At 54.4% G+C, this 922,746-nt stretch carries 836 protein-coding genes, 17 tRNA genes, 3 rRNA genes, 1 other RNA gene, 16 pseudogenes, 2 riboswitches and 1 other annotated feature (2 of these 876 cut by a window edge); of the genes and pseudogenes, 504 read left to right on the forward strand and 369 right to left on the reverse strand.

What is annotated here, in order from left to right; all coding sequences use genetic code 11:
• The 8 genes from P0H77_RS04220 to P0H77_RS04255 form a co-directional block, all read left to right on the forward strand.
• Positions 1–1,709, forward strand: the 3' portion of a protein-coding gene (locus P0H77_RS04220) for a fimbrial biogenesis usher protein (protein WP_276165042.1). The gene continues 916 nt to the left of window position 1, outside the view; the window shows 1,709 of its 2,625 coding nt (coding positions 917–2,625); the start codon falls outside the window, past its left edge; it ends in the stop codon at positions 1,707–1,709.
• Positions 1,710–2,711: a fimbrial protein BcfD gene (locus P0H77_RS04225; protein ID WP_276163708.1), complete on the forward strand. Its 1,002-nt coding sequence runs from the start codon at positions 1,710–1,712 to the stop codon at positions 2,709–2,711. It abuts the gene before it with no gap.
• On the forward strand, positions 2,712–3,257 hold the full coding sequence (locus tag P0H77_RS04230; protein WP_276163709.1) for a fimbrial protein BcfE: 546 nt from the start codon (positions 2,712–2,714) through the stop codon (positions 3,255–3,257).
• A 9-nt stretch (positions 3,258–3,266) separates the two neighbouring features.
• A complete protein-coding gene (locus P0H77_RS04235; RefSeq protein ID WP_276163710.1) occupies positions 3,267–3,782 on the forward strand; it encodes a fimbrial protein BcfF in 516 nt (171 codons plus the stop codon).
• On the forward strand, positions 3,775–4,470 hold the full coding sequence (locus tag P0H77_RS04240) for a pili/flagellar-assembly chaperone (protein ID WP_276163711.1): 696 nt from the start codon (positions 3,775–3,777) through the stop codon (positions 4,468–4,470). Before P0H77_RS04235 ends, P0H77_RS04240 begins: the two co-directional genes overlap by 8 nt.
• Before the next feature lie 43 nt (positions 4,471–4,513).
• Positions 4,514–5,377 carry a DsbA family protein gene (locus P0H77_RS04245; protein ID WP_276163712.1) on the forward strand — a complete coding sequence of 288 codons (864 nt, stop codon included), beginning with the start codon at positions 4,514–4,516 and terminating at the stop codon, positions 5,375–5,377.
• 113 nt (positions 5,378–5,490) lie between these two features.
• Positions 5,491–5,778 carry a hypothetical protein gene (locus P0H77_RS04250; RefSeq protein ID WP_276163713.1) on the forward strand — a complete coding sequence of 96 codons (288 nt, stop codon included), beginning with the start codon at positions 5,491–5,493 and terminating at the stop codon, positions 5,776–5,778.
• A 188-nt stretch (positions 5,779–5,966) separates the two neighbouring features.
• On the forward strand, positions 5,967–8,150 hold the full coding sequence (locus P0H77_RS04255) for a glycosyl hydrolase family 18 protein (RefSeq protein WP_276163714.1): 2,184 nt from the start codon (positions 5,967–5,969) through the stop codon (positions 8,148–8,150).
• Between the two features lie 148 nt (positions 8,151–8,298).
• Here P0H77_RS04255 and rpsT read toward each other — a convergent pair whose 3' ends face one another.
• Complete coding sequence (gene rpsT, locus P0H77_RS04260) at positions 8,299–8,562, reverse strand: 30S ribosomal protein S20 (protein WP_103678447.1); 264 nt, start codon at positions 8,560–8,562, stop codon at positions 8,299–8,301.
• Between the two features lie 150 nt (positions 8,563–8,712).
• Here rpsT and P0H77_RS04265 point away from each other — a divergent pair.
• From P0H77_RS04265 to P0H77_RS04300, 8 genes and pseudogenes are all read left to right on the forward strand, one after another.
• Positions 8,713–8,883 (forward strand): annotated as a pseudogene (locus P0H77_RS04265) (hypothetical protein).
• A 7-nt stretch (positions 8,884–8,890) separates the two neighbouring features.
• Positions 8,891–9,829 carry a bifunctional riboflavin kinase/FAD synthetase gene (gene ribF, locus P0H77_RS04270; protein ID WP_276163715.1) on the forward strand — a complete coding sequence of 313 codons (939 nt, stop codon included), beginning with the start codon at positions 8,891–8,893 and terminating at the stop codon, positions 9,827–9,829.
• Between the two features lie 33 nt (positions 9,830–9,862).
• Entirely contained in the window at positions 9,863–12,679 is a 2,817-nt protein-coding gene (gene ileS, locus P0H77_RS04275; protein ID WP_276163716.1) for an isoleucine--tRNA ligase, read from the forward strand.
• On the forward strand, positions 12,679–13,179 hold the full coding sequence (lspA, locus tag P0H77_RS04280; RefSeq protein ID WP_103678444.1) for a signal peptidase II: 501 nt from the start codon (positions 12,679–12,681) through the stop codon (positions 13,177–13,179). Before ileS ends, lspA begins: the two co-directional genes overlap by 1 nt.
• 259 nt (positions 13,180–13,438) lie before the next feature.
• Positions 13,439–13,888 carry an FKBP-type peptidyl-prolyl cis-trans isomerase gene (fkpB, locus tag P0H77_RS04285; RefSeq protein WP_276163717.1) on the forward strand — a complete coding sequence of 150 codons (450 nt, stop codon included), beginning with the start codon at positions 13,439–13,441 and terminating at the stop codon, positions 13,886–13,888.
• A gap of 1 nt (position 13,889) precedes the next feature.
• Entirely contained in the window at positions 13,890–14,840 is a 951-nt protein-coding gene (gene ispH, locus P0H77_RS04290) for a 4-hydroxy-3-methylbut-2-enyl diphosphate reductase (RefSeq protein WP_276163718.1), read from the forward strand.
• Between the two features lie 156 nt (positions 14,841–14,996).
• A complete protein-coding gene (locus P0H77_RS04295; RefSeq protein WP_276163719.1) occupies positions 14,997–15,560 on the forward strand; it encodes a glucose-6-phosphate isomerase family protein in 564 nt (187 codons plus the stop codon).
• Positions 15,553–16,323, forward strand: coding sequence for a glucose-6-phosphate isomerase family protein (locus tag P0H77_RS04300; protein WP_276163720.1), 771 nt, complete (start codon positions 15,553–15,555; stop codon positions 16,321–16,323). Before P0H77_RS04295 ends, P0H77_RS04300 begins: the two co-directional genes overlap by 8 nt.
• Before the next feature lie 48 nt (positions 16,324–16,371).
• Here P0H77_RS04300 and P0H77_RS04305 read toward each other — a convergent pair whose 3' ends face one another.
• The 7 genes from P0H77_RS04305 to P0H77_RS04335 form a co-directional block, all read right to left on the reverse strand.
• Complete coding sequence (locus P0H77_RS04305) at positions 16,372–17,775, reverse strand: glycoside hydrolase family 1 protein (RefSeq protein ID WP_276163721.1); 1,404 nt, start codon at positions 17,773–17,775, stop codon at positions 16,372–16,374.
• Positions 17,776–17,785: 10 nt separating this feature from the next.
• Positions 17,786–19,048 (reverse strand): PTS transporter subunit EIIC, encoded by a 1,263-nt coding sequence (locus P0H77_RS04310; RefSeq protein ID WP_276163722.1) that lies wholly within the window; start codon positions 19,046–19,048, stop codon positions 17,786–17,788.
• Between the two features lie 184 nt (positions 19,049–19,232).
• Positions 19,233–20,051, reverse strand: coding sequence for a PTS system mannose/fructose/sorbose family transporter subunit IID (locus P0H77_RS04315; protein WP_176918353.1), 819 nt, complete (start codon positions 20,049–20,051; stop codon positions 19,233–19,235).
• Positions 20,051–20,848 carry a PTS sugar transporter subunit IIC gene (locus P0H77_RS04320; RefSeq protein ID WP_276163723.1) on the reverse strand — a complete coding sequence of 266 codons (798 nt, stop codon included), beginning with the start codon at positions 20,846–20,848 and terminating at the stop codon, positions 20,051–20,053. Before P0H77_RS04320 ends, P0H77_RS04315 begins: the two co-directional genes overlap by 1 nt.
• A gap of 10 nt (positions 20,849–20,858) precedes the next feature.
• Entirely contained in the window at positions 20,859–21,353 is a 495-nt protein-coding gene (locus P0H77_RS04325; RefSeq protein WP_276163724.1) for a PTS sugar transporter subunit IIB, read from the reverse strand.
• A 9-nt stretch (positions 21,354–21,362) separates the two neighbouring features.
• Positions 21,363–21,791 (reverse strand): PTS fructose transporter subunit IIA, encoded by a 429-nt coding sequence (locus tag P0H77_RS04330; protein WP_276163725.1) that lies wholly within the window; start codon positions 21,789–21,791, stop codon positions 21,363–21,365.
• A gap of 2 nt (positions 21,792–21,793) precedes the next feature.
• The gene (locus P0H77_RS04335; protein ID WP_276163726.1) at positions 21,794–23,542 is read right to left on the reverse strand and encodes a class I mannose-6-phosphate isomerase; all 1,749 of its coding nucleotides are present in this window, start codon (positions 23,540–23,542) and stop codon (positions 21,794–21,796) included.
• A 189-nt stretch (positions 23,543–23,731) separates the two neighbouring features.
• Between P0H77_RS04335 and P0H77_RS04340 the strand changes: the two genes are divergently transcribed.
• The 7 genes from P0H77_RS04340 (at position 23,732) to folA (ending at position 32,589) form a co-directional block, all read left to right on the forward strand.
• Entirely contained in the window at positions 23,732–24,739 is a 1,008-nt protein-coding gene (locus tag P0H77_RS04340; protein WP_276165043.1) for a LacI family DNA-binding transcriptional regulator, read from the forward strand.
• 133 nt (positions 24,740–24,872) lie between these two features.
• On the forward strand, positions 24,873–25,694 hold the full coding sequence (gene dapB, locus P0H77_RS04345; protein WP_276163727.1) for a 4-hydroxy-tetrahydrodipicolinate reductase: 822 nt from the start codon (positions 24,873–24,875) through the stop codon (positions 25,692–25,694).
• 455 nt (positions 25,695–26,149) lie between these two features.
• On the forward strand, positions 26,150–27,298 hold the full coding sequence (carA, locus tag P0H77_RS04350) for a glutamine-hydrolyzing carbamoyl-phosphate synthase small subunit (RefSeq protein WP_276163728.1): 1,149 nt from the start codon (positions 26,150–26,152) through the stop codon (positions 27,296–27,298).
• Between the two features lie 18 nt (positions 27,299–27,316).
• A complete protein-coding gene (gene carB, locus P0H77_RS04355) occupies positions 27,317–30,541 on the forward strand; it encodes a carbamoyl-phosphate synthase large subunit (RefSeq protein WP_276163729.1) in 3,225 nt (1,074 codons plus the stop codon).
• Between the two features lie 144 nt (positions 30,542–30,685).
• A complete protein-coding gene (locus P0H77_RS04360; RefSeq protein WP_276163730.1) occupies positions 30,686–31,543 on the forward strand; it encodes a hypothetical protein in 858 nt (285 codons plus the stop codon).
• Between the two features lie 133 nt (positions 31,544–31,676).
• A complete protein-coding gene (locus P0H77_RS04365; RefSeq protein ID WP_276163731.1) occupies positions 31,677–31,910 on the forward strand; it encodes a YgdI/YgdR family lipoprotein in 234 nt (77 codons plus the stop codon).
• Positions 31,911–32,109: 199 nt separating this feature from the next.
• Entirely contained in the window at positions 32,110–32,589 is a 480-nt protein-coding gene (gene folA, locus P0H77_RS04370; RefSeq protein WP_276163732.1) for a type 3 dihydrofolate reductase, read from the forward strand.
• 228 nt (positions 32,590–32,817) lie between these two features.
• On the opposite strand, the gene apaH is transcribed toward folA, so the two are convergent.
• Genes apaH through lptD form a run of 6 tightly spaced genes read right to left on the reverse strand, consistent with a single transcriptional unit; the run spans position 32,818 to position 39,550 of the window.
• Entirely contained in the window at positions 32,818–33,666 is an 849-nt protein-coding gene (apaH, locus tag P0H77_RS04375; protein ID WP_276163733.1) for a bis(5'-nucleosyl)-tetraphosphatase (symmetrical) ApaH, read from the reverse strand.
• Positions 33,667–33,670: 4 nt separating this feature from the next.
• Positions 33,671–34,048: a Co2+/Mg2+ efflux protein ApaG gene (apaG, locus tag P0H77_RS04380; RefSeq protein WP_176918339.1), complete on the reverse strand. Its 378-nt coding sequence runs from the start codon at positions 34,046–34,048 to the stop codon at positions 33,671–33,673.
• 3 nt (positions 34,049–34,051) lie between these two features.
• Positions 34,052–34,873: a 16S rRNA (adenine(1518)-N(6)/adenine(1519)-N(6))-dimethyltransferase RsmA gene (rsmA, locus tag P0H77_RS04385; protein ID WP_276163734.1), complete on the reverse strand. Its 822-nt coding sequence runs from the start codon at positions 34,871–34,873 to the stop codon at positions 34,052–34,054.
• Positions 34,870–35,859 (reverse strand): 4-hydroxythreonine-4-phosphate dehydrogenase PdxA, encoded by a 990-nt coding sequence (gene pdxA, locus P0H77_RS04390; RefSeq protein WP_276163735.1) that lies wholly within the window; start codon positions 35,857–35,859, stop codon positions 34,870–34,872. Before pdxA ends, rsmA begins: the two co-directional genes overlap by 4 nt.
• Entirely contained in the window at positions 35,859–37,151 is a 1,293-nt protein-coding gene (gene surA / locus P0H77_RS04395; protein ID WP_276163736.1) for a peptidylprolyl isomerase SurA, read from the reverse strand. The genes pdxA and surA overlap by 1 nt, the downstream gene beginning before the upstream one ends.
• Positions 37,152–37,204: 53 nt before the next feature.
• Positions 37,205–39,550 carry an LPS assembly protein LptD gene (gene lptD / locus P0H77_RS04400; RefSeq protein WP_276163737.1) on the reverse strand — a complete coding sequence of 782 codons (2,346 nt, stop codon included), beginning with the start codon at positions 39,548–39,550 and terminating at the stop codon, positions 37,205–37,207.
• A 184-nt stretch (positions 39,551–39,734) separates the two neighbouring features.
• Between lptD and djlA the strand changes: the two genes are divergently transcribed.
• The gene (gene djlA, locus P0H77_RS04405; RefSeq protein ID WP_276163738.1) at positions 39,735–40,553 is read left to right on the forward strand and encodes a co-chaperone DjlA; all 819 of its coding nucleotides are present in this window, start codon (positions 39,735–39,737) and stop codon (positions 40,551–40,553) included.
• A gap of 177 nt (positions 40,554–40,730) precedes the next feature.
• On the opposite strand, the gene rluA is transcribed toward djlA, so the two are convergent.
• From rluA to araB, 8 genes are all read right to left on the reverse strand, one after another.
• A complete protein-coding gene (gene rluA, locus P0H77_RS04410; protein WP_276163739.1) occupies positions 40,731–41,390 on the reverse strand; it encodes a bifunctional tRNA pseudouridine(32) synthase/23S rRNA pseudouridine(746) synthase RluA in 660 nt (219 codons plus the stop codon).
• A gap of 11 nt (positions 41,391–41,401) precedes the next feature.
• Positions 41,402–44,308, reverse strand: a complete 2,907-nt coding sequence (gene rapA, locus P0H77_RS04415) for an RNA polymerase-associated protein RapA (RefSeq protein WP_276163740.1) — start codon at positions 44,306–44,308, stop codon at positions 41,402–41,404.
• 131 nt (positions 44,309–44,439) lie between these two features.
• Positions 44,440–46,797: a DNA polymerase II gene (polB, locus tag P0H77_RS04420; protein WP_276163741.1), complete on the reverse strand. Its 2,358-nt coding sequence runs from the start codon at positions 46,795–46,797 to the stop codon at positions 44,440–44,442.
• A gap of 43 nt (positions 46,798–46,840) precedes the next feature.
• A complete protein-coding gene (locus P0H77_RS04425) occupies positions 46,841–47,470 on the reverse strand; it encodes a YdcF family protein (protein ID WP_276163742.1) in 630 nt (209 codons plus the stop codon).
• A gap of 21 nt (positions 47,471–47,491) precedes the next feature.
• Positions 47,492–48,001, reverse strand: coding sequence for a hypothetical protein (locus P0H77_RS04430; protein WP_276163743.1), 510 nt, complete (start codon positions 47,999–48,001; stop codon positions 47,492–47,494).
• Positions 48,002–48,239: 238 nt separating this feature from the next.
• Complete coding sequence (araD, locus tag P0H77_RS04435; protein ID WP_276163744.1) at positions 48,240–48,935, reverse strand: L-ribulose-5-phosphate 4-epimerase; 696 nt, start codon at positions 48,933–48,935, stop codon at positions 48,240–48,242.
• Between the two features lie 175 nt (positions 48,936–49,110).
• Complete coding sequence (gene araA, locus P0H77_RS04440; RefSeq protein WP_276163745.1) at positions 49,111–50,613, reverse strand: L-arabinose isomerase; 1,503 nt, start codon at positions 50,611–50,613, stop codon at positions 49,111–49,113.
• 10 nt (positions 50,614–50,623) lie between these two features.
• Positions 50,624–52,333 (reverse strand): ribulokinase, encoded by a 1,710-nt coding sequence (gene araB, locus P0H77_RS04445; protein WP_276163746.1) that lies wholly within the window; start codon positions 52,331–52,333, stop codon positions 50,624–50,626.
• Between the two features lie 335 nt (positions 52,334–52,668).
• Here araB and araC point away from each other — a divergent pair, with 335 nt between their 5' ends.
• Together araC and P0H77_RS04455 are read left to right on the forward strand one after the other, a co-directional pair.
• The gene (gene araC / locus P0H77_RS04450) at positions 52,669–53,514 is read left to right on the forward strand and encodes an arabinose operon transcriptional regulator AraC (protein ID WP_276163747.1); all 846 of its coding nucleotides are present in this window, start codon (positions 52,669–52,671) and stop codon (positions 53,512–53,514) included.
• Between the two features lie 120 nt (positions 53,515–53,634).
• Positions 53,635–54,411, forward strand: a complete 777-nt coding sequence (locus P0H77_RS04455) for a DedA family protein (RefSeq protein ID WP_276163748.1) — start codon at positions 53,635–53,637, stop codon at positions 54,409–54,411.
• Here P0H77_RS04455 and thiQ read toward each other — a convergent pair.
• The 4 genes from thiQ to sgrR all read right to left on the reverse strand — a co-directional run bounded on the left by thiQ (position 54,379) and on the right by sgrR (position 59,459).
• Positions 54,379–55,089: a thiamine ABC transporter ATP-binding protein ThiQ gene (thiQ, locus tag P0H77_RS04460; RefSeq protein WP_276163749.1), complete on the reverse strand. Its 711-nt coding sequence runs from the start codon at positions 55,087–55,089 to the stop codon at positions 54,379–54,381. The two genes, P0H77_RS04455 and thiQ, sit on opposite strands and share 33 nt — an antisense overlap.
• Entirely contained in the window at positions 55,073–56,683 is a 1,611-nt protein-coding gene (gene thiP / locus P0H77_RS04465; protein ID WP_276163750.1) for a thiamine/thiamine pyrophosphate ABC transporter permease ThiP, read from the reverse strand. Before thiP ends, thiQ begins: the two co-directional genes overlap by 17 nt.
• Entirely contained in the window at positions 56,659–57,642 is a 984-nt protein-coding gene (gene thiB, locus P0H77_RS04470) for a thiamine ABC transporter substrate binding subunit (RefSeq protein WP_276163751.1), read from the reverse strand. The genes thiP and thiB overlap by 25 nt, the downstream gene beginning before the upstream one ends.
• Before the next feature lie 32 nt (positions 57,643–57,674).
• Positions 57,675–57,767, reverse strand: a riboswitch (TPP riboswitch).
• Between the two features lie 36 nt (positions 57,768–57,803).
• Positions 57,804–59,459, reverse strand: coding sequence for an HTH-type transcriptional regulator SgrR (sgrR, locus tag P0H77_RS04475; protein WP_276163752.1), 1,656 nt, complete (start codon positions 59,457–59,459; stop codon positions 57,804–57,806).
• 88 nt (positions 59,460–59,547) lie between these two features.
• Here sgrR and sgrT point away from each other — a divergent pair, with 88 nt between their 5' ends.
• From sgrT to P0H77_RS04490, 3 genes are all read left to right on the forward strand, one after another.
• Positions 59,548–59,733: a glucose uptake inhibitor SgrT gene (sgrT, locus tag P0H77_RS04480; RefSeq protein WP_276165044.1), complete on the forward strand. Its 186-nt coding sequence runs from the start codon at positions 59,548–59,550 to the stop codon at positions 59,731–59,733.
• Between the two features lie 122 nt (positions 59,734–59,855).
• Entirely contained in the window at positions 59,856–61,034 is a 1,179-nt protein-coding gene (locus tag P0H77_RS04485) for a sugar efflux transporter (protein WP_276163753.1), read from the forward strand.
• Between the two features lie 234 nt (positions 61,035–61,268).
• Complete coding sequence (locus P0H77_RS04490) at positions 61,269–61,421, forward strand: Hok/Gef family protein (protein WP_276163754.1); 153 nt, start codon at positions 61,269–61,271, stop codon at positions 61,419–61,421.
• Between the two features lie 62 nt (positions 61,422–61,483).
• Here the strand turns inward: P0H77_RS04490 and aroD are convergent, their stop codons facing one another.
• Positions 61,484–62,239 carry a type I 3-dehydroquinate dehydratase gene (gene aroD, locus P0H77_RS04495; protein WP_276163755.1) on the reverse strand — a complete coding sequence of 252 codons (756 nt, stop codon included), beginning with the start codon at positions 62,237–62,239 and terminating at the stop codon, positions 61,484–61,486.
• A gap of 307 nt (positions 62,240–62,546) precedes the next feature.
• Between aroD and P0H77_RS04500 the strand changes: the two genes are divergently transcribed.
• A complete protein-coding gene (locus tag P0H77_RS04500; RefSeq protein WP_276163756.1) occupies positions 62,547–62,699 on the forward strand; it encodes a Hok/Gef family protein in 153 nt (50 codons plus the stop codon).
• A gap of 63 nt (positions 62,700–62,762) precedes the next feature.
• Here the strand turns inward: P0H77_RS04500 and leuD are convergent, their stop codons facing one another.
• From leuD to leuA, 4 genes are read right to left on the reverse strand one after another with little or no spacing between them, the layout of a single operon-like run.
• Positions 62,763–63,368, reverse strand: a complete 606-nt coding sequence (gene leuD, locus P0H77_RS04505; protein ID WP_276163757.1) for a 3-isopropylmalate dehydratase small subunit — start codon at positions 63,366–63,368, stop codon at positions 62,763–62,765.
• 11 nt (positions 63,369–63,379) lie between these two features.
• A complete protein-coding gene (gene leuC, locus P0H77_RS04510; protein WP_276163758.1) occupies positions 63,380–64,780 on the reverse strand; it encodes a 3-isopropylmalate dehydratase large subunit in 1,401 nt (466 codons plus the stop codon).
• A gap of 2 nt (positions 64,781–64,782) precedes the next feature.
• The gene (leuB, locus tag P0H77_RS04515; RefSeq protein ID WP_276163759.1) at positions 64,783–65,874 is read right to left on the reverse strand and encodes a 3-isopropylmalate dehydrogenase; all 1,092 of its coding nucleotides are present in this window, start codon (positions 65,872–65,874) and stop codon (positions 64,783–64,785) included.
• Positions 65,874–67,445, reverse strand: coding sequence for a 2-isopropylmalate synthase (gene leuA, locus P0H77_RS04520; protein WP_276163760.1), 1,572 nt, complete (start codon positions 67,443–67,445; stop codon positions 65,874–65,876). The genes leuB and leuA overlap by 1 nt, the downstream gene beginning before the upstream one ends.
• Positions 67,446–68,242: 797 nt before the next feature.
• On the opposite strand from leuA, the gene leuO reads away from it, so the two are divergent.
• The 23 genes from leuO (at position 68,243) to mutT (ending at position 95,385) form a co-directional block, all read left to right on the forward strand.
• Entirely contained in the window at positions 68,243–69,187 is a 945-nt protein-coding gene (gene leuO / locus P0H77_RS04525) for a transcriptional regulator LeuO (protein WP_276165045.1), read from the forward strand.
• Between the two features lie 370 nt (positions 69,188–69,557).
• Positions 69,558–71,282 (forward strand): acetolactate synthase 3 large subunit, encoded by a 1,725-nt coding sequence (ilvI, locus tag P0H77_RS04530; protein ID WP_276163761.1) that lies wholly within the window; start codon positions 69,558–69,560, stop codon positions 71,280–71,282.
• A gap of 2 nt (positions 71,283–71,284) precedes the next feature.
• Positions 71,285–71,776, forward strand: coding sequence for an acetolactate synthase small subunit (gene ilvN, locus P0H77_RS04535; protein ID WP_276163762.1), 492 nt, complete (start codon positions 71,285–71,287; stop codon positions 71,774–71,776).
• A gap of 173 nt (positions 71,777–71,949) precedes the next feature.
• Positions 71,950–72,954 carry a catabolite repressor/activator gene (cra, locus tag P0H77_RS04540; protein WP_276163763.1) on the forward strand — a complete coding sequence of 335 codons (1,005 nt, stop codon included), beginning with the start codon at positions 71,950–71,952 and terminating at the stop codon, positions 72,952–72,954.
• 613 nt (positions 72,955–73,567) lie between these two features.
• On the forward strand, positions 73,568–74,026 hold the full coding sequence (gene mraZ, locus P0H77_RS04545; RefSeq protein ID WP_276163764.1) for a division/cell wall cluster transcriptional repressor MraZ: 459 nt from the start codon (positions 73,568–73,570) through the stop codon (positions 74,024–74,026).
• 2 nt (positions 74,027–74,028) lie between these two features.
• Complete coding sequence (gene rsmH, locus P0H77_RS04550) at positions 74,029–74,970, forward strand: 16S rRNA (cytosine(1402)-N(4))-methyltransferase RsmH (RefSeq protein ID WP_276163765.1); 942 nt, start codon at positions 74,029–74,031, stop codon at positions 74,968–74,970.
• The gene (gene ftsL / locus P0H77_RS04555; protein WP_276163766.1) at positions 74,967–75,332 is read left to right on the forward strand and encodes a cell division protein FtsL; all 366 of its coding nucleotides are present in this window, start codon (positions 74,967–74,969) and stop codon (positions 75,330–75,332) included. Before rsmH ends, ftsL begins: the two co-directional genes overlap by 4 nt.
• Before the next feature lie 14 nt (positions 75,333–75,346).
• Positions 75,347–77,113 carry a peptidoglycan glycosyltransferase FtsI gene (locus P0H77_RS04560; RefSeq protein WP_276163767.1) on the forward strand — a complete coding sequence of 589 codons (1,767 nt, stop codon included), beginning with the start codon at positions 75,347–75,349 and terminating at the stop codon, positions 77,111–77,113.
• Positions 77,100–78,587: a UDP-N-acetylmuramoyl-L-alanyl-D-glutamate--2,6-diaminopimelate ligase gene (gene murE / locus P0H77_RS04565; protein ID WP_276163768.1), complete on the forward strand. Its 1,488-nt coding sequence runs from the start codon at positions 77,100–77,102 to the stop codon at positions 78,585–78,587. Before P0H77_RS04560 ends, murE begins: the two co-directional genes overlap by 14 nt.
• Positions 78,584–79,942 carry a UDP-N-acetylmuramoyl-tripeptide--D-alanyl-D-alanine ligase gene (gene murF / locus P0H77_RS04570; protein ID WP_276163769.1) on the forward strand — a complete coding sequence of 453 codons (1,359 nt, stop codon included), beginning with the start codon at positions 78,584–78,586 and terminating at the stop codon, positions 79,940–79,942. Before murE ends, murF begins: the two co-directional genes overlap by 4 nt.
• The gene (mraY, locus tag P0H77_RS04575; RefSeq protein ID WP_276163770.1) at positions 79,936–81,018 is read left to right on the forward strand and encodes a phospho-N-acetylmuramoyl-pentapeptide-transferase; all 1,083 of its coding nucleotides are present in this window, start codon (positions 79,936–79,938) and stop codon (positions 81,016–81,018) included. The genes murF and mraY overlap by 7 nt, the downstream gene beginning before the upstream one ends.
• A gap of 2 nt (positions 81,019–81,020) precedes the next feature.
• Complete coding sequence (murD, locus tag P0H77_RS04580; protein ID WP_276163771.1) at positions 81,021–82,337, forward strand: UDP-N-acetylmuramoyl-L-alanine--D-glutamate ligase; 1,317 nt, start codon at positions 81,021–81,023, stop codon at positions 82,335–82,337.
• Positions 82,337–83,581 carry a cell division protein FtsW gene (ftsW, locus tag P0H77_RS04585; RefSeq protein WP_276163772.1) on the forward strand — a complete coding sequence of 415 codons (1,245 nt, stop codon included), beginning with the start codon at positions 82,337–82,339 and terminating at the stop codon, positions 83,579–83,581. Before murD ends, ftsW begins: the two co-directional genes overlap by 1 nt.
• Positions 83,578–84,645, forward strand: a complete 1,068-nt coding sequence (gene murG, locus P0H77_RS04590) for an undecaprenyldiphospho-muramoylpentapeptide beta-N-acetylglucosaminyltransferase (protein WP_276163773.1) — start codon at positions 83,578–83,580, stop codon at positions 84,643–84,645. Before ftsW ends, murG begins: the two co-directional genes overlap by 4 nt.
• A 53-nt stretch (positions 84,646–84,698) precedes the next feature.
• Entirely contained in the window at positions 84,699–86,174 is a 1,476-nt protein-coding gene (murC, locus tag P0H77_RS04595) for a UDP-N-acetylmuramate--L-alanine ligase (RefSeq protein WP_276163774.1), read from the forward strand.
• Complete coding sequence (locus P0H77_RS04600) at positions 86,167–87,087, forward strand: D-alanine--D-alanine ligase (protein ID WP_276163775.1); 921 nt, start codon at positions 86,167–86,169, stop codon at positions 87,085–87,087. The genes murC and P0H77_RS04600 overlap by 8 nt, the downstream gene beginning before the upstream one ends.
• Position 87,088: 1 nt before the next feature.
• A complete protein-coding gene (gene ftsQ, locus P0H77_RS04605; protein WP_276163776.1) occupies positions 87,089–87,922 on the forward strand; it encodes a cell division protein FtsQ in 834 nt (277 codons plus the stop codon).
• The gene (gene ftsA / locus P0H77_RS04610) at positions 87,919–89,181 is read left to right on the forward strand and encodes a cell division protein FtsA (RefSeq protein ID WP_276163777.1); all 1,263 of its coding nucleotides are present in this window, start codon (positions 87,919–87,921) and stop codon (positions 89,179–89,181) included. The genes ftsQ and ftsA overlap by 4 nt, the downstream gene beginning before the upstream one ends.
• Before the next feature lie 63 nt (positions 89,182–89,244).
• A complete protein-coding gene (gene ftsZ, locus P0H77_RS04615; RefSeq protein ID WP_276163778.1) occupies positions 89,245–90,393 on the forward strand; it encodes a cell division protein FtsZ in 1,149 nt (382 codons plus the stop codon).
• Positions 90,394–90,493: 100 nt separating this feature from the next.
• The gene (gene lpxC / locus P0H77_RS04620) at positions 90,494–91,411 is read left to right on the forward strand and encodes a UDP-3-O-acyl-N-acetylglucosamine deacetylase (RefSeq protein WP_276163779.1); all 918 of its coding nucleotides are present in this window, start codon (positions 90,494–90,496) and stop codon (positions 91,409–91,411) included.
• Positions 91,412–91,669: 258 nt separating this feature from the next.
• Entirely contained in the window at positions 91,670–92,170 is a 501-nt protein-coding gene (gene secM / locus P0H77_RS04625; RefSeq protein WP_276163782.1) for a secA translation cis-regulator SecM, read from the forward strand.
• Positions 92,171–92,228: 58 nt separating this feature from the next.
• A complete protein-coding gene (secA, locus tag P0H77_RS04630) occupies positions 92,229–94,934 on the forward strand; it encodes a preprotein translocase subunit SecA (protein ID WP_276163783.1) in 2,706 nt (901 codons plus the stop codon).
• A gap of 58 nt (positions 94,935–94,992) precedes the next feature.
• Positions 94,993–95,385: an 8-oxo-dGTP diphosphatase MutT gene (gene mutT, locus P0H77_RS04635; RefSeq protein ID WP_276163784.1), complete on the forward strand. Its 393-nt coding sequence runs from the start codon at positions 94,993–94,995 to the stop codon at positions 95,383–95,385.
• A gap of 113 nt (positions 95,386–95,498) precedes the next feature.
• Here mutT and yacG read toward each other — a convergent pair whose 3' ends face one another.
• Genes yacG through coaE form a run of 3 tightly spaced genes read right to left on the reverse strand, consistent with a single transcriptional unit; the run spans position 95,499 to position 97,069 of the window.
• A complete protein-coding gene (gene yacG / locus P0H77_RS04640) occupies positions 95,499–95,693 on the reverse strand; it encodes a DNA gyrase inhibitor YacG (protein WP_276163785.1) in 195 nt (64 codons plus the stop codon).
• 9 nt (positions 95,694–95,702) lie between these two features.
• Positions 95,703–96,449, reverse strand: coding sequence for a cell division protein ZapD (gene zapD, locus P0H77_RS04645; RefSeq protein ID WP_276163786.1), 747 nt, complete (start codon positions 96,447–96,449; stop codon positions 95,703–95,705).
• A complete protein-coding gene (coaE, locus tag P0H77_RS04650) occupies positions 96,449–97,069 on the reverse strand; it encodes a dephospho-CoA kinase (RefSeq protein ID WP_276163787.1) in 621 nt (206 codons plus the stop codon). The genes zapD and coaE overlap by 1 nt, the downstream gene beginning before the upstream one ends.
• Before the next feature lie 227 nt (positions 97,070–97,296).
• Here coaE and P0H77_RS04655 point away from each other — a divergent pair, with 227 nt between their 5' ends.
• A complete protein-coding gene (locus tag P0H77_RS04655; protein ID WP_276163788.1) occupies positions 97,297–98,340 on the forward strand; it encodes a GMP reductase in 1,044 nt (347 codons plus the stop codon).
• 29 nt (positions 98,341–98,369) lie between these two features.
• On the opposite strand, the gene hofC is transcribed toward P0H77_RS04655, so the two are convergent.
• From hofC to nadC, 4 genes are all read right to left on the reverse strand, one after another.
• Positions 98,370–99,572 carry a protein transport protein HofC gene (gene hofC / locus P0H77_RS04660; protein ID WP_276163789.1) on the reverse strand — a complete coding sequence of 401 codons (1,203 nt, stop codon included), beginning with the start codon at positions 99,570–99,572 and terminating at the stop codon, positions 98,370–98,372.
• A complete protein-coding gene (gspE, locus tag P0H77_RS04665; protein WP_276163790.1) occupies positions 99,562–100,947 on the reverse strand; it encodes a type II secretion system protein GspE in 1,386 nt (461 codons plus the stop codon). The genes hofC and gspE overlap by 11 nt, the downstream gene beginning before the upstream one ends.
• 12 nt (positions 100,948–100,959) lie before the next feature.
• Complete coding sequence (gene ppdD, locus P0H77_RS04670) at positions 100,960–101,397, reverse strand: prepilin peptidase-dependent pilin (protein ID WP_276163791.1); 438 nt, start codon at positions 101,395–101,397, stop codon at positions 100,960–100,962.
• Positions 101,398–101,664: 267 nt separating this feature from the next.
• A complete protein-coding gene (nadC, locus tag P0H77_RS04675) occupies positions 101,665–102,558 on the reverse strand; it encodes a carboxylating nicotinate-nucleotide diphosphorylase (protein WP_276163792.1) in 894 nt (297 codons plus the stop codon).
• Between the two features lie 87 nt (positions 102,559–102,645).
• Here nadC and ampD point away from each other — a divergent pair, with 87 nt between their 5' ends.
• Entirely contained in the window at positions 102,646–103,209 is a 564-nt protein-coding gene (gene ampD / locus P0H77_RS04680) for a 1,6-anhydro-N-acetylmuramyl-L-alanine amidase AmpD (protein ID WP_276163793.1), read from the forward strand.
• Complete coding sequence (gene ampE, locus P0H77_RS04685; RefSeq protein WP_276163794.1) at positions 103,206–104,060, forward strand: beta-lactamase regulator AmpE; 855 nt, start codon at positions 103,206–103,208, stop codon at positions 104,058–104,060. The genes ampD and ampE overlap by 4 nt, the downstream gene beginning before the upstream one ends.
• Before the next feature lie 18 nt (positions 104,061–104,078).
• Here the strand turns inward: ampE and P0H77_RS04690 are convergent, their stop codons facing one another.
• The 3 genes from P0H77_RS04690 to aroP form a co-directional block, all read right to left on the reverse strand.
• On the reverse strand, positions 104,079–105,029 hold the full coding sequence (locus P0H77_RS04690; protein WP_276163795.1) for a family 43 glycosylhydrolase: 951 nt from the start codon (positions 105,027–105,029) through the stop codon (positions 104,079–104,081).
• Positions 105,029–106,441, reverse strand: coding sequence for an MFS transporter (locus tag P0H77_RS04695; protein ID WP_276165046.1), 1,413 nt, complete (start codon positions 106,439–106,441; stop codon positions 105,029–105,031). Before P0H77_RS04695 ends, P0H77_RS04690 begins: the two co-directional genes overlap by 1 nt.
• Before the next feature lie 150 nt (positions 106,442–106,591).
• Positions 106,592–107,962 (reverse strand): aromatic amino acid transporter AroP, encoded by a 1,371-nt coding sequence (aroP, locus tag P0H77_RS04700; RefSeq protein WP_276163796.1) that lies wholly within the window; start codon positions 107,960–107,962, stop codon positions 106,592–106,594.
• A gap of 522 nt (positions 107,963–108,484) precedes the next feature.
• Between aroP and tssD the strand changes: the two are divergent.
• The 10 genes and pseudogenes from tssD to lpdA all read left to right on the forward strand — a co-directional run bounded on the left by tssD (position 108,485) and on the right by lpdA (position 119,387).
• Positions 108,485–110,251 (forward strand): annotated as a pseudogene (gene tssD / locus P0H77_RS04705) (type VI secretion system tube protein TssD).
• A gap of 2 nt (positions 110,252–110,253) precedes the next feature.
• The gene (locus P0H77_RS04710) at positions 110,254–110,538 is read left to right on the forward strand and encodes a bacteriocin immunity protein (RefSeq protein ID WP_276163797.1); all 285 of its coding nucleotides are present in this window, start codon (positions 110,254–110,256) and stop codon (positions 110,536–110,538) included.
• Positions 110,539–110,716: 178 nt separating this feature from the next.
• Complete coding sequence (locus P0H77_RS04715) at positions 110,717–111,061, forward strand: HNH endonuclease signature motif containing protein (protein WP_276163798.1); 345 nt, start codon at positions 110,717–110,719, stop codon at positions 111,059–111,061.
• Between the two features lie 2 nt (positions 111,062–111,063).
• Positions 111,064–111,354, forward strand: coding sequence for a bacteriocin immunity protein (locus P0H77_RS04720; RefSeq protein WP_276163799.1), 291 nt, complete (start codon positions 111,064–111,066; stop codon positions 111,352–111,354).
• A 37-nt stretch (positions 111,355–111,391) separates the two neighbouring features.
• Positions 111,392–111,610 (forward strand): hypothetical protein, encoded by a 219-nt coding sequence (locus P0H77_RS04725; protein ID WP_276163800.1) that lies wholly within the window; start codon positions 111,392–111,394, stop codon positions 111,608–111,610.
• 24 nt (positions 111,611–111,634) lie between these two features.
• Positions 111,635–111,925 (forward strand): bacteriocin immunity protein, encoded by a 291-nt coding sequence (locus P0H77_RS04730; RefSeq protein WP_276163801.1) that lies wholly within the window; start codon positions 111,635–111,637, stop codon positions 111,923–111,925.
• 326 nt (positions 111,926–112,251) lie between these two features.
• Positions 112,252–113,016: a pyruvate dehydrogenase complex transcriptional repressor PdhR gene (gene pdhR, locus P0H77_RS04735; protein ID WP_103677988.1), complete on the forward strand. Its 765-nt coding sequence runs from the start codon at positions 112,252–112,254 to the stop codon at positions 113,014–113,016.
• A gap of 164 nt (positions 113,017–113,180) precedes the next feature.
• Entirely contained in the window at positions 113,181–115,844 is a 2,664-nt protein-coding gene (gene aceE, locus P0H77_RS04740; RefSeq protein WP_276163802.1) for a pyruvate dehydrogenase (acetyl-transferring), homodimeric type, read from the forward strand.
• Between the two features lie 14 nt (positions 115,845–115,858).
• Entirely contained in the window at positions 115,859–117,766 is a 1,908-nt protein-coding gene (gene aceF / locus P0H77_RS04745) for a pyruvate dehydrogenase complex dihydrolipoyllysine-residue acetyltransferase (protein WP_276163803.1), read from the forward strand.
• Between the two features lie 196 nt (positions 117,767–117,962).
• Entirely contained in the window at positions 117,963–119,387 is a 1,425-nt protein-coding gene (gene lpdA / locus P0H77_RS04750) for a dihydrolipoyl dehydrogenase (RefSeq protein ID WP_176918029.1), read from the forward strand.
• A gap of 124 nt (positions 119,388–119,511) precedes the next feature.
• Here the strand turns inward: lpdA and P0H77_RS04755 are convergent, their stop codons facing one another.
• Positions 119,512–120,309: a DUF2950 family protein gene (locus P0H77_RS04755; RefSeq protein WP_276163804.1), complete on the reverse strand. Its 798-nt coding sequence runs from the start codon at positions 120,307–120,309 to the stop codon at positions 119,512–119,514.
• Positions 120,310–120,320: 11 nt separating this feature from the next.
• Positions 120,321–122,054, reverse strand: a complete 1,734-nt coding sequence (locus tag P0H77_RS04760; RefSeq protein ID WP_276163805.1) for a DUF3300 domain-containing protein — start codon at positions 122,052–122,054, stop codon at positions 120,321–120,323.
• Between the two features lie 393 nt (positions 122,055–122,447).
• Here P0H77_RS04760 and acnB point away from each other — a divergent pair, with 393 nt between their 5' ends.
• A complete protein-coding gene (gene acnB / locus P0H77_RS04765; protein WP_276163806.1) occupies positions 122,448–125,045 on the forward strand; it encodes a bifunctional aconitate hydratase 2/2-methylisocitrate dehydratase in 2,598 nt (865 codons plus the stop codon).
• A 428-nt stretch (positions 125,046–125,473) separates the two neighbouring features.
• On the opposite strand, the gene P0H77_RS04770 is transcribed toward acnB, so the two are convergent.
• Positions 125,474–125,803: a phosphotyrosine protein phosphatase gene (locus P0H77_RS04770; RefSeq protein WP_276163807.1), complete on the reverse strand. Its 330-nt coding sequence runs from the start codon at positions 125,801–125,803 to the stop codon at positions 125,474–125,476.
• Positions 125,775–126,023 (reverse strand): hypothetical protein, encoded by a 249-nt coding sequence (locus P0H77_RS04775; protein ID WP_194207796.1) that lies wholly within the window; start codon positions 126,021–126,023, stop codon positions 125,775–125,777. Before P0H77_RS04775 ends, P0H77_RS04770 begins: the two co-directional genes overlap by 29 nt.
• Positions 126,024–126,305: 282 nt before the next feature.
• Between P0H77_RS04775 and yacL the strand changes: the two genes are divergently transcribed.
• Complete coding sequence (gene yacL, locus P0H77_RS04780) at positions 126,306–126,668, forward strand: protein YacL (protein WP_276165047.1); 363 nt, start codon at positions 126,306–126,308, stop codon at positions 126,666–126,668.
• Positions 126,669–126,700: 32 nt separating this feature from the next.
• On the opposite strand, the gene speD is transcribed toward yacL, so the two are convergent.
• The 3 genes from speD to P0H77_RS04795 form a co-directional block, all read right to left on the reverse strand.
• Entirely contained in the window at positions 126,701–127,495 is a 795-nt protein-coding gene (gene speD, locus P0H77_RS04785) for an adenosylmethionine decarboxylase (protein WP_276163808.1), read from the reverse strand.
• Positions 127,496–127,515: 20 nt separating this feature from the next.
• Positions 127,516–128,376: a polyamine aminopropyltransferase gene (gene speE, locus P0H77_RS04790; protein ID WP_276163809.1), complete on the reverse strand. Its 861-nt coding sequence runs from the start codon at positions 128,374–128,376 to the stop codon at positions 127,516–127,518.
• Positions 128,377–128,490: 114 nt separating this feature from the next.
• Positions 128,491–128,838 (reverse strand): YacC family pilotin-like protein, encoded by a 348-nt coding sequence (locus tag P0H77_RS04795; protein WP_103677973.1) that lies wholly within the window; start codon positions 128,836–128,838, stop codon positions 128,491–128,493.
• Positions 128,839–128,980: 142 nt separating this feature from the next.
• On the opposite strand from P0H77_RS04795, the gene cueO reads away from it, so the two are divergent.
• Complete coding sequence (gene cueO, locus P0H77_RS04800; RefSeq protein WP_276163810.1) at positions 128,981–130,567, forward strand: multicopper oxidase CueO; 1,587 nt, start codon at positions 128,981–128,983, stop codon at positions 130,565–130,567.
• 49 nt (positions 130,568–130,616) lie between these two features.
• Here cueO and P0H77_RS04805 read toward each other — a convergent pair whose 3' ends face one another.
• Complete coding sequence (locus P0H77_RS04805) at positions 130,617–131,309, reverse strand: response regulator (RefSeq protein ID WP_276163811.1); 693 nt, start codon at positions 131,307–131,309, stop codon at positions 130,617–130,619.
• Positions 131,299–132,924 carry a sensor histidine kinase gene (locus tag P0H77_RS04810; protein WP_276163812.1) on the reverse strand — a complete coding sequence of 542 codons (1,626 nt, stop codon included), beginning with the start codon at positions 132,922–132,924 and terminating at the stop codon, positions 131,299–131,301. Before P0H77_RS04810 ends, P0H77_RS04805 begins: the two co-directional genes overlap by 11 nt.
• A gap of 346 nt (positions 132,925–133,270) precedes the next feature.
• Between P0H77_RS04810 and P0H77_RS04815 the strand changes: the two genes are divergently transcribed.
• The 8 genes from P0H77_RS04815 to citG are packed head-to-tail and all read left to right on the forward strand — an operon-like array spanning position 133,271 to position 140,587.
• The gene (locus tag P0H77_RS04815) at positions 133,271–134,632 is read left to right on the forward strand and encodes a 2-hydroxycarboxylate transporter family protein (RefSeq protein WP_176918008.1); all 1,362 of its coding nucleotides are present in this window, start codon (positions 133,271–133,273) and stop codon (positions 134,630–134,632) included.
• Between the two features lie 22 nt (positions 134,633–134,654).
• Complete coding sequence (locus P0H77_RS04820) at positions 134,655–135,518, forward strand: fumarylacetoacetate hydrolase family protein (protein ID WP_276163813.1); 864 nt, start codon at positions 134,655–134,657, stop codon at positions 135,516–135,518.
• A gap of 13 nt (positions 135,519–135,531) precedes the next feature.
• The gene (gene citC / locus P0H77_RS04825; protein WP_276163814.1) at positions 135,532–136,554 is read left to right on the forward strand and encodes a [citrate (pro-3S)-lyase] ligase; all 1,023 of its coding nucleotides are present in this window, start codon (positions 135,532–135,534) and stop codon (positions 136,552–136,554) included.
• A 16-nt stretch (positions 136,555–136,570) separates the two neighbouring features.
• Positions 136,571–136,864 (forward strand): citrate lyase acyl carrier protein, encoded by a 294-nt coding sequence (gene citD, locus P0H77_RS04830; protein ID WP_276163815.1) that lies wholly within the window; start codon positions 136,571–136,573, stop codon positions 136,862–136,864.
• On the forward strand, positions 136,861–137,736 hold the full coding sequence (gene citE / locus P0H77_RS04835; RefSeq protein WP_194207788.1) for a citrate (pro-3S)-lyase subunit beta: 876 nt from the start codon (positions 136,861–136,863) through the stop codon (positions 137,734–137,736). The genes citD and citE overlap by 4 nt, the downstream gene beginning before the upstream one ends.
• 10 nt (positions 137,737–137,746) lie before the next feature.
• Positions 137,747–139,270, forward strand: coding sequence for a citrate lyase subunit alpha (citF, locus tag P0H77_RS04840; protein ID WP_276163816.1), 1,524 nt, complete (start codon positions 137,747–137,749; stop codon positions 139,268–139,270).
• Entirely contained in the window at positions 139,270–139,809 is a 540-nt protein-coding gene (gene citX, locus P0H77_RS04845; protein ID WP_276163817.1) for a citrate lyase holo-[acyl-carrier protein] synthase, read from the forward strand. Before citF ends, citX begins: the two co-directional genes overlap by 1 nt.
• Positions 139,787–140,587 (forward strand): triphosphoribosyl-dephospho-CoA synthase CitG, encoded by an 801-nt coding sequence (gene citG, locus P0H77_RS04850; RefSeq protein ID WP_276163818.1) that lies wholly within the window; start codon positions 139,787–139,789, stop codon positions 140,585–140,587. Before citX ends, citG begins: the two co-directional genes overlap by 23 nt.
• 231 nt (positions 140,588–140,818) lie before the next feature.
• Here citG and P0H77_RS04855 read toward each other — a convergent pair whose 3' ends face one another.
• Positions 140,819–143,209 (reverse strand): glucose/quinate/shikimate family membrane-bound PQQ-dependent dehydrogenase, encoded by a 2,391-nt coding sequence (locus P0H77_RS04855; RefSeq protein WP_276163819.1) that lies wholly within the window; start codon positions 143,207–143,209, stop codon positions 140,819–140,821.
• Positions 143,210–143,413: 204 nt separating this feature from the next.
• On the opposite strand from P0H77_RS04855, the gene hpt reads away from it, so the two are divergent.
• A complete protein-coding gene (hpt, locus tag P0H77_RS04860; protein ID WP_276163820.1) occupies positions 143,414–143,950 on the forward strand; it encodes a hypoxanthine phosphoribosyltransferase in 537 nt (178 codons plus the stop codon).
• 123 nt (positions 143,951–144,073) lie between these two features.
• Here the strand turns inward: hpt and can are convergent, their stop codons facing one another.
• The gene (gene can / locus P0H77_RS04865; RefSeq protein ID WP_276163821.1) at positions 144,074–144,736 is read right to left on the reverse strand and encodes a carbonate dehydratase; all 663 of its coding nucleotides are present in this window, start codon (positions 144,734–144,736) and stop codon (positions 144,074–144,076) included.
• A gap of 108 nt (positions 144,737–144,844) precedes the next feature.
• Between can and P0H77_RS04870 the strand changes: the two genes are divergently transcribed.
• From P0H77_RS04870 to P0H77_RS04885, 4 genes are all read left to right on the forward strand, one after another.
• On the forward strand, positions 144,845–145,771 hold the full coding sequence (locus tag P0H77_RS04870; protein WP_276163822.1) for an ABC transporter ATP-binding protein: 927 nt from the start codon (positions 144,845–144,847) through the stop codon (positions 145,769–145,771).
• Positions 145,768–146,538, forward strand: a complete 771-nt coding sequence (locus tag P0H77_RS04875; RefSeq protein WP_176918020.1) for an ABC transporter permease — start codon at positions 145,768–145,770, stop codon at positions 146,536–146,538. Before P0H77_RS04870 ends, P0H77_RS04875 begins: the two co-directional genes overlap by 4 nt.
• A 103-nt stretch (positions 146,539–146,641) precedes the next feature.
• Entirely contained in the window at positions 146,642–147,082 is a 441-nt protein-coding gene (locus tag P0H77_RS04880) for a PTS sugar transporter subunit IIA (RefSeq protein WP_276163823.1), read from the forward strand.
• Positions 147,083–147,145: 63 nt separating this feature from the next.
• Entirely contained in the window at positions 147,146–148,375 is a 1,230-nt protein-coding gene (locus tag P0H77_RS04885) for a polysaccharide deacetylase family protein (protein ID WP_276163824.1), read from the forward strand.
• A 5-nt stretch (positions 148,376–148,380) separates the two neighbouring features.
• Here the strand turns inward: P0H77_RS04885 and panD are convergent, their stop codons facing one another.
• Positions 148,381–148,761: an aspartate 1-decarboxylase gene (gene panD, locus P0H77_RS04890; protein WP_276163825.1), complete on the reverse strand. Its 381-nt coding sequence runs from the start codon at positions 148,759–148,761 to the stop codon at positions 148,381–148,383.
• Between the two features lie 266 nt (positions 148,762–149,027).
• Here panD and P0H77_RS04895 point away from each other — a divergent pair, with 266 nt between their 5' ends.
• Positions 149,028–149,981, forward strand: a complete 954-nt coding sequence (locus P0H77_RS04895; RefSeq protein ID WP_276165048.1) for an Rpn family recombination-promoting nuclease/putative transposase — start codon at positions 149,028–149,030, stop codon at positions 149,979–149,981.
• A 26-nt stretch (positions 149,982–150,007) separates the two neighbouring features.
• Here P0H77_RS04895 and panC read toward each other — a convergent pair whose 3' ends face one another.
• The 8 genes from panC to thpR all read right to left on the reverse strand — a co-directional run bounded on the left by panC (position 150,008) and on the right by thpR (position 156,522).
• Positions 150,008–150,859, reverse strand: coding sequence for a pantoate--beta-alanine ligase (gene panC / locus P0H77_RS04900; protein WP_276163826.1), 852 nt, complete (start codon positions 150,857–150,859; stop codon positions 150,008–150,010).
• A gap of 11 nt (positions 150,860–150,870) precedes the next feature.
• Positions 150,871–151,662 (reverse strand): 3-methyl-2-oxobutanoate hydroxymethyltransferase, encoded by a 792-nt coding sequence (gene panB, locus P0H77_RS04905; protein ID WP_276163827.1) that lies wholly within the window; start codon positions 151,660–151,662, stop codon positions 150,871–150,873.
• Positions 151,663–151,781: 119 nt separating this feature from the next.
• On the reverse strand, positions 151,782–152,261 hold the full coding sequence (gene folK / locus P0H77_RS04910) for a 2-amino-4-hydroxy-6-hydroxymethyldihydropteridine diphosphokinase (RefSeq protein WP_276163828.1): 480 nt from the start codon (positions 152,259–152,261) through the stop codon (positions 151,782–151,784).
• Positions 152,258–153,655: a polynucleotide adenylyltransferase PcnB gene (pcnB, locus tag P0H77_RS04915; RefSeq protein WP_276165049.1), complete on the reverse strand. Its 1,398-nt coding sequence runs from the start codon at positions 153,653–153,655 to the stop codon at positions 152,258–152,260. The genes folK and pcnB overlap by 4 nt, the downstream gene beginning before the upstream one ends.
• Before the next feature lie 44 nt (positions 153,656–153,699).
• Entirely contained in the window at positions 153,700–154,584 is an 885-nt protein-coding gene (gene gluQRS, locus P0H77_RS04920; protein ID WP_276163829.1) for a tRNA glutamyl-Q(34) synthetase GluQRS, read from the reverse strand.
• Between the two features lie 59 nt (positions 154,585–154,643).
• Complete coding sequence (gene dksA / locus P0H77_RS04925; RefSeq protein WP_002463986.1) at positions 154,644–155,099, reverse strand: RNA polymerase-binding protein DksA; 456 nt, start codon at positions 155,097–155,099, stop codon at positions 154,644–154,646.
• A gap of 176 nt (positions 155,100–155,275) precedes the next feature.
• The gene (gene sfsA / locus P0H77_RS04930; protein WP_276163830.1) at positions 155,276–155,980 is read right to left on the reverse strand and encodes a DNA/RNA nuclease SfsA; all 705 of its coding nucleotides are present in this window, start codon (positions 155,978–155,980) and stop codon (positions 155,276–155,278) included.
• Between the two features lie 11 nt (positions 155,981–155,991).
• Complete coding sequence (gene thpR / locus P0H77_RS04935) at positions 155,992–156,522, reverse strand: RNA 2',3'-cyclic phosphodiesterase (RefSeq protein WP_276163831.1); 531 nt, start codon at positions 156,520–156,522, stop codon at positions 155,992–155,994.
• A 73-nt stretch (positions 156,523–156,595) separates the two neighbouring features.
• Between thpR and hrpB the strand changes: the two genes are divergently transcribed.
• The 6 genes from hrpB to fhuB all read left to right on the forward strand — a co-directional run bounded on the left by hrpB (position 156,596) and on the right by fhuB (position 167,893).
• Positions 156,596–159,025, forward strand: coding sequence for an ATP-dependent helicase HrpB (gene hrpB, locus P0H77_RS04940; protein ID WP_276163832.1), 2,430 nt, complete (start codon positions 156,596–156,598; stop codon positions 159,023–159,025).
• A gap of 190 nt (positions 159,026–159,215) precedes the next feature.
• Positions 159,216–161,756 carry a bifunctional glycosyl transferase/transpeptidase gene (mrcB, locus tag P0H77_RS04945; RefSeq protein ID WP_276163833.1) on the forward strand — a complete coding sequence of 847 codons (2,541 nt, stop codon included), beginning with the start codon at positions 159,216–159,218 and terminating at the stop codon, positions 161,754–161,756.
• A 226-nt stretch (positions 161,757–161,982) separates the two neighbouring features.
• Complete coding sequence (gene fhuA, locus P0H77_RS04950) at positions 161,983–164,172, forward strand: ferrichrome porin FhuA (RefSeq protein WP_276163834.1); 2,190 nt, start codon at positions 161,983–161,985, stop codon at positions 164,170–164,172.
• Positions 164,173–164,226: 54 nt separating this feature from the next.
• Positions 164,227–165,024: a Fe3+-hydroxamate ABC transporter ATP-binding protein FhuC gene (fhuC, locus tag P0H77_RS04955; RefSeq protein WP_276163835.1), complete on the forward strand. Its 798-nt coding sequence runs from the start codon at positions 164,227–164,229 to the stop codon at positions 165,022–165,024.
• On the forward strand, positions 165,024–165,914 hold the full coding sequence (gene fhuD / locus P0H77_RS04960) for a Fe(3+)-hydroxamate ABC transporter substrate-binding protein FhuD (RefSeq protein WP_276163836.1): 891 nt from the start codon (positions 165,024–165,026) through the stop codon (positions 165,912–165,914). The genes fhuC and fhuD overlap by 1 nt, the downstream gene beginning before the upstream one ends.
• Positions 165,911–167,893: a Fe(3+)-hydroxamate ABC transporter permease FhuB gene (gene fhuB, locus P0H77_RS04965; RefSeq protein WP_276163837.1), complete on the forward strand. Its 1,983-nt coding sequence runs from the start codon at positions 165,911–165,913 to the stop codon at positions 167,891–167,893. Before fhuD ends, fhuB begins: the two co-directional genes overlap by 4 nt.
• A 57-nt stretch (positions 167,894–167,950) precedes the next feature.
• Here the strand turns inward: fhuB and hemL are convergent, their stop codons facing one another.
• The gene (hemL, locus tag P0H77_RS04970; RefSeq protein ID WP_276163838.1) at positions 167,951–169,231 is read right to left on the reverse strand and encodes a glutamate-1-semialdehyde 2,1-aminomutase; all 1,281 of its coding nucleotides are present in this window, start codon (positions 169,229–169,231) and stop codon (positions 167,951–167,953) included.
• A gap of 168 nt (positions 169,232–169,399) precedes the next feature.
• Between hemL and clcA the strand changes: the two genes are divergently transcribed.
• On the forward strand, positions 169,400–170,809 hold the full coding sequence (gene clcA, locus P0H77_RS04975) for a H(+)/Cl(-) exchange transporter ClcA (protein WP_276163839.1): 1,410 nt from the start codon (positions 169,400–169,402) through the stop codon (positions 170,807–170,809).
• A gap of 81 nt (positions 170,810–170,890) precedes the next feature.
• Complete coding sequence (gene erpA / locus P0H77_RS04980; RefSeq protein ID WP_097162931.1) at positions 170,891–171,235, forward strand: iron-sulfur cluster insertion protein ErpA; 345 nt, start codon at positions 170,891–170,893, stop codon at positions 171,233–171,235.
• 93 nt (positions 171,236–171,328) lie between these two features.
• On the opposite strand, the gene P0H77_RS04985 is transcribed toward erpA, so the two are convergent.
• The 3 genes from P0H77_RS04985 to mtnN are packed head-to-tail and all read right to left on the reverse strand — an operon-like array spanning position 171,329 to position 173,431.
• Positions 171,329–171,940, reverse strand: a complete 612-nt coding sequence (locus P0H77_RS04985) for a TRIC cation channel family protein (protein ID WP_276163840.1) — start codon at positions 171,938–171,940, stop codon at positions 171,329–171,331.
• Positions 171,941–171,942: 2 nt separating this feature from the next.
• Positions 171,943–172,740 (reverse strand): vitamin B12 ABC transporter substrate-binding protein BtuF, encoded by a 798-nt coding sequence (gene btuF / locus P0H77_RS04990; RefSeq protein WP_276163841.1) that lies wholly within the window; start codon positions 172,738–172,740, stop codon positions 171,943–171,945.
• Positions 172,733–173,431, reverse strand: coding sequence for a 5'-methylthioadenosine/S-adenosylhomocysteine nucleosidase (gene mtnN, locus P0H77_RS04995; protein WP_276163842.1), 699 nt, complete (start codon positions 173,429–173,431; stop codon positions 172,733–172,735). The genes btuF and mtnN overlap by 8 nt, the downstream gene beginning before the upstream one ends.
• An 83-nt stretch (positions 173,432–173,514) precedes the next feature.
• Here mtnN and dgt point away from each other — a divergent pair, with 83 nt between their 5' ends.
• The 3 genes from dgt to cdaR all read left to right on the forward strand — a co-directional run bounded on the left by dgt (position 173,515) and on the right by cdaR (position 177,906).
• Entirely contained in the window at positions 173,515–175,029 is a 1,515-nt protein-coding gene (gene dgt, locus P0H77_RS05000; RefSeq protein ID WP_276163843.1) for a dGTPase, read from the forward strand.
• 134 nt (positions 175,030–175,163) lie between these two features.
• Complete coding sequence (gene degP, locus P0H77_RS05005; protein ID WP_276163844.1) at positions 175,164–176,594, forward strand: serine endoprotease DegP; 1,431 nt, start codon at positions 175,164–175,166, stop codon at positions 176,592–176,594.
• 154 nt (positions 176,595–176,748) lie between these two features.
• Positions 176,749–177,906 carry a DNA-binding transcriptional regulator CdaR gene (cdaR, locus tag P0H77_RS05010; protein ID WP_176919769.1) on the forward strand — a complete coding sequence of 386 codons (1,158 nt, stop codon included), beginning with the start codon at positions 176,749–176,751 and terminating at the stop codon, positions 177,904–177,906.
• A 323-nt stretch (positions 177,907–178,229) separates the two neighbouring features.
• Here the strand turns inward: cdaR and P0H77_RS05015 are convergent, their stop codons facing one another.
• From P0H77_RS05015 to map, 6 genes are all read right to left on the reverse strand, one after another.
• Positions 178,230–181,196, reverse strand: a complete 2,967-nt coding sequence (locus P0H77_RS05015; protein WP_276163845.1) for a putative mucin/carbohydrate-binding domain-containing protein — start codon at positions 181,194–181,196, stop codon at positions 178,230–178,232.
• A 216-nt stretch (positions 181,197–181,412) separates the two neighbouring features.
• Positions 181,413–181,802, reverse strand: a complete 390-nt coding sequence (locus P0H77_RS05020; protein ID WP_194207752.1) for a DUF3461 family protein — start codon at positions 181,800–181,802, stop codon at positions 181,413–181,415.
• A gap of 60 nt (positions 181,803–181,862) precedes the next feature.
• Complete coding sequence (locus tag P0H77_RS05025) at positions 181,863–182,162, reverse strand: hypothetical protein (protein ID WP_276163846.1); 300 nt, start codon at positions 182,160–182,162, stop codon at positions 181,863–181,865.
• 56 nt (positions 182,163–182,218) lie between these two features.
• Complete coding sequence (gene dapD, locus P0H77_RS05030) at positions 182,219–183,043, reverse strand: 2,3,4,5-tetrahydropyridine-2,6-dicarboxylate N-succinyltransferase (protein ID WP_176919765.1); 825 nt, start codon at positions 183,041–183,043, stop codon at positions 182,219–182,221.
• A gap of 30 nt (positions 183,044–183,073) precedes the next feature.
• On the reverse strand, positions 183,074–185,749 hold the full coding sequence (glnD, locus tag P0H77_RS05035; RefSeq protein WP_276163847.1) for a bifunctional uridylyltransferase/uridylyl-removing protein GlnD: 2,676 nt from the start codon (positions 185,747–185,749) through the stop codon (positions 183,074–183,076).
• 63 nt (positions 185,750–185,812) lie between these two features.
• Positions 185,813–186,607 (reverse strand): type I methionyl aminopeptidase, encoded by a 795-nt coding sequence (gene map / locus P0H77_RS05040; RefSeq protein ID WP_276163848.1) that lies wholly within the window; start codon positions 186,605–186,607, stop codon positions 185,813–185,815.
• 324 nt (positions 186,608–186,931) lie between these two features.
• Between map and rpsB the strand changes: the two genes are divergently transcribed.
• The 21 genes from rpsB (at position 186,932) to tilS (ending at position 212,359) form a co-directional block, all read left to right on the forward strand.
• A complete protein-coding gene (gene rpsB, locus P0H77_RS05045; RefSeq protein WP_103678247.1) occupies positions 186,932–187,657 on the forward strand; it encodes a 30S ribosomal protein S2 in 726 nt (241 codons plus the stop codon).
• A 136-nt stretch (positions 187,658–187,793) separates the two neighbouring features.
• Positions 187,794–188,645, forward strand: a complete 852-nt coding sequence (gene tsf / locus P0H77_RS05050) for a translation elongation factor Ts (protein ID WP_276163849.1) — start codon at positions 187,794–187,796, stop codon at positions 188,643–188,645.
• A gap of 145 nt (positions 188,646–188,790) precedes the next feature.
• Complete coding sequence (gene pyrH / locus P0H77_RS05055; RefSeq protein ID WP_276163850.1) at positions 188,791–189,516, forward strand: UMP kinase; 726 nt, start codon at positions 188,791–188,793, stop codon at positions 189,514–189,516.
• A gap of 154 nt (positions 189,517–189,670) precedes the next feature.
• Positions 189,671–190,228 (forward strand): ribosome recycling factor, encoded by a 558-nt coding sequence (gene frr / locus P0H77_RS05060; RefSeq protein ID WP_276163851.1) that lies wholly within the window; start codon positions 189,671–189,673, stop codon positions 190,226–190,228.
• Positions 190,229–190,321: 93 nt separating this feature from the next.
• Positions 190,322–191,518, forward strand: coding sequence for a 1-deoxy-D-xylulose-5-phosphate reductoisomerase (ispC, locus tag P0H77_RS05065; RefSeq protein ID WP_276163852.1), 1,197 nt, complete (start codon positions 190,322–190,324; stop codon positions 191,516–191,518).
• Positions 191,519–191,707: 189 nt separating this feature from the next.
• Positions 191,708–192,466 (forward strand): (2E,6E)-farnesyl-diphosphate-specific ditrans,polycis-undecaprenyl-diphosphate synthase, encoded by a 759-nt coding sequence (gene ispU / locus P0H77_RS05070; protein WP_276163853.1) that lies wholly within the window; start codon positions 191,708–191,710, stop codon positions 192,464–192,466.
• A 12-nt stretch (positions 192,467–192,478) separates the two neighbouring features.
• Positions 192,479–193,336, forward strand: coding sequence for a phosphatidate cytidylyltransferase (cdsA, locus tag P0H77_RS05075; protein WP_276163854.1), 858 nt, complete (start codon positions 192,479–192,481; stop codon positions 193,334–193,336).
• Between the two features lie 11 nt (positions 193,337–193,347).
• Positions 193,348–194,697 carry a sigma E protease regulator RseP gene (rseP, locus tag P0H77_RS05080; protein WP_276163855.1) on the forward strand — a complete coding sequence of 450 codons (1,350 nt, stop codon included), beginning with the start codon at positions 193,348–193,350 and terminating at the stop codon, positions 194,695–194,697.
• Between the two features lie 31 nt (positions 194,698–194,728).
• Positions 194,729–197,164, forward strand: coding sequence for an outer membrane protein assembly factor BamA (gene bamA, locus P0H77_RS05085; RefSeq protein WP_276163856.1), 2,436 nt, complete (start codon positions 194,729–194,731; stop codon positions 197,162–197,164).
• Positions 197,165–197,286: 122 nt separating this feature from the next.
• Entirely contained in the window at positions 197,287–197,772 is a 486-nt protein-coding gene (gene skp, locus P0H77_RS05090; RefSeq protein ID WP_276163857.1) for a molecular chaperone Skp, read from the forward strand.
• 3 nt (positions 197,773–197,775) lie between these two features.
• Entirely contained in the window at positions 197,776–198,801 is a 1,026-nt protein-coding gene (gene lpxD / locus P0H77_RS05095) for a UDP-3-O-(3-hydroxymyristoyl)glucosamine N-acyltransferase (RefSeq protein WP_276163858.1), read from the forward strand.
• Positions 198,802–198,906: 105 nt separating this feature from the next.
• Positions 198,907–199,362 (forward strand): 3-hydroxyacyl-ACP dehydratase FabZ, encoded by a 456-nt coding sequence (gene fabZ / locus P0H77_RS05100; protein WP_004145858.1) that lies wholly within the window; start codon positions 198,907–198,909, stop codon positions 199,360–199,362.
• 3 nt (positions 199,363–199,365) lie between these two features.
• Positions 199,366–200,154, forward strand: a complete 789-nt coding sequence (gene lpxA, locus P0H77_RS05105) for an acyl-ACP--UDP-N-acetylglucosamine O-acyltransferase (RefSeq protein ID WP_276163860.1) — start codon at positions 199,366–199,368, stop codon at positions 200,152–200,154.
• Complete coding sequence (gene lpxB, locus P0H77_RS05110; RefSeq protein WP_276163861.1) at positions 200,154–201,302, forward strand: lipid-A-disaccharide synthase; 1,149 nt, start codon at positions 200,154–200,156, stop codon at positions 201,300–201,302. Before lpxA ends, lpxB begins: the two co-directional genes overlap by 1 nt.
• The gene (gene rnhB / locus P0H77_RS05115) at positions 201,299–201,895 is read left to right on the forward strand and encodes a ribonuclease HII (RefSeq protein ID WP_276163862.1); all 597 of its coding nucleotides are present in this window, start codon (positions 201,299–201,301) and stop codon (positions 201,893–201,895) included. Before lpxB ends, rnhB begins: the two co-directional genes overlap by 4 nt.
• A 40-nt stretch (positions 201,896–201,935) precedes the next feature.
• Positions 201,936–205,418, forward strand: coding sequence for a DNA polymerase III subunit alpha (gene dnaE, locus P0H77_RS05120; protein WP_276163863.1), 3,483 nt, complete (start codon positions 201,936–201,938; stop codon positions 205,416–205,418).
• Positions 205,419–205,430: 12 nt separating this feature from the next.
• Entirely contained in the window at positions 205,431–206,390 is a 960-nt protein-coding gene (gene accA / locus P0H77_RS05125; protein ID WP_276163864.1) for an acetyl-CoA carboxylase carboxyl transferase subunit alpha, read from the forward strand.
• Positions 206,391–206,567: 177 nt separating this feature from the next.
• Positions 206,568–208,328, forward strand: coding sequence for a glycoside hydrolase family 19 protein (locus tag P0H77_RS05130; RefSeq protein WP_276163865.1), 1,761 nt, complete (start codon positions 206,568–206,570; stop codon positions 208,326–208,328).
• A gap of 76 nt (positions 208,329–208,404) precedes the next feature.
• Positions 208,405–210,543, forward strand: coding sequence for a lysine decarboxylase LdcC (gene ldcC, locus P0H77_RS05135; RefSeq protein WP_276163866.1), 2,139 nt, complete (start codon positions 208,405–208,407; stop codon positions 210,541–210,543).
• Between the two features lie 58 nt (positions 210,544–210,601).
• Positions 210,602–210,991: a VOC family protein gene (locus P0H77_RS05140; RefSeq protein WP_276163867.1), complete on the forward strand. Its 390-nt coding sequence runs from the start codon at positions 210,602–210,604 to the stop codon at positions 210,989–210,991.
• Between the two features lie 63 nt (positions 210,992–211,054).
• Positions 211,055–212,359 carry a tRNA lysidine(34) synthetase TilS gene (gene tilS / locus P0H77_RS05145; protein ID WP_276165050.1) on the forward strand — a complete coding sequence of 435 codons (1,305 nt, stop codon included), beginning with the start codon at positions 211,055–211,057 and terminating at the stop codon, positions 212,357–212,359.
• 28 nt (positions 212,360–212,387) lie between these two features.
• On the opposite strand, the gene rof is transcribed toward tilS, so the two are convergent.
• Both rof and P0H77_RS05155 read right to left on the reverse strand, forming a co-directional pair.
• Complete coding sequence (gene rof, locus P0H77_RS05150) at positions 212,388–212,648, reverse strand: Rho-binding antiterminator (protein ID WP_133159286.1); 261 nt, start codon at positions 212,646–212,648, stop codon at positions 212,388–212,390.
• Positions 212,635–212,835 carry a YaeP family protein gene (locus tag P0H77_RS05155; protein WP_103678264.1) on the reverse strand — a complete coding sequence of 67 codons (201 nt, stop codon included), beginning with the start codon at positions 212,833–212,835 and terminating at the stop codon, positions 212,635–212,637. Before P0H77_RS05155 ends, rof begins: the two co-directional genes overlap by 14 nt.
• 196 nt (positions 212,836–213,031) lie before the next feature.
• Between P0H77_RS05155 and P0H77_RS05160 the strand changes: the two genes are divergently transcribed.
• From P0H77_RS05160 to nlpE, 3 genes are read left to right on the forward strand one after another with little or no spacing between them, the layout of a single operon-like run.
• Entirely contained in the window at positions 213,032–213,577 is a 546-nt protein-coding gene (locus P0H77_RS05160) for a YaeQ family protein (protein ID WP_276163868.1), read from the forward strand.
• Positions 213,574–213,996, forward strand: a complete 423-nt coding sequence (arfB, locus tag P0H77_RS05165) for an alternative ribosome rescue aminoacyl-tRNA hydrolase ArfB (RefSeq protein ID WP_276163869.1) — start codon at positions 213,574–213,576, stop codon at positions 213,994–213,996. The genes P0H77_RS05160 and arfB overlap by 4 nt, the downstream gene beginning before the upstream one ends.
• Before the next feature lie 32 nt (positions 213,997–214,028).
• A complete protein-coding gene (nlpE, locus tag P0H77_RS05170) occupies positions 214,029–214,709 on the forward strand; it encodes an envelope stress response activation lipoprotein NlpE (RefSeq protein ID WP_276163870.1) in 681 nt (226 codons plus the stop codon).
• Between the two features lie 51 nt (positions 214,710–214,760).
• Here the strand turns inward: nlpE and proS are convergent, their stop codons facing one another.
• From proS to metN, 6 genes are all read right to left on the reverse strand, one after another.
• Positions 214,761–216,479, reverse strand: coding sequence for a proline--tRNA ligase (proS, locus tag P0H77_RS05175; protein ID WP_276163871.1), 1,719 nt, complete (start codon positions 216,477–216,479; stop codon positions 214,761–214,763).
• 111 nt (positions 216,480–216,590) lie between these two features.
• Positions 216,591–217,298: a tRNA (N6-threonylcarbamoyladenosine(37)-N6)-methyltransferase TrmO gene (gene tsaA, locus P0H77_RS05180; RefSeq protein ID WP_276163872.1), complete on the reverse strand. Its 708-nt coding sequence runs from the start codon at positions 217,296–217,298 to the stop codon at positions 216,591–216,593.
• Positions 217,295–217,699 (reverse strand): Rcs stress response system protein RcsF, encoded by a 405-nt coding sequence (gene rcsF / locus P0H77_RS05185; protein WP_276163873.1) that lies wholly within the window; start codon positions 217,697–217,699, stop codon positions 217,295–217,297. Before rcsF ends, tsaA begins: the two co-directional genes overlap by 4 nt.
• Positions 217,700–217,806: 107 nt before the next feature.
• Entirely contained in the window at positions 217,807–218,622 is an 816-nt protein-coding gene (gene metQ, locus P0H77_RS05190) for a methionine ABC transporter substrate-binding lipoprotein MetQ (RefSeq protein ID WP_276163874.1), read from the reverse strand.
• Positions 218,623–218,659: 37 nt separating this feature from the next.
• Positions 218,660–219,313 carry a methionine ABC transporter permease MetI gene (locus tag P0H77_RS05195; RefSeq protein WP_176919733.1) on the reverse strand — a complete coding sequence of 218 codons (654 nt, stop codon included), beginning with the start codon at positions 219,311–219,313 and terminating at the stop codon, positions 218,660–218,662.
• Positions 219,306–220,337 carry a methionine ABC transporter ATP-binding protein MetN gene (gene metN, locus P0H77_RS05200; RefSeq protein WP_276163875.1) on the reverse strand — a complete coding sequence of 344 codons (1,032 nt, stop codon included), beginning with the start codon at positions 220,335–220,337 and terminating at the stop codon, positions 219,306–219,308. The genes P0H77_RS05195 and metN overlap by 8 nt, the downstream gene beginning before the upstream one ends.
• Positions 220,338–220,526: 189 nt before the next feature.
• Between metN and gmhB the strand changes: the two genes are divergently transcribed.
• The 6 genes from gmhB to P0H77_RS05230 all read left to right on the forward strand — a co-directional run bounded on the left by gmhB (position 220,527) and on the right by P0H77_RS05230 (position 226,597).
• A complete protein-coding gene (gmhB, locus tag P0H77_RS05205; RefSeq protein WP_276163876.1) occupies positions 220,527–221,087 on the forward strand; it encodes a D-glycero-beta-D-manno-heptose 1,7-bisphosphate 7-phosphatase in 561 nt (186 codons plus the stop codon).
• Positions 221,088–221,461: 374 nt separating this feature from the next.
• Positions 221,462–223,003 (forward strand): 16S ribosomal RNA (locus P0H77_RS05210).
• Positions 223,004–223,090: 87 nt separating this feature from the next.
• Positions 223,091–223,165, forward strand: a tRNA-Glu gene (locus P0H77_RS05215).
• Between the two features lie 185 nt (positions 223,166–223,350).
• A 23S ribosomal RNA gene (locus P0H77_RS05220) occupies positions 223,351–226,256 on the forward strand.
• 94 nt (positions 226,257–226,350) lie between these two features.
• Positions 226,351–226,466: ribosomal RNA gene (gene rrf / locus P0H77_RS05225) — 5S ribosomal RNA — on the forward strand.
• The 16S, 23S and 5S rRNA genes sit together here with 2 tRNA genes alongside, the layout of an rRNA operon.
• A 54-nt stretch (positions 226,467–226,520) precedes the next feature.
• Positions 226,521–226,597: transfer RNA gene (locus P0H77_RS05230), tRNA-Asp, on the forward strand.
• A gap of 71 nt (positions 226,598–226,668) precedes the next feature.
• On the opposite strand, the gene yafC is transcribed toward P0H77_RS05230, so the two are convergent.
• Complete coding sequence (gene yafC, locus P0H77_RS05235) at positions 226,669–227,553, reverse strand: DNA-binding transcriptional regulator YafC (protein WP_276163877.1); 885 nt, start codon at positions 227,551–227,553, stop codon at positions 226,669–226,671.
• 229 nt (positions 227,554–227,782) lie between these two features.
• Between yafC and P0H77_RS05240 the strand changes: the two genes are divergently transcribed.
• Both P0H77_RS05240 and P0H77_RS05245 read left to right on the forward strand, forming a co-directional pair.
• The gene (locus P0H77_RS05240; protein ID WP_176918697.1) at positions 227,783–228,583 is read left to right on the forward strand and encodes an endonuclease/exonuclease/phosphatase family protein; all 801 of its coding nucleotides are present in this window, start codon (positions 227,783–227,785) and stop codon (positions 228,581–228,583) included.
• Between the two features lie 73 nt (positions 228,584–228,656).
• Positions 228,657–229,427 carry a class I SAM-dependent methyltransferase gene (locus P0H77_RS05245; protein ID WP_276163878.1) on the forward strand — a complete coding sequence of 257 codons (771 nt, stop codon included), beginning with the start codon at positions 228,657–228,659 and terminating at the stop codon, positions 229,425–229,427.
• A 47-nt stretch (positions 229,428–229,474) separates the two neighbouring features.
• Here the strand turns inward: P0H77_RS05245 and mltD are convergent, their stop codons facing one another.
• Positions 229,475–230,842, reverse strand: a complete 1,368-nt coding sequence (gene mltD, locus P0H77_RS05250; RefSeq protein ID WP_276163879.1) for a murein transglycosylase D — start codon at positions 230,840–230,842, stop codon at positions 229,475–229,477.
• 70 nt (positions 230,843–230,912) lie between these two features.
• Positions 230,913–231,668 (reverse strand): hydroxyacylglutathione hydrolase, encoded by a 756-nt coding sequence (gene gloB / locus P0H77_RS05255; RefSeq protein WP_276163880.1) that lies wholly within the window; start codon positions 231,666–231,668, stop codon positions 230,913–230,915.
• Positions 231,669–231,700: 32 nt separating this feature from the next.
• Here gloB and P0H77_RS05260 point away from each other — a divergent pair, with 32 nt between their 5' ends.
• Positions 231,701–232,417, forward strand: coding sequence for a class I SAM-dependent methyltransferase (locus tag P0H77_RS05260; protein WP_276163881.1), 717 nt, complete (start codon positions 231,701–231,703; stop codon positions 232,415–232,417).
• Positions 232,418–232,419: 2 nt separating this feature from the next.
• On the opposite strand, the pseudogene rnhA reads toward P0H77_RS05260, so the two are convergent.
• Positions 232,420–232,993 (reverse strand): annotated as a pseudogene (gene rnhA / locus P0H77_RS05265) (ribonuclease HI).
• Here rnhA and dnaQ point away from each other — a divergent pair.
• Together dnaQ and P0H77_RS05275 are read left to right on the forward strand one after the other, a co-directional pair.
• A complete protein-coding gene (gene dnaQ / locus P0H77_RS05270) occupies positions 232,941–233,669 on the forward strand; it encodes a DNA polymerase III subunit epsilon (protein WP_276163882.1) in 729 nt (242 codons plus the stop codon). The pseudogene rnhA and the gene dnaQ sit on opposite strands and share 53 nt — an antisense overlap.
• 130 nt (positions 233,670–233,799) lie before the next feature.
• Positions 233,800–233,876: transfer RNA gene (locus P0H77_RS05275), tRNA-Asp, on the forward strand.
• A 605-nt stretch (positions 233,877–234,481) separates the two neighbouring features.
• Here P0H77_RS05275 and P0H77_RS05280 read toward each other — a convergent pair.
• From P0H77_RS05280 to tagK, 6 genes are read right to left on the reverse strand one after another with little or no spacing between them, the layout of a single operon-like run.
• Complete coding sequence (locus P0H77_RS05280; RefSeq protein ID WP_276163883.1) at positions 234,482–235,537, reverse strand: ImpA family type VI secretion system protein; 1,056 nt, start codon at positions 235,535–235,537, stop codon at positions 234,482–234,484.
• 10 nt (positions 235,538–235,547) lie between these two features.
• Complete coding sequence (tssG, locus tag P0H77_RS05285; protein ID WP_276163884.1) at positions 235,548–236,543, reverse strand: type VI secretion system baseplate subunit TssG; 996 nt, start codon at positions 236,541–236,543, stop codon at positions 235,548–235,550.
• A complete protein-coding gene (tssF, locus tag P0H77_RS05290; RefSeq protein ID WP_276163885.1) occupies positions 236,540–238,423 on the reverse strand; it encodes a type VI secretion system baseplate subunit TssF in 1,884 nt (627 codons plus the stop codon). The genes tssG and tssF overlap by 4 nt, the downstream gene beginning before the upstream one ends.
• Positions 238,424–238,438: 15 nt before the next feature.
• The gene (gene tssE / locus P0H77_RS05295) at positions 238,439–238,933 is read right to left on the reverse strand and encodes a type VI secretion system baseplate subunit TssE (protein WP_276163886.1); all 495 of its coding nucleotides are present in this window, start codon (positions 238,931–238,933) and stop codon (positions 238,439–238,441) included.
• On the reverse strand, positions 238,930–239,754 hold the full coding sequence (locus P0H77_RS05300; protein ID WP_276163887.1) for a type VI secretion system accessory protein TagJ: 825 nt from the start codon (positions 239,752–239,754) through the stop codon (positions 238,930–238,932). The genes tssE and P0H77_RS05300 overlap by 4 nt, the downstream gene beginning before the upstream one ends.
• Positions 239,741–240,646 (reverse strand): type VI secretion system-associated protein TagK, encoded by a 906-nt coding sequence (gene tagK / locus P0H77_RS05305; protein ID WP_276163888.1) that lies wholly within the window; start codon positions 240,644–240,646, stop codon positions 239,741–239,743. Before tagK ends, P0H77_RS05300 begins: the two co-directional genes overlap by 14 nt.
• 377 nt (positions 240,647–241,023) lie before the next feature.
• On the opposite strand from tagK, the gene tssH reads away from it, so the two are divergent.
• The 29 genes and pseudogenes from tssH to P0H77_RS05445 all read left to right on the forward strand — a co-directional run bounded on the left by tssH (position 241,024) and on the right by P0H77_RS05445 (position 270,954).
• Positions 241,024–243,732, forward strand: coding sequence for a type VI secretion system ATPase TssH (gene tssH, locus P0H77_RS05310; protein WP_276163889.1), 2,709 nt, complete (start codon positions 241,024–241,026; stop codon positions 243,730–243,732).
• Positions 243,717–244,145: a hypothetical protein gene (locus P0H77_RS05315; RefSeq protein ID WP_276163890.1), complete on the forward strand. Its 429-nt coding sequence runs from the start codon at positions 243,717–243,719 to the stop codon at positions 244,143–244,145. The genes tssH and P0H77_RS05315 overlap by 16 nt, the downstream gene beginning before the upstream one ends.
• A pseudogene (locus P0H77_RS23185) lies at positions 244,039–244,328 on the forward strand (hypothetical protein). The gene P0H77_RS05315 and the pseudogene P0H77_RS23185 overlap by 107 nt, the downstream one beginning before the upstream one ends.
• 61 nt (positions 244,329–244,389) lie before the next feature.
• Positions 244,390–244,935 (forward strand): type VI secretion system contractile sheath small subunit, encoded by a 546-nt coding sequence (gene tssB / locus P0H77_RS05320; RefSeq protein ID WP_276163891.1) that lies wholly within the window; start codon positions 244,390–244,392, stop codon positions 244,933–244,935.
• Positions 244,936–244,958: 23 nt separating this feature from the next.
• A complete protein-coding gene (gene tssC / locus P0H77_RS05325; RefSeq protein ID WP_276163892.1) occupies positions 244,959–246,467 on the forward strand; it encodes a type VI secretion system contractile sheath large subunit in 1,509 nt (502 codons plus the stop codon).
• 55 nt (positions 246,468–246,522) lie between these two features.
• Positions 246,523–246,905, forward strand: a pseudogene (locus P0H77_RS05330) (BPSL0067 family protein).
• Entirely contained in the window at positions 246,850–247,356 is a 507-nt protein-coding gene (locus tag P0H77_RS05335; protein ID WP_276165222.1) for an STY0301 family protein, read from the forward strand. The pseudogene P0H77_RS05330 and the gene P0H77_RS05335 overlap by 56 nt, the downstream one beginning before the upstream one ends.
• A 219-nt stretch (positions 247,357–247,575) precedes the next feature.
• Positions 247,576–248,061, forward strand: coding sequence for an Hcp family type VI secretion system effector (locus tag P0H77_RS05340; protein WP_276163893.1), 486 nt, complete (start codon positions 247,576–247,578; stop codon positions 248,059–248,061).
• Between the two features lie 66 nt (positions 248,062–248,127).
• Entirely contained in the window at positions 248,128–248,661 is a 534-nt protein-coding gene (gene tssJ, locus P0H77_RS05345) for a type VI secretion system lipoprotein TssJ (protein ID WP_276165051.1), read from the forward strand.
• 3 nt (positions 248,662–248,664) lie between these two features.
• Positions 248,665–250,008 carry a type VI secretion system baseplate subunit TssK gene (gene tssK, locus P0H77_RS05350; RefSeq protein ID WP_276163894.1) on the forward strand — a complete coding sequence of 448 codons (1,344 nt, stop codon included), beginning with the start codon at positions 248,665–248,667 and terminating at the stop codon, positions 250,006–250,008.
• Positions 250,005–251,309, forward strand: a complete 1,305-nt coding sequence (gene tssL / locus P0H77_RS05355) for a type VI secretion system protein TssL, long form (protein WP_276163895.1) — start codon at positions 250,005–250,007, stop codon at positions 251,307–251,309. Before tssK ends, tssL begins: the two co-directional genes overlap by 4 nt.
• A gap of 4 nt (positions 251,310–251,313) precedes the next feature.
• Complete coding sequence (locus P0H77_RS05360; RefSeq protein WP_276163896.1) at positions 251,314–252,099, forward strand: Rap1a/Tai family immunity protein; 786 nt, start codon at positions 251,314–251,316, stop codon at positions 252,097–252,099.
• Complete coding sequence (locus P0H77_RS05365; RefSeq protein ID WP_276163897.1) at positions 252,096–252,590, forward strand: T6SS effector amidase Tae4 family protein; 495 nt, start codon at positions 252,096–252,098, stop codon at positions 252,588–252,590. Before P0H77_RS05360 ends, P0H77_RS05365 begins: the two co-directional genes overlap by 4 nt.
• Before the next feature lie 72 nt (positions 252,591–252,662).
• Positions 252,663–253,094: a Shiga toxin A subunit gene (locus P0H77_RS05370; protein ID WP_276165052.1), complete on the forward strand. Its 432-nt coding sequence runs from the start codon at positions 252,663–252,665 to the stop codon at positions 253,092–253,094.
• Positions 253,095–253,314: 220 nt separating this feature from the next.
• Positions 253,315–257,184 (forward strand): type VI secretion system membrane subunit TssM, encoded by a 3,870-nt coding sequence (gene tssM, locus P0H77_RS05375; protein ID WP_276163898.1) that lies wholly within the window; start codon positions 253,315–253,317, stop codon positions 257,182–257,184.
• On the forward strand, positions 257,184–257,966 hold the full coding sequence (locus P0H77_RS05380) for a TagF domain-containing protein (RefSeq protein WP_276163899.1): 783 nt from the start codon (positions 257,184–257,186) through the stop codon (positions 257,964–257,966). Before tssM ends, P0H77_RS05380 begins: the two co-directional genes overlap by 1 nt.
• A 25-nt stretch (positions 257,967–257,991) precedes the next feature.
• Positions 257,992–258,162 (forward strand): hypothetical protein, encoded by a 171-nt coding sequence (locus P0H77_RS05385; RefSeq protein WP_276163900.1) that lies wholly within the window; start codon positions 257,992–257,994, stop codon positions 258,160–258,162.
• 78 nt (positions 258,163–258,240) lie between these two features.
• Positions 258,241–258,462, forward strand: a complete 222-nt coding sequence (locus P0H77_RS05390; RefSeq protein ID WP_276163901.1) for a hypothetical protein — start codon at positions 258,241–258,243, stop codon at positions 258,460–258,462.
• Positions 258,447–258,905 carry a hypothetical protein gene (locus P0H77_RS05395; protein WP_276163902.1) on the forward strand — a complete coding sequence of 153 codons (459 nt, stop codon included), beginning with the start codon at positions 258,447–258,449 and terminating at the stop codon, positions 258,903–258,905. The genes P0H77_RS05390 and P0H77_RS05395 overlap by 16 nt, the downstream gene beginning before the upstream one ends.
• A 151-nt stretch (positions 258,906–259,056) precedes the next feature.
• Entirely contained in the window at positions 259,057–259,527 is a 471-nt protein-coding gene (locus P0H77_RS05400; RefSeq protein WP_276163903.1) for a glucosaminidase domain-containing protein, read from the forward strand.
• On the forward strand, positions 259,527–259,973 hold the full coding sequence (locus P0H77_RS05405; RefSeq protein ID WP_276165053.1) for a hypothetical protein: 447 nt from the start codon (positions 259,527–259,529) through the stop codon (positions 259,971–259,973). Before P0H77_RS05400 ends, P0H77_RS05405 begins: the two co-directional genes overlap by 1 nt.
• Before the next feature lie 160 nt (positions 259,974–260,133).
• Positions 260,134–260,865: a hypothetical protein gene (locus P0H77_RS05410; protein ID WP_276163904.1), complete on the forward strand. Its 732-nt coding sequence runs from the start codon at positions 260,134–260,136 to the stop codon at positions 260,863–260,865.
• Positions 260,862–261,224 carry a hypothetical protein gene (locus P0H77_RS05415; protein ID WP_276163905.1) on the forward strand — a complete coding sequence of 121 codons (363 nt, stop codon included), beginning with the start codon at positions 260,862–260,864 and terminating at the stop codon, positions 261,222–261,224. The genes P0H77_RS05410 and P0H77_RS05415 overlap by 4 nt, the downstream gene beginning before the upstream one ends.
• A 68-nt stretch (positions 261,225–261,292) precedes the next feature.
• Positions 261,293–263,236, forward strand: a complete 1,944-nt coding sequence (gene tssI, locus P0H77_RS05420) for a type VI secretion system tip protein TssI/VgrG (protein ID WP_276163906.1) — start codon at positions 261,293–261,295, stop codon at positions 263,234–263,236.
• Between the two features lie 49 nt (positions 263,237–263,285).
• Positions 263,286–263,741: a DcrB-related protein gene (locus P0H77_RS05425; protein WP_276163907.1), complete on the forward strand. Its 456-nt coding sequence runs from the start codon at positions 263,286–263,288 to the stop codon at positions 263,739–263,741.
• Between the two features lie 19 nt (positions 263,742–263,760).
• Complete coding sequence (locus P0H77_RS05430; protein WP_276163908.1) at positions 263,761–268,386, forward strand: RHS repeat-associated core domain-containing protein; 4,626 nt, start codon at positions 263,761–263,763, stop codon at positions 268,384–268,386.
• Between the two features lie 13 nt (positions 268,387–268,399).
• Positions 268,400–268,753, forward strand: coding sequence for a hypothetical protein (locus P0H77_RS05435; protein ID WP_276163909.1), 354 nt, complete (start codon positions 268,400–268,402; stop codon positions 268,751–268,753).
• A gap of 254 nt (positions 268,754–269,007) precedes the next feature.
• Positions 269,008–270,615, forward strand: a pseudogene (locus P0H77_RS05440) (RHS repeat-associated core domain-containing protein); the annotation flags it as partial.
• A 9-nt stretch (positions 270,616–270,624) separates the two neighbouring features.
• Complete coding sequence (locus tag P0H77_RS05445; RefSeq protein WP_276163910.1) at positions 270,625–270,954, forward strand: hypothetical protein; 330 nt, start codon at positions 270,625–270,627, stop codon at positions 270,952–270,954.
• A gap of 67 nt (positions 270,955–271,021) precedes the next feature.
• Here P0H77_RS05445 and P0H77_RS05450 read toward each other — a convergent pair whose 3' ends face one another.
• Positions 271,022–271,333, reverse strand: coding sequence for a SymE family type I addiction module toxin (locus P0H77_RS05450; protein ID WP_276163911.1), 312 nt, complete (start codon positions 271,331–271,333; stop codon positions 271,022–271,024).
• Positions 271,334–271,728: 395 nt separating this feature from the next.
• Between P0H77_RS05450 and xerC the strand changes: the two genes are divergently transcribed.
• The 4 genes and pseudogenes from xerC (at position 271,729) to P0H77_RS05465 (ending at position 274,418) form a co-directional block, all read left to right on the forward strand.
• A complete protein-coding gene (gene xerC, locus P0H77_RS05455; RefSeq protein ID WP_276163912.1) occupies positions 271,729–272,781 on the forward strand; it encodes a site-specific tyrosine recombinase XerC in 1,053 nt (350 codons plus the stop codon).
• A gap of 951 nt (positions 272,782–273,732) precedes the next feature.
• Positions 273,733–273,795: pseudogene (locus tag P0H77_RS23190) on the forward strand (Rhs family protein); the annotation flags it as partial.
• A gap of 78 nt (positions 273,796–273,873) precedes the next feature.
• Positions 273,874–274,155 (forward strand): EndoU domain-containing protein, encoded by a 282-nt coding sequence (locus P0H77_RS05460; RefSeq protein WP_346429442.1) that lies wholly within the window; start codon positions 273,874–273,876, stop codon positions 274,153–274,155.
• Positions 274,155–274,418: a MafI family immunity protein gene (locus P0H77_RS05465; protein ID WP_276163913.1), complete on the forward strand. Its 264-nt coding sequence runs from the start codon at positions 274,155–274,157 to the stop codon at positions 274,416–274,418. The genes P0H77_RS05460 and P0H77_RS05465 overlap by 1 nt, the downstream gene beginning before the upstream one ends.
• A gap of 65 nt (positions 274,419–274,483) precedes the next feature.
• Here the strand turns inward: P0H77_RS05465 and P0H77_RS05470 are convergent.
• Positions 274,484–274,704 (reverse strand): annotated as a pseudogene (locus tag P0H77_RS05470) (SymE family type I addiction module toxin).
• Positions 274,705–275,374: 670 nt separating this feature from the next.
• On the opposite strand from P0H77_RS05470, the gene P0H77_RS05475 reads away from it, so the two are divergent.
• The 8 genes from P0H77_RS05475 to P0H77_RS05510 all read left to right on the forward strand — a co-directional run bounded on the left by P0H77_RS05475 (position 275,375) and on the right by P0H77_RS05510 (position 284,064).
• Positions 275,375–275,803 (forward strand): hypothetical protein, encoded by a 429-nt coding sequence (locus P0H77_RS05475; RefSeq protein WP_276163914.1) that lies wholly within the window; start codon positions 275,375–275,377, stop codon positions 275,801–275,803.
• A gap of 486 nt (positions 275,804–276,289) precedes the next feature.
• Positions 276,290–277,009, forward strand: coding sequence for an FCD domain-containing protein (locus P0H77_RS05480; protein WP_276163915.1), 720 nt, complete (start codon positions 276,290–276,292; stop codon positions 277,007–277,009).
• Positions 277,006–278,019, forward strand: coding sequence for an ABC transporter ATP-binding protein (locus P0H77_RS05485; RefSeq protein WP_276163916.1), 1,014 nt, complete (start codon positions 277,006–277,008; stop codon positions 278,017–278,019). The genes P0H77_RS05480 and P0H77_RS05485 overlap by 4 nt, the downstream gene beginning before the upstream one ends.
• Entirely contained in the window at positions 278,016–279,098 is a 1,083-nt protein-coding gene (locus tag P0H77_RS05490) for an oligopeptide/dipeptide ABC transporter ATP-binding protein (RefSeq protein ID WP_276163917.1), read from the forward strand. The genes P0H77_RS05485 and P0H77_RS05490 overlap by 4 nt, the downstream gene beginning before the upstream one ends.
• Before the next feature lie 2 nt (positions 279,099–279,100).
• Positions 279,101–280,615, forward strand: a complete 1,515-nt coding sequence (locus P0H77_RS05495) for an ABC transporter substrate-binding protein (RefSeq protein WP_276163918.1) — start codon at positions 279,101–279,103, stop codon at positions 280,613–280,615.
• A gap of 18 nt (positions 280,616–280,633) precedes the next feature.
• Positions 280,634–281,575, forward strand: coding sequence for an ABC transporter permease (locus tag P0H77_RS05500; RefSeq protein ID WP_176916880.1), 942 nt, complete (start codon positions 280,634–280,636; stop codon positions 281,573–281,575).
• A gap of 2 nt (positions 281,576–281,577) precedes the next feature.
• Positions 281,578–282,453: an ABC transporter permease gene (locus P0H77_RS05505; protein ID WP_276163919.1), complete on the forward strand. Its 876-nt coding sequence runs from the start codon at positions 281,578–281,580 to the stop codon at positions 282,451–282,453.
• A gap of 9 nt (positions 282,454–282,462) precedes the next feature.
• A complete protein-coding gene (locus P0H77_RS05510; RefSeq protein ID WP_276165055.1) occupies positions 282,463–284,064 on the forward strand; it encodes a gamma-glutamyltransferase family protein in 1,602 nt (533 codons plus the stop codon).
• 120 nt (positions 284,065–284,184) lie between these two features.
• Here P0H77_RS05510 and P0H77_RS05515 read toward each other — a convergent pair whose 3' ends face one another.
• Positions 284,185–284,955: an amidohydrolase gene (locus P0H77_RS05515; protein WP_276163920.1), complete on the reverse strand. Its 771-nt coding sequence runs from the start codon at positions 284,953–284,955 to the stop codon at positions 284,185–284,187.
• A 93-nt stretch (positions 284,956–285,048) separates the two neighbouring features.
• Positions 285,049–287,496 (reverse strand): acyl-CoA dehydrogenase FadE, encoded by a 2,448-nt coding sequence (gene fadE, locus P0H77_RS05520; RefSeq protein ID WP_276163921.1) that lies wholly within the window; start codon positions 287,494–287,496, stop codon positions 285,049–285,051.
• 239 nt (positions 287,497–287,735) lie between these two features.
• Between fadE and lpcA the strand changes: the two genes are divergently transcribed.
• Positions 287,736–288,317 (forward strand): D-sedoheptulose 7-phosphate isomerase, encoded by a 582-nt coding sequence (gene lpcA, locus P0H77_RS05525; RefSeq protein WP_103674785.1) that lies wholly within the window; start codon positions 287,736–287,738, stop codon positions 288,315–288,317.
• 38 nt (positions 288,318–288,355) lie between these two features.
• The gene (locus P0H77_RS05530; protein ID WP_276163922.1) at positions 288,356–289,123 is read left to right on the forward strand and encodes a class II glutamine amidotransferase; all 768 of its coding nucleotides are present in this window, start codon (positions 288,356–288,358) and stop codon (positions 289,121–289,123) included.
• Here the strand turns inward: P0H77_RS05530 and dpaA are convergent.
• Entirely contained in the window at positions 289,094–289,825 is a 732-nt protein-coding gene (gene dpaA / locus P0H77_RS05535; RefSeq protein WP_194205161.1) for a peptidoglycan meso-diaminopimelic acid protein amidase, read from the reverse strand. The two genes, P0H77_RS05530 and dpaA, sit on opposite strands and share 30 nt — an antisense overlap.
• Positions 289,826–290,097: 272 nt before the next feature.
• Here dpaA and dinB point away from each other — a divergent pair, with 272 nt between their 5' ends.
• The 3 genes from dinB (at position 290,098) to prfH (ending at position 293,118) form a co-directional block, all read left to right on the forward strand.
• The gene (dinB, locus tag P0H77_RS05540; protein ID WP_276163923.1) at positions 290,098–291,153 is read left to right on the forward strand and encodes a DNA polymerase IV; all 1,056 of its coding nucleotides are present in this window, start codon (positions 290,098–290,100) and stop codon (positions 291,151–291,153) included.
• Between the two features lie 211 nt (positions 291,154–291,364).
• Positions 291,365–292,504 (forward strand): RNA ligase RtcB family protein, encoded by a 1,140-nt coding sequence (locus tag P0H77_RS05545; protein ID WP_276163924.1) that lies wholly within the window; start codon positions 291,365–291,367, stop codon positions 292,502–292,504.
• On the forward strand, positions 292,501–293,118 hold the full coding sequence (prfH, locus tag P0H77_RS05550; RefSeq protein ID WP_276163925.1) for a peptide chain release factor H: 618 nt from the start codon (positions 292,501–292,503) through the stop codon (positions 293,116–293,118). The genes P0H77_RS05545 and prfH overlap by 4 nt, the downstream gene beginning before the upstream one ends.
• Positions 293,119–293,192: 74 nt before the next feature.
• Here the strand turns inward: prfH and pepD are convergent, their stop codons facing one another.
• Positions 293,193–294,650 (reverse strand): cytosol nonspecific dipeptidase, encoded by a 1,458-nt coding sequence (gene pepD, locus P0H77_RS05555; RefSeq protein WP_276163926.1) that lies wholly within the window; start codon positions 294,648–294,650, stop codon positions 293,193–293,195.
• 256 nt (positions 294,651–294,906) lie between these two features.
• Here pepD and gpt point away from each other — a divergent pair, with 256 nt between their 5' ends.
• The 3 genes from gpt to crl all read left to right on the forward strand — a co-directional run bounded on the left by gpt (position 294,907) and on the right by crl (position 297,169).
• Positions 294,907–295,365 carry a xanthine phosphoribosyltransferase gene (gpt, locus tag P0H77_RS05560; protein WP_276163927.1) on the forward strand — a complete coding sequence of 153 codons (459 nt, stop codon included), beginning with the start codon at positions 294,907–294,909 and terminating at the stop codon, positions 295,363–295,365.
• Between the two features lie 100 nt (positions 295,366–295,465).
• Positions 295,466–296,710: an esterase FrsA gene (gene frsA / locus P0H77_RS05565; protein ID WP_276163928.1), complete on the forward strand. Its 1,245-nt coding sequence runs from the start codon at positions 295,466–295,468 to the stop codon at positions 296,708–296,710.
• A 57-nt stretch (positions 296,711–296,767) separates the two neighbouring features.
• Complete coding sequence (crl, locus tag P0H77_RS05570; RefSeq protein ID WP_276163929.1) at positions 296,768–297,169, forward strand: sigma factor-binding protein Crl; 402 nt, start codon at positions 296,768–296,770, stop codon at positions 297,167–297,169.
• 73 nt (positions 297,170–297,242) lie between these two features.
• Here the strand turns inward: crl and phoE are convergent, their stop codons facing one another.
• Positions 297,243–298,310 (reverse strand): phosphoporin PhoE, encoded by a 1,068-nt coding sequence (gene phoE / locus P0H77_RS05575; protein ID WP_276163930.1) that lies wholly within the window; start codon positions 298,308–298,310, stop codon positions 297,243–297,245.
• 291 nt (positions 298,311–298,601) lie between these two features.
• Here phoE and proB point away from each other — a divergent pair, with 291 nt between their 5' ends.
• The 9 genes from proB to crtB all read left to right on the forward strand — a co-directional run bounded on the left by proB (position 298,602) and on the right by crtB (position 308,810).
• Entirely contained in the window at positions 298,602–299,705 is a 1,104-nt protein-coding gene (gene proB / locus P0H77_RS05580) for a glutamate 5-kinase (RefSeq protein ID WP_176916892.1), read from the forward strand.
• 10 nt (positions 299,706–299,715) lie between these two features.
• Complete coding sequence (proA, locus tag P0H77_RS05585) at positions 299,716–300,969, forward strand: glutamate-5-semialdehyde dehydrogenase (protein ID WP_276163931.1); 1,254 nt, start codon at positions 299,716–299,718, stop codon at positions 300,967–300,969.
• A gap of 117 nt (positions 300,970–301,086) precedes the next feature.
• Positions 301,087–301,162 (forward strand) — tRNA-Thr (locus P0H77_RS05590).
• Between the two features lie 871 nt (positions 301,163–302,033).
• Positions 302,034–302,945, forward strand: coding sequence for a polyprenyl synthetase family protein (locus tag P0H77_RS05595; RefSeq protein WP_276163932.1), 912 nt, complete (start codon positions 302,034–302,036; stop codon positions 302,943–302,945).
• Entirely contained in the window at positions 302,945–303,970 is a 1,026-nt protein-coding gene (gene fni / locus P0H77_RS05600) for a type 2 isopentenyl-diphosphate Delta-isomerase (protein WP_276163933.1), read from the forward strand. The genes P0H77_RS05595 and fni overlap by 1 nt, the downstream gene beginning before the upstream one ends.
• Positions 303,970–305,256 (forward strand): glycosyltransferase, encoded by a 1,287-nt coding sequence (locus P0H77_RS05605; RefSeq protein ID WP_276163934.1) that lies wholly within the window; start codon positions 303,970–303,972, stop codon positions 305,254–305,256. The genes fni and P0H77_RS05605 overlap by 1 nt, the downstream gene beginning before the upstream one ends.
• Complete coding sequence (crtY, locus tag P0H77_RS05610; protein WP_276163935.1) at positions 305,238–306,410, forward strand: lycopene beta-cyclase CrtY; 1,173 nt, start codon at positions 305,238–305,240, stop codon at positions 306,408–306,410. Before P0H77_RS05605 ends, crtY begins: the two co-directional genes overlap by 19 nt.
• Complete coding sequence (locus tag P0H77_RS05615) at positions 306,403–307,881, forward strand: phytoene desaturase (protein WP_276163936.1); 1,479 nt, start codon at positions 306,403–306,405, stop codon at positions 307,879–307,881. The genes crtY and P0H77_RS05615 overlap by 8 nt, the downstream gene beginning before the upstream one ends.
• On the forward strand, positions 307,878–308,810 hold the full coding sequence (crtB, locus tag P0H77_RS05620; protein ID WP_276163937.1) for a 15-cis-phytoene synthase CrtB: 933 nt from the start codon (positions 307,878–307,880) through the stop codon (positions 308,808–308,810). The genes P0H77_RS05615 and crtB overlap by 4 nt, the downstream gene beginning before the upstream one ends.
• Here crtB and P0H77_RS05625 read toward each other — a convergent pair.
• Complete coding sequence (locus P0H77_RS05625) at positions 308,737–309,294, reverse strand: sterol desaturase family protein (protein WP_276165056.1); 558 nt, start codon at positions 309,292–309,294, stop codon at positions 308,737–308,739. The two genes, crtB and P0H77_RS05625, sit on opposite strands and share 74 nt — an antisense overlap.
• Before the next feature lie 164 nt (positions 309,295–309,458).
• On the opposite strand from P0H77_RS05625, the gene P0H77_RS05630 reads away from it, so the two are divergent.
• Positions 309,459–310,151, forward strand: a complete 693-nt coding sequence (locus tag P0H77_RS05630) for a helix-turn-helix domain-containing protein (RefSeq protein ID WP_276163938.1) — start codon at positions 309,459–309,461, stop codon at positions 310,149–310,151.
• On the opposite strand, the gene P0H77_RS05635 is transcribed toward P0H77_RS05630, so the two are convergent.
• Genes P0H77_RS05635 through P0H77_RS05655 form a run of 5 tightly spaced genes read right to left on the reverse strand, consistent with a single transcriptional unit; the run spans position 310,131 to position 314,997 of the window.
• Entirely contained in the window at positions 310,131–310,727 is a 597-nt protein-coding gene (locus P0H77_RS05635; protein WP_276163939.1) for a 2-dehydro-3-deoxyphosphogluconate aldolase, read from the reverse strand. The two genes, P0H77_RS05630 and P0H77_RS05635, sit on opposite strands and share 21 nt — an antisense overlap.
• The gene (locus P0H77_RS05640; RefSeq protein ID WP_276163940.1) at positions 310,717–311,610 is read right to left on the reverse strand and encodes a 2-dehydro-3-deoxygalactonokinase; all 894 of its coding nucleotides are present in this window, start codon (positions 311,608–311,610) and stop codon (positions 310,717–310,719) included. The genes P0H77_RS05635 and P0H77_RS05640 overlap by 11 nt, the downstream gene beginning before the upstream one ends.
• On the reverse strand, positions 311,607–312,503 hold the full coding sequence (locus tag P0H77_RS05645; RefSeq protein ID WP_276163941.1) for a dihydrodipicolinate synthase family protein: 897 nt from the start codon (positions 312,501–312,503) through the stop codon (positions 311,607–311,609). Before P0H77_RS05645 ends, P0H77_RS05640 begins: the two co-directional genes overlap by 4 nt.
• On the reverse strand, positions 312,497–313,660 hold the full coding sequence (locus P0H77_RS05650; protein ID WP_276163942.1) for a mandelate racemase/muconate lactonizing enzyme family protein: 1,164 nt from the start codon (positions 313,658–313,660) through the stop codon (positions 312,497–312,499). Before P0H77_RS05650 ends, P0H77_RS05645 begins: the two co-directional genes overlap by 7 nt.
• 17 nt (positions 313,661–313,677) lie before the next feature.
• Positions 313,678–314,997, reverse strand: a complete 1,320-nt coding sequence (locus tag P0H77_RS05655; protein ID WP_276163943.1) for an MFS transporter — start codon at positions 314,995–314,997, stop codon at positions 313,678–313,680.
• 213 nt (positions 314,998–315,210) lie between these two features.
• Between P0H77_RS05655 and zinT the strand changes: the two genes are divergently transcribed.
• Positions 315,211–315,909, forward strand: a complete 699-nt coding sequence (gene zinT, locus P0H77_RS05660; RefSeq protein WP_276163944.1) for a metal-binding protein ZinT — start codon at positions 315,211–315,213, stop codon at positions 315,907–315,909.
• A gap of 34 nt (positions 315,910–315,943) precedes the next feature.
• Here the strand turns inward: zinT and P0H77_RS05665 are convergent, their stop codons facing one another.
• The 8 genes from P0H77_RS05665 to P0H77_RS05700 form a co-directional block, all read right to left on the reverse strand.
• Complete coding sequence (locus tag P0H77_RS05665; RefSeq protein WP_276163945.1) at positions 315,944–317,236, reverse strand: glycosyl hydrolase family 28 protein; 1,293 nt, start codon at positions 317,234–317,236, stop codon at positions 315,944–315,946.
• A 291-nt stretch (positions 317,237–317,527) separates the two neighbouring features.
• Positions 317,528–317,776, reverse strand: coding sequence for a CsbD family protein (locus tag P0H77_RS05670; RefSeq protein ID WP_276163946.1), 249 nt, complete (start codon positions 317,774–317,776; stop codon positions 317,528–317,530).
• 107 nt (positions 317,777–317,883) lie between these two features.
• On the reverse strand, positions 317,884–318,585 hold the full coding sequence (locus P0H77_RS05675) for an amino acid ABC transporter permease (protein ID WP_276163947.1): 702 nt from the start codon (positions 318,583–318,585) through the stop codon (positions 317,884–317,886).
• Positions 318,585–319,337 (reverse strand): amino acid ABC transporter permease, encoded by a 753-nt coding sequence (locus P0H77_RS05680; protein WP_276163948.1) that lies wholly within the window; start codon positions 319,335–319,337, stop codon positions 318,585–318,587. The genes P0H77_RS05675 and P0H77_RS05680 overlap by 1 nt, the downstream gene beginning before the upstream one ends.
• On the reverse strand, positions 319,334–320,152 hold the full coding sequence (locus P0H77_RS05685) for an amino acid ABC transporter ATP-binding protein (protein WP_276163949.1): 819 nt from the start codon (positions 320,150–320,152) through the stop codon (positions 319,334–319,336). The genes P0H77_RS05680 and P0H77_RS05685 overlap by 4 nt, the downstream gene beginning before the upstream one ends.
• Before the next feature lies 1 nt (position 320,153).
• On the reverse strand, positions 320,154–320,951 hold the full coding sequence (locus P0H77_RS05690) for an ABC transporter substrate-binding protein (protein ID WP_276165057.1): 798 nt from the start codon (positions 320,949–320,951) through the stop codon (positions 320,154–320,156).
• Positions 320,952–321,116: 165 nt separating this feature from the next.
• Positions 321,117–322,262, reverse strand: a complete 1,146-nt coding sequence (locus P0H77_RS05695; RefSeq protein ID WP_276163950.1) for a PLP-dependent aspartate aminotransferase family protein — start codon at positions 322,260–322,262, stop codon at positions 321,117–321,119.
• Between the two features lie 12 nt (positions 322,263–322,274).
• Positions 322,275–323,642 (reverse strand): cystathionine beta-synthase, encoded by a 1,368-nt coding sequence (locus P0H77_RS05700; RefSeq protein WP_276163951.1) that lies wholly within the window; start codon positions 323,640–323,642, stop codon positions 322,275–322,277.
• A gap of 427 nt (positions 323,643–324,069) precedes the next feature.
• On the opposite strand from P0H77_RS05700, the gene P0H77_RS05705 reads away from it, so the two are divergent.
• From P0H77_RS05705 to P0H77_RS05715, 3 genes are read left to right on the forward strand one after another with little or no spacing between them, the layout of a single operon-like run.
• A complete protein-coding gene (locus P0H77_RS05705) occupies positions 324,070–325,092 on the forward strand; it encodes an ATP-binding cassette domain-containing protein (RefSeq protein WP_276163952.1) in 1,023 nt (340 codons plus the stop codon).
• On the forward strand, positions 325,085–325,753 hold the full coding sequence (locus P0H77_RS05710) for a methionine ABC transporter permease (RefSeq protein WP_276163953.1): 669 nt from the start codon (positions 325,085–325,087) through the stop codon (positions 325,751–325,753). The genes P0H77_RS05705 and P0H77_RS05710 overlap by 8 nt, the downstream gene beginning before the upstream one ends.
• 19 nt (positions 325,754–325,772) lie before the next feature.
• Positions 325,773–326,585, forward strand: coding sequence for a MetQ/NlpA family ABC transporter substrate-binding protein (locus P0H77_RS05715; RefSeq protein WP_276163954.1), 813 nt, complete (start codon positions 325,773–325,775; stop codon positions 326,583–326,585).
• Positions 326,586–326,686: 101 nt separating this feature from the next.
• Here the strand turns inward: P0H77_RS05715 and hemB are convergent, their stop codons facing one another.
• Positions 326,687–327,658: a porphobilinogen synthase gene (hemB, locus tag P0H77_RS05720; RefSeq protein WP_176916846.1), complete on the reverse strand. Its 972-nt coding sequence runs from the start codon at positions 327,656–327,658 to the stop codon at positions 326,687–326,689.
• Between the two features lie 599 nt (positions 327,659–328,257).
• Here hemB and P0H77_RS05725 point away from each other — a divergent pair.
• The gene (locus tag P0H77_RS05725) at positions 328,258–331,212 is read left to right on the forward strand and encodes an autotransporter outer membrane beta-barrel domain-containing protein (RefSeq protein WP_276163955.1); all 2,955 of its coding nucleotides are present in this window, start codon (positions 328,258–328,260) and stop codon (positions 331,210–331,212) included.
• A gap of 95 nt (positions 331,213–331,307) precedes the next feature.
• Positions 331,308–331,934 carry a helix-turn-helix domain-containing protein gene (locus P0H77_RS05730; RefSeq protein WP_276163956.1) on the forward strand — a complete coding sequence of 209 codons (627 nt, stop codon included), beginning with the start codon at positions 331,308–331,310 and terminating at the stop codon, positions 331,932–331,934.
• Position 331,935: 1 nt separating this feature from the next.
• On the opposite strand, the gene ampH is transcribed toward P0H77_RS05730, so the two are convergent.
• Positions 331,936–333,048: a D-alanyl-D-alanine-carboxypeptidase/endopeptidase AmpH gene (gene ampH / locus P0H77_RS05735; RefSeq protein WP_346429449.1), complete on the reverse strand. Its 1,113-nt coding sequence runs from the start codon at positions 333,046–333,048 to the stop codon at positions 331,936–331,938.
• Positions 333,049–333,402: 354 nt separating this feature from the next.
• Between ampH and sbmA the strand changes: the two genes are divergently transcribed.
• Both sbmA and P0H77_RS05745 read left to right on the forward strand, forming a co-directional pair.
• On the forward strand, positions 333,403–334,623 hold the full coding sequence (gene sbmA / locus P0H77_RS05740; RefSeq protein WP_276163957.1) for a peptide antibiotic transporter SbmA: 1,221 nt from the start codon (positions 333,403–333,405) through the stop codon (positions 334,621–334,623).
• A 19-nt stretch (positions 334,624–334,642) separates the two neighbouring features.
• Positions 334,643–335,740 carry a DUF1615 domain-containing protein gene (locus P0H77_RS05745; RefSeq protein WP_276163958.1) on the forward strand — a complete coding sequence of 366 codons (1,098 nt, stop codon included), beginning with the start codon at positions 334,643–334,645 and terminating at the stop codon, positions 335,738–335,740.
• Here the strand turns inward: P0H77_RS05745 and P0H77_RS05750 are convergent.
• Positions 335,737–336,039, reverse strand: a complete 303-nt coding sequence (locus P0H77_RS05750) for a DUF2755 family protein (RefSeq protein WP_276163959.1) — start codon at positions 336,037–336,039, stop codon at positions 335,737–335,739. The genes P0H77_RS05745 and P0H77_RS05750 overlap by 4 nt on opposite strands.
• A gap of 250 nt (positions 336,040–336,289) precedes the next feature.
• Between P0H77_RS05750 and P0H77_RS05755 the strand changes: the two genes are divergently transcribed.
• Positions 336,290–336,508 carry a DUF2754 domain-containing protein gene (locus P0H77_RS05755; protein ID WP_176916839.1) on the forward strand — a complete coding sequence of 73 codons (219 nt, stop codon included), beginning with the start codon at positions 336,290–336,292 and terminating at the stop codon, positions 336,506–336,508.
• On the opposite strand, the gene ddlA is transcribed toward P0H77_RS05755, so the two are convergent.
• Positions 336,505–337,605, reverse strand: coding sequence for a D-alanine--D-alanine ligase (gene ddlA / locus P0H77_RS05760; protein ID WP_276163960.1), 1,101 nt, complete (start codon positions 337,603–337,605; stop codon positions 336,505–336,507). The genes P0H77_RS05755 and ddlA overlap by 4 nt on opposite strands.
• Positions 337,606–337,702: 97 nt before the next feature.
• On the opposite strand from ddlA, the gene P0H77_RS05765 reads away from it, so the two are divergent.
• The 4 genes from P0H77_RS05765 to psiF all read left to right on the forward strand — a co-directional run bounded on the left by P0H77_RS05765 (position 337,703) and on the right by psiF (position 340,840).
• The gene (locus tag P0H77_RS05765; RefSeq protein ID WP_276163961.1) at positions 337,703–338,386 is read left to right on the forward strand and encodes an extensin family protein; all 684 of its coding nucleotides are present in this window, start codon (positions 337,703–337,705) and stop codon (positions 338,384–338,386) included.
• A 107-nt stretch (positions 338,387–338,493) separates the two neighbouring features.
• Complete coding sequence (locus P0H77_RS05770; RefSeq protein WP_276163962.1) at positions 338,494–339,690, forward strand: multidrug efflux MFS transporter; 1,197 nt, start codon at positions 338,494–338,496, stop codon at positions 339,688–339,690.
• A gap of 257 nt (positions 339,691–339,947) precedes the next feature.
• On the forward strand, positions 339,948–340,211 hold the full coding sequence (iraP, locus tag P0H77_RS05775) for an anti-adapter protein IraP (protein WP_276163963.1): 264 nt from the start codon (positions 339,948–339,950) through the stop codon (positions 340,209–340,211).
• A 311-nt stretch (positions 340,212–340,522) separates the two neighbouring features.
• Complete coding sequence (psiF, locus tag P0H77_RS05780; protein WP_276163964.1) at positions 340,523–340,840, forward strand: phosphate starvation-inducible protein PsiF; 318 nt, start codon at positions 340,523–340,525, stop codon at positions 340,838–340,840.
• Positions 340,841–340,879: 39 nt separating this feature from the next.
• Here psiF and proC read toward each other — a convergent pair whose 3' ends face one another.
• Positions 340,880–341,689, reverse strand: a complete 810-nt coding sequence (gene proC, locus P0H77_RS05785; protein ID WP_276163965.1) for a pyrroline-5-carboxylate reductase — start codon at positions 341,687–341,689, stop codon at positions 340,880–340,882.
• A gap of 120 nt (positions 341,690–341,809) precedes the next feature.
• On the opposite strand from proC, the gene P0H77_RS05790 reads away from it, so the two are divergent.
• The 5 genes from P0H77_RS05790 (at position 341,810) to ppnP (ending at position 344,521) form a co-directional block, all read left to right on the forward strand.
• A complete protein-coding gene (locus tag P0H77_RS05790; RefSeq protein WP_276163966.1) occupies positions 341,810–342,259 on the forward strand; it encodes a YaiI/YqxD family protein in 450 nt (149 codons plus the stop codon).
• Between the two features lie 207 nt (positions 342,260–342,466).
• Positions 342,467–343,009 (forward strand): shikimate kinase AroL, encoded by a 543-nt coding sequence (aroL, locus tag P0H77_RS05795; protein WP_276163967.1) that lies wholly within the window; start codon positions 342,467–342,469, stop codon positions 343,007–343,009.
• A gap of 28 nt (positions 343,010–343,037) precedes the next feature.
• A complete protein-coding gene (locus P0H77_RS05800) occupies positions 343,038–343,229 on the forward strand; it encodes a YaiA family protein (protein WP_276163968.1) in 192 nt (63 codons plus the stop codon).
• A 255-nt stretch (positions 343,230–343,484) separates the two neighbouring features.
• A complete protein-coding gene (locus P0H77_RS05805) occupies positions 343,485–344,162 on the forward strand; it encodes an AroM family protein (protein WP_276163969.1) in 678 nt (225 codons plus the stop codon).
• Positions 344,163–344,236: 74 nt separating this feature from the next.
• On the forward strand, positions 344,237–344,521 hold the full coding sequence (gene ppnP / locus P0H77_RS05810) for a pyrimidine/purine nucleoside phosphorylase (RefSeq protein ID WP_276163970.1): 285 nt from the start codon (positions 344,237–344,239) through the stop codon (positions 344,519–344,521).
• A gap of 50 nt (positions 344,522–344,571) precedes the next feature.
• Here ppnP and rdgC read toward each other — a convergent pair whose 3' ends face one another.
• Complete coding sequence (rdgC, locus tag P0H77_RS05815; RefSeq protein WP_276163971.1) at positions 344,572–345,483, reverse strand: recombination-associated protein RdgC; 912 nt, start codon at positions 345,481–345,483, stop codon at positions 344,572–344,574.
• A gap of 125 nt (positions 345,484–345,608) precedes the next feature.
• Here rdgC and mak point away from each other — a divergent pair, with 125 nt between their 5' ends.
• Positions 345,609–346,517, forward strand: a complete 909-nt coding sequence (mak, locus tag P0H77_RS05820) for a fructokinase (RefSeq protein WP_276163972.1) — start codon at positions 345,609–345,611, stop codon at positions 346,515–346,517.
• Positions 346,518–346,747: 230 nt separating this feature from the next.
• On the opposite strand, the gene sbcC is transcribed toward mak, so the two are convergent.
• Both sbcC and sbcD read right to left on the reverse strand, forming a co-directional pair.
• Positions 346,748–349,891, reverse strand: a complete 3,144-nt coding sequence (gene sbcC, locus P0H77_RS05825) for an exonuclease subunit SbcC (RefSeq protein WP_276163973.1) — start codon at positions 349,889–349,891, stop codon at positions 346,748–346,750.
• A complete protein-coding gene (sbcD, locus tag P0H77_RS05830) occupies positions 349,888–351,090 on the reverse strand; it encodes an exonuclease subunit SbcD (protein ID WP_276163974.1) in 1,203 nt (400 codons plus the stop codon). Before sbcD ends, sbcC begins: the two co-directional genes overlap by 4 nt.
• Positions 351,091–351,266: 176 nt before the next feature.
• Between sbcD and phoB the strand changes: the two genes are divergently transcribed.
• The 5 genes from phoB (at position 351,267) to malZ (ending at position 358,460) form a co-directional block, all read left to right on the forward strand.
• Positions 351,267–351,956 (forward strand): phosphate response regulator transcription factor PhoB, encoded by a 690-nt coding sequence (gene phoB / locus P0H77_RS05835; protein ID WP_276163975.1) that lies wholly within the window; start codon positions 351,267–351,269, stop codon positions 351,954–351,956.
• Between the two features lie 21 nt (positions 351,957–351,977).
• Positions 351,978–353,267 (forward strand): phosphate regulon sensor histidine kinase PhoR, encoded by a 1,290-nt coding sequence (gene phoR / locus P0H77_RS05840; protein WP_276163976.1) that lies wholly within the window; start codon positions 351,978–351,980, stop codon positions 353,265–353,267.
• A gap of 411 nt (positions 353,268–353,678) precedes the next feature.
• The gene (gene brnQ / locus P0H77_RS05845; protein WP_276163977.1) at positions 353,679–354,998 is read left to right on the forward strand and encodes a branched-chain amino acid transporter carrier protein BrnQ; all 1,320 of its coding nucleotides are present in this window, start codon (positions 353,679–353,681) and stop codon (positions 354,996–354,998) included.
• An 81-nt stretch (positions 354,999–355,079) separates the two neighbouring features.
• Positions 355,080–356,432: a proline-specific permease ProY gene (proY, locus tag P0H77_RS05850; RefSeq protein WP_276163978.1), complete on the forward strand. Its 1,353-nt coding sequence runs from the start codon at positions 355,080–355,082 to the stop codon at positions 356,430–356,432.
• A gap of 210 nt (positions 356,433–356,642) precedes the next feature.
• Positions 356,643–358,460 (forward strand): maltodextrin glucosidase, encoded by a 1,818-nt coding sequence (gene malZ / locus P0H77_RS05855; RefSeq protein WP_276165058.1) that lies wholly within the window; start codon positions 356,643–356,645, stop codon positions 358,458–358,460.
• 109 nt (positions 358,461–358,569) lie between these two features.
• Here malZ and acpH read toward each other — a convergent pair whose 3' ends face one another.
• Positions 358,570–359,151 carry an ACP phosphodiesterase gene (gene acpH / locus P0H77_RS05860; protein ID WP_276163979.1) on the reverse strand — a complete coding sequence of 194 codons (582 nt, stop codon included), beginning with the start codon at positions 359,149–359,151 and terminating at the stop codon, positions 358,570–358,572.
• A 90-nt stretch (positions 359,152–359,241) separates the two neighbouring features.
• Here acpH and queA point away from each other — a divergent pair, with 90 nt between their 5' ends.
• From queA to secF, 5 genes are read left to right on the forward strand one after another with little or no spacing between them, the layout of a single operon-like run.
• The gene (queA, locus tag P0H77_RS05865) at positions 359,242–360,324 is read left to right on the forward strand and encodes a tRNA preQ1(34) S-adenosylmethionine ribosyltransferase-isomerase QueA (RefSeq protein ID WP_276163980.1); all 1,083 of its coding nucleotides are present in this window, start codon (positions 359,242–359,244) and stop codon (positions 360,322–360,324) included.
• A gap of 42 nt (positions 360,325–360,366) precedes the next feature.
• Positions 360,367–361,494, forward strand: coding sequence for a tRNA guanosine(34) transglycosylase Tgt (gene tgt, locus P0H77_RS05870; RefSeq protein ID WP_276163981.1), 1,128 nt, complete (start codon positions 360,367–360,369; stop codon positions 361,492–361,494).
• 22 nt (positions 361,495–361,516) lie between these two features.
• Complete coding sequence (gene yajC / locus P0H77_RS05875; protein ID WP_276163982.1) at positions 361,517–361,849, forward strand: preprotein translocase subunit YajC; 333 nt, start codon at positions 361,517–361,519, stop codon at positions 361,847–361,849.
• A gap of 26 nt (positions 361,850–361,875) precedes the next feature.
• Entirely contained in the window at positions 361,876–363,723 is a 1,848-nt protein-coding gene (gene secD / locus P0H77_RS05880) for a protein translocase subunit SecD (RefSeq protein WP_276163983.1), read from the forward strand.
• A gap of 10 nt (positions 363,724–363,733) precedes the next feature.
• Complete coding sequence (secF, locus tag P0H77_RS05885; RefSeq protein WP_276163984.1) at positions 363,734–364,705, forward strand: protein translocase subunit SecF; 972 nt, start codon at positions 363,734–363,736, stop codon at positions 364,703–364,705.
• Between the two features lie 88 nt (positions 364,706–364,793).
• Here secF and P0H77_RS05890 read toward each other — a convergent pair whose 3' ends face one another.
• The 10 genes from P0H77_RS05890 to P0H77_RS05935 all read right to left on the reverse strand — a co-directional run bounded on the left by P0H77_RS05890 (position 364,794) and on the right by P0H77_RS05935 (position 376,434).
• Entirely contained in the window at positions 364,794–365,678 is an 885-nt protein-coding gene (locus tag P0H77_RS05890; RefSeq protein WP_276163985.1) for a glycoside hydrolase family 43 protein, read from the reverse strand.
• Entirely contained in the window at positions 365,663–366,982 is a 1,320-nt protein-coding gene (locus P0H77_RS05895; RefSeq protein ID WP_276163986.1) for a glycoside hydrolase family 125 protein, read from the reverse strand. Before P0H77_RS05895 ends, P0H77_RS05890 begins: the two co-directional genes overlap by 16 nt.
• 59 nt (positions 366,983–367,041) lie before the next feature.
• On the reverse strand, positions 367,042–368,154 hold the full coding sequence (ugpC, locus tag P0H77_RS05900; RefSeq protein WP_276163987.1) for a sn-glycerol-3-phosphate ABC transporter ATP-binding protein UgpC: 1,113 nt from the start codon (positions 368,152–368,154) through the stop codon (positions 367,042–367,044).
• An 11-nt stretch (positions 368,155–368,165) separates the two neighbouring features.
• Complete coding sequence (locus P0H77_RS05905) at positions 368,166–370,043, reverse strand: beta-L-arabinofuranosidase domain-containing protein (RefSeq protein ID WP_276163988.1); 1,878 nt, start codon at positions 370,041–370,043, stop codon at positions 368,166–368,168.
• A gap of 31 nt (positions 370,044–370,074) precedes the next feature.
• Positions 370,075–370,944: a carbohydrate ABC transporter permease gene (locus P0H77_RS05910; RefSeq protein WP_276163989.1), complete on the reverse strand. Its 870-nt coding sequence runs from the start codon at positions 370,942–370,944 to the stop codon at positions 370,075–370,077.
• A gap of 2 nt (positions 370,945–370,946) precedes the next feature.
• Positions 370,947–371,915: a sugar ABC transporter permease gene (locus P0H77_RS05915; protein ID WP_276163990.1), complete on the reverse strand. Its 969-nt coding sequence runs from the start codon at positions 371,913–371,915 to the stop codon at positions 370,947–370,949.
• Between the two features lie 78 nt (positions 371,916–371,993).
• Complete coding sequence (locus P0H77_RS05920) at positions 371,994–373,244, reverse strand: sugar ABC transporter substrate-binding protein (protein WP_276163991.1); 1,251 nt, start codon at positions 373,242–373,244, stop codon at positions 371,994–371,996.
• 16 nt (positions 373,245–373,260) lie between these two features.
• On the reverse strand, positions 373,261–374,286 hold the full coding sequence (locus P0H77_RS05925; RefSeq protein ID WP_276163992.1) for a LacI family DNA-binding transcriptional regulator: 1,026 nt from the start codon (positions 374,284–374,286) through the stop codon (positions 373,261–373,263).
• A gap of 344 nt (positions 374,287–374,630) precedes the next feature.
• Positions 374,631–375,485 carry a nucleoside-specific channel-forming protein Tsx gene (locus P0H77_RS05930; RefSeq protein WP_276163993.1) on the reverse strand — a complete coding sequence of 285 codons (855 nt, stop codon included), beginning with the start codon at positions 375,483–375,485 and terminating at the stop codon, positions 374,631–374,633.
• A gap of 406 nt (positions 375,486–375,891) precedes the next feature.
• Positions 375,892–376,434 carry a DUF3251 domain-containing protein gene (locus P0H77_RS05935; protein WP_276163994.1) on the reverse strand — a complete coding sequence of 181 codons (543 nt, stop codon included), beginning with the start codon at positions 376,432–376,434 and terminating at the stop codon, positions 375,892–375,894.
• Between the two features lie 154 nt (positions 376,435–376,588).
• Here P0H77_RS05935 and nrdR point away from each other — a divergent pair, with 154 nt between their 5' ends.
• The 5 genes from nrdR to thiL all read left to right on the forward strand — a co-directional run bounded on the left by nrdR (position 376,589) and on the right by thiL (position 380,187).
• Entirely contained in the window at positions 376,589–377,038 is a 450-nt protein-coding gene (gene nrdR / locus P0H77_RS05940; protein ID WP_276163995.1) for a transcriptional regulator NrdR, read from the forward strand.
• Between the two features lie 4 nt (positions 377,039–377,042).
• On the forward strand, positions 377,043–378,146 hold the full coding sequence (gene ribD / locus P0H77_RS05945; RefSeq protein ID WP_276163996.1) for a bifunctional diaminohydroxyphosphoribosylaminopyrimidine deaminase/5-amino-6-(5-phosphoribosylamino)uracil reductase RibD: 1,104 nt from the start codon (positions 377,043–377,045) through the stop codon (positions 378,144–378,146).
• An 85-nt stretch (positions 378,147–378,231) separates the two neighbouring features.
• Positions 378,232–378,702, forward strand: a complete 471-nt coding sequence (ribE, locus tag P0H77_RS05950) for a 6,7-dimethyl-8-ribityllumazine synthase (protein WP_276163997.1) — start codon at positions 378,232–378,234, stop codon at positions 378,700–378,702.
• Between the two features lie 19 nt (positions 378,703–378,721).
• Complete coding sequence (gene nusB, locus P0H77_RS05955) at positions 378,722–379,141, forward strand: transcription antitermination factor NusB (RefSeq protein ID WP_176916802.1); 420 nt, start codon at positions 378,722–378,724, stop codon at positions 379,139–379,141.
• Positions 379,142–379,215: 74 nt separating this feature from the next.
• The gene (gene thiL / locus P0H77_RS05960) at positions 379,216–380,187 is read left to right on the forward strand and encodes a thiamine-phosphate kinase (RefSeq protein WP_276163998.1); all 972 of its coding nucleotides are present in this window, start codon (positions 379,216–379,218) and stop codon (positions 380,185–380,187) included.
• Between the two features lie 258 nt (positions 380,188–380,445).
• Here thiL and P0H77_RS05965 read toward each other — a convergent pair whose 3' ends face one another.
• Genes P0H77_RS05965 through xseB form a run of 4 tightly spaced genes read right to left on the reverse strand, consistent with a single transcriptional unit; the run spans position 380,446 to position 384,503 of the window.
• Positions 380,446–381,420 carry an aldo/keto reductase gene (locus P0H77_RS05965; protein WP_276163999.1) on the reverse strand — a complete coding sequence of 325 codons (975 nt, stop codon included), beginning with the start codon at positions 381,418–381,420 and terminating at the stop codon, positions 380,446–380,448.
• A gap of 55 nt (positions 381,421–381,475) precedes the next feature.
• On the reverse strand, positions 381,476–383,338 hold the full coding sequence (gene dxs, locus P0H77_RS05970) for a 1-deoxy-D-xylulose-5-phosphate synthase (protein ID WP_276164000.1): 1,863 nt from the start codon (positions 383,336–383,338) through the stop codon (positions 381,476–381,478).
• Between the two features lie 22 nt (positions 383,339–383,360).
• A complete protein-coding gene (ispA, locus tag P0H77_RS05975; protein WP_276164001.1) occupies positions 383,361–384,260 on the reverse strand; it encodes a (2E,6E)-farnesyl diphosphate synthase in 900 nt (299 codons plus the stop codon).
• A complete protein-coding gene (gene xseB / locus P0H77_RS05980; RefSeq protein WP_276164002.1) occupies positions 384,261–384,503 on the reverse strand; it encodes an exodeoxyribonuclease VII small subunit in 243 nt (80 codons plus the stop codon). It abuts the gene before it with no gap.
• 207 nt (positions 384,504–384,710) lie between these two features.
• On the opposite strand from xseB, the gene thiI reads away from it, so the two are divergent.
• The 4 genes from thiI (at position 384,711) to P0H77_RS06000 (ending at position 388,038) form a co-directional block, all read left to right on the forward strand.
• The gene (gene thiI / locus P0H77_RS05985; protein WP_276164003.1) at positions 384,711–386,159 is read left to right on the forward strand and encodes a tRNA uracil 4-sulfurtransferase ThiI; all 1,449 of its coding nucleotides are present in this window, start codon (positions 384,711–384,713) and stop codon (positions 386,157–386,159) included.
• A gap of 27 nt (positions 386,160–386,186) precedes the next feature.
• The gene (locus P0H77_RS05990) at positions 386,187–386,831 is read left to right on the forward strand and encodes a hypothetical protein (protein ID WP_276164004.1); all 645 of its coding nucleotides are present in this window, start codon (positions 386,187–386,189) and stop codon (positions 386,829–386,831) included.
• 390 nt (positions 386,832–387,221) lie between these two features.
• On the forward strand, positions 387,222–387,638 hold the full coding sequence (locus P0H77_RS05995; protein ID WP_276164005.1) for a polymorphic toxin type 44 domain-containing protein: 417 nt from the start codon (positions 387,222–387,224) through the stop codon (positions 387,636–387,638).
• Positions 387,616–388,038 carry a hypothetical protein gene (locus P0H77_RS06000; protein WP_276164006.1) on the forward strand — a complete coding sequence of 141 codons (423 nt, stop codon included), beginning with the start codon at positions 387,616–387,618 and terminating at the stop codon, positions 388,036–388,038. The genes P0H77_RS05995 and P0H77_RS06000 overlap by 23 nt, the downstream gene beginning before the upstream one ends.
• A gap of 31 nt (positions 388,039–388,069) precedes the next feature.
• On the opposite strand, the gene yajL is transcribed toward P0H77_RS06000, so the two are convergent.
• Both yajL and panE read right to left on the reverse strand, forming a co-directional pair.
• Entirely contained in the window at positions 388,070–388,660 is a 591-nt protein-coding gene (gene yajL / locus P0H77_RS06005; protein WP_276164007.1) for a protein deglycase YajL, read from the reverse strand.
• A complete protein-coding gene (panE, locus tag P0H77_RS06010; protein WP_276164008.1) occupies positions 388,623–389,534 on the reverse strand; it encodes a 2-dehydropantoate 2-reductase in 912 nt (303 codons plus the stop codon). The genes yajL and panE overlap by 38 nt, the downstream gene beginning before the upstream one ends.
• A 124-nt stretch (positions 389,535–389,658) precedes the next feature.
• Here panE and P0H77_RS06015 point away from each other — a divergent pair, with 124 nt between their 5' ends.
• Complete coding sequence (locus P0H77_RS06015) at positions 389,659–390,150, forward strand: YajQ family cyclic di-GMP-binding protein (RefSeq protein ID WP_103674902.1); 492 nt, start codon at positions 389,659–389,661, stop codon at positions 390,148–390,150.
• Positions 390,151–390,187: 37 nt separating this feature from the next.
• Here P0H77_RS06015 and P0H77_RS06020 read toward each other — a convergent pair whose 3' ends face one another.
• Positions 390,188–391,552: an MFS transporter gene (locus tag P0H77_RS06020; protein WP_276164009.1), complete on the reverse strand. Its 1,365-nt coding sequence runs from the start codon at positions 391,550–391,552 to the stop codon at positions 390,188–390,190.
• Positions 391,553–392,060: 508 nt separating this feature from the next.
• On the opposite strand from P0H77_RS06020, the gene P0H77_RS06025 reads away from it, so the two are divergent.
• Complete coding sequence (locus P0H77_RS06025; protein WP_276164010.1) at positions 392,061–393,398, forward strand: glycoside hydrolase family 172 protein; 1,338 nt, start codon at positions 392,061–392,063, stop codon at positions 393,396–393,398.
• Between the two features lie 91 nt (positions 393,399–393,489).
• Positions 393,490–394,854 (forward strand): glycoside-pentoside-hexuronide (GPH):cation symporter, encoded by a 1,365-nt coding sequence (locus P0H77_RS06030; protein WP_276164011.1) that lies wholly within the window; start codon positions 393,490–393,492, stop codon positions 394,852–394,854.
• 46 nt (positions 394,855–394,900) lie between these two features.
• On the opposite strand, the gene P0H77_RS06035 is transcribed toward P0H77_RS06030, so the two are convergent.
• Positions 394,901–395,899, reverse strand: coding sequence for a LacI family DNA-binding transcriptional regulator (locus tag P0H77_RS06035; protein ID WP_276164012.1), 999 nt, complete (start codon positions 395,897–395,899; stop codon positions 394,901–394,903).
• Positions 395,900–396,120: 221 nt separating this feature from the next.
• On the opposite strand from P0H77_RS06035, the gene fucI reads away from it, so the two are divergent.
• Together fucI and fucU are read left to right on the forward strand one after the other, a co-directional pair.
• Positions 396,121–397,902: an L-fucose isomerase gene (fucI, locus tag P0H77_RS06040; protein ID WP_276164013.1), complete on the forward strand. Its 1,782-nt coding sequence runs from the start codon at positions 396,121–396,123 to the stop codon at positions 397,900–397,902.
• Positions 397,903–397,917: 15 nt separating this feature from the next.
• The gene (gene fucU / locus P0H77_RS06045) at positions 397,918–398,340 is read left to right on the forward strand and encodes an L-fucose mutarotase (protein WP_276164014.1); all 423 of its coding nucleotides are present in this window, start codon (positions 397,918–397,920) and stop codon (positions 398,338–398,340) included.
• 38 nt (positions 398,341–398,378) lie between these two features.
• On the opposite strand, the gene cyoE is transcribed toward fucU, so the two are convergent.
• The 7 genes from cyoE to P0H77_RS06080 form a co-directional block, all read right to left on the reverse strand.
• Positions 398,379–399,266, reverse strand: coding sequence for a heme o synthase (gene cyoE, locus P0H77_RS06050; RefSeq protein ID WP_276164015.1), 888 nt, complete (start codon positions 399,264–399,266; stop codon positions 398,379–398,381).
• A gap of 11 nt (positions 399,267–399,277) precedes the next feature.
• A complete protein-coding gene (locus tag P0H77_RS06055) occupies positions 399,278–399,607 on the reverse strand; it encodes a cytochrome o ubiquinol oxidase subunit IV (RefSeq protein WP_103674910.1) in 330 nt (109 codons plus the stop codon).
• Positions 399,607–400,221, reverse strand: a complete 615-nt coding sequence (locus tag P0H77_RS06060) for a cytochrome o ubiquinol oxidase subunit III (RefSeq protein ID WP_276164016.1) — start codon at positions 400,219–400,221, stop codon at positions 399,607–399,609. The genes P0H77_RS06055 and P0H77_RS06060 overlap by 1 nt, the downstream gene beginning before the upstream one ends.
• The gene (gene cyoB, locus P0H77_RS06065) at positions 400,221–402,203 is read right to left on the reverse strand and encodes a cytochrome o ubiquinol oxidase subunit I (protein WP_276164017.1); all 1,983 of its coding nucleotides are present in this window, start codon (positions 402,201–402,203) and stop codon (positions 400,221–400,223) included. Before cyoB ends, P0H77_RS06060 begins: the two co-directional genes overlap by 1 nt.
• Before the next feature lie 20 nt (positions 402,204–402,223).
• On the reverse strand, positions 402,224–403,171 hold the full coding sequence (cyoA, locus tag P0H77_RS06070; protein WP_276164018.1) for a cytochrome o ubiquinol oxidase subunit II: 948 nt from the start codon (positions 403,169–403,171) through the stop codon (positions 402,224–402,226).
• 469 nt (positions 403,172–403,640) lie between these two features.
• The gene (gene ampG, locus P0H77_RS06075; protein ID WP_276164019.1) at positions 403,641–405,122 is read right to left on the reverse strand and encodes a muropeptide MFS transporter AmpG; all 1,482 of its coding nucleotides are present in this window, start codon (positions 405,120–405,122) and stop codon (positions 403,641–403,643) included.
• Positions 405,123–405,167: 45 nt separating this feature from the next.
• Positions 405,168–405,746, reverse strand: a complete 579-nt coding sequence (locus P0H77_RS06080) for a lipoprotein (protein WP_276164020.1) — start codon at positions 405,744–405,746, stop codon at positions 405,168–405,170.
• Between the two features lie 304 nt (positions 405,747–406,050).
• Between P0H77_RS06080 and bolA the strand changes: the two genes are divergently transcribed.
• The 9 genes from bolA to fadM all read left to right on the forward strand — a co-directional run bounded on the left by bolA (position 406,051) and on the right by fadM (position 416,498).
• Positions 406,051–406,368, forward strand: coding sequence for a transcriptional regulator BolA (bolA, locus tag P0H77_RS06085; protein ID WP_276164021.1), 318 nt, complete (start codon positions 406,051–406,053; stop codon positions 406,366–406,368).
• 343 nt (positions 406,369–406,711) lie between these two features.
• Entirely contained in the window at positions 406,712–408,010 is a 1,299-nt protein-coding gene (tig, locus tag P0H77_RS06090; RefSeq protein WP_276164022.1) for a trigger factor, read from the forward strand.
• 332 nt (positions 408,011–408,342) lie between these two features.
• Entirely contained in the window at positions 408,343–408,966 is a 624-nt protein-coding gene (gene clpP / locus P0H77_RS06095; protein WP_276164023.1) for an ATP-dependent Clp endopeptidase proteolytic subunit ClpP, read from the forward strand.
• A 129-nt stretch (positions 408,967–409,095) separates the two neighbouring features.
• Positions 409,096–410,370 carry an ATP-dependent protease ATP-binding subunit ClpX gene (gene clpX, locus P0H77_RS06100; RefSeq protein WP_276164024.1) on the forward strand — a complete coding sequence of 425 codons (1,275 nt, stop codon included), beginning with the start codon at positions 409,096–409,098 and terminating at the stop codon, positions 410,368–410,370.
• A 181-nt stretch (positions 410,371–410,551) separates the two neighbouring features.
• Positions 410,552–412,906: an endopeptidase La gene (gene lon / locus P0H77_RS06105; RefSeq protein WP_276164025.1), complete on the forward strand. Its 2,355-nt coding sequence runs from the start codon at positions 410,552–410,554 to the stop codon at positions 412,904–412,906.
• A gap of 210 nt (positions 412,907–413,116) precedes the next feature.
• Positions 413,117–413,389, forward strand: a complete 273-nt coding sequence (gene hupB / locus P0H77_RS06110; RefSeq protein ID WP_002444653.1) for a nucleoid-associated protein HU-beta — start codon at positions 413,117–413,119, stop codon at positions 413,387–413,389.
• A 192-nt stretch (positions 413,390–413,581) separates the two neighbouring features.
• Positions 413,582–415,456, forward strand: a complete 1,875-nt coding sequence (gene ppiD / locus P0H77_RS06115; RefSeq protein WP_276164026.1) for a peptidylprolyl isomerase — start codon at positions 413,582–413,584, stop codon at positions 415,454–415,456.
• 145 nt (positions 415,457–415,601) lie between these two features.
• Complete coding sequence (locus tag P0H77_RS06120) at positions 415,602–415,976, forward strand: helix-hairpin-helix domain-containing protein (protein WP_276164027.1); 375 nt, start codon at positions 415,602–415,604, stop codon at positions 415,974–415,976.
• A gap of 105 nt (positions 415,977–416,081) precedes the next feature.
• Entirely contained in the window at positions 416,082–416,498 is a 417-nt protein-coding gene (fadM, locus tag P0H77_RS06125; protein WP_276164028.1) for a long-chain acyl-CoA thioesterase FadM, read from the forward strand.
• A 169-nt stretch (positions 416,499–416,667) separates the two neighbouring features.
• On the opposite strand, the gene queC is transcribed toward fadM, so the two are convergent.
• Positions 416,668–417,363, reverse strand: coding sequence for a 7-cyano-7-deazaguanine synthase QueC (gene queC / locus P0H77_RS06130; protein WP_276164029.1), 696 nt, complete (start codon positions 417,361–417,363; stop codon positions 416,668–416,670).
• Between the two features lie 64 nt (positions 417,364–417,427).
• Entirely contained in the window at positions 417,428–419,128 is a 1,701-nt protein-coding gene (locus tag P0H77_RS06135) for an SgrR family transcriptional regulator (RefSeq protein WP_276164030.1), read from the reverse strand.
• Between the two features lie 102 nt (positions 419,129–419,230).
• Between P0H77_RS06135 and cof the strand changes: the two genes are divergently transcribed.
• The gene (cof, locus tag P0H77_RS06140) at positions 419,231–420,049 is read left to right on the forward strand and encodes an HMP-PP phosphatase (RefSeq protein WP_276164031.1); all 819 of its coding nucleotides are present in this window, start codon (positions 419,231–419,233) and stop codon (positions 420,047–420,049) included.
• Between the two features lie 42 nt (positions 420,050–420,091).
• Here cof and P0H77_RS06145 read toward each other — a convergent pair whose 3' ends face one another.
• Positions 420,092–421,138 carry a PLP-dependent cysteine synthase family protein gene (locus P0H77_RS06145; protein ID WP_276164032.1) on the reverse strand — a complete coding sequence of 349 codons (1,047 nt, stop codon included), beginning with the start codon at positions 421,136–421,138 and terminating at the stop codon, positions 420,092–420,094.
• 115 nt (positions 421,139–421,253) lie between these two features.
• Here P0H77_RS06145 and P0H77_RS06150 point away from each other — a divergent pair, with 115 nt between their 5' ends.
• The 5 genes from P0H77_RS06150 (at position 421,254) to amtB (ending at position 427,184) form a co-directional block, all read left to right on the forward strand.
• Positions 421,254–421,712, forward strand: coding sequence for an Lrp/AsnC family transcriptional regulator (locus P0H77_RS06150; RefSeq protein ID WP_276164033.1), 459 nt, complete (start codon positions 421,254–421,256; stop codon positions 421,710–421,712).
• Positions 421,713–421,760: 48 nt separating this feature from the next.
• The gene (locus tag P0H77_RS06155) at positions 421,761–423,524 is read left to right on the forward strand and encodes a SmdA family multidrug ABC transporter permease/ATP-binding protein (RefSeq protein ID WP_276164034.1); all 1,764 of its coding nucleotides are present in this window, start codon (positions 421,761–421,763) and stop codon (positions 423,522–423,524) included.
• Positions 423,517–425,295 carry a SmdB family multidrug efflux ABC transporter permease/ATP-binding protein gene (locus P0H77_RS06160; RefSeq protein ID WP_276164035.1) on the forward strand — a complete coding sequence of 593 codons (1,779 nt, stop codon included), beginning with the start codon at positions 423,517–423,519 and terminating at the stop codon, positions 425,293–425,295. The genes P0H77_RS06155 and P0H77_RS06160 overlap by 8 nt, the downstream gene beginning before the upstream one ends.
• A gap of 232 nt (positions 425,296–425,527) precedes the next feature.
• Positions 425,528–425,866 (forward strand): P-II family nitrogen regulator, encoded by a 339-nt coding sequence (gene glnK / locus P0H77_RS06165; RefSeq protein ID WP_002891893.1) that lies wholly within the window; start codon positions 425,528–425,530, stop codon positions 425,864–425,866.
• Positions 425,867–425,897: 31 nt separating this feature from the next.
• Positions 425,898–427,184 (forward strand): ammonium transporter AmtB, encoded by a 1,287-nt coding sequence (gene amtB / locus P0H77_RS06170; RefSeq protein WP_276164038.1) that lies wholly within the window; start codon positions 425,898–425,900, stop codon positions 427,182–427,184.
• A gap of 51 nt (positions 427,185–427,235) precedes the next feature.
• Here the strand turns inward: amtB and tesB are convergent, their stop codons facing one another.
• Positions 427,236–428,096, reverse strand: a complete 861-nt coding sequence (gene tesB / locus P0H77_RS06175) for an acyl-CoA thioesterase II (protein WP_276164039.1) — start codon at positions 428,094–428,096, stop codon at positions 427,236–427,238.
• A gap of 202 nt (positions 428,097–428,298) precedes the next feature.
• Between tesB and P0H77_RS06180 the strand changes: the two genes are divergently transcribed.
• Complete coding sequence (locus tag P0H77_RS06180; RefSeq protein ID WP_276164040.1) at positions 428,299–428,868, forward strand: YbaY family lipoprotein; 570 nt, start codon at positions 428,299–428,301, stop codon at positions 428,866–428,868.
• A 33-nt stretch (positions 428,869–428,901) separates the two neighbouring features.
• Here the strand turns inward: P0H77_RS06180 and P0H77_RS06185 are convergent, their stop codons facing one another.
• Positions 428,902–429,213 (reverse strand): MGMT family protein, encoded by a 312-nt coding sequence (locus P0H77_RS06185; protein WP_276164041.1) that lies wholly within the window; start codon positions 429,211–429,213, stop codon positions 428,902–428,904.
• A gap of 186 nt (positions 429,214–429,399) precedes the next feature.
• Between P0H77_RS06185 and ffs the strand changes: the two genes are divergently transcribed.
• From ffs to P0H77_RS06200, 3 genes are all read left to right on the forward strand, one after another.
• Positions 429,400–429,496: signal recognition particle sRNA small type (gene ffs, locus P0H77_RS06190), an RNA gene on the forward strand.
• Positions 429,497–429,666: 170 nt separating this feature from the next.
• On the forward strand, positions 429,667–429,915 hold the full coding sequence (locus P0H77_RS06195) for a hypothetical protein (protein ID WP_276164042.1): 249 nt from the start codon (positions 429,667–429,669) through the stop codon (positions 429,913–429,915).
• The gene (locus P0H77_RS06200) at positions 429,912–430,127 is read left to right on the forward strand and encodes a hypothetical protein (protein WP_276164043.1); all 216 of its coding nucleotides are present in this window, start codon (positions 429,912–429,914) and stop codon (positions 430,125–430,127) included. The genes P0H77_RS06195 and P0H77_RS06200 overlap by 4 nt, the downstream gene beginning before the upstream one ends.
• A gap of 148 nt (positions 430,128–430,275) precedes the next feature.
• Here P0H77_RS06200 and P0H77_RS06205 read toward each other — a convergent pair whose 3' ends face one another.
• Both P0H77_RS06205 and P0H77_RS06210 read right to left on the reverse strand, forming a co-directional pair.
• Positions 430,276–430,821, reverse strand: a complete 546-nt coding sequence (locus P0H77_RS06205; RefSeq protein ID WP_276164044.1) for a flavin reductase family protein — start codon at positions 430,819–430,821, stop codon at positions 430,276–430,278.
• Between the two features lie 5 nt (positions 430,822–430,826).
• Positions 430,827–432,374, reverse strand: a complete 1,548-nt coding sequence (locus P0H77_RS06210) for an EAL domain-containing protein (RefSeq protein ID WP_276164045.1) — start codon at positions 432,372–432,374, stop codon at positions 430,827–430,829.
• A 107-nt stretch (positions 432,375–432,481) separates the two neighbouring features.
• On the opposite strand from P0H77_RS06210, the gene P0H77_RS06215 reads away from it, so the two are divergent.
• Positions 432,482–433,195, forward strand: coding sequence for a GntR family transcriptional regulator (locus P0H77_RS06215; protein WP_276164046.1), 714 nt, complete (start codon positions 432,482–432,484; stop codon positions 433,193–433,195).
• Here the strand turns inward: P0H77_RS06215 and P0H77_RS06220 are convergent.
• Positions 433,183–434,382 carry an enolase C-terminal domain-like protein gene (locus P0H77_RS06220; protein WP_276164047.1) on the reverse strand — a complete coding sequence of 400 codons (1,200 nt, stop codon included), beginning with the start codon at positions 434,380–434,382 and terminating at the stop codon, positions 433,183–433,185. The two genes, P0H77_RS06215 and P0H77_RS06220, sit on opposite strands and share 13 nt — an antisense overlap.
• A 289-nt stretch (positions 434,383–434,671) precedes the next feature.
• On the opposite strand from P0H77_RS06220, the gene P0H77_RS06225 reads away from it, so the two are divergent.
• From P0H77_RS06225 to ykgO, 3 genes are all read left to right on the forward strand, one after another.
• On the forward strand, positions 434,672–436,036 hold the full coding sequence (locus tag P0H77_RS06225; protein ID WP_276164048.1) for a PTS transporter subunit EIIC: 1,365 nt from the start codon (positions 434,672–434,674) through the stop codon (positions 436,034–436,036).
• A 119-nt stretch (positions 436,037–436,155) separates the two neighbouring features.
• On the forward strand, positions 436,156–436,416 hold the full coding sequence (locus tag P0H77_RS06230; RefSeq protein WP_276164049.1) for a type B 50S ribosomal protein L31: 261 nt from the start codon (positions 436,156–436,158) through the stop codon (positions 436,414–436,416).
• A 3-nt stretch (positions 436,417–436,419) separates the two neighbouring features.
• Positions 436,420–436,560, forward strand: coding sequence for a type B 50S ribosomal protein L36 (ykgO, locus tag P0H77_RS06235; protein ID WP_003859006.1), 141 nt, complete (start codon positions 436,420–436,422; stop codon positions 436,558–436,560).
• Here the strand turns inward: ykgO and P0H77_RS06240 are convergent.
• On the reverse strand, positions 436,557–437,258 hold the full coding sequence (locus P0H77_RS06240) for a GNAT family protein (RefSeq protein ID WP_276165059.1): 702 nt from the start codon (positions 437,256–437,258) through the stop codon (positions 436,557–436,559). The two genes, ykgO and P0H77_RS06240, sit on opposite strands and share 4 nt — an antisense overlap.
• Before the next feature lie 105 nt (positions 437,259–437,363).
• On the opposite strand from P0H77_RS06240, the gene P0H77_RS06245 reads away from it, so the two are divergent.
• Positions 437,364–438,821, forward strand: a complete 1,458-nt coding sequence (locus P0H77_RS06245; protein ID WP_276164051.1) for a PLP-dependent aminotransferase family protein — start codon at positions 437,364–437,366, stop codon at positions 438,819–438,821.
• Here P0H77_RS06245 and P0H77_RS06250 read toward each other — a convergent pair.
• From P0H77_RS06250 to acrA, 6 genes are all read right to left on the reverse strand, one after another.
• Positions 438,781–439,260: a YlaC family protein gene (locus P0H77_RS06250; RefSeq protein WP_276164052.1), complete on the reverse strand. Its 480-nt coding sequence runs from the start codon at positions 439,258–439,260 to the stop codon at positions 438,781–438,783. The genes P0H77_RS06245 and P0H77_RS06250 overlap by 41 nt on opposite strands.
• Before the next feature lie 100 nt (positions 439,261–439,360).
• A complete protein-coding gene (gene maa, locus P0H77_RS06255; RefSeq protein ID WP_276164053.1) occupies positions 439,361–439,918 on the reverse strand; it encodes a maltose O-acetyltransferase in 558 nt (185 codons plus the stop codon).
• A 161-nt stretch (positions 439,919–440,079) separates the two neighbouring features.
• Positions 440,080–440,298: an HHA domain-containing protein gene (locus P0H77_RS06260; RefSeq protein ID WP_176917457.1), complete on the reverse strand. Its 219-nt coding sequence runs from the start codon at positions 440,296–440,298 to the stop codon at positions 440,080–440,082.
• 27 nt (positions 440,299–440,325) lie between these two features.
• Positions 440,326–440,700, reverse strand: coding sequence for an Hha toxicity modulator TomB (gene tomB / locus P0H77_RS06265; protein WP_276164054.1), 375 nt, complete (start codon positions 440,698–440,700; stop codon positions 440,326–440,328).
• Between the two features lie 412 nt (positions 440,701–441,112).
• Positions 441,113–444,259, reverse strand: coding sequence for a multidrug efflux RND transporter permease subunit AcrB (gene acrB, locus P0H77_RS06270; protein WP_276164055.1), 3,147 nt, complete (start codon positions 444,257–444,259; stop codon positions 441,113–441,115).
• Positions 444,260–444,281: 22 nt separating this feature from the next.
• On the reverse strand, positions 444,282–445,475 hold the full coding sequence (gene acrA / locus P0H77_RS06275) for a multidrug efflux RND transporter periplasmic adaptor subunit AcrA (RefSeq protein WP_276164056.1): 1,194 nt from the start codon (positions 445,473–445,475) through the stop codon (positions 444,282–444,284).
• 142 nt (positions 445,476–445,617) lie between these two features.
• Between acrA and acrR the strand changes: the two genes are divergently transcribed.
• Together acrR and mscK are read left to right on the forward strand one after the other, a co-directional pair.
• Positions 445,618–446,268: a multidrug efflux transporter transcriptional repressor AcrR gene (acrR, locus tag P0H77_RS06280; RefSeq protein ID WP_276164057.1), complete on the forward strand. Its 651-nt coding sequence runs from the start codon at positions 445,618–445,620 to the stop codon at positions 446,266–446,268.
• Positions 446,269–446,367: 99 nt separating this feature from the next.
• The gene (gene mscK / locus P0H77_RS06285; protein WP_276164058.1) at positions 446,368–449,715 is read left to right on the forward strand and encodes a mechanosensitive channel MscK; all 3,348 of its coding nucleotides are present in this window, start codon (positions 446,368–446,370) and stop codon (positions 449,713–449,715) included.
• Between the two features lie 165 nt (positions 449,716–449,880).
• On the opposite strand, the gene rsmS is transcribed toward mscK, so the two are convergent.
• Positions 449,881–450,045, reverse strand: a complete 165-nt coding sequence (gene rsmS, locus P0H77_RS06290) for a pleiotropic regulatory protein RsmS (RefSeq protein ID WP_276164059.1) — start codon at positions 450,043–450,045, stop codon at positions 449,881–449,883.
• 15 nt (positions 450,046–450,060) lie between these two features.
• Positions 450,061–450,588: a primosomal replication protein N'' gene (gene priC / locus P0H77_RS06295; protein WP_276164060.1), complete on the reverse strand. Its 528-nt coding sequence runs from the start codon at positions 450,586–450,588 to the stop codon at positions 450,061–450,063.
• Between the two features lie 68 nt (positions 450,589–450,656).
• Between priC and P0H77_RS06300 the strand changes: the two genes are divergently transcribed.
• The 9 genes from P0H77_RS06300 (at position 450,657) to P0H77_RS06340 (ending at position 460,109) form a co-directional block, all read left to right on the forward strand.
• Positions 450,657–451,034 carry a DUF454 family protein gene (locus P0H77_RS06300; protein ID WP_276164061.1) on the forward strand — a complete coding sequence of 126 codons (378 nt, stop codon included), beginning with the start codon at positions 450,657–450,659 and terminating at the stop codon, positions 451,032–451,034.
• A gap of 152 nt (positions 451,035–451,186) precedes the next feature.
• Positions 451,187–451,738 (forward strand): adenine phosphoribosyltransferase, encoded by a 552-nt coding sequence (gene apt, locus P0H77_RS06305; RefSeq protein WP_276164062.1) that lies wholly within the window; start codon positions 451,187–451,189, stop codon positions 451,736–451,738.
• An 87-nt stretch (positions 451,739–451,825) separates the two neighbouring features.
• On the forward strand, positions 451,826–453,754 hold the full coding sequence (gene dnaX, locus P0H77_RS06310) for a DNA polymerase III subunit gamma/tau (RefSeq protein WP_276165060.1): 1,929 nt from the start codon (positions 451,826–451,828) through the stop codon (positions 453,752–453,754).
• Positions 453,084–453,148 (forward strand) — a sequence feature (DnaX frameshifting element). (Overlaps the previous gene by 65 nt.)
• Positions 453,755–453,801: 47 nt before the next feature.
• Entirely contained in the window at positions 453,802–454,134 is a 333-nt protein-coding gene (locus P0H77_RS06315; protein ID WP_276164063.1) for a YbaB/EbfC family nucleoid-associated protein, read from the forward strand.
• Positions 454,134–454,739 (forward strand): recombination mediator RecR, encoded by a 606-nt coding sequence (gene recR / locus P0H77_RS06320; RefSeq protein ID WP_276164064.1) that lies wholly within the window; start codon positions 454,134–454,136, stop codon positions 454,737–454,739. Before P0H77_RS06315 ends, recR begins: the two co-directional genes overlap by 1 nt.
• A 110-nt stretch (positions 454,740–454,849) precedes the next feature.
• Positions 454,850–456,724: a molecular chaperone HtpG gene (gene htpG, locus P0H77_RS06325; protein WP_276164065.1), complete on the forward strand. Its 1,875-nt coding sequence runs from the start codon at positions 454,850–454,852 to the stop codon at positions 456,722–456,724.
• 296 nt (positions 456,725–457,020) lie between these two features.
• Positions 457,021–457,665, forward strand: a complete 645-nt coding sequence (gene adk, locus P0H77_RS06330) for an adenylate kinase (protein ID WP_276164066.1) — start codon at positions 457,021–457,023, stop codon at positions 457,663–457,665.
• A 112-nt stretch (positions 457,666–457,777) separates the two neighbouring features.
• Entirely contained in the window at positions 457,778–458,740 is a 963-nt protein-coding gene (gene hemH / locus P0H77_RS06335; RefSeq protein WP_276164067.1) for a ferrochelatase, read from the forward strand.
• 64 nt (positions 458,741–458,804) lie between these two features.
• Complete coding sequence (locus P0H77_RS06340) at positions 458,805–460,109, forward strand: inosine/guanosine kinase (RefSeq protein WP_276164068.1); 1,305 nt, start codon at positions 458,805–458,807, stop codon at positions 460,107–460,109.
• Between the two features lie 57 nt (positions 460,110–460,166).
• On the opposite strand, the gene P0H77_RS06345 is transcribed toward P0H77_RS06340, so the two are convergent.
• The 8 genes from P0H77_RS06345 to P0H77_RS06380 form a co-directional block, all read right to left on the reverse strand.
• The gene (locus tag P0H77_RS06345) at positions 460,167–460,679 is read right to left on the reverse strand and encodes a fimbrial protein (protein ID WP_276164069.1); all 513 of its coding nucleotides are present in this window, start codon (positions 460,677–460,679) and stop codon (positions 460,167–460,169) included.
• Positions 460,680–460,693: 14 nt separating this feature from the next.
• A complete protein-coding gene (locus P0H77_RS06350) occupies positions 460,694–461,209 on the reverse strand; it encodes a fimbrial protein (RefSeq protein WP_276164070.1) in 516 nt (171 codons plus the stop codon).
• A gap of 15 nt (positions 461,210–461,224) precedes the next feature.
• Positions 461,225–462,223: a fimbrial protein gene (locus P0H77_RS06355; protein WP_276164071.1), complete on the reverse strand. Its 999-nt coding sequence runs from the start codon at positions 462,221–462,223 to the stop codon at positions 461,225–461,227.
• 16 nt (positions 462,224–462,239) lie between these two features.
• Positions 462,240–464,792 carry a fimbria/pilus outer membrane usher protein gene (locus tag P0H77_RS06360; protein WP_276164072.1) on the reverse strand — a complete coding sequence of 851 codons (2,553 nt, stop codon included), beginning with the start codon at positions 464,790–464,792 and terminating at the stop codon, positions 462,240–462,242.
• 31 nt (positions 464,793–464,823) lie between these two features.
• Positions 464,824–465,495 carry a fimbria/pilus periplasmic chaperone gene (locus P0H77_RS06365; protein ID WP_276164073.1) on the reverse strand — a complete coding sequence of 224 codons (672 nt, stop codon included), beginning with the start codon at positions 465,493–465,495 and terminating at the stop codon, positions 464,824–464,826.
• Between the two features lie 74 nt (positions 465,496–465,569).
• Entirely contained in the window at positions 465,570–466,106 is a 537-nt protein-coding gene (locus tag P0H77_RS06370; RefSeq protein ID WP_276164074.1) for a fimbrial protein, read from the reverse strand.
• Positions 466,107–466,524: 418 nt separating this feature from the next.
• Complete coding sequence (gene ybaL / locus P0H77_RS06375) at positions 466,525–468,201, reverse strand: YbaL family putative K(+) efflux transporter (RefSeq protein ID WP_276164075.1); 1,677 nt, start codon at positions 468,199–468,201, stop codon at positions 466,525–466,527.
• A gap of 230 nt (positions 468,202–468,431) precedes the next feature.
• Positions 468,432–469,652, reverse strand: coding sequence for an MFS transporter (locus P0H77_RS06380; RefSeq protein ID WP_276164076.1), 1,221 nt, complete (start codon positions 469,650–469,652; stop codon positions 468,432–468,434).
• Between the two features lie 172 nt (positions 469,653–469,824).
• On the opposite strand from P0H77_RS06380, the gene ushA reads away from it, so the two are divergent.
• The 5 genes from ushA (at position 469,825) to P0H77_RS06405 (ending at position 474,933) form a co-directional block, all read left to right on the forward strand.
• Positions 469,825–471,477 carry a bifunctional UDP-sugar hydrolase/5'-nucleotidase UshA gene (gene ushA / locus P0H77_RS06385; RefSeq protein WP_276164077.1) on the forward strand — a complete coding sequence of 551 codons (1,653 nt, stop codon included), beginning with the start codon at positions 469,825–469,827 and terminating at the stop codon, positions 471,475–471,477.
• 74 nt (positions 471,478–471,551) lie between these two features.
• On the forward strand, positions 471,552–472,655 hold the full coding sequence (locus tag P0H77_RS06390; protein WP_276164078.1) for a hypothetical protein: 1,104 nt from the start codon (positions 471,552–471,554) through the stop codon (positions 472,653–472,655).
• Positions 472,656–472,802: 147 nt separating this feature from the next.
• Positions 472,803–473,693: an oxidoreductase gene (locus tag P0H77_RS06395; RefSeq protein WP_276164079.1), complete on the forward strand. Its 891-nt coding sequence runs from the start codon at positions 472,803–472,805 to the stop codon at positions 473,691–473,693.
• Positions 473,694–473,873: 180 nt separating this feature from the next.
• Positions 473,874–474,356: a cold shock domain-containing protein gene (locus P0H77_RS06400; protein WP_276164080.1), complete on the forward strand. Its 483-nt coding sequence runs from the start codon at positions 473,874–473,876 to the stop codon at positions 474,354–474,356.
• A gap of 37 nt (positions 474,357–474,393) precedes the next feature.
• Positions 474,394–474,933, forward strand: coding sequence for a DUF2058 domain-containing protein (locus P0H77_RS06405; RefSeq protein ID WP_276164081.1), 540 nt, complete (start codon positions 474,394–474,396; stop codon positions 474,931–474,933).
• Between the two features lie 29 nt (positions 474,934–474,962).
• Here the strand turns inward: P0H77_RS06405 and P0H77_RS06410 are convergent, their stop codons facing one another.
• The 4 genes from P0H77_RS06410 to copA all read right to left on the reverse strand — a co-directional run bounded on the left by P0H77_RS06410 (position 474,963) and on the right by copA (position 479,782).
• A complete protein-coding gene (locus P0H77_RS06410; protein ID WP_276164082.1) occupies positions 474,963–475,661 on the reverse strand; it encodes an RluA family pseudouridine synthase in 699 nt (232 codons plus the stop codon).
• Positions 475,662–475,740: 79 nt separating this feature from the next.
• Positions 475,741–476,220, reverse strand: coding sequence for a Cys-tRNA(Pro)/Cys-tRNA(Cys) deacylase YbaK (gene ybaK / locus P0H77_RS06415; protein WP_276164083.1), 480 nt, complete (start codon positions 476,218–476,220; stop codon positions 475,741–475,743).
• Between the two features lie 197 nt (positions 476,221–476,417).
• Positions 476,418–477,212 (reverse strand): TraB/GumN family protein, encoded by a 795-nt coding sequence (locus P0H77_RS06420; RefSeq protein ID WP_276164084.1) that lies wholly within the window; start codon positions 477,210–477,212, stop codon positions 476,418–476,420.
• A 68-nt stretch (positions 477,213–477,280) separates the two neighbouring features.
• Complete coding sequence (copA, locus tag P0H77_RS06425) at positions 477,281–479,782, reverse strand: copper-exporting P-type ATPase CopA (RefSeq protein ID WP_276164085.1); 2,502 nt, start codon at positions 479,780–479,782, stop codon at positions 477,281–477,283.
• Positions 479,783–479,890: 108 nt separating this feature from the next.
• Here copA and cueR point away from each other — a divergent pair, with 108 nt between their 5' ends.
• Complete coding sequence (cueR, locus tag P0H77_RS06430; protein WP_276164086.1) at positions 479,891–480,289, forward strand: Cu(I)-responsive transcriptional regulator; 399 nt, start codon at positions 479,891–479,893, stop codon at positions 480,287–480,289.
• Positions 480,290–480,415: 126 nt separating this feature from the next.
• Here the strand turns inward: cueR and P0H77_RS06435 are convergent, their stop codons facing one another.
• From P0H77_RS06435 to tesA, 5 genes are all read right to left on the reverse strand, one after another.
• Complete coding sequence (locus P0H77_RS06435) at positions 480,416–480,880, reverse strand: NfeD family protein (protein ID WP_276164087.1); 465 nt, start codon at positions 480,878–480,880, stop codon at positions 480,416–480,418.
• On the reverse strand, positions 480,877–481,794 hold the full coding sequence (locus tag P0H77_RS06440; RefSeq protein ID WP_276164088.1) for an SPFH domain-containing protein: 918 nt from the start codon (positions 481,792–481,794) through the stop codon (positions 480,877–480,879). Before P0H77_RS06440 ends, P0H77_RS06435 begins: the two co-directional genes overlap by 4 nt.
• 71 nt (positions 481,795–481,865) lie before the next feature.
• A complete protein-coding gene (locus P0H77_RS06445; protein ID WP_276164089.1) occupies positions 481,866–482,720 on the reverse strand; it encodes a co-chaperone YbbN in 855 nt (284 codons plus the stop codon).
• A gap of 58 nt (positions 482,721–482,778) precedes the next feature.
• The gene (locus P0H77_RS06450) at positions 482,779–483,588 is read right to left on the reverse strand and encodes an SDR family oxidoreductase (RefSeq protein WP_276164090.1); all 810 of its coding nucleotides are present in this window, start codon (positions 483,586–483,588) and stop codon (positions 482,779–482,781) included.
• Complete coding sequence (gene tesA, locus P0H77_RS06455) at positions 483,578–484,201, reverse strand: multifunctional acyl-CoA thioesterase I/protease I/lysophospholipase L1 (RefSeq protein WP_276164091.1); 624 nt, start codon at positions 484,199–484,201, stop codon at positions 483,578–483,580. The genes P0H77_RS06450 and tesA overlap by 11 nt, the downstream gene beginning before the upstream one ends.
• Here tesA and ybbA point away from each other — a divergent pair.
• From ybbA to P0H77_RS06480, 5 genes are all read left to right on the forward strand, one after another.
• Complete coding sequence (gene ybbA / locus P0H77_RS06460; RefSeq protein ID WP_176917489.1) at positions 484,172–484,858, forward strand: putative ABC transporter ATP-binding protein YbbA; 687 nt, start codon at positions 484,172–484,174, stop codon at positions 484,856–484,858. The two genes, tesA and ybbA, sit on opposite strands and share 30 nt — an antisense overlap.
• A complete protein-coding gene (gene ybbP, locus P0H77_RS06465) occupies positions 484,855–487,269 on the forward strand; it encodes a putative ABC transporter permease subunit YbbP (RefSeq protein ID WP_276164092.1) in 2,415 nt (804 codons plus the stop codon). The genes ybbA and ybbP overlap by 4 nt, the downstream gene beginning before the upstream one ends.
• A gap of 211 nt (positions 487,270–487,480) precedes the next feature.
• Complete coding sequence (locus tag P0H77_RS06470) at positions 487,481–488,314, forward strand: MetQ/NlpA family ABC transporter substrate-binding protein (RefSeq protein ID WP_276164093.1); 834 nt, start codon at positions 487,481–487,483, stop codon at positions 488,312–488,314.
• A 24-nt stretch (positions 488,315–488,338) separates the two neighbouring features.
• Entirely contained in the window at positions 488,339–489,355 is a 1,017-nt protein-coding gene (gene sfbB, locus P0H77_RS06475; RefSeq protein ID WP_276164094.1) for a virulence-associated ABC transporter ATP-binding protein SfbB, read from the forward strand.
• Positions 489,348–490,007 carry a methionine ABC transporter permease gene (locus tag P0H77_RS06480; RefSeq protein WP_276164095.1) on the forward strand — a complete coding sequence of 220 codons (660 nt, stop codon included), beginning with the start codon at positions 489,348–489,350 and terminating at the stop codon, positions 490,005–490,007. Before sfbB ends, P0H77_RS06480 begins: the two co-directional genes overlap by 8 nt.
• Positions 490,008–490,332: 325 nt before the next feature.
• Here P0H77_RS06480 and P0H77_RS06485 read toward each other — a convergent pair whose 3' ends face one another.
• A complete protein-coding gene (locus P0H77_RS06485) occupies positions 490,333–491,049 on the reverse strand; it encodes a YebC/PmpR family DNA-binding transcriptional regulator (RefSeq protein WP_276164096.1) in 717 nt (238 codons plus the stop codon).
• A gap of 733 nt (positions 491,050–491,782) precedes the next feature.
• Between P0H77_RS06485 and P0H77_RS06490 the strand changes: the two genes are divergently transcribed.
• Positions 491,783–492,256, forward strand: coding sequence for a hypothetical protein (locus P0H77_RS06490; protein WP_276164097.1), 474 nt, complete (start codon positions 491,783–491,785; stop codon positions 492,254–492,256).
• A gap of 193 nt (positions 492,257–492,449) precedes the next feature.
• Here P0H77_RS06490 and mnmH read toward each other — a convergent pair whose 3' ends face one another.
• From mnmH to ppiB, 7 genes and pseudogenes are all read right to left on the reverse strand, one after another.
• Positions 492,450–493,532, reverse strand: a complete 1,083-nt coding sequence (mnmH, locus tag P0H77_RS06495; RefSeq protein WP_276164098.1) for a tRNA 2-selenouridine(34) synthase MnmH — start codon at positions 493,530–493,532, stop codon at positions 492,450–492,452.
• A 74-nt stretch (positions 493,533–493,606) separates the two neighbouring features.
• Positions 493,607–493,813, reverse strand: a pseudogene (locus tag P0H77_RS06500) (HTH-type transcriptional activator AllS); the annotation flags it as partial.
• Between the two features lie 190 nt (positions 493,814–494,003).
• Positions 494,004–495,071 carry a 5-(carboxyamino)imidazole ribonucleotide synthase gene (gene purK, locus P0H77_RS06505; RefSeq protein ID WP_276164099.1) on the reverse strand — a complete coding sequence of 356 codons (1,068 nt, stop codon included), beginning with the start codon at positions 495,069–495,071 and terminating at the stop codon, positions 494,004–494,006.
• The gene (purE, locus tag P0H77_RS06510; protein ID WP_276164100.1) at positions 495,068–495,577 is read right to left on the reverse strand and encodes a 5-(carboxyamino)imidazole ribonucleotide mutase; all 510 of its coding nucleotides are present in this window, start codon (positions 495,575–495,577) and stop codon (positions 495,068–495,070) included. The genes purK and purE overlap by 4 nt, the downstream gene beginning before the upstream one ends.
• 116 nt (positions 495,578–495,693) lie before the next feature.
• Positions 495,694–496,533, reverse strand: a complete 840-nt coding sequence (locus P0H77_RS06515; protein WP_276164101.1) for a hypothetical protein — start codon at positions 496,531–496,533, stop codon at positions 495,694–495,696.
• A 116-nt stretch (positions 496,534–496,649) separates the two neighbouring features.
• Complete coding sequence (lpxH, locus tag P0H77_RS06520; RefSeq protein ID WP_276164102.1) at positions 496,650–497,375, reverse strand: UDP-2,3-diacylglucosamine diphosphatase; 726 nt, start codon at positions 497,373–497,375, stop codon at positions 496,650–496,652.
• Positions 497,376–497,378: 3 nt separating this feature from the next.
• Positions 497,379–497,873, reverse strand: coding sequence for a peptidylprolyl isomerase B (ppiB, locus tag P0H77_RS06525; RefSeq protein WP_176917503.1), 495 nt, complete (start codon positions 497,871–497,873; stop codon positions 497,379–497,381).
• 176 nt (positions 497,874–498,049) lie between these two features.
• On the opposite strand from ppiB, the gene cysS reads away from it, so the two are divergent.
• Positions 498,050–499,435 carry a cysteine--tRNA ligase gene (cysS, locus tag P0H77_RS06530; protein WP_276164103.1) on the forward strand — a complete coding sequence of 462 codons (1,386 nt, stop codon included), beginning with the start codon at positions 498,050–498,052 and terminating at the stop codon, positions 499,433–499,435.
• 156 nt (positions 499,436–499,591) lie between these two features.
• Here the strand turns inward: cysS and P0H77_RS06535 are convergent, their stop codons facing one another.
• The 5 genes from P0H77_RS06535 to folD all read right to left on the reverse strand — a co-directional run bounded on the left by P0H77_RS06535 (position 499,592) and on the right by folD (position 504,065).
• Positions 499,592–500,116: a metal-dependent hydrolase gene (locus P0H77_RS06535; RefSeq protein WP_276164104.1), complete on the reverse strand. Its 525-nt coding sequence runs from the start codon at positions 500,114–500,116 to the stop codon at positions 499,592–499,594.
• Positions 500,117–500,206: 90 nt separating this feature from the next.
• On the reverse strand, positions 500,207–501,223 hold the full coding sequence (malI, locus tag P0H77_RS06540) for a Mal regulon transcriptional regulator MalI (RefSeq protein ID WP_276164105.1): 1,017 nt from the start codon (positions 501,221–501,223) through the stop codon (positions 500,207–500,209).
• 60 nt (positions 501,224–501,283) lie between these two features.
• Entirely contained in the window at positions 501,284–502,783 is a 1,500-nt protein-coding gene (locus P0H77_RS06545; RefSeq protein WP_276164106.1) for a PTS transporter subunit EIIC, read from the reverse strand.
• Positions 502,784–502,984: 201 nt separating this feature from the next.
• Positions 502,985–503,197, reverse strand: coding sequence for a ribosome-associated protein YbcJ (gene ybcJ / locus P0H77_RS06550; protein WP_176917509.1), 213 nt, complete (start codon positions 503,195–503,197; stop codon positions 502,985–502,987).
• 1 nt (position 503,198) lies between these two features.
• Positions 503,199–504,065 carry a bifunctional methylenetetrahydrofolate dehydrogenase/methenyltetrahydrofolate cyclohydrolase FolD gene (gene folD, locus P0H77_RS06555; protein ID WP_276164107.1) on the reverse strand — a complete coding sequence of 289 codons (867 nt, stop codon included), beginning with the start codon at positions 504,063–504,065 and terminating at the stop codon, positions 503,199–503,201.
• 227 nt (positions 504,066–504,292) lie between these two features.
• Here folD and P0H77_RS06560 point away from each other — a divergent pair.
• From P0H77_RS06560 to P0H77_RS06680, 25 genes and pseudogenes are all read left to right on the forward strand, one after another.
• Positions 504,293–504,369: transfer RNA gene (locus P0H77_RS06560), tRNA-Arg, on the forward strand.
• 164 nt (positions 504,370–504,533) lie between these two features.
• Complete coding sequence (locus P0H77_RS06565) at positions 504,534–505,748, forward strand: tyrosine-type recombinase/integrase (protein WP_276164108.1); 1,215 nt, start codon at positions 504,534–504,536, stop codon at positions 505,746–505,748.
• 143 nt (positions 505,749–505,891) lie between these two features.
• Entirely contained in the window at positions 505,892–506,848 is a 957-nt protein-coding gene (locus P0H77_RS06570; RefSeq protein WP_276164109.1) for a hypothetical protein, read from the forward strand.
• A 115-nt stretch (positions 506,849–506,963) separates the two neighbouring features.
• Positions 506,964–507,161, forward strand: coding sequence for an AlpA family transcriptional regulator (locus P0H77_RS06575; RefSeq protein ID WP_276164110.1), 198 nt, complete (start codon positions 506,964–506,966; stop codon positions 507,159–507,161).
• On the forward strand, positions 507,158–507,604 hold the full coding sequence (locus P0H77_RS06580; RefSeq protein WP_276164111.1) for a hypothetical protein: 447 nt from the start codon (positions 507,158–507,160) through the stop codon (positions 507,602–507,604). The genes P0H77_RS06575 and P0H77_RS06580 overlap by 4 nt, the downstream gene beginning before the upstream one ends.
• A 5-nt stretch (positions 507,605–507,609) precedes the next feature.
• Positions 507,610–508,332, forward strand: a complete 723-nt coding sequence (locus P0H77_RS06585) for a hypothetical protein (RefSeq protein ID WP_346429444.1) — start codon at positions 507,610–507,612, stop codon at positions 508,330–508,332.
• A pseudogene (locus tag P0H77_RS06590) lies at positions 508,325–508,656 on the forward strand (ash family protein); the annotation flags it as partial. The gene P0H77_RS06585 and the pseudogene P0H77_RS06590, both read left to right, overlap by 8 nt.
• A gap of 35 nt (positions 508,657–508,691) precedes the next feature.
• Positions 508,692–508,889 (forward strand): host cell division inhibitor Icd-like protein, encoded by a 198-nt coding sequence (locus P0H77_RS06595; RefSeq protein WP_276165062.1) that lies wholly within the window; start codon positions 508,692–508,694, stop codon positions 508,887–508,889.
• Positions 508,882–509,091 (forward strand): hypothetical protein, encoded by a 210-nt coding sequence (locus P0H77_RS06600; RefSeq protein ID WP_276165223.1) that lies wholly within the window; start codon positions 508,882–508,884, stop codon positions 509,089–509,091. Before P0H77_RS06595 ends, P0H77_RS06600 begins: the two co-directional genes overlap by 8 nt.
• On the forward strand, positions 509,084–509,479 hold the full coding sequence (locus P0H77_RS06605; RefSeq protein WP_276164112.1) for a hypothetical protein: 396 nt from the start codon (positions 509,084–509,086) through the stop codon (positions 509,477–509,479). The genes P0H77_RS06600 and P0H77_RS06605 overlap by 8 nt, the downstream gene beginning before the upstream one ends.
• Entirely contained in the window at positions 509,476–509,697 is a 222-nt protein-coding gene (locus P0H77_RS06610) for a hypothetical protein (RefSeq protein WP_276164113.1), read from the forward strand. Before P0H77_RS06605 ends, P0H77_RS06610 begins: the two co-directional genes overlap by 4 nt.
• Positions 509,698–509,786: 89 nt before the next feature.
• Positions 509,787–510,308: a hypothetical protein gene (locus P0H77_RS06615; RefSeq protein ID WP_276165063.1), complete on the forward strand. Its 522-nt coding sequence runs from the start codon at positions 509,787–509,789 to the stop codon at positions 510,306–510,308.
• A gap of 139 nt (positions 510,309–510,447) precedes the next feature.
• Positions 510,448–510,711 carry a hypothetical protein gene (locus P0H77_RS06620; protein ID WP_276164114.1) on the forward strand — a complete coding sequence of 88 codons (264 nt, stop codon included), beginning with the start codon at positions 510,448–510,450 and terminating at the stop codon, positions 510,709–510,711.
• A complete protein-coding gene (locus P0H77_RS06625) occupies positions 510,698–513,451 on the forward strand; it encodes a DUF927 domain-containing protein (protein ID WP_276164115.1) in 2,754 nt (917 codons plus the stop codon). Before P0H77_RS06620 ends, P0H77_RS06625 begins: the two co-directional genes overlap by 14 nt.
• 189 nt (positions 513,452–513,640) lie before the next feature.
• Positions 513,641–514,099, forward strand: coding sequence for a single-stranded DNA-binding protein (locus tag P0H77_RS06630; protein WP_276164116.1), 459 nt, complete (start codon positions 513,641–513,643; stop codon positions 514,097–514,099).
• Positions 514,100–514,110: 11 nt separating this feature from the next.
• Positions 514,111–514,587, forward strand: coding sequence for a ProQ/FINO family protein (locus P0H77_RS06635; protein WP_276164117.1), 477 nt, complete (start codon positions 514,111–514,113; stop codon positions 514,585–514,587).
• Complete coding sequence (locus P0H77_RS06640; RefSeq protein WP_346429445.1) at positions 514,571–515,467, forward strand: helix-turn-helix domain-containing protein; 897 nt, start codon at positions 514,571–514,573, stop codon at positions 515,465–515,467. The genes P0H77_RS06635 and P0H77_RS06640 overlap by 17 nt, the downstream gene beginning before the upstream one ends.
• Positions 515,468–515,771: 304 nt before the next feature.
• A complete protein-coding gene (locus tag P0H77_RS06645; RefSeq protein WP_276164118.1) occupies positions 515,772–516,413 on the forward strand; it encodes a hypothetical protein in 642 nt (213 codons plus the stop codon).
• A 169-nt stretch (positions 516,414–516,582) separates the two neighbouring features.
• Positions 516,583–516,756 carry a hypothetical protein gene (locus P0H77_RS06650; protein WP_276164119.1) on the forward strand — a complete coding sequence of 58 codons (174 nt, stop codon included), beginning with the start codon at positions 516,583–516,585 and terminating at the stop codon, positions 516,754–516,756.
• Complete coding sequence (locus P0H77_RS06655) at positions 516,756–517,082, forward strand: hypothetical protein (protein WP_276164120.1); 327 nt, start codon at positions 516,756–516,758, stop codon at positions 517,080–517,082. Before P0H77_RS06650 ends, P0H77_RS06655 begins: the two co-directional genes overlap by 1 nt.
• A 13-nt stretch (positions 517,083–517,095) precedes the next feature.
• Positions 517,096–520,539 carry a tape measure protein gene (locus P0H77_RS06660; RefSeq protein WP_276164121.1) on the forward strand — a complete coding sequence of 1,148 codons (3,444 nt, stop codon included), beginning with the start codon at positions 517,096–517,098 and terminating at the stop codon, positions 520,537–520,539.
• Complete coding sequence (locus P0H77_RS06665) at positions 520,539–520,784, forward strand: hypothetical protein (RefSeq protein ID WP_276164122.1); 246 nt, start codon at positions 520,539–520,541, stop codon at positions 520,782–520,784. Before P0H77_RS06660 ends, P0H77_RS06665 begins: the two co-directional genes overlap by 1 nt.
• 127 nt (positions 520,785–520,911) lie before the next feature.
• A pseudogene (locus P0H77_RS06670) lies at positions 520,912–521,031 on the forward strand (hypothetical protein); the annotation flags it as partial.
• A 32-nt stretch (positions 521,032–521,063) separates the two neighbouring features.
• The gene (locus P0H77_RS06675) at positions 521,064–521,654 is read left to right on the forward strand and encodes a DUF2280 domain-containing protein (RefSeq protein WP_276164123.1); all 591 of its coding nucleotides are present in this window, start codon (positions 521,064–521,066) and stop codon (positions 521,652–521,654) included.
• A gap of 2 nt (positions 521,655–521,656) precedes the next feature.
• On the forward strand, positions 521,657–521,914 hold the full coding sequence (locus P0H77_RS06680) for a hypothetical protein (RefSeq protein ID WP_276165224.1): 258 nt from the start codon (positions 521,657–521,659) through the stop codon (positions 521,912–521,914).
• 1,159 nt (positions 521,915–523,073) lie between these two features.
• Here the strand turns inward: P0H77_RS06680 and P0H77_RS23195 are convergent.
• A complete protein-coding gene (locus P0H77_RS23195) occupies positions 523,074–523,313 on the reverse strand; it encodes an AlpA family phage regulatory protein (protein ID WP_346429446.1) in 240 nt (79 codons plus the stop codon).
• A 320-nt stretch (positions 523,314–523,633) separates the two neighbouring features.
• Here P0H77_RS23195 and P0H77_RS06690 point away from each other — a divergent pair, with 320 nt between their 5' ends.
• The 5 genes from P0H77_RS06690 (at position 523,634) to P0H77_RS06710 (ending at position 527,190) form a co-directional block, all read left to right on the forward strand.
• Positions 523,634–523,900 (forward strand): excisionase family protein, encoded by a 267-nt coding sequence (locus P0H77_RS06690; protein ID WP_276164124.1) that lies wholly within the window; start codon positions 523,634–523,636, stop codon positions 523,898–523,900.
• A gap of 226 nt (positions 523,901–524,126) precedes the next feature.
• Positions 524,127–525,263 carry a site-specific integrase gene (locus P0H77_RS06695; protein WP_276164125.1) on the forward strand — a complete coding sequence of 379 codons (1,137 nt, stop codon included), beginning with the start codon at positions 524,127–524,129 and terminating at the stop codon, positions 525,261–525,263.
• Entirely contained in the window at positions 525,260–525,445 is a 186-nt protein-coding gene (locus P0H77_RS06700; protein ID WP_276164126.1) for a hypothetical protein, read from the forward strand. Before P0H77_RS06695 ends, P0H77_RS06700 begins: the two co-directional genes overlap by 4 nt.
• Before the next feature lie 708 nt (positions 525,446–526,153).
• Complete coding sequence (locus tag P0H77_RS06705; protein WP_276164127.1) at positions 526,154–526,588, forward strand: type II toxin-antitoxin system antitoxin SocA domain-containing protein; 435 nt, start codon at positions 526,154–526,156, stop codon at positions 526,586–526,588.
• 2 nt (positions 526,589–526,590) lie between these two features.
• Complete coding sequence (locus P0H77_RS06710) at positions 526,591–527,190, forward strand: hypothetical protein (RefSeq protein WP_276164128.1); 600 nt, start codon at positions 526,591–526,593, stop codon at positions 527,188–527,190.
• A 95-nt stretch (positions 527,191–527,285) separates the two neighbouring features.
• On the opposite strand, the pseudogene P0H77_RS06715 reads toward P0H77_RS06710, so the two are convergent.
• Positions 527,286–527,662: pseudogene (locus P0H77_RS06715) on the reverse strand (hypothetical protein).
• 356 nt (positions 527,663–528,018) lie between these two features.
• Positions 528,019–528,489: a GNAT family N-acetyltransferase gene (locus P0H77_RS06720; protein ID WP_276164129.1), complete on the reverse strand. Its 471-nt coding sequence runs from the start codon at positions 528,487–528,489 to the stop codon at positions 528,019–528,021.
• A gap of 161 nt (positions 528,490–528,650) precedes the next feature.
• Between P0H77_RS06720 and P0H77_RS06725 the strand changes: the two genes are divergently transcribed.
• From P0H77_RS06725 to P0H77_RS06755, 7 genes are all read left to right on the forward strand, one after another.
• Positions 528,651–529,073, forward strand: a complete 423-nt coding sequence (locus tag P0H77_RS06725; RefSeq protein ID WP_276164130.1) for an ASCH domain-containing protein — start codon at positions 528,651–528,653, stop codon at positions 529,071–529,073.
• A gap of 586 nt (positions 529,074–529,659) precedes the next feature.
• Positions 529,660–531,012, forward strand: a complete 1,353-nt coding sequence (locus P0H77_RS06730) for an MFS transporter (protein WP_276164131.1) — start codon at positions 529,660–529,662, stop codon at positions 531,010–531,012.
• A gap of 29 nt (positions 531,013–531,041) precedes the next feature.
• Positions 531,042–531,755, forward strand: a complete 714-nt coding sequence (locus tag P0H77_RS06735) for a GntR family transcriptional regulator (RefSeq protein ID WP_276164132.1) — start codon at positions 531,042–531,044, stop codon at positions 531,753–531,755.
• A gap of 26 nt (positions 531,756–531,781) precedes the next feature.
• Positions 531,782–533,584, forward strand: coding sequence for an alkaline phosphatase family protein (locus P0H77_RS06740; RefSeq protein WP_276164133.1), 1,803 nt, complete (start codon positions 531,782–531,784; stop codon positions 533,582–533,584).
• A gap of 7 nt (positions 533,585–533,591) precedes the next feature.
• Positions 533,592–534,722, forward strand: a complete 1,131-nt coding sequence (locus tag P0H77_RS06745; RefSeq protein ID WP_276164134.1) for a mandelate racemase/muconate lactonizing enzyme family protein — start codon at positions 533,592–533,594, stop codon at positions 534,720–534,722.
• Between the two features lie 65 nt (positions 534,723–534,787).
• A complete protein-coding gene (locus P0H77_RS06750; protein WP_276164135.1) occupies positions 534,788–535,672 on the forward strand; it encodes a 2-dehydro-3-deoxygalactonokinase in 885 nt (294 codons plus the stop codon).
• The gene (locus tag P0H77_RS06755; RefSeq protein ID WP_276164136.1) at positions 535,656–536,273 is read left to right on the forward strand and encodes a 2-dehydro-3-deoxy-6-phosphogalactonate aldolase; all 618 of its coding nucleotides are present in this window, start codon (positions 535,656–535,658) and stop codon (positions 536,271–536,273) included. The genes P0H77_RS06750 and P0H77_RS06755 overlap by 17 nt, the downstream gene beginning before the upstream one ends.
• 226 nt (positions 536,274–536,499) lie before the next feature.
• Here P0H77_RS06755 and P0H77_RS06760 read toward each other — a convergent pair whose 3' ends face one another.
• Entirely contained in the window at positions 536,500–537,618 is a 1,119-nt protein-coding gene (locus P0H77_RS06760; protein WP_276164137.1) for an AI-2E family transporter, read from the reverse strand.
• Between the two features lie 374 nt (positions 537,619–537,992).
• Between P0H77_RS06760 and P0H77_RS06765 the strand changes: the two genes are divergently transcribed.
• The 9 genes from P0H77_RS06765 to P0H77_RS06805 all read left to right on the forward strand — a co-directional run bounded on the left by P0H77_RS06765 (position 537,993) and on the right by P0H77_RS06805 (position 548,665).
• Positions 537,993–538,172: a general stress protein gene (locus P0H77_RS06765; protein WP_276164138.1), complete on the forward strand. Its 180-nt coding sequence runs from the start codon at positions 537,993–537,995 to the stop codon at positions 538,170–538,172.
• 157 nt (positions 538,173–538,329) lie between these two features.
• Entirely contained in the window at positions 538,330–538,809 is a 480-nt protein-coding gene (locus P0H77_RS06770; RefSeq protein ID WP_276164139.1) for a ferritin-like domain-containing protein, read from the forward strand.
• Between the two features lie 305 nt (positions 538,810–539,114).
• Positions 539,115–540,203, forward strand: a complete 1,089-nt coding sequence (locus P0H77_RS06775; RefSeq protein WP_276164140.1) for a YncE family protein — start codon at positions 539,115–539,117, stop codon at positions 540,201–540,203.
• Between the two features lie 55 nt (positions 540,204–540,258).
• Positions 540,259–542,454 carry a TonB-dependent siderophore receptor gene (locus P0H77_RS06780; RefSeq protein WP_276164141.1) on the forward strand — a complete coding sequence of 732 codons (2,196 nt, stop codon included), beginning with the start codon at positions 540,259–540,261 and terminating at the stop codon, positions 542,452–542,454.
• A 116-nt stretch (positions 542,455–542,570) separates the two neighbouring features.
• Entirely contained in the window at positions 542,571–543,959 is a 1,389-nt protein-coding gene (pheP, locus tag P0H77_RS06785; protein ID WP_276164142.1) for a phenylalanine transporter, read from the forward strand.
• Between the two features lie 220 nt (positions 543,960–544,179).
• Positions 544,180–545,421: an MFS transporter gene (locus tag P0H77_RS06790; protein ID WP_276164143.1), complete on the forward strand. Its 1,242-nt coding sequence runs from the start codon at positions 544,180–544,182 to the stop codon at positions 545,419–545,421.
• 14 nt (positions 545,422–545,435) lie between these two features.
• Positions 545,436–546,464, forward strand: a complete 1,029-nt coding sequence (locus P0H77_RS06795) for a sugar phosphate isomerase/epimerase family protein (protein ID WP_276164144.1) — start codon at positions 545,436–545,438, stop codon at positions 546,462–546,464.
• The gene (locus tag P0H77_RS06800) at positions 546,461–547,606 is read left to right on the forward strand and encodes a Gfo/Idh/MocA family oxidoreductase (protein WP_276164145.1); all 1,146 of its coding nucleotides are present in this window, start codon (positions 546,461–546,463) and stop codon (positions 547,604–547,606) included. The genes P0H77_RS06795 and P0H77_RS06800 overlap by 4 nt, the downstream gene beginning before the upstream one ends.
• A 78-nt stretch (positions 547,607–547,684) precedes the next feature.
• On the forward strand, positions 547,685–548,665 hold the full coding sequence (locus tag P0H77_RS06805) for a LacI family DNA-binding transcriptional regulator (protein WP_276164146.1): 981 nt from the start codon (positions 547,685–547,687) through the stop codon (positions 548,663–548,665).
• Here P0H77_RS06805 and P0H77_RS06810 read toward each other — a convergent pair.
• From P0H77_RS06810 to P0H77_RS06820, 3 genes are all read right to left on the reverse strand, one after another.
• Positions 548,662–550,098: a porin family protein gene (locus tag P0H77_RS06810; protein WP_276164147.1), complete on the reverse strand. Its 1,437-nt coding sequence runs from the start codon at positions 550,096–550,098 to the stop codon at positions 548,662–548,664. The two genes, P0H77_RS06805 and P0H77_RS06810, sit on opposite strands and share 4 nt — an antisense overlap.
• 36 nt (positions 550,099–550,134) lie before the next feature.
• Complete coding sequence (locus tag P0H77_RS06815) at positions 550,135–550,872, reverse strand: Slam-dependent surface lipoprotein (RefSeq protein WP_276164148.1); 738 nt, start codon at positions 550,870–550,872, stop codon at positions 550,135–550,137.
• A gap of 283 nt (positions 550,873–551,155) precedes the next feature.
• A complete protein-coding gene (locus P0H77_RS06820) occupies positions 551,156–552,586 on the reverse strand; it encodes an MFS transporter (protein WP_276164149.1) in 1,431 nt (476 codons plus the stop codon).
• A 107-nt stretch (positions 552,587–552,693) separates the two neighbouring features.
• Here P0H77_RS06820 and P0H77_RS06825 point away from each other — a divergent pair, with 107 nt between their 5' ends.
• Positions 552,694–553,563, forward strand: coding sequence for a helix-turn-helix transcriptional regulator (locus P0H77_RS06825; protein WP_276164150.1), 870 nt, complete (start codon positions 552,694–552,696; stop codon positions 553,561–553,563).
• Positions 553,564–553,767: 204 nt separating this feature from the next.
• Here the strand turns inward: P0H77_RS06825 and nfsB are convergent, their stop codons facing one another.
• The gene (nfsB, locus tag P0H77_RS06830; RefSeq protein WP_276164151.1) at positions 553,768–554,421 is read right to left on the reverse strand and encodes an oxygen-insensitive NAD(P)H nitroreductase; all 654 of its coding nucleotides are present in this window, start codon (positions 554,419–554,421) and stop codon (positions 553,768–553,770) included.
• 161 nt (positions 554,422–554,582) lie between these two features.
• A complete protein-coding gene (locus P0H77_RS06835; RefSeq protein ID WP_276164152.1) occupies positions 554,583–555,164 on the reverse strand; it encodes a TetR/AcrR family transcriptional regulator in 582 nt (193 codons plus the stop codon).
• A 187-nt stretch (positions 555,165–555,351) separates the two neighbouring features.
• On the opposite strand from P0H77_RS06835, the gene P0H77_RS06840 reads away from it, so the two are divergent.
• Positions 555,352–556,452: an MBL fold metallo-hydrolase gene (locus P0H77_RS06840; protein WP_276164153.1), complete on the forward strand. Its 1,101-nt coding sequence runs from the start codon at positions 555,352–555,354 to the stop codon at positions 556,450–556,452.
• Between the two features lie 30 nt (positions 556,453–556,482).
• Positions 556,483–556,824: a RamA family antibiotic efflux transcriptional regulator gene (locus P0H77_RS06845; protein ID WP_276164154.1), complete on the forward strand. Its 342-nt coding sequence runs from the start codon at positions 556,483–556,485 to the stop codon at positions 556,822–556,824.
• A 215-nt stretch (positions 556,825–557,039) separates the two neighbouring features.
• Here P0H77_RS06845 and P0H77_RS06850 read toward each other — a convergent pair whose 3' ends face one another.
• The gene (locus P0H77_RS06850; protein ID WP_276164155.1) at positions 557,040–559,187 is read right to left on the reverse strand and encodes a TonB-dependent siderophore receptor; all 2,148 of its coding nucleotides are present in this window, start codon (positions 559,185–559,187) and stop codon (positions 557,040–557,042) included.
• A 154-nt stretch (positions 559,188–559,341) separates the two neighbouring features.
• Here P0H77_RS06850 and P0H77_RS06855 point away from each other — a divergent pair, with 154 nt between their 5' ends.
• Positions 559,342–560,997 carry an alpha/beta hydrolase-fold protein gene (locus P0H77_RS06855; protein WP_276164156.1) on the forward strand — a complete coding sequence of 552 codons (1,656 nt, stop codon included), beginning with the start codon at positions 559,342–559,344 and terminating at the stop codon, positions 560,995–560,997.
• Here the strand turns inward: P0H77_RS06855 and P0H77_RS06860 are convergent.
• Both P0H77_RS06860 and P0H77_RS06865 read right to left on the reverse strand, forming a co-directional pair.
• The gene (locus P0H77_RS06860) at positions 560,896–561,144 is read right to left on the reverse strand and encodes a DUF1158 domain-containing protein (protein WP_276164157.1); all 249 of its coding nucleotides are present in this window, start codon (positions 561,142–561,144) and stop codon (positions 560,896–560,898) included. The genes P0H77_RS06855 and P0H77_RS06860 overlap by 102 nt on opposite strands.
• 61 nt (positions 561,145–561,205) lie before the next feature.
• Entirely contained in the window at positions 561,206–562,324 is a 1,119-nt protein-coding gene (locus tag P0H77_RS06865; RefSeq protein ID WP_276164158.1) for a YbdK family carboxylate-amine ligase, read from the reverse strand.
• A gap of 448 nt (positions 562,325–562,772) precedes the next feature.
• On the opposite strand from P0H77_RS06865, the gene P0H77_RS06870 reads away from it, so the two are divergent.
• Genes P0H77_RS06870 through P0H77_RS06900 form a run of 7 tightly spaced genes read left to right on the forward strand, consistent with a single transcriptional unit; the run spans position 562,773 to position 570,804 of the window.
• On the forward strand, positions 562,773–564,431 hold the full coding sequence (locus P0H77_RS06870; RefSeq protein ID WP_276164159.1) for an ABC transporter substrate-binding protein: 1,659 nt from the start codon (positions 562,773–562,775) through the stop codon (positions 564,429–564,431).
• Positions 564,432–564,449: 18 nt separating this feature from the next.
• Complete coding sequence (locus tag P0H77_RS06875; RefSeq protein WP_276164160.1) at positions 564,450–565,403, forward strand: ABC transporter permease; 954 nt, start codon at positions 564,450–564,452, stop codon at positions 565,401–565,403.
• A 2-nt stretch (positions 565,404–565,405) separates the two neighbouring features.
• A complete protein-coding gene (locus P0H77_RS06880) occupies positions 565,406–566,299 on the forward strand; it encodes an ABC transporter permease (protein WP_276164161.1) in 894 nt (297 codons plus the stop codon).
• Positions 566,300–566,302: 3 nt separating this feature from the next.
• A complete protein-coding gene (locus P0H77_RS06885; RefSeq protein WP_276164162.1) occupies positions 566,303–567,346 on the forward strand; it encodes an ABC transporter ATP-binding protein in 1,044 nt (347 codons plus the stop codon).
• Complete coding sequence (locus tag P0H77_RS06890; RefSeq protein ID WP_276164163.1) at positions 567,336–568,346, forward strand: ABC transporter ATP-binding protein; 1,011 nt, start codon at positions 567,336–567,338, stop codon at positions 568,344–568,346. The genes P0H77_RS06885 and P0H77_RS06890 overlap by 11 nt, the downstream gene beginning before the upstream one ends.
• A 15-nt stretch (positions 568,347–568,361) precedes the next feature.
• Positions 568,362–569,546, forward strand: coding sequence for an amidase (locus P0H77_RS06895; protein ID WP_276164164.1), 1,185 nt, complete (start codon positions 568,362–568,364; stop codon positions 569,544–569,546).
• Positions 569,536–570,804: a Zn-dependent hydrolase gene (locus tag P0H77_RS06900; protein ID WP_276164165.1), complete on the forward strand. Its 1,269-nt coding sequence runs from the start codon at positions 569,536–569,538 to the stop codon at positions 570,802–570,804. Before P0H77_RS06895 ends, P0H77_RS06900 begins: the two co-directional genes overlap by 11 nt.
• 62 nt (positions 570,805–570,866) lie before the next feature.
• Here the strand turns inward: P0H77_RS06900 and P0H77_RS06905 are convergent, their stop codons facing one another.
• Positions 570,867–572,330, reverse strand: a complete 1,464-nt coding sequence (locus tag P0H77_RS06905; RefSeq protein ID WP_276164166.1) for a PLP-dependent aminotransferase family protein — start codon at positions 572,328–572,330, stop codon at positions 570,867–570,869.
• Positions 572,331–572,553: 223 nt separating this feature from the next.
• On the opposite strand from P0H77_RS06905, the gene P0H77_RS06910 reads away from it, so the two are divergent.
• The 4 genes from P0H77_RS06910 to P0H77_RS06925 are packed head-to-tail and all read left to right on the forward strand — an operon-like array spanning position 572,554 to position 575,525.
• Positions 572,554–573,405 carry a transporter substrate-binding domain-containing protein gene (locus P0H77_RS06910; RefSeq protein WP_276164167.1) on the forward strand — a complete coding sequence of 284 codons (852 nt, stop codon included), beginning with the start codon at positions 572,554–572,556 and terminating at the stop codon, positions 573,403–573,405.
• 44 nt (positions 573,406–573,449) lie between these two features.
• The gene (locus P0H77_RS06915; RefSeq protein ID WP_276164168.1) at positions 573,450–574,091 is read left to right on the forward strand and encodes an amino acid ABC transporter permease; all 642 of its coding nucleotides are present in this window, start codon (positions 573,450–573,452) and stop codon (positions 574,089–574,091) included.
• 14 nt (positions 574,092–574,105) lie between these two features.
• Positions 574,106–574,771 carry an amino acid ABC transporter permease gene (locus P0H77_RS06920; protein ID WP_276164169.1) on the forward strand — a complete coding sequence of 222 codons (666 nt, stop codon included), beginning with the start codon at positions 574,106–574,108 and terminating at the stop codon, positions 574,769–574,771.
• On the forward strand, positions 574,764–575,525 hold the full coding sequence (locus P0H77_RS06925) for an amino acid ABC transporter ATP-binding protein (protein ID WP_276164170.1): 762 nt from the start codon (positions 574,764–574,766) through the stop codon (positions 575,523–575,525). Before P0H77_RS06920 ends, P0H77_RS06925 begins: the two co-directional genes overlap by 8 nt.
• Before the next feature lie 35 nt (positions 575,526–575,560).
• Here the strand turns inward: P0H77_RS06925 and P0H77_RS06930 are convergent, their stop codons facing one another.
• Positions 575,561–576,325 (reverse strand): SDR family NAD(P)-dependent oxidoreductase, encoded by a 765-nt coding sequence (locus P0H77_RS06930; RefSeq protein ID WP_276164171.1) that lies wholly within the window; start codon positions 576,323–576,325, stop codon positions 575,561–575,563.
• A 182-nt stretch (positions 576,326–576,507) separates the two neighbouring features.
• Between P0H77_RS06930 and P0H77_RS06935 the strand changes: the two genes are divergently transcribed.
• Positions 576,508–577,845 carry an aspartate aminotransferase family protein gene (locus P0H77_RS06935; RefSeq protein ID WP_276164172.1) on the forward strand — a complete coding sequence of 446 codons (1,338 nt, stop codon included), beginning with the start codon at positions 576,508–576,510 and terminating at the stop codon, positions 577,843–577,845.
• A 287-nt stretch (positions 577,846–578,132) separates the two neighbouring features.
• On the opposite strand, the gene P0H77_RS06940 is transcribed toward P0H77_RS06935, so the two are convergent.
• The 4 genes from P0H77_RS06940 to P0H77_RS06955 are packed head-to-tail and all read right to left on the reverse strand — an operon-like array spanning position 578,133 to position 582,898.
• Complete coding sequence (locus P0H77_RS06940) at positions 578,133–579,656, reverse strand: FGGY-family carbohydrate kinase (RefSeq protein WP_276164173.1); 1,524 nt, start codon at positions 579,654–579,656, stop codon at positions 578,133–578,135.
• A 17-nt stretch (positions 579,657–579,673) separates the two neighbouring features.
• Complete coding sequence (locus P0H77_RS06945) at positions 579,674–581,092, reverse strand: L-fucose/L-arabinose isomerase family protein (RefSeq protein WP_276164174.1); 1,419 nt, start codon at positions 581,090–581,092, stop codon at positions 579,674–579,676.
• Between the two features lie 35 nt (positions 581,093–581,127).
• Positions 581,128–582,075, reverse strand: a complete 948-nt coding sequence (locus P0H77_RS06950) for a transketolase C-terminal domain-containing protein (protein ID WP_276164175.1) — start codon at positions 582,073–582,075, stop codon at positions 581,128–581,130.
• Entirely contained in the window at positions 582,068–582,898 is an 831-nt protein-coding gene (locus P0H77_RS06955; protein ID WP_276164176.1) for a transketolase, read from the reverse strand. The genes P0H77_RS06950 and P0H77_RS06955 overlap by 8 nt, the downstream gene beginning before the upstream one ends.
• Before the next feature lie 306 nt (positions 582,899–583,204).
• Between P0H77_RS06955 and P0H77_RS06960 the strand changes: the two genes are divergently transcribed.
• Both P0H77_RS06960 and P0H77_RS06965 read left to right on the forward strand, forming a co-directional pair.
• On the forward strand, positions 583,205–584,155 hold the full coding sequence (locus tag P0H77_RS06960; RefSeq protein ID WP_276164177.1) for a sugar-binding transcriptional regulator: 951 nt from the start codon (positions 583,205–583,207) through the stop codon (positions 584,153–584,155).
• A 159-nt stretch (positions 584,156–584,314) separates the two neighbouring features.
• Complete coding sequence (locus P0H77_RS06965) at positions 584,315–584,680, forward strand: hypothetical protein (protein ID WP_276164178.1); 366 nt, start codon at positions 584,315–584,317, stop codon at positions 584,678–584,680.
• A 178-nt stretch (positions 584,681–584,858) separates the two neighbouring features.
• Here the strand turns inward: P0H77_RS06965 and P0H77_RS06970 are convergent, their stop codons facing one another.
• Positions 584,859–585,119 (reverse strand): hypothetical protein, encoded by a 261-nt coding sequence (locus P0H77_RS06970; protein ID WP_276164179.1) that lies wholly within the window; start codon positions 585,117–585,119, stop codon positions 584,859–584,861.
• A 229-nt stretch (positions 585,120–585,348) separates the two neighbouring features.
• On the opposite strand from P0H77_RS06970, the gene P0H77_RS06975 reads away from it, so the two are divergent.
• On the forward strand, positions 585,349–585,552 hold the full coding sequence (locus P0H77_RS06975) for a hypothetical protein (RefSeq protein ID WP_276164180.1): 204 nt from the start codon (positions 585,349–585,351) through the stop codon (positions 585,550–585,552).
• Between the two features lie 92 nt (positions 585,553–585,644).
• Here the strand turns inward: P0H77_RS06975 and P0H77_RS06980 are convergent, their stop codons facing one another.
• From P0H77_RS06980 to P0H77_RS07030, 11 genes are all read right to left on the reverse strand, one after another.
• A complete protein-coding gene (locus P0H77_RS06980; protein ID WP_276164181.1) occupies positions 585,645–585,935 on the reverse strand; it encodes a biofilm development regulator YmgB/AriR family protein in 291 nt (96 codons plus the stop codon).
• 74 nt (positions 585,936–586,009) lie between these two features.
• The gene (locus tag P0H77_RS06985; RefSeq protein ID WP_276164182.1) at positions 586,010–586,252 is read right to left on the reverse strand and encodes a hypothetical protein; all 243 of its coding nucleotides are present in this window, start codon (positions 586,250–586,252) and stop codon (positions 586,010–586,012) included.
• 67 nt (positions 586,253–586,319) lie between these two features.
• Positions 586,320–586,559: a regulatory protein YcgZ gene (ycgZ, locus tag P0H77_RS06990; RefSeq protein ID WP_194205391.1), complete on the reverse strand. Its 240-nt coding sequence runs from the start codon at positions 586,557–586,559 to the stop codon at positions 586,320–586,322.
• A 267-nt stretch (positions 586,560–586,826) separates the two neighbouring features.
• Positions 586,827–587,720, reverse strand: a complete 894-nt coding sequence (locus tag P0H77_RS06995) for a hypothetical protein (RefSeq protein ID WP_276164183.1) — start codon at positions 587,718–587,720, stop codon at positions 586,827–586,829.
• Between the two features lie 103 nt (positions 587,721–587,823).
• Positions 587,824–589,164, reverse strand: a complete 1,341-nt coding sequence (locus P0H77_RS07000; protein WP_276164184.1) for an MATE family efflux transporter — start codon at positions 589,162–589,164, stop codon at positions 587,824–587,826.
• A gap of 263 nt (positions 589,165–589,427) precedes the next feature.
• Complete coding sequence (locus P0H77_RS07005; RefSeq protein WP_276164185.1) at positions 589,428–590,516, reverse strand: ABC transporter permease; 1,089 nt, start codon at positions 590,514–590,516, stop codon at positions 589,428–589,430.
• 1 nt (position 590,517) lies between these two features.
• A complete protein-coding gene (locus tag P0H77_RS07010) occupies positions 590,518–592,044 on the reverse strand; it encodes a sugar ABC transporter ATP-binding protein (RefSeq protein WP_276164186.1) in 1,527 nt (508 codons plus the stop codon).
• Positions 592,044–592,652, reverse strand: coding sequence for a DUF2291 family protein (locus P0H77_RS07015; RefSeq protein WP_276164187.1), 609 nt, complete (start codon positions 592,650–592,652; stop codon positions 592,044–592,046). The genes P0H77_RS07010 and P0H77_RS07015 overlap by 1 nt, the downstream gene beginning before the upstream one ends.
• An 11-nt stretch (positions 592,653–592,663) precedes the next feature.
• On the reverse strand, positions 592,664–593,599 hold the full coding sequence (locus P0H77_RS07020; protein WP_276165065.1) for a D-ribose ABC transporter substrate-binding protein: 936 nt from the start codon (positions 593,597–593,599) through the stop codon (positions 592,664–592,666).
• 140 nt (positions 593,600–593,739) lie between these two features.
• Positions 593,740–594,384, reverse strand: a complete 645-nt coding sequence (entD, locus tag P0H77_RS07025; protein WP_276165066.1) for an enterobactin synthase subunit EntD — start codon at positions 594,382–594,384, stop codon at positions 593,740–593,742.
• 44 nt (positions 594,385–594,428) lie between these two features.
• Positions 594,429–596,678, reverse strand: a complete 2,250-nt coding sequence (locus tag P0H77_RS07030) for a TonB-dependent siderophore receptor (RefSeq protein ID WP_276164188.1) — start codon at positions 596,676–596,678, stop codon at positions 594,429–594,431.
• A 250-nt stretch (positions 596,679–596,928) separates the two neighbouring features.
• Between P0H77_RS07030 and fes the strand changes: the two genes are divergently transcribed.
• From fes to entF, 3 genes are read left to right on the forward strand one after another with little or no spacing between them, the layout of a single operon-like run.
• Positions 596,929–598,122 (forward strand): enterochelin esterase, encoded by a 1,194-nt coding sequence (fes, locus tag P0H77_RS07035; protein ID WP_276164189.1) that lies wholly within the window; start codon positions 596,929–596,931, stop codon positions 598,120–598,122.
• A 12-nt stretch (positions 598,123–598,134) separates the two neighbouring features.
• Positions 598,135–598,338, forward strand: a complete 204-nt coding sequence (locus P0H77_RS07040; protein ID WP_276164190.1) for an MbtH family NRPS accessory protein — start codon at positions 598,135–598,137, stop codon at positions 598,336–598,338.
• 10 nt (positions 598,339–598,348) lie between these two features.
• Positions 598,349–602,233, forward strand: a complete 3,885-nt coding sequence (gene entF, locus P0H77_RS07045) for an enterobactin non-ribosomal peptide synthetase EntF (RefSeq protein ID WP_276164191.1) — start codon at positions 598,349–598,351, stop codon at positions 602,231–602,233.
• A 135-nt stretch (positions 602,234–602,368) separates the two neighbouring features.
• Here entF and fepC read toward each other — a convergent pair whose 3' ends face one another.
• The 3 genes from fepC to fepD are packed head-to-tail and all read right to left on the reverse strand — an operon-like array spanning position 602,369 to position 605,168.
• On the reverse strand, positions 602,369–603,175 hold the full coding sequence (gene fepC, locus P0H77_RS07050) for an iron-enterobactin ABC transporter ATP-binding protein (protein WP_276164192.1): 807 nt from the start codon (positions 603,173–603,175) through the stop codon (positions 602,369–602,371).
• Positions 603,172–604,164 carry an iron-enterobactin ABC transporter permease gene (gene fepG, locus P0H77_RS07055; RefSeq protein ID WP_276164193.1) on the reverse strand — a complete coding sequence of 331 codons (993 nt, stop codon included), beginning with the start codon at positions 604,162–604,164 and terminating at the stop codon, positions 603,172–603,174. The genes fepC and fepG overlap by 4 nt, the downstream gene beginning before the upstream one ends.
• Entirely contained in the window at positions 604,161–605,168 is a 1,008-nt protein-coding gene (gene fepD, locus P0H77_RS07060) for a Fe(3+)-siderophore ABC transporter permease (protein WP_276164194.1), read from the reverse strand. Before fepD ends, fepG begins: the two co-directional genes overlap by 4 nt.
• A gap of 144 nt (positions 605,169–605,312) precedes the next feature.
• Here fepD and entS point away from each other — a divergent pair, with 144 nt between their 5' ends.
• A complete protein-coding gene (gene entS / locus P0H77_RS07065) occupies positions 605,313–606,563 on the forward strand; it encodes an enterobactin transporter EntS (protein ID WP_276164195.1) in 1,251 nt (416 codons plus the stop codon).
• A gap of 3 nt (positions 606,564–606,566) precedes the next feature.
• Here the strand turns inward: entS and fepB are convergent, their stop codons facing one another.
• Complete coding sequence (gene fepB, locus P0H77_RS07070) at positions 606,567–607,526, reverse strand: Fe2+-enterobactin ABC transporter substrate-binding protein (protein WP_276164196.1); 960 nt, start codon at positions 607,524–607,526, stop codon at positions 606,567–606,569.
• Positions 607,527–607,706: 180 nt separating this feature from the next.
• Between fepB and entC the strand changes: the two genes are divergently transcribed.
• From entC to P0H77_RS07105, 7 genes are all read left to right on the forward strand, one after another.
• Positions 607,707–608,882 carry an isochorismate synthase EntC gene (entC, locus tag P0H77_RS07075; protein ID WP_276164197.1) on the forward strand — a complete coding sequence of 392 codons (1,176 nt, stop codon included), beginning with the start codon at positions 607,707–607,709 and terminating at the stop codon, positions 608,880–608,882.
• Between the two features lie 9 nt (positions 608,883–608,891).
• A complete protein-coding gene (gene entE, locus P0H77_RS07080; protein ID WP_276165067.1) occupies positions 608,892–610,502 on the forward strand; it encodes a (2,3-dihydroxybenzoyl)adenylate synthase EntE in 1,611 nt (536 codons plus the stop codon).
• A 13-nt stretch (positions 610,503–610,515) separates the two neighbouring features.
• Positions 610,516–611,373 carry an isochorismatase gene (locus tag P0H77_RS07085; RefSeq protein WP_276164198.1) on the forward strand — a complete coding sequence of 286 codons (858 nt, stop codon included), beginning with the start codon at positions 610,516–610,518 and terminating at the stop codon, positions 611,371–611,373.
• On the forward strand, positions 611,373–612,128 hold the full coding sequence (gene entA, locus P0H77_RS07090) for a 2,3-dihydro-2,3-dihydroxybenzoate dehydrogenase EntA (protein WP_276164199.1): 756 nt from the start codon (positions 611,373–611,375) through the stop codon (positions 612,126–612,128). The genes P0H77_RS07085 and entA overlap by 1 nt, the downstream gene beginning before the upstream one ends.
• Before the next feature lie 2 nt (positions 612,129–612,130).
• Complete coding sequence (gene entH, locus P0H77_RS07095) at positions 612,131–612,544, forward strand: proofreading thioesterase EntH (RefSeq protein WP_276164200.1); 414 nt, start codon at positions 612,131–612,133, stop codon at positions 612,542–612,544.
• A gap of 190 nt (positions 612,545–612,734) precedes the next feature.
• Positions 612,735–614,840 carry a pyruvate/proton symporter CstA gene (gene cstA / locus P0H77_RS07100; RefSeq protein ID WP_276164201.1) on the forward strand — a complete coding sequence of 702 codons (2,106 nt, stop codon included), beginning with the start codon at positions 612,735–612,737 and terminating at the stop codon, positions 614,838–614,840.
• 57 nt (positions 614,841–614,897) lie between these two features.
• Positions 614,898–615,095 (forward strand): YbdD/YjiX family protein, encoded by a 198-nt coding sequence (locus tag P0H77_RS07105; protein ID WP_176919712.1) that lies wholly within the window; start codon positions 614,898–614,900, stop codon positions 615,093–615,095.
• Between the two features lie 109 nt (positions 615,096–615,204).
• Here the strand turns inward: P0H77_RS07105 and P0H77_RS07110 are convergent, their stop codons facing one another.
• On the reverse strand, positions 615,205–616,293 hold the full coding sequence (locus P0H77_RS07110; RefSeq protein ID WP_276164202.1) for an oxidoreductase: 1,089 nt from the start codon (positions 616,291–616,293) through the stop codon (positions 615,205–615,207).
• Between the two features lie 163 nt (positions 616,294–616,456).
• Here P0H77_RS07110 and P0H77_RS07115 point away from each other — a divergent pair, with 163 nt between their 5' ends.
• The 4 genes from P0H77_RS07115 to P0H77_RS07130 all read left to right on the forward strand — a co-directional run bounded on the left by P0H77_RS07115 (position 616,457) and on the right by P0H77_RS07130 (position 621,362).
• A complete protein-coding gene (locus P0H77_RS07115) occupies positions 616,457–617,959 on the forward strand; it encodes a sugar ABC transporter ATP-binding protein (protein ID WP_276164203.1) in 1,503 nt (500 codons plus the stop codon).
• Positions 617,956–618,951 carry an ABC transporter permease gene (locus tag P0H77_RS07120; RefSeq protein WP_276164204.1) on the forward strand — a complete coding sequence of 332 codons (996 nt, stop codon included), beginning with the start codon at positions 617,956–617,958 and terminating at the stop codon, positions 618,949–618,951. The genes P0H77_RS07115 and P0H77_RS07120 overlap by 4 nt, the downstream gene beginning before the upstream one ends.
• A 21-nt stretch (positions 618,952–618,972) precedes the next feature.
• Positions 618,973–620,037: a sugar ABC transporter substrate-binding protein gene (locus P0H77_RS07125; protein ID WP_276164205.1), complete on the forward strand. Its 1,065-nt coding sequence runs from the start codon at positions 618,973–618,975 to the stop codon at positions 620,035–620,037.
• 80 nt (positions 620,038–620,117) lie between these two features.
• On the forward strand, positions 620,118–621,362 hold the full coding sequence (locus P0H77_RS07130) for an LVIVD repeat-containing protein (protein ID WP_276164206.1): 1,245 nt from the start codon (positions 620,118–620,120) through the stop codon (positions 621,360–621,362).
• Between the two features lie 33 nt (positions 621,363–621,395).
• On the opposite strand, the gene mtnK is transcribed toward P0H77_RS07130, so the two are convergent.
• Positions 621,396–622,595 carry an S-methyl-5-thioribose kinase gene (gene mtnK, locus P0H77_RS07135; protein WP_276164207.1) on the reverse strand — a complete coding sequence of 400 codons (1,200 nt, stop codon included), beginning with the start codon at positions 622,593–622,595 and terminating at the stop codon, positions 621,396–621,398.
• A gap of 105 nt (positions 622,596–622,700) precedes the next feature.
• On the opposite strand from mtnK, the gene mtnA reads away from it, so the two are divergent.
• Complete coding sequence (mtnA, locus tag P0H77_RS07140) at positions 622,701–623,744, forward strand: S-methyl-5-thioribose-1-phosphate isomerase (protein ID WP_276164208.1); 1,044 nt, start codon at positions 622,701–622,703, stop codon at positions 623,742–623,744.
• An 89-nt stretch (positions 623,745–623,833) separates the two neighbouring features.
• On the forward strand, positions 623,834–624,994 hold the full coding sequence (locus tag P0H77_RS07145; protein WP_276164209.1) for a pyridoxal phosphate-dependent aminotransferase: 1,161 nt from the start codon (positions 623,834–623,836) through the stop codon (positions 624,992–624,994).
• Here the strand turns inward: P0H77_RS07145 and P0H77_RS07150 are convergent, their stop codons facing one another.
• The 3 genes and pseudogenes from P0H77_RS07150 to P0H77_RS07160 all read right to left on the reverse strand — a co-directional run bounded on the left by P0H77_RS07150 (position 624,995) and on the right by P0H77_RS07160 (position 627,884).
• Positions 624,995–625,621: a ParB/RepB/Spo0J family partition protein gene (locus P0H77_RS07150; RefSeq protein WP_276164210.1), complete on the reverse strand. Its 627-nt coding sequence runs from the start codon at positions 625,619–625,621 to the stop codon at positions 624,995–624,997. It abuts the gene before it with no gap.
• A pseudogene (locus tag P0H77_RS07155) lies at positions 625,606–626,829 on the reverse strand (phosphoadenosine phosphosulfate reductase). Before P0H77_RS07155 ends, P0H77_RS07150 begins: the two are co-directional and overlap by 16 nt.
• Positions 626,830–626,984: 155 nt before the next feature.
• On the reverse strand, positions 626,985–627,884 hold the full coding sequence (locus P0H77_RS07160; RefSeq protein WP_276164211.1) for a LysR family transcriptional regulator: 900 nt from the start codon (positions 627,882–627,884) through the stop codon (positions 626,985–626,987).
• A 668-nt stretch (positions 627,885–628,552) separates the two neighbouring features.
• On the opposite strand from P0H77_RS07160, the gene ahpC reads away from it, so the two are divergent.
• Both ahpC and ahpF read left to right on the forward strand, forming a co-directional pair.
• On the forward strand, positions 628,553–629,116 hold the full coding sequence (gene ahpC / locus P0H77_RS07165) for an alkyl hydroperoxide reductase subunit C (protein WP_194205422.1): 564 nt from the start codon (positions 628,553–628,555) through the stop codon (positions 629,114–629,116).
• Positions 629,117–629,359: 243 nt separating this feature from the next.
• Positions 629,360–630,925, forward strand: a complete 1,566-nt coding sequence (gene ahpF, locus P0H77_RS07170) for an alkyl hydroperoxide reductase subunit F (RefSeq protein ID WP_276164212.1) — start codon at positions 629,360–629,362, stop codon at positions 630,923–630,925.
• A gap of 129 nt (positions 630,926–631,054) precedes the next feature.
• Here ahpF and uspG read toward each other — a convergent pair whose 3' ends face one another.
• Positions 631,055–631,483, reverse strand: coding sequence for a universal stress protein UspG (gene uspG, locus P0H77_RS07175; RefSeq protein WP_276164213.1), 429 nt, complete (start codon positions 631,481–631,483; stop codon positions 631,055–631,057).
• 193 nt (positions 631,484–631,676) lie between these two features.
• A complete protein-coding gene (gene rnk, locus P0H77_RS07180) occupies positions 631,677–632,087 on the reverse strand; it encodes a nucleoside diphosphate kinase regulator (RefSeq protein WP_276164214.1) in 411 nt (136 codons plus the stop codon).
• A gap of 247 nt (positions 632,088–632,334) precedes the next feature.
• Here rnk and P0H77_RS07185 point away from each other — a divergent pair, with 247 nt between their 5' ends.
• Both P0H77_RS07185 and P0H77_RS07190 read left to right on the forward strand, forming a co-directional pair.
• Positions 632,335–633,165, forward strand: coding sequence for an alpha/beta hydrolase (locus tag P0H77_RS07185; RefSeq protein WP_276164215.1), 831 nt, complete (start codon positions 632,335–632,337; stop codon positions 633,163–633,165).
• 94 nt (positions 633,166–633,259) lie between these two features.
• Entirely contained in the window at positions 633,260–634,114 is an 855-nt protein-coding gene (locus P0H77_RS07190; protein ID WP_276164216.1) for an AraC family transcriptional regulator, read from the forward strand.
• Between the two features lie 3 nt (positions 634,115–634,117).
• On the opposite strand, the gene ptsP is transcribed toward P0H77_RS07190, so the two are convergent.
• The 7 genes from ptsP to dcuC form a co-directional block, all read right to left on the reverse strand.
• Positions 634,118–636,613: a phosphoenolpyruvate--protein phosphotransferase gene (gene ptsP / locus P0H77_RS07195; protein ID WP_276164217.1), complete on the reverse strand. Its 2,496-nt coding sequence runs from the start codon at positions 636,611–636,613 to the stop codon at positions 634,118–634,120.
• A 22-nt stretch (positions 636,614–636,635) separates the two neighbouring features.
• Entirely contained in the window at positions 636,636–637,676 is a 1,041-nt protein-coding gene (gene ypdE / locus P0H77_RS07200) for an aminopeptidase (RefSeq protein ID WP_276164218.1), read from the reverse strand.
• Positions 637,667–638,761 carry an aminopeptidase gene (ypdF, locus tag P0H77_RS07205; protein WP_276164219.1) on the reverse strand — a complete coding sequence of 365 codons (1,095 nt, stop codon included), beginning with the start codon at positions 638,759–638,761 and terminating at the stop codon, positions 637,667–637,669. The genes ypdE and ypdF overlap by 10 nt, the downstream gene beginning before the upstream one ends.
• A 16-nt stretch (positions 638,762–638,777) precedes the next feature.
• Positions 638,778–640,022 (reverse strand): PTS fructose transporter subunit IIC, encoded by a 1,245-nt coding sequence (locus P0H77_RS07210; RefSeq protein ID WP_276164220.1) that lies wholly within the window; start codon positions 640,020–640,022, stop codon positions 638,778–638,780.
• Positions 640,023–640,043: 21 nt separating this feature from the next.
• Positions 640,044–640,373, reverse strand: a complete 330-nt coding sequence (locus P0H77_RS07215) for a fructose PTS transporter subunit IIB (RefSeq protein WP_276164221.1) — start codon at positions 640,371–640,373, stop codon at positions 640,044–640,046.
• 178 nt (positions 640,374–640,551) lie between these two features.
• Positions 640,552–641,346 carry a ribonuclease I gene (gene rna, locus P0H77_RS07220; RefSeq protein WP_276164222.1) on the reverse strand — a complete coding sequence of 265 codons (795 nt, stop codon included), beginning with the start codon at positions 641,344–641,346 and terminating at the stop codon, positions 640,552–640,554.
• Positions 641,347–641,462: 116 nt separating this feature from the next.
• Positions 641,463–642,836: an anaerobic C4-dicarboxylate transporter DcuC gene (gene dcuC, locus P0H77_RS07225; protein ID WP_276164223.1), complete on the reverse strand. Its 1,374-nt coding sequence runs from the start codon at positions 642,834–642,836 to the stop codon at positions 641,463–641,465.
• Between the two features lie 353 nt (positions 642,837–643,189).
• On the opposite strand from dcuC, the gene P0H77_RS07230 reads away from it, so the two are divergent.
• The 9 genes from P0H77_RS07230 to cspE all read left to right on the forward strand — a co-directional run bounded on the left by P0H77_RS07230 (position 643,190) and on the right by cspE (position 651,810).
• On the forward strand, positions 643,190–643,579 hold the full coding sequence (locus P0H77_RS07230; RefSeq protein ID WP_276164224.1) for a DUF2946 domain-containing protein: 390 nt from the start codon (positions 643,190–643,192) through the stop codon (positions 643,577–643,579).
• A 56-nt stretch (positions 643,580–643,635) separates the two neighbouring features.
• Entirely contained in the window at positions 643,636–643,956 is a 321-nt protein-coding gene (locus P0H77_RS07235) for a copper-binding protein (protein WP_276164225.1), read from the forward strand.
• A gap of 12 nt (positions 643,957–643,968) precedes the next feature.
• Entirely contained in the window at positions 643,969–645,225 is a 1,257-nt protein-coding gene (locus tag P0H77_RS07240) for a TolC family protein (RefSeq protein ID WP_276164226.1), read from the forward strand.
• On the forward strand, positions 645,222–646,655 hold the full coding sequence (locus P0H77_RS07245; RefSeq protein WP_276164227.1) for an efflux RND transporter periplasmic adaptor subunit: 1,434 nt from the start codon (positions 645,222–645,224) through the stop codon (positions 646,653–646,655). The genes P0H77_RS07240 and P0H77_RS07245 overlap by 4 nt, the downstream gene beginning before the upstream one ends.
• The gene (locus P0H77_RS07250; protein ID WP_276164228.1) at positions 646,652–649,771 is read left to right on the forward strand and encodes an efflux RND transporter permease subunit; all 3,120 of its coding nucleotides are present in this window, start codon (positions 646,652–646,654) and stop codon (positions 649,769–649,771) included. The genes P0H77_RS07245 and P0H77_RS07250 overlap by 4 nt, the downstream gene beginning before the upstream one ends.
• A 139-nt stretch (positions 649,772–649,910) precedes the next feature.
• Positions 649,911–650,375 (forward strand): STM2901 family protein, encoded by a 465-nt coding sequence (locus P0H77_RS07255; protein WP_276164229.1) that lies wholly within the window; start codon positions 649,911–649,913, stop codon positions 650,373–650,375.
• Positions 650,375–650,686, forward strand: a complete 312-nt coding sequence (locus tag P0H77_RS07260; RefSeq protein ID WP_276164230.1) for a DUF1493 family protein — start codon at positions 650,375–650,377, stop codon at positions 650,684–650,686. Before P0H77_RS07255 ends, P0H77_RS07260 begins: the two co-directional genes overlap by 1 nt.
• 190 nt (positions 650,687–650,876) lie before the next feature.
• Positions 650,877–651,407, forward strand: a complete 531-nt coding sequence (pagP, locus tag P0H77_RS07265; RefSeq protein ID WP_276165068.1) for a lipid IV(A) palmitoyltransferase PagP — start codon at positions 650,877–650,879, stop codon at positions 651,405–651,407.
• Between the two features lie 193 nt (positions 651,408–651,600).
• Positions 651,601–651,810, forward strand: a complete 210-nt coding sequence (cspE, locus tag P0H77_RS07270; RefSeq protein ID WP_000034826.1) for a transcription antiterminator/RNA stability regulator CspE — start codon at positions 651,601–651,603, stop codon at positions 651,808–651,810.
• Positions 651,811–651,873: 63 nt separating this feature from the next.
• On the opposite strand, the gene crcB is transcribed toward cspE, so the two are convergent.
• Positions 651,874–652,257, reverse strand: coding sequence for a fluoride efflux transporter CrcB (gene crcB / locus P0H77_RS07275; protein ID WP_276164237.1), 384 nt, complete (start codon positions 652,255–652,257; stop codon positions 651,874–651,876).
• Between the two features lie 76 nt (positions 652,258–652,333).
• Between crcB and P0H77_RS07280 the strand changes: the two genes are divergently transcribed.
• Both P0H77_RS07280 and tatE read left to right on the forward strand, forming a co-directional pair.
• The gene (locus P0H77_RS07280) at positions 652,334–653,122 is read left to right on the forward strand and encodes a deaminated glutathione amidase (protein ID WP_276164238.1); all 789 of its coding nucleotides are present in this window, start codon (positions 652,334–652,336) and stop codon (positions 653,120–653,122) included.
• Positions 653,123–653,249: 127 nt separating this feature from the next.
• Positions 653,250–653,453, forward strand: a complete 204-nt coding sequence (tatE, locus tag P0H77_RS07285; protein ID WP_176917690.1) for a twin-arginine translocase subunit TatE — start codon at positions 653,250–653,252, stop codon at positions 653,451–653,453.
• 82 nt (positions 653,454–653,535) lie between these two features.
• Here the strand turns inward: tatE and lipA are convergent, their stop codons facing one another.
• The 14 genes from lipA to leuS form a co-directional block, all read right to left on the reverse strand.
• Positions 653,536–654,501, reverse strand: a complete 966-nt coding sequence (gene lipA / locus P0H77_RS07290) for a lipoyl synthase (RefSeq protein WP_276164239.1) — start codon at positions 654,499–654,501, stop codon at positions 653,536–653,538.
• Between the two features lie 209 nt (positions 654,502–654,710).
• Positions 654,711–655,664 carry a YbeF family transcriptional regulator gene (locus tag P0H77_RS07295; protein WP_276164240.1) on the reverse strand — a complete coding sequence of 318 codons (954 nt, stop codon included), beginning with the start codon at positions 655,662–655,664 and terminating at the stop codon, positions 654,711–654,713.
• 291 nt (positions 655,665–655,955) lie between these two features.
• Positions 655,956–656,597 (reverse strand): lipoyl(octanoyl) transferase LipB, encoded by a 642-nt coding sequence (gene lipB, locus P0H77_RS07300; protein WP_276164241.1) that lies wholly within the window; start codon positions 656,595–656,597, stop codon positions 655,956–655,958.
• Between the two features lie 94 nt (positions 656,598–656,691).
• Entirely contained in the window at positions 656,692–656,955 is a 264-nt protein-coding gene (ybeD, locus tag P0H77_RS07305) for a DUF493 family protein YbeD (protein ID WP_276164242.1), read from the reverse strand.
• Between the two features lie 102 nt (positions 656,956–657,057).
• Positions 657,058–658,272 carry a D-alanyl-D-alanine carboxypeptidase DacA gene (dacA, locus tag P0H77_RS07310; RefSeq protein WP_276164243.1) on the reverse strand — a complete coding sequence of 405 codons (1,215 nt, stop codon included), beginning with the start codon at positions 658,270–658,272 and terminating at the stop codon, positions 657,058–657,060.
• 137 nt (positions 658,273–658,409) lie between these two features.
• Positions 658,410–659,555, reverse strand: coding sequence for an endolytic peptidoglycan transglycosylase RlpA (gene rlpA, locus P0H77_RS07315; protein WP_276164244.1), 1,146 nt, complete (start codon positions 659,553–659,555; stop codon positions 658,410–658,412).
• A 10-nt stretch (positions 659,556–659,565) separates the two neighbouring features.
• Entirely contained in the window at positions 659,566–660,678 is a 1,113-nt protein-coding gene (gene mrdB / locus P0H77_RS07320; protein ID WP_276164245.1) for a peptidoglycan glycosyltransferase MrdB, read from the reverse strand.
• A gap of 2 nt (positions 660,679–660,680) precedes the next feature.
• On the reverse strand, positions 660,681–662,582 hold the full coding sequence (gene mrdA / locus P0H77_RS07325) for a peptidoglycan DD-transpeptidase MrdA (RefSeq protein WP_276164246.1): 1,902 nt from the start codon (positions 662,580–662,582) through the stop codon (positions 660,681–660,683).
• 27 nt (positions 662,583–662,609) lie between these two features.
• Entirely contained in the window at positions 662,610–663,077 is a 468-nt protein-coding gene (gene rlmH, locus P0H77_RS07330) for a 23S rRNA (pseudouridine(1915)-N(3))-methyltransferase RlmH (RefSeq protein ID WP_176917681.1), read from the reverse strand.
• A gap of 3 nt (positions 663,078–663,080) precedes the next feature.
• Positions 663,081–663,398 (reverse strand): ribosome silencing factor, encoded by a 318-nt coding sequence (rsfS, locus tag P0H77_RS07335; protein ID WP_176917680.1) that lies wholly within the window; start codon positions 663,396–663,398, stop codon positions 663,081–663,083.
• A 252-nt stretch (positions 663,399–663,650) separates the two neighbouring features.
• The gene (gene nadD / locus P0H77_RS07340) at positions 663,651–664,292 is read right to left on the reverse strand and encodes a nicotinate-nucleotide adenylyltransferase (RefSeq protein WP_276164247.1); all 642 of its coding nucleotides are present in this window, start codon (positions 664,290–664,292) and stop codon (positions 663,651–663,653) included.
• 1 nt (position 664,293) lies between these two features.
• Entirely contained in the window at positions 664,294–665,325 is a 1,032-nt protein-coding gene (holA, locus tag P0H77_RS07345; RefSeq protein ID WP_276164248.1) for a DNA polymerase III subunit delta, read from the reverse strand.
• On the reverse strand, positions 665,325–665,900 hold the full coding sequence (lptE, locus tag P0H77_RS07350) for an LPS assembly lipoprotein LptE (protein WP_276164249.1): 576 nt from the start codon (positions 665,898–665,900) through the stop codon (positions 665,325–665,327). The genes holA and lptE overlap by 1 nt, the downstream gene beginning before the upstream one ends.
• A 14-nt stretch (positions 665,901–665,914) precedes the next feature.
• Positions 665,915–668,497, reverse strand: coding sequence for a leucine--tRNA ligase (gene leuS / locus P0H77_RS07355; protein WP_276164250.1), 2,583 nt, complete (start codon positions 668,495–668,497; stop codon positions 665,915–665,917).
• A gap of 225 nt (positions 668,498–668,722) precedes the next feature.
• On the opposite strand from leuS, the gene P0H77_RS07360 reads away from it, so the two are divergent.
• Together P0H77_RS07360 and P0H77_RS07365 are read left to right on the forward strand one after the other, a co-directional pair.
• Entirely contained in the window at positions 668,723–669,205 is a 483-nt protein-coding gene (locus P0H77_RS07360) for a zinc ribbon-containing protein (protein ID WP_276165069.1), read from the forward strand.
• 104 nt (positions 669,206–669,309) lie between these two features.
• Positions 669,310–670,269 carry a hypothetical protein gene (locus tag P0H77_RS07365; protein WP_276164251.1) on the forward strand — a complete coding sequence of 320 codons (960 nt, stop codon included), beginning with the start codon at positions 669,310–669,312 and terminating at the stop codon, positions 670,267–670,269.
• Positions 670,270–670,447: 178 nt separating this feature from the next.
• On the opposite strand, the gene P0H77_RS07370 is transcribed toward P0H77_RS07365, so the two are convergent.
• The 9 genes from P0H77_RS07370 to miaB all read right to left on the reverse strand — a co-directional run bounded on the left by P0H77_RS07370 (position 670,448) and on the right by miaB (position 679,779).
• Positions 670,448–671,173 carry an amino acid ABC transporter ATP-binding protein gene (locus P0H77_RS07370; protein WP_276164252.1) on the reverse strand — a complete coding sequence of 242 codons (726 nt, stop codon included), beginning with the start codon at positions 671,171–671,173 and terminating at the stop codon, positions 670,448–670,450.
• Positions 671,170–671,847 carry a glutamate/aspartate ABC transporter permease GltK gene (gene gltK, locus P0H77_RS07375; protein ID WP_276164253.1) on the reverse strand — a complete coding sequence of 226 codons (678 nt, stop codon included), beginning with the start codon at positions 671,845–671,847 and terminating at the stop codon, positions 671,170–671,172. Before gltK ends, P0H77_RS07370 begins: the two co-directional genes overlap by 4 nt.
• Positions 671,847–672,587, reverse strand: a complete 741-nt coding sequence (gltJ, locus tag P0H77_RS07380; RefSeq protein ID WP_276164254.1) for a glutamate/aspartate ABC transporter permease GltJ — start codon at positions 672,585–672,587, stop codon at positions 671,847–671,849. The genes gltK and gltJ overlap by 1 nt, the downstream gene beginning before the upstream one ends.
• 163 nt (positions 672,588–672,750) lie before the next feature.
• Positions 672,751–673,659 carry an amino acid ABC transporter substrate-binding protein gene (locus tag P0H77_RS07385; protein WP_276164255.1) on the reverse strand — a complete coding sequence of 303 codons (909 nt, stop codon included), beginning with the start codon at positions 673,657–673,659 and terminating at the stop codon, positions 672,751–672,753.
• 497 nt (positions 673,660–674,156) lie between these two features.
• Positions 674,157–675,695, reverse strand: a complete 1,539-nt coding sequence (gene lnt / locus P0H77_RS07390; protein WP_276164256.1) for an apolipoprotein N-acyltransferase — start codon at positions 675,693–675,695, stop codon at positions 674,157–674,159.
• A gap of 5 nt (positions 675,696–675,700) precedes the next feature.
• Complete coding sequence (gene corC, locus P0H77_RS07395; protein ID WP_176917668.1) at positions 675,701–676,579, reverse strand: CNNM family magnesium/cobalt transport protein CorC; 879 nt, start codon at positions 676,577–676,579, stop codon at positions 675,701–675,703.
• A gap of 97 nt (positions 676,580–676,676) precedes the next feature.
• Positions 676,677–677,144, reverse strand: coding sequence for an rRNA maturation RNase YbeY (gene ybeY / locus P0H77_RS07400; RefSeq protein ID WP_276164257.1), 468 nt, complete (start codon positions 677,142–677,144; stop codon positions 676,677–676,679).
• A complete protein-coding gene (locus P0H77_RS07405) occupies positions 677,141–678,181 on the reverse strand; it encodes a PhoH family protein (protein ID WP_276164258.1) in 1,041 nt (346 codons plus the stop codon). The genes ybeY and P0H77_RS07405 overlap by 4 nt, the downstream gene beginning before the upstream one ends.
• 173 nt (positions 678,182–678,354) lie before the next feature.
• A complete protein-coding gene (gene miaB / locus P0H77_RS07410; RefSeq protein WP_276164259.1) occupies positions 678,355–679,779 on the reverse strand; it encodes a tRNA (N6-isopentenyl adenosine(37)-C2)-methylthiotransferase MiaB in 1,425 nt (474 codons plus the stop codon).
• 144 nt (positions 679,780–679,923) lie between these two features.
• On the opposite strand from miaB, the gene ubiF reads away from it, so the two are divergent.
• Complete coding sequence (gene ubiF, locus P0H77_RS07415; protein WP_276164260.1) at positions 679,924–681,099, forward strand: 3-demethoxyubiquinol 3-hydroxylase; 1,176 nt, start codon at positions 679,924–679,926, stop codon at positions 681,097–681,099.
• A gap of 210 nt (positions 681,100–681,309) precedes the next feature.
• Here the strand turns inward: ubiF and P0H77_RS07420 are convergent.
• From P0H77_RS07420 to nagB, 12 genes are all read right to left on the reverse strand, one after another.
• Positions 681,310–681,384, reverse strand: a tRNA-Gln gene (locus tag P0H77_RS07420).
• Positions 681,385–681,453: 69 nt separating this feature from the next.
• Positions 681,454–681,528 (reverse strand) — tRNA-Gln (locus P0H77_RS07425).
• A gap of 47 nt (positions 681,529–681,575) precedes the next feature.
• Positions 681,576–681,652, reverse strand: a tRNA-Met gene (locus P0H77_RS07430).
• Positions 681,653–681,673: 21 nt separating this feature from the next.
• Positions 681,674–681,748, reverse strand: a tRNA-Gln gene (locus P0H77_RS07435).
• Positions 681,749–681,785: 37 nt separating this feature from the next.
• A tRNA-Gln gene (locus P0H77_RS07440) sits at positions 681,786–681,860 on the reverse strand.
• Positions 681,861–681,964: 104 nt separating this feature from the next.
• Positions 681,965–682,049, reverse strand: a tRNA-Leu gene (locus tag P0H77_RS07445).
• Positions 682,050–682,056: 7 nt separating this feature from the next.
• Positions 682,057–682,133, reverse strand: a tRNA-Met gene (locus tag P0H77_RS07450).
• Between the two features lie 219 nt (positions 682,134–682,352).
• Positions 682,353–684,017 carry an asparagine synthase B gene (gene asnB, locus P0H77_RS07455; protein ID WP_276164261.1) on the reverse strand — a complete coding sequence of 555 codons (1,665 nt, stop codon included), beginning with the start codon at positions 684,015–684,017 and terminating at the stop codon, positions 682,353–682,355.
• 335 nt (positions 684,018–684,352) lie between these two features.
• The gene (locus tag P0H77_RS07460) at positions 684,353–685,105 is read right to left on the reverse strand and encodes an HAD-IIA family hydrolase (RefSeq protein WP_276164262.1); all 753 of its coding nucleotides are present in this window, start codon (positions 685,103–685,105) and stop codon (positions 684,353–684,355) included.
• A 44-nt stretch (positions 685,106–685,149) separates the two neighbouring features.
• On the reverse strand, positions 685,150–686,370 hold the full coding sequence (locus P0H77_RS07465; RefSeq protein WP_276164263.1) for an N-acetylglucosamine repressor: 1,221 nt from the start codon (positions 686,368–686,370) through the stop codon (positions 685,150–685,152).
• Between the two features lie 9 nt (positions 686,371–686,379).
• Positions 686,380–687,528 carry an N-acetylglucosamine-6-phosphate deacetylase gene (nagA, locus tag P0H77_RS07470; protein ID WP_276164264.1) on the reverse strand — a complete coding sequence of 383 codons (1,149 nt, stop codon included), beginning with the start codon at positions 687,526–687,528 and terminating at the stop codon, positions 686,380–686,382.
• 57 nt (positions 687,529–687,585) lie between these two features.
• The gene (gene nagB / locus P0H77_RS07475) at positions 687,586–688,386 is read right to left on the reverse strand and encodes a glucosamine-6-phosphate deaminase (protein ID WP_276164265.1); all 801 of its coding nucleotides are present in this window, start codon (positions 688,384–688,386) and stop codon (positions 687,586–687,588) included.
• Between the two features lie 326 nt (positions 688,387–688,712).
• Here nagB and nagE point away from each other — a divergent pair, with 326 nt between their 5' ends.
• The 3 genes from nagE to chiP all read left to right on the forward strand — a co-directional run bounded on the left by nagE (position 688,713) and on the right by chiP (position 694,476).
• Complete coding sequence (nagE, locus tag P0H77_RS07480; protein WP_276164266.1) at positions 688,713–690,665, forward strand: PTS N-acetyl glucosamine transporter subunit IIABC; 1,953 nt, start codon at positions 688,713–688,715, stop codon at positions 690,663–690,665.
• Between the two features lie 178 nt (positions 690,666–690,843).
• Positions 690,844–692,511, forward strand: coding sequence for a glutamine--tRNA ligase (gene glnS, locus P0H77_RS07485; protein ID WP_276164267.1), 1,668 nt, complete (start codon positions 690,844–690,846; stop codon positions 692,509–692,511).
• A gap of 558 nt (positions 692,512–693,069) precedes the next feature.
• Positions 693,070–694,476, forward strand: coding sequence for a chitoporin (gene chiP, locus P0H77_RS07490; RefSeq protein ID WP_276164268.1), 1,407 nt, complete (start codon positions 693,070–693,072; stop codon positions 694,474–694,476).
• Positions 694,477–694,523: 47 nt separating this feature from the next.
• Here chiP and P0H77_RS07495 read toward each other — a convergent pair whose 3' ends face one another.
• From P0H77_RS07495 to ybfF, 5 genes are all read right to left on the reverse strand, one after another.
• Entirely contained in the window at positions 694,524–695,135 is a 612-nt protein-coding gene (locus P0H77_RS07495; protein ID WP_276164269.1) for a helix-turn-helix domain-containing protein, read from the reverse strand.
• Positions 695,136–695,291: 156 nt separating this feature from the next.
• On the reverse strand, positions 695,292–695,744 hold the full coding sequence (fur, locus tag P0H77_RS07500; protein ID WP_176917653.1) for a ferric iron uptake transcriptional regulator: 453 nt from the start codon (positions 695,742–695,744) through the stop codon (positions 695,292–695,294).
• A gap of 288 nt (positions 695,745–696,032) precedes the next feature.
• On the reverse strand, positions 696,033–696,563 hold the full coding sequence (gene fldA / locus P0H77_RS07505; protein WP_276164270.1) for a flavodoxin FldA: 531 nt from the start codon (positions 696,561–696,563) through the stop codon (positions 696,033–696,035).
• 150 nt (positions 696,564–696,713) lie between these two features.
• Entirely contained in the window at positions 696,714–697,007 is a 294-nt protein-coding gene (gene ybfE / locus P0H77_RS07510) for a LexA regulated protein (RefSeq protein ID WP_276164271.1), read from the reverse strand.
• A 129-nt stretch (positions 697,008–697,136) separates the two neighbouring features.
• Positions 697,137–697,907 (reverse strand): esterase, encoded by a 771-nt coding sequence (gene ybfF / locus P0H77_RS07515; RefSeq protein ID WP_276164272.1) that lies wholly within the window; start codon positions 697,905–697,907, stop codon positions 697,137–697,139.
• A gap of 181 nt (positions 697,908–698,088) precedes the next feature.
• Here ybfF and seqA point away from each other — a divergent pair, with 181 nt between their 5' ends.
• Together seqA and pgm are read left to right on the forward strand one after the other, a co-directional pair.
• The gene (seqA, locus tag P0H77_RS07520; RefSeq protein ID WP_276164273.1) at positions 698,089–698,631 is read left to right on the forward strand and encodes a replication initiation negative regulator SeqA; all 543 of its coding nucleotides are present in this window, start codon (positions 698,089–698,091) and stop codon (positions 698,629–698,631) included.
• A gap of 24 nt (positions 698,632–698,655) precedes the next feature.
• On the forward strand, positions 698,656–700,296 hold the full coding sequence (gene pgm, locus P0H77_RS07525; protein ID WP_276164274.1) for a phosphoglucomutase (alpha-D-glucose-1,6-bisphosphate-dependent): 1,641 nt from the start codon (positions 698,656–698,658) through the stop codon (positions 700,294–700,296).
• Positions 700,297–700,584: 288 nt separating this feature from the next.
• On the opposite strand, the gene potE is transcribed toward pgm, so the two are convergent.
• From potE to kdpF, 9 genes are all read right to left on the reverse strand, one after another.
• Positions 700,585–701,898, reverse strand: coding sequence for a putrescine-ornithine antiporter (gene potE / locus P0H77_RS07530; RefSeq protein WP_276164275.1), 1,314 nt, complete (start codon positions 701,896–701,898; stop codon positions 700,585–700,587).
• Positions 701,895–704,093, reverse strand: coding sequence for an ornithine decarboxylase SpeF (gene speF, locus P0H77_RS07535; RefSeq protein ID WP_276164276.1), 2,199 nt, complete (start codon positions 704,091–704,093; stop codon positions 701,895–701,897). The genes potE and speF overlap by 4 nt, the downstream gene beginning before the upstream one ends.
• Before the next feature lie 254 nt (positions 704,094–704,347).
• On the reverse strand, positions 704,348–704,452 hold the full coding sequence (speFL, locus tag P0H77_RS07540) for a leader peptide SpeFL (RefSeq protein WP_148872342.1): 105 nt from the start codon (positions 704,450–704,452) through the stop codon (positions 704,348–704,350).
• A gap of 258 nt (positions 704,453–704,710) precedes the next feature.
• Positions 704,711–705,388: a two-component system response regulator KdpE gene (gene kdpE, locus P0H77_RS07545; RefSeq protein WP_276165070.1), complete on the reverse strand. Its 678-nt coding sequence runs from the start codon at positions 705,386–705,388 to the stop codon at positions 704,711–704,713.
• A complete protein-coding gene (kdpD, locus tag P0H77_RS07550) occupies positions 705,381–708,062 on the reverse strand; it encodes a two-component system sensor histidine kinase KdpD (RefSeq protein ID WP_276164277.1) in 2,682 nt (893 codons plus the stop codon). Before kdpD ends, kdpE begins: the two co-directional genes overlap by 8 nt.
• Positions 708,059–708,637 (reverse strand): potassium-transporting ATPase subunit KdpC, encoded by a 579-nt coding sequence (gene kdpC, locus P0H77_RS07555; RefSeq protein ID WP_276164278.1) that lies wholly within the window; start codon positions 708,635–708,637, stop codon positions 708,059–708,061. The genes kdpD and kdpC overlap by 4 nt, the downstream gene beginning before the upstream one ends.
• A gap of 7 nt (positions 708,638–708,644) precedes the next feature.
• Entirely contained in the window at positions 708,645–710,693 is a 2,049-nt protein-coding gene (kdpB, locus tag P0H77_RS07560; RefSeq protein WP_276164279.1) for a potassium-transporting ATPase subunit KdpB, read from the reverse strand.
• A 16-nt stretch (positions 710,694–710,709) separates the two neighbouring features.
• A complete protein-coding gene (kdpA, locus tag P0H77_RS07565) occupies positions 710,710–712,389 on the reverse strand; it encodes a potassium-transporting ATPase subunit KdpA (RefSeq protein WP_276164280.1) in 1,680 nt (559 codons plus the stop codon).
• Positions 712,389–712,478 carry a K(+)-transporting ATPase subunit F gene (gene kdpF, locus P0H77_RS07570; RefSeq protein ID WP_194205470.1) on the reverse strand — a complete coding sequence of 30 codons (90 nt, stop codon included), beginning with the start codon at positions 712,476–712,478 and terminating at the stop codon, positions 712,389–712,391. The genes kdpA and kdpF overlap by 1 nt, the downstream gene beginning before the upstream one ends.
• A gap of 553 nt (positions 712,479–713,031) precedes the next feature.
• On the opposite strand from kdpF, the gene P0H77_RS07575 reads away from it, so the two are divergent.
• The 3 genes from P0H77_RS07575 to phrB all read left to right on the forward strand — a co-directional run bounded on the left by P0H77_RS07575 (position 713,032) and on the right by phrB (position 715,740).
• The gene (locus P0H77_RS07575; RefSeq protein WP_276164281.1) at positions 713,032–713,238 is read left to right on the forward strand and encodes a YbfA family protein; all 207 of its coding nucleotides are present in this window, start codon (positions 713,032–713,034) and stop codon (positions 713,236–713,238) included.
• Between the two features lie 120 nt (positions 713,239–713,358).
• Positions 713,359–714,315, forward strand: coding sequence for a DUF523 and DUF1722 domain-containing protein (locus tag P0H77_RS07580; RefSeq protein WP_276164282.1), 957 nt, complete (start codon positions 713,359–713,361; stop codon positions 714,313–714,315).
• Between the two features lie 3 nt (positions 714,316–714,318).
• Positions 714,319–715,740: a deoxyribodipyrimidine photo-lyase gene (gene phrB, locus P0H77_RS07585; RefSeq protein WP_276164283.1), complete on the forward strand. Its 1,422-nt coding sequence runs from the start codon at positions 714,319–714,321 to the stop codon at positions 715,738–715,740.
• Positions 715,741–715,785: 45 nt separating this feature from the next.
• Here phrB and dtpD read toward each other — a convergent pair whose 3' ends face one another.
• Positions 715,786–717,270, reverse strand: a complete 1,485-nt coding sequence (gene dtpD / locus P0H77_RS07590; protein ID WP_276164284.1) for a dipeptide permease DtpD — start codon at positions 717,268–717,270, stop codon at positions 715,786–715,788.
• A gap of 265 nt (positions 717,271–717,535) precedes the next feature.
• Here dtpD and P0H77_RS07595 point away from each other — a divergent pair, with 265 nt between their 5' ends.
• The 5 genes from P0H77_RS07595 to nei all read left to right on the forward strand — a co-directional run bounded on the left by P0H77_RS07595 (position 717,536) and on the right by nei (position 721,682).
• On the forward strand, positions 717,536–718,279 hold the full coding sequence (locus tag P0H77_RS07595) for a type 2 GTP cyclohydrolase I (protein ID WP_276165071.1): 744 nt from the start codon (positions 717,536–717,538) through the stop codon (positions 718,277–718,279).
• Between the two features lie 15 nt (positions 718,280–718,294).
• Complete coding sequence (pxpB, locus tag P0H77_RS07600; RefSeq protein WP_276164285.1) at positions 718,295–718,951, forward strand: 5-oxoprolinase subunit PxpB; 657 nt, start codon at positions 718,295–718,297, stop codon at positions 718,949–718,951.
• On the forward strand, positions 718,945–719,877 hold the full coding sequence (gene pxpC, locus P0H77_RS07605) for a 5-oxoprolinase subunit PxpC (RefSeq protein WP_276164286.1): 933 nt from the start codon (positions 718,945–718,947) through the stop codon (positions 719,875–719,877). Before pxpB ends, pxpC begins: the two co-directional genes overlap by 7 nt.
• A complete protein-coding gene (gene pxpA / locus P0H77_RS07610; RefSeq protein WP_276164287.1) occupies positions 719,867–720,649 on the forward strand; it encodes a 5-oxoprolinase subunit PxpA in 783 nt (260 codons plus the stop codon). Before pxpC ends, pxpA begins: the two co-directional genes overlap by 11 nt.
• A 241-nt stretch (positions 720,650–720,890) precedes the next feature.
• Positions 720,891–721,682: an endonuclease VIII gene (gene nei, locus P0H77_RS07615; protein ID WP_276164288.1), complete on the forward strand. Its 792-nt coding sequence runs from the start codon at positions 720,891–720,893 to the stop codon at positions 721,680–721,682.
• A gap of 72 nt (positions 721,683–721,754) precedes the next feature.
• On the opposite strand, the gene P0H77_RS07620 is transcribed toward nei, so the two are convergent.
• The 5 genes from P0H77_RS07620 to P0H77_RS07640 all read right to left on the reverse strand — a co-directional run bounded on the left by P0H77_RS07620 (position 721,755) and on the right by P0H77_RS07640 (position 728,327).
• Complete coding sequence (locus tag P0H77_RS07620; protein WP_276164289.1) at positions 721,755–722,816, reverse strand: type 1 fimbrial protein; 1,062 nt, start codon at positions 722,814–722,816, stop codon at positions 721,755–721,757.
• Positions 722,813–723,544, reverse strand: coding sequence for a molecular chaperone (locus P0H77_RS07625; protein WP_276164290.1), 732 nt, complete (start codon positions 723,542–723,544; stop codon positions 722,813–722,815). The genes P0H77_RS07620 and P0H77_RS07625 overlap by 4 nt, the downstream gene beginning before the upstream one ends.
• Before the next feature lie 13 nt (positions 723,545–723,557).
• Positions 723,558–726,008: a fimbria/pilus outer membrane usher protein gene (locus P0H77_RS07630; protein ID WP_276164291.1), complete on the reverse strand. Its 2,451-nt coding sequence runs from the start codon at positions 726,006–726,008 to the stop codon at positions 723,558–723,560.
• A 48-nt stretch (positions 726,009–726,056) separates the two neighbouring features.
• Positions 726,057–726,632 (reverse strand): fimbrial protein, encoded by a 576-nt coding sequence (locus P0H77_RS07635; RefSeq protein WP_276164292.1) that lies wholly within the window; start codon positions 726,630–726,632, stop codon positions 726,057–726,059.
• A 408-nt stretch (positions 726,633–727,040) separates the two neighbouring features.
• Complete coding sequence (locus P0H77_RS07640) at positions 727,041–728,327, reverse strand: citrate synthase (RefSeq protein WP_276164293.1); 1,287 nt, start codon at positions 728,325–728,327, stop codon at positions 727,041–727,043.
• Positions 728,328–728,963: 636 nt separating this feature from the next.
• Here P0H77_RS07640 and sdhC point away from each other — a divergent pair.
• The 8 genes from sdhC to sucD all read left to right on the forward strand — a co-directional run bounded on the left by sdhC (position 728,964) and on the right by sucD (position 738,701).
• The gene (gene sdhC / locus P0H77_RS07645; protein ID WP_276164294.1) at positions 728,964–729,368 is read left to right on the forward strand and encodes a succinate dehydrogenase cytochrome b556 subunit; all 405 of its coding nucleotides are present in this window, start codon (positions 728,964–728,966) and stop codon (positions 729,366–729,368) included.
• Positions 729,362–729,709, forward strand: coding sequence for a succinate dehydrogenase membrane anchor subunit (gene sdhD, locus P0H77_RS07650; protein ID WP_194205478.1), 348 nt, complete (start codon positions 729,362–729,364; stop codon positions 729,707–729,709). The genes sdhC and sdhD overlap by 7 nt, the downstream gene beginning before the upstream one ends.
• The gene (gene sdhA / locus P0H77_RS07655; RefSeq protein WP_276164295.1) at positions 729,709–731,475 is read left to right on the forward strand and encodes a succinate dehydrogenase flavoprotein subunit; all 1,767 of its coding nucleotides are present in this window, start codon (positions 729,709–729,711) and stop codon (positions 731,473–731,475) included. Before sdhD ends, sdhA begins: the two co-directional genes overlap by 1 nt.
• Before the next feature lie 16 nt (positions 731,476–731,491).
• Positions 731,492–732,208: a succinate dehydrogenase iron-sulfur subunit SdhB gene (sdhB, locus tag P0H77_RS07660; protein ID WP_276164296.1), complete on the forward strand. Its 717-nt coding sequence runs from the start codon at positions 731,492–731,494 to the stop codon at positions 732,206–732,208.
• A 317-nt stretch (positions 732,209–732,525) separates the two neighbouring features.
• Positions 732,526–735,333 carry a 2-oxoglutarate dehydrogenase E1 component gene (gene sucA, locus P0H77_RS07665; protein ID WP_276164297.1) on the forward strand — a complete coding sequence of 936 codons (2,808 nt, stop codon included), beginning with the start codon at positions 732,526–732,528 and terminating at the stop codon, positions 735,331–735,333.
• A gap of 14 nt (positions 735,334–735,347) precedes the next feature.
• Positions 735,348–736,568 (forward strand): 2-oxoglutarate dehydrogenase complex dihydrolipoyllysine-residue succinyltransferase, encoded by a 1,221-nt coding sequence (gene odhB / locus P0H77_RS07670; RefSeq protein ID WP_276164298.1) that lies wholly within the window; start codon positions 735,348–735,350, stop codon positions 736,566–736,568.
• Between the two features lie 97 nt (positions 736,569–736,665).
• Positions 736,666–737,832, forward strand: coding sequence for an ADP-forming succinate--CoA ligase subunit beta (gene sucC / locus P0H77_RS07675; protein WP_103677500.1), 1,167 nt, complete (start codon positions 736,666–736,668; stop codon positions 737,830–737,832).
• On the forward strand, positions 737,832–738,701 hold the full coding sequence (gene sucD, locus P0H77_RS07680; RefSeq protein WP_276164299.1) for a succinate--CoA ligase subunit alpha: 870 nt from the start codon (positions 737,832–737,834) through the stop codon (positions 738,699–738,701). The genes sucC and sucD overlap by 1 nt, the downstream gene beginning before the upstream one ends.
• A 75-nt stretch (positions 738,702–738,776) precedes the next feature.
• Here the strand turns inward: sucD and P0H77_RS07685 are convergent, their stop codons facing one another.
• Positions 738,777–739,493 carry a GntR family transcriptional regulator gene (locus P0H77_RS07685; RefSeq protein WP_276164300.1) on the reverse strand — a complete coding sequence of 239 codons (717 nt, stop codon included), beginning with the start codon at positions 739,491–739,493 and terminating at the stop codon, positions 738,777–738,779.
• A 188-nt stretch (positions 739,494–739,681) separates the two neighbouring features.
• Between P0H77_RS07685 and mngA the strand changes: the two genes are divergently transcribed.
• The 20 genes from mngA to pnuC all read left to right on the forward strand — a co-directional run bounded on the left by mngA (position 739,682) and on the right by pnuC (position 756,545).
• Positions 739,682–741,601, forward strand: coding sequence for a PTS 2-O-a-mannosyl-D-glycerate transporter subunit IIABC (gene mngA, locus P0H77_RS07690; protein ID WP_276165072.1), 1,920 nt, complete (start codon positions 739,682–739,684; stop codon positions 741,599–741,601).
• A 24-nt stretch (positions 741,602–741,625) separates the two neighbouring features.
• Positions 741,626–744,259, forward strand: coding sequence for a mannosylglycerate hydrolase (gene mngB / locus P0H77_RS07695; protein ID WP_276164301.1), 2,634 nt, complete (start codon positions 741,626–741,628; stop codon positions 744,257–744,259).
• Between the two features lie 678 nt (positions 744,260–744,937).
• Complete coding sequence (gene cydA, locus P0H77_RS07700) at positions 744,938–746,506, forward strand: cytochrome ubiquinol oxidase subunit I (protein WP_276164302.1); 1,569 nt, start codon at positions 744,938–744,940, stop codon at positions 746,504–746,506.
• A 15-nt stretch (positions 746,507–746,521) separates the two neighbouring features.
• On the forward strand, positions 746,522–747,661 hold the full coding sequence (gene cydB, locus P0H77_RS07705; RefSeq protein WP_276164303.1) for a cytochrome d ubiquinol oxidase subunit II: 1,140 nt from the start codon (positions 746,522–746,524) through the stop codon (positions 747,659–747,661).
• 14 nt (positions 747,662–747,675) lie between these two features.
• Complete coding sequence (gene cydX / locus P0H77_RS07710) at positions 747,676–747,789, forward strand: cytochrome bd-I oxidase subunit CydX (RefSeq protein WP_176920478.1); 114 nt, start codon at positions 747,676–747,678, stop codon at positions 747,787–747,789.
• Positions 747,789–748,082, forward strand: coding sequence for a cyd operon protein YbgE (ybgE, locus tag P0H77_RS07715; RefSeq protein ID WP_276164304.1), 294 nt, complete (start codon positions 747,789–747,791; stop codon positions 748,080–748,082). The genes cydX and ybgE overlap by 1 nt, the downstream gene beginning before the upstream one ends.
• Positions 748,083–748,229: 147 nt before the next feature.
• On the forward strand, positions 748,230–748,634 hold the full coding sequence (gene ybgC, locus P0H77_RS07720) for a tol-pal system-associated acyl-CoA thioesterase (RefSeq protein WP_176920480.1): 405 nt from the start codon (positions 748,230–748,232) through the stop codon (positions 748,632–748,634).
• On the forward strand, positions 748,631–749,323 hold the full coding sequence (gene tolQ / locus P0H77_RS07725; protein ID WP_276164305.1) for a Tol-Pal system protein TolQ: 693 nt from the start codon (positions 748,631–748,633) through the stop codon (positions 749,321–749,323). Before ybgC ends, tolQ begins: the two co-directional genes overlap by 4 nt.
• A 3-nt stretch (positions 749,324–749,326) precedes the next feature.
• Complete coding sequence (gene tolR / locus P0H77_RS07730; RefSeq protein WP_276164306.1) at positions 749,327–749,755, forward strand: colicin uptake protein TolR; 429 nt, start codon at positions 749,327–749,329, stop codon at positions 749,753–749,755.
• Between the two features lie 63 nt (positions 749,756–749,818).
• Positions 749,819–751,057 carry a cell envelope integrity protein TolA gene (gene tolA, locus P0H77_RS07735; RefSeq protein WP_276164307.1) on the forward strand — a complete coding sequence of 413 codons (1,239 nt, stop codon included), beginning with the start codon at positions 749,819–749,821 and terminating at the stop codon, positions 751,055–751,057.
• Positions 751,058–751,189: 132 nt separating this feature from the next.
• Complete coding sequence (tolB, locus tag P0H77_RS07740; RefSeq protein WP_276165073.1) at positions 751,190–752,482, forward strand: Tol-Pal system beta propeller repeat protein TolB; 1,293 nt, start codon at positions 751,190–751,192, stop codon at positions 752,480–752,482.
• A 34-nt stretch (positions 752,483–752,516) separates the two neighbouring features.
• The gene (gene pal / locus P0H77_RS07745) at positions 752,517–753,041 is read left to right on the forward strand and encodes a peptidoglycan-associated lipoprotein Pal (protein WP_276164308.1); all 525 of its coding nucleotides are present in this window, start codon (positions 752,517–752,519) and stop codon (positions 753,039–753,041) included.
• Positions 753,042–753,050: 9 nt separating this feature from the next.
• Positions 753,051–753,830 (forward strand): cell division protein CpoB, encoded by a 780-nt coding sequence (cpoB, locus tag P0H77_RS07750; protein ID WP_276164309.1) that lies wholly within the window; start codon positions 753,051–753,053, stop codon positions 753,828–753,830.
• Between the two features lie 174 nt (positions 753,831–754,004).
• Positions 754,005–754,080: transfer RNA gene (locus P0H77_RS07755), tRNA-Lys, on the forward strand.
• Between the two features lie 28 nt (positions 754,081–754,108).
• Positions 754,109–754,184, forward strand: a tRNA-Val gene (locus P0H77_RS07760).
• Positions 754,185–754,187: 3 nt separating this feature from the next.
• A tRNA-Lys gene (locus tag P0H77_RS07765) sits at positions 754,188–754,263 on the forward strand.
• A gap of 62 nt (positions 754,264–754,325) precedes the next feature.
• Positions 754,326–754,401 (forward strand) — tRNA-Lys (locus P0H77_RS07770).
• A gap of 33 nt (positions 754,402–754,434) precedes the next feature.
• Positions 754,435–754,510: transfer RNA gene (locus tag P0H77_RS07775), tRNA-Lys, on the forward strand.
• 237 nt (positions 754,511–754,747) lie between these two features.
• Complete coding sequence (gene nadA, locus P0H77_RS07780; RefSeq protein ID WP_276164310.1) at positions 754,748–755,791, forward strand: quinolinate synthase NadA; 1,044 nt, start codon at positions 754,748–754,750, stop codon at positions 755,789–755,791.
• A 34-nt stretch (positions 755,792–755,825) separates the two neighbouring features.
• On the forward strand, positions 755,826–756,545 hold the full coding sequence (gene pnuC / locus P0H77_RS07785; RefSeq protein ID WP_276164311.1) for a nicotinamide riboside transporter PnuC: 720 nt from the start codon (positions 755,826–755,828) through the stop codon (positions 756,543–756,545).
• Here pnuC and zitB read toward each other — a convergent pair.
• Positions 756,542–757,474 carry a CDF family zinc transporter ZitB gene (gene zitB, locus P0H77_RS07790; RefSeq protein WP_276164312.1) on the reverse strand — a complete coding sequence of 311 codons (933 nt, stop codon included), beginning with the start codon at positions 757,472–757,474 and terminating at the stop codon, positions 756,542–756,544. The two genes, pnuC and zitB, sit on opposite strands and share 4 nt — an antisense overlap.
• Before the next feature lie 117 nt (positions 757,475–757,591).
• A complete protein-coding gene (locus P0H77_RS07795; RefSeq protein WP_276165074.1) occupies positions 757,592–757,996 on the reverse strand; it encodes a YbgS-like family protein in 405 nt (134 codons plus the stop codon).
• A 315-nt stretch (positions 757,997–758,311) separates the two neighbouring features.
• Here P0H77_RS07795 and aroG point away from each other — a divergent pair, with 315 nt between their 5' ends.
• The 5 genes from aroG to P0H77_RS07820 all read left to right on the forward strand — a co-directional run bounded on the left by aroG (position 758,312) and on the right by P0H77_RS07820 (position 764,552).
• Entirely contained in the window at positions 758,312–759,364 is a 1,053-nt protein-coding gene (gene aroG, locus P0H77_RS07800; protein ID WP_276164313.1) for a 3-deoxy-7-phosphoheptulonate synthase AroG, read from the forward strand.
• Between the two features lie 251 nt (positions 759,365–759,615).
• Complete coding sequence (locus tag P0H77_RS07805; protein WP_276165075.1) at positions 759,616–761,694, forward strand: TonB-dependent siderophore receptor; 2,079 nt, start codon at positions 759,616–759,618, stop codon at positions 761,692–761,694.
• Positions 761,695–761,705: 11 nt separating this feature from the next.
• A complete protein-coding gene (locus tag P0H77_RS07810) occupies positions 761,706–762,692 on the forward strand; it encodes an ABC transporter substrate-binding protein (protein ID WP_276164314.1) in 987 nt (328 codons plus the stop codon).
• A gap of 16 nt (positions 762,693–762,708) precedes the next feature.
• Positions 762,709–763,779, forward strand: a complete 1,071-nt coding sequence (locus tag P0H77_RS07815; protein ID WP_276164315.1) for an iron ABC transporter permease — start codon at positions 762,709–762,711, stop codon at positions 763,777–763,779.
• Positions 763,776–764,552, forward strand: a complete 777-nt coding sequence (locus P0H77_RS07820; protein ID WP_276164317.1) for an ABC transporter ATP-binding protein — start codon at positions 763,776–763,778, stop codon at positions 764,550–764,552. Before P0H77_RS07815 ends, P0H77_RS07820 begins: the two co-directional genes overlap by 4 nt.
• Positions 764,553–764,585: 33 nt before the next feature.
• Here the strand turns inward: P0H77_RS07820 and gpmA are convergent, their stop codons facing one another.
• The 5 genes from gpmA to galE form a co-directional block, all read right to left on the reverse strand.
• Entirely contained in the window at positions 764,586–765,338 is a 753-nt protein-coding gene (gpmA, locus tag P0H77_RS07825) for a 2,3-diphosphoglycerate-dependent phosphoglycerate mutase (RefSeq protein WP_176920490.1), read from the reverse strand.
• 205 nt (positions 765,339–765,543) lie between these two features.
• The gene (gene galM / locus P0H77_RS07830) at positions 765,544–766,584 is read right to left on the reverse strand and encodes a galactose-1-epimerase (RefSeq protein WP_276164318.1); all 1,041 of its coding nucleotides are present in this window, start codon (positions 766,582–766,584) and stop codon (positions 765,544–765,546) included.
• The gene (gene galK / locus P0H77_RS07835) at positions 766,578–767,726 is read right to left on the reverse strand and encodes a galactokinase (RefSeq protein ID WP_276164319.1); all 1,149 of its coding nucleotides are present in this window, start codon (positions 767,724–767,726) and stop codon (positions 766,578–766,580) included. Before galK ends, galM begins: the two co-directional genes overlap by 7 nt.
• A gap of 2 nt (positions 767,727–767,728) precedes the next feature.
• Positions 767,729–768,775: a galactose-1-phosphate uridylyltransferase gene (galT, locus tag P0H77_RS07840; RefSeq protein WP_276164320.1), complete on the reverse strand. Its 1,047-nt coding sequence runs from the start codon at positions 768,773–768,775 to the stop codon at positions 767,729–767,731.
• 9 nt (positions 768,776–768,784) lie between these two features.
• The gene (gene galE / locus P0H77_RS07845; RefSeq protein ID WP_276164321.1) at positions 768,785–769,801 is read right to left on the reverse strand and encodes a UDP-glucose 4-epimerase GalE; all 1,017 of its coding nucleotides are present in this window, start codon (positions 769,799–769,801) and stop codon (positions 768,785–768,787) included.
• A 292-nt stretch (positions 769,802–770,093) separates the two neighbouring features.
• On the opposite strand from galE, the gene P0H77_RS07850 reads away from it, so the two are divergent.
• On the forward strand, positions 770,094–770,846 hold the full coding sequence (locus P0H77_RS07850) for an alpha/beta hydrolase (RefSeq protein ID WP_276164322.1): 753 nt from the start codon (positions 770,094–770,096) through the stop codon (positions 770,844–770,846).
• Here P0H77_RS07850 and modF read toward each other — a convergent pair.
• Positions 770,843–772,312, reverse strand: coding sequence for a molybdate ABC transporter ATP-binding protein ModF (gene modF, locus P0H77_RS07855; RefSeq protein WP_276164323.1), 1,470 nt, complete (start codon positions 772,310–772,312; stop codon positions 770,843–770,845). The genes P0H77_RS07850 and modF overlap by 4 nt on opposite strands.
• 65 nt (positions 772,313–772,377) lie before the next feature.
• The gene (gene modE, locus P0H77_RS07860; protein ID WP_276164324.1) at positions 772,378–773,166 is read right to left on the reverse strand and encodes a molybdenum-dependent transcriptional regulator; all 789 of its coding nucleotides are present in this window, start codon (positions 773,164–773,166) and stop codon (positions 772,378–772,380) included.
• 180 nt (positions 773,167–773,346) lie between these two features.
• On the opposite strand from modE, the gene P0H77_RS07865 reads away from it, so the two are divergent.
• The 7 genes from P0H77_RS07865 to modC all read left to right on the forward strand — a co-directional run bounded on the left by P0H77_RS07865 (position 773,347) and on the right by modC (position 777,692).
• Complete coding sequence (locus tag P0H77_RS07865) at positions 773,347–773,505, forward strand: hypothetical protein (RefSeq protein ID WP_276164325.1); 159 nt, start codon at positions 773,347–773,349, stop codon at positions 773,503–773,505.
• Positions 773,502–774,128 carry a hypothetical protein gene (locus P0H77_RS07870; protein ID WP_276164326.1) on the forward strand — a complete coding sequence of 209 codons (627 nt, stop codon included), beginning with the start codon at positions 773,502–773,504 and terminating at the stop codon, positions 774,126–774,128. The genes P0H77_RS07865 and P0H77_RS07870 overlap by 4 nt, the downstream gene beginning before the upstream one ends.
• Positions 774,109–774,636 (forward strand): hypothetical protein, encoded by a 528-nt coding sequence (locus P0H77_RS07875; protein ID WP_276164327.1) that lies wholly within the window; start codon positions 774,109–774,111, stop codon positions 774,634–774,636. Before P0H77_RS07870 ends, P0H77_RS07875 begins: the two co-directional genes overlap by 20 nt.
• A gap of 227 nt (positions 774,637–774,863) precedes the next feature.
• Positions 774,864–775,013 carry an AcrZ family multidrug efflux pump-associated protein gene (locus tag P0H77_RS07880; RefSeq protein ID WP_176920497.1) on the forward strand — a complete coding sequence of 50 codons (150 nt, stop codon included), beginning with the start codon at positions 774,864–774,866 and terminating at the stop codon, positions 775,011–775,013.
• Between the two features lie 155 nt (positions 775,014–775,168).
• Positions 775,169–775,942 carry a molybdate ABC transporter substrate-binding protein gene (gene modA, locus P0H77_RS07885; protein ID WP_276164328.1) on the forward strand — a complete coding sequence of 258 codons (774 nt, stop codon included), beginning with the start codon at positions 775,169–775,171 and terminating at the stop codon, positions 775,940–775,942.
• Positions 775,942–776,631, forward strand: coding sequence for a molybdate ABC transporter permease subunit (modB, locus tag P0H77_RS07890; RefSeq protein ID WP_276164329.1), 690 nt, complete (start codon positions 775,942–775,944; stop codon positions 776,629–776,631). Before modA ends, modB begins: the two co-directional genes overlap by 1 nt.
• 2 nt (positions 776,632–776,633) lie before the next feature.
• Complete coding sequence (gene modC, locus P0H77_RS07895; RefSeq protein ID WP_276164330.1) at positions 776,634–777,692, forward strand: molybdenum ABC transporter ATP-binding protein ModC; 1,059 nt, start codon at positions 776,634–776,636, stop codon at positions 777,690–777,692.
• Here the strand turns inward: modC and P0H77_RS07900 are convergent, their stop codons facing one another.
• The gene (locus tag P0H77_RS07900) at positions 777,693–778,511 is read right to left on the reverse strand and encodes a pyridoxal phosphatase (protein WP_276164331.1); all 819 of its coding nucleotides are present in this window, start codon (positions 778,509–778,511) and stop codon (positions 777,693–777,695) included. It lies immediately after the preceding gene.
• 145 nt (positions 778,512–778,656) lie between these two features.
• Between P0H77_RS07900 and pgl the strand changes: the two genes are divergently transcribed.
• A complete protein-coding gene (gene pgl / locus P0H77_RS07905) occupies positions 778,657–779,652 on the forward strand; it encodes a 6-phosphogluconolactonase (protein WP_276164332.1) in 996 nt (331 codons plus the stop codon).
• A gap of 246 nt (positions 779,653–779,898) precedes the next feature.
• Here pgl and P0H77_RS07910 read toward each other — a convergent pair whose 3' ends face one another.
• The 5 genes from P0H77_RS07910 to bioA all read right to left on the reverse strand — a co-directional run bounded on the left by P0H77_RS07910 (position 779,899) and on the right by bioA (position 784,484).
• On the reverse strand, positions 779,899–781,179 hold the full coding sequence (locus P0H77_RS07910) for a putative acyl-CoA thioester hydrolase (RefSeq protein ID WP_276164333.1): 1,281 nt from the start codon (positions 781,177–781,179) through the stop codon (positions 779,899–779,901).
• 153 nt (positions 781,180–781,332) lie between these two features.
• Positions 781,333–781,740: a DUF2000 domain-containing protein gene (locus P0H77_RS07915; RefSeq protein WP_276164334.1), complete on the reverse strand. Its 408-nt coding sequence runs from the start codon at positions 781,738–781,740 to the stop codon at positions 781,333–781,335.
• Positions 781,741–781,791: 51 nt separating this feature from the next.
• The gene (locus P0H77_RS07920) at positions 781,792–782,637 is read right to left on the reverse strand and encodes an AraC family transcriptional regulator (RefSeq protein WP_276164335.1); all 846 of its coding nucleotides are present in this window, start codon (positions 782,635–782,637) and stop codon (positions 781,792–781,794) included.
• Positions 782,638–782,646: 9 nt separating this feature from the next.
• Positions 782,647–783,123 carry a kinase inhibitor gene (locus P0H77_RS07925; RefSeq protein WP_276164336.1) on the reverse strand — a complete coding sequence of 159 codons (477 nt, stop codon included), beginning with the start codon at positions 783,121–783,123 and terminating at the stop codon, positions 782,647–782,649.
• A 71-nt stretch (positions 783,124–783,194) separates the two neighbouring features.
• A complete protein-coding gene (gene bioA / locus P0H77_RS07930; RefSeq protein WP_276165076.1) occupies positions 783,195–784,484 on the reverse strand; it encodes an adenosylmethionine--8-amino-7-oxononanoate transaminase in 1,290 nt (429 codons plus the stop codon).
• Positions 784,485–784,570: 86 nt separating this feature from the next.
• Between bioA and bioB the strand changes: the two genes are divergently transcribed.
• Genes bioB through bioD form a run of 4 tightly spaced genes read left to right on the forward strand, consistent with a single transcriptional unit; the run spans position 784,571 to position 788,219 of the window.
• Entirely contained in the window at positions 784,571–785,611 is a 1,041-nt protein-coding gene (gene bioB, locus P0H77_RS07935; protein WP_276164337.1) for a biotin synthase BioB, read from the forward strand.
• Positions 785,608–786,762, forward strand: a complete 1,155-nt coding sequence (gene bioF, locus P0H77_RS07940) for an 8-amino-7-oxononanoate synthase (RefSeq protein WP_276164338.1) — start codon at positions 785,608–785,610, stop codon at positions 786,760–786,762. Before bioB ends, bioF begins: the two co-directional genes overlap by 4 nt.
• A complete protein-coding gene (gene bioC / locus P0H77_RS07945; protein ID WP_276164339.1) occupies positions 786,749–787,504 on the forward strand; it encodes a malonyl-ACP O-methyltransferase BioC in 756 nt (251 codons plus the stop codon). The genes bioF and bioC overlap by 14 nt, the downstream gene beginning before the upstream one ends.
• On the forward strand, positions 787,497–788,219 hold the full coding sequence (gene bioD / locus P0H77_RS07950; protein WP_276164340.1) for a dethiobiotin synthase: 723 nt from the start codon (positions 787,497–787,499) through the stop codon (positions 788,217–788,219). Before bioC ends, bioD begins: the two co-directional genes overlap by 8 nt.
• Here bioD and P0H77_RS07955 read toward each other — a convergent pair.
• Positions 788,161–788,877, reverse strand: a complete 717-nt coding sequence (locus P0H77_RS07955) for an ATP-binding cassette domain-containing protein (RefSeq protein WP_276164341.1) — start codon at positions 788,875–788,877, stop codon at positions 788,161–788,163. The two genes, bioD and P0H77_RS07955, sit on opposite strands and share 59 nt — an antisense overlap.
• Before the next feature lie 730 nt (positions 788,878–789,607).
• Here P0H77_RS07955 and uvrB point away from each other — a divergent pair.
• Positions 789,608–791,626 carry an excinuclease ABC subunit UvrB gene (gene uvrB, locus P0H77_RS07960; RefSeq protein WP_276164342.1) on the forward strand — a complete coding sequence of 673 codons (2,019 nt, stop codon included), beginning with the start codon at positions 789,608–789,610 and terminating at the stop codon, positions 791,624–791,626.
• A 54-nt stretch (positions 791,627–791,680) separates the two neighbouring features.
• Here uvrB and pmrB read toward each other — a convergent pair whose 3' ends face one another.
• The 4 genes from pmrB to yvcK form a co-directional block, all read right to left on the reverse strand.
• On the reverse strand, positions 791,681–792,757 hold the full coding sequence (gene pmrB, locus P0H77_RS07965; RefSeq protein ID WP_276164343.1) for a two-component system sensor histidine kinase PmrB: 1,077 nt from the start codon (positions 792,755–792,757) through the stop codon (positions 791,681–791,683).
• The gene (gene pmrA, locus P0H77_RS07970) at positions 792,757–793,422 is read right to left on the reverse strand and encodes a two-component system response regulator PmrA (protein ID WP_276164344.1); all 666 of its coding nucleotides are present in this window, start codon (positions 793,420–793,422) and stop codon (positions 792,757–792,759) included. Before pmrA ends, pmrB begins: the two co-directional genes overlap by 1 nt.
• Positions 793,423–795,063 carry a phosphoethanolamine transferase EptA gene (eptA, locus tag P0H77_RS07975; RefSeq protein ID WP_276164345.1) on the reverse strand — a complete coding sequence of 547 codons (1,641 nt, stop codon included), beginning with the start codon at positions 795,061–795,063 and terminating at the stop codon, positions 793,423–793,425.
• A gap of 83 nt (positions 795,064–795,146) precedes the next feature.
• Entirely contained in the window at positions 795,147–796,055 is a 909-nt protein-coding gene (gene yvcK / locus P0H77_RS07980; protein ID WP_276164346.1) for a uridine diphosphate-N-acetylglucosamine-binding protein YvcK, read from the reverse strand.
• Between the two features lie 199 nt (positions 796,056–796,254).
• Positions 796,255–796,386, forward strand: a riboswitch (molybdenum cofactor riboswitch).
• On the opposite strand from yvcK, the gene moaA reads away from it, so the two are divergent.
• From moaA to P0H77_RS08045, 13 genes and pseudogenes are all read left to right on the forward strand, one after another.
• Complete coding sequence (moaA, locus tag P0H77_RS07985) at positions 796,374–797,363, forward strand: GTP 3',8-cyclase MoaA (protein ID WP_276164347.1); 990 nt, start codon at positions 796,374–796,376, stop codon at positions 797,361–797,363. It overlaps the preceding riboswitch by 13 nt.
• A gap of 18 nt (positions 797,364–797,381) precedes the next feature.
• Positions 797,382–797,894 carry a molybdenum cofactor biosynthesis protein B gene (gene moaB / locus P0H77_RS07990; protein ID WP_276164348.1) on the forward strand — a complete coding sequence of 171 codons (513 nt, stop codon included), beginning with the start codon at positions 797,382–797,384 and terminating at the stop codon, positions 797,892–797,894.
• Between the two features lie 2 nt (positions 797,895–797,896).
• Entirely contained in the window at positions 797,897–798,382 is a 486-nt protein-coding gene (gene moaC / locus P0H77_RS07995) for a cyclic pyranopterin monophosphate synthase MoaC (protein WP_276164349.1), read from the forward strand.
• Positions 798,375–798,620, forward strand: a complete 246-nt coding sequence (gene moaD, locus P0H77_RS08000; protein ID WP_276164350.1) for a molybdopterin synthase sulfur carrier subunit — start codon at positions 798,375–798,377, stop codon at positions 798,618–798,620. The genes moaC and moaD overlap by 8 nt, the downstream gene beginning before the upstream one ends.
• Position 798,621: 1 nt before the next feature.
• Positions 798,622–799,074, forward strand: a complete 453-nt coding sequence (moaE, locus tag P0H77_RS08005) for a molybdopterin synthase catalytic subunit MoaE (protein WP_276164351.1) — start codon at positions 798,622–798,624, stop codon at positions 799,072–799,074.
• A gap of 61 nt (positions 799,075–799,135) precedes the next feature.
• A complete protein-coding gene (locus tag P0H77_RS08010) occupies positions 799,136–799,843 on the forward strand; it encodes a Bax inhibitor-1/YccA family protein (RefSeq protein ID WP_176920523.1) in 708 nt (235 codons plus the stop codon).
• A 440-nt stretch (positions 799,844–800,283) separates the two neighbouring features.
• On the forward strand, positions 800,284–801,078 hold the full coding sequence (locus P0H77_RS08015; RefSeq protein ID WP_276164352.1) for an IclR family transcriptional regulator: 795 nt from the start codon (positions 800,284–800,286) through the stop codon (positions 801,076–801,078).
• Positions 801,079–801,642: 564 nt separating this feature from the next.
• Entirely contained in the window at positions 801,643–803,073 is a 1,431-nt protein-coding gene (locus P0H77_RS08020) for an SLC13 family permease (RefSeq protein ID WP_276164353.1), read from the forward strand.
• Between the two features lie 35 nt (positions 803,074–803,108).
• A complete protein-coding gene (locus P0H77_RS08025) occupies positions 803,109–804,476 on the forward strand; it encodes an aldehyde dehydrogenase family protein (protein WP_276164354.1) in 1,368 nt (455 codons plus the stop codon).
• 152 nt (positions 804,477–804,628) lie between these two features.
• Complete coding sequence (locus P0H77_RS08030) at positions 804,629–805,801, forward strand: iron-containing alcohol dehydrogenase (RefSeq protein ID WP_276164355.1); 1,173 nt, start codon at positions 804,629–804,631, stop codon at positions 805,799–805,801.
• A gap of 35 nt (positions 805,802–805,836) precedes the next feature.
• Positions 805,837–806,787, forward strand: coding sequence for a glycyl-radical enzyme activating protein (locus P0H77_RS08035; RefSeq protein ID WP_276164356.1), 951 nt, complete (start codon positions 805,837–805,839; stop codon positions 806,785–806,787).
• Between the two features lie 26 nt (positions 806,788–806,813).
• A pseudogene (locus P0H77_RS08040) lies at positions 806,814–809,294 on the forward strand (formate C-acetyltransferase/glycerol dehydratase family glycyl radical enzyme).
• Positions 809,295–809,410: 116 nt separating this feature from the next.
• Positions 809,411–810,196 carry a sulfite exporter TauE/SafE family protein gene (locus tag P0H77_RS08045; protein WP_276164357.1) on the forward strand — a complete coding sequence of 262 codons (786 nt, stop codon included), beginning with the start codon at positions 809,411–809,413 and terminating at the stop codon, positions 810,194–810,196.
• A gap of 43 nt (positions 810,197–810,239) precedes the next feature.
• On the opposite strand, the gene P0H77_RS08050 is transcribed toward P0H77_RS08045, so the two are convergent.
• Genes P0H77_RS08050 through P0H77_RS08060 form a run of 3 tightly spaced genes read right to left on the reverse strand, consistent with a single transcriptional unit; the run spans position 810,240 to position 813,201 of the window.
• Complete coding sequence (locus P0H77_RS08050; protein ID WP_276164358.1) at positions 810,240–811,202, reverse strand: YbhN family protein; 963 nt, start codon at positions 811,200–811,202, stop codon at positions 810,240–810,242.
• Positions 811,202–812,443 carry a cardiolipin synthase ClsB gene (clsB, locus tag P0H77_RS08055; RefSeq protein ID WP_276164359.1) on the reverse strand — a complete coding sequence of 414 codons (1,242 nt, stop codon included), beginning with the start codon at positions 812,441–812,443 and terminating at the stop codon, positions 811,202–811,204. Before clsB ends, P0H77_RS08050 begins: the two co-directional genes overlap by 1 nt.
• Complete coding sequence (locus P0H77_RS08060) at positions 812,440–813,201, reverse strand: endonuclease/exonuclease/phosphatase family protein (protein ID WP_276164360.1); 762 nt, start codon at positions 813,199–813,201, stop codon at positions 812,440–812,442. The genes clsB and P0H77_RS08060 overlap by 4 nt, the downstream gene beginning before the upstream one ends.
• 132 nt (positions 813,202–813,333) lie before the next feature.
• On the opposite strand from P0H77_RS08060, the gene P0H77_RS08065 reads away from it, so the two are divergent.
• Positions 813,334–813,744 carry a YbhQ family protein gene (locus P0H77_RS08065; protein WP_276164361.1) on the forward strand — a complete coding sequence of 137 codons (411 nt, stop codon included), beginning with the start codon at positions 813,334–813,336 and terminating at the stop codon, positions 813,742–813,744.
• On the opposite strand, the gene P0H77_RS08070 is transcribed toward P0H77_RS08065, so the two are convergent.
• Genes P0H77_RS08070 through cecR form a run of 5 tightly spaced genes read right to left on the reverse strand, consistent with a single transcriptional unit; the run spans position 813,706 to position 819,354 of the window.
• Positions 813,706–814,812, reverse strand: coding sequence for an ABC transporter permease (locus P0H77_RS08070; protein ID WP_276164362.1), 1,107 nt, complete (start codon positions 814,810–814,812; stop codon positions 813,706–813,708). The two genes, P0H77_RS08065 and P0H77_RS08070, sit on opposite strands and share 39 nt — an antisense overlap.
• Before the next feature lie 18 nt (positions 814,813–814,830).
• Positions 814,831–815,964, reverse strand: coding sequence for an ABC transporter permease (locus tag P0H77_RS08075; RefSeq protein ID WP_276164363.1), 1,134 nt, complete (start codon positions 815,962–815,964; stop codon positions 814,831–814,833).
• Complete coding sequence (locus tag P0H77_RS08080; protein ID WP_276164364.1) at positions 815,954–817,693, reverse strand: ATP-binding cassette domain-containing protein; 1,740 nt, start codon at positions 817,691–817,693, stop codon at positions 815,954–815,956. The genes P0H77_RS08075 and P0H77_RS08080 overlap by 11 nt, the downstream gene beginning before the upstream one ends.
• A complete protein-coding gene (gene hlyD / locus P0H77_RS08085; protein WP_276164365.1) occupies positions 817,686–818,681 on the reverse strand; it encodes a secretion protein HlyD in 996 nt (331 codons plus the stop codon). The genes P0H77_RS08080 and hlyD overlap by 8 nt, the downstream gene beginning before the upstream one ends.
• A gap of 4 nt (positions 818,682–818,685) precedes the next feature.
• Positions 818,686–819,354: a transcriptional regulator CecR gene (cecR, locus tag P0H77_RS08090; protein WP_276164366.1), complete on the reverse strand. Its 669-nt coding sequence runs from the start codon at positions 819,352–819,354 to the stop codon at positions 818,686–818,688.
• A 284-nt stretch (positions 819,355–819,638) separates the two neighbouring features.
• Between cecR and rhlE the strand changes: the two genes are divergently transcribed.
• The 6 genes from rhlE to ybiB all read left to right on the forward strand — a co-directional run bounded on the left by rhlE (position 819,639) and on the right by ybiB (position 828,204).
• The gene (rhlE, locus tag P0H77_RS08095) at positions 819,639–820,979 is read left to right on the forward strand and encodes an ATP-dependent RNA helicase RhlE (RefSeq protein ID WP_276164367.1); all 1,341 of its coding nucleotides are present in this window, start codon (positions 819,639–819,641) and stop codon (positions 820,977–820,979) included.
• A gap of 117 nt (positions 820,980–821,096) precedes the next feature.
• The gene (locus tag P0H77_RS08100) at positions 821,097–821,831 is read left to right on the forward strand and encodes a GntR family transcriptional regulator (protein WP_276164368.1); all 735 of its coding nucleotides are present in this window, start codon (positions 821,097–821,099) and stop codon (positions 821,829–821,831) included.
• A 134-nt stretch (positions 821,832–821,965) separates the two neighbouring features.
• Positions 821,966–823,573, forward strand: a complete 1,608-nt coding sequence (locus P0H77_RS08105; RefSeq protein ID WP_276164369.1) for a PTS transporter subunit EIIC — start codon at positions 821,966–821,968, stop codon at positions 823,571–823,573.
• Between the two features lie 8 nt (positions 823,574–823,581).
• Positions 823,582–824,910, forward strand: coding sequence for a 6-phospho-alpha-glucosidase (locus P0H77_RS08110; RefSeq protein WP_276164370.1), 1,329 nt, complete (start codon positions 823,582–823,584; stop codon positions 824,908–824,910).
• A 151-nt stretch (positions 824,911–825,061) separates the two neighbouring features.
• The gene (dinG, locus tag P0H77_RS08115) at positions 825,062–827,209 is read left to right on the forward strand and encodes an ATP-dependent DNA helicase DinG (protein WP_276164371.1); all 2,148 of its coding nucleotides are present in this window, start codon (positions 825,062–825,064) and stop codon (positions 827,207–827,209) included.
• A gap of 26 nt (positions 827,210–827,235) precedes the next feature.
• Positions 827,236–828,204 carry a DNA-binding protein YbiB gene (gene ybiB / locus P0H77_RS08120; RefSeq protein ID WP_276164372.1) on the forward strand — a complete coding sequence of 323 codons (969 nt, stop codon included), beginning with the start codon at positions 827,236–827,238 and terminating at the stop codon, positions 828,202–828,204.
• Positions 828,205–828,331: 127 nt separating this feature from the next.
• Here the strand turns inward: ybiB and ybiJ are convergent, their stop codons facing one another.
• The 3 genes from ybiJ to P0H77_RS08135 form a co-directional block, all read right to left on the reverse strand.
• Complete coding sequence (gene ybiJ, locus P0H77_RS08125) at positions 828,332–828,592, reverse strand: DUF1471 family protein YbiJ (RefSeq protein ID WP_176920543.1); 261 nt, start codon at positions 828,590–828,592, stop codon at positions 828,332–828,334.
• Positions 828,593–828,876: 284 nt separating this feature from the next.
• A complete protein-coding gene (locus P0H77_RS08130; protein ID WP_276164373.1) occupies positions 828,877–829,143 on the reverse strand; it encodes a DksA/TraR family C4-type zinc finger protein in 267 nt (88 codons plus the stop codon).
• Positions 829,144–829,276: 133 nt separating this feature from the next.
• On the reverse strand, positions 829,277–829,897 hold the full coding sequence (locus P0H77_RS08135; RefSeq protein ID WP_276164374.1) for a flavin reductase family protein: 621 nt from the start codon (positions 829,895–829,897) through the stop codon (positions 829,277–829,279).
• Positions 829,898–829,992: 95 nt separating this feature from the next.
• Here P0H77_RS08135 and rlmF point away from each other — a divergent pair, with 95 nt between their 5' ends.
• A complete protein-coding gene (gene rlmF, locus P0H77_RS08140) occupies positions 829,993–830,919 on the forward strand; it encodes a 23S rRNA (adenine(1618)-N(6))-methyltransferase RlmF (RefSeq protein ID WP_276164375.1) in 927 nt (308 codons plus the stop codon).
• On the opposite strand, the gene ybiO is transcribed toward rlmF, so the two are convergent.
• From ybiO to rhtA, 6 genes are all read right to left on the reverse strand, one after another.
• Positions 830,916–833,174 carry a mechanosensitive channel protein gene (ybiO, locus tag P0H77_RS08145; protein ID WP_276164376.1) on the reverse strand — a complete coding sequence of 753 codons (2,259 nt, stop codon included), beginning with the start codon at positions 833,172–833,174 and terminating at the stop codon, positions 830,916–830,918. The two genes, rlmF and ybiO, sit on opposite strands and share 4 nt — an antisense overlap.
• A 112-nt stretch (positions 833,175–833,286) precedes the next feature.
• Positions 833,287–834,009, reverse strand: a complete 723-nt coding sequence (gene glnQ / locus P0H77_RS08150) for a glutamine ABC transporter ATP-binding protein GlnQ (RefSeq protein WP_103675506.1) — start codon at positions 834,007–834,009, stop codon at positions 833,287–833,289.
• The gene (glnP, locus tag P0H77_RS08155; RefSeq protein ID WP_276164377.1) at positions 834,006–834,665 is read right to left on the reverse strand and encodes a glutamine ABC transporter permease GlnP; all 660 of its coding nucleotides are present in this window, start codon (positions 834,663–834,665) and stop codon (positions 834,006–834,008) included. Before glnP ends, glnQ begins: the two co-directional genes overlap by 4 nt.
• 72 nt (positions 834,666–834,737) lie before the next feature.
• Entirely contained in the window at positions 834,738–835,484 is a 747-nt protein-coding gene (gene glnH, locus P0H77_RS08160; protein ID WP_276164378.1) for a glutamine ABC transporter substrate-binding protein GlnH, read from the reverse strand.
• Positions 835,485–835,845: 361 nt separating this feature from the next.
• Positions 835,846–836,349 carry a DNA starvation/stationary phase protection protein Dps gene (gene dps / locus P0H77_RS08165; RefSeq protein WP_103675503.1) on the reverse strand — a complete coding sequence of 168 codons (504 nt, stop codon included), beginning with the start codon at positions 836,347–836,349 and terminating at the stop codon, positions 835,846–835,848.
• 296 nt (positions 836,350–836,645) lie between these two features.
• On the reverse strand, positions 836,646–837,536 hold the full coding sequence (gene rhtA / locus P0H77_RS08170; protein WP_276164379.1) for a threonine/homoserine exporter RhtA: 891 nt from the start codon (positions 837,534–837,536) through the stop codon (positions 836,646–836,648).
• A 350-nt stretch (positions 837,537–837,886) separates the two neighbouring features.
• Here rhtA and ompX point away from each other — a divergent pair, with 350 nt between their 5' ends.
• Positions 837,887–838,393 (forward strand): outer membrane protein OmpX, encoded by a 507-nt coding sequence (gene ompX, locus P0H77_RS08175; protein ID WP_276164380.1) that lies wholly within the window; start codon positions 837,887–837,889, stop codon positions 838,391–838,393.
• A gap of 80 nt (positions 838,394–838,473) precedes the next feature.
• Here the strand turns inward: ompX and P0H77_RS08180 are convergent, their stop codons facing one another.
• Complete coding sequence (locus tag P0H77_RS08180) at positions 838,474–840,057, reverse strand: phosphoethanolamine transferase (RefSeq protein ID WP_276164381.1); 1,584 nt, start codon at positions 840,055–840,057, stop codon at positions 838,474–838,476.
• Positions 840,058–840,335: 278 nt separating this feature from the next.
• Positions 840,336–840,464, reverse strand: a complete 129-nt coding sequence (gene mntS, locus P0H77_RS08185; RefSeq protein ID WP_276164382.1) for a manganase accumulation protein MntS — start codon at positions 840,462–840,464, stop codon at positions 840,336–840,338.
• A gap of 182 nt (positions 840,465–840,646) precedes the next feature.
• Between mntS and mntR the strand changes: the two genes are divergently transcribed.
• The 9 genes from mntR to P0H77_RS08230 all read left to right on the forward strand — a co-directional run bounded on the left by mntR (position 840,647) and on the right by P0H77_RS08230 (position 851,532).
• Entirely contained in the window at positions 840,647–841,120 is a 474-nt protein-coding gene (mntR, locus tag P0H77_RS08190) for a manganese-binding transcriptional regulator MntR (protein WP_276164383.1), read from the forward strand.
• On the forward strand, positions 841,117–842,226 hold the full coding sequence (locus P0H77_RS08195; protein WP_276164384.1) for an anion transporter: 1,110 nt from the start codon (positions 841,117–841,119) through the stop codon (positions 842,224–842,226). Before mntR ends, P0H77_RS08195 begins: the two co-directional genes overlap by 4 nt.
• A 99-nt stretch (positions 842,227–842,325) precedes the next feature.
• Positions 842,326–843,477: an HlyD family secretion protein gene (locus P0H77_RS08200; protein WP_276164385.1), complete on the forward strand. Its 1,152-nt coding sequence runs from the start codon at positions 842,326–842,328 to the stop codon at positions 843,475–843,477.
• Entirely contained in the window at positions 843,474–845,045 is a 1,572-nt protein-coding gene (locus P0H77_RS08205) for a DHA2 family efflux MFS transporter permease subunit (RefSeq protein WP_276164386.1), read from the forward strand. The genes P0H77_RS08200 and P0H77_RS08205 overlap by 4 nt, the downstream gene beginning before the upstream one ends.
• Before the next feature lies 1 nt (position 845,046).
• On the forward strand, positions 845,047–846,573 hold the full coding sequence (locus tag P0H77_RS08210) for an efflux transporter outer membrane subunit (protein WP_276164387.1): 1,527 nt from the start codon (positions 845,047–845,049) through the stop codon (positions 846,571–846,573).
• Positions 846,574–846,679: 106 nt separating this feature from the next.
• On the forward strand, positions 846,680–847,717 hold the full coding sequence (locus P0H77_RS08215) for an aldo/keto reductase (RefSeq protein ID WP_276164388.1): 1,038 nt from the start codon (positions 846,680–846,682) through the stop codon (positions 847,715–847,717).
• Between the two features lie 310 nt (positions 847,718–848,027).
• The gene (locus tag P0H77_RS08220) at positions 848,028–849,404 is read left to right on the forward strand and encodes a glycoside hydrolase family 1 protein (RefSeq protein WP_276164389.1); all 1,377 of its coding nucleotides are present in this window, start codon (positions 848,028–848,030) and stop codon (positions 849,402–849,404) included.
• 87 nt (positions 849,405–849,491) lie between these two features.
• Entirely contained in the window at positions 849,492–850,799 is a 1,308-nt protein-coding gene (locus tag P0H77_RS08225) for a PTS transporter subunit EIIC (protein ID WP_276164390.1), read from the forward strand.
• A gap of 16 nt (positions 850,800–850,815) precedes the next feature.
• Entirely contained in the window at positions 850,816–851,532 is a 717-nt protein-coding gene (locus tag P0H77_RS08230) for a GntR family transcriptional regulator (RefSeq protein ID WP_276164391.1), read from the forward strand.
• Positions 851,533–851,571: 39 nt separating this feature from the next.
• On the opposite strand, the gene ldtB is transcribed toward P0H77_RS08230, so the two are convergent.
• Positions 851,572–852,492 (reverse strand): L,D-transpeptidase, encoded by a 921-nt coding sequence (gene ldtB / locus P0H77_RS08235; protein ID WP_276164392.1) that lies wholly within the window; start codon positions 852,490–852,492, stop codon positions 851,572–851,574.
• 286 nt (positions 852,493–852,778) lie between these two features.
• Between ldtB and P0H77_RS08240 the strand changes: the two genes are divergently transcribed.
• A complete protein-coding gene (locus P0H77_RS08240; protein WP_276164393.1) occupies positions 852,779–854,371 on the forward strand; it encodes an ABC-F family ATPase in 1,593 nt (530 codons plus the stop codon).
• Positions 854,372–854,545: 174 nt separating this feature from the next.
• Here the strand turns inward: P0H77_RS08240 and P0H77_RS08245 are convergent, their stop codons facing one another.
• The 3 genes from P0H77_RS08245 to moeA form a co-directional block, all read right to left on the reverse strand.
• The gene (locus P0H77_RS08245) at positions 854,546–855,361 is read right to left on the reverse strand and encodes a Cof-type HAD-IIB family hydrolase (protein ID WP_276164394.1); all 816 of its coding nucleotides are present in this window, start codon (positions 855,359–855,361) and stop codon (positions 854,546–854,548) included.
• Between the two features lie 165 nt (positions 855,362–855,526).
• A complete protein-coding gene (gene moeB / locus P0H77_RS08250; protein ID WP_276164395.1) occupies positions 855,527–856,279 on the reverse strand; it encodes a molybdopterin-synthase adenylyltransferase MoeB in 753 nt (250 codons plus the stop codon).
• Entirely contained in the window at positions 856,276–857,514 is a 1,239-nt protein-coding gene (gene moeA / locus P0H77_RS08255) for a molybdopterin molybdotransferase MoeA (protein ID WP_276164396.1), read from the reverse strand. The genes moeB and moeA overlap by 4 nt, the downstream gene beginning before the upstream one ends.
• A 188-nt stretch (positions 857,515–857,702) precedes the next feature.
• Between moeA and iaaA the strand changes: the two genes are divergently transcribed.
• From iaaA to gsiD, 5 genes are all read left to right on the forward strand, one after another.
• Complete coding sequence (iaaA, locus tag P0H77_RS08260; RefSeq protein ID WP_276164397.1) at positions 857,703–858,644, forward strand: beta-aspartyl-peptidase; 942 nt, start codon at positions 857,703–857,705, stop codon at positions 858,642–858,644.
• Positions 858,556–860,499 (forward strand): glutathione ABC transporter ATP-binding protein GsiA, encoded by a 1,944-nt coding sequence (gsiA, locus tag P0H77_RS08265; protein WP_276164398.1) that lies wholly within the window; start codon positions 858,556–858,558, stop codon positions 860,497–860,499. The genes iaaA and gsiA overlap by 89 nt, the downstream gene beginning before the upstream one ends.
• A gap of 30 nt (positions 860,500–860,529) precedes the next feature.
• Positions 860,530–862,071: a glutathione ABC transporter substrate-binding protein GsiB gene (gene gsiB, locus P0H77_RS08270; RefSeq protein ID WP_276164399.1), complete on the forward strand. Its 1,542-nt coding sequence runs from the start codon at positions 860,530–860,532 to the stop codon at positions 862,069–862,071.
• A gap of 66 nt (positions 862,072–862,137) precedes the next feature.
• Positions 862,138–863,058: a glutathione ABC transporter permease GsiC gene (gsiC, locus tag P0H77_RS08275; protein WP_276164400.1), complete on the forward strand. Its 921-nt coding sequence runs from the start codon at positions 862,138–862,140 to the stop codon at positions 863,056–863,058.
• Positions 863,059–863,970, forward strand: coding sequence for a glutathione ABC transporter permease GsiD (gsiD, locus tag P0H77_RS08280; RefSeq protein WP_276164401.1), 912 nt, complete (start codon positions 863,059–863,061; stop codon positions 863,968–863,970). It abuts the gene before it with no gap.
• Positions 863,971–864,138: 168 nt separating this feature from the next.
• Here the strand turns inward: gsiD and P0H77_RS08285 are convergent, their stop codons facing one another.
• A complete protein-coding gene (locus tag P0H77_RS08285; protein WP_276164402.1) occupies positions 864,139–865,113 on the reverse strand; it encodes an SMI1/KNR4 family protein in 975 nt (324 codons plus the stop codon).
• A 90-nt stretch (positions 865,114–865,203) separates the two neighbouring features.
• Positions 865,204–866,517, reverse strand: a complete 1,314-nt coding sequence (gene rimO / locus P0H77_RS08290) for a 30S ribosomal protein S12 methylthiotransferase RimO (RefSeq protein WP_276164403.1) — start codon at positions 866,515–866,517, stop codon at positions 865,204–865,206.
• A 199-nt stretch (positions 866,518–866,716) separates the two neighbouring features.
• Here rimO and P0H77_RS08295 point away from each other — a divergent pair, with 199 nt between their 5' ends.
• Together P0H77_RS08295 and P0H77_RS08300 are read left to right on the forward strand one after the other, a co-directional pair.
• The gene (locus P0H77_RS08295) at positions 866,717–867,100 is read left to right on the forward strand and encodes a biofilm formation regulator BssR (RefSeq protein ID WP_276164404.1); all 384 of its coding nucleotides are present in this window, start codon (positions 866,717–866,719) and stop codon (positions 867,098–867,100) included.
• Positions 867,101–867,208: 108 nt separating this feature from the next.
• On the forward strand, positions 867,209–868,321 hold the full coding sequence (locus tag P0H77_RS08300) for a PQQ-dependent sugar dehydrogenase (RefSeq protein WP_276164405.1): 1,113 nt from the start codon (positions 867,209–867,211) through the stop codon (positions 868,319–868,321).
• Positions 868,322–868,339: 18 nt separating this feature from the next.
• Here P0H77_RS08300 and P0H77_RS08305 read toward each other — a convergent pair whose 3' ends face one another.
• Positions 868,340–868,966, reverse strand: coding sequence for a glutathione S-transferase family protein (locus tag P0H77_RS08305; RefSeq protein WP_276164406.1), 627 nt, complete (start codon positions 868,964–868,966; stop codon positions 868,340–868,342).
• Positions 868,967–869,208: 242 nt separating this feature from the next.
• Between P0H77_RS08305 and dacC the strand changes: the two genes are divergently transcribed.
• Positions 869,209–870,411: a serine-type D-Ala-D-Ala carboxypeptidase gene (dacC, locus tag P0H77_RS08310; RefSeq protein ID WP_276165077.1), complete on the forward strand. Its 1,203-nt coding sequence runs from the start codon at positions 869,209–869,211 to the stop codon at positions 870,409–870,411.
• Between the two features lies 1 nt (position 870,412).
• Here the strand turns inward: dacC and deoR are convergent, their stop codons facing one another.
• Both deoR and ybjG read right to left on the reverse strand, forming a co-directional pair.
• Positions 870,413–871,171 (reverse strand): DNA-binding transcriptional repressor DeoR, encoded by a 759-nt coding sequence (deoR, locus tag P0H77_RS08315; RefSeq protein ID WP_276164407.1) that lies wholly within the window; start codon positions 871,169–871,171, stop codon positions 870,413–870,415.
• 53 nt (positions 871,172–871,224) lie between these two features.
• Positions 871,225–871,833 (reverse strand): undecaprenyl-diphosphate phosphatase, encoded by a 609-nt coding sequence (gene ybjG / locus P0H77_RS08320; RefSeq protein ID WP_276165078.1) that lies wholly within the window; start codon positions 871,831–871,833, stop codon positions 871,225–871,227.
• A 280-nt stretch (positions 871,834–872,113) separates the two neighbouring features.
• Between ybjG and P0H77_RS08325 the strand changes: the two genes are divergently transcribed.
• Positions 872,114–873,340, forward strand: a complete 1,227-nt coding sequence (locus tag P0H77_RS08325; protein ID WP_276164408.1) for an MFS transporter — start codon at positions 872,114–872,116, stop codon at positions 873,338–873,340.
• Positions 873,341–873,389: 49 nt separating this feature from the next.
• Here P0H77_RS08325 and P0H77_RS08330 read toward each other — a convergent pair whose 3' ends face one another.
• Positions 873,390–874,202, reverse strand: a complete 813-nt coding sequence (locus tag P0H77_RS08330) for a Cof-type HAD-IIB family hydrolase (protein ID WP_276164409.1) — start codon at positions 874,200–874,202, stop codon at positions 873,390–873,392.
• A complete protein-coding gene (locus P0H77_RS08335) occupies positions 874,202–875,395 on the reverse strand; it encodes an MFS transporter (RefSeq protein WP_276164410.1) in 1,194 nt (397 codons plus the stop codon). Before P0H77_RS08335 ends, P0H77_RS08330 begins: the two co-directional genes overlap by 1 nt.
• 92 nt (positions 875,396–875,487) lie before the next feature.
• Here P0H77_RS08335 and P0H77_RS08340 point away from each other — a divergent pair, with 92 nt between their 5' ends.
• Positions 875,488–876,033: a TetR family transcriptional regulator gene (locus tag P0H77_RS08340; RefSeq protein ID WP_276164411.1), complete on the forward strand. Its 546-nt coding sequence runs from the start codon at positions 875,488–875,490 to the stop codon at positions 876,031–876,033.
• Between the two features lie 167 nt (positions 876,034–876,200).
• On the opposite strand, the gene P0H77_RS08345 is transcribed toward P0H77_RS08340, so the two are convergent.
• Positions 876,201–877,886 carry an aspartate:alanine antiporter gene (locus tag P0H77_RS08345; RefSeq protein WP_276164412.1) on the reverse strand — a complete coding sequence of 562 codons (1,686 nt, stop codon included), beginning with the start codon at positions 877,884–877,886 and terminating at the stop codon, positions 876,201–876,203.
• Positions 877,887–878,162: 276 nt separating this feature from the next.
• Between P0H77_RS08345 and P0H77_RS08350 the strand changes: the two genes are divergently transcribed.
• From P0H77_RS08350 to P0H77_RS08400, 11 genes are all read left to right on the forward strand, one after another.
• Positions 878,163–878,531, forward strand: coding sequence for an inner membrane protein YbjM (locus tag P0H77_RS08350; RefSeq protein ID WP_276164413.1), 369 nt, complete (start codon positions 878,163–878,165; stop codon positions 878,529–878,531).
• Between the two features lie 113 nt (positions 878,532–878,644).
• Complete coding sequence (gene nfsA / locus P0H77_RS08355; protein WP_276164414.1) at positions 878,645–879,367, forward strand: oxygen-insensitive NADPH nitroreductase; 723 nt, start codon at positions 878,645–878,647, stop codon at positions 879,365–879,367.
• Between the two features lie 49 nt (positions 879,368–879,416).
• Entirely contained in the window at positions 879,417–880,319 is a 903-nt protein-coding gene (gene rimK, locus P0H77_RS08360) for a 30S ribosomal protein S6--L-glutamate ligase (RefSeq protein ID WP_276164415.1), read from the forward strand.
• A gap of 87 nt (positions 880,320–880,406) precedes the next feature.
• A complete protein-coding gene (locus P0H77_RS08365) occupies positions 880,407–880,889 on the forward strand; it encodes a YbjN domain-containing protein (RefSeq protein ID WP_276164416.1) in 483 nt (160 codons plus the stop codon).
• Between the two features lie 350 nt (positions 880,890–881,239).
• Positions 881,240–882,352: a spermidine/putrescine ABC transporter substrate-binding protein PotF gene (gene potF, locus P0H77_RS08370; RefSeq protein ID WP_276164417.1), complete on the forward strand. Its 1,113-nt coding sequence runs from the start codon at positions 881,240–881,242 to the stop codon at positions 882,350–882,352.
• Positions 882,353–882,485: 133 nt separating this feature from the next.
• Complete coding sequence (gene potG, locus P0H77_RS08375) at positions 882,486–883,619, forward strand: putrescine ABC transporter ATP-binding subunit PotG (protein ID WP_276164418.1); 1,134 nt, start codon at positions 882,486–882,488, stop codon at positions 883,617–883,619.
• Between the two features lie 9 nt (positions 883,620–883,628).
• The gene (gene potH, locus P0H77_RS08380) at positions 883,629–884,582 is read left to right on the forward strand and encodes a putrescine ABC transporter permease PotH (RefSeq protein WP_276164419.1); all 954 of its coding nucleotides are present in this window, start codon (positions 883,629–883,631) and stop codon (positions 884,580–884,582) included.
• The gene (gene potI / locus P0H77_RS08385) at positions 884,579–885,424 is read left to right on the forward strand and encodes a putrescine ABC transporter permease PotI (RefSeq protein ID WP_176920598.1); all 846 of its coding nucleotides are present in this window, start codon (positions 884,579–884,581) and stop codon (positions 885,422–885,424) included. The genes potH and potI overlap by 4 nt, the downstream gene beginning before the upstream one ends.
• Before the next feature lie 193 nt (positions 885,425–885,617).
• On the forward strand, positions 885,618–886,091 hold the full coding sequence (locus P0H77_RS08390; RefSeq protein WP_276164420.1) for a YbjO family protein: 474 nt from the start codon (positions 885,618–885,620) through the stop codon (positions 886,089–886,091).
• Between the two features lie 42 nt (positions 886,092–886,133).
• Complete coding sequence (gene rlmC / locus P0H77_RS08395) at positions 886,134–887,261, forward strand: 23S rRNA (uracil(747)-C(5))-methyltransferase RlmC (protein WP_276164421.1); 1,128 nt, start codon at positions 886,134–886,136, stop codon at positions 887,259–887,261.
• A 19-nt stretch (positions 887,262–887,280) separates the two neighbouring features.
• Positions 887,281–887,880, forward strand: coding sequence for a hypothetical protein (locus P0H77_RS08400; RefSeq protein ID WP_276164422.1), 600 nt, complete (start codon positions 887,281–887,283; stop codon positions 887,878–887,880).
• A gap of 316 nt (positions 887,881–888,196) precedes the next feature.
• Here the strand turns inward: P0H77_RS08400 and artJ are convergent, their stop codons facing one another.
• The 6 genes from artJ to P0H77_RS08430 form a co-directional block, all read right to left on the reverse strand.
• On the reverse strand, positions 888,197–888,928 hold the full coding sequence (gene artJ / locus P0H77_RS08405; RefSeq protein WP_276164423.1) for an arginine ABC transporter substrate-binding protein ArtJ: 732 nt from the start codon (positions 888,926–888,928) through the stop codon (positions 888,197–888,199).
• Between the two features lie 228 nt (positions 888,929–889,156).
• Positions 889,157–889,825 carry an arginine ABC transporter permease ArtM gene (gene artM, locus P0H77_RS08410; protein ID WP_276164424.1) on the reverse strand — a complete coding sequence of 223 codons (669 nt, stop codon included), beginning with the start codon at positions 889,823–889,825 and terminating at the stop codon, positions 889,157–889,159.
• Positions 889,825–890,541 carry an arginine ABC transporter permease ArtQ gene (artQ, locus tag P0H77_RS08415; protein ID WP_276164425.1) on the reverse strand — a complete coding sequence of 239 codons (717 nt, stop codon included), beginning with the start codon at positions 890,539–890,541 and terminating at the stop codon, positions 889,825–889,827. Before artQ ends, artM begins: the two co-directional genes overlap by 1 nt.
• A 6-nt stretch (positions 890,542–890,547) precedes the next feature.
• Positions 890,548–891,279, reverse strand: a complete 732-nt coding sequence (gene artI / locus P0H77_RS08420; protein ID WP_276164426.1) for an arginine ABC transporter substrate-binding protein ArtI — start codon at positions 891,277–891,279, stop codon at positions 890,548–890,550.
• Positions 891,280–891,296: 17 nt separating this feature from the next.
• Positions 891,297–892,025, reverse strand: coding sequence for an arginine ABC transporter ATP-binding protein ArtP (gene artP / locus P0H77_RS08425; protein WP_276164427.1), 729 nt, complete (start codon positions 892,023–892,025; stop codon positions 891,297–891,299).
• A 198-nt stretch (positions 892,026–892,223) separates the two neighbouring features.
• The gene (locus tag P0H77_RS08430; protein ID WP_276164428.1) at positions 892,224–892,736 is read right to left on the reverse strand and encodes a lipoprotein; all 513 of its coding nucleotides are present in this window, start codon (positions 892,734–892,736) and stop codon (positions 892,224–892,226) included.
• Positions 892,737–892,859: 123 nt separating this feature from the next.
• Here P0H77_RS08430 and P0H77_RS08435 point away from each other — a divergent pair, with 123 nt between their 5' ends.
• Together P0H77_RS08435 and P0H77_RS08440 are read left to right on the forward strand one after the other, a co-directional pair.
• On the forward strand, positions 892,860–893,180 hold the full coding sequence (locus tag P0H77_RS08435) for a heavy metal-binding domain-containing protein (protein WP_276164429.1): 321 nt from the start codon (positions 892,860–892,862) through the stop codon (positions 893,178–893,180).
• Positions 893,180–894,010, forward strand: a complete 831-nt coding sequence (locus tag P0H77_RS08440) for an N-acetylmuramoyl-L-alanine amidase (protein ID WP_276164430.1) — start codon at positions 893,180–893,182, stop codon at positions 894,008–894,010. The genes P0H77_RS08435 and P0H77_RS08440 overlap by 1 nt, the downstream gene beginning before the upstream one ends.
• 38 nt (positions 894,011–894,048) lie before the next feature.
• On the opposite strand, the gene P0H77_RS08445 is transcribed toward P0H77_RS08440, so the two are convergent.
• From P0H77_RS08445 to poxB, 4 genes are all read right to left on the reverse strand, one after another.
• On the reverse strand, positions 894,049–895,062 hold the full coding sequence (locus tag P0H77_RS08445; protein WP_276165079.1) for an NAD(P)-dependent oxidoreductase: 1,014 nt from the start codon (positions 895,060–895,062) through the stop codon (positions 894,049–894,051).
• Between the two features lie 159 nt (positions 895,063–895,221).
• On the reverse strand, positions 895,222–896,646 hold the full coding sequence (locus P0H77_RS08450) for an SDR family oxidoreductase (protein ID WP_276164431.1): 1,425 nt from the start codon (positions 896,644–896,646) through the stop codon (positions 895,222–895,224).
• Positions 896,647–896,656: 10 nt separating this feature from the next.
• Positions 896,657–897,658, reverse strand: a complete 1,002-nt coding sequence (ltaE, locus tag P0H77_RS08455) for a low-specificity L-threonine aldolase (protein WP_276164432.1) — start codon at positions 897,656–897,658, stop codon at positions 896,657–896,659.
• A gap of 36 nt (positions 897,659–897,694) precedes the next feature.
• Positions 897,695–899,413, reverse strand: a complete 1,719-nt coding sequence (gene poxB, locus P0H77_RS08460) for a ubiquinone-dependent pyruvate dehydrogenase (protein ID WP_276164433.1) — start codon at positions 899,411–899,413, stop codon at positions 897,695–897,697.
• A 150-nt stretch (positions 899,414–899,563) separates the two neighbouring features.
• On the opposite strand from poxB, the gene P0H77_RS08465 reads away from it, so the two are divergent.
• Positions 899,564–899,998: a DoxX family protein gene (locus P0H77_RS08465; RefSeq protein ID WP_276164434.1), complete on the forward strand. Its 435-nt coding sequence runs from the start codon at positions 899,564–899,566 to the stop codon at positions 899,996–899,998.
• 116 nt (positions 899,999–900,114) lie between these two features.
• On the opposite strand, the gene hcr is transcribed toward P0H77_RS08465, so the two are convergent.
• The 3 genes from hcr to P0H77_RS08480 all read right to left on the reverse strand — a co-directional run bounded on the left by hcr (position 900,115) and on the right by P0H77_RS08480 (position 903,792).
• A complete protein-coding gene (hcr, locus tag P0H77_RS08470; RefSeq protein WP_276165080.1) occupies positions 900,115–901,083 on the reverse strand; it encodes an NADH oxidoreductase in 969 nt (322 codons plus the stop codon).
• 11 nt (positions 901,084–901,094) lie between these two features.
• Positions 901,095–902,747, reverse strand: a complete 1,653-nt coding sequence (hcp, locus tag P0H77_RS08475; protein WP_276164435.1) for a hydroxylamine reductase — start codon at positions 902,745–902,747, stop codon at positions 901,095–901,097.
• Between the two features lie 145 nt (positions 902,748–902,892).
• Entirely contained in the window at positions 902,893–903,792 is a 900-nt protein-coding gene (locus P0H77_RS08480; RefSeq protein ID WP_276164436.1) for a lysine exporter LysO family protein, read from the reverse strand.
• 214 nt (positions 903,793–904,006) lie between these two features.
• On the opposite strand from P0H77_RS08480, the gene P0H77_RS08485 reads away from it, so the two are divergent.
• From P0H77_RS08485 to macB, 3 genes are all read left to right on the forward strand, one after another.
• On the forward strand, positions 904,007–905,665 hold the full coding sequence (locus tag P0H77_RS08485) for an ATP-dependent endonuclease (RefSeq protein ID WP_276164437.1): 1,659 nt from the start codon (positions 904,007–904,009) through the stop codon (positions 905,663–905,665).
• An 89-nt stretch (positions 905,666–905,754) separates the two neighbouring features.
• The gene (gene macA, locus P0H77_RS08490; protein WP_276164438.1) at positions 905,755–906,870 is read left to right on the forward strand and encodes a macrolide transporter subunit MacA; all 1,116 of its coding nucleotides are present in this window, start codon (positions 905,755–905,757) and stop codon (positions 906,868–906,870) included.
• A complete protein-coding gene (gene macB, locus P0H77_RS08495) occupies positions 906,867–908,810 on the forward strand; it encodes a macrolide ABC transporter ATP-binding protein/permease MacB (protein ID WP_276164439.1) in 1,944 nt (647 codons plus the stop codon). The genes macA and macB overlap by 4 nt, the downstream gene beginning before the upstream one ends.
• Before the next feature lie 69 nt (positions 908,811–908,879).
• Here the strand turns inward: macB and cspD are convergent, their stop codons facing one another.
• Positions 908,880–909,101 carry a cold shock-like protein CspD gene (cspD, locus tag P0H77_RS08500; RefSeq protein ID WP_176920619.1) on the reverse strand — a complete coding sequence of 74 codons (222 nt, stop codon included), beginning with the start codon at positions 909,099–909,101 and terminating at the stop codon, positions 908,880–908,882.
• Between the two features lie 178 nt (positions 909,102–909,279).
• On the opposite strand from cspD, the pseudogene P0H77_RS08505 reads away from it, so the two are divergent.
• From P0H77_RS08505 to P0H77_RS08520, 4 genes and pseudogenes are all read left to right on the forward strand, one after another.
• Positions 909,280–909,325 (forward strand): annotated as a pseudogene (locus P0H77_RS08505) (hypothetical protein).
• A gap of 99 nt (positions 909,326–909,424) precedes the next feature.
• Positions 909,425–909,745 carry an ATP-dependent Clp protease adapter ClpS gene (gene clpS, locus P0H77_RS08510; protein WP_276164440.1) on the forward strand — a complete coding sequence of 107 codons (321 nt, stop codon included), beginning with the start codon at positions 909,425–909,427 and terminating at the stop codon, positions 909,743–909,745.
• Positions 909,746–909,773: 28 nt separating this feature from the next.
• Complete coding sequence (gene clpA / locus P0H77_RS08515) at positions 909,774–912,050, forward strand: ATP-dependent Clp protease ATP-binding subunit ClpA (RefSeq protein WP_276164441.1); 2,277 nt, start codon at positions 909,774–909,776, stop codon at positions 912,048–912,050.
• Between the two features lie 183 nt (positions 912,051–912,233).
• Positions 912,234–912,405: pseudogene (locus tag P0H77_RS08520) on the forward strand (transposase); the annotation flags it as partial.
• A gap of 6 nt (positions 912,406–912,411) precedes the next feature.
• Here P0H77_RS08520 and P0H77_RS08525 read toward each other — a convergent pair.
• The 8 genes from P0H77_RS08525 to trxB all read right to left on the reverse strand — a co-directional run bounded on the left by P0H77_RS08525 (position 912,412) and on the right by trxB (position 920,191).
• Positions 912,412–912,885 (reverse strand): RES domain-containing protein, encoded by a 474-nt coding sequence (locus tag P0H77_RS08525; RefSeq protein ID WP_276164442.1) that lies wholly within the window; start codon positions 912,883–912,885, stop codon positions 912,412–912,414.
• Positions 912,882–913,325 (reverse strand): antitoxin Xre/MbcA/ParS toxin-binding domain-containing protein, encoded by a 444-nt coding sequence (locus P0H77_RS08530; RefSeq protein WP_276164443.1) that lies wholly within the window; start codon positions 913,323–913,325, stop codon positions 912,882–912,884. Before P0H77_RS08530 ends, P0H77_RS08525 begins: the two co-directional genes overlap by 4 nt.
• A gap of 290 nt (positions 913,326–913,615) precedes the next feature.
• Positions 913,616–914,116 (reverse strand): cysteine hydrolase family protein, encoded by a 501-nt coding sequence (locus P0H77_RS08535; RefSeq protein WP_276164444.1) that lies wholly within the window; start codon positions 914,114–914,116, stop codon positions 913,616–913,618.
• A gap of 268 nt (positions 914,117–914,384) precedes the next feature.
• Positions 914,385–914,603, reverse strand: coding sequence for a translation initiation factor IF-1 (infA, locus tag P0H77_RS08540; RefSeq protein ID WP_001040187.1), 219 nt, complete (start codon positions 914,601–914,603; stop codon positions 914,385–914,387).
• Between the two features lie 273 nt (positions 914,604–914,876).
• Complete coding sequence (gene aat, locus P0H77_RS08545) at positions 914,877–915,581, reverse strand: leucyl/phenylalanyl-tRNA--protein transferase (RefSeq protein ID WP_276164467.1); 705 nt, start codon at positions 915,579–915,581, stop codon at positions 914,877–914,879.
• Positions 915,582–915,623: 42 nt separating this feature from the next.
• A complete protein-coding gene (cydC, locus tag P0H77_RS08550) occupies positions 915,624–917,345 on the reverse strand; it encodes a cysteine/glutathione ABC transporter ATP-binding protein/permease CydC (protein ID WP_276164468.1) in 1,722 nt (573 codons plus the stop codon).
• Positions 917,346–919,112, reverse strand: coding sequence for a cysteine/glutathione ABC transporter permease/ATP-binding protein CydD (gene cydD, locus P0H77_RS08555; protein ID WP_276164469.1), 1,767 nt, complete (start codon positions 919,110–919,112; stop codon positions 917,346–917,348).
• 113 nt (positions 919,113–919,225) lie between these two features.
• A complete protein-coding gene (trxB, locus tag P0H77_RS08560; protein ID WP_276164470.1) occupies positions 919,226–920,191 on the reverse strand; it encodes a thioredoxin-disulfide reductase in 966 nt (321 codons plus the stop codon).
• A 552-nt stretch (positions 920,192–920,743) separates the two neighbouring features.
• On the opposite strand from trxB, the gene lrp reads away from it, so the two are divergent.
• Positions 920,744–921,238: a leucine-responsive transcriptional regulator Lrp gene (gene lrp / locus P0H77_RS08565; RefSeq protein ID WP_000228473.1), complete on the forward strand. Its 495-nt coding sequence runs from the start codon at positions 920,744–920,746 to the stop codon at positions 921,236–921,238.
• Positions 921,239–921,357: 119 nt separating this feature from the next.
• Positions 921,358–922,746, forward strand: partial view of a DNA translocase FtsK gene (ftsK, locus tag P0H77_RS08570; RefSeq protein ID WP_276164471.1) — the 5' end (the start) only. The gene runs 2,667 nt beyond the window's last position; 1,389 of the gene's 4,056 nt are visible here — the first part of the coding sequence; it begins with the start codon at positions 921,358–921,360; its stop codon lies off the right edge, out of view.

Below are 922,746 nucleotides of genomic sequence, written 5' to 3' on the forward strand. Positions count from 1 at the left end.
GTAATGCCCAGGTCACCATCAAACAGAACGGCTACACCATTTATCAAAGCTATGTGCCGCCGGGCGCATTTACGATTAAAGATCTCTATTCGACCTCTGCGAGCGGCGATTTGACGGTAGAGGTGAAGGAGTCGGACGGCACGCTGCACAGTTATGTCGTGCCTTATTCCGCCGTGCCGGTACTTCAGCGCGAAGGCCGGATGAAATACGCCGTGACGGCGGCAGAGTATCGGGGCGACAGCAGCCAGAAAGAGGATGTGAAATTCGGCCAGGCTACCCTGTTATGGGGGTTACCTCACGGCTTTACCCTCTATGGCGGTTCGCAGTTTTCCGATCGTTACACCGCAGCGGCATTGGGCAGCGGCGTCAATATGGGCGAGCTCGGCGCGATATCGGCGGATATTACGCAGGCGCGCAGCACGCTGGCGGATGACAGCTCGCATCAGGGCCAGTCCGTAAGACTTCTGTACGCGAAATCGCTTGAAAATGTCGGCACCCATATTCAGTTGATGGGCTATCGCTATTCGACGTCCGGTTTTTATACCCTGGATGAAACCGCCTGGCGGCATATGGAGGGCTATACTGGCCAGCCGGATGACGACGACAAGCCGCAGTGGCAGGATTATTACAGTCTTTATTACACCAAACGCGGCAAAGTGCAGATTAACCTTTCTCAGCCGCTGGGCCGGATGGGGTCGATCTTTTTTACCGGCAGTAAACAGAGCTACTGGCATACCGATGAAACCAACTCCCTGCTGCAAATTGGCTATAGCGGCACGCTGGACAGTGTCAACTGGAGCCTGACCTATAACTACACCAAAGCGCCGGGCGAGCGCGAGAGCGATCAAATCTTTGCGCTCAGTCTGTCGCTGCCGCTAAGCCAGTGGCTCATGCCGGACGACGACGTGGCGGCGGGTCATCATCACAATGTTTATGCGACCTATAACGCCAGCTCCGATAAACACCATAACGTGACGCAAAACGCCGGAATTAGCGGCACGCTGCTGGATGACAATAATCTGAGCTACAGCGTCCAGCAGGGTTACCAGAATCACGGCGTGGGTGCCAGCGGCAATGCCAGCGTTGAGTATGACGGTGCCTGGGGCAATGCCAATGTGGGCTATAACGACAGCAATAATGGCGACTACCGGCAGGTCAACTACGGTCTGAGCGGCGGCATTGTGGCGCACGCCCACGGTATTACGTTGAGCCAGCCGCTCGGCAATACCAATGTCCTTATTGCGGCTCCCGGTGCGAGTAACGTCAAGGTCGAAGGGGAGCCGGGTGTTCATACCGATTGGCGCGGCTATGCTGTGGTCCCCTATGCCACCACCTACCGGCAAAATCGCCTGGCGCTGGACGTCGACTCCATGGCAGACGATGTGGATGTCGATGATGCGGTCACTAACGTCGTGCCCACTGAAGGGGCGCTGGTACGGGCGACGTTTAAGGCGCATGTCGGCGAGCGCGCCCTGCTGACGTTGCTGCATCTTGGCAAGCCGGTGCCGTTTGGTGCCACGGTAACGCGGGATGACGCTGAGGACGAAACTATCGTGGGCGATAGCGGCGAAACCTATTTATCCGGGTTAAGTGAACGCGGAACGTTAAACGTCCAGTGGGGCGACAAACCGGATCAGCACTGCGTGGCCCATTTTCAACTTCCCGCTCTTCAGCAACCGCTGGTTCGGCAACAGGTAGAATGCAACTAAATGAATTCGCGTATTTTATTTTTCGTCACGCTATTTATGGCACAGAACTGCCTGGCGGCAATTTGTCAAAATATCAACGGCGTAGCCTCAAACATTAATTATGATCTGACCACCACCTTAACCGCCGCTCAGAACCAGCCAGGGCAGACGGTACAACTGGTAAAAAGTCAGGAGGTCAACGTGCAGGCGATCTGTCCGGCGGGAACCGCACCTACCGGGCGTACTTTTCGCTCCTACGTCACGCCTTTCACCGTGGCGGAAACTAACGGTCCCTGGCAATATTTGAAACTGGATCCTGATTACCTTGAAGGGGCTATGCAAATTCGGGATTCAGCGGCAGGAACCATTTATCCTCCCCTCAATTATGTGTACATGGGATATGACGAAAATGTGGATAGCGGTAACCCCTTTTATATCCGCGATTCCAACTTACTTTTCCAGATTAAAATCGTCAGGTCATTTATCGGGACGATCGTGATTCCCCCGAAAAACATGTTCAGCGTGTATGTCACCACGGCCCCCAACGATCCGCTAACGCAGGCGGTTTACAACATCACTTACAGCGGCAGCGTTACTGTTCCGCAAAGCTGTGAAATTAACGCCGGACAAACCATTCTCGTCGATTTTGGCACCCTGAATAGCGGCAGCTTCAGACACGCGGGCGAAAAACCCGAGGGCGTGCGGACAAAAACCTTTAATGTGCCGGTGAAATGCAGCGGCACCAGTTCGCAGGTCAACCTGAGCATGCGTATCCAGGCGACGCCCGATCCTCATTTTTCCCAGGCTATTGCCTCAGATAACCCGGACGTCGGCGTGGTGGTGAGCAATAACCAGGGCGCGGCCCTGACGCCCAATGATATTAACAGCGTCGTTCCCTTTACCACCGATGACGCTGGTACGGCAAATATCGTGCTGCAGGCTTACCCGGTCAGCACCACCGGCGAAACGCCGGAGGAGGGGACGTTTACCTCGCTGGCAAACTTACGGGTGGATTTCGATTAAATGAATACCCTGAAATGGTTACCGGCAAGCATGTTGTTCATTCTGCTTAGCGGCACTGCCGCCCGCGCCGACGACAATAGCTATAACCTTGAGTTTACGGGCACCATCCAGGCGGCGACCTGCAATGTCGACCTGTCCAGCCTGAGCCAAAGTATCGATCTGGGGCAATTCCCTATCGACAGCTTCCCGTCCGTGGGCACAACGACAAAGTTCAAACCCTTCAACATTAACCTGCGTAATTGTTCGCGCGGCATCAGCGGCACGAAGGTCTGGTTTACCGGCGAAGCCGACAGTAATAACCCGGCGCTGCTGGCGTTGACCGATACCGGAATGGGTAATGAGACGATGATGGCCACCGGAGTAGGCGTGGAAATTCTGGATGAAAACCAGGACCCCGTCAGCATCAATAATACGGATTCGGTGGTTTATCCCCTCAAAGCGGGGAGAAACACGCTTTCTTTTTATATCCGCTACAAATCTACCCTCCCGCAGGTAACCTCCGGTAACGCCACGGCGGTGATGTATTTTGATCTGGAATATCAATAAGGATTGGACATGAAGTTTTTGCTGGTTCTGTTACTGGCGATGGTCGCTTCCGCCGGTGCGCAGGCACACGCAGGGCGAGTCTACGTCACCGGTTCTATTACGGATAACACCTGTACCCTGACGCCTGATTCGGAAACGATTACGGTCGATATGGGCAGCGTATCGAGCCGCCAGTTTTATCAGGCCGGAGCCGGGGCCGACTGGCAGCCGTTTACTATCAATCTGGAAAACTGTGGCAGTACCGTCAGCGGCGTTTCGGTCAGCTTTAGCGGCGCGGCGGATAGCCAGAGCCCGGACCTGCTGGCGCTCACCGCCGGAGCCGGTAATGCGTCGGGGGTCGGTGTGGCGCTCTACAATAAAAATAAAAGCCCCATTCCTCTCGGCGAAAATAGTCAGATACAGGTGCTGATACCGGGCCAGCAGTCGGCACATCTTAACTTTTATGCGCGTTATGTGGCGGATGGCAGCACGGTTGCCGCCGGAACGGCCAACGCCTCAGCGACATTTATCTTAACCTATGCGTAACGCTCTGCTTTTAATCCTGCTGATGCTCAGCGTCACGGCAAACGCGGGCGTGGTCATTGGCGGCACGCGCTTTATTTACCCTGAGGGACGTCAGGCGCTGGACGTGCCTGTTCGCAATGACTCCCCCGCACCGTGGCTGATTAATACCCACATTCTCTCCACACAACGCTGGCCGGGGGCGGAAGTGCGCGCCGTTACGGATACGCCGTTTATTGCCACGCCGCCGCTGTTTGCGCTTTCCGCCGGACAGGAAAATAAAGTCCGCCTGATCCGTACCGCCGTGCCGCTCCCTGCGGACCGGGAAAGTCTGTTTACGCTGAGCGTTGCTGCTATACCGTCGGGAAAAGCCGGGCCGGACAGCGTGCAAATGGCGATTCGTTCAGCGCTGAAGCTGATTTATCGCCCCGCCGGGCTGAAGGGCGATCCGCAGCAGGCTTACGCTCAATTACGCTGGAGCCGTACCGCAGATGGCGTAGCGGTAGACAATCCCACGCCGTTCTACGTCACGCTTTTTAACGTTCGCGTCAACGATAAGCCCGTGGATAACGCCGGGGTGGTTGCGCCCTTCCGTTCGCGCACGCTGGCGTGGTGCAAAGGCACGGCGGCCTGCCAGCTCCGGTGGCAAACCCTTAACGATTATGGGCGGGTAATGCCGCCGCTGAACGCCGACGTGCGGGATCGCCAATAAATGTGTACTACATCCTCCAATGATACGAAAAGAGAAGAGTGTTATGTCCCGTAAAGCAGTAAAAATGAGTCGTCTGGCCATCCTCCTGACCCTGGCGGGCGTGGGGGCGATGCCCGCAGCCAACGCCGCTGACGCTGACGCGTTCACGCCAGCACAGCAGGCGCAGATTGGCCAAATCGCGGAAACCTACTTAACCGCCCACCCGGATAAAATGGGCGAAGCCGTGGCGACCTACCTGGCCGATCATCCGGAATTTCTGGTCGCTGCCAGCGAAAGTTTGCACCAGCGTCAGCAAATTGCTCAGCAGCAGGCTTACGTGCAGCTTGCCCGTCAGTATCAGGCGGACCTGCTGTCAACGGACAGCCCCTCCGTCGGCCCTAAAAATGCCAAAGCGGCGGTGGTGATGTTCTTTGATTACCAGTGCGCATGGTGCAGCAAGATGGCACCGGTGGTTGAACAGGTGATCAAATCTAACCCGGATGTGCGTTTTGTCTTTAAAGAGTTCCCGATCTTCGCCTCCCGCTGGCCCGCTTCAGGCCTGGCGGCGCGCATTGGCGAGCAAATTTGGCTTAATAAGGGGGGCGACGCTTACCTGGCCTGGCACAATGCGCTATACGCCACCGGAAAAGTGGAGGGCGATCTGACGGAACAGGAGATCCTGACCAGCGCGGAACGCTATTTGACGGCGGAGCAGATCGCGGCAGTGAAACAGATGCACGATAGCGGAACGATACATGATGCGCTGATGGTCAACCGTGCGCTGGCACAGCATATGGGCTTTACCGGCACGCCAGCGTTTGTCGTGATGCCGCAGGCAAAAAATCCGCATATAAAACAAATTACCGTTATTCCGGGCAGTACTTCGCAGGATATGCTGCTGATGGCAGTTCAGAAAGCGAAAGGCTAACGGGCAGGGGAAGCCGGAGCGGCTTCCCGGCGTAACATTGCAGGCATCATCCTGTCACCAGCGAGTTGATGATATGAATGATACCGGGCTGATACAACGGAGTGTCATGTATTATGAATATCAGGCTATTAACGTCAGGCGTTCTCTTTTTTTTCCTGGGTATTTTAGCGAATGACGCCAGCGCTGACGGGCAGCTTAACTTTAAAGGCGCAGTGATTGAGTCCGGCTGCTGGCATGAATCCAGTCTGCCAATGATCCTCTGCCAGAAAAGAAATATCATTGAGCGTCATATTATTATCGAAAACCTGAGCACCAGTATCACCTCGCCTAACGTCAGGATTGAACACACTTTCCTTGATGAGGATAAGCAGCTGACGTTATTGCGTATCATTTATGACTAACGATAGTTAAATTATGCCTTTCAGGCAGCTTTCCGGCTGCCTTATTTATATCAGCACACCTCTCATTCTCATATCAAACGCGTCGGCGATAATTTGTGTTGCTTTGTGATTAGCCATCGATCCTGTGTTACCGGATGATTTACCGCGGACATTAAACCGCAATCCATTCACATTAAAAGGATATTAACATGGCAAAAAGTAAATTAATTAAAAGCGATACGCTGACGGAAACCAGCAATGCCGCTGACGGTTTTAACCCGGCTAAAGATGACAGCAAACTTAGCTACACTTCTGCTCGTGTCGCCAAACCGGTTTATAACCAGTACAAAGCCGACAGCAAAAAACCAAAAGTTTTCGGTTATTTTACCGACTGGTCCCAGTACGATTCCCGTTTACAGGGTGATGATATTCCTAAAAACCGTGGCCGCGGCTATGACCTGGCCAATGTGTCTCCTACGGCTTACGACAAAATTATCGCGGGCTTTGTGGGTATTGTTGGTTTTCATAAAATTGATGGCGAATCACGCGACGTGGTCGCGGAAGCGGCCGAGCTGTGCGGCAAAGTGAAATATGAGCCGACCTTCCTCGATCCGTGGGGCGATTTCCAGAGCTATGTTAACCTGGGCTTTGACGTCAGCGGCTGGGATGTCGATCCGAAGACCGTGACGCAGGCGAATACCAAGGGCTTCCTTGGCGCGCTGCGCGACCTGCAGGCGAAAGCGAAAAAACAGGGCCACAACCTTGAGCTGTCCATGAGCATCGGCGGCTGGACCATGAGTAACGGCTTCCACGAAACGGCATCGAAAGATTCCTCGCGTAAAATCTTCGCCAAAGGGCTGGTGAAACTGTTCAAACAGTTCCCGATGTTCAGCGGCGTGGACCTGGACTGGGAATACCCGAACGATGAAGCGGCAGGCAACCCGTACGGCCCGGAAGACGGCGCTAACTTTGCCCTGCTGATCGCCGAAGTGCGTAAGCAGCTGGATGCCGCAGGCCGCAGCGATGTGAAAATCTCTATTGCCGCCTCCGCTGTGGTGCAGAAGCTGCAATTTATCGATCTTAAGACGATGATGAATGCCGGTATGGATTACATCAACGTCATGACTTACGACTTCTTTGGCACCCCGTGGGCAGAAACGCTGGCGCATCATACCAACCTGAAAGCGCTGACCGCAGGCGGCTGGTCCGTTGAAACCATCGTTGATTATCTGCTGGCGGAAGGCTTCCCGGCTGAGCGTATCAACATCGGCTATGCAGGTTATACCCGTAACGGCCGCAACACCGAAATCACCAGCTTCTCGCCGCTGGAAGGGACCTATAACCCGGGTAAAAAACTGGCCAATGGCGAGTATGAAACCACCACCGGCTCGTTTGAATCCGGCACTACCGAATGGTACGACGTGATTTATAACTATCTGGACCTGGAAACCCAGAAAGGGCGTAACGGCTTTAACGTTTATACCGACAAGGTTGCCGATGCTGACTATCTGTACAACCCGGATTCTAAGCTGTTCCTGTCACTGGATACCCCGCGCACGGTGAAAGCGAAGGGCGAGTATGCGGCAAACCTGGGTCTGGGCGGCGTGTTCACCTGGACGGTAGACCAGGACAACGGCGTGCTGGTTAACGCGGCACGTGAAGGCCTGGGCTATGAAATCAGCAAAGAAGTGATCGACATGGAGCCGTTCTATTTCGAAGGCATCAACGTTGAAGAACAAGAAGATGAAAAAGAGGACGAGGGCAAAGACGAAGATCAGACTGACGATCAGCCAGAAGACGACACCGTACCGACAGTAAACCACGCACCTAAAGCAGCCATTGAACTGCTGGTGGTCGGCGGTTCCCGCGTCCGTCTTTCCGGTGCGAAATCATCTGATGAAGACAATGATGTTCTGCGCTATAGCTGGGGTGTGCCTGCGGATATTACGGTTGAAGACAAAACGGCGGAAGTCATCGAGTTTACCGTGCCGAAAGTATCCGTAGATACCGACTTTATCTTTACCTTGTTCGTGCGCGACAGCAATGGCGAGCCGTCAACGCAACAGCGTTTCGTGCTTTCTGTTGTTCCCGCATCTTCTGCAGTAAATCCTGACGAAGATGACGACTACGACGATGGTGAGGAAGATGAAGAACATGACGACATGGAAGATGATGACGTCGCACCGCAGCCAGAAGATGATGCCGTCCAGCCCGATGAGAACGCTCCTCACCCGTGGTGGAATGCCACTACCATTTATGGTGCAAACTGGGGTTCCTTCGAGATTGTTAGCTGGAAAGGCCATAACTACCAGGTCAAATGGTGGAGCTGTGGCGATCAGCCGGATGAAAACTGCAGCCAGGGCAGTGTCTGGACCGATCTTGGTGCTTATTAATCTGTAAATGAAAGTCAGGCCCCGGAGCAATCCGGGGCCTTTTTGTCGTTGGTTCATCCTGCCAGCAAATGCGCAAGCTGACGCTATTACGCGCATAAAAAAACCCGCCATTCAGCGGGTTTTTCACAAAGCGACAACAAGCAGGCGATTAAGCCAGTTTGTTGATCTGAGCGGCCAGGTTAGCTTTATGACGCGCAGCTTTGTTTTTGTGGATCAGACCTTTTGCGGCCTGACGATCCACGATCGGTTGCATTTCGTTAAATGCGTTCTGTGCAGCAGCTTTGTCGCCAGCTTCGATAGCTGCGTATACTTTCTTGATGAAAGTACGCATCATAGAGCGACGGCTAGCGTTGTGTTTGCGAGCCTTTTCAGACTGAACGGCGCGCTTCTTAGCTGATTTGATATTAGCCAAGGTCCAACTCCCAAATGTGATCTTTATGGACAATTCAAAGGCCGAGGAATATGCCCTCTTAGCCTTCTTTTGTCAATGGATTTGTGCAAATAAGCGCCGTTATTATAGCGACGCTCGTTACGTAGTGATGGCGCAGGATTCTACCAGCTTGTGCGGCGTGAATACAGCTTTTCTGCCATAAAATTCGCACCCTGACGACAGATTTTCCTGTATGTCGCCGTAAGGTTGATGAAATCCCTCAACCTTTCTGCTTCAGGATGTAATCGCGGGTTAACGTCGCCTCCTGTACAAGGTATAATCCGACGATTTTCACTGTTTTGAGCCAGAGATGAAGCTGATACGCGGCATACATAACCTCAGCCAGGCCCCGCGCGGGTGTGTGCTAACCATTGGTAATTTCGACGGTGTGCATCGCGGACACCAGGCGTTGCTGAAAAACCTCCTTGCCGAGGGGAAAGCGCGCAGGCTTCCGGTAGTGGTGATGATTTTTGAGCCGCAGCCGCTGGAACTGTTTGCCGCTGATAAAGCGCCCGCCCGCCTGACGCGGCTGCGTGAAAAACTGCGCTATCTGGCGGAGTGCGGGGTGGATTACGTGCTCTGCCTGCGCTTTGACCGCCGCTTTGCTGCCCTGACCGCGCAGGCGTTTATCAGCGATCTGCTGGTTGACCGTCTGGGCGTGAAGTTTCTCGCCGTGGGCGATGATTTCCGCTTTGGCGCTGGTCGGCAGGGCGATTTCTTGTTATTACAGAAGGCTGGCGCGGAGTTTGCCTTCGACGTCACCAGCACCCAGACCTTCTGTGACGATGGCGTGCGTATCAGCAGCACTGCCGTGCGGCAGGCGCTGGCCGCCGACGACCTCGATCTTGCTGCCAGCCTGCTGGGGCACCCGTTTACGATTTCCGGGCGCGTCGTGCACGGCGATGAACTGGGACGCACCATCGGCTTTCCAACGGCCAACGTGCCGCTGCGCCGTCAGGTTTCCCCGGTAAAAGGGGTCTACGCGGTTGAGGTCATGGGGCTCGGCGGGCAGCCTTTTTTTGGCGTCGCCAATATTGGCACCCGGCCAACAGTCGCTGGCGTGCGTCAGCAGCTGGAAGTGCACCTGCTGGACGTTGTAATGGACCTTTACGGTCGCCATATAGATGTGATACTGCGTAAAAAGATACGCAGCGAGCAGCGATTTGCCTCGCTGGACGAGCTAAAAGCGCAAATCGCGAAAGATGAATTAACCGCCCGTGAGTTTTTTGGGCTATCAAACCCGGCTTAACGCCTGAGTGATAAATACGGAAACGAGAATCTGATGAGTGACTTTAAATCAACCCTGAATTTGCCGGAAACAGGGTTCCCGATGCGTGGCGACCTCGCCAAACGCGAACCGGGAATGCTGGCGCGTTGGACCGATGATGACCTGTACGGCATCATCCGTGCAGCCAAAAAGGGCAAAAAAACCTTCATTCTGCATGATGGCCCTCCTTATGCGAATGGCAGCATTCATATAGGTCACTCGGTCAACAAGATTCTGAAAGACATTATCGTGAAGTCCAAAGGGCTTTCTGGTTATGACTCTCCGTACGTGCCGGGCTGGGACTGCCACGGTCTGCCGATCGAGCTGAAAGTGGAGCAGGAATTTGGCAAGCCGGGCGAGAAATTCACCGCCGCCGAGTTCCGCGCTAAATGCCGCGAATACGCTGCCTCTCAGGTTGACGGCCAGCGTAAAGACTTTATCCGTCTGGGCGTGTTGGGCGACTGGTCGCATCCGTATCTGACGATGGACTTCAAAACCGAAGCCAACATCATTCGCGCGCTGGGCAAAATCATCGGTAACGGCCACCTGCATAAAGGTGCCAAGCCGGTACACTGGTGCGTGGATTGCCGTTCCGCGCTGGCGGAAGCGGAAGTCGAGTATTATGACAAAACCTCGCCATCCATTGACGTTGCTTTCCAGGCTGTCGATCAGGATGCGATTCAGGCGAAATTTGGCCTGCCGGGCGTTAGCGGGCCGATCTCGCTGGTGATCTGGACCACCACACCGTGGACCCTGCCAGCTAACCGCGCCATCTCCCTGTCGCCTGAGTTTGACTACGCGCTGGTGCAGATCGACGGTCAGGCGCTGATTCTGGCGAAAGACCTCGTCGCAAGCGTGATGCAGCGCATCGGCATTGCGGATCACACCATTCTCGGCACCGTAAAAGGCTCCGAACTGGAGCTGATGCGCTTTACCCATCCGTTTATGGGCTTCGACGTACCAGCCATTCTGGGCGATCACGTGACCCTGGATGCCGGTACCGGCGCAGTGCATACCGCCGGTGGTCATGGTCCTGACGACTACACCATCAGCCAGAAATACGGTCTGGAAATCGCTAACCCGGTTGGCCCGGACGGCGCGTATCTGCCGGGAACGTATCCGGGACTGGACGGCGTTAACGTCTTCAAAGCGAACGACCTGATTGTTGAACTGCTGCGTGAAAAAGGCGCGCTGCTGCACGTTGAAAAAATGCAGCACAGCTATCCGTGCTGCTGGCGTCACAAAACGCCGATCATCTTCCGCGCTACGCCGCAGTGGTTCGTCAGCATGGATCAAAAAGGTCTGCGCGCGCAGTCGCTCTCAGAAATCAAAGGCGTGCAGTGGATCCCGGACTGGGGCCAGGCGCGTATCGAATCAATGGTTGCCAACCGTCCTGACTGGTGTATCTCCCGTCAGCGTACCTGGGGCGTGCCGATGTCGCTGTTCGTGCATAAAGACACCGAAGAGCTGCACCCGCGGACCCTCGAACTGATGGAAGAGGTGGCGAAGCGCGTTGAAGTGGACGGCATCCAGGCATGGTGGGATCTCGACAGCCGCGACATCCTCGGTGACGATGCCGACAACTATGTCAAAGTGCCGGATACCCTCGACGTGTGGTTCGACTCCGGGTCTACCCATTCCTCAGTGGTTGACGTGCGTCCGGAATTTGCCGGTCATGCGGCGGATATGTATCTGGAAGGCTCCGACCAGCATCGCGGCTGGTTTATGTCCTCGCTGATGATCTCCACGGCGATGAAAGGCAAAGCGCCGTATCGCCAGGTGCTGACTCACGGCTTTACCGTCGATGGTCAGGGCCGCAAGATGTCCAAGTCGATTGGCAACACCGTGTCGCCGCAGGACGTAATGAACAAACTGGGCGCGGATATCCTGCGTCTGTGGGTGGCATCTACCGACTACACCGGCGAGATGGCGGTCTCTGATGAGATCCTCAAACGCGCCGCCGACAGCTATCGTCGTATCCGTAACACCGCGCGCTTCCTGCTGGCGAACCTGAATGGTTTCGATCCGGCGAAAGACATGGTGAAACCGGAAGAGATGGTGGTGCTGGATCGCTGGGCCGTCGGCTGTGCGAAAGCCGCGCAGGAAGAGATCCTCAAAGCCTATGAAAGCTACGATTTCCACGAAGTAGTACAGCGCCTGATGCGCTTCTGCTCCGTCGAAATGGGCTCGTTCTACCTCGACATCATCAAAGACCGCCAGTACACCGCGAAAGCGGACAGCGTGGCGCGTCGTAGCTGCCAGACCGCGCTGTACCATATCGCGGAAGCGCTGGTGCGCTGGATGGCACCGATCATGTCCTTCACCGCGGATGAGATCTGGGGCTACCTGCCGGGCGAACGTGAACAGTACGTCTTTACCGGTGAGTGGTACGAGGGGCTGTTCGGCCTCGCGGAAACCGAAGCGATGAACGATGCCTTCTGGGATGAGCTGCTGAAAGTGCGCGGCGAAGTGAACAAGGTTATCGAACAGGCGCGCGCCGACAAAAAAGTGGGCGGTTCACTGGAAGCGACGGTCACGCTGTTTGCTGAACCTGAACTGGCGGCTAAACTGGTGGCGCTGGGCGACGAATTACGATTTGTCCTGTTGACCTCCGGGGCGCAGGTCGCTGATTATGCGAGCGCGCCTGCTGATGCCCAGCAGAGCGAGCTGCTCAAGGGGCTGAAAGTCTCGCTGAGCAAAGCCGACGGTGAGAAATGCCCGCGCTGCTGGCATTACACTCAGGACATCGGTAAGGTGGCGGAACACGCAGAAATTTGCGGACGCTGTGTAGTCAACGTCGCCGGTGACGGCGAAAAACGTAAGTTCGCCTGATGAGTAAACCGATCTTTTCAACAGGGCTACGCTGGCTGTGGCTGGTGGTAGTCGTGCTGATTATCGATCTGGGCAGTAAATACCTGATCCTCCAGAACTTTGCTCTGGGGGATACGGTGTCTCTGTTCCCGTCGCTTAATCTGCATTATGCGCGTAACTATGGCGCGGCGTTTAGTTTTCTGGCGGATAGCGGCGGCTGGCAGCGCTGGTTCTTTGCCGGTATTGCGGTGGGGATCAGCGTGATCCTTGCTGTCATGATGTACCGCACAAAGGCCACGCAAAAGCTGAATAACATTGCTTACGCGCTGATTATCGGCGGCGCGCTGGGTAACCTGTTTGACCGCTTATGGCACGGTTTCGTGGTCGATATGATCGACTTTTACGTCGGCAACTGGCACTTCGCGACCTTTAACCTTGCCGACAGCGCGATCTGTATCGGCGCGGCGCTGATTGTGCTGGAAGGCTTTTTGCCGAAGGCCGCCGCGAAAGAGCGCGCGTAGCGGGTAATGCCGGGTGGCGCTGCGCTTACCCGGCCTGGGGTGTTGTGGATGTGATGCCGGGTGGCGGCTTCGCCTTACCCGGCCTACGATATTGTGGTTGTAATGTCCGGCGGCGTTGCGTTTATCTGGTCTTTTGTAGGCCCGGTAAGCGCAGCGCCACCGGGCACGCGGTACTGCCAGGCCAGCGTGGCCGGTACTATCGGTACCCTATAAGCCCGGATCGCCCTGCGTCACCGGCTAAAACAAGTGAGCAATCTGCATGTCTAAATCTGTACAGAGCAACAGCGCGGTGCTGGTGCATTTCACGCTGAAGCTGGAAGATGGCTCTACCGCGGAGTCAACCCGTAACAACGGTAAGCCAGCGTTGTTTCGCCTTGGTGATGCCTCGCTTTCCGAAGGGCTGGAGCAGCATTTGCTGGGCCTGAAGGCCGGGGAGAAAACTGCTTTTTCCCTGGAGCCGGATGCGGCGTTTGGTATTTCCAGCCCGGATCTCATTCAGTACTTCTCGCGCCGTGAGTTTATGGACGCGGGGGAACCGGAGATCGGGGCGATTATGCTCTTTACCGCTATGGATGGCAGTGAAATGCCGGGCGTGATCCGTGAAATTAACGGCGATTCCATCACCGTCGATTTTAATCATCCGCTGGCCGGGCAAACCGTCCATTTTGATATTGAAGTACTGGAAATCGATCCGGTACTGGAGGCATAAGATGCAGATCCTGTTGGCCAACCCGCGTGGCTTCTGCGCCGGAGTAGACCGCGCTATCAGCATTGTTGAGAACGCGCTGGTGATTTACGGCGCGCCGATTTATGTGCGTCATGAAGTCGTGCATAACCGCTACGTGGTCGACAGCCTGCGCGAGCGCGGCGCGATCTTTATCGAGCAAATCAGCGAAGTGCCTGACGGCGCTATTTTGATTTTCTCCGCCCACGGCGTCTCGCAGGCGGTACGTAACGAAGCCAAAAGCCGCGATCTCACGGTCTTCGACGCGACCTGCCCGCTGGTCACCAAAGTGCATATGGAAGTCGCACGCGCCAGCCGTCGCGGTGAAGAATCTATTCTTATCGGCCACGCCGGGCACCCGGAAGTGGAAGGCACGATGGGCCAGTACAGCAACCCGGCAGGGGGCATGTATCTGGTTGAGTCGCCAGAGGACGTTGCCACGCTGAATGTCAAAAACGATGGCAAACTGTCGTTTATGACCCAAACCACGCTCTCGGTGGATGATACCTCCGACGTCATCGACGCACTGCGCGAACGCTTCCCGAAAATCGTCGGCCCGCGTAAAGATGATATCTGCTACGCCACCACCAACCGTCAGGAAGCGGTGCGCTCGCTGGCGGAACAGGCGGATGTCGTGCTGGTGGTTGGCTCGAAAAACTCCTCTAACTCCAACCGTCTGGCAGAGCTGGCGCAGCGGATGGGCAAAGCCGCCTATCTGATTGACGATGCTACCGATATCCAGGAAGAGTGGGTAAAAGACGCCGCCTGCGTCGGCGTCACCGCAGGCGCATCCGCCCCGGACATTCTGGTGCAGAACGTGATTGCCCGCTTGCAGGAACTCGGCGGCGGCGAAGCCATCCCGCTGGAAGGCCGCGAAGAGAATATCGTCTTTGAAGTCCCGAAAGAACTGCGCGTGGATGTGCGGGAAGTAGAGTAAGCCTGCCGTAACTCAGCCGGACGCCGCCGTTTTAGCGCCGTCCGGCACTTTCCCCCGTAAATGTGATCGCTTCAGCAAAACCGGACGACGCCCGTCAAGGTTAATCGATTAATCTGTTATCCTTTCCCCGCTGTTCTCCTTGGGCCGGAGAAAAATATGAACATTTCAATCACCCAGCCGCCGCAGGTGGCGTGGGCCAGCGGCCTGTTCTCTGGCGGGCCACTCATCCGCAAATCGACCTGTATTGGCAGCCTGGCAAACGTCTTTGCCGATGAACACGCGTGGCAGGCGTACCCGCCTCATGAAGTTGTTTATGAGGTGGAGATGCTGGATACCGCTTCTACAGAAGGCGCGCTATATACCGGCGTGACTCATCTGAACCCCGGAAAAGTCGGCGATGAATACTTTATGACGCGCGGGCACTTCCATGCACGGCGCGAGCAGGGCGAAGTGTATTGCGGCCTGCGAGGAGCCGGGTTATTGCTGTTGCAGGATGAGCAGGGCGCGGCGCGCCTTGAGCATGTCTTTCCCGGATCGGTGCATATCATCCCCGGCTTTACCGCCCATCGTCTGATTAACACCGGTAGCGATATTCTCTCCGCGCTGGCCGTCTGGCCGAGTGCGGCAGGGCACGATTACGCCGCGCTGGCGCAGGGATTCTCGGTGCGTGTAGTGGAGGAAGGCGGAGAGGCTCAGGTTAAGGAGATAAACCATGACTGATTATGGTCTGGATATGTCGATCCACGCTCAGCCGCTGGGATTCAGTTACGGTAATGACGTTACCGGGCCAATGCCGGAGATCCGCACCCTCGATCAGATCCGCGCCTCGCTGCGCGATCCCGACTGTGACGGGCCGGATCAGGTTTATGCCATCGCGATGGACGTGGCCCGACTACAGGATCGCCAGGAGCTGGAAAAACGGATGCTGCTGTTTGGCGTGGTCACCTATGCGGCAGGTCAACTCGGCGATGAGCCGATTCGCAGCCAGGGCCACATTCACCGTATCAGCCAGCACAGCGGCTGGTCGCCGCCGGAGCTGTATGAAATCTGGCAGGGTAAGGCCATCATCTATATGCAGGAGTATGTTGAAGACGATCCGGGGCGCTGCTTTGCCGTCCTTGCCGGGCCGAGGGAGAAAGTACTGGTACCGCCAGGCTGGGGACACGCCACGATTTCGGCCAGCCCGGACGAGGCGCTGACCTTCGGCGCATGGTGCGATCGCGAATATGGATTTGAGTATGAGGCGGTAAGGGCGCATAAAGGGCTGGCATGGTATCCGCTGGTGCAGGATAACAATATTATCTGGCAGCATAACGCCCACTATGTACCCGGCCGGCTACAGGTGATCACGCCGCGCAAATACACCGAGTTTGGCATTACGGACGAGCCTGTCTATCAACAATTTATTACCGACCCGGCGCGCTTTCAGTTTATTTCTAAGCCGGAGAAAGCGGCACCCTTGTGGCACCATTTTCATCCCTGATTGATGAAGATATCAGGTTGCAGAGCGTACCCTGCAACCTGAAAATGACTACTCCTCAGTATCCGGCAACGTAAACCCGTTATCGGCAATCAGCTGGCGATACCAGCGCGCGCTCTTTTTCAGCCGCGTCTCTTTTGTTTGCGGATTAAACTCAACCAGACCATACATATTCTTAAACTGATTGCTCGGTGACCATAAATCGATAAACGACCACAGGTGATAACCGCGCAGGTTAACGCCTTCTGTCACCGCCTGATGTACGCAGCGCAAATGCTGCTGCAAAAATTCGATCCGGTAGTCGTCCTGAATCTCGCCGTTTGCCCCCCGGAAGTTCCACTCCTTTTCCACGCCCATGCCGTTTTCACTGATGTAGCATTCGACGTTGCGGTAGTCCTGCTTAATCATCATCAGCGTATCGTATAGCGCCTGCGGATAAATCTCCCAGCCGCGGGACGTGTTCATTACCCGGCCCGGCATATCATAGAAATCATAAAAAGCGTTGCGATCCTTTTTTTCGTCCGCTTCAGGCGTGCGTTCTTTCGCTTTTACCCTGGCGGGGAAATAGTAGTTTATGCCGAGGACATCAATCGTATTGTTGGCGATGATCTGCAAATCGTCAGGCGTAAACTGCGGCGCGGCGTCGATCTCTGCAAGCGTGGTAAAATAGCTTTCCGCAAAGCGCCCGTGGATCAGCGGATCGAGAAAACTGCGATAATTTAACAGGGCAAAGATCTCCGCAGCCTTGACATCTTCCGCGCTCTGGCTTCGGGGATAGACGTGGTTAATGTCGATAACCGAACCGATTTTTTTCTTAAAATGATGCTGTTTATAACACGCTACGACGCGAGCGTGCGCCAGCACCATATTGAAAATCACCTGGCTGTGGTAGCGAAAATCGACAATATTCGGATAGCAGCGATTATCTAAATACTTAAGGTCGGCATCCACCCGCGGCTCGTTATAGATATGCCAGATATCCACCAGATCGTCGAATAGCGCAAAGCACGTATGGCAATACGCCACGAAATCATCAATCACCTCACGATTGCCAAAACCGCCGCGATCTTCAAACAGTACCGGCATATCAAACCAGTACAGTACGACATAAACTTCCATACCGCGCTGTTTCAAGTCACGGAAGATGGTCTGGTAGTAGTCTCTCGCCTGCGGATCGACATTCTTGCCGTCAGGCATCAATCTTGCCCACAGGATCGACGTGCGAAAGCTCTGGTGGTTTAATTGTGCGAGATAATCGTGATACAGCGGATAACGGTGATACCAGTCTAATGTCTCATCAGGGCCTTGTTGCTGATAAAAGCATTCTGGCTGTAGTTGGTGATATTTTTCATATACCGTTGCGGCCCTGCCGTCCTGATCCCAGGCACCTTCGGTTCCCTGCGCCCAAATCGCGCTGCCCCAGGAAAAATGTTTCGGGAATGGGTAAAACATCATTCGCTCCTTCTTATTTAACCGTATTCTGTTTATTAATGATTCTGATAAATGGCAGCCATATGAGTACCCCAATAAATAAATTAAAAGCCTGTAATACCGCCCCCATAATCGAGTTGGTGGCGAGGAAGCCTGAAATTAATGGCGGAGTGGTCCAGGGGATTTGGACGCCTGTAGGCCGGGGAACAATACCAAAACGCATAAAACAATAAGTGCTGATAACAAAAACCACCATAACCAGCACCCAGGGAATAAGAATAAAAACGTTCAATACCACTGGCAGCCCGAACGCCACCGGTTCTGATATGTTAAATATACCGGCGGGCACGGAAATTTTACCGATCTCGGCCCCCGCAGTGGCTTTCTTCGCAAATAACACCAGCGCGATAACCAGCGAGAAAAATTGCGGCCAGATAAACACTTCCATAAACTGCTGGGTGACGATGTACGGTAGCGGCTCTCCGGCTGCAAACGCCGAGGCGTTGGCGGTGGAGGCCACCTGCCAGAGCGGCGACATAATCGCCCCGACCAGACTTTGCCCGTGCAATCCCATAAACCAAAACAACTGGACGAAAAGGGCGGCGATCACGGTGGGAATGAGGCCGGTACCGATGTTGACCATTGGCGATTGCAGCACTTCATAAATGAATTTATTCATACTGCCATAGGGCGTGAGCGAGAAGCCAAAGCGAATAAGTGCCATCACCAGGAAGGTGATAATCAACGGCAGCAGAAACAAAAATGAGTTTGCGACATTCGGAGGCACCATATCAGGCAGTTTAATCGCCAGGTTTTTTGACGTTAGCCAGCGATAGAGCGTACAGGAAAAAAAAGCGGAGAAAATACCGACGAACATGCCGGCAGAACCCAGGTATTGAGTAGGGATGCTTACGCTGGTAGTGCCGTTTTCCGATACCACCGTAAAAGGGATTAAAATCAGAAACGAGCCTAAGACGACAAACAGGGTAAACAGTACCGAAATTTCGTATTCTTTGGCATAAAACCAGGCGATACAGAAGATAAGATAAAGCGAAATTAATCCTAATGTGATATCCACGATAGGAGAAAGTATTTGTCTCACTAATAAAAGCGTATCTGCGTTTACTACAGATTCAATAAAAGGGAAATACATAATAATCAGTGCAAACGATCCGCCGATGGTAATCGGAATTAAAGAGACCATTGCGTTTTTTAATATAGTTAGTGTTTTGTTGCGCGACACCCAGTTTCCTGTCGGGATAAGCCATTTTTCCAGAAATCCCTCTATCTTATTCATGATTATCTCCTGATGTTCAGAATAAAAAATTGGCTGCACAAAGTGATAACAGCAATTCCCGCTGTGGTTTTTATTTGAGTAAAAATGCCAGATTATAAAAAAGCGTTATTAGCGTGCTATTGATCTTATTAATGTATTTCAGCCTTTCTTTTCATTAACCAGAAAGGCTGAAAATGCCTGTGAATTATCCGCTGAACAGGCCGGTCAGCACGCCGATGGCGGCCAGCACCAGCAGGAGCAACATCGCTTTTACCGGCGATACGCCCCGTTTTGCCATCAGATACCAGGTTCCCAGCACAACGATAAGCGGGAGCAACTGGGGGAAAATGCCATCCAGCATTTGCTGAACGTGGATGTTCACCCCCTCTTTGGTAATAAACTCCAGGCCGGTGCCAAGCTTAACGTAGCTGGCCGCCACGCCGCCCATCACAAAAACGCCGAGCAGTGAAAGCGCCTCCCGCAGGCGCGTGGATTTGCTGCTTACCAGCATCTCAACCGAGCCAGAACCCATTTTGTAGCCTTTCAGAAACAGCAGCCACGATCCGGGGATAATGATCGCCAGCCAGGCGATAGTATAAAACAGGGGGCCGAGAATGCTGCCGCCCGCCGCCAGCGCCATCCCGATGCTCAACAAAATGGGGATCAGCATACCGGGGATCATTGAGTCGCCGATGCCTGCCACCGGCCCCATCAGCCCGACTTTCAACGTATTAATGGTTTCGCCGTCGATAGGTTCACCGTTAGCGCGTTTCTCCTCCAGCCCCAGGACCATGCCGTTAACGATGGCCCCGAGCTGGGGTTCGGTATTATAAAATGAGGCGTGACGCCGCAGCATCTCCGTGCGCTGCGCTGCATCCGGATAGAGCTTGCGGGCGACTGGCAGCAGGCTGAGACAAAAACCGAGCGATTGCAGACGTTCAAAGCTCATTGACGACAGGTTGTGCATCATCCACGCCCGCCAGCAGCGGCGCAGATCGCGACGGTTAAGTTTGCGCTCTTCCATCAGAATTCATCCTCATCATCGACCGCGCGCGGGGCATTAACGCTCTGCGGCGGTTCCGGTTTGTAGTTGTAGTGGATCAGCGCCAGCAGCGCGCCGACAATCACCAGCGCCACCATATTCAGCTTGAGAAAAACAATGCAGACGAAGCCCACAAGGAAGTAGATCAGCAGGGAGTAGCTCTTGATGATCTGCTTAAGCAAGATGGCGATCCCGACGGCAGGCAGGATGCCACCCAGCACGTTCATGGTGGAAAGCACGATTTTCGGCAGACTCTCCATAAAGCCGCTGATATATTGCGCGCCGAAATAGACGGCAATAAACGTAGGCACAAAGCGCAGCACGAAGTTGGTGGCCTGCGGAAAAATAACGCTGTTAAGGTAAATACCGCGCGCGTTGTCCTGTTCTATCGCTGTGTCCGCACGATGGTTCCAGAAGGAGTTCAGCACCATCATGGCGTTAAACAGAATGGTGCCAGCAATGCCAATCGTCGCCGCCAGCGCGACCGCCACCTCCGGCCCCTGGCCTGAGAGCACGCCCAGCGCAATCGCCGGGTAAGCGACGAAGTTCAGATCGGCGGGCATTGAGCCGCCCGGCGTCACCATCGCGATATAGACCGCCTGCACCGCCACGCCAATCATAATGCCGGTTTTCACATCGCCAAGGATCAGGCCGACCAGTAAACCCGAAACCAGCGGACGGGTGATCAGATACCAGCCGCCGGTCAGCCCCAGTAGCCAGGGGCAGCTAAGCGCGCCGAGATAGCAGAGAATGCCGATCAATGTAGCTTCAATAAACATCGTCGCCTCCTTATTTCAGTTTTTGCCGGGCGTCCTGCCACTGATAAGCGCTGGCATCGGGCACCAGGCGGAATTCAACAATGTGCCCGTGCTCCGTCAGCCAGTTAAACGCGGCAATCTCGTCGCCATTGACCGACTGGTTTGGACCAATGGTGGTGGTATTGGCACGCGCGCTCATCGGGCCGACGTTAATTTTGCCGTTGGCGTTTTTCAGGCTGATCCCGGCCTGCTCAAGGCGCTGTAGCGTGACCGGCGATTTGCCGATCACGAAGTAATTTTTTTCACTGGCGATCACCTTCGGCAATTTTTCGATCGCCGTGACGGTGTTAAAGAGCCAGACTTTGGTATCCGGCACGGCACCCTTCATCACCGAGGAGAGGAGGGGATCGGCGGCGACAGCGTCATCAATCGCGACGATGCCGTCGCAGGGCAATTCTTTCGCCCAGCGCGTCACCAGCTGTCCGTGAATAACCCGGTCGTCGATGCGAACAAATGAAATACTCATAGCAACTCCTTAAAAATCATCCGGCTGGGCTGATACCGTCAGCTCCGCCTGGATCAGCGTAGGGTGAGTCAGCGCGATAAGTTGCCGGGCGGCGGCCTGCACGTCGCAAAAATGGCTCACGTCGTCGGTTTGCAGCAGCATCGGGAAGTTGACACCCGCCACGACCGCCACGGGCGGCGTCGTCTGAGGCGAAAATGCAAACTGGCAGGCGACATTCCACGGCGTGCCGCTTTGCATGTCGCACAGTACCAGTACGCCATCCGCGCCTTCGCTGGCATTGGCCAGCACGCGGGAAAACGCCTGTTGAAAACCTTCAATACCCGCCTCTTCCGTCAGCGTCACCGCCTGCACGTTGGGCAGCTCGCCATACACCATCCGGCTGCTCTCCAGCAGTGCCAACGCCAGCGGCCCATGCGTGGCGACAATAAAATGGATCATGATTACCCCCTTACCCAGGCTTTGATCGTCGCCAGTTGCTGACTCTGACCTTTCCCCCACGGCGAAATGCGGTACTCGCCCACGCTCGCCGGGATGATGAACGTTTCGGCGTAGCGCACAATAAAGGGTTCAAAAGCGCCGGAGGGGCTTTCCACCCGCGCTTCCTCACCCTCCACCAGATTCAGCACGTTCACCCCACCGTGGGTATGGTGCAGGACGGGGGAGGTAAACCAGTGACGGCGGGTTTCGATAAATTCACGCTCATGCAGGCCGGTACGCTCTTCACGCCAGCCGTCGCCTTCCGCCAGTGGTTCGATACGGTTGACCAGGTTTTGCATCACCCAGTCGGTATCGCGCTGCCAGTCAATCACCTGCTCGCCGTGGTTCAGATGCACCGGACGGGGCAGGCCGTCCATTCCCAGGCGGCCCCAGTCCCATAGCTTGAAGGTAAAAATATACGGCGTAGCGCTAATCTCCAGCACCATCGTTCCTGCGCCGGAGCAGTGCACCGTGCCTGCCGGGATCAGAAAGTGATCGTGCTTGCGGGCCGGGATCGCGTTAACAAAACGGTCATCATCAAAGGATTTTTCGCCGCGTTGCGCCGCATGCAGATCCGCCAGCATCGCCTGCGGCTGCGTTCCGGTTTTGATACCCAGATACACGCTCGCGCCGGGTTCCGCATCCAGAATGTAGTAGCTCTCATCCTGGGTATAGTGCATGCCGAATTGCTGCTGAATGTACTCCGTCAGGGGATGCACCTGGAAACTCAGGTTTTGTCCACCGATGGTGTCAAGAAAATCAAAGCGGATCGGAAACTCCGCGCCGAAACGAGCATGGACTTTTTCCCCCAGCAGCGGGCGGGGGTAGAGGAGTACCAGATCCTGAGAGGGGATCTCGATCCGCACATTGCCAAAACGTAGCAGCAGGCTGTTTTCCTCGGGCACGCAATCAAAACACCATGCGTAGTTCGGCGCTGAGGGATCGAGATCGAATCTTTCTTTCATCCACTGGCCGCCCCACACGCCGGGATCGAAGAACGGCATAACGCGGAAGGGCCGCCGGGTCGTTTGTTCCAGCCCCGCGCGCAGCGCCTCGCCGCTAACCATAGCGGGGGCATTGGCGATGGTCGTATCCAGCAGATAATCCATGCGTTTGAGCAGCGGCGTTTTATGCCGATCAAAAACGCGCCATTCGACGAAGAAGGCGCGTTTGTAACGCCTGAGTATCTCTTCATCGCTATTTTCCGCGCCCCAGTTACCCAGTTCGCCGCCGCGCATGCGCTGCTGGATTTCCCAGCGCGGCATATCGGCGTAGATCAGCACATCTCCGGGATGGACCAGCGATGCACCAGGCCCGTAGATAATTACCAGTCCGTTCTGGATATTTTCAACCTGTAAACGTAAGGCATCTAGCTGCGCTTCATCAAAAAATTCGTGTAGCTGATGGCAGGAGAGAACGCCAAAGACCCGGTCATCCGTCAGATTACGGGCCAGAAGATGATGCAGCGCCTGCGTATTTTTCCGTGCCGTTTCACTATTGATCGTCAGCGCAGCGTTGAGATCCGCCAACAGCTGTGATTGCAGCTCGTTAAGCCGTACGCCGGGATAACAATCGATGACTAACACCGTGCGGGCCGCGCCGGAAAGCCGCGCCTTCAGCACCGCCATAATCGATTCCCAGCCGCGCCAGGCCTGATTGTGATATCCCGTAACGGCCACCTCCGGGAATCTGTCATACCGGGTTTTGTTCATGTTATCTCTCCATAATCCCTCCGCTAAGATTAATCGATTAACCTAATATAAAAAGAGTGGTTAACGCGATTAACCCGTCATTTATGGCAGGCCAGGGCGATCTGCGGTGGGATATGTGAATCGAGTCACAAAGAATCAGGCATTAAGAAGGTTATTCGATTAATCTATTATAAAAAGAGGGAGGAGATGATGACCGCAATTACGCTGGCGGAGGTTGCAAAGCGCGCCGGGGTCTCAACGGCGACGGTATCCATGGTGTTACGTAACCGGGGGCGCATTTCGCAGGCGACGCGTGAACGGGTGCTGAAAGCGCTGGATGAGTCCGGATACGTCTATAACCAGACCGCCGCTAACTTACGTAACCGCAGCAGTAACCAGGTCGGATTGCTGCTGCATGATATTACCAACCCGTTTTATGGCGAAATGACGGCGGGATTAAGTCATGAAATGGAACGCCATGAGCTGTTGCTGTTTCTGGCAAACAGTGAAGAGTCCTGCGAGCGGCAGCAAAAGTTTGTTGACTCATTAATGCGCAATAACGCCTGCGGTATGGTGCTCTGTGCAGCACGCGAGACGCCCCGCGCCTTTTTCGAGGCGTTAAAACGCCGCAATATCCCGGCCATCATGGTGGTGCGCCCGCCGGACGATCCGGGTTTTGACTTTGTCGGTACGGATAATTTTCTGGGGACGCAAATGGCGACGGCACATCTGTTGAAACTGGGGCACCGACATATTGCCTTTATCGGCGGCAGCCAGCGCTCCGGGACACGCGCGCAGCGCATCGGCGGCTTTACCAGTAAGCTGCTGGAAAATGGTATTGCGCCAAAAGCGGAATGGCTGGTGACCGCAGAGGCCAGCCAAAGCGACGGTTCACGGGTGGCGGAGACGCTGTTTAACCAGTACCCGCAAATTACCGCTGCGGTCTGTTATCAGGATATCGTCGCACTGGGCGTTATGCAGGCGCTGCGTAAACTGGGGCGGGAGCCGGGACGCGACTTTGCGCTGGTGGGATTTGATGATATCAGCGAGGCGGCGTTAGTTCAGCCGGCGCTAACCACCGTATCGGTCGCTGCGAAAGAGATTGGCCGTAAGGCCGGAGAACTGTTGTTTAGCCGCATCCAGGGCAATGACGAACCGCCTAAAAGCATCATTCTGCCTCCGGCATTAGTGGTTCGCGAGTCGTGCGGCTTTCGTTAACTATGTCTTTTACTGATACCGCCGTCGTTTTAACATAAATTTCTTATTATCGCTGTTTTCGGCTGGCAGCTTTTCGTCAGGCTGGTTAACCTGAGAACGTTTTGTAATCATTTTTTAACATAAGAGTAAGACTATGCATGATTCACAAATCCGCGTCGCTATCGCGGGCGCGGGCGGGCGTATGGGACGCCAGCTGATTCAGGCGGCTCTGGCAATGGACGGTGTCGCGCTGGGCGCGGCCCTTGAGCGCGAAGGTTCTTCTCTCATTGGCAGCGACGCGGGCGAACTGGCTGGCGCGGGAAATGCGGGCGTTGCCGTGCAAAGCCGCCTCGACAGCGTCAAAGACGATTTTGACGTTTTTATCGACTTTACCCGTCCGGAAGGGACCCTGGTGCATCTGGCATTTTGCCGCGAGCACGGTAAAAGTATGGTCATCGGCACTACCGGTTTTGATGAAGCCGGTAAACAGGCGATTCGCGAGGCCGCTGAGAATATCGGGATTGTTTTTGCCGCCAACTTTAGCGTCGGCGTTAACGTTATGCTGAAGCTGCTGGAAAAAGCGGCGAAAGTGATGGGCGACTATACCGATATTGAAATTATTGAAGCCCACCATCGGCATAAAGTTGATGCACCGTCAGGCACCGCGCTGGCTATGGGCGAAGCGATTGCTCAGGCGCTGGACAAGGATCTTAACGATTGCGCGGTCTATAGCCGGGAAGGGCATACCGGTGAGCGCGTGCCGGGCACCATCGGTTTTGCCACCGTGCGGGCTGGCGATATCGTTGGTGAGCATACGGCGATGTTTGCCGACATCGGTGAGCGAGTAGAAATTACCCACAAGGCGTCAAGCCGGATGACGTTCGCCAATGGTGCGGTTAAATCAGCTTTGTGGCTTAAAGATAAGGATAGCGGCCTTTTTGATATGCGAGATGTGCTTGATTTACACAGTTTATAACTTTTATTACCCGTCGTGATGTGGTTATTGTAATCACAATTTATTGATTACAAAGGGCAATATTTTATTGCCCTGTTATTTTACCCCATAATTTCATTTTTTATTGGCTGACAGCGTAAATGTCAGGTTTAAATGTTGTTTTAGCCATTTCTGCCGTTCATTTTCTTCCTGGGAACTCACTTTTTATACTTTTCCACTTTTTTTCTCATTGTACAGAGTGCGCAAGCGTTTTCGTCACAGGTCTGGCGCTGGTTTTTGACGGCAAAAGCCAGTATTCAGCACAGGGGGCACAAAATAACAGTATAAATCGCGCTTTAGGTTGACTTTAAGACGACTTATCTGCAGAATGCCGCCGTTTGCCAGAAATCCACCGGTAAACGAAATTTGCATTGATTCAGGCCGTATTTATGAATTAATATGCAAATAAAGTGAGTGAATATTCTCTGGAGGGTGTTTTGATTAAGTCAGCGCTATTGGTTCTGGAAGACGGAACCCAGTTTCACGGTCGGGCCATCGGGGCAACGGGTTCGGCGGTTGGGGAAGTCGTTTTCAATACTTCAATGACCGGTTATCAAGAAATCCTCACTGATCCTTCCTACTCCCGCCAAATCGTCACTCTAACTTATCCCCATATCGGTAATGTCGGCACCAATGAAGCCGATGAAGAATCCGCTCAGGTTCATGCTCAAGGGCTTATCATTCGCGATTTACCGCTGATAGCCAGTAACTACCGCAACACCGAAGACCTCTCTTCTTATCTCAAGCGTCATAACATCGTGGCCATCGCCGATATCGACACCCGTAAGCTTACGCGTTTGCTGCGTGAGAAAGGCGCGCAGAACGGCTGCATCATCGCCGGAGATAACCCGGATGCGGCGTTAGCGCTGGAAAAAGCGAAAGCCTTTCCCGGCCTGAACGGGATGGACCTGGCAAAAGAAGTGACCACGGCGGAAACCTATAGCTGGACGCAGGGCAGCTGGACGCTGGCAGGTGAACTGCCGGAAGCGAAGGCGGAAGAAGACCTGCCATTTCATGTGGTTGCCTATGACTACGGCGCAAAGCGCAACATTCTGCGTATGCTGGTGGATCGCGGCTGCCGCCTGACCATCGTTCCGGCGCAAACCTCTGCCGAAGAGGTGCTGAAGATGAACCCGGACGGTATTTTCCTCTCCAACGGTCCCGGCGATCCGGCACCGTGCGACTATGCCATCACCGCAATCCAGAAATTCCTTGAGACCGACATTCCGGTCTTCGGTATCTGCCTCGGCCATCAGCTGCTGGCGCTGGCCAGCGGCGCGAAAACCGTGAAGATGAAGTTCGGCCACCACGGCGGCAACCATCCGGTAAAAGATATCGACAATAATACCGTGATGATCACCGCGCAGAACCACGGTTTTGCGGTTGACGAAGCGACCATGCCCGCCACGTTGCGCGTGACGCATAAATCGCTGTTCGACGGCACCTTGCAGGGCATTCACCGTACCGACAAACCGGCGTTCAGTTTCCAGGGGCACCCGGAAGCCAGCCCCGGTCCGCACGATGCCGCGCCGCTGTTCGACCATTTCATTGCGTTAATCGAGCTTTACCGTCAGTCCGCGAAATAATCAGGAGTTAAGAGAGCCATGCCAAAACGTACAGACATAAAAAGTATCCTGATTCTGGGCGCTGGCCCGATTGTTATCGGCCAGGCGTGTGAATTCGACTACTCCGGCGCGCAGGCGTGTAAAGCGCTGCGCGAAGAGGGCTACCGCGTCATTCTGGTGAACTCCAACCCGGCCACCATTATGACCGACCCGGAAATGGCCGATGCCACGTATATCGAGCCGATCCACTGGGAAGTGGTGCGTAAAATCATCGAAAAAGAACGTCCGGACGCGGTGCTGCCGACCATGGGCGGCCAGACGGCGCTGAACTGCGCGCTGGAGCTGGAGCGTCAGGGCGTGCTCGACGAGTTCGGCGTCACTATGATTGGTGCCACCGCGGACGCGATTGATAAAGCTGAAGACCGTCGCCGTTTCGACGTGGCGATGAAAAAAATCGGCCTGGACACCGCGCGTTCCGGCATTGCACACAATATGGAAGAAGCGCTGGCGGTGGCTGCCGACGTTGGTTACCCGTGCATTATCCGTCCCTCCTTTACGATGGGCGGCACCGGCGGCGGTATTGCCTATAACCGCGAAGAATTTGAAGAGATTTGCGCCCGCGGGCTGGATCTCTCGCCGACCAACGAGCTGCTGATTGATGAGTCGCTGATTGGCTGGAAAGAGTATGAGATGGAAGTGGTGCGCGATAAGAACGACAACTGCATCATCGTCTGCTCCATCGAAAACTTCGATGCGATGGGCATCCACACCGGCGACTCCATCACCGTTGCCCCGGCACAAACGCTGACCGATAAAGAGTATCAAATCATGCGTAACGCCTCGATGGCGGTGCTGCGTGAAATCGGCGTTGAAACCGGCGGCTCTAACGTCCAGTTCTCGGTCAACCCGAAAGATGGTCGTCTGATCGTTATCGAAATGAACCCGCGTGTTTCCCGCTCCTCGGCGCTGGCCTCGAAAGCGACCGGCTTCCCGATTGCCAAAGTGGCGGCGAAACTGGCGGTAGGTTATACCCTCGACGAACTGATGAATGACATCACCGGCGGCCGCACGCCGGCCTCGTTTGAGCCGTCCATTGATTATGTTGTCACCAAAATTCCCCGCTTTAACTTTGAAAAATTCGTCGGCGCGAATGACCGCCTGACCACTCAAATGAAATCGGTCGGCGAAGTGATGGCGATTGGCCGCACCCAGCAGGAATCACTGCAAAAAGCGCTGCGCGGTCTGGAAGTGGGCGCGACCGGCTTTGATCCGAAAGTGAATCTTGACGACGCCGATGCGCTGACCAAAATCCGCCGCGAGCTGAAAGATGCCGGTGCCGAGCGTATCTGGTACATCGCCGATGCCTTCCGCGCGGGCCTGTCCGTCGATGGCGTGTTTAACCTGACCAATATCGACCGCTGGTTCCTGGTACAGATTGAAGAACTGGTGCGTCTCGAAGAGAAAGTGGCTGAGGTCGGCATTAACGGCCTCGACGCCGATTTCCTGCGCCAGTTGAAACGCAAAGGGTTTGCCGATGCGCGTCTGGCTCAGCTGGCAGGCGTGCGCGAAGCGGAAGTACGCAAGCTGCGCGACCAGTACAACCTGCATCCGGTCTACAAACGCGTCGATACCTGCGCGGCGGAGTTTGCTACCGATACCGCTTATATGTACTCCACGTATGAAGACGAATGTGAAGCCAACCCGTCCGTTGACCGCGATAAAATCATGGTGCTCGGCGGCGGTCCGAACCGTATCGGTCAGGGTATCGAATTCGATTATTGCTGCGTCCACGCCTCGCTGGCGCTGCGTGAAGACGGCTACGAGACCATCATGGTCAACTGTAACCCGGAAACGGTTTCTACCGATTACGACACCTCCGACCGCCTCTACTTCGAACCGGTCACCCTGGAAGACGTGCTGGAAATCGTGCGCATCGAGAAACCAAAAGGCGTTATCGTCCAGTACGGCGGCCAGACGCCGCTGAAACTGGCGCGCGCGCTGGAAGCCGCTGGCGTACCGGTTATCGGTACCAGCCCGGATGCCATCGACCGCGCGGAAGACCGCGAACGCTTCCAGCAGGCGGTGGACCGTCTGAAACTGAAGCAGCCGGCAAATGCCACCGTCACCGCGATTGAAATGGCTGTCGAAAAAGCCAAAGAGATTGGTTACCCGCTGGTGGTGCGCCCATCCTACGTACTCGGCGGTCGGGCAATGGAAATCGTCTACGACGAAATCGACCTGCGTCGCTACTTCCAGACCGCCGTCAGCGTCTCTAACGATGCGCCGGTCCTGCTGGATCGCTTCCTTGATGATGCGGTGGAAGTGGATGTGGACGCTATCTGCGACGGTGAAATCGTGCTGATTGGCGGCATCATGGAGCATATCGAACAGGCGGGCGTCCACTCCGGCGACTCAGCCTGTTCGCTGCCGGCTTACACCCTGAGCCAGGACATTCAGGACGTGATGCGCCAGCAGGTGCAAAAACTGGCCTTTGAATTGCAGGTTCGTGGTCTGATGAACGTCCAGTTTGCCGTCAAAGATAACGAAGTCTACCTGATTGAAGTTAACCCGCGTGCAGCGCGTACCGTGCCGTTCGTCTCCAAAGCCACCGGTGTACCGCTGGCGAAGGTGGCGGCGCGGGTGATGGCGGGCAGAACGCTGGCCGAACAGGGCGTAACCAAAGAGATCATCCCGCCCTATTTCTCGGTGAAAGAGGTGGTGCTGCCGTTCAACAAATTCCCTGGCGTTGACCCGCTGCTCGGGCCAGAGATGCGCTCTACCGGGGAAGTGATGGGCGTCGGGCGCACCTTTGCTGAAGCGTTCGCCAAGGCGCAGCTGGGCAGTAATTCGACCATGAAGAAAAAAGGTCGCGCGCTGCTTTCAGTTCGCGAGGGCGATAAAGAGCGGGTAGTTGATCTGGCCGCGAAGCTGCTCAAGCAGGGCTTTGAGCTGGATGCGACTCACGGAACGGCGGTAGTACTGGGCGAAGCCGGGATCAACCCCCGTCTGGTCAACAAGGTGCATGAAGGCCGTCCGCACATTCAGGACCGTATCAAGAATGGCGAATACACTTACATCATCAATACCACCGCAGGACGTCAGGCGATTGAGGACTCCAAACTGATCCGCCGCAGCGCGCTGCAATATAAAGTGCATTATGACACCACGCTAAATGGCGGTTTTGCTACCGCGATGGCGCTGAATGCGGATGCCACCGAGAAGGTGACATCAGTACAGGAAATGCACGCGCAGATTCAGAAGTAAGGATCAAGCCAGCGAAAGCTGGCTTTTTTGTCTCTGCTTCCCCCCTGGATTTAATAGCCAATTTGTTTTTCACAACGGCAGGGGCATCCTTTACCATTAAAAACGTTTGTTTGATGAACCGATTTTACGTTGAAGGAGAAACGCGTGTTAAAAAGACTATTGCTTCTGGGTGCCTGCATTACCTTGACCGCCTGTTTTGGAGACAGTAAAGAATTCCTCATTGATAATCCCACCGAGAAACCGTTAGCTATTTCGATCGATAATGAAAAAATAACTATTCCGGCAAAAGAAACGCAAAATATTAAACTGGATGCCGGACAACATACCTTGTTACTGGAAAATGGCGAAAGCGTTAAGTTCAGCGTCTTCGACGCATGGCCGCGCTCGGGCGTTAGTGGGCTTATCAACCCGACCCGCACTCGTTATGTTTACGTGGTGCAAAAATACCTGGCGGAAGGTGTACAGCCCACGACTGAAAATAGCGATGTTCACACCCTGACTATCGATGGTCAAACCGTCACCGGGCCATTCAACGATCTGGGGAACGAGCTATTTATTGATAACTTCGAACATAGCTGGGAGCTGAACCCGACCGAGGCGTTCCCTGAGTCGATGTCTTCTACTTCCAAAGACAATTACAAAACTAAAATCTTCCGGGTCGAGGATTTTAAGTATTACTACACCAACGAATTCTCTCCGGCCACAGATTACACTCAGGACATGCGTATCACCGAATCGCGTTATCAGCAGCCTGAAATAACCGCGCATTTCAAATCCCCTGAGCTACAGCAAAATCTGGACGACGCCACGAAAATCTATACCGCATTTATTCATGCGGACTCGGCAAGCGATCAAAAAGATTTACTGAAGGCGTTTGAAAAACAGAATCGTGAGAAATGGCGCAATCCTGAAACGGGCGGCGAAGAGACAACGACGTATTATGAGATCATGAGCAACATAAATCACACCATGATGAGCTCTATTCTTGAGTTGAAAAAATAGCCCCAGCCAGTCAGGCATCCGTCAGCCCGGATGCCTGACTTCAGAACCTTCTGTATTTCCATCCGCTTTCAGTAATTTAGCCTAAAATAATCAGGTAAGTAATCAAATCCAACTGAAAGCAAGGGAGTACACCATGCGCAATAACTTACTCATCTCTTCGATTTTTGCTGCCGCAGCCCTGTTTACCGTCGCCGGTTGTTCCTCCAACCAGGCGGTCAAAACTACCGATGGCAAAACCATTGTGACCGATGGCAAGCCGGAAGTAGACAGCGATACCGGCCTGGTCTCTTATGAAAATGCCGAAACCGGTAAAACAGAGCAGATTAACCGCGATCAGGTTAAAAGGATGAACGAACTCGATAACTGATGAATCAAAGCGAAAAGCCCCGACCGGTGAAGACTGCGTCGGGGCTTTTCGCTTTATGGCCTCCCCAGACCCGCGCTGAAGAGAGGCGTACGTGTTCCGCAAAACAGAAATTTTTCTCATTCTTTACCCTGGTGCCAGTCGACGAAAGATTAGGCTTTACGTATAGTGGCGGCAATTTTTAGTATCCAGGAAAAATTCAATGATCAGTCTGATTGCGGCGTTAGCGGTAGATCGCGTCATCGGTATGGAAAACGCCATGCCCTGGGATCTACCCGCAGATCTCGCCTGGTTTAAACGTACTACTCTGAACAAGCCGGTTGTTATGGGTCGCCTGACCTGGGAATCCATCGGCCGTCCGCTGCCGGGGCGTAAAAATATCGTGATCAGCAGCCAGCCAGGCTCTGACGATCGCGTCCAGTGGGTGAAGTCGGTGGATGAAGCGATTGCCGCCTGCGGCGATGCCGAAGAGATTATGGTGATTGGCGGCGGGCGCGTATACGAACAGTTCCTGCCCAAAGCCAGCAAGCTCTACCTGACGCATATTGATGCTGAGGTAGAAGGGGACACGCACTTCCCGGACTACGAGCCGGATGAATGGGAATCGGTGTTCAGCGAATTTCACGATGCGGACGCGCAGAACTCGCACAGCTATTGTTTTGAGATTCTGGAACGGCGTTAAGGGTTATCTTCCCGGCGATATCCTGTCGCCGGGAGAAGGTACAGGCATCTGCTGACCGTGGGCTTATGCCTGGTGGCGCTTCGCTTGCACAGGTCTGCGGATCGCGAATAACCTGTTGATATTTCTGGTTTTGTAGGCCGGGTAAGGCGAAGCCGCCACCCGGCAAAACGGCGCATACCATAGAAAAACAGAGTTATCAGCAACCTCGTTACGGCTTTTACTCTACGTTTACGACGCTACCGCTTCGCCTTCGCCTAAATCCATCTGTCGGTTCGACGGCTGGATGAAATACTGTTTATCTTCCCAGCGCAGGCAGGTTAAATCGCCGCCCCAGCAGCAGCCGGTATCCAGCGCGTAAATGCCGTCCGGCGCGCCTTTGCCTTCCAGTGATGCCCAGTGACCAAAGGCAATGCTGTACGCCTCGGATACCGGTCCGGGAATGGCGAACCACGGCTTCAGCGGCGCGGGGGCGTTTTCCGGGGCTTCTTTCGCGTACATATCCAGCTGGCCGTTCGGGAAACAGTAGCGCATCCGGGTAAAGGCGTTGGTAATAAAACGCAGACGCGCCAGTCCTGTCAGCTCAGGCGACCAGTTATTCGGCATGTCGCCATACATAGCGTCGAGGAAGAAAGGATAGGAGTCGCTGGCAAGCACCGCTTCAACATCGCGTGCGCAGGCGATAGCGGTGGGCAGGTCCCACTGCGGGGTGATGCCCGCGTGCGCCATCACCAGTTTTTTCTCTTCATCAACCTGGAGCAGCGGCTGACGGCGCAGCCAGTTAATCAGCTCGTCGGCATCCGGCGCTTCCAGCAATGGCGTAATACGATCTTTCGGCTTATTGCGGCTGATACCGGCAAACACTGCCAGAAGATGCAGATCGTGATTGCCCAGCACCATGCGCACGCTGTCGCCAAGCGACTTGACGTAGCGCAGCACTTCCAGCGAGCCGGGACCGCGGGCCACCAGATCGCCGGTAAGCCACAGGGTGTCTTGCTCAGGGGTGAATTCCACCTGGTTTAAGAGTGCGATCAGTTCATCGTGGCAACCGTGAACATCGCCAATAAGATATGTCGACATAGTTTTAATGGATCAGAGTTGGAACTGCCAGACGGAAAACGGGTATATCGATGGTGAAAGCGTTGCCATCTTCATCGATCATGTCATAGTGGCCCTGCATCGTGCCGAGCGGGGTTTCAAGCACGGCCCCGCTGGTATACTGATATTCACTGCCTGGCGCGATGTGGGGCTGTACGCCAACCACACCTTCACCCTGTACTTCAGTTTCGCGGCCATTAGCGTTAGTAATCAACCAGTAACGGCCCAAAAGCTGAACCGGATGTCGCCCCAGATTGCGAATAATAACCGTATAGGCAAAAACGTAACGCTCATCGTCCGCGGAGGATTGCGACTCAATGTAGACGCTCTGGACCTGTACGCAAATTCGGGGCGAGTCGATCATGGTTTAGCTCTCCTTTGGTGGCGCGTTATCCACCAGATAATTGGCCAGCTTGCAGTATTGTGCAACCGAGATATTTTCTGCGCGCATCGCTGGATCGATACCCAACTCCGTCAGTACCTCAACGCTAAACACATTGCCAAGGCTGTTACGGATGGTCTTACGGCGCTGGTTAAAGGCTTCGGTCGTAATACGGCTCAGCACGCGAATGTCTTTTACCGGATACGGCATGACGGCATGCGGCACCAGACGTACGACGGCAGAATCCACTTTTGGCGCGGGGGTAAATGCCGTTGGCGGCACTTCCAGCACCGGGATAACCTGGCAATAATATTGTGCCATGACGCTTAATCGACCATACGCTTTACTGTTTGGCCCTGCAACCAGTCGATTGACCACTTCTTTTTGCAGCATGAAGTGCATGTCAGCAATCGCATTAGTATAGGTGAACAGGTGAAACATCAGCGGAGTGGAGATATTGTACGGCAGGTTGCCAAACACGCGCAGCGGCTGCCCCAGCTCCTGCGACAGCGCGCCGAAGTTCATGGTCATCGCATCCTGCTGATAAATTGTCAGTTTCGGCCCGAGGAACGGATGCGTTTGCAGACGGGCTGCCAGATCGCGGTCCAGCTCGATCACCGTCATTTTATCAAGACGTTCGCCGACAGGTTCGGTCAATGCGGCAAGGCCCGGGCCGATTTCGACCATCGCCTGACCTTTTTGCGGATTAATGGCCGCGACAATGCTGTCGATCACGAACCGATCGTTGAGGAAGTTCTGCCCGAAGCGTTTACGGGCTAAGTGGCCCTGATGGACTCGATTATTCATTTAGTATTAACAATCATTTTGATGGCGAGTTTAAGCGCCGTAATAAAACTGCCGACATCCGCTTTCCCCTGGCCCGCCAGTTCCAGCGCGGTGCCGTGGTCAACGGAAGTACGAATAAAGGGCAAGCCGAGGGTGATATTTACGCCCCGGCCAAAGCCCTGGTATTTTAGCACGGGGAGACCCTGATCGTGGTACATCGCCAGTACGGCGTCTGCATGATCGAGGTATTTGGGCTGAAATAACGTGTCGGCGGGCAGCGGCCCGCTCAGGTTCATGCCTTTGGCGCGCATCTCTTCCAGCACCGGGATCAGAATGTCGATCTCCTCTGTACCCATATGACCGCCTTCACCCGCATGGGGGTTCAGGCCGCATACCAGCACGTGCGGATGGCTAATACCGAACTTGTTCTGAAGATCGCCATGCAGAATGGTAATGACCTCGCGCAGCAAATCCGGGGTGATCGCATCGGCGACATCTCGTAGCGGCAAATGCGTCGTCGCCACCGCCACGCGCATTGCTTCCGTCGCCAGCATCATCACCACTTTTTCTGCCTGCGCACGCGCTTCAAAAAACTCGGTATGCCCGGTGAAAGGAATGCCTGCATCGTTGATCACCCCTTTATGCACGGGGCCGGTGATCAGCGCGGCAAACTCATCGCTCAGGCAGCCATCGCAGGCGCGGGCCAGCGTTTCTACTACGTAGTGGCCGTTTTCCACGCTGAGTTGGCCCGCGACGACAGGAGTACGCAGTGCAACAGGTAGCAACGTCAGCGTTCCCGCGCGCTGCGGCTGCGCCGGTTCTGAGGCATTGTAAGGGCGTAGAGAAAGCGGAAGACCGAGCATCGCTGCCCGGTCTGTCAGGAGGGTTGCATCGGCGCAAACAACCAGTTCTACCGGCCAGTCGCGCTGTGCAAGCTGGACCACAAGGTCCGGGCCAATCCCGGCGGGTTCGCCGGGAGTGATCACCACACGGTGAGGATACGCCATTATTCGCTCAGAATTTTGACGTAGGCCGTTGCACGCTGTTCCTGCATCCAGGTGGCCGCTTCTTCTGAGAACTTCCGGTTCATCAGCATACGGTAGGCTTTGTCTTTCTGCGCCGCGTCCGTTTTATCAACCTGCCGCGTATCCAGCAGTTCGATCAGGTGCCAGCCGAAGGAGGAGTGCACCGGGGCGCTCATCTGGCCTTTATTGAGTTTCATCAGCGCATCGCGGAACGCCGGATCGTACATATTTGGCGTTGCCCAACCCAGATCGCCGCCCTGGTTTGCCGAACCTGGATCCTGAGAGAACTCTTTCGCCGCGTTAGCAAACGTGGTTTTACCGCTCTTAATGTCCGCGGCAATTTCTTCCAGCTTCAGGCGCGCCTGATCGTCGGTCATGATCGGTGACGGTTTCAGCAGAATATGACGGGCATGGGCTTCGGTCACAGAGATGTTCTGATTCTGACCGCGCATATCGTTAACTTTCAGGATATGGAAGCCGACGCCGGAACGGATTGGGCCGATGATATCGCCTTTTTTCGCCGTGCTCAGCGCCTGCGCGAAGAGTCCAGGCAGTTCCTGAATACGGCCCCAGCCCATTTGCCCGCCCTGTAAGGCTTGCTGATCGGCAGAATAGCTGATAGCCAGTTTGCCGAAGTCAGCGCCGTTACGGGCCTGCTCGATAATGGAGTTTGCCTGTTCCTGGGCTTCGCTGACCTGCTCAGAAGACGGATTTTCCGGCAGCGGCAGCAGGATGTGGCTCAGGTTAAGCTCGGTGCTGGCATCGTTCTGGTTGCCGATCTGCTTCGCCAGGGAGTCCACTTCCTGCGGCAGTACGGTGACGCGACGACGCACTTCGTTGTTACGCACTTCAGAGATGGTCATCTCTTTGCGGATCTGGCTGCGATAGGTGTTGTAATCCAGCCCATCGTAAGCCAGGCGGCTGCGCATCTGATCCAGCGTCATGTTGTTTTGTTTAGCGATATTGGCAATAGCCTCGTCGAGCTGCTGATCGGAGATTTTCACTCCCATCTTTTGTCCCATTTGCAGGATGATCTGATCCATGATCAAGCGTTCGAGGATTTGGTGACGCAGCGTGGCGTCGTCCGGCAGCTGCTGCCCGGCCTGACCCGCGTTCATTTTTACCGACTGCATCAGGCCATCAACGTCGCTTTCAAGAACGACGCCGTTATTGACGACGGCTGCTACCTTATCGACAACCTGTGGGGCAGCGAACCCTGAATTCACCACCAGTGCAAGGGCGAAAGCAGGAAGCAGCGTTTTCCAGTTCTTCATACATTTTCCATTTCAATTAACCGCAATGCGGATTACGTTTTCAAACAACTGCATTACAGAGAGCTACGGTAAGGCAAAATGTTCGAGCGCAGCATCTGCTGTGTGCCCAGACCATAGTTCGAACTCAGGCCACGCAGTTCAATATTAAAGCCGATGACGTTATCGTACACGCTTTGGTCGTTTTCCCAGCCGTTAAGTTTACGCTCGTAACCGACGCGGATCGCATAACAGCAGGAGTTATATTGCACGCCAACCATCTGGTCAGCGGCTTTTTTCTCGTTGGTATCGAAATACCATGCGCCCACCACCGACCAGCGATCGGCAATAGGCCAGCTGCCCGCCGCGCCAACCTGAGAAATCCCCTCTTTATACTCATCCGACGTGGCGTATGACGGCAGCGTCGCCTGAATATATTCCGGGCTGGCGTAACGGTAGTTCAGCTGTAACATCCGATCCTGATCACGACGATATTCAATGGTACTGCTGCTGGTGGCAACGTTGTCCAGTCGCGTATCGTACTGTACGCCGCCACGCAGGCCCCAGCGATCGGAGATGCGCCAGTAAGTATCACCTGCCCACACCAGCGAGCCGGTTTGGTCGTCATCTTCCCATTTAATATTGTCGTCATCACCGGTGCGCGACTCGGTGAAGTAGTAGATTTGACCGACAGAAACGTTAAAACGTTCCACGGCGGCATCATCATAAATTCGCGAGGTCACGCCGGTGGTCACCTGATTTGCCGACGCGATACGGTCAAGGCCGCCATAGCTACGGTCGCGGAACAGACCGGTGTAGTCTGATTGCAGTAATGATGAGTCGTAGTTATTGATGTGGCTCTGGTCACGATAGGGCACATAAAGGTACTGGGCGCGCGGTTCAAGAGTCTGGGTATAGCCTTCAGCCCAGTTCATATCGCGCTCGAAAATCATTTTGCCATCGACTTTGAACTGCGGCATCACGCGGTTGACCGAGTCATCAAGCTGGTTGGTATTATTGCGGTTATAGGTATCCAGGTTGGTCTGCTGATAGTGCGTTGCCAGCAGTTTGGCTTCGGTATTCACGCTTCCCCAGCCGTTAGACAGCGGCAGGTTGATGGTCGGTTCAAGGTGCAGACGTGTCGCTTCCGGCTGGTTACTTTCGGTATTAACGAAGTGCACTGCCTGGCCATAAATACGGGTATCAAACGGACCGACATCGTTTTGATAATAGTTGACGTCGAGCTGCGGCTCTGCGGAGTAGCTGCTGTTGTTCTGATCGCTGAAGACCTGGAACTGTTTGGTGGAAACGGTGGCGTCAAAGTTCTGCACCGCATAGCCAAGGCTGAATTTCTGCGTGGCATAGCCGTCGGTACTGGAACCGTATTTGCTGTCAAAGTCGTTAAAATAGTTAGAGTCGCTGACTTTGGTGTAGTCGACGTTAAAACGCCATACCTGGTCAAGAACGCCGCCGTGTTGCCAGTAGAACAGCCAGCGATGGCGGCTGCCTTCTTTATCGTGGTCGTCCTGATAAACGTCATCTGACGGCAGGTAGTCCAGTTCCATCAGACCTGAGCCCGCCTGCGTCAGATAGCGGAATTCGTTCTCCCACATCACGTTGCCACGGCGGTGCATATAGTGCGGCGTGATAGTGGCGTCCATGTTGGGCGCAATATTCCAGTAATACGGCAGGGTGAACTCAAAGTAGTTCTTGCTGCTGTATTTGGCGTTGGGGATCAGGAAACCAGAACGACGTTTGTCACCTACCGGCAATTGCAGATAGGGACTGTAAAAGACCGGAACCGGACCGAGCTTAAAGCGGGCGTTCCAGATTTCCGCAACCTGTTCTTCACGATCGTGGATCACTTCGCTGCCCACCACGCTCCAGGTATTCGAACCTGGCAAGCATGAAGTAAAGGTGCCGTTTTCCAGGATGGTGTAGCGGTTTTCGCCACGCTGTTTCATCAGATCCGCTTTCCCGCGCCCCTGACGGCCCACCATCTGATAGTCGCCTTCCCAGATATTGGTATCTTTGGTGTTCAGGTTAGCCCAGCCTTTCGGCCCTTTAAGGATCACCTGGTTATCGTCGTAATGCACGTTGCCAAGCGCATCGACGGTACGCACTGGCTCAGGCTGTCCTGCGGCTTCTTTCTGATGAAGCTGGACTTCATCGGCCTGGAGGCGGCTGTTGCCCTGATTGATATCCACATTGCCGGTAAACGCGGCGTTATCGGGATAATTTCCTTTGGCATGATCGGCATTGATCGTGACCGGTAATTCGTTCGGCTCGCCCTCCACCAGAGGACGGTTATAGCTCGGCACGCCCAGCATACACTGCGAGGCGAGATCGGCGGCCATACCCTGCTGACTATACAGGGCGCTGGCGATCATGGTGGCCAGAAGGGTGGGAATACGTTTTTTCATACGTTTTATATGTTGTTCCGTCATCAGTGGCGTAGCGACTAGCAAACGGTCAGAGACTAACTTACTCATCCGCATCGCGCTAGTCTTAATCCTGCCCGTTTCATGCCCTTGTGTTAGGCACGGCATTGAATGACGGGTATGATAAAACATATTTTAGTCGCAGGCATGACGATTTGGGGAGTATATGCAGTATTGGGGCAAAGTGATTGGCGTGGCAGTGGCATTAATGATGGGCGGCGGCTTCTGGGGCGCGGTGCTGGGACTGCTGATAGGCCATATGTTTGATAAGGCGCGAAGCCGTCGGCTGAACTGGTTTGCCAATCAACAGGAGCGACAATCGCTATTTTTTGCCACCACCTTTGAGGTGATGGGGCATTTAACCAAATCGAAAGGCCGCGTGACGGAAGCGGATATTCAGATTGCCAGCGTCTTTATGGATCGCATGAATCTGCACGGCGAATCACGTAGCGCTGCGCAGCAGGCATTTCGCACGGGTAAAGCGGACAACTACCCGCTGCGTGAAAAAATGCGCGCTTTCCGAAGCATCTGTTTTGGCCGTGCCGATTTGATTAGGATGTTTCTGGAAATTCAAATCCAGGCGGCGTTTGCGGATGGACAATTGCACCCGAATGAACGTGAGGTGCTGTACGTAATTGCCGAGGAGTTAGGGATTTCCCGCGCGCAGTTCGATCAGTTCCTGCGCATGATGCAGGGTGGGGCGCAGTTTGGCGGCGGATATCAGCACCAGCAGCAGTCCGGCGGTGGCTGGCATCAGGCGCAGCGCGGACCGACGCTGGAGGATGCCTGTAACGTGCTGGGCGTGAAGCCGACCGATGACGGGACCACCATCAAGCGTGCCTACCGCAAGCTGATGAGCGAACATCATCCTGACAAGCTGGTAGCAAAGGGTCTGCCACCGGAGATGATGGAGATGGCGAAGCAAAAAGCGCAGGAGATCCAGAAGGCGTACGAGCTGATTAAAGAGCAGAAAGGGTTTAAGTAAGGTCGACAACGTGGCACGAAATCAATGCCATTATCCCATCATAATGCCGGGTGGCGGCTTCGCCTTACCCGGCCTACAAAATTCACAATATCAGAGGGTTGCCTAATAACTGTAGGCCCGGTAAGCGTAGCGCCACCGGGCATTATGGCTCCTTGCTAACGCCAACAAGGACCGTTGTCAAAAATCCGCCGGCACCTTAAACGTCATCGAACTGCCATACGCCGGATGGGTAATAGTCAGCATCTGCGCGTGTAGCAGCAGGCGTGGCGCTAACGCCAGCGCCTCTGGCGTGGCGTAGAACCGGTCGCCGAGGATCGGATGACCGAGCGCCAGCATATGCACGCGCAGCTGATGCGAGCGCCCGGTAATCGGCTTCAGCACTACGCGAGCGGTATTATCCGCCGCGTACTCCACCACCTCATACTCCGTCTGCGCCGCCTTACCGGTCTCAAAACAGACTTTCTGCTTTGGCCGGTTCGGCCAGTCGCAGATCAGCGGCAAATCCACCAGACCTTCTGCTTTCGCCGGATGGCCCCAGATCCGCGCCACGTACTGTTTTTTCGGCTCGCGCTCGCGAAACTGGCGTTTCAGCTCCCGCTCGGCAGCTTTGGTCAGCGCCACCACAATCACGCCGCTGGTCGCCATGTCCAGACGATGCACGGATTCGGCCTGCGGATAATCACGCTGAATACGCGTCATCACGCTGTCCTTGTGCTCCTCAAGACGCCCCGGCACCGACAACAGGCCGCTCGGCTTGTTGACCACCATAATGTGTTCATCCTGGTACAGAACGACCAGCCAGGGCTCCTGCGACGGATTGTAGTTTTCCATCCCCATGTGCTTTTCCGTTACTGATGCGTGACGACAATCAGACGCAGCGCGTCCAGACGCCAGCCCGCCTGGTTCAGGCTTTCCATCACCTGCTGGCGGTTGCTGTCGATGGCCTCCAGCTCATCCTCACGGATGTTCGGATTGACCGCTTTCAGTGCTTCCAGGCGCGACAGTTCAGCAGACAATTTCTCGTCGGCCTCGCTGCGCGCTGCATCAATAAGCTGGCGGGCGGCTTTTTCAATCTGCGCTTCGCCCTGTTGCAGAATGGCGTGAACCTCCTGCTGTACGGCGTTAACCAGCTTGCTACCGGTATGACGGTTAACCGCGCTGAGCTGGCGGTTAAAGGTCTCAAATTCGACCTGCGCCGCCAGATTGGTGCCGTTTTTGTCCAGTAGCATGCGCACCGGCGTCGGCGGCAGGAAGCGGTTAAGCTGGAGCTGTTTCGGGGCCTGTGCTTCGACAACGTAGATCAGTTCCAGCAGCAGCGTGCCCACCGGCAGCGCCTTGTTTTTCAGCAGTGAAATGGTGCTGCTGCCGGTATCACCGGACAAGATCAGATCCAGACCATTACGGATCAGCGGGTGCTCCCAGGTAATAAACTGCGCATCTTCACGCGACAGCGCAATATCACGCTCAAACGTAATGGTGCAGCCATCTTCCGGCAGACCGGGGAAATCCGGCACCAGCATGTGATCGGATGGCGTCAGGACAATCAGGTTTTCACCGCGGTCATCCTGGTTAATGCCGACGATGTCAAACAGGTTCATGGCGAAGGCGATCAGGCTGGTATCATCATCCTGTTCTTCAATACTCTCTGCCAGCGCCTGCGCTTTCTCCCCGCCGTTGGAGTGGATTTCCAGCAGACGGTCACGCCCCTGTTCAAGCTGGGCTTTCAGCGCGTCGTGCTGCGCGCGGCAGGATTTGATCAGATCGTCAAAACCATCGGTGTTTTCCGGTGCTGCCAGATACGTAATCAGGTCGTTATACACCGTGTCATAAATCGCGCGGCCGGTCGGGCAGGTATGCTCAAACGCATCAAGGCCTTCGTGATACCAGCGAACCAGTACCGACTGCGCGGTTCTCTCCAGGTAAGGAACGTGGATCTGAATATCGTGCGCCTGACCGATACGGTCCAGACGACCGATACGCTGCTCCAGCAGGTCCGGGTTAAACGGCAGGTCAAACATCACAAGGTTGCTGGCAAACTGGAAGTTACGCCCTTCAGAGCCGATTTCCGAGCACAGCAGCACCTGCGCGCCGCTGTCTTCTTCGCCAAACCACGCGGCGGCGCGGTCACGTTCGATGATCGACATACCTTCGTGGAAGACCGCGGCGCGGATGCCTTCGCGCTCGCGCAGCACCTGCTCCAGCTGCAGCGCCGTGGTGGCCTGGGCACAAATCACCAGCACTTTCTGCGAGCGGTGGCTGGTCAGATAGCCCATCAGCCATTCGACGCGCGGATCGAAGTTCCACCAGGTACCAGTATCACCTTCAAATTCCTGATAAATTTGCTCCGGGTAGAGCATGTCCCGCGCCCGGTCTTCCGCGCTTTTGCGCGCGCCCATGATGCCGGAGACTTTAATTGCGGTCTGGTACTGCGTTGGCAACGGCAGTTTGATGGTATGCAGTTCGCGCTTCGGAAAGCCTTTCACTCCGTTACGGGTGTTGCGGAACAGCACGCGGCTGGTGCCATGACGGTCCATCAGCATAGAGACCAGTTCCTGACGGGCGGACTGTGCGCCGTCGCGGTCGCTGTTCGCCGTTTGCAGCAGCGGTTCAATATCCTGTTCGCCGATGAGTTCACCGAGCATATTCAGTTCGCTGTCGCTGAGCTTATTACCCGCCAGCAGCAGGGCGACCGCGTCGGCGACCGGACGGTAGTTATTTTGTTCTTCCACAAACTGCGCGAAGTCGTGGAAGCGATCCGGATCCAGCAGGCGCAGGCGCGCAAAGTGGCTTTCCATTCCGAGCTGTTCCGGCGTGGCGGTCAGCAGCAGGACGCCCGGTACGTGACCGGCCAGTTCTTCAATGGCGCTATATTCGCGGCTCGGTGCGTCTTCACTCCACACCAGATGGTGCGCTTCATCGACTACCAGCAGATCCCACTCGGCATCACACAGATGTTCAAGGCGCTGTTTATTACGACGCACGAAGTCCAGCGAGCAGATCACCAGTTGTTCGGTTTCAAACGGATTGTCGGCATCGTGCTGCGCTTCGGCATAACGCTCATCGTCGAACAGCGCAAAGCGCAGGTTGAAGCGACGCAGCATTTCTACCAGCCACTGATGCTGCAACGTTTCCGGCACCACCACCAGGACACGCTCAGCCGCGCCGGACAGCAGTTGCTGATGCAGGATCATCCCGGCTTCAATGGTTTTACCCAAACCAACTTCATCTGCCAGCAGCACGCGCGGTGCGTGGCGGCGGCCAACGTCATGGGCAATGTTGAGCTGATGGGGGATCAGGCTGGTACGCTGGCCGCGCAGGCCGCTGTACGGCATGCGGTACTGTTCGCTCTGGTATTTACGCGCCCGATAACGCAGTGAAAAGCGATCCATACGGTCGATTTGCCCGGCGAACAGGCGATCCTGCGGTTTGCTGAACACCAGTTTGCTGTCGAGAAACACTTCGCGCAGCAGAACGTCTTTTTCGTCAGTATCCAGGCGCGTACCGGTATAGGCGAGCAGGCCATTTTCTTCTTTTACGTCATCAATGTGCAGCTGCCAGCCTTCATGACTTGTTACGGTATCGCCCGGATTGAACATAACGCGGGTCACGGGAGAATCGCTGCGCGCATACAGGCGGTTTTCTCCGGTAGCCGGAAATAATAGCGTGACAGTTCGCGCGTCCATCGCGACAACAGTACCAAGTCCTAGTTCGCTTTCGGTGTCGCTGATCCAGCGTTGACCAAGTGTAAAAGGCATATGTGTTCGGCTCTATCTCTTTGATTGCAGGCAATAACCGACCTCTGCCATCCGAAGGTAGCAGCGATCTGAATTGGGTCCAGGAATGGAAAGGGCGCTATGGTACTGGATGGCAGCGGATTCGTCACGTATCAAAATAGCCCCAGTTGCCCCGTCACTAGTGTAGCAAAATTATCGTTCATAAAGGGGAGTATCCCTTCGGCGACCGGCTCAAGCTGGCGGGTCAGGTAGTGATCGTAATCTAAGGGTGAACGCTGGTAATCAACCGGCTCCGGCCCGTTAGTGGTCCAGACGTATTTGATGGTCCCGCGATTTTGATACTGGGCGGCGCGGCCACGCTTCAGATTCTCTTCATCTGCCAGCCGCGCGGCGCGCACGTGTGGCGGTACATTGCGCTGATATTCGCTCAGCGGACGCCGCAGACGTTTGCGATAAACCAGCCGTTCGTCCAGTTCGCCCGCCAGCAGTTTGTCGATGGTTTCACGCACAAATTCCTTATACGGTTCGCGGCGGAAAATACGCAGGTACAGCTCCTGCTGGAACTGCTGCGCCAGCGGCGTCCAGTCGGTGCGCACGGTTTCCAGCCCTTTAAAGACCATCCGCTGTTTTTCCCCTTCCTGAATCAGTCCGGCATAGCGTTTTTTGCTGCCGGTATCGGCACCGCGAATGGTTGGCATCAGAAAGCGGCAGAAATGGGTCTCAAACTCCAGCTCCAGCGCGCTGGTCAGGTTCTCTTTTTTCAGCTCCGCCTTCCACCAGGCATTCACTTTTTTCACCAGCGTCTGACCGATCTGCGCGGCGTCATCTTCACTGTGGGAACGTTTGAGCCAGACAAAGGTGGAGTCTGTGTCGCCGTAGATGACGTCATAACCTTCCGCTTCGATCAGGGCTTTGGTCTGACGCATGATCGCGTGGCCGCGCATGGTGATCGACGAGGCCAGACGCGGATCGAAAAAGCGGCAGGCGCTGGTGCCGAGCACGCCGTAGAAGGCGTTCATAATGATCTTCAGCGCCTGCGACAATGGCTTGTTGCCCTGACGTTTGGCTTCTTCTCGCCCGTGCCAGATTTGGCTGACGATCTCCGGCAGACAGTGTTTGTCGCGGGAAAACCACGCGTCGAGAAAACCTTCGGTGCTGTGGGTGGGATCGGGCTGCGCCATGCCTTCGATCAGCCCGACCGGGTCGATCAGAAAGGTGCGGATAATCGACGGATACAGGCTTTTATAGTCCAGTACCAGCACCGAATCATACAGGCCAGGCCGGGAATCCATCACGTAGCCGCCGGGACTGGCCTGCGGCGGCACCGAACCCATATTTGGCGCCACGTACCCGGCGCGATGCATTCGTGGAAAATAGAGGTGGCTGAAGGCGGCGACCGATCCGCCGTGGCGATCGACCGGCAGACCGTTGACCGTCGCCCGTTCCAGCAAAAACGGCATGATCTGCGTTTTATGGAAGATGCGGGTTACCAGTTCGCAGTCTTTAAGGTTATACGTAGCTAATGCAGGTTTATCTTCGGCGAAACGACGGTCAATTTCGTCCATCCGGTCCCACGGGTTATCAATTGATTTCCCTTCGCCCAGCAGCTCTCGCGACACCGATTCCAGCGAGAATGACGAGAAGTTCCAGAAGGCTGATTTCAGCGCGTCAATGCCGTCGATGATCACCCGGCCGTTCATCTGCGCGAAAAACACGCCGTTTTTAAATCCGTGTTCGCGCCACTCCAGCTCGCTATTACCGCGTCCCAGGCGCAGTGGAATGCGGTAGCGTTCGGCATGCTTTTGCAGCATGCGTAAGTCAAATCCCACCACGTTCCAGCCGATCAGCACGTCCGGATCGTGCTCGGCAAACCAGGCATTAAGTTTTTCCAGCAGCTGCGGACGGCTGGCAACATACTCCAGATGAAAGTCGAGCGCCGGATCTTCACCGCTGGGCTGGCCAAGCATATACACTACGCGCTGACCGCAGCCTTCAAGACCAATACAGTACAACTCGCCGTGGCGGGTCGTTTCGATATCCAGCGATACCCATTTCAGCGGTGGCCGATAGTGCGGATTGGGTTTCAGGCGGGCGTTAATCAGTGCGCCATTCTGCTCATCACCGTCAACCCAGACAGGCGCAGTAATAAAACGCTCCATCAGGAAGCGCTCCGGCGGGCGCACGTCCACTTCGTATACGGTAACGCCGTTGTCGCGCAGCCGTTTTTCATAGTTCATTAACTGGCGGTGAGAGCGGCAGTACAGACCGTAAACCGGGCGACGGTGAAAATCTTTTAGTTCAAGCGGCGTGAGGCGAAATCCGTGTTCGGCGCTTAACGTTTGCTGCGCGCGCGCGACGTGGTCGGCAGCAATAAAGGCCACGGATTCCTGCGGCGGCAGGGTGACGTGCAGCGGACCGTTGTCCGTCGCCAGCCAGAATGTCACTTCCGTCCCCTGCGGAGTATCCCGCCAGTGCCGGGTTAAAATAAAGCCTTCTCGCGCCTGCGCCACGCTCAATTCTCGTCAATAAAATCAGACGTTATTATAACCTTTTTTAAGACGGGGTACTGACTTTTTGTACAGCGGTCTGCGGCATCAGGCGCCAGAGACGATAGCCGGTATACCACAACGACTCCTGTGCCAGCATCGGAAAACGAGTAGACCAGCTGCGGAACTGCGAACCAGGCGTTGGGGAAGACCAGGCCCGAATATTGTTATCCCAGGCCATCAGCATTAAGCGATGCATATGCAGAGGATCGCTGACCATCAGAGCGGTCGTTAAATGCTGTTTCTGCATCAGCGCTGCGGCGTTTTTTACGTTTTCGCGGGTTTTTGTTGAGGTCTCTTCCATCAGGATGGCTGAGGCAGGTATCCCCTGCGCCAGCAGATACTGGCGGGCGATAGCGGCGTCGGATAGCTGTGCATGAGGGCTGAGGCCACCGGTTAAGATAACCACCTGCACCAGCCCCTGTTGCCAGAGATGAACGGCGTGATCGAGCCGCGCCTGAAACACCAGCGACGGCTGGTCACCCTGAACGCCCGCGCCCGCGACGATGGCGCAGTCGGCTTTTTGCGTTTGATCCTGCAGGCTGAAATGATAAATGGCGATGGCGTTATAAATAAATACAGCGGCAATAACCGCGATGGTAAGGAATCCTGCCCGGCCTGCATATTTGAGTTTCATCCCCGCCCGCCTTTAATGATATTACGCTGCCTGAAATTGACCAGGGTTATCTTTGCATAAAAAAGCAATATGATCGCAAAATAATGGATATTGTTCAAAAACAGTTTCTTCTGAGGCTACGCCAGATCCTAAATAGTAGCGATGTCTTTTCCCGGTGGTTTCGATCACTGTTAAATAATACTTTTCATTTCTGGAATGAATATTAGGGGTTAATTGCAAAACCGCTATTTCGCTAAGCGGCCAGCTAAGGTTATCAATACGAATATGGCCTGGAGTTATAACGATCTCCGCAGGCGTAGTGGATTTACGCCAGCAGGCCCAGGAGTAAATCGGTACCAGGACGCAGACTTCGGCGATGATCACAACGACAACGCCTTTGACAATCATCTCCACGATCGGCAGCCCCAGAAAGCAGGCAATAATAACTAATAAAAGTACGCTGCAAGGGATGGTGGCAAAAATAAAATAGTTATCTTTTATTAATGATTTTGTGATGATTGATTTGTTAAGTGTATATTTTGTTTCCGTCATGATCATTACCTCTGATTTAACGGCGCTAAAATAGCATGATTACTTTTAGTCGCAAAAGAGGCAAATAAAACGAGAAGACAAGAAATGCGATGAGGGATCCATTTTCAGAAAAGATCGGTTTGTTGCCGGGAACACGCAAGCTTTTTTGCCGGGGCGTATTCATGTGCCCCGGCTAGATTCATTATCAATATCCGCGTGAGCGACGTGCCGCCGGAAACGCAACAGCGGCATAAGGCGTTTACTGCCCGTAATACGCCTTCGCTCCGTGTTTGCGCAGATAGTGCTTATCCAGCAGCGTTTGCTGCATATCCGGTAACTGCGGCGCGAGCTGGCGGCAGAAAATGCCCATATAAGCCACTTCTTCCAGCACGATAGCGTTATGCACCGCGTCCTCGGCGTTTTTACCCCATGCGAACGGGCCGTGGGAGTGAACCAGCACGCCCGGCATTTGTGCAGCGTCGATGCCCTGTTTTTCGAAGGTTTCAACAATGACGTTACCGGTTTCCCATTCATATTCGCCGTTGATTTCCGCATCGGTCATTTTGCGCGTGCAGGGGATAGTGCCGTAGAAATAGTCAGCGTGGGTGGTGCCGGTGGCCGGAATGGACTGCCCCGCCTGTGCCCAGATGGTCGCGTGGCGCGAGTGGGTATGCACAATGCCGCCAATGGTAGGGAAAGCCTGGTATAGCAGGCGATGCGTTGGCGTGTCGGATGACGGTTTTTTGCTGCCTTCGACCACTTCGCCAGTGGCGATGCTGACCACTACCATATCTTCGGCTTTCATTACGCCGTAATCGACGCCGGAAGGTTTAATGACAAAGACGCCGCGCTCGCGATCGACGGCGCTGACGTTACCCCAGGTGAGGGTTACCAGATTGTGTTCTGGTAAGGCCAGGTTCGCTTCCAGTACCTGACGTTTGAGATCTTCTGGCATGTTGCTCTCCCTGCCGGATGGCGCTTCGCTTATCCGGCCTACAGTCGGTGGTCTCTCTGCCGGATGGCGCTTCGCTTATCCGGCCTACGTTCGTTGGTTTCCCTGCCGGATGAGGGGGTCCATAACGAAGGACGCATTGTAGGCCCGGTAAGCGCAGCGCCACCGGGCATTGCGGTTAGCGTTTTGAGCCGAAATAGACTTCGTTCCAGCGCAGCGCGTCTTTAAACGCGGGCAGGCGGGTATCGTTATCAATGACGGCGATTTCAATATCGTGCAGATCGGTAAACTGGCGCATATCGTCCAGGGTCAGCGCATGGCTGAAGACGGTATGGTGCGCGCCACCGGCGATAATCCACGCTTCTGAGGCGGTTGGGAGATCCGGCTGGGCTTTCCACAGCGCATTGGCGACCGGCAGCTTCGGCAGATCGTGCGGGGTTTCTACAGAATCCACGCAGTTGACCAGCAGGCGGAAGCGATCGCCGAGATCGATAAGGCTGGCGGCGATCGCCGGGCCGGTTTTGGTATTGAAAATCAGACGGGCCGGATCGGCCTTGCCGCCGATACCGAGCGGCTTAACCTCGAGGATCGGTTTTTCATCCACGGCGATAGACGGACACACTTCCAGCATATGTGAGCCGAGCACCAGATCGTTGCCCTTCTCAAAGTGGTAGGTGTAATCCTCCATAAATGAGGTGCCGCCCTGTAGACCGGTTGACATCACCTTCATGATGCGTAACAGAGCGGCGGTTTTCCAGTCGCCTTCGCCCGCAAAGCCGTAGCCCTGCTGCATCAGACGCTGTACGGCCAGACCCGGAAGCTGTTTCAGGCCGTGTAAATCTTCAAACGTGGTGGTGAAGGCATGGAAACCGCCCTCTTCGAGGAAGCGCTTCATCCCGAGTTCGATACGCGCCGCGTCGATCACGTTCTGTCGTTTATCGCCGTGGATCTGCGCTGCTTCCGTCAGGCGATAGCTGCTTTCATATTCGTCGACCAGCGCGCTGATATCGCCATCGCTGACCGCATTAACCACCTGCACCAGATCGCCGACCGCCCAGGTATTGACGGAGAAGCCAAATTTAATCTGCGCCGCGACTTTATCGCCGTCGGTCACCGCCACTTCACGCATATTGTCGCCAAAGCGGCACACTTTCAGATGGCGGGTGTCCTGTTTTGACACGGCCTGACGCATCCACGCGCCGATACGCTGGTGGGCGTCTTTGTCCTGCCAGTGACCGGTCACCACGCTGTGTTGCAGACGCATCCGCGCGCCGATGAAACCGAACTCACGGCCGCCGTGCGCAGTCTGGTTGAGGTTCATAAAGTCCATATCGATGCTGTCCCACGGCAGGGCGGCATTGAACTGGGTATGGAACTGCAGCAGCGGCTTGTTAAGGATCGTCAGCCCGTTGATCCACATTTTGGCCGGCGAGAAGGTGTGCAGCCAGACCATCAGCCCCGCGCATTTGTCTTCGTAGTTGGCGTCACGGCAAATAGACGTGATCTCATCCGGGGAAGTACCCAGCGGTTTTAACACCAGCTTGCACGGCAGATTGCCTTCGCTATTCAGCGCATTAACCACATGTTCCGCGTGCTGCGTTACCTGACGCAGCGTTTCCGGGCCGTAAAGATGCTGGCTACCAATTACAAACCATACTTCATAGTTATTAAAAATCGTCATTGTCATGTCCTTAACAGGTCAGAGATGTCTGGTGGGCCGATGCTTTTTGTACCGGCGCGGAATCAGGGAGGTATTGCTGTTCGGCGCTCACCGCCCACTGCTGATAGCGGCGATAAAGCTGTTCAAAACGCTGTGCCTGCTGCGGGCGCGGTTGCAGGGTGATCTCCACGGCGCTGGCCATACTGGCCTGCGCGGCGGGGATTGTGGTATGCACGCCTGCTGCCACGGCGGCGAAGATAGCCGCGCCCAGCGCGCAGCACTGATCCGAGGCAACGATTTGCAGCGGGCGGTTCAGGACGTCGCAGCAGGCCTGCATAATCACCGGGTTTTTACGCGCGATACCGCCAAGCGCCATCACGTTATTGACCGCAATGCCTTGTTCGGTAAAGCATTCCATAATGGCACGCGCGCCGAAGGCAGTGGCGGCAATCAGACCGCCAAACAGCGCAGGCGCGTCGGTCGCCAGATTCAGATCGGTAATGACGCCTTTCAGACGCTGATTGGCATTTGGCGTGCGGCGACCGTTAAACCAGTCGAGCACCACCGGCAGGTGATCGAGCGAAGGATTTTTCGCCCACGCTTCGGTGAGCGCCGGAAGGAGTTGTTTCTGGCTGGCTTTGATCTGCTCTTTCAGTTCAGGATGCTGCGCGGCAAGCTGTTCCAGCGGCCAGCCGAGGATACGGCCGAACCACGCATAAATATCGCCGAACGCCGATTGGCCGGCTTCCATACCGATGAAATCCGGGACCACGCTGCCGTCAACCTGGCCGCAGATACCTTTCACGGCGCGCTCGCCAACGCTGTCTTTATCGGCGATCAGAATGTCGCAGGTGGAGGTGCCGATCACTTTCACCAGCGCGTTAGGCTGCGCGCCCGCGCCGACTGCGCCCATATGGCAGTCAAACGCGCCGCCGGAAATGACCACGCTTTGCGGCAGGCCCAGACGCTGAGCCCATTCGGCACTCAGGTTGCCGACCGGCAGATCGGCGGTGTACGTTTCGCTGAACATCGGATACGCCAGATGGCGATTAAGGAGCGGGTCCAGCTCATCAAAGAAGCTGGCGGGCGGCAGTCCGCCCCAGCCTTCATGCCACAGTGATTTGTGTCCGGCGCTACAGCGGCCACGACGGATATCGGCAGGGCGCGTTGTGCCGGAGAGCAGGGCAGGTACCCAGTCGCATAATTCGATCCAGGATGCCGCTGCCTGCGCGACGGCGCTGTCCTGACGGGTAACGTGCAGAATTTTGGCCCAGAACCATTCGCTGGAGTAAATACCGCCGATGTAGCGAGAGTAATCTTCTTTGCCCGGCGTATGGCACAGGCGGGTAATCTCTTCCGCTTCCTCCACCGAGGTATGATCTTTCCACAGTACAAACATGGCGTTTGGGTTGTCAGCGAACTCCGCTCTGAGCGCCAGTACCTGACCCTCGGCATCAATGGGGGCAGGGGTGGAGCCGGTGCTGTCAACGCCAATGCCGACTACCTCATTGCGCTGCGCATTGCTCAGCTCAGCCAGCACGCTTTTGACCGCCGCTTCCATCGACTCAATATAATCGCGTGGATGATGACGGAACTGGTTATTCGGGGCGTCGCAATAACGGCCCTCCTGCCAGCGCGGATACCATTCCACGCTGGTGGCGATTTCCTTGCCAGTGGCGCAATCCACCGCCAGTGCGCGCACAGAATCACTACCAAAATCGAGGCCAATTGCAATCGCCATCGTGTTACTCCATCCAGAAAAACAGTGATGGTGAAACAGTAGAGACTGGCGAAAAAAAGCGTCAGGCCGGAACCGCTAATCTTATGGACAAAATCGCTATGGCGTTGCAAAGTGTGACGGCGTGCAAATATTCAATGTGGACTTTTCAACCTTCTTTATAGACACTCTTGTTACTACTTTGAAACTGTTATGTAGCCTGTTAATGGGGAAGAAGCTTCTCCGGAGCGGGTTGATGCGCTGAATTTGATATTTTTGTTAACGTTGCCCTGCATTGACCACCTTAAATCGTAATATGGACAATTGGTTTCTAAAACTTTATCGGGAGTGTAGTGGTAATGGCTGAAACGCAAAACGATCCTCTCCTGCCAGGCTATTCATTCAATGCTCATCTGGTGGCCGGTTTAACGCCGATTGAGGCGGGCGGCTACCTGGATTTTTTCATCGACCGGCCGCTGGGAATGAAGGGATATATCCTTAACCTGACCGTGCGTGGCGAAGGCGTCATTGACAATAACGGCCAGCATTTTGTCTGCCGTCCGGGCGATATGCTGCTGTTTCCGCCGGGGGAGATCCACCACTACGGTCGTCATCCGGAGGCAAAGGAGTGGTATCACCAGTGGGTTTACTTCCGCCCCCGCGCCTACTGGCAGGAGTGGCTGGCGTGGCCGACTATTTTCGCGCAGACCGGTTTCCATCGCCCTGACGCATCGCATGAGCCAATGTTTCGCGAGCTGTTCGGCCAGATTATTGACGCCGGCCAGGGGGCGGGGCGCTACTCAGAACTGCTGGCGATTAATCTGCTGGAGCAGTTGCTGTTGCGCCGGATGGAGGCGGTGAATGAATCTCTGCATCCGCCGCTGGATCACCGGGTGCGCGAGGCGTGCCAGTACATCAGCGATCATCTTTCCGACAGCCATTTTGATATTGCCAGCGTCGCGCAGCACGTCTGTCTTTCGCCCTCCCGGCTCTCGCATCTTTTCCGTCAGCAGCTTGGGGTCAGCGTATTGAGCTGGCGTGAGGATCAGCGCATCAGCCAGGCGAAGTTTCTGCTCAGTACCACCCGCATGCCGATCGCCAGCGTGGGCAGGAATATTGGCTTTGAGGATCAGCTTTATTTTTCCCGCGTTTTCAAGAAATGTACTGGTGCCAGTCCCAGCGAATTTCGCTCGGGATGTGAATAAAAAGTGAATGATGTGTCCGGATGCTTGTCATAATCGTTAATCACTTCAGACAATTGATGCCTTGACGAGATATGCATCGCTGCGCAGAATCCCTGCTTCAGAAATCCCGACGGACACATTATGCAAGCATTGCTGGAACATTTTGTCACTCAATCAGCCAGTTATTCACTGATCGCTATCGCGCTGGTCGCTTTTCTCGAATCACTGGCGCTGGTGGGACTGATCCTGCCGGGCACGGTGATGATGGCCGGGCTGGGCGCGTTAATCGGCAGCGGTGAAGTTAACTTCTGGCAGGCGTGGCTGGCGGGTATCGTGGGCTGTTTGCTGGGCGACTGGATCTCGTTCTGGCTGGGCTGGCGCTTTAAAAAGCCGCTGCACCGCTGGTCGTTCATGAAAAAGAATAAGTCCCTGCTGGACAAAACCGAGCACGCCCTGCATCAGCACAGCATGTTTACTATCCTGGTGGGGCGTTTTGTCGGGCCGACGCGTCCGCTGGTGCCGATGGTCGCCGGCATGCTCGATCTGCCGATCGCCAAATTTGTAGTACCCAATATTATCGGCTGCCTGTTCTGGTCGCCGGTCTACTTCCTGCCGGGGATCCTCGCCGGGGCGGCGATTGATATCCCTGCCGACGCGCAGAGCAGCGGGTTTAAATGGCTACTGCTGACAGCGGCGTTGTTGTTGTGGATTGCCGCCTGGCTGTGCTGGCGATTGTGGCGCAGCGGGAAAAGCGGCCGCGATCGCCTTTCCCAACTCTTTCCGCGCGCGCGGCTGATCTGGCTGGCACCGCTGGTCAGCGGTATCGCTGTGGTGGCGTTAATTGCGGCGATCCGTCATCCGTCGATGCCGGTCTATGCGGATATTCTACTCCGGGTTGTGACCGGCAATACCCAGTAATGAAGAGGCGCTGGCGCGACCGCTCAGTAGCTCAGCGGTTGCGCCATCCCACGCTATCCTGCCGTCGGCGATGACCAGCGAGCGTCCGGCGATGCGTGCAGCATCCTCGACGCTGTGCGATACCATCAAGAGCGTCAGGTGTTGGCGGCGACAGACATCGTTGACCAGGCTGAGCATCTCCTGGCGCAGCGCCGGATCGAGGGCAGAAAACGGTTCATCCAGCAGCAGTATCGGCTGTTCACGTACCAGACAGCGCGCCAGCGCTGCCCGCTGGCGCTGGCCGCCGGAGAGTTCAGATGGCAGGCGATCGAGCAGTGATTCAAGGCCCATTTGACTGGCAATCAATTGCAGTTTCTGCCGCTGCGCCTCGTTCAGTTTCAGACCTGGATCTAACCCCAGACCAATGTTTTGCCGCACGGTGAGATGGCTGAAAAGATTATTTTCCTGAAACAGCATCGACACCGGGCGGCGCGCGGGCGGCGTGTGGGTATGGACCTGGTTTTCAATCATAATGGTGCCGCTTTGCGGGCTGAGAAAACCGGCGATCAGATTGAGCAGCGTACTTTTACCCGCGCCGCTCGGGCCCAGCACCGCGACCTGTTCTCCCTGTTTGATGGAGACGGTAAAGCGCATCGGCAGATGCTGATAAAGCCAGATAACATCAGTAAGTTTCAGCATGGCGTCCCGGAAGTTTCTCGATAACGGTAAAAAGCGTAAAGCAGAGCAGCAGCAGTAGCAGAGCGGTTACTGCTCCTTCCTGGCTGCGATAAGAGCCGATTTGCTGATAAAGATAGAAGGGTAGCGTGCGGAAATCATCGTTGCCAAACAGGGCGACGACGCCAAAATCGCCAATTGACAGCACGCAGGCAAACGCCAGTGCCTGCGCCAGCGGACGCTTCAGCGCGCGCAGTTCCAGCACCTTCAGGCGGGTAAAACCCGCCATACCCAGCGATTGGCACAGCATCGTATAGCGAGTGGTGAGATCGCGCATTGGATTATCCAGCACCTTCAGCGCATAGGGGATCGCCATCAGCGCGTTGGTAAAAATCACGATACCATCCGCGGATTGCGGTAGCCCTACGCTGTTATTGAGCAGCAAAAAGAATCCCGTCGCCAGCACAATACCCGGCATGGCGAGAATTAACATTCCGGAAAGCTCCATCGCCTGACCTGCCAGCGGACGCGCTCTGGCGCGAAGTTCGCGGCTGCTCCACAGCAGCATCATGGTCAGCACCACGCACAGCACGCCTGCCGCCAGGGCAATACGCAGCGAGGTCCACAGTGCCTGCCACATGGCGGGCTGTTGCAGAACAGCAGGAAGATCGCGATTAACACCTTCAATGATGACCGCCAGCAGCGGCGGCAGCAAAAGCAGCAGAGCAGCGGCGATGAGCAGTGTGTCAGCGATCCGACTGGCGCGGCGGTCTTGCGGATCGCGCCAGCCCTTAAGCTGAGTATTGCCTGGCGCAATCGCTTTGCTCAGGCGCTGGCTTAAAAGCACCAGACCCAGACAGCAGATCATCTGGATCAGCGCCAGCATCGCCGCGCGGCCAGGATCGTAATCAAAATTCAGCGCCTGGTAGATCGCCAGTTCGATCGTTGTCGCCTGCGGACCGCCGCCGAGCGACAGTACCGTAGCAAAGCTAGCGAAGCAGAGCATAAAAATCAGCGCGGCGACCGGCGGGATCTGCCGACGCAGCCACGGCCATTCCACAAAGCGGAAGAAGTCATAGCCGCGCATTCCCAGCTGCGCCGCCAGCTGCCGCTGTTCGCCTGGGATCTGCTCCAGCACCTGAAGCAGCAGGCGGGTTGCCATCGGCAAATTAAAAAAGATATGCGCCAGCAGGATGCCCTGCAGACCATACGGGGAAAAGGTCCACTCCAGGCCGCAGAGATGCGCCAGCGACGCCAGCCATCCCTGACGTCCATAGACGCTCAGAATGCCGAATACGCCTACCAACACTGGCAGGATCAATGTCATCGCGCACAGGCGCAGCAGCATCATCCTGCCGGGAAAGCGGCGGCGATAGAGTGAACGGGCAAGGAAAATGGCCGGGCCTGTCGACAGCAGCGCCGACAAAAACGCCTGCCAGAAGGAGAAGCGCACCACGTGCCACAGGTAGCTGTCCTCAAGCAGCGTACGCCAGGCCGCCTGCGGCGCGCTGATCCAGAGCGCCAGAAATGCGGCCAGCGCCACCGCCACCATGAGTGTGGCGGCGGCGAGGCCCGGTATCAGCCAGCCGGGAATTAACGGCTGACGGCGCGTTGCCATTCGCTAATCCACTGCGCGCGCTGCTGCGCGACGTCATGCGAGGAAAACTGCAGCGTGGTTTTCGGTTTTGCCAGATCGGCAAACCCTGCCGGCAGGGTGACGTCAGTGACCGGATACATCCAGTTGCCGGTTGGAATGGCATTCTGGAACGCCGGGGAAACCATGAAGGTAAGGAATTTCTTCGCCAGTTCAGGCTGCTTGCTGGCCGCCGTACGGGCCGCGACTTCAACCTGGAGATAGTGACCTTCAGCAAAATCCGCGGCCGCGTACTGCGATTTTTTCTCTTCAATAATATGGTAGGCCGGAGAGGTGGTGTAGCTCAGCACCAGATCGCTTTCGCCTTTTAAGAACAGCCCGTAGGCTTCACTCCAGCCTTTGGTCACGGTAACGGTTTTTGCCGCCAGTTTCTGCCAGGCTTCTGATGTTTTATCACCGTAGACTTTTTGCATCCACAGCAGCAGACCCAGACCCGGCGTGCTGGTGCGCGGATCTTCATAAATTACGCGCCATTTCTGGTCGCTTTCCACCAGTTCCTTCAGGCTTTTCGGCGGATTTTTCAGCTTGTTTTTGTCATAGACAAACGCGAAGTAGCCGTAGTCGAAAGGCACGAAAGTATCGTTGTCCCAGCCGCCCGGCACCTTAACCGCGCTGACCGGCACGTCGCTTTTGGCAAACAGCTTAGTTTGCGTGGCGGCTTCCAGCAGGTTGTTATCCAGCCCCAGCACCACGTCGGCTTTGCTGTTTTTCCCTTCCATACGCAGGCGGTTGAGCAGCGATACGCCGTCTTCCAGCGCCACGAACTTCAGCTCGCAACCGCAGTCGGCTTCAAAGGCTTTTTTGACCACCGGCCCCGGTCCCCAGTCGGCGGAGAACGAGTCGTAGGTGTAGACGGTGAGTACCGGTTTAGCGAAAACAGGCGCGGCGACCAGCGCCAGCAGCGGCAGATATTTTTTTAACACTTTGCACCTCAGTAGATGGGTGGCAAAGGATTTTGAGCGGTAGCCTCAAATCCCTTCGCCGGCATTATCCGGATCAGGTTCGACGGGTATTTTCTCAGCTTTTATCAGCACCCCGTTGAGCACGTTAACAGTGTAATAATTTTGTCAGTTTTCGGAAAGCATTATGGCTCCGGCGGCGCAAACCAGGCGGATTTAAAGTCAAACCAGCCGAGGGTGTTCATCCGCAGGCCGCGCATACTGCGCTGCCCCTGAAGTACCAGCCAGTGATGGATCAGCGGCACAATATTCTGATTCACCTGTAACTGCTGGCTCCAGGTGGCCGGATTTAACTCGCCTCTGCGCCAGCGGCTGGCGTCTTCCTCCCAGTCAATCGGAATGCAATGGCGGATCAGCGGTACGTCGTACAGATAGGCAAACAAGGAGAAATCGAGGGGGAGGGTAAAGTTGGCGCTGTTTAACCAGACGTCGCTGACCGCCTCGCCGCGATGCCACTCTTCATACTCCAGCTCCTGAATCTCCAGCTTCACCTGATGTTCGGCCAGCAGCGCCTTCATAATGCCGCCCATCATGCGGTGTTCAACGTGATCCTGATAATACGTCAGGGTGATGGTTTCCAGGCCCGCCGGTTTTTCACAGGCGCGACTCTGCGAGTGATGCCAGCGCGGCAGCAGGCCATAGGCCGGGAACCAGGTACTCTGGTAATGTTCTCCCGCGTGATACAGCATATTCGCCGGCTGAAAGAGGTGGCTCAGCCACTGGCGCACGGCTGGATTGCTGCCGCGCGGGCTACGGGCGTCAAATAGCAGGTAATAACATCCTTCCTCAAGACGGCTTTCTACCGCTTTTTCACTCTGCGTGGTGCCCTGAAGCGTCAGGCCACCATTAGGCTCCTCGCCGATTTCCGGTAGTACCCAGACGTTCACTTCATCAATGAGCGCCCGAAAACCAAAATAGTCGTCGAAGGCGTGGATCTTAAGCTGATTCTGGTTGTTACGCCCGACCGCATACGGGCCGGTACCGACAGGCAGGCTCGAGAAATGGCTCATCGTTTCCCATTCGCGCGGCAGGATCATTGCCGAGGTATGCCCCAGAAGCCAGGGTAGCCAGTCATCGGGCTGGGTGAGGTGAATATCCAGCGTCCAGGGGGTAGGGGATTGAATACTGACGATATGCGAGAAGAGGGGGAGAGGATTGATTCGTTGCAGGGAGGTAATAATATCCTCCATTTCCAGCTCGCGACCATGGTGAAAATGGATACCGGGGCGCACAAAAAAGCGCCAGTGCAGCGGCGTAATTTGCTGCCAGTGGTGGGCAATATCGGCTTCCAGTTCCCCATTTTCCTCATTTACCCGGGTTAAGGCATTAAAGATCTGCCTTGCCATATGGATTTCCGAGCGGCGCAGGGCGGTACCGGGCAGCAGGCTTTTCATCGGGCGGTAATAGAGCACGCGCAAAATATGCCGTCCCTGACGAAAGCTGCGACCTAAATGAGAGACCAGCATCTGACGCACCGTGGCTTTATCGCCCACCAGTTGAACCAGCTGGTCGATCCGATCCTGCTCCAGCAAATCCTCCGCTCGCTGCTGCTGGAGTGCCAGCCCGGTATAGAGAAACGTCAGGCGTGACCGCTTGCCGCGTCCGGCTTCGGCCTCCCACGTCAGCCAGCCGCGGGCCTGCATGGTGTTCAGCAGCGTGCGCATATGACGCCGCGAACAGTTCAGCAATTCCGCCAGCTCGTTGAGGGTGGTCTCCTGCGACTTGCCGTCACAGCACTGCCACAGGCGGATGAATTGTTGTTGCAGACGGCCAGATGACATAAAAGGGGAACTCCTGATGAAAACCCAGCAATTTATTTATCCCCATATTAAGCCAATAATCATCAGCGATGAAGCAAGGAGGTGGAATATGCAGAGGTTATCTACCCGTCAGTTTTACCTGCGCTATTTTATTGCAACACAGGAAGTGTCCTGGCTGGCCCGTCAGAGCGCACGGCAGCGACTGAAGTTGCTTGAAGAACTGATGCAGTGGGACGTTACAAATCCGGTCTCTGATTCTGTTCATCCTCAGGAGGCAACATTACCTGAACGCTGAACGCATCGCTGACTTGCAGACATCATGTGTGACTGAGTATTGGTGTAATATCACCCGCCAGCAGATTATTTCTGCTGGCTTTTTTCGTTTTCATTTTTGCTTGTGCGCGTAAGGGATATTTCATGCTCTGGGTAATGACGATGGCACGGCGGCTTAATGGTGTGTATGCCGCATTTATGATCGTAGCGTTTATGATGGGCATTGCGGGAGCATTGCAGGCACCCACGCTGAGCCTGTTTTTGAGCCGTGACGTTGGAGCAGAACCGTTCTGGGTTGGGCTATTTTATACCGTTAACGCCATCGCCGGGATCCTGATCAGTCTTTTGCTGGCAAAACGTTCCGACAGCCGGGGCGACAGGCGAAAATTAATTATGTTTTGCTGCCTGATGGCGGTGGGCAACGCGCTGTTGTTCGCCTTCAATCGTCACTATCTGACGCTGATCACCTGTGGTGTACTGCTGGCTTCGCTGGCTAATACGGCTATGCCACAGCTTTTCGCGCTGGCCCGGGAATATGCCGATAATTCGGCGCGTGAAGTGGTGATGTTCAGCTCGGTTATGCGTGCGCAGCTCTCGCTGGCATGGGTTATCGGCCCGCCGCTGGCCTTTATGCTGGCGCTGAATTATGGCTTTACCACCATGTTCACTGTCGCCGCCGGCCTTTTTTTAATCAGCCTGTCGCTGATTGTGCTAATGCTACCTTCGGTAGAGAGAGTCGAGCAGCCCGCCGATGTGGCGATAACGCAGGTCAGCGGCTGGCGGAATAACAACGTCCGCATGCTGTTTATCGCCTCTACGCTGATGTGGACCTGTAACACCATGTATATCATCGATATGCCGCTGTGGATCAGTCAGGATTTAGGCCTGCCAGATAAGCTGGCCGGAATATTGATGGGTACCGCGGCCGGTCTGGAAATCCCGGCGATGATTATTGCAGGCTATTACGTTAAGCGCATCGGCAAACGCAAAATGATGATGGTTGCTACCGTGGCTGGGGTGCTGTTCTATGCCGGGTTACTTTTCTTTCACAGTCAGCAGGCATTACTGATCCTCCAGCTCTTTAATGCGGTCTTTATCGGCATTGTGGCGGGTATCGGTATGCTGTGGTTTCAGGATCTGATGCCAGGTCGGGCAGGGGCGGCGACCACATTATTTACCAATAGTATTTCAACTGGCGTGATCCTGGCGGGCATGATTCAGGGGGCGCTGGCGCAAAGTTTTGGTCATACGGCGGTCTACTGGGCGATTGCGGCGATCTCGCTACTCACGACAGGCATTACCAGCCGGGTGAAAGAGGGATAAATGCCGGATATATTTTCTGGAAGGTAACTCGTAAAAACGACACGGCAGGGATTACAGCAGGCGACGAGAGGAATAGAGTCAGCGGCGGGTGCTTGAGGCTGTATGCCTGAAGCGCTGGCTGAATGGCATGCAGAGAAAAGCCCCACCCGACTATAAATCGAATGAGGCCAGTTTCATGCCTAAGCAACATGAGAATAGCCTCTTAACTGCTGGAAAGCAACGACGGAGGCCGGAATGCCGAAACGTAATCTGCTGTATGGATTAATGGTGATGTGCTTCACCGTTCTGGTATTTACCTGGATGGTGCGCGACACGCTGTGTGAGCTGCACCTGAAGCGGGGAAATACAGAGTTCGCGGCGATTTTGGCCTGTGAAGTGAAACGTTAAGAGCTCAGGCGGGGAGCAATCCCCGCCGATCGTGATGTTAAGGCAGCCTCAATGCACCCTTTTCACGAGAGAATCGACATTATTTCACGCAGAGTACCGATGTCAATCTGCCCGGGCGCAGAGACCTGACCCGCGGTACCAAAGGTCATTGCAGAACCAAAGAGGCCACCAGTTACCCGGCTGACACCGCCCATTTTACCCATCGACATGGTGATGACAGGGCGCGTGGCATGCTGTTGATTCATGGTTAATGTCGCTTCCAGCAGTCGCAGTACGTCTTCAGCACACTGCGGCATAACGGCGATTTTAGGCAGGTCGGCACCCAGATCCTGCATCCGGCACAGGCGGTGGATAATCTCTTCTTTGGCTGGCGTTTTCACAAAGTCATGGCTGCTCATAATGACGTTAACCCCTGCCGCATGCGCCGCATCAACGGCCTTCCGAATACGCGTCTCGTCATTAAACAGTTCGATATCAATAATATCTACCAGGCCACTGCTCGCTGCCAGGTGATTCAGAGCGAAGTAGGCCTCATCGGGCAGTTCGCTTTCTCCGCCTTCTTTTTTGCTGCGAAACGTAAAGATGAGCGGTATCGGGGCTAATATCTGGTGAATAGCCTGTAGCGCCTGCATCACCCGCTCCGGGCTGGCAACATCGGCATAGTGATCGACGCGCCATTCAATAATATCGGCACCCGCGTCGGTCAGAGCCTGCGCTCGCTGCTGTAGTTCTTCCAGAGATTTGCCTATCAGGGGGACGCAAATACGCGTTTCTCCTTCGCGAAAGGTAATATTTTTAACGCTAACCGATTTATCCATTTTATTTTCTGCCATCATCAATCGCCCTCTCTGATGGTGACGATAGCCGAAGTCACGTTCAAGCACAAAACCTTAAAAGCAGAAAAATTCTGGAAGGCAACTCGTGAAAAATATACGGCAGGGGTTACAGCGGGTAACGACAGGAATAGAGTCAGCGGCGGGTGCTTGAGGCTGTATGCCTGAAGCGCTGGCTGAATGGCATGCAGAGAAAAGCCCCACCCGACTATAAATCGAATGAGGCCAGTTTCATGCCTGAACAACATGAGAATAGCCTCTTAACTGCTGTAAAGCAACGACGGAGGCCGGAATGCCGAAACGTAATCTGCTGTATGGATTAATGGTGGTATGTTTCACCATGCTGATATTCACCTGGATAGTGCGCGACACGCTGTGTGAGCTGCACCTGAAACGGGGAAATACAGAGTTGACGGTGATGTTGGCCTGTGAAGTTAAACGTTAAGAGCTCAGGCGGGGAGTAATCCCCGCCGATCGTGAAGTTTGAGTAGCCTCAACGCACCCCTTTTTACCCCATAAACGCAGGCTGCTTATTTTCATAGGCGGCAATGGCGTTATCGTGCTGCAGCGTCAGACCGATGCTGTCCAGACCGTTCAGCATGCAGTGGCGACGAAATGCATCGAGAGTAAAGCCGTAGGTTTTATCCCCCGCCTTCACTACCTGCGCTTCCAGATCCACCTCGAAGGTTATCCCCGGATTCGCCTGCACCAGCGTAAACAGTTCGTCGACCTGTTCATCGCTGAGCGTGACCGGCAGCAGCTGGTTGTTGAAACTATTGCCATAAAAAATGTCGGCAAAGCTCGGAGCAATGACAACCCTGAAGCCGTAATCGGTCAGCGCCCACGGTGCGTGCTCGCGCGACGAGCCGCAGCCGAAGTTTTCCCGCGCCAGCAGAATCGACGCGCCTTTATATTCCGGGAAGTTCAGCACGAATTCCGGGTTGGGCTGTTGACCATGTTCGTCCAGGAAACGCCAGTCGTTAAACAGGTGCGCGCCAAAACCGGTACGGGTCACCTTCTGTAAAAACTGTTTTGGGATAATGGCGTCGGTATCGACGTTTGCGGCATCCAGCGGAACCACCAGGCCAGTATGCTGCGTAAATTTTTCTGCCATGATGTTTTTCCTTATTTGATGCTGCGAATATCGGCAAAATGGCCGGAAATGGCTGCTGCGGCGGCCATTGCCGGACTAACCAGATGGGTACGTCCGCCGCGACCCTGACGACCTTCGAAGTTACGGTTGCTGGTGGACGCGCAACGCTCGCCGGGGTTCAGGCGGTCGTTGTTCATCGCCAGGCACATGGAGCAGCCGGGCAGACGCCATTCAAAACCGGCGTCGATGAAAATCTTGTCCAGGCCTTCCGCTTCCGCCTGCGCTTTCACCGGGCCAGAACCCGGCACCACCAGCGCCTGAACGCCAGGAGCCACCTTACGACCGCGGGCGATTTCCGCCGCCGCGCGCAGATCTTCGATACGCGAGTTGGTACAGGATCCAATAAACACTTTATCGATCGCCACGTCAGTCAACGGTATGCCCGGTTTCAGTCCCATATAGGCCAGTGCTTTTTCGGCGCTGGCGCGTTCAACCGGATCGCTAAAGGAGGCGGGATCGGGAATGATCTCGTTAACGGAGATCACCTGGCCGGGGTTGGTGCCCCAGGTCACCTGCGGCGCAATTTCTTCTGCCTGCAACGTAACGACGCTGTCAAAATGCGCGCCGTCATCGGTGTTCAGGGTTTTCCAGTACGCTACCGCGTCGTCAAAATCCTTACCTTTCGGCGCATGCAGGCGCCCTCTGACATAATTAAAGGTGGTCTCATCCGGCGCGACCAGGCCCGCTTTGGCCCCCATCTCAATTGCCATATTGCACAGGGTCATCCGACCTTCCATGCTCAGGGCGCGAATAGCATCGCCACAGAATTCGACCACGTGGCCGGTGCCACCCGCGCTGCCGGTTTTGCCAATGATCGCCAGCACGATGTCTTTGGCGGTAATGCCCGGCGCGGCGGTGCCCTGAACCTCAATTTTCATGGTTTTTGCGCGGCCCTGTTTCAGGGTCTGCGTTGCCAGTACGTGTTCCACTTCTGACGTGCCAATGCCAAAAGCCAGCGCGCCAAATGCGCCGTGAGTCGCAGTGTGCGAGTCGCCGCAGACAATAGTCATCCCCGGCAGCGTTACGCCCTGTTCCGGTCCCATGACGTGAACAATGCCCTGATAAGGGTGATTGAGATCGTACAGCTCAACGCCAAACTCCTTGCAGTTTTTGATCAGCTCCTGCATCTGGATACGGGCCATTTCGCCCGAAGCGTTAATGTCTTTGGTTTGCGTCGAGACGTTGTGGTCCATCGTCGCAAAGGTTTTACCCGGCTGACGCACCGGACGACCATGCGCACGCAGGCCGTCAAACGCCTGCGGCGAGGTCACTTCATGGACCAGATGACGGTCAATATACAGCAGCGGGGTTTCGTCTGGCGCTTCATACACCACGTGGGCGTCAAACAATTTTTCATAGAGCGTCTTAGCCATGATCACACCCCTTCAGCCACATAGCGGGCGATGACGTCACCCATTTCATCAGTACCGACAGCCGCCGCGCCGTGGGCTAAATCCCCGGTACGGATGCCTTCTTCCAGCGCGCGATTAATCGCATGTTCAATCGCGCTTGCCGCATCGTCGGCGTCCAGGCTGTAGCGCAGCAGCAGCGCCAGCGACAGGATCTGCGCGATGGGATTCGCGATATTTTTTCCGGCGATATCCGGCGCGGAGCCGCCCGCCGGTTCATACAGGCCAAAGCCTTCTTCATTCAGACTGGCAGAGGGCAACATCCCCATGGAGCCGGTGATCATCGCGCATTCGTCGGACAGAATGTCGCCAAACAGGTTTGAGCACAGCAGTACGTCAAACTGAGACGGATCTTTAATCAGCTGCATGGTCGCGTTGTCGATGTACATGTGCGCCAGTTCAACGTCCGGATAGTCGCCCGCGATTTCATTAACGATCTCGCGCCACAGAATAGATGACTGCAATACGTTGGCTTTATCGATTGAGGTGACTTTATGGCGGCGCTTGCGGGCAGACTCAAACGCAATCCGCGCAATACGTTCGATTTCGAAGCGGTGATAAACCTCGGTATCAAACGCTTTTTCATGCTGGCCGCTGCCTTCGCGCCCTTTCGGCTGACCGAAGTAGATACCGCCAGTCAGTTCGCGCACGCACAGAATATCAAATCCGTTGGCAGCGATGTCTGCGCGCAGCGGACAGAACGCCTCCAGTCCCTGATACAGCTTAGCCGGGCGCAGGTTGCTGAACAGTTTGAAATGCTTACGCAGCGGCAGCAGTGCGCCACGCTCCGGCTGCTGCGCAGGCGGCAAATGTTCCCATTGCGGGCCGCCAACGGAGCCGAATAATACCGCGTCGGCCTGCTCGCAACCGGCGACGGTGGCCTGCGGCAGCGGGTTGCCGTGACGGTCAATCGCAATACCGCCAACATCATAGTGGCTGGTGGTAATGCGCAGGTTAAAACGGTTGCGGATCGCATCCAGTACTTTCAGGGCTTGCGCCATCACTTCCGGGCCAATGCCATCACCCGGCAAAACGGCAATATGGTAGTTCTTCGACATTACACAGTTTCCTTGTTGTTCTCTTTATTTTGCGCTTTACGCTGTAACTCTTTTTCCACTTCGGCGGCACGCCAGATGTTGTTCAGGACGTGTACCATCGCTTTGGCGGAGGATTCAATGATATCGGTAGTCAGACCGACGCCGTGGAACCGACGGCCGTTATAGTTAGCCACGATATCCACCTGGCCCAGGGCATCTTTGCCGTGGCCTTTCGCGGTCAGGCTATATTTCACCAGTTCAATGTCATAACCGGTAATACGGTTAATCGCCTGATAAACGGCATCTACCGGGCCGTTGCCATTGGCCGCTTCAGCCTTGATCTCGTCGCCACAGCCTAATTTCACGGCGGCGGTGGCAATATCCGCCGAGCCGGACTGGACGCTAAAGAAGTCCAGACGGAAATGTTCCGGCTCTTCCTGCTGTTTATTAATGAAGGCCAGCGCTTCCAGATCGTAGTCAAAGACCTGACCTTTTTTATCCGCCAGCTTCAGGAAGGCGTCGTACAGGTTATCCAGGCTGTAATCGCTTTCCTGATAGCCCATCTCATCCATCCGGTGTTTAACGGCGGCACGGCCCGAGCGGGAGGTCAGGTTCAGCTGTACCTGGTTCAGGCCAATCGATTCCGGGGTCATGATTTCGTAATTAGAACGGTTTTTCAGCACGCCGTCCTGGTGAATACCAGAGGAGTGGGCGAAGGCACCGGTGCCAACAATGGCTTTATTCGCCGGGATTGGCATATTGCAGATTTGGCTGACCATCTGGCTGGTGCGCCAGATTTCCTGGTGGTTGATACGCGTCTGTACGTTCAGAATGTCCTGGCGAACTTTAATCGCCATGATCACTTCTTCCAGCGAGCAGTTGCCTGCGCGCTCGCCGATGCCGTTCATTGCGCCTTCAACCTGACGCGCCCCGGCATGCACCGCCGCCAGCGCGTTGCCGACGCCCAGACCCAGATCGTCATGGGTATGAACGGAGATGATCGCTTTGTCGATATTTGGCACGCGCTCGTACAGACCCTGAATAATGCCGCCAAATTCAAACGGCATGGTGTAGCCGACGGTATCGGGAATATTGATAGTCTTCGCCCCAGCGTCGATCGCCGCTTCCACAACGCGGGCCAGATCGGCAATCGGCGTGCGGCCTGCATCCTCACAGGAGAATTCGACGTCGTCAGTGTAATTGCGTGCGCGTTTCACCATATACACTGCGCGTTCAATCACCTCATCCAGGGTGCTGCGCAGCTTGGTGGCGATATGCATCGGCGAGGTCGCAATAAAAGTATGGATCCGAAATGCTTCTGCAACCCTCAACGACTCAGCTGCCACGTCAATATCTTTCTCTACACAACGTGCCAGCGCACAAACGCGGCTATTTTTGACCTGACGTGCAATGGTTTGCACTGATTCAAAATCGCCGGGCGAGGAGACCGGAAAGCCGACTTCCATTACGTCAACGCCCATACGCTCGAGGGCCAGTGCAATCTGTAATTTCTCTTTCACACTCAGACTTGCCTGTAACGCCTGTTCACCGTCGCGTAAGGTGGTATCGAAAATAATGACTTGCTGGCTCATGGTTTAGGTCCTTGTTGTCTGTCCGGGGCGCTTTGCTACGAGCATAAAAAAACCCGCGCAATGGCGCGGGTTTTTATCTTACTGAAGAGGCTTAATGTTGATTTTCGCCCGCCAGTCTACCGCGCAGATGAGTTGCGTTTAGTAGTAGTAGACCGGTGAAGCGAGTAGTGGAAATCATTTAAGCCATGCTCCAGATGAATACGATATACCTTTAGTGGTACTGGATAGCCCGGACGATGTCAACCCTTATGGCCGAAAATGGACATCATTGCGCGTTATCGCTAATGCATTCTTTAGCTAATTGTGCTGGAAAAGGGAAGATTTAAGAAATTACCATCCTGTCGCTGTCCGACAATAAAATCACAGATGCAACATTGATAACAAATTTTGCAATTTAATATTTTTAGATATTTTTTTATTTCGTTGATTTTTCTGTAATTTGCTAATGCTGATGGTGGTTTTTAGCGAACTAAGGATCTTTTTGATAATGCAATGTGAAATAAAAGTGTGAAAATATCGGACACGTAAGTATAACTTAAAATGTAATTAACCAGATGGCTGATTGTGTATTGATGGTGTTTATGATTAAACTACATTCATCAAGTAACGGTTATGCTTTGGATAAGAATTTAGCGTTTTTAACCTGGTTTTTATCTCCATTTCTATCATGCAAACCTTTATATATTCCTAAAAATCCATATTTCTCTTTTGCTAATTCTATATGCATGGTAAATCATATTAACAGGATTTATCGCTGCGTAATGGCAAAGGGAACTAGTGTGACAGTGGAGTTAAATATGCAGGCTGAAAAAATGGAACATCCTCAAACCCGCGAAGAGATTAAGCCGCAGCTTCGTATGGTCGATCTCAATCTTCTCACTGTATTTGATGCAGTTATGCAGGAGCAAAATATCACGCGGGCTGCACATACGTTGGGTATGTCTCAGCCTGCGGTCAGTAATGCGGTGGCGCGTCTTAAAGTGATGTTTAATGATGAGCTTTTTGTGCGTTACGGGCGTGGCATTCAGCCAACAGCGAGGGCTTTCCAGCTTTTCGGATCCGTGCGGCAGGCGCTGCAGCTGGTACAAAATGAGTTGCCTGGTTCCGGCTTCGAACCTGTGAGCAGTGAGCGAATTTTCAATCTTTGCGTTTGTAGTCCGCTTGATAACTATCTGACATCGATCATTTACAATAAAGTCGAAGAGATCGCACCTAATATTCATTTAGTCTTTAAATCTTCATTGAATCAAAATACTGAGCATCAGTTGCGTTATCAGGAGACGGAATTTGTTATCGGTTATGAAGATTTCCGCCGTCCGGAGTTTTCCTGCGTACCTTTGTTTAAAGATGAAATGGTATTAGTGGCCAGTAAAGCGCATCCGCGTTTAAAAGGACCGCTGCTGGAAAGTGATATTTATCGCGAGGAGCATGCGGTGGTCGCCCTCGATCGTTTCGCCTCTTTTAGCGCACCGTGGTATGACACGCCGGATAAACAGTCCTGTATTGCTTACCAGGGCATGGCGTTAATTAGCGTGCTGAACGTTATCTCTAAAACGGACCTGGTTTGTATCGCCCCGCGCTGGCTGGCAGAAGAGTTTGCCGGCAAGCTGGAACTGCAAATTCAGCCGCTGCCGCTGAAGCTGAACAGCCGTACCTGCTACCTCTCATGGCATGAAGCCGCAGGCCGTGATAAAGGTCATCAGTGGATGGAGGAGCTGTTAATTTCCGTCTGCCGCCGTTAATCTTCACGCCTGAAATAAACCGGACGCACAGGTCCGGTTTATTCTTTTTATCGTAATTTTTTTAGAATATTACTCTGTTAGCGCACTTTGCGATGCGCTGACCGAATGCAAAAAATGGATGATTTCCTGTATTTTTGTTGATCTGTCGAGTAAAGCACATTCCCTTTTCTCATTATCCGAGCTTTACTCCGTTTTTCCCCTTGTTCGTGTTATTTCCTCTTTTCATACCTCATATTGCCACCCGCTAATTCATTGCCTGCCTCATATCAAGCGGTTATGTTAGAGAAACGTGAAAGTTCTGAGTGAGCACTGGCGTTCGCAGGGAAATGAATTCCGCCATTGATTAAAAACAAAAGCCTGGAGGCAAACCATGGAGATGTTGTCAGGAGCCGAGATGGTCGTCCGGTCGCTTATCGATCAGGGCGTAAAGCAGGTATTCGGCTATCCCGGAGGCGCGGTCCTCGATATCTATGATGCCCTGCATACGGTGGGGGGGATCGATCATGTTCTGGTGCGCCACGAACAGGCAGCGGTGCATATGGCTGACGGCCTGGCTCGCGCCACCGGAGAAGTGGGGGTTGTGCTGGTGACCTCGGGTCCCGGTGCGACCAATGCGATTACCGGCATTGCCACCGCTTATATGGATTCCATTCCGCTGGTCATCCTTTCCGGACAGGTAGCCTCATCGCTGATTGGCTACGATGCATTCCAGGAATGTGACATGGTGGGCATTTCCCGTCCGGTGGTGAAGCACAGCTTTCTGGTCAAGCACACAGAAGATATTCCGGGCGTGCTGAAAAAAGCGTTCTGGCTGGCGGCAAGCGGCCGTCCCGGGCCGGTGGTGGTTGATCTGCCGAAAGATATCCTCAACGTTGCCAATAAACTGCCTTACGTCTGGCCGGAATCGGTCAGCATGCGTTCTTATAACCCCACGACGTCCGGACATAAAGGGCAAATCAAGCGCGCGCTGCAAACCCTTATCACCGCGAAAAAGCCGGTGGTCTACGTGGGCGGCGGGGCAATCAATGCCGAATGCCATGAGCAACTGCGCGTATTGATTGAAAAGCTCAATCTGCCGGTAGTCTCATCGTTGATGGGGCTGGGCGCGTTTCCCGCCACGCATCGTCAGGCGCTGGGCATGCTGGGGATGCACGGTACCTACGAAGCTAATATGACGATGCATCATTCGGACGTGATTTTCGCCGTTGGGGTTCGCTTTGACGACCGAACGACCAATAACCTGGCGAAATACTGTCCTGACGCCACCGTGCTGCATATTGATATCGATCCGACCTCAATTTCAAAAACCGTGGCGGCTGATATTCCTATCGTTGGCGACGCCGGCCGGGTGCTGGAACAGATGCTCGAACTGCTGGAGCAGGAGAATACGGCTCAGCCGCTGGATGAGATCCGCGACTGGTGGCAGCACATTGAGCAGTGGCGTGCCCGTCAGTGCCTGAAATACGACACGCAGAGCGAAAGCATTAAACCGCAGGCGGTGATCGAGACGATCTGGCGTCTGACAAAAGGTGAAGCCTATGTCACCTCCGATGTCGGCCAGCATCAGATGTTTGCCGCGCTTTATTATCCGTTCGATAAACCGCGCCGCTGGATCAACTCAGGCGGTCTCGGCACGATGGGATTTGGCCTCCCGGCGGCGCTCGGTGTGAAAATGGCGCTGCCGGATGAAACGGTGGTTTGCGTGACCGGCGACGGCAGCATCCAGATGAACATCCAGGAGCTTTCAACCGCGCTGCAATACGATCTGCCGGTGCTGGTGCTCAATCTTAATAACCGCTATCTCGGCATGGTCAAACAGTGGCAGGACATGATCTACTCCGGCCGCCACTCGCACTCTTATATGCAGTCGCTGCCGGATTTCGTACGCCTGGCAGAAGCCTATGGGCATATTGGCATCCAGATTAACCATCCACATGAACTGGAAGCGAAGCTTGCGCAGGCGCTGGAGCAGGTACGCAATCAGCGGCTGGTGTTTGTCGACGTAACCGTTGATGGCAGTGAGCATGTTTACCCGATGCAGATCCGCGGCGGGGGAATGGACGAGATGTGGCTGAGCAAAACGGAGAGGACCTGATTATGCGCCGGATACTATCGGTTTTACTGGAAAATGAGTCTGGCGCACTGTCGCGCGTGATTGGTCTCTTTTCGCAGCGCGGTTACAACATCGAAAGCTTAACCGTGGCTCCCACAGACGATCCCACCCTTTCACGCATGACCATTCAGACCGTCGGCGATGAAAAGGCCATTGAGCAAATCGAAAAACAGCTGCATAAGCTGGTGGACGTGCTGCGCGTCAATGAACTGGGGCAGGGGCCGCACGTGGAGCGAGAAATTATGCTGGTGAAAGTGCAGGCCAGCGGCTACGGTCGTGAAGAGGTGAAACGCAATACGGAAATCTTCCGTGGTCAGATCATTGACGTTACCCCTTCGATCTACACGGTTCAACTGGCCGGAACCAGCGATAAGCTGGACGCCTTTCTGGCGACGCTGCGCGATGTCGCCAGGATTGTCGAAGTAGCGCGTTCCGGGATTGTCGGGTTGTCACGCGGCGATAAAATCATGCGTTAAAGTAAAAAAATGACCTGGCAGGAAGCCCGACATGCGCTGGTCGGGCTTTTTTTTGCGAAAACCGGGACGAGCGCATAGAAAAGCGGTTGCCCATGTGATTATTCTGCGCTTAGCATGTTAAGGAATTTAACCTTAAAAAGGTTATGGAGTATCTTTTCTCTTAAGGGGCAATTGTGAAACTGGATGAAATCGCCCGGCTTGCCGGCGTCTCACGAACTACCGCCAGCTATGTGATCAACGGTAAAGCAAAACAGTACCGGGTCAGCGACAAAACCGTCGAAAAAGTCATGGCCGTTGTTCGCGAGCACAACTACCACCCGAATGCGGTGGCGGCAGGGCTACGCGCAGGACGCACCCGCTCCATTGGTCTGGTGATCCCGGATCTGGAAAATACCAGCTACACTCGCATCGCTAATTATCTTGAGCGTCAGGCTCGCCAGCGCGGCTACCAGTTGTTGATTGCCTGCTCGGAAGATCAGCCTGATAACGAAATGCGCTGTATTGAACATCTGTTACAGCGTCAGGTTGATGCCATTATCGTTTCTACCTCGTTACCGCCCGAACACCCGTTCTATCAGCGCTGGGCGAACGACACCTTTCCCATTGTCGCGTTAGATCGTGCATTGGATCGTGAGCACTTTACCAGCGTCGTTGGTGCGGATCAGGATGATGCGGAAATGCTGGCCGCGGAACTGCGGACTTTCCCGGCGGAAACCGTGATTTACCTCGGCGCGCTGCCGGAGCTTTCCGTCAGCTTCCTGCGGGAGCAGGGCTTCCGTACCGCCTGGAAAGACGATCCGCGTGAGGTGCATTATTTATATGCCAATAGCTATGAGCGGGAAGCCGCAGCGCAGCTTTTTGAAAAATGGCTGGAAACGCATCCGATGCCGCAGGCGTTGTTCACCACCTCTTTTGCGCTCCTGCAGGGCGTGATGGATGTGACCCTGCGTCGCGACGGTAAACTGCCGTCCGATCTGGCGATTGCGACCTTCGGCGATAACGAACTGCTCGATTTTCTTCAGTGCCCCGTGCTGGCTGTGGCCCAGCGTCATCGCGACGTCGCGGAACGGGTGCTGGAAATTGTGCTGGCAAGTCTTGATGAGCCGCGTAAACCGAAGCCGGGACTGAGTCGTATCCGGCGTAATCTCTACCGTCGTGGCGTCTTAAGTCGGCATTAAATCCGTAAAGGTCCGGCGGCAATGCTGCCGGGCCATCAACATCGTTTCTTGCTCCCGTCTCATCGCCTTTACCTTACGTTATTGCTTTTCAGATAAATCCTTATTTTTGCCCGTGCAGGTTATTCGCTTTTTAATTGGGCCAGGAAATGCGCCCGATCTTTTCTTTATACGTAAAATTCTATTTCTATTGTATTAATTTGTTACACGAATCGTCCCTGGCAATGTCATTGAACCTGGCCTGACCAATTAACCGTATGAATAGTGCGCAGCAGAAGGCATCTGTATAGCCTGAATCACCAGGATGTGCTGTTAACAACAGCAAGAATGTCCTAAAATGCCGCTCGCGTCGCAAACTGACACTTTATATTTTCCCCTGATAAGATCGAACTCTTCCATTCCGAAAGGAAAGATGTCGTTTTTTTCTTACAAATATTCATAGCGTTAATTTGCCTCACATATTGTTCGATATTTAATCAAAGCCATTATTACCTTCCAGGAGGGTGTTTTTTACTCGCCCTAAGGTTTTTGCTGGCTTGACAAGCTTTTCCTCCGCTCCGTAAACTCCCTCTGGTGGGAATTTGTGGGATAAAGTGGCGAGAAGGGGTGAGCGGGCATGTTCCGTGGAGCGGCACAGGTCAATCTTGATAGCAAAGGGCGGTTGTCCGTTCCTACCCGATACCGGGATACGCTGATTGAAAGCGCCTCCGGTCAAATGGTATGCACCATTGATCTCCATCACCCTTGTCTGCTGCTTTACCCATTGCCCGAGTGGGAAATTATCGAGCGTAAATTGTCTCGCTTGTCGGGCATGAATCCCCTTGAGCGCCGCGTGCAGCGTTTGCTTTTGGGACATGCCAGCGAATGTCAGATGGACAACGCTGGCCGTTTATTGATAGCGCCGGTTTTACGGCAACACGCCGGACTGACCAAAGAAGTGATGCTGGTTGGACAGTTCAACAAGTTTGAATTGTGGGACGAAACGGCCTGGTATCAACGTGTCAGGGAAGATATCGACGCTGAGCAATCCGCGACCGGAGAGTTATCGGAGCGATTGCAGGACTTATCCTTATAAAAATGATGGAAAATTTTAAACATACAACGGTACTGCTGGACGAGGCCGTTAACGGTCTCAACATTCGTCCGGAAGGTATCTATATTGATGGCACCTTTGGGCGCGGCGGGCACTCACGTCTGATCCTCGGCCAGCTTGGGCCGCAGGGACGCCTGCTGGCGATCGATCGCGATCCCGAGGCAATTGCCGTTGCGCAAGCCATCAACGATCCTCGTTTCTCCATTATCCATGGTCCGTTCTCTGCACTGGCAGAGTACGTGAGCGAGCGCGAGCTTATTGGCAAGATCGACGGCATCCTGCTCGATCTTGGCGTCTCATCACCCCAGCTTGATGATGCTGAGCGTGGCTTTTCATTTATGCGCGACGGTCCACTGGACATGCGTATGGATCCTACCCGCGGACAATCCGCTGCCGAATGGCTGTTAAAAGCGGAAGAAGCTGATATCACCTGGGTACTGAAAACCTTTGGCGAAGAACGCTTTGCTAAGCGTATCGCTCGCGCCATCGTCGAGCGTAACCGTCTCGAACCGATGACCCGCACCAAAGAACTGGCGGAAGTCGTGGCGGCGGCAACGCCGGTGAAAGACAAATTCAAACATCCTGCGACCCGTACTTTTCAGGCGGTGCGTATTTGGGTTAACAGCGAACTGGAAGAAATCGAGCAGGCGCTAAAAAGTTCGATTGAGGTGCTGGCTCCGGGCGGACGTCTTTCCATTATCAGCTTTCACTCGCTGGAAGACCGCATCGTAAAACGCTTTATGCGTGAGCAAAGTCGTGGTCCGCAGGTTCCGGCGGGGCTACCGATGACCGAAGCGCAGCTCAGCAAGCTGGGCGGTCGCCAGCTCCGGGCGTTAGGCAAATTGATGCCGGGCGAAGACGAAGTGGCAGAAAACCCACGCGCCCGTAGTTCAGTGCTGCGTATCGCAGAAAGGACGAATGCATGATCGTCAGAGTGACAGAAGCCTTAGGCAAAGTGAAGGGATCGTTAGCAGGCAATGAGCGTCATGCGCTGCCTGGCGTGATCGGCAACGATCTCCTGCGTTTCGGTAAGCTGCCGCTCTGTCTGTTCATTTGCATCATCATCACGGCGATTACGGTCGTCACGACGGCACACCATACGCGCTTGCTCACCGCGCAGCGCGAGCAGCTGGTTGTAGAGCGGGATGCGCTGGACATCGAATGGCGCAACCTGATCCTCGAAGAAAATGCGCTCGGCGATCATAGCCGGGTTGAGCGGATCGCAACGGATAAGCTGCAAATGCAGCATGTTGATCCTTCGCAAGAAAATATCGTGGTACAGAAATAGGACGAGTGTAACGCATGAAAGCAGCGGCTAAGACGCTTAAGTTAAAACGCCAGGACGAACCAGCCAACTTTATCAGTTGGCGTTTTGCGTTGTTGTGCGGCTGCATTCTGGTGGCGCTGGGCTTTCTGCTCGGTCGCGTCGCCTGGTTACAGATTATCGCGCCGGATATGCTGGTGCGTCAGGGTGATTTGCGCTCGCTGCGCGTGCAGGAAGTTTCTACATCACGCGGCATGATCACCGATCGTTCCGGGCGACCGCTGGCGGTCAGCGTGCCGGTAAAAGCGATCTGGGCCGATCCTAAAGAACTGCACGACGCCGGGGGGATCACCCTCGATGGCCGCTGGAAAGCGCTGTCAGATGCGCTGAAAATGCCGCTCGATCAGCTTTCTGCGCGGGTTAACGCCAATCCGAAAGGACGCTTTATCTATCTGGCGCGCCAGGTCAACCCGGACCTGGGCGATTACATCAAGAAACTCAAATTGCCGGGTATTCATCTGCGGGAAGAGTCGCGTCGATATTATCCGTCCGGCGAAGTGACTGCTCACCTCATTGGTTTTACCAACATTGACAGTCAGGGTATCGAAGGCGTGGAAAACAGCTTCGATAAATGGCTTACCGGCCAGCCGGGCGAGCGCATTGTGCGTAAAGACCGCTACGGACGCGTGATTGAAGATATCTCTTCAACCGACAGCCAGGCCGCCCATAACCTGGCGCTGAGCATTGATGAACGTCTGCAGGCGCTGGTATATCGTGAGCTGAACAATGCCGTGGCCTTTAACAAAGCTGAGTCAGGCAGTGCGGTGCTGGTGGATGTCAATACCGGCGAAGTGCTGGCCATGGCCAACAGTCCTTCCTATAACCCAAACAATCTGAGCGGAACGGCGAAAGATGTGATGCGTAACCGCACCATCACCGACGTCTTCGAGCCGGGTTCCACCGTGAAGCCAATGGTGGTCATGACCGCGCTACAGCGCGGCGTGGTGCGTGAAAACAGCGTCCTGAATACCGTTCCCTATCGCGTCAATGGTCATGAAATTAAAGACGTGGCGCGCTATAGCGAACTCACCCTTACCGGGGTATTGCAGAAGTCGAGTAACGTCGGTGTTTCCAAGCTGGCGTTAGCGATGCCGTCCTCAGCGTTAGTAGATACTTACTCACGTTTTGGGCTGGGAAAAGCGACCAATTTGGGGTTGGTCGGAGAACGCAGTGGCTTATATCCTCAAAAACAACGGTGGTCTGACATAGAGAGGGCCACCTTCTCTTTCGGCTACGGGCTAATGGTAACCCCGTTACAGTTAGCGCGAGTCTACGCAACGATTGGCAGTTACGGCGTCTATCGTCCGCTGTCGATCACCAAAGTTGACCCTCCGGTTCCCGGCGAGCGTATCTTCCCGGAATCTATCGTACGCACCGTTGTACATATGATGGAGAGCGTGGCGCTGCCCGGCGGCGGCGGCGTTAAGGCAGCTATCAAAGGCTACCGCATCGCAATCAAAACCGGTACGGCGAAAAAAGTCGGGCCCGATGGCCGGTACATTAACAAATACATTGCTTACACCGCGGGCGTCGCGCCAGCCAGCCAGCCGCGTTTTGCGCTGGTGGTGGTCATTAATGACCCGCAGGCAGGTAAATATTACGGCGGTGCCGTTTCCGCGCCGGTGTTCGGTGCCATCATGGGCGGCGTATTGCGCACCATGAACATTGAACCGGATGCGCTGGCAACGGGTGAAAAAAGTGAATTCGTAACTAATCAAGGCGAGGGTACAGGTGGCAGATCGTAATTTGCGCGACCTTCTTGCTCCGTGGGTAGCTGGACTGCCTGCGCGGGCGCTGCGGGAAATGACGCTCGATAGCCGCACGGCGGCATCGGGCGATCTTTTCGTTGCGGTATTGGGTCATCAGGCGGACGGGCGTCGATATATCCCGCAGGCGATAGCGCAAGGTGTGGCTGCCATTATTGCTGAAGCAAAAGATGAGGCAACCGATGGTGAGATCCGTGAAATGCACGGCGTACCGGTTATTTATCTCAGTCAGCTTAACGAACGCCTCTCTGCGCTGGCAGGGCGTTTTTACCATCAGCCTTCTGAACAACTGCGTCTGGTGGGCGTCACCGGCACGAACGGCAAAACCACTACCACGCAACTGCTGGCTCAGTGGAGTCAGTTACTGGGCGAAACCAGCGCGGTGATGGGAACCGTCGGTAACGGTTTGCTGGGCAGAGTGAGCCCAACGGAAAATACCACCGGATCAGCCGTGGATGTTCAGCAGGTGCTGGCCGGCCTGGTCGAGCAGGGCGCCACCTTTGCCGGCATGGAAGTGTCATCGCACGGGCTGGTACAGCACCGTGTGTCAGCGCTTAAATTTGCTGCCTCGGTATTTACCAACTTAAGCCGCGATCACCTTGATTATCACGGTGATATGGAGCACTACGAAGCGGCGAAATGGCTGCTTTATTCCACCCATCACTTTGGTCAGGCCATTGTGAACGCCGATGACGAGGTGGGACGCCGCTGGCTGGCTAAACTGCCGGATGCCGTGGCGGTAGCCATGGGCGATCATATTAACCCGAACTGCCATGGCCGCTGGCTGAAAGCCGTGGATGTGGACTACCACGACAGTGGCGCTACCATCCGCTTCGACTCCAACTGGGGCAAAGGTGAAATTGAAAGCCGCCTGATGGGCGAGTTTAATGTCAGCAACCTGCTGCTGGCGCTGGCAACCCTGCTGGCGCTGGGCTATCCGCTGAGCGATCTGCTGAACACCGCTGCGCGTTTACAGCCGGTCTGTGGGCGCATGGAAGTGTTCAGCGCGCCGGGTAAACCGACCGTGGTGGTTGACTACGCCCATACGCCCGATGCACTGGAAAAAGCGCTGGCCGCGGCACGGCTGCACTGCACCGGTAAACTGTGGTGCGTGTTTGGCTGCGGCGGCGATCGCGATAAAGGCAAACGTCCGCTGATGGGCGCGATTGCCGAACAGTTTGCCGATATTCCGGTGGTCACAGACGATAATCCGCGCACCGAAGAACCCCGCGCGATCATCAATGACATTCTGGCCGGAATGCTCGACGCGGGCCGGGCGAAAGTGATGGAAGGTCGCGCTGAAGCGGTGACGCACGCCATCATGCAGGCCAAAGAGAATGACGTCGTGCTGCTGGCCGGAAAAGGTCACGAAGATTATCAAATCGTTGGCACTCGCCGTCTGGACTATTCCGATCGCGTCACCGCAGCGCGTCTGCTGGGAGCGATCGCATGATTAACGTCACGCTGAGCCAGCTGGCCTCCGTTCTGAAAGGCACGTTACAGGGCGGCGATGTCAAGATTGATGCCGTCACCACTGACACCCGCAAGATTGCGCCAGGTTGTCTGTTTGTCGCGCTGAAAGGCGAGCGTTTTGACGCGCATGACTTTGCTGATAAAGCCAAAGCGAGTGGGGCAGGGGCGCTGCTGGTCAGTCGCCAGCTGGATATCGACCTGCCACAGTTGATCGTTAACGATACCCGCCGGGCCTTTGGCGAATTGGCGGCATGGGTACGTCAGCAGGTGCCGACGCGCGTTGTCGCACTGACCGGCTCCTCCGGTAAAACCTCGGTCAAAGAGATGACCGCCTCTATTCTCAGCGAGTGCGGCAATACGCTGTATACCGCCGGAAATCTCAACAATGACATCGGCGTGCCGATGACGCTGCTGCGCCTGACGCCGGAGCATCAGTACGCAGTCATTGAACTGGGGGCCAATCATCAGGGCGAAATCGCCTGGACCGTAGGGCTGACGCAGCCGGAAGCGGCGCTGGTCAACAATCTGGCCGCCGCGCATCTGGAAGGTTTTGGCTCGCTGGCGGGCGTGGCAAAAGCGAAAGGCGAAATCTACAGCGGTCTGCCGGTTGACGGTATCGCCATCATGAATGCCGATAATAACGACTGGCTGAACTGGCAAAGCATCATCGGCGATCGCAAAGTCTGGCGCTTCTCGCCGAATGCGGCCAACAGCGATTTTACCGCCACGAATATCCATGTGACCTCTCACGGCACTGAATTCACGCTGCAAACGCCTGGCGGCAATATTGATGTCTTACTCCCGCTGCCCGGGCGGCACAACATTGCCAACGCGCTGGCGGCAACGGCGCTCTCGATGGCGGTCGGTGCAGATTTACCGGCGGTCAAAAAAGGGCTGGCAACGTTACAGGCCGTGCCGGGCCGCCTGTTCCCGGTGCAGCTGGCTGAAAATCAGCTCCTGCTGGATGACACCTACAATGCGAACGTTGGTTCGATGACCGCTGCCGCGCAGGTGCTGGCCGAAATGCCCGGCTACCGCGTGATGGTGGTCGGCGATATGGCCGAACTGGGCGATGAAAGCGAAGCCTGTCACGTGCAGGTGGGTGAAGCAGCAAAAGCGGCTGGAATCGATCGGGTCATCAGCGTCGGGAAGCAAAGCCAGGCCATCAGCCAGGCCAGCGGCGTGGGTGAGCATTTTACCGATAAGCGCGCGCTTATCACGCGCCTGAAAGAACTGATCGCAGAACAGCAGATTATTACCCTTTTAGTGAAGGGTTCACGTAGCGCCGCCATGGAAGAGGTGGTACTCGCACTACAGGAGAACGGGACATGTTAGTTTGGCTGGCCGAGCATTTGGTCAAATATTATTCCGGCTTTAACGTCTTTTCCTATCTGACGTTTCGCGCCATTGTCAGCCTGCTGACCGCGCTATTCATCTCCTTGTGGATGGGCCCGCGCATGATCGCCCGCCTGCAACAGCTCTCTTTTGGTCAGGTTGTCCGTAACGACGGTCCGGAATCCCACTTCAGTAAACGCGGCACGCCGACGATGGGCGGGATCATGATCCTCACCTCAATCGTGATTTCCGTGCTGCTGTGGGCCTATCCGTCCAACCCTTATGTCTGGTGTGTCCTGGTGGTACTGGTGGGGTACGGCATCATCGGCTTTGTCGATGACTACCGCAAAGTGGTGCGCAAAGATACGAAAGGGCTCATCGCACGCTGGAAATATTTCTGGATGTCGATAATCGCCCTGGGCGTGGCATTTGCGCTGTATCTGGTGGGTAATGATACGCCAGCCACTCAACTGGTCGTGCCGTTCTTTAAAGATGTCATGCCGCAGTTGGGGATTCTCTACATCTTGCTGGCCTATTTCGTCATCGTCGGTACCGGCAACGCCGTTAACCTGACCGATGGCCTGGATGGTCTGGCGATTATGCCGACCGTTTTTGTCGCCGGGGGTTTCGCACTGGTCGCCTGGGCGACGGGTAATATGAACTTCGCAAACTACCTGCATATTCCCTATCTGCGGCACGCGGGTGAACTGGTGATTGTCTGTACCGCCATTGTCGGCGCGGGATTAGGCTTCCTGTGGTTTAACACCTATCCGGCCCAGGTTTTCATGGGCGATGTCGGCTCGCTGGCGCTGGGCGGCGCGCTGGGCATTATTGCCGTACTGCTGCGCCAGGAATTTTTGCTGGTGATTATGGGCGGCGTTTTCGTGGTGGAAACCCTGTCGGTGATCCTGCAGGTCGGCTCGTTCAAACTGCGCGGCCAGCGTATTTTCCGTATGGCACCTATTCACCACCACTATGAACTGAAAGGCTGGCCGGAACCGCGTGTCATTGTGCGCTTCTGGATTATTTCGCTGATGCTGGTGCTGATTGGCCTGGCAACGCTGAAGGTACGTTAATCATGGCAGATTACCAGGATAAAAAAGTGGTCATCATCGGTCTGGGGCTAACCGGACTGTCGTGCGTGGACTTTTTCATGGCGCGTGGCGTGACGCCGCGCGTAATGGACACCCGCGCCGCGCCGCCCGGACTGGATAAGCTGCCGGAAGGCGTTGAAAGCCATGTGGGCAGCCTGAATGACGACTGGCTGCTGGCCGCCGATCTGATTGTTGCCAGCCCTGGTATTGCGCTCGCGCATCCTTCGCTCAGCGCGGCCGCTGAGGCGGGCGTTGAGATTGTCGGTGACATTGAGCTGTTTTGCCGTGAAGCACAGGCTCCGGTTATTGCGATTACCGGCTCAAACGGTAAAAGCACCGTCACGACGCTGGTTGGTGAGATGGCCAAAGCGGCAGGTGTGAATGTTGGCGTTGGCGGCAATATTGGTCTGCCCGCGCTGATGCTGTTGGATCCGGCGCGTGAACTGTACGTTCTGGAGCTTTCCAGCTTCCAACTGGAGACCACCTCCAGCCTGAAAGCGGCGGCAGCGACGATCCTTAACGTGACGGAAGATCATATGGATCGCTATCCGTTTGGCCTGCAACAGTATCGTGCGGCAAAGCTGAAGGTTTATGAAAACGCCACCGTCTGCGTAGTGAACGCTGATGATGCGCTGACCATGCCGGTGCGTGGTGCCGATGCGCGCTGCGTCAGCTTTGGCGTGGATGTCGGCGATTATCATCTTAACCGTCAGCAGGGCGAAACCTGGCTGCGTGCGAAGGGTGAGAAAGTGCTGAACGTGGCCGAAATGAAACTGACCGGTCAGCATAACTATACCAACGCGCTGGCGGCGCTGGCGCTGGCGGATGCCGTGAATCTGCCGCGCGCCAGCAGCCTGAAAGCGCTGACTACCTTTAGCGGTCTGGCGCATCGTTTCGAAACGGTACTGGTGCATAACGGCGTGCGCTGGATCAATGATTCTAAAGCGACCAACGTCGGCAGCACGGAGGCCGCGCTTAACGGGCTTCAGGTCGATGGCACGCTGCATCTGCTGCTGGGCGGCGACGGAAAATCAGCGGATTTTTCTTCCCTGAAACGCTATCTCGTCGGCGATAACATCCGCCTGTGGTGTTTTGGACGCGACGGTGCGGAGCTGGCGGAATTGCGTGCGGAAATTGCTGAGCAAACCGAGACGATGGAAGAGGCGATGCGTCTTATCGCCACGCGTGTGCAGCCCGGCGACATGGTATTGCTGTCTCCCGCGTGCGCCAGCCTGGATCAGTTTAAAAATTTTGAGCAACGGGGCGAAATCTTTGCCCGTCTGGCGAAGGAGCTTGGTTAATGCGTTTATCCCTCCCACGCCTGAGAATGCCGCGCCTGCCCGGATTTAGCATCCTGGCATGGCTATTCACGGCAATGAAAGGCTGGGTCATGGCGTCGCGTCAGAAAGATGCGGACAGCCTGATTATGTACGACCGCACGCTGCTCTGGCTGACATTGGGCCTTGCAGCGATTGGTTTTGTAATGGTGACATCAGCCTCAATGCCGGTGGGGCAGCGTCTGGCGGACGATCCCTTCCTGTTTGCTAAACGCTATGCGCTGTATCTGTTTCTGGCTTTTTGCCTGGCGATGATCACCCTGCGGCTATCGATGGATTTTTGGCAGCGTTACAGTACATCACTGCTGATTGCCTCCATCATTATGCTGCTGATTGTTCTGGTGGTCGGCAGCTCTGTTAACGGCGCATCGCGCTGGATTGCCTTTGGACCGCTGCGCATACAGCCTGCGGAATTTACCAAGCTGGCGCTGTTTTGTTACATCGCTAACTACCTGGTGCGTAAAGCAGACGAAGTGCGTAATAACCTGCGCGGCTTCTTAAAACCGATGGGCGTGATTTTTGTGCTGGCGATCCTGCTCCTGGCGCAGCCGGACCTTGGTACGGTAGTAGTGCTGTTCGTGACCACCCTGGCGATGCTGTTCCTTGCGGGAGCAAAACTGTGGCAGTTTATCGCCATCATCGGGATGGGTATTTCAGCGGTGGTGCTGCTGATCCTTGCAGAACCCTATCGTATTCGCCGCGTGACCTCTTTCTGGAATCCCTGGGAAGATCCGTTTGGCAGTGGCTACCAGTTAACCCAATCGCTGATGGCATTTGGCCGCGGTGAATTATGGGGACAGGGGCTGGGGAACTCGGTACAGAAGCTGGAATATCTGCCGGAAGCCCACACTGACTTTATCTTTGCGATTATCGGTGAGGAACTGGGTTATATCGGTGTGGTACTGGCGCTGTTGATGGTATTCTTCGTCGCTTTTCGCGCGATGTCGATTGGCCGTAAGGCGCTGGAAATTAACCAGCGTTTCTCAGGCTTTCTGGCCTGTTCAATCGGCGTCTGGTTTAGCTTCCAGGCATTAGTTAACGTCGGCGCGGCAGCGGGCATGCTGCCGACCAAAGGGCTGACGTTGCCATTAATCAGTTACGGTGGGTCGAGCCTGTTAATTATGTCGACGGCTATCATGATGTTATTGCGCATAGATTATGAAACGCGTCTGGAAAAAGCCCAGGCGTTCACACGAGGTCAACGATGAGCGGTCAGGGTAAGCGGTTGATGGTAATGGCGGGCGGTACCGGCGGACACGTGTTCCCGGGGCTGGCGGTCGCCCATCATCTGATGGAGCAGGGCTGGCAGGTGCGCTGGCTGGGAACCGCCGATCGTATGGAAGCGGACCTGGTACCAAAAAACGGCATTGAGATCGACTTTATTCAGATCACAGGGCTGCGCGGTAAAGGCATTAAAGCGCAATTGTTAGCTCCGCTGCGCATTTATCACGCCTGGCGTCAGGCGCGGGCGATTATGAAACGTTTTCAGCCGAACGTGGTGCTGGGCATGGGCGGTTATGTCTCCGGTCCGGGCGGACTGGCGGCGTGGTCGCTGGGCATTCCGGTGGTATTGCATGAGCAAAACGGCATTGCGGGTCTGACCAATAAATGGCTGGCGAAAATTGCTAAAAAAGTCATGCAGGCGTTCCCCGGCGCATTCCCCCATGCGGATGTGGTCGGCAACCCGGTCAGAACCGATGTGCTGGCGCTACCGCTGCCGCAGACGCGGCTGGCCGGGCGTGATGGCCCGGTGCGGGTGCTGGTGATCGGCGGATCGCAGGGCGCACGGGTGTTAAACCAGACGCTGCCGGAAGTCGCGGCAAAACTGGGTGATAAAGTCACACTCTGGCATCAGAGTGGAAAAGGCGCGCAGCAAACCGTCGAGCAGGCGTATATCGCCGCAGGCCAGCCGCAGCATAAAGTGACCGAGTTTATTGACGATATGGCTGCCGCTTACGCCTGGGCTGATGTGGTGGTATGCCGCTCCGGCGCGCTGACGGTGAGTGAAATCGCTGCCGCCGGTTTACCGGCGCTATTCGTACCGTTTCAGCATAAAGATCGCCAGCAGTACTGGAATGCGCTGCCGCTGGAAAAAGCGGGCGCGGCAAAAATTCTTGAGCAGCCACAATTTACCGTGGAGGCCATCGTTGCAACGCTGGCAGGTTGGGACAGGGAAACCCTGTTAAAAATGGCAGAACGCGCGCGCGCGGCCTCCATTCCTGATGCGACGGAACGTGTCGCAAATGAAGTGAGCCTGGCAGCCCGGGCCTGACTGTGGTGGTGCCGTTTGCACCGCATGAATATTTGAAGTGATGGCGTTAAAGAATGAATACACAACAACTGGCTAAACTGCGTTCAATTGTGCCCGAGATGCGTCGCGTCCGGCACATTCACTTTGTCGGCATCGGCGGTGCTGGCATGGGTGGTATTGCCGAAGTTCTGGCCAACGAAGGCTACCAGATTAGCGGTTCTGACCTGGCACCGAACCCGGTCACGCAGCAGTTAGCGTCGCTTGGGGCGACCATTTATTTCAACCATCGCCCGGAAAACGTGCTTGATGCGAGTGTGGTGGTGGTCTCTACCGCCATTTCTGCCGATAACCCGGAAATCGTTGCCGCGCATGAAGCGCGCATCCCGGTTATCCGTCGCGCAGAAATGCTGGCTGAACTGATGCGTTTTCGTCACGGCATCGCCATCGCCGGTACGCACGGCAAAACCACGACGACGGCTATGGTCGCCAGTATTTATGCTGAAGCCGGCCTGGATCCGACATTTGTTAATGGTGGTCTGGTAAAAGCCGCTGGTGTGCATGCTCGTCTGGGCCATAGCCGCTATCTGATCGCCGAAGCCGATGAGAGCGACGCGTCGTTCCTGCATTTACAGCCGATGGTTTCTATCGTGACCAATATCGAAGCTGACCATATGGATACTTATCAGGGCGACTTCGAAAACCTGAAGCAGACGTTTATTAATTTCCTGCACAACCTGCCTTTCTACGGCCGTGCGGTGATGTGCGTTGACGATCCGGTGATCCGTGAACTGCTGCCGCGCGTTGGCCGCCAGACGACGACCTACGGCTTCAGTGATGACGCAGACGTTCGCATTGAGAATTACGAACAAAACGGTCCGCAGGGCCACTTTACCTTATTGCGTCAGGACAAACCCGAGCTGCAGGTGACCCTGAATGCGCCAGGCCGCCATAACGCCCTGAATGCGGCAGCGGCGGTCGCGGTCGCCACAGAAGAAGGCATTGAAGACGATGCGATCCTGCGCGCGCTGGAAAGTTTCCAGGGCACCGGCCGTCGCTTTGATTTCCTCGGTGAATATCCGCTGGAAGAGGTCAACGGTAAGCAAGGCACCGCCATGCTTATTGATGACTACGGCCATCATCCGACCGAGGTCGACGCGACCATTAAAGCCGCGCGAGCAGGCTGGCCGGACAAAAATCTGGTCATGCTATTCCAGCCGCACCGCTTCACGCGTACCCGCGATCTTTACGATGATTTCGCCAGGGTATTGACACAAGTCGATGCACTGTTGATGCTGGAAGTCTATCCGGCCGGCGAAGCACCGATCCCTGGCGCGGACAGCCGCTCTTTATGTCGTACTATCCGTGGACGTGGCAAGGTCGATCCGATTCTGGTTTCCGATCCGGCGCAGGTCGCTGAAATGTTGGCACCGGTACTCACCGGCAACGATCTGATTCTGGTTCAGGGCGCGGGGAATATAGGTAAAATCGCGCGTAACTTATCGGAAATCAAACTGAAGTCGCAAACCCAGGAGGAAGAGCGCCATGGCTGATAAGATAGCCGTCCTGCTCGGCGGTACCTCCGCAGAGCGTGACGTTTCACTCAATTCCGGCGCTGCGGTGCTGGCAGGTTTACGTGAAGCTGGCGTTGATGCCTGGCCTGTAGACCCGCGTGAAACGGACATCACCCATCTCAAAGATATGGGGTTTCAGAAAGTATTTATAGCCTTGCACGGACGTGGGGGAGAGGATGGAACGATACAGGGATTACTGGAACTTTCAGATCTGCCCTATACCGGTAGTGGCGTAATGGCGTCTGCTATCTCCATGGATAAACTGCGCAGCAAACTGCTCTGGCAGGGTGCCGGTTTACCTGTTGCTCCATGGGTGGCCTTAACCCGCAAAACGTTCACTGACGGGCTTTCTTCTGACGTGCAGCAGCGCATTGCCGACCTCGGGCTTCCGCTTATTGTTAAGCCCAGCCGGGAAGGGTCCAGCGTTGGCATGTCAAAAGTAACAGAAGCTGACACTTTACATGCTGCGTTAACGCTGGCTTTTCAGCATGATGAAGAAGTTTTAATCGAAAAATGGCTCAGCGGGCCAGAATTTACCGTCGCGATGCTCGGTGAAGAAATTTTACCGTCAATTCGCATTCAACCTGCTGGAACCTTCTATGATTATGAGGCGAAGTATCTCTCTGATGAGACGAAGTATTTTTGCCCAAGCGGTCTGGAAGCAGAGCGTGAGACACAATTACAGTCTCTGGTAGTGAATGCATGGAATGTTCTCGGCTGTCGCGGCTGGGGAAGAATTGACGTCATGCTGGACAGCGATGGCCAGTTTTATCTGCTGGAAGCGAATACCTCTCCGGGTATGACCAATCACAGCCTGGTGCCCATGGCGGCGCGTCAGGCCGGGATGAGCTTCTCGCAGTTGGTCGTACGAATTTTGGACCTGGCGGGTTGATATGTCGCAGGCTGCGCTGAACACGCGAAACCGCGAAGAGGAAGCGGCTTCTTCTTCCCGGCGAAATAATGGAACGCGTCTGGCGGGAATTATTTTCCTGCTGGCGGTGTTATGTACCGTGTTAATAAGCGGCTGGATGATATTGGGCTGGATGGATGATGCGCAGCGTTTACCGCTCTCCAAACTGGTGGTAACCGGCGATCGTCACTACACCCGTAATGATGATATTCGGCAATCTATTCTGGCACTTGGCGCACCGGGCACGTTTATGACTCAGGATGTCAATATTATCCAGAGCCAGATTGAACGTCTTCCGTGGATTAAACAGGCGAGCGTCAGAAAGCAATGGCCGGACGAATTAAAGATTCATCTGGTTGAATATGTGCCGATAGCACGATGGAATGATCAGCATATGGTCGATGCTGATGGTAATTCTTTCAGCGTACCTTCAGATCGCACCAGCAACGTAAACTTGCCGATGCTCTCAGGTCCTGAAGGAAGTGAAAACGAAGTACTGCAAGGCTATCGCGATATGGGGAAGGTGCTGGCAAAGGACAAGTTCACGTTAAAAATGGCGGCAATGACCGCGCGCCGTTCCTGGCAATTAACGCTTAATAATGATATCAGGCTTAATCTGGGACGCGGTGATACGATGAAACGTCTGGAGCGCTTTATAGAACTGTATCCAGTTTTACAACAGCAAGCGCAGACCGAAGGCAAACGGATTAGCTACGTTGATTTGCGCTATGACTCGGGCGCGGCAGTCGGTTGGGTACCGGCACCGGCTGAGGAACCTAATCAACAACAGAATCAGGCACAGGCAGAGCAACAATGATCAAGGCGACGGACAGAAAACTGGTAGTTGGACTGGAGATTGGCACCGCAAAGGTGGCTGCTTTAGTAGGGGAGGTTCTGCCCGACGGTATGGTCAATATCATTGGCGTGGGCAGTTGCCCGTCGCGTGGTATGGATAAAGGTGGGGTAAACGATCTTGAATCGGTAGTAAAATGCGTACAACGCGCTATCGATCAGGCTGAATTAATGGCTGACTGCCAAATATCCTCGGTTTATCTGGCGCTTTCAGGTAAACATATTAGTTGTCAGAATGAAATTGGCATGGTGCCCATTTCAGAAGAAGAAGTGACGCAGGAAGACGTGGAAAACGTCGTGCATACGGCGAAATCGGTTCGCGTGCGAGATGAACACCGCGTACTGCATGTTATTCCTCAGGAATATGCCATTGATTACCAGGAAGGTATTAAAAATCCGGTGGGTTTATCAGGCGTGCGCATGCAGGCAAAAGTGCACCTGATCACCTGCCACAACGATATGGCGAAAAATATTGTCAAAGCCGTTGAACGTTGTGGTTTAAAAGTTGACCAACTGATTTTTGCCGGGCTGGCGTCCAGTTATTCCGTATTGACTGAAGACGAACGTGAGCTGGGTGTCTGTGTGGTTGACATCGGTGGTGGTACAATGGACATCGCCGTCTATACAGGCGGAGCGCTGCGTCACACGAAAGTGATCCCGTATGCGGGGAATGTTGTGACCAGCGATATCGCTTATGCCTTCGGTACGCCACCGAGCGATGCCGAAGCCATTAAAGTTCGTCACGGCTGTGCGTTTGGCTCTATCGTCGGTAAAGACGAGAGCGTGGAGGTCCCAAGCGTAGGTGGACGTCCGCCGCGCAGCCTGCAGCGCCAGACGTTGGCAGAGGTTATCGAACCACGATATAACGAACTGCTAAACCTGGTGAACGAAGAGATTTTGCAATTGCAGGAAATGCTGCGTGAAAAAGGGGTGAAACACCATCTGGCAGCAGGCATTGTATTAACCGGTGGCGCGGCGCAAATTGAAGGCCTGGCGGCCTGCGCGCAACGCGTATTTCACACTCAGGTGCGAATTGGCGCACCGCTGAATATTACCGGATTAACGGATTATGCCCAGGAGCCGTACTATTCCACGGCGGTGGGACTGCTGCACTATGGGAAAGAATCCCACTTAAACGGTGAAGCGGAAGTTGAAAAACGGGTGACGGCATCCGTCAGCTCGTGGATTAAACGGCTGAATAGTTGGCTACGAAAAGAGTTTTGATTTTTTTAAGAGAACGCAGAAAATTAGCGATCTCAGGCGACAGGCACAACGGAGAGAGAAACTATGTTTGAACCTATGGAACTGACCAACGACGCGGTGATTAAAGTCATCGGCGTCGGTGGCGGCGGCGGCAATGCCGTTGAACACATGGTGCGTGAGCGCATCGAAGGTGTTGAATTCTTCGCGGTCAATACCGACGCTCAGGCGCTGCGTAAAACGGCGGTTGGCCAGACGATTCAGATCGGTGGTGGCATCACCAAAGGTCTGGGCGCTGGGGCTAACCCGGAAGTAGGGCGCAATGCAGCTGACGAAGATCGTGAAGCCCTGCGTGCAGCGCTTGAAGGGGCAGACATGGTCTTTATCGCCGCCGGTATGGGTGGCGGTACAGGTACCGGTGCTGCGCCTGTGGTGGCAGAAGTAGCAAAAGATCTGGGTATTCTGACGGTCGCGGTTGTGACCAAGCCTTTTAACTTTGAAGGCAAGAAGCGCATGGCATTTGCCGAGCAGGGGATCACCGAGCTGTCCAAGCACGTTGACTCGCTGATCACCATCCCGAACGACAAGCTGCTCAAAGTGCTGGGTCGCGGGATTTCGCTTCTCGATGCGTTTGGTGCGGCGAATGACGTGCTGAAAGGCGCGGTTCAGGGTATCGCCGAGCTGATCACCCGTCCGGGCCTGATGAACGTCGACTTTGCGGACGTGCGCACGGTAATGTCCGAAATGGGCTATGCGATGATGGGTTCCGGCGTTGCCAGCGGTGAAGACCGTGCGGAAGAAGCGGCGGAAATGGCTATCTCTTCTCCGCTGCTGGAAGATATCGATCTGTCCGGCGCGCGTGGCGTTCTGGTCAACATCACGGCGGGCTTCGACCTGCGTCTGGATGAGTTTGAAACCGTTGGTAACACCATCCGTGCGTTTGCTTCAGACAATGCGACCGTGGTTATCGGTACTTCTCTGGATCCGGATATGAACGACGAACTGCGCGTTACTGTCGTTGCGACTGGTATTGGCATGGATAAACGTCCTGAAATTACCCTGGTCACTAACAAACAGACGCAGCAGCCGGTACTGGATCGCTATCAGCAGCACGGTATGGCACCGTTGACGCAGGAGCAGAAGCCCGTTGCGAAGGTCGTTAACGACACGACGTCTCAGGCAAAAGAGCCGGATTATTTAGATATTCCTGCCTTTTTGCGTAAACAAGCCGATTAAGAATTGGCTGGAAGTTGGGCATCTTAGCTCTTTGTGCTAAACTGCTCGCCCGAATGTATAGTACACTTCGGTTGGATAGGTAATTTGGCGAGATTATACGATGATCAAACAAAGGACACTTAAACGTATCGTTCAGGCGACTGGCGTCGGTTTACATACCGGCAAGAAAGTCACGCTGACGTTGCGCCCTGCGCCGGCAAATACCGGGGTCATCTATCGTCGCACCGACTTGAATCCACCGGTAGATTTTCCGGCCGATGCCAAATCTGTGCGTGATACCATGCTCTGTACTTGCCTGGTCAATGAGCATGACGTACGGATATCAACGGTAGAGCACCTGAACGCCGCACTGGCTGGCCTGGGTATCGACAACATTGTCATTGAAGTCGATGCACCTGAAGTGCCGATTATGGACGGCAGTGCCGCTCCGTTCGTTTACCTGCTGTTAGACGCAGGCATCGACGAACTGAACTGCGCGAAGAAATTCGTTCGCATCAAAGAGACCGTTCGCGTCGAAGATGGCGACAAATGGGCAGAATTCAAACCGTTTAATGGTTTTTCGCTGGACTTTACCATCGACTTTAACCATCCGGCGATTGATTCCAGCAACCAGCGCTATGCGATGAACTTCTCTGCGGACGCCTTTATGCGTCAGATCAGCCGTGCACGTACTTTCGGTTTCATGCGCGATATCGAATATTTACAGTCTCGTGGCTTATGCCTGGGCGGTAGCTTCGATTGTGCCATCGTTGTTGACGATTATCGTGTATTGAACGATGACGGCCTGCGTTTTGAAGACGAATTTGTTCGTCACAAAATGCTGGATGCTATCGGCGACTTGTTCATGTGTGGCCACAATATTATTGGTGCGTTTACTGCCTATAAGTCCGGCCATGCGCTGAACAACAAACTGCTACAGGCTGTCCTCGCAAAACAGGAAGCCTGGGAGTATGCCACCTTCGAAGACGACGCCGAACTGCCGCTGGCATTCAAAGCGCCTTCTCTGGTTCTGGCATAACGCCCTAAAATTCGACTGGTTAACCTGGCACCCTCTCCGTCCAGGAAGACCAGTCGTTTTTCATTTTTGCTTTCCCGTGACGTTCCCCTTAACCGCCTTTCTGCATTATCCATCGTCTGATTGCCGTTTTCTTAATCTGTTTATCTCTTTTCCAGGCTTTATTACTACTGCCGGGTCAATGCATTAATGGTAATATCATTACAGGATATAAATTGTAGAGCGTCAGGCTCTTGCAGGTTTGACAGAGTGGTGAATTGAGTGAGTGGGTTGCTGACGCGCTGGCGACAGTTAGGCAGACGGTATTTCTGGCCGCATCTCCTGTTGGGGATGGTCGCGGCTGGTTTTGGCCTGCCCGCACTCGGCAACACAGAGCCTGCCGTTCCGGCGAAAGCCGCGGCCAGCAGCCACGATCGTCCTTCAGGCGTTAATTTTACTCACCTGGCACTCCTCGAGGCGAACCGTCGCCCCTCATTTACCGTGGACTACTGGCATCAACACGCCATCCGCACGGTGATCCGCCACCTTTCCTTTGCCATGGCTCCGCAGGTATTGCCGGTTGCCGAGGAACCGCTTTCGCGTAAAGCGGACCACATTGCACTACTTAACACCCTCAGCGCGATGCTGACGCAGGAGAGCAAACCGCCGGTCATTGTCCGTCAGGTTGCCATTGCGTCTTTCGTACCCAAATCCGCCTTTAGCGTCTGTGCATGGATAAGCCAGGCACAGGGTATCCGCGCCGGACCTCAACGCCTTAGCTGAATTATTTTTCCTTCAACTAATTTTTGACTCCGCACAGCGGGGCGTTTGAGATTTTATTATGCTAATCAAATTATTAACTAAAGTTTTCGGTAGTCGTAACGATCGTACCCTGCGCCGTATGCGCAAAGCGGTCAACCTGATTAACAGTATGGAACCGGCAATGGAAAAGCTCTCTGATGAAGAGCTGAAAGCCAAAACCTCAGAGTTCCGCGCGCGCCTGGCAAAAGGCGACACCGTTGAAAGTCTGATCCCGGAAGCCTTTGCCGTGGTGCGTGAAGCAAGTAAGCGCGTATTTGGCATGCGTCACTTTGACGTCCAGTTGCTTGGCGGTATGGTGCTGAACGAGCGCTGCATCGCGGAAATGCGTACCGGTGAAGGTAAAACGCTGACCGCAACGCTGCCAGCTTACCTGAATGCTCTGTCGGGCAAAGGCGTTCACGTGGTTACCGTCAACGACTATCTGGCACAGCGTGACGCCGAAAATAACCGCCCGCTGTTTGAATTCCTCGGCATGACCGTTGGTATCAACATGTCTGGCCTGCCTGCACCAGCAAAGCGTGAAGCTTACGCAGCCGATATCACCTACGGGACCAACAACGAATACGGTTTTGACTATCTGCGCGATAACATGGCGTTTAGCCCGGAAGAGCGCGTTCAGCGTAAACTGCACTACGCGCTGGTGGATGAGGTGGACTCCATCCTGATCGATGAAGCGCGTACACCGCTGATCATCTCCGGTCCGGCGGAAGACAGTTCAGAAATGTACAAGCAGATGAATAAAATCATCCCGCATCTGATCCGTCAGGAAAAAGAAGACTCCGATACCTTCCAGGGCGAAGGCCATTTCTCCGTAGACGAGAAAGCGCGTCAGGTTAACTTAACCGAACGTGGTCTGGTGCTGATTGAAGAACTGCTGGTCAAAGAAGGCATCATGGAAGAGGGCGAATCGCTTTACTCGCCGGGCAACATCATGATGATGCACCACGTGACCGCCGCACTGCGCGCCCATGCCCTGTTTACCCGCGACGTTGACTACATCGTTAAAGATGGCGAAGTCATCATCGTCGACGAACATACCGGTCGTACCATGCAGGGTCGCCGCTGGTCAGATGGTCTGCATCAGGCCGTTGAAGCCAAAGAAGGCGTGGAAATTCAGAACGAAAACCAGACGCTGGCGTCCATTACCTTCCAGAACTACTTCCGTTTGTATGAAAAACTGGCTGGTATGACCGGTACGGCGGATACCGAAGCCTTCGAATTCAGTTCCATCTATAAACTGGATACCGTGGTTGTACCGACTAACCGTCCAATGATCCGTAAGGATATGGCGGATCTGGTGTATATGACCGAAGCGGAAAAAATCCAGGCGATCATTGAAGATATTAAAGAGCGTACCGCAAACGGTCAGCCGGTGCTGGTCGGTACTATCTCAATTGAAAAATCAGAAGTGGTGTCGAATGAGCTGGTGAAAGCCGGCATCAAACATAACGTGCTGAACGCCAAATTCCACGCCAGCGAAGCAGATATCGTCGCGCAGGCGGGTTATCCGGCCGCCGTGACCATTGCTACCAACATGGCAGGTCGTGGTACGGATATCGTGCTGGGCGGCAGCTGGCAGGCAGAAGTCGCTGCGCTGGAAGAACCGACCCCGGAACAGATTGCTCAAATTAAAGCCGACTGGCAGGTTCGTCACGACGCGGTACTGGCCTCCGGCGGCCTGCATATTATCGGTACTGAACGCCATGAATCGCGTCGTATCGATAACCAGCTGCGTGGCCGTTCCGGTCGTCAGGGGGATGCGGGTTCTTCCCGTTTCTACCTGTCGATGGAAGATGCTCTGATGCGTATTTTCGCCTCCGATCGTGTGGCGGGGATGATGCGTAAACTGGGGATGAAACCGGGCGAAGCCATTGAGCACCCGTGGGTTACCAAAGCCATTGCCAACGCTCAGCGTAAAGTCGAAAGCCGTAACTTTGATATTCGTAAACAGCTGCTTGAATATGATGATGTGGCCAACGACCAGCGCCGTGCCATCTACACCCAGCGTAACGAACTGCTGGACGTGTCGGACGTAAGCGAAACCATCAATAGCATCCGTGAAGACGTGTTCAAAGCGACCATCGATAACCATATTCCACCACAGTCGCTGGAAGAAATGTGGGATATCCCTGGTCTGCAGGAAAGGCTGAAGAACGATTTCGATCTCGACCTGCCTATTACTGAGTGGCTGGATAAAGAGCCGGAGCTGCATGAAGAGACGCTGCGTGAGCGTATCCTTGCCAGCGCGATCGAGGTTTATCAGCGTAAAGAAGAGATCGTGGGTGCTGAAATGATGCGCCATTTCGAAAAAGGCGTCATGCTGCAAACCCTCGACTCGCTGTGGAAAGAGCATCTGGCAGCAATGGATTATCTGCGTCAGGGTATCCATCTGCGTGGCTATGCGCAGAAAGATCCGAAGCAGGAATACAAACGCGAATCCTTCTCTATGTTTGCTGCGATGCTGGAATCTCTGAAATATGAAGTGATCAGTACCCTGAGCAAAGTACAGGTGCGCGAGCCGGAAGAAGTGGAAGAGATGGAACAGCAGCGCCGCGAAGAAGCCGAACGTCTGGCGCAGATGCAGCAGCTCAGCCATCAGGACGATCACACCGCAGCGGCTGAAGCCATTGCGGAACAGACCGGCGAACGCAAAGTTGGCCGTAACGATCCGTGCCCGTGCGGTTCCGGTAAAAAATACAAACAGTGCCATGGCCGCCTGAGTTAAGGGCCGGGCTAACCACGGAAGGCGCAGGCGACTGCGCCTTTTTTATGGAAGTAACAATATGAAAAAACTGCAAATTGCCGTGGGGATTATTCGTAATCCGCAGCATGAGATTTTCATTACCCAGCGTGCGGCTGATGCGCATATGGCGAATAAGCTGGAGTTTCCCGGTGGGAAAATTGAGGCCGACGAAACGCCGGAGCAGGCGCTGACCCGTGAGTTGCAGGAAGAGGTGGGGATCACGCCGCATAACGCCACGTTATTCGATAAGCTGGAATATGAATTCCCGGACCGCCATATCACGCTGTGGTTCTGGCTGGTAGACCGCTGGGAAGGGGAGCCGTGGGGTAAAGAAGGACAGACGGGGCGCTGGATTGCGGTAAACGAATTAAATGCGGACGATTTTCCGCCGGCGAATGCACCGGTTATCGCCAGGCTGGTGAACGCCGTTTAAGATTCAGGCGCCGGGGGTCGAATAATGCCCGGTGGCGCTGCGCTTGCACGGGCCTACAGACAGCACCAGCCCACAGGCCGGGTAAGGCGCAGCGCCACCCGGCGGGATTGTATTTACTGCTTCTCTTCGCTCCAGTCATCGCTGTCAGACAGATCGCCCGCGCTGGGGATCCGTTTTTCTTCCGCAGCCCACTCGCCAAGATCGATCAGCTGGCAGCGTTTGCTGCAAAATGGACGAAACGGGCTGCGTTGATCCCAGATAACCGTTTTGCCGCAGGTGGGGCAATTAACCACGGTGGCGTCAGACATAGACTCTCCTTAACAACAAGCCAGTTCGAAATCGAAACGATCGGGGATCTGACCATTTTCGCTATCCAGCGGCAAAAAACGGATCGCAAAGCGGCTTTTATGCCCGGAAATTTGCGGATAAAGCTGTTCCTCCAGCGGCAATTGCAGGCGCAGCAGATCGGCATCCTCACCGTTATCCTGATAAAAACCGTGCAAACTGGTTTGCTTGCGGAACGGCGCTGAATTACGGATCAGATCCATAATTAACGTCAGCGCCTGCTGAAGCGGTTGCAGGCTGAGAAGCCATTGTTCAGTCTGTGCATCGCGCTGCGCTTGTGGCAAATGAAGCCAGATATGCAACGTGGGTAAATCGAAACTACAGCAGCCGCCGGGAATACTCAGCCGCTGGCGTACCAGCCCAATCAGGCGATCTTCGCGTAATAGCTGCCCCATTCGTGGCGCGGACATCAGCGTACTGCCACAGGCCTTCAGTTGCTGGCGCAACGCGTCAATACGATTTACATCCACGCCGGGCACATCGGCCCATGCCTGTAATTTTTTCTGCTGACGTTCCAGCTCTTTCAACAGTTCTGTACGAACTTCACCGCGTTCGAGTACGTCCAGCAAATCGCCGACATTACGAAAGAAATGCAACGCACCCGCATAGTCGGTGACCGGCAGCGCGGCGGACATCTGCTCAATTAAAAATTCGATGCGCAGCCAGGTGCGCATTTTTTCGTTTAGCGGGTGCTCAAAAAGAATGTGCGTATGATGCATTACGGTTTTTCCTGTGAAACAGTCTGCGCCGCGAACTTCAGATACTGCGCGTGCAGACGGGCAACGTCCGATGCAATCGCATCTGGCGTGCCGTTGTTATCAATAACGTCATCCGCCACGGCCAGACGCTGTTCACGCGTAGCCTGGGCAGAGAGAATTTGTTCGGCGTGTTCACGCGTCACGCCGTCACGCTGCATCGTTCTTTGCAGCTGAGTTTCGCGCGAGACATCCACCACGAGGACGCGATCGGCTTTTTCATAAAGCCGATTTTCTACCAGCAGTGGTACCACCCACAGCACCCAGGGGGACGTGGCCTGGCGGAATTGCCGCTGGGTTTCCTGTTGGATCAACGGATGCAGTAGTGCGTTAAGCCACGATTTATCGTCGGGATGGGCAAAAATACGTTCGCGCAGACGTCGGCGATTAAGCCCTCCGTCAGCGGTAAGCATCGACGGACCGAAACGTTCAGTAATGGTATTGAGCGCCGGAGTGCCAGGCTCCACGACCTGACGGGCAATAATATCGGCATCAATCACGTTAACGCCCAGCAGGGCGAAGGCGTCCGCAACCGTACTTTTACCGCTGCCAATACCGCCTGTTAACGCTACCGTATACCTCATAAAAGCCAGTCCCGGAATAATTTGATATTCAAAATCAGAAGGTTAAAAAAGGAAAATTTATAGCGAGCGCGGATAATTATCTTCCCACGGTTCACCAGGTAAATTTATAGGATTGTAGCGTAAAAAAAGAGAAAATCGCAGTCTTGCGGAGTCACGATTAGTGCGTATGATAACGTCACTGGAGTTATGTCTTATTTTCTGTTGCCCTTAACCCCAGGAATCCGTTCATGCGTATCGAAGAAGATCTGAAGTTAGGATTTAAAGACGTTCTTATCCGCCCAAAACGCTCTACCCTCAAAAGCCGTTCCGAAGTTGAGCTGGAGCGCAGCATTACCTTTAAACACTCCGGTCTGACATGGTCAGGCGTGCCAATTATCGCGGCGAATATGGATACCGTGGGCACCTTTGGCATGGCGAAAGCGCTGGCCTCGTTCGGCATCCTGACGGCAGTGCATAAGCACTATACGCCGGAAGACTGGAAAGGGTTTATTCAGAGTGTTTCTGAAGATGTGCTGAAACACGTCATGGTTTCTACCGGCACCTCCGATGCCGATTTTGAGAAAACCATTCAGATCCTTAACCTTCATCCCGCGCTGAGCTTTATTTGTATTGATGTGGCGAATGGTTATTCCGAGCATTTCGTGCAGTTTGTTACCAAAGCGCGTGAAGCCTGGCCGAACAAAACCATCTGTGCAGGCAATGTGGTGACGGGTGAGATGTGCGAAGAGCTGATTCTTTCCGGCGCGGATATCGTGAAAGTCGGTATCGGTCCTGGCTCCGTTTGCACGACTCGCGTGAAAACCGGCGTTGGCTATCCGCAGCTTTCCGCGGTTATTGAATGCGCGGACGCGGCCCATGGCCTCGGCGGGCAAATCGTCAGCGACGGTGGCTGCACCATGCCGGGCGACGTGGCTAAAGCCTTCGGCGGCGGGGCTGATTTTGTCATGCTGGGCGGGATGCTGGCCGGACACGAAGAGAGCGGCGGAACCGTAGTCGAAGAGAACGGTGAGAAATTTATGCTGTTCTACGGCATGAGCTCCGAGTCCGCGATGAACCGTCACGTTGGCGGCGTTGCCGGTTATCGTGCGGCAGAAGGAAAAACCGTGAAGCTGCCTCTGCGCGGCCCGGTAGACAATACCGCGCGCGATATCCTCGGTGGTCTGCGTTCAGCCTGTACATATGTAGGGGCTTCCCGTCTGAAGGAACTGACCAAGCGCACGACCTTTATTCGCGTGCAGGAACAGGAAAACCGCGTTTTCAATAGCCTGTAATGCTTCTGCGCTGGCGCAAGCCAGCGCAATTATCCCATTCCGCTCATGGCATCTCCCAGATGAAAAATGGGCAGATACATCGCCACGACCAGCGTCCCGATAATCACCCCGGTAACGATCAGAAGTATTGGCTCCAGCAATGACGCCAGATTATCCGCCACCGCTTGTGTCTTTTCGCTATGATGACGTGCGAGATCCTCCAGCATCGTATCCAGCGCACCCGATGCTTCACCGGTTCTGATCAACTGAAGGCAGAGCGGGCTAAATTCGCCGCTCCTTTCCATGGCCTGCCAGACGGGCGAGCCCTGAGTAATATCCTGATGGACCTGATGCAGGACACGCTGCCAGTAAGGGCAGTCCAGCGTCTCGCTGGCACTGTGCAAACCTTGCAAAAAAGCGATGCCGGCACTTTGGGTCAGCGCCAGCACGCTGAAAATATGGCTAAGCTTTTGTCCGCGGATAAGGCTACCGGCTATGGGACATGCCAGCAGCCATTTTTGCCTGCGCATCCGCCAGCTCGTATTATGCTGTAGCCTGTTAAACACCCCGACGATGATTAACGGGGTAACGAGGAGATATATTCCCCATTGCTGAATAACGTCTGCAAACGCCATAACGCCGCGCGTCAATGCAGGCAGCGGTGTATTGAACGTCTGATAAATTGCCGCAAATTCCGGTAGCACCCAGCATACCATCGCCATGACTACCGCGAGCGCCAGTGTCAGAATAATGATCGGATAACGCAGCGCCTTTCGGACCTTTGCCGCCAGACGCTGCTGCGCCTCCTCCTGCGCCACCAGATGAAAGCAGCACTGTTCAAGTCTGCCGGTCAGCTCACCGGTGCGGATCATCGCCAGCCATAGCGTAGGAAACGCCTGCGGCCACGGTTTGAGGGCGATGGAAAACGCGACACCTTTCTCCAGCTCCTGACCGACGTGTTGCAGCAGCGCCTGCCATTGTTTACCCGGTTGCTGCTGCGCCAGTAGCCTCAATCCCTCAGGCAGCGTGAGCCCGGCGCGAAGCAGCGTCGCCAGCTGTCGAATAACACGGCAACTATGTTCGCGATGCCAGAGAGAGGGACGAACCACGCAGCGTTTTAGCCCAAGGGGGGTAATATGCTGCTGCTGAAGCGCCATCAGCGCCGCCGTACGGTTGGCATCCCATATAACGCCTTGCTGCATTTCGCCCTGTCGGGTCAGCCCACGCCACTGCCAGAGGTGTTTAACCTTCATGCAGTGTTCCCAGTACGCGTAACAGTTCTTCTACCGTCGTCAGACCTTGTTCCACCGCCAGGCAGCCATTTTCAAATAGCGTGGTCATTCCCTCGCGCTGCGCCTGGGATTGAATGTCCACCGCGCTGTGTTCGCTGGCGATCGCCTGACGCAGCTTGCCCTCAACAGGAAGCACTTCAAATAAGGCTATTCGGCCATAAAAGCCGTGATAGCAACGGTCGCAGCCGGTGGCCCGCCAGCGAGGCAGGGGACGCCGCCAGAGAGAGGGAGGCACGGCAGTATGCTCGCCAGTTTGCGTACGACAATGTGGACACAGTTTGCGCATCAGTCGCTGAGCCACCACTAATAACAGCGAGGAAGAGAGCATCCAGCGAGCGACGCCCATTTGTTGCAAACGGACCAGCGCCTCGGTAGTGGAATTGGTATGCAATGTGGAAAGCACAAGATGCCCGGTTTGCGCGGCTTTAATCGCAATTTCCGCGGTATCGCCATCGCGGATTTCTCCCACCATAATAATATCCGGATCCTGACGCAGAAGGGCGCGGAGGACCTTTTGAAACGTCAGACCGGCACGCGGGTTGATCTGCGTCTGGTTGATCCCCTCAAGCGGGATCTCCACCGGATCCTCGACGCTACAAATATTCACCTCAGATGTGTTAAGTGATTGAAGCGCGCTATAAAGCGTGACGGTTTTACCACTACCGGTGGGACCGGTGACCAGCAGCAGCCCCTGCGGCATTTTTAGTGCGTTACTGAACGCATCCTCCTGAAGGGCCGTCATGCCCAGTTGCCGGATATCCAGCGCCTGCTCTACCTGATGAAGCAGCCTGAGCACCACTTTTTCAGCATATTTACCCGGCAGCGTGGCAATACGAAAGGAAACCGGCTTCCCTGTCAGTTCAACCGTAAACTGTCCGTCCTGCGGCACGCGGCGTTCAGCAATATCGAGATTACCCAGCACTTTCAACCGCGCGATGACACTGGCGACAAGCGCAGGTGGAATTGTCGTTAGTTGATGCAGCACGCCGTCCACGCGTAAGCGGATCCGCATACGATCGGCCAGAGGTTCAAAATGGATGTCCGAAGCCCGCTGTAAAAGCGCCTGTTCCAGAGCCTGATTTAGTAACTCCACGGCCGTGCCGCTGCCTTCACTCACGGCAGGCAGATGGCTTTGTGTAGACAGATTCAGGTGCTGATCCATTCTTTCTTGTGACCAGCATTCAATATCAATCCGCTTTTGCGTGGCAAAGCGCAAGGATTCCAGTAGCTGATTACCGGGATCGCCGACAACGGCAATATTGAGCGTGTCGTCGTCGCTATCTAATAACACTGCGCCATAACGTTTACATAAAGCGATGAGCTGTTCCCGTTTCATCTTTGTATCTCCTTACTGTATATCGAAGCGGAAAACGTCTTCGCATGCTTGCTGGAGTGCGCTGTCCTGCTGGATATTGCACACCCGCTGCCAGCCCGTTATGCCATTAGCATTGTCCCAGCCCGGCGTCATTACTACGCTAAGACCGTTGAGACTTTCCTGCCCGGTCAGCGTAACGATGCCCTGTGCCACGCTCATCTCTGAAACGTAACGGGTCGTGGTCGGTGAGGGAATGCCATTTTTACCCCCGTCGCAATCGGCCAGACCGCCATGATCCAGCGCGCAAAGCTCAATTGCTGTGCGGTAGGGTATGAACGTTTGTAACATATCGGTTAGCGCGGCTTTGCGCAGGTAGTTTTGATAGGCGGGAATGCCGATGGCGCTGAGAATAGCAATGATGCCAATCACCACCATCAGTTCAATAAGCGTAAATCCTTGCTGTCTGTTCATCGTGTGCTCCTTAGTAAATGCGAGCACTCTGGCAGGGGAAAGACGAAGCGACGAGCGGTAAAAGTCCAATCGTGAAGATGGCTTCCCGACTTTTTGACCGCGTTGCATGGGCGTTACATCGGTTTGCGAGGCGATACGAAAAACGGTGACCAACATCAAAGGTTAACACGGGAAACGTCGGGATCGGGTTCCTGGAGGGAGGCCCAACCCGACGGTCGCCCCGAAGACGACGGGCTATTTGACATCACTTTCAACCGCTATTCAAAATCAGCGGAAACGCATCGACAAATCCAGCGCACGAATGTGCTTGGTCAGCGCGCCAACGGAAATGAAATCCACGCCGGTTTCGGCAAATTCACGCAGCGTCTCGTGGGTCACGTTGCCGGAAACTTCAAGCTGCGCCTGCCCGCGCGTCCGTTTCACCGCTTCACGCATCAGGTCGGTGGTAAAGTTATCCAGCATAATGATGTCAGCGCCCGCCTTAAGCGCGGCATCCAGCTCATCAAGATTTTCAACTTCGACTTCAACCGGGACATCCGGATGCAGCCAGAACGCTTTTTCTACCGCCTGTCTGACTGAACCGGAGGCGATAATATGATTTTCTTTGATCAGAAAAGCATCCGAGAGGCCGAGACGATGGTTGGCTCCCCCGCCGCACAGTACCGCATACTTCAGCGCGGTGCGCAGGCCGGGCAGGGTTTTGCGCGTATCCAGCAGCTGCGTTTTGGTTCCCGCCAGCAGGTCGACATAGCGGCGGACTTCACTGGCCACGCCGGACAGCGTCTGGACAAAATTCAGCGCCGTCCGCTCACCGGTTAACAGCACGCGTGAGGGGCCATCCAGTTCAAATAATGGTTGATTAGGGACGACGCTATCGCCATCTTCAACATGCCAGCTCACCTGAACGTTATCACCTGCAAGCTGGATAAACACCTCTTCAACCCAGCGTTTACCACAAAATATGCCGTGTTCGCGGGTGATAACCACTGCGTGAGCGCGGCTCTCTTCCGGCAACAGCTGCGCGGTAATATCTTTATTCGCATCGACCTCGCCGCCTAAATCTTCACGCAGCGCCTGCGCGACCGTGGCAGGAATATCCAGGGCAATACGTTGCAGAAGAGCGTCACGTCGATGGTCGGGATTATAACGGCGTGCGGACATGATAAAACTCCAAATTGGTAACCAGGCTTGAGGTGGAAACATGCTACTCTGAAGCGCATATTCGCACCACTAATAAGGAGATTCTGTATGTATTTACACGAGGGCTGGCTGGCAGAGGCGCGACGGGTTCCGTCCCCGCATTTCGATTGCCGCCCGGATGACGAGTCGCCCTCACTGCTGGTGGTGCATAATATCAGCCTTCCGCCCGGCGAATTCGGTGGGCCGTGGATCGACGCCCTGTTTACCGGCACACTCGATCCGGATGCGCATCCTTTTTTTGCTGAAATTGTTCATCTGCGCGTATCTGCCCATTGTCTGATTCGCCGCGACGGCGAAATCGTGCAGTATGTTCCTTTCAATAAACGAGCCTGGCACGCGGGCGTTTCCTGCTATCAAGGGCGCGAACGCTGTAATGACTTTTCCATTGGTATTGAACTGGAGGGAACAGATACGCAGCCGTACACCGACGCTCAATATCAACAGCTGGCTGCCATTACCCGCACGTTGATTGAGCTTTACCCGGCAATGGCCGACAATATGACCGGACACTGCGATATTGCCCCCGGACGTAAAACCGATCCCGGCTCCGCATTTGACTGGGCAACATTTCGGGCCCTGGTCACCGCCTCGTCAGAAAAGGAGATGCCATGACGCTTTTTACCACTCTGCTGGTGCTGATTGCCGAGCGCTTATTTAAGCTGGGGGAACACTGGCAGCTCGATCACCGGCTGGAAGTGCTGTTTCGACGCATCCACCGGTTTTCCCTGGCGCGAACCCTGCTGATGACCATCGCCATCATGCTGGTGACGTTTCTGCTGCTGCGTGCGCTGTACGGCCTGTTTTTTAACGTGCCGCTGCTGGTGGTGTGGATCCTGCTCGGACTGCTGTGTATCGGTGCAGGCAAAGTGCGCCTGCACTACCATGCCTATCTGAAAGCCGCGGCCCGCAATGACAGCCACGCACGCGACGCGATGGCCAGTGAACTAACGCTGATCCACGGCGTGCCGCCCGGCTGCGACGAACGCGAATATCTGCGCGAGTTGCAAAACGCGCTGCTGTGGATCAACTTTCGCTACTATCTGGCCCCGCTGTTCTGGTTTATCGTTGGCGGCGTATGGGGGCCGGTGACGCTGGTGGGCTATGCGTTTCTGCGCGCCTGGCAGTCGTGGCTGGCGCGATACCAGACGCCGCACCATCGCCTGCATTCGGGAATCGATTTTATTCTGCATCTTCTGGACTGGGTCCCGGTGCGGCTGGTCGGCGTGATTTACGCGCTGATCGGACACGGAGAAAAAGCGCTGCCCGCGTGGTTTGCCTCGCTGGGCGATCGTCATACCGCGCAGTATCAGGTGCTGACGCGGCTGGCGCAGTTCTCGCTGGCCCGCGAGCCGCATGTTGATCGGGTCGAAACGCCAAAAGTGGCGGTTTCAATGGCGAAAAAGACCTCGTTCGTGCTGGTCGTCATTGTGGCGTTACTGACGATTTACGGCACGCTAATCTGAGCCGCGTGCCATAACCGCTTACTCTGTATCCGCAGGTGGGATGCCGAAGTCCGGCATCCCGTTTTCCTGCCAGTGGATCAGTTTCAGGCGGGTATGGCGATTGGGATCGTACAGCGGGTCGCCCTCAATCTCCGTATAATTTCTTGCATGGTAGACCAGCACATCTTCTCCGTCAGGCGTACGGGTAAAACTGTTATGTCCCGGGCCATACTGGCGGTTTTCATAACTGGTGCGGAATACCGGCTGCGGTGATTTATGCCAGTTCTGCGGCCTGGTCATATCGGCGTTCAGGTCAATCCACAGCAGCCCCATGCAGTAGTTCTCATCCGTGGCGCTGGCGGAGTAGCTGACAAAGAGCTTATCGCCGTGAACCAGCACCGCTGGCCCTTCGTTGACCAGAAAGCCCCGGCATTCCCACTCATATTCCGGCTTGCTAAGCATCACCGACTCGCCTGTAATCGTCCAGGGATTTTCCAGTTCTGCCAGGTAGATATTGGAGTTGCCCGCGATCTCCGGCGCTTTTTGCGCCCACAGATACCACTGTTTGCCCTGATGGTGAAAGGTGGTGGCGTCCAGGCAGAAAGTGTCAAACGGCGTTTTGACCTGGCCGCGCTCAATCCATTTGCCGCTGAGCGGGTCACTATCCTCGCAGGTCAGCGCGTACATCCGGTGCTGGAACATCCCGAGTGAATCCAGCGCCTGAGTGTGGGCAGCCGCGAAATAGATCACCCACATGCCGTTGATGTTGTGCAGTTCCGGTGCCCAGATAAGTTCGCACATCGGTCCGGTGACAGGTTTGCGCCAGACGACCACAGGCTCGGCGCAGCGCAGACCATCAATGCTGCTGGCACGGCGGATCTCCAGCCGATCGTATTCCGGTACCGAGGCGATAAAATAGTAGCTGCCGTCGTGGCGCAGAATAAACGGATCGGCACGCTGTTCAATAAAGGGATTAGGCCAGTTTTCCATCAGGCGTTCCTTGTTTTTTCAGTTGCTGGTAATTCCTGATATTCATTCAGTTCGCGATAGTTAACGCGGCGTTTTTCCAGATCCGTCTGGATCTGCTGCATAAATTCGCGGTTCACTTTGAGCAAACGTACCACGCCAGCGGTGATCAAATAGCCAATGCCGGGAATAACGGTGAATAACAATACAATGCCGTTAATCGCCGTAGCGCTTTGCGCTTTCGCGCCCGCATCATAACCGTACCAGGAGAGCAGAAAGCCGACCATTGCCCCGGCAATCGCCAGCCCCAGCTTCAGGAAAAACAGGTTGCCGGAGAAACTAATACCGGTGATGCGCTTGCCGGTTTTCCACTCGCCATAATCATCCACGTCCGCCATCAGCGACCAGTGCAGCGGGGAGGGGATCTGATGCAGAATATTGAGCAGGAAATAGAGAACGACAATAGTGACCGTGGCGTGCGGATCAAAAAAGTAAAAAGCGCAGGAGAAGATGGCCAGTGCGATGTTGGTCCAGAAGAAGACTTTCAGCTTGCACCAGCGGTCGGTGAGCACTTTCGCCAGCATGCTGCCGATCATCATCCCCACCACGCCGAGGCTGATGAACAGGGTAGCAAAATGGGTGCTCTGGCCCATCACCCACGTCACGTAGTACATGGTAGCGGCCATACGGATAAAGCCGGGGCAGACGTTGCACAGCGTCAGCAGTAAAATGCGCACCCACTGATCGTTCTTCCACACGTCTTTCAGATCTTTTTTCAGCTCGTCATTGGTAGGCACCGCCGGACGGACGCGCTCGCGGACGGTGGCGAAACAGAACAGAAACATGCACATGCCGATAAACGCCAGCACGGTCATTGCCATCTGGTAGCCTTTCGCTTTATTTGCGCCGCCGAACCAGTCGGCCATCGGCAGCAAAGTCAGCGACAGCAGCAGCGTGGCAATGCCGACCATCACGAAGCGATAAGACTGACACGCGACACGTTCTTTCGGATCGTTGGTGATCACGCTGCCCAGCGAGCAGTAGGGAATGTTGATGGCGGTATAGGTGATCGACAGCAGAAAGTAGGTCACAAAGGCATAGATAACCTTGCTGCTATAGCTCCATTCGGGGGTGGTAAACATTAACACGCTGAACAGCGCGTAGGGAAAGGCCACCCACAGTAGCCAGGGCCGAAAACGCCCATACTTACTGCGGGTCCGGTCGGCCAGTGCGCCCATAATAGGATCGGTGACCGCGTCGATTACCCGAATTGAGAGCAGTAATACGCCGACCAGCGCTGGCGCAAGACCAAAGATATCCGTATAAAAATAGTTAACAAACAACATGATGGCGCCAAAGATGATGTTACATCCGGCGTCACCCATTCCGTAGCCAATTTTCTCTTTTACTGACAGTTTGCTCGTGTTCATTGCCAGATCTCTCCCTCGCAAGATGAAGAGAATTATTTGCTGGCTATCGAATAAATGCGTTGCAGGATAGAGGCGACGATATGGACAAAACAGCTCTGGAGAAGAAAGTGTGAGGAAGATAACACCCCTCACCCTACAGGGTGAGGGGTGGAGAGATTAATGCACCTTAGCGGTTCTGGCACTTTTCTGTTTAAACATATAGCCAATACCGAGCACTATCAGCCATACCGGGATCAGGTAGACGGAAATCGCCATTCCGTCGGTCATCAGCATAATTACCAACACGGCGGCCATAAACAGCAGGCAGATCCAGTTGCCTACCGGATAGAACAGCGCCGGGAAGCGTGGAGTAATGCCCTGCTGATGTTTCGCACGGCGGAACTTGATGTGCGCCAGACTGATCATCGCCCAGTTGATCACCAGGGCTGAGACCACCAGCGCCATCAGCAGACCAAAGGCCGATTCTGGTGCCAGATAGTTAATCAGCACGCACAGCGCGGTCACCAGCGCCGAGACCAGAATGGTGTTTACCGGCACGCCGCGTTTATCCACGCGCATCAGCATCCTGGGCGCATTGCCCTGCTGAGCGAGACCAAACAGCATGCGACTGTTGCAATATACGCAGCTGTTGTACACCGACAGCGCCGCTGTCAGGACAACCACGTTCAGCGCGTTTGCCACAAAAGTATCGCCCAGTTCATGAAAAATCAGCACGAACGGGCTGGTGTCTGCGGTGACGCGGGTCCACGGCAGCAGTGAAAGCAGCACGGCCAGCGAGCCCACGTAGAAAATCAGAATACGGTAGATAACCTGGTTGGTGGCTTTCGGGATGCTCTGCTCCGGATTATCCGCTTCCGCGGCGGTGATGCCGACCAGCTCCAGCCCACCGAAAGAGAACATGATAATGGCCATCATCATCACCAACCCGTTAATCCCGTGCGGCAGGAATCCACCTTGCTCCCACAGGTTGCGAACGGTTGCCTGCGGGCCGCCGTTGCCGCTGAACAGCAGCCAGCCGCCGAACAGGATCATCGCGACTACCGCGATAACTTTAATAATGGCAAACCAGAACTCCATCTCGCCAAACACTTTCACGTTGGTCAGGTTAACCGCGTTGATGACCACGAAGAACACCGCCGCCGAGGCCCACGTCGGGATTTCCGGCCACCAGAACTGAATGTATTTCCCGACCGCCGTCAGCTCCGCCATCGCCACCAGCACATAAAGTACCCAGTAGTTCCAGCCGGAAGCAAAGCCAGCAAAGCCGCCCCAGTATTTGTAGGCAAAGTGACTGAACGAACCGGCTACCGGCTCCTCAACGACCATTTCACCCAACTGACGCATAATCAGAAAGGCAATAAAGCCGGCAATGGCGTAGCCCAGAATAATACCGGGGCCAGCGGACTGGATAACGGATGCGCTGCCCAGGAACAGCCCCGTACCGATGGCCCCTCCTAACGCAATAAGCTGAATATGGCGGTTTTTTAGTCCGCGCTTCAGCTGGTCGCCATGCTGTTGACCTTCCATCTAGAAACCTCATGAGTGATGTGGTTGACGCTATTGTAAGTATGTAATTCCGTTTTTGTATTATTTTGTTTACAGAAGCCGTATCTGAATTGTACTTATGCTGCTTTCAACTGACACACAATAATGGTATGCGCTGGGGAATGCACCTGCTTTATGCAGGGGCACCGAGCAGTTGGGTAAAAAGAAAGCATTTGTTAACCGTTCATCCCACACCCACAGACGAATTATTATCCGTTAAAGCTGGCTAACATGCTGTTTTAGCTGGCTATATACCTGACTTTTTGCCTGCTGAGCAACGCCCTTATGCATAGTCATGACAACACTAACAAAATGTAAATGTCAGAATAAAGGGATGTTAATAATGAGATGGAGTTGTAGCGTATATATTTAAATAAAATATTCTTAACCGGGCAATGATGTTAATTAATAAAAAGATCTTTATTATAAAACGTTTCTAATTGAATAAGGGATAAATTTGCCGTTTAATAGAAATAAGGTAAGGATAACCAGAAATAAAATGAAATGAGCGATCTTGTTTATCTGAGAATAGTCGGCGAGAAGCAGGGTGATATTTCTTCAGGGTGTGGAACATATGAATCGGTTGGCAACCGCTGGCAGGTCGGCCATGAAGATGAAATTTTTGCCTTTGCATTAAGCAATAGACTTACCAGTACCGGTAAAGGTGTTAATCTCCAGGGGCTTACGTTTTGCAAGCTCATCGATAAAAGCTCTCCGCTACTCTGCAATGCCATAAACCAGAATGAGCGGTTATTCATTGAAATTGATTTTTATCGAATCAATAAAACCGGACGCCGGGAACGCTATTATTATATTCAGCTAAGGAATGCTTCATTAACCGCTGTTCATGTAAGCATTTCTCATAATAACCTTGATACCGAATATATCACCGTCGACTATGACTACATATTATGTAAACATCTGATAGCCAGTACGGAATTTGACTGGCTGGCTTTTCCTGCGGGTTACAATAGCCTGTTCATCCCCCCTGAAAGCCCACCTGTCAGCAATCTTAAACCTGAACCGCTACCGGTTATTAACCTGCCACCCCCTACGCCAGCGGTTACCCCGGTCTACGCCAAATCCTGCCTGAAGGAGAAAGGGTGTACGGACGCCGGAACGGCAGAAGAACCCGCTGAAAACTTTGGGCAGGTAGCCATTTTTGCCCAGCCAATGGTTGATGATTGCTGCGGCTATCGCCATCCACATGACACAGAAGACGCGTCTTTTCCTCTGGTATCAGGCGGGCCTCTTGCTACCCGGGTCTGGGGCGAATGGTCGCTTAGTGGCGTATTAGGTGTGGCAAGGTACGTACCGTATATCGGCGCACTGGCATCTGCCCTGTACTCTCCCTCTGCGGGCGAAGGAAGCGCCCGCGTCCCCGGACGTGATGAGTTCTGGTATGAGGAAGAACTGCGCCAGAAAGCGCTGGCGGACAGCACCGCCACCACCCGGGTACGTTTTTTCTGGAGAACCGACATTCACGGCAAGCCCCAGGTGTATGGCGTGCACACGGGGGAAGGTACGCCGTATGAAAACGTCCGCGTGGCGAATATGCTGTGGAACGAGGACACGCAGCGTTACGAATTTACCCCCGCGCATGATGTCGACGGACCCCTAATCACCTGGACGCCGGAAAACCCGGAACATGGCAATGTTCCCGACCATACCGGTAATGACAGGCCACCACTGGATCAACCCACCATTCTGGTGACGCCGATCCCGGACGGCACAGATAGCTATACCACGCCGCCATTCCCGGTTCCCGACGTAAAAGATTTCAACGATTATATTCTGGTCTTTCCGGCGGGCTCCGGCATTAAGCCGATCTATGTTTACCTGAAAGAAGATCCGCGAAAGCTGCCCGGTGTTGTGACAGGAAACGGCGTCCCGCTTTCACCCGGGAAATACTGGCTGGATATGTCGGTGACCAATAACGGCGACGGCGCGCCCATCCCGGCGCATATTGCTGATAAATTACGCGGGCGGGAGTTCAGGACTTTTGATGACTTCCGGGAAGCGCTGTAGCTGGAGATTAGTCAGGATCCTGAGTTGATGGCGCAGTTTTCGGAAATTAATCAGTCACGTATTGGTCAGGGCTTTACGCCTTTCGCACCCGACGAAGGACATTATAGTGGTCCTAAAGAAATACTTAAGAAATTTCAGATACACCATTTTATTCCTATTGAATATGGCGGCGGCGTATACGATATTGACAATTTACGAATTGTTACCCCCAGGCTACACGATGAGATTCACTACAGGAGATAATTATGTTTAAAGAAAATCTCGAAGATTATACTGAGGATGATTTCCTTAATTTTTTAGGTAGAATGAGATCACCTGTGAAAGATGGTAAAATCTTAAAAGGTAAGGCGCTAGAAAGATACTGGGATTCATTAGTAGATCACTTTGTTGAAATTACACAGCATCCGTCAAAGAGTGATCTTATTTTCTACCCTAAAAATCAAGGAGATGATAAGCCTGAAAATATCCTGAAAATCGTCAAAGAATGGCGGCGTTCGCAGGGGCTGCCCTTGTTTAAAGACTCTAAGTGAAGCAGGTAATAAAATCATATATGAAACATCATCGTGTCTGGCTAACGCGATGATGTTAACAATATAAGATAATACTGAGATTGGTATTAATGAAAAATATTCAAAAAATACTGAAATATCATTATATCGTTTTATCAATGTCCCGCTTTCACCAAAAACCCGCTGGCAGGATATGTCGGTGAACAATGACGGCGACGGCGCGCCCATCCCGGCGCATATTGCTGATAAATTACGCGGACGGGAGTTTAAGACCTTTGATGACTTCCGGGAAGCGCTGTGGCTGGAGGTTAGTAAAGATCCGGAGCTCAGGAAGCAATTTAGAAAGAAAAATCTGGAAAAATTGGAAAAAGGGCATGCCCCCTTTTCTCCTGAAAGTGGCCACTACATGGGGCCAAAAGAAGTAATCAAGAAATTCCATATACACCATGATACTGCGATTGAGCACGGTGGTGGCGTTTATGATATTGATAACCTGAGGATTGTCACACCTCGGCTACATGACGAAATTCACTACAGGAGATAACAATGATTAACTTTAAAGAAAAAATTACAGATTATACGGAGGAAGAATTCATTGAGCTTCTTGACGAATTTCTTATGGATACCAGAAAAGATAAGACGCTGAATGGTAATGAATTAGAGGATTATATAGATCGCCTAACAGATCACTTTATTGAAATAACTGAGCATCCATCTGGCAGCGATCTTCTCTTTTATCCAGAAACGGATGAAGATGAGGAGCCTAAAAAAATACTCAATACAGTCAAAGAGTGGCGGCGATCTCAGGGGTTGCCCTTGTTTAAAAACTCTAAGTGAAGCAGGTAATAAAATCATATATGGAACATCATCGTGTATGGCTAACGCGATGATGTTACCAATACAAGATAATTATGTGATTGTTCGTAATGAAAAATATTCAAAAAATACTGAAATATCATTATATCGTTTTATCAATGTCCCGCTTTCACCAGGAACTCGCTGGCTGGATATATCGGTGACCAATAACGGCGACGGTGTGCCCATCCCGGCGCATATTGCTGATAAATTACGCGGACGGGAGTTCAGGACTTGATGAAATTCACTACAGGAGATAATTATGTTTAATTTTAAAGAAAAAATTGAAGATTATACTGAGCTTGAATTTATCGAATTTCTAAGAGAGTTCAGAAAGGCAACGAGGAAAGATCAGTCTTTAAAAGGAAAAATACTGGAAAAATATATTGATGATTTAGTCGATCACCTTATAAAAATAACCGAGCATCCAGCGCAGGGCGATCTTATTTTTTATCCTGAATCACCAGAAGCACGTGAACCTGAAAACATCCTCAAAATCGTCAAAGAATGGCGGCGTTCCCAGAGATTGCCCCTGTTCAAAGACTCAAAGTGAACGAAACATTCATCAACTCCCGGCTGGCGCTTGTCGGACAGGTCAGCCTGGATGTTTGACACCACCATAGCTTCTTCACTCATCCTTCTGTCCTCTGCTTACCCTCTCCTTTATGTTAAATCTACCTCTTCCTGAGTAAACGCAACATTTGTGCAAAGTTACATTTCTGAAACGTTATTTCTGTAAGGTTGTTAAAATGTGGCGTGTTTCATGATGTGAGTCAAAACCTGTATAGACATAAGGTGAATACTTTGTTACTTTAGCGTCAAGAATATGAAATTGGTAAGACCAATTGACTTCGGGCAAAAGGCGTAAGACAGGGAACTATGGCCTACAGCAAAATCCGCCAACCTAAGCTATCCGACGTGATAGAGCAGCAGCTGGAGTTTCTCATCCTTGAGGGGACGCTTCGCCCCGGTGAAAAACTTCCGCCAGAACGCGAACTGGCAAAACAGTTCGACGTTTCCCGTCCCTCCCTGCGTGAGGCGATCCAACGTCTCGAAGGAAAGGGCCTGCTACTGCGTCGTCAGGGCGGTGGAACCTTTGTACAGAGCCGCCTGTGGCAGAGTTTCAGCGATCCGCTGGTAGAACTTCTGTCCGACCATCCTGAATCCCAGTTTGACCTGCTGGAAACCCGTCACGCGCTGGAAGGCATCGCCGCATATTACGCAGCGCTGCGCAGCAATGATGAAGATCGCGCGAGAATGAGCGAGCTGCATCAGGCCATCGAACGGGCACAGCAATCGGGGGATCTTGACGCCGAATCCGACGCTGTCGTCCAGTATCAAATTGCCGTCACTGAAGCGGCACACAACGTGGTTTTGCTTCATCTGCTACGCTGCATGGAGCCCATGCTGTCACAGAACGTGCGCCAGAACTTTGAGTTGCTGTACGCGCGCCGGGAAATGCTTCCGCTGGTCAGCAACCACCGTACTACCGTGTTTGAAGCCATTATGGCCGGTGAGCCGGAACGCGCACGCGAAGCATCGCATCGCCATCTGGCCTTTATCGAAGAGATTTTGCTCGACCGCAGTCGTGAACAGAGCCGTCGTGAACGGTCCATGCGTCGTCTTGAGCAACGTAAGAATTAGTGATTTTTCTGGCAGAACCTGTACCAGAAGATGTTGTACCAACAGCGCCAGGTATTAGAGCGCGGCAACTAAACGCAGAACCTGTCTTATTGCGCTTTCCGGCGAAAACGCAATGGGACAGGTTCCAGACAAATCAACGTATTAGATAGATAAGGAATACCCCCATGTCAGAACGTCTCCAAAATGACGTGGATCCGATCGAAACTCGCGACTGGCAACAGGCGATCGAATCGGTCATCCGTGAAGAAGGTGTTGAGCGCGCTCAGTATCTGATTGATCAGCTGCTTTCTGAGGCTCGCAAAGGCGGCGTCAAAGTGGCTGCAGGTGCAGGGGCCAGCAACTATGTAAACACTATTGCCGTTGAAGACGAACCGGAATATCCGGGTAATCTGGAGCTGGAGCGACGTATTCGTTCTGCTATCCGCTGGAACGCGATCATGACCGTTCTGCGTGCGTCTAAAAAAGATCTGGAACTGGGCGGCCACATGGCATCCTTCCAGTCTTCTGCAACCGTTTACGAAGTGTGCTTCAACCACTTCTTCCGCGCGCGCAGCGAAAAAGACGGCGGCGATCTGGTGTATTTCCAGGGCCACATCTCTCCGGGCGTGTACGCTCGTGCGTTCCTGGAAGGTCGTCTGACTGAAGAGCAGATGAACAACTTCCGTCAGGAAGTTCACGGCAAAGGCCTGTCTTCTTATCCGCACCCGAAACTGATGCCGGAATTCTGGCAGTTCCCGACCGTATCCATGGGTCTGGGCCCAATCGGGGCGATCTATCAGGCTAAGTTCCTGAAATATCTGGAACACCGTGGTCTGAAAGACACCTCTGAACAAACCGTTTACGCCTTCCTCGGCGACGGCGAAATGGATGAGCCAGAATCTAAAGGTGCGATCACCATCGCCACCCGTGAGAAGCTGGACAACCTGTGCTTCATCATCAACTGTAACCTGCAACGTCTTGACGGCCCGGTCACCGGTAACGGCAAGATCATCAACGAGCTGGAAGGCATCTTTGCCGGTGCTGGCTGGAACGTGATCAAAGTGATGTGGGGCGGTCGTTGGGATGAACTGCTGCGTAACGACACCAGCGGTAAACTGATGCAGTTGATGGAAGAGACCGTTGACGGCGACTATCAGACCTTCAAATCCAAAGACGGCGCTTACGTTCGCGAACACTTCTTCGGTAAATACCCGGAAACTGCCGCACTGGTTGCTGACTGGACTGACGAGCAGATCTGGGCCCTGAACCGCGGTGGTCACGATCCGAAGAAAGTCTACGCTGCACTGAAAAAAGCGCAGGAAACCAAAGGCAAAGCGACTGTCATCCTGGCCCATACCATTAAAGGTTACGGCATGGGCGATTCTGCCGAAGGTAAGAACATCGCGCACCAGGTTAAGAAAATGAACATGGACGGCGTTCGCTACGTCCGCGATCGTTTCAACGTGCCGGTAGCCGATGAAGCGCTGGAAAAACTGCCGTACATCACCTTCCCGGAAGGCTCTGAAGAGCACACTTACCTGCACGCTCAGCGTCAGAAGCTGAATGGCTATCTGCCGACGCGTCAGCCTAAGTTTACCGAGAAGCTGGAACTGCCTGAGCTGGCGGACTTTAAACCGCTGCTGGAAGAGCAGAACAAAGAAATCTCCACCACCATCGCGTTTGTGCGTGCCCTGAACGTGATGCTGAAGAACAAATCCATTAAAGACCGCCTGGTGCCGATCATCGCTGATGAAGCGCGTACCTTCGGTATGGAAGGTCTGTTCCGTCAGATTGGTATCTACAGCCCGAACGGCCAGCAGTACACTCCGCAGGACCGTGAGCAGGTGGCGTACTACAAAGAAGACGAGAAAGGCCAGATCCTGCAGGAAGGTATCAACGAACTGGGTGCTGGCGCATCCTGGCTGGCTGCGGCGACCTCTTACAGCACCAACAACCTGCCGATGATCCCGTTCTACATCTACTACTCGATGTTCGGTTTCCAGCGTATCGGCGATCTGTGCTGGCAGGCAGGCGATCAGCAGGCGCGCGGCTTCCTGGTCGGCGGCACTTCCGGTCGTACTACGCTGAACGGCGAAGGTCTGCAGCACGAAGATGGTCACAGCCACATTCAGTCGCTGACTATCCCGAACTGTATCTCTTACGATCCGTCTTACGCCTACGAAGTGGCAGTCATCATGCATGACGGCCTGGTACGTATGTACGGTGAAGCGCAGGAAAACATTTACTACTACATCACCACCCTGAACGAAAACTACCACATGCCGGCGATGCCGGAAGGCGCCGAGGAAGGTATCCGTAAAGGTATCTACAAACTCGAAACCATTGAAGGTAGCAAAGGTAAAGTTCAGCTGCTGGGCTCCGGTTCTATCCTGCGTCACGTACGTGAAGCGGCTGAGATCCTGGCGAAAGACTACGGCGTGGGTTCTGATGTGTACAGCGTCACCTCCTTCACTGAACTGGCGCGTGATGGCCAGGATTGTGAGCGCTGGAACATGCTGCATCCGCTGGAAACCCCGCGCGTACCGTACATCGCTCAGGTGATGAACGACGCACCGGCAGTCGCTTCCACTGACTATATGAAACTGTTCGCCGAGCAGGTTCGTACTTATGTACCGGCTGATGATTACCGCGTACTGGGTACCGATGGCTTCGGTCGCTCCGACAGCCGTGAGAACCTGCGCCACCACTTCGAAGTGGATGCTTCCTATGTGGTCGTGGCAGCGCTGGGCGAACTGGCTAAACGTGGCGAAATCGATAAGAAAGTGGTTGCGGAAGCCATCACTAAATTCAACATCGATGCAGAAAAAGTTAACCCGCGTCTGGCGTAAGAGGTAAGAGAATAATGGCTATCGAAATCAACGTACCGGACATCGGGGCTGATGAAGTTGAAATCACCGAGATCCTGGTCAAAGTGGGCGACAAAGTTGAAGCTGAACAGTCGCTGATCACCGTAGAAGGCGACAAAGCCTCTATGGAAGTCCCGTCTCCGCAGGCTGGCGTCGTGAAAGAGATCAAAGTCTCTGTCGGCGACAAAACCGAGACTGGCGCACTGATCATGATTTTCGATTCCGCCGACGGTGCAGCTGACGCTGCGCCTGCTAAGGCAGAAGAGAAAAAAGAAGAACCGAAAGCCGCCGCTCCGGCAGCGGCAGCGGCAGCGGCGGCTAAAGAAGTTAACGTACCGGATATCGGCGGCGACGAAGTTGAAGTCACTGAAATCATGGTGAAAGTTGGCGATAAAGTCGAAGCTGAACAGTCGCTGATCACCGTAGAGGGCGACAAAGCCTCTATGGAAGTCCCGGCACCGTTCGCGGGCACCGTGAAAGAGATCAAAATCAACACCGGCGATAAAGTCTCTACCGGCTCGCTGATCATGGTCTTCGAGGTGGAAGGCGCAGCACCGGCAGCAGGCGAAGCCAAACCGCAGGTGAAAGAAGAAGCGGCCTCCGCACCGGCAGCCGCGGCGGGCGCGAAAGACGTCAACGTCCCGGATATCGGCGGCGATGAAGTTGAAGTCACCGAAGTGATGGTGAAAGTCGGCGATAAAGTGACGGCTGAACAGTCGCTGATCACCGTAGAAGGCGACAAAGCCTCTATGGAAGTTCCGGCCCCGTTCGCGGGTACCGTGAAAGAGATCAAAATCAATACCGGCGATAAAGTCTCTACTGGCTCGCTGATCATGGTCTTCGAAGTGGAAGGCGCAGCGCCTGCAGCGCCTGCGGCTAAGCAGGAAGCAGCAGCCCCGGCTCCGGCGGCGAAAGCGGACAAACCGGCAGCGGCTCCGGCTCAGAAAGCTGAAGGCAAAACCGAGTTCGCTGAAAACGACGCTTACGTCCACGCGACGCCGCTGATCCGCCGTCTGGCGCGCGAGTTCGGCGTTAACCTGGCGAAAGTGAAAGGTACCGGCCGTAAAGGTCGTATCCTGCGCGAAGACGTTCAGGCTTACGTTAAAGATGCTATCAAGCGCGCAGAAGCCGCACCTGCTGCCGCAGCCGGTGGTGGTATTCCTGGCATGCTGCCATGGCCGAAAGTGGACTTCAGCAAGTTTGGTGAAATTGAAGAAGTTGAACTGGGCCGCATCCAGAAAATCTCTGGTGCGAACCTGAGCCGTAACTGGGTAATGATCCCGCACGTTACGCACTTCGACAAAACCGATATCACCGATCTGGAAGCGTTCCGTAAACAGCAGAACGCCGAAGCTGAGAAGCGTAAACTGGACGTGAAATTCACGCCGGTGGTCTTCATCATGAAAGCGGTCGCTGCGGCCCTTGAGCAGATGCCACGCTTCAACAGCTCGCTGTCGGAAGATGCACAGCGTCTGACGCTGAAGAAATACATCAACATCGGTGTTGCAGTTGATACGCCAAATGGTCTGGTGGTTCCGGTCTTTAAAGACGTGAACAAGAAGAGCATTACCGAGCTGTCTCGTGAACTGACGACCATCTCCAAAAAAGCGCGTGATGGCAAGCTGACGGCTGGCGAAATGCAGGGCGGTTGCTTCACCATCTCCAGCATCGGCGGCCTGGGTACCACTCACTTCGCGCCGATTGTGAACGCGCCGGAAGTGGCTATCCTCGGTGTGTCCAAGTCTGCGATGGAGCCGGTATGGAACGGGAAAGAGTTTACGCCGCGTCTGATGATGCCGATTTCTCTCTCCTTCGACCACCGCGTCATTGACGGAGCCGATGGTGCACGCTTTATCACCATCATCAATAACATGCTGAGCGACATTCGCCGCCTGGTGATGTAATTGAAAAGCCGGCCTGACGGCCGGCTTTTTTCTGGTAATCTCATAAGGTTTGTGAGGTTACTGGTGAAAGCGAGTTTTCGTGAACCGTTTGTTGTTTCAAAATTGTTAACAATTTTGTAAAATACGGGCGGATAGAACGTCCCGGTGGATGAAGGGCGACAGTACCTGGACTGCCGGAAATCAATAAGAGGTCATGATGAGTACTGAAATTAAAACTCAGGTCGTGGTACTTGGGGCGGGCCCCGCAGGTTACTCTGCTGCCTTCCGTTGCGCTGATTTAGGTCTGGAAACCGTAATTGTTGAACGTTACAACACCCTCGGGGGTGTTTGTCTGAACGTTGGCTGTATCCCTTCTAAAGCGCTGCTGCACGTTGCAAAAGTGATCGAAGAAGCCAAAGCGCTGGCTGAACACGGTATCGTCTTCGGCGAGCCGAAAACCGATATCGACAAGATTCGTACCTGGAAAGAGAAAGTTATCACTCAGCTGACCGGCGGCCTGGCAGGCATGGCGAAAGGTCGTAAAGTGAAAGTGGTTAACGGTCTGGGTAAATTTACCGGGGCGAACACCCTGGAAGTGGAAGGCGAGAACGGCAAAACCGTGATCAACTTCGACAACGCGATCATCGCCGCAGGTTCCCGTCCGATTCAGCTGCCGTTCATTCCGCATGACGATCCGCGCGTGTGGGATTCCACCGATGCGCTGGAGCTGAAATCTGTCCCGGAACGTCTGCTGGTTATGGGCGGCGGTATCATCGGTCTGGAAATGGGCACCGTTTACGATGCGCTGGGTTCGCAGATTGACGTGGTTGAAATGTTCGACCAGGTGATCCCGGCGGCGGATAAAGACATCGTTAAAGTCTTTACCAAACGTATCAGCAAGAAATTCAACCTGATGCTGGAAACCAAAGTCACTGCCGTTGAAGCCAAAGAAGACGGTATTTACGTTTCCATGGAAGGTAAAAAAGCCCCGGCTGAACCGCAGCGTTATGACGCGGTGCTGGTGGCGATCGGCCGTGTGCCGAACGGTAAAAACCTCGACGCAGGCAAAGCAGGCGTAGAAGTGGACGACCGTGGCTTCATCCGCGTTGACAAACAGCTGCGCACCAACGTGCCGCACATCTTTGCTATCGGCGATATCGTCGGCCAGCCGATGCTGGCGCACAAAGGTGTTCACGAAGGTCACGTTGCCGCTGAAGTTATCGCCGGTAAAAAACACTACTTCGATCCGAAAGTGATCCCGTCCATCGCCTACACTGAACCAGAAGTGGCATGGGTCGGCCTGACCGAGAAAGAAGCGAAAGAGAAAGGCATCAGCTACGAAACCGCCACCTTCCCGTGGGCAGCGTCTGGCCGTGCTATCGCTTCCGACTGCGCTGACGGTATGACCAAACTGATTTTCGACAAAGAAACGCACCGTGTGATCGGTGGCGCGATTGTCGGCACTAACGGCGGCGAGCTGCTGGGTGAAATCGGTCTGGCAATCGAGATGGGCTGTGATGCAGAAGATATCGCGCTGACCATCCATGCTCACCCGACCCTGCACGAGTCGGTTGGCCTGGCGGCAGAAGTGTTCGAAGGTAGCATCACCGACCTGCCGAACCCGAAAGCGAAGAAGAAGTAATCTTCAGATGTGAAAAAAAGCGGCTGAATCAGCCGCTTTTTTTATGCGTGTGAAGGGGGATTCGCCGGAATCTGGCCTGGAGACAAATACCGGTCAGGACTTCGTATCACAGGCAGTGCGGTGCTCAGGGTTGTACCTGCTGCCATGAGTTATCCAGCGTAAACTGCGTAATGGCTTGCGCTTTGCTTTCTGTCTCCTCCCCCAGGTTCGCCTGATAGACCCTGTCCTGCATATCCACCATAAAACTCATCACGCCGGTCTGACCCCATGCAACGGGCCAGGCGATGAGCGCCACGCCGCTGCCGCTTTCATCCGCCAGAATACGAAAATGATAGCCATGATAGCCGTCGCCCGGCTGGGTATTGCTGAACGCCGGGCCAAGCGGGCTGGGGTTCTCGCCGGGCTGAACCGGCCAGTAGAGACCGTCCTGCTGGCCATCACTGCTAATCAGCTTGTGCGCCCACATTTTCTTCTGCTGAAAATAGTCATGCTCCGCATCCACCCAGGCATGCATGGCCTGGATCGCGCCCAGTTCGTTGCGCCCGATGGTACGGGTCAGGATTTCATCCGCTGCCGCCGGCATATCAAAATGCCAGCCAGCGTCGGTTTTAAGTAGCGGGATGGGCAGCTGCCAGTTTTCATCGCCGACGTTGATATGCGCGGTGTTATTCTGCTGCTCGATGTGGTGATTCACCTTCCAGTCGCGCAAGAAGCGGGCGACGGCCTGCTGATCGACGCCTTCCGGCGGGAAATAACCCTGCCAGTCTTCGCCCAGCAGTTGTTCAAGCGCGGCCCGATCGTGAGAAGCAATGGCTGTCACCAGCGTGTCGGCGGCCTGTTCAGGCGTGCTGAAAGATTGTTGCGCCTGCGCCAGGACGGGCATCAGCAGCATCAGCGCGCCGAGTAGCGTTACTTTTTTCATATTTCTTCCCCTTAATGGCGACGATGTTCTGCGACGCGTTCCCGGATGGCTGAACGCTGTTCACTGCTGAAATGGTTTTCCTGCCTGCGGCTTTCGCTGCCGCGCTGCCGCTGCGACTGCCAGGAAGGGGAGCGGCTGTCATTACCACTCAGCGCGTTGGCGCGGCGCTGCTGAACATTGTCCCGCAGCCGCTGGCGCTGCTCCGGCGTGGCGGAATTCAGGCGTTGCTGAACGTTTGCCCGCGCCTGCTGGCGCTGCTCCGGCGTGGCGGCATTCAGGCGTTGCTGAACGTTTTCCCGCGCCTGCTGGCGCTGCTCCGGCGTAGCGGCGTTCAGGCGTTGCTGAAGATTTTCCTTCGCCTGCTGGCGCTGTTCCTGCGTCGACGAGTTTAGCCGCTGCTGCGCATTTTCCCGCAGCTGTTGACGCTGGTCTGGTGTCGCGCTGGCAAGCTGCGTTCTGGCCGCGCCGCGACTAAGGTTACTGGTGTCATATCCCCGGTAGTTATTTCGCTGCGCAATTTGTTCAAGCTGTTTTGAGGCGGCCTGACGCTGTGCATCCCGGCTGACGCTGGCCGAAGGCTGAGCCGTTTTGCCCTGTAACTGCGAAAGCGCCGCTTGTCGCTGGCCGCCGGGGGCAGCCGTTGCGCTTAACCCTCCGCTGACATTCACCGGATGCGCGTTATTTACATAAGGCACGCCATTGCGATGTGCCGGATTATGCTGCCAGATGCGGCTATTGTCGGTCAGATGCTCGCCGGTGATGCGGTTGTAATTATTGACGTTAATATTGATGTTATCGCCATTATGAATATAACCCCCGCCATGATAATCATGGTCGTCATGATGGTAGTGATCGTCATCGTGATGATGGTGGTCATCGTCGTCGTGATGATGATGATGATGGTCATGATCCCAGTCGATGCTGCTGAACAGCGCGTAGGTCGTTGCCACGCCCAGGCTGTAGCCGAAGCCTTTGACGAAGCTGTCGGCAAACTGCTGTCCCGGCGGCGGCGGCAGATAGACGGGCGGATACGCGGTATTCGGCCAGGTACCGTAGACCGTGGTCGGGTTGTAGGTGGGAACATATACCACCTGCGGATCGGCAGGTTCGATTTTGATTATTGTTGACGGTGCCGAATGGACTACCGTCGTCGTCCTGCTTTCGCCGGGGCTGGTGTCCGCCGTGCTGGCAACGGTCGGTTCACTGGTGACTTTCTGCTGCGGCGTCGATTTCAGCGTGCCTGTCTGCTGTGCCAGCGTGCGCAGTTTTTGTACTGAATCCATCACGTCCTGCGGCTGCGCCAGAAAAGCATTGCCCAGATTCTCAACCCACTGCGGATCCTGGCCCATCAGCGCCATCAGCTGCGGGAAGGCCACCAGCGATTTCACACTGGCATCCCAGGGCTGATTTGCTGCGGCCTGAATGGCGGCGTCCCCCTGTAACGTTGGATGATCCTTCGACCATTGAACCGCCTGAACCACGCTTGCCGGATAGGTGGACGCCATCAACACCTGAGACAGCAGCGCATCAGGATAGAGTGCGATCGGCGCAACCCATTGATCGATTTGCGCAGGAGTAAAGGTTGTCGCAGCAGGAGCCGCAGGAGCAGGAGCCGCAGCAGGCGTTGCTACGGTCTCGCTGGTGGTCGCTGGTTGGCGGCTTTTTACGTATAAAACCCCGGATGCTGCAAATAATCCCAGGCTGCACGCTAATGCGATGACGTGTGGCTTAAACGGCAATGTCATTTTTGTCTCCCGGTATCGATTGATACCCGTCAGTAAAGAGAGCCGCGCCGAATGGCGTAAGCAATGGCGGCAGTATATTCCTCGGCCTGATTGTTTTTTGACGTAAACAGGGATCGACCCTTAACCTGGCAGGATCCGGACAAATAGAGTGTTTACAAACATTGCAGGGAACTTTTTTTGCCTGATAAAAAGTGGATGTTGCCAGCCGTATATCTCTTTTCACGATTCAGCAACTATTTAATGTTGCTTTTTTGTAAACAGATTAACACCCCGCTAAAATCCTGCTATTCTGCCCGTTGCGGTACCGGGCATTTACCCTACAAACTGCTGTCTCACAGGAGCGTGAAGAGAATCGCCTACCGCACTATGACAATGAGAGCGAGGAGAACCGTCGTGCTAGAAGAATACCGTAAGCACGTAGCTGAGCGTGCCGCTGAAGGGATTGTCGCGAAGCCCTTAGATGCAACCCAGATGGCCGGGTTAGTTGAGCTGCTGAAGAATCCGCCTGCTGGCGAAGAAGAATTCCTGTTAGATCTGTTAGAAAACCGTGTCCCGCCTGGCGTTGATGAAGCCGCTTACGTTAAAGCCGGTTTTCTGGCCGCCGTCGCCAAAGGCGAAGCCCGGTCTCCTCTGGTTGCCCCGGAAAAAGCGGTTGAACTGCTGGGCACCATGCAGGGTGGTTACAACATCCATCCGCTGATCGACGCACTGGACAACGACACGCTGGCCCCGCTGGCGGTGAAAGCCCTGTCTCATACCCTGCTGATGTTCGATAACTTTTATGACGTCGAAGAAAAAGCCAAAGCGGGCAATTTGCACGCGCAGCAGGTGATGCTCTCCTGGGCGAATGCCGACTGGTTCCTGAGCCGCCCGGCGCTGGCCGAAAAAATTACCGTCACCGTCTTTAAAGTGACAGGTGAAACCAACACCGACGATCTCTCCCCGGCCCCGGATGCCTGGTCGCGTCCGGATATCCCGCTGCACGCCCTGGCGATGCTGAAGAACGCCCGTGACGGCATTTTCCCGGATAAGCCTGGCAGCATTGGCCCGATCCTGCAGATCGAAGCATTGCAGCAAAAAGGCTTCCCCCTGGCCTACGTCGGCGACGTGGTGGGCACCGGCTCTTCGCGTAAATCCGCCACCAACTCGGTGCTGTGGTTTATGGGCGACGACATTCCGAACGTGCCGAACAAGCGCGGCGGCGGCGTGGTGCTGGGCGGCAAAATTGCGCCAATCTTCTTTAACACCATGGAAGATGCGGGCGCGCTGCCGATTGAAGTGGATGTTAATAAACTGAACATGGGCGACGTCATCGACGTGTACCCGTTCAAAGGCGAAGTACGCAATCATCATACTGACGAGTTGCTGGCGACCTTTGAACTGAAAACCGACGTGCTGATCGACGAAGTGCGCGCCGGTGGCCGTATTCCGCTGATTATCGGCCGCGGCCTGACCACCAAAGCGCGCGAAGCGTTGGGCCTGCCGCACAGCGACGTATTCCGCAGCGCGAAACCGGTGGAATCCAGCAATAAAGGCTTCTCGCTGGCGCAGAAAATGGTGGGCCGCGCCTGCGGTACTGCCGGCGTTCGCCCTGGCGAATACTGCGAACCGAAGATGACCTCGGTCGGCTCTCAGGACACCACCGGCCCGATGACCCGCGACGAACTGAAAGATCTGGCCTGTCTGGGCTTCTCTGCGGATCTGGTGATGCAGTCCTTCTGCCACACGGCGGCCTATCCGAAGCCGGTTGACGTGACCACCCACCATACGCTGCCGGACTTTATTATGAACCGCGGCGGCGTGTCGCTGCGTCCGGGCGACGGCATTATTCACTCGTGGCTGAACCGCATGCTGCTGCCGGATACCGTCGGCACCGGCGGCGACTCCCACACCCGCTTCCCGGTTGGCATCTCCTTCCCGGCAGGCTCTGGTCTGGTGGCGTTTGCCGCTGCGACTGGCGTAATGCCGCTGGATATGCCGGAATCGGTACTGGTGCGTTTCAAGGGCACCATGCAGCCGGGCATCACCCTGCGCGATCTGGTCCACGCCATTCCGCTGTACGCTATCCGTCAGGGTCTGCTGACCGTTGAGAAGAAGGGCAAGAAAAACATCTTCTCCGGCCGCATTCTGGAGATCGAAGGTCTGCCGGAGCTGAAAGTTGAGCAGGCGTTTGAACTGGCGGATGCCTCCGCCGAGCGTTCTGCGGCAGGTTGTACCATCAAGCTGGATAAAGCGCCGATCACCGAATACCTGACCTCCAACATCGTGCTGTTGAAGTGGATGATTGCTGAAGGCTACGGCGACCGTCGTACCATCGAGCGTCGTATTCAGGGCATGGAAAAATGGCTGGCCGATCCGCAACTGCTGGAAGCCGATGCCGATGCCGAATACGCGGCGGTGATCGAAATCGATCTGGCGGATATTCACGAGCCGATCCTCTGCGCGCCGAACGATCCGGACGATGCGCGTCTGCTCTCCGACGTGGCGGGCGAGAAGATAGACGAAGTGTTTATTGGTTCCTGTATGACCAACATCGGTCACTTCCGCGCGGCAGGCAAGCTGCTGGATGCGCATCAGGGCCAGTTGCCAACCCGTCTGTGGGTGGCACCGCCAACCCGTATGGATGCGGCCCAACTGACGGAAGAGGGCTATTACAGCGTCTTTGGTAAGAGCGGCGCGCGTATCGAAATTCCGGGCTGCTCACTGTGCATGGGTAACCAGGCACGCGTGGCGGACGGCGCGACGGTGGTCTCCACCTCAACCCGTAACTTCCCGAACCGTCTGGGTACCGGGGCGAACGTCTACCTGGCCTCTGCGGAGCTGGCGGCGGTTGCGGCGCTGATTGGCCGCCTGCCGACCCGCGAAGAGTACCTGAACTCCGTGGCGCAGGTGGATAAGACGGCGGTGGATACCTACCGCTATCTGAACTTCGATCAGCTTGAGCAGTATACCGAGAAAGCGGATGGGGTGATTTTCCAGACCGCGGTGTAAGTTAATGACTAAAAAGCCTGACGGCGTATTGTCGTCAGGCTTTTTTTATTTCCATTGCGCTAAATAAATAACCTCGAGATCGCGCTCTGGTTTGAAGTTTTGTTGTTTAAACTCCATTGTTAATGGGCTATTTGTTTTAATGGGTGATTAAAGCCGATTTTGCCGGGTGGCGGCTTCGCCTTACCCGGCCTGTGAAAACGAGTAGTATCAACTGGTTATTGGCAAACCGTAGGCCTGTGCAAGCGCAGCGCCGCCAGGCATAATTCCACGGTATAACGTTTGTCAGCAGCCTGACAGTATCTGTGAGCTTCTTCTCTAGAAGCCGATTTTCATTGATGACGGCATCTTGCTGTCAGATGAAACCACACACACCAGAATATTCTGGCGATCTTTTCCCTGCCATAATTACAACATTTCAATAAACAGCTTTAGCCGTTAATCCCCAGCAGTTCCGGCACCAGCTCTTCCAGTTGCGTAACCAGAACCGGGTCCATATAGCGGTAGTCATCAGGAATATCGAGTATGTGCAGGGGTTTATTTTCGAGAAGGCGACGATATTCCGCCATTAACCGGTCTTTGTGTTTTTGTTCCATAACGCAGATGACATCTGCCCAGTGAAGCAGCTCGTGCGATACGCTCTTTTTGGCATTCCGGCTGGTGCCTGCGGAACGGACACTGAGGCCAGGATAACGGCGGAACACCTGTTCCGCCGTGGGGCTGCGCCATTGATTACGACTGCATATGAAAAGCACATTCATCAAATAAATACTCTTCCAGACCGCGCTTCGCCAGTTGCGGGTTGGTGAGCCGCGGATATTCCATACCCAATTGCGCAGCACGCAACACTTTGTCGGAACGCGTGTACAGTTTCTTCCAGTTTTTTTCGCCACGAAAACGCAAAAGCGCAGTGTGAGCATCTCGGGATTTGTTGCGCCGCTTTTGGGCAATGCGCCAGTCCCGGTTACGGGTTATGTCCATTATTTTTTCTCTCTCAGAACGATCGGGTTCAGCAGCCGCGATAATACGGAGAGAGCGAACGGGTTGATTTTACGCTTTTTTATTAAGGTGAGCGACATATCCACTTAACTTTTACGATAACGACGGTAAGCCTCTGGCGAGGCGTTGTGTAAAAAGGCCAGGCACTCCGGCGTATTTATTTCATTCCTTCTGTCCGTCCCGCTGTTTTTCTTCCTCCGTGCTGCGATAATTACCCTATTGGCAATGCAGCAGTGGCGCATTGTGATTGCAGAGGAATACATGATGGAATACGAATTTTTGCGCGATGTTACCGGAGTGGTAAAAGTGCGTATGTCGATGGGCCACGAAGTCGTGGGGCACTGGTTTAACGAAGAAGTGAAAGAAAATTTTGCCCTGCTGGATGAAGTGGAGCAGGCAGCGCAAGCGGTTAAAGGCAGCGAGCGCAGCTGGCAGCGTACCGGCCATGAATACACGCTGTGGATGGACGAAGAAGAGGTGATGATCCGCGCCAATCAGCTGGAGTTTTCCGGCGATGAAATAGAAGAGGGAATGAGCTACTACGATGAAGAAAGTCTGTCGCTGTGCGGCGTCGAGGACTTTTTGCAGGTGGTTGCGGCGTACCGGGCATTTGTACAACAAAAATAATTCTGGCGGAGCATCCCTGCTCCGCACCTCTCTCAGACCGCAGGAATATTGCGGCCGTAGTAAATCTCGCGCATCTCTTTCCACAGCAGATCGGTAATCACTTTGCGCTCCTCTGCCGTCAAATCTTCCGGGCGGGTATGGAACATATAGTGCTTAAGATCGAACTCCTTAAGCAGCATTTTGGTATGGAAGATATTTTCCTGATAAACGTTCACGTCCATCATGTCATACAGCGACTTCATATCCTCGGACATAAAGTTCTGGATGGAATTGATCTCATGATCGATAAAATGCTTCATGCCGTTAATATCGCGGGTAAATCCGCGCACGCGGTAATCCACGGTGACGATGTCAGATTCAAGCTGGTGAATTAAATAATTCAGCGCCTTAAGCGGGGAAATCACGCCGCAGGTAGACACTTCGATATCCGCACGGAAGGTGCATAAACCGGCTTCCGGATGGCTTTCCGGGTAGGTATGCACGCAGATATGGCTTTTATCCAGATGCGCGACGACCGCTTCAGGCAGCGGACCGGGGTGCTCGGTTTTATCAATCAGCTGCGGATCAACCGGCTCTTCGCTAACCAGAATCGTGACGCTGGCCCCTTGCGGTTCATAATCCTGGCGGGCGATATTAAGCACATTCGCGCCGATAATAGAGCAGGTTTCAGAGAGAATTTCGGTCAGGCGATTGGCATTATAGAGTTCATCGATATAGGCGATATAACCATCGCGCTCTTCTGCCGTTTTGACGTAGCAGATATCGTAAATGCAAAAACTCAGGCTTTTGGTCAGGTTGTTAAAGCCATGCAGCTTTATTTTTTTCAATTTTTATCACCCCCTTAGAATCACTGTGCGGACAGTGCGTCCTGCAAATATTGTGGTAAGGCAAAAGCTGCCGTATGAATCGCCGGATTGTAATAGCGGCAGGTGAGATTAGCCTGATGGAAGCGGGCCTGAATAATCTCGGTGGAAAGCGTGCGCAGCGCCTCGTTGTCCGTCGCCCAGGCGAAGGTCATGATGCCGCCGTAGTAGGTCGGGATCGCCGCCTGATAAAAGCTCACGTCGCTAAAATACGGGCTCAGCTTGCGGTGGCTGCCGACGGCTTCATCCTGCTGGAGGAAACAGACGCCGTTCTGCGCAACGAAAATCCCGCCGGGGTTCAGGCAGCGTTTACAGCCTTCATAAAATGCTGAGGTAAACAGGCTTTCACCGGGGCCGACCGGATCGGTGCAGTCGGAGATGATCACATCAAACGTTTGCGTGGTCTGGTTAACAAAATTCACGCCGTCGTCGATCACCAGGCTGAAGCGCGGATCGTCATAAGCGCCCGCATTGTGGTTGGGCAAGTACTGGCGGCAAAAGGAGACGACGCCTTCATCGATTTCCACCATCGTGATGGCTTCAATGTTTTTATGGCGCGACACTTCTCGCAGCATGGCACCGTCGCCGCCGCCGATGATCAGCACACGCTTCGCATGGCCGTGCGCCAGCAGCGGAACGTGGGTCATCATTTCGTGATAGATAAATTCGTCGCGTTCGGTGGTCTGCACCACGCCATCCAGCGCCATTACGCGGCCAAAGGCGGCGTTTTCAAAGATAATCAGATCCTGATGATCGGTTTTCTCATGGTACAGCACGTTATCAACGGCAAAATACTGACCAAACTGGTCGTGCAGCGTTTCATGCCACCTGTTGTTATCGGTCATGATGTTCTCCCTCGTTAACACCCATGAAAAATGGGCGCAACATAATAGCTAACATTGACCGAGTATGCACGGTCAATGTTTCACCACAAAGAGAATGAGTATAGCGAAGGAAGATTATTTAACGTAGGCAAGCAGGCTCAGAGAATCTTTCGCCAGCGCTTTACATTTTTTGGCAGTAGGAATGCTGATGCCGCTCAGATCGCGGTAGCTGTCTTCACCCAATGCCTTCATGTTGTACGTTTCGTAGTTACTCAGATCCCACTGGTTCTGCTGGGCAAAGAAAAGCAGCGCCCGACGGATTTGCGTATTAGGTAAGTTCTGGTAGCCACAGTCATTTTTCAGAAACACAAATACGGCGGTGAGATCGGCCATATCTTCAGCTTCAGACTCGCTGAGCGCATAGCTGTTTGTGGATAATGCTAACAGGACCCCAAGAACTATTGTTCTGAAAAAAGTCTTCATTCTTTCTACCACTGCTTACGGAAATGCAACGTTAGCACACCTCAGTACGGGGCGTGAACTTAATTATTACTGTTGTGCTTGACGTTCCGGTTGGGGGAGGGTTTAAGCTCATAAACCGCCTGCTGAAGATGAGGAAGATACCATGCAACGCCGCGATTTTTTAAAATATTCCGCTGTAATTGGAGCGTTTAGCGCATTGCCTCTCTGGAGCCGGAGCGTGCTTGCCGCGGAACGTCCGGCATTGCCGATCCCGGAGCTGTTAACCGCCGATGCGCGCAACCGCATCCGGCTTATTGTTCAGGCCGGTAAATCAACCTTTGGCGAACGTAGCGCGCAGACGTGGGGCTATAACGGATCGCTGCTTGGTCCCGCTATCCGCCTGCGTCAGGGGAAGGCTGTCAGCGTGGACATTTATAACACGCTGGCCGAGGAGACCACCGTCCACTGGCACGGGCTGGAAGTGCCCGGTGCCGTCGACGGCGGTCCTCAGGGCATCATCAAAGCGGGAGAATCGCGCTCGGTCACCTTCACGCCCACGCAGCGGGCGGCGACCTGCTGGTTTCATCCTCATCAGCACGGTAAAACGGGGCATCAGGTGGCGATGGGGCTGGCGGGGCTGGTTCTCATTGACGATGACGATAGCCGCCAGTTGCGCCTGCCGCAGCAGTGGGGCATTGATGATGTGCCGGTGATTATGCAGGACAAACGGTTTACCGCCAGCGGCGAAATTGATTATCAGCTGGATATCATGACCGCCGCCGTCGGCTGGTTTGGCGATACGCTGCTGACCAACGGCGCGCGCTATCCTCAGCATTCCGCACCGCGTGGCTGGCTGCGCCTGCGCCTGCTGAACGGCTGTAACGCACGATCGCTGAACATCGCCGCCAGCGATAAACGCCCGCTGTACGTTATTGCCAGCGACGGCGGATTGCTGGCGGAGCCGGTGAAGGTCACCGAACTGCCGATGCTGATGGGCGAACGTTTTGAAGTGCTGGTCGATACCCGCGATGGCAAACCGTTCGATTTGCTGACGCTGCCGGTTGACCAGATGGGGATGACGGTTGCGCCTTTCGACCAGCCGCAGCCGGTGCTACGCGTGCAGCCGCTGCGTATTGCCGCCTCGGGGACGCTGCCGGATGCGCTGGTCAACGTGCCCGCGCTACCTGCGCTTGATAACCTCACCCAGCGTAAATTCCAGCTTTCCATGGACCCGATGCTCGACATGATGGGAATGCAGGCGTTGCAGGAGAAATACGGTGCGCAGGCGATGAGCGGCAGGGGGCACGGTGATATGCACCATGGCAGTATGAGTCAGGGTGAGATGAACCACGGAAATATGAATCATGGTGGCATGAGCCAGATGCAGCACGGCGGGCACGGTTTTGACTTCCACAATGCCAACCGGATTAACGGTAAAGCCTTCGATATGACCACGCCGCTGTTCGCCGCGCAAAAAGGCCAGTTCGAGCGCTGGGTGATTTCCGGCGAGGGCGACATGATGCTGCATCCGTTCCATATTCATGGCACCCAGTTCCGTATTCTCTCTGAAAACGGCCGCCCGCCCGCCGCACACCGTTCCGGCTGGAAAGATACGGTCAACGTTGACGGCGGCGTAAGCGAGGTGCTGGTACGCTTCGATCATGACGCGCCCAGGGAATTTGCCTATATGGCGCACTGTCATCTGCTGGAGCACGAGGATACCGGCATGATGATGGGATTTACGGTGTAGCATTTTACCCTGATGCCCGGTGGCGCTACGCTTACCGGGTCTGAGTATTCTACGCCTGCGTACGCTTATACATCCGCCGTGGATGGCCAATTTTACCGTATAGCATCTCAACGTTCAGATATCCCGCTTCCACGCAGTGTTCGAGGTAACGCCGGGCGGTGGTTTTACTTAATCCGGTTTCACTCACGACTTCGTCCACCGAAAAACAGTGCGTGGCCCGGTCGTTAAACAGGGTCTGCACCCGCGCCAGGGTGTTCTCTTCAATGCCTTTATTGCTGTTATCCAGCCGATAATTTTTAGCCTGAAGCTGGTACAGCGAATCCACGTTCTGCTGATCGACAATCTTCCAGACCCGCTGCTGCTCGGCAAACTGCACGAAGCGCTCCAGCGACTGGCTGAGACGCTTCCACGACACGGGTTTAAGAATATAGTCGAACGCGCCGTTGCGTATGGCCTGGCTACAGGTGTCCATATCGCTGGCGGCGGTGATAAAAATCACCGTGCAATGAGCGCTCAGCAGCAAAGGATGACTGATAAGCGTGATGCCTTTGCCATCCGGCAAATAATTATCCAGCAGGACCAGCTGTGGCTGAAGCGCGGTCAGTTTTTCCTGCGCATCGGCCAGTGATGAGGCGATCCCTACCAGCCGCAGGCGAGGATGCTTATTGATGAGATCGGCATGAAGCCGGGCCAGGGTCGGTTCGTCCTCAATGACAAGTACATCGATAAGTTCAGGTTGCATAGTGGGTCTCTTCCAGTTCCTGGGTGGGGTGCCGGGCGGGAATAAATAACGAAAAAATAGCGCCACGTGGCACGTTATCGGCAACTTCGATGGAACCGCCCGCCTGGGTGACGTAGCTTTCAATGAGGTAAAGCCCAATTCCATGGTCACCACGGATTTTAGTGGTCATGCCGCGCTCAAAAATTCGCTCGCGGATCTCAGGCGTAATACCGACGCCCCGATCCGCTACTTCGATAATCAGTTCGCTGTCGCTGAGTTTAATCAGCACTTCGACCGGCTCATGCGGGAGCGGGGCGCGCTGGGTCGCTTCAATGGCATTGTCCAGAAGGTTGCCGATGATAGAAATCAGTTCCGCTTCAGCCAGTCCGGTGAACGGTCTGTCCATTCGACAGGCCGGATCGAAATTCAGCTCAACGCCTTTTTCCCGCGCGCGTGCCGCTTTGCCCAACAGCAGGCCGCACAGTGTCGGCGAGCTAAAGCGTGAGGAGATGAAATCCAGTAGCTCCTGGGCATGCTCCGACTGCGCCTGAATATAGCGGATTGCCTCATCATATCGTCCCATATGCAGCAGCCCGGAAAGCGTGGTCATTCGATTTAGCTGTTCGTGACGCATAATGCGCAGGTTATCCACGTAGCGCTTCACCTGACTTAGCTGCGCGCTAAGCGAGTCGATTTCGTTGCGATCGCGAAAGGTAATTACCCATCCCTGCAGTGCGCCCTCCAGCATGATGCGGATCCGGCTGGCGATCACCGTCAGTTCGTTAAAGCGGCAAATTTCATCGTGAGTATCCTGTGCCAGCAGCGTCCGCTGTGCGAAGAAAGGGACAGGGGCGATCACCTCGCTGATCAACTGGCCGCGCAGTTCGCGCGCAGGCTGGCTCAAGCCGAGCAGTTTCCTGGCGGCCTGATTAATGACTTCGATCCGCATCTGGCTGTCGATAGCGATAACGCCTTCATAAATAGATTCCATCATCGCCTTTTGCTGGCGTACCAGAAGACCGATTTCCCGTGGCTCAAGGGAGAAAATCTGCTTTTTAATGCTGCGGGTAAAAAACCAGGAAAAAACAAACAGAGCAACGAGCAACAGCGCGGCGGCAACCAGGATGTTGATCATTTTACTGACGGTGATGGTATCAAGATAACTGGTGAGGTAGCCCACGGACACAATTCCCACCACCTGACCCGCGGCGTTGAAAATCGGCGCTTTGCTGCGCAGCGAAATGCCCAGCCCGCCTTTACGGATAGTGGTGGTGCTTTTACCGTTGAGCACCTCTTCGTTATCGCCGCCGACCAGGGTTGTTCCTACGCGATTCGCATAGACCGAGTGAAAAAGATGCACACCTTTATTATCACCAATGACAATAAAACTGGCATCGCTTTGCGTCGCTATTTTTTGCATAAAAGCATGAATGGCCGGGATATCTTTTTGAGCCGTCACCTCAGGTAAACCGGGAATAAGGGCGATTTCTTCTGCTTGTATTTTGGCGCGTAAGCTCATTTCCTGATAGAGCTGCCGACCAACGTCGATATAATAATAGCTACCCAGCAGTACGAATAGCACTGAGAAAAATGCAACCAGCGAAATAAATAGTTTTATCTGAAAGGATAATTTCATTTTTCTCACGAACGGTAACAATAAAAGAAGGTAATGTACCACCTTTTAGAGAGGGATCATGCTTTTTACCGGAAACTTGTGATCCCTTGCACAGCCTGTCTGCTGTGGCTTAATACCGGAATGGCGTTTTAAAGCTAACAGAAAAAATAAATGTTATTTGTTTGTTCAATCTGGAAAAGAAACCATAAAAACCACGCCAATAAATAAGAGTTAAATCACACTGGATAAATAAAACCATTAAAACCATAGAGGCCATTAAAACTTCGGTTTTAATATGCTGAATCTCACATTATGTCAGGGGATGCAACATTAAGCTTGCCGTACAAAATAACTAAGGGGCTTGATTATGAGCACAACTGACGATTCATTTATTGTTACCCACGATCCGATCGATATCCCTCGTCCGTCGCTGAAAGAGCGCTGGTGGCACATCATGGATAGCTGGAAAATCGGTATCATTCCGCTGCCGCTATTTTTGTTAGCCGGGGCGTTAATCGCCATTGATTGTCTGGGCGGTAAGCTGCCGAGCGACATTGTGGTGATGGTCGCCACGCTGGCTTTCTTCGGCTTTGCCTGCGGCGAATTCGGCAAGCGTCTGCCGATTGTCGGTAAGCTGGGCGCAGCGGCGATATGCGCGACGTTTATTCCGTCCGCGCTGGTCCATTACGGTCTGCTGCCGGACGTGGTGGTGGAATCGACCACCAAATTCTATAAATCCACCAACATTCTTTATCTCTATATCTGCTGCATTATTGTCGGCAGCATCATGAGCATGAACCGCACCGTGCTCATCCAGGGCTTCCTGCGCATCTTTTTTCCGATGCTGTGCGGCGAGATCGCCGGCATGATCGTCGGCATGGGCGTGGGGATGGCGCTGGGACTTGAGCCATTCCAGATCTTCTTCTTTATCATTCTGCCCATCATGGCGGGCGGCGTTGGGGAAGGGGCTATTCCGCTTTCTATCGGTTACGCCACGTTGCTGCATATGGATCAGGGCGTGGCGCTCGGGCGCGTTCTGCCGATGGTCATGCTGGGCGGCCTGACGGCCATCATTATTTCTGGCTGCCTCAATCAGCTTGGCAAGCGCTATCCGCATCTGACGGGGGAAGGTCAACTGATGCCAAACCGCGCCAATGCCGATAGCCAGGCTTCACAACCGGCATTCTCCGGCAAAACTGACGTCACCACCATTGCCGCAGGGGCGCTGCTGGCCGTGCTGCTGTATATGCTGGGTATGCTGGGCCATAAACTGATTGGCCTGCCTGCGCCGGTCGGCATGTTGTTCGTCGCCGTGCTGGTCAAGCTGTGCAACGGCGCATCTCCACGGCTGCTTGAAGGTTCGCAGGTCGTTTACAAATTCTTCCAGACCTCAGTGACCTACCCCATCCTGTTTGCCGTTGGCGTGGCCATCACCCCGTGGCAGGAACTGGTCAATGCTTTCACCTTAAGCAACCTGCTGGTGATTGTCAGCACCGTCTGCACGCTGGTAGGAACGGGCTTTCTGGTGGGCAAAAAAATCGGCATGCATCCCATTGATGTCGCCATTGTCTCCTGCTGTCAGAGCGGGCAGGGCGGTACCGGCGATGTCGCCATCCTCACCGCCGGTAACCGTATGAGCCTGATGCCGTTCGCGCAGATTGCAACGCGTATCGGTGGGGCGATTAACGTCTCGGTCTCGCTGCTGGTGCTGGGCAACTTCCTCGTTTAATTGATGTACTCAGGAAATAAACATGAAACTCGCAAGTTTTCTTTATCAGGGCGTTCGCAGCTACGGGATTGTGAAGGCCGAAGGCATGATTGATTTAGGCAGGCGTCTGGGCGATCGCTACAGCGACCTCAAAGCGCTGCTTCAGGGAAATGGACTGACGGAAGCGACCCGCTATCTTAACGACGCGGTAGATGTGGCAATGCAGACCGTTACTTTCCTGCCGGTCATTGAGCAGCCGGAAAAAATCCTCTGTGTCGGCATGAACTACGCCGACAAGCGTAAGGAATTCGACCAGCATAACCCGGCGCCCACCTTGTTCGTGCGCTTTCCCGACTCGCAGACGGCGCATAACGCGCCGGTACTGAAACCGCGTCATTCCTGCGAATTCGATTATGAAGGCGAGCTGGCGGTCATTATCGGCAAAGGCGGTGAGAACATCTGCCGCGAAGAGGCGCTGCGCCACGTTGCGGGCTACAGCTGTTATATGGACGGCTCTGCCCGCGACTGGCAGCACAGCTGGTTTACCGCCGGGAAAAACTGGCGTCAGACCGGTGCGTTTGGTCCATGGATGGCGACCGCCGATGAAATTCCCGATCCGCACCAGCTGGCGATCCGCACCTGGCTGAATGGCCGTATGGTGCAGGAGGACAACACCAGCAGCATGATCCACAAGGTCGCCGAACTGATTGAGTATATCAGCACCTTCACCCGCTTAAGCCCCGGCGATGTGATCATCACCGGTTCACCGGGTGGGGTAGGGAAAAAGCGCAACCCGCCGCTGTTTATGAAAGAGGGCGATCGTATTGAAGTGGAGATCGAACATATCGGTCATCTGAGCAATATCATCATGGAAGCGCCAGCGCACATGCTGACGGCAGCGCACTAAGTAAGGCGGCACGATGTACTCGCAAACCGATATCGACTTCCGCCTGGCGTTCGTTTCGCAACATCCCGAACGATTGCGTCAGATCCGTCTTTTGCTGGCGGACAGCGGTTTGGGATTAGATAGCGATATTTCGCTGTTTGTTGAGGCCTGGTCTGGCTCTCGCCTGGTCGGCTGCGCCGGACTGGCCGCCAACGTCATTAAATGCGTGGCGGTGGACGAGACGCAGCGCGGGGAAAACCTGAGCGCGCGCCTGCTGGCGGAAGTGGAGAATGCCGCGCTGACCCGCGGCCATTTCCATCTCTTTCTGTGTACCCGCCCGTGCAATAAAGAACGCTTTGCCCGCAGCGGTTTCTGGCCAGTGGCGCAAAGCGGCAACAATGCGGTGCTGATGGAGAACACGCCGCAGGGAATTACCCGCTATTGCCGGTTGCTGCAAAAGCAGCGTCAGCCCGGGGAACGGATTGGGGCGATTGTGATGAACGCCAACCCGTTTACGCTCGGGCATCGTTATCTGGTGGAGCAGGCCGCGCAGCGCTGCGACTGGCTGCATCTGTTTGTGGTGCAGGAAGACGCGTCGTTTTTCCCGTTTGCCGATCGTCTGAGAATGGTGTGCGCGGGCGTCGCCCATCTGCCCAACGTGACGGTGCATGAAGGCTCGCAATACATCATCTCCCGCGCCACGTTTCCGGCCTATTTTCTCAAGGAGAGCGGAAAGGTGCAGCAGGCGTGGAGCGAGATCGACGCGCTGATTTTTCACGATCGCATCGCTCCGGCGCTGGGCATTACCCACCGCTTCGTCGGATCGGAGCCGTTCTGCGACGTTACCCGCCAGTACAACCAGACGCTGCATACGCTGTTAAGCGACCGTATTGAGGTGGTGGAACTGCCGCGCATTAAGGCTGCCGGAAATCCTATTTCGGCTTCAGAAGTACGCCGCTTACTTAAAACAGAACGGTTTTCTCGCATTCAGGAAATCGTTCCGCAATCGACTTTCGCGCACCTTGAAGCGCATTACCGCAGCGCGGAAGCCGTTTAACCTTCAGGAAGGCATTATGAAAATTGTTAGGGAGGCGCTGGCCGGTACGCAGGAATCCAGCGACCTGATGGTGAAAATCGCCCCCGCCGATGGCGAGCTGGAGATTATCATCCACAGTGAAGTGATGAAACAGTTTGGCGATCGGATCCGCCAGGTCGTTGAGGAGACCTTGCAGGCAATGGAGGTGCGCCAGGGGCTGATTATTATTGAAGATAAAGGCGCGCTGGACTGTGTGATCCGCGCCCGTCTACAGGGCGCATTACTGCGTGCTGGCGAAGAACCCGTTATCAACTGGAGGGCGCTGTCATGAGCAAACTCCGTCGCAGTATGCTGTTCCTGCCGGGCGCTAACGCCGCCATGCTTTCTACCGCCTTTATCTATCGTCCGGACTCCATCATGTTTGATCTGGAGGACGCCGTGGCGCTGCGTGAGAAAGATACCGCCCGTCTGCTGGTTTATCACGCGCTTCAGCATCCGATGTATCAGGATATCGAAACCGTGGTGCGTATTAATCCGCTGAGCACGCCGTTCGGCCTGCTGGATCTGGAAGCGGCGGTGCGGGGCGGCGTGGATGTTATCCGCCTGCCAAAAACCGATACCCCGGACGATATCTTTGAACTCGAAGGCCACCTTGAGCGCATCGAGCGTGACTGTGGTCGCGAAGTGGGTTCAACCCGCGTGATGGCCGCCATTGAATCGGCAATCGGCGTGATTAACGCGGTAGCCATTGCCCGAAGTACGCCGCGCCTGATTGGTATTGCGCTGGCGGCCTTCGACTACGTGATGGATATGCAAACCGAGCGCGGCGACGGCACCGAACTGTTTTACGCCCGCTGCGCCGTGCTGCACGCCGCGCGCGCCGCCGGTATTGATGCTTTTGATGTCGTATGGTCGGACGTCAACGACGAAGCCGGGTTCCTGCGCGAAGTCGAGCTGATCCGCAAAATGGGCTTTAACGGCAAATCGCTGATTAATCCGCGGCAGATCGATCTGCTGCATAACGCTTACGCGCCCACGCAGCAGGAGGTCGATCACGCGAAATTAGTGATTGAAGCAGCAGAAGAGGGCGAGCGTAACGGGCTCGGCGTGGTATCGCTCAACGGCAAAATGGTGGATGCGCCGATTATCGATCATGCACAGCGGGTGCTGGAACGCGCCGCCGCGTCCGGCGTGCGTCGTTAAGGATAAAGCAATGAATCAGACAGAACTACTTCATGTTAACTTTCCCCATTTACGGGATCTGAAACCCTTTGATACCGCCCACAGCGCCACGCCCTGGCTTGCTGATAATGACGCTAAACATCACCGTAAACTATGCGCATCGCTGGAACAGGCGGTGATCCGCAGCGGGCTTAAGGACGGAATGACCATTTCCTTCCATCATGCGTTTCGCGAGGGGGATCGGGTCATTAATCATGTGGTCGCGCTGCTGGCGCAGATGGGCTTTAAAAATCTGACCCTGGCGTCCAGTTCCCTGATGACCTGCAACGATGCGCTGATTGAGCACATCAAAAGCGGCGTCATTACCCGTATTTACACCTCCGGGATGCGCGGCAAACTGGCGGATGCCATCTCGCATGGCCTGATGGACGAGCCGGTTCAAATCCACTCCCACGGCGGGCGCGTCAAACTGCTACAGGATGGCGAACTGAACATCGACGTCGCTTTTCTCGGCGTACCGTGCAGCGATGAGTTTGGCAACGCCAACGGCACGCACGGTAAATCCTGCTGCGGATCGCTCGGCTACGCGATGGTGGATGCGCAGTTTGCCCGTCGGGTTGTGCTGCTTACGGAAGAGATTGTGCCATTCCCGAATATGCCCGCCAGCCTCGGGCAGGATCAGGTGGATTATATCGTTCAGGTCGAAAGCGTTGGCGATCCTGAGAAAATCAGCGTCGGGGCGGCGCGCGTCACCAGCAACCCGCGTGAGTTAATGATCGCCCGCTATGCGGCGGACGTCATCGAGCACTCAGGCTATTTCAAAAACGGTTTCTCAATGCAGACCGGCTCCGGCGCGGCGGCAACCGCCTGTACCCGTTTTATGGAAGAGAAAATGGAGCGCAACGGCGTAAAAGCCCGTTTTGCGCTGGGCGGAATCACCGGCAGCCTGGTGGATCTGCATGAAAAAGGGCTGATCGAAAAACTGCTCGACACCCAGTGTTTTGATGGTCAGGCGGCGGCCTCGCTGACGCGTAACCCACATCACGTGGAGATCTCCACCAACGTCTATGCCAACCCCGGTAGCAAAGCCACCAGCTGCGACCAGCTGGACGTGGTGATCCTCAGCGCGCTGGAGATTGATGTCGATTTCAACGTTAACGTGATCACCGGTTCCGACGGCGTGATGCGCGGCGCATCCGGCGGACACTGCGACGTGGCGGCGGCAGCTAACCTGACGATTGTGGTCGCGCCGCTGCTGCGCAGCCGTATCCCGACGGTAGTGAAGCGGGTGACGACGCGCCTGACGCCCGGTGAAAGCATTGATGTACTGGTTACCGACCACGGAATTGCCGTTAACCCGGCCCGGCCGGAGATCCGTCAGCGCCTGGTCGCGGCAGGGCTGAACGTTATTGATATCAACGCGCTGTATGAACGCGCCATTTCGTTAACCGGCGCACCAAAACCCATAGAATTTACCGATAAGATCGTCGGCGTGATCCGCTACCGCGACGGCAGCGTGATCGATACCGTTCGACAGGTAAAGGAGCAGGAATAATGGAAACTGCGACACCCGTGCGTGCGGGTGTCAGTCTTGATGCGCTGCTGGCGGCGAAAGAGCGTCGCGCGGCACGGCAGACTGACTGGCTCACGCACTATCAACAACCGGTGATCTCCCTGACGCTGGTTACCCCCGGCGAAATTAAAGACAGCCTGCGCTATCGCAATACGATGGGCGTGGCGTTACAGATGTGCGACCAGATGCTGTGGCAGCACCACTGGCAGGTGCTCGACAGGCAGGTTTTATGGCTGCCGACAGGGCCGGAAGCGATGTGGTGTGTAGCGCACCAGGCACCGGAAATGAAGGCTCACTGCGCGGCGCTGGAGCAAACGCATCCGCTGGGCCGATTGTGGGATCTGGATGTGATCTGCCCAAAAGCGGGTCATGTTGGACGGCTGTCGCTGGGATCGCACATGCGCCGCTGTCTGATCTGCGACGAACCCGCTCACGCCTGCGCCCGTTCGCGGCGTCATCCGGTGGAACAGGTCGTAGCGCGGGTGGAGAAAATGGTCGATGACTGGTTTGCTCGCGACTAACGCGCGCGTTATCAACGTGCCGCAGCTGGCGGAAGATGCGCTGTGGAATGAGCTGGATCTGACGCCCAAGCCGGGGCTGGTGGATCGGCTTAACAACGGTTCCCATCGCGATATGGATCACGCGCTATTTGTCCGCAGTATAGAAGCGATTGCGCCGTGGTTTGCACGCTTTGCCGGGCTGGGGGAAGAGCACGCGGATAAACCTGCCGGGATGCAGTTACGCCTTTTACGCCCGATGGGCATTGCCTGCGAACAGGCAATGTATAACGCCACCGGTGGGATTAATACGCATAAAGGCGGCGTGTTTGCCCTCGGGCTGCTCTGTTTTGCCGCCGGACGGGTGACGGTTATTAGTGCGAATAGCCTGTGCCATGAAGTGAGTGAAATTTGCCGTGGCCTGGTCACGCGGGAATTGCGTGCTCGCAGCGTCGCGGCGACGGCGGGCGAACGGCAATTTCAACAATTCGGCCTGACGGGCGCGCGCGGCGAGGCGGAAAGTGGTTTTGCCACCGTGCGCTCGGTTCTGCCGTACTGGCGACGTGATCGACAGCATGAGCTGCTGCTGCGCCTGATGGCGGTGAATCCGGACAGTAATCTGGTGTCACGCGGGGGGATGAGCGGGCTGCGCTACGTGCAGGATTATGCAGGACGATTATTAATCAACGGTTGGGATAGCAAGGCGCTGGAAAAAATGGACCAGGCGCTCATAGGGAGGCATTTAAGCCCCGGCGGCAGCGCGGATTTGTTATCGGTGGCGTGGGTGTTAGGACAGTGTTGAAAGCCCGTTGGCGTTTTGCCCGGTGGCGCTGCGCTTACGCGGGCCTACGGGGGGAGGGCGTTGGTGGGTAGGGCGTTTTGCCCGGTGGCGCTACGCTTACGCGGGCCTACGGGGGGACGGCGGCTTGAATTGATGGGATCGGTAGGCCGGGTAAGGCGAAGCCGCCACCCGGCAGATTTACACGCGAAGCCGTAAATTATTCCCCCCTTCCAGCGGAAGAGGGGGGATAACTTACTTCTCGTCGTCCGGCAACGCATAAGCCACGATATAGTCGCCCATCTTCGTACCAAACGAACCATGACCGCCCGCAGAGATGACAACATACTGCTTGCCATTCGCTTCGTAGGTCATCGGCGTTGCTTGTCCGCCCGCAGGCAGACGGCCTTCCCACAATTTCTCACCGTTGCTCATGTTATAAGCACGCAGGTAGTTATCTGCGGTTGCGCCAATAAACAGAACGTTACCCGCGGTAGAGATTGGACCGCCCAGCATCGGCATACCAAGGTTAAACGGCACTTTAAACGGCATTGAGAACGGCAGGCTGTCGCGCGGCGTACCAATACGTTTTTTCCATACCACTTCATTGGTTTTCAGATCCAGCGCGGAGATATAACCCCAGGCAGGCTGCTTACACGGCAGACCGAACGGCGACAGGAACGGGTTCAGGGTTACGCCATACGGTACGCCGTACTGCGGCTGAATACCGGCTTCGGTACCGCTGCCTTTCGCGTCTTTCGGCTGCTCCATAGGATTACCCGGACCACGCGGCATCAGTTTCGAAACAAACGGCAGCGCCATCGGGTTAGCAATCGCCACCTGACGGTTCGGATCGACGGAGATACCGCCCCACTCGAACATCCCCAGGTTGCCCGGGAATACCAGCGTGCCCTGTTCGGACGGTGGCGTAAAGATGCCTTCATAGCGCATCTGCTGGAAAATGACCCGGCAGACCAGCTGGTCAAACATGGTCGCGCCCCACATATCCGCGCCGCTCAGATTTTTCTTCGGACGGAAGCTGAGATCGGAGAACGGCTGGGTTTTCGTGACGTAATCGCCTTTCGCTGCACCCTGCGGAACCGGTTTTTCCGGTGCCGGAACCACCAGTTCGCCGTTACGGCGATCCAGCACGAAAATGTTACCGGTTTTCGCCGGAGCGTAGACCACCGGCACCGTTTTGCCGTTGACCGTAATATCCGCCAGCGTCGGCTGGGACGGCATATCCATATCCCACAGATCGTGGTGAACGGTCTGATAGCTCCAGGCCAGCTTACCGGTAGTGGCATTCAGCGCGACGATAGAGCTGGCGTAACGCTCCTGCTCAGGCGTACGGTTACCGCCCCAGATATCCGGCGTGGTGACGCCCATCGGCAGATAAACCAGATCCAGTTTGGCGTCATAGGCCGCGGGTGCCCATGAGTTCGGGGAGTTGAAGGTAAAAGTATGCTCATCCGACGGAATCGCATTTGGATCTTTCGCGCCCGGATCGAACGCCCACAGCAGATCACCGGTATTGACGTCAAAGCCACGGATCACGCCCGACGTTTCACGCACCGAGAAGTTATCGGTGACTGAACCGGCAATCACAATGGTTTTATCAGTGATAATGGGCGGCGACGTTGGCTCATACAGTCCTGGCGTCTGATCCGGCATATTGGTTTGCAGGTTCAGAATACCTTTGTTGGCGAAAGATTCGCACAGCTTGCCGGTATCGGCGTTCAGCGCGAACAGACGACCATCGTTGACCGGCAGAATAATACGACGCGGGCAGTCCGCCATCACGTTCGCCGGTGCGGTGTCCGCTTTCGCTTCATGATAAGACACGCCGCGGCAGGTGACATGCTGGAAAGACGGCGTTGAATTTAGCTGCGGATCGAAATGCCATTTTTCTTTACCGGTGGCGGCATCCAGCGCGAACAGACGCTGATGCGCGGTGCACAGATAAAGCGTGTCGCCCACTTTAATCGGCGTCACTTCGTTGGTCACTTCTCCTGAATCATTCTCTTTTTTCAGATCGCCGGTGCGGAATACCCATGCTTCTTTCAGCTTGTGCACGTTATCGGCATTGATCTGTTTAAGCGGAGAGTAGCGCTGGCCTTCCTGATTGCGGCCATAAGCAGGCCAGTCCTGATCGGCTACCGGTGAGATCGGTTCAGCAGGCGTGGCGTCGGCGCTGAGGGTGCCGTTCACTTCCTGCGGATCGTTAAAGCCCGCCCAGGTCAGAATACCGCCGCTGATCAGCAGTGCCACCACCAGCGCCGCTACCGCGCCGCCGGAAGGGAAAATCAGCCGACGCCAGACAAACGGCAGGATCAGCCAGATGCCGAAGAAGACCAGAATGTCGCTACGCGGCGTCAGCGCCCAGAAGTCAAAGCCGACCTCCCAGACGCCCCATATCATTGAACCCAGCAGCAGCGCGGCATAGAGCCACAGTGCCGAGCGTTTGCTGCGCCACAACAGCCAGGTCACCCCCAGCATGATGATGCCCGCGATAGGGTAGTACCAGGAGCCGCCAATCGCGACCAGCCAGACCCCGCCGATTAACAGATACAGTCCGCAAAAAGCGGCGAACAGCGCTGTTAACGTCACCAGAACACGTGACGTATGTGGTTTTGTTTCTGCCATAAAAGGATACTCGTCAAATTAATTAATATTTTAATAGCAACTAATTATAGGATTTAACATATGTGATCGTCATCACAAAATGAGCTTTCTTACGCTATCCCCCGCTAAAATTGTTTTACTGATATACTGCGGGCTTACTAATCAATGTGGTCGCCAGAGGCGGCTGTGTTGAGTGATTTACCTGAAAATCATATGGTTAGTTAAATGAAACATACTGTTGAAGTGATGATCCCGGAAACGGAAATCAAAACCCGTATCGCTGAACTGGGCCGCCAGATTACCGAGCATTACAAAGATAGCGGCAGCGAAATGGTGCTGGTGGGGCTGCTGCGCGGTTCCTTTATGTTCATGGCCGATCTGTGCCGTGAAGTACAGGTGCCTCATGAAGTCGATTTTATGACCGCTTCCAGCTATGGCAGCGGGATGTCCACCACCCGCGACGTCAAAATCCTTAAGGATCTGGATGAGGATATTCGGGGTAAGGACGTGCTGATCGTTGAGGACATCATCGACTCCGGCAATACGCTGTCAAAAGTGCGCGAAATTTTAAGCCTGCGCGAGCCGAAGTCGCTGGCGATTTGTACGCTGCTGGACAAACCGTCACGCCGTGAGGTGGACGTCAACGTCGAGTACGTCGGTTTTTCGATTCCGGATGAATTCGTGGTGGGATACGGGATTGATTACGCTCAGCGTTATCGCCATTTGCCGTACGTGGGTAAAGTGGTGTTGCTGGACGAATAAGCCCGACGCGTGAAGGCCTGATGGCGCTGCGCTTATCAGGCCTGCGATCTGGCGGCGGCTGGTACAGATTCCAGGCCGGGCAAGCTTGCGCCGCCCGGCAGGAAGGGCTCGGTGCCAGAAGGACTATTCTTGATTCACGTATTTCAGACGCAAGTTGGAAACGCCCTGGCGGTAGTGCTGCTCCAGCGATTCGCGGTTAGTGGCGGTAACGTCAAGATCGCGCAGCAGGCCATCATTGATACTGTACGCCCAGCCGTGAATGGTCACATTCTGTCCGCGTTTCCACGCTGACTGCATAATGGTGGAATGCCCGAGGTTATAGACCTGCTCCATTACGTTCAATTGGTAGAGCGCGTCCAGGCGTTGTTCTTCGGGCATTTCTCCCAACAGCGAGCTATGTTTAAGCCAGATGTCGCGAATATGCAGCAGCCAGTTATTAATCAACCCCAGTTCAGGGTTTTCTACCGCAGCCTGGATACCGCCGCAACCGGAGTGGCCGCAGATGATAATATGTTCAACTTCCAGTACGTCAACGGCGTACTGAACTACGGAGAGACAGTTAAGGTCGGTGTGGATCACCAGGTTCGCCACGTTACGGTGGACAAACAGTTCGCCTGGCTCAAGCCCGGTCAGACGTTCAGCGGGAACGCGGCTATCGGAGCACCCAATCCACAGAAAGCGCGGCTTTTGCGCCTGCGCCAGCGTTTCGAAAAATCCGGGATCTTCTTCCACCAGCATTTTTGACCATAGTGCATTGTTACTGATGAGTGTATCTATGTCTTTCATGGAGGTTAACGACCTGTAACCAAATAATTGCGTTGAGCTAATATAGGTCAACTGCGGGATTATTTAAACCACATATAAAGTGTCAGAACGTAAGGTAAGTAAAAATTCATGACCATTGCACTGGAAATTGAGCAGCTTAAAAAGACGTATCCTGGTGGCGTACAGGCGCTGCGCGGGATTGATTTACAGGTAGAAGCGGGGGATTTTTACGCGCTTCTGGGGCCAAACGGGGCGGGGAAGTCGACCACTATCGGCATTATCAGTTCTCTGGTAAACAAAACCTCCGGACGGGTAAACGTGTTTGGCTACGATCTGGAAAAGGATGTCGTTAACGCCAAACGCCAGCTTGGCCTGGTGCCGCAGGAGTTTAACTTCAACCCGTTTGAAACTGTGCAGCAGATTGTCGTGCATCAGGCGGGTTACTACGGCGTTGAGCACAAAGACGCGGTTGAACGCAGCGAAAAATACCTTAAACAGCTCGATCTGTGGGAAAAACGTAACGAACGTGCGCGAATGCTGTCGGGGGGGATGAAGCGTCGTCTGATGATCGCCCGCGCCTTAATGCATGAGCCAAAATTGTTGATTCTTGATGAGCCCACCGCGGGCGTTGATATTGAACTTCGCCGCTCGATGTGGGGTTTTTTGAAGGATTTAAACGACAAAGGCACCACGATTATCCTCACCACGCACTATCTGGAAGAGGCGGAAATGCTGTGTCGTAATATCGGCATTATTCAGAACGGCGAGCTGGTGGAAAACACCTCAATGAAAAATCTGCTCGCCAAGCTGAAGTCGGAAACGTTCATTCTCGATCTGGCGCAGAAAAGCCCGCTGCCGAAACTCGAAGGCTATCAGTACCGGCTGGTCGATACCTCGACGCTGGAGGTTGAAGTGCTGCGCGAGCAGGGCATCAATAGCGTGTTCAGCCAGCTCAGCGCGCAGGGCATTCAGGTACTGAGCATGCGTAATAAGGCAAACCGTCTGGAAGAGCTGTTCGTTTCACTGGTTCACGACAAGCAAGGAGATCGCGCATGATGCAGCTGTATTGGGTCGCGCTAAAAAGCATCTGGGCGAAAGAGATCCACCGTTTTATGCGTATCTGGATCCAGACGCTGGTGCCGCCCGTCATCACCATGACGCTCTATTTCATCATCTTTGGTAACTTAATTGGTTCACGCATTGGGGAGATGCACGGCTTTAGCTATATGCAATTTATCGTGCCGGGGTTGATTATGATGTCGGTGATCACCAACGCCTACGCCAACGTGGCGTCCTCCTTCTTTAGCGCCAAATTCCAGCGCAATATTGAAGAACTGCTGATAGCGCCGGTGCCAACGCACGTTATTATCATCGGCTATATCGGCGGTGGGGTAGCGCGTGGGCTGTGCGTGGGTATCCTGGTAACTGCCATCTCGCTACTGTTTGTCCCTTTCCAGGTTCATTCATGGGTATTTGTGGCATTAACCCTGGTGCTGACGGCGGTGCTGTTCTCGCTGGCGGGCCTGCTGAATGCCGTCTTTGCCAAAAGCTTCGATGATATCAGCCTGATCCCGACCTTTGTGCTGACGCCGCTGACCTACCTTGGCGGGGTCTTTTATTCCCTGACCCTGCTGCCGCCGTTCTGGCAGGCGCTGTCGCAGCTGAACCCGATTGTGTACATGATCAGCGGTTTTCGTTATGGCTTCCTCGGTATTCACGATGTGCCGCTGGTGACAACCTTCGGCGTGCTGGTGGTGTTTATCGCGGCGTTCTATCTGCTGTGCTGGTATCTGATTCAGCGTGGACGCGGGCTGCGTAGCTAACTGACTCCCTCTCCTTATCATCAGGAGAGGGATCTTTTGACGCCAGTCACCCTCTTCTTATTCTGTCCTCTGATAAACTCTTACCCAGCTAAGGAGGTTGGCAATGTTAGGTTGGGTTATTACCTGTCATGACGATAAGGCAGAGGAATTGCTGACGCGTCTGGAAAATGAATATGGACCGCTGGCGCAATGCCGGGCGGTCAATTTCCGGTGTGGGTTGAGCACAAACATGCTGAGCCGGTTGATGTGTGATGCCCTGCATGCTACCGATTCCGGCGAAGGCGTTATTTTCCTGACCGACATTTCCGGTGCTGCGCCTTATCGCGTCGCGTCTTTGATGAGTCATAAACACTCAGGCTGCGAGGCTATTTCCGGTGTGAGCTATTCATTGTTGGCACAAATGATTGCGTCACGGGAAACAATGAGTAGTTCGGCGTTTCGTGAGCGGATTGTTTCGCTTGGTTCCCCTGATGTCACTAGTCTCTGGCATCAGCAGCAAAAGAATCCGCATTTCGTTCTACTGCATGATTTGTATGAGTATTAATCAGTGATATTGATGCCACTTTTGTTACAATAGCCGCGGTGGTTCTCTCCTGGTTACTTATCTATGATAAAGCGCGCTGTTGCTGTTTTCCTGCTGCTGATGTCAGGCAGTCTTTATGCTGCGTTGCCCGTTCGCTACATGCAAACCACGGAAGACGCCGCCATCTGGGCCAAAATTGGCGATCGCGTGGTGACAGTCGGGAATATCCGCACGGGACAGATCCTGGCCGTCGAGCCCACAGCGGCAGAATATTATGAATTCAGCTTTGGTTTCGGCAACGGCTTTATTGATAAAGGTCATCTTGAGCCGGTACAGGGGAAACAGCGGGTACAGGATAGCCTGGGCGATTTAAATAAACCGCTAAGTAACCAGAACCTGATTACCTGGAAAGATACGCCGGTTTATAACGCACCGGATGCGGGTAGCGCACCGTTTGGCACCCTGGCGGACAATTTGCGTTATCCGATAATGAGTAAACTAAAAGACAGATTGAACCAGACCTGGTTTCAGATCCGCATTGGCAACCGCCTGGCCTGGATCAGCGCGCTGGACGCGCAGATTGATAACGGTATTCCGGTACTGACTTATCACCACATTCTGCGCGATGAAGAGAACACCCGTTTTCGCCATACTTCCACCACCACCTCGGTACGCGCCTTCAGCAACCAGATGACCTGGCTGCGCGACAGGGGCTACACCACCCTGACGATGTATCAACTGGAAGGGTACGTGCATAATAATATCAATCTGCCTGCGCGGGCTGTGGTGATTACGTTCGATGATGGTCTGAAGTCTGTCAGCCGCTACACGTATCCCATCCTCAAAGAGTATGGCTTTAAGGCGACAGCGTTTATTATTTCTTCGCGTATTAAGCGTCATCCACAGAAATGGGATCCAAAATCGCTGCAGTTTATGAGCGTGTCTGAACTGAATGCGATTCGTGATGTTTTCGACTTCCAGTCGCATACGCATTTCTTACACCGGGTAGATCGACTACATCATCCCATCCTGCTCAGCCGCAGCTATCATAATATTCTGTTTGATTTTGAACACTCTCGCCGCGCGCTGGCGCAGTTTAATCCGCACGTGCTTTATCTGTCTTATCCCTTTGGCGGCTATGACGCAAAGGCGATAACAGCGGCGGGGGCGGCAGGATTTCACCTGGCGGTGACGACGGTAAAAGGAAAGGTGAAACCAGGCGATAATCCGTTCCTGTTAAAGCGGCTTTATATTTTAAGAACGGATTCGCTGGAAACAATGGCGCGGCTGATCAGCAATCAGCCGCAGGGATAGCGTAATCAGGCTACCTGAACCGGAATGGCCTTTGCGGTACGCTTCATTTCGTTATCGCCGTCAAAATAGGCCACATTAGGCCGCCAGCTACGGGCTTCTTCGTCAGACATGGTGACGAAGCTGGCAATAATAACAATATCGCCCACGTCAGCGCAGTGCGCGGCCGCACCGTTCACGGAGATAATTCTGGAACCGCGCTCGGCCGCAATTGCGTAGGTCGAGAAGCGCTTGCCGTTGGTCACGTTCCAGATATCAATGGCTTCATTTTCGAGAATACCGGACGCGTCAAGAAAATCCTGATCGATGGCGCAGGAGCCTTCATAGTGCAGATCGGCCTGCGTCACTTTGACACGGTGAAGCTTGCCCTGCAGCATAGTGCGAATCATAACGTCTACCTTTAAATCTTACCGATACGAAGCAGGATACCCTGCTTTGAGAAAATTCTCAGGCAGTATTGCCCGATTTTAGGTGAGTGTCTATATGTCCGGCGAGGTTTCCTGGGACTGTTTGTGCGCTATTTTCCAGAACCGTCTGCAATGCGTGTATCTTCCTGATTTTCATCCTGAGCCGTCTCGTAAAAGCAAAACTGTTCCGCTGACCCCGAGAGGTTGCGGAAGGATACTGCACGCAGGATAAGAAAATGCAGGTCAGGATGATGAAGCCCATAAGCAATACCCCGCACGATGCCGTTTTTAAGCAGTTTTTAATGCACCCGGAAACGGCCCGCGATTTTCTGGATATTCATCTGCCTGCGGTCTTACGGGAAATCTGCGATCTGACTACGCTGCGGCTGGAGTCGAGCCACTTTGTTGAGGATAACCTGCAGGAGCAGTACTCCGATGTGCTGTACTCGGTGAAAATGCAGGGCACGCCCGGCTATATTCATGTCCTGATTGAGCATCAGAGTTCAGCGGACAAAAAAATGGCGTTTCGCATGATGCGCTACGCCATTGCGGCGATGCATCGTCTTCTTAACGATGAGAACGGGCCGCTGCCGCTGGTGGTGCCGCTGCTATTTTATCAGGGAAAGACCTCGCCTTATCCACTTTCGATGAGCTGGCTGGATATGTTTGCCTTACCCGAGCTGGCGCGACGTATCTACAGCGAGCCTTTTCCGCTGGTGGATATTACCGTTATTCCGGACGACGACATCATGCAGCATCGGCGTATCGCGCTGCTGGAGCTGCTACAAAAGCATATTCGCCAGCGGGATTTAATGAACCTGCTGGAGCGACTGGTCACGCTGATAAGCGCAGAGTACACTACGGAAAGTCAGCTGAATGCGCTCCTCAATTATATGGTGCAGCGCGGGCATACTGACCAACCAACGGTATTTTACAGGGAACTGGCGAACCGATTGCCGCAGGAGGAATCTATGATGACGCTCGCTGAATGGTTTGAAGAACAGGGAATGCAAAAGGGCATGCAAAAAGGGATGCAAAAGGGCGTGCAGGAAGGCAAACGAAAAGGTCTGCAGGAAGGTAAAACTGAGGAGCGGCGTAATATCGCCCGTCGTATGCTGGAAAGCGGGATGACGCGCGAGGCGGTGATGCAAATCACCACCTTAACCGACGACGAAATCGAGCAGCTTATCCGCTGGCGCTAACGGTCTGGTGCGCCAGCGGTGGTCATTCAGGAGAGCTCGACGATTTTATTATCGATAAGACGGGCCTGACCCAGCCATGCAGCGGCCAGGATCACCGCGCGTTTGCTGGCGTCCGTGAGCTCCAGCAGCGTATCGGCATCGCGGATCTGAATCTCATCGGCGCGAAAGCCTTTGTCATTCAGTTCCTGTTCTGCCAGCGCGATCATTTCTTCCTGCTGACGCTCGCCAGCCTGAAGCTTATCGGCGATGCCATTCATCACTTTATACAGACCCGGCGCGATCTTGCGCTGGTCAGCGGTCAGATATCCGTTGCGCGAACTGAGCGCTAACCCGTCTTTCGCGCGAATAATCGGCACGCCGACGATCTCAATATCGTAGCCCATGTCGGCTACCATTTTGCGGATCAGCGCCAGCTGCTGGAAATCCTTCTCGCCGAAGCAGGCGATCTCAGGCTGAATGAGGTTAAAGAGTTTACTGACGATAGTGGATACGCCGCGGAAGTGGCCCGGACGGCTGGCACCTTCCAGCATGGTGGAGAGGCCGGGAACATCAACAAACGTATGGGTCTCAGTGCCCTGTGGATAGATATCCTGTGAGGCTGGGGCAAAGACGATATCCACTTTGCGCTTGTTGAGCTTTTCGCAGTCTTCCTGGAGCGTGCGCGGATAGCGCGCCAGATCTTCCGCGCGGTCAAACTGCATAGGGTTAACGAAGATGCTGACCACGACCACATCAGCGCGAGTTCTGGCTTCTTCCACCAGCTTCATATGGCCGTCGTGCAGGTTGCCCATCGTTGGCACCAGCGCCACACGCTTGCCTTCCATACGCAGACGGCGGATTTGCTGGCGCAAAAGCGGCAGGGTTTCGATAATTAACACCACGTCACTCCTTAATGGAAACTGTGTTCTTCGCCCGGATAAACCCCGGACTCGACTTCAGCCATATACTGCCGCACTGCCGCGCGGATGTCGCCCGCTTCCGCCAGGAAATTTTTGGCGAATTTGGGAATGTGCCCGCCGGTAATGCCGAAAGCGTCGTGCATCACGAGGATCTGCCCGTCGGTAACGTTACCCGCGCCGATGCCGATAACGGGTATCGCGAGCGCTTCGGTCACGCGTTTCGCCAGTTCAACCGGCACGCATTCCAGCACCAGTAGTTGCGCACCTGCTGCCTCCAGCGCTATCGCATCGTCCAGCAAAACTTGTCCGGCATCGCCACGTCCCTGTATTTTATAACCCCCAAAAATGTTTACCGATTGCGGGGTCAGGCCGAGGTGACCACACACAGGTACCGCGCGTTCAGTAAGCATTTTCACCGTTTCCACCAGCCATGCTCCGCCTTCAATTTTGACCATGTTTGCCCCTGCACGCATAACGGCTGCCGCGTTTTCAAACGCTTGCTCCGGAGTAGCGTAGGACATAAAGGGAAGGTCGGAGAGCAGCAGGCAGTGCGGTGCACCGCGCCGTACGGCTTGCGTATGATAGGCGATATCGTCTACGGTAACCGGCAAAGTAGAATCATGTCCCTGTACCGTCATGCCGAGCGAGTCACCCACCAGCATGACGTTAATTCCTTCGTCGGCAAATAGCTTAGCGAAACTGTAGTCGTAGGCGGTGACCGTTGCGAAACGCTTCTGCTCTTTTTTGTATTTTTGCAACAGGGAGATAGTGGTCGGTTTCATCACATTTCCTGATAGTAAAAGTCATATTTAGCGGCATTCTAACAGTCACATTCAGGGGGGCAATTATTTTAAGCAATACATTACTGCGAAGGCAGTAATCGCTAAAAGGTATGGATGATTTACCAACAGGCAGGTTTTTCTGCCGCCAGAAGGGTGAGCTGTTGATGCAGACTGGTGCCGTCCGGAAAACATAATTCCGGAGCTATTTCAAACAGCGGCCACAGCATAAAACCACGGTTTTTCATGTCATAGTGCGGCACGGTCAGGCGTCCGGTATGAATCACCTCGTCGCCAAACAGCATAATGTCGAGATCCAGCGTGCGCGGTCCCCAGCGTTCAGCTTTTCGGGTGCGGCCCTGCTGTAGCTCAATGCGCTGGGTATGGTCGAGCAGCGTTTCAGGACCAAGAGACGTTTCCAGCGCCACGGCTGCGTTGAGGTAGTCCGGCTGATCCTGCGGACCCAGCGGCGGCGTACGATAAAATGACGATACCGCAAGGATGCGGCTATCAGGAATGTCGCCAATTGCTTTCACGGCAGCATTGACCTGCTCCAGCGGAGAGGCGAGATTGCTGCCGAGGGCAATATAGGCGACGATCACGCGGTTCCTTCACGACGCGGCGTGCGCTTACGCGGGCGGCGATGGCGACGACGCGCGGCTGGCTCATCATCCAGATTGTTCAGCATATCCTTTTGCAGTGGCGGCGCGGACACCTGAAATTCACCCCACCATGTCACCAGACGCTGCAATTCGGCGTTATTTTCGATGCCGGCACGCAGGGCCAGAAGATCGTAAGAGGCGCGGAATTTAGGATGCTCCAGCAGTTTCCAGGCGCGTTTACCCTGACGGCGGGACATGCGCATTTGCAGCTGCCAGATATCGCGCGTTAAGGTAGTAATGCGTTTGGGGATCGCCAGCGAACGGCAGGCTTCGTCCAGTACGTCGTTCATGGCGAGGGCGAATGCGTCCTGCCAGGTCAGACCGCCTTCCTGCGCCAGCTTTTGCGCCATTTCCAGCAGCGGATACCAGAACATCGCCGCAAACAGGAACGCCGGATTAACGCGCATATCATTCTGAATACGGTTATCGGTATTCTTCAGCACCTGCACCAGAATACGCTCCATCGGGCTATCACCGTTTTCAGTAAAGTAGCGGGTGATGGTCGGGAACAGCGGCTGGAACAGGCTGTATTTACACAGCAGGACGTACGTATCGTAGCCGTGACCTGCCTGGAGCAGTTTGAGCGACTCTTCAAACAGGCGCGCGGGCGGGACATCGTTCATTAACGAGGCCAGGCGCGGGATTGGCTCAGCCGTTTCCGGGCTGATGGTCATACCCAGCTTGGCGGCAAAGCGCACGGCGCGCAGCATTCGCACCGGATCTTCACGGTAGCGCGTTTCCGGATCGCCAATCAGGCGGATAACGCCCTGGTCGAGATCCTGCATGCCGCCGACGTAGTCGCGTACGGAGAAATCCGCCACGCTATAATAAAGGCTGTTAATGGTGAAGTCGCGGCGCTGGGCATCTTCTTCAATCGATCCGAAAATGTTGTCGCGCAGCAGCATGCCGTTTTGCCCGCGTTGGGAAGTAGTACGATCGGCCTGATTCTCTTCGTGATGCCCACGGAACGTGGCGACCTCAATAATCTCTGGACCAAACATAACGTGAGCGAGACGGAAACGACGGCCCACCAGACGGCAGTTGCGAAACAGTTTACGTACCTGATCCGGCGTTGCGTTGGTCGTGACGTCAAAATCTTTGGGTTTTTTGCCCAGCAGCAGATCGCGCACCCCGCCGCCCACCAGATACGCTTCGTAACCCGCTTTGTTCAGGCGGTAAAGTACCTTGAGGGCATTTTCACTGATATCTTTGCGGGAAATAGCGTGCTGTTCACGCGGGATAACCGTCATAGGCGGACGGGCGACGGCCTGTTGGGCCTCGCTCTCCTCGCGGCTGAGCACCTTGCGGCAAAAATTAGCGACTCGGGTAAAAATAGTGCACCTCGGTTGTGTAACAAAAAATAGCGGCTAATCATAGCTCAGCGTGGCGCGTTTGAGAATGGCGGATTTTCTGCCACCCGGTTTAGCGACCAGTTGAGGACGGCCTGACGGAGCAGTTGCTCCACGTTAAGATCCTGCCAGCCGTTGATAACCGGCTGATGTAAAAAGCGCAATGCGTTGATAATGACCGGGCGCGGATCGCCTTCCGGCAGCGCGGGCGCATGGTTTTGCTTGGAAAGTTTATCGCCGTGTTCATTGCACGCCAGCGGCAAATGCACATATTCAGGCGGCTGCCAGCCAAACTGCTGATACAGCGAAATCTGCCGCACCGTGGGCTCAATCAGATCCGCACCGCGCACGATTTCGGTAACGCCCTGAAAATGATCGTCCACCACCACGGCGAGATTATAGGCAAACAGCCCGTCGCGGCGGTGAATAATGAAATCCTCCCGCGCCAGACGTGCATCCGCATGAATTTCGCCGCGCAGATTATCATAAAAGGAGAGCACCGGATGCTGCTGGCGTAGCCGCACGGCGGCGTGCTCCGCACGCTGGTGCAGGTCGCGACAGTGACCGTCATAGATACCGCCGACGCGTTGGATCCGCGCGCGGGTGCAGGTGCAGTAATAGCTTAACTTGTGCCGATCCAGCCAGGCCAGCGCCTCACGATAAGCCTCATGACGCCGGGACTGCCAGAGGACATCGCCGTCCCAGAGCAGACCGTAATGCTCAAGCTGATGCAGGATGGTATCTGCGGCACCGGGCACTTCACGCGGCGGATCGATATCTTCAATGCGCACGCGCCAGATGCCCTGCCGAGCGCGCGCCTGTAAATAGCTACCAAGGGCAGCTATCAGCGAGCCAAAATGCAGTTCACCGGAGGGAGAAGGGGCAAAGCGCCCGATGTAGCGTGAGTCAGACATGGTACGGTATGACAATCTTATTAAGGCGGGAGAGACTCCCGCCATGAATATCAGCGCCGTTAGCCAGCCATCTGTTTTTCGCGGATTTCTGCCAGGGTTTTGCAGTCAATGCAAAGATCGGCAGTCGGACGTGCTTCAAGGCGACGGATCCCGATTTCAACCCCGCAGGATTCACAGAAACCAAAATCTTCGTCTTCCACTTTCTTGAGCGTTTTTTCGATCTTTTTGATCAGTTTACGTTCGCGGTCACGGTTACGCAGTTCGAGGCTGAACTCTTCTTCCTGAGCGGCACGGTCTACCGGATCCGGGAAGTTTGCGGCTTCGTCCTGCATATGAGTAACGGTGCGATCGACTTCATCCCTGAGTTGATTACGCCATGCTTCAAGAATACGTCTGAAGTGCGCCAGCTGGGCTTCATTCATATACTCTTCGCCCGGCTTCTCCTGGTACGGCTCCACCCCAGCGATGGCGAGAATACTCAGGGACGATGTTTTACGGTTTTGCCCTTCTTGCATGTTGTTTCTCCTTAACACGCACTATCGATCCCCTTAGTCGGGGGAAAATCAGGCCGCTATAAATAGCAGAAGCTTTTCCGGATAGCAATTATCTAAACGTTACACTTGACAACCCTGTGAGGAAAAGCGTATTTACACGCGCGTCCAGAACACTATTTAACCATCCCGGCGTCAGGTCATAACGCAACGGGGAGAGGCCATCTTAACGTCATATTATTCGCAGAAATATCGGCTTTATACGCCAGAATTTCTACGCCCTTTTTGTATGCCTCAGACAACAATTGCGCGTAAGTAGCATCAATATGCCGCGCGGGTGAAAAACAGGTGATGGCTGAATGGAGTACCGCAAAGAGCATCACAGCCCGCTCACCGCCTGCGGCCACGCTCATCAGCTCACGCAGATGGCGCTGGCCCCGCTCAGTTACCGCATCCGGGAAGTAGCCTTTATCCTGCTCCGCCAGCGTAACTGATTTGACTTCAATATAGCAGTCCCGGCGATCTTCTGCCTGTAACATAAAATCTATTCGGCTACGTTCAGCGCCATATTTTACTTCGCTTTTCAGAACGCTATAGCCAGTAAGCGGCAGAAGGCGTTCAGCGAGAATAGCTTCTTTCGTTAAACCATTGGCTCGTAACGTATTGACACAAATAAACGCGCCGTCCTGAGTTTGAGTAATTTCCCAGGTATGCGGATATTTGCGTTTAGGATTTTCTGATGTCGAATACCAGACGGTATCGCCGGGCGTGGCGCATCCGGTCATTGCGCCGGTATTCGGGCAATGGAGCGTCAACGCTACGCCGTCGGCAGTGACGACATCGGCCAGAAAGCGCTTGTAGCGGCGGACCAGCGTAGCGGGCTGTAACGGGGGAAAAAATTCCATCGGATTCCTTTTTAAGGCTGCAGCGGGAAGCGCTGTAGCGGCGTATAGCGAGTGCGTCCGCGCACAAATTGCGATTCATACAGCATAAATTCCGTCACCGGAAACGACCAGCAGAAGCCTGGCGCCGGGATCGCTACCGCGTGGCTGGCGTCGCGCAGCAGGGTGATATGCGGATGAAAAGGCTGCGGACTCTGCCAGCAGCCGCTGCGGGCGGCCTGAGCGCGCAGCATGTTCGCCAGTTGCAGTAGGCCGCGCGGCGGCTGACGCGTGCCCAGCCAGACCACGCGCGAACGCAGCCACTGGCCCGCATCGTCAAGGGTGAGGGTAAATCCCGGCTGGCGGATGCGTCCGGCGAGCACTTCAAGCGCAGCCTGTTTCTGCGCGCTAAGCTCGCCGAGAAATGCCAGGGTCACATGCAGATTCGCCGCCGCCACCGGACGCCCGGCGTCAGGAGAAAAGCTGGCGGCGCGCCAGTGGATAATCTGCTGCTGGATCTCGTCCGGCAGCGCCAGCGCGAAAAACAGCCTTTTTGACTCAGACATCGGGGATACTCGGTTATGATTTGTGGCGATGCTACAATGACCGCCGTTGAATGTTAACCCTCTGGAGCCATTCGTGTCCTCTTTACCGGTCGCCGCTGTCCTGCCTGAACTTCTTCGCGCGCTAAAAACCGCGCCGCAGATCCTGTTGAATGCCCCCACTGGCGCGGGTAAATCGACGTGGCTACCGCTACAACTGTTGCAGCAGGGGGAGATTAACGGGCGCATCCTTCTGCTTGAACCGCGTCGCCTGGCGGCGCGTAACGTTGCACAGCGTCTGGCCGAGCTGCTTAATGAAACGCCGGGGCAGACCGTGGGTTACCGGATGCGCGCCGGGAGCTGCGTCGGGCCGCAGACCCGGCTGGAAGTGGTAACGGAAGGAATACTTACCCGCATGATCCAGCGCGATCCTGAACTTAAGGATGTGGGGCTGGTGATCCTTGACGAATTTCACGAGCGCAGTTTACAGGCCGATCTGGCGCTGGCCCTGCTGCTCGACGTTCAGCAGGGGCTGCGCGACGATCTGAAGCTGCTGATTATGTCCGCAACGCTTGATAACGCGCGCTTACAGACGCTACTGCCGGACGCGCCGGTGATCTCATCCGAGGGGCGCGCGTTTCCGGTCGAGCGGCGCTATCAGCCGCTGGCGGCAAATCTGCGCTTTGCCGAGGCGACGGCAGCGGCGGCGGCCGGGCTGCTGCGGGCAGAAACCGGCTCAATGCTGCTGTTTCTGCCGGGCGTGGGAGAGATCCTGCGCGTTCAGGAACAGCTGGCGGAACGCGTCGCCAGCGATGTGCTGCTTTGTCCGCTGTACGGTGCGCTGCCGCTCGCAGAACAGCGAAAGGCGATCCTTCCCGCGCCGGCGGGTAAACGTAAGGTGGTCCTGGCAACCAATATTGCCGAAACCAGTCTGACCATCGAAGGCATTCGGCTGGTGGTGGACTGCGCCCTGGAGCGCGTTGCCCGATTTGATCCGCGTACCGGCCTGACGCGACTCATCACTCAGCGCGTCAGTCAGGCGTCGATGACCCAGCGCGCCGGGCGTGCGGGACGTCTGGAACCGGGGATATGCCTGCACCTCATCAGTAAGGAGCAGGCGGAGCGCGCGGCGGCGCAGGGAGAGGCGGAGATCCTGCACAGCGATGTGTCGGGCCTGCTGATCGAGCTATTGCAGTGGGGCTGTACGGACGTTGACCAGCTCACGTGGCTGGATCGGCCTCCTGCTGTTAACCTCAGTGCGGCCCGTGGTTTGCTCTCGCAGCTCGGGGCACTGGAGGGCGAGCGCCTGACCGCGAGCGGTCAACGCATGGCGGCGCTCGGCAACGATCCCCGGCTGGCGGCGATGCTGGTGGCGGCGGAAGATGACGATGACATTGCCAGCGCGGCCACGCTGGCAGCCATTCTGGAAGAGCCGCCGCGCGGCGGGGTTGCCGATATCCACGTCGCCTTCTCGCGCCAGCAACCTCACTGGCGGCAGCGCAGCCAGCAACTGTGTAAACGGCTGGGCAGCAAAGGCGGCCAGCCGGATGCCGATCGGCTGGCGCCGCTGCTGGCGAAAGGGTTTGCCGACCGGATCGCCCGTCGCCGCGGACAGGATGGCCGCTATCAACTGGCGAACGGCATGGGCGCGATGCTGGATGCCGATGATGCAATGAACCGTCATGAGTGGCTGATAGCGCCGCTGCTGTTGCAGGGCAGCGCTTCGCCGGATGCACGCATTCTGCTGGCGCTGCCGCTGGATATCGATAAATTTATTGCCGACTGCCCGGCGCTGTTACAGCAGTCTGATACGGTGGAATGGGATGACGCTCAGGGGACGCTAAAGGCGCTGCGACGCACGCGAATCGGGGAGTTGACGCTTAACGTCCGGTCGCTGGCGAAACCGTCGGAGGCGGAACTGCATCAGGCGATGCTCAACGGTATCCGCGATAAAGGACTGAATGTATTAAACTGGACGCCGCAGGCAGAACAATTGCGTTTGCGGTTACACTGTGCTGCGATGTGGCTGCCGGAGTTCGACTGGCCTGCCGTGGACGACGCCACTCTACTGGCGACGCTTGAGACATGGCTGCTGCCGAAAATGACGGGCGTGCACTCTTTGCGCGCGTTAAAAGCGCTGAATGTGGCTCAGGCGCTGCGCAATCTGCTGGACTGGTCATCCCGGCAGCGGCTGGATAGTGAGCTGCCGGAGCATTACACTGTGCCGACGGGAAGCCGGATAGCCATTCGCTATCATGAAGATAATCCCCCGGCGCTGGCGGTGCGGATGCAGGAGATGTTTGGCGAAGCCAGCACGCCGACAATTGCCGGGGGGCGCATTCCTCTGGTTCTTGAACTATTATCTCCCGCTCAGCGTCCGTTGCAGATCACGCGTGATTTAAGCGCGTTCTGGCAGGGCGCGTACCGGGAGGTACAAAAAGAGATGAAGGGGCGCTACCCGAAACACGTCTGGCCTGACGATCCGGCGAATACGGCCCCGACGCGACGCGTTAAAAAGTATTCGTAGGCGGGGTTAATGCCCGGTGGCGCTGCGCTTACCGGGCCTGTGAAATGGGATGCGCTGAGCCCACCAACCCGTAGGCCGGGTAAGGCGAAGCCGCCACCCGGCAAAACGACATTTGAGAGATTTCTTCTTTTTCCTGCGGGAGGAAGAACTGAGAATCAGGCATTGCGCCTGACATTTGCGGAGAAAAAGCATGGCGGGGAATGACCGCGAACCGATTGGACGCAAAGGAAGACCTGCGCGTCCGGTAAAACAAAAAGTGACTCGCCGTCGGCAGTATGACGACGATTATGAAGACGACGAAGATGATGTGCCGCCACCGCGTAAAACCCGGAGTAAAGGCAACGGCGGTGGACGTAAGCGGCGCGGCAAGCGTGGCTGGCTGTGGCTACTGCTGAAAATATTCATCGTCTTTGTCGTGCTGTTTGCCATTTACGGTGTGTACCTGGATCAGAAGATCCGCAGTCGTATCGACGGTAAAGTCTGGCAGCTGCCTGCGGCAGTTTATGGCCGGATGGTCAACCTTGAGCCGGATATGGCCATCAGCAAAAATGAGATGATCAAGCTGCTGACGGCGACACAGTACCGCCAGGTCACCGCGATGACGCGGCCCGGCGAATTTACCGTGCAGGCGAATAGCATTGAGATGATCCGTCGTCCGTTCGACTTCCCGGACAGCAAAGAAGGGCAGGTGCGCGCGCGTCTGACCTTTGACGGCGATCACCTTGAGAGCATTGAGAACATGGAGAGCCACCGTCAGTTTGGCTTCTTCCGTCTCGATCCGCGCCTGATTACCATGCTTTCATCGCCAAATGGTGAACAGCGCCTGTTCGTACCGCGTAACGGCTTCCCGGACCTGCTGGTGGATACGCTGCTGGCAACCGAAGACCGCCATTTCTACGAGCACGACGGCGTGAGCCTGTACTCCATTGGCCGTGCGGTGCTGGCGAACCTTACCGCCGGACGCACCGTTCAGGGGGCGAGTACGCTGACCCAACAGCTGGTGAAGAACCTGTTCCTCTCCAGCGAGCGCTCTTACGTACGTAAAGCGAACGAAGCGTACATGGCGCTGCTGATGGATGCGCGCTACAGCAAAGACCGCATTCTTGAGCTGTACATGAACGAAGTGTATCTCGGTCAGAGCGGCGACAATGAGATCCGCGGCTTCCCGCTGGCGAGCCTGTACTATTTTGGCCGTCCGGTGGAAGAGCTGAGTCTCGATCAGCAGGCGTTGCTGGTCGGCATGGTAAAAGGCGCGTCTATCTACAACCCGTGGCGTAACCCGAAACTGGCGCTGGAGCGGCGTAACCTGGTGCTGCGTCTTCTGCAACAGCAGAAGGTGATCGACCAGGAGCTGTATGACATGCTGAGCGCCCGGCCGCTGGGGGTACAGCCACGCGGCGGGGTGATTTCACCGCAGCCGGCGTTTATGCAACTGGTGCGTCAGGAACTGCAGGCGAAGCTGGGCGACAAGGTGAAAGATCTCTCCGGCGTGAAGATTTTTACCACCTTTGACTCGGTGGCTCAGGACGCGGCAGAAAAAGCAGCGACCGAAGGCATTCCGGCGCTGAAGAAACAGCGTAAGCTTGCCGATCTTGAAACCGCGATGGTGGTCGTGGACCGCTTTAGCGGTGAAGTCCGCGCGATGGTCGGCGGGGCCGAGCCGCAGTTCGCGGGTTATAACCGTGCGATGCAGGCGCGCCGTTCGATTGGTTCTCTGGCAAAACCGGCGACCTATCTGACCGCGCTGAGCCAGCCGAATCGCTTCCGTCTGAATACGTGGATTGCGGATGCGCCGCTGGCGCTGCGCCAGCCGAATGGTCAGGTGTGGTCGCCGCAGAACGACGATCATCGCTACAGTGAGAGCGGTCAGGTGATGCTGGTTGACGCACTGACCCGTTCGATGAACGTGCCGACGGTAAACCTGGGAATGACGCTCGGCTTGCCTGCCGTGACGGAGACCTGGAAAAAACTCGGCGTGCCGGAAAATCAGCTGCATCCGGTTCCCGCGATGCTGCTGGGTGCGCTGAACCTGACGCCGGTTGAAGTGGCGCAGGCGTTCCAGACTATCGCCAGCGGTGGTAACCGCGCGCCGCTTTCCGCGCTGCGTTCGGTCATTGCCGAAGACGGTAAAGTGCTGTACCAGAGCTTCCCGCAGGCGGAACGCGCGGTACCGGCACAGGCGGCGTACATGACGCTGTGGACCATGCAGCAGGTGGTTCAGCGCGGTACCGGTCGTCAGCTGGGCGCGAAGTATCCGGGGCTGCATCTGGCGGGTAAAACCGGGACCACCAATAACAACGTTGATACCTGGTTTGCGGGCATCGACGGGCGTGAAGTGGTCATTACCTGGGTTGGTCGTGATAACAACCAGCCGACGAAGCTCTATGGTGCCAGCGGTGCGATGTCCATCTATCAGCGCTATCTGACTAACCAGTCACCAATCCCGCTGGTGCTGACGCCGCCGGAAGACGTGGTGGACATGGGCGTGGATGACGGCGGCAATTTCCTGTGCAGCGGCGGTTCACGTACGCTTCCGGTATGGACCGCCGATCCGAACGCGTTGTGCCAGCAGAGCGAAATGCTGCAACAGCAGCAGCAGGGCAATCCGTTCGAGCAGTCACAGCCGCAGCAGCAACAGCCACAACAGCAGCAACAGCAGCCGCCTCAGCAGGAGAAAAAAGAGAGCGACGGTGTTGCAGGCTGGATCAAGGATATGTTTGGCGGTAACTAAGCGACACCCCTGAAAAGCCCCCGGCCGATGTCATCGGCCGGGGGCTTTTTTATCATTGTGTGACTCCTTTCTTAAGCCACACGGCCTGTCTGGTTATTTATTATCCCCTTAGTTTTCGCAGGGGCGCATATCGCTTGCTATGCGTTCAGCGTTTCGAATATTATGCTGCCGTCATAATAATAATTCTCGTTTACGTTATCATTCACTTTTCATCAGAGATATACCAATGGCGCGTTATAAAACTGCTCAGCCAAACTCCTCGCTGCGTAAAATCGCAGTTGTAGTAGCCACAGCGGTTAGCGGCATGTCTGTTTATGCACAGGCAGCGGTTCAACCGAAAGAAGACACCATTACCGTAACCGCAGCGCCTGCCTCACAGGAAAGCGCGTGGGGGCCGGCTCCGACCATTGCCGCGAAGCGCTCCGCCACGACCACCAAAACGGATACGCCGATCGAAAAAACGCCGCAGTCCGTTTCTGTCGTGACCAGCGAAGAGATGGAAATGCACCAGTTCCAGTCGGTGAAAGAAGCGCTGGGCTATACGCCTGGCGTGACGGTAAGCAGCCGTGGCGCATCCAATACCTATGACTTCGTGATCATCCGTGGCTTTTCCTCGGTTGGCCTGAACCAGAATAACTACCTGGACGGCCTGAAGCTGCAGGGTAACTTCTATAATGATGCGGTGATTGATCCGTACATGCTTGAACGCGTTGAACTGATGCGCGGCCCGACCTCCGTACTTTATGGTAAAAGCAATCCTGGCGGTATTATCTCGATGGTCAGCAAACGCCCGACCACTGAGCCGCTGAAAGAAGTGCAGTTCCAGGTGGGAACGGACAGTTTGTTCCAGACCGGCTTTGATTTCAGCGACGCGCTGGATGATGATGGCGTGTACTCCTACCGCCTGACCGGTGTGGCCCATTCTGCCAATGAGCAGCAGCAAAGCTCGGAATCACAGCGTTATGCCATCGCGCCGTCATTCTCATGGCGTCCGGATGACAAAACGAATTTTACCTTCCTGTCTTATTTCCAGAACGAGCCGGAAACTGGTTATTACGGCTGGCTGCCCAAGGAAGGAACGGTTGAGCCACTGCCTAATGGAAAACGTTTACCGACCGATTTTAACGAAGGCGCGTCGAACAACACCTATTCCCGTAACGAGAAAATGGTGGGTTATAGCTTCGAACACGGCTTTGACGACACCTTTACCGTGCGGCAGAACCTGCGTTTCGCTGAAATGAAAACCTCGCAGAAAAGCGTCTACGGCACCGGGATCGCGGCGGATGGTCACACCCTGAACCGCGGGACGGTGGTGGATGATGAGCGTCTGCAAAACTTCAGCGTCGATACCCAGCTGGAAAGCAAATTCGCCACCGGCGCGGTCGATCACACATTGTTGACCGGGGTAGATTTCATGCGCATGCGTAATGATATCGACGCCACTTTCGGCAGCGCGCCGTCCATCGATCTTTATAACGATTACAGTCCGCAATATTTTGCTTTCAGCGGTACTGAACCGTACCAGATGAACGAAAGCAAGCAGACCGGGATTTACGTGCAGGATCAGGCGGAGTGGGATAAGTGGGTGCTGACGCTCGGCGGTCGCTACGACTGGTCTCAGCAGGCTACCACGGTGCGTCAGAACTCTTACACGCCGACCGAAGGCTACATTGAACGTAACGACCATCAGTTCACCTGGCGCGGCGGGATTAACTACCTGTTTGATAACGGCATCACGCCATACTTTAGCTACAGCCAGTCGTTTGAGCCGAGCGCCTTCGATCTGTGGAGCGTGCCGCGTGTTTCCTACGAGCCGTCAAAAGGCGAGCAGTATGAAGCGGGCGTGAAATACGTACCGAAAGATATGCCGGTCGTCGTTACTGGTGCACTGTATCAGCTGACCAAAACCAATAACCTGACTGCCGATCCGAATAATCCGCTGGGACAAGTTCCGGCCGGTGAAATTCGCGCGCGGGGCGTGGAGCTGGAAGCCAAAGCGGCGCTGAATGCCAATATTAATATGACCGCCTCTTATACCTATACCGATGCGGAATATACCAAAGATACCTCGCTGAAAGGCCATACCCCGGAGCAGGTGCCTAAGCATATGGCGTCGCTGTGGGGCGATTATACCTTCAATGAAGGAGCGCTTTCCGGCCTGACATTGGGTACTGGCGGTCGCTTTATTGGTTCCAGCTATGGCGATCCGGCCAATACCTTTAAGGTCGGCAGCGCTGCCGTGATGGATGCGGTAGTGAAGTACGATCTGGGTCGCTTCGGCATGGCCGGTTCCAGCGTGGCGGTCAACGTCAACAACGTGCTGGATCGTGAATATGTCGCCAGCTGCTTCCAGACTTACGGTTGTTTCTGGGGCGCAGAGCGTCAGGTGGTTGCCACCGCGACTTTCCGCTTCTAATTCTCTCTCAGGGCACGTTTCGGCGTGCCCTTTTTCATTTTCAAGTTGGCCAACATGCAGGAAAAAATTACCCAACCCGATACGACTTTCGCACTTTCCGACGTCACTTTCCGCGTGCCGGGACGCACGCTGCTGCATCCGTTTTCGCTGACCTTTCCGGTGGGAAAAGTCACCGGTCTGATCGGCCACAACGGTTCCGGTAAATCGACGCTGCTCAAAATGCTCGGACGCCATCAGCCGCCGTCGGAAGGGGATATTCTGCTTGACGGCCAGCCGCTGCTGAGCTGGAACAGTAAAGCGTTTGCCCGCAAGGTGGCGTATTTGCCGCAGCAGCTGCCGCAGGCGGAAGGGATGACGGTCCGTGAGCTGGTGGCGATTGGCCGCTATCCGTGGCACGGCGCGTTGGGACGATTTGGCGTGGCCGACAGAGAAAAAGTTGAAGAGGCGATTACGCTGGTAGGATTAAAACCGCTGGCGCACCGGCTGGTGGACAGCCTTTCCGGCGGCGAGCGCCAGCGGGCGTGGATCGCCATGCTGGTGGCGCAGGACAGCCGCTGCCTGCTGCTTGACGAGCCAACCTCCGCGCTGGATATCGCCCATCAGGTCGATGTACTGGCGCTGGTCCATCGCCTGAGCCAGCAGCGCGGGTTAACGGTGATTGCCGTGCTGCATGATATCAATATGGCGGCCCGCTACTGCGATTATCTGGTCGCCCTGCGCGGCGGCGAGATGATTGCAGAGGGCACGCCGGAAACATTAATGCGCAGCGAAACGCTGGAGCAGATTTACGGCATCCCGATGGGAATTCTGCCGCATCCGGCTGGCGCGGCCCCGGTGAGTTTTGTTTACTGATGGCGATGATAACTTCAATCACGCGTCGGCGTTTGCTGACGGCAATGGCGCTCTCGCCGCTGATGTGGCAGATGGGCAAGGCCCGCGCGGCCTCATACGATCCGCATCGTATTGTGGCGCTGGAGTGGCTACCGGTGGAGTTTCTGCTGGCGCTGGGCGTAATGCCTTACGGCGTGGCGGACGTGCAAAACTACAACTTGTGGGTGAACGACCCCTCCTTGCCTTCTTCGGTCATTGACGTGGGATTGCGTACCGAGCCAAACCTTGAACTGCTGGCGCAGATGAAACCCTCGTTCCTCGTGTGGTCGGCGGGCTATGGTCCGTCGGACGAGCAGCTGGCGAAAATTGCGCCGGGCAGGGGATTCACCTTCAGCGACGGCAAAAAGCCGTTGACCAAAGCGCGTGGCTCACTGGTTGAGATGGCGCAGCTTATTGGCCGGGAAGCCGAAGCGGAAAAACACCTTGCTGATTTTGAACGCTTTATTGATTCCTTAGCGCCACGCTTCGCCCGCCGCGGCGATCGCCCGTTACTGATGATCACGGTGATGGATGTGCGTCACGTGCTGGTATTTGGGCAGAACTGTCTGTTCCAGGAAGTGCTCGATCGTTACGGCATTAAAAACGCCTGGCATGGCGAATCTACCTTTTGGGGCAGCACGCCGATTGGTATCGATCGTCTGGTCGCGTTTAAAGATGTTGACGTGCTGTGCTTTGATCACGGCAATGATGCCGAGATGCAGCAGCTTGCTGCCACGCCGTTATGGCAGTCGATGCCGTTTGTGCGCAATGGCCGTTTTCAGCGCGTGCCTGCGGTCTGGTTCTATGGCGCAACGCTTTCCGCGATGCACTTCGCCCGCGTGCTGGATCGCGCGCTGGGAGGCAAGGCATGAGACAACGGATCGCACCACTATCCGCCGCGCTGCTGCTTCTGCTATTTATAGCCGCACTGGCGCTGACGGTATTTAACTTCACCCAGGCGCTGCCGCGCGCGCAGTGGCGAGAGGCGCTATGGCAGCCAAATATTGATGTGGTGGAACAGATGCTGTTTCACTATAGCCTGCTGCCGCGTCTGGCGATTTCACTGCTGGTGGGCGCGGGACTGGGGCTGGTCGGCGTGCTGTTCCAGCAGGTGCTGCGTAACCCGCTGGCCGAACCGACGACGCTCGGCGTGGCGACCGGAGCGCAGTTAGGGATGACTATCACCTCGCTATGGGCAATCCCCGGCGTGCTGGTGTCACAATTTGCCGCGCTGGCGGGGGCCTGTATTGTCGGCGCGCTGGTGTTTGGCGTGGCCTGGGGGAAACGGCTTTCGCCGGTCACGCTGATTCTGGCAGGGCTGGTGGTCAGTCTGTACTGCGGGGCGATTAATCAGCTGCTGGTCATTTTCCATCACGATCAGTTGCAGAGTATGTTTCTGTGGAGCACCGGCACGCTCACCCAGACCGACTGGAGCATTGTCCAGCGGCTGTGGCCGCAACTGATCGGCGGCGTCATGCTCACGCTGTTGCTGCTGCGTCCGCTGACGTTAATGGGGCTGGATGACGGCGTGGCGCGTAACCTCGGTCTGGCGCTGTCGCTGGCGCGACTGGCGGCGCTCACGCTGGCGATCGTCCTGAGCGCCCTGCTGGTCAATGCGGTGGGCATTATTGGTTTTATCGGCCTGTTTGCGCCGCTACTGGCAAAAATGCTCGGCGCGCGTCGTCTGCTTTCCCGCCTGCTGCTGGCCCCGCTGATTGGGGCGCTGATCCTCTGGCTATCCGACCAGCTTGTCATCTGGCTGACGCGGGTGTGGATGGAAGTCTCCACCGGCTCGGTGACGGCACTGATCGGCGCGCCACTGCTGCTGTGGCTACTGCCTCGGCTGCGCAGCATGAACGCGCCAGCGATGAACGCCGGGGATACGATTTCCGCCGAACGTCAGCATGTGTTGCGCTATGCCATTATCGGGCTGATAGTGTTACTGCTGGCCGTTTTCGCGGCGCTCTCCTTTGGGCGTGACGCACAGGGCTGGCAATGGGCCAGCGGCGAGATGCTCAGCGAGCTGATGCAGTGGCGCTGGCCGCGCATTCTGGCGGCGCTGTTCGCCGGGATCCTGCTGGCGGTGGCGGGCTGTATTATCCAGCGTCTGACCGGCAACCCGATGGCCAGCCCGGAAGTGCTGGGGATCAGTTCCGGCGCGGCGTTTGGCATCGTGCTAATGCTGTTCCTGGTACCGGGCAACGCCTTTGGCTGGCTGCTGCCAGCCGGGAGTCTGGGGGCGGCGGGTACGCTGCTGATCATTATGATTGCCGCCGGGCGCGGCGGCTTCTCACCGCATCGCATGTTACTGGCCGGGATGGCGTTAAGCACGGCGTTTACTATGTTGCTGATGATGTTACAGGCGAGCGGCGATCCGCGCATGGCGCAGATCCTGACGTGGATTTCCGGCTCGACCTACAACGCCACGGAACGGCAGGCGGTGCAGACGTTAATAATGATGATCGTTCTGCTGGCGCTGGTGCCACTGTGCAGCCGCTGGCTCACCATCCTGCCGCTGGGCGGCGACACCGCCCGCGCCGTGGGCGTGGCGCTGACGCCGTCGCGTATTGCGCTGTTGCTGCTGGCATCCGCTTTAACCGCCACCGCTACGTTGACCATTGGCCCGCTGAGCTTTATCGGCCTGATGGCACCGCATATCGCCAGAATGATGGGCTTCCGCCGCACCCTTCCGCATATTGTCATTTCGGCTCTGGCTGGGGGGCTGATTCTGGTGTTTGCTGACTGGTGCGGGCGGATGGTGATGTTTCCGTTCCAGATCCCGGCAGGGCTGTTGTCGACCTTTATCGGTGCACCGTATTTTGTTTATCTGTTGAGAAAGCAGAGCCGGTAATCTTTGAGGTAACGCCGTTGTAGGCCCGGTAAGCGCAGCGCCACCGGGCATGCAGGGTTACAGCTTCGCAAACACCCGACGCGCAGCGTCAATCGTATTATTGATATCTTCTTCACTGTGCGCAACGGACATAAAGCCCGCTTCAAACGCCGACGGTGCCAGGTAAACGCCTTCTTCCAGCATCAGGTGGAAGAACCGTTTGAAGCGCTCAACGTCGCAGGCCACCACATCCTGATAGCAGGTAACGGCGTGGGCATCGGTAAAGAAAATACCGAACATCCCGCCGACATGGTTCACCACCAGTGGAATACCGGCTTCCTGCGCGGCGTCCAGCAGGCCGTTCGCCAGCTGTGTGGTCAGCGCCTCCAGTGTTTCATGAATACCCGGCCGGGAAACTTCGCTCAGACAGGCATAGCCTGCGGCCATCGCAATCGGATTGCCGGAAAGGGTGCCCGCCTGGTAGACCGGTCCGGTCGGCGCCAGCGCGTCCATCACTTCACGACGACCGCCAAACGCGCCTACCGGCATTCCACCGCCGATGATCTTGCCCAGACAGGTCAGATCCGGCACGACATTGTAGTACGCCTGAGCGCCCGCCAGCGCGACGCGGAAACCGGTCATCACTTCATCAATAATCAGCAGCGCGCCGAACTCATCACACAATGCACGCAGGCCCGGCAGGAATTCCGCCAGCGGTGGCACACAGTTCATGTTGCCCGCCACCGGCTCGACAATGATACAGGCAACGTCCTGCGGATACTGCTCAAACGCCTCGCGTACGGAGGCCAGATCGTTATAGGTACAGGTCAGGGTATGTTTAGCAAAATCCGCCGGAACGCCCGGCGAGTTCGGCTGACCAAGGGTCAACGCGCCGGAGCCCGCCTTCACCAGCAGGCAGTCCGCATGGCCGTGGTAGCAGCCTTCGAACTTAATGATTTTGTCGCGGCCTGTGAAGCCGCGCGCCAGACGGATGGCGCTCATCGTTGCTTCAGTACCGGAGTTGACCATGCGTACCATGTCCATGGTTGGCACCAGCTCAGTCACCAGCTCGGCCATTTTGACTTCCATTTCGGTTGGCGCACCGAAGCTTAATCCGCGCTGGGTGGCCTCGATGACCGCATTGCGGATCGCCGGATGGTTATGGCCCAGCACCATTGGACCCCAGGAGCCAACGTAGTCAACATAGGCCTTGCCATCAACGTCGTACAAATACGCGCCATCTGCGCGTTCAACGAACAGCGGCGTACCGCCAACGCCGGTAAAGGCGCGAACGGGAGAGTTAACGCCGCCAGGGATCACCTGGCGCGCGGCGCTGTAGAGGTTTTCAGACTTGCTCATGGCTTCGTTCCTGGTTTATCGAAAAGTTAATCTTCTCCATTCTAAAGTATTCCAGGAAGGTTATGAAAGTTTTGCCCAATTGAAACAACATTTTTTATGAGGGATTTTTGAAGAACGCAAGGGTACAATGCCGTTCCGGAATGCATCCTTACCCAGAAATGATTAACGATGAACGTTGAAACTCCTTCTTTTACCTGTCAGCCTGAGGTCCGCCAGGGGCGTGGTAAGCAGATCCGTCAGTTATTGCGGCGCGACAAAACGCCACTGGCCGTTTTGCTGCTGGCGGCACTGGTCGGTACGCTGGCCGGGCTGGTCGGCGTGGGCTTTGAAAAAGCCGTTGATGGCGTGCAGGCGCTACGTGTGGGGATGCTTGCCGACACCGCCCACCACGGTTTTTGGATCTGGCCGCTGGCGTTTGTCTCGTCAGCCCTGCTGGCAATGGTGGGCTATTTTCTGGTACGCCGTTTCGCGCCGGAAGCCGGTGGCTCTGGGATCCCGGAGATCGAAGGCGCGCTGGAGGAACTTCGCCCGGTGCGCTGGTGGCGGGTGTTGCCGGTTAAATTTATCGGCGGAATGGGGACGCTGGGTGCGGGAATGGTGCTGGGACGCGAAGGGCCGACCGTGCAACTGGGCGGTAACGTTGGCCGCATGGTGCTGGATATTTTTCGCCTGCGCAGCGGGGAAGCGCGTCACACGTTGCTGGCGACCGGGGCGGCGGCAGGGCTTTCCGCCGCATTCAATGCGCCGCTGGCCGGAATACTTTTTATACTGGAAGAGATGCGCCCGCAGTTCCGCTATAGCCTGATCTCCATTAAAGCAGTGTTTACCGGGGTGATTATGTCGAGCATCGTCTTTCGCCTGTTTAACGGCGAGGGAGCGGTCATTGAAGTCGGTAAACTGAGCAACGCCCCGGTTAATACCCTGTGGCTGTATTTAATTCTGGGGATGATTTTTGGTCTTGTTGGTCCCCTGTTTAATATGCTGGTATTGCGCATGCAGGATCTGTTTCAGCGCGTCCACGGCGGCAATATCAAAAAATGGGTATTGCTGGGCGGGCTGATCGGCGGGATGTGCGGCTTGATTGGCCTGATCGATCCTGAAGCGACGGGCGGCGGCTTCTCGCTGATCCCGCTGGCGCTGGCGGGGCATTACACGGTTGGGTTGCTGCTGGTGATTTTTATCACCCGGGTCGTCACCACGCTGTTGTGTTTTTGTTCCGGCGCGCCCGGCGGTATTTTTGCACCGATGCTGGCGCTGGGTACGCTGCTTGGCACCGCGTTCGGCATGACGGCGGCCGGTATTTTCCCGGCTTACCATCTGGACGCGGGCACGTTTGCGATTGCCGGAATGGGGGCGCTGTTGGCCGCTTCGGTGCGCGCGCCGTTAACCGGAACGGTACTGGTGCTGGAGATGACCGATAATTACCAGCTCATTTTGCCAATGATTATTACCTGTCTTGGCGCAACACTACTGGCTCAGTTTGTCGGCGGCAAACCGTTATACTCCACCATCCTTGCCCGGACGCTGGCCAGGCAGGAAGCTGAGCAGTCCGTGCGGCCAGTGGGCGAGAATACTTGAATGAATTACCAGGGTATTAGATAATGCCCATCATGGTTGGGTTACTATTTGCCCAATTAGCAATGTCGTTGGGAGCAAAAAATGAGTGATGACGTAGCGCTGCCCCTGCAATTTACCGATGCAGCAGCCAGCAAAGTAAAAAACCTGATTGCCGATGAAGATAACCCGAATCTGAAATTGCGCGTCTATATCACCGGCGGTGGTTGCAGCGGCTTTCAGTACGGTTTTACCTTTGACGATCAAATCAACGATGGCGATATGACCATCGAGAAGCAGGGCGTGGGCCTGGTGGTTGATCCTATGAGCCTGCAGTATCTCGTCGGCGGTTCGGTTGACTATACCGAAGGGCTGGAAGGGTCCCGCTTCATTGTGACTAACCCGAATGCCAAAAGCACCTGCGGCTGCGGATCGTCGTTCAGCGTTTGATTTCTTCTACCTCGTCTGGCAAAGACGAGGGGTCTGCGGTGCCCGGTAAACCATTCCGGGCACTACGCCGCCACAAAGCCTTACTCGCAGGGGTTAATCCAGCGCAAACGTCGGCAGTTTCAGATGCCAGCGGATCGCCGCCAGGCGAATGACCAGCGTGACCACCATCCCCATCATACTTGCACTTTCCAGCGGTATACCGAAGGTATAAAACGCCGTCGCGTGAACGATGCCGCCAGCAATACAGGCCGTGGCATAGATTTCGGTGCGTAAGATCATCGGGATTTCCCGTGCCAGCACGTCGCGAATGATCCCGCCGCCTACACCGGTCAATACACCCATACAGACCGCTATCAGCGGACCAGTTTCGGCAAGAAAGGCTTTGTTGACGCCGATACCGACAAACACCGCCAGACCAACGGCATCCAGCACCGGTAATATCCATTTTGGCAGACGCCTGGGCTGACGAACCAGCAGGATCGTCAGCATGCTGGTGACCATGGCCACTACCAGGTCGGTGGGATCTTTTACCCAGAATACCGGCCCGTGCGCCAGCGCCATATCGCGGATCGTCCCGCCGCCGACGGCGGTGACCACGCCCAGCACCAGCACGCCGAACGGATCCATGCGTAATTTTCCTGCCAGCAGGACGCCGGAGATAGCGAAAACGGCGGTGCCAATGATATCAAGCCAGTAGACCAGCATGCTTAATTTACCTGTGAGAGCGCGTCGCAGAGTTGTTTTGCGGCGAGGATAATACGCGGGCTTGCGCGTTCAAACCAGTCGCCGTTCAGGGAGATTACCGGGATAGTCAGCTGGTTTTGCCAGAACTGGCTGATTTTCGGAACAACGCGCGCGTCGCCGGTGGTAATAATGACCTGCGGCTGGCGGGCCAGCACCTGCTCGCGGCTAACCTGCGGCCACGGCACGCGGCTGTCCGCAAAAATATTTTCGCCGCCGCAGGTTTCGAGCACCTCGTTCTGAATCGAATTCTTATTGCTGGTAAACAATGGCGTCATACCAAACTGAAGAAATACCCGTTTTTTTGGCCGCTGCGCATAGCGGGATTTGAGCGTCTGGTAGTCAGCAAGCAGCGTCTTCGCCGCTTCGCGGGCTTTTTCCGGCGCAGGACTCCAGACTGCTAACTGGCGCAGCGCGTCAGCGATGTGTTCGATGCTGTTACTTTCTACCCACATCACGTGGATCCCGAGGGCGGTGAGCTGATTTACCTGACGTTCAGCGTTGCCGCCGCGCCAGGCCAACACCACGTCAGGTTTAAGGGCGACGATACGCTCCAGATTCATTCCCTGCCAGGTGGCAACCTGCTCAATGCGGGCGGCCTCCGGGGGATAGTCGGAATAGCTGCTGACGCCGACAGGCACGATCCCGGCGGCAAACGCCAGTTCGGTATTGGCAGGCGAGAGCGAGATCACTCGCGGCGCGGCAGAAAGCCAGGCCGGAACAAGCAGCAGCAGGGCTGCTGCTCTGAACAGGACGTTAGCCACGCGCCAGCTTCTGCACCAGGGTCTCAACCATCAGGGTGGACTGCTTCGCCGCCACTACCAGGAACTCATCAAAGCTCAGGTGAGACTGCTGATCCGCCACGTCGGAGATCGCGCGCACCACGACAAACGGCGTGCCGAAATTATGGCAAACGTGGGCAATCGCGGTGGCTTCCATCTCAACCGCCACCGCCTGCGGGAAGTGGTGACGAATTTTTGCCAGCGGGACGGAGCCGTTGATAAAGGCATCGCCGCTGACAACCAGGCCGCGAACCGCGTTGAGGTTGAGTTCAGTGATGCAGGCTTCGGCGGCATCGATTAGTGTCTGATCGGCCTGAAAACCCGCCGGGCAGCCCGGAAGCTGGCCGTACTCGTAGCCAAACGCGGTGACGTCGGCATCGTGATAGCGTACTTCGTCAGAAACCACGATATCGCCCACCTTCAGCGTCGCGGCCAGACCGCCCGCCGAGCCGGTATTAATAATCACGTCAGGTTTGCAGTGTTCCAGCAGCAGGGTGGTGCCCAGCGCCGCAGCGACTTTGCCAATACCTGATTTCAGCAGCGCAACATCGGTGCCGTGGAGCTGACCGGTATAAATTTCGCAGCCGCCTGACGTCAGGGTCTGGCGGTTAACGATTTTGTCACGCAGCAGCGTAACTTCTTCTTCCATAGCACCAATAATGCCAATTTTCATTGATTTACTCGCGATGTGTCAGGTTTAAAGGCATAGTCTATCATGCGGGTAAGGGGAAGCGCATTTCTCGCGCGGGAGAGAATATGGCACACATCGATTTCCGTAAAAAGATCAACTGGCATCGTCGCTACCGTTCACCCACCGGGGTGAAGTCCGAGCATGAGATCCTGCGTATTTTCGAAAGCGATCGCGGGCGCATTATTAATTCAGCGGCGATCCGGCGCTTGCAGCAGAAAACCCAGGTCTTTCCGCTGGAGCGCAATGCGGCGGTACGCACCCGGCTGACGCACTCAATGGAGGTTCAGCAGGTTGGGCGCTATATCGCTAAAGAGGTACTGAGCCGCCTGAAAGAACAGCGCCTGCTTGAGACGTATGGCCTCGATGAGCTGACTGGCCCCTTTGAAAGCATCGTCGAGATGGCCTGCCTGATGCATGACATCGGCAATCCGCCGTTTGGCCATTTTGGCGAGGCGGCAATCAATGACTGGTTTAGTCAACGTCTGGCACCTGCGGATGCCGCCAGTCAACCTCTGAGCAACGACCGCTGCCAGGTGGTTGCATTGCGTTTGCATGAGGGAGAAGAAAGCCTTAACGAGATGCGCCGCAAGGTGCGTCAGGATCTCTGCCATTTTGAAGGCAACGCGCAGGGGATCCGCCTGGTGCAGGCGCTGATGCGTATGAACCTCACCTGGGCGCAGGTAGGCTGTATTCTTAAATATACCCGTCCGGCGTGGTGGGCAGACGATATTCCCCCTTCACACGATTATCTGATGAAAAAGCCGGGCTACTACCTTTCCGAAGAAGCCTATATTGAGCGACTGCGCCAGGAGCTCGAACTGGCTCCGTTTAGTCGTTTCCCGCTGACGTGGATTATGGAAGCGGCGGACGATATCTCTTATTGTGTCGCCGACCTGGAAGATGCCGTTGAAAAACGTATTTTCACCGTTGAACAGCTTTATCAACATTTGCATGACGCCTGGGGCGAGCATGAAAAAGGATCGCTGTTTGCGCTGGTGGTAGAAAATGCATGGGAGAAATCGCGCTCTAATTCGCTAAGCCGCAGTGCGGAAGATCAGTTTTTTATGTATTTACGGGTCAATACGCTCAACAAACTGGTGCCCTATGCCGCTTCGCGGTTTATTGAAAATCTACCGCAGATTTTTGACGGCGAGTTTAATCACGCTCTGCTGGAGGACGATAGCGCCTTCAGCCAGCTGCTTGAGTTATATAAGAACGTCGCGGTCCGGCACGTATTTAGTCATCCTGACGTTGAACAACTGGAATTACAGGGTTATCGCGTTATTCGCGGCCTGCTGGAGATTTACCAGCCGCTGTTGCAATTGCCGTTAGCCGATTTTAGCGAGCTGGTGGAAAAAGAGCGCCTGCGCCGTTTGCCGATTGAATCGCGGCTGTTTAATAAACTGTCGACCCGTCATCGGCTGGCCTATGTGGACGCCGTTAATAAAATCGCCCGGGATTCCAGCGAGTTTCCGGTGATGGAATATTATTATCGCTGTCGCCTGATTCAGGACTATATCAGCGGAATGACCGATTTGTATGCATGGGATGAATACCGCCGGTTGATGGCCGTGGAATAAGCGCTAAGATTTGTAAAGATGGACAATAAATTTTTACTTTTTCCAGTGACTTAATTCCGGAACTTAGGGTTATAAAGTGAATCTTAGCATCACACATAGCGACTTGCGTTATCTGATATTGAGACGGAAAAAAGATGAAAAAGACCACATTAGCAATGAGCGCACTGGCATTAAGTTTAAGTCTGGCATTATCTCCTTTAGCCGCAAACGCAGCGGAAACCGCCTCGTCCGCGGAGACGGCACAGCAGATGCCAAGCCTGGCACCTATGCTTGAAAAAGTCATGCCTTCGGTGGTGAGTATTAACGTAGAGGGTAGCACCAGCGTGAATACGCCGCGGATGCCGAAAAACTTCCAGCAGTTCTTTGGCGATAACTCGCCGTTCTGTCAGGAAGGTTCCCCGTTCCAGAGTTCACCGTTCTGTCAGGGCGGCGGCGAAGGCGGGAATGGTGGTAGCCAGCAGCAGAAATTTATGGCGCTGGGGTCAGGGGTCATCATCGATGCGGCTAAAGGCTATGTCGTCACCAATAACCACGTGGTCGAGAATGCGACCACCATTAAAGTTCAGCTGAGCGACGGTCGCAAACTGGACGCCAAAATGGTTGGCAAAGATCCGCGTTCTGATATCGCCCTGATCCAGATCCAGGATCCGAAAAACCTCACGGCGATTAAGATCGCTGACTCCGACGCCCTGCGCGTAGGGGATTACACCGTCGCTATCGGTAACCCGTTTGGCCTGGGTGAAACGGTAACTTCCGGGATTGTCTCCGCGCTGGGTCGTAGCGGCCTGAACGCCGAGAACTACGAAAACTTTATCCAGACCGATGCGGCGATTAACCGCGGTAACTCCGGCGGTGCGCTGGTGAACCTGAACGGTGAGCTGATCGGCATTAACACGGCGATCCTCGCGCCGGACGGCGGCAACATCGGTATCGGTTTTGCGATCCCGAGCAATATGGTGAAAAGCCTGACAGCACAGATGGTCGAGTACGGCCAGGTACGCCGTGGCGAACTGGGCATTATGGGTACCGAGCTGAGCTCTGAGCTGGCAAAAGCGATGAAAGTCGATGCTCAGCGCGGCGCGTTTGTCAGCCAGGTGATGCCGAATTCAGCGGCGGCTAAAGCGGGCATTAAAGCCGGCGATGTGATCACTTCGCTAAACGGCAAGCCGATCAGCAGCTTCGCGGCAATGCGCGCGCAGGTCGGCACCATGCCGATTGGTAGCAAAGTCACCCTCGGCCTGCTGCGTGACGGCAAGCCGGTTGAGGTCAGCCTGGAATTGCAGCAAAGCAGCCAGAATCAGGTTGATTCCAGCACCATTTTCAGCGGTATTGAAGGTGCTGAAATGAGCAATAAAGGCCAGGATAAAGGCGTGGTGGTGAACAGCGTGAAAGCCAATTCGCCAGCGGCGCAAATCGGGCTGAAGAAAGGCGACGTGATCGTTGGCGCTAACCAGCAGTCGGTGAAAAATATTGCCGAGCTGCGTAAGATCCTTGATGCGAAACCGGGCGTGCTGGCACTGAATATCCAGCGTGGCGATACCTCTATCTACCTGCTGATGCAGTAATGTCTCCGGCCCTCCCTCAGTTGGGGGAGGGCGTTTTGCCTGCAATTTGTGACCCTCCCCACAACTCCATACTTCTCCACTTTGCTTTGTGCATATGCACAATGCGGCAATCTACTATTCTCCTTATGCTGGAGCTCTGCTTACGGGAGGAAACATGGCTGGCTGGCATCTTGATACCAAAATGGCACAGGATATCGTGGCACGCACGATGCGCATCATTGATACCAATATTAACGTTATGGATGCCCGTGGACGCATTATCGGTAGCGGCGATCGCGAACGAGTTGGTGAATTGCACGAAGGCGCACTGCTGGTGCTGTCCCAGGGACGGGTCGTGGATATCGATGATGCCGTAGCGCGTCACCTGCACGGCGTGCGCCAGGGGATCAATCTGCCGTTGCGGCTGGAAGGGGAAATCGTCGGGGTTATCGGTCTGACGGGCGAGCCGGAGACTCTGCGTAAATATGGCGAGCTGGTGTGTATGACTGCCGAAATGATGCTTGAGCAATCGCGGCTGATGCATCTGCTCGCTCAGGATAGCCGTCTGCGTGAAGAGCTGGTGATGAACCTTATCCAGGCTGAGGAGCACACGCCTGCGTTGACCGAATGGGCGCAGCGTCTTGGTATCGATCTTAATCAGCCGCGCGTGGTCGCCGTGCTGGAGGTGGATAGCGGCCAGCTTGGCGTTGATAGCGCCATGGCGGAACTTCAGCAGTTGCAGAGCGCGTTAACCACCCCAGAGCGCAATAACCTGATCGCCATTGTCTCACTGACCGAGATGGTGGTATTAAAACCGGCGCTGAATCCATTTGGCCGCTGGGATGCGGAAGATCATCGTAAGCGTGTGGAACAGCTTATTTCCCGAATGAAGGAGAACGGGCAGCTGCGCTTTCGCGTGGCGTTAGGCAACTATTTTACCGGTCCGGGCAGCATCGCCCGTTCTTATCGCACCGCGCGTACCACGATGATGGTCGGCAAGCAGCGGATGCCGGAAAGCCGCAGCTATTTTTATCAGGATTTGATGCTGCCGGTGCTGCTCGACAGCCTGCGCGGCGGCTGGCAGGCCAACGAGCTGGCGCGCCCGCTGACCCGGCTTAAAGCGATGGATAATAACGGTCTGCTGCGGCGGACGTTGCAAGCGTGGTTCCGCCATAACGTACAGCCGCTGGCGACGTCAAAAGCCTTGTTTATTCATCGTAATACGCTGGAGTACCGGCTGAACCGCATCTCAGAACTGACCGGGCTGGACCTGGGGAATTTCGATGACAGGCTGCTGCTGTATGTGGCGCTACAACTGGATGAGCAGCATTAAAAACACCCGCCGGAAGGCGGGTGCGAGAGGTTGATGACAAACCGGGTTTTGCTATTGTGTACGCCGTTTTGCCGGGTGGCAGCTTCGCCTTACCCTGCCTACAAAGTCATCAATGTCAACAGGTTATGCATAAACCGTAGGCCTGTGCAAGCGAAGCGCCGCCAGGCATCATTCCACGGTATAACATTTGTCAGCAGCCTGAACGCCTCCCGCAGGAGACGTTCGGATCGTTAACAACATAGCTTCTCAGGGGAAACGCCGGGATTGGGTTCCCGGAGGGAGGCCCAACCCGGCGGTCGCCCCGACATCCACGGGTGCTCGCTTTACAGACGTTCTAAACCCTGCACCGTTACGCGCCAGCTCACGCTGTGCGGCTGCGGCCAGGTTTCACCATTTCGCGGGTTAGCGATAACCGAGCGGCGTCCTGCTTCGGCGTGAGAGACTTCAATAATATAATTCTCTTCCAGCGCCGCGATATCCACATAGTCACCAAGTTCTGAGGAGCCTTTGATCGCCTGGCGAGCGACAACAGAACCTCGCGTATTATAAACGTTAATCGTCGCATAAACGGTGCTATACGCTTTATGCGGCACGCCAGGGTGGGCACTGAAGGTAAACTGTTTACCACCTATATCCAGATCCATACTGGCGAAGCAGACGTCGTTATCACCGAGCAGATCCCAGACAAAGCGATCGCCATACAGTGCCGTCTCCTCTTTCGGATCGTCCTGCGCCGGTAACGCCGTCTGCTGCTCTTCCAGTCCGAACGGCGTGACGTACCAGAGATTCGTTTTCTTCACCGGCACCAGCGTGGTTTGCGTAAGGTTAAAGGCGCTGTCTCTGAACGGTTCGTCGTGGAATATAGCGAGCGCAAAGCCTTCCTCCAGCGCAATACGTTCAGTTTGCGCCTGATAGTTCTCCGCCCCCTGATAGTGGCGGTGATAAAGGGTTTCCCCCGCCGCGTTTCTGACATCGATGCTGGCATAGGTCGCGCCAGGAAGGTAATAGGCATGGGGCTGACCCGCACGCGTCTGCACCACCATTTCCTGTTTCACGGTATCAATGGCAATTTGACAGAATTCGTTATTTTTTAATCCCTGTAATTTTAGCGTGACGCCTTTACCCGTTAACGCGCCGGGGACGCGGTTATCGACAGGAAGTACATCGCTATACTCCTTAAGCAACGCCTGCCGTTCTGCGTCAGAAAAGCTTTGCAGCATCAGCCAGAGGTCATTTTTACGTGCGGAATAGCGCGTATACGGCAAAGAAGGCAGATCCCGTAGCGCCTGCGCATGGCGCGCAAAAACAGTCCTGAGATCGTCCACCGGGCGATTGTTAAGGACAAAGTTATATAAGCCTTCCCGATCGATACGGAATAATTGATTCGGCTGCGGCGCCACCAGCGGTAAATAGCCAGGTGAGGCTTTCAGGCGGCCCGGTTCGGCATGATAAACCGAAAGATGGTAATTCTCTTTTAAGGGCAGCTGAAGTTTTCCAGTGGCGCAGTTCGTACCGCTCATATCGCGCTTCAGCAATTGCTCACCGCTTTCAGAAAATACGGTCACGCTGGCGTAGCGCTGGCTGGAAAAATAAAGATGCGGTGTGGCGCTAAAAATATCCAGCGTCAGCAGCTGGTTTTCATAATCCACGCACAGACTGGCGAAAGGCGTGTTGTCATAGCCCTGAAAATGCAGGGTTTGGTTACGCAGCGCAGTATCCGCCAGCGGGGCATAGTTCACCGTCACGGCGTTCGCGCCTTCGCGAAGCGTGACAAAAGGAGTATCAACGCGGTATTTCTGCGAGCGGCCCTGAGGCAGATCAAGCTGATAAACGCCAACAGGAAGATCGCTAAAGGCGATTTGCTTATCGACGATGGTGGCAGCAAAAGATTGTCCGCCGTTATCGCGCAGGGTGAGCGTTTGCCCATAAACCTGCTCAGGGCGATCGATATTTAACGTGAGGGTCAGATTGCCTTTTTTCCCCAGTACCGCCAGTTGCTGGTTATCCACCAGCCAGACGAAGGAGTCCAGCTTCAGGCGCTGGCGCGCGCTTTCCCACTCGCTTTCCGCCAGCAGGTCAAACAGCGGCCAGACGGGTTTTGCCGCATATGCAGCCACTTTTTCACAGGTAAAAGCGTCGGGTTTCAGGCCACAAAACGTCATAAACGGCGTCATGTCGTAACCCGCCCCGGAGGCGATGGCGCTGGCCAGTAAGTCAGTGAGATGATGATCCGCAGGCTGAAAGCCTTCGCTATTGGCCAACACCCGGTATTGTTGGTTAAAGGCGCTGAACGCTGGCGTGTTAGCCTTGAAGAACATCATCATCAGCATTAACAGACGGGTGCGCCCGTTCCATTGCGCTACGGGAAGGCGAGTTCTGACGTTGGTGATAAATTTCAGCTCTTCCGTGGGTTGCTGGCCGTAATTATAAAGCCAGCCGTCAGTGTAAAGACGGTTATTGACGCTGAGGGTAGCCTGCTGAAAATACGCCGCATAAATATTATTCCACACTTCGCCAACGGGAATTTCGGTATCCTTCATAAATTTCCCCTGATAACCGTGGGCAATTTCATGAAGAATAGTCCATTGCGTAGTAATATTATTAATCCACCCCTGGCTTATTGTTGATGCGGTTTGTGCGCACCACCAGGGTAAATAATAGGCCGAGCCGACGCCGTGCTTGTCAGCTTTAATAAAATAACTGTTGGGGATATTTTTATCCAGCGGTGAGACAGGGTTGTCGCTTAATCCGGCCCACTCATTGTAAGCGCTAAAAATAGTCGTATAAAATGCCTGCAAAGTTGCCAGACCCGTTTTCCGCAGGTTATCCCGGTCAGCCAGCGGAAGCAGGAAGCAGGCTACGTCGATATCGACCAACGCAAACGGCGAGGCATTTTGCTGCCAGTGGCTAAAGAAATCGCTCTCGGACTGCCCCTTACTCCAGTACGGCAGAGGTTTGATGGTCGGCGGCAGTTCATAGAGCACGCTAAATTCACCGGGCTGGTCGGTATGAAGGGTATCAACAAACGGTACGGTGTCTACCGTAGCGCTGATAGTCTGCCAGCTGGTGCTTAAGGTAATCGTTTTTTCTGCCTGCGAGTCGTCGCACAGCACACGGAATGTTGCTTTGCCTTTTGTAATATCTGCCTGACGTACGCGCAGGGGAGTATTTGCGGGTAATATAAATCCCAGCGACTGACGGTCATGCTGTCTTCCTTTTTCAAATCCGGCATTATCCAGCCACGGTGCAGCCTGAAGCGTATAGCAACGTTGTGTTATTTCCTGAGTCATTTCATGTTCCTCCTGTATAAGGTTTGATGAAAATACAGGAGCAGAAAGACTTTGATAATATAAGATAATATTGGATGAGATGAAATGAGAAAACAGGATTGTAAGTAAAAGGATGAAAATAAATCATCCTGAAAAAATGATAATATTGATGAGGTGTGACTATTGTAGCGAGTCCCGGAGTGGGAATAATAACGGGCCAGTTTTGGCCCGTTAATGTTATTTATTACGCGTTAGTTTTTCGAGGTCGGATTCTATCTCGGTAATTTTGTTGGCGACCACGCTTTCCAGGTGGCGCAGATCGTCGAGGATCTTACGCTTCAGATCGACATCGCTGCGATCCCGCTGGCAGATCTGGTCGAGTTCGTCGATAACATAACGCAGGTTAGGGCTGATCTCCTGCACTTCTTTGTAACCCTGTCCCACGCCGTCCGCGATCACGGTTTTGCGCTGGCGCGGGTACTTAAATTTCACGCTTTTAGCGAAAAATTCGCCTTTGTCCTTTTGGAAATAGATTTTCAGGATATCGTTGTTGGCTTCCTGCCGGAGGCTGTAACGATCAATTTCATCAGGATTCGTAATGCCCAGACTCTTCAGATTGTCGTACATAGCGGTACCTCAAAGAGAAACAGTGGATTTTGCTCATTTTGTCATTAAGCATATCTGCTTTTAGGCTATCCGGCTCGCCGGAAAGGGATTTTTCTCCTGAATGTTAAGCCGATCTCTATCGGCTGAGATTGATGACCAGCCGTCCGTGGATATCAACGCTAAAGAGACGTAGCGGGAGTAGTGAAGGTCGGTAAGAAATAACACCTTGAGCGGCGGATCAGCGGATTGTTGCGGGAAAAAGCGCAGGCGGTGATAAGTGACTTCAAACTGCGTTGGTTCGTAGTAATGCGCATAACTGATGCCGGTTCCACCAGCCAGCCCTGCGGCGGCACCCAGCAGAAGGTTTCTTCGTGAAATCATTTTAACTCATTACGTACCGGCATAGCCGGGAACATCATGTCCCCGGCTTATTGCGCTTAGTCGATAGTACGCAGCAGTTCGTTGATGCCTACCTTGCCACGCGTTTTCGCGTCAACTTTCTTCACAATAACCGCACAGTACAGGCTGTATTTGCCATCTTTCGACGGCAGGTTACCGGAAACGACAACGGAGCCCGCCGGGACGCGGCCATAGTGCACTTCGCCGGTTTCACGATCGTAAATACGGGTGCTCTGACCGATGTAAACGCCCATGGAAATCACGGAGCCCTCTTCCACGATCACGCCTTCCACGACTTCAGAACGCGCGCCGATAAAGCAGTTATCTTCAATAATCGTTGGGTTGGCCTGTAACGGCTCCAGGACGCCGCCGATACCAACGCCGCCGGACAGGTGGACGTTTTTGCCGATTTGCGCGCAGGAACCGACGGTGGCCCAGGTATCGACCATCGTGCCTTCATCAACGTAAGCACCGATGTTGACATAGGACGGCATCAGCACGGTATTGCGGGCAATGAATGCCCCCTGACGTACGGCGGCGGGCGGCACCACGCGGAAGCCTTCTTTCTGAAAGCGCGCCTGGTCGTAATCGGCGAATTTCATCGGCACTTTATCGAAGTAGCGGCTTTCCGCACCGTCGATAACCTGGTTATCGTTAATCCGGAAAGAGAGCAGGACCGCTTTCTTCAACCACTGATGCGTGATCCACTGGCCGTCGATTTTTTCTGCGACACGCAGCGCGCCGGAATCCAGCAGGGATATCACCTGATTAACCGCTTCGCGGGTAACGGTATCCACATTTGTCGGCGTAATATCGGCGCGACGCTCAAAAGCGGTCTCAATAACGTTCTGTAACTGCTGCATTGTTAAACTCTTTCCATATAAATAAACACACTACCCTTTATCGTTTGGATTGAGGGCCTCTGTCAACCGTTGTTGCACCTCAAGTTGCAGGGCATTATTAAGGCCGCGCCGGTCCGCCGTGGCGATTATGAATAAATCTTCTACTCGCTCGCCAATGGTTGTAATTCGGGCGCCGTGAAGCGAAATTCCCAGATCGGCAAAAATTTGCCCGACCCGTGCCAGCAGGCCAGGCTGGTCGAGGGCGATAAGCTCCATAAATGATTTTCTGTCGGTATGCGTAGGCAGAAAATTCACCTCGGTTTCCACGGTAAAGTGGCGAAGTTTCGCGGGCTGACGACGCGGTTGCGGCGGCTGCCAGCTGCGCTGGGTAATCGCCTGCTCCAGGCCAACGCGGATCGCTTCATGACGGTCCGGCGACAGCGGGCTGCCGTCCGGCTCCAGAACAATAAAGGTATCCATCGCCATCCCGTCGCGGGTGGTAAAAATCTGTGCGTCGTGGACGCTCAGGTTGCGCCGGTCCAGCTCCGCACAGACGGCGGCAAACAGGTAAGGGCGGTCCGGGCTCCAGATAAAAATCTCGGTGCCGCCGCGCGTCGCCTGCGGACTCAGCAGGATCATCGGTTTGCTGAGATCGTGCTGCAGCAGATGACGCGCATGCCAGGCGAGCTGATTTGGGCTATGGCGCACGAAGTAATTTGCGCGACAGCGGGACCAAATCTGATGCAGCGATTCCTCATTGATATTGTCCATGCGCAACAGGGCCAGCGCCTGAAGCTGATGGTGACGCACCCGTTCGCGCATGTCAGGCGTATTCTGCATGCCGCGGCGCAGCTGTTTTTCGGTGGCGAAATACAACTCGCGCAGCAGGCTCTGCTTCCAGCTGTTCCACAGCGTTTCGTTGGTGGCGCAGATATCGGCGACGGTCAGGCAGACGAGGAAGCGCAGACGGTTTTCCGTCTGCACCTCTTCAGCAAACTGCTTGATGACTTCCGGATCCTGAATATCGCGGCGCTGGGCCGTGACCGACATCAGCAGATGATGGCGCACCAGCCAGGCGACCAGCTGCGTCTCGCGGGAATTCAGCCCGTGCAGTTCGGCAAAAGTCAGCACGTCCTGCGCCCCGAGCACGGAATGGTCGCCGCCGCGGCCTTTGGCGATATCGTGGAAAAGGGCGGCAATCAGGATCAGTTCCGGATGGCTCAGGCGCGGCCAGAGGTCGACGCACAGCGGATGGCGCTGGCGCGTCTCTTCCCGGGCAAAGCTTTCCAGTTTTAGCATCACCCGGATGGTGTGCTCATCCACGGTGTAGGCATGGAAAAGATCGAACTGCATCTGACCGACAATATGCGACCACTGCGGCATATAGGCCCACAATACGCTGTGGCGGTGCATCGGCAGCAGGCCGCGACTGACCGCGCCCGGATGGCGCAGCATACTCAAAAATAGCGTCCGGGCTTCGGGTATATAGCACAGCGGCTGTTTCAGATGACGGCGGGCATGGCGCAAATGGCGCAGCGTCGTGGAATAAATGCCGGTGATCGTGCTGTTGCGCACCATGGTGTAAAACATGCGCAGGATCGCTTCCGGTTCGCGGATGAACAGCGTTTCGTCGCGCAAATCAATCAGGGTGCCGCGCAACTGGAATTCATCATCGATGGGGCGCGGTTTTTCATCCGCAGGCAGAGCCAGGATCGCCTCATCAAACAGTTGCAGCAGCATATGGTTAAGTTCGCCGACCCGCCGGGTGACGCGGAAAAAATCCTTCATCATCCGCTCAACCGGCTCATTGCCTTCCCCATCGTAATTCAGGCGCTGGGCGACGCTAAGCTGCCGATCAAACAGCAGGCGGTTATCATAGCGCGTCACCACTAAATGCAGGGCAAAGCGGATGCGCCACAGGATATGCAGGCATTCGTTAAGTTCCGCACGCTCAGCGGAGGTTAAAAAACCGAAGCCGACCATCTCGTCGAGTGAGGTCGCGCCAAAATGGCGGCGGGCGACCCATTGTAAGGTGTGAATATCGCGCAGGCCGCCGGGGCTGCTTTTGATATCCGGCTCCAGATTATAGCTGGTGCCGTGGTAGCGCTGGTGACGAACGTTTTGTTCCTCCACCTTGGCGGCGAAAAATGTCGCCGAGGGCCAGAAGCCTTCGCTGAAGATGTGTTTTTGCAGTTCGAGGAACAGGGCTACGTCGCCGATCAGCAGGCGCGTTTCAATCAGGTTGGTGGCGACAGTGAGATCGGAAAGCCCTTCCAGCAGACACTCTTCCAGCGTGCGCACGCTGTGTCCCACCTCCAGCTTGACGTCCCACAGCAGGGTCAACAGCTCACCGACTTTTTGCGCATGATCGTCCGACAATTTTTTGCGGCTTAAAATCAGCAGATCGATATCGGAAAGGGGATGCAGTTCGCCGCGACCGTAGCCGCCGACCGCCACCAGCGCAACGTCGCCGATTTGCCCGAAGCCGTAATGCAACCACAGCCGCTGTAAAAGCTGATCGATAAATTCGGTGCGCGCGTCAATCAGTTGCTCAGCGGAAATGCCGCTGTCAAAGGCCGAGCCAAGCCAGTGCTGGAAGCGATCGATGCGCGATTTGATTTCTGCACATACCAGCAACTCTTCCGGCCATGCGCCCGGATGTTCAGGCTGATCGGGCAGGGTGGGAAGGGCCGTATTCGCGTACTGTTCAGGTAAGGTGTAACTCATCGTCGCGCCACCTATAAGAAAAAATGATGACCATTAAAAAAGCCGGCGTTTGCCGGCTTTGTCTTATTCGTCGTGCGAGAGTATCGCCGGGATGGTGTCATCCTTACGCAGCGTCAGAATTTCGCAGCCGTTCCCGGTCACCACAATAGTATGTTCGTACTGCGCCGACAAGCTCCGGTCTTTAGTCTTCACCGTCCAGCCGTCTTTCATACTGCGGATCTCTTTTTTACCGGCGTTGACCATCGGTTCGATGGTAAATGTCATGCCCGGCTTGAGCACAACGTCGGTCTCTCTGGAGTCATAGTGCAGTACCTGCGGTTCCTCATGGAAGCCGCGGCCAATGCCGTGCCCACAATATTCGCGCACCACGGAGAAGCCTTCCGCCTCAACAAATTTCTGGATCGCCGCGCCAATCTCGCGCAGGTTAATGCCCGGCTTCACCATCTTCAGCGCCAGATACAGGCTTTGCTGAGTCACGCGGCACAAACGCTCGCCGAGGATAGTGGGTTTGCCCACGATAAACATTTTTGAGGTGTCGCCGTGAAACTCATCTTTAATCACCGTGACATCAATATTTACAACGTCGCCATCTTTCAGCAGTTTGCCGTCGTCCGGAATGCCGTGGCATACCACTTCATTAATAGAAATACAGACCGATTTCGGGAAGCCGTGATAGTTGAGGCAGGCCGATACCGCTTTCTGTTCATTGACGATGTAATCGTTGCAAATACGGTCCAGCTCGCCGGTGCTGACGCCCGGTTTAACGTAGGGTTCGATCATTTCCAGCACCTCGGCGGCCAGGCGGCCCGCGACGCGCATTTTTTCAATGTCTTCAGCTGTCTTGATAGAAATAGCCATGGATGGTGTCCAGTAGCGTCGAGTATTTCGACAATAATTGTGTATTAGTGATGTCAATGTTAACAGTCTGAAGCATGGCCTGCCAAATTGAGAATGATTAAGCGCACTCGTCGCCAACAACTGTTGGAGTCTGTAGCGGATTTATGGTATAAAGCGCGCCGGACTTCCGATCTCATTTCGTATACACAGAATGGACGGAAGCGACAAATCTCACTTTGTGTAACAACACACACGTATCGACACATATTCCGGGGTGCCCTTTGGGGTCGGTAATATGGGATGCGTGGAGGCTTAACCCCATACTTTATATAGAGGTTTTAAATCATGGCAACTGTTTCCATGCGCGACATGCTCAAAGCTGGTGTTCACTTCGGTCACCAGACCCGTTACTGGAACCCGAAAATGAAGCCTTTCATCTTCGGCGCGCGTAACAAAGTGCACATCATCAACCTTGAGCAGACTGTACCGATGTTCAACGACGCTCTGGCTGAACTGAACAAGATCGCCTCTCGCAAAGGTAAAATCCTTTTCGTTGGTACTAAACGCGCTGCAAGCGAAGCGGTGAAAGATGCTGCTAACAGCTGCGACCAGTTCTTCGTGAACCATCGCTGGTTGGGCGGTATGCTGACTAACTGGAAAACCGTTCGTCAGTCCATCAAACGTCTGAAAGACCTGGAAACTCAGTCTCAGGACGGCACTTTCGAGAAGCTGACCAAGAAAGAAGCGCTGATGCGCACCCGTGAGCTGGACAAACTGGAAAACAGCCTGGGCGGTATCAAAGACATGGGCGGTCTGCCGGACGCTCTGTTCGTTATCGATGCTGACCACGAGCACATTGCTATCAAAGAAGCAAACAACCTGGGTATCCCGGTATTTGCTATCGTTGATACCAACTCCGATCCGGACGGCGTTGACTTCGTTATCCCGGGTAACGACGATGCAATCCGCGCTGTTACCCTGTACCTGAGCGCTGTTGCGACCACCGTTCGTGAAGGCCGTTCTCAGGATCTGGCTTCCCAGGCGGAAGAAAGCTTCGTAGAAGCTGAGTAATAAGGAAAGCTCTTTCGAGCCCTTATAAACCAGGTAGTATCACGTTTGGTTAGGGGGCCTGTTAATGGCCCCCTTTTTCACTTTTAAATCTGTTCGGTCTGTGGCCGGGCAGGTATCATCTCCCGAGGATTTTAGAATGGCTGAAATTACCGCATCCCTGGTAAAAGAGCTGCGCGAGCGTACTGGCGCAGGCATGATGGATTGCAAAAAAGCGCTGACCGAAGCGAACGGCGACATCGAGCTGGCAATCGAAAACATGCGTAAATCTGGCGCGATCAAAGCGGCGAAAAAAGCAGGCAACGTGGCTGCTGACGGCGTGATCATCACTAAGATCGACGGCAACTACGGCATCATTCTGGAAGTTAACTGCCAGACTGACTTCGTTGCAAAAGATGCTGGCTTCCAGGCGTTTGCTAACAAAGTTCTGGACGCTGCTGTTGCTGGCAAAATCACTGACGTTGAAGTGCTGAAGGCACAGTTCGAAGAAGAACGTGTGGCTCTGGTCGCTAAAATCGGTGAAAACATCAATATCCGCCGTGTCGCTTCTCTGGAAGGCAACGTTCTGGGTTCATACCAGCACGGTGCGCGCATCGGTGTTCTGGTTGCGGCAACTGGCGCTGACGAAGAGCTGGTTAAGCACCTGGCAATGCACATTGCTGCGAGCAAGCCGGAATTCGTTAAGCCGGAAGACGTGTCTGCTGACGTGGTAGAAAAAGAATTCCAGGTACAGTTGGACATCGCCATGCAGTCTGGCAAGCCGAAAGAAATCGCAGAGAAAATGGTTGAAGGCCGTATGAAGAAATTCACCGGCGAAGTGTCTCTGACCGGTCAGCCTTTCGTTATGGATCCGAGCAAAACGGTTGGTCAGCTGCTGAAAGAGCACAATGCTGACGTAACGGGTTTCATCCGCTTCGAAGTGGGTGAAGGCATCGAAAAAGTTGAGTCTGACTTCGCAGCAGAAGTTGCTGCCATGTCCAAGCAGTCTTAATTTTTACAAGCAGCCGCCTGAGGGCGGCTTCTTTTTGTACCCGTCTTGTAAAATCAGCCAAACCCTATAGGGATAGCGCTGAAATGCGACGTACAATGTCGCCAGAATTCATTCATTTACTCGTTGACAGTCTCAGGAAAGAAACATGGCTACCAATGCAAAACCCGTCTATAAACGCATTCTGCTTAAGCTAAGTGGTGAAGCTCTACAGGGTTCGGAAGGCTTCGGTATTGATGCAAGCATACTCGATCGTATGGCTCAGGAAATCAAAGAGCTGGTGGAACTGGGCATTCAGGTTGGGGTGGTTATTGGCGGCGGTAACCTGTTCCGTGGGGCGGGTCTGGCGAAAGCGGGTATGAACCGCGTTGTGGGCGACCACATGGGCATGCTGGCGACGGTGATGAACGGCCTCGCGATGCGTGACGCGCTCCATCGCGCCTATGTGAACGCCCGCCTGATGTCAGCGATTCCGCTAAACGGCGTATGTGACAATTACAGCTGGGCGGAGGCGATTAGCCTGCTGCGTAATAATCGCGTGGTGATCCTCTCTGCGGGTACCGGCAATCCATTCTTTACTACCGATTCCGCTGCCTGCCTGCGCGGTATCGAAATTGAAGCGGACGTAGTGCTGAAAGCAACGAAAGTTGACGGTGTATTTACCGCCGATCCGGCAAAAGATCCGGCGGCGACGATGTACGATCAGCTGTCGTATAACGAAGTGCTGGATAAAGAACTGAAAGTCATGGATCTGGCCGCGTTTACGCTGGCTCGCGACCATAAACTGCCGATTCGTGTCTTCAACATGAACAAACCCGGTGCCCTGCGCCGCGTGGTCATGGGCGAAAAAGAAGGCACATTGATCACGGAATAATTTCCGTAGAGGCCAAATCCGGGTAAGATCCCGCTTCAATTACGCTGGCCGCTTACCCGGTGGCATATTATAAACAGGACTATACTTAGCATACCGCGCCTGGCGGAGTGCTACCGTCTGGTCTGTCTGAGACAAGTTTTCAAGGATTCGTAACGTGATTAGCGATATCAGAAAAGATGCTGAAGTACGCATGGACAAATGCGTTGAAGCGTTCAAAAACCAAATCAGCAAAATTCGTACTGGCCGCGCTTCCCCAAGCCTGCTGGACGGCATTATTGTTGAATATTATGGTGCGCCAACCCCGCTGCGTCAGCTGGCTAACGTCACCGTAGAAGACTCCCGCACGCTGAAAATCAACGTTTTCGACCGTAGCCTGAGCGCCGCCGTTGAAAAAGCCATCATGGCCTCGGATCTCGGTCTGAATCCAAGCTCTGCCGGCAGCGATATTCGCGTTCCGCTTCCCCCGCTGACTGAAGAGCGTCGTCGCGATCTGACGAAGATCGTCCGTGGTGAAGCCGAGCAGGCGCGTGTTGCCGTACGTAACGTACGCCGTGATGCTAACGACAAAGTCAAAGCGCTGCTGAAAGACAAAGAAATCAGTGAAGATGATGATCGTCGTTCTCAGGACGACGTGCAGAAAATGACCGACGTCGCCATCAAGAAAGTGGATGCGGCGCTGGCAGAAAAAGAAGCGGAACTGATGCAGTTCTGATCTGCCTTGATAATCTGAACGCCGTACAGAGAGCCTGAGAAGGCTTTGCTGGCGGCGTTTTGCTTTTTGTCTTACCTCTCTTCTGGACGCCTCATGAAGCAATTAACCGTTCTGGGTTCGACCGGTTCTATCGGGTGCAGCACGCTTGACGTGGTTCGCCACAATCCTGAAGTCTTCTCTGTCGCCGCTCTGGTCGCGGGCAAAAACGTTGAGCGTATGGCACAGCAGTGCCTGGAGTTTTCTCCCCGTTACGCCGTGATGGACGACATGCAAAGCGCGCGGACGTTAAAAGCGATGTTAAGCGAGCACGGCAGCCGTACCGAGGTGCTTAGCGGCCAACAGGCAGCCAGCGATATGGCCGCGCTGGATGAGGTCGATCAGGTGATGGCCGCGATTGTCGGCGCTGCCGGGCTGGTGCCTACGCTTGCGGCAATTCGGGCGGGAAAAACGGTGCTGTTAGCGAATAAAGAATCGCTGGTGACCTGTGGACGCTTGTTTATGGACGCCGTACAGCAGAGCAAAGCGCGATTATTGCCGGTAGATAGCGAACATAACGCCATTTTTCAGAGTTTACCGGAAACAATTCAACACAACCTGGGATACGCTGATCTCAAGGAGAATGGAGTTGCCTCTATTCTGCTTACTGGATCGGGTGGTCCATTTCGTGAGACGGCAATCTCAGCGCTGGCGGCAATGACGCCGGATCAGGCCTGCCGTCATCCGAACTGGTCGATGGGGCGTAAAATCTCCGTTGATTCGGCCACCATGATGAATAAAGGTCTGGAATACATTGAAGCCCGCTGGTTGTTTAACGCCTCAGCGCAGCAGATGGAAGTTTTAATCCATCCGCAGTCGGTGATTCATTCGATGGTTCGCTATCGTGATGGCAGCGTGCTGGCTCAGCTTGGCGAGCCGGATATGCGCACGCCCATCGCGCATACGATGGGCTGGCCGGGGCGCGTTGCTTCCGGGGTGAAGCCGCTGGATTTCTGTAAACTGAGCCAGTTAACGTTCGCCACGCCTGATTACGATCGCTATCCGTGCCTGAAACTGGCCATGGATGCGTTTGAGCAGGGGCAGGCGTTAACTACCGCGCTGAATGCCGCGAATGAAATCGCGGTGGCGGCGTTTTTAGCCTCGCAGATCCGCTTCACGGAGATTGCGGCCCTGAATCTGGCGGTGCTGGAACAGGTCGACGCGCAAGAACCGCAAAGCATTGAGGATGTGCTGGCTGTAGACGCCAGGGCGCGTGAGATCGCACACCGACAGGTGGCACGTCTCGCCAGTTGACGATAATCCGCGCGGGTATCGCTGAGGTATTTGTTAGCGCTGTGCTTCAGTGATATAGTCTGCGCCACCTGATTGCAGAAAATTAATAATTTGTAATCACGTGAGCCGTGGTGAAACACGGCTTTTTTACGAGAAAGCGTCACTATTCCGGAGCATCGCTAATCCCTTTTCATGGACTAAAAACGCGTTATGTTGTCTGCTAATCAACCAATCGGCGAAAGTTTGCCTGCGCATGGCTGCCGCCACGTCGCGATAATCATGGATGGCAATGGTCGCTGGGCGAAGAGACAGGGAAAAATCCGTGCCTTCGGACACAAGGCCGGGGCAAAATCCGTCCGACGTGCGGTCTCTTTTGCGGCGAATAACGGCATAGATGCGTTGACGCTTTACGCTTTCAGTAGCGAAAACTGGAATCGTCCGGCGCAGGAAGTGAGTGCATTGATGGAGCTGTTTGTGTGGGCGCTGGATAGCGAAGTCAAAAGCCTGCACCGCCATAATGTCCGTTTACGTATTATCGGTGATATCAATGGCTTTAACTCACGTTTGCAGGACAGGATCCGTAAAGCTGAAGCGTTGACCGAGAAAAATACCGGGCTGACGTTAAATATTGCAGCTAATTATGGTGGACGCTGGGATATTATCCAGGGAGTGCAGCAACTTGCCACGCAGGTTCAGGAAGGGCTTCTGCGACCCGATCAAATTAATGAAGAGATGCTAAGTCAGCAAATCTGCATGCATGAACTGGCTCCTGTAGATTTAGTAATTAGGACGGGCGGAGAGCATCGCATTAGTAACTTTTTGCTTTGGCAAATTGCCTATGCCGAGCTTTACTTTACGGATGTTCTCTGGCCTGATTTCGATGAACAAGACTTTGAAGGTGCGCTGCATGCCTTTGCCAATCGAGAGCGTCGCTTCGGCGGCACGGAGCCCGGTGTTGACAACGCCTGATGGGGGTCGCTTTTGCTGAAGTATCGTCTGATTTCTGCTTTTGTACTCATTCCCATCGTCATTGCGGCGCTATTTTTATTGCCCCCAATGGGCTTTGGCATTTTGACACTGGTCGTTTGCATGTTGGCCGCGTGGGAGTGGGGCCAGCTAAGCGGCTTTACCTCCAGAACCCAGCGTGTCTGGCTGGCCGTGCTCTGTGGCCTGCTGCTGGCGTTAATGTTGTTTATGCTGCCGGAGTACCATAACAATCTCCATCAACCGGTAATTGAGATCTCACTCTGGGCCTCGCTTGCCTGGTGGATCGTAGCGCTGGTGCTGGTGCTGTTTTACCCGGCGTCGGCTGCAATGTGGCGAAACTCAAAAACATTACGCCTGATTTTTGGTTTGCTCACTATTATTCCTTTTTTCTGGGGTATGGTGGTGCTGCGGGCCTGGCATTACACTATCAATCCTTATAGCGGCGCGCTGTGGCTGCTGTATGTTATGATCCTCGTCTGGGGCGCGGATTCCGGTGCTTACATGTTTGGTAAGCTGTTTGGCAAACATAAGCTGGCACCGAAGGTTTCTCCGGGAAAAACCTGGCAGGGCTTTATTGGCGGGCTATTTACGGCAGCCATTATCTCCTGGGCCTACGGGCAATGGGCTAATCTGGACGTTGCCCCGGCAACGCTGCTTATTTGCTCGGTTGTTGCCGCGCTGGCATCTGTGCTGGGTGATTTAACGGAAAGTATGTTTAAGCGTGAAGCCGGGATCAAAGACAGTGGTCATTTGATTCCAGGACACGGTGGGATTCTGGATCGTATCGATAGCCTGACGGCAGCGGTACCGGTCTTTGCCTGCCTGCTGTTGTTAGTCTTCAGGATGGTTTAACGGAAGGTTTTATGCTGAGCATTCTCTGGAATCTGGCCGCGTTCATCGTCGCGCTGGGTGTGCTGATCACCGTGCATGAATTTGGCCATTTCTGGGTTGCTCGCCGCTGTGGCGTTCGTGTTGAACGCTTTTCTATCGGTTTCGGCAAAGCGCTGTGGCGGCGCACCGATCGCCAGGGAACCGAATTCGTCATCGCCCTGATCCCGCTGGGCGGCTACGTCAAAATGCTGGATGAGCGCGTCGAGCCGGTTGCTCCGGAGATGCGCCACTACGCCTTCAATAACAAAACGGTTGGTCAGCGTGCGGCGATTATTGCCGCGGGTCCCGTCGCAAATTTCATCTTCGCTATCTTTGCTTACTGGCTGGTATTTATTATCGGCGTGCCCGGTATACGACCGGTAATTGGTGAAATAACACCCAATTCGGTGGCTGCCGAAGCACAAATTGCACCTGGTACGGAACTTAAAGCGGTAGACGGTATCGAAACGCCTGATTGGGATGCTGTGCGTCTTGAGCTGGTAGCGAAAATCGGTGAGAAACAAACCACTGTGAGTGTTGCCCCACCAGGCAGCGATAAACGACAGGATAAAGTTCTCGATTTACGTCACTGGAACTTTGAGCCGGACAAAGAAGATCCAATTGCTTCTTTGGGTATACGTCCGCGCGGCGCGCAGATAGAATCAGTGCTGGCAGAAGTGCAGACAGGCTCTGCTGCACAAAAAGCAGGTTTGCAAGCAGGCGACAGGATCGTTAAAGTCGATGGTCAGCCGCTTACACAGTGGTCGACTTTTGTAACTCTGGTGCGTAACAATCCGGGTAAAGGGTTGGCACTTGAGATAGAAAGACAGGGGAGCCCCTTGTCATTGACCTTAATACCGGATACAAAACCCGGTAATAAGGCAGAAGGGTTTGCGGGGGTTGTACCAAAAGTCATCCCGCTCCCGGATGAGTACAAAACAGTACGCCAGTATGGGCCATTCAGTGCCATCGCGCAGGCCACGGATAAAACGTGGCAACTCATGTCGTTGACGGTCAGGATGCTGGGAAAATTGATAACCGGTGACGTAAAACTGAACAACCTTAGTGGGCCGATTTCTATCGCTCAGGGGGCTGGGATGTCAGCGGAGTTTGGGTTGATTTACTATCTGATGTTCCTTGCGCTCATCAGTGTGAATCTGGGTATCATCAACCTGTTCCCGCTGCCCGTTCTTGACGGGGGTCATCTGCTCTTTTTAGCGATTGAAAAGCTAAAAGGCGCTCCGGTATCCGAGCGAGTTCAAGACTTTAGTTATCGCATTGGCTCGATTTTGCTGGTGTTGTTAATGGGGCTTGCACTTTTCAATGATTTCTCTCGGTTGTAAGAGAGAGTGTTAGGAAGAACGCATAATAACGATGGCGATGAAAAAGTTGCTTATAGCGTCGCTGCTGTTCAGCAGCGCCACCGTATACGGTGCTGAAGGGTTCGTAGTGAAGGACATTCATTTCGAAGGCCTGCAGCGAGTCGCTGTTGGTGCGGCCCTCCTGAGTATGCCTGTTCGCGCTGGCGACACGGTTAATGACGAAGACATCAGTAATACCATTCGCGCTTTGTTCGCTACGGGCAACTTTGAGGATGTCCGTGTCCTGCGCGATGGCGATACGCTGTTGGTTCAGGTGAAGGAACGTCCGACCATTGCCAGCATCACTTTCTCCGGTAACAAATCGGTGAAAGATGACATGCTCAAGCAAAACCTTGAAGCCTCTGGCGTGCGTGTGGGCGAATCTCTGGACCGTACCACCCTCTCCGACATTGAGAAGGGTCTGGAAGACTTCTACTACAGCGTGGGTAAATACAGCGCCAGCGTGAAGGCGGTTGTAACGCCGCTGCCGCGTAACCGCGTTGACCTGAAACTGGTTTTCCAGGAAGGCGTCTCGGCACAAATCCAGCAGATTAACATTGTCGGCAACCATGCCTTCAGCACGGAAGAGCTGATCTCGCACTTCCAGCTGCGCGATGAAGTGCCATGGTGGAACGTGGTGGGCGATCGTAAATATCAGAAGCAGAAGCTGGCGGGCGACCTTGAAACCCTGCGCAGCTACTATCTGGATCGCGGCTATGCACGTTTCAATATCGACTCCACCCAGGTCAGCCTGACGCCGGATAAAAAAGGCATCTACGTGACGGTGAATATCACCGAAGGCGATCAGTATAAGCTGCAAAGCGTTGAGGTCAGCGGCAACCTGGCAGGGCATTCAACCGATATTGAAAGGCTGACCAAAATCGAGCCGGGTGAACTCTACAACGGCACCAAAGTGACCAAAATGGAAGATGATATCAAAAAGCTTCTGGGTCGCTATGGTTATGCCTATCCGCGCGTTCAGTCGCAGCCGGAAATTAACGACGCTGATAAAACGGTCAAACTGCACGTCAACGTTGACGCTGGTAACCGTTACTACGTGCGCAAGATCCGCTTTGAAGGTAACGATACTTCCAAGGACGCCGTTCTGCGCCGTGAAATGCGTCAAATGGAAGGCGCATGGCTGGGCAGCGACCTCGTCGATCAAGGTAAAGAGCGTCTGAATCGTCTTGGCTATTTTGAAACGGTTGATACCGATACGCAGCGCGTGCCGGGTCGTCCGGATCAGGTTGACGTGGTCTATAAGGTCAAAGAGCGTAACACCGGTAGCTTTAACTTCGGTGTCGGTTACGGTACGGAAAGCGGCGTTAGCTTCCAGGCAGGCGTTCAGCAGGATAACTGGTTAGGTACCGGTTACTCGGTAGGTATCAACGGTACCAAGAACGACTACCAGACTTATACTGAGCTTTCAGTCACCGACCCGTACTTCACCGTTGATGGTGTGAGCCTCGGCGGCCGTGTGTTCTATAACGACTTTGAAGCAGATGATGCGGATCTGTCCGGCTATACCAATAAAAGCTATGGTACGGACTTAACGCTGGGCTTCCCGGTTAACGAATACAACACGCTGCGTGCGGGTGTAGGCTATGTCCACAACTCCCTGTCCAATATGGAACCGCAGGTTGCGATGTGGCGTTATCTGAATTCAATGGGTGAATACCCGAGCACGACGGATGAAGATAACAGCTTCAAGTCAGACGATTTCACCTTTAACTACGGCTGGACCTATAACAAACTGGACCGTGGCTTCTTCCCGACGGAAGGTACGCGTGTCAACCTGAACGGTAAAGTGACCATTCCGGGTTCTGATAACGAGTACTATAAAGCAACGCTGGATACCGCGACTTATGTGCCGGTGGACGACGACCATAAGTGGGTGGTTCTGGGCCGTACGAAAGTGGGTTATGGTGATGGCTTAGGCAGCAAAGAATTGCCGTTCTACGAGAACTTCTATGCCGGTGGCTCCAGCACCGTGCGTGGCTTCCAGTCCAACACCATCGGTCCAAAAGCGGTTTATTATCCCCATACCGTGAATAACTACGACAGTGATGATGATTATGATTGCGCCGTGGAAAATGGTGCATCGGATATCTGTAAGTCAGATGATGCCGTAGGGGGTAACGCGATGGCGGTGGCGAGCCTGGAGTTCATCACTCCAACGCCGTTTATTAGCGAAAAATATGCGAATTCGGTCCGTACCTCGTTCTTCTGGGATGCAGGTACCGTCTGGGATACGAACTGGGATACTGGTTCTGCTCCATCAGACGTGCCGGACTATAGCGATCCGAGCAATATCCGTATGTCTGCGGGTATTGCATTACAATGGATGTCCCCATTGGGGCCGTTGGTCTTCTCCTACGCCCAGCCGTTTAAAAAGTACGATGGAGACAAGGCAGAGCAGTTCCAGTTTAACATTGGTAAAACCTGGTAATTGTGCCCTGCAAAGGAATGCAATTGTAGTGTAGCGCTGACATCAGTTGATCCCGCAAGGGATCAACTGGTCACGCAAAGAACGGTACCTGCGGGTACCAATGGGATGGTAAGGAGTTTATTGTGAAAAAGTGGTTATTAGCGGCAGGTCTTGGTTTAGCAATGGTTACCTCTGCTCAGGCAGCGGACAAAATCGCAGTTGTTAACATGGGTAGCCTCTTCCAGCAGGTAGCACAGAAAACTGGCGTCTCTAATTCTCTTGAAAATGAGTTTAAAGGCCGCGCGGCTGAGCTGCAGAAAATGGAAGGCGACCTGCAAAGCAAAATGCAGCGCTTACAGTCTATGAAAGCCGGTTCTGAACGTACCAGGCTGGAAAAAGATGTTATGGCGCAGCGCCAGACTTTCGCTCAGAAAGCGCAGGCTTTTGAGAAAGATCGTGCGCAACGTTCTAACCAGGAACGTACCAAACTGGTTACTCGTATCCAGACTGCAGTGAAATCTGTCGCGAACAGCCAGAACATCGATCTGGTTGTCGACGCCAATACCGTTGCTTACAACAGCAGCGATGTTAAAGACATCACCGCTGATGTGCTGAAACAGGTTAAATAAGTAATGCCTTCAATTCGACTGGCTGACTTAGCCCAGCAGTTGGATGCAGAGTTACACGGTGATGGCGATATCGTCATCACCGCTGTCGCGTCCATGCAATCTGCTCAGGCAGGTCATATCACTTTCATGGTAAATCCTAAGTACCGTGAACACCTGGCCGCTTGCCAGGCGTCTGCTGTGGTGATGACGCCTGACGATCTTCCTTTTGCCACGAGCGCAGCGCTGGTAGTGAAAAATCCCTACCTGACCTATGCGCGGATGGCTCAAATTCTTGATACCACCCCACAGCCAGCGCAGGATATCGCGCCGGGTGCGGTCATTGATCCTACGGCCCGACTGGGCAACAACGTTTCTGTCGGCGCAAATGCGGTAATTGAATCCGACGTTGAGCTGGGCGATAACGTGGTCATTGGCGCGGGTTGCTTCATCGGTAAAAAGACGAAAATCGGCGCGGGTACCCGACTTTGGGCCAACGTTAGCATTTACCATGAGATTGAGATCGGCGCACATTGCCTGATCCAGTCCAGTACGGTGATCGGTTCCGACGGCTTCGGCTATGCGAACGATCGTGGTAACTGGGTGAAGATCCCGCAGTTAGGTCGCGTTATCATCGGCGATCGTGTTGAGATCGGCGCATGCACCACTATCGACCGCGGCGCGCTGGATGATACGATCATCGGCAATGGCGTCATCATTGATAACCAGTGCCAGATTGCACATAACGTTGTGATTGGCGACAATACCGCAGTTGCGGGCGGCGTTATCATGGCAGGCAGCCTGAAAATTGGCCGTTACTGCATGATTGGCGGTGCCAGCGTAATCAACGGGCATATGGAAATCTGCGATAAGGTGACGGTCACGGGAATGGGTATGGTCATGCGTCCCATTACTGAGCCCGGCGTCTACTCATCCGGTATTCCGCTTCAGCCCAACAAGACATGGCGTAAAACCGCCGCTCTGGTGATGAATATTGATGATATGAGTAAGCGTCTCAAAGCTATTGAGCGCAAGGTCAATCAACAAGACTAAAACGTCACTCGATCGTGTCTGTACATTCCGGCCTGTTGGCATTCATCAGATTGCCACAGGCCGTGTTATTATTGCTGTTCATTATATTTAGACAGGAAGAGTATTTTGACTACTGACACTCATACTCTGCATATTGAAGAGATTCTTGAGCTTCTGCCGCACCGTTATCCGTTTCTGCTGGTTGACCGCGTGCTGGATTTTGAAGAAGGTCGTTTTCTGCGCGCGGTGAAAAATGTCTCCGTAAACGAGCCATTCTTTCAGGGCCACTTCCCCGGCAAGCCAATTTTACCCGGCGTGCTGATTCTGGAAGCGATGGCTCAGGCTACCGGTATTCTGGCGTTTAAAAGCGTTGGCAAACTGGAGCCAGGCGAGCTGTACTATTTCGCAGGTATTGACGAAGCGCGTTTCAAGCGCCCGGTTGTGCCTGGCGATCAAATGATCATGGAAGTCACTTTCGAGAAAACCCGCCGTGGCCTGACCCGCTTTAAAGGCGTGGCGCTGGTTGACGGTAAAGTTGTTTGTGAAGCTACGATGATGTGTGCGCGTAGCCGGGAGGCCTGATACGTGATTGATAATACCGCCTTTGTTCATCCGACCGCCATTGTGGAAGAGGGTGCCGTCATCGGTGCCAGGGCGCACATTGGCCCGTTTTGTATTGTGGGACCCAACGTCGAGATCGGCGAAGGGACCGTACTGAAATCCCATGTTGTCGTTAATGGCCACACTAAAATTGGCCGTGACAACGAGATTTATCAGTTCGCTTCTATCGGCGAGGTTAACCAGGATCTTAAATATGCTGGTGAACCGACCCAGGTCGAAATTGGCGATCGCAACCGCATCCGCGAAAGCGTCACCATTCATCGTGGCACAGTACAGGGCGGTGGAGTGACGAAGGTGGGCAGCGACAACCTGCTGATGATCAACGCGCACGTCGCGCATGATTGTACGGTAGGCAATCGCTGTATTCTTGCCAACAATGCTACGCTGGCAGGACACGTATCGCTGGACGACTATGTCATTATCGGCGGCATGACCGCCGTCCATCAGTTCTGCATCATTGGCGAACACGTGATGGTCGGGGGGTGCTCCGGTGTGGCGCAGGACGTTCCGCCGTTTGTGATTGCACAGGGCAACCACGCCACGCCGTTCGGTGTCAACATCGAAGGGCTGAAGCGCCGTGGGTTTAGCCGGGAAGCGATTACCGCTATCCGCAATGCCTACAAACTGCTTTACCGCAGTGGAAAAACGCTGGAAGAAGCAAAACCAGAAATCGCTGAGCTGGCCGGACAACATCCGGAAGTTAAAGCCTTTACGGACTTCTTCGCACGTTCGACGCGCGGTCTGATCCGTTAATGGCAGAGCAACGCCCATTAACGATTGCCCTGGTCGCCGGAGAAACCTCCGGCGATATTCTTGGTGCCGGTCTTATTCGTGCGCTCAAAGCCCGCGTTCCTGACGCACGGTTTGTTGGTGTGGCAGGCCCTCGTATGCAGGCCGAAGGCTGTGAAGCCTGGTACGAGATGGAAGAGCTGGCCGTAATGGGCATTGTCGAAGTCCTGGGGCGCTTACGTCGCTTACTGCATATTCGTGCCGAGTTAACCCGTCGCTTTACTGACCTCAAACCGGATGTGTTTGTGGGCATTGATGCGCCTGACTTTAACATTACCCTTGAAGGTAATCTCAAAAAGCAGGGTATTAAAACCATTCATTACGTGAGTCCGTCCGTCTGGGCGTGGCGACAGAAACGCGTTTTCAAAATCGGTAGATCCACTGATATGGTGCTGGCTTTTCTGCCTTTCGAAAAAGCGTTTTATGACCGATTTAACGTACCGTGTCGCTTTATCGGGCATACCATGGCGGATGCGATGCCGCTGGATCCGGATAAAAACGCGGCACGCGATGCGCTGGGTATTCCCCATGACGCTCATTGCCTCGCCTTATTGCCTGGCAGCCGCGGCGCAGAAGTGGAAATGCTCAGCGCCGATTTCCTGAAAACGGCGCAGATTTTACGCCAGACGTATCCGGACCTTGAGGTAGTGGTGCCGCTGGTGAATGCCAAACGTCGCGAGCAGTTTGAGCGCATTAAAGCGGAGGTTGCTCCCGGACTTTCCGTTCACCTGCTGGATGGTATGGCACGGGAAGCGATGGTCGCCAGCGACGCTGCGCTACTGGCATCCGGTACGGCGGCGCTGGAGTGTATGCTGGCGAAATGTCCGATGGTAGTGGGATACCGGATGAAACCCTTTACCTTCTGGCTGGCGAAACGGCTGGTAAAAACCGATTACGTGTCGCTGCCTAATCTGCTGGCAGGCAGAGAATTAGTCAAAGAGCTTTTGCAGGAAGAGTGTGAACCGCAAAAACTCGCCGACGCGCTGTTACCGTTGCTGGCAAACGGCAAAACCAGCCATGCAATGCATGACACTTTCCGCGAACTGCACCAGCAGATCCGCTGTAATGCCGATGAGCAGGCAGCCGACGCGGTACTGGAGTTAGTCCCATGATAGAATTTGTGTATCCGCATACCCATCTGGTAGCGGGTGTGGATGAAGTAGGCCGTGGCCCGCTGGTTGGCGCGGTGGTCACTGCCGCTGTGATCCTCGATCCGGCACGTCCGATTGTGGGTCTCAACGACTCAAAAAAATTATCTGAAAAACGTCGTCTGGCGCTGTTTGATGAGATCACCGAAAAAGCATTATGCTGGAGTCTCGGACGCGCTGAGCCGAACGAAATCGACGAGCTGAATATTTTACATGCCACGATGCTGGCGATGCAGCGTGCGGTTGCCGGACTGAGCATTGTGCCTGAATATGTGCTGATTGACGGAAATCGCTGTCCGGCGCTGGCTATGCCTTCATTAGCCGTGGTAAAAGGCGACAGTCGGGTGGCGGAGATCAGCGCGGCCTCTATCATTGCTAAAGTGACGCGTGATGCTGAAATGGCGGCGCTGGATCTGACTTTTCCTCATTATGGCTTTGCGCAGCATAAAGGCTACCCGACCGCTTTTCACCTTGAAAAGCTGGCAGAGCACGGCGCGACAGAGCATCACCGGCGTAGCTTTGCGCCTGTTAAACGCGCACTGGGCCTGGTGTCCTGATTCTTGTGACGTAATTTAATCAACCGGAATCTCTCTATAGATGGCTGAACCACGTTTCGTTCACCTGCGGGTGCACAGCGACTATTCCATGATCGACGGGCTGGCAAAAACCGGGCCGCTGGTGAAAAAGGCGGCCTCGTCAGGCATGCCGGCGCTGGCGATCACCGATTTTATGAACCTGTGCGGTCTGGTGAAGTTCTACGGAACGGCGCACGGTGCCGGAATTAAGCCTATCATTGGTGCCGATCTTCATGTGCAAAGCGAGCTGCTGGCCGATGAAATGACCCAGCTGACGGTGCTGGCGATGAACAATATTGGCTACCAAAATCTGACGCTGTTAATTTCCCGTGCTTATCAGCGTGGTTATGGTCCGCTCGGTCCGTGCATCGATCGCGACTGGCTGGTGGAATTAAACGAAGGGCTGATCCTCCTGTCCGGCGGGCGTCTGGGTGACGTGGGCCGCAGCGTGATGCGCGGTAATAACGTCCTGGTCGATCAGTGTCTCTCTTTTTATGAAGCGCATTTCCCGGATCGTTTTTATCTTGAACTGATCCGCACCGGCAGACAGGACGAAGAAAACTACCTCCATGCCGCCATTAAGCTGGCTGAAGCGCGTGGTTTGCCGGTGGTGGCAACCAATGATGTGCGTTTTATTAACGCGGATGATTTCGACGCCCATGAAATTCGCGTTGCCATCCATGACGGCTTTACCCTTGACGATCCGAAACGGCCGCGTAACTACTCGACGCAGCAGTATATGCGTAGTGAAGAAGAGATGTGCGAGCTGTTCGCCGACATCCCGGAGGCGCTGGAAAACAGCGTGGAGATCGCCAAACGCTGTAATGTCACCGTCCGTCTCGGCGAGTATTTCCTGCCGCAGTTCCCGACCGGCGACATGACCACGGAAGATTTCCTGGTCATGAAATCGAAAGAGGGCCTTGAAGAGCGTCTGGAATTCCTCTTCCCGGATGAAGCGGTCCGTAAAGAGAAGCGTCCTGACTATGACGAGCGCCTGGATATTGAACTCCAGGTGATCAACCAGATGGGGTTCCCCGGCTACTTCCTGATCGTGATGGAGTTTATCCAGTGGTCGAAGGATAACGGCGTGCCGGTAGGCCCTGGCCGTGGTTCTGGTGCTGGCTCACTGGTGGCGTACGCGCTGAAAATCACCGACCTCGATCCGCTGGAATTCGACCTGCTGTTCGAACGTTTCCTTAACCCGGAACGTGTTTCTATGCCCGACTTTGACGTCGACTTTTGCATGGAAAAACGTGATCGGGTGATTGAGCACGTGGCCGATATGTACGGTCGTGATGCGGTTTCGCAGATTATTACCTTCGGTACGATGGCGGCGAAAGCGGTTATTCGCGACGTGGGCCGCGTGCTGGGGCATCCGTACGGCTTTGTGGACCGGATTTCCAAACTGGTGCCGCCCGATCCGGGCATGACGCTGGCGAAAGCGTTTGAGGCCGAGCCGCAGCTACCGGAAATCTACGAGGCTGACGAAGAAGTTAAAGCGCTGATCGACATGGCGCGTAAACTGGAAGGTGTCACGCGTAACGCCGGTAAACATGCCGGCGGCGTGGTGATATCACCCACCAAAATTACCGATTTCGCGCCGCTCTACTGTGATGAAGAAGGGCGGCATCCGGTCACCCAGTTTGATAAGAACGACGTAGAATACGCAGGCCTGGTCAAGTTTGACTTCCTCGGTCTGCGCACGCTTACCATCATCAACTGGGCGCTGGAGATGATTAACAAGCGCCGTGAGAAAAACGGCGAGCCGCCGCTGGATATCGCCGCCATCCCGCTGGATGACAAGAAAAGTTTCGACATGCTGCAACGCTCGGAAACCACCGCGGTGTTCCAGCTTGAATCGCGCGGCATGAAGGATCTGATCAAGCGTCTGCAGCCGGACTGCTTCGAGGATATGATCGCCCTGGTGGCCCTGTTCCGTCCCGGCCCGCTCCAGTCGGGAATGGTGGATAACTTTATTGACCGTAAGCACGGGCGTGAAGAAATCTCCTATCCGGATGTGCAGTGGCAGCATGAGTGTCTGAAGCCGGTACTGGAGCCAACCTACGGCATTATCCTGTATCAGGAACAGGTCATGCAGATTGCCCAGGAGCTTTCCGGCTATACCCTCGGCGGCGCGGATATGCTGCGCCGTGCGATGGGTAAGAAAAAGCCGGAAGAGATGGCCAAGCAGCGCGGCACCTTCGAAGAGGGCGCGAAGAGTCGCGGCGTCGACGGCGAGCTGGCGATGAAAATCTTCGACCTGGTGGAGAAATTCGCCGGGTACGGGTTTAACAAATCGCACTCCGCCGCTTATGCGCTGGTGTCGTATCAGACGCTGTGGCTGAAAGCGCACTACCCGGCCGAGTTTATGGCAGCGGTAATGACCGCGGACATGGATAATACGGAGAAGGTCGTCGGGCTGGTGGATGAGTGCTGGCGGATGGGGCTGAAAATCCTGCCGCCGGATATTAACTCCGGGCTGTATCATTTTCACGTCAACGATGACGGGGAAATCGTGTATGGTATTGGCGCGATTAAAGGCGTGGGCGAAGGTCCGATTGAAGCCATCATTGAAGCGCGTAACAACGGCGGCTATTTCCGCGAGTTGTTCGATCTCTGCGCCCGCACCGATACTAAAAAACTGAATCGCCGGGTACTGGAAAAACTGATCATGTCCGGGGCGTTCGATCGTCTCGGGCCGCATCGCGCGGCGCTGATGAATTCGCTTGGCGATGCACTTAAGGCCGCCGATCAGCATGCGAAGGCGGAAGCGATTGGTCAGGCAGATATGTTTGGCGTTCTGGCGGAAGAGCCGGAGCAGATCGAGCAATCGTACGCCAACTGTCAGCCCTGGGCAGAACATACGGTACTGGAAGGCGAGCGGGAAACGTTAGGGTTATACCTGACGGGCCATCCGATTAACCGGTATCTGAAAGAAATTGAGCGTTATGTCGGCGGCCTGAGGCTAAAAGACATGCATCCAACCGAACGTGGTAAGATGACCACGGCGGCGGGGCTCGTCATTGCTTCGCGGGTTATGGTCACCAAGCGCGGCAATCGCATCGGCATCTGTACGCTGGATGACCGTTCCGGGCGGCTGGAGGTGATGTTATTCACCGAAGCGCTGGAAAAATACCAGCATTTGCTGGAAAACGACCGCATACTTATCGTCAGCGGACAGGTCAGCTTTGATGACTTCAGCGGCGGGCTTAAAATGATGGCCCGTGAAGTGATGGACATTGACGAAGCTCGCGAAAAATATGCTCGCGGGCTTGCTATCTCGCTGACGGACAGGCAAATTGATGACCAGCTTTTAAACCGACTCCGTCAGTCTCTGGAACCCCATCGCTCGGGGACCATTCCAGTACATCTCTACTATCAGAGGACGGATGCGCGTGCGCGACTGCGCTTTGGCGCAACGTGGCGCGTCTCTCCGAGCGATCGTTTACTTAACGATCTCCGTGGCCTCATTGGTTCGGAGCAGGTGGAACTGGAGTTTGACTAATACAGGAATACTATGAGTCTGAATTTCCTAGATTTTGAACAGCCGATTGCAGAGCTGGAAGCGAAAATCGATTCTCTGACTGCGGTTGGCCGTCAGGATGAGAAACTGGATATTAACATCGACGAAGAAGTGCATCGTCTGCGCGAAAAAAGCGTAGAGCTGACGCGCAAAATCTTTGCCGATCTCGGCGCATGGCAGGTAGCCCAACTGGCGCGTCATCCGCTGCGCCCCTACACCCTGGATTATGTCCGCCTGGCATTTGATGAATTCGATGAGCTGGCAGGGGATCGCGCTTATGCTGACGATAAAGCTATCGTTGGCGGCATTGCGCGTCTGGATGGACGCCCGGTGATGATCATTGGTCATCAAAAAGGGCGTGAGACCAAAGAGAAAATCCGCCGTAATTTCGGTATGCCTGCACCAGAAGGTTATCGCAAGGCGCTGCGTTTGATGGAAATGGCCGAGCGTTTCAATATGCCGATCATTACTTTTATCGATACCCCGGGAGCCTATCCTGGCGTCGGTGCGGAAGAGCGTGGCCAGTCGGAAGCGATTGCCCGTAACCTGCGTGAAATGTCGCGTTTACGCGTGCCGGTTATCTGTACCGTTATTGGTGAAGGGGGTTCCGGCGGTGCGCTGGCGATTGGCGTGGGTGATAAAGTGAACATGCTGCAATACAGCACCTATTCCGTTATCTCGCCGGAAGGCTGTGCGTCTATTCTGTGGAAAAGCGCCGATAAAGCGCCGCTGGCTGCTGATGCCATGGGCATCATCGCGCCGCGCCTGAAAGAGTTGAAACTCATCGACTCTATCATTCCAGAACCGCTGGGTGGCGCGCACCGTAATCCGGAAGCCATTGCTGCATCACTGAAGGCACAACTGCTGGATGATCTGGCTGACCTTGATGTGCTGGGCAAAGACGACTTGCTCAACCGTCGCTATCATCGCCTGATGAGCTACGGTTACGCCTGATTATTTTGCTGACATTATTTTCCGAAGCCGGGTATCACCCGGCTTTTTTTATGATTTTTTTATCGCATAAAAAATGAGAATTTGATGAGGTCATATGATTAGCCGATAAGGCGATTTCTCCCTGAAACTACAGGCACTGCCAGGCATTCGGCAGTGAATACCATCAAGGAGAAGAATATGGCATTGCAAAACAAAATGGCCTTAAGCGCCATAGCGGCAGGGATCCTGCTCGGTTTATCATCCGCTCACGCGGCATTACTTGGCGACAGCGCGCCAGTGACAATTAAGACAAGCGAATTAGCGGCGAAAGAAAAAGCACTTTCCGACTTTCCGCTAATGTCGGCGGTCAAATCTTCCATTCAAACCCTCGATAACGCCGAAGTTGAAAAAATTGCGGTGGGACGGGCGGCAAACCCGGCTAACGTTAAACGCGTTGAAAGTATCCTGACGGAGAAAGACTGGGATTTCCTGTTCCCGATGCGCGCACCAGAATATACCTATCTTAATTTCCTGAAAGCGATTGGTAAGTTCCCTGCTGTCTGCGGAACCTATACAGACGGTCGTGACAGCGATGCGATTTGCCGTAAAACGCTGGCAACCATGTTTGCGCACTTTGCTCAGGAAACCGGCGGTCATGAAAACTGGCGTGATATTCCTGAATGGCGTCAGGCGCTGGTCTACCTGCGTGAAGTGGGCTGGGTAGAAGGTCAGAAGAACGGCTATAACGGTGAATGTAACCCGGACGTATGGCAGGGACAGACCTGGCCGTGCGGTAAAGATAAAGACGGCGATTTCGTCAGCTACTTTGGTCGTGGGGCAAAACAGCTTTCCTATAACTACAACTACGGTCCGTTCTCTGATGCCATGTATGGCGACGTTCGTCCGTTACTGGATAAACCTGAACTCGTCGCGGATACCTGGATGAACCTGGCGAGCGCGGTCTTCTTCTTTGTTTACCCGCAGCCGCCGAAACCCTCCATGCTGCACGTTATTGATGGTACCTGGCAGCCAAACGATCATGATAAAGCTAACGGCCTGGTGTCGGGTTTTGGCGTAACGATCCAGATCATTAACGGTGGCGTAGAATGCGGTGGTGCGGATGAAAACGCCCAGTCTCTTAACCGTATTACTTACTACAAAGAGTTTGCTAACTACCTGAAAGTCCCGGTACCCGCAGACGAAGTGCTTGGCTGTAAGAACATGAAGCAGTTCGATGAATATGGCGCAGGCGCGTTGCCAATTTACTGGGAGCAGGACTGGGGATGGAGCGCAGATACCGCCGATGGTAAAACCTATTCCTGCCAGCTGGTTGGCTATCAGACGCCGTATACCGCTTTCAAAGAAGGCGACTATGCAAAATGCGTACAACACTATTTCAACGTTAACATTGTCGATGACAGCGGCAACGCGAAGCCTGAACCCACACCGGAACCGGCTCCGACGCCGACACCAGCGCCTGCCGCTAACGTTGCGCCGGTCGCACACATTGCTGGTCCAGTTGGTGCGGTAGAGGCGGGAAGTAAGGTCTCCCTGAGCGCTGCGGGATCGACGGATGCCAACGGTGACAAACTCACCTATACCTGGATGTCGCAGGATGGTCAGACGCTCAGTGGGGCAGACAAAGCCGTCATCACGTTTAACGCGCCGGCGAAAGACAAAGACGCGCAGTATGTCATCAGTCTGAAAGTGAGCGATGGTTCTCTGAGCAGCATGACCAGCTATACGCTGAACGTTAAAGCGAAAGCAGGCCAGGACGATTCCACCGTTTATCCGGCATGGAGCGCGAAAACGAAATGGAAATCTGACGATATCGTCAATAACCACGGCGTGCTGTATCAATGTAAGCCGATGCCGGCAGGAGCCTGGTGTAATGTGGCGCCTTCCTACTACGAGCCTGGTGCAGGTATTGCCTGGCAGGATGCGTGGAAAGCGCTGTAATGAAATAAATCACGCCAGTGCAACGCGCTGGCGTGATTGTTACTATGCTTAGCTATGGTTTTTTCAGGAGTAACGCGTGAATATCATAGCTATCATGGGGCCGCACGGGGTCTATTATAAAGACGAGCCAATCAAAGAGCTTGAAAGTGCGCTTCTGGCGCAGGGCTTCAAAATCATCTGGCCGCAAAACAGTTCCGATCTGCTGAAATTTATTGAGCACAACCCGCGTATTTGCGGCGTCATTTTCGACTGGGATGAATATTCCGTTGATTTATGCAGCGAGATTAACCAGCTCAACGAATACCTTCCGCTGTATGCCTTTATCAATACGCATTCGACGCTGGACGTCAGCGTGCATGACATGCGAATGGCGCTGTGGTTTTTCGAATATTCGCTGGGCGTTGCTGAGGATATCGCGGGCCGTATTCATCAATATACCGGTGAATATCTGGACAACATCACGCCGCCGTTTACCAAAGCGCTGTTCAACTATGTCAAAGAGGGAAAGTACACGTTCTGTACGCCTGGACATATGGCAGGAACGGCTTATCAGAAAAGCCCGGTCGGCTGTCTGTTTTATGATTTTTTTGGTGGCAATACGCTGAAAGCGGACGTGTCGATTTCGGTAACCGAACTTGGCTCGCTGCTCGATCATACCGGTCCGCATCTCGAAGCTGAAGAATATATCGCCCGCACTTTTGGCGCGGAGCAAAGCTATATGGTCACCAACGGCACATCGACCTCGAATAAGATTGTCGGGATGTACGCTGCGCCGACCGGCAGTACGCTGTTGATTGACCGTAACTGCCACAAGTCGCTGGCGCATTTGCTGATGATGAGCGACGTCGTGCCGCTGTGGCTCAAGCCGACGCGTAACGCGCTGGGGATCCTCGGCGGTATTCCACGGAGTGAGTTTACCCGCGAAAGCCTGAGCGAAAAGGTCGCCGCCGCGCCGCAGGCGCAGTGGCCGGTGCACGCGGTGATCACCAACTCGACCTATGACGGCCTGCTGTATAACACTAACTGGATCAAGCAGACGCTGGATGTGCCATCAATTCATTTTGATTCGGCCTGGGTTCCCTATACTCACTTCCACCCGATTTATCAGGGAAAAAGCGGGATGAGCGGCGATCGCGTACCGGGGAAAGTGATTTTTGAAACTCAGTCGACGCACAAAATGCTCGCCGCACTTTCTCAGGCCTCGCTTATCCATATTAAAGGTGATTACGATGAGGACACCTTTAATGAAGCCTTTATGATGCATACCTCAACCTCGCCAAGCTACCCGATCGTCGCCTCGATTGAAACGGCGGCGGCGATGCTGCGCGGCAATCCGGGTAAACGGCTCATTAACCGCTCCGTCGAACGGGCGCTGCATTTTCGTAAGGAGGTTCAGCGGCTGAGAGAGGAATCGGAGGGCTGGTTCTTCGATATCTGGCAGCCGGAAGAGGTCGATGAAGCGGAATGCTGGCCGGTGGCACCCGGCGAAACGTGGCACGGGTTTAACGACGCCGACGCCGATCATATGTTTCTCGATCCGGTCAAAGTGACGATCTTAACGCCCGGCATGGATGAACAGGGGATCATGAGCGAGGAGGGGATCCCCGCTGCGCTGGTGGCGAAATTCCTCGACGAGCGCGGCGTAGTGGTGGAGAAAACCGGGCCCTATAACCTGCTCTTTCTGTTCAGCATCGGTATCGATAAAACCCGTGCGATGGGATTATTACGCGGCCTGACCGAGTTTAAGCGCGCCTACGATCTCAATCTGCGGGTAAAAAACATGCTGCCGGATCTCTATGCCGAAGATCCTGATTTCTACCGCAATATGCGCATTCAGGATCTGGCGCAGGGGATCCACAAGCTCATCCGCCAGCACGATCTTTCCCGCCTGATGCTGCGAGCGTTTGACGTATTACCGGAAATGAAAATGACGCCGCATCAGGCATGGCAGCGCCAGATCAAAGGGGATGTGGAAACGATTGAGCTGGAGAAGCTGGTGGGGCGTATCTCGGCGAATATGATCCTGCCGTACCCGCCGGGTGTGCCGCTGTTGATGCCGGGTGAGATGATCACCGAAGAAAGCCGGGCGGTGCTCGATTTCCTGCTGATGCTGTGTTCTGTAGGTCGTCACTATCCTGGTTTTGAAACCGATATCCACGGTGCGAAGCGTGATGAAGAGGGCGTTTATCGGGTGAGAGTCTTAAAAAGCGCGTGAGCACTTGCAGAGCCTCTGGCAGGGCAGTAACGTGCTGGCATACGTTAAGGAGAAGATTATGCTGGGTTTAAAACAGGTTCATCATATTGCGATTATTGCCACGGATTACGCCACAAGTAAGGCGTTTTATTGCGACATTCTGGGGTTTACGCTGCAGGGCGAGTTTTATCGCGCCGAGCGCGATTCCTGGAAGGGCGATCTGGCGCTTAATGGTCAGTATGTTATCGAGCTTTTTTCATTTCCTTTTCCGCCCTCGCGTCCCAGTCGTCCGGAAGCCTGCGGTTTGCGGCATCTGGCGTTCAGCGTGGATGACATTGACCAGGCCGTGGCGCATCTGGAGGATCACGGCGTGGCCTGCGAGCCGGTACGTATCGATCCGTTTACCGATAAGCGCTTCACCTTCTTTAACGATCCCGATGGCCTGCCGCTGGAGCTTTACCAGCAGTAACGCTTGCCAATCCGTCCGTTGCCCGGTAACGTTCCGGGCAATGTTCCTTTAGCCAGTTCGATCATGACGCTGCCAGCCATCGCCCATTCTCTCCATCCTCACCGCCAGTTTCTGATTGCCTTCAGCGGCGGACTCGACTCCACGGTTCTGCTGCATCAAATGGTGTGCTGGCGCAGACAGTCGCCGGATGTCGCCCTGCGCGCTATTCATATCCATCACGGCATCAGCCCGTTTGCCGATGGCTGGGTAACGCACTGCGAGGATGTTTGCCAGCAGTGGCAGGTGCCACTGAGTGTGAAGCGGGTAACGCTGGTTAATGAAGGGCTGGGGACCGAGGCGCACGCGCGGCAGGCACGGTATCAGGCTTTTCGCGAAGCCCTGCTGCCGGGGGAGGTGCTGGTAACGGCGCAGCATCTTGACGATCAGTGTGAAACGTTTTTACTGGCGCTCAAACGCGGCAGCGGCCCGGCGGGGCTATCCGCGATGGCGCGCGTCTCGTCATTTGCTGATACCGTTTTGATTCGCCCTCTGCTGGGTGAAAGCCGACATGCGCTGTATCAGTGGGCTGAGCGCCATCAGCTGCGCTGGATAGAAGATGAGAGCAATCAGGATGATGCCTACGACCGCAACTTTCTGCGTTTACAGGTACTGCCGCAGTTGAACGCGCGCTGGCCGCATTTTGCTCAGGCTACCGCGCGTAGCGCGGAACTGTGCGCCGAGCAGGAGCAGTTGCTGGATGAATTGCTTGGCGATGAATTATGTTCACTTGTGGATGAGTACGGCGCGCTGGATCTGTCGCCGTTACAGGCCAAAAGCCCGGTATTTCGCGCCGCGATACTGCGCCGCTGGCTGGCTGGCCACGGTGCGCCGATGCCGTCACGCGAGATGCTGGCGCGCATCTGGCAGGAGATGGTCCTGGCGCGTGAAGATGCCTCGCCCTGCCTGCGAATGGGGTTATTTGAACTTCGCCGCTATCAGCGCAAGTTATGGTGGGTCACACCGCGTCCGGCACAGACGGGTAATATTTTTCTCTGGCCTGATATCTGCCAGCCGTTACCGCTACCCGATGGACTGGGCCAGCTATCGCTGGTGCCGGGCGGCGACTTACGTTTGCCGCTGGCCGATGAGCCGGTTTCGATCCGTTTTAAAGCAGCGGGAACGTTGCATATTGTCGGGCGCAACGGCGGACGCAAGCTCAAAAAAATTTGGCAGGAACTGGGCGTCGCGCCCTGGCATCGTGATACTACGCCGCTGCTGTTTTACGGCGAAACGCTGGTGGCCGCGGCAGGTTACTTTATCACACGGGAAGGGCAGGTGGAGGTAGGTACTGGCATGACGCTGGTGCAGGAGCGGGGAAATGTCGGGTAATGCAACGCTTACCCGACAAGAGGACGCATCAGGATTCGCTCACCACCACGGTGCCAATATCCGGATGACTAAAGCTGGTAATTTTGTCCAGGCGCAGCTCACGGCTGGTGCCGGACGCCTCAACAACCAGATACTCTACGTTTTTGCGCGAGACTAAATCAGCGGCTTTCGCCTTCAGTACTTCACCGTCTTTCAGTTCCAGCGTCAGTAAAAGGTGATGCTGGCAGGCGAGCTCGAGATTGTCATAGTCATCGCAATTGATGGGTTGATACGTTTCATTCATTGACATAATCGCTCACCAGTAAGTTCGCGGCAGCATACGCCGCCTTTTCTCTGACCGACTCTGAAAGGGCATCATCCGCAGCCATTTCATTGAGCACTTTAAGTACGCAACCCAGCGCATCCGGGACATACCCCAAATCTCCGCTGGCGATTTCCGCATACCGCTTGCGTATTAACTCACAATATTGTTCCACATTCCCTCCTGTCAATGCTCTGACTACATCGTGGATGCAAGTTTAAGCCTACGAAGATAAACCCTGTTTAGCAAGGCGACTATACCATAATCAAGTAAGCAATATCAGCGGGATGAAAACGTATCTGGCTAACACAGAACAGCCTTTTGCTCCTGTTTTCGCTACAATAGAGGCTACTTTTTGAAGGAGCAGTTTCATGGCGCTAAAAGCGACAATTTATAAAGCGGTTGTTAACGTAGCCGATATGGATCGTCATCACTATCTTGATGCGACGCTCACTCTGGCGCGTCATCCCTCAGAAACGCAGGAGCGGATGATGCTGCGTCTGCTGGCATGGATTAAATACGCTAATGAACGTCTTCAGTTTACCCGTGGGCTGAGCGCAGAAGATGAGCCGGAACTCTGGCTGCGCAACGATCATATGGGCATTGATTTGTGGATTGATCTGGGTCTGCCGGACGAGCGCCGGGTAAAAAAAGCCTGCTCCCAGTCTGCCGGGGTAGCGCTATTTACTTACAACAGCCGCGCGGCCGACATCTGGTGGCAACAGAACCAACGTAAACTGTCGCAGTTTAAAAATCTGAGTATCTGGTATCTGGATGATGCGCAGCTGGCGCAATTGAGTGCTTTCGCAACCCGCACCATGACCTTACAGGCGACGATTCAGGAAGGAACGATCTGGTTGTCGGATAACGACAATAATCTGGAAATCCAGCTCACCGCCTGGCAGCAGCCCGCATGATCGCCCTATCCGGTAGCGTGGCAATCGGTGAGGATGAATTCACCATTACCGCCATTCGTGCGCAAGGAGCTGGCGGACAAAATGTGAATAAAACCTCAACGGCGATCCATTTACGTTTTGACATCCGGGCATCAACGCTGCCAGATTACTATAAAGAACGTCTTCTTGCCGCCAGCCACCATTTGATCACTGATGACGGGACGATCATCATTAAATCACAGGAGCACCGGACGCAGGAGATGAACCGGGAAGCCGCGATTGCCCGGCTGGTGTCGGTAATTCAGGAGCTGACGGTGGTGCAAAAAAGCCGTCGCCCGACACGCCCGACGCGCGCCTCGAAAGAACGCAGGCTGGCGTCAAAAGCGCAAAAATCTTCGGTGAAATCGCTACGTGGAAAGGTGAAACGCTCAGCGGAGTGAGTCGGGGAAGATAACATCATAAGGAATCTGAGGTGAAAAAAGTCATATTATCCGCTGTAGCGGCGTGGGCGCTGGTTGCGCTTATCGGCTGTAATCACCGCGCCGGGGTAGAGACGGTTCAACCCGACCTGGCAGAACTGAAACCGATGCAGCAAAGCTGGCGTGGCGTACTGCCCTGCGCCGATTGCGCAGGGATTGAGACATCACTCTTTCTGGAGAAAGACGGAAGCTGGGTGATGAACTCGCATTATCTCGGCAGCGGAGAAAAAAATGCCGCTTTTGCCACCTACGGTACGTGGGCACGAACCGCTGACAAGCTGGTGCTGACGGATACGCAAGGCGAAAAATATTACTACCATGCGAAGGGCGAGGCGCTGGAGATGCTCGATCGTGCTGGTAATCCCATTACGTCACCGTTTAATCACACGCTTGAACCGGTGACCGCCAGTTTGCCGGACACGCCGATGGCAATGCGCGGTATGTATCGCGCCGTCGCGGGGATGGCGACCTTTACCGACTGTGTGACAGAGAAATCGGTGGTAATGGACAACACCGTACAAAATGCGGGAGCACGCGGGGAAGATAAGCCAGTGCTGGTGCTGATGGAAGGCCACTTTTCGCTCAGGACTGAGTCCGGTACCCGGGAGCAGGTCAAAGTGTTAACGCCTGACAGCAAGATGACTTTTGTGCCCGATAAAGGATGTGCGGAATAAAAAAAGCCCCGCGCTGGCTGGCGCGGGGCTATATCACGTCAACGTCGGCAGTTAGCCTTTGATCTGTTTGACCAGATAGCTAACGATGTCGCCAGTCTTGATCAGCTGTTTCTCACCGTTACGGCGATATTTATATTCAATATCGTCATTGTCGAGGTTACGGTCGCCCAGCACGATAGTGTGCGGAATACCAATCAGCTCCATGTCGGCAAACATCACGCCCGGACGCTCTTTACGATCGTCCATCAGCACCTCAATGCCCTGGGCGCGCAATTCGGCATACAGCTTCTCTGCCAGTTCCTGAACGCGGAAAGACTTGTGCATGTTCATCGGCAGAATGGCAACCTGGAACGGTGCGATAGCATCAGGCCACACGATACCGCGATCGTCAAAGTTCTGCTCGATGGCTGCCGCCACCACGCGTGTTACTCCAATGCCGTAGCAGCCCATGGTCAGGATCTGGTTACGACCATCTTCACCCTGTACTGAGGCTTTCAGCGCTTCAGAATATTTGGTGCCGAGCTGGAAGATATGGCCGACTTCGATACCACGTTTAATGAGCAGCGTGCCTTGTCCATCCGGGCTCGGATCGCCTGCGACCACGTTACGGATATCAGCCACTTCTGGCGTCGCCACATCGCGATCCCAGTTGACACCGAAATAGTGTTTGCCGTCGATGTTCGCGCCCGCAGCGAAGTCGCTCATGGCGGCAACGGTACGGTCAATCACCACCGGAATTGGCAGGTTAACCGGGCCGAGGGAACCCGGACCGGCATTCACCAGCGCGCGGATCTCGTCTTCGGTCGCGAAGGTCAGCGGGCTGGCCACCTGCGGCAGTTTTTCTGCTTTAACTTCATTCAGCTCATGATCGCCGCGAACCAGCAGGGCGATCAGCGGAGACTGGCTGCCTTCAACGGTTTTCACCAGCAGCGTTTTAACCGTTTTTTCAATCGGCAGAGTGAACTGCTCAACCAGCTCAGCGATGGTTTTGGCATTCGGCGTATCCACCACGGTCATTTCCTGAGTGGCGGCGGCGCGCGGTGCTGTGGGAGCCACTGCTTCAGCAAACTCAATGTTAGCGGCATAGTCAGAGGTATCGGAGAAGATCACATCGTCTTCGCCGCTCTGCGCCAGAACCTGGAATTCATGCGAGGCGCTACCGCCAATAGAGCCGGTATCCGCCTGAACCGCACGGAAATCCAGACCCATACGGCTGAAGATTTTGCTGTAGGCGGCGTACATGACATCATAAGTTTCCTGCAGTGATTCCTGCGAGGTATGGAAAGAGTAGGCGTCTTTCATCAGGAATTCGCGGGAACGCATGACGCCAAAGCGCGGACGCACTTCATCACGGAATTTGGTCTGGATCTGGAAGAAGTTCAGCGGCAGTTGTTTATACGAATTCAGCTCATTACGGATCAGGTCGGTGATCACTTCTTCGTGTGTCGGACCGAGAACGAATGGACGCTCCCCACGGTCAACGAAACGCAGCAGTTCCGGGCCGTACTGCTCCCAACGACCGCTCTCAACCCACAAATCAGCCGGTTGAACCACTGGCATTGACACCTCGATGGCACCGGCGTTGTTCATCTCTTCACGCACGATGTTTTCGACTTTTTTCAGAACGCGCAGGCCGGTCGGCAGCCAGGTGTATAACCCGGAGGCCAGCTTACGGATCATCCCGGCGCGCAGCATCAGCTGGTGGCTGATGACCTCGGCGTCGGCAGGTGTCTCCTTCAGAGTGGAGAGCAGATATTGGCTAGTACGCATGTTGTTACGGTTCCATTTGGACGATCGGAACAGGCTCAGTGCGAGCCTGACGCAAAAAAAGTGGTTTAGTTTACCAGTGTGGCGGGGATGCCAAAAGAGAGAGCGATAAAATTAGCGTGCTTCCAGAGCAAACACTTCAAATCCGGCCTCGCTGACGCGCCAGCGGACGTTGAAGTCCTCCAGCCATACGGCGTAGGTTTTACCCGCTTCTTCCTCTTTGCGGTAGGCCGGGCGCGGATCCTGCGCCAGCACTTCGGAAATAAAGGTTTTGAAATTCGGGTAACATTTTTGCAGGGCGAGAAGCTGCCGCTCAACGTCAGAAGTAAAGGTCACTGGCATATCCGCCATCGGCGGCTGTTGGGCGTAACCCGCACTGGCCTCGGGCAATGATTCAGCGAAGGGCAGGTAGGGTTTAATATCAATAACCGGTGTGCCATCTACCAGATCCAGCCCGCCCAATCGCAGGATCACCTGTTCTTTATGGCAGCGTATGTCTTTTAGCTCAACCAGCGACATACCGACAGGATTAGGACGAAAGGTGGAGCGTGTGGCAAAAACGCCCATTCTGGCATTACCGCCCAGGCGGGGAGGGCGTACCGTGGGACGCCAGCCGCCTTCCATGGTCTGATGGAAGACGAAGACAATCCACAAATGACTGAATGTCTCCAGGCCTCGTACGGCTTCAGCCTGGTTATAAGGTGCAAGCAGATGAAGTTCGCCGCCTGCGCTTTTCACCAGCCCTGGCTGACGCGGTACGGCAAACTTCTCTTTATAAGGTGAGTGAATAACCCCTATCTGCTCAAACTGAAATGCACTCATTTTGCCGAAACGTTAAGTGCGGAACCGACGCAGACGGCCTGACGATAGCAGCCCGGCGTACCGCTGGTGACTTCACAGCTGTGCAGCAGAACGGCATTGGCATGCATTTTGGAGGCATTAATCTGCATACGTTTACGGGCAGTCGGGATATTCGGCGGTGAATCCTGATTCGACGCCTGGCAGGAATCGCCCGAGACTTCACCCAGATCGCGGAAAGGTTTACCGACTAATGCTTCTGCATCCGTATAAATTTTTACCGGCGCGGCATAGGTTGTTTTTGGTTTTGCGGGTTCCGCTTTTGGCGGGACAGTGGTGCTTTGAACAGGTTCGACGGGAGATCTGCTTAATATGGAGCAGCCGCTGAGCATCAGTGCGACTAAACAGATCGGTAAAGCACGCATAATATTTCCTCAATGAATAACTGGGTGGTGAACTATTGAATCAGGTGCCCGCATAAATGACAAGACGGGCATAAGCCCGTCCTGAATGATATTACAGAGAGAAAAGATTACCAGCCTTTAACAGCGCCGCCGTTAAACACTTTGTTCGCTTCCTGATAAACTTCATCCGACTGATAAGCCTGAACAAACTTTTTCACGTTTTCCGCGTCTTTATTATCTTCACGCGCCACGATCAGGTTCACATACGGGGAATCCTTGTCTTCAACGAAGATACCATCTTTCGCCGGGGTCAGGCCGATCTGGCTGGCATAGGTCGTATTAATGACCGCCAGCGCGATTTGTGCATCGTCCAGTGAACGCGGCAACTGAGGCGCTTCCAGTTCAACCAGCTTCAGGTTTTTCGGATTTTCCGTAACGTCGAGAACGGTTGGCAGCAGGCCCACGCCGTCTTTCAATTTGATCAGACCCTGTTTTTGCAGCAGCAGCAGAGAGCGTCCAAGGTTGGTGGGATCGTTAGGCACGGCAATCTGTGAGCCATCCTGTAATTCATCAATCGATTTGATTTTTTTGGAGTAGCCCGCGATCGGATAAACAAAGGTGTTTCCGGCGATAGCCAGCTTATAGCCGCGATCTTTGATTTGCTGATCCAGATACGGTTTATGCTGGAAAGCATTGGCATCGATATCGCCTTTGCTCAACGCTTCGTTCGGCAGTACGTAGTCATTAAACGTCACCAGTTCGACGTCCAGGCCGTATTTTTCTTTCGCCACTTTTTGCGCGACTTCGGCAACCTGTTGTTCCGCACCGACAATCACGCCGACTTTAATATGGTTGGGATCTTTTTCGTCCTGGCCGCAACCCGCCAGGGCCAGAGAACCGATCAACGCTCCGACTGCCGCAAAGGTTTTAAATTTGAACGTCATACTATTTCCTTACTTAGCGTATTAGTGTTGTGTGATGCTATTTGTGAGTGACAGAACGGACGATACGATCGCCTGCGAACTGAATTAAATAAACCAGAACGACGAGTAATACCAGAACCGTATTCATTACCGTGGCGTTATACCCGATATAACCATACTGGTAGCCTATCTGCCCGAGGCCGCCTGCGCCAACAGCACCGCCCATTGCGGAGTAGCCGACCAGCGTAATCAGCGTGATTGTTGCGGCGTTCACCAGGCCCGGCAAGGCTTCCGGCAGCAGCACTTTGCGTACGATCTGCATTGGCGTGGCTCCCATTGCACGCGAGGCTTCAATCAGCCCGGCAGGGATCTCCAGCAGCGCATTCTCAACCATACGGGCAATAAAGGGTGCTGCACCGACGGTAAGTGGCACTATGGCGGCCTGTAAACCAATAGAGGTGCCAACAATCACCCGGGTAAACGGAATCATCCATACCAGTAAAATAATGAACGGAATGGAACGGAAGATGTTTACCAGCGCCGACAGCGTGCGGTAAAGCTTCGCATTCTCAATGATTTGCCCCGGACGAGTCACATATAAAAGTACGCCTACTGGCAGGCCGATGACAAAGCCGAAAAAACCGGAAACAAAGGTCATGGCCAGCGTTTCCCATACGCCACGCAGTAACAACCACATCATTGGCTCAGACATAACCCAGTACCTCTACTTTCACGTGGTGTTCCTGCAGCCAGGCAATGGCAGCTTGTGTATCTTGTTGCGCGCCGTGCATTTCGGTCAGCATAATGCCGAACTTAACGCCACCGGCATAATCCATCTGCGCGCTGATAATATTATTGTTAACGTTAAAACGACGAGCGGTTTCTGACAGCAGCGGAGCGTCGACCGACTGGCCGGTAAATTCCATGCGCAGCATCGGCACGCTATCCGCTGTCGATTCGGCTTTCAAACGCAGCAGATAATCTTCCGGAATATCCAGATGCAGCGTGGACTGAATAAACTGTTGCGCCAGCGGGGTTTTCGGGTGAGAAAACACTTCGCTGACTTTATCCTGCTCGATAAGCTCACCGTTGCTAATCACCGCCACGCAATCGCAGATACGCTTTACCACATCCATTTCATGGGTGATTAGCAGAATAGTCAGCCCTAAACGACGGTTGATATCCTTCAGTAGTTCGAGAATAGAACGCGTGGTGGCTGGATCGAGGGCGCTGGTGGCTTCATCACACAGCAAAACTTTCGGATTGCTGGCAAGGGCGCGGGCAATGGCCACACGCTGTTTTTGTCCGCCGGAAAGATTGGCAGGGTAGCTGTCATGTTTATCACTCAGACCTACCAGGTCGAGCAGCTCTTTTACCCGGCGATTGATTTCTTCACGCGGCGTAGCATCCAGTTCGAGCGGCAGCGCAACGTTACCAAAAACGGTACGCGAGGCCAGCAGGTTAAAATGCTGGAAAATCATGCCTATCTGGCGGCGCGCTTTTGTGAGGGCGGAAGCAGAAAGCGTAGTCAGTTCCTGGCCGTCAACCTGCACGCTCCCCTGCGTCGGGCGCTCAAGTAAGTTTACGCAGCGGATAAGCGTACTTTTACCCGCACCGGAAGCGCCAATGACGCCGTAGATTTGTCCGGCAGGGATATGCAGGCTGACATCGTTCAGCGCGTGAATAGTATGATTCCCTTGCTGGAAAACCTTAGTAATATTGGAAAGTTTAATCATTAGAGTATTTGTTATCGCTCTGGTGTTGGCCGTGGCATTTTCTTCTGCCATAGACGGGGAATGACCGTCAATCTGATGGATGTTAAGGCATCCAGACGGCTAAATCAATCGGGCTTTCTGCTTTCAGCGCTTTAATGGCTGCTGAAACATGCGATACTAACGCAACATGCCTTTTTCAGGAGCAATGCGGTGGCAAAATCAGTACCAGCTATATTTCTCGATCGTGACGGCACGCTTAATGTCGATCACGGTTATGTACACGAAATTGATGCATTTGAATTTATTGATGGCGTGATCGACGCCATGCGTGAATTAAAAGAGATGGGCTATGCGCTGGTGCTGGTAACGAACCAGTCTGGCATTGCGCGCGGTAAGTTCACCGAAGAGCAGTTTGAAACGCTGACGGAATGGATGGACTGGTCGCTGGCAGACCGGGGTGTCGATTTAGATGGCATCTACTATTGTCCTCATCATCCGCAGGGCAGCGTGGAAGAATTCCGTCAGACCTGTGATTGCCGTAAGCCCCATCCGGGAATGCTGCTCTCAGCAAAAGACTATCTGCACATTGATATGGCCGCTTCTTATATGGTGGGCGACAAACTGGAAGATATGCAGGCGGCAACAGCAGCTGGCGTCGGGACAAAAGTACTGGTGCGAACCGGTAAACCGGTAACCGAAGACGCAGAGAACGCGGCTGATTGGGTGATTAACAGCCTGGCAGACCTGCCTGGGGCCATTAAAAAGCGCTAAAAACAAGCATTGTGCTCAAAAGGTGACCGGTTGAAATAAAATTGCATTTTTCCCCTTGTCATACGGCGCGAACTCCCTATAATGCGCCTCCATCGACACGGCGGATGTGAATCACTTCACACAAACAGCCGGGCCGGTTGAAGAGAAAAATCCTGAAATTTAGGGTTGACTCTGAAAGAGGAAAGCGTAATATACGCCACCTCGCGACGGTGAGCTGTAAGCCGCGTCGCAACTGCTCTTTAACAATTTATCAGACAATCTGTGTGGGCACTCGAAGATACGGATTCTTAAATGCCGAAAGGCAAAAAGAAATACCAAGTCTCAGAGTGAACACGTAATTCATTACGAAGTTTAATTCTTTGAGCATCAAACTTAAATTGAAGAGTTTGATCATGGCTCAGATTGAACGCTGGCGGCAGGCCTAACACATGCAAGTCGAACGGTAACAGGAAGCAGCTTGCTGCTTCGCTGACGAGTGGCGGACGGGTGAGTAATGTCTGGGAAACTGCCTGATGGAGGGGGATAACTACTGGAAACGGTAGCTAATACCGCATAACGTCTTCGGACCAAAGAGGGGGACCTTCGGGCCTCTTGCCATCGGATGTGCCCAGATGGGATTAGCTGGTTGGTGGGGTAACGGCTCACCAAGGCGACGATCCCTAGCTGGTCTGAGAGGATGACCAGCCACACTGGAACTGAGACACGGTCCAGACTCCTACGGGAGGCAGCAGTGGGGAATATTGCACAATGGGCGCAAGCCTGATGCAGCCATGCCGCGTGTATGAAGAAGGCCTTCGGGTTGTAAAGTACTTTCAGCGGGGAGGAAGGCGATGTGGTTAATAACCACGTTGATTGACGTTACCCGCAGAAGAAGCACCGGCTAACTCCGTGCCAGCAGCCGCGGTAATACGGAGGGTGCAAGCGTTAATCGGAATTACTGGGCGTAAAGCGCACGCAGGCGGTCTGACAAGTCGGATGTGAAATCCCCGGGCTCAACCCGGGAACTGCATTCGAAACTGTCAGACTGGAGTCTTGTAGAGGGGGGTAGAATTCCAGGTGTAGCGGTGAAATGCGTAGAGATCTGGAGGAATACCGGTGGCGAAGGCGGCCCCCTGGACAAAGACTGACGCTCAGGTGCGAAAGCGTGGGGAGCAAACAGGATTAGATACCCTGGTAGTCCACGCCGTAAACGATGTCGACTTGGAGGTTGTGCCCTTGAGGCGTGGCTTCCGGAGCTAACGCGTTAAGTCGACCGCCTGGGGAGTACGGCCGCAAGGTTAAAACTCAAATGAATTGACGGGGGCCCGCACAAGCGGTGGAGCATGTGGTTTAATTCGATGCAACGCGAAGAACCTTACCTGGTCTTGACATCCACGGAAGAATCCAGAGATGGATTTGTGCCTTCGGGAACCGTGAGACAGGTGCTGCATGGCTGTCGTCAGCTCGTGTTGTGAAATGTTGGGTTAAGTCCCGCAACGAGCGCAACCCTTATCCTTTGTTGCCAGCGGTCCGGCCGGGAACTCAAAGGAGACTGCCAGTGATAAACTGGAGGAAGGTGGGGATGACGTCAAGTCATCATGGCCCTTACGACCAGGGCTACACACGTGCTACAATGGCATATACAAAGAGAAGCGACCTCGCGAGAGCAAGCGGACCTCATAAAGTATGTCGTAGTCCGGATCGGAGTCTGCAACTCGACTCCGTGAAGTCGGAATCGCTAGTAATCGTGGATCAGAATGCCACGGTGAATACGTTCCCGGGCCTTGTACACACCGCCCGTCACACCATGGGAGTGGGTTGCAAAAGAAGTAGGTAGCTTAACCTTCGGGAGGGCGCTTACCACTTTGTGATTCATGACTGGGGTGAAGTCGTAACAAGGTAACCGTAGGGGAACCTGCGGTTGGATCACCTCCTTACCTTAAAGAACCTGCCTTTGAAGTGCTCACACAGATTGTCTGATGAAAAGTAACGAGCAAGACGGCTGCGAAGTCGCGACACTCCGTGTCCCCTTCGTCTAGCGGTTAGGACTCCGCCCTTTCACGGCGGCAACAGGGGTTCGAATCCCCTAGGGGACGCCACTTGCTGGCTGTGGGTGAAAGGCACAACCAAACGTATCTCAAAACTGACTCACGAGTCATGTTTGAGATATTTGCTCTTTAAAAATCTGGATCAAGCTGAAAATTGAAAAACACTGAACAACGCGAGTTGTTCGTGGGTCTCTCAAATTTTCGCAACACTGAAGTGAAACAGCTTCGGGTTGTGAGGTTAAGCGACTAAGCGTACACGGTGGATGCCCTGGCAGTCAGAGGCGATGAAGGGCGTGCTAATCTGCGATAAGCGCCGGTAAGGTGATATGAACCGTTATACCCGGCGATACCCGAATGGGGAAACCCAGTGCAATCCGTTGCACTATCATGTCATGAATACATAGTGGCATGAGGCGAACCGGGGGAACTGAAACATCTAAGTACCCCGAGGAAAAGAAATCAACCGAGATTCCCCCAGTAGCGGCGAGCGAACGGGGAGGAGCCCGGAGTCTGAATCAGCGTGTGTGGTAGTGGAACGGTCTGGAAAGTCCGGCGGTACAGGGTGATAGTCCCGTACACAAAATCACACGCACTGTGAACTCGAAGAGTAGGGCGGGACACGTGGTATCCTGTCTGAATATGGGGGGACCATCCTCCAAGGCTAAATACTCCTGACTGACCGATAGTGAACCAGTACCGTGAGGGAAAGGCGAAAAGAACCCCGGCGAGGGGAGTGAAAAAGAACCTGAAACCGTGTACGTACAAGCAGTGGGAGCCTCCTTGTGGGGTGACTGCGTACCTTTTGTATAATGGGTCAGCGACTTATATTCTGTAGCAAGGTTAACCGTATAGGGGAGCCGGAGGGAAACCGAGTCTTAATTGGGCGTTAAGTTGCAGGGTATAGACCCGAAACCCGGTGATCTAGCCATGGGCAGGTTGAAGGTTGGGTAACACTAACTGGAGGACCGAACCGACTAATGTTGAAAAATTAGCGGATGACCTGTGGCTGGGGGTGAAAGGCCAATCAAACCGGGAGATAGCTGGTTCTCCCCGAAAGCTATTTAGGTAGCGCCTCGTGAACTCATCTTCGGGGGTAGAGCACTGTTTCGGCCAGGGGGTCATCCCGACTTACCGATCCGATGCAAACTGCGAATACCGAAGAATGTTATCACGGGAGACACACGGCGGGTGCTAACGTCCGTCGTGAAGAGGGAAACAACCCAGACCGCCAGCTAAGGTCCCAAAGTCATGGTTAAGTGGGAAACGATGTGGGAAGGCCCAGACAGCCAGGATGTTGGCTTAGAAGCAGCCATCATTTAAAGAAAGCGTAATAGCTCACTGGTCGAGTCGGCCTGCGCGGAAGATGTAACGGGGCTAAACCATGCACCGAAGCTGCGGCAGCGACGCTTATGCGTTGTTGGGTAGGGGAGCGTTCTGTAAGCCGTTGAAGGTGGCCTGTGAGGGCTGCTGGAGGTATCAGAAGTGCGAATGCTGACATAAGTAACGATAATGCGGGTGAAAAACCCGCACGCCGGAAGACCAAGGGTTCCTGTCCAACGTTAATCGGGGCAGGGTGAGTCGACCCCTAAGGCGAGGCCGAAAGGCGTAGTCGATGGGAAACGGGTTAATATTCCCGTACTTGGTGTTACTGCGAAGGGGGGACGGAGAAGGCTATGTCGGCCGGGCGACGGTTGTCCCGGTTTAAGCGTGAAGGTGGTGCGACCAGGTAAATCCGGTTGCGCATTAACACTGAGGCGTGATGACGAGGCACTACGGTGCTGAAGTGACAAATGCCCTGCTTCCAGGAAAAGCCTCTAAGCATCAGGTAACACGAAATCGTACCCCAAACCGACACAGGTGGTCAGGTAGAGAATACCAAGGCGCTTGAGAGAACCCGGGTGAAGGAACTAGGCAAAATGGTGCCGTAACTTCGGGAGAAGGCACGCTGGTGCGTAGGTGAAGTGACTTGCTCACGGAGCTGAAACCAGTCGAAGATACCAGCTGGCTGCAACTGTTTATTAAAAACACAGCACTGTGCAAACACGAAAGTGGACGTATACGGTGTGACGCCTGCCCGGTGCCGGAAGGTTAATTGATGGGGTTATCGCAAGAGAAGCTCCTGATCGAAGCCCCGGTAAACGGCGGCCGTAACTATAACGGTCCTAAGGTAGCGAAATTCCTTGTCGGGTAAGTTCCGACCTGCACGAATGGCGTAATGATGGCCAGGCTGTCTCCACCCGGGACTCAGTGAAATTGAACTCGCTGTGAAGATGCAGTGTACCCGCGGCAAGACGGAAAGACCCCGTGAACCTTTACTATAGCTTGACACTGAACACTGGTCCTTGATGTGTAGGATAGGTGGGAGGCTTTGAAGTGTGGACGCCAGTCTGCATGGAGCCGTCCTTGAAATACCACCCTTTAATGGCTGGTGTTCTAACGTGGGCCCGTAATCCGGGTTGCGGACAGTGTCTGGTGGGTAGTTTGACTGGGGCGGTCTCCTCCTAAAGCGTAACGGAGGAGCACGAAGGTCAGCTAATCCTGGTCGGACATCAGGAGGTTAGTGCAATGGCATAAGCTGGCTTGACTGCGAGCGTGACGGCGCGAGCAGGTGCGAAAGCAGGTCATAGTGATCCGGTGGTTCTGAATGGAAGGGCCATCGCTCAACGGATAAAAGGTACTCCGGGGATAACAGGCTGATACCGCCCAAGAGTTCATATCGACGGCGGTGTTTGGCACCTCGATGTCGGCTCATCACATCCTGGGGCTGAAGTAGGTCCCAAGGGTATGGCTGTTCGCCATTTAAAGTGGTACGCGAGCTGGGTTTAGAACGTCGTGAGACAGTTCGGTCCCTATCTGCCGTGGGCGCTGGAGAACTGAGGGGGGCTGCTCCTAGTACGAGAGGACCGGAGTGGACGCATCACTGGTGTTCGGGTTGTCATGCCAATGGCACTGCCCGGTAGCTAAATGCGGAAGAGATAAGTGCTGAAAGCATCTAAGCACGAAACTTGCCCCGAGATGAGTTCTCCCTGAGACTTTAAGTCTCCTGAAGGAACGTTGAAGACGACGACGTTGATAGGCCGGGTGTGTAAGCGCAGCGATGCGTTGAGCTAACCGGTACTAATGAACCGTGAGGCTTAACCTTACAACGCCGAAGCTGTTTTGGCGGATTTGAGAGAGATTTTCAGCCTGAACCAGATTAATCAGTGTGCGGAATGCACCCTGATAAACAGAATTTGCCTGGCGGCAACAGCGCGGTGGTCCCACCTGACCCCATGCCGAACTCAGAAGTGAAACGCCGTAGCGCCGATGGTAGTGTGGGGTCTCCCCATGCGAGAGTAGGGAACTGCCAGGCATCAAATTAGCAGTAAACCGGAGTGACATCCGGTCAGTGACAAAGAAATTCGGTGGAGCGGTAGTTCAGTCGGTTAGAATACCTGCCTGTCACGCAGGGGGTCGCGGGTTCGAGTCCCGTCCGTTCCGCCACTTATTAAGAGCCCTGAGTATTTACTCAGGGTTTTTTTTTGCTTTATCCCATCTGTGCTTTAACATTTCCACTAACGATTTTGCTCGCTAAGAAAATCGATAAACGCTCTGATCCTCGCACTCACCGCTCTGTCACTGTAGTAGACAGCATTAAGTGGCATTTCAACAGGAACTCGCTTATCTGCCAGTAGTTCTACCAGTTCCCCGCGCTCAATCTCTTTATCAATCATATAGTCAGACAAACATGCAACACCATTGCCGCTGAGACAAAGTTGTTTAAGCGTCTCGCCGCTATTAGAAGAGATGCCGCAAACAATTTCATAGAGCTGTGCATCACAACAGTAAATGGGCCATGTATTCAACGAACCAGGCTCGGTAAAACCCAGGCAGACATGCTGTTTGAGTTCTTCAACGGTCTCTGGTTTCCCGTGACGAGAGATATAGTCCGGCGAGGCAATAATCTTACGGTAACTGGTCATTAACGGCCGGGCGCGCAGGCTGGAATCAGTCAGAATACCGGCGCGGATAGCGACATCCACTTTACGCTCGATCAAATTGATAAACGTTTCTGAAGAAACCAGTGAAAGTGTGACGTCCGGATAACGTTCGCGGAAAGGTTTAACCAACGGCATCAAATAATGCAAAAGCACGGGCGTAGCTGCATCTATACGCAACAGGCCGCGTGGCGAATGATGTGTCTCAATAATCTCATTTTCGGCTGCTGTCATTTCCTGTAAAACAACCTGTACGCGCCTGAAGTAGCGTTCTCCCTCTTCAGTCAGACTGAGCTGGCGGGTAGTCCGGTTTAACAGGCTTACACCAAGCTTTGCTTCCAGCTTCTTAACCGTCCGGCTGATTGCTGAGTTTGCCAGACAAAGTTGTTCAGCGGCACGGCTAAAGCTTCCGCTTTCTACAACCGCCACAAATGTCGCGATTTCATCAGATGTTGCTTTCATTATTGCCCCAAGCGCAAAGCTATACGGTTATTCTGGCGATCTTTGTTATTTAAACATTAATGCTTATCGCAGACTATAAGCGTTATGTAATGCGTCATGAGGAATCTTTTGTTTACCAAACTCATCAATCTTTCTGTCGGTTAGCGTTGAAAGTATGCGCTAAAATCCCTATAACAGTAGGAGTTGTTCGTTTTCCGGACCGGGTTGTAATTGAGGTGTAATGCCAAAAGTGCGAAAAAATACTTATGCAATGCGTTATGTCGCCGGACAGCCTGCGGAGCGAATTTTGCCGCCGGGATCGTTTGCGAGTATCGGCCAGGCATTGCCAGCAGGCGCACCGCTTAGCAGTGAAGAAAAGATCCGGGTCTTAGTCTGGAACATTTTTAAGCAACAGCGCGCGGAGTGGCAGTCCGTACTGCAAAACTTTGGTAAAGACGCCCATCTGGTATTACTCCAGGAAGCGCAAACAACGCCCGAACTCATCCGATTTGCGACCTCAAACTACCTTGCTGCCGACCAAGTGCCGGCATTCGTTTTGCCTCAGCATCCCTCAGGCGTGATGACGCTCTCTGCTGCACACCCGGTCTACTGCTGCCCGTTGCGGGAGCGTGAGCCGCTGTTACGACTGTCTAAATCGGCTCTGGTAACGGTTTATCCGCTGCCGGATGGCCGGTTATTAATGGTTGTGAACGTTCACGCGGTCAACTTTAGTCTGGGCGTGGATGTTTACAGTAAACAATTGCTGCCGATTGGCGATCAAATTGCGCATCACAGCGGCCCGGTGATTATGGCTGGAGACTTCAATGCCTGGAGCCGTCAGCGTATGAACGCGCTCTATCGCTTTTCCCGGGAAATGTCGCTGCGCCAGGTTCGATTTACCGATGACCAGCGTCGTCGTGCCTTTGGACGTCCTCTGGATTTTATTTTCTATCGTGGTTTAAACGTCGGGGAAGCATCCGTTCTGGTGACCCGCGCTTCCGATCATAATCCACTACTCGTTGAATTCACGCCCGGCAAACCTGATAGATAAAGGATGTCAGGTCTGCCGTCGGGCAGACCTGTGATGGTGCTGCCCTTTACTCTCACTCATAAAAGGACACATCATGACAACCACTACCCACCACGATCATATCAATAAACAATTTAGCTCGCAGGCCGGGGCCTATCTGACCAGCGCCGTCCATGCCTCCGGTCGCGATTTGCAACAGTTGGCTGAGCGTCTTGCTGCTCTGCCGCATGCTGAAGTGCTGGATCTGGGCTGTGGAGCAGGGCACGCCAGTTTTGCCGCCGCCAGTCAGGTCGCTCAGGTCACTGCTTATGATTTATCAGCAAGTATGCTGGAAGTAGTTGCCGGGGCTGCACAAGAAAAAGGGCTGTATAATATTACGACCCAACAGGGCTATGCAGAACGCTTGCCTTTTGATGATGAGCGCTTTGATGTGGTGATCAGCCGCTATTCTGCCCATCACTGGCATGATGTCGGGCAGGCGCTGCGGGAAGCAAAACGAGTTTTAAAACCGGGCGGCGTCTTGATTATTATGGATGTCATGTCTCCTGGCCACCCGGTACGGGATATCTGGTTACAAACCGTTGAGGCGCTGCGGGATACATCGCACGTCAGAAATTACGCCAGCGGAGAATGGCTGGCGTTGGCGAATGAGGTTGGGTTTATCACGGATCGGCTGACAACTGACCGTCTGCCGCTGGAGTTCTCATCCTGGATTGCGCGGATGCGTACCCCGCAGTCATTGAGCGACGCCATTCGCCTGTATCAGGAGAGTGCTTCCCGGGAGGTAAAAAACTATTTTGAACTGCAGGACGATGGATCATTTACCAGCGACACCATCATGTTTGAAGCTCATAAAGCAGTCTGAATAAAAAAGGCACCGGGGGAAACGGTGCCTTTTTTGACGTTCTGTCATCAGGAATCTGGTGTAGCACTATTTTTCACGAACAGCGTTAACCGATCTCCAGGCTGCAGATTATCCGTATCGCTATTCCAGCGCATCACATCTTTGATGTTTACGCCGTGATGCCTTGCAATGCTGGCGAGGGAATCACCTTTGCGCACACGATAGGTAATACTGTCGTCATTGTTGGCCAGACGCTGTGCGCTACTACCAGCACCCACCGTCAGGTTTTGACCAACTTTCAGACCTGCACCACGTAGATTATTCCACTGCTGCAAATCTTTGGACGTTACGCCAAGACGTGAAGCGATGCCTGAGAGCGTATCGCCTGAGCGCACCTTATAGCTGCGGCTGGTGAGTGGTGCATTGTCAGCTAACAGGCCTGGCTGAACGGCTGCAATTTCACCTGAAGCCAACGACTCGCGTAGCTGATTAGCATGCTTCTGCGGCACCATCACATACTGCGGACCGCTGGCACCGAGGGTCGACCCTTTAACGCCTGCGTTAAACGTCTTCAGCTTAGTGACAGAGATACCCGCCATATCAGCCAGCTGCGCCATTTCAACCGGACTATTCAGGCGTACTCTTGCCAACGCACGACTTTCGTCAGTGCCAGGCAGGACAACACCATACCGTTTGCTGTTTTTGAGAATATCACTCAGGGCCAGCATCTTAGGCACGTAAATCTTCGTTTCCTGTGGCAATGAGAGCGACCAAAAGTCCGTGGGTAAACCGCGGGCTTTATTCGCTTTGATTGCCTTCATGACCCGACCTTCGCCGCTGTTATAGGCCGCAACGGTTAACAACCAGTCGCCGTCAAACATGCGGTTAAGACGCTGCATCATGTCCAGTGCGGCCGTTGTTGAGGCCACAACATCACGACGCGCATCATAATTGCGGGTCTGTTTCAAACCGTAATTGCGCCCGGTGCTCGGTATGATTTGCCAAATGCCTGCAGCATTGGCACCAGACGTTGCATGCGGGTTAAAAGCGCTCTCCACTATGGGTAGTAATACTAGTTCCATTGGCATGTTACGTTTCTTAACTTGCCCGGCTATCCAGTACATATACGGCTCTGCCCGTAAAGTTACATCGTGGAGATAGCTCTTGTTCTGTAAATACTTCTGTTTCTGATTGCGAATCCGGCTGTTTTCCGGAATCCCCATCTTTAGCTCGTCGCCGATAAAAGCCCACAAGTCCTGATCCTGCGCAGAGAATGTTCCATCGTCCATCCACCTTGCTTGACTGGTAAACTTACCTGCTTCCCCTTGACTAGCCGCAGAAAGGCTCTGTGCATGCTGCGTGACGTTGCTATCGTGCTGAGACGCCTGGCAACCCACAAGCAGGACAGAGGCGAGTAATATCGCTTTTGCCTTCATGTGTGTGTCAATAGTTGCTTAAAAGACGACCGATCATAAAGGTGAAGCTGGCAAAACACAAGTCCGAATGTCAGAAATTATCTTTCTTTGCCCTTAACCAGGCAAAACGCTCTTCAGGTTGTTGCAAATTTGTTTCTTCTGAAATTACTTTAATTAAATCAATGTCATCAGTTCGTAAAAATAAATTTATCTGACGCTCATTTTTCAGAATAACCGGAAGTGTCATCTGTTTCTTCGCACGTAACCCCTTAACTTTAAGGTAATAATCATTTATGAACGAATCGTGCGGAAGGATACTTTTAGCGAACTCCATATTTGATAAAGTATATTCATGTGCGCAACAAATAACCGTATTTTCAGGTAAAGCGTTAATCTTTTGAAAGGATTGGTACATTTGTGCTGGAGTGCCTTCGAACAGGCGTCCGCAACCGCCAGAAAACAGGGTGTCACCACAAAAAAGATAAGGATTACTGAAGAAGCAAACGTGGCCTGCGGTATGTCCAGGCGTAGCAAAAATAGTAAATTCGCTGCCCAAAACAGAGATTTTATCGCCGTCATTAACAAGCCTGGTGGTGCCTTTATTTAGCGTCTCTTGTGGCCCATATACCACTATATCCGGGTAATGCTGGACGAGTTCCTTCACGCCCCCCGTATGATCGTTATGATGATGCGTCAAAAAGATTGCCGCTGGCTGCCACTTATTTTGCGCCAGAGCGTCCAGAACCGGACGGGCTTCTCCGGGATCCACAATGATACAGCGATCGTCATCGTCGCTTAATATCCAGATGTAGTTGTCCTGAAATGCGGGAATACTGTTAAGATTCATAATGACCTCATAAAGCGAAGCGGAAGAGTGTGATGAAACCGGCAAGGATTTCCCAGACAGCGCCATCCCCAACTCGCTGGAGCGAACTGCCCCGGGGGGAATATTATCGTGAGGCTCTGGAGCATCAGCTTAAACCCTGGCTGGCAAAAATGTATGGATTTCATTTGCTTAAAGTCGGCAATTTGAGCGCCGAAATCAATACCGATGCATGCGCCATCTCCCATCAGGTTAATGTCTCGTTAAGTGGCGAACCTATGCAGGTAAAAGCCGATCCTTTGCATCTGCCGTTTGCTGAAAAGTCGGTGGATGCCTGCCTGTTAGCACATACGCTACCCTGGTGTCAGGATCCTCACCAATTACTCCGCGAAGCCGATCGCGTTTTAATCGATGATGGCTGGCTTATCATCACAGGCTTTAATCCGTTAAGCCTGATGGGATTGCGTAAGCTTGTGCCGTTTATGCGAAAAAGGCCGCCGTCAAATAGCCGTATGTTTACCCTGATGCGCCAGATGGACTGGTTAACGCTACTTAATTTTGAAGTAATGCATTATAGCCGCTTTCAGGTTTTACCGTGGACGCGGCAGGGCGGGAAATTACTGAGTACGCATCTTCCCGCGCTGGGATGTCTGCAGGTCATTGTGGCCCGTAAACGCACCATACCACTTACCCTGAATCCCATGAAGCAGAGTAAAGCTAAGCGGCCGTTAAGGCAGGCCGTAGGCGCTACCAGGCAATATCGTAAGCCCTGAGGTCAGGCATCAGGCTGATAGCCGATGTCCTCCTGGGTCGGATGCGACGCCGCCGTACGCGCCAGTTCGTCGCAGCGTTCATTCTCGGGGTGACCGGCATGCCCTTTCACCCATTCCCAGCGGATTTGATGCTGTCCGAGCGCGGCATCAAGTCGCTTCCAGAGATCGACATTTTTAACCGGCTTCTTTTCTGCCGTCTTCCAGCCGCGTTTTTTCCAGTTGTGGATCCACTGGGTAATCCCCTGACGGACATACTGACTATCGGTGCTCAGAACCACTTCACAATGTTCTTTTAAGGCTTCCAGCGCCACGATTGCCGCCATCAGCTCCATACGATTATTGGTAGTTAAACGATAGCCTTCGCTAAAGGTTTTTTCAGCCTGTTGATAGCGTAGAATAGCGCCATAGCCGCCCGGTCCTGGATTGCCGAGGCAAGAACCATCGGTGAAAACTTCTACCTTTTTTAGCATCTCTGGTAGACTTCCTGTGATTAAAAACGACAAGTCTGACACAAATGAACGATATGAGCACTGCTATTACACGACAGATCGTCCTCGATACCGAAACAACCGGTATGAACCAAATTGGCGTTCATTATGAAGGCCATAAGATCATTGAAATCGGTGCCGTTGAAGTAATCAACCGCCGTCTGACCGGTAATAACTTTCATGTCTATCTGAAGCCAGACCGGCTGGTGGATCCGGAAGCGTTCGGCGTTCACGGTATTGCCGATGAGTTTTTGCTTGATAAGCCCACCTTCGCCGACGTTGCGGATGAGTTCCTTGATTATATTCGCGGCGCTGAACTGGTCATTCATAACGCATCGTTTGATATCGGTTTTATGGATTATGAATTCAGTAAGCTGAATCGCGGGATCCCAAAAACAGATACGTTTTGTAAAGTGACCGACAGCCTGGCGCTGGCGAGGAGAATGTTCCCTGGCAAGCGTAATAGCCTGGACGCGCTATGCTCACGCTATGAAATAGATAACAGTAAGCGAACTCTGCACGGGGCGCTGCTCGATTCCCAGATCCTCGCCGATGTTTACCTGATGATGACCGGCGGTCAGACCTCCATAGCCTTCGCCATGGAAGGAGAGAGCAAGCAGCAGGTCGATACCGGTATTCAACGTATCGTTCGTGCGGCCAGCAAGTTACGGGTTATTTCTGCCAGTGATGAAGAACAGTTAGCGCACGAATCACGTCTGGATTTAGTGCAGAAAAAAGGCGGCAGTTGTCTCTGGCGCGCCTGATAAATATGAAAATGCTGATTAAAACGCCGTCCGGGCGATTTTTGCAGCAAACAATTCAAAACGTGAGAAAAACCGTTGACGATCTGAAAGGCACACCGTACTATTCGCAACGTTCCCAAGGGAACACAGCGGAGCGGTAGTTCAGTCGGTTAGAATACCTGCCTGTCACGCAGGGGGTCGCGGGTTCGAGTCCCGTCCGTTCCGCCAAATTATTTGTTTTTTGGTGTAAGTGTGTTTTTTATTTGTTAGAGATATCACCCAGTTAGACCGAAAAATCTTCCCGATACGTATATGGTTTTCTCTACGTATTTGGTGTAAAAGTGGTTCAAAGTAGGGGCTGTCCAGTTCTATAAAGGAGCGGCCCCAATGGTATTAACCAAACCACAAATCCGCTCGTTAAACTCCCTCAACTAATCTCACAAAGTCACCATTTCTGGTGGTTTATATATCCTTGTTAAAACTAGTGGTGCAAAACCTTAGTATCTCCGGCATCGCTTTGGCGGTAAAGAAACCTGTATCGCTTTTTGGTGAATATTCTGCGGTCACCTTTACCGCACCGCCCGAGGGAAGTACGAGGAAGACCGTCGAATGCTGGCCGAAAACGACAGAAAGCAGCGCCAGATATTGTCATATATCAGATACCACTGCTGTTTTACCGCTGACATCATTCACCAGCGGTGTGTAACATTGACAATAATGGTAGAGCAAATAGCACCGTAACAGTAATAATGTTCCAAATATCGTTATCGCCAGACCAGCCCGACATCATCAGTGCATATTACAGATGGCTATGTTCAGTCATACGAATTCTGTTACTCTGATGGGTCCCATTTCTCCAGTAACTCTACCGGAATTTCATTGATTACTTCCGAAAATCGTTTTCCAACCAATCGCTCCGCTTGGCGCAACAGTGGGATTGTGGGGCTACTTGGCTCACTGCTTTCAAACCAGCGGCGGATGATCTTCAGGCGTTCAAGCGCATCGTTGCGGTCACGGATATTTTCCGGTATTGCTTTTGTTAACACTGGTAAAGTTGCGGGCGTATTTACAGGGGCAATATCTTTCGTCAGCGTCGGGGGAAGGTTGACGGCAGTCGTGGTCTCCGGGGCCGACGTCTGTATTTGTGGTGGCGAAACTTCTATTGTTGTCGCTTTTACCCTGTCAGGTAAAAGCGACAACAATTGCTTCAAACGGGAGAAATCAGGCGCGAAATCGCGCAATGTGTCGTTCGCCCATTGTTGGAGATGTTCGATGCTCTCTGCGGCCTGGCGAAATGCGGCTAATGGCAGCAGCCCTCTCGCTTCCAGATCGGCCAGTTGCTGGCTTACAGACTCCGGGGAGAGCGCATCGGCAGGATGTGGCGCTGACAGGGCCCGCTCTACATCTCTTACCTGCAGCCGCATGGCAGCATTGTTCGACAATATGATACTACGGATGTCCGCCATTACTCCTTCATGATCCAGCAATGCTGCTAGCGCGTTGCTGCGGGCCACAATCGCATCTTCTGCGCTTTCAGTGGAGATGTCTTCATCGATAAGAAGTTGTGGGTGTAGCGTAGCGGAATATACCGTACACAGTTTTTCCAGCAGTAAAAATGCTTCTGCAAGTCCCTGGGCTCCAGCTAATTGCGTGCGGCAACGCAATAACAGGATCAGCACACGTATATCTTTACTGCGGGCGAGCAGGCGGCGCGCATCGCGTTCAATTTCCTGCCAGTTAACGGTTTCCGGCGTACTAACAAAATCACCATATTGTGCCTCCGCCTGGGGGGCGGCGCGATTGAACAGTAGCAGGTATTCCGGGTCGTACTCTAGATCGATGCCGCAGGGCTGTTCAGCGCTTACCGGTTCGGTCAGGGACATGTCCATATAATTGCTCTCAGTAGGTTAAGTCGTGTTCAGGTTCAAAAATCATACCGGTAACCGGGCGGTCATGCATGGCTCTGCCTGCCCAAGTTGTCCAGCCAAGCTGCTGCGCACCGCCGATCACCGCAGGTGGCGCGACGTGAGGTTTAAGCTGGAGTTCGATTTCCCAGCAATATTCGAAACCGATAAATGTGCGTACCAACTCAGTCAGCGCAGGCAGATTGTTGCCGCCGGGAAGAAAGCGAAGGTAATCTTCCAGCGTGAGCGGGCCGATAACCAGCCGGAATTTGTACTGCATATCTGGTACAGCCTGACCAATAAGCGCACCATAACCAATTACTGAGGACTGCGTTGGTGCACCCAGGCGGGTAATTTCATCGTCTGCCACGGCTATCCAGTGCAGGGCGAATTCTTTTACCGCAAAAGGTACACTGAAATAGTGTGCCAGGGTGGCAGCTAGCCCGTCAGGATTGCGGGATTCGCGCACCAGATGGGCGGAGGCGGCCAGGCGGACATGATCTGACAGTGGACTTCCGGCGCTCTCCCGCAGATCCTGTCCGCTGAGGCTGGCAATATAAAATGCGAAACGGTCATATTCCGGTTTGTCCAGCCCGCCACCAGCAGACTGGCCGCTGCGCCATGCCTGCCAGAACTGTGTCAGCCAGCGGTGGTGAAAAATATTGGAAAAATGAACCAGTGTCGGATCGTGGCGGCTCTCTGAGCGATTCAGCGCCAGCTCCGTATAGTGCAGCGGTAGGGGGCCGTTCGGTCCCCACAATCCGAGGCTGTACAGACTCAGATGCAGACGCCCGTCCTGCCAGGTGATCTGCGCGATTTCCCGTGGCGCAAAGGTCATCGTCGGCGTCTGTCCCAGACGAAATTTTTCCATCCTTGGCTGCCAGATACTTCCTGACGGAGCATCACAGAGCTGCGCATCCACACGCCGCATCAGATTCAGGAATCCGTAACGCCAGGGGGTTTTCTGTGCCTGATCAAGCGCACCAGTCATACGTTCCCTCTTTGTCCGGTTCTTACCGGCCAGGTCATGATTTTCCCGCGCTGCATGGAGTGCAGCGTCATCTGCGAAAACGTGTTAATGGAAACATGACGGGCGATATAGTGTTCCAGCACCAGTCCGAATAGATAAGGACTGATGCCGGAAAATCCTTCCTCATCCACAGTCAGCTCGCAACTGACGCCCCGCCCGTAAACCAGCAGAGCCGAACCGGGGAGGCGGCGGGTCACTGGGGTGGTCTGGCAGCCAATCAGACTGCGTACCTGGCGTGACTGTGGACTGTCATGGAGTGGAATAAACAGGTTCAGCAAGTCGCGTAGCGCCTGACCGCCAGTACGGTGATCCAGATCGGCCAGCGGCAAATAGTTAAACGATAACTGCCGGATCAACCGCCAGGCCATTTCGCGTTCAGCCAGTGGCGGCTGCGGTGGGCGGGGAGGTTTGATAAGACCAACACTTGCGACAGGAATAGCGGCGTCCACAGTCAGGTCATCCCGGCCATTGCGCGGGAGCAGACAGGGCAAATCGCGATTTGTTACCATCGCCGTGACAGTGATATGACGCAGATTTTCAGGGTATGGCGCTTCGTGCTGATCGACCAGAGACAGAAAAACCTCCGAGCCGGTGTAGGGCGTACGGGTGCCATAGCGGCGGGCGTTTTCCGAAGACCGGCGGGGCTCGCGGCGCAGTGAGAAATAACGACCGTGATTGCCTTCATCGTTATTTCGTGTGTGGTACAGCGGACGGAAAGTCATCTTCCGTGTGGTGTTCGCTTCCAGCCCTTCCACTTCCTGAACGGAAAACACTTCGTAATCCAGCGGACGGGTACGATCTACTACCAAATGCTGTTCCGTCACACTGTGAGTGACTTCGATTCGGGTGGTTGTGCGAGGAAATAGATTAATCACTGGCGTACAGAACAGGCTGAATTGTGTGGCATCCGTTTGGTGAATAAGCCAGTCCGGCGGCAGATGGTTGAGTAGTACAACAATCTCCGCCACGTTACCCTTCACTTTTTGCAGTCCGGTAGATAGGCCGGTCGGGGTGAAAAAATAAAACCGTTCCGGGCAGGCGAAAAATTCATGCAACAGATTATGGCCATGAAACACATTCCAGGTCAGCGGCAGCAGTCCCTGGCCAGGCTCCAGTCCTTCGTGTCTCACTGGCTGCTTCAGGTTCACATTCAGCTCACCGTCAAAGTGGCCGGGTTCTCCGGCCAGCGTGGCGACGGCGCTGGTATGCAACAGTTCAAACAGATGCGACGCAATACGCTCTTCACCACAGAGGTAAAAGGAGAGTTTATCCGGTCCTGCAAGCTCGCTGAAGGTCAGCTCCCCGAAGGTTCGCAGGGTGATGCGCAGCGCCCCGGCGACATGAATATTGGGCGGTAGATAGCGGTGCAGGGCTGGCATATCCGGTGGCGCGGCAGTCAGACGCACCTCTTCTATGGACAGCGGCCACAACGTGACCTCCTGACTGCTGCGAAACTGACAGGCGGTATTTTCGCCTTCCGGGACAGGGGAAACGAATGTGGTATTGCGCGGCACGGTGAAGCCTTTCGCCAGATCGCCTTCCTGCTTGTCGGGATACAGCTTTGCCACCGCCATCGACGGCGTGGGCGTGACATAATTGGGACTAATGACTTCCAGCAACCGCTGCGTAAAGCGGGGAAACTCGGCGTCAATTTTTAGCTGGGTGCGTGCGGTCAGGAAGCTGAATGCTTCGATCATGCGTTCCACATACGGGTCAGCGATACTGTTTCCCTGTATCCCCAGCCGGGCGGCAATTTTGGGGTGGAGAGCGGCGAACTCAGCGCCTGTTTCCCGCAGATAACTCAACTCGCGGTTGTAATACTCCAGTAGCCGTGGATCCATGAATAATGCCTTGTATTAAAAGAACGTAATGCGGTTCTGTTCCATGTCCAGCGCACTGCGCACCAGAAACTCCGTGGGATACGGCTGCGTCAGAATTTGTCCGCGAATTTCAAACTGTAGCGTGTTGTGGGTACCCTGCCGGGTTTCATCCAGTAACGGCGTGACCTGAAGCGTGGAGGCTTTCAGCCGGGGTTCGAAACGGATGATGGCGCGCCGGATCGCCTGGCTGATGTCGTCCCATTTGTGCTCATACATAAAACTGCCCGCCAGCGGCGGCAATCCATAGTTAAGTACCGACGCTGCCGCCTGTGGATAGCGACAGGCATCAATGTCATCCTCATGGCTGATAGTATTGAGCAGGAAAGAGAGATCCCGGCGAATGATCTCCTTCAGTTGCACTGGCGTAACGCTGATATCTCTGTCAAGTTTCTGATACGGGGCATTGTCGCACAGTCGGTCAAACAGTGTGGGGAGCAGGTGGTTAGCCGGGGTAAAGCGGGTGGTGCTCATGCGCCATCGCCTTCCTGTGCGTAAAAGGTACAGTGGGTCATGTCCAGCAGACTGATATCCCCGTGACTGGTAAGCCACACTTTCTGTCCCAGCGCCCGCACGGTGGTTTCGCCGGGACCGTCCTGCCAGATGGTTTCCCTGCACAGACGCAGGGCGTCGGACGCGCTTTCCGAACCACTGTAGCGGGTAAATAACCAGGCACCGTGCGTATCACCATTCACTAGCGTGATATTAACCGGCTTCCAGAGCAGATCGGTCAGACGTGCTGGCGACGGTGATTCCAGCGAGCGGATTTGTGAAAACGGCAGCCAGATATATACGCCGCCAGTAATCAGTTCAAGTACCGGACCGAGACGGGAGTCGCTGTCGCTCACCCAGTCAAATGTACCCCCGTTCCACTGCCCGCGGGTATCCGTTATGGCTTCCAGTGCGGTGTTACGGTGTTCATCGGATTGGTGGATATCACCGTTACTGCCGAGCGCCGCGAGTAATGACTCCACCCAGACAGGCTGCGGCAGAAGAAAACCCGGCTGCTGCTCGCCCTGAAAAACGGTATGACGGAACATTTCGCAACGAACCAGTTCCCGATACAATCGGGCCTCCTGGCTATAATTTGCATCCATCCTGGCGCATAGCTGAAGTTGGTGTAGCGCCCGTGCCCAGTCACCGGCCACACACAATAACTGGAAAAGACTGTGGCGGCAGAGCGCTTTCGCCGGATTTTCCCGTATCTGCTGCTCCGCCATCTGAATTCCCTCCGCAATGGAATGTTCCTGTATCAGGGCGGACAGAGTGGTAGGAAGCGTATCAGTTTTTTTCATGAGAGGTGTCTCCATTTTTCTGCGCAGGGGTGATTCGGTAGTGGCTATCGATGCCGATAATACGATGCTCGCGGCGGGTCAGTTCGGGCAATATGCTATTGTGCGCGGCCCTTAATGCCTGCTCCGGAGAGAGCAGATGTAGGATCTCTGGCAGTGATTCGGTCGTTAGCCAGGCTATTTCACCTTCACCGGTGGCGTCCAGCGAGTCCAGAATGGCATCAATCCCAGGCGCACCCGCTACCATATCTTGTAAGGTATCGTTTTCAGTTTTCCAATCGTATAGCCATGTCAGATCCTGAGCTTGCATATCTTCATTCAGGGGCAATGGCTCCGCCCGGAGGCGTCTTTCCTGTTCGGGGGACAATAATGCTTGTTGATATTCCTGATAAAGCTGGAGTAGCGGGTTATCAGCTTCCTGGCCTGCGTAAGAGGGCGCGGTCTCGCGGACGGGGATAATATCAAACGGATTTTGTGGATTGATCTGCTGCTGTCTAAACCAGTCCAGATCCAGATATTCAGCAACAGATTCAGGCAACCGGGTTGGCAGAGACTCCTGCACATCGGGTGGTGATTTTTCACCGGCGCGGACAAGACGCCAGGAAGACAGACCCCATTCAATCGTATCTCCATCATTCAGTCGCATACGGTGGTGAGGTTCCATCACTTGTTCATTGACGGCGCAACACAACTCATCAGAGTGATTGACTATCCACCAGGCCTCTTCGTGGCGAAGAAGGCTGAGGGCGATATCATCTTGTTTATGCTGCTCAAAATCAGGGGTATAGGGAGCAGCGGTAGTAAAAATAATATGCGCTCCGGCAGGGTACTGTGTGTCATCAGCAATACCCTGCGCCTGGATTTTTTGCAGTATCCATGCTTTTTCTTGTTTCATTACGTTATTTAAATCTTTTTCTCATATGAATGCGATATTTATCAGTACTTAACAGATGCATTTTTTTAACCAAAAATGCGATTTAATTAGCGGCCAGGATAAGCTTGTGTCATGTATTTTGTGAATATATTAATGTTAATTCTTAGCTCGTGGTTATCATTTTTCAAACGTTACATTTCAAAAATAAATGACCCGATCTTTTATATCACTCATTATGCCTTTCAATAATATTAACCACCGCAATATACTATATTCTGTGATCTGCATCATTGTTTTGTCCCTATAATTTGATGATCCTGTATGTGTATATTTTTTTATATGTTTATACAGATTTACATGTTGTTTTCTCATGGATTTTAAGTCATAAGGTGTGACGAATGGACGCTCCTGTTTCACGTAATGCGTTGTATGGAAAACTGGCTGAACCGTTATTTCGGTCTCTGGAATCTGCGACGGCGTTTTGCAAACTACGCTCTAATCCCTGGGTTGAACTGACCCACTGGCTACACCAGTTAACGCAGCAACCCGATAACGATATCCTCCATGTTCTTCGGCATTATCAGATACCTCTTTCTGATGTGGAAAAGGCGTTACTCCGGCAACTGAATATGCTGCCCTCCGGAGCCAGCGCCATCAGCGATTTTTCCCACCATATCGATCTCAGTGTTGAAAAAGCCTGGATGCTGGCGAGTGTTCGCTACGGCGACAACAAAATTCGCAGCGCCTGGTTGCTGTTGGCCTTGCTGACCACACCGGAGCTTCGCCGTGTGCTGGAAAGTATCTGTGAGCCTTTAATGGGGCTACCAGTTGACGAGCTGTTTGAAATTATTCCCTCGTTGATAGAAAAATCACCCGAAGCGCAGGAACGGCCTTATGACGGCTCTGGTTTTACGTCCTCTATTCCCGGTGAAAGCAGTCAGGCGCTTTCTGTTGATGCGCAAGGCGGTAAATCCGCGCTGGCGAAATACTGTCAGGATATGACGGCGCAGGCACGTGACGGCAAAATTGACCCGGTGACTGGCCGTGAGCACGAAATCCGTACCATGATCGATATTTTGCTACGCCGTCGCCAGAATAATCCACTGCTGACGGGCGAAGCGGGTGTTGGGAAAACGGCAGTCGTTGAAGGCTTTGCCCTGGCTATTGCGCAGGGTGAAGTACCGCCTGCGTTACGGGAGATAAGGTTGCTGGCGCTGGATGTCGGCGCACTACTTGCCGGAGCCAGCATGAAAGGCGAATTTGAATCCCGCTTGAAAGGGTTGCTGGAGGAGGCCGGGCGTTCACCACAGCCAGTTATTCTGTTCGTTGATGAAGTCCATACTCTGGTGGGAGCTGGTGGCGCATCCGGTACGGGTGACGCGGCTAACCTTCTCAAACCTGCGCTGGCACGCGGTACCCTGAGAACCATTGGTGCCACAACCTGGAGCGAGTATAAGCGCCATATTGAGAAAGATCCGGCATTAACCCGACGCTTCCAGGTGTTGCAGATCGCCGAGCCTGAAGAGATCCCGGCAATGGAAATGGTACGGGGTTTGGTGGAAACGCTGGAAAAACACCATAACGTACTCATTCTGGACGAAGCAGTGCGTGCGGCGGTACAGCTTTCTCACCGCTACATTCCTGCCCGGCAGTTGCCCGACAAAGCCATCAGCCTGCTGGATACTGCCTGTGCCAGAGTGGCGCTGTCGCTACATACACCACCCGCCAATGTACAGTACCTGCGTCAGCAGCTAAAAGCGGCTGACATGGAGCAAGTTCTACTGCGAAAGCAGGAAAAAATGGGGATTCGGGCTGATGAGCGGCGTGACGCGTTGGAGGCGCGGATCGCTTCGCTGAATACTCAACTGGTTGCAGCCGAATCGCGCTGGCTGGGAGAGTTGGAGCTGGTGCATACGTTACAGGAACGGCGCGTTACAGAGTCAGAAGTTGAGATCGATCCCGGGCAACAACGGCCTGCTAAAGAAACGAATGTTGAAAACAAAACCACCCTACAACAGGCTGAAACGGCGTTAAGAGCATGGCAGGGTGAAGAGCCGATGGTATTTCCGGAAGTCAGCGCAGCGGTGATCGCGGCGATTGTTGCCGACTGGACCGGCATCCCTGCCGGACGGATGGTGAAGGATGAGGCCAGCCAGGTGCTTGAACTGCCCACAAGGCTGGCGCAACGCGTCACCGGACAGGGCAGCGCACTGGCGCAGATTGGCGAACGTATCCAGACCGCCAGAGCGGGTCTTAGCGACCCGCGTAAGCCGATAGGCGTCTTTATGCTTGCCGGACCGTCCGGTGTTGGTAAAACCGAAACTGCACTGGCGCTGGCTGAAGCTATCTACGGTGGCGAACAGAATCTGATCACCATCAATATGAGCGAGTTTCAGGAAGCCCATACCGTTTCCACGTTGAAAGGTGCGCCCCCCGGCTATGTAGGATATGGCGAAGGTGGTGTGCTGACGGAAGCAGTACGCCGCCATCCATGGAGCGTAGTACTCCTTGATGAGATCGAGAAAGCTCATCATGACGTTCACGAACTGTTCTATCAGGTGTTTGATAAGGGCGGAATGGAGGACGGCGAAGGTACTCATGTCGATTTTAAAAACACCACGCTATTGCTGACCACCAATGTGGGTTCCGACCTCATCAGCCAGCTTTGCGAAGATCCGGCATTAACGCCCGATGTTGCAGGGCTTAAAGAAGCGCTAATGCCGGAATTGCGCAAGCATTTCCCGGCGGCATTTCTGGGCCGTGTGACGGTGATCCCTTACCTGCCGCTGGATGAAACAGCGCGTGGCGTAATTGCCCGCCTGCATCTTGATCGGCTGGTCACGCGGATGCGTGAACAGCATGGCGTGACGCTGACGTATGGTGAGGAACTGGTCGCGCATATTGTGGCGTGCTGTCCAATGCATGAAACGGGCGCCCGGCTGCTTATTGGCTATATCGAACAGCACATCTTGCCACAGCTGTCGCGCTACTGGTTGCAGGCCATGACGGAAAAAGCCGTTATCAGGCAGATTGACATCGGCGTTAATGGTGATGAGCAGATTGTTTTTGAAACAAAATCTCCTGAGGAGATATGCCAAAAGAGTTAAGTGGTGCGCAATGGGTTAGCTATTTTCCGGGAAGTTCGTTCACGAATGATTTACAGGGAACGTTCCGTTCATCGGTAAAAATTTTTTACAGGCGCTCAACACGGCCGGAGCGAGCGTTAGTGTTGCTGCAACGTATCGCCCTTCTGAACGAGCATACTGGTGCCGATGGTAAGAATATAGTTATCAACATGTTACCACGGACAGGGATGAATGCTCAGTTACATGCAGTGGGTAAAGGTTACGGCGTTATTAAGTTATCGGCGGAAATACAGATAAACCTCATTGGTCAATTGATGGGCATTGAACATGACATTACGTTACCCGGTGTTATTGGCACCCCTGTTAATGGTGTTCGCTTTCAGTGTCCGTGGAGAACCCCCTTTACCGCAGGATGTGCAGCATTTTCTGAGTAATGTAGAGATGTGCCAGCATCTGGCCGGGAATGGGATAGTTCTTTACCGGAAGAGGATAAAAAGGACATAGAAAAGGGCGTTAATGCATGGTGTCCTCCGGCGAAGAAAGCGCTTCCTGGGTTGCGGGAAAAGTACAAAGAAAACAAAGAGATTATAAAAAAGCTCTCTGAGTATGATTTTTAAACTGTACCGTTGTACCGCTGTCCGGGCGGTCGTCGGTAGATTGATAAGGAAATGAAAGAGTATGGCTATCAACAACAGCGCGCAAAAGTTCATCGCGCGCAACCGCGCACCGCGCGTGCAGATTGAATATGACGTGGAGATTTACGGTTCCGAGAAAAAAATCGAGTTGCCGTTCGTTATGGCGGTGCTGGCCGATCTGGCCGGTAAACCGCGTGAAGAACTGCCACCAGTGACGGATCGTAAATTCCTCGATATTGATATTGATAATTTTAATGAGCGTATGAAGGCCATTGCACCGCGCGTGGCGTTCGCCGTACCGAATACGCTGACGGGCGAAGGCCAGTTGATGGTCGATATCACGCTGGAAAATATGGACGATTTTTCGCCTGCACAGATTGCCCGCAAGGTGGACGTCCTGAACCAGTTACTGGAAGCCCGTACCCAACTGGCGAATCTGCAAACCTATATGGACGGTAAGGCCGGTGCGGAAAATCTGGTCAATAAACTGTTGCAGGATCCGACCCTGCTGAAAACGCTGGCGAATGCCCCGAAATCTGCCGCTACGCAGGAAGGTGTGTCAGTGGATGATGCTGAATCAGCGGAATAATGACGAATTTTTAAGGAGTTTTCATGGCAAACAGTAATATGCAGGCGACTGGCGTGGTTGCTCAGGATACCGCCTCCGCAAGCGGTGAATTTGATGCGCTACTGAATCAGGCTTTCCGGCCCAAAACGACACAGGCGGCTAAGGCCGTAGAAGTGGCGGTGCAGACACTGGCGCAGCAGGCGCTGGCAAATACCATCACCGTCAGCGATGACGCCTATAAAAGCATCAGTGCCATTATTGCGCAGATCGACTTTAAACTGACGGAACAGATCAAACTGATCCTACAGCATCCAGACTGGCAGAAACTGGAGTCCTCCTGGCGCGGGATGGAGCACCTGGTTTACAACACCGAAACCGACGAAAAACTGAAGATCCGCTTCATGAACCTGTCGAAAGACGAGCTGCGACGCAATATGAAGCGTTACAAAGGTATCGCCTGGGATCAAAGCCCGATGTTCAAAAAACTGTATGAAGCTGAATATGGTCAATTGGGTGGTGAACCTTACGGTTGTATAGTCGCCGACTATTATTTTGACCATACGCCGCCAGATGTGGATCTGCTTGGTTCCATTGCCAAAGTTGCCGCATCGGCTCACGCACCGTTTATTGCCGGTGCCTCACCGTCTGTGCTGCAAATGGACTCCTGGCAGGAGCTGGCGAATCCCCGCGACCTGACGAAAATCGTTACCCAGAACCTGGAATATGCGCCATGGAACTCACTGCGTGCCAGCGAAGACTCCCGTTACATTGGCCTGACGATGCCGCGTTTTCTTGCCCGCCTGCCCTATGGCGCAAAAACCAACCCGGTGGACGAGTTTGATTTTGAAGAGGATGCGGATGGTTCTGATCATACCAAATATGTCTGGAGCAACGCCGCTTACGCGATGGGCGTAAACATCAACCGTTCCTTCAAACACTACGGCTGGTGTACGTTGATCCGCGGTGTGGAATCAGGCGGTGCGGTGGAAAATCTGCCCTGCCATACCTTCCCGACCGATGACGGTGGCGTTGATATGAAATGCCCGACCGAAATCGCCATCTCTGACCGCCGCGAGGCTGAACTGGCGAAAAACGGCTTTATCCCGTTAATTCACCGCAAAAACTCAGACTATGCGGCATTTATTGGTGCGCAGTCACTGCAAAAACCACAGGAATACTACGATCCGGATGCGACGGCCAACGCCAACCTGTCCGCCCGTCTGCCTTACCTGTTTGCCTGTTCGCGCTTTGCTCACTTCCTGAAATGTATCGTACGCGACAAAATCGGCTCCTTTAAAGAGCGTGAGGACATGCAGCGCTGGTTGAATGAATGGATTATGAATTATGTCGATGCCGATCCGGTGAACTCTTCACAGGAAACTAAAGCCCGCCGTCCGTTGGCTGCCGCTGAAGTTGTGGTGGAAGAGGTAGAAGGTAATCCAGGTTATTACGACGCAAAATTCTTCCTGCGCCCGCATTTCCAGCTTGAGGGGCTGACGGGTTCACTGCGTCTGGTGACAAAGTTGCCGTCAGTGAAGCAGGGCAGTGCCTGATGTATTTATTTTGTGAATGTCAACGAATGATGCCAGCGAATATACAGGGGCATATATGGCATATGTTTACAACTCAGTAGATTTATTGCAATCGCAGCCTCTGGTGGGGGACGGTGAATGTGTAACTCTGGTCAGAAGATATGCCCATTTAGGGCCAACGGCAACCTGGCGTGCTGGGAAAAAAGTGTGGGGTGATAAATCTATTCCCAGAGGAACGGCAATCGCAACCTTTTTAATGGTCGGTGGCCTGAGCGTAGCACGGGCAACCATGCTGCATTTTACCTGGATCAGGATGAGCACGGGATCTGGGTTATGGACCAATGGAGAACCCTGGTCAAAATTGAAAAGCATCAGATAAGACCAAAAGGGGGGCCAAACCCTAATGGTTCGTACCCCAGCGCCAGCAGCAATGCTGAGGCTTTTTTCGTTATTGAATAGCGGGAGGGTGATGCTGCGTTTTCTTTTTCCCCTATTTTCTGGCATCGCATTGTTTTATGTCCAGTGTGTTGGGGCATGGGAGGTGACCTGTCCCATATTTATTGAAACTGAGCCTTCTGTTGCTGTTCTCAAGTCACCTCAGGGACAATGGCGGGTTTCTCCCCGGCATGAACCACGCTTGTGGTTAACGCATGTTGATGTAACACAGGATAAACCTGAAAAATTCGGGGATCAGAAGCCTGAAATGGAAAAAGTAAGGGATAAAACGTGGTTGATATGGCAGATGGGGGATGCGACAGGAAAAGAAATCGACAGATATTGGTTTTCCTGTGTTTATAACGATGGACAGGTTTGGTTATCTCAGTCCATACCAGTGTCATCTAAAATTTGTAAAACACGTTATTTTGATGAACCACCAAGGGAAAAGCCAGTGTCATTGACATGTAATTGAAAATGGAACGACCGATATTATTCATTTTTATTATTAATTTGTTAGGGTGTTTTTATTTAATAACTAAATGATTCATCGGTTAACACCGAGAAAACAGACAGCTTTCTGTTCTCCTGAAATAAAGGGGAAGGGGATTCTGTACGGCAACGATTTATTAACATGTATCTATGTAAGTAAATCAGACATTATTTTTTAGCAAAACTTAATAAGGATATGAAAATGGCTTATGACATTTTTCTGAAAATTGACGGCATTGAAGGCGAGTCGATGGATGACAAGCACAAAAATGAAATTGAGGTACTGAGCTGGCGCTGGAATATCCATCAGGAATCCACCATGCACGCCGGTAGCGGCCTCGGTTCCGGTAAGGTGTCCGTCACCAATCTTGACTTTGATCACTACATCGACCGTGCCAGCCCGAACCTGTTCAAGTACTGCGCCTCCGGCAAGCATATTCCTCAGGCGATCCTCGTGATGCGTAAAGCTGGCGGCAACCCGCTGGAGTACCTCAAATATACCTTCACCGACCTGATTGTCGCAGTGGTTTCCCCGAGTGGCAGCCACGATGGTGAAATCGCCTCCCGTGAAACGGTGGAGCTTTCTTTCAGCACCGTGAAACAGGAATACGTGGTACAGAACCAGCAAGGTGGCAGCGGCGGTACCATTACCGCAGGTTACGACTTCAAGGCCAACAAAGAAATTTAACGACCGTATCGCCGGCCAGACGACATGTCTGGTCGGTTTTATTTATTGATTTTTAAGGAATTTACAGTGAATAAATGGCGTAACCCCGGCGGGCGGTTATGTGCGGTAGCTATGCCTTTTGCTCTGATCCTGTTTTCCGGGTGCGGCAGCAACAACGCGCAACCTGATCCTGAAACGCAGCGACTCGACCTGAGCGTGAAAGCCTCCGATAAGGTAAACCCAGACAATCAGAAGAAGGCCGCGCCTGTAGAGATACGTGTTTATGAACTGAAAAATGATGCCGCTTTCATTGCTGCCGATTACTGGTCGCTCAATGACAATGACAAAGCTGTCCTCACCGACGATTTGCTGCACCGCGACAGCTTTATTTTGCGCCCGGGTGAGGAGAAAAAGCTGCGTCGTCCTCTTAATGCCCACACCACGGCAATAGGCGTGCTGGCCGGATACCGCAATCTGGGAAAATCCGTCTGGAGAGCCACTTATAAAATTCCGGAAGCCCAGGAAAAAACCTGGTACAGCCGCATCACGCCAGGGAAAAAAATACAACTGGATGCGGAACTGGAACAAAGCGCCATAGTGATTACTGAAAGGGATAAATGAATTATGAGCTGGAATGATCGGGTGGTATGGAGTGAGGGGCAATTTTTGCTGCCGCAGATGTTTCAGCAGCAGGAGCGTTACCTGGAACATGTCATTCATTACCGCAGCCTGCCGCTGACTCCCTTTTTCTGGGGATTCAGCGAATACAGTATTGATGGCGAGGCGCTGAACATCGGTAAGCTGATTCTGAAAGAAGCGTCGGGCGTTTTTGCCGACGGCACACCGTTTAACGCGCCGGATCATACTCCACTACCGCCACCGCTGACCATCCTGCCGGAACACCTGAACCAGCAGATCTGTCTTGCTGTGCCGGTACGCACACCGAATAGCGAAGAAACCACTTTCGACAATAACCCGGAATCACTGGCGCGTTTCTCAGTACACGAACACGAAATCCGTGACGCTAACTCGCTGGGACGTGGCGCGCAGTTATTACAGCTCAGTCACCTGCGACTGCGATTGCTGCCGGAAAAGGCGGTGACAGGAGCCTGGATTGGTTTGCCGTTGACCCGTATCACTGGGCTGAATCCTGACGGGCGGGTGGATATCGACCACGATATGATCCCGCCCATCATTCATTACCAGGCCAGTCCGCTGATGCGAACCTGGCTGTCGTGGATTAACGATCTGATCCGGATGCGTGCTGATTCCCTGGCGGAACGGCTGACGGGCAGTGACAACCATGGTCACGAAGCGGCGGAAGTTTCTGATTATTTGCTGCTGCAAATTCTCAACCGTTTTGAACCGCTGCTGATCCATCTGGCGAGAACGCCTCTGGCCCCGGAGGTATTGTATCGTTACCTGTGCGAGCTGGCAGGAGAGCTGTCCACTTATGTGCGTCCGCAGACGCGGCGGCCCGCCGAATATAAAGAGTATGAACACCTGACACCGTATGCCGGTTTGAAATCGGTGGTTGATGAGGTGCAGTACTTGCTAAACGCAGTGCTGATCCGTGGAGCGCAGCGTATCACGCTGGAAGAGGGCACTTACGGCATTCTGAATGCGGTAGTAGCCCCTTCCGATCTTGCCGACTTCAGCACGCTGGTGCTGGCAGTGAAGGCACAAATGGCTTCCGATGTGCTGCTGCAACATTTTGCGGCGCAGACCAAAATTGGGCCATCCGAACGCCTGCCGGAACTGATCCGTTCGCATCTGCCGGGGCTGGCCTTACAGGTTCTGCCCGTACCACCGCGCCAGATCCCGTTCCAGTCCGGATACCTCTATTACGATATCCGTCGCGACGGTGCGCTGTGGGAGCATATCGCCCGTTACGGTGGGATGGCCATGCATACCGCCGGGGAATTTCCGGGACTGGAGATAGAACTGTGGGGAGTACGCGATAAATGACAGACAGTACCCTGACGCCGCCAGCGGCGGATATGATGTCCTTTTTGTCCACCACGCCGGAACATAAGGACGGTGAATATGAAACGCCGGTACAAACCAGCCCGCGCACAGAAATCAATGTCATCGTTGAAGACGGCCCGGACAGTAAACTCCGGCTGGCCGAAATCAGCGCGGCGGCTAACCCGCTGCTCGCCGCCGCCCGACCTTTACTGTGCGCCCTGGCCGCCATGCCCGCGCAACTGGATGCGGCTCTGGTAGAACCATACCGAACTCTGCTGGTACGTGAGGTGCATCTGTACCAGACGCTGTGCGATCAGGCGAACCTGCGGCGCGAGCACGTACTGGCGGTACGTTACTGCCTGTGTACAGCGCTTGATGAGGCCGCCAATAACACATCCTGGGGACGGCGCGGCGTCTGGGCCGGAAAAAGCCTGCTGGTAACCTTTCATGGTGAAAGCGAAGGCGGGATAAAACTTTTCCAGATAATCGGGCGTCTGGCAGCCAGCTTCCAGGAACATGGCGATGTGCTGGAAGTTATCTACCACTTGCTCGGGCTGGGGTTTGAAGGCCGTTATAGTGTGCAGCCTGACGGGCGTAAACAGCTGGATAATATTCGTCAGCAACTGCTGACACAGCTTTCACAGCGTCGCGATCCGGTAATGCCCGCGCTCTCGCCTGATTTCCAGGGGGCAATAAACGGACGGTTGCGGCGAATGCGCCGGGTGCCGGTCTGGTTAAGCGCCGGTATTGCGCTGTTGACGATACTGACGCTTTTTGGTCTTTATAGTCACCGGGTGGACGTGCAAACCGTCACTGTACAACATCATATTGACGCAATTGGTAAAAACCTGCCGCCACCGCCAGTCCCGGTTCACAAACTACGCCTGAAGATCCTGCTGGCAAACGAAATCGCCCGTGGTCTGCTGACTGTGGATGAGGATGACCGTCATAGCAGGGTAGTGTTCCGCGGCGACGCAATGTTTGTACCGGGACAGAAAACGGTCAATGACACTATTCGCCCGGTGATTAATAAAGCGGCGCGTGAAATCGCCCGAGTGGGTGGCGCAGTCACTGTAACAGGTCACACGGACAGCCAGCCTATCCATTCGGCGGAGTTCCCGTCCAACCAGGTTCTATCTGAAAAACGTGCGGCGGAAGTTGCAGCTTTACTGACGTCCGGTGGTGTACCTGTCGGACGGGTACATATCGTCGGGAAGGGAGACACGGTGCCGGTGGCGGATAATGGCAGTAAAGCCGGGCGGGCGAAAAACCGCCGGGTGGAAATTCTGGTGGTGGAGTGAATGAATGATGAAAAAATCAGTCTGTGATGTGTCTCATCATTCGTCAGCAGGTGATGTGACGGGTGACGATTACCGGATATCAGCGACATATCGCATAAAACGATCTCTCCGTGTTTTTTTGATCAGTTTATGCTGTTTATTACCCGGTGGTGCTTTTGCCGGATCCCTGATTAATACAGGAGTAATTTCTCCCGATAATGTCAACCTCAGTACACAGGATTTTCTGCGATTTTATGCCACTGATAATTCACAGGAAAAAAACAATACAATGATGTATATATTGGGAGTGGCAGATGCTACAGAAGGTAAAAACTGGTGTGGATATGGTCAGGTTGACAGTATAACAATAAACCATACTGCGCTGGCCTGGCTTGAACGGTACTCTGTGAAAAAGCCAGATGTAAGAGCTTCAATACTAATAGAGGAATCACTGGTTAAAAATTTCCCGTGTCAGGGGACTGAACCATCCTTAAAAACTGCTTCCCGGCCATCTCCTGTTTTATCCCTGACACCGGATGCTCTTAATCTTTCAGGTAATGACTTTTTTTCATTTTGGGTGTCCGGTAATCAGGTGGGTAAACTCAGGGCGGATATCTATTTGCTTGGTGTGGAGGATGCAACAGAAAGAAAACTATGGTGTGGATACGACTTATTTAAAACGCTAACATTAAATGAACTGGTCTATGTTTTTCTTAAAAATAAAACACATGAAGAACTGAATTATCGCGCCGCTGAACTTATTACGAATAAATTAATGGAGTATCCATGTGATACAGGAGTAAAAAAATGAAGCCTTCATTCTTAGTACTAAAGTCTAATCATGACTCATCGTATCCAGGAAGCCTGGATTTTATTGCGTCGAAAGAGTTCTATGCCAGCATCGGTTATGACCAAGGGAAACTCGGTGATCAATTTGAAAATACTTGTGCGGCCCGTATGAGCGTGGCATTGATTAAATCAGGTGTTAAATTTAAAGGTCGTCTTCTGCCGATAAAGGAGGGTAAGTGGAAAGGCCGGAGTATTGAAACAGGTGCTAAAAATCTGGCAGATATACTTTCACAGCCAGGCGTTTTCGGTAAGCCAGAAATCTGGCGTGATCCCTCTAAATTTCAGGCAGAACCAGGTAATAAAAGAGGTGTGGTCTTCTTCTGGAAAATTGATGGCTATGACGGTGGAAGTGGTAGTCATATCGACCTGATTGAGCCGACCAGTGCTGGTGCAATATGCCATTCACACTGTTATTTTGATTGTAAAAAAATCTGGTTCTGGGCGTTACGCTAAAATCGTATCATAATATTATCGCCGCCAGTTCTGATAAAATATTAGTAGTAGAGGATTAATATGTTCAAGGTAATAGGCTGCCTGTTAGCTGTTATTCCGGTTGTATCTTATGCGCAAGATTATGGGTGTGCCACGGTTGGAGCATCAATGGAGTCATCGTTATTTGATGCAATGAAACGCGACCTGAATATCAATCCCTCAACTATTATAAAAGATAAAACGAAAGTAGAAATCCTTGATATTTCTTCTGTGTCTAAACTCTATGCAGAGTCCCTGGCTAAGATTGATTATGAAAAGGACAAAGCCAGAAATAAGACGGCAATGTTAGATGAAAGATCTTATTTTGCTAGTTACTATGAGAATCAAGTTAAGTCTATTGTGGCAAAGTATACCTATATTAACAATGATAGGAAAAAAGATGTTTTTATTGCATCAAGCCTTATGAATGCCGATGAGTGCTCTGTAAGATTTAATGGTTATATTACTTTGTCCAGAGAGTTTTAATGTAAATTGAAATATTGCGCTCAAAGTTATTCAGGATATAGACCCAGCAATAACAGTGCTCTTGCAGGATAATGGAAATAGAATGATGGTGCGGTATTTTCTTTCTACTCTGGTGATGGTTCAGGTTGCCATTTATTTTGTTTTTTTTCCAAATCAGGAAAGCATTTTCAGCTTTTGGCCTTTTATTGTTGATGATTACAATGTGGAGTTCTGAACAATAATGCAAAAATTTCTCAGTCTGCTTTTTTCCCGGCGCGCGCTGGCTATTGTGGGCGTGATAGTGCTGGCGCTGCTTGTCTGGTTTGTCGGGCCGCTGGTGTCATTTGATACTCTGCGTCCTCTGGCCTCCGTGGGCAGCCGGGTGGTGACCATTGCTCTGCTGCTGATGCTGCTGGTGCTGTGGCTGGTGAACTGGTCGATGAGCATCATTGGCATCAGTATCCTGTGCCTGGTCATTGGCTTTGTCACACCGCTGCTGGCCCTGGGCGACGTTCATCCGTTTGCGCCGCTGTGGGTCCGCCTGACCCTGATTGGTTTCATCCTGCTGGTGTACGCACTGTACGGCCTGTACCGGCTGTGGCGCGCGCTGCGCATGGATGAACAACTGCTGCGCCGCTTCCTGCATCCGCGCGGGGAGGAGGTGCCGGTGGCCGGGGAAATCAAAGCCGATCTGCGCACTGTCAGCCATATTGTCACTCAGGCTGTGCGCCAACTGAAACAACTTCGTGTGGACATGCCCGGCTGGCGTAAAGTCTTTGAAGGCAAACGCTTTCTGTATGAGCTGCCGTGGTTCATGGTGGTTGGTAGCCCCGGCGACGGCAAAACCACGGCCCTGTTGAATACCGGATTGCAGTTCCCGCTGGCGGAACAGATGGAGCAGACCTCGCGCATCCTGACGGTTCCGGGGGGCGGTACGCTGCACTGCGACTGGTGGTTTACCAATGAAGCGGTACTGATTGATACCGCCGGACGCTACGCCCGCCACGATGACGGTGGCGAAGCGAGTGCGACACAACGCAACGCTGGAGAGTGGCAGGGCTTTCTCGGCCTGCTGCGTAAACACCGTCCCGGCGCGCCGCTCAACGGCGTGATCCTGACGCTGAACGTGGCGGATTTGACGGCGCAGTCTCCGGCTGAACGCCTGGCAGCCTGCGCCGCTCTGCGTGCGCGACTGGCAGAACTGCGCGAGACCCTGGGGATTCGCTTTCCGGTCTATCTGGTGGTCACTAAAATGGATTTACTGCCGGGGTTCAGCGAATATTTTCGCACGCTGACCAGCCATCTTCGTGCACAAATCTGGGGCTTCACGCTGCCCTACAGCCGCAGGCGAAAAGCGGGCGATCCCCAGGCGCTGCACGCCGCCTGTGAACGGGAACTGGCGCGCCTGACATTGCGGTTGGATCAGGGGCTGGATACCCGCTTACAGGAAGAGTACGACCTTAAAAGCCGCCAGCGGCTGTATACTTTCCCGCGTGAGTTCTCCGCCCTTGGCGCGCCGTTGCTGGAGGCTATTGAACAAATTTTCCTGGATTCGAAATTCGATGCCACGCAACTGAATAACACGCTGCGGGGGGTGTTTTTCACCAGTGCTGCGCAGGCGCAGGCCGACGCGGTGGCTGACCAGTTAAGTATCTGGCAGCGTTTTGTCCGGGCAATAAAAACCGCCCGTGGCGACTCCGCAGCTTCCCGCCCACACACTCTGCCAGACGGCAACCGTAGCTACTTTCTGCACGATCTGCTGACGCAGTTTATTTTCCGTGAAGCGCACCTGGTGGAGCCAAACCTTCAGTGGGCATGGCGTTATCGCTTACTGCGCCTTGGCGGACACCTGCTGGTGCTGGTGCTGGCATTCCTGCTTTGGCAGGGGATGCAGACCAGTCAGAAGATCAACGGTGACTATCTGAATGAAATTAGCGCCCGCACAACCCGGCTGGACAGCGAGATAAAAGCCTACACCGGCAAACCGGCGATGGCTCCCGTCCCGATACTGCTGGACAGCGCAAGGGAACTGTCCGCCTGGCCGGAACTGGACCCGGACGCGCCGCCGCTGGCCTGGCGCTACGGTCTGTACAGTGTTCCACCGGTAACAGACAGCGTGGCATCGCTGTACAACCGCCTGCTGGATCAACTGTTATTACCGCCACTGGTGAAACGGATGGAGTACGTTCTGGAGGACGCCATCGCCCGTCAGGACAGCCAGGCGGCTTATGATGCCCTGCGCGTCTATCTGCTGCTGAATCTGGATAAAGATCATGAGGACAAATACAACGCGGCGGAAATCCAGTCGTGGGTGCTTAAGGATCTGGAAAACAACGACAGCGTGGCCGGGTTCGGCGGACGTGCTGCCGTACTGACGCATATCGAAGCGCTGTTTGACGGCAGCAGGGTGGTGCATTCGCCGTATGAAAAAGATGAACGGCTGATCCGCCAGGCACGCGCGTTCCTCGACGGACACACCAGTACCGAGCGTATCTATACGCGGGCGCTGGCGGCAATGGAGAGCGAAGCGCCGCAGGAGTTTACGCTGGTGCGCGCCGTGGGCGCAGATGCGGGAACGGTCTTTGTGCGTGCTAATGGTGCTCCGCTGGACAGAGGGGTGCCGGGTATTTTTACCCGTGAAGGCTACCGGGATCTGTTCGACAAGCGACTGCCGGAGTTTGTTGCGGCAGCGTCAGCGGACGATGACTGGGTAATGGGGCGGGAGAGTGCGCCAAAAAAGCTGACTGACAGCCTGCGCAGCCAGATGCCGGGACAGGAACAGGCTGTCACCCGCGAAGTCCGCCGCCTGTACCTGACCGAATATACCCGCCGCTGGCAGGCGTTTCTGGAAAGCATTCACAGCATCAACAGCGCCGGTGAAGAAGGCAGCTCTGGCCTGGCGTATGACTTACAGGTGTTGCGCACCCTGGCATCGCCGGATTCGCCGCTGATGCGGCTGGGAAAAGCGGTGGTGGCGCAAACCACGCTTGTGCCGCCGCTGGATCCGCAGGTAAAACAGAAGCAACTGGCGCAGCGCGCGTCCGGTAACGCGGGGAAAGTGGTACAGACGGCGAAGCTTTTTCAGGATATTCACCCGGAAGAGCGGCTGGAAAAAATGCTGGTGGATGACCGTTTTGCTGCGTTACGTGAGGTGGTTTCCGGGCGAACGGACGGTGGACAGGGCGGCGGCGGAACGATGCAGATCAATTCGCTGCTGACGATGCTTAACGAGTATTACACCCAGCTTACCATTGCTGACACTGCGCTGGCGGCGAGCACGCTGCCGGGGCGCATTACCGCCGCAGACAAACTGCAACTGGAGGCGGCGAAACTGCCTGCCCCGCTGAAAAACATTCTGCTGGATCTGACGCAGCAGGGAACCCGTAAAATTAACGCCGGAACCGGCGAAGTGTTAAATACCCAGATGGAGGCGATGATCGGCGACGACTGCCGCGACGCCATTGATGGTCGCTACCCCTTTACCGACAGTCCGCAGGAGGTCAGCGCTGAGGACTTCAACCGGCTTTTTGCCACCGGCGGCGTACTGGATACCTTCTGGAGCAAACAACTGGCCCCGCTGGCAGACACCGCCAGCGATCCGTGGCGCTATAAACCGACCGAAGGCAATATGGTATTGCAGGGGCCGGATCTGGTGCCGTTCCAGCAGGCGAAGCAGATCCGCAGTGTGTTTTTTAACGGTGAGGGCGGGAAAAAGTTCTCCTGGGCAATGCAGATTCGCGTGGTGGACATGGACCCGGCCATCACGGAACTGGTGATTGATATCGACGGCCAGGTATTGCGTTACGCCCACGGCCCGGTGAGACCGCTGAAGGTGAACTGGCCGGGGCCGCGCAATGGCTCAATGGCGGAAATCACCGCCAGCCCGCGTATTCGCCAGGACACCTCAACGCTGCTGACCGGCGGCCCATGGGCGCTGTTTCATCTGCTGGATGCCGGAAAGGTACAGGAAACGGCGGTGCGGGGGCAGCAACTGGTGGAATATGATTTTGACGGTCGCCGGGTGGTGCTGGAAATCACCGCCGGACGGGATTTTGATCCGGTGAACCGGGAATTGTTACAGGACTTCAGTTGCCCGGCGAGGGCGCTGTGATGCGCCGGTCAGCGGCGGTATCAACTCCGGCGATGTTCGGCAGGCTACCGGACCAGCGTGACTATGTGCGCTGGCGGGTAAGCGCCGAAGAGGGACGGATATGGCAGACCTGGCTGAACCGGCAGACGTGGGTAGGCCACGGACGGCATATTGTGTTACCGGAAGGCCAGGTGGCAGATGAAGAGCGTGATGGCTGGATGCACCTGTCGCCGCGTGGTGAACACGACATGCCCGCGCCGGAACACCATCCGCTGCCGTGGAGCTTTGTGATGTCGCCGGGGTTTTTGCCTGTGGGCGGGACAACTGACTGGCTGGCCGGCGTGCTGATGGCGCCACGCGACAGCGTCGGGCGTCCGTGGCCACTGGTGATTTACCAGCGCTGCGGGCGGGAGTGGCTGGAAGAAAGTCTGCCGGAGAGTCAGGGCTGGCTTTACTGGCTGGCGCGGCTGGCCGCGCAGCACATTTCGCCGGACACAATGCGACACGGGAGACTGACAGAGCAGGTGGACCAGTTGTGGTCAATGTGGCAGCCGGGGCCGTGGTGGACGCAGTGGTTTCGTGGATTACGGCGTACATCGCAGCGCAGCCGGGAACTGACCGGCTTACCGGAAGAAGCGCCGGTGGTGGAACTGCCGGGCGTGCGTTACCTGCCGTGGCCGGGCTGGCCGGGCAAGATGCTGGTGCAGGCGCAACCGGAACAGGGATGGTTCTGGCAGCAAAACAGTGAAGGGCGGTATGTGGATGCGCTGCGGCTGGCGGGGAAAGAAGTCTACAGATTGTAAAGATAATGGAATAAGGAATTTAATAATGAGTATTTATGACTCGGCATGTAACAGTACAACGGCAGTTACTTTTATACAAAAACATCTTCGGGACTGTGAGACAATTGCCGGGCAACTTGATGTGCCGGTTGAAAATATACTGGGGCTTGCCGCAGCGGAAAGCGAATACGGTAAAGGACGTATTGCCCGAGAGTAAAATAACTATTTTTCCATGCATGCACCTGCATCATATCAGTTAAAGCAGGTTCATCCAAAAGGGAGTACTACAACCTGGGTGGCCACATATCCTTCTTTTTTAGTCGGGGGACAATCTTTTGCCAGTCGGTTTGGTAATGCAGTTAAAGGTAAAAAAGATCCTGTCGCTTTTGTCGAAGCACTGGTTAAAGCTGGCTATAATACCGGTAATAGCAAGACCGGTGGAACAGATCATTATGTGGATAAAGTTGTGGGTATTATTGGTATGGTGAAAAGGAGGATGACATGCCCTGTAAGATAGCATGTTTATTGTTTTGTTTACTAACACCAGTGATGTGCAGTGCCTGGGTAAATGTATCCGATATACCTGAATTTAATTTAACTAAAATAAACAAGGATGGTTTAACTAAAACAGAGGCAGAAGCTTTACTTATTACTGCGTTAAAATATGAAAAATACAATTTATCATTATCTGGTGTTTTTATTGATGATGATTTGAGTCCCGCAGACCCTTATTATTATGAAATGGGTGTCGGTTATGACACACCAAAAGCAGGTGCTGTAGAGTACTGGGGGTTATTTTCTGTCAGTCCGAAAACAGGTGATATCTGGGAAGAATATTCATGTGAGAGAATATCGTCCTCGGCGCTGCAAAAAATTCAACAAGAAATAATGAAAAAAACGGGCGCGACATTTGCCAGTGAAGTGGTACAGCGCCGTGGGTTGGGGTGTACAGATGAATAGCGGGGCAGGTGGCAGTACCTGGTGTGCGTCACCAGCCGTGGCAGTGATGGTTCTGGCAGCACAACAGTGAAGGGCGATATGTGGATGCGTTGCGGCTGGCAGGGAATAATGAGCATGGCAGTTTTAAAAATAGCCGGTGAGAAATGACGAAATGGGTACTTATGATAAAGCGTGTAATAATGCAGGTGCGGTAAGGTTTGTTCAGGAGCACATACGGGATAGTGAAATAATTGCAAAAGAACTCGGTGTGCCAGTGGAGAATATTCTCGGACTTGCTGCTGCGGAGAGTCAGTATGGCACAGGTCGTATTGCCAGAGAATATAATAACTACTTTTCCATGCACGGACCTGCGTCATTTCAGTCAGGTCAGGTCCATCCAAAGGGAAGTGCCAAAGTTTGGGTGGCTAAGTACCCCTCTTTTTTAATTTGTGGTCGTTCTTTTGCCAGCCGATTTGGTAATGCAGTAAGAGGGAAAAAGGATGCTGTAGATTTCGTTAAGGCTCTTGTAAAAGCTGGGTTTAATTCCGGGGATCATAAAACAGGCGGCACTGATAATTACGTTAAAATAACGTCAGATATTATCATTATGGTCGGAAGGAGAATAATGTGTCCCGTAACTTAATATTTGTTGTTATCTCTCTTGTATCTGTTCTTTGTTATGCCCGAAGTAATGCTCCTGAATTTAGTTTGTCAGATATAAGTCATAGTGGAATAACGAAAGCGCAGGCAGAAAAATTGCTTATTATTGCACTCAAGCACCAAAAATATGATTTATCGCTGGACGGCGTTTTTGTTGACGGTGATTTGGAGGATAAACATGGGAACCCTCCCCACCCGGGATATTATGACTTTAGTCTTGGTTATGATACACCGAATGCCGGGGCGATAGAATATTGGGGATTGTTTTCGGTCAGTTCTCAAACTGGTGATATATGGGAAATAAATCAGTGTCAGAGGATTAAATTTCATGAGTTGCAAAGAATTCAACGAGAAATAATGAAAAAAACGGGTGCGACATTTGCCAGTGAGGCGGTACAGCGGCGGGGGTTAGGGTGTACAGATGAATAGTGGGGCTGATGGTACGGCCGGGTGAGGTGCTGGCAGCAGAATGGAAAATGATGATATGTGGATGTGCTATGGCTGGCGAGGAAAATGGGCGTAGCAGGATGGTTCGGTGTCAGGATTATATGTAAATATTAATAAGTTACTGTATTTATAGGTAAACAGAATGACCGTGGATCAGAAATTTTTAAATGAATTGATGCAAAAATATTTTCCTGACACTGTACTGGACAGGAATTATATCAGGAATAATTCAGAGCGAGGTGAAATTATCCTGGATAAGGATTCGGGGGTAATCACATTATTGCTGAGATGGAAATATACGTGGATAAAATCAGCCGATGTTAATAATGACTGGACTGAACTGGATAAAATCAGATTTATGACAAGGGTAAATTTTTGTGTTTGTCATGAGTGGAATGGAAAAATATACTTTTCTGTTTCTGGTGATTCGGATTTTGCCAAAAAATTTCAGGGGAAGAAATTGCCTTTCAATATACAAATAATGCCAGTCTGGCAAAAAGAACACTGGAATGTGGAAGTGCTAAAAACTCCTCCCAGGGGGGATGATGGCAGACCCTATGTTATCTGGAAGCGAAGGCTCGCGCATTTTTACTTCAAAGATACATCATCCGCTGAGAAATGTAATCCCGGAAATTCTTCAGATTGTGGACATTTTCAGGTAAATATACCTCATGAAGTCGGGCATATGCTTGCTCTGGATGATGAATATGAACTTGATGGTTCAGGGAAACCTTTGTCAAAATATAAATCAGATACGACTGCACTAATGAATATTGGCATGGAGCTTCGGACACGTTATCTGGATTACACGAATATAATGATGAACGCAGTATATCCATCAACTGAATTTTCTGTCATGAGCGTGGCACCATGATAAGAAAAATTTTCATTCTGATATTTACATTGTTAATGATTTCTGTAACCACAACCGGTGTAACCAGCGATATGCCCTATAATGATGTACGCTGGGGGGATGATGAAAAGTATCTGGTCAAAAAATATGGCTCACCTGAGCATGAATTTATAGTTCCCCGGCATGACCTTGTTGGTATTTATTACTCTGGTATAGAACGAACCTACCCTTCAAAAAATCCTGAATTCAGTCAGATACTAATAAAAGAGATGTTCTGGCACGTTCATGACGATTTGAACCTGACATGCTGGCTTCATTCTGAAGATGGAAAGTGGGTCGTTATATCGTATGTTTTCTGGCCGCCTGGCGCTAAATTTTAATCCGGTATCAAAGGAGTACACCATGAGTTTTGTATCCACGGGCAACACGTCCGCTACGGGAGGGCATCATGCATAACGTCACCGTCAGCGGCAGCGCCGTGCCGCCACAGATGTTGTTGTTTGCCAGTCTGAACGGCTCGGAAGCCCTCGGCAGCCTGTTTACCTATATCGTCCAGTTAAAGACGCCGGACAGCCTGAACATAGGTTACGTCTCCCCTGCGGCCAATCTGCCGCTCAAACCAATGGTGGGTAAAGACCTGTGCGTCAGCATTGAACTGGACGGCGGCGGTAAACGGCATATCAGCGGACTGGTCACGGCGGCGCGGGTGGTGGGGCATGAAGGGCGCTCTGTCACCTATGAACTGCGCATGGAGCCGTGGCTGAAACTGCTGACCCACACCAGTGATTACAAGGCATTTCAGAACAAAACGGTGGTGGACATTCTCGATGAAGTGCTGGGTGAATACCCGTACCCGGTGGAAAAGCGGCTGGTGGAAAACTACCCGGTGCGCGCCTGGCAGGTGCAGTATGGCGAGACCGATTTTGATTTCCTCCAGCGACTGATGCAGGAGTGGGGCATTTACTGGTGGTTTGAGCACAGCGAGGACAGCCACACGCTGGTGCTGGCCGACGCTATCAGTGTTCATAAGACGTGTCCTGACTCACCGACGGTGGAGTGGCATCAGGGAGGGCTGAAGCTGGACAAGGAGTTTATCCACACCATCACGGCAAACGAGAGTCTGCGGACTGGCCAGTGGGTGCTGGATGACTTCGACTTCACGAAGCCACGTTCAGTGCTGACGAATACCGTGGCAGAACCACGTGAAACGGGCCACGCCGACTATGAGCACTACGAGTGGCCGGGCGATTATTTCGACAAGGGTGAAGGTGAAATGCTGACGCGCATCCGTATGGAGGCGCAGCGCAGTCCCGGTAGCCGGGTTCATGGTGCCGGGAATATCCGCACGCTGATGACAGGCTATGCTTTCACGTTGACAAATCATCCGACGGCAGAACTCAACCAGGAATACCTGCTGGTCCAGACCACGCTGTTTGTGCAGGACAACGCGCAGCACAGCGGGCAGGACCAGCACTTTACCTTTTCCACCAGTTTTGAACTGCACCCGACCAGCGAAGTCTATCGCCCGCAGCGAACCATCAGCAAACCGCACACCAAAGGCCCGCAGAGCGCCATTGTCACCGGCCCGGCGGGGCAGGAAATCTGGACGGACCAGTACGGGCGGGTAAAGGTACAGTTTGGCTGGGACCGTTACGGCAAGCGGGATGAAAACAGCTCCTGCTGGATACGTGTCAGCTACCCGTGGGCGGGCAAAGGCTTCGGGATGATCCAGATCCCGCGTATCGGCCAGGAAGTGCTGGTGGACTTCAAAAACGGCGATCCGGATCTGCCGATCATCGTGGGGCGCACATACAACCAGGACACCATGCCACCGTGGGGACTGCCGGGATCGGCGACACAGAGCGGGATATACAGCCACACTATCGGCGGCGGGCCGACCAATGCCAACGCCCTGCGTTTTGAAGATAAACCTGGTGGTGAAGAGGTCTGGTTACATGCTGAAAAAGATCAGCGTATTGAAGTCAATAATAATGAAAGTCACTGGGTAGGAAATAATCGAACTAAGGTAGTTGATAAAACAGAAAAAGCGATTATTGGCCTTGAGCGTTACCTTACAGTTCAGAGCAACGATACATCCCTTGCGGGGGGAGATAAAACTATTCAGACTGTGCAAAATTTGTGTCTGATGGCTGGTGACTCAATAACGCTGGGTTGCGGTGATACAATATTAAGAATGAACAGTAGTGGTTCGATCCTTGTGACATGTAAAACATTTAATATTACTGCTACAGATAGCGGGCAAATTAATACCCAGACAGGACAACTGGACTTGAATATGGGTGACAGAACTGCGGCAATAGCTCCACCTACAACAGCTGCAAAAACGGCTATGCAATTAGCTGTGGATGTGACATTCATGTCAAAAAAATAATGCTTTCTGAGTTTTGATAATGGAATTAATATAAAGGGATTACATCGTTATGACAAGTTATTATATCAATGAGGCTATTCTCTGGTTTTCTGGTGATGTTATTCAGGATAGCACTATTAATATGTTAAGACTAAGCGACCCTGATGCGGCGCTTATTGTTAGTCGTGGGCAGATGCATATTGAGGATGAGTTATCTGCTCAGGTTGAACAGCAAATGAAAAAATTAGAGAAGCAGGTTAAGGATCTGCGTTATACGCCAGCGAAGAAAGTTCTGCTGGGTATTAACCAACAGACTGAAGGGCTTGAAATACATAGTCAGTTCCTTCGAGGACATGAAAGTGTCTGCCAATGCCAGGTGGCATTCGTATTACCAGGTAGCCGTATCATGATGGCTGTGACATACGCCCGTGCAGCGGCGCTGACGGATATCGATATTACGCGTTGGGAGGAGATCAAAAAGAACCTGCGTTTCAGAATGACCCCGGACACCAACATAGTCGAATAACAGAACAGGGAGAAGGGAGATGGGAGATGCATTTTGGGCGGCAAGAGAGGGGGATGCGCTGTTGCATACCTCCTTTATGGCGGACATGCTGGGGGCTGCGCTGGAGGTCGCGGCCAATATCCTGGTGGATGTGATAGTGGTGGGGACCATGGCGTTTCTGGCGGGAGTCGAGGTAGCCTCGCTGGGATGTAGTACGGTGTTAATGATCGGTTTTGTGACCGGTGTAGCCATGTACTACGAAGGCTGGAGCGAGAGTATCAGCAATGCCAGTGAAGAGATTGCCAACGCTATCTTTCCTCCAAAGATCGAGGGCCATATCATTAGCGGTTCAAATGATACCTGGATAAACGGTAAACGAGCAGCACGAGCGGCGGCGACGACCGGATCACGTAAAGAAATTGAGGCTCTGGAAGAAGCGGCGCGGCGAAAGGCAGAGGAAGAACAACGCAAAGAGGATGCTAAATCGGCGTGGGATGTGGCGAAGGAATACCTGGAGGCCGCCGGGACGATAGCCACATCCATAGTAACGGCTCCTGTAATGGCTCCTCTTAATCTGATCGATCAGCTCAGTACGGAAGAAGGGCGGGAGGGGTTGTGGGACGATACAAAACACTTTTTCTCTGAGTTATGGCAACCAACGGTTACTGAAGCTTTTCCTGGTTCAACCCCGAAACCGAATGACAAAATCAACTGTGAGAAGCACCCGTCCTCTTTTACGCAGTTCCTGGAACAAAAGCAGCAGGCGCTGATGGATGACCCCGTGGGCACGATACTGGGGGCGCTGAATCCCATCGGGGCGCTGGAAAATGCTTTTCAGGCGGTAAGCGGACTTATCGGCAGTGTGTCGAATCTTTTCAAAGGCGACGAGGAACCCCCTGCGGCGGAGTATATCGCCGAAGGAGCAAGGGATGTACGCATCAACGATCAGCCCGCCGCGCGCAGCGGCGTACGCTGCACCTGTGAGGCGAAGGTAGTAGATGAGCCTGGCGGGGGAGAATTTGTATCGCCCGATGTGCGTATTGGTGGGCCGCTGCTGGTAGTGAGGGACATCAAAAGCGGCAAGTCGCAGATAACACTGGTGGCGACGATAGCCCTGATGTTCCTGCGTCCTGGCAAGGCACTGGCGGAATTGCCCTGTTTTCTGGGAGGTGTAGCACTGGGGATGCTGACCCAGCGCCTGGGAGACGCTCTGCTTAATCCGGTAAATGCCGCCACCGGAGCCAAATACCTGGCGGATGAGGAGGATTTCGATTTCAGCTTGCCCGGCCACTACCCGCTGGACTGGCAGCGGACCTACAGCAGCCGCGATGAACGGACGGAAGGGATGTTCGGACGCGGCTGGAGCGTGCCATATGAGGTAAGTCTGGAGCCTACGCCGGACAGCACGGACGATAATTGCATGACGTATGTTGCCCCTATGGGGCGGCGAATTGACTTGCAGGCGGTGGAGCCGGGGAGCGGTTTTTACAGCCCCGGAGAAGGGCTGGCGGTACGGCGCAGCGAACAAGGCCATTGGCTGATAAGCAGTGACGACGGGGTTTACCGCCTGTTTGAGACGGACCCGCATAACCCACAGCGCCAGCGGCTGAAGATGCTGGGCGATCGTAACAGCAACTGTCTGCACCTGAAATATGACGACTGTGGGCGGCTGACGGAAATCAGCAGTGACCAGCAACGTCCCTGTATCCGGCTGTACTATGAGCTGGCAGAGTACCCGCAGCGCGTGACGCGTATCTTCCGCCACACCCCGGAAGGGGAGCCGAATCAGTTGCGCCGCTACCGCTACGATGAGGCGGGACGGCTGAACGGGGTGGTGGACAGCGCAGGCCAGTACCAGCGCGAGTTTGCGTATGACGACAACGACTGCATGACGATGCACCGGCAGGCAGGTGGCGAACGGTATTATTACCGTTGGGCGTGGTTTGACGGTCCGGACGATAAGGCGTGGCGGGTGACGGCGCACCACACGGACAGTGGGGAGCATTACCGGCTGGACTGGCAGTTAGACCAGCGGGCACTGACCGTTACCGACAGTCTGGGACGCACGCGCCGCCATTGGTGGAATGCGCAAAACCAGATAACCCGTTATCAGGATGCTTCCGGGCAGGTCACTGAATTTACGTGGAGTGATGAAGAACGACTGCTGCTGGGGATGACGGACCCGCAGGGCGGACGCTGGCGTTATGTCTATGACCGTCTCGGGCATCTGACGGAGACGCATGACCCGCTGGGCCGGGTGGAGCAGATGCAGTGGCATGAGATATGGCACCAGCCGGTGACGGAAGCGGACGCAGCGGGGGCGGCGTGGCGGTATGAGTACGACAAACGCGGTAACCTGCTGAGCGTGACGGACCCGGCGCAGCAGAAAACGCAGTACCGGTACGACCGTCACGGGCAGGTGGAGCAGGTAACGGATGCGCGGGGCGGCAATAATTATCTCCGGTGGAACGAAGACGGTCAGCTGATACGGCACACGGACTGTTCCGGCTCGCAGACGGCGTGGTTTTACGATGCGCACGGACAACTGGAAAGGGTCACGGATGCGGAGGGCAACACAACACGTTACCACCACGACAGCACGGGCAACCTGGTGCGGCGGGTGTACCAGGACGGGAGGGAAGAGCGTTTTTTACCGGATGCGGCGGGGAGACTGGCGGCCTATACCAGCCCGACAGGGCAGATAACGCGCTACCGTCGCGACAGTCTGGGCCGTGTGCGGGTGCGTACCGATTCAATGGGGCGGCAGACGGGCTTTGAGTATGACGCTTACGGCAGGCTGACGGCACTGGAGAATGGGAACGGCGAGCGTTACGGGTTCTGCTACGACGCGCTGGACCGCGTGACGGAGCAGACGGACCTGGACGGGCGGCGGGAGCAGTTTGGCTATAACGCGTTGGGTGCGGTGACGGCGGTGACGTTCGCGACGGGAAGCGCCAGTGAACTGCACCATCGGCTTGAGCGCGACGCGGCAGGCAGGCTGACGGCGAAAATCACGCCGGAAACGCGCACGGAATACCAGTACGACGCGGCGGACCGACTGCTGGAAATCCGCCGCAGGCGACACGATGCGGCGGAAGGCGGGGAGCCGGAAGTTATCCGGTTCAGCTATGACAGCCCGGGGAACCTGCTGAGCGAGGAGACGGTGCAGGGCGCGTTACAGCACCAGTACGATGCGCTGGGCAACCGCACGGCGACCCGGCTGCCGGACGGGCGGACGCTGCGGCACCTGTACTACGGGAGCGGACATCTTCAGCAGATAAACCTGGGGCGGGAGGTCATCAGCGAGTTCACGCGGGACCACCTGCACCGTGAGGTACAGCGAAGCCAGGGGAGGCTGGACACGCGGCGGGTGTATGACCAGACGGGACGGCTGACGCGCAAACTGACCTGTAAAGGAATGCGGGGTGTGGTGCCGGAGACGTTTATCAGCCGGGAGTATGCGTACAACGGCCAGGATGAACTGCTGAAAAAGCGGCACAGCCGTCAGGGGGTGACAGATTATTTTTACGACACGACGGGACGAATAACGGCGTGCCGGAATGAAGCGTACCTGGACAGCTGGCAGTACGATGCAGCGGCGAACCTGCTGGACCGGCGGCAGGGAGAGGGGGCAGGCAAGGGCAACGCGGTGCGGTTCAACCGGCTGACATCATACCGGGGCCTGCATTACCGTTACGATGAACATGGCCGGACGGTGGAGAAGCGGGGCCGCAACGGAACGCAGCACTACCGCTGGGATGCGGAGCACCGGCTGACGGAAGTGAGGGTTATCCGGGGGAGCACCGTACGGCGCTACGGGTACGTGTACGATGCGCTGGGCAGACGGACGGAGAAGCATGAGCTGGACGCAGACAACCAGCCCTATAACCGGACAACATTTTTATGGGACGGCATGCGGCTGGCACAGGAGTGCAGGCTGGGAAGAAGCAGCAGCCTGTATATCTACAGTGACCAGGGAAGTTATGAGCCGCTGGCACGGGTGGACAGGGCGGCACCGGGGGAGCCGGACGAGGTGCTGTATTACCACACGGATGTTAACGGTGCGCCGGAGGAAATGACGGACCGGGAAGGGAATATAGTGTGGGAGGCGGGTTATCAGGTGTGGGGAAACCTGAGGCATGAAAAAGAGAGCCGTGCGGTAGAGCAGAGCCTGCGTTTTCAGGGACAATATCTGGACAGGGAAGCGGGGCTGCATTACAATTTACACCGGTATTTTGACCCGGATGTCGGAAGATTCCTGAGCAGTGACCCGATAGGGCTGGCGGGGGGCATAAACTTATATGCATATGCGCCGAATCCGTTAAGCTGGATTGACCCGCTTGGCCTACGTAAAACTTGGTGTGGTCGACCTCAAAACAAATCAACTCACCATTCTACCAGGAAAGAAGCAAGAGAAGCTGCTGCACATGCCCATAATGGGAAAATGCGTCCACAACCATCGAAAAATCCGCCACAGAATGCCACACCAGAACAACTAAAAAAATGGAGAGAAAAGTGGGAACGGTACAATAAGCAACAAAAATATGATAAACCGGAATCTCACCCGCATTCATCGCATCCAGAGCCTCATTATCATGAAGGACAAAAACCTGACATCAACCGTCAGGGGGACGGGCGCGATGTTAATAATCATCATACATTTTAAATGAGGTATTTAAATGGAAGTTTTAATTTTCTTTATCGAAAGTTTCATTGCTCAAAATAGGCGAGAACATTGGATGTCATTAGCTTCAGGGAAATGGGTAAAATTTTATTCTAAAATTGACAAGATCGACAATCATCTTAATGAACGTTGCGATTGTATTAAAAAAAATATAGTTGAAAATTTTGAGCGCATCGTAGAAACCAAGAATATAAAAAGCGGTTTTTATTTTGATAGATTCTCTTATAATGAATTGTTATCCCCTATTGCATTTGATAAAATACACGAGGATAGTATTCTGGTTTGCCCTAAAGAGAAAGTTGCTTTCTATTTTCATCATGACGGATGGATGTGGTATTGTAGCCTTTAACGGTCGAGCCTCCAATCCGTAAATTGATGTAAAACCCTTTATTTTGAAAAGGATTACTGATGGCTACGATTTTAGTTTCTGGCAGATACGGCTTCAGCCCTGACATGGAATATGGAGTATGACCGCCTCGGACAGATGACGGCGCTTTGCACGCCGGATATTAAACGAACGCACAGCTATACGACAGATGGTCAGCTCGGTGAAACGCGGAAAGTGCACAGGAACGGTAACGACAGCCGGGTCGCGTTTGATTATTGCTGAGCGAGGAGACGGTGCAGGGCGCGTTACAACACCAGTACGATGCGCTGGGCAACCGCACGGCGACCCGGCTGCCGGACGGGCGGACGCTGCGGCACCTGTACTACGGGAGCGGACATCTTCAGCAGATAAACCTGGGGCGGGAGGTCATCAGCGAGTTCACGCGGGACCACCTGCACCGTGAGGTACAGCGAAGTCAGGGGAGGCTGGACACGCGGCGGGTGTATGACCAGACGGGACGGCTGACGCGCAAACTGACCTGTAAAGGAATGCGGGGTGTGGTGCCGGAGACGTTTATCAGCCGGGAGTATGCGTACAACGGCCAGGATGAACTGCTGAAAAAGCGGCACAGCCGTCAGGGGGTGACAGATTATTTTTACGACACGACGGGACGAATAACGGCGTGCCGGAATGAAGCGTACCTGGACAGCTGGCAGTACGACGCGGCGGCGAACCTGCTGGACCGGCGGCAGGGAGAAGGGGCAGGCAAGGGCAACGCGGTGCGGTTCAACCGGCTGACATCATACCGGGGCCTGCATTACCGTTACGATGAACATGGCCGGACGGTGGAGAAGCGGGGCCGCAACGGAACGCAGCACTACCGCTGGGATGCGGAGCACCGGCTGACGGAAGTGAGGGTTATCCGGGGGAGTACCGTACGGCGCTACGGGTACGTGTACGATGCGCTGGGCAGACGGACGGAGAAGCATGAGCTGGACGCAGACAACCAGCCCTATAACCGGACAACATTTTTATGGGACGGCATGCGGCTGGCACAGGAGTGCAGGCTGGGAAGAAGGAGCAGCCTGTATATCTACAGTGACCAGGGAAGCTATGAGCCGCTGGCACGGGTGGACAGGGCGGCACCGGGGGAGCCGGACGAGGTGCTGTATTACCACACGGATGTTAACGGTGCGCCGGAGGAAATGACGGACCGGGAAGGGAATATCGTGTGGGAGGCGGGTTATCAGGTGTGGGGAAACCTGAGGCATGAAAAAGAGAGCCGTGCGGTAGAGCAGAGCCTGCGTTTCCAGGGACAATATCTGGACAGGGAAACGGGGCTGCATTACAATTTATACCGGTATTTTGACCCGGATGTCGGAAGATTCCTGAGCAGTGACCCGATAGGGCTAAGAGGCGGGTTAAACTTATATCGGTATGCGCCAAACCCACTATCTTGGATCGATCCCCTTGGATTAAGTTGTTCTTTCAATTCTAAGTCTAATCGCTGGCATGATAGCGAGACAGGACGTTTTACTAAACGACCAACCGATCCTTCTGAATTAGTCAATAATGATAGAATTAATAAATCTGATATTGATGTCTGGGCAAGCCAAGGCGGTATTCCTAACACATGGGGACATGACCCAGCAAAATTCCCTAGTGGTGGATTTAAATATGATGCAGGTAGTTATACTGTACATGGTCATGGCGCTAATCCATCAGCAGCAGCCAAATTCCCTAACTCCAATGCTGCAAATGGCCCAACAGCAAGCATGAAAAATACTTCAACTGGAGAGGTCTTTAGAACCGATGGTACATGGGGAACGTTTAAATCAGATCCTAATGGTGCCCATATTCCTCTTGATGGTTCATCTTATTGAGGTGTAAATATGAAATTAGAAGAAATAAAAGATAAAGTCTCATCTCTTCCTACGATAATGGATATATCGGATGAACTATTGATAATTGATTTTTTAATGACTATTAAATCTGATGACTTAACCGAAAATACAGATGTTTTTAACTCTATAATAAGCTTATTAGAGTTGTCACATACTGATTCTGGTTTTATGGAGTTGACAGAGGAAAATGAAAATATATTTATTGAATTTTATCATTGGTTGCAAAAAATAAATAATGAATTTAGTCTGGGATTAGATAAAAATACTATGGATAGTTTTAGTTTGACCGTTGAAGATATTAAAAAACTAATGCCATAAATAGTAAAAGCCGGGAAAGAAATTAAAATCTTCCCGGCTTTTTATTATTTAATTTCCGTTTAGTCCACTAAACCAGCACATCCTTAATCCCCTTCACCACCTGCTTAGCCTGATAAAGCTGTTCCCTCAGTTCCTGCATCTCGTCATTGTCAGCGATGATGGTCAGGCATCCCTCCGTAATCCTCACCGTCACGCCGCGCCCGGTCTCAAATCCCGCTTCTTCCAGCCAGTTGCCTTTAAGGTGCAGGCTGGGGCTGCGTGAATATCCGGTAGGGGTTTTGGTTTTACGGTTGGTGTGGCAGATGCCGACATAGCCGACTTTAAGACGGCGATGGGTTTTGGAAATGACGACTTCTGGCGTAATATCGTGTTCAGCCATGATTAACTCCTGCTTAGTTGGTTGTGGTTAGCGGCTGTTACAGGCGGCCACCTGTAGCAGTCGCGTTAAATATCAACGCATTACCTTCATTACCTGCTATCGTAGTCGTACCACCACAAAAGCCCGGCATCAGATCCGGGACAGCCCGGCAGTGAACGGCGCACTATGACTTGCGCAAGTTGGATCTGACCCGTCGCAGGTTGCCCTAAAGTTGGCCCCATGTTGGGGTTAAGTTGGGGCAGTAAAAATCTTCTGTAAGCCGCATCATTACTGGCCTGAACGCCCCGCAAGTTGGGGCAGCATAAAAACCACTGTTCCATCGCTTTACCCTTCCTTCGTCGTACCGTACTGCCATCTCAGTCTTTAACCTTCAATCCTTAACAGGACAAACCATCATGACAAAGCCCATACCACCGGGGCCGGAAGCCCTTTATCTTAGCCGCCAGAACGAGAACGCCACACAGCGGCAGCATATGATTGCATGGCTGGCGCACCTTGAGGCGCAGGGCTACAGCCTGCGCACCATCGAGGGCTACCGCGAACGGGTGCTGCCGTTCGTGACGTGGTGCGAGGAGCGGGGGCTGCTGTACGCGCCGCAGGTGAGCCTGCCCGTACTGGAGGGCTGGCAGCGCTACTTACGCAGCTACCGCAAGGCAGACGGCAACACGCTGGCGGTGGGCGGCCAGCTAAACCGCCTCAGCGCGGTGCGGAACTTCTGGCGCTGGCTGCTGAAACGTCACATCATCCTGTACAACCCGGCAGAGCAGCTTGAACTGCCGAAGGAAGAAAAGCGGCTTCCGGCGCAAGTGTTCAGCGAGCAGGAGACGCGGCAGGTGCTGGGCAGTCTGGATACGGAAAAGCCGCTGGGCCTGCGCAACCGGGCGATACTGGAAATACTCTGGAGCACCGGGATCAGGCGTATGGAGGCGGGGAACCTGATGCTGTGCGACGTGGACTTCACGCGGGGCGTGGTGAACGTGCGGCAGGGAAAGGGGAAGAAAGATCGCGTCGTTCCGGTGGGCCATGTGGCGCTGGCGTGGGTGCAGCGCTACCTGAAGGACGTGCGGCCCCGGCTGGCGCAGCGGTTCGATAGCGGCCACCTGTTCATCACGTATCACGGCAAAGGGCTGAAGCCGGGGACGCTGACGCAGCTTGCCGGAGAAGCGATCCGGAAGAAGGCGCGGATAGACAAGCCGGGGGCGTGTCATATCTTCCGGCACTCAATGGCGACGCAGATGCTGGACAACGGGGCGGACACGCGGCACATCCAGGCGATCCTGGGCCATGAGAAGCTGGAGACGACGCAGATCTACACGAAGGTGGCCATCGCGCCGTTGCAGCGGGTGCATGAGAAGACGCATCCGGCAGAGAAGCGGCGAAGGAAAAAAGCGCCGGACAGCCCGGAGCAGAACGGGGCCACAGGGTCGCCGGACAGTCTTAAAAGTTAGGTGTCGCCCTCTGTGAGGGCGCAGGGGACGTGGCCGCTCCTGCGCATCCATGCGCCCGCGGCATTAGTACGTCCCTGTACGTCACAGGCAGACAGCCGCCGTCCATGACGGCTGTCTGCCCCCTGCCTTCAGTGTGCGCGGGGGTAAATGCCCGGAAGCTGGCGGAGGCCACAGCGTCACATGGCAGTACGGAGAGGCCAGCGTCCGTTCATTTAACATAACGCGTGGATATTATGCGCAGTCACCCCGGTGGGCAGCGAAGGCGGCTTCAGGCACAGGGTGCGGGGTGTCTTCGCATAATATGCATTATGTCTTGCGCCCCCGCGGGCGGCACTTCAGGCCGTGCCACGGTGAGCGCCGCAGACCTTACGCGGCTCCGCAGTCGCCGCCATCCCTGGCGGCTCCGGTGCGCGGCGGCGGCCCTGTTCGCGGTAAAAAGGCCGTTAAAAGAGGTTGTCGGCCTGCGGCCTCCGCTAAAGGGCTTAATGCCCGCCCGGCGTCGTCTGGCTGCGGCGGCTCGTGCCGCGCAAGGGGCGGCGCGTCACTCGTTCCCGCCTTCGCCCGCCAGCGCCTCCCGCCCCGGCCCGGCGTTGTCATGCAAAGGCAAACCCCGGTCAGGCAGGGGAGGAACAGAGCGCCGTACCGTCGCTTGCGGGCTCTTTGCCGCCCGCACCCGCAGAACCCGCGCCGTGGCCCCGGTAAGCCGCCTGCGGCGGCCAACCGGGTCCCCGTCACGGGTTGCCGTGGGAGCCATAACGCAGCGCCGGAGGAGAACGACTAATGACAGGGAGTCACGGGGGTGGTATGGTGAACGGGCGTCAAAACGCGCATCGGGAAAGTTGGGTTAACGTGTTGTTAAATAAGTAAAAGGTGATGGCCGGGAAGCCAGAAACGGCGCGGGCGGTAGCGTGTTAAAAAGTGTGATGGCATCCGAATCGTTCCGATGATCCGATTGGGCTAAAAGGTGGGTTAAACTTATATGCTTATGCGCCGAATCCACTGTCATGGATCGATCCACTTGGATTATTTGGTTGTGGTCCAAAAGCTCAGAAACATATTCTTCATGGTGATGGTCCTGGCAGTGGTGGTCATATGTGGCCAGGTCAACCGGGTAAAACAACTTTCCCTCAATCTTGGGATGGGAAAAAGATTATTTCTGAAGTTGATGATATTGTGAATTCGCCTTCAACTAAATGGTATGCCCAGCAAGGAACCGGAGGCGCATTAACTAAGTCAGGAAAAGCTGCTACCTGGGTTGCATGGGAAGTCAGGGATGGAGTGCAAATCAGGGTTGTTTATCAGCCAGCAAAAGGAAGGATTGTAACTGCATTTCCCGATAGTGGCCCTGTTCCACGCTTACCAGGAGCGAAATAATGGCTACAGCTACTGGTATCAAGTTTAAAAAATTCGGTGAAGAGTTTAGTAATAGGCTTTCCATAGAGGAATTAAATTATGCTTTGGGTTACATCGAGTTTGGGGAAGAGCCATTAGCATTTGAAACGTTATGTGACTACATATGTGAAAACGATATTCTCATAACAAAAAATGAATACGAACAAATATGTATATTTAATTCATTATTTAATTACCCTTTAGAACGCGATGTTATCATTTATTTAAAGGGTTTAATCGGGTAGTTATAAAAGCCGGGAAGTATATTAAATCTTCCCGGCTTTTTATTATCTAAAATCTGTTCAATCCACTAAACAATCACGTCCTTAATCTCCTTAATCATTTGTATCGCCTGATAAAGCTGTTCCCTCAGCTCCTGAATCTCGTTATTGTCAGCGATGATGGTCAGGCACCCGTCCGAAATCTTCACGGTGACGCCGCGTCCGATGTCAAATCCTGCCTCTGCGAGCCTGTTCCCTTCAAGGTGCAGGTTGGGGTGAGGACTTTGGTCTTATGGTTGGTGCGGGAAATGCCGACATGACCGACTTTAAGACGGCGCTGTGTTTTGGCAGATTTTTTGTTTTTAATCCTCTGATTTAATCGTAAAATATTGAGTGTGCAGACAGTTTTACTGATCAAGGTGTGGCGGTAGCGTGTGTATTATGATTTGGTAATTTCAGGACTGTACGAACGAAATCGGTAGTACGATCCGCCGATCGGATAGATTTGTTGTCCTAATCCAATCTCACTGAAGGGTGGAATAAATCTTTATCAGTATGCGCCTAATCCGTTATCGTGGATCGATCCCCTTGGTTTAACAACTGAAGAAATAAAGCTTAATCCTGGTGAGTTTCTTGTTAATCCTAAAGATGTTAATTTTTCTCAAACAACTATTAATGGAGCTTTTGATACACCTGACGGGAAACGAAATGTACAATCAGTAATAAATGATGTTCGTAAGGGAAATGTAAAAGCCACAGATTTTCCAGCAATAAAAGTTGTCAATGTGAAAGGTCAATTAGTTGCCAGAGATGGTAATAGTCGTTTAACTATTGCAGTTAAAGGGAAGGCTCAACAAATAAAAGCTATTCTTGAAACAAACGTTGATCAACTAAGAGATTTTACTAAGAGATTGAGGAATAATGGTCTACCTAATACAGGAACATCTAAAACGCCAACCTGTAAGTGAGAGATGAATGTTATGAAGAAAGATTTTGCTTATGCGGTGGAACTCCCTTATTGGCAGGCTCCAAACGATGATCTTGTGTTGAAATCACAAGGTGATTCATTAACCGCATTCTTTAAGATATGGATTTCTCCTTCTAGATATTCTAGATTTACAGGTATATTCGATTTTTCTTGTGTCTGGGCAGTGCGATATGAGCGAAATAAAGAATTAAGTTATTATAATGAACGCGATGATGATGATTTTGTTTCATGTTATTGGGTTGTTCCAGAATCATCGTGGTTAGAAAAATTGAAGAAGGAAAGATGCTCTTTTTTCCCTGAATGGGAAAAATATGATGTTGGAGAATATTTTCATTATATTATTCAAAGTGATTCATTTTATGTTGAAATAATTGCTAAAGATATAAAAATATCAAGAAGGAAATTAGGGGTGCTCTATTAAATAATAATGGCATCTATTTATAAAAAACCGGGTAAGAAATTAAATCTTCCCGGCTTTTTTATTATTCAATCTCCGTTCAGTCCACTAAACAAGCACATCCTTAATCCCCTTCACCACCTGCTTAGCCTGATAAAGCTGCTCCCGCAGCTCCTGCACCTCGTATGCCCTTCACGCACTCCGCCTAAATTAACAAAACATAAACCAAAAATGTGCATTTAATTAACATATGCACACATTTAGTGCATTCTGCGCACTAATAACGTGCAATCCGTCACCCGTTTTACTCCCGCTTCACCCCTCGCTGTAACCTCCCTGTAAAAAATAACCTTTCCGTAATCAACCCCTTACCCAAAAAATCCAAAAAACTCCCGAACCAATACACTATTGGTTCATAAATTGCTTATTCATTAGAGCGATAAGTAAACATCCATACTAATAACTTATTGTTAATAAAAATAAAGCAACGATGAGAGCAGGCGAACCAATATGGAAAAACCGTCACGGTTTCTGGCAAATTCCAGCACCGCGCTTGAACAACTGCGTGGGCTGATCAACCAGCATGAGTCAACACCAGGCGTTCCGCTTCCCACTGAACGTGAGATGGCAGAAACACTCGGCGTGGGGCGACGCGAAGTTCGCCGTGCGCTGGACGTGCTGGAAGAAGAAGGCCGTATCTGGCGCAAGCAGGGGAAGGGGACGTTTATCGGTCCTGCCGCTCCTGTAGAGCCGCTGGCCCTTCAGGGGCTGGTGCAGCAAACTAACCTGCTGGAAATCATGGAGGCCCGCCTGCAGCTCGAACCGGGCTTAGCCCGTCTTGCGGCGTTACGCGCCACCAGGGAAAACCTCGCGCTGATGCAGCGCATGCTGGAACGTATTAATAAGGTCAGCCCGGACGACCGCGATCTTAATGAATTGTGGGACAGTGCTTTTCATCGGGCTATTGCCGAAGCCGCCGGAAATCGTCTGCTGCTGGGGCTTTTTGACGCTATCGATGCTGTGCGTCGTGAACCTGCCTGGCAGCATCTGCGTGAACTGGCGCGTACACCCGAACGTGTCGATCACTATAACTCCCATCATCACGCCATTATCAATGCGATCGTTCAACGTCAGCCCAACGAGGCGGCGGCCGCGATGCGCGAACATCTGCTCTCCCTGCAAAATGCCCTGATCCAGGCCATTCACCTTGAGGACGATATCACGCTATGACGACGATCCGCTTTGAGGAGTCCAAACCCGTACTGCGCCTGCAAAACCTTAACGTCAAATTTGCCGGTTCGCCGGTCAGCGTGCTGGATGGCATTTCCCTGACCGTCGAGGCGGGAGAAACGCTGGCGCTGGTAGGCGAGTCCGGCTGCGGAAAAAGTATTACCTCGCTGGCGCTGATGGGGCTGCTGCCTGCCAGCGCACAGATCGTCAGCGGCGACATGCAGTTCCGCCGTCACGATCTGCGTAAACTTTCCCCGCGTGAATATGCCGATCTGCGCGGGCGAGAACTGGCGATGATTTTTCAGGAGCCGATGACCTCGCTGAATCCCGCCTTTACGCTTGGTGACCAGCTGAGCGAAGCGGTGATGCGCCATCAGAATGTTGGCCGTAATGAAGCAATGGCGATTGCCCTGCAAATTCTGGAAAAAGTGCAGATCCCGGCGGCAGAAATGCGCCTGAAAGCGTATCCACACCAGCTCTCGGGCGGGATGCGCCAGCGTGTGATGATCGCCATGGCGCTGATTAATCACCCTCGTCTGTTAATTGCCGATGAACCCACCACCGCGCTGGACGTGACGATTCAGGCGCAGATCCTCGCCCTGTTAAATACCCTTAAGGAAGAGACCGGCACGGCAGTTCTGATGATCACCCATGATTTAGGCGTGGTCGCCGAAGTGGCACAGCAGGTGGCGGTAATGTACGCCGGGCAGGTGGTGGAGCAGGGGAGCGTCGAAGCCATTTTTGCCGATCCGCAGCATCCTTATACCATCGGTCTGATGGGCTCGATCCCGTCTCTTGGCGCACGCAAAGGGCAGCTCTCAACCATACCCGGTTCCGTACCGCTACCCGAAGCAATGCCAAAGGGATGTCGTTTTGCCACCCGCTGTCCTTTTGCGCAAACCCGCTGCCATGAGCATAAACCTTCCTTACAGACAATGGGCACAAATCATCAGGTCGCCTGTTTCCGTGCGCCGCTGGAACAGCACATCGCGCTGGGAGAAATCGCATGACTATACCGATCCTTGAAGCCCGCGACCTGAGCAAATGCTTTCCGGGGCCGAAAAAACTGTTTACCCCGGCGCGTTATGTTACGGCGGTCGACCGCGTTTCGCTCGCCGTGATGCCGGGAGAAACCCTGGCCATTGTCGGCGAGTCCGGTTCGGGTAAATCGACGCTCGGTCGCCTGTTGCTTCGTCTGCTGGCCGCCAGCGAAGGACGAGTCTTTTATCAGGGGGAAGAGATCACCAGCGCCACTGGCGCACGCCTGAATCAGCTGCGGCGTGAGCTGCAAATCATTTTTCAGGATCCCTTCGCCTCGCTGAATCCGCGCATGACGGTGGAGCAAATCGTCGGCGAGCCGCTGTGGTTGCATCAGAACATGAACAAGTCCGACCGTCGCTATCAGGTGGCCGAACTTTTGAAAACCGTCGGGTTGCCCGCCGCATGGGCTGACCGCTTTCCGCATGAATTCTCCGGCGGGCAGCGACAGCGCATAGGCATTGCCCGCGCTCTGGCGTCCGGGCCAAAGCTGCTACTGGGTGACGAGCCGGTCTCGGCGCTGGACGTCTCGGTTCAGGCGCAGGTGGTCAATCTGCTGGAAAGCCTGAAACATCAGCTTGGTCTGACAATGATTATTGTTGCTCATGGTCTGGCGGTGATCCGCCATATGAGTGACCGCGTGGCGGTGATGTATCTCGGGCAAATCGTGGAGCTTGCCACCGTCGATGAAATTTTTGACGCGCCGCTGCACCCTTATACCCAGGCGCTGATTGCCTCCGCACCGCAAATGCAGCCGGGGGCAAAACGCGACGCGCCGATGTTGCAGGGTGATTTGCCGAATCCGGCCAGTCCACCCAGCGGCTGCCGCTTTCATACACGCTGTCCCTACGTGACCGATCAATGCCGCCAGATTGAACCCATTAATCAGGTTCTGAATGGTGGTCGGCAAATTGCCTGCCACCGCTGGCAGGAGCTTAACCGCGATCGCAGCGTGATCCAGATTGCGCCGCCCTCTGCCGCCTTTTTACGTCGCCGCGCGCTGTTCGAACAGGCGGCAACCCACTCCTCTCTTCCAGCAAGGAACTCATGATAATGACAATGCGTAACTCTCTTTTGACCGTACTGGGAAGTGTTATGTTGCTTGGCGCGGCGCTGCCAGCACAGGCAGATAATGTGCTGCGAATTGGTCTGGGCGCCGATCCGGATATGCTCGACCCGCATCTTGCGCGTACTTACTATGGCCGATTTGTCTTCGCCTCGCTGTGTGACCGGCTGGTGGACGTGGATGAAAATCTGAAAGTGGTGCCGGGCCTGGCGAAAGACTGGGCATGGAGCGACGACGGTAAAACCCTGACCATGAACCTGCGCGAAGGGGTGACGTTCCACGACGGTGAGAAATTTGACGCGGCGGCGGCCAAATACAACCTCGACCGGGCGTTAACACTGAAAGGTTCGCTGCGCAAAAGCGAAATCTCTTCTATTGAGTCGGTGGAGGTGACCAGCCCGACGCAAATCGTCCTGCATCTGAAAACGCCGGACGCCGCACTGCTGATGCAGCTGACCGATCGCGCCGGGGCGATGCTGGCACCGGAAGCTGCCAAAAAACCTGATTTTGCCGCGCATCCGGTCTGCTCTGGTCCATACAAATTTGACAGCCGCGTGTCGCAGGATCGTATCGTGCTGAGCCGTTTTGACAATTACTGGAACAAAGGCACGTATCATTTCGACAAAATTATCTATCTGCCAATCCCGGATGCCTCAGTGCGGCTGGCTAACCTGCGCGCGGGCGATCTGGATCTTACCGAAGGCATTGCCGCCAGCGATGTGAAAACCGTTGAGGCGGACAGTAAACTGGCGCTCGCCAAAGTCACCGGCCTCGGCTATCAGGGTATTACCTTCAATATCAATAACGGCAAGGTTCCGGCTAACGATCCGTTCAAAGATGCCCGCGTGCGCGAAGCCTTTTCGCTGGCAATCGACCGTGACGCGCTGAATCAGGTGGTGTTTGAAGGGTTATACACGCCATCAAACCAGGCGTTCTCGCCGGTAAGCCCTTATCACGTAAAAGTGCCGGTGCCGCAACGTAATGTGGAAAAAGCGCAGGCGCTGCTGAAAGCGGCCGGCGTGACGACGCCGCTGAAGGTTAACCTGCTGGTGCCGAACAACCCGACATCACAGCAGGTCGGCCAGGTATTGCAGGCGATGGTCGGCGAAGCTGGCTTTACCCTCAATCTGCAAATGACCGAGTTCGCCACGCTGCTCGACCGTCAGCAAAGCGGCGATTATCAGCTGAGTTTCTCCGGCTGGTCTGGCCGCCCGGACCCGGACGGCAGCATTTACAGCTTTATTAACAGCAAAGGCACCCTCAACGATGGCCGATACAGCAATGCGCAGGTTGATGAATGGCTGGCCCAGGCGCGTCTGAGCAACGATCCGGCCGTCCGCCAGCCGCTGTACGACAAGGTGGTGAAACAGCTGCAAACCGATATGCCGATTGCTTATCTCTATTTTGAACCGCGTATTTTTGGCCTGAACAAAAAGGTGCAGGGCTTTAAACCTTACCCGGACGGCATCGTGCGCGTAGCCGGTCTGACGCTGGCGAAATAACCGGCGCGAGGAGAAACCATGCTGGAACTGATTTGCAAACGGCTGTTGCTGGCGATCCCCACCTTATTGCTGGTGAGCATGATGGTCTTCGGCCTGCAAAAACTGCTGCCCGGCGATCCGCTGATCGCCATGGCGGGCGAGGAGCGTGACCCGGCGGTCATTGCCCAGCTTCGTGCGGAGCTGAATCTGGACGCGCCGATACCGGTGCAGTACTACAACTGGCTGACCCGCGCACTACAGGGCGACCTCGGTTCGTCGTTGCGCACTCACGAGCCGGTGACGCAGCTTATCGCCAGCAAGCTGCCGGTGACGGTGGAACTGTCGCTGCTGGCGATGATCATCGCGCTGGTATTCGGTATCAGCATGGGGATCCTCGCGGCGGTCAACAAAAACAGCTGGGTCGATCACGGGGCTAACTTTGTGGCGATCTCCGGGATCTCGATACCGCACTTCTGGCTGGGGATCCTGCTGATCCTGGTGTTTTCCGTCAATTTGCAGTGGTTACCCGCGTCAGGCTATGTGCCGTTTAGCGAAGATCCGCTGCAAAACCTGCGCACGCTGCTGCTTCCGGCGTCGGTGCTGGGGACCGGGCTGGCGGCAACCCTGATGCGTCATACCCGCGCCTCAATGATTGCGGTGCTGAAGGCCGATTACATCCGCACCGCGCGGGCGAAAGGGCTGTTGCCAAAAGCGGTGATTTTAAAGCACGCCTTTCGCAATGCGCTGGTGCCGGTCATTACCCTGACCACACTGCTGTTTGGCGAGTTGTTGGGCGGGGCGGTATTAACCGAACAGGTGTTCACCATTCCGGGCTTCGGCAAGATGATCGTCGATTCGGTGTTTAACCGTGATTATGCGGTGGTGCAGGGCGTGGTGCTGATTGTGGCCATCGGCTTCCTGTTGCTTAACCTGCTGGCGGACGTGCTTTACGTCCTTATCAACCCGAAAATGCGAGGCTAATCATGGCGGAACTCACGACGCAAAACGTGGCGCTGGCAACACCGCGCGCGCAGAACCGGGTGTTGAAAAAATTCCTCGCCAATAAAAGCGCGATGATCGGTGCGATTGTGGTCGGCATTTTTGTGCTGATTGCGCTGCTGGCACCGTGGATCTCCCCCTTCGACCCGGTAAAAGCCAACTTCCTGACGGTGCGTAAACCGCCGTCAGAGCTTTACTGGTTCGGCACGGATGAACTGGGACGCGACATTCTTTCGCGCATCATCTGGGGCGCGCGTACCTCGCTAATGGCGGGCTGCGTGTCGGTGATCATCGCGGTCGTCATCGGCGTGCCTCTCGGGCTGGTGGCGGGCTATTTCCAGGGGATCTGGGACGGGGTGATCTCGCGTTTCATTGAGGCGCTGCTGGCCTGTCCCTTTTTGATCATGGCCATCGCTCTGGGCGCATTTCTCGGGCCGAGCCTGAGCAACGCGATGATCGCTATCGGACTCTCCGCCATGCCGATCTTCGCCCGTCTGACGCGCGGACAGGTGATCGCGATCCGTAACGAAGAGTATATCGACGGCGCGCGAGCAATTGGTTTGCCGGACCGCTGGATCATCGTGAAATACGTGCTGCCGAATGTGATGTCGCCGATCCTCGTGCAGGCGACGCTGGCGATTGCCTCGGCCATTATCGCCGAAGCCAGCCTCTCTTTTTTAGGGCTCGGCCAGCAGCCACCCAATCCCTCATGGGGCTCCATGCTCAACACGGCGAAAGGGTTTCTCGAACAGGCACCGTGGATGTCCGTTTTCCCCGGCGTTGCCATTTTCCTGGCGGTGCAGGGTTTTAATCTACTCGGCGACGGGCTGCGCGACGCGCTCGATCCGCGCCACGACTAAGGAGTCATGATGACCAAAGCGCTTGATTTTTCTACCGGTTACGCTTCACGACGCCCGCCGATGCTCGGTCATAATGCCGTGGCGACGTCTCAGCCGCTGGCGGCACAGGCCGGGATGCGAATGCTGCAACTGGGCGGCAATGCGGTAGACGCCGCTATCGCCACGGCGATGGCGCTCACGGTGGTAGAGCCGACGGGCTGCGGTATTGGCAGCGATGCGTTCGCGATTATCTGGGACGGGGAAAAGCTGCACGGCCTGAATGCCTCCGGGCGCTCACCGGCGAGCTGGCATGCCGACCTGTTTGCCGGTAAAACGGCGGTGCCGGAAATCGGCTGGGACGCGGTAACCGTACCTGGCGCGGTCTCCGGCTGGGTAGCGCTGGCGGAACGGTTTGGCACGCTGCCGCTGACTATCCTGGCGCAGCCTGCGATTGACTATGCCCGTAACGGCTTTCCGGTATCGCCGCTGATCGGTCATCTGTGGCAGCGCGGCTATAACAAACTGAAAGATCAGCCGGGCTTCAGCGCCTGTTTTGCCCCGGAAGGGCGTGCGCCGCGCATCGGCGAAATTTTCCGTAACCCGGCGCAGGCGAAAACGCTGGAACTGATTGCGCAAACCAAAGGTGACGCATTTTATCGTGGCGAACTGGCGCAGAAAATTGCTGCTTTTGCACAAGAGCATGGCGCGCACCTGACGGCACAAGATCTGGCAGATCATCGCGTCGACTGGGTCGAACTCTTGTCGCGGGAGTTTGCCGGCGGATCGGTGCAGGAACTGCCGCCGAACGGGCAGGGGATCGCCACGCTGATCGCGCTCGGGATCCTGGAGCAGTGCGATATTGGCCGCTACGATCCGGACTCGGTGCAGTCGCTGCATCTTTCCATTGAGGCGATGAAGCTGGCGCTGGCGGATCTCGATCGCTATGTGGCGGACGAAGCGCACATGGAATTTGCCGCCAAAGAGCTGCTCAGCGATGCCTACCTGAAATCCCGCGCTGCGCTGATCGACACGGATCGCGCCTCTGATTTCACCTACGGTTCGCCGACGCAAAGCGGGACGGTGTACGTCTCTACCGCCGATGCCAGCGGTATGATGGTGTCGTTTATTCAGTCAAACTTTATGGGCTTTGGTTCCGGCGTCGTGGTGCCGGAGACCGGTATCAGCCTGCAAAACCGCGGCTGCGGTTTTGTGCTCGACCCGAAGCATCCGAACGCGCTGGCGGGCAGCAAACGACCGTTCCATACCATCATTCCGGGTTTTGCGATGGGCGGCGACGGTAAACCGCTGATGTCGTTTGGCGTGATGGGCGGACCGATGCAGGCGCAGGGACATATGCAAATGGCGCTGCGTATTATGCTCCACGGGCAGAATCCGCAGGCGGCGATAGATGCGCCGCGCTGGCGTGTGGTGCAGGGAAGAGAAGTGATTGTCGAATCGACCTTCAGCCGCAACGTCATTGCCGGTCTGCGTGAACGTGGGCACCTTATTACCGTGGAAGATCCATTACAGGATTATAACTTCGGTGGTGCGCAGGTAATTTACCGGATGTCGGAAGGGCACTACGTGGCGGCGACCGAAAGCCGGAAAGATGGTCAGGCGCTGGTCAGCTGACGCTAATGCCCGGTGGCGCTGCGCTTACCGGGCCTACAAAATTCCCTGACATGCTGTTGTAGTTGATTTTTATGCGTCCGTAGGCCGGGTAAGGCGAAGCCGCTACCCGGCATTTTTGGCTCACCCGAGGCTAAACGGGTCCGCATCCTGCCATGCCGGAAACTTCTCCCTGTACTCTTTCAGAGCCGTCAGCGACAACTCGGCGTCAATCCGCGTTGCCTGATGCGGCTCGGCGGTGGCGAGGATCTCACCCTGCGGGGTGATCACCCGGCTATCTCCACGATAATGGTGGCCGTTACCATCGGTGCCGACGCGGTTACAGCCCGCCACATACGCCTGATTCTCTATGGCGCGCGCCACCAGCAGCGCCTGCCAGTGCAGAGAGCGCGGCGCAGGCCAGTTGGCGACATACAGCGCCAGATCGTAATCATTGCGGTTGCGAGACCACAGCGGGAAGCGCAGGTCATAGCACACCAGCGGTAAGATCCGCCAGCCACGCCACTCAAAGATCACCCGCTCGTTGCCCGCTTCATAATGGCGATGTTCATCGGCCATGCGGAACAGATGGCGCTTATCATAATAGTGAACTTTCCCTTCCGGCTCGACCAGCAGAAAGCGGTTCACCGGACCGCGTTCGCTTTGCAATGCCGCACTACCGGCAATCAGCGCGTTAGTTTGTTGAGCTTTGGCCAGCATCCAGGCCAGCACGTCATCCTGCGCCAGCGATCGCTGTGCGGCCTCCATCGCAAAACCGGTGGTAAACATCTCCGGCAGCACAATGATGTCGCGCCCGCCGATCCCTTCCAGCTGGCGATCGAAATGGCGCAGGTTAGCCGGACCGTCCATCCAGACCAGCGGTTGTTGCAACAGGGTAAGTTTCAGGCCAGGCACGATCGTACTCCTCGTTTTACAGCATCCAGTCACTCTAGCATGGCATAAAAAATAAAAAACCCCGCCTGAGCGGGGCTGATAAGTGGGTTAACGTTATGCCGCTTCAGGCTTACGCAATTTCACCGGCGGCTTTTTTACCGGTTTAGTCGCCAGCGCATCCGGCTCGAAATCGTCCACGTTGATACTGCGCAAGCGGCTCTCTTCCGCCTTGATGAGCAGCGCGGCCTCATCCTGATTGATAAGCCCTTTGGACAGCGCGTTCTTCGCCAGTTCGTCCAGACGGGTGAACGGCAGATTCTTACCCAGCTCTTTGCAGATGCGCTGGTGGATGGGATCGGCCGCCATCACATCGCGCAGCGCCTCTTCCAGCAGCCCTACCGGATTATGCTCGTCCGGCGTCAGATACTGACCGCGACCGATGCGCGCACGGGTAGCACACGGTGTTTGCAGGATCCGGGCAACTTTATGATCGAGCTTGTCGGACGGGGCATCATAATGGCGGCCTGTCGGGAAGATCGTCGCGCCCAGCAGCCCGGCTACCGCGCGGTTCGGAAAGTTGCGCAGCAGCTCGCCGATGGCGATTTCTGCCTGATTAAGCGCATCCTGCACGCCCCAGTGTACCAGCGGCAGGTCCGCTTCGTGGCGACCTTCATCGTCGTAGCGTTTCAGTACCGCAGAGGCAAGATAAAGCTGGCTCAGCACGTCGCCAAGACGGGCAGAAATACGCTCGCGACGCTTCAGGCTGCCGCCCAGTACCGCCATTGACACATCTGACAGCAAGGCCAGGTTAGCGCTCAGGCGGTTAATATGCTGGTAATAGCGTTTAGTCGCATCCTGCGCCGGCGACGCGCTGGTAAGGCCACGCGTCAGCCCCAGCCAGAAGCTTCGCACGACGTTAGAACCGACGTGGCCGATATGTTTAAACAGCAGGGTATCAAACGCGTCGGCATCGTTATTCTGCGCGGCGGCCATCTCATCGAGCACGTAAGGATGGCAGCGGATCGCCCCCTGACCGAAGATCATCATGCTGCGGGTCAGGATATTTGCGCCTTCAACGGTAATCGCAATCGGTGCACCCTGATAGGCACGCGCCAGGAAGTTGCCTTCGCCCAGCATAATACCTTTACCGCCGGTGATATCCATTGCATCGATGATGGCGCGCTGTCCACGATGGGTACAGTGATATTTCACGATGGCAGACAGTACGGCCGGTTTTTCACCCAGCATAATGCCGTAGGTAATCAATGAGGCCGCAGCGTCCATCACGTAAGCGTTACCGGCAATACGCGCCAGCGGCTCTTCGATGCCCTCCATTTTGCCGATGGAGACTTTGAACTGACGACGGATATGTGCGTACGCACCGGTCGCCATCGCCGCCGATTTCAGGCCGCCCGTGGAGTTGGAAGGCAGAGTAATACCACGTCCGACAGACAGACATTCAACCAGCATACGCCAGCCCTGACCGGCCATCTTCGGCCCGCCGATGATGTAGTCAATCGGGACGAAAACGTCCTGACCGCGGGTTGGCCCGTTCTGGAACGGCACGTTCAGCGGGAAGTGACGAAGACCAATCTCAACGCCCGGCGTGGTGGTCGGGATCAGCGCGCAGGTGATACCGAGGTTCTCTTCGCCGCCCAGCAGTTTATCCGGGTCGGTTAACTTAAAGGCCAGGCCCAGTACGGTGGCGATAGGGGCCAGCGTAATATAACGCTTGTTCCAGGTCAGGCGCATGCCCAGCACCTGCTCACCCTGCCAGTCGCCCATGCAGACAACGCCGGTATCCGGGATCGCGCCCGCATCGGAGCCAGCTTCCGGGCTGGTCAACGCAAAGCAGGGGATCTCCTGACCGCGCGCCAGACGCGGCAGATAATGATTTTTCTGTTCTTCAGTGCCGTAATGCTGCAACAGTTCGCCCGGCCCTAAAGAGTTCGGCACGCCGACGGTAATCGCCAGGATCCCGGAGACGCCGGAGAGTTTTTGCAGTACGCGAGACTGTGCATAAGCGGAGAATTCCAGGCCGCCGTACTCTTTCTTGATAATCATCGCAAAGAAGCGATGTTCTTTCAGAAACGCCCACAGTTCCGGCGGCAGATCGGCCAGTTCATGGGTGATCTCGAAATCATTCGCCATACGGCAGGCTTCTTCCGTCGGACCATCAATAAAAGCCTGTTCTTCGGCGGTCAGATGCGGCTGCGGGTAGCTGTGCAGCTTTTTCCAGTCCGGCGTGCCGCGGAACAAATCACCTTCCCACCAGGTTGTGCCCGCGTCAATCGCCTCTTTTTCCGTCCGCGACATTGGCGGCATCACTTTACGGAAGCTGCGGAATGCCGGAACGGAAATCATCGATTTGCGCATAGGCTTAAGATTCAGCGGGAGCAGGAGCAGCAAAACGGGCAGCAGCATCCACAGCGACCAGATGCCAGCCGCGCCCAGCGCCGCCGTCCAGGCAATTAAAATCAGACTACTCAAAACTAAGCTGACCCGGTGATAGAACAGCACGCCGAGCAGAATAACGGTGGCAACAATACTCAAAATCATCATAAAGAAAAGCTCCCTGGCTTGTAGGAGGTCTGACCACTTGTGATGATATGGTTGTAGTGGATGTTATTTTTTTTAGCAATGTATTTACAATATAATTACAACCTCGCTCACATTGTTGCCGTTTTTCAGCGCACGGAAAATCAAAACAGAGGGGGATCGCACCGGCTTCTGCTTCCCGCTTCTGGTGCGATTGGGTACACTGCACCTTGTCATTTTCATAAAATCTGAAGGATATCCTCATGTACCAGGATCTGATTCGTAATGAACTGAACGAAGCGGCGGAAACGCTGGCTAACTTTCTGAAAGATGAAGCCAATATTCACGCGGTGCAGCGCGCGGCGGTGCTGCTGGCCGACAGCTTCAAGGCGGGCGGTAAAGTGCTTTCCTGCGGCAACGGCGGCTCTCATTGCGATGCGATGCACTTTGCGGAAGAGCTGACGGGACGTTACCGTGAAAACCGTCCAGGCTATCCGGCGATCGCTATTTCCGACGTCAGCCATATTTCCTGCGTGAGCAACGATTTTGGCTACGATTATATTTTTTCCCGCTACGTTGAAGCGGTAGGTCGTGAAGGCGACGTACTGTTGGGGATCTCTACGTCTGGCAATTCCGCTAACGTTATCAAAGCTATCGAAGCGGCCCGCGAGAAAGGGATGAAGGTGATAACCCTGACCGGAAAAGATGGCGGTAAGATGGCAGGAACGGCGGACATTGAAATCCGTGTGCCGCATTTTGGTTATGCCGATCGCATTCAGGAAATCCATATTAAAGTCATTCATATCCTGATCCAGCTGATCGAAAAAGAGATGGTTAAAGCCTGATTTTGCGGGGCAACCCGCATTGTGTTATGAGGTGAGCTATGTGTGAACTGCTCGGGATGAGCGCGAATGTGCCAACTGATATCTGCTTTAGTTTTACCGGGCTTGTACAGCGCGGGGGAGGCACCGGGCCGCATAAAGACGGCTGGGGCATTACCTTTTACGAAGGCAAAGGTTGTCGCACATTCAAAGATCCGCAACCGAGCTTTAACTCACCGATCGCCAGGCTGGTTCAGGACTATCCGATTAAGTCCTGCTCCGTGGTGGCGCATATTCGGCAGGCCAACCGGGGTGAAGTGGCGCTGGAAAACACGCACCCTTTTACCCGCGAGCTGTGGGGACGCAACTGGACCTACGCCCACAACGGGCAAATGACGGGTTATAAATCACTTGAAACGGGCATGTTTCGTCCGGTAGGCGAGACCGACAGCGAGAAAGCATTTTGCTGGCTGCTGCATAAACTGACCCAGCGCTATCCGCGCACGCCGGGCAACATGCTGGCGGTTTTTAAATATATTGCGAGTCTTGCCGGAGAAATGCGCCAGAAGGGCGTGTTTAACATGCTGCTGTCAGACGGGCGCTATGTGATGGCGTTCTGCTCGACGAATTTGTACTGGATCACGCGCCGTGCGCCGTTCGGGCTGGCAACGCTCATCGATCAGGATATGGAAATTGATTTTCAGCGGGAAACCACACCGAACGATGTGGTCTCCGTGATCGCGACCCAACCCTTAACGGGTAATGAAACCTGGCAAAAAATTATGCCAGGCGAGTGGGCGTTATTTTGCCTCGGGGAGCGTATAGTTTGACGCCAGCTGCGGATGCACAATCTCGTGGCTCAGCGGCTTGCTGACCACGTAGCGTCCGTCAACAACGGAAACCATCGGCGGCTCCTGAGTTAGCGCAAAGTAATCGTAGCCAGGTTTCAATTGCTTCCAGAAATCGATATACGCGGAGTACTTATGCCGCTGCATATTGGCATCAGTCATGCGGAAGGGATAGATACTGACCTGAACGACCGGCTGACCAAATACCAGGGCTCCGGTAACAAACTGGAAGATTTCATCAATGCCGGAATCGGTCATGGCATAGCAACCAATGGACACGCAGTTGCCGTGAATCATCAGGTACTTGCCTTCATAGCCGTGTGCACGATCGTAGGCGTTCGGAAAACCAATATTGATGGCTTTATAGAAGCGACTGTCGGGTTTTAGCTGGCTACGCTGGACGGTATAGAACCCTTCAGGACTCTTGAAGTCGCCCTGACGCTGCTTGGGCCCCAGTCCGCCGGAGTACTTGCAGATGTTGTAGCTATCAAGGAGCTGATACTTCTCGCCCATTTTGACGTAAAGATCGAGGGTGCGCTCTTCCTTAAAGATCTGGATGTAAACCGGCGACCCCATTAACTGCTGCTTATACTCTTTGTTCACCGGCGCTGCTGAACCGGTCAGGCCGGCAAAAGAGACACACGGCATCAGAAGCATCGCAAGAAAAAATGCGATTATGCGCATACTGCTTGTTCCTTGATAAACGTTACCACATTGCCAGAACGGCAAAAGAGACCCGAAATCAGACTTATCTGGATTAGGAGCGCTCACATTAGCACCACCGTATTTTTTCGCAAGCCTGATGTACAGCGTTTACAAACCAGTTTGCGTTAAACCGTCTTTTTACGGACTTTCAAACGAAACGGCTGACGGATTGCCTGAACAAGAATAAACACGCTTCTCAATAACTTCAATGTCACTGTATACTTATCCAGTGAGTGACGGGGGGGCTTCTCATGCGTAAGATCATACATGTCGATATGGACTGCTTTTTCGCAGCGGTAGAGATGCGCGACAACCCGTCCCTGCGTGATATCCCTATCGCCATTGGCGGCAGCCGTGAGCGGCGCGGCGTGATCAGCACCGCCAACTATCCGGCGCGTAAATTCGGCGTGCGTAGCGCGATGTCGACGGCGATGGCGCTAAAATTATGTCCCCATCTGACGCTATTGCCGGGACGCTTTGAAGCTTACCGTGAAGCCTCTGATCATATCCGCGAAATCTTCTCCCGCTACACGTCGCTGATTGAACCGCTTTCGCTGGATGAAGCCTATCTGGACGTCACTGACAGCCTGCACTGCCACGGCTCCGCGACGTTAATGGCGCAGCAGATCCGCAAGACCATTTCTGATGAACTCAATCTCACCGCCTCAGCCGGTGTTGCACCGATTAAATTCCTCGCCAAAATTGCTTCCGATCTGAATAAACCTGATGGGCAATATGTTATTACGCCGGAAGAGGTGCCGAATTTCATTAAAACGCTGCCGTTAAGTAAAATTCCCGGCGTCGGCAAGGTCTCGGCGGCGAAGCTGGAAAATATGGGGCTGCGGACCTGTGGAGACGTGCAAAATAGCGATCTGGCGCTGCTGCTGAAGCGCTTTGGCAAATTTGGCCGTGTATTATGGGAGCGTAGCCAGGGTATTGATGAACGCACGGTGAATAATGAACGGTTACGTAAATCGGTCGGCGTCGAACGCACGCTGGCAGAGGATATTCACGAATGGCCCGAATGCGAAGCCATTATTGAACGTCTTTATCCGGAACTGGAAAGCCGGCTGGCAAAAGTGAAGCCCGATCTGCTCATTGCCCGTCAGGGGGTTAAACTCAAATTCAATGATTTTCAGCTGACGACCCAGGAGCACGTCTGGCCGCGGCTAAATAAAGAAGATTTAATCGCCACCGCGCGTAAAACCTGGGATGAACGCCGGGGCGGGCGGGGCGTCAGGCTGGTCGGACTGCACGTCACGCTGCTTGACCCGCAGCTTGAGCGTCAGCTGGTGCTGGGATTATAAGTCAGGCCTTTGAGATTTAATAACCATTGCGCAACCCGAATTTCAGTATTACTATACGCGCGTTTTCTACTCTCAATAACTGCAAAGGAGGTTCATCATGACATTTAATTCCCTGAACGCACTTTGCAGACATTTCCAGGATTAATCTCCCTTTATTGCTCTGGATTCGTCTGCCATTTCCTGATTTTTTAATTCATATATGGAATGGTATATGGGCAATTATATTCGTCCTTTATCTGATGCGGTATTTTCCATCGCTTCCGATAACCTGTGGATCGAAGGTTCTGCGATCCAACAATTACACACTACCGCTAAATTAGCGGGCATGACGCGCGTCGTCGGAATGCCCGATTTGCATCCGGGACGTGGCTATCCCATCGGCGCGGCGTTTTTTTCCCGCGGGCGTTTTTACCCGGCGCTGGTGGGCAACGATATCGGCTGCGGAATGGCGCTGTGGCAAACCGATTTACCGGCTCGCAAGTACAACGCTGACAAAACGGAAAAGCGGCTGGCTGAGCTTCCGGATGTGGCGGAAGCGCAGTGGCTGGCGGAAAATGTCCCCGCGGCAATGCAACATCATCCCTGGCATTCCGCGCTGGGATCGATTGGCGGCGGCAATCATTTTGCCGAGCTTCAGCAGATCGATAGCATCGCCGATGCTGACACGTTCGTTCTGTCAGGTTTACAGAAAGCGCAGCTATTACTGCTGGTACACAGCGGTTCACGCGGGCTGGGGCAGGCTATTTTACGCCGCCACGTTGAGGCGTTTTCACATGACGGTTTGCCGCAAGAGAGTGACGATGCACGCCGCTATCTTGATGAGCACAACGATGCGCTGGCCTTTGCCCGCTGCAATCGTGAACTGATTGCCCGGCGGATCCTGCAACAGATCAAAGCAGAGGGCGAACCGCTGTTAGATGTGGCGCATAACTTCGTCGAGCCCTGCACGGTAGCGGGGGAAGCAGGTTGGCTGCATCGCAAAGGCGCTACGCCTGACGGAGAGGGGCTGGTGATCATTCCCGGTTCGCGTGGCGACTATAGCTGGCTGGTAAAACCGGTTGTCAGCGAAGAGAGCCTTTTCTCACTGGCGCACGGCGCGGGGCGTAAGTGGATGCGCACCGAGTGTAAGGGCCGGTTGTCGGCAAAATTTACCCCGCTCCAGCTCAGTCGTACCGACATGGGCAGCCGGGTGATTTGCCGCGATCGCCAGCTGATTTATGAAGAAGCGCCGCAGGCGTATAAATCTGTCGACAGCGTGGTGGATTGTCTGTTTGATGCCGGGCTGATTACGCCGGTTGCCCGCCTGCGCCCGGTGCTGACGTTGAAAACCGCAGGGGAGAAAAGCGTATGATCTTACTGCAACTCTCTTCTGCTCAGGGGCCGGACGAGTGCTGTCTGGCGGTGCAAAAAGCGCTGAATCGTCTGGTGAAAGAGGCCGCCAGTGAGAAGGTCTCGCTGACGCTGCTCGAAACGGAGCCAGGACGCATACCCGATACGCTGCGCTCTGCGCTGGTTTCGCTGGACGGCGCCAAGGCCATGGCGCTCAGCGAACGCTGGTGCGGCACGCTACAGTGGATTTGCGCCAGCCCGTATCGCCCACACCACGGACGCAAAAACTGGTACGTGGGCGCGGCGCGCTTTACCCCACCGGAGCAGGCGTTTTCCTCAGAGATACGTTTTGAAACCCTGCGTTCCTCCGGGCCGGGCGGTCAGCACGTCAATAAAACCGACTCGGCGGTGCGCGCCACGCATATTGCGACGGGGATCAGCGTTAAAGTGCAGTCGGAGCGCAGCCAGCATGCCAACAAGCGGCTGGCCTGTTTACTGATAGCACATAAGCTGGAGCAGCGGCAGCAGGAACAGGGCGCGGAATTAAAATCGCAGCGGCGGATGTTTCATCATCAAATTGAGCGGGGGGATCCTGTGCGAACGTTTAAGGGGATGAATTTTAGCGCGGTATCGTAACGGACATGAACCCGGCAAGCATTTGCCGGGTTCATCATCAAAAAATCCGCGCCTCTGTTATGGCGCGGAGATTATTACTTCTGCGGAATCGCCTTCAGCAGCTCGGTCAGCAGCGTCCAGTACTGGCCCACGCTTTCGATATGTACCTGCTCATCCGGGGAGTGCGGACCGGTAATGGTTGGCCCGATAGACACCATATCCATCTGCGGATACGGCTTCTTGAACAGACCGCATTCCAGACCGGCGTGGATCACCTGAATGTTCGGCGTTTTATTGAACAAGCGCTGGTAGGTTTCACGCACCAGTTGCATTACCGGTGAACTGGCATCCGGCTGCCAGCCGGGATAGCCGCCTTTCGGCTGAGTTTTGGCTCCCGCTAGTTTACCCAGCGATTCCAGCATGCTTACTACGTAGTCTTTACCGCTGTCGATCAGCGAGCGGATCAGGCAGTGGATCTCAACGTTATCGTCGGTCATGGTCACCACGCCCACGTTCAGGGAGGTTTCCACCACGCCTTTCGCCACGTCGGAATTGCGGATCACGCCGTTCGGGGTAGCGTTCAGCAAGTGCACAAAGCTATTGCGAGACGGGGCGTTAAGCGCACCTTTATCGGTGGTAGCGGATTCCAGCACGACGGTCAGATTTTTTTCTTTGATCGACAGTTCGTTTTTCAGGATATCCAGATAAGCGGCAACCTGCGTTTTCAACTGTTCTGCTTTATCGGCAGAGACGGCAACGGTGGCAAAGGCTTCACGCGGGATAGCGTTACGCAACGTGCCGCCGTTAAAATCCACCAGTCGCAGATCCAGTTCAGCCGCGTGGGCCGCGAGGAAGCGTGCCAGCAGTTTGTTGGCGTTGCCCAGACCTAAATGGATATCGCCGCCAGAGTGGCCGCCTTTCAGACCTTTCAACGTCAGTTTAAACGACTGAAAATCGGCCGGGATCGCTTCACGCGTCAGGGTCAGGTTGGAGGTAAAATCGATACCACCCGCGCAGCCCATATAGATTTCACCTTCCTCTTCAGAGTCGGTGTTAATCAGAATATCCGCCTGTAACCAGCCCGCCTGCAGACCAAAAGCACCGTCCATGCCGGTCTCTTCGGTCATGGTCAGCAGAACTTCCAGCGGACCATGTTCAACGCTGTCGTCAGCGAGAACAGCCAGCGCGGAAGCCATACCGATGCCGTTATCCGCCCCCAGCGTGGTGCCGCGCGCTTTAACCCATTCGCCGTCGATATACGGTTGGATCGGATCTGTAGTGAAGTCGTGTACCGTATCGTTGTTTTTCTGCGGCACCATATCCAGATGCGCCTGTAAAACTACCGGTTTACGATTTTCCATACCCGCTGTCGCGGTTTTACGAAGCAGGATATTGCCTACAGCGTCACGATCGACAAACAGACCTTTCTCTTTTGCCCAGCCCATAATGTGCTGCGCGAGTTCTTCTTCATGGTGAGACGGGTGGGGAATGGAACAAATTTTGGCAAAAATATCCCACAGCGGCTGCGGAGATAATTGAGACAGTTCAGACACGATAAGTCTCCTTTCGACTTTCTGCAAAGAGGCTTGCAGGTCAAGGGTTAGCAAAAAAGATCACACGACAAGTCAGGCTTGCGGGATGAGCTTGAGAATACCACTTTATCCGGTTACGACCAGTATTAAGCACGCAAAAACACCCCGCAATGCCGCTTAACACTGGTTTTTAGCGTTTCAGATCTCTATAATCTCGCGCAACCTATTTCCCCCTCGAACACTTTTTAAGCCGTAAAAACAGGCTGGGACACTTCACATGAGCGAAAAATACGTCGTCACCTGGGACATGTTGCAGATTCACGCACGCAAACTGGCCACACGCCTGATGCCGTCAGAACAGTGGAAAGGCATTATTGCCGTTAGCCGTGGGGGTCTGGTTCCTGGCGCGCTGCTGGCGCGTGAACTGGGTATTCGTCATGTAGATACCGTTTGCATTTCCAGCTATGACCACGACAACCAGCGCGAGCTGAAAGTCCTCAAGCGCGCCGAAGGCGATGGCGAAGGTTTCATCGTCATTGACGATCTGGTTGATACCGGCGGCACCGCCGTTGCGATCCGCGAAATGTACCCAAAAGCACATTTCGTCACTATCTTTGCCAAACCGGCTGGTCGTCCGCTGGTGGATGATTACGTTGTTGATATCCCGCAGGATACCTGGATTGAACAGCCGTGGGATATGGGCGTTGTCTTCATTCCGCCTATCTCAGGCCGTTAATTTCCCTGCTTTCAGCGCCCGGTGATACCGGGCGTTGTTCATTTTAGCCTCCAACGCGTTACAATAAGCCTTAATGACGTCATCATGGAGGCTGCGCGCAATGACCCAGGCCAATCTCAGCGAAACCCTGTTTAAACCTCGTTTTAAACATCCTGAAACCTCGACGCTGGTACGTCGGTTTAATCCGGGCGAACAGCCGCTGGTGCAATCCACGCTGGACGGTAAAAACGTTCCACACTGGTATCGCATGGTAAACCGCCTGATGTGGATCTCGCGCGGCGTTGATGCGCGTGAAATTCTTGATGTCCAGTCGCGCATCGTGATGAGCACCGCTGAACGTACCGATCCCAACCTCTATGATACGGTGGTTGGCTATCGCGGCGGCAACTGGATCTATGAATGGTCAAAGCAGGCTATGCTCTGGCAGCAAAAAGCCAGCCAGGAAGAAAATGCGACCCTCTGCGGCCGCCACTGGCTGCATGCTTCTAACCTTTACAGTATTGCAGCCTATCCCCATCTGAAAGGCGATGAACTGGCCGAGCAGGCGCAGGTGCTGGCCAGCCGTGCCTACGAAGAAGCGGCCCAGCGTCTGCCGGGACAGATGCGTGAAATGGAATTCGCCATTCCCGGCGGTTCTCCCGTGACCGGTTTTTTACATATGCCGGAAGGGGAAGGCCCTTTCCCGACCATCCTCATGTGCGGCGGCCTCGACTCGCTGCAATTTGATTATTACAGCCTGTTTGAACGCTATTTTGCGCCGCTGGGCATCGCCATGCTGACGCTGGATATGCCCTCGATCGGCTTCTCTTCAAAATGGAAGCTAACGCAGGATTCCAGCATGCTGCATCAGCAGGTATTAAAGACCCTGCCGAATATCCCGTGGATCGATCATACCCGCGTGGCGTTGTTTGGATTTCGTTTTGGTGCCAACGTGGCGGTGCGGCTGGCCTATCTCGAGTCGCCGCGGCTAAAAGCCGTCGCCTGCCTCGGGCCGGTGGTCCACGCGCTGCTTAACGATCCGCTGCGTCAGGGACGGGTGCCGGAAATGTATCTGGATGTGCTGGCCAGCCGTCTTGGAATGCACGATGCGTCAGACGACGCATTACGTATTGAACTGAACCGCTATTCGCTGAAGACGCAGGGATTACTGGGGCGTCGCTGCCCGACGCCGATGCTGTCCGGCTACTGGCAAAACGATCCGTTCAGTCCGGAAGAGGAGTCTCGTCTCATTGTGTCTTCATCCGCTGACGGCAAGCTGCTGCCCATTGCTTTTAGTCCGGTGTATCGCAACTTTGACAAGGCGTTGAAGGAAATTACCGCCTGGATTAATCATAGATTTGGTTAATAGTTTGCTAATTTCTATTGATTTGGTAAAACAGTTGCATCACAAAAGGAGATAGCAATGACGTTACCGAGTGGACACCCGAAAAGCAGACTGATTAAGAAATTCACGGCGCTGGGCCCTTACATCCGTGAGGAGCAATGTGAAGATACCCGCTTCTTTTTCGATTGCCTGGCAGTTTGCGTCAATGTCAAACCGGCACCTGAAAAGCGTGAGTTCTGGGGATGGTGGATGGAGATGGACGCAGAGGAAAAGCGCTTTACCTATCGCTATCATTTCGGCCTGTTTGATAAAGAGGGTAAGTGGCAGCCCACTGAGATCAAAGATCCTGAAGTCACCGAACGTCTTGAGCATACCTTACGTCAGTTTCATGAAAGAGCGCGCGAACTGCTGAAAACGCTTGAGCTTTCTCTGGAGCCAGCAGAGGGTTTCTCCGAGCAGGTACTTAAGTACCCGGCCTGAGACAGTGATAAACACGGTCATTAAAAAAAGCCCTGTCATGGACAGGGCTTTTTCGTATGAAACTTTAAAGATATCAGAACTGATAGGTCAGGCCAGCGGCCACGATGTCATCGCTGTTGATACCAAGTTTGTTATCGTTATCAAGCTGGTTGATTTTATAATCAACAAAGGCTGACATGTTTTTGTTGAAATAATACGTCGCGCCCACATCGATATATTTCACGATATCTTCGTCACCGACGCCTTCAATATCTTTTCCTTTGGATTGTACATAGCCCAGAGACGGACGCAGACCAGAATCAAACTGATACTGCGCAACCGCTTCAAAATGCTGAGCCTTATTTGCGAAACCGCCGGAAATTGGCGTCATATTGCGGGTTTCGGCATACATGGTTGCCAGATAAATATTATTCGCATCATATTTCAGACCGGTTGCCCAGGCTTCCGCTTTGTCGCCGTGACCGCGGGGTGCCAGCGCCAGATTCTGCTGATCGTCGGTGCGGTCTGAGTTGGTATACGCACCGCTGATAGCGAAATCGCTGCCGCCGAAATCATAGCTCAGTGAGGTGCCGACACCGTCGCCATTCTGTTTTTTAACGTCGCTACGACCTTCGTTTTTACCCTGATACTGGAGGGTCAAATCCAGACCGTCAACAGCGCCGAAAAAGTCGGTATTACGGTAGGTTGCCAGCCCGCTGGAGCGCTTGGTCATAAAGTTATCGGTCTGACCGGACGAGTCGCCGCCGAACTCCGGGAACATATCGGTCCAGGCTTCAACGTCGTACAGGGCACCGAGGTTACGACCGTAATCAATCGAGCCAAACTCGCTGAATTTCAGACCGGCGAAAGCCAGACGTGTTTTCTGCGTGCTGCTGTTGCCTTCTTCTTTGTTGCCGGCAAATTCCGCTTCCCAGCGACCGAAACCGGTCAATTGATCGTTAATTTGCGTTTCACCTTTAAAACCAAAACGCACATAAGTCTGGTCGCCATCTTTGCTGTCATTATCACTGAAGTAGTGCATAGCTTTTACTTTGCCATACACGTCAAGTTTATTGCTGTTCTTATTATAAACTTCAGCCGCATGTGCCGCAGAGGAAGCGACAACACCCATTACCACTAATGCCAGAATACTTTTTTTCATTTTTAACCCTGCTTCTTTGAAAGACGCGCTAATAAATATCGGGCGACTGCCCCGTTGAAAACATGAAGGGTTTTAACGTTTGCGGATGAAAGATTTATGACAGTTTCAGATTATTTCTAAAATATTCATTTTAATTATGTTTGTAATCTGAATGTAAACATCAGCCGCTACGCTTGCTGATCCTGCGCAACAAAATGTCATGCCTGATGTCGCGAGAGTTGGCAAGCGCTCTCACTCCTGTTACAACATTTGCCTGATATCCATTTATGATTTGTATAACGGCAGAAAATGATGAGTGACAGCCAGACGCTGGTGGTAAAACTGGGCACCAGTGTATTAACGGGCGGATCGCGCCGCCTCAATCGGGCCCATATTGTTGAGCTGGTACGCCAGTGCGCGCAGTTACATGCCGCCGGGCACCGTATCGTTATCGTAACCTCTGGCGCGATCGCTGCCGGACGCGAGCACCTCGGCTATCCGGAGCTTCCGGCCACCATCGCCTCCAAACAGCTGCTGGCCGCCGTCGGGCAGAGCCGCCTGATCCAGCTCTGGGAACAACTTTTCTCCATCTATGGCATTCATATCGGGCAGATGCTGCTGACCCGCGCTGATATGGAAGACAGAGAGCGTTTCCTCAACGCACGCGACACCCTTCGTGCGCTGCTGGATAACAATATTGTGCCGGTCATCAATGAGAATGACGCGGTGGCGACCACCGAAATCAAAGTAGGCGATAACGACAATCTCTCGGCGCTGGCGGCGATCCTCGCCGGTGCGGATAAACTGCTGCTACTGACCGATCAGCAGGGGCTTTTTACCGCCGATCCGCGCAGCAACCCTGACGCTGAACTGATTAAAGATGTTTACAGCATCGACGACGCCCTGCGCGCCATCGCCGGCGACAGCGTTTCGGGGCTCGGAACCGGCGGCATGGGCACCAAACTTCAGGCCGCTGATGTCGCCTGCCGGGCTGGTATTGATACTATCATTGCCGCTGGCAGCCGCCCCGGCGTAATTGGCGACGTGATGGAAAACCTCTCCGTCGGCACGCGGTTTCACGCCCAGGAATCTCCGCTGGAGAACCGTAAGCGCTGGATCTTCGGCGCGCCGCCCGCCGGTGAAATCACCGTTGATGAGGGCGCCACCTCCGCCATTCTGGAGCGCGGTAGCTCATTACTTCCTAAAGGCATTAAAAGCGTGACAGGAAACTTCTCCCGTGGTGAAGTGATCCGTATCCGTAGTCTCGATGGTCGCGACATTGCCCACGGCGTCAGCCGCTACAACAGCGATGCGCTGCGACGTATCGCCGGGCATCACTCTCAACAAATTGACGCTATTCTCGGCTATGAATATGGCCCGGTGGCGGTTCATCGCGACGATATGATCACCCGTTAAGGAGCGAAGTATGCTGGAACAAATGGGTAAGGCGGCCAAAGCGGCCTCTTACCAGCTGGCGCTGCTCGGCAGTAAAGAGAAAAACCGCGTTCTGGAAAAAATTGCTGATTATCTGGAAGCGGAAGCGCAGCAAATTCTGACGGCTAACGAGCAGGATCTGCTGGAAGCGCGCCGTAACGGCCTCAGTGACGCGATGCTCGATCGCCTGGCGCTGAACCCGGCCCGTCTGAGCGCGATGGCCAACGATGTCCGTCAGGTCTGCCAGCTGGCCGATCCGGTCGGGCAGGTGATCGATGGCGGCCTGCTGGATAGCGGCCTGCGTCTCGAACGCCGCCGCGTGCCGCTGGGCGTCATCGGCGTTATTTATGAAGCGCGTCCTAACGTGACGGTGGACGTTGCCTCCCTGTGCCTGAAAACCGGCAACGCCGCGATTCTGCGTGGCGGGAAAGAGACCTGGCGCACCAATGCCGCAACAGTAAAAGTGATCCAGCAGGCGCTGGAAGAATGCGGCCTGCCCGCAGGCGCGGTACAGGCGATTGAAAGCCCGGATCGCGCGCTGGTAAGTGAACTGCTGCGCATGGATAAGTACATCGACATGCTGATCCCGCGGGGCGGGGCAGGGCTGCACAAGCTGTGCCGTGAGCAGTCGACGATCCCGGTGATCACCGGCGGGATTGGCGTCTGCCATATCTTTGTCGATGATTCCGCAGAGATCGCGCCAGCCCTCGACATCCTTGTGAATGCAAAAACCCAGCGCCCGAGTACCTGCAACACGGTAGAAACGCTGCTGGTGCATCAGGGGATCGCGGCGCGTTTTCTGCCTGCGCTGAGCGAGCGGATGGCGGAACGCGGCGTTACGCTCCACGCCGACGCTAACGCGCTGGAAGCGTTACTGGCAGGCCCGGCGCAGGTTGTTGCGGTAAAAGCAGACGAGTATGACAACGAGTATTTGTCGCTGGATTTAAGCGTCAAAATCGTCACGGATTTGGATGACGCTATTGATCATATCCGTCAGCACGGCACGCAGCACTCTGACGCCATTCTGACGCGCACCCTGCGTAACGCCCATCGTTTCGTCAATGAAGTTGATTCTTCCGCCGTTTATGTCAACGCCTCCACCCGCTTCACCGACGGCGGCCAGTTTGGTCTCGGCGCAGAAGTGGCGGTCAGCACGCAAAAACTGCACGCGCGCGGGCCGATGGGGCTGGAAGCACTGACCACTTACAAGTGGATTGGCTACGGCGACGATACCATTCGTGCTTAAATGGCGCCGGGTGATGCAAAAATAGTCGGTTGATTCATAAGACCATTGACGCATCGCCCGGTAAGTTTTAACCTTCTACCCCGTGATTTGCCGCTGGCAAGTCACCCCCTTCTCAGGGCCGATATAGCTCAGTTGGTAGAGCAGCGCATTCGTAATGCGAAGGTCGGAGGTTCGACTCCTCTTATCGGCACCAGTTAAATCTACTCGTCATAGTGCTTTTAAGTAAATCCCATTCTCCTTAATGATTAATACAGCACTTATATACCGCGAGTTTGGGAAACCTGAATACGCTCTTCATTCTGGAACGTTCAGAGCAGCACCTGCGTGTGAAGATGTTGTACTCCCCGGTGAATGCATCTGATGTAATCCCCATTTCAGGAGCATACCGACATCGGATCGTATTACCCTTATACGGTGAGGGCCCCTGGCAAAGTTATACTAATTGCTTTCCTGAAATGGCGGTGCAGGTGCCCGATGATATTGATGATTTCAGTAATAGCGGCTGGCAGCGTGAATTCAGCGATATCCAAGGGCTACTCAGAAAAAGTGAGCTAAATAGGTATCAGCTTTATCCGTTGGCTCAATAGCGGGAGGCGATTAACAGTTACAATAAGACCGGACGCTTACTGAAACCTGTACTGATGCTAAATAAACAACCCGCACCTCTTTTGCCAGCGCTTAACATGTCACTTTAACGCGACACCATTAACTCACTGGCATTACAGGAATTAATCTTCCCCAGAGACCAGCGACACCTGCAAACCGTTATGGTCGGCGGTCATATTAAGCATAGTCAGTGTCAGCCTGACCAAACTAATCAGAATAAGTAAAAATAGTAATGAAGGCATCAGGACTAATAAAGCATACTGCAAAACACGAATATATTGCCTGTCACCCGGTGTTTTCCGTCGTACTTTGCCCCTGTTCATATGCGCTTTCACCAAGCTTCTTTAAAAATTAATCTTATGTAAAGCCCTCGCATAATCTCTTCTCTGAAAAGCAAATTCCACAATGTTACGCTACGCTTTGCCAATGCAACCTGTCGACAAGTAAGTAGCCGCAAAATGAATGTAAATTACGAAGATGAAATGAAGGCGTTGCACGTCGCACTGCAACAGCGCCTTGAGCAGTTATTACCCGTCGGCAATCAGCAGGATCTGGTCTGTGAGGCGATGCGCGAAGGCACGCTGGTGGCAGGCAAGCGGATACGTCCGCTCTTGTTGCTTCTCACGGCGCAAGATTTGGGTTGTCACCTGGATAAGCCAGGGCTTCTCGATCTGGCCTGTGCGGTAGAAATGATCCATGCGGCCTCACTAATGCTGGATGATATTCCGTGTATGGACAATGCCATGCAGCGGCGCGGGATGCCGACCATTCATCGGCAGTATGGTGAAAGCGTCGCCATCCTTGCGGCAATCGGGTTGCTCAGCCGTGCGTTTGGGGTGGTGGCGGAGGCTCAGTCGCTGCCGCACGCTTTTAAAACACAGGCGGTCACTGAGCTTTCCTCGGCGGTGGGTATGCAGGGGCTGGTTCAGGGCCAGTATCGCGATCTCGTTGAAGGCAAACAGGCGCGCAGCGCTGAAGCGATCCTCCTGACGAACGATCTTAAAACCAGCCGTTTATTCGATGCCACGCTGCAAATGGCGGCGATTGTTGCCGATGCGCCTGTACAGGCGCGTCAGCGGCTGCGCTGTTTTGCGCAGGATCTGGGGCTGGTTTTTCAACTGATGGACGATTTAACCGATGGGGTAAGCGGCACCGGAAAAGATATCAATCAGGATAACGGTAAATCCACGCTGGTTGAAATGCTGGGCGCGGAGGCCGTGCATCAGCAATTGCGCGAGCACCTGCGGAGCGCCGACGAGCATCTGGCAAGCGCCTGCGACAAAGGTACTTCGACAAGGCGTTTTATGCGGGCCTGGTTTGATAAACAAAAAACGATGTTTGGTCTGGAATGGTCTTTACCGGAGTGCTGATGAAGGATCTGATTCAACGTAAAAACGACCATCTGGATATCGTGTTACATCCGACGGCGGCCGTGAAAAAGTGCACAACGGGGTTCGAACAGTGGCGTTTTGACCATTGTGCGCTGCCTGAACTGAACCTGGATGATATCGATCTGCGGACCTCGCTGTTTGGTAAAACCCTCAATGCGCCATTGCTCATTGGTTCGATGACCGGAGGCGCCAGCCGCGCAGCAGAAATCAATCGTCACCTGGCCCAGGCGGCACAAGCACTGGGACTGGCAATGGGCGTAGGATCGCAGCGCGTTGCGCTGGAGAGCGATGTGAACAGCGGCCTGACGCGTGAGCTGCGCCAGTTTGCGCCCGACATCGTTCTGCTGGCCAACCTGGGCGCAGCGCAAATTGCCTCCCCGAAAGGTCAGGATTACGCTCGCCGGGCGGTGGAAATGATTGATGCTGATGCGCTGATCATTCACCTCAATCCCTTACAGGAAGCCCTGCAACGCAACGGCGATCGCGACTGGCGCGGCGTACTCAACGCCATTGAAGAGACGGTAAAAGCCCTGCCGGTTCCGGTGATCGTGAAAGAGGTCGGGGCCGGGTTATCCGTTGACGTCGCGCGTCGGTTACTGGAAACAGGTATCGCCATGCTGGATGTGGCTGGCGCTGGCGGCACCAGCTGGGCAGCCGTAGAGGGAGAGCGAGCAACGACGGCTCACGGGCGTACCGTGGCAATGGCGTTTGCCGACTGGGGTATTCCCACTGCACAGGCGCTACACGATTTACATCAGGCCTTACCGCAGGCGCAGCTGATCGCATCCGGAGGCATCGTGGACGGTATCGATGTGGCCAAAGCATTACGGTTAGGGGCCAGCATCGTAAGCCAGGCAGCAGGCGTTCTGGGAAGCGCAACCTCTTCTGCGCAGGCGGTGGTGGACCATTTTCAGATTATCCTCGATCAATTACGTATTGCCTGTTTTTGCACCGGTAGCGCCAGCCTCGATCAGCTTCGCCAGGCAACGCTGGTGCGTGTGTAATGGGCCACTTTGCGGTCATTACCCCTCCATTTTATAGCCATGTCCGCGCGCAGGAAGCGCTGGCCCAGCAGCTTATGGCGCGCGGGCATCGGATTACCTTTATTCAGCAGGCGGAAGCCTGCACTTTACTCAGCGATGAGCAGATCGCGTTTTGTGCTGTGGGCGAACGTAGCCATCCGCCCGGCAGTCTGGCACGAACGCTGGCGCTTGCCGCGCGGCCTTCGGGGACGGGCATTTTCCGGATGATTGATAATCTGGCGCATACTACCGACATGCTGTGCCGGGAACTGCCTGGCGCGCTGGAAAAAAATGGCATCGACGGCGTGATTGTTGATCAGATGGAACCCTCAGGCGGGCTGGTCGCTGAGATGCTGGGCCTGCCGTTTGTGTCGGTGGCCTGCGCGCTGCCGGTCAATCGCGATGCGACTATTCCGCTGGCGGTAATGCCGTTTCTCTATGCCACCGATGCGCGCAGCAAAAAGGTTTTTCGCTCCAGTACCGGGGTTTATGACCTGTTGATGCGGCGACAGAATAACGTTATCACGCGTTACGCCCGCGCGTTTGGCCTCGGCGAACGTCGTGGATTGCACGACTGCCTCTCATCGCTGGCGCAGATCGGTCAGACTATTCCCGGTTTTGATTTTCCACGCCGGCTGCCCGCCTGCTTTCATGCGGTGGGGCCGCTGCGTTCTGCCCGGACTGCACCGTTCACGCCTGCTAAAATGGAGAGTGAAAAGCCGCTGGTTTTTGCGTCGCTGGGAACGCTTCAGGGCCATCGCTACCGTTTATTTCGTACCATTGCACGCGCCTGCCGTCAGGCTGATGTACGGCTGCTGATTGCCCACTGTGGGGGATTAACGCTGGCGCAGACGACGCGGCTGAATGCTATCGGTGCCAGGACCGTCGACTTTGCCGATCAGCCAGCGATCTTGCGACAGGCGCAGGTTGTGATCACCCACGCCGGACTGAATACCGTGATGGATGCGATAGCCAGCGCGACGCCGGTGCTGGCTATTCCGCTGGGATTCGATCAGCCAGGCGTGGCGGCGCGCGTGGTCTACAGCGGTATCGGTCGTCGGGCATCACGCTATGCCAGCCGCCATACGCTATCTGTGCATCTTGATGAACTGCTGAATAATCCGCGCTACCGGGAGCGCCTGACGGCATTGCAACCTGCGCTCAGGCAGGCGGGAGGCGCCACGCTTGCCGCACAGATCGTCGAACAGGCATTAACCACCCGTCGCCCGGTGCTGGCAGGGAGGGCACAATGCAGCACTGGGATCTGATTTTCGTCGGCGGCGGTCTGGCAAATGGGCTTATTGCGTTGCGGCTGCGGCAGCAGCGCCCGGAATTGCGGATATTAATACTGGAGGCTGGCGCGCGGCCCGGCGGCAATCACACCTGGTCGTTTCATCAGGACGATCTCTCAGCCGAACAGCATCGCTGGCTGGCCCCGCTGGTAGCGTACCGCTGGTCCGGTTATGACGTCCGTTTCCCGACACGCCACCGTACGCTCCCCGGCGACTATTTTAGCGTAACCTCAGAACGCTTTGCGGCGGTTATCACGCAGGCGATGGGCGATGGCCTGTTGACCGGGGTTTCTGCCACCCGCGTGACGCCGGAGGCGGTCACGCTTGACGACGGACGGACGCTGACGGCGACGGCAGTGATTGACGGACGTGGTTATCGCCCCAGCGCGCATCTGATCGCCGGCCGTCAGGCTTTTTTAGGCCAGCAGTGGCGGCTCCGTCAACCGCACGGCCTGACGCGGCCTATTTTGATGGATGCCACGGTCGATCAGCGCGGCGGATATCGATTTGTCTATACGCTGCCCCTGTCGCCCACCGAGCTGTTAATCGAAGATACCCATTACATCGATCGCGCCACTCTCGACAACACGGTCTTGCGTCAGCATATCGCGGAATACGCGCAGCAGCAGGGCTGGATGCTGGATCGGCTGGTACGTGAAGAACAGGGCAGTTTACCGATTACGCTCGCCGGCAATGCCCGCGCCTTCTGGAATGAGGCACAGGATCAGCCCTGCAGCGGCCTGCGGGCCGGGCTTTTTCATGCGACGACTGGCTACTCTCTGCCGCAGGCGGTTCAGCTTGCGGAAGCCATTAGCCGACAACAGGATCTCTCTTGCGCGGCATTGTTTGATCTGATCCAGCAGACGGCGCTTCACCAGTGGCGCAAACAGCGCTTTTTCCGCCTGCTTAACCGCATGTTGTTCCTTGCCGGACGTCCCGATCGACGGTGGCAGGTCATGCAGCGTTTTTACGGTTTACATGATGGGTTAATTGCCCGCTTTTACGCCGGTCAGCTCAGGCTGACCGATATGGCGCGGATCCTGATGGGGAAACCACCGGTACCGGTGGGGGAAGCCCTGCGGGCCGCGCTCAACTCTTCTTCCCGGCTGCGAGCTTTCAATAATGAGTAAAACAGTAGTCATCGGCGCCGGTTTCGGCGGCCTCGCCTTAGCCATTCGTCTTCAGGCCAATGGTATTCCCGTGGTATTGCTTGAGCAGCGCGATAAGCCGGGCGGACGCGCCTACGTTTATCAGGATCGGGGGTTTACCTTTGACGCCGGACCAACGGTGATCACCGATCCTGGGGCAATTGAAGCGCTTTTTACGCTCAGCGGGAAGCGAATGGAAGAATATGTGGATCTGCTGCCGGTAACGCCGTTTTACCGTCTGTGCTGGGAGACAGGGGAGGTTTTTGATTATGATAACCATCAGGAGAGGCTGGAAGCGCAGATTCGACGTTTTAATCCGCAGGATGTCGACGGCTACCGGCGTTTTCACGCCTATTCGCAGGCTGTGTTTGAAGAAGGCTATCTGAAACTCGGCACCGTACCGTTTTTATCCTTCCGCGATATGCTACGTGCCGGCCCCAAACTGGCGAAGCTGCAGGCCTGGCGCAGCGTGTACAGTATGGTGTCGACATTTATTCAGAATGAGCAACTGCGGCAGGCCTTCTCATTTCATACGCTGCTGGTCGGCGGCAATCCGTTTGCTACTTCCTCTATTTATTCACTTATTCACGCGCTGGAGCGGGAATGGGGCGTCTGGTTTGCTCGCGGCGGCACCGGAGCACTGGTGCAGGGGCTGGTGAAACTTTTTCAGGATCTAGGCGGCACGCTGGAACTGAATGCCCAGGTTAGCGGAATGGAAGTGGAAGACTCGCGCATCAAGGCCGTTCAGCTAAAAGATGGCCGACGCATTGAAACTACCGCCGTGGCGTCAAACGCGGATGTGGTGCATACCTATGAAACATTACTGGGCCATCATCCTGTGGGCGCGAAGCGCGCGGCTTCCCTGAAGCGCAAACGGATGAGCAACTCGCTGTTTGTACTTTATTTTGGTCTGAATCATCACCACAGCCAGTTAGCCCACCACACCGTGTGTTTTGGCCCGCGTTATAAAGAACTGATTGCTGATATTTTTACTAAGGCCACGCTGGCGGAGGATTTTTCGCTTTACCTGCACGCGCCGTGCGTCACCGATCCGTCCCTCGCGCCGCCGGGCTGCGGCAGTTATTACGTGCTGGCTCCGGTGCCGCATTTAGGCACGGCTAATCTGGACTGGACGGTAGAAGGGCCGCGTCTGCGCGACCGTATATTTGCCTACCTTGAGCAGCATTATATGCCCGGCCTGCGCGAGCAGCTGGTGACACACCGTATGTTTACGCCGTTCGATTTCCGCGACCAGTTAGGTGCCCACCTGGGATCGGCATTCTCCATTGAGCCGATCCTGCAACAGAGCGCCTGGTTCCGGCCGCATAACCGCGACAGCCACATTCCAAACCTTTACCTTGTCGGCGCGGGAACGCATCCTGGCGCAGGGATCCCCGGCGTGATTGGCTCAGCGAAGGCGACCGCCGGACTGATGCTGGAGGCGCTTTTATGAGCAACAGTACCCTGATGGATCACGCGACTGATACCATGGCGGCAGGCTCGAAAAGCTTCGCCACCGCCGCAAAGCTTTTTGATGCGACGACCCGGCGTAGCGCGCTGATGCTGTATGCGTGGTGCCGTCATTGTGATGATGTAATTGATGGTCAGGCCCTGGGATTTCCCTCCCGATCGCAGAGCGATGCCACTGCGTCACAGCGCCTGCTGATGCTCGAAACGCAGACACAGCGCGCGTTTTCCGGCGCGCCGGTGCAAGAACCTGCTTTTGCGGCTCTCCAGGAGGTGGCGACGCGACACGCGCTTCCCGCACAGCTGGCCTTCGATCATCTGGAAGGCTTTGCGATGGACGTGCGTGAAGCCCGCTATGAGACCTTCGCAGACACTCTGCGCTACTGTTATCACGTCGCGGGGGTGGTCGGTCTGATGATGGCGCGCATTATGGGAGTACGTGATGAGGCGGTGCTGGACCGGGCCTGTGACTTAGGACTGGCGTTTCAGTTAACCAATATTGCCCGTGATATTGTGGAGGATGCTGAGGCCGGACGCTGTTATCTTCCCGCAGAGTGGCTGGCGGCTGAGAATATAGCGCTTGCGCACGTCAGCGATCCGCTACAGCGGGAAAAACTCGCCCGACTGGCGCAGCGGCTGGTGACGGAAGCCGAGCCGTACTATGACTCAGCGCGGGCAGGGCTTTCCGGGCTGCCGTTGCGCTCTGCATGGGCGATTGCCTCAGCGCATGGCGTCTACCGTGAAATTGGCATTAAAGTGAGCGCGGCGGGCTCACGCGCCTGGGATACACGGCAGGGCACATCACGGCCGGAGAAGCTGGCGCTGCTGCTGAAAGGGGCTTCTATGGCACTCCGCTCTCGTGCGTCTTCTCCTCTGCCGCGTCCGTCCGGGCTGTGGCAGCGCCCCGTGCGTTAAGCGTCTCACGGTGCGCTTCCCGCTTGCGGCTGCGCAGCGTCGCCTGTAATTTTTCCACCGGCGGCGCATACAGAAAGCCGAATGAGACGCAGCCTTCTTTACCGCGCACCGCATGATGCAGACGGTGCGCCATATACAATCGTTTCAGATAGCCCCGGCGCGGTACATAGCGAAATGGCCAGCGCTGGTGCACCAGTCCATCGTGGACCATAAAGTAGAGCGCGCCGTACAGCGTCATACCCGCGCCAATCCATTGCAGCGGCCAGGCGCCTGCGGTCCCCACGGCAATCAACGCAATCGCCAGTAGCGCGAACACCACGGCATAAAGATCGTTGACCTCAAACCAGCCGGTACGCGGCTCATGATGGGAGAGGTGCCATCCCCAGCCCCAGCTGTGCATGATGTACTTATGCGCCAGCGTAGCGATGATTTCCATCGCGGCGACGGTTGCCAGAACGATCAGGGTATTCCACAGCACGAGCATCGGCATTCCTCTTAAGACCTGTAAAGCGAGTTTCAGCGGCTTGCGTAATAGTAGCTGTCTTTGCGAAAAGCGTGATTTATCTCTGGTGGAGATGGGTAAATATGCTGGCCTGTCCGGTCATAATTACGTCAAAATAAGCCTTTCTCTCTTAACTGGCGAGTAACATGAACAGCACCGTTTACGATGCCTTCCGTTGTCTGAACCTGCTGGCTACCGGATCCAGACCGTTCGGCATCCGTGAAATCGGCCGTATGCTGGATCTGGATTCGGCAAAAGTAACACGGCTGATGCAAACATTGCTGGTGCTGGAGATGGTGCAGCAAAACGCTAAACGAAAATACAGTCTCGGTATGGGGATCCACCGCCTCTCCGCCAGCGCAATTCACAACTCGGCGTTCTATACCGCGGTACTGGACATGCTGGAGGAGACCGGAAGCCATTCGGTCTCCATCGTTATTGGCGTGCTGAGCGGCAAGGACGTGGTCTATTTACTGCATACTCGCGGCGGGAAAAGCATCGCCCGCGCGATCGGTAATTATGAATCGTTTCCGGTGCGGGATTCGGTGATTGGAATTAAATTGCTGGCGACAATGAGCGATGAAGAAATTATCGATCGCCTCGGCATTCATGATTATCACCTGCTGAAAAAAGACATTGAAGAGGCCAGGCATCATCAGGTGTTTGGCAAAGCTTACGGCCCCGATGATTACCGTCTGGCCTGTATTATTCCCGGTATGCAGGCGGCCATCGCGCTGTCGAATATTCAGGGCGATCGCGTAAATATTGAGAGCCTGCGCCAGTTTTTAGTCTCGGCGGCGCGAAAAATTAGCGGGGAATCATTTCCCGGCGTTCAGTAATATCTGACAGCGTTCGGCGGTGAGTGAAACGGGCTGGCCGGGGCGATAGAGGGATGAGCCAATGCCCACGCTATCGTAATAACGCAGATATTCCGCTGCGTTATTTACATCCACGCCGCCCACCGCGGAGAACATAGCGGCGGAAGAGAGCGGGCCTTTGATTATCTGCGGATAATTCAACGGCAGCGCGGCGGCCGGAAATATCTTCAGTACCTCCACGCCCAGTTCGCAGGCGGTGAAAATCTCGCTGGCGGTAAACACGCCCGCGCAAACGCGCAGGCCGTGGCGTTTCGCGGCTTCCACCACGCGCGAGTCGAGATTCGGCGTCAGAATAAATTCCGCGCCCGCCGCTGCGCAGGTTTCAACATGGTCAGGCGTTAAGACGGTTCCCGCACCCGGCTGCACGCGCGAACCAAAGGCTGAACGCACGCGTTTCAGGCTGATCGCCCAGTCGGGCGAATTGGTGGTGATTTCTACCGTCGTAATGCCATGATCCAGCAGGCACGCGACCTGCTCCACGCTCTCCGGCGGCGTAATGCCGCGCAAAATGGCAACGATCTGCTTATCAACTATCATGGCGAAAGACCTCATTCAGTCCGGCAATCAGCGCCGTTTCCGCCTCAAGGGTAGAGCAGGGAAGTCCCAGCGCGTCGCTGGCTTTCTGATAATGGGCAAGCAGTTCACGGCTACCGATAAAGCAAACCGGCGCGTCTCCCCGGTGGCCCTGAAGTATTTCATGACCAATCAGCAGCCCGGACAGCCATGCGCCCGCTGACGACGGCTCCAGTTCCCCAAGGATATACCGACCGCGACAGCGGAACAGCTCGCTGACCAGCGCCTTTTCATGGCGTTCAATGGACTGCGCCGTTGCCACCCCGTCGAGAAACGCCCCGGTAGACGCTATCTGTGCAGGCAGCCCTTTACCGACTACCGAATGATTAAGCACCAGATGATAAAGCTCTCCGGTCATCAGCGTTTGCAGGCTTTCGACGCGCTGCTGCTGACGATCCACCGTCATCCATTTGCTGTGAGTACCGACGGCGGCAAAGGTTGTGCTATCGCTCAGGGTCAGCGCGCCGGCCAGCTGCATCTCTTCGCCCCGGCATACCTCGTTGGCCCGGCGATCGCAGATGCCGGGACGCAGGGTCAGCGGGTTAGACAAGACGTCCGGCAGCGCCCGCCCTTTGCCCGTTAAATCAGAGAAGCTGAGCGGCAGTTCCATATAGCCAGCGTCGGCAATGCCGATATTGCTGCCGATCATCCCGCATAACAGTACCGGCAGGCGTTCGTCCCACGCATCGCCCAGCCGAAGCAGTTGCTCACGCAGAATAGCCGCAAGCGCCTCGCGCTGGCATTTGCCAACGCCGCAGGTGTCCTGCACGGTGCGAATGACGTTGCCATTGCGCACGCTCATCGCACGAAAATTGCTGGTGCCCCAGTCAACGGCAATATAGTTCATCGACTGGCCCTCAGCGCCGCCAGCGACAGCGCATCGGTCAGATCGCGCAGTTCCTCCCGCGTCACGTCATCAATGCGTTTTGCCGGTTCGCGCACCACATCGGTGGCGAAAATCCCGGCCTGATGCAGCACCGTTTTATGCACCGCTACGCCGATGCCTGGCTGAACGCCGTAGCGCAGGAAAGGCAGGTAGCGATAGAACAGCGCCTGCGCTTCGCGGCGATCCCGCTGCCAGGCTTGGAGAATGGCATTGATCACATCGGGAAATTCGCAGGCGGGCATGGTACCAATAATTCCCCGGCGCAGTTCTTCATAGAGAAAACCGGCGTTCAGCCCGCCAAACAGACCGATGCTGTCGCCCAGCGCCGTCTTCAGCGCGGTGATCTTTAAGGTGGTCGGCGGCTGTTCCACTTTGATGTATTTGATGGTCGGAAAATCCTGGCACAGCTTAACCAGCGTCGGGACCGGCAGCGTGACGCCGGTCATCAGCGGCGCATCCTGCATCATAATGTCGATATCACAGGCCTGACAGATATCGCGCCAGAAATGGTAAATCTCGTCCGGACCGGGTTTGACCACCGACGGCGGGTTGACCATCGCCACCTGCGCGCCCCAGCGCTGGACGCGCTGAATATCTTCGATTGCCACCGCGGAGGAGGCTCCGCCCGCTGCGGCGACCAGCGGCAGATCGCCCGTGAGTCGCTTCACGCAGGTAAAGAGCGCTTCTTTTTCACCGCCGGTGAGCGCGTAGCCCTCGGAAGCATTGCCGAACAGCGCCAGCCCGTCCACGCCCTGATCGAGCAAAAATTTCACCAGCTTCTCGATGGAGGCGAAATCCACCGCGCCATTTTCATCAAATGCGGTTGCCAGAATCGGCACATTACCTTTTAACATGTTGCCCCCATTACTGATTCACGAACGTGATCTTCATTAATTTCAATGCCCAGCCCGGCTGTCTGCGGGAGTTGATAATGCCCCTGCTCGCAGACCAGCGGCGTGTTAAGCAGCTGGTTGGCGATGGCGAAGACGGGCGGCTGGTACTCCAGCATAAAGAGATTCGGGATGGCCGCCGCCACATGGATCGAAGCCGCGATGCATGGCCCCAGCCCGACGCTGAGATGCGGCGCAACCTGCAAATTCCACGTTTCCGCCAGCGCGGCGATATGCATAAGTTCGCTGATGCCGGTGCGGCCCACGTCCGGCTGGAGAATGTCGGCGGCGCGCTGCTCAATAAACGGCTTAAACTGGTAGCGGGTACGTTCTGTCTCGCCCAGAGCAACAGGGATCGGGCTTTTCGCACGCAGTTCGCGGTGTCCGGCAATATCTTCCGGCAGCAGCGGCGCTTCGAGAAAACCCAGCCCCAGCGGATGCAGCGCATTCGCCAGTTCCGCCGCCTGCGCGACACTGTAGTTCCAGTGGGCGTCGAGAAAAATCCGGGCGTCTTCGCCCAGCGTTTCCCGGATAGCGCGGACATTCTCAATGTCTTCTTTCACGCCGTAGCCCAGCGCGAGTTTTACTGCGGTAAATCCTTTTTCCTGCCAGCGTTTTGCCAGCGCGCAGCGGGCGGCAAGGTCAGGTTCCGGCAGCCCTGAAACGTAACAGGGGATCGTGTCCCGGTATGCGCCGCCAAGCAGTTGATAAACGGGCAGGCCGAGAATGTTGCCTTTCAGATCCCAAAGCGCGATATCCACCGCCGCAAGGGCATCAATGTGATAGCCGGTGATATGCCCGCGATCGCGCATCGCATCATACATTTGTGAATTCAGCACCGCGCTGGAGAAGGGGGATTGTCCCTTAAGTAGCGGCGCGAACAGATGGGTGATCAGTTCGGCGATTACCTGCGGCACCACCGGGGCCAGCGCTTCGCCCCAGCCAACCTGCCCGTCGTCGGTGGTGATTTTTACCAGGCAGGTTTCCATTTTGCGTGAATAGACGCAGCGATACTCGGGACGGTAGTAATAATCCGCCTCCTCTTCACTGACGCTGCCGCCCAGATACGCCTGTTGCGGCGTGATCCTGAGGGGAAAGCATTCAACTTGGCTGATTTTCATAACAACTCCAGGTCACGTTAATCGAGGATCTTGCCGGCGGTTTCTTTGGCGAACCACACGGCGACAAAAGAGATAAGCGCGGTGATCATCACGTACCACGCCGGAGAGAGCGGGTCGCCGGTCCAGGAAATCAGGCTTGCCGAGGCCAGCGGCGTCACGCCGCCAAACAGCGCAACGGTCAGGTTATAGGCGATGGCAATACTGCCGTAGCGGATTGCGGTGGGGAACAATTCCACCATTGCCGCGCCGCAGCCGCCGTTGAACATGGCAACAAAAATACCCAGCATGCTCATGGCGGCAATGGCATTCGCCACCGAACCCTGGCTCATCACCAGCATCGCCGGATACGTCAGGAGAATGAACCCCCCACAGCCCATCAGCATCAGCGGGCGGCGCCCCCAGCGGTCGGAAAGATACCCGGTGAGCGGCATACAGACCGCCACGCTTAACAGTCCCAGCGTGGTGATAAGATAGGAATCGGTGCGGCTGTAGTGCAGATGCGTGGACAGATAGCCCGGCATAAAGGATTGCAGCACCCAGCTACTGACCGCTTTAACCACCACAAAGCCGGTACAGAACATCAGCGCGCGCATGGAGGTGGACAGCGTTTTACGCAGCGGCGATTTTTCCAGTTTGCCGCTGGCTTTCAGCTTATGAAATTCGGCGGAGTCTTCCATATTACGCCGCATATACAGCCCGCCGAGGCCCAGCGGTGCCGCCAGCAGGAACGGTATGCGCCATCCCCAGTCATTCATCGCCGCCTCGCCCAGCATATGCGTCAGGAAAAGCACCAGTCCGGAACCGCAAACAAAGGCCATAAAGCTAAAGTTTTCGCTCCAGCAGGTCAGGGTTGCCCGCCGTTTCGGCGATGCGCTTTCCGCCAGATAGGTGATAACGCCTGAGCTTTCGCCGCCTGCGGCAAACCCCTGCACCAGGCGAGTTAATACCAGCAGGATGGGCGCGAGGATCCCGACCTGCTGCCAGGTAGGAAGGATCCCCATCACGAAGGTGGAAATCGAGGTTATCACGATAACCGTTACCAGCACTTTGCGTCGCCCCAGACGATCGCCCATTGAGCCGAAGAACAGCCCGCCCAGCGGACGCATCAGAAAGCCTGAACCAAACACGGCGAAGGATTTCAGCAGTGCAACCGCCGGGTCGTCGCTGACAAAAAAGTTGCTGGCGATAATGGCGGCCAGCGTGCCGTAAAGCCCGAAATCAAACCACTCGATAAAATGGCCGACACCCGCCGACAGCATTATTTTGGCGGTGCGTCTGGCCGGCATTTTCTGCTGTCCGGCAGCATCGTCTCCGGCGTAGTGAATACCTGTTTCCATGTAACCTCCCGAGGTTAAGCAGGGTAGCAATCGGTGTGATGTTGTTGTTGTCAGTACGCTGAGTGTAGGGATTGCAGGCAGGCTGGCGAACGCAGTAGTGGGTTACGTGAGACTTATCAAAGATTGATAGCGAAAAGTGCTTCATATAGTGAAGCATTACTGCCAGCTTCATCCATTACCTACAGGAAGACTAACGTTGCGTCATAATTTGTTATGTTATATTGTAACAACAAATATCAACGGCACTTTGAGGGGACTATTTTGGCGGTTAATTACAAAACTCTGGCGATGGCGCTGGGCGCGCTGCTGGTCAGCGGTCAGGCGCTGGCTCACGCACACCATTCACACGGCAAACCGTTGACTGAGGTGGAACAGAAAGCAGCGGAAGGCGTTTTTGACAATAAGGACGTTAAGGATCGCGCCCTGTCGGACTGGAACGGCGTATGGCAGTCCGTATATCCGCTGCTGGTCAGTGGCGATCTGGATCCGGTATTTAAAAAGAAAGCCGAAAAAGATAAAAGCAAAACCTTCGAGGACATCAAGGAGTATTACCGTAAGGGATACGTCACTGATGTTGCGACTATCGGTATTGAAAATGGGGTAATGGAGTTCCATACCGGCGACAAAGTGGATTCCTGTAAGTACGACTATGCCGGACATAAAATCCTGACGTATACCTCCGGCAAGAAGGGCGTTCGCTACTTATTCGAGTGTAAAGACGCCAGCAGTAAAGCGCCGAAGTATGTCCAGTTCAGCGATCATATTATCGCGCCCCGCCAGTCGGCTCACTACCATATCTTTATGGGCAACACCTCACAGGACGCCTTGCTTAAGGAGATGGATAACTGGCCGACATATTACCCGTTCCAGTTAACCAACGAGCAGGTCGTTGACGAGATGCTGCACCACTGATCGTCTGGCCCTGCGCCTGGCGGCGCGGGGCCAACTACCGCTCATAGCTATCGTTATCATCGCAGGTTGCCGCGGATGCGCTTACCTGCACATCATTAAATGACAGCCTGCTCACGCCCGAAATTTTACCGAACTCAGAGGCCTCAATCGTCATAGAGGATAACTGAAGCTTCTCGAGGGGCCGTTCAGGATAGCCTTCAATAAAAAAAGCACGTGAAAAAATCGTATCGCCCGAACGGCGGGCGGCAATATCACTTAGCGCCACATTTGATACCTGCGTCAAACCCGCTTCGCCTTCAACGCCCTCCGCCAGTTTTTGCCAGTGCGGCGGTTTATCAGCCAGATTGCCTTTCTCGCCGTAGCTGTATTGCGGGAACCAGTTGAGCTGGATCATGACCGGAAAAGTGACGTCGGTGAGCGTCAGATGCCGCACCGCGATATCGCGGATAAACCCGCCGCGATTGCGGGCAGATTTAATGCGAAAACCGACGCCGGTACCGTTAAACTGATTGTGTTCAATGGTCACCCTTTCAATACCGCCGGAGGTTTCGCTGCCGATGGTAATCCCGGAGCCTTTATTAAGCGTGCAGTGGCGGATAGTAATATCCCGGGCGCTGATGGCCTTTTGCGCCGCCTCTTTACCCCGGCCCGCTTTGATACAGATATTGTCATCGTTACAGGAGACCACGCAATTTTCCACGCGGACCTGTTCGCAGGCATCGATATCAATACCATCAGTGCTGGGACCCGCAGAATTCGCAATCTGCACGCCGGTTACGTTAACGTGCGACGAATAGCAAAGATGGAGATTCCAGAAACCGGACTCGCGACTGGTAAAATTATTCAGGGTGATATTCTTACTGTGGTAAACCACGATATTACGCGGACGCTGACAGTCGTAATCCACCACCCAGCGCAGACCGCGGGCGCTGTAGTCGGCCAGCATGCCACCCTGTTCATCGCCGCCCCAGAAGCGATGCCACCAGACCGCGCCCTGACCATCAATAGTTCCCGGACCGCTAATCTGCACATCCTGACAATGGTTAACATTCACGATCCCGGCAGGCCAGACCATATCAATTCCGGCGACCCGGGTCTCAATCAGGGGATAGTCGGCCAGATTTTCGCTACCCAGTAATACCGCGCCTTCCGCCAGATAAAGCGATACGCCACTTTTCAGAAACAGCGCGCCGGTTAAATAGCGGCCAGCAGGAATAACGAGGGTATCGCCAGGCTGCGCATCATCGATCGTGCGCTGGAGAATAGGGGTGATGACAAATTGTCCGTTGGCAAACGTACCCGGAGTATCAAACGTAAGCTGCGCCATAAGGTATCCTGTAAACCGATATCTGAATACGGTTGTAGCGGATTATCGTCAGGAAAACCTTTTTCTGATGGACATCGTTATCGGGAGAGTGGCAAAAAGGCCGTTAACCTGCCAGCGCGGACAACCTGCCGGGTGGCGCTTCGCTTACCCGGCCTACAAAGTCACGTCATATCAATGGATTAAGCGCATTCGTAGGCCCGCGCAAGCGCAGCGCCGCCGGGCAGATGGCAACGCGCAGGCATAAAAAAGGACCGCTCTGAGGCGGTCCCTGAAGATAACGTTGCGCGTAAATTATTTACGGGCGAGCAGGAAACCCAGCACAATCCCGACCGCACCCGCGATGGCCAAGCCGCCGAGCGGGTTAGATGAAACCTGGTCGCGAACCGTGTCGGCTGCGTCACGTACCGCATAGCCTGCCTGCGATGCGTATTTACGGGTGGCACCTTTCACGGTGTCATCGTGATTGTCAGTGGCGCGGCCAAAAACTTCCTGCGCTTTACCCGCGGCTTCATTTACTTTGTTCTCAGCTTTCTCAAACATGTCAGGCTCCTTAGGTACGTGTGTAACATAAGTATAGGAGCCCTTATGCCAGTGTGTAGCAAGTCCGGAAAATTCTCATCGCCTCGTTTCTTTCCCGGACGTACCTGCTACCCGCGCACCAGCGAGGCGCGGACATCGCGCCGCTGCCAGCGTTTTGCCAGCAGACCCAGGCCGCTACACAGCAGGTAATACACCACGCCGGTGAAAATAAAAATGGCGGTAGGGTAAATCTGTACCCGGTTATTAACCTGGCCGGCGACAGTGGTGAGTTCCGGTACGTTAACGATAAACGCCAGCGAGGTATCCTTCATCAGGCTGATAAAAATACCGACCAGCGAGGGCAGCACGTTGCGCAGCACCTGCGGGAGTAAAATAAGCCGCAGCGTCTGTCCGGGGCTGAAACCCTGCGTTTGCGCAGCTTCATACTGGCCGACCGGCAGTGCCTGAAGCCCCGCCAGCACAGAGTGCATCACCGACGCGGCGGTAAACCATGCCAGCGCCAGCGTGACGGTGACCGCGCCGGGCAGGTCGCTGCCGGTAAGCATCGGCAGCAAATACCACAGCCAGAAGATAACAAAAATGAGCGGAATGCCGCGAATAAGCTCGGCCCACAAAAACAGAACTCGCCGCACAATGCCAGGATAGCGCCACGCGGCGCAGGCCAGCACAATGCCGCCGGGCAGAGCGAGGATCCCGGCACCCAGCGCCATGAGCAGCGTCAGAACCACGCCGCCTGGCTCGCCGTCAGCCAGTCGTCCCCACAGCAGATAATCGAGGTTATCGGTAATAACGGTAATATTCGCCAGCATCAGGCATTCCTTCTGTTTGCCGCAACGCGGGCGTGCTTTGGCCCCAGGCGGACCAGAATCGCCCCGGCGATAATACCGGTGAACAGATACAGCACCGTCCCAACGGCAAAGGCTTCCAGCGCGTGCGCGTTATAACTTTCGATCTGGCGCACCTGATAGGTCAGCTCGGCGAAGCCGATGCCGCTCGCCAGCGACGAAAGCTTCATCAAATTGAGATACTGCCCGATGATGGGCTGCCAGGCGTTTGCCAGCCCCTGCGGCAGCAGGATCAACCGAAAAAGCCGCCATGTGGAGAACCCTTGCGCCAGCGCCGCCTCGCGCTGTCCGCTCGTCACCGCCCGCAGACCGGATTCAATCTCTTCAATCAGAAAGGCAGAGGTGAACACGCCCAGCCCCCATGCCGAACAGATAAACTCCGGCGTCAGCCACCAGACATCGCCTGGCAGGATCGACCAGCGATGATCGGCATTAATGAAGTCGCGGAAAGCCAGCGGCAGCAGGTTCCAGGCGGCGAAATACCAGAACAGCAATTGCACCAGCAGCGGCGTATTACGAAACAACGAGACCCAGGCGGCCACCAGACCATTGCCGACGCGCCCACCCGCCAGACGCAGCGCCAGAAACAGCACCGCCAGAACAGTTGCCAGCAGAATGCCCGCCACCGTGACCCATAAGGTGGTCAGAAAACCGGAAATAATCCATTGCAGAGGCTGCCCGGTCAGCACTCCCTGCCAGTCCAGTAGCTGATTCACTCCGGACGCTCCTGATGCAGCGGATCCAGCACTTTTTGCAGAAAGCGTTGCGCACGTGGATGGCGTGGCCGGGTGAAGAATTCCGCAGGGGGTGCCACTTCGCAGATATCGCCGCCGTCAATAAACACCACCCGATCGGCGATTTCTCTGGCAAATTGCATTTCGTGGGTTACCACGATCATGGTGATGCCGCTGTGCGCTAGGGTTTTCATGACGTACAGCACTTCGCCGATCATCTCCGGATCCAGCGCCGAGGTCGGCTCGTCAAACAGGATGATTTGCGGCGAGGAGGCGAGGGCGCGGGCAATCGCCACACGCTGCTGCTGTCCGCCGGAAAGCTGCGACGGCATATGCTGCGCTTTGTCAGCCAGTCCAACCTGATGTAGCAGTTCCAGCGCGCGCTTTTCGGCATCCGCTTTTTTCCAGCCGTGCACCGCCTCCAGCGCCAGGGCAATATTCTGCACCGCGTTAAGATGGGCATACAGATTAAACTGCTGAAACACAAATCCCACCCGGCTGCGAAGCTGACGTAGCGCGCGTCCCTGCAAATGGCGTGTCGATTTATTGTCGATCAGAATATCGCCGCCGCTCAGCGATTCGAGCTGATTGATGAGGCGGATCAGCGTGGATTTACCGGAGCCGGAAGGGCCGAGGATCGCCACCACTTCGCCGGGGTTAATCGTTAAATTGATACCGTTTAATACGCGGTGATCGCCGAACGCTTTCACCGCGTCGCGAAATTCAACGCTGGCATTTTCCAGACGTGAAAAATCCGCAGACCCTGCTGCGGATTGAGAGAGTAAACCTGACAACATATTACTTTGCTTCGATAGTAAATGAACGTGGCTGTGGGGTTTTGGTGGAAGGACCAAACCAGGTATCGTAAATTTTGGCGGCCTGGCCGTTTTTCTCCAGGTTCACCAGCTCATCGTTCACCGCGTTCAGCAGCGCCGTCTCGCCTTTCTTCACGCCAACGCCGATCTCTTCTTTACTCAGCAGATCCGGCAGGATCTTAAACTTCGCCTTGTCCGGCGCTTCCGCCAGCAGGCCCGCAAGGATGGTGCTGTCCTGAGTAATCGCCTGCACGTTACCGTTACGCAGCGCGGTCAGCGCCAGCGGAATGTCGTCATAGGCCAGCACGCGAGCCTGCGGATAACGCTGATGCAGCGCCTGTTCGCCGGTGGTGCCTTTTACCGCCCCAATACGGGCGCGGCTATACCCATCCAGTTTATCCGCAGATTTCGCCGGTACCAGGAACTGCTGTCCGGTGACGAAGTACGGCGTGGAGAAATCCACCACCTGCGCGCGTTCCGGGGTAATGGTGATATCCGCGACGATCAGATCCGCTTTACCGGATTGCAGCAGCGGGATACGGTTCGCCGGGTTAGTCGCCACCAGCTCCAGCTTCACGCCAAGCGCTTTCGCCAGTGCTTTTGCGAAATCCACATCGTAGCCGACGATGTCGTGGCTTTTTGGATCGACCGAGCCAAACGGCGGGTTGGCGTCAAACGTTGCCACTTTTACTACGCCTGCGGCTTTGATATCCGCCAGCTGATCGGCATGGGCTGCCGAGCCCAGCGTTAACAGACCCAGCGCCACCGCCAGCGTTTTCATTGTGTGTAATTGATGTGCCATAGATTCCTCTGCGTACCCTGTTTTTGTTTTGTAGCGCTACGCTCCCACAATGCTTCATCGACCACAAAGAAGAAAAAATTCTTATTTATGTCAGAAAAACTATAAGTAAATACGATGTTATGGCCAGGTAAATTGAATGAGTGCTTACTCCACCAGCGCCTGACGAAGGTCATCAATTAAATCCTGCGGATCTTCAATACCGACCGACAGGCGAATAAGCTGCGGCGTAATGCCGTTTGCCAGCCGCTGCGCCAGCGGAATGGAGGCGTGGGTCATGCTGAAGGGCTGACTGACCAGGCTTTCCACACCGCCCAGACTCTCGGCCAGGGTAAACAGTTTCAGTTTCTGGATAATCGCTGTGGCACGCTGCTCATCGCCATTCACTACGATGGAGATCATTCCGCCCGCCTGCGACATCTGCCTGCGCGCCAGTTCAAAATGCGGATGCGATTCCAGCCCCGGATACCACACTTTCTCCACCTGCGGCTGCTGCTCCAGCCAGCGGGCCAGCGCCAGCGCGTTACTGCTGTGACGCTCAATACGTAGCGCCAGCGTGCGAATGCCGCGTAGCGTCAGGAAGCTGCTGAACGGGTCAAGCACGCCGCCGATGGCGTTTTGCAGATAGCCAAGTTTTTCCGCAAGTTCGGGGTTATCGCCGACCACGACCAGTCCCGCCACGACATCGGAATGGCCGTTGAGGTATTTAGTCGCCGAGTGCACGACGATATCAAAACCCTGCTCCAGCGGACGTTGCAGAATCGGTGAGGCAAAGGTGTTATCCGCTACGCTAATCAGATGATGCCGTCTGGCGATGGCGGCAATCGCCTCCAGATCGGCCAGTTTCAGCAGTGGGTTGGTCGGCGTTTCTACCCAGAGCATCCGGGTTTGCGGACGGATCGCTGCCTCAATCGCCTGGACATCGTCTGGTTTCACCCAGCTTACCTGTAAACCCGCGGTGCGACTTCGCACATTCTCGATCAGGCGGTAAGTCCCGCCGTAAACGTCATCTACCGCCACGATATGACTCTCTTTATCAAGCAGTTCGAGCACGGTGGCGATCCCGGCCAGCCCGGAGGCAAACGCATAGCCGCGGCTGCCGCCTTCCAGTTCGGCGATGGACGCTTCCAGCGCATCGCGGGTCGGGTTGCCGCTGCGTGAATATTCGTAGCCGGTATGCTGGCCCGGCACAGGCTGGGCAAAGGTAGAGGTGGCATAAATCGGCGGCATGACTGCACCATGCTGGTCGTTAAACGCGCCGCTGTGAACGCTAAGGGTGGCTAAGTTTTTCATAGGAGTTCCCTGTTATGACCGGCGGTTACGCCAGGTAGTTAACACATCGCTGCGGGTCACCAGGCCCAGAAAACGATGGTTGTCGACAACAATCGCGACCAGGCCGCGATCGAAAATGGATTTGAGGGCGCTTTCCGGAGCGCGGCGGTCAATAATTTCAACCTCGCGGGTCATGGCGTCTTTAACCGGCAGGGCGAAACGCTGGCTGTCGCCTTTGACGTGGCTAATCAGATCCCACTCATCAATAATCCCGATTACCTCGTCATTGTTCAGCACCGGAAGCTGGGAAATATCGTACAGACGCATGCGGGCCAGCACGGTGGCGAGGGTATCGTCCGGCGCGGCGGTGACGGTGGCACCTTCCTCATGCCGCAGTGCGATAAAATCGCTGAGATCGCCTGCCTGCGGACGGGAAATAAATCCCTGCTGGCGCATCCAGTCGTCGTTGAACATTTTGGAGAGGTACTTATTGCCGCTGTCGCAGGCGAAAGTCACGACGCGCTTCGGCGTGGACTGCGCCCGGCAGTAGCGCAGCGCGGCGGTGAGCAGCGTACCGGTAGAGGAGCCTGCCAGTATGCCTTCAACGTTGAGTAATTCACGGGCGGCGGTAAACGCGTCGCCATCGGTCACGCGCAGCGCCTGTTTTACGCCGTCGAGATGGGAGAGAGGAGGAATAAAATCCTCGCCGATGCCTTCGACCAGCCAGGCGCCAGCGTCATCATAGCGACCGTGTTCAACCTGATCGGCAAGGACAGAGCCAGCAGGATCGGCCAGCACAAACTCCGTATGCGGGGAGTGCTCCGCAAACCATGCCTGCAATCCGCCAAGAGTACCGCCGGAGCCGACGCCGACCACGATGGCATCAATACGTCCGTCCAGCTGCTCATACAGTTCCGGCGCGGTCGTGGTGGCGTGAGCCAGCGGATTGGCGGCGTTGTTAAACTGATCGATATAAAACGCGCCGGGCGTTTCATCCGCCAGCCGCCGGGCATAATCCTGATAATAAGCCGGATGGCCTTTGCCGACGTCCGAGCGGGTGAGTAGCACCTGCGCACCAAGCGCCCGCAGATGAAATATTTTTTCGCGGCTCATTTTATCCGGCACGACCAGCAGCAGCGAATAGCCTTTCTGCGCGGCGATCAGCGCCAGACCGAGGCCGGTATTGCCTGCCGTTGCTTCGATAATCGTCCCGCCGGGTTTGAGCAAACCCTTTCTCTCGGCATGCGCAATCATCGACAGTGCGACCCGGTCTTTAATCGACCCGCCGGGGTTCTGGTTTTCCAGTTTTAAAAACAGTTCGCAGGGGCCACTGTCCAGCTTATGCAGCTGAAGCAGCGGCGTATTGCCAATCAAATCGGTCACAGAATGAAAAACACTCATGGTATTCCACCAGTAATTAAGGACATGGCGGGATAGTAGACGCGCGAAAAAGCGTCGATAAAGAATCTTTCTCTGTGATTTATGCGAAAAGGTAATATAAACAGCTAATTAGACATCAGGAAGGAAAGCCGTGCGGGGGTGCGCATGGATAGATGGCTAATTGCAGCGGAAGAATGCGCTTCAGAGCGCAGTCAGTCGCCTGGCGCAGGAAGGTGTTATTTACGTCATGTATATGCTTTGCCGAATTCTCTCATAGCCAGCGAAGCCGCTAAGGCTCCTCTATAGCGCTTTTTGTTATAAATAATATCAATCAGTTTGTTTAAAAGATAATTCAGGCTGATTACTATCATATGGACGTCCATACTGCTAAACTGCCGTTCGCATCACAATTACGCAACAGACAAGAAGCATCGGGTAACCAGATAAGATGATCCTACTCAGGAATATTTCGAAGATTTTTGACCACGGTAAGACGCCCGTGGTCGCCGTGGACAGCGTAGATTTAACGATCGAACAGGGGCAGATTTACGGCATTATTGGCTACAGCGGCGCGGGGAAAAGTACCCTGATCCGTCTGCTAAACGGGCTGGAGAAACCCAGTTCAGGCAGTGTGACCATCAACGGTCACGAGATCTCGTCGGCAAAAGGCGAGGCGCTTCGCCAGGCTCGGCTGAAAATCAGTATGGTGTTCCAGCACTTTAATTTGCTGTGGTCGCGCACCGTAAGGGAAAACATTGCCTTTTCCATGCAAATCGCCGGTGCACCGAAAGCGCAGATCCGTGCCCGGGTAGCGGAACTTATCGAGCTGGTGGGCCTTACCGGGCGGGAAGATGCCTATCCTTCTCAGCTCAGCGGCGGGCAAAAGCAGCGCGTTGGCATCGCCCGCGCACTGGCCAATAGCCCGGACGTTCTGCTCTGCGATGAAGCGACGTCGGCGCTGGATCCGCAGACCACCGATCAGATCCTGGATTTGCTGCTGGATATTAATCGTCGTTTTAAGCTGACCATCGTGCTGATCACCCATGAAATGCACGTGGTGAGGAAGATCTGCGACCGCGTGGCGGTGATGGAAAACGGCAAAGTGGTGGAAGAGGGCGAGGTGCTGGAGGTCTTTACCCGTCCGCAGCAGCCGATCACTCAGCAGTTCGTGCGTCAGGTGAGTCAGTATAAAGAAGAGGAAGCGTTTAATCCGGATCTGACCAGCGAGCTGGCCGGGGCGGTCATTAAACTGACGTTTACCGGAGTAAATACCCATCAGCCGGTAGTGGGGGAACTGACCCTGCGATACGGTCTGCCGTTTAATATTTTGCACGGCAAGATGTCGCAAACTGCCCACGGCGTGTTTGGGCAACTTTGGCTTCACGTGATTGCAAACCAGGATCAGCTGAACAACATCCTCGCGGATTTGCACAACAGCGGTATTGAATGCGAGGTGGTTAAACATGCTTGATCAACTTTTACCCCATCTGAAATGGGACCAGCTGTGGGCGGCCACGCAGGAAACGTTGTATATGACGGCGCTCTCCGGCATCGCGACTTTCGTGCTGGGGATCATTCTCGGGCTGGCGTTGTTTTTAACCGCGCGCGGCGGCCTGTTCCAGAACCGTACGCTTTACAGCGTAATTTCTATTCTCGTGAACGTGTTCCGCTCCATTCCGTTCATTATCTTAATCGTGCTGTTGATCCCGTTTACCAAAACGATTGTCGGCACCATTCTCGGCGCCAATGCGGCGCTGCCAGCATTGATTGTCGGCGCGGCACCGTTCTACGCCCGGCTGGTAGAGATTGCCCTGCGCGAAGTGGATAAGGGCGTTATTGAAGCCACGCGATCGATGGGCGCGCGTCTCAGTACCTTAATTTTTCGGGTTTTACTGCCGGAGTCCTCTCCTGCCCTGGTGTCAGGCATTACGGTGACACTGATTGCGCTGGTCAGCTACAGCGCGATGGCAGGGGTCATTGGTGCCGGTGGATTAGGGAATCTTGCTTATCTGGAAGGATTCCAGCGAAACCATAGCGACGTCACGCTGGTGGCGACGGTGACTATTCTGATCGTCGTCTTCATCATCCAGTTCTGCGGCGACGTTATTACCTCTCTGTTAGATAAACGCTAATAATACGGAAACCAACATCATGACGAAAACACTGACACTGATCGCCGCAGCAACCCTAAGTGCCATGAGCTTTGCCTCCTGGGCCGATACCCTGACCGTGGGCGCGTCCAACGTGCCGCACGCTGAAATTCTGGAGCAGGCGAAACCGATCCTGGCGAAAGAAGGCATCGATCTCGAAATCAAACCGTTCCAGGACTACATCCTGCCGAACACCGCGCTGGCCAGCGGCGACATCGACGCCAACTATTTCCAGCACATCCCTTATCTGAACAGCTTCCTGAAGGATCATGCTGGCGATAAGACGTTCGACTTCGTCAGCGCCGGGGCGATCCATATCGAGCCGATTGGCATTTACTCTAAAAAATACAAATCGCTGAAAGATCTGCCGCAGGGCGGAAAAGTGATTATGCGTGATGCGGTGTCTGAAGAAGGACGTATCCTCTCCATCTTCGAAAAAGAGGGCGTGATCAAGCTGAAACCGGGTATCGATAAAGTTAACGCGCGCATCAGCGATATCGTGGAGAATCCGAAGAAACTGCAGTTCCAGCCGAATGTAGAAGCCGCGCTGCTGCCGCAAATGTATAACAATGACGAAGGCGACGCGGTGGTGATCAACGCCAACTACGCCATCGACGCTGGTCTGGATCCGGTTCACGATCCGATCGCCGTAGAAAGCGGTGAGAACAACCCGTACGCCAACATCATTACCGTACATCGCGGCGACGAGAAGAAAAAAGACATCGTGGAACTGGTGAAGGTACTGCACTCGAAAGAGATTCAGGACTGGATCCGCACCAAATATAAAGGCGCGGTGATTCCGGTAAACAACTAATTGCGCAGCGCCATCCGTTTTTATGGCGGATGGCGCAAGCTGGACCGGCCCGAGGTAGGCCCGAGCAAGCGCAGCGGCGCCGGGCACAACCACACCAAACCTTACAGAATTTTCTTTTCCGCCAGATCGAGCGCGAAATAACTAAAAATCAGATCCGCGCCCGCGCGTTTAATCGCGCCCAGACTTTCCAGCACAACCTTCTCTTCGTCAATCGCGCCAGCCTGCGCCGCGAACTTAATCATCGCGTACTCACCGCTAACCTGATAAGCGCCCAACGGCAGATCGCTGCGTTCCCGAATATCCCGCAGAATATCCAGATAAGCACCCGCCGGTTTCACCATCAGACAGTCCGCGCCCTGTGCCTCATCCAGCAGCGACTCACGGATCGCTTCCCGGCGGTTCATCGGGTTCATCTGATAGGTTTTACGGTCGCCTTTCAGCGCGGTCCCGGCGGCTTCGCGGAACGGACCATAAAAGGAAGAGGCGAACTTGGTTGAATAGGACATGATCGCCGTATCAAAAAATCCGGCGGCATCCAGCGCCTGACGGATCGCCTGAACCTGTCCATCCATCGCGGCGGAAGGGGCGATAAAATCCGCGCCCGCAGCGGCGGCCACGACCGCCTGTTTGCCAAGGTTGGCAAGGGTCGCGTCGTTATCCACACCGTGCTCGCACAGCACGCCGCAGTGGCCGTGAGACGTATATTCGCAGAAGCAGGTATCGGACATTACGATCATCTCCGGCACCGCCTGTTTACAGATACGGGACATACGTGCGACCAGACCGTCTTCTTTCCAGGCATCGCTGCCGGTGGCGTCGGTGTGATGGGAGATCCCGAAGGTCATCACCGAGCGGATCCCCGCGTTGGCGATGCGTTCAATCTCGCGCGCCAGATGCTTCTCGGGGATGCGCATTACGCCCGGCATCGCCTCGATGGCCTTGTATTCATCAATCTCTTCTTCAACAAAGATCGGCAACACCAGGTCGTTCTTACTCAGTGTTGTCTCTTCAAACATAGCGCGCAGCGCGGGAGACTTGCGCAGGCGGCGGGGGCGAGTGATTAAATCGGTCATGATATGCCTGATGTTTGTGAAATATGACGTTATTGTACCTGAATTATCTCTTTAGTGTTTTACTAAAGTTGCCGTTTAGCTGAGACACCCGACAAACCTGGTGATTATAGACATTTAACGCGGCGCTAAACTGTTTATAAATAGTTTTAGTGAATGCAAATACGGCTTTCAATATTATCTGTTTACTATATGAGTAGTGGTAGCGGGCGAACCACGCTCGGAAAATTTATGGCGATAAGCGATGCTGTACTCTTTTATCCAGTATCTCGCAGTTTCCGTAGTGTAATTCTTTCTTATTCTTTTTGTGAATGCTTTTTATTTATTGATGCGAATTATATTAAATGGGTAATGCATTCACTGGGTTAGGTTTTTGTTTTTAAGGGTTTTTTATTAAAAGCGTTAAGTTTTTTAAGTGGTCCTTAATTCATGAAGGGAGTTTCTTTAAAGATAATCTGTCCGATTTCGGACTTTGGATAAAGATTAATTGAACCTTCTGCCTCTTAAACCGCATAATTCGGACTGCAATGTAATATTACTTATTTTGATTGCATTAATAATTGATGGACCAACTAGATTACGTCCCTGAGGAGGGATGACAAATGCAAACCTGGAAAAAGAAACTGGTAGTATCTCAATTAGCATTGGCCTGCACTTTGGCGATCGCTTCTCAGGCAAATGCGACAACTTATGATACCTGGGGGTATCACGATAACACCACGACCGCACTTGATTGGTCTAATATGGATGCGCCGGGCTCTGACGGCAACTATGTCACCTATAATGGCTTTGTTTATTACAACAATGCTAACGGTGACTTCGACCAGTCTTTCAACGGTGATACCGTTAACGGTACCATTTCTACTTATTATTTGAACCACGATTATACCGATGGTACAAATGGCAATGCGAACCAGTTGGATATCGCTAATTCAGTGATTCATGGTTCAATCACTTCAATGCTGCCTGATGGTTATTACGGTTATAATGGTGGTACTGATTATGATGGTGGTTACTATTTCTACCAGGCTGGTAACGATGTTATCGATACAACGTGGCATGACGGGGATGTCTTCACTCTGAACATTGCCAACTCTACTGTTGATGATGATTATGAAGCGCTCTATTTTACTGATTCTTATGTGGATGGAGACGTCACGAAATATACAAATGAAACCTTCTATACGGCGCCAGGTGAAGATGCAGGTCTCGGTCTCGCTGTACAGCTTAATGTAGAAAGCAACATTAATATTTCCAACAACTCTCGCGTTGCAGGCATCAGTTTAGTACAGGGTGATACCACTAATACCAACTACACCACTGAATCCCATACCTGGGATAACAACATTGTGGTTACAGATTCTACAGTGACCTCTGGTGCTGTAACACCGCTGGAAAATACGGGCTTCTATGGCAACTCTGCTGAGCCAAGCGATTACACTGGCAACGGCGGTGCTAACGACGTAGCAATGTATTTCAGCGATAATTCAGCATCCAATTATTCAATGAAAAACAACGTTTACTTCAGCAACTCCACGCTGCTGGGTGATGTTGTCTTTAATAGCACCTGGAATGCGAACTTCTATCCGCATGGTCATGACAGCAATGGCGATGGTGTTCTGGACACCAACGGTGGCTGGGCTGACGATTCTCTGAACGTTGATGAACTGAACATTACGCTGGACAACGGCAGTAAGTGGGTCGGTTCTGCTACTATGAACAACGTTGATGAGAATTCTATTGCTTCTGCTGACTGGTATGATGTCACCGGCAATAGCCAGTACCCTGGCGTAGTGGTTGAAGCTAACGACTGGGGCCGTGCGATTGACGATCAGGTATTCCAGAGCGGCGTATTTAACGTTACGCTGAACAACGGTTCAGAATGGGATACGGTTAACCAATCTAACATTGATACGTTAGCGGTAAACAACGGTTCTCAGGTTAACGTTGCTGAATCCAGCCTGATCTCTGACACTATCAGCCTGACCAATGGTTCTTCCATGAACATTGGTGATGAAGGCCAGGTAGCAACCGATCACCTGACCATCGATAGCTACAGTACCGTTGCATTGTCCAGTAAAGATAATTCAACTGTAGCATATAGCTATGCACCGTCTCTGTACGCTAACACCATCACCGTGACCAACGGCGGCGTGCTGGATGTGAACGTTGATCAGTTTGACGATAATCCGTTCCAGACTGATACCCTGGAACTGACCAGCGGCAACGTTGCTGACAACTACAACCACGTTGTTTCCGGTGTCTTCGATATCCATAGCAGCGATTATATCCTGAATGCCGATCTGGTGAACGACCGTACTAACGATCAGACCCAGGCTAATTATGGCTACGGTACTATCGCGATGAACTCTGACGGTCACCTGACCATCAATGGTAACGGCGATATCAACAATGGCGACGAACTGGATAACAGCTCTGTTGACAACGTTGTGGCCGCAACCGGTAATTACAAAGTTCGCATCGACAACGCCACTGGTGCTGGTAACATCGCTGACTACAAAGGTAAAGAAATTATCTATGTCAACGATGTAAATACCAACGCTACCTTCAGCGCTGCCAACAAAGCTGACCTGGGTGCTTATACCTATCAGGCACAGCAGGAAGGCAACACGGTTGTTCTGCGCCAGATGGAGCTGACCGACTACGCTAACATGGCACTGAGCATTCCTTCTGCAAACACCAACATCTGGAACCTGCAACAGGATACTCTGTCTGACCGTCTGACCAGCGCTCGTCATGGCTTTGATGACAACGGTGGTGCATGGGTGAGCTACTTCGGTGGTAGCTTCGATGGTGATAACGGCACGATCAACTACGATCAGGACGTTAACGGCATCATGGTCGGTGTTGATACCAAAGTTGACGGTAACAATGCTAAGTGGATCGTCGGTGCGGCAGCTTCCTTCGCGAAAGGCGACATGAGCGACCGTACTGGCCAGGTGGATCAGGACAGCCAGTCTGCCTACATCTACTCTTCTGCTCGCTTCGCGAACAACATCTTTGTTGATGGCAACTTAAGCTACAGCCGTTTCGACAACGACCTGACTGCTAACATGAGCAACGGCGCGTATGTTGATGGCAACACCACTGCTGATGCATGGGGCTTTGGCCTGAAACTGGGTTACGACTGGAAAATCAACGATGCAGGTTATGTAACGCCTTACGCCAGCATCAATGGTCTGTTCCAGTCTGGTGACAGCTATCGTCTGAGCAACGACGCTAACGTCGGCGGTCAGGATTACGACAGCCTGCGTTATGAAGCGGGTCTGAATGCAGGTTACACCTTCAACTACGGTGACCAGGCGCTGACGCCGTACTTCAACCTGGCTTACGTATACGACGACTCTGACAACGATTCCGACTTCAATGGTGATAACATTGATAACGGCGTTAAAGGTTCTGCGGTACGTGTTGGTGCGGGCGGACAGTTCAGCTTCACCAAAAACTTCAGCGGCTATACCGGTGTCACCTATCTCGGTGGCGGCGACGTTGACCAGGATTGGGCAGCAAACGCTGGTGTTAAATACACCTGGTAATCAGGTGCAAAGGGGAGGAAACTCCCCTGTTTTACCCTTTTGTCACAATGCCTGTCATGGATATGACGGGCATTTTTCGCAAGGAAAGCATAGACATGACTACTCTGAGTAAACCGCTAAACGAATTCAACGCACTTGATAAATACCTGTCCGCTCATGGCACCCGCTTCGTGTGCAACGAAGGTGAACCTATTGCCGCTGAGGGCGATCAAACGCAAAATTACACCATCGTCATTCAGCAGGGCATCATCTCATTAAGCCGTAAATACAACGATGTTCTGCTTGGCTTTGCCGATGCGCCCTTTATTGCCGGGCTCTCTGCCGGCGCGATAAAAAATACCAGCGACTATATTTTAATGGCGGAGGGGGAATGCAATGGTTATTACCTGCCCGCAGATGCCACGCTGGCGTTGCTTGAACAGGGCGGACTGTGGCGTGAGGCATTTTACTGGATGACCTGGCAACACCGGTTACTGGAAAAACGCGATATCCATCTGGTAGGCACCAGCAACTACAATCAGATCCGCTCAACGCTATTAACAATGGCGCAATGGGACGACGCTTTACGTTCTCGCATTGGCGTGATTAATTATATTCAGCGACGCACCCGCGTCTCGCGCTCCGTCATTGCTGAGGTGCTCTCAGCGCTGCGACGCGGAAGCTACATCGAAATGCATAAAGGCAAACTGGTTAATATCAACCGTCTGCCTTATGACTATTGAGTTAAGAAGCGGGCACAACCAGCGGCTTATTCCCGCTCAGCTCGCTTATCAGATCGTTTACGCCGTCGCTCATATTCACAAATTTTGTTAACGGCGAACGAGTGACCACCACAAAGGCACCAATATTATGCTGGGGGATCATCGCCATATAGGTGATGAATCCACCGCCACCCCCCGTTTTTTGGATGATCCCCGGTCGGCCATCCTTCGGGGCCATATATACCCAGCCCATTCCTAACGCATCGGCCTTACCAGGCACATCCATTCCCGTTACGCGGGTCAGCTGGCTACGCTGATAAATCAACGTCTGCATTCTGTCCGCCTGCGTATTACGGGTATAGAAATCGGAAGACAGAAACTGCTGCATCCAGCGCATCATATCGTCGGGCGTGGAATATACGCCGCCGCTGCCAATCGCTGCCAGCGTGTTATTACACGGGCTGGCCCCTTTTTCGGCGACCATCAGACGCTTACACTGATCCGGCGACGGCGTAAAGGTAGTATCTTTCATCCCGAGCGGGCGGGTGATTTGCTGCTCGAAAAGCTGGGGATAAGGTTTACCTGCGGCGTTCGCCAGCGCGTCAGCCAGCAAATCAAAACCAAGATTGGAATAGGCTGCCTGAGAGCCCGGCGCGGATTTTAGTGTCGCGGTGGAAAGCCAGCTCCAGCGCTGCTCGCGGGTCGGCCAGACAAAAACCGCGCGATGCGCCGCACCGCCTGGCTGCTCACGTGGAAGCGCACTGGTATGGGTCGCCAGGTTAACCAGCGTAATGGGCGAGCCTTTATAGGTGGGGACCCGTGCGCCAGGCGGCGCGTATTTACTTAGCGGATCGTTCAGCTTTACCACTCCCTGATCGAGCAGTTTCACCAGTATTTCACTGGTCATCAATTTGCTGAGCGATGCGATGCGGATCACTGAGTCAAGCTGAGGACGGACGTTATTACCCGGCCGCGTCTCGCCAAAGCTGCGAAACACGCGCTGATTACCATCAATAACCACCAGCGCCATTCCGGTTGCTCCGCTGCCATAGAAAATATGGTTGGCGTAACGATCGACAATATCAGAGGCAAAAACCGGATCGGGTGAGGTCTGTACGGCGTGAGTGACTGGCACCGCGGCCGCATAAAACGCGGCGAATAAGAAAAGACAACGTTTCAACGAGAGGATCCATAAATGAATTAAGAAAACTATGCCTATTTATACTACTTAATCCGCCGTTGCAAAGCGTCTTTCAGGCGGATCGATAAGGGAAAAAACCAGTCCCGAAATAATAAAGCATTTTTTTCCAGTAAAACGGTCCCGGTTCAGACGCTTACGCCGTTCTGAACGCCGCATCGCCTGTAACCCGTCGATACAATTCCTCACGCCTCGTCAGAGAATAACGTTTTACGCTTCAGAGTCTGTTTTGCGGTGAATTCTGCGCCATCTGGCGCGTAACCATCACCCTGAGATCCATGCGGAGCACCTATGTTTAACTCTTTTTTCCCAAAACCGGGGCCATTTTTTCTCTCGGCCTTTCTTTGGGGGCTGGCAGCCGTGTTGTTCTGGCAGACGGAAGGCGGAGCCTGGCTATTGCATCTTTTTTCCGCCACGGCTGACGCTCCAGTCAGCGCCGCGCGGTTCTGGTCTCCAGGCTACCTGGTGTTTTATGCTTTCTATGCTGTCTGCGTCGGGCTTTTTGCTCTGTTCTGGCAGGGATACTGTCCGCATCGCTGGCAGCGCTGGTCCATCTGGGGGACCGCACTGATTATTTTTGTCACCTGGTTTTTGGTAGAAGTCGGCGTGGCGGTAAACGCCTGGTATGGTCCTTTTTATGATCTGGTTCAAAAAGCATTGAGCAAGCCAAATTCAGTCAACATTGAACAGTTCTACCATGGCATTGTTACCTTCCTCGGTATTGCGCTGATTGCGGTGGTGGTTGGCGTGTTGAATAATTTTTTCATTAGCCATTACGTTTTTCGCTGGCGTAGTGCAATGAACGAATACTATACGGATTACTGGCCAAAACTGCGGCATATTGAAGGAGCAGCGCAACGTGTGCAGGAAGACACCATGCGCTTTGCCTCCACGCTTGAAGACATGGGCGTCAGTTTTTTGAACGCGATAGTGACCCTCATTGCGTTTTTACCCGTGCTGGTGACGCTATCAGCGCACGTACCCGAACTGCCGGTAATTGGACATCTGCATTATGGGCTGGTGATCGCCGGGATCGTCTGGGCGTTGTTGGGTACCGCGCTGCTGGCCGTGGTCGGCATTAAACTGCCGGGGCTGGAGTTTAAAAATCAGCGTGTCGAGGCGGCGTATCGTAAGGAGCTGGTGTACGGCGAAGACGATCCGACTCGCGCCACGCCACCGACGTTGCGCGAACTGTTCACGGCGGTACGGCATAACTATTTTCGCCTTTATTTCCACTATATGTATTTTAATATCGCACGCATTTTGTACCTGCAGGTGGATAACGTTTTCGGCTTGTTCTTGCTGTTTCCGTCCATTGTTGCCGGTACAGTAACGCTGGGTTTGATGCGTCAGATCCTCGACGTCTTTGGTCAGGTTCGCGAATCCTTTCAGTACCTGATCAATTCATGGCCTACTCTGGTAGAGTTGATGTCGATTTATAAGCGTCTGCGCAGCTTTGAACGCGAACTGGATCAGCCGGACGCAGGGGAGGCTGTTAACACGTATTTTTAACTACAGGGATGCCTGAATAATGGCCGCACCGCACACTTGCTCTGCCGTAATGACCGTATTAGCCGCACTGATCCTGGCCGGCTGTAGCACCGAAAAAGCGCCGCTGAAAAAAGGTGAAAAAGCTATTGATGTGGCAAGTATGGTGCGGCAAAAAATGCCGGCCAGCGTTAAAAATCGCGATGAATGGGCGCAGACTCTGGCGCGTACCTTTGAGAGTCAGAAGCTGGCCCCCACCGAAGAAAACGTCTGCTCGGTACTGGCCGTCGCACAGCAGGAATCAAACTATCAGGCCGATCCTACCGTGCCCGGGCTGAATAAAATTGCCTGGCAGGAGATCGAACGCCGGGCGGCAAAACTACATATTCCGGCGCTGCTGGTGCATACCGCGCTGAAAATAAAATCACCCAATGGTAAAAGCTACAGTGACCGGCTGGATACGGTTAAAACTGAAAAGCAGCTCAGCGCTATCTTCGACGATTTAATCGATACCGTGCCGCTCGGCCAGCAGCTTTTTGGTTCGTTTAACCCGGTCCACACCGGCGGGCCGATGCAGGTCAGCATTGCTTTCGCTCAGGAGCACACGCGCGGCTACCCGTGGAAAATGGAAGGCACCGTACGTCAGGAAGTGTTTACCCTGCGCGGAGGCCTGTGGTTTGGCACTTACCACCTGTTAAATTATCCCACCAGTTATTCCGCACCGCTCTACCGCTTCGCCGACTTTAACGCCGGTTGGTATGCCAGCCGCAACGCCGCGTTTCAGAATGCGGTCAGTAAAGCCAGCGGCGTGAAGCTGGCACTAGACGGCGATTTAATCCGCTATGGCAGCCGTGAGGCGGGCACAACGGAACAGGCGGTAAGAAAGCTGGCGGGGCGGCTTGAGATGAGCGATAGCGAGATCCGCAGCCAGCTGGAAAAGGGGGATTCGCTCGATTTCGAGAAAACCGATCTTTATCGGGAAGTGTTTAAACTGGCGGAGCGAAAAAGCGGGAAAACGTTACCGAAGGAAATATTGCCGGGTATTCAGCTGGAAAGCCCGAAGATCACGCGCAATCTCACAACCGCATGGTTCGCGAAACGCGTCGACGATCGACGGGCCAGATGCATGGCGCAGAATTAACCATAGTGACGCCACCGCAGGAGCAATGCCACAACGCCAAGGATCATACAGCCTATCAGGAAGGGTACCAGCCCAAAAAGGGTACCCACCGCCAGCCCCATTTCGACATGCGGTCGACCGGTATCCTGTATTTGCATCAGCTGCTCATATACGCCTGGCGCATGCACCACCAGATTAAGCATCTGTGCACCCACCCAAAAGCAGAGCAATACGAATAGCGCGTATGCAATATTCCCTGGAGTGGACCGATCTTTCTTTTTTCCACGCAACATTGGTTTGGAAAAGGTGAACTCTGTCATACCGACCTCCCGGACGCATTCTTTCAGACTTCATGCCCGTACTGATGCTTAGTTTGACAGGTCATTACCATTGTCAATATCAGATTCATGGTAATTTCGACGCTGGAATTTTCCTGGTTTCATAAGTTAGTGTTGTGTCACAAATTTTTAACTTAAGTTTAACTTATGCCGCTTTTAAGAATTTCCGCACCGGCCACAGACGCCCGGCTGAAAATATGCGAGGATGCGCTTTTCCTCTGTCGGAGTTGTCATGAAGCTGCCTGCAAAAATTCGTCGTGACTGGCACTATTACGCGTTTGCGATTGGCCTGATCTTTATTTTGAATGGTGTTGTGGGGCTATTAGGGTTTGAGGCAAAGGGCTGGCAATCTTACGCGGTCGGGCTGGTGACCTGGGTTATCGGCTTCTGGCTGGCCGGATTAATCATTCGCCGCCGCCCCGAGGAGGAGACGACGGCGAAGCAGGATTAAGCGTTGATGGTGCTTTTTAACTGGCTGTTGGCGCGATGACGCTCCAGAGCCAGTTCGATCAGTCGGGTAATTAGCGCAGAATAGCTAAGGCCGCTGGCCTGCCACAACTTGGGATACATGCTGATATTGGTAAAGCCGGGCAGGGTGTTAATTTCGTTAATCACCACCTTGTTCTCCGCGGTGAGGAAAACGTCCACCCGCGCCATGCCGCTACATCCCAGCGCTTGATAAGCCTGAATCGCGATCTCGCGGATGTGGTCGTTAATCGCCGCATCAATAGTTGCCGGGACCACGACCTGCGCAGCGCCATCATCAATATATTTAGTGTCGTAAGCATAAAACTCGCTGTTCAACACAATTTCACCACAGGTGCTGGCCTCAGGATAATCATTCCCCAGCACGGCGCATTCGATTTCACGCCCTTCAATGCCTTGCTCGACAATCACCTTATGATCGAACTCAAACGCCAGCGCAACGGCCTGCTGGTACTGCGTTTCGCTGGTCACTTTGCTGACGCCGACAGAGGATCCCTGGTTCGCTGGCTTCACAAAGAGCGGCAGGCCAAAGCGCGCCTCAACTTCAGCAAAGGTTACGCTGTGGCGATTCGCGCGGGTCAGCGTCACAAAAGGCGCAATAGCCAGCCCGGCATCGCGCAGCAGGCGCTTGGTGATATCTTTATCCATGCAGGCGGCGGAGCTTAATACGTCCGAGCCGACAAAGGGCAAATTGGCGATGCGCAACAGACCCTGCAATGAACCATCTTCTCCCAGCGTGCCGTGGACGATGGGAAAAATAACGTCGATACTGGCAGACAACTCCCCGTTAGCGGCATCAATAAATTGTCCCGTTTGTTTACCGGGAATATGGGCGAGGGTTGTTGTGGAGGGCGCGAGCGCGATGCGCGCGGGATCGTGAGCGTTCAGCAAATAGTGGCTTTCATCATTAATATGCCAGCCGCCTTGTTTATCAATTCCTAAAAGCACCACTTCAAAGCGTGTTTTATCAATCGCCTCGACGATATTTTTTGCCGATTGTAATGAGACTTCATGCTCTGCCGATTTCCCACCAAAAACGATACCTACCCGCAACTTAGCCATTTCCACACCGATCTCTGGTAAACGTAAAACACATAACATATCACGTCAAAATCGGCCCTTCTGCCATAATCTTAAGTAAATCGATTAAGGGGGTGCAGTGAAAGGAAAAGGTTTGCTTATTTTGGCCTTGCTGGCTGGCGCTACGTGGTGGGGATATCGCTATTTACCTTCATACTACAATCCATTTGCGCCGCTTCAACTTACCGATCCTCCGGGGCGCATCACACAAATAAAATTGCGTCGACTTTCTGATGATGCATGTCAGTCATTACTGGCCCAGGCCAATAAGCAGCACCTTATTACTACTCAGGCGGTGGCGGACAGTGCCGGACCCTGTCCGTTAAGCAATGTCGTACGGGTGCGCAATTTTGGCGATGTCAGATTGAGCAGCAGTTTTCTCGCCAGTTGTCCCCTGGCGCTCAGTAGCGCACTGTTTGTTGAACAGCAGGCGAAGCCGCTTGCGCAGCAGCTTATTGGCAGCCCACTGCGGCAGATTGATCATTTTGGTAGCTATGCCTGCCGCAATATTTATCATCGTGAAAACGCCCGTCTGAGTGAGCACGCGACGGCGGATGCGCTGGATGTGAGCGGTTTTCGATTTGCCAGTGGCAAACGTGTGACGGTGTTGAAAGGCTGGCCAGAACCGGAAACACAACCGTTCCTCCGCGCACTGCTTTCCAGTAGCTGTCATTATTATGGCAACGGTCTGGGACCGGAATATAACGCTGCGCATGCCAACCATTTTCATCTTGGTATGCGTGGATATGGCCTGTGCCGGTAAAGTAAATGGTATCAAAATGCGTAAAACGCATCTCTGGTCCTGAAGGACGAAGGATAAGTTGTTACACTGTCGGCTAATGAGTAAAAACTTAATTACTATATACGTTTATGGAATCCTGGAAGGTTAATCTTATTTCGGTCTGGCTCGGCTGTTTTTTTACCGGGCTGGCGATCAGCCAAATTTTGCCCTTCCTGCCGCTTTATGTCTCACAACTTGGCGTTACCTCGCATGAGGCGCTTTCTCTGTGGTCCGGCCTGACGTTCAGCGTCACCTTCCTGGTCTCGGCTATCGTCTCCCCAATGTGGGGCAGCCTTGCTGACCGTAAAGGGCGTAAGCTAATGCTGCTGCGCGCGTCGCTGGGCATGGCCATTGCGATTTTGCTTCAGGCATTCGCCACTAACGTGTGGCAGCTCTTTTTCCTGCGTGCGGTAATGGGGCTGACATCAGGATATATTCCCAATGCGATGGCGCTGGTGGCTTCGCAGGTACCGCGTGAGCGCAGCGGCTGGGCGCTGAGTACGCTGTCGACGGCACAAATTAGCGGCGTCATTGGCGGACCGCTGCTCGGCGGATTTCTCGCGGACCATGTCGGCCTGCGCGCGGTATTTTTTATTACCGCCATCCTGCTTACGGTGAGTTTTCTGGTCACGCTTTTTCTGATCAAAGAGGGCGTCAGGCCGCAGGTAAATAAAGCCGACAGATTGAGTGGTAAAGCGGTTTTCGCCACGCTGCCTTATCCCGGGCTGGTGATTAGCCTGTTTGTCACCACCATGGTTATTCAGCTCTGTAACGGTTCCATTGGGCCTATCCTGGCGCTGTTTATTAAATCAATGAGTCCGGACAGCAATAATATTGCTTTTTTAAGCGGGATGATTGCTGCGGTGCCCGGTGTCTCCGCGCTTATCTCCGCGCCCCGGCTCGGCAAGCTTGGCGACCGTATTGGTACCGCGCGTATTCTGGTCGCGACCTTATGTTGCGCAGTGATCATATTTTTCGCCATGTCGTTCGTTACCTCGCCGCTACAGCTTGGGATCCTGCGTTTTATGCTCGGTTTTGCCGATGGCGCGATGCTGCCCGCAGTGCAGACGCTGCTGCTGAAATATTGCAGCGATCAGGTGACAGGGCGTATTTTTGGCTACAACCAGTCCTTTATGTATCTCGGCAACGTGGCAGGGCCGCTGATTGGCGCTTCCGTTTCCGCCGTTGCCGGGTTTCGCTGGGTATTCCTTGCTACGGCCATTGTGGTATTGATTAACTTGTGGCAACTGATTATCGCACTGCGTCGCACCCGGCAGAAAACCTGATCTCATTACTGCGGGTAAGATAAATTAATCGCTTTTAGCGTGGGATTATTGTGGCGTTATCAGGTGATGTGATTAATGAATCCAGAGAACAGGAACGCGTGAAATTACGCGCTAATTGTACATTTGGTTGATAACTGAGGCGTCGATCTGACGGGCCGCGCAAAATGATGTGGCTATCTTGAAATACCCCCCATTCTCATGTATTTATTAGCACGGCTTAATAACAGGTTTAACCGGATTCGTAAGGACATTGCGCCATGAAAAATCTTATTGCGGAATTACTGGTCAAACTGGGGGAAAAGGAAGAAGAATCAAAGGAACTGTTGGCGCAGGTTGAAGCGCTTGAAATTGTTGTTACCTCGCTGGTGCGTCATATGGCCGAAGATGAGCAACAAAAACTTATTCACAGTATTGAGTCCGCCATGGACGGTGCCAGCCCGGAGGCACCCGTTTCCGACGGCGATAGCGAGCTTCTGCGGCAATATGTAAAAAAGCTGCTACGACATCCCCGCTCTAAATAGTAATAAAACGATAATCTTGTCATCGTTTTGTCATTTCCTGTCTATCCAGTCTCCGTGTTTTATTTATTTCAACACGGAGACTGGATACGTAAACATTCCGCTAAAGTCATCGCGTTATTTCCGCGCGTAATATCTTCTGATGGCCGGGCCAACTGTGCAGGATAATCGTGGCCCGCCGGGCGATATCACATTGCCTGGCCGTTATTCTGAGGGTATTTTTGCGCTGTCAGCGGTGAAATTTTCCTTGCCGGGTGGTTTTTTTAGCGCAACGGACCAGACTTAGGGTGAACCTCTTACTGAAGGACAAAACAATGAAAATAATATTTCTGGTTACCCTGGTCTTTGGCATGGTTATCCTTTCCACGGTAGGCGCGGCTGAAAAGACGCTTACTCCTCAACAACAGCGGATGGCAACCTGTAACCAGCAGGCGTCAGATAAAACGTTGAGAGGGGACGAGCGTAAGCATTTTATGAGCGAGTGCCTGAAAGGTGGAAAAGCACAAGATGAAAAAGGACTCACCCCGCAGCAGTTAAAAATGCGCGATTGCAGTTCACAGGCGACCCAGCAGTCGCTTAAAGGTGAAGATCGCAGCAAATTTATGAGCGGCTGCCTGAAAAAACAGGCGTAAACGAAACGGGTGAGACCGATGCGTCTCACCCGTTGTTCATCAGGAGCGGCTAAGCTGTTCTGATTTCTGCATACAGCTGGCCATCGCTTCGATCACCGCCGCACGAAAACCGCGCTCTTCCAGTACGCGTACCGCTTCAATGGTCGTCCCTCCGGGCGAACACACCATATCCTTCAGCTCGCCCGGGTGCTTCCCGGTTTCCAGCACCATTTTTGCCGAGCCCATCACCGCCTGGGCCGCAAACTTATAGGCCTGCGCGCGCGGCATACCGCCCTGGACGGCAGCGTCAGCCATCGCCTCTATAAACATAAACACATACGCTGGTGCCGAGCCGCTCACCCCGACAACCGGGTGAATAATAGCTTCGGCGACGACTTCCGCTTCGCCGAAGCTGCGAAAAATCGTCAGTGCTTCCTGGGTTTCGTTATCGTTAACCAGTGCGTTGGGCGTCAGTGACGTCATTCCGGCGTTAACCAGCGACGGCGTGTTCGGCATGGCACGAATAATTTTGCGGTCGTGACCCAGCGCGGTCGCCAGTTGTGCCAGCGTCACGCCCGCTGCAATGGAAATCACCACCGAGTCTTTATTGAAGCTGGAGGCGATGTCATTCAGCGTTTTAACCGTGATGGCAGGCTTCACCGCGCTGAAAACGATATCCGCTGCCTGCGCCACTTCCTGTGCGCTGTGCGCCCCGTTTACGCCATACTGCTCGTGCAGCGCAGCCACTTTTTCCGGTGAAGGGGTATAGACCCAAATTTTTTCTGGCTGTACCTGGCCGCTGGCGATAAGTCCACCGAGGATCGCTTTACCCATATTTCCGCAGCCGATAAACCCAATTTTTTTCTCCATCACCTTTCTCCGCGTGTAATTTGTCTGGGCGATAAGCTTAACGCGGATTATTCTTCAGGGCTAAAGCTTCCTGCACTCTGGCGACAGGTTGCAGAGATCATTGAACAAACAGGAGTGAGGATGGCTATTTGGGTTGATGCGGACGCCTGTCCGAATGTCATAAAAGACATTTTATTCCGCGCTGCCGAGCGCACGCAGACCACGCTTACGCTGGTGGCCAATCAGACGCTGCGCACGCCGCCGTCACGCGTGATCCGCACGCTGCGCGTCGAAAGCGGTTTCGACGTAGCCGATAACGAAATTGTCCGTCTGTGCGCGGCGGGCGATCTGGTGATCACCGCCGATATTCCGCTGGCGGCCGAAGTGCTGGCTAAAGGGGGTGCGGCATTAAATCCGCGCGGTGAACGTTATACAGAGGCCACTATCCGTGAAAGGCTGACGATGCGTGATTTTATGGACACCTTACGCGCCAGCGGGATCCAGACCGGCGGTCCGGATAGCCTGTCGCAACGTGACCGCCAGCGTTTTGCTGCCGAGCTGGATAAATGGCTTCTCCAGCAGAAGAAATAAAGTGTGCGGGTAGGGACGGGCGGCAAAATGTGCAATAATATGTTTACAGTTTTGCTAGCGTTTGCCCTGATAACCCCTCGCTGTGCTAGCGGCGTTATCATTTATTGTAACTAAAGATTTACATATTTTTTTGTACTAGTTTGATAGTATATTTCATTCTTTGGTGTAAATTTCATTGCCTCGCAGTATCCGGGAGAATTCCATCTTATGACGCAACCCGTTTTCTTCATTGGCCCACGCGGCTGCGGTAAAACCACCGTTGGTCAGGCGCTGGCACAAGAGCAAAACTGGCATTTTGTTGATACCGACCACTGGCTTCAGGAGCGGGCGCAAATGAACGTCGCAGGGATCGTGGCGAAAGAAGGGTGGGAAGGATTTCGCGCTCGCGAAACACAGGCGCTGCAAGCGGTGGCTGCGCCGTCCACGGTAATCGCTACCGGGGGCGGAATGGTGCTGGCAGAGGTTAATCGCCGCTTTATGCGCGAGACCGGGCAGGTCATTTATCTGCGCGCGCCGGTTGCGGTTCTGGCGGCTCGTCTCGAAGCCTTTCCGCAAGAAGGGCAGCGCCCGGCGTTAACGGCGAAACCGCTCGGGGAAGAAATCCGTGACGTGCTGGCGGAACGTGAAGCGCTTTACTGTGAGGCGGCCCACTATATTGTTGATGCCGCGCAGCCGCCTGAACGTATTATTGCCGATGTGCTGGCGGCGCTAAGCTTGTCCGCGTCTGACAGCCTGCGTCTATACTCATAGTTCTGATAACAAATTATGAGGAACATCTATGCCGACAAACCCTCCCTATCCGCGTAAGGCCCGTATTGAGGTGGTTGAAAAAGGGACCGACCATCCAAAGGTGACCTGGTATCAGCTGCGAGCGGATCATCCGGAACCGGACTCTCTGATAAGCGAGCACAATACTGAACAGGAAGCGCTGGATGCCAAACGGCGCTATGAAGATCCGGATAAGAGCTGAATCTGGCGGTTCCCTGTACCTGAATATATTCCTAAAGCGTGATTAACCTGGTATGAATCACATTTTTCACCTGTTGAAAATGCTACTAAACGATTAGTATCGAGCTTTACTGGTACATTCCGGAAGCATTCAGGAATTTATAAGCACCTTAAACGCTCATCTGCGGCTTCGCTTATTGAGCGTTTATCCCTCGCATCCAGAGGGTTGCAGGGCGGTATAAGTTTCGTAGTAACGGTAGTGAATAAGGTGACAGACATGAGTGCGACTTTGGCGATGTTAACGATTGGCGTAGTTCCCGTTCGTGAAGTATTGCCGCTCCTGACCGAACATATCAGGGAAGACCAAATCACCCATATCAGCCTGTTGGGCAAAATGTCGCGTGAAGATGTTATGGAAGATTACGCCGTTGAGCCGGGAGAAGAAGCGCTCCTGACCATGCTCAGCGATCTGCAACCTGCCGCGGTTTCTCGCGCCAAAGTTGAGCGCGATCTCCAGGCGGTCATCGATGTACTGGATACTCAGGGCTATGATGTCATCATCCTGATGAGTACCGCTCAAATTATTGGCATGAAGGCGCACAATTCTATCCTTCTCGAACCGTTGCGGATCATTCCGCCGCTGGTTGCCTCAATTGTGGACGGTCATCAGGTTGGCGTCATTGTGCCGATGGAAGAGCTTATTCCCGCACAAAAAATTAAATGGCAGGTACTGGAAAATCCGCCGCTTTATTCGCTGGCGCATCCGCTTTATTCCTCTGATGACGAGCTGATTGCCGCAGGACGAGAACTGATTGAGCGCGGCGCAGACGTGTTAATGCTCGATTGTCTGGGCTTTTATCAACATCATCGAGACCTGCTGCAAAAAGCGCTGGATGTGCCGGTTTTACTCTCCAACGTTCTGATCACCCGGCTGGCCTCAGAACTGCTGGTATAGTGTTAATTTCACGTGACAGCGAGGGAGTTTGCCCCCTATATTGGTTAATCATCAATTGCTTATAAGGGTCAGCTATGCTTCAGAGTAACGAATACTTTTCAGGAAAAGTGAAATCTATTGGCTTTACCAGCAGCAGCACTGGCCGGGCCAGCGTTGGCGTGATGGCCGAGGGTGAATATACGTTTAGTACCGCCGCCGCAGAAGAGATGACGGTGGTGAGCGGCGCGTTGAATGTGTTGTTGCCGAATGAAACCGAGTGGAAAGTCTATACCGCCGGGCAGGTGTTCAATGTGCCGGGCCACAGTGAATTTCATTTGCAGGTGGCTGAGCCGACTTCCTACCTTTGTCGCTACCTGTAACACCGAGTTTCTTGTCGACGGTGGGATGAAGTTGTCATCCCACAGAGTCATTAGCGCTGAGCTTCGCCGCCCAACCCTTCTACCAGGTTTTTGATCAGGGCGGCCAGTTCGCCGGTCATCAGCGTAAAGTCGGCATCAAAGCGCTGAGCCACGTTTTCGCGTTCGATATCATCGTTTTGATCGCGGAGTTCATCTGCAAATTTCAGGCGCTTAAGCGAACCGTCGTCGCAAATCATAAACTGAATGCGTTGCTGCCAGTCCAGCGCCAGTTTCGTCACCACTTTACCCGCTTCGATATGCACGGCGATCTCATCGCTGACCAGATCCTGCTTTTTCGCGCGGATCACGCCGCCGTCTTCCAGCATCGCTTTCAGTTCGGCCTCATCCAGCAGTTGGAAACCCTGCGCGACGGTGCCGGAGCGCACCCATTCGGTCAACGTTAGCTCGATCGGGTTTTCCAGCGTCAGCGGAACCACCGGCAGCGAGCCAAGGCTCTTACGCAGCAGCGCCAGGGTATCTTCCGCTTTTTTGGCGCTGGCGCAGTCGACCATAATCAGATCGTTGACGGTATCGATCCACATCATCGTCTGGTTAAAACGACTGAAAGCTCGTGGCAGCAGTGAATGCAGCACTTCATCCTTCAGAGAATCTTTTTCGGTTTTCTTCAGCTTGCGGCCCTGATCGGCTTCAAGCTTCGAGATTTTAGCTTCCAGCGCCTGCTTGATCACCGGAGAGGGAAGGATCTTCTCTTCTTTCCGCGCGCAGATAATGATCTGCCCGTTAACTTCGTGGGTAAAGGCGTCGCTTTGTGAACCCATCGGCGGTACCCAGCCGGTTTTCGCCATATCCTGACTTCCGCAGGGGGTAAACGACAGCTCGGCTAACTGCTTTTCCATCTCTTCGACGCGTAAGGAGATGTCGCGGCTAAGACGGTAAACCATTAAATTTTTGAACCACAGCATGATAATTTCCACAGCGTTGTCGTTAAATCCAGCCGGCATGATAACGAATTGTCGCTTTGCTTGCATTGCTAATCCGGGCTGACGGTTTTACGCTTTTGATATTGTGAACAATTGAGGACGAAAGTATGCGAATCGGGATCGATTTAGGCGGCACCAAAACTGAAGTTATTGCGTTAAGTGATGACGGGCAGCAGCTATACCGCCATCGTCTGCCGACGCCTGCCCATGACTATGCGCAGACGATAGAGACCATCGCAACGCTGGTGGCGCAGGCAGAAAAAACCACCGGCATGGAGGGAACGGTTGGCGTTGGCATACCGGGATCGATTTCACCTTTCAGTGGGGTGGTGAAGAATGCCAACTCGACGTGGCTCAACGGTCAGCCTTTTGATAAGGATTTGAGCGAGCGGCTAAAACGCGAAGTAAGAATGGCCAACGATGCCAACTGTCTGGCCGCCTCTGAAGCCGTGGACGGGGCCGCCGCCGGAGCAGAAACGGTTTTCGCGGTGATTATCGGCACCGGTTGCGGGGCAGGCATTGCGTTGAACGGGCAGGCGCATCGCGGTGGCAACGGTACCGCAGGCGAGTGGGGGCATAATCCTCTGCCGTGGATGGATGAAGACGAACTGCGCTATCGTGCCGAAGTTCCCTGTTACTGTGGCAAGCAGGGGTGTATTGAAACCTTTATTTCCGGCAGCGGTTTTGCGACCGATTACCAGCGGTTAAGCGGGCGTTCGCTAAAAGGTAATGAAATCATGCGTCTGGTGGATGAGCTGGACCCGCTGGCAGAGCTGGCGCTTAGTCGTTATGAACTGCGGCTGGCAAAATCGCTGAGTCACGTAATTAATATTCTCGATCCTGACGTGATTGTGCTGGGCGGCGGGATGAGTAATGTCGACAGGTTGTATAAAACCGTACCGCAACTGATTAAAAACTGGGTGTTTGGCGGCGAGTGTGAAACGCCGATCCGCAAAGCGGTGCACGGCGATTCCAGCGGGGTACGCGGTGCCGCCTGGTTGTGGCCGCAACGTTAATGACAGGGGGTGAGAACGGTTTTGCTCTGTGCCCTGTTATGCCGGGTGGCGCTGCGCTTACCCGGCCTACAAAAGCAACAATATCAATCCGTTGTATTACCGTAGGCCCGAACCAGCGCCGTGCCCCGACCGTAGGCCCGCGCAAGCGCAGCGCCGCCGGGCATATAGCGCCGCCGTGCCAGCGCCGTCCCCCAGCGCCGTTTTACCCTGTTTCGCCTGCCAACCTATCCTCATTCCTCAACGGCGAATACCCTGTCGAGCTTGCTGTACCCCAGACCGTTCACCTTTTTCACCTTAATCTGCACCGGAATGCGCTCCTTCATCGCCTCGACGTGGCTGATGACGCCAATGGTTTTGCCGGTGGCGTTCAGCGCGTCCAGCGCGTCCAGCGCGGCATCCAGCGTCTCGCTGTCCAGGGTGCCGAATCCTTCGTCGAGGAAGAGGGAATCAATGCGCGTTTTATGACTTACCAGGTCAGAAAGCGCCAGCGCCAGCGCGAGGCTGACGAGGAAGCTTTCGCCGCCGGACAAAGTCCGCGTATCGCGCACCGCATCTGCCTGCCAGGTATCGACCACCTCCAGCTCCAGCGCATCGCTGACCTTCCGCTTGAGCAAATACCGTCCGTGAAGACGGTTAAGCTGTTTATTCGCCAGCCAGACGAGATTGTCGAGCGTCAGGCCCTGGGCGAATTTACGGAATTTATCGCCGTCGCGGGAACCAATCAGCCCATTAAGCAGGCTCCAGTCGGCCAGTTCCTGCGCGGCGTGCTCAATATGCTGCATCAGCGTCTGCTGATGCTGGCGGTTATCCGCATCCTGTTTTAACTGCTGGCGGATCTCGCCCTGCCGTAAGCCGATATCACGAAGCCGCTGGTTCAGCTGCTCCAGGGCCAGCCGGATTTGCTCACTGTTCTGCTCCGGCGAGAGCCCTTCAGGCAGGTGCTGCTGATGCGCCTGCCGCTGATTTTGCGCCTGTAGCGCCAGCGCCTGACATTGCTGAAGCTGACTTTCCAGCGATTGCTTCAGGGATTCCAGCTGGCGACGGGTCGGCTCATCGAGCAGTGCGGCCTGAAATGCTTGCTCATCGGCGAACTGGCTGGCGCTGAGTGCCGCGTCAAATTGCGCCTGCGCCTGGTGTAAACGCGATTTTTCCAGCGTTTCCTGTTGTTGCAGAGTGTGCCACTGGCTCTCCAGCTTCACGCAGTCGTCATGCGTGCTGCGCCAGCCCTCCAGCGACACTGGCCCGGACGCCGGGGAGGTTGCGGTTTGCGGCAAGGTTTCCAGTAATGGAATAAGCTGCGCCAGCGCCTCCTGAAGCGAGGCCAGCTCCGTCTGGCGGGTTTGCCACGCCCGGGCTTCTTCTTCCCGCGCCGCCAGCCAGGTGGATTCATCGCCTTCAGCAGGCCAGCTCAGCGACAGTGCCTGAAGCGCCGTTTCCAGCGTCGTCCGCTGGGCAGTGACGTGTTGTGCAAAGCTGGTGATTTGCTGGCTCGCCTCAGCAATCTGTATCTCCAGACGTTGCCGCTGACTCAGCTGATGGAGCTGCTCTTCATAGCGATCCTGCTCCTGCTGCCACGGCGTGATGTCGTCCTGCGGTTGCAGGGCTATTTGCAGCGTGGCGCCAAGCGTCTGCCATTGCTGGGTAAGTGCTTGCTCCTCCTGGGTGAGCGTCTGGATATCACTTTCGTCGCGTTGCTGCTGGCGTTGCAGCGCATCCGTCTGGCCGCGAAGTTTGCCGCCTTCATCGGCCAGCGATCTGACCTCTTTTTCCAGCGCGTCACGGCGGGCCTGATTCACACTGGGTTCGAGCGTGCGATACTCCTCGACGGCAGGATGCGTCGTGGAGCCGCAGAGCGGGCAAGGGTGGCCGGATTGCAGCAGCGCGCGCTGGCTCTCCAGATCCTTAATGCGGGCTTCCAGCTGGCAAAGGGCCTGCACATCCGCAAGCTGCTGATTTTTTTCTTTATAACGCTGGCGCAGATTGACAATTTTTTCATTTAACGTGGCGTATTCCGTCCGGGAGGCCTGAACGGTGCCGTGTAGCTTTTGCAGGTTCTGATGGACGGCGGTCAGACGCAGGTGTAATGCGTTTAATCGCTGGCGCAGCGGGCGCTGTTGAGTATGGCGCGCCTGGGCCTCGCTGACTTCGGCTGGCGTAAGGGCAAGCGTCACGGCGGGCAGCGCAGCCAGTTCTCGCTGATGGCCGGCTAATTGCTGCTGTCGTTGCTGTAGCTGCGCGTTATCGCGTGTTTGCTGGGTAAAGGCATGCCGCCAGCCAGTGAGTTCGCTGCTCCACAAACGCCAGCGATCGTGTTCCTGAAGCCAGTCAGTCAGGTGTTTATGCGTCGTTTGCAGCGAAGCCTGCTGGTGTTCCGCGCTGGCCCGCAGTTGAGCGCGTAGGGTTAATGCGGTTTGTAAGCAAGCATTTACTTCCTGCGCCTGCCGCTGCGTTTGCTTCACTGCGCTGGTCTGCTCCTGACAGCGACGCCACAGAGGACGCAATTGCTCTGCGGGCTGGGCCAGCGTCAGGGCGGTAAGCTGTGGTTGCGCCTGGGCCAGCGCCTGCAGCGCTCCGGCAAGTGCGTTTTGCGCACGCTGGTGCTCTGCCTCCAGCTCCTGCTGGCGCGTTAACCAGTTGAGATGACTTTGCGCCTGCGCCTGCAGCGTTACCTGCTGGCGTTCCTCGTCAATAAGCGCCTGCAAACCTTGCTCCAGCGCCTGCTGCTGTTCCGCGCTGAGCAGGGCCACGCCGCTGGCCTGCGCCTGCAGTGTTTCCAGTGCGGTACGGGTAGTTTTATGCTTTTCAAATACCATCGCTGAAATGTGGCCGTAAATCTCGGTGCCGGTCAGCTCTTCCAGCAACTCGGCACGCTCACCGGGTTTGGCGTTCAAAAAGGCCGCAAATTGCCCCTGCGAAAGCAGCATCGAACGGGTGAAACGCTCGTAATCCAGCCCGGTCAGCGTGGCGGTCAGCTCCAGCTTATCTTTCACTTTATCGGCAAGAATTTTGCCATCGGCACAACGCGCCAGCTCCACCCTCGGAGCCTGCAGGTTGCCGTCCGGCTGATTGCGCGCGCGGTTCTGGCTCCAGAAGGCGCGGTACGCTTCACCTTTCACTTCAAACTCGACCTCGGCCAGACAGTCGGCGGTGTCGCGGGTCATAAGATCATTTTGCGATTGCGACAGCGTGCTAAGGCGCGGCGTCTGGTGATACAGCGCCAGGCAGATCGCATCCAGCAGCGTCGTTTTACCTGCCCCCGTCGCGCCGGTGATGGCGAACAGGCCGTTGCTGGCGAACGGTTCTGCAGCGAAGTCAATTTTCCACTCGCCTTTCAGTGAGTTCAGGTTTTTCAGGCGCAGGCTGACAATTTTCATGCTTCATCCTCTCCGGACAGGGTTTCCAGCGTTTGACCGAAAAGGGTAAACAGCCGCTTTTGCTGCGCCTCGTCGAGATCTTCCTGGGTCAGCCGGCGCTCAAATACGTCTTCAACGCTCAGTTCGCCGAGCGTTTCGCGCAATTCACCTTCCAGAATACGCTGGCGGTGCTCGCGGCTGCGTCTAACTAAAAGCACCTCAACCGGTAAATCCTCGGTCAGGGCCTGAATACGTCGCTGAATATCATGCAGGTATTCCCCGCTGGTGATTTCGATATCCAGCCAGACCTTTGGCGTCGCGGGCGCATCACGCCACTGCATAAGCTGCTCGCTGATGCCGGCAAAATCGCCCTTGATCACAGCCAGCGGCTGCGTGACGGGAACCTCAAGCGGTGTCACGTCGGTGAGTTTGCCCTCCGCAAAAGTGACCAGGTTGACGCTTTTATTTTTTCCTGTCTCATCAAAGCTCAGTGAAATGGGCGAGCCGCAGTAGCGAATGTGCTCGCTGCCGTTAATTTTTTGCGCGCGGTGGATGTGGCCCAGCGCGAGGTAATCAACGGGCGGAAAGTTTTGCGCCGGGAAGGCGTCCAGCGTGCCGATGTAAATATCGCGTACGGCATCGCTTTTGCTGGCTCCGACGGTCGTCAGGTGTCCGCTGGCGATAATCGGTAATGGCTGCTCACCCCGCAGCTCGCAGGCGTCCTGATACTGCTGCTGATAATAATCTGTGATGGCCGTCAGCAGACGTTGCTGCTTCTGGCTGCCGGATTGCCCCGCCTGGCTAATCACCATGTCGCGCGGACGCAAAAACGGCACCGGGCAAAACACCGCGCCCGGCGTGCCGTCGCGCTTTAACAGAAGGTGCGGTTTATCGCCTGCGCTGGCAATGACGGTCGTTTTGAGAAACGCCAGAATGTCGCGGGATTCGTTAAGCGTGGCCACCGAATCATGATTTCCGGCCAGCACCACCAGATGACAGCCGGTCTGCTGTAAATCGACCACGAAACGATAATATAACTCGCGGGCATAGCTCGGCGGCGAGCCGGTATCAAAAATATCGCCCGCCACAATAATGACATCAACCTGCTGCGTCTGAGCGGTATCCAGCAGCCAGTCAAGAAAAGCGCTATGCTCAGCGGCACGGCTCTTACTGTAGAAGTTCTGGCCGAGATGCCAGTCTGAAGTATGAATGATGCGCATGTCGGTTCCGTGGCAAAAAAGCGTACAGCGGATTATACCCTCTGAAGCAGGCGGGGCGAAGCTGGCTGTCACATCGCGTTTACGCAATCGTCACACGGTCATCTTTTTCATAAATCTGTCATAAATCTGACGCATAATGACGTCGCTATCCATAATGATGATAAACAGGGTAAAAAATGGCGAGACGTATTCTGGTCGTAGAAGATGAAGCTCCAATTCGTGAGATGGTTTGCTTTGTTCTCGAACAAAATGGCTTTCAGCCTGTTGAAGCGGAAGATTATGACAGCGCGGTGAATCAGCTCAATGAACCCTGGCCAGACCTCATCCTGCTGGACTGGATGCTTCCCGGCGGTTCCGGCATTCAGTTTATTAAACATATCAAGCGTGAAGCAATGACGCGCGAAATCCCGGTGGTAATGCTCACCGCACGCGGTGAAGAAGAAGATCGCGTCCGCGGGCTGGAAACCGGGGCAGACGATTACATCACCAAGCCGTTCTCGCCAAAAGAGCTGGTAGCGCGGATTAAAGCGGTGATGCGCCGCATTTCCCCGATGGCCGTTGATGAGGTCATCGAAATGCAGGGATTGAGTCTCGATCCCTCCTCGCACCGGGTCATGACCGGTGAAAGCCCGCTCGACATGGGGCCGACTGAATTTAAGCTCCTGCACTTCTTTATGACCCATCCCGAACGTGTTTACAGCCGTGAACAACTGTTGAATCATGTCTGGGGAACCAACGTCTACGTGGAAGACAGAACGGTGGATGTTCATATCCGCCGCCTGCGCAAAGCGCTGGAGCAGAGCGGGCACGATCGCATGGTTCAAACCGTTCGCGGCACGGGTTATCGTTTCTCGACCCGTTTCTGATCTCAGACAGGAGTGTGACGCGTGCTGGAACGTCTGTCATGGAAAACGCTGGTTTTTGAACTGGTTATCTGCTGCCTGCCTGCGCTGATACTGGGGGCATTTTTCGGTTATCTGCCGTGGTTTTTGCTGGCGGCGGTGACCGGGCTGTTGGTCTGGCACTTTCTGAATTTACTGCGACTTTCCTGGTGGCTATGGGTCGATCGCAGTATGACACCGCCGCCGGGCCGCGGCAGCTGGGAGCCTCTGCTTTACGGACTGCATCAGATGCAGCTACGCAATAAAAAGCGCCGACGTGAGTTGGGCAACCTCATCAAACGTTTTCGCAGCGGCGCGGAATCGCTGCCGGATGCGGTGGTGCTGACGACTGAAGAAGGCACGATTTTCTGGTGTAACGGCCTGGCGCAGCAGGTGCTGGGGCTGCGCTGGCCGGACGATAACGGGCAAAATATCCTTAACCTGCTGCGTTATCCCGAATTTACGCTCTATCTGAAGAATCGCGATTTTAGCCGGCCATTGAATCTGGTGCTCAATAATGGCCGTCACCTCGAATTTCGAGTGATGCCCTACAGTGAAAACCAGCGGCTGATGGTGGCGCGCGATACCACGCAAATGCACCAGCTTGAGGGCGCGAGACGCAATTTCTTTGCCAACGTCAGCCATGAGCTGCGCACGCCGTTGACCGTGCTACAGGGTTATCTGGAGATGATGCAGGAGCAAACGCTTGAAGGCGCGCCGCGCGAAAAAGCGCTGCATACCATGCGCGAGCAGACGCAGCGTATGGAATCGCTGGTAAAACAATTATTAACCCTCTCCAGGATTGAAGCGGCACCTGCGCTGGCCCTCAATGAAAAGATTGACGTGCCGATGATGCTGCGGGTGATAGAGCGCGAGGCGCAAACCCTCAGCCACGATCGTCATACGCTGCGTTTTACCGTGGATGATTCGTTAAAAGTGCTGGGCAATGAAGAACAGTTGCGGAGCGCTATCTCTAATCTGGTGTACAACGCGGTGAATCATACGCCTGCCGGAACCACTATTTCGGTCAACTGGCAGCGCGCGCCTCATGGCGCACTGTTTACCATTGACGATAACGGACCGGGAATCGCTGCCGAACACATTCCGCGCCTGACCGAGCGTTTTTATCGTGTTGATAAGGCCCGTTCGCGGCAGACCGGCGGCAGCGGGCTGGGGCTGGCAATCGTGAAACATGCGTTAAATCATCATGATAGTCGCCTCAACATTACCAGTAAGCCGGGTGAAGGAACGCAATTTAGCTTTTTGCTTCCGGAACGATTCATTGCCAGAAACTAGGCTGGTTATGCCGCTTGTAACCGTAACTTTCCGCAGACCAGCCTGGGCTGGTCTGTTTAGTTTGCAGGTAAGCGAAACGGGTGCCATATCCTCGCGCCTGCTGCTTTTTTGTTCGAATGATCAGCCATCAGTTTTTCTGATAACTGGTCCATCATGCTGGCTGAATATTCTGAATTAGCATAATCATCTGGTTTTACGATCCTGCCTTGCTTTAAAACGTTATAAGCGTTTAAATTGCGCCCCAGAGGCTGTCATACCGACTGCTTTTGCGTGATAAATCGAAAAACAATACTTCGTCACGTCAGTCAGGGAGTATATCCCGCTGGAAATATATGCAATTGCTGCGCGATCGTCCCGCATGGAAAGCAACAATTCATTTACAACACCACATCCACAGGCAGTAAATAATTTATGACCCATCAGTTAAAATCTCGCGACATCATGGCTCTGGGCTTTATGACCTTTGCCCTGTTTGTCGGTGCTGGCAATATCATTTTTCCTCCTATGGTCGGTTTGCAGGCCGGCGAGCACGTCTGGACGGCGGCCATTGGCTTTTTGATTACGGCGGTCGGTCTGCCGGTGCTGACGGTTATTTCGCTGGCGAAAGTCGGCGGTGGGATTGATAGCCTCAGTACGCCGATCGGTAAAGGCGCGGGTATTCTGCTGGCCACCATCTGCTATCTGGCGGTCGGTCCGCTGTTTGCCACCCCGCGTACCGCGACGGTTTCCTTTGAAGTGGGTATTGCACCGCTGACGGGGGACGGGGCGATGCCAACCTTTATCTACAGCCTGGTCTATTTTGCGCTAGTGATCGTGGTTTCTCTCTATCCCGGTAAGCTGCTGGACACGGTGGGCAACTTCCTCGCGCCGATGAAAATTCTCGCCCTGACGGTACTTTCCGTCGCCGCGCTGGTATGGCCTGCCGGCCCGATCAGCCATGCGATTGATGCTTATCAGACGGGGTCTTTCTCTAACGGCTTCGTTAACGGTTATCTGACGATGGATACCCTGGGCGCAATGGTCTTCGGTATCGTGATTGTCAACGCTGCCCGTTCGCGCGGCGTTACTGAAGCGCGTCTGCTGACCCGCTATACGGTATGGGCGGGGCTGATGGCCGGTATTGGGCTGACGCTGCTGTATCTGGCGCTGTTCCGCCTGGGTTCCGACAGCGCTACGTTAGTTGACCAGTCGGCTAACGGTGCGACTATTCTGCACGCGTATGTTCAGCATACTTTCGGCGGCGCAGGAAGTTTACTGCTGGCGGCGCTGATTTTCATTGCCTGTCTGGTGACGGCAGTGGGCCTGACCTGTGCGTGCGCTGAGTTCTTTGCGCAGTATCTGCCGTTCTCCTATCGCACGCTGGTGTTTATCCTTGGCGTGTTCTCTATGGCGGTCTCCAATCTGGGGCTGAGCCAGCTGATTCAGATTTCCGTGCCGGTATTAACGGCGATCTATCCACCGTGTATCGCACTGGTTGTGTTAAGCTTCACCCGCCCATGGTGGCATAATTCATCGCGCGTGATTGCGCCCGCCATGTTCATCAGCCTGCTTTTTGGTATCATTGACGGCATTAAAGCCTCGGCATTGAAAGATGTCCTGCCTGCGTGGACCGAGCGTTTACCGCTTACCGAGCAGGGGCTGGCGTGGCTGATGCCAACGGTAGTGATGATTGTGCTGGCGGTTATCTGCGATCGCCTCATGGGCCGCCAGGTCACCTCCAGCGCACATTAATCGTTGCACGGCGGTTCGTTTAACCACGGAGCTTAGGGTTCCGTGGTTTTTTATTTTTTGTGTTGAATGGCATTTGAAACGATGGAAAGTACTAACAAGCTGAAGCGGGGACTGAGCACCCGTCACATCCGCTTTATGGCACTCGGGTCGGCAATCGGTACCGGCCTTTTTTATGGCTCGGCAGATGCTATAAAAATGGCAGGTCCCAGCGTACTGCTGGCCTATATTATCGGCGGCGTTGCCGCGTATATCATCATGCGTGCATTAGGGGAGATGTCGGTCCACAACCCGTCTGCCAGTTCCTTCTCACGTTACGCTCAGGACAACCTCGGCCCGCTGGCGGGCTATATCACCGGCTGGACCTACTGCTTTGAAATTCTGATCGTCGCCATTGCCGACGTTACGGCGTTCGGCATTTATATGGGCGTCTGGTTCCCGCATGTGCCGCACTGGATTTGGGTGCTCAGCGTGGTGATGATCATCTGCGCGGTCAACTTAATGAGCGTGAAGGTGTTCGGCGAACTGGAGTTCTGGTTCTCCTTCTTTAAGGTCGCCACCATTATCATTATGATCGTGGCGGGCGTCGGCATCATCATCTGGGGGATTGGCAACGGCGGGCAACCGACCGGGATCCATAACCTGTGGACTAACGGCGGCTTCTTCAGCAACGGCTGGCTGGGGATGGTGATGTCGCTGCAAATGGTGATGTTTGCTTACGGCGGTATTGAAATTATCGGTATTACCGCGGGCGAGGCGAAAGATCCGCAGACCTCCATTCCCCGCGCTATCAATTCCGTGCCGATGCGTATTCTGGTGTTCTACGTCGGGACGCTGTTTGTGATTATGTCCATTTACCCGTGGAACCAGGTCGGCACAGACGGCAGCCCATTTGTTCTGACGTTTCAGCATATGGGGATCACCTTTGCTGCCAGTATCCTGAACTTTGTGGTATTGACCGCCTCGCTTTCCGCTATCAACAGCGACGTTTTCGGCGTGGGGCGTATGCTGCACGGTATGGCGGAGCAGGGCAGTGCCCCCAAATTTTTCGCCAAAACGTCACGTCGCGGTATTCCGTGGGTGACGGTCGTGGTGATGACCTTCGCGCTGCTGCTGGCGGTATATCTTAACTACATCATTCCGGAAAATGTCTTCCTGGTGATTGCCTCGCTGGCAACGTTCGCGACAGTGTGGGTGTGGATAATGATCCTCCTGTCACAGGTGGCGTTCCGCCGCCGCCTGTCGCCGGAAGAGACCAAAGCGCTGAAGTTTAAGGTTCCGGGCGGTGTGGTGACGACCATAATCGGGCTGATCTTCCTGGTCTTTATCATTGCGCTGATTGGCTATCATCCGGATACGCGTATTTCGCTGTACGTTGGCTTCGGCTGGATTGTGCTGCTGCTGATTGGCTGGATGTTTAAGCGTCGCCGGGCATAATTCCGCGGTATAACGTTTGTCAGCAGTCTGAGACCGGGAGACATCCCGGTCTTTTTTTGCTTACATTTGCATTCTCTTGCGTACTAAAAACCGATCTATCATGAGTGTTCTGCGCCCCCGGCTTCACCCCTGGAAAAACAGCCAAAAGAGGAGGGGGAGCGGCGCGGCTTGTGTCATGGTAGGCTGATTTTTCAGGAAAGAGGATTGATGATGTTACATGCCTGGCATCTTCCCGTTGCGCCGTTTATCTCGCAGCGACAGGATCGACTCACGGTGACGCTGTGGCTGCGCGGAGAAAACTTACCCGCCCGTGTAGTACTGCGTACTGAGCTGGATAACGAAGAAATTTCCCTGTCCATGCGTCGTTCTGCCCGCGCGCCCTCACCGGGGATCGTGGTCTGGCGTGTGGATATCAATCTTAATGAAGGGCAGCCCCGCCGCCGCTACAGCTTTAAATTGCTGTGGGAGGATCGCCAGCTGTGGTTCACGCCGCAGGGCTTCAACCGCTTTCCACCGGCGAAACTGGAGCGTTTTGCGCTGGATCTGCCGGATAATGGTCCCGACTGGGTGGCCGATCAGGTGTTTTATCAGATCTTCCCGGATCGCTTTGCGCGCGGTAAGCGCCAACCGATCCATCAGGATAACGTCTATTATCACCACGCCGCCGGGCGTGAAATCGTGCTGCGTGAATGGAATGATCCGGTCACGGCGGAAGCGGGAGGATCGACGTTTTATGGCGGCGATCTCGACGGTATCAGCGAAAAGCTGCCGTACCTGAAAACGCTGGGCGTTACCGCGCTGTACCTGAACCCCATCTTTTCCGCACCCAGCGTGCATAAATATGATACTGAAGATTATCGCCAGGTCGACCCGCAGTTTGGCGGCAACGGAGCGCTACTTCGTCTGCGGCAGAATACGCTGGAACAGGGAATGCGGCTGATCCTCGACGGCGTGTTTAACCACAGCGGCGATTCCCATGCCTGGTTTGATCGTCATAACCGGGGCACCGGTGGAGCCTGCCATAATCCTGATTCGCGCTGGCGCGACTGGTACAGCTTTTCCCCGGATGGCCGCGCGCTGGACTGGCTGGGTTACGCCAGTCTGCCGAAGCTGGATTTTCAGTCGCAGACGCTGGTTGATGAAATTTACGCCGGCGATGACAGCATCGTGCGCCACTGGCTGAAAGCGCCGTGGAATATGGACGGCTGGCGGCTGGACGTCGTGCATATGCTCGGCGAGAACGGCGGTGCGCGTAACAACCTGCAGCATGTCTCGGGCATTACCCGCGCGGCGAAAGAAGCTCGCCCCGACGCGTTTGTTTTTGGCGAACATTTTGCCGATGCCCGCCAGTGGCTGCAAATGGACGCGGAAGATTCGGCAATGAACTACATGGGCTTCACCAAGCCGCTGTGGGCGTTTCTGGCGAATACCGATCTCTCTTACGATCCGCAAAACATTGATGCCCGTACCTGCGTCGCCTGGATGGATAACTATCGCGCTTCGCTGTCGCATCAGCAGCAGTTGCGGATGTTTAATCAGCTCGACAGCCACGATACCTCACGTTTCAAAACGCTGCTGGGTAAAGACGTGGCGCGTCTGCCGCTGGCGGTGGTGTGGCTGTTTACCTGGCCCGGCGTGCCCTGTATTTACTATGGCGATGAAGTGGGGCTGGACGGGGCGAACGATCCTTTCTGCCGCAAACCGTTCCCGTGGGATAAGGGCAAGCAGGACGGCGAATTGCTGGCCCTTTATCAGCGAATGGCAAAACTGCGTCGGCGCAGCCAGGCGCTGCGCCGCGGTGCTTGCCAGGTGATCTATGCCGAGGGCGACGTAGTGGTGTTCGTGCGGATGCTGAAACAGCAGCGCGTGCTGGTGGCGATTAACCGCGGTCAGGCGTGTGAAGTGGTAGTTGGTGATTCGCCGCTGTTAAACGTTAAGGCATGGTATCTGAAAGAGGGGAAAGCCACGTTTGAGGGGGAGCTTCTGACGCTGCCCGCGGTTTCAGCTTCGGTGTGGATGGGGAATTGACACGCTCAATCACCGTAAACGTGCCCGGTGGCGGCTTCGCCTTACCGGGCCTACGATCGGGTTGCCATATGTAGGCCCGGTAAGCGCAGCGCCACCGGGCATCACGGCGCTACAACTCCCCCCGTTGCGCCTGCACCATCATCCGCGGATAAAACTGCCAGAACAGCGTCTCCAGCTTCTCATAATGCGCGTCCAGATCGTGCCAGGAGTTGCGTAACGCATCAAGACGCGGACGGCGGCTGGCCATACCGTTCAGTACGTTCTGAATAAAAGCCATATCGCGATACCGCTCCAGCCAGCGTTCGGACCATAAATACTGATTGAGATTCACAAAGCGTGGCGGGGAGTCGGGCAGGATGTTGCCAATCTGCACCTCAGCGTAGCCGACAAACTCCACCAGCGGCAGTTCGGGCGAGACTTCTTCCCAGTGCAGGGAAAGAAAGTGATCCCACATCACATCCAGCGTGATCGGCGCGACCCGGCGCGTCTCCGGGCGAAACCACTCCCGCGCCGTTTTCACCTCCGGCAAATTATCTGTCAGCACATCGATACGCCGGTGCATATGAATGCCGTCCACTACCGCCTGCGGGTAGAGCGACTGCGGATTTCCACGGACAAAATCCGCCAGTAAATTGCCCGACAGCGAACTGTCAGCGAGATGGGCGAGGTGCAGGTGAGCGAGAAAATTCATGGTTTGTTGCTATCTCCGGCAGGGTAAAGGTTGCAGGGAAAACGCCCCGGCACTAGACTACCCGCCTCTTTATTTGTCCTGGTTACCGTCATGCGTCTTGCCGATTTTTCCTTTGAACTCCCTGAATCCCTGATTGCTCACTATCCGCAGCCTGAACGCAGCGCGTGCCGCTTGTTATCGCTGGACGGTCCGACAGGGGCGCTGACGCATGGTACTTTCACCGATTTGCTCGATAAGCTCAACCCCGGCGATCTTCTGGTCTTTAACAATACCCGGGTGATCCCGGCGCGTCTGTTTGGCCGTAAAGCCAGCGGCGGCAAGGTTGAAGTGCTGGTCGAGCGGATGCTGGATGATAAACGTATTCTGGCACATATTCGCGCCTCCAAAGCGCCAAAGCCCGGGGCGGAGCTGCTGCTGGGCGATGACGAAAGCATCAACGCAACGATGACCGCCCGTCACGATGCCTTGTTTGAAGTTGAGTTCCATGATGAACGTCCGGTGCTGGATATCCTGAACGCTATCGGCCACATGCCGCTGCCGCCGTATATCGACCGCCCGGATGAAGACGCTGACCGCGAACTGTACCAGACCGTCTACAGTCAAAAGCCAGGCGCGGTGGCCGCGCCGACCGCCGGTTTGCACTTCGATGAACCGCTGCTGGAACGCCTGCGTCAGAAAGGCATTGAAATGGCGTTTGTCACGCTGCACGTCGGCGCGGGCACTTTCCAGCCGGTGCGCGTCGAAAGCATTGAAGATCACATCATGCACTCTGAATATGCCGAAGTGCCGCAGGACGTGGTTGACGCGGTGCTGGCCGCCAAAGGGCGCGGCAACCGGGTGATTGCGGTGGGCACGACCTCGGTACGCTCGCTGGAAAGCGCGGCGCAGGCGGCGAAAAATGACCTGATCGAGCCGTTCTTTGGCGATACGCAAATCTTTATCTATCCGGGTTATCAATACAAGGTTATTGACGCGCTGGTGACCAACTTCCATCTGCCGGAATCCACGCTGATTATGCTGGTCTCGGCGTTTGCAGGTTATAAACATACTATGAATGCGTATGAGCAGGCGGTTAACGCCGAATATCGCTTTTTTAGTTATGGCGATGCGATGTATATCACGTACAATCCGTCGGCGATTAATGAACGTGTCGGGGATGACTCCGCGGCATAAGCTTTTCACGTCGGACTGTTTTTCCGGCGTACTGGAGAAAAAATGAAATTCGAACTGGATACCACCGACGGACGCGCCCGCCGCGGTCGCCTGGTGTTTGATCGGGGCGTAGTGGAAACGCCTGCGTTTATGCCCGTCGGTACCTACGGTACCGTAAAAGGCATGACGCCGGAAGAAGTCGAAGCCACCGGCGCGCAAATTATTCTTGGCAACACCTTCCACCTGTGGCTGCGTCCGGGCCAGGAAATCATGAAGCTGCACGGCGATCTGCATGATTTTATGCAGTGGAAAGGGCCGATCCTCACCGATTCCGGTGGTTTCCAGGTCTTTAGCCTGGGCGACATTCGTAAGATCACCGAGCAGGGCGTGCATTTCCGCAACCCGATCAACGGCGATCCGATTTTCCTCGATCCGGAAACCTCAATGGAAATCCAGTTCGATCTCGGTTCCGACATTGTCATGATCTTCGACGAATGTACGCCGTACCCGGCGGACTGGGACTACGCGAAACGCTCAATGGAAATGTCGCTGCGCTGGGCACAGCGCAGCCGCGACCGTTTTGACGGGCTGGGCAATAAAAACGCGCTGTTCGGTATTATTCAGGGCAGTGTTTACGAAGATTTACGCGATATCTCCGTCAAAGGTCTGGTGGAGATTGGCTTTGATGGCTACGCTGTCGGCGGACTGGCGGTTGGCGAGCCAAAGGCAGATATGCACCGTATTCTGGAGCACGTTTGCCCGCAAATCCCGGCAGACAAACCGCGCTACCTGATGGGCGTCGGCAAACCGGAAGATCTGGTTGAAGGCGTGCGTCGCGGTATCGATATGTTTGACTGCGTGATGCCGACGCGTAACGCCCGCAATGGTCATCTGTTTGTGACCGACGGCGTGGTGAAAATCCGTAACGCGAAGTACAAAAGCGATACCAGCCCGCTCGATGCCGAGTGTGATTGCTACACCTGTCGCAATTATTCACGCGCCTACTTGCATCATCTCGACCGTTGTAACGAAATACTGGGCGCGCGTCTCAATACCATTCATAACCTGCGATACTATCAGCGTTTAATGGCTGGTTTACGCAAGGCTATTGAAGAGGGTAAATTAGAGAGCTTCGTCACCGATTTTTACCAGCGTCAGGGGCGACCCGTACCACCTGTCAACGTTGATTAATTTTAATAATGAGGGAATTTGAATGAGTTTTTTTATTTCTGATGCGATAGCAGCACCCGCCGCAGGCGCAGGTCAAAGCCAGTGGACGTTGATTCCGATGCTGGTGGTGTTTGGTCTGATTTTCTACTTCATGATCTTACGTCCTCAGCAGAAGCGTACTAAAGAGCATAAAAATCTGATGAACTCCATCGCTAAAGGCGATGAAGTCTTAACCAATGGTGGCCTGGTCGGTCGCGTCACGAAAGTGGCTGAGACGGGTTATATCGCCATCGCTCTGAACGACACCACTGAAGTGGTTATCAAACGTGATTTCGTAGCTGCCGTTCTGCCGAAAGGCACGATGAAGGCGCTGTAATTTTTGATTTCCCAAAGGGAACCGCCGTGTTAAACCGTTATCCTTTGTGGAAGTACATTATGCTGGTCGTCGTGATTGCCGTCGGCCTGCTTTACGCACTTCCCAACCTTTATGGTGAGGATCCGGCTGTTCAGATCACTGGTGCGCGCGGTAGCGCCGCCAGTGAGCAAACGCTGATCCAGGTCCAGAATACGTTACAAAAAGAAAAAATTGCCGCGAAGTCCATGGCGCTGGAAGAAGGGGCTATTTTAGTACGCTTCGACTCCACGGATACGCAACTGCGCGCACGTGAAGCGCTGGTTGACGTGCTGAGTGACAAATACGTCGTGGCGCTTAACCTTGCACCGGCAACCCCGCGCTGGCTGGCGGCACTTAAAGCAGAGCCGATGAAGCTCGGTCTTGACCTGCGTGGCGGCGTTCACTTCCTGATGGAAGTGGATATGGACACGGCGCTGGGTAAACTCCAGGAACAAAATATCGACGGCCTGCGCAGCGATCTGCGTGAAAAAGGCATTCCTTATACTACCGTTCGCAAAGAAAATAATTATGGCCTGAGCATTACTTTCCGTGATGCGACAGCGCGTGATGAAGCGGTTTCTTATCTGAGCAAACGTCATCAGGATCTGGTGATCTCCAGTCAGGGTGATAATGCGCTGCGTGCGGTGATGACCGATGCGCGTCTGAGCGAAGCGCGTGAATATGCGGTCCAGCAAAACATCAACATTCTGCGTAACCGCGTAAACCAGCTGGGCGTTGCCGAGCCGGTAGTCCAACGCCAGGGCGCTGACCGTATTGTGGTCGAGCTGCCAGGCATTCAGGATACCGCGCGGGCGAAAGAAATCCTGGGTGCAACCGCAACCCTGGAATTCCGTCTGGTTAACACCAATGTCGATCAGGCTGCCGCCGCGTCTGGCCGTATTCCCGGCGACTCAGAAGTGAAGCAGATGCGCGAAGGCCAGCCGGTTGTGCTGTTCAAACGTGTGATCCTGACCGGTGATCATATTACTGATTCCACCTCCAGTCAGGATGAGTACAACCAGCCGCAGGTCAATATCTCTCTCGACAGCGCTGGCGGTAATATCATGTCCAACTTTACGAAGGACAACATCGGTAAACCGATGGCGACCCTGTTCGTGGAGTACAAAGACAGCGGTAAGAAAGATGCCAACGGGCGTGCGGTTCTGGTGAAACAGGAAGAGGTGATTAACGTCGCCAATATTCAGTCTCGTCTGGGTAACAGCTTCCGTATTACCGGTATTAACAACCCGAATGAAGCGCGTCAGCTCTCTCTGCTGCTGCGTGCCGGTGCGCTGATTGCGCCGATTCAGATTGTTGAAGAACGTACTATCGGGCCAACGCTTGGGATGCAGAACATCAAGCAGGGTCTGGAAGCGTGTCTGGCCGGTCTGGTGGTTTCGATCCTGTTTATGCTGGTCTTCTATAAGAAATTTGGCCTGATTGCGACCAGTGCGTTAGTGGCGAACCTGGTACTGATCGTCGGTATCATGTCGCTGCTGCCGGGCGCAACGCTAAGTATGCCGGGGATTGCGGGGATCGTGTTAACCCTTGCCGTCGCGGTGGATGCTAACGTACTGATTAACGAGCGTATCAAAGAAGAGTTAAGCAACGGACGTTCGGTACAGCAGGCGATCCACGAAGGCTATGCCGGCGCATTCAGCTCCATCTTTGATGCGAACATTACCACGTTGATTAAAGTTCTGATCCTCTATGCCGTAGGCACCGGGGCTATTAAAGGGTTCGCGATCACTACCGGTATTGGTGTGGCGACGTCGATGTTCACCGCGATTGTCGGTACGCGTGCCATCGTAAACCTGTTGTATGGCGGCAAACGCGTCAACAAGCTGTCAATCTGAGGAGTGCGATGTGGCACAGGAATATACTGTTGAACAATTGAACCACGGCCGTAAAGTCTACGACTTTATGCGCTGGGACTACTGGGCTTTCGGCATCTCCGGTTTATTACTGGTGGCGGCGATTGTCATTATGGGCGTGCGCGGCTTTAACTGGGGGCTCGATTTCACTGGCGGTACCGTCATTGAAATCACCCTCGAAAAACCAGCGGATATGGACGTGATGCGCGAAGCGCTGCAAAAGGCGGGCTTTGAAGAGCCACAGTTGCAGAACTTCGGCAGCAGCCACGATATCATGGTGCGCATGCCGCCAACCGAAGGTGAAAGCGGCGGGCAGGTACTGGGCAGCAAGGTACTGAGCGTCATTAACGAGTCTACCAGCCAGAATGCGGCGGTTAAGCGCATTGAGTTTGTCGGGCCGAGCGTGGGTGCCGATCTGGCGCAAACCGGTGCGATGGCGCTGATGGTGGCGCTGATCTCTATCCTCGTGTATGTCGGTTTCCGGTTCGAGTGGCGACTGGCGGCAGGGGTGGTTATCGCGCTGGCGCACGACGTGATCATTACGTTGGGGATCCTGTCGTTGTTCCATATCGAGATTGACCTGACCATCGTTGCATCGTTGATGTCGGTTATTGGTTACTCACTGAACGACAGCATCGTGGTATCGGACCGTATTCGTGAAAACTTCCGCAAAATTCGTCGTGGAACGCCTTACGAAATCTTTAACGTGTCGCTGACCCAGACGCTGCACCGTACCTTGATTACTTCCGGTACCACGTTAGTGGTTATTCTGATGCTGTACCTCTTTGGTGGTCCGGTACTGGAAGGCTTCTCACTGACCATGCTGATCGGTGTCTCTATCGGTACTGCGTCATCAATCTACGTGGCCTCGGCGCTGGCGCTGAAGCTGGGTATGAGACGCGAGCATATGCTCCAGCAGAAAGTCGAGAAAGAAGGGGCGGATCAGCCGTCGCTTCTGCCGTAAACCGGCTGTTACGTCATACTGCAATCCCGGTCATTTGGCCGGGATTTTTTTTACGCAGGCGTCAGGCCGGTTGCGCCTGAATTTCCGTTTATGCCGTCATGATCACCGGTTGGATCTGCCCGTCTTTAAATACCAGCTTGTCCAGGCACAGCATCCGGTGTCCTGCGTCGTTATCACCAGGAATGCGCCGGTGATAGGCAATCAGCCAGCTATCGTCATCGCCCGTTGAAATACAACTGTGATGCCCTAGCCCATCGGCGATGGGCTGCGCGGTAAGGATCGCGGTCCCCGGACCGGAGAAATCGAATGGCGTGTCGCTGTCTGCGGCCACGGCCCGGTAGGTTCCATTCTTCCAGTTGCCTTCCGACCACATGAAATGATATTTCCCCCGGCGTTTTATCATGCACGGCGCTTCAACGTAGCCGGGAATATCCATTTCATGAAACAGCTCACCATCAGCAAAGGGGATAAAACCGTCCATTTGTGGGTTCATCTGCGCGACGTTGCAATGTCCCCAGCCGCCGTAATAAAGGTAAATTTTGCCGTCGTCATCGGCAAACAAATGCGCGTCGATGGGCTGCGCACCGTTGATAAAACGGTCGATGAGAGGCTGATTAAGCAGCGCACGGAACGGACCGGCGGGCGCGTCGGCGACGGCGATTTCCAGACCGCCGATCTCCTCATTGCTTTGAATGTCGTTGGAGGCAAAGATCAGATAGTATTTACCCTGTTTTTCAACGATCGTCGGCGCCCAGACCGCGCGCCAGATCCATGGGAAATCCGCTATCTCAACGATCCCCGAATGCTTTTCCCAGTGGACTAAATCCGGGGAGGAAAAGGCATCGATATTCATCTGTTTCTCATATTCTGAGTACGAGCGTGTAACGTAGATCCAATACTGGCCTGCATAAAAACGAATTTCCGGGTCGGCGTACCAGCCCTCCACCAGCGGGTTTGTTACAGTGATTGGCATGGTGACTCCTGCGTAATAATCAAATCGTTACGTTTTAGCCCGCAATAGTCCAGCACCAGCTCGCAAAACATGGCGTTAGCCCATGAAAACCACGGACGGGTATAGCGGGAGGGATCGTCAGGATGGAAGGATTCATGCATGAGCCCCGTATTGTCATCCGTCTCAATCAGCATCTGGATCATGGCGCGCTGTTCCGCCGGGTCAGTGGCCGTCAGCCCCTGGATCGCCAGCGCAATCGGCCAGATATATCCCTCAGGCGTATGCGGGCTACCGACGCCACGCGCATAGCGGCCTGCGTTAAAATACGGATTGGCCTCGCTGAGAATGAAGCGCCGGGTATTCAGATAACGCGGATCGTCTTTCGCCAGCGCGCCCAGTAACGGCAACGACAGCAGAGAAGGGACGTTAGCGTCGTCCATCAGCAGATGATGACCCGCGCCATCAGTTTCATAACAGTACATTTCGCCATACAGAGGATGCATGACGACAGCATGCCGTTCAATTCCGGCCAGCATAGTCTCTTTCAGCGCGGCGGCTCTGCGGCAGGTGTTTTCATCATGCAGCACATCACGGGCGATCTCTTCGAGATAGCCTAATACCACGGTCGCGAAAAAATTGGCGGGTACCAGATAGCCCCAGCGACAGGCATCGTCGCTGGGACGAAAACCCGACCAGGTCATGCCGGTATAGTTTACCGGCGCGCCCTTACCGTCATGGGTTAACGTATCGGTGGGGGACGGGGGATTTGGGCGCTGGAAACGATAGTAAGAACGCTGCATATGATGCTGTTCTGTCTCCCACACCCCGAGAATGCGCTGGCTGGCCCGGATAAATGTGTCATTAAAATGGCTGGTGCTACCAGCGGTTTTCCAGAACAGCCAGGCAAGCTGTAAGGGATAGCAGAGCGAATCAATTTCGTATTTGCGCTCCCAGATGTGCGGCTGCATTGTTGTCAGATCGCTCTGGTGACCGGCACCGTCTGGATGACGGTTAAAAGCGTTAGCGTAAGGATCGAGCGTAATGAAATGCATCTGCTGCTGGATAACGCCTGAGATCATGGCCTGCAACTCGCTATGCTGGCGACAAAATAACAGATAAGGACGCATCTGGCAGGCGGAGTCGCGCAGCCACATCGCCGGAATGTCGCCAGTGATCACGAACACGCCGTTTTCGCCGGGCTGCACCGTAGTATCAAGCGTATTATTAAGGGCGCGCTCCAGGATCGCTGCGATTTTCTCGCTTCCGGTCTGGCGTAATACCTGCGCTTTGCTGACATTGATAAATTCACGGTTATGGATTTTCATAAATTCTGACGCTCCCGTGAGAGTGAAGACGCTGACCCACCAGGAAGTGGGTCAGGCGGTTATGCGGGCAGGCGAGGGCACGCCTGTTCGTTATGGTCGAAAAGATGACAGCAGTGCGCCGGGATGTGCAGTCTGACGGTGCTGTAACACTGATACTGGTGATAGCCTGTGAGTTTCGCGGTGATGTCCTCTTCCAGATACAGACAGGTAGCGTCGCCAAGCTGTTCGATAAAATGGATATTCCGCTCAAGGGTATTCTCCCCCGCGTCCGCCGTCAGGGTAATATGCTCCGGACGGATGCCTACCGTGACGTTTTCACCAGGCGATAAATGCGCGCCGTTCACCCTTACCGTCAGGATTTCATCCCGCGGGAGTTTGACAGTCACCCGATCGGCATGGATTTGGGTCACCTGGGCGGATAAGAAATTCATCCGCGGCGAGCCGATAAAGCTGGCGGTAAATTTGTTGCGCGGGTGTTCATAAAGCGCCATTGGCGAGCCAATCTGCGCTACGCTGCCGTATTTATTGACGTTTTCGCCGCTGTTAAGCAGGACGATTTTATCTGCCAGCGTCATTGCCTCTACCTGATCGTGGGTGACATAGATGGTGGCGATATTTTCAAATTCCCGATGCAGGCGGCCAATCTCAAGGCGCATTTGCGCACGCAGACCCGCATCCAGGTTAGAGAGCGGTTCATCAAACAAAAAGGCTCCGGGTTTGCGCACGATAGCGCGTCCGATCGCCACGCGCTGCCGTTGTCCGCCGGAGAGGGCGGCGGGGCGGCGGGTAAGCAGCTCCTCCAGCTGCAAGGATTTCGCCGCGGCGGCTACCTGCTGCTTTATCTCATTCTCGGGCATTTTCGCCATCTTCAGGGCAAACCCCATATTTTCCTCGACGGTCATATGGGGATAGAGCGCATAGTTCTGAAACACCATCGCGATGCCCCTCTCGGAAGAGGGGACTTCGGTCATGCGTTTATCATCAATATACAATTCGCCTGCGGAGATCTCTTCCAGCCCGGCGATCATCCTGAGCAGGGTGGATTTTCCGCAGCCGGACGGGCCAACAATGACGCAAAACTCACCTTTATTAATGGTCAGGTTGATATCGTTAATCACGATCTGTTTTGCCGAATACGCTTTGTATACGGACGCTAATCGTATTGTTGCCATTCCATCACCCTTTAATGTGCTTCCGCTTGCTTCTGGCGTCCGTCAACCCACGGGAATTCAGCGATGCGAATACGCGCGCAGCCGTAAGGCACCAGCGTAACCGTCGACGGGCACGACATTGCGTCGTAGGCCGGGCTGTTCGGCACCGGTCCCGCTGAGTTATCCACGAGTTTCCAGGCGGGCAGACGACGAGCGCTGGCGCGTAAGGTCAGCGGGGCACTGGTGAGTGCGAACGGTTTTTCGCCAGAAGGCTGGTAGTGAATGTCAAAAATCTCCGCGCCGGTTTCCGGTTGAACGTCCAGCGCATAGTTCCAGGTCGAACGTGGACGCACTTCCCAGTCGCCGGTTACCGCCCCACCGGGAATTTTTTCCCAGATTTCGCCGGGCGTCAGCGCCATCAGCAGCGGACCGTAATAGAGGCTGACCGCATTATGGTTACGTGGCTCAACCATGACCTCACGCTCAAAAGTGACGGTCACATTGTCTCCGGTCTGCCACTGCCGGGTAAGAGGCAAATAGCCGCTTTCATTCACATCGGGCAGGGTATTACCGTTGAGAGTAATAAGCGCACCGCGGCTCCATTGCGGTAGGCGTAGCCACAGGGTTTTCTCTCCGGCAGGGGCGGAATGTACCGTAAAAATCAGATCGGTGTTGAAGGGATAATCAGTATCCAGCGACACTTTCCAGTCGCCTGATTCAGCGCGTGCCGGAGCATACATCATGCAGGCCAGATCGTCCTGACCAACGCGCATAAACAGGCTATTGCAGAATTTCGGCCAGCCCTGATGATAATTCGCGGTGCAGCAACCGAAGTTAGGCTCCAGACCGAAGGTATTACATTCATCGCCACTATAGGTCCAGTTACGCTGGGCAACGCTGGCGGCAATTTGGTTCGGCTGTTGATGGTACTGGTGCGCCATCATATCCGCCGTGATCCCGGCAGGAAGGGCGTTAAACGCGATGCGTTCGAGACGATCGGCAAACTGCGCAGCGCCGTAAATTCGTAGCAGATTTTCCAGCGAATACATTAACTCGACAATCGCGCATAACTCCACGCCCTGTTCCGGCGCGGTGCCTGCCAGCCATTCGTCGCCGGAGAACATGCCCTGCGCCTGACCATGGTGGCGATCGAGTTCGTTAAAGCAGCGCTCAATTTCCGTCAGCCGCTCGCGCTGTTGATGAATATCATCATGCATGGCGGAATATTTCATCCCCATTGCCACGTTAACAACATGGGTAAAATGCGAGAAATAATTCACCGGGCCCGTGGGTAAATGGTTGAGGATAAAGTCAGGCCAGTGATTTCCCTGTTCCAGCAAAAGGGTGGCAAGTTCGGGTAATTTTTCATCGTCGGGTAGCTGTTTCCAGGCCCACAAGACCGTCAGAACATTATCGGCGGCGCGTGCTTTTCCCCAGTCGCTTAGCGGACGCTGCGGCAGATGACGCAGCTGGTAATGAAAATAACGCTGCATAAAAGGCAGAACGCGGGGATCGCTGGTGGCATCAGCGTATTGCATCAATACTTTCAGCGCTACCATGCGCGGCCACCAGTCATCATTTTGCCGGGGACCAAACCAGCCCCCGGCATCCTGACTATTGAGCATCCATTCAATCCACTTCTGCGTTTTTTTAATCAGCTTTTCGTCATGCAGGCAGTACGCCAGCGGAAGCAGCCCGTCCAGATAATAAGGGCCGCGCTCCCAGTGCTCGCCGCTACCGCCCAACCAGCCGCTGTTTTCGCCCACATCGGGCCAGACGTCTTCCAGCTGTCCGGAAAGGCCCTGCGCCTGCAATGTTAACTGACGCTTCAGCCATCCAAGAGGTTGAATATTACCCGGATTAATAAATGACAGTGTTCCAGGAATAGCAGATACCGTGTTTAGCTTCATGCTCGATCTCCATGAAATAATAAGTAGTGGATTAGCCTTTCGTGGCACCGCTGGTTAATCCGCTGACATAATGCTTTTGCAGAAACAGGAAAATAATGATGCAGGGCAGCATGGTGAACGTGGTGCTGGCCTGAAGTAAGCCCCAGTTAACGGTGCCGTACTGCCCGGTACTGGTGGTAAACAGTAAAATCGGCAAGGTGTAGTTCCCGGAGTCGGTCATAAATACCAGCGCCACCAGGAACTCATTCCATGCGGCAATAAACGTGGTGACGATAACCGTGACAATGCCCGGGGAAATCATGGTCGGCATGACCCGGAAAAGAATTTTTAGCGGTGAGCAACCGTCAAGTTGCGCCGCTTCGTCTATTTCTTTGGGAATACTGTCAAAGGTGTTACGCATCATAAAAACGCTAAACGGCAGCTGGAAGGTGATATAAACCAGCACCAGCCCGATAATGTTATTTTGCAGCCCCATTTTGGTGATAATAATAAATAACGGCGTCAATATAGGTTGAAAAGGGATCATCATCGTTAACAGGATGATGACAAAAAAGACATTCTTACCGCGAAAGGTAAAGCGTGAGAAACCGTAGCCAGCCAGCGTGGATAAGGTCACCGTTCCGATCACCGTGAGAAATGACACTATCCCTGAAAGCATAATTGAGCGGGTCATACTGTTATTGGAAAGCAACAGTTCACTGAAATTATCGATAGTGAAAATAGACGGCCACCATGTCGGTGGCGTCATCACCAGATCGCCAGGCATTTTCAACGACGAAATAAATACGCACGCTAAAGGATACAGAAAGCCAATCACTAACAGGCCGTTAACCGCATAGAATAAGATCCCGGTAAGTGTGTTTCTCTTGCGGTTAAACTGTAAAACGACGTCGTTGCTCATGATTAAGCCCGTCCCTCTTTATCGCGTAAGAACCAGATTTGCAAAATGCTAATAACCATTAAGATGAATAGCTGGACAATGGATAACGCAGCGCCATAACCCATGCGGCCATAAATAAAGGAGTTGTTGTAAATATAAAATACGCTGGTGATGGTTTTATCCATCGGGCCGCCATTGGTAATAATATAAAACTGATCGAAAGCCAGCAGCGAGCCGGATACCGAGAGGATCAGCGTTAGCATAAAAGTGCGCCGCATCAGCGGCAGCGTGATGTAGCGTAGCCGCCGCCAGCCCGTAGCGCCATCGACCTGCGCCGCATGATAAATATCTTTATCTATTCCCTGTAGGCCCACCAGCAGCAGGATCATGTTAAAACCCGCAGTTTTCCATAGCACCATCGCTATAACGACCAGGAAGCTGGCATTAAAGGAATCCTGATAAATCACCGGTACATCATACAATCCCAGCGAGACGCCGAGGTAATTCAGCAGCCCGTAGCGGGGGTCGAGCAACCAGCGCCACATAATACTGGCCGCGCCAAAACCAATTACCGTAGGCAGAAAGTAGACGCTGCGAAAAAACGCGACGCCGGGCTTGTTATTCTCTTTTACCAGCGATGCCATGACCATCGACAGAATAAATATCAACGGCGTAATAATGATGGCATAGATAAACGTAAATTTTAATGCATGCCAGAAAATATCATCATCAATAATATTAAGATAATTTGTCAGACCAATGAATTTAGTTTTGCCAAACAGCGGCCATTTATAAAAAGACATCCATGCGGTCATAATGAGCGGAGTAATAAAGAACAGCCCTACAACGATCAGTACCGGCAGGATGAACAAAAATCCCAGAAATCCCTTAGTATTGTTCTTACGAAATTTCAGCCCGGACAATGCAGCATTTTTTTGTTGAAGCCATTGCTGAAAGCGCTGGGGCTGATATTCTTCTGTTTGTATAGACATTTCAACGCCTCGCCGACAGGCGATCCGCCAGCAGCTACGCGCTGGCAGAAGCCCTGTCATATCACGGTTCTATTAAATTTACTGTTCTGATCTTTTTAAAATTTGCTTAATTTTCTGATCGGCCGTTTTCAGCGCGTTATCCACATCGCCTTCAAAAACGGATTTTTGTATCAGCGTCAGCAGCGGGCTGTTAGGGGCATTAATGGTTTCATTATAAGGGACTAAATAAGGCACATGTCCTTTAGCCAGCGCTTTACTGGCCAGTAAATATTTGGCATCTTTTTGGCTGTACGGATTTTCGCTGGCGTCCTGGCGTGTGGGAATATAGCCATTTTTCGCCAGTACGTCGATCTGCGTTTCTTTCGATAAGGTCCAGTTGATAAAATCAATGGCCTCTTTCTCATGCTTGCTGCCGACAGGAATGGCAAAAGCGTCGCCGCCGGAGAAAGAGGCCCAGTCGCCTTTTTTCTCTCCCGGGAAGTAGGCTACGCCATAGTCAATGTCAGGGTAGTTGTCTTTAAAGACTTTAAAGGTGAATGCCCCTGAACCCACCATGCCGATTTTCCCCGAGGCAAACGAATCGTTCAGGGCGGAATCGGCGCGGGAGAGCGGCGATATCAACCCATCTTTGTACATGTTGTGGAAAAAGGTGAGCGTTTTTTTATTATTTTCCGAGTTCACGACCGGGGTTTTGCCGTCAGCGGAAACCAGATCGCCGCCGTTGGCCCAAAGGTAGGGTACAAAGGTAAATGCCAGACAGCCGGAACATCCGCCGGGGAGCGCAAAACCGTAATAGCCGTCGCCAAGTTTGGTGATCTTCTCGGCATCCTCGCGTAATTCCTGTAGCGTTTCCGGCGGCCTTTCGGGATCGAGTCCGGCCTGACGGAAAAGCTTTTTATTGTAATAGAGGAAAGACGATTCGGCGGCAAAGGGCACGCCGTAAATATGGCCTTCATAGCTACCGATAGCTTTCAGCGTGTCGCTAAACTGGCCTATATAATCTTTGTTGCCAATGTGGTCCGTCAGATCCATCAGTTGTTCTGAGCGGTTAAGCTCGGGGAAATAGACAATATCAAGCGCTACCAGATCGGGAGGATTTCCGGCGGCAATGGACGAGCTCAGTTTAGACATTAATGAGGAGTTAGGAATGATATTCAGGCGGACATTCACCCGATCCTGAGATTTATTGTATTCATTAACAATAACCTCCAGAGATGACTGATCGCCACGCCCCCAAAAAGTTATTGTTTCTTTTGCCTGCACGATGCCAGTTAATGAAGCGGAAATAATACATGCGGCAACGGCGGTATGGACAAATTTAGAAATCATAAAATCCCCTAATTTGTTACGCTTGAGAATATTTACAACTTGATTCTCCGGGTTGTAAGTAGCAGGGGACCATAATTTTCCCTCTGCGATCCTGACCATCGATTTTTTCTATTAAACACTCACCGGCAATGCGGCCTAATTCTTTCAGCTGAAAATCAATACTGCTGAGCGTGGGGCGGCACAGTTCCGTAATGACCTGCCAGTTATCAAAGCTCACCACCGACACATCGCCGGGGACGGATTTAGGGTATTCATATAATGCCTGCAGTACGCCATGACCAATTAAATCATTGCCGGTAATGACGCCGTCAATCTCAATGCCCTGAGCCAGAAGATCGCGTATGGCGCTGTAGCCATGTTGCGAGGTCCAGCTTCCGTAGCAGAGAGGGAAACCAGGCAGGCCCTGTGCCATCAGCATCTTCTGGCAGCCCGCTGCGCGCTGCTGTACGGCCATAAAATGCTCGGGTCCGGTAATGTGTACAATGTTTTTGCAACCCTGCTCGATCAGATGCTGACAGGCCAGTTCACCTGCGCCGAAGTCGTCAGGCAACACGCACATGGCATTGTCGTCATCAACATCGGTATAGGCATAGACTACGGGCGTATTATTTTTTAAATACAGCGGTTCGCGTTTATCCGTTTTGGCGGCGGTAACAATAATGCCATCTACATGTTTTGCTAATAAGGAGTCGATATGCCGTTTAAATTCCTGCGGCGAACCGCTGGCATTACACAGAAAAACAGAGATTTGCGCCTCCGCCAGCGCGCTCTCAATTCCTTTCAAAATAGGCAAACTAAATCGCCCGTAGCCATCGCTGGATAATAAGCCGATGGTATACGTTTTCTTTTGATGCAGCGAGCGGGCCAGTTCGCTGGGGCGATAATCCATATCATTAATGACTCGCGTAATTTTAGCTTTGGTATGCTGACTAATCGACCCGGTGCCATTCATCACTTTAGATACGGTACTAATACTGACGTTAGCCGCGCTGGCAATATCTTTTATTGTGATGCGGTTTTTGTTATCTGCTTTTTTCATCATTCTTGAGCCGACGCGATTGTTATGGCTGTGATTATAAAAAAGGGAAAACGTTTTCCTATTCGGTTTTAAGTAGAGTGAGAATACGATCACAAATATATACACAGAATGACAGATAACGTGATCCGGATAGCGTTTATACAATATTAAATATATTGTTTAAATGAATGAGATGTCTATTTGTATATTCGATGGATATATTTTTTGAGGTTTATTAATTTGAATGAAGGATGATTTATTTAATATTATTGATGATGTGATTATATAAAGGGCAGCGGCGGAGGGAAAAACTGTAAATAGTCCCCGATAAGTCGACATCCTTGTCGGCCTGCCGGGGAAACAGGGTATTAGAAGTTATACCCTGCAACTAAATACCAGCCGAAGCCGTTAGATTTGATCGGCTCTGCCTGCCATACCGGCTGATCGCCATCGTTCCACTGACCACCGTTATGGAAGTAACGCGCGACCACAGAGTAGTGCCAGTGATCGTAGTTCAGCGCCAGAACGTGACTGGAGGCGATGGAGTTGCTGGTACGATATTGATCGTCGCCGAGATCTGAACCCCAGTCAAAGTTGGTGAAGCCGATATAGCTCAGGTGGCCGCCCCAGACGTCGGTGATCGGTACAAAGTATTTAATTTTGAAGCGGTAGCCGTCCCACTCGTTTTCGTTAGAGGCACCGTAGTTTTGCCACTGATACTTGGCATAAATGTTCAGATTAAGGCCAATCGGCAGACCGGTTTCTACGTCGGTGCCCAGACCCATATACCAGGTGCTCTGGCGACCCGCTTCGTTACGACCCATATCGTAGATATAGTTGTTGGCGAAATACCACTCTTTGAACGGACCAACGCTCAGGTCGGAGTTGGTCAGCTTATCGATTGAAAAGCGCGGTTCGATTTCGGTAAACAGTGGCGAACCGTGGTTCCAGATGCCGCGTGAATCGCCGTCACCGCCGAAGAAACGCGGCGCATCCACATAGCCGTAGAAGTCAAACCAGTCTTTTTTAGCGAACGCTTCATATTCCAGATAGGTATCGTTACGCAACGCAGGCCCAAAGCGGGTGTGATAGCTGCCGACGACGTTAACGCTCTGATGCCACCAGTCGGAGAGGAACTGCGGTTTTTCCGCTTCGGCTGCCTGAGCGGTGAAGCCAGAAGAGAGCGCCAGCACTGCGCCTGCTGCAAGAATTGTATGTTTCATAGTTATGCCACTGTTTGAAAAATCCCTGACGGGAATGAAAAAAGATGACTACGCGTTACTAAATATGTCGAATTTCTGTGGTGCCTATTATAAGAATCATTGCTCACAAAAATATGTGTTGTTTCACATTCCTGTCACACACGTAATCGATTGCGTTCACGTTTGCGTACATTAACGGCGGCGATTGTACTGATAAGGGAGGTTGTTGCCAATATTTACTGAATTTAAATAAGTATGAGTGATGGTTACGGTCAGACGGTAATCAGAAAGATAATGACCAGCAAAGGCGGAGTTATAACGGCGTGCAGTAAAATAAACAGGTACGGGGCAATCGGCGCAAAGCCCAACCCAACTGATACGTCGGGTTGGGGCGGTTAACCTGCGCCTGAACGCTTACTGACGGTTATCAGGGTTGTTGCGCGGGCTGAATATCATGGATTCGAACGAAACCTAATTGCTCAGGCGTAATGCCGTTAAGCTGGAGCGGAATATCAACATCGCTCGGAGCCAGCGTGCTGGCCGGAGCATTGATCAGCTGGTTCTGGACGTTAACTTCCCGGTAATCCTGCGTAGTGCCCTGAAGCTGTCCCCATTCCACCGTGCCGCTGAAGGCCGGTAAAGGTTCGTTAGACTCCCCCTGAATGCGTAGCGTCAGGCGCGTACCGTCCGCGTTCGGAGCGATGTTGGCCAGCGACATGCGCAGCATGCCGATCTGACTGTTCAGGCGGGCTGGCGTATTCGCTCCCGGCAGCAGATAAACGCCGCTGGCCGATTTTTTATTGAGCGTATTTTGCTGAGTGATTTTTACCGTTTCCTGATTAAGCTGCGTCATCTCTTTATTGAGCGTACTGACGCTCTGATGCAGCTGGCGAACTTCACTTTGCGGTGCGCAGGCGGTCAAAGCAAACAGACCTCCCAGGGCAAAAACTTTTAAATAACGTCTTGTCATCGTGTCGATCCCTTCAAAAGGACAATTATTGTCATTATGGTAGAGGATAACGGCGCGGCTGCCATCGATCCATAGTCTCAAAAAGCTCTTCCTTTGTAGTCCCGCCAGTTCAGGGTAAACTATAGGTCACATTCACCCTTCGTCAGGACGCGATATGCACTGCCCATTTTGTTTAGCCGTAGATACCAAAGTTATTGATTCTCGTCTGGTGGGTGAGGGATCTTCCGTGCGCCGTCGGCGACAGTGCCTGGTATGTAATGAACGTTTTACCACCTTCGAAGTGGCGGAACTGGTGATGCCGCGCGTGGTGAAAAGCAACGACGTGCGTGAACCGTTCAATGAAGATAAGCTGCGCAACGGCATTCTTCGGGCGCTGGAGAAACGTCCGGTCAGCGCTGACGATGTTGAAATGGCGCTTAATCATATTAAATCGCAGCTTCGGGCAACCGGTGAACGCGAAGTTGCCAGTAAGATGATTGGCAACCTGGTGATGGAACAACTTAAAAAACTCGATAAAGTCGCCTACATTCGTTTTGCGTCGGTTTACCGTAGTTTTGAAGATATCAAAGAGTTTGGCGAAGAGATCGCCCGCTTACAGGATTAACCTCATGCAGGATGAAATTTTCATGGCGCGAGCGCTGAAGCTGGCGCAGCGCGGTCGTTTTACGACTCATCCCAACCCCAATGTGGGGTGTGTGATTGTGAAAGAAGGCCGGATTGTCGGTGAAGGTTATCATCACCGTGCCGGTGAGCCGCATGCAGAAGTTCACGCCCTGCGTATGGCGGGAGAGAATGCTCGCGGCGCGACGGCCTACGTTACGCTGGAACCCTGCAGCCATCACGGGCGCACGCCGCCGTGCTGCGAGGCGCTGATTGCCGCAGGTGTAGCGCGGGTCGTCGTCGCCATGCAGGACCCAAACCCGCAGGTCGCCGGGCGCGGGCTGTATCGCCTGCAGCAGGAAGGTATTGAGGTCAGCCACGGGCTGATGATGAATGAAGCCGAGGCGTTGAATAAAGGATTCCTTAAGCGGATGCGCACCGGTTTCCCGTATGTACAGCTTAAGCTGGGCGCATCGCTTGACGGAAGAACGGCGATGGCGAGCGGAAAAAGCCAGTGGATCACCTCCCCGCAAGCGCGACGCGACGTGCAGCGTCTGCGTGCGCAAAGTCATGCGATACTTACCAGCAGCGCGACGGTGCTGGCGGACGATCCGCAGCTTAACGTGCGCTGGGAGGAACTCTCCTCCGACACGCAAGCGCGTTATCCACAAGAAAGCCTGCGTCAGCCGGTCCGTGTCGTCGTGGACAGCCAAAACCGCGTCACGCCCGGGCATCGCATCGTACAGCAGGCGGGGGAAACCTGGTTTGCCCGCACTCAGGACGATGCGCGTGACTGGCCGCAGGGTGTTCGTACGCTGAAAATTCCGGCGCATAACGGGCATCTGGATTTGGTCGTTTTGCTGATGCAGCTGGGTCGTGAGCAGATTAACAGCGTATGGGTCGAAGCGGGCGCAACGCTTGCGGGCGCACTGCTTCAGGCCGGACTGGTCGATGAACTGGTGATCTATATTGCCCCTACACTGTTGGGCAACGATGCCCGCGGCCTGTGCGTTCTGCCAGGACTTGAGAAACTGGCCGCCGCGCCCCATTTTAAATTCAACGAGATACGTCAGGTTGGTCCGGATATTTGTTTGCATCTGACTAACCTGTAGCGCCTGCGGTAAAAGAGAAGCAGCGCCCGAATTATTATGATAAAATCCGCCCCCCTGCGGGGCCATATGAACCCATAGGAAGAATATGAACATTATTGAAGCTAACGTTGCTGCCCCGGACGCTCGCGTCGCCATCACCATCGCGCGTTTTAACAATTTCATCAACGACAGTCTGCTGGACGGCGCGATTGACGCCCTTAAGCGTATTGGTCAGGTGGAAGACGAAAACATCACCGTTGTTTGGGTTCCAGGTGCTTACGAGCTGCCACTGGCGGCGGGCGCGCTGGCGAAAACCGGTAAATATGATGCTGTCGTGGCGCTTGGCACGGTGATCCGTGGCGGTACTGCCCACTTCGAATATGTGGCGGGCGGCGCAAGCAACGGTCTGGCACATGTCGCTCAGGAGAGCGAAATCCCGGTTGCGTTTGGCGTACTCACTACGGAAAGTATTGAGCAAGCCATTGAACGCGCGGGAACCAAAGCCGGTAATAAAGGTGCAGAAGCTGCACTCACCGCGCTCGAAATGATTAATGTATTGAAAGCCATCAAGGCCTGAATTTTGTAAGGGGAATTCCGTGAAACCTGCTGCTCGTCGCCGCGCCCGTGAATGTGCCGTCCAGGCGCTTTACTCCTGGCAGTTGTCCCAGAACGACATCTCTGATGTTGAATATCAGTTCCTGGCGGAACAGGATGTCAAAGATGTCGACATCGTGTATTTCCGCGAACTGCTCTCCGGGGTGGCGACTAACAGCGCATATCTCGACGGTCTGATGAAGCCGTACCTGTCCCGTCTGCTCGAAGAGCTGGGCCAGGTTGAGAAAGCCGTGCTGCGCATCGCGCTGTTCGAGCTGTCCAAACGTGATGATGTGCCGTATAAAGTGGCCATCAACGAAGCCATCGAACTGGCAAAAACCTTTGGCGCTGAAGACAGCCACAAATTCGTAAACGGCGTGCTGGATAAAGCAGCCCCGGCGATCCGTCCCCGCAAAAAGTGATTTCCAGGCCGGAAGGGCGGAGCGGTCTCGCTCTGCCCCCGGCCTTATTTTTTGTTACTGCTGAGGCATAACGTATGGCATGTGGCGAATTTTCCCTGATTGCCCGTTATTTTGACCGCGTAAGAAGTTCACGCCTGGATGTTGAAACCGGCATCGGCGACGACTGCGCGCTGCTCAATATTCCTGAAAAACAGACGCTGGCAATCAGCACCGATACGCTGGTCTGCGGCATCCATTTCCTTCCTGATATTGATCCTGCCGATTTGGCCTGTAAGGCACTGGCGGTAAACGTCAGCGATCTCGCTGCCATGGGTGCCGATCCTGCATGGTTAACGCTGGCCTTGACGCTGCCTGAAGTGAACGAGCCATGGCTGGAAGCGTTCAGCGACAGCCTGTTTGAACAACTTAATTATTATGATATGCAGCTGATTGGCGGCGACACTACCCGTGGTCCGCTGTCGATGACGCTGGGTATTCACGGCTTCGTGCCGCTGGGGCGCGCCCTTAAGCGCTCAGGTGCCAGACCGGGTGACTGGATCTACGTTACCGGTACGCCTGGCGACAGCGCGGCCGGGCTGGCGATATTGCAGGGCCGTCTTCAGGTTGATGACGAGGCTGACGCCGCGTATATGGTAAAACGGCATTTGCGGCCAACGCCGCGGGTACTGCACGGTCAGGCGTTGCGCGATCGTGCCAGTTCGGCTATCGATCTCTCCGACGGCCTGATTTCCGATCTCGGGCATATTCTGAAGGCCAGCGGCTGCGGCGCACGTCTCGATCTTGACGCGTTTCCATTTTCTGCGCCGCTATTACGCCATGTTGAGCCTGAACAGGCGCTGCGCTGGGCGCTGGGAGGCGGGGAAGATTACGAACTCTGCTTCACCGTGCCGGAACGTAATCGCGGCGCGCTGGACGTGGCGTTAAAACATCTGGGGACGACATTTACCTGCATCGGACAGGTGGTGCCGGAAAACGAAGGCGTACAGTTTTTACGTAACGGTCAGCCCGTCATGTTTGACTGGAAAGGGTACGATCATTTCGCGTAATGTGCATTGTTGAACCGGCCACAATATATTCAATATCAATGAGTTACACATAGCGTGTAGGCCCGGTAAGCGCAGCACCACCGGGCAGAGCCACAGCGGGCGCTTCAGCGCAGCTTTGTCGGGTGGCGGCTTCGCCTTACCCGACCTACAACATAAGCAATATCAACGATTTACACATAACGCGTAGGCCCGGTAAGCGCAGCGCCACCGGGCAGAACCACAGCGGGCGCTTCAGCGCAGCTTTGCCGGGTGGCTGTCTTATTTAAACCCGACAACCGGGTGCTGTTGATACGGCGTTTCCAGCTCGGCAATCTGCTCGGGAGTTAACGTCAAATCAACCGCCTGCAACAGCTCATCAAGCTGCTCCTGCCGCGAGCTGCCAATAATCGGTGCGGCGACGCCGGGTTTACTGAGCAGCCACGCCAGCGCCACCTGCGCCCGCGTTGCGCCAGTGTCTTCCGCCACGCCCGCAAGCCGTTCCGCAATCTGCGCGTCGTTATCTTCCGTGGTGTTATACAGCGTGCTGCCAAACTCATCTGAGACCGAACGGGCGGTCGTTTCACCCCAGGGACGAGTCAGACGGCCCCGCGCCAGCGGACTCCACGGGATCACCGCGACGCCCTGCTGGTAGCACAGCGGTAGCATCTCGCGCTCTTCTTCACGGTAGATAAGATTGTAGTGATCCTGCATGGTAACGAACGGTGCCCAGCCGTGCTGTTTTTGCAGCGCCAGCGCCCCGGCGAACTGGGAGGCGTGCATGGATGATGCACCGATGTAGCGTGCTTTACCCGCTTTCACCACGTCGTTCAGGGCTTCCAGCGTTTCTTCAGGCGGCGTGTTGTAATCCCAGCGGTGGATTTGCAGTAAATCGACATAATCCATATTCAGACGACGCAGGCTGTCGTCGATGGAGCGCAGGATCTGCGCACGGGACAGCCCTTCTGCCAGGTCACCCACCTGGTGATACACTTTCGTGGCGACAACAACCTCTTCACGACGCGCAAAGTCGCGCAGCGCGCGGCCAACGATTTCTTCACTGCTGCCGTCAGAATAGCTATTTGCCGTATCGAAAAAATTGATGCCGCCTTCCAGCGCGCGTTGAATAATCGGGCGACTACTCTCTTCCGGTAAGGTCCAGGCGTGCTTACCGCGATCCGGTTCGCCGAAGGTCATACAGCCAAGACAAAGGCGGGAAACCCTGAGGTCTGTTTTTCCTAACATGTTGTATTGCATGGTTCCACTCCTGCTATAAGGGTACCGTTAAGCATAGCAGGAGTGGGGAGGGGAGTTATGCGAGCCAGTTGCGGATTTTTGTTTCAATCCCTTCGGCATCCAGGCCAATGTCGGCGCGGGCTTCTTCCTGGGTTCCCTGAGGGATAAAGAAATCCGGCAGGCCGAGGTTCAGCACCGGCACCGCTTTGCGCTGTGCCATCAGCACTTCATTGACGCCGCTGCCCGCACCGCCCATGATCGCATTCTCTTCCAGCGTCACCAGCACCTCGTGCTGTTCAGCCAGTTGCAGGATCAGCGCCTCATCTAATGGCTTCACAAAGCGCATATCCACCAGCGTGGCGTTCAGCGATTCCGCCACCTGTGCGGCGTCCGCCAGCAGGGTACCAAAGTTCAGAATCGCGACTTTCTCGCCCTCACGTTTCACGACCCCTTTGCCGATGGGCAGGGAACGAAGCGGCTCCAGCGTCGCGCCAGTACCTGAACCGCGCGGATAGCGCACCGCGCTTGGGCCATCGCTATGGTGATAGCCGGTATACAGCATCTGACGGCATTCGTTTTCATCGCTCGGCGTCATGATCACCATATCGGGGAGACAACGCAGGAATGAGAGATCGAACGCGCCCTGGTGCGTCTGACCATCGGCTCCGACGATCCCCGCGCGATCGATAGCAAACAGCACCGGCAGTTTCTGAATGGCAACGTCGTGGATCACCTGATCGTAAGCGCGCTGTAAGAACGTGGAGTAGATCGCCACGATCGGCTTATAGCCACCAATCGCCAGCCCGGCGGCAAACGTCACCGCGTGCTGTTCAGCAATGGCAACGTCAAAATAACGGTCGGGGAATTTGCGTGAGAACTCGACCATACCGGAGCCTTCACGCATCGCGGGCGTCACCGCCATCAGTTTGGGGTCGCTGGCCGCCGTTTCACACAGCCAGTCGCCGAAGATTTTGGAATAGGACGGCAAGCCGCCGCTGCTTTTCGGCAATACGCCGCTGGTATGATCGAATTTTGGCACCGCGTGAAACGTGATCGGATCTTTCTCGGCCGGCTCATAGCCGCGGCCTTTTTTCGTCATGATGTGCAGGAACTGCGGGCCTTTCAGACCGCGCATATTCTTCAGGGTGCTCACCAGGCTTAACACGTCGTGACCATCAACCGGGCCGATATAGTTAAAGCCCAGTTCTTCAAATAACGTACCCGGCACCACCATGCCTTTGATATGTTCTTCCGTGCGTTTGAGCAGTTCTTTAATCGGCGGTACGCCGGATAAAACCTTCTTGCCACCTTCGCGCAGAGAGGAGTAAAGCTTGCCGGAGAGGATCTTCGCCAGATGATTATTCAGCGCGCCAACGTTCTCTGAAATCGACATTTCGTTGTCGTTGAGGATCACCAGCATATCCGGACGGATGTCGCCCGCGTGGTTCATCGCCTCAAACGCCATGCCAGCGGTAATCGCCCCGTCACCGATCACGCAGACCGTACGCCGCTGTTTGTCTTCTTTTTCCGCCGCCACCGCGATGCCGATGCCTGCGCTGATCGAGGTGGAGGAGTGGCCGACGCTCAATACGTCGTATTCGCTTTCACCGCGCCACGGGAAGGGATGCAGCCCGTCTTTCTGGCGGATAGTATCGATTTTATCCCGCCGACCGGTCAGAATCTTATGCGGGTAAGCCTGATGGCCCACGTCCCAAATCAACCGATCGAATGGGGTGTTATAGACATAGTGCAGCGCCACGGTAAGCTCAACCGTGCCAAGCCCGGAGGCAAAGTGTCCGCTGGAACGGCTCACGCTGTCGAGCAGGTAGCGACGCAGTTCGTCGCACAGCTTCGGCAGGCTCTCTTTTGGCAAAAGGCGTAACTCCTGGGTGGAGTCGACCAGCGCCAGGGTCGGGTATTTGGCTATATCAAAACTCATAGAGACTCATCGCGGTGTTTGTTTATTTATCACGCTGGATTATGTAATTCGCCAGTGCTTCCAGTGCTGAGGTGTCGAGAGACTGTGCGGCCAGTTGACTGAGAGACTGGCGGGCATCGTCAATCAGATCCCGGGCTTTATCGCGAGCTTGCTCAAGGCCTAAAAGTGCGGGGTAGGTACTTTTGCCAAGCTGCTGATCGGCACCCTGACGTTTCCCTAAGGTTGCAGTATCGCCCACCACATCAAGAATGTCATCCTGAACCTGGAAGGCCAGACCGATAGATTCTGCATATGTGTCAAGAATGGGCAGTGCGTCACGTCCTTTATCGCCAGCGCTCAGCGCGCCCAGTCTGACCGCCGCGCGGATCAGCGCCCCGGTTTTATGGCGATGGATGCGCTCAAGGGCTGCCAGATCCACATGTTGACCTTCCGCTTCCAGATCCAGCGCCTGCCCGCCACACATCCCCGCGACGCCGCTGGCCTGCGCCAGCTCCGCCACCATTGCCAGTCGATCGCGATCGGCGACATCCGCCATCGGCGCGCTGCTGAGGATCGAGAACGCCAGCGTCTGTAACGCATCGCCAGCCAGGATCGCGCTCGCCTCGCCAAACTTAATATGGCAGGTTGGCTGACCACGGCGCAGATCGTCATCGTCCATCGCCGGGAGATCGTCGTGGATCAGCGAATAGGCGTGGATACACTCGATGGCCGCAGCGGGCGCGTCCAGCGTCTGCGGACTGACGCCGAACATCTCGCCGGTGGCATAGACCAGAAAGGGACGCAGGCGCTTACCGCCTAACAATGCACCATAGTGCATCGCCTCGACCAGCGGAGTGTTCTGAAACGGCTGCGGCTCAATAAACCGACGTAGCGCGCCATTCGCCCGCTCAACGCAAAGGTGCAGCTGTTGGCTAAAGTCCATTTACTCAGCGTCCGGGGTGAAAGGGGTAAGAGGGGCCTCGTCATTATCTGCCAGCAGGATCTGCACCCGCTGTTCAGCCTGCTGCAATTTTTTCTGTCCCTGACGCGCCAGCTGCACGCCCTGTTCAAATTCATTCAGCGCCTGCTCCAGCGGCAGGTCTCCGCTTTCCAGACGAGTGACAATTTGCTCCAGTTCGCTCAGCGCGCTTTCAAAACTGGCAGGTGCATCGTTTTTCTTAGGCATAGTAAATGTCTGACTCTCAGTAATTTCAGCTCGGGGATATGGTAACGGACCCGGAGTGATTAGCAAATAACGCGCAATGGTAAGGGCAGATGCACAGAATGACCGCGATGGTGGTATACTTGCGCACCTGGATGCAGCCGCAGGTATGGGCTGCTGTACTATTCCCACTACAAGTCGCTTAAGACTTGCCAAAGAACCATTGCCGCCATGAAGTTTATCATTAAATTGTTCCCGGAAATCACTATCAAAAGCCAATCTGTGCGTTTGCGCTTTACTAAAATTTTAACCGGTAACATTCGTAACGTTCTTAAATCCTGGAAAGACGATCTTGCCATCATTCGCCACTGGGATCATATCGAAGTTCGTGCTAAAGACGAAAGTCTGCGCCCGGTTATCCGCGACGCGCTGACCCGCATTCCGGGAATCCATCATGTTCTGGAGGTGGAAGATGTTCCTTTTACCTCGGTTCACGATATCTTTGAAAAAGCACTGGCGCTGTACCGCGAACGACTGGAAGGCAAAACCTTCTGCGTGCGCGTTAAGCGTCGTGGCACCCATGAGTTTAGCTCGATCGAAGTGGAACGCTATGTTGGTGGCGGGCTAAATCAACATATTGAGTCCGCACGAGTGAAGCTGACGAAGCCTGATGTCACCGTTAACCTCGAAATCGAAAACGACCGCTTACTGCTGGTGAATAACCGCGTCGAAGGGATTGGCGGTTATCCGATTGGTACTCAGGAAGATGTGATGTCGCTGATCTCCGGTGGCTTTGACTCCGGCGTCTCCAGCTACATGCTGATGCGTCGCGGCTGTCGCGTCCACTACTGCTTCTTCAATCTGGGCGGCGCGGCGCATGAAATTGGTGTTCGTCAGGTGGCACACTATCTGTGGAACCGCTTCGGCAGTTCACATCGCGTGCGTTTTGTGGCAATCAACTTCGAGCCGGTGGTCGGCGAGATCCTCGAAAAAGTGGATGACGGCCAAATGGGTGTGGTCCTTAAGCGCATGATGATCCGCGCCGCCTCGAAAGTGGCGGAGCGTTACGGCGTTCAGGCGCTGGTGACCGGTGAAGCGCTGGGCCAGGTGTCCAGCCAGACGCTGACTAACCTGCGCCTGATCGACAACGTTTCCGATACTCTGATCCTGCGTCCGCTGATTTCACATGACAAAGAGCACATCATCGATCTGGCGCGCGAGATTGGTACGGAAGATTTTGCCCGCACCATGCCGGAATACTGCGGCGTGATCTCGAAAAGCCCTACCGTGAAAGCGGTAAAAGAGAAGATCGAGGCCGAAGAAGCGCACTTTGATTTCAGCATCCTCGGCCGCGTGGTTGAAGAGGCCAACAACGTCGACATTCGCGACATCGCAGCCCAGACGGAGCAGGAGGTGGTGGAAGTCGAAACCGTCAGCGGCTTCGGCGCAAATGACGTGATCCTCGACATCCGCTCAGTTGATGAGCAGGACGATAAGCCGCTGAAAGTCGAAGGCATCGACGTGGTGACGCTACCGTTCTACAAGCTGAGCACCAAATTCGGCGATCTCGACCAGAACAAAACCTGGCTGCTGTGGTGCGAGCGCGGCGTGATGAGCCGTTTGCAGGCGCTCTATTTGCGCGAGCAGGGGTTTAAGAATGTGAAGGTGTATCGGCCTTAAAATAAAAAACAGGGAGGTTTATTTACAATGGAATTGTATGCTTTTCAGCAGGATCAGGGTGAAACCCGGTATCGTATTAAGATACCGGGTCATGCGTTATCCTTTAAGCAATACCAGTGGGGCGGCAGGCTATTTTACCGGGCGTTTCCGCAGCGTAGCAGAAGGTTTCTGAAGGTTCTGACCTTTGCGATACTGCTATTTTGCCTGATGTTTATCGGCGATATCCTGGACGACGGTTATTACAGCCACCTGCAACTCTCATCGTGGTCAACAGAGTGCGATGCTACTGACTACCTGTTCAATCTCAAAGGGAATGAGGCAAAAGCCGCGTTGCTCGCGCTTTTTATCGCTGGGGCACTGGTTATAATTATCAAAACCAGGTTACGTTATCGCCGCTACCTGCGCACGATGTATGAGATCAATGAAACTATTCGTAGTGGATATTTGCTGGAGTTGACCGATCGCGGTGTGCGCTGGACGACCAGCAGCAGCACCTTTTTTGTGGTGTGGCAGAAAGTGGTGGGGCTTGTGAGCCATGATCGGATGGATTATCTGGATCTGGGGACGCTTGGTTTTTTGTGGGTTCCCGGTGATTTACCTGATTATCCGCGCGATGAAATGAAGGTGTTTATTGAACAGCGTGTAAGCGAATATCATCGTTGGGCATTATAAGCCACAGAGCGAAACATTGGTCGCGCCTGTGGCTACCAAAACAAGCTGATTATGAAGCCACATTGCCAGTTGTGACGTAACTTACATGTTCGTATGCCTGACTAATAAATCGACAACTTCGTGCCGAAGTTAAAGAAACTCAATGGCACCTGTTTTGCTGGAGCCTTCAATTATTGCTCGTAGAGAGAGTTTTTCTTAATAAACGTTTAACCTAAATAATAGCAAGCTATTATGGGCAAGAAGGGGATTTATTTGAATTATAAATAGAGATTAATTCATTTGCGGAATAAATAAAAGGAAAACGAATGTAGTTGGGTTTGCTTTTTTTTCCTGTTGATGTAAATTATTGACATAAATTTATACGATAACGTCACTAGTAAAGGAAATCATATGCGTTACCTAACAAGAGCTGTGAAAGCCACACCTCCGTATGACGTTTCTTCATTTTCTCCGCCGGGCGTTTCGCTGGCCAGCAATATGATGCAGGCTCGCTTTCATCGGGGGCCTGGCGCGATGACTTATGAATGGTTTTATCAAAAGGTAAGATTAAACGGAGTATGGGATTATAAAAACCATGCTGGTAGACAATATGCTAACTTTGGCAATTTTAATTATGGAGCAACAGGAACGGCGGCCGGTATTCCCGGCTCTGTGTTATTGCGAGCTGCGGGTTGGGCACAAACCAGAGCAGGGTCTAGTAAACCTGAATTTGGTTCATGGCATAGCAGGCCGCCTTTTGGCGATGATCCCGAAGATCAGGCATGGATAAGGGCTGGGATTGATTATGCGAAACGCGCCGGTTTTTAAAAAAAGGTATATAGCAATACCAGTTTTAATTATATTTCTTATACTTTGCTATATCTGTTTTAATTTTCCCCCAGTGGGACAGAGTATTATAAAAAAGGTAAAGGTTAATAACCTTGCTAATCTTTATATTACGCAAGTTAGTGCTGGTGCGACAACTGCGTTTTCTTATCGCTATTATCTCTATGACGCAAGTAAAAGCGATCAAGAATTTATGGACAATTTACAAGATATTTCACCATTTCTGATAATAGCAGACGATAAGGCTATCGTCAAAATAGAAAATGAAGCTATTCATTTACAGGTTAAAGGGGAGATCTACGCGTTCAATAGCCCCGCCGGGTATCGCGTGAGTACCGGGCTTTACACTGTGGGTGTTTATTTAAAGGCTTCTCCCTGGTAACTTCCCGGCAGGCATCGCACTGCCGGTTTTTTTACTCATAGTAATTATAAATCCCCGCCGCCATCACCAGTTGCGACGCCACTTCATGCGCCTTTTCGCGCCCGACCAGCAGGTCGATAATCTTCAGGCCGAAATCAATCGACGTGCCCGGTCCCTGGCTGGTCAACAGTTTCACCCGCGCATCCCATACCACGCGCCGATCCTGCCACTGTGCTTCGGGGATCTTATCTTTGAGCGCCGGGAAACCGGTCATATTCGCGCCAGGGAAAATCTCGTGCGGCACCAGGACGGTGGCGGCAGCCGCGCAAATAGCGGCGACGATGCGACCGGAGCGGTGGAACTGTTTAACGGTTTCGACCAGCAGCGGGCTGTCGCGGAAACACTCTGCGCCTTTATTGCCGCCGGGCAGGATGATGACGTCGAAGTCACCGTCGGCCACTTCGACCAGCGGCGCATCGGCGAGGATTTTCACGCCGCGTGAACAGGTGATCGTCAGGTTGCCATCGCTGGCGACGCTGGCAACCGTGACGTTAATACCGCCGCGAACCAGCAGGTCGATAGTGGTGACGGCTTCGATTTCTTCACTACCAGGGGCGAGGCATATCAGTGCTGCTGCGCTCATATTCACTCTCCTTTCGTTTCACCTGTTCAAACAGGCGGGTATTTTCCGGAACGGCGATCCCGTGCGCGCGGGCGCGTTTGAGCAGATAGCCGGTAATATAGTCAACCTCAGTATGACGCTGGCTGCGTACGTCCTGCAACATAGAGGAGATATTGTCGGCGGTGCTATCAATGACCTGATAAACATAGTAGAGCAGGTTATCCTGCGAGGTATGAAACCCTTCGCGTTCCATCACTGCCGCTATTTCATAACATAACGCCTCAACAGTCTCCGGATGGCTTCGCAACTCGCCGTTGCGGCAGTTCCACAGTGCGGTAAGCGGGTTGATGACGCAATTCACCGCCAGCTTCCCCCACAGGGCTGAATGGATATTGTTATGCCAGGCGACATCGGGAAGGACTTTTTGCAGGATATCCGCCAGCGTGCTGTAGTCTTTCGGGTAGCTGCGCGCCGGGCCGATATGGGTGATCCCACTGGCAACGTGAACAATCACGTTGCCGTCATGGCGCGCTGCGTGCGTCGTCGCAGAGACTAACAGCGGCTGTTTCAGGTTACGCAGCTCATCAACGGCACCCATCCCATTATGGATGAGCAAAATAGGGGACGTTTCAGGAAGGATTGCCGCCAGCGCGCGTACGGCGTCAGAAACCTGCCAGGCCTTAAGCGTGACCAGCAGTAAATCACTCTGCGCCAGAAAATCGGGATCGTTGGCGATCAGGGATTTGTTAAAAATTGAGCCATCCAGCTCAACCAGATTAACGCTGCAATACGGTTGCGGCACCCGTAGCCAGCCCTGAACGTCATGCCCGCGTTTATGCAGCGCGGTCAGCCATAATTGTCCCAGTGCACCGCATCCGAGTACGGTAATTTTCATTCATCCTCCTCACCTGCAATACGTCCATTATAGCGTTTTCAGCTATGCTACTGGACAGAACAAGTTGAGTTATGCCGTGTGGCGGGTATTATGCATCGCAAAAGAAACGAAGGGAGAGGAAAAGATGCCATCTTTCGATATTGTCTCTGAAGTTGATCTTCAGGAAGCACGTAACGCGGTAGATAACGCCAGCCGCGAAGTTGAGTCACGGTTTGATTTTCGCAACGTTGAAGCCACATTTGAGCTGAACGATGCAAATAAGACAATCAAGGTGCTGAGCGAGTCTGACTTTCAGGTTAATCAGCTTCTGGATATTTTGCGCGCCAAACTGCTTAAACGCGGCATTGAAGGGACGTCGCTGGACGTGCCGGAAACATTCGTTCACAGCGGCAAAACCTGGTTCGTTGAAGCAAAGCTGAAGCAGGGCATTGAAAGCGCGATCCAGAAGAAAATCGTCAAGCTGATTAAAGACAGCAAGCTGAAAGTACAGGCGCAAATCCAGGGGGAAGAAATCCGCATTACCGGGAAATCCCGCGACGATTTGCAGTCGGTGATGGCGCTGGTGCGCGGCGGCGATCTGGGACAACCGTTCCAGTTTAAGAACTTCCGCGATTAATCTTGTTGTCAGGGCGCGTAATATCGCCCTGACGTTTTTATACCTTTTTTATAACTGTTTCAATCTCAAAGCGATTCGTCACTTTACTGTCGATTTTGATATACGCTGAATGCTCATCTTCCACCACCAGCACTTCACTCACGCCTGGCGCCGCCAGCAGACGTTCTTTTAACGTTTCATCAGCCGCGACCTCCGGCGGAATTTCCACCCGCAGGCTGCTGACATACGGCGGCTCTTTCATGGTGCTGGCGACCAGCAGCCAGAGTGTCGCCAGTAACGCGCCCGCCAGAAACACGGTTTGCGAATCAAAAAAGCCATCGACCCAGCCGCCTAGCGAACCGCCAATCGCCACGCCGATAAACTGGCTGGTGGAGTAAACGCCCATCGCCGTGCCTTTATAGCCCGCCGGAGACTCTTTGCTGATCAGCGATGGCAGCAGCGCTTCCATCAAATTAAATGCCAGAAAGAAAAGCTGAACGCCAGCGATCAGTTCCCAGAAGTGTGGGCCTGCGCCCCACAGCACAATTTCGGCAATCAGCAGGACCGCAACGCACACCAAAAAGACCCGCTTCATCCGCCGTTTTACTTCGGCATAAATAATGAACGGCACCACCGAAACGAACGAGATCAGCATGGTGACCAGGTAAACCTTCCAGTGTTCTGCCGCCGGGAAACCCGCTTCCTCCATCTGGCCGGGGAGGGCAACAAAGGTCGACATCAGCAGAATATGCAGGCACATAATGCCGAAATTAAGCTTGAGCAGTCCCGGCTCCATCAGCACTTTACTAAAGCAGCCCTTTACCATTCCGGACTCGCGGTTCAGTACATGACTGGTGCTATTGGGCACCACCCACAACGTCAGGGCGATACCGGCAGAGGCAAGAACGGCAATCATCCAGAACAGTGCGTTCAGCCCGAGCCTGTGAGTGATTACCGGACCCAGCACCATGGCAATCGCAAAGGTAATGCCGAAGCTGACGCCAATAAACGCCATTGCTTTGGTGCGATTTTGCTCACGGGTTAAATCGGAAAGCAGGGCCATTACCGCCGCGGCAATGGCGCCGGATCCCTGAAGCGCGCGCCCAAGAATAATCCCCCAGATGGAGCTGGAGAGCGCAGCGATGATGCTGCCAACGATAAAAATCGCCAGTCCGCCAACGATCAGCGGTTTGCGGCCGATACGGTCGGAAAGCAGGCCGAACGGGATCTGAAAAACGGCTTGCGCGAGACCGTAAATGCCAATCGCCAGGCCAATCAGGGCTTCACTTGCCCCCTGCAGGGCCATGCCGTAAGTGGTCAGAACCGGCAGGACCATAAACATGCCGAGCATACGCAAAGAAAAGACGGTCCCTAAACCCCAGGTGGCGCGCAATTCGCCTGGCGTCATTTTGTAATCGTTCATTACTACCTCGACGTGAAAATCGGACATAGTGTAGTGCGGCAAGGGGCGAGGGTAAACAAAGGGTTATTTAACAAATATTACATGGTGAAAATATTGTTCTTAAAATGAAAACGTGGGCCGCAAAACACCTTAGCCGAACGACTCATATGGTCAGGTGTAAGCCAGTAGACCCTATGAATTCAGCCTCTCAAATTCACGAATACCATCACAACCAGCGCAATGACGAAACGTTACCCGCTCAGAGTTTATGCCCCGTTATAACGGTAGCGCCCTTTTTCTCACATCCCATACTCGCATGTGATTTTTTGTTTTATTTATCATGGTGTTAAAACAAAAATAATGATGGTTGTCACATTATTTAATCAACTCTGTTGTCAGGGTTTTTGCTGCGCATTACTTTGCTAACTCGAGTTAGCAGTAGCGAGACAATATCGCACGTTAACGTGAGCAAACCTCAATGACAGAGGTCGTAGGTACTTTTATCCGCCAGTGAAGGGAGGCGATGGAGATGTCAGTAGAAAAAATTGGCTTTATGCAGGATTTGTGCCGCGTGAAAAATGCATCCAGCGGTCGGGTGTCAAGCTGGGACCAAAGCGGGCGCAATCAGGATAACTGGATGATACCGGCAGGTGAAACCGTCAGACTGGCGGATATCAGCGGTAGCGGGTGTATAACCCATATCTGGATGACCCAGTTTTGCCGGAAGATTATTGGCCCGGGATTGATTGACCCGACGTTAGGGCAATACGTTGCGCCGATCAATGAAATCAATAATGCGCTGGGTGTCAGCTGGGAAGAACATGACGATGCGTATTACCGTAAGGTGTTACTTAAATTTTACTGGGATAACCAGGCGCAGCCTTCCGTTATTGTTCCGCTGGGGGATTTTTTCTGCATTGGGCATTCCATTCCGGCCAGCTTTACCTCATTGCCTTTTATGGTTTCTTGTCGTCCTGAAGAAAACTATAAGCCGGGCGCTACCGCCGCCTGTAATTGCTATCTGCCGATGCCGTTTAATGAGCGGGCGATAATTGAAGTAGAGAATCAGAACGATATCCCTTACGGACAATATTTCAACATAGACTTTGAATTTTATCCGGAAAAGCACGCTGCGGATATCGCGTATTTTCATGCGTGGTGGAAACGCGAAAATCCCTGCAAAGGCTGGGCACCTGAGCTACAGGTCAATAGTCCGGAAGTTAACATCGCTAATGAAACCGGCGACAATAACTATATCCTTCTTGATATTGCTGGCGAGGGACATTACATCGGCTGCAATCTCTCCGTTCGCCATCGCCAGTCCACCTGGTGGGGGGAAGGGGATGAGATGATTTTTATTGATGACGATCCCGCATGGCCGCCGACTATCCACGGTACGGGAACGGAGGACTATTTTAACCATGCGTGGGGAATGCAGGACTGTTCTGCACCATTTATCGGTACTTCTCTGCATGATTCGCACGTGCCGGGTTTCCAGACCAGCTATCGTTTCCACATTACCGATCCGGTACATTTCAAAAAGCGAATTCGCGTAACGATGGAGCATGGTCACGCTAACCATCTGGCAGATGACTGGGCTTCAACCGTATACTGGTATCAGAAATTGCCTTCGCCATCGTTGACGATGCAACCGGTTGAGGAGCGCATTCCGGCCAGACCCGGCGAGCCTTTTGCACCGCTGGAGGAGGTTGCATTAAGTCCGGAAATGCGCAAGGGTAAAGAAAATGCCCGGCAACGACTGATAACGTGGCAGGAAAAAAGACAGGCTGAGGTTAATAAAAAAATCGCTGCAACCTGGGTGAAAGCGCAAAAAAATAAAGTGGTCAGCCCTTTTAGCCATAAATAAATATTAAGGTATACGCATTACGCTTTATATTGTATTTGCTGAGAAATGCGTATGCCTGATATTACTTTGTCCGAATTACGGGAATAATATTATGAGCTCACGTTTATCGGTTCTCGAAAAGAGCGCCTATGGCGCTGGAGATATGGCGCTGACCATATCAATTATTTCGGCTTCAATCTTAATTTATGCTTTTCTTGTTCAGGTGGTAGGACTAACGCCTGTTGATGCAGGCTGGATTTTAATGATCGTCAGAACCATAGATGCGGTATCCGACCCATTAATGGGAATATTAACCAGTAAATTCCGTACCCGGCTTGGACGTTACCGGCATTGGTTAATTATCGGCGCATTACCCTTCGGCGTGTCACTCTGGCTATTGTTCACGACCTTCGGCCAAACCTACGGCGAGAAAATGGCGTGGTCAACCGGTGTTTATATTTTTAATAGCCTTTCATTTACCGTATTGGCAATTCCCTATATTTCATTAATCGGTGTAATAACTTCCGATCCGCAGGAACGCCTGAATGCCAATGCGTTTCGCTTTCCGATGGCAAAAGTGGCCACGCTGATTGTCTCGACATTCGTTCCCTGGTGGGTGACTCAGGGGAGCGATCCTCGCAGTAACTACGCGATGGCATTTGCCGTCGTCGGCGCAGTCAGCGTGGCGATTATGCTGTTTTGCGCCTTTAACGTAAAAGAGCGCGTGATTAAGACACAAGCTGCCGAACCTCTGGCGCGTCAAATTAAAGGGCTGGTTAAGAACGATCAGTGGCAGGTCATCAGTCTTGCAATGATCGTATTGTTCGTTGGTTTTCTGGTCAATGGCAGCGTCGCTATTCTGTATGGTAAAGAGTTTGCTGGTGCCAGCGATGGGTTTGGCATCGCACTCTTTATGAGTATGGGATCGATTGGCGGCATTCTGGGGCCGTTGGTTTCCACCTGGCTTACCCGCTTTTACTGTAAAGTAAAAGTCTTTCGCTATTCCATGTATGCGTCAGCGCTGATGTCCGTTCTGGCATGGTGGATGGTTGGTAAAGGCGATATTTATGGCGCGACCATTTTTTATTTGCTGTGTTCGATCGTATCGCAGATCAATACGCCCATTCTCTGGTCTTCTATTACCGAAGCATCTGATTACGGCTTATGTAAAACCGGGATCGATGCGTCCGGGCTGGCAATTGGTATGATTTCGTTTTGTCAGAAACTGGGGATGGGGATTGCCGGGCCCATTACCGGTTACCTTCTGGCGTGGGTTGGCTATACCTCGCTGGGCGCGCAGAGCGTAGAAGCGGTGGCCGGATTATCCTGGATTATGCTTCTGGTGCCCGCGTGTTTCTATCTGCTAACCGGAATCATTATGCGTTATTATTTTATTAACAATGCTTATTATTCTCAGATGATGAATTCGTGCGTATTGCAAGGAATTAACGGATCGTTAAAAGCTGAAGCGGAATAGGCAACGACTAAAGCCTGCGTGGTACCAGTGTGCCACGCAGTGGGTGTTAATCGTTTTTTTTGCGGCTGATTAGCTTCATCTGTACTTTTATGACTTCATTGACCGGATTATCGTCAAGCGCATTTTGCATAAGTTCAAAGGCCTTTTCTGCCCAGGTATCTTCATCCTGTTGCATTGACCAGACGTTGTTTCCAAGGAAACCCAGCATAGGATGCTCATCAAAAGTGCCAATATTAATATCTGCCGGAATGAGGCCAAAACGTTCCCGTAAAGCGTCTGTTGCCCCTTCAAGTACCGGCAGGGATGAGGCGATAAACGCATCAGGTTTTCCATGCGTATCAAGAAGCTGATTCATCATCTGGTACCCCCCTTCGTGGGAATTACCTGAGCCGGTCATGACCCAGCTTTCCGCTGGTAAGCCGCGTTCCAGCAGTGCTTTTTGATAACCGGCTATGCGTTCACGAATACTGGGTAACTGTGGATCGCCCACCAGAAACCAGAGCGGCAGTTTACCCGCATCAAGTACGCTGTTGGCCAGCGTTTCGCCTCCTGCAAAATTATGGCTCTCAACCAGCGGCGTCGTGGCGAAAGTAAAGTCTCTGTCCAGAAGGACCAGCGGTTTTTTAACCAGCCGTAAATGGTGCTGTTGATTTTCCAGCGTGGCGGGCACGACAAACAGCCCGTCGATGTTGCGTGCGATGAGGGATTTGACCAGTTTATTTTCATAATCAACGTCATCGTAGGTGCAGGTGATCATTAACTGATAACCCGATCGGCGGCAGCGTAGCTCCAGCTTTTCAGCGAGGGTCGCGAAAAATACGTTTGAAATATTGGGAATAATTAACCCTAACGTATCCGTTTTGTTCAGTTTCAGGCTGCGTGCAGAGTGATTGAGAACATAGCCATAACGCTCGACGTGCGTGTGTATTCTGTTTTGTGTTCTGGCGCTAATGCGGTATTGCTCCGCCTTACCGTTGAGCACCAGCCGCACGGTGGTGACGGATAAGTTCAAATCGTTCGCAATCTGTTCAACTGTTTTGGCCATCTCTGCCTGTCTCTATCTTATTCATTACTGTGAATATTTAACCCTTATCCGGTCAGTATACCCCTTATCTGTTGATATCGCGTTCCCTCCCTTTCAGTTATTGAGATGTGATGTCGTTCACAAGTTACAGGGAAATTGATTGTTTTTAACGTAGTGGAATTCATATGCTAACTCGAGTTAGCAAGGATTTTTATTTATCTATCTGAAAGTAAGGAGCGATTATGGCGGGTAAAATGATATTGCCACGTGTCGGCATCCGTCCGGTGATTGATGGACGGCGGATGGGAATACGCGAATCTCTTGAAGGTCAGACGATGGCAATGGCCCAGGCCGCGGTCAGTCTGATCACGCAAAAATTACGTCATGCCTGCGGAACGGCGATTGAGTGTGTGATTGCCGATACGTGCATTGCCGGGCTGGCAGAGGCCGCTGCCTGCGAAGAAAAGTTTGCGGCGCACAATGTTGGTTTAACGCTGACGGTAACGCCCTGCTGGTGCTATGGCAGCGAGACGATTGATATGGAGCCGCAGCGTCCGAAAGCGATTTGGGGCTTTAATGGCACCGAGCGGCCGGGGGCGGTATATCTGGCGGCGGCGCTTGCTGCGCATAATCAAAAAGGGCTACCGGCGTTTGCTATCTATAGCCAGGACGTTCAGGATGCGGGGGATACCGCTATTCCGGCAGACGTTGAAGAGAAGATCCTGCGCTTTGTCCGCGCCGGATTAACCGTCGCCGCGCTGAAGGGCAAAAGCTATCTTTCGTTAGGCGGCGTGTCTATGGGGATTGCCGGTTCCATTGTCGATCATGCTTTTTTTGAATCCTGGCTGGGTATGAAAGTCCAGGCTGTCGATATGACGGAATTGCGCCGCCGCATCGACCATCATATTTATGATGAAGAAGAGGCCGAACTGGCGCTGAACTGGGCGCAACGACGTTTTCATTTTGGTGAAGATAAAAATACGTCAGCCCTGCGTCTTAGCGCAGAACAAAACCAGCATGTACTGCGTGAAAGTCTGCTCATTGCGATATGCATCCGCGACATGATGCAGGGTAATGCCAGACTTGCCGGCCTCGGCAGAGAAGAGGAGGCGCTGGGATATAACGCTATCGCCGCCGGGTTTCAGGGACAGCGTCACTGGAGCGATCAGTATCCCAACGCGGATATGGCGGAAGCGCTACTGAACAGCTCTTTCGACTGGAACGGCGTACGGCAGCCCGCGATTGTGGCGACGGAAAACGACAGTCTTAACGGCGTCGCGATGCTGTTTGGGCATTTGCTAACGGGAACCGCACAAATCTTTGCGGACGTCAGAACCTACTGGTCCCCGGCGGCCGTTGAACGCGTAACCGGGCATCAGCTTAGCGGTCGGGCTTCCCATGGCATCATTCATTTGATTAATTCCGGGTCGGCGGCGCTGGATGGCACCGGTCAGCAAACGGATTCGTCCGGCCATCCGACGTTAAAACCGCACTGGCAGGTGACGCCGCAGGAAGCCGATGCCTGTCTTGATGCGACGACCTGGTATCCCGCTATGCGCGAGTATTTTCGCGGCGGCGGCTACTCGTCCAGTTTTCTGAGTCGCGGCGGCATTCCCTTTACCATGACGCGAATTAATTTAATCGCGGGCCTTGGTCCCGTTTTGCAAATTGCCGAAGGCTGGAGCGTGGAACTGCCGCAGGGAGTTCATCACATCCTTAATCAGCGTACCGATCCGAGCTGGCCAACCACCTGGTTTGCGCCGAGGCTAACAGGGCAGGGGGCTTTCCGGGATGTATATACGATGATGGCGAACTGGGGCGCTAATCATGGGGTATTAACCGCCGGTCACGTCGGTGCGGATTTCATCACTCTGGCATCAATGCTGCGTATTCCGGTCTGCATGCATAATCTGCAAAATAAAGATATCTGGCGTCCTTCCGCCTGGGCAGCACATGGCATGGATGTTGAAGGTCAGGATTATCGGGCCTGTCAGAATTACGGGCCGCTGTACAAGCGTTACTAACCAGGGAGTTCCGGCATGCTTAAAAATATTTCGCCATTCCTCTCGCCGGCGTTACTGAAAACGCTGGCGGAAATGGGTCACGGCGATGAAATTCTGCTGGCCGACGCGCATTTCCCGGCGCACTCGCTGAGCGACAGGGTAATCCGTGCCGATGGCCTGTCGGTAAGCCAGCTTCTGACGGCGATTATGCCGCTGATAGAACTGGACGACCGCGTTGAACCGTTAATCATGATGGCGTTTGACGAAGAGATCGCGGGGAAGGATGTCGTAGAGCAGCGCTATAGTAAGGTGCTTGAATCTTTTCGCAATGAAGTGCGCTTTATCCGGGTGGGTCGTGAAGATTTTTATCAGAGGGCGCGCCAGGCTTACGCCATCGTGCTTACCGGCGAAACGGCGGCATACGGCAATCTGATCCTCAGAAAAGGCGTCACGTTATAAAGAAAAAAGGCATAGCCTGGGCTATGCCTTTTATAGGCTTACCAGACGTAAGCCAGCAAACTATGTGAATCCGGCACCATAAAGTCCACGGACATCATTACGCTCAGCGCGGTAATGGCGATGATGGAAAAGCCGAACAGCTTGCGTGCCCAGACTTTATCATCTTCCACTTTGTAACCGCGCAACGCCATCCCGAGCCACCAGACGCTTACCGCAGCGGCGACGATCAGATATTTATATCCGGCGTAGCCGCCCAGAGTCAGCATCAGCGTGGCGATAGCAAACGCTACGATGTACAGCGTAATGTGGTTTTTTGCCACTGAAATGCCTTTCACGACCGGCAGAACCGGAATGTTCGCCGCCTGATAATCCTTAAAGCGGAAAATCGCAATGGCGTAGGAGTGGGGCATCTGCCACAGACTGAAAATAGCCAGCAGGATGGCCGCTCCACTGTCGAACTGATTGGCGACCGCGCAGTAGCCAATCACCGGCGGCGCAGCGCCGGAGAGAGAGCCAATCAGCGTGCCGTAGACCGAGTGACGTTTCATATACAGGCTATAAACACCCACATACACCACGAAACCCATCACCCCCAGCCAGCAGGCCAGCGGATTGGCACCGAACCACAGCAGCATAAAGCCAGCAATACCCAACAAGGTGGCATACACCAGCGAGACTTTTGGCGAGATCAGCCCCTTGACCAGCACCCGATTTTTCGTCCGCTCCATCTTACGATCGATGTCACGGTCGATATAGTTGTTAAAAACACAACCAGAGGCGACCACCAGAGATACGCCAAGCAGCGTATAGATGAACAGCGGATAGTTAATGCTGCCTTTTGAGGCCAGCAGGAATCCGCCTATCACCGAGATCAGGTTGCCAAAAATGATGCCTGGTTTTGTTACTTGCAGGTATTGCTTAAACATACTCGCCGCTCTTAGTGAAGCATCATGTTGTAGTTAAGGTTCCACATAATCCAGATCGAACCCACTACCAGGATGGCGATGATAATCACGGTAAAGACAAAGGCCGTCAGGTTCCAGCGCTCCTCAGAAGAGGTATTCATGTGCAGGAAGCAGACCAGATGTACCAGAATCTGTACCACTGCGGTAACCAGAATGGTTCCGAGGATCGCACCGTGCGATATGGCACCGCTCATCACCAGCCAGAACGGAATAACCGTCAGGATGATCGACAGGATAAATCCTGTCATGTAGGTTTTCACGCTGCCGTGGGACGCGCCGTTGTGATCGGTTGAATGACTCATTACATCGCCCCCATCAAGTAAACTACAGAGAACACACAGATCCACACCACGTCGAGGAAGTGCCAGAACAGGCTCAGGCACATAATACGCGTGCGGTTTGTGCTGGTCAGGCCGCGACGGGATACCTGAATCATCAGGATCGCCATCCATACCAGACCAGAGGTCACGTGCAGACCGTGAGTCCCTACCAGCGCAAAGAACGCCGACAGGAAGCCGCTGCGGTCAGGACCAAAACCTTCAGCAATCAGGTGATGGAATTCATAGATTTCCATTCCCACGAACCCGGCACCAAACAGGAAGGTGAGGGCAAGCCAGGTGATCACCTGGCTTTTGTTGTTTTTGTGCATGGCGATAGCCGCCATGCCGTAGGTAATGGAGCTAAACAACAGCAGGAAAGTCTCTACCAGCACGAACGGCAGTTCAAAAATGTCCTTACCGGTCGGACCGCCCGCGGTGCCGTTAACCAGCACCGCATAGGTGGCGAACAGGCACGAGAACAGAATGCAGTCGCTCATCAGGTAGATCCAGAAACCGAACACTTTGTTCGATCCTGCATCGTGGTGCTCATGGTCATGCGCATGAGCCGTCGTTTGATTAAAGGTGCTCGTTGCCATTATTTCAGCCCTGCCTTAGTGATTTCGTCGAAATGCTGTTTTTCCAGTTTTTCGACTTCCGCTACCGGCACGTAATAATCCACGTCTTCGTCAAAGCTTTTCACAATCCAGCTGATGATCATGCCTGCAAAGCTTGCGATAGCCAGCCACCAGATATGCCAGATCATGGCGAAACCAAACAGCGTGGCGAAAGCAGCAATGATGATGCCCGCACCCGTGTTTTTCGGCATATGAATCTCTTCATAGCGCTGCGGTTTTTGATACGCTTCGCCTTTGTCTTTCATTTCCCAGAAGGCGTCACGTTCATGAACGTGCGGCACCACGGCAAAGTTATAGAACGGCGGCGGAGAAGAGGTTGACCACTCCAGCGTACGGCCTCCCCACGGATCGCCCGTCAGGTCGCGGTTTAAATCGCGATCGCGGATAGAAACGTAGAACTGCGTCAGCTGGCAGAGGATACCGCAGGCGATCAGCGCCGCGCCGCCTGCTGCAATCATCAGCATCGAGTGGAACTGCGGATCGATCTGCTGGCTCAGACGACGGGTCATCCCCATGAAGCCCAGCACGTACAGCGGCATAAAGGCCACGAAGAAGCCGATGATCCAGAACCAGAATGCGCGCTTACCCCAGGTTTCATTCAGGGTGAAGCCAAAGGCTTTCGGCCACCAGTAGGTCAGACCCGCGAAGCAACCAAATACCACACCACCGATAATCACGTTATGGAAGTGGGCGATCAGGAACAGGCTGTTATGCAGAACAAAGTCCGCGCCCGGCACCGCCAGCAGAACGCCGGTCATACCGCCTACCGAGAAGGTAACGATAAAGCCGATGGTCCACATCATCGCCGTATTGAACTGGATACGGCCCTGATACATGGTGAACAACCAGTTGAAGATCTTCACCCCGGTCGGGATGGCGATGATCATGGTGGTAATACCAAAGAAGGCGTTTACGTTCGCACCCGCACCCATGGTGAAGAAGTGGTGCAGCCAGACGATAAACGACAGGATGGTAATACAGACGGTTGCCCACACCAGCGAGGTGTAGCCGAACAGACGTTTACGCGAGAAGGTTGCGGCGATTTCGGAGAACACCCCGAAGACCGGCAGAACCAGGATGTACACTTCCGGATGGCCCCAGGCCCAGATCAGGTTGATGTACATCATCATGTTGCCGCCCATATCGTTGGTAAAGAAATGGGTACCGATATAACGGTCAAGGGTCAGCAACGCGACGGTAACGGTCAGGATCGGGAAGGAGACGATAATCAGGATGTTCGCACACAGCGACGCCCAGGTGAATACCGGCATTTTGAACATCGTCATGCCCGGCGCACGCATACGCAGGATGGTAACGAAGAAGTTAATCCCGGTCAGCGTCGTCCCGATACCCGAGAGCTGCAGGCTCCAGATCCAGTAATCGACCCCCACGCTTGGACTGTACTCTATTCCCGAGAGCGGCGGATAGGCCAGCCAGCCGGTCTGTGCGAATTCGCCCAGGCCCAGTGACAGGTTTACCAGAATCACCCCGACCACCGTGAACCAGAAGCTCAGGTTGTTCAGGAACGGGAACGCAACGTCGCGCGCGCCGATCTGCAGCGGAACCACCAGGTTCATCAGACCGATAACGAACGGCATCGCCACGAAGAAGATCATGATCACGCCGTGGGCGGTGAAGACCTGATCGTAGTGATGGGGCGGCAGAAATCCTGCTTCGCCCGCCGAGGCCAGCGCCTGCTGGCTACGCATCATGATGGCATCGGCAAAGCCACGCAGCAGCATCACAATCGCTACGATGACATACATGATACCAAGTCGTTTGTGGTCCACAGACGTGAGCCACTCTTTCCATAACCAGGACCATTTACCGAAGTAAGTGATCGCTGCTAATACCGCCAGACCACCGATGATAATACCGGCGATCGTCACCATGATAATGGGTTCATGGTACGGCACTGCATCCAGTGTAAGTTTTCCGAACATCGTTTTCTTCCTCGGCCCCTTTAGTGAGAGGATTCCGCGTGGCTCATGTCCATGCCTTCCATACCGTCGTGCGAAGCGTGCTCGCCTTCCGGTTGGGTCATGTCCATGCTCTTCCCGTGGCCCATAAATTTGTTAACAACATCTTTAAACAAATCCGGTTTCACGCTGGAGAAGTACTCCACTTTGTTGTATTCGCTGGGCGCAGCGAGCTTATCGAACGTTGCCATATCGCTCATGGCGTTCGGAGACTGTTTTGCCTTCGCCACCCACTGATCGAATGCCGCGCGGTCCGGTGTCGCGATAGCTTTAAACTTCATGCCAGAGAAACCTGGACCGCTATAGCTGGCGGAGATACCGTCATACGTGCCCGCTTCATTAGCGATCAGGTGCAGGTTGGTCTGCATGCCCGCCATCGCATAAATCTGGCTGCCCAGACGCGGGATAAAGAACGAGTTCATCACGGAGTTAGAGGTCACTTTGAATGCGACCGGGGTGTTCGCCGGGAAGGCGATTTCATTCACGGTAGCAATGCCCTGCTCCGGATAGATGAAGAACCATTTCCAGTCCATCGAAACCACTTCGATGGTGATGGGTTTCTCGTCGTGAACCAGCGGCTTGCTGGGTTCAAGCGAGTGCGTGGTTTTCCATGTCAGTACGGCAAGGAACAGGATGATCAGAATCGGCACCGTCCAGACCACAGCTTCCACTTTATTGGAGTGTGACCAGTTAGGGCTATACTTCGCATCTTTATTGCTCGCTCGGTACTTCCAGGCAAAACCTACAGCCATCAAGATGGCGGGAATAACGACAATCATCATCAGGCCAAAAGCCGTCAGTATCAGTGAGCGTTGCTCCAGTCCAATCTGTCCTTTGGGGTCAAGGAGTGCAGAATCACAGCCACTGAGTAAAAAAGCGCCTGCGAATAATGACAACCATCCCAAACTTTTATTGTATTTCCTGAGTCTCATGTAACGACCTCAATTCCACGGGATCTGGTGGCGTTTAAAGAGTATGGTCATTTTAAGGGAAGGTTACATTACTGTAAACATGAATGGAGCAGTGTCAGTTAAGTGTTACTGTCTTCTGCCGTCTATGTCACACATGTTGCGCAATATGTCTACTTTTCAACCAGCGCAGGCGTGGCGCGGGTGTTATAACGAAACCGGGCGCAAAAGAAGGGCGGAAAGGGCAATTGGTATAACCATTGCTTAAAATATACAAATAATTAACAAATGCATATCAAATAAAAGACATTTACCGGGAGGGAAATAAAACCGCTAGCAGCTGAATCGGTTTAGGGGAAAATATTTTTTTGGAAAATTGCTAATAATTTCCAGAATTCAATAACGCACAAAACAACAAATATTTTAAAAAATAAAAAATGCGAGGCTGCCGTTATAATTACCTGCGGTGATTACAACGGCAAATAACGTTTTCTTATCGCTCTGCGACCGATATCTGACGTAAGGCGAGATAATCCAGCATCCCGCCGCATACGACACCGGCTATTGCGATTGCTGCTCCGGCCTCCAGAAGCAGTGGCGCAAAGCTTATGCTGATGGCGCCGGTGGCGTTAATGATGACGGTAACCAGCCACAGACCCAGCAACAGGCAGCCCAGCATCAGCAGCCGTAGTGCCAGACGGTAGGCGCGGGGGAAGCGGATGCGCGGCAGGAAGCCCGCATGTTGCCGGGTATATTCCAGCGTCTGACGGCACACCAGCAGCAGCAATAATCCCGGCACGGCGGCGACCACGCTGAACAGGTAGAACACAGACCAGCCGTGCGCTTCGACAAACCAGCCGGCAATCGGACCAACATACACGCGTCCCACGGCTGAAAGCGCCGACAGCAGGGCAAACTGGGTGGCCGAGAAGGAGCGGTTACACAGCGTCATCAGTAATGCGACAAACGCCGCTGTCCCCATACCGCCGCACAGATTCTCAAAGAATACCGCCGCACCCATGCTGATCATATTTTTATCCGTCACCGACAACAGCCAGTACCCGGCGTTCGACGCCCCTTGCAGTACGCCAAAAATCAGCAGGGCGCGAAACAGCGACAGGCGTTGCATCAAAATCCCGCCGTATAGCGCGCCGATGATGGTGGCCAGCAGTCCCAGCGTCTTATTCACCACCCCGACGTCACCGGCATCAAAGCCCACGCCGCGGATCAAAAAGGTGGTGGTTAAACTCATGGCAAAGGCATCGCCGAGTTTATAAAGCACAATCAGCAGCAGAATAAGCCAGGCATTATTGCGACCGAAAAAATCACGCAGGGGAGCGGCAACGGCCTGCTCCAGCGTTTTGGGGACCGGGATGGTGTCTGCGGGTTCCGGCGCCAGCAGCGTGGCGATAATGCACGGAATGAGCAGCGCCGCCATTAACCAGTACATTCCCTGCCAGCCAAGCCAGCGGTCCGCCAGCCATAACGCCAGTCCCCCGGAAACCAGCATCCCAAGGCGGTAGCCAAGAACGCTGATTGCCGCCCCGGTACCGCGTTCTTCCGCGGGCAGCACGTCCGTTTTCCACGCGTCAAAAACGATATCCTGCGATGCCGAACAGAAGGCGATCACCACCGCCAGCGCTGCCATCCAGCGTAGCTGGCTGCCGGGTTCGAGAAACCCCATCCCGGCAATCGACAATAGCAACAGAAGCTGGGTTGCCAGCAGCCAGCCGCGTCGCCGACCAAATAGCGGCGGCGTATAGCGGTCCATCAGCGGCGACCACAGAAATTTAAAGACGTACGCCTGACCGACCAGCGAAAAGAAGCCGATGGTTTTAAGATCGATATTTTCGACGGTCATCCACGCCTGGAGCGTGCCGGAGGTAAGCGCGAGCGGTAAGCCTGAGGCAAAACCCAGGATCAGCAGAATGGCAGATTTAGGCTGCCGAAAGCGTTGCAAATAGTGGCTGGACATAAATGATAAGCACTGACCCGGCCTGCGCCGGGTCAGTAAACAGAATTAATGCGCGTTCTGTTTGATGAAATCGTGAATGGTGGTGTCCTGCGCCATATCGGCAATGGTATCAGTCAGGACATTATTAACCGCATCAGCGATGTTTTTGTTCGATGCCTGGAACGCACCTTCAATAGAGTAGCTGGCGCGGTAATTTTTGGTCATTTTGCTGCCGTTAGCAGCGGTAGCGATGATGGCGATATCCGCTTTGGTGGCAATGTTGTAACGCACGTTACCCTGCGATACATCGGCGTACAGCTGATTAACGATAATTTGCAGATCCACCGCACCGTTTGGCCCAATCATATAACCACGCGAGGTCATTTGTTTCTCCAGCACTTCCTGCAACAGGAAACGCAGATCGCGGGATGCGGTCAATGTGACTTGCTGGTTGTCGCGGGTGACTTTCGACAGTGCCTGATCCGGACGCTGATCTGCGCCGTTAATGCTCACTGTGACGCCCATCAGGCTCGGATCCTGCTGCGGCAGAGTAATTTTAGGTGAAACATCAATGGTCGTGGGCGGTGTGGCACAACCCGCCAGCATGAACATAGCCATCAATGGAAAGAGTAATTTTTTAAACATTTTCGGGTTCTCAGCGCAATGTGTACTTATAAGAAGAAAATTCCCGCCATCATAACATCGCTAACAATTAGGGGAAGTGCCTGGTGCAGGTAAATTCACCATGCTGTCCGTTTTCTGACCTGCTGACATCTTAAAGAAGGATATCTGTGGCAAATCAGAGGCATCAGCCCATGAACTTTACTCGTCTGGCAGATAAAATCAGCTGAAAGCTAAATTTTTGTTGTCTAAATGTAATGGAAACGGTAAAAGCGGCTACGATTTAAAGGGATGGGCGACATCTCAACGTTGTCGGAGGAGTAAATTCATGATGATACGCGAACAAATCGAAGATAAATTAAGGGCAGCGTTTGCCCCCGTGTTCCTCGAAGTGGTTGATGAAAGCTACCGCCACAACGTACCGGCTGGCTCAGAAAGTCATTTTAAAGTGGTTCTGGTCAGCGACTGTTTTACCGGCGAACGTTTTCTTAGCCGCCATCGAATGATTTACAGTACTTTGAGCAGCGAACTGTCTTCCACTGTGCACGCCCTGGCGTTGCATACGTACACCCATAAAGAGTGGGAAGGGCTACAGGACACCATCTTTGCTTCTCCACCCTGTCGTGGGGCGGGCAGCATTGCTTAAGCAATCCTGGTTGCATCAATAAGAACTTTTCCAGTATGTTGCTACAGATTATGTGAAAACGGCCTGCGGGCCGTTTTGTTTTGTCTGAATTTTGCGCAAAATGTACAGCGTTCAGACAAAATTAGCCGTGAATTGTGAAAAGTGCAGCCGCACGCGCAATAACCGTTCTCGACTCATAAAAGTGATGCCGCTATAATGCTGCGTCTTATTTTTCGGAATGTCTTCGGGATGATTCTGACGCAGGGAATGGGTTTCTGATTAGAGAGAACATCCCGGTCCTGTGAAACACAGACATGTTTCCAGGTAGAGTTGACCGAGCACTGTGATTTTTTGAGGTAACAAGATGCAAGTTTCAGTTGAAACCACTCAGGGCCTTGGCCGCCGCCTGACTATTACAATCGCTGCTGACAGCATCGAGACCGCTGTAAAAAGCGAGCTGGTCAACGTTGCGAAGAAAGTACGTATTGACGGCTTCCGTAAGGGCAAAGTACCGATGAATGTCGTTGCTCAGCGTTACGGTGCTTCTGTTCGCCAGGACGTTCTGGGCGACCTGATGAGCCGCAACTTTGTTGATGCGATCATCCAGGAAAAAATTAATCCAGCCGGTGCGCCGAACTATGTTCCGGGCGAATACAAACTGGGCGAAGACTTCACCTACTCCGTAGAATTCGAAGTTTACCCGGAAGTTGAGCTGAAAGGTCTGGAAACCATCGACGTTGAAAAACCGATTGTTGAAGTGACTGACGCTGACGTTGATACCATGCTCGACACCCTGCGTAAGCAGCAGGCGACCTGGTCTGATAAAGACGGCGCAGTTGAAGAAGACGATCGCGTTACCATCGACTTCAGCGGTTCGGTAGACGGCGAAGAGTTCGAAGGCGGCAAAGCCTCTGACTTCGTACTGGCGCTGGGCCAGGGTCGTATGATCCCAGGCTTTGAAGACGGTATCAAAGGCCACAAAGCGGGTGAAGAGTTCACCATCGACGTGACCTTCCCGGAAGAATACCACGCAGAAAACCTGAAAGGTAAAGCGGCTAAATTCGTTATCAACCTGAAAAAAGTTGAACAGCGTGAGCTGCCGGAACTGACCGAAGAGTTCATCAAACGTTTCGGCGTTGAAGACGGTTCCATCGACGGTCTGCGTGCTGAAGTGCGTAAAAACATGGAACGCGAGCTGAAAGGCGCGGTGCGTAACCGTGTTAAAACGCAGGCTATCGAAGGTCTGGTAAAAGCCAACGAAATCGATGTTCCTGCTGCCCTGATCGACAGCGAAATCGACGTGCTGCGCCGTCAGGCTGCACAGCGTTTTGGCGGTAACGAAAAACAGGCGCTGGAACTGCCGCGTGAGCTGTTCGAAGAGCAGGCTAAACGTCGCGTGGTTGTTGGCTTACTGCTGGGCGAAGTCATTCGTACCAACGAACTGAAAGCTGACGAAGATCGCGTTAAAGGTCTGATCGAAGAGATGGCATCTGCCTACGAAGATCCGTCAGAAGTGATCGAGTTCTACAGCAAAAACAAAGAGCTGATGGACAACATGCGTAATGTTGCTCTGGAAGAGCAGGCTGTGGAAACCGTTCTGGCAAAAGCCAACGTGACTGAAAAAGCCACTAACTTCAGCGAACTGATGAACCAACAGGCGTAATTTATAGCGCCTTTTGTTCGATGTTTGTTCAAAAACCCGTCACCTTCCGGTGGCGGGTTTTTTTTGCTGCCGTTAATGCTCTGAAAGAGTGCCAAAACGCTATTTCAGTGTTAGCGTAACAGCAAAAGATTGTTATGCTTGAAATAGAGTGATGTCGTACCCATAACGGGGAGACAGCCGTAAAGTTTCTGACTGATATACCGAAATAGCGTTAAAGCGTTTAGTAAAAGGCGGCCAACGAAGGGCAGCCTGAGGGATGAAGAAGTGTATAATCCGTCTACGTGGTAACCATCAGTACAGCGCTTTTTTCAATTATTATCCAGGAGACGGAAATGTCATACAGTGGCGAACGAGATAATTTTGCACCGCACATGGCCCTGGTGCCCATGGTCATTGAGCAGACCTCACGTGGTGAGCGTTCTTTTGATATTTACTCCCGTCTGCTCAAGGAACGCGTCATTTTCATGACCGGCCAGGTCGAAGATCATATGGCCAACCTGATTGTGGCGCAGATGCTCTTTCTGGAAGCGGAAAACCCGGAAAAAGATATTTATCTGTACATTAACTCGCCAGGCGGGGTCATCACTGCCGGGATGTCAATCTATGACACCATGCAGTTTATCAAGCCGGACGTCAGCACCATCTGTATGGGACAGGCGGCTTCCATGGGTGCTTTCCTGCTGACCGCAGGGGCGAAAGGCAAGCGTTTCTGTCTGCCGAACTCACGCGTGATGATCCACCAACCGCTGGGCGGCTATCAGGGCCAGGCGACAGATATCGAAATTCATGCCCGCGAGATCCTGAAAGTAAAAGGTCGCATGAATGAACTTATGGCACACCACACGGGTCAATCTCTTGAGCAGATCGAACGCGACACCGAGCGCGATCGTTTCCTGTCTGCTGCTGAGTCCGTAGAATATGGTCTGGTAGACTCTATCCTGACCCAACGTAATTGATGCCCAGGCAGTAAGTGTGCCGCTATACTATAGGTACGGCGGCACAACGCTTGCGAAGCGGCTTGCGCTTAAGAATGGCATTTGCGTCGTGATGTGCGGCACAAAGAACTTAAAAAGAGGTTTTTACTCATGACAGATAAACGCAAAGATGGATCGGGCAAACTGTTGTACTGCTCTTTTTGCGGCAAAAGCCAGCATGAAGTGCGTAAACTGATTGCCGGACCGTCCGTGTATATCTGCGACGAATGTGTCGACTTATGTAACGACATCATCCGCGAAGAGATCAAAGAAGTGGCACCGCACCGCGAACGTAGCGCCCTGCCGTCGCCGCATGAAATCCGTCATCACCTTGACGATTATGTTATCGGTCAGGAGCAGGCCAAGAAAGTCCTGGCGGTTGCGGTTTATAACCACTACAAACGCCTGCGCAATGGTGATACCAGCAACGGCGTTGAGCTGGGCAAAAGTAACATTTTGCTGATTGGCCCGACCGGTTCCGGTAAAACCCTGCTGGCAGAGACGCTGGCGCGTCTGCTGGATGTTCCATTCACCATGGCCGATGCGACAACCCTGACCGAAGCCGGTTATGTGGGTGAAGACGTCGAAAATATTATTCAGAAACTGCTGCAGAAATGCGACTACGACGTTCAGAAAGCGCAGCGCGGCATCGTCTATATCGATGAAATTGACAAAATCTCCCGTAAGTCTGACAACCCATCAATTACCCGCGACGTGTCCGGGGAAGGGGTACAGCAGGCGCTGCTGAAACTGATCGAAGGTACGGTAGCTGCCGTTCCACCGCAGGGCGGACGTAAACATCCGCAGCAGGAATTTTTACAGGTTGACACCTCTAAGATCCTGTTTATCTGCGGCGGTGCCTTTGCCGGTCTGGATAAAGTCATTGCGCATCGCGTAGAAACTGGCTCCGGTATTGGTTTTGGTGCCACGGTGAAAGCGCAGTCTGATAAAGCGAGCGAAGGTGAACTGCTGGCCCAGGTTGAACCGGAAGATTTGATCAAATTTGGTTTGATTCCGGAATTTATCGGCCGTCTGCCGGTGGTTGCTACACTGAGCGAGCTGAGCGAAGAAGCGCTGATTCAGATCCTGAAAGAGCCGAAAAACGCGCTGACCAAGCAGTATCAGGCGCTGTTTAATCTGGAAGGCGTCGAGCTTGAGTTCCGTGATGAAGCACTGGATGCGATCGCCAAAAAAGCGATGGCGCGTAAAACCGGTGCCCGTGGTCTGCGCTCTATCGTTGAAGCCGCGCTGCTGGATACCATGTACGACCTTCCGTCTCAGGAAGAAGTCGAAAAAGTGGTTATCGACGAGTCGGTCATCACCGAGCAAACCAAACCGCTGCTGATTTACGGTACCTCTGAAGCACAGCAGGCATCTGGCGAATAATTAGCCAATCCATACAATCAGTTAATCAAAAAGGGGGGATTTTATCTCCCCTTTTATTTTTCCTTTAAACATAGCGTTGAATGTAGGGGAATCATCCCCATATACTGAATCACATGTTAAAGATGCATGCAGTACAGTGCTATCTGTTTACCTGGCGGACACTAAACTAAGAGAGAGCTCTATGAATCCTGAGCGTTCTGAACGCATTGAAATCCCCGTATTGCCGTTGCGCGATGTGGTGGTTTATCCGCACATGGTCATACCCTTATTCGTAGGGCGGGAAAAATCTATCCGTTGCCTTGAAGCCGCTATGGATCATGACAAAAAAATCATGCTGGTAGCGCAGAAAGAAGCATCAACGGATGAGCCGGGTGTTAACGATCTTTTCACCGTCGGGACCGTGGCCTCTATTTTGCAAATGCTGAAACTCCCTGATGGCACTGTAAAAGTGCTGGTTGAGGGGTTGCAGCGAGCGCGTATTACCGCATTGTCTGATGACGGCGAGCATTTCTCTGCTAAGGCAGAGTATCTGGAATCGCCAGCAATGGACGAGCGCGAGCAGGAAGTGCTGGTACGCACCGCGATCGGTCAGTTTGAAGGCTATATCAAACTGAATAAAAAAATTCCCCCGGAAGTGCTGACCTCGTTGAACAGTATTGACGATCCGGCGCGCCTGGCGGACACCATCGCCGCGCATATGCCATTAAAACTGGCAGACAAACAATCCGTACTTGAGATGGCCGACATTAACGAGCGTCTTGAGTATCTGATGGCGATGATGGAGTCCGAAATCGACCTGTTGCAGGTTGAGAAACGTATTCGTAACCGCGTCAAAAAGCAGATGGAAAAATCACAGCGTGAGTATTATCTGAATGAGCAAATGAAAGCCATTCAGAAAGAACTCGGCGAGATGGATGATGCGCCAGATGAAAATGAAGCGCTGAAACGTAAAATTGACGCGGCGAAAATGCCGAAAGAGGCGAAAGAAAAAACCGAAGCTGAACTGCAAAAGCTGAAGATGATGTCGCCGATGTCAGCGGAAGCGACCGTGGTTCGCGGCTATATCGACTGGATGGTGCAGGTGCCGTGGAACGCGCGTAGCAAGGTCAAAAAAGACCTGCGTCAGGCGCAGGAAATCCTCGATACCGACCATTACGGGCTGGAGCGCGTTAAAGACCGTATCCTTGAGTACCTCGCGGTGCAAAGCCGGATGAACAAGCTTAAAGGGCCGATCCTGTGCCTGGTGGGGCCGCCGGGGGTAGGTAAAACCTCGCTGGGGCAGTCCATTGCCAGAGCTACCGGGCGTAAATACATCCGTATGGCGCTGGGCGGCGTGCGTGACGAAGCGGAAATTCGCGGTCACCGTCGTACCTATATCGGTTCGATGCCAGGCAAGCTGATTCAGAAAATGGCGAAAGTCGGCGTTAAAAACCCGCTGTTCCTGCTTGATGAGATCGACAAAATGTCGTCCGACATGCGCGGCGATCCGGCTTCCGCGCTGCTCGAAGTATTAGATCCTGAGCAGAACGTGGCGTTTAGCGATCACTATCTGGAAGTGGACTACGATCTCAGCGACGTGATGTTCGTGGCGACCTCCAACTCCATGAATATTCCGGCTCCGCTGCTGGATCGTATGGAAGTGATCCGTCTGTCCGGTTACACCGAAGATGAAAAGCTGAACATTGCTAAACAGCACCTGCTGCCGAAGCAGATTGAGCGTAACGCACTGAAAAGCAGCGAAATCACCGTTGATGACAGCGCGATTATCGGCATTATTCGCTACTACACCCGCGAAGCGGGCGTACGTAACCTTGAGCGTGAAATCTCCAAACTGTGCCGTAAAGCGGTGAAACAACTGCTGCTCGACAAAACGCTTAAGCACATCGAAATCAACGGCGATAACCTGAAAGATTTCCTTGGCGTACAGCGCTTTGACTATGGCCGCGCGGACAACGAAAACCGCGTGGGTCAGGTAACGGGTCTGGCGTGGACGGAAGTGGGCGGCGATCTGCTGACCATTGAGACAGCCTGCGTGCCGGGTAAAGGCAAGCTGACCTACACCGGTTCTCTGGGTGAAGTCATGCAGGAATCTATCCAGGCAGCGTTGACCGTGGTTCGCGCGCGTGCGGAGAAGCTGGGCATTACCGGCGACTTCCACGAAAAACGTGATATTCACGTTCACGTCCCGGAAGGGGCAACGCCGAAGGATGGTCCGAGCGCCGGTATCGCCATGTGTACCGCGCTGGTGTCCTGCTTAACCGGCAACCCGGTACGCGCCGATGTCGCGATGACCGGTGAAATTACCCTGCGTGGTCTGGTACTGCCAATCGGCGGGCTGAAAGAAAAACTGCTGGCAGCGCATCGCGGCGGGATCAAAACGGTCCTTATTCCTTACGAGAATAAACGCGATCTGGAAGAGATCCCGGACAACGTCATTGCCGATCTGAAGATTCATCCTGTGAAGCGAATTGAGGAAGTTCTGAGTCTCGCATTGCAAAATGAACCGTCAGGAATGCAGGTCGTAAGCGCAAAATAGTGACCTTGCGCAAAGAGCGCTAATAAAAATAGGGCTGGTGAGTGAATTCGGACTTGCCAGCCTTTTTTTGTATAGCTAATTTAGATTGCTGGTCTGGCACGTCATAGGTAACGAGTGTTGTAAGGGCATGTCAGTCCTGTTATAACTGCTGCGCGGTCGTACGATGAAGGATTCATGTACGATATAAATTATAAAGAGAGGAAGAGAACAGTGAATAAATCTCAACTGATAGACAAAATTGCTGCAGGGGCTGATATCTCTAAAGCTGCGGCTGGACGTGCGTTAGATGCTTTAATTGCTTCTGTCACTGAATCTCTGCAAGCCGGAGATGACGTTGCACTGGTAGGTTTTGGTACTTTTGCTGTGAAAGAGCGTGCTGCCCGTACTGGTCGCAACCCGCAAACAGGTAAAGAGATCACCATCGCTGCCGCTAAAGTCCCGGGTTTTCGCGCGGGTAAAGCGCTGAAAGACGCAGTTAACTGATCGTCTCCCGTAAGGGATGTGACACAGTATGAGGGCGCATCATTTGATGTGCCTTTTTTATTTGTGATGAGGGATTTCTGCTTTTGCTGCTGACAACCGCCCCGTTTTCTTGTCACAATACCCCCTCACGCGCAGGGTTCGTGCTATGCTGCGCGACGTATAAAGTCATCTACAGCGGAGCGTTGTTACACCATGATGGACAACTTACGTACGGCGGCTAACAGTCTCGTACTCAAGATTATTTTCGGTATCATTATCGTGTCGTTCATTTTGACCGGCGTGAGCAGCTACCTGATTGGCGGTAACAATAATTACGCCGCAAAAGTGAATGGCCAGGAAATTGGTCGCCAGCAGTTTGAAAACGCGGTTGCCAGCGAACGTAACCGGATGCAGCAGCAGATGGGCGATCAATACTCTGAGCTGGCGTCTAATGAAAATTACATCAAACAGATGCGCCAGCAGGTGCTGACTCGTTTGATTGATGAAGCGTTACTCGACCAGTACGCTCGTGAACTGGGCCTCGGCATCAGTGACGATCAGGTTAAACAGGCCATTTTCTCAACCCAGGCTTTCCAGAACAACGGTAAGTTCGACAACACCCGCTATAACGAGCTGGTAAACCGTATGGGGATGACGGCCGATCAATACGCGCAGGCGCTGCGTAATCAGCTGCTCACTCAGCAATTGATTAACGCCGTGGTTGGCACCGATTTTATGCTGCCGGGTGAAACGGATGAACTGGCGGCGCTGGTCTCTCAGCAGCGCGTAGTACGTGAGGCCACCATCGACGTGAATGCGCTGGCGGCAAAACAGCAGGCCAGCGATGCAGAGATTCAGGCTGCCTACGAACAGAATAAAGGTCAGTTTGTCTCGCCTGAGCAGTTCCGCGTAAGCTACATCAAAATGGACGCGGCATCGATGCAACAGAACGCGTCTGACGAAGAGATTCAGGCGTACTACGATCAGCATCAGGATCAGTTTACCCAGTCCGCGCGTAACCGCTATAGCGTAATTCAGACCAAAACCGAAGCTGATGCGAAGGCGGTACTGGATGAGCTGAATAAAGGGGCGGATTTCGCGACCGTGGCGAAAGAAAAATCCACCGACATTATCTCTGCCCGTAACGGCGGTGATATCGGCTGGATGGATGATGCGGGTACGCTACCGGAACTGAAAGACGCGGGCCTGAAAGAAAAAGGCCAGCTCTCCGGGGTCATTAAATCGTCCGTCGGTTTCCTCGTGGCCCGTCTTGATGATACTCAGCCTGCGAAAGTGAAACCGCTGGCGGAAGCGCGTGATGACATCGCCGCGAAAGTGAAACAGGAAAAAGCGCTGGATGCGTATTTTGCTCTTCAACAGAAAGTCAGCGAAGCCGCCAGCAATGACAATGAGTCATTAGCGGGTGCAGAGCAGGCAGCAGGCGTAAAAGCGGTTGAAACCGGCTGGTTTGACCGTAACAGCCTGCCGGAAGAACTGAACTTTAAACCCGTCTCCGATGCGATTTTCAGCGGTGCGCTGGTCGGGCAGAATGGCACACCGGGCAGTAACTCTGACATCATCACCGTTGATGGCGATCGTGCTTTTGTGATCCGCGTGAGCGAGCATAAAGCCGAAGCCGTTAAGCCGCTGGCTGAAGTTAAAGCGCTGGTGGCCGCGAACGTTAAACGTGAGAAAGCAACGCAGCAGGCGAAGCTGGACGCGGAGAAACTGCTGGCTGCCCTGCAAACGGGTAAAGGCGATGAGGCGATGAAAACTGCGGGTCTGAACTTTGGGGAAGCGAAAACGCTGACCCGTACGGGTCAGGATCCGGTAAGCCAGGCCGCGTTCACGCTGGCGCTGCCGGCTGAGGGCAAACCGTCCTACGGCATTGCCAATGACATGCAGGGTAACGTCGTACTGCTGGCGCTGGATGAAATTAAAGCCGGCACCATGCCAGATGAGCAGAAAAAAGCGATGGTACAGGGCATCACCCGTAACAATGCGCAAATCGCATTTGAAGCGCTGATGAGCAATCTGCGTAAACAGGCCAAAATCAAATACGGCGATATCGTCGAGCAGCAACAATAACGAGCTTGCTTCCACAATTTTGCAACGCGTTGCAATAATTAAAGGCCGCTTTCGCGGCCTTTTCCATTTCTGACATTCGCCGTTTGTTTCCCGTTTTGTATCCCGCTATCGTGACTTTGCTGTCAACAAACAAGGAGATAACAGCATGAAACGTGGAATCAAAATGGCGATCATCACCGTCGCGCTGACCTGTGCCGGGATCAGCTTTCAGGGGCTGGCTGCACAGCCTGCGGCAAAAGCCCAGGCGACGCAAAGCGCATCTGAGGCAAAGCCAGCCGCGCACAGTAAAGCGGTTGATGCGGTGAAAGCCAGCGATGATGAGGGCACCAGGGTGAACGTCAATACGGCATCGGCTGAGGAGCTGGCCCAGGCGATGAACGGGGTAGGGCTGAAGAAAGCACAGGCGATTGTCAGCTACCGTGAAGAATATGGTCCCTTTAAGTCGCTCGATGATTTGCAGCAGGTACCGGGAATGGGCAGTTCGCTGGTGGAACGGAACCTCACTCACCTGACGCTATAAATTTCATCTGAAGAGTTGCATGGCGGCAGATTTTTGCCAGACTAAAGAGGTCATACCAGTGGTGTGGCCTCTGTCTCTTATTACAACAATAAAGGTTATTGCGCTATGCAGACTCAAATCAAAGTTCGGGGTTTTCACCTCGACGTCTATCAGCACGTGAACAACGCCCGCTATCTGGAGTTTCTGGAAGAGGCGCGCTGGGACGGGCTGGAAAACAGCGACAGTTTTCAGTGGATGACCGCGCACAACATCGCTTTTGTGGTGGTCAATATCAATATCAACTACCGCCGCCCGGCGGTGTTGAGCGATTTGCTCACCGTTACCAGCCAGTTACAGCAGCTTAACGGTAAGAGCGGCGTGTTAAGTCAGGTGGTGACGCTTGAGCCAGAAGGGCAGGTCGTTGCCGATGCGCTGATCACTTTTGTGTGCATCGACCTGAAAACCCAGAAAGCGCTGGCGCTGGAGGGAGAGTTGCGGGAGAAACTTGAAGCGATGATGCCGGGAGAAGGGAAGGCGGACTAACGCCGCGTGCCGGTAATGCCCGGTGGCTGCTTCGCCTTACCGGGCCTGCGATCTGGCGCAAGTGATTGATTCATAAGACATGGTCAATCTGTAGGCCGGGTAAGCGCAGCGCCACCCGGCATCACGACGCTGCGTCACCCCCAATCTGCATAACCACACCCGGCATCATTCACGCCAGCCCGGTTTTTTCCTGCATTGCCGCCTTCACCGCCGTCGAGTCCGCGAGATAATGTTTCAGCCCGTTGGCACGCAGATTACAGGCGGCGCACTGACCACAGCCGTCGCCGTTAATACCGTTATAGCAGGTCAGCGTTTCACGACGAACCAGATCCAGCTTGCCCCAGTAATCGGCCAGCGCCCAGGTTTCGGCTTTGTCCAGCCACATCAGCGGCGTCTCAAAGCGGATATCTTTCGCCATCCCGAGGCTTACCGCATGATTAAGCGCCTTTACAAACTCATCACGGCAGTCCGGGTAACCGGAGAAGTCGGTCTCACACACGCCGGTGATCACCGCTTCCGCTTTCACCTGGTAGGCGTAAATCGCCGCCAGCGTTAAAAATAAAATATTACGTCCCGGCACAAAGGTATTGGGGATGCCATCGGCGTCGGGTTCATAATCCGGCACCGGAATGCTGTCGCGGGTCAGGCTGCTGACCGCCAGTTCATTCAGCAACGTCACGTCCAGCACCTTATGCGCTCGTGCTCCCAGCTTTAGCGCCAGTTCGCGTGCCACATCAATTTCTGCCCGATGACGCTGGCCATAATCAAACGTGACGCAGTGAACCTCGTCATACTGATGCAAAGCCTGAATCAGGCAGGTGGTGGAGTCTTGTCCTCCGCTAAAAACCACAACGGCGCGTTTCATTACTTTTCCCGCTCAAAACTTAAAAAGCTATGGTAACGTCTGCGAACCGCGGCGACCAGCTTCTTCACCGTATTGAAGCCGGAAGCCATGCGGAGCAAAAATCAAACCAGCCGCGGGTATTGAGACGAATGCCGTTTACGCCCGGCGGCGCGCTGACCCGATAGTGATAATTAAACAGCGGCGTCAAAATAGCCTGCGACATCAGGGCGGCGAAAACCCGCTCCAGTGCGGCAGAGCGCTGCGGTGCGTCTGGATGCTGCTGTACCCGATCCAGCGTCGCTCTCAGTTGGCTGAAGTGTTGGCCGCTGAGCAGCGCAGGCCACAGAGGATCGCAGCGCAGCCACTGTTCAAGCGTGTATTCTGCCGACTCGCCAATCAGCCTGTCGCCCATAATGATGTCTGCACGCGTCAGGTCGGCGCATCCCTCCCAGTTTTTCGCATCATAAAAAATCAGCGTCAACTGACAACCCTGTGCTGCCATCGCGGCTTTAAGCTGTTGCGCCATGGTATGTAGTTCAACGGGAAGATGGTAAAGCAGCGTTAAGGTTGATGGCAGCGGCGTGTCGTTCTGTGCCGAACCTTCCGGAATCGCCCAGCCGGGCAAAAGCTCATGACTGGGGGTAATCAGCCCTTCATCCAGCGGAAGCGTTTGCAGCAGGGCGGTGCGATGGATCAGGTCGATCACCCGCTGCGCCTGCTGCGGGGTTAATCGCTTGCTCTGGCGCAGGGCCAGGTAGCAAAAGCCGAGGCTGATACTATTGCTGACCAGCCTGAGCTGGCTCAACTCTTCAGGATCCCCAATGGCAATTTGCACCGGATGGCGGCAGCTGGTCCCCAGATCCTGTTCAAAAAGCTGCGGCGTGATCCAGTATTCAATAGCCTTCAGCAGAGGGTGCGTCAGATGGTAACGATCGTGATTCTCCAGCCGCACCAGATCCGGCTCGAAGATTTTCAGGCAAAACGGCCCGGTGCCGACCGCCGGATGCTGCGGATGGGCAAGTACACTGCAATAACTGGCAAGCCGGTGCGCCAGCCAGTAATCCGGACGATCAAGAATGAAGGTCAGGCACTGCGCGTGGGTGATCTCAATGCGGTTGACGCTGGCAAATAGCCTGCGCAGGGCGGGCAGCGTTAACAGCATCTGCAAACGCGCCTGAAGCTGCCCGGTAGTGACCGCGTCGCCATTGTGCCAGTAGAGCGTTGAGCGGATATAAAATTGCCAGCACAGCCCGTCGTCTGAAACTTCCCAGTGATGGGCGAGATCGCCCTGTGGCTGCGTTGAATCCTGGGAAAAGCGGGTCAGCCCGGAGAAAACCTGCTCCGCCAGATGCTGCTCTGCGCGGCCGGATAAAAAGCCCGGATGCAGCGGCTCAAGCGGCCGATAATACGGAATGCGCAGGGTAGGCGTATTGTTTTGCCATTGACCGCCGAGAAAAGGATGTAACAGCGCCCGCAGTTCAACCGGAGCCAGCTGGGCCAGTTCAAGCGCGTTGTGCTGCTGGCCTCTGTTAAGTGCCTGCTCCATCATCTCATTGCGCAGCGTCACAGGAGAAATCAAAAACGTTAGTACACCGTGTTTCCCCCTTCCCGGGCGAGCTTCCCAGCGCAGCCAGCCCGCCTCCTGTGCCTGGCGTAACAGCGTACGCATATGCCGATCGCTGCAAAAACAGCGGGCGGCCAGCGCGGCAATGGTAACTTCCTGCGGCGCACCATCAGAAGGTTGCCAGAGGCGCTGATACTGATTCAGTCGGTTAAGCAGTCGCATAAGAAACCCGGAACAATATTCATTAACTATTCACTATTACTTCCGTATATCTCATCGGATACTTTAGGGCAAGACAAACGCCTTATTTATCGGGAAACGATCATGGTCAAACTGGCTGCATTTGATATGGACGGCACACTATTGATGCCGGACCATCGTCTGGGAGATCGCACGCTGACGACCCTGAAACGCCTGCGCGATCGCGATATTACGCTGACCTTTGCTACTGGTCGTCACTCGCTGGAAATGCGCCATGTCATTGGCGAACTGGCGCTGGATGCCTTTCTGATCACCGGTAACGGAACGCGGATCCATTCTCTTGAAGGGGATCTACTTCATCAGCAGGATCTGGCTCCCGATGTGGTTGAGACCGTTCTGCACGGAAAGTGGCAGACCGATGCCAGTATGCACATTTTTAATGACGACGGCTGGTTTACGGACAAAGAGGTCCCGCTCCTGCTTCAGGCGCACGCCTTCAGCGGCTTCCGTTATCAGATCCGCGATTTACAGCGCGTGGCGAGTGATGAGGTGACGAAAATCTGTTTTTGCGGCGAGCATGATGATCTCTGCCGTCTGCAAACTCAGCTTCAGGAAGCGCTGGGCGACCGCGCCCATCTCTGTTTCTCTGCGCTCTACTGCCTGGAGGTTCTGCCGGTGGGATGTAATAAGGGCGCGGCACTGACCGCGCTCACCCGGCATCTCGGCATTTCAATGCAGGAATGCATGGCCTTTGGCGACGCGATGAACGACAGCGAAATGCTTTCCAGCGTCGGGCGCGGGTTGATTATGGGCAACGCCATGCCGCAGCTTATTGATGGTCTGCCCCATTTGACGGTGATAGGACACTGCCAGACGCAGGCAGTCTCTCATTTTTTGGCTCACTGGCTGGATACTCCACATCTTCCTTATTCCCCCGAATAGCAAGATTTTTTCCAGCAAGCCAGACTCCGTGTCTGGCTTTTTTTATTTAACGATCCGCGCGATTTCCGTCTTCCACGGCGTCACATCGCCAATATTCTCCATAACCCACTGCGGATTGTAATAGGTCTCCAGATAGCGTTCGCCACTGTCACAGAGCAGCGTAACGATAGCGCCCCGGCGTTCCTCCTCGCGCATTCTGGCAGCCAGTTGCAGTGCTCCCCACATATTGGTGCCGGTGGAGGCCCCGACTTTGCGGCCAAGCTGCGTTTCCAGCCACTGCGCGGTGGCGACGCTGGCGGCATCCGGTACGCGCAGCATCTCATCCACCACGTCCGGGATAAACGATGGCTCCACGCGCGGGCGACCAATACCTTCAATCTTGCTCCCCACCGTGCTGCGCAGGCTGGCATCGCGGGTCTGCCAGTAGTCCATAAATACCGAGTTCTGCGGGTCGACGACCGCTAAGCGGGTGTCATAACCTTGACAGCGTATATAGCGGCCAATAGTGGCAGATGTGCCGCCGGTACCGGCGCTCATCACGATAAACGACGGCACCGCATGCGGCTCATTCTGCATCTGACGGAAAATACTGTCGGCAATATTATTATTGCCGCGCCAGTCCGTTGCGCGCTCGGCAAAGGTGAACTGATCCATATAATGACCGTTCAGCTCGCGCGCCAGCGTTTCAGAGGCGGCATAAATCTCACAGGCGCTTTCGACAAAATGACAGCGACCCCCGTAAAATTCGATTTGTTCGATCTTACGTCTGGCGGTGCAGGCAGGCATCACGGCGATAAACGGCAGTCCCAGCAGGCGGGCGAAGTAGGCTTCCGATACTGCCGTTGAACCTGAAGAGGCTTCGATGATCGGCGTTCCTTCCTGGATCCAGCCGTTGCACAAGCCGTAAAGGAACAGCGATCGCGCCAGACGGTGCTTCAGGCTGCCCGTCGGATGCGTACTTTCATCTTTCAGATAGAGTGGGATGCCGGTAAATCCCGGCAGCGTCAGACGAATAAGATGCGTGTCGGCGGAGCGCTGATAGTCAGCATTAATTTCGCTGATGGCATGATTTACCCAGGTGCGATTCATAATGATTTTCCGTTTGTCATTTTGTGCCCAGCGTAGCGAAAAGCACGGAAAAAATTGTTGCTATTTAACCTTTAAATTACAATTGAAAGAGAAATTTATTCTCCGGGAGAGGACAGTGTTAGATAAAATTGACCGTAAACTGCTCTCACTGCTCCAGCAGGACTGCACCCTGTCTTTGCAGGCGCTGGCGGATGCCGTTAATCTGACCACCACCCCCTGCTGGAAGCGGCTGAAAAAGCTGGAAGATGACAACGTCCTGCTCGGTAAAGTGGCGCTGCTGGATGCGGAAAAACTCGGGCTGGGGCTGACCGCCTTCGTTCTCATCAAAACTCAGCATCACAGCAGTGAGTGGTACAACCAACTGGTGAAAGTGGTCAGCGAACTGCCGGAAGTGATGGGCGTCTGGCGCATGGCAGGAGAGTATGACTATCTGATGCAGGTGCAGGTCGCCGACATGAAACGCTACGATGATTTTTATAAACGGCTGGTGAGCCGCGTGCCAGGCTTATCTGACGTCACGTCAAGCTTTGCGATGGAGCAAATCAAACATACGACGGCGCTCCCCATCGACTAATTTCCCGGCGTTATCGCCGGGCCAATCGGGAATTCAGGATTTTATCGCGTGCGATTATTTGCTCAACTAAGCTGGTACTTCCGCCGGGAATGGCGACGCTATCTCGGGGCCGTGGCTTTGCTTATCATTATTGCTATTTTGCAGCTGATCCCGCCCAAAGTGGTGGGCATTATTGTTGATGGCGTTACCCAGCAGCACTATAGCTCAACCCAAGTGCTGATGTGGTTAGGTCTGATGGCGGTGATTGCGGTAGTGGTGTATCTGCTGCGCTATGTCTGGCGCGTGCTGCTGTTCGGTGCGTCTTACCAGCTTGCTATCGAACTGCGCGAAGATTATTACCGCCAGCTTAGCCGCCAGCATCCGGAGTTTTACCTGCGCCACCGTACCGGTGACTTAATTGCCCGTGCGACTAACGATGTCGATCGCGTGGTTTTTGCCGCCGGAGAAGGAGTATTAACCCTGGTCGATTCTCTGGTGATGGGCTGCGCAGTATTGATCGTCATGTCCACGCAAATTAGCTGGCAGCTAACGTTGCTGGCGCTGGTGCCGATGCCAGTGATGGCGATGATGATCAAGCGTAACGGCGATCAGCTCCATGAGCGTTTTAAACTGGCGCAGGCGGCGTTTTCATCGCTGAACGACCGCACCCAGGAGAGCATGACCAGCATCCGCATGATCAAAGCTTTTGGTCTGGAGGATCGCCAGTCGGCGCTGTTTGCCGCCGATGCGGCGGATACCGGGGCGAAGAACCTGCGCGTCGCGCTTATCGATGCGCGTTTCGATCCCACCATTTACATTGCGATTGGCACGGCGAACCTGCTGGCGATTGGCGGCGGGAGCTGGATGGTAATCAACAACACCTTAACCCTTGGCGAGTTGACTAGTTTCGTGATGTATCTCGGGCTGATGATTTGGCCGATGCTGGCGCTGGCGTGGATGTTTAATATCGTTGAGCGCGGCAGCGCCGCCTACAGTCGTATTCGCGCGATGCTCTCTGAAGCGCCAGTGGTCAACGACGGTACGCAAACCCTGCCACCGGAGCGCGGTACGCTCGAGGTGGCCGTCGCAGAGTTCCGCTGGCCGCATGCGGCGCACCCCACGCTTAACAATGTCAACTTCACGCTAAAACCGGGGAAAATGCTGGGGATTTGCGGGCCGACCGGCGCGGGGAAAAGTACGGTGCTGGCGCTGATCCAGCGGCATTTCGATGTCGATAGCGGTGAGATCCGTTTCCACGGTATTCCGCTTCCCCACCTGAAAATTGATAACTGGCGCAGCCGTCTGGCTATCGTCAATCAGACGCCATTCCTGTTTTCCGATACCGTTGCCAGCAATATTGCGCTGGGCAAACCGGGGGCTACACAGGAGGAGATTGAGCAGGTGGCGCGCCTTGCCAGCGTCCACGAGGATATCCTGCGTTTGCCCCAGGGCTATGAGACGGAAGTGGGCGAGCGCGGGGTGATGCTCTCCGGCGGACAAAAACAGCGCCTTTCCATCGCGCGTGCGCTATTGGTCAATGCGGAGATCCTGATCCTCGACGATGCTCTGTCGGCGGTCGATGGACGCACCGAACATCAAATTTTGCATAACCTTCGCCAGTGGGGCGAGGGGCGTACTGTGATTATCAGCGCGCATCGCCTCTCTGCCCTGACCGAGGCGGATGAGATAATCGTTATGCAGCACGGGCATATCAGCCAGCGCGGCGAGCACGAAACGCTTGCCGCTCAGCCTGGCTGGTATCGTGATATGTACCGCTATCAGCAGCTTGAAGCGGCGCTGGACGACGAGCCGGAGGAGGCCACCCATGCGTAGTTTTGGCCAGTTATGGCCCACACTCAAACGTCTGCTGAAATATGGCTCGCCCTGGCGTAAACCGCTGGCGCTGGCCGTCGGGATGCTGTGGGGGGCGGCCATTGCGGAAGTCAGCGGCCCGCTGCTGATCAGCTATTTTATCGACAATATGGTCGCAAAACGCACGCTGCCGCTGGGGCCGATTTGCGGCCTGGCGGCGGCCTATATTGGCCTTCAGCTGCTGGCGGCCGGGCTGCACTATGCCCAGTCGCTATTGTTCAACCGGGCAGCGGTGGGCGTGGTCCAGCAATTACGCACGGATGTGATGGATGCAGCGCTGCGCCAGCCGCTCAGCGCCTTCGACACCCAGCCCGTCGGGGAGCTGATTTCACGGGTTACGAATGATACTGAAGTGATCCGCGATCTCTACGTCACCGTCGTCGCTACGGTACTGCGAAGTGCGGCGCTGGTTGGCGCAATGCTGGTGGCTATGTTCAGCCTCGACTGGCGGATGGCGCTGGTCGCCATCACCATCTTCCCGGCGGTGATCATTGTGATGCTGATTTATCAGCGCTACAGCACGCCGATCGTCAGACGAGTACGCGCCTGGCTTGCTGAAATCAACGATGGCTTTAATGAAGTCATCAACGGCATGAGCGTGATCCAGCAGTTCCGCCAGCAGGCGCGTTTTGGCGAGCGAATGCGCGAAGCCAGCTATGCGCACTATCAGGCGTGCATGCAAACCCTGAAGCTGGACGGCTTTTTGCTGCGTCCATTGCTTAGCCTGTTCTCCGCGCTGGTCCTGTGCGGATTACTGATGCTGTTCGGCTTTACCTCCGTCGGCACCATTGAGGTCGGGGTACTGTATGCGTTCATCAGCTATCTGGGACGCCTCAACGAACCCCTGATTGAACTGACCACCCAGCAGTCAATGCTCCAGCAGGCGGTGGTTGCCGGCGAGCGCGTTTTCGAACTTATGGACCGTCCTCGCCAGGACTATGGCATTGATGACCAGCCGCTGCGCAGCGGGACCATTGATATTGAAAATGTTTCTTTTGCCTATCATCAGGACCGGCTGGTATTACAGGATATTAGCCTGCATATCCCCTCGCGCAGCTTTATTGCGCTGGTCGGGCATACCGGCAGCGGTAAAAGCACTCTCGCCAGCCTGTTGATGGGTAACTATCCGCTTACGCAGGGAGAAATTCGTCTCGACGGGCGGCCGCTGGCCTCGCTGAGTCACACGACGTTGCGCCACGGCGTAGCGATGGTCCAGCAGGATCCGGTGGTGCTGGCGGACTCATTCCTCACCAATGTCACCCTTGGCCGGGCCATCAGTGAAGAACAGGTGTGGCAGGCGCTGGAGACGGTCCAGCTGGCGGAGCTGGCGCGCGGAATGAGTGACGGTATCCACACGCCTCTGGGCGAGCAGGGGAATAATTTGTCGGTCGGGCAAAAACAGCTTCTGGCGCTGGCGCGGGTGCTGATTGATACCCCGCAGATCCTGATCCTTGACGAAGCCACGGCCAATATCGACTCCGGAACGGAACGCGCGATCCAGCTGGCGCTGGCGGCAGTGCGCAAGCAGACCACGCTGATTGTTATTGCTCACCGCCTGTCGACGATTGTTGACGCAGACACCATCATGGTCCTGCATCGCGGACAGGCGGTGGAGCGGGGCACGCATCAGCAACTTCTGGCGGCGCAAGGACGTTACTGGCAGATGTATCAACTCCAGCTTGCCGGAGAAGAGCTTCAGGCCGATAAACAGGATGAATCACTGAGCGCCTGACGCACCACTTTCAGGCACCGCGCTCGCGACGAGAGTTTGTGGTGCAATAACGTAACGCACTATGCACCAGCATGGTGCGTTTTTTTTAACCAGACATAATCTGAACCCCGGTCACACTTTCTGCTTTCATATTCTCCGCACTTCCGCCACACAAAATCATTTCTGGCACGCCGCTTGCTTTGTTCATCCGTGTGAGCTGCGGCCAAAACTGAATTCTGACTGGAGGGGATCTATGAAGCTGGTAACAGTGGTAATTAAGCCATTTAAACTCGAGGACGTGCGTGAAGCGCTCTCTTCTATTGGTATTCAGGGGCTTACCGTGACCGAAGTGAAAGGTTTCGGACGTCAAAAGGGGCATGCTGAACTTTATCGCGGGGCGGAATATAGCGTGAACTTTCTGCCGAAAGTAAAGATTGATGTCGCCATCGCCGACGATCAGCTGGATGAAGTGATCGACGTCATCAGTAAAGCGGCCTACACCGGAAAAATTGGCGACGGCAAGATTTTTGTCGCCGAGCTGCAACGCGTTATTCGCATTCGTACCGGCGAAGCCGACGAAGCGGCACTTTAACTCCTGGCACACAGTGATAGGGAACAAGACAATGAAGATAGCAACGATCAAAACGGCTCTGGGGACGGTGGCGCTGTTACCGGGTCTCGCCATGGCAGCACCAGCGGTGGCGGATAAAGCCGATAACGCCTTTATGATGATTTGTACGGCGCTGGTGCTGTTTATGACCATCCCCGGCATTGCACTGTTTTACGGCGGTTTAATCCGCGGTAAAAACGTACTTTCCATGCTCACCCAGGTAACGGTGACCTTCGCGCTGGTGTGCGTACTGTGGGTGATTTACGGTTACTCGCTGGCGTTTGGCGAGGGCAACAGCTTCTTCGGTAACTTCAACTGGGTGATGCTGAAAAATATCGAGCTGACGGCGGTGATGGGCAGTTTCTACCAGTATATCCACGTTGCTTTCCAGGGCTCTTTTGCCTGCATTACCGTTGGCCTGATTGTCGGTGCGCTGGCTGAGCGTATCCGTTTCTCTGCGGTACTGATTTTTGTCGTGGTCTGGCTGACGCTCTCCTATATCCCGATTGCGCACATGGTGTGGGGCGGCGGTCTGCTGGCGACCCACGGCGCGCTGGATTTTGCAGGCGGTACGGTCGTTCACATTAATGCCGCTATTGCCGGGCTGGTGGGCGCGTATCTGATTGGTAAACGCGTCGGCTTTGGCAAAGAAGCGTTCAAACCGCACAACCTGCCGATGGTCTTCACCGGCACCGCTATCCTGTATGTTGGCTGGTTTGGCTTTAACGCTGGCTCAGCCAGTGCGGCTAACGAAATCGCGGCGCTGGCCTTTGTGAATACCGTTGTCGCCACGGCGGCCGCTATTCTGGCGTGGGTGTTTGGCGAGTGGATCACCCGTGGTAAACCTTCTCTGCTGGGCGCCTGTTCTGGTGCCATTGCCGGACTGGTTGGCGTCACGCCTGCCTGCGGTTACATCGGCGTCGGCGGCGCGCTGATCGTCGGTATCGCGGCGGGTCTGGCGGGACTGTGGGGCGTCACCATGCTCAAACGCGTGCTGCGCGTTGACGATCCGTGTGATGTGTTTGGCGTCCACGGCGTGTGTGGTATTGTCGGCTGTATCCTGACCGGGATCTTTGCGGCGACTTCTCTCGGCGGCGTTGGCTATGCAGAAGGCGTGACCATGGGGCATCAGGTGCTGGTACAGCTGGAAAGCATTGGCATCACCATTGTCTGGTCGGCGGTGGTAGCTTTCATCGGCTATAAACTGGCGGATATGACCGTTGGACTGCGCGTACCGGAAGAGCAGGAGCGCGAAGGTCTGGACGTCAACAGCCACGGCGAGAATGCGTATAACGCGTAATCGATACTGAGTCACTGGCCCGGCAGAGCAATTATGCCGGGCCTTATTATTTTAACCCCGGTTACGCATTACCCCTTCCTGCACGGTCGAGGCGACCAGTACGCCGTCCTGAGTATAAAACTCGCCGCGCACAAATCCGCGCGCGCTGGAAGCGGAAGTGCTTTCCACGCTATAAAGCAGCCAGTCATTCATATTAAATGGACGATGGAACCACATAGAATGGTCGATAGTCGCGACCTGCATCCCTTTTTCCAGAAAACCCACGCCGTGCGGCTGTAGCGCCACTGGTAAAAAGTTGAAATCTGAGGCGTAGCCCAGCAGATACTGGTGCACGCGTAAATCATCCGGCATTGGACCATTGGCGCGGATCCACACCTGACGCGCGGGCTCAGCGATGTGGCCTTTCATCGGGTTATGAAACTCGACCGGGCGGATCTCCAGCGGTTTCTCGCTGAGAAATTTCTCTTTCACCGTCGGCGGTAATAAATGGGCCAGCGAGCGGGCAATCTCAGTTTCCGATTTCAGCGAATCCGGCGACGGGGCGGGCGGCATCGTTTTCTGATGTTCATAACCCGATTCCTGTGCCTGAAATGAGGCCGTCATATAAAAAATCGGCTTGCCGTTTTGGACGGCGGCCACGCGGCGAGCGCTGAAGCTGTTACCATCGCGCAAAACCTCAACGTCATAAACGATCGGCTTCTGGCTATCACCGGGGCGCAGGAAATAACTGTGGAAAGAGTGCACCAGCCGTTCTTCCGGTACGGTCTCTTTTGCCGCATAAAGCGCCTGACCCACTACCTGACCGCCAAAAACCTGACGCAGGCCTAAATCTTCGCTCTGGCCGCGAAATAATCCTTCTTCAATTTTTTCCAGATTTAATAATGTCAGTAAGTTGCTTAGCGCCTGACTCATAGCTTTCCTCAAGTAATAGCGGGCTGTTCAGTTCATTATAACCCAGAAAGGCAAGTGGTCCGATGGGTTCAAAAATCTGATTAACGGCCTGATTCCAGGCAAAAATAAGTGACTTGTGCCACACTTATCCACGTTGTCTTTCAGTTGACCACTCATCTGGTGGGAATCAATCTCGCAGTGCATAGCGTATAAGGAGAACGTAATGAAAGTCGTGCACATGTTAAGTGGTATTGCCGTAGTAGTTGCTCTGGCAGCCTGTGCTGATAAAAGCGCGGATATTCAGACCCCAGCACTTAACCCTAATACTTCTGGTGTGGCTTCAAAGTCTGTTATTAAGCAGCCAAATGTTTCAGGGACGGTATGGATCCGTCAGAAAGTCGCGTTACCGCCTGACGCGGTCCTCACCGTGACGGTTTCTGATGCTTCTCAGTCAGACGCGCCTTCAAAAGTTATTGCGCAGAAGGCCGTTCGTACCGAGGGCAAGCAGCCGCCTTACAGCTACGTGCTGCCGTTTAACCCGGCGGATATCCAGCCTAACGCCCGCATCCTGCTCAGTGCAGCGATTACGGTTAAAGATAAGCTGGTGTTTATTACCGATGGTGTGAAACCGGTTATCAACCAGGGCGGTACCAAAGTTGACCTGACGCTGGTTCCGGTTCCGCAGACGGCGGTGCCAATTCAGTCTGGCGGCGGTGCTGCGACGACGGTTCCGTCAACGTCGCCAACGCAAATTACCCCGTCTTCTGCTGTTCCAGCGCCAACCGTGTACTAATGAAAACGCCCTCATCTTTATGGTGAGGGCGTTTTAAAACACCCAGCGATAATGCTGGAGATCGATTTTCCCACTTCCTGATACCTGCACCCCTTCCGCAAGCAGCGCCTGCCGTTGACGTTGCAGATCGGGTCCGGTCAAAGAGATGTTTCCGTGTCGGTTTACCACCCTGTGCCACGGGAGCGTTGATCCTTCCGGCAGACGTTTTAACACACCTCCCACCTGACGCGCCGCGCGTGGCGAACCCGCCAGACGCGCAATATCACCATAGGTCGTCACAAAACCCTCGGGTATTGCCGCCACAATTTGCCAAACGCGCTGCGGAAATGCGTCTTCTGGATCCATGTTCTGCTCCTGAATGAGGGTGCTAGCTAGCATAAGCGCCGGAAGAGGGCGTGTGAAGTCAGAAAAAGCGGCCGCACAAAAGGCTTGTGCAATAAACCAGCATACGGTTCTCGCTGGCTTGCAATTGCCGGGCTCAGCAGTGATAATGCGCCTGCGCGTTGGTTACAACGCTCTCAATGGGGGCTCTGTTGGTTCTCCCGCAACGCTACTCTGTTTACCAGGTCAGATCCGGAAGGAAGCAGCCAGAGCAGATGACGTGTGTGCCGGGATGTAGCTGGCAGGGCCCCCACCCATTTCCGGGTACACTTTCCTTTCCCTCCCCTGAAAAAATTCCTTCATTTTTATGTCATAAAACCCGTGCAGAATAACAATGCGATTAGTTTCGGGATAAGAATTATCTGTGAAGCGCACAATAATCAACGTTGTATATTACCTACAAGGGAAGCGTTAAACATGACCACTGTAGTCTTAAACGTCAAAATTGCAGAAACGCTAAAAGATAAGCTTCGCCAGTATGCCGAAGTGAATAATGAGAACCTGAGTACCGCAACGGAGAAATTATTGCTGTCGGCCTTCGAACTGGCTGATGACCCGGACGTATCGGAAGATGACATTGATAGTCAGCATACTGAAGAGGAAGTTACTCCTTTTACTCCTAAAGAAATCAAAGCATTACGAAAAATTCTGAAGAAGAGAAAATGAAACCACAAACCTCAGTAGCGCGTAGCTATACCGAAGCCTGTGAACTGTTGCGCTCAGGCTATGTTAAACAGGTTCGCCTTAACTGGAATGTTGGCAGCGATGAGTTTTTCCGTATCGCGTCAGACTGGTGCGATACCGGGGCGAAAATTAAGAAAGAGGGCGGAAGTTTTATCATTTCACTGAAGGGATTTCCGATACCTCCCCAGCGATAATATGGCTGTCATGCCGATAACATTAAAGTGAAATAGTAAAATGTCATGATGACGAAAATGAGAATGATATTTTACCACCTCATTTTGTTCAGGGATGACGTTTACGGCGGGGATCTTCCCCGCCGCTATTTTCTTGCCGGCATGCAATTCAGGATACTTTGGTAAACCATTTCTTACGATCGATGACCTCGCCATCGGTACGAAATACCCCGTCACCGGCATAGTGCAGGGTTTGCGGCCATTCTGGCTCAGGTTTAACGCGAGCCGCAACGACTTCAAAAATGAAAAAGTTGTAGCGCTTTATCATTGTGTCATCGTACAGACGACATTCGAAATTCGCATGGCATTCTGCAATGGACGGCGCGCTGACCTGCTGGCTCTTCTCAGCCGTCAGCGAAAAGGCTGCAAACTTATCGGTGGTATCCGCGCTGCAGTTGCCGATTTTCGCTACCGTGTCAGCCATCGTGACATCGGGTAAGTTAATCACGCATTCACCGCTCTGTCGAATACGCTCAAAGCTGGCATTGCCCGCGGAAATCATACAGCCCACCAGCGAAGGCGAGAACTCAAGAATGGTATGCCAGCCCAGCGTCATAATATTATCCTGTTCCTGCCAGCGACTGCTGATAAGAACAATGGGGCCCGGTTCCAGCCAGTGACGCACATTTTCCACCGGCCAGTTATGCTTTTTCATCGACGTTACCTCCTCTCGGCCCAGGCAATAAACGCGTGTTTATCAAGAGCCTTACTGTAAAGCCAGCCTTGCCCATACTCTACGCCATGTTCACGTAGCCAGGCTTCCTGCTGTGGGGTTTCGATACCTTCCGCCACCATTTTAAGATAAAGCGTTTTTGCCAGCGTAATGATGTGCGGCGTGACGTTGTTGTATTCCAGTGCCTCAACGAAAGTCTTGTCGATTTTAAGCAGGTCGGCTTCCAGACCATGCAAATAGCTAAGACTGGAGAAGCCGGTGCCAAAATCATCAATATAAATAGCATGGCCCATTTTTCGGTAACCTGCGATAACCGACGCACTCATTTGAGGATCGACAAAGCAGTGTTCGGTCAGCTCCAGCGCAATTTGCCCGGCATCAAGCTGCCAGTGCGCGACGTGCTGCTCCAGCAGCGTCGGGAGGGCAGGGTTGCCCAGATCGCTTGCCGAGATATTAATGGAAATATGCAGGTCCGGATGCTGCTGCAGCCACTGCCCCATATCGGCGAAAACGCTCTCCACAATCAATTCCGTAAGCGGCGTTATCAGTCCGGTTTGCTCCGCCAGGGAGATAAAAATATCCGGGGCAAGAAAGGTGCCGTCGGGCTGCGGCCAGCGAGCCAGCGCTTCTGCGCCCGCCAGTCGTCCATTCTCGAGAAGGATGATCGGCTGATAATGCACAATAATCTCCCTCGAGCGAATCGCCTCCAGCAGGCGCTGACGTGGCGACTGAAGGCGGCGCAGTATACGCAGGATAAGCCAGGCCGCCAGCAGGCTAACGGCCCCGCCGAAAGGAAGCCAGTATAACAACTGGCGTTGCAGGTCGTTATCCAGCGGGGTCGTAGAGGTCCAGGTCAACGTGGCCAGATTGAGCGCCGGATAGCGCATAATATGGTACATAATATCGTGATGCTGGAACTGCGTCTGATGTGTATGCATCGCCTGTACCCAAACGTTATTCGCCAGCGGCGCACTGCTGGCAATAATCAGGTTTCGTTTCATCCCAATCAGGGCAACGTTGATCGGCCAGGCCCCGTAGGGAAGGACATCAATCAACGATTCGGGATCGATCATCACGACGTAGTGCGTGCTGCCGAGCGCGACCATATCATGTTCAATACCCAGATCGCTTTTTGCGGTATACCAGAAGCGATAACCTTTGGGCGTCATGGTCAACGGCCGGGGAAAAGCGGCGCGTTTTTTCTTCCCCTCCAGCGACGAGCAAACGGGCTGCAGCCCTCTTAAATAAAGGATTTCCTGAATATAGCGGCGGCTGTAAGCGACACGACGCATCTCCAGTAAATGCTCGCGACTGCACGGCGTGACGTTAATTGTCTCCAGCTGTTGTAATGCATCTTCGGCCTGACTGGCGACCATATTGGTTCGTAACATCACTCTGGCGGAAAAGCTTTCCAGCTCACCGGTAAAAACCCGGGTGGCGTTTTGATGCGCCATCCAGACGCTCAGGCTGACCGGCAGTAGCGCGGTAATAATAAGTAAAACCGAGATCAACACGATCAGGCGCCGGGTTCGCATAGTTGATCTTCCTGTCTGGAGAATAAGGACGGGCTACAAAAGAAAGTATCTGCAAATGATAGCGCTGGATCCGCTATTATACCTTGATCTAATGAAGCGAGAGCGCAATGAAAAAAAGCGAATTTGTTACGCAGGATCTGCTTAGTAAAATCTATCAGAACGATCCCTCTGGTTCGCGCAAACTTCCGCCGGAGCGCCAGCTTGCTGAAGAGTATGGCGTGTCGCGCTTTACCATCCGGCAGGCGCTGGAAAAACTGGTACGGATTGGCGTTGTGCGGATTGTGCAGGGCTCCGGGATCTGGATCAACGCGTCGGCGCATAACAATCCGCTGGTATACAACTCCATTACCGAAAAACGCTTCGATCAAATCCGCTTTCGAATGATTAGCCTGCATAAAAAACGGCCTGACCGCGATGAGCAGCAGATCTTTGGCATCAGCGAAGAGACATTTATCTGGCAGTTTTGCCGACTGCGCTATGTTGATGAGATGGCCGTGCAAATTGAAATCTCGCGTATGCCGGTTACGCTGTTTGCCGATCTTAATCAGCAGGTGATTGAACAATCGCTACAGCAGTATGTGTTGAGCAAGGGCTATCAGATTTCACATTTGCTGACCAGCTATCGGGCAGTCAGCGTCAGCCGTGAACAGGCGGCGCTGTTGGGCTGCAAAAAAGGCAGCCCGGCGATGCATATTAATAACCGTGGGATGTTAAATGGCGGCCAGGTGTATGAGATCAGCGATATTATTGATATCAACTACACCTGCACGTATGTCATTCCCCACAATCGCGATAACCTCGCCTGGCGTCAGGGGGTGTGAATCGCGCCGTCCGCGAGGCGGCTTTGCGTCCAGTCATGCGGGCGGTACACCACCGGATACTGCTTCGCCAGCGTTTCATCAAATGTCACCCCAATACCTGACTGCACCGGCGGATAGATAAACCCGTCTTTAACCTGTGGCGCACCGGGAAAAGCGGCGTCGGTAGCGGCAGAGCGAGGAATAAACTCCTGAATCGCCGCGTTGTGCAGATGGATATTCAGATGGGTATTCACCGCGACGCCGATGGGGCTCATATCCCCCGGCCCGTGCCACGCAAGGCGAACGCCAAAGGCCTGACACAGAACGGCCAGCTTAAGCGCTGGCGTGATCCCGCCGATCTGCGAAATATGGCAGCGAATAAAATCAATACGTCGGTTCACAATCAGATCGTGCCATTCTGCAGGGTTATTAAACAACTCGCCCATCGCCAGCGGCACGCTGCTGTGCTGGCGGACCTGTTCCAGCCAGGCGCTGTGCTGCGGCGGCAGAATATCTTCAATAAACCACGGACTATAAGGCTCAAGCTGTTTTGCCAGTTGTACCGCCTGCTGCGGAAACAGCCGCTCATGAACATCATGCAAAATATTCAGTTTTTCACCGTACTTCTCCCGCAGCGCCCGGAACATGGCGACGGTGTTATACAGGTATTCTTGCTGGGAATAATATGCTCCGGGGGTGGGATTCTCCGGCGTACGCAGCTGCTCAGGCGTGCCGCCGTAAAAACCGAGCTGGCACCGGATGTGCTGGTATCCCTGCGCCAGTAACCCATCGACAGCCGTGAACAGTTCTTCCAGCGTCTCGCCGCTGGCGTGCGTATAAGCGGCAATCGCGTCGCGCGATTTCCCCCCCAGCAACTGGTAGAGCGGCATGTCGGCCAGCTGCGATTTAATATCCCACAGCGCCATATCAACGCCGGAGATGGCGTTATTCATCACCGGACCGTTACGCCAGTAAGCGTTAACGTTCATCATTTGCCACAGATCTTCAATATGATTGGCATCACGACCCGTGAGCAGAGGCGTCAGATACTCCTCGACCATCGTTTTTACGGCCAGTGGACGCTGCTGGAACGTCGCGCAGCCGTGGCCGGTGATGCCTTTATCCGTGGTCACGCGGACGGTCACCAGATTATGACGGTCGGGACGGGTAACGAAACACTCGATGTTTTTGATGATGGTTGGGGTCACGGCAATTACTCCTGTGCTGCGGTGAACTCATTCACTGAATGCAATATGTTGATTATCATCCTCTAAAATTCGCGGGCAGGTAAACGGTTTTTTTATTATTTATTTTGGTCAGTTATTTTTTAATTTATTAATTAAAAAACGTACCAATTGCAGGTTTTACTCCCTTATCTCTCTTTGAAATAAGTAAAATGTGAGCGCGTTCATGTTTTATTGGTTTGTTTTGTCATGCCGGTTTCTCTACCCTCTGTAACAGCACTTAACACTATCAGGGTAGCGGGCAGAGGTTGTTATGGGAACGGAAGAAGCGATTACCAGTATTATTCGGCTGGTAGGCGGACAGGGTAATATCAATAACGTCTGGCATTGCATGACCCGTCTGCGTTTTGATTTAGTGGATGATAATAAAGTCGATCAAAGCGAAATTCAGAAATTGCCGGGCGTGCTGGGCGCGCAACTCCAGAGCGATCAGTTTCAGATTATTATCGGCCCGAAAGTTAATGGCTGGTATGAGCAACTGCTGGTGGCGCTGGAGCAAAAAACGCTGACGACGCCACGCGGTAAGCCAGAGCGAAAAAGCCTGGTGTCGCTGTTTATGGATACGGTATCCGGCGTGTTTGGTCCTATCGTACCGGCCATTGCAGGGGCCGGGATGATCAAAGGCTTGCTGGCCGGGCTGGTTGCTCTACAGGTGGTGCCCGCTAAAAGCGATACGGTGATAATCATCGATCTGATTGCCAGCGGCGTGTTCTACTTTCTGCCGTTTTTCCTCGCGGTATCGGCGGCGAAGATTTTCAAAACCAACGAATACCTTGCCGCCGCCGTAGCGGCCTGCCTGATGTATCCTTCGCTGATTGAGGCTGCCAAAGCGCTGGCCGCACATCAGGACGGGGCGGTCAGCGCGTTCTGGCTGCTCAACGCGGTGCCGGTCCCGGTATTTAATTACGCCTCCAGCGTGATCCCGGTGATCTTCTCCATTCTGGCATTAAGTTACCTCCATCGCTGGGTGGACGGTTTTATGCCGGACGTCCTGAAAACGGTCTTCACGCCAACGCTCACCCTGTTTCTCGCGGCATTAGCGGCGCTGGCGATCATCGGACCGACGGGTATCTGGCTGGGTAAAGCGCTGGCCTGGTTTATCGAAGGCCTGTTTAGCGTATCGGCGAGTTTCGCCGGACTCATCGTCGGGGCCATTCGCCCGGTGGCGATTTTGACCGGTATGCATCACGCGATGACGCCCATTGCGCTGCAAAACTTCAGCGATCGCGGCTATGACATGCTGATGCCGATGATGTTCATGGCGAATATGGCGATTGCCGGTGCCACCTTTGCTATCTGGCGTATCAGTCGCGATCGTCAGGAAAAAACGGTGACGCTGTCGGCGGCGATCTCGGCGCTGCTGGGGATCACCGAGCCTGCGCTGTTTGGCGTACTGACGCGCTACAAGAAAGCGTTTATCGCGGCAACAATGGCCAGCTCGCTGGCCTCGGCATTTATTGCGTTCTTCGGCGTGCGGCTGTATGGCTATATTTTATCGAGCATTTTTAGCCTGCCTGCCTATATCGGGCCTTATTTTGTTTTTGCGATTTCCGGCGTGGCGATGGCGCTGATCCTCTCCTTTGTGCTGACGACCGTGCTGATTGGCAGAGAACAATAATCCTTTGCGCCCTCTGCGCGGGCACGCAGAGTGGCGTCTTTTACGCGAGACCCCACTTGATCTTTCATCCCGGCCAGGCTATTTTATTGTTATGTTATAACATATGAATTGAGGCTGTTATGAAACCGGATATCCATCCGCATTACCGTACCGTCGTGTTTCACGACACCAGCGTGGACGAATATTTTAAAGTCGGCTCTACCATCAAAACCGATCGTGAAATTGAACTGGAAGGGGTGACGTATCCTTACGTTACGCTTGACGTCTCGTCTGCTTCCCACCCTTATTACACCGGGAAACAGAAAACGCTCAGCAATGAAGGCAGTGCCGCGCGTTTCCAGCAGCGCTACGGACGTTTTATTGGCGCGAAAAGGAGCTAAGTCATGCAGGTACTGAATTCTTTACGCAGTGCGAAACAGCGCCATCCCGATTGCCAGATTGTGAAGCGCAAGGGACGGCTATATGTTATCTGCAAATCGAATCCGCGCTTTAAAGCGGTGCAGGGCCGTAAGAAAAGACGCTAAGCACGCAGGCTTTGCAGCGAGCGTTTCTGCCTGCCGTCGGCAGCAAAATTGTCGGCGGCAAGCCAGGCCTGCAGCGCCCGATCCACGGCAGGCCATTCACTGTCGATAATCGAAAACCAGTCGGTATCACGATTGTGTCCCTTAATGACCAGCGCCTGGCGAAAACGCCCTTCATACTGAAAACCCAGCCGCTGCGCCGCCCGGCGCGAAGGTTCATTCAAACTGTTGCATTTCCATTCATAGCGACGATAGCCGAGCGTGTCAAAAGCGTAACGCATCAACAGCCACTGGGCTTCAGTTGACATCGGCGTCTGGCTGAGCCGCGGCGAAAAGTGAACATGTCCCACCTCGACAACGCCATGGCTGGCATCAATCCGCATCAGCGCCAGCGTGCCGACGGGCAGAGCGGTTCGCCGGTCGATAACCGCAAAATGGATCGGATCGCTCAGCTCGGATACGCTCTCAATCCACTGGCGATAAGCCTCCTCACTGGCGTCCGGTTCGCGTAATAACCAGGTCCAGCTCCGGGTATCGTCGGCGGTGGAATACGCTGAAAACAGGGCGCTGGCGTGACGGCTTTGCAGCGGCTCCAGTTTGCAATATTGCCCTTCAAGCGTAACGCGCTGAGGATGAGGGCGTGGCTGCCAGTCTGGCAGGGCACTGCCTACAGGCTGACCAAATTGATTCAGTTCACTCATCATAAAACTCCTTCAGTAGCAGGGAGAGTCAGCGTATGCTCTGTGTGGCTCTATAGAAAGTGCCAGATGATTGGTTTTCGGTGGTACCACGAAAGAGAGGGCAGGGTGAATATTCCGGATGAAGCGCTCTACGCGCTACTGCGGCAGGCGCTGGAAACGCGCGCGACCACTACGCGCCAGCGTGCGCTGTACTATGTGCTGCGGGACGCTATTCTTGCGGGTAAATTGCAGCCGCTCAGTCGTCTGCCGGGGTCGCGTATTCTGGCGCAAGCGCTGACGCTCTCGCGCAACACCATCAATGCCGCGCTGGAACAACTCGCTATTGAAGGTTACCTCACGCGCAACCGCCAGGGCACTACCGTTTCTCCTTTACCTTCTCCGCCAGAGGCCGCCGTGCCGTCTGTTCAGCCCGTCACGCTGGCAGGCCGTTTACAGCATTTGCCCGTCGGCACCCGTCGCGATTCTCCCGCGCTCTGGCTGACGCCCGGTTTGCCCGCGACCAATTACTTTCCGCTGTCCCTCTGGCGTCGCCTGCTGGATAACGTGCTGCGCAGTGAAGGTAGTTTGCTGCTGGGCTATGGCGATCCGGCGGGGGAACCGCGCTTAAGGGTGGCGATTGCCCGTCACCTGGCGCTGTCGCGCGGCATTCATTGCGATGCCAGTCAGATAGTGATAACCGAAGGTTCGCTGGAAGGGATGAGCCTGTGTACGCACATTCTTAGCCAGGCAGGTGATATAGCGTGGGTGGAAAATCCCGGTTATCCAGGCGCGAAAAGCGTCTTTATGACGGCGGGCCTGAGTGTTGTCGGCGTACCGATCGATGAAGAGGGCCTGGCGTTAGATAAAACGCTGGCGACCCCCTCGCTGATTTTTACCTCGCCGTCACATCAGTATCCGCTCGGCCAGGTGATGAGCGCATCGCGCCGTCTGGCGCTGCTGGAGTATGCGCAGCGGCAGGGGGCGTGGATTATTGAAGATGACTACGACAGTGAGTTTCGTTATAGCGGCGAGCCGATCCCGGCAATGCTCGGGATGCGGGAGAATGCGCCGGTGGTCTATCTGGGAACGTTCAGCAAAACGTTGTTCCCCGCTTTGCGCATTGGTTTTATGGTGATGCCGCCCGCACTGGCGGAAGCAGTAAAACCGATCGTTGCGGCGTTATTGCGCGGCGGTCATCGCGCGGAACAGCTGGCGCTCGCGCACTTTATCGAAGAGGGCCACTATGCCCGCCATTTAGCGGCCATGCGCCGCCTGTACCGCAAGCGGCAGGGCGCGCTGCGTGAGGCGCTGGCGAGTGAGTTACTACATCCGCATCAGGTTCGCGGCGGAGACGGGGGGCTGCATCTGACGGTGATTATGGACCAGGTGAACGATGTTGCGCTGGCGGAGCAGGCGCGGCGCTATCAGCTGGCACCGGGCGCGCTCAGCCGGTTATACCTTGACCCCACCGCCGCCCAGTGCGGATTGATCCTCGGCTATGGTAATACGTCGGCCTCGCACTACCGTAGCGCAGTACGCACGCTTAACCGGTTGATTGCGAAGCCTCAGCGCGGGCAAGGGTAAAGATGTCATAAAAAGAAAGGTCGCCTTTGGTGGCGATCATTTTCTGTAGCTGCATCTTATAGGGCTGTTCAACACGCGGCGATTGCAGGATGTTAGCGATCAACTGTTCAGGGGCAAAACGGGTGTTATACCACTCACCGTTAAAACAGACGCGGAAATCCAGCACGTCGATATCTTCATAACGGTAGCGGGGATTAACGTCGAAAAAGAAGAAGGCGTTGAACAGAATAAACAGCACTACCAGTAGCCAGACGGAATCTGCCAGCGTTTCAGAGCGCAGCATCACGACCAGAGTGGCAAACCAGGCGATATACATACCGACAAACAGGCCGGGATGGTTGCGAATGAAGCTGATGCTAAAGCGCGGGCGATTGTCGCGCTTTTCGCGGGCATTAAGTTCGTCAATGGTTGTCGTCAGCAGTCGCTGTATTTCTGTCATGTCGGGCCTTTATTCTTCTACAAATGCAGGGAAACATCCCATTTTAAGTTGTAATAAAGCCAACAAAAAGTAACAGATTGGTTGCGAAAAAGCATAACAGTTACACGGGCAGGGTTTTAATCACCCGGGCGGGATTGCCGCCGACCACAACATTGTCCGGCACATCTTTTACCACTACCGCGCCGGAGGCAACCACCACGTTATTACCGATGGTGACGCCCGGATTGATAATCGCGCGTCCGCCGATCCAGACGTTATCACCAATCGTTACCGGTTTGCCCAGTTCAATGCCGCTGTTACGCTCGCCAGGATCCAGCGGATGCATTGCGGTATAAATATGCACCCCGGGAGCCAGCATGCAGTTATCACCGATGTGGACAGGACACACGTCCAGCATTACACAATCGAAATTGGCATAAAAATTAGCGCCGAGATGAATATTGTAACCGTAGTCGCAGCGAAAGCTCGGCTCAATATACGCGCCCTCACTCTTACCCAGTAAATCGCCCAGCAGCGCTTTACGTACAGCGCGTTCGTCAGGGTCGGTATGGTTATAACGATGGAGTAAATGCCTGGCACGCAGACGTTCTGCCCTGAGCGTTTCATCTCCAGGGCGGTAGCGTTCACCGGCGATCATTTTGCGTTTTTCTTCACTCATACGGCGCTCCTGTTTTTACAGGGGGCTACCTTAAAGGGTATCCATGCCGCAGGGAACGTTCCCCGTCATACAGTGTGATGCGAATCCCGTTTTATGGTTGAGATAAAGGAAAAAGAGGAGAAATCGTAACGTAATTCATATCCTGAATAATAAACAAGGTATTAGCGAATAAATTGCCATACGGAAGGTGGGATTTTATCGTAAAGCTTATTCATGGTCAGTTCTGCAAGACGATGATCGGCGGCTGAGTAAAATACAACCAGCTCATTATCTGATAATTCATATTTGTTCTTTTCAATGACGCGTTCGAGCGTGTCGATTGTCTGACAGCGCCTCAAACGCATCAAATAATCAGTCTTGGTTAATGCTTTGTCAGTCATAGATGTACCTTGTTGATTGTTGTCGTATTAGCAGGAGAGTCTGGCCGGATTAGCCTGGCTCACATTAACAAAGCAGTGAAACAGGTTATTACCGGATTTACGCCACTTCTGCAAATCCTGCGTACTAATGCCATAGTTGCTGAACAACATAAACGTGTCATCCAGATATTCATCAATCTGCATAACCAGATTATTATCTTCATTATACTTAATCTTATAATTAAGCGCGAAGGTAGCAATGTGTTCGATAAGCTCATTTAACTGGAGGTTGATCGCCGAAGTGGGATCGTTGACCCAGCCATGGTTGCTCTCATCGAGGTTGGCAATGCAGTCATGATACAGGTTTTCACAGAGAAATTTAAGCTGTGCGATATCGTGTCTTTTTGGCGAGTATTCGTCCATAGCGCATCCCCTTATAAATGTTTTTGACAACTGCTAGCGAACACTGTGTGGGATGGATACAACTCACTAACCTGAAGCTTACGCTCATTCCTGATACTGTAACTATAATCTACTCTCAAACAGATTTCATCGCTCTGGAACGAAAAATTACAATTCTGACGTTTTAATACTTTTCTTAACGCCGCGTGGTGACAGAAATGATTTTAAACATAGTTGCGCAATCATGAATAGCAGCACATAAGGAATACAAAAAGTGTTTCTATTATGGTGATGATAACAGCCAGGAAATTTCTTAATATTATGTGATAATTTCTCTGGCCTATTTGTCATACATAAATAATATGTGTTTCACTATACGTGGTTCAGCCCCCATAAAAAAGGCCGCTTACGCGGCCCTTGTTACGTGTCAGTATTACGGATGCTTAACTGAATGAGTATGCTCAACATCTTCATTCTTGCGGCTAAAGCGGCGGCGAACCACCACGAAGAACACCGGAACGAAGAAGATAGCCAGAATGGTCGCGGTCACCATCCCACCCATTACGCCTGTACCTACGGCGTTTTGCGCACCGGAGCCGGCACCGGTGCTGAGCACCAGCGGCATAACCCCCAGGATAAACGCCAGCGAGGTCATCAGGATAGGACGCAGACGCATACGCACAGCTTCCAGCGTCGCTTCTACCAGTCCTTTGCCTTCTTTCTCCATCAGGTCTTTGGCGAATTCCACGATCAGTATCGCATTCTTCGCTGACAAGCCGATGGTGGTCAACAATCCTACCTGGAAGTAAACGTCGTTGGTCAGCCCGCGGAAGGTTGCTGCCAGCAGCGCACCGATAACCCCGAGCGGCACCACCAGCATAACGGAGAACGGAATAGACCAGCTTTCATACAACGCCGCCAGACACAGGAAGACCACGATCAGCGAGATAGCATACAGGGCAGGGGCCTGGTTACCAGACAACCGTTCCTGATAAGACATCCCCGTCCAGTCGTAACCGATCCCGGTAGGCAGTTTGCTCGCCAGCTGTTCCATCAGATCCATCGCTTCACCGGTGCTCTTACCGGCGGACGCTTCACCAAGAATTTCCATCGACGGCAGGCCGTTATAGCGTTCCAGACGCGGAGAACCATACTCCCAGTGGGTCGTCGAGAAGGCCGAGAACGGCACCATCTGACCATCGCTTCCGCGAACGTACCAGTTATCGATATCGCTCGGCAGCATACGGTATTTCGCCTGCGACATGACGTACACCTTCTTCACGCGACCACGGTCGATGAAGTCGTTGACGTAGCTGCCGCCCCAGGCTGCGCCCAGCGTGGTGTTGATATCGCTGATAGACACGCCCAGCGCCTGCGCTTTCTCCTGATCGATGTCGATTTTAAACTGCGGCGTATCTTCCAGACCGTTCGGACGCACGCCCGCCAGCATCTCAGGATGTTTCGCCACTTCGCCCAGCAGTTGATTACGCGCCTGAGTCAGTTTTTCGTGGCCCAGACCGCCCTGATCGATAAGCTGGAAGTCGAAGCCCGTTGCCGTACCCAGTTCCACAATCGCTGGCAGGTTGAACGCAAACACCATCGCGTCTTTAATCTGCGAGAAGGTGCCCATCGCACGACCGGTAATCGCCCCGACTTTGTTTTCATCGCCCGGACGATCGGCCCAGTCTTTCAGCGAAACGAAGGCGATACCGGTGTTCTGGCCACGTCCTGCGAAACCAAAACCGTTTACCGCAAACACCGACTGCACGTTGGCTTTCTCTTTGTTGAGGTAGTAATCCGTTACCTCATCCAGCACCTTCTGGGTACGCTCCTGCGTCGCGCCAGCCGGAAGCTGCGCCATCGTCAGGAATACGCCCTGGTCTTCATCCGGCAGGAAGGAACTTGGCAGACGAACAAACAGGAACGCCATACCCGCCACGATGATGATATAGAGCAGCAGATAACGCCCGGTGCTGCGCAGAATGTTACCTACACTGTCGGTGTAGTGGTGCGTGCTCTTATCAAAAGTGCGGTTAAACCAGCCAAACAGACCTTTATGCTCACCGTGGCCTCCTTTCTGAATCGGTTTCAGCATGGTGGCACACAGGGCAGGGGTCAGGATTAGCGCCACCAGTACGGACAGCGCCATTGCCGATACGATGGTGATTGAGAACTGGCGGTAGATTGCCCCGGTCGATCCGCCAAAGAACGCCATGGGAATAAATACCGCCGACAGGACCATCGCAATACCGACCAGCGCGCCCTGGATCTGCTCCATGGATTTGCGCGTGGCCTCTTTGGGCGGTAGTCCCTCTTCAGCCATTACACGCTCGACGTTCTCCACCACCACGATGGCGTCATCCACCAACAGGCCTATCGCCAGCACCATCCCGAACATCGTCAGGGTGTTGATGGAATAACCGAACGCGGCGAGAACGGCAAAGGTTCCCAGCAGTACCACCGGCACCGCAATCGTTGGGATCAGCGTGGCGCGGAAGTTTTGCAGGAACAGGTACATGACCAGGAAGACCAGAATGATTGCTTCGACCAGCGTTTTCACCACTTCGTGAATGGAGATCTGCACGAAAGGCGTGGTGTCATACGGGTAAACAATCTTCAGGCCCGACGGGAAGAACGGCTCCATTTTTTGCAGTTCGGCGCGGATCGCAGTCGCGGTATCCAGCGCGTTTGCGCCGGTCGCCAGCTTGATCCCCAGACCCGACGCCGGCTGACCGTTAAACTTCGCTACCACATCGTAGTTTTCGCCGCCCAGTTCAATTTGCGCGACGTCTTTCAGGCGAACCTGAGATCCGTCCGGGTTCACTTTCAGCAGGATTTTGCCGAACTCATCGGTCGAGGTCAGACGGGTTTGCGCAATGATCGATGCGTTCAACTGCTGGCCTTTCACCGGCGGCGTACCGCCTAACTGGCCGGCCGCGACCTGGGCGTTCTGCGCGTTAATGGCGCTGATCACGTCAACCGGAGTGAGCTGGTAATTATTCAGCTTATTCGGGTCCATCCAGATACGCATCGCGTACTGCGAACCAAACAGCTGAACGTCACCCACGCCGGAAGTACGGCTGATCACGTCTTTCATGTTGGCCGCAACATAGTCGGAAATATCTTCCTGGGTCATGGTGCCGTTGGTGTTGATAACACCGACAACCATCAGGAAGCTACTTGACGACTTCTCAACGCTCACGCCCTGCTGCTGTACTTCCTGCGGCAGCAACGGCATCGCCAGCTGCAGTTTGTTCTGCACCTGGACCTGCGCGATATCCGCATCCGTACCGGACTCAAAGGTCAGGGTGATCTGCACCGTACCGGTAGAGTCACTGTTAGAGGACATATACATCAGGTTGTCGATACCGTTCATGTTCTGTTCGACAACCTGGGTTACGGTATCCTGGACCGTTTTTGCATCTGCGCCAGGGTAGGTGGCTGAGATCGAAATTGCGGGCGGAGCAATGGTCGGATATTGCGCCACCGGCAACTTGAGGATCGCAAGCCCCCCTGCCAGCATGATGATGATCGCGATGACCCAGGCAAAAATGGGGCGATCGATAAAAAACTTAGCCATGACTTAACGGCTCCTGTTTAAGTTAAGACTGAGTTTGCTCTGACTGGCCAGCGGCTGGCGCTTGCTCTTTTTTGTCAGAAGTGACTTCCTGGGCTTTAACCTGAGCGCCCGGACGCACTTTTTGCAGACCTGTCACAATCACGCGGTCACCGGTTTTCAACCCGTCCGTCACCAGCCATTTGTCGCCAATCGCCTGGGAGGTTTTGATCTGGCGAACTTCAACTTTGTCGCCTTCACCAACCACCATAGCGGTGGCATCGCCGCGCGGGGTACGGGTTACGCCCTGCTGTGGAACCAGCAGCGCATTCGGGTTAGTCCCTTCTTCAAGACGTGCGCGGACAAACATGCCCGGCAGTAATGCATTGTCAGGGTTAGGGATCACCGCACGCAGAGTGATGGAGCCCGTCGTCTGATCGACCGTCACATCAGAAAATTCCAGCGTACCGCTCTGCGCATAGGCTTTGCCGTCGTTACCGATGACTTCAACCTTCGCTTTACCGTTTTCCTGCTTCAGCGTGCCGTTGGCCATTTCCTGACGTAAACGCAGGAAATCATCGCTCGACTGCGTCACGTCGACGTAAATCGGGTCCAGTTGCTGAACGGTGGCCAGCGCATTGGTTTGCCCGCTCTGCACCAGCGCACCTTCGGTCACGGACGATTTACCGATACGACCGCTGATAGGCGAGGTTACTTTGGTATAGGCGAGGTTAATACGCGCGGTTTCAACTGCGGCTTTTGCAGCAATGGCGGCGGCATTCGCCTGCTGGTAATCCGCCTGCGCCGTGTCGTAATCCTGCTTACTGATATATTGCGTACCGATCAGTTTCTGGTAACGATTCAGCGTCACCTGAGCAATTTTCGCGGCGGCTTCTGCCTTCGCTAAATCACCTTTTGCGCTTTCATAGGATGCCTGATAGGTGGCCGGATCAATCTGATAAAGCGAGACACCTGCTTTAACGTCGCTGCCTTCTGTAAAATTACGTTTCAGGATAATACCGCTAACCTGAGGGCGAACTTCCGCAATGCGAAAAGCGCTGGTGCGGCCGGGCAACTCGGTAGTCATTTGAAGAGGTTCAGATTTGAGCGTGACGATACCGACTTCCGGCATCTGCTGTGCTCCTTGTTGCTCCTGTTTATCGTCACATCCTGTTAGCGCTAAGCTGCCTGAAAGCATCAGAACGACCGCCAGAGGCGTAAACCCTCTGTTTTTGTTCATAAGTAAACCTCAAGTGTCCGATTTCAAATTGATCAATGGCGCTATCGCTCATTAACCCATTGCTGCGTTTCTATTATCGTCGTGCTATGGTACATACATTCATAAATGTATGTAAATCTGATCTCTGTAAATTCACCTGCTTATGGCACGAAAAACCAAACAACAAGCACTTGCAACACGCCAGCATATTCTGGATGTGGCGATGCGTCTGTTTTCTCAGCAGGGGGTTTCAGCAACCTCGCTGGCTGATATTGCCAAATCAGCCGGGGTAACGCGCGGCGCTATCTACTGGCATTTCAAAAACAAGTCAGAACTCTTTAGTGAGATATGGGAGCTGTCAGAATCCAGCATCGCCGACCTTGAGATTGAGTATCAGGCAAAATTCCCCGACGATCCACTGTCAGTGTTACGAGAAATATTAATTTATGTCCTTGAAGCGACAGTCATGGTGGAGCGGCGACGCCTGATGATGGAGATTATCTTTCACAAATGTGAGTTTGTGGGGGAAATGGCGGTCGTTCAGCAAGCGCAACGCAGCCTTTGCCTGGAGAGCTACGATCGGATAGAACAAGCGCTAAATCGCTGTATTGAATCAAAAATGCTACCTGAGGATCTGCTTACTCGGCGCGCCGCTATTCTGATGCGCTGTTATATCTCCGGCATTATGGAAAACTGGCTATTTGCGCCGGAATCCTTTGATCTCAAAAATGAAGCCCGTGAATTCGTGGCAATTTTATTAGAAATGTATCAGCGCTGCCCCAGCCTGTGCGCGCCGCATCCCTTAAAACCATGATTTCCCCAGGGGATACTACTTTGCTTTCCTGAGCCGTGATATTCTTCGTCCGCAACCATCCCCGGTGGATCCGGTCTATTAATTACTCACGCTAATACTATGCTACGCAACGTAAATTTACGGAAATCTGTCGGCCTGTTTTTGCTGGCCTGGATACTTTTCCTCGGCAGTTTTTCACCGGTTCAGGCTCGCGCCCAGCCGACAGGCGATATCAATGATCGTGCTGAACTTCAGTCGCAGTTAACGGCCCTTAATAAGCAAAAAGATCTCTCCGCACAGGATAAACTCGTTCAGCAGGATCTTACTGAGACACTTCAGGCGCTTGATAAAATCGAACGCATTAAAGACGAAATGACCCAGTTTCGTCAGCGGATTGCGCAGGCTCCTGAAAAAATGCGCCAGGCAACCGACGGCCTGAACGCGCTGGGCGATAAAGACAGCGATGATGAAACGCGCAAAACCCTGTCGGCGCTCTCGTTGCGTCAGCTTGAAGCGCGGGTTGCGCAGACGCTGGACGATTTGCAGACGGCACAAAACGACCTGGCCAGTTATAACAGCCAGTTAGTGTCGCTACAAACGCAGCCGGAGCGTGTGCAAAACGCGATGTTTACGGCGTCGCAACAGCTTCAGCAGGTGCGTAATCATCTGAATGCCTCCGGCGAAGGCGCGTTGCGTCCCTCGCAGCAAACCTTACTGGCTGCGCAACAGGCTCTGCTTAACGCGCAAATCGATCAGCAGCGTAAAAGTCTGGAAGGCAATACCGTTCTCCAGGATATGCTGCAAAAACAGCGTGACTATGTCACCGCCAACAGTAACCGCCTGGAACATCAGCTGCAGCTTTTACAGGAAGCCGTTAACAGTAAACGCCTGAGTCTGACTGAAAAGACCGCTCAGCAAGCCGTATCTCCGGATGAGACCGCCCGTATTCAGGCCAATCCGCTGGTGAAACAGGAGCTGGACGTAAATCATCAGCTCAGCGAACGATTAATTCAGGCCACGCAAAGTGGCAATGATCTGGTTCAGCAGAATATCAAAGTCAAAAACTGGCTGGATCGCGCGCTTCAGTCCGAACGCAATATTAAAGAGCAGATTGCCGTTCTTAAGGGCAGCCTGTTGTTATCGCGTATTTTGTATCAGCAACAGCAAACCTTGCCGTCTGCCGACGAGCTGGAAGACATGACCAACCGTATTGCGGATCTGCGTCTTGAGCAATTTAATGTCAACCAGCAGCGCGATGCGCTTTTCCAGAGTGATGTTTTCGTGGCTAAGCTCGAAGAGGGCCATGAAAAAGAGACGGATGCTGACGTTCACGACGCGCTGTTGCAGGTAGTGGATATGCGCCGCGAGCTGCTGGATCAGCTTAATAAACAGCTTGGTAACCATCTGATGATGGCCATTAACCTGCAAATTAATCAGCAGCAGTTAATGAGCGTGTCCAAAAGTTTGAAAGACATCCTTACCCAGCAAATTTTTTGGGTCAACAGTAACAAACCGATGGACTGGGAATGGCTAAAAGCCTTTCCAAAAGCGGTTCGCGATCAGTTTACTTCCATAAAGATTACGGTGAACTGGGAAAAAGCCTGGCCCGCCGTATTCATTGCTTTTCTGGCGGGGCTGCCGTTATTGCTGATGGCGGGACTTATCCGCTGGCGTCTGCAATGGCTAAAGGCGCGGCAGGCAAAACTGGCCTCCGAAGTCGGTCAGTTGCGTCATGACAGTCAACTGCATACGCCAAAAGCCATTCTGATTGACCTGATCCGCGCCTTGCCCGTTTGCCTGATCATTCTCGCGCTGGGGCTGATTCTGCTGACGATGCAGCTTAGCATCAGCGACATCCTGTGGGCGTTCAGTAAAAAACTCGCTATGTTCTGGCTGGTCTTCGGGCTGTGCTGGAAAGTGCTGGAAAAGGACGGTGTGGCTATTCGCCACTTTACGATGCCCGCGCAGCTTACCGGCCACTGGCGTCGGCAAATTGTCCGCATCAGCCTGGCGCTACTGCCGCTCCATTTCTGGTCGGTGGTTTCCGAACTTTCTCCGCTTCATCTGATGGATGATGTGCTGGGGCAACTGGTGATTTTCCTTAACCTGCTGGTAATCATCATCCTGACCTGGCCGGTTTTTGTCGACAGCTGGCGGGATAAAGAGTCGCGCGGCATTCGCCTGGTCACCATAACGGTGTTATCGATTGTGCCTGTTGCGCTTATTGTGCTGACGGCGACGGGGTACTTTTATACTACGCTGCGCCTTGCCGGTCGCTGGATTGAAACCGTGTATCTGGTCATCGTCTGGAATTTACTTTACCAGACGGTCCTGCGCGGATTGAGCGTGGCGGCGCGGCGCATTGCCTGGCGGCGTGCGCTGGCCCGACGCCAGCATATGATTAAAGAGGGCGCCGAAGGCGCTGAGCCGCAGGATGCACCGGCGATGGCGCTGGAGCAGGTGAGCCAGCAAACGTTGCGTATCACCATGCTGCTGATGCTCGCGCTGTTTGCGGTGGTATTCTGGACTATCTGGTCTGATTTGATCACCGTATTTACCTATCTGGACAGTATCACGCTGTGGCACTACAACGTCAGCGAGGCGGGCGTCAGCGTGATTAAGAACGTCACCATGGGGAGCCTGCTGTTTGCCCTGGTCGCGGCAATGGTTGCCTGGGCGCTGATCCGCAACCTGCCAGGCCTGCTGGAGGTGCTGGTGCTTTCGCGGCTGAATATGCGCCAGGGGGCTTCTTACGCCATCACCACGGTGCTGAACTACGCCATTCTGGTGGTCGGCACGATGACCGTCTTCGGGTCGCTCGGCGTCTCGTGGGATAAACTGCAATGGCTGGCGGCGGCGTTGTCGGTTGGTCTCGGTTTTGGCTTGCAGGAGATATTCGGTAACTTCGTCTCGGGCCTGATCATTCTGTTTGAACGTCCGGTACGGATTGGCGATACGGTCACCATTGGCACGTTTTCCGGATCGGTCAGTAAAATTCGTATTCGTGCTACTACGATCACCGACTTCGATCGTAAAGAAGTCATTATCCCCAATAAAGCATTCGTAACGGAGCGGCTTATTAACTGGTCACTTTCCGATACCGTGACCCGCGTGGTGATTAAAATTGGTGTAGCTTACGGCTCGGATCTCGATAAAGTGAAAGAGGTGCTGCTGAAAGCGGCAAAAGATCACCCGAAAGTGATGCACGATCCCGAACCATCGGTTTTCTTTACCACGTTTGGTGCCAGTACCCTCGATCACGAACTGCGTCTCTATGTGCGTGAACTGCGCGATCGTAGCTATACGGTAGATGAGATCAATCGCTCAATCGACAGGCTGTGCCGTGAGAACGATATCAACATCGCCTTTAATCAGCTCGAGGTACACCTGCGTAATGAGAAGGGCGATGAGCATCTGGAAGTGAAGCGTGAGGTGCAGGGCGACGATCCGGCACCGGTACCGCGTTAAATGGTGAAGGCTGATTTAGCGATCATGCCCGGCGGCGCTGCGCTTGTGCGGGCCTGGATTATGGGTAACACGTTGATAATGTGTATGTCGTAGGCCGGGTAAGGCGAAGCCGCCACCCGGCATTATTTGTGCCAGACACAACCGTTCTCCAGCATCAACGGCGCATTATTCTTTACTGACTCCCGCCGACGGCGTGATTTTCTTTTCAAAATCGCGCTGCACAATCGCCAGCGCCTTTAACACCGTTTCCGGCGCTATCGCATGTTCCTCCAGCAGCATAATCAAATCGACGGCCAGTTTTACGTCGTCAGGGGCGTTTTCCAGTGACATTCTCTCTCCTGTAAATCAGCGGGTCAGCTGTGCCAGTACCCGTTCGATATCGGCCAGCGCGCGTTGGCAGCGTTCGAGCCGCCCGGAAAACGCATCAATCTCGCGCGCCAGACGCTGCTGATCGGCAAGCGATGCCGCCTGCGCATGCTGCTGAACACGCTGCGCTTTCATCTCAATCAGACGGCGTTCAAACTCCTGATGCTGAAGCCGCTTACGCTGCCATTTCGTAATACCGGCAGAGCCGTTATCCCAGCCGCGCAGCGACCAGCTCGTGGTTTCCCGCGTAATGGCCTCAATCTGTGCGCTCAGATGCTCCGCCAGCCAGGCGACCTGCGGGAGTTGCTTCCGCTCCACCGCCTGACACAATTCATCATAGTGCCCCTGCGCTTCATCAACGCAAGCCTGTAATAACGTACTGCGGGTTTTAAACAGATGCCGATCGAAGCGGGCGCTCAGCGTGGCATAGTGCGCCAGTGGCGCAACGCGGGTGCGGAGTTCTTCAAGCTGTTGATGCAGAATATGCAGTAGCCGGGTGGTTTTCACCGCATTCTCTCCTGTAAATTACAACAGCTATGTTACATTAGCCGTTCAGTTACGTAACGATTCGTACTATGCGACGCACTATTCTACTCATCATTGGCTGGCTGGCGGTAGTCCTCGGTACGCTCGGCGTGTTTTTGCCGCTGTTGCCGACCACGCCATTTATTTTACTCGCGGCCTGGTGCTTTGCGCGTTCATCGCCACGCTTTCACCACTGGCTTTTATATCGGTCGTGGTTTGGCGGCTATTTGCGCCACTGGCAAACCTATCGCGCGATGCCGCCGGGGGCGAAACCGCGGGCGATTATCATGATCCTGCTGACCTTCGCCCTCTCACTGTGGCTGGTGAAGATGTTATGGGTGCGCATCCTGCTGCTGGTGATTTTAAGCTGCCTGTTAATTTTTATGTGGCGGATCCCGGTGGTTGATGCAAAACAACAAAAGCACTGAAGGGCAATAATCGCTGTTGCAATTGTCCGGCACAGCCAGTAAATTCGACCGTTTTCGAGCACGCGCGCGCCTGGTCAAAGGTTAAACAAATGTTTCTTTTGATCTCTTTCGGCTGCGCGGTGAGTAACACCGTATTAATCAGGCATATATCTATGACCGCAACTGCACAGCAGCTTGAATTTCTGAAAAACAGCATTAAAAGTATCCAGGATTATCCAAAGCCTGGCATCCTTTTCCGTGATGTCACCAGCTTGATGGAAGATCCTAAAGCGTATGCGCTCAGTATCGAATTGCTGGTTGAGCGTTATAAAGACGCCGGGATCACTAAAGTCGTTGGAACTGAAGCGCGCGGTTTCCTGTTTGGTGCGCCGGTTGCACTGGCTCTTAACGTCGGCTTTGTACCGGTGCGTAAGCCGCGTAAGTTGCCGCGTGAAACTATCGCCGAAAGCTATGAGCTGGAATACGGTACCGATCAACTGGAGATCCACGTTGATGCGATCCAGCCGGGCGACAAAGTGCTGGTGGTTGACGATCTTCTCGCTACCGGCGGCACCATTGAAGCGACCGTTAAGCTGATTCGCCGCCTGGGTGGTGAAGTAACCGACGCCGCGTTCATCATTAACCTGTTCGATCTGGGCGGCGAGCAGCGCCTGGAAAAACAGGGTATCACCAGCTACAGCCTGGTCTCCTTCCCGGGGCATTAATCCCCTGATCCACAACCTCGCTCAATGGGTGAGGTTGTGATAGCATTACCCCTTCATGAATCCACCTTCCAGCGTCAGAGCCAGCCAATGAGTTATCAGGTCTTAGCCCGCAAATGGCGTCCACAAACCTTTGCTGACGTCGTCGGCCAGGAACACGTGCTGACCGCCCTGGCAAACGGCTTATCGTTAGGGCGTATTCATCACGCATACCTTTTTTCCGGCACCCGCGGCGTCGGTAAAACCTCTATCGCCCGTTTGCTGGCGAAGGGGCTTAACTGCGAAACCGGTATCACCGCTACGCCGTGCGGCGTGTGCGATAACTGCCGCGAAATTGAGCAGGGGCGCTTCGTCGATTTAATTGAAATCGATGCCGCCTCACGCACCAAAGTTGAAGACACCCGCGACCTGCTGGATAACGTCCAGTACGCGCCCGCGCGCGGCCGCTTCAAAGTCTACCTGATCGATGAAGTGCACATGCTGTCGCGCCACAGCTTCAACGCCCTGTTGAAAACGCTGGAAGAGCCGCCGTCGCACGTGAAATTCCTGCTGGCGACCACCGATCCGCAGAAGCTGCCGGTAACGATCCTGTCGCGCTGCCTGCAGTTTCATCTCAAGGCGCTCGACGTTGAGCAGATCGGCCACCAGCTTGAGCACATTCTTAATGAAGAAAAGATTGTCCACGAACCGCGTGCGCTTCAGCTCTTATCGCGTGCCGCAGATGGCAGCCTGCGCGACGCGCTTAGCCTGACCGATCAGGCGATTGCCAGCGGCGACGGGCAGCTTACCGCCGCCGCCGTCAGCACGATGCTGGGAACGCTTGATGACGATCAGGCGCTGTCGCTGATTGAAGCGCTGGTCACGGCGAACGGCGAGAGCGTGATGTCGCTGGTCAATGAGGCTGCGCTACGCGGGATTGAGTGGGACGCCCTGCTGGTGGAAATGCAAAGCCTGCTGCATCGCATTGCGATGGTTCAGCTTTCGCCTTCGGCGCTGGGAGCGGACATGGCCGCCATTGAACAGCGAATGCGTGAATTAGCCCGCACCGTGCCGCCGACGGATATTCAGCTCTATTACCAGACACTATTGATTGGTCGTAAAGAACTCCCTTATGCACCTGACCGGCGGATGGGTGTTGAAATGACGCTCCTGCGGGCGCTGGCGTTTCATCCGCAGATGCCGCTACCGGAGCCGGAAGGGGTTCAGCAGTCGTTTGCACCGGTCGCGCCGACGGCTATCCTGACGCCGACGCAGGTGCCGCATCAGTCCGCGCCTGCGCCTGCCGCGCCGGTGGTGCAAAACGAGGCTACCAGCAGCGTGCTGGCAGCCCGCAGCCAGCTGCAGCGCGCTCAGGGAGTAACCAAACCAAAAAAGAATGAACCGGCAGCCGCTTCCCGCGCGCGGCCGGTGAATAACGCTGCGCTGGAAAGACTGGCTTCCGTTTCCGAACGGCTGCAGATGCGTCCGGCGCAAGCGACTCAGGAGGCGGTGCCGGCGAAGAAAGAAGCCTACCGCTGGAAGGCAACGACGCCGGTAAGCGAGGCGGTCAAAGACGCCATCGCCACGCCAAAAGCGTTAAAAAAAGCCCTGGAGCACGAAAAAACGCCGGAACTGGCCGAGAAACTGGCGGAAGAAGCGACGGTACGCGATCCGTGGGCGGCAGAAGTCAAACAGCTTCACCTGCCGAAGCTGGTCGAGCAGGTAGCGCTTAACGCCTGGAAAGAGCAGAACGGCGATGCTATTTGTCTGCATCTGCGTCCTGCCCAGCGTCATCTCAACTCCTCAGGCGCACAGCAGAAACTGATCGAGGCGATGACAACGTTATATGGTAAGCCGGTTGAACTGACTATCATAGAAGATGATAATCCGACAATCCGCACGCCGCTGGAATGGCGTCAGGCGATTTATGAAGAAAAACTTGCGCAGGCGCGCGAGGCGATTATTGCGGATAATAATATCCAGACGCTGCGTCGTTTCTTCGATGCGGATCTGGATGAAGAGAGTATCCGCCCCATTTGATCGTACGCTATGCGTAGGATCGTCAACCGTTAATGAGAGAGAAGCCTATGTTTGGTGGTAAAGGCGGTCTGGGTAATCTGATGAAACAGGCCCAGCAGATGCAAGAAAAAATGCAAAAAATGCAGGAAGAAATCGCTCAGCTGGAAGTGACCGGTGAATCCGGTGCCGGTCTGGTGAAAGTAACCATTAACGGTGCGCATAACTGCCGCCGTGTGGAAATCGATCCGAGCCTGCTGGAAGACGACAAAGAGATGCTGGAAGATCTGGTCGCAGCGGCATTTAACGATGCGGCGCGTCGTATCGAAGAAACCCAGAAAGAGAAAATGGCCTCCGTTTCCTCCGGCATGCAGCTGCCGCCGGGTATGAAGTTGCCGTTCTGATGCAAACCAGTCCGCTGTTAACTCAGCTTATGGAAGCACTGCGCTGCCTGCCGGGCGTCGGCCCGAAGTCGGCGCAGCGCATGGCGTTTACGCTGTTGCAGCGGGATCGCAGCGGTGGAATGCGTCTGGCGCAGTCGCTGACGAAGGCAATGTCGGAGATCGGCCACTGTGCCGATTGCCGCACCTTCACCGAGCAGGAAGTCTGCAATATCTGTGCGAACCCACGTCGTCAGGAAAACGGCCAGATCTGCGTGGTGGAGAGTCCGGCGGACATCTACGCCATTGAACAGACCGGGCAGTTCTCCGGGCGCTACTTCGTCCTGATGGGACACCTGTCGCCGCTGGACGGTATCGGCCCGCAGGATATTGGTCTCGACCGGCTTGAGCAGCGTCTGGAAAGTGAAACGCTGAAGGAAGTGATCCTTGCCACCAACCCGACGGTGGAAGGCGAGGCAACCGCCAATTACATCGCTGAACTCTGCACGCAGTACGGCGTGGACGCCAGCCGTATCGCCCATGGCGTGCCGGTGGGCGGCGAGCTGGAAATGGTCGATGGCACCACGCTGTCACACTCCCTCGCGGGTCGTCACAAGATTCGTTTTTAACCAAACGGGAGCAGAAATTTTTGCTCCCGCTTGAAATTTTCCTGGCGTAACCCCATCTCACCCTCATCACTTTTTTTACCTGATAAACGGTATTGTTGAGGTTGAACACGATGAAAGGACAAGAAACTCGCGGCTTTCAGTCAGAAGTAAAACAGCTTCTGCACCTGATGATCCACTCGCTCTATTCCAATAAAGAGATCTTCCTGCGTGAGCTTATCTCGAACGCCTCGGATGCGGCTGACAAACTGCGTTTTCGCGCGCTGTCTAACCCGGATCTGTATGAAGGCGACGGTGAACTGCGTGTGCGCGTCTCGTTCGATAAAGAACAACGTACCCTGACCATTGCCGACAACGGCGTGGGGATGAACCGTGACGATGTGGTTGACCATCTGGGCACCATCGCCAAATCAGGGACTAAATCCTTCCTTGAATCAATGGGCTCCGACCAGGCCAAAGACAGCCAGCTGATTGGCCAGTTTGGTGTCGGTTTCTACTCCGCATTTATCGTGGCGGATAAAGTCACCGTGCGCACCCGCGCGGCGGGCGATAGCGCTGAGAACGGCGTATTCTGGGAGTCTGCTGGCGAAGGCGAATATACCGTTGCCGATATCACGAAAGACGATCGCGGCACCGAAATCACCCTGCGCCTGCGCGAAGGTGAAGATGAATTCCTCGACGACTGGCGCGTGCGTTCGATTATCAGCAAATATTCCGATCATATCGCGCTGCCGGTAGAGATTGAAAAACAGGAAGAAAAAGACGGTGAAACCATCGTTTCCTGGGAAAAAATCAATAAAGCGCAGGCGCTGTGGACGCGCAACCGCGCGGAAATCAAAGACGAAGAATACACCGAGTTTTACAAACACATTGCCCATGACTTTACCGATCCGCTGACCTGGAGCCACAATCGCGTGGAAGGGAAGCAGGAGTACACCAGCCTGCTGTACATTCCGTCGCAGGCACCGTGGGACATGTGGAACCGCGATCATAAGCACGGCCTGAAACTGTACGTTCAGCGCGTCTTTATTATGGACGACGCCGAGCAGTTTATGCCGAACTACCTGCGCTTCGTGCGCGGCCTGATAGATTCCAGCGACCTGCCGCTCAACGTTTCGCGTGAGATTTTGCAGGACAGCACCGTCACCCGTAACCTGCGCAGCGCGCTGACCAAACGCGTTCTGCAAATGCTGGAAAAACTGGCGAAGGACGATGCGGAAAAATACCAGACCTTCTGGAAACAGTTCGGCCTGGTGCTGAAAGAAGGCCCGGCGGAAGACACGGCCAATCAGGAGGCGATTGCCAAACTGCTGCGCTTTGCTTCCACCCATAACGACTCTTCCGAGCAGACCGTGGCGCTGGCTGACTATGTGTCGCGCATGAAAGACGGACAGGAGAAAATCTACTACATTACCGCCGACAGCTATGCGGCCGCGAAGAGCAGCCCGCATTTGGAGCTGCTGCGTAAAAAAGGCATCGAAGTGCTGCTGCTTTCCGATCGCATCGATGAGTGGATGATGAACTATCTGACCGAGTTCGACGGTAAATCCTTCCAGTCTGTGTCGAAAGCCGACGAATCGCTGGATAAACTGGCGGATGAAGTCGATGAAAGCGCGAAAGAAGCGGAAAAAGCGCTGACGCCGTTCGTTGAGCGCGTAAAAACCCTGCTGGGCGAGCGCGTGAAAGAGGTGCGTCTGACGCATCGTCTGACCGATACGCCAGCGATTGTCACCACCGACAACGACGAAATGAGCACCCAGATGGCGAAACTGTTCGCCGCCGCGGGGCAGGCGGTGCCGGAAGTGAAATACATCTTTGAACTAAACCCGGATCACGTGCTGGTGAAACGCACCGCGGATACCCAGGATGAAGGACAGTTTAAAGAGTGGGTTGAGCTGCTGCTCGATCAGGCGCTGTTCGCCGAGCGCGGTACGCTGGAAGATCCAAACCAGTTTATCCGCCGTATGAACCAGCTTTTGGTTTCCTGATAGCGGGAGTGTGAGGCCCGGTGGCGGCTGCGCCTTACCGGGCCTACGGTTTTGGTGTCATCATGCCCGGTGGCGGATATGCCTTACCGGGCCTACGGTTTCCTGGGGTGTGTACAGCCATTCGTAGGCCCGGTAAGCGCAGCGCCACCGGGCATTGCGACGCCATACCGCTGCTTTTCCCCTTATTCTTCCCCATTAACCGTTTCAGCCCCTGTCCCTTCCTTGAGCCAATAGCGTGATGGTGGTATCGTTTAGCGCTTTGTTTAAAAATGACAACCTTTGAGGGGATTTTCGTAATGCGTATCATTCTGCTTGGCGCTCCGGGCGCAGGTAAAGGAACTCAGGCACAGTTCATCATGGAGAAATATGGCATTCCGCAAATCTCCACCGGTGACATGCTGCGCGCCGCCGTCAAATCCGGTAGCGAACTGGGCAAACAGGCAAAAGACATCATGGACGCAGGCAAGCTGGTGACGGACGAACTGGTGATCGCGCTGGTTAAAGAACGTATCGCTCAGGAAGACTGCCGCAACGGTTTCCTGCTTGACGGTTTCCCGCGCACCATCCCGCAGGCCGACGCGATGAAAGACGCAGGTATCGCCGTTGACTACGTGCTGGAATTCGATGTACCGGACGAGCTGATTGTCGATCGCATCATTGGCCGCCGCGTCCATGCCGCATCAGGCCGCGTATACCACGTTAAATTCAATCCGCCGAAGGTTGAAGGCAAAGATGATGTTACCGGCGAAGATCTGACTACCCGTAAAGACGATCAGGAAGAAACCGTGCGTAAGCGCTTGGTGGAATACCATCAGATGACCGCGCCGCTGATCGGCTACTATCAGAAAGAAGCGCAGGCGGGTAACACCCAATACGCGAAAGTTGACGGCACCAAAGCGGTCAGCGATGTACGTGCTGAACTGGAAAAAATCCTCGGTTAATGCACAGCTCACCCGGCCCGCACCGGGTGAGTTTCACCTTTCACAGCAATTAGTTCTTCTCCCGCGCTTTTCAGCTACAATTATCAGCCGTTTTAATGGATAAGAGGCGGTAATGCGTCAGACGAAAACTGGTATCCTGCTGGCTAACCTCGGCACTCCCGATGCACCGACCGCGGGTGCGGTTAAACGCTACCTGCGACAATTTTTAAGCGATAAACGCGTGGTTGATACACCTCGTCTGTTGTGGTGGCCGCTGCTGCGCGGGGTGATTTTACCGATTCGTTCGCCACGCGTGGCTAAACTTTATCAGTCGGTCTGGATGGAAGAGGGCTCCCCGCTGATGGTTTACAGCCGTCGACAGCAGCGCGCGCTGGCTGAACATCTGCCCGACATCCCCGTAGCGCTGGGAATGAGCTATGGCCAACCTTCGCTTGCCAGCGCCGTTGATGAACTGCTGGCCAGCGATGTCGATCATATCGTGGTGCTGCCGCTCTATCCGCAATATTCCTGTTCAACGGTTGCTGCCGTATGGGATGAACTGGGACGTCTGCTGGCGAAGAGTCGCCGGGTGCCCGGCGTGACGCTGATCCGCGATTATGCCGACGACACTGCCTATATTCAGGCGCTGGCAAACAGCGTGCGCGCGTCTTTTGCTACCCATGGTGAACCGGACTTGCTGCTATTGTCATATCACGGCATTCCCCAGCGCTATGCTAACGAAGGGGATGACTATCCGCAGCGCTGCCGCGATACTACGCGCGAGCTGGTGTCCGCGCTGGAGCTGCCGCCGGAAAAAGTGATGATGACCTTCCAGTCCCGCTTTGGTCGCGAGCCCTGGCTGACGCCCTATACGGATGAAACGTTAAAAATGCTGGGTGAGAAGGGCGTAAAACATATTCAGGTGATCTGCCCTGGCTTCGCCGCCGACTGTCTCGAAACGCTGGAAGAAATTGCGGTGCAGAACCGGGAGTTTTTCCTCGAAGCGGGCGGCGAGAAATATGAATATATTCCGGCACTCAATGATTCCGCAGATCATATTACGATGATGGACGAGATCACCCGGCCTTATCGCTAATCGCGCCGCAGGCGGGGAGTATGCTACTATTCTCCGCCTGTTCACTGCTATCAGAACCCCGTTCATGAAATTTCCCGGTAAACGCAAGTCCAAACACTACTTCCCCGTCAACGCACGCGATCCGCTTCTGCAACAAATTCAACCAGAAAGCGAAACCGGCACCTCGTGGATTGTCGGTATCGATCAGACGCTGGTGGATATTGAAGCCAAAGTCGATGATGCGTTTGTGGCGCGCTACGGCCTCAGCGCCGGGCATTCGCTGGTCATTGACGATGACGTTGCCGAGGCGGTGTATCAGGAACTGATGCGCGACAATCTGATTACCCACCAGTTTGCAGGCGGAACGATTGGCAACACCATGCACAACTATTCGGTACTGGCCGATGATCGTTCTGTTTTACTGGGCGTGATGTGCAGCAACATTGAAATCGGCGGCTATGCCTACCGCTATCTGTGCAATACCTCCAGCCGTACCGATCTCAACTATTTGCAGGGCGTGGACGGGCCGATCGGCCGCTGCTTTACGCTGATTAGCGACAGCGGCGAACGGACATTCGCCATTAGCCCCGGTCATATGAACCAGTTTCGTGCCGACAGCGTGCCGGAAGCCGTCATTGCCGGTGCCTCCGCGCTGGTACTGACCTCTTACCTGGTGCGCTGCAAGCCGGGCGAGCCGATGCCTGAGGCGACCATGAAAGCCATCGAATACGCTAAAAAGCATAACGTTCCGGTAGTGCTGACGCTCGGCACCAAATTTGTGATTGCAGATAACCCGGAGTGGTGGCAGGCGTTCCTCAAAGAGCACGTCTCGATTCTTGCCATGAATGAAGAAGAGGCCGAGGCGTTGACCGGGCTTAGCGATCCGCTGCTGGCGTCGGATAAGGCGCTGGACTGGGTTGATTTAGTGCTGTGTACCGCCGGTCCCATCGGCTTATATATGGCGGGCTTTACCGAGGATGAGGCCAAACGTAAAACCCAGCATCCGCTGCTGCCGGGAGCGATTGCCGAATTTAACCAGTACGAATTCAGCCGGGCAATGCGGCATAAAGATTGTATTCATCCGCTGCGCATTTTCTCTCATATTGCCCCGTATATGGGCGGCCCGGAGAAAATCATGAATACCAACGGGGCTGGCGACGGCGCGCTGGCCGCATTGCTGCACGATATCACCGCCAATAATTATCACCGCAATAATGTGCCGAACTCCAGCAAGCATAAATATACCTGGCTGACCTACTCGTCGCTGGCCCAGGTGTGTAAATATGCTAACCGCGTCAGCTATCAGGTGCTCAATCAGCACTCTCCGCGCCTGACGCGCGGCCTGCCGGAGCGGGAGGACAGTCTGGAAGAGTCGTACTGGGAGCGGTAATCGCCCGATAGCGTTTTAAAAGCGGAACGACTCTGCGTTCCGCTTTTAACGCTGCGCTTACTGATAGGTAAACGAAAATTGAACCACTGCCTTGAATTCCCCCGCGGTGACATTGCCGGTTGGAGTATACATTCGGGCTGAAAGGGGAAATACCGCGCCGCGCGTTGTCCGATCAACATCAACCGTCATTTGACCTTGTGGCGGGATCTCCGTCAGGTGATCGCGGCTCATCAACTCTAGCGCCATTCCCGTCGCGTCGCCCTGAATATTGGCAAACTTTGTCGGATCGATATCGTCTGCATCACCGGAGAAAGACACCGTAACCTGCCGGGTTGATAGTGGGCAGGCGGAGAGCGTCAGGTCAACATCCTGCCATTCGCTGGTATTACCAACGGTGGTGTAGTCGACGGCACGCGCCTGCTGGAATCTGACCGTCTGTTCTTTTGTTCCTGTATCAACCGTACATGATGCCGCCACTACGGTTCCGCTGAGTGTAATATCCGCAGCAGAGGCGGCGGCAACCCATATGCATGCCATTACCGGTATGTATCTGAAGACCTGATGCATCATTATGCCTTCCCGTATTACTGATAGGTAAACGTTGCCTGCACCTGACCCGTTATGCTGCCTGGCATGACATTGCCTTTCGACACTGCGCGGGCGCGAAGCTGAAGATCATAGGCATGAGTATCTGTGGGGATAACAACGTTTTCCAGACTGGAACCATTGTTGAACGTCTTATCTCCCGTCTGGCTTGTCAGCTCAAGCTTCAGATTCGTGGCATCACCGGTGTTTTTATAAAAATCGATATCGTCATCGGCCGTACCACTAAATGCCACACTGAAAGAGGTCGTAGCGGGAGGGCAACTGGTAAGCGCCAGGGTGAAGTTTGTCCAGTTTGTTGCACTTCCGACAGCGGTCAGGCTATCTGCCTGAATATTATCGCCCAGGTTGACCGCCAGCGAATTTTGACCGCCATTAACAACACAAGGTGAGGCAACAACTTTACCGGTAATATCAATATTAACAGCGAAGCTGGTTGCCGAAAATAAGCTTCCACAGAACAGTGTGAATAGGGCCAGTTTTTTATCCATTTTCATTTTGCATCCTTAGTGTTAGTTATACGTTACTTTTAATTCTATTGCTGTTTTGACATTGCCTGCGGTGACTTTATTTGCATCTTCGATATAGTAAGCCACCCTGAAATTCGGAATGGTATAATCACCAGAACCGTCATAACCCTCAATGGGAATAGCTTTATTAACTGCATGGGCGGTACCGTCTGGATGCTGTATTTGAATAAATATTTCTTTAGCATATCCGTCGCCTTCAACTGTTTTCAATAAACCTTCAGACGCCGTATGCGTACCGTACACAGCAGAAAATGCATAATTAATCCCGTTAATTGCACCAGGGCAATTTTTTAACGTGATAACAGGTGCGTCCGTTGGTTTCACCGCACCGTTTACTATATCCGTTCCATAAATAGTTGGTAGCTTTATTTCCGTTGGCGCGTCAACAACGCAGGAAGTCACCATAGGTTGTACAGAAACCCCAGAAAGCGCAAGGAAAGATAAATTACTCTGCGCACTTCCTGGCGGATTATGGTAATTCAATATAACGTCGGGAACGGTAGTTATCGGACCTGCGGGTACCTTTTCTGTCAAACGTACAAGCTGATATTTAATATGCATAAAACCGTTTGCACTCACGTTTGACGAAGTAATGGTTATAGTATTTGGCGCGATTACACCATAATTGGGCGTAAATAAACCCGGAGTAGAATAGTTCAGCTGATAGGCTATCCCTACACCTGGATTATTTGTCTTATAAACAGTCGCGCCATCACTGCTAAGGGTACCAGTTGGGGTACCATTAATTGTCAGATCTGCATAACCCTTTCCGTCATATTCTACATCAATGTCAACGGCATAAAGTCCGTGGTCATCAAACCACGTACTGCCCCCGACATTAGCCGGTATAGACCACGAGCTGAAATTATAAGAATATGTTACGCGTTGAGCTGAATCAGTATGAAATGCTCCAGAGTAGCTGGTTTCTGATAAAACAAGCAGCCCTGCACAGAATATAATTTTTAAAATATTTTTATTCATGATTTATGATCTTTTGTTATTGGCATAAGGCATTCATTTCAATCACGCCACTGGAAGGGGGATTATCAGGGAGACGATAAACGATGTGACATTGTTCGTTTTGTTTACGTCCCCATTTAGCAGACAATGCTCCCCGATCCTGCATCCCTGAAAGGTAAGCCTGGCCACCATCTCCCACAATAGAGGTATTGTTGGAAACGTTATCAACGGCAATCGTTGCGCCAAACGGAACAGCTTCACCATTACTTCGGGTCAGCGTCATTAATACGCGTTTACCAACCCGTGTATCGAAATGGGCTCGCACAATGGCACCACGGGTAGGAGTAACCATACGCGAGGTTAATGTCACATCTGTATTTTCTGGCAACGCGTCAGTGTCAAGGGTAATATCCGTTTCACGATAAGGGCTGATATAGGGAACAATGGTGTAACCACGGAAGTCAGTTTTAACACCTGTTTGATTATTAATATCTACACCAGCTACGCCCGGCGCTTCCACTAATGCCGAGGTTTCACCCAGCGCCTGGCTGAACGTGAGTCCATGCGCATGAGCAACAATGCCTCCCTCAATGCCATAGTTCAACCGGCGCTGATCGTGATCGTAACTGTACGCCGCATTCATTCTGGCGTAGGTTCCCTGATAATCGAGGCTGGCATTACCGCCATTACCCTGACCATGATTCGTTTCGCTTTCCTGAACGCTCCAGTTCAGATTCTGGTCTTCCAGGGCAGAACCGTTAATTCCGACAGTGTGACTGGTATCTCCCTGTTTACTGGTGTTCAGGCTATAGCTTGCCCAGGTATTACTGAGCCAGCGGTCCAGCGGAATATTGATGCTCAGAGAGAATATCTGGTCTTTGCTATAAACGTTGTCATTGTCTTTGCCGTCGGTCGTATTACGGTTGTAGCTGTAATTCAGGCTGTAAGTGATCCCGTTCCAGTTATTGCTGTAACTAACACCCAGCGAACGCATATTACGATCGGTGTTCCAGTAGTCTTCGCTAACCGCGCTAAGAGAAAGCGAACCTGCATTTTCCCATAGATTTTGATTAAGCGTAAATTCAGTGCGATTACGGCGACGATCGATGGTGTTTTGCCAGTCATGATCACGCCAGGTATCCAGCACTTCCTGAAGGGTGTAATAACCTGACGTGGAGTAGCGGTACCCGGCAATGGAAATATTTGTACCGGTGCTGAGCATGTTTTTACTGTAACGAACACGTACCGACTGTCCGCTGGCTTTTTCCTCGTCTTTTTGTTCAGACCAGGCCTGCGTGCTATCCAGTGAAACTGCTCCGAATCCGCCGAAGTTTTTACCGACACCTGCCAGTAACGATGTATAGTGCTGCGAGAACTGTCCCCCGCTATAAACCGTGAAACCAGCAGGTAAACCGTAAATAGCCGTTCCCTGAGCGAAGTTTGCTTTATCAACAGCGCTATCATATGGACGATACTGGCCTCCCGTCACACTGTACTTGAAGCGCCCTTCTCGTTGCAGGACGGGCAGGGAAGCGTAGGGCACCAGCTGGTGCTGCTCACTGCCGTCCGCCTCTTTTATAGTGACATCCAGATCGCCACTACTTCCCGTTGGGTACATATCCGTGATTTCAAAGGCACCCGGTGAGACGTAGGTCTGGTAAATAGTGTAACCGTTCTGCTTAATGATAATCTGCGCATTGGTCCGGGCGATGCCGCGAACGATCGGTGCATAACCACGTAGACTTTCCGGTAGCATATCGTCATCAGAGGCGAGTTGAACTCCACGGAAAGGGACGCCATCAAACATATCCGAGGGAGAGGTGCTATCACCTGCCGTCAGCTGGCTTTTCAGGGCAATAATATTGCGCTGTGCGTAGGTATAAACAGAATCCCAGCTCTCCTGGGCATCCTCACCTGAGATATTACGTGTCCAGGTACTGTAGTTACGGATACGCCAGGGACCCAGATTTATTCCTGGACGCAGGTTCAGATAATAATTGTCCGAATCAGGCTGACCGGACTGCCGTGCCTGCGTGTTTCCCCCGCTAAAGCTGTAATTTAAAAGCAGGGCGTTGATACCTTCGTCCAGACGCTCCGGTGCCACATAGCCGCGGGCTTGCATATCCATTGCCGCCTGCGGAATGGCAAGTATCAACTGCTGACGATTAAATTCAAAGCGGGAACTGGCCTGTGGAATAGCGGCCAGATTTGCGCACTCGCTGGTATCGCCAAGCTGAGGGAAAAGATTGACGCGGATCCCCAGTTCTTTTAGCGTTTCTACGCTAAAGCAGGGTTTCAACGTGTCCTGGCCGTTACTGTCTTTTTGCAGGGTAAAATTCACGTCACGTGGACCCGCTGAGGTGTTATTAACAATAATATCCACGTGATAGGTACCAGGCATTTGCCCCATACCGTCTTCGAAAGAGGAGAGATCGGTAATATCTTTTCCGGGACCATCAATGCCCAGTAGTGCCGGGTTAAAATATTCACGCGCCATGGCGGATTGTGACACGGGTAAAATACATTGCAGAGCAACAAAGCAGGCCAGTCTGCTGAGCGTTATTTTTTTCTTCTTAGCATCTGCTTTCATTCTGTATCCTTACAGAGTCGGACATACGTTTTCACAGAGAAGTGTGGTGTTCTGCACCGGTAGCACCAAAATCACTGATGAGTGTCCAGCTTATTTGTCCGGACGCTCCGGCAGGGATGGTGAACGTAGCGCTACTCCCAGGGGAAACATAGGTCGCATCTTTCACCATGCTGCCGCCAACTTTTACAAGACTAAAATTCATGTAGTAGGGAGTCGGGTTAGTCACCGTCAGCTGCTGGTTATTCCGTTGCCATGTCAGTTTATCTGCGAGGGTTTCTGGCATAGCGTTCAGAGACTGTGGGCGGTAAATGAGCTTAAGACGCGTTTTGATGGCGATCTGTAAGGTATTACCGTTATTCTCCCCTGAGGTGGCCGGAATCGACTTAACATTCATCCAGTACATTGATTCGCGGTCTTCCGGTAAGTTACCGCCAGTGCGGACAATTCGTAAGGTATTCTCTTCACTACCCCCCAGGCGGAATAACGGAGGGGTAATAATAAAAGGTGCTTTACTATTATTATCACTGCTTTCAACCCACGATTGAATAAGATAAGAATATTTATCCGGGTTTTTAATGCTTAAAGAGGCTTCTTTTTTTCCACCCTGATAGATAACGCGGGTACCACCGATAATGACCCCGGCGTGAGTTACTGGTGCTGAAAAAATAAATGCAGCAGCGATGAGCGAACTCAATAATTTCATTAGACCTCCTTAAAAAGTAAAACCGGTTCCCCGGCTTTACTTGCTGTCAGATACAGAATTTACCGTTATCCAGATTAGTTGTAGGACAGGGTGAAGTTGACGGTACTGTTGGCTGTACCTACTCCTACCGTATCGCTGGTAGCGATATAGCGGGCAAAGAAGTCCAGATTGGTGTCGCTTTTTGCATCGACCGTTTTAGTTTCGGAGTCTGATCCCAGTGGCAGCTCTTTACCAGAGCCATTTAACAACTGAACCGCCACGCCGGAGGCAACGCCCGTGGTGCCGTATCCAGTCAGTTGAAGATAATCGCTGTTATTGGTATCGGGGGTTCCACTGTATTTAACGGTAACCGGTTTACCTTTTAAATCTTCCGGGCAACCACTCAATACCAGCGTGAACTTAGTGTTCGCTGCGGTATCGCCAGCGGCAGCGAATGCCGTTTTAGCTACATCACCTAATTTAACCGTCATTGGAGATGAAACAGAGCTATTTACCTGGCAACCAGCTTCAATAATATTACCAGTAAAGTTAATTTTTCCATCCTCTGCCAGAACAGAGGCACTTATTCCCATTGCAGCGATAAAGGCGACAGCCGTTAGCTTTCCTTTCATTGAATAATCCTTAAATAATATTAATAATGTCGGGTTTTTGATTTATTTAAATAATACCATGAGGTTACCCTCATTAATATTAAAACAATTCAAAGTGAGTATAGTTATTTTTGTCCATTTATAGTATTTAATTATTCTTAAATTCAGAGTTAGTTTTTATTAATAGATTTGTTTTTTGTATATATTTATGGCGGAGAGGACGTGCTGAAGAACGTTAAATAATTTGTAATCTAAATGATTTGATGTGTTTAAATAGCTTTAGTAAATGTTTCGTCTTACGTTGCTTTCGTAAGTCCTATTTTTTTATCGGTCGGCTTGTATACATTAACTTGCTGAATACAGTAATAAATCATGTTAATTATAGGGGCATTATCTACTGGAAAACAAGCAGGCGATGATATCGCCTGCCATAAGGCTCTTACCCTGTTATCGATTCTGCCGTCGGTGGCCTGGCAAGTAACATCAGCATCGTATTGGCAATTTCCCGCTCGCCCATCACCACCTGATTGGCCCCGCGCTCGGTAATGTAGTCCACTTCATCGTCGTAATGCGCCCGCGCGATAATCTCGATATCCGGGCATTTCTCCCGCGCGGAGGCAACGATTTCGCCCGCTTCATAGCCGTTGGGGATAGTCAGCAGCAGCCAGCGGGCGCAGTCCAGATGCGCCAGGTTGAGGATTTCTTCATTAGCGGCATTCCCCAGCACCGCACGAATGCCGCGCTCGCGTAACTCATCCACGCGGGTACGCGACGTTTCCACTACCACCAGCGGAATCCCCTGCGCCATCAGTTTCTCACCCAGCAGACTGCCCACGCGGCCAAAGCCTACCAGCAGGGCATGGTTGCAAATATCGACCGGGATCTGTTTTTCCTCTTCGGTCACTTCTTCCAGCGTCTGCTCTTCCAGCGTTTCAGTCTTATCGAGGTAGCGCTCCAGGAGGGCAAACAGCACCGGGTTCAGCATGATTGACAGGATAGCGCCCGCCAGCACCAGATTCTGCCCCGCCTGCGGCAGAAGATTTAATGCCATGCCCAGCCCGGCGAGGATAAACGCGAATTCGCCGATCTGCGCGAGGCTGGCGGCAATGGTCAGCGCGGTACGCGGCGAATGACCGAACATGCGGACCAGAAAGAACGCCGCCACCGACTTACCGAAAATAATAATGACCAGCGTGCCCAGTACGGCCAGCGGTTGGTCAAGCAGGATCATCGGATCGAAAAGCATCCCCACCGACACAAAGAACAGTACCGCAAACGCATCGCGCAGCGGCAGGGTATCGTGGGCCGCGCGATGGCTTAGCTCGGACTCATTCAATACCATTCCGGCGAAGAACGCGCCCAGCGCAAAGGAGACGTCGAACAGTTCCACCGCGCCAAAGGCAATCCCCAGCGCCAGCGCCAGCACGGAGAGCGTAAAAAGTTCGCGGGAGCCGGTGGCTGCACTGCGAGCCATGATCCACGGCACCAGACGGCGGCCTGCCACCATCATAATCGCGATGAACGCGACCACTTTGCCGATGGTAATGCCCATGTCCAGCGACAGCGACGCCAGACCCACGTTGCCTTTTTCAAGCATTCCCGCCACCGCTGGCAGCAGAACCAGCGTTAATACCATCACCAGATCTTCAACAATCAGCCAGCCGATAGCGATTTGCCCGCGCTGGCTATCAATAAGCTGTCGTTCTTCAAGCGCCCGCAGCAGCACCACGGTACTGGCCGTAGAAAGACACAGGCCAAAGACGATGCCGGTCATTAACGACCAGTCCATTAGCGCTGCTAGTCCCATTCCCAGCAGCGTGGCGACGGCTATCTGTGCAATCGCGCCGGGAATGGCGATGGACTTTACCGCCATCAAATCCTTTAAAGAGAAATGCAGACCCACGCCGAACATCAGCAGGATCACGCCCAGTTCCGCCAGTTCAGGTGCCAGTTTGGTATCCGCGACAAATCCTGGCGTAAAAGGGCCGGCCAGAACGCCCGCTAACAAATATCCTACCAGTGGAGAAATGCGCAGTTTATTGGCAAGCATGCCAAGGATAAAAGCGAGCACAAGCGCGCCGACAATGGTGGTGATAAGCGGGGTGGCGTGATGCATTCCGTCTCCTTTGGTTTAGGTGTTAATCCATTTTTGGCGGGGACCAAAAACCCGAGTAATAGTTTATGACAAAATTAATCATCATGTTGATGAATTATTATTGAATTTCACAAAAAATTGGGATTTGCTGCAAAAAAAGCACAGAACGGAAAAATGGGCCACAGACGAACGAAGAAGGCAGGCAAGACGCGGGAAAGCGGCGGCCAAAAAAAGCTTTTGGCCGCAAGAAACTACGCTTTATGACTGTTATCAGGCAGAAATATGGTAAGTATCCCCAGAAGCGGCAGGAAAGCACAGATTTTATAAACCAGTTCAATACCGTGATGATCGGCAATAAGCCCCAGCACGGCGGCACCAAGGCCACCCATCCCGAAAGCAAAACCAAAAAAGAGCCCGGAAACCATGCCAATACGTCCCGGCAGCAGCTCCTGCGCGTAGACCAGAATCGCTGAGAAGGCGGAAGCGAGGATAAAACCAATAATGACGGTCAAAATTCCTGTCCAGTAGAGGCTGGCATACGGTAAAAGCAGGGTAAACGGTGCTACGCCGAGGATAGAGCCCCAAATCACATATTTACGACCGATTTTATCGCCGACAGGCCCGCCAATCACGGTTCCAGCTGCAACAGCAAACAAGAACGCAAAGAGATGGAACTGCGCATTTTGCACCGGGAGATCGAACTTATGCATCAGATAAAAGGTGTAATAGCTGCTAATACTCGCCATATAGAAATATTTCGAGAAAATCAGGATCAGCAGCACGCTGACGGCAAGGATCACCTTATTACGCGGCAGGGGATTGATCATCGGCGCGGATGATTTTCCTTTATTGACGCGATGCTGTGCCGCATACCAGCGGCTGACCTGTGCCAGTACGACAATTGCCAGCAGGGCGGCCAGCACAAACCAGGAAACGTTTCCTTTGCCGTAAGGCGCGATAATAACCGCCGCCAGCAATGGCCCCAGCGAACTCCCGAAGTTGCCGCCCACCTGAAAAATCGACTGCGCCAGTCCGTGACGTCCACCTGACGCCATCCGCGCGACGCGGGACGATTCCGGATGGAATACCGATGACCCCGTTCCTACCAGCGCTGCTGCCAGCAGAACCGTAGCAAAACTGCCTGCCAGCGCCAGCAATACCAGCCCGCTTAACGTAAAGCACATCCCGATGGGTAACGACCAGGGCATCGGATGTTTGTCCGTCCAGTAACCCACTATTGGCTGGAATAACGATGATGCCAGCTGGAAGGTCAAAGTAATTAACCCAATCTGCACAAACGTCAGCGAGAATTCAGATTGCAGAAGCGGATAAATCGCCAGAATTAGCGACTGGATCATATCGTTTAACAAATGAGAAAGGCTGATGGCACCTAATATGCCAAAGGCGGTACGAGCCTTTTGCGGCGGCGCGGAGGCCTCCGGCAGAGGAGAGCGAGTTTCACTGATTGCCATAAATTCCACTTTTTACTGTTTTACGATGCAGGGAAATGCAGATGAGTAATTATTATGACGCTAAGATACCTGTCTGAAAGCAGCGAAGGAAGTCGCATTATGCAAACAAAGTTGTCTACTATTTGATTACGCGGTAATTTCGCCACTACACATTTGAGTCAGGGAGAGGAACATGACGTTTTTAAAACGGGGCATCGCGCTGGCAGTGCTGGCAGCCTGTACGCTGGCAAGCCTGTCAGCGCAGGCGTATGAGAAAGATAAAACCTATAAAATCACCATTCTTCATACTAACGATCACCATGGTCACTTCTGGCGTAGCGAATACGGGGAATACGGCCTGGCGGCACAAAAAACGCTGGTGGATGGCATACGTAAAGAGGTGGCCTCAGAGGGCGGTAGCGTCCTGCTGCTTTCCGGTGGTGATATCAATACCGGCGTACCCGAATCCGATCTGCAGGATGCCGAGCCCGATTTTCGCGGCATGAACCTGGTGGGCTACGACGCCATGGCGGTTGGCAACCACGAGTTCGATAATCCGCTGAGCGTTCTGCGCCAGCAGGAGAAATGGGCTAAATTTCCGTTCCTCTCCGCCAATATCTATCAAAAAAGCACCGGTGAGCGCCTGTTTAAGCCGTGGGCATTATTCAAGCGTCAGGATCTGAAAATTGCCGTTATTGGTTTAACCACTGATGATACGGCGAAAATCGGCAATCCGGAATATTTCACCGATATTGAGTTCCGCAAACCGGCAGATGAAGCGAAGCTGGTGATCCAGGAACTGAATGAGACCGAAAAGCCGGACGTTATTATCGCTGCTACCCATATGGGTCATTATGATAACGGCGAACACGGTTCGAATGCGCCGGGCGATGTTGAAATGGCGCGCAGTCTGCCCGCCGGATCGCTGGCGATGATTGTTGGCGGCCATTCTCAGGATCCGGTTTGCATGGCCTCTGAGAACAAAAAACAGGTCGATTACGTGCCGGGAACGCCGTGCGCGCCAGATCGGCAGAACGGTATTTGGATCGTGCAGGCGCATGAATGGGGTAAGTACGTTGGCCGCGCGGATTTTGAATTCCGCAACGGTGAGATGAAACTGGTCAACTATCAGCTTATCCCGGTCAACCTGAAGAAAAAAGTCACCTGGGATAATGGCGAGAGCGAGCGTGTTCTCTACACGCCGGAAATCGCCGAGAACCCGCAGGTGCTGTCGATGCTGACGCCGTTCCAGAACAAAGGCAAAGCGCAACTGGACGTCAAAATTGGTAACGTCAACGGCAAGCTGGAAGGCGACCGCAGTAAAGTGCGCTTCGTGCAAACCAATCTGGGGCATTTGATCCTCGCGGCGCAAATGGCGCGCACGAATGCGGATTTGGCGGTGATGAGCGGCGGCGGTATTCGCGACTCTATTGAAGGCGGCGACATCACCTATAAAAACGTGCTTAAGGTACAGCCGTTTGGCAACGTGGTGGTGTACGCCGATCTGACCGGGCAGGAAGTGATCGACTATCTGACCGCCGTCGCGCAGATGAAGCCGGACTCCGGCGCGTATCCGCAGTTTGCCAACGTCAGTTTTACCGCTAAAGATGGCAAACTGAACGATCTGAAAATCAAAGGCGATGCGATCGACCCGGCGAAAAAATATCGCATAGCGACATTAAGCTTTAACGCCACGGGCGGCGACGGTTATCCGCGCCTTGACGATAAACCCGGTTACGTGAATACCGGTTTTATTGATGCGGAAGTGCTGAAGCAGTTTATCCAGCAGAACTCTCCGCTGGATGCGAACGCCTGGGAGCCTAAGGGTGAGGTGCGTTGGGAATAAAAGTACATAGCGAAGAGCGGTCCGGTGAACGAGGTTGGGTGCCGGACCGCATATAGATTTGGATGGCATTACTGATGAGCACGGATTTTACTATTTCAAGAATTGATGAAATTGACAGGGAAATTGCCCTTCTCAGGCATGAGCCATGTCAGTGTGAGCATTATCTGGAAGTAAAAATTCGTCATTTTGGGGGCGGTGAACACTATGTCCGCCAGTGCAATCAGTGTGGCAGACAGAAAGGAGGCGCTCTCAAAGCCATCGATGCATTAGATGAACTCCACGGACAGACTCCCCGTACATTCGACCCTGCTATTGAAGAAAAATACACCAGCGAATTAACGCTACGCAGTAAAAAATTATCCCGGCTTTCACGGGAAAAAATCCAGTTGCTTTCAGACGTCAATGGGGGAATCGAGCCCCTGTACAGAGAAGAAGAGAGAAAATATCGCGAAGCCTTTCAAAAATTATCTACGCATCTGGATGCGTTCATGGAATCTTTCACTGTAGATAAAACCCTGTTCGCCCTGGCGCAACAAGAGAGAAGAATTAAAAAAGAAAAACGCGAGAATGCCGAAAAAGCGCCTTCGCTTTTTTCATCAGAAACAGAGCTTAAAGCATGGATGTTTGACTTTCTGAAGAGTGATTTTTATATCTATCAGGAAGTTAGCGGTATTCACGTGACCGAGGGCGTAAAGGTCAGAATTGATTATGTATTGTACCCCAGGGCTCATCTGATTGAGCAGGGCTTCGAGCCTGCGCCGTTTGGTATCGAAGTAAAATATTTAAATCAGGAAAAAAACTTCGCGCACAAAGCCAGTCGTGGGATTTGGCAGGCTATTTCCTATAACGATTGTGAATTTTCGCTCAAAGACAGAAAGTTTAGTCTGAAGTTTTGCCTGCTATTTTCCAATCTTTCCTTTATTCATGAAAGAGAAATCCTGGAGTCACACAGTGACCATACCGATGGAAAAAGCATGAAGTGGCTGGGTATACTGAACGTTGCTAATCACGCAAAAGTAGGTGTGTTAAAAATCACAGGGAAAAGAGAAAGCGTTAAAGGCTGGGCGATGAGTTTCGCTGGCGGTGTATATTTTAGCTGTCAACTCGATAAAGACGGCAAGCGCTTTAAACTGGTAAATGCAAATACGGTTAATAAAGTCAGGATCGGTAACTTCTAATCTGAACATGTATCCTGGGGGTGGCCTTTTAAGTCAGCCTGTGGCGTCTAAAAATACCGGGTGAAAGAATAACGTTGAGGAAAATGCTCGCGTACACGATGCTTGCAACTGGCATACTGATGATTATTCCAGACAGGAGAAAATACGATGTCTGACCATCCTGATATTGCTCTACTCGGTCCGGGGGCTATCGGAACAACGATTGCTGCCGTATTACATGAGATTGATCGCACGCCGGTGCTTTGCGGACGCACTGCGCATCCACAGTTAATTCTCCGTCATGAGGAGGGTGAAATTGTAGTACCCGGTCCGGTGTTAAGCGATCCGGCGACTATACGCCACCCGGTCGATCTGCTGTTTGTCGCGGTAAAAACGACCCAGGTCGCTGACAGTGCTGCCTGGCTGGCCGCGCTATGCCATGAAAATACCGTCGTCTGCGCGTTGCAAAATGGGGTTGAGCAAAAAGACCTGCTGGAGCCTTATGTCAACGGCGCAACGGTGCTGCCTTCGGTCGTGTGGTTCCCGGCACAGCGCGAGGCGGATGCATCGGTCTGGCTACGGGCGAAACCGCGCCTGACGCTGCCGGATGTGCCGCAGGCCAGACGCGTTGCCGGTGCGCTTAATGGCACGCGCTGTACCGTTGAACTGGCAACAGACTTTGTCTCTATCGCCTGGCGCAAACTGTTGCAGAATGCGGTCGCTGGCCTGATGGTGCTTGCTAATCGCCGGGCCGGGATGTTTGCGCGCGAAGATATCACTGCGCTGGCTCTGCGCTATCTGCGCGAATGTCTGACGGTGGCGCGTGCGCAAGGAGCGGTATTACATGATTCCGTTCCCCAGGAAATCATTGACGGTTTTCATCGTGCCCCGGCGGATTTAGGCACGTCAATCCTTGCTGACCGCCAGGCTAACCGCCCGCTGGAGTGGGATATCCGCAACGGCGTGATACAACGTTATGGCCGCGCGCAGGGGATCCCTACGCCGATTAGCGATGTGCTGGTACCATTGCTGGCAGCGGGGAGCGAAGGGCCTGGCTGAACGGCAGGCGTGGTTGACATCGAACGCAAGTGAAGTGGATTTCACTTCTTTGCGCGTCCAGTCTCCTCGCTGAGTGGAAATTTATCGTCCAGACTTAACCCAAAGCATAGTCTGCGCAGGCATTGTGCTTTACACTGCGCGCTGCAAAAATAGGGCAGATAAACGATTAATCAGGCGGTAATGGCGATGAACGGAACGATCACAACGTGGTTTAAAGATAAAGGTTTTGGTTTTATCAAAGATGAAAACGGTGATAACCGCTATTTTCATGTGATTAAGGTCGCCAACCCTGATCTAATTAAGAAAGACGCGGCGGTCACGTTCGAACCCACGACCAATAACAAGGGATTGTCGGCGTATGCGGTGAAAGTCGTACCGGAAAGCAAATACATCTACATCGCGGGCGAACGCCTTAAGCTTACTTCGATCAAGTCTTACCTGGTCTACAGTGAGGAAGTCCCTGCCGAGACCCGCATTGATAAAGAAAACGCGGTACTGTCTGTCGGGGCGCTGATGAGCAGTATCAGGCCGAAGTCAGATACTACGCCAGGCGAAATGCGCTCGCTGAAGAAGCTGGCGATTACCACTTTCCAGGGAACGACGTTAATTTTCTCAGAAGATGAGATTGACATTGATGCCACGGTAAAACTGCTGAAGGTTTGAGATTTCCCCCACACTTCTGACCGGATTAGAAACGACGATGACAAAACTTACCTTACAAGAGCAAATGCTAAAAGCTGGCTTAGTCACCAGCAAAAAAATGGCTAAAGTGCAAAGAACGGCTAAAAAATCGCGGGTTCAGGCTCGCGAAGCAAAAGAAGCGGTGGAAGAAAATAAAAAAGCGCAGCTTGAGCGCGATAAGCAGCTTAGTGAACAACAAAAACAGGCGACCATCGCGAAAGAATATAAAGCTCAGGTGAAGCAGCTTATTGAAATGAACCGCATCAGTATTGCACGAGGCGATATTGATTTTAATTTCACGGATAATAACCTCATTAAAAAGGTTGCTGTAGATAAGCCAACTCAGGCGCAGCTGATCAATGGTCGTCTCGCCATTGCGCGCCTGGTGGTCGATAACAAAAATGAGTATGAGTACGCTATTATCCCTGCCAGCGTAGCCGATAAAATCGCGCAGCGGGATGCGGGCAGCATCGTTCTGAATAGCGCGTTGAGTCAGGAAGAGCAGGACGAAGACGATCCGTATGCCGACTTTAAAGTGCCGGACGATTTGATGTGGTAACAGATCCTGGCTGTTGCGCATTGCCCGCTTCAGAACGGAGAGGCATGATGCATTTTGATCGCAGCATTGCTGACAGGATGAACAAAATGCAACTCGCTGGCGTGCAGCATCAGGCGCGGCGTCAGGCTGGTGCCCGGCAGCAGGCGACCCCCGTACAGATCGCATCCTAAAATAGGGTGGCCCAGCAGCTGACAATGAATGCGTAGCTGGTGGGTACGACCCGTCTCCGGGGTAAGCCGGACCCGGGTCAACGGCACAGGCATGCTGTCCTCCCGCTCATCATAAAACCGCTCCATGACCCGATAGCGCGAGCGGGCGGGCTTGCCGTGGCGTGAGCAAATCGACATCAGCGGAAAGCGCGCCGGATCTTTGGCTATCGCCGCGTCTATCACCCCTTCATTCTCCTCCAGGTGGCCACAGAGCAGGGCGCTGTATATTTTAGTGACGGCGCGCTGACTGAACTGTTGGCAGAGCGCGGCATTAATCACTTTGTTGCGGGCAACCACCATCAGCCCGGACGTTCCAAAATCAAGGCGGTGAACCAGCGTGCAGCCAGGGAATATTTGCACCAGACGGTGATGCACCGAGTCGAGATTCTGCGGATTTTTACCCGACAGGCTGAGTAGCCCGGCGGGTTTATTGATAAGGATCAGGTGCTCGTCCTGATAAAGGATCTCTATCTCGTCATGGCACGGCGGGGCAATAAAGGTATCGGAAATGGTAGACATCAGGCTGCCCGGACAGGGAGTGGCAGCGGATCATACCCCATTTTCAATGAGCCAGCTATTCTCTCTCGTGCCCTCCGCATCACTCGCGCCGCGCAATATCAGCGAATGTGGCACCAAGCGCCTTCGCCAGATCGCTGGCCGCCAGTTCAATATCCAGCCCGCGCTTGCCGCCGGAAACAAAAATAGTGGCAAAATTCCGCGCTGGCGCGTCAATCAGCGTCGGCAGCCGTTTTTTCTGCCCCAGCGGGCTGATACCGCCCACCAGATATCCGGTAGTGCGCTGCGCGAGCTGCGGATCGGCCATCTCGACTTTCTTCGCGCCGAGCGCTTTCGCTACTTTTTTCAGATCCAGCTGGGTTGCCACCGGTGTTACCGCCACCGCCAGGTTTTTGGCCTCGCCGTTAACGGCGACCAGCAACGTTTTATACACCTGTTCCGCATTCAGACCGAGCTTACGCACCACTTCATCACCGAAATTGGTTTCACTGGGATCGTGATCGTAAGTATGGATTTCGAAAGAAATTTTTTGTTTTTCAAGGAGTTTAACGGCGGGGGTCATGATTGCGCTTACCTGTAACAAACCAACAATGCCCCAAGCTTACGCCTGAAGCCGCAGGAAAAAATAGTATAATCTTGCTTATTAGTATTGGCAGTAACGATGCTTTGAGCGACAATTCATCAACCGGAGTTCGCTCCGGCATAATAATAAAGATGAAATTCCTCTTTGACGGGCCAATAGCGATATTGGCCACTTTTTTATCGCATGATCTCCGCCAGGCTCCCTTCACCATAGAGATGGAGCGCCCCCACCGCCACCACATAGCGTCCCGCGGGTAATGCGCAGAGCACATCACGCCACGCGCGGTTGCGCTGGTGCATCAACACATCATATAGCCCTTCGCTGAAGGTATTCGGCAGCTTAACGTCATGCGCCGCAGGTGGATGTTCCAGCCACCAGCTGATCATCATCTGTAACAGCCGTGCATTGGTGTGCCAGTGGGTGAGGGTATCGTCCAGCAACGCCATCCCGTTATCGGGCAACTCGCAGAGCAGGGCAATTTGCCGCGCTGCCCCTTCCAGTTCGACGATACGGACCTGTTCTGCCTGCGCCGCCTGAATAAGCTGGAGATCGATACCATATGCCGGGCGCAGGCCCAGTTGCTGTGCCTGCGTTGCCTGTAGCGCCATCGCAATTTGCCACAGCGGCTGCGTGCTAAACAGCGAAAGCGACAGACCCAGTTCGCCGGCTTTATTATTCAGTTGAGCTAATTGCGCTTCACTCAGACGTTCTTCCAGCGGCGGAAACACCGGCAGATTGTGGAAGGGCGTTTCATTGCCGGCAATATTGGCTTCGACAATCAGCGCATCGGCCTGCTCAATTTTTTGCCGCAAACGCGCGGGAAGGGGAGACATATCCTGCGTTCCCATATGAATACTGCCAACAAGGTGGAACTCGCGGCCGCCGGGAAGCGAAACGTCAATGGCAGGCCAGGCGTAAGCATTGCCGCGCAGCGTACGCCACCACGTTTTTAATTGGTCAAACAGACTCATACGTACTCCGCTGGCATAAAATCCTATGCTAACGTGCGGCGGCCTGAGGCGCAAATCAGCGGCGATGGTCAGGCTTTTGGTGTAAACCGCAGCAGCCGATTGGCATTACTCACGACCGTAATTGACGACAGCGCCATCGCCGCGCCTGCCACCACCGGATTAAGCAGCGTCCCCGTCAGCGGCCAGAGGATCCCGGCGGCAATCGGAATGCCCAGCGAATTGTAGATAAACGCCCCCAGCAGATTCTGCTTCATATTGCGCAGCGTGGCGCGGGAAATCGCCAGCGCGTCAGCGACGCCCATCAGACTATGGCGCATCAGGGTAATGGCCGCTGTTTCAATGGCCACATCGCTGCCGCCGCCCATCGCGATGCCGACTTCTGCCTGCGCCAGCGCTGGCGCGTCGTTAATGCCGTCGCCGATCATTGCCACCCGCCGACCTTCGCGTTGCAGTTTCTGGATAGCCTCCGCTTTGCCATCCGGCAGGACGCCGGCGATAACGTCATCAATACCGGCTTCTTTAGCAATCGCTTTTGCCGTCGTCTCGTTATCGCCAGTGAGCATGATCAGCTGGTATCCCGCCTGATGTAGACGCCGGAGCGCCGCCACGCTGTCTTCACGCAGCGGATCGCGGATGGCGAAAAGCGCTGCGGCTTTGCCGTCAACGGCCAGCAGTACTGGCGTCGCGCCCTGCGCGGCCTGCGCGCCGATTTCGCTTTCCAGCGCCCCGGCGGCAATACCGTGTTCTTCAAGCAGCGCCTGATTCCCCAGCAGCAGCGTATGGCCGTCCGCCTCGCCGCTCACGCCCAGCCCGCGCAGGGTGCGGAAACCGTTAACCTGCGGCAGCGTGTGTTCCTGCGCTTTATCGAGGATCGCGCGCGCCAGCGGGTGACTGGAACCCTGCTCCAGCGCCGCGGCCAGCCGTAACGCCTGCGCCTCATCAAGGCCGCCTGCGGTTTTCACCGCCACCACCTGCGGTTTACCTTCGGTCAGGGTGCCGGTTTTATCGAACACCAGCGTGTCCAGCGTACTGGCGCGTTGCAGGGCATCGGCATCGCGGACCAGCACGCCAAATTCGGCGGCGCGGCCGACGCCGGAGATAATCGACATCGGGGTGGCGAGCCCGAGCGCACACGGGCAGGCGATGATCAGCACGGTGGTGGCAATCACCAGCGTATAAACGATTTGCGGCGCGGGGCCGAAGAAATACCAGATGGCGGCACTGAACAGCGCAATGGCGACCACCACCGGCACAAAAATAGCGGAGATCCTGTCAGCCAGTTGACCAATTTGCGGCTTGCTGCTTTGCGCCTGGCGCACCATGCGAATAATGCGCGACAGGGTGGTCTGGCTACCCACCGCGCTGGCCTGAAACAGTACGCTGCCGTCCTGAACCACCGTGCCCGCATGCACTTCGTCATCGGGTCCTTTTTGTTGCGGCACCGGCTCGCCGGTCAGCATGGCTTCATCCAGCCAGGCTTCACCCTGGGTAATGTTGCCGTCTACCGGCACGCGATCGCCGGTGGTCAGGCGCAGCGTCATACCGGCGGTGACTTCCGCCAGCGGCAGATTTTTTTCGCCCTCATCCGTCACCACGCGCGCGGTGGGAGGGGTCAGATCAAGCAGTTTTTCCAGCGCCCGGGACGAACGCTGGCGCGCCCGCGCTTCAAGCATATGACCGAGGTTAATCAGACCGATAATCATCGCGCTGGCTTCATAATAGAGGTGCCGCGCTTCCATCGGAAACCACTGCGGCCAGAGATTGACGCTCATCGAGTAAAGCCAGGCCACGCCGGTCCCCAGCGCCACCAGCGTATCCATGGTCGCGGTCCGGTTGAGCAGGCTTTTCCAGGCGCTGCGGTAGAAGTGACCGCCGGCAAACACCATCACGCCGAGGGTGATCACGCCGATGACCAGCCACAGGCTGCGGTTGTCCTCCGTGACCATCATGTTGTCACCGAACATTCCCCAGACCATCACCGGAATGCCCACCGCCAGCGCGACAATCGCCTGCCAGCGAAAGCGTTTCATGGTGGCAATGGCCGTTTCCTGCTGGCGCTCGCGGCGTTTGAGGTCATCTTCGATTGCCTCCGCGCCGTAGCCCGCGTTTTCTACCGCCTGCACTAATTCCGCGGCGGAGGCGCTACCTATTACCAGGGCGGTGCGCTCCGCCAGGTTCACCCGCGCCTGCGTGACGCCCGGTACGCTTTGCAGCGCTTTCTGGACGCGTGACACGCAGCTGGCGCAGCTCATTCCGCTTAACAGCAGCTGCTGGCTGTCGTCATCGGTTTGCGCTGCCGGAAGCTCAGGGGTAACCGCTGTCAGCGCTTCCGACGGGATTGATGACTCCGCCAGCGGTTTAGCCTTTGGGTGGCTTAACTCTGCGCCGTACCCGGCCTGTTTGATGGTTTCAATCAGCGCATCGGCACTGGCGCTGCCGGTGACATGCGCTTCGGTAATGGTGACGTCCGCCTGCTCAACGTCAGGACGCTGCTCAAGGCTTTCTTTAACGCGTTTAACGCAGTGGCCGCATGAAAGGCCGTCCAGCGTCAGGTCAATAATGTGAGACATGTTCTAACTCCTGTATCATAGATCGTAAAAATATTGATCTTAGCAAGCGCTTTCGCTAACTCTTACTAAGGTTAAACCTTCCCGCAAGGGGAAGGTCAAGGGGGAACGATGAATATTAGCGACGTAGCGAAAAAAACCGGCCTGACCAGTAAGGCGATTCGTTTTTATGAAGAAAAGGGGCTGGTGACGCCGCCGCTGCGCAGTGAAAACGGCTATCGCAGCTACACGCAACAGCATCTGGACGAGCTAACCCTGTTACGCCAGGCGCGGCTGGTGGGGTTTAATCTCGAAGAGTGCGGCGAGCTGGTAGAGTTGTTCAACGATCCTGCCCGCCACAGCGCCGACGTGAAAAAACGCACCCTGGAGAAAGTGGCTGAGATTGAGCAGCATATTGTGCAGCTTCAGGAGATGCGCCAGCAGCTTTTGACGCTGGCGGAAAGCTGCCCCGGCGATGAGGGAGCGGATTGTCCGATTATTAACAATCTTGCGGGCTGCTGTCACCGTTAGCGAAAATAGTCATCAACGATCCTGGTGAAATCAGGCCGCGTACCGTCGTCGTTAATCAAAAAATCGACAACAAATTGTCTGCAATAGTCATGACAAAAGCTGGCCCGGGAAAGCGCCAGCTTTATCTCAGGCGACAGGCGAAGACGCTCTGACGATCAGCACAATTCCCTCGACCGCCACCACCTCTACCGGAGTTCCCGCCGGAAGATCGGTATCCGCACTGACCATCCACGAACTGTCGCCGACGCGCATATGCCCGCGCCCGTTAACCAGCGCGTTATCCAGCGTGAAGCGGCGGCCAATCAGCTGTTGCCCACGCTGGTTAAGCTGACTGTCGGCAGGTTTTTGCTCACGCACACGCTGCGCCAGCCAGCGCCACCATAGCCACGCGGCCAGCAGCGTCAGCAGGGAGAACATCAACCCCTGCCACTCCCAGCCCAGCGGCAGCAGCCAGACGACCAGCCCGACGATCACCGCCGCAACGCCGCTCCACAGCAGGTAGCCGTTGCCACCGAGCATTTCTGCGGCCAGCAGTAACCCGCCGAGACTGAGCCAGAAGACGTGTGGATGCGTCAGGATCAGTTCCATCATAGGCGTTTCCGCTCGCTGGCGCTGTCCTTGATAAGTTCACTGATCCCGGCAATCGAGCCCATCAGGCTACTGGCATCCAGCGGCATCATTACCACTTTACTGTTACTGGCCGAACCAATTTTCTGCAGCGCTTCGGTGTATTTCTGCGCCACAAAATAGTTCACCGCCTGAATGTCCCCGGCAGCGATAGCCTCGGACACCATCTGGGTCGCACGGGCTTCCGCTTCCGCCGAACGTTCACGCGCTTCCGCCTGTAAAAACGCCGACTGGCGTTCGCCTTCTGCGGTGAGGATCTTCGACTGCTTTTCCCCTTCCGCTTTGACGATCTGCGCCTGGCGAATCCCTTCGGCCTCAAGGATGTAGGCGCGTTTGGTACGTTCCGCTTTCATCTGGGCGTTCATCGCATCGATAAGTTCGGCAGGCGGGCGCACGTCGCGGATCTCAATACGGGTGATTTTAATGCCCCACGGGTTAGTCGCTTCATCGACGATATGCAGCAGGCGCGTATTGATGTTATCGCGCTGGGAGAGCATTTCATCCAGTTCCATCGAGCCCAGCACGGTACGGATATTGGTCATCGTCAGGTTGATGATCGCCAGTTCCAGGTTGCTGACCTCATAAGCTGCTTTCGGCGCGTCAATCACCTGAATAAAACACACGGCGTCGATAGATACGTTGGCGTTATCTTTGGAGATAACTTCCTGCGAAGGAATATCCAGCACCTGTTCCATCATATTGATCTTACGACCAATACGATCCATAAATGGCACCACCAGACTCAGGCCGGGCTGAAGGGTCGTGGTGTAACGACCAAAGCGCTCTACCGTCCACTGATAGCCCTGGGGAACAATTTTCACCCCGGCAAAAACCACGATGAGCGCCACGAGAATGACGACGGGGATCACGATCAACATTAAGCAAACCTCCTGTTATGACTGACTCACTATATCCTTTATCCGCCGTCGGCTCAGGTCCGGGAACAGACTTAGTACAGCAGCGAATAAAGCTTGCGACGATACTGGCTGGCAAGGGCATCGCCAGTGCCAAGCGCCGCGAGAATTTCCTGCAACATTTTGCGTGCCTGACCGTCTGCCGCACCAAGGTCTTTTTGCAGATGGCTAAAGAGTAACGCTAACGCCTCTTCATTACGACCTACCTGATGTAGCTGGAGTGCAAGCTGTGAGGCCAGCGCCGCGTCGTCCGGATTCGCCGCGACCTGCTGTTGAAGCTGCTGGATCTCAGGTGTATCAGCGGCCTGTTTCAGCAATTCAATTTGGGCCACCAGACCCTGATAGCGGGTATCCTGATCCTGTAGCGGGATGGTTTTCAGCACCGCTTCCGCGTCCTCTGAACGATTCAGGGCAATTTGCGTTTCTGCCAGCAGCAGGCCAATTTCGCTATTCTGCCCGGAAAGCTGCCAGGCTTCTTTAAGCAGCGGCAGCGCGTCCGCGTGGTTGCCTTCTTCGATAAGCTGGATCGCCTGCTGCGCTTTCAGTTCTTCTTCACGTGGCAGCACTTTTTCCAGCAGGGCGCGAATCGCCTCTTCCGGCTGCGGTCCCTGGAAGCCGTCGACCGGCTGTCCATTCTGGAACAGGTAAACGGTTGGGATGGCGCGCAGGCCAAACTGAGAAGCAATCATCTGTTCGGCGTCGCAGTCCAGCTTTGCCAGAATGAATTGTCCATTGTACTGGGCGGCAAGACTTTCCAGCACCGGCGTCAATTGTTCACAGTGCTGGCTGCGTTCGGACCAGAAATAGAACAGCACCGGGACGGTCATCGACTGTTCCAGCGTCTGTTGCAGGTTCGTTTCGTTAATATTGACGATATTCTGTACGGACATAGTGCACTCTCTATAAGCTATTTTTGTAATACATGGGGGTCAGCGCGTGAGCTTCAACTCACCCCTGCAAAATTTTATCCATCAGGCGGCCCGGCAGCAGGCGCTTTAGCACGTTTACCGCATGGGTCACTAAGGTCACGGGATAGCGCATTTTAGGCCGTTCGCTGGTAAAAGCATGGCGCACTTTCGCCACCACCGCCTCCGGTCCGAGGGTAAAACGTGCGGCAATGCCAGGATTTTCGACCGGCTTATCGCTTTGGGTCTGATTGACATTTTGCGTAAAGCGGGTGCGAATGGGACCGGGCTCGATCAGGCTGACCTGGATCCCGCTATAGCGCAGTTCCATGCGCAGTGCGTCCGACCACGCTTCCAGCGCGTATTTACTGGCGGCATAGGCACCGCGACCGGGTGTGGAGATCAGCCCCATTACCGATGACGTCATGACAATCCGCCCTTCGCCGTGGGGGATCATGGCGGGTAACAGCCGCATGGTGAGCTGATGTGCGCCAAAAAAGTTGGCGGAAAATTGCTGCTCCAGTTGAGTGCGGCTTATGGTCGGTAGCTGACCATATACGCCGTAACCTGCGTTATTGAAAATGCCGTACAGGCGATTACCCGTCAGGGCAATGACCTCGTCGGCAGCAGTATCGACGCTCTCTGGCTTATCGAGATCGAGTAAAATTCCCGTCAGCCCCAGGCTATTCATTCGCGCCACATCGTCCGGTTTACGGCAGGCCGCCAGCACCCGAAAGCCCTGACGCTGAAGTTCAAGCGCGCTTTCCAGACCGATGCCGCTGGAACATCCTGTTATTAAGACTGATTTTTGCATAACTTTACCTGAGTGCGCCCCTGCTAGATTAAGACTCATGTTTTACTAAAGGTGCCAGCCGCGTCGCCATCCAGTCGGCAATAAACGGCTGCGCGTCGGGGTTAGGATGAATACCATCGTCCTGCATCCACTGAGGCTTTTGATAAACCTCTTCCATAAAAAACGGAACCAGAGGAATATCGAATTCTTTGGCAAGCGCCGGATAGATCGCGCTAAAGGACGCATTGTACCGACGACCATAGTTAGCGGGCAGGCGAATTTGCATCAGTAGCGGTTGCGCACCGGCCTCTTTAACGCCCTGGAGTATCTTGCGCAGCGTCGCTTCGGTCTGCTGTGGCTGAAAACCGCGCAGGCCGTCGTTGCCGCCCAGCTCTACCAGCACCCAGCGTGGTTTATGCTGGGTAAGGAGCGCGGGCAAACGCGACAGCCCCTGCTGTGACGTATCGCCGCTAATACTGGCGTTAACCACCGTCGTCTGCGGCTGCCATTTTTTATTCAGCAGCGCAGGCCAGGCGCTGGTGGCCGCCATACGATAGCCGGCGCTAAGACTGTCGCCCAGAATTAATAGCGTGTCTGCTGCGGCAGCGCGAAAGCTTAACAGAGCCAAAAACAGGAACGGCAAATGCCAGCGGAAAACATTGTTGAAGTTCATCGTCTTAAGAAGTCCGTCGGTCAGGGGGAGCATGAACTCTCCATCCTTACCGGAGTTGAGCTGCTTGTCAAACCATCCCAGACCATTGCGCTTATCGGCGAGTCGGGTTCCGGTAAGTCAACCCTGCTGGCGATCCTCGCCGGGCTGGACGACGGCAGCAGCGGCGAAGTCTCACTGCTTGGGCAACCGCTGCACACTATGGATGAAGAGGCCCGCGCCGCGCTGCGTGCGCAACACGTTGGCTTTGTCTTTCAGTCCTTCATGCTGATCCCCACGCTCAACGCGCTGGAAAACGTGGAGCTGCCTGCGCTGCTGCGCGGTGAAAATAGCCGCGAAAGCCGCACCCAGGCGAGGGCGCTGCTGGAACAACTCGGGCTGGGTAAACGGCTTGACCATCTGCCTGCACAGCTTTCCGGCGGCGAGCAGCAGCGCGTGGCATTAGCCAGAGCCTTCAACGGTCGACCGGGCCTGCTGTTTGCCGACGAACCGACCGGCAACCTCGACCGTCAGACCGGCGATAAAATTGCCGATTTGCTGTTTTCCCTCAACCGCGAATACGGCACGACCCTGATTCTGGTGACGCACGATGCGCAGCTGGCCGCGCGCTGCGACCGCCGTCTGCGGCTGGTGAACGGTCAGTTGCAGGAGGAAGCATGATTGCCCGCTGGTTCTGGCGCGAATGGCGCTCGCCGTCGCTGCTGATTGTCTGGCTGGCGCTAAGCCTGGCGGTGGCCTGCGTGCTGGCGCTGGGCAATATCAGCGACCGGATGGAAAAAGGGCTGAGCCAGCAAAGCCGGGAGTTTATGGCTGGCGACCGGGCGCTGCGCAGTTCGCGCGAGGTGCCGCCGGAATGGATTGCTGAAGCGCGCAAATTGGGGCTGAAGGTGGATGAGCAAATCACCTTTGCCACCATGACCTTTGCCCGCGACACGCCGCAGCTGGCGAACGTCAAGGCGGTGGGCGATCTCTATCCGATGTACGGTGATCTGCAAACCGATCCGCCGGGGCTGAAGCCTGTCGCCGGCACCGCGCTGCTGGCCCCGCGATTAATGGCGCTGCTCAACCTGAAACCGGGGGATTCGATTGACGTTGGCGACACCACGCTGCGCATCGCGGGCGAAGTGGTGCAGGAGCCGGACGCCGGGTTTAATCCGTTTCAGATGGCCCCGCGCCTGCTGATGAACGTTGCCGATGTGGCGAAAACGGGCGCGACAGGACCGGGCAGTCGCGTCAGCTGGCGCTATAAATTCGGCGGCACGCCGTCGCAGCTTGCCGCCTATGAAAAATGGCTGCTGCCGCAGTTAAAACCGGAGCATCGCTGGTACGGCCTTGAGCAGGATGAGGGCGCGCTGGGGAAATCGCTCGAACGCTCACAGCAATTCCTTTTACTCTCAGCGCTGTTAACGCTGCTGCTGGCGGTGGCTGCCGTGGCGGTGGCGATGAGCCATTATTGCCGTAGCCGCTACGATCTGGTGGCAATCCTGAAAACCCTCGGTGCCGGAGGGAGGCAGCTACGCAAGCTGATTATTGGCCAGTGGCTGTTATTAATGCTGCTCTCCATCGTGACCGGTGGCGCGCTGGGGCTGGCATTTGAGCAGGTGCTGATTATCCTGCTTAAACCGGTGCTGCCGGTGGCCCTTCCCGCCGCGAGCCTGTGGCCGTGGCTGTGGTCCGCCGGCGCAATGACCACCATTTCCCTGCTGGTGGGGTTACGCCCTTATCGGCTGCTGCTGGCGACGCAGCCGTTGCGCGTGCTGCGCCGGGATGTGGTGGCTAATGTCTGGCCGCTGAAAATCTATCTTCCTGTCATTACCGTGGTGGTGGTCGCCCTGCTGGCGTGGCTGATGGGCGGCAGTACGCTGTTATGGGCGGTGCTGGCGGGGGCGCTGGTACTGGCACTGCTGTGTGGTGTGCTGGGCTGGATGCTGCTTAACGTTCTGAAGCGCCTGACCATCAATTCGCTACCGCTGCGGCTGGCGGTGAATCGTCTGCTGCGCCAGCCGTGGTCGACGCTCAGCCAGCTGGCGGCGTTCTCCCTCTCCTTTATGCTGCTGGCGCTGTTGCTGGTGCTGCGTGGAGATTTGCTGGATCGCTGGCAGCAGCAGTTACCGCCGGAAAGTCCGAACTACTTTTTGATCAACATTGCCCCGGAGCAGGTCGAGCCGGTGAAGCAGTTTCTGGCGGAGCATCAGGTGCGCCCCTCGACGTTTTACCCCATCGTCCGCGCGCGTCTGACGCAAATCAACGGCCAGCCGACGGAGGGTAATAAGGATGAGGCGCTCAATCGCGAGCTTAATCTCACCTGGCTGAGCCAGAAACCGGACCATAACCCGATTACCGCAGGTCACTGGCCGCCTGTTGCAGGGGAGGTCTCTATGGAGCAAGAGCTGGCGAAGCGGCTGGATATTTCCCTCGGCGATAGCGTGACGTTCACCGGGGACACTCAGGACTTCACCGCCAGAGTGACCAGCCTGCGTAAAGTGGACTGGGAGAGCCTGCGCCCTAACTTCTATTTTATTTTCCCGACCGGGGCGCTGGACGGACAGCCGCAAAGCTGGCTGACCAGCTTCCGCTGGGACAACGGCAACAGCCTGCTGACGGAACTTAACCGCGCGTTTCCGACGGTCAGTTTGCTGGATATCGGCGCGATTTTAAAACAGGTCGGGCAGGTATTAGAGCAGGTCAGCCGGGCGCTGGAAGTGATGGTGGTGCTGGTAACGCTGTGCGGCGTGCTGTTGCTGATGGCGCAAATCCAGGTCGGTATGCGCCAGCGTCATCAGGAGCTGGTGGTGTATCGCACGCTGGGCGCGGGAAAACGCCTGCTGCGGACAACGCTATGGTGTGAGTTTGCCCTGCTGGGGCTGGTGGCGGGAGTGGTGGCGGCTATCGGCGCAGAAACCGCGCTGGGCGTCCTGCAAACCCGCGTTTTTGACTTCCCCTGGGAGCCGGACTGGCGCTTGTGGGTAGTCCTGCCGTTTAGCGGCGCGCTGTTGCTCTCCCTGTGCGGCGGCTGGCTTGGCGTGCGCTTGCTCAAAGGCCGGGCGCTGTTCCGCCAGTTTAGCGGCTAACCCTGAGTATGCGCCGATCGCAGGATCGGCGCATACTGCATCATTCTTCGTCATTCAGTGACACACTTCAAAACATCATGAAATAATTTCAATTACGCAGGCTGGCGGAGTGTGACATCTTAGAATGGCCCTGCATTTCGCGGGTGAAAAACAACAGCGCCGCACTGCACGGCGCATGCAAGGCAACACCACATTTTATCCAGGAGAAATTATGGGACTGCGTCACAGCCTCCGCATCGCGGCGGGAACACTATTGCTGGCCTGCGGCTTACAGTTTGCTCACGCCAACAGCGATCCGCACACCATCGTCTTTGGCGTCGCGCCGGGACCGTATGGCGATATGGTAAAACAGGCGATTGCGCCTTCCTTAAAAGAGAAGGGCTATAAAGTCGTGGTGCGCGAGTTCAGCGACTACGTGCAGCCGAATATGGCGCTATCCAACGGCAGCATTGATGCCAACCTGTTCCAGCACTCGCTCTATTTCGACAAATTTACCGCCGATAAAGGGCTGAAGTTGAGCAATCTTATCAGCGTGCCGACCGCCGGAATGGGCTTTTACTCGCGCAAAATTAAAAGCCTCGACGAGCTAAAAAAAGGCGACGTGATCACGTTGTCTAACGATCCGACCAACCTTGCGCGCGGCCTGCGCTTCCTGCAATCGCTGGATCTGATCACCATCAAACCGAATATTGATCCGACCAAAGCCTCCGAGCGCGATATCGCCACCAATCCCAAAGGGCTGGTATTCAAACCGCTGGAAGCCGCGCAGCTGCCGCGTACCCTGGACGGCGTGACCGCCTCACTGGTGAACGGTAACTTTGCGGTGGCGGCCGGGCTGGATCTCTCCAGCGCCATCAAGCAGGAACATCTTGATGAGAACCTGAAAAATATCATCGCCGTGCGCACTGAAGATGCGGATAAACCTTTCGCAAAAGATATTGTCACCGTGGTCAAATCGCCGGCTTACCGCGCGGTAATTGACGATCCGAAAAATATTTACAGTGCGTTCCAGAAGCCTGAATGGATGACGGCGGCAAAACAGTAACGGCGAGTATTTCTGAGGTTTGGCATGATTGAAATAGAAAAGGTCTGCGTTGATTTTACCGCAGGCCGCGGCCCCTCCACCCGCGCGGTGGATGAGGTCAGTTTACGTATCGCGCCCGGTGAAATTTTTGGCATCGTCGGCACCAGCGGTGCGGGCAAAAGCACCCTGTTGCGTACGCTGAACGCATTAACCCGTCCCAGTCAGGGCTACGTTAAGATCAACGGCGTGGAGATTTCGGCGCTGGAAGGTCAGGCTCTGCGCAAGGCTCGTCAACGTATCGGGATGATTTTTCAGCATTTTAACTTAATGCATACCCGTACCGTGGCGCAAAACGTCGCCTTCAGCCTGAAAGCCGCGGGCTGGGAGCGCAGCAAAATTGCGACCCGCGTGGCGGAGATCCTCGCGCTGGTTGGCCTGGCGGACAAAGCGAACCGCTTTCCGGTGCAGCTCAGCGGCGGGCAAAAACAGCGCGTCGGTATTGCCCGGGCGATAGCCAATCACCCGGACGTGCTGCTTTGCGACGAACCTACCTCGGCGCTGGATCTGGAAACGTCTGCCACGATCCTCGCCCTGTTAAAGCAAATCAGTCAGCAAATGGGCATTACCATCGTGCTGATCACGCATGAAATGGACGTGATCGAGACGATCTGTGACCGCGTGGCGGTGATGTCTGGCGGAAAAGTGGTGGAGGAGGGCGAGGTGTTTGATGTGTTTGCCCATCCGCAGCACCCGTTTACCCGGCAACTGGTCTCGCATACCCTCAACCTGGATCTGCCTGAGCGGTTGCGGCAGCATTTACCAGGGCAATTGCTGAAAATTCTGTTTATCGGCGATTCTGCCGAACAGCCGGTACTGTCTGAGGTGGCGGTCAAATTCGGCGTGGCGGTAAATATCCTGCACGGCAAAATTGAATATATCGCCGAACGGGCGCTGGGCATTCTGGTGGTGCAGCTTACCGCGCCGAATGATCCCGCTGCCGTGGACGCGGCGGTGGAGCATATTCGTCAACGTACCGCGCAAGTGGAGGTGATCCGTGGATGACATGTTGCCTGATTTAACCCTGGCGTTTAATGAAACCTTCCAGATGCTCAGCATTTCGACGGTGCTGGCGATTATCGGCGGCCTGCCGCTCGGCTTTTTAATTTTCGTCACCGACCGTCATCTGTTCTGGCAAAACCGTTTTGTTTATCTGCTCAGTTCGGTGCTGGTGAATATTATTCGTTCGGTGCCGTTTGTGATCCTGCTGGTCCTTCTGTTGCCGCTCACCCAATTTCTGCTGGGCAATACCATCGGGCCGATTGCCGCTTCCGTTCCCCTGTCGGTGGCGGCAATTGCCTTTTATGCCCGCCTGGTGGACAGCGCGCTGCGCGAAGTGGACAAAGGGATTATTGAAGCGGCGGAAGCGTTTGGCGCCAGTCCGATGCGCATCATCTGCACCGTGCTGCTGCCGGAAGCCAGCGCCGGGCTGCTGCGCGGCCTGACCATTACCCTGGTGAGCCTGATCGGCTACTCGGCGATGGCCGGGATTGTCGGCGGCGGCGGCGTGGGCGACCTGGCGATCCGCTACGGCTACTACCGCTATGAAACCGAAGTCATGATTGTCACCGTGGTGGCGCTGATCGTCCTGGTGCAGATTGTCCAGATGCTCGGCGACTGGCTGGCGCAGCGGGCGGATAAGCGGGAACGGCGTTAAAGCAATCAGCTGGCCGAAAAGGTGATTCGGCCAGCTATTGACGCTAATCAGAAAGGGGCGGCGTACTGCCTGAGGTTGATGACAAAGCCGTTGTCTACTGTATGCACTGCTATGCCGGGTAGCGGCTTCGCCTTACCCGGCCTGTAAAACCATCAATATCAACAGGTTATTCTTAAACCGTAGGCCTGTGCAAGCGAAGCGCCGCCAGGCACAATTCCACGGTATGACGTTTGTCAGCAATCTGGGCTGGGTACTGTCGCAAACTTGCACGCCATTTTCTCTTCCTATTTTTATAATCAATATATCAGGCTAAATATATTTTTAATTAGAGATTGGCAACGTTGTGATATACTTTTTGAACATCATCGTCATCTTCAAGGGCATCAACAAGGCCTTCAAAGATTTCTAAATCTTCTGGTGAAAGTTCAATTTCTGATTGAGCGATCATTTCTAATTCTGTTGTCGAGAATTCAGTAATTCCAGCTGCTTTCAGAGCGGCAATTCCTTTATGAAGGTCTGTCGGTTCGGTATAAATAACGATGTTACCTTCTTCTTCGGTCACATCACGAACTTCAACTTCAGCTTCAAGCAAAATTTCAAAAATATGGTCGGGATCTGTTCCTTTAAATACAATCACCCCGGTGTTGTCAAACATATAGCTGACAGCACCAGCCGCTCCAATATTCCCGCCTTTTTTATTGAAAATCATGCGAACGTTAGCAATGGTACGGTTAACATTTGAAGTTAACGTTTCAACGATAAGCATTGAACCGCCTGGTCCGAAGCCTTCATAACGCCCTTGTACGAACGTTTCATCTCCGCCGCCTTTAGCTTTATCAATGGCTTTATCAATAACGTGCTTTGGAACTTGTGCCTGTTTCGCACGTTCAATAACGAATTTTAACGCTGAGTTTGATTCCGGGTCTGGTTCACCTTGTTTAGCCGCAGCATAGATTTCTACACCGAATTTTGCATATATATTAGACGTTGCACCGTCTTTAGCCGTTTTTTTAGCAACAATATTGGCCCATTTACGTCCCACTGGAACAGTCTCCTGGATAATTTATTTACATTACTAACAGGTTAATAACCTGCATGTTTTTCTGCCATATTATATCATAACATGTAAATTCTCGTCTACGAGAAATAAAACATCTCAATTTTACGGGGGGGACTTTAATTTTATTAATGGTTGATAGTGTGGATAAACTATTTCCAGCTTTTTTCTGGTTCTTTTGTTTTTATTCTTAATAATTGAGCCGCAGTAATAATAAATAAGGTAAGAGAAGCAAAATTAATAATCCAGGCCAAAACCCCTGTTATTAACTTTTACGCAGAACTGCTTACAGAGCGCTACAGGCCAGAATTGTCTATAGGGACCAGTTAATGTAGTAAGCACGTAGCTGCTGGTATTGACGGTCACAGTCCAGGATGCGTTACGCCAGGGTCTGGCCCGGCAATCAGGTGCGGTTCACATTCGTGCGCCTCCCAATTCCGTCCTTTCTGCTGTTTCAGACCTTTCATCTATACTGACTATTGCAGTGGAAATTTGCCCAGGAGGCCGCGCCCTGGTCAACGTTCTCATTGTACTGATAAAGCAAGAAGCGCACAGCCTGCAAAAGATGCTTAAGGCACTGCAAGATGCAACTCAGTGCTCGGAGGAAAAGCGTTTGAATAACGTGGACATGTTGATGCGCTAATAAATCGGGAGTGCCTGGCTTACACCCCTGAAAACTTAAAAAATAATAAAACTCTATTTATCCGGGAGATAAATAATGAAAATAAGTAAGTTTGTTTATTCCGCGTTGATTGGCGTTGTCGCCAGTTGCCGCTCTATGACGCCGATGGCGGCTCTCGCTGCAGCGCGCCTTGCCAGACGCGACACACCGGGCAGGCTCATGCTGCTGGACCTTCCGCTATTCAAATATGGCGCGTTAGCGATGGGGGCAGGTGAGCTGTTTGGCGATAAGATGAAGTCAGCGCCGGATCGCACCGTATTTTTGGGCTTATCAGCACGTGTAGCCAGCGCAGGAATTGCGGGTGCCGCGTTAGCACCCTCGGGAGAAGAAAAAACCGGGGCTGCGATCGCTATCTCTGCTGCTGTGCCACTTGCCTATGTCACACTAGCGGCACGCAAAAAAGCCATGGCAGAAATTGGGCAGACCAGAAGTGGCTTGATTGAAGACACGCTCATCGTCGCTATCGGTGCGGCGGTTGTCTTCCTCGCAACACGGCCAAAACGTATTTAAATGTTCTCAGTTACGCCACAATGAATACCGAAAAAAACTAAAACCGTAAGGGAATTGCAACTATAACGGCTAGTCAATGGCTGGCAAAACAGCACGGCATATAGCACTCCGGTACTGTTAAGTACCATTAACCGCGGCCAAAATAATCACCGCCATACCTTTCAGGCTAATACCCGATGCAGTAAGCGGCGTTTCACCACGCCGCCAGCCACTCCGCCACTTCCGGTCCATTTCCCCTGAACACAATCTTTTCCGCCTTTTTCTCCAGCTGATAGCGGTACATCGGGTCGTAATATTCTTCAAGCAGCGGCACCAGCCAGCGGAAGTGGGCGTCGGTGCTGCCGCTTTCACGCTGGCTGGCAAGGGCGAGTTCCAGTTGCGCCGTCAACTCGGCAAAGCGTTGCAGCCCGAGACGGCGGCGGATGGCAAACAGGCCGTGATGCAGATAGTCGCTGTATTCCTGCCAGCCCTGTTCTTCACCATATGCCTGGGTGAAGTCATGATACATTCGGGTAAAATACTCCTCCCGCAGCCGCTCCAGGCGCAGTTCAAACGGATCGTCTACCACCACTACCGGCGCAACCTGCATCCGCAGCCGCAGGCACTCCGGCAGATGGTTTGCGCCAATCATCTGGCCTTCATCTTCCAGCACCCAGCGCACCGGTTCCTGCTGCGCTTTTTTTAGCAGCGCCACCGCCAGATGATTTTCAAACGTTGCCTGAAAATGCTGCGCCTGCACGGTGCGCCCAAAAGAAGAGCCGCGGTGGTGGGCCAGCCCTTCAAGATCGATCCCGCGGGCATGATCGCGCACATGCTGCGTTTTGCCATTGCCGGTACAGCCGCCAACCAGCACTATCGGATGCTGTACAAGCTCTTCCGTTGCCTGCATAGCCGCCTGACGCAGCGCCTTATAACCGCCGGGGATCAGCGGGTACTCGACGCCGTTATCGCGCAGCCACTGCTGTACGATATGCGAACGTTGCCCGCCCCGTGCGCAGCACAGATAGCCCTGCGGCGCACGTTGAGCGGCGTCAATCCAGCCTGCAATGCGTTGCGCACGCGTTTCGCCACTGACCAGTCGATGACCCAGTTTCAGCGCGGCTTCCGCTCCGTCGCGTTTATAGGTCGTGCCGACCGCGGCACGTTCATTATCAAACATTAACGGTAAATTACGCGCCGAAGGCATCGCGCTGCGCTGGAATTCAACGGGCGCGCGCACGTCAATCAGGGGAGTATCCGCGGCGAGAAGGGCGCGCAGCTGGAGTTCTTGCATCATGAATCAAACACCTTAAACATATTATCCCTCCATTCTACGCTCCTCCGGCGGTGGCAATTTGATTTTTCACCATCTTAACCCTCCAGCGTGGTCAAAAATCCACTGATCTCCGGCTGGCGCTGCTGAAACAGCCTGACAATATCGGTGACGGCTTTACCACAATGGTGAGTATGCCAGGCCAGGCTCAGCGGAGACGGCGGACGCATGGAAGGAATGGTGCAACTCACCAGCGCCTGCTGGTCAATCAGCGGCTGGCAGAGCGAGCGGGGCAAAAAACCAATGGCTCCAGGGTAGCTGCTCATTATCGGTCACCCCAATCGCAAGCGCAGCGCCGCCGGGCATGGTGGGTAACGACTTTTGCCGGGTGGCGGCTTCGCCTTACCCGGCCTACAACGTTTTTGTAATCAGCGGGTTACGTTGACCGTAGGCCCGCGCAAGCGAAGCGCCGCCGGGCATGGAGGGCAACCTGCCTTACGCCAGTTTCCCCTGTGCCCAGGTCAACCCGCTGGCATACTCTGGCGGTAATAGCGGCATCAACGCTTCCAGGGTAGCGCTGAGGCGATCCGTATCGCTATCATTAAGATTAAGATGCCCTACCTTACGGCCCGGGCGCACCTCTTTGTCGTACCAGTGCAGATGGACCAGCGGCAGCTTCAGCCAGGCGTAATTCAGATCGGTGCCAATCAAATTCACCATCACCGACGGACTATTAATCACCGGCTGCGGTAGCGGCAGATCGGTGATCGCCCGTAAGTGCAGTTCGAACTGACTGATGGACGCGCCGTTCTGCGTCCAGTGGCCGCTGTTGTGCACGCGCGGAGCCAGTTCGTTGATCAGCAACCCGCCTGGCGTAACAAAACATTCCATCGCCATCACGCCGACATAATTCAGTTCGTGAAGGATGGCGGAAAGCATGGTTTCCGCCTGCGCCTGCTGCTCAGCATTCGCGCGGGGAAACGCCACGCTGGTGCGTAAAATACCGTCCTGATGCAGGTTATGCGTCAGCGGATAAAACACCGTGGCCCCGTCGTGCCCGCGGGCGCCGACCAGCGACACTTCGCCGCTAAAGTTAATGCCCTGCTCAACGATGCATTCGCCGTAGCAATCATCCGGTAACTGTGCCGTCTCTGCCGCGCGTAAACGCCACTGCCCGCGCCCATCATAACCGCCGACCCGGCGCTTAACGATTGCCAGCTCGCCGAGACGGGCAAAAACCTCCGGCCATTCGTCGCGATTCGCCAGCAGCTGCCACGGCGCGGTCGCCAGACCAAGTTTATCGAACAGCTGTTTTTGCGTCAGGCGGTCGGCGATAACCGGAAACACGTCGCGATTCACAAACGCCGGATGACGCGCCAGTTCGCGGGTCAGGGCGGTCTCCGGCCAGCGTTCGATTTCAGCGGTGATCACGCTTTGCGCGAACGGCACCGCCTCCGGCTCGGCATCCAGCCCGACCGGCCATACCGCGATGCCCAGCGGCTCACCGGCCTGACGCAGCATGCGGCCAAGCTGACCGTTGCCCAGAATACAAACCTGCTTCATGCCGCACCCCGCGGGTCCGGATTCTCCAGCACCTCGTCGGTCTGCGCCTTACGCCACTCGACCAGACGCTGATGCAGTTCGGCATCATGCTGCGCAAGAATTTGCGCCGCCAGCAGAGCCGCATTCGCTGCGCCTGCTTTACCAATCGCCAGCGTACCCACCGGAATGCCGCGCGGCATCTGGACAATCGAGTAGAGGCTGTCGACGCCGCTTAATGCCGCGCTCTGTACCGGCACACCCAGCACCGGCACCAGCGTTTTTGCCGCGATCATCCCCGGCAGGTGCGCCGCACCGCCCGCGCCCGCAATAATCACCTGATAGCCGTTCTCCTCTGCGCTTTCGGCAAAGCTAAACAGCTTATCGGGGGTGCGGTGGGCGGAGACAACTTCAACATGGTGCGGGACATTGAGCATTTCGAAGATTTCGGCGGCGAACTGCATGGTAGCCCAGTCGCTTTTGGACCCCATCACGATGGCGACACGCGCCGGGTTATTGCGGGAAGACATGCGTCTGAAAACTCCTGTGGGTGTGCTGCACAGACTGCTAAGGCCACAAAGAATAGCATGGAAAAACGGCAAGGAAAACGGTTGCGTCGTGATGGCAAGGCGTATCGTTATGGATGTCAGCCTGCACCAGACAAGTATATTGTATCGCTTACTTCAGCTATCCCTGCTTTCTCACGCATCGCCGTCATGACGGTAAGAAAGTCTTCCTCGGTTATTTCATTTCCCTGTTCAATAATTATTGAATAATCATCGAAGCCTATTTTAAATCGTTTGTCAGGCAGAATGTGCAAGGTCAACTCAAGTTCTTTGTAAAGAAGAACGTTAAAGTGGCGAGGGGTAACAGAAAAAGAGTCCGCGTGGAAGAAACTATCGGTGAGCGGAATACTATAGGTATCAGAAAAGAATGTTGGTGTGATGATGAGTTTTCCAGAATCAAATCCAAGCGATATTTTATTACGCAAGCGAATTATATTCACCAAAATAATAAATCCAATGGGCGCAGCGAAAAACCCGAGGATACTGGTGGGCGTGAAAAAATTGACCACGCCAAAACTGAAGAGGGTACAACCACCGATGAACGGTGTTTTCGTGGCATAGCAACACTGGGTGGTAACCTGCGGGCTACTGGCCGAACCTTTCCACTCCGTCAGGTTACGGAAACGCAGCTGCGCGTTTCTGCGCAGGAGTCCGTATAGCATTAGCGTGCTAAAAGGCAACATCACAATACCTGCAATCAGGAGTACCACAAAGGAGGTTTTGCGAAAGCGGGGCATCGCTGCTACCGCAACGAGCGATGTGATAAAAACAGTGTTTAAAAGGTAGCTGAATAAAACAAGTAGATAAAATGATGAGCCATAGTAGGCGTAAACAGGATAGTAATTGGCGGCAATATAAACGATAAAAACAAAAATAGCGCAAATAAGATAACCAAGTGTAAACGCTGAATTCTCTCGCACGATCGCACCTCCTTATGCAATAAGTAAAAGCATACGCTTTTCATACGACGAGCGAAAGCGATAATAGAGAGAGACTTTTTCTATTACATCGTAATAAGCCGATTTTAAAAGCGAGATTAGCTAAAAGGGAAGTGGATTAACTCAACGCCCTCCGGCGTCACTTTTACCATCGATCCTTCACAGTGCCAGGCACCTAACACCACGCGACACGCAGGCTCATCATTCGCCGTAAGGTGATGAACGGCGGGGCGATGCGTATGACCGTGGATCATCCACTGTACGCGATGGCGTTCCATCGCCTTGACCACCGCCTGCGGATTAACGTCCATGATCTCCAGCGATTTGGTGGAGTTTGCCGCCTTGCTGTTGGCGCGCATTTTCGCGGCGATCCGCTGGCGCACAAACAGAGGAAGGGCCAGAAACAGTTTTTGCAGCCAGGGCTGGTGAACTTTGGCCCGAAACGCCAGATAGCCCGCGTCGTCGGTACACAGCGTGTCGCCGTGCAGGATCAACACCTTGCGGCCATACAGATTGAGGACTTTTTCTTCCGCCAGCAGGATCATGCCGCTTTCGCGGGCAAAGCGCTTGCCGAGCAGGAAATCGCGGTTGCCGTGAATGAAATAGCAGGGTACGCCGGAATCAACCAGTGGTTTGATCGCCGCGGCGATTTCGCGATGCAGCGGCACCGGGTCGTCATCGCCAATCCACGCTTCAAACAGATCGCCGAGAATATAAAGCGCGTCGGCTTCGCGGGCATCACCTGCTAAAAAACGCAGAAAACCGGCGGTGATCGCCGGTTCTTCGGTACATAAGTGCAGATCTGCGATAAAAAGTGTTGCCACCAATTACTCGCTAACGTCCACGCTTTCAATGATCACGTCTTCTTTCGGCACGTCCTGATGCATACCGCTGCGGCCAGTGGAGACGCCTTTGATTTTCTCAACCACGTCCATGCCTTCAACCACTTCAGCAAAGACACAGTAGCCCCAGCCCTGCAGGCTTTCGCCGGAGAAGTTCAGGAAGTCGTTATCCGCGACGTTAATAAAGAACTGAGCCGTTGCAGAGTGCGGAGCCTGAGTACGGGCCATCGCCAGCGTGCCACGGGTGTTTTTCAGACCGTTGTTGGCTTCGTTTTTGATCGCTTCTTTGGTTTCTTTCTGACGCATACCAGGTTCAAAACCGCCACCCTGAATCATAAAACCGTTGATTACACGGTGGAAAATGGTGTTGTTATAGAAACCTTCGCGGCAGTAGTCCAGGAAATTTTTAACTGTTTCAGGCGCTTTGTCATCAAAGGTTTTGATTACGATATCGCCGTGATTAGTGTGGAATGTAACCATTTTTGCATCCTGTTCCGTTATAGTAGTGCGTTGACCCGACAGCGGGTCACAGCCAGAGGCATGTTATAGCATAAGCGAGGGGTTCGATCATCCCGCAAAGTGTGCTGCTTCATCGCCAAATTATAGGTATCATACGGCCTTTACGATCCATACACGTCTACTACATGGAATCTTCGATGTTAAAAATTTTTAATACTCTGACGCGCCAAAAAGAGGAATTTAAACCTATTCATGCCGGGGAAGTGGGCATGTACGTGTGTGGTATCACCGTTTACGATCTCTGTCACATCGGCCATGGACGTACGTTTGTCGCTTTCGACGTGGTCGCACGCTATCTGCGTTTTTTAGGTTTTAAGCTGAAATACGTGCGTAACATCACCGATATTGACGACAAAATCATCAAACGCGCTAATGAAAACGGCGAGAGTTTTGTCGCGCTCGTTGACCGGATGGTGAAGGAAATGCACACCGATTTCGACGCGCTGAATATCCTGCGCCCGGACAGCGAACCGCGCGCCACCCAGCATATTCACGAAATCATTGAAATCGTCGAGCGCCTGATCCAGCGCGGCCACGCTTACGTGGCGGATAACGGCGACGTCATGTTCTCCGTCGAAACCGATGCGGATTACGGCAAGCTGTCGCGTCAGGATCTGGATCAGCTCCAGGCGGGCGCACGCGTTGAAATCGCTGACGTAAAGCGTAATCCGATGGACTTCGTGCTGTGGAAAATGTCCAAACCGGGTGAGCCAAGCTGGACCTCGCCGTGGGGCGAAGGGCGTCCGGGCTGGCACATCGAGTGCTCGGCGATGAACTGCAAGCAGCTGGGGTCGCATTTTGATATCCACGGCGGTGGGTCGGATCTGATGTTCCCGCATCATGAAAATGAAATCGCTCAGTCGACCTGCGCCCATGACGGCGAATACGTTAACTACTGGATGCACTCCGGGATGGTGATGGTTGACCGCGAGAAGATGTCGAAATCGCTCGGCAACTTCTTTACCGTGCGCGACGTGCTGAAGTATTACGACGCCGAAACCGTGCGTTACTTCCTGATGTCCGGCCACTACCGTAGCCAGCTTAACTACAGCGAAGAGAACCTCAAGCAGGCGCGTTCGGCGCTGGAGCGCCTGTATACTGCGCTGCGCGGAACGGACGCATCGGTTGCCGCCGCAGGTGGCGAGGCGTTTGAAGCGCGCTTTGTCGAGGCGATGAACGACGATTTCAACACGCCGGAAGCCTACTCGGTGCTGTTTGATATGGCGCGCGATGTTAACCGTCTGAAAACGGAAGATGCTCAGGCCGCCAACGCCCTGGCTGCGCATCTGCGTAAGCTCTCCGCCGTGCTGGGCCTGCTTGAGCAGGATCCGGACGCTTTCCTGAAAAGCGGCGCGCAGGCTGACGATGGTGAAGTCGCGGAAATCGAAGCCCTGATTCAACAGCGTCTGGATGCCCGTAAAGCGAAAGACTGGGCGGCGGCAGATGCGGCGCGCGATCGCCTTAATGAGATGGGTATCGTGCTGGAAGACGGTCCGCAGGGAACCACTTGGCGTCGTAAATAAGTCCGGGGGACACATGCCGGATGGCGACGCTGGCGCGTCTTATCCGGCCTACAAAAGTCAACACACCGCCTTCAGCGCACGAATACTGTAGGCCGGGTAAGGCGAAGCCGTCACCCGGCATTTACACCGCAACAGGCAGGCTTACACCACCCCTCGTTACCGTCTGCGCCACCACCACAGCCCCCCTGCCAGCACCACACCCGGCAACCACACCCACATCAACTCTGACACAATAACCTGATGTCCGTAAGGCGTGGTATAGCGTGACAGCGCGAACGGCGCGACCTTAATCACCTGCCACGGTGCGAAAAAGCGTTCATCTGACCACGGCCACAGCCAGCCGACGCCTTTACCGCCGGTAGTGACCGAATCCAGCAAGCTATGCGACAGCAGCGATACGGTGAGAAATAACCAGCAGCGCACCAGTCCGGCCTTAAACCATCGTCGCCCGGCCAGCACGCAGAGCAGCGGCACCACAAAAGCAAAAAGCAGGGAATGGGTAAAGCCGCGGTGACCGAACACATTGCCGTAAGCAACGCCGAAGTGAAAAGAAAGGACATCTGCATCCGGCAGCATAGCGAGTACCACCCCGGCGAACAGCAGACGCGGCGGGATAATGCGTAACCCCAGTCCAGCGCCCAGACACAGAGGAACGGCGGCATGAGTAATGATGGTTGGCATAACGGCTTATCCGCAACGTGATAATCTGCCCGTTATACGTCTGTCAGACGGAGATGTACAGGAGGCGCGCTGGACATCACTCTGAAAATCTCAGGCCGACTCGCGCACCACCAGTTGCCCGGAAAGCGTAACGCGCTGATTAAGCAGCTCCGGCTCGTTGATTTTACGGATCATCAGCGTTGCGGCCTGGCGTCCCGACTCTTCGCTGGCAGAGGAAACATAGGTAAAGGAGGGCGAGGTCAGATTTACATGCAGCATATCTTCAAATCCCAGCAGCGCCACCTGCTGTGTCAGAAACACATCTTTACCTACCGTGCGTCCGACCTGATGAATACCGTTTATACAACCGATAATGGCGTCCGGCGAATGGCAGAGCAGGGCAGTGATGGTGTTGTTATTTTCCAGTAAATGTCGGGTGGCATTACTGACGGCGCGGGTGTCTTCGCTACAGGCGGCAACCGCTTCATCGCGATACACCATCCCGCTTTGCGTCAATGCGCTGCGAAAACCCAATAGCCGTTGTTGGCGAATGCGATCGTTCTCTTTGCCGCCAACATACGCGATGCTGCGATGCCCGCGCTCAATCAGGTAGCGCGTGGCGAGCGTGGCCGCCTGACGGTTGTCGCGCATCACCAGATTGCACTCTTCCTCCAGTAGCGACTGCGACACCACCACCAGCGGCAGCGGACAATGGCGGATTTGCGAGGGCAGTTTTGCTGAAATCGTGTCAGACGAGAGATAGATAACGCCCGCCACACCCTGTTGTTTAAAAGAGAGCAGACAGCGTTCCAGATGCTCGCCGTCGTTGAGCGGCTGACCGAGAAACACCATAAACCCCTGCTTCTCCAGCTCCTGCACGATGCTGGCCATCACTTTGATCGAGTAGCTGTCGCTGAAGTCACGCAGAATAAGGCCGATCAGATTCGAGCGGTTTGCGCGCAGGTTGGCCGCCGCCACGTTATGCACGTAGCCCAGCTTGTTGATGGCGACGTGGACCTTTTCGATCGTCGCGCTGGAAATTTTCCCTTTCTGACGCAGCACCAGAGAAACGGTGGAAACAGAGACGCCTGCTTCTCGTGCGACATCAATAATACTGACCTTCTTCAAGTCTGCTCCCTGAAATCAGCTGCCAGGCCTCCTGAAACGGCTCAGGAGGCGAGGCTATCATCATTTGCCCATCATCGACGACATCGTTTGTGCGATAAATTGCGCGCGAGCACCAAAAATAATCTGCACGCCCTTATCACCGACGTAGACCACACCGCGCGCGCCTATGCCGTTAAGCCCGTCTTTATCAACCATATCGCCTTTCGCCACTTCCAGGCGCAGGCGGGTAATACAGGCTCCGACAGAATTGATATTCTGCTCGCCGCCAATCAGACCGATAATTTCCGAGGCCAGCTCTTCGTCTGTTTTTGCGCTGGCATCCGCGGTGACTTCCGTACGTCCCGGCGTTTTAACATCAAAGCGGCGGATCACAAAGCGGAAGGTGAAGTAATAGATCAGCGCCATCGGCACCCCAACGATAATCGCATTGAGGAAGTTGGTCTGATAACCGTTAAACGAGGGCAGTATACCAAACGAGATGTAGTCGATAAGCCCGGCAGAGAACGATTTTGCGATGTGCGCATGGAGTAAATACATGCACATATACGAAAGACCGGCCATGATGGCGTTAAACACATACAACACCGGCGCGACAAAAATAAAGGTAAATTCGACCGGCTCGGTGATCCCGGTCAAAAAGCAGGTTAAGCCCGCGGAGAACAGGATACCCGCCGCGATTTTTTTGTTGCGGGTATGCGCCTCCTGATACATCGCCAGACAGGCGGCGGGCAGGGCAAACAGCATCAGCGGGAACTCACCCTGCATAAATTTACCGGCGTTCTGATAAGAATCGCTGCTAAAGGATTTTACGCCATCTTCCAGCATTTTGAACCAGATAGTCTGGTCGCCGTGGATCACCTGACCGGCCTGGGTCGTGTAATCGCCGAAGGAGTACCAGAACGATGGATACCAGATATGATGCAGACCCAGCGGGATCAGCGCGCGCTCGACAAGCCCAAAAATAAAGGTCGACGCAGCCTGATTATCGCCGTTCACAATGACCGACAGGGCATCAATCCCCGCCTGGATATGCTGCCAGACATAAGGCAGCAGCAGGCCCATAAGAAACGACAAAAACGCGGTAGCGATGGCCACAAAACGCTTACCCGAGAAGAACCCGAGAAACTCCGGCAGCTGCATGGTATGGAATTTGTTATAGCACCACGCCGCGAGGATCCCGCAGATCAGCCCGCCAAAGACGCCCATTTGCAGTGTCGGAATGCCGACGACCATCGCATATTTACCGCCCTGCGACGCCATTTCCGGCGTAATGGACAGCATGGTACTGATGGTGATGTTAGTAACGAAGACCGAGACTGCCGCTGACAACGCTGCGATACCCGATTCCGACGCCAGTCCCACGGCCGAACCAATAGCGAACAGCATGGGCAGGTTATCAAAAATGACCCCGCCCGCGTTCATCATCAGCGGCAGATGGAACTTGTCCCCGAACGCCAGCAATAAGCCGGCCGCTGGCAACAGTGAAATTGGCAGCATTAATGCGCGACCAATCATAGAGAGCTTTGAAAGCGATTTTACAAACCCTGATATCAGACTCATGCTGACTTCCCCCGGTGTTGGCACCTTACGCGCCCGATCTTTTATTATGTGAGTATAACGTTTTAGTAGAACGTTCTACTTATCGTGTGAGATCGCAGTAAAACTGGCAACAGAAATTTCGTCGCCAGTCAGAGGAAATCGTAATTCTTTGAAGTGGATCGAATAATGAGCCCTTATGACTCAGGGCTTTTAAGGAAAGGCTTAGGCAGTAACCGTCACTTTTTGCCCGTCAAAAGCGACGGTCTGACCGGCCACAATCTTGCAACGCTTGCGCGTTTCTACCGCGCCATCAACGGTCACCTGGCCTTCAGCGATGACAATTTTTGCCTGCGCGCCGCTTTCGCTCCAGCCTTCCAGTTTCAGCAGATCGCACAGTTCAACGTGCGGGTGTTTCCCTAATGAGAATGTAGCCATCTTACGCGACCTCCACGTCGTGATACTCTTCACAAGCCTGTAATGTATTTTCGATCAACGTCGCCACGGTCATCGGGCCCACGCCGCCCGGAACCGGCGTGATAAAAGAGGCGCGTTCGACGGCGTCTTCAAACACCACATCGCCAACCACTTTACCGTTTTCCAGACGGTTAATACCGACATCAATCACGATAGCGCCTTTTTTAATCCACTCGCCGGGAATAAAACCGGGTTTACCGACGGCGACGATCAGCAGATCGGCATGTTCAACGTGATGACGCAGATCGCGGGTGAAACGGTGGGTCACCGTGGTGGTGCAGCCAGCCAGCAGCAGCTCCATACTCATCGGACGACCGACGATATTGGACGCGCCAATCACCACCGCGTTCAGACCGTAGGTGTCAATGTTATAACGCTCCAGCAGCGTCACAATACCGCGCGGCGTGCAGGGACGCAGACGCGGCGCGCGCTGGCACAGCCGGCCAACGTTGTAAGGATGAAACCCATCGACGTCTTTGTCCGGACGAATACGCTCCAGTACCTTTACATTATCGATGCCGGCGGGCAGCGGAAGCTGTACCAGAATACCGTCGATCGCGGTATCGTTGTTCAGCTTATCAATAAGCTCAAGCAGCTCCGCTTCACTGGTGGTCGCAGGAAGATCGTATGAGCGGGAGATAAAGCCCACTTCTTCACATGCTTTGCGTTTACTGCCGACGTAAATCTGTGACGCCGGGTTACTGCCGACCAGCACCACGGCCAGACCCGGAGCGCGTTTTCCGGCTGCGATGCGAGCCTTCACTTTTTCCGCAACCTCAGAGCGCACCTGCTGCGCAATCGTTTTACCATCAATAATCGTTGCTGCCATCAGAGAAAGGATTCCATCTGTCACAATACATAAGGGGGATGGTTATATTTTGTCAGAAGCGTGGCGTGCTGTCAGTCTTCGTTTTTGATATTCGTCACTTTTTGCCGGGCGGGTGCAGGCAGGGCGCTTATTTACCGAGCATCCGGTTGTAAAGCCATTGACTCAGCAGGCATTGACCGTATAATTCCACGCGTTTCACCTACCGCGAAGCTATCTCGCTTCTCAGTGCGCCCTTAGCTCAGTTGGATAGAGCAACGACCTTCTAAGTCGTGGGTCACAGGTTCGAATCCTGTAGGGCGTACCATTCTCACTTCTTCCAATGTCTACCAGAGTCTACAAATTCCAGTAAATACGTACTATAGCCATAAATTTCATTATCTCACGGTCTACTATTGTCTATTGAAATCCACACCATAATGGGGGCATCATTGGGGGCATTCCTAGGTTCAAGAAAGTCGATGCCCCCGAATGAAACTTACTGCTACTGAAATCAAGGCCGCAAGGCCAAAAGAAAAGGCTTATAAACTTTCCGATGGCGGGGGCATGTACCTTGAGATTTTCCCCAACGGCACGAAAAGCTGGCGCTTAAAGTATCGCATCGGTGGTAAGGAAAAGCGCGTTGTGTTCGGCGTCTATCCGACTGTCACTCTCGCAGAAGCCAGGGCTAAACGCGATGAGGCGAAAAGAATGCTTGCTGCTGGTGGCGATCCGGGCCAAGAGAAGCAGGCAGATAAACAGGCAAAGGCTATGGCTGTTGCGAACAGTTTCGAACGCCTGGCGCTGGAATGGCATGAGCACAAACGTCTTAACTGGTCAGTCGGTTATGCCAGCGATATCCTGGAATATCTTAAAAAAGACATCTTCCCGTATATCGGTACCCGTTCGATTACCGATATTAAACCGGCTGAGATGTTAGCTGTGCTACGCAAAATGGAACAACGAGGCGTTCTGGACAAGCTCAAAAAGACCAGACAGGCATGCCGTCAGATATTCACTTATGCAGTTATCACCGGCAGGGCGGAGAATAATCCTGTTGTGGATCTAGCCAGTGCTTTAAAGGCACCAAAGCAAAAGCACTATCCTCATCTATTGCTTGAGCAAATTCCTGGATTTCTTCGGGCACTCGACGACTACAGCGGCAGTATGGTGACTCGCAATGCTACCCATCTGCTAATGCTTACCGGTTTACGCACTATCGAGTTGAGGGTTTCAGAGTGGACTGATATCGATTTCGAGAAGGGCATATGGAATATCCCGGCAGAGCGGATGAAGATGCGGAGACCACATATTGTTCCGATCACGAGCCGCGTAAAAGAGCTTCTGGAGGAGGTACACCAGCTTACCGGACGCGGGAAATATGTCTTCCCTGGCAGGAACGACGCAGGTAAACCGATGAGCGAGGCTAGCATTAACCAGGTGATTAAGCGCATTGGTTACGACGGAAAGGCAACAGGCCACGGTTTCCGCCACACCATGAGCACCATTTTGCACGAGCAGGGCTACAACACTGCATGGATTGAAACGCAATTGGCTCACGTAGATAAAAACTCTATCCGGGGAACGTACAACCATGCTCAGTATCTGGATGGCCGCCGGGAGATGCTTCAGTGGTATGCCGACTATATGGATTGCCTGGTACAGGGAGAGAATGTGGTTCACGGCTCGTTTGGCAAAGTCTCATGACTGGACGAATAGACAGTATCTGTATACCGTAGTAGACTTATTTAGACGAACAAAGAATAGGCTATGTCTAGGCTGATCCCCGAAAATCCGTACACCTCTGCGGGCTGGCATAGCCGCCATAATCAGAGGGCGTGAGGTGGCGTATGGCACAAAGTAAAATATTAAAAGTAAAGAAATGGGTTGATCTTAATGAAGCAGCAGAGAGATTATCCTTATCGCTAGAAGAACATATCAATGCGTTAGACTTAATGGAATTAGCCTTGGATGAAGAAGTTATACTTTCTGTAAAATTTCCACGAAATGAACTTTTTTATATTAGAGAGGTTGCCGAGTGTGAATGTAAGTATGTCGATGACTTAGAAAAAGATTTTAAATTTCATCTCTTCGCTTTTAAAAAAGAAAAAGCGTCTAAGCAAGAAGTTGAAAAAATGCGAAGTGATTTCATAATGGACCATTACCAACGTTATGTACAAGCAGCTAAGAAAAATGGTGCTGATGAAAAATATTTATCCTACGATTATTTCATGAATGAACTCATGTCAATTAAGTGGGGTAATGTTGGAAATGTTGAAATCATGGAAGAGTTCGTTTATGAGTTGCCTCTTATTGGTGCTGAAAAGCTTCATATAGAAAAATTGGTTGAGATAAATAACGAGAGACACCCTGGTACCCTCACTAGTCTGGATAGTGTTTTTTTAAAGAGTAAGAGTGGTAAATATTATATCCTTAACGAGCGGTTTAAAGAAGAATCAGAATCATTATCAGATAAAGCACCTGAATCGCTAGAGCATATTTTGAATAAAAATAAATACTGTTATTTTCCTGCTGGAGAGTTACCAGAGGGGGTGATTGTTGGTATGGCTCCGATAGACTTGGCTGAATTTGAAAGAAAGCTTTCCAGTTCAGATAAAGAATTATCATTAGAGTTGGCAGTAAAGGTGTTAGGTGCCGTATTAAAAGAAGTTACAACTAAAGCAAAAAAATGGACTCAAGATGATTTAGCTTCAACTATAGATGAGAGAGGAATTCCAGGACTGCGGAAAAGAGTCGTGAATGGGGCTTTTTCATACGCAAATAAATCATTTAAATCAAACGGTTAATTTTGTTTTCTGAATTTTGATTTTGCATGCAATGCAAATTTCCGTCGTTTTGTCATCCTATTCCCTGAGTTCCAATGGTGTCCACATATGACGCCTAACATACATCAGGGGATATATGGCTGTTAACTTAATACGAATGTCTGAAGTACTTAACCGTACCACCTACGGTAAGTCTTGGATTTATAAGCTGATATCGCAAGGTCGCTTCCCAAAGCCTGTAAAAATAGGTGAGCGATCAATTGCTTTTATTGAAAGTGAAATCGATGAGTGGATCAAACAGCGTATCGCTGAATCACGTGGTGAGGTGGCGTGATGAAAATAAAAAACGCCCGTGCCACCGAGCGTCATACTGAACAAACCGGAACCGCTGCGCATTTAAGTATTGCTGGTGCTCATAATAACCAGCAGGTCGCAGCAAAGCCAGTGTCCAAGAAGCATAAAGCGCGCGTTCTTATCCTGCGTTCTGGCACAACCGGCATCACTGAGAACGAGATCCTGCTTTACTGCCGCCTGTCCTCTGGCCGGAACTACCTTACAGAGCTGGAGCGTTGCCTCGATATTCATTTTGAACGTATCGACGAGCCTAACCCTGATGGAATCGGTAGCCATTACCGTTACCGCTTTATTAAGCGCTCAGACGTGCAGAAGGTGATCGCCCTCGTTAATACCATCGCAGTATCTAAAGGTCACCAGCCCCTCAACCAGATGGACGTTGAAGGCATTCTGAACCTGTACCCGGACAACGCCGCCGAATAAGGAAAATGATGATGAAAAATAATATGACCTTAGCCGGTCAGGGCCTCGCTCACCCTGCAGCCAGCCAGAATGACATTTTAATTAATCATAAGTCCGAGCCGCGCATTGATTCCCGCGTCATTTCCGAGCGTGCCGGAATACAGCATGAAAGTCTGGGCGCGACGATTAAATCGCACCAGGCCAGATTACGTGAACTGGGATCGCTGCCCCGTCAGTCCCTCAAAGAATTACCCGATTTGAAATCGGGAAAAGCCGGTCGAAAGCGCGGGCGCCCTGAGATCAGCTATCTGCTGAATGAGCCCCAGCTCGATTATCTGCTGCGTATCATCCGCGGGCGTGACCCTGAGCGTATTAACCAGTTCAAGCTGGATGTCACTAAGGCATTCACCTGTCGCCGTGCCACCCAGCCGGTACGCCGTGAATACCTCCCCGGTTATCACGAAAGCCGTGACGGTCTGAAAGCTTTGGGCGCGCAGCGTCACCACTACATCAATCTGGCGCGTGCTGAAAACCGTGTTGCTGGCCTGTCAGATGGCGAACGCGGCTTAGCAGATGCGCAGCAACTGGGCGTATTGATCGTTATGCAGAAGATTGAGCAGGCCGCCTTCCAGGAAGCGATTAACAATGGCATGACCCCTACAGATGCGGTGCGAGAGGTGGCTAAGCGTATGGAGGCGTTCGCCAGCCTTATGAGCGGCAACGCCACTATGGGAGTAGCCCATGCGTAAAAATGCCTTAAATCAAGTTTTGCACCCTCTGCACAAAAAGGGCTTGCTGTTTGTCCCTAACCAGGTTTATGTTTATAGCGTACCAGCAAAATCTGGTACCGGGATTGGCGTCCCGGAAATTCTGAAGGCGACATATGACGCGCCAAGCGTCTTTTTTTATGTCGTTGGTCTGACTCACCTTTTTTTGGGCGTTGGTGTATAATCCAGCGCCTTTCAAGAGCAATGGTGGCTCAGGCAGGGGCTTCTTCGGAAGCGCCGGTATCCTTCAGAGCCGGTTACGCCAACCCTGTCTGGGCTACCACCCGTGAAATTGGCGTTTCCGGTGGTAGCGTTATCCGCTATCTGAAGGAGGCTGCCAAATGTTGGCTACTACCCCTACCCCAAATTCGCAATTCATCTGGATTATCGCCGCTGTTCGCCGCGATTGTCCGACAATCAAACCTATTATCCACCATGTCGCTGCTGAGACTGAGCGTGATGCTCGTCGTTCTCTGGTGCGCGATCACGTCTGCTTCTTTGCTGGCCGCATCTCTATGCAGGGGGTGTGTCATGATTAAGACCTACGATCTACCTCAAGATCCGGCTGGGCATTCAGCCAAGCTCATTTCATTGGCAATGTTGATGGATGAAGTGCTGAAAGGTAACGCTGATAGCCGTGATGAATACCTGGCCGTTCTCATCTCTCTCTTCGAGGTGTACGCCCGCGACTTACACAGTTTGCTAGAGGGTCATGCGCTACCGGGGGTGACCCATGCTTAAACCTTCGCATAAATCCCGTATTCCGGCTGCTATGAAGTCCATTGAACAGGCTTCTGCCGTTCTAATCGCCATCAGTCATTCTGTCGAGAACATGGAGCCCTGCGATATTTCTGACGCCATTGATGCTTGCTCGGGGCTGATCAATCCCCACCCAGCAGAGATTGATGTCGAGGCGATGTTATCCCGTGAGCATGCATACCCTGACAGCTTCACTCTGGCAGAACGCAAAGCGGAGAGACTGACTCGCGCTCGCCTCGGTATTTCGCACGTCATGACTGAATTAATCCCTCTTCTTGATGATGATAAGGGCGCAGAGATTTATTGCTGGCTGAATAAGGTACTGACGCTGGTTGATATAGCCATTATTGATGAGGAGACGAAGGTATGAACAGGCTACAGCTGAATGATGCCACCTGCCAGGTAGAGCAGGCACAGGTTGTTTTATCCATGTGGCTGGAAAGCACCACAAAGAATTCCCATCCCGATTTGCCTCGTCTTATCGGTTCCGTTCTCACGCTGTTGCATGGCGTACCGCAGGCAATGGAAGACGCAGAGAGCCAGCTGGCTGATTACTTGATGCGTGAACACCAGGAGGGCAAGGCATGAGCAACGTTCTGTCATTTCCTGAAAAGTCGGGGAATCCCGGCTTTACCAGCATAGAGGCTACGCCGGATGGTATCCGGCTTGATAACCGGCTGGTGGGCTACACCACCGCGATCCGTCAGCTTGATACCGGGCGCTTTGATACCTCGCTGAGCGACGGTCTGCACGTATCAGCAGAGATTCAGCTTGGTCATAACCGTGGCTGGTTCAGACCCACCGATGAACAAATAGCGCTCACCTGGCGCTGGATTGTGTCCTGCCTGTTTATCTGTGAGCAGCGGCAGGAAAACGGCACTGTGGATGTGATGAACGAGGAGGGCGGAGTTGACCGGGCGGTGATCTATGCCGGAGAGCAGGGCGGCCTAAGCGTTTACCCGGCGACAGAACGGTTCTCACTGGCGAACCATATCGAGGGGCTGGCAATTGAAAAATATGGCGTGGAAACAGGACTGCCGCTGGCTGTGAAGATGTATCAGGGCATGACCGAAGTGGATCCCCATAGCGGGGCGCTGCGATTGTCACAAATGGGGCGTGAAGGGCTGACAATGCTTCACGATGGGTTTATTGAAACACTGATGGAAGAAGGCATTCCACCAGCTCCAATAGCGCACTGAGGAAATGAAAATGAAAGAGCAAAACGAAGCGCTATCAAGCCACGCAGATGATGCGATCAGCTCACAGTTGGCGGAACGCATAGCAAGGCTTTGCGGTGCTGTGTGGGTCGAAAATGTGGCTTTGTCAGGTACCGAATCGATGATAATCACTACGCCAGAGGGGCGCACAGTGGATACGCCGCTGAAACCCTCAGATGTCGGCGCTCTGATTGATGCCTATCTGTTACCGGTTATGAAGCTGGTACACAAAGAGTCGTGGAAGCTGACTACTCTGGCCGAACTCGAACTATGGCAGAACGAGGACTGGACGCTCTCTGATTACGGCATTGCCAAATGGAACATGCTGGTGAATTACATCGCTACGCATATCGACAACGTGGGGTATGGCGATGCGAAACATTGATGTGATCCGCCAGGTAGCTGACGCAGCAGCTGGTCGCTGGCCGGACGTGCTCTCGTTGATGGGGATTGATGTTCCTGCCTCACCCCGGGCGCATGTGGCCTGTCCTGCCTGTGGTGGCAAGGATCGCTTTCGCTTCGATGACGACGGGCGCGGCGCGCACTTCTGTAACTCCTGTGGTGCTGGCGACGGGCTGGAGCTGGTGAAGAAGGTTAACAGCTGCGACGCCACCCGAGCCGCGCAGCTGGTGGCTGACGCTCTGGGGATTGATGTACACACCCTGCATACCATCCCCGGTAAGGATAATTCCCAGCTTCAGCAGAAACAGGCTGAACGCCGGGCGGTGCTGGCGCAGCAGCAGGCGCAGGAACAGACGGCACAATCTGCCCGCTTCTCCTCGAAACTCGAGGCGCTGGGGGCTCAAGCACAGCCTGGTGAGTGTGCTTATCTATCTGGCAAGGGACTGACTGGATTTACTTATCCGATCCTACCAGACGGTGCCCTGCTACTGGTGCTGGAAAATGAGTCTGGCATCGCTGCTGCCGCACAGACTATTACAGAGCGGGGAGAAAAACGCTTACTGATCGGTTCAGCGAAAAAGGGCGCATATCATGTCATTAATCCCACTCAATCGCCGCAGATGGTGATTATCGGCGAAGGGTTGGCAACTGTCCTTTCCGTTCACCTGATGCGCCCAGACGCGCTGGCAGTGGTTGCCATTGACGCGGGAAATCTGCTTCCCGTGGCGCAGGTGATGCGCCAGCGGTATACGCAGGCACAGATCGTCATTGCCGCCGACAACGATATTAAGTCTGACGAGCCGAACGCCGGTAAGGATGCCGCTGAGAAAGCCGCTACTGCCATCACGGGGCTGGTAGCGCTACCGCCTGGTGACCACAAGGCCGACTGGAACGACTACCACCAGCAGCACGGGCTGGCGAACGCCATCGCCGCTTTTAACGACTCGCTATACCTGCCGCAAGGAGAGAAAGTGACTGCGCCAGCGGAAGTAATTGCGATCGGCTTTCATGCCAATCAGAAACCAAACGTGCAAAAACCATACGTGAATCTACGTCACGGTGGTCTTTATTGGATCGAGCCTAAGTACAACAAGGACACCGGTGAGACTGACGAAAAGGAAACGTGGTTGTGCGATGAACTGGCGACGGTAGGGATTGGCCAGGACGGACGTGAAAGCTATCTGGTAATCCGGCTCCGTCCTGAGGGTAGCGCGGCGGTAATGTTTGAAGCGGTTCCGCGCCGTGAGGTCGGGCAACCTGCTGGATGGGCCCGATTGCGATCTCGCGGGGTAAACATCACAACCCGTAAATCCCTGCTCGATATCCTGGGGGATTACCTCCAGCGGCATGGCGAGCGTACTCAGTGGACTATCACGCAGACCGCTGGCTGGCACTGTGGTGCTTACGTCATGCCAGACGGGGAGATTGTCGGCACTCCTGATATGCCGGTTGCGTTCAGTGGTGGCACATCAGCGGTGGCGGGCTATGTAGTGCGTGGCAGTGCGAAACAATGGCGTGATAACGTGGCGGCGCTGATGCGAGGCAATCAGTCAATGATGCTGGGCGCGCTGGTGGCGTTTGCTGCCCCGCTTAATTCATTGGCGGGCGGATCCTGCTTCGGCATTCACCTGTTCGCTCAGTCATCGGCAGGCAAGACCACGACGGTGGAGGCAGCGTCGAGCATCTATGGCGTGCCCGACATGCTGAAACTTTCATGGTTTACCACCGCCTATGGGATGACGGTCGAGGCCGCATCACGCAATGACGGTTTCCTGCCAATCGACGAGATCGGCCAGGGCGGTGACGCACGGCAGGTATCTACCAGCGCTTACACGCTGTTTAACGGTGTGGGCAAGGTTCAGGGAGCCAAAGAGGGCGGTAACCGCGCGGTGCTGCGATGGACAGTGGCCGCATTAAGCACTGGTGAAGAGGATTTCGAAACCTTCATGCTTAAAAGCGGACTCAGCCCAAAAGCTGGGCAACTGGTGCGCCTGGTAAGTGTGCCATTCGTTGATACGGTGGAGTTCAACGGCATGGATGATGGCGATCAACATTCCCGGGCCATTAAGCGTGAGGCAGCACGTTACTGCGGGTCTGTCGGACGTGAGTGGATCGCGCTTCTGGCAGCAGATAAAGAATCCGCCATCAGGATAGTTAATGCGCGTGAAGAGGAGTGGATAGGCAGCCTGCCAGAAGGGGCGTCACCACAGGTTAAGCGTGTGGCTACCCGCTTTGCGCTACTGGATGCCGCCGCCACGCTGTCAGCGCCCCTTACAGGGTGGAGTGCCAGCGAGTGTAGTACTGCTGTTCGCCAGAGCTTTAACGACTGGCTGGATAGCTACGGCCTGGGTAACCGTGAAAAGCATCAGGTGATTACGCGAGCCCGTGACTTCATCCAGCGATATGGCCTATCACGCTTCCAGCCTTATGCCACAAGTAAAGTAAACGGAAATATGGATGAAACCCACGCCCAGCGCATCCTGAACCTTGCCGGGTATCTGGTTGACGGCCGCCGGGAGGATGGGCGTAAGGAGTACCACATCATCCCATCTGTGTTCGAAGCGGAGATCCTGTGTGGCATCCAGAAGAAACTGGGAGGTGAGGCGCTGGAAGATGTTGGGATGCTGGTCCGCAAGGAGAAGGGCCGCTTGGACAGTCGCACTATCAGCATTAACGGCACTCAGCAGCGGTTTGTGGTTCTGGTGGATGTGGAAGAAGACTAAGCCAGCCAGTAACAAATCCCTTATACGCGCGTAAATGGCTGGGATAAGTGGGGTAACGGGATAACTTGATAGTGATTGCTTATATAACAGTAAGTTAATGCTTTTAAGTTTATCCCAATGTATCCCAGGTTATCCCGCAACACAGCTTAAAACGAGCCTATTTATCTCTTGAGCATGAGGGTTTCACCCATGACAGCACAAATTTCAGCATACGGGCGGCTGGTGGCGGATGTGCAGAGCCGCACGACCAACAACGATAAACCGATGGCATTTACCCGCATGGCGGTGACGCTGCCGTGCCAGAAAGCAGAGAATGGAGAGTCCACCTTCTGGCTTGCGATTACTGCGTTTGGCAAACAGGCCGAAGCGCTGGCGAAGCATCAGAAGGGCGACATGGTAAGCGTTGCGGGCAATATGCAGGTGAATCAGTGGACGGGTAATGACGGTGGCACACAGACCGGATATCAGGTGATCGCCGACAGCGTGATCAGTGCCAGAACTGCGCGCCCAAGAGGGAAGAAGGCCCAGCTAGGACAGGCAACAGCCGCGCCTCAGTATATGGGGGCTGGTGGCCCTGCCTCACCTCACGCGCAGGGTTATGAGGATTACGACCAGACCCCGCCTTATGACGATCAAGTGCCGTTTTGAGAATGCCGAAAATGAATAAACATCAACGTCCCGTATTGAGCCTGAAACGCTCCACAACAGGCGCATTGGTAAAACCATCCGCTAACACGGCATCAACAGAGAAAACGGCTCACTCAGGCGCTGGCGTAGCGACAGATACAAAGCGTAGCCGCCACAACCGCAGAAAACTGGAACTGCTGTTAACCCACTGGCCTGCAGCGTTCAGCCTGGACGCGCCGCGCCCCCTGGCAATTGGCACTGCCGAGCTGATAGCCGCCGATATGTGCGCCCGGGGAATTACCGGCGCGGGCAAGATCAGGGCTGCTGTTGCGATGTACACCCGGCGCGCAACCTATCTGAAAGCATTGGCCGCTGGTGGGTCGCGTTATAACCTCGCAGGGGAACCAGAAGGAGAGGTTACGCCGGAGCAGCAGCGACTGGCGCGAGAAAACCTCTCGACCATGAACGGCAAGATTACGGCAGGGGGTGATCATGCGCCTGACGCCTGAACAGAAAGCGGAGATCATCCGCCTTAAACGTCGGGGCCTTGGGTATGGCCGCATTTCCGGTGAGCTGGGTATCAAAACCACTACGGTGCGCGCCGTCTGTAAGCGTAGCGGCCTGTTTGATGACAACCCGGCCCACGCCGCGCTGTTTACCATCCCGGAGCCGGTACACAGCTGTGAGCTGGCGACCGTGAAGCCGCTACCGCCGCGAAACGTGGTGACCGGGCATAAACAGACCGACGCTTACCTTTGGGTGCTGGAGGTGATTCAACTGAATGAACCGGCGCACCTGGCCGCCACTGAGGAAGCCCTGAAGAAGCTGACCATCAATCCGAAAGACGCAGAGAAGCGCTACCGTGACTGGCTTGTGCTCAACGGCGCTGACCTACTCAACGTGGCATTCGGCACTATGTTTATGGACGACCCGCAGCACTTCATCCGCCGAGCAAAGGAGGGGATCGCCAGTGCCCGCCAGGTAAGGGCGCATTACGGCAGCTATGATGCCGCGATGGAGCCGGTGGCCGCAGAACTGCTGATTGACCAGTCGGCGCTGCTGGTGGCTGACGACTTCGGCATGACAGAGGAGGAGGCATCCAGCGGCTCTATATCTGGCGCTGATCGTTACTTTGAAGTCGAGGATGTCCGCATGGTAGCGCAGGATGGATTTAGCGACGTTCTGCCAGACCCGCACACCCTTTCTGATGTTGTACGTGAGTTTGAATACTGGGACTGGCTCTATCGTATGCGTAACACTGCCAGCAAAGAGCTGGGGTGGACGTATGGGGCGGAGCACAGACAGGAGGTTTACGATCGGGAGGACTGGCTCGATGGTAAGTTGGCAACCTGCGCCCACGCCACCAGCGCGAGGCGGTGGATGTGTTGAAATGGCTGCTACAGAGTGAGCGGCACGATGGCAGGGACGAGTTGGACGAAATCCTGATTAACTTGGTGGGAAGGGATACAGACAATGGATAATGAAAAACAATTATGGGATATGCTGGTCAAAGAAGTGGAGGTTAACTAAAGCCGCAATAGGTACATACTATCGCATTGGATTAGCTGAGCCTGGTGGCGAGGATTTCAGGTTTAAAACGAAGTGATTACCACTTAGAGAGCGGACGTTTTTATTGCCATAGGACGGCTCATGACAATATGATTATTTTCACCAATACTAAAGGGATAAAGGTATGAACAAGTTACTCGCCGCATTAGTCTTTGCCTTTCTACCACTCTCCGTAATGGCTGCTAAAGCTGACTTCATCGCCGCTCAAAGCGAAGTAAGAAACCTGATGAAAGACCCTGACAGCACTACATTCAGAAACTTGAGAGGCATCATTAACTCTCAAGGAGTCAAATATGTATGCGGTGAAGTGAATGCTAAAAATTCATATGGCGGCTACGTGGGCTATAAGCCTTTTGCGTTCAAAGATGGTCATGTCTCAATCGATGGAGACTACAGAACATCTGAAGACCTGGAGTTTTTCTCTCTGTCCGGTTGTGGCGGCGCTGACTTAGAGAAGATGGCAATGGCTAATAAACAGGCAAAAGTTGGCTGTGAAGTTACTTGGGGCCAGATAACTGACGTGGTGCTTTTCAATATGTCACCAGAAAGCGCAGCTGATAATGCCATCGCCAAGATAAAACTTAAAAATCCAGCACTGGACGCGCAGACCCAGCGGGCTATGCGCGCTCAATCGATCGCATCCATACAGGCAACAGTCAGTAACAAAGAGTTTGTAGATAGCGTTAAGAAGAACACAACTGCGACAAAGGAAGCCTTTATGAAACAGTGTGTGAGCACCACTTCCCAGACTCTCTCCGGCATGTGACAACTCACAAATCGCGATCCTTAAGACAGAAAACCTCGTTTATACGAGGTTTTTTATTGTCAAAATTTTAGAGCAAAACAATAAATATTTATTTCATAAAATGGTATAATGATATTAATCGTTTCAATTTTTGCAACTATAGTTCTTGTGTAGATCCCAGGAGGTGATTATGTCTAAACAGTCAGTTAAGCCAGTCCTGCTAAGTGAGATACAGATTCAGGCAATCCGAAAAATCCAGGAGCAGCATCGCCAGCAGTCTGGTATCGGTGTTACGCCAACTATTCATGAAATCGCACGTGGTTTGATGGATAAAGCGATCGCTCAGATAGCTCAGGAGGCATAGTGGAGCAATTACAACGCCTTGCATGCGTTATTGCGGAAACGCATATCCGGGATCTGAAACGCAAAAATGGTAATGCCCTAATCAGCAACGCCGGTAATCAAGGAGAAGTTAATAGAGATCAGCTTGCCTCCGGTCTGGTGGATAACTGCCTTTATGCGGCCAGGAATATGGCGTGTGGGGATTTAGAGCGCGAATCTTACGCGATGCTGTGTGAAATGATCTCCCTGACCGGCCGGGAATATACAATCACAACACATGGGGAAGCTGTACTCGAAAGTATGCACCGCCATGCTCTTTCAAAGCCAGTTAAGCGAATTAATCACTAGCAGGGGGCAAGAAATGGTTGGATCTGTCAGTGCCGGACGGGTTGTTTATGAAGTGGATATAGATACCCATCGATTGCTGGATGCAAGGCGTGAAATTGATGCTGCCCTGAACGGCCTTGGTGGGAGCATGGGGCGACTGGAAGCAAGCGTTACCAGAACGGAACGCTCTATCGGCAGCATGCAAAGAACCATGTCTGGCTTATCTGGTGTAGCTAAGGGGTTATTGGCAGCTTTATCCATACAGCAGGTTGCTCAATGGGGTAACGAGTGGATTACTGTAAGTAACAAACTTTCGAACGCAGTGAGAGCAAACGAGCAGTTAGCTGATGTCACTCAGAGAGTTTTTGATATTTCTCAAAACACCATGAGTGATTTGTCGTCCACGGCAACCTTGTATTCTCGCCTTGAGAGATCTACCAGAAGCGCCGGCACGAGCACCGCCGATCTGATTAAACTGACCTCAACGATAAATAAAGGGCTCGCAGTTTCCGGAGTGACCGCTCAAGAGGCCAGCTCCACAATGGTTCAATTGTCACAGGCATTGGCATCCGGAGTATTGCGGGGAGAGGAATTTAACTCTATTTCAGAGAACGGCAGTCGGCTGGCAGTTGCTCTGGCTGATTCCTTAGGTGTGACAATAGGGCAGTTGAGAGGAATGGCTGCTCAGGGAAAATTGACCACAGATGTAGTAGTTAAAGGCTTGCTTGAGCAAAGCGATGTAATTGCTAAGGAGTTTAGCAATACTGTTATGACCATGAGTCAGGCATTCACAGTGGCCAGCAATAATATCACTAAATTTGTCAGAGAGAATTCCAGCGCAAATACGACAATAAGTGTTTTTAATCAGGGGCTTGTATTATTAAGTGATAACCTTGGGGTTGTGGCAAATATGGTTGGCGTGGCGGCTGCTATATTCGGAGGAAGATTTGCTGGTGCGCTTGCCCTGTCAGTAAAAAACAGAATTGACGATGCCCTTGCCGCGAGAGCTCAGGCTGTAGCCACTGCTGAGTCAACAGCAGCAACAGCAAATGCCGCACGCGTAACGACACTAAAGGCCGGGCTCGATAAAGAAATGGCTCTAAGCAATCTGGCCGTTGCAAAAACAGAGTACGAAGTTGCAAAGGGAACGGCTGCACAAACATTTGCATTACAAAATCTTATAGCCATGACTACGATCGCCACACAAACTTCGGCGGTTTACGCGGAAGCTAAAATCGCCGAGGCGGCAGCGACAAGAGTTGCTTCAACTGCGGCAGCTGCGGCAACCTTGACTGTGGGCGGTCTGGCCCGTAATGCTCTATCGCTCATTGGTGGGCCTGTAGGTTTCGCGGTTATAGCGGCGGCAGGAATTTATCTTCTGTATGACTCTATGCAGAAAGCGAAACAGGAAAGCATAGATTTTGCTGACAAGCTGGATGGTGTCATAGCAAAAATGAAAACTATGAGCCTCACTCAGCTTGCAGCGGAAATTGATAAGGCAAATAAATCGATTAAGGTACAGCAAGATGTTTTAAAAGAAGATGAGGCAAGCTTAGTTTCCCTAAATAAAAGACTTGAAAAAGGAAGGGAGTCTTTAAAAAACCTTACCAAGGACAATATATTTTATTCAGAAGCGGTTTCGAATGTTAGTTCTCTTGAGAGTGAGTCTATCCAGCTAACTGCTAAAGTTGACGCAGCTAGAACCAAGCTAAGTCAAACAATAAGCGGGACAAGAATTCTTCAGGCCCAGTTTAATGGTGATTTCCGCCAGGGCATTGACCTTCTAAAAAGAGATGGTCAAGAAGCCACCGTTTTAACTGGAATAATGAATCAACTTGGAAATGCTATTAACTTCAGTTCAAGAGCAAAAGATAAATTTAACTCTACCAGTCTGTTAGTGGATAGACCAAAGGATATCCAAGATTATTTGGATGGGCAGCAAGATCAAATTGAACTTCAAGGAATATTCAACGATAGACTGAGGGCGCAAAAGAAAGCGGAGAAGGAAATCCGTGCATTAGCTAAAAAAGCTCAGTCCACACCTGAAGATACTGAAAATTACGTAACGATGGCAAGGCAAAGAGCTGGTGCTGAATATGATGCTACTAAGGCTTTATCCGACAGGAAGAAAGCAGACAAAAGCGCCGCATCTGAAACCAAAAAGGCCGCTAATGCTGCCGAGTCAGATGCGCAAAAGCTTCAGCGTCTAAAAGAAGCCTCAGAGCAATCAGCAGAGTCAACGGAAGAACTTAGCCGGGCGCAAGCCATCCTGAACGCGCAAAACTCACTGAGCAAAAATGCCAGCGCCGAGATGATCCGCCAGGCTGGCGAATATGCCGCGACCAAATGGGATACAGCCAACGCACTCAAAGCACAGGCCGCTGCTGAGAAGCTTTTGCCTGAGACTAAGGAAAACGCCTCACACCGTCAGGATATGAAAGACCTGCGCACTGCGCTTGATGGGAAAAAGATAACACAGAAGGAATACGACAGGACGGCGGAAAGGCTGGAAGAGCAGCATCAGATTAACCTTGCCAAAATCCGTGCTGAGGGCGTGGTAAGCCCGACCGCGCAGGCCAAAGGGGAAATTGATCCTGTTCAGCAACTGGCTAACCAGCACGCTCAGGAACTGGCTATGATCCAGCAGTTTGAGACACAGAAAGGCCAGATCACTCAGCGCGGGCTTGAGCTGATGAATGCTGCCAACCAGCAGTATGAGCAACAGAGGATTGCCGCGCAGTGGGAAATCTGGCGGCAACAAGGAACCGGATATGAAGTAGCCGCAGCCGCCTTTGACTCGTTCGCTGGCAATGCGTCTAACGCTTTGACCGGCATTGTTACTGGCAGCATGTCAGTTAGCGAAGCAATGAGATCACTCGGTTCGACCGTTCTTAACAGCGTTATTAACTCCTTTGTGCAGATGGGAGTTGAGTGGGCTAAGTCCGTCATTATGGGACAAGTAGGTATGTCGGCAGCGTCAGCAGCTACTATCGCTCAGGGACAACTAATTGCCGCTTCAATGGCACCGGCCGCAGCTATGACATCTCTCGCAACGGCTGGGGCTAATGCCGTGCCAGCGCAGGCTGGCATAGCGTCAACCGTTGGCGTAGCTCAGGCACTATCAATCGCCGGTATGCGAAAGAATGGCGGCCCTGTTACTGCTGGTTCGATGTACCAGGTAGGTGAGGGCGGGAAGCCTGAAATTTACCGCTCTAACACTGGTAAGCAATACATGATCCCCGGCGACAATGGTTCAGTAATAAGTAATAAGGATATGCAGGGAGGTGGTAGGCTGAATGTTCAGGTTGTCATCAACAATCAGGTATCTAATGCTGAGCCTCAGTACATGGGTGCTACTCAGAATGAAGGTAATTATGTTCTTGAATTTCTGATCTCTGATGCAGAACACAATGGTCCTTACATAAGCACGCTACAATCAACTCTTGGATTGTCACGTAAAGCAAATGGAGCATTTTGATGGACTCAGATATCAAAAAGGCAGGCCCTAGGGAAACCATTTCACGAGATTTAGAATATGGAACTCCCACTACCATCCGCAATAATCGTCCAGTGAAGTTTAAGATTGAAATGACTAATGGATCTGTGTTTGAAGGAATTATACCTGCAAATACTGATTTTAAAGTCACTGTTCAACCTGGAGACATTACCAATTTTGACATTATTGTCGAAGACATACCAAAAATCCCCAAAATCGTAGAATAAATCAAACCCGCTCCGGCGGGTTTTTTATTACCTCCACCACCGCGCTTCACACGCGCAACATATCAACACAGAACCTTTCAGGATGACCCTTGAGGATACCGGTTTGGCTATCATTCGTTGGTGTCGGCGTTGTTACGGTGCCAGCAAAGAAGTGCCGGAGCTGGTGGATGCGGCCAATGCGCCAGCGGAAGTTGCTCGCCTCAATATTGCCAGAGCATGCGGAACATGCATGATGAAACTGGCCTGAGTGTTATATTGAGTTAGCTATGGAGGCGACCAATGGCTGCATTATCACCGGAGGTTAAAGCCTTTATAGTTCAGGCCTTAGCCTGCTTCGACACCCCCACGCAAATATCCGCCCAGGTGAAACAAGAGTTCGGACTTAGTGTCACCATTCAGCAGGTATCGTCATACGACCCGACGAAGGCAATTGCTAAAAACTTAGGTCAGAAGTGGGTGGATCTTTTCCACGAAACCCGTAAGCGCTTCCAGACCGAATTAAGCGACATCCCGATCGCCACCAAAGCTAAGGTTTCCAAATCGGTTACCAGCGATGGTTACCAGAGTGATGTGGTAACTGATGCGCAGATAGTTGAGAAAGCTTCCGATGAAGCCGCCGCTGTAGTCTTGGCTCACCGAGAAGGTCTGGCTGCGTGGCGCGGTATAACCAACAAACTACGTGACTTCCTCGAAGATGCCGAAATCACCGAGGACAATCACGCCTCTATATCACGTTCAATTACTGCTGGCGTGGATGCGCAAATTAAAGTGATTAACGCCGAGCGCAAGGCCTATAACCTCGACACCGAGGAAGGCAACAAAACAGTCGATGACCTGTCGAGTATGATGGATGATTTAGCGAAGGGGTAACCATGAAGCCGGAACACCTCGCCTTGCTGCGTGACAAACTCTGGCGTCTGAATCACCTTTACTGGATCACCGATAAGGAAGGTAGGCCTGTTCGCTTTTCCATGACGCCAGAACAGATGAGGGGAAGGCGCGCCAGCGTGAAGGGTATCGTCGCTGGCTGGAAGAAAAGCGCCGGGTGGATGCTGGTACGCAGGATGGCGGTACGCAGTGAGGTACGCAGTGAAAAGTGCGCAAAATTTGGAATGCTCTGGAAGGATTGAGGTACTGCCAGGGCCGTAAATCCCCACCAACTGCGGACTAAGGCATGCGGCCCAATTAACCCGTCCAAAAAAAAATGGTGCGCGGTACGCAAGCAGGTACGCATCGAAAAGGCACTATTTAATTGCGCTCTACCTCTCGTTTCCTCACGCTGGACCTGCGCAGCATGATGCCAATGCTTTTGCACAGATTGCCACAATAATGCCTGTCAGATAAGGACTGGTGGCCTGAAATCACGTTAGAGATATACCTCTTAATCTGCGCACAAAATTGCGCACTGCGCAGTCATCCGCAGACTGCGCAAATTTGCCTTACCCCGTGAAGGGGTGATAAAACCTGATATTGCGACTGCGCAGAGGGCCAACACTGGGCTTCAGATAAATTCAGGTGCGCAGCTATTCGCGAGTGAAAACCAGGGATTGAGGGCGACCCTGTTATTCACTTTTAGTACACGGAACTTAGCAAAACTTAGCATTGCGACAATATGATGGCAGGCCACCAGCCAGAACAGAGCTAACGATATTTGCTCTGTTTGCCGCAGGTTCGCAGGGCTTTACCAGTTCGGAGGCGCGAACCAAGCGGCAAATAGTGAGCGCCTAATCTGTTTGAGGTAATCATTTTATCCACACCACAAACTCCCGGATTATAAGAGTTTGGCAACATGTCGAAACTTGTTATCAGTTATGACCGGGAAAGTAAGTAAGCGGCCCGCGTCTGAATGCCTCCAGATGGAGGGTACATAGGATCACTTTTCACCAATAAGTGATCCTATGTCGAACGCACATAGGGTCACTTTTTTTAAAAGTGGCACTATGCGCCAAAATCATAGGGTCACTTTTTCCGGAAAAGTGGCACTAGATAGATGTATAACTACCGGGCAAAAACGCCTTCATGGAAAACGCATTTTTGTTAATGGGGGGCGGCAGCCAGACAGCAACGAAAATGAGGTATCCATACATGGGGTATCCATGTTGGTATCCACCAAAACGGCAAGTGTACGATGGATACATGCAGAGGGTAACCAGCACCAGTAACCACTTCTGGTAACCAGAACACCAGGTTTCCAACAGAATGGTTTCCATACTGGTTTCCGGCAAAATGCCGGTTGCCAAACGAGAGGTTGCCAAACGAGAGGTTGCCGGGCAGGTTGCCACGGAAACTTTATTGATTGTCAGCCTTTGAATCAAGTTTGCTTTGGATCCAATATTCTACCTCCTCGAGCGACCATCTGGCTGATCTGCCAATTTTAACTGGCCGTGGAAACGTACCCTTCTTAACCCATGAGTAAATTACCGTTTTTTTAAATCCCGTCATGAGCATGACTTCGCTTAAGTTGATAAGACGCATCGGTTCTCCATTGCTTTCGATAAAGCCAGATAAAAGTATGGCCCTAGGCGGCATACAAGCGCGAGATTTTCGGGCTGGAATTATTAGATCCGGGACTTATTACCAGAACGGATGTTCATAAAATGCTTGGCGGTATGTCACGCGCAACTTTCAACCGCATGCGCAAGCGTCGGAAAGTTCAGAGGATGCCATTACGGGAGCCTGTCCAGGAAATTATGCCGCCAAAGGGAGGAACCCTATTTAGAAACGTGAAGGTGATGGCATTTTTTAAAACCAAGGGATATCTGTAGTCGGGATTATGCTCACATTAAAAAAGGTTGGATTGAATAAGCTCTTGTCATGGACATAATATTGTAAAACCTCGTGGTGAGTGCATGTCAGAGAAACAAGTTATTATGCTGGTTCCAAACAAATGGGTTTCCGAAGAAGTTCTGATGTTGATTACTGGCCTGACAAAGCACGCAATAAAATCTGCGCGCGAGAAGTCATGGCTTGAAGGCCGGGAATATCGACACTATTCGGGTGACTGTCAGCCAAAGGATAACTCGCCAATCTTATATAACCGTCACGAAGTCGATAACTGGGTCGAGCGCCAGCAGCCAGCCAAGACTAGGGCAAAAAGGCGTAACCCTGCAGACTAATGAAGTATTGCTCTGGCTGGCAACAAACCAACTATGGAGAGTTTCGTGACCAGTACGCGCGCGGGGTATCCGCTATGGTATCCATCATTTATGCCGTGTGAGCTTGCTTACTGGCGAGCTTTTTTCCAAATGCTGACAGGTTCGCAGGCGAGAGGTTTGCACAAAGGTTCGCACCGAAAACGCAACCTCAGAGCGCGAACTTATCAAGGCCAACACCGAGGTGATTATGGCGCTCTTCCGTAGAAAAAATATCTGGTACTGCGATTACCTGGCTCCTGATGGGAAGAGGTTAAGGAAATCACTTAAAACGCCAGACAGGAAGTTAGCGGAGGAGCTGCACGATAAACTGAAATACGAGTCCTGGCGAGTTACAAACTTGGGGGAGATTCCTAAAATCCGCTTCGAGAGGGCCTGTATACGTTGGCTAGAAGAAAAAGCTGGTAAGAAAACATTGGCTGACGACCGGATTCGAATTGATTTTTGGTGTGAACATTTCTCAGGTAGAACTTTAGATGAAATTACTGAAGATAAAATCTCTACAGCTATAGGGAAGATGGTTAATCGACGGTATGAGCTAAACGTCAGAAATAGAGCCAAGACCGTGAAAAGCTCAAACTCACTTCCGCCTGCATACAAAGCCCGCCAGGTAGCACCTGCAACCAAAAACACCCATTTAGCCTTCCTAAAAGCTTTGCTGAGGAAGGCATGTTATGAATGGCGATGGCTGGTCAGGGTGCCATACATCCGCCTATATCCCGTTAGAAATAACCGCGTTCGATGGTTATTGCCACATGAAGCAAAGAGACTAATCGAAGTCTGTAATGAGCCGTTAAAATCAGTTGTAGAATTTGCGTTGGCAACTGGGCTCAGGCGTTCGAACATTATAAATATGGAATGGAGGCAAGTTGATCTGGCGCGAAGTTTTGCATGGATTAATGCGGAAAACTCTAAAACAGGCAAGGCGATAGGAGTAGCCCTGAATAAGACAGCCTGCCGAATCCTTGAACGGCAAAAGGGTAAACACCCATGCTGGATTTTTGTACATACCAAACCAAAGCCAAAACCAAATGGCGAAATGACTCCATCGGTGAGGAAGATGCGTGTCGATGATAACAATGCCTGGCGCCTGGCACTCACTCGGGCAGGCATAGAAGATTTCCGGTTCCATGATCTTCGGCACACTTGGGCAAGTTGGCTGGTGCAGGCTGGAGTCCCATTATTTGTACTGCAGGAGATGGGCGGCTGGGAAAGCATTGAGATGGTCAAAAGATATGCGCATCTTTCACCGACACACTTGGCAGAATATGCCTGTAGGTTGGATGGGATTTTAGTAAATGACCACCAGCAGGGAGATATACCATGACGCCACGCGAAATAGAGTTACTGACCATTGCCAAGCTCGAGCATGACGGCCACCAGCTCGAACCGGTAGAACTGCGGGAATTGAAGCGTCAGTTGGAAGATAGGGCGGTATTATCTCGGCGGTACCGTGAAATGATGACCGGCCCCGCATACCGATGGAGCAAGCCAGTACCGCGGCGGTGAGAGGTTGGGATAAACAGCCCTGTTTTGGGATAACTGGGATAACCTTGGGATAAACTTAAATGTGTAACATTTTGATAATAATGGTTTATTTTGAAGTTATCCCGTTATCCCAAGAAAAAAGGTACTTTTTTGCTTATATAGAGAGTTGTGAAAGCGGGAGGCTTATTCTGTTAACAGTTAAAGCTAAGCTGATAGGTGCTCAGAGTAGTAGCCTTAATGGAATACTTAACCAATGATGAAGTTTATCAAACGCCACTAAAGTAGCTTCGCGACTAACTAGTTGGAGGAAAAGCGCCGGGCTGATGCTGGCACGCAGAATGGCGTGCGCAGTGATGTATGCACCATCGAGCACCCTAAATATTGGATTGTTCTTGACGAATTTAAATGCCGCACTTACTTCAAACCCGTGCCAGAAGAGGCTTAAGGCTTAAAGGCCAGTTCTTCTCGTCAAAAATACGGTGCGCAGTACGCAGTCAGGTGCGCGGCAAAACTGCGCATTCGACGTGCACACCACCTGACGAATTCTAAAGGCGGCATTGTAATCAGATGCTGATTATCAGCCAAACACACCGGGTAAATTGTGCGATGGAGAGTGCGCCATCACGCAGAGTCTATAAATGGCATTTTACGATGGGCAATACCCGAGGTTATATGCGATTATTAACGATAGCAGACGTTGGTAGACTGAAATGATCGGGGGAGACATCTATGGCGAGCGTAATTGATGCCGCTAAGTATATACTTGAAAAAACTGGCGAAATCACAGCCATGAAGCTTCAAAAGCTGTTGTATTACAGCCAGGCATGGGCTTTGGTATGGGATGAGGAAGAAATCTTTCCAGAAGAGTTTGAGGCTTGGGCGAATGGTCCCGTTAACAAACGCCTCTATAATATGCATCGAGGGATGTTCAAGGTAAACTCCGCAGATTTTAGTGACGGTGATACATCCAACTTGGGTGAAGACCATAAAGAAACCATAGATATAGTGCTCGATTTTTATGGTGATAAAACTGCTCAGTGGCTTAGTAATCTCACTCACAAAGAGGCGCCTTGGTTAGAAGCTAGGGGAGATATGCCGCCTATGGCCTCCTGCTCTGAGGTTATAACCAAGGCCTCTATGGCTGAATATTATTCTTCCCTGTAACTATGTCGAAACAGCATATTCGCCTAGAACGCAAGCTAGCAAAGGCTGAAAAGAGGAAAGAGAAAGCTGTCCGCTTATCTGAGTCGTTTCAAGATTTAGCTATTAAAAATCAACCGAAAGTGGCATTTCTTCCCGATTTAGAAAAAATTCCAATCATTGGGTCCTCCTTTGGGACGCTTGACGTGCCAAAGCAGCCGGTAACAAATGAATCCGGCTCGCGCTTCGGTTGTTTAATGACGTGGTGTGCAAGGCATGCTGATGTGAATGGCGAGTGGGGGTGGGGAGAGTTCAGACAATGGTCAGACTCTGAGTGGGCAGACCCCATAATTTTAAGCATGAATAGCCTTCAAGGATTAGATTGGTATGAAATACAAAAGATGGCATCTGGTGAAAGGCATCTTATGCATCATGATCATGACATAACAGATTTATGTGATGAAGCCGTAGAAAGATGGATGGATTTGGGTTACGAGCAGTTCGACACCATTTTTAGGTTCAGATTAGGGAATACTCGACGCGCATGGGGTATAGAGCTTCACGGGCATTTTTATCTAATTTGGTACGAAAGAAGGCACAAAATCTATCCAACCTCCAATCAGTGACCATTCATCACATCAGCGGACGAAGCCAGCAGCTCCGCGCAGATAGCTAGATACTATGTCTGCAGTATGGCAGCCAGTTTATCGGCACGATGCCCCTAGCGCCTCCACGCGCTGTAAATGTCCTTATCCCATGCCCAACCCGCTTTGGTTTGATATCCAGCCTCATTGAACCGCTCAGCGATGATAGGGCCATTGTCAAAAACTGCCGGATGGTATCGACAATAATTCAGATGACCACCGTTTCATTGCATGGTTGGGGCGGAATTCTCTGTTTACTATCGGTTAAAGCTGCAGCGACTACCTCCATTCGCCAACCATCGGCAGCATACGGGACTATAGGTTATTCTCAGGATGCGCGAAGGCGGGCAGTAAGCCACGTTGTTCTGTCCTCGCCAGCGGACTGTGTAGCCTGATTAAAGTCGTCCTGTAAATGTGCTGGAACGCGGAAAGCTACCAGATTGGATTTACTCATTTCGGGGCTGCTGTATCAGTGTTTAATGCTTATACAGCAAACCACTGGATAACGTTGTTATACGAAATAGGGCGCGGCAATATTACTGCAAGGCTACGGTAAGGGCGCGGGGAGGTTGCGAGTAGGATACAGGGATGGCAACTGATGAAAAAATGCGCCCAAAAGCAGGTCACAAAAACAATTGGGGGCATTAAAGGGGGCATGTCATAAAAATTAACTGAATTTAAACTATTTAAAACAATATCTTATATTATTATATTGAATCCTGTAGGGCCATTTTTCCTGATCTTTCGTTTCAAAAAAATATCTCAGCTTGCCCGAAAGACGTAACGGAACGAGAGAGGCCGCTCCGCAACTCACAAAAGCTTATTCATATTTATCCCCGTGACGCAAAACCCATTCGCTGAGTACAGCTGTCTGGCCTGCTGATTACCCTCGGCAACGCGTAGTTTCACCTGGATGAACCCTTCCTCACGCAGTTTTTGCTCAAGTACCTTCATGGCTGCGCTTCCATAACCTTGACGTCTGAAGCGCTCAAAAATACAAAAGTCATTGATATACGCCGACTTCAGCACGCTGTCGGCCTTGTACCAGAAATAGCCAATATGCTGTGGCATACTCTCCTGCTGAAGAGTGATGCACAGGACAATCTGGTCCGGCGTCTGTTCGGCCTGCGGAAAACTCTGTTCCGCATCACGGGTGGCCTGCGCCAGCGCGTCCTGCTCCGGGAGGCGATAATTCACCGTGATTTCAGCGGCGTAATCCTGAATAAAATAGTCAATAAAAGCAGAAAACTCGTCCTTATGGATTGGCCTTAACGCGATCATGTTGTCTCCTGTGCGGGCTTAGTGACAAAGCCCGTTTTTTTATGATGATATCCTCAGTCCCGGTTATCAACGCCCACTATATTTGGCAGGCAAACCGCCGTTATCTTGCTGAATAGCTGTGGTAAGGTCACTACCCCTGAACCCACATTAATGGCTAAACCATGCTTTCAGCGCTTGATAAATTAAAATCCCGCTATCCACACGCGCACGTCTGGTCGTTTGGCGATTCTGCTGAAATGGCAGACGAACTGGTACAACTGGTGATTGCAGGTGACAAAAAAGCCAGCTGTGGTTCATTAGCCGCCTGGTCGCAGGGTGAGGAGGCGATCTCTCCGGGAGACTATCATATCGTTCTGGATGGCAGTGACCATCCGGCCTGTGTGATCAGAACCATCAGCCTGAAACTGATCCGCTTTAACGAGGTCACCGCGCAGGATGCCGCCGCAGAGGGTGAGGGTGATAAGAGCCTGCAATACTGGCGTAAAAGCCATCAGGCATTTTTTACGCGAGAAGGGACGTTCAGCGAAGAGATGGAATTAATTTTCGAAACCTTTTTGCTGGTCGAATCCGTTCAGCGCGATTAACAGGCGTTACACGTTATCGGGATATCACCGTTACCGTGATGTCCTGATAAATAGTGTTATTCGAGTTCCTGCCCCAGAGTAAATCGTTTTTCCCTTTACATCCTCATTAGTTACAACATACTTTAAAGGCATCCTCATCCAGACAGGTTGGCCTCGATCCTGAAATAATATTCTTTAATGCCGGACCAATTGTTCTTAATTCAGAACAATTGGTATTTATCTTAAAACAGAGAAACCGTTATTTTGGTATTGCTCAAGAAATTAATCATATTGTTTTTTATTATTTTTATTTCCATTCAAAACAATGCATTAGATTAAATAATCGGCGATTTAATAACTTATTTCAATCCCTGTAATGTGACCCGACTCATAAAATCATTTTATCGCGATGGACGCCTGCCGATATTTCCTCCTATTGTATATGTATTGTATACAATTCGTTTTTAATTATTTTTGCAGGTTCACACATTAAAAGTACGTGTATTTTCCTGAGTCGCCAACACCGTTTTATATTAGCCATTTATCACTCTGTAAATACATATAAAAAACATGGTCTTTATACTGATAATTAATGAGGTCAGCTGCAATGCAACTGGAAAATTCAAAACCTATTGCTGTACAAAGCGAAACCCGTACTAAAAGAACAAATGTGCGCTGGCTGGTGGTCGCCATGCTGTTTTTTATGACGCTTATCAACTACGCCGACCGTTCGTCCATCTCGCTGGCCGGTCCGCAAATGGCCAAAGATCTTGGGCTTAGCCCGGTGGATATGGGCATTATCTTCTCCGCTTTTGGCTGGGCGTACGTCATGTTCCAGCTACCCGGCGGCTGGCTGCTGGATAAATTTGGTTCCAGACTTATCTACAGCCTGAGTATTTTCTTCTGGTCGCTGTTTACCTTAATGACCGGTCTGGCAGGCTTTGTGACTGGCGCGACGGCGGTAGCGTTTATTTTCGCCATGCGTTTTATGGTCGGCACTTCTGAAGCACCATCCTTTCCGGCCAATAGCCGTATTGTCGCCTCGTGGTTCCCGGCCTCCGAGCGCGGCACGGCGGCGGCGATTTTCAACTCGGCGCAGTATGGCTCGACGGTGTTCTTTGCGCCGTTAATGGGCTGGCTGGCCCATACCTGGGGCTGGCATTCGGTCTTTACGGTGCTCGGTTTACTGGGGATCGCTTTCCTGCCGCTGTTCCGTAAAATCGTGAAAAGCCCGAAAGAACATCCCCAGGTGAACGACGCGGAAATTGAGTATATTTCTGCTGGCGGCGCGCTCATTTCGCTGGATGAAAATAAGGCCGCACAGCAAACGCCGGAGGGGCCAAAGTTACGCTATCTTAAGCAGCTTCTTAGCAGCCGCATGATGCTCGGGACCTACCTGGCGCAGTATTGTCTGAACGCCATTGGCTTCTTCTTTATTACCTGGTTCCCCATCTATCTGGTGCAGGAAAAAAACATGTCCATCATGAAAGCGGGCATGGTGGCGGCCATTCCGGCGATATGCGGGTTCCTTGGCGGGTTGCTCGGCGGTTTCTTCTCCGATTTTCTGATCAAAAAAGGCGTTTCCGTTTCAGTGGCACGTAAGATCCCCATTATTAGCGGGATGATGCTGTGCTGTGTGATGGTGCTGTGTAATTACACCGATTCAGAAACGGCGGTGATCGCGATTATGGCGATGTCCTTCCTCGGAAAAGGCATCGGCGGTATGGGCTGGACGATTAATACGGATACCGCGCCGCGTGAAATCGCTGGCTTGTCTGGCAGCATGTTAAATACCTTCAGTAACGCTTCAAGTATTACCACGCCAATCATTACCGGCTACATTCTGGATATCACCGGATCGTTTCATGCGGTGCTCTGGTTTGTCATTTCTCATGCTGTAATGGTTATTTTCTTCTATTTATTCATGGTAGGAAAAATTCAGCGTCTGGTTCTCAAATAAACCCGGTAGCATAAAGGTGGATGTCCATTATGGTAATAGCAGATACACCTGATACTAAAAGATCGTTGAGTCTGGTCGCGTATGACGAAATTAAAACGATGATCCTCAACCTGCATCTGAAGCCCGGCGCATCGATTACGGAAATGTGGCTTATTGAGCGGCTGCAAATGAGCAGGACGCCAATCCGGGAAGCACTGTATCGACTCCAGCAGGAGCATTTTGTCGAGCTGGCACCGCGTAAAGGCTGGTTTGTCAGTGAAATAAAACTTACGGATATCAAAGAACTGTATGTGATCCGTGAAGCGCTGGAGGGGATTTCCGCACGCCATGCGGCAGAGCGGATTAGCGACGACGAACTGGTCAATATGGAGCAGTACCTCGATTCATTGCAGGTTTTGCTGGAGGAAGATGAAGAGTCGGTCGACGATCCGGGTGATTCTATTCATAACCTGATATTCCGTTTTTCCGGTAATGATTTAATTAACGAGGTAATGTGTATTCACCTTGAACGCCTGCAAATGTTCCATTTAATCACCAGCAGTCTGCCGGGCCGAAAATACCAGTCGTGGATTGAACACCGGGAGATATTTTTTGCACTAAAAGCCCGCGATGGCGAACTGGCAGAAAATGTTATGCGTAAGCATATTCGTAGCAGCCTGGAAAGCCTGTTACAGAGTTTGATTGAAAACAAAATCGACTATCAAAAGGCAATAAACCAGTCACGGCCAGGTCAGTTGAAATAACAGCGACAACGACGAAGGAGTCAGGAATGAAAAAAGTTATTCTTTTCGGTGTGGACGGGTTATCAATGCCCCTTCTGCAACGTTATGCCGGGGAAGGTGCACTGCCACATATTGCGCAGATGCTGAAGCAGGGTGCGGCCACGGAATTGCTGCCGTTTATCTCCGCCTGGGGCGATATCAACTTCGTGACCTTTCTGAGCGGGCAGGCGGTGGGCACCTCATGGATCGGGCAGGGGATGCCGCAGGACAACGCGCTTACCGGAAATTTGCTGGAGCAGATGAGCAGGCGGGATCTCCGCGCGGCGCTGGTGCATTTTCCGGAAAGCATCAACGCCGATAAAGCCCATTTCAGCTATGCGCCCTACTGGGGCCGCAGTGAAGCCTGGCCGGCGGAAATCTTCAAACCTATGGGCTACACCACCCATTACGCGGCGCGGACCGGTGATAAGCAGGTAAAACAGCAAAAACTCGGTTGGCCGCCCAACTCCGCGCTGGCCTATCACGACAAAGGCGCATGGCAACCGCTGAATAAAACGGCGGAAGGCTATCAGTTTACGATGAGCGGTAATCAGGGCGAGTCGGTGACCGCCACGCTAACCGCGCAGGAGAGCAAACCGTTGCTGCAACTGGCCGGGCGCACCTTACCACTGGAACCGCAGACCTGGAGCGAGTGGATCACGCTTGATGCGGCAGGCACGGCCTGTCAGGTGCGCTTTTACATCGGCGCATTCGATCCGGCAAATGATGATGTTGAGATCCTGCAAAGTCAGGTGACGCATCCCCGGCGGCTGTCGGCACATCCGCAGGCGGACAATCTGGTAAACGTTTCCGCACCGTTTTACAGCAAATGGGTGGTCAAAGCGTCACCGCAGGAGGCGTATTTGTCCGCCACCCTCCAGGAAGCGGAAGAGCAATCGCTGTGGCTGGTCAACAGTGCGCTGGAGCTGACTCAGCGACAGAATTATTCCCTGTGGGCGACCGTTCACCGCCTCGTTGATGAATCCCATCACAATTGTCTCGGCCAGTGCGACCCGGCCTCGCCGTTCTACGATCCCGCCCAGGCGGAGAGTTACGATGACGTGATGCGTCAGTGCTATCAGGTGCTGGACCGCTCGATCGGCAAACTGATGCAGGAGATGGACAACGACACCGTGCTGATGCTGGCCTCCGATCACGGCGCGGTGCCTAACAGCTATATGTGCGACATCTATCGCTATCTGGAAAAACAGCAGCTGGTGACGCTTAACGAGGATGGTCTGCCGGACATGGCGCAAAGTCAGGTCTACCTGAAAGATGAACGCGGCGGTCTGGAGATCTTCGTTAACCTCGCCGGGCGAGAAGCCTCAGGCATCGTCAGCGAACAGGACTACGACGCGGTATGCGCCCGCACCTTACTGGCGCTGGGCAACTGGCAGGTTGACGACAATGGCGTCACGCGTAACGCCGTGAGTCTGGCGCTGCTGAAAGACGATGCGGTGGGGATCGGTTTCTGGGGCGAGTGCGCGGGCGATATCGTGTTCGCCTATAACAGCGGCTTTGTCTGGGGCGTTAGCCGGGGCAAAGAAGATATCTGTCCGGTTGAGGTGCCGGGGGCAAACCACGGGCCGCAAAAACCGACCGCCGAGACCACGCTCTCCAGCAATTACGGCGCGCTGCTGATGTATGGCGCAGGCGTCCGCCAGGGCTATTACCGCGACCGTAAAACGCTGGGGCCACACACCATGACCGCCCCGGCGGCGACCATTGCCCATCTGCTTGGCTTACCGCTGGACACCCTCGATGGGCGCGTCATGCACGATATGATTTTGTCACCGAACTCAGGCGTATGAGGACACTATGAAAATTACCGCGGTAAAGACGCATCTGCTGTCAGCAAAATTAAAGGAACCTTTTTCTTACTCACGCGCCCGCTACGACACGCGTACCGCCATGCTGGTCGAAATAGAAACCGACGAGGGAATGTGCGGCTGGGGAGAATGCTACGGCCCGGCGCGGATCACCAAAGCGGTGGTCGATGAACTCGGCAGCATGATTATCGGCAGCGATCCGCTGAACAGCGAGTTTATCTGGCAGGATCTCTATGCCCGCCTGCGCGATCACGGGCAAAAAGGATTGCTTATCGAAGGACTCAGCGGCATTGATATTGCTCTGTGGGATATTCGCGGCAAATATTTCGACGTTCCGGCGTATACCTTATTGGGCGGCCAGCTGCGAAGCGAGGTTCAGGCGTATGCAACCGGCCTTTACCGTCGCGACGGCGGTAACGCGGCGGACTACCTCGCCGAAGAGGCGGCCAGCTATGTGGAACAGGGGTTCCGCGCGATGAAGCTGAAGGTTGGCTTTGGCGTGGAGGAAGATTATCGCATTACCCGCCTGATCCGCGAGACTATCGGTGATGATGTGGCGCTGATGGTCGATGCTAATCACGCCTACGATGCGGTTGCCGCCATCGCCCTGGCGCGCAAAATCGAGCCGCTGGATATTGCGTGGTTTGAGGAGCCGGTGCCGCCGGAAGATCTGGAGGGCTATCGCAGGGTCAAAGCGGCAACCTCGATTCCCATCGCCGGAGGGGAGTGCGAGTTCACCCGCTATGGGTTTAAGAACGTCATCAGCGCGCAGGCGATGGATATTCTCCAGCCTGATATCTGCGCCGCGGGCGGACTCAGCGAATGTAAAAAGATCGCTGACATGGCGCAGGCGTTTGGCATTCGCACTAACCCGCACGTCTGGGGCAGCGGCGTCGGGATTGCCGCATCGTTACAGTGGATGGCGCTGGTGCCGACCCATACGCCGGTCTCCCTCACGCCGGCACAGCCACTGCTCGAATTCGACCAGACCGAGCACCCGATTCGTCAGGCCATTTTACAAAGCCCGATTACCCATCATCGCGGCGTAGTGCAGATTCCAACTGCGCCAGGGTTAGGTATCGACATTAACCGCGACGCGCTGGCGTTCTTTAAACCGTAAATCCGAAAGGCGTTTCGCTGCTTTTTGATGCGCGAAACGCCTTTTATCAGGAGCAGTCAGCACTCATGACAGAGAATTTTATTGCGATTGACTGGGGATCGACGCAGCTACGCGCCTGGCATTTCAGTCAGGGAAGGTGTGTTGATAGCCGTCAGCAGGAGGCGGGCATCACCCGTCTTGCCGGACGTCATCCGCGCGAGATCCTGGATGCCATTACCGATGGCTGGCAGACCTCGTCGACGCCGGTCATTATGGCGGGCATGATCGGCAGCAATCAGGGCTGGCAGAATGTACCGTACCTGCCTTGTCCATTACCGCTTAACGATCTTGCTCACCATCTTTACCAGGTTGATGGCTCGACGTGGATTGTCCCCGGCGTCAATATTCTTAACGAGCACGAATGCAATATCATGCGCGGCGAAGAAACGCAGCTCGCAGGCGCATGGCAACTGGCTCCCGCGTCACTCTATATCCAGCCCGGCACCCACTGCAAATGGGCAGAGATCGATAGCGGTTGCCTGACAGGTTTTAAAACGGTGATGACGGGAGAGATGCATCACTTGTTGATGACTCAATCCCTGATTGGCAACGCGCTACCGCCACAGATCACCGACCGTAACGCCTTTATCCACGGCCTTGAATACGGACTCAACGACAGTGAAATTTTACCGCGCCTGTTTGAAATCCGCGCGGCCTGGGTACTGGGAAAACTGGCTCAGGAAGAGGTGAGCGAGCGGCTGTCTGGCCTGTTAATCGGTGCCGAAATTGCGCAAATGCAGCGAATTTACCGCGCATTCCACGGGCAACGCATCGTCATTGTCGGCGGTGACGCGCTGGCAAAGCGTTACCAGACCGCGCTGGATCGTATTGCCATCCCGTCTGAAATCATTTCCGGCGAGGCCGCTTTCCTGCAGGGAATAAGGAGCATTATTCATGCACGATTCAACTGATATTCCTCTTATTGCTATCCTTCGCGGCGTTGATCCTGAAAGCGTACTGCTTCACGTAGAGGCGCTACTGGACGCCGGTTTTACGGCGATTGAAATACCGACCAATTCGCCGCGCTGGCAGCAGAGTGTTGCCGGTATTATCAGCGCCTTTCCCGGACGCGGTTTATTCGGCGCGGGCACGGTATTAACGGTGGAGCAGGTCGATGAACTGGCGTCGTGTGGAGGGAAAATGGTGGTCACGCCCAATGTCAATCCTGCGGTGATCCGCCGGGGCCGCGAACATGGTATGAAGATCTATGCAGGCTGCGCCACGGCCACCGAAGCGTTTAGTGCCCTTGAAAACGGCGCGCAGGCGCTGAAACTTTTCCCGGCGTCGTGCTTTGGGCCTGCGTATGTCAGCGCGCTGAAAGCGGTATTGCCTGCACACATTCCGCTGCTGGCCGTCGGCGGCGTTACGCCGGAAAATTTGCACGACTGGCTGAAAGCCGGGTGCGCGGGAGCCGGATTAGGCAGCGACCTCTATCGTGCCGGGCAATCGGTGGCGGATACCCGCGCCAGAGCGCGGGCGTTTATCACGGCCTGGCAGCGTTATCACCGTTGAGGTTGATGACAAACCGTCCGTGGAACACGGGGAAACCCCCACTTTGTCAGCAGTATGTAATACCATGGAATGATGCCTGGCGGCGCTTCGTTTGCACAGGCCTACGGTGTACGCATAACCTATTGATATTGAATATTTTCGTAGGCCGGGTAAGGCGAAGCCGCCACCCGGCAAAACGGGTTTGTCATTAACCTCATATGGCGCGACACCGTCGCGCCATTCATCGCTATTTCTCTTCCACATCCGGGTGGTTCAGTCCTTCCTCAATCACAATCTCATCAATTTCATCGGCATTACCTGGATGATCGCGACCGGAAAGCAAATTCCAGCAGGCGATAAACAGCGCGGCGATCAGTGGGCCGATCACAAAGCCGTTAATGCCGTAGACTTCCAGCCCGCCCAGGGTGGTGATCAGGATCAGGTAGTCCGGCATTTTTGTATCTTTCCCTACCAGCAGGGGACGCAGGATGTTGTCCGCCAGCCCGACGATCACCACAAAGAAACCGATCATGAAAAAGCCCTGCCACAACTGTCCGGTAGCGAACAAATAAATCGTCGCAGGCACCCAGATAATCGCCGAGCCGACGGCGGGAACCAGCGACAGGAATGCCATCAGCGCCCCCCAGAGAATGCTGCCGTCAATCCCGACGATGTAAAATGCCAGGCCGCCCAGCACCCCCTGTACGATAGCCACCACCACCGTGCCTTTGACCGTGGCCCGCGAAACCGCAGCAAACTTAGCAAACAGGTGATGCTTCATGTATTTCGACAGCGGCAGCGCTTCGAGCGTCAGGCGCACCAGATAAGGACCATCCTTCAGCAGGAAAAAGAGCAGGTACAGCATAATGCCAAAGCTGATGGTAAAGCCGAAAGTGCCCTTACCGATCAGGAACGCGCTACCCGCGACATACTGACCGCCTTTCAGCGCGACGCCGGACAGTTTTTGCTGGATCTGCGTGGCGTTATCAAGGTCATGCTCAGCAAGAAAATGACGAGCCCACGCGGGTAAATGCTCAAATAAATTGGCAATCACTACCGGGAACTGGGTGTTATGCTGCTGTAACTTGCCGTAAACCAGATTAATTTCAATGGCTAACGATGAGAGAATGACCGCCAGCGGCGTGAAGACGATCAGACAAATAATCGCCAGCGTCAGTAACGATGCCAGTACGTTTCGGTCTGCAAGTTTATCGCGGAGCTTATTTTTAAGCGGATAAAAAATAATCGCCAGAATAGCTGCCCACAAAATTGCTGAATAGTAAGGCGCCAGTACATCGAAGAAGGCCCACGTAACAATGACCAGTATCAGTATGAAAAAGCCCTTGGTCAGACCCTTGAATCTCATAAGTACATCCTGTAAGTACCATGTTTAACATGGGGTAGAGTATAGTTACAAACCTGTCATGTGTTTGAAACCTTACCGTTTTGTTCAGCGTGTGAAAAGCACAACTGAAAAACGGTCACTCTCTTGTTGTTTACATTTTGCATTATTTTTTATGCCATAAATAATGCGACAGTTATTGGTAAGAATATTATTCTGCCGCTTCGTTTATATCATTGCCGGGCTTGCATTATATTGGTCAATATAAGATTGCTCTGAGAGATAGAGAGGGGGTTTTGTCGACTTGCGAAGCTGTACGCAGCGACTAGTATTAATTCTGCTTAGCAAGGGGGCAGCCCCCAATTTATCAACCCTAAACATGTAATGAGGTAATTGTTATGACTCAACATCGTGGCGGTTCAGGTAATTTTGCAGAAGATAAAAAACGTGCAGCTGAAGCCGGGCGCAAAGGCGGCCAGCAGAGCGGTGGCAACTTCAAAAACGACCCACAGCGCGCGTCTGAAGCGGGCAAAAAAGGTGGCAAGAACAGCCATAGCGGCAATCGTTCATCCTCATAAATTTATTTTTATAACACCCTAATCAATTCAGTCCGTTACGGTTAACAGGTAGCGATACTGTTGTACTGATTAACTCGCGATAATATATCGAAAATAAGTGGTGCTCTTATATTTCAGGAGTGCCACTTAATCCTTAATTAATGACGAGGTCATGATTATGCCAGCGGTAAAAAGCTTAAACGATCTATTCATTCATGAATTATCAGATATTTACAGCGCCGAGAAACAAATTACCAAAGCATTACCAAAAATGGCCAGAGCGGCCACCTCGCCAAAATTAGTGGCTGCCTTTGAAGCGCATCTGGAAGAAACGCAGGGTCAAATCGAAAGACTCGATCGGCTGGTGGAGGTGACGGAAGGCGTGCGTATCAAGCGCATGAAATGTCATGCTCTCGAAGGACTGGCAGAAGAAGCGCAGGAGATTATTGAATCCGTTGAGGCGGGCGAGCTTCGCGACGCCGGACTGATCGGGGCCGCACAGAAAGTTGAACACTACGAAATCGCCTCTTACGGGACGCTGAGAACGCTGGCGCTCAAACTCGGCTATAACGAGGCGGCAAAGCTGCTTGAAGAAACATTAAAAGAAGAGAAAGCCACCGACAGTAAACTGACCGTTATCGCCGAAGGCGGTAAATAAAATCCTTTCCCCGGCGGCAGTTAGCTGCCGGGCGCGTATTTTTTATCTCAATTTTTCCCCCGCAATATATTTCCTGTCGTTAATCCTTGTAACATTTAGACTTGATAATACAAAGAGAATGAGTATAGTTCTCATTCTCTTTGTTATTCGCAGGCGCGATATGGACCTACCTGCACAACAGTGAACGCTTTCACAGGGAAACACTGAGGCACACGGTGGAGCGCGCGTAAGAATGACCGGAACGAAAAATCATAATCCGGGATGCCTCCACGTTTTTGCTATTTCGAAGGTGAAGGACTTCCCTGATGAAAATGAAAATCTCCGCCCTTGCGCTGCTGATGACCGTCGCGCTGAGCGGCTGCACGGCGCAACAATCCACCGCGAGCAAACCTGCTGCTGAACCTCAGAAAACCACTGCCGCTGCACTGCCAGCGAATGTACAAAAACGCGATCTGGCGGATGGCCTGTATGAAATGGCGCTCAGTCCGAAAGGGGATGCGCTGTACGTTGCCAGTTCTGAAGGTTTCAAGGATGTGCAGGGTGGGGTGGTCTACAAACTTGACCCGCGCACGCTGAAAACCATCGGGGCCAGCCATACCGATCTGAAAAACTTTGCCCTCGCACTGTCTGACGACGGACAAACCCTGTATGTCACCAATTCTCTCGACGGCGGCGTCAGCGCCATCAACACCGCCGACGGCAAAGTCAAAAACCGCATTCTGTTCCCGGAGCGTAACGACGAAGGTTTCCCTTACGGCGCGCGCCAGATCCTGCTGCACAACAACACGCTGTACATCGGCGCGGTTGCCGATCCAGCCATCATCTGGGTGGTGGATGCGAAAACGCTGAAGCTGAAAACCCGCATTAAAAACACCGGCAAATGGATGACCGGGCTGCATTACTCCGAAAAAACCGATCGCCTGTACGCGGCCAATGGCGGCGGCGAGATCCTGGTGATCAACCCGCGCACCAATCGTATTGAACACCGCTGGAAACCGCTGGGTGATAAACCGGCGCTGCTGCTGAATATTGCAGAAGGCAGCGAAACCGGTCGTCTGTTCGTTACCGACAACTCGAAAGCCAAAACCACGCTGGTGCTGGATATCCGCAGCGGTGACGTGCTTAAGCAGCTCGATATCGGCGATTCGCTGTCGGTGAAATACAACGCCAAACGCAACGAGATCTACGTCTCCCGTCGCGACGGCGGCAAAGTGGTCAGCCTGGACGGCACCTCTTACGCCGTGAAGCAAACGTGGGATCTGCCACCTAACCCGAACAGCCTGGAACTCTCTGCCGACGGCCAGACGCTGTTTGTGACCGTGAAGCAGAAGTTCAACAAAGACCACTCAACCAGCGGACCGGATAGCGTCGTCCGCATTGATTTGACTAAATAAATATCCGGCCCGGAGACGGGCCTTTTTTTCACTTTACCCTTTTTTCGAGTGAATTATGCACAACACCAACGTTTCATTCCCGCTGCGTAAAACGCTGCTTGCGCTGGCCATCGGCGCGGCAAGCCATTCCGTCTGGGCTGCTCCTGCGGACGACAGCAAAACCAAAGAAGATACCATTGTCGTCCAGGCGACGCCGGAGGCGGATTTCACGCCGGGCGGCAACGATCTGGTTCCGGCGTATCTGGACGGGCAGATTGCCCACGGCGGGCGCATGGGGATGCTCGGCGAGCAAAAGGCGATGGATGTGCCGTTTAACGTGATCGGCTACACCTCGAAGCTGGTTCAGGATCAGCAGGCGAAAACCATTGCCGATGTCGTCAGCAATGACGCGGGGGTACAGGCGGTACAGGGTTACGGTAACTATGCTGAAACCTACCGTATTCGCGGCTTCAAGCTGGACGGGGATGACATGACTTTCGGCGGTCTGCCGGGCGTGGTGCCACGTCAGGTGATGGACACGCAGATGCTGGAGCGCATCGAGATCTTTAAAGGCGCGAATGCGCTGGTCAACGGCGCGGCAAGCAGCGGCGTTGGCGGGATGATCAACCTTGAGCCAAAGCGCGCGCAGGATACGCCAAACGCCACGGTTGGCGTGGACTACACCTCTGACTCTCAGGTCGGCGGTACGGTAGACGCCGGACGCCGCTTTGGTGATAACAACCAGTTTGGCGCGCGCGTAAACCTGGTGCATCGCGAAGGCGAGACGGCGGTAGAAGACGATAAACACCGCACTACGCTGGCCGCCATTGGTCTTGATTACCGTGGCGACCGCCTGCGCTCCTCGCTGGACTTTGGCTACCAGAAAAAAACCTTCCACGGCGGTGAGACCGGCCTGAACATCAGCGGCGTTGATTTTATTCCCCGCGTGCCGGATCCGACCAAAAACTACAGCCAGAAATGGGCCTTCAGCGATATCGAAAACGAATTCGGCATGGCGAAGAGCGAATACGATCTGACCGACAACTGGACCGCCTATGCCGCGCTCGGCATGCAGCATGCGCATGAAACCGGCGTTTACAGCGGGCCAAAACTGCTTAACGCCAACGGCGATGCGACCGCCGGACGTCTGGATACCAACCGTATTACCGACGCATATAGCGGAATGGGCGGCCTGCGCGGTGATTTCGATACCGGCTTTGTCTCTCACAAGGTGAATGTCGGTTACTCGGCGCAAATCGAAAAAGATAAAACCGCGTGGACGATGTCGTCCGTAAACCCGACCACCAATATCTATGATAATCATCCGGTGCCGATCCCGGACAACACCAGCTTCGGCGGTAACTACTCCGATCCGTTGACCACCACCCGTAACCGCACCCAGGGCTGGCTGTTAAGCGATACTCTTGGCGTACTGGACGATCAACTGCTGTTCACCGTCGGCGCACGTCATCAGAAAGTGGTGGTGCGTAACTACAGTAACGCCACCGGCGCGGAAGATACCACCAGCCGCTACACCGAAAGCCGCTGGATGCCGACCTATGGCGTGGTGTACAAGCCGTGGGAAGAGCTCTCCCTGTATGCCAACCATACCGAAGCGCTGCAGCCTGGCAGCGTGGCACCGAAAACGGCCACCAACTACGGTAAGAGCACCGGTATTGCGCACTCAAAACAGAACGAAGTGGGCGTGAAAGTCGATTTCGAGCGCGTCGGCGGTTCACTGTCGCTGTTTGAAATCAAAAAACCGTCCGCGCTTCAGGACAGCGTGACCGGCGTCTACGCGCTGGATGGCGAGCAGCGTAACCGCGGCGTTGAGCTGAACGTGTTCGGCGAACCGACGCTGGGGCTGCGTCTGAACGGCAGCACCGTCTGGCTGGATCCGGAAATGACTAAAACCAAAGGCGGCGTGAATAACGGTAAAGATGCGATTGGCGTACCGCGCTTCTATATGGCGCTCGGGGCGGAATATGACATCAAGCCGGTGGACGGCCTGACGGCAACCGCGCGAGTAAACCACTCCGGCTCGCAGTATGCCAATGCCGCGAATACCAAAAAGCTGGATGATTACACCACGCTGGATCTGGGCGTACGTTATCGTATGCACCTGAATCAGGACAAGAACGATATGGTCGTGCGTGTCGGCGTGGATAACGTTACCAACGAGAAATACTGGTCGGGCGTTGAAGATAACGGCACCTACATCTTTGAAGGTGAACCGCGCACGGTCAAAGTCTCCATGAGCTACGACTTCTGATTGCAAGAGCACCTCGTAAGGCGGGCAGGGAAGCCCGTTCTCGTCGCGTAACTTGAAGTGTGACATCTATAAGTGTTAAAAGGTGCCCCTTAATATAAATAGTACAGGGGTAGGGCGTGAAAAACGCGTCACTGGCATCCAGACATTCTGCGGATGCATCTTCAGAAAATAATCCAGCGTTACACCGGGGTTTACAAAACCGACATATTCAATTGATTGCGCTGGGCGGCGCGATCGGCACCGGGTTGTTCCTCGGCATTGGCCCGGCGATCCAGATGGCAGGCCCGGCGGTAGTGCTGGGATACGCTCTCGCCGGGATCATTGCTTTTCTCATCATGCGCCAGCTTGGCGAGATGGTGGTGGAAGAACCGGTTTCCGGCTCCTTTGCCCATTTTGCTTACAAATACTGGGGACCGTTCGCGGGCTTCCTCTCCGGCTGGAACTACTGGGTTATGTTCGTGCTGGTCGGCATGGCGGAACTCACCGCGGCCGGCATCTACATGCAGTACTGGCTCCCGGATGTCCCGACCTGGATTTGGGCGGCGGCGTTCTTCATTGTGATCAATGCGATTAACCTGGTTAACGTACGTCTTTATGGCGAAACCGAGTTCTGGTTTGCGCTGATCAAAGTGCTCGCCATTGTTGGCATGATTGGTTTCGGCATCTGGATGCTGGTTTCCGGCCATGGCGGCGAGCGTGCGACGCTGAGCAACCTGTGGGTCCACGGCGGCTTTCTGGCGACCGGCTGGCACGGGCTGATCCTGTCGCTGGCGGTGATCATGTTCTCCTTCGGCGGCCTGGAACTGATCGGGATTACGGCTGCGGAAGCGCGCGATCCGGAAAAATCGATTCCCAAAGCGGTCAATCAGGTGGTTTATCGCATTCTGCTTTTCTATATCGGCTCGCTGGTGGTTCTGCTGGCGCTCTATCCGTGGATGGATATCAAATCTGACAGCAGCCCGTTTGTGATGATTTTTCACAATCTCGACAGCAACCTGGTGGCCTCCGCGCTGAACATGGTGATTCTGGTGGCATCGCTGTCGGTCTATAACAGCGGGGTATATTCCAACAGCCGGATGCTGTTTGGCTTGTCGGTACAGGGCAACGCGCCGAAATTTCTCACCCGCGTCAGCCGTCGCGGCGTGCCCGTTAATTCGCTGCTGCTCTCCGGGGTGATCACCTCGCTGGTCGTGCTGATCAATTACCTGCTGCCAAAACAAGCCTTTGGCCTGCTGATGGCGCTGGTGGTAGCGACGCTGCTGCTGAACTGGATCATGATTTGCCTGGCGCACCTTAAATTCCGTGCGGCGATGCGTCGTAAAGGACGCCTGCCGAAATTTAAAGCGCTGCTGTCGCCTGCCAGCAATTACATCTGCATTGCCTTTCTGCTGATGATCCTGGGGCTGATGTGCACCATGGACGAGATGCGCCTGTCGGCAATTTTGCTGCCGATGTGGGTCCTGTTCCTGTTTATCGCCTTCAGATGTCTGCGTCGTAAAGCATAACCTTTCATTGCACCGGGCCTGCGGGATAGCGCAGGCTCTGCCCGGAACGATCTCCCTGAACCCTGAGTTACACGCCTGAACGGTCGGCGGATCGCGGCTGATTTTTTGTTCGTGATCGTTCTCCCACTTTCATTACAAGACGCTCGATCTTTATTTGTAATCGATTACTTTCAGATTAAACGTGTTTTGTAATCGATTACTTTTAAGGGTGGAGCGAAAAATGGTATCTACAACTGAAACCACCGGCAGAGGAGGCGTCCGGCACCGCCTGCTGGTGCCGCGTCTGTCGTTAATGATGTTCTTACAGTTCTTCATCTGGGGCAGCTGGTCGGTGACGCTTGGGCTGGTGATGACGCAGCACAACATGTCGCTGCTGATTGGCGATGCGTTCTCCGCCGGGCCGATCGCCTCTATTCTCTCGCCGTTCGTGCTGGGGATGCTGGTGGATCGCTTTTTCGCCTCGCAAAAGGTGATGGCAGTCATGCATCTGCTCGGTGCGATCATCCTGTGGTTTGTGCCGCAGGCGCTGGTGGCGCAGAACGGCGCGCTGCTGATCGGCCTGCTGTTTGGCTATACGCTGTGTTATATGCCGACGCTGGCGCTGACCAATAACATCGCCTTTCACAGCCTGGCGAACATCGATAAAACCTTCCCGGTGGTGCGCGTCTTCGGCACTATCGGCTGGATTGTGGCGGGGATCTTTATTGGCGTGACCGGCATTTCCGATACTACCGGCATCTTTACTCTCGCGGCGATCTGCTCGGTGGCGCTGGCGCTCTATAGCCTGACGCTGCCACACACGCCAGCGCCCGCGAAAGGGCTGCCGATCCAGGTGCGCGATCTGTTCTGCGCCGACGCCTTCGCGCTGTTGAAAACGCGCCACTTCTTTATCTTCTCGCTGTGCGCCACGCTGATTTCGGTGCCGCTGGGCACTTACTACGCGTACACCGCGTCGTACCTGTCAGACGCAGGCGTCGGCGATGTCAGCACCGCCATGTCCTTCGGCCAGATGTCGGAAATCGTCTTCATGCTGGTTATCCCGCTGCTGTTCCGTCGCCTCGGCGTCAAATACATGCTGCTGATCGGCATGCTCGCCTGGTTCGTGCGTTACGCGCTGTTTGCGCTCGGAGTGAATGAAGAAGCGCGGGCGCTGCTGTATCTCGGCATTTTGCTGCACGGCGTTTGCTACGATTTCTTCTTTGTGGTCGGCTTTATCTATACCGACCGCGTGGCGGGGGAGAAGGTCAAGGGCCAGGCGCAAAGCATGATCGTCATGTTTACTTACGGCATCGGGATGCTGCTGGGCTCGCAGATCTCCGGCGCGCTGTATAACCGTCTGGTGGCCGGACAAACCGTGCCGCAGGCGTGGGTGACCTTCTGGTGGATCCCGGCTATTGCCGCCGCCGTGATTGCACTTATTTTCCTTTTCTCTTTCCACTATAACGAGAAAGAGCCTGCGTAATTCTGGAGGTGTTTATGAGAACCATTAAGGGACCGGGACTTTTTTTAACGCAGTTTCTCGGTGACCAGCCGCCGTTTAATACCCTCGAGGGGCTGGCAGAGTGGGCGGCAGATCTGGGCTATAAGGCGCTACAGATCCCCTGCCATAATAAGGCGGTTTTCGATCTGCAACGGGCGGCAGAAAGCCAGACTTACTGCGACGAGGTTAGCGGTAAACTGGCCGGGTACGGGCTGGTAATCAGCGAACTGTCCACCCATCTTGAAGGGCAACTGGTGGCGGTGCATCCGTCCTGTGATGCAGCCTTTGATGGCTTCGCGCCGCCGGAGGTGCGCGGCAATGCTCAGGCGCGTCAGGCCTGGGCAACCGATATTCTCAAACAGGCTGCGGCAGCATCCGCACGTCTCGGCCTCACGGCCCACGCCACGTTTTCCGGCGCGCTGGCGTGGCCTTATTTTTACCCGTGGCCGCCGCACAACGCCGCGCTGCTGGAAGAGGCTTTTGATACGCTGGCGCAGCGCTGGCGACCGATCCTCGACTGTTTTGACCAGCACGGCGTAGACCTGTGCTACGAAATCCATCCGGGTGAAGACCTGCACGATGGCGTGACCTTTGAGCGCTTTCTGGAAAAGGTCGATAACCACCCGCGCTGCAATATGCTCTACGATCCGAGCCACCTGCTGCTGCAACACATTGACTATCTGACCTGGATCGATATCTACCATTCCCGCATCAAAGCCTTTCACGTTAAGGATGCCGAGTACCGCCAGAACGGGCGCAGCGGCGTTTACGGCGGTTATCAGCCGTGGCTTGAGCGGGCAGGGCGCTTCCGCTCACCGGGCGACGGGCAGGTGGATTTCAAAACCATTTTTAGCAAGCTGGCGCAGTATGATTATCCTGGCTGGGCGGTGCTGGAGTGGGAGTGCTGCCTGAAGGACGGGGAAACGGGGGCGCGCGAAGGCAGCGAGTTTATCCGTCGCCACATCATTCCGGTTTCCGCACATGCCTTTGATGATTTTGCCGCAGGAAACGGGGTGCGCAAATGATTCAGGTCGGCATTATCGGCAGCGGATTTATCGGTCCGGCGCATCTGGAAGCGCTGCGTCGGCTGGGCGATGTCGAGGTGGTGGCGCTGTGCGACAGCACGCGTGAGGCCGCAGAAAGCAAAGCGCGGGCGCTGCACGTGCCGCACGCTTACGACAGTGTGGACGCACTGCTGGCGCATCCGGGGCTGGCGGTGGTGCATAACTGCACGCCTAACCACCTTCACGCGGCGATTAACCGGCAGATCCTGCGGGCGGGGAAACATGTTTTCTCCGAGAAACCGCTGTGCATGACCAGCGATGAAGCCCGTGAACTGGTACAGCTGGCGGAGCAGGCGGGCGTGGTTCACGGCGTGAGTTTTGTGTATCGCCAGTTCGCGATGGTTCGGCAGGCGGCCAGCATGCGCCGGGCGGGGAGTGTCGGACGGCTTTTTTCCGCCCACGGCACCTATTTGCAGGACTGGATGCTGCTGGAAACTGACTATAACTGGCGGGTGGATGCCGCCCAGGGCGGTGCATCGCGGGCGGTAGCGGATATCGGCTCGCACTGGTGCGATACGGTGCAGTTTGTTACCGGCAAGCGCATTGTCGAGGTGATGGCCGACCTGTCGATTGTCTGGCCGACGCGTAAAGCCAGCGTCTCCGGCGCGGCGACCTTCAGCCATGATGACCACGCCCGTTATGTCGATCGCCCGGTTTCCACCGAGGATATCGGCTCGGTCCTGTTCCGTTTTGAGGACGGCAGCAAAGGCTGTTTTCACGTTTCGCAGGTCAGCGCCGGACGAAAAAACCGCCTGAGTTTTGAAATCAACGGCAGTGCATGCTCGCTGGCGTGGGATCAGGAAACGCCGCAGCGACTGTGGATCGGCCAGCGCGCGCAGCCCAATCAACTGCTCAGCGACGATCCGGGCCTGATGAACGCCGACGTTGCCGCCAGCGCTCATTTTCCCGGCGGTCATATCGAAGGCTGGCCGGACGCCTTTAAAAACATGCTCGGTCAGTTTTATCAGGCGGTGCGGGAAGGGCGAAAACCGTCACGTTCTGAGTCCTTCGCCTCTTTTTATGACGGCGCAAACGTGATGTATCTCATTGAGGCGATTGTAAAAAGCCATCAGGAGCAGCGCTGGATACGCGTCGGGGAGTAAATCATTGCCCGGTTCGCCGGGCAACGCTTTTGTGATAGCCTGCAATTCTTAACGCTAACCGCAGGATTTGCCGTCACTATGTCCATTCAAAAAATTGCCCGTCTCGCTGGTGTCTCGGTGGCGACGGTATCGCGCGTGCTCAATAACAGCGATACCGTCAAAGCGAAAAATCGCGAACGGGTGCTGGCAGCCATTGCGGAAAGTAACTATCAGCCCAATCTGCTGGCCCGGCAATTGCGGACCGCGCGCAGTTATATGATCCTGGTCATGGTCTCCAATATTGCCAACCCGTTTTGCGCGGCGGTGGTGAAAGGTATCGAAGAAGAGGCAGAGAAAAACGGCTACCGCATTCTGCTTTGTAACGCCGGTTCGGACATCGAACGCTCACGTTCCGGCCTGAAGCTGCTGTCAGGCAAAATCGTTGACGGCATTATCACCATGGATGCTTTTTCTAAGCTGCCGGAACTGTCTATGATGATCGGCGATGCGCCGTGGGTGCAGTGCGCGGAATATGCCGACAGCGGCGCGGTTTCCTGCGTGGGCATTAACGATGTTGATGCCGCTCAGCATGTGGTTTCCTGGCTGGCGGATAAAGGCCGGCAGCGTATTGCGCTGATTAATCACGATCTCAGCTATAAATACGCCCGCCTGCGCGAGCGCGGTTATAAAAGCGTGATCCATACCCGCAGTCTGGCGTTTCAGTCCGTCGAATATGCCAGCGAGCTGAGCGTGGCCGCCGGAAAAGCCGCTGCCGAAAAACTGCTGGCGGCGGAGCGTCGGCCTGACGCTATTTTCGCCGTTTCCGACACCCTGGCCGCCGGGGCGATCCGCGCGATTGAACAGGCCGGGCTGAAGGTGCCGGACGATATTGCCGTGGTTGGTTTCGACGGCACCGAACTGGCGGAGATGATCTCGCCCCGGCTCACCACCGTTGAACAGCCGTCGCATGAAATGGGTCGTAAGGCCGTCGGGCTGCTGCTCAATAAAATCGACAATCCTGATTCCAGAACCGAGCGGGTGATGATGGCGTGGCATCTGACCACCCGCGCCAGCGCCTAGAAGCGTTTATCCAGCGTCAGGTAGACATTGCGCTGGGTATAATCGTAGAAGTCGATATTACTGTTAACCTTTTTGTAGACGAAATTCAGCTTTGGCATCACCGACATAAAATGCAGATCGCGATGCCAGAGCGACACCATCGCAATCTGCTCATCATCCTGACGGCGAACGCCAAAAATATCGTTGTCATCATCGTAATGACGTTTGGCGAGCGCCCCCATCAGGCCAGCCGACATCCCCCACGGCAAATCCGTTTCCAGTCCGCTGCGCAGGCTATAGCGCTGGTTCGTTTCGCTGGCGGTAGTAGTGTTCTGCCACGCCACATCGCCACCGACGAACACCGACAGCCGCGCGTTAATCACATGCGACAGGGTGGTGGAAACGTAGCGGTTATCCCCGGCCAAAAAATCATACTGCGTATTGTCATAATGCAGCTTCTGGTATTCCAGCACCTGACTGACCTGCCACGCCGGAGAGAGTAAATAGCTGTACTCCATGCGCATACCCGGCCCGGAGGAGTACGCTTCGGTGCCGTACCAGCGTTTCTCGTAAAAAGGCAGCAGCGAGATTTGCTGACGAAAATCCTGCCAGCGATATCCGGCATACAGGCGGCTGGTAATATCGTCGAAGCGATGATTATTCCAGTAGCTTTTGCCCGTTACCGTGCCGAGAAAACGAAGGGAATGGCGATCGTAAAGATGCACATCTTTTTGCAGTGCGCCGTTAAACCAGAACCCTTCACCACGCTGCGGATAAGCCTCTTTATTACGGATAAACAACTTATCGCCAATACGAATATATTTATTGGTCGAGGCGTTATTCACGTTACTGTCGTTGAGATAGCTGAGGCTGAGATTTCCCGTCAGCCGATCCTGTGACTGAATGCGCTGAAGGTAGGCGTTAATGCGCTGCGCCACCTCAGGCGGCGGACTGGCGGCTCTCACCCGTTCAAAATGATATTCTGCGGCGTCGAACTGCCGGTCTTCGTACAGCGCACGGGCGAGGTCGAGGCGCACGGCGGCAAAATCGGGATGCTCACTAAGGATCGCCCGATAGTTTTTAATCGCCTCGCCGTAGTGCCCTTCACTGCGCGCCACGCCCGCTTTCGCATAGTGAATGAGTACCCTGTCCGGTGCGGGTGAGCGTTCATAGAGGGGCAGAATGCTTTTCACCACCGGCCAGGCCTCATCGCGCACCGCCTGATCCAGTAACGCTTTTGCCAGTTCCGGCTGCGCGGCAAGCTGCTGGTCTGAGACGTGCAGCATATCGCCGGAAGCCGTTTCACCCGACGTTTTCGGCGTTAAGCGTTCGAAATGGGGGGCCGCCGGGATCAGGGTATTGTCCGTGGGGGCCGCCGTGGCGACAGCGGGTAAAAAACAGGTTAATAACAGGGAGCGCAGGCGCAGGGAGGACATACCGCAGGTTACCATCATCAGGAAAACCGGCCAGCGACGCTGGCCGGTAAAATATTATTGTTTTGTTGCGCCGAACGACGCGCTTTTGCTGGTATCGGCGAACTCCGCGATGCCGCCCAGTTCTTCTGCCGCAGGACCGTTGAAGTGACCGACAAAGGTGCCGTTATCGCCGCCGGACTGCGCGTCACCCCTGAAGCCGCCGTCAACAATAGTGCCCTGCATCGCCACCGCTGAACCAAAATCGTCGTTGCCCGTGATGTTACCGTTGATGGTTTTCGCGGCGAAATCGACGTTGAAGCTGGCGTCGGTGCGCACGCCGTCACGCATGCCGGAACCAACGTACGTCGCGCTGCCCTGCGTCGGTACGTTGGCCGCTGCGGTGCCTTCCCCGCTGTAGAACACGCCGTGCTCGCCTTTTTCCTGCGACGTCCAGCTACCGAACAGGGTGTAGCTCATTGGGCCGCAGCACCAGCTGGTGCTGGAAACCCGGGTGCCGTCGGCTTTGACCAGACCTTCCGTCCAGGTACCGCCAAACGTAATGCCATCACGGCGCATCTGATATTCAATGCCGTTCGGCGTGGTGTAGGTGACGCCGGAAACGCTGCCCAGCGTGGCCTTACTTTCAGGTGGCGACTGGGGCTGCTCTGGTGCTGGTGTGGTGCCGGTATCCGGCTGAGACGGTGTGCTGGTCTCGGGTGCTGAACCACTATCGTGATGACCGCCACCGCCGCCGCCGCCACAGGCAGTAAGGGCAAGAAGAGAAAGTAAAATCGCAGGTTTAAGGTGTGCCATAGTCAACGTCCTGTTTCAGAGGAAATATGCCAATGAGAGAAATGAAATTTCGGACATATTAAGACATATTTTTTTACATAGATTATAAGAATAGTCCTGGATGGAAAACGGCCGGCATAACGACTTAATGGAAATTACATTTTATGTATATTTAATTCATTGAATTTTATGTGTTTTTATTAATGGTGATTATTCTTCGCTATTTATGCACCCTAATTATTAGTAGGGAAAAATATTCCCGGCGGGCATTATTTTTAGCCCGCCGGGAGAGAATTTTAACCGTTTACTGCGCACACCGATTATCTACGGCGGTAAAAAGACGCTGGCGATATGCCAGGGCGACGGCACCTAATAACACCATCATCACCACTTCTACGCCGAGAAAACCGACCATCGCTCGCGGGTAACTGCCATGGCCGTGATGCGCCAGCGCCAGAAATAACGATCCCAGCACCGCAGGCCCTAATCCCAGCGTCGCCTGTTGCAGGGTGCTGAGGATCGCACTGCCCGCACCAGCATCGCAGGCGCTGATATCTTTCATGCCCACCCGATAAAAGCTGTTGACGATCAATGCCTGCCCGTAGCCAATGAGTACGGTCGAGGGAGCCAGCGCCAGCGCGGTGGTCGCGCTGTCAAAACGCCAGAACGTATACATCAGCGCCAGCAGTCCTGCCATTTGTACCGCCAGGCCGGTCAGCAGGATGCGCCCGGTGCTGTAGCGAGCGATCAGCCGCGGGGCGTAGAGTGCAGAGGCAAAATAGGCAATGCCGAGCGCAATAAAGCTGTTGCCGGACTGCCAGGGAGCCATCCCCAGCCCCTTTTGCATCGTCAGCGCCATGCAGAACATAAAGCCAGACCAGGCGCTGAAGAACAGCAGGGCGATAACCATACCAAAACGGATGCTGGCAAGTTGCAGCAGGCGCGGCGGCAGAAGAGGTTGTCCGCCCCGGGATTGTTGGCGCTGTGCACTGGCACGCATCCACAGTCCCAGCGGCACAATGGCCAGCAGCGCCGCCTGCGTCGGCCACGGCCAGTGCAGTTCCGGACCCAGCGCCAGCGGGAACAGCAGACAGCAGAGGATTGCCGCCAGCAAAAAAGTACCCTGCCAGTCAATACGCGAAGGCATTTCGCGACGCGTTTCCGGCACGTAGCGTCGGCTCAGCGCCAGTACCAGCAGGCAGATGGGAACATTGATAAAAAAGGCGTTACGCCAGCCCAGCCCGGCAATATTGGCGGAGACCAGCCAGCCGCCGCCCATCTGTCCGACGATAAAAGCAATACCGCCAATGCCGCCGTACAGGCTGATCGCCCGCGCGTGCGCCCTGCCTTTTAACGTGACGTGCAGCGTCGCCAGAATTTGCGGCACGATCAACGCCGCGCCTGCGCCCTGTAAAATGCGCGCCGCCAGCAGTTCCGTTATGGTGGTCGCCATTCCGCACAGCAGCGAGGCGACGCCGAACGCCGCCACACCCCACATAAACAGGCGGCGGCGACCGTAGTTATCACCAAGCTTACTGCCCATCGCCAGACACACCGCAAAGGCTACACCGTACAGCGCGACGATAAGTTCAAGCTGGGTGGCGCTGGCGTGCAGCGATTGGGTGATTGATTCCAGCGCCACATTGGTAATTGAGGTATCAATCAGCGGCAGCATCTGGCCGGTTAACAATAAAATCAGGGCCGCACGGCCGGGTGAAACAGCAGACGTATTCATGGTCACTCCATTGCGTCATTCAGCGAATGGACGTAGCATCGCTGATATAAAAAACGGGTACCAGTTCCTGCTTATACTGGTACTGGCACTACCCGGCTGGAGAGATTATGAGCCTGATGAGCGAACGTGAAACGTCAGCACTACCGCAGGATGACACGCGTAAACAGCTTGGCGCCTTTCTGCGTGCGCGGCGGGAAAGTCTTGATCCGCAGCGGCTCGGTCTGCCGCGCAGCGGACGGCGGCGTACGCCCGGACTGCGGCGCGAAGAAGTCGCACTGCTGGCGGATGTTGGCATCACCTGGTATACCTGGCTGGAGCAGGGGCGGGACGTTAACCCATCCCCCGTCGTGCTTAATGCGATTGCCGCTGCGCTACAGTGCTCGCCGCTGGAGACGCGCCATCTGTTTGTGCTGGCGGGGCTAACGCCGCAGGAAATTCTGCCGCTTACCCCCTGTGAAAATATTAATGCAGGCACCCGGCGGATGCTGGACAGCCTGATGCCGCAACCCGCCAGCATTCAGAAACCCAATTTCGACATCGTCGCCTGGAACGACAGTTTTTGCCGCCTGATGGGCGTCGACTTCAGTACGCTGCCAGAAGCCGATCGCAACTGTATCTATCTCTATTTAACCCATCCTGGCTGGCGCAGCCGCCTGGACAACCCGGATGCCTTACCGACCTTCGTTTCGTATTTTCGCGCCGCCATGGCGGAGCATCGCGGCAAGGCGGCATGGGAAGATAAGCTGGCGCGTTTTTTTGCCGTCTCAGCAGAATTTGAGGCGCTGTGGCACCAGCGCTATGACGTCCGCGGCGTGGAAAACCAGCTCAAGAGCTTTAATCACCCGCTGGTAGGCTGTTTCAGCCTTCAGCAGATGTACTGGTACTCCGCGCCGCGTAACGGTTCGCGGCTGCTGGTGTATTTGCCGGTAGATGAGGCCGGGGAGAAGGCGCTGGCGCGGCTGGATGCCGGGGCGTAATAGTCAATGACGTTTGTTCATGAGATATACGTGCCGGGTGGCGCTTCGCTTACCCAGCCCACGCCGCCTGAATGAATTAACGCTCTCTATCTGTAGGCTGGATAAGGCGTAGCCGCCATGCGGCATGACGGTTTGTCAGCAACCGGGCATCCGGTAAGCGAGTGCACAGCATAAAAGGCGCGCGACACCTCGCGCGCCTGAACATTAACACTCGGTCAGCGTGGTGCTGAACGGCAGGCGGGATTTCGGCAGGGCAGCGTTGAAATCTTCCACGCTATGCTGGCCGACCGGCACCACGACCAGGCTGGTATAGCCTTGTTCGCGCAGGCCGAATTCCGCATCGAGAATTGCAGCGTCAAAGCCTTCAATCGGCACGGCGTCCAGACCCATCGCCGCTACGCCCAGCAGGAAGTTGCCGACGTTCAGGTAAACCTGTTTTGCCATCCAGTGATGATCGTCCTGCAGCTCTTTACGGTGCATATCGGCGAAGAACGTGCGGCCTTTGTGGTTGGCGGCTTTGGCTTCCGGCGTTGCAAAGCGACCATCAATTTCCTCCTGATCGACCACGCGTTCCAGCCAGGCGTCATCCATCGCGGTTTTGGCGCAGAACACCACCACGTGAGAGGCATCACGCATTTTACGCTCGTTAAACACGTAGGTGCCGGCGGCGGATTTGGCCACGCGCGCTTTACCTTCTTCCGTGCTGGCGACGATAAAATGCCACGGCTGCGAGTTGGTGCTGGACGGGCTATAGCGCAGCAGCGTTTTCAGATGTTCAGCCTGCTCGGTGGTCAGTTTTTTACTCGGATCGAATGCCTTGGTGGAATAACGTTTTAAGGCAACGGAAACAATATCCATAACAACTCCTGGTGATGTTGAATGCGCACCGCGCGGGTGCGTCCGACGGGCAGCAGAGTAGCGCGGCCGGACGGAAAAAATAAAGCGGCTTACGTCGATAACTATTATCGTTTTGTGCGACAAATCTCAAAGGGGCGGGCGTGCTCAACGCCCCGCTGCCGTCAGGCTTTCTCGGTGGACAGCGCACGCCACATGGTTTCAAAACCAATGGCCTTAAATTCACTGGCGCGGGTGGGTTCGCGCGTCGCAAACTCCATGGTGGTTTCCGCCAGCGCGAGGAAGCAGGCATCGCCGAAGGCGTTGAATTCTTCTGATTTAAACACCGGCAGGATGGACTGGCGGCACAGCGTTTGCATTTCCGGAAACATATCTTCCACCTGCTGTTTTGTGTCTTTGGTGATCTTCTCGCTCACCGCCAGCTGGCGCACGGTGCGATTACCCAACGGGTTCTGCACGCCCCAGTCGATGTAGTTGTTCCAGATGTAGCGGGTATTTTCTACCGGATCGACAACCGCAGGATCGCGATTAGCCAGCATGGCCCGACAGAGCTGCTGTTTAAGATGAAGATAAAGCGCGTTAAGGAGATCGTCCTTGGTGGCGAAATAGCGGAACAGCGTTCCCTCGGCGACGCCCGCGCTGCGGGCAATCATAGCGGTGGATGCGGTGATCCCGGATTGGGCAAACGCGATAGTCGCCGCTTCCAGTAACGCCTGTTTTTTATCTTCACTCTTCGGACGAGCCACTACGCTTTACCTTTCTGTCTGTAAAAACCACGATTGAAACATGCCCTTAGCGGCACTTCAACGGCGAATGTCAAAAAATGAAAAACGTCTTGACGACATTCGGTCTCTTTCTATAATGAGTGCTTACTCACTCATAATCAAGTCACATTACACCGTCTTACGGAAAAGGCGTGTTTCAGGTCGGGATATGAAGCGTCTACTCATAAGTGTGGTTGCCGTAATGATGATCGCCTGCGCAGCAAGTTTACCGTTTGTATGCAACGCCGGATTCGGCCAGGCTCCTCAGGGGAGCGGGCTAACGGAAGTCGAAAAATCGCCGCATTACCGCGACGGACAATTTCATAATCAGCTTCCCACCCCAGGGTTTACCGGCAAGAAAAACATGCTGGCCGCGTGGTGGGAGTTTCTGACCACCCGGCGGGAAAATTCACGACCCGCGCAGCCGCTGCCGCTGGTGAAAACCGATCTGGCAGGCCTGCCGCCAGAGCAGGAGGTCGCCGTCTGGTTAGGCCACTCCTCATGGTTTTTGCAACTGGGCGGCAAACGCATTCTGATCGATCCGGTATTCAGCGCCTACGCCGCGCCGTTTTCGTTTTTGAATAAAGCGTTTGACGGCGACTATCCGTGGACCGCGCAGGCAATGCCGGAAATCGACCTGCTGATCATCTCACACGATCACTACGATCACCTCGACTACGCCACCATTCGTGCGCTCCTGCCGAAAATCCACCGGGTCATTACGCCGCTGGGCGTAGGTTCTCATCTGCGTTATTGGGGTATGAATCCGGACATTATTACTGAAGCCGACTGGAACCGGGCGATTATTGTGGATGACCAGTTAACGGTGCACGTTCTGCCTGCCCGCCATTTCTCCGGGCGCGGCCTGAAGCGCAACCAGACGTTGTGGGCCAGCTTTATGTTCGTCACGCCGGAAGAGAAGCTTTATTACAGCGGCGACTCGGGCTACGGACCGCATTTTAAAGCCATCGGCGAGCAGTTTGGCACGGTGGATCTGGCGATTATGGAAAATGGTCAGTACGACGAGGACTGGAAATACATTCACATGATGCCGGAGCAAACGGCACAGGCGGCGGTCGATCTTAACGCCAGCGCGATTTTGCCCGGCCATTCGGGGCGCTTTGTGCTGGCAAAACATACCTGGGACGACCCCTATAAAAGGCTGGCGCAGGCCAGTCTGAATAAACCGTACCGACTGTTAACGCCGCAGCTGGGCGAACCGGTAAATATTTCAGATCGCAGGCATCAATTTAGTGCCTGGTGGGAATAACCCACCATTACAGGAGAGAGGGGGAGCCATATGACCATTTCCGCTCAGGTTATCGACACCATCGTCGAATGGATAGATGACAATCTGCATCAGCCGCTGCGCATTGAAGAAATCCCCCGTCATTCCGGGTATTCAAAATGGCACTTACAGCGTCTTTTTTTGCAGTACAAAGGGGAGAGTCTGGGGCGCTATATTCGCGAGCGTAAACTGCTGCTGGCGGCGCGCGACCTGCGTGATACCGATCAGCGGGTTTACGATATCTGCCTGAAGTACGGTTACGAATCGCAGCAAACCTTTACCCGCGTCTTTACCCGCACCTTTAATCAGCCGCCGGGTGCCTATCGTAAAGAGAATCACAGCAGCACGCATTGAGGTGCGCTCAAATATTTAGCCGGGGCGGGCGCGTAATGCCGGGCGGCGGCTACGCCTTGCCCGGCCTACATCATACCGGGGACTGTCTTCTTTTGCCGGGCGACGCTTCGCTTGCCCGGCCTGTAAAAACTGGCGCTATCAACGGACTAGCCCGCACTGTCGGCCCGTGCAAGCGAAGCGCCGCCGGGCATCACCGGCGGAGCGCTGCGCTTTTCTTACCAGGAATAACCCAGCGTTGCGGTCATCGTGCGGCCAATACCGTAGAAGCAGGCGGTATCGCTGGCGCATGATGCCACGTATTTGGTGTTCGCCACGTTATTGACGTTGAACCTGACGGTTGCGCCTTTCAGGCTGCTGTTCAGCTCGCCCAGTTCGTAGCTCACCATCGCATCGTACAGATCCACCGACGGCACTTTGAAGGTGTTCTTCGCATCGCCATAGCTGGTGCCGAGGTAGCGCATACCGACGCCGGCAGTCAGACTTTTCAGCGGGCCGCCGGGGAAAGTATAGCTGGCAAACGCGGAAGCCATATGCGTTGGAATACGCGCTGGCGTTTTACCTTCCGTTCCGGCGACCGTGGTGCTGGCGACCTCAGCATCGGTCCAGGTGTAAGAGCCGATCAGGTTGACCGTCTCATTCCACAGCGCGGAATGGATCTCGGTCTCAACGCCTTTCGAGCGCACTTCACCGGCATTTTCAAACCAGCCTTCGGTGCTGTTATAGGTCGGCACGTTGTTCTGGCGCAGATCGTAGAGTGCCACGCTCATCAGCGTATTCTGTGCGGGCTGATATTTCACCCCCACTTCCGCCTGCTTGCCGGTGGTCGGGGCAAATGGCGCGGTGCCCGGTGCGCGGTTGGTTTGCAGGTTCGGCTCAAACGAGGTGCTGTAGCTCACGTAAGGCGAGAGACCAACATCGAAAGCGTAGAGCAAGCCGGTACGCCAGGTAAACTTGTCATCGTTCTGCTGGGTTTTGTCGGCGGCGGTTAAATCGGTAGTGCGTACTTCCGACCAGTCATAGCGTCCGGAAAGCAGCAGTTCCCAGTTGTTCCAGCTCATCTGATCCTGAAGATAAACCCCCATCTGATCGAGATTCTGCTGCTCGTTGGTCATGGTGGCAAAGGTACTTTCATCAACGTTGACGCCATACACCGGCTGCGTCCAGTCCAGATCGTACTGGCTACCGGCACCGCGTCCCAGATACTGCTTATCGTGGCTGGATTTATAATCAAGCCCGCCGAGCAGGGTATGGTCGAGCATCCCGGTCGCCAGATGCGCTTCAAGCTGGTTATCAAGACCGAATTCATTGGTTTCGCGCTCTTCGTGCTGCGCGCGACGGGTTAGCAGCGTGCTGTTGGCCGCGCTATTGGCATACACCAGATAGCGATACTTCTGTTTGATAGTGGCGTAACGGGCATTCTGGCGGAAGGTGAAAACATCGTTGAACTGATGCTCGAATTCATAACCTGCCATCGTCTGTTCGCGCCAGGACTGATCGTAGTTCGGATCGCTGACGTTAAAATCCCACGGAATATACTGGCCATTGGCGCTGACCACCGTGCCGTAATACGGCAGGAAGTTACGGTAACCGGCATCGGGATCTTTCTGGTAGCTGGTCAGCAGGGTAAAGCGGGTCTGATCGTTGGGAAACCAGGTGATCGCCGGGGCAATCGCCATCCGCGTTTCTTTATAATCTTCCACCTGATTATGCTGCGTGCGGGCGATACCGTTCAGGCGGTACAGCACCCGTCCGTCATCGCTCAGCGGGCCGCCGAAATCAAACGCGCCTTCCGCCAGATCGTGATTGCCGGTGCGAAACTGCACTTCATGAACCGCCTCGCTGGTGGGACGCTTGCTGGTCATGCTAATCAGGCCGCCAGGGTTAACCTGCCCGAACAGCACGGAGGCCGGGCCGCGCACCAGTTCCACCCGCTCCAGCAGCCACGGATCGACGGTGCCGGTTTGCGATGAGGCGGTGGCCCCGAAGCTCAGGCCGTCGAGGAATTTCGGCACGTAGCTAAAACCGCGCACGAACACTTCATCGTTACGGTTGGAGCTGCCGCGATATTCGGTAAACACGCCGGGCGTGTAGCGCAGCGCTTGCGACACGGACGTGACATCCAGCGCGTCCATCTGATCGCGCGTGACAACGGAGACCGACTGCGGCGTTTTGACCAGATCCGCCGGGGTTTTGGTCGCCGACAGCGTTCTGGTCGCTACCATCCCTTTCAGCGGCGCGGTGGGATCTTCACTGTTTCCCTGCGTGACGACCATGGTTTCCTCGGCAGCCAGCGCCTGATGGCTGACGGCTGCGGCGGCTATACTCATTAACCAGAGATGCATTATCTTATTATTTTTTAACATGTTTTAAATAAAACCCCGTGAACGATGCCATAAAAAAATCCCGCATTGATGACGTCAATACCGGAACATGAAAACGTAAATGGCGCTAATGATATTGCAAATTGTTATCATTTGCATTAGCGTTGTTACAAATTTCATCAGGAAGATTGCGGTAATGAAAATGGCGTGGAGTGGGGTGTTAATCGGGCTGAGCGCGACGCCTGCGCTTGCCGCGAATTGTGATTCCATGTCGGTGCAGGGTGAACAGCAGGGCAAATTTGACGCCAGCGGCGAAATTTGTTTTCTGCTCCCGGCGCTGGGTGAAAATTATGTTTCCGCGACGTTGAGCGGCGTGACCGATGCGCGTCTTCTTGACCGGAATAACCGCCGTTTGCGCACGTTGCTGGAAGGGGAGCCGGGCGACAGTGAACAAACGCTCTTATTTTCTCTGCCGCTGAATCAGCCATCCTCGCTGATGTTACATGGCGAAGAGGGGACACGCTGGCGCTTTAGCTGGCGGATCAAAGAAACCGCTTCCCTTGCCAGAACGCAGGTACTGGATCCGGTCAGCCCGCTGTTGCAGCAGCTGGCCCGTGAACTTCAGGCGGGTGGCTCTACCGAGGCATTCTGGCAGGCCCGTCGCCAGCAGGGAACGCCGCTGGTTGAGCCTGTCGATGCCACCCATAAGCGGGTGACTTTCCTGTGGCGCGGCGCACGGAATAACGTATTTATTCTCGGCTCGCCTGCGGGCGATCACGATCCGCTTTTCCGCCTCGGCGATTCCGATGTCTGGTTCCGCAGCTATGTCGTGCCTGCCGATACGCTGATGCAGTACAAACTGGCCCCGGACGTGCCGGTGGTGCAGGGAACGGCGCGCGATCAGCGCCGGGCGATCCTGGTCAGCGCCCAGGCCGATCCGCTGAATCCGTCCACCTTAACCACCGGGCGCACCGATCGCTGGAATCGCTATTCGCTGCTGGCGCTGACGCCCGCCCGCTACTGCACGCCGCAGCGGATGATGCAGCTGGTTAAGCATGGCACCCTGACGCGGCAATCCTTTTACAGTCCAGCGCTCAATAATCAGCGCGATATTATTCTCTATCGCCCGCGCGTGGCGCAGCCGGCACGCTGGACGCTAATGTTGTTTGATGGTCAGGTGTATCAGGATGATTATCGCTTCGCCAGCGTGATGGACGATCTGATCGCCCGCCACGTAGTGCCGCCGGTGAATATTGTGTTTATAGACAGTCTGGATCATGTCCGCCGGGGTAAAGAATTACCGCCGAATCCGGCATTTGCCGATTTTATGGCGCATGAACTGGTGCCGTGGCTGCGGCAAAAGGGCATCCCGGTACAGCGGCAAAAAACGGTGCTGGCGGGTTCCAGCTACGGTGGGCTGGCATCGTCCTGGGTGGCATTACGCTACCCGCGCGTCTTCGGCAACGTGCTGAGTTTGTCTGGCTCGTACTGGTGGTCGCCGAAAGAGGAAGCGCCAGGCTGGCTGACGCGACAGTATCAGCAGTCGCCGCGCTATCCGATTCGCTTCTGGCTGCAGGCCGGACGCTTTGAAAGCCAGGGGCCGGACGGCGGTATTTATCGTAATACCGAAACGTTTGCTCAGGTGCTGCGCGATAAAGGCTATCGCGCCAGCTTCCATCCGTGGTCCAGCGGTCACGATTATGCTGCCTGGTGTGAGGCGCTGGTGGCCGGAATGCGCGACTTTACCGGTTTAACCCGCCAGCGAAAACCAGCGACGCCAGATAAAACGGATGATCAGATATTCGATAATGCCGAGCATCAAAAACCACAGGCAGTACAGCAGGGTATATAGCTGGCCGAGATCCATCAGATGAAACACGGCGACCAGTTTCTGCGCCAGTACCAGTCCGAGTGACGGTGCTGGCAGCAGCAGGCAGGAGAGGAAGGCCAGCAGCAAAACGCCACCGGCGATGGTCAGGGATTCAAGCGGATGTTTCATGTGCCGTTAATCTTCTGTTAAAAATCATCTGGCGCATTGTAAAGCCTGAGAAGAGGAGCGGCTAGCCTGCCGCCCAGATTTCGGCATGCTTTCGTACCAGCCCGATGAGCGATCCGCCAGCGGCAATAAAATCGCGCATGGACTGAGCCTCGCTTTTACGCCTTTTCAGCATCAGGCCGATATCCTCCAGCGCGCTGGCGGCGCCCAGCTTATCCGCATAAGGCGTCAGCCGCTCCAGCAGCCGCGACATATCGTCGGCGATAGAGCATTGTTCGCCAGTATGTACATCGGTTAGCACACCTTCCAGCCCGTAGCGACACGCCTGGAAGCGGTTAAATTTGTACAGCAGATAGTCCCGCTCCTGGTGTTTAAAGGGGCGCTCCGTTAACAGCCAGCAGGCAATCGCCTGAATAAAGCCGGCGGTATTCACGGCATGCGTTAACGTCAGCGGCGTATCCATCACCCGGACCTCCACCGTGCCGAACTCCGGGCTGGGGCGAATATCCCAGTGCAAATCTTTAATACTGTCGATCATGCTGGTATAGCTCAGGCGGCGAAAAAGACCTTCAAATTCCTGCCAGTTGTTTACCCACGGCATCGGGCCGTTATCCGGAAAGGCAGAAAAAATATTGGGCCGGGAAGAGGCGAATTTACTGTCGGCCCCCTGAATATACGGCGAGGCGGCATTCAGGGCGATAAAGTGCGGCACAAAACGCGACAGGCCGTGCAGCAAATAAATGGCGTCATCGCCGCTCTGACAGCCAACGTGCACATGTTGACCAAACACCGTCGCCTGCTGCGTGAGATAGCCGTAATACTCCAGGGTCTGCTCATAGCGCGCGCTTTTACTCACTTCCTGGCGCTGCCATTTCTGAAACGGATGCGTACCGCCACCGCAAATGTGCAGATGGTATTTTTCCGCAGCGCGCAGGATGATCTGCTGCATCGCCGAAAACTCCGCCGCCGCCTGATGAATATCCCGGCAAACCCCCGTGGCGATCTCCAGCATACTTTCGGTAATATCATGCTTCACTTCGCCCGCGGTCACGTCGGCTTTGACGGCATCAATCAGCGTTGACGAGTCCTGGCTGAGATCGTAGCCCGGCGGGTTGACTACCTGTAACTCCAGTTCAACACCAAGAGTGAAGGGGGCAGAGGTACGGAAATCGGGTATGGGCATAATCATCCTCATATTTACAGATGTTTGTATAAGTATAGAAGGAGGAGCCGATTATGAAGCCACCCTGACGGGCATCCTGAACATGCTGCAAAACTTTCCTTTCGGTGTAACCCGATATTCAGCACGCCCGAATAAGGTAAATCGTAATAATGGTACTAATTTATTTCCTGTTATTAATTTAATTAATATATAAGGCACCGATGCAATAATTTATCGGCGGTATTATCGGTGGTTGTTATTTTCATGGTGCAATTGTGCAACTTATTTCACATCCTTAGTGCAGCGAAAACGATTGCAATAAGGAAAACTGATATATTTTTTTCAAATTTTCCTTTGACGATAATTTATTCTGATTTTATGCCCGCGATCCCGGTTAATTTTCGCAAAAAGTAAACTGGTACGCATCTTGCCTGTTATTTACGCCACTTATTTTAACAGGGACCATGCGATGACGAATTCCTTCTTTATACGTAAAGGTTATCTTGCCGCCGCCATCGGCATTATGACGCTGTCAGGCGTCCAGCTGGCGCAGGCCTCGACGCTGCGTATTGCAATGACTGCCGCCGATATTCCGCTGACGCTCGGACAACCGGATCAGGGTTATGAAGGAAACCGTTTCACCGGTATTCCCATTTACGATGCGCTGGTGGAATGGGATCTGTCGCAGGGGGAGAAACCCAGCGGTCTGGTGCCGGGACTGGCCAGCGAGTGGCACGTTGATCCGCAAAACCAGAGCCGCTGGATCTTCACCCTGCGTCCGGGGGTAAAGTTTCATGACGGCACGGAGGTCAACGCTGATGCGATTGTCTGGAACGTCGGGAAAGTGCTGGACAAGAACGCGCCGCAATACGCGCCAGGGCAAATTGGCAATACGATTTCCCGTATGCCGACCCTGACCGGGGCAGAAAAAATTGATGACCATACCGTTGTGTTGACCACCTCCGAACCCGATGCGCTGCTACCCTACAACATCACTAACCTGTTTATCGTCTCGCCAACGGCGTGGCAAAAAATGTACGACGCGGTACCCGCCTCGACAGGCGATACGGCGGCACGCAGCAAACAGGCATGGACCGATTTTGCGGCGCATGCGGTGGGCAGCGGACCGTTTAAAGTCGAAAAGCTGGTGCCGCGTCAGCAGCTTATCCTCGCGAAAAACCCGGATTACTGGAATAAAGATCGCGTTCCGCGAGTGGATAAGGTCGTGCTGATCCCGCTGCCGGAAGCCAATGCCCGCACCGCGGCGCTGCTCTCGAAACAGGTGGACTGGATCGAAGCGCCCGCGCCGGATGCCGTCGATCAGATTAAAGCTCAGGGCTATAAGATTTACGCCAACACCCAGCCGCATATCTGGCCGTGGCAGTTCTCCTTCGTTGACGGCTCGCCGTGGAAAGATATCCGCGTGCGTAAAGCCGCCAACCTGTGCCTGAACCGTTCTGAATTAAAAAGTTATCTCGGCGGCTATATGACCGAGGCGACGGGTATTTATGAAGCGGACAATCCGTGGCACGGCAAGCCCACATTCCAGATCAAATACGATGCGGATGCCGCACGCAAGCTGATGACCGAGGCCGGCTACAGCGAAAGCAAGCCGCTGCATGTCACGGTCGCCACCTCCGCCTCCGGATCCGGCCAGATGCAGCCTCTGCCGATGAATGAATACATCCAGCAAAGCCTGAAAAGCTGTTTCTTCAATGTCGATATCAAAGTCACCGAATGGAACACCCTGTTCACCAACTGGCGTCTTGGCGCGAAAGATCCGTCAGCGAAAGGGGTGGATGCCATCAATGTCAGCGCCGCCGTCAACGATCCTTACTTTGGCATGCTGCGTTTTTCCACCACCAAAGCCTTCCCGCCGGTGGCAACTAACTGGGGTTATTTCTCCACGCCGGAGACTGAAAAGCTGGCGACGGCGGTGAAACATGCCTTTACCCCTGCGGAAATGGATAAGGCTGCCAGTGAGCTGCACGCCGCGATGGTGGATCAGGTGCCGTTCCTGTACGTGGCTCATGACGTGGGACCGCGCGCCATCTCGCCCGCCGTCACCGGCGTAGTGCAGCCGCAAAGCTGGTTTATCGACCTGAGTCTGGTCAGTAAGAAAGAGTAACCGTTACGAGGAGAATCTATGATCAGCACGCTCTTTTATCGCGTTTTACTTGCTGTTCCGACCATGCTGGGGGTTGCCGTTATCTGCTTTCTGCTGGTGCAAATCGCCCCCGGCGATCCGCTGGTATCGGTCATGCCGCCGGATGCGTCGGAAGCGTTGCGCCAGACCTTGATGCAGGCTTACGGCTTCGATAAACCGCTGCCGCTGCAATTTTTCCACTGGCTGTGGCGGGCGCTACAGGGCGATTTGGGTTTATCTGTGGCAACCGGCAGGCCGGTGATTTCTGAAGTAATGAATGCGGTCAGCTACTCACTACGCCTGGCGCTGCTGGCCACGCTGATTGGCTTCGTTCTCGGCAGTCTGTTTGGCTTTGTGGCAGGGTATTTCCGCAACAGTGCGATCGATCGCGTGGCATCAATACTGTCGGTCTTTGGCGTTAGCGTGCCGCATTACTGGCTGGGAATGCTGCTGGTCATTATTTTCTGCGTGAAATTCGCCGTGTTGCCCGCCACCGGCGGCGGACCGATTGGCGAAAGCGGCTGGCAGTGGGACTGGGCGCATTTGCAGTTCATGCTGCTGCCCGCCGTCACGCTGTCGGTGATCCCGGTCGGCATTATCGCCCGTACCGTGCGCTCGCAGGTGGCGGACATCCTGAGTCAGGAGTTTATCATCGGCCTGCGCGCCCGCGGCCTCAATGAGTCACGGATCTTTCTCCACGTGGTGAAAAACGCCGCGCCCACCGCGCTGGCGGTGATGGGGCTGCAGGTCGGCTATCTGATGGGCGGCTCCATCTTAGTCGAAACCGTCTTCTCCTGGCCCGGCACCGGCATGCTGTTAAACACCGCCATCTTCCAGCGGGATTTGCCGTTGCTTCAGGGCACTATCTGGGTACTGGCGCTGTTTTTCGTACTGCTCAATCTGCTGGTCGACATTCTCCAGACCGCTCTCGACCCCCGTATTAAAAGGAGCTGAAGATGGTGGATACCGTTACTCCAAAAATCGCTACCGTCGCCGCGCCGGCGAGCGTGACGCACGGCTACTGGCGCGGCGTGATGCTGCGCCTGCTGCGCGATCCGGGCGGCCTGGTGGTTGGTGGGATTATTTTTCTGTTGCTGGTGCTGGCGCTATTTGGTCCCTGGTTAATCACCAAAGATCCCTATCAAACCTCCATGTTTATGCGCCTGAAAGCACCGGGCACGGCAGGTTTTCCGCTCGGCTCGGATGAGCTGGGCAGAGATATGCTCTCAAGGTTGATCCTGGGAACCCGCCTGTCGCTCTTTATGGGCATCGTGCCGGTGGTGCTGGCGTTTTTCATCGGCGGCGCCATCGGTATTATCGCCGGTTATGCCGGCGGAAAAACCAATACCATTATTATGCGTACCGTAGATGTGTTTTACGCCTTTCCTTCGGTGCTGCTGGCGATTGCGTTATCCGGCGCGATGGGCGCGGGCATTGGCAATGCGCTACTGTCGCTGACGCTGGTGTTTGTCCCGCAGGTGACGCGAATTGCTGAGAGCGTCACCGCGCAGGTTCGACATATGGATTATATCGAAGCCGCACGCGCCTCGGGTGCCAGCCCGTTAACCATTATACGCGTGCAGATCCTGGGCAATGTGCTGGGACCTGTTTTTGTCTTCTCAACCGGTCTTATCTCCGTGTGCATGATCCTCGCCTCCGGCCTGTCCTTTCTGGGGCTTGGCGTTCGTCCGCCTGAACCAGAGTGGGGGTTAATGTTGAATACGCTGCGCACGGCCATTTATACCCAGCCGTGGGTGGCTGCCCTGCCGGGGGTGATGATTTTTATCACCTCTATTTCTTTCAATATCCTGGCGGATCGCCTGCGCGCCGCGATGGCAATTAAGGAGTAAGCGATGCAACCATTTATTAATGTTGATATCGGCGGACCGGCGCAGCCGCTGCTGAAAGTCAATAATCTGGTAAAGCATTTTCATTCTGGCGTACGCAAAGGCCATAGGGTCGTTCAGGCGGTAGACAACGTCAGTTTTGAGGTGCTCAAAGGCGAGACGCTGGGGGTCGTGGGCGAGTCAGGCTGCGGTAAGTCCACTACCGCGCGCCTGCTGATGCAGTTGCTGAATCAGGATCGCGGCGAATTGATTTTTGACGGGCTGGACGTCGGCTCGTCGCGTCTGCCGATGAAAGCCTATCGCCGTCAGGTCCAGATGGTATTTCAGGATAGTTACGCCTCGCTTAATCCCCGCATGACCATGGAAGAAAGCATTGCTTTCGGTCAGCGGGTCCACGGCGTTAGCGCGAAAGACGCCAAAGAGTACGCCCATTATCTGCTGGCCCACGTGGGGCTGGAACCGGGACGATTTGCGCATCGCTATCCACACGCGCTTTCCGGCGGCCAGCGCCAGCGGGTCAATATCGCCCGCGCGCTGGCGATGAAACCGCGGCTGGTCATTCTTGATGAGGCGGTATCGGCGCTGGATAAATCGGTCGAAGCGCAGGTGCTCCAGCTACTTCAGGATTTAAAACGTACGCTGGATCTTACCTATGTCTTTATCAGCCACGATTTGCACGTCGTCCGCTGGCTGTCAGACCGGATCCTGGTGATGTATCTCGGCGAAGTGGTCGAGGTCGGTCCGGCGGAAAAACTGTTTACCGATTCCGCTCACCCCTATACGCGCGCGCTTTTACGTTCCATGCCGTCGATGGATCCGCAAAACCGTACTCTCGTCTCGCCCCTCTCGGGCGATCCGCCGAGTCCCGTGTCACCGCCATCCGGCTGCCGTTTTCATACGCGTTGCGCCCACGCCAAAGCGGTTTGTGCGCAAACGCAACCGCGGCTGGAGACGGTCGGTCAGGGGCATCAAAGCGCTTGTCTGATGGCGCAGCCTGCTTCGGCCTGGCATCGGGAAATTCCTGTTCAGGAGGTCAATCATGTCGCATGAGTCCTGGGTTCACATTCGCGATTTGCAGGTTAAATTTCGTCGCGATGGTCAGACGATAAATGCCGTCAACGGCGTCTCTTTCGATGTCAGGAAAGGGGAGGTGATGGCGCTGATTGGCGAATCCGGCTCAGGAAAAAGCGTGACGCTGCGGGCGCTAATGCGTTTACATCCTCCAGGCAGCGCTGTGCTTTCCGGTACGATGCGGGTCGGCGGCGAGTCGGTGCTGGAGATGAGCGCCGCGCAGCTCCGGCAGTATCGCGGGGCGCGTTGCGCGATGATCTTTCAGGAGCCGCTGCTGGCGTTTGATCCGGTTTATACCGTGGGACAGCAGATTATTGAAGGACTGCGCCGTCATGAAAAGTTGTCGCGTCGGGCGGCCAGAGCGCGGGCGCTGGAGGCGCTGCGCCAGGTGCGCATTCCGAGCCCTGAACTGCGGCTGGATGCTTGGCCGCATGAAATGTCCGGCGGGATGCGCCAGCGGGCAATGATTGCCCTGGCGCTTTCATGCAATCCCCAACTGCTGCTGGCCGATGAACCGACAACTGCCCTGGACGCTACGGTACAGATTCAGATCCTGATCCTTCTGCGCGAGCAGCAAAAGCAGCGCGATCTGTCGATTATCTTCGTTACCCATGATATCGGGGCGGCGGTGGAAATCGCTGACCGGGTCGCGGTGATGTATGCCGGTCGTATCGTGGAAGAGGCTCCGATTGAACAGATCCTGAACCATCCACGCCATCCTTATACCCGTGTTCTGCTGGGAAGCCGGCCGAAAGAGGGGCTAAAAAAGGGCGATGCGCTCCACAGTATTCCTGGTTCGCCGCCCGACCTTACGCATCTGCCCCCGGGCTGCGCGTTTGCCGATCGCTGTGCGCACGCCCGGCCGGTTTGCCGGGAGCGCCAGCCCGCCACCGAGAAGGCCGGGCAGCGCCACGTCGTGAGCTGTCACCGCTGGCGCGAACTGACGCAGCCCGCCACACACCAATTTGCGATTGCCTGAAACGAGGAGAAAACCATGCAGGATGAGAGTCGTGCTTTTATGCCTTATCCCGTTGTGCCGGTGGAGAACGCCGCCAGCGGACCTCTGGCCGGACTGAGCTTTGCGGTGAAAGATCTCTTTGACGTCGCGGGCTATCCCACCGGCGGCGGTAACCCGCATATGCTGGCGCTGTCCGGTATTAAGGCGGCGAATGCGCCAGTGGTCCAGAGACTGCTCGACAGCGGCGCGCGCTTTATCGGCAAAACCCACACCAGCGAACTGGCGTATTCCATGAGCGGGCATAATGTTCATTACGGCACGCCGCGCAACGGAGCAGCATACGATCGCATTCCCGGCGGTTCGTCATCCGGATCGGCTTCGGCGGTATCAAACCACGCCTGCGATTTTGCGCTCGGCACGGACACGGGCGGATCGGTACGCACTCCCGCCAGCTACTGCGGGCTGTTCGGCCTGCGGCCAACCCACGGCCGTATTTCGCTGGCAGGCTGCCAGCCGCTCTGCGCCACCATGGATACCTGCGGCTTCTTCGCCCGCACGCCGGACGTTTTCAGCGCCGTCGCTGATTGCCTGCTGGGCGACGATCCGCATCCGCCTGCGGCGGTGCAGCTGGCCTGTCATCACGCCTTTTTTGACCGCCTGCCTGCCCACAGCCAGCAGGCGTTGCAGCCGGTGATGCAGCGGCTCAGCACATTATTTGGCGATATGGCGATATTGACCGACGCGTTGCCGCCGCTTGATGACATCTATATGGCCTTCAGGCAAATCCAGGGCTATGAAGCGTGGCAATCGCAAGGGCAGACGATTGAGCGCTACGGGCTGCAACTGGGACCGGATGTAAACGAGCGCTTCCAGTGGGGGAAAGCGGTAACGGCGGCGCAGTTTGAGGAGGCCTGTCAGCTGCGCGAGCAGTTTACCGGGTGGTGGGAAAGCCAGTTGGGCAACGCCATTCTGGTCATGCCTACCGTGCCGGATGTCGCGCCGCTGCTGAGCGCCACGGCGGAGGAGATTGAAGCCACCCGCCGCCTTTCGCATGATTTGCTCCTGCTGTCGGTGTTGACCAAACGTCCGCAGGTGACGCTTCCTGCCGCCCATGTCAACGGCATTCCGCTCGGCATCTCATTACTTGGCCCCCGGCACAGCGATCGCCTGCTGGTTTCGCTGGCCGCCACCTTTTTTTCAGGAGAAGACGATGAGCAGTGATGTAGTAACCCTTCTGGCCGCAGAGATAAAAAATTCGCGCATTAACGGTGAACGGCTCTGGGCATCGTTAATGGAACTGGCGAAAATCGGCGCAACGCCAAAAGGCGGTTGTTGTCGGCTGACGCTCACGGATCTGGACCGCCAGGGCCGCGATCTTGTCATTGGCTGGGCGAAGGAGGCGGGGCTTTCCGTCACCGTCGATAAAATCGGCAACGTTTTTATGCGCCGCGAGGGGCGCAACCCGTCTCTGCCGCCGATCGTCTCCGGCAGCCATATTGATACCCAGCCCACTGGCGGCAAGTTCGACGGCAATTATGGCGTGCTGGCGGCGCTGGAGGTGATCCGCACCCTCAACGATCTGCATATCGAAACCGAAGCGCCGGTCGAAGTGGTGTTCTGGACCAACGAAGAGGGGTCGCGCTTTGTGCCGGTAATGATGGGCTCCGGGGTCTTTGCCGGCGTCTTTGCGCTGGAAAAAATCTACGCCGCGACGGATGTCGACGGTAAAACCGTGCGCGAGGAGCTGGAGAAGATCGGCTACATCGGCAGCCAGACGCCGGGCGATCATCCCATCGGTGCCTATTTTGAAGCGCACATTGAGCAAGGACCGATCCTTGAAGATGAAGCGAAAATCATTGGCATAGTGCAGGGCGTACTGGGGATTCGCTGGTACGATTGCATCGTTACCGGACAGGAGTCGCACGCCGGGCCGACGCCCATGCACCTGCGCCAGGACGCGATGCAGGTTGCCGCGCGCGTCATGCAGGAGGTGGTGGTCATTGCCCGTAGCACGGAACACGGGCGCGGCACGGTCGGGATGGTTCAGGTGCACCCGAACAGCCGAAATGTGGTGCCCGGCGAGGTGAAGTTCTCCATTGATATGCGCAATATCAGCGACGACGCGGTGGCAAGTATGGATGCCGCGCTGCGGGCGTACATTACCTCGGTGAGCCAGGAAACGGGAATGCGCATCGTGCTGGAAGAGGTCAGCCACTATCCTGCCGCGCCGTTCCATGCTGACTGCCAGACGGCCATCAGCCGGGCGGCGCAGCAGCTTGGCTATCCGTCCCGCCCGATCGTTTCCGGCGCAGGGCACGATGCGGTTTACATGAGTTATCTCGCCCCGACCGGAATGATCTTTATTCCTTGTAAGGACGGCATTAGCCATAACGAGATTGAGTATGCCTCGCCGGAACATGTGACCGCCGGGGCCAATGTGTTATTGAAGGTGATCCTGGATTATGCACGCGTGGTATAAGTTTAGCGCTCGCTGAGCCTGGCCTGCTCTCCCGCCGGGGAGGGCGGGCATCTGACCTGCTGTCATCCCATCTGCATCAGTTGCTCTTTCAACACGTCCACGCCCGGTGCAATCGCCTGGGGATCGATGGCGTGAAAGCCCATCCGGAAAAAGTGATCCGGCGGTGCCTCGCCGAGAAAATGCCGCGCGCCCGGTTCAATCAGCACGCCCGCATGCGCCGCGCGCCAGGTGAGCTGCCGGGTGCTGATCGCCTCCGGCGTACTCAGCCAGAACGCATTGGCATGTTCGCTGCCGGGCATCATTTTGCACTCGGGCAGCGAGGTTTGCAGAGCTTCATGCAGACGATCCCAGCGGCGGGCGGAATCGTCGTGATAGCGGCGCAGATGGGTTTCATAGTGGCCCTGCGCCAGAAAATGCGCCATCTGATACTGAATATTGGTTGGCGGATGGCGGTACATCAGGCGGCGCAGCGCGCGGGCTTCATCAATCAGGTCCGGATCGGCAACCATAAAACCCAGCCGCAGGCCAGGCGACAGTGCTTTTGACAGGCTGCTGACGTAAATCACCCGCCCGCTGCGATCGCTGGCCTTCAGCGCAGGCTGCGGATTGAGGGTAAAATTACTCTCCGAATCATAATCGTCCTCAATAATCACCGCGTCATGACGTACGGCGTGGGCCAGTAGCTGCTGGCGGCGCGCCTGGCTCATCGTCACGCCCGTCGGTACCTGATGGCCGGGCGTAACGTAATAGTAATCGCAGGGGGCATCGTTGAGCACAATACCTTCGCTGTCGACCGGGTGCGGTACGATGGCCGTTTCGCTGAGCAGAAAAGTATTAATGGCTTCGCGAAAACCCGGATCTTCCACCGCCACCCGCGTATTGCGGCACATCAACAGGCGCGTCAACAGATAGAGCGCATTTTGTGAGCCGAGGGTAATTAATATTTCATCCGGCGAGGCGGCAATACCGCGTTTTGGCAGCACGCGGGTGCGGATCTGCTCAATCAACATCGGCACGTCCTGATCGATATGATCGACCACCCACGCCGGATCGCGTACGCCGCCGTGGAGCCAGTTAGCGGTTGAGCGCCAGGTGGCGAGGGGGAATTGCCGGGTATCCGGCTGACCATAGATAAACGGATAGCGATAGTTCATCCAGCCCGCGGGTTTCAGGATTGATTCCTGCTGGCTGGGCGTGATTTTCATCCGCCTGCTCCAGCATGGTGCAGTTTCATCATGGATGAGCAGATTTTGCGCACATCCTGACGGCGAGGCGTGGTAGTCAGGATGCAGATAATAGCCGCTGCGCGGACGGCTAATCAGATAACCTTCGCTCACCAGGCTTTCAAAGACCAGCGCGGTGGTATTGCGCGAAACGTGAAGCTGGCTGGCGAGCTGTCGGCAGGAGGGAAGCGGGGTATCCGCCGGAAACAGACCGCCCAGAATAGCGCCGATCAGCGATTCGCGGACCTGCTCCTGCAAACCGCGCTGCCGGTCAAATTCCACATGCATCAGGTGTCGGATCATCGTGTCCTCCTCAAAATCTGCCCGTTATTAATCCAGCAAATTTCGTACCAGCCTGAAAAGTACTGACACACGCGTTTAACGCAACTGGCTCTATTCAGATTGCAAAAAGGCTCCCTACAGTAAAAACGACGTTAACCGACGTGTGGGTCGCTGATAACGGCATGTAATTTGCAGCATCAGCAATGACTACCGCGTTTCAGGCAATGCAACAGAGGGCGGGGAAATGAAAAAACGATTTGGCGCATATTATCTGGCAGCGGCGGTGACGATGGCGTTTTCCTGTCACGCTATCGCCGCCGATTTACCCGAAATTGAAAAAGCGGGCACGCTGAAAGTGGCGACGGAGGACGATTACGCGCCGTTTAACTTTATGACCAACGGCCAGACCGACGGATTTAATAAAGACATGCTCGAAGAATTGCGCAAATATGCCAAATTCAACGTCGATCAAAGCATTCTGCCATGGACGGGATTATTAGCGGCGGTCTCCACCGGACAATATGATATGGCGCTCACCGGGGCGGTGATCACCGACGAACGCCTGAACGTATTTAATTTCACACCACCCTGGGCGTCGGCGCAGCACTATTTTGTTAAGCGCGCGGGTGATGATTCTCTGAATACGATTGCCGCATTAAGCGGCAAAAAAGTGGGCGTGCAGGCGGGCAGCGCGCTGCTGGCACGTCTGCCGGAACTGAAAGCAATGCTGGAAAAAACCGGCGGCAAACTGGGGCCGGTGGTGGAATATCCCTCTTACCCGGAAGCCTATGCTGATTTAGCCAATAAACGTCTGGACTACGTGATTAACGTGGTCATCTCGGTTAACGATTTAGTGAAAGCCAAACCGAAAGTATTTGCCAAAGGGCTGGCGGTATCCGGTCCGGGTTATATGGCCTGGCCGATCCCCAAAAATTCGCCGGAGCTACTGGCGTATATGACCAAATTTATGGATCACCTGCGGGAAACCGGCAGGCTGGCAGAACTGCAGAAAAAATGGTTTGGCGAAACCTATGACAATTTGCCGACGGAGCCGATTACCAGCGCCGATCAATTCCATAAATTCGCTGGTCTGTAATTCACCGCGGCGGTTTACCGCCGCCCGTTAAAACGGAGGGCCGCATGGACGTAATGGCGTGGCAGTTATTAATTGAAGGCGCATGGACCACGCTGTGGATCTCGGGTCTGGCGATTGGATTCGGCGTGGTTATCGGATTATGCATTGCGGTTGTGCGGATGATGAAACTGCCGGTTATCGATCAGGTGCTGGTGGTGTATATCAGCCTTGCGCGGGCGACGCCGCTGGTCACGCTGGTGCTGTTTTTATTTCTTTCCCTGCCGACGATGGGCATTAATCTCGATAAAACCGTTGCGGCTATCGTAGCGTTAACTCTCAATACGTCGGCGTTTAATGCAGAGATCTGGCGTAACGCATTTCGTAATTTCCCCCGCGAGCAGCGCGAGGCCGCGGAGTCGGTCGGTATGCGCCGCTGGACCTGGTTTCGTCATATTATGCTGCCGCAAATGTGGATTGAAAGCTTGCCCGCGCTGGTTAACGAGATGTCGTTTTTAATTAAAGGCAGCCCGGCCATCGCGGTTATTGGCGTCGTGGATTTAACCCGCGTCACCAACCGAATTTCGTCCGTTACCTATGAACCGTTGTCACCTATTCTGGCGGCGGCGCTGTTATACATCATTATTATCGGTTTGCTGCTGCGCCTGCAGGGCATGGCGGAGCGAAAAGCGAAACGTCTGGCGAGATAATTGCAGGAGGAGTTATGAATCAATGGGCTATTATCTGGACAGCGCGCGAAAGCTTTTTAAACGGACTGCTGGCGACGCTTGAACTGTTTATTACTGCCGCCATCGTTGGGCTGATTATCGGCGTACTATTCTGTTATTTAATGGAATATCAAAACAGTCTGCTGAACCGGCTGATTATCGCCTTCGTTAGTTTGATGCGTGCAATCCCCTTTCTGATACTGGCCTATCTGCTTTATTATGGCTTGCCCGAAGTGGGCATCAGCCTTGAGCCGTGGACGGCTGGATTACTGGCGCTGATTATTTATCATGGCGCCTATTTCTTTGAGATCCTCCGCAGCCAGCGGCGGATATTTTCCAGCGGCTATATTGAAGCGGCAACCTCGCAGGGTTTTTCCCGCTATAAAACGTTCCGGCGAATTATTTTACCCAATATCTTTTCATCGGCGCTGCCGCTGATGGGGAATCAGCTCATCATTTGCCTGAAGGACACGGCCTTTCTGTGCATTATTACGGTGCAGGAAATCACCGCCGCGGCAAACAGCGTACAGGCGACCTGGTTTATTCCGTTTAACGCCTTTATTGTTGCCATCGCACTTTACTGGGGGATTAGCATTTTACTGGAATTATTGATTAAGCGGCTAAGTTCGTATGGCACCAGAAGAGGATTAACGCATGCCTGATACTACAGCGGTGAGTGTAAAAAATGTCTCTAAGCAATTCGATAATATCGAGGTGTTGCGCGACATTAATTTGACGGTTGAAAAGGGGACGGTGGTCAGTATTCTGGGGTCGTCCGGGTCGGGAAAATCAACGCTGCTGCGCTGTATGAACTGGCTGGAGCAGCCGGATCGCGGCGAAATCCGTATTAGCGGCCAGCGCATCGGCGTGGACGAGGCCTCCGGAAAAAAGATGTCGCACCGCGAGCTGTCGCGGATCCGCGAGCGGGTGGGGATGGTGTTCCAGAGTTTTAATCTCTGGCCGCATTTAACCGTACAGCAAAACGTCAGCGAGGCGCTGCTGCACGTCAAAGGTATGAAGCGCGCCGAAGCCAGCGACATCGCCCGGCATCAGCTGGAAAAGGTAGGCATGCTGCATAAAGCGGAGGCTTATCCTGTCACGCTCTCCGGCGGACAGAAGCAGCGGGTGGCGATAGCCCGATCGCTGGCGATGTCGCCGGAAGTGATCCTCTTTGATGAACCGACGTCCGCGCTTGATCCCGAGCTGGTCAACGAAGTACTGGGAGTAATGAAAGCCCTGGCGGCGGAAGGGTATACCATGGTGGTCGTGACTCACGAGATGGAGTTTGCCCGCCAGGTCTCGGATGAAGTGGTATTTCTGGAGAAAGGATTACTGATTGAAAAGGCGCCGCCGGAGAAATTTTTCACCCAGCCGGATTCAGAGCGGGTCAGGCGTTTTTTGCAAAACAGCCGTTAGCGGGCGGCCCTCTCAGCGATGAGAGGGCAACATTCTCAGTCGCGATCGATAGCGAAAGGCTGCCAGGCCTGACGCACGGGCATCACCTCGATGCGGTTAATATTCATATGGTCCGGCAGAGTGGCAATATAAAACATCTGTTCGGCAATATCCTGCGCGCTCAGCGGCGTGGTCCCGCGGTAAAGTTTATCTGACGCGGCGCGATCGCCTTTGGTCCGCACCAGCGTAAATTCCGTTTCGGCAATCCCCGGTGCCAAATCCGTCACCCGTACGCCGGTGCCTAATAAGTCGCAACGCAGGTTATAGCTGAACTGTTTAACAAACGCTTTGCTGGCACCATAGACATGGCTGCCGGGGTAGGGCCACTGGCCGGCGATAGATCCAATATTAATTATCGTCGCTCCCGCGCCATGGTGCAGCAGCGTGGGCAGCACCGCGTGGGTGACGTTAACCAGCCCGCTAACGTTGGTATCAATCATCGTCTGCCAGTCGCTTAACTCGACGTGCTGAGCGGGCTGCGGGGCCAGCGCCAGCCCGGCATTGTTGATAAGCGTGGTGATGTTAGCGAAGTCGGCGGGAAGGCTATCAACGGCGCGCTTTACCGCCGCGCTGTCGCGGACATCCATTTCAATGATATGTACTGGCACCTGCTGCGCCAGCGTTTCTTTTAGCGTTTCAAGGCGGGATAAACGCCTGCCGCACAGGATCAGCGACCAGCCCGCCGCGGCGAATACGTGCGCCGCCGCCTCCCCGAAGCCGGACGTCGCACCGGTAATCAATACCACATTGGTTGCAGCCATTTTTTTCTCCCGTGTTGGTTGTCAGCACTCACTATAAAAATCCTGGCAACTGGCGGACAGGGACAGTCTGTGGTCCGGGATGTGACACAAGTGTCACATCCTTTTAACAAGACTGGCACTACCTCGTGATGCCCTGGCGGCAGATGATGCAGACATCAACCACCATATAAGAGGGGCAGCGAATGAAACTGGCACTTCAGGATGATTTGGCAATCACCAATAACGACGTACGTCTGCTGGATCGCGAATATGTATTTCATTCGTGGTCGATGCAGGGCAACCTCAATCCGCTGGTCATCGCCGGGGCGCAGGGATGCGAGCTATGGGATTACGAAGGCAACAGCTGGCTTGATTTCAGCAGTCAGCTGGTGAACGTAAATCTTGGCTATCAGCATCCGCGCGTATTGGCAGCGATGAAAGCGCAGATAGATGAGCTGGTCACTATCGCACCGGCGACCGCTAACCTGACGCGTGGCGAAGCGGCCCGGCGTATTGTGGAACTGGCGCCGGAAGGGTTCAGTAAGGTTTTTTTCACCAATGCCGGCGCGGACGCGAATGAAAACGCCATCCGCATGGCCCGACTCTATACCGGGCGCGATAAAGTGTTATCCGCCTATCGTTCGTACCATGGCAATACCGGCAGCGCGATTGCCGCCACCGGCGACTGGCGGCGGGTACCGAATGAATTCTCGCGCGGCCACGTTCATTTCTTTAATCCCTATCTGTATCGCAGTGAATTTAATGCGACCAGCGAACAGGAAGAGTGCGAGCGTGCGCTGGCTCATTTGCGGCGGATGATTGAGTGCGAAGGGCCAGCGGCGATTGCGGCGATCCTGCTGGAGTCCATTCCCGGTACCGCCGGCATTCTGGTGCCGCCGACGGGGTATATGCAGGGCGTCCGTGCGCTGGCCGACGAGTTTGGCATCCTGTTAATTCTGGATGAAGTTATGGCTGGCTTCGGACGCACCGGAAGCTGGTTCGCCTTTGAACAGGATGGCGTGATACCGGATTTGATCACCTTCGCCAAAGGCGTCAACGCGGGCTATGTTCCCGCAGGCGGCGTGATTATCAGCGATCCGATTGCGCACTATTTTGATGACCATTTTTTTGCCGGGGGGCTGACCTATTCCGGACATCCGCTGGCGATGGCGGCCATAGTTGCCACGCTGGATGCGATGAAAGAAGAAAAGGTGGTGGAGAATGCGGCCTTTATTGGCGACAACGTTCTGCGACCGGGTCTGGAGGCGCTGGCGGCAAAACACCCGCTGATTGGCGAAGTGCGTGGCCGCGGGGTGTTTCAGGCGATGGAGCTGGTGACGAATGCGCAGAGTAAAACGCCCGCAGGCGCGGCAGATATGGCAAGCATCAAATTCGCCCTGACCGAAGCGGGGGTGCTGAGCTTTGTGGTGGAAAATCGCATTCATGTGGTACCGCCATGCACCATTAGCGCAGAGCAGGTGCACAAGGGGCTGGCGATTTTCGACAGCGTTTTGTCGCGGTTTAGCGGGCTGGTACGGTAGGTTATAACGTGGCCGGGTGGGAAACTGCCCGGCGGCGCTGCGCTTGCGCGGGCCTACGCAGTGGGAGGACGCGACCGTGGTGGTTTTGCCTGCCCGGCGGCGCTGCGCTTGCGCGGGCCTACGCAGTGGGAGGACATGACCGTGGTGGTTTTGCCTGCCCGGCGGCGCTGCGCTTGCGCGGGCCTACGATGGGTGAGGGCGTGATAACGGTAGGTTTTTATTTTTAAATGTTTGATATTGTGGGTTTGTAGGCCGGGTAAGCGCAGCGCCACCCGGCATAACGACCACTAAACGGCGGGCGTAACGTGCTTCTGGCTGCGCGCCATTTCCACCGCCCCCTGCCATTCATGCCAGCGTTTTTGCAACCGACCATGACGTACCCTGTCGGGCTGGAAAACCGCATGTTCCGGCAAATAACGCTGCAACGCGTCAACGTCTACCTCCAGCAGCGCCTTACGCGCCAGTAGCGCCGCGCCGGTGGCGGAAAGTTCCGCGACGTCGCTGCGCATCACCGGACAGCCCAGCAGATCCGCCTGGTACTGCATCAGCCAGTCATTCCTGGTGGGGCCGCCATCCACCATCAGCGCTTTCAGCGCAAAGTCGCTGTGCTGGCGCATGGCGACCGCGACGTCGGCAATCTGATAGGTAATCGACTCCAGCGCGGCGCGGATCAGATGCGCGCGTTTGACGCCCCGGCTCAGACCGTGGATTAATCCTCGCGCCTGCTCATCCCACCATGGCGCACCGAGGCCGGTTAACGCCGGTACGAAATAGACGCCAAGCGTAGATTCGACGGAGGCGGGCAGGGTATTCAACGCCTGCGCCAGCGCCGCGGCGGGAAGCTCGCTTAAGCCGGTGCTGTCGGCCATCCATGCCACCGCATCGCCGGTATGCGGAATATTGCCTTCCAGACCGTATACCAGCCGTTCGCCATCGTGCCAGGCCACGGTGGTCGCCAGCGTATTAACGCCAAATTGCGCGGAAGAGACCGGGGCCATCACTGACGAACCAGTACCATAGGTGGCTTTCACGCGCCCCTCCGCGCCCAGACTGTGCGCGAACAGCGCCGCGTGAGAGTCGCCAATCATCGCGAGGATCGGGATACCATCCGGGATGCCCTGCAGCCCTTTCGTACGGCCAAATACGCCGCTCGACGGGCGGATCTCAGGCAGTGCGGCGCGGGGAATGCCGAACAGGGCCAGCATTTCATCGTCCCAGCCAGCGGTGTGCAAATTAAACAGCTGGGTGCGTGAGGCGTTTGAGTAATCACAGCAGAATGCGTCGCCGCCGGTAAAATGCCACAACAGCCAGCTATCCACCGTTCCCAGACAAATCTCCGCCTCGGCAGCGAGCGCCTGGCCGCCGGGTACGGCATCCAGCAGCCAGCGCATTTTAGAGGCGGAAAACAGCGGCGCGACGGGCAGCCCGGTAATGGCTTTTATCCGCTCCTCGCTGCCCTGCTGACGCAGGCTCTGGCAAAACGCCGCCGTGCGTGAACACTGCCAGGTGAGTGCCGGACCGAGCGCCCGGCCATTGCTGCGATACCAGCCGACCGCCGTCTCGCGCTGGTTGCTGATCGCCAGCGCGGCGACGCGATCGGCGCCAACCGCCGCCACCGCCTGCGATACCACATCCAGGGACGCTTCAATCAGCAGATCCGCCGACTGCTCAACCCAGCCTTCGCGCGGTGTCTGAATGGACAGCGCCCGGGAAAAGGTTGCCACCACCCGTCCCGCCGCATCGATTGCCACGGCTTTTGCGTTGGTGGTGCCCTCATCAAGCGCGATAACGATCTCTTTACTCACCGACATAGTGTGCTCCGCCGTCCTTACTGGTGAAGATAGGTGCTGACGCCGAGATAGCGCGTAAAGGCTTCGTGTAACACGTCGGCGCTGGCGGAGTGGTTCATCGCCACATGATGCTCAAAGCCGTTGCGGCAGATCCAGTTCAGCAGGTTTTCCAGGTGCGGCACTTCAATTACCGCACGGCAACCCACCGTATCCAGCGGATCGTCTACTGATTTACCCGCGCCGACGTAGGCTTTAATTTCCCCGGTCAGGTCGTCGGTGCTGAGACGGAAATAGGTCAGATCGCCGCTGCGCAGACGCCCATGGACCGCGCCGCAGGTATTTTCTTTGCCGACGGTGGTACCGATGATATCCGCCGTGCCCATATGCGGGTTATCGAGGCTGGCCGCGGCAAAGTTACCGCAGTGGAACAGCACGCATTTGTTGTGATCGTCGCCGAAATTATTGTTCCAGTCGGCGATGGAGGCCGGACTCATATTGCTGCTTGCCAGCGCGTACATCGACAGCGCGCCCATCACGTCCACTTCGCAGGCGCTGGGCATCAGTTGGCCCGACATCACGCTCATAATGGAGCACACGTTGATCCCGAGGTTCTCCTGGAGAGAGGTCCAGCACTGGATGGCGGTGGTATCGATATCGTTGGCAATCACCCATTCGCTGATCACCACAAACAGTTTCGCCATGGTTACCAGCTTGTCCGCCGGAATGCCGCTGGCGTCGGCGTTGTCGATCAGCAGGCGGCGCTTTTCATCCACGCGAATATCGTCGTCGCGCAGCAGTTTAATGCGGGTAAAGACTTCGGAGAGGTCAAGGGTTTCAACCGCGATACCGAGTCGCTCAAGCAGTTTTTCACTGTAGCGCACGGTGTTAAAGCCCGCCGGGCGAGCGCCGATGGCACCAACGCGCACGCCGCGCATGCTGCTCACCACGCGGCAAATCTGCTCAAACCGCTTCAGATCCTGCGCGAAAACCTCGCCATCCAGCGCGCAAACGTGCTGAGTGGTCAGGGTGAAAGGAATGCCGTACTGGCGCAGGTTATTACACAGTGAGATTTTACCGCAGAAGCTGTCGCGGCGGGTGGCAAGCCCCATTTTATCGAGGTTGTCTTCCTGTGCCTGGACCAGCACCGGCACGTTCAGACCGGACAGCCGCAGCGTTTCGGCGACCGCTTTTTCATCGCCAAAGTTCGGCAGCAGCACCACGACGCCGTGGATCTCATCGCGATGGGCGCGAAACAGCTCCGCGCAAACTTTCGCATCCTGACGCGTTTCCACGCCGCCGAGTTCGGTCTGCGTTTCATCCACCATGATGGTGTTAATGCCGAGGCGGGCAAAAAGCGCCACCGCCTGTTCACGCGCCTCAGCCACCAGGTAGCTGGGGAAAAATCCCCGGTTGCCAATAATGACCGCCATGGTTAATTGTTGCGGGATTCGGGACATTGCATAATCTCCAGTAAGGTTCAGCGTAATTATTGTTATTGTTGTGCCTGACAGAGCGCGGTTGCGTTTTTCACTACGCCTGCCGCGTCAATTTCATGTCGTGCGCGGGTGGAGGCGCGGTCAGCGGCAATAGCGTACTGACCATCGGGAATACCGAGTCGGCGCAGGGGAATGCCGCAGCCTGCTTCCGCCAGCACTTCCGCCACCAGGCTGCCCACGCCGCCGTTGACGTTATGTTCTTCCACGCTGACCACCGCCTTGTGCTGCTTCAGCAGCTCAAGAAGCTGGGTGGTATTACACGGACGAATAGAAGGTACACCGATCACGCTGGCCTCAATACCCGCTTGCGCCAGTTGTGTGGCGGCATCGACAATTTCATGCACCGTCGAACCCATCGCCACCAGCGCGACATCCGTACCTTTGCGCAGCACGTCAATATTGCCTGGCGCGAAGCGATAGTTGTCGTCATGCAGTTCCGGCAGGGCTTTACCGTCCAGGCGGATATAAACCGGGCCAATATGTTCCAGCGCGTAATCAATAATCTGCCGGCACTCCAGCGGGCTGGAAGGGGCATAGATTTCAATATTGCCGAAACCGCGCAGGACGGAGATATCGTCAATACTGTGATGAGTACTGGCCAGCGGGCCGTAGCTTGCGCCAGCGTTCAGGCCGAACAGCTTGACGTTAGTGTTGTTGTAGCAAATATCGACTTTGATCTGCTCGTTGGCGCGGGAAATCAAAAACGGCGCGGCGTTACAGGTGACGGCAATTTTACCGCCGATGGCCAGCCCGGCCGCAGCGCCAACCAGCGTTTGTTCTGCAATCCCCACGTTAACCAGGCGGTCGGGGAATTTTTTAATAAACGGCGAGATTTTGGCGGTGGAAGTGGAGTCTGCCACCACCGGCACCAGATCCACACCGCGATCGACCGCATCAATAAAGGCATTCACCATCACCGTGGCGAGATGTTCGCTATTACTCATCGTTCAGTTCCTCCAGCGCCAGTTCAATCTCTTCCCCTTTCGGTACCCGGTGGTGCCATTCAGGGCGTCCCTGAATAAAGGAGATCCCCGCGCCTTTGGTGGTGTTGGCAATCACCACATGCGGTTTACCGTTGGGCTGTAACCCTTCCAGGGTAGCGACCACGTCAGCCATGTCGTTGCCGCGACATTCAGTAACCTCCATGCCAAACGCGCGCCATTTTTCATCCAGCGGATCGGTGTTCATGATCTCTTTCGTCGATCCCGCCAGCTGCAGGTTGTTTTTGTCGTTAATGATGATCAGGTTATCGAGCTGGTAGTGCGCTGCCACCAGCGCCGCTTCCCAGTTGCTGCCTTCCGCCAGTTCACCGTCGCCGGTAATGGCGAAAACGCGACGCTTGCTGTTGCTGCGTTTCGCGGCAAGAGCGATACCCACTGCCACAGGCAGGCCGTGCCCCAGCGCGCCAGTATTGAGTTCAATACCCGGCGTTTTGTGTTTCACCGGATGGCCGGGCAGGTGCGAGTCTGCATGTTGATAGGTGGAAAGCCATTCGACCGGAATGAATCCGGCTTCGGCGAGCACGCAGTAATAGCCGCCGACGGCATGCCCTTTGGACTGGATATAAATATCGCGCTCGTCGCTCTCCTGCAGCGCGGGCGAGCAGTTCAGGATGCGAAAATAGAGGGCGGTCAGCAGTTCAACCTGTGACAAATCAGCCCCGGTATGGCCCCCTGCCGGACTTTCCGCATTGAGGACAATAATGCGACGACGGACGGCACGCGCTTTTTTCTCAAGCTCCTCGACGGAGAGCGAAAACGGATTCATAAAGCACCTCTTGAATGTATAATCTGCTATGAATAAATATTCCAGCAGGGTAAAAATGAACTCCGAACGCAGCGGAACCGCTCAGGCTACAGCGCTTTTTTTATTGTTCGGAATATATATTCACTACTGATTTATTATTCATGTGCTAAAGATATGCCTTGTTGAACGCTTTGTCTACGACAACAGCCGCGTTGCTTTGCAGAAAAGCGAGTACGATCACAAATGATCGCGCGTGCAGACGGCGGCTGGCTTGTTAAATATTCAACAATGCATAAAAATAACAGGCATTAAATCAAGGGGAACACTATGTCTAAGCAGGATGAGCAGCGCTTGCTGGTGAAGATCGCCACGCTGTATTACAGCGAAAATAAAAAACAGTCCGAGATAGCCTCGCTGCTTCACCTTTCCCAGTCTTTTGTCTCGCGGGCGTTAACGCGCTGTCAGAAAGAAGGGCTGGTGAAAATCACCGTCGTGCAGCCGACCAATATTTTTGTCTCGCTGGAAAAAGCCATCGAGGAGCAGTACGGCATTCGCCAGGCGATTGTAGTGGATACCGGTGATACACCCGGAAACGCGCAGATCAAACATGCCATTGGCAGCGCAGCGGCGCACTACGTCGAAACGCGCCTGCGCCCGGAAGACCTGGTGGGCATCTCCTCCTGGAGCAGCACCATCCGCTGCATGGTAGATGAGATGCATCCGCAAAATATCCGTGCGGCCGGAGTGATCCAGCTCCTGGGCGGCGTCGGCCCGAACGGTAACGTGCAGGCGACGATCCTGACCCAACAATTAGCCGCGCATCTGGGGTGCCCGGCCTGGCTGCTGCCGTCACAGAGCATCGAACACTCGGTTGAGGAGCGCACCCGGCTGGTCAGCAGCCCGGACGTCGCCGCGGTAGTGGAAAAATTTGCCCAGGTGGACGTGGCCATTGTCGGCATCGGCGAGCTGGAGCCTTCCCAGCTGTTAAAAAACTCCGGTAACTATTACAACGAACAGATGCTGACACTGCTCTCTGAACGCGGTGCGGTAGGGGATATCTGTCTGCATTACTACGATGCCGCGGGTAATCCGGTACTGAGCCCTGAGGAAGATCCGGTAATTGGTATGGAGCTCTCGCAGATCCGCGCCTGTCCGCAGGTGATTGCGCTGGCAGGCGGACCGGAAAAAAGGAATGCCATTCGTGGGGCGTTGCAGGGCAATTATATTGATGTGTTGATTACGGATTACCCGACGGCGCGCAGTCTGGTGAAAAGCTAGAAAGGGAGACCGCTCAACAGGAAGGCCGTTTTTGCTGTGCGAGACAGATCAATGATGAGCGTATCAAAGAGGGGCGTCATACAGTGATCTGTCTCAGAATGAAAACGACCGTAATAGATCACTCTGATTGTATCTTTTCACTTCTTAACGGGGATACCAATGCGCTTACAAACGCTTCTTTTACTGTCGGGGATCCTGAATTTAACCGGATGTGTAGTCGCGGATATGGACTCGTCCAATTATCGCTACGTCCCCTGGATACAGGTGTTTCAAAAGGTGGATTCGACAGGTCAGACAAACATTCGCGAACGCAAGGAGGCGCTCTACAGCTGTGGCGTTGATCGAAGCGAAAACCTTGACGATAAAAACTGGGGATTAAACATTCAGCATGGGAATGAAACTCTGAAAGAAGTTGTCGACAGGAACCAAAGGATTTTCAGATGCATGGAAAGTAAAGGCTACCAGGTTTATGGCTTTGATGAATGCGGGCCGCTTAAAAAACCCAGCGGTTTATGCCCTAACTAAATACCGTACCACCCCGTTTCTGTACACAGCATTAACATTGCTCCCTGCAATTCATAATAACGCGTTAGCGGTAAAGTCATCCCTGACAGTTTCTCCGGCCGGTACACGCTTGCGCGCGACCGATGAGGTCATCTCTCGCTGTCGTCTTCCGGCCGGAGCCGGACTACGTCCATTGGCGTTAGTTCTTTTCTTCGTTCAGGCCTGCCAGTGTATGCAGGTACGGCACATGCTGAGCAGCAATTTCCGGTGTATTCATCGTTTTCAACCAACTTCTGGCCTCATGGATTTCAACAAGTCGTTCGTCGCTGGCTTCCTCTTTGGCCATGTAGCTAAGCTCATCGATAAGAGAAAAAACGCTAATCTCTTTTTCACTGAGCGCCAGGCTAAGTGCCGCTTCGCCAATAATGACGTGGCCTATCTCGTCTTCTGGAAATAACACTATAAAACCTCCTTTGGTACGAGTGGATGACAACCTCACTACACACTGTAGACCCTTGCTACGGATTAGACGCAAAATTAAGGCCAGTGAGGCAAATAAAAGGGATATTCGGATTAATCAATAAAATGCGTCGGCGTGGAGAGCGTTAAAGCACAAAATGGTCGCCAGAAGTTTCGCTTAGCGCGCGTGAGGTGTTATGCTGTATATATATCCAACAGTCGGAGGGGCTTTGACAAAAGATCACACCGGAAAGGGATTTGATTTAAGTGAACTTATCGGACAAGTTGTCGTTGACATGCTGGCGCCTGCCAGAGTAATTACGGTCCACGACATTATCGAGTCGCTACACAACGTGATGGAGATGACGGAGAATCAGTCCAGACGTGAAAACTGCAAGCTGTTGATTGAAATGCTTGCTCGTAAAATGCATTAACGCATCTGGCACAACAGGTTTTCTACCCACAATGCGATGGTTATTTTCACTACGAGCAGACATGCTGTCAGCAATGGCAGGATCTGCTCGAATCAGTGTGTCTGCCGCGCGCTGGCTGAACGAGGAAAAAAGTAATCTTCATCTTCGGTTTTGCGACCGACAACAATCTCAAGGCAGCTGCGCAGAATATCCAGTTGTACCACGTCAGAGCATTTTTCAAGCTCGCTAATCAGACAAAGTATGATGGCCTTGTTAGTCAGCGTGACGTTATTGATCAGCAATTGCTTAACGATCCCATCAAGGACATGCTGCTCGGCGGCATACATATCTCCGTTGTCGAGAAACCACGCATGAAAGGCGGGTTGATTCGTTGTCTGGCGCATACTCTTTCCTTCAGTGATTAATTTAAGCCGACAGATTGTATTGACGTAACCTCAGATTTTCAGCAGCTGACGACTCAGCTGCCGGCCAGATTACTTTCGTCAGGAACAATCTGCTCCGCAGGGACTAACTTTGCTTTTACCTGGGTCATGGCATCATTCAGTGCATGTGAATGCCGGCTATCTTTACTTGCATCCAGTGCGGTTTCCAGCTTCTGCAGCACGATCTCCGGAGTGACGGAACGCGTTTCATCCAGCAATTCCATCACGATGTCCCCGATAACGACATGGGGCAGGTTATGGGTGTTATTCTCTTTCATCTCTACTCTTCAGGATAATGATTAACCTCCTGGCAACAATACCGCTTCCTTGCTGCCGGAAGGCGGTCTAGTTCCGGAAAAGCAATCCTAACAGGTCCTGATAATGCTGTTTCTCTTCGCTGGACGACGACTGGTCCATACGCGCCAGCAGACGCAGACAAAGGGCTTTACGGTTCAGCGTCCTGCCTGATTTTAAAACCTCCACAACGATAGCGCCGAGCGTCTGTTGCTGAGAAGGCAGCGTTGCCTGACCGAGCAAGGCAGTAAGGTGGCTTGATATTGCGTGGGATGGCATAATCTGTTGCATATTTAGCCTTATTGTATGTTTAATGTTGGTGGTGGTGTTAAATAAAGTTATACAAAAACTTTAAACTTGTACAGGTTTTTTCTTGTCAAACGCCATCATTTGACGGCTTAATTATAAAAGTCACTATAAAACAGTGGGTTGTATAAATGTAAAGTTGTACAAGATGGTGGGTGGCTGCTGCAGAACAGGCTTTATCAGGCCGGGGATGTGCGGAGGGACGTTCAGGGAGGTTGCCCGCGTTAATCGCTTATCGCGGGCTGAAACGACTTACTTAGGCAGAATACCGTAGCCTCTGAACCTGCCCGTTTGCTCTACAAAGGCGTTGTAATATTTATTCTCTTCAACCGTATTTTTCGACGCCACGTTGACATCAGCCGAGACCAGATCGCTGGTGGCCTGGAAAAGCTCTTTTTTGATGTCCTCATGAATACCCGGATCGGTAGACTCGTTGATCTGTTTCAACAGTGCGACTATTTTCTCCGCCTGCTTTTGCGTGCCCGGATCCTTAAATTTTGGCTCCGGAATACGGTAATCAAAGACCGTGTTGACCGAATCTTTGGCCTCGCCATTGTCAGCGGCTGGCGTCAGCTTTTGGTTATACTCTTTTTCGAAATAGGTCAGCAGTTCTGTTTTATCAAAGCACTTGTTAAAGATGTTGCCTTCGGTATTTTTATCAAGCGTCGTAATGTTATCAGGGAAAGGTTCCCCTAACTGATATTTACAGGCAAAAAAAGTGTGGTCAATAATAGTGGCATTGGCACTGAGTAACGGCATTTTGAGATTATGGCCGTTGATGGTGACGTTGTACTCGGCGGGTCTGAAACGCTGTTCATGTCCTTTAACGGCATAAACCTCAGACAACATGTAGTACATCTGACGATCCGGGTTAATAATCCCGCCGGTATTATTATCAAATACCATAAACTGACTTTTTTCACCCCTGGCGTTCACCATGCTGTGCATACCGGGTGACAGGCTCAGCTGTCCGGTTGCGCCGGGTTCCACTTTGTAATCCTTATCATCAACCTTAAAGGTCATGGTGTTATTAGTGGGATTACTGTAATGAAATTCCCCTTTAGTGCTGGTGGGATCCAGACTATCACACGCGGCGATGGAGAGGATAATTGCACCCGATAACCCTACTTTGACTGCCCATTTCATTAATATCATCCTTTTTTGCGATATCTTATTCAAACAACTTATCATAATCGTTGATGAGCGAAACACCATGTTTATTGCAGGGAGCAATAAAAATATATTCTCATCAAAACAATGCTTTTGTTGTCCAGACCCGGCTGCGCCAGCGACGGTACATCAGTAGCGCACGCACCCCTTCATCAATGATATAGGCCAGCCATACGCCGACCAGACCGAGCCTGAAGGAAATACCCAGCAAATAAGAGAAAGGCAGGCTGACAATCCACATCACAATAATGCCGCAGATAAAGGGAAACCGGACATCGCCCGTGGAATTAAGGCTGCTGATCACAATGATATTGGTGGCGCGGCCCATTTCAAGCAGTATCGCGAGCAGGAAAAGTTGTTTGGTCATCGCAATGATGTCGTGGTTTGGCGTAAACCATTGCATGATTGGCTGTGCGAAAAGATAAATGATGACGCTAATCAGAAAGGCAATGGCCAGACCTGTTTTCCAGCTTCGGATGCCCTGACGATAGGCGCGTTCAATTTCACCGGCTCCCGTCGCGCGTCCAATAATAATTTGCGATGCCTGGCCGATGGCGATAGCGAACATCGCTACAAACTGACTGATGCTTGAGGCGTATACTTTGGTGGTCAGCGCCTCCGTTCCCAGGTAAGCAATAATCGCCGTGACCACCAGTTGTGAGCCAGCGTAGGAGAGGTTTTCGCCCGCAGAGGGCAGGCCATAACGGAGTATCGAACCGAGCATTTTCGTCGAACAGTGCTTCAGTTTTTGCCAGCGGAAGCGGTAGCCAATGTATTTTTTTATCATCCAGACCGCGATCGCCATTCCTGCCATATTGGCAACGCTGGTGGCAATCCCGACGCCGGTGACGCCCAAATTAAGGTAGCTGAGCTGCCCGTATAAAAATAAGTAGTTAAAAATGACGTTAATAATGCCGACGGTAATCGGGACAATCATCGCCTGGCGCACATAGCCATGCGTGCGCAGGATCGGTAACAGGGAGGAATAAATCGCGATAATAACCGAGCTGCCGCCAATAATTTTAATGAACGGCGAGCCGACGGTTACCAGTTGTTCACTCAGGCCGAGCCAGCGCAGGAAGGTATCACCCAACAGAATAAAAATGCCGCTCATGGCGATACCAATAATAAATGCCACCACCAGCCCGTTAGTGATCACTTTTTTCACCAGATGTTTTTTCTTCGCGCCCAGTAACTGCGCAATGACAATTTGCACACCAACGGTGAGAAAACCATAAAAGATAACGGAGAGCGTCAGGATCTGGCTGGCAACGCCGGTTGCCGCCACGGCTTCATCTGAATAATGGCCGAGCATAAAGACGCTGACGTAGTTCATCAGCAGACGAAGCAATTGCTCAATAAAAATTGGCCACGCGAGCGTATATAAACCGAGTTGTAATTTATTCTCTGTCCCTGACATAACTATCCTTGTTACTTATTCTTTTACAAAAGTTGTCCGTACTGCCATACAAAAAGCGGTTCGTCACATGCGACGAACCGCTTTTTATTATTTAAATATGCAATAATTTCTGCTGAGGGATAATTAACATGAATGTTATTGGCGTCCTGCGTTGCATCATTGCCTCCTGCTACCCATCAGAAGCCAATAATAATCCTCTCGCTCGCGATTCTCCATCATTTAATTACGGCGGCAGGCGGGGTTGATCCGGCCTGCCGCGAAAATTACCTGGTTTCAATCACCGCCTTTTGCGCCACCACCGCGGCTTTTTGCTGCATGCGGTTCTGCATCTGGTCAATAATCACCGCGACGATAATCACGATCCCTTTAATCACCATCTGCCAGAACTCACTCACGCCCATCATGACCAGACCGTCGGCAAGGAAGCCGATAACGAACGCGCCGATCAGCGTGCCGAGAATGGTGCCGCGTCCGCCCGCCAGCGAGGTGCCGCCCAGCACCACGGCGGCGATGGCATTCATCTCAAACGCGGTGCCGTTGGCCGGATGGCTGGCGAGCAGCTGCGCGGAGACGACGATCCCGGCGATGGCCGCACACAGCCCGGAGAGCATATACACCAGCACTTTAATCTGTTTCACCCGCACGCCGGACAGTTCCGCCGCGCGTTCGTTATCGCCAATAGCATACACATGACGACCAAAGGGCAGGCGACGGGCAATGTAGGCGATGATCAGCGCCAGCACGATCATCATCCAGATGGCCCACGGAATGCCGAGCAGCGAGCCTGCGCCAATCTCGTCAAAACCGGTGTTACCTAGCTGCGGATTGCCCGACAGGCCGGGGAAGGTCTGGCCGTCGGAGGTGAGCATCGCCGCCCCGCGCAGCACGTACATCGTGCCGAGGGTACAGATAAACGGGGCCACGTTGTAGCGGGTGATGATCCAGCCGTTAACCCCGCCAATCAGCGCGCCTGTCAACAGTACAATCGGCACAATCACCCACACGCTCGGGAAAATGGCGATGCCAAACATTGGCAGCACGATACCTTTGGTGATAAGCCATCCGGCAATCATTCCACACAGGCCAAGCGTGGCCCCAATCGACAGGTCGATCCCGGCGGTGATGATGACAAAAGTGATCCCCAGCGCCAGGAAGGCGTTAATGGCGATATGCTTAATCATAATCACCATGCTGCCCGCAGAGAGAAAGCCCGGCACGGTAATGGTAAAAAAGCCGACGATCAGAAACAGCGCGATAAAGGTGCGCAGCTTCAGCAGCATAAGCAGGATATTTTCCCGCGACAGCGACGCCCCGGCGCGCGGCGCTAATGCGACAGACTGTGTTGTTTTCATCTTAGAACCCCTGAGCACTTGCCGTTACCAGTGCCGACTCTTCGGCCCGATCGCGCACGATGTCGGCGGTCAGTTTGCCGCCGGACATCACCAGAATGCGGTCCGATACCGCCATGATTTCTTTCAGATCTGACGTCGAGAAGACCACCGCAATGCCCTGTTCAGAGAGCTGGACCATCATGCGGAACACGTCCGCCTTGGCCCCGACGTCAATACCGCGCGTCGGCTCGTCAAGAAACAGGATTTTCGGATTGGTCAGCAGCGAACGTCCGATCACCACTTTTTGCTGATTACCGCCGCTGAGCGCCTGGATCTCCACCTCCGGCGAGGAGACTTTAATCGACAGGCTGCCGATGGTGCTGGCGACCACTTTTTCCTCATCTTTCTGCGCGATGGCAAAACCGCGCTGCAACCGTCGCCACAGGCTGGCGATGGTGAGGTTGGTGGCGACGGAAGAAACGGGAAAAATGCCGGTGCGCTTGCGATCTTCCGGGACCAGACTCATCCCCATTTTGATGCGATCGGCGGGCGTCAGCCGCTGCGGTACGGGTTTGCTGTCCAGCCACAGTTTGCCGAGATACGTGCGTTGCGTGCCGAGCAGGCATTCGAACAGTTCGGTGCGACCCGCGCCCATTAGCCCATAAATGCCGACGATTTCCCCGGCGTGGACGTTAAAGGAAACGTCATCGACCACCGTATTGCCGCTGGTATTGACGCAGGTGATATGTTCCGCTTCCAGCACCGGTGCGCCAAAAGTGCGGCCCGGCGTCAGGAAGTTGGTCACCGGATCGCTGCCGAGCATTTCACGCACGATCCACGGCACGTCGATATCGCTTACCTTCGCTTCGGACTGAAACTTGCCGTCGCGCAGGATAGTGATCACGTCGCCAATCGCCATCAGCTCTTCCAGGCGGTGCGAGATATAGATAATCGACACCCCCTGGCGGGTCAGCTCGCGGATCACCCGGAACAGGATCTCCACTTCGGTTTTACTCAGCGCCGAGGTGGGTTCGTCGAGGATCAGGATGTCCGCATCCTCGGCCAGCGCTTTGGCGATCTCAATCAGCTGCTGCTGGCCGACCTTCAGGTTGCCTACCAGTTCGCGGGGAGAAATCGGCTGGTCGAGGCGCTTAAGCAGTTCGGCGGCGCGTTTTTCCTGCCCGGCTTCGTTAATCGGCGTAATGCCTTTCTGTAGCTCACGGCCCAGAAAGATATTCTCCGCCACGGTAAGGTTCTCAAACAGATTGAGCTCCTGATGCACCATGCCGATGCCGTGCGCCGCGGCCGCGCGGGTGTTGGGAAAATGCACCTGCTTACCGTTGAGCCACATTTCACCGAGGCTCGGCTGCTGCACGCCGGCGAGAATTTTCATCAGCGTGGATTTCCCCGCGCCGTTCTCGCCGATAATCACGTTCACCTTGCCGCGCCAGACGTTGTAATCGACGTTGTCCAGCGCGATGGTGCCGGGAAAGAGCATCGAAATACCGCGCGTGCGCAGGATAATGTCATCCACAGGAACGTCGCTCATTATTGTGCCTCCTGTTTCAGCTCCAGCGCGGCCGCGTTTTCCGCTTTGCCGCCGTTGAGGGTCACAGCCATCAACACGGTGGCGGTTTTCCCCGTCCAGCTATCGTCGATCTTCGGCAGACTTTTTACCGCTTCCCGGTTGTAGGCGCGCGACAGCTGAGCAAACTGTACCTGGTTAGTAAAATCTTCAAATTTAAAACCGGTCGCGTCGCGAATGGCGTTGCCGCGCATTACCGGGCCGGTCTGTACTTCAAGCGGCTGACCGTTAAAGGTCACGATCAGTTTCTGTTCACGCTCGTTGCTGAGATCTACGCGCTCCACCTTACTGGTGAGGCGGACGAAGACGCTTTCAGCATCGGGTGACGGCGTTTTTAACTGCGTCGAGAGCGCGGTGGCGTCGAGCGCCTTCTTATGTGCCGCATCAATAACGCGTTCCTGCCAGGTTTGTTGCGCGATCTGCTGTGGGGTCTGATTGTCAAAGTTGGCTTTGGCATTGGGATCGGCAGGCATAATCGGCTTGCCGTTCTCATCCAGATCCACCACCGTGCAGGCCGTCAGCAACAGGGTGGCACAACCCAACAGCGCGGCACCCCATTGTTTTAACGACATAACGCCTCCGCTTACTTACTGAGGTTGAACATATTCAGCTTGCTGGCGTTGGTTTCATCAATCAGCACGCAGTCCATCAATTGTTTCTCTTCCTTCTGGGCTTTGCCGTTTTTCAGGAAGTAGTCCGCCTGTTCGACGGCCATTTGTGCCTGCTGCCAGCCGGGTTGCAGGACGGTAGCTTTGATGTTGCCTTTGTTGATGATGGAATCACGGGTGTAGTCGCTGCCGTCAAAGCCGACAACAACAACGTCTTTCTTACCGGCGGCTTTCAGCGCGGCTTCAGCGCCGAGCGCCATGGTGTCGTTGCCGGAGATGACGCCAACGATATCCGGGTTGGTTTGCAGCATCGCTTCCATACGGGTGAAGGCTTCGGTCTGGCTCCAGTTCGCGGTCTGCTGGGCGACCATCTTCATGTCGGTATAATCATCCAGCACGTCGTGATAGCCCTGCGAACGCACTTTCGCGTTGGTGTCGGACTGACGGCCCAGCAGTTCGACGTATTTGCCTTTGCCGTTCAGCAATTTGGCAAATTTCTCCGCGCCTAACTGCGCACCCTGATAGTTGTTAGAGACGATTTGCGCGACGGCGATACCGGTTTTGTTAATTTCACGATCGATAAGGAACGCCGGTACGCCCGCCGCTTTCGCTTTTTCCAGCGGACCGACGGTGGCGTCCGCGCCGGCGTTATCAAGAATAATGGCCTTCGCTTTACGGGCGATGGCGGTTTCGATGAGCTGGTTTTGTTTATTCACGTCGTCATCATGCGACGCCACCAGCGTGGTATAGCCCAGCTCTTTGGCTTTAGCGGCGGCACCGTCCGCTTCGGCTTTGAAGAACGGGTTGTCGTGTGAGGGGGTGATAATCGCGATCAAACCGCCGTCGGCCGCAAACAGCGAGCCGGAGGCAGCGAGGGTAGAAGCCAGTAATACGGATTTTGCAAAGGTCATGTTCATCTTTTTCTCCACATTGAATATTTATTCAATAATGATTTATTATTCAAGTTAACGATAAAGCGCCTGAATCAAACTGTCTACGGTTTACGCAGGTAATTTCTTAAAAGGAGAAAAGGATCACGATCCTGAGGGGATTATTGCGTCACGGTGACGATCTGCTGGGCAATTTTTGCCCAGTGAAGGGTAAAGGTTTGGCCTGCCAGACGCGGTGAAAAATGCGCCGAGGGTTGCAGATGCAGGCTGTCCGGGCCGATGGCGATGACCCTGGCGCTGTGAAAACCGGGCCGGGGCGCGGCACGAGCAGACCAGGCTTTAAAAAGGCTCTCTTTGGCGGAGAAGGCCACGGTTAACGCCAGCGGGAAGGGGAGAGGAGCGGCGCGTAGCAGCGTCTGTTCCCGGCTATCGACGATGCTGTCGGCAAGCTCATCGCTAAGCTGGTTGGTAAAAAGGGTCTCTATATCCACGCCCACCGGCTGACGAGAAACTACCGCCAGCGCCGTCGTCGCGCTGTGGCTGATGCTGCCGTAAATCCCGGCAGGCCACATTGGCTGGCGTGCTTCGCCAATGCCCGGCACGCCTTTCTCATCATATTCACCCAGGGCATGGATAGCGGCGATTCGTCCGGCGAGATGTTCAGCTTTACGTTTACGCCCGGCCTGCGCGAGCTGCGCGCAGTAGGGTAGCCAGAGAAGATCGTGCTCGCCAAAGGTCGCCGGGTCGAAATCAATCCGGTGCAGGCGATGGGGGGAGAGGGAAAGCGTGGTATGAACGGTTTTCATCATCAGCGGGTAAACCCCTCTCCCGGCAGGAGAGGGGATTGCTGTCAGAAGTGCGTATTCACACTCATATACCAGGTGCGGCCAGACTCGTTATAGGTCTCAGCGCCCGCGCCGTACATATAACCTGTTGTGCCGCCAGTGGTCTGGGCATTACCGGCACGCCAGTGACGTTTATCAAAGACGTTATCCACGCCGCCGGTCAGACTGACGTTTTTGGTCGCGTCCCAGGTCGCGCTCAGGCCAACGATGCTGTAAGGACTGACTTCGTTGGTTTCTGAACCGGTCGCCGGTTTGCCCTGGTAGTTATACTTCTTCGGCTGCTGTTTGCCGTACCAGGTCAGGGTGGACTGCACAGAGAAATCCTGCTGTACCTGCCAGCTCAGGGTTGAGTTGACGGTATATTCCGGAATGATCGACAGGCGCTCGCCGGTCTCTTTGTTCTTACTCTGCAACATGTAGGTCATGTTGTTGGTCCAGTTCACGGTATCGCTGACCGGCACGTTAACCGTCCCTTCCAGCCCTTCCACCACCGCTTTAGGGATATTTTCCCACTGGTAGATATCGGTTTTGACTTTACCGGTGCCGGTCTGGCTAATCGGCGCGTAGCCCGCTTCAATCTTGTCGCGGTAATCATTGCGGAACCAGGTCAGTCCGGCCAGCCAGCCGTCGCGTTTGAACTCCAGACCAATCTCTTTGTTGATGCTGGTTTCCGCTTTCAGATCGTCGTTACCCATCATGTAACAGCCGACACCAGTACCGCTGGCGTAGCAGCCCTGGCCTTTACTGTACAGAATGTAGTTCGGGTTGGTCTGATAAAGGCTTGGCGCTTTATAAGCGCGGGCAATCCCCATCTTCAGCGTGAAGTCATCGCCGAGACCCTGCGACAGGTTCAGGGACGGACTCCAGTTATTGCCGACGATGCTGTGATGGTCGAAACGCAGCCCCGGCGTCAACATGGTGGTGTCGGTCAGTTCAATGTTGTCTTCGGTGAACAGTGAGAAAATCTCTGCTTTCGAATACGGACTGCGGTTGGTGCTGTCGTAACCCGGAATGTCGCCGCCCATAAAGGTCTGACTGTTCGAGGTCATATCCTTCATCCGCTGCTGATTCCATTCGCTGCCCAGCGTCAGGTTCTGATTGACCAGGAACTCGAACGGCAGGTTGACCTCACTGTGTAACAGCACGTCATCCAGATCGATATCGGCAAACTTCTGCGAGGCATTCGGGTCAAAAATCCCTTCCGTGCCGCCCGCCAGACCTTCAGGCGTGCGCGAGTTGCGGGTATGCTCGTACTGCGCCCAGTTGCTGGTGGTAATGCCGTTATCCCAGCCGCCGTTCCAGGTGACGGAATACGTCTGGCGATAAAGACGGTTGGTCTCTTTGCCGTAGTTTTCCTTCACCAGCGCATTGGTATTTGTGTTCTGCGTGTCGCCCGCGTAGAGGTTATTCTGGCGGCTGTAGCCAGATTCAAACTCCAGCGACTGCATCGGTGCGAAGTCCCAGCGCAGCACGCCGTTGATATCTTTGTTCTCCACGCCTTCGCGTCCGGCAGGCAGCGTATCGGCATAGATCCCGGTACGCTCGGACTGGTGGCCCTGGTTAATATCCCAGGCGTCGGCCTGCGTTTTATCGAGGTTGCCATACAGACGGAAGCTGACGTCGCCGCCCAGCGGGCCGGTCAGGTTAAAGTTGGTGCGTTTGGTGGACCCTTCGTCTTTATGTTCCGGGGCGTCGAGGTACGTATCCCACGAACCGTGCCATTCGCCGCTGCTTTTTTTAGTGATGATGTTCACCACGCCACCCGCCGCGCCGTTACCGTAGCGCGCGGCGGCCGGACCGCGGATCACTTCGATGCGCTCAATAAGCTCCGGCGGTACCCAGCCGGTATCGCCGCGGGTGTCACGCTCGCCGCGCCAGCCCAGACGGACCGAGTTACGGCTGGTGACCGGCTTACCGTCGATGAGGATCAGGGTGTTTTCCGGTCCCATGCCGCGAATATCGATCTGGCGATTGTTACCGCGCTGGCCGCTGGTGGAGTTACCGGTCAGGTTAACGCCGGGCATGGTGCGGATAATTTCAGACACATCGCGGGCGGGAGGATTTTTGCGGATCTCGTCGGCGGTAATAGTGGAAACGCCGGGAGCCTGAAGATTTTGCTGTGCGGCGGTAACGACCATCGTTTCGCCGTCGGAAGAAGTCTGCTGTGAGGCAGTCTCCTCCGCGTGCAGCGGAAGCGCTACCCCGTAAATTCCCAGATTGACCAGTAAGGCCAGGGAGTGAATTTTGTTATTCATTGTAAGTCCTGCTTTTCGTTGCCGCATCCCCGTTGCATCCTTCCCAGTGGGCGAGGTGCTGGCATTATCATTGCCTGGTTGCTGATAACCGGTTCATTTCCCTGAATCGCTCAGCCCATAGCATGTTTTTAGGATTTTGCGCTGCCACGGCGCGTCAATACGCTATTGCAAATGCAAATAGTTATCAATAATATTATCAATATATTTTAACGATTAAAAAAAACGCTCCGGTAAACATAGGGTTATTAATGTGGTGAGTTTATCTACGGGTAGCGATGCCTGGTGGGAAACCCAAACGGGTCCGCACATTACGCGCGAAGGGGACAACTATCGGGTCACATTCCGCTGGCGCGATCCCGGCGGAGCACAATCCCTGGTGCGACGGGTGTGGATTTATATCACTGGCGTCACCGATCATCACCAGAACGCTGTCCCGCAGACCCTGCAACGCATCCCTGACACCGACGTCTGGCAGTGGCAGACGCTTCTCGCACCCGACTGGCGGGGCAGCTACTGCTTTATTCCTTCTGAACACGACGGCGATTTTTCGCCTGGCGTCTTTATTGACGGCGCGCCGGATCGGATGGCGCTGCGTGAAGGGTGGCGCAAATTGTTGCCGCGCGCGGTGGCCGATCCGCTGAATAAGCAGAGCTGGAGAGGCGGTCGCGGGCATCCGGTTTCTGCGCTGGAAATGCCTGAAGCGCCAGTCCAGCCCGGCTGGAATGCCCCGGCGCAGCAATGGCCTGCTCCGCAATTGATGGAATGGCGCAGCGCACGGTTAGGTAATAGGCGCCGGGTGTGGGTATTCGCCCCCGGCGAGGACAATACCGACCGCCCGCTGGTTATCCTGCTGGACGGCCAGTTCTGGGCTGAAAGTATGCCGGTCTGGCCCGCGTTAACGGCGCTGACCGATGACGGCCAGCTTCCCGCCGCCGTTTACGTGCTGATTGACGTCATTGATACCGCGCATCGCAGCGTCGAGCTGCCGTGCAATCCTGACTTCTGGCTGGCGGTCCAGCAGGAACTGTTGCCGCAGGTTAATACCGTCGCGCCGTTCAGCGATCGTGCCGACAAAACGGTGGTCGCCGGGCAGAGTTTTGGCGGGCTGTCGTCATTATTCGCCGCGCTGCACTGGCCGGAGCGCTTTGGCTGCGCGCTGAGCCAGTCGGGATCGTACTGGTGGCCGCATCGCGGCGGTAAGCACACCGGCGAGCTTGAAGCGCAAATCGCGCGCGGCGATCTGACGCCGAACGGGCTGAGACTGGTACTGGAAGCGGGCGTGCGTGAACCGATTATTCTGCGCGCCAACCAGGCGATGCGCGAACAGCTTCAGCAGGCCGGACAGCCGGTAGAGTGGCGACAGGTGGAAGGCGGTCACGATGCGCTGTGCTGGCGCGGCGGGCTGACCTCGGGCCTGATTTATCTTTTGCAGCCGCAGTCATAACGGGAGTGGGCGATGCAATTCAGTAATCCTTTCGATAATCCGCAGGGACAATTTTATCTTCTGCAAAATGTGCATCAGCAGTTCAGCCTCTGGCCGCAGCACTGTGCATTGCCGGACGGCTGGAACGTTATCTGCGAGCCGCAATCCCGGCAGGCCTGTGATGACTGGCTCGCTGCCCACTGGACCATATTAAAACCTGCGCAATTTGCCCGTTAAGGAATTTGTTATGACCCTCCGTCTGCCGCTGGTAGCCGCTCAGCCTGGGATCTGGATGGCTGAAAAACTCTCCACGCTGCCGAACGCCTGGAGCGTGGCGCACTACGTTGAACTCCACGGCGAACTGGACGCCGCCCTGCTGCAAAAGGCGATTATTACCGGGATGATGCAGGCCGACACCCTGCGCATGCGCTTTACGGAAGACGAGGGCGACGTCTGGCAGTGGGTCGATGAGCAGGCCGAATTTTCGCTCCCCGCGTTACGCGATCTGCGCGGGCAGGCCGATCCGCACCAGGCCGCGCTGGCGCAAATGCAGGCGGATTTACACCAGAATCTGCGCGCGGATAGCGGTAATGCGCTGGTGTGTCACCAGATTATCCAGGTCGGCGATCGTTGCTGGTACTGGTATCAGCGCTATCATCACCTGCTGGTTGATGGCTTTAGTTTTCCGGCCATCACCCGCCAGATTGCGGCGATTTATCGCGCCTGGCAGCGGGGCGAACCCACGCCCGAATCGCCCTTTACCCCCTTTGCTGAAGTGGTGGAGGAGTACCAACGCTATCGCGATAGCGACGCCCGGACGCGCGATGCACAATTCTGGGCGGAACAACGCCGCCAGCTTCCTGCACCCGCTTCCCTCTCTCCGGCACCGCTGCCGGGCAGGGCGGCGAGTACTGACATTCTGCGCCTGAAGCTCAGCGCGAGCCGGATGGCGTTTAATCAGCTTGCCGCCGCCGCGCCTCACTGCCAGCGGGCGGATCTCGCTCTGGCGCTGGCCGCGCTGTGGCTGGGACGACTGTGCGGACGCAACGATTACGCCGCCGGGTTTATCTTTATGCGGCGGATGGGTTCGGCGGCGCTGTCCGCCACCGGACCGGTGCTGAACGTGCTGCCGCTGGCGGTGACTATCGATCCGGCTGAGACGCTGCCCGAACTGGCGACGCGTCTTGCCGGGCAGCTTAAAAAAATGCGTCGCCACCAGCGTTATGACGCCGAGCAAATTCTCCGCGACAGTGGACGTGCTGCGGGTGATGAGCCGCTGTTTGGCCCGGTATTTAATATCAAAGTTTTTGAGTATCAGCTGGATCTCGACGGCATCACGGCGACCACCCATACGCTGGCAACCGGTCCGGTGAACGATCTCGAACTGGCGCTGTTCCCGGATGAGGAGGGTGGGCTGTCGCTGGAAGTGCTGGCTAATCAACAGCGCTATGACGAGGCGAGCCTGACCGAGCATGTCGCCCGGCTTGATGCGCTGCTCACCCAGTTTGCCGCTTCTCCACAGTTGCGCTGCGGCGAGGCAGAACTGATTTCGGCTGAGGAACGCCAGCGGATCGCCCGGATTAACCATACCGCGCGCGATCTGCCGCTGACTACCTTAAGCGCGCTGGTGGCAGCGCAGGCGCACCAAACGCCGGACGCGCCAGCGCTGGCCGATGCGCAGTATCAGCTTAGCTACCGCGAAATGCGCCAGCAGGTAACGGCGCTGGCGCTGATGCTGCGCGAGAACGGGGTAAAACCCGGCGACAGCGTGGCGGTCGCCCTGCCGCGCTCGGTATTTTTAACGCTCGCGCTGCACGCCATCGTGGAGGCAGGCGCGGCCTGGCTACCGCTGGATACCGGCTACCCGGACGAGCGGTTGCGCATGATGCTGGAGGATGCCCGTCCGCAGCTGCTGTTAACTTCGGACGATCAGCGCCACCGCTTCAGCGATTTACCGGATCTGCAAACGATCTGCTATGACGCGCCGCTGCCGCCGTCGGACGCGCCGCCATTGCGCCTTTCACGCCCTGAGCACACCGCCTATATCATCTTTACTTCCGGCTCCACCGGACGCCCGAAAGGCGTAATGGTAGGGCAGACGGCCATCGTTAACCGCCTGCTGTGGATGCAGGATCATTATCCGCTGAGCGCCGACGATGTGGTGGCGCAGAAAACGCCGTGCAGCTTCGACGTCTCGGTGTGGGAGTTCTTCTGGCCGTTTATCGCGGGCGCAAGCCTGGTGATGGCAGAGCCTGAAGCCCATCGCGATCCGCTCGCCATGCAGCGTTTCTTTGCGCACTACGGCGTGACCACCACCCACTTTGTGCCATCGATGCTGGCGGCGTTTGTTGCCTCGCTGGATCCCACCGATGCCGCCGAACGGTGCCAGTCCCTCCGGCGTGTATTTTGTAGCGGAGAAGCGCTGCCCACCGCGCTGTGTCGCGAGTGGGAACAGCTTACCGGCGTGCCGCTGCACAACCTTTACGGCCCTACCGAGGCGGCGGTGGACGTGAGCTGGTATCCGGCGTACGGGCCGGAACTGGCGGCGGTGCAGGGGAACAGCGTGCCGATCGGCTGGCCGGTTTGGAATACCGGGCTGCGCATTCTGGATGCGATGATGCGCCCGGTGCCGCCGGGCGTGGCGGGCGATCTTTACCTCACCGGCATCCAGCTGGCGCAGGGATATCTGGGACGTCCCTATCTCACCGCCAGCCGCTTTATTGCCGATCCCTTTGCCCCCGGCGATCGGATGTACCGCACGGGCGACGTCGCCCGCTGGCTGGATAACGGCGCGGTGGAATATCTGGGGCGCAGCGACGACCAGCTGAAAATCCGCGGCCAGCGTATTGAGCTGGGCGAGATCGACCGCGTTATGCAGTCGCTGCCGGGAGTGGCACAGGCCGTGGCCCATGCCTGCGTATTTAACGAGGCGACGGCCGTGGGCGGCGATGCCCGCCAGCTTGTCGGCTATCTGGTGTTTGAGTCCGGACTGCCCGAGGAGACTGACGCGCTGTCTGAACAGCTGCGTCAACGTTTACCGCCGCATATGGTGCCCGTCGTGCTGATCCCATTGAGCGAATTACCGCTCAGCGCCAACGGCAAGCTGGACCGCAAAGCGCTGCCGCTGCCAGTGCTGTCGGCAAAAAATCCGCGCCGCGCGCCGCTTCCCGGCACGGAGATGGCTGTAGCGCACGCGTTTTCACAGCTGTTAGGCTGTGAGGTAAATGATGTGGACGCGGATTTCTTCGCCCTCGGCGGCCACTCGCTGCTGGCGATGCGGCTGGCGGCACAGTTGAGCCGCCAGTTTGCCCGCGAGGTTACGCCGGGGCAGATTATGGTCGCGTCAACCGTGGGTAAACTGAGCGCGCTGCTGGATGCAGCTTCAGGCGATGAACAGGTTTCGCGGCTGGGTTACGAGCCGCTGCTGCCGCTGCGTGAAAGCCACGGCCCGACACTGTTCTGCTTCCACCCGGCGTCCGGCTTCGCCTGGCAGTTTAGCGTGCTGTCGCGCTATCTCCCGGCGCGCTGGTCAATTACCGGCATCCAGTCGCCGCGTCCGCACGGTCCGATGGCGACGGCGGACACGCTGGATGACGTTTGCGAACATCATCTTGCCACGCTGCTGGCGCAGCAGCCGCACGGTCCGTACTACCTGTTTGGCTACTCGCTCGGCGGAACGCTGGCGCAGGGTATTGCCGCCCGGCTCCGGCAAAGGGGAGAGGAGGTGGCGTTCCTCGGCCTGCTCGATACCTGGCCGCCGGAAACGCAGAACTGGGCGGAAAAAGAGGCCAACGGGCTGGATCCTGAGGTACTGGCGGAAATCGCCCGCGAACGCGAAGCCTTTATCGCCGCTCAGCAGGGGCAGGGTTCCAGCGAGCTGTTCACGGCCATCGAAGGTAATTACGCCGACGCGGTACGCCTGCTTACCACCGCGCACAGCGCGCGCTTTGATGGCAAAGCCACGCTATTCGTCGCCGAACGCACGCTGGCAAAAGGCATGGACCCGCACCGCGCCTGGTCGCCGTGGGTCGGCGAGCTGGACGTGTACCGCCAGGACTGCGCCCACGTGGAGATAATTACGCCGCAGGCGTTTGAGTCGATAGGGCCGGTGTTGAGGGAGATTTCGGGGTAAAAAGTTGCCGGGGAGACCCGGCAATGAAAAACAGCAATATCAAAAGGTTATTCGAAATTTGTAGGCCTGTGCAAGCGCAGCGCTGCCAGGCATGGTTCCACAGTATAACGTCCGGCAACAGCCTGAGATCGCTTCTTACTCCTGCACACCCCTTCGCCCCAGCGGTACCACCAGCGGCGTTCCCGCTACCGGGTCATCGATAATCACGCACTTCATGCCGTAGATCCTCTCAATCAGCTCCGCCGTGACGATCTCCTTGGGCGCGCCCTCGGCGACAATTTTGCCTTCCAGCAGGGCAATCAAATGCGTGGCGTAGCGACAGGCCTGATTGAGATCGTGCAGCACCGCCGCCAGAGTGTAGCCTTTCTCGCGGTTCAGCTCGCTCAGCAGTTCCAGCAACTCAATCTGATGGCTGATGTCCAGCCAGGTAGTCGGCTCATCCAGCAGCATGATGGCGGTTTCCTGGGCCAGCACCATCGCAATCCATGCCCGCTGGCGCTGGCCGCCGGAGAGGGTATCGACATTCTGCCCGGCTAAATCAGTAATGCGGGTGGCCTGCATCGCACGGGTGACCGCCAGTTCATCCTCCTGACGCCAGCGGGTAAACAACGGCTGGTGCGGGTAGCGTCCCCGCGCTACCAGTTCCTGTACGGTAATATCACCGGGCGTGGTGGCATTCTGCGCCAGCAGGCCGATGCGTTTCGCCACCTCTTTACTGGCGAAGCGCTGGATCTGCTCGCCGTCGAGGTACACCTGACCGTGCGTCGGCGTCATCAGACGGCTTAAAGTGCGCAGCAGCGTGGATTTGCCGCAGCCGTTCGGGCCGATAATCGCCGTGAAATGACCGTCGGGGATCGCTACGCTCAGCGATTCGGCGATGGTTTTTTTGCCGTAGGCCAGGGTCAACGTGTCGCCGTGCAGGCGGGTTGAGGTGTCGGTCATCTTTTGCGTGACTCCTGAATAAGTAACACGATGAGGTAGATACCGCCGAGGCTGACGGTGACCACGCCCACCGGAAGCTGGTAGGGCAGGAAAACGCGCTGGGCGCAGAAATCTGCGGCCAGCAGCAGTAGCGCGCCACACAGCGCCGACTGGGTTAAGCCCCAGCGCGCGGTGCCGCTGAGGCGGCGGGCAATGTGCGGCGCGACCAGGGCAATAAAGGAGATCGGTCCGGCGAGGGCGGTGGAGGCGGCGGTCAGCAGGACCGCGACCAGCATCAGCAGCAGGCGGGAGCGCTCAACGCTGATCCCCAGCGCGCAGGCGGTATCGTCGCCCATTTCCAGCAGCCGCAGCCGCCGTACCAGCAGGGTGGCGCAGGCCAGCATAATGAAAATCAGCGGCGCGGCAGGCCAGGTTTTGGCCCAGGTCAGCCCGTTGAGCGACCCGGCGTACCATAATCCGGCGGACAGCGCCGTCTCCAGCGACGCCTTCAGCAGTAGCCAGGTATTAAAGGCCATCAGCATGGCGCGAATGCCAATGCCGATAATAATCAGACGAAAGGTTTCAATGCCGTTGCGCCACGCCAGCGCCCACACGATAAGCGCGGTCAGAATGCCGCCGATCGTCGCTGCCAGGGTAATGGCGGTCAGATGCTGGCCAAAAAGCACCATCGCCACCAGCACCCCACTCCAGGCGCCGGTGTTCAGGCCCATCACATCCGGGCTGCCGAGCGGGTTGCGCATCAGCGACTGGAAGATCGCCCCGCTTACCCCGAGCGCGGCTCCGGTCACCAGCGCCATCAGCACGCGCGGCAACCGCCATTCGTTGACCACCAGCGCAATGTTGCGCGGCGCATCGCCAGACAGCGCGGCCAGCACCTGAGCAGGTTGCAGCGTCACCGCACCGCTGCACAGGCTCCACAGGGCCAGCAGCAGGCTGGCTGCCAGCAGAATGAAAAAGCAGAAAATCAGACGGCGTGAAGGCGCGTTCATCGCAGACCTCCCGCCTGGCGGCGGCGAACCAGCCAGATCAGCACCGGCGCGCCGATAAACGCGCTGACCACCGAAACCCGCAGTTCACCCGGCACCAGCAGCCGTCCGAGAACATCAGCAAACAGCAGCAACGAGGGCGTCGCCAGCAGCGTGGCGGGTAGGGACCAGCGGTGATCGGCCCCCATCAGCCAGCGGGACAGATGCGGCATCATCAGGCCGATAAAGGCAATCGGGCCGACGACCGCCGTCGCGCTGCCGCACAGGACGGTAATGACCAGCAAACCGATGAGCTGGGTACGTGCGACTTTATTGCCCAGCGCGGTTGCCGTATCGCTGCCGAGGCTTAAGCTGTTCAGGCTACGACTGAGCAGCAGCGCCGCAGCGGCGGCAATCATGACCGGAATAACCACCACTTTCAGGGTTTGCAGGGTGCGAATATCCAGCGACCCTGCCTGCCAGAAACGCAGCCGATCGTAAACGTCCGGGTTAAGCAATGCGATGCCGCTGGAAAGGCCTTCCAGCACGGCGCTCAGCGCCACGCCCGCCAGCGTCAGGCGAACCGGGCTGAGCTGCCCTCCACCCTGACTGCCGGTAAAGGCGACCAGCAGCGTCGCCGCCAGCGCGCCGCAAAACGCCATTATGAGCAGCTCCTGTGGGGAGGCGATACCGAGCAGGGCGGCACCCAGCACGATAGCAAAACTGGCACCGGCGTTGACGCCGAGAATGCCGGGATCGGCCAGCGGATTGCGGGTAAGGGTCTGCATTAGCGCGCCCGCCAGTCCGAGGGCCGCGCCAGCCAGCAGTCCGGCAAGGGTGCGCGGCAGGCGCGCGTCAAGGACGATGGTGCAATCGGCGCTCTGGCAGGTTCCCGTCAGGGCATCCACCACCACGGTAAAGGGCAAGGGTTTCGCGCCAGTGAGCAAACTGAGGGCGGCGGCGGCCAGCAATAATATCAATAGTCCCGGTAGCGCAATGGCCCGAACCAGGGAAGGGGAGTGCGACATAACAGCTTCCATTGCATGATAATGATAGTAATTATCGTTATCGATCTTATTTGATTATGGTAGCATGTGCGGCGACAGAATGGGTATACACAAAATCAATCACAATGCATTCTGCCGGAGAATGCATTACGTACAGGCACCGTAATGAACCGACAATCCTGGCTACTGAATTTAAGCCTGCTAAAGACACATCCTGCTTTTCGCGCCGTTTTTCTCGCCCGCTTTATTTCTATTCTCTCGCTTGGTTTGCTGGGCGTGGCTGTCCCCGTGCAAATCCAGATGATGACCCATTCTACCTGGCAGGTCGGACTTTCCGTCACGTTAACCGGCAGCGCGATGTTTATTGGCCTGATGGTCGGCGGCGTGCTGGCCGACCGCTATGAGCGCAAAAAAGTGATCCTGCTGGCGCGCGGCACCTGCGGTATCGGCTTTATCGGCCTGTGCCTTAATGCGCTGTTGCCTGAGCCGTCACTGGTGGCGATCTATTTATTAGGTTTATGGGACGGCTTTTTCGCCTCGCTCGGCGTCACCGCGCTGCTGGCGGCAACGCCTGCGCTGGTCGGGCGGGAAAATCTGATGCAGGCCGGGGCGATTACCATGCTGACCGTGCGACTGGGATCGGTGATCTCGCCAATGCTGGGCGGCATCCTGCTGGCGAGCGGCGGCGTGGCGTGGAACTACGGCCTGGCGGCGGCAGGCACCTTCATTACCCTGCTGCCGTTGCTGAGCCTGCCTGCGCTGCCGCCTCCGCCGCAGCCGCGCGAACATCCGCTGAAATCGCTGGTGGCTGGTTTTCAGTTTTTACTCCGCAGTCCGCTGATTGGCGGTATTGCGCTGCTCGGCGGGTTACTGACCATGGCAAGCGCCGTGCGGGTGCTGTATCCGGCGCTGGCGATTAACTGGCACATGTCCGCCGGACAAATAGGGTTATTATATGCCGCCATCCCGCTGGGCGCGGCACTGGGCGCATTGACCAGCGGCAGACTGGCGCAGCGCGAGCGACCGGGGCTGATTATGCTCGCCACTACAGTGGGATCGTTTCTGGCGATTGGCCTGTTTGCGCTGATGCCGTTCTGGATACTGGGCGCGCTGTGCCTGGCGCTGTTCGGCTGGCTGAGCGCCATCAGTTCGCTGCTGCAATATACGCTGATCCAGACCCAGACGCCGGAAAGTATGCTGGGTCGCATCAACGGATTATGGACGGCGCAAAACGTCACCGGCGATGCCATCGGCGCGGCGCTGCTGGGGGGACTCGGTGCCATTATGACGCCCGCGACCTCTGCCAGCGTCAGCGGGTTTGCGCTGGTGGCGACAGGCGCTGTGCTGCTGCTGGTGCTGAACGAATTGCGGCGCTTTCGCCAGTCGCCTCCCTCCGTGGAAGCCACCGGCAGCTAATGCTTATTTAAATTGTGACGCCAGACGCTGCAACACCAGCATCGCGCTGTAGTAATCAAGGCGGAACGTCTCGGTGCCCAGCGCCCAGACCTGTTTATGTTGCACTGCGGGAAGATGGGAAAGCAGCGGATTGGCGTAAATCGCGTCGGCGTCCTTCTGGTCGCCGGCAAAGAGGAACAGCGACTGACCGTTAAGGCCCGCCGCCAGATTTTCGCCGCCGAGCTGGATAATGTCGTGGCGTTTACCCTGGCTCTGGCTGGTGTACAGCCCGGCAGGCAGCGTCGCCAGCGTAAAGCCGAGCTGTTGCAGGAGCTTGCCCTGCGCTGAGTCGGCGGTCCACAGATTCGCGCTATGGGCCGCGGCGGTATACACCAGCGCGCTGACCGGCTGCGGCGGCAGTTTCATCTGCTGTTTGACGGTCGCAAGCTGGCGATCGAACTCGGCAATACGGGCGGCGGCCTGTTTTTCCTGGCCGGTGATGTGGCCCAGTTCGGTTAACAGCGCCTGCCAGCTTTTATCGTCGTAATTAATGACCAGCGTCGGGGCAATCGTCGAAAGCTGGTCGTAAAGTGCCAGCGCGGAATCACCGCCGGTGGCGCTAATCAGGATCAGATCCGGCATTTGCGCTGCCACCGCTTCGGCGCTGGGTTCGCCGATGTACAGGCGCGCGAGCTGGCGTTGTTTTGCCACGTTGCCCCACTGGCGTAAAAAGCCCTGGTCGTCGGCGACGCGGTTATTCGGGGTGGTCGCCCCGCTGGCGATCACCGGCGCATCAATCGCCAGCAGGGAACCGGTGAGGGTGACGCTGGTAGAGACAATGCGCAGCGGCTTGTGATCGAGCGTCTGGCTACCGCGGCTGTCGGCGATCTGCCGCGGCCAGTCAGCCGCCAGCACTGAGGTTACTCCGAAAAGAAAAAGGCACAGCGTCAGCAGCGCGTTGCGCCGTAAAGAGAGAAAATTCACGGAACGGTATCCTGTATTATTGTGGTGAATGCTTCTCATTTTCAGCTTTGCCTCATGCGGATGCAAGCCTTACCCGCACAAGATGCTATCCCTGGCGGTTGACACAGGGCATTTTTGCTTTTAGGTTAGCGAGCCAAAATATAATGATAATTATTATCTTTATCGTTTTTGGAGAGGAATATGGAAACGTCACTGGCTGAAGAGCTTCAGCAGGCAAAGGCGACGCTAAGCGCCGATCGCTTTCTTTTTATGTCGCCGTTCCGCAGTTTCACGACGACCGGCTGTTTTACGCGGGTGAATGCGCCCGCCGAAGGGGGAGACCTTGCGCACGGCGCATTCCAGCAGGCGCTGGCGAAGGCGTTTGCCCAGGCAAAAGCGGCGGGAATCGAAAAGCCGGTGATGGTCGGCGCGATCCCGTTCGATACCACCCAGCCCAGCGAACTGTTTATTCCCGAGCGCCATGAAACGTTCTCCCGTAAAGAGAAACAGCACTCCGCGCGCTACGCTGCGCAGCAGTCGCCGCTGAATATCACCGCGCGCCGCGAGATCCCGGAGCAGGAAGAATTTATGGCGATGGTCGCCCGCGCCGCCGGACTGACCGCCACGCCTGAGGTTGATAAAGTCGTTTTATCCCGCCTGATTGAGATTGCCACCGATGCGCCGGTTAACAGCGGTGAATTACTTGAGCGTCTGATTGCCCAGAATCCGGCCAGCTACAACTTCCATCTGCCGCTCAGCGACGGCGGCGTCCTGCTGGGGGCCAGCCCGGAACTGCTGTTGCGTAAAGAAGGCACCCAGTTTAACTCGCTGCCTCTGGCCGGTTCAGCACGGCGTCAGCCGGATGACGTGCTGGATCGCGAAGCGGGCAATAAGCTGCTGGCCTCGGAAAAAGATCGCCACGAGCACGATCTGGTGACCCAGGCGATGAAAACCGTGCTGGCACCGCGCAGCCGCCATTTGACGCTACCGGAATCGCCACAGCTGATCACTACGCCAACGTTATGGCATCTGGGCACGCCGATAACCGGCGAGTGTGACGCGCAGGAAAACGCGCTGTCGCTGGCCTGCCTGCTGCACCCGACGCCAGCGCTGAGCGGCTTCCCGCATCAGGTTGCGAAGAAACTGATTGCCGAACTGGAGCCGTTTAACCGCGAGCTGTTTGGCGGCATCGTCGGCTGGTGTGACGATGAAGGTAACGGCGAGTGGGTTGTGACGATCCGCTGCGCCCGGCTGTATCAGAATCAAATCCGGTTATTTGCCGGGGCGGGGATTGTTCCCGCGTCGTCTCCCGTCGCGGAGTGGCGAGAAACCGGCACCAAGCTTTCTACGATGCTGAACGTCTTCGGCTTACAGTAAGGAACGATGATGAGTATTCCTTTTACCCGCTGGCCAGACGATTTAGCTCGCCGCTATCGTGAAAAAGGCTACTGGCAGGATCTGCCGCTGACCGACATTCTGACCCGCCATGCGCAGAGCGATAGCATTGCGGTCATTGACGGCGAGCGCCATGTCAGCTATCGCGAGCTCCATCAGGCTTCGGATAATCTGGCCGCCGCATTACAGCGTCAGGGGATTAAGCCTGGAGAGACCGCGCTGGTACAGCTTGGCAACGTGGTCGAACTCTATATTACCTTCTTCGCGCTGCTGAAGCTGGGCGTCGCGCCGGTGATGGCGTTGTTCAGCCATCAGCGCTCGGAACTGACCGCCTACGCCGCACAAATCGAACCAGCGCTGATCGTGGCCGACCGTGAGCACGCGCTGTTTGCCAGCGATGCGTTTCTGAATCAGTTTGTGGCCGACTGCCACTCCGTCCGGGTGGTGCTGCTACGTCATCATCAGGGCGAACACGATCTCGGCGCGGCCATTGCACACCCGGCAGACGATTTTATCGCCACGCCGTCACCGGCAGACGAGGTGGCGTATTTCCAGCTCTCCGGCGGCACGACCGGCACGCCGAAACTGATCCCGCGTACCCATAACGACTATTACTACAGCGTGCGGCGCAGTAATGAAATCTGTCAGTTTAGCGAGCGGACCCGTTTTTTATGCGCGCTTCCGGCGGCGCATAACTACGCCATCAGTTCCCCCGGCGCGCTCGGCGTGTTTCTGGCGCAAGGCACCGTGGTGCTGGCCGCCGATCCCAGCGCTACGCTCTGTTTCCCGCTGATTGAAAAGCATCGCATCACGGTGGTACCGCTGGTGCCGCCTGCGGTAAGCCTGTGGTTACAGGCGCTACAGGACGATGGCAGTAAGGCTCAACTCGCCTCGCTGGAGCTGCTTCAGGTCGGCGGGGCGCGTCTGCCCGCAACGCTTGCGGCGCGCATTGTGCAGGAGATTGGCTGCCAGCTTCAGCAGGTCTTCGGCATGGCGGAAGGGCTGGTCAACTATACCCGGCTGGACGATCCGCTGGATCGCATTCTCAACACCCAGGGCCGCCCGATGTGCCCGGACGATGAAGTGTGGGTGGCGGATGCCGACGGCAATCCGCTGCCGCGCGGCGAAACAGGCCGTCTGATGACCCGTGGCCCGTATACCTTTCGCGGCTATTTCAAAAGCCCGGAGCACAACGCCAGCGCCTTTGATGAAAATGGCTTTTACTGCTCCGGCGATCTGATCGCGATTGATGAGCAGGGCTACATCACTGTGCAGGGCCGGGAAAAAGATCAGATCAACCGCGGCGGCGAAAAAATCGCTGCCGAAGAGATCGAGAACCTGCTGCTGCGTCACGAGTCGGTGATCCAGGCCGCGCTGGTCAGTATGGAAGATGAGCTGATGGGCGAAAAAAGCTGCGCGTGGCTGGTGGTTAACGCGCCGCTGCGCGCGGTACAGGTCCGCCGTTTCCTGCGTGAGCAGGGCGTTGCCGAATACAAACTGCCGGATCGCGTGGAGTGCGTAGACGCGCTGCCGCTCACCCCGGTCGGTAAAGTGGATAAAAAACAGTTGCGTCAATGGCTGGCGTCCCGTTCGCCGGTCTGAAGGAGAGAAAGTCATGGCCATTCCAAAACTACAGGCGTACGCGCTGCCCACCGCCAGCGATATGCCGGATAACAAAGTCAGCTGGTCCGTTGATCCCGCACGGGCGGCGCTGCTGATCCACGATATGCAGGATTATTTCATCAGCTTCTGGGGCGATAACTGCCCGATGATGGAGCAGGTGGTCGCCAATATCGCCGCGCTGCGCCAGTACTGCAAACAGCACAATATTCCGGTGTACTACACCGCCCAGCCGAAAGAGCAGAGCGCTGAAGATCGCGCGTTGCTCAATGATATGTGGGGGCCGGGGCTGACCCGTTCGCCGGAGCAGCAAAAAATCGTCGACGCGCTGGCCCCGGATGAAAGCGACACCGTGCTGGTGAAATGGCGCTACAGCGCATTTCATCGCTCGCCGCTGGAAGCGCAGCTTAAGGCCACGGGACGCAATCAGCTGATCATCACCGGGGTTTATGCTCATATCGGCTGCATGACCACCGCCACCGACGCCTTTATGCGCGATATTCAGCCGTTTATGGTCGCCGACGCGCTGGCTGATTTCAGCCGCGAGGAGCACCTGATGGCGCTGAACTACGTTGCAGGGCGCTCGGGACGCGTAGTCATGACCGAAGAACTGTTGCCTGCGCCAGTGCCGAAGAGTAAAGACGCCCTGCGTGCGCTGATCCTGCCGCTGCTGGATGAATCCGATGAACCGCTGGATGACGAAAACCTGATCGACTACGGGCTGGATTCGGTGCGCATGATGGCGCTGGCGGCGCGCTGGCGGAAAGTCCATGGCGATATTGATTTTGTGATGCTGGCGAAAAACCCCACCCTGGATGCCTGGTGGGCGCTGCTGTCCCGCGAGGTGAAGTGATGCCCGGTTTTGACTTTCGCGGTAAAACGGTGTGGGTGACCGGAGCCGGTAAAGGCATTGGTTATGCCACGGCGCAGGCATTTGTTGAGGCGGGCGCAACGGTCACCGGCTTCGATATAACGTTTCCGCAGGGTGAGTACGCTTTCGCCACCGAAACGCTGGATGTGGCGGATGCGGCGCATGTCGCTGAGGTGTGTCAGCGTCTGCTGGCCGCCTGCGATCGGCTGGACGTGCTGGTCAACGCGGCGGGCATTTTGCGCATGGGGCCAACGGATGGCCTCAGCCTTGAGGACTGGCAGCAGACCTTTGCCGTCAACGTCGGCGGCGCGTTTAATCTGTTCCGGCAGACCATGCCGCAGTTTCGCCGTCAGCAAGGCGGGGCGATAGTCACCGTGGCGTCCGATGCGGCGCACACGCCACGTATCGGCATGAGCGCCTACGGCGCGTCTAAAGCCGCGCTGAAAAGCCTGGCCCTGACGGTGGGACTGGAGCTGGCGGCAAGCGGCGTGCGCTGTAACCTGGTGTCGCCGGGCTCCACCGATACCGACATGCAGCGTACGCTGTGGGTCAGCGACGACGCGGAACAGCAGCGCATTCGCGGTTTTGGCGAGCAGTACAAGCTCGGCATTCCGCTCGGCAAGATCGCCCGTCCGCAGGAGATTGCCAGTACCATTCTGTTTCTTGCCTCCGATCTCGCCAGCCATATCACGCTTCAGGATATCGTGGTGGACGGCGGTTCAACGCTTGGAGCCTGAAGATGATCTGGAAACGCCATTTAACCCTGGATGAACTCAACGCCACCAGCCTGAACACCATGGTGGCGCATCTCGGTATCGTCTATACCCGCATCGGCGATGATATGCTGGAGGCCGACATGCCGGTGGATACCCGCACCCATCAGCCGTTCGGCCTGCTGCACGGCGGTGCCTCGGCGGCGCTGGCGGAAACGCTGGGATCGATGGCCGGTTATCTGATGACCCGCGACGGTCAGTGCGTGGTAGGAATGGAACTTAACGCCTCGCATCACCGCGCGGTATCGCAGGGGAAAGTGCGCGGCGTCTGCCAGCCGTTGCATCTCGGCCGTCAGCATCAGAGCTGGGAGATCGTGGTCTTCGACGAGCAGGGAAGACGTTGCTGCACCTGCCGTTTGAGTACGGCGGTGCTGGGATGACGGTGGCTATTGCGAAGATAGCACCCGCACCCGTTTCACTCCTTTACCGCCCTAAAGTGATCCCGTTAACATTGTCACGTAAATAAACGGTTTTACCTCAGATCTCCAGTGTTTCACAGTTGTTAAATCCTGCCAAATGCTCTAGAAACAAAATGTAACATCTCTCTGGCTGAGGCAGCGGAACACAACTATGAACAATTCAGGGAAATACCTCATATGGGCAGTGCTCTCCATTGTGGGCGCATTTGCTCTGGGCTTTATTGCCCTCAATCGTGGTGAGCAGATTAACGCGCTGTGGATTGTGGTCGCGTCCGTGTGCATTTATCTCATCGCCTATCGCTTCTACGGACTTTTTATCGCCCGCAAAGTGCTGGCGGTAGATCCAACGCGCATGACCCCGGCCGTGCGTTATAACGACGGGCTGGATTATGTGCCCACCGACAAAAAGGTACTCTTCGGCCACCATTTCGCGGCGATTGCAGGCGCAGGTCCGCTGGTCGGTCCGGTGCTGGCGGCGCAGATGGGTTATCTGCCGGGGATGATTTGGATCCTCGCGGGCGTAGTGCTGGCGGGAGCGGTACAGGATTTTATGGTGCTGTTCGTCTCTACCCGCCGCGACGGGCGTTCACTGGGCGAGCTGGTGAAAGAGGAAATGGGCGCGACGGCGGGAATTATCGCGCTGGTGGCCTGTTTTATGATCATGGTGATCATCCTCGCGGTGCTGGCGATGATTGTGGTCAAGGCGCTGACCCACAGCCCGTGGGGAACGTATACCGTCGCCTTTACCATTCCGCTGGCGCTGTTTATGGGGATTTATATCCGCTATCTGCGCCCCGGCCGGATTGGTGAAGTCTCGGTCATCGGCCTGTTTTTCCTGATTTTCGCCATCATTTCCGGCGGCTGGGTGGCGGAAAGCGCAACCTGGGCACCGTACTTCGACTTTACCGGGATCCAGTTAACCTGGATGCTGGTGGGCTATGGATTTGTGGCGGCGGTACTGCCGGTCTGGCTGCTGCTGGCCCCGCGCGATTACCTCTCTACTTTCCTCAAAATCGGCACCATTATTGGTCTGGCGATCGGCATTCTGATCATGCGTCCGACGCTGACCATGCCTGCCATGACCAAATTCATTGACGGCACCGGGCCGGTGTGGACGGGGAATCTCTTCCCGTTCCTGTTTATTACCATTGCCTGCGGCGCGGTGTCGGGCTTTCATGCGCTGATCTCCTCCGGCACCACGCCGAAGATGCTGGCGAATGAGGGGCAGGCCTGTTTTATCGGTTACGGCGGTATGCTGATGGAGTCCTTTGTGGCCATCATGGCGCTGGTTTCCGCGTGCATTATCGATCCGGGCGTTTACTTTGCGATGAACAGCCCGATGGCGGTGCTGGCTCCGGCAGGTACGGCGGACGTGGTGGCGTCGGCCGCGCAGGTGGTGAGTAGCTGGGGCTTTAGCATTACGCCTGAGACGCTGGCGCATATTGCTAACGAGGTTGGCGAGCAGTCCATTATCTCCAGGGCAGGCGGCGCACCGACGCTGGCGGTGGGGATGGCCTATATCCTGCACGGCGCGCTCGGCGGCCTGATGGATGTCTCCTTCTGGTATCACTTTGCCATTCTGTTTGAGGCGCTGTTTATCCTGACGGCGGTGGATGCCGGGACCCGCGCGGCGCGCTTTATGCTCCAGGATCTGCTGGGCGTGATGGCCCCCGGCCTCAAGCGTACCGATTCGCTGCCTGCTAACCTGCTGGCGACGGCGCTGTGCGTGCTGGCGTGGGGGTATTTCCTCCATCAGGGGGTGGTCGATCCGCTGGGCGGCATTAATACCCTGTGGCCGCTGTTTGGTATCGCCAATCAGATGCTGGCGGGGATGGCGCTGATGCTGTGCGCGGTGGTTCTGTTCAAGATGAAGCGTCAGCGTTACGCCTGGGTCGCGCTGGTGCCTACCGCGTGGCTGCTGATTTGTACCCTCACCGCCGGTTGGCAGAAATCCTTCAGCCCGGATGCCAAAGTCGGCTTCCTTGCCATCGCCAATAAGTTCCAGGCGATGATAGACAGCGGCAATATTCCGTCGCAGTATACGGAGTCTCAGCTGGCGCAACTGGTGTTTAACAACCGTCTTGACGCGGGCCTGACCATCTTCTTTATGGTGGTGGTCGTGGTGCTGGCGCTGTTCTCCATCAAAACCGCAATGACGGCGCTGAGGCAGAATGGAGTGACGGCAAAAGAAACGCCGTACCAGCCGATGCCGGAGAATCTGGACCAGATCGTCGCGCAGTCAAAAGGCGCGCACTGATCTCTTTCTGAAGCGTCCCTCCCTCAATCGGGGGAGGGATGACGTTATGGAGTTGCTATGTTTGATACCCTTTCTAAAGCGGGAAAATATCTGGGGCAGGCGGCGAAAATGATGATCGGCGTGCCGGATTATGACAACTACGTTGAGCATATCCGCATCACGCATCCGGATCAGACGCCGATGACCTATGAGGAATTTTTCCGCGAACGCCAGGACGCGCGCTACGGCGGTAAAGGCGGCATGAAGTGCTGCTAGGGCGGATTTGCTCCCCGGCACAGCCACAGAAGTAGCAGATATCGCACAACATCAGGAATGACGTCGCCAACGCCTCCGTCAGGCGACAGAGGCGGGCAACAAACGGAGGTTAACGGCCGAAAAATTCGACTTTTTCGATGGCGGCGCGCAGGGTTTCCGGGGTTAGGGTGACCGGCAGGAAGTGAATGGATTCTACCGGGCGCAGGGTATGGGCAATCACCCGGTCCAGTTCCTCGCGATTGTTAATGTCCACTTCCAGCTCGGCCAGTCGGGTAGGCAGATGAAAACGGTGATACGCAGCATTAAGTTGCGCCAGCACATCATCCTGACCCAGCAGCGCGCTTTGCACCAGAATGCCGTAAGCCACTTTCGTGCCGTGCAGGAATTTCTCGGTTTGCGGCAATACCGTCAGGCCGTTATGCACCGAGTGCGCCGCGGCGATGCGGGTATAGCGCTCGCCCAGGCCGCCGACCATGCCGCCACCCGCGATAATCGCATCCACTACATCACGAAAATCCTGAGTCAGCTCGCCGCGCTGCCGATCGGCCAGCGCCTGCTCGCTTTGCGCTAACAGCACATCGCGGATCGCCAGCGCGCCGTTGATGCCAAGGCGCACCGTAAGCGGCAGTTCCTCCGGCCGCGGGGCCAGCACCACCGCTTCATACCACTTCGCCAGCGTGTCACCAATCCCCGCCAGCAGATATTCCGCCGGGGCGTTGAGGATAATCTGCGGCTCGACCAGTACAAGGAAGTTAGCGTCGTCGAAGAGTTCAAATTGTAGCGCCTGACCCGCATCGTTATACCAGACGGAAAGCGGCGTCCAGGCCGCGCAGGTGGCGGCGATGGTGGGGATCGCCACAAACGGCAGGCCGAGGCGACGCGCCAGCGCTTTGGCGGTATCCAGCAATGCGCCGCCGCCAACGCCGATCACCACTGCCCGATCGTCGCCTGCGGTTTGCGCCAGCCGGGCCACGTCTGCTTCGCTACAGTGGCCGGTAAACAGGCAGTGTTTTGCGCCGGGGGCGTCAAACGCCTCCGGCAGGAAAGGACGCGCGCCAGCAATGGCCCGCTCGCCATAAATCCAGAACGCGCGTGAAAGTTGCTCATCGCTATAAAAATCAGCCAGTCGCGCGAGGCAGCCGTGATGGGAAAAATAGTTGGCGGGGCCGGGAACGACGCGAATATCAGTGTTGCTCATGAGTGTTGTCCTTATGCGTAATCGCTAACCTGATGTTATGTCTGGACATCCGGATGGCTAATAATATTTTGTTTTATGTTATGCCTTTTATGTCGTTGCCAGTCAAGGTGTTCGCAGGAAATATACGCTAAATCAAAACATTAATAACGGGGAGCCGCAGCCGATGAAAGCCAATCGTCTTGAGATGCGGGGGATCGGGCTGGCCTTTGCGGGGGTTAAGGCCCTCAACCAGGTGAATTTCACCCTGACAGGCGGCTCGGTACATGCCTTAACCGGGGCAAACGGCGCAGGAAAATCAACGCTGATGGCGGTGCTGTCGGGTACCTGGGACCATTATGAGGGCGAGATTGCCATTAATAATTCGGTGGTGACTATCCGTTCGCCGATTGATGCTAAACGGCTCGGCATTCATCTGGTGCAGCAGGAAGTGGACGTGGCGCTGATCCCCGGCCTGAGTATTGCGGAAAATATTATGCTCGATGCGCTGGCTGAGCCGGGTCATCGCTACCGCTGGGGCGAGGTCCGCCGTCAGGCACGCGCTGCACTGGCGCAGCTTGATGTGACGATGGACGTGCGGCGGACCATTGAAAGCTGTTCGCTGGCGGAGAAACAGCAAATTCTGCTGGCGCGGGCACTCTCTCATCACTGCCGTTTTTTGATCCTTGATGAGCCCACCGCGCCGCTGGATCGCCATGAAAGCGAGCGCCTGTTTACGGTGGTGCGCCGCCTGCAGCAGCAGGGGATCGCGGTGGTCTTTATTTCGCACCGTATCCACGAACTGAAAGCCATCTGCGACACCCTTACCGTGCTGCGCGACGGCAGATTGATCGAGAGCGGGCCGATGGCGGCGTTAAGCGCCGATGCCATCGTGGAGAAAATGCTGGGCCATGAACTGAGCGATATTTACCCGCCGCGGCGTCCGCCGTGCGGCGATAAGATCCTGCTTGGCGTTGATGGCCTGCATGATGCAACCCTGCTGAAAGATATTTCGCTGCGCCTGCGCCAGGGGGAAATTCTCGGCATCGCCGGGCTGGCGGGCGCGGGAAAAACCGAGCTGTGTAAAGCGCTGTTCGGCGCGACGAAAAGCCGCAGCGAACGGGGGGAACTGAACGGCCAGCCGTGGCGTCCCCGTGATCCGGCGGATTCGGTCGCGCGCGGACTGGCGCTGGTGCCGGAAGAACGGCGCAAAGAGGGGATTTTTATCGATGAGTCTGTGGCCATGAATCTGGCGGTCAGCGCGGATAACAGCTTTTCGCGCTGGAGCCTGTTCGGACATCGTCAGGCGTGGCGCTGGGCGCAGGAGACGATCGCCCGCGTCGGGGTCAGAACCAGCGGACCGGGGCAGCTTCTGCGGCGCTTATCCGGTGGTAACCAGCAAAAAGTCGCCATCGGCAAATGGCTGCGCGGCAACGCCAGCGTGCTGATTTTTGACGAGCCGACCAAAGGCGTGGACGTTAAAGCCAAAACGGATCTTTTTCAGTTGATCGACGGCCTGGCGCGGGAAGGTCGGGGCGTGATTTACGCCTCGGGCGAATTTAGCGAGCTGGTCGGGCTGTGCGATCGGATTTGCGTGCTCTGGGACGGGCGCATCGTGGCGGAAATTCAGGGCGAGGACGCCCGCGAAGAGACGCTTCTCTATTACTCGACCGGAGGAACGGCGGCGTGAGCAAAGCCCTTTCAGTAAACGCGACGGCATCACCCCGTCAGCAATTTTTCGATTTTCTCTATAAGTGGGGCATGCTGCTGACCGTGGTGGCGCTGATCGCCATCTTTGGCCTGGCATCGGATAATTTTCTCGATCCTTTCAACATCATCAACATTCTGCGCTCCATTGCGATTGTCACGGTGATCGCGGTTGGCGTGTCGATCTCGCTTACCGTGGGCGGGTTCGATCTCTCGGTCGGTTCGACGGCATCGCTGGCGAACGCGCTGGTGGTTTCGCTGTTTGTCTGGCACGGCTTCGGCACCACCGGGGCGATTCTGACCACGCTGGCGCTTTGCCTGCTGGTCGGGCTGTTTAACGCCTTTCTGATTGTGGTGCTGCGCATTCCCGACATGCTCGCCACCCTCGGTAGCCTGTTTGTGATCCAGGGCGTGGCGATGACCTACAGCTACGGCGGCTCCATCACCGAAAACATGGTGCTGCCGGGCGGCGAAATGGCGGAAGGAACGATCCCAGAGGCGTTTAGCCTGCTCGGACAGGTACCGACCATTGTGATCATTATGCTGGTGGTCACGGTGCTGGCGCAGCTCGGCCTGTCACTCACCACCCATGGGCGGCGGATGTATGCCATCGGCGGCAATGCCGAGGCGGCGCGCCTGTCAGGAATTCGCACTACCCGCTATAAAGTGGCGGCGTACCTTATCGCCTCCTTACTCGCGGGTCTGGGCGGCATTCTGCTGGCCTCGCGCATCGGTTCTTCACAGGTGAATGCCGGCGGCGGCTATCTGATGGATGCCGTGGCCGCCGCGTGGATTGGTTTTTCGCTGGCCGGCTCCGGAAAGCCCAATGCGCTGGGCACGCTGGTCGGCGCGGTGATTCTGGGCGTGCTTTCCAACGGGCTGGTGATGCTCTCCGTACCGTATTACGCCATGGACATTATTAAGGGGCTGGTGCTGGCTGGCGCTCTTGCATTGACTTACTTCCAGCGACGTTAATCATTCAGGGGAAACAGAGAGATGAAAAAAATAATGCTTTCACTGCTGGCGCCCAGTGTCGTCAGCGCGATTCCGGGGTATGCCGCCGCGCCGGCACCGGTTCCTGCAGCCATCGCTGAACATCAGGGGCCGATCCGTATTGCGGTGATCCGCAATCTGGGATCGGATGACAATACCACCCAGTTTGTTTCCGGCGCGATCCTTGAAGGTAAAAAGCTGGGCTTTAAGGTCAGCACCTTCCTCAGCAACGGCGACGATGCCAAATTCCAGGACTTTGTGAATCAGGCGATTAGCCAGAAGTATGACGGCATTATTCTCTCGCAGGGGCGCGATCCTTACGCTACTGCGCTGGTCAAAAAAGCGGTGGAGGCCGGAATTAAGGTCTCCGTTTTTGATACCGCGGTGAACGGCGACATTCCGGGCGTGACGGTCACCCAGCAGGATGATGCCTCGCTGACCAATTTGTCGTTTGGTCAACTGGTCAAGGACTTCAACGGTAAAGCCAATATTATCAAGCTGTGGGTCGCGGGCTTCCCGCCGATGGAGCGTCGCCAGGCGGCCTATAAGGAACTGTTGAAACAGAATCCGGGGATTAAAGAGCTGGAGTCTATCGGCGCGGTCTCATCCGACGTACAGGGCGACACGGCGAATAAAGTCGGCGCGGTGCTGGCGAAGTATCCGAAAGGACAAATCGACGCCATCTGGGGCACCTGGGATGCCTTCAGTCAGGGGGCCTATAAAGCGCTGAAAGAGAACGGACGCACCGAAATCAAACTCTACAGCATTGATATCTCCAATCAGGACCTTCAACTGATGCGCGAAGCGGGCAGTCCGTGGAAAGTCAGCGTGGCGGTCGATCCGAAACTCATTGGCGCGACGAATATGCGCTTGATCGCCAATAAGATTGCCGGTGAGCAGACGCCTGCCACCTATGATTTTAAAGCGGCGACGATTCCGCAGGCGCTGCTGGCCAGCCAGCCGGGGGCGGTCAACGTGGCGGGCCTGGGCAAAATCATTCCGGGCTGGGGCCAGACCCAGGACTTCATTGCGCCGTGGTTCGCCACGCTGGAAGCGAAGAATAAATAACGCCTGACGCGCGGATTAGTTAGTCGGATGAATGTAGAGGCCGGATAAGGCGACGCCGCCATCCGGCAGAAGGAGGGACGATGGCGAATGATTTACCTACCCCCGATTACAGCCGCAATATGCGGCTGATCGGCCATAGCGATCAGGGCGGACGCCCCGACGGCGTGCAGCTGATGGTACACCGCGGTTATGCTTATATTGGCCATATGGTGTCGCAGGGATTTTCGATAGTCGACGTGCGCGATGCGAAAAACCCCAGGGCAGCGGGCTATGTTCCCGCGCCGCCGGGCACCTGGAACGTGCATATTCAGGCGCATGACGATCTGCTGCTGGTGATTAACGCCCGCGATCTGTTCGCCGATGCCCGCTTTGCCGATGAGAAAGTCTACTACACCCGCCAGGTGGGCGAGACGGTCAGCGATGTACAGGACCAAGGCTGGAGCGCCGGGCTGCGCGTGTTTGATATTTCGCTGCCCGAGAAGCCTCGCGAGATCGGCTTCCTGTCGCTCAGCGGGATCGGCATTCATCGTATCTGGTACGTCGGCGGACGCTGGGCCTATGTTTCGGCGCTGATCGACGGCTTTACCGATTATATTTTCCTCACCATCGATCTGGCCGATCCGCGTAAACCGGAAGTGGCGGGGCGCTGGTGGTTACCGGGCATGAATCCGGCGGCAGGCGAAAAACCGACGTGGCCCGAAGGAAAACGCTATGCCCTGCATCATGCGATTATTGCCGGAGATACCGCCTACGCAAGCTGGCGCGACGGCGGCCTGACGCTGCTGGACGTGAAAGATCGCACGCAGCCGAAGCTCATCAGCCACCGCAACTGGAGCCCGCCGTTTGGCGGCGGGACCCATACCGCATTGCCGCTGCCGGACCGCGACCTGCTGGTGGTACTGGACGAAGCGGTGCTGGATAATCAGCAGGATGGCGAAAAGCTGATCTGGCTGTTTGATATCCGTGAACCGTCGAATCCGGTGAGCATTTCCACCTTCCCGCAGCCGAAAGACGCGGATTATGTGGCGAAAGGCGCGCATTTTGGTCCACATAACCTGCACGAAAATCGCCCCGGCAGTTTCATCAGCTCGACGCTGATTTTTGCCACGTATCAAAATGCGGGCGTGCGGGCATATGATATTTCGGACCCGTATCGCCCGGTGGAAACGGGGGCGCTGGTGCCTGCCGCGCCAGCGAAGATGATGGATACGCGGCCCGGCAGACCGCGGGTGATCCAGTCCTGTGATGTGTTCGTGGACGCACAAGGGATTATCTACAGCACCGATTATAACGGCGGGCTGTCGGTGATTGAGTACCGGGGATAACTCACCCCTCCCTGAAAGGGAGGGGCTGCGCGATCAGCTATATTGTCTTACCCGCGCAATCAACGCGTCCACGTTCTCAATCCGATCGGCAATCACAATGAGCACTTTACCGAGGGTAATCGCGTGACGCAGGCAGGCGTGACGCATTTCCTCATCGGGGATCGTGTCAATGTCCGCCACGTGGGAAAGCCCCACGCTGCGACGGATTAATTCCGTACCGCAAAACCCCACCGCATCGTGCCAGACGTTTTGCAGGAACTGTGAAACATAGCCCGGATAGGCCAGCGCGTCGTCACGGGTTTTCTCCACCGCCAGCGCCTGAAAACGTTCGGCAAAGGTCGTCCATACTTCGCGGATATCGGCCAGACGCTGCTCACGAGCGGCGGCGGCATCGCGAATGCCGAGCTGCCCCGGCGCGCCACAGAAGTTAAGCAGCAAATTGCCAATGGCGGTGCCAACGTCAAAACCGATGGGACCGAAGAAACCGAACTCGGCGTCTATCGCCTTCAGGCTGCCTTCGGCGACAAAAATGGAGCCGCTGTGGATATCACCATGCAGCAGCGCCTCGGCGTGGGAGAAAAAACGGTGCTTAAGGGCGGCGACGGCGAGCTTAAGCGGCGCATCGTCGCGCAGTGCGGCCACGTCCTGCTCAAGCGCTGGCGGATAATTATTCCGCTCATGAACCTGATAAGGATCGTTAAAGAACAAATCCTCGGTGATCTCGCACATTTCAGGATTAATAAAATTCGCTACCTGCGCTTTTTTATGGTGCGGATGCAGCCAGAAATCGCTGGTATGGAACAGCGTGTGCGCCAGATAGTCACCCAGCTGGCGCGGAGCCTGCGGGTAGTTCACCCCTTTAATCAATTCCCCACGCCAGATGCGATGGTCGGAGAGATCTTCCATCACCATCACCGCAAGCTCAGGGTTGAAATGCACAATATTTACCGTGTGCTGCGGACTGTGCTGATAATGCTCGCGCAGGGTCTGCGCCTCCAGCCGGGCGCGGTCGAGGGTCAGCGGCCAGGATTCGCCCACGCAGCGCACGTAGGGCAGCGCCTGCTTCACAATAATGCGGCTCACGCCCTGCGCATCAAAAATTTTAAAGACCAGATTAAGGTTGCCGTCGCCCACTTCCTGCGCCCCGACCAGCGCTGACGGATTTTCCAGCCCGCCAAATTCCTGCGCATACGCTACGGCGTCTTCGGCGCTGAACGTTTGATATTGCGACATTGCCTTACTCCTTTATTCTTTTTGATTAAAGCCATTCAGACGTCTATACATCTGGAATTCATCCTGACACAATGTGATACATCAACGCAACAGAGATTTAACGAGATGCAGACACTACAGACGACCAGCCTGCGGGTGAGCCAGAATCAGCTTTTTATCCTCGATCAGCAGGCGCTACCGCAGGAGAAAATCTGGCTGCCTGCCGACAATGTCGACGCGCTGGTTGAGCACATCCATGCGCTTCGCGTGCGCGGCGCGCCGCTAATCGGGCTGTCAGCCAGCCTGCTGCTGGCGTTGCTGGCAGAGCGCGGGGCGGGACGAGAGGAACTGGCGGTGGCGCTGGAGAGGCTCCGCGCGTCGCGCCCGACGGCGGTTAACCTGATGAACAACCTTGACCGAATGAAACGGGCGCTGGCGCTGACTGATTTTGTTCCGGCGCTGGTTGCCGAAGCGGAACGTCTGGTGGCTGAAGACAAACAGCTCTGCGAACGTATCGCCGGGGCCGGCAGTGCGCTGGTGATGCCGGGCAGCCGGATACTGACCCACTGCAACACCGGCGGGCTGGCAACGGCGGGAGCGGGGACCGCGCTGGGGGTTATCGCCCGTGCGCACCAACAGGGGAACATCGCCACTGTCTGGGTGGATGAGACGCGTCCGCTGTTACAGGGCGGGCGGCTGACGGCGTGGGAGCTGGGCGAACTGGGTATTCCTTATCAGCTGATTACCGATTCGATGGCCGCCAGTCTGATGGCGAAAGGCCAGGTGGATGCGGTGTGGGTCGGAGCGGATCGCATTGCCGCCAATGGCGACGTGGCAAATAAAATCGGCACCTATTCACTGGCGGTGCTGGCGACGTTTCACGGCATTCCTTTTTATGTGGCTGCGCCGCATACCACGCTGGACCGGCACTGTCCGAACGGCGACGCCATTCCCATTGAGCAGCGGGCGGCCAGCGAAGTGACCGGCGCGGCAGGCCGTTTTGGTGCCGTACAGTGGGCACCGCGCGATGCGCAGGTTTATAACCCGGCTTTCGACGTTACGCCAGCCGAGCTGATTAGCGGCTGGGTGCTGGATACCGGCGTTGTCACACCGCAGGCGGTGGCAGAGGGCGTTTTTGCGCCGGACCGCGAGTATCGGCTGATATCATAATGCAGTCTGGACGTCTAAGCGTCTTGATTGCCAAATGAACTGAGCGTGTTATAGTGGTTTTAATCGTCTCAAATCAATGGATAGACACAATGAGTAGCCGCCCTTTGATCCCACAAAGTAAATTGCCCGCGCTTGGCACAACTATCTTTACGCAAATGAGCGCGCTGGCGCAGCAGCATCAGGCCATCAACCTGTCGCAGGGTTTTCCCGATTTTGACGGTCCGGGCTATTTGCAGGAGCGGCTGGCATATCACGTGGCACAGGGGGCTAACCAGTATGCCCCGATGACCGGTGCGCTGGCGCTGCGAGAAGCGATTGCCGATAAAACCGCGGAACTTTACGGGCATCGTCCGGATGTAAATAGCGATATCACCGTCACCGCAGGAGCGACCGAGGCGCTATACGCGGCGATCACCGCGCTGGTACGCGAGGGAGACGAGGTGATTTGCTTTGATCCCAGCTACGACAGCTATGCCCCCGCGGTTGAACTGTCCGGCGGCGTGCTTAAACGCGTGGCGCTCCAGCCGCCGCATTTTCGCGTCGACTGGCAGGCGTTTAGCGCGTTGCTCAGCGATCGTACCCGGTTAGTGATCCTTAATACGCCGCACAATCCCTCCGCGACCGTCTGGCGTAAAGCGGATTTTAACGCGCTGTGGCAGGCGATTGAGGATCGCGAGATCTACGTATTGAGCGACGAAGTTTACGAACATATTTGTTTTGCCGAAGAAGGGCACGCCAGCGTACTGGCGCACCCACAGCTACGGGAACGGGCGATTGCCGTGTCGTCATTTGGTAAAACCTATCATATGACCGGCTGGAAGATTGGATACTGCGTGGCCCCGGCGGCAATCAGCGCTGAACTGCGCAAAGTGCATCAGTATTTAACCTTTGCCGTTAATACCCCGGCGCAGCTGGCACTGGCGGATATGCTGCGCGCCGAGCCGCAGCATTATCGTGAGTTGCCTGCATTTTATCGCCAGCGGCGGGATGTGTTCATCAGCGCGTTGAGCGCCAGCCGGCTGGAGATCCTGCCCTGCGAAGGCACTTATTTCCTGCTCGCCGATTACAGCGCGGTTTCCGATCTGGATGATGTGAGCTTCTGCCAGTGGCTGACGAAAAATGCAGGCGTCGCGGCGATCCCGCTATCGGTATTTTGCGCTGATCCTTTCCCGCATAAGCTGATTCGCCTGTGCTTTGCGAAGCAAGAATCGACGTTGCTGGCCGCTGCCGAACGGTTGTGCCAACTGTAGTTATTTAACGGTCCAGCCTTCGGAGTACTGACGGCCGCTGAACAGTTCCAGCAGGCCGTTAACCTGCTTTAAGCGCAACACTTCGTCGGCATCCATTCCCAGTTCTTTGCCTATTTTTATGTCCTCCCAGCCCAGTTGTACCAGCTCGCGGACAATCTCAGACATGGCGTTGATTTGATGGCGGCCACGGGCGCGGTTGTGGCGAATGGTGGAGGCCATTTGTGACGAACGCCGGTCAGACGTCTCTTTCAGAGTCGCTACGGGCACATAACCTTTCAGTTTTCGCGCCAGTGAACTTTTATGTTGCGCCAGCTGCTGACGATGAAAACCATCAACGATTTCATAATTGCCCTGCTTGTTTTCTGCGACAACCACGGGTTGCGTAAAGCCATCGGCTTCAAGTGAACGGAACAGAAGTCTGTTTTCTGGCGGTGCTACATTATTCGGATTGTAATTATTCGGTGCGAGCTTCTCGTGTCTTACCCATAATACACAATCGACAGGGTTGTCGCTAAAAGGACTCAATTCGTGTAACAGTCGGCGGAAATTATTGATTGCCTCAATACGTTCAGCCTCTGGCAACTTATCAAGATAGGCTGCCAGTACTAACATTATTCGCTGTTGCATAATATTTTCCACTCCTTGCGTTTATTTTTTATCCGCTCATTGTAGCGCTGGTAATTCCCTGGTTTATTCGGGCTAAAAGACAGCATCCGGCACCAGTAATCATTATTAAGTAAAACCTTGCATATACGTCGCCAGGATGGAATATCTTTAGAACCGATATCACCGGCCTGAGTATCAGGAATATCCATAACACCCTTTTTTTGATACCAGTGTAAATAAACGGCAATTTTGTTACGGTAATGCTCGGCGGTTTTCTACGGCATGCTATCAAGTAAAAAGAGCGCATAGCTCTTCCACGTATGGTTATCGGGTTTTATGAGCTGGCGATGGCCGTAAAATTTGCTGTCCTGCCCGGCGTAGACACCGCCACTGTGAACGCCACTCACCCGTTCGCACATCAGACCCCAGCGTTCCGGCTCAAGCACATGATATAACCACAGACCCTGACGCTGCTCCGGGCCAAAAGGTTCACAAATACGCATATAGCGCGGCGGTACGCCCGCCTGAAACATGAGATTGTAGAGCGGATTATAGGGTTGACGGTTTTTGGCAAACCACGTCCAGATATCGGCTGTTTTCCAGTCGTATATCGGATAAACGTACCATGCATGCGACCCAGGCGCGAGCGTGGTCCAGGGTTTATCATCAGAAAAGCGATGCTTACGCCGGGACGCAATCGACAAAAAACGATTGTAAGATTCGTCGGCGCGAATGCCAACCATGACGGCGGCGGGGCGTTTTTGCGAGAACCATTCGGCAAATTCCTGAACGAAGTCCTCGAATGTCATCCCTGATTTATAAAACGGGAAAAAACTGTGGGCGGTGATCGCGTAATCCGGAGGCTGTCTCACCCATTTGACCCCTGGCTCCCAGCATTGCCACTCAGGCGTAAATTGCGAAAGCGAATTTTGCGTGGTCAGCGGCAGAGCAACCCAATAAAACGTGTCGATGACATCGCTGTAGTAATCATGCAGACGTTCACAATGCGCAATGGTGCAGGAAAATTGTGCTTCCCAGTCAATAAACAGGACGCTGATTTTTTTCCCTGATTCACGCGCTAGCTGGGCGGTAAGGTGAAGCATTAAGGTTGAATCTTTACCACCTGAAAAAGAAACGCATACGCGAGGGAAATTTTCCAGCGTCCACCGGATACGTTCCCGGCTGGCTTCCAGAACATTCTGGACCAGAGGAAATTTATGCAGAGACATTTTTCTACCGTTTTGGAGGTTAGAAAGGTTGAATTTGATTAACATAGCTTATAAATAAGCTGCGTTAAAGAGCAAGGGAATTATTGCGCATCTTTTCAGATTAGTAAAATATTTTATTTATATATGTAATATGAATAATATTTTTGTTAATGATGCTAGAGAGACTGTATTTTATTAATAAAGTTTGCAAAGGTTGAATTATTGAGAGAGGCGCGGTTATACATCAGGTAAATATTGAATGGGGAAAAAGTCATCGGGAGAGTGATTTTTTTCAGACCCAGCGATTGTTTGAATGTTTCATAGGACCCCTCAGTCATTAGTCCCACCAGATCGGTAGCACTGATTATATTCATAATACTGATAAATGAGTCACTGCGAAAAGCTATTTTCCGTCCTGGTAAAAATACTTCTACTTCAGACTGAAACTGACGTAAACCAAGTTCATTATTATCAAGAAACGTGAAGTCTTCGTGTAGTAATTCCTCGAGAGTACAGCTAGTGTCCAGGCGCGGATGCTCTTTTCGGCATACGGCGACGATCGGAAGTTGCTTGTAGACTGAGCAGCAAATCGAACGATTAGTGGTCGGAGACATCGAGAAAACCAGATCGGCTTTACGATACGCCAGCAAATCTTCCGCGGATTCCGAAGACATCAGCATATCGTGATGTTCGATTTCAAGCTGACTACTTTGCAACAGAAGGTCAAGCGGCTGGATCAATGCGGAAGATAATAGCAGTTGCGGGCAATAGATAACGAAGTTCTTACGCAGCGAGGAGCTATGGGTAATGTTGATTGTTTGTTCAATTTGGTTAAGATTTTGTTCAAGGTGCAAGTGCAGGTTAATCCCTACGGTGGTTGGCGTAATGCCTTTTCCGGAGCGAATGAACAGAGGATCATCAAGTTGAACGCGCAGGCGCTGTAAGGACTGGCTAACGGCTGAAGGCGTAATATAGAGGGTGGCGGCGGCTTTACTGATACTCAAATGCTGATAGATGCATTCAAAAATAACCAGCAGGTTGAGATCGAATTTTTTAAGATCGTAGAGATTAGCCATAGACCAGCCTTATGAATTACCGTTTTATCGACAGTGTTATATCAATTATAAAAATGGGATTATTTTATTTATTTATAAAACGCATGTCTTAAAATGTGCAAGCGATTTGACTTAGAATAAAGATATCATAAAAACCAATACTTAACCAGACGATTTGCGGAAGTAACATGGATAACAACGATTTCTTACATTTCTGTGATGAATTTAGTTTTAGTTGTCTGGAAAATCTTAACCCAATGGCGCTAAATTAATTATTCGTATAATTAATGAAAATAAGTATCGGTTACGTTTCAGCACTGGCAAGGTGGTGCATAAATCTGTCATCTATTAATAGATTCTGTGATTAAATGGTGCAGGCTATCAGAGCCATAGGCAGAGCCTGTTAAATCCTGATTGCCCTTTCAATTGTAGGGTGATGTAATCCCGGACTCTGGATCACCGGCCTGCATTTGCCAGTCTATTGCTCCTGGCTGCATTGAGATTGTTAACTTTTAAGTAACATTGTCAATGATGCCATGCTGCACAATTGCGGTTAACGTCCGGAGTTCACAACATCGTCATGTGATAGTTGTTAGCTAACGCTTATTGATTTGATAATGGAAACGCATTAGCCGAATCATAAAAATTTCGTTAACTTACACCTCAACGAAAACACGGAGGAAGTATAGATGTCCTTGATCAACACTAAAATCAAACCTTTTAAAAACCAGGCATTCAAAAACGGTGAATTCATCGAAGTTACCGAGAAAGATACCGAAGGCCGCTGGAGCGTATTCTTCTTCTATCCGGCTGACTTCACCTTCGTTTGCCCGACCGAACTGGGCGACGTAGCGGATCATTACGAAGAACTGCAGAAACTGGGCGTGGACGTTTACTCTGTTTCCACCGACACCCACTTCACCCATAAAGCATGGCACAGCAGCTCTGAAACCATCGCTAAAATCAAATATGCAATGATCGGCGACCCAACTGCTGCACTGGCACGTAACTTTGAAGTGCTGCGTGAAGACGAAGGTCTGGCTGACCGCGGTACGTTCATCGTTGACCCGCAGGGCATCATCCAGGCAGTTGAAGTGACTGCTGAAGGTATTGGCCGTGACGCGTCTGACCTGCTGCGTAAAATCAAAGCGGCTCAGTATGTAGCTTCCCACCCAGGCGAAGTGTGCCCGGCTAAGTGGAAAGAAGGTGAAGCGACTCTGGCTCCGTCACTGGACCTGGTCGGCAAAATCTAAAATTCACTGCGTCTTTCGCGCTACAGGTGCGTTGGCTGCGCTTAATCACCCCGGTCACTTACTTATGTAAGCTCCCGGGGATTCATAAGCTTGCCGCCTTCCTGTAACACGAAATACTTGTGAATTTCGCTCAGGAACGGGTGCATAGTGCCCGTTTCTTTTCTAACACCATGATCCAAGTTGCATTCAGATGCCGCCAATAAGGCAGCTTGCATGATGATGTTTTAAGCCCAGGAGATACCCATGCTCGACACCAATATGAAAACCCAGCTCAAAGCCTATCTTGAGAAGCTGACTAAACCTGTTGAGCTGATTGCCACGCTGGATGACAGCGCCAAATCGGCAGAAATCAAGGAATTGCTGGCTGAAATTTCTACGCTGTCAGAAAAAGTCTCTTATAAAGAAGATAATTCGCTGGCGGTGCGTAAACCTTCATTTTTGATTACTAACCCTGGCTCCACGCATGGCCCGCGCTTTGCTGGATCGCCGCTGGGGCATGAATTTACCTCGCTGGTGCTGGCGCTGCTGTGGACCGGCGGGCATCCGTCGAAAGAAGCGCAGGCGCTGCTGGAGCAGATCCGCGATCTGGACGGCGACTTTGAATTTGAAACCTACTACTCACTCTCTTGCCATAACTGCCCGGATGTAGTGCAGGCGCTGAACCTGATGGCGGTGCTGAACCCGCGCGTTAAGCATACGGCGATTGATGGCGGCACGTTCCAGAACGAAATCACCGATCGTAACGTGATGGGCGTTCCGGCAGTGTTCGTCAACGGCAAAGAGTTCGGTCAGGGTCGTATGACGCTGGCGGAAATCGTGGCGAAAGTAGACAGCGGTGCAGAAAAACGCGCGGCGGAAGAATTGAATCAGCGTGATGCATATGATGTGCTGATTGTGGGTTCCGGTCCGGCGGGTGCGGCAGCGGCGGTCTACTCGGCGCGTAAAGGTATTCGTACCGGCCTGATGGGCGAGCGCTTTGGTGGTCAGGTACTGGATACTGTTGATATCGAAAACTATATCTCCGTGCCGAAGACCGAAGGTCAGAAGCTGGCGGGCGCGCTGAAAGCGCACGTTAACGACTATGCGGTAGATGTGATTGATTCCCAGAGTGCGTCACGACTGGTTCCTGCGGCGCAAGAGGGCGGATTGCATCAGATTGAAACCGCTTCCGGCGCGGTGTTGAAAGCGCGCAGCGTGATCATCGCTACCGGCGCCAAATGGCGCAACATGAACGTACCGGGCGAAGATCAGTACCGCACCAAAGGCGTGACCTACTGCCCGCACTGTGATGGCCCGTTGTTTAAAGGCAAGCGCGTCGCGGTGATCGGCGGCGGCAACTCCGGCGTGGAAGCGGCAATCGATCTGGCGGGTATCGTTGAGCACGTAACGCTGCTGGAATTTGCGCCAGAAATGAAGGCTGACCAGGTGTTGCAGGATAAAGTCCGCAGCCTGAAAAACGTCGATATTATTCTTAACGCGCAGACCACCGAAGTGAAAGGCGACGGCGCTAAACTGACCGGGCTGGAGTACCGTGACCGCGTGAGCGGCGATGTACACCACGTTGAACTGGCGGGCATTTTTGTGCAGATTGGTCTGCTGCCAAATACAACCTGGCTGGAAGGCGCGATTGAGCGTAACCGGATGGGCGAAATTATTATCGATGCGAAGTGTGAAACCAGCGTCAAAGGCGTTTTCGCCGCGGGCGACTGCACTACCGTCCCGTATAAGCAGATCATCATCGCCACCGGCGAAGGGGCGAAAGCGTCTCTTAGCTCGTTCGATTATTTGATTCGCACCAAAACCGCATAATCAAAAAAAGTAAGATAATACCTGCAATGTGAGTGGGCCACCTTCGGGTGGCCCTTTTTTGCGGTCCGTTGGGTGCGAAAGTGATGGCGCAGCGCCACCGGGCAGATATCCCCCCCCCGGCGCTAAACGTTAGCGCACCACCAGTACCGGAATATGCGCGTGGCGGATCACGTTTGAGGCGTTAGAGCCTAACAAATGCGTAGCGATAGACGGGTTGCGCGATCCAATCACCACCACATCGGCATTTAACTCTTCCGCCAGCGCGTTTACCGCGTCGCGCACGCTGCCCATCCGCACGTGAACCTGAATGCGCGACGGGTCAATGCTGAAATGCGCAACCATGGTTTTCAGGCGGGTTTCCGCTTCCTGTTGTAAATGCTCTTCAAAACGACGGAGATCGGCGGCAAAACGCTGCATCGTCATACTGGCGGACCCCGGAAGGACGTGTAGCAGATGAATGACCCCTTTCTGCTGCGCCAGAAATTCTGCATGGCGGACAGCTTTATCGCTGAGCTCCATTTCAAAAACATCAACCGGCATAATGATAGTGTTATACATATCTGCTCCTCCTTGTGATTGATGCTGATATCAAAGCATATTTTGTCAGAAAGAGATGTCTGCGGGCTCGCAAAATTGCCGCCCGATAACGCAGGCGCTGTAAAGTTTTGTATCCGGCCAGGGTGAGCAAAGAAGGGCGGAAAGAGGATGCAAAAACATCCTCTGAAAAGCGGCTGGCGCTTAAGGCAGAACGTTAACGCTGATAGTCACCGGCGGCTTCGGGCTGATAAAGCAGCTCAAGCACTTCGAGATGGGCAGATGCGCCGCCGGGAAGGTCCCAGTGAATGGCGCTGCCCACCTCAAGACCCAGCAACGCCGCGCCCACCGGAGCCAGCACGGAAAGCTGAGTGGCGCTATCGGTCATTTGCGCCGGAAAAACCAGGGTGCGCACGCGCTCATCTCCGCTGGTAAGGTCGCGGAACCGGACGGTGCTATTCATACTCACTACGTTACCCGGCAGCGACTCGGGAGGACACATCTGCGCGCGATCCAGCTCTGCATTCAGCGCGTCGGCAACCGGCAGCGCGGCATAAGCGGGTTTCTCCAGCAGACGGTCAATACGCTCGGCATCAAACTCATTGATGATAATCGCAGGTCTGGACATTTTTTACTCCATGTTATTGTTGGCAGCTATGTGCTGCAAAATCCAAAAGAAAACCCCCACCGTCAGAGGTGAGGGTTAGCTATCCCCATCATACTGAGAGTTGGCCTGACTTTGAAGTGACCTGGCGCACAGAAGTTAGCGCGTAATCGGCAGGTGTTTTTTGCGACAGCCGTCACTTTTCATCATTCTGGCTTATGCTTTTAAGCATCGTTGCATTTTGCAGCGCCCTGACATAACGGGAGTTCTCATGAGTGGTTTTGATAAACTTACCCTGAAAGACGGCAGCTATCTTTACTTTAAAGACTGGGGCAGCGGTCAACCCGTCGTGTTCAGCCACGGCTGGCCGTTGACGGCAGATGCTTTCGAAGATCAAATGCTGTATCTGGCTTCAAAGGGGTTTCGGGTTATCGCCCACGATCGGCGCGGCCACGGTCGCTCGGCGCAGCCCTGGGAAGGGCACAATATGGATCAATATGCCGACGATCTGGCCGAGCTTACCGCGCATCTCAATTTGCAGGACGCGGTGCATGTAGGGCACTCGACCGGCGGCGGCGAGGTAGCACGCTATATTGGCCGTCATGGCACCGACCGCGTGGCGAAAGCGGTGCTGATTGGTGCCGTGACGCCGATTATGATCAAAACAGATTCTAACCCGGACGGCGTCGATAAAACGGTGTTTGACGGCATCCGTGAGGGCGTGATCAACGATCGCGCGGCATTCTTTTATGAATTAACCAAAGCCTTCTATGGCTACAACCGCTTCGGCACCAAAGAGTCGAAAGCGGTGCGCAGGAGTTTTGTCCGCCAGGGATTGCAGGGGTCGATTAAAGCCCTTTATGACTGCGTCGCGGCATTTTCAGAAACCGATTTTCATCAGGATCTGCAAAAAATGACCATCCCGACGCTGGTGATCCACGGCGATGACGATCAGATCGTGCCGTTTGAAACCTGCGGCAAAGCGGCGGCGGCGCTGCTGCCTGATGCGCAACTGAAGGTATATAAAGGCGGCTCCCACGGCATCTGCACTACCCATAAGCAGGATATTAATGTCGATCTGCTGACTTTTATTCAGTCGTAGAAAACAGGCCTGGCGTCACAGGTTTGTCGCCAGGCCAAAAAACATTTTATTTTCAGGGTAAAATAGCGCATCTGCTCTTACCGGAATACTCTTCATGCCCGAGCTGTCGCTTCCCGCCGATCAACAATTTTTTGCCGATTTGCTCAGTGGCCTGGTGCTTAACCCACAGCATCTGGGCCGCGTCTGGTTTGCCAGCGCGCAGAAAAGGGTGAACGCCGGGGCGCTGTGCATTGATTTTCCACGCCTGGAAGTGGTGTTACGCGGTGAATATGGTAACCGACTGGAGCCTGAGCAGCATCGTATCGTACAGGGGGAAATGCTGTTCATTCCACCGCGTGCCGCCAATGCGCCGCAGTTTGATAAGCCCGGCATGGTATTAAGTCTGGTATTTGCTGCGGCCTGGCTGGGTCTGGCGTTTTATGATAATCGCAGCGGGATTACTCCGGTTCCGCTGCGTAAAATCCAGTTGCCGCATCTTCAGCGCGGTGAAGGCGAGGCGATCCTTACCGCGCTGACGCTCCTGAGTCGCTCCCCGCAGGATCAGGATATTATTCGCCCGCTAACGCTCAGCCTTCTGCACTTATGCCGCAAGGTCGTGAATGCAACCCCTGACCGGACCCAGTCGCGACCGATATTCCTTTATCAGAGCATCTGTAACTGGTTACAGGATAATTATGCCGAGCCGCTGACGCGGACCAGCGTGGCGACATTTTTTAATATCTCGCCAAATCACCTTTCCCGGCTGTTCAGCGAGCAGGGAACAATGAGCTTTGTTGATTATGTGCGCTGGGTGCGGATGGCGAAGGCGCGCATTATGTTGCAGAAGTATCAGTTTACCGTCGGGGATGTGGCACGCCGCTGTGGTTATCCGGACAGCGACTATTTTTGCCGACTATTCCGGCGTCAGTTTGGGCTGACGCCGGGGGAGTATCAGACGCGTTTCCAGTGAAGGTCAGAACGTCAGCTCTGCGTTGAGCAGATCAAGAATGCCCTGCGCATCGCGAGCCGAGAACAGCGATTCGCGAAAACCTTTGTTCACCAGCTTACGCGCCAGTTGGGAAAACACTTTAACGTGGTTGATCGCCTCGTGTTCGCCCAGCGTCAGCATAATGACCAGTTCGACCTCGCCCATTTCCGATTCCCAGTCTATCGGGGACGGGAGGCGGGCGATGCTGATACTGGAGTGGCGGATCCAGGGTGATTTGGTGTGCGGTATCGCCACGCCAAAGCCGACGCCGGTGGTCACGATCTCTTCGCGCTGCCAGATATCCTCTTCCAGCTCCACCGGGCGATCGGTACGTCCGTTGACCGCCAGATTGCCGCACAGATACTGGATCACCTGCTCCTTGCGGGTGAGGTTATCCACAAAGCAGATATTTTCCAGCGCCAGTAGCGGGCGGGCATCCTCCTGCGGGGTGAACTCCATCAGCAGCGCTTCTATTTCGTCCGCGCTGCGACATTCGCAGGCTTTATCGGCCAGTTCGCGGCAGCTCTGGCTATCAAGCTGGCGCAGCAGGCTTTTGATCGCCGGAATGCGCGGACCGCTCATGCTGAGTTCATCCAGCGCCATGCCCAGCAGCAGCGGCAGATAACGCTGTTCGCCGCCCAGTTCACCGCAGATACCGACCCACTTACCGTGGCGATGAGCCACGCTGACAATCTGGCGCAGCATGCGCAGGAAAGAGGGCGTAATGGGATTGTACAGCGGCGAGACGCGCGGGTTATTACGATCCACGGCATAAAGATACTGCGTCATATCGTTAGAGCCGATGCTGAAGAAATCCACCTCATCGCAGAAATGGTCGATGATATAGCACACCGACGGCACCTCAACCATGATCCCCAGCGGGAGGGTGGCGGCAAAGCGTAGCCCCTGTGACTGGAGTTGGGTGCGCACCCGCTCCAGCTCCTGTTTCACCCACAGGATCTGATCCAGGCTGTGTACCATCGGGATCATCAACAGCGCATTGCCAAACGCCCCGGCGCGTAAAATCGCCCGTAGCTGAGTGCGAAACAGATCGGCAAATTCCGGGTAAATACGCACCGCGCGATAGCCGAGAAAGGGATTTTCTTCCTGCGGAATATTGAGATAGGGTAGCGGCTTGTCACCGCCGATATCCATGGTGCGGAAAATAACCGGCTTGCCTTCTGCGGCCAGCAGGACTTGCTGATAGGCTTCAAACTGCTCCTGCTCATCCGGCGCGCGATCCCGATCCATGTACAGCATTTCGCTGCGGAACAGGCCGATGCCTTCCGCCCCCAGAGAAAACGCCCCCGGTGCCTCCAGCGCGCTGCCGATATTGGCAGCGACTTCCAGACTTTTGCCGTCCCGCGACAGCGCCGGTAAGGCGGCGGCCTGCGCCTGCTGGTGAGCCTGTTTATCGGCAAGCTGGCGGGCGATAGCGTAATAGCCTTTGATTGCCTCGTCTGGTGTCATCACCAGTACCCCGCACTGGCCGTCGAGTACGGCCTCGCGGTTTACCAGCGGCGCAAGCTGAGCCACGCTAATGCCGCTCAGCACCGGCACTGAGGAGGCGCGTGCGAGAATTAAGGTGTGCGAGGTGCGCCCGGTTTTCTCCAGAATCATGCCCTTAAGCTGGCTAAGATCGAGACTCAGAAACTGGCTTGGGGTGAGATCTTCGGCGATCAGTAGCGTCGGCCGGGTGAGAGTGCGGGCAACGTCTTTGCGCAGATCCGGCCAGGTAATATGCAGAAGCTGCTCGCTTATGTCGCGGATATCACTGACCCGCTCACGTAAATATTCACTGCTGGAGGCGGAGAGTTTTTCGCTGATCTGTTCCATGTTGGCGATGATCGCCGCCGCCAGCCCCAGCTTACTTTCCCGCATCAGACGGCGGATGTTGCTGGCAAACTCATCATCCTGAATTAAGGATAAATGGGCGCTGACGATGGTTTTACTCTCCCCACCGAGCACCTGAAGCTGCTGGTTAAACTGCTCGGCGAGCGCGGCAAGGCTGTGTTCAAGACGGGTATTATCTTCCGGGCTGGCGGCGATGGTGCGATAGCACTCAAGACTGTCACTGTGCCACAGCGTCAACATGCCGCTACCGATACCGGCGGCCAGCACGGTGCCCGCCAGCAGATCCGGGTTCAGGCGGGAAAGCGAGCGGGGCAGCGGCTGGTTTACCGGGACGGAATTGAGCGGCTGTTCGCTGTCGCTGTCGATAAAACGGTGCTCAAGATAATGTTCCAGCGCACGCCGCGCCTGTTCTTCGTCGCTACCGCTAATCTCCAGGCTACAGCTGTCGTTAAACAGCGTGCCGGTGCCGATCAGCGCCAGCGAGCTTTTGGCATCCGCCTGACTGTTGAGGCGGTGATTAATAAAACGGATATCGCTGTGCCACTGGCTGCACTGCTCTTTCAGCTCCCAGGCGGGGCGGGCGTGCAGCCCGTTGGGTAACGGGCAGAGAAACGGAATGGTTAACATAACGGCTCCTGTAAACGCAGAATCAGCATCTGAAATCCGTCAGATGAGCTACGGTTTCGGCGTTTGTGTGGGTTAACATCGCCACCAGAAGCTGGTGGGTAAGGGCTATATCATTTGCGTCGGCAATGGAGGCGGCGCAGTGGCCGTGGCGCGTTGGCGGTCCAATGACCACGGTCGGAATTCCGGTGCCGCTAAGATGCACCGCGCCGCCATCGGTGCCGCCGTTGCTGAACATATCGATCTGAAGCGGAATATCGTTGCTGGCTGCGAGATCTTCCACCCAGGCGGTCAGTTTTGGCGGAGCCATCATCGACTTGTCGTGGATCACCAGCATCGGCCCCGCGCCGGTCTGGCGGTGGTTATCGTGGCCGTAATCGAAGTTTTTTGCCCAGCAGGCGGTGTCGAGGACAATCGCCAGATCGGGGTTAACTTTGCGCGTGGCGGTGTGTCCGCCGCGCAGTCCCACTTCCTCGCTGGAGCTGGCGACCAGCCAGATCTCCGCGTCGAGCGGCGTCTGGTGCAGTTCGCGCAGCAGTGAGATCAGCAGATAGCAGCCGAGCCGGTCGTCAAAGGCTTTGCCCATTACCTGGTTACGCGGCAGCTCAGCAAACGCAGTGGCAAAAGTCACACGATCGCCGGGCGCAATGCCGGCCTCCTCTACCTCTTTCGCGCTGCGTGCGCCAATATCGACGCGCAGTTTGCCCACCTCGTTACCCTGGCGTTCACCCTCCAGCAGGCCGCTGATTTTGTCGCCTTTGCGGGTGGTAATCCGCACCGTTTGCAGCTCGCGCGCCGCCATCCGGACGTTGCCGATGGGCAGGACGTCAATCCCGCCCGTACTGGTAATACTGCGCACGATAAAGCCCACTTCATCCATATGCGCGCAGACCATGATTTTCGGGCCGCGGCTTTCATTAAGCCGAATAAGCACCGAACCCAGGCCGTCAAACAGCACGGGCTTGCCGAAGTTATCGGCTTCATTGAGGATAATCTGCCGGACTTCCTGCTCGGCGGCGGCAATGGCATCCGCCTCGCATAATGCCTTGAGTAATGCTACATCCATGATCCTTCTCCTGTCGCCAGCAGCGTTTTGGGCAGGGTATAAAGCACTTCCGCCCCGTCAGCCGTGACCAGTACAACATCTTCAATACGCACGCCGCCCTGGCCCTCAAGATAAATTCCCGGTTCCACCGTCAGCAGCATGCCGGGCTGTAAAATCGTCGTGTCGGTGGGGGAGAAGCGCGGGTTTTCGTGGACGTCAATGCCGATGGCATGACCGGTGTTATGGCCGAAATTCGCGCCATAGCCCGCCTCAGCAATGACATTGCGGGCGGCGGCATCAACGTCACAACAACGAACGCCGGGACGGATGGCCGCGATGGCCGCCAGTTGCGCGGTGAGCACGGTGTCATAGACACTCCACAGCGGCATTTTTTCCGGGGCAGGATCGCGCCCTGTCACCAGAAACGTTCGCGTCATGTCAGAACAATACCCCTGGTATTGGGCACCAAAATCCAGCGTCACCAGCTCACCCGCCACGATAACCTTCTCAGAGGCTTTACCGTGCGGCAGCGCGCCGCGCGGGCCGCTGGCAACGATGGTATCAAAGGAGGGTTTTTCCGCTCCCTGTTGTTTCATAAACCATTCCAGTTCCGCGGCTACTTCACGCTCGCGCATTCCCGGCTGGATAAAGCGGCGGATATGCGCCGCGCTGATATCCGCAATGCGGCAGGCTTCGCGGATAATGGCGATCTCCTGCGGCGTTTTGATTTGCCGCAGCGCATCCAGCGACACGGCCACCAGCGTGGCGTTGAGCTGCGTCTGCCAGTCGCTGCCGGTTTGCCAGCTCACCTGTTCCCCCTCAAAGCCAATTCGCCGCAGGCTTTCGCTGGCGGCGATCGCGTTGACAATCGCCGCCATCGGCTTCTGGCTTTCCAGCAGGTAAAGCTGGTAGCCGCTGGTCTGCTCTGCCACCTGGGCATAGTAGCGAAAATCCACCAGAATATGCGCCGTCTGCCGGGTGACCAGCACATAGCCTGAGCCGGTGGCAAAACCAAAATGCGGCTGCTTGTTTTGCCGTGATGAAATCAGTACCGCATCCAGTTGCTGTTGATCGAGCCAGTCGCGAAGCGTAGCCAGCAGCGTCATGATGTATCTCCTTATCTTACAGCGAGTCGATCAGCAGCTTGCCTTTGCGGTACTGCATGTTGCGCAGGAATAGCACCATCAGCGCGGTGATCACTGCCCCCAGCACAATGCCAAACATATAGACGCCAAGATTGCTCACCAGCGGCCAGGCCCAGATTGCGGATTCCGGGAACCACTGCACGGCACCGAGCCATACCGCGGTAGTGGAGCCGACGATGGCACCCACCATATAGGACGGGATCGCGGTGATCGGGCTTTCCAGCGCGAAAGGTATCGCCCCTTCACTGATCCCCATAAACGCGAGGAACATCGCGGTTTTACCCTGCGGATAAAGCTGGGCGTTGAACAGGCGTTTGCCGGTCAGACGACGGTCGAGAATGGTGGCCAGACCCAGACCAATCGGCGGGATCACAATGGCGATTGAGCGTGCGGTAACCGGCAGTACATGGTCCGTGGTAAAGCTAAAGGCAACAAACCCGGCCGCCTTGTTAATCGGGCCGCCAAGGTCGATGGCCGTCGCCGCAGAAATACCGGCAGCATACATCAGCACGCCTCGCTCACCTGCCGCGGTCAATAGCGTGCGGATGCCGCCGTTGATCCAGCCGCCAAACGGGGTGATAACGTAATACATCGCCAGCATGACAAAAATAGCGGAGAGGATCGGCAGCAGAAAGGTCGTTTTAAAGGCCAGCAGGAAGTCCGGCATCTGGATTTTCTGGTTCATCCACTTCACCAGATAGCCTGCCACGATGGAAATAATCAGCGCGCCGATGAAGGTCGACGGCACGGGCGCAGTAGTTACCCACTGTAGCGATGAGGGATCGAAATTCAGCACCTGCGTCGGCTGGGTGGACATCAGGCCGCCGATAAATCCGGCCGGGAAAGCCAGTTTGCCACCGATGGAGTTAGCGACAAACGCCGCAAACATCGGGATGGCGAAACCAAACAGCACGCCGCCAAACGACTGCGACAGCCAGGCAAACTTTAATAATGAGAGATCAAAGCCAGTAAATTTACCGGAATTGAGCGCATCCATAATGCCGGTATCGGCGGGAATATGTAGCCAGCTGTAAGCAATAAGCTGCGAAAAAGCGAGGATCACCCCACCCATAATCAGGGTGGGGACCATCCGCGAAATACCGGACATCACGTGTTGTGGCAACTCGCCCCAGAAGCTATTGCGGGTGGCCGGGGAATTTTTTACCACGGCAGCCCCGGATGTGCCGGGGACGACCGTGGCGCTGCGTTTTTTAATGGCCATAAGAGGTATCCCTGAAAACAGTTATTGTTGTTCGGCGGCAATCAACTCTTCGATTTCTTTGATGATGCCCGCTGCATTTTTGATCGCGTCCTGAAGGGTAATTTCATAAACATCACGGGTCTCAAAACGTTCGTTGTCTTCGGGAGTTACCGCCACGGAATGGATGATGATATCGGCCCCGGCGATATCCTGTGCAGTAAGGCGATTCTGAATACCGTCCGCGCCCTGGGTTTCAATTTTGATTTCGTCGTAACCCGCTTCCTGTGCGGCTTCTTCAAGCGCCTGGGCGGCCATAAAGGTATGAGCAAGGCCCATTGGACAAGCGCAAAGTGCAATAAATTTCTTAGCCATGATGAACTCCTTTTAGTAAAGACTGAGCGGATTATGGTCAGGAAAAAGGAGGGGAGTTAGCAGATAAATGATGCATTCACTGGACAATTGATGCACTGAATCCGAAATGTGACGCGCATCCGCTTATAAGTAAACGGAATGTCAAAACCCGCCGCGCAGCGCGTCAGCGGGATGAGAATTAATAGCCAACCGCGTCGAGAACGAACGATTTGCTACAGTTGCCGGGATGCGGCTGGGGCAGAAACGAGGTGGCAGCGAGCGGGGCATTAATGGCGGACGATTTAATTGAGATTTGCATTTCCGTCAGGTAAGCCGGATTACCGTTACAGGTGAGCTTAAAGGCGTTGACGTTACCGGCCCCAAACGTCCGGGCAATGGCGGCGTTAAATGCCGCACGGTCGACCATTTTGCCATAGTTTTCGGCGATAAATTGCCCCAGCGCGCTTTGCCTGACGTCCTGATTAAGGCGCACCATCGTGCCGACCCAGGCATCAGGATCGAAGCCGAAGCAGACGCCGTGTTTAGCATATTCATAGCGCTCAAGGCAGGACGTGCCCCCGGCCCCCGGCATCACGCCATTCAGTTTGTCTGCCATTTCCAGCGAGATGCCGGTTTCCGCTGCCTGACACTTACGATTGGCTCGCGCTTCCGGCATGTCAGGAACGGGCCGTGAGGCGCAGCCAAAGCGCATCCAGCGGCGGTCATCCACGCCGCGAGCGGCAATCGATTTGGGCAAACCGGGCCACAGGCCGTGGACGGTAAGAAACGTGGCTTTGTCGTCATTTTCTTTTTGCAAACGGCACTCGTCAGGCTCGTTACGCTGCCTGTCGTGCTGACTCTGGCAAAAGCCGGTTTGCCAGGAAAGCGCCAGTACGTAGCGGTCAAAATCGGCATAGCGGGTAGCGACAAGCGGTGTCGCACTAACGCTTACCGCGCACAGCAACGTGAGACAGGCGATAGGCTTCCTGAACATTTGTGATCCTGATGGTCTGACTGCATTAATTACTGAAGATTATTAAAGCATAAAATGAGGCGACGAGAGGCGAGGAAAGGCAAAAAGCCCGGCGAGAACCCTCGCCGGGCAAAAGATTACTGCCCCGGAAGGCCGGGAACGAGAATTTCTGTCGCAACGATAACCACAATCAGACCAACGATGACCGGTACCGAGGTGCGTTTTACGACTTCGAAAGGCGAAATTTTCGCCATCCCGGCTACCGCTACTACCACGCCGGACACTGGAGAGATGGTGCGGCCGAGATTGGAGGCCTGCAACATTGGAATCGAGAGATAGGCCGGGTTGATGCCCGACTGATGCGCCAGTTTCGGGATCATCTCCACAAAGGCGTAGAACGGCGCATTGCCTGAGCCAGTGGTCATCGCCGCCAGCATGGTCAACACCACCAGGACCAGCATCAGGATAATACTGGCCGAACCAAACGACGTGGCAATTGAAATCAGGCTTTGAATAAAGCCGATGGTGCTCAGCCCCTGCGCAAACACGCCCGCCGCGACCAGCAGCATCACCACGCCGGCAAAGGCGTCCGCCATCCCGCGCCAGGCGACATCCACCCCGGAGAACACGTTCTGAATATTAAAGCCGCGCAGGAATTCCAGCACCGCCGCCAGCAGCATACAGACAACCAGAATGGCGATGATGTGCAGTTCCGGCCCCCATTTACCGTCGAAAATCAGCACGCCGATAATCGGTGTAAACGGCAGAATGGCGTAAAACGACGGGGCGGTAGTAGTGATTTCACTAACGTCGAGCATCTCGTGGACGATTTTCTCTTTCTTGTCCAGATAGCGCTGCCAGAAGAAATGGGCAATCGCCATGCTGATAATCGCGGCGATGGAGATGGGAAGCGTGGTTTTAAAGGCAAAATCAATGAGCGGCATTTCAGCGGCCTTTGCCGCCAGTACCACGTCACCCGAGGTGGGGGAGAGGATAATCGCGGCAGGCGACGCGCAAATGGCTGCGGCGGCACCGCGGCTGATCCCGACGTTGACCATCACCGGGAACAGCGTCGCCATCAGCAGCACGCCCAGGCCGGTGGCGGACGAGACGGCGAGCGACATCAGGCAGGCGACAAAGTAGGCGGCAATCATCAAAATATACGGAGAGTTGATGTAACGCAGTGGTTTAGAGGCCAGCTTGACGACCATATCGTTGGCCCCGATATGGGTCATGTAGGCGGCGAAGCCACAAAGCATCATGATCATCATGCCGAGGTCGCCACCGCGGCTCATCAGCAGGATTTTGATATATTCGACGATGTCGGTGGCTGAATAACCCGTGCTGGGGTTAGCCGCAGGTAATATTTGATGCCCCAGAATCGCGCTGAGGATCAGCAGCAGCAGACCGCCGACGAACAGGACGCCGGTCGCGGAATAACCTTTGATGATGTATCGGGCAACGCCGACGATAACCACCACTCCGATAAGGAGTTCAATAAACGTTAACATTATTATCACCTGTGACGTGGTAACCCAGAGAAAATCCTGCCTGAACAGTAATATGTAAATAATCTGCGGGAAATGTGCCGAAAAAATGGACGATATGTGCTGATAAAAATCAATAAACCCGTGATTAAAAAACGCGGTGAGTATATTTCATTCGCCCGGTAAAGGGGAGGTCAAAGATTCATATGGTGAATATATTTAAGATACAAACATGATATAAAAATGATAAATAAAAGTTAATATTTAATGAAATTACGCCTGAATCAAATACAAACGTAAATATCCTAAAAAATGCTTTAAATTAAAAATGTCCGCTGCGTATACTCGCTGCACGATTCATTGATTTGCGAAATGATATGCACGCCCACTGGAGCCACCGTCTGCGCTTTCTGAAAAAGCATCTGCTGATGCTTTTGCTGGCGTCTGGCTGGCTGCTGATCCAGAGCCAGATGGCGCTTGCGTCTCATGATTGCGCTATCGCGCCGCAGGGTGAAACCGTCATGATGCAGCATCTGGATCACCAGATGACGCATCCGCAGGTGGCCAGCGCGCCGCTGTGCGATAAGCATTGCGTGCCGGACACGGTGCAAAAAATCGACCATCCCCCGCTGGTAGCGCTGCCAGTCGCCATCACGCTCGACGTTGTGCCGCTGCCGTGTCTGGCCGCGCCGCGCAGCGAATGGTCGCTAACCCCGCCCGCGGTGGGCCCGCCCGCCACCATCCGCTTCTGCCGTTTCAGAGAATAGCCTTCCCGATAATTCGCCGTTTTTTTATCTAAAATTCACGATTATCAGGAGTTGCTATGTCTGTTTTTTTCCGCGCGCTGGCTGGCGTGCTGCTCAGTGTTTCCCTGTTTGCCGCTCAGGCACACGATCATCAATCTGCTGTCGCTGCGACAGGCCCGGTGTATCACGCCCAGGGCATCCTCAAAAAAATCACGCCGCAAACGGTAACCATCGCCCATCAGGCGATTGCCGATCTGAACTGGCCGCCGATGACCATGCAGTTTGCGCTTCCGCCCGGTGCTGAGCGCGCGTCGCTGATGCCCGGTGAAAACGTCGATTTCACCTTTGTTCAGGGGGAGAGCGGTTATCAGATCGTCTCCCTGACCGCGCTGCGCTGATCCGGAGGCCGTATGAAAAACCCTGCGCTGAGCCTGTGGCTCGGCGGGGTCTTGCTCGGTCTGATTCATGTCTCTGCTCAGGCAGAGTCATGGACCCTCGCGCAAACCCTGACCGCTGCCCAGCGCTATTCTGCCGGACTTTCCGCCAGTCGTAATGAGGCCCGCGCGCTTGAGTCGATGGCGAATTCCGCCCGCGAACTGCCGGATCCAAAACTTAAATTTGGTATTGAAAACCTGCCCGTGCAGGGCAGCAACGATCGCCGCTTCACCCGTGAGGGAATGACCATGCAGCGGGTAGGTGTGATGCAGCGCTATGTCAGCAGCGAGAAGCGCGAGCGCAAGGCGCTGACCCTGGAAGCGCAGGCGCAAAGCGTCACGGCGCAATCCACGGCGCTTCAGGCAGCCCTCCAGCGCGATGCCGCCCAGGCATGGCTGGATCTGGCGCTGTCGGAAAAGGCGCTGACGACGGCGCGGCGTATCGTGGCGGAAACGACACGTCAGCAGGCGGCGCAAACGGTGAGCGTTAGCACCGGGAGCGCGATGCCCGACAGCGTGCCCGAACTGCAAATGACGCTCAGCGCCATGCGCGATGAGGTCACGCTGGCAGAACGTGACGTGCAGCTTGCCCGCGCGCAGCTGGTGCAGCTTACTGGCGAATCGGTGACGGCGATTGCCGGAGCGCTGCCGCCGTATCAGCGTTTGCCTGCCGATGAGAAAACGCTCCAGCAGGGCGTTGCCCTGCATCCGGAGGTGATCGCTGCCGCACGGGAAGCCGATACCGCCAAATCGCGCTCGGCGCAGTCGGCCATTGCGGCTATTCCGGATGTCGAGGTTGAGGTCTATTACGCCCACCGGGCGGAAGGCTACGACGATATGGCCGGGGTGATGTTTACCGTCGACCTGCCGCTGTTCCAGTCACGCCGTCAGGATAAAGACTATGCTGCCGACGTATCACTGTCGATGCAGGCGAACGATCGCCTGGCGCAGACCGCACGCGAGCATACCGCCGAGCTCAGTTCGCTGATCGCCCGGTATCAGGCGGCGCAAACCCTCTGGTCGCGCCAGCGTAACGACATTCTTCCCTTACAGCAGCGTCGGCTGGAGTTATTAACCGCTCAGTATCGCGCCGGGCAGTCATCGCTTTCTGCGCTATTAACCGCACGGCGCGATCTGCTGACCAGCGAACTGGCCGCCAATAAGGCCGAAAAAGAGGTTGCCCGCAACTGGGCGGCGATCCGCTGGCTGATCCCCGAGGAGATAACCCAATGAAAAAAGGACTACTGGCCGCGTTAATTCTGGCTGTTATAGCGGCAGGCATCGGCTACTACGCCGGGCGTCAGGCTTCCCAACCGGCTGCGCAAACACCAGCGCAGGCCGGGCGTAAAGTGCTCTACTGGTACGATCCCATGGTGCCCGACCGCCGCTTTGATAAACCCGGTAAATCGCCGTTTATGGATATGCCGCTGGTGGCCCGTTATGCCGACGACTCTCCAGCACAAGGCGGGGTGACCATCAGTGCGGAACAGCAGCAGAATCTGGGGATGAAAGTGGCAACGGTGGAAAAACGGCTGCTGGCGGCAGATTTTTCCGCGTTTGCCACTGTGAGCACCGACGAGCGCAGCCTGCGGATTATCCCTTCTCCGGCTTCCGGCGTGGTGGAAAAACTGTTTGTCCGGGCTCCGCAGCAGTGGGTGAAAGCCGGAGAGCCGCTGGCACAGTTGTGGATCCCCGACTGGACGGTGGCGCAGCAGGAGTATCTGGCTGTGCGGCAGCTGGGCGACGCCGCGCTGACCCGCGCGGCCCGTGAACGGCTGGGGCTGCAGTTTATGCCTGCCGCCACTATCCGCGAGCTGGAGCGCAGCGGCACGCCGCAAACGCGTATCACCCTGCGTGCTGAAACAGCGGGTTATGTGGCAAAACTGGAGACCCGTGAAGGGGCGCAGGTTGCCGCCACCGCGCCGCTGTTTGAGCTGGCCTCGCTCGATCCGGTATGGCTGATTGTCGATTATCCGCAGACGCAGGCCGCGCGGCTTGCGCCTGGCAGCGAGGTTATCGCGCTGTCCGATAGCTGGCCCGGCGAGCAATTCCACGGGCGGGTGAGCGAGTTGTTGCCGCAGCTTGAAACCACCACCCGGACGCTGCGGGCGCGTATCGTGCTGCAGAATCCGCAGCAAAAACTGAAGCCCGGCATGTTTCTCAGCGTCAAAAGCGCCCGGGCGCAGCAGGGCTCACCGGTGCTGGCGGTGCCGGAAGAGTCGCTGATTGCCACCGGTAATGATGCCCGCGTCCTGCTTACCGACGGGAAAGGGCATTTCAGCCCTGTCGCTGTTACCACGGGCATGACGGCGAATGGCTGGACGGAAATTAAAAGCGGTCTGCAAGAAGGAGCGCAGGTTGTTACCTCCGGCCAGTTCCTGATCGACTCGGAAGCCAGCCTGCGTAGTGCGCTACCGGAGCAGGCCACGGTTAAAACGTATGAAACCACCGGTGTTGTCCAGGCGCTGGATGGCAATACTATTACCCTTGCGCATCAGCCGGTGCCCGAACTGAACTGGGGCGCGATGACGATGGACTTTACGCTTAAGCAGCCCGCTACCGGGATTAGCCCAGGCGACAGGGTGATGTTCAGTTTCACCCTGGATGATGAACAGGGGGCAACAATCGTCCATCTGATGCCTGCCGGGGAGGTGATGAAATGATTGCCTCTGTGATCCGCGCCTCGCTGCGCAACCGCCTGCTGGTGATCCTCGCCGCCATCGGCATGGCCGTCTGGGGGCTGTGGGCAGTGCAGCGTGCGCCGCTGGATGCGCTGCCGGATCTCTCCGACGTGCAGGTGATCGTCCGCGCCAGCTATCCGGGCAAAGCGCCGCAAATTATTGAGGATCAGGTGGCCTGGCCGCTGACTACCTCGATGCTGTCGGTACCGGGGGCGAAAACCGTGCGCGGCTATTCAATGTTTGGCGACGCCTATGTCTATGTCCTGTTTGAAGATGGGGTCGATCTGTACTGGGCACGCTCCAGGGTGCTGGAGTACCTGAGCCAGATCCAGTCCCAGTTACCGGAGGGCGTGACGGTGGCGCTGGGGCCGGATGCCACCGGGGTCGGCTGGGTTTATGAATATGCGCTGGTGGATCGCAGCGGTAAGCATAGTCTGGCGGATTTACGTGCGCTTCAGGACTGGACGCTGCGCTACGAGCTTAAAACCGTGGCTGGCGTTGCTGAAGTGGCAAGCGTCGGTGGGATGGTAAAACAGTATCAGGTTATTCCCGATCCGGCGCGAATGCGGGCGCTGAATATTACCCATCAGCAACTGGTTGATGCGCTGAAGGCCGCCAATCAGGAGAGTGGCGGGGCGGTGCTGGAGATGGGCGAAGCCGAATATATGGTGCGGACTCAGGGTTACCTGCAAAACACCGACGCGTTCCGCCAGGTGGTGATCGCCAGCCGTGAAGGTGTGCCGGTCATGCTGTCGGATGTGGCCGATGTGCGTATCGGCCCGGAAATTCGCCGTGGCGTGGCGGAATTAAACGGCGAGGGCGAAGTGGCGGGCGGCATTATCGTCATGCGTTACGGGCAGAACGCACTGGAAACCATTCGGGCGGTGAAAAGCAGACTCCATGCGCTGCAACAAACTCTGCCGTCCGGGGTGGAGATCGTGCCGGTTTACGATCGCTCAACGTTGATTGAACACGCCGTTGAGACCCTCAGCCATAAACTGCTCGAAGAGTTTATCGTGGTCGCCGCCGTTTGCACGCTGTTCCTGTTTCATTTCCGCTCGGCGCTGGTGGCGATTGTTTCCCTGCCGCTGGGGATCCTCGGCGCGTTTGTGGTCATGCATTATCAGGGGGTCAATGCCAACATCATGTCGCTCGGGGGGATTGCCATAGCTATCGGGGCGATGGTGGATGCCGCCATTGTCATGATCGAAAACATGCACAAAACGCTGGAGCAGTGGCGGCACGACAATCCGGGCCGCCAGCCGGAAAATGCCGACTACTGGCGCATCTCCGAACAGGCGGCAGTGGAGGTAGGGCCAGCGCTGTTTTGTAGTCTGCTGATCATTACCCTCTCTTTTATTCCGGTTTTCTCGCTGGAGGCGCAGGAAGGCAAGATGTTTTCGCCGCTGGCCTTTACTAAAACCTGGTCGATGGCGGTCGCCGCCGGGCTCGGCATCACGCTGGTGCCGGTGCTGATGGGCTATTTTATTCGCGGTAAAATCCCCGATGAAAAAGCCAATCCGCTTAACCGCTGGCTGATCCGCGCCTATGAACCGTTGCTGGATCGTGTTCTCCAGTGGCCGAAAGCCACGCTGGGGCTGGCGTTTGTTCTGTTGATCGTCACTCTCTGGCCGCTTAGTCGGCTGGGCAGCGAATTTATGCCGCCGCTAAATGAAGGGGATTTGCTTTATATGCCTTCAACGCTGCCGGGGATTTCTGTTCGTGAGGCGACCCGGCTGTTGCAGCAGACCGACAGGCTGATTAAAAGCGTGCCGGAGGTGGAAAGCGTGTTCGGTAAAGCCGGGCGCGCGGAATCGGCGACCGATCCTGCGCCCCTCACCATGCTGGAAACCACCATTCGCTTCAGGCCCCGCGACCAGTGGCGTAGCGGCATGACGCCGGACAAACTGGTGGCCGAACTCGATCGCACGGTAGCCATACCCGGTATTGCTAACGTGTGGGTGCCGCCCATCCGCAATCGCCTTGATATGCTGGCGACAGGGATTAAAAGCCCGGTGGGGATTAAGGTGAACGGCAATAATATTGCCGATATTGAGCGCGTCGCCCGGCAAATTGAAGGCGTGGTGAAGGACGTCCCCGGCGTGACCTCGGCGCTGGCAGAACGGCTTTCCGGCGGGCGCTACGTCGATATTTCTATCAACCGCTTACAGGCGGCGCGTTATGGCGTTTCGGTACAGGAGCTGCAATCGCTGGTGGCGACGCTGGTAGGCGGCGATAACATCGGCCAGACCATCGAAGGGCGCGAACGCTACCCCATCAACGTGCGTTATCCGCGTGCGCTGCGCAATAACGTCGACAAGTTACGTAACCTGCCGGTCGTGACCGCCAGCGGTGGGCAGATTGCGCTGGGCGAGCTGGCGGACATTACGATCAGCGAAGGGCCGCCGATGCTGAAAAGTGAAAACGCCCGGCTGTCGAACTGGATTTACGTGGATCTGCGCGGTCGCGATCTGAAATCCGCCGTTGATGAAATGCAGCAGCGGGTGGCGCAGCAGGTCAAACTCCCTCAGGGTGTAACGCTCTCCTGGTCGGGGCAGTTTGAATATCTCGAACGCGCGACGGCAAAGCTGAGCGTCGTTCTCCCGGTAACATTAATGATTATTTTTGTGCTGCTGTGGCTGACCTTTCGGCGTATTTCCGACGTTCTTCTGATAATGGGCACGCTACCATTTTCGCTTATTGGCGGCGTCTGGCTACTGTGGCTGCTGGGATATAATTTGTCGGTTGCTGGCGCAGTCGGATTTATCGCCCTGGCAGGCGTGGCGGCGGAATTTGGCGTCATTATGGTGCTCTATCTTAATCACGCCATGGAGAAATATCGCCGCCTGGAGCCGGAGGGCGATAATGCCACATTATTGCGGGCGATTCATGAAGGGGCGGTATTACGCGTACGTCCTAAAGTAATGACCGTGGCGACGATTATGACCGGATTATTGCCGGTAATGTGGGGCAGCGGCACAGGGTCGGAGGTGATGAGCCGCATTGCCGCGCCGATGATTGGCGGCATGATCACCGCGCCGCTACTCTCTATGCTGGTTATTCCCGCGGTGTATAAGTTGCTGCACCGGGTGAAATAAACAGAATGCGCCCGCAAGGGCGCATTCTGATAATAAATATTTGCCATGAATATTTATTATCGTCAATCCATTTTCATAAAAAATAATTTACATCACAGGTATCTGACGTTAGATTAATATTTTTTATAAGGAGGTAAAAATGGATACGATTGAAGAGCTTAATGGGACTTACTTTTATGGCGGCTTTGTAAATCTGACGCCTGCGGAGCTATTCAAGGCTATCTTATTGGAGAAATTTGCAAGATATACAGAAATAGAATTGTCAGCAGCGTCGCTTATATTGTCCGGGATGCCTTTAATCCCTACCAGGACCAAACCTGGCGGTGCTGTATGGGGAACCAGTTTAGCTTCAGTAATTTCTCGCTCAGCACTTAATAAAATACATTTTCCTGAAGGTGTTCAGGTATATACGCCAATAGGTGTAAATCCCAGCAACATTCATTTTGCTAAAACGAATAAGTTAGGTACAGTGATTGGTCGATATATACCGTATATAGGCTGGGCTGGCGCAGCTGCTACAGTATGGCGTATTGCTTATGAAACCAGACGGCACTATAATCTAATCGCCAGACCTGAACATCGTATTCAATGGGCAGCATTTTAATGAGTATTGACGATAGAGTTAAACAACTCGTAATAAAACACGCATGGGAAATGGCAAATGATTCTTCGTTGAGTAGTGGCGATAATAAACTCTTACCGGAAGATGCTGGAGAACTGTTGAGTGAATATTTCACGGTGTTTAATGTTGATGATTCATCCTTTGATTTCAGACGATACTACCCTAATGCCGGAATTTGGTTTCTTCCCAACTGCATTCTTCCTCGTTATTTAAAAAGTGATAAGAATGCTCCTGAACCGCTAACGATTAACATGCTTGTGGCCTGCGCTAAAGCAGGGCGTTGGATATATTGAGCGGGAATTTTTTACAAGCTCTTTAATGAATTGGTAACGAAAAGCCCTGGCGAACTACAAAATCGGCAAATAAAACACACTAACTTTATACAAACTTGTTAATTTCTCGTTTAAACACTTTATACTATCATAACGCCCGAATTAACAGAGTGGTATACATGTGAAAATATTAAAATGCTTCCTTCTTATTATGTTTTTTATTATGCCTCCGACGTTTGCCTCAACCATTGGTATGATGATAGATGAAGGGGCCACGACGCTTAGCGATAACGTTGCCGAAACCTGGCAGGAGCCGCAGCATTACGATCTGTATATTCCGGCGATCACCTGGCATGCGCGCTTTGCCTACGATAAAGAGAAAACCGACCGCTATAACGAGCGGCCGTGGGGCGCGGGGTTTGGTCAGTCACGCTGGGATGAGAAGGGAAACTGGCACGGCCTCTATTTTATGGCGTTCAAAGACTCTAATAACAAGATTGAGCCGATCGGCGGCTACGGCTGGGAGAAAACCTGGCGGCCGCTGGCAGACGATAATTTTCGCCTGGGCTTAGGGTACACCGTCGGCGCGACGGCGCGGGATAACTGGTACTACATCCCGGTGCCGGTTCTGCTGCCGCTGGCATCGGTGGGCTATGGACCGGCAACCTTCCAGATGACCTATATTCCAGGGACTTATAATAACGGCAACGTCTACTTCGCCTGGCTGCGTTTTCAGTTTTAAGTTCGGCAAAAGCACGCTGTCGCCAGTGTCATCACGTCGGCTGAGTCAAAAGGGCGAATAATGTGATGCACTTAAAAAAGTTAGCGCTTTTTATCACTTTTTCGCACGGTTGGACTGGACAAATCGCACCACAATTGTTGTACTGATACCCGACACAGCATTTGTGTCCTTTTTTCATGTAAAGGTAATTTTGATGTCTAAGATTAAAGGTAACGTTAAGTGGTTTAATGAGTCCAAAGGATTCGGTTTCATTACTCCTGAAGATGGCAGCAAAGATGTGTTCGTACACTTCTCCGCTATCCAGACCAATGGTTTCAAAACTCTGGCTGAAGGTCAGCGTGTAGAGTTCGAAATCACTAACGGTGCCAAAGGCCCTTCTGCTGCAAACGTAACTGCTCTGTAAGTTCAACGACAGCATGAATTCAAAACCCGCTCAACAGCGGGTTTTTTTTCGTCCGTAAAACGCCTAGCGTGCGCCCGCCGCGGAGAATAACCAGAAGGCCATTGCCGTCATGGCGAAAGAGCCCAGCAGGTTAACCGCAACGTTTAACAGCGCCCAGCCAAACCGCCCGTCCTGTAACAGAAAAACCACCTCGGCAGAAAAGGTGGAAAATGTGGTCAGTCCGCCGCAAAAGCCGGTAGTAATAAGCAGTTTCCAGACGGGATCAACATCCGTTAAACGATTAAACCACGCCAGACCCGCGCCAATGATAAATGCGCCGAGCAGGTTTGCGGTTAAGGTTCCCAGCGGAATAGCATGATGCAGCGGATTAAATTTCATCCCCAGCCACCAGCGCAACACGCTGCCGGTTCCCCCGCCAATAAATACCGCTACCATGACTTGTAACACGGCTATTACCTGCTATCTCATAATAAAGACGATAGTGTAACGTCAGCGTTGCGTTGCTGGAACACCCGGAGTGTATATGATTATTGCTGCTGGACAATTTGCCGTCACGCCCTGCTGGGAAACCAATGCGCGACGGTGTGTTAATTTGATGGCTAAGGCCGCTGAGAGAGGGGCCGCACTGCTGGTTTTACCTGAAGCGCTACTGGCGCGGCAGGACGACGATCCTGATTTGTCGGTAAAATCCGCTCAGCCGCTCGACGGTGGATTTCTGACCCTGCTGCGGGAAGAGAGCCGCAACAATACCATGACCACCATTCTGACGCTGCACGTGCCCTCTGCGCCCGGAAGGGCGATCAATACGCTGGTGGCGCTGCGCGGCGGGGAAATTATCGCCCGCTACGCGAAACTGCATCTGTACGATGCCTTCAGCATTCAGGAGTCGCGGCGAGTCGATGCGGGCAAGGTTGTTCCGCCGCCGATCGAGGTCGCCGGGATGCGGGTAGGGCTGATGACCTGTTACGATCTGCGCTTTCCCGAACTGGCTATCGCTCACGCCTTGCAGGGCGCGGAAATCCTGGTACTGCCGGCAGCATGGGTCCGCGGACCGCTGAAAGAGCATCATTGGACAACGTTACTGGCCGCCAGAGCGCTGGATACCACCTGTTATATTGTGGCAGCCGGTGAGTGCGGCAATAAAAACATCGGTCAGAGCCGGATTATTAGTCCTTCAGGAATTACGCTGGCAGGGGCCGATGATACTCCACAACTGATCGTGGCGGACGCTGACGGGATGGCGCTCCAGCAGTTTCGCGCACAATTACCAGTATTAGTTAACCGAAAGTTTGCGCCGCCGCAACTATTGTGATGTTTTTTTAAACAATGCTTGATTCACTTTGTTACAGATTGCTATTGTGTCTGCGCCGCAAATGTCCGTTAATAGACTCTGGTCTTTGTGGCGTATTACGCAGCCTGTTTTTTTGAAGAAGGTATCTATGGGTGAGATAAGCATTACCAAACTGCTGGTGGTTGCAGCACTGATTGTTCTGGTGTTTGGTACGAAGAAACTACGTACGCTGGGCGGAGACCTGGGCACGGCAATCAAGGGCTTCAAGAAAGCCATGAACGATGACGACGCTGCGGCGAAGAAAAGCGCAGAAGAGGATATTCCGGCAGAACGGATCACGCATAAAGAGTAACGGCAACGCGAAGGCTTGCGAAAAAAACCGGCACTATCTGAGGCCGGTTTTTTTATGCTAAATGTAAGCGGCTGTATCTCGCTTATTTAACCTCAATCCCTTTTGCCTGCAAATCGGCGTGGTAAGACGAACGGACAAATGGACCACAGGCGGCATGGGTAAAGCCCATCGCCAGCGCTTCGGCTTTCATTTCATCAAACTCATCCGGGCTCACGTAACGTTGCACCGCCAGGTGATGACGGCTCGGTTGCAGGTACTGACCGAGAGTCAGCATCGTTACGCCATGGCGACGCAGGTCGCGCATCACGTCAATGATTTCGGCATTGGTTTCGCCAAGACCTACCATCAGGCCCGATTTGGTCGGGATTTCCGGGTGCGCTTCTTTAAAACGCTCCAGCAGCTTCAGCGACCAGTTGTAATCTGCGCCGGGGCGAACCTGGCGATAAACGCGCGGCACGTTTTCGAGGTTGTGGTTAAACACATCTGGTGGCGTGGCATTGAGGATTTCCAGCGCCCGATCCATGCGGCCACGGAAGTCCGGGACCAGCGTTTCGATGCGAATGGACGGGCTCTTCTCGCGGATCGCCGTAATACAATCGGCGAAGTGCTGAGCGCCACCGTCACGTAGATCGTCGCGATCGACAGAAGTAATCACCACGTAGCGCAGCGCCATATCGGCAATTGTCTGCGCCAGCTTTTGCGGTTCGCCCGCGTCAGGGGTGACCGGACGGCCATGCGCCACGTCGCAGAACGGGCAGCGACGGGTACAAATGGCACCGAGGATCATAAAGGTCGCGGTACCGTGGTTAAAACATTCTGCCAGGTTAGGGCAGGAGGCTTCTTCACACACGGAGTGCAGGCCGTTTTTGCGCATTGCCGCTTTGATACCCTGGATACGAGAGGAGTCAGCCGGAAGCTTGATTTTCATCCATTCCGGTTTTCTCAACATCTCGGTACGCTCGGTAGCGACGTTTTTAACCGGGATAAGGGCCATTTTATCGGCGTCGCGGTACTTAACGCCGCGTTCCATCACAATGGGTTTACTCATAGCATGCGTGTTCCAGTTGCGGATAACGGGGGAAAACGTTTCTATTCAATGAAATGTCGTATTTATCAACTATTTTTGAATAAACTCCACGCAGTATACCATTGATAGCGAGGGGAAAGCAGCCTGCCAGGACAGCTATTTGTAAAATAGTTGTTGTTTTTGTTCACATGCCCTGGCGAAAGTGAATAACGTTTTTTTACTGATAAAGGTCAGAACGCCTGACGAATTGCGTTTATGACGTTTTGTAAAATGGGATCGCGCAGGCTCAGCTTATTGTAATGCAACGAGAATTCCAGTTTTTCCTCATTCAGCGGCGGATAGTCAATCACACGCAACGGCCAGCAGGAGGCAAAAAGACCGTGGATGCGGGCAGGCATGAGCCCGATAAGATCGCTGTCCGCAATCAGCGCTGCGATGGTAAACAAGTTATAGCTGCTAAAACTGACCTGCCGGTCCGGGAAGAGCTCATAAATGCGTTTACGCAGGTCGCTGTGGCTTTGTCCGTCCACCATTAATAGCGTATGTTCATACTGACGCAGCGTATCGGCATTCATCGGCTGCTCGAGCGCCGGATGCCCCTCGCGACAGACCAGTACCAGTTGGTCGGTATAAAGAACGTGATGGGCCAGCGCACGGGCGGTGATGACGTAACTGTCGATGACTAAATCGGCCTGAAACTGGCTCAATTTGTTGATAGCGTCTGTCACCGGAATATTGCGCAACAGCAGCTGGGGAAATTCTTTTCTGACCGCTTTATGAATGGTCGGCATTACCAGCGCGCCTACGGAAGAAGAGGTGGCAATCGTGATGGTCCGCTGTTTGTCATAGCTGCCGGTTAAATCCAGCGCGCCGAGGATCGACTCCATGCCCTGACTAATATACTCATGGAGATGGCTGGCGTAGGCAGTGGGAGTGACGCCCTGGCCTTTACGAATAAAAAGAGGATCGGGAAATATAGCGCGCAGTTTCTGAATCGACTGGCTAATAGCCGACGGCGTCAGATTCAAAATTTTGGCGGCGTTAACAATTCCTTTATGCACATACACTGCCTCAAAAATAGTCAACAGGTTGAGGTCAATATTGCGGAGCGTGCGGAATATTTGCGGGTTATCATCCTCACGCAATGGTTTTATTCGTTTTTCTGGCAGATCGTTGTAATCCACGCTTAGGCTCCATTTTCATCCACAGTATGAATGATAGTTGATGCAAATCTTGTTGTTATTATCGTCTCAATTATCGCAAGGGTGAATGATCTTTATCTTAAATATTAAAAAGTTACCTGTATCTGAGAGCGGCAGATCCCCCTCGCGTCAAAAAAGCACCGCGCTCTGCTCCTTTCCAACTCATTCATAATTAAAGCAAAATGAAAATATAGAAAGTTCAGGAGGTTGTAAAGAAAAAAGGGGGTAAAGCGGGGGCGGACGCTAACTTAACGCTCCGCCATGCTTAATAAGTTAAGTAGGGATATATTCAAAGCCTGGATTGTTTAGCAGCGCTAAAAAATGCTCTACTAATACAGGGGAAATAGAATCGGGGCTGGCATCGTTTATCCATTCACTGACCTGCGCCATTTCCATTCCCGCATAGCCACAGGGATTAATGCGCAGAAAAGGAGAGAGGTCCATCGCAATATTCAGTGCCAGACCGTGAAATGAGCATCCTTTACGAATGCGCAGCCCCAGCGAGCAAATTTTCTTTTCACCGACGTAAACGCCCGGCGCATCGGCTCGCGGGTGAGCGTCGATGGCAAACTGTGCCAGCGTGTTTACCACGGTTTGTTCGAGCAGCGTGACCAGCTCACGGACGCCCAGTTTACGGCGCTTCAGATTAAGCAGGACATACATGACCTGCTGACCCGGTCCGTGATAGGTCACCTGACCACCCCGGTCGCTCTGAATAACGGGAATATCACCGGGGACCAACACGTGTTCGGCTTTGCCGGCCTGGCCCTGAGTGAAAACCGGCAGATGTTCAACCAGCCAGATCTCGTCCGGCGTATTTTCATCGCGGGTATCGGTAAAATCGTGCATCGCCTGCGAGACGGCTTCATACGGCTGAAGGCCGAGGCGGCGAATAAGGATGGTGTCCTGAAGCAAAACGGGATCTCCGGGGAAACGCAGTATCGGGATGCCGGGGATTATATCATAGCGGGATATGAGTTACCCGGCGGGGACCGGGTAACTGAATGATTTACAGTACCATCCGAACAATATCAATGTTGCCCAGCTCTTCATAGAGCGTCTCAACCTGCTCAATATGGGTCGCGTTAATCGTGATGGAGACCGAGTGGTAGTTGCCTTTGCTACTCGGCTTTATCTGCGGAGAGTAATCACCAGGCGCATGGCGCTGTACCACTTCGACCACCTGATCAACCAGCTCAGGTTTAGCCAGACCCATCACCTTATAGGTAAAAGAGGTAGGGAATTCCAGCAGTTCGTTCAGTTTGGTTTTCATGTCAGCTCCGGCAATACAAAAAAGAATAACTCCCAGGGGAATGGGAGTTATCAGGATAAATAGTATATGGGGATGTCATCCCGTTTTTCAATAGGCTAAATATTAACCAAACCAGTGGTGGAACATTAGCTTGATATAATCAATGATGTTGCCGAAGAAATTCCCTTCCGGGATCTCCTGGAGCACGACCAGCGGACGCTGTTCAATGATTTTACCGTCCAGCTGGAAGTTAATGGTGCCGACGACCTGATTCTTTTGCAGGGGAGCATGCAGCTCCGGGGTAGTCAGCACGTAGCTGGCTTTAAGATCTTTCATCCGACCGCGCGGAATGGTCAGGTAGACGTCTTTATCAACGCCAAGAGAGGCGCGATCGCTGTCGCCGAACCAGGCAGGTTCAGAGGCAAATTCTTTACCTGCTTTCAATGGATTAACCGTTTCGAAGAAGCGGAAGCCCCAGGTCAGCAGTTTTTTACTTTCCGTCTCGCGGCCTTTAAAGGTGCGACCCCCCATTACCGCAGAGATCAGGCGCATCTGGCCTTCCGTCGCCGAGGCCACGAGGTTATAGCCCGCTTTCTCGGTATGGCCGGTTTTGATGCCGTCAACGTTCAGACTGTTATCCCACAGCAGGCCGTTACGGTTGGTTTGACGAATACCGTTAAACGTAAACTCCTTTTCTTTATAGATAGAGTATTCGTTCGGTACGTCGCGGATCAGTGCCTGACCAATCAGCGCCATATCGCGGGCAGAGCTATATTGCCCTTCAGCATCCAGGCCGTGAACGGTCTGGAAGTGGGTGTTTTTTAGCCCCAGCGCCCCGACATAGCTGTTCATCAGGCCAACGAAGGCGTCCTGGCTACCCGCAGCGAAATCGGCCATCGCTACGCAGGCATCGTTACCTGACTGCAGGTTAATGCCACGGATAAGTTGCGAGACCGGCACCTGCATACCTGGTTTCAGGAACATCAGGGAAGAACCTTTAAATACCGGGTTGCCGGTGGCCCACGCGTCGTTATTGATGGTGACCAGATCGCTTTCTTTGAACTTACCGGCTTTCATTGCCTGTCCAATAACGTAGCTGGTCATCATTTTGGTCAGGCTTGCCGGATCGCGTCGTGCGTCAGCATTTTGTTCTGCCAGGACCTTACCTGAGTTGTAATCAATCAGGATGTAGGATTCAGCGTCGATCTGCGGAACGCCCGGGATCATGGTTTTAATGTTCAGATCGTCAGCATGCGCGGCAGTAGCAAGCGTGGCAATGGACAGGACTGAGGTGAGCGCAAGGCGCTGCACGGAACGAACGGAGAAAGTGGTCTTCATGGTCAGAAAAACGACATCCGTGATGGAGTTAAAAAAAGTGCCCTACTATAGCAAAAGCTATACGGACCGGCATCTGACATTGCGCATGACTTTGTTAATGTCGTTTACATAAGCTGACAAAGTCAGATGCCACTCAGTTAATTTGCGCCAGTGATGAACGACTGGAGCTGTGCTTCGTTTTGCAAACGCTGCTGTAACGCGCTGGCGTCAGCTTTTGAACTGAACGGACCCAGTTGAATACGCCATACCGCGCCGTTTTGCGTGACCCGACCCGGCACGGAAAATTGCTGTGCGAGTCGCTGCTGATACTGCTGCGCACGGGTCTGATCGCTGACCGCGCCGACCTGAACGACGTAGTTACCGCTGGCGGCAGGGGCGGCAGCGGGAGCGGTTGCCGCAGGCGCTGCCGGCGTGGCAACATTGCCCGGCGCGCTGACCGGTGCTGCCGGGGTCGCTGGTGCAGCGGCAGGTTGTGCCGCTACTGGCGGTGTTGCTGGCTCACTGCTCTCCAGTACGCCAGAGCTAAGCGTCGTTGGCGCACCGAGGAAACCGCTGCTTTTCACCGGCGCACCAGGTCCACCATCTTCAGACTGTAAGGTATCATTGCTGATTGCCCGAACATCGCTATCAGACGGCTGTATGGCTTGCGGTGCAGAAGAGGCGTTACCCATACCGCCGCTGAGATCGGGGCGATCCGGGAGAGCATAGGTCTGCTTCGCCACGGTGGTACAGGCCATCCCAGGTCCGGAAAGCGTGCCATCTTGTGCAACGATAATCGTATCAATACGCACTTTGGTATTGTTGGAGGTATTCAGACGGTCGGCCGCCGCCCGTGAAAGCGAAATCACGCGATCGTTGCCATAGGGACCACGGTCGTTAATCCGCACCACAATCATCCTGCCGTTCGCGGTATTGGTTATCCGCGCATAGCTGGGGATCGGCAGCGTTGGATGCGCGGCGGTGAGCTGCATCGGATCAAACGTCTCTCCTGAGGCAGTCAGGTTGCTACCCGGTTCGGCATCATAAATCGCCGCCAGTCCTGCCTGGCTAAAGCGTGAAGGATCCTGCACGATTTGGTATTTTTTACCATCGCGTTCATAGTCCTGATTTACCGTCGCGTTCAGAGGTTCGTAGCGTGGATCGGCCCCACTAATCTCTGTTGTCGGACCATTACAGACCGCTGGCTGCGGCGCAGCAACATTTTGCTGCTGCTGATTCCCGGTATCCGTACAGGCTGCCAGTAGTCCTGCTGCTATGCAGATCCCAAGCCATTGCTTACGCATTGCGCACCTCTTACACGCTTTTTGACAACATTTTCCTGTGAGTATGGATCGACATAACGATACCAAACCCGGCCATGAGTACAATCAGGGCAGATCCCCCGTAGCTCACCAGCGGCAACGGAACGCCTACCACCGGTAAGATACCACTCACCATACCAATATTTACAAACACATATACGAATAAAATCAACATCAGGCCACCGGCCATGACCCGGCCAAAGGTGGTTTGTGCGCGTGCAGCGATCCACAACCCGCGCATAATCAGTAATACGTACAGCGCCAGCAGGACCAGGAAGCCTACCAGTCCAAGTTCTTCTGCCAGCACCGCAAAGATAAAGTCAGTGTGGCGTTCGGGTAAAAACTCAAGCTGGGACTGCGTGCCGTGCAGCCATCCTTTACCCCTAAGTCCGCCGGAACCGATGGCAATTTTCGACTGTATAATATGATAGCCTGCGCCCAGCGGATCGGTTTCCGGATCGAGCAGCATCATCACGCGCTGGCGCTGATAATCGTGCATCAGGAAGAACCACAGGATGGGAATAAACGCGGCAATCAGCAGCGCGGCAATGCCAATCAGCTTCCAGCTTAACCCGGACAGGAACAGCACAAACAGACCGGAAAGGGCGATAAGAATGGATGTCCCGAGGTCGGGCTGCGCCGCCACCAGCAACGTGGGCATAAAGATAAGCACCAGGGCGATGGCCGTGTTCTTTAACGAGGGCGGACAGACGTCGCGGTTAATAAAGCGGGCGACCATCAGCGGCACGGCGATTTTGGCGATTTCCGACGGCTGGAAGCGCACCACGCCTAAATCCAGCCAGCGCTGCGCGCCTTTAGAAATCGCCCCAAAGGCATCGACCGCGATCAATAAAATGACGCAGAAAATATAGAGATAGGGGGCCCAGCCTTCGTAAACCCGGGGCGGGATCTGCGCCATGACGACCATCATCACCAGCCCCATCGCGATCTGGCCAATTTTGCGTTCCATCATGCCAATGTCCTGGCCGCTGGCGCTCCAGATCACCAGTGAGCTGTAGACCAGCAGCGCGAGGACGATCAGCATCATCGTGGGATCGATATGGATTTTGTCCCAGAACGACTTTTTATTTGGATTATCGGTCATGATTATTGGTCCTCCGCCGCCGTTGACGCCGGGTTTTCTGCTGGCAGAACGGTGTTGTTATCACCGAGCATAATATGGTCGAGTATCTGGCGCATAATGGTCCCGACGGCCGGACCCGCACCGCCGTTTTCCAGAATGATGGCAACCGCAACGCGTGGATTATCATAGGGCGCGAAGGCGGTCATTAACTTATGGTCGCGCAGGCGTTCGGCAATCTTATGCGCGTTATAGGTTTCATTCGCCTTCAGGCCAAAGACCTGGGCCGTACCGGATTTTGCCGCCACTTTATACGGCGCATTCATAAAGTATTTATGCCCGGTGCCGTTAGGGCGGTTCGCCACACCGTACATGCCATCTTTGGCAATTTCCCAGTAGCCCGAATGAATATCGCCCACCGGCGGCTGTTGCGGCTGCACCCAGGGAACCTGTTTGCCATTCTCCATTGTGCTCATCAGAAAGTGAGGGATCTTCACCACGCCGTCGTTAATCAGGATCATCATCGCCTTATTCATCTGGATCGGCGTCGCGGTCCAGTAGCCCTGACCGATACCGACCGGAATGGTATCGCCCTGATACCAGGGTTTTTTAAAGCGTTTCTGCTTCCATTCGCGGGTTGGCATATTGCCAGAGCGTTCTTCCGCGAGGTCGATGCCGGTATAATGGCCGTAGCCAAATTTGCCCATCCACTCGGAAAGGCGATCGATGCCCATGTCATAGGCGACCTGGTAGAAGAAGGTATCCGCGGACTCTTCCAGCGATTTGGTCACATTAAGATGACCATGGCCCCATTTTTTCCAGTCACGATAGCGTTTTTCCGAGCCGGGCAGCTGCCACCAGCCGGGATCGAACAGGCTGGTATTGCGCGTGATCACGCCTGCGCTCAGCGCGGAAACGGCAACGTAGGGTTTTACCGTCGAGGCCGGAGGGTAGACGCCCTGGGTCGCACGGTTTACCAGCGGCGTGTTGGGATCGTTCAGCAGCGAGGCGTAATCTTTGCTGGAAATACCGTCAACAAACAGATTCGGGTTGTAGCTTGGCATAGACACCAGCGCCAGAATATCGCCGTTGCGGGGATCGGTCACTACCACCGCCGCGCGGCTGCCCGCCAGCAGGGTTTCAATATAGGTTTGTAGCTTGAGGTCAATGGTCAGGTAGATATCGTGCCCGGCCTGCGGCGGCACTTCTTTAAGCTGGCGAATAACGCGGCCGCGGTTGTTAACTTCAACCTCTTCATAGCCGGTCTGGCCGTGCAGGACATCTTCATAATAACGCTCAATGCCAAGTTTGCCGATATCATGCGTCGCGGCGTAGTTTGCCAGTTTGTCTTCTTTATCCAGCCGCTCAACGTCTTTATCGTTAATTTTTGAGACGTAGCCAATGACGTGCGTCAGGGCGGAACCATACGGATAGTAGCGACGTTTATAGCCCTTTACCTCAACGCCGGGAAAACGGTATTGATTCACCGCGAAGCGGGCTACCTGAACTTCTGTCAGGTTGGTTTTCACCGGAATAGAGGTAAAGCGATGCGAGCGGCTACGCTCTTTTTTAAAGTTGGCAATGTCTTCATCGTTCAGATCGACCACCTCACGCAGGGCGTCGAGAGTCTGCTGCACGTTGTCGACCTTCTCCGGCATCATCTCAATCTGATAGATAGTCCGGTTTAGCGCCAGCGGCGTGCCGTTCCTGTCGTAGATAATGCCGCGGCTTGGGGCAATCGGCACCAGCTTAATGCGGTTTTCGTTAGAACGGGTCTGGTAATCGGTAAACCGATTGATTTGCAGATTATAGAGATTGGCAACCAGCACGCCGGAAAGCAGCAAAATCCCCGTAAAGGCGACCAGCGCCCGGCGCACAAACAGCGCGGACTCAGCCGAATAGTCGCGAAAAGAATTCTGTAATTTCATCCGCTGCTTAGTCTACCCTGATCATCATTACTCGCGGTGGTAGGGGTGGTTAGTGGTGATACTCCACGCCCGATAAAGGCTCTCAGCGACCAGTACCCGAACGAGGGGGTGGGGCAGGGTCAGCGTAGAGAGAGACCAGCTTTGTTCTGCCGCTGCTTTGCAGGCAGGAGACAGCCCTTCCGGCCCGCCGATTAACAGACTGACATCGCGGCCATCCTGTTTCCAGCGCTCCAGCTCAACGGCAAGCTGCGGCGTATCCCAGGGTTTACCGGGAATATCAAGGGTCACGATGCGATTTTTGCCAGCCGCAGCCAGCATCAGCTCACCCTCTTTATCGAGAATACGCTTGATATCCGCATTTTTGCCGCGTTTACCGGCGGGAATTTCCACCAGTTCAAACGGCATATCTTTGGGAAAGCGACGTAGATACTCTGTAAATCCGGCTTGCACCCAGTCCGGCATTTTGGTGCCGACGGCTACCAGTTGCAGCTTCACGCATTAACCCCAGAGTTTTTCCAGTTCATACAGGCGACGGCTATCTTCCTGCATCACGTGGACAATCACATCGCCTAAATCAACGACAATCCAGTCGGCGGAGTTTTCGCCTTCCACGCCCAGCGGCAGCATGCCAGCGGCGCGCGATTCCTGAACCACATGGTCGGCAATCGACATCACGTGACGGCTGGAGGTACCGGTACAAATAATCATGCAATCCGTAATACTGGATTTACCCTGAACATCCAGCGCCAGAATGTCCTGACCTTTAAGGTCATCAATTTTGTCGATAACAAAATCCTGAAGTGCTTTACCCTGCAAGAGTTCCCCCTGGGGATGAGATAGTTAACAATAATAAACAGCCTGCCAGTATACCTGAAACGCAGGCATTATCGGGACAAATGTCGCCGGACAGACGTTTAAAGTGGGCCATCATCCCACCCCTTGCACAGGAATGCATCGCCATTTTTGTAAAACAATTTTCAAACGGGCGTGAGGGCAGGAAAAGTCTGGCGCGGAGAATAGCAGTCTGCCGTAGTGTGTCAATGGGCATGACGCTGAGAGAACGGAAAATTAGCGGTAAAGGCCCTGCTGATGAATATACTCCTCGACGGCGGACGGCAGCAGGTCATGACACGACTCCTGACGCGCCAGCCGCTCGCGGATTTGCGTGGAGGAGATGTTATACCACGGCGTTTCCGCCAGATAGATTTTCCCGGCGGGCAGAATATGCAGCGCTTGTGGATCGTGGATCAGATGGCGTTCAAGCCACGCCTGGCGATCGGGATCGGGTAGCGTAGACGGGTAGCCCGGACGACGGCAGACGAGCAAATGTGCGTAGTCGAGAATGGTTTCGTAGCGGTGCCAGGTATGAAAGGTCAGGAGCGAATCCTGGCCGATAATAAACGCCAGCGGTTTGTCTGCGCCTTGCTCCTCGCGCCACTCCTGTAACGTCTGCGAGGTCCAGGAGGGCGTATCACGGCGCAGCTCCCGCTCATCCAGGGTGAACAGCGGTTTATCGGCAATCGCCAGTTCAAGCATGATCTTACGCTGCTCGCTGCTCGCCACCGGCTGCGGGCGATGCGGCGGAACGTTATTGGGCATTAAGATTGTGCGATCCAGCCCCACCAGGTTAGCCAGGGTTTCAACGGGTTTCAGATGCCCGTAGTGAACTGGATCGAACGTGCCGCCAAACAAGGCCTGTAATCTGGTCATATCACCCGTCAATGAATATCTCTGCCAGCGCTTTATGACAGAGTAGCAGAGAAAGGCTTTCAAGGCTGGTCCACACGGACTGGCTGTAATCCTGCTTAAGCGTCAGTTCGGCGCGGCTTAACAGCGTTACCGCCTGACGCAGCTGATCCTCGCTAAGACGGTTGAGCGCGTCGCCAACCATCGCGCGGCGGTTTTGCCAGACGCGATATTTATCGAACAGAGAGCGTAGCGGCGTATGGGCCATCTGCCGTTTAAGGTTTACCAGCATCAGCAGTTCACGTTGCAGGGTGCGCAGCAGGATCGCCGGTTCGCTGGCTTCCAGCTGAAGCTGATGCAGGATATGCAGCGCACGTTTGCTTTTGCCAGCCAGTAGCGCATCGACCCAGTGGAACGGGGTAAAGTGCGCGGCATCGTTGACCGCCTGCTCGACGCGCGGCAGGGTCAGTTTCCCGTCCGGCCATAACAGAGCAAGCCGCTCCAGCGCCTGCGCCAGCGCCAGTAAATTGCCTTCGTAGCAGTAGCACAGCAACTGGCTGGCCGCGTCGTCTATCTGCAAATTGTTCTGCTTAGCGCGTGCGGCGAGCCAGCGCGGCAGTTGCGCCTGCTCCGGCGTCTGGCAGGTCACCAGCACCGAACGGTTGGCGAGGGCGGCGATCCACGGCGCATTTTCCTGCGCTTTCGTCAGTTTGTTACCGCGCACGATCAGCAGCAGGTCGTCATGCAACAGGCTAACCAACGTCGATAGCGGTTCATTGAAAGGAGCGCCTGGCCCGTTTTCCGGCAGCAGAAGCGTCAGCGTCTGACGGCTGGCGAAAAGACTCATCGCCTGACAGAGTGAATAGAGGGCGTTCCAGTCGGTGCTGGCATCAAGGGTAAAGGTATGATATTCCTCAAACCCTTGCGCGACGGCAGCCTGACGCACCGCGTCCTGGCTTTCCTGTACCAGCAGAGGATCGTTTCCGAGAAGCAGATACGCCGCGCGCAGCCCTTCAGAGAGCTGCGCGCGGAGTTGTTCCGGGTACAACCGAATCATCAGTTGCTCAGCGTCGTCGTTACGCGGCCTGACGCTGGAGCAACCGGCTCAGAAGTCGTGGCGTTCTCTTCTTCATCGGCGGCTTTCACGCTTGGCAGCTTACGAATCAGCTGTTCGGCGGCTTTATCGTACATTTCATTGACAATCATGCTCTGCTCGGCGTCTTTCGCCAGCGCTCGCTGCGGGTTGTCAAAGAAAGAACGATAGACCCGGGTGTTGATAGGGTAGATATCGTGGCCCGGGATCAACACGGATGCGCTGACCTCCATTACCATCTGATACTCCGCCGTCTGACCGTTCTGGAATACCGAGGCGGTATCCTGCGAAACAGACGCCGCACCCAGACGCAGAGACGGGATATCTTTCCGCGTTGTCTCTTTTTGCTCTACAACCTCAATACCGTTCAGACGCAGTTGATTGCGCACCGCGCGGCTCAGCGGGCCATTAGGATCGCCTGAGTCGAGGATCATCGTTTTCATGGTTGTCGGCACCTGCGTCGTACTACGCAGATGCCAGCCACAACCGGCGGTGGCAAGCACCGCCAAAGATAACAACAGAGTAACCAGATGTCGCACGCTTCCTCCCGCGTTTAACCCACAACCAGATTGAGCAGTTTACCCGGCACGTAAATCACTTTACGCACGGTAACGCCGTCAAGGTATTTTGCGACCAGATGTTCCTGACCCGCACGTTCACGAACCTGTTCTTCGGTAGCATCTACCGCAACAGTAATTTTACCGCGTACTTTACCGTTCACCTGCACCACCACCAGCGTGGTGTTTTCAACCATGGCTTTTTCATCAGCCACCGGCCACGGCGCATTGTCGATATCGCCTTCACCGTTCAGTTCCTGCCACAGGGTGAAGCACATATGCGGCGTGAACGGGTTGAGCATCCGCACTACTGCCAGCAGCGCTTCCTGCATCAGGGCGCGATCCTGCTCGTCTTCCAGCGGTGCTTTTGCCAGTTTGTTCATCAGTTCCATCACCGCCGCAATCGCGGTGTTGAAGGTCTGACGACGGCCGATATCATCGGTCACTTTGGCGATAGTTTTGTGAACGTCACGACGCAGGGCCTGCTGATCTTCACTGAGTGCATCAACATTCAGCGTGGCAACTTCACCTTTTGCAGTGTGTTCGTACACCAGACGCCAGACGCGCTTCAGGAAGCGGTTTGCGCCTTCTACGCCGGATTCCTGCCATTCCAGCGTCATATCTGCCGGAGAGGCAAACATCATAAACAGACGGACGGTATCCGCGCCGTAGCGTTCGACCATTTCCTGCGGGTCGATGCCGTTGTTTTTCGACTTGGACATCTTGCTCATGCCGGTATAGACCAGTTCATGACCTGCGGCATCTTTCGCTTTAACAATACGGCCTTTTTCGTCACGCTCGGTAACGGCATCTTTCGGTGATACCCAGTTGCGCTCGCCGTTTTCACCCACGTAGTAGAACGCGTCAGCCAGGACCATCCCCTGACACAGCAGTTGTTTAGCCGGTTCGTCAGAGTTAACCATGCCCGCATCGCGCATCAGCTTATGGAAGAAGCGGAAGTAGAGCAGGTGCATAATGGCGTGTTCGATACCGCCAATGTAAATATCAACCGGCAGCCAGTAGTTCGCTGCTTCCGGGTCCAGCATGCCTTCATTGTACTGCGGGCAGGTGTAGCGCGCGTAGTACCATGAGGATTCCATAAAGGTGTCGAAGGTGTCGGTTTCACGCAGCGCAGGCTGGCCGTTAACGGTGGTTTTTGCCCACTCAGGATCGGCTTTGATCGGGCTGGTGATCCCATCCATTACCACGTCTTCCGGCAGGATCACCGGCAGTTGATCTTCCGGTGTCGGCAGCACGGTACCGTCTTCCAGCGTGACCATCGGGATCGGCGCGCCCCAGTAACGTTGACGAGATACACCCCAGTCGCGCAGACGATAGTTAATTTTGCGCACGCCTACGCCTTTGACCGCCAGCTTGTCAGCGATGGCGTTGAATGCGGCTTCAAATGCCAGGCCGTCAAATTCACCCGAGTTGAACAGTACGCCTTTTTCCGTCATCGCCTGTTCAGACAGATCCGGTGCGGAACCGTCGGCGGCGAGGATCACCGGCTTGATAGTCAAACCATATTTAGTCGCAAATTCGTAATCGCGCTGATCGTGACCCGGAACGGCCATCACCGCACCCGTACCGTACTCCATCAGCACGAAGTTCGCCGCCCATACCGGAACTTCTTCGCCGGTTAACGGGTGAACCGCTTTAAAGCCGGTATCGACGCCTTTTTTCTCCATCGTCGCCATATCGGCTTCGGCCACTTTGGTATTGCGGCATTCATCGATAAAGGCAGCCAGTTCAGGATTCGTCGCGGCGGCTTTTTGCGCCAGCGGGTGACCTGCGGCCACGGCCAGATAGGTGGCACCCATGAAGGTGTCCGGGCGCGTGGTGTAGACGGTCAGCGTATTTTCGTAACCGGTCACGTCGAAGGTGATTTCCACGCCTTCAGAACGACCGATCCAGTTGCGCTGCATGGTTTTTACGGTGTCCGGCCACTGATCCATATGATCCAGATCGTTGAGCAGCTCGTCAGCGTAGGCGGTGATTTTAATAAACCACTGCGGGATCTCTTTACGCTCAACTTTGGTGTCGCAGCGCCAGCAGCAGCCGTCAATGACCTGTTCATTAGCCAGCACGGTCTGGTCATTCGGGCACCAGTTCACCGCGGACGTTTTCTTGTACACCAGACCTTTTTTAAACAGCTCGGTGAAGAATTTCTGCTCCCAGCGATAGTACTCCGGCGTACAGGTCGCAATTTCGCGGCTCCAGTCATAGCCAAAACCCAGCGTTTTGAGCTGGTTTTTCATGTAGGCGATATTTTCGTAGGTCCACGGTGCTGGCGCGGTGTTGTTTTTCACCGCCGCGCCTTCTGCTGGCAGACCGAACGCATCCCAGCCAATCGGCTGAAGCACGTTTTTACCCAGCATACGCTGATAACGGGAGATCACATCGCCAATGGTGTAGTTACGTACGTGGCCCATATGTAGTCGGCCAGAAGGATAGGGAAGCATCGACAGGCAGTAATACTTCTCTTTACTTGCGTCTTCGGTCACTTCAAATGTGCGCTTCTCTTCCCAGTGAAGCTGTACTTTGGATTCTATCTCTTCCGGGCGATATTGCTCTTGCATGGCAGCCAGTGGTCCTGTTTTGCTCATAGCTACAACGGTAGCCGTGTGATGTGGTAATTAAGATCCGCATAGCATAGCCCAAACGCCCGCGCCAAAACAGCCTTTCGCGTACTCACCGGGCGCAAAAAGCTTGCAGGAATTTACACTCCCTGTGGCGCACTCAACAGAGCGTAGCGTAAATAACGTCTATTATTATAGGTAGTTAACGACCCAGGAGATGAAATGATGAACAAGGTTGCTCAATTTTACCGGGAACTGGTGGCGACATTAACGGAACGGCTGCGAAATGGCGACCATGATATTGATGCGCTGGTCGAGCAGGCGCGCCTGCGGGTAACGCAAACCGGGGAGTTAACGCGAACCGAAATCGACGAGCTGATTAAAGCTGTACGACGCGACCTGGAAGAGTTTGCCAGAAGCTATGAAGAGAGCCAAAGCGACGCTGAAGATAGCGTCTTCCTGCGGGTGATTAAGGAGAGCGTCTGGCAGCAGCTGGCGGATATTACCGATATAACGCAGCTGGAGTGGCGAGAAGTGTTCCAGGATCTCAACCATCACGGCGTGTATCACAGCGGGGAAGTGGTAGGGCTGGGCAATCTGGTATGCGAAAAGTGCCACTTCCATCTGGCGGTGTATACTCCGGACGTACTGCCGCTGTGTCCGAAATGCGGACACGATCAGTTCCAGAGACGACCATTTGAGCCTTGATCGCCATAACGCGTCGGCGCAGAATGCCTGTAACTACTGCCCGGCGCGCCAGCACTCATCAGGGATGATACCTCGCGTGCTGATTACCCAATCGACAGGGACCGATGATGAACACCACTTTTCTTCCTTTTAACCGTAACCTCGCGGCGGCCTTATTGTTTCTGGGCACTTTCGCCGCTCACGCTGACCTCACCCTGACCACTATCGACGAACAGCAAATTACCGCGCTGGTGGATCGCTGGAACGATGTTCTGAACCGGGTAGAAAACGCCCAGCCGCAGTCGCTTTACGCTGAGCAGGTTGAATGGTTTGGTAAGACGCTACCCGCGCAGCAGGTGATTGCCAACAGTCAGGCTTTTCTGGCGAAAAACACACAATATGGGCAGAGCATTGTCAGTACGCTGAATATTCAGCCGATTGAAGAAAGTGACGATAGCGTCATGGTGCGTTTCGTGAAATCTGCCGGGCTGGAAACGTTTAAGGAAAAAAATTATCCGGCAGAGCTACAGATGAGAAAAACGCCCGCAGGCTGGCGCATTGTCAGTGAAACGGATGCCATTACTCGCGCAAATCAGAATAAAAATGTTTATGCCGGAGTGATTAAAGGTAAATTCGACGGGAAATCTGTAAGTTACGCATGGATGAGCGATGCCAACCCGCGCACTGGCGGCGCGTGTACTGAAGAGACCGATTGCGATTGTACGCTGTGGAATAGCGACCCTGACGTCAAGCCGGTAAAAATATCGCAATGTCTGGTGGGGCTCATGGAAACGCTATCCGGGCTGGATGACAGCGGCCGCGACCGGGTGGTGGCTTTTCCTGAGTGGTGGACCAGCGCCATGCGTGTGGTGTATGTCTACGATATTCAGCAGAAGCAGTGGATCAAAACCATGCCGGGCTTCTCTATGAATATTAATTTACAGGAAACCGACACGGCAGCGGATCTGATAAAGCGCGATCCGCAGCATCCGGGCCAGGTAAAAGTGACGCAGGCGATTTTTGATGAAGTTGCTGAAGAATCGACGACAAAAGTGGTAAGTCAGACATTATTGACGTTGAAATAAATAACCGTTCGTTTCGATGTAACCCTAATGCTGCGAGAGCAAAAAGGCGGTAGAACTATTTCAACGGGTGCTGAAGTGAAATTTCACCTGGCAAATGCCGGCTGTTTTTAATGGTGTTTGGTTATAGGGTAGAAAAGCACTGAAAACGGCGCGCACTCTGCGGTGCGCGCCAGCAAGATTAATGGAGGATTTTGGCAAGGAAATCTTTTGCGCGGTCGGACTGCGGATTGGCAAAGAACTCCTCTTTCGCGGAATCTTCAACAATTTTTCCTTCATCCATGAAAATTACCCGGTTTGCCACTTTACGGGCAAAGCCCATTTCGTGCGTCACCACCATCATTGTCATCCCTTCATTCGCCAGCTCGACCATCACGTCCAGCACTTCGTTGATCATTTCCGGATCGAGAGCGGATGTCGGTTCGTCAAACAGCATTGCGACCGGGTCCATACACAGCGCGCGGGCGATCGCCACACGCTGCTGCTGACCGCCGGAAAGCTGGGCCGGGAATTTATTGGCATGCGCGGAAAGCCCGACGCGTTCAAGAAGCTTCAGCCCTTTTTCCCGCGCGGCGGCTTTATCGCGCTTGAGCACTTTTACCTGCGCCAGCGTCAGGTTCTCAATAATCGACAGATGGGGGAAAAGTTCGAAGTGCTGGAACACCATCCCCACGTGCGAGCGCAGCTCGGCGAGGTTGGTTTTCTTGTCGTTGACTTTGGTACCGTTAACGACAATCTCACCTTTCTGCACCGGTTCAAGGCCGTTTACGGTCTTGATCAGCGTCGATTTACCGGAGCCGGAAGGGCCGCAAACCACTACCACTTCGCCTTTTTTCACTTCCGTTGAGCAGTCGGTCAGCACCTGAAAGTGACCATACCATTTAGAAACATTTTTCAGGGAAATCATGATACTGTCCTTTTCTTCAAATAGCTGACTAACAGCGAAGCACTCAGGCTGATAACAAAATACACTGCACCGGCAAAGAGGATCATCTCAACCTGGGTGCCGTCACGCTCGCCGATAGTGGACGCGGTGCGGAAGAAGTCGGCGAGGCTTAATACGTACACCAGTGACGTATCCTGGAACAGGACAATCCCCTGGGTGAGCAGCAGCGGCACCATCGCGCGAAACGCCTGCGGCAGAATAATCAATTTCATCGATTGCCAGTGGGTCATCCCCAGCGCCAGCGCGGCGCTCGACTGCCCGCGAGAAATGCTCTGAATACCCGCCCGAATAATTTCCGAATAATACGCCGCCTCAAACATTGAAAAGGCGACCATCGCGGAAATAAGGCGGATATCGTTTTTCGGCGACAGTCCCAGCACGTTTTGCAGAAAACCGGGGACGATCAGGTAAAACCACAGCAGCACCATCACCAGCGGAATGGAGCGAAATACGTTGACGTATGCTTTGGCAAACCAGGCAACCGGCGTAAAGCTCGACAGCCGCATGACGGCGAGAAGCGTTCCCCAGACAATCCCAATAATTACCGCCGTGACGGTAATTTTCAGCGTAATAACCAGCCCTGCCAGCAAATACGGCAGGGAAGGAACGATTGAACTCCAGTCAAACTCGTACATTATTTGCCTCCCATATTGCCCGGCAGGCGGATTTTGTGTTCTACCAGATTCATCACCAGCATGATAACGGCGTTGATTAACACATACGCGAGGGTGATAGCGGTGAACGATTCCCAGGCGTGGGCGGAATAGTCCAGCAGCTTACCTGCCTGTGCCGCCATATCCACCAGACCAATGGTGGACGCGATGGCCGAGTTTTTCACCAGATTCATCATCTCAGAGGTCATCGGTGGGACGATCACCCGGTAGGCATTGGGCAACAGCACGTAGCGGTAGGCTTGCGGCAGAGTCAATCCCATCGCCAGCGCGGCATTTTTCTGCCCGCGCGGCAGCGACTGAATGGCGGCGCGGACCTGCTCGCAGACGCGGGCGGCGGTAAACAGCCCCAGACAAATCATGGAGGAAAGGAAAAACTGGATATTAGGATCCAGTTCGGCTTTAAACCACATGCCGAGATCTTCAGGTAATAGCTCCGGCACCACCAGGTACCAGGTAAAAAACTGTACGATCAGGGGAACATTGCGGAAAAGCTCAACGTACAGCGTGCCGAGAGCGGATAAAAAACGGTTGGGAACGGTACGCAAAATACCAAACAGCGACCCCACAAGAAACGCGATAATCCAGGCGGTAATCGACAGCGCGACGGTGACCTGGAAGCCGTTCCACAGCCAGCCCAGGTAAGTCGTGTTGCCGAACGGAGCCTGCTGTAAAAAAATACCCCAGTTCCAGTCTATGGACATACATCTACTCCAGAAAAAAAAGGGTAGCAGCGCTACCCTCGAAGATTATTGAACAGCGTACTGCGATTTTCGCGTCGGGTGGGGAACGACCTCCCGGCGTATAGTCTGTCCGTGCTGTCCAGCAATCGAGAGGGCAGGTGAGCCTGCCCCTGTTTCTTTTTAATTAGTTCAGCGCTTTATCATTCGGTTCTTTGAACAGGGCTTTCATCTCGTCAGAGAGTTCGAAGTTCATGTTCAGGTTTTTCGGCGGGATAGGGTTTTTAAACCACTTATCAAACCATTTTTCCGCCTCGCCTGAGGTTTGCGCCTGGGCGATAGTGTCATCCATCAGCTTTTTAAACTGCGCATCATCTTTACGCAGCATACAGCCGTAAGCTTCCTGAGACTGCGGCTTGCCGACGATCTCCCAGTTATCCGGCTTTTTGGCTTTTGCACGTTCGCCAGCCAGCAGGGCGTCATCCATCATAAAGGCGACGGCACGGCCACTTTCCAGCGTGCGGAAGGAATCACCATGATCTTTAGCGCTAATGATGCGCATGTTCATTTTCTGCTCATCGTTAAGCTTATGCAGCAGCACTTCTGAGGTGGTACCGGAAGTGACCACCACCGCTTTCCCTTTCAGGTCCGGGAAGTCTTTAACATTGCCGCCTTTTTTCGCCAGCAGACGGGTCCCGACCACGAAGATGGTGTCGGAGAAAGACGCCTGTTTTTGACGCTCAAGGTTGTTGGTGGTGGAGCCGCACTCAAAGTCAAAGGTGCCGTTTTGCAGCAGCGGAATACGGTTCTGGGAGGTAATAGGAATAAGCTTCACCTGCAGATCGGGTTTGTTAAGCTTTTTCTTCACCGCTTCAACGATGGCGTTAGAGTAGTCCTGGGAATAACCGACCACTTTTTGCTGATTATCGTAATAGGAGAACGGCACGGAAGATTCGCGGTGACCGACAACGATGACGCCGTTTTTAGCGATTTTATCCAGCGTGCTGCCCGCCGCCGGGGCCGCATCTTCTGCATGGACTACGCCCGCTGAGACGCCCATCACCAGCATTGCCGTGGCCAGTTTACGTAATTGCATATCCAACTCCTTTTTATCGTCAGCGTCAGGACGCTATTGATACCCATTGTGAGTGTTGTGTTGTTATGACCTGCGACTTAAGCGTGCAGTGTTATTGCTATTTGTTAACATTTAGTCTGGCTTAATGTAAAGATTTTGCTGCGTTATTGTTTATTTTTGCGAAGTGACCCGCACCATTTGAAGGCAAAAATAGGGGCTTGCACTTTTCAGGTGCTACCGATGCGCCAGTATGGTGCGACCGGGTTGCGCCTTATGCGTATTTCGCAGCCTGTTATAGATAGTAAGCAAAGGATGTGCCAGAAATGGGTAAAGATGGGGATGACATCGAATATACGGCACAGAGAAATGAGCCGTAATGCCGGGTGGCGGCTTCGCCTTACCCGGCCTACAGAACGGAGCGCGTGTAGATGCGGAGTTAACGTTGATTGTAGGCCCGGCAAGCTTGCGCCGCCGGGCATGTCCGGGCAGGAGGTAGACGCCGTAATGCCCGGTGGATGTTATTTACGGCGCTGGCGCAAACTCATCACCAGCCCACCAAAGCCAAACAGGGCGGTAATTATCCACAGCGGCCAGTTACCGGTACGCGCGTAAGGCGTCAGGCCGGTGGTTGGCGTCACGTTAGCGGTCAACACCTGGCGGGTAAACTGCGGGATCATCGCCTGAACGTCGCCATCGGCACCAATCACTGCCGTAATACCGTTGTTGGTGCTGCGCAGCAGCGGACGCGCCAGCTCCAGCGCACGCATCCGCGCCATCTGGAAATGCTGCCACGGGCCGATGGATTTACCAAACCACGCGTCGTTGGAGATCGTCAGCAGGAAATCATTCTCCGGGCGGAAGTTGTCCCGCACCTGTTCGCCAAGGATGATTTCGTAGCAGATTGCCGCCGTCAGCTTATAGCCATCTACCGACAGCGGAGGCTGAACGTACGGCCCACGGCTGAAAGAGGACATCGGCAGGTCGAAGAACGGGGCCAGCGGACGCAGGATAGCTTCCAGCGGCACGAATTCACCAAACGGCACCAGATGGTTTTTATTGTAACGATCGTCAGAGTCGTAGCTGTACGGCGATCCTTTACCCAGGGTGATAATGGTGTTGTACGTGTCGTAGCGATTGTGTTTGTTCAGCCGCGCATCGACGATGCCAGTGATAAGCGAACTGCCTTTCTCCCGCAACATACTGTCCATCTCACTGAGCAACGGCTGCTGATTGATTTCCAGATCGGTAATGGCTGATTCCGGCCAGATAATCAGTGATGATTTACCCATCAATGGTTTGGTGGCGTCGATATAAATTTTCAGCGTAGAAATCAGCTGGCCCTCATCCCACTTCAGCGACTGAGGGATATTGCCCTGCACCAGCGACACCTGCGTCGTCTTTTCCGGCTCCGGCTGGTACCACTGGATATAGCGCAGCGGGAAGGGAAGGGCAAACAGCACGACAGCGGCCACCAGCGGTCGCCAGCTGCGCGTCACCACGGCCAGTGCCAGCAGACCACTGACCATCATCAACAGGAAATTGATGGCTTCAACGCCCATCACCGGAGCCATGCCTTTCAGCGGGCCGTCGATCTGGCTATAGCCAAACTGTAGCCACGGGAACCCGGTTAGCACCCATCCGCGCAAAAACTCGCTGATTTGCCAGACCACCGGCGCCGCAATAGCCATGCGCATCCAGTTTGTTTTAGGCCACAGTCGCGCGAGAATGCCGCCGAAAAGCCCGGTATAAAGCGACATATACGCGGCGAGCAATACCACCAGGAAAACGTTAATCGGTCCCGGCATCCCGCCAAACTGGGCGATGCTGACATAGACCCAGTTAATGCCGGTGCCAAAAAGCCCAAAGCCCCAGAAGAAACCAATCGCGGCCGCCTGTAGCGGACGGCGGTTAAGCGTCAGTCCCTGGAGGCCCATCAGCGAAATCAGTGCGGCGGGCCAGACGTCATAAGGAGAAAAAGCCAGCGTTCCGCTGGCTCCCAAAAGTAGCGCCAGCAGCAGACGTACGCGCTGGCGTTCAAACAGTGAGGCAAATGCCATTTACATTACTCGTCCAGTTTAGGTTGTGCAGCATCGTCCGGGAGTTTGACGTGTACCTGAATGACCCGACGACTGTCGGCCATAGCGACTTTGAACTGATAGCCATCAATATCAATCGTTTCACCGCGGGCAGGAAGATGACCAAATGCCTGCATTACCAGGCCGCCGATGGTGTCGACTTCGTCATCGCTAAAATTCGTGCCGAAGGTTTCGTTAAAGTCCTCAATAGAGGCCAGCGCGCGCAGGGTCCAGGTATGGCGGCTTAACTGACGGAAGTCGATATCTTCTTCTTCGTCGTATTCGTCTTCAATTTCGCCGACGATCAGTTCGAGGATGTCTTCGATGGTCACCAGACCAGAGACGCCGCCGAATTCGTCGATAACAATCGCCATATGATAACGCTGAGAACGGAACTCCTTGAGCATCCGGTCAACCCGTTTGCTTTCAGGAACAACCACCGCCTGACGTAACACCTTTTCCATGCTGAAGGCTTCGGCATCGCTGCGCATAAACGGCAGCAGATCTTTGGCCATCAGAATCCCTTCAACGTGATCTTTGTCTTCACTGATGACCGGGAAACGCGAGTGGGCGGATTCGATGATGACATCGAGGCATTCGTCCAGCGTCTGATTGCGTTTCAGGGTGACCATCTGCGAGCGGGGAATCATGATATCGCGGACTCGCTGGTCGGCAATATCCATTACCCCTTCGAGCATGTCGCGCGTATCTTCATCGATAAGCTCGTTCTGCCCGGAATCACGGATCAGCGCCAGCAGTTCATCACGGTTTTTCGGTTCGCCGTGGAAAAGTTGGCTTAATAACAGGGAGAAAAATCCCTTCTTGCTATTTATTGTGTCACTACTGTGTGAATTGTCGTCGCTCATGGCGTCGTTTGGGTTCTCATGTTAATTAAAATTGTGCTCCGGCGCGCAAGCACAGCGCCGGGCAATATGCCTGTACGCCAGCGAACTGGCGCACGGGTTATTCCTTCTCGGCAATGTACGGATCCTCGTAGCCCAGAGCAAGCATTATCTCTGTTTCGAGCGACTCCATCTCTTCGGCTTCGTCATCTTCAATATGGTCGTAGCCCAGCAGATGCAGACTGCCGTGAATGACCATATGCGCCCAGTGCGCTTCCAGCGGTTTCTCCTGCTCTTTTGCTTCCTGTTCAACCACCTGGCGGCAGATGATCAGATCGCCCAGCAGCGGCATCTCAATGCCCGGTGGCGCTTCAAAAGGAAAGGAGAGCACGTTGGTGGACTTATCCTTGCCACGATACGTCAGGTTAAGCTCGTGGCTTTCTGCTTCATCCACCAGACGAATCGTCACTTCTGATTCTTCCTGAAACTGAGGGATAACGGCATCCAGCCATGTCTGAAACTGACGTTCTTCCGGCAGGCCCGCGGTGTTTTCGCAGGCCAGTTGAAGATCGAGGATCACAGCACTCATTTTTGCTCCTGCGCGTCGCGCTTACGTTCTTCGGCCAGTTCAGCGCGACGTTTTTGATCGGCCTCTTCCCAGGCTTCATAGGCAGTGACGATACGGGCGACGACCGGGTGGCGCACCACGTCTTCACTGTGGAAAAAGTTAAAGCTAATTTCCTCGACGTTTGCCAGCACTTCGATGGCGTGACGCAGCCCGGATTTGGTACTGCGCGGCAGGTCGACCTGGGTGATGTCGCCGGTGATCACTGCTTTGGAGTTGAAGCCGATGCGGGTCAGGAACATTTTCATCTGTTCGATGGTGGTGTTCTGGCTCTCATCGAGGATGATAAATGCATCGTTGAGGGTACGACCGCGCATATAGGCCAGCGGCGCAACTTCAATCACGTTGCGTTCCATCAGCTTCTCGACTTTCTCAAAGCCGAGCATCTCAAACAGCGCGTCATACAGCGGGCGCAGATACGGGTCGACCTTCTGGCTGAGATCGCCCGGCAGGAAACCCAGCTTCTCACCGGCTTCCACCGCCGGACGGGTCAGCAGAATACGGCGGATTTCCTGACGCTCAAGGGCATCCACTGCTGCGGCGACCGCCAGATAGGTTTTCCCCGTACCGGCAGGACCGACGCCAAAGGTGATGTCGTGGTCAAGAATATTGGCGATGTACTGCGCCTGGTTCGGCGTACGTGGTTTGATTACTCCGCGTTTGGTCTTGATATGGATCGCTTTGCCGTACTCCGGCACGCTCTCGGCGCTTTGCTCCAGCACGCGCGCTTCTTTAATGGCGAGGTGGATCTGCTCTGGTTCGATATCCTGAATCTGCCCGCGCATCGGCGCGGTATCGACGTACAGCGTACGCAGAATATCCGCCGCCGCATTGACGCAGAGGGGACGGCCGGTGAGCGTAAAGTGGTAGTCGTGGCGATTGATTTCGATACCCAACCGACGCTCCAGATGTTTGATGTTGTCATCAAATGGTCCGCACAGGCTCAGCAGTCGGGCGTTATCGGCGGGCTCAAGGGTAATTTCACGAGATTCTGTATTCAAACTGTTCCTCTTTTACCGGTATGGCCGGATCGCGTGTCTTAGGCAGGGATCGGGCGGGATGTCATCTGTGATAATGAAATTATTCACGTTGCTGGAAAAGGCGCAAGCACTGGAGTCAATATGGGGGACGGGAAGAGGGAAAACAAGGCCTGCCATGAGGCAGGCCGGGAAGACTACGGCTGGTAGATGCCAACACCGATCTCATTTTCTTTGCGGGTTCGGGCAATCACCGACGCCGGCGACTCATTAATGCGCAGACCCATTTCCTCTTCGGTACGCACCAGCTTGCCGCGCAGGGAGTTCGGGTAAACGTCGGTAATTTCAACGTCAACGAACTTGCCGATCATCTCCGGGGTGCCTTCAAAGTTCACCACGCGGTTATTTTCGGTACGGCCCGACAGCTCCATAATGCTTTTACGCGAGGTGCCTTCCACCAGAATGCGCTGGGTGGTGCCGAGCATCCGGCGGCTCCAGGCCATTGCCTGCTGGTTAATACGCTCCTGCAGAATATACAGACGCTGTTTCTTCTCTTCTTCCGGCACATCATCGACCATATCAGCCGCTGGCGTACCCGGACGGGCGGAGAAGATAAAACTGTAGCTCATATCAAAATTGACGTCGGCAATCAGTTTCATCGTCTTCTCAAAGTCCTCGGTGGTTTCACCGGGGAAGCCGACGATAAAGTCTGAGCTGACCTGGATATCCGGGCGTGCCGCGCGCAGTTTGCGGATAATTGCCTTGTATTCCAGCGCGGTGTGGGTACGGCTCATCAGGTTCAGCACGCGGTCAGAGCCGCTTTGCACCGGCAGATGGAGGAAACTCACCAGCTCCGGCGTATCGCGATAGACTTCAATGATGTCATCGGTAAATTCGATCGGGTGGCTGGTGGTGAAGCGCACGCGATCGATACCGTCAATGGCGGCAACCAGACGCAGCAGTTCGGCGAAGGAACCGGTGGTCCCGTCGTAATTCTCACCGCGCCAGGCATTCACGTTCTGGCCGAGCAGGTTAACTTCACGCACGCCCTGGGCGGCCAGCTGAGCGATTTCAAACAGAATGTCGTCGCACGGACGGCTGACTTCTTCACCACGGGTATAGGGTACCACGCAGTAAGTACAGTATTTGTTGCAGCCTTCCATAATAGAAACGAAGGCGGTCGGGCCATCTGCGCGCGGTTCCGGCAGACGGTCGAATTTCTCGATTTCCGGGAAGCTGATGTCCACCACCGGGCTGCGATCGCCGCGCACGGCGTTGATCATTTCCGGCAGGCGGTGCAGGGTCTGCGGACCAAAAATAATATCGACATAATTGGCGCGCTGACGGATGTGATCGCCTTCCTGCGAGGCCACGCAGCCGCCGACGCCGATAATCAGGTCCGGATTTTTTTCCTTTAATAGTCTCCAGCGACCTAACTGGTGGAAGACCTTCTCCTGGGCCTTCTCGCGGATTGAGCAGGTATTAAGCAGCAGCACATCTGCCTCTTCCGCTACCTCAGTGAGTTGGTAGCCATGCGTGGCATCCAGCAGATCGGCCATCTTTGATGAATCGTATTCATTCATCTGACAGCCCCAGGTTTTAATGTGGAGTTTTTTTGTCATCGACTTGCTCTTGCGAAATAGGACCAGGAATGCAGGGCGCGTATTGTAATGCTTTGGCGCGGTTGTGACCATAGTTCATCTTCCGGCCAAATAAAAGCGAAAATCCTGTAAACTTAAGGGATTCTCTCAAAAGGATGGGTGGCCATGAAAAATCAAGCGGATGAAGTCGCGGTTATCGGCGGCGGGATGGTCGGCGGTGCGCTGGCATTGGGGCTGGCGCAGCACGGTTTCACGGTAACGGTTATTGAGCGCGCCGCGCCGCCTGCCTTTGATCCTGCCTCTCCGCCGGACGTGCGTATTTCGGCGATCGGTGCTGCCTCGGTCTCGCTGCTACGCGGTCTGGGCGTCTGGGAGAAGGTGCTGGGAATGCGCGCACATCCTTACCGCCGTCTTGAGACCTGGGAGTGGCAGAGCGCGCACGTCGCTTTTGACGCCTCAGAGCTTAAACTGCCGCACCTGGGGTATATGGTTGAGAACACCGTACTCCAGCAGGCGCTGTGGCAGGCGCTGGAAGCGCATCCGCAGGTAACGTTACGCGTTCCCGCCAGCGTGCGGTCAATGCGATATGACGGCGACAGGCAGGTGCTGACGCTGGATGATGGCGATACGCTGACGGTGAAGCTGGTGGTGGGCGCCGATGGCGCGAACTCGCAGGTGCGGCAGATGGCGGGTATCGGTATTCACGCCTGGCACTATCAACAGGCCTGTATGCTGATTTCCGTCGAGTGTGAAAACGCACCGGGCGACAGCACCTGGCAGCAGTTTACGCCCGACGGGCCGCGCGCGTTTCTGCCGCTGTTTGATAATCGCGCATCGCTGGTGTGGTATGACGCTCCGGCGCGTATCCGTCAGCTTCAGGCGCTGAGTATGCCGCAGCTTGAGCGCGAGATCGCTCAGCATTTTCCGGCGCGGCTCGGCAAGGTGACGCCGGTGGCCGCGGGGGCATTTCCGTTGACCCGCCGTCATGCCCTGAAATACGCCCTGCCTGGCCTCGCGCTGGTCGGTGATGCGGCACATACCATTCACCCGCTGGCCGGGCAGGGGGTAAACCTTGGCTATCGCGACGTGGATGCGCTGCTCGACGTGCTGACCAGCGCCCGCAGCCACGGTGAGGCATGGGCCAGTCATCAGGTGCTGAAGCGCTATCAGCGGCGACGGATGGCGGATAATTTTATTATGCAGTCCGGAATGGACCTGTTCTATGCCGGGTTCAGTAACGATCTGGGGCCGCTGCGCGTGCTGCGTAATGTGGGGCTGATGGCGGCCCAGCGCGCGGGCGTGCTGAAGCGTCAGGCGCTGAAGTATGCGCTGGGATTGTAATCGGGGGGCAGGAAGCCTGGCGGCGCTGCGCTTGCACAGGCCTGGGGATCGGGCAGGGATCGTAGGCCGGGTAAGCGCAGCGCCACCCGGCAAAATGCCGATAGCAGAGCCGCTTCTTTCTTAAATGCACTTCTGATGACTAAATAACCCGTTCCTTTTCAGGATTAATAAAACAAAAAAGCCCGCCGAAGCGAGCTTTTTTGTTTTATGTGGCTGGGGTACGAGGATTCGAACCTCGGAATGCCGGAATCAGAATCCGGTGCCTTACCGCTTGGCGATACCCCAATTGTTTACAACGGCTTGTTGGATATGACTCCAACAGGTGCGCTCATCATGATGAACGTCTTTTAAAATTGGCTGGGGTACGAGGATTCGAACCTCGGAATGCTGGTATCAGAAACCAGAGCCTTACCACTTGGCGATACCCCAACAATTTGTTTCGGAGATAACGAGTTAAACTCACTATGTCCTGTAACTGGTGGCTACGACGGGATTCGAACCTGTGACCCCATCATTATGAGTGATGTGCTCTAACCAACTGAGCTACGTAGCCAGATACTATAACATTCTTTGATGGCTGGGGTACCTGGATTCGAACCAGGGAATGCCGGTATCAAAAACCGGTGCCTTACCGCTTGGCGATACCCCAATGCCTGTCGCGGCAAACCCGCATGCATCAAAGAATTTGGCTGGGGTACCTGGATTCGAACCAGGGAATGCCGGTATCAAAAACCGGTGCCTTACCGCTTGGCGATACCCCAACAAATCTGCTTCCAGATAAGCTTTCTTCGGGCGATATCGCAAGTGGCCTTAGAGGCTCACTTACCGCCTGGAGAAACCCCATCCGCGCAACGCTTATCGGAAATGGTGCGGGAGGCGAGACTTGAACTCGCACACCTTGCGGCGCCAGAACCTAAATCTGGTGCGTCTACCAATTTCGCCACTCCCGCAAAAAGATGGTGGCTACGACGGGATTCGAACCTGTGACCCCATCATTATGAGTGATGTGCTCTAACCAACTGAGCTACGTAGCCATCTTTTTTCGCGTTACCTTATCGGCGTTGCGGGGCGCATTATGCGTATTGGACCCTGAAGCGTCAACACCTTTTTCACTGAAAGTGGCCCGAAAGTGACTGTTTGGTTAGGTTGCGAACAGCGTGACGTAATATTCGTCACTTATTGAAAAAGCGTTGCGGATTGTATGCTTAAAAACAGCAGCGGACCCCGCAGGATCCGCTCTGAAGCAGGGGGCGTTATTTGTACGCCGACTGGTGCACGCCCACGGCGCGTCCTGATGGATCGTTCATCGTTTTGAACGCTTCATCCCATTCGATAGCTTTGGCGGAGGAGCAGGCGACTGACGGGCCACCCGGCACGCATTCTGCCGCGCTGGCAACCGGGAACAGCTCTTCAAAAATTTCACGGTACAGATACGCTTCTTTCGACGACGGCGTGTTGTACGGGAAGCGGAAGCTGGCGGTTTCCAGTTGTTGGTCAGAAACCTGTTTTGCCGCCACTTCTTTTAGCGTGTCGATCCAGCTGTAGCCTACGCCATCGGAGAACTGCTCTTTCTGACGCCATGCCACGCTTGCCGGCAGATAGGATTCGAAACATTCGCGCAGGATATGTTTTTCCATTTTGCCGTTGCCGCACATTTTGTCCTGCGGGTTAATGCGCATTGCCACGTCGAGGAATTTTTTATCAAGGAAGGGCACGCGAGCTTCCACGCCCCAGGCCGACATTGCCTTGTTAGCGCGGGCACAGTCGAACATATGCAGCGCCTGAAGTTTACGTACGGTCTCTTCGTGGAGTTCTTTTGCATCCGGCGCTTTGTGGAAGTACAGGTAGCCACCAAATACTTCATCGGAGCCTTCACCGGAGAGGACCATTTTTATGCCCATCGCTTTGATTTTACGCGACATCAGGTACATCGGCGTCGAGGCACGGATGGTGGTGACATCATAGGTTTCGATGTGATAAATCACGTCGCGGATGGCATCCAGACCTTCCTGCACGGTGAAGTGGATCTCATGGTGAACGGTGCCAAGATGGTTAGCCACTTCCTGCGCCGCTTTCAGATCCGGGGCACCTTCCAGCCCGACGGCAAAGGAGTGCAGCTGCGGCCACCAGGCTTCTGAGCGCTCCTGATCTTCTACGCGGCGGGCCGCGAATTTCTTGGTGATCGCGGAGATGACGGAGGAGTCGAGGCCGCCAGAGAGCAGGACGCCATAAGGCACGTCGGACATCAGGTGGCTTTTCACCGCCTCTTCCAGCGCCTGACGCAGTTCGTTTTTATCGGTGACGTTGTCTTTGACCGCCTCGTAGCTGAACCAGTCGCGATGGTAGTACGGACGGATTTCGCCATCCTGACTCCACAGGTAGCTGCCAGCCGGGAACTCTTTAATGGTGCGGCATACCGGTACCAGCGCTTTCATCTCTGAGGCAATATACAGGTTGCCGTGTTCGTCGTGCCCCATATACAGCGGAATGATACCGATATGATCGCGACCAATCAGGTATGCGTCTTTCTCACTGTCATAAAGCACGAAAGCAAACATGCCCTGTAATTCATCAAGGAATTCAGGCCCTTTTTCCTGATACAGGGCAAGGATAACTTCACAGTCGGAGCCAGTCTGGAAATGATAACGGTCGCCATATTCAGCGCGCAGCGCCTGATGGTTGTAGATTTCACCGTTAACGGCCAGGGCATGCGTTTTTTTCTCGTTATACAGCGGCTGGGCACCAGCGTTAACATCGACAATCGACAGACGTTCGTGTGCCAGGATGGCTTTATCGCTTGCGTAAACGCCGGACCAGTCCGGACCACGGTGGCGCATCAGACGTGATAACTCCAGCGCTTTTTTACGCAGCTCACCCGCGTCAGTTTTAATATCCAGTACGCCAAAAATAGAACACATAACCTTCTCCATTAACCCTGTGATGTTGCCTGATATTGAAAATGCCGCAAAGCCGGGCGGCGTGCAAGAGTTTTGACGGAAGGATCGGAAAAAATGCAATAGTGATTAGCGAATGATGAAAAAACGCTGTCACCGGAAGGGAAATATTAGCGAATATGCATTTTTATGGCGTTTTTATTGAATGGGGGCTGAGGCAAAACCCGTTCAGGGTGGGTGATGGCCCATCGTCCGTGGATACCGGGGCGACCACCGGGTTGGGCCTCCCTCCGGGAACCCAATCCCGGCGTTTCCCCTGGGAAGCTATGTTGTCAGCCGTTTAACCACATCGACGTTTTTCAGAAAATATCGATTTCGGCGACGGAAGGGTAAATCCACGATGGCCGGAACGGCATGCTATCAATATCATCCAGCGTCGACACGCCAGAGAGCACCAGAATGGTTTCCAGCCCGGCCTGAAAACCGGCCAGAATATCGGTGCGCAGGTTATCGCCGACAATCACCGTCTGCTCGGAATGCGCCTGCATGGTGTTCAGCGCGGCGCGAATAATCCACGGGCTGGGTTTACCCACGCAAAACGGTTTCCGTCCGGAGATTTTCTCAATGCCGGCGCAGAGCGCCCCGCAGGCCGGATAGAAGCCGCGGCCATGCGTGTCCGGGTTGGTGGCGATAAACCGTGCGCCGTTAGCTACAAAGAAGGCCGCTTTGTGCATCATTTCCCAATTGTAGGAGCGGGTTTCACCAACGATAACAAAGTCCGGGTTTACGTCGGTGATGGTAAAGCCGGCTTTATACAGTTCATGAATTAACGCACCTTCACCCACTACGTACGCTTTTTTACCTTCCTGTTTACGCAGAAAATCGGCTGTCGCCATGGCGGAGGTATAGAAAACGCTGTCCGGCACGTTGATACCGGCAGTGGCAAATCGGTTAGCCAGGTCCTGGCCGGTCTGTGAAGGATAGTTAGTCAGCAGCACCAGCGGCAGGCCCTTCTCCAGAATGCGGGTAATAAACTCCGCGGCACCCGGTACGGCTACGTTATCGTGCATCAGCACGCCGTCAATATCACAAATGATGTTTTGAATGGTCATGAACAACCCAGTTGTAAAAATAAGGTAACGACTATAAGCCGTCGTCAATTTTCCAGCAAACGTTGCAGCAAAATCCCGTTCAGCATGGCGCGTTTGACCAGCGCAAAAGCGCCAATCGCGGAGCGGTGATCCAGCGTTGAGCGCACCACCGGGAGGTTTTTGCGAAACGCCTGGAGCGCCTGAGTATTGATGCAGCTTTCAATGGCTGGCAGCAGGATCTTTTCTGCCTCGACGATTTCCCCGGCAATGACCACTTTCTGCGGGTTAAAGAGGTTGATGGCGATAGCGATGGTTTTACCCAGATGGCGACCCACGTGCTCTATGACGTCACTGGCGAGCGCATCGCCTTTATTAGCGGCCTTACAAATGGTTTTGATCGTACAGTCATCCGGCTTCACGCGGCTCTGATGACCTTTTTCCAGTAGCTGACGCACGCGGTGTTCAATGGCGGCATTGGCGGCAACGGTTTCCAGACAGCCAAAGTTGCCACAGTGGCAGCGTTCGCCCAGCGGATCGACCTGAATATGGCCGATCTCGCCAACGTTACCGTTACGGCCAATGAAAATACGCCCATTGGAGATGATCCCCGCGCCCGTCCCGCGATGCACGCGGACCAGGATCGAATCCGCACAATCCTGGCTGGCACCGAAATAGTGTTCCGCCAGCGCCAGGCTGCGAATGTCGTGGCCCACAAAACAGGTGACGTTGAAGCGTTTTTCCAGCGCCTCTACCAGCGACCAGTTTTCCACCTGAATATGCGGCATGTAACGAATCACGCCGCTCTCCGGGTCAACCAGTCCCGGCAGGATCACCGAGATGGCAATCAGTTCGCGTATCTTGCGCTGGCAATCATCAATAAAGCGGGCGATGGTGTTAAGCAGCGCGTGTTCCAGCGTTTCCTGGGTGCGTTCGGGCAGAGGGTAGTGCTCCTCGGCCAGCACTTTGCTGCTCAGATCGTAAAGGGTGAGGGTGGTGTCATAGCGACCAAGCCGGACGCCGATTGCATGAAAATGACGGGTTTCAGTGATAATGGAGATTGCGCGGCGGCCTCCGGTAGAGGCCTGCTGATCGACTTCTTTGATCAAACCTCGTTCGATCAGCTGCCGCGTGATTTTAGTCACGCTGGCCGGGGCGAGCTGGCTCTGTTCGGCAATCTGAATGCGCGAGATAGGCCCGTGCTGATCAATCAGGCGGTAGACAGCCGCACCGTTGAGCTGTTTAACGAGGTCAACATTACCAATCTGAGCTTGCCCGCCTGATGTCATACTTTCTCTTTACCCGTTGACGACCTCGTTACCATTAACGATAGTCTTGATGATCTTATAATCGCGCGTGAACGCGGTCAGGTTGGCCACCATGCCTGGTGCAATGCTGCCCAACTGCTTATCAACGCCAATGGCGCGTGCCGGATAGAGCGTTGCCATGCGCAGTGCTTCATCCAGCGCGATATTCACGTGCTCGACCAGATTGCGAACGCCCTCAATCATGGTCAGCGATGAACCGCTTAGCGTGCCGTTTTCATCCACGCACAGTCCATTACGGTAGTATATTGTTTTACCAGCAAAAATGAACTGGTCAATATCTGCTCCGGCAGGCGCGGTGGCGTCCGTTACCAGACAAAGTTTATCGCCTTTCAGACGTTTAGCGTTACGAATATTCACATAATCAACGTGAAGTCCGTCAGCAATAATGCCGCACCAGACGTCTGGCTCGTCAAAAATGGCGCCAATCAGCCCCGGTTCACGGCCGCTGATATACGGCATGGCGTTGTAAAGATGGGTCGCGAAGGTGATCCCGGCGCGGAAGCCTCTTTTTGCTTCTTTTACCGTCGCGTTAGAGTGACCCGCAGAAACGATAATGCCCGCGGCGGCCAGTTGAGTAATAACCTCAGGCGCAACCTGCTCCGGCGCGAGGGTGATTTTGGTGATTACATCGGCGTTCTCACACAAAAAATCGACCAGCGCGGCATCCGGCGTACGCACAAACTGCGGATTATGGGTGCCTTTTTTAACGATGTTGAGCCACGGCCCTTCCAGATGCAGACCCAGCGCCTGATGCGGATGCTTCGCCAGGTATTCGCGCATCACGCGGACGCCCTGCTTCATTAAATCGTCGCTGGTGGTGATAAGCGTCGGCAGATAGCTGGTGCAGCCCGATTTTTCATTGGCGCGCTGCATAATTTCGAGCGTTTCAATGCTGACCGCTTCGGCAGTGTCGTTAAACTGCACGCCGCCACAGCCGTTCAACTGAACATCAATAAAACCGGGGGAGACGATGGCCCCGTTCAGCGACCGCTGTTCAATCCCCGCAGGCAGTTCCGTCAGCGGACAAAGACGTTCGATCAGGCCATTGGCGATAACAATCGCATGGTCATCAAGGATTTCGTGACCGGTATAAATCCGGCCGTGGGTTAATGCATACATGTTGACCCCCGGTGGGAAAAATAACCGTCCTGCGCACGAGGGCAGGACGGTGGGATATTACAGACCTTTGATATTTTCAGCTTCCAGCTCGTTGAAATATTTCAGGGTCTTCACTTTCAATTCCATGGTAGACGGTTCGTCACAGACCACGATGGCTTTCGGATGCAGTTGCAGACAGCTAATGGTCCACATGTGATTAACGTTGCCTTCGACCGCCGCCTGCAGTGCCTGCGCTTTCACGCTGCCCAGCACCAGGATCATCACTTCTTCTGCATCCAGCAGGGTGCCGACGCCAACGGTCAGGGCATATTTTGGCACCTGATTAACGTCATTATCAAAGAAGCGGGAGTTTGCCACGCGGGTGTCATGGGTCAGCGTTTTAATACGGGTACGCGACGCCAGAGACGAGGCGGGTTCGTTAAACGCGATGTGACCATCGTTGCCCACGCCGCCCATAAACAGGTGAATTTTACCGTAGGCGCGAATTTTATCTTCATAGCGACGGCATTCTGCGTCAATATCTGGCGCGTTACCATTCAGCAGGTTAATGTTTTCAGCCGGAATATCAACGTGATCGAAGAAGTTGTGGTGCATAAAGCTGTAGTAGCTTTCCGGATGCTCTTTCGGCAGGCCAACGTATTCGTCCATGTTGAAGGTCACAACATGTTTGAAGCTGACTTCGCCCGCTTTATGCATGGCGACCAGCGCTTTGTAGGCGGTCAGCGGGGTGCCGCCGGTCGGCAGGCCGAGAATAAATGGACGATCCGCGGTCGGTTTAAAGGCATTGATGCGGTTAACGATATGGCGTGCCGCCCATTTTCCGACCTGCTCAGCAGTTGCCAGTGGAATCAGTCTCATTGTTCACCTCTAAAGTATAAGAAAAAAGTGTGCAGATTGAGCGTCTGTGTAGTGATAAGAGTAATGCACTTTGTCACCGAGCGGGGTAAATCTGCTTTGATTTTTTGAATTGTAAAATAAGTTTTGCCACATGACCAGCATTATGCCAAGTTACAAACGATATTTGGTGATTAAAATCACAAAAAACACCGATTTAATTTGCGATACGAATTAATTTTGCAGAGAATCATAAGCTCTACAAATGAAATCGATGATTACAGCAGGTGTCTCACAATAAAAAGGCTGTCTTAAATGAGCCTTATCAGGGTTTCTCAGGGGGAATAACAATGAACGTTTTAGGCTTTTTTCAGCGGCTGGGCAGAGCGTTACAGCTCCCTATCGCTGTACTACCGGTCGCGGCGCTGCTGTTGCGCTTCGGTCAACCCGATCTGCTTAATGTGCCGTTTATCGCCCAGGCGGGCGGCGCGATTTTTGACAACCTGGCGTTAATTTTTGCCATCGGTGTTGCGTCAAGCTGGTCTAAAGACAGCGCGGGAGCAGCGGCGCTGGCAGGGGCTGTGGGTTACTTCGTATTGACCAAGGCGATGGTCACGATTAATCCGGAAATTAATATGGGTGTGCTGGCCGGTATCATTACCGGTTTAGTCGGTGGTGCGGTCTATAACCGCTGGGCAGATATCAAACTTCCTGATTTCCTGAGCTTCTTTGGCGGCAAACGCTTTGTACCGATCGCCACTGGGTTCTTCTGTCTGATCCTGGCGGCGGTTTTTGGCTATGTCTGGCCGCCGATACAGCACGCTATTCATTCTGGTGGTGAATGGATTGTTTCTGCTGGCGCACTGGGTTCCGGTATTTTTGGCTTCATTAACCGTCTGCTGATCCCAACGGGTCTGCATCAGGTGCTGAATACTATTGCCTGGTTCCAGATTGGCGAATTTACCAATACCGCAGGCGTGGTCTTCCATGGTGACATCAACCGTTTCTATGCGGGTGACGGCACTGCCGGGATGTTTATGTCTGGCTTCTTCCCGATCATGATGTTCGGTCTGCCGGGTGCTGCACTGGCGATGTACTTCGCCGCGCCGAAGGCGCGTCGTCCTATGGTCGGCGGTATGCTGCTGTCGGTTGCCATTACGGCGTTCCTGACCGGCGTAACCGAGCCGCTGGAATTCCTGTTCATGTTCCTCGCCCCGCTGCTGTATCTCCTGCACGCGCTGCTGACCGGGATCAGTCTGTTCGTGGCGACCGCGCTAAATATTCATGCCGGGTTCTCGTTCTCTGCTGGTGCCATTGACTATGCGTTGATGTATAACCTGCCGGCTGCCAGCAGCAACGTCTGGATGCTGGTGGTGATGGGCCTGATTTTCTTCGCTATCTACTTTGTCGTGTTCAGCTTTGTGATCCGCATGTTCAACCTGAAAACGCCGGGACGTGAAGATGAGGAAGTCGACATCGTAAAAGAAGAGGCCAACAGCAATACCGAAGAGGGCTTAACCCAACTGGCAACTAACTATATCGCTGCGGTTGGCGGTACAGATAACCTGAAAGCCATTGACGCCTGTATTACGCGTCTGCGTCTGAGCGTGGCGGATTCTGCGCTGGTGAACGATGCCATGTGCAAACGCCTCGGCGCGTCTGGGGTGGTGAAACTGAACAAACAAACTATTCAGGTTATCGTGGGAGCGAAAGCGGAATCCATCGGTGACGTGATGAAACGTGTCGTCGCGCGTGGCCCGGTACCGGCGGCGGCGGGTTCTGTCTCACCGGTGGCGGCTGCTCCTGTCGCGGCGAAGCCACAGGCCGTACCGAATGTCAGAGTGATTGCTGAACTGGTTTCGCCAATAACCGGTGAAATTGTTGCGCTGGACGCGGTGCCTGATGAAGCTTTCGCCAGTAAAGCGGTCGGCGACGGCGTGGCCGTAAAACCGACCGACAAAACCGTCGTTGCTCCGGCAGCGGGGACGGTTGTTAAAATCTTCAATACCAACCATGCGTTCTGCCTGGAAACCGAAAACGGCGCGGAAATTGTGGTCCATATGGGTATTGATACCGTGGCGCTAGGCGGCAAGGGCTTTACGCGTCTGGTAGAAGAGGGCGCGAAAGTGGTGGCCGGACAGCCGATTCTCGAACTGGACCTGGACTTCCTCAACGCCAACGCGCGTTCGATGATTAGCCCGGTGGTATGCAGCAACAGTGATGATTATAGCGCGCTGGTGCTTCAGGCGACGGGCCATGTCGTCGCCGGGCAGACGCCGCTGTATGAGATCAAAAGCAAATAATCTGACCACATCATCGTGATCACAGAAGCGGCGGAGGCAACCTCCGCCGCTTTTTTTTGCACAGTTCATCCCCATAATGCTCATTCGTACCGTAATTTCCGCAACTAATGGTTGTCTCCGGCACTGGCTTATAAGATCATACGCCGTTATCTGTTATTTACGCGTTGAGGAATCCAGGATGAGTGAGGCAGAAGCCCGCCCGACTAACTTTATTCGTCAGATCATTGATGAAGATCTGACCAGTGGTAAGCATACTACCGTGCATACCCGTTTTCCCCCGGAGCCGAACGGCTACCTGCATATTGGCCATGCAAAATCGATTTGCCTGAATTTTGGCATCGCCCAGGATTATCAGGGGCAGTGCAACCTGCGTTTCGATGACACCAACCCGGCGAAAGAAGACATCGAATACGTTGAGTCGATTAAAAACGACGTACAGTGGTTGGGTTTTCACTGGTCGGGCGATATTCGCTACTCCTCAAACTATTTTGACCAGCTGCACCAGTATGCGATCGAGCTGATTAATAAAGGTCTGGCGTACGTTGATGAACTCTCGCCTGATGAAATCCGTGAGTACCGCGGCACGCTGAAAGCACCGGGCAAAAACAGCCCGTATCGCGATCGCAGCGTGGAAGAGAACCTGGCGCTGTTTGAAAAAATGCGCAGCGGTGGTTTTGAGGAAGGTAAAGCCTGCCTGCGTGCCAAAATCGATATGGCATCCCCCTTTATCGTGATGCGCGATCCGGTTATTTATCGCATTAAATTTGCCGATCACCACCAGACCGGCAGCAAGTGGTGCATCTACCCGATGTACGACTTCACCCACTGCATCAGCGATGCGCTGGAAGGTATTACCCACTCGTTGTGTACGCTGGAATTCCAGGACAACCGTCGCCTGTATGATTGGGTGCTGGACAACATCACCATTCCGGTTCACCCGCGGCAGTACGAATTTTCGCGCCTGAATCTGGAATATACCGTGATGTCGAAGCGTAAGCTGAACCTGCTGGTTACTGACAAGCACGTAGAGGGCTGGGACGATCCGCGTATGCCGACCATCTCTGGCCTGCGTCGCCGCGGCTACACTGCAGCGTCTATCCGTGAATTCTGCAAGCGCATCGGCGTGACCAAGCAGGACAACACCATTGAAATGGCCTCGCTGGAATCCTGCATTCGCGAAGATCTCAACGAGAACGCACCGCGCGCCATGGCCGTTATCGATCCGGTTAAACTGGTCATCGAAAACTACCCGCAGGGTGAGAGCGAAATGGTCACCATGCCAAACCATCCGAACAAGCCGGAAATGGGCAGCCGTGACGTGCCGTTCAGCGGTGAGATCTGGATCGATCGCGCAGATTTCCGCGAAGAGGCCAACAAGCAGTACAAGCGCCTGGTGCTGGGTAAAGAAGTGCGCCTGCGTAATGCGTATGTGATCAAAGCTGAGCACGTGGAAAAAGACGCGGACGGAAACATTACGACCATCTTCTGTTCTTACGATGCCGACACGCTGAGCAAAGATCCGGCTGATGGCCGTAAGGTAAAAGGGGTTATTCACTGGGTAAGCGCCACCCACGCGCTGCCGGTTGAAATTCGCCTGTATGACCGTTTATTCAGCGTACCAAACCCAGGTGCGGCGGACGATTTCCTGACGGTAATTAACCCGGAGTCACTGGTTATCAAACAGGGATTTGCCGAGCCATCACTGAAAGCGGCTGAAGCAGGAAAGGCGTATCAGTTCGAACGCGAAGGTTATTTCTGCCTTGATAGCCGCTACGCAACCGCAGACAAGCTGGTGTTTAACCGCACCGTGGGGCTGCGCGATACGTGGGCTAAGATCGGCGAGTGATCGGCGGTTAAGATGGCTGGCGACCGTGTCAGCCTCGGTGATGTCGTTTTGCCGGGTGGCGGCTTCGCCTTACCCGGCCTGGCAATATCAATGGATTATTGCAACCCGCAGGCCTGTGCAAGCGCAGCGCCGCCAGGCATCAATCCTCGGTATCACGTTTGTCAGCAGTCTGAACGCCGCGCTCTGCGGCGTTTTTTTATTTTCACTCTCAATAAAATAATCACCTCGCTAAATATATTCGCGTTGCGAATTAATGCTTACAGCCCCTTTCATCCGGTTACTCTCATCATCAATAATATCAGCGCTAATTCGCTGTTTAATCAGGATTAGCGCCGCTGTGCTGCTCTCATTTTTGCCCCTGAAATTGTTACAAAGTACGATTAATTATGTGCGCTTCGTCATACTCCTGCATTTTCCCCGCTAAAAAGGATTGATAATTCGCGTCGCGAAAAATATTCTGGCTTGCAGTAATCAGTCACTTTTATAGCTGGCTACTTTTTAATTTTATTTTTATCGCCGTATTAGTCGGCGTTTTTAAAAGTCAAAGAGGATCACCCCATGCGTACGTTCAGTGGCAAACGTAGTACGCTGGCGCTGGCTATTGCCGGCGTCACAGCAATGTCTGGTTTGATGGCTTCCCCGCAGGCCAGAGCCGAAGGATTTTTCGACGATTCAACCCTCACAGGCGGTATCTATTACTGGCAGCGTGAACGTGACCGTAAAGATGTCACTGATGATGACAAGTACAAAGTTAACCTTTCTCATGCCACCTGGAACGCAAATCTTGATTTCCAGTCCGGCTATGCCGCCGACATGTTTGGCCTTGATATTGCTGCCTTTACGGCGATTGAAATGGCTGAAAATGGCGACAGCGCGCACCCGAACGAAATTGCCTTTTCTAAAAGCAACAAAGCCTATGATGAAGACTGGTCCGGCGATAAAAGCGGCATAAGTCTGTATAAAGCAGCGGCAAAATTCAAATATGGACCCGCCTGGGCGCGTGCCGGCTATATTCAGCCAACCGGGCAAACTTTGCTGGCCCCGCACTGGAGCTTTATGCCGGGAACCTATCAGGGCGCTGAGGCCGGTGCGAATTTCGACTACGGTGATGCGGGCGCGTTGAGCTTCTCATATATGTGGACCAACGAATACAAATCGCCCTGGCACATCGAAATGGATCATTTTTACCAAAACGATCAGAAGACCCATGTCGATTACCTGCACTCCATTGGCGCTAAGTACGATTTCAAAAATAAACTGGTGCTCGAAGCCGCTTTTGGTCAGGCAGAAGGTTACATCGATCAATACTTTGCGAAAGCCAGCTATCAATTCGATGTGGCTGGTGCACCATTAACCACCAGCTATCAATTCTATGGCGCTCGCGACAAAGTTGACGATCGTGGCAGCAACGATATTTACGATGGCACTGCCTGGCTACAGGCACTGACGTTCGGCTATAAAGCGGCAGAGGTCGTCGATCTGCGTCTGGAAGGCACGTGGGTTAAAGCGGATGGCCAGCAAGGGTATTTCCTGCAACGTATGACGCCAACCTACGCTTCCTCAAACGGACGTCTTGATATCTGGTGGGATAACCGTTCTGACTTTAACGCCAATGGCGAAAAGGCCGTTTTCTTTGGCGCAATGTATGATTTGAAAAACTGGGATCTGCCAGGCTGGAACGTCGGCGCTTCGTATGTGTATGCCTGGGATGCGAAACCATCAACCTGGCAGCTCAACCCGGACGCTTATTATGACAAAGACAGAACCATTGAAGAGTCTTCATACAGTCTGGATGCGGTTTATACCCTTCAGGATGGCCGGGCGAAAGGAACGATGTTTAAACTTCACTTCACCGAGTATGACAACCACTCTGACATCCCGAGTTACGGTGGCGGATACGGCAACATCTTCCAGGATGAGCGCGATGTGAAATTTATGGTTATCGCGCCATTTACTATCTTCTGATGCAGACAGCCGTCTTCCAACCCGGCCGCGCAAGCGAGCCGGGTTTTTTAACGAATATCAGGAAGATAGTTGATTCGAATAAGCTTGCCTTTATTAATTTCAATCGCGTTTTGCTGGCGCAAAAAGGCCATTGATTTCATGACGATACTCCGCGATAAGTTCGTCGACTTAACCACGAAATCGGCCACATTCGTACCGGCGCGGATCGTTGGTTCAAGCCGATCAAGAAGCAAAATTGCCCCCTGGACCGTCACCAGACTATTGTAACCAAACAGCCATTCTTCCCGCTGGTATTGCCACGTAATCTGCGTCAGCAAGAGGGTATACATCTGCTGGTGGGCCTGCTGCTGCGCAATCTGAGTAAAGAAAGCATCATGGCTGACCAGTTGATAGTCACAATCACTCTCTGCGCGAATGGTGACAAACTGTTGCGCCGTACCGGGCAGGATCAGACCGACGATGCCGGGAGCCTGTGAGCGGGTCATCAGCAGCTCATCACGGCGGCGCAACAGCGAATAATCACCGTAATAGATCAAACAAATCTTATCTGTCTGAAAGGTCAGGTGGTTGTAACGCGGTAAACGACGTTTGTTAGCGCCATCATCGAAAATAGTCAGAATATGGGCAAGCGCCTTCTGGTGGGGGGCGTATTGCGGCATGACGCGATCCTTGTCAACTTCATGGTCTACAGGCGTAACGCCTGAAAGCGGGCATACTAGCCAACCGCAGATATAAAAAGTATTGATGAAATCTGAATATACGGGCAGGGCGGGGAATAAAAAAAAGCCAGCCGGGGAGGCTGGCTTGTGATGCGGTTACTTGCTCACGCCTTCATGGGCGTTATCGTCTTCACGGCAGTCGCCTTCAGCGCAATGACCATACAGATAAAGGCTATGGTTAGTGAGACGAATACCGTGTTTAGCGGCTATCTCACGCTGACGGGACTCAATTGAGTCATCGCTGAACTCAATCACTTTGCCGCAGTCGAGGCAAATCAGGTGATCGTGGTGATGCTGCTGGGTCAGTTCGAAAACGGACTTTCCGCCCTCAAAATTGTGGCGGGTAACAATGCCAGCATCGTCAAACTGGTTCAGAACGCGGTAGACGGTGGCGAGGCCAATCTCTTCGCCCATGTCAATGAGGCGTTTGTATAAATCTTCCGCGCTGACATGATGATTGTCAGGTCCCTGAAGCACTTCCAGGATTTTCAACCGGGGAAGCGTGACTTTCAGGCCTGCTTTCTTTAATGCGGTATTATTGTCAGTCATGCGGAATCTGTCCTGTTGCTATAAGATTCACTCCCCACAGGGAAGTATTTACAGAGAGTGCATCGCTCATAATGCCTCTCATTATAGAACTGCCATGCCTGATTGAAAACTGCAAGTATCAGACAAAGTTAGCGTTTAAAGCGAGGGCGGCCCGTAAAACGGTGCTGACCTCGTTAAATCAGTGGCTATTGTACAGATGTGTACTGAAAAGTTAAAAAATTGTAGCAATTATTTTGATTGCTTATATCTATCAGTATGACGCCACCGGAAGGTCGCGTCATATCAGCATCAGGCGTTGATGATATCGCTCAGGTGCAGTTCGTCAGAGATCTGCTTCACCCACTGCTCTACGCGCTCTGCGGTCAGTTCAGGCTGACGGTCTTCGTCAATGGCCAGGCCGACAAAGTGATCGTCATCAACCAGGCCTTTTGACGCTTCAAAGTGATAACCTGCCGTTGGCCAGTGACCCACAATCGTTGCGCCGCGCGGTTCAATGATATCGCGAATGGTGCCTAACGCATCACAGAAGTACTCGGCATAATCTTCCTGATCGCCGCAGCCAAACAGTGCTACCAGCTTACCGTTGAAGTCTACCTCTTCCAGGGTCGGAAAGAAGTCGTCCCAGTCACATTGTGCTTCACCGTAGTACCAGGTAGGGATGCCCAGCAGCAGAATATCGTAGCCCGCGAGATCTTCTTTGCTGCTTTTGGCAATGTCATGCACATCGGCGACATCCTTACCTAGCTGCTTTTGAATCATCTTCGCGATATTTTCGGTGTTGCCGGTATCGCTGCCGAAAAAGATGCCTGTGATTGCCATGAGTAAAATAACCTCTTGATACTTATTGATATGGTGGTGACGTATTGCACACGGATAAGGGCAATCATAGCAGAACAGAGAAGTACGCGGAAATAGCAATCACGTCCGACTGCACTCTCTGCTACATGAAAAGGGATTTAAGGCGCTTTTTCAGACAATGTCCTGCCCGTGCAACAGCGCAAGCTGGCTCAGCAGGATCTCTTCAATAAGCTCGCTGCGGCTGATTTGCCGCGCCTCCGCCAGCTCGTTCAGGGCATCAACCGCGTCAGCGTTCAGCTTCAGTTCCACACGCTTCAGGCCGCGTACTTTATCGCGTTTCAACTGATTGCGCTTGTTGATACGTAGCTGTTCATCACGCGCAAGGGGATTGGTTTTGGGTCTTCCCGGGCGACGCTCATTCGCGAACAGATCTATTGTCGTACGGTCCGTTTGTTCTTTTGCCATGATTAAGAGTGACTTCGGGGAAACAAGCAGCCGGGCCATTGCCCGGTTGGGTAGCGCGCCATCATACATTAGTGCAGGAAGCACGCCAACGCCCGCGGGCAATCTGGCGTGCGGACGTTGGATTTTTAATCAGGCGCGGTCGCCCAGATAGCGACGGATTGCGCGCAACACCGCCTCCGGTTTTTCCGCATGCACCCAGTGGCCCGCTCCGGCAATCACATGCGCCTTCGCCTGCGGAAATTGTGCCAGCAGCGGCTCACGGTACGCCTCGCTGACATATGGAGAATTGCCGCCGGGAATAAACAGCGCCGGCTGATCCCACGCCGGGACCGTCTCCCAGCCAACAATGTGCGGATATTGCTCCCACAGCACCGGCACATTAAAACGCCATTCACCGTCGACAAAGGATTTCAGCAAAAACTGGATCACGCCTTCTTCACTCAGGTGTTCACGCATCACCGCAGCCGCCTGTTGCCGGGTGGTGCTGCCCGCATCGGTGACGGCATTAATCGCGGCAAAGATTTCATCGTGGCGACGCACGGCGTAATCGACCGGGGCAATATCAATGGCGACAAGCCCGTCAATCCGCTCTGCCGCCAGCGCGGTCAGGGCCATGACCGCCTTACCGCCCATGGAGTGACCGATAAAAGTGGCTTTCTCAATCCCGTGTTCATCCAGCGTATCCACAAGATCCTGCGCCATCGCGGAATAAGTCATCTCCGGATCGCGGGGCGAGAGACCATGGTTACGCATGTCTACCTGGAGGATGTCGTAATCGCTGACCAGATCGCGGGCAAGAATGCCCAGATTATCGAGGCTGCCGAACAGTCCGTGAACCAGTACGATCGGTGAAGCGTCAGACGATTGTTGTGCAGATTGCGTGCGGGTATTTAATTTCATAGCAAAGATCTTTTTTTCGCTCTGGCAGGTTAAGGTATTATGGTGAACATTCTGCCGCGGGGCTGCAAGCTTTCAGAAGTTTCCGGACTTTTGCGGTCATCCAGGCTTGACGCTATCCGCAGTTGAGATTTGCCCTTATAATCTCAATAACTTGTACTCAAAAATATCGTACTGGATCAAGATGAAAACGATCGAAGTTGATGATGAGCTCTATCGCTATATTGCCAGCCACACCCAGCACATTGGTGAGAGCGCGTCCGACATTTTACGGCGCATACTGAAATTTTCTGCCGCATCACAGCCTGTCACGCCGGTAAATAAAGCGGTGAGTGCACCCGCCCCGGTGGTTGAAAAAAAACCGGTTAACACCCCTAAAGATAACGTCCGCGCGATGCGTGAGCTACTGTTGTCTGATGAATATGCCGAACAGCGCAAGGCGGTAAACCGCTTCATGCTGATCCTGTCTACACTTTATTCACTGGATAACACGGCGTTTGCCGAAGCCACCGAGTCACTGCACGGGCGTACCCGCGTGTACTTTGCGGCTGACGAGCAAACGCTGTTACAAAGCGGTAATCAGACTAAACCGAAACAGGTGCCGGATACCCCCTACTGGGTGATTACTAATACCAATACCGGCCGTAAATGCGGCATGATTGAACATATCATGCAATCAATGCAGTTCCCGGCGGAACTGATTGAGAAGGTTTGCGGCACTATTTAACCCTTGCATCAAAAGGATCAGGCAATGGCAGTTCACAATCGTGCGGGGCAGCCTGCACAACAACGTGATTTGATCAACGTCGCGCAGCTGACGTCTCAGTATTATGTCCTGAAACCGGAAGCGGGCAACCCGGAACACGCCGTGAAGTTCGGCACTTCCGGCCACCGCGGTAGCGCAGCTCGTCAAAGCTTTAATGAACCTCACATTCTGGCAATTGCGCAGGCGATTGCCGAAGAGCGTGCGAAAAACGGCATTACCGGTCCTTGCTACGTTGGCAAAGATACCCACGCGCTGTCGGAACCGGCATTTATTTCCGTTGTGGAAGTGCTTGCGGCGAACGGCGTGGACATGATTGTCCAGGAAAACAACGGCTTTACGCCGACGCCTGCGGTTTCAAACGCTATTCTGGTGCACAACAAAAAAGGCGGCGCACAGGCTGACGGCATTGTCATTACGCCGTCGCACAACCCACCGGAAGATGGCGGTATCAAATATAACCCGCCAAACGGTGGCCCGGCCGATACTAACGTCACTAAAGTCGTGGAAGATCGTGCTAACGCGCTGCTGGCTGATGGTCTGAAAGGCGTCAAGCGCCTGGCACTGAATGACGCGCTGGCCTCCGGTCACGTCAAAGAGCAGGATCTGGTGCAGCCGTTCATCGAAGGGCTGGCTGAAATCGTCGATATGGCGGCAATCCAGAAAGCGGGCCTGACGTTGGGTGTCGATCCGCTGGGGGGGTCCGGCATTGAATACTGGAAACGCATCGCTGACTATTACAAGCTCAACCTGACCATCGTAAACGATCATGTCGACCAGACGTTCCGCTTTATGCATCTGGATAAAGACGAAGTGATCCGCATGGACTGCTCTTCTGAATCCGCGATGGCAGGGCTGCTGGCGCTACGGGATAAATTCGATCTGGCGTTTGCTAACGACCCGGATTATGACCGCCACGGTATTGTGACCCCGGCCGGTCTGATGAATCCGAATCACTATCTGGCGGTGGCGATCAACTACCTGTTCCAGCATCGCCCCCAGTGGGGCAAAGACGTTGCGGTGGGTAAAACCCTCGTTTCATCAGCAATGATTGACCGCGTGGTAAACGATCTGGGCCGTAAGCTGGTGGAAGTGCCGGTTGGCTTCAAATGGTTTGTTGACGGTCTGTTCGACGGCAGCTTCGGCTTCGGTGGTGAAGAGAGCGCAGGGGCTTCGTTCCTGCGTTTCGACGGCACTCCGTGGTCAACAGACAAAGACGGCATCATTATGTGCCTGCTGGCGGCAGAAATTACCGCCGTTACCGGGAAAAACCCGCAGCAGCATTATGACGAACTGGCGGCACGCTTTGGTGCGCCAAGCTACAACCGTCTGGGCGCGAGCGCCACGTCAGCACAGAAAGCCGCGCTGTCTAAACTCTCTCCGGAGATGGTCAGCGCCGACACTCTGGCAGGCGATCCTATCACCGCGCGTTTAACCGCGGCACCGGGCAATGGCGCAGCGATTGGTGGGCTGAAGGTGATGACCGACAACGGCTGGTTCGCCGCCCGTCCGTCAGGTACCGAAGACGCATACAAAATCTACTGTGAAAGCTTCCTGGGTGAAGAACACCGTAAGCGCATTGAAAAAGAAGCCGTAGAGATTGTCAGCGAAGTGCTGAAGAACGCCTGAGAGTAGTATTTACCGTAACGCCTCCTTCGGGAGGCGTTTTGCGTTATGGCAACCGTCCGTGGATATCGGGAACCATTCAGACGGCGTACAAACGTTTTACTGTAGAATAATGCCTGGCGGCGCTTCGCTTGCACAGGCCTGCGGGTTGCATATAAGTTGTTAATATTGTTGATTTTCGTAGGCCGGGTAAGGCGAAGCCGCCACCCGGCAAAACGACGCATACACTCGCAAAACCAGGTTTTTCACCAACCGTAAAGGCTCCCGCAGGAGCCTTTCCTCTTTATCCCCTTACCCGTGCTTATTCTTCAGTTCAAACCTCGGCGACACCAGCCCGTACAGCGTCCAGCCCATAAAGGTGACCATCGCGCCGTACAGCATCGCTTCCTCCCCCGAGGAGTAGAGCGCGTAAAAGCTATACACCGCGCCGATAAATGCCACCACGTTTGCCGCCTTTGCCTTGCGCGGATCGACTTTCGCGACCTTCTGAATGATCACCAGCGCCGCCATCGACAGGATATACGGGATGATATTGGTCACCACCGCCAGATTGACCAGCACATTAAACTGACTGTTCAGCGACGGGCTGATGGTCATCAGCGAAAGCCCACTCTGGAAGATGACAATTGCCAGCATCCCCTGAACCGGCGCGTCGGCCTTGCTCAGGCGCGAGAAAATTTTCGGGAAATAGCCTTCGTCAGCGGACGATTTAAACACCTGGGCGATGGTAAACTGCCAGCCGAGCAGGGAGCCGCAGCAGGACATCACCATCAGCCCCATGATGATTTTACCGACGCCAGGCGTAAACATCTGCGCAAACGCCACGCCGAACGGGGCGGTGGAGTGGGCGAGATCCATATTCGGTACAATTCCGGCAATCACGTTGGTCGAAACGATATAAATCACCGCCGCGCCAAGCGTACCGCCGAGCACGGCAATGGGCACGTTTCGCTCCGGATTTTCCACCACGTCGGTATTCGCACAGGCCGACTCCAGGCCGAGAAATGCCCACAGCGTCATGGCGATGGAAGAACCCACCGCGCTAAAGAACGGCACGTTATGCGGATTCCACGACGCCGCGTACAGTGACGGGCTGAACCAGAACCAGCCAATCAGGCACAACCCCACCACCGGGATGATCACCCCCCAGACGGTGATGCTACTGATCTGCCCGGTGATGCGCGCGCCGCCGAAATTGGCTACCGTACAAATCCACAGCACGCCGATGGTCGTGAGACCAATCTGCACCGGGCTGAGGGATAATCCCAGCAGCTCAGTACCGTAACCTACCGCCGAAATGGCAATCGCAACGTTGGCAATCAGCAGCGACACGCCGTAGGTGTAGTTAGCCATAAAGTTGCCGGACTTGCCGAAGGCATACTCGGCATAGCCGCCCATCCCGCCGGATTTACGGCTGAACATCCCGCATTTGGCGAAGGCCCACGCCAGTGCCATGGAGCCGACGGCGGTAACCAGCCAGGAGATAATCGAAATGGTGCCCACCTCGGCCAGTTTGGTTGGCAGCATAATGATCCCGGAACCCATCATGTTAACCATCGTCAAAATGGTGAGCTGGACCACGCCCATTTTATTGGACTTGCTCATAATTGCTCTCCTTTCAGCAGAGTGGCGGAGGTTTTCTCCGGCGTAATGACGTTGCACCATACCTGTTTGCGGCCATCCTGCTCCTGGATATAGACGCCCTGTAATTCCGGCGCGAAACCCGGCAGAAGATTAATGCCTTCCTCAAGCGCGCTAAAATAACGCAGCACCGCGCCGCCCCAAATTTCCCCCGGCACGACGCACAGTACGCCCGGCGGGTAAGGGAGCGCGCCTTCTGCCGCAATGCGACCTTCAGCATCCTGTAAGCGCACCAGTTCCACCTGACCGCGAAGATACGCGTAATTGGCTTCCTGCGGATTCAGGCTGACGCGCGGGAAATGCGCCTTGCGGAACATCTCTTTTTGCAGTTGCTTCACATTATGCCGGGCGTAGAGGTCATGCATTTCCTGGCAAAGCTGGCGCAGAGAATAATCCGCGTAGCGATCCTGATACTGACGATACAGCGACGGCAACACGTCGCGTAACGGCGCGTCGGTCTCCAGCAATTTTTCAAAGCGCACTAACAACGCTACCAGCTGTTGCAGCTTGGCCATGTCCTCCGCCGGGGTCAGCAGGAACAAAATGGAGTTGAGATCGCATTTTTCCGGCACAACGCCATTTTCACGCAGGAAGTTGGCGAGGATCGTCGCGGGTACGCCGAAAGCGTCATACTCTCCGCTGGCGGTATTAATGCCAGGCGTGGTCAGCAGCAGTTTGCAGGGATCGACAAAATATTGATGATCGGCGTAGCCCTCAAAGGCGTGCCAGTGTTCGCCCGGCACAAAGTGGAAGAAACGCAGGTCGCAGGCAATATCGGCGGTCGGCCAGTGTTGCCACGCTTTCCCATCCACCTGTTCAGGCACGAACGGACGAATGTGCTGACAGTTTTCGAGGATCAGCTTGCGCGCGTCGATCCCCTGAGTTACGCAGTCCATCCACATATTTCGTCCGCACTGGCCCTCGTGCATTTGCGCATTAATGTCCAGGGCGGCAAAGAGTGGATAAAACGGGCTGGTGGAGGCGTGCATCATAAAAGCGTTATTCAGGCGTTTGTGCGGAACGTAGCGCGGCTGGCCTTTAATGTGGCGGTCCTTTTTATGGATTTGTGACGTCTGCGAGAAACCGGCCTGCTGTTTATGCACCGATTGGGTCACCAGTATACCCGGATCGTTTTCATTCAGCTCCAGCAGCAGCGGCGAGCAGTCCGCCATCATCGGGATAAATTGCTCATACCCGACCCACGCGGAATCGAACAGGATGTAGTCGCAAAGATGACCAATCTTATCCACCACCTGACGGGCGTTATAAATGGTGCCGTCGTAGGTGCCCAACTGGATCACCGCCAGGCGGAACGGTCGCGCGTCGCGGGCGCGCTGCGGCGCGACGTCGGCGATCAGCTCGCGCAGATAGCGTTCTTCAAAACAGTGGGCATCAATGCCGCCGATAAAGCCATACGGATTACGGGCGGTTTCGAGATACACCGGCGTTGCGCCCGCCTGCAACAGGGCACCATGATGGTTCGATTTATGGTTATTGCGGTCGAACAGCACCAAATCCCCCGGCGTTAATAACGCATTCAGCACCACTTTGTTGGCCGATGAGGTACCGTTGAGGACGAAATAGGTTTTATCGGCGTTATAGACGCTGGCCGCGTGCTGTTGCGCCGTGCAGGGTGCGCCTTCGTGGATCAATAAATCGCCCATCGCCACATCGGCATTACAGAGATCCGCGCGGAACAGCGTTTCGCCAAAGAACTCGACAAACTGATTGCCCGCCGGATGGCGACGGAAAAATTCACCGCCCTGATGACCGGGGCAGTCAAAGGCGCTGTTACCCTGGTTAACGTAGTCTACCAGCGCACGGAAGAAGGGCGGACGCAGTTGCGTTTCATATTTTTGTGCGGCGGCTTCAAGCTGGCGACCGTAGTAATCATTGCGGGTTTCATCGTATTCAAATACGCCCTGAATGCGTGCCAGATATTCTGCCGGCACTCGTTGATCGTTATTTATGGCAATAAACACCGGCAGGTGATAACCGGTAGCGTCGATCTCATCAAGTTTGCCCGCTTCTACGTCGTCGATGGTTAAGACAACGGCGGCAACATTAATAAAATGGGTTTCAGCGGTACTGACAATATCGCGCTGAGTACAAAAACAGTCAGGGCAGGCACGGCTAACGGCAATTTTTAATTGAGACATAATAAACTCTTTATTTTAGATAATAGTGTTCCTTCAATTTCCTGAGCAGGAAATTGATCGAGCCGGAAAAAAAGCAACAGGTACTCGCTGATGAAATATCAGTTATATGCTTTTTTAAGATGACATAAACCCTGCCAGTCCGGGGGCTGGCAATGCAGGATTCAGGTAAGGCGAGCGCTGTCTGCTACAGGTAACATCCTGTATTACAGAGATTTCAGGAACGTTGCTATGCTGAAGCGCCCGAGGTCAGAAGACTATCGGGCGTTAAAGAAATGAAAGTCAAAACTATTGCGGTGGGCAAACATCATAATATGTGTTGTCCGCCTGATATGTGGCATAATTCGGCTATTGTTTTCCATATTCATCACCATTCATGAGTCAATTGAAGGTATGCTCATTTTATCCAGAAAAGCACCTTTAACTGTGAAGCTGATCACCAAAAAACGATCTATACAGAAATAATTATCCATAATTTATGCATACTGGCGGTCAGGTGCTGTTTATGTAAATGAATTGTGAATAACAAGTAATGGCCTTTATTTTAATGAGTTTTATCCCGGGCAATATAATTGTCCGGAGATAAAAGAGGTAAATAACAGGAAGGAATGAATAGTTATTCAAAACATAAAGCGATAGCCGATTCCCGTTTCCGTTAATAAATGGCGGGGGCGGGCCGGATCGACCTCTAATTTCTGGCGTAAATGTCCCATATAAATGCGTAAATAGTGACTATGTTCAACGGCGTTAGGTCCCCACACCTGGTTTAACAGTTGACGCTGGGTTAATACTTTTCCGGCATTATTGAGCAATACCGCCAGCAGGCGAAATTCAATCGGCGTCAGATGAACGTCTTCGCCGTCACGTAAAATTCGCCGTGCGGCCAGATCCACTACCATCGCGCCAAACTTTACCTGCGGTTCATTTTTTTGTCCGCTGGCGTGGCGACGCAGCGCTACCCGCAGGCGAGCCTGTAATTCACCAATCCCAAAAGGTTTACTGAGATAATCGTCGGCACCCGCATCAAGGGCGTCGATTTTGTCGGTCTCCTCAGCACGTGCCGACAGGACGATGATCGGCATCTGGCTCCACAGCCGGACTTCGCGAATAAAATCGATGCCGTCGCCGTCCGGCAGCCCAAGGTCGAGGATGGTCAGGTCCGGTTTACGGCTGGCGGCTTCGAGCAGGCCGCGCTGCAAAGTATCGGCCTCAAATACGCGCAGCCCGTCCGCTTCCAGCGCGGTGCGCAGAAAACGGCGAATCGCCTGTTCATCTTCAATAATTAAAACGTTAATCATAGCGCTCATCAAATTCCTCAAGCCGGGGTGCCGCATCCTGCGGTAGCGTAACACGAAAACAGGCTCCCCCCTGCGGACGGTTACTGGCGGTAAGCGTACCGCCGTGAACGCTGACGATGGCCTGACAAATCGCCAGCCCTAATCCCACGCCCGGAATGGCTGACTCTTTCATGCCGCGGGCAAACTTATCGAAAATACGCTTTTCCTGCCCGGCAGGAATGCCCGGCCCGCTATCCCAGATTTCCAGCACCAGTTGTCCATCCTCCATCCAGGCGTTAAGCCCGACCTGTGCCCGGTGTCCGGCATATTTAAGGGCGTTTTCCAGTAAATTGATCAGCACCCGCTCAAACAGCGGACCGTCAACATGGATAAGCGTCAACGGCTCACGAAGCCCCAGGTCGATGGGACGGCTGCCTGGCTCAAGGCTCTGTAGCGCGCTGCCGACGACTTCCTCCAGCGTCAGCCACTCTTTTTTAAGGTTAAAGCCGCCCGACTGGATACGCGCCATATCCAGCAGGTTATTGACCAGCCGCGTGGTGTTCAGTACGTGCTGGCGAATTTCACTGGCTTGCGGCGCATGCTTCGACCCCTCACTGGCCAGATCGAGGGTCAGAATTTCCGCCTGACCAAACAGTACCGTCAGCGGCGTACGTAAATCGTGCGAAAGTGCCGCAAGCAGGGCATTACGCACGCTTTCACGTTCGCTCGCCAGTCGCGCCTGTTGCTCACTGGAGGTCAACGCCAGACGTTCCAGCGCGCTGGCAATCAGCAGCGTAAAGGTTTCCAGCAGCCGCTGTTGTTCCGGGATCATCAACTGGCGCAGACTGCCCGGCTCAACGACGACCAGCCCGTGCGTCCGGCTGGCGCTTTTCAGCGGCAGAATTTGGTACGGCACGCCGGGCAGGGTATCGGTGCCCGCCCCGGCAGGCTGCCCGCGATCGTAGCTCCAGCGGGCAATCGCTTCGTCCCAGGGGGTGATGCCGGGCTGCGGCGTCAGTGGCATCAGCCGCGCCCCGGCGTCGGGAAATAACAGCTGGCTGCGGGCCTGAAACGTGGACTGTATAAACTGCTCGCCGATGTTCGCGACATCCTCCGTGCTGCGACTGACGGCGAGCCGCCGCGACATCTCATACAAATGGCGGGTACGCTGCTCGCGATAGCGGGCAATCCGCGCCTGGTAGCGCATTCCCGCCGTCAAATTACCGATCACCAGCCCGACAATCAGCATCACGATAAAGGTCAGAATGTACTGCACGTCTGAGACGGCGAGGGTGCCATGCGGGGCAATGAAAAACAGATCGAAGCTGACCACATTCACTACGGTCGCCACTACCGACGGCCAGCGTCCGTAGCGCAGGGCGACCAGCACCACCGCCAGCAGATAAATCATCACCAGGTTAGTGGGATCGAACGCCGTGAGCCACTGCATGGCCATCAGCGTGATCCCGGCGCACAGCGCGAGCGCAACAGCGCAGCCCGTAAACTGAACGCGCCAGCGCTCCCGCACAGAACGCGTATCGCTGGCGCGCGGTGGCGTGGCAGGAGGGTCATCCAGCGCAACAATCATTAAATCCAGATCCGGCGCGTGGCGGGCCAGCCGCCCGGCAAAAGAATCGCCCTGCCACCAGCGACGGCGGGTTTGCCGTCCCAGCACGATCTTGCCAAGATTGTGCTCGCGGGCATAGCGCAGGACCGCTTTCTCTTCTGACGGATCGGCGAGGGTCGCGGTCTCCGCCCCCAGCTCCTGCGCCAGCCGCAGCGCGCTGAGGATCGCCTGGCGCTGCGCGCGTGCAAGACGGTGCAGACGCGGCGTTTCGACATATACCGCATGCCAGACGCTGCCGAGTTTTGCCGCCAGACGCGCGGCGGTGCGCACCAGCTTTTCGCTGCCGGTCTGATGACCGATACACAGTAAAATGGCATCGCGGGTATGCCACACCTTTTCCTGTCCCTGATGTTCCCGCCAGACCCGCATCTGATCATCAACACGGTCGGCGGTGCGGCGCAGGGCCAGCTCGCGCAGGGCGTAAAGATTACCTTTACGAAAGAAGTTTTCGATCGCCCGTTCAGCCTGCCCGGCAAGGTAAACTTTTCCCTCGTGCAGACGCTGGCGTAAATCGTCGGGTGGGAGATCGACCAGTACGACATCATCGGCAGCATCGAACACCGGATCGGGTACGGTTTCCCGCACCTGAATGCCGGTAACGCCGCTGACCACGTCGTTAAGACTTTCCAGATGCTGCACATTGAGGGTGGTAAAGACATCAATGCCCGCTTCAAGCAGTTCCTCAACATCCTGCCAGCGGCGGGGATGGCGCGAGCCGGGCGCATTACTGTGCGCCAGTTCATCCATCAGGATCAGGGCCGGACGCCGCGCCAGCGCCGCATCCAGATCGAACTCCCGTACCTTGCGCCCACGATGGGCAAGGGTACGCGGAGCCAGCACCGCCAGCCCGTCGAGCATCGCCGCCGTCTCTTTACGTCCGTGGGTCTCCACCACGCCCGCCAGAATATCCAGCCCCTGAGCGCGCAGGCGCTGTGCTTCCGCCAGCATCGCCCAGGTTTTTCCCACCCCCGCGCAGGCACCAAAAAAAATCTTCAGCCTGCCCCGGTGGGTGGTGGCAGTTTGTTCCAGCAGGCGATCGGGATCGGGACGCTGCGGCTCGTCGGTCATTTATTATCCTTTACCTCATCGAGGGCAATATTCAGCTCAACAATATTTACCACAGGTTGACCGAGAAAGCTGAACAGCGGTTTTTGCGTGGCCTGGTCAATCAGCGGTGCGATCTGTTCAACCGATAACTGACGCGCTTTAGCCACGCGCGGCAGCTGCCAACGGACGGCCTGCGGCGTGAGGTTATTATCCAGACCGCTGGCGGAGGCGGTGACCAATTCGGTCGGTACCGCGCCAGCCGCGTCCGGGTTTTCCGCCCGCAGCGATTTAACCCGTTCAGCAATAGCGCTGTCCTGCGCCGGATTGCTTACCGCAAGATTACTGCCGCCGGACGCTCCGGCGTTATAGGGACTGTCCGCCGTTGCCGACGGGCGACCGTGAAAATAATCAGGCCGGGTAAAATTCTGGCCGATCAGAGAAGAGCCGCGCACGCCGTTTTCACCCTTAATAAGCGAGCCGTTAGCACGGTCGCTAAACCACCATTGACCCAGCGCGGTGGTCAGTAGCGGATATACGCCGCCGGTCAGCACGGTTAACAACAACATCAACGAAAACGCAGGACGTAACAGAGACATATTCACCTCACGCCAGACCCAGCAGGGTCAGCAATATATCAATAAGCTTAATGCCGACAAAAGGCACAATCAGACCGCCCAGACCGTAGATCCATAAATTACGCCGCAGCATGGCAGAGGCGGACAGCGGCTTATAACTGACGCCACGCAGCGCCAGCGGGATCAGAAAGACAATAATCAGCGCGTTAAACATCACCGCGCTGAGGATGGCGGAGGAGGGGGAGTGCAGATGCATAATATTCAGCACGCCAATCTGCGGCCAGGTGGCAACGAAGGCCGCCGGGATAATGGCAAAATACTTCGCCACATCGTTGGCCAGGCTAAACGTGGTCAACGAACCGCGGGTCATCAGCATCTGTTTACCGATATGCACCACTTCAATCAGTTTGGTGGGATTGGAATCGAGATCCACCATATTGCCTGCCTCTTTTGCCGCCTGGGTGCCGGAGTTCATCGCGACCGCGACGTCAGCCTGGGCCAGCGCCGGGGCATCGTTGGTGCCGTCCCCGGTCATGGCAACCAGACGACCTTCTGCCTGATACTGGCGGATCAAGGCCAGCTTCGCCTCCGGCGTGGCTTCCGCGAGGAAATCATCCACCCCGGCTTCGGCTGCAATAGCGGCGGCGGTCAGGCTGTTATCACCGGTGATCATCACCGTCTTGATCCCCATCTCCCGCAGGCGGGCAAAACGCGCTTTAATGCCGCCTTTAACGATGTCTTTCAACGCGATGACCCCCAGTACCCGCGAACCTTCCGCCACCACCAGCGGCGTGGCCCCCTGACGGGCGACCTCTTCAACGCTGCGCTCAACGTCTGCCGGAAACTGTCCGCCATTGCTTTCCACATGGCGGCGAATAGCATCCACTGAACCTTTGCGGATCGCACGGTCATCGACGTTAATCCCGCTCATTCTGGTCTGGGCCGTAAACGGAATAAAGGTGGCGTGCAGCGACTGGATATCGCGCTCGCGCAGGTTGAAGCGCTGCTTTGCCAGCACCACAATACTGCGGCCTTCCGGGGTTTCATCGGCCAGCGAGCTGAGCTGCGCCGCGTCAGCCAGCGTTTTCTCCTCCACGCCCTGCGCAGGAATAAACGCCGATGCCTGACGGTTGCCGAGCGTGATCGTCCCGGTTTTGTCCAGCAGCAGAACATCCACGTCGCCCGCCGCTTCTACCGCGCGTCCGCTGGTGGCGATGACATTGGCGCCCAGCATCCGGCTCATCCCGGCGATGCCGATGGCCGAAAGCAGGCCGCCGATGGTGGTCGGGATCAGACACACCAGCAGGGCAATCAGCGCGGTCACGCTCACCGGTTCGCCTGCATATGCTGAGAAAGGCCACAGTGTCGCGGTCGCCAGCAGGAACACGATGGTCAGGGCGATCAGTAAAATAGTCAGCGCAATCTCGTTGGGGGTTTTACGTCGCTGCGCGCCTTCCACCATCGCAATCATCCGATCCAGAAAGGTTTCGCCCGGATTGACGCTGCATTCGATCACCAGCCAGTCGGAGAGGATGCGCGTCCCGCCGGTGACCGATGCAAAATCGCCGCCGGATTCGCGGATCACCGGTGCGGATTCGCCAGTGATCGCGCTTTCATCCACCGACGCGCCGCCTTCAATCACTTCGCCATCGCAGGGGATGATGTCACCGGCTTCGACCCGCACGATATCGCCTTTACGCAGACTGGCGGCCGGAACGCGTTCACCGTCGGCATCATGCGTTGGGCCGTGAAGTTTCCAGGCAAATGCCGTTTTCTGTACTCCTTTCAGGCTGCTGGCCTGGGCTTTACTGCGTCCTTCAGCCATCGCTTCTGCTACGTTGGCGAACAGCACCGTAAACCACAGCCACAGGCTAATGGCGGCGGTGAAGCGCCAGTCGCCCGCTAACTGGCCCATCAGCATGGCGATAGCGAGTCCGGAGGTGAGGACGCTGCCCACCCAGACGATAAACATGACCGGGTTGCGAAGCTGAACGTGCGGACTTAATTTTTTTAGCGATGCTACAGCGGCTTGCCGCATCAGCGCAGGTTCGAATAACGCCTGTTTTTTGCGATTCATTATGTGTTCCACCGGCTCAACGTAACGAAAGAAATTCTGCCACCGGTCCGGAGACCAGCGCGGGAATAAAGGTCAGGGCTCCAACCAGTAAGATGGTGCCCATCAGCAGGCCGACAAACATCGGCCCGGTGGTAGTCAGCGTTCCGGCGCTGGCGGGCTGGATTTTTTTCGCTACCAGCGAACCGGCAATCGCCATGAGCGGAATAATCACCCCGAAGCGACCCGCCAGCATGCAAAACGCCAGCAGACCGTTCCAGAACGGCGTATTGGCGCTTAATCCGGCAAAGGCGCTGCCGTTATTGTTGGCGGCGGAAGAGACGGCATACAACACCTCGCTAAAACCGTGCGCGCCGGGATTTAACATCCCGCTACGCCCGGCTTCGGTCATCATCGCCAGCGCTGTGCCACATAGCACCAGCGCCGGGGTGACGAGGATCGCCAGCGCGGTCATTTTCATCTCGCGGACATCGATTTTTTTACCCAGATATTCCGGCGTGCGCCCGGTCATCAGCCCGGCGATAAATACCGCCAGCAATACGAACAGCAACATGCCGTATAGCCCCGAGCCGACGCCGCCAAAAACCACCTCGCCAATTTGCATCAGCCACAGCGGGACCATGCCGCCGAGCGCGGTGAAGGAGTCATGCATGGCGTTGACCGCCCCGCACGACGCCGCGGTGGTGACGACCGCGAACAGGCTGCTGGCCAGAATACCGAAGCGGCTCTCTTTACCTTCCATATTCAGGCTGCTGTCAGCCCCCAGCGGCAGCAAATGCGGATTACCCTGCGTTTCTGCCCACATCACCACCGCGGCACTCACGATAAAGATCAGCGTCATGGCCCACAGCAGCGTATGGCCCTGACGGCGATCGCCCACCGCTTCGCCAAACGCAAAACAGAGCGCGGCGGGAATAAGGAAAATGGCCAGCATCTGCACAAAATTGGTCAGAACCGTCGGGTTTTCAAACGGATGTGAGGAGTTAGCGTTAAAAAAGCCGCCGCCGTTGGTGCCGAGCATCTTGATCGCTTCCTGCGAGGCGACAGGTCCCATCGGCAGCCACTGTTGAACACCTTCGAGCGAGGTGATGGACTGATACGGCAACAGGTTCTGAATCGCGCCCTGTTGAATGAAAAACAGCGCTAACAGCAGCGACAGCGGCAGCAGGATCCACAGCGTGATGCGGGTGAGATCCACCCATGCATTGCCCAGCGTGTCCCTGCTCCGGCGAGCAAAGGCGCGCGTCAGGGCAAAGATCACCGCTATCCCGCTGGCAGCAGAAAGGAAGTTTTGCACCGTTAGTCCAGCCATCTGACTGAAATAGCTCATGGTGCTTTCGCCAGCATATGACTGCCAGTTGGTATTGGTGACAAAACTCACCGCAGTATTCAGTGCCAGATGCCAGGAAAGGCCGGGCAGATGCTGCGGATTCAGCGGCAGCACATCCTGAAAGAGGAGCATAAAAAACAGGACCAGCAGACCCAGCAGGTTAAAAAGCAGGATCGCCAGCAGGTAATGTCGCCAGTTCATCTCCTCGCCGGAAATGCCCAGCAGTTTCCACAGCGCGTTTTCCACACGCCTGACGCCGGGCAAGGTATTGCCAGCAATCATCCCCGCGAGTAGTGTCCCGGTCGGACGGGCAAGAATAAACAATACCAGCAGAAAACTGGCGATCAGGAGAAATCCTTGTGCGGCCATCAGAATGCCTCCGCGTTAAGCAGGGCATACACCAGCCACGCCAATAACAGGATCACCAGCACCACGCCAGCTATTACGCCTGTACCCACACTTCACCTCCACATCATTAGTGATATGCGCTGAAGGTAGGCGTTAGCGTGCAAAGATTTTGCAAAAATCCACGCTGGCGATGTAAAAAAAGTATAAAAATGAGGTTGCGGGTACTTCCGGCTTGCGGGGATGTGCGCCGTTTTGCCGGGTGGCGGCTTCGCCTTACCCGGCCTACAAATTTCGCATAATCAACAGGTTATACACTCGCCGTAGGCCCGGTAAGCGCAGCGCCACCGGGCATCATTCAAATCCGGCATTATCAATAAGCTATGTGGTTATCGGAGGCCCGGTAAGCGCAGCGCCACCGGGCATCCTTCTGCGACATAAACATTTGTAACCCGCCAGATAAAAATGGCAATACCCATTATTTAACTAATGGTTAGTATTAATTTAACTTTTATGTAACTTAATTACGCCGTGAATGTAAATGATGCTTAAATAACCTGAAAAAAGTGGTCGGATGAGTAGTAAAATTACACGATAAGCGGTATTATTTTAATCAGAGAACGATTTCCGGTTAACGTTACCGGCCAACTTAAGGGGGAGAACTCTATGAATATGTATAAAGATTACTCAGCGAGCACCGTGTTAATTCGTCGTATTTTCGTCCTGCTGGCGGGGATTATTGCGTTACCGGTGATGCTGTTCTGGAAAGATCGTGCACGCTTCTATAGCTATCTGCATCGTATCTGGTCAAAAACCAGCGAAAAACCGGTATGGATGGATCAGGCTGAAAAAGCAGCCTGTGATTTTTACTAAGCAAGATTACACACAGCAACAATAACGATTTCCATCCTCTTATGGCCCGTCTTAACCCGACGGGCCATTTTTTTGCCGGATGCTGACTACACTTACTCCTGAGAATAATCAGGAGCCGCTATGAGTGACAAAATTCCTGTGGGCGTCAGCGCCTGTGTTGTGGGGGAACAGGTCCGTTTTGATGGCGGACATAAACGGCTGACCTTTGCCGTCGATGACTTAGCCTCGTGGGTCCGTTTTGAACCCGTTTGCCCCGAGATGGGGATTGGCCTGCCGGTACCGCGTCCCGCGCTTCGGCTGGTCAAAAGCAGCGAAGGCGACATCGGCCTGCGCTTTAGTGATAAACGCGAAGGTGACTTAACGGCGGACATGGAAGCGTTTGCCCGCCAGCGTATCCGCCATTTCGAACATTTATGCGGCTATATCGTCTGTGCGAAATCACCCAGTTGCGGTATGGAGCGGGTGCGCGTCTACGATGCCGATGGCAAAAATAATCGCAAAGCGGGGCGCGGAATTTATACCCGTATACTGATGGAGACGTTTCCCTGGCTGCCGGTCGAAGAAGACGGGCGGCTGCACGATCCGCTGATCCGCGAAAACTTCGTCGAGCGCATTTATGCCCTGCATGAACTGAATTCACTGCGGGAGGCCGGGCTGACCCGCGGCGAACTTATTGCTTATCATAGTCGCTACAAGCTTTTATTATTGGCCCATTCACAGCCAAAATATCGCGAGCTGGGGCGGTTTGTGGCGGCGATCAACGAGTGGGCATCGCTTGAGGACTATTTTGTTGAGTATCGCCAGCGGCTAATGGATCTTATGTCCATGCCCACCTCGCGTCGCAACCATACGAATGTGTTGATGCACGTGCAGGGGTATTTCCGTAAGCAACTCAATTCACGCCAGCGTCAGGAGCTGGCGGCGCTGATTGACCGCTATCGCCAGGGGCTGCAACCGCTGCTGGCCCCGGTGACGCTGATCAAACATTACATGGCTGAATATCCGGATGCTTATCTGGCGGGACAACGTTATTTTGATCCCTGGCCTGAAGAGTTACGCTTACGTTACGGACATTAATTTATGACCACCCATTTGGTCTGGTTTCGGGCCGACTTACGTCTTCATGACAATCTGGCGCTGGCAGCGGCATGTCGGGATCGACATGCCAGAGTCCTGGCGCTGTTTATCGCTACCCCTGAACAGTGGGAAGCGCATCATATGTCGCCGCGTCAGGCGGCGCTGCTGGTCTCTCAGCTTAATGCCCTGCAAACGGCGCTGGCGGAGAAAGGCATTCCGTTGCTGTTTAAACAGGTCGCCGATTTTGCCGCCAGCATTGAGGCGGTAAAGCAGGTGTGCGGGCAGGAGCACGTCAGCGATCTTTTTTATAATTATCAATATGAACTGAATGAACGGCAGCGTGATGCGCAACTGGAAAAAACGCTGAATAACGTTGTGTGCCAGGGCTTTGATGACAGCGTTATGCTGGCACCGGGCAGCGTGATGACCGGCAATCATCAAATGTATAAAGTGTTTACCCCGTTCAAAAATGCGTATTTACGTCGCCTGATGGACGGCCTGCCGGAATGCGTTGCCGCACCGTCAGTGCGCGAGAGCGGGCCGCTGACGGGGTCGCTCACCACCATTAATATTGACTATCCGCAGGAGCCGTTTGACGAGCAGCTTTTTGCGGCGGATGAAGCCGCCGCCATCGCCCGTCTGCGCGAATTTTGTCGCCACGGCGCGGGGGAGTACGAGCAGCGACGCGATTATCCAGCGATCGACGGCACCAGCCGCCTGTCGGCCTGCCTGACCCTCGGCGTACTTTCCCCGCGCCAGTGTCTGAACCGTCTGCTGGCGGAGCAGCCGGAAGCGCTGTCCGGCGGGGCTGGTGCTGTCTGGCTGAACGAGCTGATCTGGCGGGAATTCTATCGTCATCTGATGACGTACAATCCGTCACTGTGCCGCTACCGGCCTTTCATTGGCTGGACGGATAATGTGCAGTGGCAGCAGGATGACGCGCACCTTGCGGCGTGGAAAGATGGCAAAACCGGCTACCCCATCGTCGATGCGGCCATGCGGCAAATGAACGCGACCGGCTGGATGCACAACCGGCTGCGGATGATCGCCGCCAGCTTTCTGGTAAAAGATTTGCTGATCGACTGGCGCAACGGCGAGCGTTATTTTATGTCGCGGCTGATTGACGGCGATCTGGCCGCCAACAACGGCGGCTGGCAGTGGGCTGCCTCGACCGGCACCGATGCCGCGCCGTATTTCCGCATCTTCAATCCAACCACTCAGGGCGAGAAATTTGACCGTGACGGGGAATTTATACGTGAATGGCTGCCGGAGCTGAAAGACGTGCCGGGGAAGGCGATACATTCGCCGTGGGAATGGGCGGAGAAGAGCGGCGTGACGCTCGATTATCCGCGCCCGGTCGTGGATCATAAGCAGGCGAGAAAAACCACGCTGGCGGCTTATGAAGCCGCGCGGAAAGGGGCATAAAAACGGCCTGTCTGCCCGGCAGTTTCGCTGCCGGGCAATATAATATCAGCTTTCAGCAACCGCCATCCGCTGATTCCGTACCCGTATCGCCTGGTACAGCCAGATAAGCAAAACAATACCCACGCACGCCAGGGCACCCCAGGTTATCTCGCTGAACACATTGATGTAGGCATCAATCGAATAGTTAATCGCCCCGGAGGCATCGAAAGCGCCCTGCGACGTCCGGTCGGCGATGACGCCTGCCAGGTAGTTAGCAATCGCGCCGGAAAGCAGCATATAAATGCCGGTCAGCACGCCGGTGACGCCGGGGATTTCAATGCGGGTGATTTGCGACATCGCTACCGGGTCAATAAACAACTCGGCAAAGCCCATTACCGCCAGCCCTAGGATCATTAACGGCATTGAAGAATGTCCATAGGTGGCCGACCAGCGGGCGCTCAGGGTCAAAATACAGAAACCGGCACTCATCAGGCCAAGGCCCAGCGCAAATTTACCCCAAATTCGCACCGTGCGATTGCCGCTGACGCTCTCTTTCACCAGCCACGCCAGTACCACGCCGCACAGCATGACGGCAAAGGCATTGACCGACTGGAACATGGCGGTCGGGACGTCGTAGCCGAGAATGCCGCGGTCGACGAAACGGTCGATATAGAGGCTAATCGAACTGCCGCCCTGCTGCGCAAATGCCCAGAACAACAGGCTAAACAGCGTCAGAGTAACGATGAGCCCCAGTTCTTTACGCTGCTTCTGGGTTTGCGCCTGACGATAAATTTTCACCAGAACGGCGAACCCTATCAGGGTTGCGGCGATCAGCGCATAGACCGACCACGCTTTCCAGAACAGAACGGTAATGGCCAGCGGGGCAACCACCAGCAGCACCAGCAGCCAGCTCCAGTTAGGCAGGACAAAGGTTCTGGCACGCAGCGCGGCGTGGTTCACCCCGGCGGTCTGGGTAAAATGACGGTTGCCGCACAGGAAGATAATCAGCCCGGCCAGCATACCGATAGCCGCCAGCGCGAAGCCCATTGCCCAGCTGTACTCTTCCTGCACGTAACCGCAGGCGATAGGAGCAACAATGGAGCCGACGTTGCCCGCCGCATACAGCAGAGAAAACCCGCCGTCGCGACGCGGATCCTGCGGTTCATACAGTTCTCCCAGCAGGCAGCTGATATTCGACTTAAACAATCCATAGCCGCAGACGATAATCGCCAGTGAAAGATAAAGAAACGTTGGCGCAACCTCGCTGGCACCGAGCACCAGATGCCCGACAGCCATCAGACACGCGCCGATCATCACCGCCATTCGGTTGCCCAGAATTTTATCAGCCAGAAAACCGCCGAGGATCGGCGTGACGTAGACCAGGGAACAATAGGCGCTAAACAGTTCGTAAGCGTGATTGTCGTCGTACTTAAGCTGGTTGGTGAGATACAGGATCAGCAGCGCGCGCATGCCATAAAAACTGAAGTATTCCCAAATTTGCAGTGCGACCACATAGTAAATGGCGCGTGGCTGTGAAGCTTTTCTATTCATGATATTCCCGGTCTAAATCGCAGGGCAAAAGCCCGGTGCGTAACGGCTTACAGTGATACAGATCTAATAATTTATGCAATATGCTGTTTGCTTGCATAAATATACATGAAGCGTGGCGGATAATGCTAAGCAATTTGAGTCTTTATGCACAATGATCCGCAAGATTATGCGAGGTATTATTAAGGCTTATAATTGGCTGTCGACGAGGACGCGCGGGGACGCTATGGTAGGTCTGTCAATGGCACAAGGGGTAAAGCGAATAATGATGAAAAACACCGAACTGGAACAGCTGATCAACGAGAAACTGAACAGTATCACCTTCAGTGACTATGGTCCGAACGGCCTGCAGGTAGAAGGTAAAGAGACGGTGCAGAAGATCGTCACGGGCGTCACCGCCAGTCAGGCGCTGCTTGATGAAGCCGTGCGCCAGCAGGCCGACGCGGTGATTGTGCATCATGGCTATTTCTGGAAAAACGAAGCGCCTGTTATTCGCGGCATGAAGCGAAATCGCCTGAAAACGCTGTTGCAAAACGATATCAATCTGTATGGCTGGCACCTGCCGCTGGACGCGCATCCGGAACTGGGCAACAACGTTCAGCTTGCCGCGCTGCTGGGGATCACGGTGAAGGGCGAAATCGAGCCGCTGCTGCCGTGGGGAGAACTCTCCATGCCGGTGCCGGGGCTGGAGCTGGCCTCGTGGATCGAAGCCCGTCTGGGACGTAAACCGCTATGGTGCGGCGATACCGGACCGGATCTGGTGCAACGCGTGGCATGGTGTACCGGCGGCGGCCAGGGATTTATTGATAATGCGGCGCGCTTCGGTGTGGATGCTTTTATTACCGGTGAGGTTTCTGAACAAACCATCCATTCCGCGCGTGAACAGGGGCTGCATTTTTATGCTGCCGGGCATCATGCGACCGAACGCGGTGGTATTCGCGCACTGAGCGAATGGCTGACTGAAAACACCGATCTGGATGTTACCTTTATCGATATTCCGAACCCAGCGTAAAAAAGAGGAACGAAAGTGCAGCGAGCGCGTTGTTACCTGTCAGGAGAAACCGCAGTGGTGCTGGAGCTGGAACCTCCCGTCACCCTGGCGAGCCAGAAGCGGATTTGGCGTTTAACGCAACGAGTTGCCGAAATGCCCAATGTGGTGGAAGCCATTCCCGGAATGAACAATATCACCGTCGTGCTGCGCGATCCGCAGTCGCTTGCGCTGGATGCTCTTGAGCGTTTGCAGCGCTGGTGGGAGGAGAGTGAAGCGCTGGAGCCTGATTCGCGCGCCGTTGAAATTCCGGTCGTTTACGGCGGTGTTCAGGGGCCCGATCTGGATGAGGTTGCCCGCCACAGCGGATTAACGCCGCAGCAGGTGGTGGAACTTCACGCCTCGGTGGATTACGTGGTCTGGTTCCTGGGCTTCCAGCCGGGCTTTCCCTATCTTGGTGGCCTGCCGGAGCAGCTTATAACCCCGCGCCGCGCTGAGCCTCGTTTACTGGTTCCCGCGGGCTCGGTCGGCATTGGCGGCGCGCAAACCGGAATTTATCCGCTCCCCACGCCGGGAGGCTGGCAGCTCATTGGTACGACGTCGCTGGCGCTGTTCGATCCCGCCAAAAGCGAACCTGTATTGCTGCGTCCCGGCGACACCGTGCGCTTTGTTCCACAGAAGGAGGGCGTATGCTGAATATTATTCGCGCCGGCATGATGACAACCGTGCAGGACGGCGGACGTGTCGGGCAGCGCCAGTCCGGGATCAGCCAGTGCGGCGCGCTCGATCTCCCGGCGTTACGCAGCGCCAATTTGCTGGTGGGAAATGACAAAGATGCAGCGGCGCTGGAAATTGTGCTTGGTCAGTTCTCCGTTGAGTTTGCGCAGGATTGCTGGTTTGCGCTGACCGGCGCGGGCTGCGATGCCAGGCTGGATGAAACTCAGGTGTGGACCGGCTGGCGACAGCAGGCCAGAGCCGGGCAGCGCCTGACGCTGAGAGCGCCCCGCCATGGGGTACGCAGCTACCTGGCGATTGCCGGTGGAATTGACGTGCCGAAGGTAATGGGCGCGTACAGCACCGATCTGAAGCTGGGTATCGGCGGTCTGGAAGGGCGTCTGTTACAGGATGGCGACCGGCTTGCCACCCATCCGCCGCTGCGCCATTTCAGCAAGCCGCACGGAATCAGGCAGCTTTTATGGGGCAACCGTCTGCGGGCGTTGCCGGGGCCGGAATATAACGAATTCGACACCGCATCGCAGGCGGCGTTCTGGCGTCTGCCGTGGCGTCTGAGCCCGCAGAGCGATCGCATGGGATATCGGCTTCAGGGGCAGATCCTCAAACGCACTACCGATCGCGAGTTACTCTCTCACGGTCTGTTACCCGGCGTTATACAGGTGCCGCATAACGGACAGCCTATCGTGTTGATGAACGACGCACAGACCACGGGGGGTTATCCGCGTATTGCCTCCGTGATTGAGGCGGACATGTATCATCTTGCGCAAATCCCGCTCGGGCAGCCGATCCATTTTGTGCCCTGTACGCTGGAGGACGCACTTAAAGCGCGTAGCGATCAGCATCGCTACATTGAGCAACTGGCGTGGCACTTAAACGATGACCAGTGATACCGATAAAGCCGTTGTGAACGTGAGCGCAGGAAAATCAATCGATCTTAATGCCGATATCGGCGAAGGTTGTGCTAATGACGCCGCGCTCTTTCCGCTGATCTCCTCAGCCAATATCGCCTGCGGCTTTCATGCGGGCGATGCGCTGACTATGCAATTTTGCGTGCGGGAAGCGCTGAAAAATAACGTGGCGATTGGCGCGCATCCGGGATTTGCCGACCGGGAAAATTTTGGCCGCACCGCGATGCAACTGCCGCCGGAGACCATTTTTGCCCAGACGCTGTACCAGATTGGCGCGCTGGCCGCCATCGCCCGTGCCGGGGGCGGCGTGATGCGTCACGTTAAACCGCACGGAATGCTCTATAATCAGGCGGCACGCGATCCACACCTGGCGGATGCTATTGCTCGCGCCGTCCACGCCTGCGATCCGCAGCTTGTTCTGGTTGGTCTGGCCGGAAGCGAACTGATCCGCGCCGGGCAGCGTTATGGCCTGGTGACCCGGCAGGAAGTGTTTGCCGATCGCCGTTATCAGCGTGACGGCAGTCTCGTCCCCCGTACCCAGGCACACGCGCTGATTGAAGATGAAGAACAGGCGCTGGCGCAGACGCTGGATATGATCCAGCAAGGCAGGGTAATGAGTCTGGAGGGCGTATGGGTGCCGGTTGAGGCGCAGACGGTGTGTCTCCACGGCGATGGTGAACAGGCGCTGGCGTTCGCCGCTCGCCTGCGGGCCGCGTTCGCGGCGCAGGGGATCAAGGTTAGCGCGCAATAACGCTTTGCGCAGGCAGTCGTGCTACATTCAGGGTACAAACCGCGGTGGTAACGCCGCCATTCGTGGCCGTTCGTAGGCCCGGTAAGCATAGCGCCACCGGGCATTACCCTGCCGTTGCCGGAGGATATTCCACTACACGTTGAATTGGTAGGCCCGGTAAGCGCAGCGCCACCGGGCATTACTCCCCGGTGACCGGAGACCTTCTTTACCGCTCAGGACCATTATACTCTCAGGAGAAATCATGCCAGAAGGACCGGAAATTCGCCGTGCCGCCGACAACCTGGAAAAGGCGATCAAAGGTAAACCTCTTACCGATGCCTGGTTTGCCTTTCCTCAACTCCAGCCTTTTGCCGCCGATCTGATAGGGGAGCGGGTGGAGGCTATCGAAACGCGCGGCAAAGCATTGCTCACCCACTTTTCTAATGGCCTGACGCTTTACAGCCATAATCAGCTGTACGGCGTGTGGCGCGTCGTTAAGGCAAATGAACATCCGCAATCCACCCGCGTGTTGCGGGTCAGATTACAAACGCAGGATAAGGCCATTTTACTGTACAGCGCGTCGGATATTGAGATGCTCACGGCCGATCAACTGGCGCAGCATCCTTTTTTGCTGCGCGTCGGCCCTGATGTGCTGGATATGACACTCACCGCTGACATGGTTAAAGAGCGCCTGCTGTCGACGCGTTTTCGCCGTCGCCAGTTCTCCGGGCTGCTGCTCGATCAGGCATTTCTGGCCGGTCTGGGCAACTATTTGCGCGTAGAGATCCTCTGGCATACCGGGCTCGCACCCAGTCACAAGGCGGCGGACCTGACGGAGACGCAGCTGGATGCGCTGGCTGACGCATTGCTGGCGGTGCCGCGGCTTTCGTACACGACGCGGGGCAAGGTTAACGAGAAACGTCACCACGGGGCACTGTTCAGTTTTAAGGTCTTTCATCGGGCAGGAAAAAAATGCGAACGCTGCGGCGGGATCATTGAGAAGACCACGCTGTCATCGCGGCCTTTTTACTGGTGTCCTGGCTGCCAGCGCTAAATTAAGCTTGCCGCGGCGTCGGATTACGGCTGCGCCGCCATCCGACATCCGCGTTGGTTATCCCCGGAGGGATTAGTTATAGTTTATTTTGAACAACACGACGGTTTCAAAGGGACCCGCTTCGACAGTCGCGCCGGATACTTTAGATAACTCTGCGGTATACGTATTTTCGAACTTTAGCATGTCACCGGTGAAATCCGCGTATTCATCATATTTATTAAACTCATAAGGCCGGGCGTTGGGGTTCAGGATGCGTAGCTGTAAGCCATTGCCAATGAGCAGCGCTTTATCGTTTTCAACCAGTGGCTCATCCGTATAAAAGGATGAGGTCACTTTAAAGCCGTCAGTACATTCGCCATTCTGGTTTTTGGTGGTTTTGATACCGAATGTCCGCGTCATCGTGTGCCGGGAGATATCCAGTACGTTAAACTTACCGAAGTCAATAACCTGATTTTCAGGCGAAATAGCAAAATTAACGCTACAGTCCAGTACGTTGATGTTATTCAGGCCGTTAATATGATATTTCAGGTTTTTCGCCGTTGGATCGACGTTAATGCCACCTTTGCCGTCAAATTGAACGATAACATAATCGTTCAGGGGGCTTTGGTAATCATGCGGCGGCATTTCGCGTATTTTGACGTACAGTCGCATACGGGCGATAAACGTGCGGGAAGTATGGATATTACTGGGATCGTTTGAGCAAATCTTATACTGCCAGCCCATATCAATAAGCTGCTGTGGGGTATAGATAGCAATTTTTTTCGCATCAATACACATCGTCGTATCAATGCTGCTTTTACCCTGGCTGGAATCATAATCGATGCCGTTATAGGTGACGCCGAGCTGGTAATAGCGATCCTGAACGCCGGGATAGGGGTTTACCCAGGCATACACGTTTTCTGCCATAAAGTTGGCGTCGGTATTATTATCGCAATAAACGGGGATTTTAATATCGCTGGACTCCCAAATCTTATCGCCAGGTTTGGCGTTGTTCGGTACGGAAAACGGTTCAACCGTGGCAAATTTTTCCGTTTCGCCGCCGGACGACGCAAAATAACAGTCCAGCGCCAGCGCCGCTTTGAGCGGCAGAAGTGCGATGATGATAATCAGAAAAAAACGCGACCAATGGTTCATTTTTTCTGCTCCACCGGTTTGAGCGTACAGCTTGCCTGGCAGGTGAGTGAGATCATGCGCAATGCGCCGTAGTCATCCATATATCCCAGGTAAAAGAAGTGACCGGCGTAGCCTGGCGTAACCATATTTGCGCTGCCAAAGGGATCGATCATCGTACTTTTAAAGCCGGGCAGTACGCCGTTTTTATCTTTCCCCAGATACGCGATAGTTAAATAGTACGGCGTCGGGTTTTGCACATTCAGCGTTTCACCTTGTTGAGAAACCTTCATCTGTAATTCAACGTGGTCGCCGGTTTTTTTGCGCAGGGCGGCCGGACGCCAGAAAAGTTTAATCCGGCTCTGAAGGGCAATCTGTAGAATCGCCGCATTGCTCTGTTTCTCGGTGGCGGGGGGAATTTCACGCAAATTATAGTAAAACAGCGATTCACGATCGGCGGGCAATTGGGCAACGCCCGGTTGCTTAATAATTCTGACCTGCGTTACCGCTTGCGGGTCCAGACGCTGAATGGGCGGCAGGGCGGCGAGAAAATCATCGTTTTTACGCCCCTGGCTGTCCTCAATCCAGGAATAAGCCAGATACGGCGCCTGGGGACTTTGGTTCTCTATTTTCAGACTGGTGGCTTTTTGCTTACCGTCAAAAATAATACGGGTACGATCGGGCTGTAATGCCGCCTGTCCGCACAGGCTGATGGTAAGTAATAAAAGTGGAAGTCCGCGATAAAATGTCATCTCTTTTCCTTAATTAATGACAGGGCAGCAATAAACGCTGAGTAATATTTTCCAGATTTTCCGGCAGGGCGATTTGGCAGCTTTGGCTTCCCCACCGCACAATAAACTGCTGGCCAGCATCCACGCCGCTAAGCCAGGCGTGACCTTCTTCACTGACCATACCGACTTCGGTATCGTTCTCTTTATGGCTCACCACGGCGCCAAGCGGAGGCACGTGGCCTGCGCTATCACGAATGAGAACGTTGACATCTTTACCGGCGCGGGAAGCCAGCGCTTTATAACCGATAGCCCCTTCAATCCAGGTTTCCCGGACGGTGTTTTCACTGACGGTGACGCCGTCCGGCAGATCGTCCATATTAATGGCGACGGTGGTTGGCTGATAGCTGGATATCATCGGCACCACCGCGTAGCCAAAGCGGTTAGTATAATCGTTATCGCCGTTGACGGGGATATCAGCAATACCATCGGTACTGATCATCAGACGAGGTTCATTGCCCGAGGCCCGGCGGTGGAAGGCGGCGCCCTGAGCCGTGGCGGTAAAGGAACCGCTCCAGCTCGTACTCAATGAACGGTAATCGTCAACGGCGTAGTTGCCTGAGATATCCCATTCACCAGCCGAAGCGATGTGGTCGTAATTCGCGCTGAACTGTTTACCGCGATCGGGCCGGCCATTATCTATCCCGGCAGCAATTCCCCAGCTATTGTGTGAATCGGCGTAATCATTCCACGAAAGACGGTGCGAGGTACTGCTGCCGTCCTGCATATCGTAGCCCAGCCGACCGCCGTCGCCGATCGGCACAGAAATGGAAACGTATATTTGATTATCGTTGTCGCTGTCTTCGTAGTGTGTGGTGCTGTAGGTGGTTGTGATTGAGATATTTTTCCAGCGACCGATATCAACGTTAAAGCCGGCGCTAATATTGGCCGTGGTGGATGAGTCATCGTCCCACCAGCTTTGACGCAGCACGCTGGCGCTCAGGTTCATATTGAGCGGTGCGATGGGCTGAACGGCAGAAAAGCTGATCGTTTGTTTCTCGTCCTGGGTATCCGCATCGTTATATTGATGATCGATAAAATTAGCGTAGCTATGAAAATGGCGGTCGGAAAAACGGTAAGCGGCCAGCGACACCGTACTGTCGGTGGCGTCAAAGCGCTTGCTGTAGTTTATGCGATAGCTAAAGCCTTTTTCTTCGTCGCCGTTGTCAAACTGGCTGGTGGAGTGGGTGACATCGAATGACACCGCGCCCAGCCACAGCATGTTTTGTCCCATCCCCAGCGCGGCAGAACGGTAGTTATCGCCCGCCGCTAACAGACCGCCATAAAGCGAGGTATTGGAAAGCATCCCCCATGAAGCTTCGCTGGCAATGAACGTTTCGTTTGCGACATGGTGAGAAAGCGTAGGACGCGCGCGCCCGGCGGCAATTTTGTAACGTACCTGCCCCTGACGGGTCAGAAACGGCGTGGAGGCCGCCGAAACCTGGAACGTATTCACCCGGCCATCTTCTTCGGCGACTTTAACGTCCAGCGTACCCTGTACTGACTGGTTCAAATCTTCAATCATAAACGGGCCGGGAGCCACTTTGGTCTGATAAATGATGCGACCCGCGTGGCTAACCGTTACGGTGGCGTGAGTTTGCGCCACGCCGCTGATTTGCGGCGCATAGCCGCGCAGTTCCCAGGGCAACATGCGATCGTCGCTGATGAGGGCAACACCGGTATAGGAGAATCCATCAAAAATATTCGAACTCAGATCGGTTTCGCCCAGCGTCAGCCTGGCGCCTGACATCGGCAGTGGGCGGAACAGATAGGTCCGGGAGAGGGCGCTATCGCTCGCGGTGCGATCGTCAGTATGCGTCTGGTTATATTGATAGTCGCTGCGCAAACGCCACGGGCCGGCATTGAATCCGGCAGTACCGTAGGCATTGATGTTCTGTGTGTCATTACCTTCGTCGGGACGATATGTACTGGCGAAGAGATTGTAATCAAGCAGAAAACCCGGTATACCCTCGCTCCATGTGGAAGGGGGCATCCAGTTAGCGGATTGCCACGCCAGCCACGCCTGCGGGACGGAAATGTTAAGTTGCTGATTCGCCTGATCGAATGTAAACGTGATTTCCGGGTGCGCTGAAAAATCTACGCAGCCGTGGTTTTCCGTTAATGCCTGGCGCAGCTCATCTTTCAGGCCAAATTTATCGGCCAGCGCGACAGGGATACATGGCTGAGTGGTGGTCTTTACCTTTCGCCAGGTAATTTTATCGCCGGCGCTGATGTGATTGGTATTAACGGTGACAGTAACAAAGTAATCGCCGGGTGCTATAGCGCCGGAGTTTTTGAGCAGCGTGAGATCGACGCTATCGCGCATGGATTTATCCAGCACATTAAGGTTGAATTCAACGGCCATAGCGGGAGAGGCTATTAATAAGCCAATCAGGAGCGATAAACGATGAAGATTCACAGCATCCATCCCTGAGAAGTATTAGCAGGCGGCCATACCAGCCGCCTGAAGCATGTATTACTTATAATTCAGTACGTAGGTGGCTTCTGACGTCACGGCGCCCGGTGTTACCTGAGTAACATAGGTGCCATCAATCTGCTGCATCCAGGCAAAGAAATTGAGGGTTTGTTCACTGGAGGCGGCTTGCAAATTAATGTCAGCGACCGGCGTGCCTAAGGTGATGGGTTGCTGATCCTTATCAAGGATCATCACGCCCACGCCTGTGGCTTCCCCTGTAGAGGTGTTGTCCAGCATCGACGTACCTGTGGTCGTTTTCGCGGTACTATCAAACGTCACATTCACTTTCGAGAGTGGCTTACCCGTACCGTCATCTGAGTTTTCCAAATCGCAGTTGATCAGACGGATGTCGACGGGTACGGCTTGAGAATGGTGGTTGGTATTAATATCTTTTACCGTTACCGTTCCTAACTGAATGGTTTTATCAATATCCTCAGGGTGAATTTCACAGGGCGCATTAATAACCTCGCCTTTGAAATGGAGTTCACCCGACCCGGCATCATTGGCGGCATACGCAGACGAACCGATGAGCAGGGCAATTGAAATCCCCATTAGAGATTTTTTCATTACAGACATACCAAATTCCTTCTTAGTTAAAACGAATTTCTCCCTCATAATAGATTATATGCTTGCCAACTAAATTTACTTTTACTTAATACGATCTTTAGTTAAGCTTAAAGGAATAATTTTCTTACTAAACAATGATTTAAGTTTATTTAAAAAATGAAAATTCATATTTTAAATAATAAATAAAGAATTATAATGCCACCTTTTTAGTTATTATCATAACGCGTGCAATATCATTTTAGGAATATATTTAGTTATGAAATATGTTATGGGGAAAGGCTTTTTTAACGAGAGGGATATTATCCTGATGAATACATCAAGGGTGAATTTTAATTTGGCATAATGAAACGACGATTAAAGTGCTTAAAAAAGAACCCAAATGGGTTCTTTTTAAGCACTTTGTCGCAGCGTGAAGAATTAACGTTTTTCCAGGTCGGATTTAAAATCGCGCTGATCGTAGCCGGTATATAGCTGACGCGGACGAGCGATCTTAATACCGTCGTCGTGCATCTCGTTCCAGTGGGCGATCCAGCCGACGGTACGCGCCATCGCGAAGATAACGGTAAACATGGAGGACGGAATGCCCATTGCTTTCAGGATGATGCCGGAGTAGAAGTCCACGTTCGGATAGAGTTTACGCTCAATGAAGTACGGATCGTTGAGAGCGATATTTTCCAGCTCCATCGCCACTTCCAGCAGGTCGTCTTTGGTGCCCAGTTCTTTGAGCACTTCATGACAGGTCTCACGCATTACGGTAGCGCGCGGATCGTAATTCTTGTACACGCGGTGGCCGAAGCCCATCAGACGGAACGAATCGTTCTTATCTTTAGCGCGGCGCAGGAATTCAGGAATGTGTTTCACCGAGCTGATCTCTTCGAGCATTTTCAGCGCGGCTTCGTTGGCACCGCCGTGCGCCGGTCCCCACAGCGAGGCGATACCCGCGGCGATACAGGCAAACGGATTCGCGCCGCTGGAGCCTGCGGTACGCACCGTAGAGGTTGAGGCGTTCTGCTCGTGATCCGCATGCAGGATCAGGATACGGTCCATTGCACGTTCCAGTACCGGATTCACCTCGTAAGGTTCGCACGGCGTGGAGAACATCATATTCAGGAAGTTACCGGCGTAGGAGAGGTCGTTACGCGGATAAACAAACGGCTGACCGATAGAATACTTGTAACACATCGCCGCCACAGTCGGCATTTTGGACAACAGGCGGAAAGCAGCGATTTCGCGGTGGCGTGAATTGTTAACGTCCAGTGAGTCATGATAGAACGCCGCCAGCGCGCCGGTTACGCCGCACAGGACTGCCATCGGGTGAGAATCGCGACGGAAACCGTGGAACAGACGGGTGATCTGTTCGTGGATCATCGTATGGCGGGTGACGATAGTCTGGAATTCTTCATACTGTTCCTGAGTCGGTTTCTCGCCGTACAGCAGGATGTAACACACTTCGAGATAGTTGGACCCGGTGGCCAGTTGGTCAATCGGGAAGCCGCGATGCAGCAGGATGCCTTCGTCACCGTCGATAAAGGTGATTTTGGATTCGCAGGATGCGGTAGAGGTGAAACCAGGATCGAAGGTGAATACGCCTTTTGATCCGAGACTACGGATATCGATTACATCCTGACCCAGCGTGCCTTTTAGCACGTCCAGTTCAACAGCAGTATCACCGTTTAGAGTGAGGTTTGCTTTCTTATCAGCCATTTACGGTCTCCTTAGCGCCTTATGCTTAAGACTGCCGCCAGCCGGATTTACCTTCAGCCTGAAGTTTAACGTGACCAGTTTGTTATGTGGCTTACGGCTCTGCGTATAGAGGAAAAACCAGGGTACAGAGCGATGGGCGCTGGCAGGTACGCGTCAAAACTACACTGAAACAACGGCAAATCAGGGTGTTGCAATCCGAATAATTCAAACCTGTATATCACTAATACCTGTACTGATTACTGCGGTCAATATCATCTCACTGTTACATAACTTATTCGCAGGTGAAAGAGTGACCCCATAACTTTTACGCATTATATGACTTTTCGTCCTGTGTTTGTAACAATAATGTTTAATATTTGTCAAATCAGATGATTAAATTTTAAAATAATGTTGTTATCGTGATGCGGATCACTGTTCGACATAAAACCCGACAAACTATATGTAGGTTAATTGTAATGATTTTGTGAACATCCTATACTGCCGCCAGGTCTCCGGAATATCCTGCAATCCCGAGCCACCCAGCGTTAGCCCGCGTCGTTTGAACTTGTGTGAAAATTTTTTTCCATGACGTGAGGTTATAGAAAGGACGCTGTCTGACCCGCACGCAGACCGGAGGAAGGGAACAATAAGAACAGCATGTGGGCGTTATTCATGATAAAAAATGTCAAAAAACAAAGACCTGTCAACCTGGATCTAACGACGATCCGGTTTCCTGTAACGGCTATAGCGTCCATCCTCCACCGTGCTTCTGGCGTGATTGCTTTCGTGGCGATCGGTCTGTTGCTGTGGCTGCTGGGCACAAGCCTCTCCTCGCCTGAAGGCTTTCTTACCGCATCGTCCATCATGGATAGCTTTTTCGCGAAATTCATTATGTGGGGCATTCTTACCGCGCTGGCATATCACGCCGTCGGTGGTATCCGCCATATGCTGATGGATGTCGGTTATCTGGAAGAAACCTTTGCCGCAGGGCAGCGTACCGCCTGGCTTTCTTTTGTTATTACTGTCGTGCTTTCAATTCTCGCAGGAGTCCTCGTATGGTAAGCAACGCCTCAGCACTTGGACGCAATGGCGTACATGACTTCATACTGGTCCGCGCTACGGCCATCATTCTGACCCTGTACATTATTTACATGGTTGGTTTTTTTGCCCTTACCAGCGACGTTACCTGGGAAGTCTGGTCTGGTTTCTTTGCTTCCGCTTTCACCAAAGTGTTCACCCTGCTGGCTCTGTTTTCTGTCTTGATCCATGCCTGGATTGGCATGTGGCAGGTGTTAACCGACTACGTTAAATCACTGGCGCTGCGTCTGACGCTGCAACTGCTTATTGTTATTGCGCTGGTGGCTTACGTTATTTATGGATTCGTTGTGGTGTGGGGTGTGTAATGAAACTGCCAGTCAGAGAATTTGATGCTGTAGTTATTGGTGCCGGCGGCGCGGGTATGCGCGCGGCGCTGCAAATTTCCCAGAGCGGCCAGACCTGTGCGCTGCTCTCTAAAGTTTTTCCCACCCGATCGCACACCGTATCGGCGCAGGGCGGCATTACCGTGGCGCTGGGCAATACCCATGAAGATAACTGGGAATGGCACATGTACGACACCGTCAAAGGGTCGGACTATATCGGTGACCAGGACGCGATTGAATATATGTGTAAAACCGGGCCGGAAGCGATTCTGGAACTCGAGCACATGGGCCTGCCGTTTTCCCGTCTTGACGACGGCAAGATTTATCAGCGTCCGTTCGGCGGCCAGTCGAAGAACTTCGGCGGCGAGCAGGCAGCGCGTACCGCGGCGGCGGCGGACCGTACCGGTCATGCGCTGCTGCACACGCTCTATCAGCAGAACCTGAAAAACAAAACCACCATTTTCTCCGAGTGGTACGCCCTGGATTTAGTAAAAAATGAAGACGGTGCCGTGGTCGGCTGTACCGCTCTGTGTATCGAAACCGGTGAAGTGGTGTATTTCAAAGCCAAAGCCACCGTGCTGGCGACCGGCGGCGCGGGCCGTATTTATCAATCCACGACCAACGCGCACATTAATACCGGCGACGGCGTGGGCATGGCCCTGCGTGCAGGCGTCCCGGTACAGGACATGGAAATGTGGCAGTTCCACCCGACCGGTATCGCGGGTGCGGGCGTACTGGTGACGGAAGGCTGCCGTGGTGAAGGTGGCTATCTGCTGAATAAACACGGCGAGCGCTTTATGGAGCGTTACGCGCCAAACGCGAAAGATCTGGCAGGCCGCGATGTGGTCGCGCGTTCGATCATGATCGAAATTCGTGAAGGCCGCGGCTGCGAAGGCCCGTGGGGGCCGCACGCTAAACTGAAACTGGATCATCTGGGCAAAGAGGTTCTTGAATCTCGTCTGCCGGGTATTCTGGAACTGTCGCGCACCTTTGCGCACGTTGACCCGGTGAAAGAGCCGATTCCGGTGATCCCGACCTGCCACTATATGATGGGCGGTATTCCGACCAAAGTGACCGGTCAGGCGCTGACCATTAACGAGCAGGGTGAAGATGTGGTGATCCCGGGCCTGTTTGCGGTCGGGGAAATCGCCTGCGTCTCGGTTCACGGCGCCAACCGTCTCGGCGGTAACTCGCTGCTGGATCTGGTGGTGTTTGGCCGTGCGGCTGGTCTGCATCTGCTGGAGTCCATCGCCGAGCAGGGTGAACTGCGCGATGCCAGCGAAGAGGATATTGAAAAATCGCTGGAGCGTCTTAACCGCTGGAACAACAACCGCGACGGTGAAGATCCGGTGGTTATCCGTAAAGCACTGCAGGAATGTATGCAGCATAACTTCTCGGTATTCCGCGAAGGGGATGCGATGGCGAAAGGGCTGGAGCAGCTCAAGCAGATCCGCGAGCGGCTGAAAAACGCCCGTCTGGACGACACCTCCAGCGAATTTAATACCCAGCGCGTAGAGTGCCTGGAACTGGATAACCTGATGGAGACGGCATATGCGACGGCTGTTTCCGCTAATTTCCGCACCGAAAGCCGTGGCGCGCATAGCCGCTTCGACTATCCGGATCGTGATGATGCCAACTGGCTGTGTCATAGCCTGTATCTGCCGCAATCGGAATCCATGACGCGTCGCAGCGTCAATATGGAGCCGAAACTGCGTCCGGCATTCCCGCCGAAGATTCGTACTTATTAATGCGGAGACAGGAAAAATGAAATTCGAATTCTCGATTTATCGCTATAACCCGGATGTTGACGACGCTCCGCGCATGCAGGATTACACCCTGGAAGGCGAGGAAGGGCGCGATATGATGCTGCTGGATGCGTTAATGCAGCTCAAAGAGCAGGATCCGAGCCTGTCATTCCGCCGCTCCTGTCGTGAAGGCGTCTGTGGTTCCGACGGTCTGAACATGAACGGCAAAAATGGTCTGGCCTGCATCACGCCGCTGTCAGCGCTGGGTAACGGCGCGAAGAAAATTGTCATTCGCCCGCTGCCGGGGCTGCCGGTGATCCGCGATTTGGTGGTGGACATGGGACAATTCTATGCACAATATGAGAAGATTAAGCCTTACTTATTGAATAATGGGCAAAATCCACCCGCTCGCGAGCATCTGCAGATGCCTGAGCAGCGGGAAAAACTCGATGGCCTGTATGAGTGTATTCTCTGTGCCTGTTGTTCTACGTCCTGCCCGTCATTCTGGTGGAACCCGGACAAGTTCATCGGCCCGGCAGGTCTTCTGGCAGCGTATCGCTTCCTGATCGACAGCCGCGACACGGAAACCGATAACCGCCTTGAAGGATTAAGCGATGCTTTCAGCGTATTCCGCTGCCATAGCATTATGAACTGCGTCAGTGTATGTCCGAAGGGGCTGAACCCGACGCGCGCTATCGGGCATATTAAGTCGATGTTGTTGCAACGCAGCGCCTGAGCCATTAATGCCGGATGGCGACGCAAGCGTCTTATCCGGCCTACAAGTGGTGGAATAGCAATCCAGGCCCGGTAAGCGAAGCGCCACCGGGCAAAGCAGGAAAAGTGCAGGAAACCTTTAAAAACTGCCGGATGGACTTTCTCCTTTCATAAAGGAAACGAGGCAGAACCAGGGGGAAACCCTCGGACAGTTTTTAAAGGTTCCTTCGCGGGCCAGTGTAGACAAGAGCTCGCAAGTGAACCCTGGGACGTGCGCCTTGCCGCGTACGTTGTAGTTATCCACGGCGAAGTAAGCATATAAATGCTTAAGGGATCACGATGCAGAACGGCGCAATGAAAGCCTGGCTGGACTCTTCTTTCCTCTCTGGGGCGAACCAGAGCTGGATAGAACAGCTCTATGAAGACTTCTTAACCGATCCTGACTCTGTCGACGTCAAATGGCGCTCGATGTTCCAGCAGTTACCTGGTACCGGAGTTAAACCGGATCAATTCCATTCCAAAACGCGTGATTATTTCCGCCGCCTGGCGAAGGATGCCTCACGTTACACCGCGTCAGTGTCCGACCCTGATACCAATGTGAAGCAGGTTAAAGTCCTGCAGCTCATCAACGCTTATCGTTTCCGCGGCCACCAGCATGCGAACCTTGATCCGCTGGGACTGTGGAAACAGGAACGCGTCGCGGACCTGGACCCTTCTTTCCACGACTTAACCGAAGCCGATTTCCAGGAAACCTTCAACGTAGGGTCTTTCGCTATCGGCAAAGACACCATGAAGCTAGGCGATCTGATCGATGCGCTGAAACAGACCTACTGCGGCCCTATTGGTGCGGAATATATGCACATCACCTCTACCGAAGAGAAACGCTGGATCCAGCAGCGTATTGAATCGGTGGCAGGCCACGCCAGCTTCAGCGTCGAAGAGAAAAAACGCTTCCTCAGCGAACTGACGGCGGCAGAAGGGCTGGAGCGTTATCTGGGCGCGAAATTCCCCGGCGCGAAACGCTTCTCGCTGGAGGGCGGCGACGCGCTGATTCCGATGCTCAAAGAGATGATCCGCCACGCCGGTAAAAGCGGCACCCGTGAAGTGGTGCTGGGCATGGCGCACCGTGGTCGCCTGAACGTGCTGATCAACGTGCTGGGCAAACAGTCGCAGGATCTGTTTGACGAATTTGCCGGTAAACACAAAGAACATCTTGGCACCGGCGACGTGAAGTACCATCAGGGCTTCTCGTCAGATATCGAAACCGAAGGCGGACTGGTTCACCTGGCGCTGGCGTTTAACCCGTCGCACCTGGAAATCGTCAGCCCGGTAGTAATGGGGTCGGTACGCGCGCGTCTGGATCGTCTGGACGAGCCGAGCAGCAATAAAGTACTGCCGATCACCATTCACGGTGACGCCGCCGTGACCGGACAGGGCGTGGTTCAGGAAACCCTGAACATGTCGAAAGCCCGGGGCTATGAAGTGGGCGGCACCGTGCGCATCGTCATTAACAACCAGGTCGGGTTTACCACCTCTAACCCGCTGGATGCGCGCTCCACCCCGTACTGTACCGATATTGGTAAAATGGTGCAGGCACCGATTTTCCACGTCAATGCTGACGACCCGGAAGCCGTGGCTTTCGTCACCCGCATTGCGCTGGAATTCCGCAACACCTTTAAACGCGATGTGTTCATCGATCTGGTGTGCTACCGCCGTCACGGCCATAACGAAGCCGATGAGCCGAGCGCTACCCAGCCGCTGATGTATCAGAAAATCAAAAAGCACCCGACGCCGCGTAAAATCTACGCTGACCGTCTGGAGCAGGATCGGGTTGCCACGCTGGAAGACGCTACCGAGCTGGTGAACCTTTACCGCGATGCGCTGGACGCCGGCGAGTGCGTGGTAAAAGAGTTCCGTCCGATGAATATGCACTCCTTTACCTGGTCGCCGTACCTTAACCACGAGTGGGATGAAAGCTACCCGAACAAAGTGGAAATGAAACGTGTACAGGAGCTGGCGAAGCGTATCAGTACCGTCCCGGATGCCATTGAAATGCAGTCGCGCGTGGCAAAAATCTATGCCGATCGTCAGGCGATGGCGGCCGGTGAAAAACTGTTCGACTGGGGCGGCGCGGAGAACCTCGCTTACGCCACGCTGGTTGATGAAGGCGTCGCGGTGCGTATCTCCGGTGAAGACTCCGGGCGCGGCACCTTCTTCCACCGTCACGCGGTGGTACATAACCAGGCCAACGGCTCGAATTACACCCCGCTGCAACATATTCACAATGCGCAGGGACAGTTTAAAGTCTGGGACTCCGTGCTTTCTGAAGAAGCGGTGCTGGCCTTTGAGTACGGTTACGCTACCGCCGAACCGCGCACGCTGACCATCTGGGAAGCGCAGTTCGGTGACTTCGCCAACGGCGCGCAGGTGGTGATTGACCAGTTCATCTCCTCCGGCGAGCAGAAATGGGGCCGGATGTGCGGTCTGGTCATGCTGCTGCCGCACGGCTACGAAGGGCAGGGTCCGGAGCACTCCTCCGCGCGTCTGGAACGTTATCTGCAACTTTGCGCCGAGCAGAACATGCAGGTTTGCGTACCGTCCACGCCGGCACAGGTTTACCATATGCTGCGTCGTCAGGCGCTGCGCGGTATGCGCCGTCCGCTGATTGTCATGTCGCCGAAATCACTGCTGCGTCATCCGCTGGCGGTTTCCACCCTTGACGAACTGGCGAACGGCACATTTATGCCTGCTATCGGCGAGGTCGATGAACTGGATCCGCAGGCGGTGAAACGCGTGGTCATGTGTTCCGGCAAGGTCTACTACGATCTGCTGGAGCAGCGCCGTAAAAACGATCAAAAAGATGTCGCCATCGTGCGCATCGAACAGCTTTATCCCTTCCCGCATCAGGCGATGCAGGAAGCGCTGAAGCCATACGCACACGTACATGACTTTGTCTGGTGCCAGGAAGAGCCGCTTAACCAGGGCGCATGGTACTGCAGCCAGCATCATTTCCGTGAAGTGGTTCCCTTTGGGGCAGCCCTGCGTTATGCAGGTCGCCCGGCCTCTGCCTCTCCGGCGGTAGGATATATGTCCGTTCACCAGAAGCAGCAGCAAGATCTGGTCAATGACGCGCTGAACGTCGATTAATTAAAGGATAAATAATGAGTAGCGTAGATATTCTTGTTCCCGACCTGCCTGAATCCGTTGCGGATGCGACCGTTGCCACCTGGCACAAAAAACCAGGCGACGCGGTAAAACGCGATGAAGTTCTGGTAGAAATCGAAACTGACAAAGTGGTACTGGAAGTACCGGCGTCGGCGGACGGCATTCTTGATGCCTTACTGGAAGATGAAGGGGCCACCGTAACCTCTCGTCAGATCCTGGGCCGCCTGCGTGAAGGCAACAGTTCTGGTAAAGAGACCAGCGAGAAATCCGAAGCGAAAGAATCGACCCCGGCCCAGCGTCAGCAGGCGTCGCTGGAAGAACAGAACAACGATGCGCTCAGCCCGGCGATCCGTCGCCTGCTGGCTGAGCATAATCTTGACGCCAGCGCCATTAAAGGCACCGGCGTCGGCGGACGCATCACCCGCGAAGATGTAGATAAACATCTGAACAACGCCCCGGCAAAAGCAGAGCAGAAAGCGCCTGAAGCCGCGCCGCAGGCTGCGCCGCAGCTGGGCAACCGCTCTGAAAAACGCGTGCCGATGACCCGCCTGCGTAAGCGCGTGGCCGAGCGTCTGCTGGAGGCGAAAAACTCCACCGCGATGCTGACCACCTTTAACGAAGTGAATATGAAGCCGATCATGGATCTGCGCAAGCAGTACGGCGACGCTTTCGAAAAACGTCACGGCATCCGTCTGGGCTTTATGTCCTTCTACGTGAAAGCGGTAGTAGAAGCGCTGAAACGCTACCCGGAAGTTAACGCCTCTATCGACGGCGACGACGTGGTGTATCACAACTATTTCGACGTCAGCATGGCGGTCTCCACGCCGCGCGGTCTGGTCACGCCAGTGCTGCGCGACGTTGACGCGCTGGGCATGGCCGATATCGAAAAACGCATTAAAGAGCTGGCGGTGAAAGGGCGCGACGGCAAACTGACGGTAGAAGATCTGACTGGCGGTAACTTTACCATTACCAACGGCGGCGTTTTCGGCTCTCTGATGTCCACGCCGATCATCAACCCGCCGCAGAGCGCGATCCTCGGCATGCATGCCATTAAAGATCGTCCGATGGCGGTTGCCGGTAAAGTGGAAATCCTGCCGATGATGTATCTGGCGCTCTCTTACGATCACCGTCTGATTGATGGCCGTGAGTCGGTAGGCTTCCTGGTGGCAATCAAAGAGCTGCTGGAAGACCCGACCCGTCTGCTGCTGGACGTGTAGTTATTAAGAATATCACCTGTCTGCAGGCCGGATGAGCGTAGCGCCATCCGGCATTCAGGCACAATGATAACGATTCTCTGAAGGATGGACAGAAGACATGAACTTACATGAATACCAGGCAAAACAACTCTTTGCCCGCTATGGTTTGCCTGCGCCAGTAGGTTATGCCTGCAACACGCCGCGTGAAGCTGAAGAAGCGGCCTCAAAAATCGGCGCTGGCCCGTGGGTGGTAAAATGCCAGGTTCACGCTGGCGGCCGCGGTAAAGCGGGCGGCGTGAAAGTGGTGAAAAGTAAGGAAGAGATCCGCGCCTTTGCCGAGCACTGGCTGGGTAAACGTCTGGTAACCTACCAGACAGATGCGAACGGCCAGCCGGTCAACCAGATCCTGGTCGAAGCGGCAACCGACATTGATAAAGAACTGTACCTCGGCGCGGTCGTTGACCGTAGCTCCCGCCGCGTGGTCTTTATGGCCTCCACCGAAGGCGGCGTGGAAATTGAAAAAGTGGCGGAAGAAACCCCGCATCTGATCCACAAAGTCGCGCTCGATCCGCTGGCGGGTCCGATGCCGTATCAGGGCCGCGAGCTGGCGTTCAAACTGGGTCTGGAAGGCAAGCAGGTTCAGCAGTTCACCAAAATCTTTATGGGACTGGCGACCATTTTCCTTGAGCGCGATCTGGCGCTGATCGAAATCAACCCGCTGGTGATCACCAAACAGGGCGACCTGATCTGCCTCGATGGCAAACTGGGCGCGGACGGCAACGCGCTGTTCCGCCAGCCGGATCTGCGCGAGATGCGCGATCACTCGCAGGAAGATGCCCGTGAGTCTCAGGCGGCGCAGTGGGAACTGAACTACGTGGCGCTGGATGGCAACATCGGCTGTATGGTCAACGGCGCAGGTCTGGCGATGGGTACCATGGACATCGTTAAGCTGCACGGCGGCGAACCGGCTAACTTCCTCGACGTAGGCGGCGGCGCAACCAAAGAGCGCGTGACCGAAGCGTTCAAAATTATCCTCTCTGACGACAACGTCAAAGCGGTACTGGTTAACATCTTCGGCGGCATCGTGCGCTGCGATCTGATCGCTGACGGCATCATTGGTGCGGTGGAAGAAGTGGGCGTGAATGTGCCGGTAGTGGTGCGTCTGGAAGGTAACAATGCTGAACTGGGCGCGAAACGTCTGGCGGACAGCGGCCTGAATATTATTGCAGCGAAGAGTCTGACGGATGCAGCCCAGCAGGTCGTTGGCGCAGTGGAGGGGAAATAATGTCAGTTTTAATCGATAAAAACACCAAAGTGATCTGCCAGGGTTTCACCGGAAGCCAGGGGACATTCCACTCCGAACAGGCGATTGCCTACGGTACGCAGATGGTCGGCGGCGTAACGCCGGGCAAAGGCGGCACTGAACACCTCGGTCTGCCGGTCTTTAACACCGTGCGTGAAGCGGTAGAAGCTACCGGCGCGACCGCCTCGGTGATCTACGTTCCGGCACCGTTCTGCAAAGACTCTATCCTTGAAGCCATCGATGCGGGCATCAAACTGATCATCACCATCACCGAAGGTATCCCGACGCTGGATATGCTGACGGTGAAAGTGAAGCTGGACGAAGCAGGCGTGCGCATGATCGGGCCGAACTGCCCGGGCGTGATCACCCCAGGCGAATGTAAAATCGGCATTATGCCGGGCCACATTCACCAGCCGGGTAAAGTGGGCATTGTTTCCCGTTCCGGTACCCTGACCTATGAAGCGGTTAAGCAGACCACCGATTACGGTTTCGGCCAGTCCACCTGCGTGGGCATCGGCGGCGACCCGATCCCGGGTTCTAACTTCATCGATATCCTGAAGCTGTTCCAGGAAGATCCGCAGACCGAAGCGATCGTCATGATCGGCGAGATCGGCGGCAGCGCGGAAGAAGAAGCGGCGGCTTACATCAAGGATCACGTGACCAAGCCGGTTGTCGGCTATATCGCTGGCGTGACCGCGCCGAAAGGCAAACGTATGGGCCATGCGGGAGCGATCATCGCGGGCGGCAAAGGTACGGCGGATGAAAAATTTGCTGTGCTGGAAGCGGCAGGCGTGAAAACCGTGCGTAGCCTGGCAGATATCGGCGAAGCGCTGAAATCCATCATTAAATAAAATCGCTGCTCCCCGCCAGAGGGAGCGTGTTTTCGACATGGTTGGCCGCTGAAAAGCGGCCTTTTTTATGGCCGGTTACCGTCCACGCTGCGCCACCAGCGTGAATTTATAATCATCGCTTCTGAAAACGTTGCGACTGTATTCAAATACTCTGCCGTCTTTCAGAAAGCCGCGTGAAATCTTCTCCAGAATTGGTTTTTGCGCGTCAATGGCCAGCGCCGCGATGGCTTCCTCAGATGGCATCGCGGGTACCAGCTCCTGCTCGCTGCGATCGATAACCATTTTTTTGATCTGCTCAATATAATGGTATTTCGAGTTTTCCATCACTTCCCACGTCAGATCCGCAAACATCGCCAGCGGCATCCAGGTTTCTTCCAGATTCACCGGTTTGTGATTAATAAACCGCACCCGCTTAATGTGCCAGACCTTTTCCTCTGCCGCGAGCTGAAGCTTTTCCGCCAGCCAGGGTTCGGCCTGAATCACTTCAAAGACTTTCACATCGCTGTGGGTGGCGACGTGGCGGTCGGCCAGTTTTTCATAAAAGCTGGTCAGACGGTAGATATCGTAATTGACCCGCTCTTCTTTCACGTAAGAGCCGCTGCCCTGAATGCTTTCAATAATTGACTCGGCGGTTAGCTGTTTCAGTGCCTGACGCACGGTTACGCGGCTGACGCTGAACTGCGCCTGTAGTTCGGACTCCGTCGGCAGCGCGTCGCCGGGTTTTAATTCGCCGCACTGAATACGCTCGCGCAGGGCATCGGCGATCTGTCGGTACATCGGTTTACTGGACATGCGGTGGCACCAAAATAATACCTTTCGGCTGATTATCCGTATCAGTGCCGGAATGTAAACAATACAAATAGAATACAAATTATCGTACAAAGTGAAAGTGATCACATAAATGTATTATTTGGTCTGGCATGCTACAGCCTGAATGCCGCCTGGCGGCACGAACATCTCTCAACAAAGTGAGGATCATGATGAACCTGACGACCCTGACGCATCCGGACGCTTTCTGCCTGCAAACGCGGTTCGCCAGTCGCGATGACGCCATACGCACGCTGGCGAAGCGACTGACGGATCTCGGCAAAATTAATAATCTTGACCATTATCTGAACGACGTTTTCGCCCGCGAAATGGCGGGCCCGACCGCGCTGGGTGAAGGGCTGGCGGTGCCGCACGGAAAAAGCGAGGCGGTGCAGGAAGCCGCGTTCGCCGTGGCTACGCTTAGCGAACCGCTGAACTGGGAAGGCGTTGACGGACCGGAAGAGGTTAATGTAGTTGTCTTGCTGGCGATCCCGCCCGCCGAGGCTGGCTCGACCCATATGCAACTATTAACCGCGCTGACCAGCCGTCTGGCGGATGACGACGTTCGCGCCGCGGTAAGCGGCGCAACCAGCCCGGCACAGCTTTTGCAGGCGCTGGGCTCGCCGCAGGAAAAGCGTGAGGAGGCACCGATTGCCGTCGACGCGCCGGTGATTGTCTGCGTTACCGCCTGTCCCGCCGGGATCGCGCATACCTACATGGCGGCAGAATATCTGGAAAAAGCCGGGAAAAAACTCGGCGTACGGGTGTATGTCGAAAAACAGGGTGCGAACGGTATTGAAGGTCGGCTACGCGCTGAACACCTGAACGCCGCGCAGGCCAGCATTATCGCGGCGGACGTCGCCATTAAAGAAGCGGAACGTTTTACCGGCATTCCCATGCTCAACGTGCCGGTGGCGGAACCCATTCGCCACGCGGAGGCGCTGATCCAGCAGGCGCTGGCGCTGAAACCTTCTGCGCAGCCGCGCGTCGCTGCGTCGCAGGTGGAAAATAAAAAGAGCGTTAAAACGGAATTGAAGCAGGCGCTGCTCAGCGGTATCTCCTTTGCCGTGCCGCTGATTGTCGCAGGGGGTACGGTGCTTGCGGTTTCCGTCCTGCTGGCACAAATGCTGGGCTTACAGCACCTGTTCGATCAGGAAAATTCGTGGCTGTGGCTGTACCGTAAACTCGGGGGCGGCATTCTCGGCACGCTGATGGTTCCGGTCCTGGCCGCGTACACCGCCTATTCTCTGGCCGACAAACCCGCGCTGGCTCCGGGCTTTGCCGCCGGGTTGGCCGCCAATATGATTGGCTCCGGTTTCCTGGGCGCGGTGGTCGGCGGGCTGATTGCCGGTTACCTGATGCGTTGGGTAAAAGAACATATCCGCCTGAGCAGCAAATTTAACGGCTTTCTGACCTTTTACCTCTATCCGGTACTCGGCACGCTGGTAACGGGCAGCCTGATGCTGTTCGTGATTGGCGAACCGGTGGCGTGGATCAATAACGGTCTGACGGCATGGTTGAACGGCCTGTCGGGCAGTAATGCGCTGTTGCTCGGGGCAATCATCGGCTTTATGTGCTCCTTCGATCTTGGCGGTCCGGTGAATAAAGCGTCCTATGCGTTTTGCCTCGGCGCGATGGCTAACGGCGTGTTCGGCCCGTATGCCATCTTTGCCTCGGTCAAAATGGTCTCGGCATTTACCGTCACCGCTTCCACAATGCTGGCACCGCATCTGTTTAAAAGCTTTGAAATCGAAACCGGAAAATCGACCTGGCTGCTGGGGCTGGCGGGGATCACAGAGGGGGCGATCCCGATGGCGATTGAAGATCCGCTGCGGGTCATTGGTTCTTTTGTCCTCGGATCGCTGGTCACCGGGGCGATAGTTGGCGCAATGCATATTGGGCTTTCGACGCCCGGCGCGGGGATTTTCTCGCTGTTCCTGCTGCACGATGCCGATATGGGCAAGGCGATAGCGGCGGCAGGCTGGTTTGGTGCTGCGCTGATCGGAACCGCCATTTCAACCTGCGTGCTCTTGCTCTGGCGTCGTCAGGCGGTGCGGACCGGTAAATATACGCCTGACAGCGTAATGCCATAATGTTGACTTAATCAGGAAACGAAGATGAAAGCTGTATCTCGTGTTCACATAACCCCGCATATGCACTGGGACCGGGAGTGGTATTTCACTACCGAAGCGTCCCGTATTTTACTGGTCAATAATATGGAGGAAATTCTTTCCCGGCTGGAGCAGGACGCGGACTATAAATATTACGTTCTGGACGGGCAAACGGCGATCCTCGAAGACTACTTTGCCGTTAAGCCGGAAAATAAACCGCGCGTTAAAGCGCTGGTGCAGGCAGGAAAATTGATAATCGGCCCCTGGTATACCCAGACCGATACCACGATTGTCGCCGGCGAATCCATTGTGCGTAACCTGCTGTATGGGATGCGGGATTGCATGGCCTTTGGCGAGCCGATGAAAATTGGCTATCTGCCGGATTCGTTCGGGATGTCAGGGCAATTGCCGCATATCTATAACGGCTTTGGCATCACACGGGCGATGTTCTGGCGCGGCTGCTCTGAGCGTCACGGCACGGATAAAACCGAGTTTCTGTGGCAGAGCGGCGAAGGCAGTGAAGTGGTAGCGCAGGTGCTGCCGCTGGGCTATGCGATTGGTAAATATTTACCCGAAGATGAAGCGGGCCTGCGTAAGCGCCTCGACAGCTACTTCGAGGTGCTGGAGAAGGCGTCGCTCACGAAAGAGATCCTGCTGCCAAACGGTCACGATCAGATGCCGCTCCAGCAAAATATTTTTGCCGTGATGGCGAAGCTGCGTGAGATCTACCCGCAGCGTGAATTTGTGATGAGTCGTTTTGAAGAGGTCTTTGCGCGTATTGAACAGCAGCGCGAAAAGCTGGCGACGCTAAAAGGTGAATTTATCGACGGCAAGTACATGCGCGTTCACCGCACTATTGGCTCCACGCGCATGGATATCAAAATTGCCCACGCGCGGATCGAAAATAAAATCGTCAATATCCTTGAGCCGCTGGCGACGCTGGCCTGGACGCTGGGATTTGCGTATCAGCACGGCCTGCTGGAAAAAATGTGGAAAGAGATCCTTAAAAACCACGCCCATGACAGTATTGGCTGCTGCTGTAGCGACAAAGTCCATCGTGAAATCATGGCCCGTTTCTGGCTGGCGGAAGATATGGCCGATAATCTGATCTGCTTTTATATGCGTAAGATTGTCGACAACATGCCGCAGCAGGCCGGGGATAAGCTGACGCTCTTTAACCTGATGCCCTGGCCGCGTGACGAAGTGATTAATACCACCATACGGCTGCGCGCCAGCCAGTTCTGCCTGCTGGATGGGGAAGGCAATGCGGTGCCGTATTATATTCGCGACCGGCGGGAAATCGATCCTGGTCTGGTGGACAGACAGATTGTCCATTACGGCAACTACGATCCCTTTATGGAATACGATATTCAGCTCAGACAGGTCCTGCCTGCGATGGGATACCTGACGTTGCATATCGTGACGGGAGAGGGGAGCCAGCCGCTGCCCGCTATCACCCATCATGAGGCGTTGCTGGAAAATGACTACTGGCGCATTTCGTTTAACGATGACGGGACGCTGCGAATGGCCGATAAAGAGAGCGGCCTTGTCTACGATCGCGTGCTGGAGTTTGAGGATGGTTCCGATGACGGTGATGAATATGATTATTCGCCGCTGCGTAAGGACTGGCTGCTGACCTCCGCCGCCGCGACGCACCGCATAGAGGTAACGCACGACGTCTGGCAGAGCAGGGCAACGGTACACAGTAAAATGGCCGTTCCGCTTAATCTGGCAGAACGATCCGCGGGCGAGTGCTCCGGATCGCTGGAATTTGCCACGACGGTAACGCTCAGTCAGCACAGCCGACGCGTCGATTTTGTCGTCCGGCTGGATAATCAGGCGGACGACCACCGTGTTCGCGTGCGTATTCCTGTTCCCTGTAAAACGGATAGCGTGCTTACGGATACGCAGTTTGGCTCGCTTTCGCGCCCGGTTGCGGACGACGCGATGACGCACTGGCAGGAGGACGGCTGGAAGGAGGCACCCGTGCCGGTGTGGAATCTGCTTAACTATGCTGCGCTCCAGCAGGGCCGGCACGGTATCGCGCTGTTTACCGAAGGGCTGCGGGAAATCGAGATCGTCGGCGAGGAGAGCAGTACCTTTGCCCTGACGTTATTGCGCGGGGTCGGCTTGCTGGGCAAAGACGATCTGCTGCTGCGTCCGGGACGTCCTTCCGGCATTAAAATGCCGGTGCCGGATTCGCAACTGCGCGGGGAGTTAAGCTGCCGCTTTAGCCTGTGGCCTTTCTGCGGCTCGCCGCTGAATGCCGGGCTGGCGCAGCAGGCGCGCAGCTGGCTGACGCCGGTGCAGTGCTACAATAAAATCCCCTGGGACGCCATGAAACTTAACCGCAGCGACGTGGTTACCCCGGAACGCTACAGTCTTTTCAGTATGCCGTCGACCGGCTGCGTGTTGAGCGTGCTGAAGAAAGCGGAAGATCGCAATGAACTGATTATCCGTCTCTTTAACCCTTCAGAAGGTGAAAATAGCGAAACGTTCCTGATGTTCAATCAGCATCAGACGCGGTGCCGCGAAACGGCGATGGATGAACAGGCGCTGACCGGGGGAGACGATATCACCGCACGCCCGGTACGTTTCCGACCTGGACAATCGCGAACGTGGAGCATTTTGCTCAAGTGATCCTGCCGATTAACATTGAAGCCGCCCGGAGCGGCTTCATTATTCACCGTAATAATCAATCTTCGGTGTTATTTTTTTGCGGTGACAGGTAACTAAAATGTAATAATTTTGATGTTTATTTTTGCTGGCAGGAAAATGATGTGATCTGAATTACATTATCCAGCCCTGAACAGCGCTGACCATCGTCCCTCTTTTGAATTAAATTCCTTTTGTGACTACTTTCTTAATAATTGATAACTATCAATGTTATTTAGCGATCATGTTTTTAACATAAAATTCACTATAATCTGCAAATTAAAACATAGTTAACAATATGCTTTAAATTGATTTATATCAAAAACTAATGTTTTGAAAAAAGCACGGAAAAGAGCTAAATTGTTGCAGATCAAACAAGCCCTATAACGGTAAAATGGGCAGATATTGATCGCTGTCGTAAATCGTAAATTTACTCGATAAAAACCTGTTTATTGTAAGGGTTTTACAGCGTAGTATATTCGCGGGATCAATTTGAATTTTTTATTAACGAATTTGTAACTTTTGGGCCGGCATGTCAGAACGCAATGAAAAATGCGCACTCTTCGGCACAAAAGCGACAAATAATTTGTATTGGGGCATGCGTGTGATCCTTTCTAACGGGGTTCACTCTCGGAGTCTTCATGCGATGAGCAAGGAGTCATAATGTTAGATATAGTCGAACTGTCGCGCTTACAGTTTGCCTTGACTGCGATGTACCACTTTCTGTTTGTGCCGCTGACGCTGGGTATGGCGTTCCTGCTGGCCATTATGGAAACGGTTTATGTCCTTTCCGGCAAACAGATTTATAAAGATATGACCAAATTCTGGGGCAAGTTGTTTGGTATCAACTTTGCGCTGGGTGTGGCTACCGGTCTGACCATGGAGTTCCAGTTCGGGACAAACTGGTCTTACTATTCCCATTACGTTGGCGATATTTTCGGTGCGCCACTGGCCATTGAAGGGCTGATGGCCTTCTTCCTTGAGTCCACCTTTGTAGGTCTGTTTTTCTTCGGCTGGGACCGCCTGAGTAAAGTTCAGCACATGGCCGTTACCTGGCTGGTGGCGCTCGGCTCTAACCTCTCTGCGCTGTGGATCCTCGTCGCTAACGGCTGGATGCAGAACCCTATCGCTTCGGATTTCAACTTTGAAACCATGCGTATGGAAATGGTCAGCTTCTCCGAGCTGGTGCTTAACCCGGTAGCTCAGGTGAAATTCGTTCACACCGTTGCCTCTGGCTACGTCTGTGGCGCAATGTTCATTCTGGGGATCAGCGCTTACTACATGCTGCGCGGCCGCGACATTGCGTTTGCTAAACGCTCCTTTGCTATCGCAGCCAGCTTCGGCATGGCGGCGGTGCTGTCTGTTATCGTTCTGGGTGATGAATCCGGCTACGAAATGGGCGACGTGCAGAAGACGAAACTGGCTGCTATCGAAGCCGAATGGGAAACTCAGCCGGCGCCCGCGTCCTTTACGCTGTTCGGTATTCCCGATCAAGATTCGCAGGAAAACCATTTCGCCATTCAAATTCCTTACGCGCTGGGTATTATTGCGACCCGTTCTGTCGACACGCCGGTTATCGGCCTGAAAGACCTGATGGTGCAGCATGAAGAGCGTATTCGTAACGGGATGCGTGCGTATCATTTGCTGGAAGAACTGCGTGCGGGCTCTACCGATCAGGGCGTGCGTGAACAGTTTAATAACGTGAAGAAAGATCTGGGTTATGGCCTGCTACTCAAGCGCTATACCGAGAATGTGACTGACGCGACCGAAGCGCAAATCCAGCAGGCAACGAAGGATTCTATTCCTCGCGTGGCACCGCTGTACTTCGCGTTCCGTATCATGGTGGCCTGCGGCGTGCTGATGCTGCTGATTATCGCCGCGTCTTTCTGGAGCGTGATCCGCAACCGTATCGGGCAAAAACGCTGGCTGCTGCGTACCGCGTTCTACGCCATTCCACTGCCGTGGATCGCTATCGAATCCGGCTGGTTTGTTGCTGAATATGGTCGTCAACCGTGGGCCATCGGTGAAGTCTTGCCGACCGCCGTGGCGAACTCGTCATTAACGCCGGGCGATCTGATCTTCTCTATGCTGTTAATTTGCGGCCTGTACACACTGTTCCTGGTGGCAGAGTTGTTCCTGATGTTCAAATTTGCACGCCTTGGCCCGAGCAGCCTGAAGACCGGTCGTTATCATTACGAACAGCCCACCGTTGCGTCGCAGCCGGCACGCTAAGACAGGAGTCGTCAAATGATCGATTATGAAGTATTGCGTTTTATCTGGTGGCTGTTGATTGGTGTTCTGCTGATCGGCTTTGCAGTCACTGACGGCTTCGACATGGGGGTGGGCATGCTCACCCGTTTCCTCGGTCGAAATGACACCGAGCGTCGAATCATGATTAACTCCATTGCGCCGCACTGGGACGGTAACCAGGTATGGCTAATCACCGCCGGTGGCGCATTATTCGCCGCGTGGCCGATGGTCTACGCGGCAGCGTTCTCCGGCTTTTATGTCGCGATGATCCTGGTGCTGGCATCGCTGTTCTTCCGCCCGGTAGGCTTTGACTACCGTTCGAAGATCGAAGTATCGCGCTGGCGCAACATGTGGGACTGGGGCATTTTCATCGGTAGCTTTGTGCCGCCGCTGGTGATTGGCGTAGCGTTCGGTAACCTGTTGCAGGGCGTACCGTTCAACGTTGATGAATATATGCGTCTGTACTACACCGGAAACTTCTTCCAGCTGCTGAATCCGTTTGGCCTGCTGGCGGGCGTGGTTAGCGTAGCGATGATCATCACCCAGGGCGCAACCTATCTTCAAATGCGTACCGTGGGTGAGCTACATCTGCGCTCCCGCGCGACCGCGCAAATTGCAGCACTGGTTACGCTGGTCGGGTTTGCCCTGGCAGGCGTTTGGGTGATGTACGGCATTGATGGATACGTGGTGACGTCCGCTATCGATCATCATGCGGCCTCTAATCCGCTGACGAAAGAAGTCACCCGCCAGGCAGGGGCATGGCTGGTCAACTTTAACAATATGCCAGCGCTGTGGCTCATTCCGGCCCTGGGCGTGGTATTGCCATTGCTGACCATCCTGCTGTCCCGTATGGGAAGAGGGGCGCTGGCGTTTGTCATCTCGTCATTAACTCTGGCCTGTATTATTCTGACGGCGGGTATTGCAATGTTCCCATTCGTGATGCCGTCCAGCACCATGATGAATGCAAGCCTGACAATGTGGGATGCGACGTCCAGCCAGATGACGCTGAACCTGATGACCTTTGTTGCGCTGGTGTTCGTGCCGATTATTCTGATTTACACCGGCTGGTGTTACTGGAAAATGTTCGGTCGTATCACCAAAGAACATATTGAAAGCAACACTCACTCTATGTACTAAGTAAGGAGCATATTATGTGGTATTTCGCATGGATCCTCGGAACGCTTCTTGCCTGTGCATTCGGCGTGATCACCGCCCTGGCGCTGGAACACGTTGAAGCGTCGAAAGCGGGTGAAGAAAGACTCTGATGGTAAAAATTATCGCGACGCTGTATGCGGTAATGGATAAGCGCCCGCTACGGGCGCTTTCTCTGATCATGGCATTAGTGCTGGCAGGCTGTATGTTCTGGGATCCGACCCGCTTTGCGGCAAAGACCAGTGAACTTGCCATCTGGCACGGCCTGGTATTAATGTGGGCTGTCTGCGCTGGTGTGATTCACGGCGTGGGATTCCGTCCGCGAGCCGTGGTCTGGCAGGGTGTTTTTTGCCCTCTGATCGCTGATTTTGTCCTTATTACCGGCTTGATTTTTTTCTTTAATTGAGCAAGCACACATCTTTACGTTTATGGGCTTGCAAAAGCCCATAAATTTTTACTCTACGTTTACGTCAACCCATTCCAAACCACCTTTCCCGCGCGTATAGTAGCGAAGTTTAAAAGCTATAACCTTTTTGCGTTACTGGGATGTAAAGTGAATACAACGCTGTTTCGATGGCCGGTGCGTGTCTACTATGAAGATACCGATGCCGGTGGTGTGGTTTACCACGCCAGCTACGTGGCTTTTTATGAAAGAGCACGCACAGAGATGCTGCGCCACCATCACTTCAGCCAGCAGGTACTGTTGGCTGAGCGAGTTGCCTTTGTGGTGCGTAAAATGACCATTGATTATTTTGCGCCCGCCAGACTCGATGACATGCTCGACGTTCAAACGGAAATAACATCGATGCGTGGTACCTCGCTGGTTTTCACGCAGCGTATCGTCAATGCAGAGAACACGATCCTGAACGCAGCTGAAGTTCTTATCGTCTGTGTTGATCCACTCATAATGAAGCCTCGTGCGCTTCCCAAGTCTATTGTCGCGGAGTTTAAGCAGTGACTGACATGAATATCCTTGATTTGTTCCTGAAGGCTGGCCTTCTGGTTAAACTAATCATGCTGATTTTGATGGGTTTTTCGATCGCATCATGGGCCATCATCATCCAGCGAACTCGTATTCTCCGCGCTGCCTCGCGTGAGGCGGAAGCATTTGAAGACAAATTCTGGTCGGGCATTGAGCTGTCTCGTCTCTACCAGGAAAGCCAGGGACGTCGTGATACCCTTGCCGGTTCCGAGCAAATTTTTTACAGCGGCTTTAAAGAGTTTGCCCGTCTGCACCGTGCCAACAACCACGCGCCCGAAGCGGTGGTGGAAGGGGCATCGCGGGCCATGCGTATTTCAATGAACCGCGAGCTGGAAACGCTGGAAACGCACATTCCTTTCCTGGGTACCGTCGGTTCCATCAGCCCGTATATCGGCCTGTTCGGTACCGTGTGGGGGATCATGCACGCCTTTATCGGTCTCGGCGCGGTGAAACAGGCTACCCTGCAAATGGTTGCGCCAGGCATCGCAGAAGCACTGATCGCCACGGCAATTGGTCTGTTTGCCGCTATTCCGGCGGTCATGGCTTACAACCGTCTGAACCAGCGCGTCAACAAGCTGGAACTTAACTACGACAACTTTATGGAAGAGTTCACCGCCATTCTGCACCGTCAGGCGTTTACCAGCAGCGAGAGCACAAAGGGGTAAATCATGGCTAAAGCACGTGGAAGAGGTCGCCGCGAACTGAAGTCCGAGATCAACATCGTACCGTTACTGGACGTGTTGCTGGTGCTGGTGCTGATTTTTATGGCCACTGCGCCGATTATTACTCAGAGCGTCGAGGTGGATCTGCCTGAAGCGACCGAAACGCAGGCTGTCAGCACAAATGACGATCCGCCGATTATCGTGCAGGTTTCTGGTGTTGGGCAGTACAGCGTCAAGGTGGGTCAGGAAGAGCTTCCGCAGTTGCCACCTGAACAGGTTATTGCCGAAGCCCAGAGTCGCATGAAGGCGAATCCGAAAGCGGTCTTCTTAATTGGTGGCGCGAAAGACGTGCCATATGATGAAATTATTAAAGCGCTGAACCTGCTACATACTGCGGGTGTGAAATCGGTTGGTTTGATGACGCAGCCTATTTGATCATCTGCATACTCCTGACGTTGATACGGCAGGTAGCGGGCAAACTGTTTTTGGGAACCGAGAGTGTCAAAGGCAACCGAACAAAACGACAAGCTTAAACGCGCGATCATCATCTCGGTCGTACTGCATATCATTTTGGTTGCGGTACTGATTTGGGGATCGTTCGACGAGCATATTGAAGCTTCTGCGGGTGGGGGAGGTGGCTCCTCTATCGACGCAGTAATGGTCGATTCCGGCGCGGTTGTTGAACAATATAACCGTACTAAAGCACAGGATGCGAGCGCCAAACGTGCTGCTGAGCAGCGGAAAAAGCAGGAGCAGCAGCAGGAAGAAGAACTGCGTCAACAGCAGGCGGCAAAACAGGAAGAACTGAAAAAGCTGGAGCAGGAACGTCTGGCCGCCCAGGAAAAAGCACGCGAGCAGGCGGAAGAGCAGAAGCAGGCTGAAGCGAAAGCGCAGCAAGCGAAAGAGCAGCAAAAGCAGGCTGAGGACGCCGCGGCGAAGGCCGAAGCTGCTGCAAAAGCGAAAGCCGATGCTCAGGCGAAAGAAGCGGCTGACGCTGCGAAGAAAGCTGCTGCTGATGCGAAGAAGCAGGCTGAAGCCGAAGCGGCCAAAGCCGCTGCCGATGCGAAGAAGCAGGCTGATGCGGCAAAAGCTGCAGCCGATGCGCAGAAAAAAGCGGAAGCTGACGCGGCTAAAAAAGCCGCTGCTGAGAAAGCGGCCGCTGAGAAGAAAGCGGCGGATAAGGCGGCTGCCGACAAAGCTGCCGCTGAGAAAAAAGCGGCTGCCGATAAAGCTGCGGCGGATAAGAAAGCCGCCGACAAGGCTGCGGCGGATAAAGCTGCGGCCGATAAAAAAGCCGCGGCTGCGAAAGCGGCTGCCGATAAGAAAGCAGCGGCAAAAGCGGCTGCCGATAAAGCGGCCGCTGAAGCAGACGATCTCTTTGGCGATCTCAGTTCCGGTAAGAATGCACCGAAATCGGGTAATCCTTCCTCGCCAGGACAGGGCAATAATAAAGCAAATGGTCCTACTCAAGGCGAAATTAATGATTACGGTTCGCAAGTTCAGGCAGCAATTAAGAATTACCTGCATGACTGGAGCAGTTATCAGGGTAAAGTCTGTACCTTGCGTATCCGGCTGGCAAGAGATGGGACGCTGCTTGATGCTAAGATAGAAGATGGAGATCCAGCGTTTTGTCAGGCTATGCTTGCAGCCACCAATCGAATGTCGAAATTCCCTAAACCTCCGAGTGACGGGATTTATGAGACTTTCAAAAATGCGCCAATGGATTTTAAACCTTAAGCCATTTCTTCCTATGCAAACAGGGAAAAATAGACCAGGTTTAGTCGCAGGGTGAAAGTAGTTTTGTCCATTTTAGTTTGTTAACATTCTGCTAAATTATCGTGGGCTTTCCGCCTGGATAAGGGAGATATGATGAAGCAGGCATTACGAGTAGCATTTGGTTTTCTGATACTGTGGGCAGCAGTGCTGCACGCAGAAGTGCGTATTGAGATCACCCAGGGGGTGGACTCAGCGCGCCCGATTGGCGTTGTGCCTTTCCAGTGGGCGGGGCCGGGTGCCGCGCCTGAAGATATTGGCGGTATCGTTGCAGCGGATTTACGTAACAGCGGTAAATTTAACCCGTTAGATCGCGCCAAGCTGCCTCAGCAGCCGGGCACGGCGCAGGAAGTTCAGCCAGCGGCATGGTCGGCGCTGGGGATCGATGCCGTTGTTGTGGGTAAGGTTTCACCTAACCCGGACGGTAGCTACAGCGTATCCTATCAGCTCGTCGATACCGGCGCGGCGGCAGGCAGCGTGCTGGCGCAGAACACCTACAAAGTAAACAAACAGTGGCTGCGCTATGCAGGCCATACCGCCAGCGATGAAGTATTTGAAAAGCTGACCGGTATCAAGGGCGCATTCCGTACCCGTATTGCTTACGTAGTGCAGACCAACGGCGGTCAGTTCCCGTATGAACTGCGCGTCTCTGACTACGATGGCTACAATCAGTTTGTGGTTCACCGCTCACCACAGCCGCTGATGTCTCCGGCCTGGTCTCCGAAAGGCGATAAACTGGCTTACGTTACCTTCGAAAGCGGTCGTTCCGCGCTGGTTATCCAGACGCTGGCTAACGGCGCTGTACGTCAGGTTGCTTCCTTCCCACGTCATAATGGTGCGCCGGCATTCTCACCGGACGGCAGCAAACTGGCTTTTGCGCTGTCGAAAACCGGTAGTCTGAACCTGTACGTGATGGATATCGGTTCTGGTCAGATCCGCCAGGTCACCGACGGTCGCAGCAATAACACCGAACCGACCTGGTTCCCGGACAGTCAGAACCTGGCCTTCACCTCTGACCAGGCGGGTCGTCCGCAGGTTTACAAAGTGAACGTTAACGGCGGCGCGGCTCAGCGTATTAGCTGGCAGGGTTCACAAAACCAGGATGCTGATGTAAGCACCGATGGTAAATTTATGGTAATGGTAAGCTCCGATGGCGGGCAGCAACACATTGCCAAACAAGATCTGGTAGCGGGTGGCGTACAGGTTCTGTCGTCAACGTTCCTGGATGAAACGCCAAGTCTGGCACCTAACGGCACTATGGTAATCTACAGCTCTTCTCAGGGGATGGGATCTGTGCTGAATCTGGTTTCAACAGATGGGCGTTTCAAAGCGCGTCTTCCGGCAACTGATGGTCAGGTGAAATTCCCTGCCTGGTCGCCGTATCTGTGATAATAATTAATTGATTACTAAAGGAATCAAAGAAATGCAACTGAACAAAGTGCTGAAGGGCCTGATGATTGCCCTGCCTGTTATGGCAATCGCAGCGTGTTCGTCCAACAAAAACGCCAGCAATGACGGTAGCGAAGGTGGCATGCTGAACGGTGCTGGCACTGGTATGGATGCTAACGGTAACGGTAATGCTTCTTCTGAAGAGCAAGCTCGTCTGCAAATGCAGCAGCTGCAGCAGAACAACATCGTTTACTTCGATCTGGACAAGTACGACATCCGTTCTGACTTCGCTGCAATGCTGGACGCGCACGCTAACTTTCTGCGTAGCAACCCGTCTTACAAAGTCACCGTAGAAGGTCACGCGGACGAACGTGGTACTCCTGAGTACAACATCTCCCTGGGTGAACGTCGTGCTAACGCCGTTAAGATGTACCTGCAGGGTAAAGGCGTTTCTGCTGATCAGATCTCCATCGTTTCTTACGGTAAAGAAAAACCTGCAGTACTGGGTCACGACGAATCGGCGTATGCCAAAAACCGTCGTGCCGTACTGGTTTACTAAGAGAATGGCATGAGCAGTAACTTCAGACATCATCTGTTGAGTCTGTCGTTACTGGTTGGAATAGCGGCCCCCTGGGCCGCTTTTGCTCAGGCACCAATCAGTAGTGTCGGCTCCGGCTCGGTCGAAGACCGCGTCACTCAACTTGAGCGTATTTCAAATGCTCACAGCCAGCTTTTAACCCAGCTTCAGCAACAGCTTACTGATAACCAGTCCGATATTGATACCCTGCGCGGTCAGATTCAGGAAAGTCAGTATCAGCTTAACCAGGTGGTTGAGCGACAAAAGCAGATCCTGTTGCAGATGGATAGCCTTAGTAGTGGCGGCGGCACAGCCGCGCAGCCGGCGACGGGCGATCAGAACGGGGCTGCGGCACCCACCGCTGGTGCAGCCACATCAGGCGCACCGGTTCAGAGCGGTGATGCGAATACCGATTATAATGCGGCTATCGCGCTGGTTCAGGACAAATCGCGCCAGGACGATGCGCTTACGGCGTTTCAAAACTTCGTCAAGAAGTACCCGGATTCAACCTACCAACCCAATGCTAACTACTGGCTGGGTCAGTTGAATTACAACAAGGGGAAAAAGGATGATGCGGCGTACTATTTTGCCAACGTGGTAAAAAATTACCCGAAATCACCGAAAGCGGCTGATGCGATGTTCAAGGTCGGCATCATCATGCAGGATAAAGGCGATACGGCCAAGGCCAAAGCGGTTTATCAGCAGGTGATCAACAAGTATCCCGGCACTGACGGTGCAAAACAGGCGCAAAAACGTCTCTCTGGTTTGTAATGATTAGCGCATGACCAGAAAGCGCTCTATTTCTGGTCTTGCCGCATGAATCGTAAGCAGTTAAGTGATCTTCCTCAAAATTTTTGTTGCGCTCAATTCTTAAATCAGTAATATATGCCGCCGTTGCCACGGGATATTAAACAAGCCTGAAGCAGCAAAAAAGCGGTGTAATGTGGGTCGTTAGCTCAGTTGGTAGAGCAGTTGACTTTTAATCAATTGGTCGCAGGTTCGAATCCTGCACGACCCACCAATCGCTAAGAAGTATCCAGCGCAGTATCGGGTGATTAGCTCAGCTGGGAGAGCACCTCCCTTACAAGGAGGGGGTCGGCGGTTCGATCCCGTCATCACCCACCACTCGGGTCGTTAGCTCAGTTGGTAGAGCAGTTGACTTTTAATCAATTGGTCGCAGGTTCGAATCCTGCACGACCCACCAATTTAACATCAAACTCAGATGTTGACTGGTCCGAGTAAAAATCTTTCAGGCAACACCCGGATGGGTCGTTAGCTCAGTTGGTAGAGCAGTTGACTTTTAATCAATTGGTCGCAGGTTCGAATCCTGCACGACCCACCATCCTGAATGATTACAGCCGTAAAATCCCGCAAGGGGTCGTTAGCTCAGTTGGTAGAGCAGTTGACTTTTAATCAATTGGTCGCAGGTTCGAATCCTGCACGACCCACCATTTCAAAGCCTCTATCCTGCCTTTATGTTATCCTAAAAGCGCTGCATATTTACCATTCAGTTTTATAAATCTTCTTTCCCTTCCCGCAAAATCATCTCCTCTATAAAAATGCCTGTTCCCGATGACATTCCCTTTGCTATCGGCTATCTTGTTTAGTATATAAAACGATAACATCCGTCCTTGCTTGCAGAAGCCAAAAAGACAGGTGTTACGTTAAGCCCATAAAACGAGAAGCCCATGAGCACGATTTTTGATCCGCAAAACGCTATTTACCCGTTTCCGCCAAAACCCGCTCCGCTCAGCGGGGAGGAAAAGCACTTTTACCGGGAGAAAATCAAGCGTCTGCTAAAAGAGCGCGATGCGGTAATGGTGGCGCACTATTATACCGATCCGGAAATTCAGCAACTGGCGGAAGAGACCGGCGGCTGTATCTCCGATTCTCTGGAGATGGCACGGTTTGGGGCCAGACATCCGGCCTCCACGCTGCTGGTAGCAGGCGTTCGTTTTATGGGCGAGACGGCGAAAATCCTCAGTCCGGAAAAGACCATTCTGATGCCGACGCTTCAGGCAGAGTGCTCGCTGGATCTCGGCTGTCCGATTGAGGAATTTAGTGCCTTTTGCGATGCCCATCCGGATCGCACGGTGGTGGTGTATGCAAACACCTCTGCGGCGGTAAAAGCCCGAGCTGACTGGGTAGTTACTTCCAGTATTGCCGTCGAATTGATTGAGCATCTTGATAGCTCAGGTGAAAAAATCATCTGGGCTCCGGATCGACATCTGGGCCATTATGTGCAAAAACAAACCGGGGCGGACGTGCTGTGCTGGCAGGGCGCGTGCATTGTTCATGACGAATTTAAAACGCAGTCCCTGATTCGTATGAAAGGGCTTTATCCTGATGCGGCCATACTGGTGCATCCTGAATCGCCTCAGGCCATTGTCGATCTGGCGGATGCGGTAGGATCCACCAGCCAGTTAATCACTGCGGCAAAAACGCTGCCTCATCCACAGCTTATCGTTGCCACCGATCGGGGGATTTTCTGGAAAATGCAACAGGCAGTACCCGATAAAGTATTACTCGAAGCGCCCACGGCAGGTGAGGGCGCGACCTGTCGCAGCTGTGCTCACTGCCCGTGGATGGCCATGAACGGACTGAAGGCGATTGCTGAAGGACTGGAGACCGGCGGCGTAAGCCATGAGATCCACGTTGACGCGCGGCTGCGAGAAGGTGCCATGATCCCGCTTAACCGTATGCTTGATTTTGCGGCTACACTACGTCCATAACAATATCAACGCGTAACTACGCTCTGGGGACAAGATGGATTTTTTGAGTACACAAAACATTCTGGTTCATATTCCGTTTGGTACCGGTGGCTACGATCTTTCATGGATTGAGGCGATTGGTACCCTTGCGGGACTGCTCTGTATCTGGCTTGCCAGTCTGGAAAAGATTATTAACTACTTTTTCGGTCTGATTAACGTCACCCTTTTTGCGATTATCTTTTTTCAAATCCAGCTTTATGCCAGCCTGCTGCTGCAGGTTTTCTTCTTTGCCGCCAACATTTACGGCTGGTACGCCTGGTCGAGACAGACCAGCCATAATGAGGCTGCGCTGCAAATACGCTGGTTGCCAATGCCGAAAGCGCTATTGTGGCTTGCCATCTGTGTGGGCGCCATAGGCTTGATGACCGTCTTTATTAACCCGGTATTTGCTTTCCTGACGCGGGTGGCAGTGAATATCATGTCGGCGCTGGGGCTGAATGTTGCCATGCCTGAGTTGCAGCCGGATGCGTTCCCCTTCTGGGATTCCTGCATGATGGTATTGTCGATTGTGGCCATGATCCTGATGACGCGTAAATACGTCGAAAACTGGATCCTGTGGGTGATTATTAACGTGATAAGCGTGGTTATCTTTGCGTTGCAGGGCGTTTATGCGATGTCGCTGGAGTATCTCATCCTGACCTTCATTGCTCTCAACGGTACGCGGATGTGGATAAACAGTGCGCGTGAGCGAGGCTCACACGCCTTTTCTCATTAATGGTGATGATGATGAGCATGGCCGGCGTGCGCCTCGTTGAGGTGGCATTCCGGCCCGCTGCAGGGCTGATACTCCATCTGCACGGTCGCATGGGCTATCTGATAATGGTGCCCAAGGAAATGGTGAATGCGCTCCAGCAGCGCGTCATGATCGTGCGGGGGGATCACCTGAACATGTAACGTCATCAGTGGCTTTTCACCGACCAGCCAGACGTGGACATGATGAACATCGCGCACTTCCGGGATCTCACGGCGTAGCTTCTTCCTTAACGCAGTAATATCCAGCGTCACCGGTGCGCCTTCAAGCAGCTCATTGACGCTTTCTTTCAACAATCGCCAGGCGCTTCGCAATACCAGACACGATACCAGCACCGAAAGAATCGGATCGATGGGCATCCAGCCCGTCATCATAATCACTATTGCCGCCCCGATCGCTCCGATTGATCCCAGCAAATCGCCGAGGACATGCAGCATAGCGGCACGCACATTGAGATTTTTATCTTCGCTACCGCGATGCAGGATACAGAAGGCGAGGACATTGGCCAGTAATCCGGCAATGGCAATAACCAGCATGGTGGTGCCCGCCACCGGCCGGGGATGATAAAAACGCTGGATAGCTTCCCAGATGATAAGCACCGTGATGACGACCAGGGCGATGGCATTAACAAATGCCGCAAGAGTCGTCAGGCGCAGCCAGCCGAAAGTATGACGGTTATTGGGTGGCCGCCGGGAAAATTGTACCGCCAGAAAGGCGAACAGCAGGGCAGCAGCGTCAGTCAACATATGCCCTGCGTCGGCAAGAAGGGCAAGGGAATCAGCAATCAGCCCACCCGTGACTTCTACAACCATAAAGCCAGCGGTAACGCCAAAGGCCAGCAGCAGACGGCGGGCGTTGCTGTCTTCAGGTAGATGGGAATGCGAGTGCGCCATAACATTATCCTGCAACATTTAGAATTATCTACGCATACATCATATCGGTATCGTGGGCAATTGTGCATAAAAAAGGAGAGCCGAAGCTCTCCGTTGTAGTACGGGTATTGCGCAGTATTAGTGGGTGGTACCATCAGTTTTGGTGTCAACGTCGTTATTCACGCCGTCGCCAGTTTCCACTTTTTTGTTGATATCCGGGCAACGACCATCTTTACACATGGTGTTTTTATGGATGTCTTCTTTGCTCATGCCATCAGCATTGGTGCTTGAGCTATCTGAATGCAGCATGGTGCCTGTGGAAGTGGTACCAGTAGAATTAGTATTCGTGTTACCCGTGTTGATTTTGCTGTTATCAACATTATTCGGCGCTACATTCTCTTTCGCGCCCGGCTCTACCTGCCCGGCATCGGCGGAGGAGTTAGCCGTACCGTTATTTGATTGGCTGCTGGCAGCAAATACTGCACCGCTGGTCATTGAGAGGGTTGCTGCCAGAAAAATTGTAGCCAGTTTAGTCGTTTTCATCATGCTGCTCCTGTTCTCATCGTGGTGTCGGATAACATCATCCAACAATACAGTTATGAAATCGTTCGCTCAGTAGTAAAAGATCCTGTGACAAATAATTCTGTCAGCATAGAATCTGGTAATTAAAAATAAACACAGTAGTTACATTTAAAAAGTGTAGATTAGATCTCGTTCTGCGCTACTTTCTGGTGTTTTTTTCGCTAATTCCAGGAATATTCTGCCCGAACTGTAAAAGTCCGTTTACAGTACCGGGCTGACGAGATAGATTGAAGGCATTGCAAACACATTTATAAGTATGGCACGGCTGGAAAGAAGATGAATTATCAGAACGACGATTTACGTATTAAAGAGATTAACGAGTTACTGCCTCCTGTTGCACTGCTGGAAAAATTCCCCGCTACTGAGAACGCAGCCAATACCGTCGCGCAGGCCCGCAAAGCGATTCACAAAATCCTTAAGAGCAATGACGACCGCCTGCTGGTGGTGATTGGTCCGTGCTCTATTCACGATCCTGCTGCTGCTAAAGAATATGCTGCGCGTCTGCTGACGCTGCGTGAGGAACTGCGCGGTGAACTGGAGATCGTGATGCGCGTTTATTTCGAAAAACCGCGCACCACCGTCGGCTGGAAAGGGCTGATTAACGATCCGCATATGGACAGCAGCTACCAGATCAACGACGGCCTGCGCATCGCGCGTAAGCTGTTGCTGGATATCAACGACAGCGGCCTGCCTGCAGCGGGCGAGTTTCTCGACATGATCACCCCGCAATACCTGGCGGATTTAATGAGCTGGGGTGCCATCGGCGCGCGTACCACAGAATCTCAGGTACACCGTGAACTGGCGTCGGGGCTTTCCTGTCCGGTAGGGTTTAAAAATGGCACTGACGGCACTATCAAGGTGGCTATTGATGCCATTAATGCGGCCGGGGCGCCGCACTGCTTCCTGTCGGTGACTAAATGGGGCCATTCCGCGATTGTAAACACCAGTGGCAATGCCGACTGCCACATCATCCTGCGCGGCGGCAAAGCGCCGAACTACAGTGCACAGAATGTGGCAGAAGTAAAAGAAGGGCTGATAAAAGCCAGTCTCGCGCCGCAGGTCATGATCGACTTTAGCCACGCCAACTCCAGCAAGCAATTCAAAAAACAAATGGACGTCGGTGCGGATGTTTGCCAGCAGATTGCCAGCGGTGAAAAAGCGATTATTGGCGTAATGATTGAAAGTCATCTGGTTGAAGGTAATCAGAACCTTGAGAGCGGTGAACCGCTCACCTACGGGAAAAGTATTACCGACGCCTGCATCGGCTGGGATGATACCGATACGCTATTGCGCCAGCTGGCGAACGCGGTGAAAGCGCGTCGCGGTTGATTATTTGGTGCAGTACAGAACCGGCCCTGGAGCCGGTTTTTTTGTTTTAAACCCTCTGTAATTATTAATGGGTAGTTAACGATTAGGGGGCTTTTATGTGATCGTGATCATATTTCTACCCGCTTCGGTGATCGTAATATATTATTTTATATAACGATATGTGTCTCATGAATAACTCCATAAAGCTCGTCACACTTCTTCCTTTCTTTACGCCTCTGGTTTCACAAACTGTCGCCGCCAGTGAAGAAAATATGATTATCACCGGTCGATCTTCTGATGCTGACAGTACGCATGCGGTCGCTGGCGCGGGATTTAAAACCAATGATATTGACCTCGGCCCGCTGGGTAACAAAGCCTGGGTCGATACGCCATATTCCTCAACCACCGTTAACAAAGAGATGATTGAAAACCAGCAGGCGCAGAGCGTCAGCGAACTGCTGAAATATTCCCCCAGTACCCAAATGCAGGCGCGGGGCGGGATGGATGTCGGCAGGCCGCAAAGCCGGGGCATGCAGGGCAGCGTTGTGGCAAACAGCCGTCTCGACGGCCTAAATATTGTCTCAACCACCGCCTTCCCGGTTGAAATGCTGGAACGTCTCGATATTTTTAATAGTCTGACTGGTGCGCTGTATGGGCCTGCAAGTCCAGCCGGACAATTCAACTTCATCGCAAAACGTCCGACAGAAGAAACGCTTAACAAAGTGACGCTGGGTTATCAAAGCCGTAGCGCATTTACCGGACATGCCGACCTCGGCGGCCATTTCGATGATGACAAGCGTTTTGGCTATCGTGTCAATGTGTTACAGCAGGAAGGCGAGGGCAACCTTGATGACAGCACTCTACGCCGCAAGCTGCTTTCCGTTGCGCTGGACTGGAATATTCAGCCCGGAACGCAACTACAACTGGACGCGAGCCACTATGAATTTATCCAGAAGGGATACCCCGGCAGCTTTAGCTATGGTCCGGGTATTAAACTGCCTTCAGCGCCCAATCCAAAAGATAAAAAACTGACCCTCAGCACCGCCGGGAACGATCTAACCACCGACACAATAAGTACACGACTTATTCATTATCTGAATGATGACTGGTTCGTAACGGCTGGCGTCGGCTGGCAGCAGGCGGATCGTGCAATGCGTAACGTCTCCAGTAAAATCATCAATAATAAAGGCGATATTAGCCGCTCACTGAGTGACCCTACGGCGGCAGGGCGCTTCCGCGTGTTGAGCAATACCGCTACCCTGAATGGCCATATAGACACCGGATCGGTAGGTCACGATCTGGCGCTTTCTACCACGGGTTATATCTGGTCGATCTACGGCGCGAAAGGTGCCAGCACCAGCTATAAGCTGGGGACCACCAATATGTACGATCCTTCAGAGATGACGGAGCCGGGCGACGGCAAGATCGTACAACACGGCGATCGCTATAAATCCAGCGTTAATACCCAGCAAAGTATTACCCTTGGCGACACGGTGACCCTGACGCCGAAGTGGTCGGCAATGCTGTACGTCAGTCAGAGCTGGATCCAGGCGCAGAACTATAACAAAAGCGGGCATGAAACCAGCCAGATTGATGAAAACGGCTTAAGCCCCACCGCCGCGCTGATGTATAAAATCACGCCTTCGGTGATGGCCTATGTGAGCTATGCGGATTCGCTGGAGCAGGGCGGTACCGCGCCAACCGATTCAGATGTAAAAAACGCCGGGCAGACGCTCGATCCTTACCGCAGTAAGCAATATGAGGCAGGGTTAAAAGCTGACGTCGCCGGAATGAATCTGGGCGCAGCCGTGTTCCGTCTCGAACGTCCTTTTGCCTATGTAGATCCTAACGACAATGTCTATAAAGAGCAGGGTAATCAGGTCAATAACGGACTGGAACTCACCGCGTCGGGGAATGTCTGGCAGGGGTTGAACCTCTACAGTGGCGTGACGTTACTCGATCCGACGCTAAAAGACACCGTGAGCGATGCGACCAGTGATAAAGACGTGGTTGGCGTGCCAAAAGTACAGGCTAATTTACTGGCGGAATACAGCCTGCCTTCATTGCCGCACTGGGTGTATAGCGCCAACGTGCATTACACCGGAAAACGGGCGGCTAATGATACCAATACCGCGTGGGCCAGCAGCTATACCACCTGGGATTTGGGTACGCGCTATACCACCAACATCAGTAACGTGCCGACAACTTTGCGGATTGCGGTTAACAACGTATTCGATAAACATTACTGGGCCTCCATTTTCCCGTCGGGCACCGACGGCGACAATGGTTCGCCCAGCGCATTTATCGGGAGTGGGCGAGAAGTTCGCGCCACTGTCACGTTTGACTTCTAAAAGGCAGCGTAATGAAACTAAGTCATCTTTTACCCGCCCTTATCTGGCTGATGGCGGGAAGTTTGTGCGCCGCCCCACCGCATAGCGATGTGCGTATCGCCTCACCGTGGCCCGCGCAAAATACCATTCTCGCCATGCTGGGCTATGGCGAGAATATTGTCGGCACTTCAATGGTGGCGAAAAAGATCCCACTTTTTCGCCAGAGCCTGCCGCGTATTGACAGCGTGCCCGTGGTAAGCGTGAACAGCGGTCACGAGCTTAACCCGGAACAGATCATCTCGCTCGGCACGCAAATATTGTTTGTGCCGTCATCCATGACCGTTCCACAACAGGCCCTGCTGCGGCAGGCCGGGGTACGCGTTCTGGCATTCGACGCCAATTCTCTTCAGGCGCTGACGTCACGCGTACAGAAAACGGCGGATGCGCTGGGACCTGATGCGCAGGATAAAGCGCAGCGGTATCAGCACTACTTTGACCGCAACGTCGCGCTGGTGAAGGAGCGGTTGAAGGGGCTGCCGCAAGACCAGCGCATCACGCTTTATCACAGTATGGGTAATCCACTGACCACCACGGGTCGGCCCTCGCTGAATCAGGACTGGATGGATTTAGCTGGCGCAAAAAATGTGGCGGAAAACTGGTTTGCCGGCAAACAAAACCGCCGCGGTGAAGTTGCGCTGGAGCAAGTAGTGGCAGCAAACCCGGCGGTGATTGTGGCGATGAATAAACGCGATGCCGATGCCATCCAGACCGCGTCACAATGGGCGCAGGTCGATGCGGTGGTTCATCATCGGGTGTATGTGAATCCCAAAGGGATGTTCTGGTGGTGTCGGGAAACCAGCGAAGAGGCATTACAGTTCCTTTGGCTGGCGAAAACGCTCTATCCTGACCGCTTTGCCGATGTGGATATGCGCCAGGAAACACGCCGTTTTTATCAGGACTTTTTTGCCATTACGCTGAGCGATGCGCAAATTAGCGATGTCCTGAATCCGCCGCAATAAATTCCCGGTAAAGAAGATGATGACGTTAACTGCTGAGACTAACACGCCGGAGTCGATTGACTATCGCTACCGTCAGATTATACGCAAACGGCTGATGCTGGTGGTGACTATTCTTCTGGCGCTGGTTGCTTCCCTGATCCTCGACGCGACCCTGGGTCCATCCGGGATAGCGTTGCACGACCTGTGGCACACCTTGCTGCACCCGAATGAGGTCGGCACAGGCATGCGGATTATTGTCTGGGATATTCGCCTTCCTTATGCGCTGATGGCGCTACTGGTCGGCATGGCGCTTGGACTGGCAGGCGCAGAGATGCAGACCATTTTGCACAACCCGCTGGCGAGTCCGTTTACACTGGGCGTCTCGTCAGCGGCAGCGTTTGGCGCAGCGCTGGCGATTGTGCTGGACATCGGCATTCCAGGCGTCCCCGCCGCCTGGTTTATTCCGGCGAATGCGTTTGTCTTCGCGCTACTGTCGGCGCTACTGCTTGATGGCATCACCCGCTGGACGCGAGTAGCGACCTCCGGCGTGGTACTTTTTGGCATCGCGCTGGTTTTTACCTTCAATGCGCTGGTATCCATGATGCAGTTTGTGGCGGATGAAGATACGCTTCAGGGGCTGGTATTCTGGACGATGGGCAGTCTGGCCCGCGCGTCGTGGGACAAAATGAGCATACTGGCGCTGGTCTTTATTCTTGTCTTGCCCTGGTCAATGCGTAGCGCCTGGCAACTGACTGCCCTGCGTTTGGGCGAGGACAGGGCAATGAGTTTTGGCATTGACGTCCGTCGCTTGCGGCTGGCGTCGTTACTGCGGATTAGCCTGCTTTCCGCCTTATCGGTCGCGTTTGTCGGGCCAATCGGCTTTATCGGCTTGGTGGCGCCGCATATTGCACGGCTGTTGTTTGGCGAAGATCATCGGTTCTATCTGCCCGGCAGCATCCTGACAGGCGGGCTGGTGCTGTCGCTGGCCTCCGTCGCCTCGAAAAACATCATTCCCGGCGTCATTATTCCGGTGGGGATTGTCACGTCGCTGGTGGGCGTTCCGTTTTTTCTGAGCATTATCATTCGCCAGCGGGGGAGTATGTCATGAGCGGATTGATCCTCCGGAGTGTGTACGCTGGTTATCCTAAGCGTGCGGTGATCGGCAATCTTAGCGTAGCTGAACTGCCGCACGGCAAAATTACCGTTTTGCTGGGACCCAACGGCTGCGGAAAATCGACGTTATTACGTTCGCTGGCCGGGCTGAATAACGCCAGCGGTGAGGTGCTGCTCGACGGCGTAGATCTGCTGTCACTGCCATTCTCAGAGCGTGCGGAGAAGGTCGTTTATTTACCACAGTCGCTGCCGCAAGGTGTGCACCTCAGGGTGCTGGAGTCGATTATTGTGGCTCAGCGGGTGTCGGGCAGAGGAAAAGAGCAGCAGAGCAAGGCGCAGGCGCTGGCTATTCTTGAACAGTTAGGGATTACGCATCTTGCGCTGCATTACCTCGATCGGCTTTCCGGCGGACAGCGGCAGATGGTGGGCCTGGCACAATCGTTGATCCGCCGTCCCGAGCTGCTGTTGCTGGATGAACCGCTAAGCGCGCTGGACTTAAATTATCAGTTTCAGGTGATGGATGTCGTGCGTCGTGAAACGCTGGCGCGCAATATGGTAACGGTAGTGGTGGTGCATGATCTCAACATCGCGCTGCGCCACAGTGAACACGTCGTGATGCTGAAAGAGGGCAGGCTGGCGGCGAGCGGCACGCCGGAAGCGGTTATTACCGCAGAGCGACTGGCCGACGTGTATAACGTGCGGGCGCGCATAGAACGTTGCTCGCAGGGAGGGGCGCAGGTGGTGCTCGATGGGGTGGTTGAGGTATAAAAACCGGATAGCCGTAGCTATCCGGTAGGCGAATTACTTCGCTTTGCCCTGATTCGCTACCGCTGCCGCTTTGGCTGCGATCTCATCAGCATTACCCAGGTAATAATGTTTGATCGGCTTGAAGTTCTCGTCGAATTCATACACCAGCGGAACGCCGGTCGGGATGTTCAGTTCAAGAATTTCGTCTTCGCCCATATTGTCGAGGTATTTGACCAGCGCACGCAGGGAGTTACCGTGAGCGGCGATGATCACGCGCTCGCCGCTTTTCAGGCGCGGCAGAATGCTTTCATTCCAGTAAGGGATCACGCGATCGATAGTCAGCGCCAGGCTTTCCGTCAGCGGCAGTTCCTGCTCGGTCAGGGAAGCGTAACGCGGATCGTGGCCCGGGAAACGTTCGTCTTCTTTGGTCAGCGCAGGCGGGGTCACGGCAAAACCACGACGCCACTGTTTAACCTGCTCGTCACCGTATTTTTCTGCGGTTTCAGCTTTGTTCAGACCCTGTAGCGCGCCATAATGACGTTCGTTCAGCTTCCAGGATTTTTCCACCGGCAGCCACGCCTGATCCAGACCATCCAGAATGTTCCACAGGGTGTGGATCGCGCGTTTGAGCACGGAGGTGTACGCGAAGTCAAAGCTATAGCCTTCCTCTTTCAGCAGCTTGCCTGCTGCTTTGGCTTCAGATACGCCTTTCTCGGACAGATCAACGTCGTACCAACCGGTAAAACGGTTTTCGTTGTTCCACTGACTTTCACCGTGACGAACCAGTACCAGCTTAGTTACAGCCATACACTTACTCCTCAAGCTTTATTGAACGATAATAATTCTCATTATATTGCCATGACGCTGTCAGCAGCAATGCTTAACCCTAACCATAGCGAAAATAGCGGGTGAGTGTAAGATGCTTGTGAATTTGCGGTTATGATTTTGTCTTTGAGTGGCGCTAATTTCAGCAAAGCGGGTAAAAAAAGCCCTCTTTTCAGAGGGCGCAGGTTCAGGCGGGAATAAACTGATATTCCGTCAGACTGACATATTCTTCACCAGGCCGTAAAATGCAGTCTGGCTGCGGCCATTCCGGATGGTTTGGCGAATCAGGTAAAAACTCGCTTTCCAGCGCCAGACCCTGCCAGGCATCATAGCTACCCGCCTCACGGGACGAGGTGCCTTCAAGGAAGTTGCCAGAATAGAATTGCAGCGCAGGCGCGGAGGTAAACACCGCCATCTGCAATCTTTCATCGTCAGACCATACATGCGCGGCTTCGCTTTTCACGTTACCTTTTGCCTGCAGCAAAAAGGCGTGATCGTAGCCGTTGACCTTTTTCTGATCGTCATCGCGCAAGAAGTCGTCGGCAATACGCTTCGGCGAGCGGAAATCGAAGCTGGTATTCGCCACCGCTTTCAGACCCTGGCGCGGAATACCGCCTTCATCCACCGGCAGGTACTCGTCGGCAAGAATTTGCAGCTTGTGGCTGCGTACGTCGGAGCGCTCACCGTTGAGGTTAAAATAGACGTGATTAGTCATGTTAACCGGGCAGGGCTGGTCTACCGTGGCGCGATACTCAATGACGATACGGTTATCGTCCGTTAAGGTATAGCGCGCGGTGGCCTTCAGGTTGCCAGGGAAACCCTGATCGCCGTCGGCGGACTCAAGGGAGAAAACAACCTCGTGATCGCTCAGGCTCTGGTAGCTCCAGCGGCGCTTGTCGAAGCCTTCCGGCCCGCCGTGCAGCTGGTTCGCGCCCTGGCTTGGTACAACATTGACGATCTTACCATCCAGTTCAAAACGGCTGTCGGCGATGCGGTTAGCATAGCGGCCGATGGAGGCACCGAAGAAAGCCTCATGCTGCGGATACTGTTCCGGACCCGCACAGCCGAGGATCGCTTCACGCACGCTGCCGTCGGAGAGCGGCACGCGCACGGAAAGTAGCGTTGCACCCCAGTCCATCAGGGTCACAACCAGCCCTGTGCCATTGCGCAGGGTAAGCAAACGAAACGGCAGCCCATCAGGGGCGCTCGCGGGCGTATTTCTTAGCACAGACCTGCTCCTTGTGATGGTTTACAAACATAGAACGTTTCTTTGATGCCGGTTTTTGCTTCGTACTGTTCGGCGACCGCTTTTTTAACTTCAGTGACCAGATCTTCCGGGATCAGCGCGACAATACAGCCGCCGAAACCACCGCCGGTCATGCGCACGCCGCCTTTATCACCAATCACGGCTTTCACAATCTCAACCAGCGTGTCGATTTGCGGAACGGTAATCTCAAAGTCATCGCGCATGGAAGCGTGAGACTCAGCCATCAGTTTACCCATCCGTTGCAGATCGCCTTTCTCCAGCGCCTCAGCGGCCTCGACGGTGCGAATGTTCTCCGTCAATACGTGGCGTACGCGTTTGGCAACGACAGGGTCCAGTTCGTTTGCCACCGCGTTAAATTCGTCCAGCTTAACATCGCGCAGCGCAGGCTGCTGGAAGAATCGCGCCCCGGTTTCGCACTGTTCACGGCGGGTATTATATTCACTGCCCACCAGCGTACGCTTGAAGTTACTGTTAATAATAACCACCGCCACGCCTTTTGGCATGGAAACCGCTTTGGTGCCGAGTGTCCGGCAGTCGAGCAGCAGGGCATGATCTTTTTTGCCCAGCGCGGAAATAAGCTGATCCATGATGCCGCAGTTACAGCCAACAAACTGGTTTTCCGCTTCCTGACCGTTCAGGGCGATTTGCGCACCGTCCAGCGGCAGATGATAAAGCTGCTGGAAGACGGTACCGACTGCGACTTCCAGCGAGGCGGAAGAGCTGAGGCCCGCGCCCTGCGGAACGTCGCCGCTGATAACTAAATCCGCGCCGCCAAAACTGGCGTTACGCTGCTGAAGATGTTTTACCACGCCGCGGACATAGTTGGACCACTGCTGCTTTTCATGCGTCACAATCGGCGCATCCAGCGAAAATTCGTCAACCTGGTTGTCGTAATCGGCGGCGATCACGCGCACGGTACGATCGGAACGCGCTGCACAGCTGATCACCGTCTGATAATCAATTGCGCAGGGCAGCACAAAACCGTCATTATAGTCAGTGTGTTCGCCAATCAGATTTACGCGGCCCGGTGCCTGAATGACATGGGTGGCAGGGTAGCCGAATTTTTCAGCAAACAGGGACTGTGTTTTTTCTTTCAGACTCATTGTTATTCTCCGGATTCGCGAAAATGGACGTCGCTGACCGCACGCAGGCGTTCGGCGGCTTGTTCTGCGGTAAGATCGCGCTGGGTTTCCGCCAGCATTTCGTAGCCAACCATGAACTTACGCACGGTGGCAGAGCGCAGCAGCGGCGGATAAAAGTGGGCGTGTAACTGCCAGTGTTGATTTTCTTCGCCGTTAAACGGCGCGCCGTGCCAGCCCATTGAGTAGGGGAAAGAGCACTGGAACAGATTGTCGTAGCGGCTGGTGAGTTTCTTCAGCGCCAGCGCCAGATCCTGACGCTGCTCGTCAGTTAACTCAGTGATCCGCAATACATGAGCCTTAGGCAGCAGTAGCGTTTCAAACGGCCATGCGGCCCAGTAGGGTACCACCGCCAGCCAGTGCTCTGTTTCCACTACGGTGCGGCTGCCGTCCGCCAGTTCGCGCTGAACATAGTCGACCAGCATCGGCGAGCGTTGTTCGGCAAAGTAACGTTTTTGCAGGCGATCTTCACGCTCGATTTCATTAGGCAGAAAACTGTTGGCCCAAACCTGACCGTGCGGGTGCGGGTTGGAGCAGCCCATCGCCGCGCCTTTATTTTCAAACACCTGTACCCAGGGATACTCTTTCCCCAGCTCCGCCGTTTGCTGCTGCCAGGTTTCAACGACTTCCGCCAGCGCGTCGACGGTTAATTCCGGCAGCGTTTTGCTGTGGTCGGGTGAGAAGCAGATCACCCGGCTGGTGCCGCGTGCGCTCTGGCAGCGCATCAGCGGATCGTCGCTTTCCGGCGCGTCAGGCGTGTCGGTCATCAGCGCGGCAAAATCGTTAGTAAAAACGTAGGTGCCTTTGTAGTCCGGGTTCTTGTCGCCGGTAACACGGGTATTGCCGGGGCAGAGAAAACAGTCCGGATCGTGCTGAGGCAGCTTTTGCTGCGAGGGCGTTTCCTGCGCCCCCTGCCAGGGACGTTTCGCACGGTGCGGTGAAACGAGGATCCATTGCCCGGTTAACGGGTTATAGCGGCGATGCGGGTGATCGACCGGGTTAAATTGTGTCATCACGGTTCCTTAGTCTGAATAACCTTGCGGATGGCGAGACTGCCAGTGCCAGGTATCCTGCGCCATTTGATCAAGGGTGCGGGAAACGCGCCAGTCCAGCTCTTTATCTGCCTTACTGGCGTCGGCCCAGTAGGCGGGAAGATCGCCATCACGGCGCGGCGCGAAATGGTAATTGACCGGTTTACCGCAGGCTTTACTGAAGGCATTGACCACATCCAGCACGCTACTCCCGATGCCAGCGCCCAGGTTGTAAATATGCACGCCGGGTTTGTCCGCCAGCTTCTGCATTGCCGCAACGTGGCCGTCGGCCAGGTCCATGACGTGAATATAATCGCGCACCCCGGTGCCGTCTTCGGTCGGGTAGTCGTTACCGAAGATGGCCAGCGAGTCGCGGCGGCCTACCGCAACCTGCGCGATGTACGGCATCAGGTTATTGGGAATACCCTGCGGATCTTCGCCCATATCGCCCGACGGATGCGCGCCGACCGGGTTAAAATAACGCAGCAGGGCGATGCTCCAGTCCGGCTGGGCTTTTTGCAGATCGGTAAGGATCTGCTCGACCATCAGCTTGCTTTTGCCGTAAGGACTTTGCGGCGTGCCGGTCGGGAAGCTTTCGACGTAAGGAATTTTAGGCTGGTCGCCGTAGACGGTTGCAGAGGAGCTAAAAATGAAGTTTTTGACATTCGCCGAACGCATGGCGGAAATCAGACGCAGCGTGCCGTTAACGTTGTTATCATAGTATTCCAGCGGCTTAGCAACGGATTCACCGACCGCTTTCAGGCCTGCAAAGTGGATCACCGCGTCGATACTGTGATCGTGCAGAATTTCCGTCATCAGCGCTTCATTACGGATATCACCTTCGACAAACGTGGGGTGCTTGCCGCCGAGACGTTCGATAACGGGCATTACGCTGCGCTTGCTGTTACACAGGTTGTCCAGAATGATGACATCGTGGCCATTTTGCAGCAGTTGCACACAGGTGTGACTCCCAATGTAACCGCTACCACCAGTAACCAAAACTCTCATTTTTCGCTCCATCATGCTTAGGATATGTGATTAAGATAGCATAACAAAGATGCGAAAAGTGTGACATGGAATAAGTTTGTGGAATCGCTTACACTAAAAACGATCACCCCGATTCAACGGGGAAAAACATTTAAAATCATGTTGTTAATTAAAGGTATGATAAATCCTAAAAATCCGTCGTACAGAGTTGATCTTTTCCTGCTTCTCGGTTCAGCTTCCTGATTGACGAAATAATCAAATTAACGCTGAATAAGGTGCTTAGTGAAAAGCGACTGGAGAAGGAGAGAAGGGGATGGACGCGTTTTATTCGAGCGTTGCAGGTTGTTGGGTTCGCTGGCAGTCCCTGCCGGGAAAAGGCGAGCCGGTGGTTTTTATCCACAGTCTGGGCTGTGCGTCATCGTATGAATATCCACTCGTGGTGGCCGATGCGCAGTTTGGTGGGCGGGCCGCTATTCTGATCGATTTGCCTGGAAGTGGTTATAGTGGAAAGCCTGTGGACTTCAGCTATACCACCAGCGATCAGGCTCGCGTCATCGTGGAGTTGATTAATCATCTGAATTTGCAACGCTTTTATTTATATGGTCACAGTATGGGCGGCAGTATTGCCATCGAAGTCGCTGCGCTTATCACCGATCGTATTCTGGCGCTGGCGGTATCCGAACCAAACTTCTCTGCTGGCGGCGGCATGTTTAGCCGCCACATTGCAGCGATGCCGGAAAAGACGTTTGTGGATAAAGGGTATATTGAATTAGTAGAGGGCGAGGCGTCGCCCTGGGCCGGGTCGCTACAAAGTAACGTGCCATGGGCCGTCTGGCGTGGAGCGACGAGCCTGGTCGGGGGTGTCACTCCTTCATGGCTGGAGCGGTTTCAACACTTACGCTGCCCACACACGCTTATTGTTGGCGAAAACTCTGCGCCCGATGCGGATGTCGAAACGGTGCGGGCGATGGGGATTCCCGTGTTCACTATCGAAAATGCCGGGCACTGCATGTCGTGGGAAAACCCCCCGGCGCTGGCAAGAACGATTGCCAGCGTATTCAGTTAAATAGCTTCCAGTACGTACCGATAGCTTTCGCCCTCCGGCACAAACGCTAACCGGTGGGTGATGCATTCTGGCGCGTCTTCCGCATGGTGCGAAACGAACAGCAGTTGTGTTTCACCTTCCCCCATCAGAATATCGACAAAACGGCGAACGAGCTGGCGGTTCAGCGGATCGAGTCCCTGAAGCGGCTCGTCGAGGATCAACAGGGTCGGGTGCTTTACCAGCGCCCGCGCAATCAGCGCCAGCCGTTGTTGTCCCCAGGAAAGACTGTGGAAAGGAGCGTCGGCGGTGCGGTTATCCATGCCAAGGATATCCAGCCACTGCTGCGCCAGTTTATGTTGTCGGTCAGAAACCGCCTGATAAATGCCAATTGAATCAAAATAGCCGGAGAGGATCACGTTACGTACAGTAGTGCTAACGCGGTAATCCAGATGCAGGCTGCTGCTGACGTAGCCAATGTGCTTTTTAATATCCCAGATGGTTTCTCCGCTGCCGCGACGGCGACCAAAGAGCGTCAAATCGTTGCTGTAACCCTGGGGATGATCGCCTGTAATCAAACTCAGTAGCGTCGATTTCCCTGCGCCGTTAGGACCGATAATTTGCCAGTGCTCACCGGGTTTTACCGTCCAGCTAAGATGATTGAGAATGGGACGATCGTCATAAGAGACGACGCCATCATTGAGAATAATTCGCGGGGCGTTGGCGGCAAGCGTCAGGCGCACCGACGGCTCGTCGGGTTCGGGCAGCGTAATGTCTTTCAAACGTTCACTGTGCGCCAGCTGCCCGATCAGCGCCTGCCGCAATAAGGTTTCTTTTTCGCCGGTGTCGATCAGCGTGCGGTCAGCCAGTACGCCAGCATGCCGCACGAAATCAGGGATCTCGTCAAAGCGATTGAGGACCAGCACAATCGTATAGCCCTGCTCATTGAGCGTCGCCAGCAGCGTTGCCAGCTGTTCACGCGAAGCCACGTCCAGGCCGTCAAACGGCTCGTCAAGGATCAGCAAATCCGGCTCGGACATTAACGCCTGGCATAGCAGCGTCTTACGCGTTTCTCCAGTAGAAAGGTATTTGAAACGGCGGGTAAGTAGCGATGTGATACCAAACCAGGCGGCAAGCTGCGCGCAGCGTTCGGGATTTATGACCTCATCCTGAATAATTTCCGCGGTGGTGCGCCCGGTATCGTCTTCGCCCGGGCTCAGCAGATCGGTATTATTGCGCTGCCATTCATCGCTGACCAGCTTTTGCAACTGCTCAAAAGAAAGGCGGACAGGGCGCGAAAAACCACTCTCCCGGGTGCCTTTACCCAGTGGCAGCTCACCAGCGAGAGCTCTGGCGAGGGCCGATTTACCGCTGCCATTCGTGCCGACAAAGGCCCAGCTTTCGCCAGCGCTTAACGTCAGGTCAGGAATGGTCAGAACGCAGGTATCACTCAAATGAAACGTGCCTTGCGAAATATGCAACAATGACATTCTGTATCCCGTTTTTTGCAGTGTTTTAAACAGGGATACGATTTCCTGGACGGATTGTCAATGATTCAGCACAGCGTGGCGATAATCACCCGATCGGCATTGAAATACGCGATCACTTCGCTACCGTCTTCAAACCCGACCGCGCGATCAACAGGAAGAGTAGCGCAAAGGATTTGCCCGTCCGGGAGCGTCATCAGCACTTCGCACTGTTCATTGCCACGTTCAATATGGCTAATGACACCGGCGAGCTGGTTATCAGATTCCGCCGCCTCGGCGCGATCCTGCGTGATGTTAACCCACGGCGCTTTCAGGAGCACCAGTACCTCTTTTCCTTCATCCAGCCCAAGACGCTCGCCGCTCTGCGCCGTGATCGCCACTTTCAACCGGGTTTCGCCATCCGCCAGTAAGATGTCCACATGCTGTTGAACCCGATCGTGATCGCGTCCGGTGACGGTGCCGAACCACTGATTACGGGCGCTGGTTTGCAGCGAGAAGCGGGAGATGGCTGCCAGCAGGCTGTTCAGCGGCAGGCCGTCATCAAGGCTCAACACATCAAACGCTTTTTGCTGGATCTGCGCCAGCAGATCGTATAGTTCAATCAGCCGTTGACCGTAACGCGTGAGCAATGCGCCACCGCCGCCTTTACCACCGGTGGCTCTGTCCACCAACGGCTGCTCGCTGAGCTGATTCATTTCATTGATCGCATCCCAGGCGCTTTTGTAGCTGATGCCCGCGTCTTTAGCGCCCTGGCTGATGGAGCCAGTTTGCGCGATGTGCTTGAGCAGCGTAATGCGGCGCGGATCGGCAAAAAGACGCTGCTGGAGTTTCAGTGTGAGAAGAATTTCAGCCTGCATAACCGTGTCCTGGCAAAAAGGGTATTGTGACGCAAATGGGTGTGGACGCCAACTTGTTCTGTAGGTGCAGGAAACATGATACTGGAGATATTATCTGATTAAGATCATTTATTAATTTATAAAAAAGAGCAAAATCAGAGTCGGTAATACGTTTTACTATTTAATTTATTGAGATTTTGTATGAATGAGATTAAAACAACGTCAGGCAGTACCACTCTTCAGGAAAATTATGTTGTTCATCAAAAAATAACACGTCCTGTGAAGATTTTTCTCCTTTTTTGGGTAGATGAAGATGATAAGGCGCGAGATATGTTTGCAGAATCAGCGCAACAAGGATGAAAAACATTAAAAACTCGCTTTGGTACGATGAAAGCGTTCATAAAGTGCATTGCCCCCCTGTTCAATCAATTGGAGAAATAGCAAATGTTATCACGTCATGGGTCAATAAATATGGTGGAAAGCAAAAAGCCAAGGTGCAAGAAATAGGAGTTTTTTCTCATGCTGCGACGGATGGTCCTATTTCTGTTTATACCGCTAATAACCCTCCGGTATCAGATTGCGACTGTCAGTTAGCTATCAAAGACGGTTGGGATAAAATTGATTTCAATTGGGCGCATGAAAAGCCTATGTGTGTTTTTTATGGATGTAATTCAGGGTGGATAGATGGTTTCTCACAAAAAATTTCTGCATTAGGTAATTTTAGAAACGTAACTGTTTGGGGACAAAGTAAATCAACTTTCCCATCATTCTTACCTAATAAGCGAGTCACTGTCCTTGAAAGGACAGCTGGCTTTGGATGGGATTTAGGACCAACTTATATGGTGGGAGGTAAGGAATCGCAGGGGCTATTAGCCATGACATCAGGTTTAGAGCCTGATGCTGAACCCCTTAACTTTTTTTATAATGGACAATATAAAGGATCCAGCCATCAGGGAGTATTTAATGATCATCAAAAAAAATAGTTTGATTTTCTCACTACTTTTTCTTACATGTTCTTGCGATGAGATTATTAGGCGTGATGAACCTTGTTTTGACGTTTACGGAGATTACTCCATACTGAAAGACATTACCATTAATTTAAAAGTGGACGTAAATAATGGGGGTAATACCTCTGAGATGAAGACATTGTTAAATAAAGGGGCAGCTTATCCAGTTTGTTTCCATTTAAAAGATGTTGTTCATTATACCGTGTATTTCTCATATAAAGATAAAATTAATTCTTTAAGTTTTGATGCTATCATTCCAAAGTTAATTATTAAAAATAGAAATGCTCAGGTTCTTTATGTATATAAAGAGGGCGAGGCAGTACATATGAAATATTATGGAGCATGGGATGATATTCGCAAAGAACACTCTATTTTTAAAGATAAAGTAGCGGTAACAAGAGAAGAGTATTTAAAAAACCATAAGGTAGATAACAACACCAGTGAACTTGATTTTATAAATAATTTCTATGGTTTCTTTGGGTGATTATTTTCTTGTAAACTAAATGCGATATGGTAAATTATTTATCAATACGATAAGAATCATTCGATTTTGATGCGTCTGCAATCATCAATCATTTATGGACATTATAGGTGAAGTGTAAGCAACTTCCTGCGTAAGATGCGAAGCGTTTTTGTACACCGCACAAATCGGCAGTGCTTTTCGCCGAAATCCGGTTAGAATAGCCTTATTCACAATGTCTGGAGTTCACCATGTTAGAGTTGTTGAAAAGCCTGGTTTTTGCCGTAATCATGGTCCCGGTGGTGATGGCTGTCATCCTGGGGTTAATCTATGGCCTCGGTGAAGTGTTTAACATTTTCTCCGGGGTAGGTCATAAAGACCGCTCCGAACAACGCCGCTGATTCCCCAAACGCCCGTGCTCAACGGGCGTTTTGCTCTTAAGTTTTCCTCTTTATTGCCGATAGACTACCCATTGCGCGGTAGCAATTAACGCTGGGAAAAATCTGAGCTTGTCGTTATATTATTGCATATATAACGACACTCACAGGAGTTAAAGATGGCACGTACATGGGTACGCTTGTTTGCAGGGGCAACATTAACGCTGACCGTCGCCGGGCATGCGCTGGCAGATGAAAGCAAAATTACCGTTTTTGCGGCCGCGTCGCTGACCAATGCGATGCAGGACATTGCTAAAGAATACAAAAAAGAGAAAAACGTCGACGTCGTTTCCTCTTTTGCCTCTTCGTCTACGCTGGCACGGCAGATTGAAGCCGGTGCGCCGGCGGATCTGTTTATTTCTGCCGATCAGAAATGGATGGATTACGCGGTAGATAAAAAAGCTATCGACACCGCCAGCCGCGAAACGCTGCTGGGTAACAGCCTGGTTGTCGTCGCACCAAAAGCCAGCAAACTGGACAAGGTCACGATTGACGCTAAAACCGACTGGACGCGCCTGCTGGACGGCGGTCGCCTGGCGGTTGGCGATCCGGACCACGTTCCGGCAGGCATTTATGCCAAAGAAGCGCTGCAAAAATTAGGCGCATGGGAGACGCTTTCTCCGAAACTGGCTCCGGCGGAAGACGTTCGCGGCGCGCTGGCGCTGGTGGAACGCAATGAGGCCCCGCTGGGCATCGTCTACGGCTCCGATGCTGTCGCCAGCAAGGGTGTGAAAGTGGTCGGTACCTTCCCGGAAGATTCCCATCAGAAAGTGGAGTACCCGATGGCCATTATCGACGGGCATAAAAATGCCACCGTCAGCGCGTTTTACGACTATCTGAAAGGACCGCAGGCGTCTGCGATTTTCAAACGTTACGGATTCACCACTCGCTAATGATACTGACCGATCCCGAATGGCAGGCCGTGCTGCTGAGCCTTAAAGTGTCTTCTCTGGCAGTCATCTTCAGTTTGCCCTTTGGGATCTTCTTCGCCTGGTTGCTGGTGAGACGCCATTTTCCAGGCAAAGCGCTGCTGGATAGCCTGCTCCATCTGCCGCTGGTATTGCCGCCGGTGGTGGTGGGGTATTTGCTGCTGGTGTCGATGGGACGCCGTGGGGCGATCGGCGCGTGGCTTTACGACTGGTTCGGCATCACGCTGGCGTTCAGCTGGCGCGGAGCGGTGCTGGCCGCGGCGGTGATGTCGTTCCCGCTGATGGTGCGCGCCATCCGGCTGGCGCTGGAAGGGGTGGACGTCAAACTGGAGCAGGCAGCCTGTACCCTTGGCGCAGGACGTTTTCGTGTTTTCTTTACTATCACGCTGCCGCTGATGCTGCCGGGGATTATCGCCGGGACGGTGCTGGCGTTTGCCCGTTCGCTGGGTGAATTTGGCGCGACCATTACCTTCGTGTCTAACATTCCCGGCGAGACGCGCACCATTCCTTCGGCGATGTATACCCTGATCCAGATGCCCGGTGGCGAAAGCGCTGCCGCCCGCCTGTGCGTGATTTCTATCGTGCTGGCGATGGTTTCGCTGCTCATTTCTGAATGGCTGGCGCGCATCAGCCGCGCGCGGACGGGGAAATAACCATGCTGGAACTTCACTTTACCCAGACGCTCGGCAGCCACTGTCTCTCCATCAACGAAACGCTGCCTGCCAGCGGCATCACGGCGATTTTCGGCGTCTCCGGCGCGGGTAAAACCTCGCTTATCAACGCCATTAGCGGCCTGACGCGTCCGGAGCAGGGGCGTATCGTATTAAACAATCGTGTGCTCAGCGACGCGGATAAGCGTCTTTTCCTGTCGCCGGATAAGCGCCGCGTAGGCTACGTTTTTCAGGATGCCCGCCTGTTTCCGCATTATAAGGTACGCGGGAACCTGCGTTACGGGATGGCAAAAAGCATGGCCGGGCAATTCGATAAGCTGGTGGCGCTGTTGGGTATTGAGCCGCTACTCGATCGCCTGCCGGGAAGCTTGTCCGGCGGTGAAAAACAGCGGGTAGCGATTGGCCGTGCGTTATTAACCGCCCCGGAGTTGCTGTTGCTCGACGAGCCGCTGGCCTCGCTGGATATTCCCCGCAAGCGCGAACTGCTGCCTTATCTGCAACGACTGGCGCGGGAGATCAACATTCCGATGCTGTACGTCAGTCATTCGCTGGATGAAATTCTGCATCTGGCGGATAACGTGCTGGTGCTGGAAGGGGGGCAGGTGAAAGCCTTTGGCCCACTGGAGGAGGTCTGGGGCAGCAGCGTGATGCATCCCTGGCTACCGCAGGATCAGCAGAGCAGCATCCTGAAGGTCAGCGTACTGGAACATCATCCGCACTATGCGATGACCGCCCTGGCGCTTGGCGATCAGCATCTGTGGGTCAACAAAATTGACCGTCCGGTGCAGTCGGCGCTGCGGATACGTATTCAGGCCTCGGACGTGTCGCTGGTACTCCAGCCGCCACAGCAGACCAGTATTCGTAATATTCTGCGCGCGAAAGTGGCGCAGTGCCTGGACGATAACGGTCAGGTTGAAGTGCAGCTGGAAATTGGCAGCCGCACGCTGTGGGCGCGGATCAGCCCGTGGGCCAGGGATGAACTTGGCATCAAACCTGGCCTGTGGCTGTACGCCCAAATCAAAAGCGTGTCGATAACCGCCTGATCACAACAGGTGCGAGTAGATAAACTGCGCGATGCTGTCCTCGGTGTTTTCGCCAATCACCACATTGGCTCGCGCTTTCACTTCTTCAACCGCATTCCCCATCGCCACGCCGGTGCCTGCGGCTTCCAGCATACTGATGTCGTTCTGGTTATCGCCAAAGGCCACCACGTCCTTCATGGACCAGCCCTGCGACTCAACCCATTGCGTCAGACGCTTGCCTTTGCTGTTACCGTGACGTGCCACGTCCACCTGATCCTGCCAGGACCATTCGCACTCAAGCGCCAGCGTCTCGCCCACGTTAAGGGCGAAATCCTGAAGCTTGCTGATGTTCTCGTCGGTCAGGGCAAACTTCCACACCGCGTTGACGTCCTGCGCCGCCTGGCTCAGTGAATCTACCTGCGTGAAGACGGGGCGTTGCGCTTCCGGTAGCGTTTGCGCCCATTTGCTCATACGGATGACGTGCCCGGTCGGACGCTCATACAGCATGGCATCGTCCACATACATCAGCCCGTGGATATTGTAGTCATTCAGCATTTCAATTAGTTGCAGCGCCTCAGGCACCGGCATTGGATCGGCGGTCAGAACTTTTTTTGCATGGTAATCATACAAATAAGTACCATTACAACAGATAGCAGGTGTATCTAACGCCAGTGCCTGATAAAAAGGATGAATGGCAACATGATGTCGCCCGGTCACAATAATCAGTTGATAGCCTGCCTCTTTGGCACGCATGAGGGCTTCAACGGATGAGGGAAGAAAGGTTTTTTGCGGGGTCAGCAGGGTGCCGTCTAAATCCAGGGCGATAACGCGCGTGGTCATTCGTTTTTCCTGTCACAGAGTGAATATAATAGCGTTGTGCGATGGTACACCGCAGTGCGGACAGGACAAATAAATTCAGCATTTACGGTCAAAAAAGACTATCCTGGTTATTTACTTCCACTCTGTTGTAAGGAAAGGAGTATTCATGAAACAAACCGTTTATACCGCCAGCCCGGAAAGCCAGCAAATCCATGTCTGGAGCCTTAATTCAGAAGGATCGCTGACACTGGTTCAGGTTGTTGACGTGCCGGGTCAGGTGCAGCCGATGGTCGTCAGCCCGGATAAACGCTACCTGTATGTTGGCGTGCGTCCCGAGTTTCGCGTGCTGGCCTATCGGATTGCGCCGGACAACGGCGCGCTCACTTTTGCGGCAGAAGCGCCGCTGCCGGGCAGCCCGACCCATATTTCTACCGATCGTAGCGGACGCTTTATTTTCAGTGCATCCTACAATGCGGGCAACGTTGGCGTGGTGCGCGTGCAGGACGGCTTGCCGGTCGAAACGGTTGACGTAGTGGAAGGGCTGGAAGGGTGCCATTCCGCGAATATCTCCCCGGACAACCGCACGTTGTGGGTGCCCGCGCTGAAGCAGGATCGTATCTGCCTGTTTACCCTTAGCGATGACGGTAAACTGGTCGCGCAAACGCCGGAAGAGGTGAAAACGGTGGAAGGCGCGGGGCCGCGACATATGGCGTTCCATCCGAACCAGCAGTACGCCTATTGTGTGAATGAGCTGAACAGTTCGGTCGACGTATGGGATCTCAGCAATGCTCACGATCAGGTAGAGTGCATTCAGACGCTGGATATGATGCCTGCCGGTTTTGCCGATACGCGCTGGGCAGCGGATATTCACATCACGCCGGATGGCCGCCATCTGTACACCTGCGACCGCACCTCAAGTACCCTCACTATCTTCAGCGTCTCCGAAGATGGCAGCGTGCTGGCGGTGGAAGGTCATCAGCCGACTGAAACGCAGCCGCGCGGCTTTAACGTCGATCATAGTAATCGCTATCTCGTTGCCGCCGGGCAGAAATCCCATCATATCGCCCTGTATGAAATTCAGGGCAAGCAGGGACTGCTGGAAGAGAAAGGCCGCTACGCGGTAGGCCAGGGGCCGATGTGGGTGGTGATTAACGCTTACTGATAGCCAAAAAAAACCTCGCGATAGCGAGGTTTGACGTTAATGATAGATCTGGTTTTTGCTATTGTGTACGCTGTTTTGCCGGGTGGCGGCTTCGCCTTACCCGGCCTACAAAACCATCAACATCAATAACTTATGCGTAACCCGTAGGCCTGTGCAAGCGAAGCGCCGCCAGGCATAATGCCACGTTATAACGTTTGTCAGCAGTCAAAGGGGGATTTATTCCCCCTTTTTGCTGTTCAGATTTTACTACTTCGCCTGCCCGACAACCTGGCTACCCACGCCGCGGTTATTAAATTCCCACATGCGGTTAAACTGGGTGTCGTTCAGGTCACGCTGGATTTGACCTTTCTCATCCTGCGCACCGGTATTGCCGCTGAACGGACGTTTGGACATGGCGGCATCGGCCCATGGTTTTTCCATGTTAAAGCCCTGGTTAATCACACTGTCACGGATCACCACCTGGCCGTTGACGTTACCGTCGACATCCAGCGAGCGTCCGAGCTGCGCCACGCCGTCACCAGCAGCGGTAAAGCGGCTGTTGGTCGCGAGGAAACCATAATAGACATTGGACAGCGTTGCCGGGGCGAATACGTAGCCTTCCTGCTGGGTGCGGGAATTCACGATGCGGAAGTCGGTGTTATCAAACACCACCGCGCCGCGGCCGGACACCAGATCGACATCGCCTTCAACATAGCTATTCGTGACCAGCGTGCGGGTCTGGCGATCGTTTTGCAGCACGTTCTGCACGCCACTGTTGGTCACAAAAAAGGTGTTCTGACGACCCAGAATGTTGACGTTGTTAATCTGTACCTGATCGCCATCGCTGCGCAGGGCAACGGCCTGATGGGTACCCGCATCAACGCTGTCGCCAAGGTTGTTTTCGATAGTCAGGTTCTGCAATTGCAGGCCATTATTTTGTGACCATACGACTGCAGAACACATTACGCCAACGGTGGCGGCGCGTTTGCTCTGGCATTTGTCAAACATATACCACGCTGGTTTACCCGGCATATATTTGCCTGATGGATTGACCAGTCGACGCCAGCTTGTCGGATCGATTTCGGAATCAATCGCGGCGCTGATTTTCACGTCGATGGCTTTATCGCCGGTGCCGTACAGGGTCAGGCTGCCGGAGGCGATGGGCACATAGACGGTGCCTTCATACTCACCCGGCATAATGGCGATGTATTGACGCTTACTGGTATGACGCGTGATGGCCGCGTCCACGGCTGCCTGAATGGTGGTATGCGTCACGCCTGCCGTTCCGGCGGGTCCAACCACGAAATCGGGCTGCGCGAGAAGGTTAATCGCCGAAGGTTTCCACGGCGCGGCGTTCGGGTTCAGTGACAGAAAATAATGATCGGCGGTGAAGTTTTTAGCTTCCCCGGCCGTCAGGATGGGACGCGCTGTAGTGCCGGGCGCAACCTGGGAGGACGGCTGTTGATCGGCGGGCGTTGAGCTACAGGCGGTCAGCGTCGCGCCCACAAGCAGTGCCAGAGTCAGGCGAGAAACCGAAAATGTGTTCAAGAGGATGCTCCAGACTTTTCATCGTTAAAGGGTCTTTAAAGCCTGCTGTTTTATACTAAGTTGAGCGAAACGGGAAGCCAAATTACGCAAAAGACACAACGAAACGTATTGATTTACAAAGGCGGGGGATCCCCGCCTAAAGGAGGTGCACCATCACGGGTGTAACGACAGCCCTTTAATCACTTTATCGACGGCCTTTTTCGGGCCGCGCAGGGCAAGACCGACCAGATTCATCGCATCGGCATCTTCTTGCAGGAACACCGCGCGATTATCCCCGTCGTTGCCCGTAGCGAACATTGCCTGCACGTAAGGCACTATTGTTAATTCGCGCTCAAGACCTTTGCGATGCGTACGCTGGAGATCGTCGAGCCCACCGGCAAAAATCAGCATCGGCTGGCCCGAAATGCGTGAATATTGCCGGCCCACGGCATCGATATAATGCTCACCAAGCACTTCAGGCGCGGCAGAAACAATACCGGTTGCCAGAAAAGCAACAACGTTCAGCCGCTGCCAGCTCTCCAGGTCGTCGCGTACCACCAGGGCAATTTTTGTGTCAAACATGCGTATTACTTCTCCATCAGCACTGAAAAGCCCATCATCAAAGAAAGCGTGTCAGCGGGATAGAACGTTTGTGCTCTGTTGTTGAAAGGCGGCGGGAGACATCCGGTACGCGCGCTGGAACCACCTTCCCAGATGGCTTTGATCGGCAAAACCGACCTGAGCGGCGACCTGCGCAGGCTCTTGTCCATGCGCCAGTAATGCTCTGGCGCTGCGTAGTCGCAGCCTGACAAGATACGCATGTGGCGTTTGACCAAAGGCTTTGGAAAACTGTCTACTCAGGCGAAAACGATCGATACCCGCGAGGCGGGATAATTCATCAAGGCCAATATCTTCCGCCATCCGCTCATGCAAAATCTCCCGGATCCGCTGCATGTGCAGTAGCGTATCGCTTTTTTGCGACGGTGAAGCGACCTTGATATGGCGGGTGAGTAAACCAAGAAGCCGATCCATGCTCTGATCGCGCGCCAGTTTGCCCTCCTGATGGTGGAAAGCAAAAAAGGTCTGCTGGATGGCACAGAAAAGCGTGACGTCGTCAGTCAGGGTATGGCGAAAGGCCGCCTCGATCAGCGAAATAGTGGCCAGCCCGCGCTGCGCGAGCTGGGTGGAGACCCAGGCTTGCGGCAGGTAAAGCATGGAGTAGGTAAAACCGTCGGTGTCCGGAGCGTGCCCGTCGTGAACCGCCCCGGGTTCAATCAAAATGGCGCGGCCGGGACTGCTGGTATGAAGCGCACGGTGGCAGCGAAAACGCTGCACACCCTGCTGGGTAAAACCCACCAGCACTTCATCGTGGTCGTGCGGATCGTAGGCGTGACCGGTGAAATGAGCGCTCACGCTTTCGATGCCGCTTTCACCCTCGCGGCGGAAATCAAGCCAGTCGCCGCTTTTTTCACCGTTCATATCAGACGATCAGATATACCACGTCGTCAGCGAGGCGCTGCCGAGGGTATGAAAATGCACGTTAAAACCCACCATCGCCCCGCTGGCACCTTCGTCAACGTCAATACGTTCAACGTTCAGCGCGTGAACGGTGAAGATATAGCGATGCGATTCGCCCTTCGGCGGTGCGGCGCCATCATAGCCCGTTTTGCCAAAGTCGGTACGGGTCTGGATCGCGCCTTCCGGCAGAGGAACCAGATCGGAGCCGGAACCCTGAGGCAGTACGCGGGTATCCGCTGGCAGGTTAGCAACCACCCAGTGCCACCAGCCGGAGCCTGTTGGAGCATCGGGATCGTAGCAGGTAACAACGAAGCTTTTGGTTCCCGCCGGGACGTCATCCCAGGCGAGGTGGGGAGAAATATTATCCCCTTCATAGCCCATGCCGTTAAAGACATAGCGATTATGTAATTTGTCACCATCCTGGAAGTCTTTACTGATTAACTTCATATACATCTCCTTCAGGTTAATCCACGGTCGATCACAGGAGTGTAGCCCGAGCGGACGAGCATCGCAGTACCTTATTCACTAAAAAGTGTTTCATCCTGCACCGCCAGATTGACCGCACGCGTCAGCTGTGACAGCTGCTCCGATTTAATCGGATAGGGCGGCATCAGGTAGATAAGTCTGCCAAAAGGCCGGATCCACACGTTTTGCGCGACGAAAAAGCGCTGTAGCGCCGCCATGTTTACCGGGCGGGTGGTTTCCACTACGCCAATCGCTCCCAGCACGCGCACATCGGCGACCAGCGCGGACTCACGGGCGGGAGCCAGTTCCTGCTTCAACTGGGCTTCAATCGCCGCCACCTGCGTCTGCCAGCGATTTTCCTCCAGCAGCGCCAGACTTTCCGCTGCCACCGCACAGGCCAGCGGATTACCCATAAAGGTCGGGCCGTGCATGAAGCATCCCGCGTCGCCGTTGCTGATGGTCTCCGCCACATCGCGTGTAGTGAGTGCGGCGGAGAGCGTCATGGTGCCGCCGGTTAATGCTTTTCCGAGGCAAAGAATATCAGCGGTGATGCCCGCATGTTCACAGGCGAACAGTTTACCGGTACGGCCAAAGCCGGTGGCGATCTCATCGGCGATCAGCAGAATACCCTCCCGGTCGCACATCTTGCGGATACGTCGCAGCCACTCAGGATGATACATCCGCATTCCTCCCGCGCCCTGCACGACAGGTTCGAGGATCACCGCCGCGATTTCATGGCGATGCGCCGCCATCAGGCGGGCAAAGGCCACCATATCGTGCTCATCCCACTCGCCATCGAAACGGCTTTGCGGGGCCGGGGCGAACAGATGCTGCGGCAGATAACCCTGCCACAGGCTGTGCATTGAGTTATCCGGATCGCAAACCGACATCGCGCCAAAGGTATCGCCGTGGTAGCCGTTACGGAAAGTCAGAAAACGCTGACGCGGTTCGCCTTTGGCCTGCCAGTATTGCAGCGCCATTTTCATCGCGACTTCCACCGCCACCGAGCCGGAATCCGCCAGAAACACGCACTCCAGCGGCTCAGGGGTCATCGCCACCAGCTTGCGGCACAGCGCCACCGCGGAAGGGTGGGTGATGCCGCCAAACATCACGTGCGATACCTGGTCGATCTGCGCCTTCATCGCCGCGTTCAGGCGCGGATGATTGTAGCCGTGGATCGCCGCCCACCATGACGACATGCCATCCACCAGTTGCTCACCGCTGGCGAGCTGGAGTTCACAGCCCTGCGCGCTCACCACCGGGTAAACCGGCAGGGGCGAGGTCATGGAAGTATAAGGGTGCCAGATATGGCGTTTATCGAAGGCGAGATCGTCCGGGGTCATAATCGACTTGTAAACCATTTTGAAAAGTTTTAGGTTTACGAGTCTACACCGAAGCAGAAATTAACTAAACCCTTTGGAGAGGCCCGATGGCTCACCACCCACGCTGGACAATGTCGCACGTCACCGAACTTTTTAATAAACCGCTGCTGGATCTGCTGTTCGACGCGCAGCAAATTCACCGCCAGCATTTTGATCCGCAGCAGGTGCAGGTAAGCACGCTGCTGTCGATCAAGACCGGGGCCTGCCCGGAAGACTGTAAGTACTGTCCGCAAAGCTCCCGCTATAAAACCGGCCTCGAAACTGAGCGGCTGATGGAAGTGGAGCAGGTCCTGGACTCTGCGCGCAAAGCAAAGCTCGCGGGCTCCACCCGTTTCTGCATGGGCGCGGCGTGGAAAAACCCGCACGAGCGCGATATGCCGTACCTGGAGCAGATGGTGCAGGGCGTTAAAGCAATGGGCCTTGAAGCCTGCATGACCCTCGGCACCCTGGATGAAACGCAGGCGCAGCGTCTGGCCTCGGCGGGGCTGGATTATTACAACCACAACCTCGATACCTCGCCGGAGTTCTACGGCAATATCATCACTACCCGCACCTATCAGGAGCGTCTCGACACGCTGGATAAGGTCCGCGAGGCCGGGATAAAAGTGTGCTCCGGCGGCATCGTCGGTCTGGGCGAAACGGTGAAAGATCGCGCCGGGCTGCTGATGCAACTGGCAAATCTGCCGACGCCGCCGGAAAGTGTGCCGATTAACATGCTGGTGAAAGTCAAAGGCACGCCGCTGGCCGATAACGAGGATGTGGATGCCTTCGACTTTATCCGCACCATCGCGGTCGCACGCATTATGATGCCGACCTCCTACGTTCGTCTCTCCGCCGGGCGCGAGCAGATGAACGAGCAAACCCAGGCGATGTGCTTTATGGCCGGGGCGAACTCGATTTTCTACGGCTGCAAACTGCTGACCACGCCAAATCCGGAAGAAGATAAGGATCTGCAGCTGTTCCGCAAGCTTGGGCTGAACCCGCAGCAGACTCTGGTTCAGGAAGGGGATAACGAGCAGCAGGAGCGGCTTGAGCAGGTACTGCGCACGCCGGATACTGACACGTACTATAACGCGGCAACGGTATGAGCTGGCAGCAACGAATTGATTCTGCCTTAGCGGCACGCCGCGCAACCCGCACCCTGCGACGCCGACAAGTGGTGGAGCAGGGCGCGGGCCGCTGGCTTACTGCGCAGGACAAACGGTATCTCAATTTTTCCAGCAATGATTATCTGGGCCTGAGCCAGCATCCGCAGGTGGTAGCCGCCTGGCAACAAGGTGCGGCGCGCTTTGGCGTTGGCAGCGGTGGATCGGGCCACGTCAGCGGCTACAGCTGTGCGCACCAGCAGCTTGAAGAGGATCTGGCGCAGTGGCTGGGCTACCCGCGCGCGTTATTATTTATCTCCGGATTTGCCGCCAATCAGGCGGTGATTACCGCGCTTGCTGCGAAAGACGATCGCATTGTCGCCGACCGTCTGAGTCACGCCTCGCTGCTGGAAGCCGCCAGCCTCAGCCCGGCGCAGCTACGCCGTTTCGCCCATAACGATCCGGCGCAGTTGCAGACGCTACTGGCAAAACCCGTTGGCGGGCAGCAACTGGTGGTTACGGAAGGTATTTTCAGCATGGACGGCGACAGCGCGCCGCTGGCTGAAATCGACCGCGTCACCCGCGCCGCCGGGGCCTGGTTGCTGGTGGACGACGCTCACGGCATCGGCGTCAGCGGTAGCGGTGGACGCGGCAGTTGCCATGCACAACAGGTACAGCCGGATCTGCTTATCATCACCTTTGGCAAAGGCTTCGGCGTGAGCGGCGCGGCGGTGCTGTGCAGTGAACCGGTGGCGGAGTATTTAGTGCAGTTTGCCCGCCATCTTATCTACAGCACCTCCATGCCGCCAGCCCAGGCGGCGGCATTGCAGGCTTCGCTGGACGTTATTCGTGGCGATGAGGGCCAGCAGCGGCGCGACAAGCTCCAGCAGCATATCGCGCTGTTTCGTCGCGGCGCGGCGGCGCTGACGATGGCGATGACGGATTCCGTCAGCGCCATTCAGCCGCTGATTGTCGGCGATAACGCCCGCGCCCTGTGGATGGCGGAGACACTGCGCGAGCACGGGTGCTGGGTCACGGCTATCCGTCCGCCTACGGTGCCTGAGGGGACGGCGCGCTTGCGCTTAACGCTGACGGCGGCGCACGAAACCGATGATATCACCCGCTTACTGGAGGTGCTGGATGCCGCCAGTTGATAAACAGGCGGTGGCTGCCGCCTTTGGTCGCGCTGCGTCGGTCTATTTGCAGCATGACGATCTTCAGCGTCAGAGCGCCGCCGCGCTGCTGGCCGGGCTTCTTACACGTGCTTTCCCGCGCGTACTGGATGCCGGATGTGGGCCGGGCGGGATGAGCCGTTACTGGCGCGAGCAGGGCAGCCACGTCACCGCACTGGATCTGTCGCCGCAGATGCTGGGCGAAGCACAACGTCAGGACGCCGCGCATCACTACCTGCTGGCGGATATTGAAGCCATTCCGCTGGCAGACGCGCAGTTCGATCTTGTCTGGAGCAACCTGGCCGTACAGTGGTGTGAAAATTTACAGGCTGCGCTCCGCCAGCTTTACCGCATAACCCAGCCTGGCGGCCAGGTAGCATTCACCACCCTGATGGCCGGATCGCTCCCCGAAGTCGCGCAGGCGTGGCAGGCGGTGGATGGGCGGGCGCACGTTAACCGCTTTTTACCTCCTGAGGCTATCCATCACGCGCTGTCCGGCTGGCGCTATCGCTCTTACGAGCAGTCAATCAGCCTGCGCTTTCCCGATGCGCTTAGCGCCATGCGCTCGCTGAAAGGAACCGGCGCCACGCATTTGCATGAAGGGCGGACGCCTCGCCCGCTGACCCGCAGCCAGTTGCGCCAGCTTCAGCTGGCATGGCCACAGCAGCAGGGACATTGCCCGCTGACCTATCATCTTTTTGCAGGAATTATTGAACGTGACTAACCGTTTTTTTGTCACCGGCACCGACACTGAAGTCGGCAAAACCGTCGCCAGCTGCGCGCTGCTCCAGGCCGCCAGCCGCCAGGGACTCATTACTGCGGGCTATAAGCCGGTTGCCTCAGGCAGCGAGTCCACCGCCGAAGGGCTGCGCAACAGCGATGCGCTGGCGCTTCAGCGCAACAGCAGCCTGCCGCTGGGCTATCATCAGGTTAACCCGTATACTTTCGCTGAGCCGACCTCGCCGCATATTGTCAGCGCCGATGATAAACGCCCCATCGACGCGGCGGTACTCTCAGCGGGCCTGAGGCAGCTTGAGGCGCTGGCGGAATGGGTGCTGGTGGAAGGCGCCGGGGGCTGGTTTACGCCGCTTTCTCCGACCCTCACTTTTGCCGACTGGGTAATCACGGAAAAACTGCCGGTGATCCTGGTGGTAGGCATCAAACTGGGCTGCATTAACCATGCCATGCTCACCGCGCAGGCCGTTCAGCAGGCCGGATTAACGCTTGCAGGCTGGGTGGCGAATGACATCACGCCGCCCGGCCGTCGTCATCAGGAATATCTCGCCACGCTCAGGCGGGTATTACCCGCGCCCATGTTAGGCGAGATCCCATGGATCGAAGACGCTGTGGAAGCGTCCGATTCCGGTCAGTATCTCGATCTTAGCCTCCTGGCATTGGGGTCATCCACTGAGAGAGTAGCTGCTGGTCAAGCTGGTTAACCTGTCCCTGCGCGACGTTGCGGCCCTGATGGAGTAGCAAGAAGCAATCTGAAACGTGATGGATAAACGACAAATGCTGCTCTGCCAGCAGGATAGTTAACCCCAGTTCGCGTTTCAGACGCAGGATAATCTCGCCCAGCTTGTGTAAAAAAGCCTGACCCGCGCCGCGCGTCGGCTCATCCAGGATCAACAGGCGAGGGCGGCTGACCAGCGCGTTCGCCAGCGCCAGCTGGTACTGATTCTCGCCTGACAGCGTTGCCGCTTTCACCTGACGCAGAGCGCTAAGCTCCGGAAACAGATCGTAAATCCCGCTGTTCACCGCGCCGTCGCCGCTGGCGGCGCGGGCGATATGCACATTCTCCTCTACCGTCAACTGCGAAAAAATTCGCCTTTCCTGCGGCACATAGCCGATCCCCAGCGCGATCCGGTTTGGCGCAGACAGCGGCAGCAAATCGCAGGGCGGGGCATCGTTGCCATGCCAGAAAATAGTGCCACTCTCGATCGGCACGATGCCGGTGATGCAGTTAATGAGTGTGGTCTTGCCCATCCCCGGTAGCCCGACGACGCTGGTACATTTTCCCGGCTGGAGTTCAAGCGTAATATTCCACAGCGTGTGCTGGCTTCCATAAAATTGATTTACAGCGCGCAGACTCAACATCGGTAGCTCCTCAATTCAGTTCGTGCGTTTCGACCATGAGATACTGCAAAAGGCTTGCCAGAGACTGTGGTCGTCCCGAAAAAGGCACTTATTTCGGATAGCGCTGAGCAAGCGGAGGAAAATAATGCGCATTTGGTCAGAGGCATGCACTTTGTCGGTGCCAGCGGCAGAGTATAGTGGTGCAATGACCGGCGGTGCGACGATCCCTTCCCAGCGTGCTTAAGCTGATTAAAGACAAAAAATAGTGGGAAATATTTTTTATGATCGCGTTTTGCCAGCGGCTTCGTTTTTTGCCAGAGAGCGGTGGCTAAGGGCTGGAGTGAGTTATCCACTATTCCTGTGGATAACCTTGTGTATTAGAGTTAGAAAAGACGTGGTAAACGAGAGAATACGCGGCCTGCGAATGAATTGACGGCAAACGCGTCTTTTATGATATATTATTTATATTCAACGAGTTAGATAAAAGCAACTGCTGCAAGAAAAGTGTCATCTGCTGCCATAAAATCGTCATGACATTGCTTGACAAAGTTAAAAAGCGAAATTTTCTGGGGATAACCTCTTTCAGCTGGCATTTTCGCTGCCGGGCGCTACGCTTTTGCTGATGTTTGTGGGGACAATAAGGCGGTATTTTACGCTTACTGTTTTTTTATCCAGTATAAACTGTTGGCAAAATCGCCACCTACGGGTAAAATTATGCCCCTGCCCGCTTATTCCTTTCAGGTAGCCATTAATGAGTAAACCGTTAAAACTGAATTCCGCATTCCGTCCATCTGGCGATCAGCCGGAGGCGATTCGTCGTCTGAAAGAAGGTCTTGAAGATGGCCTGGCCCATCAGACGCTTCTTGGCGTAACGGGGTCAGGGAAGACGTTTACCATCGCCAATGTTATCGCCGATCTCCAGCGTCCGACCATGGTGCTGGCACCGAATAAAACCCTGGCAGCACAGCTGTATGGCGAAATGAAGGAATTCTTTCCTGATAATGCCGTGGAGTATTTCGTCTCCTACTACGACTATTATCAGCCGGAAGCCTACGTTCCCAGTTCAGATACGTTTATTGAGAAAGACGCGTCGGTTAACGAACACATTGAACAGATGCGTCTGTCGGCGACTAAAGCGCTGCTGGAGCGTCGTGACGTGGTGGTGGTGGCCTCCGTATCGGCCATTTACGGCCTGGGCGATCCGGACCTGTATCTGAAAATGATGCTTCACCTGACCATCGGCATGATCATTAACCAGCGTGATATTCTGCGTCGTCTGGCGGAGTTACAGTACACCCGTAACGATCAGGCGTTCCAGCGCGGGACGTTTCGCGTGCGGGGTGAGGTCATCGATATCTTTCCGGCGGAATCGGACGACGTGGCGCTGCGTGTCGAGCTGTTTGACGAAGAAGTGGAACGTCTGTCGCTGTTCGATCCGCTTACCGGGCATATTGAATCGACAATCCAGCGTTTTACCGTCTATCCCAAAACGCACTACGTGACGCCGCGCGAGCGTATTGTGCAGGCAATGGAAGACATTAAAGGCGAACTGGCCGACCGGCGCAGGACGCTGATGGCCAACAATAAGCTATTAGAAGAGCAGCGTATCACCCAGCGCACGCAGTTCGATCTCGAAATGATGAACGAGCTGGGCTACTGCTCAGGTATCGAGAACTACTCGCGCTACCTTTCCGGTCGTGGGCCGGGTGAAGCGCCGCCGACCCTGTTTGACTATCTGCCCGCTGATGGTCTGCTGGTGGTGGACGAATCCCACGTTACCATCCCACAAATTGGGGGGATGTATCGCGGCGACCGGGCGCGTAAAGAGACCCTGGTCGAGTACGGTTTCCGCCTGCCTTCCGCGCTGGATAACCGTCCGATGAAATTTGAAGAGTTTGAGGCGCTGGCCCCACAAACCATCTACGTCTCTGCGACGCCGGGCAAATACGAGCTGGAAAAATCCGGCGATGAAATCGTAGACCAGGTCGTGCGTCCTACCGGTCTGCTGGACCCGATTATTGAAGTGCGTCCGGTAGCTACGCAGGTGGATGATTTGCTCTCTGAAATTCGCAAACGTGTAGCCATTAACGAGCGCGTGCTGGCCACCACGCTGACCAAGCGGATGGCAGAAGATCTCACCGAATATCTGGACGAGCACGGGGAGCGGGTGCGCTACCTTCACTCAGACATCGACACCGTCGAACGTATGGAGATTATCCGCGACCTGCGCCTCGGCAAATTTGATGTACTGGTCGGGATCAACCTGCTGCGAGAAGGGCTCGATATGCCTGAGGTGTCGCTGGTCGCCATCCTCGACGCAGACAAAGAGGGCTTCCTGCGTTCGGAAAGGTCGCTGATCCAGACTATCGGGCGTGCGGCGCGTAACATCAACGGTAAAGCGATCCTTTACGGCGATAAAATCACCCCGTCGATGGAAAAAGCCATCAGCGAAACCGAGCGTCGTCGCGAGAAACAGCAGCAGTACAATGAAGAACACGGCATCGTGCCGCAGGGTCTGAACAAGAAAGTGGTCGATATTCTGGCGCTGGGTGAAAACATTGCGAAGACTAAAGCCAAAGGCCGTGGTAAAGCGCGTCACCCGGTGGAGGAAGATGCAGCAATGCCGCTGACGCCGAAAGCACTGCAGCAAAAAATTCACGAGCTGGAAGCGAAGATGATGCAGCACGCCAGAGATCTGGAGTTTGAGGAAGCCGCGCAGGTTCGCGACCAGCTACACCAGTTGCGCGATCTGTTTATTGCCGCCTCGTAGGCCGGATAAGGCGAAGCCACCATCCGGCATTATGGGACACCGGGGCTAAACGTATTACCCGCGTAACGGTCTGAATGTCACCCAGGCCCGCGCGCCCGGCTGCGACTGGCGATTGTGCAAAAAGAACTGTGCGTCGTGCAGCTGGGCAATACGCGTAACAATGCTTAACCCAAGGCCAATACCGCCATACCGGCTGTCCATTCGCACAAACGCCTTGCTCAGCTCGCCGCTTTTCGACTCGTCAATCCCCGGACCTTCGTCTTCAACCACCAGCCCAGGCTCGTTGCCGGCCTCAATCTTTACGGCGATCACCGAGCCGACAGGGCTGTAACGATAGGCATTTTCCACCAGATTTCTGAGCAGCACGCGCAACAGCGTGGCGTCGCCCAACACCGCGACCGGGCTTTCTACCGGCAATGTCAGATACTGATGACGCTGCGAGAGCATCGTTTCAAGCTCACCCTGAAGCGGCAGCACCACATCGTGGTAGAGATTAACCTGCTGATAGCTCCCGGCAGAAAAGGATTGTCCCACCCGTGCAAGCTGCAGAAGCTGGGCAATACTGGTGGTCATTTGATCGAGGCGTTGCAAAAGCGGTTCAACATTGGCCGTGCCCGCCCGACCAATCAACTCAAGGTGCAGACGTAAACCTGCCAGCGGCGTACGCAGTTCGTGGGCGACGTCGGCGGTAAACAGCCGCTCGCGCTCAAGCGTCACGGTAAGCCGCGAAACCAGCTGGTTGATGGCGGAGGTCACGGCTTCCACTTCGCTGACGGAGGCATTAACAGCAATCGGCTCAAGATTATCGGGCGTGCGGGTACCCAGTTCACGCTGCAATTCCGCCAGCGGCCGGGTGATCTTTTTTACCGCGTGGTAACTGATTACCAGCGCCAGGCCAATAATCAGCAGGCTCGGTACCAGCAGACTGGCAACCGCTTCACGCACCTCGTGCTCAATATGCTTGCTGTTATTGTGATTATGGATCGCGCTCTCAACCAGCAACTGGATCTGTTCTTTACTCTCATGCCACAGCCAAAAAACGCTGAAAACCTGACACACCACAAGGATTACGCCGATGGTGAGCAGCAGCTGGCTGCGCATCGTGGTTTTTCGTCCCTTAAAAATGACCATTATTTATCGGGTCCCACCATCATATAGCCGAAGCCGCGCACCGTGCGAATACGCGTTTTGCCGATCTTTTCACGTAAATTATGAATATGTACCTCCAGCGTATTGGTCGAGGGTTCGTTTTCCCAGCTATAAATATCGTTGTAAAGAATTTCACGATGTACCGGGCTACCCGCTTTCAGCATCAGCCTTGAGAGAAGGGCATACTCTTTCGGCGTAAGCTCCAGCAATTGTCCTTCCAGCCAGACCTGACGGCGGGTGACATTGAGCGTCAGATTGTCGATCGTCAGTTCGCTGTCACCCTGGTTATGATGGCGGCGCAGCAGCGCGCGGATGCGCGCATTTAACTCATCCAGCGCAAAAGGCTTGATTAAATAATCGTCCGCCCCGGTATCCAGCCCGGCGATGCGATCGCCGACGGTATCGCGCGCGGTGAGGATCAGTACCGGCTGGGTGAACTTATCGCGTCGCAGACTGGACAACAGCTGTAAGCCGTCCTGATCGGGCAAGCCCAGATCCAGCACCACCAGGCTGTAATGAGCGTTGGCCAGGCAAATTTTTGCATCGTGGGCGGTTGCCACGCCATCGCAGACATATCCTTCGTTTTGCATGGCAAGAATCAATCCCTGTAACAGTAAAGCATCATCCTCAATAACTAATATTTTCACTTAGTTAGCTCCTTTACATGACAATAAAATATCATCTTTTCCCTGATAGACCTGCGTAGCGACGCCCACCATCCCAAGCATAGTGGAGAAAAGATTATCCTGTGAGTACGCCTGAGTGTCAGCCCTTTTTTGCAGGCACTGCTGGCTCACGTGATAGCGTTTCTGATAATCATCGGAGAGCCACATCAGCATCGGAATATGGGTTTGCATCTGTGGGGCGATTGACCAGGGCAGCCCATGTAAATAGACCCCGTCTTCCCCCAGTGATTCGCCGTGATCCGACAGATATACCAGGCTGGTGGTAAACCTGTCCTGCTTGCTTCGTAGCAGCGCAATCGCTTTATCGACGACATAATCCACATACAAAATCGTGTTATCGTACGTATTGACCAGCTGCTCCTGACTACAGGTTTGAATCTCATTCGTATCGCAGGTCGGGGTAAATTTCCGGAACTGTGGCGGATAACGGTTGTAATAGGTGGGGCCGTGGCTGCCTATCGTGTGCAGAACAATCACGCCATCCCCCTGAAGCGTATCGATATAATGGCTTAAACCCTCGAACAATACGTCATCGTAGCATTCGCCGTTAATACACTGCCCCGGCAGTTTCAGACGCGTCATATCCTGGGTTGGCACCCGCTCGCAGGCTCCTTTACACCCGCCGTCATTTTCGTTCCACAGGACCTTTATTCCGGCGCGCTGAATAACGTCCAGCAGGCCTTCCTGATGGTGTGCCAGTTGCGCGTCATAATGCTGGCGCGGCATATCAGAGAACATGCAGGGAACGGACACGGCAGTTGCGGTGCCGCAGGAGGTGGTGTGCGGGAAATAGATAACGTTATCGTTCTTCAGGCGCGGATTGGTCTCCCGCGCGTAGCCGCCGAGGGAAAAGTTTGCCGCGCGGGACGTTTCGCCGACGATGAGGATTGTCAGGTTTTTACGCGGACCCTGCGCTATTTGCGGCGCCTGACGGGCATCTTCGCCAATCCGCACCAGCGGTAAATTATCCATGCGGTTATGGATGTACCAGGACCAGCTGGCAACGATGCTGTTGGACGGATTAAGCGATTTCACCAGCTCTTTATTGTTGCGAAACAAAGAGGCGTAATCTTTATAAAACAGTAGTGCGACCAGCACGATAGCGAGGCCGGAAAGCGCTATGCTCGCCCCCTGAACCATCATGCCGCGCGTTAACGTAGCGGGATAGCGAATTCTGACCCACCAGGCAAGTCCTGCCATCAGCACGCCGGAGAACAGCAGCGACAGCACCAGCCGGGAAGAGAGCAGGGCAAAGCTTTCAGCGGGCGTAGTATCCAGGATGTTATCGATCATCGAGCGATCCATAACGATGGAAAAGTTAAGAATAAAATATTGCACCGCCGCGCCGAGCAAAACGAAAAGGCTGATAACCAGCCGGTGCAGGCGTATCAGCGACGCCAGCGTCAGCAGAATATTGATGGCGGCAAACGCCACGACGGGCATAGAGATAAACACCAGCGCTGAATGCACAGAATTCACCGGCAGCCGGTTAAACGCCTGATGCCAGAAGGCGATATTTAAAAAAAGTGCGATATAGAGCGCAAAAAGAACCAGAAACGTCAGCAGACCGAGGGTCGGTCTGCGCAGATGAAACGCCCGCATGATGTGATCTCGCCAGAAAAGGGATCGGCATCGTGGCAGAGAAGGTTTAAGCCAACCTTAAGATGAAAATAAAGGGCTGAAAATTAGCCGAGCGCCTGAACCGCCTGTTCCAGTGCCTTGCGCAGCAAGTGGCGATCGTGAAGGTACGGAATATCGCTGGCCTCCAGCGGCTGCTGTACTACGATGCGATCGTCTGTTCCACGAATATCGGTATCCGGTCCTGCCACCACCGCATCAATAACCCGTTTGCCGATAGCGCGCTCCATTATGGTCAGCTTATCGACAACCTGAAGCTCAGCCGCCGGAAGGCTGACTTCACGGCCCAGATTGCCGATGTAGATCATCGGTGCCGGAGCGCGTCGCAGGGCCTGGGCAATATCAGACAGCAGCAGGATCGGCATCAGGCTGGTGTAAAAACTGCCTGGCCCGATGAGGATAAGATCGGCTTCGGCGATGGCCTGGACGGCTTCACGGGTCGCCGGAACGTTAGGGGAGAGCAGCAGGTCCGCTGGCGGCTGTGTTAGCTGGTCGATATTCACCTCGCCATAGACTTCGTGACCTTCGCTATCCACGGCCATCAAATCCACCGGGACTTCTGACATCGGGACCAGTAACGCATCCACCTTTAGCAAGTTGCGAATTAAATTAATGGCCTCCAGAGGCCGCACGCTCAGGTGATCCAGCGCCTTTAACATCAAATTTCCGAGATTATGCCCGGCAAGTTCGCCGTTACCGCCAAAACGGTATTCAAACATCGCGGAGGCGACGCTGGGTTCCGTAATAAGCTGATTAAGACAGTTGCGCATATCGCCCCAGGCGATGCCGCCTTCTGCACGCCGGATACGTCCGGTAGAGCCGCCGTTGTCGGTAGTGGTCACAATTCCGGTCAGTCGTGAGCCCAGCGATGAGAGCGAAGACATCACTCGTCCCAGGCCGTGTCCGCCGCCCAGCGCGACAACTCTGTCCAGATCCGCAAACGTGCGATTACGCATAACTTTCCCTTATTTAATTATTCCGCGTAACAGTAGCGTAACTACCCCTAAAAGACGATGGGCTTAGGGCGCTAAAATGATGCATATCAATGCAAAAACGTGATTTTCGCGTAGTCTGTAGCGAAATTGCATGATTGTGTCGCTATATACGTAATTATATAGCGTATTGCGAGTGGCGAAAACAGGTTTGACGCGCTACTATCGGCATACTCACTCTAGCCTCTGCACCTGGGTCTTTCGATACGGTGCTTTGGCCGTGGCATAAGCCACCAGGGTACAGGAAGAAATGACTGTGCCTCCCGAACTGGAAAGGTGTACATGGCTTCACAACTTACCGATGCGTTCGCCCGCAGGTTTTACTATCTGCGTTTGTCGATCACCGACGTGTGTAATTTTCGTTGCACGTACTGTCTGCCCAACGGCTACCGGCCCAGCGGCGTCACCAATAACGGTTTTTTGTCCGTCGATGAAGTGCGGCGGGTGACTCGCGCCTTCAGCGCGCTCGGCACGGAAAAAGTGCGTCTGACCGGCGGCGAACCTACGCTTCGTCGCGACTTTACCGATATCATCGCCAGCGTGCGTGAGAATCTGGCGATCCGCCAGATTGCGGTGACCACCAACGGTTACCGGATGGCGCGCGATGTCGCTCACTGGCGCGATGCGGGGCTGACCAATATCAACGTCAGCCTCGATAGCCTCGATGCCCGCCAGTTTCACGCTATCACCGGGCAGGACAAATTTCGTCAGGTGATGGACGGCATCGATGCCGCTTTTGACGCCGGTTTCACGCGCGTTAAGGTCAACACCGTTCTGATGCGCGACGTCAATCATCACCAGCTTGATACCTTTCTCGCGTGGATCAAACCCCGCCGCATTCAGCTGCGTTTTATTGAGCTGATGGAAACGGGGGAGGGCAGCGAGCTGTTCCGCAAACATCATATCTCCGGCACGGTGCTGCGCGACGAACTGCTTAAGCGCGGCTGGATCCATCAGCTTCGCCAGCGCAGCGACGGTCCGGCGCAGGTCTTTTGTCACCCCGACTACGAAGGTGAAATCGGTCTTATCATGCCGTATGAGAAAGATTTCTGCGCCAGCTGCAATCGTCTTCGCGTTTCGTCGACTGGCAAGCTCCATTTATGCCTGTTTGGCGAGGGCGGCGTTGAGCTCCGCGATCTGTTGGCCGACGATCAACAGCAGGCGGCGCTGGAAGCGCGTATCGCCGCCGCGCTGACCCATAAAAAACAGACCCATTTCCTGCATCAGGGAAATACGGGCATTACTCAGAACCTTTCTTATATTGGCGGGTAAACCGCTCAGGAGATCACTATGAGTCAGGTAAGCGCTGAATTTATCCCGACGCAAATCGCTGTTCTTACCGTTTCCAGCCGCCGTGGCGAAGAGGACGATACCTCCGGCCATTATCTGCGCGACGCTGCGCACGAGGCGGGTCATCAGGTGGTGGAGAAAGCCATCGTTAAAGAAAATCGCTACGCTATCCGCGCCCAGGTGTCCGCCTGGATTGCGCGTGAAGACGTCCAGGTCGTGCTGATTAATGGCGGCACCGGTTTTACCGCAGGCGATCAGGCACCGGAAGCGCTGCTGCCGCTGTTTGACCGTGAAATTGAAGGCTTCGGCGAAGTGTTCCGCATGCTCTCCTTTGAGGAAATCGGCACGGCGACGCTGCAATCGCGCGCGGTGGCGGGTATTGCCAACAACACGCTGATTTTTGCCATGCCCGGCTCCACTAAAGCCTGCCGTACGGCGTGGGAGAATATCATTGCGCCGCAGCTCGATGCCCGTACCCGTCCCTGTAATTTTCATCCTCACCTGAAGAAATAATCATGTCACAACTGACCCATATCAACGCCGCCGGTGAAGCGCATATGGTGGACGTCTCCGCCAAAGCGGAGACGGTGCGCGAGGCGCGGGCGGAAGCCTTTGTTACCATGCTGCCGGAAACGCTGGCGATGATCGTCGAAGGCAGTCACCATAAAGGTGACGTATTTGCCACGGCCCGCATCGCTGGTATTCAGGCGGCGAAGCGCACCTGGGAGCTGATCCCGCTGTGCCATCCGCTGCTGCTCAGTAAAGTGGAGGTTCAGCTACACGCCGAGGTGGAAAACAACCGCGTGCGTATCGAAACGCTCTGCCGTCTGGCCGGAAAAACCGGCGTCGAGATGGAAGCGCTGACGGCTGCCTCGGTAGCGGCGCTGACGATCTACGATATGTGCAAAGCGGTGCAGAAAGATATGGTCATTGGCCCGGTGCGTCTGCTGGCGAAAAGCGGCGGCAAATCGGGGGATTTTACGGTGGATGCGCATGATTAACGTACTTTTTTTCGCGCAGGTGCGCGAGCTGGTCGGCACCGACCGCCTGTCCCTGGCGGCAACGTTCGCCACGGTAGAAGCGTTGCGTCAGCATCTCGCCGCACAGGGTGATCGCTGGGCGCTGGCGCTGGAAGAAGGCAAGCTGCTGGCTGCCGTCAATCAGACGCTGGTCGCCTTCGACCATGCCATCGTTGATGGCGATGAAGTGGCGTTCTTTCCACCCGTCACCGGAGGCTAAGATGGCTGAAACCCGTATTTGCGTTGGCCACGCGCCGTTTCGCGTTGGCGATGAGTATCCGTGGCTGGCGGAGCGCGATGAAGACGGAGCGGTTGTTACCTTTACCGGCAAAGTGCGCAATCATAACCTCGGCGACAGCGTGAAGGCGCTGACGCTTGAGCACTACCCCGGCATGACGGAAAAAGCGCTGGCGGAGATCGTGGCTGAGGCCCGCGCCCGCTGGCCGTTAGGTCGCATTACCGTAATTCACCGGATCGGCGAACTGTGGCCCGGCGAGGAGATTGTCTTCGTGGGTGTTACCAGCGCCCATCGCAGCAGTGCCTTCGACGCCGGGGAATTTATCATGGACTATCTGAAAACCCGCGCCCCGTTCTGGAAGCGCGAAGCAACGCCCGACGGTGAACGCTGGGTCGAGGCGCGCGACAGCGACAAGCAGGCGGCGCAACGCTGGTGATGCGACTTTTTCGTAAGATGTAGTAGGCTTACAAGAGTATTCATCTTATCAGGAGTTTCTCATGGATAGATATCCACGTTCAGATTCGATAGTTCAGCGGTCCCGTACCGGCCTGCAAACCTACATGGCGCAGGTCTATGGCTGGATGACCTGCGGCCTGTTACTTACGGCTTTTGTTGCCTGGTATTCCGCCAATACCCCCGCCGTACTGATGTTTGTCTTCTCCAGCCAGATTACGTTCTTTGGTCTGATTATCGCGCAGCTGGCGCTGGTTTTCGTGCTCTCCGGGCTGGTGCATAAACTCAGCGCAGGCATGGCGACCACGCTGTTTATGCTCTATTCAGCGCTAACCGGGCTGACGCTCTCGAGTATTTTTGTGGTGTACACCTATTCCTCCATCGCCAGCACCTTCGTGGTGACGGCAGGGATGTTTGGCGCGATGAGCCTGTACGGGTATACCACCAAACGCGATCTCAGCGGTTTCGGCAATATGCTCTTTATGGGCTTGATTGGTATTATTCTCGCCTCGCTGGTGAACTTCTGGCTGAAGAGCGAAGCGTTGATGTGGGCGGTAACCTATATCGGCGTGGTGATCTTCGTTGGCCTGACGGCTTATGATACCCAGAAGCTGAAAAATATCGGCGAGCAGATCGACACCCGTGACGGCAGCATGCTGCGTAAATACTCCATCCTCGGCGCACTGACGCTGTATCTGGACTTTATCAACCTGTTCCTGATGCTGCTGCGGATTTTCGGCAACCGTCGCTAAACGTCCCGCTTCCTTACTGCTAACCCGGAACTCGTTTCCGGGTTTTTTGTTTGCGCTGGCGATACTTAATAATGGAACGTCTACAATAGTGAACAGCGCGAATAAAAATCATCTCACATTAATGAGTGCAGAAAGGAAATTTGTTTATATTGCGATATTTATTTGTGATATTTTTTAACAAATATCAAACGACGCGGTTAATGTTTGTAGTGCTTCTCGCTTTTTTATTTATGCAGAGTGTAAGTAAATGAACTCTTGCTTTTTTAAATGCGATACAATATCCAGGTTTGAAAGTTTTGGCCGCGCTAAATGCGTTTCTTTCTTCCCGTCCTGTTGCAGGATTCGTAAAAGTGTGTTAGGTTCACAATAAGATGTTATGTAAAAAGGAAGCCACTCAGGGTATATATTCATTGATAGCCCTGAAGCAAGGATATTCTATTATGAGCCAGTCGGCAGAGAATCGACATAAAGATTCCAATACTAAAAGCGTCAGCAAAACGCTTGCTATACTAGCTACCTTTAATGAAACAGTTCCTATGCAACGCACATCGGATATTGCGGCAAAATTGCATATGAACATGAGTACAGTTTCTCGCCATCTTAACACAATGCTTGACTGGGGATTTTTAGAACGAGACGACGCGACCGGTTACTATTTTCCAGGGCTGGCGATTGTCGCGCTTGCGGGAGTCACTTTACAGAACAACGATGTGTTTCGCCACGCCTTCCCCGAACTGCAACAGCTTTCTTATAAATACGGCATCCATAGTCATATGAGCGTTCCGCGGGACACGGATATCGTCCATTTGATTAGCAGCTGCTGTGAAAGCACCATGGATCTACTTATCCCGATGGGCCATCGTCACCCGATGTACTGCTCTGCCATGGGGCGCGTGCTATTAGCATGGATGCCAGCGGTGCAAGCTGAAGACATTTTAAGGCGATCTGAGCGCCTGAAATATACCTCCGCTACGAAAATTGATCTGCATGACATCAATCAGGAACTGATCCTCACGCGACAAAAAGGGTATTGCCTCCTGCTTAACGAGCTTACCGAAAGTAAGGCCTCCATCGCCGCGCCCATATTCGATCGCAATCGTACGCCGGTTGCCGCCATCAGCGTCTCGGCAAGCGCCCATAGCCTCAGTCAGCCACAGCGTCAACGCGAACTGGCGCGTGCGGTAGTGACCACCGCAGGTAAGATATCGGGTAAACTGGGCTATTTCCCGAAATAATACTTCACTGAGGATATATTATTTCGCAACGCCCGCCGGTTATTATTGAGTTGCATTCTGTGCAACCCTGATTCACCTCTCGCAAACTCCTCCTGAAATTAACTTCTGAAGGCACTAGTATTACTAATAATGATTATAACACCGTTTAAAAACGAACGTGTAATTGCCAGAGGTATCCTGTGTGCAGAAAAATAATTAGCAAATAAACTCACTGATTGTATCTTTTAAGATAAGCAATGCAGTTGCACCATATGCAATGCGTTTGCACAATGTAAAATATATTTCCGTAATTTGAGATTGCCTTGTTTAAATTAAAAAGCAGTGTTGTCTATTGTTATTTTGTTTTGTGGCGATATAATGCGTTAAACAATCTCCCTGGCGTCCTTTTCGTATTGTTATGCAATATGCGGAGCGCTCCTGAGATAATCATAAGTCTATTTTTACGGCATAAGAATAAAATGAGACAGAGGATGTTGAGCAAGGTAAACCATAGTATCTATTCGCGTGCATCCGTGCCGCTCTGCCTGTCGGTATCCATTTGAAAATGGACGCGGAGAAGAGGCCATGAATACAACAAGGCGGTTATGTCATATCCTGGCGGGGCCTGCCATCATGACCCTGACAATCGTGTTGTTGTCGAATTCCCTGACTCTGCCGGGCGCGCAGGCGACAGGCATCCTGTTCTGGATGGTGTTGTGGTGGATCACGCGGCCTGTACATATTGCGGTTACCGCGTTTGTTCCTGTTATCGTCAATGCCTTTCTGAACATTGTACCTATGGGATCGATTACGTCGCAGTACGCCTCTGACAGCATCATTCTTATCTTTGGGTCAGGGCTGCTCTGCCTGCCCTGGGCGGCGATAGGCCTGGATCGCCGCATTGCGCTGAAAGTGCTCTCCATCATCGGCCCTTCCATGAAATCGCAGGTTACCGTGTGGCTTGTCGCCAGCGTCCTGACTTCCTGCATGCTGCCCAATGTCGCCGTCTGCGCGCTATTTACGCCGATGGCGGTCGCCATGCTGGCAGCTGCGGGCTATGACGATATCCGTTCATCTCCACCTGCCGTGCCGATTCTGCTGGCAATAGGGTGGGGCGTCGGCATTGGCGGATTGGGTTCGCCGCTCGGCGGGGCAATGAACCTCGCGGCTATTTCCCTCTTTGAGGAGCATATTGGGCATGAGTTTATGTATGTGGACTGGCTCACCCACATCACGCCTTTTTTTGTCATCATTACGCTTGTCACGCTGCTCTGTATGCTCATGATGCCGATGAAGGTCAAAAACCTGAACGGTACCAAATCGTACTTCGAAAACAGCTATCGTGAACTCGGCCCGATGAAGCGCGACGAAAAAATCTGTGCGGGCCTTTTTCTTCTTGCTCTGCTTGGGGCATTTACGCGACCTGTCTATGCGGCGCTTCTGCCCGCCCTCACGCCTGCCTATATATACCTCGTTCTTGGCTGTCTCGGTTTTGTCATTATTACCGCTGAAAAAAAATTTCTGCTTACGTGGGAAACGGCGGAGAAGGAGACCATGTGGGGCATGATGTTCCTCTTCGGCGGCGGCCTCGCGCTGGGTAAACTGATGAATGAATCTTGTGCCAGCGCGGGCATTGCCGATCTCGTCGCTGGAATGTCTCTGGACGGCGGTCTGCTGACGATAGTTGTTTTTGTCGTGTTTGCCCGTGCGATGTCCGAATTTACCAACTCCACCACCTCCGCCGCGATTACTATCCCGATTGTTCTTGGGTTCACGACGAAACTCGGCCTCAACCCTGTGCCGTGGTGGTTTATTACTATCATGGCCTACAACGCTGAATTTATGCTGCCCATCAGCGTGCGGGCCATTCCCGTTGCTTATGGGCTGGATGCAAAGAAAATGCTTAAGGGAGGGATCCCAATGGCGGTCATCAACATGCTCGCCGTCATTATCTTCGGGTATGGATTTATGAAGCTGTGGCCCGCCTTCAGTCAGCTTCCTTACGTCTTGAAATAGAGCGGTGTCAGGATAATGCTACGAGATGATTTGAAATGAATAAAACGCTTACAGTCGAAGGGATAGTCACACGTTCGAAAGTGGCGCAACAACAGTTTGCTTTTGCCACGCAGGAACAGGCTGATGCCGCGGCGCGCGCTATTTGTAAGGTTGTCTATGATAACGCCGAAACGTTAGGTGCTCTGGCCGTAGAGGAAACGCGGATGGGCAGCGTTTCCGACAAAATTGCTAAATGCCGCATGAAGCCCGCGCTTATCTGGCAAAGCTTAAAAAATAAAAAATCGGTCGGCGTTATCGCCAGGATCGAAGAGCGGCGGATGATCGAAATTGCCAGGCCAATGGGAGTGGTGGCAAGCATTATTCCGGCGACGAACCCGGTGGTCACGCCCATGAGCAATGCCGCCTTCGCATTGAAAACCTGTAATTCTATTATCTTCGCTCCTCATCCCCGCGCGGCAAATTGTACAAAGCGTCTGGTCACCTTGTTTCGCGCTGAACTGTCCCGACTCGGTTTTCCGCAAGATTTGGTGCTGGGGCTTGATAACGTCTCCGTTGAGGAGAGCGCTGCGCTCATGCGGGCTGTCGATATCATCGTAGCGACGGGCGGTATGAATATGGTCAAAGCGGCATATTCAAGCGGTAAGCCAGCCTGGGGAGTCGGGGCAGGAAACGTCCAGTGCATCATTGACAGCGATGCCGACCTGGCGGATGCCGCCGCAAAAATCGTTCAGGGGCGTAGCTTTGATAATGGCCTGATCTGCCTTAGCGAGCAGACGGTGTTTGTTCCTGAAGCGCAGTTTGACGCTTTTATCAGCGAAATCGAAAAGCAGGGCGGCTACTACTTTAATGAGGCGGAACAGGTACAGAAGGTACGCGACGGCATCTTTCCGCAAGGCGGGGCGATAAGCCGCGATGTGGTCGGTCTGGATGCCCGGCAAGTCGCCGGGAAAATAGGGCTGACCGTTCCGGACAACACGCGCGTCATCGTGGTACAGGCTCGCGCTGTTGGACATGGCGATGTGCTTTGTCGCGAGAAGATATGCCCGGTACTTACCGTTATGCCGTACCGTTCCTTTAAGGAAGGCGTGGCGATGATGATCGCGAATCTCGAATGCGAAGGGAAGGGACACAGTATCGCTATTCATTCCGCGACCCCCGAGCATGTGGAATACGCTGCCCTTCATTGTGCGGTGTCCAGAGTCATCGTTAATCAGCCAGCAGGCACCACCGGCGGCGGCAGTCCTTTAAATGGATTTACCCCCACCACGACGCTCGGCTGTGGTTCATGGGGCAACAACAGTTTTAGCGGTAATTTTAGCTATGAACATCTGCTGAATATTACCCGTATTGGTTATCCCCATGAGGAACCCTGGCTTGCCGATCCGGAATTAGCCTGGTTGTGAGTTTATTTTGGACCTGTCAGGCCGGGAGTCATTGCGAACAGAAGACTTTGAACTAACCAACGTCACTCGTAATACAACACCTGTTTTTACCGGAGTCATGCCACTACCGGGGCCGTATATCGCCCAAAATTTGTTTGGTTGTGCATGGATATTTGTCTGTTCTCAGGAGAAGAGTAATGAAAAATTTTTGCTTTAAAATACCCCAGAGTATTGAGTTCGGCATGGGAAGTCTAACCCGCCTTCCGCTAATGCTTGACGAAATTGATTCGCGTCACGCTTTTTTGATTTCAGATCGTGGGCTGGAAAGCGTAGGCGTGGTTAAAAAAATTCAGGATATTATCGAGAGCGCTGGTATTCAATGTACAACGTATCTGGATGTTAAACCTAACCCTACCGTCGATATAGTGAATGAAGCCGTCGCGCGTTATAAAGAGAGCGGCGCGACGAGTATTGTCGCTCTTGGCGGCGGTAGTCCTATTGATGTGGCTAAAGCGGTTGGCGTACTGGTGAATTATGGCGGCAGTATTACCGACTATGAAGGACCGGGAAAAGTACCGGGGCCTGGCGTACCGATGATCGCGATTCCTACTACGGCCGGTACGGGCAGCGAAGCCACGGCGTCAGCCGTCATCACCGATGAGTCCAGAAATTATAAGTTATCCGTCATCAGCTATGAAATTCTGCCCAAATACGCCATCCTCGACCCGCAATTAATTATGACCGTACCGGCATCCATTGCGGCTGCATGCGGCGTCGATGCGCTGATTCATGCCCTCGAAGCCTATCTGTCAATCAATTCCTCGCCGTTTACCGATGCCATGGCCGAAAAGGCAATGGCGCTTATTGGGAAACATATTCGCCGGTTTGTCGCTAACAGAAAAGATGAAGACGCTGCCTGCGCCATGATGACGGGGAGTAATTTTGCCGGAATCGCTTTTGCATGGGCAAGACTTGGCAACGTGCATGCGATGAGCCATCCGGTGAGCGCGTATTTTGGCGTGCCGCATGGTGTCGCTAACGCCATCCTTTTGCCCACTGTTGTTGAATACAATGCGCTGGCCGATTGTGGTCGGTATGAAGTTATTTACAACTATATTCGCCAGGATAACAGAGCGGACGTTGCATTTAAACCTGAGATGCTGGTGGACGAAATTAAAAAATTAAATGCCGCATTAGGCATTCCCGCGTCACTTTCTGACGTCGGCGTGACCGCTGACAAAATTCCGCAGATGGCAGCAGATGTAATGAAGAGCGGTAATGTGCTGGTGAATCCCAGACAGTCAAATATTAATGACATTATTAAACTTTATAACGACGCATTATAACGTGCGCTGTTGGAGACGGGCAGGGAGAGAGTCACGTGTCACAGCAAGGAATGATTTTCAATATCCAGCGCTTTACCCTTCACGACGGGCCGGGCCTGCGCACGGAATTATTTTTTAAAGGCTGTCCTTTAAAATGTGCATGGTGCAGTAACCCTGAAAGTCTGAAGCCTTATATTCAACCGGGGGTCTATAAAACAAAGTGCCTGTCGCATAAACAATGCGGCGCGTGCAAAGAGGTTTGCCCTGAAGCCACGGCGCTGACCTTTACGCGCGGCAAAGTTACCGCCATTGACCGCAGTAAATGCACAAATTGCCTTGCCTGCGTCGACGCCTGCCCCTCAGAAGCGATTAAACAATGGGGAAAGCCGATGTCTATAGCGGCCTGCATGCATGAGATACGTAAAGACAAAGGATATTATGACCGTTCCGGCGGCGGCGTTACGGTTTCCGGCGGCGAGCCTCTGCTACAGGCGGATTTTGTCGCCGGTCTTTTTAAATCCTGCAAAGAGGAAGGCATTCAGACGTGTTGCGAGTCCTCCCTCTATGTTAACTGGAAAGAGGTAATAAAGGTTCTGCCATATACCGATATTTTTATTTCCGATATAAAGCATATGGACCCGCAGATCCATAAACACTATACCCGTGTCGATAATAGCAGAATTTTAGATAACATCAGAAAGCTGGTAAAAGAGGAGCGTGAACTTATTCTGCGCATCCCCGTTATTCCGAACGTTAATGATGATATGGCCAATATAGAAGCCACGGCTGATTTTATTGTTAACGATTTAGGTGGCCGCATCCGCACCCTGCAACTTTTAAGTTTTATGCGGCTTGGTGAAGAAAAATATCGCTCATTAGGCATGCCTTATCAGATGGAGAACGTCAGGCTGAACCGACGCTCGTTTCAGAAGCATGTCAATGAACTGGCAAGTTATTTCAATAGTCGAGGAATTCACTGTTTGGTTGGCACGAAAGAGAAACAGTGAAATAAGATTATAAAGGAGAAATTTATATGAAAACCTATAATACACAAGCCCGGGGAACTGAGCCTTTTGACAAGACGTATAGTCTGGGATATCAGGTTCATCACGAAGACTGGTCGCCGTTTCCACGCGTAAACCGTCTACGCCAGACGTTTCTGGATCGGCCCTATGAAGTCGACGTTGAAAGGCTGAGACTGGTTACCGAATCCTATAAAAAGCATGAGGGAAGTCCGCGAAAACTTCAGTGCGCTTATGCTTTTGAGAATGTCCTGCTAAATACAACACTGTACATTTATGAAGAGGATCTCATTCTCGGCGAAATCGCTGCGCCAGCCAAGGCATCGCCGATATATCCTGAATTTTCAGTCAACTGGATTATTGATGAAATCCTGTATTCTCCTTTTGAGGAGCGGCCTAACGATCAGTTCTACATCAGAAACGATGAAGAAAGAAAAGAGATCATCGAGCTTTGTAAATACTGGCAGGGCAAAACGGTTGACGATCTGATTAATGTCCAACTAGAAGAGGATCAGCTAAAAGGCTCTGAAGTGGGAGAGCGTATTTTTCAGACCAACCTTTACCACTACGCCGGTGCCGGCCATTTGGCCATTGATTATGCCGCCTTAATGAAAGTGGGCTATGACGGCCTGATTGCCAAAGCCAAATCTGGTCTGGAAAAACTGAGCAAGCGGGACCCGGAATATGCGGATAAAAGAGATACCTTCACCGCCATGGTGATTATGCTGGAGGCCGCTAAAAAATATATTCTGCGTTATGCCGCGCTTGCCGAACAGTGCGCCGCCAGCGCCAGCGATCCTGAGAAAAAACGCGAACTCAGCGCCATTGCGAAAAACTGCCGTGCGATCGCAGGCGGCGCGCCACAAACGTTTTGGCAGGCGCTGCAATTATTTAATATCGCCACGGCGCTTATTCAGGTTGAAAGCAACGGGCATTCTATCTCCTATGGCCGGATGGATCAGTGGTTATTACCTTACTATGAGGCTGATATTAAAAATGGCCACATAACGAAGGAGTTCGCGCTTGAGTTGCTTGAAGTTGTTTACGTCAAGATGAACAACCCGACCAAACTGAAAGACAAAGGCAGCATGGCGCTACGTAATGGCCGCGGTTTTGGCGGCGAGAGCCTGACGATCGGCGGCGTAGACCGCAACGGCAATGACGCCACCAACGATCTGACAATGTTGATGCTGGAGGCCTCGGCGCATACCCGTATGATGAACCCCTGGGTTTGTGTGCGCATGCATGAGAAAACGCCTTATGAATTAAAGGTGAAAACGGTTGAATGCACCCGCGCCGGTTACGGACATCCGAAGCTTTTCAACGATGCTCCGACGATCAAGGCGATGATGAGGAAGGGCATGTCGCTTGAAGAGGCCAGAGAGTATTGTGTGGTCGGCTGCGTGGAAATCGATCTGCCGGGTAAAGAATATGGCTGGCACGACGCCGCTTACGTTAATACGCCGAAAATGATGGAAATGGTCGTCAACGGCGGGCGTAGCCTGAGCACCGGTAAACAGCTCGGTCCGGATACCGGAAGCCTGGATACCTACCAGAGCTTTGATGAAGTGCTTGCCAGCGTGGATAAGCAGTTCGAATACTGGACCGACCAAATGTGCAGCAGCCTGAATATTATCGACAATGCACATCGGGCGCTCAAGCCGGTTCCCTATGTCTCCGCCTTTTTTGAAGATTGCATGGCATCCGGTAAGGATTTGACCGAAGGCGGCGCAAAATATAATGGCATCGGACCGCAGGCCAGCGGCATGGCGACCTGTGCGGATTCGCTGGCAACCATTAAGCAGCTGGTATTTGATGAAAAGCGTTATACCGGGGCCGAACTGTTACAGGCGGTCAAAGATAACTGGGTCGGCCATGAAAAACTTTATGCGCTGGTCAACAGCTCGAAGGTTCACCACTATGGCAATGACGATCCCTATGCCGATGAACTCTTCAACTATATGTTCGAATGCTATTGCCGTCATATTAGCGGCAGAAAAACGCCACGCGGCGGCAAATTCAGCCCCGGCGTTTATTCCGTTAACGCGAACGTGGCGATGGGTTTAAACACCAATGCGTCTGTTGATGGTCGTAAGAAGGGCGAGGCTATCTCAGATAATATGGGGCCAGTGCATACTGACGCAGGCTCTCATGATATCTGCGGGCCGACGGCTATCGTGAATTCGCTGACTAAAGTCGATCACAGCCTGGCGACCAATGGTACGCTGATGAACCTTCGCTTCCCGCAGGAAGCCGTTGCGGGTACGGAGGGACGAGATAACTTAATCAGCTTTATCGATGAGTATATGGCGAAGCAGGCGATGCACGTTTAATTTAACGTCATGAGTTCTGAAACTATGCGGGCGGCACAGAAAAAGCCGGAAGATTATAAGGACATGCTGGTTCGTGTCGCGGGTTACAGTGCGTATTTCGTCGAGCTGGGTAAGCCGCTACAAAAAGATTTAATTCAACGTACTGAGCTTCATTTTTAAATGTCACTCGGGCACCGCCTCCTGATGAGGCGGTGCTGGCGTTATTGCAATGGCGTTTTTACGTCAGGGCGATGCTTTGAGTTTTTTCTGCGAAAAATTATATAGGGAAGAGTGTCATGAGCTTCGAATATATTTTTATTCTTATCGGTTTAATGCAAATTTTCGGTTTTTTTATTCAGGGATGCACTGGCTTTGGCTGTACCGTTATTGCCGCTGCGGTGGTAACCGGTCTTTTGGGAACCGCAGAAGGCGTGCCTTATGGTACGATTATTACGCTGCCTTTTCTGTTCTATCTGGGCATAAAAACCATCAAAGAGGTGTCATGGAAAGACCTTATTAAAATTGTCATTTTATGCGCTCCGGGGATCCTGCTCGGCAACTATCTATTTTATAAAATCAGCCCAACAACCGCCAAAATCTGTATTGGCGCGATGATCACCGCTATTGCATTAATGAATATCTATAAATACATCGTAGTGCCATTAATTCTGAAAAGAGTGGCGGTGGAAGATCAACCTGATACGGTGATTAAAAAAAGCTTTCGTAATGGATGCCTGCTGCTGGGCGGCGTTGTACACGGCGCGTTTAACATCGGCGGCCCGTTAATTACCGTTTACACCATTGATGCCGTCAGAGAAAAAGAAAAATTCCGTAATACGATGAACTGGGTGTGGATTGTTCTTAATACTTTCAACGCCATTAACCAATACCGCAATGGCGCGCTGACGCCGCGTTTGTGGAGCGCGTTGGCCGTTGGTGTCCCGATGGCGGCGATAGGCTTTTTCCTCGGAATGGCCTTCCTGAAAAAAATCAATCGCGAGCAGTTTCTGCGGATTGTGTATTGCGTTCTGCTGTTCATCGGCGGTGATATGCTAATCCGCAATATTCTGGCGGTGATATAATATCGCCCCGGCAGTCTGTTTTGCTGCCGGGGCGTTATCTTTTCTACTTCGCCATCGTTTTTTCGTTTTTCTCTCTGAGCTTTTTCGCCCGGCTTTCCAGCACCAGATATCCCACCAGCGCCAGCAGCAGCGGGGCGATATAGTAGAGCATCCGGTACGCCAGCAGCGCGGCGATGATCGTGCCCTGTGAGGTATGTTCGCCTGCGAGCAGGGCGATGAAAACCGCCTCCAGCACGCCAATCCCTGCCGGTATGTGCACGATTACCCCGGCTATACTACTGACCAGCAACACGCCGAGAACAAAGAAGTAGTTCACATCCTGGCCCAGCAGCAGCCAGATAATCAGCCCCATCACCATCCAGTTGATACTGGAAATCACCATTTGCGCGATGGCGAATTTCCACGATGGCAGCACCAGTTTCTGCCCCTTAATGGTGATATGACGACGCTTCGCAAAAGCGCAGCCCCACATATAGACCACCACCAGCAGCAGTAACACGATACCAACAATCCGCAGCGTGCCTTCATCGATATACCAGTGAGACGGAAGCTGGACCACGCCAAAGGTAAATATCAACCCACCCAGCAGGATATAGCCCAGCCAGTTAGTCGTAATGCTAAGCGAAAAAATGCGCGTAATGGTGCTGCTTGGCAGGCCCAGCCGCGAATAAAGCCGGTAGCGCATACCGATGCCGCCAACCCAGGTACTTAACGTCAGGTTAAAGGCATAGCAGATAAACGACACCAGCATTACCTGCCGTTTCGCCAGCTTATGTCCGCAGTAGGCCCGGCCTAACAGATCGTAAAAGCCGTACATCACATAGCTGACGATCACCAGCGCAACAGCGCTAAGCAGGGCAAGGCGGTTATAGTCACGAATAACTTTCCAGACGTCTTCCCAGTTCACCTTTTTGGCGTAAATAACCAGCAGGACCGCTACGGCAATAAAAAACAGCCAGGTGAGAATTTTTTTCGCCAGCCGCCAGCGAGGATGTGATTTAGCCATCAGGATTTCACTCCGGAATTTTCGGTCTCAACGCGATCCTGCGTTTCAAGCTCTGGTTGCACCGGCGGATCAACCTCTGCCAGCAGTGGCGTATGGGCCGGAAGCCAGCCCACCAGCGCCGGGAAATGACGCAGGAAGTGGAACACCACGACGCTCTTGCCCAGATTCCACCAGGTTCGCTTCGGCATCATGGTTTCATCCACCAGCTTGCAATCTTTGCTGATAATGGCCTCCAGATTTTCCCGCAGCGTCTGGTTAAATTCCCGGTCGTGGATGATCAGGTTGGCTTCAAGATTCAGCGACAGACTGAGCGGGTCAAGGTTGCTGGAGCCGACGGTGGCCCAGTGATCGTCCATCAGCGCCACTTTACCGTGTAGCGGGCGGCGGCAATACTCATAGACATCGACGCCGCCTTTAATCAGGTAGTTATACAGCAGCCGCGCGCCGACTTTGACAATCGGCATATCCGGCTCGCCCTGAACGATCAGCTTAACCTTAACGCCACGACGCGCGGCATTACGCATGGCGTGCAGCAAACGGTAGCCGGGGAAGAAGTAGGCGTTGGCGATAATCACTTCCCGGCGGGCATTGGCCAGCATTTTCAAATAGTGGCGTTCAATATCGTCACGGTGCTCTTCGTTATCGCGCCAGACAAACAGCGCCTGCGCTTCGCCCGGCTTGCGGTTTTCCACCGCGCGGTGATGGCGTCGCCACCAGCGGCGCACCGAGGCGTTACCCGGCAGATTTTCCACTTCAAATTGCAGAATATCCTGTACCACCGGGCCCTCAATGCGGATGGCATAATCCTGCTTCGCCTGCGGACCATAGCTGGACATATGCTCGTCGGAATAGTTAATCCCGCCAACGAAGGCAATGTCGGTGTCGATAACCACGATTTTGCGGTGCATGCGGCGGAAAACGTTGGTGCGCATGCCCATCATTCGCGGGCGCGGATCGTAATAGCGGAACACCACGCCCGCCGCCGTCAGTTCGTTAACGAAGTTGTCGCTCAGATCCGGCGAACCATAACCGTCAAGCAGCACGTCAATTTTTACGCCGCGCTGCGCCGCACGCAACAGCACCGCGTGCAGCTGTTTACCCACGTCATCTTCAAACCAGATAAAACTTTCGAGAATAACCCGACTTTTGGCGTCATCAATGGCGGCATGTACCGCCGGATAAAACTGATCGCCGTTCTCCAGTAACTCGATGCGGTTTCCCTCTCGCCAGTCACATTTCATAAGTGGATCTCCGCACTCAGGGGGGCATGATCGGACAGGTGACGCCAGTGGCGTAAGAGCAGCGCTGAAGGACTACTGGCATGCGCGTTCTTCACATAAATACGATCAAGGCGCAATAAAGGAAAACGCACGGGGAATGTGCGTGCCGGTCGGCCTTTAGCCCGGCTAAATATCTCTTCCAGGCCGGCCCGGGATTTCAGTGGATAATTGGCCTTTTGTCGCCAGTCATTGAAATCGCCTGCCACTATCACCGGTTCGCCCTCGGGAAAGGTATTTACCCAGTCGGCGAGCATGGTAAGCTGCGCCTGACGATGGGCTTCACGCAGTCCCAGATGAACACAAATAACATGGATCGGATGACCGAGATCCGGCGGAACGATGCGGCAATAAAGCAGACCGCGCTTTTCACTGCCGTCAACGGATACGTCGCGATTCTCATAATGTTCAATAGGATAGCGTGATAGCACCGCGTTGCCGTGATGGCCTTCCGGATAGACGGCATTGCGGCCATACGCAAAATCACTCCACATGGTATCCGCCAGAAACTCGTAATGGGTGGTATCCGGCCAGTTCTCCACGTGCAGCGGATGTACTTCATGCGCGCCCATCACTTCCTGAAGGCACACGATATCGGCACCTACGGTGCGTACCGCATCACGCAACTCAGGCAAAATAAAGCGTCGGTTAAATGCGGTGAATCCTTTGTGTGTATTAATCGTCAGTATTTTTAATGAAAAATGCCGTGCGTGTTGGGTCATAATTCTCCTGCCAGCGTCACTGTCCTGTTTAAAATAGTGTAGTAGGCGTCACAAAAAGATGCGTTGTTACGGAATTTTCCGTAAAGTCCGGTAGTCTGAGATATCAGTTAAAAATTCTTCAGGAGAAATGCCATGAAGTGGCAACAACGTGTTCGTGTCGCAACGGGTCTCAGTTGCTGGCAGATTGTGTTGCATTTGCTGATTGTGGCGCTATTGGTAGCCAGCTGGATGGGCGGCATAATGGTCCGTGTCGGGCTGGGCTTATGCGTAGTTTACAGCGTGACGGTCGTGCTGATGCTGGCGTTGCAGCGCCACCACGACAGGCGCTGGCGCGACGTGGCCGACGTTCTGGAAGAGCTGACCACCACCTGGTACTTTGGCACCGCGCTGATTGTGCTGTGGCTGATCTCCCGCGTCGTGCACAATAATCTTCTGCTGGCCGTGGTCGGGCTGGCGATCCTGGCGGGGCCGGCGGTGGTTTCGCTGCTGGCGAAAGATAAAAAGTTAAGCAATCTTGCGCCGAAACATCATATACGCCACTGATCCCGTGGTGGCCGCTATCACCAGTAGCGGCCACAGGCTTCCCCAGATAATCTCCAGACTCGCATCCTTCAAATAAATCTGCTTGGTGATATCGGTAAAGTGGCGGATTGGATTGACCCACGTCAGGTTCTGCAACCATACCGGCATATTCTCAACGGGCGAAACGTAGCCGGAAAGCAGAATGGCGGGCATCATAAAGACGAAGACGCCGATAAACGCCTGCTGCTGGGTCGAACACAGCGACGAAATCAGCAGCCCAAATCCTACCAGCGACAGGCCATAGATGATCATCGTGAAGTAAAACAGCCCCAGCGACCCGGCGAAGGGAATATGGTAGGCCCAGATACCAACGGCCAGTACCACTGAAGCCTGAAACATCGCCACCACCAGCGCCGGGACCGCCTTGCCGATAAATATTTGCCAGGTTGCCAGGGGCGACACCAGGAGCTGATCCAGGGTTCCCTGTTCGCGTTCGCGCGCGACGGAAAGCGAGGTGACAATCATCACGCCAATGGTGGTGATCATTGCAATCAATGACGGCACGATAAACCATTTGTAATCCAGATTCGGGTTATACCAGTTGCGCACCACCAGTTCGCTGTTGTTAGGCTTCGGCTGATTTTCGGTTAGCTCCAGTTGGTAGTTTTTGACGATCTGCTGGAGGTAGTTGGCGGCGATTTGCGCGCTGTTAGAATTGCGCCCGTCAAGAATAAGCTGCATGGGGGCTGGCTGAAGGGCATCAAGATTACGTGAGAAATCTGCCGGGAAGCGTACCAGCAGCAGCGCCTTTTGCCTGTCCAGGGTCGGCTGGATCTCCTGCGGGCTTCTTAGCAGCAGGACATGGGTAAAGGCTTTCGCACGGGCAAAACGCTGGGTTAGCTCAACGGCATGTTTACCGTTATCTTCGTTATATATAGCGATAGTGGCGTTGCTCACCTCAAGCGTGGCGGCAAACGGAAACAAAAATACCTGGATCAGCACCGGCAGAATCAAAATGGCGCGCGTCTGCGGTTCACGCAGCAGCGACTGGAGCTCTTTGCGAATTAACGTCCATAAGCGATAAAACATAGCGTCTCCTGTTAACTATCAATCCAGCCGCCGTTTGGTTTTCATCCACGTCAGCCCGATAAACATCACCGCCGAGGCAATCAAAAACAGCACGTTTATTACCAGCACCGTGGGAATATTGCCCGCCAGAAACAGGCTTTGCAGCGTATTGACGAAATAACGCGCCGGGATGATATAGGTCACCACCCGGATTGCCGCGGGCATACTGTCTATCTGGAAAATAAACCCGGACAGCATAATCGACGGTAAAAACGCGGCGTTCAGCGCCACCTGCGCGGCGTTAAACTGGTTGCGGGTAATGGTGGATATCAGCAATCCCATACCCAGCGTGCTGAGTAAAAACAGGCTGGTGGTAATAAACAGTACCAGCAGCGAACCGCGGTACGGCACGCCGAGAATAAACACCGATACCAGCATGCACAGCAGCATCGCCAGCATGCCGAGAAAATAGTAGGGAATAAGCTTGCATAACAGCAGTTCAGTGCGCGTCACTTCGGTCGAAAGGAGCGCCTCCATCGTACCGCGCTCCCATTCTCGCGCCACCACCAGCGAGGTGAGGATCGCGCCGATCACCGTCATAATAATGGTCACCGCCCCGGGAATGATAAAGTGCTGGCTGATCGCCGCCGGATTGAACCAGTAGCGGGTCTGCACATCTATTAACGGCTCAAAATGTTCACCCCGATCCTCCGCCCGCTGCATTTGCCAGATTTGCCAGATCCCCTCGACATACCCCTGCACAAAGTTAGCGGTGTTCGGCTCGCTGCCGTCGGTAATCACCTGAATGGGGGCATCGTCGCCGTCACGCGCCATCTTGCGCGCAAAGTCTGTCGGGAGCACCACGATCCCGCGAATACGCCCGGCCTGCATCAGCCCGACAAGCTGCTGGCGACTGTCGCTGATGGTGGCATCAATATATGGCGAACCGGTCATCGCATGGGTGAAGTCCAGCGCCTCTTCGCTGTGCTGCTCCAGCAAAATACCGACCCGCAGCTTACTGGAGTCAAGATTAATGCCGTAGCCGAAGATAAACAGCAGCAGCAGGGGGATCACCACGGCAATCAGCCAGGTGCTCGGATCGCGAACGATTTGCCGCGTCTCTTTGACGCACAGGGCGCGGACGCGTCGCCAGGAAAGGGTGCTATTGCGCATCGGCATGCTCCTTATCCCAGTTATTGATAAGCGTGATGAATGCCTCTTCCATGGTGGGGTCAGTTTGTTGATCGTCAGCGGCCTGGGCTTTCAGATCGTCCGGCGTACCGTGGGCGATAAGCTTGCCGCGATACACCAGCCCGATGCGATCGCAGTATTCCGCCTCATCCATAAAGTGTGTCGTAACCATCACCGTCACCCCTTTTTCCACCATGCTATTAATGTGCAGCCAGAATTCGCGGCGGGTGAGGGGATCGACGCCGGAGGTCGGCTCATCAAGAAACAGAATGTCCGGCTCGTGCATTAGCGAGCAGGCCAGCGCCAGCCGCTGCTTGAAGCCCAGCGGCAGCGCGTCGGTGGCGTGGCCAGCGATACTTTTCAGGCCGAACGCCTCGCTCATGCGGGAGATTTTTTCATTCTGCGCGCGTCCCCGCAGCCCGTAGACCCCGGAGAAGAAACGCAGATTTTGTTCAACGGTCAGGTTGCCGTAGAGGGAAAATTTCTGCGCCATATAGCCCAGATGCTGCCGCGCCTTGCCGGAACTGACCTTGAGATCCATATCCAGTACCAGCGCTTTGCCGGAGGTCGGCACCAGCAGGCCGCACATCATTTTGAAGGTGGTGGATTTACCCGCGCCGTTCGGCCCCAGCAGGCCAAAAATCTCTCCACGTTTGACGGTAAAATCCACGTGATCGGTGGCAGCGAAATCCCCGAACTTTTTAGTAAGCTGTTTCGCCTCAATCACCGTTTCGCCCGGCGTCCCCTCGACCGTATGCAGGATCTCACCCAGCGGCGACTCAGCGGTGCCCGCGCCGCCCAGCAGATCGATAAACGCATCTTCAAAGCGCGGCGACGTTTCGCGCATCTCGACGTCCGGCATCCCTTCTGCACGGCGAACGTCTTCGGGGGCCGCGTCTTTTTTCAGGATCAGCCGCACCGATTTCCCCTGAATCATGCCGTCGCTGACCTGCGGCAATTTCAACGTCCGCTGTAACAACTGACGGTTATTTTCCTGCGGGCTGTGGAGTAAAAAACTGCGCCCGCTGATAGTCCGGGTCAGCGCTTTCGGCTCACCCTGATAGAGCAACTCTCCCTCGTTCATCAGCAGCACGTCGCGACACTGTTCTGCCTCGTCGAGATAGGAGGTGCTCCAGAGGATCAGCATGCCGTCGCCCGCCAGTTCATGCACCATCTGCCACAGTTCGCGGCGGGAAATGGGATCGACACCGACGCCCGGTTCGTCGAGGAGCAATACCTTTGGCTCACCGACCAGGGTGCAGGCCAGCCCCAGTTTTTGTTTCATTCCGCCGGACAGCTTGCCCGCTAACCGTTCGGTAAACGGCCCCAGCGAGGTAAATTGCAGCAGGCGTTCGAAGGTTTTCTGCCGGGTATCACCGGTGATACTGCGCAAATCGGCATACAGCGTCAGATTTTCCATCACCGTCAGATCTTCATACAAACCGAACTTTTGCGGCATGTAGCCGAGCACGGCATGCAGCGCGCTGTCATCAGTCATTGGATCAAAGCCGATGACGCTGGCGCTGCCGCCATCGGGTTTCAGCAGACCCGCCAGCATCCGCATCAGGGTGGTTTTGCCTGCGCCGTCGGGGCCGACCAGCCCGGTGACGTAGCCTGCGCGGATCGTGCAGTCCAGCGGGGCGACGGCGGGTTTATCCATCCCGGCAAAGCGTTTCTCCAGCCCGTTAAGGGTGATAAGCGCTTCACTCATCGGCCGCGTCCTGATCAAATCTCAGCGTGACGGGCATCCCCTGACGCAGGGCATCGTCGGCGTCCGTCACTATAATACGCATCCGGTACACCAGATCGGTACGCAGATCCGGCGTCTCTACGGTTTTTGGCGTGAACTCCGCCGTCGGCGAAATAAAGCCAATTTTTCCGTGGTAAGGCTTATCCGGACGACCATCGGTATAAAGCAGAATTTCACGGCCCGGCTGCGCCTGATGCAAATTGCGCTCATCTACATACGCGCGTACCCAGACCGGACGGGTGAGCGACAGGGTGAGTACCGTACTGCCGGCGTTTAACATGCTGCCCGGCTCCACGGCGCGGGTTAATAGCGTACCGCCGGAAGGCGCGATAAGGGTGGTATCCTGCAAATCCAGTTCAGCCTGCGCCAGCTGTGCCTGCGCCTGTTCGAGACTGGCTTTCGCCTGGGCGATTTCCTGTGGCCGGTTACCGGCGCGGAACTGGCTGAGTTTATCCTGGGCGGATTTCAGGCTGGCCTGCGCCTGATCGCGTGAGGAGCGGGCGTTTTCCAGATCGTTGGCCGAAATAGTGCGGCTTTTCCACAGCCCTTGCTGGCGCTGATAAAAGTTTTGCGCGTACTGATACGCCGCCTGCGCCTGATTAACCGCCGCGGTGGCCTGAGCAATTTCTTCCGCCCGATAACCTGCCATGGTGAGATCGTATTTCGCCTGCGCAGTTGAGACGTTGGCTTTGGCCTGTAGCAACGCATTTTGATAAGGCGCGCGATCCAGTTCGCCCAGCACTTGCCCCGCCTGAATATGATCCCCTTCGTCCACCGCCAGCGTCGCCAGCCTGCCCCCTACGCGAAAACTCATATTCACCGTGCGGATATCCACATTGCCATACAGCGTCAACGGCTGATTCTGCCTGCTGTGGTACCACATCCAGCCACCGCCGATGGCGGCCAGCGCGATTATCACGACCAGGGCGATAACGACAGGTTTTTTCATGGCTTCAGGCTCCTTTCGATAATCCGTGCAGAATAAGATCGATATGACTGGCAATGGTCTGGTAAATGAGCGCCGTTTTCTCATCGTCAAACTGCGACCAGCCGGTACGAAGCAGAATGGTTTCCCGTACCAGGCGGAAGGCAAGGATCTCGCCGAGCAGGGCATGGGTATGCAAAATCGTACGCGTGTCTGTGGCGTCAAGCCCGGTAAATGCGGCGATGAGATGTGTCATGTGCGTGTGCATCGGGGCGATCACCCGATCGTGAATAAGCCGGTAGGCGGCCGTCGGCGCGAGCTGCTCGCGAGAGATAAATTTGCTCAGGTTAACCGTTTCATCGCGGGTCAGCAGGGCGATCATATTCTCACAGGCGTTCAGGATCAGCGCGCGGATGGCCGCTTTGTCTGGCACTGGCTGCGCCAGCAGTTTTTCCGCCGCCTCGGTATGCGGTTGAAATTGCGCGTTGATAAAATCCGCAATCCACTGCGCGCAGGCGAGGTACAGATCCTCTTTCGAGCCGAAATAGTAGGGGATAGCCGCAATATTTTGCCCGGCCTGGGCGGCAATCTCGCGAGTCGTGGCATTAAGGCCATATTCGCCAAACTGCGCCAGCGCCGCAGAGATCAATTGTGCTTTTGCCTGTTCACCTTTGGTGGTGGCGGGAGTGACATTCATGGCATACCCGAAAAATTAATCAATCGATTGATTAATAATATGAGGTAATTTTGAGCTTGTCTAACCGCGATGCCTGTTTTGTCGGATCGCTCTCAATTCGTCGCGATCGACACCAGAGAAAAGTGGCAACCAGCGGCATCCTCATCTCAGGTGGGATATTTATGCGCCACGTCACAAAAACTGCTACACTCCGCCCCTTCATGACATTGTGGTTTTTGTCATCTGCCTTATTGCTATCGCCCTGAAAACTACACCGGTAACGGTGAGGGTGATATGGAGCTGTTATGTCTTTTGATACCCTTGGCCTGAGCCCTGAAATTTTGCGCGCTGTTGCAGAGCAGGGATACCGTGAGCCGACCCCCATTCAGCAGAAGGCGATCCCTGCCGTGCTGGAAGGCCGCGATATTATGGCCAGCGCCCAGACCGGGACGGGTAAAACCGCCGGATTTACGCTGCCGTTGCTTCAGCACCTTACCCAACGAGCGCCGGCAAAAGGGCAGCGCCCGGTGCGCGCGCTGATCCTGACGCCTACCCGCGAACTGGCGGCGCAGATTGGCGAAAACGTCCGTGATTACAGTAAGTACCTCAATATTCGTTCGCTGGTGGTGTTTGGCGGGGTCAGCATCAACCCGCAAATGATGAAACTGCGCGGCGGCGTAGATATTCTGGTTGCTACTCCTGGCCGTCTGCTGGATCTGGAACATCAGAACGCGGTTAAATTAGATAACATCGAAGTACTGGTGCTGGACGAAGCCGACCGCATGCTCGACATGGGCTTTATCCACGACATCCGCCGCGTGCTGGCGAAACTGCCGCCGAAGCGTCAGAACCTGCTTTTTTCCGCCACCTTCTCCGACGACATCAAAGGGCTGGCCGAAAAGCTGCTGCGTAACCCGCTGGAAATTGAAGTGGCGCGCCGTAATACCGCGTCTGAGCAGGTAACTCAGCACGTGCATTTCGTTGATAAGAAACGCAAACGTGAACTGCTGTCGCAGATGATTGGCGAAGGTAACTGGCAGCAGGTGCTGGTCTTTACCCGTACCAAACACGGCGCTAACCACCTGGCGGAACAGCTGAATAAAGACGGGATCCGCAGCGCGGCGATCCACGGTAATAAAAGCCAGGGTGCACGTACCCGGGCGCTGGCCGACTTTAAATCCGGCGATATTCGCGTACTGGTGGCTACCGACATCGCGGCGCGCGGTCTGGATATCGAAGAACTGCCGCACGTCGTGAACTACGAGCTGCCGAACGTCCCGGAAGATTACGTCCACCGTATTGGTCGTACCGGGCGTGCAGCGGCCACCGGCGAAGCGCTGTCGCTGGTTTGCGTTGATGAGCATAAACTGCTGCGCGATATCGAGCGCCTGCTGAAAAAAGAGATCCCGCGTATCGCGCTGGAAGGCTACGAGCCGGATCCTTCGATTAAAGCGGAGCCCATCCAGAATGGTCGTCAGCAGCAGCGTGGCGGCGGTCGTGGACAGGGCGGCGGTGGCCGCGGTCAACAACAGCCTCGTCGCACCGACGGCGGCGCGCCGAAAGGCAGAGGCCCGCGCAGCAATGACGGCAAACCGGCCGGTGAAAAGCCGCGTCGTCCCCGTCCGCGCAAACCTTCAGCAGTATAATTCACAGGCCGGATCGTCCGGCCTGTTTCTTTTCAGCCAGGCGCGACTTTTGTGCAGAGACGTTGTCACTTTGCGGTCGGGTAGTTAACATAATACTCTCTACAGGGAGCATCGTTAATGATTGATAAACACTCTACCGTGCCGGTCTATTTGCAACTTGAACAATACCTTACCGGGCAAATCACCGCAGGGTTGCTGCGTCCCGGCGATGCTATTCCTTCCGAAAATGAACTCTGCCAGCAGTTCACCATTTCCCGCATGACCGCGCGTAAAGCGGTGGATTATCTGGTCCGGCAGGGTAAAGTCGAACGTCGGCGCGGGCAGGGGACATTCGTGGTGCAGAGCAGCAAAAACCTGCGCATCTCACTGCCGCTCGATCGCCATCTCTCCTCCAGCGAGGCCACGCTGGGGCTGGATGAACCGGTGGTCAATCGCCTGATATGCCTTATTCGCCAGCCCGTCACGGCTGAGATTGCACACACGCTTCTCCTTGCACCGGGTGAAGAGGTCTGGTTTATGAAACGGCTACGGCTGGTGGGCGATATTCCCTTTGTTTTTGAACAGTCGTGGATGATCGCTCAGCCGTTTGCCGATTTATGCGAAGCCGATCTGAATGCCTCAAAATACGCCTATATCAGCCGCAAAGGGTTTACCGTTGAACGGTCTGAAAAGGAGATCCGCGCCGAACTCCCCTCGCAGGAGGTGCGCGATATGTTAGGCATTAACCGCGACGAGCCAGTGCTGCATGCGACTTCTGTTGCGCTATTGCGCGATAATACCCCCTTTGAAATCTCAGAAATTTACTACAATCAGCAGCATTACCGTTTCACCCTTACCGCCGCGCGTCCCTGATCGCGTCACCTGATGATTATGTGATCAATATCCTGTTTTTAAATTAGTGGGCTAGACAACTATACATCCAAATCGCCTATACTCCCCTTAACGTGTAGTCTGATACGTCACTTCTACCTTACAGGGAATGCGATATGAGTCGGGCAGGTGAGTTTTTACAAGATTTAGGTAAGGCATTAATGATGCCGATCTCGGTGATCGCTGCCGCCGGTATTTTTCTTGGCCTGGCAGCGGCCTTGCAGAATCCGGCAATCGTCGGTGAAAGCATTATTCACGCTGAAATGATGCAGCAGGCGATTGGCTTTATCCGCAAGGTTGCCGGGGCGTTATTCGCCAATCTACCGCTGCTGTTTGCCATTGCCTGTGCGATTGGCCTGGCCCGCGATGAAAAACCCACGGCGGCGCTGGCGGCGGTCATTGGTTTTATTACCTTTCACGTTGGCGTTAATTACAGTTTGCTGGCGCAGGGATTAACGCCAGAGACGACGTCGACGGCGGCTTTTATGGCAAAAGGCTATAGCCAGACCGAGGCGGTGATGTATTCCGCGGAATTTGCCAACACCCTCGGTATTTTTTCCTACCAGATGAGCGTCCTCGGCGGGGTGATCGCCGGGATGGTAACGGTCATTCTGCATAACCGCTTTTATACGATTACACTCCCGGCGGCCATCGCTTATTTTGGTGGCCGCCGCTTTGTTCCCATTATTACCGTTATTGTTTTGCCGCTGGTGGGCGTTTTAATGTCGCTGGTGTGGCCGGTGATTGCCAGTGCCATTATTCATCTGGGACGATTTATTGGTGAATCCGGCGCGTTTGGCACCTTTATTTATGCTTTCACCGAGCGAATCTTAATTCCCACCGGCCTGCATCATATTCTTAATGAAACCGTGCGCTTCACCCCGGTCGGCGGCATGGTGAATGTCAATAACGAAAGCGTCATCGGCGCGCTCTCCATATTTAATTACGCGCTGGCCCATCCCGGCGCGCTAAGTGAGGATATTACCCGCGAAGCCACGCGTTTTCTGGCGCAGGGCAAAATTCCGGTGATGATGTTTGGTCTGCCCGCCGCCGCGCTGGCGATGTACCGCTGCGCAAAGCCGGAGCACAAACAGCGGGTAAAAGCCTTAATGATGGCCGGTGCGCTGGCCTCATTCACTACCGGCATTACTGAACCGCTGGAGTTCAGCTTTATCTTTGTTTCGCCGCTGCTGTTTATTTTCCACGCGTTTATGACCGGACTGTCGTTTGCCTGTGCGCAACTGCTTGAGATGACGATCGGTAATATTCAGGGCGGATTGATTGATTTTATGGTCTTTGGCGTACTGGGCGGCGCGAAAACCCACTGGTGGTTCAGCCTGCTGCTCGGCGCTATCTGGGCACCCGTCTACTACTTCTCTTTTAGGTGGATCATTTTACGCACCAATGTCAAAACGCCAGGCCGCGAAGAAGAAAGCGCGGCGTCGGTTGCCAGTGCCAGGGAATTACCGGCGGATGAACACAGCGCGCATATTATTGCCGGTCTCGGCGGTCAGGACAATATTCAGCAGGTTGACTGCTGCTTCACCCGCCTGCGGGTAAAAATAATCGATATGCAAAAAGTCGATGAAGCCGCGCTCAGGCGCAGCGGTGCCAGCGGCTTTATTCGCGCGACGGATAACGACATTCAGGTTATTTACGGGCCGCAGGTAGAAAGTATTGCCAGCGCGGTGAAACAACATTTACTCGTTCAACAGACGCAATAAGAGAACTGATGATGAAAACACATTTTAATATCGTATTAGTCGGTGGGGGTTCCACATGGACGCCGGGATTATTAAAAGCATTATGCAAACTCAAGGCGCGTCTGCCCTTAAAAAAACTGGTGATGTTTGACGTGAATAGCGAACGCCAGGCGGTAATTGGCGACTACGCTAAAGTCTTATTCAGCGAAGAATATCCGGAACTGGAATTTACCTATACCACCGACGAAGAGGTCGCGTTTAATGATATGGATTTCATCTTCTGTCAGATGCGCACCGGCGGCTATGCGATGCGCGAGAAAGATGAAAAAATCCCGCTAAGCCTCGGCGTCATCGGGCAGGAAACCTGCGGCGCAGGTGGCTTTGCCTACGGTATGCGCTCCATTCGCGACATGATTGCGCTGGTCGAGAAAGTCCGTGCCCGTTCGCCGCAAGCCTGGATCCTTAACTACACCAATCCGGCGGCGATTGTGGCGGATGCCCTGAACAAGCGTTTTCCGCAAGATAAACGCATCCTCAATATCTGCGATCAGCCGGTTAACCTGCTGCGCTCTTATGGGCGCCTGCTGAACCGCGACCCGGCAACCTTCGATCCGGTCTATTTCGGCCTCAACCACTTCGGCTGGTTTACTCATCTGTATGATGAAAACGGCAATGACCTTGCTCCGGAACTGAAAGCCTATATTGCCGCCAACGGTTTTAAACCGGTGGACGCCGAACAGCGCGATAAATCCTGGCTGGAAACCTACGCGGCAGTGGCCGATATGCTGCGTGATTTCCCGGATTATCTGCCGAACACCTATCTGCAATATTACCTTTACCCGGAGTATAAATTCTCCAGACTGGACCCCAACTTTACCCGCGCCAATGAAGTGATTAACGGCCGGGAAAAACGGGTCTTTGAAGAGTGCCGCACCGCGGTGGCCGAAGGGACGACGCGCAACGTACACGTGGTACACAACGACGCGCACGGCGACATGATCGTCGAGCTGGCCGAAGCTATCGCCTTCAATCTGAAGAAAAAATTCATTGTGATGCTGCCCAATAATGGACTGGTCGAAAACCTTGATGACGATGTGATGGTCGAACTGACGGCAGAAATTGGCTGCAACGGACCGCGTCCGTATGGCATAGGGAAAATCCCGACCTTTTACAAAGGGTTGATTGAGCAACAGTTTGCTTATGAGCGGCTGACCGTTGAGGCGTGGTTTGAAGGCTCCTACACTAAAGCCCTACAGGCATTAACGCTTAACCGCACGATCGTCGATGCGAAAAAAGCACGTCAGGTGCTGGATGCGCTGATTGAAGCAAACAAAGACTACTGGCCAGAGCTGCGCTAACGCCTTTCCCCCTCTTCTGTCAGGAAGAGGGGAACCCGTCTAACCCTGTGAAATATTTGCGAGCCACTTTCCACAATTCCAAAAACCCATACCCCGGCAGACTGAAAAATGGCACAATAGTGGCTGTTTATACAGTATCTCAGGTTTTACGATGGCCCTTACTCCTGCGCTAAAAGCGCAAATCGCCGCCTGGTATAAGGCGCTGCAACAGCAAATTCCGGAGTTTATCCCGCGTCCGCCGCAGCGGCAGATGATTGCTGACGTGGCGAAAACCCTCGCTGGCGAGGACGGGCGGCACCTGGCAATTGAAGCGCCGACGGGCGTCGGCAAAACCTTATCGTACCTGATCCCCGGTATCGCCATCGCCAGGGAAGAGCAAAAAACGCTGGTGGTCAGTACCGCCAACGTGGCGCTTCAGGACCAGATCTACAGCAAAGATTTACCGCTGCTGAAAAAAATCATTCCTGAGCTGCGCTTCACGGCGGCATTTGGGCGCGGTCGCTACGTTTGCCCGCGTAACCTCACCGCGCTTGCCAGCACGGAAGAAACCCAGCAGGATCTGCTGGCCTTTCTTGATGATGAGCTGACGCCGAATAACAAAGAAGAGCAGCAGCATTGTGCGACGCTAAAAAAAGATCTCGACAGCTATAAATGGGATGGCCTGCGCGATCATACCGACCGCGCCATCAGTGACGATCTGTGGCGACGCCTGAGTACTGACAAAGCCAGCTGCCTGAACCGAAACTGTCACTACTACCGGGAATGCCCGTTTTTTGTTGCCCGGCGTGAAATCCAGGACGCGGAGGTGGTGGTGGCCAATCACGCGTTGGTGATGGCGGCAATGGAGAGTGAAGCGGTACTGCCGGAAGCGAAAAATATGCTGCTGGTGCTTGATGAAGGCCATCACCTGCCCGATGTCGCGCGCGACGCGCTGGAAATGAGCGCTGAAATCACCGCGCCATGGTATCGGCTCCAGCTCGATCTTTTTACCAAACTGGTCGCGACCTGCCTTGAACAGTTTCGTCCGAAAACCCTGCCGCCGCTCGCGACGCCGGAGCGCCTTAACGCCCATTGCGAAGAGCTTTATGAACTGATTGCCTCCCTGAATGCGATTCTGAATGTATACCTTCCGGCTACTCAGGAGGCGGAGCATCGCTTTGTGATGGGGGAGTTACCGGACGAGATCATGGCTATTTGTCAGCGTCTGGCAAAATTGACCGAGCTGCTGCGCGGGCTGGCCGAGGCGTTTCTCAACGATCTAGGTGAAAAAACCGGCTCGCACGATATCGTTCGCCTGCACCGGGTGATCCTGCAAATGAACCGCGCGCTGGGGATGTTTGAGGCGCAGAGTAAACTCTGGCGTCTGGCCTCGCTGGCGCATGCCTCCGGTGCGCCGGTGTCAAAATGGGCGACGCGGGACGTCCGCGAAGGGCAGAGTCATATGTTTTTTCACTGTGTTGGCATCCGCGTCAGCGACCAGCTGGAAAAATTGCTCTGGCGCAGCGTGCCGCACATTGTCGTTACCTCCGCCACGTTGCGTTCGCTTAACAGTTTTTCCCGTTTGCAGGAGATGAGCGGACTCAAAGAGAAGGCGGGCGACCGCTTTGTGGCGCTGGACTCGCCTTTTAACCACGTCGAACAGGGCAAGATTATTATCCCGCAGATGCACTATGAGCCGCTGATGGAAAACGAAGCGCAGCACGTGGCTGAAATGGCGGCGTTTTTCCGCCGGGAGCTGGAGAGTAAAAAGCATCGCGGTATGCTGGTATTGTTTGCCAGCGGTCGCGCCATGCAGCGCTTTCTGGAGCACGTTACCGATCTGCGCCTGCTGTTGCTGGTGCAGGGCGATCAACCGCGCTATCGGCTGGTGGAGCTGCACCGCAAGCGGGTGGAAGCTGGCGAGCGTAGCGTCCTGGTCGGGCTACAATCTTTTGCTGAAGGGCTGGATCTCAAAGGTGAGTTGTTAAGCCAGGTCCACATTCATAAAATCGCTTTCCCGCCTATCGACAGTCCGGTGGTGATCACCGAAGGCGAGTGGCTGAAGAGCCTGAAGCGTTATCCGTTTGAAGTACAAAGCCTGCCCAGCGCCTCGTTCAATCTCATTCAGCAGGTGGGGCGTTTGATCCGCAGCCACAGCTGCTGGGGGGAAGTGGTGATTTATGATAAACGTCTGCTGACGAAAAACTACGGTCAGCGGCTGCTGAATGCGCTGCCAGTGTTTCCGATTTCCCAACCTGAAGTGCCTGACGTTATAGTTAACAAAACCAAAACAAAACCAACCCGTCGCAAACGACGTTAATGATGTGAGCCGCAGGAGGACGTTGGATGGATTACCGCAAGATCATCAAAGAAGTGGGACGGGGGAAGAATCACGCCCGCGATTTGGATCTCGACACCGCACGAGAGCTGTATAGCCGAATGCTTAACGGCGACGTGGGCGATCTCGAAATGGGCGGCATTCTGATTGCCCTGCGTATCAAGGGCGAGGGTGAAGCCGAGATGCAGGGATTCTATCAGGCAATGCAGCAGCAGGTGATGCGCCTGACGCCACCGGTGGCGAAGCCAATGCCGGTGGTTATTCCGAGCTACAACGGGGCGCGAAAACAGGCCAACCTGACGCCGCTGCTGGCGATCCTGCTGCATAAGTTCGGCTTCCCGGTGGTGGTTCATGGGGTGAGTGAAGATCCCGGACGCGTGCTGACGGAAACAATTTTTTCCCTGCTGGGCATTAAGGCCACGCATCATGCCGGGCAGGCCCAGGCGAAACTCGACGGATCGCAGCCGGTGTATATTCCGGTCAGTGCGTTCTGCCCGCCGCTGGAAAAACAGCTGGCGTTACGCTGGCGGATGGGCGTACGTAACAGCGCGCATACCCTGGCAAAGCTGGCTACGCCGTTTGCAGAAGATGCTGCGCTGCGTCTCTCCAGCGTTTCTCATCCGGAATACGTTACGCGGGTGGCGCAATTTTTCACCGATATCGGCGGGCGCGGCCTGCTGATGCAGGGGACTGAGGGCGAAGTTTACGCCAGTCCGCAGCGTTGCCCGCCGATCAGCCTGATCGACGCAGGCGGCGTGCGGGTTATCAGCGAACGTCAGGAACTCAGCGAGGCCAGTGAACTATCGCTACCGGAGAGTAAAGATCCTGAGGTTACCGCGCGCTGGATTGAGCGCTGCGTCAGCGGCTGCGAGCCGGTGCCGCAGTCGCTGAAAATTCAGATTGCCTGCTGCCTGTTGGCAACCGGCGAAGTGGATACTCTGGCGTCCGGGCTGGCCCGCGTTGCGCAGAGTTACTAAGCGTATGCCAAAAAAAAGCCCGTCCATCATGGACGGGCAAAAAGGGTAACAAACACAGAGTCAATAATGAGGGTTAATGCGCCCCGCCGGTGGGTGGCCAGCGGGTCAGGTCAACATAGAGTGGCGATTAGTTGTAGATAACCGCAGTGCCGCTCATTTTGTTGTTACCGTTGGTAGAGGTGATGCTGTAGCCTTTTGCACCAGCGGCAGCCGCTTTCTCTGCCAGACGCGCTTCCAGGCCGTCCAGCGTAGTTGCGCCGTTAGCGGAAACCACGCCGACTTTATTCATGCTCTGTGCCTGAGCCGGGTTAACGGCTTCAGCAGCAAAAGCGCCAAAGGAAAGTGTAGAAAGGGCGATAGCGGCAACAGCATATTTGATGGTTTTCATAGTTAATCTCTCGCAGGTTATTCTGTTAATGTGACGATGTTCCGTCGATGTGATAAGTATCACGCTTTTTTTCGAGAGATAAAATCGAAGAGAATTGACGACGTTGTTCGAAAAATTTGAATGATGATAATTTATTGATTATTAATAAATTATTTTTGGCCGTGAAGCTGAAAGAAGAATGAGCACGGTCAGAAAAAGTTTAAAGGCACAGTTTGCTACTCCGGCCCCTGAAATCCGTGCTCGTAACGTTACCGTGGGATGCTGTCAGCATCGGCAAAGAACAGTCAGCGTAACTGGCTATCCTTCGAACCTCTGCGATTATATCCTGAAAATTTCGCATTATTTAAATCTTTCTTCTGCTGACAGTTCACGCACAGCCGCACGCCTGGGATCGCCTTACGACGCGCTTCCGGGATACGTTCATCGCATTCTTCACAAAATTCGACGCTTTCACCCGTTGGCAGGTCGCGACGCGCACGTGCAACCGCATCTTCAATGGTACTGTCGATCTGATCCTGCACAGCACCGTCATTTGCCCAACCTGATGCCATTTTTACCTCCTGAGGTTTACTTCATTATAGCAAAATGGGGTCAAATTTTGTGCAGGCAAGGGCGTGGCGCGGGGTTTTAGGACCATTCGCGGCACGCAATTTAAGGCACAAGGATGGGTGAGAAGGATAAAAATTATCCCTGCCGCGCATCCGGGCGGATCAGGTCAAAGCGGTGGGCTTCATCAATGCTGTAATACGCGGATGGCCCACCCGCCCGCAGCACCGGCTGCGCTTTGGCGGTCTGGTAGATGCCATCCTCCAGCAGCGACTCATCAATATGTACCGCAATTACCTCTCCCAGTACCAGCCAGGTGTCTACCGCCGTGCCGTCTGCGCCGGTAAGCTGAATGCACTGCGAAAGACGGCATTCGAAATTAACCGGGCTTTCTGCCACGCGCGGGACGCTGACAAGGCGGCTGGCCGCAGGCGTCAGTCCGGCGCGCAAAAACTCATTTTCACCGTGCGGCAGGGTGGCCGACGTTTCATTCATCTGACGCGCCAGCGGCAGGGTGGTGAGATTCCAGACAAACTCTTTGGTCTCGACAATATTGCGCACGCTGTCTTTCCAGCCGCTGCTGGCAAAACCGATAATCGGTGGCCGGTAATTAAAGCAGTTGAAAAAGCTGTACGGGGCCAGGTTGGCCTTTCCCTGCGCGTCCTGCGAAGCGATCCAGCCAATTGGACGGGGGCCAATAATCGCGTTAAGCGGATCGTGCGGCAGGCCATGACCCTGCGATGGCTGATAAAAATACATAGTTTTCCTCTGCAAAAAACGGATTTCTCCAGACTCACTTATTTACCCGCCCGGCGTCAACGGGTATCTTACGCGGCAATCGACAGGAGAAAGCTATGAATGCCCAGAAACCGGGATTACACCCGCGTAACCGCCACCGTGACCGCTACGATCTTCCCGCCCTCTGCGTGGCGTGTCCGGAGCTTGCTGAATTTATCACCACCAATCCCTCCGGCGAGGAGACCATTAACTTTGCCGAACCGCGGGCCGTTAAGGCATTGAACAAAGCGCTGCTGATGCATTTTTACGGCGTGCAGCAGTGGGATGTTCCGGAGGGTTCTCTTTGCCCGCCGGTGCCGGGCAGGGCGGATTATATTCACCATCTGGCCGACCTGCTGTCAGAAACCGGCGGTGAAATTCCCCGTCAGGCCAGCGTGCTGGATATCGGCGTCGGCGCAAACTGTATCTACCCGCTGATTGGCGCCTCTGAGTATGGCTGGCGCTTTACCGGTACCGAGGTCAATGCCGGGGCGTTTGCCAGCGCCCAGGCCATCGTGAACGGCAATCCGGGCATGAACCGCAGCATTCGCCTGCGTAAACAGAAAGATGAAACCGCTATTTTTCGCGGCATCATTCGTAAAAACGAGCAGTACGACGCCACTATTTGTAATCCGCCGTTCCACGATTCCGCCGAGGCGGCGCGAGAGGGTAACGAGCGTAAGCGGCGCAATCTGGGGCAAAAGCAGGGTGATGCGCGTAACTTTGGCGGTCAGCAGCAGGAGTTGTGGTGCCAAGGCGGGGAAGTGCGTTTTATTCAGCAGATGATTGAAGAGAGCAAAACCTTTGCCCGTCAGGTGATGTGGTTTAGTTCGCTGGTGTCCCGTGGTGAAAACCTGCCGCTGTTGTATCCGGCGCTGACGGCAGCAGGCGCGGTGAAAGTAGTGAAAAAAGAGATGGCCCAGGGTCAAAAGCAGAGTCGCTTTATCGCCTGGACCTTCCTCGACGAAGACCAGCGTCGTCGTTTCGCGGTCCGCGCCCGCTAAAGCGTTGGCTCGGCAGGCGGCTGGGGAGCCACACCCGATGTTGGCATGGCTCCCGGCGGCTGCATCGCTGCCCCTGGCGAGGGCAGGATTTGCCAGGTTTGCACCGGAGCGCGAACCCCGGCCCGGTCGAAATGTTTTTTCACCTGGCTGTCCAGCGCGAAACGAACGGTCCACTGTTTCAGCGGCTGAGTGGTAAACGAGACGCGCAGGGTAAAGGCGGTGTTAGTCAGGCCGACAATGCCCGCAAACGACGGCTCGCCAATCACCAGCGCGCGAATATCCGGCATTTCCATCAACTCGCTTACCGCCTCTTTCAGCGCCTGATTTGCTTTATCGGCATCCTCATGACGATCGACGTCATAGTTCGCCACCACCGAGCCGATACCGCGTACGAAGTTGGCGAAGGTGGTGATCGAGGACCACGGAATAATGTGGTACGCGCCGGTATCCTGACGCACGCCGACCGATCGAATTGACATCCGTTCAACCGTGCCGGTGAGCGGCCCGATGGTCACCAGATCGCCGGTATTCATCCCGTTCTCAAATTGTATGAAGACCCCGGTGATAATATCTTTTACCAGCGTTTGTGAGCCGAATGAGATAGCCAGTCCCAGCGCTCCGGCACCTGCCAGCAGCGGGGCGATATTCACGCCAATTTCCGAAAGCACGATCATGATGGTAATGGTACTGATAATCACCGCCAGCGCGTTACGGAACAGCGTCAGCAGCGTGCGGGTACGTGCGCTCGGTAGCGGGCGGCCGTGAATATCGGAGGACAGGCGGTTTTCAATCAGGCTCGCCAGTACCGTCCAGCCCACCGCCGAGAAGAACAGGATCAGCGCGATGCGGATCAGGATATCGACGGTTTTCTCCCCCGCGCCGTTGTGCAGCCAGTTCCAGAAATCGAACAGACCCCACGCGCTGAGCAGCAGCATAATCGCCACGCAAACCACCAGAATACGCGCGGCTTTCAGCGCCGTGGAAAGCCAGCCGTTGAGCCGCTTTTGCAGTTCAGGATAGTTACGCTGGGTTTGCGCAGAGAGCGTAATACGTTTGGCAATCCAGCGGGATAAAATGCCGGACGCAAAGGCCGCAAGACCGATAATCGCCAGGCTGCGCACCGTTGCACCCATCATAAATTTCAGGCTATTGCCCGGATCGAAGAGTGAAAAGAAGAACAGGACGATGAAATAGGCGGTTGCCAGCCAGTGCCACACCAGGGCAAAGGCGCGAATAAACAAACTGAAGAAGGAGAGCGAGCGATCGGCCAGGTGCAGCAAATCCTCGGTGATTTTTTGTTTATTATGGAAAATAAGATACAGCGCCCACAGCGTAATACACAGCATGATCGCCACGTTGGCCATCGCGCCGAACTGCACGTTAACCTGATTGGAAATAATCGGCACCGCCACAATCAGCCCATAGCCGATTAAGCTACTGAGCGCGCTCAGGCGCAGGTTCCAGTAATGGGCTGACTCGTCGGTGATCGAAAACGGACGCAGTTCGGGGACGCGCGGGCAGAATATCAGGCGCAGAATGGCTTTGAAAAACTCAATCAGGGCGAAAGCGCTCAGAAACAGATTTTGCTGGAACGCGATGGTCTGGTTGCCGGAGTTAAAATTTTCAATCAGGATTTGACCGACAAAAAGCGCCAGTACCAGCAGCAGTAAATCGATGATAAACGCGCCGATGATCATGCCGGGAAGCTGGAGCCAGTTGCCGTGCTCGCGATTTTTTTTGCGTCCCCAGCGGCCCATTCTGCGATAAAGCGGCAGCGCGGCGATGCGGATCACCGCGTAAAAGGCGAAGACCATGCCCGCCAGCATTATAAAATGGGTAAGCGCATTGGTAAAGGTATGAGGATTGAAAGCCTTGTGCGGGGAGCCGGTGATATTACGATACAGTTGAGCAAAGCGGGAGGAGAGTTGTTCACCGTAATACCGGCCTACGGTGGTGACATTTTCCAGCACCGTTTTATCGTTTTTCGCCTCCGGTGGCGCAATGGCAGGGACCGGTTCCGGCGGTGGAGTTGCCGCCACCTGACGAAGCTGTTCGATCAGCTCGTCGCGGGAGGTGTCGTTAGCCAGGACGTCAGCCAGCGCGGCGTAAGCCGCTTTTTTCTGCGCCAGATCCGGCTCGCTGGGCTGGGTTTTTTCGTCCTTCGCTGGCGGGGCGCTGGTGGTGACGCCTGGGATCGTCGCCGCGTGCAGCGGGGCGCTAAGCAGACCAAGAAGTAGCAACACAATCCACGGCATGGACTCCTCCAGTGAGAATCTATAACAAAATGATAAGTATAGAACCCCATAATGGCATGGCGGGAATTGAGAACATTCTGGAAAACCCGCCCCAAAAGGGGCGGGCCAGGGATCAGGAGACGTGCTGCAAAAACTCCTGCAGGCGCAGGCTGGGTGGGTTTTCAATCAGCGTTTGTGGATGACCGTCTTCGGCAATCCGTCCCTGGTCTATAAAGATCAGACGCGAGGCGACTTTCTCGGCAAAGCCGATTTCATGGGTGACGATCACCATTGTCATGCCTTCTTCTGCCAGATCCTGCATCACTTTCAGCACTTCGTGGCGCAGCTCCGGGTCGAGGGCAGAGGTCGGCTCATCAAACAGCATCATTTTCGGTTTCACCGCCAGCGCACGGGCAATCGCCACGCGCTGCTGCTGGCCGCCGGAAAGCTCTGACGGATAATGGTGCGAACGTTCGGCAAGGCCCACTTTCGCCAGCAGCGACAGCGCCAGCTTTTCAGCCTCCGCTTTTTTGGCTCCGCGCACTCGCAGCGGGCCGAACATCACGTTTTCCAGCGCCGTCAGATGCGGGAACAGGTAGAACTGCTGGAACACCATCCCGGCTTCCTGACGAATTAACCGATCGTCCACTTTCGGATCGTTTACCTTCAGGCCGTCAACAATCAGTTCGCCGCTGGTAATCTCTTCCAGCTTGTTGATGCAGCGCAGCAGCGTCGATTTTCCCGAACCCGACGGGCCGATAATGACCACTACTTCACCCTGAGCGATGTGCAAATCAATATTGTGCAGCACTTTAGTGGGACCAAAGTGCTTGGAGACGTTTTTAAATTCAATCACAGGATTTTCATCCTTTTTTCAAGACGGCGCAGAACGAAGCTCAGAACCAGAGTGATAATCAGATAGATGACGGCGACGGCGCTCCAGATCTCCAGCGCGCGGAAGTTACCGGCAATAATCTCCTGTCCCTGACGCGTCAGTTCAGCAACGCCGATGACGATAAACAGGGAAGTATCTTTGATACTGATGATCCACTGGTTCCCCAGCGGCGGAAGCATACGGCGCAGCGCCAGCGGCAGAATGACGTGGCGGATGGTTTCGTATCGTGACAGACCCAGCGCCAGCCCCGCTTCGCGAAAGCCTCTGTGAATCGACAGTACCGCACCACGGGTGATCTCCGCAATATACGCGCCGGAGTTGATCATAATGGTGATTACCGCCGCGCTAAAGGGATCGATGCGCAAATCATTGAAGGCCATCGGCAGGGCAAAGTAGATAAACATAACCTGCACGACAATCGGGGTGCCGCGAATGATTTCAATAAACACGAGGGCGATGAAATTGATGATGCGGCCGCCGAAAGAGCGGGCAAACCCCGCCAGCAGGCCGATGATCAGACCGCCTGCAAGGCCGAGGACCGAAATCCACAGCGTCATTTTGGCCCCTTTCAGCAAAATCGGAATGGCAGGCCAAATGGCACTCCAGTCAAACTCCATAATAAATTCCTGTTACCGCGTTAAATAGAGCAGGGGGCGAAGGCCGCCCCCAGAAGCGTGCATCAAAGCGTATTATTTAGGTTCAGTGCCGAACCATTTTTTGTAGATTTCGTTATAAGTGCCGTTGTCGTGCAATGTTTTCAGGGCACCGTTCACTTTCTCACGCAGGTCATCGCTGCCTTTCGGGAAGGCGATGCCGTATTGCTGTGCTTCAAGCGACTCACCCACGGCTTTAAATTTGCCGTTGCCCGCTGTTTTAATGAAGTACAGGATGTTTGGCGTATCGTGGATCACCGCGTCTGCACGGTTGGTACCCAGTTCCATATAGGCGTTATCGATGTTCGGGAACTGACGCAGGTCTTTGGTTTTGATATTAGCTTTTGCGTAATCAACGGAACCGGTACCGCTCTTCACGGCAACCACTTTACCGTCCAGATCTTTTACCGATTTAACATCGTTGTTATCCGCTTTTACCATTACCAGCAGGCCGCTTTTGTAGTAGCCATCGGAGAACTCGATCGCTTTTTTACGTTCGTCGGTAATGGTGATCCCGGCCAGCGCCAGGTCGATATTTTTCGTTTGCAGCGCGGGGATGATGCCGCTGAAATCCATCGGCTTCAGGGTGTAATCCAGCTTCAGTTCTTTGGCGATGGCGGCCCACAGGTCGACATCGAAACCAACATATTTATCGCCTTGTTTGAACTCGAAAGGAACGAACGCGGTGTCGGTGGCGACGACCAGTTTTTTATCTGCTGCGTGAGAAGAAACTGCGAAAGCCAGCGCGAGCGTAGCCAGGGAAACTTTAAATAGAGACTTCATAACATTTCCTTTTATATTCACGGGGCGATCCCCTGCAAGAACAAACGGTGGTATGAAAAAATCGTGCCACTTTTACAACTCATTGTTTTTGCAGTAACCGAGCGGCAGGCAAGCGCACAAAAATGATCGTTTTACCACTTTATGCACTCTCTCAGGGCACCATTTTGGTGCGTAACTCTGATGTTACAGCCTGTGATGATTTTTATCGCAGAATCCGGGGGAAAAACAATCTTTTATTAACGATTTTGTGAGGTGCTTGTTACGAGTAATTAACTTTGGCAGGCGCAGGGCAAAAAAAATGCACCTTTACGGTGCATCATACCCCGCCCACTGGCGGCGGGGTGACAGGATTTTCGTATGGTTACTCGATGTTAGATTCGATAAACCACAGGAATTTATCCAGATCGCGTGAAGCTGCGGTCAGGATATCCGCGGTATCTTCATCTTTCGCTTCAGTGATCCCTTTACGCACGTCGTTGGCGACAATCGCATAACGATCGGCCAGCTCTTTCAGGTGATCCTGAACGGTGTGGATATCGAGCGGGTAGCTTTTCAGCGCGGTTTTGCTGTTAACGACCTGCGTGGTACCCAGGGCAACGCCGCCCAGCTGAACGGCACGTTCAGCGATGGTATCCAGATGGTCGGTTAACGCTGTGCGAAAGCCATCCAGCATTTCATGAACACCAATGAAGTTAGCACCGCGCATGTTCCAGTGAGCCTGTTTGGTGATCAGCGACAGATCGATAAATTGAACCAGCTGACGGTTTAACAGTTCAATGGTGGCTTTCTTCTCGCTATCAGATACATCGTTGCGAGTATAAAGCAGATTAGACGCTTTTGTTTTTACTAGTTTAGCGGTACTCATAATCTCATATCCTCTTGATGTGGGTTCCTAAGTAAATTTCGAGATTAAGTATAGCACCGCTTTTTAACTCTGCTATTCAGTCTGTACCTATCAGTTTAATAGCATAAGTCTGTTACTGATTCGGTTAACTATATATATCAATGGCTTAATGTTGTAACTGGTAAATGATTCTTAATTCCATTTCAGGATTGGCTGTCTCTGACATTATTATTTACAGGGCAATGAAAAACGGTGGAATAACGCGACAAATAAGATGCGAATATTCTGCATGGCTATGCACGCCATGCAGAATAGTATTATTTTTTGATTTTAACCCGTTTAATCTCGGGCTCACGACGCTGGGTTAATGTAGAGCCCATGGAGGCAGCAATAATGGCACCCAGTGCCAGTGTCTGATTGAAGGTCAGGGTTTCGCCAAGAAAAATGATGCCTGAAATGGCAGCCAGCGCCGGCTCCATACTCATCAGCGTGCCGAAGGTGCGCGTCGGCAGACGGGTAAGGGCGATCATCTCAAGGGAGTAGGGCAGCGCCGTCGAAAGAACCGCAATCGCCAGTCCCAGCGGCAAAATAGACCAGTGCCATAAGGCATCTCCTGCCTGCAACGCGCCTAAAGGCACGAAAATAATTGCTGCAATCAGCGATCCCATCGACACCGTCGCCGGACCATGTTCTGCTCCCGCGCGCTGGCCCGAGAGAATATAAATCGCCCAGCATGCCCCTGCGCCCAGGGCCAGCAGCGTACCCGTCAGGTCAACGTGCGCCACGTCCTTGCCCAGCGGCAGCAGAAACCAAAGACCAAGAACCGCGAGGATCACCCAGACAAAATCAACTGCCCGGCGCGATGCAAAAAGCGCCACCGCCAGCGGACCGGTAAATTCCAGTGCTACCGCGATACCTAACGGAATACGCTGGATAGCCAGATAGAACAGGTAGTTCATCGCCCCAAGCGAGACGCCGTAGCACAACAGAGGCAGACGCTGATCTTTTGCAAAACGCAATCGCCACGGCTTAAAGACGACGATCAAAATGAGCGTCCCCAGCGCCAGGCGCAGGGCCGTTACCCCGGGTGCCCCGACCAGTGGAAAAAGCGTCTTTGCCAGCGAAGCGCCGCTTTGAATAGAGGCCATCGCGACCAGTAAAATAACACAAGGTAACCAGATCGGCATTTTACGCTGCAGTCCAGGCATCCTTTCTCCCGTCAAATTTTGTCAAAAGAAGTAAAGCCACCAGTGTAATGGACCAGGGGTCGACAGTTTAGTCTTCGTTGAAAAAAGATTGCTTATAATTTATCGCGTGAATCAGAATGCGCGCAAAAAAATCTCCCGGAGATTGAGAGTAATCCGATGATTGCAATCAGCCGGGCGCGTCATAATGACGTCCTCTGCGATAAAAGCGCTGTTTTTTGAAAGGGATAGTCAAGAATGGAAATGTTTCGTTACAGGAAATGACGGACGCGACAACGCAATTTGCAAAAAGTTTCTTAGCATTTTGATATATTTAAAACTTAGGACTTACTTGAAGCACATTTGAGGTGGTTATGAATAAAATTGCATGTCTTTCAGCACTGGCCGCAGTTCTGGCCCTTTCCGCAGGTACTGCCGTAGCTGCAACTTCTACCGTTACCGGTGGTTACGCTCAGAGCGATATGCAGGGCGTGGCTAACAAAGCTAACGGTTTCAACCTGAAGTATCGCTACGAAAATGATACCCCGCTGGGCGTTATTGGTTCCTTCACCTATACCGAAAAAGATGACACCTCTAACGGCCTGTACAACAAAGCGCAGTACTACGGCTTCACTGCGGGTCCGGCTTACCGTATCAACGACTGGGCAAGCGTGTATGGCGTAGTGGGCTTTGGCTACGGTAAAGTTCAGGCGAACGACATTCCTGACAACCACAGCACCAGCGATTACGGCGTAGCGTACGGCGCAGGTCTGCAGTTCAACCCGATGGAAAACGTGGCTCTTGACGTTTCCTACGAGCAGAGCCGCATCCGTAGCGTTGACGTTGGTACCTGGATCGCGGGCGTCGGCTACCGTTTCTAATAACGACGTGATTTAACGTGGTTAAAAAAATCCGCCCTCGGGCGGATTTTTGTTTTTACGGGTCAACTGGCTGGATTTCACTACCGGCTTTTTGTACTAAAAACGTCGGTGCCCAGATGGTTATAGTCCACTTTCTCCAGCCGGAAGTTAGTGATCCACGTCGGGCCGGCTTTCTGCGTTGAAATAAATTTGTAGCGATTTTTGATCTCTTCCGCGGTGATGCCTGTCCACTGCGAGAAAAAAGCAAGGAAGTCATTGGCAGAGCGGCGCGTTTTGATTATCCGATGGGTTTTGTCATCGCTGGACAGCACCATAAAGGGCACCTGAAAGTTCTGCTGGTATTTGTCATCATGGGCGAGGTACTGCACCTCCTTGCCGCGCTCTTTAAAGGCCAGCCCGTGATCGGAGAAATAGACCAGAGAAAAACTGTCGCCCGTGTTTTGCAACTGCGTATAAAGCTGACGTAATAAGTCGTCAGTTTGCGTCATGGTATAGAGATAGCACGAGGTCTCTTTGGACTGCACAAAGACGGTATATTTTCCCTTTGTACGATCGCAGGCCTGAGGATGCGACCCCATCAGATGCAGAACGATCAGCTGCGGCTGGCTGTGCTGAGTGGCAAATACCTGCGAAGTCATTTTCAGCAGCTCGGTATCCTGCGTATTTTTATCCGCTTCGAAATCACCACTCTTTAGAAACTGCGCTTCGTCAGCGCGTTTGGCGATGCTGGCGATTGCGGAGTCATACTCGCCGATTTGTCCCTGATTAGAAAACCACCATGTCTGGAAACCCGCGCGGTTTGCCAGCGTCACAAAATTATCCTGATACTGCGGTTTATTATCGACGACCCGGTTAAGCGTCAGGCCAAGCGATTTTTGCGTCGAGCCGCTGGCGGCAATATAGTCGGTAAACAGCGTGCCGTTCACTGAACTGGCAAACGGCGTATTATCCCAGTGTCCGCCAAATGCGCCCAGCGCATCACGGCGCGCGCTTTCACCAATAACCACGATGTAATAATGATATTTCGGTTTAACCGCCAGAACGTGCCAGGTATCTTTCACGCTCGCCAGCTGCGCCATTCTTGCCTGTTCTTCCAGTACTTCCTGATTGTTCACCACCACGTCTTTGACGAATCGCACGGCCGGATAGCCGGTGTCCTTTAATTTAAACACGCCGCCCCATGCCAGATTCTGCACCGGCTGAACAAAAAACGTTCCCACGCTAAACAGCAGGCACAGGGTGTCCATTTTTCCCCATGGCGGCTGAGTGACCGGTTTACGGCGCACGGCTATCACGCCGAGGGCAAAAATAAACAGCCCAATCACGTAGCTGTACCAGGGGAAAATGGTCAGGATTTCGCTGGACTCTTCCATGTTGGTCGAATGCATCGCCAGCAGGGTATTAAAGTTGGGAGAGCCATAGGCCTGGCCGAAGGGGTAATAGCTGGCCGCCAGCAGGGAATAAATGCCGACGATCGCTTTTTGCGTTTTCGGCGTTGTGCGCCATAGCAGATGCAGCACGCAGGTAAACGCCACGGCGTACAGCAGGCTAAAGGGGTAGCCGAGCGCAAGGTTAATCAATAACGATTGCAGAAAATAAAAACCAATCCACGGGCTTAACGCCTGGCGTCGGGAGGCAAGCGATTCTTTCAGGGTGTAATTCATATGCCACAGTCATAAAACGCCATGTGCTCACCCTGGCGTCAAGGGTCAAAACCTGCCGGTGAGTGCGTGAAGAGGGGAGAATGTCCGCATCTGCGAGCCGCAATAGTTGCAGGGCTGCAAGAAGATAAAGCGCCGTGAATATAAGGTCAACTAGCCATAAGAAATTGTTTTGCGAAGTGGATTGCAAATACGGAAGAAAAAAGGGGTTTTAACAACAAAACCGTCAGCGTAACGCTGAAAAATGACAAAAAGAGGAAGCGGCGTACCGCGACGCCGCGTTAGTGAGAGGATTTATCATCCTGGCGGGGTTTACCGTTGATCATGTCACACAGCATGTTCAACAGCATCAAGCGTACTTTAAAAGGAGAGTGACTAAACACACGTATACACCTCTGAAATTCATTCATATGGCCTCCTGACATTTTGACCCTTCATCCATGAAGAGTGACTGCATTACATACAGATATAGCATAGGCTATATTTTATAGCTATGGCTAAAAAGTTAATTTTTTGTACTCCCATCACAATCCTATACAATGAGCGTTCTTTACCTGATGCCCCGGGGGTATCGCATGAACGAGGAAGCACAATGAGTCGTCGCACGGGAAAACCAACAACAAAAAAAGTGACGCAATTGGTGAATGTTGAAGATCACGTAGAAGGCTTCCGCCAGGTGCGGGAGGCGCATCGTCGTGAGCTGATTGATGACTACGTTGAGTTAATTTCCGATCTTATCCGCGAAGTGGGCGAGGCGCGTCAGGTGGATATGGCCGCGCGTCTTGGCGTCTCACAACCCACCGTTGCCAAAATGCTCAAGCGACTGGCGAGCGTTGGACTGATTGAGCAAATCCCGTGGCGCGGCGTATTCCTGACGCCGGAAGGTGAAAAGCTGGCCGAAGAAAGCCGTCAGCGCCATCAGATCGTGGAAAACTTCCTGCTGGTGCTGGGGGTTAGCCCGGATACCGCGCGCCGCGACGCCGAAGGTATCGAACATCACGTCAGTGAAGAAACGCTGGAGAAATTCCGCCAGTTCAGCCAGAAATATGGAACGCCCGCTGAATGAATCTGCCGTTCCTGCACGCGCTGGCGCGCGATCGCTTCCTGCATCTGCTGATTATCATTGCCGTCATTCTCAGTCTCTTTGTGCCGTTTGCCCCTCAACGCTGGCCTGCCGCCGTTGACTGGCACACCATTATTACCCTCAGCGGACTCATGCTGCTGACCAAAGGGGTCGAACAGAGCGGCTGTTTTGACGTGCTGGGACGCAAAATGGCGCGCCGCTTTGTCACCGTGCGGCAGCTGGCGCTATTTATGGTGTGTGCGGCGGCGCTGCTTTCGACGTTTTTAACGAATGACGTGGCGTTGTTCATTGTCGTGCCGCTGACGTTGACGCTGAAAAAGTGGTGTGAAATCCCGGTAAACCGGCTGATCATCTTTGAAGCGCTGGCGGTTAATGCCGGCTCGCTGCTGACGCCCATTGGCAATCCGCAAAATATTCTGCTGTGGGGACGATCCGGCCTCTCGTTTCCGGCGTTTATCTGGCAAATGCTGCCGCTGGCGCTCAGCATGATGATCACCCTGCTGGTGCTGTGCTGGATTGTCTTTCCGTCTCAGGCCCTGCGATTTCGTAGCGGGGACAAATCACCGCAGTGGCAACGGCGTCTGGTCTGGAGCTGTCTGTTTTTTTATCTGCTGTTTCTCGCGGCGCTGGAGATAAAGCAGGAGTTATGGGGGCTGGGTATCCTGTTCATCGGTTTCCTGATCGTCGCCAGAGAGGTGGTGCTGAAGGTGGACTGGTCCCTGCTGCTGGTTTTCATCGCCATGTTTATTGATGTTCATCTCCTGACCCAGCTTCCTGTTTTGCATCATCTTCTGGAGCAGGTCGGCGGACTGTCGCCGCTTCAGCTCTGGCTGACGGCAATCGGCCTCTCGCAGGTCATCAGTAATGTCCCCTCAACGATTCTGTTGCTGAATTATGTGCCGCCTTCCACGCTGCTGGCCTGGGCGGTCAACGTCGGCGGATTTGGATTGCTCCCCGGATCGCTGGCGAATCTGATCGCGCTGCGCATGGCCGGCAACCGGCGTATCTGGTGGCGCTTTCATCTTTATTCTCTGCCGCTCCTGGTGTGGGCAGCGTTTGTGGGATACGAATTATTTCTTATCAGTTAGTGCTGATTTGTCAGTTTTTCCTGGAAAATGTATAGCAACCTCCTAACTTTAGTTATCAGGCCCCATTACGCCGTTAACTGACAGGACCGTTGCACACTTATGGCAGAACAAGACGAAAAACCTGAAAACCAGCAGGAAGACAAAAAAGCGGAAAACCAGCAGGAAGACAAAAAATCCGAAAATCAGGAAGATAATCAGAAGAAGGACCAGCGCAAGCGTCCGGGTAAAAAGCCACTCATTATTCTTGGCATTGTGGTGATCGTGATGATCATCGTGGCGCTGGTGTGGTGGTTGATGACTCGCAATCAGGAAACCACCGATGATGCGTTTACCGACGGCGACGCCGTTACTATCGCACCGAAAGTGGCAGGGTATGTAACCGAGCTGCGGGTAAAAGATAACCAGCGGGTGAAAAAGGGCGATCTGCTGGTGGTTATCGATCCGCGCGATGCGACGGCACAGCGTGACCAGGCGAAAGCGCAGCTGGGACTGGCCGAAGCGCAGCTGCATCAGGCCCAGGCGCAACTGGCGCTCTCTAAAGTTCAGTATCCGGCACAGCGCGATGAAGCGCGGGCGCAGGTGCTGAAGGCGCAGGCCGATCAGGCGAATGCCGAGGCGGCTTATCGTCGTCAGCGCGGTGTCGATCCGCGTGCGACCACCCAACAGAATATTGATTCGGCTAACGCGCAGCTGCGCAGCGCTCAGGCACAAATGGCCAGCGCCAAAGCGCAGCTTGAGGTTGCAGAGCAGGTCGAGTTGCAGATCCGCCAGCAGGAAACCAATGTTGAAGCGCGCGAGCGGCAGGTCGATCAGGCCCGCGCCCAGCTTGAAACGGCGGAGCTGAATCTCTCGTGGACCGAAGTTCGCGCGCCGTTTGACGGCTTTGTCACTAAGCGTAACGTGCAGAACGGCACGCTGGTGCAGGCGGGTACCGCCCTCTTTTCCCTGGTGTCTCCCGATATCTGGATTGTGGCAAACTTTAAAGAGTCGCAGCTGGAACGCCTGCGTCCGGGGAATAAAGTCAGCATCAAAGTGGACGCTTTCGGCGATATGGAACTCGAAGGTCACGTTGACAGTATCCAGCAGGGGAGTGGCTCAAAATTCGCTGCCTTCCCGTCGGAAAACGCCACCGGCAACTTCGTGAAAATCGTTCAGCGCGTGCCGGTCAAAATTGTTATCGACAAAGGGCTGGATGAAAATCATCCGCTGCCGCTTGGCCTCTCCGTGGAACCGAAGGTAACCCTGGAATGACCGACCAGAGCCATGAAAACTGGCGTCCGGCCAGTAATCCATGGGCGGTGGCGATGGTCGTCACGCTCGCGGTATTTATGGAGATCCTTGATACCACGATCGTGAACGTGGCGCTGCCGCACGTCGCCGGATCGCTGTCGGCCAGCTACGATGAATCCACCTGGGTGTTGACCAGTTATCTGGTGGCGAACGGCATCGTGCTCCCCATTTCCGCCTTCCTCAGCCGCGTTTTTGGCCGCAAACAGTTTTTCTTAATCTGTATTGTGATGTTTACCATCTGCTCCTTCCTGTGCGGGATCGCCACCGAGCTGTGGCAGATTATCCTGTTCCGCATTATGCAGGGCTTTTTCGGTGGCGGACTTCAGCCGACCCAGCAGTCGGTGCTGCTGGATTATTTTAAGCCGGAAGATCGCGGCAAGGCATTTGGCCTGTCGTCGATCGCGATTATTGTGGCCCCGGTGCTGGGCCCGACGCTCGGCGGCTGGATCACCGATAACTACTCCTGGCGCTGGGTGTTTTTCATTAACATTCCGGTCGGCATCGTAACCGTACTGGCGATTTATCAATTGCTGGAAGATCCGCCGTGGGAGCGTAAATCTGAAGAGAAATTAAGCATCGACTGGACCGGGATCGGCCTGATTGCCCTCGGGCTTGGCTGCCTGCAGGTGATGCTCGATCGCGGCGAGGATGAAGACTGGTTCTACTCAAACTTTATCTGCACCTTCGCGGTACTGACGCTTATCGGCATTGTCGGCGCGATATACTGGCTTCTCTACGCCCGTAAACCGGTGGTTGACCTGCGCTGTATGGCGGATAAAAACTTTGCCGTCTCCAGCCTGTTGATGGCCGGGATGGCGATGATCCTCTACGGTAGCTCGGTAGTGATCCCGCAGCTGGCGCAGCAGGATTTGGGCTATACGGCGACCTGGTCGGGGCTGGTACTTTCGCCTGGGGCAATATTAATTGTGCTGACCATTCCCCTGGTGCTTAAGCTGATGCCGGTGGTGCAAACCCGCTATATCATTGCGTTTGGTTTCTTTCTGCTGGGGGCCGCCTTCTTCTGGTCGCGAACGCTGACGCCGAATGTCGACTTTGAAACGCTGGTGCTGTTCCGTAGCGCGCAGTCGCTGGGGCTGGGCTTCCTGTTTGTGCCGCTGACCACCATCGCCTTTATCACCATTCCACGCCAGCTCAACGCCGACGCCTCGGCGCTGTTTACCATGTTCCGTAACGTGGCGGGGTCGGTTGGCATTTCGCTCTCCACCGCGGCGATCACCGAGCGGGCGCAGGCGCACAGCGCCCATCTGGCTTATCACACCAGTCCGTTCAACGAACAGTTCCAGCAGGAGATCCGCCAGTCGGCGCAGGCCATTCGTGATTTTACCGGGCTGGTGGGCGATCCAATCAGTCTCGCCACCGGACAGATGTACCAGACGATGATTGAGCAGTCGCGCATTCTGGCCTATATCGACGTCTTTACGATCCTTAGCGTGGTTGCGCTACTGTTGATCCCTTTTTGTCTACTGCTGTCACCGGTGAAGAGTGAAGGCAGCGCAGGAGCACATTAATATGCAAAGACGCAACATTTTCTCCCTGACCGTGATGGCGCTGATGGTGGCAGGGTGCAGCGTAGGACCCGACTACAAGACGGCGGTGCCGCAGACGCCAGCCCGCTGGAATGATGCGGGCAGCAGCGATGTCCCATCGCAAACCCGGCCCCAGGCGGTCGATCCGCGCTGGTGGACGACCTTTAACTCACCGCAACTGAATAGCCTGATTGAGCGGGCGATTGCGGGCAATCTGTCGCTACAACAGTCGGTACTGCGCATTGCCGGAGCGCGTGAGCAGTTGAATCAGGCCGGCGGCGCATTTATGCCTTCGGTTAACGGCAACTTACAGGCCACCCGGCAGCAGCTGGGGCTGAAAGGCGAGCTGGAATCGCATGATGTTTACGGCCAGCTCGATGATGTCGACCCGGAACTTCGTGGGGCGCTCGGTCCATTGACCCAGCCAATCAACCTTTATCAGGGCAGCTTTGACGCGCAGTGGGAGCTGGATTTATGGGGCAAAGTTCGCCGTCAGGTGGAAGCCGCAGATGCGCAACAGCAGGCGGTCATTGAGCAGCGTAACGACGCGCTGGTGTCGCTGGAGGCGGAAGTGGCCCGCGCGTGGCTGCAACTGCGCGGCGCGCAAAGCATTATCCATACCATGAACACGCAAATTGCCACCGCGCAGCAGACGCTGGAGCTAACCGAAAATCGTCAGCGCGGCGGGCTGTCGCCGCAGCTGGATGTGGAAAACGCCCGCGCCCAGTTAGGCAATCTCGAAGCGCAATTGCCGCAGTATCAGGCGCAGCAGCGTCAGGCGATGAACGCCCTTGCCGTATTACTGGGGAAAGCGCCCGGCACGCTGGATAACGAACTGCGGGGTGAACAGCCCCTGCCGCCGCTGCCGAATATCGTTAAAACCGGCATTCCGTCAACGCTGGCGCGTCGGCGTCCTGACGTGCGAGAGGCGGAGGCTAATCTGCATGCCGCCACCGCGCAAATCGGCGTTTCCGTCGCCCAGCTGTTCCCCAGCCTGACCTTAAGCGGCCAGTTTGGCATGCGAAATAGCGAGGCCGACTGGCTGACCGACTGGAGCAGCCATTTCTATAGCTTTGGCCCGCAGGTCTCCATCCCTATTTTCCAGGGCGGGCGTCTGGTCTCCAGCGTCAAACTGGCGCGCGCGCAGCAGGGAGCCAGCGTATTGCAGTATCGGCAGACGGTGCTCACCGCGCTGAACGATGTGGAAAACGCGCTGGTCAGCTATCGCAGCGATCAGCAGCAGGAGCAGGGACTGGATAAAACCATCGAAGCGCTACAGAACGCCTTTAATCTGGCCAGCGACAGCTATCGTCAGGGGCTGGCAACCTTTATTGATGTTCTGGATGCCCAGCGGCAGCTGGCGCAGGCGGAACAGCAGCGCGCGCAGGCGAAAGTGCAGAGCAGCCTTGACCTGGTCGCCCTGTATAAGGCGCTGGGCGGCGGCTGGGAACCTTACCAGACCGTGCGTCTGCCGGACTATTCCGTCTTCGGCGACGCGCCGCGCGGGTAATTTCAGAGGATTGGGCAAGAAAAGGACAGGAACGCCACATTCGCGATGGCCCCCTGACGGTTATAACTATGGGGTAGTCACGTTATCATCCTGAAAGGAGAGTCCTGTGCGATATCAAAAACTCGGCAATACCGGTCTGTTTGTTTCTGAGCTGTGCCTCGGCACCATGACCTTTGGCGGTGAAGAGGGGATGTGGGGGAAGATTGGTCAGTTACGTCAGGCTGAGGCGGAAAAACTGGTCGGCACCGCGCTGGAGGCGGGAATCAATTTTATTGATACGGCGAATGTATATTCAGAGGGCCGTTCGGAGGAGATCACCGGACAGGCGTTGAAAAACCTGAAAATCCCGCGTGAGGATGTGGTGGTGGCCACCAAAGTATTTGGCGAAACGGGGACTAAAGGCGTCAACTCGCGTGGCAGTTCGCGCTATCACATTATCAATAGCGTGAAGGACAGCCTGCGCCGCCTGCAACTCGATCATATCGATCTCTATCAACTGCACGGGTTTGACCCGGCGACGCCGATGGAAGAAACCCTGTACGCGCTGGATAACCTGGTGCAGCACGGCCACGTGCGCTATATCGGCGTATCGAACTGGGCCGCGTGGCAAATCACTAAAGCGCTGGGGATTTCCGAGCGCAAAGGGCTGGCGCGTTTCGCATCGCTTCAGGCGTATTACACCATCGCCGGGCGCGATCTGGAGCGTGAGCTGGTACCGATGATGCAAAGCGAAGGCGTCGGGCTGATGGTCTGGAGCCCGCTGGCAGGCGGCCTGTTAAGTGGTAAATACAGCCGCGACGGCGGGAGTGAAGCCGGTAGTCGCCGCCAGGAATTCGACTTCCCGCCGGTGGAGCGCGATCGCGCGTTTGATTGCGTGGATGTAATGCGTAATATCGCCGACAGTAAAGGCGTATCGGTGGCACAGATTGCTCTGGCGTGGCTGTTACATCAGCCGGTGGTCAGCAGCGTGATTATCGGGGCGAAGCGCCCTGAACAGCTGACCGATAACATTGCCGCCACGGCGATCCGCCTTAGTGACGAAGAGCTCAAACAACTCGACGCGGTCAGTGCGCTGCCGCGGGAATATCCCGGCTGGATGCTGGAGCGGCAGGGCGAATATCGCCGCAATCAGCTGAAGGGATAACGCGTTACGTTGTGGCCCGTGCCCGCGGCGCGTCGCTTGCGCGGACCTACATTTCTGGTAATACGCTGATTCCAGAGGACTCGTAGGCCGGATAAGCGCAGCGCCATCCGGCAAATCATCACCGGAGCAGGCATTATTCCTTTCACCATCACCGCCCGGCTTTCGCCGGGCTTTTTTTTTGCCGATCGCCACGATCTTTTCGAATCCGCTCACACTTTCACCTATTACTTTTTGCCAGCCTGAGCGTAATGGGTATATGACTAGTCATATAAAGTAAATGACTTTACATATGAAACGAAGGAGCCAGTAAATGACAAAAAAACTACCCGACGGATTCTTATGGGGTAACTCAGTCTCCAGTATGCAGACGGAAGGTGCCTGGAATGAAGGCGGAAAAGGGAAGTCGGTTTACGATATTCGCGAGGCCAGCGAGTTTGCCTCTGACTGGAAAGTGGCGACGGACTCTTACCACCGCTACCGGGAAGATTTTGACCATATGCAAAATCTGGGTATGAACTGCTACCGTTTCCAGATTGCATGGAGCCGGGTATGCCCGCAGGGCGACGGCGAGTTTAATGAAGAGGGCATTGCCTTTTACGATCGCTTTATCAATGACTTGATTGCTCGCGGTATAGAGCCGATGGTTTGCCTGTATCATTTTGATATGCCGCTGGCGCTGGCTGAAAAGTACAACGGTTTCACCGATCGCCGGGTGATGGAGGCCTTTGTTCGTTACGGCAAGCAGATGATCGACCGCTTCGGCGACCGGGTGAAATACTGGCTGTCGTTCAATGAGCAGAATATCTTCCATATGCCCGAAGCATTTAAGGTCGCGGGATATCTGCAGGGCGATCAAACGCTACGTGAGCTGTATCTAATTCAGCACCATACCATGATGGCCCATGTATACCTGACCCGGTACCTGCATGAAACCCGGCCCGGAAAACTGTTTGGCGGCATGCTGGCACATCAGCTGGTTTACCCGGCGACCTGCAAACCGCGGGATATCTTTTGCGCTCAACAGTACGATGAATTCCTGAATCAAAATCTGCTGCGGGTCTACGCGGGGGAAGGGTACAGCCCGGAAGTGCTGGCGGTGGTGAAACGTGAAGGGTTCGAAGATATCTATCGTGAAGACGATCTTGCCCTGCTTCCGACGGTTAAAAACGATTTTATGGCCTTCAGCTACTACGCCAGCCGAACGCTGGACAGCGATGCCATTCCGGAAAACACACCGGTGAACTATTACCTGCTGCATGGTGATAAGCCTAACCCGTGGCTGAAAGCCACCGAATGGAACTGGCAAATCGATCCGCTGGGTTTTCGCACCATCATCACCCGCTATTACAACGACTGGCGTCTGCCGGTTTTCCCTATTGAAAATGGTATCGGCGTGATTGAGTCCTGGGACGGCGTCAACATGATTGAGGATGACTACCGCATCGACTATCACCGTGAGCATATCAACGCCATGAAGGCGGCCATTTTTGAAGATGGCGCGCAGGTTATTGGCTATCTCGGCTGGGGCCTGATCGATATCCTGAGCTCGCAGGGCGATATGCGTAAACGCTACGGCGTGGTGTACGTTAACCGTGAAAACCATGACTTAAAAGATCTGAAAAGGGTACCGAAGAAAAGCTACGCATGGTTACAACAGGTGATCCACAGTAACGGCGAAAAAATGTAGTTCACCGCCAAACCGGGTTTGTACTGATGACAGGTTGCAGGCGCCTGCAACCTGTATTGTCCAGGGAATAAAAGAAAGGGTTCTGCTATGACTGGTACAAATATGCAGTCTTTTACCGATCGCTTCGTCGATATTTCCGCACGTATTGCCGGGCAGGTGCATTTACGCTCGCTACGGGATGCTTTCGCCGCCATCATGCCGATTTTTATTCTGGCCGGACTGGCGGTACTGGTGAATAACGTGGTGTTTCCGTGGGTGATGGAAGGGGAGACCTTAACTAAATTCAAACTCTGGGGTGACGCGATTATCAACGGGACGTTGAATATTGCTGCCCTGCTGATTGCCCCAATGATCGCCTGGTCGCTGGCGCGCAATAAACATATCGACAGCCCGGTTTCGGCAGTGATCATTGCGATATGCAGTTTTATTATTATGATGCCGATGCAGGTAGAACTGATTCCGCAAGGTGCGAAGACCACGGTGAGTATTACCCAGGTATTAACCTTCGCCAATATTGGCACTACCGGGATTTTTGCCGGGGTGATTATCGGCCTGCTGTCGACTGAGATTTTCATTCGTATTTCGCGCCTTGAGCGGCTAAAAATTTCGTTGGGTGAGAATGTCCCCCCGGCAGTCAGCCAGTCGTTTTCCTCGTTAATTCCCACTATTCTCACGCTGTCGCTGTTTGCTTTGTTTGCCGCGCTGCTGGCTAACCTGCTGCATACCGATCTCATTCATTTAATCACCACTCTGATCCAGCAACCGCTGCGCCTGATTAACACCAGCCTGCCGGGGACGCTTTTTATCTACAGCTTCGGTAACTTCTTATTTACGCTGGGGATTCATCAGGCGGTGGTCAACAGCGTGATCCTTGAGCCGTTCCTGCTGATCAACACCAATGAGAACATGCTGGCGTTTGCTAACGGGCAGCCTATCCCACATATCATCAACAATATTTTTGTCCCGACCTTCGGCATGATTGGCGGCACCGGCAGTACGTTCTCGTTACTGATTGCCATTTTTATTTTCTCGCGGCAGAAAGCGGCGAAGCAGGTTGCCCGTCTGGCCATCACGCCGGGGCTGTTTAATATCAACGAGCCGGTCATTTTCGGCTTGCCGATTGTGTTTAACATTCCGCTGATGATCCCCTTTGTCCTGCTGCCTGCTATCGGCATCTTTTTTGCCTGGGTGTGCACGTCGCTGGGGTTGATATCGCGCTGCGTGGTCATGATCCCGTGGACTACGCCGCCTGTGCTCAGCGCCTGGCTTGCCACCGCGGGCGACTGGCGCGCCGTGGTGGTGCAATTGATCATCATTGTCTTTGGTGTATTCTTCTACCTGCCGTTCCTCAAAATCGCCGAGAGAGTGGCGCAAAAAAATAGCGAAATAGCGTAAATAAAAAGGAAGGGTGATGGCAGCGAAGTATGTGTTGATCGCGCGGGAAATCAGGCAGCGTATTCTGAGTAAGCAGTATCCCGCCAGCGAGCCGTTGCCCGATCAGTTTGCGCTGGCGGCCGAGTTCAGTACCAGCCGGATGACCATCCAGCAGGCGATGCGCCAGTTGATCATTGAGGGGCTGGTCTATACCCGCCAGGGGCAGGGTACGTTTATCCGCAAGAATTTCCATCAGTTTTCCCAATGGGATCTGGCCGGGAGCGACTATTTCGGCGCGACGCAAACCTGGAAGGATAAAGGCACGGTCAGCAGCGAAGTTGTTCGCTTTGAACTGCGTTTTCCCGACGAGAATGAGCAAACCTCGTTGCTCATTGGCGCCGATGCGCCGGTATATGACTTTATCCGCCTGCGCCTGCTCAATGGGGAACCCATGTCGCTGGATGCCACCATTATGCCGGTGAGCCTGGTGCCGGGGCTGAATAAATCCCATCTGGAAAGTTCGGTTTTTCGCTACATTCAGCACACGCTGGGGCTGAAAATCATGGGATCGTATCGGGTGGTGCGGGCGTTAAAGCCGAATGCGCTTGATATGCAGTATCTGAACTGTCAGGAGACGGATCCGGTGATGGAAGTTGAGCAGGTGATTTATCTGGAGGATGGTACGCCGCTGGAGTACGCCCACTGCCACTATCGCTACGATCACAGCGGGATTGTGATTGTGAACAATGGTTAAAAATTTGCCCGGCGCGCGATGCGGCCGGGCATTTCGAGCTTAGTTCAGACGAACCGGCATACCGGAACGGTTCTGGATCGCCTGATCCAGTACGGTCTGATCGACATCGGCCTGGTCGGTGACTTTTTTCACTGCTTTAGTCAGCGTGACCGGGACTTCTTCGTCACCACTAAATTGCGCTTCCGTCGTGGAAAGCGGGTTATGAACCTCGACATAGCGGCTGCCATCCGGCTCGGTGGTAGATTTCACCGGCTCATCAATAAACTGTACGCGCGTCCCTACCGGCACGTTCTGGAACAGGAATTTGATGTCGTCGTTACGCAGACGCACGCAGCCGTGGCTCACGCGCAGGCCAACGCCGAAGTTAGCATTGGTGCCGTGAATGGCGTACAGACGGCCAATATACAGGGCATACAGGCCCATCGGGTTATCCGGACCTGCCGGAACAACTGCCGGAAGTGGCTGGCCCGCTGCGGCGTATTCAGCATGCATTTTTGCCGTTGGCGTCCAGGTCGGACCCGCTTTCTTACGCTCAACCTTGGTGGTCCAGGCAATCGGCGTATCTTTACCTAACTGACCGATACCGATAGGCAGCACGATCACGGTGTTGGTGCCTTTCGGGTAGTAGTACAGACGCATTTCGGCGCTGTTGATAACAATCCCTTCATGCACGGTATCCGGCAGGATCAGCTGTTGAGGGATATTCAGCACGGTGCCGCCCTTCGGCAGATAGGTATCCACGCCCGGGTTAGCCTCCAGCATATTGGACAGGCCCATTTGATACTCGGCCGCGAAGTACTCCAGCGGCTGCTTGTTATCATCCGGGATCTGAATCACCTGGTTTTCACCGATCAGACGGCTGCCATCGGTTGGCAGAGGATACGTAACGGCGGAAGCCGTTTTGCAAAAGCCCACGACAGCCAGCGCCGCCGCAAAAAGGGTCGTTAGTTTCATATTCATGTTATGCAAGATACCAGTGCCACAGGCTGTTGATGTAAAGTCCACTATCATTTGGAGCGCATTATAGGTGCATTCCGGTTTAGTGGGAAATAGATGTGTGCAAAATCACACTTTTTTCCGCTGACTACATTTTAGACGTAATTGCAGGGGACTGATTTTAATTCAGAATGTTGGCATAAACCCGGATTCTAACGTAACACTAACGGCGGGCGCATTTCAGCAGGTGAAAAACCTGCGCTAAAGTGGCATAATTAGCGGTTTGTCACACTTTTTTCAGGAAATACCCGTGTTAGTTTCCAGCAACGTCACCATGCAGTTCGGCAGTAAGCCGCTTTTTGAAAATATTTCCGTCAAATTCGGCGGCGGCAACCGTTACGGCCTGATTGGCGCGAACGGTAGCGGTAAATCCACCTTTATGAAAATCCTCGGCGGCGACTTAGAGCCGACGCTGGGTAACGTGTCTCTCGATCCGAACGAGCGCATTGGTAAGCTGCGTCAGGATCAGTTCGCCTTTGAAGAGTATTCCGTGCTTGATACGGTCATCATGGGCCACGGCGAACTGTGGGAAGTGAAGCAGGAGCGCGATCGTATCTACAGCCTCGCAGAGATGAGCGAAGAAGACGGCTATAAAGTGGCCGATCTCGAAGTGCTGTATGGCGAGATGGACGGTTATTCTGCTGAGTCGCGCGCCGGTGAGCTGCTGCTCGGCGTGGGTATTCCGGTAGAACAGCACTACGGCCCGATGAGCGAAATCGCTCCCGGCTGGAAGCTGCGCGTGCTGCTGGCGCAGGCGCTGTTCTCCAACCCCGATATCCTGCTGCTTGATGAACCGACCAACAACCTGGACATCGATACTATTCGCTGGCTGGAGCAGGTGCTTAACGAACGCAACAGCACCATGATTATCATCTCGCACGACCGTCACTTCCTTAATATGGTCTGCACCCATATGGCAGATCTGGATTACGGTGAGCTGCGCGTGTATCCGGGCAACTACGACGAATACATGACGGCGGCAACCCAGGCGCGCGAACGTCTGCTGGCGGACAACGCCAAGAAAAAAGCGCAGATTGCCGACCTGCAATCCTTCGTCAGCCGCTTTAGTGCTAACGCCTCCAAGTCTCGTCAGGCCACCTCGCGTGCCCGTCAGATTGATAAAATTAAACTTGATGAAGTAAAAGCCTCCAGCCGTCAGAACCCGTTCATTCGCTTCGAGCAGGATAAAAAGCTGTTCCGTAACGCGCTTGTGGTGGAGAAGTTGACCAAAGGCTTTGATAACGGTCCGCTGTTTAAAGACGTTAATCTGCTGCTGGAAGTGGGCGAAAAACTGGCGGTCCTCGGTACCAACGGCGTGGGTAAATCCACGCTGCTGAAAACGCTGGTGGGTGAGCTGGAAGCCAACAGCGGCACGGTAAAATGGTCTGAAAACGCCCGTATTGGCTACTATGCCCAGGATCATGCAGAGGATTTTGCCAACGATCTGACCGTATTCGAGTGGATGAGCCAGTGGAAACAGGAAGGCGATGATGAGCAGGTCGTACGTAGCTTCCTCGGTCGTCTGCTGTTCAGCCAGGACGATATCAAAAAGCCTGCTAAAGTGCTTTCTGGTGGAGAGAAGGGGCGTATGCTGTTCGGCAAGCTGATGATGCAGAAGCCGAATATCCTGGTGATGGATGAACCGACCAACCACCTGGACATGGAATCGATCGAATCGCTGAACATGGCGCTGGAAATGTACGAGGGCACCCTGATTTTCGTTTCTCATGACCGTGAGTTCGTCAGCTCGCTGGCGACCCGCGTACTGGAAATCACCCCGCAGCGCGTGGTGGACTTCAGCGGCAACTACGAAGATTACCTGCGCAGCCAGGGTATTGAGTAAGTGTCATCGCGGGCTTTCAGGCATCTGAAGGCCCGTAAAAGAGTGACAAACGTTATACCGTGGAGTGATGCCTGGCGGCGCTTCGCTTGCACAGGCCTGTGGTTTACAGCTAAACGGTTGATAGTGATGAGTTTGTAGGCCGGGTAAGGCGACGCCGCTACCCGGCCTACAACGTCAGTCGTTAAACGGCGGTGCTTTATCCAGCACGGCCTGAATAACATTCAGTGCGCCATGATGATTGTTGTCATCGGTCGCATAGCGGGAGAGCGCCTTAATATTGTCCGCGGCGTTACCCATCGCGAAGGAATATTTCGCCAGTTTCAGCATTTCTGCATCGTTGCCGCTATCGCCAATGGCGACGCACTCCTGCGGGGAGATCGCCCAGCGCTTCAACAAACGGCTAATACCGTTCGCTTTGTGCAGGCCGGGAATAATCAGGTCAATAAACCCAAAACCGCTGGTGACCGGCTTCATCACGCCTTCAAGAGAAATATGCAGCGCGTCTACCAGCTGCGGGATCTGCTCGTCCGGCAGATTAAGCGAGAACTTGAACAGTTTATCGTTGATTTCGCTGTAATCACTGATGCGCTTCAGGCGGTAATAGTGTTTCGACATCAGTTCAACAAAGTGTTCCGGCGCGTTATCGCTGACATAAGCACTTTCCAGGCCGCAGGCGACAAAGTTAAGCGTGGGATCTTTAATCAGTTCGCCGATGACGATCTGCGACTCGTGCTGCGTTAACTCGCCGTGGAAGCGTTCCTGTCCGTGCTCATACACCAGCGCGCCGTTTTCGGCGACATAGGAAATGGCGTCACGTACCTCAGGGAAAAAGGTAATAAGCTGGTAGTACTGGTTGCCGCTGGCGACCACAAATTCAATACCGCGCTGCTGAAGCTGGTCAAACTGGGCTAAAAAACGCTGGCGATCATAGGTCTTGGCGTCACTAAGAAACGATCCATCCATGTCGGTGACGATAACTTTAACGGTCATAACTACGCTCCTGGCGAAAACGGCAATGCGAGGTATTTTAATGCGTAAGCGAAGCAATGCACGCATAAATTACCCGGACCTGACGAAGGCATAAATTTCTGCACAATAGAGCAAATCATGCAGTCTCGCCAGGCGCGCCCCACAACACAAGGAGGTGCCTGGCCTTTATTCTCCGCATACCTCACATCCCGCCGCCCGCATCAGTTTCATTTCGCGGAACTGACAGGTCATGGCGTCATACATCACGATCTTTCCTGCGGCAGGCGCACCATAGTGGGCCAGTACTTTGATGGCTTCCATCGCCTGCATTGAACCGATCACGCCGACCAGCGGGGCCATCACGCCAGCCTCAACGCAGGTGAGGGCGTTCTCGCCAAACAGACGGCTCAGGCAGCGGTAGCAGGGTTCGCCGTCCTGCCAGGTAAAGACGCTGATCTGTCCCTCCATACGGATGGCAGCACCGGAAACCAGCGGGATTTTATGCGCAAAGCAGCCCGCGTTAAGCTGCTGGCGAATGGCGACGTTATCAGTGCAATCCATCACCACATCGTGCTCTGCAATCAACGCCAGGAGCGCGGCATCGTCGAGCAGGGCATTAACGGGCGTCAGGATGATATGCGGGTTAATACGCGCCAGCGCATCGCGGGCGGAATCAACTTTAGGCTGACCGATAGTGGCGTCGCTGTGCAGAGTTTGCCGCTGAAGATTGGACACCGAGACCGTGTCGAAATCCAGCAGCGTCAGGTGTCCGACGCCGGCACCTGCCAGATATTGCGCCGCCGCGCAGCCCAGACCGCCCAGACCAACGATCAGCACCCGCGCGGCTTTGAGGGCTTCCTGGCCCTCAAAATCAAACCCGCGCAGCACGATTTGCCGGTTATAGCGCATCATTTCTGCATCGCTGAGTTCCTGCGTCATGACAGACCTCCCAGCAGCGCGTTAAACGGCTCCACCTCAACCCATTCGCCAGCCTCAACGTTACCACGCTCGCGTTCCAGCACGATAAAGCAGTTGCCCTGGCTGAACGAGCTGAAAATATGCGAACCCTGATGGCCGGTGGTATGCACTTCCAGCTCGCCCTGTGCGTTCGGCTTTAACATACCGCGCTGAAAATCGAGACGTCCCGGTGATTTTTTTAGGCGGCTGGCGCTACGCACGCGCTGACGAGGCGGCAGGAGGGGGGCGTTATTGCCGCTGAGTTTTGCCAGCAGTGGCTGCACCAGTTGATAAAAGGTCAATGCCGCTGAGACCGGATTGCCCGGCAACCCACAAAACCAGCTCTCGCCCAGCTTGCCGAAGGCGAAAGGTTTACCCGGCTTAATCGCCAGCTTCCAGAAAGCAATTTCGCCCAGTTCTTCAAGAATTGTTTTGGTGTAATCCGCTTCGCCAACCGACACGCCGCCCGAACTAATCACCACGTCTGCCTGGTCGCGGGCGCGAATAAAGGTCTCGCGTAGCCGCTGCGGATCGTCGCGAATGATACCGAGGTTAATGACTTCGCAACCAAGCTGTTCCAGCATCAAATGTACCGTCAGGCGATTGGTATCATAAATCTGTCCTTCCGCCAGCGGCTGACCCGGCAGTTGGAGTTCGTCGCCGGTGGAAAACAGTGCCACCCGTACTTTGCGCACGACGTTAACTTCAGCAATACCGAGAGAAGCCAGAATCGGCAGTTCAGCGGCGGTGAGGCGGGTCCCGCGTGGCAGCACCGTGGCACCGTGGCGAATATCCTCCCCGCGACGGCGGATGTTTTGCCCTTCACGCACCGGCGCACTAAAGCGCACGCCTGCGTCAGACACCTCCGTTTCTTCCTGCATCACGACCGCATCGCAGGCCGCAGGAATCGGTGCGCCGGTCATAATGCGAATGCAGGTGCCCTCAGGCCATTGCCCCTGAAATGGCTGTCCGGCAAAACTTTTTCCCGCAACCGGCAGCGGCTGGCCAGCGTTGAGATCCGCCCGTCGAACGGCATAACCGTCCATCGCTGAATTATCAAAGCCGGGAACGTCCAGCGGCGAAACGGTATCCTGTGCCGTCACGCGACCAAAAGCCTGAACCAGCGGAACGCTTTCCGCTTCCGTCAACGGAACGATGCGGTTGAGCATCTGCGAAAGGGCGTTGTCGAGCGGTATCAGTCCGTCGGTAAAATTCATGGCAAACTCCTGCGGAAAAAATCGAATGCGCCATTATGGCAGAAAACGGCTTTTAGCTGTATGCCACCATCGGCTTAACCTTTACATCACCGCCGCATCTTTCTATATTCAAAAATTGTATATAAGAGTCGCCACGGTAATGATATCTATAGAAAAAGCCGTGACGCCGTCATGACAGGAAGGGAAAGATGGGAAAAGCGGTTATTGCTATTCACGCGGGAGCAGGCGCGATAGCCCGTGCGCACATGACGCCGGAGCGTGAACAGCAGTACATTGCCGCGCTCTCTGCGGTCGTTGAAACCGGGCAGGCAATGCTGGAGGCCGGGAAGAGCGCACTGGATGCGGTAACCGAAGCGGTTAGGCTGCTGGAGGAGTGTCCTCTCTTCAACGCGGGGATTGGCGCAGTCTACACCCGCGATGCAACCCATGAGCTTGATGCCTGCGTTATGGACGGCAGCAGCCTGAAGGCAGGCGCGGTGGCAGGCGTTAGTCATTTGCGCAATCCGGTACTGGCCGCGCGGCTGGTAATGGATCATAGCCCCCACGTGCTGCTTATTGGTGAAGGTGCCGAAAATTTTGCCTTCCGTCACGGCATGGAGCGCGTCGACAGCGCCCTTTTTTCCACGCCGGAGCGTTATGAACAGTTGCTTGCTGCGCGCGCCGACGGCGAGCTGCGGCTTGATCACCATGCTGCACCGCTGGATGAAACCAGAAAAATGGGCACCGTTGGCGCGGTGGCGCTGGATAACGCCGGAGACCTGGCGGCCGCAACATCTACCGGCGGGATGACCAATAAACTTCCTGGACGCGTGGGCGATAGCCCGATTCCGGGGGCCGGATGCTATGCCAATAACGCCAGCGTGGCGGTCTCCTGTACCGGCACGGGCGAAGTTTTTATGCGCACGCTGGCCGCTTATGATATTGCTGCATTGATGGAATATGGGGGTCTTAGCCTGCTGGAAGCCTGCGAACGTGTGGTGATGGAAAAACTGCCGGCGCTCGGTGGCAGCGGTGGGCTGATTGCTATTGATCGGGAAGGTAATGTGGTCCTGCCGTTTAATAGTGAGGGCATGTATCGTGCCTGGGGCTATGCAGGCGATACGCCAACAATTGGAATTTACCGCGAATAAGGAGACGCTGTTGCCGGAAGGTCAACCATTCGCTGCCAGCGACGTGCTGGCGGTTAACAATCTGAACATCTCCTTTGCCCAGGAGCAGGGAAGTGTCTCTGCCGTGCGCAATCTGTCGTTCACCCTGCAGCGCGGAGAGACGCTGGCGATCGTCGGCGAGTCAGGCTCGGGGAAATCGGTCACTGCGCTGGCGCTGATGCGCCTGATTGAACAGGCCGGGGCGACCGTTTCCTGCGATCGGTTTTTACTGCGCCGCCGCAACGGCCTGACGATTGAACCTGATAAGCTCTTGTCATCGCAGATGCGCCGGGTGCGCGGTGCGGATATCGCCATGATTTTTCAGGAGCCGATGACCTCGCTGAATCCGGTATTTACCGTCGGCGAGCAAATTGCCGAGTCGATTCGTTTACATCAGGGGCTCGGGCACCATCAGGCGCTGGCCGAAGCCAAAAAAATGCTTGAACAGGTACGCATTCCGGAATCGCAGTCGGTGCTGAACAGCTATCCCCATCAGCTTTCCGGCGGTATGCGTCAGCGGGTCATGATTGCGATGGCCCTGTCATGCCGTCCGGCGGTGCTGATTGCCGATGAGCCGACCACCGCGCTGGACGTCACTATTCAGGCGCAAATTTTACGCCTGATCGACGTTTTACAGCAGGATATGGCGATGGGGGTAATTTTTATCACCCACGACATGGGCGTGGTTGCCGATATCGCCGACCGTGTTCTGGTGATGTACCAGGGGGAAGCGGTGGAGACAGGCAGCGTGGAGCAGATCTTCAACGCGCCGCAACATCCTTACACCCGCGCGCTGCTGGCTGCCGTACCGCGCCTGGGCGCGATGCGCGGCAGCGATTTGCCGCGTCGCTTCTCGCTTTCTGGCGATGAGCAGGAAGACGAAGGCGGACAGGACACCGTGGTTCCCGGCAAGCCCGTTCTTGAGGTTCGCGATCTGGTTACCCGTTTTCCGCTGCGTAGCGGGATCCTGAACCGCGTCACACGCGAAGTTCACGCGGTAGAAAAGGTCAGCTTTGATTTATGGCCGGGTGAAACGCTGTCGCTGGTCGGGGAATCCGGCAGTGGTAAATCGACTACCGGACGCGCCTTATTGCGGCTGGTCGAATCGCAAAGCGGCACCATTACTTTCAACGGTGAGCGCATCGACACGTTGCCCACCAGCAGGTTACAGCCGCTACGCCGCGATATTCAGTTTATTTTTCAGGATCCGTACGCCTCGCTGGATCCCCGGCAGACGGTGGGTTATTCGATTATGGAGCCGCTGCGGGTCCATCGACTGCTGGAGGGGGAAGGTGCCCAGCGGCGGGTGGCGTGGCTGCTGGAGCGCGTCGGGCTGAAGCCGGAGCACGCCTGGCGCTACCCGCATGAGTTTTCCGGCGGTCAGCGCCAGCGCATTTGTATCGCTCGTGCGCTGGCGCTGAACCCAAAAGTGGTGATCGCCGATGAATCGGTGTCCGCGCTGGACGTATCTATCCGTGCGCAGATCATTAACCTGCTTCTCGATCTCCAGCGCGAGATGGGGATCGCCTTTTTGTTTATCTCACATGATATGGCGGTGGTGGAGCGTATCAGCCACCGTGTCGCGGTGATGTACCGGGGGCAAATAGTGGAAATTGGCCCGCGCCGGGCGCTGTTCGAAAATCCACAGCATCCGTATACCCGCAAATTGATGGCGGCCGTTCCGGTGGCCGATCCTGCGCATCGTCGCCCGCAGCGCGTGCTGCTGTCCGATGATATTCCGGGAAATATTTACAAGCGAGGAGAAGAGGTGACTATTGCACCGCTGCAGCAGGTTGCGCCGGGGCATTACGTTGCGCGTTCTGGTTCGCAATTATAAATAATAAGGCAGGGGCCTCAGGAGAATAACATGACACAACGCATGACAGATAAATGGCTTATTGCCGCCGGGATCGCTTCCGCGCTGGCGGCAGCACCGGCATTCGCAGCAAAAGACGTCGTCGTGGCGGTAGGGTCGAACTTCACTACCCTCGACCCGTATGATGCGAATGACACATTGTCGCAGGCCGTGGCAAAATCGTTTTATCAGGGATTGTTTGGCCTTGATAAAGACATGAAGCTGCAAAACGTGCTGGCGGAAAGCTATACCGTTTCCGATGATAACCTTTCGTACACCGTTAAATTACGCCAGGGCGTGAAGTTCCAGGACGGCACGCCGTTTGACGCGGCGGCGGTCAAGGCAAACCTCGATCGGGCCAGCAATCCTGAAAACCATCTCAAGCGTTTTAATCTGTATAAAAACATTGATAAAACCGAAGTGGTCGATCCTTCCACGGTAAAAATCACCCTTAAACAGCCGTTCTCCGCGTTCATTAACGTGCTCGCGCATCCGGCCACAGCGATGATCTCCCCGGCAGCGCTGCAAAAATACGGTAAAGAGATCGGCTTCCATCCGGTCGGCACCGGGCCATATGCGCTGGAGACCTGGAATCAGACCGATTTCGTGAAGGTGAAGAAAAATCCGGGCTACTGGCAAAAAGGGCTACCGAAGCTGGACACTATCACCTGGCGTCCGGTGGTTGATAACAATACCCGCGCCGCCATGTTGCAGACCGGCGAAGCGCAGTTTGCCTTCCCGATCCCTTACGAGCAGGCCCCGCTGCTGGAGAAAAACAGCAAGCTGGAACTGGTTGCCAGCCCGTCGATTATGCAGCGTTACATCAGTATGAACGTAACGCAAAAACCGTTCGATAACCCGAAAGTGCGCGAAGCCATCAACTATGCGATTAACCGTCAGGCGCTGGTGAAAGTGGCCTTCGCCGGTTATGCCACGCCAGCGACGGGCGTGGTGCCACCGGCTATCGCCAATGCCCGGAGTTATCAACCGTGGCCTTACGATCCGGCGAAAGCACGTGAGCTGCTGAAAGAGGCGGGTTATCCCAACGGTTTCAGCACGACGCTGTGGTCGTCGCACAACCACAGCACTGCGCAAAAAGTCCTGCAATTTACCCAGCAGCAGCTGGCTCAGGTTGGCATTAAGGCGCAGGTGACGGCGATGGATGCCGGCCAGCGGGCGGCGGAAGTGGAAGGAAAAGGGCAGAAAGAGAGCGGTGTGCGCATGTTCTACACCGGCTGGTCGGCCTCGACCGGCGAAGCGGACTGGGCGCTGTCGCCGCTGTTCGCGACCCAGAACTGGCCGCCAGCGCTGTTTAACACCGCGTTCTACAGCAATAAGCAGGTGGATAGCGATTTGGCCGATGCGCTGAAAACCAACTCGGCTGAAGAGAAGACCCGGCTGTATAAAGACGCGCAGGATACTATCTGGAAAGAGTCGCCGTGGGTGCCGCTGGTGGTGGAAAAACTGGTCTCTGCCCACAGCAAAACGCTGACTGGCTTTTACATCATGCCGGATACCGGCTTCAGCTTCGACAATGCGGATCTTAAGCAGTGAGGCTGGCCGCTTATTGCTCCCAGGGACGGGGGCTGACATTGGCCGGTAGGGGGGCGGCGTGAAATAATGCTTAACTATTTCATCAAACGCCTGCTGGGATTGATCCCAACGCTGCTGATTGTTGCAGTGCTGGTGTTTTTATTCGTCCATCTGCTGCCCGGCGATCCGGCGCGGCTGATTGCCGGACCGGAAGCAGACGCCCAGGTGATCGGTATGGTGCGTCAGCAACTGGGGCTGGACCAGCCGTTACATGTTCAGTTCTGGCACTACATTACCAACGCCCTTCAGGGTGACTTCGGGCAGTCGATGGTCTCCCGTCGCCCGGTCTCGCAGGAAATTGCCAGCCGCTTTATGCCAACGCTGTGGCTGACGCTGGCAAGTATGGCCTGGGCTGTGCTGTTTGGTCTCGCGGCAGGGATTGTCGCGGCCGTGTGGCGTAACCGCTGGCCGGATCGTATTGGTATGACGCTGGCCGTTACCGGCATCTCCTTTCCGGCGTTTGCGCTGGGGATGCTGCTGATGCAGGTGTTCTCGGTTGAACTCGGCTGGCTGCCCACCGTCGGCGCGGATAGCTGGCGACATTATATTCTGCCTTCGCTGACCCTGGGCGCGGCGGTGGCGGCGGTAATGGCCCGCTTTACCCGCGCCTCGTTTGTCGATGTGCTTAACGAAGACTACATGCGCACCGCCAGAGCGAAAGGGGTCAGTGAAACCTGGGTGGTGCTTAAACACGGCCTGCGTAATGCGATGATCCCGGTAGTGACGATGATGGGCCTGCAATTCGGCTTTTTGCTTGGCGGCTCTATCGTGGTGGAAAAAGTCTTCAACTGGCCGGGGCTGGGACGTCTGCTGATTGACTCCGTGGAGATGCGCGACTACCCGGTGATCCAGGCGGAAGTATTACTGTTTTCTCTGGAATTTATTCTTATCAATTTAATGGTGGATCTGCTTTATGCCGCGATTAATCCCGCTATCAGGTACAAATAAGTGCGACTGTTAAACTGGCGGCGTCAGGCCATTATAGATGCCATGCCTGGCGTCAAACCTGACCGGGTACGTACGCCGTGGCACGAATTCTGGCGGCGTTTTCGTCGCCAGCCGCTGGCGATCGCCGCCGGACTTTTCGTCCTGCTGCTGATTGTGGTTGCGGCTATCGCGCCGTGGATCGCCCCTTTTGATGCGGAAAACTACTTTGATTATGACCGGCTGAATGCCGGGCCTTCCGCATTACACTGGTTCGGCGTTGACTCGCTGGGGCGCGATATTTTCAGCCGGGTGCTGGTCGGCGCACAGATTTCGCTGGCGGCAGGGGTGTTCGCGGTTCTTATCGGCGCGCTGATTGGCACGGTGCTCGGCCTGCTGGCGGGCTATTACGAAGGGTGGTGGGACCGCGTCATCATGCGTATCTGCGACGTGCTGTTTGCCTTTCCCGGTATTTTGCTGGCGATTGCAGTCGTGGCGGTGATGGGAAGCGGCATGGCTAACGTGATTATCGCGGTTGCTATTTTCTCGGTTCCCGCTTTTGCCCGGCTGGTGCGCGGCAATACGCTGGTGCTCAAGCACCAGACGTTTATTGAATCTGCCCGCAGTATCGGGGCCAGCGATATGACGATTCTGTTCAGCCATATCCTGCCGGGAACGGTGTCGTCGATTGTGGTTTATTTCACCATGCGTATCGGCACGTCGATTATCTCCGCCGCAAGCCTCTCCTTCCTTGGCCTTGGCGCACAGCCGCCGACGCCGGAGTGGGGCGCGATGCTCAACGAGGCCCGCGCCGACATGGTAATGGCCCCGCATGTGGCGTTGTTCCCGGCAATTGCTATTTTTCTGACGGTGCTGGCGTTCAACCTGCTGGGGGATGGACTACGGGATGCGCTGGATCCGAAAATTAAAGGGTGACGGCTACAGTTTGTAGGCCGGGTAAGCGCAGCGCCACCCGGCATGCTCGCGCGCAATGGCTGAAACGCTGCGCCAGTTTTGCCCGGCGGCGCATTCGCTTGCACGGGCCTACAGTTTGATATTAACCCCCGAAAACGTTGGCCGGGTAAACGCAGCGCCACCCGGCATTTAGCCTGCTATGGCGGCATTAACTTTTTCCATCAGCGCAGCCTTTGCCTGCGCCGTTAAAGAAAGAGTGCCGTTCTGCACATCGATATCACCCCGATCGATCCGTGCTTTCAGCCAGTCTTCAATAAAAGCAGGCGCGTAGCCGCCGGTGGTGAATTGTCCACCAAACGCGATAATATCAGGATAAGCTTTCAGATAGTCTGCCTGTGTCACCTGTGGATGCGCATTAGCGTATAGCCAGAACTGGATATCGTAGAGCAGATAAGAACGCTCGTCGGCGTGGAGCGCAAAGAAGCCTTTATCTTCAATGATTTGGCGCGCAACTTCACGAATCGCCTGTTCAATGTTCGGTACGCGATCCGCGCGGGAGCAAAGGTCGGCGAGGGTGGCAGAAAAGGCGCCGTGCCGGGCCATCTCCAGATCCGCCTGTTTATCCTCGGCAGAAGTGTCATAAACCTCGTCATTTACCAGCCCGCAAATAAAATTTTCGAAATTATCGGCAAGCCAGGTAACGCGGTAATCGTCTTCCTGATCAACATGCACCACGGCAGGCTCGCCTTCAGGTCCGCACTCGCGATAATCAAGAAAAACCATATCATGACCCGCAGACGGGCAGTCGCAGATGGCGATACCAATATCCGGGTATTGCCACTCCTCTATCCAGAAACGGCTACCAAAATCGCCGCCTAATGAATTTGCCTTTTCCCGGCCAATGCCCATGATGCCGGTGATGGCGATATGATCTTCCGCCCAGCTTGTCGGTTCCCCGGTCGGAAAATTGAGATGGTGTGGAATGCCGCCATTCTGCTGTTTCATCAGCCAGATGTAAGATGCGGGCAAGCGATAACCCAGTTCCAGCTCCAGTTCGCGGATAAGCGCATCGTCAGGTGGGGCGCTGACATATTCTTTGCGCGCGTAGTCGCTGTCGTCCCAGAAGGTGGCCAGATCGAGGTTCTTAAAGAAGGGAGCAGTCATTAAAGCACTTCCTTTTCGCTAACGAGAAAAAAGCACTGTAACATTGAATTGGTTAAGAGGAAGAGCGCCGTCCGTAAACGGCGCTGTAAATTACACCCGACTTCCCCACAAATCATATTCGTCGGCGTTTTCGACTTTCACCCGCACGACGTCGCCCGGCTTGACGTTGGTTTCGCCGTTAAGATAAACCGCGCCGTCGATTTCCGGCGCATCGGCCATACTACGGCCAATGGCGCCTTCTTCATCCACTTCATCAATAATGACCAGGATTTCCCGACCGACTTTCTCCTGCAGACGGCTGGCGGAGATCTCCTGCTGAAGCTGCATAAAGCGGTTCCAGCGTTCTTCTTTTACCTCTTCCGGCACCTGGTCCGGCAGGTCGTTTGCGCCTGCGCCTTCGACCGGGCTGTATTTGAAGCAGCCCACGCGGTCCAGCCGCGCTTCTTTCAGGAAATCCAGCAGCATCTGGAAATCCTCTTCCGTTTCGCCAGGGAAGCCGACGATGAAGGTCGAGCGCAGGGTCAGTTCCGGACAGATTTCACGCCACTGCTTAATGCGCGCCAGCTGGCGGTCAACGGATCCAGGGCGTTTCATCAGCTTTAGAATTCGCGGGCTGGCGTGCTGTAGCGGAATATCCAGATACGGCAGGATTTTGCCCTCCGCCATCAGCGGGATCACGTCGTCCACGTGCGGATACGGATAGACGTAATGCAGACGCGTCCAGATACCCAGTTTCGCGAGCTGCTCGCACAGGCTGACCATGCTGGTTTTTACCGGCTCGCCGTTATGGAAACCGGTACGGTGCTTCACGTCCACGCCATAGGCCGAGGTGTCCTGAGAAATGACGAGGATCTCTTTAACCCCCGCATCCACCAGACGTTTGGCTTCGCTTAGCACATCGCCGATGGGACGGCTGACCAAATCGCCGCGCATGGACGGGATGATGCAGAAGGTGCAGCGATGGTTGCAGCCTTCAGAAATTTTCAGGTAAGCGTAGTGACGCGGCGTCAGCTTTACGCCCTGTTCCGGCACCAGGCTCAGGAACGGATTATGCTTCGGTTTCGGGACATAGTGGTGAACGTGGTTCAGGACCTGCTCATAGCTGTGGGGCCCGGTGATCTCGAGAACCTTAGGGTGCACTTCGCGGATCTGATCCTCTTTAGCGCCCAGGCAGCCGGTGACGATCACCTTGCCGTTTTCATTCAGCGCTTCGCCGATGGCTTCCAGCGACTCCTGTACGGCGCTGTCGATAAACCCACAGGTATTGACGATCACCATGTCGGCATCGTCATAACGGGGTACGACATCATAGCCTTCGGTGCGCAGCTCGGTCAGGATGCGTTCAGAATCGACGAGGTTTTTTGGGCAGCCAAGAGAGACAAAGCCGATACGCGGTTGTTGCATGCTAGTACGCTCACAAAGTAAACAGTAAAAAAACCGGGCGATTTTACACGCCTTTGCAGAGAGTCTCTACTGGAAGTTTTTACTGGTGGAGAATGAAAAGAAGGATGGATGTGGTGGTTTATTGACCTTGCGCACCATTTTGTACAAAAAATAAGCATATTATATACAGTGCCGATAGCTGACACAGGAGGGAAAAAGCATGTCATTCGACAGACTTCATCACAACCTGCTGAATAAGCTCATTGATGCTCGTGTTGACATTGATGCTTATCTGCAACTCCGGAAGGCAAAAGGCTATATGACGGTGAGCGAAAGCCAGGCCTTACGCGACCATCTGTTTATGCTTTGTGCCGAACTGCGGCAAAATGCACCGCAACTGAAGAGAGATTGCGCTCCACAGGAATTTGAGGCGCTGCGTCACGCGGGAGAATCCATCGCCAAAGCCGCTGTATGCCTGATGAGCGGTCATCACGATAGCCCTCAGTACGTAACCGTTGATACTCATAAGCTGGGAAGCTGTCTGAGTACCTTAACCCACAGCATTCATTGCCTGCGCAATACCACGCCGCTTACCGAGGCGTGATCCTCCGGGGGAGGCTGCTCCCCCGTTTTCGTTAAGTTTTTGTAAAAGTGCCGCCATCATGGGCGCGGCTGGCTAACCTTATGGGACAACGCCTAAAAGGAGCCTGCCATGCGACGACTTGCGACCTTCTCCGTTTTCAGTTCACTGTTCTTTCTTTCGCCGCTGTATGCCGAACCGCTAAAGGTGGAGATTTTACAGAATAAACTGGATCACCCGTGGGCGATGGCCTTTTTGCCGGACAACGGTGGCATCCTGATCACCCAGCGGGGCGGACAGCTTCTGCACTGGCAGCCGGGTAAAGGCCTCTCCGATCCGATTACCGGCGTACCCCGCGTGTGGGCTAACGGGCAGGGCGGTCTGCTGGATGTGGCGCTGGCTCCCGATTTTGCCGATTCTCGCCGCGTCTGGCTGAGCTATGCGGAAGCAGGGCAGGACGGTAAAGCGGGAACGGTGGTGGGCTATGGGCGTCTGAACGATGACGCATCGCGGCTGGAAAACTTCCAGGTGGTTTTTCGCCAGATGCCCAAACTCTCTACCGGCAACCACTTTGGCGGCCGTCTGGTCTTTGACGGCAAAGGTTACCTCTTTATCGGACTGGGCGAAAATAACCAGCGACCTACCGCTCAGGATCTCGATAAATTACAGGGTAAAGTGGTTCGTCTGACCGATCAGGGCAAAATCCCCGAGGATAATCCTTTTGTGAATAAGGCGGGCGCGCGGCCAGAAATCTGGTCATACGGCATCCGTAACCCGCAGGGCATGGCGATGAACCCCTGGAGCAATACGCTGTGGCTGAATGAACACGGCCCGCGCGGCGGCGATGAAATCAACATTCCTGAAAAAGGCAAAAACTACGGCTGGCCGCTGGCGACATGGGGGATCAACTACAGCGGATTAGCGATTCCGGAGGCGAAAGGTGAGATTGTGGCGGGCACTGAGCAGCCAGTGTATTACTGGAAAAAATCACCGGCCATTAGCGGCATGGCGTTTTATAACGCAGATACCTTTCCACAGTGGAAAAACAAAGTGTTTATCGGCGCGCTGAAAGATCAGGATGTGATTGTGATGAGCGTCAACGGCAATAAAGTTACTGAAGACGGTCGCATTCTCGGCGATAAAAAGCAGCGTATTCGCGACGTCCGCGTCGGGCCGGACGGTTACCTGTATGTGCTGACGGACGAATCGGAAGGTGAATTACTGAAGGTCAGCCCCGCCGGTTAAGACGGGGCTGGCAGGAACTCAGGTGACCGGGATCATCACTACGTCCCGCCAGGCCTGACGTTCGGCAAGCTGCTGATACCAGCGCCGGAGGTGAGGATGCGGCTGCCATTGTTCAACGGCGTTAAACAGGTTGTAGACGAACGGCCCTACGGCAATATCGCCGAGACCAAACTGCTGGCCCGACAGCCACGGCTGCGTCGCCAGCGCATCATCCAGCAGGCTAAAGAGGGTTTCACAAGTCCTGATGCCCTCGTCAATGGCCTGCCGATCGCGCTTCTCCGGTGGCGTCCTGACCAGTCCCATCAGGATCACCCGATGCGCCGGTGACAGCGTGCCGTTAGCCCAGTCCATCCATTTGTCTCCCTGCGCCCGCTCGGCAGGCGCGTCGATCCACAAACGGTTTTGCCCGTACTGCGCGGCCAGATAGCGGACAATACTGTTCGACTCCCACAACACCAGGTCAGTTTCATCATCGCGTAACAGTGGAACGAGACCATTGGGATTCATCGCCAGATACTCGGCGTCGTGATTAAGGCCATACTCCAGCCCGGCCAGGATTTGCTGGTAGGGAAGCTCCAGCTCCTCCAGCGTCAGGCGCACTTTTTTAACGTTGGTCGAATTATTTCTGCCCCATAGCGTAATCATAGATACCTGCCTTCAAGTGGATGTGATTCGAGTATGTTATGGATGATGTTGAATTAAAGTAAACATTCAGGCAACCGGGATCAAAAAAATCGCACTCGCTTCTGTACGATCGGGCGAGATTGCGTAAGCTTCTAAAACCGCATTCCCTTGGGGATGCTTGAATAAGTTTGTAAGTTACTCCCCGGCAGGTGTAACAGCATGTTATGTTGTCGTGATTTTAAAAGGACATCTGGGTGGCATTTATGACGCGTTCCGCTTTTTCTCTTCGCGGCCTTGTGGCTGGCTCGACTCTGTTACTTCTCGTTTCACCTGTGCTTCAGGCTGCGGAACAGCTTCCCGCTGCGCCGACCCTTGACGCGCGTGCGTGGATATTAATAGATTACGCCAGCGGTAAAGTGCTCGCCGAGAGTAATGCCGATCAGCAGCTTGATCCGGCAAGCCTGACGAAAATTATGACCAGTTATGTGACCGGACAGGCGCTGAAAGCAGGCAAGATCAAACTGACCGATATGGTCACCATTGGTAAAGATGCCTGGGCGACTGGCAACCCGGCGCTGCGGGGTTCATCGCTGATGTTCCTGAAGCCTGGCGATCAGGTGTCGGTTGAAGACCTGAATAAAGGGGTCATTATCCAGTCCGGTAATGATGCCAGCATCGCGATTGCTGACCATGTGGCGGGCAGCCAGGACGCTTTTATTAGCCTGATGAACACCTATGCACAGAAACTCGGGCTGACCAATACCACCTTTAAAACGGTACACGGCCTGGATGCACCGGGGCAGTTCAGCACCGCGCGTGATATGGCGCTGCTGACCAAAGCGATGATCCACGATGTGCCGGAAGAGTACGCCGTCCACAAAGAGAAAGAATACACCTTCAATAAAATCCGCCAGCCTAACCGTAATCGGCTGCTGTGGAGCACCACTATCAATGCCGACGGGGTGAAAACCGGTACCACCGCCGGAGCGGGGTATAATCTGGTGGCTTCTGCTACCCAGGGCGATATGCGCCTGATTTCCGTGGTGCTGGGCACCAAAACGGACCGCATTCGTTTTAATGAATCAGAAAAGCTGCTGAGCTGGGGCTTCCGTTTTTATGAAACCGTCACGCCGATCAAACCAAATGCCCCTTTCGTCAATCAACGCGTCTGGTTTGGTAACGTCAGCGAAGCGAAACTGGGGGCAGGTGAGGCGGGCTCGGTGACGATCCCGCGTGGGCAGCTTAAAAACCTTAAAGCCAGCTACAACCTGAATCAGCCGCAGCTCACGGCACCTCTGGCAAAAGGGCAGGTCGTCGGCACCATCGACTTCCAGCTGAATAATAAAACCATTGAACAGCGTCCGCTGATTGTGATGGAAGCGGTGGAAGAGGGGGGATTCTTCAGCCGCATGTGGGATTACGTATTAATGAAATTCCACGAGTGGTTTGGCAGCTGGTTCTCCTGATTTACCAGAGCAAATCGATTGACTGCGCTTTCGCCAGCGCAGTCAGTTCCTCATCCGGACAGCTGTCGCTGACGATGGCGTCAAAGCAGGTCAATTCTCCCATTCGTGCCGGACGCACTTTGCCAAATTTACTGTGATCGACCACTAGCACATGATAGCGCGCGTGGCGCATCGCCCACTGTTTCACCGGCAGTTCATCGAGGTTAAAACAGGTTGCGCCGTGCTGCGGATCGACGCCTGCTGCGGAATAAAAGGCAACATCCGGGCTAAGGTGGCCCAGCGTTTCCTGAAGCGTTAGCGGCTTGAAAATAGCGTTGCTGGGGTGAAATTCACCGCCGCAGAGGATCACCCGGCACAGCGGTTTTTCCTGTAAGGCGAGAAAGGTGTTGAGCGAGTAGCAGATCCCGGTAAAGGGAAGGTCATCGCTGATGGCGTCGATAATCCACGGCGTGGTGGTACCGCAGTCAAAAAAGGCCATTTGATGTGGCTTGAGTAAGGTAGCGGCGAGGCGGGCTGCTTTACGCTTTTCCTCAACCAGCCGCGTTTTTTGATCGCTTATCAGATAGTGGCTGGCCCCGCGCGGCTCCAGCACCACATAGCCGCCGAGCAACACCACCGGTCCGTCGTGGCTGTTCAGATCGCGACGAACCGTCATTTCTGACACGTCGAGCAGAGCGGCTGCCTCTTTCAGATGCAGTTTATCGCTGCGTTTCAGCGCATGGATCAGTTTGCCAATCCGTTCGTCGCGTCGCGTTTCCATAAATCCCCGGCAGGTCTCGTTATAAGCCAGCAATATTACCTGCCCGCAGGCGACTAGTCACGCACCCACCCTTTACGGATAGGCATGGAGAAGCAGAGGCGATATAACTGCTGTAGCCGCAGATAGAGCGCGTTGCCTGCCATCAGCCAGAGCATCTGCGCGGCCAGACAGCCGGTGATAGCCGCCAGAAAACCGCCCAGCATATCCAGCGGCCAGTGTACGCCAAGGTAAACGCGTGACCAGGCGATTGCGCAGGCCATCACCAGCAGGACCGCCGCCGACCACAGGCGGTGCCAGAAAAGAAACGCCAGCGCGAAGGTAAAGGCAATCGTGCCATGGTTGCTGGGGAAAGCATTATTCGCTTTGTGCATGAGGAAGTTGTAACCGACACCCGCCGCAAAAGGGCGCTCATGGGGGAACAGCGTCCCGATAAGCCAGGAAACCGTCAGGCTCACCACCATCGCCAGCGTTACTTTGATCACCAGTTGGCGCTGAGCACAGACCTGCTCGCGCGGCCCCCATAGCCAGAGCGCAACCGCCATCAGCGGCACGACTTTGATCAGGTCGTCGGCAATCATCCGGGCGAGGGTGAGGCTCCATTGCGCAGAATCAGGGGTGGCATTGATGACGTAAAACAGGGCGTAGTTAATATTTTCCAGCATACATTCCATACTCATGCGTAAGAGAGAGGCTCCGGTACGGCGCTAACCTTAAAAGTCCATCGCGAAGCGGTAAAGCGGTTTTGTCTTAATAGTCTGTCCGTTAGCGGATCGCCGCCAGGCATTATGTCAGTAATGTGACAGCGTTCTCTGACTATAATCCGGCAAGATTAAGCGAACCTTAAACCGTCGGGATTTCATATTTGCTTTTCCCGGCTATAATCTCTTCCTTGCTTTTCCATACTCCGCTCATTGAGCGCGTTTTTCGTCATTAAGAGATTTCATGCAAAACCGTTTATCTTCCGGCAAACGTCTGGGCCGTCAGGCATTGCTGTTCCCGCTGTGTCTGGTGCTTTACGAATTTTCCACCTATATCGGCAACGACATGATCCAGCCGGGAATGCTGGCGGTGGTGGAGGAGTATCAGGCCGGTGTCGAATGGGTGCCGACGTCGATGACGGCATATATGGCAGGCGGGATGTTTATTCAGTGGCTGCTGGGGCCGCTATCCGACCGTCTGGGCCGTCGTCCGGTGATGCTCACCGGCGTGGTGTGGTTCATCGTGACCTGTCTGGCGACGCTGCTGGCGCAAAATATTGAGCAATTTACCGTACTGCGCTTTCTACAGGGCATCAGCCTGTGCTTTATCGGCGCGGTAGGCTATGCAGCGATTCAGGAATCCTACGAAGAAGCGGTGTGTATTAAGATCACTGCCCTGATGGCAAACGTCGCGTTGATTGCGCCGCTTTTCGGCCCGCTGGCCGGAGCGGCGTGGGTGCATATCGCGCCGTGGGAAACGATGTTTGTTCTGTTCGCGCTGTTATCGGCCATCGCCTTTTTTGGCTTGCAGCGAGCGATGCCGGAGACCGCCACGCGCCTCGGTGAAAAGCTGTCGCTGCGTGAGCTGGGCTACGATTATAAGCAGGTGCTGAAAAACCCGTTATTTGTGGCGGGGGCGCTGGCGACCGGGTTTGTCAGTCTGCCTTTGCTGGCGTGGATTGCCCAGTCGCCGGTCATTATCATCAGCGGCGAGCATGCCAGCAGTTATGAATACGGCCTGCTGCAAATTCCCATTTTTAGCGCACTGATCATGGGGAACCTGGTGCTGGCGCGGCTGACGTCACGGCGCACCGTGCGTTCGCTCATTATTACGGGCAGTTGGCCGATCGTGGCCGGGCTGCTGCTGTCGGCGGTGGCCACGGTGGTTTCCTCCCATGCTTATCTGTGGATGACCCTTGGGTTAAGCCTTTATGCGTTCGGGATCGGGCTGGCAAACGCCGGGCTGGTGCGTCTGACGCTGTTTGCCAGCGACGTCAGTAAAGGGACCGTCTCTGCGGCGATGGGGATGCTGCAAATGCTGATTTTCACCGTGGGCATTGAGCTAAGCAAGCATGCGTATCTGCTGGGTGGAAACGGCCTGTTTAGCCTGTTCAACCTGGCGAGCGGCGTTCTGTACGGTGGGCTGATCATTGCCTTTCTGAAGAACAACGCGGTGGGGAATACTCAGTAGCTGACATGACGCACACTGCCGGGTGAGGGGAGTCTCACCCGGCAAGGCATTACTGAAACGGCGCCTCGCGATCCAGCACGTTATCAATAATCCCCAGTACGCCTTCATCATTATTCAGCGGGGCCTCGAAGCGAGCCACGGCTTTGACCGCTGGCGACGCGTTGGACATGGCAAAACTGAATCCTGCCTGACGCAGCATTTCAATATCGTTGCCGCTGTCACCAAACGCGACCACTTCGCTATCGTCAATACCCCAGCGCTTCTGCAAAATCCGCAGGCCGTTCGCCTTATGCACGCCGGGGATAATCAGGTCGATACTGCCGTGGCCGGTCGTCACGGCGGTCATCATATCGCCCAGCGCCGTATGCAGTAGTTGCTGCATTTCCGGCACCAGCGTATCCGGAATATTCAGCCCGAATTTGAGGAAGGTATCGTCAATATTATCGAAGCTATCCACCTCTTCCAGACGGTGATAATAGCGGGCAGCAATCGCTTTAAACGCCTCGTCGTAATGTCTGAGCGTATAGGCGCTATTCTTCCCGCAGGCGATAATTTCAATATTGGTCAGCGTTTGCAGATGCTCAACCACCGCATCGAAATGGGCTTTCGGCAGATTGCAGTTAAAGATATCGTGCTGCGCATCAACCACCCAGCCGCCGTTTTCGGCGACAAAGGCGATTTCATGCGCAATCTCCGGGAAAAAGGAGATCAGCTGGTAGTACTGATTGCCGCTTGCCACCACAAAACGGATGCCCTGCTGCTTCATGCGCTGGTACTGGGCCAGAAAACGCTCGCGATTATAAATTTTAGCATCGCTGAGAAAGGTGCCATCCATGTCGACGGCGATAAGTTTAATGCTCATCAATGACTCTCCATAGCAGGGGCCGGCGTGGGTTTAGCGACCGCTTTAGCCACCACGGCGGCGATCAGGACCAGGCCCAGAACCACCATCATAGCGCTACGCAGGCCATAATGCTCGCCGAGGAAGCCAAGCAGCGGCGGGCCGACCAGGAACGCCAGATAACCGGTAATGGCGACGACGCTCACCCGGGTTGCAGCATCCGGTCCGGTATCGCTGGCGGCAGAGATCGTCAGCGGGAAGCCCAGCGACGCGCCCAGTCCCCACAGGATTACCGACATGCCCGCGACCCAGGCGCTGTCAACGAAGATAATCAGCGCAATCCCCAGCGCGCCCATTACCGCGCTGGCACGGACTACCGCCACCCGGCTGTAGCGATCGATAAACCAGCCGCCGGTAAAACGTCCCACCGTCATGCCGAGGGTGAATCCGGTGTAGACCAGCGAGCCGGAGGTTGGACTGAATCCGTGGCCGTCTACCATTAACAGCGGCAGCCAGTCATTCGCGGAGCCTTCGGCAAACGCCATCGCCAGCACGATCACGCCAATCAGCAGCAATTGAATATCGCGATAAAACGGCAGTCCTTTCTCCGCCGTGGCGGCCGTTTCCGCGCTGTTTTTGCCGGTGCCGTCCGGAATGGCTTTGATGGCAATGGCAATGGGGAGGATAGCGAACAGCGCGGCGAGCAGAATATGGATATTGGCCGAAACCCCTAACGCGGTCAGCATCATACCTACGCCCGCACCGGCCAGCGTGCCAAAACTATAAAAACCGTGCATCATCGGCAGCACCGTTTTATTGATTTCCCGCTCGACCGTCGCACCTTCAACGTTAATAGCGACTTCCGCCGCGCCAAAGCTGCCGCCAAAAATGGCCAGTCCAAAGGCAAAGCACAGCGCCGATGAAAGCCACAGCGCCCCGCTCAGCACCATCATGCCCAGCACCGCGCAGGACATGGTGGCGCGGATCACTTTGCGGGTGCCATAACGTTTGACCAGCCAGGCGGAAGATAAAATACCGCTCATTGAGCCTACCGAAAGGCCAAACAGCACCACGCCCATCTCTGCGGTCGAAACCGATAAAATATCGCGAATTGCCGGGGTACGTGTCGCCCAGGAGGTCATCAGCAGACCAGGTATAAAAAAGAAGGCAAAAAGAGCCCAGGTACGTAACTGCAGGGCCTTACGAGGCGTCATGGCTATGTTTCCCTATGCGCAAAAAATATCACCGCAGACAACACTAGCAACTCCGTGTACATTTGTACATAAACTGGATATGAGGAATTCTAATGGCTCGTCCGCCCAATGATCCGCTGCGCCGGGAGAAAATTCTTCAGGCGACGCTTGAAACCATCGCGACTCACGGCATTAACGCGGTGACGCACCGAAAAATTGCGCAGTGCGCCGGTGTGCCGCTGGGATCGTTGACCTACTATTTCGCCGGTATAGATGCGTTGCTGGAAGAGGCGTTCAGCGGCTTCACCGAACAGATGTCCGTTCAGTATCTGGCTTTTTTTCAGGATGTACAGAACCGGGCGCAGGCAGCGGAGGCGGTAGCCGAACTGATTTTCAGTGCCCAGATGACCACCGTCAGAAATATGGAGCTGATGTATCAGCTTTATGCCTATATGAGCAAGAAACCGGCGTTAAAGGGCATCATGCAAAACTGGATGCGCCGCAGTCAACAAACGCTGGAGTACTGGTTCGAGCCGGTCACCGCCCGCGCGCTGGACGCGTTTATTGAAGGCATGACGCTCCATTTTGTCATTGACCGCCAGCCGCTGACGCGGGACGAAATACGCTGCATGGTGGCAAGGATTGCGGGTGGGGGATGAATTTCAGGCAACAAAAAACCCATCAACCTTGAACCAAAACGGCGGGGTTGATGGGCTCCACAAATTGGGGACATCAAAGAAAAGCAGTGGCACTAATTATGACTAGCGGCCAAAGGAAAAGTTCTCAGCGGTTGCAAAAAATTTTCGTTATCCTGCAAACTTCAGTTTTATCCTATGCCGGGCCAGATGACGATAATCAGTGTTCCCGCCAGGGTAAGCAGGACGTTGGCGATAGCGTAGGTGCCTGCATAGCCCAGCGCCGGTATATTACTGCGCGCCGTATCGCTGATAATTTCCATAGCCGGTGCGCAGGTTCGCGCCCCCATCATGGCACCAAACAACATCGCACGGTTCATCCGCAGAACGTAAGCGCCAAATAAAAAGCAGATCACCACGGGGACCAGGCTGACAATCAGCCCGGCAATCAGCATCTGGCCGCCGACCGCGCCGAGACCGTGGCCGATGCCGCTACCGGCACTTAATCCCACGCCGGCCATAAAGACCATCAGGCCAAACTCTTTGACCATCGTCAGTGCGCCCTGCGGGATGTAGCCGAAGGTGGGGTGGTTGGCACGCAGGAAACCGAGCATGATGCCAGCAAACAGTAATCCAGCGGCGTTACCCACGCCAAAGCTGAACGAGCTGAACTGGAAAGTGATCATGCCGATCATCAGGCCGACAATGAAAAACGCGCAGAAGGCCAGCAGGTCGGTAACCTGGCTGTGAATAGAAATAAAGCCGATACGATCCGCGATGGTTTTGACACGCCTTGCGTCACCGCTCACCTGTAAGACGTCGCCTTTGTTGAGCACGACGTTATCGTCAATCGGCATTTCGATCTGGCTGCGGATCACCCGGTTCAAAAAGCAGCCGTGATCGGTAAGCTTAAGCTGTGCCAGACGGCGGCCTACGGCGTTGTGGTTTTTCACCACAATTTCTTCCGTTACGATGCGCATATCCAGCAAATCGCGGTCGAAGACCTCTTTACCGTTACGAAAACTGGGGTCGAGACGGGCGTGGGCATCGGGGTAGCCCACCAGCGCAATCTCATCGCCCATTTGCAGCACCGCGTCGCCGTCCGGGCTTGCCAGAATGCCGTTACGACGAATGCGTTCTATATAGCAGCCTGTCTGGCGATAAATCCCCAGCTCGCGCAGGTTTTTACCGTCGGCCCATTCGACCAGCTCGGAACCAACACGATAAGCGCGGATCACCGGCAGATATACCTTACGGTTCACGTCGGTATCCAGACCACGCTCACGGGCGATCTGCTGGGCGCTGGTCTGCAAATCCTGATGCTGCAACTTAGGCAGATAGCGCGCGCCGAAAATCAGACTGACCAGACCAATTAAATAGGTCAGGGCGTATCCCAGGCTCAGGTTATCGAGTGCCTGCGATAGCTGGCTGCCCTGCATACCTGAATGGCGAAGCGTATCCCCGGCACCTACCAGCACTGGCGTTGAGGTCATTGAACCGGCCAGCATACCCGCCGTCAGGCCGATATCCCAGCCGAATAGCCGACCTAACCCCAGGGCGATCAGCAGAGCGCTACCGACCATTACCAGAGCCAGCATTAAGTAATTTTTTCCGTCGCGAAAAAAAATGGAGAAAAAATTGGGTCCGGCTTCCACGCCGACACAAAAAATAAACAACATAAAACCCAGATTTAAGGCATCTGTGTTAATGCTGAAATGCTGCTGTCCCAGTAATAGTGAGACAACTAAAACGCCAATGGAATTACCGAGTTGTACTGAACCAAGGCGTAATTTACCCAGGCAAAGACCCAGTGCCAGAACAACAAATAATAACAGGATGTAATTCCCGTTTAACAATTCTGCGACGTTTATATTCACGGAAGCTAACTTCTTGTTTACGAGTAACTTGTTGAAAGAGAAAGTATTTTGGGCTACTGTTTTGACGCGGATTCATAAGAACAGTAAAAGTAATCCACGTTGTTTATTACCTTGAAACAAGCCGTTAGTTTAATCGTTCCTGAATGCCACGGCTAGTAAGAATCGTATGTGCTCATCGGGGCGCTTTTTTGGCAGGGGATGCCGTAATGCTTTATCTGACTGGGTGCCAGTAAAGGCTAAAAGTAGGTTCGATAGAGAAAGAGTCAGGAGGATCCTTTGAAGTCAGAACGGGGTTGGGCCGGCGTTATCTGCTGCTTTTTACTTTTTATTGTTGTGTGTCTTGCTCTGGCAATGAAAATGCACGGTGCGTTTCGTGAGGCAGGTAATCCGGAACTGGGGCTGCTGTTTTTTATCCTGCCCGGCGCGGTTGCCAGTTTTATGTCAACCCGTCAGCGTGTATTACGTCCGCTGTTGGGCGCGGTTTTAGCGGCTCCACTGTGTCTGGTAGTGATGCATCTGTTTTTTGCCAGCCACCGTTCATTCTGGCAGGAGCTGGCATGGCTTTTGAGCGCCGTGTTCTGGTGCGCGTTGGGGGCATTGTGTTTTCTGTTTATCAGTACGCTGCTGGAAGGTAAAGACAAGTAACCCTCTTTCTCTGGTTAACTACCGACGGGAAGTTATACCCTATACTGGTATCGCTCCCCGCCTGTAGCAGCGCGCGGGAGCGATAATCTCTTTTTGCCAGACAGGAAAATGTAATGACGCCGACTATCGATCTTTTGCGCAGCCATCGCTCAATTCGCCATTTCACCGATCGCCCCATCACTGACGAGCAGCGTCACGCTATCATCGCCAGCGCCCAGTCGGCTTCCAGCTCCAGCTTTTTGCAGTGTAGTTCTATTGTGCGTATTACCGACCGCCAGATGCGCGAATCGCTGGTGACGTTGACCGGCGGACAACAACATGTCGCCGAAGCAGCGGAGTTCTGGGTTTTTTGCGCCGACTTTAACCGTAATCTACAAATTTGCCCCGATGCGCAGCTTGGGCTTGCCGAACAGCTTTTGTTAGGCGCGGTGGATACCGCGATGCTCGGGCAAAATGCCATGACGGCGGCAGAGTCGCTGGGCTTAGGTGGGGTATATATTGGTGGCATCCGTAACAGTATTGACGCCGTGACCGACCTGCTGCAACTGCCGAAATACGTGCTGCCGCTGTTCGGGTTATGCCTCGGCTGGCCTGCGGACGATCCGGATGTCAAACCGCGCATGCCGCAGGCGATGCTGGTGCATGAAAACCACTATCAGCCGCTGGATGAACAGGTGCTGGCGCAGTACGATGACGACCTGGCGAATTACTATTTACATCGCGACAGCAATACCCGCCGCGATACGTGGAGCGATCATATTCGCCGCACCATCATTAAAGAAAGCCGCCCCTTTATCCTGGATTATTTGCATAAGCAGGGATGGGCAACGCGCTAAGAATCGGTATTATACGCCGGATCTTCAGGTTCTCTCAGAGAGGTAAAGGGTGAAAATTGCCATTTTGTCCCGGGATGGAACGCTCTATTCCTGCAAACGTCTGCGCGAGGCCGCGCTGCACCGCGGCCATATCGTTGATATTCTCGATCCGCTTTCCTGCTATATGAATATCAATCCCTCGGTCTCCTCCATTCACTATAAAGGCCGCCAGTTACCGCATTATGACGCGGTGATCCCGCGTATCGGGTCAGCCATCACCTTCTACGGTACGGCGGCCCTTCGGCAGTTTGAACTGCTCGGCAGCTACCCGCTGAATGAATCTGTCGCCATCTCCCGTGCGCGGGACAAGCTCCGTTCCATGCAGCTTCTGGCACGTAAAGGCATTGATCTGCCGCTGACCGGGATGGCCCATTCGCCGGATGACACCAGCGATCTTATTGAGATGGTAGGGGGCGCGCCGCTGGTCGTGAAGCTGGTGGAAGGCACTCAGGGCATCGGTGTCGTGCTGGCAGAGACGCGCCAGGCGGCGGAAAGCGTCATTGATGCATTTCGTGGGCTGAACGCGCACATTCTGGTTCAGGAATATATCGCGGAAGCGAAAGGGCGCGATATTCGTTGTCTTGTCGTGGGCGATAAAGTGGTGGCGGCGATTGAGCGCTGTGCCAAAGAGGGCGATTTTCGCTCGAATTTGCACCGGGGCGGCGTCGCCAGAATCGCCACCATTACCGAGCGCGAAAGGGAGATTGCCGTTACTGCCGCGCAAACGCTGGGTCTTGACGTGGCTGGCGTCGATATCCTGCGGGCTAACCGTGGGCCGCTGGTGATGGAGGTCAACGCCTCACCCGGTCTGGAAGGCATTGAAAAAACCAGCGGTATCGACATTGCGGCCCGCATGATCCAGTGGATAGAATGCCAGGCAACGCCAGCGTTCTGTCTTAAAATCGGCGGATAACGCATTTTCACAGCGCATCATGGAATGCGCGGCGCTTTTTGCGTAAGCTATGGCGCTGATTATTTATCTCATGAGGTCGTACGCACTATGGATTCACTCGTTGTTCCGGGTCTGGACACGCTACGTCAATGGCTCGATGAACTGGGAATTAACTTTTTCGAGTGTGATACCTGTCAGGCGTTGCACCTCCCGCACATGCAGAATTTCGACGGTATCTTTGATGCCAAGGTTGATATTATCGACAATATCGTCCTGTTCTCAGCGCTGGCGGAGGTAAAGCCTTCCGCGCTGCTGCCGCTGGCCTGTGACCTGTCGGCCATCAACGCCAGTTCGCTGACCGTAAAAGCGTTCCTTGATATTCAGGATGATAATCTGCCCAAACTGGTCGTTTGCTACTCGCTTCCTGCTGCTGTCGGCATCACTAAAGCGCAGTTCGCCTGGTTCCTGAGCCACAGTGAAGAACAGATTTCCATGGTGATCCTTGAGGCGGGCGCAAATCAGCTTCTCTTTACGGGCGAAGAAAAAGAAGAGACGCCGCCGGAAGATATCCAGTACCATTTTCTTCACTGATCCTTTCTCTGAATAGCGCAGTCGCCACCAGCGCGGCTGCGTATTACCTGTTTTTGTTCTGCTTTTAACCTCCTTTTAAAGAATTATTCACCTCTCTTTACGATGTTTTGCCTTATCCCATAGACAAAAACTGCATAAAAAATTGATAAACGGCGTTTTTTAATCTGGGCTATAGCCTCACACACTGGCTAAAGTTATTCTTGCCAGGCTTAACGTAGCGAGTAATGCTTCCAGCAAGAGGGTCTTCTCTTCTGGTCAGCGCGTCCGAGAAAATATGCACGAATCTTGCATATCCTTAAATGCATACATTTTTGTTCGTTTGTTAACGAACGCTGAGAAGGAAAAGAAATATGACCGCCTTAAGTAAAAAATGGTTAACAGGTCTGGTTACGGGTGCGCTAATTGCCGTCTCTGCTGGCACGCTCGCGGCTGAACAAAAAACGTTACATGTCTATAACTGGTCTGACTATATTGCTCCGGACACGGTGGCTAATTTCGAAAAAGAGACCGGTATCAAGGTCGTGTACGACGTGTTTGATTCCAACGAAGTGCTGGAAGGTAAACTGATGGCGGGCAGCACCGGCTTTGATCTGGTAGTGCCATCGGCCAGTTTCCTTGAGCGCCAGCTTTCCGCCGGCGTATTTCAGCCGCTGGATAAAAGCAAACTGCCAAACTGGAAGAATCTCGATCCAGACCTGCTGAAGCTGATTGCGAAGCACGATCCGGAAAATAAATTCGCTATGCCTTATATGTGGGCTACCACGGGCATTGGCTATAACGTTGATAAAGTGAAAGCCGCGCTCGGCGCTGATGCGCCGGTTAACAGCTGGGATCTGGTGATGAAGCCGGAAAACCTGGCGAAGCTGAAAAGCTGCGGCGTTTCATTCCTCGACGCCCCGGAGGAAATTTTCGCCACCGTGCTGAACTACCTGGGCAAAGATCCTAACAGTACTAAAGCGGATGATTACACGGGTCCGGCAACCGATCTGCTGCTGAAGCTGCGGCCGAATATTCGCTACTTCCACTCTTCGCAGTACATCAACGATCTGGCAAATGGCGATACCTGCGTGGCCATCGGCTGGGCGGGGGATGTGTTGCAGGCTGCGAATCGCGCTAAAGAAGCGAAGAATGGCGTAAACATTGCTTATTCCATTCCAAAAGAGGGCGCACTGGCATTCTTTGATGTCTTCGCAATGCCTGCGGATGCGAAAAATAAAGACGAGGCTTATCAGTTCCTCAACTATCTGCTGCGCCCGGATGTGATTGCCCACGTCTCGGATCACATTTATTACGCCAGCGCCAACAAAGCGGCGACGCCGCTGGTCAGCGCTGAAGTCCGCAACAATCCGGGGATTTATCCGCCGGACGACGTGCGCGCGAAAATGTTTACCCTTAACGTTCAGGAGCCCAAAATCGATCGCGTGAGAACGCGTGCCTGGACGAAGGTGAAAAGCGGTAAATAACGGCGGATATGTTGCCCGTGCCGTTAACGCAGGCGGGCAACATCTTCCTCTGGCCGGGCACATTTTGCTGCCCGGCACTACGCACCATCCTGATGCATTTGCACCATTTTGTTTTATGCCGGAGAGCAACTGAGTGAATGACGCGATCCTCCGCCCGCAGGCGAAACCCCGTAAAGCGCTGACACCGCTGCTGGAAATCCGCAACCTGACGAAATCTTTCGACGGTCAGCATGCTGTGGACGATGTCAGCCTGACCATCTATAAAGGCGAAATTTTCGCTCTGCTCGGCGCGTCCGGCTGTGGGAAATCCACCCTGTTGCGCATGCTGGCAGGCTTTGAACAACCTACCGCCGGGCAAATTGTTCTGGATGGCGTGGATATGGCCCATGTGCCGCCGTATCAACGTCCCATCAATATGATGTTCCAGTCCTACGCGCTTTTCCCGCACATGACCGTTGAGCAAAACATCGCCTTTGGTCTGAAGCAGGATAAGCTGCCGAAAAGCGAAATCAGTGCCCGGGTGGCGGAAATGCTGGCGCTGGTGCACATGCAGGAGTTTGCCAAACGCAAACCGCACCAGCTTTCCGGCGGTCAGCGGCAACGCGTCGCTCTGGCCCGCAGTCTGGCAAAGCGTCCTAAGCTGCTGCTGCTGGATGAACCGATGGGCGCGCTGGATAAAAAACTGCGCGACCGGATGCAGCTTGAAGTGGTGGATATTCTGGAGCGCGTCGGCGCAACCTGCGTGATGGTCACCCACGATCAGGAAGAGGCGATGACCATGGCCGGGCGCATCGCCATTATGAACCGGGGTAAATTCGCCCAAATCGGCGAGCCGGAAGAAATTTATGAGCATCCCACCACCCGCTACAGCGCGGAATTTATCGGTTCGGTAAACGTGTTTGAAGGATTGCTGAAATCGCGGGAAGACGATGGCCTGGTCATCGAATCGCCGGGGCTGGTCCATCCGCTGAAAGTCGACCCGGACGCCTCCGTGGTTGATAACGTCCCGGTTTACATCGCCCTGCGCCCGGAAAAAATCATGCTTTGCGATGAAGTTCCGGCGGACGGTTTCAACTTCGCGGTGGGCGAGGTGGTGCATATTGCCTATCTCGGCGATTTGTCGATTTACCACGTGCGGCTGAAAAGCGGGCAGATGCTGAGCGCTCAGTTACAGAACGATCATCGCTATCGCAAAGGGACGCCGACCTGGGGCGATGAAGTGCGTCTGTGCTGGGACGCGGATAGCTGTGTGGTGCTGACGGTTTAAGGAGCGGCAATGAGTACATTAGAACCCCCGGCTCGCGCCAGTCAACCAGGCGGTGTGGCACGCTGGCTGGCAAAGATGCAGATGAAGCACGGGCGTAAGCTGGTGATCGCCCTGCCTTATCTCTGGCTGACCCTGCTGTTTCTGCTGCCGTTTTTGATTGTTTTTAAAATTAGCCTCGCGGAGATGGCGCGTGCCATTCCACCCTATACCGATCTGATGGAATGGGCGGACGGGCAACTGTCGATTACCCTCAATCTCGGTAATTTTCTGCAACTGACCGAGGATCCGCTCTATTTTGAAGCCTATCTTCAGTCGCTGCAGGTGGCGGCGATTTCCACCTTGTGCTGCCTGGCATTGGGCTACCCGATGGCCTGGGCCGTCGCGCACAGCAAGCCTTCAACGCGCAATATTTTGCTGCTGCTGGTACTTCTGCCGTCGTGGACGTCGTTTTTGATTCGCGTGTATGCATGGATGGGCATACTGAAAAATAACGGCGTGCTGAATAACGTTTTGCTGTGGCTCGGGGTTATCGATCAGCCGCTCACCATCTTACATACCAATCTGGCGGTGTATATCGGCATTGTGTATGCCTATCTGCCGTTTATGGTGCTGCCGATTTATACCGCGCTGACGCGTATTGATTATTCGCTGGTGGAAGCGGCGCTGGATCTCGGCGCACGTCCGATGAAGACCTTCTTTAGCGTGATCGTGCCGTTAACCAAAGGCGGAATTATCGCCGGGTCGATGCTGGTGTTTATTCCGGCAGTAGGCGAGTTTGTGATCCCCGAACTGCTCGGCGGCCCGGACAGCATCATGATCGGTCGTGTGCTGTGGCAGGAGTTCTTTAATAACCGCGACTGGCCGGTCGCGTCTGCGGTGGCGATCGTGATGCTTTTGCTGCTGATCGTGCCGATCATGTGGTTCCACAAGCATCAACAAAAAGCGGTGGGAGAAAATGGATGAATAATCTGCCGGTAGTGCGCTCGCCGTGGCGAATTCTTATTCTGATCGTCGGGTTTACGTTTCTCTATGCTCCGATGCTGATGCTGGTCGTTTACTCCTTCAACAGCTCAAAACTGGTGACGGTATGGGCTGGCTGGTCAACGCGCTGGTACGGCGAGCTGTTTCGCGACGACGCGATGATGAGCGCGGTGGGATTGAGCTTAACCATCGCCGCCTGCGCGGCGACGATGGCGGCGATCCTCGGGACGATTGCCGCGGTAGTAATGGTGCGCTTCGGTCGTTTTCGCGGCTCAAACGGTTTCGCCTTTATGATCACCGCGCCACTGGTGATGCCGGACGTGATCACCGGTCTTTCGCTGCTGCTGCTGTTTGTTGCGCTGGCGCATGCCATTGGCTGGCCTGCCGATCGCGGCATGCTCACTATCTGGCTGGCGCACGTGACCTTCTGCACGGCCTATGTGGCGGTGGTGATTTCGTCACGTTTGCGCGAACTGGATCGTTCGATTGAAGAAGCGGCGATGGATCTGGGGGCCGCGCCGCTGAAGGTTTTCTTCGTCATTACCCTGCCGATGATTATGCCGGCGGTAGTCTCTGGCTGGCTGCTGGCGTTTACCCTGTCGCTGGACGATCTGGTGATTGCCAGCTTCGTGTCGGGTCCGGGCGCGACGACCTTACCCATGCTGGTCTTCTCCAGCGTACGGATGGGGGTTAATCCGGAGATTAATGCGCTGGCGACGCTGATCCTCGGCGTGGTCGGAATTGTCGGATTTATCGCCTGGTGTTTGATGGCACGCGCAGAAAAGCAACGGACGAGAGATATCCAGCGTGCAAGACGCGGATGATGCGCCTAAAATCTTTGCAGAAATGTGCAATCGGTACGATTGATGACAAACCGTCCGTGGAACGCGGGGCGACCATCGGGAGGGGTCTCCTTCCGGGAACCCAATCCCGACGTTTTCCCTGACTACCCCCTTTGTCAGCAGTCTGTCGGTGCCGCCTTTTAGCGGCACCGTTTTTTCATGGAAGGCGACCACATTGGGATTTTTTACTAAAACTCGTCGTTCTGGTGCTCGTCTGAACGTCCCTGCTCTGGTGCAGGTGGCGGCGATTGCGATCATCCTGATTCGCTGTGTTGACCTGCTGATGCTGTTTAATCTGCTGGGCTGGAAAGGACTTCAGGAACTGATTTTCCGTAGCGCTCAGACCTGGAGCCTGACGCTGGTGTTTATGGCGAGCCTGTTGCTGCTGTTTGTCGATTTCCTTTGCGCGTTTTCAGTGGTTAAGGGGCGAAGCTGGGCGCGCTGGCTTTATTTGCTCGCCCAGGTGTCGGCGGGTGCTTACTTATGGGCCGCTTCCATCGGCTATGGTTATCCGGAACTTTTCAGTATTGCCGGAGAGAGCCGCAGTGAGATTTTTCACGCGTTAGTGATGCAGAAACTGCCGGATATTATGGTCCTGATGCTGCTTTTTCTCCCGTCGCCCAGCCGCCGCTTTTTCCGTCTGCAATAACAGTGGTACAATCGCCGCCCCTGAAATTCGGAAGGTTTTATTATGCAGTGCGCACTTTATGACGCCGGTCGCTGTCGTTCCTGTCAGTGGATTGAGCAGCCGGTTGCCGGGCAACTCTCCGCCAAAATGGCCGATCTTCGCGCATTGCTCGGCACGCTGCTGGTGGGAGAGTGGTGCGCGCCGGTAAGCGGACCGGAGCAGGCATTTCGTAATAAGGCCAAAATGGTGGTGAGCGGCAGCGTGGAAAAGCCGCTGCTCGGCATGCTGCATCGCGATGGCACGCCGGAAGATCTCACCTCCTGTCCGCTCTATCCCGCTTCCTTTTCGCCGGTTTTCTCCGCGCTTAAACCTTTTATTGCTCGTGCCGGGCTGACGCCCTATAACGTAGCGCGTAAACGCGGAGAGCTGAAATATCTGCTGCTTACCGAAAGCCAGCTGGATGGCGGGATGATGTTACGCTTCGTCCTGCGGTCCGAAGTCAAACTGGCACAGCTGAGCGCGGCGCTACCTGAATTACAGGCGCAGCTCCCGCAGCTAAACGTGATTTCAGTCAATATTCAGCCAGTGCATATGGCGATTATGGAAGGGGAGAAAGAGATTTTCCTCACCGATCGGCAGGCGCTGGCTGAACAATTCAATAACGTGCCGCTGTGGATCCGCCCGCAGAGTTTTTTCCAGACTAACCCGAGCGTCGCCAGCCAGCTTTACGCCACCGCCCGCGCCTGGGTACGGGAATTGCCGGTAGCGCATATGTGGGATTTGTTCTGCGGCGTCGGTGGCTTCGGCCTCCATTGTGCCACGCCTGAGATGAAACTGACGGGAATTGAAATCGCCCCGGAAGCGATTGCCTGTGCCAGGCAGTCCGCTGAGCAACTTGGGCTGCGTAATCTGCATTTTCAGGCGCTGGATTCCACGGCGTTTGCGACCGGGCAGGGCGCTATTCCCGATCTGGTGCTGGTCAACCCGCCGCGCCGGGGGATTGGTCAGGCATTATGTGATTATCTCAGCGAGATGGCCCCGTCATTTATTATCTACTCCAGCTGTAACGCACAGACGATGGCGAAAGATGTGCAGCACCTTTCGGGCTATCGGATTGCACGCGTTCAGCTTTTTGACATGTTCCCGCATACTGCCCATTATGAAGTGCTGACCCTACTCATGCGCGATTAACCTTAACAGAGGGAAAGGTATGCGAACGCCTTCACGTTTTCTGTTTTCTGCGCCGCAGGCACGGTTAAATGCAACCGGCTGGCTGGTGATTGCTGTGCTCTGCGCCGGGCTTCTGTACGGGTTTTATCGCATGGTTGCGGCTTTTATCACCGACGGTAACCCGCTGATCTTAATCATTTCAGCATTTGTGGCCTGGCTGGTGATAGAGGGGATCCGCGATAACCGCCAGTGGAATGCCCATTTCCGTCTGCGTGCCCGGCAGCGCAAGGATCACAGTATCTGTGACTTTGCCCGCAGCTTTGATACGCGTGAGGTTGATACGTGGGTCATTCGCGCTGCCTGGAACGTATTGAGTGAATCGGTAAACCGGGACGGCCCGGAGGGGTTTGAAGTGCCGATTTTCGCTGACGACCGCCTGGCAGATGAGTTTATGCTGGAAGATGATGAGGATTTGCTGGATACGCTGGAGGAGATGGCGATCAGAGCCGGGCGCAGCACTGAATTGCTGGGCACGGAAGGATTTTCCGGTCCGGTAATCACCGTGCGGGATGCCGTGCTGTTGCTAAACGCGCTGCCGATGACCGAGGCGCGCAAGCAGCGGAGGTGGATCGCGGTGTGATCGCCAGCCTGGACGATTTCCGGCTGCGGTGCTTTTTATGCCGGGTGGCGGCTACGCCTTACCCGGCCTACGAAAATTCAGCCCTTTGAATCAGTTAACCCCGCCACCAGAAATGTTCATCGATGTTCACCGTTCATTTGTAGGCCCGCGCAAGCGAAGCGCCGCCGGGCAACCGTTCACCGGTGTTCAATGTCCGTTTGTAGGCCAGTGCAAGTGCAACGCCGCCGGGCAATCGTTCACCGGAGTTCACCGTTCATTTGCAGGCCCGTGCAAGCGCAGCGCCGCCGGGCACGTCCGGCTTACCGGGCCTGAAAATTTACTGTGGGAACCACTGGTCGCTGATTTTCTGATACGTACCGTTATCTTTAATCGCTTTCAGCGCGGCGTTCAGTTTTTCCAGCAGCGCTTTATTATCCGGACGAACGGCGATACCCAGGCCGGTGCCGAAGTACTGCGGATCCGTCACTTTCTCGGTTGCGGTGCCCAGCTGCGGATTGGTTTTCAGCCACTCGTTGACCACGGCGGTATCGCCGAATACGCCATCAATACGGCCATTTTTCAGGTCGATAATCGCATTCTGATAGCTGTCATAGGCCACGGTTTTAACTTCCGGATGCTTATCCTGAATATATTTCTGATGCGTAGTGCCGTTTTCCATCCCGATACGTTTGCCCTTCAGATCGGCAAAGGTTTTGTAAGTATCTTTTTTAGCAATCACCACCGCGGAGTTAGCGTAGTACGGCTGGGTAAAGGCAACCTGTTTGCTACGTTCAGGTGTAATGTCCATTCCGGAAATCACCGCATCATATTTTTTGAATTTCAACGACGGGATCAGGCTGTCAAACGCATGATTAGTAAAGGTGCACTCGGCCTGCATTTGGCTACACAGGGCTTTTGCCAGGTCAATATCAAAACCCACGATCTGGTTGCTGGCATCCAGCGATTCAAAAGGAGGATAGGTCGCTGAGACGCCAAAATTGATTTTGTCTGCGGCGCTTGCGCCCGCGGCGAAAGTGGCAAGTAATGCGGCCAGAACTAACTTTTTCATGATAAAGCTCCCGTCGGTCAATCTTATGTGGTGTGCCGGTAAACGGCGTAAAAACACAATGCCATCGTTTGAATTTATATGCAATATAAATGAGTAATTATTATATTAAGGGAAGAAAAAAGCGGATAAGTGAAAAGCTTATCCGCCTGGGGGTTTCATGCTTATTCATCCTGTACCCTGTCCGGTAGAGCGGTGACAGGTATCTTATGTCATCACGACGGCTTGCGCTCAGTTACGGCGCTCGAACACCAGCGCGCGGCGCTCAATCAGACGCATCAGCAGCGTTAGCAGGCCGTTGACCACCAGATAGATCAACCCCGCTGCGCCAAATACCATCACGTCATAGGTGCGTCCGTACATCAGCTGACCATGCCCCATGACTTCCATCAGCGTAATGGTGTAGGCCAGAGAGGTACTTTTGAACACCAGCACCACCTCGTTGGAATACGAGGAGAGGGCGCGTTTAAACGCATAGGGCAGCAAAATGGCAAGGGTGTCTTTCTTACTCATGCCCAGTGCGCCACAGGACTGCCACTGGCCGTCCGGAATCGCCCGGATGGCACCGTAGAACAGCTGCGTGGTATACGCGGCGCTGTTCAGCGACAGGGCGATCAGTGCACACAGCCACGGTTCGGAAATGAGGTGCCAGATCAGCGGATAATCCTGCAGCGTCGGAAACTGGCCCGGACCGTAGTAAATCAGGAAGATCTGCACCAGCAGCGGCGTGCCGGTAAAGAGAGTGATATAGGCGCGTACGATCCACACCAGTACCGGCGTCTTAAGCGTCAGGATAATGGTGAAAATCAGCGCCAGGATCAGGGCAACCACGATTGAAGCGACCGTCAGCGTCAGGCTGGTATGCAGCCCTTTCAGAAGCTCAGGTAAATACTCAAACATCAGCCCGGCCTCCGTTCAAAACGCGTCGCGCGCAGGTCAATACGCTTAAGGACGTACTGGCTCAACAACGTAATCACCAGATAAATCGCCGCCGCCACGATATACCAGGTAAAGGGTTCCTGAGTTCGCGTGGCGATGCTTTTCGTTTGTAGCATCAAGTCGTTTACGCTGATAAGCGACACCAGCGCGGTATCTTTCAGCAGCACCAGCCACTGATTGCCGAGACCCGGCAGCGCGTGCCGCCACATTTGCGGCATCACCAGGCGGAAAAAGATCGCGCTTTTAGACAGACCCAGCGCCTGACCCGATTCCCACTGTCCCATCGGCACCGCTTTCAGCGCGCCGCGCAGGGTTTGCGAAGCATAGGCAGCGTAGAGTAAGGAAAGCGCAATAACGCCGCACAGGAACGGGCTGACGTCAAAGTTTTCGATCTCCACCTGCACCGGGATCTGCGTGAAGCCGAGGTTGACAGAGAAACCGTCAGACAGCGTCAGCAACAGCTGGGAGGAGCCAAAATAGATAAACAGGACCACCAGGATTTCCGGTAGCCCGCGCATAATCGTTACCAGCGCCGTGCCCAGCCACGCGACGGGACGCCATTTTACTGACTCCCAGACCGCGAACAGCATGGCCAGCACCAGGCCAATGATCAGCGCACAAACGGCAAGGCCGACGGTCATCCCGGCGGCGCTTGCAAGAGGAAAGAATTCGTTCATCAAAGATTACTTCTGGAACCATTTGTTGTAGATGGTTTCGTACGTTCCATCTTTCTTCACTTTTTCCAGCGCAGTATTAAATTTCTGCTGCAGGTCGGTGTTGCCCTGGCGGACGGCGATGCCAAGGCCGGTACCGAAATACGCTTTGTCAGTGACTTTATCGCCGACGGCAGCCAGTTTCGGGTTAGCTTTCAGCCACTCGGTAACCACGGCGGTATCACCAAATACGCCATCAATACGGCCATTCTGCAGATCCAGCTTCGCGTTCTGGTAGCTGTCGTAAGGCACGGTAGTGATTTCCGGGTGTTTATCCATGATAAATTTCTGGTGAGTGGTGCCGTTCTGCACGCCCACTTTTTTGCCTTTCAGCTGATCAATGCTGGTGAATTTACCCTGCTGACCGATAAACAGCGCCGAGTTGTCATAGTATGGGGTTGAAAACAGCACCTGCTTTTCACGTTCCGCCGTAATATCCATCCCGGCCATGACCGCGTCAAAACGACGGAATTTCAGGCCCGGGATCAGGCTGTCGAACGCCTGGTTAGTGAAGGTACAGGTGGCATCGATTTCTTTGCACAGCGCGTTCGCCAGATCGACATCGAAACCAACAATTTTATTGTTGGCATCCACGGATTCAAACGGAGGATACGATGCTTCGGTGGCGAAACGAATGGTCTGGGCTGCCGTGGCGGAAAGACTGGCACTGGCGATTAGCGCGGCGATCAAAACTTTTTTCATTGTCATTTTCCCGATCTTCAGTGTGATAAGTAGTGTTTAAAGGCGTCGGTTTGCGGATGCGTAAAGCAGCTGGCATCCCCTTGCTCAACAATATAACCATTTTCCATATACACCACGCGGCTGGCGGTTTTACGCGCCACTTCTACCTCGTGGGTGACAATCACCTGGGTGATATTCGTTTCCGCCAGCTCGCGAATAATGCTGACGATCTGCGCGGTGATTTCTGGATCGAGTGCCGCGGTCGGCTCGTCAAACAGCAATATCTGAGGCTCCATCATCAGGGCGCGGGCAATCGCCACACGCTGCTGCTGACCGCCGGAAAGGTGCAGCGGATAGCGATCGCTGTAGGGTTTCAGGCGCAGACGTTCGAGCAGCTTGTCCGCACGTTCCATCGCCTGCGCTTTACTCAGACCCAGCACCCGGCAGGGCGCTTCAATCAGGTTTTGCACTACCGTGAGGTGCGGCCACAGATTGTACTGCTGAAACACCATGCCAACGTTCTGGCGCAGTTCGCGAATCGCTTTATCCGACGGTGTTTTTGCGAAATCAAATTGATTGCCAGCGATGCTGAGCGTGCCGGAACGCGGCATCTCAAGCAGGTTGAGCACGCGCAACAGCGAGCTTTTACCCGCACCGCTTGGGCCAAGCAACACCAGCGTTTCACCCTGCGGGCAAGTCAGCGTGATGTCGAACAGCGCCTGATGTGCGCCGTAGAAGCAATTTATGCCGTTTAATTGAATACTCATCGGGGCAGTCTTGTAGCAATTGAGGCCGCAAATAGTACCTTTCACAGAATAGTTATGCAATATTTCTGCGTTAAAAGTTAACTATAAGCCGCAGGATACCTTAAACTTAGCACAAAATAGCGCCGGGGAAAGGCGCGAGGGGGAAATGTCGGTCCGCTTTCGGTAAGACCGACATTTAAATTTAACAGGATAAAATAGTTAGCGTTTTTCCAGCGACTGACGCAGTGTGCCGGCCGGAGCATGGCTTGCTCCAAGGTAGCGTACATCGTCAACCGCCCAGCACTGACCTTCACGGATCATTAATACTTCATCCTGCCAGGCATCGCTGCCTTGTTTCAGGTCGACACGCAGAGGAATGTTTCGCGCATCCGTATTAGGGATAGTCGACGCGCTGGCAACGCGGGCGCTGTCCGGCGGCGTCGTGCGGCTGGAGAAAAGATCGGATTTCAGTAGCGCACTGTGGCTACTGTCACGGCTGGCATCGCTGAGCATTTTCGCCAGATCGTCACTCAAGTAAGGGCGCAGCGCGGTAATATCGTTATTCCGGTTCTGGATACGCGCGTCATAAAATTTCTGGGCCACCGTATCCGGACCGCCTTCCACACAAGGGCCGCTGCGGGTGCCGATGTCATTAAATGCCGGCGTGACGGTAGTGCAGGCACTCAACAGCAACGCGCACGGAATAAAAAGAGCGAGAGCAGAGTAGCGCATTCTGATTTCCTTATAAGCAATCTACGATAATAATGGTTATGCTTTTCAAGCATAGCGTATCAGTTCGATAATGCGTTTGGCATCCAGAGCTAAGGCATTGAACGTTAAACAAGGAGACAGACGATGCAATTTTCAACGACACCGACTCTCGAAGGCCAGACGATCGCTGAATACCGTGGCGTAGTGACCGGAGAAGCTATTCTCGGCGCCAATATCTTCCGTGATTTTTTCGCCGGGATCCGCGATATCGTTGGTGGCCGCTCCGGTGCCTATGAAAAAGAGCTGCGCCGGGCCCGTGAAATTGCCTTTCAGGAACTCGGCGAACAGGCCAAAGCGCTGGGTGCCGATGCGGTGGTGGGTATTGATATCGATTATGAAACGGTAGGGAAAGACGGCAGTATGCTGATGGTCAGCGTTTCCGGAACGGCGGTGAAATTACGCTGATGAGACGTTTTGCATGGAGTCTTGCGCTGGCGCTGCTGTTAACCGGCTGCGCGGCTGAAAAAGGAATTATTGATAAAGACGGGTATCAGCTGGATGTCAGCCATCCGGCGCAGGCGGCGTATCCGCGAGTAAAAGTGCTGGTGATCCACTATACCGCCGATGATTTTGACACCTCGCTGGCAACCTTAACCGACAAGCACGTCAGCGCGCATTACCTGATACCCGACGTGCCTCCACGGCATAACGGCAAGCCGCGCATCTGGCAACTGGTGCCGGAGCAGGATCTGGCCTGGCATGCCGGGGCGAGTTTCTGGCGGGGAGCCACACGTCTTAATGATACCTCCATCGGCATTGAACTGGAGAACCGCGGCTGGCAGAAACGCGACGGGGTAAAATATTTCGCGCCGTTCACGCCCGCGCAGATAGCCGCGCTGGTGCCGCTGGCAAAAGATATTATTGCGCGTTACCACATTGCGCCGCAGAACGTCGTGGCGCATGCGGATATCGCCGCCCAGCGCAAGGACGATCCCGGCCCGTTATTTCCCTGGCAGGCGCTGGCGGTGCAGGGGATTGGCGCGTGGCCTGATGCGCAGCGCGTCGCGTTTTACCTGAACGGGCGGGCCCCGTATGAACCAGTGGACACGGCGTCGTTGCTGGATCTGCTGGCCCGCTATGGTTATGAGGTCAAGCCAGAAATGACGGAGGCGCAACAGAAACGGGTGATTATGGCGTTTCAGATGCATTTCCGTCCGGCGCGCTGGGATGGTGTCGCGGATGCACAAACCCAGGCTATTGCTGAGGCGTTGCTGGAAAAGTACGGCCAGGGGTAATACTTTACTGTCTCTCCCCCGGCAGGGGGAGCCGCGACCTAGCGGTGCAATTTCCCATGATCCCGTAACCAGGCTGCCGTGCGCGTAATACCTTCATCCAGCGTTACCACCGGCTGATACCCTAACTCCTGCTGCGCCCGGCGAATATCCAGCGTGAAATCAAAATTCAGCTTCGACACGCCATAATGCGTAAACGTGGGTTCTTTGGCGGTTTTACTGCCGAAGCGCTCCATGCTGCGGGCGACAATATCCAGCATCGGATAGGGAACCGATCGGATGCGGCAGTGAATATTAAGTTCGTCGATAAGCTTCTGTACAATATCATGCAGCTTCTGCGGTTCGCCGTTGGTGATGTTAAATGCGCGGCCTGAAGGCAGAGCGTCGCACGAAGGCTGGCTGGCCAGCCACATGGCATGGATAGCGTTCTCAAAATAGGTCATATCGACCACTGCATCGCCGCCGCGCGGCAGGAGAACGCTGCCGTAGTGGTGCATCATCTGCGCCAGACGCGGAATGAATACCTTATCATGGGGGCCAAATAAACTTTGCGGGCGCAGGATAGTAAAACGCGTCTGCGGATTGGCGCGTGCCAGCAGCTGAATCACCTCTTCGCCAGCCGCTTTGCTGCGGGCAAATTCATTGGCAAATCGCTGCGGGCGAAAGTCTTCCTTCACATCGTGATGATGATGGTAATCGAAGTACAGTGAAGGGGATGAAATATGCACAAAATTGCGCACGCCCCAGGCGACGGACCATTCCCCCAGACGGCGTGTGGCGCGCACATTGGCGAGATCAAACGCCTCCTGCGTTCCCCACGGTGAGGTAAAGCTGGAACAGTGCCACAGAGTATCGATACCGGCGAGCATGACCTTAGCCTGCGAAGAGACCAGCTCAGTGAGATCGGCCTGCACGAATTCTGCGCCCATTTTTTGCAGCAGCTTGCCCATCGCTTCATTACGTCCGGTTGCTCTGACGCTGATGCCTTTACGACGCAAAAATTCGACCGCGTTTCGGCCTAAACCGCTGGTGGCGCCCGTTACCAGAACCTTCATATCGATCCGCTGTGTTTTAAAGAATTTCGTGCGCATTCTTCCGGTATTTGCGGCGCTATGCAATGGGAAAAATGAAAGAATCTGAGGTTAATGGTAAACCGCGTGCGGTTTTTAGCGCTCAGGCCATATCCCGGGAACATCGCCCCGACGTTTCTCCTGTTAGCCTTTCTCTGCCAGACGGGCGATACGTTTTGCCATGCCGCGAAAGATGAACAAATGCGCCGGGATCATCAACAGCCAGTAAAACAGCCCCGGCATTCCGTGCGGGTGCCACCAGGCGCGGACGTCAAGCTGCCGGTAATCACCCTTATCTTCCATGGTAAAGCAAAGACGGCCCAGCCCCGGCGCTTTCATGCCAAACAGCAGCGCCAGCTCTTTTTCCGGCTCGGCGATAATCACCTTCCAGCTATCGACGGCATCGCCTGGCTGCAAAAACGGCCGTGCCGGGCGGCCTTTTGCCAGCGGATGACCGATAATCTTGTCGATCAACGCGCGGGTTTGCCACAGTGGGTTGCCGAAAAAGTAGCGCTCCTTGCCGCCAAGCTGGTTTACTACCCGCCACAGCGCGCTAAGGCTGGCGGAGGTTTTCAGCGTATAGCCTGCCTGTTTGGCGAAATAGCCGTAGTCTGGCCGCCAGCGGGCAAACGCCTGCGCGTCGTAACCCCAGTCGCTGGAGTTAACCAGCTTCTTTTCTTCTTCCAGCGTGCTGCGCACCGCCTCATCAAACGGGATCAGCGTCTGCGGAATTAACGTCCGGAGCGGGCCGTCATCGGCGAGAAGATCGTGTTTGAGCCCCTGAATCAGCGCTTTTGCCGTGGTGGGGGGCACCGAAGTAATGACAGTCAGAAACCAGACCGAAATCCAGCGGGTAGGGAAGGGGACGGGAATTAGCGGGCGATGCCGACCGCTGACCAGCATAAAATGCTCAAATTGTTGCTGATAGCTCAGTACCTGCGGACCGGCAGCTTCAAAAATGCGGTGTTCCTGAGCGGGATGATCCAACAGCGCCACCAGATAATGCAGCAGGTTGTTCAGCGCAATGGGCGTAGTCCGTGAACGCACCCAGCGCGGCGGGGTGAGGACGGGCAGGTTATAGACCATATCGCGCATCACCTCAAAGGCGGCAGAACCCGCGCCGACAATAATCCCGGCGCGCAGTTCAGTCACGGGCACACCGGACCCGCGCAGGGTCTCTGCCGTGAGCTGCCGGGCACGCAGATGGTCGGACTGCTGGTGTTCCGGTGCCTGCAGAGAGCTGAGGAAAATCAGCTGGTGCACTGGCGTTTCGCGCAATGCATCGCGAACGTTCATGGCAACCTGACGCTCATGAGCGACAAAATCACCGCCTTCGCCCATGCCGTGAACCAGATAGTAAACGGTCTCAACGTTTTTCAGCAGTTCTGGTAACGCCCTGGGCCAGCAGAGATCCAGGGTATGACAGCTGACGCCGGGCAGCGCCATCTTCTCCAGCCGCTCAATTTTCCGTGCCGCCGCCAGCACCTGATGTCCCTGCTGGCTCAGCGCTCTGATCAGGTGTTGACCAATATAGCCACTAGCTCCCAGCACCAGAATACGTTGCGGCACGGTGTGCTCCTTAGCGGTTGAGAAACGCTTTCCAGTGAGCAACAAGTTCTTCGAGCTGCTCACGGCTGACATCAAGGTGGGTCACCAGCCGCACTACCGGAGAGGCGTTGATCAGGATATCCTGCGCACGCAGATGTTCACCCAGCGCGGCGGCGTTCTCTTCACCGACGCGGACAAACAGCATGTTCGTGTCGTGACGCATCACATCGGCACCCATTTCTTTCAACTGGGCAGCAAGCCAGGCGGCGTTGTCATGATCTTCATGCAAGCGGGCAACATTATGCTTTAACGCGTACAAACCGGCCGCCGCCAGGATCCCGGCCTGGCGCATACCGCCGCCGGTCATTTTCCGCCAGCGGATAGCACGTTTAATATAGTCATGACTCCCGACCAGCAGCGAGCCTACCGGCGCGCCCAGTCCTTTCGATAAACAGATAGTGAACGAGTCACAGTACTGCGTAATCTCTTTTAATTCACAACCATACGTTACTACGGCGTTGAAGATGCGTGCGCCGTCGACGTGCAAACCCAGCCCCCGGCTACGGGTAAACTCCCACGCCGCCTGGAGATATTCTCGCGGCAGGACTTTACCGTTATGGGTATTTTCCAGGCTGAGCAGTTTAGTGCGGGCGAAGTGGATATCGTCGGCTTTGATTTTGGCGGCGACTTTATCCAGCGGCAGGGTGCCATCATGGGCGGCATCAATAGGCTGTGGCTGGATGCTGCCGAGCACGGCGGCACCGCCTGCTTCATAGAGATAGTTATGCGCGCCCTGGCCGACGATATATTCTTCGCCACGTTCACAGTGGCTAAGAAGGGCAACCAGGTTGGCCTGGGTGCCCGTCGGCAGAAACAGCGCGGCCTCTTTGCCAGCCAGATCGGCGGCATAACGCTGGAGTTCATTAACGGTAGGATCGTCACCGTAAACATCGTCGCCGACCGGAGCGGCCATCATGGCATCAAGCATGGCGCGCCCCGGACGGGTTACGGTATCACTGCGTAGATCAATCACGGCATTTCCTTTCTGATTCAGGATGATGCCCTATTTTTACCTGAGCCAGTTGGTTTTTGCCAGTTCCAGCACCTCGTCACCGCGCCCGTTAATGATCGCGCGCAACATATAGAGGCTAAAGCCTTTGGCCTGTTCGAGTTTAATTTGCGGCGGCATGGCCAGTTCTTCTTTCGCCACTACCACGTCCACCAGTACCGGACCGTCGGTGGCAAAGGCGCGTTGCAGCGCGTCGTCAATATCAACCGCTTTCTCGACGCGAATACCGGTAATGCCGCAGGCATCGGCGATACGGGCAAAGTTCGTGTCGTGGAGATCGGTGCCGTCAGTCAAATAACCCCCGGCTTTCATTTCCATCGCCACAAAGCCCAGCACGCTGTTATTAAAGACGATAATTTTTACCGGCAGCTTCATCTGCACCACCGACAGGAAGTCGCCCATCAGCATACTGAAGCCCCCGTCGCCACACAGGGCGACAACCTGACGGTTCGGCGCGGTAGCCTGTGCGCCCAGTGCCTGCGGCATGGCGTTGGCCATCGAGCCGTGGTTAAAGGAGCCTAACAACCGACGCTGGCCGTTCATTTTCAGATAGCGGGCGGCCCAGACCGTAGGCGTGCCGACGTCGCAGGTAAAAATGGCGTCGTCATCGGCATAATGGCTAATCTGCTGCGCCAGATACTGCGGGTGGATCGCTTTCTCACTGGGTTTCGCCAGCGCGTCGAGGTCTTTACGCGCTTCGCGGTAGTGCTTCAGCGCGGTGTCCAGGAAACGGGTGTCGGTGTTTTCTTCCAGCAGCGGCAGCAGGGCGCTCAACGTGGCTTTGATATCGCCAATCAGCGCCATATCAACCTTGCTGTGTGCGCCGATACTTCCCGGATTGATATCGATCTGGATAATTTTGGCGTCGGTCGGGTAGAAAGCGCGATAGGGAAATTGGGTACCCAGAAGCACCAGCGTATCGGCGTTCATCATGGTGTGAAAACCGGAGGAGAAACCGATCAGTCCGGTCATTCCTACATCGTAAGGGTTGTCATATTCGACATGCTCTTTGCCGCGCATCGCATGGACCACGGGCGCTTTTAATTTCCCGGCGAATTCCACCAGCTCGGCATGCGCTCCGGCACAGCCACTACCGCACAGCAGGGCGATTTTACTGGAATAGCGCAGTAGCTGCGCCAGCTTTTTCAGCTCTTCTTGTGCCGGAGTGACGACGGGTTGCGGGGCGGGATACCAGTGGCTGCTGGCACTCTCCGGCGCCGCCTGAAGGGCCACATCGCCCGGTAATACAATGACCGACACGCCGCGATTCAGCACGGCTTTACGCAGGGCAATGGCCAGCACCTGAGGGATCTGCTCTGGCGATGAGACCAGTTCACAATAGTGGCTGCATTCGCGAAACAACTCCTGTGGGTGCGTCTCCTGGAAATAACCGCTGCCGATTTCACTGGACGGAATATGCGCGGCGATGGCCAGTACCGGAACGTGGTTACGATGACAGTCAAACAGGCCATTAATTAAATGCAGGTTACCAGGCCCGCAGGAGCCGGCACAGACTGCCAGTTCGCCCGTCAACTGCGCTTCTGCACCAGCGGCAAACGCGGCCACTTCTTCGTGGCGGGTAGGCATCCAGTCAATCGTGCCCATTTTGTTCAGGCTGTCGCTCAGGCCATTCAGTGAATCACCTGTGACACCCCAGATACGTTTGACACCCGCCTGCTCCAGCGTTTTAGCAAGATAAGCGGCAACGGTTTGTTTCATGGGTTTCCATCTCCTTTATGTGATACCGCTTACAAGCTTAGGTCAGATCTTTGGGTTCGCGCAGAAAACCTCCCGGAATGAAGGCGCTATCTTTCGCGTTAAGGAAGGCGTAATGTGAAGCAGTCGCATTTAAAACAAGAGGCATTTCAAATGGTTAAGAAATTGTTAATTGCCGTCAATAGAACCCTTTCACATGAAGATTTTGGCAAATTGCTGTTACGCATTGCCGTGGGCGGGTTAATGCTTTTCCACGGGTTACACAAGCTGTTTGATGGCATCGACGGGATCCGTGCCATGGTGGTTGCGCAGGGATTACCGGGATTTGTCGCCTATGGGGTGCTGATTGGCGAGGTGGTAGTACCGTGCTTGATTATCCTGGGTATTTTGACGCGTCCGGCGGCGCTGGTGCTGTCTTTTACCATGCTGGTGGCGTGGTTGATGGTGGGCATTAATAATACCTGGATGCTCGATAAAACCGGCGCATGGGCGATTGAAAATATTGCCTACTTCTTTATCGGCGGGCTGGCGATTGCTTTTATGGGCGCGGGGCGTTATTCAGTCGTGCGCGATCCGGCGTGGCGGTAAAACGGTAGCGACGTGCCATTTTGCCCGGTGGCGCTGCGCTTACCGGGCCTACAGACAAGATGACAACAGCGATTCACAGGCCGGGTAAGCGCAGCGCCACCCGGCATGTTTTGTCCTCAGGCCAGCACCAAATCCCCCTGCGGATGACATGAACAGGCCAGTACATACCCGTCAGCAATTTCCGCATCGCTCAGCGTCATGGTACTGCTGACGGTATACTCGCCGGAAACCACTTTGGTTTTGCAGCAGCCACATACGCCTGCACGGCAGGCAACGGCGATCGGCACCTTGTTGCTTTCCAGGGCCTCCAGCAGCGTGGTGCCCACCGGCGCGTAAAATTCCTGCACCGGGGCAAGCTTCGTGAACTTCAGACCCTCACTCGCCGCCTGCGTAACCGGCGTAAAGAACTTCTCTTTGAAGAATTTCGTCACGCCCAGCGCTTTCACTTGCTGTTCGGCCATTTCCATATACGGCGCGGGTCCGCAGGTCATCACGGTACGTGAAGCCAGGTCGGGCACCTGCTGTAGCAGCTCAGGCGTCAGGCGACCAGCGACAAAACCGTCGGTTGCTTCATTTTCTGCGACCAGCGTAACCGGATACTGCTGCCATTCCCCGGCAAAAATCACATCCTGCGGTGAACGAACGTTAAAGATCACCTGTACATCGGCCTGAGGACGATACGTCGCCAGCCAGCGGCGCATCGACATTACCGGCGTGACGCCGCAACCTGCCGCCAGCATCAGGAATTTGTCTTCGGCTTTATCTTCGCAGGTAAAGTCGCCCATCGCGTCGGACAACCAGAGATAGTCGCCGCGTTTCACCTCGCGGGTTAACCACTGTGAACCTGCACCCTCATCAATCCGGCGGACGGTCAGGGTAATATACTCGCTCACCCCCGGCGTGGACGAAATCGTATAGGCGCGCAGGGTTTCTGCCGAATTGCGCACGCTAACCAGCGCATACTGGCCCGCGCGGTACGGGTAATAATCGTGACACAGCAGTGAAAGGGTCCACACATCCGGCGTTTCCTGATGAATGTGGTGTACCTGCATCCGCCATGGACACTGCGTGGTGGGCATCGTCATCATCACACTCCTTACGCGCTCAGCAACTGCTTCATATCTTCTTCAACCGTGGTCACGGAACGCAGACCGAATTTTTCGTTGAGCACCGCCAGCAGATCCGGCGTGAAGAAGCCGGGGGCGGTTGGCCCGGTGACAATGTTTTTCACGCCGAGAGAGAGCAGGGTCAGCAGAATGACGATGGCTTTCTGTTCAAACCAGGAGAGCACCAGCGACAGCGGCAAATCGTTCACGCCACAGCCCAGTTTTTCAGCCAGGGTGACCGCCAGAATAATCGCGGAATAGGCATCGTTACACTGACCGGCATCCACCAGACGCGGCAAACCTTCGATATCGCCAAAGTCCAGTTTATTGAAGCGGTATTTACCGCAGGCCAGCGTCAGGATCAGGCAGTCGTCCGGCACGCTGGTGGCGAAGTCGGTGAAATAATTACGCTCGCCGCGCGCGCCATCACAGCCGCCGACCAGGAAGATGTGACGCAGTTTTTCACGGCTCACCAGATCAATCAGGGTATCGGCGGCACCGAGCAGAGTCTGACGGCCAAAGCCGACGGTGATCAGATGCGGAATTTCGCTGTACGGGAAGCCCGCCATCTGCTGCGCCTGAGCGATGACCGGCGCGAAGTCATCACCTTCGAGGTGGCTGACGCCCGGCCAGCCAACGATGCTGCGGGTCCAGATACGGTCGTCGTAGGCACCGACGGTCGGATCGATAATGCAGTTAGAGGTCATCACAATCGGGCCAGGGAAGCGGGCGAATTCAACCTGCTGATTCTGCCAGCCGCTGCCGTAGTTACCGATCAGGTGTTTGAATTTACGCAGTTCCGGATAACCGTGCGCGGGGAGCATTTCGCCGTGGGTATAGACGTTAACGCCGGTACCGTCGGTCTGCTCCAGCAGGTTATACAGGTCTTTTAGATCGTGACCGGAAATCAGGATGCATTTACCTTCGGTCGCTTTAACGTTGACCTGAGTCGGCGTCGGATGACCATATTTGCTGGTTTCGCCGGCATCCAGAATGCTCATAACTTTGAAGTTCATCTGGCCGATTTCCATCGAGCACTCCAGCAGAGCGTTCATATCGGAAGGCCACGTCCCCAGCCACGCCATGATTTTATGATACTGCGCGTAGATGTCGTTATCGTACTGACCGAGTACGTGTGCATGCTCCATATAAGCCGCCGCGCCTTTCAGGCCGTACAGACACAGCAGACGCAGGCCGAGAACGTTCTCGCCAATATCGACTTTATCTTTATTCGGGGTGAAATCCGCCGCCTGACGCTGTAAGTCGCCTGAATCGTCACTGACCAGTTCCAGGTCGGCCATGGGATTAGTCACAGCGGCGCTGGCATCCACGCTCAGGCACTGCGCTTTCAGCGCCTCGCGCAGGGCAATGGCTTCGCGTGCATAGCCCACGATACGCGGCGAATCGAAGTTAACGTTGGTTAAGGTTGAGAAGAACGCGCGCGGCGCAAAGTTATCGATATGGTGGTCGATAATGCCGTATTCGCGCGCCTTGATGGCCCAGGCGGAAAGCCCCTGCAACGAGGCGATCAGCAGATCCTGCAGGTCAGAGGTTTCAGCTGTTTTCCCGCACATACCCTGCGCGTAAGAGCAGCCGTTCCCTGCCGGGGTACGGATGGTTTGTTCACATTGCACACAAAACATGGTCACACCTTTTTTAAAGTTATATTTAATATACATGTTTAAGATTATGCTGGTCATCGGGGGCTGAAAAGGGTTTTGTGAAGCAAACGACAGGGAGATTGATTTAGCGCAATTTTAGCGGTAGAGGACTACCGCCAAAGGAGTATCAGGCGGTAAAAAATGCCATCAGCAATGGCACCAGCAGACTCAGCAGAAAGCCGTGAACAATGGCAGCCGGGACGATTTCCAGCCCGCCAGAACGCTGTAAAACCGGCAGGGTAAAATCCATCGAGGTGGCTCCGCACAGCCCCAGCGCTGTCGAGCGGCTGCGGCGCACCATGCCAGGAATCAGCATGATCGCGATAAGCTCGCGCGCCAGATCGTTAAAGAAGGCGGCGCTGCCAATGACCGGGCCAAAGGATTCGGTGAGCAGAATACCGGAGAGCGAATACCAGCCGAAGCCGGAGGCCATCGCCAGACTGGTCCGCAGCGGCAGATCGAGTAACAACGCGTTGAGTGCGCCACCCGCCAGCGAACTGACCACCACCACCACGCCTACCATCATCCCCCGGCGATTGAGCACAATCTGTTTTAGCGTCATGCCGCTGTTACGCAGCTGAATGCCAATCAGAAACAGCAAGAATATTAGTGTGTATTCGCTGGCCTCGGTGGCGTGCTGTAAGACTGAAAAGTGGGTCAGGCCAAGGGCGAAGCCCAGGATCACCACGCCGCACAGTTTCAGCGATTCCAGCGCCATCGCAATACGCGACGGTAATTTCTCCTGCTGGTGGCTATGTCGCCAGGGAATGACGCGATCAAGCCAGACCAGCGCCGCAATATTACATAGCAAAATGACGGTAATACTGACCGAGGAATAGTGAAAAATCGCCAGCAGGTTGCTGGTCAGATTCTCCAGAAACGCGAGGCTGATCCCCATAAAAAAGAGGATGACGTAAACAATCCAGCTTAACAGACGGTTGATAACTTTAAGGGCGGCAGCATGGCGCAAAGGGATCAGATAACCAATAATCAACGGCAGAAGAATAATTAACAAACCCGAAAACATGAAACCCCAGTCCCTTCGTTTTATGAATAATGCTTGCTGACACTACCCAAAACAGCGAAGTGAGTAAAGGTGCATTAAAAAAGAAAAGTTATGCATCTCTGAGTCAAAAATAGCCGGTTTATCGCGCCATTGGGAAACCATAACCCGGTGCCAGAACAGAAAATTGGTGATATACAGTCAGAAACAGGGATATAACGAAAGTAAAGGAGACGCTATGCTTCTTGAACGAGTGGATATCGTGGGTTTTCGCGGCATCAACCGTCTGTCATTGATGCTGGAAGAGAATAACGTCCTGATTGGCGAGAACGCCTGGGGGAAATCCAGCCTGCTGGATGCGCTTACGTTGATCCTGGCGCCGGGCAACGAGTTATACCATTTTGTGCATGACGATTTCTGGTTCCCGGCCGGAGACGTCCAGGGCCGTGAACATCATCTGCATATTATTCTGACGTTTCGTGAAGCGTTCCCAGGCCGCCACCACGCCCAACGCTTTCGCCCGCTATCGCCTTGCTGGGTGGCCGGCGAGGACGGTTATCATCGCCTTTTTTACCGTCTGGAAGGTGAGCTGGCTGACGATAATTCCGTTATGACGCTGCGTGGATTTCTGGACGCCGCTGGAAACCCTTTTCCCATTGCTGAAATTGACGAAATAGCCCGCCATCTGATCCGGCTGGTGCCGGTCCTGCGCTTACGCGACGCCCGCTTTATGCGGCGTATCCGCAACGGCACGGTACCGAATTTTCCCGATGTGGAAGTGACCGCCCGCCAGCTGGATTTCCTGGCGCGTGAGCTGGTGGATCGTCCGCAAAATCTTTCCGACGGGCAGCTCAGACAGGGGCTGTCGGCGATGGCGCAATTGCTGGAGCACTATTTTGCCGAGCACAGTTCAGGTGAAACCCGCCATCGTTTGATCCGCCGCCGCTCGCGCAACGAGCAGCAGAGCTGGCGTTATCTGGACGTGATTAACCGGATGATTGACCGTCCCGGCGGACGCAGCCACCGGGTGATCCTGCTGGGGCTGTTTTCCACGTTATTGCAGGCCAAAGGAACGGTAAAACTGGATAAAGATGCCCGGCCGTTATTGCTGATCGAAGATCCCGAAACCCGCTTGCATCCCATCATGCTCTCTGTCGCCTGGCATCTGCTGAACCTGTTGCCGCTGCAGCAGATCACCACCACCAATTCAGGGGAACTGTTGTCACTGACCCCGGTCGAACATGTTTGCCGTCTGGTGCGGGAATCCTCGCGCGTGGCCGCATGGCGTCTGGGGCCGGGAGGGCTGAGTGCAGAAGATGGACGACGGATCGCCTTTCATATCCGCTTTAATCGACCGTCATCGCTGTTCGCCCGCTGCTGGTTGCTGGTCGAGGGCGAGACTGAAACCTGGGTGATTAACGAACTGGCACGGCAGTGCGGACACCATTTTGATGCCGAAGGCGTCAAAGTGATTGAGTTTGCTCAGTCCGGATTAAAGCCGCTGATAAAATTTGCCCGACGGATGGGGATTGAATGGCATGTGCTGGTGGACGGCGACGAAGCCGGGAAAAAATATGCCGCCACCGTGCGCAGTTTACTTAACAACGATCGCGAGCAGGAGCGCGACCACTTAACCGCGTTGCCCGCGCTGGATATGGAGCACTTTATGTATCGTCAGGGATTTGCTGACGTTTACTACCGGGTAGCGCAGATCCCGGAAAACGCGCCGGTCAATCCGCGCCGGGTGATCGTTAAGGCGATCCATCGCTCGTCAAAACCGGATCTGGCGATTGAAGTGGCGATGGAAGCAGGGCGACGAGGGACGGAATCTATTCCGCTGTTGCTGCGGAAAATGTTCTCCAGGGTGCTGTGGCTGGCGCGTGGCCGCGCTGATTAACAGTGATTGCGTATCATTAACCTTTCGTTGACAGCGTATTGCGATAGAATTAGCACCTCGCATCAAAAGCTCAGGTATCTGGAATTTTTATGAATTTGAAGGGAAGAGGCAAAAAGCGCTGGCTGCTGCTGTTAGTGGTCATTGTGGTGGCAGCATTCTGGCTGTGGCAGAAGCTTAATGCCCCGCAGCCGCAGTACCAGACGCTGATCGTGCGTAAAGGCGATCTGGAGCAGGCGGTACTGGCTACCGGTAAGCTGGATGCGCTGCGTAAAGTGGACGTTGGCGCACAGGTCAGCGGGCAGCTCAAAACCCTGTCGGTAAATATCGGCGATAAGGTGAAGAAAGATCAGCTGCTGGGGGTTATCGATCCTGAGCAGGCGGAAAACCAAATCAAAGAGGTGGAAGCCACGTTGATGGAACTGCGCGCGCAGCGCCGTCAGGCGGTCGCTGAAATGCAGCTGGCGAAGGTGACGCTCTCCCGTCAGCAGCAGCTGGCGCGCACCCAGGCGATTTCTCGTCAGGATCTGGATACTGCCGCGACCGAACTTGAAGTGAAACAGGCGCAAATTGGCACCCTCGATGCCCAGATCCAGCGCAATCAGGCCACCCTGAGTACGGCCAAAACCAATCTCGACTATACCCGCATTATCGCGCCGATGGCGGGTGAAGTGACGGAAATCACCACCCTTCAGGGGCAAACGGTGATCGCCGCCCAGCAGGCTCCCAACATTCTGACCCTGGCGGACCTGAGCACCATGCTGGTCAAAGCGCAGGTCTCCGAAGCTGACGTTATCCATCTGAAACCGGGGCTGAAAGCCTGGTTTACGGTGCTCGGCGATCCGCTGACCCGCTATGAAGGGACGTTAAAAGATGTGCTCCCGACGCCGGAAAAAGTGAACGACGCCATTTTTTACTATGCCCGTTTTGAAGTGCCAAACCCGAAAAGCATCCTGCGCCTGGAGATGACCGCGCAGGTGCATATCCAACTGTCCGGCGTGCGCAATATTCTGACCATTCCGCTTTCCGCGCTCGGTGACGCCACCGGCGATAATCGTTATAACGTCCGGCTGTTGCGTAACGGCGAAGTTCACGATCGCGAAGTGACTATCGGCGCGCGTAATGACACCAGCGTAGAAGTGGTCAAAGGGCTGGATGAAGGCGATGAAGTGATCGTCGGTGAAAAGCAGCCCGGAGATAAATCGTGACGGCACTGCTTGAGCTGACGGATATCCGCCGCAGCTATCCTTCCGGCGAGGGCAGCGTTGAGGTGCTGAAAGGGATTTCCTTGCGCATTGAGGCCGGAGAGATGGTGGCGATCGTCGGCGCGTCCGGCTCCGGTAAATCCACCCTGATGAATATCATTGGCTGTCTGGATAAGCCGACCGGCGGAACCTACCGGCTTGCCGGGACGGACATTGCTACCCTGGACAGCGATGCGCTGGCACGCCTGCGACGCGAGCACTTTGGCTTTATCTTTCAGCGCTATCATTTGTTGTCTCACCTTACCGCCACGCAGAACGTGGAAGTCCCGGCCGTGTATGCGGGGACGGAACGCGCGGCGCGACTGAAACGCGCCCGCGAACTGCTTGATCGGCTGGGACTGACTGAGCGGGCTGATTATCAGCCCTCGCAGCTCTCAGGCGGGCAGCAGCAGCGCGTCAGTATCGCCCGCGCCCTGATGAACGGCGGTCAGGTGATCCTCGCGGATGAGCCTACCGGCGCGCTGGACAGTCGTTCTGGTGAAGAGGTGATGGCGATCCTGCACCAGCTGCGCGATCGCGGGCATACGGTGATTATCGTTACCCACGATCCGGAGGTTGCTGCGCAGGCCGAACGCATTATTGAAATCCGCGATGGCGAAATCATCAGTAATCCGCCGGCGAAAACAACGCGCTCTGGCCCGTTAACGCAGACAAATCAGGCGACGGTGCCGGGCTGGCGGCAGTTTAGCAGCAGCTTTCGCGAGGCGTTGACAATGGCGTGGCTGGCAATGGCGGCAAATAAAATGCGCACGTTGCTGACGATGCTGGGGATCATCATCGGTATCGCTTCCGTGGTCTCGATTGTGGTAGTGGGGGATGCTGCCAAGGAACTGGTGCTGGCGGATATCCGCGCAATCGGCACCAATACCATTGATGTCTATCCTGGCAAAGATTACGGCGATGACGACCCGCAGTATCAGCAGGCACTGAAATATGACGACCTGACCGCGATCCAGAAACAGCCGTGGGTAAAATCAGCGACGCCTGCCGTGTCGCAGAACCTGCGGCTGCGCTATAACAATCTGGATATGGCCGCCAGCGCCAACGGCGTCAGTGGACAGTATTTCAACGTCTACGGGATGACCTTCAGCGAGGGCGCGACTTTTAACGACGAGCAACTGAAAGGGCGGGCGCAGGTTGCCGTGCTCGACAGCAATACCCGGCGTCAGCTTTTCCCCAACAAAACCAATGTGGTCGGAGAAATTATTCTGGTGGGCAATATGCCCGCGACGGTGATCGGCGTGGCGGAAGAGAAGCAGTCGATGTTTGGCAGCAGTAAAATTCTCCGCGTCTGGCTTCCCTATACCACGATGGCGGGAAGGGTGATGGGGCAGTCGTGGCTGAATTCCATTACGGTACGCATCAACGATGGCTATGAGAGCGCCCAGGCTGAGCAGCAGCTTACTCGCCTGCTGACCCTGCGTCACGGTAGAAAGGATTTCTTCACCTGGAACATGGACAGCGTCTTGAAAACGGCAGAAAAGACCACACGTACTCTTCAGCTGTTCCTGACGCTGGTGGCGGTGATCTCGCTACTGGTTGGCGGGATTGGCGTGATGAACATCATGCTGGTCTCGGTCACCGAGCGCACGCGTGAAATCGGTATTCGTATGGCGGTTGGCGCGCGGGCCAGCGATGTGCTGCAACAGTTTTTAATCGAAGCAGTGCTGGTCTGTCTGGTGGGCGGGGCGCTGGGCGTCAGTTTATCGATGCTCATTGCCTTTACGCTACAGCTGTTTTTGCCGGGCTGGGAAATTGGATTTTCTCCCCTCGCGCTGCTGACTGCTTTTCTTTGTTCAACCCTTACCGGCGTATTGTTTGGCTGGCTTCCGGCACGTAACGCCGCCCGGCTCGATCCGGTGGACGCGCTGGCGCGTGAATAATTAAGATAAAAAAATGCCAGTCATAAGGGCTGGCATTTTGACGGCGGGATGTACACAATGGAGCTGGAGCTATGCAACCGCTTCGGCTTCGAAAGGGACGATCAAGCTGGCATGATTGCCTTTTGGCCCCTGGTGTACATCAAACCGGACGGCCTGCCCGGCTTTTAGCGTTCTGTAACCATCCATCTGAATGGTTGAATAGTGGGCGAAAATATCCTCGCCACCGCCTTCGGGGCAAATGAAGCCAAACCCTTTGGCGTTGTTAAACCACTTAACTGTACCCGTTTCCATGCTTCGACATCCTTCAGAGATCTTTTGCAAGTAAGATGGAATGAACCGGTGTTAGATGGGAGTTGCTCAAAACCTCGTCAACTCCAGTTTGTACAATTTAGAGAATTCGGGCATCGCGTCAAGTGATTCACCAGAGGTGGCGGGGTAAAATGCGCTAAAATTTGAAGCAGTTAACGCTATTGACCAGGAATGTGACAGAAGTCGCGGATGATAACGATAGATGATAGTTATCTAAGATCTATTGTAGATTCATAGTATGCATAGACTCACGTCAGCGGTAATAAAAGCGAGCCGGTAACCGTAACTGAAGATGACGACTGACAATGAGTAAAGCGAAAGATTGGCTGGATTTCGACCAAATTACACAAGATGAGCTGCGCGACGCGCTAAAACCGCCATCTATGTATAAAGTTATGTTAATGAACGATGATTACACGCCGATGGAATTTGTTATTGACGTGCTGCAAAAGTTCTTTTCTTATGATGTAGAACGTGCAACGCAACTGATGCTTACGGTTCACTATCAGGGTAAGGCCATTTGTGGGGTGTTTACCGCCGAGGTCGCGGAGTCGAAAGTGGTGATGGTGAACAAATACGCAAGGGAGAACGAGCATCCGTTGCTGTGTACGCTGGAAAAAGCCTGATTAAGGCAAACTATTGAGGGGGTGCCCAATGCTCAACCAGGAACTGGAACTCAGTTTAAATATGGCTTTCGCCAGAGCGCGCGAGCACCGACACGAGTTTATGACCGTAGAGCACTTGCTGCTGGCTTTGCTCAGTAACCCATCTGCCCGCGAAGCGCTTGAAGCGTGCTCCGTGGATCTGGTGGCGCTGCGTCAGGAACTCGAAGCCTTCATCGAACAAACCACACCGGTGCTGCCCGCCAGTGAAGAAGAGCGCGACACGCAACCGACGCTCAGCTTCCAGCGTGTTTTGCAGCGCGCGGTCTTCCATGTTCAGTCTTCCGGCCGTAGTGAAGTGACCGGCGCGAACGTCCTCGTGGCCATCTTTAGCGAGCAGGAATCGCAGGCCGCCTACCTGTTACGTAAACATGAAGTCAGCCGCCTTGATGTGGTGAATTTCATCTCTCACGGCACCCGTAAAGACGAGCCGAGCCAGTCTTCCGATCAGGGAGGCCAGCCCGGTACTGAAGAGCAGGCAGGCGGGGAGGAACGGATGGAAAACTTCACGACCAATCTTAACCAGCTTGCTCGCGTAGGCGGTATCGACCCGCTGATTGGCCGCGATAAAGAACTGGAACGTGCTATTCAGGTACTGTGCCGCCGTCGCAAAAATAACCCGCTGCTGGTGGGCGAGTCTGGCGTAGGTAAAACCGCCATTGCGGAAGGTCTGGCGTGGCGCATTGTGCAGGGTGACGTGCCGGAAATTGTGGCTGACTGCACGGTCTACTCGCTGGATATCGGTTCATTGCTGGCCGGTACCAAATACCGCGGCGACTTTGAAAAACGTTTTAAAGCGTTGCTCAAACAGCTCGAGCAGGACGAAAACAGCATCCTGTTCATTGACGAAATCCACACTATCATCGGCGCCGGTGCGGCCTCAGGTGGTCAGGTGGATGCGGCTAATCTGATCAAACCCCTGCTTTCCAGCGGCAAAATCCGCGTGATGGGATCAACCACCTATCAGGAATTCAGCAACATCTTTGAGAAAGATCGCGCGCTGGCGCGTCGTTTCCAGAAAATCGATGTCACTGAGCCTTCTGTAGAAGAAACGGTGCAGATCATCAACGGCCTGAAGCCGAAGTATGAAGCGCATCATGACGTACGCTATACCGCTAAAGCGGTGCGTGCGGCGGTTGAGCTGGCGGTAAAATACATCAACGATCGTCATCTGCCGGATAAAGCCATTGACGTGATTGATGAAGCGGGCGCAAGGGCGCGTCTGTTGCCGGTCAGCAAGCGCAAGAAAACTATTAACGTGGCCGATATTGAGTCCGTTGTGGCACGCATTGCGCGTATTCCGGAGAAAAGCGTCTCGCAGAGCGATCGTGATACGCTGAAAAATCTCAGCGACCGCCTGAAAATGCTGGTCTTTGGTCAGGATAAAGCCATTGAGGCCTTAACCGAAGCCATCAAGATGGCGCGTGCCGGGCTGGGTCACGATCACAAACCGGTCGGCTCCTTCCTGTTTGCCGGGCCAACGGGCGTGGGTAAAACCGAAGTGACGGTACAGCTGTCAAAAGCGCTGGGTATTGAACTGCTGCGTTTTGATATGTCCGAGTATATGGAACGTCATACCGTCAGCCGTCTGATCGGTGCGCCTCCGGGCTATGTCGGTTTTGACCAGGGCGGTTTGCTGACCGATGCAGTGATCAAACATCCGCACGCGGTTCTGCTGCTTGATGAAATCGAAAAAGCGCACCCGGACGTCTTTAACCTGCTGTTGCAGGTAATGGACAACGGTACGCTGACCGACAACAACGGGCGTAAAGCAGACTTCCGCAACGTGGTGCTGGTCATGACCACCAACGCCGGTGTCCGCGAAACCGAGCGTAAATCGATTGGTCTTATCCATCAGGACAACAGTACCGATGCGATGGAAGAGATCAAAAAGATCTTCACGCCGGAATTCCGTAACCGTCTGGACAACATTATCTGGTTTGATCACCTCTCAACCGAGGTTATCCATCAGGTTGTCGACAAGTTTATTGTCGAGTTGCAGGTCCAGCTTGATCAGAAAGGCGTCTCCCTGGAAGTCAGTCAGGAAGCGCGCAACTGGCTGGCGGAGAAAGGTTACGACCGGGCAATGGGCGCACGTCCGATGACGCGTATTGTCCAGGATAACCTGAAAAAACCGCTGGCAAACGAGCTGCTGTTTGGTTCGCTGGTCGATGGCGGTCAGGTAACGGTTACGCTGGATAAAGAGAAAAATACGCTGACCTATGGTTTCCAGAGTGCGCAGAAGCATAAGGCGGAAACGGCGCATTAAGGCTTTTTGAAGTTAACGGGAAGCGGGCTGGTGACAGCCCGCTTTTTTTGTGCACAGAAAACCCCCTGCCAGGCTGGGATTCAGTAAAGCTTTCAGCCAGTTATTAAAACCCCTTTTGACTTGTTAAAACACCTTGCGGTCTGGCAACTTCAAGAGTCAAACAAGAAATCAAAAGGGGTTCCAATTGGGGGCGAAAAGAGCTTAGCGCACACCCAATGGAACTGTAAATATCTCATAGTTTTGCACCTAATACCGAAGACAGGCGTTCTATCGAGAGAAACGTAGAGCAATAGACGGGATCCTGAGAAAGCTGTGTGAATGGAAAAACGTACGTATTCTGGAAGTGGAATGCTGTCTCCACTCAGGGGGCGGTATTTTGCGTTAGCCGTGGATCAAAAGTGAAAGGGTATTCTTTTACCGATGCTTTTATCTGGCTAAAGTCAGGATGAAGAGGGTTAAGAATGGCATTGTTTTCGTAGGGAACAATACAGGACGGCAGGATGAGGGCAAGGGCGCTTTGCGCTTCCAGCCAGCCAGTGCCGAGGTCCATTGTCGAAACGGGGGCCGGGTTTTCCTGCCAGTCTTCAGGCAGCCATTTTTGATCAAGGTACTCGACTTTATCATCATCAATTTCAATTGAATAAAGCCGATATTGATTAAGAATTCTATCTTTCTGCACGTGCACCAGCAATTCCAGAGAAGCAAGCGCGATAGAGGCAGAAACGTAAACGGCCGGATGCCCCTTATGGTTCCACCGGCCGCCATACTGACTTGCTCCGTTACCTGTCCAGGCTTCGCTGGCATAACGTTGGGTTACCAGACGATATAAAATCACGCAAACACTCCGTGTTCTAGTCTGCCGATAAGATCGGTGACTTCCAGCGCGCCGCTTTCCGTAGAAACAAGGGAAACAGGCGTTACGTTACCCAGCCCCCTGACCGGAGTTTGTAACCAATGCCAGGCATCCTCTTTGTTGCCAAAATATTGTACGGCGGTATCCATTACTCTGACCAGTCGCGCAATACGCTCGCTTTCATCTGGCGTCAACGCCCGCCCTGCGCTTTTACGCCGGGAGACGTTTCGTTCATTTATGCCGGCTACGCGCAGAATGTCCGATTTCGACATTTCAGTCCATTTATGGATATCGTCCAGGATGCTAACCGGCAGCCCCTGACTAAGCAACTGTACCAGCTTTAAGCCCCGATTAGCGGGCAAACCAGCGTAACGCCAGAGCGCATTACCGGCAGGTTTCTGATCCGGGATCCAGGTTTTCATCACTCCTCCTGATTGGTCATTTGTCTTTTATTAGTATAGACATTTGTCTGGTTGTACAAAAGCTAAAAATGTAATCAGGTGATTTGATTCCAGGATTGTTGCCTTAAAGTGGTAACCTAAAAATGACCCTTTTATTTTTGTTTCGCTTAACTTTTTGAATTTTAAAAGAGTTAAGAGGGAGGGATAAGAAGGATCTGAGGGAGGAGTTCTGGTTTTATGATAAAGAACAAAGGGATAGAGTAGTGTTGTTCTGGTTCACTGCCATGCATTCCCGGGGGAAACCTATTCATTTAAATCCAGGTTAAAAAACGCCCGCCCCAAAGTCTCTCATGATGTTCACGGATCACTTCGGCGGAAAGTAATTCAGCATCAACGGTCGTATGCAGTCCTTTCTTCATAAAAACGCGGTAACCAAGTCCGTGCGCCATTCGAATTGTTGTATCCACGCAATACTCCGTTTGTGCGCCACAAAATTCAATTTCATCAACCTTAAGCTTTTGCAAAAGAGCGGCTAAGGCTGTCTTATAAAAGGAATTCGCATGTGTTTTAGCAACAAAATGATCGCCGTCCCGCGTATCCAGCTCGTCCATTAACGACCATTGCAAGGAGTGTCGGGGCAAGTCTTCATCCTGATGCTGAATAAAGATAATCGGCTCGCCTGCTTTTCGGTATAACGCGATCCGTGTGTTAATGTCCGCTAAAATATTCTGAAGGCTGAAAAGGGGCTTTTCACGAGTATGAAGTCCCTTCTGCAGGTCAATGACAATTAAAGCACGCTTCATCTTTTCCATTTTCCTTTTCTAAAAGCATTAAAGGGCTCTTTCACCCCGCTTTTAGCGGCCTTTTTTGCTTCGTCTGAAACTGTTTGTTATTCTGACAAAACGCTCGCCGCACAATTTTTTAATGTCAGAAACCTGCTCATCGCCGATTTCCAGCAACTGATAGTAGACGAAATTATATCCCCATCAATAGTTTCATTAATCGGCACAGGCAACAAAAAAGGCCGGGAAAATTCCCGGCCTTTCGGTATCTGTTCGCCTCTACAGGGCGTGAAAACAATCAGCGACTACGGAAGACAATGCGGCCTTTGCTCAGGTCGTACGGGGTCAGTTCAACAGTCACTTTGTCGCCCGTCAGGATGCGGATATAGTTTTTACGCATTTTACCGGAGATGTGCGCAGTGACCACGTGACCGTTTTCCAGTTCTACGCGGAACATAGTATTAGGCAGCGTTTCAAGAACGGTACCCTGCATTTCGATATTGTCTTCTTTGGCCATCTAGTCCTCTGGGGTATCACTACCATTTTTTTGAATCGGCAAGATAATGCCGAAGTTCATCAATTAAGTAAAGTTTTGTGCGCATAAAACGCAAAAAGTAGTCTTGGCGCATTGCCCTGCTTCACACGGCTTCGCCGTACGACAAGCGCAAACGTAAAGGGGAGACGAGGGTGAAACCTGAGTCGAACTGTTCCCAAACGGTGGCGGGGCAACGGGCAAAAGCTACTTTGCGCGACAATTATAACACCCTGACAAAGATTGTGCCGAAAACATTTACCTTCCCGGCGTAAATAACGTTCGCGGTTGCCAGAAATCGTCGGCCAGTGGTAGAGATAATAGTTTTTCCAGGTATTCCAGATAGTTGCGACGCGGGATTTCCACCGCCCCCAGAGACGCGGTATGGTTATTTAGCACCTGACAGTCGATTAATTGACCGCCCTGACGCTGGAATGCCTCACAAAAGAGGTATAAGGCGGTTTTAGAGGCATTTTCAGCGCGGCTAAACATTGATTCTCCGCAAAATAAAGCTCCCTGACACACGCCATACATCCCTCCGACCAGGTCTTCACCCTGCCAGACTTCGATGGAATGCGCGTGGCCCAGCTCATGTAATCGCTGATAGGCCCGAATAATTTCACGGGTGATCCAGGTGCCTTCATCACGCTCGTGGGCGCAGCTTTCAATCACCTGGTCAAAAGCATGATTGAGCGTGACGCGGTAGGGCGAGTTTTTATGAAACCGCTTCATGCTGCGGCTCAGATGAAACTGCTGCGGCCACAGAACGGCCCGCGGATCGGGCGACCACCATAAGATAGGATCCCCCGGTGAAAACCACGGAAATATGCCATGCTGATAGGCCATTAATAGCCGCGCCGGGCTGAGATCGCCCCCTAAGGCCAGTAAACCATTAGGTTCACGTAGCGCGCCTTCAGGGGAGGGGAACGCAATTGAATGACGGGACAGCTGGACCAGGCGCATGCTATGACAACTCCACTGCAAGACAAACCGCTCAATAATAGCCTACAGGCGCTGCTTAAACTGGTAATAACGCCCCTTGTTCGCCAGCAGTTCTGCGTGATTACCATGCTCAATAATTTGTCCGTTGTCCATCACTATTATATGGTCGAAGTGCGCCAGCCCGCGCAGGCGATGGGTGACCATCAGCAGCGTTTTATCTCGCGCCACGTCTGCCAGTAAATCCAGGATCTGGCTTTCAGTGGTGGCGTCCAGCCCTTCGGTGGGTTCGTCAAGCAGCAGCAGTGGCGCATCGTGCAGGAGTGCGCGAGCGATAGCCAGACGGCGCAGTTCACCGCCGGAAAGCTGGCGTCCGCCTTCGCCCAGCCAGCTATTTAAGCCACCATCTTCCAGCAGTTTTTGCAGGCCAGTGCGCGTTAGCACGGCGGCAAGCTGCTCATCGGTGGCCAACGGCGCGGCGAGAAGCAGGTTGTCACGCAGCGTGGCGCTGAAAAGATGAACGCGCTGCGGCACCAGGGTCATGGTGCGGCGAAGCGTCGGTTCGTCCAGTTCAGCGATGGGCGAACCGTTAATTAACAGCTCGCCATGCTGAGGATCCCAGGCGCGGGTCAGCAGTTGCAGCAGCGTGGATTTGCCGCAGCCGGTGCGACCGAGGATAGCGATATGTTCTCCTGCCGCCACGTCCAGATTGATGTTATTCAGCGCGGGTTGCGCCTGCTGCGGATAACGGAAAGTAATATCGCGAAGCTGCACAGTTACGTCGACAGGCGGCGTGACTGACTCTGACGGGAATATCACCTCCGGCGGCTGCTCGATAATTTGCGTGATGCGCAGGGCCGAGGCCATCACCTGACCGAGATGCTGAAACGCACCGGTCACGGGTGCCAGGGCTTCAAAGGCGGCGAGCGCGCAGAACACAAACAGGGCAATTAACGCGCCGGGCTGAGCGTTATCGCCTACGCCACCGGCGGCCATCCACAGCATCACCACCACGGCGATGCCGCCGATAAACAGCATTAACGCCTGCGACAGCGCCGTTAGCTCAGACTGTCTGCGCTGGGCATCGTGCCAGCTCAGTTCGGTATTCTCCATCTGCTGACGGTAGCGATCGCTGGCATTGAAGAGCGAAAGCTCTGCCTGCCCCTGAAGCCAGGCGGTTAACTGCTGGCGATACTGGCCGCGCAAATGTGTCAGGTTTTCACCCACCGGTTTTCCCGCGCGATAGAACAATGGCGGGAGCAACAACAGCGTGAGCAGCATAATCCCGCCCAACGTCAGGGCCAGCGTCACATCCAGCAGGCTGAGACCGAAGGTCACCACCACGATCACCATCAGCGCGCCAACCAGCGGAGAAATGACCCGCAGGTAAAGATGATCGAGGGTATCAACGTCCGCTACCAGACGATTGAGCAATTCGCCCTGCCGAAAACGGGCCAGCCCGGCAGGGGAGAGGGGCAGCACTTTACTGAAGGTAAACACGCGCAGATGCTGAAGTACCCGGAAGGTGGCGTCGTGGCTGACCAGCCGTTCGAAATAACGCCCGGCGGTACGGATAATCGCCGCGCCGCGCACGCCAGCAGCAGGAAGCATATAGTTAAAACTGTAAGCGCCGGCAAAACCAACCACCGCAGAAGCGGATAAAAACCATCCGGAAAGGGTCAATAACCCAATGCTCGCCAGCAGGGTGACGATGGCCAGGATCACACCCAGCGCCAGCAGCCCTTTATGACGTTTATAAAGTGCAAGATAAGGCAGCAGTACGCGCATTCAGATATCCTCCTGGCGATGTGCAAGCAGGCTGGCAAATACGCCGTTGCCATGGGTTAACGTTGCGAAATCACCCTGCTCAGTAATATGCCCGTCCTGCATAACCCAGATGACGTCCCACGCGGCCAGATCTTCAAGCTGATGGGTTACCATCAGCGTGGTTTGTTGCCGGGAGGCGTCATTCAGTGCTTGCATGACGCGCTGTTCACTGTGGGCATCCAGACTGGCTGAAGGTTCATCGAGCAGCAGTAGCTGGCACGGGGTGAGCAGTGCGCGAGCCACAGCAACACGCTGCGCCTGGCCGACGGAAAGCCCTCCGGCCTGGTCGCCCAAAGGGGTATCAATTCCTTGTGGCAGCTGCGAGGCAAATTCGTTTACCCATGCACGTTCCAGAGCTGAGCACAATTCTGCTTCAGTAGCGTCTGGCTTAGCCAGTAACACGTTATCGCGAAGCGTCGCCGCAGGAAGCTGCGGGTTTTGCCCCACCCAGCTCAACTGCTGTCGCCAGAGCTCAGGATCGAGTTCGCGCAGTTCCACATCATTAATAAGTAGTGAACCTTCGTAAGGCAAAAAACCGGAAAGCGTATTCAGCAGCGAGCTTTTCCCCGATCCACTCTGCCCGACCAGCACCACACGCTGTCCGGCGGCAAGATCAAAATTAAGCGGCCCGGCAAGCACTTTACCTTCCGGAGACTTAATAAAAAGATCGCGTGCCGTCACGGAAACCGCCTGCGTGGCGTTAAGCTGCGTCTCCCCACGCTGCGGCGACGCCAGCGGCGCTTCCAGGAAGGTTTTCAGACTGTCTGCCGCGCCGACCGCTTGCGCTTTCGCGTGATAAAACGTACCGAGATCGCGGAGTGGTTGAAAAAATTCGGGAGCGAGGATCAGCGCCAGGAAGCCTGCCGCCAGGGTGACGCCCGCACCGTAATGACCAAAATTCAGCTCGCCCAGATAGGAGAAACCAAAGTAAACCGCCACCAGCGCAATCGAGAGCGAGGCGAAAAATTCCAGCACGCCGGAGGAGAGGAATGCCAGGCGCAGGACTTCCATCGTTCGCTGGCGAAAATCCTGTGATGCCAGGCGGATATTCTCGATTTCAGCTTCGCCGCGTCCAAAGGTTCGCAACGTTTCCATTCCGCGCAGGCGGTCAAGGAAATGACCGCTCAGCCGCGCCAGCGCCTGAAAATTACGTCGATTGGCATCGGCCGCTCCCATGCCTACCAGCGCCATAAACAGCGGGATCAGCGGGGCGGTACCCAGCAAGATCAGCGCGGCGGCCCAGTTAGACGGAAAAATAGCAATCACGATCAACAGCGGCACAAACGTCGCCAGCGCCATCTGCGGCAGATAGCGCGCATAGTAATCATGCATATCGTCAATTTGTTCAAGAACAAGCGTCGCCCAGCTTCCGGCGGGTTTACCCTGAATCCAGGCCGGGCCCGCCTGCTGCAGGCGATCCAGCACCTGACGGCGGATGGCAAACCGGATGTGTTGACCGGCATAAAAGCCGACTTTCTCGCGTAGCCAGACAACCCAGGCGCGGACGATAAATACCAGAATTAGCTGTACGAACGGCAATAACAGCGCTTCACGCGGGATGTTATCCATGATCATATGCTGGAGGATCTGCGCCAGCATCCAGGCCTGGGCAACAATTAAAATGCCACTCACCAGACCCAGCAGACGAGACATCATCAGCCAGCGGCGGGAAATCACACTTTGCTGTTTTAACCAGCGGGTTAGCTCTTGTTGACGGGTTTTATTCATTACGTGCTTAGCAGGTGAGTTATCAGAATATCAGGCACGGCAATGTTACAACGACACAAAAATAAAGGCGACCTATAGTCGCCTTATTTACCTTTGTTACTGATTTGTAAAAATTATTTTCTGTTTTCAGCCAGACCATCAAGATAACGCTCGGCATCCAGAGCGGCCATACATCCAGTACCGGCGGAGGTGATCGCCTGACGATAGATATGATCCATCACATCGCCAGCGGCAAACACGCCAGGAACGCTGGTCTGAGTTGCATTCCCGTGAATACCGGACTGCACTTTGATATAGCCATTTTCCAGCGCCAGCTGCCCCTCAAAAATGGCGGTATTCGGGCTGTGACCGATGGCGACAAACAGACCTGCAACATCCAGCGTTTCAATGTTGTCGCTCTGGGTATCGCGCAGACGCAGGCCGCTGACACCCATTTGATCGCCCGTCACTTCTTCCAGCGTACGGTGGGTATGCAGCACGATATTACCGCTTTCGACTTTATCCATCAGACGTTTGATGAGGATTTTTTCCGCGCGGAAGCTGTCGCGGCGGTGGATCAGATGCACTTCGGAGGCAATATTTGCCAGATAGAGCGCTTCCTCAACCGCCGTATTGCCGCCGCCGATCACCGCCACTTTCTGGTTACGGTAGAAAAAACCGTCACAGGTGGCGCAGGCCGAAACGCCGCGGCCTTTAAACGCATCTTCAGACGGCAGCCCCAGGTAGCGTGCTGACGCGCCAGTGGCAATGATCAGCGCATCGCAAGTGTATTCCGCACTATCGCCAGTCAGGCGGAAAGGGCGGTTTTGCAGATCGACCGTATGGATGTGATCGAAAAGAATTTCGGTCTCAAATTTGCTTGCATGCTCATGCATACGTTCCATCAGCAGTGGGCCGGTCAGATCGTTTGGATCGCCCGGCCAGTTTTCCACTTCCGTGGTGGTGGTCAACTGACCGCCTTTTTCCATCCCGGTAATTAATACGGGTTGTAGATTCGCGCGTGCAGCATAGACAGCAGCGGTGTATCCCGCAGGTCCGGAGCCAAGAATTAATAGCTTACTGTGTTTCGCCGTGCCCATGAGATCCCCATAATTGTTGGCAGACATTGGACGAGATTGTAGGGAATTTGTAGCGTTAAAAAAAGAGCACGCAATTTTTGTTAACGATGTGTGCAATAGGGGATAACAATGGATTGCCGCTTTTCCGGACAACCTGCATAACTATTTCTACTGAAAATGAGGTGATTATAAGGTGATAACATGAGGAACATGCCTCATGAATGATGAATATCTGGCATGTCGTGCTAAAAAGCGATGTTTTGCTTTGACAATCCCCTGTGCATTTGCGAAAACATTCAAGGAAGAAAAAAAACCGTATTTCGTGTGGAGTCATATTTCAGCACGTAATGGTCATTTTTTACCGGGCTAACGAAATCTACGCATGGTGTGGACAGATGCCATACGTGATGTCGGTAGCTGCCTGCGGGCAACGGTCTTCTCACCGCATACCCTGGAATACGATTTGCAGCACTCACAGAGCGTGCGGCACGTAAACAACGGGCGAAGACCCTGAACAGTGACGTGCACAGGGTCAAGACAGGAGTAGGGAAGGAATACAGAGAGACAATAATAATGGTAGATAGCAAGAAGCGCCCAGGCAAAGATCTCGACCGTATCGATCGCAATATTCTGAACGAATTGCAAAAGGATGGGCGTATTTCCAACGTCGAGCTCTCTAAACGAGTGGGACTTTCACCGACGCCGTGCCTTGAGCGCGTTCGTCGACTGGAAAGACAGGGTTTTATTCAGGGCTATACTGCACTGCTTAACCCGCATTATCTGGATGCATCACTTCTGGTTTTTGTTGAGATTACTCTGAATCGTGGCGCACCGGATGTGTTTGAGCAATTTAACACTGCAGTGCAAAAACTTGAAGAAATTCAGGAATGTCATTTGGTTTCCGGTGATTTCGACTACTTGTTGAAAACCCGCGTACCGGATATGTCAGCGTATCGCAAATTATTGGGCGAAACCCTGCTGCGCCTGCCAGGTGTCAACGACACCCGCACCTATGTGGTGATGGAAGAGGTTAAACAGAGCAATCGTCTGGTAATTAAGACTCGCTAACACGGAACAGGTGCAAAATCAGCGTAATTTGATTACACTCCTGTTAATCCATACAGCAACCGTGCCGGGGAAACCTGGCACGGTTGTCCGTTTAGCATCAAGGACCTGGAGAGCCTTTCTTGAGCCAGGAATATACAGAAGACAAAGACGTCAAAATTACCCGGTTAAGCAGCAGCCGCCGACTTCTGGAGGCCATGCTTATCCTTTGCTCACTTTTCGCCATCTGGTTGATGGCGGCACTACTGAGCTTCAATCCGTCCGATCCCAGCTGGTCGCAAACCGCGTGGCATGAGCCTATTCATAATCTAGGCGGCGTGCCCGGCGCATGGCTTGCCGACACGCTCTTTTTTATTTTCGGCATCATGGCTTACACCATTCCGGTGATTATCATCGGCGGATGCTGGTTTGCATACCGGCACCGGGCCAATGAAGAATACATCGACTATTTCGCCGTTTCGCTTCGTCTTATAGGCGTACTGGCGCTTATCCTGACCTCGTGTGGGCTGGCCGCCATCAATGCCGATGACATCTGGTACTTCGCCTCTGGCGGGGTGATTGGTAGCCTGTTAAGCACCACCTTACAGCCTCTGCTACACAGCAGCGGCGGAACCATTGCGCTTCTGTGCATCTGGGCCGCCGGACTGACGTTGTTTACCGGCTGGTCCTGGGTCAGCATTGCTGAGAAAATTGGCAGCGTCATCCTTAATATTCTTACCTTCGCCAGCAATCGCACCCGCCGCGACGATACCTGGGTCGAGGAAGAGGAATACGAAGAATATGAAGAGGACGAAGACGAACTGCAGGACGCGCCGCGTGAATCGCGCCGCGCCCGTATCCTGCGTGGCGCGCTGGCGCGACGGAAACGCGTAGCTGAAAAATTTGCCAATCCGCTGGGGAGAAAAACCGATGCGGCGCTATTTTCAGGCAAACGGATGGACGATCCGGACGAGATTACCTACAGCGCTCGCGGTGTAGCTGCCGATCCTGATGACGTTCTGTTTTCGGGGCATCGTGCGACTCAGGCAGAGGAGTATGACGAGTACGATCCGCTATTAAACGGACATTCCGTTGCTGAACCCGTCGCTGCTGCAGCGGCGGCAACGATGGCGACGCAGGCATGGGCGGCGCCTGTCGATCCGGTTATCCCGCAGCCGCAAATTCAGGGCGCAGAGCCGGTTATTTCCCGGCCTGATGCTGCCTGGCAGGCAGCACAACCGCCGCATATCGCCTCAGAAAACTGGACGCCGCCTCAGCCTGCGTCTCCGGCTGAAGCGCCGATCAGTCAGACAGCGCCTTCTTACGAAAGCTATGCACAGCCTGCTGCGCAACCACCGTATGAGCCTTACGCTGAGCCACTGGCTGCTCAGCCACCCTATCAGCCGTATGCCGAGCCGCCCGTTGCTCAGCCGCAGTACCAGCCGTATGCGGAGCCTCCCGTTGCTCAGCCGCAGTACCAGCCGTATGCCGAGCCGCCCGTTGCTCAGCCGCAGTACCAGCCGTATGCAGAA

Origin of the sequence: Superficieibacter sp. HKU1, assembly GCF_029319185.1 — a bacterium.
In the GTDB taxonomy this organism is placed as follows: Bacteria; Pseudomonadota; Gammaproteobacteria; order Enterobacterales; family Enterobacteriaceae; genus Superficieibacter.

Bases quoted from the DNA above. Each gene is read 5' to 3' on its own strand.
- P0H77_RS04225 (WP_276163708.1), top strand. From the start codon at position 1,710: ATGAATTCGCGTATTTTATTTTTCGTCACGCTATTTATGGCACAGAAC.
- P0H77_RS04230 (WP_276163709.1), top strand. From the start codon at position 2,712: ATGAATACCCTGAAATGGTTACCGGCAAGCATGTTGTTCATTCTGCTT.
- P0H77_RS04235 (WP_276163710.1), top strand. From the start codon at position 3,267: ATGAAGTTTTTGCTGGTTCTGTTACTGGCGATGGTCGCTTCCGCCGGT.
- P0H77_RS04240 (WP_276163711.1), top strand. From the start codon at position 3,775: ATGCGTAACGCTCTGCTTTTAATCCTGCTGATGCTCAGCGTCACGGCA.
- P0H77_RS04245 (WP_276163712.1), top strand. From the start codon at position 4,514: ATGTCCCGTAAAGCAGTAAAAATGAGTCGTCTGGCCATCCTCCTGACC.
- P0H77_RS04250 (WP_276163713.1), top strand. From the start codon at position 5,491: ATGAATATCAGGCTATTAACGTCAGGCGTTCTCTTTTTTTTCCTGGGT.
- P0H77_RS04255 (WP_276163714.1), top strand. From the start codon at position 5,967: ATGGCAAAAAGTAAATTAATTAAAAGCGATACGCTGACGGAAACCAGC.
- ribF (WP_276163715.1), top strand. From the start codon at position 8,891: ATGAAGCTGATACGCGGCATACATAACCTCAGCCAGGCCCCGCGCGGG.
- ileS (WP_276163716.1), top strand. From the start codon at position 9,863: ATGAGTGACTTTAAATCAACCCTGAATTTGCCGGAAACAGGGTTCCCG.
- lspA (WP_103678444.1), top strand. From the start codon at position 12,679: ATGAGTAAACCGATCTTTTCAACAGGGCTACGCTGGCTGTGGCTGGTG.
- fkpB (WP_276163717.1), top strand. From the start codon at position 13,439: ATGTCTAAATCTGTACAGAGCAACAGCGCGGTGCTGGTGCATTTCACG.
- ispH (WP_276163718.1), top strand. From the start codon at position 13,890: ATGCAGATCCTGTTGGCCAACCCGCGTGGCTTCTGCGCCGGAGTAGAC.
- P0H77_RS04295 (WP_276163719.1), top strand. From the start codon at position 14,997: ATGAACATTTCAATCACCCAGCCGCCGCAGGTGGCGTGGGCCAGCGGC.
- P0H77_RS04300 (WP_276163720.1), top strand. From the start codon at position 15,553: ATGACTGATTATGGTCTGGATATGTCGATCCACGCTCAGCCGCTGGGA.
- P0H77_RS04305 (WP_276163721.1), bottom strand. From the start codon at position 17,775: ATGATGTTTTACCCATTCCCGAAACATTTTTCCTGGGGCAGCGCGATT.
- P0H77_RS04310 (WP_276163722.1), bottom strand. From the start codon at position 19,048: ATGAATAAGATAGAGGGATTTCTGGAAAAATGGCTTATCCCGACAGGA.
- P0H77_RS04315 (WP_176918353.1), bottom strand. From the start codon at position 20,051: ATGGAAGAGCGCAAACTTAACCGTCGCGATCTGCGCCGCTGCTGGCGG.
- P0H77_RS04320 (WP_276163723.1), bottom strand. From the start codon at position 20,848: ATGTTTATTGAAGCTACATTGATCGGCATTCTCTGCTATCTCGGCGCG.
- P0H77_RS04325 (WP_276163724.1), bottom strand. From the start codon at position 21,353: ATGAGTATTTCATTTGTTCGCATCGACGACCGGGTTATTCACGGACAG.
- P0H77_RS04330 (WP_276163725.1), bottom strand. From the start codon at position 21,791: ATGATCCATTTTATTGTCGCCACGCATGGGCCGCTGGCGTTGGCACTG.
- P0H77_RS04335 (WP_276163726.1), bottom strand. From the start codon at position 23,542: ATGAACAAAACCCGGTATGACAGATTCCCGGAGGTGGCCGTTACGGGA.
- P0H77_RS04340 (WP_276165043.1), top strand. From the start codon at position 23,732: ATGACCGCAATTACGCTGGCGGAGGTTGCAAAGCGCGCCGGGGTCTCA.
- dapB (WP_276163727.1), top strand. From the start codon at position 24,873: ATGCATGATTCACAAATCCGCGTCGCTATCGCGGGCGCGGGCGGGCGT.
- carB (WP_276163729.1), top strand. From the start codon at position 27,317: ATGCCAAAACGTACAGACATAAAAAGTATCCTGATTCTGGGCGCTGGC.
- P0H77_RS04365 (WP_276163731.1), top strand. From the start codon at position 31,677: ATGCGCAATAACTTACTCATCTCTTCGATTTTTGCTGCCGCAGCCCTG.
- folA (WP_276163732.1), top strand. From the start codon at position 32,110: ATGATCAGTCTGATTGCGGCGTTAGCGGTAGATCGCGTCATCGGTATG.
- apaH (WP_276163733.1), bottom strand. From the start codon at position 33,666: ATGTCGACATATCTTATTGGCGATGTTCACGGTTGCCACGATGAACTG.
- apaG (WP_176918339.1), bottom strand. From the start codon at position 34,048: ATGATCGACTCGCCCCGAATTTGCGTACAGGTCCAGAGCGTCTACATT.
- rsmA (WP_276163734.1), bottom strand. From the start codon at position 34,873: ATGAATAATCGAGTCCATCAGGGCCACTTAGCCCGTAAACGCTTCGGG.
- pdxA (WP_276163735.1), bottom strand. From the start codon at position 35,859: ATGGCGTATCCTCACCGTGTGGTGATCACTCCCGGCGAACCCGCCGGG.
- surA (WP_276163736.1), bottom strand. From the start codon at position 37,151: ATGAAGAACTGGAAAACGCTGCTTCCTGCTTTCGCCCTTGCACTGGTG.
- lptD (WP_276163737.1), bottom strand. From the start codon at position 39,550: ATGAAAAAACGTATTCCCACCCTTCTGGCCACCATGATCGCCAGCGCC.
- djlA (WP_276163738.1), top strand. From the start codon at position 39,735: ATGCAGTATTGGGGCAAAGTGATTGGCGTGGCAGTGGCATTAATGATG.
- rluA (WP_276163739.1), bottom strand. From the start codon at position 41,390: ATGGGGATGGAAAACTACAATCCGTCGCAGGAGCCCTGGCTGGTCGTT.
- rapA (WP_276163740.1), bottom strand. From the start codon at position 44,308: ATGCCTTTTACACTTGGTCAACGCTGGATCAGCGACACCGAAAGCGAA.
- P0H77_RS04425 (WP_276163742.1), bottom strand. From the start codon at position 47,470: ATGAAACTCAAATATGCAGGCCGGGCAGGATTCCTTACCATCGCGGTT.
- P0H77_RS04430 (WP_276163743.1), bottom strand. From the start codon at position 48,001: ATGACGGAAACAAAATATACACTTAACAAATCAATCATCACAAAATCA.
- araD (WP_276163744.1), bottom strand. From the start codon at position 48,935: ATGCCAGAAGATCTCAAACGTCAGGTACTGGAAGCGAACCTGGCCTTA.
- araA (WP_276163745.1), bottom strand. From the start codon at position 50,613: ATGACGATTTTTAATAACTATGAAGTATGGTTTGTAATTGGTAGCCAG.
- araB (WP_276163746.1), bottom strand. From the start codon at position 52,333: ATGGCGATTGCAATTGGCCTCGATTTTGGTAGTGATTCTGTGCGCGCA.
- araC (WP_276163747.1), top strand. From the start codon at position 52,669: ATGGCTGAAACGCAAAACGATCCTCTCCTGCCAGGCTATTCATTCAAT.
- P0H77_RS04455 (WP_276163748.1), top strand. From the start codon at position 53,635: ATGCAAGCATTGCTGGAACATTTTGTCACTCAATCAGCCAGTTATTCA.
- thiQ (WP_276163749.1), bottom strand. From the start codon at position 55,089: ATGCTGAAACTTACTGATGTTATCTGGCTTTATCAGCATCTGCCGATG.
- thiP (WP_276163750.1), bottom strand. From the start codon at position 56,683: ATGGCAACGCGCCGTCAGCCGTTAATTCCCGGCTGGCTGATACCGGGC.
- sgrR (WP_276163752.1), bottom strand. From the start codon at position 59,459: ATGTCATCTGGCCGTCTGCAACAACAATTCATCCGCCTGTGGCAGTGC.
- sgrT (WP_276165044.1), top strand. From the start codon at position 59,548: ATGCAGAGGTTATCTACCCGTCAGTTTTACCTGCGCTATTTTATTGCA.
- P0H77_RS04485 (WP_276163753.1), top strand. From the start codon at position 59,856: ATGCTCTGGGTAATGACGATGGCACGGCGGCTTAATGGTGTGTATGCC.
- P0H77_RS04490 (WP_276163754.1), top strand. From the start codon at position 61,269: ATGCCGAAACGTAATCTGCTGTATGGATTAATGGTGATGTGCTTCACC.
- aroD (WP_276163755.1), bottom strand. From the start codon at position 62,239: ATGGATAAATCGGTTAGCGTTAAAAATATTACCTTTCGCGAAGGAGAA.
- P0H77_RS04500 (WP_276163756.1), top strand. From the start codon at position 62,547: ATGCCGAAACGTAATCTGCTGTATGGATTAATGGTGGTATGTTTCACC.
- leuD (WP_276163757.1), bottom strand. From the start codon at position 63,368: ATGGCAGAAAAATTTACGCAGCATACTGGCCTGGTGGTTCCGCTGGAT.
- leuC (WP_276163758.1), bottom strand. From the start codon at position 64,780: ATGGCTAAGACGCTCTATGAAAAATTGTTTGACGCCCACGTGGTGTAT.
- leuB (WP_276163759.1), bottom strand. From the start codon at position 65,874: ATGTCGAAGAACTACCATATTGCCGTTTTGCCGGGTGATGGCATTGGC.
- leuA (WP_276163760.1), bottom strand. From the start codon at position 67,445: ATGAGCCAGCAAGTCATTATTTTCGATACCACCTTACGCGACGGTGAA.
- leuO (WP_276165045.1), top strand. From the start codon at position 68,243: ATGCAGGCTGAAAAAATGGAACATCCTCAAACCCGCGAAGAGATTAAG.
- ilvI (WP_276163761.1), top strand. From the start codon at position 69,558: ATGGAGATGTTGTCAGGAGCCGAGATGGTCGTCCGGTCGCTTATCGAT.
- ilvN (WP_276163762.1), top strand. From the start codon at position 71,285: ATGCGCCGGATACTATCGGTTTTACTGGAAAATGAGTCTGGCGCACTG.
- mraZ (WP_276163764.1), top strand. From the start codon at position 73,568: ATGTTCCGTGGAGCGGCACAGGTCAATCTTGATAGCAAAGGGCGGTTG.
- rsmH (WP_276163765.1), top strand. From the start codon at position 74,029: ATGATGGAAAATTTTAAACATACAACGGTACTGCTGGACGAGGCCGTT.
- ftsL (WP_276163766.1), top strand. From the start codon at position 74,967: ATGATCGTCAGAGTGACAGAAGCCTTAGGCAAAGTGAAGGGATCGTTA.
- P0H77_RS04560 (WP_276163767.1), top strand. From the start codon at position 75,347: ATGAAAGCAGCGGCTAAGACGCTTAAGTTAAAACGCCAGGACGAACCA.
- murF (WP_276163769.1), top strand. From the start codon at position 78,584: ATGATTAACGTCACGCTGAGCCAGCTGGCCTCCGTTCTGAAAGGCACG.
- mraY (WP_276163770.1), top strand. From the start codon at position 79,936: ATGTTAGTTTGGCTGGCCGAGCATTTGGTCAAATATTATTCCGGCTTT.
- murD (WP_276163771.1), top strand. From the start codon at position 81,021: ATGGCAGATTACCAGGATAAAAAAGTGGTCATCATCGGTCTGGGGCTA.
- ftsW (WP_276163772.1), top strand. From the start codon at position 82,337: ATGCGTTTATCCCTCCCACGCCTGAGAATGCCGCGCCTGCCCGGATTT.
- murG (WP_276163773.1), top strand. From the start codon at position 83,578: ATGAGCGGTCAGGGTAAGCGGTTGATGGTAATGGCGGGCGGTACCGGC.
- murC (WP_276163774.1), top strand. From the start codon at position 84,699: ATGAATACACAACAACTGGCTAAACTGCGTTCAATTGTGCCCGAGATG.
- P0H77_RS04600 (WP_276163775.1), top strand. From the start codon at position 86,167: ATGGCTGATAAGATAGCCGTCCTGCTCGGCGGTACCTCCGCAGAGCGT.
- ftsQ (WP_276163776.1), top strand. From the start codon at position 87,089: ATGTCGCAGGCTGCGCTGAACACGCGAAACCGCGAAGAGGAAGCGGCT.
- ftsA (WP_276163777.1), top strand. From the start codon at position 87,919: ATGATCAAGGCGACGGACAGAAAACTGGTAGTTGGACTGGAGATTGGC.
- ftsZ (WP_276163778.1), top strand. From the start codon at position 89,245: ATGTTTGAACCTATGGAACTGACCAACGACGCGGTGATTAAAGTCATC.
- lpxC (WP_276163779.1), top strand. From the start codon at position 90,494: ATGATCAAACAAAGGACACTTAAACGTATCGTTCAGGCGACTGGCGTC.
- secA (WP_276163783.1), top strand. From the start codon at position 92,229: ATGCTAATCAAATTATTAACTAAAGTTTTCGGTAGTCGTAACGATCGT.
- mutT (WP_276163784.1), top strand. From the start codon at position 94,993: ATGAAAAAACTGCAAATTGCCGTGGGGATTATTCGTAATCCGCAGCAT.
- yacG (WP_276163785.1), bottom strand. From the start codon at position 95,693: ATGTCTGACGCCACCGTGGTTAATTGCCCCACCTGCGGCAAAACGGTT.
- zapD (WP_276163786.1), bottom strand. From the start codon at position 96,449: ATGCATCATACGCACATTCTTTTTGAGCACCCGCTAAACGAAAAAATG.
- coaE (WP_276163787.1), bottom strand. From the start codon at position 97,069: ATGAGGTATACGGTAGCGTTAACAGGCGGTATTGGCAGCGGTAAAAGT.
- P0H77_RS04655 (WP_276163788.1), top strand. From the start codon at position 97,297: ATGCGTATCGAAGAAGATCTGAAGTTAGGATTTAAAGACGTTCTTATC.
- hofC (WP_276163789.1), bottom strand. From the start codon at position 99,572: ATGAAGGTTAAACACCTCTGGCAGTGGCGTGGGCTGACCCGACAGGGC.
- gspE (WP_276163790.1), bottom strand. From the start codon at position 100,947: ATGAAACGGGAACAGCTCATCGCTTTATGTAAACGTTATGGCGCAGTG.
- ppdD (WP_276163791.1), bottom strand. From the start codon at position 101,397: ATGAACAGACAGCAAGGATTTACGCTTATTGAACTGATGGTGGTGATT.
- nadC (WP_276163792.1), bottom strand. From the start codon at position 102,558: ATGTCCGCACGCCGTTATAATCCCGACCATCGACGTGACGCTCTTCTG.
- ampD (WP_276163793.1), top strand. From the start codon at position 102,646: ATGTATTTACACGAGGGCTGGCTGGCAGAGGCGCGACGGGTTCCGTCC.
- ampE (WP_276163794.1), top strand. From the start codon at position 103,206: ATGACGCTTTTTACCACTCTGCTGGTGCTGATTGCCGAGCGCTTATTT.
- P0H77_RS04690 (WP_276163795.1), bottom strand. From the start codon at position 105,029: ATGGAAAACTGGCCTAATCCCTTTATTGAACAGCGTGCCGATCCGTTT.
- aroP (WP_276163796.1), bottom strand. From the start codon at position 107,962: ATGGAAGGTCAACAGCATGGCGACCAGCTGAAGCGCGGACTAAAAAAC.
- P0H77_RS04710 (WP_276163797.1), top strand. From the start codon at position 110,254: ATGTTTAAAGAAAATCTCGAAGATTATACTGAGGATGATTTCCTTAAT.
- P0H77_RS04720 (WP_276163799.1), top strand. From the start codon at position 111,064: ATGATTAACTTTAAAGAAAAAATTACAGATTATACGGAGGAAGAATTC.
- P0H77_RS04725 (WP_276163800.1), top strand. From the start codon at position 111,392: ATGGCTAACGCGATGATGTTACCAATACAAGATAATTATGTGATTGTT.
- P0H77_RS04730 (WP_276163801.1), top strand. From the start codon at position 111,635: ATGTTTAATTTTAAAGAAAAAATTGAAGATTATACTGAGCTTGAATTT.
- pdhR (WP_103677988.1), top strand. From the start codon at position 112,252: ATGGCCTACAGCAAAATCCGCCAACCTAAGCTATCCGACGTGATAGAG.
- aceE (WP_276163802.1), top strand. From the start codon at position 113,181: ATGTCAGAACGTCTCCAAAATGACGTGGATCCGATCGAAACTCGCGAC.
- aceF (WP_276163803.1), top strand. From the start codon at position 115,859: ATGGCTATCGAAATCAACGTACCGGACATCGGGGCTGATGAAGTTGAA.
- lpdA (WP_176918029.1), top strand. From the start codon at position 117,963: ATGAGTACTGAAATTAAAACTCAGGTCGTGGTACTTGGGGCGGGCCCC.
- P0H77_RS04755 (WP_276163804.1), bottom strand. From the start codon at position 120,309: ATGAAAAAAGTAACGCTACTCGGCGCGCTGATGCTGCTGATGCCCGTC.
- P0H77_RS04760 (WP_276163805.1), bottom strand. From the start codon at position 122,054: ATGACATTGCCGTTTAAGCCACACGTCATCGCATTAGCGTGCAGCCTG.
- P0H77_RS04770 (WP_276163807.1), bottom strand. From the start codon at position 125,803: ATGAATGTGCTTTTCATATGCAGTCGTAATCAATGGCGCAGCCCCACG.
- P0H77_RS04775 (WP_194207796.1), bottom strand. From the start codon at position 126,023: ATGGACATAACCCGTAACCGGGACTGGCGCATTGCCCAAAAGCGGCGC.
- yacL (WP_276165047.1), top strand. From the start codon at position 126,306: ATGGAATACGAATTTTTGCGCGATGTTACCGGAGTGGTAAAAGTGCGT.
- speE (WP_276163809.1), bottom strand. From the start codon at position 128,376: ATGACCGATAACAACAGGTGGCATGAAACGCTGCACGACCAGTTTGGT.
- P0H77_RS04795 (WP_103677973.1), bottom strand. From the start codon at position 128,838: ATGAAGACTTTTTTCAGAACAATAGTTCTTGGGGTCCTGTTAGCATTA.
- cueO (WP_276163810.1), top strand. From the start codon at position 128,981: ATGCAACGCCGCGATTTTTTAAAATATTCCGCTGTAATTGGAGCGTTT.
- P0H77_RS04805 (WP_276163811.1), bottom strand. From the start codon at position 131,309: ATGCAACCTGAACTTATCGATGTACTTGTCATTGAGGACGAACCGACC.
- P0H77_RS04810 (WP_276163812.1), bottom strand. From the start codon at position 132,924: ATGAAATTATCCTTTCAGATAAAACTATTTATTTCGCTGGTTGCATTT.
- P0H77_RS04815 (WP_176918008.1), top strand. From the start codon at position 133,271: ATGAGCACAACTGACGATTCATTTATTGTTACCCACGATCCGATCGAT.
- P0H77_RS04820 (WP_276163813.1), top strand. From the start codon at position 134,655: ATGAAACTCGCAAGTTTTCTTTATCAGGGCGTTCGCAGCTACGGGATT.
- citC (WP_276163814.1), top strand. From the start codon at position 135,532: ATGTACTCGCAAACCGATATCGACTTCCGCCTGGCGTTCGTTTCGCAA.
- citD (WP_276163815.1), top strand. From the start codon at position 136,571: ATGAAAATTGTTAGGGAGGCGCTGGCCGGTACGCAGGAATCCAGCGAC.
- citE (WP_194207788.1), top strand. From the start codon at position 136,861: ATGAGCAAACTCCGTCGCAGTATGCTGTTCCTGCCGGGCGCTAACGCC.
- citF (WP_276163816.1), top strand. From the start codon at position 137,747: ATGAATCAGACAGAACTACTTCATGTTAACTTTCCCCATTTACGGGAT.
- citX (WP_276163817.1), top strand. From the start codon at position 139,270: ATGGAAACTGCGACACCCGTGCGTGCGGGTGTCAGTCTTGATGCGCTG.
- citG (WP_276163818.1), top strand. From the start codon at position 139,787: ATGACTGGTTTGCTCGCGACTAACGCGCGCGTTATCAACGTGCCGCAG.
- P0H77_RS04855 (WP_276163819.1), bottom strand. From the start codon at position 143,209: ATGGCAGAAACAAAACCACATACGTCACGTGTTCTGGTGACGTTAACA.
- hpt (WP_276163820.1), top strand. From the start codon at position 143,414: ATGAAACATACTGTTGAAGTGATGATCCCGGAAACGGAAATCAAAACC.
- can (WP_276163821.1), bottom strand. From the start codon at position 144,736: ATGAAAGACATAGATACACTCATCAGTAACAATGCACTATGGTCAAAA.
- P0H77_RS04870 (WP_276163822.1), top strand. From the start codon at position 144,845: ATGACCATTGCACTGGAAATTGAGCAGCTTAAAAAGACGTATCCTGGT.
- P0H77_RS04875 (WP_176918020.1), top strand. From the start codon at position 145,768: ATGATGCAGCTGTATTGGGTCGCGCTAAAAAGCATCTGGGCGAAAGAG.
- P0H77_RS04880 (WP_276163823.1), top strand. From the start codon at position 146,642: ATGTTAGGTTGGGTTATTACCTGTCATGACGATAAGGCAGAGGAATTG.
- P0H77_RS04885 (WP_276163824.1), top strand. From the start codon at position 147,146: ATGATAAAGCGCGCTGTTGCTGTTTTCCTGCTGCTGATGTCAGGCAGT.
- panD (WP_276163825.1), bottom strand. From the start codon at position 148,761: ATGATTCGCACTATGCTGCAGGGCAAGCTTCACCGTGTCAAAGTGACG.
- P0H77_RS04895 (WP_276165048.1), top strand. From the start codon at position 149,028: ATGATGAAGCCCATAAGCAATACCCCGCACGATGCCGTTTTTAAGCAG.
- panB (WP_276163827.1), bottom strand. From the start codon at position 151,662: ATGAAACCGACCACTATCTCCCTGTTGCAAAAATACAAAAAAGAGCAG.
- gluQRS (WP_276163829.1), bottom strand. From the start codon at position 154,584: ATGTCTGACTCACGCTACATCGGGCGCTTTGCCCCTTCTCCCTCCGGT.
- dksA (WP_002463986.1), bottom strand. From the start codon at position 155,099: ATGCAAGAAGGGCAAAACCGTAAAACATCGTCCCTGAGTATTCTCGCC.
- sfsA (WP_276163830.1), bottom strand. From the start codon at position 155,980: ATGGAATTTTTTCCCCCGTTACAGCCCGCTACGCTGGTCCGCCGCTAC.
- thpR (WP_276163831.1), bottom strand. From the start codon at position 156,522: ATGTCTGAGTCAAAAAGGCTGTTTTTCGCGCTGGCGCTGCCGGACGAG.
- mrcB (WP_276163833.1), top strand. From the start codon at position 159,216: ATGGCGGGGAATGACCGCGAACCGATTGGACGCAAAGGAAGACCTGCG.
- fhuA (WP_276163834.1), top strand. From the start codon at position 161,983: ATGGCGCGTTATAAAACTGCTCAGCCAAACTCCTCGCTGCGTAAAATC.
- fhuC (WP_276163835.1), top strand. From the start codon at position 164,227: ATGCAGGAAAAAATTACCCAACCCGATACGACTTTCGCACTTTCCGAC.
- fhuD (WP_276163836.1), top strand. From the start codon at position 165,024: ATGGCGATGATAACTTCAATCACGCGTCGGCGTTTGCTGACGGCAATG.
- fhuB (WP_276163837.1), top strand. From the start codon at position 165,911: ATGAGACAACGGATCGCACCACTATCCGCCGCGCTGCTGCTTCTGCTA.
- hemL (WP_276163838.1), bottom strand. From the start codon at position 169,231: ATGAGCAAGTCTGAAAACCTCTACAGCGCCGCGCGCCAGGTGATCCCT.
- clcA (WP_276163839.1), top strand. From the start codon at position 169,400: ATGAACGTTGAAACTCCTTCTTTTACCTGTCAGCCTGAGGTCCGCCAG.
- erpA (WP_097162931.1), top strand. From the start codon at position 170,891: ATGAGTGATGACGTAGCGCTGCCCCTGCAATTTACCGATGCAGCAGCC.
- P0H77_RS04985 (WP_276163840.1), bottom strand. From the start codon at position 171,940: ATGCTGGTCTACTGGCTTGATATCATTGGCACCGCCGTTTTCGCTATC.
- mtnN (WP_276163842.1), bottom strand. From the start codon at position 173,431: ATGAAAATTGGCATTATTGGTGCTATGGAAGAAGAAGTTACGCTGCTG.
- dgt (WP_276163843.1), top strand. From the start codon at position 173,515: ATGGCACACATCGATTTCCGTAAAAAGATCAACTGGCATCGTCGCTAC.
- degP (WP_276163844.1), top strand. From the start codon at position 175,164: ATGAAAAAGACCACATTAGCAATGAGCGCACTGGCATTAAGTTTAAGT.
- cdaR (WP_176919769.1), top strand. From the start codon at position 176,749: ATGGCTGGCTGGCATCTTGATACCAAAATGGCACAGGATATCGTGGCA.
- P0H77_RS05015 (WP_276163845.1), bottom strand. From the start codon at position 181,196: ATGACTCAGGAAATAACACAACGTTGCTATACGCTTCAGGCTGCACCG.
- P0H77_RS05020 (WP_194207752.1), bottom strand. From the start codon at position 181,802: ATGTACGACAATCTGAAGAGTCTGGGCATTACGAATCCTGATGAAATT.
- P0H77_RS05025 (WP_276163846.1), bottom strand. From the start codon at position 182,162: ATGATTTCACGAAGAAACCTTCTGCTGGGTGCCGCCGCAGGGCTGGCT.
- dapD (WP_176919765.1), bottom strand. From the start codon at position 183,043: ATGCAGCAGTTACAGAACGTTATTGAGACCGCTTTTGAGCGTCGCGCC.
- glnD (WP_276163847.1), bottom strand. From the start codon at position 185,749: ATGAGTTACACCTTACCTGAACAGTACGCGAATACGGCCCTTCCCACC.
- map (WP_276163848.1), bottom strand. From the start codon at position 186,607: ATGGCTATTTCTATCAAGACAGCTGAAGACATTGAAAAAATGCGCGTC.
- rpsB (WP_103678247.1), top strand. From the start codon at position 186,932: ATGGCAACTGTTTCCATGCGCGACATGCTCAAAGCTGGTGTTCACTTC.
- tsf (WP_276163849.1), top strand. From the start codon at position 187,794: ATGGCTGAAATTACCGCATCCCTGGTAAAAGAGCTGCGCGAGCGTACT.
- pyrH (WP_276163850.1), top strand. From the start codon at position 188,791: ATGGCTACCAATGCAAAACCCGTCTATAAACGCATTCTGCTTAAGCTA.
- ispC (WP_276163852.1), top strand. From the start codon at position 190,322: ATGAAGCAATTAACCGTTCTGGGTTCGACCGGTTCTATCGGGTGCAGC.
- ispU (WP_276163853.1), top strand. From the start codon at position 191,708: ATGTTGTCTGCTAATCAACCAATCGGCGAAAGTTTGCCTGCGCATGGC.
- rseP (WP_276163855.1), top strand. From the start codon at position 193,348: ATGCTGAGCATTCTCTGGAATCTGGCCGCGTTCATCGTCGCGCTGGGT.
- bamA (WP_276163856.1), top strand. From the start codon at position 194,729: ATGGCGATGAAAAAGTTGCTTATAGCGTCGCTGCTGTTCAGCAGCGCC.
- lpxD (WP_276163858.1), top strand. From the start codon at position 197,776: ATGCCTTCAATTCGACTGGCTGACTTAGCCCAGCAGTTGGATGCAGAG.
- lpxB (WP_276163861.1), top strand. From the start codon at position 200,154: ATGGCAGAGCAACGCCCATTAACGATTGCCCTGGTCGCCGGAGAAACC.
- rnhB (WP_276163862.1), top strand. From the start codon at position 201,299: ATGATAGAATTTGTGTATCCGCATACCCATCTGGTAGCGGGTGTGGAT.
- dnaE (WP_276163863.1), top strand. From the start codon at position 201,936: ATGGCTGAACCACGTTTCGTTCACCTGCGGGTGCACAGCGACTATTCC.
- accA (WP_276163864.1), top strand. From the start codon at position 205,431: ATGAGTCTGAATTTCCTAGATTTTGAACAGCCGATTGCAGAGCTGGAA.
- P0H77_RS05130 (WP_276163865.1), top strand. From the start codon at position 206,568: ATGGCATTGCAAAACAAAATGGCCTTAAGCGCCATAGCGGCAGGGATC.
- P0H77_RS05140 (WP_276163867.1), top strand. From the start codon at position 210,602: ATGCTGGGTTTAAAACAGGTTCATCATATTGCGATTATTGCCACGGAT.
- tilS (WP_276165050.1), top strand. From the start codon at position 211,055: ATGACGCTGCCAGCCATCGCCCATTCTCTCCATCCTCACCGCCAGTTT.
- rof (WP_133159286.1), bottom strand. From the start codon at position 212,648: ATGTCAATGAATGAAACGTATCAACCCATCAATTGCGATGACTATGAC.
- P0H77_RS05160 (WP_276163868.1), top strand. From the start codon at position 213,032: ATGGCGCTAAAAGCGACAATTTATAAAGCGGTTGTTAACGTAGCCGAT.
- arfB (WP_276163869.1), top strand. From the start codon at position 213,574: ATGATCGCCCTATCCGGTAGCGTGGCAATCGGTGAGGATGAATTCACC.
- proS (WP_276163871.1), bottom strand. From the start codon at position 216,479: ATGCGTACTAGCCAATATCTGCTCTCCACTCTGAAGGAGACACCTGCC.
- tsaA (WP_276163872.1), bottom strand. From the start codon at position 217,298: ATGAGTGCATTTCAGTTTGAGCAGATAGGGGTTATTCACTCACCTTAT.
- rcsF (WP_276163873.1), bottom strand. From the start codon at position 217,699: ATGCGTGCTTTACCGATCTGTTTAGTCGCACTGATGCTCAGCGGCTGC.
- metQ (WP_276163874.1), bottom strand. From the start codon at position 218,622: ATGACGTTCAAATTTAAAACCTTTGCGGCAGTCGGAGCGTTGATCGGT.
- P0H77_RS05195 (WP_176919733.1), bottom strand. From the start codon at position 219,313: ATGTCTGAGCCAATGATGTGGTTGTTACTGCGTGGCGTATGGGAAACG.
- metN (WP_276163875.1), bottom strand. From the start codon at position 220,337: ATGATTAAACTTTCCAATATTACTAAGGTTTTCCAGCAAGGGAATCAT.
- yafC (WP_276163877.1), bottom strand. From the start codon at position 227,553: ATGAAAGCAACATCTGATGAAATCGCGACATTTGTGGCGGTTGTAGAA.
- P0H77_RS05245 (WP_276163878.1), top strand. From the start codon at position 228,657: ATGACAACCACTACCCACCACGATCATATCAATAAACAATTTAGCTCG.
- mltD (WP_276163879.1), bottom strand. From the start codon at position 230,842: ATGAAGGCAAAAGCGATATTACTCGCCTCTGTCCTGCTTGTGGGTTGC.
- gloB (WP_276163880.1), bottom strand. From the start codon at position 231,668: ATGAATCTTAACAGTATTCCCGCATTTCAGGACAACTACATCTGGATA.
- P0H77_RS05260 (WP_276163881.1), top strand. From the start codon at position 231,701: ATGAAACCGGCAAGGATTTCCCAGACAGCGCCATCCCCAACTCGCTGG.
- dnaQ (WP_276163882.1), top strand. From the start codon at position 232,941: ATGAGCACTGCTATTACACGACAGATCGTCCTCGATACCGAAACAACC.
- P0H77_RS05280 (WP_276163883.1), bottom strand. From the start codon at position 235,537: ATGGACATGTCCCTGACCGAACCGGTAAGCGCTGAACAGCCCTGCGGC.
- tssG (WP_276163884.1), bottom strand. From the start codon at position 236,543: ATGACTGGTGCGCTTGATCAGGCACAGAAAACCCCCTGGCGTTACGGA.
- tssF (WP_276163885.1), bottom strand. From the start codon at position 238,423: ATGGATCCACGGCTACTGGAGTATTACAACCGCGAGTTGAGTTATCTG.
- tssE (WP_276163886.1), bottom strand. From the start codon at position 238,933: ATGAGCACCACCCGCTTTACCCCGGCTAACCACCTGCTCCCCACACTG.
- P0H77_RS05300 (WP_276163887.1), bottom strand. From the start codon at position 239,754: ATGAAAAAAACTGATACGCTTCCTACCACTCTGTCCGCCCTGATACAG.
- tagK (WP_276163888.1), bottom strand. From the start codon at position 240,646: ATGAAACAAGAAAAAGCATGGATACTGCAAAAAATCCAGGCGCAGGGT.
- tssH (WP_276163889.1), top strand. From the start codon at position 241,024: ATGGACGCTCCTGTTTCACGTAATGCGTTGTATGGAAAACTGGCTGAA.
- P0H77_RS05315 (WP_276163890.1), top strand. From the start codon at position 243,717: ATGCCAAAAGAGTTAAGTGGTGCGCAATGGGTTAGCTATTTTCCGGGA.
- tssB (WP_276163891.1), top strand. From the start codon at position 244,390: ATGGCTATCAACAACAGCGCGCAAAAGTTCATCGCGCGCAACCGCGCA.
- tssC (WP_276163892.1), top strand. From the start codon at position 244,959: ATGGCAAACAGTAATATGCAGGCGACTGGCGTGGTTGCTCAGGATACC.
- P0H77_RS05335 (WP_276165222.1), top strand. From the start codon at position 246,850: ATGGTTCGTACCCCAGCGCCAGCAGCAATGCTGAGGCTTTTTTCGTTA.
- P0H77_RS05340 (WP_276163893.1), top strand. From the start codon at position 247,576: ATGGCTTATGACATTTTTCTGAAAATTGACGGCATTGAAGGCGAGTCG.
- tssK (WP_276163894.1), top strand. From the start codon at position 248,665: ATGAGCTGGAATGATCGGGTGGTATGGAGTGAGGGGCAATTTTTGCTG.
- tssL (WP_276163895.1), top strand. From the start codon at position 250,005: ATGACAGACAGTACCCTGACGCCGCCAGCGGCGGATATGATGTCCTTT.
- P0H77_RS05360 (WP_276163896.1), top strand. From the start codon at position 251,314: ATGATGAAAAAATCAGTCTGTGATGTGTCTCATCATTCGTCAGCAGGT.
- P0H77_RS05365 (WP_276163897.1), top strand. From the start codon at position 252,096: ATGAAGCCTTCATTCTTAGTACTAAAGTCTAATCATGACTCATCGTAT.
- tssM (WP_276163898.1), top strand. From the start codon at position 253,315: ATGCAAAAATTTCTCAGTCTGCTTTTTTCCCGGCGCGCGCTGGCTATT.
- P0H77_RS05380 (WP_276163899.1), top strand. From the start codon at position 257,184: ATGCGCCGGTCAGCGGCGGTATCAACTCCGGCGATGTTCGGCAGGCTA.
- P0H77_RS05385 (WP_276163900.1), top strand. From the start codon at position 257,992: ATGAGTATTTATGACTCGGCATGTAACAGTACAACGGCAGTTACTTTT.
- P0H77_RS05395 (WP_276163902.1), top strand. From the start codon at position 258,447: ATGCCCTGTAAGATAGCATGTTTATTGTTTTGTTTACTAACACCAGTG.
- P0H77_RS05400 (WP_276163903.1), top strand. From the start codon at position 259,057: ATGGGTACTTATGATAAAGCGTGTAATAATGCAGGTGCGGTAAGGTTT.
- P0H77_RS05410 (WP_276163904.1), top strand. From the start codon at position 260,134: ATGACCGTGGATCAGAAATTTTTAAATGAATTGATGCAAAAATATTTT.
- P0H77_RS05415 (WP_276163905.1), top strand. From the start codon at position 260,862: ATGATAAGAAAAATTTTCATTCTGATATTTACATTGTTAATGATTTCT.
- tssI (WP_276163906.1), top strand. From the start codon at position 261,293: ATGCATAACGTCACCGTCAGCGGCAGCGCCGTGCCGCCACAGATGTTG.
- P0H77_RS05425 (WP_276163907.1), top strand. From the start codon at position 263,286: ATGACAAGTTATTATATCAATGAGGCTATTCTCTGGTTTTCTGGTGAT.
- P0H77_RS05430 (WP_276163908.1), top strand. From the start codon at position 263,761: ATGGGAGATGCATTTTGGGCGGCAAGAGAGGGGGATGCGCTGTTGCAT.
- P0H77_RS05435 (WP_276163909.1), top strand. From the start codon at position 268,400: ATGGAAGTTTTAATTTTCTTTATCGAAAGTTTCATTGCTCAAAATAGG.
- P0H77_RS05445 (WP_276163910.1), top strand. From the start codon at position 270,625: ATGAAATTAGAAGAAATAAAAGATAAAGTCTCATCTCTTCCTACGATA.
- P0H77_RS05450 (WP_276163911.1), bottom strand. From the start codon at position 271,333: ATGGCTGAACACGATATTACGCCAGAAGTCGTCATTTCCAAAACCCAT.
- xerC (WP_276163912.1), top strand. From the start codon at position 271,729: ATGACAAAGCCCATACCACCGGGGCCGGAAGCCCTTTATCTTAGCCGC.
- P0H77_RS05460 (WP_346429442.1), top strand. From the start codon at position 273,874: ATGTGGCCAGGTCAACCGGGTAAAACAACTTTCCCTCAATCTTGGGAT.
- P0H77_RS05465 (WP_276163913.1), top strand. From the start codon at position 274,155: ATGGCTACAGCTACTGGTATCAAGTTTAAAAAATTCGGTGAAGAGTTT.
- P0H77_RS05475 (WP_276163914.1), top strand. From the start codon at position 275,375: ATGAAGAAAGATTTTGCTTATGCGGTGGAACTCCCTTATTGGCAGGCT.
- P0H77_RS05480 (WP_276163915.1), top strand. From the start codon at position 276,290: ATGGAAAAACCGTCACGGTTTCTGGCAAATTCCAGCACCGCGCTTGAA.
- P0H77_RS05485 (WP_276163916.1), top strand. From the start codon at position 277,006: ATGACGACGATCCGCTTTGAGGAGTCCAAACCCGTACTGCGCCTGCAA.
- P0H77_RS05490 (WP_276163917.1), top strand. From the start codon at position 278,016: ATGACTATACCGATCCTTGAAGCCCGCGACCTGAGCAAATGCTTTCCG.
- P0H77_RS05495 (WP_276163918.1), top strand. From the start codon at position 279,101: ATGACAATGCGTAACTCTCTTTTGACCGTACTGGGAAGTGTTATGTTG.
- P0H77_RS05500 (WP_176916880.1), top strand. From the start codon at position 280,634: ATGCTGGAACTGATTTGCAAACGGCTGTTGCTGGCGATCCCCACCTTA.
- P0H77_RS05505 (WP_276163919.1), top strand. From the start codon at position 281,578: ATGGCGGAACTCACGACGCAAAACGTGGCGCTGGCAACACCGCGCGCG.
- P0H77_RS05510 (WP_276165055.1), top strand. From the start codon at position 282,463: ATGACCAAAGCGCTTGATTTTTCTACCGGTTACGCTTCACGACGCCCG.
- fadE (WP_276163921.1), bottom strand. From the start codon at position 287,496: ATGATGATTTTGAGTATTGTTGCCACCGTTATTCTGCTCGGCGTGCTG.
- lpcA (WP_103674785.1), top strand. From the start codon at position 287,736: ATGTACCAGGATCTGATTCGTAATGAACTGAACGAAGCGGCGGAAACG.
- P0H77_RS05530 (WP_276163922.1), top strand. From the start codon at position 288,356: ATGTGTGAACTGCTCGGGATGAGCGCGAATGTGCCAACTGATATCTGC.
- dpaA (WP_194205161.1), bottom strand. From the start codon at position 289,825: ATGCGCATAATCGCATTTTTTCTTGCGATGCTTCTGATGCCGTGTGTC.
- dinB (WP_276163923.1), top strand. From the start codon at position 290,098: ATGCGTAAGATCATACATGTCGATATGGACTGCTTTTTCGCAGCGGTA.
- P0H77_RS05545 (WP_276163924.1), top strand. From the start codon at position 291,365: ATGGGCAATTATATTCGTCCTTTATCTGATGCGGTATTTTCCATCGCT.
- prfH (WP_276163925.1), top strand. From the start codon at position 292,501: ATGATCTTACTGCAACTCTCTTCTGCTCAGGGGCCGGACGAGTGCTGT.
- gpt (WP_276163927.1), top strand. From the start codon at position 294,907: ATGAGCGAAAAATACGTCGTCACCTGGGACATGTTGCAGATTCACGCA.
- frsA (WP_276163928.1), top strand. From the start codon at position 295,466: ATGACCCAGGCCAATCTCAGCGAAACCCTGTTTAAACCTCGTTTTAAA.
- crl (WP_276163929.1), top strand. From the start codon at position 296,768: ATGACGTTACCGAGTGGACACCCGAAAAGCAGACTGATTAAGAAATTC.
- phoE (WP_276163930.1), bottom strand. From the start codon at position 298,310: ATGAAAAAAAGTATTCTGGCATTAGTGGTAATGGGTGTTGTCGCTTCC.
- proB (WP_176916892.1), top strand. From the start codon at position 298,602: ATGAGTGACAGCCAGACGCTGGTGGTAAAACTGGGCACCAGTGTATTA.
- proA (WP_276163931.1), top strand. From the start codon at position 299,716: ATGCTGGAACAAATGGGTAAGGCGGCCAAAGCGGCCTCTTACCAGCTG.
- P0H77_RS05595 (WP_276163932.1), top strand. From the start codon at position 302,034: ATGAATGTAAATTACGAAGATGAAATGAAGGCGTTGCACGTCGCACTG.
- fni (WP_276163933.1), top strand. From the start codon at position 302,945: ATGAAGGATCTGATTCAACGTAAAAACGACCATCTGGATATCGTGTTA.
- P0H77_RS05605 (WP_276163934.1), top strand. From the start codon at position 303,970: ATGGGCCACTTTGCGGTCATTACCCCTCCATTTTATAGCCATGTCCGC.
- crtY (WP_276163935.1), top strand. From the start codon at position 305,238: ATGCAGCACTGGGATCTGATTTTCGTCGGCGGCGGTCTGGCAAATGGG.
- P0H77_RS05615 (WP_276163936.1), top strand. From the start codon at position 306,403: ATGAGTAAAACAGTAGTCATCGGCGCCGGTTTCGGCGGCCTCGCCTTA.
- crtB (WP_276163937.1), top strand. From the start codon at position 307,878: ATGAGCAACAGTACCCTGATGGATCACGCGACTGATACCATGGCGGCA.
- P0H77_RS05625 (WP_276165056.1), bottom strand. From the start codon at position 309,294: ATGCTCGTGCTGTGGAATACCCTGATCGTTCTGGCAACCGTCGCCGCG.
- P0H77_RS05630 (WP_276163938.1), top strand. From the start codon at position 309,459: ATGAACAGCACCGTTTACGATGCCTTCCGTTGTCTGAACCTGCTGGCT.
- P0H77_RS05635 (WP_276163939.1), bottom strand. From the start codon at position 310,727: ATGATAGTTGATAAGCAGATCGTTGCCATTTTGCGCGGCATTACGCCG.
- P0H77_RS05640 (WP_276163940.1), bottom strand. From the start codon at position 311,610: ATGAACTATATTGCCGTTGACTGGGGCACCAGCAATTTTCGTGCGATG.
- P0H77_RS05645 (WP_276163941.1), bottom strand. From the start codon at position 312,503: ATGTTAAAAGGTAATGTGCCGATTCTGGCAACCGCATTTGATGAAAAT.
- P0H77_RS05650 (WP_276163942.1), bottom strand. From the start codon at position 313,660: ATGAAAATCAGCCAAGTTGAATGCTTTCCCCTCAGGATCACGCCGCAA.
- P0H77_RS05655 (WP_276163943.1), bottom strand. From the start codon at position 314,997: ATGGAAACAGGTATTCACTACGCCGGAGACGATGCTGCCGGACAGCAG.
- zinT (WP_276163944.1), top strand. From the start codon at position 315,211: ATGTTATATTGTAACAACAAATATCAACGGCACTTTGAGGGGACTATT.
- P0H77_RS05665 (WP_276163945.1), bottom strand. From the start codon at position 317,236: ATGGCGCAGCTTACGTTTGATACTCCGGGTACGTTTGCCAACGGACAA.
- P0H77_RS05670 (WP_276163946.1), bottom strand. From the start codon at position 317,776: ATGTTTGAGAAAGCTGAGAACAAAGTAAATGAAGCCGCGGGTAAAGCG.
- P0H77_RS05675 (WP_276163947.1), bottom strand. From the start codon at position 318,585: ATGCTGGCGAATATTACCGTTATTACCGATAACCTCGATTATCTGCTG.
- P0H77_RS05685 (WP_276163949.1), bottom strand. From the start codon at position 320,152: ATGTTGTCAGGTTTACTCTCTCAATCCGCAGCAGGGTCTGCGGATTTT.
- P0H77_RS05690 (WP_276165057.1), bottom strand. From the start codon at position 320,951: ATGAAAACGCTGGCGGTGGCGCTGGGTCTGTTAACGCTGGGCTCGGCA.
- P0H77_RS05695 (WP_276163950.1), bottom strand. From the start codon at position 322,262: ATGAAAAACTTAGCCACCCTTAGCGTTCACAGCGGCGCGTTTAACGAC.
- P0H77_RS05700 (WP_276163951.1), bottom strand. From the start codon at position 323,642: ATGAGTGTTTTTCATTCTGTGACCGATTTGATTGGCAATACGCCGCTG.
- P0H77_RS05705 (WP_276163952.1), top strand. From the start codon at position 324,070: ATGATCCTACTCAGGAATATTTCGAAGATTTTTGACCACGGTAAGACG.
- P0H77_RS05710 (WP_276163953.1), top strand. From the start codon at position 325,085: ATGCTTGATCAACTTTTACCCCATCTGAAATGGGACCAGCTGTGGGCG.
- P0H77_RS05715 (WP_276163954.1), top strand. From the start codon at position 325,773: ATGACGAAAACACTGACACTGATCGCCGCAGCAACCCTAAGTGCCATG.
- hemB (WP_176916846.1), bottom strand. From the start codon at position 327,658: ATGACCGATTTAATCACTCGCCCCCGCCGCCTGCGCAAGTCTCCCGCG.
- P0H77_RS05725 (WP_276163955.1), top strand. From the start codon at position 328,258: ATGCAAACCTGGAAAAAGAAACTGGTAGTATCTCAATTAGCATTGGCC.
- P0H77_RS05730 (WP_276163956.1), top strand. From the start codon at position 331,308: ATGACTACTCTGAGTAAACCGCTAAACGAATTCAACGCACTTGATAAA.
- sbmA (WP_276163957.1), top strand. From the start codon at position 333,403: ATGTTTAACTCTTTTTTCCCAAAACCGGGGCCATTTTTTCTCTCGGCC.
- P0H77_RS05745 (WP_276163958.1), top strand. From the start codon at position 334,643: ATGGCCGCACCGCACACTTGCTCTGCCGTAATGACCGTATTAGCCGCA.
- P0H77_RS05750 (WP_276163959.1), bottom strand. From the start codon at position 336,039: ATGACAGAGTTCACCTTTTCCAAACCAATGTTGCGTGGAAAAAAGAAA.
- P0H77_RS05755 (WP_176916839.1), top strand. From the start codon at position 336,290: ATGAAGCTGCCTGCAAAAATTCGTCGTGACTGGCACTATTACGCGTTT.
- ddlA (WP_276163960.1), bottom strand. From the start codon at position 337,605: ATGGCTAAGTTGCGGGTAGGTATCGTTTTTGGTGGGAAATCGGCAGAG.
- P0H77_RS05770 (WP_276163962.1), top strand. From the start codon at position 338,494: ATGGAATCCTGGAAGGTTAATCTTATTTCGGTCTGGCTCGGCTGTTTT.
- iraP (WP_276163963.1), top strand. From the start codon at position 339,948: ATGAAAAATCTTATTGCGGAATTACTGGTCAAACTGGGGGAAAAGGAA.
- psiF (WP_276163964.1), top strand. From the start codon at position 340,523: ATGAAAATAATATTTCTGGTTACCCTGGTCTTTGGCATGGTTATCCTT.
- proC (WP_276163965.1), bottom strand. From the start codon at position 341,689: ATGGAGAAAAAAATTGGGTTTATCGGCTGCGGAAATATGGGTAAAGCG.
- P0H77_RS05790 (WP_276163966.1), top strand. From the start codon at position 341,810: ATGGCTATTTGGGTTGATGCGGACGCCTGTCCGAATGTCATAAAAGAC.
- aroL (WP_276163967.1), top strand. From the start codon at position 342,467: ATGACGCAACCCGTTTTCTTCATTGGCCCACGCGGCTGCGGTAAAACC.
- P0H77_RS05800 (WP_276163968.1), top strand. From the start codon at position 343,038: ATGCCGACAAACCCTCCCTATCCGCGTAAGGCCCGTATTGAGGTGGTT.
- P0H77_RS05805 (WP_276163969.1), top strand. From the start codon at position 343,485: ATGAGTGCGACTTTGGCGATGTTAACGATTGGCGTAGTTCCCGTTCGT.
- ppnP (WP_276163970.1), top strand. From the start codon at position 344,237: ATGCTTCAGAGTAACGAATACTTTTCAGGAAAAGTGAAATCTATTGGC.
- rdgC (WP_276163971.1), bottom strand. From the start codon at position 345,483: ATGCTGTGGTTCAAAAATTTAATGGTTTACCGTCTTAGCCGCGACATC.
- mak (WP_276163972.1), top strand. From the start codon at position 345,609: ATGCGAATCGGGATCGATTTAGGCGGCACCAAAACTGAAGTTATTGCG.
- sbcC (WP_276163973.1), bottom strand. From the start codon at position 349,891: ATGAAAATTGTCAGCCTGCGCCTGAAAAACCTGAACTCACTGAAAGGC.
- sbcD (WP_276163974.1), bottom strand. From the start codon at position 351,090: ATGCGCATCATTCATACTTCAGACTGGCATCTCGGCCAGAACTTCTAC.
- phoB (WP_276163975.1), top strand. From the start codon at position 351,267: ATGGCGAGACGTATTCTGGTCGTAGAAGATGAAGCTCCAATTCGTGAG.
- brnQ (WP_276163977.1), top strand. From the start codon at position 353,679: ATGACCCATCAGTTAAAATCTCGCGACATCATGGCTCTGGGCTTTATG.
- proY (WP_276163978.1), top strand. From the start codon at position 355,080: ATGGAAAGTACTAACAAGCTGAAGCGGGGACTGAGCACCCGTCACATC.
- malZ (WP_276165058.1), top strand. From the start codon at position 356,643: ATGTTACATGCCTGGCATCTTCCCGTTGCGCCGTTTATCTCGCAGCGA.
- acpH (WP_276163979.1), bottom strand. From the start codon at position 359,151: ATGAATTTTCTCGCTCACCTGCACCTCGCCCATCTCGCTGACAGTTCG.
- queA (WP_276163980.1), top strand. From the start codon at position 359,242: ATGCGTCTTGCCGATTTTTCCTTTGAACTCCCTGAATCCCTGATTGCT.
- tgt (WP_276163981.1), top strand. From the start codon at position 360,367: ATGAAATTCGAACTGGATACCACCGACGGACGCGCCCGCCGCGGTCGC.
- yajC (WP_276163982.1), top strand. From the start codon at position 361,517: ATGAGTTTTTTTATTTCTGATGCGATAGCAGCACCCGCCGCAGGCGCA.
- P0H77_RS05890 (WP_276163985.1), bottom strand. From the start codon at position 365,678: ATGCCAATCACTGTAACAAACCCGCTGGTGGAGGGCTGGTACGCCGAC.
- P0H77_RS05895 (WP_276163986.1), bottom strand. From the start codon at position 366,982: ATGAAAATCCATAACCGTGAATTTATCAATGTCAGCAAAGCGCAGGTA.
- ugpC (WP_276163987.1), bottom strand. From the start codon at position 368,154: ATGGCAACAATACGATTAGCGTCCGTATACAAAGCGTATTCGGCAAAA.
- P0H77_RS05905 (WP_276163988.1), bottom strand. From the start codon at position 370,043: ATGAAGCTAAACACGGTATCTGCTATTCCTGGAACACTGTCATTTATT.
- P0H77_RS05910 (WP_276163989.1), bottom strand. From the start codon at position 370,944: ATGAGCAACGACGTCGTTTTACAGTTTAACCGCAAGAGAAACACACTT.
- P0H77_RS05915 (WP_276163990.1), bottom strand. From the start codon at position 371,915: ATGTCTATACAAACAGAAGAATATCAGCCCCAGCGCTTTCAGCAATGG.
- P0H77_RS05920 (WP_276163991.1), bottom strand. From the start codon at position 373,244: ATGATTTCTAAATTTGTCCATACCGCCGTTGCCGCATGTATTATTTCC.
- P0H77_RS05925 (WP_276163992.1), bottom strand. From the start codon at position 374,286: ATGATGAAAAAAGCAGATAACAAAAACCGCATCACAATAAAAGATATT.
- P0H77_RS05930 (WP_276163993.1), bottom strand. From the start codon at position 375,485: ATGAAACATACAATTCTTGCAGCAGGCGCAGTGCTGGCGCTCTCTTCT.
- P0H77_RS05935 (WP_276163994.1), bottom strand. From the start codon at position 376,434: ATGACAAGACGTTATTTAAAAGTTTTTGCCCTGGGAGGTCTGTTTGCT.
- nrdR (WP_276163995.1), top strand. From the start codon at position 376,589: ATGCACTGCCCATTTTGTTTAGCCGTAGATACCAAAGTTATTGATTCT.
- ribD (WP_276163996.1), top strand. From the start codon at position 377,043: ATGCAGGATGAAATTTTCATGGCGCGAGCGCTGAAGCTGGCGCAGCGC.
- ribE (WP_276163997.1), top strand. From the start codon at position 378,232: ATGAACATTATTGAAGCTAACGTTGCTGCCCCGGACGCTCGCGTCGCC.
- thiL (WP_276163998.1), top strand. From the start codon at position 379,216: ATGGCATGTGGCGAATTTTCCCTGATTGCCCGTTATTTTGACCGCGTA.
- P0H77_RS05965 (WP_276163999.1), bottom strand. From the start codon at position 381,420: ATGCAATACAACATGTTAGGAAAAACAGACCTCAGGGTTTCCCGCCTT.
- dxs (WP_276164000.1), bottom strand. From the start codon at position 383,338: ATGAGTTTTGATATAGCCAAATACCCGACCCTGGCGCTGGTCGACTCC.
- ispA (WP_276164001.1), bottom strand. From the start codon at position 384,260: ATGGACTTTAGCCAACAGCTGCACCTTTGCGTTGAGCGGGCGAATGGC.
- xseB (WP_276164002.1), bottom strand. From the start codon at position 384,503: ATGCCTAAGAAAAACGATGCACCTGCCAGTTTTGAAAGCGCGCTGAGC.
- thiI (WP_276164003.1), top strand. From the start codon at position 384,711: ATGAAGTTTATCATTAAATTGTTCCCGGAAATCACTATCAAAAGCCAA.
- P0H77_RS05990 (WP_276164004.1), top strand. From the start codon at position 386,187: ATGGAATTGTATGCTTTTCAGCAGGATCAGGGTGAAACCCGGTATCGT.
- P0H77_RS05995 (WP_276164005.1), top strand. From the start codon at position 387,222: ATGCGTTACCTAACAAGAGCTGTGAAAGCCACACCTCCGTATGACGTT.
- P0H77_RS06000 (WP_276164006.1), top strand. From the start codon at position 387,616: ATGCGAAACGCGCCGGTTTTTAAAAAAAGGTATATAGCAATACCAGTT.
- yajL (WP_276164007.1), bottom strand. From the start codon at position 388,660: ATGAGCGCAGCAGCACTGATATGCCTCGCCCCTGGTAGTGAAGAAATC.
- panE (WP_276164008.1), bottom strand. From the start codon at position 389,534: ATGAAAATTACCGTACTCGGATGCGGTGCACTGGGACAATTATGGCTG.
- P0H77_RS06015 (WP_103674902.1), top strand. From the start codon at position 389,659: ATGCCATCTTTCGATATTGTCTCTGAAGTTGATCTTCAGGAAGCACGT.
- P0H77_RS06020 (WP_276164009.1), bottom strand. From the start codon at position 391,552: ATGAACGATTACAAAATGACGCCAGGCGAATTGCGCGCCACCTGGGGT.
- P0H77_RS06025 (WP_276164010.1), top strand. From the start codon at position 392,061: ATGTCAGTAGAAAAAATTGGCTTTATGCAGGATTTGTGCCGCGTGAAA.
- P0H77_RS06030 (WP_276164011.1), top strand. From the start codon at position 393,490: ATGAGCTCACGTTTATCGGTTCTCGAAAAGAGCGCCTATGGCGCTGGA.
- P0H77_RS06035 (WP_276164012.1), bottom strand. From the start codon at position 395,899: ATGGCCAAAACAGTTGAACAGATTGCGAACGATTTGAACTTATCCGTC.
- fucI (WP_276164013.1), top strand. From the start codon at position 396,121: ATGGCGGGTAAAATGATATTGCCACGTGTCGGCATCCGTCCGGTGATT.
- fucU (WP_276164014.1), top strand. From the start codon at position 397,918: ATGCTTAAAAATATTTCGCCATTCCTCTCGCCGGCGTTACTGAAAACG.
- cyoE (WP_276164015.1), bottom strand. From the start codon at position 399,266: ATGTTTAAGCAATACCTGCAAGTAACAAAACCAGGCATCATTTTTGGC.
- P0H77_RS06055 (WP_103674910.1), bottom strand. From the start codon at position 399,607: ATGAGTCATTCAACCGATCACAACGGCGCGTCCCACGGCAGCGTGAAA.
- P0H77_RS06060 (WP_276164016.1), bottom strand. From the start codon at position 400,221: ATGGCAACGAGCACCTTTAATCAAACGACGGCTCATGCGCATGACCAT.
- cyoB (WP_276164017.1), bottom strand. From the start codon at position 402,203: ATGTTCGGAAAACTTACACTGGATGCAGTGCCGTACCATGAACCCATT.
- cyoA (WP_276164018.1), bottom strand. From the start codon at position 403,171: ATGAGACTCAGGAAATACAATAAAAGTTTGGGATGGTTGTCATTATTC.
- ampG (WP_276164019.1), bottom strand. From the start codon at position 405,122: ATGTCCAGCCACTATTTGCAACGCTTTCGGCAGCCTAAATCTGCCATT.
- P0H77_RS06080 (WP_276164020.1), bottom strand. From the start codon at position 405,746: ATGTTTAAAAAATTACTCTTTCCATTGATGGCTATGTTCATGCTGGCG.
- bolA (WP_276164021.1), top strand. From the start codon at position 406,051: ATGATGATACGCGAACAAATCGAAGATAAATTAAGGGCAGCGTTTGCC.
- tig (WP_276164022.1), top strand. From the start codon at position 406,712: ATGCAAGTTTCAGTTGAAACCACTCAGGGCCTTGGCCGCCGCCTGACT.
- clpP (WP_276164023.1), top strand. From the start codon at position 408,343: ATGTCATACAGTGGCGAACGAGATAATTTTGCACCGCACATGGCCCTG.
- clpX (WP_276164024.1), top strand. From the start codon at position 409,096: ATGACAGATAAACGCAAAGATGGATCGGGCAAACTGTTGTACTGCTCT.
- lon (WP_276164025.1), top strand. From the start codon at position 410,552: ATGAATCCTGAGCGTTCTGAACGCATTGAAATCCCCGTATTGCCGTTG.
- ppiD (WP_276164026.1), top strand. From the start codon at position 413,582: ATGATGGACAACTTACGTACGGCGGCTAACAGTCTCGTACTCAAGATT.
- P0H77_RS06120 (WP_276164027.1), top strand. From the start codon at position 415,602: ATGAAACGTGGAATCAAAATGGCGATCATCACCGTCGCGCTGACCTGT.
- fadM (WP_276164028.1), top strand. From the start codon at position 416,082: ATGCAGACTCAAATCAAAGTTCGGGGTTTTCACCTCGACGTCTATCAG.
- queC (WP_276164029.1), bottom strand. From the start codon at position 417,363: ATGAAACGCGCCGTTGTGGTTTTTAGCGGAGGACAAGACTCCACCACC.
- P0H77_RS06135 (WP_276164030.1), bottom strand. From the start codon at position 419,128: ATGCGACTGCTTAACCGACTGAATCAGTATCAGCGCCTCTGGCAACCT.
- cof (WP_276164031.1), top strand. From the start codon at position 419,231: ATGGTCAAACTGGCTGCATTTGATATGGACGGCACACTATTGATGCCG.
- P0H77_RS06145 (WP_276164032.1), bottom strand. From the start codon at position 421,138: ATGAATCGCACCTGGGTAAATCATGCCATCAGCGAAATTAATGCTGAC.
- P0H77_RS06160 (WP_276164035.1), top strand. From the start codon at position 423,517: ATGCGTAGTTTTGGCCAGTTATGGCCCACACTCAAACGTCTGCTGAAA.
- glnK (WP_002891893.1), top strand. From the start codon at position 425,528: ATGAAGCTGGTAACAGTGGTAATTAAGCCATTTAAACTCGAGGACGTG.
- amtB (WP_276164038.1), top strand. From the start codon at position 425,898: ATGAAGATAGCAACGATCAAAACGGCTCTGGGGACGGTGGCGCTGTTA.
- tesB (WP_276164039.1), bottom strand. From the start codon at position 428,096: ATGAGTCAGGCGCTAAGCAACTTACTGACATTATTAAATCTGGAAAAA.
- P0H77_RS06180 (WP_276164040.1), top strand. From the start codon at position 428,299: ATGAAAGTCGTGCACATGTTAAGTGGTATTGCCGTAGTAGTTGCTCTG.
- P0H77_RS06185 (WP_276164041.1), bottom strand. From the start codon at position 429,213: ATGGATCCAGAAGACGCATTTCCGCAGCGCGTTTGGCAAATTGTGGCG.
- P0H77_RS06195 (WP_276164042.1), top strand. From the start codon at position 429,667: ATGACCACTGTAGTCTTAAACGTCAAAATTGCAGAAACGCTAAAAGAT.
- P0H77_RS06200 (WP_276164043.1), top strand. From the start codon at position 429,912: ATGAAACCACAAACCTCAGTAGCGCGTAGCTATACCGAAGCCTGTGAA.
- P0H77_RS06205 (WP_276164044.1), bottom strand. From the start codon at position 430,821: ATGAAAAAGCATAACTGGCCGGTGGAAAATGTGCGTCACTGGCTGGAA.
- P0H77_RS06210 (WP_276164045.1), bottom strand. From the start codon at position 432,374: ATGCGAACCCGGCGCCTGATCGTGTTGATCTCGGTTTTACTTATTATT.
- P0H77_RS06215 (WP_276164046.1), top strand. From the start codon at position 432,482: ATGAAAAAAAGCGAATTTGTTACGCAGGATCTGCTTAGTAAAATCTAT.
- P0H77_RS06225 (WP_276164048.1), top strand. From the start codon at position 434,672: ATGGGAACGGAAGAAGCGATTACCAGTATTATTCGGCTGGTAGGCGGA.
- P0H77_RS06230 (WP_276164049.1), top strand. From the start codon at position 436,156: ATGAAACCGGATATCCATCCGCATTACCGTACCGTCGTGTTTCACGAC.
- ykgO (WP_003859006.1), top strand. From the start codon at position 436,420: ATGCAGGTACTGAATTCTTTACGCAGTGCGAAACAGCGCCATCCCGAT.
- P0H77_RS06240 (WP_276165059.1), bottom strand. From the start codon at position 437,258: ATGAGTGAACTGAATCAATTTGGTCAGCCTGTAGGCAGTGCCCTGCCA.
- P0H77_RS06250 (WP_276164052.1), bottom strand. From the start codon at position 439,260: ATGACAGAAATACAGCGACTGCTGACGACAACCATTGACGAACTTAAT.
- maa (WP_276164053.1), bottom strand. From the start codon at position 439,918: ATGAGTGAAGAAAAACGCAAAATGATCGCCGGTGAACGCTACCGCCCT.
- P0H77_RS06260 (WP_176917457.1), bottom strand. From the start codon at position 440,298: ATGACTGACAAAGCATTAACCAAGACTGATTATTTGATGCGTTTGAGG.
- tomB (WP_276164054.1), bottom strand. From the start codon at position 440,700: ATGGACGAATACTCGCCAAAAAGACACGATATCGCACAGCTTAAATTT.
- acrB (WP_276164055.1), bottom strand. From the start codon at position 444,259: ATGGCTAAGTTTTTTATCGATCGCCCCATTTTTGCCTGGGTCATCGCG.
- acrA (WP_276164056.1), bottom strand. From the start codon at position 445,475: ATGAACAAAAACAGAGGGTTTACGCCTCTGGCGGTCGTTCTGATGCTT.
- acrR (WP_276164057.1), top strand. From the start codon at position 445,618: ATGGCACGAAAAACCAAACAACAAGCACTTGCAACACGCCAGCATATT.
- mscK (WP_276164058.1), top strand. From the start codon at position 446,368: ATGCTACGCAACGTAAATTTACGGAAATCTGTCGGCCTGTTTTTGCTG.
- rsmS (WP_276164059.1), bottom strand. From the start codon at position 450,045: ATGTCACTGGAAAACGCCCCTGACGACGTAAAACTGGCCGTCGATTTG.
- P0H77_RS06300 (WP_276164061.1), top strand. From the start codon at position 450,657: ATGCGACGCACTATTCTACTCATCATTGGCTGGCTGGCGGTAGTCCTC.
- apt (WP_276164062.1), top strand. From the start codon at position 451,187: ATGACCGCAACTGCACAGCAGCTTGAATTTCTGAAAAACAGCATTAAA.
- dnaX (WP_276165060.1), top strand. From the start codon at position 451,826: ATGAGTTATCAGGTCTTAGCCCGCAAATGGCGTCCACAAACCTTTGCT.
- P0H77_RS06315 (WP_276164063.1), top strand. From the start codon at position 453,802: ATGTTTGGTGGTAAAGGCGGTCTGGGTAATCTGATGAAACAGGCCCAG.
- recR (WP_276164064.1), top strand. From the start codon at position 454,134: ATGCAAACCAGTCCGCTGTTAACTCAGCTTATGGAAGCACTGCGCTGC.
- htpG (WP_276164065.1), top strand. From the start codon at position 454,850: ATGAAAGGACAAGAAACTCGCGGCTTTCAGTCAGAAGTAAAACAGCTT.
- adk (WP_276164066.1), top strand. From the start codon at position 457,021: ATGCGTATCATTCTGCTTGGCGCTCCGGGCGCAGGTAAAGGAACTCAG.
- hemH (WP_276164067.1), top strand. From the start codon at position 457,778: ATGCGTCAGACGAAAACTGGTATCCTGCTGGCTAACCTCGGCACTCCC.
- P0H77_RS06340 (WP_276164068.1), top strand. From the start codon at position 458,805: ATGAAATTTCCCGGTAAACGCAAGTCCAAACACTACTTCCCCGTCAAC.
- P0H77_RS06345 (WP_276164069.1), bottom strand. From the start codon at position 460,679: ATGATGCATCAGGTCTTCAGATACATACCGGTAATGGCATGCATATGG.
- P0H77_RS06350 (WP_276164070.1), bottom strand. From the start codon at position 461,209: ATGAAAATGGATAAAAAACTGGCCCTATTCACACTGTTCTGTGGAAGC.
- P0H77_RS06355 (WP_276164071.1), bottom strand. From the start codon at position 462,223: ATGAATAAAAATATTTTAAAAATTATATTCTGTGCAGGGCTGCTTGTT.
- P0H77_RS06360 (WP_276164072.1), bottom strand. From the start codon at position 464,792: ATGAAAGCAGATGCTAAGAAGAAAAAAATAACGCTCAGCAGACTGGCC.
- P0H77_RS06365 (WP_276164073.1), bottom strand. From the start codon at position 465,495: ATGAAATTATTGAGTTCGCTCATCGCTGCTGCATTTATTTTTTCAGCA.
- P0H77_RS06370 (WP_276164074.1), bottom strand. From the start codon at position 466,106: ATGAAAGGAAAGCTAACGGCTGTCGCCTTTATCGCTGCAATGGGAATA.
- ybaL (WP_276164075.1), bottom strand. From the start codon at position 468,201: ATGCATCACGCCACCCCGCTTATCACCACCATTGTCGGCGCGCTTGTG.
- P0H77_RS06380 (WP_276164076.1), bottom strand. From the start codon at position 469,652: ATGGCAATCAGTGAAACTCGCTCTCCTCTGCCGGAGGCCTCCGCGCCG.
- ushA (WP_276164077.1), top strand. From the start codon at position 469,825: ATGACGTTTTTAAAACGGGGCATCGCGCTGGCAGTGCTGGCAGCCTGT.
- P0H77_RS06390 (WP_276164078.1), top strand. From the start codon at position 471,552: ATGAGCACGGATTTTACTATTTCAAGAATTGATGAAATTGACAGGGAA.
- P0H77_RS06395 (WP_276164079.1), top strand. From the start codon at position 472,803: ATGTCTGACCATCCTGATATTGCTCTACTCGGTCCGGGGGCTATCGGA.
- P0H77_RS06400 (WP_276164080.1), top strand. From the start codon at position 473,874: ATGGCGATGAACGGAACGATCACAACGTGGTTTAAAGATAAAGGTTTT.
- P0H77_RS06405 (WP_276164081.1), top strand. From the start codon at position 474,394: ATGACAAAACTTACCTTACAAGAGCAAATGCTAAAAGCTGGCTTAGTC.
- P0H77_RS06410 (WP_276164082.1), bottom strand. From the start codon at position 475,661: ATGTCTACCATTTCCGATACCTTTATTGCCCCGCCGTGCCATGACGAG.
- ybaK (WP_276164083.1), bottom strand. From the start codon at position 476,220: ATGACCCCCGCCGTTAAACTCCTTGAAAAACAAAAAATTTCTTTCGAA.
- P0H77_RS06420 (WP_276164084.1), bottom strand. From the start codon at position 477,212: ATGAGTCTGTTTGACCAATTAAAAACGTGGTGGCGTACGCTGCGCGGC.
- copA (WP_276164085.1), bottom strand. From the start codon at position 479,782: ATGTCTCACATTATTGACCTGACGCTGGACGGCCTTTCATGCGGCCAC.
- cueR (WP_276164086.1), top strand. From the start codon at position 479,891: ATGAATATTAGCGACGTAGCGAAAAAAACCGGCCTGACCAGTAAGGCG.
- P0H77_RS06435 (WP_276164087.1), bottom strand. From the start codon at position 480,880: ATGATGGAACTGATCCTGACGCATCCACACGTCTTCTGGCTCAGTCTC.
- P0H77_RS06440 (WP_276164088.1), bottom strand. From the start codon at position 481,794: ATGTTGATCGTGATCCCCGTCGTCATTCTCGTGGCGCTCATCGTGGTT.
- P0H77_RS06445 (WP_276164089.1), bottom strand. From the start codon at position 482,720: ATGTCCGTACAGAATATCGTCAATATTAACGAAACGAACCTGCAACAG.
- P0H77_RS06450 (WP_276164090.1), bottom strand. From the start codon at position 483,588: ATGAGTCTTAATCTAGCAGGGGCGCACTCAGGTAAAGTTATGCAAAAA.
- ybbA (WP_176917489.1), top strand. From the start codon at position 484,172: ATGCCAGCGGAAAACATTGTTGAAGTTCATCGTCTTAAGAAGTCCGTC.
- tesA (WP_276164091.1), bottom strand. From the start codon at position 484,201: ATGAACTTCAACAATGTTTTCCGCTGGCATTTGCCGTTCCTGTTTTTG.
- ybbP (WP_276164092.1), top strand. From the start codon at position 484,855: ATGATTGCCCGCTGGTTCTGGCGCGAATGGCGCTCGCCGTCGCTGCTG.
- P0H77_RS06470 (WP_276164093.1), top strand. From the start codon at position 487,481: ATGGGACTGCGTCACAGCCTCCGCATCGCGGCGGGAACACTATTGCTG.
- sfbB (WP_276164094.1), top strand. From the start codon at position 488,339: ATGATTGAAATAGAAAAGGTCTGCGTTGATTTTACCGCAGGCCGCGGC.
- P0H77_RS06490 (WP_276164097.1), top strand. From the start codon at position 491,783: ATGAAAATAAGTAAGTTTGTTTATTCCGCGTTGATTGGCGTTGTCGCC.
- mnmH (WP_276164098.1), bottom strand. From the start codon at position 493,532: ATGATGCAAGAACTCCAGCTGCGCGCCCTTCTCGCCGCGGATACTCCC.
- purK (WP_276164099.1), bottom strand. From the start codon at position 495,071: ATGAAGCAGGTTTGTATTCTGGGCAACGGTCAGCTTGGCCGCATGCTG.
- purE (WP_276164100.1), bottom strand. From the start codon at position 495,577: ATGTCTTCCCGCAATAACCCGGCGCGTGTCGCCATCGTGATGGGGTCC.
- ppiB (WP_176917503.1), bottom strand. From the start codon at position 497,873: ATGGTTACATTCCACACTAATCACGGCGATATCGTAATCAAAACCTTT.
- cysS (WP_276164103.1), top strand. From the start codon at position 498,050: ATGTTAAAAATTTTTAATACTCTGACGCGCCAAAAAGAGGAATTTAAA.
- P0H77_RS06535 (WP_276164104.1), bottom strand. From the start codon at position 500,116: ATGCCAACCATCATTACTCATGCCGCCGTTCCTCTGTGTCTGGGCGCT.
- P0H77_RS06545 (WP_276164106.1), bottom strand. From the start codon at position 502,783: ATGAGTCTGATATCAGGGTTTGTAAAATCGCTTTCAAAGCTCTCTATG.
- ybcJ (WP_176917509.1), bottom strand. From the start codon at position 503,197: ATGGCTACATTCTCATTAGGGAAACACCCGCACGTTGAACTGTGCGAT.
- folD (WP_276164107.1), bottom strand. From the start codon at position 504,065: ATGGCAGCAACGATTATTGATGGTAAAACGATTGCGCAGCAGGTGCGC.
- P0H77_RS06565 (WP_276164108.1), top strand. From the start codon at position 504,534: ATGAAACTTACTGCTACTGAAATCAAGGCCGCAAGGCCAAAAGAAAAG.
- P0H77_RS06570 (WP_276164109.1), top strand. From the start codon at position 505,892: ATGGCACAAAGTAAAATATTAAAAGTAAAGAAATGGGTTGATCTTAAT.
- P0H77_RS06575 (WP_276164110.1), top strand. From the start codon at position 506,964: ATGGCTGTTAACTTAATACGAATGTCTGAAGTACTTAACCGTACCACC.
- P0H77_RS06585 (WP_346429444.1), top strand. From the start codon at position 507,610: ATGATGATGAAAAATAATATGACCTTAGCCGGTCAGGGCCTCGCTCAC.
- P0H77_RS06595 (WP_276165062.1), top strand. From the start codon at position 508,692: ATGTTGGCTACTACCCCTACCCCAAATTCGCAATTCATCTGGATTATC.
- P0H77_RS06600 (WP_276165223.1), top strand. From the start codon at position 508,882: ATGATTAAGACCTACGATCTACCTCAAGATCCGGCTGGGCATTCAGCC.
- P0H77_RS06605 (WP_276164112.1), top strand. From the start codon at position 509,084: ATGCTTAAACCTTCGCATAAATCCCGTATTCCGGCTGCTATGAAGTCC.
- P0H77_RS06610 (WP_276164113.1), top strand. From the start codon at position 509,476: ATGAACAGGCTACAGCTGAATGATGCCACCTGCCAGGTAGAGCAGGCA.
- P0H77_RS06620 (WP_276164114.1), top strand. From the start codon at position 510,448: ATGATAATCACTACGCCAGAGGGGCGCACAGTGGATACGCCGCTGAAA.
- P0H77_RS06625 (WP_276164115.1), top strand. From the start codon at position 510,698: ATGCGAAACATTGATGTGATCCGCCAGGTAGCTGACGCAGCAGCTGGT.
- P0H77_RS06630 (WP_276164116.1), top strand. From the start codon at position 513,641: ATGACAGCACAAATTTCAGCATACGGGCGGCTGGTGGCGGATGTGCAG.
- P0H77_RS06635 (WP_276164117.1), top strand. From the start codon at position 514,111: ATGAATAAACATCAACGTCCCGTATTGAGCCTGAAACGCTCCACAACA.
- P0H77_RS06640 (WP_346429445.1), top strand. From the start codon at position 514,571: ATGCGCCTGACGCCTGAACAGAAAGCGGAGATCATCCGCCTTAAACGT.
- P0H77_RS06645 (WP_276164118.1), top strand. From the start codon at position 515,772: ATGAACAAGTTACTCGCCGCATTAGTCTTTGCCTTTCTACCACTCTCC.
- P0H77_RS06650 (WP_276164119.1), top strand. From the start codon at position 516,583: ATGTCTAAACAGTCAGTTAAGCCAGTCCTGCTAAGTGAGATACAGATT.
- P0H77_RS06660 (WP_276164121.1), top strand. From the start codon at position 517,096: ATGGTTGGATCTGTCAGTGCCGGACGGGTTGTTTATGAAGTGGATATA.
- P0H77_RS06665 (WP_276164122.1), top strand. From the start codon at position 520,539: ATGGACTCAGATATCAAAAAGGCAGGCCCTAGGGAAACCATTTCACGA.
- P0H77_RS06675 (WP_276164123.1), top strand. From the start codon at position 521,064: ATGGCTGCATTATCACCGGAGGTTAAAGCCTTTATAGTTCAGGCCTTA.
- P0H77_RS06680 (WP_276165224.1), top strand. From the start codon at position 521,657: ATGAAGCCGGAACACCTCGCCTTGCTGCGTGACAAACTCTGGCGTCTG.
- P0H77_RS23195 (WP_346429446.1), bottom strand. From the start codon at position 523,313: ATGCCGCCTAGGGCCATACTTTTATCTGGCTTTATCGAAAGCAATGGA.
- P0H77_RS06690 (WP_276164124.1), top strand. From the start codon at position 523,634: ATGTCAGAGAAACAAGTTATTATGCTGGTTCCAAACAAATGGGTTTCC.
- P0H77_RS06695 (WP_276164125.1), top strand. From the start codon at position 524,127: ATGGCGCTCTTCCGTAGAAAAAATATCTGGTACTGCGATTACCTGGCT.
- P0H77_RS06700 (WP_276164126.1), top strand. From the start codon at position 525,260: ATGACGCCACGCGAAATAGAGTTACTGACCATTGCCAAGCTCGAGCAT.
- P0H77_RS06705 (WP_276164127.1), top strand. From the start codon at position 526,154: ATGGCGAGCGTAATTGATGCCGCTAAGTATATACTTGAAAAAACTGGC.
- P0H77_RS06710 (WP_276164128.1), top strand. From the start codon at position 526,591: ATGTCGAAACAGCATATTCGCCTAGAACGCAAGCTAGCAAAGGCTGAA.
- P0H77_RS06720 (WP_276164129.1), bottom strand. From the start codon at position 528,489: ATGATCGCGTTAAGGCCAATCCATAAGGACGAGTTTTCTGCTTTTATT.
- P0H77_RS06725 (WP_276164130.1), top strand. From the start codon at position 528,651: ATGCTTTCAGCGCTTGATAAATTAAAATCCCGCTATCCACACGCGCAC.
- P0H77_RS06730 (WP_276164131.1), top strand. From the start codon at position 529,660: ATGCAACTGGAAAATTCAAAACCTATTGCTGTACAAAGCGAAACCCGT.
- P0H77_RS06735 (WP_276164132.1), top strand. From the start codon at position 531,042: ATGGTAATAGCAGATACACCTGATACTAAAAGATCGTTGAGTCTGGTC.
- P0H77_RS06740 (WP_276164133.1), top strand. From the start codon at position 531,782: ATGAAAAAAGTTATTCTTTTCGGTGTGGACGGGTTATCAATGCCCCTT.
- P0H77_RS06745 (WP_276164134.1), top strand. From the start codon at position 533,592: ATGAAAATTACCGCGGTAAAGACGCATCTGCTGTCAGCAAAATTAAAG.
- P0H77_RS06750 (WP_276164135.1), top strand. From the start codon at position 534,788: ATGACAGAGAATTTTATTGCGATTGACTGGGGATCGACGCAGCTACGC.
- P0H77_RS06755 (WP_276164136.1), top strand. From the start codon at position 535,656: ATGCACGATTCAACTGATATTCCTCTTATTGCTATCCTTCGCGGCGTT.
- P0H77_RS06760 (WP_276164137.1), bottom strand. From the start codon at position 537,618: ATGAGATTCAAGGGTCTGACCAAGGGCTTTTTCATACTGATACTGGTC.
- P0H77_RS06765 (WP_276164138.1), top strand. From the start codon at position 537,993: ATGACTCAACATCGTGGCGGTTCAGGTAATTTTGCAGAAGATAAAAAA.
- P0H77_RS06770 (WP_276164139.1), top strand. From the start codon at position 538,330: ATGCCAGCGGTAAAAAGCTTAAACGATCTATTCATTCATGAATTATCA.
- P0H77_RS06775 (WP_276164140.1), top strand. From the start codon at position 539,115: ATGAAAATGAAAATCTCCGCCCTTGCGCTGCTGATGACCGTCGCGCTG.
- P0H77_RS06780 (WP_276164141.1), top strand. From the start codon at position 540,259: ATGCACAACACCAACGTTTCATTCCCGCTGCGTAAAACGCTGCTTGCG.
- P0H77_RS06790 (WP_276164143.1), top strand. From the start codon at position 544,180: ATGGTATCTACAACTGAAACCACCGGCAGAGGAGGCGTCCGGCACCGC.
- P0H77_RS06795 (WP_276164144.1), top strand. From the start codon at position 545,436: ATGAGAACCATTAAGGGACCGGGACTTTTTTTAACGCAGTTTCTCGGT.
- P0H77_RS06800 (WP_276164145.1), top strand. From the start codon at position 546,461: ATGATTCAGGTCGGCATTATCGGCAGCGGATTTATCGGTCCGGCGCAT.
- P0H77_RS06805 (WP_276164146.1), top strand. From the start codon at position 547,685: ATGTCCATTCAAAAAATTGCCCGTCTCGCTGGTGTCTCGGTGGCGACG.
- P0H77_RS06810 (WP_276164147.1), bottom strand. From the start codon at position 550,098: ATGATGGTAACCTGCGGTATGTCCTCCCTGCGCCTGCGCTCCCTGTTA.
- P0H77_RS06815 (WP_276164148.1), bottom strand. From the start codon at position 550,872: ATGGCACACCTTAAACCTGCGATTTTACTTTCTCTTCTTGCCCTTACT.
- P0H77_RS06820 (WP_276164149.1), bottom strand. From the start codon at position 552,586: ATGAATACGTCTGCTGTTTCACCCGGCCGTGCGGCCCTGATTTTATTG.
- P0H77_RS06825 (WP_276164150.1), top strand. From the start codon at position 552,694: ATGAGCCTGATGAGCGAACGTGAAACGTCAGCACTACCGCAGGATGAC.
- nfsB (WP_276164151.1), bottom strand. From the start codon at position 554,421: ATGGATATTGTTTCCGTTGCCTTAAAACGTTATTCCACCAAGGCATTC.
- P0H77_RS06840 (WP_276164153.1), top strand. From the start codon at position 555,352: ATGAAGCGTCTACTCATAAGTGTGGTTGCCGTAATGATGATCGCCTGC.
- P0H77_RS06845 (WP_276164154.1), top strand. From the start codon at position 556,483: ATGACCATTTCCGCTCAGGTTATCGACACCATCGTCGAATGGATAGAT.
- P0H77_RS06850 (WP_276164155.1), bottom strand. From the start codon at position 559,187: ATGTTAAAAAATAATAAGATAATGCATCTCTGGTTAATGAGTATAGCC.
- P0H77_RS06855 (WP_276164156.1), top strand. From the start codon at position 559,342: ATGAAAATGGCGTGGAGTGGGGTGTTAATCGGGCTGAGCGCGACGCCT.
- P0H77_RS06860 (WP_276164157.1), bottom strand. From the start codon at position 561,144: ATGAAACATCCGCTTGAATCCCTGACCATCGCCGGTGGCGTTTTGCTG.
- P0H77_RS06865 (WP_276164158.1), bottom strand. From the start codon at position 562,324: ATGCCCATACCCGATTTCCGTACCTCTGCCCCCTTCACTCTTGGTGTT.
- P0H77_RS06870 (WP_276164159.1), top strand. From the start codon at position 562,773: ATGACGAATTCCTTCTTTATACGTAAAGGTTATCTTGCCGCCGCCATC.
- P0H77_RS06875 (WP_276164160.1), top strand. From the start codon at position 564,450: ATGATCAGCACGCTCTTTTATCGCGTTTTACTTGCTGTTCCGACCATG.
- P0H77_RS06880 (WP_276164161.1), top strand. From the start codon at position 565,406: ATGGTGGATACCGTTACTCCAAAAATCGCTACCGTCGCCGCGCCGGCG.
- P0H77_RS06885 (WP_276164162.1), top strand. From the start codon at position 566,303: ATGCAACCATTTATTAATGTTGATATCGGCGGACCGGCGCAGCCGCTG.
- P0H77_RS06890 (WP_276164163.1), top strand. From the start codon at position 567,336: ATGTCGCATGAGTCCTGGGTTCACATTCGCGATTTGCAGGTTAAATTT.
- P0H77_RS06895 (WP_276164164.1), top strand. From the start codon at position 568,362: ATGCAGGATGAGAGTCGTGCTTTTATGCCTTATCCCGTTGTGCCGGTG.
- P0H77_RS06900 (WP_276164165.1), top strand. From the start codon at position 569,536: ATGAGCAGTGATGTAGTAACCCTTCTGGCCGCAGAGATAAAAAATTCG.
- P0H77_RS06905 (WP_276164166.1), bottom strand. From the start codon at position 572,330: ATGATCCGACACCTGATGCATGTGGAATTTGACCGGCAGCGCGGTTTG.
- P0H77_RS06910 (WP_276164167.1), top strand. From the start codon at position 572,554: ATGAAAAAACGATTTGGCGCATATTATCTGGCAGCGGCGGTGACGATG.
- P0H77_RS06915 (WP_276164168.1), top strand. From the start codon at position 573,450: ATGGACGTAATGGCGTGGCAGTTATTAATTGAAGGCGCATGGACCACG.
- P0H77_RS06920 (WP_276164169.1), top strand. From the start codon at position 574,106: ATGAATCAATGGGCTATTATCTGGACAGCGCGCGAAAGCTTTTTAAAC.
- P0H77_RS06925 (WP_276164170.1), top strand. From the start codon at position 574,764: ATGCCTGATACTACAGCGGTGAGTGTAAAAAATGTCTCTAAGCAATTC.
- P0H77_RS06930 (WP_276164171.1), bottom strand. From the start codon at position 576,325: ATGGCTGCAACCAATGTGGTATTGATTACCGGTGCGACGTCCGGCTTC.
- P0H77_RS06935 (WP_276164172.1), top strand. From the start codon at position 576,508: ATGAAACTGGCACTTCAGGATGATTTGGCAATCACCAATAACGACGTA.
- P0H77_RS06940 (WP_276164173.1), bottom strand. From the start codon at position 579,656: ATGTCGGTGAGTAAAGAGATCGTTATCGCGCTTGATGAGGGCACCACC.
- P0H77_RS06945 (WP_276164174.1), bottom strand. From the start codon at position 581,092: ATGTCCCGAATCCCGCAACAATTAACCATGGCGGTCATTATTGGCAAC.
- P0H77_RS06950 (WP_276164175.1), bottom strand. From the start codon at position 582,075: ATGAGTAATAGCGAACATCTCGCCACGGTGATGGTGAATGCCTTTATT.
- P0H77_RS06955 (WP_276164176.1), bottom strand. From the start codon at position 582,898: ATGAATCCGTTTTCGCTCTCCGTCGAGGAGCTTGAGAAAAAAGCGCGT.
- P0H77_RS06960 (WP_276164177.1), top strand. From the start codon at position 583,205: ATGTCTAAGCAGGATGAGCAGCGCTTGCTGGTGAAGATCGCCACGCTG.
- P0H77_RS06965 (WP_276164178.1), top strand. From the start codon at position 584,315: ATGCGCTTACAAACGCTTCTTTTACTGTCGGGGATCCTGAATTTAACC.
- P0H77_RS06980 (WP_276164181.1), bottom strand. From the start codon at position 585,935: ATGCGCCAGACAACGAATCAACCCGCCTTTCATGCGTGGTTTCTCGAC.
- P0H77_RS06985 (WP_276164182.1), bottom strand. From the start codon at position 586,252: ATGAAAGAGAATAACACCCATAACCTGCCCCATGTCGTTATCGGGGAC.
- ycgZ (WP_194205391.1), bottom strand. From the start codon at position 586,559: ATGCAACAGATTATGCCATCCCACGCAATATCAAGCCACCTTACTGCC.
- P0H77_RS06995 (WP_276164183.1), bottom strand. From the start codon at position 587,720: ATGAAATGGGCAGTCAAAGTAGGGTTATCGGGTGCAATTATCCTCTCC.
- P0H77_RS07000 (WP_276164184.1), bottom strand. From the start codon at position 589,164: ATGTCAGGGACAGAGAATAAATTACAACTCGGTTTATATACGCTCGCG.
- P0H77_RS07005 (WP_276164185.1), bottom strand. From the start codon at position 590,516: ATGAAAACAACACAGTCTGTCGCATTAGCGCCGCGCGCCGGGGCGTCG.
- P0H77_RS07010 (WP_276164186.1), bottom strand. From the start codon at position 592,044: ATGAGCGACGTTCCTGTGGATGACATTATCCTGCGCACGCGCGGTATT.
- P0H77_RS07015 (WP_276164187.1), bottom strand. From the start codon at position 592,652: ATGTCGTTAAAACAATGGGGTGCCGCGCTGTTGGGTTGTGCCACCCTG.
- P0H77_RS07020 (WP_276165065.1), bottom strand. From the start codon at position 593,599: ATGACCTTTGCAAAATCCGTATTACTGGCTTCTACCCTCGCTGCCTCC.
- entD (WP_276165066.1), bottom strand. From the start codon at position 594,384: ATGAAAACCGTTCATACCACGCTTTCCCTCTCCCCCCATCGCCTGCAC.
- P0H77_RS07030 (WP_276164188.1), bottom strand. From the start codon at position 596,678: ATGAATAACAAAATTCACTCCCTGGCCTTACTGGTCAATCTGGGAATT.
- P0H77_RS07040 (WP_276164190.1), top strand. From the start codon at position 598,135: ATGCAATTCAGTAATCCTTTCGATAATCCGCAGGGACAATTTTATCTT.
- entF (WP_276164191.1), top strand. From the start codon at position 598,349: ATGACCCTCCGTCTGCCGCTGGTAGCCGCTCAGCCTGGGATCTGGATG.
- fepC (WP_276164192.1), bottom strand. From the start codon at position 603,175: ATGACCGACACCTCAACCCGCCTGCACGGCGACACGTTGACCCTGGCC.
- fepG (WP_276164193.1), bottom strand. From the start codon at position 604,164: ATGAACGCGCCTTCACGCCGTCTGATTTTCTGCTTTTTCATTCTGCTG.
- fepD (WP_276164194.1), bottom strand. From the start codon at position 605,168: ATGTCGCACTCCCCTTCCCTGGTTCGGGCCATTGCGCTACCGGGACTA.
- entS (WP_276164195.1), top strand. From the start codon at position 605,313: ATGAACCGACAATCCTGGCTACTGAATTTAAGCCTGCTAAAGACACAT.
- entC (WP_276164197.1), top strand. From the start codon at position 607,707: ATGGAAACGTCACTGGCTGAAGAGCTTCAGCAGGCAAAGGCGACGCTA.
- entE (WP_276165067.1), top strand. From the start codon at position 608,892: ATGAGTATTCCTTTTACCCGCTGGCCAGACGATTTAGCTCGCCGCTAT.
- P0H77_RS07085 (WP_276164198.1), top strand. From the start codon at position 610,516: ATGGCCATTCCAAAACTACAGGCGTACGCGCTGCCCACCGCCAGCGAT.
- entA (WP_276164199.1), top strand. From the start codon at position 611,373: ATGCCCGGTTTTGACTTTCGCGGTAAAACGGTGTGGGTGACCGGAGCC.
- entH (WP_276164200.1), top strand. From the start codon at position 612,131: ATGATCTGGAAACGCCATTTAACCCTGGATGAACTCAACGCCACCAGC.
- cstA (WP_276164201.1), top strand. From the start codon at position 612,735: ATGAACAATTCAGGGAAATACCTCATATGGGCAGTGCTCTCCATTGTG.
- P0H77_RS07105 (WP_176919712.1), top strand. From the start codon at position 614,898: ATGTTTGATACCCTTTCTAAAGCGGGAAAATATCTGGGGCAGGCGGCG.
- P0H77_RS07110 (WP_276164202.1), bottom strand. From the start codon at position 616,293: ATGAGCAACACTGATATTCGCGTCGTTCCCGGCCCCGCCAACTATTTT.
- P0H77_RS07115 (WP_276164203.1), top strand. From the start codon at position 616,457: ATGAAAGCCAATCGTCTTGAGATGCGGGGGATCGGGCTGGCCTTTGCG.
- P0H77_RS07125 (WP_276164205.1), top strand. From the start codon at position 618,973: ATGAAAAAAATAATGCTTTCACTGCTGGCGCCCAGTGTCGTCAGCGCG.
- P0H77_RS07130 (WP_276164206.1), top strand. From the start codon at position 620,118: ATGGCGAATGATTTACCTACCCCCGATTACAGCCGCAATATGCGGCTG.
- mtnK (WP_276164207.1), bottom strand. From the start codon at position 622,595: ATGTCGCAATATCAAACGTTCAGCGCCGAAGACGCCGTAGCGTATGCG.
- mtnA (WP_276164208.1), top strand. From the start codon at position 622,701: ATGCAGACACTACAGACGACCAGCCTGCGGGTGAGCCAGAATCAGCTT.
- P0H77_RS07145 (WP_276164209.1), top strand. From the start codon at position 623,834: ATGAGTAGCCGCCCTTTGATCCCACAAAGTAAATTGCCCGCGCTTGGC.
- P0H77_RS07150 (WP_276164210.1), bottom strand. From the start codon at position 625,621: ATGCAACAGCGAATAATGTTAGTACTGGCAGCCTATCTTGATAAGTTG.
- P0H77_RS07160 (WP_276164211.1), bottom strand. From the start codon at position 627,884: ATGGCTAATCTCTACGATCTTAAAAAATTCGATCTCAACCTGCTGGTT.
- ahpC (WP_194205422.1), top strand. From the start codon at position 628,553: ATGTCCTTGATCAACACTAAAATCAAACCTTTTAAAAACCAGGCATTC.
- ahpF (WP_276164212.1), top strand. From the start codon at position 629,360: ATGCTCGACACCAATATGAAAACCCAGCTCAAAGCCTATCTTGAGAAG.
- uspG (WP_276164213.1), bottom strand. From the start codon at position 631,483: ATGTATAACACTATCATTATGCCGGTTGATGTTTTTGAAATGGAGCTC.
- rnk (WP_276164214.1), bottom strand. From the start codon at position 632,087: ATGTCCAGACCTGCGATTATCATCAATGAGTTTGATGCCGAGCGTATT.
- P0H77_RS07185 (WP_276164215.1), top strand. From the start codon at position 632,335: ATGAGTGGTTTTGATAAACTTACCCTGAAAGACGGCAGCTATCTTTAC.
- P0H77_RS07190 (WP_276164216.1), top strand. From the start codon at position 633,260: ATGCCCGAGCTGTCGCTTCCCGCCGATCAACAATTTTTTGCCGATTTG.
- ptsP (WP_276164217.1), bottom strand. From the start codon at position 636,613: ATGTTAACCATTCCGTTTCTCTGCCCGTTACCCAACGGGCTGCACGCC.
- ypdE (WP_276164218.1), bottom strand. From the start codon at position 637,676: ATGGATGTAGCATTACTCAAGGCATTATGCGAGGCGGATGCCATTGCC.
- ypdF (WP_276164219.1), bottom strand. From the start codon at position 638,761: ATGACGCTGCTGGCTACGCTTCGCGACTGGCTCGATCAACAGCAACTG.
- P0H77_RS07210 (WP_276164220.1), bottom strand. From the start codon at position 640,022: ATGGCCATTAAAAAACGCAGCGCCACGGTCGTCCCCGGCACATCCGGG.
- P0H77_RS07215 (WP_276164221.1), bottom strand. From the start codon at position 640,373: ATGGCTAAGAAATTTATTGCACTTTGCGCTTGTCCAATGGGCCTTGCT.
- rna (WP_276164222.1), bottom strand. From the start codon at position 641,346: ATGTTCAGGAAGCCTATCGCCTGTCTCACGTTGCTGTGCGCGGTAAGC.
- dcuC (WP_276164223.1), bottom strand. From the start codon at position 642,836: ATGTTAACGTTTATTGAACTCCTTATCGGAGTGGTGGTTATCGTCGGC.
- P0H77_RS07230 (WP_276164224.1), top strand. From the start codon at position 643,190: ATGCACGCCCACTGGAGCCACCGTCTGCGCTTTCTGAAAAAGCATCTG.
- P0H77_RS07235 (WP_276164225.1), top strand. From the start codon at position 643,636: ATGTCTGTTTTTTTCCGCGCGCTGGCTGGCGTGCTGCTCAGTGTTTCC.
- P0H77_RS07240 (WP_276164226.1), top strand. From the start codon at position 643,969: ATGAAAAACCCTGCGCTGAGCCTGTGGCTCGGCGGGGTCTTGCTCGGT.
- P0H77_RS07245 (WP_276164227.1), top strand. From the start codon at position 645,222: ATGAAAAAAGGACTACTGGCCGCGTTAATTCTGGCTGTTATAGCGGCA.
- P0H77_RS07250 (WP_276164228.1), top strand. From the start codon at position 646,652: ATGATTGCCTCTGTGATCCGCGCCTCGCTGCGCAACCGCCTGCTGGTG.
- P0H77_RS07255 (WP_276164229.1), top strand. From the start codon at position 649,911: ATGGATACGATTGAAGAGCTTAATGGGACTTACTTTTATGGCGGCTTT.
- P0H77_RS07260 (WP_276164230.1), top strand. From the start codon at position 650,375: ATGAGTATTGACGATAGAGTTAAACAACTCGTAATAAAACACGCATGG.
- pagP (WP_276165068.1), top strand. From the start codon at position 650,877: ATGTTTTTTATTATGCCTCCGACGTTTGCCTCAACCATTGGTATGATG.
- cspE (WP_000034826.1), top strand. From the start codon at position 651,601: ATGTCTAAGATTAAAGGTAACGTTAAGTGGTTTAATGAGTCCAAAGGA.
- P0H77_RS07280 (WP_276164238.1), top strand. From the start codon at position 652,334: ATGATTATTGCTGCTGGACAATTTGCCGTCACGCCCTGCTGGGAAACC.
- tatE (WP_176917690.1), top strand. From the start codon at position 653,250: ATGGGTGAGATAAGCATTACCAAACTGCTGGTGGTTGCAGCACTGATT.
- lipA (WP_276164239.1), bottom strand. From the start codon at position 654,501: ATGAGTAAACCCATTGTGATGGAACGCGGCGTTAAGTACCGCGACGCC.
- ybeD (WP_276164242.1), bottom strand. From the start codon at position 656,955: ATGAAAACCAAACTGAACGAACTGCTGGAATTCCCTACCTCTTTTACC.
- dacA (WP_276164243.1), bottom strand. From the start codon at position 658,272: ATGAAGACCACTTTCTCCGTTCGTTCCGTGCAGCGCCTTGCGCTCACC.
- rlpA (WP_276164244.1), bottom strand. From the start codon at position 659,555: ATGCGTAAGCAATGGCTTGGGATCTGCATAGCAGCAGGACTACTGGCA.
- mrdB (WP_276164245.1), bottom strand. From the start codon at position 660,678: ATGACCGATAATCCAAATAAAAAGTCGTTCTGGGACAAAATCCATATC.
- mrdA (WP_276164246.1), bottom strand. From the start codon at position 662,582: ATGAAATTACAGAATTCTTTTCGCGACTATTCGGCTGAGTCCGCGCTG.
- nadD (WP_276164247.1), bottom strand. From the start codon at position 664,292: ATGACCAGATTACAGGCCTTGTTTGGCGGCACGTTCGATCCAGTTCAC.
- holA (WP_276164248.1), bottom strand. From the start codon at position 665,325: ATGATTCGGTTGTACCCGGAACAACTCCGCGCGCAGCTCTCTGAAGGG.
- leuS (WP_276164250.1), bottom strand. From the start codon at position 668,497: ATGCAAGAGCAATATCGCCCGGAAGAGATAGAATCCAAAGTACAGCTT.
- P0H77_RS07360 (WP_276165069.1), top strand. From the start codon at position 668,723: ATGAACAAGGTTGCTCAATTTTACCGGGAACTGGTGGCGACATTAACG.
- P0H77_RS07365 (WP_276164251.1), top strand. From the start codon at position 669,310: ATGATGAACACCACTTTTCTTCCTTTTAACCGTAACCTCGCGGCGGCC.
- P0H77_RS07370 (WP_276164252.1), bottom strand. From the start codon at position 671,173: ATGATTTCCCTGAAAAATGTTTCTAAATGGTATGGTCACTTTCAGGTG.
- gltK (WP_276164253.1), bottom strand. From the start codon at position 671,847: ATGTACGAGTTTGACTGGAGTTCAATCGTTCCTTCCCTGCCGTATTTG.
- gltJ (WP_276164254.1), bottom strand. From the start codon at position 672,587: ATGTCCATAGACTGGAACTGGGGTATTTTTTTACAGCAGGCTCCGTTC.
- P0H77_RS07385 (WP_276164255.1), bottom strand. From the start codon at position 673,659: ATGCAATTACGTAAACTGGCCACGGCAATGCTGGTGATGGGCGTCTCA.
- lnt (WP_276164256.1), bottom strand. From the start codon at position 675,695: ATGGCATTTGCCTCACTGTTTGAACGCCAGCGCGTACGTCTGCTGCTG.
- corC (WP_176917668.1), bottom strand. From the start codon at position 676,579: ATGAGCGACGACAATTCACACAGTAGTGACACAATAAATAGCAAGAAG.
- ybeY (WP_276164257.1), bottom strand. From the start codon at position 677,144: ATGAGTGCTGTGATCCTCGATCTTCAACTGGCCTGCGAAAACACCGCG.
- miaB (WP_276164259.1), bottom strand. From the start codon at position 679,779: ATGACAAAAAAACTCCACATTAAAACCTGGGGCTGTCAGATGAATGAA.
- ubiF (WP_276164260.1), top strand. From the start codon at position 679,924: ATGAAAAATCAAGCGGATGAAGTCGCGGTTATCGGCGGCGGGATGGTC.
- asnB (WP_276164261.1), bottom strand. From the start codon at position 684,017: ATGTGTTCTATTTTTGGCGTACTGGATATTAAAACTGACGCGGGTGAG.
- P0H77_RS07460 (WP_276164262.1), bottom strand. From the start codon at position 685,105: ATGACCATTCAAAACATCATTTGTGATATTGACGGCGTGCTGATGCAC.
- P0H77_RS07465 (WP_276164263.1), bottom strand. From the start codon at position 686,370: ATGACATCAGGCGGGCAAGCTCAGATTGGTAATGTTGACCTCGTTAAA.
- nagA (WP_276164264.1), bottom strand. From the start codon at position 687,528: ATGTATGCATTAACCCACGGCCGGATTTATACCGGTCACGAAATCCTT.
- nagB (WP_276164265.1), bottom strand. From the start codon at position 688,386: ATGAGACTGATTCCACTGGCAACTGCTGAGCAGGTCGGAAAATGGGCG.
- nagE (WP_276164266.1), top strand. From the start codon at position 688,713: ATGAACGTTTTAGGCTTTTTTCAGCGGCTGGGCAGAGCGTTACAGCTC.
- glnS (WP_276164267.1), top strand. From the start codon at position 690,844: ATGAGTGAGGCAGAAGCCCGCCCGACTAACTTTATTCGTCAGATCATT.
- chiP (WP_276164268.1), top strand. From the start codon at position 693,070: ATGCGTACGTTCAGTGGCAAACGTAGTACGCTGGCGCTGGCTATTGCC.
- P0H77_RS07495 (WP_276164269.1), bottom strand. From the start codon at position 695,135: ATGCCGCAATACGCCCCCCACCAGAAGGCGCTTGCCCATATTCTGACT.
- fur (WP_176917653.1), bottom strand. From the start codon at position 695,744: ATGACTGACAATAATACCGCATTAAAGAAAGCAGGCCTGAAAGTCACG.
- fldA (WP_276164270.1), bottom strand. From the start codon at position 696,563: ATGGCAATCACAGGCATCTTTTTCGGCAGCGATACCGGCAACACCGAA.
- ybfE (WP_276164271.1), bottom strand. From the start codon at position 697,007: ATGGCAAAAGAACAAACGGACCGTACGACAATAGATCTGTTCGCGAAT.
- ybfF (WP_276164272.1), bottom strand. From the start codon at position 697,907: ATGAAATTAAATACCCGCACGCAATCTGCACAACAATCGTCTGACGCT.
- seqA (WP_276164273.1), top strand. From the start codon at position 698,089: ATGAAAACGATCGAAGTTGATGATGAGCTCTATCGCTATATTGCCAGC.
- pgm (WP_276164274.1), top strand. From the start codon at position 698,656: ATGGCAGTTCACAATCGTGCGGGGCAGCCTGCACAACAACGTGATTTG.
- potE (WP_276164275.1), bottom strand. From the start codon at position 701,898: ATGAGCAAGTCCAATAAAATGGGCGTGGTCCAGCTCACCATTTTGACG.
- speF (WP_276164276.1), bottom strand. From the start codon at position 704,093: ATGTCTCAATTAAAAATTGCCGTTAGCCGTGCCTGCCCTGACTGTTTT.
- speFL (WP_148872342.1), bottom strand. From the start codon at position 704,452: ATGGAAAACAATAGCCGAATTATGCCACATATCAGGCGGACAACACAT.
- kdpE (WP_276165070.1), bottom strand. From the start codon at position 705,388: ATGATTAACGTTTTAATTATTGAAGATGAACAGGCGATTCGCCGTTTT.
- kdpD (WP_276164277.1), bottom strand. From the start codon at position 708,062: ATGACCGACGAGCCGCAGCGTCCCGATCCCGATCGCCTGCTGGAACAA.
- kdpC (WP_276164278.1), bottom strand. From the start codon at position 708,637: ATGTCTCTGTTACGTCCTGCGTTTTCGTTGATGTTGTTGTTAACCGTG.
- kdpB (WP_276164279.1), bottom strand. From the start codon at position 710,693: ATGAATCGCAAAAAACAGGCGTTATTCGAACCTGCGCTGATGCGGCAA.
- kdpA (WP_276164280.1), bottom strand. From the start codon at position 712,389: ATGGCCGCACAAGGATTTCTCCTGATCGCCAGTTTTCTGCTGGTATTG.
- P0H77_RS07575 (WP_276164281.1), top strand. From the start codon at position 713,032: ATGAATATGTATAAAGATTACTCAGCGAGCACCGTGTTAATTCGTCGT.
- P0H77_RS07580 (WP_276164282.1), top strand. From the start codon at position 713,359: ATGAGTGACAAAATTCCTGTGGGCGTCAGCGCCTGTGTTGTGGGGGAA.
- phrB (WP_276164283.1), top strand. From the start codon at position 714,319: ATGACCACCCATTTGGTCTGGTTTCGGGCCGACTTACGTCTTCATGAC.
- dtpD (WP_276164284.1), bottom strand. From the start codon at position 717,270: ATGAATAGAAAAGCTTCACAGCCACGCGCCATTTACTATGTGGTCGCA.
- P0H77_RS07595 (WP_276165071.1), top strand. From the start codon at position 717,536: ATGAAAAACACCGAACTGGAACAGCTGATCAACGAGAAACTGAACAGT.
- pxpC (WP_276164286.1), top strand. From the start codon at position 718,945: ATGCTGAATATTATTCGCGCCGGCATGATGACAACCGTGCAGGACGGC.
- pxpA (WP_276164287.1), top strand. From the start codon at position 719,867: ATGACCAGTGATACCGATAAAGCCGTTGTGAACGTGAGCGCAGGAAAA.
- nei (WP_276164288.1), top strand. From the start codon at position 720,891: ATGCCAGAAGGACCGGAAATTCGCCGTGCCGCCGACAACCTGGAAAAG.
- P0H77_RS07620 (WP_276164289.1), bottom strand. From the start codon at position 722,816: ATGAACCATTGGTCGCGTTTTTTTCTGATTATCATCATCGCACTTCTG.
- P0H77_RS07625 (WP_276164290.1), bottom strand. From the start codon at position 723,544: ATGACATTTTATCGCGGACTTCCACTTTTATTACTTACCATCAGCCTG.
- P0H77_RS07630 (WP_276164291.1), bottom strand. From the start codon at position 726,008: ATGGATGCTGTGAATCTTCATCGTTTATCGCTCCTGATTGGCTTATTA.
- P0H77_RS07635 (WP_276164292.1), bottom strand. From the start codon at position 726,632: ATGTCTGTAATGAAAAAATCTCTAATGGGGATTTCAATTGCCCTGCTC.
- P0H77_RS07640 (WP_276164293.1), bottom strand. From the start codon at position 728,327: ATGGCTGATAAGAAAGCAAACCTCACTCTAAACGGTGATACTGCTGTT.
- sdhC (WP_276164294.1), top strand. From the start codon at position 728,964: ATGTGGGCGTTATTCATGATAAAAAATGTCAAAAAACAAAGACCTGTC.
- sdhD (WP_194205478.1), top strand. From the start codon at position 729,362: ATGGTAAGCAACGCCTCAGCACTTGGACGCAATGGCGTACATGACTTC.
- sdhA (WP_276164295.1), top strand. From the start codon at position 729,709: ATGAAACTGCCAGTCAGAGAATTTGATGCTGTAGTTATTGGTGCCGGC.
- sdhB (WP_276164296.1), top strand. From the start codon at position 731,492: ATGAAATTCGAATTCTCGATTTATCGCTATAACCCGGATGTTGACGAC.
- sucA (WP_276164297.1), top strand. From the start codon at position 732,526: ATGCAGAACGGCGCAATGAAAGCCTGGCTGGACTCTTCTTTCCTCTCT.
- odhB (WP_276164298.1), top strand. From the start codon at position 735,348: ATGAGTAGCGTAGATATTCTTGTTCCCGACCTGCCTGAATCCGTTGCG.
- sucC (WP_103677500.1), top strand. From the start codon at position 736,666: ATGAACTTACATGAATACCAGGCAAAACAACTCTTTGCCCGCTATGGT.
- sucD (WP_276164299.1), top strand. From the start codon at position 737,832: ATGTCAGTTTTAATCGATAAAAACACCAAAGTGATCTGCCAGGGTTTC.
- P0H77_RS07685 (WP_276164300.1), bottom strand. From the start codon at position 739,493: ATGTCCAGTAAACCGATGTACCGACAGATCGCCGATGCCCTGCGCGAG.
- mngA (WP_276165072.1), top strand. From the start codon at position 739,682: ATGAACCTGACGACCCTGACGCATCCGGACGCTTTCTGCCTGCAAACG.
- mngB (WP_276164301.1), top strand. From the start codon at position 741,626: ATGAAAGCTGTATCTCGTGTTCACATAACCCCGCATATGCACTGGGAC.
- cydA (WP_276164302.1), top strand. From the start codon at position 744,938: ATGTTAGATATAGTCGAACTGTCGCGCTTACAGTTTGCCTTGACTGCG.
- cydB (WP_276164303.1), top strand. From the start codon at position 746,522: ATGATCGATTATGAAGTATTGCGTTTTATCTGGTGGCTGTTGATTGGT.
- cydX (WP_176920478.1), top strand. From the start codon at position 747,676: ATGTGGTATTTCGCATGGATCCTCGGAACGCTTCTTGCCTGTGCATTC.
- ybgE (WP_276164304.1), top strand. From the start codon at position 747,789: ATGGTAAAAATTATCGCGACGCTGTATGCGGTAATGGATAAGCGCCCG.
- tolR (WP_276164306.1), top strand. From the start codon at position 749,327: ATGGCTAAAGCACGTGGAAGAGGTCGCCGCGAACTGAAGTCCGAGATC.
- tolB (WP_276165073.1), top strand. From the start codon at position 751,190: ATGAAGCAGGCATTACGAGTAGCATTTGGTTTTCTGATACTGTGGGCA.
- pal (WP_276164308.1), top strand. From the start codon at position 752,517: ATGCAACTGAACAAAGTGCTGAAGGGCCTGATGATTGCCCTGCCTGTT.
- cpoB (WP_276164309.1), top strand. From the start codon at position 753,051: ATGAGCAGTAACTTCAGACATCATCTGTTGAGTCTGTCGTTACTGGTT.
- nadA (WP_276164310.1), top strand. From the start codon at position 754,748: ATGAGCACGATTTTTGATCCGCAAAACGCTATTTACCCGTTTCCGCCA.
- pnuC (WP_276164311.1), top strand. From the start codon at position 755,826: ATGGATTTTTTGAGTACACAAAACATTCTGGTTCATATTCCGTTTGGT.
- zitB (WP_276164312.1), bottom strand. From the start codon at position 757,474: ATGGCGCACTCGCATTCCCATCTACCTGAAGACAGCAACGCCCGCCGT.
- P0H77_RS07795 (WP_276165074.1), bottom strand. From the start codon at position 757,996: ATGAAAACGACTAAACTGGCTACAATTTTTCTGGCAGCAACCCTCTCA.
- aroG (WP_276164313.1), top strand. From the start codon at position 758,312: ATGAATTATCAGAACGACGATTTACGTATTAAAGAGATTAACGAGTTA.
- P0H77_RS07805 (WP_276165075.1), top strand. From the start codon at position 759,616: ATGATTATCACCGGTCGATCTTCTGATGCTGACAGTACGCATGCGGTC.
- P0H77_RS07810 (WP_276164314.1), top strand. From the start codon at position 761,706: ATGAAACTAAGTCATCTTTTACCCGCCCTTATCTGGCTGATGGCGGGA.
- P0H77_RS07815 (WP_276164315.1), top strand. From the start codon at position 762,709: ATGATGACGTTAACTGCTGAGACTAACACGCCGGAGTCGATTGACTAT.
- P0H77_RS07820 (WP_276164317.1), top strand. From the start codon at position 763,776: ATGAGCGGATTGATCCTCCGGAGTGTGTACGCTGGTTATCCTAAGCGT.
- gpmA (WP_176920490.1), bottom strand. From the start codon at position 765,338: ATGGCTGTAACTAAGCTGGTACTGGTTCGTCACGGTGAAAGTCAGTGG.
- galK (WP_276164319.1), bottom strand. From the start codon at position 767,726: ATGAGTCTGAAAGAAAAAACACAGTCCCTGTTTGCTGAAAAATTCGGC.
- galT (WP_276164320.1), bottom strand. From the start codon at position 768,775: ATGACACAATTTAACCCGGTCGATCACCCGCATCGCCGCTATAACCCG.
- galE (WP_276164321.1), bottom strand. From the start codon at position 769,801: ATGAGAGTTTTGGTTACTGGTGGTAGCGGTTACATTGGGAGTCACACC.
- P0H77_RS07850 (WP_276164322.1), top strand. From the start codon at position 770,094: ATGGACGCGTTTTATTCGAGCGTTGCAGGTTGTTGGGTTCGCTGGCAG.
- modF (WP_276164323.1), bottom strand. From the start codon at position 772,312: ATGTCATTGTTGCATATTTCGCAAGGCACGTTTCATTTGAGTGATACC.
- modE (WP_276164324.1), bottom strand. From the start codon at position 773,166: ATGCAGGCTGAAATTCTTCTCACACTGAAACTCCAGCAGCGTCTTTTT.
- P0H77_RS07865 (WP_276164325.1), top strand. From the start codon at position 773,347: ATGAATGAGATTAAAACAACGTCAGGCAGTACCACTCTTCAGGAAAAT.
- P0H77_RS07870 (WP_276164326.1), top strand. From the start codon at position 773,502: ATGAAAAACATTAAAAACTCGCTTTGGTACGATGAAAGCGTTCATAAA.
- P0H77_RS07875 (WP_276164327.1), top strand. From the start codon at position 774,109: ATGATCATCAAAAAAAATAGTTTGATTTTCTCACTACTTTTTCTTACA.
- P0H77_RS07880 (WP_176920497.1), top strand. From the start codon at position 774,864: ATGTTAGAGTTGTTGAAAAGCCTGGTTTTTGCCGTAATCATGGTCCCG.
- modA (WP_276164328.1), top strand. From the start codon at position 775,169: ATGGCACGTACATGGGTACGCTTGTTTGCAGGGGCAACATTAACGCTG.
- modB (WP_276164329.1), top strand. From the start codon at position 775,942: ATGATACTGACCGATCCCGAATGGCAGGCCGTGCTGCTGAGCCTTAAA.
- modC (WP_276164330.1), top strand. From the start codon at position 776,634: ATGCTGGAACTTCACTTTACCCAGACGCTCGGCAGCCACTGTCTCTCC.
- P0H77_RS07900 (WP_276164331.1), bottom strand. From the start codon at position 778,511: ATGACCACGCGCGTTATCGCCCTGGATTTAGACGGCACCCTGCTGACC.
- pgl (WP_276164332.1), top strand. From the start codon at position 778,657: ATGAAACAAACCGTTTATACCGCCAGCCCGGAAAGCCAGCAAATCCAT.
- P0H77_RS07915 (WP_276164334.1), bottom strand. From the start codon at position 781,740: ATGTTTGACACAAAAATTGCCCTGGTGGTACGCGACGACCTGGAGAGC.
- P0H77_RS07920 (WP_276164335.1), bottom strand. From the start codon at position 782,637: ATGAACGGTGAAAAAAGCGGCGACTGGCTTGATTTCCGCCGCGAGGGT.
- P0H77_RS07925 (WP_276164336.1), bottom strand. From the start codon at position 783,123: ATGAAGTTAATCAGTAAAGACTTCCAGGATGGTGACAAATTACATAAT.
- bioA (WP_276165076.1), bottom strand. From the start codon at position 784,484: ATGACCCCGGACGATCTCGCCTTCGATAAACGCCATATCTGGCACCCT.
- bioB (WP_276164337.1), top strand. From the start codon at position 784,571: ATGGCTCACCACCCACGCTGGACAATGTCGCACGTCACCGAACTTTTT.
- bioF (WP_276164338.1), top strand. From the start codon at position 785,608: ATGAGCTGGCAGCAACGAATTGATTCTGCCTTAGCGGCACGCCGCGCA.
- bioC (WP_276164339.1), top strand. From the start codon at position 786,749: ATGCCGCCAGTTGATAAACAGGCGGTGGCTGCCGCCTTTGGTCGCGCT.
- P0H77_RS07955 (WP_276164341.1), bottom strand. From the start codon at position 788,877: ATGTTGAGTCTGCGCGCTGTAAATCAATTTTATGGAAGCCAGCACACG.
- uvrB (WP_276164342.1), top strand. From the start codon at position 789,608: ATGAGTAAACCGTTAAAACTGAATTCCGCATTCCGTCCATCTGGCGAT.
- pmrB (WP_276164343.1), bottom strand. From the start codon at position 792,757: ATGGTCATTTTTAAGGGACGAAAAACCACGATGCGCAGCCAGCTGCTG.
- eptA (WP_276164345.1), bottom strand. From the start codon at position 795,063: ATGCGGGCGTTTCATCTGCGCAGACCGACCCTCGGTCTGCTGACGTTT.
- yvcK (WP_276164346.1), bottom strand. From the start codon at position 796,055: ATGCGTAATCGCACGTTTGCGGATCTGGACAGAGTTGTCGCGCTGGGC.
- moaA (WP_276164347.1), top strand. From the start codon at position 796,374: ATGGCTTCACAACTTACCGATGCGTTCGCCCGCAGGTTTTACTATCTG.
- moaB (WP_276164348.1), top strand. From the start codon at position 797,382: ATGAGTCAGGTAAGCGCTGAATTTATCCCGACGCAAATCGCTGTTCTT.
- moaC (WP_276164349.1), top strand. From the start codon at position 797,897: ATGTCACAACTGACCCATATCAACGCCGCCGGTGAAGCGCATATGGTG.
- moaD (WP_276164350.1), top strand. From the start codon at position 798,375: ATGATTAACGTACTTTTTTTCGCGCAGGTGCGCGAGCTGGTCGGCACC.
- moaE (WP_276164351.1), top strand. From the start codon at position 798,622: ATGGCTGAAACCCGTATTTGCGTTGGCCACGCGCCGTTTCGCGTTGGC.
- P0H77_RS08010 (WP_176920523.1), top strand. From the start codon at position 799,136: ATGGATAGATATCCACGTTCAGATTCGATAGTTCAGCGGTCCCGTACC.
- P0H77_RS08015 (WP_276164352.1), top strand. From the start codon at position 800,284: ATGAGCCAGTCGGCAGAGAATCGACATAAAGATTCCAATACTAAAAGC.
- P0H77_RS08020 (WP_276164353.1), top strand. From the start codon at position 801,643: ATGAATACAACAAGGCGGTTATGTCATATCCTGGCGGGGCCTGCCATC.
- P0H77_RS08025 (WP_276164354.1), top strand. From the start codon at position 803,109: ATGAATAAAACGCTTACAGTCGAAGGGATAGTCACACGTTCGAAAGTG.
- P0H77_RS08045 (WP_276164357.1), top strand. From the start codon at position 809,411: ATGAGCTTCGAATATATTTTTATTCTTATCGGTTTAATGCAAATTTTC.
- P0H77_RS08050 (WP_276164358.1), bottom strand. From the start codon at position 811,202: ATGGCTAAATCACATCCTCGCTGGCGGCTGGCGAAAAAAATTCTCACC.
- clsB (WP_276164359.1), bottom strand. From the start codon at position 812,443: ATGAAATGTGACTGGCGAGAGGGAAACCGCATCGAGTTACTGGAGAAC.
- P0H77_RS08060 (WP_276164360.1), bottom strand. From the start codon at position 813,201: ATGACCCAACACGCACGGCATTTTTCATTAAAAATACTGACGATTAAT.
- P0H77_RS08065 (WP_276164361.1), top strand. From the start codon at position 813,334: ATGAAGTGGCAACAACGTGTTCGTGTCGCAACGGGTCTCAGTTGCTGG.
- P0H77_RS08070 (WP_276164362.1), bottom strand. From the start codon at position 814,812: ATGTTTTATCGCTTATGGACGTTAATTCGCAAAGAGCTCCAGTCGCTG.
- P0H77_RS08075 (WP_276164363.1), bottom strand. From the start codon at position 815,964: ATGCGCAATAGCACCCTTTCCTGGCGACGCGTCCGCGCCCTGTGCGTC.
- P0H77_RS08080 (WP_276164364.1), bottom strand. From the start codon at position 817,693: ATGAGTGAAGCGCTTATCACCCTTAACGGGCTGGAGAAACGCTTTGCC.
- hlyD (WP_276164365.1), bottom strand. From the start codon at position 818,681: ATGAAAAAACCTGTCGTTATCGCCCTGGTCGTGATAATCGCGCTGGCC.
- cecR (WP_276164366.1), bottom strand. From the start codon at position 819,354: ATGAATGTCACTCCCGCCACCACCAAAGGTGAACAGGCAAAAGCACAA.
- rhlE (WP_276164367.1), top strand. From the start codon at position 819,639: ATGTCTTTTGATACCCTTGGCCTGAGCCCTGAAATTTTGCGCGCTGTT.
- P0H77_RS08100 (WP_276164368.1), top strand. From the start codon at position 821,097: ATGATTGATAAACACTCTACCGTGCCGGTCTATTTGCAACTTGAACAA.
- P0H77_RS08105 (WP_276164369.1), top strand. From the start codon at position 821,966: ATGAGTCGGGCAGGTGAGTTTTTACAAGATTTAGGTAAGGCATTAATG.
- P0H77_RS08110 (WP_276164370.1), top strand. From the start codon at position 823,582: ATGATGAAAACACATTTTAATATCGTATTAGTCGGTGGGGGTTCCACA.
- dinG (WP_276164371.1), top strand. From the start codon at position 825,062: ATGGCCCTTACTCCTGCGCTAAAAGCGCAAATCGCCGCCTGGTATAAG.
- ybiB (WP_276164372.1), top strand. From the start codon at position 827,236: ATGGATTACCGCAAGATCATCAAAGAAGTGGGACGGGGGAAGAATCAC.
- ybiJ (WP_176920543.1), bottom strand. From the start codon at position 828,592: ATGAAAACCATCAAATATGCTGTTGCCGCTATCGCCCTTTCTACACTT.
- P0H77_RS08130 (WP_276164373.1), bottom strand. From the start codon at position 829,143: ATGGCATCAGGTTGGGCAAATGACGGTGCTGTGCAGGATCAGATCGAC.
- P0H77_RS08135 (WP_276164374.1), bottom strand. From the start codon at position 829,897: ATGTATTTTTATCAGCCATCGCAGGGTCATGGCCTGCCGCACGATCCG.
- rlmF (WP_276164375.1), top strand. From the start codon at position 829,993: ATGAATGCCCAGAAACCGGGATTACACCCGCGTAACCGCCACCGTGAC.
- ybiO (WP_276164376.1), bottom strand. From the start codon at position 833,174: ATGCCGTGGATTGTGTTGCTACTTCTTGGTCTGCTTAGCGCCCCGCTG.
- glnP (WP_276164377.1), bottom strand. From the start codon at position 834,665: ATGGAGTTTGACTGGAGTGCCATTTGGCCTGCCATTCCGATTTTGCTG.
- glnH (WP_276164378.1), bottom strand. From the start codon at position 835,484: ATGAAGTCTCTATTTAAAGTTTCCCTGGCTACGCTCGCGCTGGCTTTC.
- dps (WP_103675503.1), bottom strand. From the start codon at position 836,349: ATGAGTACCGCTAAACTAGTAAAAACAAAAGCGTCTAATCTGCTTTAT.
- rhtA (WP_276164379.1), bottom strand. From the start codon at position 837,536: ATGCCTGGACTGCAGCGTAAAATGCCGATCTGGTTACCTTGTGTTATT.
- ompX (WP_276164380.1), top strand. From the start codon at position 837,887: ATGAATAAAATTGCATGTCTTTCAGCACTGGCCGCAGTTCTGGCCCTT.
- P0H77_RS08180 (WP_276164381.1), bottom strand. From the start codon at position 840,057: ATGAATTACACCCTGAAAGAATCGCTTGCCTCCCGACGCCAGGCGTTA.
- mntS (WP_276164382.1), bottom strand. From the start codon at position 840,464: ATGAATGAATTTCAGAGGTGTATACGTGTGTTTAGTCACTCTCCTTTT.
- mntR (WP_276164383.1), top strand. From the start codon at position 840,647: ATGAGTCGTCGCACGGGAAAACCAACAACAAAAAAAGTGACGCAATTG.
- P0H77_RS08195 (WP_276164384.1), top strand. From the start codon at position 841,117: ATGAATCTGCCGTTCCTGCACGCGCTGGCGCGCGATCGCTTCCTGCAT.
- P0H77_RS08200 (WP_276164385.1), top strand. From the start codon at position 842,326: ATGGCAGAACAAGACGAAAAACCTGAAAACCAGCAGGAAGACAAAAAA.
- P0H77_RS08205 (WP_276164386.1), top strand. From the start codon at position 843,474: ATGACCGACCAGAGCCATGAAAACTGGCGTCCGGCCAGTAATCCATGG.
- P0H77_RS08210 (WP_276164387.1), top strand. From the start codon at position 845,047: ATGCAAAGACGCAACATTTTCTCCCTGACCGTGATGGCGCTGATGGTG.
- P0H77_RS08220 (WP_276164389.1), top strand. From the start codon at position 848,028: ATGACAAAAAAACTACCCGACGGATTCTTATGGGGTAACTCAGTCTCC.
- P0H77_RS08225 (WP_276164390.1), top strand. From the start codon at position 849,492: ATGACTGGTACAAATATGCAGTCTTTTACCGATCGCTTCGTCGATATT.
- P0H77_RS08230 (WP_276164391.1), top strand. From the start codon at position 850,816: ATGGCAGCGAAGTATGTGTTGATCGCGCGGGAAATCAGGCAGCGTATT.
- ldtB (WP_276164392.1), bottom strand. From the start codon at position 852,492: ATGAATATGAAACTAACGACCCTTTTTGCGGCGGCGCTGGCTGTCGTG.
- P0H77_RS08245 (WP_276164394.1), bottom strand. From the start codon at position 855,361: ATGACCGTTAAAGTTATCGTCACCGACATGGATGGATCGTTTCTTAGT.
- moeB (WP_276164395.1), bottom strand. From the start codon at position 856,279: ATGACGCAGGAACTCAGCGATGCAGAAATGATGCGCTATAACCGGCAA.
- moeA (WP_276164396.1), bottom strand. From the start codon at position 857,514: ATGAATTTTACCGACGGACTGATACCGCTCGACAACGCCCTTTCGCAG.
- iaaA (WP_276164397.1), top strand. From the start codon at position 857,703: ATGGGAAAAGCGGTTATTGCTATTCACGCGGGAGCAGGCGCGATAGCC.
- gsiA (WP_276164398.1), top strand. From the start codon at position 858,556: ATGTGGTCCTGCCGTTTAATAGTGAGGGCATGTATCGTGCCTGGGGCT.
- gsiB (WP_276164399.1), top strand. From the start codon at position 860,530: ATGACACAACGCATGACAGATAAATGGCTTATTGCCGCCGGGATCGCT.
- gsiC (WP_276164400.1), top strand. From the start codon at position 862,138: ATGCTTAACTATTTCATCAAACGCCTGCTGGGATTGATCCCAACGCTG.
- P0H77_RS08285 (WP_276164402.1), bottom strand. From the start codon at position 865,113: ATGACTGCTCCCTTCTTTAAGAACCTCGATCTGGCCACCTTCTGGGAC.
- rimO (WP_276164403.1), bottom strand. From the start codon at position 866,517: ATGCAACAACCGCGTATCGGCTTTGTCTCTCTTGGCTGCCCAAAAAAC.
- P0H77_RS08295 (WP_276164404.1), top strand. From the start codon at position 866,717: ATGTCATTCGACAGACTTCATCACAACCTGCTGAATAAGCTCATTGAT.
- P0H77_RS08300 (WP_276164405.1), top strand. From the start codon at position 867,209: ATGCGACGACTTGCGACCTTCTCCGTTTTCAGTTCACTGTTCTTTCTT.
- P0H77_RS08305 (WP_276164406.1), bottom strand. From the start codon at position 868,966: ATGATTACGCTATGGGGCAGAAATAATTCGACCAACGTTAAAAAAGTG.
- dacC (WP_276165077.1), top strand. From the start codon at position 869,209: ATGACGCGTTCCGCTTTTTCTCTTCGCGGCCTTGTGGCTGGCTCGACT.
- deoR (WP_276164407.1), bottom strand. From the start codon at position 871,171: ATGGAAACGCGACGCGACGAACGGATTGGCAAACTGATCCATGCGCTG.
- ybjG (WP_276165078.1), bottom strand. From the start codon at position 871,833: ATGCTGGAAAATATTAACTACGCCCTGTTTTACGTCATCAATGCCACC.
- P0H77_RS08325 (WP_276164408.1), top strand. From the start codon at position 872,114: ATGCAAAACCGTTTATCTTCCGGCAAACGTCTGGGCCGTCAGGCATTG.
- P0H77_RS08330 (WP_276164409.1), bottom strand. From the start codon at position 874,202: ATGAGCATTAAACTTATCGCCGTCGACATGGATGGCACCTTTCTCAGC.
- P0H77_RS08335 (WP_276164410.1), bottom strand. From the start codon at position 875,395: ATGACGCCTCGTAAGGCCCTGCAGTTACGTACCTGGGCTCTTTTTGCC.
- P0H77_RS08340 (WP_276164411.1), top strand. From the start codon at position 875,488: ATGGCTCGTCCGCCCAATGATCCGCTGCGCCGGGAGAAAATTCTTCAG.
- nfsA (WP_276164414.1), top strand. From the start codon at position 878,645: ATGACGCCGACTATCGATCTTTTGCGCAGCCATCGCTCAATTCGCCAT.
- P0H77_RS08365 (WP_276164416.1), top strand. From the start codon at position 880,407: ATGGATTCACTCGTTGTTCCGGGTCTGGACACGCTACGTCAATGGCTC.
- potF (WP_276164417.1), top strand. From the start codon at position 881,240: ATGACCGCCTTAAGTAAAAAATGGTTAACAGGTCTGGTTACGGGTGCG.
- potH (WP_276164419.1), top strand. From the start codon at position 883,629: ATGAGTACATTAGAACCCCCGGCTCGCGCCAGTCAACCAGGCGGTGTG.
- potI (WP_176920598.1), top strand. From the start codon at position 884,579: ATGAATAATCTGCCGGTAGTGCGCTCGCCGTGGCGAATTCTTATTCTG.
- rlmC (WP_276164421.1), top strand. From the start codon at position 886,134: ATGCAGTGCGCACTTTATGACGCCGGTCGCTGTCGTTCCTGTCAGTGG.
- P0H77_RS08400 (WP_276164422.1), top strand. From the start codon at position 887,281: ATGCGAACGCCTTCACGTTTTCTGTTTTCTGCGCCGCAGGCACGGTTA.
- artJ (WP_276164423.1), bottom strand. From the start codon at position 888,928: ATGAAAAAGTTAGTTCTGGCCGCATTACTTGCCACTTTCGCCGCGGGC.
- artM (WP_276164424.1), bottom strand. From the start codon at position 889,825: ATGTTTGAGTATTTACCTGAGCTTCTGAAAGGGCTGCATACCAGCCTG.
- artQ (WP_276164425.1), bottom strand. From the start codon at position 890,541: ATGAACGAATTCTTTCCTCTTGCAAGCGCCGCCGGGATGACCGTCGGC.
- artI (WP_276164426.1), bottom strand. From the start codon at position 891,279: ATGAAAAAAGTTTTGATCGCCGCGCTAATCGCCAGTGCCAGTCTTTCC.
- artP (WP_276164427.1), bottom strand. From the start codon at position 892,025: ATGAGTATTCAATTAAACGGCATAAATTGCTTCTACGGCGCACATCAG.
- P0H77_RS08430 (WP_276164428.1), bottom strand. From the start codon at position 892,736: ATGCGCTACTCTGCTCTCGCTCTTTTTATTCCGTGCGCGTTGCTGTTG.
- P0H77_RS08435 (WP_276164429.1), top strand. From the start codon at position 892,860: ATGCAATTTTCAACGACACCGACTCTCGAAGGCCAGACGATCGCTGAA.
- P0H77_RS08440 (WP_276164430.1), top strand. From the start codon at position 893,180: ATGAGACGTTTTGCATGGAGTCTTGCGCTGGCGCTGCTGTTAACCGGC.
- P0H77_RS08445 (WP_276165079.1), bottom strand. From the start codon at position 895,062: ATGAAGGTTCTGGTAACGGGCGCCACCAGCGGTTTAGGCCGAAACGCG.
- poxB (WP_276164433.1), bottom strand. From the start codon at position 899,413: ATGAAACAAACCGTTGCCGCTTATCTTGCTAAAACGCTGGAGCAGGCG.
- P0H77_RS08465 (WP_276164434.1), top strand. From the start codon at position 899,564: ATGGTTAAGAAATTGTTAATTGCCGTCAATAGAACCCTTTCACATGAA.
- hcr (WP_276165080.1), bottom strand. From the start codon at position 901,083: ATGACGATGCCCACCACGCAGTGTCCATGGCGGATGCAGGTACACCAC.
- hcp (WP_276164435.1), bottom strand. From the start codon at position 902,747: ATGTTTTGTGTGCAATGTGAACAAACCATCCGTACCCCGGCAGGGAAC.
- P0H77_RS08480 (WP_276164436.1), bottom strand. From the start codon at position 903,792: ATGTTTTCGGGTTTGTTAATTATTCTTCTGCCGTTGATTATTGGTTAT.
- P0H77_RS08485 (WP_276164437.1), top strand. From the start codon at position 904,007: ATGCTTCTTGAACGAGTGGATATCGTGGGTTTTCGCGGCATCAACCGT.
- macA (WP_276164438.1), top strand. From the start codon at position 905,755: ATGAATTTGAAGGGAAGAGGCAAAAAGCGCTGGCTGCTGCTGTTAGTG.
- cspD (WP_176920619.1), bottom strand. From the start codon at position 909,101: ATGGAAACGGGTACAGTTAAGTGGTTTAACAACGCCAAAGGGTTTGGC.
- clpS (WP_276164440.1), top strand. From the start codon at position 909,425: ATGAGTAAAGCGAAAGATTGGCTGGATTTCGACCAAATTACACAAGAT.
- clpA (WP_276164441.1), top strand. From the start codon at position 909,774: ATGCTCAACCAGGAACTGGAACTCAGTTTAAATATGGCTTTCGCCAGA.
- P0H77_RS08530 (WP_276164443.1), bottom strand. From the start codon at position 913,325: ATGAAAACCTGGATCCCGGATCAGAAACCTGCCGGTAATGCGCTCTGG.
- P0H77_RS08535 (WP_276164444.1), bottom strand. From the start codon at position 914,116: ATGGAAAAGATGAAGCGTGCTTTAATTGTCATTGACCTGCAGAAGGGA.
- infA (WP_001040187.1), bottom strand. From the start codon at position 914,603: ATGGCCAAAGAAGACAATATCGAAATGCAGGGTACCGTTCTTGAAACG.
- aat (WP_276164467.1), bottom strand. From the start codon at position 915,581: ATGCGCCTGGTCCAGCTGTCCCGTCATTCAATTGCGTTCCCCTCCCCT.
- cydC (WP_276164468.1), bottom strand. From the start codon at position 917,345: ATGCGCGTACTGCTGCCTTATCTTGCACTTTATAAACGTCATAAAGGG.
- cydD (WP_276164469.1), bottom strand. From the start codon at position 919,112: ATGAATAAAACCCGTCAACAAGAGCTAACCCGCTGGTTAAAACAGCAA.
- trxB (WP_276164470.1), bottom strand. From the start codon at position 920,191: ATGGGCACGGCGAAACACAGTAAGCTATTAATTCTTGGCTCCGGACCT.
- lrp (WP_000228473.1), top strand. From the start codon at position 920,744: ATGGTAGATAGCAAGAAGCGCCCAGGCAAAGATCTCGACCGTATCGAT.